The following is a 910,434-nucleotide window of genomic DNA, read 5'->3' as shown; positions in this document are numbered from 1 at the left end:
GCGCTCCGGCCCGAGATCCGGGCCGGGGAACCCCTCCGGCGGGCGCGGAGCACCGGGCGCGGGACCGGTGAGGCCCTTCGGCGGGGCGACCGGGACACGGCCGCCGACGGCCTCCACCGGGCCCGCCGCGACCTCGTCGGTCCGGCGGGGCCCGCCGGACACGGCGCTCCCCCGCCGCCCGGGGCCGGGGCGCAGCCCGAGACCGAGACCCAGCCCGGGACCCCGCCGCCCGGGGCCGAGGCGCGGTCCGACGGACCGGAGGCGACGGCGGGGAGAACGCGCGCCGGCGACGCGTCGCGCACGGCCGCGCCGCTCGGCGCGGGCCGGCCCGGCCGCACCCGCGAGCGGGGGCGCGACGGCGCGCCCCCGCGCGAGGGCGTCATCCGCGGTGAGCAGACCGACCGCGGCCGCCCCACGCCGGACCGGGCGCCCCCGGCTCCGGGCGGGGGCGGCAGGCGCGGGTCCGGGACGCCACGGGACCCCGGGCCTCCCCCGGACCGCTGACCCCGCCGGCTCCGTGACGGCCTGCGCGGACTACGGGACCTGGTAGGAGGAGTCCCTGACGTCGGTGATCGCCATGTGGCCGGGCGCGTGCCCGATCGCGAACTCGGGCGCGGACGCGGTCACCGCGGCCTGCGGGGTCACCCCGCAGGCCCAGAAGACGGGGATCTCGCCCGGGCGCACCTCGACCGCGTCGCCGTAGTCGGGCCTGTCCAGGTCCGCGATCCCCAGCGCCGCCGGGTCGCCGACGTGCACAGGCGCGCCGTGCACCGCCGGGTACCGCGAGGTGATGCGGACCGCGTCGGCGACCTGGTGGGCGGGGATCGGTCGCATGGAGACGACGAGCGGGCCCCGGAAGCGGCCGGCCGGGCGGCACTCCCGGTTGGTCGCGTACATGGCCACGTTGCTGCCCGCCTCGATGTGGCGGACCGGGACCCCGGCCTCCAGGAGCGGCGTCTCGAACGTGAAGCTGCACCCGATGAGGAAGGCGACGAGGTCGTCCCGCCACAGGTCGGTGACGTCGGTGCGCTCCTCCACCAGCGCGCCGTCGCGGTACACGCGGTAGGCGGGCAGGTCGGTGCGCAGGTCGCCGTCGAACACCGACGCGTCCACCCGGCCCGGCTCCGTGACGTCCAGGATCGGGCAGGACTTCGGGTTGCGCTGCGCGAACAGCAGGAAGTCGAACGCGTCCTCGCGCGGCAGCGCGATGAGGTTGGCCTGCGCGTACCCGGGGCTGTACCCGGAGGTGGGCGCCTTCAGCCCGCCCCTGAAGAGGGCGCGAGCCCTGCTCGGTGAGAGTTCCGCCGGTGGGGTCATGGTGTCCTGCCTCTCGTTCTGGCCTGTGGGAGTGCCGCGGTCCCGGACCCGCCTCACAGGGCGAACCGGATCCGGCTTCCGGGGCGGGCCTGCGCGGCCTTGGGCAGGTCCGCCGTGCGCACGACGGCCACCACCGGGTAGCCGCCCGTGACGGGGTGGTCGGCGAGGAACAGCACCGGCTCCCCGCCGGGCGGTACCTGGAGGGAGCCCACGACCATGCCCTCGCTCGGGAGCTCGCCGGAGCGCGAGGGCGCGCGTTCGAGGACGGGGCCGGACAGCCGGGCGCCCACCCGGTCGCTGCGGGAGGTCACCTCGTACTCGCCGGAGAGGAGCGTGGCGATCGCGTCGTCGGTGAACCAGTCCTCGCGGGGGCCCAGGTCGACCCGGAGGGTCGCCTCGGGCCCGCCGACGGGTGCGACGGCCGCGTGGTCGACGCGGGGGAAGCCGGAGGGGGCCGGTCCCACCGGCAGCACCGCGCCCGGCGCGGGCGCCTCCGGTCCGAGCCCGGCGAGCACGTCGGTGCTGCGCGAGCCGAGGACCGGCGGGACGTCCACGCCGCCGCGCACGGCCAGGTAGGTGCGCAGGCCCCGGGAGGGCATGCCCATGGTGAGCTCCGCGCCGTCGGGCAGGTGCAGGACCGTGTTCGCGGCGGCGCCGCGCCCGTCCACCGACAGCGGCGCCTCGGCGCCCGTGACGGCGACCGTGACCGCTCCCCGGGCCCGCACGCGCAGCCCGCCGAGGGTCGCCTCCAGCGCCGCGGCGCCCTCCGGGTTGGCGAGCAGCCTGTTGGCGAGGGCGTAGGAGGCCGCGTCGGCGGCGCCGGAGCGGCCCACGCCCAGGTCGGCGTGGCCGAACCGGCCCGTGTCCTGGACCGTGGTCAGGGGGCCGGTGGCGATGATCTCCAGAGCGCTCATGACGCCGTCGCCCCCGTCCGCGCGTCCGCGCCGGCGTCCGGGGACCCCGCGTCCGTGAAGCGCACGCGGACCCCGGGCCGGAGCAGGCCGGGCGGTTCGCGGTCCAGGTCCCAGACCCTGGCCTCGGTCCTGCCGAGCAGCTGCCAGCCGCCGGGGGAGCTCCGCGGGTACACCCCGGTGAACTCACCGGCGAGCGCGACCGAGCCGGCCGGGACCCGGGTGCGGGCCTCGCTCCTGCGGGGGACGTGGAGGCGCGGGTCGTCGCAGACCATGTAGCCGAAACCCGGCGCGAAACCGCAGAAGGCGACGGTCCAGGTGGCCGAGGTGTGCGCCCTGACCACGCCGTCCCGGGTGAGCCCGGTCAGCTCGGCGACGTCGTCGAGGTCCTCGCCGTCGTAGACCACGGGGATGGTGACCGCGTCACCGGCCGCCCGCTCCGCACCCGGAGCCGGGGACAGCGCGCGGACCGCCGAGGCGATCCCCTCCGGAGGTGTGCCGGGTTCGATCCGCAGCAGCACGGTGCGGGCGGCCGGGACGACGTCGGTGACGCCGGGGACGGGGTGCGCCTCGAGCGCGGAGCGCAGGGCCATCACCTCGGCCAGGTCCTCGACCTCCACGAGCACCCCGCTGTCGGCACACTTCAGGACACGCAACAAGACTCCTCAACCTGGTGGTGGCGGACCTGCCGGCGGCAGCAGGCCGTCGTCGCGCGAAGAGGTGCGCACGCCCCCGCGTGCGCACCTCCCCGGGCGGGAACGGTCACGCGTCCTCCGGGGCGGCCGGGGCCTCCCGGGTGAACGGCGCGACGTCGACCCCGGCGGAGCGGAGCCGGTCCGCGACGGCGCGGGCGATCTCCACCGCGCCGGGGCTGTCGCCGTGCACGCACAGGGAGTCGGCGGCGATCACGATCTCCGTCCCGTCGATCGCCTCGACCGGCAGGCCGCGGGCGATCCGCAGGCAGCGCTCGGCGATCGCGGCGGGGTCGTGGAGCACGGCTCCGGGTTCGCGGCGGGACACCAGGACGCCCTCGGGGGTGTACGCGCGGTCGGCGAAGGCCTCCCGGTAGGTGCGCAGACCGGCCTCCTCCGCCAGGGCGAGGAAGCGGGACCCGGGCAGGCCGAGCACGGGCAGGCCGGGGTCGAAGGCGTGGACGGCCTCGACGACGGCGGCGGCCTGCTGCTCGTGGTGCACGATCGTGTTGTAGAGGGCGCCGTGCGGTTTGACGTAGCGGATGCGGTCGCCGGCCAGCCGGGTGAACGCCGCCAGGGCGCCCAGCTGGTAGACGACGTCGTTGGTGAGGTCGGCGGGCGGGACGTCGACGAAGCGGCGGCCGAACCCGGCGAGGTCCCGGTAGCCGACGTGCGCGCCGACGGCCACGTTCCGCTCCTTGGCGTCGGCCGTGGTGCGGCGCAGCACGCTCGGATCCCCGGCGTGGAAGCCACAGGCGACGTTGGCGCTGGTCACGACGGACAGCAGGGCCCGGTCGTCACCGAGCTCCCAGCGGCCGAAGCTCTCGCCGAGGTCGGAGTTGAGGTCGATGCGCAACGTCGGTGCTCCTCGTTCTTCTTCGTGCCTGCCGGGGCGTCCGGACCGCGCGCGCCTCCGCGCCCGCGGCGCCCGCCGCCCCTCGGCACTGCCGTACTGTGCGGGCCCCTCACGGGGCTCCTACCCCGTCCGGTCCGCGAGTCCCGGACCGGGCGGCGCAGGGGGGTGGAACGGGGGGCGCGGCGGGCCCTCGCCGCGCCGCGCCCCCCGGGTCTCTACTGCCAGAGGGCGGCGATGCCGCCCAGGGCGTTGACGGCCATGTACACGGTGAGCAGCCAGGCGGCCGCGCCGATCACGATCAGCCAGCGCGGGTAGCGGTAACCGCCCAGGAGGTCGTGGGAGCGGCGGGCCGCGACCCACAGCATGATGCCGAGGCCGACCGGGAGGATGACGCCGTTGAGCGCGCCGGCGAGGATCAGCAGCGTGTTCGGGGCCTGGCCCGACAGCAGGAAGATCGCCAGCGAGATGCCGATGAACACCGTGACCAGCACGCCGCGGCGCTTCTCCAGCCAGGGGTGGAAGGTCGTGACGAAGGAGATCGAGGTGTAGGAGGCGCCGATGACGGAGCTGACCGCGGCGGCCCACATGATCATGCCGAACATGCGCATGCCGACCTCGCCGGCGGCCTGGTAGAAGGCCTCGGCCGAGGGGTTGGGGGCCTCCATGATGGCGGCGCCGCCGCTGACGACGCCCAGGATGGCGAGGAAGAGCAGGACCCGCATGACGCCGGTGACGATGATGCCGGTGACGGAGGTCTTGGTGATGGCGCCGGCGTTCGCCGCCCCGCCCTGGCCCGCCTCGACGAGGCGGTGCGCGCCCGCGTAGGTGATGTAGCCGCCGACGGTGCCGCCGATGATGGTGACGGCCGCGAGGAAGACGTCCGTGCCGAGCTGGTCCGGCATGACGGACTGGCGCAGGGCCTCGCCGACCGGGGGCCGGGAGACGATCGCGACGTACAGGGTCAGGGCGATCATCCCGACGCCGAGGACGATCAGGATGCGGTCGAGGGCGACGCCCAGCTTCTTCACGCCGAGGATGACGACGGCCAGGACCGCGGAGACGACGGCGCCGATCCTCGGGTCGAACCCGAGCATGGCGTCCAGGCCCAGGCCCGTGCCCGCGAGGTTGCCGACGTTGAAGATCAGGCCACCGAAGACGATCAGGGCGGCCAGCAGGTAGCCCGCGCCGGGCAGCACCTTGTTGGCCAGGTCCTGGGCGCGCATGTCGGCGACGCCGATGACCCTCCAGATGTTCAGCTGGACGGCGATGTCGACGAGGATCGACAGGAGGATCGCGAACGCGAAGGTCGCGCCGAGCTGCGCGGTGAAGGTCGTGGTCTGGGTGATGAAACCGGGGCCGATGGCGCTGGTGGCCATGAGGAACATCGCGCCGAGCAGGGTGCTGCTCACCGTGATCCGCCCGAGCCGGGGGCGCACCTTGGGGGGCGCGGGGGGCGTGTCGCCCATGGGACTCTCCAGGGAGTGCGAGAAGCGTGCCGTGGCGCGATGATCGACCACGCCGTCGTTGGATTGTTGAACAATACTTCAATCCTACGAGACGAGTAAAGGTGGCGTAAGCAAAAATCCCAGGTCACTGCTGTTACGGGGGACCACACCCAGCCCTCTACGCCCCAGGGGTATTCCACAGGCCCGCCGACAAGAGGCCCATTCATCCGACGAACCGAGGTCTTGGAAGCCCCGCCTCCCCAGAGGACCGGCGGGTCGGTCACAATGGAATAACCGAACGCACCCCCGAGGAGCACATGTGACGGCCACGGACGCCCACACCGACCGGACCCCCGGCCGCAGGCGCCCCCTGCCACCGCTGCCCACCCAGGCCGAGCGTGTCGCCGAACTGCTCCGCGAGTCCCTCATCGACGGCGCCTACCCCCCGCGGCAGCGCCTCTCCGAGGAGAGGCTGTGCGAGGAGCTGGGCGTCTCCCGCAACACCCTCCGCGAGGCCTTCCGGCTACTGGTCCGCGAGCGCCTGCTCGTGCACCAGATGCACCGGGGAGTGTTCGTCGCCCACCCCACCAGCGACGACGTCCGCGACCTGTTCAGGACCCGCCGGGTCCTCGAGCTCCCCGCGCTGCGGGGCGCGATACGCCCCGGGGAGGAGGCCGTGCGCGCGGTCGGCGCCGCCGTGGACGAGGGCGAGGCCGCCCGCGACCGGGAGCGGTGGAAGGAGATGGGCACCGCCAACATGCGCTTCCACCAGGCCCTGGCCGGGCTCGCCGGGAGCGCCCGGGTCGACGAGTTCATGAGCCAGGTGCTCGCCGAGACCCGCCTCGTCTTCCACGTCATGGACGCCCCCCGCGAGTTCCACGCCCCCTACCTGGACTGGAACCGGCGCATCCACACCCTGCTGGCCGCGGGGGACGTGACGGAGGCCGCCGACGAGCTGGCCGCCTACCTCGACACCTCCGAGCACCAGCTCGTCACGGCCTTCACCGCCCGGGAGCGCAACGCCTGAGCCGCGCCCCGGCCCCCCGCCCCCGGCGCCTTCGGGGGCGGGGGGCCGAGTCCTTCCGGGCCGCCTCGGACCGCCGCCGACTTGGGATGAATTGTCCACAGGTCTCGGGAAAACCGCGTGACGGAGGTCCCGAAGTGCCAGAATGAGGACCCGATGGAACTGAACGGACGCCCCGTCGGCACCGGGGAAATCGCGGGCCTCGCCCTGTACGGGTACGGCCACTTCACGACCATGCTCGTCACCGACCTGCGGGTGCGCGGCCTCGACCTGCACATGGAGCGGCTGACCCGGGACTGCCGGACCCTGTTCGACACCGAGCTGGACGTCCTCCGGGTCCGCGAACTGGCCCGGAGGTCGGCACGCGCGCACCCGTCGCCCTCCGTGGTGAGGGTGACGGTGTTCGACCCCGCCATGGACCTCGCCCGCCCGGCCTCGCGGCGGCCTCCGCAGATCCTGGTCACCACCCGGCCGGCCCCGGCCCCGGACGGGCCCCCGGCGCCGCTCCGCCTGGGCACCCGGCTGTTCGCCCGGGACACCCCCCGGGTCAAGGGCACCGGGATGTTCGGGGCGATCCGCCAGCGGCGCTCGGCCCAGCTGGACGGGTTCGACGACGCCCTCTTCACCGGGGTCGACGGACGCGTGTCGGAGGGCCCCACCTGGAACATCGCGTTCCTGGACGGCGGCGGCGTGGTGTGGCCCCAGGCCCCCTGCTTGCCCGGGGTGACGGCCCGCCTGGTGGACCGCGCCGCCGACTCCCTGCGGATCCCCGTGTCCACCCGGCCCGTCGCCGGGGCCGCGAGCACCCGCTTGTCGGGGGCCTTCGTCACCAACGCCGCCACGGGCGTGCGACCGGTCACCTCCATCGACGGGGTCCACCTGCCGCAGTCGGCCCTGATCCGCAGACTGGCCGACGCCTACCGCGCCATCCCCGGCGACGCCCTCTAGACGGCCGTCCGCCCCCACCGGTCCCCGGGGCCCGGGGAGCCCCGGGGCCCGGGGGCCGCGGACCCTATCCCCGCCGGTCCGCCGGGGCGGTCCCGGCGGCAGCGGCCGGCCTGCCGGCCCGCCCCGGCCACCACGCGCGCGGTCCCACGTCCAGGGACAGCGCGGGCACCAGCAGGGTGCGGACGATCAGGGCGTCCACGAGAACGCCGAACGCCACCAGGAACGCGAGCTGGAACAGGAACAGCAGCGGGATCACCGCCAGCGCCGCGAAGGTCACGGCCAGGACCACCCCGGCCGACGTGATCACGCCCCCCGTGACGGTGAGCGCCCGCAGCACGCCCTCCCGGTGCCCGTGGACCAGGGCCTCCTCCCTGGCCCGGGACATCAGGAAGATGCTGTAGTCGATGCCCAGCGCGACGAGGAACACGAACGCGAACAGCGGGACCACCGGGTCCGCTCCGGGCAGGCCGAGCAGGTGCTCGAAGACCAGCGTGCCCACGCCGAGCGCGGCGGCGAAGGACAGCACGTTGGCCGCCATCAGCAGCAGCGGGGCCACCAGGGAGCGCAGCAGCGGGATCAGGACGAGGAAGACCACGACCAGGACGAGGGGGACGACCACGGCGAAGTCGCGCTGGGCGGTCTCCAGGGTGTCCAGGTCGGTGGCGGTCACACCGCCGACCAGGGTGTCGGCGCCCTCGACACCGCGCAGGGCGTCGCGGAGGCCGCCGACGGCGGAGACCGCCTCGGACGACTCCGGGGGAACGGAGAGGGTCACCTCGACCAGGACGCGCCCGTCCTCCACCAGCGGCGGGGCGTCGGCCCCGGGCGGTCCGGGCTCGGTCACCGCGACCGCCTCCTCCACCTCGGGGAGGTCCTCCGCGGCGGCGACGACCTCGTCGAGCCGGTCGGCGTCGGCGACCACGAGGGCGGGGGCCGCCCCGCTGACGGGTCCGAAGCCCCGGGTGAGCTCCTCCTGGGCCTCGACCGCCTCCACCTGCGTGCGGAACACCTCGGCCTGGCCGGTCCCGCCGGCGTCGAACTGGGGGGCGAACACGGCCGCCGCAGCCAGCAGGACGGTGGTCCCGATCCAGTAGGCGCGGGGACGGCGCGAGACCGTTCCGGCGATCCGGCCCCAGAAGCGGTGCCTCGCGACGACCGCGTCGAGGCCCTCCTCCCCCGGGCCGCCACCGGCCGCCGCGCCGTCACCGGGCCGGCGCGGGGCGGACGGCCAGAAGACCGCCCTTCCGCAGAGGGCGAGCACGGCGGGCAGGAAGGTCATGGCGGAGAACAGGGCCGCGGCGACGCCGATGGCCACGACCGGGCCCAGGCTGCGGGTGGACGCCAGGTCGGCCGCGAGCAGGCAGAGCAGGCCGAGGATGACGGTCCCCCCGGAAGCCAGGACCGGGCCGGTCACTCCGCGCACCGCGGCCAGGACGGCCTCGGGGACGCGGTCGCGCGTGGTGAGCTCCTCCCGGTAGCGGGCCACGAGGAGGAGCGCGTAGTCGGTGCACGCACCGACGACCAGGATGAACAGGATGCCCTGGCTCTGCCCGTTGAGGCTGACCAGCCCGGTGTCCGCGGCCAGGTAGACGAGCGCCCCGGACAGGCCGAGGGCCAGCAGGGAGGCGAGGACGACCAGGACCGGCAGCAGGGGCGACCGGTAGACGGCCACGAGGATGACCAGGACGGCGGAGACCGCCACGACGAGCAGGGTCGAGTCGATGCCGCCGAAGGCCGCGGTGAGGTCGGCCGCGTACCCGGCCGGGCCGGTGACCTGTGCCTGGAGCCCGGGGACCGGGTCGTCGGCGAGGAGCGCGCGGAGCTCGGCGACCGCGTCGCCGGTGTCGTGCCCCGGGTCGATCGCCACGGTGAACTGGGCGACGGAGGGGTCCTCCGTTCCGGGGAAGGGGCCGATCACCGGGCCGACGGCCCAGGGTTCCCCGGCCACCCGCTCCCCGACCCCGGCGATGGCGGCCAGGTCGTCCTCGGCGATGTCACCGCCCCCCGAGTAGACGACCACCGCCGGGACGGCCTCCTCGCGGTCGAACTCCTCGGCGATCTCGGAGACCTCGGTGGACTCGGCGCCCACCGGCAGGAAGGCCCCGGGGTCGTTGGTCTGCACCTCGCCGAGCCTGCCCAGGAACATGCCGAGGGGGCCTGCGCCGAACAGCCACACGAGGGTGATCAGCAGCGCCGCCCCCGCCCACCAGCGGGGGCGGCGGCGCGGCCGGCCTTTGTCCTTGCGCACGGGACGGGTCCTTCCGTTGCTCCGATGTTTGACTCGAAATTAGAGTATCTTGGAATTCGAGTCAATTTCGCGCACAAGCGGGCCCCGCGGCCGCCGCGAGGCGCCTCCCCTCCCTCCGACCCGGTCAGCGGGTCAGCCGGTCCCGGCCCTCTCCGTCCGGGCCACAGCCTCCGCGCGGCCGGCGATGTTGGCGGCCATCGACCCGAACACGATGCCGTGGAACGGTGTCACGGCCTTCCAGTACAGGTGGCCGAGGAGCCCCCGCGGGTGGAAGAGCGCCCTCTGGTGGTAGACCGTGCGCCCCTCCACCCGCCCGACCCCCATCTCCAGCCAGGCGGGGCCGGGGAGGCGCATCTCCGCCCTCAGGCGCAGCAGGGACCCCGGCACGACCTCCTCGACCCTCCAGAAGTCCAGCGGGTCGCCCACCCGCAGCCGGAAGGGGTCGCGCCTCCCCCGCCGGGGGCCCACCCCGCCCACGGCCAGGTCGATCCACCCCCGCGCCGCCCAGGCCAGGGGCCAGGAGTACCAGCCGTTCTCGCCGCCGATCCCCTCGATCACCCGCCACACGTCCCCGGTCCCGGCGTCGACGTACCGTGCCCGGACGTCGGTGTAGAGGCTGCCCCCGGCCCAGTCCGGGTCCGTCGGCAGCGGGTCGGACGGGGCGCTCGGCCAGGCCGCCGACGACCACCGCGTGTCCACCCGGGACTCGTCCACCCTCCTCAGCGCGAGCCGCACGGCCTCGTCGAAGCCGATCCGGTGGTGGTCGTCCAGGTACTCCGACAGGTCGTCCTCCCCCGCGACGGCGTCGTGGCGCAGGGAGTCCACCAGCGGACGGGCGATCACGGGCGGCACGGGAGTGATCAGGCCGACCCACAGGCTGGACAGGCCCGGGGAGAGCACGGGCACGGGGATGATCACCCGTGCGGCGATGCCGGCGGCCCCCGCGAAGCGCTGGATCATCTCCGCGTAGGTCAGGACCTCCGGCCCCCCGATGTCGAAGGTGCGGTCGACGCCCTCCGGCAGCTCCGCCGACTCCACGAGCAGCCTCAGCACGTCCCTCACGGCGATCGGCTGCACCCGGCTGCGCACCCACCGGGGCGTCGTCATGACCGGAAGGCGCTCGGTGAGGTGGCGCAGCATCTCGAAGGAGGCCGAACCCGAGCCGATGATCACCGCCGCGCGGAGCACCGCGGCGGGCACCGGCGACTCCAGGAAGACGTCGCCCACCTCCGTGCGCGAGGCCATGTGCGCGGACAGGTCCCCCTCCTCGGGAACGAGCCCGCCGAGGTAGACCAGCCGCCGCACGCCGGCCCGCTCGGCCGCCCGGGCGAAGTTGCGGGCGCCCTCCGCGTCGGCGCTCCCGAAGTCGCGCCCTCCCCCCATCGAGTGGACCAGGTAGTAGGCCGTGTCGATGCCCTCCAGCGCCCCCTCCAGGCCGTCCCCGGAGACGACGTCCCCCCGCAGGACCTCGACCCCGCCCCGCCAGTCGACGTCGCGGAGCTTGTCCGGGGTGCGCACGAGGCAGCGGACGGCGTGCCCCGCCTCGAGCAGTTCGGGCACGAGCCGCCCGCCGATGTACCCGGTCGCGCCCGTGACCAGGGTCCGGTGGGAGCGGGTCATCCTGTCGCCCCGAGCGTCCCGTCGCCGCGGCGGCGGCGCTCGCGCCGTTCCTCGCGGAGCCTGCGGTACGGGTTGTCACCGGGCAGGTGGCTGCCGACGCGGCCGTACATGCCGAAGGTCATGACCATGAGGCCGACCACGAAGCTGAAGATGACGTTGGGCATCGAGAACGCCAGGATGTTGGGCCCCGCGCTCATGAGGTACAGGTTGACCAGTCCGCTGGCCACGAACCCGACCCCCACCACCGTGCAGACGGTCGAGGCGAAGGAGCCGCCCAGGACGGCGGCGCCCAGCAGCAGCGAGCCGATCGCGATCGAGAGGAAGCTGAGCGCGCCGTTCGTCGACAGGCCCGCGATCACCTCGCCCCGGGTGTCGAACAGCGGAAGCCTGACCATCAGGCCCGCGATCCCGAAGCCGACGAGCACGAGGCCCGTGAGCCCGGCCCCGACCCTGTAGACCGCGCTGAGACGGCGGTCCGCGGGACGTGTCGTGTCCAGATCCATGGTGCTGCCCCTTTCGGTGTCCTCCCAGCTAGAGTCATGTGTGAGTGGCGCACACCACAAGTCGCGTCGCTTTCGCAACGCTTGGGGCGCCATGTCCGACGCACTCACTCCCGGGGCGACCGCCCGCCTTCTCGGGGTCGCCCCCTCCACCCTGCGCAGCTGGGACCGCAGGTACGGGATCGGCCCCCGTGAGCGCAGTCCGGGCGGCCACCGGCGCTACGCCCCCGCCGACGTCGCCCGGCTGCGGGAGCTGTGCCGCCTGGTCGGCGAGGGACTCCCCCCGGCCTCGGCCGCACGCCTGGCGCTCGCCCCGGCCCCTCCCGTGCCCGCACCCCGGAGCGCCGGGTCCCCGCGCGCCGGCCGCGAGGGGGGCGGAGGAGCGGGCTCCGCCGTCCCGGGGGGCCGCCCGTCCTGGCGCCCGGGAGGGGACACCCTTCCGCTCGGCCGCGCCGGGCCCACCCTCCAGGGGATCGCCCGCGCCGCGATGCGTCTCGACGCCGACCTGGTCGAGGCCCTCCTGGAGGAGGCCCTGGAGCGGCACGGCGTGGTGGCGGCCTGGGAGGACCTCGCCATGCCCCTGCTGTACGGGATGGGCCGCAAGTGGGAGGACACCCTCCGCTACGTGGAGGTCGAGCACCTGCTCTCGTGGTGCGTGTCCTCCGCCCTGCGCCGCGTCCCGCCTCCCCCGGGGCGGGGCCGCGGGGACGGGGAGGCGGGGGCCGCTGCGCGCGCCCGGCCGACCGTGCTCGCCTGCGGCCCGCACGAGATGCACTGCCTCCCGGTGGAGGCGCTGGCCGCCGCGCTCCGGGAGCGGGGCGCGCCCCATCGGATGCTCGGCCCGTGCACCCCGGTGGAGGCGACCGTGCGGACGGTGCGCCGCACCGGGCCCCGGGCCGTCGTGCTGTGGTGCCGCGGGGGCGGGACGGCCGACGCCGTCGCGCTCCGGAGCACGCTGCGGGCGGCGTCGGGGACCACGCGGTCCACGGCCGTGTACACGGCGGGGCCGGGGTGGCGCTCCGTGGACGCGGGACCGGCACCGGCCGACGGCCACCTCGACTCCCTGGCCGACGCCGTGCGGGTGCTCGCCCCGGGCGGGCCCCCGCCCGGCCCCCGGGGACCGTGACGCCCCCGGGTCAGGGGCGGCGGGCCGGACCCGCGCGCAGGGAGTGCCAGACGTGTTCGGCCGTCGTCAGGGACATCGCCGCGACGGGCGTGCTCAGGCCCATGGCCAGCTCCCGGTGCAGGCGCGAGCCGCCGTCGAGGAAGGCCAGGACGTCCCCGAGGCGGTTGGCCGCGAACAGCCCGGAGAAGAACTCCGCGCCCCGGACCCGGCCGGTGTCCAGGGCCCTCAGCATGACCGCGTCCATCACCAGGTGGCGGCGCCGGTGCGGCACCGGAGGCACGGGCACCCTTCCTTCCGCGAGCGCGCGGGCCACCGCCTCCGCCTGCCGCCGCACCCCGCTGAACGTGTAGCCGGTCGAGGGCCGGGTGGCGCCCCCGGCCGTGCCCACCCGGAACACCCGGTTCCCGGCCCGGGTCCGGACCGGCGCGTCGGTCATCGGGATGACCCCCTGCTCCGCCGCCGTCACCTCCAGGCCGGAGAGCCCGAGCAGGTCGCAGTACCGGCCGAGCGCGCGCTCGTACTCCCCGGTCGTGAGCGCCTCCCGGCCGAACTCCGTGTACTCCACCAGGGCCTCGCGCGAGGACAGGGGCAGCACATAGCCGAAGGCGACCCCGTTCGCCGGCTGGGCCGGGCGCAGGTCCATCAGCACGGCCGCCCCGGGGTCGAAGGCGTCCCCGGGGGCGCGCACGAACCAGCCCCGGAAGTGCTGGAGCAGGTGGGTGCGCCCGCGCGGGGCATCCCGGGGCGGCCGGGAGTCGAACACCCACTCCGCCGTGAGGGCCGCCGTCCCGCCGTCCGGCCGGTCCCCCTCGACCACCGCCTCCCCCCTCCCGTCCCGGACCCCGGTCACCAGGAGCGGGAGCTGGTCCACGTGCTCGCCGGCCGTGGCTCGCACGTGCGTGTCCACGTCGGCCGACCTGAGCATCTTGTAGACGTAGGGCGCGGCCGGGGAGGAGTGGACCTCCCCGCCCGCCCCGACCACGGACAGCCGGTCCCAGCGGGCGGCCAGCAGACCGTCCCACGGCCCCCCGTCCGGCTCCCAGAAGCACCAGGTGCGCGGCGGCGGGGTGTGCGGCCCCGGCGGCGGCTCCACGAGCGCGACACGCAGCGGACGGCCGCGCCGGTCGTTGATACCGCGGAGCCGGTGGGTCAGGGTGAGCCCAGCGGCTCCCCCGCCGATGATCGCCACGTCGTAGTCGGCCATGCCCCCAGCATGCCCCTCGGGGCCGCCGCGATCACGCGGACACCCAGCCACTCCGGGAGGGACCCTCTGGACACCACCACGCGGGCGATGAAGGACGGCCCGGTCACCGACGAGTTCGACCACGCCGCCGGGGCCTACGACCGGCTGGTCGCCGCCAACCCCGGCTACCACGCCCACCTGCGCGTCTCGGCGCGGAGGCTGGGCCTGCCCGACCGGGGACACGGGTTGCGCCTCCTCGACCTGGGGTGCGGCACCGGGGCGTCGACCGCGGCCCTCCTGCGCGAGGCCCCCTCGGCCCGGATCGCGGGCGTGGACGCCTCCCGGGGGATGCTGGACGCCGCCCGGGGCAAGCCCTGGCCGGACTCGGTGTCCTTCCACCGGGGGCGGGCCGAGGAGCTGACGCCCGCGTGGGCCGAGGAGCACCTGGGCGGCCCCGCCGACGCGGTCTTCGGCGCGTACCTGGTCCGCAACTGCCCCGACCCCGACGCCCTGCTGGCCACGGCGCGCTCCCTGCTGAGGCCGGGCGGCAGGCTCGTCCTGCACGAGTACTCCGTGGCCGACTCGGCGTCCGCGCGGGCCGTGTGGACCGCGGTGTGCTGGGGGGCCGTCATCCCGGCGGGGCGGGTCCTGACCGGCCGCGCCGACCTCTTCCGCTACCTGTGGCGGAGCGTGCTGGAGTTCGACGGCCGCGGCGCCCTCCTGGAGCGCATGCGCCGCGCGGGCCTGGAGTCGGTGGCCAGCGCGCCGCTGCCGGGGTGGCAGTACGGGATCACGCACACGTTCGCGGGCAGGCGCCCCCTCGTGGAGGGGGCCGCCGATGGGCGCTGACCGCCCCGCGGACGTCCGGGACCCGCTGGCCGAGTCCGTGGCCCCCGCCCCGCCCTCCGGCCCCCGGCCGGAGGCCGCGCCCTCCGTGGCGGTGGTCGGGGGCGGCATCGCCGGACTGGCCGCGGCGTGCGCCCTGGCCGAGCGCGACACGGACGTGGTGGTGTACGAGCGGGAGGACTCCCTGGGCGGGCGGCTGAGGGGGTGGGGGACCACGCTCCGCGACGGGACCCCCGCCACCATGACCCGGGGCTTCCACGCGTTCTTCCGCCAGTACTACAACCTGCGCGGCCTGCTGCGGCGCGCCGACCCGGGCCTGGACGGGCTGGTCCCGCTCGCCGACTACCCGCTGGTGCACCGGGACGGGCAACGCGACCGCTTCTCGGGCCTGCCCTCCTCCCCTCCGTGGAACGCCGCGGTCCTCGCCGCGACCAGCCCGAGCTTTCCGCCGCGCGACCTGGCCCGGGTCAACGTGCCAGCCGCCCTGCAGCTGCTGGACGTGGACGTGCCGGGCGTGTACGAGCGCCTCGACCACCTGAGCGCGCGGGACCTGCTGACGGCGGTCCGCTTCCCGCCGAGGGCGCGGCACCTGGCGTTCGAGGTGTTCACCCGGAGCTTCTTCGCCGACCCCGGCCGGTTGTCGGCCGCCGAGCTGGCGGTGATGTTCCACCTGTACTTCCTCGGCTCGTCCGAGGGCCTGGTGTTCGACGTGCCGGGATCGCCGTTCCCGCAGGCCCTGTGGGATCCGCTGGAGCACCGCCTGGCGAAGCTGGGCGTGCGCTTCCGGACCGGCGCCCCCGTCGAGGGGGTGCGGCCCGGCCGGGGGCGCAGGTTCGCGGTGCGGTGCGGGCCGGACGGCGGACCGGACGCGGAGTTCGACGGGGTGGTTCTGGCGGCCGACCCTCCCGGGGTCCGCCGCCTGGTCGCTGGGTCCCCGGACCTGGGGGACGCGGGGTGGCGGGCCCGGCTGGCACGCCTGGAGTCCGCTCCCCCGTTCCTGGTGTCGCGCTACTGGCTCGACCGCCCCGTGCGACCGCACCGGCCCGCGTTCCTGGGGACCGCCGGGCACTCCGCGCTGGACAACGTGAGCGTGCTCGACCGGTACGAGGACGAGGCGCGCGGGTGGGCGCGGCGCACCGGCGGCTCCGTGGTGGAGCTGCACGCCTACGCCCTGCCCGGGGACGCCGACCCCGAGCGCGAGCGGGCGCGGCTGTGGGAGCAGGCGACGGCCGTCTACCCGGAGCTGGGGGCCGCCGGGGTCGTGGACTCGCGGCACGAACTGCGCGCGGACTGCCCGCTGTTCGCCCCCGGGACCTACCGCGACCGCTGCGGTGTGGCCACCCCCGATCCGTTCCTGGTCCTGGCGGGGGACCACGTGCGCACGGACCTGCCCGTGGCCCTGATGGAGCGCGCGGCGACCAGCGGCCTGCTGGCGGCCAACGCCCTGCTGGCCCGCTGGGGGCGGGAGGGGCACACCGTGTGGACGGTGCCCCGGCGGGGCCGTTCGGCTCCGCTGCGCTCGCTCGCGCGGTGGGCCCGGCACGCCCCGCGCTGACCCGGGCCGACCGGGGCTCCGGCGCCGGGCCGGGATCGGGCCGGGAACCGCAGGTCGGGGAGGGGCGTCCTGAGCGGGGTCCTCGCCGCCTCCGGGACCGGAGGCGGCGCCCGCACACCGAAGGCCACCGCCCCGCGGGGAACCGGATGGCCTCGGCGCCGGTCGGTCCGCAGCGGCCCGGACACCCCGCCCCGCGGGGAGCCGGGGCAGGGGGGGCTCAGCCGGGCCAGCGGCCGGAGGAGCGCAGGAGGTACCGGCGCTCCGCGTAGGCGAGGTCGTCGCGCCACAGGCGGCGCGCGGCCATGCGCATGGCGGGGCGCACGACCGCCCCCGCCACCCTGCGGGCCAGTGCGAACCCCACCCGGTCGGACGTCGCCACGGTGGCCTCGATGACCGCCGTGCGCGGCACGCCGCGGTCGTCGACGCCGAGCGGGGTGGCGTGGGTCTCCACCACGCTCCCCAGCCCCTCCCCCTCGATGACGCGCATGACCACGGTGCGCGGCTCGGGGCACGTGAACTCGGCGCGCACCGGCACCCCGAGGCGGCCCGCCACGCGGAACCCCACGTCGACCACCATGCGGTCCGGATCCGGGTCGGGCCCCTCCGGCACCTCGGTCACCGTCAGTCCCACGAACGAGTACGGGTGGAACCACGAGCCGTGCCAGGGGTCCAGCCGGTTGGCCACCACGTCCTCCGGCTCGCACCGCCCCGCCAGGCTCTCCACCGCCGCGATCGAGGCGGCCGCCCCCGGGCGCTCGGGGACGACCGGCGCGTCGAGGGGCTCCTCCCCGCCCTCCCGGTCCAGGCGCACCCACACGAGGACCCCGTCGTCGTGCACCGGGTAGGGGCTCCACCCCGGAAAGCCCTCGGCCCCCAGGGAGAGGCCGTGCCAGCGGCACACCAGGTTCCCCCCGGTCACAGCGCCCCGGCAGAGCGGGGCCCCCAGGTGCGGGCACGCCCCCGGTCCGGCGTGGGCGGCGCCGTCCGGGGTGCGCCAGGCCACGAGTTCGGCGCCGGCGACGACGCGGCCGAAGGGCCGGTCGGCCCGCACCTCGCTGCTGGCGGCCAGCACGAACCAGTTGCCGGACGGCCTGGCCAGGGCGCGCTTGAGAGCCGCCCCGATGACGGAGGGCGACCCCTCCCTCCAGGTGGGCCTCTGCCCGCTCCAGGCGACGGAGGGCATCCGGCGCAGCGGGACGCGCCTCGGTTCGGGGTCGGGAAGCGTCACGGGGTCCTCCTCCTGGTGGCGTCCGCCGCGCTCAGCCGGACCGGGGGCGCGGCACGGAGCGGGCGAGCAGGGAGCGTGCGAGGGCGGGTACGGCCGCGGCGACCTTGCGGGCGTCGGAGACCCGGTGGCGGGTGCTCCACACGTCGAAGTCGGCCGCGCTGATCTCGTCCAGGATCGCCCGGTAGAGCCGGAAGGCGGTGGCGACACACGGGCGGGACACCGGGGAGAGCATCGCGATGCCGGGTTCGGCCTCCCGGTAGATCCCCCGGTTGACCTCGACGAGGTCGGCCACGGCGGCACGGGCGCGCCGGTCGGGCGCCCGTACCCGCGCGCAGTGCTCCAGGAGTTCCCGGTCCACGCCGTGCGCCCCCAGGACGTCCGCGGGCAGGTAGACCCTGCCCCGCCCCAGGTCGTCCGCCACGTCGCGGAGGAAGTTGGTGAGCTGGAAGGCCTCGCCCAGCGCCGCCGCGTGCGGGGCGGCCTCCGCCCGGGGCGCCACCGTGCCCAGGACCGGCAGGACCTGGAGCCCGATGACCGCGGCCGAGCCGTACATGTACTCGCGCAGGTGCCCCAGGTCGCGGTAGCCGGTGACGTCCAGGTCCATGCGCATGGAGTCCATGAACGCGGTGAAGTAGCCGGCAGGCAGGCCGTAGCCCTCGACGGTGTGCGCCAGGGCGCGCAGCACGGGTTCCCGGGGCTCCCGGCCCGACAGCGCGCGCCCCAGGTCCGCGCCGACGGCGTCGAGCCGGCCCCGCAGGTCCGCGGCGGTGGCGCCCGGGGGCGGTTCGTCCACGATGTCGTCCACCCAGCGCGCGAACCCGTACAGCGCGTGCACCGCGGGCCGGCGCTCCGGCGGCAGGACCCTCGTCGCCGTGAAATAGGTGCGCCCGTGGCGCGCGTGCAGGTCGCGGCAGAGCAGGTAGTCCCCGCGCAGCCGGTCCGGGCCGATGCCGGCGGCGTCGAGTTCGGCGGTCGCGGTCCCCCTCATCGCCGCCCTCCCCCCGCCAGCACCCGCGCGGCGGCGAGCTTCCCGGAGATCAGCACGGTCGGCAGGCCCACGCCCGGTCTGGTCCCGCAGCCCGCCAGCACCGCGTTGGAGGTGCCGGGGACGGTGTTGCCCGGGCGGAAGGGCCCCGTCTGCGCGAAGGTGTGCGAGAGGGAGAACGGCGTGCCGTGGGCCAGCCCCTGGCGCTCCCAGTCCGCCGGGGTGACGAGGTGCTCGGTCCGGACCGAGGCGTCCAGGCCGTCGAGGCCCCGCTCCTCCAGCGTCCGCACCAGGCTGTCCCGGTAGCGCGGCCCCTCCCGGTCCCAGTCGATGCCCCCCGCGGCGAGGTTCGGGGCCGGGGCGAGCACGTAGAGCAGGTGCCGCCCCTCCGGCGCCAGCGCGGGGTCGGTGCGGGTGGGCTGGGTGACGAGCAGGGAGGGGTCGCTCATGGTGCGCCCCTCCCGGATGATCTCCGAGAAGGTGCTCCCCCAGGCCGCGCCGAAGGAGATGGTGTGGTGCCCCAGGGAGTCCCAGGTGCGATCGGTGCCCAGGTGCAGGACGACGGCGGAGGGCGAGTGGCGGACACGGACCGGGCGGCGGGGCTCGTGGCCGAGAAGGCGGTGGGCGGCCGCCAGGTCGGCGGTGAGCACGACGTGGTCGCAGGCCAGTCGATCGCCCCCCTCGGTGATCACGGCGGTGACCCGGTCGCCGCTCCGCTCCAGCCGGGTGACGGCCTCCCCGTAGCGGACGGCGCCCCCGGCCTTCGTGAACGCCCCGGCCAGGGCGTCCCCGAGCGCGCGCATCCCTCCCCGGGGGAAGTACACCCCGGCGACCGTGTCCATGTAGGCGATGACGGCGTAGGCCGCCAGGGCGCGCTCCGGCGCCACCCCCGCGTACAGGGACTGGAAGGAGAAGATCCGCCGCAGGCGCTCGTCCCGGACACGGCGCCCGACCGCCGGGGCCAGCCGGCCGAAGCCGCCCAGCGCCGCGAGCCGGAACAGGTCGGGCCGGACCAGGTCGAGCGGCGAGTCGCACCGCGCGTCGATGAACGAGCGCATCTCCACCCGGTACAGCCTCGTGAGCCAGTCCCGCAGCCGGAGGTAGCCCTCGGCCTCGCGCTCCCCGGCCACGCGCGCCACCTCGGCGGCCATGGCCTCGCGGTCGGTGTGCACGTCGATCACGGAGCCGTCGGCGAAGGCCGCCCGGTAGGCGGGGCTGAGCGGCACGAGGTCGAGCCTGTCCGCGGTGCTCTCGCCGACGGCCGCGAGCGCCTCGTCGAGGAGTTCGGGCATGGTGAGCACGGTGGGGCCGGTGTCGAGGCGGAAGCCGTCCAGGTCGAGCCGCCCGGCGCGTCCGCCCGGGTGCGGTTCGCGCTCCACGACGACGACCTCGCGCCCCGCCCCCCGCAGGTGCAGGGCGCAGGCCAGGCCGGAGAGCCCCGCGCCGACGACGACCACGCGTCCGGCCCCGGGGGCCGGCCCGCGTCCCGGCGCCCGGGTGCGGCCGCTCATACCGGGTCCGTCCCGGTCCGGGCGGCGAGTCCGCGCAGGCCCTCCAGGACGGCGGGGTCCAGGTCGAGCCCGTCCAGCCTGCGGACCCCCCGTGCCGCCAGCTCCCGGCACCGGCCCCGCACCAGGTCGCGGGCGCCGAGCCGCTCCAGGGCGTCGGCGACCTCGGCGGGGTCGGCGCCGGCTCCGACACGGGAGAGCAGGTCGCTCGCGGCCGTGTCCCCCCGCTCCCCGGCCAGCCGCACGCCGGCCGCGAGGAGGAGCGTGCACTTGCCCTCGGTGATGTCCTCGCCCACGGGCTTGCCCGTCCGGGCGGTGTCGCCGTAGACGCCCAGGAGGTCGTCCCTGAGCTGGAAGGCGGTTCCGACGTCCCGTCCGTAGCCGCGCAGGGCGTCCACCGTGGCCCCGTCCGCCCCGGCCATGGCCGCGCCGAGGTGGAGGGGGCGCTCGACGCTGTAGGACGCCGTCTTGAGCAGGTTCATGCGCAGCGCGGTCCCCTCGGAGCGGTCGCGTCCGGCCTGGGCGCGGACGTCGAGGAACTGGCCCGCCATGATCTCGGTGCGCAGAGCCCGCCAGACCGCCCGTGCCCCGCGCGGCCGGGACAGGCCGTCCAGTGCCTCCTCGAACATGTCGTCGGCCCAGACCAGCGCCAGGTCCCCCACCAGGACGGCGAGCGCCTCGCCGTACCGCCGCGGCTCTCCGCCGTGCCCGTTCTCCTCGTGCTCCGCCATGTGGCGGGCGTGGACCGAGGGCCGGCCCCTGCGGGTCGGCGACCCGTCCATCACGTCGTCGTGGACGAGGGCGCAGGTCTGGATGAGCTCCAGGGCCCCGCAGGCCTGGAGGGCGGAGCGGGACGCCTCCCCGCCGGGGTTCCCGCCGCCGGCCGTCCACCCCCACCAGGCCAGCAGGGACCGCATCCGCTTGCCCCCTCCGAGGGTGAAGCGGACGGTCTCGCCCGCCAGGTCGCGGCCGAACCCCGCGTCGATGCCCTCCGACTCGCGGAGCCGCCGGCGGAGGTAGCGGCGCAGGGCGTCCTCCAGCGCCGCGCGGTCTCCCCCGACCGCGGCGTCGTGGCCTTCTCTGTGGGTGTTCAGGAGCGGATTGACGGCTTCCTCCCGGGGTCGTGCCTCCGGACTTCCCGAAAATGACTCGGATTCTGTGAATCTTGTTAAACGAAACACTTCCCGGAGCGCGGCGTTCCAACCATGTCCGCCCCCGGGAACACGGCCGCCGACCGGAAGGGCCCCGGCACCGCGCCCCGTAGACTCACAGGGGAGATCGGACGAACCGATCACGCCAGCGCGAGAGAGAGACCATGGACGCCGTTCCGGCCGCACACTCCGACGGGCTCCTGGACGCCCGCGACGGGGATGCCGAGAGCCGGTCGCGAGGTGAACTCTACGAGTCCCTCCAGAGCGACGGGCAGCGACTCGCCGTGCGGCTGATCCGCCTGCTGCACCGCATGGCGGACAGCTCGGGCATGAACCCCACGGACTTCCAGTGCTACACGCTGCTGCGGGTCAGCGGTTCCATGACCCCCGGCGAGATCGCCGAGAGCCTCTGCCTGTCCACCGGCTCGGTGACCGGGGTCGTCGACCGGTTGGAGGCGCACGGGCTCGTGGAGCGCACCCGCCATCCGCAGGACCGGCGCAAGGTCGCCGTCCGGCTGACCGCGGGAGCCGAGCGCCTGGCCGCCTCCACCGCCCCCGGCATGCGCGCCGCGATGACCGCCCTGCACGCCGACTACACGCTGGAGGAGCTGACCGTGATCACGGGCTGGCTGGACCGCGTGGGCGCCACCCTGGACGACCTCACCGAGGGCCGCGGGTAGCCACCTCCCCGAGCACCGCACATGACACGCCGTGGTCCCCGGCGCCCCGGAGGCCTCTCCGAGCACCACAGGATGACATGAGGTGACATATCACCTCACCATGCGCGATGACGCTCAAAATACCAACACTCCGCGATCACACGGTTCCTTTGCGCCGGTGCGCTCCGCCCCTACCATCCCACGGAAACACGTCAGTGGCCGGAGGAGCTGCAGAAACCGGCCAGTCAACGGCGCACCCGTCCCACCGGGGCCGGGAAGGAGCCACCCATCTCATCCCTACGCCAGTACATCCGACAACACACCAACCCCACCGTCTTCGGTGTGTCGGGCCTCGTCATCATCGCCTTCGTCGTCGCGGGCATCGCGGCCACCGACCCCCTCCTGACAGCGGCGACGGCCACGCGCGACTGGATCGGCGAGAAGCTCGGCTGGATCTACGTCCTCGCGACGTCGCTCTTCCTCGGCATCGCGATCGTCCTCATGCTGAGCCGGTTCGGCTCCGTCCGGCTCGGCCCCGACGACTCCCGGCCCGAGTTCAACACCCTGGCATGGTTCGCCATGCTCTTCACCACCGGCATGGGCATCGGCCTGGTGTTCTGGGGGGTCTCCGAGCCCATCCACCACCTGCACTCGCCCCGTGACGCGGAGTTCGTCACCCCGGAGGGAAGCCCCCCGCCCCCGGAGGCCGCGGGCGAGGCACTCGCCCTCAGCTACTTCCACTGGAGCTTCCACCCGTGGGCGATCTACATCGCCCTCGGCCTCTCCCTCGGCTACTTCGCCTTCCGCAAGGGCCTGCCGCTGCGCCCCGCGTCCGCCCTGTACCCCCTGCTGGGGGACAGGGCCTTCGGCTGGCCCGGCAACCTCGTGGACATCCTGGCCGTGTTCGGCACGATCTTCGGACTGGCCACCTCCCTGGGCCTGGGCACCCTCCAGATCAACGGCGGCCTCAACCACGTCTTCGGCATCCCCTCGAACTCCCTGGTCCAGTCGGTGATCATCGTCGTGATCACGGGCATCGCCCTGCTGAGCGTGCTCTCCGGCATCGACAAAGGCATCCGCAGGCTCTCCGTCATCAACCTGTGGCTCGCGTTCGCGCTGCTGGTGATCGTCTTCCTGTTCGGGCCGAAGCTGTGGATCATCAGCATCACGACCACCGGGGCCGGGGAGTACCTCGGCAACCTCATCCCCTGGAGCCTGTCCTTCCCCAGCCCCCTCGTGGACGAGCAGGCGGCGTCCTGGACGACGACCTGGCCGATCTTCTACTGGGGGTGGTGGATCTCCTGGGCCCCCTTCGTCGGCATCTTCCTCGCGCGCATCTCCTACGGGCGCACCATCCGCGAGTTCGTCCTGGGCGCGCTGTTCGCCCCCGTCCTCGTGTCCATCCTGTGGTTCGGCGTGTTCGGCGGGTCCGGGCTCTACTACGAGCTGTTCGGCGACGGCGGGCTCAACGAACTCGCGGAGGAGGACCGGGCCTTCCGCCTGATGGACCTGCTGCCCATGGGGGAGATCGTGGGACTGGTCGTCTCCGTCCTCCTGATCGTCGTCGTGGCGGTCTTCTTCATCACCTCGTCCGACTCGGGATCGCTGGTCGTGGACACCCTCACCAGCGGCGGCGACCTGCACCCGGTCAAGGCCCAGCGCGCCTTCTGGGCCATCAGCGAGGGCGCGGTCACGCTGATCCTGCTGGTCCTGGGCGGCACCAACGCCCTGTCCGCCCTCCAGGCGGCCTCGGTCGTGACGGGGCTGCCCTTCGCGGTCATCCTGCTGTTCATGGTCTGGGGTCTGGTCAAGGGGCTGGCCTCCGAACCGAAACCGGGGGCTCCGAAACAGTCCCGGGCCGAGGACCGGGGCTCCCAGAGCCCCTCCCGCCCCGACTGACCCCCTCACCGCAAGCGAAGAGAGGAGGCCCCTGTGGCTCCCCGAAAGTTCAACAACCCGTTCCACGGCGTGGTGGACATGATCAGCGAGATGAACCGGATCTCCGACAGCATGTCCTCGCTCGAGAGCGGACAGGCGGGCGACAAGGAGCGCGGCTACTCGGACGCGTGGAGCCCCCCGACCGACATCCTGGCCCGGGGGAACGACCTCGTGCTCCGGTGCGAGATCGCCGGGGTGCACGAGGAGGGCGTGTCGGTCAGCTTCAACGACGGCATCCTCAGCATCAGCGGGGAGCGCCACCGGGACGAGGACGACGTCGTCTACTACACGTCCGAGCGCTTCATGGGCACGTTCCGCCGGAGGGTCAGCCTGCCGGAGGGCGTCGCCGAGGAGGACATCGAGGCCTCCTACGCCGAGGGCCTGCTGGAGATCACGGTGCGCGGCGGGGCGAACGCCCGGGGCCCCAAGCGCATCACGGTGCGCAAGAGGGCGCCGAAGCGTCCCTGAGGCGGCGTCCGCGGCTCTTGGGGGCCCGTGTCCGACGGGCTCCCGCGGCTCCGCCGGCCGGGCCCGCCCCGCCGTGGCGGGGCGGGGCGGGGCCGGCCTCCCCACGGGAGGCGGCACTGCGGGAGGCGCCACTGCGGGGAACCGCCGGCGGCGTCCGCCGCGGGTTCCCCGCGGCGGCCGGTCGGCCGCCCTGCCCGGCGGGCCCGGGCGGCGGACGGGCGGCGGGGAACCCGCAGACGCCGGGAACCGAACGGCGCGCGGAGCCGACACCAGGGGTGGACGGCCGCGGGAGCGCGGCCCGGAACCTGGAGCGAACACCCGTGAACCCGACCCGCACGTGGGCCGCCACCGCCCTCCTCGCCCTCGCCCTGACCGCCTGCGGAGGCCCCGCGGCCTCTCCCGACGCCACCGGCGCCGCCGACGCGGAGGCCCCCTCCACGGCGGCCGCCACCGCCGCCGACTCCTTCGGGGTCACCGACCCCTGGGTCAAGGCCGCCACCGCCGCCGACGGCATGACCGCCGTCTTCGGTGAGATCACCAACGGCTCGGACGCGGAGGTCACCATCGTCTCCGCCTCCCACGACGCCGCCGACACCGTCGAACTGCACGAGGTCGTCACCGAGGGCGCGGACTCCACCATGCGCGAGAAGGACGGCGGGTTCGCCGTCCCCGCCGGGGGCGGTCTCCCCCTGGAGCCCGGCGCCGACCACATCATGCTCATGGACCTCACCCGTGACCTGGAGCCGGGCGACGAGACCACCGTGACCGTGGAGTTCTCCGACGGCTCCACCGCCGAGTTCACCGCGCCCGTGAAGGAGTACGCCGGGGCGAACGAGGAGTACGAGGGCGGCGGCCACGGGGACGGGGGCCACTGATGCCGGAACGCGGTGCGGGCGCGGGGCCGCTGAGCCGCCGCCGCCTGATCCTGGGCGGGGCGGCGGGCCTCGGCGCGGCGGGGATCGCCGGAGCCGGGGCCGCCACGTGGGCCGGCCCGTCGGAGGGCGGCCCCGGCCCGGCCGCGGACCCCCCGCTCCACGGCTCCAGGACCGTGCCCTTCCACGGCCCCCACCAGGCGGGGGTGGAGACCCCGCCCCAGGCGCACGGCACGTTCGTGGCGCTGGACCTGGGTCCGGAGGTCGACGCGGAGGGGGTCCGGCGGCTCATGCGCCTGCTCAGCGACGACGCCGCCCGCCTGGCCCGGGGCGAACCCGCCCTGGCCGACACCGAGCCCGAGCTGGCGGAGGTCCCGGCCCGGCTCACCACCACGTTCGGGTTCGGACGGGGCCTGGTCGAACGCGTGGACCCCGGCGCCGTTCCGGACTGGCTGGGACCGCTGCCGGAGTTCGGCCACGACCGGCTCGACGCGGCGTGGGGCGAGGCGGACCTGCTGGTACAGGTGTGCGCGGACGATCCCCTCACGGTCTCGCACGCGGTGCGGATGCTCCTCAAGGACGCGCGGGCCTTCACCCGGCCCCGGTGGACCCAGAGCGGGTTCCGCCGGGCCCACGGGTCCCAGCCCGACGGCACGACCATGCGCAACCTGATGGGCCAGGTCGACGGCACCGTCAACCCCGAGCCGGGGACGGCGGACTTCGAGCACCTGGTGTGGGGCGGCGGCGGACCGGCGTGGCTGGAGGGCGGCACGGGGCTGGTGGTCCGGCGCATCGCCACCCACCTGGACACGTGGGACGAGCTGGACCGGCCGGCCCGCGAGGCCGTCATCGGCCGCCGGCTGGACAGCGGCGCGCCCCTGACGGGCGCGTCCGAGCACGACGAGGTGGACCTGGCGGCCGTCGACGCCACCGGGCTGACCGTCGTCCCGGCGTTCGCCCACGTGCGCAGGGCGGTCACCGGCGACCCCGAGGAGCGGATCTTCCGCCGCGCCTACAACTACGACATGCGCGGGACGGGCGGGGAGGAGGCCGGTCTGCTGTTCGCGGCGTTCCAGGCCGATCCCGTGCGCCAGTTCGTGCCCATCCAGCGGAGCCTGGACGAACTCGACCTGCTCAACGAGTGGGTGACCGCCGTGGGCTCGGCCGTGTTCGCCGTCCCGCCCGGCTGCGATGAGGGGGGATACGTGGGGCAGACCCTGCTGGAGGGCTGACCGGCGTCCCCGTCCCCCGTCCGCGGACGGGGGACGGGACGCTCCCTAGAAGACCCGGTCCGCCTCGTACGGGCCGATCACGGCGAGGGCCCGCGGCCGCGACAGCAGCTCGGCCGCCACCTCGGCCACGTCCGCGCCGGACACCGCGTCGAACAGCGCCAGGTCCTCGTCGATCGAGTAGTGGCGCGGCTTGTTGAGCTCGTGCGAGAGCAGCCGCCCCATCCGCGCGTTGGTGCCCTCGCTGCCGAGGACCAGGGAGCCCTGGATCTGGCCCTTGGCCCGGGTCAGCTCCTCGGCGGTGATCCCCGAGGCCGCCACCTTCTCCAGCTCGTCGCGGCACACGCCGATGACCTCGTCGGCCTTCTCCGGCAGGCAGCCCGCGTAGATCTGGAACATGCCGGTGTCGGCGTAGCCCGTCTGGTAGGCGTGCACCGAGTACGCCAGGCCGCGCTTCTCCCGCACCTCCTGGAACAGGCGGGACGACATGCCGCCGCCCAGGGCGGCGCTGAGCAGCCGCAGCGCGTGCCAGCGCGGGTCGGTCCGGGTGATGCCCTCCGAACCCAGGATGATGTGCGCCTGCTCGGTGTCGCGCGGCTGCACCACGGTGCCGCCGTTCGTGGCGACCGGACCGGCCCCCGCACGCGGGCGGGCGGGGCGGGCGTCGCCCGCGGCGGCCAGCTGGTCGGCGAACATCGCCCGGACCTGCTCCACCACCTGGTCGTGGTCCAGGCTCCCGGCCGCCGTCACGATCAGCTCCCCGGGCACGTACACGTCCCGGTACTGCTCGGCGATCCGGTCCCGGGGCAGGGCGCGGATGGTGTCGGTGGTGCCCAGGATCGGGCGGCCCAGCGGGGTGTCCCCGTAGAAGTGCGCCGCGAAGACGTCGTCCACCAGGTCGGCGGGCTCGTCCTCGTACATGGCGATCTCCTCCAGGATCACGCCCCGCTCCGTCTCCACCTCCCCCTCGTCCAGCACCGAGTTCGCGACCATGTCACCGACGACGTCGATGGCCAGCGGGAGGTCGCGGTCCAGCACCTTGGCGTAGTAGCAGGTGTGCTCCTTCGTGGTGTAGGCGTTGTGGTCGGCGCCCACACCGTCCAGCAGCGCGGAGATCTCCAGCGCCGACCGGGTCCGCGTCCCCTTGAACAGCAGGTGCTCCAGGAAGTGCGCAGACCCCGCGTGCGCGGAGTCCTCGTCGCGGGAGCCGGTGGTGGCCGAGATCCCGAACGCCGCGGACCGGCCACCCGGGATGTTCTCGGTGACCACGCGCAGGCCGCCGGGCAGGACCGTGCGGCGCACCAGGCCGGAACCGCCGTCGGGCTCCAGCAGCGTCACGGTCGTGCCCGGATCCTGCTCGGCGGCGATGGGGACAGAGCTCATGAATCCTTCTTCTTCGCGTCGGAACATCGGCGGCCGGGCCGCCGGGGCCCAGCCGAGGATACGCGCCGGGGGCGGCCGCACCCGTGGTGCGACCGCCCCCGACACGCGTCAGTCAGGATCAGGTGTTCTCGGAACGCCCGCCCGAGCTGCGGCGGCGACGGCGACGGGGGGCGTCCCCGTCCTTGTCACCACCGTTGTCCTCGCCCTCGGGGGCGGTGTCGGCCTCGACCTCGGCCTCGACCGCCGGGGCGGCGGAGGCGGCCTCGGCCTCGACGACCTCGACCGGGACGAGCGAGAGCTTGCCGCGGTCGTCGATCTCGCGGATCTCGACCTGGATCTTCTCGCCGATGCCCATGACGTCGTCGAGGTTCTCGATCCGCTTGCCGCCGTGCAGCTTGCGGATCTGCGAGATGTGCAGCAGGCCGTCCTTGCCGGGCAGCAGCGACACGAACGCGCCGAACGTCGTGGTCTTGACGACGGTACCCAGGTACCGGTCGCCCACCTCGGGCATCGTCGGGTTCGCGATCTGGTTGATCGTGTCCCGGGCGGCCTCGGCGGACGGGCCGTCGGTGGCACCGATGTAGATGGTGCCGTCGTCCTCGATCGTGATCTCGGCGCCGGTGTCGTCCTGGATCGAGTTGATCATCTTGCCCTTCGGGCCGATGACCTCTCCGATCTTGTCCACCGGGACCTTGACGGTGAGGATGCGCGGAGCGTTCGGGCTCATCTCGGCCGGACGCTCGATCGCCTCCTGCATCACGTCGAGGATGGCCAGGCGGGCGCCGCGGGCCTGCTGGAGCGCGAGCGCCAGCTGCTCGGCGGGGATGCCGTCGAGCTTGGTGTCCAGCTGCAGGGCCGTGATGAGGTCACGGGTGCCGGCGACCTTGAAGTCCATGTCGCCCATGGCGTCCTCGGCGCCCAGGATGTCGGTGAGGGTGACGTACTCGTCGCCCTCGCTGATCAGTCCCATGGCGATGCCCGACACCATCTCCTTGAGGGGCACGCCGGCCGCCATCAGGGACATGGTGGACGCGCAGACCGAGCCCATCGAGGTGGAGCCGTTGGACCCGAGGGCCTCGGACACCTGGCGGATGGCGTAGGGGAACTCCTCGCGCGCCGGCAGCACCGGGAGCAGGGCGCGCTCGGCGAGGGCGCCGTGCCCGATCTCGCGCCGCTTGGGCGAGCCCACCCGGCCGGTCTCACCGGTGGAGTAGGGCGGGAAGTTGTAGTTGTGCATGTAGCGCTTGGTCTTGTCCGGGTTGAGCGTGTCGACCATCTGCTCCATGCGCAGCATGTTGAGCGTGGTGACACCCAGGATCTGGGTCTCGCCGCGCTCGAAGAGGGCGGAGCCGTGCACCCGCGGGAGGACGCCGACCTCGGCGCTCAGCCCCCGGATGTCCTTGGGGCCGCGGCCGTCGATGCGGACCTTCTCGCGCAGGACGCGCTCGCGCATGACCTGCTTGCTGAGCGAGCGGAAAGCGGCGCCGACCTCCTTCTCGCGACCCTCGAAGTCCTCCGCCAGCTTCTCGCCGGCGATGGCCTTGACGCGGTCCAGCTCGGCCTCGCGGTCCTGCTTGTCCGCGATGGTGAGCGCCTTGGAGAGCTCGTCGCGGACGGCGGCCTCGACGGCCGCGTACGCGTCGTCCTCGTAGTCGAGGAAGATCGGGAACTCGGTGACCTCGCGGCTCGCCTGGTCGGCGACGGCCTGCTGGGCCTTGCACAGCACCTTGATGAAGGGCTTGGCGGCCTCGAGGCCCTCGGAGACGGACTGCTCGTTGGGGCCGACGGCGCCCTCGGCGACCAGCTTCAGCGTCCGGGTGGTGGACTCGGCCTCCACCATCATGATCGCCACGTCGCCGTCCTCCAGGACGCGACCGGCGACCACCATGTCGAAGGTGGCGCCCTCCAGCTCGGCGTGGGTCGGGAAGCCCACCCACTGGCCGTCGATCAGGGCGACGCGCACGCCGCCGATCGGGCCCGAGAAGGGGATGCCGGAGATCTGCGTGGACATCGAGGCCGCGTTGATGGCGACGACGTCGTACAGGTGCTCGGGGTGCAGGGCCAGGATCGTCTCGACGATCTGGATCTCGTTGCGCAGGCCCTTGCGGAACGACGGGCGCAGCGGCCGGTCGATCAGGCGGCAGGTGAGGATGGCGTCCTCGGAGGGACGTCCCTCGCGCCGGAAGAACGAGCCGGGGATGCGGCCCGCGGCGTACATGCGCTCCTCGACGTCCACCGTCAGGGGGAAGAAGTCGAGGTTCTCCTTGGGACGCTTCGAGGCGGTGGTGGCCGACAGGACGACGGTCTCGTCGTCCAGGTAGACCGTCGCCGATCCGGCGGCCTGGCGGGCCAGGCGACCGGTCTCGAAGCGGATGGTACGGGAGCCGAACTTGCCGTTGTCGATGACGGCTTCGGCCGAGTAAACGCCCTCCATGGGCGACCTCCTACTACACGTGTTCGCGTTCGTCGCGCCGGGCACGGGCGTGCCCTGGGCGCTTCGTTGTTCGTTTCCCGCGTCCGTGCCCCGGAGTTGATGACGGCCGGTCATCGATCGAAGCCCACGGCACGCCTGGGAGGCGCTGTCCGGGGACCACTACCGAGGACCGGCCTCGACTCTGGTGCCGAGGGAGGGGCGCGGGTGATCTCTGTGAAATTAGGCGGGCGGCGGTCTGTGACCGCCGTCGCGTCACACCTTACTAACAAAGCGGGAGCGGCCGAAGCCACTCCCGCCGTTCACACCTAGCGGCGCAGGCCCAGACGCTCGATCAGCGAGCGGTAGCGGGTGATGTCCTGCTTGGCGATGTACTTGAGGAGGCGGCGGCGACGACCGACCATCAGGAGCAGGCCACGACGGCTGTGGTGGTCGTGCTTGTGGTCCTTGAGGTGCTCGGTCAGCTCGGTGATGCGGTGCGTGAGCAGCGCGACCTGGACCTCGGGGGAACCGGTGTCGCCCTCGGTGGTGGCGTACTCGGCGATGATCTTCTCTTTGGTGGCGGTGTCGATCGACACGTCGCTCCTTCGCTGGAAAGTCGGCACGCAGGGCAAATCCCGATACGTGACGGGGATCAGACGCGGTGACCGCGCGTGCGAACAGTCACCGTCGCGTGTGGTGCGCGCGGCCCTCCGCCGACGGCGTGGGCGCACCGCGCTCCCCACGGTTCGGTTCACCGGATCGTGACCGTCCGCGAGGCACACGTGGACGAACCCACCCTACCGCAGAGCACGAGGTGACGGGGCTGACCCGCGGGTGCGCCCCGTCTCCCCCCGCCCCGGTCAGGCCGCGCCGAGGACCTCGCGGCACCGGTCCACGTCCTGGCGCATGGCCACGATGAGCTCCTCGATGCTGTCGAAGCGCTCCTGGCCGCGGATGCGCGCGGTGAAGTCCACGGTCATCCGGACCCCGTACAGCTCCAGGTCGTCGCGGTCCAGGGCGTAGGACTCCACGGTCCGCTCCGCGCCGTCGAACGTGGGGTTGGTGCCCACGGAGATCGCGGCCGGCCAGCGCGTCTCGTGGCCGGCGACCGGCGTGACACGGCTCAGCCAGCCCGCGTAGACACCGTCCCCGGGGACCGCCGTACCGGGCAGCAGGTCCATGTTGGCGGTGGGGAACCCCAGCAGCTCGCGTCCGCGCGCCGCCCCGTGGACGATCTCCCCCTCGACCCGGTGCGGGCGGCCGAGCAGCCCGGCCGCCTCGGCCACGGCCCCCTCGGCGAGCAGTGCGCGCACCCGCGTCGAGGTGATCGCCTCGCCGTCCGCGACGAGGGCGACCCCGTACGCGGTGAAGCCGAACCCGGCCCCGAGCCCGGCCAGCGCGGCGACGTCGCCCGCGGCGCGGTGCCCGAACCGGAAGTCCTCCCCCACGACCACGGCCGCGGCGTGCAGCCGGTCGACCAGCACCCGGCGCACGAACTCCTCGGGGGCGAGCGAGGACAGATCCTTGGTGAACCCCAGGACGCACACGGCGTCGGCGCCGTACTCCCCGAGCAGCTCCACCCTCCGCTCCAGCGGGGTCAGCACCGGCGGGGCGGTCCCCGTCAGCACGGCCCGGGGGTGCGGGTCGAAGGTGACCACGACGACCGGGAGCCCGAGCTCGCGGCCCCGACCGACGGCGGCCTCCAGGATGGCCCGGTGGCCCCGGTGCACCCCGTCGAACACGCCGACCGCCACCACGGAGCGCCCCTGCCCGGAGGGGATGCCCTCCAGCCCGTCCCATCGCCGCACGTCCGGCTCCCCTGCTCGTCGTTCCTCATGGCTCCGCGCCGGGCCCCGCCGCCGGGGGGCCGCGGGGCTTTCCGGAACCAAGGGTGCCACGCCGGGCGCACCGGCACCGACAGACCGGGTGTGTGGCCCGGCACACGCCCCTCCCCCGCGCGGCGAATCCCCGCCTACGTCCGCTCAGGGTCCCCGGAGCCGCGCCCGGGACACCGTTGCCCGCCAAACGCTTTCCGGAAGAGGGGCCTGCGGGACGGCAGAACCCGCATACGGGCGGGGTCGGGAACGGACCTCGACAGGATCTCCGCTTCGTATTACGATGTAGTACATTACTCAGCGTGAAAATATGGATTCACTGGACAGAGGCGAGCGAGGCTCACATAGCCCGCCACGGAGTCGTCCCGCAGGAGGTCGAGGAGGCGATCGAATCCCCCTACTGGACATTTCCCGGCAGAGAGGGGAGCACGGTTCTCCTCGGTTGCACCCGGACGGGGAGATACTAGGCGGTCATCATGGTGGAGTCGACGAGCGAGCATCGTTCGATGTACATCGCGACCGCGCGCGGGATGACACCGAAGGAACGTCGCGCCTTCGAACGGAAGTGTGGGTGACCATGGACGAGAAGAGACTCGAAGACCTGGCGGCGTACTACGACGTCCACGACATCGATGAGGACATCGACCGGGCCCGGCTCCAGCAGCAGAAGCCGGTCTCACGGGACGAGGTGATGATCGTGTCCTCGATCCGGCTCCCCAAGACCACCATGGACCGGGTACGCGAGGCCGCGGCCGAGGACGGCACCACTCCCACCGCGCTCATCCGCCGGTGGATCCGGGAGCAGTTGGAGCTTCGCGAACGGGCTGCGGCGTCGGCGCCCTCCCAGTTGGACCTGCTGTCCCAGCTGATGCACCGGGTGGTGCGCGAGGAACTGGAGGAAGCGGGACTGCGGCGGACGTGAGGGCCCCGTGCGCGGCGCGTCCGCGCGGCGCGCCGCCCCGCCGTCGGCAGAGCGGGGTTGGCACACGCCTCCACCACCGCTAACGTGCCCGGATGGCGATGATCGACACGGGAGACACCCGGCTCGCGTACGACGAGGCCGGCTCCGGGCCGGCGGTCGTGTTCGTGCACGCCGAGGTCGGTGACCGGCGCATGTGGGACCACCAGTTCGCCGCCCTCTCGCGAACCCACCGGGTGGTCCGGTACGACTGGCGGGGCCACGGCGGTTCGGCCGACCACGAGGGGCCCGTCACCCACCACGAGGACCTGCTCGCCCTCATGGACGGGCTCGGCATCGGGCGCGCGACCCTCGTGGGCGCCTCCGACGGCGGCGCCCACTGCGCGGACGCCGCGCTGGCCGCGCCCGACCGGGTCGAGTCCCTGGCCCTGGTGTGTCCGGGCATGTCGGGGCACGAGTGGCCCGAGGTGTTCGTCCGCGAGTCGCGGAAGATGGTCCTGGCCGCCGTCCCCCACGAGCGCCTGGAGGTGTACGCCGCCGGACGGGCCGAGCCCGACCCCGCGGACGTCGCCGCGATGGCGCAGGCCCAGGCCCGCTTCATGGTGCTGGGCCCCGGACGGGACCCCGAGGACATGCCGCCCGAGGCGTGGGACACGGCCCTCCTGATGCTGCGGGAGCTGTTCGCCCGCCGGTGGTCCGGGCCCGTCCTCACCGCCCGCCGGCCCGACAGGCCGTCCGAGGAGCGGCTCGGAGAGATCGCCGCGCCCGCGCTCGTGGTGAAGGGCCTGTCGGAGCCCGGGCCCGTCCGGGAGGTGGCCGACCTGTACGCCGGGGGGATCCCCGGGGCACGCCTGCTGGAGATGCCGGACACCGGACACCTTCCGTCCGTCGAGCGCCCGGCGGAGCTGACCGCCGCCCTCGCGGACTTCCTCGGCGTGTCCTGAGGCGCCCGGAGGGGTCAGGCCGGCTCGAACACCACCAGGGGCTTCATGTGGTCCCTGCGGTTCTCCCCCAGCGCGATCACCCGGCCGTCGGGGGCGAACATGCCGACCGGCCCGGGGCCGAGCGAGCTCGGCTCGATCCGGTTCCCGTTCCGGACCAGGCGGGTCTCGTCGTCGGTGAGCATGCGCACCGGGAAGGCCACCGCCACCGCGCGGGCCAGCGGCACCTGCGTGAACTCCTCGGCCAGCTGGTCGAGCGTGCGGGCCTGCGACAGGTCGTAGGGCCCCACCCGCGTGCGGCGCAGGGCGGTCAGGTGGCCGCCCACGCCCAGGTCCTCGCCCATGTCCCGGGCGAGTGCGCGGATGTAGGTGCCGCTGGAGCACGTGACGTCGGCGTCCACGTCCACGAAGACGCCGTCGGCGTCCTCCACCCTGCGGACGGCGGTGACCTCGAACCGCGCCACGGTGACCGTGCGGGGCCGGAGCACGACCTCCTTGCCCTCACGCGCCGACTTGTAGGCGCGTTTGCCGTCCACCTTGATCGCGCTGACCTGTGGCGGGACCTGCTGGATCTCACCGGTCAGCCGGGCGACCGCCGCGTGCACGGCCCCGTCACCGACCTCCGAGGCGTCGACCCGCGCGCCGGGCTCCCCCTCCGCGTCGTCGGTGTTGGTCACCAGGCCCAGCCGGATGGTCGCCGCGTACTCCTTCTCGGTCAGCGTCAGGTGGCCGAGGAGCTTGGTGCCCTTCTCGATCCCCAGTACGAGGACCCCCGTGGCCATCGGGTCGAGGGTGCCCGCGTGGCCGACCCGGCGCGTGCGTGCCAGCCCGCGCGTCTTGGCGACCACGTCGTGCGAGGTCCAGTCGGCGGGCTTGTCGACGACGACGACGCCGCTCTCGGCCATGGCTCTCCTCGGAGCTTCTGGAGGGAAGGGGACGGCGGCGGCGCGACCGCGCCGCCGCCGGTGGTGCTGGAACGGGGAGGGAGGCTACTCGTCCTCGTCCTCGTCCTCCTCGTCCTCGCGGGGCGCCTTGTACGGGTCGGCCTCCCCCGCGTGCTTGGCGCCGGTCGCCTTCTCGGCCACCTCGGCGTCGGACTGGCGCGCCTTGACCAGCAGTTCCTCGATGTGCTGGGCGTTCTCCTGGACCTCGTCGATGACGAAGGCCAGGCTCGGCGTGTGCCGGATACCGGTCTGGCGCCCCACCTCGCTGCGGATGACGCCCTTGGCGCTCTCCAGAGCGGCGGCGGAGGCGGCCTTCTCCTCCGGGCTGCCGAACACCGTGTAGTACACCGTGGCGTCCCGCAGGTCGGCGGTGATGCGCGCGTCGGTCACGGTGACGAATCCCAGGCGCGGGTCCTTGATCCTCCGGTCCAGCATCTCGGCGACGATGCGCTGGATGCGGTCGGCGATCTTCCGCGCGCGTGCGGCGTCAACCATCGTCAGTCTTCCTCTTCGTTGAAGAGCCGCTGCCTGGCGGAGAGCAGCTCCAGTTCGGGACGTCCCGCGACGAAACGCTCGCAGGTGTCCATCAGGTCACGGGCGTGCGCCGCCGTCGGCGCGACCACCGCCACGCCGACCTTGGCCCGTCGGTACAGGTCCTGGTCCCCGACCTCGGAGACCGAGACGGAGAACTTGCGGCGCAGTTCGGCGATCACCGGCCGGACCAGCGAGCGCTTCTGTTTGAGCGAGTGGACGTCACCGAGAAGGACGTCCAGGGTCAGCGACCCGACGTACAAATGATCACCTGTGGTGTTGTGGGGAAAGAGTGTGGGACCCCGGCCTCACGGCCGGGGCCCCTTCGGATCAGGCTCCGCGAGGATCAGTCGCGGGGCTTCTCCTGCATCTCGTAGGTCTCGATGACGTCCTCGACCCGGATGTCGTTGTAGCCGACACCGATACCGCACTCGAAGCCCTCGCGGACCTCGGTCGCGTCGTCCTTGAACCGCCGCAGGGACTCCACGGTGAGGTTCTCGGAGATGACGACACCCTCGCGGATGAGCCGCGCCTTGGTGTTGCGGCGGATGAGGCCGCTGCGGACGATCGAGCCCGCGATGTTGCCGATCTTCGGAACCTTGAAGACCTCGCGGACCTCGGCGCTGCCGAGCTGGACTTCCTCGTAGACCGGCTTGAGGAGGCCCTTGACCGCGGCCTCGACCTCGTCGATGGCCTGGTAGATCACCGAGTAGTACCGGATGTCGACGCCCATGCGGTCAGCGAGCTCGCTGTTCTTGCCCTCGGGCCGAACGTTGAAGCCGATGATGATCGCGTCGGCGGACGACGCCAGGTTGATGTCGTTCTGCGTGATCGCACCGACACCCCGGCCGATGACGCGGATGTTGACCTCGTCGCCACCCGAGTCGATCTTGAGGAGCGACTCCTCCAGCGCCTCGACCGAACCGGACATGTCGCCCTTGATGAGGAGGAGCAGCTCGGAGCGCTCACCCTCCTTGAGGGCGTCCTGCCAGGTCTCGAACGTGACGCGGCGGGCCGAACGCGCCTGCTGGGCGAAGCGCTCGCGCGCCTCGCGCTGCTGCGCGATCTGACGTGCCACCCGGTCGTCCTTGACGACCAGGAAGCTGTCGCCGGCGCTGGGAACGTTGGTCAGACCCAGCACCTGCACCGGACGGGACGGCTCGGCGCTCTGCACGTTGTCGCCGTGCTCGTCGAGCATGGCGCGCACACGGCCGTAGGCGTCGCCGCAGACGATCGAGTCGCCCACGTTGAGCGTGCCGCGCTGGACCAGCACCGTGGCCATGGAACCGCGACCGCGGTCCAGGTAGGCCTCGATGGCCAGACCCTGGGCGTCCATGTTCGGGTTGGCGGTCAGGTCGAGCGCCGCGTCGGAGGTCAGCACGATCGACTCGAGCAGGCCGTCGATGTTGTCGCCCCTGAGCGCGGAGATGTCCACGAACTGGACGTCGCCGCCGTACTCCTCGGCGACCAGGCCGTACTCGGTGAGCTGCGCACGGACCCGCTGCGGGTCGGCGCCCTCGACGTCGATCTTGTTGACCGCGACCACGATCGGCACCTCGGCCGCCTTGGCGTGGTCGATGGCCTCGGCCGTCTGCGGCTTGACGCCGTCGTCGGCCGCGACCACCAGCACCGCGATGTCGGTGACCTTCGCACCGCGGGCACGCATGGCGGTGAACGCCTCGTGGCCCGGGGTGTCGATGAAGGTGAGCCTGCGCTCCTCGCCGTCCACCTCGGTGGCGACCTGGTAGGCGCCGATGTGCTGGGTGATACCGCCGGCCTCGCCGCTGACGACGTTGGTCTTGCGGATGGTGTCCAGCAGTCGGGTCTTACCGTGGTCGACGTGGCCCATGACGGTGACCACGGGCGGGCGGGGACGCAGGTCCTCGGCCGTGCCGTCGTCCTCGCCGAACTCGATGGAGAAGGACTCCAGCAGCTCGCGGTCCTCGTCCTCGGGACTGACGACCTCGATGCGGTAGCTGAGCTCCTCGCCCAGCAGCTGGAGCGACTCGTCGGGCAGCGACTGGGTCGCGGTGACCATCTCACCCAGGTGCATCATGACCTGGACGAGCGACGCCGGGTTGACGTCGATCTTGTCACCGAAGTCCGACAGCGAGGCGCCGCGGGACAGGCGGATGACCTGGTTGTTGCCGCTCGGGATCTTGACGCCGCCGAAGGACGGTGCCTGGAGGTCGTTGAACTCCTGGCGCCGCTGCTTCTTGGACTTGCGGGCACGCCCGGGACGACCGCCCGGACGGCCGAACGCGCCGGCGGTTCCGCCGCCGCGACCGCGACCGCCGCCGCCGGGACGACCGCCGAAGCCGCCCGGACGACCGCCGCCGGCACCGCCGCCGCCACCGGGACGCGGACCCGCACCCGCGGGGGCTCCCCCGCGACCGCGGCCACCGCCGCCGCCGGGACGGCCGCCGCCGGCACCGCCGCGACCGCCGCCCGCGGGCGAGGCCGGACGGGACGAGGGCATGTTCATGGGACTGGGACGCGGACCGCCGGGACGGGGTCCGCCGGCGCCGCCGCCGGGACGCGGAGGTCCGCCTGCGGCACCGCCCGGACGCGGGGCGCCGGGAGCGCCGCCGGGACGCGGGGCGCGCTGGTCGCCGCCGCCCTGCGGGCCGGGACGCGGACCCGGACGGGGACCGCCCGGACGCGGAGCGCCGGCGCCGGGAGCGGCACCGGGACGCGGAGCGCGCTGGTCGCCGCCGCCCTGCGGGCCGGGACGCGGACCCGGACGGGGACCGCCCGGACGCGGAGCGCCGGCGCCGGGAGCGGCACCGGGACGCGGAGCGGGCTTGGAGCCCATGCCGGAGGCGTTGGACGCGAACGGGTTGTTGCCCGGACGCGGACCGGACGTGCGCGGGCCCGGACGGGCGCCGCCGCGCTCGGGACGCTCGCCCCGCTGGGGACGCTCGCCGCGCTCGGGACGGTCGCCCCGCGGGGGGCGCTCGCCGCGCTCGGGACGCCCGCCCTCGGGCCGTCCACCCTCGGGACGCCCACCCTCGGGACGCCCGCCCTCGGGGCGGGGCTCCTCGGAGCGCACACCCTCGGGCCGGCCTGCCGGACCACCGGGCTTGGGCGCGCCGCCGGGGCGGGCACCCGCCTCGCCGCGGGGGGCCTTGGGGCCGGGCTTGGGCGCGCCGGGACGCGGGGCGGACTCGCCCTGCGCAGCCGACGGCTTGGGCGCGGCCGGACCCGGCTTCGGGCCGGGCTTGGGAGCGGGCCCCGGCTTGGGGGCCGCACCCGGCTCGGACGCGGCGCGGGGGCCGGGCTTGGGAGCCGAGCCCTTCCTGCCGCCGTCGGAACCGTTGTTGAAGGCTTCTTGGAGGCGTCGCACGACGGGGGCCTCTATCGTCGAGGACGCCGAACGGACGAATTCGCCCATCTCGTTGAGCTTGGCCAGCACGGCCTTGCTCTCTACACCGAACTCCTTGGCGAGTTCGTACACCCGGACCTTCGCCACTACTCTCCTTCAGCTTCGGTCCGGGACATGGGCTTGTGCCGGACCGTCGTTAGCTCGAGTTACTCATCGCTGCGTACTCATCAGGCGCTCATCGCAATCTCGACCTGCTTCCTCATCGCTACACAACAATGGGTCGGTACTCGCGTGCCGACACAGCACTGGTACGCCGACCTCGGTTATGACAACCAGGAGGCCGGCCCAGACATTCCAACCCTATCGGGAGCGGTAGCCCTATCCGCCACGAGGGGCGGCATCGAGCAGGGCCTCTACGGGTGAGAGGTCCCACCCGGCGTCACCCGCTCCCCTCCGGTAGGCGCGGGACCATACCCTGCGACGCTCGGCGAGCTCGAGGCACCGCCGGTCGTCGTGCAGGTAGGCGCCACGCCCCGGACGTCGACCCCGGGTGTCGGGCATGATGGCCGTGCCCACAGCCACCAGCCGCACGAGGTCGGACTGGACTGCCCGAGACCGGCACCCCACGCATGTGCGCACAGGGCCGTCGGGACCGTCTCCGGCCACCATATCGCGTCGGGGCATCGCCGCGACCCGATTAACCGGCCGCGGCGGCGTCGTCGCCGTCGGTTCCGTCACCGTCGGCGGGACCGCCGGCGGGTTCGGCGTCGGAGCGGATGTCGATGCGCCAACCGGTCAGACGGGCGGCGAGGCGGGCGTTCTGGCCCTCCTTGCCGATCGCCAGGGACTGCTGGTAGTCGGGCACGACGACCCTCGCGACACGCGCGGCCATGTCGAGGATTTCCACGGAGTTGACCCGCGCCGGGGACAGGGCGTTGGCCACGAACACGGCCGGGTCGTCGGAGAAGTCGACGATGTCGATCTTCTCTCCGTGGAGTTCCGCCATCACGTTGCGGACACGGCTGCCGAGCGGACCGATGCAGGCGCCCTTGGCGTTGACCCCGCCCCGGTGCGACCGGACGGCCATCTTGGTGCGGTGGCCCGCCTCCCGGGCGATCGCCGAGATCTCGACGGTGCCGTCGGCGATCTCGGGCACCTCCAGCTCGAAGAGCTTGCGCACCAGGTTGGGATGGGTGCGCGAGAGGGTGACCGACGGACCCCGGTGCCCCTTGCGGACCTGGACCACGTAGGCGCGCAGCCGCTCCCCGTGGGTGTAGGTCTCGGTGGGGACCTGCTCCTGCGGGGGCAGGACCGCTTCGAGCTTGCCGAGGTCGACCAGCACGTTCCGGGGGTCCTTGCCCTGCTGGATGATGCCGGAGACGATGTCGTGCTCGCGCCCGGCGAACTCGCCCAGGGTGAGCTCGTCCTCGGCGTCCCGCAGGCGCTGGAGGATGACCTGCTTGGCGGTGGAGGTCGCGATGCGGCCGAAGCCGGACGGGGTGCCGTCGAACTCGCCGACGACCTCGCCCTCCTCGTCCGTCTCGGACACCCACACGGTCACGTGGCCGGTCGAGCGGTTGAGCTCGACCCTGGCCTTCTTGTCGGGTCCCTCTTCGCGGTGGTAGGCGATCAGAAGCGCGTCCTCGATGGCCTTGGCCACCAGCTCGACCGCGATGTCCTTCTCGCGCTCCAGGCTGCGCAGGACACTCATGTCAATATCCACGGGGCTCCCCCTCTAGTCCGCCGCGTCGGTGTCGGCTTCGCGACGGAATTCCACCTGGACCCTGCCCGGGCCGAGCTCGGCGTGGGCGAGGGTGCGGGGCCGGCCCCCGACGTCGAGGGTGACCCCCTCGTCGTCGGCGTCGGTGACCCGGCCGGTGACGTCGCCGCCCCCGGCGAGGGCGGCCTTCACCAGCCGTCCACGGGAGCGCCGCCAGTGGCGCGGCTGCGTCAGCGGACGGTCCACCCCGGGCGAGGTGACCTCCAGGACGTAGGGCAGCTCGCCCATGACGTCGGAGGCGTCCAGCGCGGCGTTGACCTCCTGGCTGACCTCGCCGACCCGGTCCAGGTCCACCCCGTCGTCGGAGTCGACGACGACGCGCAGGACCCGGCGCTTGCCCGCCGGTGTCAGCTCGACGGCCTCCAGGTCCAGTCCGGCCTCGGCCAGTACCGGCTCCAGCAGCTCGGCGATGCGCTCTTCGCGTGCCTGCGCTCCCATGTGGTGTCTGCCCCTCCAGCGGAGAAATCCCGCCCGCTCGGCCTCGGGCCGGTGTACGGGGCGGTCCAGCTCTGTACGTAGTCTGCGACTGAACGGTCCGCCCCCCGGGGGACGCGGACCGGCCGCGCGTCGCGTGCGACGGCGGTTGTGCTGCAAGGGTATCCACACCCGGGCGTCCTCCAGGTCGCCGTCGGTGCCGGGGAGGCGCCGCGGAGTGGCCCCGGGAGGCGGGAAGGCCCGCGTGGAGGGGTGTGTCGGCAGGGGCCGGGCCCCGCGCGGACCGTGGAAAGATGGGGCCGTGGCCGTCCCGGGCGGCCGCCGTGCCGGCGAGGGGCGGCGCGGGGCACGGAAGGAGAGCACGTGGGCCAGGTGAACGGCTGCGTCAGCCGCCGCACGGTGCTGGGCGCTGCGGCGGCCGGAGCGGCGGTCGCGGGTCTGGCCGGGTGCGGCGGGGCGGAGTGGTACCCCGCGGACGTGACCCCGGACGAGTACGTGCTCCGGTCGGTGATCCGGGAGAAGGAGCGGGCGGTGTCCCTCTACGAGGCCGCGATCGCCGGCGGGACGGGGCCGGCGGACCTGCTGGAGCGGCTGCTGGAGCACCACCTGACCCATGTGGACGCGCTCGTGGAGTCGCTCCCCGAGGACGCCTCACCCACCCCTCCCGCCGACCGGGCCGGGGGAACCCCTCCGGAGGACGGGCCCGCGCCCGGGGAGGCGCTGGACACCGCGGGACTGCGCCTGCTGGAGTCGGCCGCGACGAGTGCGCGCCTCGACCAGGCCGCGGCCGTGTCCGACCCCGGCCTGGCCCAGCTGATCAGCGGCATCGGCGCCTGCGAGGCAGGACACGCGTACCTTCTGGCCCGGGCCTAGGCCCGGCCTTCCCGCACGGCATCCACGAACCTGAAGGCGGTACTGGTGAGCGAGAGTCCCGCGTCCACCCCGGGCGGGGCGGACCCCGGCGCGGACCCCGGCCCCGACGCGCTGGCCGAGGCGCTGAGCGCCGAGCACGCGGCGGTGTACGGGTACGAGTTCGTCGGCGGTGCCGCCGGGGACCGGGACCGGCGCGAGCGCGCCCTGGAGGCCGCCCAGCAGCACAAGGCCCTGCGTGACGCGCTGCGCGCGGCGGCGGTGGAACGCGGCTTCGGGGCGCCCTCGGCGCTGGCGACGTATCCCCTGCCGGAGGGGCGCGACGGCGACGGCTTCGACGCCTTCGCGGTCGGGCTGGAGGAGACGGCGGCGCGTGCGTACCTGTGGCTGACGGCGTCGGGCGACGCCGGTCTGCGGTCGAGGGCCGCGCGCGCCCTCCAGGAGACGACGCTGCGGGGCCTGGAGTGGGGCGGGGAGCTGGACGCCCTCCCCGGCTTCGAGACCGCCTGACGGGAGCACGCGCGAGGGGCCGGGGACCTGCTCCCCGGCCCCTCGCCCCCGGTCGGCCTAGCCGCGGCAGGCGGCGACGGTGCGGTCCACGATCTCGGCCAGGGCGACCTCCTCGCGGTCGCCGGTGGCGCGGTCCCGCAGCTCCACCAGGCCGTCCTTGAGCCCGCGGCCGATGATGACGCCGGTCGGGATGCCGAGCAGTTCGGAGTCGGTGAACTTGACGCCCGGCGAGACGCCCTTGCGATCGTCCACGAGGACGCGCAGTCCGCGCGCCTCCAGCTCCGCACCGATCCGCAGGGCCTCCTCGATCTGCTCGCCCTTGCCGGTGCCGACCACGTGCACGTCGGCGGGCGCGATGGCGCGCGGCCAGACGATGCCCTTGTCGTCGTGGGACTGCTCGACGACGCAGGCGACGGCGCGCGAGACGCCGATCCCGTAGGAGCCCATGGTGATGCGCTTGGGCTTGCCGTCGGCTCCGAGGGCGTCCACCTGGAAGGAGTCGGTGTACTTGCGGCCGAGCTGGAAGATGTGGCCGATCTCGATGCCGCGCGAGGTGTACAGCGTGCCCCGCCCGTCGGGCGAGGGGTCGCCGTCGCGGACCTCGGCGACGTCGATGACGCCGTCCGGGGTGAAGTCGCGCCCGGCCACCAGGCCGATGACGTGGTGGTCGGCCCTGTCCGCGCCGGTCACCCAGGCGGTGCCGGTGACCACGCGCGGGTCGACCAGGTAGCGGACCTTGTTGTCCAACAGGGCGAGGGGGCCGATGTAGCCCTTGGCCAGGAAGGGGTTGGCCGCGAAGTCGGCCTCGTCCAGGAGCGCGACCTCGGTGGGCTCCAGTGCGGCCTCCAGGCGCTTGAGGTCGACCTCGCGGTCGCCGGGCAGGCCGATGGCCAGCAGCTTCCACTCCTCGGCGCCGGGCTCGCGGGTCTTGACGAGGAGGTTCTTGAGGGTGTCGGCCTCGCTGAAGTCGCGGCCCAGCCCGGCCCCGTTGAGGAAGTCCACCAGCGTCTGGATGGTCGCGGTGCCCGGGGTGTGGTGCACCACCGCCTCGGGCAGCCCCTCGACGGGCAGCGCCGGGGGCGCCGGGGTGGCGACGGCCTCGACGTTCGCGGCGTAGTCGGACTCCGTGCTGCGCACGAAGGTGTCCTCGCCGCTCGGGGCCACGGCCAGGAACTCCTCCGAGGCGGACCCGCCCATGGCCCCGGACGTGGCGGAGACGATCACGTACTCCAGCCCGAGCCGGTCGAAGATCCGGATGTAGGCGGCGCGGTGCGCCTCGTAGGAGGCACGGAGGCCCTCGTCGTCGATGTCGAAGGAGTAGGAGTCCTTCATGTGGAACTCGCGGCCGCGGAGCACGCCCGCCCGGGGGCGCGCCTCGTCGCGGAACTTCTCCTGGATCTGGTACAGGACGACGGGGAAGTCCTTGTAGGAGGAGTACTCGCCCTTGACCAGGAGCGTGAACAGCTCCTCGTGCGTGGGGCCGAGCAGGTAGTCGGCGCCCTTGCGGTCCTTGAGGCGGAACAGGGTGTCGCCGTACTCCTCCCAGCGGCCGGTCGCCTCGTAGTACTCCTTGGGCAGGAGGGCGGGCAGGAGGACCTCCTGGCCGCCGATGGCGTCCATCTCCTCGCGCACGACGCGGGCGACGTTGTCCAGGACCATCTTGCCCAGGGGCAGCCAGGAGTAGATGCCGGGGGCGGCCCGTCGCACGAACCCGCCGCGGACGAGGAGCTTGTGGCTCGGCACCTCGGCGTCCGCCGGGTCCTCACGCAGGGTGCGAAGGAACAGGTTCGACATCCGCAGCAGCACGGCCACTCCTCGGTGAACACGCCCGTGGGGCGTGGGGATCAGGACTAAGGGAGTCCCAGGCTAGCGGTAGTGCGGACGCGTTCGCGCGTGGGTTGCGCGAGCGCTCCCGCCCGTACCTAGGCTTGGTGGCCGGCGATCCCGGCGGCGGGCGCGGCCGGCACAGGGGCCGGCGGACGCCGCCGACGAACGGGGAAGAGCATGGGCAGACGCGGTACTCGGGACGCGGGACCCGACGGGGCCGGGGAGCAGGAGGGCGTTCCCGGGACGGAGCTGCTCGCGGACGCGGACCGGTCCGACTCGTGGTTCCTCGTGGTGGAGGGGACGCCGCAGTCCCACGTGGACCTGGCGGACCCGTCCTACCTGGACTTCTCGTACATGCGGCGGATCGCGCACGCCGCCGACCTCGTCGCGCCCGCGGGCGAGCCGATCGACGCCCTGCACCTGGGAGCGGGGGCGCTGACCCTGGCCCGGTACGTGGCGCACACCCGCCCGGGCTCGCGGCAGCGCGCGGTGGACGTCGACGCCCCTCTGGTGGAGATGGTGCGGCGGCGGCTGCCGTGGGACCGCAGAGCGCAGCTGCGGGTGGGGATCGGCGACGCCCGCGAGTGGATCGGCGCCCGGCACGCCGACAGCGCGGACCTGGTCGTCAGCGACGTGTTCGCGGGGGCGCGCACGCCCGCGCGGCTGACCTCGGTGGAGTTCTACGGGGAGATGGCGCGCGTGCTGAGGCCCGGAGGCCTGCTGGCGGTGAACATCGGCGACGGCCACTCCCTGGAGCACACCCGCGCCCAGGCGGCGACCGCCCGTGCGGTGCTGCCGCACGTGGCCCTGACCGCCGCGCCCGCCATCCTGCGCGGGCGCCGGTTCGGCAACCTCGTCCTGGTGGCCGGGCACCGGCCGCTCCCCACGGAGGACCTGGGCCGCCGCGCGCACCGCGACCCGGAGATGGCCCGGCTGCTGGAGGGCGGGGAGCTGGACCGCTTCGTCGCGGGCCGCGCGCCCGTCCACGACGCGGACGCGGTCGACTCCCCCGCCCCGCCGGACGACGTGTTCTGAGCCCGCCGCCGGGCCCCGGCGCGGACGGCCGGAACCGGCCGCCGCTCACGGCCGACGGGGTTCCCGGGGACGCGGGGCCCGGGGCGCGTACTCCGGGGGGAGTACGCCGACGCGCGAAGTGCACCCCTGAGGAGGACGCGCGGCCCCGGGGGGTGACCGTACCGTCGTGGGTGTGGCAGCACTACTCCCGCGCCCGACGCGCACCGACGCCTGGCTCGCCCTGGTCCTGCTGGTCCTGTCCGCGGGCAGCACGCTCCTGGTCGAGTGGCTCGACCCCGTCCCCACGGACCGCGAGCTCTGGCCGTGGGGGTGGGCCCTCGTCCTGGGGGCGTGCCTGCCGCTCCTGTGGCGGACCGCCTTCCCGCGCGTCGTGGGCCTGGTCTCGATCGTCTCCGCGACCGTCTACTACCCCCTGGGCTTCCCGGACGGCATGGTCATGCTGTGCACCGCCGTCATGCTCTACACCCTGGTCCGCTGGGGCCACCGCGTGTTCGGGTGGACGCTGGGCGTCGGCCAGTTCGCCGCGGTCAACGCCTACGAGCTGCTGGTGAGCGGCGGGTTCCGCTTCGAGGCGGTGGGCATGGTCGCCTGGGTCATGCTGCTGCTGTGCACGGGCGAGGTCGTGCGCTGGCGCCAGGAGTACCTGCGGGCCGACCGCGAGCGCGCGCTCGAGGCGGGCCGCACGAAGGAGGAGGAGGTGCTCCGCCGGGCGTCGGAGGAGCGGGTCCGGCTGGCCCGGGACGTGCACGACACCGTCGCGCACAACATCTCGCTGATCAACGTGCAGGCCGGCACCGCCCTCTACCTCATCGAGACGGAGCCCGGGCGCGCCGCGGAGGCCCTGGCCACCATCAAGCAGACCAGCAAGGACACCCTGACCGAGCTGCGCGGGATGCTGGGGGTGCTGCGCGCCGTGGACGAGGCCGCGCCGAGGTCGCCGGTCCCCGGGCTCGACCGGGTGGGCGAACTCGCCGAGGGCACGCGGACCGCGGGGCTCGACGTGGAGGTCGAGGTCGTCGGAGCCCCCTCCCACCTGCCCGTCAGCACCGACTCCGCCGCCTACCGCACCGTGCAGGAGGCGCTCACCAACACCGTGCGCCACTCCGGCGCGACGGCCGTCCGGGTGCGGATCGAGCACGGGGCGTCCGCCCTGGTGGTCGAGGTGACGGACGACGGCCGCGGCACGGTCGGCCCCCCGGTGCCGGGCAACGGCATCACCGGGATGCGCGAACGCGCCGCCCTGGTCGGCGGCACGGTGGACGCGGGCCCCCTGGAGGGGGGAGGATTCCGGGTGCGGGCGCGGCTGCCGTTGGGGCCGGCCGGGCCGGGACAGCCGGACTCCATCCCGCCGGACGTGCACGGCCCGTCCGGCGCCGACGAAACGAGGACGCCGTGATCAGGGTGCTGCTCGCCGACGACCAGGCCCTGGTGCGCGCGGGTTTCCGCGCACTCCTGGACAGCGCCCCCGACATCGGGGTGGTCGCCGAGGCTGGTGACGGCGAGGAGGCGGTCCGGCTGGCCCGCGCGGAGCGGCCCGACGTGGTCCTGATGGACATCCGCATGCCGGGTGTGGACGGCCTGGCCGCCGCCGGGCGCATCCTCGCGGACCCCGGCCTCTCGGAGACGCGGGTCGTCATCCTCACCACGTTCGACCTGGACGAGTACATCTTCGAGGCGCTGCGCGCCGGGGCCAGCGGGTTCCTGGTCAAGGACACCGAGCCCCGCGACCTCCTGCAGGCGGTGCGGGTCGTGCACGCGGGCGAGGCGCTGCTCTCGCCGGCGATCACACGGCGGCTGATCTCCGACTACGCCCGCCGCCCGCCCAGCGCCCCGGACCCCTCGGTCCGCCTCAACGGGCTCACCGACCGCGAGCGCGAGGTGGTCGCCCTGGTCGGGGGCGGGCTGTCCAACGAGGAGATCGCCGCCCGGCTGGTGGTCAGCCCTGCCACGGCCAAGACCCACGTCAGCCGCTCCATGGTGAAGCTGGGCGTGCGCGACCGCGCCCAGCTGGTCGTGATCGCCTACGAGACGGCCCTGGTCACGCCGCGGTGGAGCCGGAACACCTGACCGGCCCTCCCCCGGCCCTCCCCCGAGGGGCGCCGGGGGCGCCTCGGGGCCTCCCCCTACACCCGCGGGAGTACGGGCGGGGCGGCGCGTACCCCGGGGGGCGGCCGCACGGTGCCCCCTCCGGGACGATGCGTCCGCCGCTGCCGTCGTCGGATCCTTGGCGTGTCCCCACCGCCGAACGCGAGGCCCGACGATGTTCGAAGACCCACTCCTGCTGGCACGGCTCCAGTTCGCGCTGACCGCCGCCACGCACTACATGTTCGTGGCGCTGACGCTCGGGCTCGCCCCGTACATCCTCACCACCCAGTTCCTGGCCGCCCTGCGCGGCGACCGCTCGCGGATGACCGCCGTGCGCTTCTGGGGAGGCCTCTACCTCGTCAACTACGGCATGGGCGTCCTGTCGGGCCTGGTGATGGAGTTCCAGCTGGCCCTCAACTGGAGCGGGCTGCACGAGATGTTCGGCTACACCTTCGCGGCGCCGCTGGCGCTGGAGACGATGACGGCGTTCTTCGTCGAGTCCACCTTCCTGGGGCTGTGGATCTTCGGCTGGGACCGCATGGGCCGGTGGGCCCACCTGTCCTGCTTCGCGGTGGTCACCGTGACGGCCTACTCCTCGGCGTGGTGGGTCCTGGTCTCCAACGGGTTCCTGCGCAACCCCGTCGGGTTCGAGGTCGTGGACGGCGTCGCGCAGCTGACCGACCCGGTCGCCCTGATGACGAACCCCGCCGCCACGATGGCCTTCGGACACGTCGCCGGCGGCGCCATGACCGTCGGCGCCCTGGTGGTGGCCGCCACCAGCGCCTACCACCTGGTACGGCGCGACGACCCGGACGGGATCTTCCGGCGGGGCATCCGCTACGCCGCGGTCGTCATGGGCGTGGCGCCGGTGTTCGTGGTGGTCTTCGGCGGCGTCCAGTTCGAGCTCTTCGGCGAGGCCCCGCCCACGAGCGGCCTGACCCACACCGCGGAGGAGATCGCGGCGATCGAGGCCGCCTCCCCCGGCGGACCTCTCCTGAACGGCGTCAACGCGACCGCCGACGGCCTCATGATGAGCATGTGGGCGGTGATGTTCCTGCTCGGCCCGCTCATGCTGCTGGCCTGGCCCCTCGGCGGCCTGGACCGTTGGCGGTGGTTCCTCGCCCCGCTGGTCGTCACCCCCTTCGCCCCCTACCTGGCGAGCATCGGCGGCTGGGTGTTCCGGGAGACCAACCGGCAGCCGTGGACGGTGGTGCACCACCTGACCACCGCGGACGCGGTGACCCCCATGCCCCCGGGCGCGGCCGTCCTCTCCTTCACCTTCTTCACCGCCGCGTTCGCGGCCCTGGCGGCCGTCACCTACTGGCTCCTGGTGCGGTACGCCCGGCGCGGCCCCGGGGGCGGCCCCCTCGCGGAGCGCCGCGAGGAGGAGCCCGGCGAGTCCGCCGATCCCGTCCACACGTTCTGAACCGGGGAACACCACCATGGACGTCCTGTCTCTCGCATCCTCCGCCCTGCTCGCCCTGCTCGTCGTGGGCCACCTCGTCCTCGCCGGCTCCGACATCGGCCTGGGCATGCTGATGCCCCACGTGGCGCGCGGTCCCGCGCAGCGCCGTCGCGTGGTCGCGGCGATCGCCCCCTACTTCCTCGCCTCGGAGGTGTGGCTGGTCGCCGCCGCCGGGGTCATGGCGGGGCTGTTCCCCGTGCTGGAGCACCACGTCGTCGCCGAGCTGTGGCCGGTGCTCGCGGTCCTGCTCGCGGCGTGGCTGGTCCGGGACTCCGGTCTGTGGCTGCGCGCCCGCGTGGACCGGCCCGGCTGGAGCCTGGCCTGCGACGCCGCGGTCGTCACGGGCAGCTGGACCGTCGCGGTGATGTGGGGCCTCGCGGTCGCGGGGCTGCTCACCGGCGGCCTCACGGCGAGCGCGTTCACCGTGCTGTGCACGCTCGTGGTGACGGCCCTGTTCGCGCTGCGCGGGGCGGCCTTCGGCGCGGAGCGCCTGGTCGGTCCGACCGACGCGGAGAGCGCGGACGTGGCGGCGCGGGTCACCCGCCCGCTGTCCCGGCTCGCCCTGGGCGCGACGGCGGCGGCCGCCGCGGCCGCTCTTCTCCCGGGCGGTCCGGAGCCCGCCCCGGGCCTGCTCGCGGCGGCCCCGGTGGCGGTGCTCGCGGCGGCCCTGGCGGCGACCGGCGGCCTCGCGGGGCCGATGCTCTCCCGGCACACGTCGGCGCTCGCGATCGCCGTGCCGGGCCTCATGGTGGCCTGGGCCGCGCACCTCCCGTCGTCGCCGGTGCCGTCCGTGACCGGGACGTTCGTCTGGGCGACCCTCCTGCCCGCAATTCCGGTCATGCTCATCGGCCAGGTTTGGCTCTACCGAATGACGCGCCGACCAGCGGCCGGGACGACCTTCTTCGCCTGACCCCGGGCGCCGCCGCCTCCCAGCTCGCCGCGGTCGCGGACAGCCGGCGACGGACGTGGTACGCCGGGTCACGGACCGGGAGGGTCCCCGTGGCGGGTTGGGGAGGCCCGGGAGGGGGCACGCCAACTTGTGGGAGACACGCCCGCGACGCCCCTCCCGTCCCGGGGGGATACCCGGCGTGATCGCGCGCGGGCGCTGCTGAGCCCCGAGGAGTGACTGTGACCCACCCCCTGACCACCCCCCCGGACCTGGCCGGATGCAGCTGCGGTACGGGCTGCGGATGCGGATGCCAGAGCGGCGGTTCCTGCAGCTGCGGCGGCGGCTGCGGCTGAGGCCGCCACGAGACGGCGGGCCGCCCCCTCGGGGGCGGCCCGCCCGCGTTTCCACCGGGCCACACACCCCCGAAAGGTCGCGACAACGGGCGACGTCGGAGATACGCTGTGTCACTACGTGAAGCTGCGTATCCACCCACCGGGGGAGATCAGCGATGTCACCGTTCACCACGCCGGCGCCGCGGAGGGGCGGCCTCTCCGAGCACGCGAGGCTGCTCCGGTGCGTACAGGGCATCCGGGAGCGCTCCGTGCGGGCGGTCCCCTGGGAGCCGGACACCGTCGGCCTCCCGGACGCCGGCTCCGACAGCGCCCTCGCCAGGATCAACGACGTCGCCTTCTACGCGAACGCCCGCGACGAGGTGGCCGCGCTGGCAGGCGTCTGCGCCGACCTGCTGCGGCTGCACCGGCCGGAGGAGCGGGAGGGCGCCGGCGGGCACCGCTGCGGGGGATGCCGCCAGACCTGGCCCTGCCCCACCTTCGCCGAACTCACCCGTCTCCTGGGCTGAGCGGCGCCGCGACGGACGTCGCCCGCCGGCGTCGGGGCGCGATCCGACGTCGACGGGCGACGGTCCTCTCTCACCTGCCCGTGCGCTGACGACCGGCGACCGAACCGCCGGGCGCCCTCACCGGGCCAGGTATACGCAGAGGTTAATACTGGAACGCGTTCTACCGCAAGACCCGCATGAAGAAGTCGTGCAAGAAGGACATGGATCCCACTCGACGCCCTGTCGGGTGCAACAGGATCTACCGACGAGCGCGGGCGGGGCGGCGCCGGGGGCCGCACGGCGGCGCCCGCGACGGACGCCCCGGCCGAACCGCCGGACACGGGCACGGCGAGGCGGGGAACGGGGCGGGGAGGGCGCGGGGCGGAGGGTCCGCCACGGCGGGGGCCCGGACGGCGCGGGACGGAAGGCGCGGCACCGACAGGAGGGCGGGAAGGCCGGGGCCGGAGCGGCGGGAGGCGCCGGACCGGGGACGACCGGCCGCCGCGGGGCCGGCTCCCCCGGACGCGGGGCGGCCGGGCCCAGGGGCGGGGGACAGCCCCTGGGACCGGCTTCGGGGGGCGGCAGGGCGCAGCGGCCCGGAAACCGCCGAGAGTGGTGCCCTCCCCGTGCGCCGAGGCGCGCCCTGCTCCACAGACGTTAACGATTCAGCGGTAACACGAACACCCTCCTTCAGATAACCGGAACGTCTCGATTCCTTCCGGCCATATCAGGAGGCACGCGCTGAACTGCGGTGACACAGAGCCATGGCGCCGTTTCACTCCCGAAACCCCAGAAATCACAGAACTCACGGGAGCCCCGCCGAGGCCCGCTACGGCCCCTTGGGGCGGACTCCACCGGCAAAAGGCCGACATCCATAAAACCGGAAAGGGAAACAATCCGTGACTTCCCATGGAAAGGTTGCACGGGGTTGCGATTCCGGATCCGAGCAAGTCGTTTGCACCCCGGGCGGCCGCCCGGGCCGTGCTCAGCTTATTCGCGTGGCAAGCAGATAGGCGGAGGGGTTGTCCGCGTCAACGATATCGGTGACCCTCCACACCTGCCCTCCCACACTGAACACATCTCCTACGTGGACGTCGATCATGGGCGTGGGGCGCCACTCCTTCGGTCCGCCGATCTTGGCCACCGGTCGGCCTTCATCGTCGATCCAGAAGCTTCCCCCACCGACCGGGCCGCCCGCGAAGCGGTCGTTCCGGCCGTAACTGATCTTCTCCTGCGCGCCGACTTCGTGAACCACAGTGGATTCAGTCCCAACCGTCTCGGTTTCCGTTGAAAACGCAGCCATGTTAACGCGGTCCAGGCAATTGCGCATGGCGATTTCGCGTCTGGCCGACGTTTCAGAAGAATAGCTGACAAAGGTAATGCGCGGGCCGGGACCAAAGTCCCGACCCGCGCAGGAAACCGTCCTTGCCGAAAAACCTCAGTCCCGGTCGGCCGTGCCCCGTCCGCCCTTGAGCCGTCCCACCAGGGTCTCGAACGCCGAGCTGAAGGGGTGGTCGTGCACCATGTAGGTCCACGTCATCGACGGACGCTTGACGCCCACACCGCTGACGTCGAGCTCGCCGTCCTCGGCCTCCAGCTCCTCGAAGCTCTCCGCGGCACGGGCGCGCGCGTCGTCCAGGAAGCCCTTGAACACCGGCACGGCGTCGCGGTTGAACTCGTCCAGGGGGTCCCGGCGCCCGAGGAACCGGAGGTGGATGCCCTCCCGCAGCTCCGACAGGAACGCGTTGTGGTCGGTCCAGCCCCGGTCCAGGTGGTACAGGGTGATGAGCCGGGCCGCCTGGGCGACCTTCTCCTCCCCCACCTCCTCCACGAGCGCTCCGTGGTGCTTCTTGCGGTCCAGCCCGATGTGCCGGTCGCCCTGGTCCCCGGTCAGGACCGTCTCGCGGTGCTCCAGGACCACGTCGCGCTGGACGTCGATCAGCTGGTTGTACCGCCAGGTGTTGCGGTGGATCTCCAGCAGCTGCCCCTCGGCGACCCGCTGCGCGTGGTCGACCATGTGCAGCCAGCCGCCGTCGGTGATCTCGCCCTCGGCGGTGGTCTCGTACCCCGTGGTCTCGGGGGCGTTGTTCACCACCAGGTCGTCGTCCATGCTGACGAAGAAGATGGAGTCGCCCGGGTCGCCCTGGCGACCCGCGCGTCCGCGCAGCTGCCCGTCCAGGCGGCTGCTGGGGTAGCGGCCGAAGCCCATCACGTACAGTCCGCCGGTCTCGACGACCCGTTCGCGGTCGGCCATGTCGCTGCCGCCCAGACGGATGTCGGTGCCGCGGCCGGCCATCTGGGTGGAGACGGTGACGGCGCCGTAGGTGCCCGCCTCCGCGATGATCGACGCCTCGTCGGCGTCGTTCTTGGCGTTGAGGACCACGCAGTCCAGGCCGGCGCCGCGCAGGCGTTTGGCGAGCAGCTCGGACTCCGCGACGTCCTGGGTCCCGATGAGGATCGGTCTCCCGGACTTGTGCACCTCCTCCACCTGCGCGACGAGGGCGTCCTCCTTCTCCTCGCGCGTGGCGTACAGGCGCGTGCCGTGGTCCTCGCGCACGTTGGGCTTGTTGGAGGGGATGACCGCCACCTCCAGCTCGTAGAACTCGCGGAGCTGCTCGGCCACGGCCATCGCGGTGCCGGTCATGCCGCCGCGCGTGGGGTAGCGGAGCACCAGCGACTGGACCGTGATGGAGTCCAGGACCTCGCCGGTCTCGCTGACCGCGACCTTCTCCTTGGCCTCGACGGCGGCCTGGAGGCCGTCCGGCCACCGCTGGAGGAGGGCGATGCGGCCCCGGGACTCGTTGATGAGCCGGACCTCCCCGTCGCGCACCACGTAGTGGACGTCGCGCTGGAGCAGCACGTGCGCGTGCAGGGCCAGGTTGACCTGCGGGAGGACCGACGTGTCGTCCTCCGAGTACAGGTCGACCCCGCCCAGGGCCTTCTCGACGGCGTCGATGCCGGCGTCGGTGAGCTGGACGTTGCGCCCCTCGCCGTCGATCTCGAAGTGCAGGCGGGGCTTGAGCCCGCGGACGATGTCCGCCATCTCCACGTCGGCGGCGACGCTCTCCGCGGCCCCCGCGAGGACGAGCGGGACCCGGGCCTCGTCGACGAGGACCGAGTCGGCCTCGTCGATGATCGCGATGTTGGGCGGGGGCACGACGCGGTCGCCGATGTCGGTGACCATGCGGTCGCGCAGGACGTCGAAGCCGAGCTCGCTGACGGCGGCGTAGGTGACGTCGCAGGAGTAGGCGGCGCGGCGCTCCTCCTTGGTGGAGTCCTCGGTGATCCACCCGACGGTGACGCCGAGCATGTCGTAGACGGGGCGCATCCACTCGGCGTCGCGCCGGGCCAGGTAGTCGTTGACGCTCAGGAGGTGCACGCGCTGGCCTCGCAGCGCGAAACCGGCCGCGGCGAGGGCACCGGCGAGGGTCTTGCCCTCGCCCGTGGCCATCTCCGCGACGTGGCCGTCGAGCAGCGCCATGACACCGAGGAGCTGCACGTCGAAGGGACGCTCGTCCAGTGAGCGCCGGGCGGCCTCGCGGCCGACGGCGCACAGCGACACGAGGTCGTTGCGATCGTAGGGGAGTTCGGCGTTGCCGAGTTCGATGGCCTTCTCCGTCAGCTCGGTGTCGTCGAGCTCACGCAGACCATCCTCCTCGGCTTCGATCGCCGACAGGAGCTTGGTATAGGGCCGCAGGTCCACCGCACCGGGCTTGCCCAGTAGGCGGCGGACGCTTTCCGCCATTCGTCCGAACACCACCACAGGGTAACGCCGGACACAACCCCTTGGAGAACCCCGGGGCGCCCTCGTGCCGGGCGGGACCGGGTGCCCGGCCCCCGTGCACGGGGCGCCCGCGCGTCACACGAGCTGGCGGCGGGTGCGCTGGCGTGCCTCGACGGCCATGGCGTGCTTGACGAGGGTCATCAGGACCCGGACGACGGACTGCTTGTCGCGGGCGTCGCAGTAGACGACGGGCACCTCCGGGGTCAGGTCGAGGGCGTCGCGCAGCTCCTCCGCGCTGTACGGGGCCTCGGGGTCGAACTCGTTGACGGCGACGACGAAGGGCAGCCGGTACTGGCGCTCGAAGTAGTCGAGCGCCTGGAAGGTGTCCTCCAGGCGGCGCGTGTCGGCCAGGATCACCGCGCCCAGCGCGCCGCGGACCAGGTCGTCCCACATGAACCAGAACCGCTGCTGGCCCGGGGTGCCGAACAGGAACAGGGTCAGGTCGGTGTCCAGCGAGATCCGCCCGAAGTCCATCGCGACGGTGGTGCTCGTCTTGTCCGGGGTGTGGGAGAGGTCGTCGACACCGGCGCTGGCGGCGGTGACCGCGGCCTCGGTACGGACGGGCGGGATCTCCGAGACAGCGCCGACGAACGTGGTCTTCCCGACCCCGAAGCCCCCGGCGATGATGATCTTGGTGGACAACGCGGTGGTGGCCTGGAGGTTGTTCGTGCTGTTGGCTGGATCGATCACAGTTAGTCCTAGCGAGAGTGCCGGGCCAGTACGGACGATACGGCTCACACGGCCCGGTCCTGAGGGGTGCGGTGTGCTCCCGGGGTCCGAACCCTCTCGGGAGGCGCCGCCCCTGGAACCTAACACCGGAAAGAGGCCGCTAACGGCGTTTTGGGAACAGTGGTGCAAGAGACCACATTCCCGGCGGCGCAAGGCCCTGCGGCCTCCGGGACAGCGGGAACGGCCACGGGGGCCCGAGCCGTCCCGTGGCGGCGGGTCCGCACCCCAGGACCGGCCGTAACCAGGTAAGCACAGACTTCTACCCCGGAAGGTTGACTTTACGACATTGTGAGCGGTCATTTTCGGCCGCTTTCGGCCGCGCCGATCCCTGTCCGGAGCCGTCCACGGAGTCTACGGTGGAGGACAGGGCCCCCGCGCCACGACGCGGTCGCGGTGCGGTCGCGGTACGGACTCCTGGCACGAGGACGCGACCGCCGCGGGAGCCCCCGCGGCGCCCCGGGGCGGCCGCGCACCGACGTCTCGCTCTTCGGCGTCGGGCCGGTCGACGCCTCAGGTCGGCGTTCCGGCGCCCCACCGGCCCACAACCGTCCACGTGGGCCGGTGGCGGCTGGACCGACCCGCGCGCGCCCGCACGCCCACCGCGAGAGCCCCGTCGCACGGGCCCGGGGGACCCGGCGCGCCCACGCGCCCCGGCCGCTCCCGGGACCGCTTCCCCTGGTTGGCCGTAGGATGGGCTCGCCCTCCCCCCGCCGCCGGACCCGCACGCGCGAACCCGCGCCGCCGTCCGGCCGGGGGCGAGCCGAACCGACCCGACCCTCCCAAGGGAGCCGAGAAACCCACATGTCCGATCAGCGCGTCGTCCGCCCCACTCCCATCAGCGGTTTCCCCGAGTGGACCCCACAGGTCCGGGCCGTGGAGCAGCGCTGGCTGGACCATATCCGGGCCGGGTTCGAGTCCTTCGGCTTCGCGTCGGTGGAGACCCCCTCGGTGGAGAACCTCGACGTGCTGACCGCCAAGGGCGAGACCTCCCAGGAGGTCTACACCCTGCACCGGCTCCAGGCCGACGACGCCAAGGACGACTCCGACGCGCGGCTCGGACTGCACTTCGACCTCACCGTGCCCTTCGCCAGGTACGTCGCCCAGCACTTCAACGAGCTGACGTTCCCGTTCAAGCGCTACCAGATGCAGCGCGTCTGGCGGGGCGAGCGGCCCCAGGAGGGGCGCTTCCGCGAGTTCACCCAGTGCGACATCGACGTCATCAACGTCGACTCCGTCCCCCTGCACTTCGACGCCGAGCTCCCCCGCATCGTCCACCGCGTGCTCAGCGGGCTGGACATCCCCGCCTGGACGCTCAACGTCAACAACCGCAAGGTCCTCCAGGGCTTCTACGAGGGCCTCGGGGTCAAGGACCCGGTCGCCGTCATCCGCGCCGTCGACAAGCTCCACAAGATCGGCGACGGCGGCGTGCGGGAGATCCTCCTGTCCGAGGGCCTCGGCGGCGAGCAGGCCGACGCCTGCCTCGCCCTGGCCCGCGTCAAGGGGTCGGGCGAGGAGGTCGCCGCCCGGGTGCGGGAACTCGGGATCACCTCCGACCTGCTCGACGAGGGGCTCGACGAGCTCGCCTTCGTCATGGGAGACCTCGCCGACCTGCCCGAGGGCAGCGTGGTCGCCGACCTGTCCATCGCCCGCGGCCTGGACTACTACACGGGCACCGTCTACGAGGCCTCCTTCGACGACGACCCCGGGTACGGGAGCATCTGCGCGGGGGGCCGGTACGAGGACCTCGCCGGGCAGTTCATCCGCCGCAGGCTGCCGGGGGTCGGCATCTCCATCGGCCTCACCCGCATCTTCGCCAAGCTCGTCGCCGAGGGGCGGATCACCGAGGGGCGGACCTGCCCCACCGACGTCATGGTCGTGGTCCCCGGCGCCGAGTCACGACGGGACGCCCTGCTCACCGGCGAACTGCTGCGCTCCCGCGGGTTCAACACCGAGGTCTTCCACTCCACCGCCAAGGTGGGCAAGCAGATCCAGTACGCCGCCAAGAAGGGCATCCCCTTCGTGTGGTTCCCCCCGTTCGACGCCGACGGCGCCCACGAGGTGAAGGACATGGGGACGGGCGTCCAGGGTCCGGCGGACCCCGGCACCTGGTCCCCCGGCTCCGGCGCGGGCAGCGCAGGGTAGTCGACCCGTAGCACCCCATCGACCGGCATGGGCGGTTTCCGGCCGCTCATGCCGGAACCGGCCATCGGCGAGACAGCCCGGGGCCGGGGATGCCAGACTTGGAACGGCTTTCTCCGCGTCGACGCGTCCCCGGGCGTGCCCCGCGGGCCGATTCGGAGTCCTACTGATCGAGGCCATGTCTCATCCTCGCCACAACCTGCCCCTGTCCGCCGGCGAGTTCATCAGGTTCGTCGGGCGCGAGCGCGACATCGTCGACCTGAGCCGCCTCCTCAACACCGCCAGGATGGTCACCCTGACCGGCACCGGCGGCATCGGCAAGACGCGCCTCGCCCTCCACCTGGCCGAACGCGTGATGCGCCGGTTCCCCGACGGCGTGCGCTTCATCGACCTCAGCGAGTCCTCGACCCACGACCAGGCACTGCGCACGGTGGCCAAGAGCCTCCAGGCGGTGGAGGACGACGAGCGCACGATGACCGACGCGATCATCACGTCGCTGCGCACCCGCGACCTCCTGCTCCTCCTGGACACCTGCGAGCACGCCGTGGGGCCGATGGCCCGGCTGTGCCAGGCGGTCCTGCGCGACTGCCCCCGGGTACGGATCCTGGTCACCAGCCGCCAGCCCCTGCACGTTCCCCAGGAGAGCATCTGGCGGGTGCCGCCGCTCTCCCTGCCCGCACGGGCCACGCCCACCGACCCCTACGCGGCCGACCCGGCGCCCATCCCCCGTCGCGACACCCAGCGCTACGAGTCGGTGCGCCTGTTCGTCACCCGCGCGCACGCCGCCCGCTCGGGGTTCGAGATGACACGGGAGAACTCCGGCTACATCGCGGAGATCTGCCGGATGCTCGACGGGATGCCCCTGGCCATCGAACTGGCGGCCGCACGGGTGCGGGTGCTGTCGGTGCAGCAGATCCTGCGCCGCCTGGACGACCGGTTCCAGCTCCTGACCAGTGACGGCTCGGGCGACCTGCCCCCGCGCCAGCGCACCCTGCGCGCGGTCCTGGAGTGGAGCCACGACCTGCTCACCGAACCGGAGCGGCTCCTCCTGCACCGGCTGTCGGTCTTCTCCACCTGGTACCTGGAGGCCGCGGAGGACGTGTGCTCCGGCGAGGGCGTCGACGCCTCCGACATCCTGCCGCTGCACTTCTCCCTCCTGGACAAGTCCCTGGTGGTGGTGGACACCGAGATCGACGGCACCGCGCACTACCGGCTGACCGAGACGGTGCGCGCCTACGCCGTGGAGCGCCTGGCCGAGGACGGGGACCTGGACGCGCGCTGGGAACGCTACCTCCGCTTCTCCGTCACGCGCCTGGAGGAGGGGGCCAAGAGCTTCCGGGCGCCGCTGGCGTGGAGCGAGCGCCTGTCGTACCTGAGGCTGCTCGACCACCACCGGGAGAACCACTCGCGCATGGTGGAGTGGGCGCTCTCCCAGGGGCGCGTGGACGACGCCCTGAGGGTGTGCGTGGCGCTGCGGCCGTACTGGATGGTGCGCGACCTGGCCTCCGAGGGCAGCCGCGTCCTGGAGCGGGTCCTCGCAGCCGACCCGGACGACCAGTCCCCGTCCCTGCGGGCGCGGGCCCTGGCCCTCCAGGCCGAGCTGCGGCTGGAGCTGGACCCCGCTCCGCGCGTGTCCACGCTCGCCCGGTGCGCGCTGGAGGCCGCGCGCGCCTGCCGCGACGCGGGGGCCGCCGCCTCCGCCCTCACGACCACGGCCTTCCTGGCCCTGCGGTCCGGCCGGCCGGACGAGGCGCTGGAGCACGCCGAACGCGCCGGGCGCTGGGCCGAGCGGGTCGACGACCCGATCACCGAGGGGACGACCCTCGGGGTGCTGGCCCAGGCGGCCAGGCGGGGCGGGGAACCCGACCTGGCCGTGGCCCACCTGGAGCACGGCATCACGCTGGCGGAGGGCCTCGGCGACCGGTGGAGCGTGGCCCGCGGCCTGCACGGGCTGGGCTCGATCGCCGCGGAGCGCCGGGACTTCGCCCGGGCGCGGGACCTGTTCACCGAGGCGCTGGCGGTCTTCGGCGAGCTGGAGGCGGCCCCGGCGACCGCCCGCTGCGCGCGGGACCTGGGCCGCCTGTTCCTGGCGGGGGGCGAGCCCCTCAAGGCGCGGGAGCCGCTGTCCACGTGCCTGCGGGTGAGCTTCACGTCCGGCCGGCGGATCGCGGTCGCCCGCGCGCTGGAGGCCCTGGCCGAGCTCGCGCTCGCCGAGGACGAGGCCGAGAGGGCCGCCGCCCTGGCGGGCGTGGCCGCCGGCCTGCGCACCTCCCTGGACCGCCCCTCGGCCGAGACGCTGCGGCTGCGCTCCTCTGTGGAGCGCCTCGTGGGCGGCGCCCGGACGTCCGAGGCCTGGAACGCGTGGCGGTCGCTGCCCCTGGAGCAGGTGCGCGACCGGGCCCTCGCCTTCCCCCGGCCGCCCGCCCCGAGGGCCTCGGGCCCGGAGTCGCTGACGCCCCGGGAACGGGAGATCGCCGAACTCGCCGAGCGGGGCCTGTCCAACCGCGAGATCGCCGAGCGGTTGACCATCAGTCAGGCCACTGCGGCCAGACATATAGCGAACATCTTCAGAAAACTCTCGATTTCCTCCAGGACGCAGTTGACCGGTTGGGCTGCTTCCCGCGACGGTGGCTGAGAGGGGCCCGATCGCCCGGTAGCACTTGCACAGTGCGCGTGCACCCGCTAAGACAGAAACCCCGACCTCCACCGCACCCCTCGATGACGTCCCCCTTGCCCACCGACCCCTCAGCCCTGGTGAGGAACCCCCCGACCGCCCCTACCTGTGAAGGCCATGGCACCTTTGACCGCGCCAGCGCGGCACAACCTCCCCCGACCGGGCACCGGCTTCGTCGGCCGTGAGCGGGACCTGAGCGACCTGCTCCGCCTGCTCGGCTCCAGCCGGTCCGTCACCCTGTGCGGAACCGACGGCATGGGCAAGACACGGCTGGCCCTGCGCCTGGCCGAGCAGTCGACCGTGTCCTTCCCCGACGGGGTGTGGCTGGCCGACCTCACCGACGCCCACACGACGCTGGAGGTCTACGCGCGGGTGTGCGCCGCGGTCGGCGTGATCGAGGAACCCGGGCAGCCCCTGGCGGCCACGGTGGCCGAGGCGCTGCGCTCCCGGCGCCTCCTGCTGGTGCTGGACTCCTGCGAGCACGTCCCCGACCAGGTGACGGAGGTCGGCGAGGCCCTGTTGGCGGCCTGCCCGGCGCTCTCCATCCTCCTCACCAGCGAGGAGCCCGTCCGGCTGGCGGGCGGGACCGTGTGGCGGATGACCCCGATGGCGCTTCCGGTGGCCGCGCGCAACGCCCCGCCGCCGGACCCCGCCGCGTCCGACGCGGTCCGGCTGTTCCTCGACCGCGCCCGGGCGCGCGACCCCCGCTTCTCCGCCACTCCGCAGGAGACGGAGGCCGCGGCCGTGGTCTGCGACCTCACGGGCGGGGTGCCCCTGGGGATCGAGGTGCTCGGGGCGCTCGCGCCCGTCGTCGGGCCCGGCGCGCTCGCCGAGGGCCTGCGCGCCCACCTGGCGTCGCCCGAGTTCCAGCCGGGGCCGGGCCAGGCGATCTCGCGCAGCCAGGTGCTGCCCCTGGTGCTGGACTTCGTGTACGTCGGCCTCCCGGAGCCGGAACGGGTGCTCCTGCGGCGCCTGTCGGTGTTCCGGGGCTGGGACCTCGAACTCGCCGAGCAGGTGTGCGCGGACGAGTCCCTGCCCGAGTCGGCCGTCCTGGATCTCCTGACGTCGCTGCTGGACCGCTCGCTGATCACCGTGACCGGTGAGTTCGAGGGCAGGGTCCGCTACAAGCTGCCGGAGGCGGTGCGCCGCTTCGCCGCCGGACGCCTGGCCGCGGCGGGGGAGGCCGACCTCTACCACGAGCGGCTGCTGGACCGGATGCTCCGCCTGGTCGAGGACCTGGGCCTCAAGCTGGAGTCGAGCCGGCCGATGCCCTGGAGCGAGCGCGACGCCGGTCGCCAGCGGGTGATCGCCGAGTACGACACCCTGCGCTCCCTGCTGGGCTGGACCCTGTGCCGCGGCGCCGCGGAGTCCGGGCTCCGGCTGTGCGTGAGCCTGGTCGCGCACTGGGTGAGCCACCAGTGCCACGCCGAGGGCGCCCACTGGATGGACCGGCTGCTGGAGCTGGAGGAGTCGGACAAGGCGCCCTCGCGGGCGCGGGCCCTGGTCGCCCGGGCCCAGCTCGCGCGCGTGCGCCGCGACCACGGCCTGGCCGTGGCGCTGGGCGAGGAGGGGCTGCGACTGTGCCGCGAGGCCGGGGACGACGCGTTCGTGCGCACCGCGCTCAACGTCCTGGCCCTGGTGGAGGTGCGCGACCGCGTGTCGGACCAGGCCGCGGTGCGGGTGGAGGAGGCCCTGAGGCTGTGCAGGGAGGCCGGTGACCAGTGGGGCGAGGCGATCGCGCTGGGGACCCGCGCCGCCCTGGTCGCCCAGCAGGGCGACTACCCGACGGCGGACCACCACTACAACGCGGCCCTGACCCTGTTGCGGGGCATCGACCACCGGTGGGGCGTGGGCGTCACGCTCATCGGGCAGGCCCGGGCCGCGGAGGCCAACAACGACCTCATCACCGCCGACCGCTGCTACCGCGAGGCGCTGGACACCCAGCGGATGATCGGAGCCGCGGCGGAGGAGGCGCGCTGCCTGGCCGGGATCGGCCGTGTGGCGCACGCACAGGGCTCCACGAGCCAGGCCTACGACTACCTGAGCGAGGGGCTGCTCCTCAGCCACTCGACGGGGCAGCGGGCCGAGGCCGCGCGTGCGCTGGTCGCGATCGCGCGGGTGGTGTTCGGCGCCGGGCTGCGGGAACCGGCCTGCCGCCTGGCCGGCGCCGCGACGGGTGTGCGCGGACAGCTGGGCCTGTCGGTGCACGAGGCCCCGTGGCCGTTCACGGACGTGGAGCGGGTCCGCCGGCGCCGCCGCCAGCTGGTGTCGTGGTGGGAGCAGGGCCGAGGTCTGGACCTGTCCGACGTGGTCCGCGAGGCCGAGCGCCTGGCCGAGGAGGGGCGGCGTGCGCCGGCGCGCCGGCGCACGCCGCCCGCGCCCTCCGCAGCACCCCGGGCGCCGGGGCGCGGTCGCGCCCGCCGGCCCCCGGAGGGGCCCGTCCCCGCGCCCGAGTCGGTGACCCCGCAGCAGCGGTTGACCAAGCGGGAGCTGGAGATCGCGCGGCTGGTGAGTTCGGGGCGGAGCAACCCCGAGATCGCCCGGACGCTGTTCATCACCCCGTCGACGGCGGCCAGGCACGTCGCCAACATCAACCGCAAGATGGGCTTCCACTCACGTGCGCAGATCACGGCGTGGATGGAGCAGCACAGAGCAGCGGGCTGATCGCCCGGTCTGCCCGCTTACGCCCTCTCTCGTGCGGGCGCTCTCTCCCCTGCGGCCAGAATCTACATATGCATCTGCATAGCAATATGCATGTGCATCTGACTGTGAACGCGCTAGGGTTCAAGCCATGGGACATCACGTTCGTGGCACTCTCGTGGCACGGTTCCGTGAGTCCCAGAAGCGGCCGTCGGAGCCCGGGCCGAACACCGGGATCCCGGCGGACCGTCAGCCCCGGGAAGGTTCCCGGGGCCGGTGGGGAACCGCGCCGGAGCGGGGTGCGTCCTGGGGAGGGACGTCGCACCGACCGCCCGGGGCCGCGCTTCCGGGCTCGCCACGTGGAGGGGGCGTGACGAGCCCGGAATGCGGAACCACCGCAGGATGGGCCGACTGGGGGTACGTATGGGGGTAGGGCTGTCTTCAGGAACCGGGCGACCGGGACGCCATCTGCCGCGTAGGGACGACCCGATCGGATCCCTCACCGGCGGCCTGTGCGAGCGGCTGCGGCTGCGCTCGTCGCGGCCGGGGACGCTGCGGACCGCCGGGCACCGGGTGGACGCGCTCACGTTCGCCGCCACCGTCGAGCAGGCAGCGGCCGGGCTGAGCCGCCGGGGCATGTGCTTCGGCGACGTGGTGGGGGTTCTCGCTCCGGTCTCACCCGACCGGTTCCTGGCCACCTACACGGTGATGGCCGTGGGCGGCCGGGCGCTGCCGCTGTCGACCGCGTCCGACCTGGACACCCAGTGCGCCGTCCTGACCGAGACCGACGCCCGGCTGCTGCTGGTCAGCCCCGAGCTGGCGCAGACGGCCCTCGAACTCGCCGAGCGCTCGCGGGTGCGGCAGATCATCTCCTTCGGCCCGTCCCTGGGGGCGACGCCCTTCGAGGACCTGTTGCAGCCCAGCCCCGACGGCAACGGGTACAGCCCGGCGCGCGGGCTGTTCGACAACGGCATCCTGGGCTACGAGCAGACCAGCGGCGGACTGCTGACCACCCTCTACCCGCACAACGACCTGATGGCCCGCTTCTCCGAGCTGCGGAACCTGCTGCACCTGACCGCCGACGACGTCGTGGCGGTGGACGAGCGGGGCGACGAGGCCACGCGGGTGGCGCTGGTGGCGCTGGCGCTGTGGACGGGGGCCTGCGTGGTGACCGGTGCGGACTGCCCCCCGCCCGAGGGGCGCCAGGTGACCGTGCTCTGCGCGCCCGAGCCGGCGCGGGTCGCCTTCCCGTACCCCGACAGCGCCGACTGAGGACCCAGGAGGGGCGCCGGGGCCGGGATCCGGTCCCGGCGTGCGGCGTGCGCGCCGCAGGAGGGGCCGAGGGGCCGCCCGGGGTCAGTCCCCGGACTCGGTGAGCTCCGCGACCGAGGACTCGCCGTCGAAGGCGGGGACCGGCACGTGGCCGTCATCGATCTCGAACCAGGCCACGTGCGTGGCCTCGCTCCAGTACTCGCCGCTGCGGGTGGCGCAGCTGTCGACGATGAGCTTGCCCCGGCCGTAGTCGTCGCCGTCCTCCCGCGTGTGGACGCCCTCGCCGTCGCGCTCGCCCTGGTCGGCCACGGCGACGCGCAGGCGTCCGGCGTCGGAGCGGATGAACAGCGTCATGACGCCTCCGCTCTGCCCCGAGCGGGAGTGCAGCAGCGCGTTGGTCGCCAGCTCGCTGACCGACAGCTCGGCGTCGTCCAGCGCGCCCTCGGTGTGGCCCATGCGGGTGAGGAACTCGCGCACGCGCGCGCGGATCGACCGCACCGCGGTGAGGTTCCCGGCGCAGCTCCACACCGTGTGGTCGGTGGACCCTCCCGTGAGGTCGCCCGTCTCGAACCCCGGTGTGGTCGGAACCGTGCTCCCCGGTACCTCCGCGGGCACGTATTCCCGGAGTTGCCTCGCCTCAGCCATCCGGTCACTCCAATCACCCGCGACGGGCGCGCGGGTTGCGCCGCCTGCACTCACCTTAGACAAGGGTGTGCTGGGTCCAGAACAGCACACCTGGGTTCACCCCGCCTGGTATTGGCCACAAAACCCCGTCACGTGTCATCCCCGATGAGGACAAAGGAAACAGTCCGGACCCCAGAGTCGGCCATGTGAGGTGTAACACGTTGGCAATGCGCTCGCGGGCGGCCCGTCCCCCCGACACGGACACGACCAGTAACGATATGCGCTCCCTCGCACCGGCCGGGACGCCGACCGCCCCGGCGCCCGCGGCCGGGGGGGGGAAGCGCGACCGCCCCCTCCGCCCGCGGGCGTCCCGCCGCGCCCGGACGGGGAGGGCCGGAGGCTCCCGGAGGCGGCTCCGGCCGCCCGTCCGGACCAGGACCCCGCCCCGGACCGACCGCCTTCCCCTGAACAGACATATAGCTACATAAGGCAACAAAACGGAAATTGATCGCACTAAACACCACGGTTTCGCTTCCCCGCGACATCGATTGGGGCACAACCCGGACGACCCCCGGAGCGTCGTTCGCCGTGAACCGGCGGTGGGCGCCATGCGCACACCGCCGCTCGGAGCGCACACCGGAAGGCGCGGAAACCCGCAGGCCAGAGCTGGTTCCGGCGGGACGCTCCCCACTCCCCGCCGTTACGGCCCCGCAACACCGCGTTCACGGCCCGCACCGCCTCCGACCTCGTTTGACGCTCCGTGAAGGGCGAACAAGTATCGATCAGGTCCGATGCCGGGCCCCGCCCCCTCCCGGGCGCCGCCCCTCCCCGGCCTCGGACGCCCTGCGGTTCCCGTCCCCACACGAGGTGTCCCTTGTCGTCCCTGTCCGAAGGCCCCCGCCCCACCCGTCTCTCCACCCCCAGCCGTCGCTCCCTCCTCAAGGCCTCCGCCGCCGGCGCCGTCGTCGCCCCGGTCCTGGCCGCCTGCGGAGGGGACTCCGGCTCCGGGGGTTCCGGCGGAGGTGAGCCCCAGCAGGGCGGGCGCCTGCGCGTCGGCGTCGCAGGAGGCGGGGTCAACGACACACTGGACGCGCACGACCCCACCGACAACGTGGACATCGCCCGCAACTTCGCGCTCTACGCCGGGCTGCTGCGCTACGCCGACGACGGCTCCATCGAGAACAACCTGGCCGAGTCCGTCGAGTCCAACGAGGACGCCACGGAGTGGACCGTCGTGCTCAAGGAGGGCCTGACCTTCCACGACGACTCCCCCGTCACCGCGGACTCCGTCGTCTTCTCCCTCCGGCGCATCCTGGACCCCGACAACCCGCTGCGCGGCGCCGGCGACATGGACGGCGTCGACGTCGACGGGCTGGAGGCCCTGGACGGGCGCACGGTGCTCATCCGCTGCACCGAGCCGACGGTCACCCTGCCCGAGGCCCTCGCCGAGTACTACAACTGCGTCGTCCCCGAGGGGTACGACCCCGCCGACCCGGTCGGTTGCGGCCCGTTCCGCAGCGTCGAGTTCGTGGCGGGCGAGTACAGCCTCTTCGAGCGGCACGAGGGCTACCACGAGGAGGGCCTGCCCTACGCGGACGAGCTGGAGATCGTCGACTTCCCCGAGGACGACGCACGCGTCAACGCCCTCAACAGCGGCAGCGTGGACCTCATCACCCAGGTCCCGCACGCGCAGGTGGCGGTGCTCGAGGGCAACCCCGACCTCGCGATCATGGAGTCCGAGACCGGCATGTGGCTGCCGTTCACCATGCGTGTGGACCAGGCCCCCTTCGACGACGTCCGCGTCCGCCAGGCGTTCCGGCTCATCGTGGACCGCCAGGAGATGATCGACCAGGCCCTCGCCGGGTACGGCCAGGTCGGCAACGACATGTACGCGCGGATGGACCCGTCCTACCCGGACGACTTCGAGCAGCGGGAACAGGACATCGCGGAGGCCAGGCGGCTGCTGGCCGAGGCCGGGCACGAGGACGGCCTGGAGGTCGAGCTGGTCACCTCCGACATCAGCGCGGGCGTGGTCGCCGCCGCCGAGGTCTTCCAGGAGCAGGCCCGCGAGGCGGGGGTCACCGTCGAGCTCCGCCGCGTCAACCCCAGTGACTACTGGAACGAGGAGGAGGGCTTCCCCTACGCCTTCGGCCAGGACTTCTGGAGCGCGCGCAACTACATCACCCAGGCCGCGCAGGGCTCGGTGGTGGGAGCCCCCTACAACGAGACCATGTGGGGCGAGAACGAGGAGTGGCTCGGCCACCTGGAGGAGGCCCGCCGCACCGCGGACCCCGAGGAGCGCAACGAGCTGATCCGCCGGGCGCAGCGGGTCGAGTACGAGGAGGGCGGCTACATCGTGTGGGGCTTCGTGAACCTCCTCGACGGCCACAGCACCGCCGTGCACGGCCTGGAGCCCTCCGTCTCCGGCCACCCGCTGGGCTCGTACGCGTTCCACCGGGCCTGGCTGGAGCAGTAGCGGCTCCCCGGACCCGACCGACCGCTACCGAAAGCTCACCATGACCCGACTCATCGTCGTCCGCCTCCTCTTCGGCGCGCTGACGCTCTGGGCGGTGTCCCTCGTGGTCTTCGCGGCCACGCAGGCACTGCCCGGCGACGCCGCCCAGATGATCCTGGGCCGTGACGCCACGCCCGAGCGCGTGGAGGCCCTCCGCGACCAGCTCGACCTGCACGAGCCGGTGGCCGTGCAGTACCTCAACTGGCTCCAGGGGATCGTCCAGGGGGACCTCGGCACCTCCTACTCCAACCGGACGGAGGTCACCGAGGTCCTCTCCGGTCCGGTCCTGAGCTCGCTGACCCTGATGGGGCTGGCGGCCCTCGCCGCCACCCCCGTCGCCCTCCTCGTCGGCGCGGTCAGCGCGCTGCGGCGGGACCGCGCCTTCGACCACGCCTCGTCCATGGGGACGCTGGTCGTGGCGTCCATCCCCGAGTTCGTGGTCGGCATCCTGCTGATCCTCCTGCTGGGGCCCGGCGGACTCGGCTGGTTCCCGTCCGTGTACTCCCGCGAGGGCGGCCCCGACCAGTGGGTGCTGCCGGTGCTGACACTCGCCTTCGCGGTGGCGCCGCCCATCGTCCGCATGATGCGGGCCACGATGATCGAGGTCCTGGAGAGCGAGTACGTCCAGCAGGCCCGGCTCAAGGGCGTGGACGAGCGCGCGGTCCTGTGGCGGCACGCCGCGCCCAACGCCATCGGGCCGGTGGCCCAGGTGGTCGCCCTCCAGCTCGCCTGGCTGGCGGGCGGCGTGGTGGCCGTCGAGTTCCTGTTCAACTTCCCCGGTGTCGGCAAGATCCTCATGGACGCGATCGAGAACCGCGACGTGCCCCTGGTCCAGGCCGTGGTCCTGCTCATCGCCGGCATCTACATCCTCGTCAACCTGATCGCGGACGTGATCGGGCTGGCGGCCAACCCGAAGGTGAGGGTGGCGAACCGATGAGCGCTCCCGTGAACGCGGGCGTGGAGCCCGTGACCGTGGTGCCGCGGGGACGCGGCGCCGGCCTGTTCCGGACGGCCTGGGGGTTCGGCCGGACGAAGGTCGGCGCCGCCCTGACCGGCCTGATCGTCCTGGTCGCGGTGGTGGGGCCCTTCGTGGCCCCGTACACACCCACCGAGTTCGTGGCCAGACCGTTCGAGACCGGGGTGGACGGCACGCTGTTCGGCGGTGACAACCGCGGCCGCGACGTGCTGACCCGCTTCCTGTGGGGCGGCTGGACGCTGCTGCTCCTCGCGGGCGCCTCCGCGGCGATCGGCGTGGCGGCGGGGACGGTCGTCGGCGTGGTCGCCGGGTACCGGCGCGGCTGGCTCGACGACGTCCTCATGCGCGTCGGCGACGTGCTGCTCGCCTTCCCCCAGCTGATCGCCGCGCTGCTGGTGATGTCGATCGTGGGCCCGAAGGTGTGGCTGATCGTGGCCGTCATCGCGGTGTCGCACATGCCCCGCGTGGCCCGGGTGATCCGCGAGGCGACGCGCAAGGTCGTCGAGCAGGACTACGTGAAGGCGGCGGAGGCCGTCGGCCTCCCGCGCTGGCGGATCATGGCGGTGGAGATCCTGCCGAACGTGACGAGCCCGCTGCTGGTCGAGCTCGGCCTGCGGCTGACCTACTCCATCGGGGTGGTCGCCGTGCTCGGCTTCCTCGGCATGGGGCTCCAGCCGCCGACGGCGGACTGGGGACTGATGATCAACGAGAACCGGCAGGGCATGGCCGTGCAGCCGTGGGCGGTGGCGCTGCCCGTGGCGGCGATCGCCGTCCTGACGATCGGCGCCAACCTGATCACCGACGGTCTGTCCCGTGCGGCGATCGGCATCGACCGAGGGGTGGAGAAGTGACGCGGGACGCCGGGCGGGAAGCGGACTCCGGAGGCGGCCGGGACACCGGGGACGCCGTGCTGTCGGTGGAGGGCCTGACCGTGATCGGCCGTCCCTCGGACGTGGAGATCATCAGCGGGGTCTCGATCACGGTGGCGCGGGGCACGATCCTCGGCCTGGTCGGGGAGTCGGGCTCCGGGAAGACCACCCTGGGCCTGTCGCTGCTGGCGCACTGCAAGCGCGCGACGGAGATCTCCGCGGGACGCGTGGAGGTGTCCGGGAAGGACCTCGCCTCGCTCTCCGAGCGGGGCGTGCGCGAACTGCGCGGACGGGCGGTGGCCTACATCCCCCAGTCGCCCGCCTCGGCGCTCAACCCGGCCCTGCGCCTGCGCACCCAGCTGCGCGAGGCCCTGCACGACGCCTCCCTGTCGGCGGCCGACGCCGAGGCCAGGGTGCGCGAGGTCCTGGGCGAGGTCGCGCTCCCCGACGACGACGTGTTCCTGGCCCGCTACCCCCACCAGCTGTCCGGCGGACAGCAGCAGAGGGTGGCGATCGCGATGGCGTTCGTCGGCCGCCCGGACGTGATCGTGCTGGACGAGCCGACCACCGGCCTGGACGTGACCACGCAGGCGCACGTCCTGGAGACCATCCGCCGGATGACCCGCGACTACGGCACGGCGGGGGTCTACATCAGCCACGACATGGCGGTGGTCGCCGACCTGGCCGACGAGATCGCGGTGATGTACCGGGGCGAGGTCGTCGAGCGGGGGCGCACGGACCGGGTGCTCGCGGACCCGCGCCACTCCTACACCAGGCGCCTGCTGATGGCCGTTCCACTGCTGCGGACCACGGGCCACGAGGAGGGCGGCGAGCCGGAGGGCGAGCCGCTGCTGAGGGTCGCGGGGCTCGACGCGGGCTACGGGCGCACGAGGGTCCTCGACGGGATCGACGTGTCGGTCCACCGGGGCGAGTGCGTGGCCCTGCTGGGCGAGTCGGGGTCGGGCAAGACGACCCTGTCCCGCTCCGTCGCGGGCCTGCACCGCCAGTACACCGGCGAGGTGGTGTTCGACGGGAGCCCGCTGGCCGCCGGGAGCTACCGGCGCACGGCCGAGCAGAGGCGCCGGGTGCAGTACGTGTTCCAGAACCCCTACGAGGCGCTGAACCCGCGCAGGCGGGTACGCGACCAGATCCTGGGCCCCTACCGCCACCTGGTGGGCAGGCCCCGGGACCCCGGGGCGGTGGTGGCCGAGGCCCTGGAGCGCGCCGCCCTGTCCGCCTCCTACGCCGACCGCTACCCCGAGCAGCTCAGCGGCGGCGAGCGGCAGCGGGTGTGCATCGCCCGCGCGGTGGCCACCCGCCCCGACCTGCTGATCTGCGACGAGATCACGTCGGCGCTCGACGTGTCGGTGCAGGCGGAGATCGTGAAACTGCTGCGCGGACTCCAGGACGAGGGGATGGCACTGCTGTTCGTCACCCACAACATCGCCCTGGTGTCCAACATCGCGCAGAGGGTGGCCGTGCTCCACCGGGGCGTGATCGTGGAACAGGGACCGGTGGGCCGGGTGATGTCGGCCCCGGAGCACGAGTACACCCGGGCGCTGATCGCGGACACCCCGGATTTCGAGCTGTCCTTCGCGGGGACCCCCGAGCGGCTGGGCATGGCCGCGCAGGACCGGCCCGTCACCGGGGCGTAGCCCGGCTGCGGCCGGCGTGCGCTTGCGGGGGGACGGCCCGTCCCCCCGCGGGCGCACGGCCGGGGCGGGGGCGCGCCGTCAGGCTCCGACCGCCGGTTGGCGCCTGCGCTCGGCGGCCGTGCCCACCAGTACGAGCAGGCCCAGGGACGCGGTCCCGAACAGGACCGCGCCCATCGGCACGGCCGTGCTCTCGTCCAGTCCGACGAGGGGCGCGGCTCCGGCGCCGATGAGCATCGGCAGCGCGCCGAGCAGCGCGCCCGCGCTTCCGGCCCTTCCCTCCTGCCCCTCCATCGCCAGGGCGAAGGAGCTGGTCAGGATCATGCCCATGCACGTCATGTAGACGAAGATCGGCACCACCAGCGCGGACAGCGGGCCGCCGAGCAGTGTGGCGGCCAGCAGCACGCCGGTGGCCGCGACCGCGGTGACCACGGCGAACCGCAGCAGTGCCAGCTCGGTCACCCGTTCCCCGAGGCGCCCCACCACCGCGCTGCCCAGGACGATGGCGATCCCGTTGACGCCGAACAGGACGCCGAACACCTGCGGTGAGACCCCGTGGAGGTCCTGGTAGACGAACGGCGTCCCGGCGACGTAGGCGAAGCTGCCGCCGTGGAGCAGGCCCACGATCAGCGCGTACCCCATGAAGACCCGGTCCCGCAGGAGCGCGGCCATGGTGCGCAGGGAGCCGCCGGGCGAGCTGGGGACGCGGCGCTCCGGGGGCAGCGTCTCGGGGAGCCCGAGCATGACGACCAGGACGATCACGACGCCGAGCAGGGCGAGGAACAGGAAGACCGTCTCCCAGGTCGCGAAGGGCAGTGCGAGGACGGCTCCCCCGGCGACCGGCGCGACCATGGGGGCGACGGCGGTGACGGCCATCAGCAGCGCGAAGAACCTCGTCAGCGCGGGGCCGTCGAACACGTCGCGCACGACGGCCCGGGAGAGGACGGTGCCGGCCGAGGCGGTGAACCCCTGGAGGAAGCGGCCCGCCACCAGTGTCGTGATGTCGGGCGCCACGGCGCACAGCAGCGAGGCCAGGACGAAGAGCAGCAGCGACACGGCGAGGGGGCCGCGACGCCCCCGTGCGTCGCTGACCGGGCCGACGACCACCTGGCCGACCGCGAGCCCGATCAGGCAGCTGGTGAGGCTGAGCTGGACCTGGGAGGCCCCGGTGTCGAGGTCGGCGGCGATCTGCGGGAACCCCGGGAGGTACATGTCGATGTTGAGGGGACCGAGCACCGAGAGGAGGCCGAGGAGGAGGGCCAGGCCCAGGCGTGCGCGTCCGGTCGGGTTGTGCCGCATCGTGGCTCTCTCGGGGTCGTGGCGGGGGCGCGGGGGACTTCCTGCGCCGACGCGCCGGGACGGGACCGCGGGGGCGGTGCGGCGCGGAGTGCGTCGGGGGGCGGGGACGGTGCTTCCCGGGCCTGGAGGGGCGCCGCCTGGAGGGGCGCCGACTAGAAGAGCACCGACATGACCTCTCCCACCTGGCGGAACCCGACCCGCTGGTAGGTGGCGCGGGCGGGGGCGTTGAAGTCGTTGACGTAGAGGGTCACCCGGGGGGCGATCTCGGCGAGCGCGTGCTCGACCACCGCCGCCATCCCCGCCGAGGAGTGTCCCCGGCCCCTGAGCTCCGGGTGCACCCACACGCCCTGCACCTGGCAGGCGTGGCGGGTGACCGCGCCGACCTCCGCCTTGAACACGACCCGGCCGTCCTCGATCCTGGCGAACGCCCGGCCGGTGCGCACCAGCTCCTCCACCCGCGCGCGGTAGAGCGCGCCGCCGTCACCGGAGTCCGGCGGGACGCCGACCTCCTCGGTGAACATGGCCACGCAGGCGGGCACCAGGGTGTTGAGCTCGGAGAGGCGGACCCGGCGCACGAGCGGGTCGGCGGGCACGGCGGGGGGGCCGTCGATCTCCAGGACGGGCTGGCTGGCGCGGATGACCCGGGCGGGCCCCCACACGGGGGCGACCTGCTCCCAGAAGTCGCTGACCGCCGCGACGGGGCCGACGATGGACGAGCACCGGCGGCCGCGCCAGCGGGCGTGGTCGGCGAAGCTGCGGATCGCGGCCGGTCCGGCGTTGACCGGGACCAGGTTGGCCCCGGAGTAGCACATCGCGGTCAGGCGGCCCCGCTCGACGTGCCCCCACACCTCTGCGCCGTGGGCGCCGGCGGCGAGACCGGTGGCCATCAGGCGCGAGGCGACGAAGACGTTGCCCACGGGGTCGGCGTCCAGGAGCGCGCGGACGGCCTCCCGGTCCCGTTCTCCGAGGATCCGTACCGGCGAGGTCCGCAGCATCGCATCTCCCCCCTCTGCCCGGGCCCTCCGGGCTCCGGGACGACTGGCCGAGCCTGTTCGCGCCGGTTCCAGCCTATTGGACCGGTTACTCGGATGACCCGGGCTTCCCGGGACTTTCCATACCGACCGGACCGAGGCGCTCCACCATCGTCTCAGGTGCGGTCTGGGAGGTGCGCGGCCGGGGCTCGGGACGCCCCTCGCAGACGACGTCGGCGCCCTCGCCCCCGTCCCTGGCGGGGACCGCCCCGTCGCGCAGGTAGGCGGTGACGACCTCGTCCACGCACGTGTTCCCGGTGAGGGAGACGCCGTGGGTCAGCCCTCCCTCCTCGATCACGAGGCTGGCTCCGGGGAGCCGGTTCCGCAGGGCGTAGGCGCCCTCGACGGGGGTGGCCCCGTCCCGGGTGGCGTGCACGACGAGCGCGTCACCGCCGTAGGCGGGGTGCTCACCGCGGCCGTCGCCCACCTGGAACCAGTCGTCGGAGTCGCCGTCCCAGGTGGCGCACGGCGCGTTGTACCACATGTTGTGCCATCCCATGAAGGGCGCCTCCGCGTGGAGCCTCTCGGCGTCCGCGCGCCAGGTGGACCAGTCCTCGGGCCACCGGGTGTCCGTGCACTGGACCGCGAGGTAGCCGCCGTAGCCGCGGTCGGACCCGGCGTCGTCCCCGTAGTCCTCGTGCAGGGAGAGCAGCGGGGCGTCGTCCCCGTCGTTGATCCGGGCGGCGAGCGCCTCGGCGACCCGCGGCCAGGTGCCGCCGCTGTACGCGACGACGATGACGGCGCCCTCCAGCTCGGTGGGGCCCACGGTGCCGGCCGCCGGCGTCGCGGCCAGCTCCGCGCGCAGGGAGTAGTACGCCTCGGAGACCGTGTCGCCGTCGGCGCCGAGGCCGTAGGCGGCGTCGTTGCGGGCCACCCAGTCGAAGAAGCCGTCCGCCGACCTGTCCAGGGCCCGGCTCTGCTCGATGTTGCTCTCGTACCAGGGGTTGTCCGGGTTGACGACGCTGTCCAGGACCAGGGCGCGGACCCGGTCGGGGTAGAGCGAGGAGTAGACCGTGCCGAGGTAGCTGCCGTAGGAGTAGCCGAGGTAGTCGATGGTCTCCTCGCCGAGCGCCGCCCGGATGGCGTCCATGTCGTGCGCGGTGTCCTCGGTGCGGACGTGGTCGAGGAGTCGGCCGGTGTTGGCCCCGCACGCCTCGGCGTAGTCCTCCGCCCCGGCCCGCAGGGCGGCCTCGGCGTCCGCGTCCGCCGGGACGGTGTCGCGGCGGACGGGCGCGAAGAAGGCGGGGTCGCAGGTGATGGAGGGGGTGGACGCCCCGACGCCGCGCGGGTCGAAGGAGACGACGTCGTAGGTCTCGCGCAGCTCCGCGGGCATGCGGCGGTGGGTGTGGGCGGCCCACATGCGCCCGGCGCTTCCGGGGCCGCCGGGGTTGACCAGCATCGTGCGCTCGGCCCGGCCGGTGGCGGGGACCCGGGACAGGGCGAGTTCCACGGTGTCCCCGAGGCCGTGGATCCGCGCGCCGCCGTCGGTGCGGGCCAGGGGGACGGTGAGGGTCGCGCACTCCAGGGTCTCGTCCCCGACGGGTGCGATGTCCTCACAGGGGGCCCACACCAGTGCCCCGGTGTCGGCGGGAGCGGCCCCGGCCGCCGTCCCGGTCTGCTCCGCCCGCGCGGGGACCCCCGCGACGAGGGAGGCCAGGAGCGCTCCGGCGGAGACCGCGGCCAGGGTTCGTGCTCGCACTCGTCCACTCCCTCACACCGTCTGTTCGACCTCATGCATTGTCACTGTTGCGCGGCGTGACGAAGGGAAGCGACACGGGCCCCAGGGAGGTATACCCCGGTAACATGTGCCCTGCCTGGATCAGACGTGGACAAAGGGGCACAATGCGGCTGGATCGTGTCGATGAGCGGATCATCGCGATTCTCGGCGCGGACGCGCGGATGAGCTTCGCCGAGATCGGCGGCCACGTCGGGCTGAGCCCCTCGGCCGTCAAGAGGCGCGTGGACCGGCTGGTGGACTCCGGTGCCGTGCGGGGGTTCACCGTCGTCGTCGAGCCGCAGGCCGTCGGGTGGACCACCGAGGCGTTCATCGAGCTGTACTGCCGCGCCCGCACCTCTCCCGGCGAGATCCGCTCCGGGCTCGCGGGCTACGCCGAGATCACCTCGGCGTGCACGGTCACCGGCGAGGCCGACGCCATCGTGCAGGTGCGCGCACGCGACACGCACCACCTGGAGGAGGTCATCGAGCGCCTGGGCGCCGAACCCTTCGTGGTGCGGACCAAGAGCACACTGGTCCTGTCCCGGCTCGTGGACCAGCCGATCCTGGCCGGGACCGCCGACCTGCCCTGAGCTCCGGGCCCGGTGCCCGGCGGGCCGGACGCCCCGGGGACCCGGAGCCGCGCCCCCGCGGGAGCGGGTCCCGGGCGGCCGCCGCGCACGCGGCCGGGGGCCGGGGGCGCCCGCCCCGGCAAGCCGCGACTCTTCGCCCGCCGGCACGGAAACTCCCGGGTCCCACCGTTCGTTGGAGGGGGTGGCGCCCCCTGCTCCCGGGCGCCTGCGGGGCCGTCCGCCGCGAGGCGGGCGGCCCCTTCCCCGTCCGGCCCCGGGCACGGGTTCCGGTCCCGGCCGGGACCGTTGCCGGTGCGCCGCCGGGGGCACCGCCCTGAACGGTCTCGTCCTTGTGGCCGGTCTCGGCGCCCGGCCCCGCCACGGGTACGGGATCACCGCGGAGGGGGAGGACCGCGAACCCCTCCGGTCACCGCGTCAGCCCAGGACCCCGGCGATCACCGTCGCGGTCTCGGCGATCAGCGCGTTGTCGAACTCGTCGTCCTCCTCGTACCGCATGGACATGATCGCGATGACCACGGGGTCGCCGCCCGGGGGACGGACGACGGCGATGTCGTTGCGCGTCCCGTAGCTCCCGCTGCCCGTCTTGTCACCGACCTCCCAGTCCCCGGGGAGGCCCGCGCGGATCACCTCGTCGCCGGTCGTGTTGTCGCGCAGCATGCCGTTGAGCACGGCGCGCCGGTCCTCGGGAAGGGCGTCGCCGAGCGTGAACTCCTCCAGGCTCGCGGCCATGGCGCGCGGCGTGCTCGTGTCCCGGGTGTCCCCGGGGGCCGTCCGGCTGAGGTCGGGCTCGATCCGGTCGGCCTCGATCACGTCGTCGCCGATCTCCTCCATGGCCTCCTCGAACCCGTCCGGGCCCCCCAGCTCCTCGAGGAGGAGGTTGGCCGCGGTGTTGTCGCTGTGGCGGACCGCGGCGTCGGCCACCTCCAGCAGGGTCATCCCGGTGTCCACGTGCGCCTCGGTGATCGGCGTGTGGCCGACCAGGTCGTCGGCGGTGTAGGAGACGACCTCCTCCATCTCCTCCAGCGTGTTCCGCCGCAGCACCGCGCCCGCGGAGAGGGCCTTGTGGGTGGAGCAGTAGGCGAAGCGCTCGTCCGCCCGGTGGGCGATCTCCTCGCCTGTGCCCGTGTCCACCGCGTAGACGCCGAGCCGTGCGTCGAAACGCTCCTCCAGCCGCTCGAACTCCCGGAACAGTTCCGGCGCGGCTTCCGGGGCGGCCGACTGCTCCCGGGCGGGCTCCTGTCCGGGGTCGGGCCCGGAGGCCGCGCAGGCGGTGACGGAGACGAGGGCCAGCGCGGCCAGGGCCGCGCCTCCGGCGCGCAGGGTCGGTGAGGGGGTCATGGTCGTGTTCAGCTCCTGTTCGGGGGGTGCGCGGCCCGGCTGCCCGGTCCGCGTGGAGCCGCCCCTGCGGACGGCCCCACGCCAGAAGTCTGGCCGCCGATCCCGATGCCGTCCAAGACGGAAACCGCCGATCCCATGCGCGAACGGCATGATGCGTGCTCGGCCCCGCCGCCCGGGACCGGAGCGGTCGCGGGCGGCGGGGCACGGCCGGGCTCAGTCCTCCGGGAGCTCCACGGGGGCGAGTGCGTCGAACAGGTCGCCCGGCCCGGGGTTGGACGCGTCGGTGCCGCCGCCGAAGTGGTGCGCCACGCCCCACACCGCGTTGAGCGCGGTCTGCACCGCGCCCTCCGCCCAGCCCGCCGTCCAGGAGATGTCGTCCCCCGCGAGGAAGAGGCCCCGGTGGCGCTCCGCCAGGCCCTCCTGGTGGAAGTGCGTGAACAGGCGGCGCTGGTAGCGGTAGTGGCCCGGCAGGTTGGCCTTGAACGCGCCCATGAAGTAGGGCTCGTCCTCCCACGACACGGTGACCGGGTCGCCGGTGATGTGCGAGCGCACGTCCACCCCGGGGTAGATCTTGGACAGCGAGGAGAGCATGACCTCCAGGCGCTCGCCGGCCGACAGCGGCAGCCACTTGAGCGAGTCGTCGCACCAGGTGTACGACAGGCAGATCGCCGCGGGGCCGTCCGGGTCGGAGCCCTCCAGGAGGTAGGTCCCCCGGGTCATGCGGTCGGTGAGCGTCATGCTCATGGTGTCGCGGCCCGTCTCGGGGTCCTTGTCGCGCCAGAAGGCGCGGTCCACGGGGACGAACAGCTTCGAGGACTCCATGTAGTGGGTGCGCTCGATCGCCGTCCAGTGGTCGATCGGCAGCAGGTCGTCGTCGCAGTCGATCTTGGACAGCAGCATCCAGCTCTGCGCGGTGAACACGGCCGCCGGGTAGGTGCGGACGGAGCCCGACGCGTCGGTGACCGTGATGTTCCCCGACGGCGAGCCCTGCGCCGCGGTGCGGCGCAGGGCGGTGACGGCCGGGCGCGGACCACTCCCGTGCAGCGACTCCAGCGTGGTGCCCTGCGCCCAGTGGACGAGCTTGTCCGGGGCGTCCTCCCAGAGCCGCCGGGGAAGCTGCTGGACACCGCCGCGGATGCCCATGTGGTCGTCGTCCGCGCCCGTGTAGGTGACCCGGAGGATCTCCAGGATGGAGTTGGGGAAGTCCGTGTCCCAGCCGCCCGTGCCGAACCCCACCTGCCCGAAGATCTCGCGGTGGCGGAAGGACGCGAACGCCGGCGACTCACAGAGAAAACCGTAGAAGGTCTGGTTGTCCAGCCCCCGGACGAGATCGTTCCAGATCTCCTTCTGGGTCGCGGTGTCGCGTTCGCGGATCGCGCGCTGCATGCGGCTGTGCTGCGCGCCCTCCTCCAGCGTCCGCTCCCAGGCGCGGGCCACCTCGCGGTAGACCTCGGGCAGGTCGGCGAGGGTCGTGGCGTAGTGGGACTCGCCCTTGAGGTCGACCACGGTGCTCGGGGTGGCCGGGGAGAGCGGGTTGGGGAAGGGGGTCGTCTCCAGGCCGACCCGGTCCACGTAGTGGAGGAAGGCGGTGGAGGAGGGCGGGAAGCGCATCGCGCCCATCTCGGCGACCACGTCGTCGGGGCAGCCGGGGAGCTTCTCGGTGCGCAGGCGTCCGCCGATCCGGTCGGCCTCGTACACGACCGGGCGCAGCCCCATCTTCATCAGCTCGTAGGCCGCCACGATCCCGGAGAGTCCGCCGCCGATGACGGCGACCTCGGTCCCGTGGTGCCGCGGGGGGACCTGCCCGAGCCCGGCCGGGTGCTCCAGGTAGGAGTCGTAGGCGAACGGGAAGTCCGGCCCGCACATGTTCAGCGGCGGCGTGCCGGGCGTGGACGGGGTGCCTGCGGCGGTGGGCACTGCGGACGTCATGGAGCCCCTCCTTCGGGTGGTCGGTGATCGGGCTGCGGGGGGGGCGGGGCGGCGGTCCGGACGGCCGGGCGCCCCGGGCGGCGGCCCCTGCCGCGGTCGGCACGGCCGGCGCCGGGGCGCGTGCGCCCCGGGGAGCGGGTCAGGCGGTGAGCGCCCGGTAGAGGTCGGGCCGGCGGTCGTCCAGGTAGGAGTGCTCCCGGCGTGCGGCGGCGACGGCGTCCGGCGCGACGTCGCCGACCAGGAGCTCCTCGCCCGGGCCTGCGCGCAGCGTCTCGCTCCCGTCCGGCCCGACGAGCGCGCTCAGGCCCGCGTAGGACAGGTCGCCCTCGGTGTCGCAGCGGTTCACGTAGGCCACATGGAGCTGGTTCTCCAGGGCCCGCACGGGCACCACCCGGGTGGGGACCTCCGTGAAGGGGAGCATCAGGGCGGTCGGCACGACGAGGAGCTCGGTGCCCGCGAGGGAATGCGCGCGCACGGCCTCGGGGAACTCCACGTCGTAGCAGATCAGGAGGCCGACGCGGAACCCGTCGAGGTCGGCCTGGACGACCGGTTCGGCCCCCGGGGAGAACGCGTCCCGGTCCAGGTCGCCGAACAGGTGGGCCTTGCGGTAGGCGGCCAGGCGCGCACCGGTGCCGTCCACGAGCTGGACGGTGTTGTACACGGCGCCGTCCGCGCGCTCGGGGAACCCGTAGACGAGGGCGACGCCGGTGTCGGCGGCGATCGCCGCGACGGCGTCCGCGAGGGGCCCGTCCGCGGGTTCGGCCATCCGGGCCACCGTCCCGGCTCCGAGGGCGTAGCCGGTGAGCGACATCTCGGGGCCGACGAGCAGGCGGGCCCCGGCCTCGGCGGCCTGTGCGGCGCGGTCGGCGAGCCGGCCGAGCGCGTCGGCGACGTCGCCGCTGCGGCCGGCGCCCTGGTCCAGGGCCACACGCAGTGGTCCGCGCGTCATGGGCCGCCTCCCCCTCGGTCGTTCTCGGGCCGCGTCCACTCTAGGCGGGAGATCGTGTCGGAACGGTGCGCCGGAGCAGCGCAAACGTGCGTCTTTCCCCCGTGGCACCGCTCTTCCTTGCGCGTTCGGGCGCGTTCGTGCGCGCATCGCCGCGCGGGCCCGTCACGGCGCCGGACGCGTTCCGGCGACCGGGCGCGGCGGCGGACACGGCGCCGGGGCCGGGGAGGGGTCCCCGGCCCCGGCGCGGGCGTGCGGTGCGGCCTTCCGGCCCGGCCTAGACCCCGGACGCGGGCACGCGCTCCAGGGCGGAGCGGCGCATGCCGTAGCCGAAGTAGACGGCCAGTCCGACGACGAGCCAGGCCCCGAAGGCCGCCCACACGCTCGGCGACATGCTGAACATGAGGTAGGCGCAGGCGAGCACGCCCAGGACCGGCGTGACGGGGGCTCCGGGCACGCGGAAGGCGCGCGGGAGGTCGGGGCGGGTGCGCCGGAGCACCAGCACGGCCACGTTGACCAGGGCGAACGCGAAGAGGGTGCCGATGGAGGTGGCGTCCGCGAGCGGCCCCAGGGGGACCAGCGCGGCGAGGAGCGCGATGAACACGGAGGTGATGACCGTGTTCGCGCGCGGGGTGCCCTTGGCGTCCACGGTGGAGAACGCCTTGGGGATGAGCCCGTCGCGGGACATCGCGTAGAGGATGCGGGTCTGGCTGTAGAGCACCACCAGCACCACGCTGGCCAGGGCGAGGACCGCTCCGGCCGCGAAGACGACCGCCCACACCGGGGTGCCCGTGACCAGGGTGAGGATCCCCGCGAGGGAGGTCTCGCCGTCCACGAAGCCGGTCCAGTCGAGCGCGCCGACGGCGGCGAAGGCGACCAGGCAGTAGATGGCGGTCACCAGGATCATCGAGAACATGATCGCGCGGGGCAGGTCGCGCTGGGGGTTCTTCGCCTCCTCGCTCGCGGTGGAGACGGAGTCGAAGCCGATGTAGGAGAAGAACAGGGTGGCGCCCGCGGCGCTGACCCCGGCCATGCCCATCGGCATGAACGGGGCGAAGTTGCCGTCCTGGACGGCGGTGATCGCGATCGCGACGAACATGACCAGGATGGCGACCTTGACGGCGACCATGACCGCGTTGACGCGGCTGCTCTCGCGCACCCCCGCGAGCAGGGCGAACATGGACAGCAGGACCACGATCGCGGCGGGCAGGTTGACCACGCCGCCCTCCAGCGGTCCGGCGAGCACCGCCCCCGGCAGGGACAGGCCGGTGGTGAGGTGGAGGAGCTCGTTGATGTACTCCCCCCAGCCGACGCCGACGGCGGCGACGGACACGCCGTAGGTGAGCATGAGGCACCAGCCGCACACCCACGCCATGAACTCGCCGATGGTGGCGTAGCTGTAGGAGTAGGCGGAGCCGGAGGCGGGGATCATCCCGGCCATCTCGGCGTAGGCGAGCGCGGAGAACAGCGCGGTGACGCCGGCGAGCACGAAGGCGAGCACGACGGCGGGACCGGCCACGGGGACGGCCTCGCCCAGCACGACGAAGATGCCCGTGCCGAGGGTGGCGCCGATGCCGATCATGGAGAGCTGCCAGAAGCCCATGTGCCGCTGGAGGCCGGTGCCGTCGCTGGTCTCGGCGACGAGCTTCTCGACCGGCTTGCGCCGGGTCAGCCGCTCCCTCAGTGCGGGCACGCCGACGGGCGCCGCCGCGTCCGCCGGGGTCTTCTGGTCGACCACGTGACTACTCCTCGTTGCTGTGGGCGGGCACACCTGTCCCCCGGGAAGGGATGTGGGAGGTGGAGGGGCGTTTCGTGCCGGAATCAGCCCGAAAACGCCCTCAGTAACCGTAGCTGCGTTACCCAGGTAACATGACCCACATTCGTTGCGTCTGTCCCCGGGAAGCGGCGCATCCTTGCGCTTCCGCGCAAGAAAACGCGGGCCGGTGTGAGCGATGGCACACGCGCGCACCCCGCGCCTCGGGGCTCCCGCCGTGTGCCGCCGCCCGGGTCCGGACACGCGAACGGCCGCGCCGCACCCCCGGGGGGTGCGGCGCGGCCGTCGTCGGAGGACCCGGGGTCAGCCCGCCACGGCGACGGTCGGCGGGCCGGACTCGGCCCCGGCCTCGCCCATCTCCTCGGCGATGCGCATGGCCTCCTCGATGAGGGTCTCCACGATCTGGGACTCGGGCACGGTCTTGATGACCTCGCCCTTGACGAAGATCTGTCCCTTGCCGTTGCCGGAGGCCACGCCCAGGTCGGCCTCGCGGGCCTCGCCGGGCCCGTTGACGACGCAGCCCATGACGGCCACGCGCAGCGGCACCTCCATGCCCTCCAGCCCGGCGGTGACCTCCTCCGCGAGCGTGTAGACGTCCACCTGGGCCCGGCCGCAGCTCGGGCAGGAGACGATCTCCAGGCCGCGCTCGCGCAGCCCCAGCGACTCCAGGATCTGGGCGCCGACCTTGACCTCCTCGGCGGGAGGCGCGGAGAGGGACACGCGGATGGTGTCGCCGATGCCCTCGGACAGCAGCGCCCCGAAGGCGACCGCGGACTTGATGGTGCCCTGGAACGCGGGGCCGGCCTCGGTGACGCCCAGGTGCAGCGGGTAGTCGCAGGCGGAGGCCAGCTGGCGGTAGGCGTTGACCATGACGACGGGGTCGTTGTGCTTGACCGAGATCTTGATGTCGCGGAAGCCGTGCTCCTCGAAGAGGGAGCACTCCCACAGCGCCGACTCGACGAGGGCCTCCGGGGTGGCCTTGCCGTACTTCTGGAGCAGGCGCTTGTCCAGCGAACCGGCGTTGACGCCGATGCGGATCGGGGTGCCCGCCTCGTTGGCGGCCCGCGCGATCTCGGCGACCTTGTCGTCGAACTTCTTGATGTTGCCCGGGTTCACGCGCACGGCGGCGCAGCCGGCGTCGATCGCCTGGAACACGTACTTGGGCTGGAAGTGGATGTCGGCGATCACCGGGATCTGCGACTTCTTCGCGATGATCGGGAGCGCGTCGGCGTCGTCGTTGGTGGGCACGGCCACGCGGACGATCTGGCAGCCGGAGGCGGTGAGCTCCGCGATCTGCTGGAGCGTCGCGTTGATGTCGGAGGTACGGGTGGTCGTCATCGACTGGACGGACACCGGGGCGTCCCCGCCGACAGGGACGTTTCCGACCATGATCTGCCGCGTCTTGCGCCGGGTCGCCAGCGGGCGCGGCGGGGTGGCGGGAATACCGAGATCGACGGTCACGCTTGATTCACCTCGTCTGCCGCCGGAGGGGGGCGGCACTTGATTCGTCGGTTATCGGGAAAGGGCGTCCGGCGCAGCGCGCGGCGCCGCGTCCGGGGTCACCTCGCGCGGCGGCCTCCGCTGCACCGTCGTTCCCGGATCGCGATCTCCAGGTTACCCGCCCGTGGAAGGGCGCCCCCCGCGAAGCGCGGAACCGGTGCGCCAGCTGAAGATTACCGGCCTGCCGGGGTGGTCGGCGTCACGCCGGAACCGCCCCGCGACCGGGGTGGACGGCCGGTGTCGGCCGGCCGTCCGCCCGCCGTCGCGCAGGCGTGCGTCAGCCGAAGAGTCTGACCGGGTTGAACAGGTCGGCGACGAGCAGGACCACGCTGAACACGAGGAAGCACGCCACCACGACGTAGGCGACCGGTGTCAGCATCGCCACGTCCACCGGGGCGGGCTCGGGTCGGCGGAACAGCCTGGCCCAGCCGCGCTTGAGCCACTCCCAGAGGGCTCCGGCCATGTGGCCGCCGTCCAGCGGCAGGATCGGGAGCATGTTGAAGGCGAACAGGAACAGGTTCACACCGGCCAGGATCTGGAGCATGATCGCCGCGGTGTCCGCGACGGGCAGGCCCTGGGCCATGATCTCGCCGCCGATGCGGGAGATGCCGACGATGCCCACCGGGGAGTCCTGGTTGCGCTCCTCCCCGAGGAACGCGGCGGCGAACACCTCCGGGACCTTGCTGGGCAGGGAGATGAGCGCCTCGCCCACGCCGATCATCATGGAGCCCATCTCGGCGGCGGACTCGCCGACGGTGAGCGGGGCGCGCTCCTGGGCGAAGACGATGCCGAGGAAGCCCACGGTCTCGGTCTGGTAGACCCGGTAGCCGTCCGCGTCGTACACGGGCTCGCCGTCGGCGTCGGTCTCGTAGAGGATCTCGCCCTCGGCGTCGCGGGCCGGGAGCTCGTTCTCGACGACGTCGACGTCGAGCGGGACGCGCTCGCCGTCGCGCTCGACCACGACCTCGGTGCTGCCGAGGGACTCGCGGATCTGCCGGTTGGCGGTGTTCCAGTCCGGGGTGGACTCGCCACCGACGGAGACGATGACGTCGCCGGGCAGCATCCCGGCCTCGGCCGCCGGGGTGGGCGGCAGGTCGGTGCAGTCGGTGACGGAGCTGCCGACCGGGACCATGCACTCGTTGACGAGCCCGATCTCGGTGGTGCTCCGCGGGACGCCGATGCCCATGAACAGGACCGCGAGCAGGATCGCGGCGAGGACCACGTTCATGCCGGGGCCGGCGAACATCACGATGAGCCGCTTCCACGGCGCCCGCTGGTAGAACTGCCGGTCCTGGTCCTGCGGGGAGAGCTCGACGTAGGAGGCCTCACGGGCGTCCTCGGCCATGGCGCGCCAGCGGGACAGCTTGCGCGAGCCGCCGTCCGCGCTCCGGCGCGACGGCGGGAGCATGCCGACCATGCGCACGAAGCCGCCCAGCGGCACCGCCTTGATCCCGTACTCGGTGTCGCCCCGCCGGAAGGACCACAGGGTCCGGCCGAAGCCCACCATGTACTCGGTGCACTTGATCCCGAACATCTTGGCGGTGGAGAGGTGGCCCAGCTCGTGCCAGGCGATCGAGAACAACAGCCCGAAGACGAACAGGACGATCCCGACCACGGTCATCAGGGCGACCATGCAACTCTCCTCTAGGCGGTGTCAGGCCTGGCGCGCGAGGAGCTCGCGCGCACGTGTGCGGGCCCAGGCGTCGGCGGCGTACACGTCGTCCAGGCTCAGTCCCACGCTCTGGTGCGACGCTCCCCCGGGGCGGTCCGTTCGCCGGTGCTCCGAGACTACCCGGGAGACGGTGTCCATGATGGACGGGAACGCGAGGTTTCCGCGGAGGAAGGCGTCGACGGCCTCCTCGTTGGCGGCGTTGTACACCGCGGGGGCGGTGCCTCCCGCGGCGCCGACCTCGCAGGCGAGCCTGACGGCGGGGAATGCCTCGTGGTCCAGCGGCTCGAAGGTCCAGGTCTGGGCCCGGGTCCAGTCCATGCCGGGGGCGGCGCCCGGGACCCGGTCGGGCGCGCCGAGCCCGTAGGCGATGGGGATCATCATGCTGGGCGGGCTCGCCTTGGCGATGGTGGAGCCGTCGACGTACTCGACCATCGAGTGGACGATCGACTGCGGGTGGACGACGACGTCGATCCTGTCGAACGGCATGTCGAACAGCAGGCTGGCCTCGATGACCTCCAGCCCCTTGTTGACCAGGGTGGCGGAGTTGACGGTGATGACGGGCCCCATGCTCCAGGTGGGGTGGTCGAGCGCCTCGGCCGGTGTGACGCCGGCCAGCCCGTCGCGGTCGCGGCCCCGGAACGGGCCCCCGCTCGCGGTGACGACCAGGCGGCTGACCTCGTCGCGGCGGGCGTGCACGTGGCCCTGCGCCGGACTGGCGAGCTGCCCCTCGGGCAGGTACGGGAAGCACTGGGCGATGGCGAAGTGCTCGGAGTCGACCGGGACGATCTGGCCGGGCCTGGCGAGGTCGCGCACCAACGGCCCGCCGATGATGAGGGACTCCTTGTTGGCCAGGGCGAGGGTGGTGCCCGCGCGCAGCGCGGCCAGGGTCGACTCCAGGCCCAGGGCGCCCGTGATGCCGTTGAGCACGACGTCGCAGGGGCTCCCGGCGAGCTCGGCCACTCCCTCGGCGCCGACCAGGACGGCGGCCCGGCTGCCGTGCTCGGCGAGGGAGCGCGAGAGGTCGGCGGCCCGCTCGGGGTCGGCGACCGCGACCAGCGGCACGTCGAGCTCGGCCGCCTGCTTGGCGAGCAGGTCGGCCCTTCCGCCGCCCGCGGCCAGGCCCACCACGCGGAAGCGGTCGGGGTTGCGCTGGACGATGTCCACGGCCTGGGTCCCGATCGAGCCCGTGGAGCCGAGGATCACTACTGTTCGCTGCTGTTCTTCTCGCACGGCTCCATTGTCCCGCACCGGGCGGGCCTCCGGCGGTGCCTGTGGACAACTGGCAGAGCAGCGGCGCCATGGGGTCCGAGCCGGCCACGGGGTGGGACTACCGCTTCCGGACCGGGATCGGCACACCGGCGGAGAGCGGGACCGTCCTGCTCTCCGGCGCGCTCCAGCAGTTCTTCGACATCCCGACCGGGGTCCTGCTGCCGACGGTGGACCGCCACCGCGCGGCCGTGTGGACCAGCCCCGCCTACCCGGACGGGGTGCGCGTGGCGGGCACCCCCGAGGCGACGTTCACGTTCACCCCGACCGCGGAGGACCAGTCGGTCTTCCTCCACCTCTACGCCGTCGACCGCAACGGGGCCGGTTCGCTGCTCTCCCACACCCCCCACACCCTGCGCGGCGCCGTCCCGGGCGAGCCGGTGACGGTCACCGCCGAGCTGGAACCGGTCGTCTGGGACGTCCCGGCCGGGCACCGGCTGGCGGTCGTGGTCGACAGCCGGGACGCCCGCTACACGAGCGAGAGCGCCCTCGGGGACCGGGTGGACGTGACGTCCCCCCAGGACGCCCCCACACGGGTCACGGTGCCGCTCGCCTGACCGGCGCCCGCCCCCCGCGGCGCCGGCCGGGCGCCCCCGGCCGCCTCCGGCACGACCCCCGCGCCGGAGGCGGCCGACCACGCTTCCCCACCCCCCGAGACACAAACTCAAAGTAGCTGTTGAGTTACCCAAAGTGTGCAAAGATCGTGGGCATGACCTCGTCCACCTCACACAAGCTCCTCGCCCCCCTGGCCGCCGTCGCGGTCGCCCTGGGAGGACTGGCCCTCGTAGAGAGACTCCCCGCACCGGCCTCCGCCGTCACCCGGGCCGCCGGGACGCCGCAGCACGCCGCGCCCGCCCGCGCCAGTGGTGAGGCGATGACGCGCGTGGACGGGATCTCCCACCAGACGGCGGCCGTCACGGGCACCCAGCACCGGGCCGTGCTGGACTACTGGACCGCCGAGCGGATGGCCGCGGCCCAGCCCATCACCAGCATGCTGGAGGGAGCCCTCCTGCCGCCCGCGGCGCACCCCGCTCCGGACGGCGTCGACCACCAGGCGTCCCCGCGCGCCGACAGCCGGGGCGAGCGCTGGACCGCCGGCGGCCTGGTCACGAAGACCACCGGCAAGGTCTACCTGACCATGGACGGCCGCGACTTCACCTGTTCTGCCTCGGTCGTGGACTCCGCCAACAAGAGCACCGTGGTCACCGCGGGCCACTGCGCCAAGGACGGCAAGGGGTCGTGGGCGCGCAACTGGACCTTCGTGCCGGGCCACGACGCCGGGAAGGACCCGTACGGCAGGTTCACCGCCCGTGACATGCTCGTCGCCCCGCAGTGGTCGCGCGAGGCCGACGACAGCTACGACTTCGCCATGGTGGTGCTGAACAAGAGCGGCGGGACCGCCGTCCAGGACGAGGTCGGGTCCCAGCGGATCTCGTTCGGCTCCTGGACCGCGGACAAGGTCCGCGACGGCGTGCAGGTGTACACGTTCGGGTACCCCTCGGCCTCGCCCTTCGACGGCCAGGACCTGCACTACTGCTCGGGCCGCACCAGGCCGGACACGGGCGGCACCACCGCCAACGGCGTGCGGTGCAGCATGACGCAGGGGTCCAGCGGCGGACCCTGGTTCACGGGCTTCGACACCTCGACCGGACGGGGCACGATCTCCTCGGTGGTCAGCTTCAAGTACGCCGACGACCGCTCCACCCAGTACGGCCCCCGGCTGGGCGCGGAGGCGCGCAAGCTGTACGACCACGCCTCGGGGCTCTAGGGCGTGGTCCGCGGGTGCTCCCGGTCGGCGCGGTGGGAGGCCGCCCGGCGGACGCCGGCCCGGAACGACCCGCCTCCCCGGCCGGGGCCGGGGAGGCGGTGGCCGCCGCTCCGGCGGGCGTACGGCAGGGGTCCGCGGCCGGGCGGCGCCGACGGGGCGGCGCCCGGTCCCGCTACAGGTCGATGCCGGTGAGCACCAGGACCCGCTCGTAGGTCAGGTCCGTCATGGCGGCGCGCACGCCCTCCTTGCCCACCCCCGACTGCTTGACGCCGCCGTAGGGCATCTGGTCGGCGCGGAAGGTGGGGACGTCGCCGATCACCACGCCGCCGACCTCCAGTTCCCGGTGCGCACGGAACGCGGTGGGCAGGTCGCGGGTGAACACCCCGGCCTGGAGGCCGAAGTCGCTCTCGTTGACCGCCGCGAACGCGGCGTCGGTGTCGGCCGCCCGCTGGACGACCAGCACCGGTCCGAACACCTCCTGGCGCACGACCTTCGCGTCGGCGGGCGCGTTCGCGAGCACCGTCGGCGCGACCGTCACCCCGTCACGGGTGCCGCCGGTGAGCAGTTCGGCGCCGTCGGCGACGGCCTCGTCGATCCAGGCGGCCACGCGCTCGGCGGACGCCTCGTTCACGAGCGGGCCCACGTCGGTGGCGGGGTCGGAGGGGTCCCCGACGCCGAGGGCCTCCACGCGCTCCACCAGCCGCGCCACGAACTCGTCGTGGACGGAGTCCTCGACGATCACGCGCTGCACGCCGATGCACACCTGCCCGGCCTGGTTGTTGCCGAACAGCGCGACCCGCTGCGCCGCCCAGTCCAGGTCCGCGTCGGCGAGGACCACGGCAGCGGCGTTCCCGCCCAGCTCCAGGGTGACGTGCTTGCGCGGCGCGAGCCGGGGCAGCTCCCAGCCGAAGGCCCCGCCGGTGAAGGAGATGACGGGGAGGCGCTCGTCGGTGATCAGCGACGCCGCGCGGTCGTTGGGCATGGGGAGCACGGAGAGCATGCCGCCGGGCAGCTCGGTCTCCGCGACGATCTCGCCCAGGATCAGGGCCGTCATCGGGGTGGCCGGCGCGGGCTTGAGGACGACGGGCGCGCCGACGGCGAGGGCCGGGGCGACCTTGTGGGCGACCAGGTTGAGCGGGAAGTTGAACGGCGAGATGCCCAGGACCGGCCCCTTGGGGACGCGGCGGACCACGGCCATCCGGCCGACGCCGCCCGGGTCGGTGTCCAGCCGCTGGAGCTCGCCGCTGTCGCGCCGGGCCTCCTCCGCCGCCCAGCGGAACACGGAGACGGCGCGGCCCGCCTCGGCGCGGGACCACTTGAGGGGCTTGCCGCTCTCCGCGGTGATCGTCCGGGCGATCTCCTCGGACCGCTCGCCGATGCGCCGGGAGATGTGGACGAGGGCGTCGGCCCGTACGTGCGCGGGCAGGGCGGCGGCCTCGGCGGCGACGGCGTGGGCCGCGGCGACGGCCTGCTCGATCTGCTCGGCGGTCGGCACGGCGACCGCGCCGACGGACTCGCCGGTGTAGGGGTTGACGACAGGGATCTCGGTGTCGCCGGTCGCGGCGGTGCCGGCCAGCCAGAACGGGTGCGTGGACATGCCCGTGACGCTAGTGCCCGCGTCTCGCCGCCCGCTTTGTCCATTTTTTCCACTGGCGTGTCGTTCCTTGGCCACAGTGGCGCAACCGGCCCGGAGCGTTCCGGTGGGGCGGCCTGAGACTCCTGGGATCCTTGGGATGCGGTCGAGGGTTCTTTGGTCAACCGACTGGCGCCGGAGGTCTCCTTCGTCCAGAGTGGGGAGGAGGGCTCTGCCAGCGTGTTCGGGCGGACCCTCGGGTCCGCCGCCGCCGTCGGGAGCCCGGGAGTGCTCATTGCCACTTGTCTACCGCACGCTCGTCGCCGTCCCGGAGCACGACGGCGACCTCATCGACACCACCTCGACGGTGTTGTCCCGCTGGCTCAGCAAACGCGGCAACTCGGGCGCGCGGGTGGACTTCTCGGCCTCGGGGCGCCACGATCTGAGCAACCGCTCCCGGGCCCTGGTGGTCCGGCACGACAACGACGACGAGGGGCTGCGCTTCCTCCGGCTCACCACGGAGTCCGACAAGCCCGACGGGGTGTGGCGGACCGTCGCCACAGCGGTCGTGGACCCCGAACTCGCCCCGTGGCGGTACGTGTGGATCGACATGGCCGTCGACCCCGCCCCCGCCGAGCGCGCCGCGGCGGACCCTCCCCGCCTGGACGTCATGCCCCCCGAGGCCGCCCGCATGCTCCTCGACTCCGTGGACGCCCACGACGGCGAGCACCCGATGCCCCCCGCCCCCCTGATCGTGCGCGGACGCGACGACGCCCTCATGGACACGCTCGTGTCGGCCATCCGCGACCCCGTCAGACGCATGGCGGTGGTGGCGACCGGGGCTCCCCGGGACGTCACCGTCGCCGACTGGCGCGACGCCATGGCGGGCGCCATGGCGCGCTGCACCGGGATGTGCGCCGCCTACGTGCTCGACGCCGCCGCCCTGGAGCGCGTCGGCTCCCTCCTCCCCCGGGGGCTGGACGTCCCCCCGGGCGGGGTGCGCACGTTCTTACCGGGCGTCGACCTGCTCGACGAGGACGACGCCCCCCGCCACCCCCGGATGAGCCCGGCCACGCTCGACACCGCCCGCGACGGCGAGCGCATCCGCAACTGGGTGGGCGCGGCACTGTCGCGCCGGGTACGCGACAACGCCCTCGACGTGAGCCTCCCCGACCCCCTCCTCGCGGTCGACGCGCTCCTCTCCGAGGAGACCGACGACCTGCGCGCGGCCGTCCGGGCCCCCTCCCCCGGCCCCGCTCCCGCCACCCGCGCCGCCGCCGCGCACCGGGCGGTCCCCGGCTCCGCCGACCTGGCCTCCGAGCAGGAGCGCGAGGCCCAGGAGCAGCAGGTCCAGCGCCTGAGGGAGGAGGTCACGCGCCTCAGCACCCGGGTCGCCGAACTCTCGGAGGAGCGCCAGGGCCTCCTCGCCGAGACGGCCGACCTCGCCGAGGAGCTCGACAGCGCGCGGGACCACGCACGCGCCGCCGCCTACGAGGTCCGGTGGCTGCGCGACCGGGCCCGCGAGGCCGGGCAGTTCCGGCTGGCGGCGGCCCCCGCGCCGCGCGACCCGCGGCGGCGTCCTCCCCGGAGCGTGCGCGAACTCCTGGAGCGCGTCACCGACGGGTCCGCGCTGCCCCACCTGTTCTTCACCATCGAGGCGCAGACGGTGTACGAGCTGTCCGACAGCCGCAAGGAGGCCCTGTGGGTCACCCGCGCCTGGGAGGCCCTGCTGGCCCTGAACGACTACGCGCGCTACCAGTTCGACAACCCCGGCAGCGGGCTCGGGTTCCACTCGTACCTGAAGGAGACGCCCGACGGCTACGAGGTGATCCCGGTCAAGCGCCTGGCCTCGCAGGAGTCGGACCACGTGCGCAACCGGGGAAAGCTCAACGACAAGCGCCTCTTCCGGGTGCCGGAGGAGGTGGAGCCCGGCGGGCGCGTCCCGATGTACGCCCACATCAAGCTGGACATCGAGTACGGGATCTGCCCGCGGCTGTACTTCTACCCCCACCTGGGGCCGGGCACGACCAACCGCGTCTACATCGGCTACCTGGGCCGCCACCTGCCCGTCCAGCAGTCCAACTGAGCCCGTCACCGCGCCGGCGCGGAGGGCGCTCCCCGCGCCCGCGTACCCTGGGGGCCGTGACGGGAACGAGTACCGGGGCGCCGACAGCCCTCGCCGAGACGGAGTGGCGCGGGCGCGCCGAGAGGCACGAGCGGCGCGTGGACGCGCTGGTCGCCGACCACCTGCGGCGGCGCCGCGAGGGCGTGCCCCACCCGGTGGAGGACTTCCTGTTCACCTACTACAACCTCAAGCCCTCGCAGCTGCGGCGCTGGCACCCGGGGGCCGGGACGGCGCTGCTGGGCGAAGGGGCCCGCGCCCGCCTGTCCGAGCGGTTCTACACGGAGCTGCCCGACGGGGCCGTCGCCGTGGACGCCGGGGAGTTCCTGGCGGCGCGGCCCGTGCTGGGCTTCGTGGAGAAGCTCCTGTCGTCGGTCGCCTCCCGCCCCGCCCACCTGGGCTGCTTCGGCCTGCACGAGTGGGCGATGGTGTACCGCGCGGGACGGGTGCGCCACGGCCAGGTGCCGCTGCGGCTCGGCCACGAGGGCACCGACCGCGTCGTGGAGTCGCACCGGATCCAGTGCTCGCACTTCGACGCGTTCCGGTTCTTCACCGAGGCCGCGCGCCCCCTCAACACGCTCCGGCCGACCCGCGAGCGGCAGTCGGAGCTGGACCAGCCGGGCTGCCTGCACGCCAACATGGACCTGTACAAGTGGGCGTACAAGCTCTCCCCCGCGGTGCCCTCCGAACTCGTGGTGGACTGCTTCGAGCTCTCGCGGGAGATCCGGACCCTGGACATGCGCGCGTCCCCCTACGACCTGGCGGACTGGGGCTACGAACCGGTGCGCATCGAGACGGCCGGGGGCAAGGCCGCGTACATGGAGGCGCAGGAGGGCTTCGCCGAGCGCGGCGCCGTGCTGCGCGAGCGGCTGCTGGACGCCTGCCGGACCCTGCGGGCGGCCTGACCCCGGCCGGTCCGGGGCCTGACTCCGGCCGGTCCGGGGCCTGACTCCGGCCGGTCCGGGGCCTGACTCCGGCCGGTCCGGGGCCTGACTCCGGCCGGGACGGGAGGCCGGGGACGCGCCGGGCCGGGGCGGCCCGGCGCGTCCCGGCTCCTCGGGCGGGACGGGCCGTGCTCAGCCCACGCCGTGCACGATGCGCTCGGCCAGCTTCTCGTCCGGCCGGATCTCCCCCGCCAGGATCTGCTCCGCGTAGTGGCAGGCCACACGGTGGGTGCTGCCCTCGGCGGCGCCCCGCACCGGGCGCAGCTCCGGGCGCTCGGTGTCGCACAGCTCCTCCTGCCGCCACGGGCAGCGGGTGTGGAAACGGCAGCCCGAGGGCGGGTTCGCCGGCGAGGGCAGGTCACCGGAGAGCAGGATGCGCTCGCGGGCGTCCTCCACCTCCGGGTCCGGCACCGGCACCGCCGACATCAGGGACCGCGTGTACGGGTGCATCGGCGTCTCGTACAGCTCGTCGCTGGAGGCCTCCTCCACCAGCGCCCCCAGGTACATCACCCCCACCACGTCGCTGACGTGGCGGACCACCGCCAGGTCGTGGGCGATCACCAGGTAGGTGAGCCCGAGCTCCTTCTGGAGGCTCTCCAGCAGGTTCAGGACCTGTGCCTGGATCGACACGTCCAGGGCCGACACCGGCTCGTCGCAGATGATGAGGTCGGGTTCGAGCACCAGCGCCCGGGCGATCCCGATGCGCTGCCGCTGGCCCCCGGAGAACTCGTGCGGGTACCGGGTGAGCGCCTTCGAGGACAGCCCCACCCTCTCCAGGGCTTCCACGACCCTGCGGTGCTGGTCCTCCAGGACCAGCTTCCGCCGTTCGGACCTCCCCGCGGGCGCCCCGGGGCCGTCGCCGTCCCCGTCGGGGCCGCCGATCCCGTGGGTCTGCAGCCCCTCCAGGAGGATCGAGCCGATGTTCTGCCTGGGGTTGAGGCTGCCCAGGGGGTCCTGGAAGACCATCTGGAGGTTCCTGCGCTCCCGGCGCATCGACTCGGCGTCCAGGCCGGCCAGGTCGCGTCCGCCGAACAGCACCTCCCCCTCCGTGACGTCCACCAGCCGCAGCACGGCCCGGCCCAGGGTGGTCTTGCCGCAGCCGGACTCGCCCACCAGGCCGTAGGTCTGGCCCTCCTGGATCTCCAGGCTGACGCCGTCGACCGCGCGCACGTGGCCGATCGTGCGGTCGAACACCACCCCGCGCCTGATCGGGAAGTGGACCTTGAGGTCGTTGATCCGCAGCAGGCTCATCCCTGCGCCTCCTCGTCGTCGCCGACCACCGCCGGGCTCTCCAGTACCGTCCGGTCCACCACGTCCGCGTGCCGGACGGGGTTCACGCAGCGGTACGCGTGGCCGGCTCCGGCCGCCCGGTCCGCCGCGCCGCCGGCCGCCGCCGCGGCCCCGCCGCCCCCCGCCCCCGCGGTGACCAGCTGCGGCGGGCCCTGGAGGCACTCCATCGTGTAGTGGTCGCACCGGGGCGCGAACGCGCACCCGTCCGTCCAGGCGATGTTGTCGTTGACCGAGCCGCGGATGGGGGTGAGGGCCTCGCCCCGGGGGGCGTCCAGCCGGGGGATGGAGCCCAGCAGGCCGACGGTGTAGGGGTGCGTCGGGTCGGCGAACAGCGGAGCGCGCCGCGCCGTCTCCACCGCCCGGCCGGCGTACAGGACGTTGATGTCGTCGCACAGCCCGGCGACGACGCCCAGGTCGTGGGTGATCATGAGCAGGGAGGTCCCCTCCTCGGTGACCAGGTCCTTGAGCAGCTCCAGGATCTGCGCCTGGATGGTGACGTCCAGGGCCGTGGTCGGCTCGTCCGCGATCATCAGGCGGGGCCGGCAGGCCACCGCCATGGCGATCAGCGCCCGCTGGCGCATGCCCCCGGACAGCTGGTGCGGGTACTCGCGGAGCCTGCGCGTCGGGTCGGGTATGCCCACCCGGTAGAGCAGGTCGGCCGCCTCCTTCGAGGCCTTCGCTCCCCGCAGGCCCCGGTGGCGCCGGAGGATCTCGGTGACCTGGCGGCCGATGGGCACCACCGGGTTGAGGGAGCTGAGGGGGTCTTGGAAGATCATCGCCAGCTGGGACCCGCGCAGGTCGCGCATCCGCCTCTGCGGGAGCTTCAGGAGGTCGGCCTCCCCGCCGGGCAGCCGCATCACCGCGCTGCCGCCGACGCGCACCCCCCTGTCGGGCAGCAGGCCCATGAGGGCGAGCGAGGTGACGCTCTTGCCGCAGCCGGACTCGCCGACCAGGCCGGTGACCCGGCCTTCCTCCAGGGTGAAGGACACCCCGTCCACGGCCCGGACCTCTTCCGGGTCGGAACCGCGCCCGCGGAACACCACGGACAGCTCGTCCACCGCCAACAGCGGCGTGCTGGAACTCATGGTCACTTCCTCAGCTTCGGGTCGAGCGCTTCCCGCATCGCCTCACCCAGGAGGGTGAAGCCCAGGGCGGTGACGATGATGGCCAGCGCCGGGTACACGGCCAGCTGCGGGGCGCTGGACAGGAAGCGCTGGGCGTCGGCGAGCATCGTCCCCCACTCGGGGAAGGCCGGGTCCGGGTTGCCCAGACCCAGGTAGGACAGGGCCGCCGCGTCGATGATCGCGGTGGCCAGGGTGAGGGTGGACTGGACGATCACCGGGCCCAGGGAGTTCGGCAGGATGTGCGTGAGCGCGATCCTGCGCTTGCGCACCCCCAGCGCGCGTGCGGCCAGGACGTAGTCGCGGTTGCCCTGGGAGATCATCGCGCCGCGCAGGAGGCGGGCGAAGACCGGGACCTGGGCGACGCCGACGGCGATCATGACCGTGGTGAGGCTCGGCCCGACGAGGGCGGCGACGGTGACCGCGAGGAGCAGCGTCGGCAGCGCGAGCATCATGTCGATGACGCGCATCACCACGTTGTCGAGCTGGCGGCCCCAGCGCCCGCCGAGGACCGACGCGGCCCCGGCGGCGCCGCCCAGGAGCGCGCCGGCGCCGAAGCCGACCAGGGTGGCGACCACGCCGACCATGAGGGTCTGGCGGGCGCCGACGACCATGCGGGAGAACTGGTCGCGGCCGAGGTTGTCCAGCCCCAGCCAGTTCTCGCCGCGCGGGCCGACGAAGATGTTCTGGTTCGGGAACACCTCGTCGCCCCAGGCCTGCGAGGTGGGCGAGTAGGGCGCGATGAGCGGCGAGAGCAGGGCCACGGCGACGAACACGACGACGATCACGGCGCCGGTGATGGCCATGGGGCTGCGGCGCATCCGCGCGAGGGCGGTGCGCCAGATCCCCGAGCCGTGGCCGCTCTCGTCCCGCTCGCCCATGAGCTCGGCGAGGCGGTCGACGCGGGCCGCCTTCCGCCCGAGGAGCGGCCCCCCGGCGTCCGACGCGTCCTCGGCCCGGGACGGGTTCTGGGAGCTCGGTGTCGTTGGCATCACTGGGCCCGCACTCTCGGGTCGAGGAGGCTGTAGGAGATGTCCACCAGGAGGTTGATGAACACGTACATGGTGGCGATGAGCAGGATGAACCCGGTGAGGACCGGGTAGTCGCGGGTCTGCGTGGCCGCGTACACGAACGAACCGATCCCGGGGAACGCGAACACGCTCTCGGTGAGGACCGCGCCGGCGAACAGGCTTCCGGTGAGCAGGCCGATGGACGTGACGACGGGGAGCATGGCGTTGCGCATCACGTGGCGGGTGCGCACGGTGTTGCGGTGCAGGCCCTTGGCGTTGGCGGTGCGGACGTAGTCCTCCTCCAGCACCTCCAGGACACTGGCGCGGGTCATGCGCACGATCACCGCGAGCGGGATCGAGGCGAGCGCGAGCCCGGGGAGCACCAGGTGCGCGAGGGCGTCGGCGACCACGTCGAACTCGCCGGTCCGCAGCCCGTCCAGGACGGCGAACCCGGAGAGGTCCGTGCGGCTGATGCCCGGGGAGAGCCGGAACGCGGACGGGAACCAGCCCAGCCGCTCGGCGAAGACCACCTTCAGGATGAAGGCGAGGAAGAAGACCGGGGTGCAGATCCCGAGGAGGGACCCGCCCACCGCGGCGAAGTCCAGGACGGACCCGCGCCTGCGCGCGGCCAGGTAGCCGAGCGGGATGCCCACCGCGGTCGCGATGAGCATCGCGGTGACGGCGAGCTCGAAGGTGGCCGGGAAGCGGGTGAGGAACTCTTCGAGGACCGGTCTGCCGGTCTGGAGGGAGGCGCCCAGGTCTCCCTGGAGGATGCGGCGCAGGAAGGCCAGGTACTGGACCGTGATCGGTTCTTCCAGGCCCAGGGAGCGCCGCAGCTGGGCTCGTTGCTCGGAGGTCGCGTCGTCGGGGAGGAGGGCGTACTCGGGTCCGCCCGGCAGCCGTTGCAGCCAGACGAACAGCAGGATCGACAGGCCGCCCAGTGTCGGGATCAGCTGAAGGAGACGCCTGACGATGAATCGCAGCACCTTCGCCGCCTTTCGCCAGTGTGGGAACGATGGACGCGAAGCGTCCCCGCCGGGGTGTGGCGGGGGCTCGGGTTGTACGGGTGTCCCGGTCGGCGCGGAGCCGCACGGTCGGTGCGGTCGGGGGGCGCGGCGGCCGTTGGAGGTCGTGCACGTGTGCGGGGTTCCGGCCTCCGGAGGCGGCGGCCGGACGGCCCCACGGGCTCCCGTGGGGCGCTCTCCCGGTGGCAGCCGGCCCGCGCGGTGCGGGCGGAGGCCCCGGACGGGCCGCGGGCCCGACCGGCCGGTGAGGGCCGGTCGGGCCCCGGTCCCCTCCCCCTGTCGGGGGGCGGGGCGGGCTACTGCCAGGAGGCCTCGAAGAACTTCTCCTGGGTCAGCGGGCTGACCTGGGGAGGATTGACGTTCTCGGCGAAGGCGATGGACGGCGGGGAGCTGGAGAGGGGCAGGCCGGGCAGGGCCTCCATGATCTGCTCGTTCAGGTCCTGGTAGGCGGCGATGCGCTCCTCGTTGTCGGGGTTGCTGCTGGCCTCGGCCATGGCGTCGAACAGCTCGGGCTCGTCCATGCCCCAGGCGTCGTTCTGGGTCGAGAACCAGGTGCCGATGAAGTTGTAGGCGTCGTTGTAGTCGCCGGTCCAGCCGAGCAGGTACATCGAGCAGTTGCCGCTGTCGGTCTGCGGGACGTACTCGGTCCACTCGAAGGACTTGGCCTCGACCGTGACGCCGACCTCCTCCAGGTCCGAGACGATGACGTCGAAGATGTCGCGCGGCGCGGGCATGTACGGGCGGGTGACCTCCGTGGGGTAGCAGAAGTCGACCTCCAGGTCCTCCTGCCCCGCGTCGGCGAGCATCTCCCTGGCCAGGTCCGGGTCGTAGTCGTAGGTCTGGACGTCGGGGGACCAGCCGTCGAGGGTGTCGGGGTGGAACTGGGTCGCCACCTCGCCGCCCTCGGGGAGGATGGTGTCGACGATGCGCTGGCGGTTGACCGCGTGCGAGAGCGCCTGCCGGACCTCCAGGTCGGCGAGGGCCTCGTTGGTCTCCTGCTGGTAGGCCAGGTAGAGGACGTTGAACACGTCCCGGGTGGGCACCTGGAAGCCGGCCTCCTCCAGGGGCTCCACGTCGGCGGGGGCGACGAGGTCGTAGCCGTGGATGTCCCCGGCCTCCAGCGCCTGGCGGCGGGCGGTCTCGTCCGGGATGGCCCGCAGGATCATGGTCTCGAAGCCGGCCTCCGTGCCCCAGTAGTCGTCGAAGCGGGAGAGGGTGACCTCGGCCTGGTCGCGGTTCCACTCCTCCACGGTGAACGGGCCGGTGCCGGCGACGGTGCCCACGTTCTGGGTGTAGTCGGGCAGCGAGTAGTTGCCCTCCTCACCGGTGATCTCCTCGTCGGCGACGGCCTCCAGCGTGGTGGGGCTCATGATGCCGAACGCGGCGAGGCTGAACCCGCCGGGGAAGATCGAGGAGTACTCCGAGATCGTGATGACCGCGGTCAGGTCGTCCTCGGCCTCACAGGAGACGTAGCGGGACTCGGGGGTGTCCTCGCTCTCGTTCTCCGCGAAACCGCCGAAGATCGCCTGCCAGTAGTACGAGTTGTTGGAACTCTGCCAGGCGCCGGTCAGATTGTGCCACCGGTCGAAGTTGGCGCACACCGCCTCGGCGGTCAATTCGTCGCCGTCGTGGAACTGCACGTTGTCGCGGAGGTTGAAGGTCCAGACGGTTCCGTCTTCCGACTGTTCCCAGGTCTCGGCGAGTCCGCCGACGATCTCGCTCCCACCTGATTCGTGGTCGAGAAGGGTTTCGAAGACCTGGCGGCTGTAACGGAAGGTTTCCCCGTCACTGGTGAGGAAGGGGTCGAGGGTCCTGATGTCGCCTGCGGAGGCGAAGACGAAGGGGGCGGATTCGTCTGTGCCGCCGCCCTCGCGCGTGCTCTCCGCGCACGCTGTCGCCACCAGCGTGAGCGCCGCCGCGGTGGCCGCGAGGGCCAGCGGCTTTCTGGAAGACTTCGTGAACATGGTCCACCTCAATGTGGGGCGGGGGTATGAGGCCCGAGATCGATTGAGTGGACCCTAGACCGGGGGGAGACCGGCAGGGAAGGTAGACGGCTGGGTATTAATACAACCGTTTCAGATCTGTGCCGTGATCCATAGGCGCGTTTTGGCGTGCGCGCTGTCCAACGGACACCCATTACCACGGGAGTCCGCCGCGACGACACCCGTCCCGCTTTCCACGGGCGCCCGTGGAATTGCGGCACGCATTAACCCGATCATCGGATGAATTAACGTATGCGACACGAAGTCCGCCTCGGGACGTTGGTCCCCGATACTCGGACGCCCCTCGGCAGCCCTATGATCTCCGGATGACCACACCCCTTGACGACGCGGCCCTGACCGCGTTCCTCGAAGGCCAGGAGACCGCCTGGCTCGCCGAGCAGCTCATGCTGATCGCCGACGAGGACCCCATCACCAGGATCCGGCTGACCGGGGCCGCCGGCTCCGAGAGCGCCGTGGACGACGCCCGCGCGGCCGTCCTCTCCGCGGTCGCCGACCACCGCCCGGATGAGGCCGCCGAGGACTCCGACGACGACGCCCTGCACCGGGTGCTCGACCTGCTCGACGACCTCGCCGACTACGGTTTCGAGGACGAGACCTCCGACATCGCCGACGAGGCTCGCGAGATCTACCTGACCCGCCACGGGGAGGACGGCAGCGAGCACCTGGCGCGCCTGCACTCCCTCGCGGACGCCGAGGACGAGGAGTAGGACGCCCCGGAGCGGGGCGGGGGCCCGTGCGCCCCGGCCCCGCTCCCCCGGCCCCGCGGGCGGGCCCTCCCGCCCGTCAGGCGTCCGCCGCCCGCATGCACTCGCCGACGTACTCCAGCGCCTGCTCCGTGAGGGTGTCGACGTCGCTCCGCACGTCGAACTCGCGGCCGGGCTCGTCCGGGCCGAGCCTCTCCAGGGTGGCCAGCTGCGACTCCAGCAGGGCGGGCGGCATGAAGTGGTCGGCCCTGGCCGCCATCCGCTCCAGGATCACCTCCGCGGGCCCCTGCATGTGCAGGAAGCACACCCCGGGCGCCCCTTCGCGCAGGACGTCGCGGTACTCGCGCCTGAGCGCCGAACACGCCATCACCGTCGACTCCCCGAGGGCGTCGTGCGCCGAGATCCACGCCGCCAGGTCGCGCAGCCAGGGCCACCGGTCGTCGTCCGTCAGGGGGACGCCGGCCGCCATCTTCTCGATGTTGGCCCTGGGGTGGAAGGCGTCCGCCTCGGCGAACGGCAGGCCGAGGTGCTTCGCCACGTACTCGGCGACGGTGGTCTTGCCGCTTCCGGCGACGCCCATGAAGACAAAGTGCATGGTCTCTCCGTGTCCTGGTGCTCCTGCGGGGCCGCAAGCGCCACCACTAATAGTGATATCAATCAATCCGGCTAGGCTTCAGGCTGGAACCCGGCCGGTTGTGGCCGGACCGGACGAGCGCGGAGCACAGGGAGCACGATGGGCACCGACCACCGCACGCTGCACAACCGGGTGCTTGCGGTCCTCGGGCCCGCGATCGCCGCGGACGAGTACGCGACCGGCCACACGTTCACCCTCCAGGGGCTCGAGCAGGACTTCGGGGTCTCCCGGACCGTGGCGCGCGAGGCCGTGCGTGTCCTGGAGTCGATGCGTCTCGTGGTCAGCCGCCCGCGCACCGGGATCCGGGTGCGGCCCCGGCGCGACTGGAGCGTCTTCGACCCCCAGCTGATCCGCTGGCGCCTGGCCGGTCCGGGCCGTATGGAGCAGCTGCGCTCGCTCAACGAGCTGCGCGCCGCCGTCGAGCCCGGGGCCGCCGCGCTCGCCGCCGCGCGGGGCGGCGAGGAGGAGCGGGCCCAGCTGGTGGTGGTGGCCGACCAGATGGTCCTCACCGGCCGGGCCGGGGACCTCGCGACCTTCCTCGAACTCGACATCACCTTCCACCGCCGCATCCTGGAGCTCTCCGAGAACGAGATGCTCGTCGGGCTGGCGCAGGTGGTGGCCGAGGTCCTCGTCGGCCGGACCTCCTACGACCTGATGCCGCGCAACCCGCGCCCGGAGGCGCTGCGGCTGCACAAGACCGTCGCCCAGGCCATCCGGGACGGCCTCCCCGACGTGGCCGAGGCCGCGATGCGGTCCATCGTCACCGAGGTCTCGGACGCCCTGGAGCACGACCCGAAGGCGTACCCGGCCCCCTGAGGGGCGGGCGGGCCGGAGCCCGCCCGCCCGCGCGTCACAGCACCAGGCTGAGCCCGAAGGCGAGACCGAACCCGATGAAGCCGATGAGGGTCTCCATGACGGTCCAGGTCTTGAGCGTGGTCTTGACGTCCATGCCGAGGAAGCGCCCGACCAGCCAGAAGCCGGAGTCGTTGACGTGCGACAGGGCCGTGGCGCCCGAGGCGATCGCGATGACGATCAGCGCCAGGTCGATGGAGGTCAGCCCCGGGGCCGCCTGCACGGCCGGGGCGATGAGCCCCGCGGCGGTGGTGATGGCGACGGTGGCCGACCCCTGCGCGACGCGGAGGGCGAGGGCGATGACGAAGGCGGCGACGATCACCGGCAGGCCCGTGGCCTCCAGCGAGCCGGCCAGCGCGTCGCCGATGCCGCTGGTGCGCAGCACCATGCCGAACATGCCGCCGGCGCCGGTGATGAGGATGATGGCGCAGACGGGGCCGAGCGCCCCTCCGACGATCTCCTCGACCCTCTGACGGGTGAAGCGGCCCCGGCGGAGCACCGTCATGGCCACGAGCACGGTGATGAGCAGGGCGATCGGGGTCTGGCCGATCAGCTGGAAGGCCTGCACCCACAGGGCGTCCGCGGGAACGGCGCCGGTGGCGGCGAAGGCGGACACGCCGGTGTTGGCGAAGATCAGCAGCATCGGCAGCAGGAGGATGCTCAGGACCGTGGCCAGGTGCGGCGGGTCGTCGTGCTTGACGGTGCCGTCGGACATGACGTCGTCGGGGACCGGGATCTCGAAGCGCTTGCCCGCCCAGAGCCCGTACAGGTAGCTGGAGAGGTACCAGGTCGGAATCGCCAGCAGGAGGCCGACCAGCAGGGTCAGGCCCATGTCCGCGCCGACCTCCACGGCGGCGGTCACCGGGCCGGGGTGCGGGGGCACGAAGGCGTGCATGACCGCGAAGGCGCCCGCGGTGGGCAGGGTGTAGGTCAGGACCGACCCGCCGACGCGCCGGGCCACGCTGAAGACGATCGGCAGCATGACGATGAGGCCGACGTCGAAGAACAGCGGGAAGCCGAACAGCAGCGAGGACACACCGAGGGCGAGCGGGGCGCGCTTCTCCCCGAAGAGCCTGATGAGGGCCCCCGCCAGCACCGCGGCGCCGCCGGTGATCTCCAGCAGGCGGCCGATCATGACGCCGAGGCCGACCAGGAGGGCGACGTTGGCGAGCGTGCCGCCGAAGCCGTCCAGGAGGGTCGGCATGACCCCGGAGACCGGGATGCCTGCGGCGAGGGCGGTCAGGACGCTGACCAGGACGAGCGCGATGAACGCGTGCATCCTGAAGCGGATGATGAGGAACAGCAGGAGCGCGATGGCGCCCGCCGCGATCCCGAGGAGCGGACCCGTGCCGTAGACGGGCTCGAAGTTCTCCACGACGGAGCCTTCCAGTGGACTGATGGGGTGGCACACGACCGCAGCATGAAACGGCCTTGACCTGCGCTTGGAACAGGTCTCGGCAATGGTAATACCATTTGTGAGCTTCTGTGAACCACCCGTGCGGTTCTGTTACTCCCGCGAGACACACGTCACCACGCCCGCGGGCCCTCCCCGCCCGCGCAGGTGGGAGCACCTGCCCCCGAACGCCCGGCCGCACGGCGAGCCCTTGCCAAACTCCCCCCGCCCGGGTAGGAGTTCCTGGCCGGGACGCCCCCGATTCGCCCGGACAAACCGCCATCCCCCACTCTCGCCGGGACGAACCTCCCCGAAGGTCCGGTGACATGCCCGCATTGCGCGCCGCCCGAAAACGGTGGCCGCACAGACGGGGACGGCGGCATCCCCTCCCGGGGCCCCGTCCCGGCCGGGCGCCGGATTGCATTGACAGCATCCTGTCGAAATGACAGCATGTTGTCATGAGTGCAGAGAACAGGAAGACCGTTCACCTCGCCGTCTACGACGACCTCGCCGACTGGGAGATCGGCCACGCGGTGGCCACCATCCGCGGTGGCGAGTGGCAGCACGACCCGGGCCGCTACGACGTGGTCACCGTCGGCCTCAGCGGCGCGCCCGTCACGACCATGGGCGGGATCACGGTCCTTCCCGACCTCGCGCTGCCCCAGCTGGTGCCCTCCGCCAGCTCCATGCTGATCCTGCCCGGCGCCTCGGGCTGGGACGCCGACCCGGAGGCGTTCGCGCCCTTCGCGTCCGCCGCGGGGATCTTCCTCGACGCCGGGGTGCCGGTCGCCGCCATCTGCGGCGCCACCGCGGGGCTCGCCCGCGAGGGCCTGCTCGACTACCGCGACCACACCAGCGCCGCGCCCGAGTACCTTCTCGGCACCGGCTACGCGGGCACCGGCCGCTACCGCTCCGAGCTCACCGTCTCCGACGGCGGCCTCATCACGGCCGGGCCCACCGCGTCCCTCGAGTTCGCCCGCGCGATCTTCGCCGCCCTCCACCTCTTCACCCCCCGCGTCCTCGACGCCTGGTACAGGCTGCACGCCCAGCACGACCCCGACGCCTACCACGTCCTGCTGGAGGGATCCTGAGCATGGCGTCGACCGCCGACAGACACTCCGAGCTGTTCACCGGCACGGCGCTCACCGTCTTCCGCCTCAACGGGCAGCTCCTCTCGGTGGCGGAGGAACTGGCCCGCTCGGCCGGTCTGACCGCGGCCCGCTGGCAGGTGCTCGGCGCCGTGACCGACGAGCCCCTGCCGGTGTCGGCGGTGGCCCGCAGGTTCGGCACCACCCGGCAGAGCGTCCAGCGCATCGCCGACCTGCTGGTGGAGAGGAGGCTGGCCGAGTACCGCCCCAACCCGGCGCACAGCCGGGCCAAGCTGCTCGCGCCCACCGAGGAGGGCCTGGAGGCCCTGCGGCGGATCGACCCGGACCACGGCAGGGTCGCCGACGCCCTGGTCGCCGAACTGGGGGAGGACGGCGCCGAGCGCGCCCTGGAGTCCCTCCACCGGCTCTCCCGGGCCCTGGACCGGCTCGGGGAGGGGTGAGGGCGGGGCAGTATCGTCCCTTCCACGGCCCGTCCGGCGCGCTCCGCCGGGCCGCTCCGCCGTCCGTGCCCCGGGTGCCGCGCGCCCGGGGCACGCCTTCCGCCCCCGAGGGCCGGGGGCGCCGCACCCAGCCGAAGGAAGCCGCCATGATCGACCTGCGCTCCGACACCCTCACCCGCCCCACCCCCGCCATGCGCCGGGCCATCGCCGAGGCGGAGGTCGGCGACGACGTGTGGGGGGAGGACCCGACCGTCCGGGCCCTGGAGGAGGAGACCGCGGACCTGCTCGGCAAGGAGGCCGCGCTGTACGTGCCCTCGGGGCACATGGCCAACCAGCTGGGCCTGTACGTGTCCACCCGCAGCGGCGACGAGGTCTGGGCGCACGAGCACCACCACCTCATCGGCGACGAGCAGGGCGCCACGGCGGTGCTGGCCCGCGCCCTCCCCCGGCTGTACTCCGACGGGATCTTCCCCACCGACGAACTGCTGGAGTCGTGGATCGCCGGCCGCGGCGACGTCCACCGGGCCGAGCCCGCCGTGGTGTGGCTGGAGAACACGTTCACCGGGCGGGTGGTCCCGCTCGCCGAGCAGGCGCGGGTGACGGGGTTCGCGCACCGGCACGGGCTGCGCGCCCACCTGGACGGCGCCCGGCTGTGGAACGCGGCCGTCTCCCTCGGCACGGCCCCCTCCGCGGTCGCCGACGGGTTCGACACCGTCTCCGTGTGCTTCTCCAAGGGGCTGGGCGCCCCGGTGGGATCGGCCCTGGCCGGCGACGCCGACACGGTGGCGCGCGCCCGGCGCGGGCGCAAGCTGCTCGGCGCGGGGATGCGCCAGGCGGGCGTCATCGCCGCCGGGGCGCTGTACGCGCTGCGCCACCACAGGGAGAGGATGGCCGAGGACCACGAGCGGGCCGCCGTCCTGGCCGCGCGGATCACCGAGCTGTCCGGGCTGCCCGCCCTGGCGCAGACCAACATGGTGCTGGTGCGGACCCCGGCCGGGCAGGCCGGCCGGTACGCCGGGGCCTTCTCGCGCCACGGCGTCAAGGGGCTGGGCAGCGGCGCGTCGATCCGCCTCGTGGTGCACCTGGAGATCACCGACCGCGACGTCGAGGACGCGGCCCGGAGGGTCGCCGAGGCCGTCGAGGAGCTGTGACCTCACCCGCGGCCCAGGTCGGGGCGGGACGGGCGGCTACACTGGCCCGATCCCGCATGCCTCCGGACGACCGTTCCCCTGCCGGGCCTCACATCGCGTAGTAGCATTTCGCGTATGACATTGTCGTACTAGAGAGTGGTAGCACCTCAATGCCGGGAAGAATCCAGTCGATCGAACGCGCGGCGGCCATCCTCCGGATCCTGGCCACCGGCGCCCGGGGGCTGAGCCTGGCGGAGATCTCCCGGTCCCTGGAGCTGCCCAAGGGCACCGCCCTCGGGATCCTGCGCACCCTCCAGCACGTGGGGTTCGTCGAGCAGGACCCCGAGTCCGGCCGCTACCGCCTGGGCGGGGGCATGCTCAGCCTGGGCACCCGCTACCTGGACGGCAACGAGCTGCGCACCCGGGCCCTGAACTGGGCCGACAGCCTGGCCTCCCGCAGCGGTGAGAGCGTGCGCATCGGCACCCTCCACAAGCACCAGGTGCTGGTGGTGCACCACGTGTTCCGCCCGGACTCCTCCCGCCAGACGCTCGACGTGGGCACCCTGCTCCCCCTGCACGCCACCGCCATCGGCCGGGTGCTGATGGCCTTCGACCCCCTGGCCGTGCCCGAGGAGGACGCGGACGCCGTCGAGGCGGGCGGGGCGGTGACCCTGCCGTCGTTCACCCGGCACACCGTCACCTCCCCCGCCGTCCTGGAGCGGCGGCTGGACGAGGTCCGCGAGAACGGCTGGGCCTGGGAGGTCGAGGAACTCGTCGACGGAGAGGTGTCGATCGCCGCGCCCATCCGCGACCGGCGCGGCACCACGGTCGGCGCCATAGGCGTCCGCGGCGCCGTCGAGCGCCTGCGCGGCGAGGAGGGCCGGCCCGACATGGAGCAGGTCTCGTACGTGCGCGACGCCGCGAGGGCCATTTCGCGGGACCTGGGCGTCACCCCGTACTGAGCGCGTCCCGCCGCGCCCCGGCCCGGCCTCCCCGCGCCGGCTCCGCGCGGTGGCTTCCGTGAGCCGCCCCTTCCCTGGCACCGTTGCCCGGCAGGCTGCGTGACCCACGCGACACGATTGCGTCACACGGCCTTGACATGGGAAGGAAGAACGGATGAAACTAACGCCTACCCATGCGTCAATGTCGTACAACGTGCGGGGATAACCCGTGTGCGTGTGTGTCCGGCCCCCATCCCGAGCCCTCCACCTTGAAGGCGAGCACCCGATGAGTCAGCAGTACGTCGCCGCGATCGACCAGGGCACCACGTCGAGCCGCTGCATCCTCTTCGACCGGGACGGACGCATCGTCTCCGTCGACCAACGCGAGCACAGGCAGATCTTCCCCAAACCGGGGTGGGTCGAGCACGACGCCGAGGAGATCTGGACCAACGTCGAGGTGGTCGTCCAGGAGGCCCTGGAGAAGAGCGACATCACGCCCGACCAGGTCGCCGCCGTCGGAATCACCAACCAGCGCGAGACCACCGTGGTGTGGGACCGGGAGACCGGCAAGCCCCTCCACAACGCCATCGTCTGGCAGGACACCCGCACCGACGACCTGGTCCGCGAACTGGCCGCGGACGGCGGCCAGGACCGTTTCCGCGAGAAGTCCGGCCTGCCGCTGGCCACCTACTTCTCCGGCCCCAAGCTGCGCTGGTTGCTCGACAACGTGGACGGGCTCCGCGAACGGGCCGAGCGGGGCGAGGTCCTGTTCGGCACCATGGACACCTGGATCATCTGGAACCTGACCGGCCGCCACGTCACCGACGTGACCAACGCGAGCCGCACCATGCTCATGAACCTGGCCACCCTGGAGTGGGATCCCGAGATCCTCGACGCACTGGGCATCCCGGCGGCCGTGCTGCCGGAGATCCGCTCGTCCTCGGAGGTCTACGGCGAGGCCCGCGGCTACCTGGAGGGCACCCCCGTCGCGTCCGCCCTCGGCGACCAGCACGCCGCCCTGTTCGGCCAGACCTGCTTCGACCCGGGCGACGTCAAGGGCACCTACGGCACCGGCACGTTCCTGGTCATGAACACCGGCACCGAGCCGGTGACCTCACAGAACGGCCTGCTCACCACGCTCGGCTACAAGCTCGGCGACGAACCGGCCGTGTACGCCCTGGAGGGCTCCATCGCGGTCACGGGGTCGCTGGTGCAGTGGCTGCGCGACAACCTCGGCCTGATCTCGACCGCTCCGGAGATCGAGACGCTGGCCCGCACCGTGGACGACAACGGCGGCTGCTACATCGTGCCGGCGTTCTCCGGCCTGTTCGCCCCGCACTGGCGCAGCGACGCCCGGGGCGTGATGGCGGGCCTGACCGGGTACGTCACCAAGGGCCACATCGCGCGCGCCGTCCTGGAGGCCACCGCGTGGCAGACCCGCGAGGTCGTCGACGCGATGAACGCCGACTCGCGGATCGACCTGACGACGCTCAAGGTGGACGGCGGCATGACCGCCGACAACCTGCTCATGCAGATCCTGTCCGACGTCCTGGACGCCGAGGTCGTCCGGCCGATGGTCGCCGAGACCACCTGCCTCGGCGCCGCCTACGCCGCGGGGCTGGCGGTGGGCTACTGGCCCGACGTGGAGACGCTGCGCGCCAACTGGCACAAGGCGGCCGAGTGGAACCCCGAGATGGAGCCCGCCGTCCGCGAGCGCGAGTACCACAACTGGAACAAGGCCGTGCGACGCACCCTGGACTGGGTCGAGCACGAGGAAGCGTAGGCCGGGGCAGGGCCCCGTCCGAACGACCGCCGCCCAGGGGCGCCACGGCTGCCACCTGCTCCCCTGGGAGGCGGTACAGGGGGCGCGACCGCGCCCCCGTCCCATCTCCATCCTGTGACGGGTGTGTCTGATTATGCCCGCGTCCGGCGTGCGGTCGCGCCCCGCGAGCACACCTGACCTCCCGTGACCCGGCTGCCCCTCACCGGGGCGGAGGTCCTCAATGGTGTACCTGGCAGAGTTCGTCGGAACGGCGATCCTCATCCTGCTCGGCGGCGGTGTCGTCGCCGGAGTCTCCCTCGCCCGATCGAAGGCCCTCAACGGGGGCTGGATCGTGGTCACGTTCGGCTGGGGCATGGCGGTCGCGATGGCCGTCTACGTCGTCGGCTCCACGAGCGGCGCGCACATCAACCCCGCGGTGACCCTCGGCCTGGCCAGCATCGGCGAGTTCGCCTGGGCCCAGGTGCCCGGCTACATGCTGGCCCAGTTGGGCGGCGCGTTCACCGGCGCCGTCCTGGTCTACCTGGCCTACTTCGCGCACTGGAAGGCGACCGACGACCCGGAGGCCAAGCTGGGCGTGTTCAGCACCTCCCCCGGCGTGCGCAACCCGGTCGCCAACCTCGTCACCGAGATCATCGGCACCGCGATGCTGCTCCTCGGCGTGCTCGGGATCGGCGCGAACTCGGGCTTCGTCTCCGAGGGGGACGTGGACCTGGGCGGCCTGTTCACCAACGGCATCGCGCCGCTGATGATCGGCCTGCTCGTGCTCGCGATCGGCCTGTCCCTGGGCGGGCCGACGGGCTACGCCATCAACCCCGCCCGCGACCTGGGCCCGCGCCTGGCGCACGCGCTGCTGCCGATCCCGGGCAAGGGCGGATCGGACTGGGGCTACTCCTGGATCCCGGTCGTCGGCCCGCTCGTGGGCGGTGTGATCGGCGCGTGGATCTGGAAGCTGACCGGGTTCGGGGTCTGACCGCCCCGGCCCGCGGTGGAACGGGGGCGCCCGGCGTTCGCGCCGGACGCCCCCGTCCGCGTCCGCCCGGCCGTCCCGGAGGGCGGGAGCCGGTGCGCGGCGCGCGCGTGCCCGGCCGGCTGGGGAGTGTTCTTCGAAGGCTTTCGGGTCGGCGAGCGGCCGTCCGGGCCATCTCTCGCAAGCCGATGTGCGAAGTTCGGCCTGGTTGTGCCTCACGAGCGCAGAGGCGCGGCGAGAGGCAGCCCGGTGGACGCGAGCCCGGAAGAATCCACAGAACACGACCTAGGCCCCGAGGTGGACCTCACGGAGGTAGTCGAGGGTCTCCCCCGGGCGGAGGGCGACCAGACGGAGGTGGTTGAGGATGTTCTGGTAGCGCACCACCTCGTCGGGCTCCTCCAGGTAGATGCCGTCGGTGTCGGTCTCCAGGTAGACGACCATCGGGTCGATGGGCTCGGGGAACTCCATGATCACGAAGGGGCCGCCGGCGCCGGGGTTGAGCTTGGTCGCCAGAGTCATCTGGACGGTGACGTGGGGGCGCTCCGCCATCTCCACGATGTGCGCCACCTGGGCCCGCTTGGCGTCGGGGAAGTCCCGGAGCCTCAGCAGCGCCCCCTCGTCGAAGACCGCGTACAGCTCCGGCGGGTCCTCGTCGTCCAGGATGCGCTGGCGGGTCATCCGTGCGTCCGTCACCCTGCGGATGTCCTGGGGGTTGGCCATCCCGGCCAGGGCCGTCACACGCATGTACTCGGGCACCTGGAGAAGGCCCGGCACGACGATCGGCTGCCAGGTGGCGATGGAGCTCGCCTCGGTCTCGAAGCCGACGTAGCGCGCGGCGAGGACGTCCCGGTAGCGGCTCCACCAGCCCCGTTCGAGGGCCTGTCGGCACAGGTTGAGGATCTCGTCGTACTCCTGGCCGGGCCCGACCCCGAAGGCGTCCAGGACGGCTCGGACCTCGCTGAGTCTGGGGCGCTTCTTGACTCCGGACTCGATGTTGGAGTAGGTGGACTTGGACAGGCCCGAGGCGGCGGCGGCCTCTTCGCTGGTCTTCCTCGCGGCCAGCCGCAGCCGCCGGAGTTCGGCGGAGAGGCGGCGGCGCCGGATCGTGGGTGAGTACCTGGTCGCCATGATGCCCCAATCGTAGGACTCGGGATGTCCCTCCGGTGGGGCAATCCGGGGATCCCGGGGCCCGAAACCGCGCCCGGCCCCGGAATCCCGCACCGGGCCCCGCGGGCCCGGTCCCGGAGCCCCGCCCCCGGCATCACACCCGTCCGGGCCCGGGCGCGACCGCGGTCCGGCGGGGCGCGCACGCGAACGGTCGCAAAGTATTCGACAATGCCGCACATCGATCACGAAGCGGGTTCACGCCGCCCTCTCTGGTCACTCCGGCAGCACCACGGCCCCGCCAGGACCGGTGCGGGGCCGACGACACCCCGGACGGACGACCTCAGATCGTGCTGCCGTTCGGCATTGTCGTATTATGCAGGCGACACACGTCTGAAGGGTCTGAGCCCGTTCAGGCGCTTGCGGAGTCCCCGCCATCCCTCCGAACGGACGGAGCACCAGCCCATGACCACCAGCGCCCGCCAGAACGACACCTCCTCCGCCCGCTCCCGCACCCGGGACGAACTCTCCCGGGGCACCTTCGACCTCCTCGTCGTCGGCGGCGGCATCCTCGGCACGTCCGCCGCGTGGACCGCCACCCAGGCCGGGCTCCGGGTGGCGATGGTCGACTCCGGCGACTTCGCCGGGGCCACCTCCAGCGCCTCCTCCAAACTGGTGCACGGCGGACTGCGCTACCTCCAGACCGGCAACGTGCGCCTGGTCGCGGAGAACCACCGGGAGCGCCGCTCCCTCGCCTCCGACGTGGCCCCGCACCTGGTCAACCACATGCCGTTCCTGGTCCCCGTCTACTCGGGCGGACCCCACGGCGCCGCGAAGATGGGCGCCGGGGTCTTCCTGTACTCGGCCCTGTCCGCGTTCGGCGACGGGATGGGCCGCCTGCTCTCCCCCGCCCAGGCCAAGCGCCTCGCGCCCGGACTGCGGACCGAGGGCCTGCGCTCGGTGGCCGCCTACAGCGACCACCAGATGAACGACAGCCGCATGGCCGTCATGACCGTGCGCGCCGCCGCCGACGCCGGCGCGGTGGTGCTCAACCACGCCGAGGTGGTGGGCCTGCGCACCACCCGGGGCCGGGTCACCGGCGCCGACCTGCGCGACCGCGTCGGGGGCCACGAGTTCGGGATCGACGCCCGCCTGGTCCTCAACGCCACCGGACCGTGGGTGGACGGCCTGCGGCGGATGGAGGACCCGGCGGCCGGGCCCAGCGTGCGCCTGTCCAAGGGCGCCCACCTGGTCCTGCGCACGCCCGAGCCGTGGCGCGCCGCGCTGACCATCCCCGTGGACCGGTACCGGGTCTCGTTCGCCATCCCGTGGGAGGGGAGGCTGCTGCTCGGCACCACCGACGAGGAGTACACCGGCGACCCGGCCGAGGTGGGGGTGGTCCCCTCCGACGTCGAGCAGATCCTGGGCGAGGCCGCGGTGGGCATCGACGCCCCCTACCTGGACGCCTCCCAGGTGACGTACTCCTTCGCCGGCCTGCGGGTGCTGCCGGGAGGCCCCGGCGGCACCAGCGCGGCCAAGCGGGAGACCGTGGTGAGCCAGGGGCGCGGCGGGATGCTGTCGGTGGCGGGCGGCAAGTGGACGACGTACCGGCACATCGGCCGCACCGTCCTGGAGGAGCTGCGCAAGGTCTCGGCGGTGCCCCTGGGCGAGGACATGGTCGACCCGCTGCGCACCGTGCCGCTCCCCGGGCTGGCCAGCCCGGACGCGGTGACCCAGCGGCTCATCATCGACCGCGAGCCGGGCGCCCGCCTCGACCCGCTGGTCGCACGCCACCTGGCGTCGCACTACGGAAGCCTGGCGATGGACATCGCGGTCCTGGTCCGGGACCTCCCGGAGCTGGGCGAGCGCATCCACCCCGACGGGCCCGACATCTGGGCGCAGGTGGTCTTCGCGCGGGACCGCGAGTGGGCCGTGACCGTCGACGACGTGCTGCGCCGGCGCACCACGGTGACCGTGCGCGGCCTGGACACCCCGGAGGTGCGCGAGCGCACGGAGGCGCTGCTCGCGGGCTGACCCGCCTCGCGGCGCACCGCCGGCCGCCGTCCCCTCGCGGGGGCGGCGGCCGGTCCCGTGAGGGGCGCGGGCCCCGGGGCGGCCGTCCCGGCGCCCGGCCCCGGCCCCGGACACGCGAACGCCCCGGAAGGCGGTGCCTTCCGGGGCGTCCTACGACGTTCTACGTCTTAGAGCGCGACGACGTTCTCGGCCTGCGGGCCGCGGGTGCCGGCGACGATCTCGAACTCCACGCGCTGGTTCTCCTCCAGGTTGCGGAAGCCGCTACCCTGGATGGCGCTGTAGTGAACGAAGGCGTCGGGGCCACCGTCGTCGGGGGAGATGAAGCCGAAGCCCTTCTCGCCGTTGAACCACTTCACAGTTCCCTGAGCCATGTTCTCTCCTTCAGCTCGGTGTACACGAACGCATACTCACGTCCGAGAATTGCCGCGAGCCGACTCCAAGAGAAACCGCCCGCCGGTCACAAACTCCGCGGGCAAGACACCAACTGCGAAATTCAACGACTAACAATCTTCACCGAACTTACCACAGCCCGGCCAGCTCGCGAAGGTTTTCGGTGTGGCAACCCGCACGGCCGCATCAGGAATACCGGCGGGCGCGGAGGGAACCGCGCGCGGCGGACCCCGTGGTCACGGGCGTGTCACGGTCTGTTCGCGAACCCGTCACCGCGATGTCGTTCCCGCACTTCAGCGCGGAGGGGCGTCCGGGCGCTCCCCGCGCCGACCCACCACCGCCCCTCGGCGCGGAGCCCCGCCGTGCGGCCTTCCGGAGGGCGCCGCACGCGCCCGGGGACCCCCGAGGAACGCCCCCCCCGGGGCATGGCGCGGGGGCCTGCGCGCGCCGGCGACTTCGCGGTCGCGCGCGTATGGGCGCGTATGTGCGCGTACGGGAACGATCCCCACTGGTTTCGTAGGTGAATTCCGTTTTCGGCCGACGGACTCGGCGGCGGCCGAAGAACCCCGCGGCGCCGGTGGGAGCGGCGCGCGTGCCCGGCCGCCCCCACCACGCGCGCCGCCCCGGACCCTCCCGGTCCGGGGCGGCGTGGCGGCGCGCACGGGCTACCCCTGGTCGATCCCGACGAAGTGGCCCTCCTCCACCTCGATCAGCGGAGCGGACTCCTCGTCCGCCGCCACCGGGAGGACGACGTCCTCCGGCGGGTCCGCCGCCAGCTCCGCGTCGACCTCCGCCCAGGTGCGGTGCAGCTGCGGCACGCACGAGAGGAGGTGGCGGCTGTAGGGGTGGAGGGGGTTCTCGAACACCCTGAGCGTGGGGCCCATCTCCGCGACGGCGCCCTTGCGCAGGATCACCGACTTGTCGCTGACGTAGTTGCCGAGCGACAGGTCGTGGGTCACGAACAGGATGCCGAGCCCGCGCTCCTTGAGGTCGCTGAGCAGGTTGAGCACGTCGATGCGCGTGGACGCGTCCAGCATGCTGATGATCTCGTCGGCCACCAGCAGCTTGATGTCCAGGAGCAGCGCCCGCGCGATCAGCACCCGCTGCAACTGGCCGCCGCTGAGCTGGTGGGGGTACTTGCCCAGGACGTTGCCCGGGTCCAGCCGGACCGTGGCCAGCGCGGCCAGGACCCGGTCCCGCCAGTCCGCGTCCGAGACCTCCGGGAAGTAGGAGGTCCTGATCATCTCGAAGACGCGATCGGCCTTGAAGATCGGGTTGAAGCAGCTGAACGGGTCCTGGAAGACCCCCTGCACCCTGCGGTAGTACTCCTTGCGCGCGGAGTGGCCCCGGATGGTGGTGATGTCGGTGCCGTCGAACGTGATCGTGCCGCCGGTCGGCCTGCTCAGGCCGAGCACCATCTTGCCGAGGGTGCTCTTGCCGCTGCCGCTCTCACCGATGAGCGAGACGACCTCGCCGGGCTCCACCGTCAGGCTGACGTCGCGCACCGCGCGCAGGCGGCCGCCGCCGAACGCGCCGACCCGGTACACCTTGTGCACATGGCTGAGTTCCAGCACGGTCTACCTCACCCCGTCTTCCAGCAGGCGGCCCAGTGGCCGGGTTCGATCTCCAGCAGCGGCGGCTGTTCGGAGCACTTGGAGAAGGCCATCGGGCAGCGGTCCTTGAACCGGCAGCCGGTCGGCGGGTTCAGCAGGCCGGGCGGCGTCCCGGGGATGCCCTCCAGGCGCCCCTGCTCCATGGTCGAGCCGACCTCGGGGAGAGCCGAGATGAGCATCTGGGTGTAGGGGTGGCGCGGCGCGTTGATGATGGTCTTCGCGGGGGCCTTCTCCGCGATGCGGCCCGCGTACATCACCATGATCGTGTCGGCCATCTGGTACACGAGCGAGATGTCGTGGGTCACGAACACCATGCTCTTGACGTACTCGCGGTCGCGGAACTCCACGAGCGACTCGGCGACCGACCGCTGCGTGGACACGTCCAGCGCGGAGGTGACCTCGTCGGCGATGAGCAGCGACGGGTTGAGCAGCGTGGCCATCACCATGACGACGCGCTGCTTCATGCCGCCCGACAGCTCGATCGGGAACCGGTTCAGCACGTCCGCGTCGAGTCCGACGAGCTCCAGGCGCCGGGTGAGCTCCTGGGAGATGTCGGCCGGACGGACGCCGCGCGAGCGCAGCAGCTCGTTGACCATCCGCCCGATCTTGCGGGTGGGGTTGAGCGCGCTCATCGCATACTGCGGGATGAGCGAGATCTCGTGGTAGCGGAGGGGCACCATCGCGTCGTCGTCCGCGATCGGCACGTCCTTGCCGTCCAGGTCGATGGTGCCGCCGACGTGGCGCATCCGCGAGTCCAGCCGGATCAGGCTCTTGCCGAGGGTGGTCTTGCCGCAGCCGGACTCCCCCGCCAGGCCCATGATCTCGCCGTCGGCGAGGTCGAACGTGACTCCGTCGAGGGCGTGGACGTCCCCGCGCAGGGTCTGGTAGTAGACCTTCAGGTCGTTGACGCGCAGGGTCATTACAGCTCCCGCAGCTTGGGGTTGAAGACTTCGTCCAACCCGACGTTGAGGATGTACAGCGAGCTCACGATCACCGTGATGCCGAGGCCCGGCGGGACGAACCACCACCACATCCCGAATTGCAGGGCGCTCCACGCGACGGCGCTCTCCAGCATCAGGCCGAGGGACACCCCGTCCGAGGGGCCGAGCCCGATGAAGTCGAGGCCCGCGGCGATGAGGATGGCGCCGCCGAACAGCAGGATGAAGGACATCACCAGGTAGGAGCTCATGTTCGGGGCGATCTCGGTGGTGATGATCTTCCCCGTGCGCCGGCCGCTGAGGCGGGCCAGGTCCACGTAGTCGCGGGTGGCCAGCGTCAGCGCCTGCGAGCGGACCGCGCGCGCGGCCCACGGCCAGGAGGTGAGGCCGATGAACAGGCCCTGCACGAACACGCCGCGCGCGTCCAGGTAGGCGATCGCGACGATCAGCACGACCATCGCGGGCAGGACCAGGACCACGTTCGTGAGCATGTTGAGGATCTCGTCGACGATCCCGCCCTTGTAGCCGGCGATGAAGCCGACCGCCGTGCCGATGACGAACGCGATGCCGCCGCCGAACACGCCGATGAGGAACGTGGTGCGGATCCCGAACACGAACTGCGCCCAGATGTCCTGGCCGAAGGAGGTGGTGCCCAGCCAGAACTCGCCGCTGGGGGGCTGGCTCTGGGGGCCGACGTACTCGTTGGGCCCGTGGTCGACGAAGAGCGGGCCGATGAGGCCGAGCATGAGGAACGCGAGGACGATGCCCAGGCCGATGAGCAGCTTGGGGTTGCGGCGGGCGTAGTGCAGTGTCTCGGAGCCCTTGCGCGGAGCCGCGGGTTCGGCTGCGGACTGGGCTCCGGGCGCCCCGGCGACGTTGGTCATGACGAGCCTCCCGTCATCTGGACCCGGGTGCGCGGGTCAACCAGGACGTACACGATGTCGATGATGAAGTTGGCGATCAGCACCCCGACGACCACGAACAGGAAGATCCCCTGGAGCAGGAAGAAGTCCCGGCTGTTCAGCGACTGGATGATGAGGGTGCCGAGGCCGGGGTAGTTGAACACGATCTCGGTGAGCAGCGATCCGGCGATGATCGTGCCCAGCTGCACCGCGAGCCCGGTGATCTGGGGCAGCATCGCGTTGCGGAAGGCGTACTTGCGAACCAGCCTGCGCGGCGCGCCGAGTGCCTGGAGGTAGTTCGAGTAGTCCGCCTCCAGCTCGTAGATGATCATGTTCCGCATGCCGATCGCCCAGCCGCCCAGCGCCACGACGAACATGGACAGGAACGGCAGGAACCAGTGGCTGATCAGGTCGGAGATGAACAGCCAGCTGAACTCGGGGCGGAGGGAGATGCTGTACCCGCCCGAGACCGGGAAGACCCCGGCGACGACGCCCAGGCTCCAGGCGAGCAGCAGTGCCAGCCACATGTAGGGCGTGGCGGTGAGGACGTACCCGAGCGGCAGGATCGTGTTGTCGAGGATCTTGCTCCGGGCTGCGAAGGCCCCGAAGCGGTTGCCGACGATCCAGCTGAGCAGGATCGCGGGGAGCAGCACGGCCAGGGTGTAGGGCACCGAGCGCATGATGACGTCGGTGACGGGTTCGGGGTAGAGCATCACGCTGACGCCCAGGTCGCCCCGGAACAGCCCGCTCCAGAAGCTGAAGTACTGCTGGTACAGCGGCGTGTCGAGGCCGAAGACCTCGTTGTAGTAGGTGGTCATGCGCTCGAGGGCCTCGGGGTTGCCGACCGAGGCCCGCGCGAGCATGCTGCGGACGGGGTCGCCCGGCATGAAGCGCGGGATCATCCAGTTGATGGTGACCGCGATGACGAACGTAAGCAGGTAGACGAAGAGCTTACGGCCGATGTAGCGCCACACACGTTCCTCCAGGTGATGGCGGCGGACAGGCGGGGGTCCCCGGAGGGGCACGGCGGCGGACCCTGGAAGGGGAAGGGGTCCGCCCCGTGCCCCTCGGGGCTCCCCGGCCGGGCGCGTACGCCGTGCTCCGGCCGGGGTGGGAGGGGTCGACGGGTGCGCGGAGGAGAGTGTCCGCGTACCCCCTAGCCGACCGGTTCGATCTCCGCGAGGGTGTAGATGGCGCCCATCTCGAGCCAGCCGTTCCAGAACGTCGCGGCGCTCTGCGGAGCGCCCTCCTGCTCGCTGGGCCAGTTGGTCCAGGTCTCGTTCGTGGACTGCGACCAGAGGCCGTTGTACCAGAGCGGGATGGCCGGGAGCTCGGCCAGCTGGATCTCCTGGATCTGCGAGGTGATCTCGGCCGCGCCCTCCACGTCGTCGGCGGGGACGGCGGCCAGCTGCTCGACGAGCTGCCACACCTCCTCGTTCTCGTACCGGCCGAAGTTGACGGTGGTCTGCTGATCGTTGATCGGCAGCTGGAAGAGGTAGTCGTAGTAGGTCCACGGCGTGTTGCTCATCTGGCGCTCGTTGTTGATCACCAGGTCGAACTCGCCGGAGTTCCGGTTCTCGACCAGCAGGTCCTCTTCGGGGAACTGGGCCTCGATGTTGATGCCGACCGCCTGGGCCTGCTGGGCGATCAGGCGGGCCGCCTCCATCCAGTCGGTCCAGCCGGAGGGGACCTGCAGGGTGAGGGCGATGGGCTCGCCGTCGGGCGTCTCGACGTAGCCGTCGCCGTCCTCGTCCATGTAGCCGGCGTCCTCGAGGATCGCGACGGCCTCATCGGCGTCGAAGGTGAAGCCCTCCTGCTCGACCAGCTCCTGGTCGATGTACTCGTCCCACTCGGGCAGCAGGCCCGTCGGGCTGGCCGCCTGGACCAGGTCCGTGTAGGGGCCGGAGATGATCTGCTCCATGTCGATGGCGTGGGCGATCGCCTGGCGGAAGGCCGTGTCGTCGAGCGGCGCGCGCGTGACGTTGGGGACCAGCCACGCGGTGTTCGCGCTCTTCATGTACGGCGGACCGTCGTAGAAGCTGGTGACGTTGGGGTTGCTGTTGAGGACCTGGTCGATCCCCGGCAGGAAGTTGTTCGAGAGGTCGATGTCCCCCTGGTTGATCATGTTCATCGTCACCTCGTTGGAGGCGTTGACGATGTCCACGATGTAGCGGGGCTGCATCTCCAGGTCGAGCGCCTCGGTGCCCCACCACTCGTCGTTGCGCTCCCAGACCATCCGGTCGTCGGTGTGCGACTCGTAGACGTAGGGGCCGGTGGCGACGATGTCCTCGTTGGCGCTGTCCGTGAGCGCCGTCTCCTCCATGTCGGCCCAGATGTGGGCGGGGAGGATCGGGTTGAGGTAGACCCAGTTCATCCACTCCTGGGGGCGGTTCTCCGCGAAGGTGACGGTCACCGTGCGCTCGTCGGTGGCCTCGGCGCTCTCGATGAAGTTCCAGATGTTGCTGTAGGAGACGGAGCCGAACTGGCCCAGCTCCAGGGTGGCGACGACGTCCTCGGCGACCAGGGGCTCGCCGTCCGACCAGGTGATCCCCTCGCGGAGGGTGATCTCGTGGACGTTCTCCGCGGTCCACTCGTCGCTCTCCGCGAGCCAGGGGACGTACTCGCCCTCGTTGGGGTCGTACAGGAAGAGCGTCTCGTAGGCCAGACCGATCGTGCCGGGCGCGTACTGGCCCTTCATGAGCGGGTTCCAGCTGACCGGCGGACCCCATGCCGTACCCGTGGTGTACAGCGTCTCGCTCCGGGGGTACTCCCCGGAGCCCTCCTCGTTCCCGCCGCCACCCGTGCACGCAGTGGCCGTGATGGCCAGTGCCGCGAGTGCCGCCGGAATCCGCAGACTTCTCATCCGGACTCCTCCTTGTCACCCGGTCGGCCTGTGGGGGGCGCCCCTCCGGGAACCGGAGGGTTGGGAGCGCTCCCAGCAGAGGGAGCACAGGACCGTTGCTGAACCGGGTAAGTGAGGTTAACAACAACACGCCCACGGGAAGGCCGTCAATCCCCGACACTTCGCTGTTATTCGCTTGTAACAGCGAAGATGCGGGTACGTCAGTAAATTCACCCCTACTGAACCGGTTCCGCACAGGCGTTCACCGGCTCTCGGACGACGGTCGGCCGCGCCGCACCGTCACGCCCCCATGGGGCCCGTGCTCGCCCGCGGGTACAGCTCGCCCCGCGAGGTCTCCTGGTTGCGCACCGGCCTGCCCTCGATCGCGTCGCCGAGCATGGCCGCCGCGAGGCGGCCGTAGGAGACGATGTCGCGGGCGATGGCGGTCAGCGAGGGCCGCACCAGGCGGCACAGGACGGAGTCGTCCCACGCCACGATCGACAGCTGGGAGGGCACGCCGACCCCCATCTCCCGCGCCACGCCGAGGCCGGCCACGGCCATGAGGTCGTTGTCGTAGACCAGGGCGGTCGGGCGGTCCGTCCGCGCCAGCAGCCTGCGCGTGGTCCGCGTCCCGGCCTCGCCGGTGTAGTCGGCGTGCACCGAGTACGCCTCCGCCAGGCCCGCCTGCTCCGCCGCGTCCAGGAACGCCGCGGTCCGCGCCCTGGTGTGCAGGAACTCCTCCGGGCCCGCCACCCGCACGATGCGCCGGTGCCCCAGCGCCGCCAGGTAGTGCACGACCTCGCGCATGGCCACGGAGTCGTCGGTGTAGAGGCACGGGAGCGAGCCCGCCCCCTCGGGGCCGCCCAGGACGACCGCGGGCAGCGGCAGGCCCTCCACGAGGCCGATCCGGGGGTCGTCCACCCGCAGGTCGACCATGATCACGCCGTCGACCCGGCGCTCCGCCGACCAGCGCCGGTAGGCCGCGGTCTCGGCGCCCATGTCCTCGGTGACCTGGAGGAGCAGGTCGTTGTTGGAGGAGGCCAGTTCCGTCTCGATGCCGGAGACCAGCTGCATGAAGAAGGGCTCGAGCCCCAGCGAGTGCGCCGGGCGGTCGACCACCAGGCCGATCGCCCCTATCCGGCCGCCCGGCGAGAGCGCCCGCGCGGGGCTGCTCGGGGCCCAGCCCATGTCGCTGGCGATCGCCAGGATGCGCCGACGGGTCTCCTCGGAGACCCCGGGCCGCCCGTTGAGCGCGTACGAGACCGCCCCCTTGGACACCCCGGCGGCCTTGGCGATGTCCACGATCGTCGGACGCCGCATCAACCCCCCCATTCGCCCCCCTGATCACAGAAACTGAACCGGTTAAGCAGACGGCTAGGGAGTGTACTGCATGGCCTGTCGGCGTCCAGATCCCCTCGACGGCCGGGACGGGGGGCGGCTCAGCCCCGCTGACACCCCGGGCACCAGTAGAGGGTGCGTCCGGCCAGCTCGGACGCGGCGACGGGCGAGGAGCACACGCGGCACGGCTCGCCGGTCCGGTAGCAGACGTACAGCGTGTCCGGCCTGGGCACGGGACGCGCGTCGGGATCGGGCCGGTCCTCGGGGCGGGTGGTGATGATGTAGCCGTCGCGCACCCCGTCGCGGAGCAGGCCGGCGAGGTCCTCCCACAGCGCCGCCCACTGCCCGGCGGTCAGTTCGCGGCCCGGCGTCGCCGGGTCGATCCCCGCCCTGAAGAGCGACTCGGCCCGGTAGATGTTGCCGATCCCGGCGATGACGTCCTGGCGCATGAGCAGCGCCGCGATGCTGGTCCTGGAACGGCTGACCGTCCGCCAGGCCCGTTCGGGGTCGGCGTCGTCGCGCAGGGGGTCGGGGCCGAGCCGGTCCTGGACGGCCTGCTTCTCGTCCTCCGTGACGACCTCGCAGGCGGAGGGGCCGCGCAGGTCGGCCCACCCGGAGGCGTTGACGAGCCGGGCGCGCACCGCGCCGACGGGGGCCGGCGGCACGACCAGCCCGTCCCCGTCCCGGACGAGGGGGGCGAGGTCGGCGCCCCGCGCGCGGGGCGCGCCGAGGTGGCGCTCGCCGTCCGCGTCGCCGAAGGTCCACGCCCCGTACAGGCCCAGGTGCACCCGCAGCCACTCACCCGAGTCGAACCCGAGGAAGAGGTGCTTGCCGTGGGCCTCGCTCTCCGTGAGGACGCGGCCGTCCACCCGCGCGGCGCCCTCCGCGAAGCGGCCCTGGGGGCTGGTGGCGCGTACCGTCCCGCCGCCGAAGGCCTTCTCGAAGTGCGCCGCCAGTCGGTGCAGCGTGTGACCCTCGGGCACCGGTGTTCCCCTCTCCCCTCCGCCCGGCGGGCACGCGGATCCTCCGCGTTCCGGGCGTTCCGTCCCAGGGTAGTGCGGCGCGCAGGCCGCCCGGGGCCGGTCAGCAGGCGGCGAGGATCTCCCCGACGAGGGCGCCGGGGTCGGCCAGGCAGCGCCAGGCCGGAACCACCACCACGGGGTCCCCGGTCGCCCGGTTGAGTGCCTCTCCCCTGGCCAGCAGGTGGCGCAGGGCCCTGCCGTCGGGCTCGCGGTCGAGCAGGAGCAGCAGGCGGCGCGAGCCGAACCGGACCACCATGTCGACCGTCCACCCCTCCACGGTCTGATGGAGCGCGACCCCCGTGCCGACGGCCCGCAGCTCCTCCACCAGCACGGTGGCGGCCGGGTCCGCGCCGACCACGCAGGTGCCCGTGACCATGGCGTCCAGGTCGCCCAGCGGGCCGTCGTCCCCCGACCAGTACCCCCGGTCGCCCACCACGAGGAGCCGCTGCCGGGTCCGGGTGAGCACCGAGGACCACAGGTGGCCCATACCGCGGACCCGGCGCTCGGCCGCCGCGGGCGCGCCGGCGGCGAGCACCGGTGAGAGCACGGTGACGTCCGCGGCGGCACGGTCGCTGTCCAGGAGTTCCGGCCCGCCGACCCTCACCTCGTGCAGCAGGACGCGCCGGCTCAGCAGTCGGCGGATCAGGGCGACCTGGGGCTGGGTCGGCGCGACCACCGCGACCACCCGCCCCGGGGGCAGGCGGTCGTCGACCTCCCCCACCACCACCGCCACGCGGTACGCCTCGTCGCGGTTGACGAAGGACGCGCCCGGCACCGCCTCGCAGGATCCGGCGACGTCGCGCCACTCGAACGGCGGGCCGCAGCGCGGGTCGGGGTCGGTGCGCACCACGATCCTTCCGCCGTAGCAGTGCCGGGACGCGGCCCCGGCGAGCAGGGGCGGGGCGCCGTGGTGTTCGTCCAGCCACAGCATGGCCGGTGCGGCCCGGTGGAGGGCGCGCATCGCCGAACCCGACCCGTGGCGCAGCCCGCGGGCGTCCAGCCGGTCGGGCGCCAGGCCCGCGGCGGCCAGGGCCCGGCGCTCCTCGTCGGGCTCCAGGACCGTGGTCGGCCCGGGGTGCGCCGGGTCCCCGAACACCACGGCCCGGCCGGCCCTGTAGAGCGCCGGCAGCAGCTCGGCGACCCGGGTGCGCTCCGCGCCGAGGACGACGACCAGGTCGAACAGGCCCGCCTGCGGCGGCAGGGCCCTGACCTGGTCGGTGCGGCAGGTCCACGCGGGCAGGGCGTCCAACAGGCTGGCGACCCCGGGCCAGCCGTTCCCGTGGTGCCAGTCGAGGGTCTCCAGCCGGTTCTCGACGGCCGCCCGGCCGCGCCGCAGGCGGGGCCCGGAGACGGACCGCAGGCAGTCGGCGCTGGACCTGCGGTGCCGGGCGAGTGCGTCGGCCAGCTCGGAGGTGAGCTCCCCCAGGGGCGCGCACCGGGTGCGCCGGTCGACGGCGGAGCGCCACTCGCTCTCCATCCGGGCGACCGCGCCCAGGCGGTCGAGGTTGTCGGGGTCGGTGCTGACGCCCAGTTCGCGGCGGATGGCGCCGCGGTGCTGGAAGCCGACGAAACCGCCCGCACGGGCGCGCTCGGTCCGGTGCAGCCAGTACTCGGGCCCCCCGCGCTCGGGGGTGAAGAGGGCGTCGGGGTCCCAGCCCCGGGCGATGCCGCGTCCGCGCTCCTCCGCGAGCTGGGCGAGGGCGTGCCCGCCGGAGGCCATGGTGTCCATGTCCCGCCAGGCCCCGCGGACCCGGGCCCAGTCCTCGGCGAGGGCGGCCCAGTGGGCGGCGGGGTCCTCCCCGGCGGAGCCGGGACCGGAGGCTGGCGGGCCGCCGGCCTGCTCGGCGAGGAGCCTGGTGAGCATGCGGGCCTCTCCGGCGCGGTGCCCGCGTCCGCCGACGCGCACCACGGGGTGCGAGGGAGAGGCGTCGGCCCTGGCCGCGGTCTCGTCGATGTCGGTCTCCGTCCTCCCGCAGACCAGGACGCGCTGGCCGTTGCTGACGGCGGTGCGGACGATGGCGTCCACCAGGTCGTGGGCGCCGCTCCCGGGCGGGGCGGCGGCCACGGTGATCTGCTCGCTCATGGCGGCGCGCAGGATCGCGTACTGGGCCTGGTCGAGCGGGGTGGCGGAGACCGGGACGGCGGCGTCGTCCGCGCCGTCCGCCTCCGCGGTGTCGCGGGCGGCGCGGCGGGCGGCGGCCCGCCCTCCCCTGAAGAGCCGCCCCGGGGAATCGGCGGGGTCGGGCCCGGCCCCGCGCCCGGCGGACGGCTGCCCGAGCAGGGGCTCCAGCGCGGTCCCGGTGACGGCGTCGGGGTCGAGGCCGGCGCGGTCGGAGGGATCGAGGTCGGCGAGGACGCCCTCGACCGTCCCGGGTTCGGCGCCCTCGGCCTCGGCCTGCCCGCTGGGCCCGGCCAGGAAGACCACGGCGACGTTGTGCGCCCCTCCCTCGACGGTGCGCGGGGCGCCGCGGGTGGCGAGGGGGTCGATGTCGTCGACCCGCTCGATCTCCAGGCGGGCGAGGAGGCCCCGGACCTTGGCGGCGAGGTCGGCGACCGCGGCGGGGCGGCGCGCGGGGTCGGGGGCGCCGGACCTCAGCCGCGCGCGGAGCTCGAACAGGTCCTCGGGGTCGGTGATGCCCAGGCGTGTCAGGAGGCCGGTGTTGACGTCGGGCGGCCCCACGGCCCTGACCAGGGGAACATCCGGTTCGCGGCGGCTCTCGTCGGCGTCGTCCACGACCCGCACGTCGACGGTCAGCAGGGGCAGCGCGACCCGGTTCCCGCCCTCGCGGAGGACGACGAGCGGGTACCCGTAGCGCAGCGCCTGCCCCCGGCGCCGGCCCAGGCGCAGGACCCTGGCGGCCTCCGGGTGGGGCGGGAGGGTCTCCCCCGCCCCGCTGAACAGGACCTCGGGTCCCTCCGGAAGGCAGGCACAGGTGTCGGAGTCGAGGCTGTCGGCTCTGACGGCGTGGGTGTGCACGGCCTCGCGGCGCACGCAGGCGCGCAGGTAGGCGAGGAGGGAGCGCACCTCGGAGCGGTCGATGGGCGGCTTCCAGCGGAGCGAGGCGGCGCCGACCCCCGTCCGGCCGGCCGGTCCCTGGGCGGGGGCGGCGCCTGGGATCCCCGTCACCCTTCCCGGACCGACCCCCTCGCCGATCTCCTGCGCGTCGTCCCGTAGTGACCTCACGTCGCCCCCCGCACCCCGCCCGCGTGACCAAGCGGTTACACGCTGCTATCGGGGTCCATTGTGGAGGATGGAGCAACCCCGGATCCCGGGAACGCGGGAACCCGCCCGATTTTCACCGTGCGCGGCGCCGGCCCGGCCTACCGGCCGGGAACGCCGCGGAGGCGGAGGGCGATCCAGAGCTCGGCGCGGTGGTCGGGATCGTCCAGGTCGCCGGGGAGCAGCTCGCGGATGCGGTTCATCCGGTAGCGGAGCGTGTGGCGGTGGACGCCGAGGGCCTCCGCGGCCGCGTCCCAGCGGCCCGACGCGGCGAGGTAGGCGCGCAGCGAGGCGAGGAGCTCGGCGGCGGCCCGCTCCCGGAGGAGCGGCGCGAGCAGGTCGCCGGCCATGCGCGCCCCGGCGGGGCTGTCCGCCAGGCCGAGCAGCCCGCCGGGCAGGTCGCCGACACGGACGATCCGCTCCCCGGGGCCCTGCGCGGCGGCGGCCTCCAGCGCGCGCTCCGCCTGGGAGAGCGCCGGGGCGAGGTCGCCGTAGGCCGCCGGGTCGCTCACCCCCACCGGCCCCTCCAGGACCTCCCGGAGCACGTCCTCGCCGATCTCCGAGCCCGCCAGCAGCAGCGCGTTCCCGCCGACCTCGGTGACCAGGACCCCCTCGGGCGGGTGCGCCGGACCGACCCCTCCGGCGGCGGCCACCACGACCGGAGGGGCCGGAAGCGTCCCCCGGAGCCGCTCCGCCCCCGGGTGGAGCGGGTCCAGCGCTCCGGTGAGCAGGGCGGCGAGCACCCCCTCGTGCACCCGCGCGGTACGGCTGTGCGCGGTGCGCTCCAGCTCCAGGGAGAGCAGCGACACCGCGGCATTGACCAGGGTGCGCTCGTCGGGGCCCAGCACGCCGCCGGTGCCCACGACCAGGAAGCCGCGGACCTGGCGGCCCGTCGCCAGGGGTTGGGCGGACACCTGCTCCCCGAGGGAGGTCAGGGACACGCTTGCGCGCACGCCCGCGTCCCGCAGCCGGTCGAGCTCGGGCCCCAGGCCCGCCGCGCGTCCGGCCGCCGACGCGGGCGCCGCGTGGCGGACCGAGCCGTCCGCGGACAGCAGCAGCACCCAGGCCCCGAGGTCGCGGGCCAGGAGGTCCACGATCGCCGGAGCCCCCGTGAGGGCGGCGCGGGTGAGCCCCCGCTGCGCGGCGAAGGCCCGGCTGAGGCCTTCGTACTCCTCCTTGGCCAGGAGGCGGGAGACCTCCTTGCCGACCGCGATGAAGGGGGTCTCCCTGCCGACCTCGACCAGGGCGAGCCCGTACTCGTCCGCGGCCCCGCGGAGCTGTTCGGGGGTCTCCTCCAGGACCACGCCGACGGCGAAGCCCAGCGCGGTGATCCCGCGCTCGGCCAGGCGCCGCGTGTAGTCGCGCAGGTCGGGGACCCCGCCCGCCCAGCGCACACCGGTGGTGAGGAGGAGCTCGCCGCCCTCCAGGTAGGGGGTGGGGTCCTCCAGCTCGCTGACGGCGACCCACTCCACGCGCCGGTCCTGGTTCTCCTGTCCCGCGAGCAGGCTCAGCCGCAGGTGCGGCGTCCGCAGCAGGGCTCCCAGAGTCGGGGGCATCCCTGTCTCCCTCCAGACGTGTCCGTCGTCCGAACCCCGCCGCAGTGGCGCAAGGCCCTCCACCGATTATCCACTGTGTCCATGCACGCTCCGCCCCGGCCGTCCTAGTGTCAGGCGAGTCGGGGAGCCCACCCCCGGCCGGCCCGCATCCGTTCCACCCCGTGCCCACCGCAGAAGGAGGCAGCCGCATGGCAGCGACCCAGGTCGTCCAGTCCCGACGGATCGTCACCGAGATCCCCGGCCCCAAGTCCCGCGCCGTCCAGGAGCGCCGCAGCTCGGCCGTCGCCCAGGGCGTCGGCAGCGTCCTGCCCGTCTACGTCGAGCGCGCGGGCGGCGGCATCGTCGAGGACGTCGACGGCAACGCGCTCATCGACTTCGGGTCCGGCATCGCCGTGACCAACGTCGGCAACGCCGACCCCCGGGTGGTGGAGCGCGCCGCCGAGCAGCTCGCCCGGTTCACCCACACCTGTTTCATGGTGAACCCGTACGAGGCGTACGTGGACGTGTGCGAGGCCCTCAACCGGATCACCCCGGGGGACCACGAGAAGCGGTCCGTCCTCCTCAACTCCGGGGCCGAGGCCGTCGAGAACGCGGTGAAGATCGCCCGCAGCGCGACCGGCCGCCAGGCCGTCGTGGTGTTCGACCACGCCTACCACGGCCGCACCAACCTCACCATGGGGCTGACCGCGAAGAACATGCCCTACAAGCAGGGCTTCGGGCCGTTCGCGGGCGAGATCCACCGCATGCCCATGGCCTACCCGTACCGCTGGCCGACCGGTCCGGAGAACTGCGGCCCCGAGGCCGCCGCCATGGTCGTCGAGCAGATCACCAAGCAGATCGGCGCCCGCAACGTCGCGGCCGTGGTGATCGAGCCGATCCAGGGCGAGGGCGGTTTCATCGAGCCGGCGCCGGGCTTCCTGCCCGCGGTGGCCGAGTTCTGCCGCGCCAACGGGATCGTGTTCGTCGCGGACGAGGTGCAGACCGGCTTCGCGCGCACCGGCGACATGTTCGCCTGCGACCACGAGGGCGTCGTCCCGGACCTGATCACGACGGCCAAGGGCATCGCGGGCGGCCTCCCGCTGGCCGCGGTGACCGGCCGCGCCGAGCTCATGGACGCCGTGCACAGCGGGGGCCTCGGCGGCACCTACGGCGGCAACCCCGCCGCGTGCGCGGCGGCACTGGCGGCGCTCGACGCGATCGCATCCGACGACCTGGTCGGACGCGCCCGGGAGATCGGCGAGCTGATGCTGGGGCGCCTGCGCGAGCTGGCCTCCCGGCACGACGTGATCGGCGACGTGCGCGGCCGCGGCGCGATGATCGCGATCGAACTGGTCGAGGGCGAGGACAAGGCCCCCGCCCCCGAGGCGCTCGCCAAGGTCCTGGCGCACTGCCACTCCCAGGGGCTGATCCTGCTGAGCGCGGGCACCTACGGCAACGTGATCCGCATGCTGCCGCCGCTGGTCATCGGCGACGACCTCCTGCACGAGGGTCTGGACATCCTGGCCGAGGCGTTCGACCGCCTCTGACCGGTCCCCGGCGGCGCCGGGCCCCGCGGGGCCCGGCGCCGCCGCGTTCCCGGGGCCTCAGCGCTCGTCGCGCACCGAGTCCAGCGACAGGAGCGCCACGTGCAGGGACACGCAGGTCTCCACCGAGTCCAGGTTCGCTTCGAGGACGTGGGAGACGCGCCGCAGCCGGTCGTAGAACGCGGGGCGGGACAGGTGGGCGCGGTTCGCCGCCAGCGCCTTGTTGCGGCCGGCGCCGAGGTAGTGGCGGAGCATGTCGGTGAGGTCGCTCCCGTGCCGGGCGTCGTGGTCCAGGAGGGGGCCCAGCTCGCGCTCGACGTAGGTCTGCAACCGCTCGTCGTCCCGGAACAGGTGGAGCAGGCCGCGCAGGTGGAGGTCGGGCAGCCGGTAGAAGGGCCGGTCGTCGCTCTGGCGGACGGCCACGTCCCCGACCTGGCGCGCCTCCAGGAAGGAGCGCCGCACCTCCCGGATGCCGTCGACGGAGGAGCCCACGGCCAGCACGGCCGCGTCCCCGATCGCTCCCCGCACCCGCTCGGAGAGCATGTACAGGGTCGGGTCGAGCCGCTGCCTGCCGGGCAGGGCGAGCAGGATCCCCACGCGCAGGTCGTCCAGCGAGCCGACCAGGGCGGGCAGGCGCAGTTCGCGGCACGCGCGCGCGGCCCCCTCCGCCGTGTCGGACAGCCGGGCCTGGGCGGCGAGGCCGGTCCCGCTCTCGCGCAGGCGCAGCACCACCCCCACGAGCTCGCGTCCGTTGAGCGGGACGCCCACGGCCCGGGCCCGGACCAGCGCCTCCTCCGGGTCGGAGTAGGCGCGGTCGATGATGCCCGCGATGATCGTCCGGTGCGTCTGCCGCTCCAGGCTCTCCTCCTGGCGTTCGAGCAGCCGGCCCAGGGCCAGGGTGGTGGCGGCGCGTTCGATGAGCATGCTCTGGCGCGGGGTGGGGCCGGCCCCGGCGACGAGGATCAGCCTCCCCCAGTCCTGCCCGCGCGCCCCGACCGTGGTGACCAGCCACCCGGTGGCGGGCACGTGGACGGTGCGCGAACCCGAGCGGACGGCGCGCGAGCGGCTCTCCCAGGAGGTGAGCAGGGTGCCGGGGTCCTCGCCGTTGAGGTCGCAGGCCAGCACCTGGTGGGTGAGGTTCTCCAGGACCACGGGGCAGCCGGACAGCTGGGCCACCTCGTGCAGGATGCGGCCGGCGTCGGCGCCCTCCACCGACAGCTGGGTGAACACCGAGTGCAGCTTCTCGGACTCGCGCAACTCCTCCAGCTGCTCGTTCACGACGCGGATGTGCACGGCCTCGGTGATCTCGACGAACCTGGCCTCGCGGTCCAGCAGGACGACCGGCACCCCGGCGTCGCGGGCGGCGTCGAGGAAGGCGGGGGGCAGCTCGGCGTGGTACTTGCGCCCGAGCTCGACCGCGATGCCGCTGACGCCCACGGCGGCGAGGTCGTCGATGTAGCGGCGGAGGGCCTCGGGGTCGTCGGGCAGGGCGATGCCGGTGCTGAGCACCAGCTCACCGCCCCGGAGCAGGTGGGCGAGGTCGGTGACCTCGGCGATGTGGACCCAGCGCACGGCCACGTCGTCGAGCAGTTCGGCCCCGACCACGACCCGGGGGCGGGCACGTCGCAGGGCGGGGAGCCGGAGGACCTCGGCGAGGGTGGGGAGCACCGGCCCATTCTAGGAGACCGCCCCGGACGCAGTGTCGGCGCTGGGCCGCCCGTCCTTACACGGTGTCCGCGCCGCGGACACACGTCCCCGGGTCGGAGCGCCTCCGACCGTCCTTGACAGAGCGTAAACCCGGCCACCATGTTGTCAACACGGTGATCCTGGCCATCCGGGTGGGAGCGGGCGAGACTGGAGCCATGTCGGAACTTCTCTCGCGCCACCGCGCGGTCATGCCCTCCTGGCTGCCCCTCTACTACGACTCCCCGCTGGAGATCACCAGCGGCAAGGGCGCCCGTGTCACGGACGCCGACGGCAACACGTACCTGGACTTCTTCACCGGCATCGTGACCAACATGCTCGGCTACGACGTGGCCGAGGTCCGGGAGGCCGTCGAGCGCCAGATCGCCAAGGGGGTCGTGCACACCTCCACGCTGTACCTGATCCGCAACCAGGTCGAGCTGGCGGAGAGGATCGCGGGCCTGTCGGGCATCCCGGACGCGAAGGTCTTCTTCACCAACTCGGGCACCGAGGCCAACGAGACCGCCCTGCTGCTGGCCACGTTCGCGCGGGGGAGCGACGAGGTGCTGGCGATGCGCGGCAGCTACCACGGGCGCTCCTTCGGCACCGTGGCGGTGACCGGCAACCGTGCGTGGAAGAACTCCTCCCTGTCACCGCTGAACGTGCACTACCTGCACGGCACCGACCACGCCGCTCCCGCCTTCCGGGGGATGTCGGACCGCGAGTACGTCGAGGCGTGCGTCGCCGACCTGCGCGACGTCCTGGACACGGCCGCGCCCGGCGTGGCGTGCCTGATCGCCGAGCCGATCCAGGGCGTGGGCGGGTTCGCGATGCCGCCGGACGGCCTGTACGCCGCGTACAAGGAGGTGCTGGACGAGCACGGCATCCTGTTCGTGTCCGACGAGGTGCAGACGGGGTGGGGCCGGACGGGGACGAGCTTCTTCGGCATCGGCAACCACGGGGTGACCCCGGACGCCATGACCTTCGCCAAGGGGCTGGGCAACGGCTTCGCGGTGGGCGGTGTCGTGGCACGCGGCGACCTGATGGACCGGCTGGGCGCGCTGGGCGTGGCCACCTTCGGCGGCAACCCGGTGGCGATGGCGGCCGCGGGGGCGACCCTGGACTACGTGCTGGAGCACGACCTCCAGGGGAACGCGCGGCGGCAGGGCTCCCTGATCATGGAGGGGCTGAAGGCGCTGACCGCCCTGCCGAGCGTGAAGGACGTGCGCGGCAAGGGGCTGATGTTCGCCGTGGAGATGTCCGACCCCGCCACGGGCGCCCCGGCGCCGGCGCTGGCCGGACGGGTCCAGGAGGAGACCCGGGAGCGGGGGCTGCTGGTGGGCAAGGGGGGCGTGCACGGCAACGTGCTGCGGATGGCCCCGCCCCTGACGCTGTCGCAGGAGGAGGCCGTGGAGGGCCGCGACGTGCTGCTGGACGCGGTGCACGCCGTGAACGACGGGGCCTGAGGCCCCCGCGGGGCCCGGTGTGCCGGAGGGGCCGGTGTGACTGCGGGTCCCCCATTCAGGGGATTCCCCGGCCCCCTCCGCGCACGCCCGCGTCCCCGCACCTGTGGACAACGCCTGTGGACGAGGAGAGGGATCACATGAGCAAGCACGTCACCCACTGGATCGGCGGGCGCGCCCACGAGGGGGCCGCCGGGCGACGGGGCGACATCCACGACCCGGCGTCCGGCCGGGTGTCGGGCACGGTCGACCTGGCCGGGGCCGGGGAGGTCGACGCGGCGGTCGCCGCCGCGCGGGAGGCCTTCCCGGGATGGCGGGACACCCCGCTCTCCCGGCGCGTGCAGATCCTGTTCCGCTTCCGCGAACTCCTGGCCCGCGACCAGGACCGCCTCGCGGAGCTGATCAGCGCCGAGCACGGCAAGGTGTTCTCCGACGCCCGGGGAGAGGTGGCCCGCGGACTGGAGGTCGTGGACTTCGCCTGCGGCATCCCGCACCTGCTCAAGGGCGGCTACTCCGAGAACGTGTCCACCGGCGTGGACTCCTACTCGATCCTCCAGCCGCTCGGCGTGGTCGCCGGGATCACCCCGTTCAACTTCCCCGCCATGGTGCCGATGTGGATGTTCCCGATCGCCATCGCCTGCGGCAACACGTTCGTGCTCAAGCCCAGCGAGAAGGACCCGTCGGCGGCCGTGCTGCTGGCCGGGCTGTGGGCCGACGCGGGGCTGCCCGCCGGGGTGTTCAACGTCGTGCACGGCGACAAGGAGGCGGTGGACGCCGTCCTGGAGCACCCCGGCGTGGCCGCGGTCAGCTTCGTGGGCTCCACCCCGATCGCCCGGTACGTCTACCGGACCGCCGCCGGGCACGGCAAGCGCGTGCAGGCGCTGGGCGGGGCCAAGAACCACATGGTGGTGCTGCCCGACGCCGACCTGGACCTGGCGGCGGACTCGGCGGTGTCGGCCGGTTTCGGCTCGGCGGGCGAGCGCTGCATGGCCGTCTCGGCGGTGGCCGTGGTCGACTCCGTGGCGGACGGGCTGGTCGAGAGGATCCGCGAGCGGGTGTCCCGGCTGAGGGTCGGTCCCGGCGACGACGACCGCAGCGACATGGGCCCGCTGGTCACGCGGGAGCACCGCGACAAGGTCGCCTCGTACCTGGAGTCGGGGGTCCGGGAGGGCGCGACCCTGGCCATCGACGGCCGTTTGCACCCGGTCCCGGACGGGGACCCCGGCGGCTTCTGGCTGGGTCCCTCTCTGCTCGACCGCGTCGGCCCGGAGATGGCCTGCTACCGGGACGAGATCTTCGGCCCGGTGCTGAGCGTGCTGCGCGTGCGCGACTACGACGAGGCGGTGGGGCTGGTCAACGCCAACCCGTACGGCAACGGGACCGCGGTCTTCACCAACGACGGCGGCGCCGCGCGCCGGTTCCAGAACGAGGTCCAGGTCGGCATGGTCGGGATCAACGTCCCGATCCCCGTGCCGGTGGCCTACTACTCGTTCGGCGGATGGAAGCAGTCGCTCTTCGGCGACTCCCACGCGCACGGCACGGAGGGTGTCCACTTCTACACCCGCACGAAGGCGGTCACGGCGCGCTGGACCGACCCGGGGCGGCGGCCCTCCGGCGGCGTCGACCTGGGGTTCCCCACCAACGGCTAGTCCGAGTTCGGGGAAATACCGGACGGATGTCTCTCACTGACGGTCGACGGGGGACGACACGGAGTATCGTTGTCCCCGGACGCCCCTCACGGGGCGTGTTCGGCGGCGTCGGCCGTCACAGGAGACCATCCGGGATAGACGCGCTCATTTCCCCTCCTCCCCGATGGAAGCGGGCGCGTCAGCGGAAGCGCTCCGGGTCCGTCTCTCCCCCTGGACCCGGAGCGCGACCGTCCTGCCGCTCCTACCGCACCGCGAACAGCCGTTCACCGGCGGGTATCCCCGGATCGACGCCGATGATCCCCGCACACTCCTCACAACCGAAGACGCGGCTTCCGTCCGGCAGCTCCCCGAGGACCTTGCGGGGCCGCGGCCACTTGGCGTGGCAGACGACGCAGGCATCCCCCGTGCACTGCGCCCCGCTCAGCGATCCCGGGTCGTAGACGTAGGTGTCGTGTGAGTCGTCAGGCAGCGTGTCTGGATCGCACATCGTGCTCGTTCCGCGCAATGTCCTTGCTCCCCCCGTGGTTTAGGACAGTCTGGCGGGCCGATAGTTACCGGCTCTTTATTGAATCAGAAGCGCTGGGCGCCTGGAAGGGTCCGGACCGAACTAAATCACTCCGTGCAGGGAGATCATAACCCTAAGTGATCAAGTCTGGGAAGACCCCTGTCATCAACTGCATGTTCATACCCTTTGTCTGATATCTACAACGGACTCGCAGCGCGCCCTTCAGCCCGAAGGACGCTCGCAGACCGAGAAACGGCGCAGTGACAGCGCGGGATTGATCCCCCGCACTTCCTCGACCCTGTCGGCCGAAACCTGGGCCGTGGCGATCGCGAAGGACTGCTCCCCCAGGGCCGCGACGGGGGTCCCCATCGGGTCGACCACCATGCTGTTGCCCGATCCCGTCGGGGCCGCCTGGCCGGACGCGGCGACGTACACGGTGTTCTCGACGGCACGGGCGCGGGCCAGCGTCCGCCAGTGCTCCTCCTTCAGGGGGCCGGGGACCCACTGCGCCGCCAGCAGCACCACGTGAGCCCCCGCGTCGACGATCCGCCGCGTCACCTCGGGGAAGCGCAGGTCGTAGCAGGTCTGGAGTCCGAACACCACGCCGTCCACGGCGAAGGTCTCCGGCTCCTCGACGGGCCCGGGCCTCAGCACGTCCGACTCCCTCGCGCCGAACGCGTCGTACAGGTGGATCTTGCGGTAGCGCGCCACCCGGTCCCCGCCCGGGGAGAGGGCCACCAGGGTGTTCGTGAAACGCTCCGGGTCCTCCCCCGCCTCGTTGACGCCCAGGACGACGTGCACGCCCTCCCGGCGGGCGGTGTCCGCGGCCGACGAGACGAAGGGGCCGTCCAGGGGCTCGGCCGCCTCGACGTAGCGGTGGTCCATGCGCGACGCCGTGAACATCGCGTACTCGGGGAAGAGGACCACGCGCGCCCCCTCCGCGGCGGCGCGCGCGGTCAGCCGCGCCACCGAGCGCTGGTTCTCCGCCTTGTCCCGCCCGGGGGCGAACTGGGCGACCGCGACCTGCACCATGGACCTCTCCTCGTGGTTGTGGGGGCGCCCGGGGGCGCCGTGACCCGAGTGTACGACCGCTTCCCCGCCCGGCCCGGCCCGGCGGCGGACGCGGGTGCGCGACGCCCTTGCCGAGCGCCTGAACACGTGTTCAGCGTGATGGGCCTGTGTCCGGCCCCCGGAGGGGGGAGGGCTCCGGCGACGTCGCCCTGACCGCGCTCCTCGTGGGCGCGGCGCCGCGCCTGGCCCCCCTGGGGTGGGCATGGCTCGCGTACGGCGTGCTCGTCTCGGTGTTCGGCGGGCTGCTCGACCCGGACGGCCGGGTCATGGGCCTGAGGGCGTTCGAGACGATGCCGCGGCTGCCCGTCCCGGTGGGCGGACACGGTGGCCCGCCCCCCGGGTGTGAGCGGGACGGTGGTGCGGGGGCGGCCCGCAGTGCGACCGGCGGGCTGCGGGGGTGGGCCCCGGCGACCGCCTGACCCCGGCCCGGATCAGGGCAGGAAGGACATCGCCCAGGCGGGGGCGAACACCACGACGAGGAACCGCGCGGTGCGGGTGGCGAAGGTGACCGCGGAGAACAGCACGACGTTCATGCGCACCACCCCGGCCAGCACCGACACCACCACGAACGGCGGGACGCTGGCGAAGGAGCTCAGGGCCACCAGCCCCGCGCCCCAGGCGGGTCGCGCCTCCGCCTTGCGCCGCCATCCCTCGGCGCGCTCCGCCCACTTGCCCGGGGTCTGCGCCTTGCGGCGCATCCACGGCACGGCGATCGTGCCCCGCCCCACGTAGAAGTAGGGAAGTTTGCCGAGTGTCTGCCCCAGCCCCGCGGCGACGGCCATCGCGACGAGGGCGCCGTCGTCCATGGCGACGACGGCGCCCACCAGGTAGATCTCGATGTTGATCACCGGGACGGCCCCGGAGACGAGGGCGACCGCGAAGGCCAGCGCTGTCTCGATCACCTGCCGCCCCCGGGCCCGGCCCCGGTCAGTTCTCGGCCGCCGCGAGCTGCCCGCAGGCCCCGTCGATCTCCTGTCCGCGCGTGTCGCGGACCGTGACCGACACCCCGTGCGCCTGGAGCCGCCGGACGAACTCGCGCTCGTCCTCCGGCCGCGAGGCCGTCCACTTGGAACCGGGGGTGGGGTTGAGCGGGATGAGGTTGACGTGCACCAGGTGGCCCTTGAGGAGCTTGCCGAGCAGGTCGGCCCGCCACGCCTGGTCGTTGATGTCCTTGATGAGCGCGTACTCGATGGAGACCCGGCGGCCGGTGGTCCCGGCGTAGCGCCAGGCGGCGTCCAGGACCTCCCCGACCTTCCAGCGGGTGTTGATCGGCACCAGCTCGTCCCGCAGCTCGTCGTCGGGGGCGTGCAGGGAGATCGCGAGGCGGACCTGCATCCTCTCGTCGATGAGCTTGTTGATCGCGGGCACCAGGCCGACGGTCGACACGGTCACGCCGCGCTGGGAGATGCCCATGCCGTTGGGCACGGGGTCGGTGATGCGGCGCACCGTCTGGAGGACGCGCTTGTAGTTGGCCATGGGCTCCCCCATGCCCATGAACACGATGTTGCTGATCCGACCCGGCCCCCCGGCGACCTCGCCGCGCGCCAGGTCGCGGGCGCTGGCGACGACCTGCTCCACGATCTCGCCCGTGGACAGGTTGCGGGTCAGGCCCGCCTGGCCGGTGGCGCAGAACGGGCAGTTCATGCCGCAGCCGGCCTGTGAGGAGATGCACAGGGTCACGCGGTCCGGGTAGCGCATGAGCACGGACTCGAACAGGACCCCGTCGAACGCCTTCCACAGGGTCTTGCGCGTCATCCCCTTGTCGGCGGTGACGTGCCTGACGGGCGTCAGGAGGGTGGGCAGCAGGGCTTCGCCGAGGCGTGCCCTGGACTCCGCCGGCAGGTCGGTCATCGCTTCGGTGTCCGACTCCAGCCCGCCGAAGTAGTGCTTGGCGAGCTGCTTGGCACGGAAGGGCTTCTCCCCCAGTTCGGTGACGACCTCGGCCCGCTCCTCGGGGCTGAGGTCGGCCAGGTGCCGGGGAGGCTTGGCACGGCGCGGGGCGACAAAGGTGAGCTCGGCGGGCATAGAGAGTCCGTAAGGGGTGGAGTCGATGGTCTCGGCCCGGCGCGGGTGGCAGCGGCTCGGGTCGTTATACGACCTATACGCGGCTGCGGTGCAGCTCCGCCTGTCAGGGCACTACCGTCGATTCTACGCACTGTGTGGACGGCCCGGACGAGTTCGTCCACCAGCCACGACAATCAGGGGATCGGCGCGTTGGAGGGCCGGTGACAGGGATCGACGTCCTGCTCGACGAGATCAGCCCGTACCAGAGCCGCCGTGTCGTGGTGGAGTGCGACTCACACACCACGGCCGCCTACCTGCTGGACGCCCGGGGCCGCATCCGGGTGCCCGTGTGGCTGGCCAACCACGAGATGGCCCCCCGCACGAGCGAGTCGGGCGGGCTGTACGAGGGCCAGGCGCCCCTCATGCCGGAGGCGTACACCAAGCACCCGCAGGGCCGCCCCCGCTTCGACCCCTCGTGCCTGCGCGCGGTGTGGTTCGAGGAGGGCGACGGCGTGGCCCTGGTCGACGAGGAGGGCCTGCTCGCGGTCATCCCCGGCTGGGCCGAGGCGGACAGCGGGCTCCCCGGCTACGCGCGGGAGGCCATCGGCCGCAGCGCCTACGCCTGGGAGCTGGACTCGGTGCGCGGCCAGCTGTGGCCGCGCGTCGTGCACGCCGAGGCCTACTGGGACTGGCGCCGGGCCTCGGGGGCGTGGCGGAGCGTGCAGCGCACCGTCCTGAGCCACCTCAACCGCCGCGTCGGCGAGCCCGGCCACTACTGGGACGTGTCCGACGGGCACCCGCCCCTGCTCCGCGTGTCCGAGCGCCCGCCCACGGCGGAGCGCCCGTTCACGGTCCTGTCCACCGTCGGGATGTGCGGCCAGCGCATGCCCACCCTGGACCGCTACATGGCCAACACCTCCCAGCACGCGCGCGTCGAACTGGCCCTGGCCACGACCATGCCCGCCCACCGGGCCGCCAGGATCTTCCGGTGGATCGGCGCGTTCCCCTGGCGGGCGGTCACGTGGTTCGGCACCGGCCACACGGTGAAGTGGCTGGACAACCCCGAGGACCGGGCGATGCGCGGCGGCGCGGGCGCGGTCCTGCTGATGGAGGACCCCGCCCCCCTGGTCGCGCACCCCGACCACCGGCCGCTGGACACCTCCGGGCTCTCCTTCCAGGGGGATCCGGTGCGCTGGCTGTGGATCGTGCCGATCACCCGGCCCGAGCACCTGTTCGCCAAGGAGCACGACAGCGCCACCCTCGTCGAGAAGCTGGCGGCCGAGGGGCGCAGCTGGGTCCTGGAGTAGCCCCGGGCCGGGGAGGCGGCGCCTCCCCGGCCCGCCCGGAACGGCCGTGCCCGGCCCGGCCTGCCCTGAACGGGGTCAGCTGGCGATGCCGCGGCGGCCCCGCACCTGGCTGAGCATCTGGTGGAAGCGCACCATGTCCTCGTCGCTGAAGCGCTCCACGAAGCTGAGCAGCGTGGCGCGCGGGTCGGGGCCCGTGTTGAGGACCTCGTCCATCACCCGCGCGGTGTACTCGGCGTGCGTCTCCCGGGGCCAGTACACCCAGGCGCGCCCGCACTTCTCCCGGTCCAGCAGAGCCTTGTGGAAGAGGATGTTCGCGACCGTCATGACGGTCGTGTAGGCGATGTCGCGGTCGTAGACCATGTTCTCGCGGACCTGGCGCACCGAGAGCGGTGCGTCCGACCGCCACAGCGCGTCCATGATGGCCGCCTCCAGTTCCCCCAGCCCCCTCATGGGCCTCCCCTACCCCGCGACGTCGGTGTGCTCGTCACCGAGATCGTAGACAGCGCGGGGCCTGTTCCGTGGGAGAACTCCGGAGAGCGCGCAGATCCGCGCATCCTCGGCGCCCCGGACCGGCGTTTCACCCGTCGGCGGCCCGCGGGGACCAGGGAAAGAGGCGGGACGCCGACCACCGGGCCACCCGGACAGGGGGAGGGGAAGGGGGTCCGCGGCCGGGCCCGGGTCCCCCCGCCTCCGCTGGGAAACGCCGGCGGAGAGGACCCGGCCGTCCTGCCCGGCCGCTCACACCCACTCCGACGCGGTCCGTCCGCCGCCGGCTCCCGCTCTCCCGGGACCCCCGAGTGGCACGCGCCACACCCCGGTCGGCCGAACGAGGACAGTGTCTTCACATCTCAAAATCCCCTGAAAACCATACAAAACAGACGGCATAACAACGCTTCGCTTAGTTACCCGTGCGTAGGGAGAGCAACGATGTGAAACATTGTTACCTATCTCCTAGTTTCAACAACGCCCGGGTTCCCCGCGAGGAGGCCGGTACAAGTAGCCTGGTATCCGACGAGTGCTGGCCAGGTCAGATGCTTCCCGCATGTGCGGGGATGCTCCCACGTTCCTTCGAGCCCGCCTTGCCAGCAGCCACCCGTCTTCATACACATTCACAAGCGAGCTGCGGAAGTGGGCGATCTCCGCCGTGTCGTCTGAGGCGTCTCAACCCCTGACAGACTTCGGTCCCAACGAGTGGTTGGTCGAGGAGCTTTATCAGAAGTACTTGAACGACCCGAACTCCGTCGACAAGGCCTGGTGGAACTTCTTCGCGGACTACAAGCCCGCGGAGACTGCCGGCGCGAAGGGCGGGGGTGCTGCCAAGGCGCAGGACCAGAAGACTCCCGCAGCCCCGGCGCCGAAGAAGTCCGCTGCCCCCCCTGCGCCCGCGCAGGGGAGCAAGGACGAGGCACTCCAGGTCAAGCAGGAGCGTCTGCGCGGTGCACCCGCGCGGACCGCTACCAACATGGAGTCGAGTCTGACCATGCCCACCGCGACGAGTGTGCGCGCGGTGCCGGTCAAGCTCCTGTTCGACAACCGCATCGTCATCAACAACCACCTCCGGCGCGGACGCGGTGGGAAGGTCTCCTTCACCCACCTCATCGGCTACGCGATGGTCAAGGCCGCCAAGGCCATGCCGGAGATGAACTACTCCTACGTCGAGGTCGACGGAAAGCCGGGCGTGGCCAAGCCCGAGCACGTGAACTTCGGTCTCGCGATCGACCTCCAGAAGGCCGACGGTTCCCGTCAGCTCGTGGTGCCCAGCATCAAGGGCTCCGACGAGATGGACTTCAACGAGTTCTGGAGCGGCTACGAGGACATCGTCCGCAAGGCCCGCGCCAACAAGCTGGGCGTGACCGACTTCCAGGGCACCACGATCAGCCTGACCAACCCGGGCGGCATCGGCACCGTGCACTCGGTCCCGCGCCTCATGCCCGGCCAGGGCACCATCCTCGCCGTCGGCGCGATGGAGTACCCGGCGGAGTTCCAGGGGGCGTCCCAGGACACCCTGAGCGAGCTCGGCATCAGCAAGGTCATGACGATCACGTCGACCTACGACCACCGGATCATCCAGGGCGCGCAGTCCGGCGAGTTCCTCCGCCGGATCCACCAGCTCCTCCTGGGCGAGGACGGCTTCTACGACGAGATCTTCAACTCGCTGCGGATCCCGTACGAGCCGGTGCGCTGGGTGCAGGACATCCACGTCAACAAGGCGACGCAGCTCGACAAGACCACCCGGGTCCAGGAGCTCATCCACGCGTACCGCGTGCGCGGCCACCTCATGGCCGACACCAACCCGCTGGACCACGAGCAGCGCAAGCACCCCGACCTGGACGTGCTCGAGCACGGCCTCACCCTGTGGGACCTGGACCGCGAGTTCCCCACCGGGGGCTTCGGCGGCAAGCAGGTCATGAAGCTCCGCGACGTGCTGGGCGTGCTGCGCGACACCTACTGCCGCACGGTGGGTATCGAGTACATGCACATCCAGAGCCCGGAGGAGCGGGAGTGGATCCAGTCGCACGTCGAGCGCGAGCACGAGAAGCTCGACCGCGACGAGCAGCTGCACATCCTGCACAGGCTCAACAGCGCCGAGGCGTTCGAGACCTTCCTCCAGACCAAGTACGTGGGCCAGAAGCGCTTCTCGCTCGAGGGCGGGGAGTCGCTGATCCCGCTGCTGGACGGCGTGATCTCGCGGGCGGCCAAGGCCGAGCTGGACGAGGCCGTCATCGGCATGGCCCACCGCGGCCGGCTGAACGTGCTCGCCAACATCTGCGGCAAGTCGTACGGGCAGATCTTCGGCGAGTTCGAGGGCAACCTCGACCCGCGCAGCGCGCACGGCTCGGGTGACGTCAAGTACCACCTGGGCACCGAGGGGGTCTTCGAGACCCGCGAGGGCGACAGGATCCAGATCTCGCTGGCCGCCAACCCGTCCCACCTGGAGACGGTCGACCCGGTCGCCGAGGGCATCGTCCGTGCCAAGCAGGACGTCCTCAACAAGGGCCCGCACGGTTTCACGGTGCTGCCGATCCTGATCCACGGCGACGCCGCGTTCGCCGGCCAGGGCGTGGTGGCCGAGACGCTCAACCTGTCGCAGCTGCGCGGCTACCGGACCGGCGGCACGGTGCACGTCATCGTGAACAACCAGGTGGGCTTCACCACCTCCCCGGCCGACAGCCGCTCCAGCGTGTACGCCACGGACGTGGCGCGCATGGTGCAGGCGCCGATCTTCCACGTCAACGGGGACGACCCCGAGGCCGTGGTCCGGGTCGCGCACCTGGCCTTCGCGTACCGCCAGGCGTTCAACAAGGACGTCGTGATCGACCTCATCTGCTACCGCCGCCGCGGTCACAACGAGGGCGAGAACCCCGCGTTCACCCAGCCGCTGATGTACGACGTCATCGACGCCAAGCGCTCCACCCGGAAGCTGTTCACCGAGGCCCTCATCGGCCGCGGGGACATCACCGTGGAGGAGGCCGAGTCGGCCCTGCGCGACTACCAGTCCGAGCTCGAACGGGCCTTCACCGAGACCCGCGAGGGCGAGAAGAAGCCGATCGAGCCGGGCGCCGTGGTCAAGCCCGAGGTGTTCACCGAGGGCCGCCTGGACCACTCCGCGGTGGAGACGGCGATCAGCTCCGAGACGGTCAAGCGGATCATCGACACCCAGGTGTCGCTGCCCGAGGGCTTCACGCCGCACCCGCGGCTGGCGCCCCAGCTGACCCGCCGCGCGACGATGGTCGAGACCGACGCCATCGACTGGGCGACCGGTGAGCTGCTGGCCTTCGGCGGGGTGCTGCTCGACGGCCACCCCGTCCGCCTGATCGGTCAGGACAGCCGCCGCGGCACCTTCGGGCAGCGCCACGCCGCCATCATGGACCGCGACACCGGCGAGACCTACACGCCGCTCAAGCAGTTCGACGAGGGGACCACCCGCTTCCACGCGCACGACTCGCTCCTGAGCGAGTACGCGGCGCTGGGCTTCGAGTACGGCTACTCGCTGACCCGTCCGGACGCGCTGGTCATGTGGGAGGCGCAGTTCGGCGACTTCGTCAACGGCGCCCAGACCGTCATCGACGAGTACATCACCGCGGGCGAGCAGAAGTGGGGCCAGCGCTCCAGCGTGACCCTGCTGCTGCCGCACGGCTACGAGGGCCAGGGGCCGGACCACTCGTCCGCCCGCATCGAGCGGTTCCTGCAGCAGTGCGCGCAGGAGAACATGACCGTCGCGATGCCGTCGACCCCGGCGAGCTACTTCCACCTGCTGCGCTGGCAGGCCAAGTCGCCGTTCCAGCGCCCGCTGGTGGTGTTCACGCCCAAGTCGGTGCTGCGCCTCAAGGCCGCCACCTCGGCCACGTCCGAGTTCACGTCGGGGCACTTCCAGCCGCTGATCCCGGACGACTCGATCGCGCCCGACAAGGTGCGCCGCGTGGTGCTGTGCTCCGGGAAGATCTACTACGACCTGGACGCCGCGCGCCGCAAGAGCGGTGACAAGCACACGGCGATCATCCGGGCGGAGCGGCTCTACCCGCTGCCGATCGAGGAGATCCGCGAGCAGCTCAAGGCCTTCCCGAACGCGGGCGAGGTCCTGTGGGTGCAGGAGGAGCCGGCGAACATGGGCCCGTGGCCCTTCGTCGCGCTGGTCTTCTCCGAGCAGCTCGACCGTCCGTTCACCCGGATCTCGCGTCCGGCCTCCTCCGCGCCGGCGGCCGGTTCGGCCAAGCGCCACGAGGCCGAGCAGCGTGCCCTGGTGGACACGGTGTTCCCGCCCGCCGACTGAGGACGGGGCAGAGCGTGTACTACACCGATCGCGGGATCGAGGAGTTGGAGGGCCGCCGCGGCGAGGAGGAGGTCAGCTTCGCCTGGCTCGCCGAGCAGCTGCGGGTGTTCACCGACGTCCACCCCGAGTTCGAGACGCCGGTCGACCGGCTGGCCACCTGGCTGGCCCGGTTGGACGACGAGGACGACGAGGAGTAGTCACCGCCCCTCCGCGTGAGCGGCGGGGTGCGAGGGGCCCGGGTCATGGCGACCCGGGCCCCTTTCCCGTGTCCGGGGCCGGACGCCCGGCCGCCTCGGGGCGCGCCCGGCGGGAGGCCGTACGCGCGGCCCGGGCCGCCGGGCGCCCCGCCGAAGCGCTCGCCCGCGGAGCCGGACCGGGGCCCGGGCCCCGGTCCGGCCTCGGGGAGAACCCCTGCTCCTCCCTGAACCGCCCCCGAAACTACGCGACATATCTTGAGTTCCCCCCACTCGCGACATATCGTGAAGGCACAGAGCAAGCGAAGGGATCACACGATGGCGCGTTGGACCATCGACAGGCCGATGACCCAGACCCTGGACGGCATCGTCGCGTTGCGGGTCCGGATCATCGGCGGTCACGTCAACATCCTGCCCACCGACGACCCGGCCACCTTCGAAGTCACCGACATCGTGGGCGACCCCCTCCTGGTCACCCAGGAGGCCGGCATCCTCACCATCCAGTACGAGGACCTCACCGGGCCCGGTTTCCTGGACCGGCTCCGCCCGATGCAGCTCTCCGCCTACAAGCGCGTGCAGCACCGCAGGGCGACCGTCAACCTGCGCCTTCCCCACGACTGCCCGGTGGAGGTCACCACGGCCACCGCGCCCATCGTGGCGGCGGGGATCAGCGCGCGCAGCCAGCTGCGGACCGCCTCCGGCGAGATCACCCTCGACGAGGCCTCGGGCGAGACCGAGATCGCCACCGTCTCGGGCAACACCGCCGTGCGGGGCGCCAGCGGCAACCTCAAGTTCAACAGCGTCAGCGGCCAGCTGGCGGTGGCCGGCGGCCGCCTCTCCGCGCTGAGCGCCAAGACGGTGTCGGGCCAGCTGCTCGCCGACACCGACATCGCGCCCGCCGGCCGGGTGCGGCTCAACTCGGTGTCCGGGGAGATCGCCCTGCGGGTCCCCGCCGACACCTCGGCGACCGTCGAGCTGCGCACCTCGACCTCGCCCGTGAACTCCGACTTCGGCCTGGACCGGCGCAGCGCCCCGGCCAGGACGATCCTCAGCGGAAAGATCGGCAGCGGTGTCGACCCCGCCTCCATCACCGTCAACTCCGCGTCGGGGCGAACCGCGCTGCTGCGGCGCGCGCCCGAGGCACCGGCCGCGATCCCCGAGGGGGCCTGAATGAGCACCATCTTCGGCCACGGCAGACTGCGGCTCTACCTGCTCAAACTGCTGGACGAGAGCCCGCGGCACGGCTACGAGATCATCAGCCTGCTCCGCGACCGCTTCCTCGGGGTGTACTCGCCCTCCCCCGGCACCATCTACCCGCGCCTCGCGCGGCTGGAGGAGGAGGGCCTGGTCACCCACACCGAGGAGGGCGGCCGCAAGGTCTACCGGCTCACGGACAAGGGCCGCGCCGAACTGCGCGGCCGCAGCGGCGACCTCGACGACCTGGAGAAGGAGCTCACCGACTCCGTCCGGGACGTCGCGCGGGCGGTCAAGCAGGACGTGCGCGCCACCATCAGCTCGCTGCGCGAGGAGCTGAAGTTCGCCGCGGGCGGCGCGCGCCGCCCCGAGCCCCCGGCCGGGGGCGACCGGGCCGACCGCGGTCGCGACGAGGCCCCGGGGCCCGCCCCCTCCGCGGAGGAGGCCGACACCTCGGAACGGCGCGCCCCGGAGGCCGGGGAGGCGTCGGAGGAGTCCTCCGACCCGCAGGACGGGGCCCGGGGCAGGTCCGGGGACCAGGGCTGCGAGGACGGTTCGCGCTGGGCCCGCGAGTGGGAGCGCTTCGCCCAGGGCTTCGGCGCGTTCGGCGCGGTCTGGAGCCGCGGTGACTCCGAGCGCCGGACCGGGGGGCCCGAGTTCGACCAGGCTCTGCGCGACTTCGGCGACAGGGTGCGCGACGTCGTCCGCGAGGCGGGCCACGTCGGCGAGGCGGCGGCGCACGACCTCCGGCGCATCCTGGACGACACGGTCGAGGTGATCCGCAGGGACGCGCGGAACTGGGGCCCGACCGGGGACGGCGACACCGGGTCCGGGACGTCCGGAGACGCCGCCGGGGAGGCACGGGACGCAGGGGTCGCCCCCGACCCCGGGGACTCCGGCGACTCCGGCGGACCGGCCGGAACGCACGCGGCTCCCGGGGAGCGGGCCCAGGACGGGCCGGAGGCCCGGCCGATGCCCTCCGCCCCGGGAGCGGACCCCTGGAGCGAGGCCGTCGGCGATCCCGGTGACGGGAACACGGACGGCGCCGCGGAGGGCGGCGAAGCACCGGAACCCGGGAGCGGCCCCTCCGACGGGGGCGGCGGCAAGGACCGGTAGCCGGACGATCGGGGCCCGGCAGGCGTCGCGGGGGCGCGCCTGCCGGGCCCTCCCGTGTCCCCTCCCCCTCCGCGGCGGGGTCGGGGGAGGCCGGGGCCCCGGAGGGGCCGTGCCCGCCGCGGCGACGGGGCGTCAGCGACCGCCGCGACCACCGCGGGTCCCCCGCGCGGCGGGGAGCTCCCGCCACCGCTACGCGCCCACCGCCGGGGACGCGGCCGGGAGGCACACCCCCGCCGCCCGGGCCCACGGGACACCGGGTGCCGGAACCCGGCGAGGCGCGCGCGCACGCGCGAGGCGCACGCACGGGGGCGGGCCTCACCGTGATGTACCGGCCAGCGCCGCACACCGAGGGGCGCACGCACGGGGCGGGTCCGGCCCGCCCCGGACGCGCCCGTACAACGGGAACGGGAACGGGAACGGGAACGGGAACGGGAACGGGAACGGGAACGGGAACGGGAACGGGGCCCCGGCGCGTGCGCGCCGGGGCCCCGTCGTGTCACCGCGGACCCGCGCGGTGCGTCCCGCGGCCGCTTCCGACCGGTGCCTCCACCCCGCGACCGCGGAACGGTGCGCGCGGCCCTACGCGCGGACGACCCCGTCCTCGCGGGCCTGGGCGGCGACCGCGGCCGAGACCGCGGGGACCACCCGCGGATCGAAGGCGCTGGGGATGACGTAGTCGGCGGCCAGGTCGTCGCCGACGAGCCCGGCGAGCGCCTCGGCCGCGGCCAGCTTCATGTTCTCGGTGATGTCCGTGGCGCGGGCGTCGAACGCCCCCCGGAACACGCCGGGGAAGGCCAGCACGTTGTTGATCTGGTTCGGGAAGTCGCTGCGCCCGGTGGCGACGACGCTCGCGTACTTGCGGGCGACGTCGGGGTGCACCTCGGGCTTGGGGTTGGCCATCGCGAAGATGATCGCGTCGTCGGCCATGGTGGCCACGACCGACTCCGGCACCTCCCCGGCGGACAGGCCGATGAACACGTCGGCGCCGGCGAGCGCGCTCTCGATGGAGCCGCGCAGCCCGGCCCGGTTGCTGATCCCGGCCAGCTCCTGCTTGACCGGGTTCAGGCCCTCCCGTCCGTCGTGGATCATGCCCTTGGAGTCCGCGACGGCGATGTCGCCGATCCCGCCGTCGATGAGCATCTTGGTGACGGCGACCCCGGCGGAGCCCGCTCCGGAGACGACGACGCGCAGGTCGGCGAGGGTGCGGCCGGTCAGGCGCGCGGCGTTGTGCAGCGCGGCGACCGTGACGATCGCCGTGCCGTGCTGGTCGTCGTGGAAGACGGGGATGTCGAGGCGCTCGCGGAGCCGGCGCTCGATCTCGAAGCAGCGGGGGGCCGCGATGTCCTCCAGGTTGATCCCGCCGAAGGACGGGGCCATCCGGACCACGGTCTCGACGATCTCGTCGACGCCGGTGCAGCCCAGGGCGATCGGCACGGAGTCGACGTCGCCGAACTGCTTGAACAGCAGCGACTTGCCCTCCATGACGGGCAGGGAGGCCTCGGGGCCGATGTCGCCCAGGCCCAGCACCGCGGTGCCGTCGGTGACGACGGCGACCAGGTTGCTCTTCCAGGTGTAGGTCTCGACGAGCTCGGGGGTCTCGGCGATGGCGTCGCAGACGCGGGCGACGCCGGGGGTGTAGGCGAGGGACAGCCCCTCGTGGTCGTGGACGTCGACGGAGGAGGAGATGTGGAGCTTGCCACCGCGGTGCAGCGCGAAGGCCGGGTCCTCGTCGAGGTGGGCATGCTGGTCTTGGGTACGCGAAACGGTCGTCACTACTCAAACCCCTCGGTATGCGTGTCCACCCGGCCGTCGGCCATGACGGGGGCGGACCTTGGCAGTGGTGCGAACCGCGCGCGAAGAAGTGAAGGTGCCAGGGGAGCTCTCCTCCGGCGCCGGTCGGCCATGACCGGTGGTGTCGCCGGGGGTGAGTCGTTCTTCGCCGGACTCTTATGCGAGTACTGCGCGGTCGCCTCTCACGGGGATGACCCGTTACGCAATCCTCTCACAACGGTGACCACAGGAAAATCGCGGGTCGGCACGATAGGACGGCACCGACTTATCAGCTTTTGTCGCACAATGATCTCAATAGTCGTTTTGGCTCGGGCGGTGGGGCCACGAACCCGCCTCCGACCAGGCACTCCGTGCTCTGAAGGAGACCCCACGATGGCTCTGCTCAAGCCCCACTCCGCGCCTCTCGCCCTGGGCGCCCTGTCCGTCGCCGGCGTCCTGGCCCTGACCGCGTGCGGCGGGGACGGCGGCGCCTCCGAGGAGACCGCGACGCCCGAGGCCCCCGCCGTCGAGGTCGACGAGGAGCTCGCCGCGCTGGTGCCCGCGGACATCGCCGAGGCCGGTTCCGTCACGATCGGCGTCGAGGCCTCCTACCCGCCCGGGGAGTACCTGGACGAGGACGGCGAGACGGCCCTCGGGTTCAACGTGGACCTGGTCACCGCGGCCCTCGGCAAGCTCGGCCTGGAGGCCGAGTGGGTGCCGACCGCCTTCGACTCCATCGTCATCGGCGTCGACACCGGGACCTACGACCTGGGCTCGTCCTCGTTCACCGTCACCGAGGAGCGCATGGAGCAGGTCAACATGATCAGCTACTTCTCCTCCGGCACCCAGTGGTTCGCCCAGACCGGCAACCCGCAGGACGTCGACCCCGACAACGCCTGCGGCATGCGCATCGCGGTCCAGTCCGACACCACCCACGACGCCGACATCGAGGCGCGCAGCGAGGCCTGCGTCGAGGCCGGCGAAGAGGCCATCACCATCCAGAAGTTCGAGAACCAGCCGCTCGCGACCGAGACCGTCGTCTCCGGGGTCAACGACGCGTCCCTGGCCGACATGCCCACCGCCGTCTACGCGCTGGAGCAGACCGGCGAGGGCGTCCTGGAGCTCATCGGGGAGCAGTACGACGCCGCCCCGTACGGCGTCCTCACCCACAAGGAGGACACGGAGCTCGCCGAGGCCGTGGCCGCGGCCTTCAATGCCATCATCGAGGACGGCACCTACACCGAGATCCTGGGCGAGTGGGGCGTCGAGGCCGGTGTCCTGGAGACCGCCGAGGTGAACCCCGAGCTGTAGGGGCACACCCCCCGCAGACATCCACCGAGCGAAAGACTGACCTGTGCCCTCACCGACCGAACCGGTGAGCGGTCCGGGGTCGCCGAATCCGACCCCGGGCCGCTCCACCGAGCCCGTCACCGCCGTACCCGTCCGCTACCCGGAGCGGTGGGCCGCCGCGGCGGTGATCCTGGTCCTCGCCGCCATGTTCGTGCACATGCTGTTCACGAACGACGCGTTCAACTGGCCGTTCATGCTGGAGCACATGTTCTCGGACCCGGTGGTCCGCGGCGTGTGGGTCACCATCAGCGCCACCGTGCTCTCGATGCTCATCGGCATCGTCCTGGGCATCGTCCTCGCGGTGATGCGGCTCTCCGGGAACCCCGTCCTGACCGCGGTCTCGTGGCTGTACACCTGGTTCTTCCGGGGCGTGCCCCGCCTGGTGCTGGCGGTGCTCTTCGGCAACATCGCCATCCTGTACACCACGATCGCCATCGGCCTGCCGTTCGACAACTACTGGATGCCGTGGCTCGGGCTGGAGGGCGACGCCCGCTTCTTCGAGATCGACACCCGCACCCTCCTGAGCGGCTACGTGGCGGGCCTGCTCGCCCTGTCGCTCTCCGAGGGCGCCTACATGGCCGAGATCATCCGGGCCGGGCTCCAGTCCGTCGACAAGGGGCAGACCGAGGCCGCGCAGGCCCTCGGCATGGGCCGCGGCAGGATCATGCGGCGGATCACCCTGCCGCAGGCCATGCGGGTCGTCATCCCGCCCACGGGCAACGAGACCATCGCCATGCTCAAGGACACGGCGCTGCTGGCGTACGTGCCGGTCACCATCGAGCTGTTCTACCAGCTCCAGGCCATCGGGTCCCGGACCTACCAGATCTTCCCGATGCTGGTCGCCGCCTGCCTGTGGTACCTCACCATCACCAGCGTGCTGATGGTCGGCCAGTACTTCATCGAGCGCAGGTTCAACCCCGGCCAGTACGGCGGGATCCGTGGCCGCATCGTCGGAGGGGCTCACTGATGGGCGAGCAGAGCAGCGACCGGGTCATCGAGACGGCCGAGGGCGCCGAGCTGCCCGCCGACGCCCTCGTGGTGGCCGACAACGTGCACAAGAGCTTCGGGCGGCTGGAGGTCCTCAAGGGCATCGACCTCCAGGTCAGGCGCGGCGAGGTCATGTGCATCATCGGCCCCTCCGGGTCGGGGAAGTCGACGTTCCTCCGGTGCGTCAACCACCTGGAGAAGCTCTCCGCCGGACGGCTGTGGGTCAACGGGGAGCTCATGGGCTACCGGCAGAAGCGCGGCCGCCTGTACGAACTCCGCGACAACGAGATCGCCGCCCAGCGCAGCGACATCGGGATGGTCTTCCAGCGGTTCAACCTGTTCCCGCACCTGAGCGTCGTCGGCAACATCATCGAGGCCCCGGTGCAGGTCAAGAAGGTCCCGCGCGCGGAGGCCACCGCCAAGGCCCTGGAGCTCCTGGAGCGCGTGGGCCTGCCGGACAAGGCGAACGCCTACCCGGACCAGCTCTCCGGCGGCCAGCAGCAGCGCGTGGCGATCGCCCGCGCGCTGGCCATGGAACCGGCCCTCATGCTGTTCGACGAGCCCACCAGCGCGCTCGACCCGGAGCTGGTCGGCGAGGTCCTGGACGTCATGCGCGACCTGGCCCGGGGCGGCATGACCATGGTGGTCGTCACCCACGAGATGGGGTTCGCCCGCGAGGTGGGCGACTCCCTGGTGTTCATGGACGACGGCCTCGTGGTGGAGTCCGGGGTGCCCTCCGAGGTGCTCTCCTCCCCCAGGCACGAGCGAACCCGGGCCTTCCTGTCCAAGGTGCTCTAGAGTCGGTCTCCTTCCCCGGGCGCCCCGCACCGCCGGTGCGGGGCGCCCGCGTCCTCCGGCCCGGTCCCGGGGGGCCCGCCCGGGGCCGGAAGGCCGGAACCGGCCGGGAACGCGCCCCGTCTTCCCCTTGACCCGAAGACGGCGGGGACCCAGAGTCGTGGTGTAGGCGCCGCTGCCAGGGGGAGACATGGATTCGCGCACGGAGGACGGCCGCAGGCGCGGGGAGCGGCCGACCGCCCATCACGACCACGGCGGGCGCTTCCAGAGCCCGGCCATGCGCCGGACGCGGGAGATCCTGTGCGCCGGGGCCCGGGGGCACACGCTGGAGGTGGCGGTGGGCGAGGGCAGGAACCTGCGCCACTACCCTCCCCAGGTCCGGCTCACCGGCATCGACCCCGACACGGAGGCGCTGTCCCGGGCCCGCGAGAGGGCCGACGAGCTGGGCATGCCCGCCCGCCTCCTCGAGGGCGACCCCCAGGACCTGGACTTCCCCGACCAGACCTTCGGCACCGTCCTGTGCACGCTGGCGCTGTGCGCCGTGACGGACCAGCGGCGCGCGCTGGCGGAGATGTACCGGGTCCTGGTGCCGGGCGGCAGGCTCCTCATGGTCGACCACATCGAGTACGCCCGGCTGCCCGGACGGCTCGTCGAGCAGCGCCGCGAGAACCCGCGCCGCCTGCCCAGGGAGGTCGCCGCCGAGGTCGGCTTCGAGATCGGCCACCACGACCGCCTGGTCCTGGGTCTCGTCGAACGCGTGGTCGCCCACCGGCCCTGAGCGCGGGGGGCACCGGGCCGCGCCCGCCGCCCCCCTCTCCCGTGAGGACCCGCGACCCCCGGGCGCGGACGGCCGGGCGCCCCGTCCCCGGCCGCGCGGGCGGCCCACGGGTTCCTCCCTCCCCAGCGCATAGGCTGTGGGTGACCGTGTCCGCCGATCCGCGACCCGAGGTGACCCGATGATCCGTCCCGCCCGGCCCGACGACGTCCCCGTCATCCACCGGATGATCCGGGAGCTCGCCGAGTACGAGAAGGAGCCCGAGGCGGCGGTCGCCACCCAGGACGACCTGCGCACCGCGCTCTTCGGCCCGGACGCGTCGGTGTTCGCGCACGTCGCGGAGGACGTCGGCGGGGACGGCGACGCCGTTCCCGTCGGGTTCGCGCTCTGGTTCCTCAACTTCTCCACCTGGACCGGCAAGCACGGCGTCTACCTGGAGGACCTGTACGTCCGCCCGGAGGCGCGCGGCGGGGGCCACGGCCTGGCCCTGCTCCGGACCCTGGCGGAGATCTGTGTGGAGCGCGGCTACTCCCGCCTGGAGTGGTCCGTCCTCGACTGGAACGAGCCCTCGATCCGGTTCTACGAGGCGCTCGGCTCCCGGCCCATGGACGGATGGACGGTGCGCCGCCTGGACGGCGGGGCGCTGACCGCGCTGGGCTCCCCGCGGGACTGAGAGGGGGCGTTCGTCTCGCCTTCATTCCGGATCCACCGGACACGATCCGTTCTCCCTGCGTCAGTGGCAGGGTGAAACGAGATACATTGCTTTCAAGCGGCAACCTCGCCCCCCGAAGGAGGGACGTGACCGAAGAAACCGCTGTGCCCACGGCCGACGCCATTGGCGTCAGGGACGCTGTCACCGTCAACATGCCTGCGGACAGCGCTTATCTGTCCGTCTTGCGGACGGCGACGGCCGGCCTGGCCGCGCGACTCGATTTCACCCTCGACGAGATCGAGGACCTGAGGATCGGTGTCGACGAGGCCTGCGCGATGCTCCTCTCCCAGGCGTTGCCCGGCACAGAACTGACCACGGAATTTGAACTCACCCCCGAGGGAATGCGCATCTCCGTCTCGGTGCTCACCGCAGACGGCCGCCTTCCCGCCCGCGACACCTTCGCGTGGACCGTCCTCTCCGCCCTCGCGGGCGAGGTCGACTCGGGGGTCGGTCCGGACGACCGCGTCTACATCGTCCTGTACAAACGCCGCGGCACCCTGGAGTCGGCGTGAGCGAAAGGGGGCCCGCTCTGACAGCGAAGACCGAACACGCGGTGCCCGACCGGGCGCGAGCGAGACTGTTGTTCGAGCGCCTTAACGAACTCGACGCGGACTCCGAGGAGCGCCGTCGGATCCGCGACGAACTGGTGGAGCTCCACCTGCCCTTGGTGGAGTACCTGGCCCGCCGCTTCCGCAACCGCGGCGAGTGGCTGGACGACCTCACCCAGGTGGCCACGATCGGGCTGATCAAGTCCATCGACAGGTTCGACCTGGAGCGCGGGGTGGAGTTCTCCACCTACGCGACCCCGACCATCGTCGGTGAGATCAAGCGCCACTTCCGCGACAAGGGCTGGGCGGTGCGGGTTCCCCGCCGCCTCCAGGAGCTGAAGCTCTCGCTCACCAAGGCGGTCAGCGACCTGTCACAGCGGGAGGGGCGCTCCCCGACCGTCGCGGAGCTCGCCGCCCACCTCCAGATGACCGAGGAGGAGGTGCTGGAGGGCCTGGAGTCCGCCAACGCCTACTCGACGGTCTCGCTGGACGCTCCCGACAGCGGTGACGAGGACGCCCCCGCGGTGGCCGACTCACTGGGCATCGTGGACGAGTCCCTGGAGGGCGTGGAGTACCGGGAGTCGCTCAAGCCCCTCCTGGAACAGCTCCCGCCGCGGGAGAAGCGCATCCTGCTGCTGCGCTTCTTCGGCAACATGACCCAGTCGCAGATCGCCCAGGAACTGGGGATCTCGCAGATGCACGTGTCCCGTCTGCTGGCACGCACACTGGCGCAGCTGCGCCAGGCCCTGACCACGGACGACTGAGCGGACGGCGGTCCGCCGCGGGCGGCCGCGGAGCTACTTCCCCCGCTCCTCGGGGAAGAGCGCCGCGGTCGTCGGCGGCGAGAGCACCGCGGCGGAGGCGCACACCGCCACGCCCAGCAGCACCGCCCCGATCGCGTACTGCTCGCTGGTGAACATGTAGTAGGACACCACAGCGAGGAAGAGCTGCGTGACGAACACCGGCGTCCTGGCCCACTCCCTGAGCTGCCAGAGCCCCCGCGCGACGAACACCAGCAGCGCGCCCACGCCCAGGCCCAGGGCGGCCAGGGGGATCGCGTTGGTGAGGTCGCCGGCCCGGCCGGTGACGGCGATGACGAGGCTGTGGAGTCCGCCGACCGCCGCGGCCAGCCCGATCAGGGCCTCCAGTGCTGCTGCGGCGACGACGGTGACAGGACGAGAGGACACCCGACGAGCCTATACGCGCCCGCGCGGCCCCGCCGCCCGCCCCCGGGCTTGGCCCCCGGCCGCGCGGGCCCCGCGGCGGATACCCGCGGGGCCCGTCACGGGTACGGCGGGCCCCGTACCCCCCGAACGCCTACACTGAGCGGGTGCGCGCCCTATTCATCGTGAACCCCCAGGCGACCACGACCACGTCACGGACCCGTGAGGTGATCCTGGGCGCCCTGGCCTCGGAGCTGGACATCACCGTCGCCGAGACCGAGTACCGCGACCACGCCGTGGTCCTCGCCCGCGAGGCCGCGGCCCGCGGCTACGAGCTCGTGCTGAGCCTCGGCGGCGACGGCACCGTCAACGAGGTGGTCAACGGCCTCCTGACGACCCCCGAAGGGCTCAAGCGCCCGCGCTACGCGGTGATCCCGGGCGGCAGCGCCAACGTCTTCATCCGCGCCCTCGGCGTGCCCGGCGATCCGGTGGAGGCGACCGGCGCGGTGCTCGAGGCGGTCCGCGAGGGGCGCGAGCGCGAGATCAACCTCGGGCGGATCACCAGCGACCAGGACGACCGCTACTTCACTTTCTGTGCCGGCTTCGGATGGGACGCCGACGTGGTCCAGCAGGTGGAGCACGAGCGCGCGAACGGCCGCAAGGCCACCCCGGCGCTGTACGCCGAAGTCGCGGTAAAGCTGTTCTTCCAGGGGGATATCCGCGATCCGTCACTAAGCGTGTCCAGTCGCGGAAGGACCCTCGAAGAGGTGTATTTCGCGCTCGTCACCAACACCACACCGTGGACGTACGCGGGCGCCCTCCCCCTTCAGCCGACCCCCGCGTCCCGTTTCGAGCTGGGGCTGGACGCTTTCGCCCTGACCCACTCGTCACACGCGATCACCGGCTGGGTTCTTTCCCAAATGTTCTTCCCCAAAGGCTTGCCGGCCCAGGGGGACGGCTACGCCACGTGGCATGACCAGGACTCTCTCCGCATCACGTCGTCGCACCCCAGGGCGTTCCAAATCGACGGCGAATACCTGGGCGACCGAGAACAGGTCAACTTCCACTCTGTACCGAAGGCATTACGAATCATCTGTTAATTGCGGCGATAGATGCCATTCGCAAGCACTGTGACGCACCTGACACACCGATCAGGACCTTCGGCCTCGGGACCTCTTGCATGCCCCGGGGAACCCTGTCACGCTCAAGATATCGCCGCGAGTTACGGGCGAGTTAATTTGGGCGCTTCCCACATGGCCGTGGGGTGAAACCTGAACCATCTCGGCCTGGACATCCTCCGATGGGACCCATCCATCGGGCGCCCTTCGCACAATCCGCACACGCGCACGATCGTGAAAAGCTTCACAAGCATCCGATCGCCTCACCGTGAGGAGTGGACCGCATGGACTGGCGCCATGACGCAGCCTGCCGTGACGAAGACCCCGAACTCTTCTTTCCCATCGGGAACTTCGGCCCCGCACTGATCCAGATCGAGGAAGCGAAGGCGGTCTGTCAGCGCTGCCCCGTCAGCTCGGCCTGTCTGAAGTGGGCGCTGGAGAGCGGCCAGGACGGCGGTGTGTGGGGCGGCACCAGCGAGGACGAGCGCCGCCTGCTCAAGAAGCGCCGCGGCTCCCCCCACCGCTCCATGGTCCGCAGCTGACACCCCCTCGGCCGCACCCGCGGCCACAGCGGTACACCGCCGCACCGGCGCACCCCCTCCGGTGACACCGGCGGAACCCCCGCGGCGGAACCCGCCGCGGGAGGCGGCGCGTCCCGAGGGACGGCGCTCCCCGGGCGCACACGGGGGGCACGAGGGGTCCCCGCGGCGCGACGGGGACCGCGCCCCCTCCAGGGAGACACCCCTCAGGGCACCTCGCCCTCCTCGCGCTCCAGCGGCAGGCTGATGGCGACCTCGGTCCCGCCGCTCTCCATCGGCTTGATCGCCAGGGTTCCCCCCAGCTCGCCCACGATGAGGGTCCGCACGATCTGGAGTCCCAGGCTCGTGGCGCCCTCCAGGTCGAAGTCGAGGGGCAGCCCGCCGCCGTCGTCGGACACGGCCAGCTCCAGGCTCCCCGAGCCCGGATGCGCGGGCTCCGGGTCGAACCGGCGCACCCGCACCTCGATCCGCCCCGGCCCCTGCTCCAGCCCGTGCTCGACGGCGTTCTGCACGAGCTCGGCGAGCACCATCGACAGCGGCGTCGCCACCAGGGCGTTCAGCAGCCCGAAGCCGCCGACCCTGCGGGGCACGACCGTTCCGCCGGTCGAGGAGACCTCCGCCGCCATCTGGATCACCCGGTCGGCGATGTCGTCGAAGTCCACGACCTCGTCCGGGGTGTGCGAGAGCATCTCGTGCACGATCGCGATGGACCCGACCCGGCCCACCGCCTCGTCCAGCGCCGCCCGCGCCTCGGGCACGTCCAGGCGCCGGGACTGGAGCCGCAGCAGGGCGGCCACCGTCTGGAGGTTGTTCTTGACCCGGTGGTGGATCTCCCGGATGGTGGCGTCCTTGGTCATCAGCTCGCGCTCGCGGCGCCGCAGCTCGGTGACGTCGCGGACCATCACCAGCGCCCCTATGCGCACCCCGTCGATGACCAGCGGGATGGCGCGCAGCTGCACGGTGACGCCGCGCGTCTCCACCTCCGCCTCCTGCGGCGCCCGGCCGCTCGCGGTGTAGGTGAGCGCCTCGTCCCGCGCCTCCCCCGTGGCGGCCAGCTCCAGGGTGGTGCGGTCCAGGCGCGCGCCCACGAGGTCGGCCGCCAGCCCGAGCCGCCGGTAGGCCGAGAGGGCGTTGGGGCTGGCGTAGACCACCTCGCCGTTCTGGTCCAGCCGCAGGAGCCCGTCGCCCACGCGCGGGGACCGCACCATGAGCGGCCCCTGGTCGCTGAACGGGAACGCCCCCTCGGCGATCATCTGCGCCAGGTCGCCCGCGCTCTGGAGGTAGGTCAGCTCCAGGCGGCTGGGCGTGCGCGCCGAGCTCAGGTTGGTGCTGCGCTGGATGACGCCGATGAGGTTGCCCTCGCGGCGCACCGGGATGGTCTCCTCCCGCACGGGGACCCCCCCGGACCAGTCCGGGTCGCCGTCGCGGCAGATCCGCCCCTCGCTCCACGCGCGGTCGATGAGGGCCCTGCGGCCGACCGCCCGCGGCGCCGTCCGCGACGTGACATCCGTCATGTCGTCCAGGAGCACGGCCTCGACCAGGTCGTCCTGGAAGGCGGTCGGGCCGGTCGTGGGGCGCATCTGGGCGATCGACACCCAGCCGTCGTCCTCGCGCAGACGCACCCACAGCACGAGGTCCGCGAAGGACAGGTCCGCGAGGAGCTGCCAGTCCGAGACCAGGGAGTGGATCCACTCCAGGTCCGCTTGTTTGAGTGACGTGTGTCGCCGGATGAGATCACTGAGGTGAGGCACTCACAAATCATCCCATGAAGGCGTGCATACTCAAGGGGTACGCACTCGACCAGTGGTCCACACCAATCGGCGGCCGCCCGCCCGCCGTACCGGCCACGCCGGCGGGGTGTGTGCGGCAAGCGAGGGACGCGGCGGAGGAGACTGATGACTGGTCAGCGCACACTGGACGGCAACCCCCGGGTGCCGAAGTACTACCAGGTGAAGAAGCAGCTCCTTGAGCTGATCGAGGCGATGCCCGCGGGCAACCCGGTCCCCCCGGAGCGGGCGCTGGCGACCCAGTTCGGCACGTCCCGGACGACGGTGCGCCAGGCGCTGACCGAGATGGTGGTGGAGGGCCGCCTCCTCCGCATCCAGGGCAAGGGCACGTTCGTGGCCAAGCCGAAGGTCGCCCAGGTGCTCCAGCTCACCAGCTACACGCAGGAGATGCGCGCGCACGGCCTGCACCCGGCGACCCGCATCCTGGACGTGAGCTACATCAACGCCGACGACCAGCTCGCCGAGCTCCTCGCGATCCGCTCGGGCGGCCGCGTGCTGCGCATCGAGCGGCTGCGCCTGGCCAACGGCGAGCCGATGGCCGTGGAGACCGCCCACCTCGCCGCACGGCGCTTCCCGGGCCTCCGGCGCCAGTTGGACCGCTACGCATCGCTGTACGAAGCCCTGGCGAGCGCCTACGACGTCTCCCTGGCCGAGGCGGAGGCGTCGATCGAGACGGTCCTGGCCACCCCCAACGAGGCCCGGCTGCTGGGCGTGGACGTCGGCCTGCCCCTGGTGCTGCACTGCCAGCACAGCTTCGACGGCGACGGCCACCCGGTGGAGTGGGTGCGGTCGCTGTACCGCGGCGACCGCTACAAGTTCGTCACCCGCCTGCGCCCGCCCCTGGACTGACGGGCCCCGCCGCTCCCCCGTGTGCGCCCCGCCGGGGCGTCCGGGGAAGCGCGGGCGGGGCCGCCCCTCCGCCGGGAGGCGGCTCAGACCCGGGCGAGCACCGAGGCCAGGGCGTCGACCACGCGGGGGTCGTACTCGCTGTCGGTGTCCATCCGCAGGCGTTCCAGCACGGCGGCGCGGCGCTCCGCGTCCCCGTTCTCCCCCACCAGGTCGTCGAAGGCGTTGGCGACCTTGATGATCCTGCTGCCCAGGGGCGGCACCCCCTCGTCACCGTCGCCCGCGAGCGGCTCGCACTGGCGCCGGACCGTCTCCGCGACGTTGTCCAGCACGCCGGTCTCCCGGATGATCGCCGATCCGAGCTCGGCGATCCGCCTCTGCTCCCGCGGGGAGGCGAGCACGGTCGCCCCGCCCGCGATGGGCTCCCGCAGCGACAGCTGGCCGATGTCGTGCATCAGCGCCGCGTACTCCAGTTCCAGCAGCTCCGCCTCGGCCAGCCCCAGCTCGCAGGCGATCCCGTGGGACAGCTGGCTGACCCGGCGCGAGTGGCCGTTCTCGACGTACCCGCCCACCTCGGTCACCCGCGACAGCGCGCGCACCGTCTCCAGGTAGGTCCGCCGCACCTCCGCGTGGCGGCGGAAGGCCGCCTGGGACACCAGCAGCGGCGCCGTGAACACCAGGAGGCCGGCCAGGCCGGTCACCGTGCAGGCGAGCGCGATCAGCACACCGCTGGAGCCGATCGCGGCGCCCGTGGCGAACTGGGCGCGCAGCTCGTCCCGGACGGCGACCAGGAGCCTCGTGCGCAGGCGCTCCGCCCTGAGCACGGCCGCGACGAGGGAGTCCGCGAACCAGGTGAGCAGCACCAGTGCGGCCATCAGCAGCGTGGCCGTCACCGACGGCCCCACCAGCCCCAGCTGCTCGGCCACCGGACGGAAGGCCACCGCGAGCACCGTGGCGGCGAACACCCTGCGGGCCGCGTCCTCGACCCGGGGGCTGCGCCCCACCGCGACGTGCGGGAGCTCCCCCAGGGCCACGCCCAGCGCGACCACCGCCACCACCTGCCAGGCGGAGTGGTGGAGCGGCCCGGCGCCCAGGGTGAGCAGGAAGGCGTAGCTGATCGCACCGGCCGAGGCGATCGGCGCGACCTCGCGCGATCCCGGAAGCGTGATCCTGGCCAGCTCTCCGACGGCGATGACCAGGCAGAAGGCTAGCGCCACGTAGGGTTCGACGAAACCGGTGGCGGCCGTCCACACCAGGGCCGCCAGTGCCCCGGCCCCCACCGCGCCGACGAGCACGGCGCGGAACGGCCGGGCCGTGCGCCAGAGGGGGCCGCGCGGGCGCTGGTGGCTGAGCGCCCCGCCCTCGGGGCCGCTCAGCGCCGGGCGCGACGTCCCCGCGCCGTCGGACTGCTTCTGGGTCATCATCGCTCGCTCCCGCCCGTCACCGCGTCGGCGGGAGCGGCCGTGTCGGCCGCCTCCTCCTCCGCCTCCGGCCCGGGCGCCGGAGCCGGCGCCTCGTCGCCGGCCGCGGTGTCCACGGCCCCCGGGCGGGCCCGGTTCGTGGGGTCCGCCTCGGTGTAGCAGCCGCCCGGGGGCTCGGCGATGTCCGGCGTCTCCCAGCCCTCCCGTTCGACGGCGCGCACGAGTGCCTCCACCATCTTGGGGTCGAACTGGGTCCCGGCACAGGCGCGGAGCTCGGCGATGGCGTCCTCCGCCGACCACGCCTGCCGGTAGGAGCGCGTGGAGGTGAGGCAGTCGAAGACGTCGGCGACGCTGATGATGCGCGCGGACTCGGGGATCTCCATCCCGACCAGCCCCATGGGGTAGCCGCGCCCGTCGAGGCGCTCGTGGTGGTGGCGGATCCCGGCCAGCGCCTCGTCCAGGAAGCTGATCTCGCGGACGATCTCGTAGCCGCGGGTCGGGTGGAGCTTGATGGCCGCGTACTCGTCGTCGGTGAGTTTGCCCGTCTTCTGCAACACCTTGGTGGGTACTCCGAGCTTGCCGATGTCGTGCAGCATTCCGGCGTACCGGATCTTCTGCACCCGCTCGGCGGGCATACCCAGTTCCCGGGCGATCATGGCGGCGCCCTCGGCGACGCGCATGCAGTGGCCCCGGGTGTAGTAGTCCTTGGTCTCCACCGCCTGGCAGAGGGTGGCGAGGGTCGCCTCGTGGGCGCGCGCCTCGTCCAGCTGCTGGGCGAAGGTCCAGCGGGCGATGAACAGGGGCAGCAGCACCAGGAGCGGGGCGACGAGTCCGACCCCTCCCCAGACCGCCGCGATGGCGAGCCCCAGCATCTGGTAGCCCATGGAGGACAGCTCGACGGCGACCAGGGGACGCCAGTGGAGCCTGCTCCGGCTCCCCGGCCGCACGACCCCGAGCGCCCACATGAGGGTGCCGATGAGGAACGAGTTGACCAGGGAGTGGGTCAGGACGGCGGCGACGTAGGGGAGCACCACGGCCGGGAAGTCCTCCCGGCCCGGTTCCCCCACCGTTCCGCCGAGCAGAAGGTAGACGTGTCCGGCCGCGTAGGCCGCCAGTGCGAACTGCGCGCCGTTGAAGGCCCTCTTGACGAGGTCCATCCTGCGGATCGTGAGGCAGGAGGCGAAACCGACCACCGCCGCACCGACCGGTCCGACCAGGACCACCGCGGCCAGCGAGACGGCCGAGCTCGGTGATATCCCCGCTCTGACGCCCTTGAGGACGGCTGTGCTGATCGACTCCGCGACCACGAAGAGGATCGCGACGAGGACCAGCGTCTGCAGATCGATCCCCGAGTAGGGACCGATGAGCACGATGGCGACAGCACTGACAACGATGATTCCGACGTAGACACGCGCGCCCTGAGGAAGAGCCCGCACCTCCGTTCACCCCCCGCCAATGACGACCGGACTGTCATGGTTTCACCGGTTCTGTTCTACCACCAGGACCACCCGGTGAAGGCGGTTACGACCCAAAGAGCGCCGATCGCGCTGTGGAGCATGCTGATGAACATCGTTGTTCCCCTCTCCCCGACGCAGGCGCACCTCCATTCCCCCGGGCACGCCGCGTAAATTACCCCATTCGTTGGATATGGCGTCCAGTTTAACGGGCAACAGCAGGCTCCTGTTTACCTCCGACCCGAACCACCGTCGATCCGCAACCCCGCGACGGCAGCAAGTTCCGGAATGCGGAATTACGAATTCAATTAGTAATTTTATTCTATTACCCTGAGTAACCACGAGCCATCGGACAAGCAGGTCGGACTACCCACCGTCAAGACGATTGCCCCCGACCCGCCCGACCGAGACCACCTCGCACGACTACGGAAAGTAACCATTCGCAACAGTCTGGGGGACTCGGGGGAAAAAACATTCCGAGTCGGTTACGGCCTGGGACGGAGCCGGTGTTCCGGGCGTGTCGAAGAACCCTGCAAGAAGGTTGCCGCGTCCGCACGTGACCAAAACTCCGACAGCCACGGGGAAACCGGGAAGACTTTCACACAAAAGCCCTAAATTGCCACACAAGGAGCCAGAGTCAGTCAATTCAGAAATGGGGCACAAAATAGACAATGGCGGTACCTGGAATTCCAGGTACCGCCGTCTCGGGTGTCGGGGGGCGAAGGCGCGGCCCTCAGGCGGGCGCCCCCGGCGCCTCCGCGCCGGCCTCCTTGGCCAGCTGCTCCGTGCGCGCCAGGGCCAGACGCCCCAGCACCTTGTCGCGCAGGTCCATCGGGACGGGGTCGCAACCGCAGTGCTTGGCCACGAGCTTCTTCACCGCCTCGTCGAGCCCGTACTCCTCCAGGCAGGGGCTGCACCCGTCCAGGTGCTCCCTGATCTGCTCGCAGTTGCGCTCCTCGAGCTCACCGTCGATATAGGTGTAGAGCTTGTCGAGCACCTCGCTGCACGGGGTGTCGCTGTGTTCGCCGTGACCGCCGCTCATCGCAGATCTCCTCGATCCGACCCGTCCTGACCCGCACCAGCGGACGTTCCCGAGGCGACGCCGGCGGCCGCGGCCGCCCTCGCCGGCAGGAAGCCGCGCTCCGCCGCGTACTCCTCGAGGTGCGACCGGAGCTGGCGACGGCCTCTGTGCAGACGGGACATGACCGTCCCGATCGGCGTCCCCATGATCTCGGCGACCTCCTTGTACGCGAAGCCCTCGACGTCGGCGAGGTACACGGCGATCCGGAAGTCCTCGGGCAGCTCCTGGAGCGCCCGCTTGACGTCGCTGTCGGGGAGGTGTTCGAGCGCCTCGGCCTCGGCCGACTTCAGACCGGCCGCGGTGTGCGACGCGGCCTGGGCCAGCTGCCAGTCCTCGACGTCCTCGGTCCCCGCCTGCTTCGGCTCCCGCTGCTTCTTGCGGTAGGAGTTGATGAAGGTGTTGGTGAGGATGCGGTACAGCCACGCCTTGAGGTTCGTCCCCTGTTTGAACTGGTGGAACGAACCGAACGCCTTGGCGAAGGTCTCCTGGACGAGGTCCTCCGCGTCAGCGGGGTTGCGTGTCATCCGCAACGCCGCGGAGTAGAGCTGGTCGAGGAAGGGAAGCACGTCCCTCTCGAACCGCTCGTCCCTCTCCTCGGCTGTCTCCTGGCCCTGTTCCAAGCCCGTCGGCCTCCTCGCACTGGTCCCAGCTGGGGCATCCATACCCCAACGATACGGTCCCGTGGCCCTGACCCGCGCACCGCCACCGCGTGGCGGCGACGCCGTCTCCCCGCGCTCGAGACATGAACCGGCAGTCGGCATGCTCTGACGACCCTCCTCATAGGACTTTCGTCCGCCCCGGACGTCCGCTTCCGGCGGCGGTGTGGAGGACAACAACGTTCGCGCCGGGCTGATTCCGTGCCACCGGGGGGACGAAGGTCCCTTACCCGCCCGAAATTGTCGTTTGCCTCGGTCATCGGAGGTGAGGCATGGCAGAGTGCGGGTAGGACCACTTGAAGGATGGGAGAGGAGCGCACGTGCAACCGTCCTCAACCCCTGCCTCAGAACGCCCCCGCTCACCCGCGGCGCAGTTCGCCACCCCCGACCGCCTCTCGGACTACTGGCGGTTCTACTGGGCGGTCGCGGAGGCGCAGATCGCCCGCTGGCTCCCCGAGGCACCCTCCCGGCTCCTCGACGTGTCCAGCCCCGACTACCAGGGCACCCCGCGCGCGGTGGCCGCCGGCCACGACGTCGTGACCCTGCTCCCCTCCGCCGACATGGCGGTGCGCCGCCCGCTCACCCTCGTCAACGGGCGCGCGATGGTGCCGCGCCCGGCGCGGCGCGGACGCCTGCGCCACGTCGTCGGGGACTCCGCCTTCCTGCGCAACTTCGCCTCCGAGGCCTTCGACGGGGTGATCGCCGACAACCGGGTCCTGTCGCGCCACCTCGCCACCGAGTCCTCCGTCGCGGAGGTCGCCAGGGTGCTGCGCCCGGGGGGACGCGCCCTGCTGTGCGTGGACTCCGTGGTGCTGGGCATGGCGCTGCTCGCCGAGCAGGACTGCTGGCCGGAGCTGAGCCACGCGCCGAGCGCGGACGTGCTCCTGGTCCCCTGGCCCGACGGTTCCATCACCCGGTGCTTCACCGCCGAGCAGCTCACCGAGACGCTCTCGGACGCGGGTCTGGAACTGGAGTGGATCAAGCCCCGCACGGTGCTGTCCGCCTCCACGGTGGAGATGATGCTGGCCCGCGACCCGAGGTCGATGGGACGCCTGGTGGAGATGGAGCTGCGGGCGACCGAGTCCGACGACTACGTCGGCGTGCACCTGGTCGCCAGCGCCCGCAAGCCCGGCTGAGCGGCGTCCTCCGTCGGCGTCCGCACCCCCGGGGACGGACGCCGACGGAGGACGGCGGTGGGCAGGGCGCGGGAGCCGGCGGAGCTTCTCGCGGAACCGGCGGTGCCAATGGGATCCCCGGCGCCCGTCGCGGGCCGGCCGGGGCTCCGGGGCCGGGTCCGCGGGGACGGGGACCTCCGCTACAGGGCGGCGAGCAGGAGTACGGCGTTCGCGAGGGAGAAGACCAGCAGGACCGGGCCGGCGCCCGCACCCGTGGTGAAGCTGGGAGCAAGCTCCCGGCGGTTCGCCAGGCGCACCGCGAGGAACGGCCACACGGTCAGCAGCGCTGCGAGCAGGTACAGGCCGGGGTCGGCCAGGACCGGCGCGAGCGGGAAGAAGTGCACGCCCACGACCAGGCACACCCAGGGGGCGAAGTACGCGCGCCGCCCCAGGACCAGCAGCACGACCACACCGGCCAGGGCGACGCCGAACTCGACGCCGAGAACGGTCAGGTACAGGTCCATCCCGTCCCCGCCGGACAGGACCGAGGCGGTGTCCCAGTGGATCCAGGAGACGGCCCCTCCGAACGCCGCGAGGAGTAGTCCCAGGACCGAGCCCCCGCCCAGCCACCACGTGGCCGTCCCGGCCGGGGGCCGCTCCTGCGCCCACCCGAACCAGGCCGAGGCGAAGAAGCCGAAGACGGCGGTGGTCATGGCGGCGTCGCGGACGAGAACGTCCATGGGACCTCACAGGCGGTGCGGGGGTGGCCGGGGGACACGCCAGCCTTCCACATCCCGCGGCCCGCCCACGTGGCCTGGCTCTGCTCCGCCGGGCACGAGATCCTGGAACAATCTTCCGCATGGGTGTCAATGTTGGGCGCGCCGCTCTCCTCGCGAACCGCGACCGTCTGGCGAAGTGGGGTGAGCAGATCGCGGACGAGCAGAGGGACGTCGCCTGCCTTCTCCTGTTCTACGCCGCGGAGTGCGGACTCAAGGCGGAGCTGATCCGCCGGTCCGGGAGTCGAGACACCGTCAGTCTGGACAGGTCCCACGATCTGCGGAGCCTGGCGAGGGAACTCAACCTGCCCGGCTCCGTGATGAGCGGGCTCACCGACTGCCGTGCCAGACACGACGTGAACCAGCGTGTCCCGATCAGGGACCTCCACGAAGCCTGGCGCTACGGTGCGAGACTGGATTCGTCGGATGAGAAGAAGGCCCTGGTCGCACTCCGAGCGCTGATCCGTTGGTGTCAGCAGGCGTGAACCGAGTCCTGTGAACCGACGACAGGGAACGAGGAGGAACAGTGGAGGACTTGGTCTCATCAGCACCCGTCCGCCTGTACACATGGGTGGACGTCGAAGAGCGGCTGAGCGAGCTCGCTCTGGGAGACGGCTGGCCGACGTGGCTTCTCGAAGTCGACGCCTGGTGGGACGGGCTCCAGATGGAGGTCGTGGACGGAACCGAGCCGGGTACTGTCCTCGCCTGGCTGGAGGACGAGAAGTGCTTCGGCCCCGGGTCGGTCTCCCGCGTGGGCGGGGCGCCGGCTCTGCTCTTCGACGGGCCGTCCCAAGACCCGGCGCCGACTCTTCCCATCGAGATCGGAGCCGGACGCGGCGGTTCGGACCTTCGCCGTCTGCCCCGACTCCGTGAACGCCGCATCGTTCGCGAACTGGCCGACCCGCTTCCCCGCCCCGGATCCGACCAGTTCGTCTCCGGAGTCCAGGTTCTCGCGTTCCACTCCTTCAAAGGCGGAGTGGGGAGGACCCTCCACGCCGTCGCCCTCGCCGATCACCTCGCCCGACGCGGCAGCCGTGTCCTTCTCGTGGACGCCGACCTGGAAGCTCCCGGCATCACGTGGATGTACCAGGAGCAGGGCGGGCAGATGGACTTCGCCTACGAGGACTTCCTGGCAAGCCTGCACGGTTCGGTCGGCGAGGACAGAACGCGCGCCGTCGCCCTGGCCGCGTCGTATCTGCCCAACCAGCAGATCGGCAGGCATCCCGGCGGAGGAGCTGTGCTCGTGCTGCCCGCCAGCCGACGAGGTCTCCTCACCCCGCCGAGGATCGACCCCGGCGATCTGCTGACACCCGACCGCTCGCGCTACTTCGTCTCCGAGGCCCTGGCGGAACTCGCGGAGTCGGTCCGGGCGGACGTCGTCATCGTGGACCTTCGTGCCGGTTCCTCCGAACTGTCCGCGCCGCTCCTGCTCGACCCCAGGATCCAGCGCGTCTTCGTCACGACCCTGAGTGGCCAGTCCCTCTCCGGGACGGCACGACTCATCAGGCAACTCGGCCGCCGGGCGCCGTCGGTCCACGGCACCGACCCTGTCAGCTCCGTCGTGATCACCCAGTTCCGCCACGACGCGCACAGGGAACAGGTCGAGGCCGCGCAGCAGAACCTCTCGGACGCGCTGGCCGATTCGGTGGGCATCGTGCCGGAAGAGAGCGTCGAGGACAAGCCCGCGCTTCTCGACACCGACTTGTTCACGCCGCCGCTGCTGAGCCCCTTCAACGAGAACCTGTTGGCGCTCCCGCCCCAGTGGGACGGGGTGGTGACAGCCATCGAACGCTCAGAGTTGAGGGAGACGCTGTCCGCGCTGGTGCCGGAACCACCGGTACAGGACGCCCCGTCACCGGAAGAACAACGGATCGACGTCCGAGACCGGCGCCGGCACCTGGCGAGCTCGGCCGAGGACCTCGTCTACGCCGAGAACCAGGGCCTCACGTCGGCGACCGGGTTCCTCGCCACCGAGCCCCTGCGACGCCTGGTCGGCGACCACCGGACCGAACCCCCGATCGCCCTGGTGCTCGGAGCCAAGGGAGCGGGGAAGACCTTCACGTACGCGAAGGCGTGCGCGGCGCGGGAATGGCGCCGCTTCGCAGAGCAGTCGGACGTTGCCGATGTCACCTTGGACGCCTCGATCGTGCCCGTCCTGGAGCCGGACTCCCTCCAGCAGAACCAGGCGAGCCTGACGACGCAGACCCTGCGGGACACCTTCGCCGAGCAGCACGGCGGCACGGCGGCGACGACCATCGACATTCGCGACACTCTCAGCCGGGCCCTCTCCGCCCTCCCCGCTGAGGACACACTCCAGTGGCGGTCGATGTGGTTGCGCTGCCTCGCCATGGCTGCCGGGGCGGACGTGTCCGAGCGTTCTCCCGAGGACGCGCTGGTCGCGCTCGGAGGGCGGGTGCGCGCCGTCTTCGTGATCGACGGCTTGGAGGACCTTCTCCAGAAACTGGACTCCGAGGTCAAACGCACCGCACTGCGAACGCTGTTGATCGACACCCTCAACTGGCTTCGTGCTCTGCGCGGGCGGCCGCTCGGCATCATCGCCTTCGTCCGCAGGGACCTGGTGAACTGGGCGGTACAGCAGAACAGCAGCCAGCTCGCGGCCCGGTACAAGTCGTACGCGCTGCGCTGGGACAGCACGGACGCCCTGCGTCTGACCGTGTGGATCGCCTCCCAGGCCGGGGCGCTGGACAAGCCCGGGGTGGACATCTCCGATATCGCGGAGGACGACCTGCCCAAGATCCTGGTGCCCCTCTGGGGATGGAAGATGGGTTCCGAGAAGTCCCGGGAGGCACGTTCCCACCTCTGGGTTCCCGCCGCTCTGGCCGACTACAACAAGCAGGTCCAGGCGCGTGACGTCACGGCGTTCCTCGCCGAGTCGGCCAAACTGTCCCAGGGGTCGGGCAACAGCCGCTGGACGGACCGGGTGCTGGCTCCCTCGGCCATGCGCACCGCCCTGGCACGCTGCAGTCAGATCAAGATCGACGCGATCAAGACGGAGAACCAGGACATCGGCAAGCTCCTCGCCCGGCTCCAGAGCCGTGGAGCCACGGTCACAGTGCCCTTCACCCTCGACGACGTCGGTCTGACCACGGACGAGGCGGACGCCCTCCTCACCGCGGGAGTGTTCTACTTCGACGACAGCAGCGGGCGGTACAGGGTGCCGGAGATCTACCGTCACGGACTGGGATTCAACAGCAGCCCCAAGGCACGAGTGCTCAATCCCTGGGGACCCGGAGCACGGGGGAGCCTCGGAGCGGTTCCTCGCCCCGACCGCCGCGAGCGGCCCGCCCCCCGGTCTCCCGGGGAACGGGCCGGGCCCGCGGACGCCTGACCCTCCGGGGCGCCCGCGGCGCACGCCCTACTCGGCGAGGGGGAGGTACACGCGTCTGCCCTGTTCGGAGAACTCCGCCGACTTGTCGGCCATGCCCCGCTCGATGGCCTCGACGGTGTCCAGACCGTGCTCCTCCGCGTAGCGGCGCACGTCCTGGGTGATCTTCATGGAGCAGAACTTGGGCCCGCACATGGAGCAGAAGTGCGCCGTCTTGGCCGGTTCGGCCGGGAGGGTCTCGTCGTGGAAGGACCGGGCGGTCTCGGGGTCGAGGGACAGGTGGAACTGGTCCTGCCAGCGGAACTCGAACCGCGCCCTGGACAGCTCGTCGTCCCACTCCTGGGCCCCGGGGTGCCCCTTGGCCAGGTCGGCGGCGTGCGCGGCGAGCTTGTAGGTGATGACGCCCGTCTTGACGTCGTCGCGGTCGGGCAGCCCGAGGTGCTCCTTGGGCGTGACGTAGCAGAGCATCGCCGTGCCGAGCCAGCCGATCTGCGCGGCGCCGATCGCCGAGGTGATGTGGTCGTAGCCGGGGGCCACGTCGGTGGCCAGGGGGCCGAGCGTGTAGAACGGCGCCTCGCCGCACAGCTCCTCCTCCAGGCGCACGTTCTCCGCGATCTTGTGCATGGGGACGTGCCCGGGGCCCTCGATCATCACCTGGACGTCGTGCGCGCGGGCGACGTGGGTGAGCTCCCCCAGGGTGCGGAGCTCGGCGAACTGGGCCTCGTCGTTGGCGTCGGCGATCGACCCGGGGCGCAGCCCGTCGCCGAGGGAGAAGGTGACGTCGTACTCCCGGAGGATCTCGCACAGCTCCTCGAAGTGGGTGTACAGGAAGCTCTCCCTGTGGTGGGCCAGGCACCAGGCGGCCATGATGGAGCCGCCCCGGGAGACGATGCCGGTGACCCGGCGGGCGGTGAGCGGCACGTACCGCAGCAGCACCCCCGCGTGCACCGTCATGTAGTCCACGCCCTGCTCGCACTGCTCGACCACGGTGTCCCGGTAGACCTCCCAGCTGAGCCGGGCCGGGTCCCCGTCGACCTTCTCCAGTGCCTGGTAGATGGGCACGGTGCCGATCGGGACGGGCGAGTTGCGCAGGATGCGCTCGCGTGTCTCGTGGATGCGCCTGCCCGTGGACAGGTCCATGACGGTGTCGGCGCCCCAGCGGGTGGCCCACACCATCTTCTCGACCTCCTCGGGCACGGAGGAGGTGACGGCGGAGTTGCCGATGTTGGCGTTGATCTTGACCAGGAAGTTCTTGCCGATGATCATCGGCTCGGACTCGGGGTGGCACCGGTTGGCGGGGATGACCGCGCGGCCCAGTGCCACCTCGGAGCGGACGAACTCGGGGTCCACGCCCTCGCGTTCGGCCACGAAGCGCATCTCGGGGGTGAGGGTCCCGGCCTTCGCGCGGGCGAGCTGGGTGGACGCGCCGCCGGCCGTCCGCTGGTCCCCGGCCCAGGCCAGGCGGGTCGGGGGAAGGCCCCGGTGGACGTCGACGGACACGGCGTCGTCGGTGTAGGGGCCGGAGGTGTCGTACAGATCGAAGTGGCTGCCGTTGCTGAGTCCCACCCTGCGCCGGGGCACGCGGAGCGTGTGCCCCTCCGGGGTCACGACCTCGCGATAGACCTTGGATGATCCCATGATGGGACCGGTGGTCACCCGGTGAACAGCGGTGTCGGAACCTCTGGTGGAACTGACGTCACGACCGTCGGTAGCCGTCATGGCATGCCTCCCTACGTCGGAATTACCCGAACAGGTTCTGCGGTCGGCGACACCGTCGAGTCGCCCTCTCAGCCCGCCATGGCGCGAGCTCCCGCGTTGCGTATTCACATGTGTGGGCACGTCGAGCGCGCCGCGGCACCTCGATCCCGGTGCCGGGGCCCTGCGGCCCCGCACACCATACACAGGACCGCCCCCGCTGTGTCCACCGCCACAGGGGTCAGAAAAGTGTCCCCGGTTCGCCACCCCCGGTGTCGGTGAGGGGTTCGAGCAGGTCGGGACGGTTGTTCTTGATGGTGTTGACGTCGGTGGACACCTCGTCGACCGCGAACCGGTCGACAGGGGTCTCCCCCAGCAGGTGCGCGAGCTCGTCGGCGCCCGAGGCGGGGTCCAGCCAGGCGGCCCAGTCCTCCGGCGGCACGACGACCGGCATGCGCTCGTGGATGTGGTCGAGCCCGGGCGCCGCCTCGGTGGTGATGACCGCGCAGCTCCACACCCAGGCGGCGGGGTCGTCCTCGGGAGCCTCGGGGTCGCGCCAGCGCTCGAAGATGCCCGCCATCGCCAGGGGTCGGTCGTCCCGGTAGTGGATCGAGTAGGGCTTCTTGTCGGCCTTGGCCTTGCGCTTCTTGTGCTGGGGGTCGGTCGCGGGCGAGGTGCTGGCCTGCACGGTGCCGTCCTTGCCGACGAGCTGCCACTCGTAGTAGGCGTCGGCGGGCAGCAGGCACCGGCGGCGGCGGTAGGCGGTGCGGAAGGCCGGCTTGTCGGCGACCGTCTCGCTCCGAGCGTTGATCATCCGGTAGCCGACGTTGCGGTCCTTGGCCCAGGAGGGGACGAGTCCCCAGCGCAGCGTGTGCAGGGTCCTGGGCCCGGGCGGGCCCTGGTCGTCGGCCCGGGGCGGCGGACCGAGCACGGCGTACACCGGCCTTCCCGGCGAGATGTTGTAGTCCGGCTCCAGCTCCTCCAGCGGAGGCCACGACCGGGGGTCCGCCTCCTCGGGGAGGGCCTGCTCGGGCAGCCCGAAGGCGAGCTGCAGCTGGTGCACGTTCCGGGACTGGGCATAGCGACCGCACATGTGTCCGATACTACGGCGTGGCCTCCTCGCCCACCGCCGGAACACAGGCGCGCCCCGGCGGACGCGGCCCCGTCCGCCGGGGCCCGGTCACCACTGCGGGTCGAGGGGCTCCCGGGCACGCCGGCGCCCGCGCCTCGCGGGGGCCTCCCGGTCGGCGGGGCCGGCGTCCGCCTCCCCGCTCCGCACGCCGTCCGCGCGGTGCCCCCGCCATGCCCCGACCAGGCCGACGAGGACCGCCAGTCCGCCGAGCGGTCCCAGCGCCCAGGGCGCCCAGGAGTCCAGGGCACGCAGCAGCACCGACCGGACGCGGGCCTGCTCGGCGTAGCCGGAGACCTGGTTGTCCGCCATGACCAGTTCCGCGTACAGGAGCGGGACCTCGCCCCCGGCGTCCTGCGGGCGCAGGGTCTCCGAACGCGTCTCGTGGGCGTCGACCACGATCCCGCTGACCGGCTCCACCCAGAACGTGCGGCTCACCTCCAGCCAGCGCGTGGCGGTGACCGTCCCCCGGGCGCCGGACCGGAACAGGTCGGCGGGCACCGGGCGCGCCGACTCCGGCACCTGGGCGGCCTCGACCCACTGGCTGTACCGGCGCACGGGGACCCCGGCGACCTCGTCCCACTCCTGGAACTCCAGCATCGGCGCCGAGCGCACCTCGGCGTCGTAGAACGGGTGGTCGCCCTCCTCGGCCCCGGGCGGCCACGAGTACACGAGCCCCGCCTGGCGGACCGCGCGGTCGCCGTCGACGTGCTCGCCGCAGCAGTTGACCGCCCTGCCGGTCCCGCGGTCCACGATCACCCGCCGACTCCAGTGGTCGATCATCCGGTCGGGCACCGAGGTGTCCACGGACACCTCCCACGCCGACCAGTCCCCGCCGTGGGCCGAGCCGTCCACGCGGGTCACCCGGGTGAGCTCCGCGGCCTCCACCCACCGCCAGGTGGAGGTGTCGAGGTAGCCGGCGTCCTCGTCGACCATCCTGACGTCGAACCGGGTCTGCGCCGGCAGCAGGGCGATCCTCTCGTGCACGTACAGCGGCAGCAGGGCGGCCAGTGTCAGCAGGAACGCCCCCAGCGCCACCATGACGGCGCCCCGCGGCAGGGGGCGTCCGGGGGAGCCGGGCGGGCCGACCTGGCTGTCGGTCGGCGTCCCTATCGCGCTCATGCGCGGGCCTCCTCGGAGTCGGGCTCCCTCAGGTCGTCGTCACGGGGCTCCGCCGCCGGGGCGCTCCGTCCGTCCGCCCCGCCCGGGCCCGGTCCGCGGGCGGCCTCCGGGTCCGCCCCTGCGGCCTCGCGGACCGCCGGCGTGTGGGCGTCGGCCGGGTCGCCGTCGCCGCGCCGGCCCAGGGCCAGGACGAGCCTGGCGAGCGCGGGCAGGCACAGCAGCTGGGCCGCCCAGCCGCGCAGCGCTCCCCCGAACGCCTCCGTGACGTCGTGGAAGGGCATGTACAGGGCGAGGTGGGTGCCCAGGGCCACGGACAGCCCGGCCAGGCCCAGCGACGCCACCGGGGGCCACGGCCCGGCCAGGTGGGGCAGGAGGCGCCCGCCCATCGACGGCCGCCCGGGCCTGGCGTGCCTGAGCCGCCGGGGCGCGCGGCGGCCCAGCCACCACATGCACAGCAGGATCAGGCCGACCAGGGCCGCGCCGACCCAGCCCGCGACCCAGACCCCGTAGGCCAGGCCGAGCGGCAGGACCGCCCAGCGGCCCAGCCACCCGGAGCCGGCCGCGGGCAGGGCCCGGGAGCCGCGCGGGGGCGAGGTCCGGAGGGTGCTCCCGCCCGGCAGGAGCCGGCGGGGCCACAGCGCCGCCGCCACCAGCACCGCGGCCAGGGCGGCGCCGACGGCGAGGGCGCGGTGGTAGGCGGTGTCGGGCGTGTACGTCAGGGTGACCGTGCCCGCGCTGCCCTCCGGGAGCACCCAGGCCTGCTTCCACCCCTCCAGGCGGATCGGCTCCAGCGGCGCGTCCCCGCCCTCCAGGACCGCCCGCCAGCCCTCGTTGAAGTTCTCGTTGACGACCAGGAAGCTGTCCTCGTCGACGTCCACGTCGAACCGGCGCTCGCCCGGCCCCCACTCGTGCAGGGCCTCCACCTCGGCCGTGGTGACCTCGGCCCGCTCCGCGGCCGGCCCCGCGGAGCCGATGAGCGCCGAGCGCACCTCGTAGCGGTTGCCCGGGTCGACCACGACCCGGTTCTCGCCCTCGACCAGGTCCAGGTCCGTGCAGCTCTCGTAGGGCACCGGCCGACCGGTGAGCTGGTCGGCGAGGGCGCCCCCGCTGATCCGGGTCTCCACGCGCTGTCCGTTGACCCGCAGCGTGGGGCCCAGGCCGCAGGCGGTGGACGCGTCGCCCTCGGGCAGCGGGTCGACCGGTTCGACGCCCGGGAGCTCGACGGAGCCGATCTCCAGCGCCTGGCCCTCGGGGCGCTCGAACGTCACCCGCAGCGAGGACGCGGTGAACTCGGCGAAGTCCACCCGGCCGCTGCCGTCGAGCCAGCCCTCGCGGACGGTGCCGCCGCCCTCCACGGTCACGCGGATCGGCCGCATCACGCTGTCGGCGCGCGGGAACTCGACGGCCAGGTACCCGATCTCGGCGGGAGCCCCCAGGTCGATGTCGAGCCAGGGGTTCTTCTCCTCAGGGTCCGGGTACCAGACGGTGCTCCCGTCACCGTCCAGGACGCCCCGGCCCATGGCCGCCGGGTGCTCCACCGCGGTGGAGGAGGCGGTCACGTGCGGGTGGGGGCCGGCCCGGTTCGCGGCGTTCTCCGCCTCCCTGGGATCCGTGAGCACGACCTCGCCGGTCACGGAGTGCGGCGCGGAGGCCGCGTCCGCCGACAGGTCGAAGGTGCGGTCCAGCCCGCGCGCGTCCTCCCCCTGCACCTGGAGGCGCGGGTTGCAGACCCACACGTGGGAGCCCTCCATGCAGCCGGGCGCCGTCCCGGTGGAACCGGTGAACAGCAGCGTCCCGGTGTCCGCGGGGCCGGGCACGCGCAGGGTGCGGTCCAGTTCGAGGCCCGGGACCGAGACGGAGGAGATGCCCACGCGGGTGCCGAACCGGTACTCGGGCTCCCAGGCGAGCTCGTCCACGCGCACGCGCAGCGTGCCGGTGGGCCCCGGCGGGGCCGTGAGCTCCTGCGGCTCCGCCGTCTCGGCGACGGGGACCTCCGCCTCGCCGTTGTCGGTGACCAGCGTGACGCGGGAGGGCGGCGGCTCGTCGGCGAGCTGCTCGAAGGCGATGCTCAGCCCCGTGAGGTCCTGGGGCTCGGAGAACTCGATCTCGATCCACTGGCCCAGGGCCCCGGTGAAGGCGCTGGACCGCCACGAGGTGGTGAGGTCGTCGTCGAGCGCGGCGTGCGGGGCGCGCCCGGGGTCGCGGTCGCCGGCGCGTGCTCCCGCACCGCTCTCGGACGAGGAGGCCCTCACCGCCTCGATCCCGATGTCCTCGGCGTGGGCGACGTGGTCCTCCCAGGCCGGGTCGAGGACGTCGGGCGCGGGCACGTCGCGTTCGAGCTCCTCGTCCTCGGTCAGGGTCGCGGACACGTTGCGGCGCACGTCGGGGTAGACGACCTCGCGGCGGCGGGCGGTGTCGGTGACGATCGTGTCCTCCGCGGCGATCCCTGCGGCGCCGGGGTCGTCGCCCAGGAGGACGGGGCGGTCGTCGGTGAGCAGGCCCTGCTCGGCCAGGTGGAGCACGGACTCGGGCCCGCCGGTGACCCTCAGCGTCCCGTCGGAGGGGACGGTGCCCACGGTCGGGGCCGCCTCCCCGACCTCGTAGACGGTCAGGGCCGGGTACGGCTGGTCGAACCACTGTGAGGCGGACTGGTGGTCGAGGGAGCCGATCACCGGGCCGAACTCGGCGGCCTCGGTGATGCCGGGCGAGTTCCGGAGCGCCTGGTGGACGCGTGCGGGCCAGCCGCCGTTGTTGGCGGTGCGCTGGAGGTCGTTGCGGACCAGGAGGTGGGTGACGCCCATGCGGGCGAGGGTGGCGGAGAGCCCGGCGGAGCCGCGGCCCGAGGAGACCCTCTGGTCGATCTCGTGGGTGATGCGGGAGACGCCCGCCGACCCCCACGGGATGATCTGGTGGTTGGTCCAGGCCCCGTCCAGGAGGGGTTGCAGGGGTTCGTCGAGGGGGCGCCCCCACTCGTACTCGCCGCGCGCGGAGCCCGGCAGGGCCATGGTCATGCCGCGCTCGTCGGAGCGCTCCTCCAGCCAGTCGGCCGCCTCGTACCAGTACTCGGGGATCCGCTCGTAGCCTCCGGCGGGGGCGATGCCGACGGCGCCGATGGGCACGAGGGTGACGAGGAAGACGGAGGAGGCCCCGCCCGCGACCGCCCGGCGGACGCGCCCGGGGACGGGGCCCCCGCTGCGGTCCGCGCGGTCGCGCGCCACCACGACCGGCAGGTGGGCCAGGCCCAGGACCAGCGGCAGGCGGATCAGCGCGTCGAACTTGTGCACGTTCCGGAACGGGGAGAGGGCCCCGTCGAGGAGGGTGCGCACCGTCTCCGCGAAGGGCCCGGTGAGGTCGCCGGTGAAGCCCGCGACGATGACCGCGGTGCCGGTCAGCAGGCTCGTGATGAGGAACAGGCGCTCGGGGGTGCGCCGGTTGACCAGCCCGGCCAGGCCGAGTCCGGCGACCACCGCGGTCGCCGCGATCAGCCAGGGGGTGGTGGACAGCTCCGCGCCCGAGGGCAGGGCCGTGTTGCCCTGGTCCGGGAGGAACCCCATCCAGTTGGAGGTGCCGCGCAGCGCGTTGACCAGGGACGTGACGCCGGTGGTGACGGCGGCGTCCTCGGTGTAGGGCATGAACGAGTACACGTACCGCGACATGATGAGCAGCGGCGCGACGTACCAGGAGGAGGCCAGGACCAGGGCCGCCGTCCACCACGCCATGAGCCGCCGCTTGCGGGGGCCGCCGGCACGGGTCAGCAGGTAGAGGCCGGGGACGACCAGGACGGCCAGCTCGGAGGCGGCGTTGGTGCCGCCGCACAGGAGGAAGGCCAGGCCGGACAGCAGTGCGGCGCGAGCCGGGGAGTACCCGTGCCGGGCCCCCAGGACCAGGGGCAGCAGGATCCACGGCATCAGCAGCATGGGCTGGAGCTCGGCCGAGTTGTACGACAGCAGCGTCAGCACGCGGGGGGCCAGGGCGTAGGCGACCCCGGCCAGGATGCGCGTATTGGCGGTGCCGATGCCCAGGGCCCCGGCGACCTTGTACACGCCGGTGAAGGCCGCGACGAGCAGGACCGCCATCCACAGCCTCTGGACGAGCCAGTCGGGCATGCCCAGCGAGTCGAACAGCAGGTGGAAGGGGCCGTTGGGGAAGAAGTACCCGTAGGCCTGGTTCTGGATCTGCCCGAAGTAGGAGGCGTCCCACAGGTGCAGGGCCCGCTCCATGAACCCCAGGGGGTCGGCCGTCAGGTCGATCTTGGTGTCGCTGACGATCCTGCCGGGGTCGATGCTCGCTGCCAGAGCGCCCAGTAGCAGACACACCGTGAGGACCTTGAGCCGTGTGAGCAGCCTCTGGTCCAGTCCTCCGCGGAGGGCGGTCGGTGTGCTGGAATCCTCCGGTTCGCGCCTGGCGGTGGATTCCGCCGAAGTCACATTCGCTCTTTCCTGCCTGCTGCCCCGGCCGGGGCGCCCGGGGTGGTCGTGGTGGCCGGGGCCTCTCCGGCGCCGGGGTGGTCGGGGGTCCCGCCGGGGAGGCCGAGTTCGGCGGCGACCAGCCGGGCCATCCGCGCGCCGCTGGCCTCCCAGGTGAACCGGGCGGCCCACGCGAGGCAGGCGCGGCGCACGGCCTCGGCCCGTCGGGGGTCGGACAGCTCCTCCAGGGCCCTGGCGACCGCGTCGGCGAGGTCCTCGCCCTCGCGGACCAGCCACCCGGTCTCACCGTCACGCACCGAATCGCGAAGTCCGTCCACATCGTAGGCCACGGTGGGCACGCCGAGGCGTGCGGCCTCGATGACGGTCAGGCCCCAGCCCTCGAACTCGGAGGCGGTCACGTGGAGGTCGCACGCCGCCAGGACGCCGTTCTTGTCCTCCTCCGGGAGGAAGCCGTGCAGGCGGACCCGGTCGCCGGTGCCGTCGCGCACGACCTGTTCGGCGAGGTGGTCGCCCTCGGGACCGCGTCCGATGATGTGCACCTTCAGGCCGGGGTGCGCTCCGCGCAGGCTGCGCGCCAGGTCGACCACCTGCGAGACGCGCTTCTGGACGACGAGGCGGCCGAGGCTGACGACGGCGGGGCTCCCGAGGCCGGCGGCGGGGGGCCCGGGGAGGAGCCGGCCGGAGGGCGCGGTCCGGGGGTGGCGGAGGGCGGCGGGCCGGACGGGACGCGCGGGGGGCGTGCCCCCGTTGTGGACGATCTCGATGGGCGCCCTCCAGCCGAGCTTCTCGCGCATGGCCCGGCGGGAGGACTCCGACACGGTGACGGTCGTGCAGTCGCGGTACACGCGGGAGGCGACGGCCGACTCGATGAAGCGGCCCACCCGGGCGAGCGGGGCCGCGAAGTAGGCGTTGAACTGGAGGTCGTGCACGTGGTGGACGACGCTGACCACCCTGGTGCCGCGGCGCAGGACGAGCCGGGACAGGAAGGGGATGCCGTTCATGCAGTCGAAGGCGAGCATGTACTCGCGCCGCCACAGGGCGAGCCACGCCATGACGCGCGGGTAGACGGTGAACTTGCCGCCCATGCGCCTGATGACGATGCCGTCCCGGGTCTCGACGCGGGCCTGCTCGGGTTCGCGGCTGGTGAGGAAGGTGACGATGGCGCCGCGTTCGGCCAGGTGGCGGCTGATCCGCCAGGCGTACTCCTCGGCTCCCCCGGCGGCGGCCTGCCAGGGGTCGCGCCAGTTGATCATGACCAGGCGGACGCCGTCGAGGCGCGGTCCGGGGTCGGGGGGCGCCTCGGTGCCGGCTTCCGCCGGGGCGGGGGCGGTGGCGGCGGCCGGGGACGCGGCGACCCGGGTCAGGGCGGGTTCCGCCCCGTGGCGGACCTTCTGGAAGACCACACGCTCTCCTTCCGCGCGGAGTCCGGGAGGATCGGCCGCGAGCACCCTCTGCGTTCGCCCGGACGCGCACGGCGATCACGCGGGGGAAGGGTGGAGCGCATGCCGAACAGACCCGTCGACCGGACGTCTGTGGGGGGCGGCCTGGGACGGGGGCCGCGGGGTTTCGGGGTGGGGCGCCCCGCTGGGGACGGGGCGCCCGCTGTCCTCCGTCGAACTCGGGCTTCCTAGCGGTCGCCGTAGTTGTAGAGGGTTTCGTTCACCGGCTCCGCTGTCGCGGTCGAGTCCGTGGCGAGGCTGGTGGCCAGAACGGTGCCACCCCCCGCCAGGGCCGCGCCGATGACGCAGGCGGCGATTACCTTGATCACTTGGGGATCTCCTTCCGCGCGCCCGACCCCGAACTGGGACCGAGGCACTGGAAAACGAGACTAGAACCTGATCTAGCCATAGACCAGATGATTGCCCCAACTGTAACTAACCCGCCGGTAACTTCCAACCCCGAAATGGTGGCTTTGTCTGCCTTGATGTGCTGATCCTGGACCTCCAGAAGGACCATGTCAGCCCCCTCCACCACCACGGACAGTCCGTCCACCCCGGACCAGAACTGGTTATCGACCGGTGCCGACACCGCCACGTACCGCACCCCGGCCCCGGCCAGGGCCCCGGGGTCCAGCCGCTCGGGCAGCCCGGTCCCCGGGTCCGGCCGCAGCAGCCCGGCGACCTCCCGGGCCCGGACGTCCTCGCCGGTCACCACCACCGCGCCGCCGTCCGGCGTGCCGACCACCAGGTCGTCGTTCCACACCGTCCGCCGGTCGAAGAGCCTGGTCGCCGGGTCGAGCACGACGGTCGGCCGACCGGACCAGTCGATCCCCCGGTAGGCGCTCCACGGGAGCACCAGCACCGCCCCGGGGCGCCCGTCCCCGGCCACCGCCCGCTGGGCCTCCAGCCAGGAGGCGGGGTAGTCGGCGGGAGCGAGCGCGCCGCCCGCGCCCCACAGGAGGCCGGGGAGGGTCACCACGGGAAGCAGCCCCGCGAACACCGCCAGCGCCATCCGCCACAGCCCGGCGGGCTCCGGGCGGGAGCCGCCCTCCGGCGGGGGGCCGTCTCCCCCCGGGGAACGGACGGCGCCCGCCGCGGGGAGGCCCTCCGGCGGCACGCCCCCCTCCCCCGCCGCGGAGGAGCCCGACAGCCACAGCACCACCGCTCCCAGCCCGAGCGCCTGCACCAGGGCCAGGGGGGCGACGTAGAGCTGGCCGTCCCGCAGCACCCCGAACCCCGGCCACAGCCCGACCAGCCAGCCCAGGAGCTCGCGGCCGGGTGCGGTGGCGCCCAGCAGGGCGATCGCCAGTCCCGCGGCGGCGGCCGCGGAGAGCCCCGCCCCGAAGGGGGGCCGCCCCCTCCGCAGCAGCCACGCCCAGCCCGCGAGCGCCGCCAGGCACAGGAGCAGCCGCGCGGCGGCCGTCACCGGCTCGCCGTAACCCGCCGGGACGGCCCCCGAGTTCCACACCCCGCCCAGGAGCAGCAGGGACACCGCCGTGCCGAACGGGGTGTCGGACCTGGCCGCGAACGCCTCCACCCCTGCCGGGTCGGTCCCCGCGCCGCTCGTCAGCGACGGCAGCAGCCACGGCAGCGCGACCGTCACCAGCGCCGCGAGGAAGAGCCCGGTCCGCGCCCACCGGCGACCGCCGGGACCGCCCGCTCCGGGCGGGGCGCCGCCGGGCTCGCGGCGGGCCCCCAGCAGAGCCACCGGACCCGCCGTGAGCCCGGTCAGCACCACGGACGAGAACCCGCCCACGGCCGCCGGGACGAGCGCGCGCACGACCCCGGCGAACCCCGCTCCCGGCCGGAGCCCCGCCGACCGGACGACGGCCCCCACCACCCACGGCAGCCCCGCGTAGCCCAGGAGCACGGCCCACTGGCCCAACAGCAGGCGTTCGGCGACGAACGGGTTCCACACGTACGCCAGGCCCGCGGCGGCCGAAGCCGCGAGCGTCCCGGCCCGCACCGGCCCGCCTCCCGCCGACGCGCGGGCGAACAGGACGGACGCCCCCGCCCCTCCCACGGCGAACACCGCCAGCAGCGCCAGAGCCTGCACCGCGTCGCCCGGCAGCACGCCCGACAGCGCGGCCACCACCACGTCGCTGGGCACGGCCCGGGGGAAGCCGTCCGCCCCCTCCAGCACCGTGCCCGGGGACAGGTCCGGCACGAACACCATGTCGTAGCGGAGCACGTACCCGGGGCCGAGCGCCGGCCCGAGCGCCAGGACGCCGGCGAGCAGGCCCACCGCCCACGGCAGCAGGCGCGCCGCCCACCGGAACCTCCGGGCGCCGCCACCGCCACCGCTCCGCACGGCCGTCAACCGCCCGCCAGGAGGGCGCTGTCGGAGAAACCGCCCTCCACGTAGTCCCGGTAGGAGCGGACCACGACCTCGTAGGCGCCCGACACCGTCGCCGTCCAGCGCGGCTCCTCCCCCGCCGAGCCGAGCGTGCGCCAGCCCTCCCCGTCCTCGGGGCCGCGGCCGTCGCGCCGTTCACAGCCCTCCTCCGGCTCCGAGGGGGCGGGCAGCGGCGCCTCGGGCGCCGGGGTCGGGCCGGGGACCGGCAGGGGCGGGTCGGTGGGAACCGGGTCCGGCGCCGGCGGGGACGGGTCCGCGCCCCCGTCCGGCGGGGCCGCCCCCCCGCCGTCCGGGCTGCCCGGCATCCCGTCCACGTCCGCGGGGACCCCCGGGAACCGCCGCTCGTCGGCGGACACGCAGTCCAGCGGCCGCACCCACACCTCGTAGTGGGAGGCCTCCTCCACCGCGTCCCACACCACCGTCGCGCCGCCGTCCCGGACCCGGATCCCGTCGGGTCCGGGGGGCGGGTCGTCGTCCCACACCAGCTGCAGGGGCTCGGACCCCGCACCCTCGTCCCTGCCCTTGAACGGTCGCACGACGAACTCGTACCGCGCACCGCTGAACAGCGACTCCACCAGCACGGACCTCTCGCCGCCGTCGTCCTCCACCTCGACCGGCAGCACCGACGCCTCGTCGGGGTCGGGCTCCACCCGGCGCTGCACCACCCGGTAGCCGGTCGCCCCGGGCACGGCCTCCCAGCTCAGCACGAGTCCGTCCCCGGTCTCCTCCGCTACGGGCTCGGGAGCGGTCGGCGGCCCGACCGGCAGGCGCGGGAGCGGGCGCTCGAACGCCCGGCCGACGCCCAGCGGCTCGGCGAGCGCGTCGGCGAACGCCGCGGCGATCCTCAGCTCGCCGCGCGCGTTCGGGTGCGCCTCGTCCCAGTTGTCGCGCGCCGGCGCGTACCCGTCGGCGACCCGCGCGACGACCACGGGCGAGTCGCCGGAGGTGAGCTGCCGGGCCAGGTCGACCAGCCCCATGTTGAACCGGGCGATCTCCTCGTTGAACCGGCCGTCGTCGCCGGTGCCCTCCACCGCGGGCAGCTCACCGATGACGAAGCGCGTCTCGCCCTGCACGACACGGACCGTGGACACCGTCTCGCCGATGCCCTCCAACGCGTGGTCCGCCCCGTGCCCGGCGAGGATGTCCTCGGTCCCGGCGAGGAGCAGCAGGTACTGGGGGGCGTGCTCGGCCGCCACCTCCGCCACACCGGTGGCGAGTTCCCTCGTGGACGTGCCCCAGCGCGCCGCGTGGTCGGTGTCGAAGCCGGGGTCCGCGTAGTCACGGTTCCCGGGCTCCCCCTCGTCGAGCCCGTACAGGTCGTCGCGGGGTCCGACGAAGTCGGTCTCGACGCCGGCCTCCCGCAGGTGGGACCACAGGTGGAAGCGCCAGGTGTAGTCGCCGCTGCTCCCCTGGGTCAGGGAGTCGCCGACCAGCATGAGGCGCAGCTCGCCCGCGGGCGGCCCCGGAACCGTGACGGGCTCCTCCGCGAGCTCGTCCCCCTCGCCCCGCGCCCCGCCCGAACCGGTCTGGATGAGCAGGAGGGTGACGGCCATCGCCGCGAGCATCACCCCCAGGAGCCCGAGCGGGCCGGGCTCGAAGCGCGAGGAGCGGTACCGCCAGGGGGCCGGGCGCGGCCAGGGCAGGTCACGCCACGAGAAGTCCCGCGCGTGCCCGCGCCAGGAGGGCGGGAGCAGCCCCGCCGCCCGCGACCACGGCGAGGGGCCCGCCCCGCCCGCCGCGGAGGAGCGCTCCTCCGCCTCCGGTTCCGGGACGCCGTTCGCGCCGTCCTCCGCCCCCGCGCGCGGGGGGTCGACCGCCCCGCCGCGGGGCTCGGAGGTGTCCCCGCCGGGCTCGCCTGGGTCCTGCACCATGCCCCATTCCTCGCCGTCACGCCCTTCGGCAGCCCCGGAACAGGTTCTATGCCCACGCCCGGAGCCACACCGTCCCTGGCTGTTCAGACGAGGACATGGGGCTCGTCAGACCAGACTAGAACTGGTTATATGGAGGTCGTCAACCGTCCAAAGTCCTCCGGCGGCCGATGTGGGACCGCGCATCCCGACGTTAGCGCCACCCGTGTCCGCCGAGACCCCCGCCCCGGCGCTGCCGCACCGGGCTCCGGCACGCGGGCCCTCCCGACGCCGCCGCCTCCGAGCCGAAAGGCCCCTCCCGTGATCGGACTCCTGGTCGCGCTCCTGTCCGCCGTGGTCTACACCGTCGGCCTGAGCGTGCAGCAGCGTGCTCTGCACGGGTCGGAGTCGATCTCGGTCAACCGCCCCCTCCACCTGGCGCGCGTACTGCTCGGCAACCCCCGCTGGGTGTTCGGCTGCCTCTTCACCGCGCTCGGCAGCGTGGGGCTCATCGTCTCCCTCGGCCTGGCCCCGGTGTCCGTGGCCCAGCCCGCGTTCGCCGCCGGGGTGGCGTGCGGCATCCTCGTCGTCACCCTCGTCGTGGGCGAGCGGATCACCCGCGGCGAATACGTGGCCCTGGCCCTCATGCCGGTCGCCCTGGGCCTGCTCACCCTGTCCACCGCCGACGGCGCGGAGACCGGGACCACCGCCGACACGGGGCTGCTCGTCACCGTCAGCCTGGCCACCGTGGCGGTGTGCCTGGCCGTGGTCGCCCTCACCGGCGGCGGCGGACGGTCCATGTCGGCGGCGGCCCTGGGCGCCGCGGCCGGCTTCGCCCAGGGGAGCGCCGGACTCCAGGGCAAGGGCCTGGGCGGACTGCTGGCCGACCACGGCCTGTGGGCCGCCGTGGCCCCCGCGCTCCTGTCCCCCTACCCCTACCTGTACGCGGTCGGGTGGGCGGTGGGCATCGTCCTCTTCCAGACCTCGCTCCAGCGCTCCCGCGCGTCGATCACCGCGCCGGTGTCCAACGTGGCGGGCAACGTGTTCATGGTCGTGACGGGCACGATCCTGTTCGGGGAGCGGCTGCCCGACGACCCGCTGATGCTGGCGCTGCGGATCGGCGGCTTCGCGCTGACCCTGGTCGTGGTGGTCCTGGTGCGCGGCAACGTGGCCAGGGCCGAGGCCGACACCAGCCGCAGGCGGGCGCACCTCGCCGACGCCGCGCCGCCCGCCCCCTCCCGGAACGGCACGGACGCGCCCGGGGCCTGACCCCGGCCGTCCCGCGGAAGGCGGGGCCCGGCGCCGCCGCCCGCGCCGGAGACGTCGGCGGGCCCGTGTCCGCGGACACGGGCCCGCCGACGGCGGAGGGCACGCGCGGGTCAGGCGGCCACGGAGACGGCCCGGCGCAGACCCGGGGCGGCGACGTCCGCCCAGGCCCGCACGACGCTGTCGGGCCGGCCGGTCTCGTCGTCGGCCAGGATCAGGCCGGGCTCGGCCACCCAGGCGCCCAGGTCGGCGAGCAGGATCCGCAGGTCCTCCTCGATGCCGTGGCTGTTGCGCAGGTCGTCCACGACGGCCAGCGGGACAGCGACGGTGTGGCCCAGGCCCAGCTCGGGCAGGCGGTCGAGGAACACCTTCAGCAGGCCGGTGTAGGTGCCGTGGGCCTGCGGGGACGCGACGAGCAGGACGTCGCTCCGCCGCACCGTCTCCAGGGCGGCGTCCACGGCTTCGGAGGACTCGGCGAGCAGGTCGGGGCCCAGCTCCGCGAGGTCGATGACGTCGGGGGCGGAGGCGACCCCCGCGCGGGAGGCCACCTCGGAGGCGGCGCGCAGGGCGGTGTCGCGGACGGCGGAACGGGAGCGGGGGGCGGCGACGAGCACGGTGAAGCGGGTCATGCGGAACTCCTGGGTTCGGTCAGAGCGAGCCGGGATCGACCGGAGGAAACGTCGGGGGGCGGCGATCGGGGTGCTGACACCGGAGAGGACGTCGTTCCTCTTACCGACACGGGGAGTGGACCTCGTCGTCCGGGACTCGGTGCGTCGGGCCTGGCAGGGAGGCTCCGCGGGCCGGGGTACGGCCCGGGCCCAGAACTGGGAGTGATGAGCGTCCGGTGTCTGCGGTAGGGCACGGTCACGGGAGTACACCCGTGGCGCGGGGCTGCGGCCCCGCAAGGCACTAGCTACGACAGAGCGCGCTCGCCTGCTGTCTCAGATCGACATGCAGGCGCTGGACAAGCAGCTCACCGGCGGACATGCCTCCATCATGAGGCGCGGCGGCCGCTATCGTCAATGCGTGCCGACCCCCCACCCCGCGACGACAGGTCCCGACGACGTACCGTCCAGCCCTCGGACAGCCGTCCCAGGGTTCGGAACGCCCCAGCTCCGCAGGGGATACGGGGCGCAACGGCGGAAGGCACACCCCCTTCCACCCGGCGCCGACGCACCGATGTAATTTGCGCCACACAACCTTCGCCCTCCCGTTCACCGGGCGCCGCAGACGCAGAGAGAGCTCGAACATGGCCCACACCCCCGTCACGCTCACCAACGCGCGCGTCGTGACCCCCGACGGAGTCCACGACGGCTGGCTGCGGGTCGAGAACGGCCGCGTGGCCGCGCTCGGCCCGGACGCCCCCTCCTCCGGGGCCTCCACCGGCGAGGTCCGCGACCTCGCCGGCTCGTGGGTCCTCCCCGGACTGGTCGACACCCACATCCACGGCGGGGCCGGGCACGCCTTCCCCGAGGCCGATCCGGAGGGCGTCCGCGAGATCGTCGCCTTCAACCGCCGCCACGGGGTGACCTCCCTGGTGGGGGGCCTGGTGGCCGCCACCCCCGAGGACACGGTCCGCCAGGTGGCGGCGCTCGCCGAGCTCTGCGACGCCGGGGAGCTCGCGGGGATCTACCTGGAGGGGCCGTTCATCGCCCGCTCCAAGTGCGGGGCGCACGACCCGGAGCTGCTGCGCGACCCGGACACGGCCGAGTTCGACCGCTGGCTGAAGGCCGGCCGGGGGCACGTGCGCATGGTCACGGTGGCCCCCGAACTCCCGGGCGCCCTGGACCTGATCGGCGCGGCGGTGTCCTCGGGGGTGGTGGCCGCCGTGGGGCACACCGACGCCGGCTACGAGCAGACCCTGGCGGCCTTCGACGCCGGGGCGACGGTGGCCACCCACGTGTACAACGCGATGAGGCCGCTCAACCACAGGGACCCGGGACCGATCGCGGCCGCGCTGAACGACGGCCGGGTGACCCTCGAACTGATCATGGACAACGTGCACGTCCACCCCGGCGCGGCGGCCCTGGTGTTCGCGGCCGCGGGCGCGGACCGGGTGTCCCTGGTGACGGACGCGATGTCGGCGACCGGGCTGGGCGACGGCGAGTACACGCTGGGCGACCTGCGGGTGCGCGTGAGCGGCGGCGAGGCGCGGCTGGTGGAGAACGGGGCGATCGCCTCCAGCACCATCGTGCTGCCCCGAGCCGTGCGCAACGCGGTCGAGGGGCTGGGGGTCGGCGTGCCCGAGGCGGTGCGGTCCGCGTCGTCGGTCCCCGCGGCGGCGCTGGGCCTGGCCGGCGCGGGGCGGATCGAGGTCGGGGGCCACGCCGACCTCGTCGTCATGTCGGAGGGGCTCACCGTGTCCGACGTGATGTACCGGGGGGCCTGGACGGCATGACGGCGTGTCGCCATCCGGGTGCGTAACGGTATTATAACCTTGGGTCACAATGGCGGCAGGGCATCGAGGAGAGCACCCGCGCTCGACACGAAAGGATCTGCGCCATGGCCCAGTCGAGACAGACCGAGGACGAGCAGCCGACCCAGGAGGCCTCCGAGGAACACGGGCACCTCGGCAAACTCGCCGGCGAACTGTCCCGTTACTCCGTCCGGGCGGACGTGGTCGACGGCCGCTCGCCCTACCTTCGGGTGAGCAATCCGGCGTCCACCTGCGCGGTCGAGGACGTGATCTGTGAACGCAGGGAATTCGACTACGCGTTCCTCGCCTCGTTCGGAGTCCACCTCGGCAGCAGCGGGAGCCTCGGGGTCACGGCCCACAAGGTCGCCTGGCTGGTGGGGGCCACCGAGGCGTGACGCGCGTCCGCGCCGGCGGGGGCGGCGCCGCCCGGCGCCGCCCCCGCCCGGGACCGGGGCCGCCGGGAGGCGCCGCGGGGGCGCGGGAATGGGCTCCGGACCGATCACCGCCCCGGGGAGAGGCCCGACACCCTCTGGCTTTACCTTGTAGATTCACCCATCCCGCCACCGGCGCGACGCCCGCCCCTCACTCCCGCGCTCCCCGGAAGCCCTCGAGGAAGGCCGAGCCGACGACCGCGCCGGCCTCCTCCGCCCCGAGCCGGCCCGCGAGGACCAAGCCCAGAGCCCTCTCCACCAGCGCGGTGAACATCTCGAACTGCACGTCCTCGGGGACGTCCGAGCGCAGGGTCCCGTCTGCGACGCCGCGGGCGACCAGGGCCCGGAGCGGGCCGGAGACGCGCTCCTCCCCGCCGCCCGGGGACATCCGCGCCTTCTGCTCGCGCACCGGCTTCAGCTGGACCACGGCGGCGTACTTGCGCCCCTCGGCGAGGAACGCGCGGACGAGCCGCGCGATCCCCTCCGGGACGGGGACGGAGTCCACGCGGGCGTCGGCGATCCGGGCGCCCAGGTCGTCGAGCGCCCGCTCCACCATGCCCGCCACCAGGGCCTCCCGGTTGGGGAAGTAGCGGTAGAGGGTGGCCCTGCCGACCCCCGCGGCCTCGGCGATGGACGCCATGCTGACCGCGTCCCCCCTCTCGGCGAGCACGGGCGCCGCGGCGTCGAGGATCCCGGCGGCGACATGGTCGCGAAGGACTGGTCTCTGCATCCCCCGAGCATACGGCCACGCCTCATCCATTGACGCAAGGGTTCCATGGTGAGACAGTATTGTCTCAAAAAGAGACCCGTCAGGGGGCGTTCTGCCATGAAGAACCGACGACTGGGCCTGACCGACCACGAGATCAGCCCGATCGGCCTCGGCTGCATGCAGTTCTCCGGCAGGGGGATCACGGAGGGCTTCTACCCCGCCATCGACCCCGCGCTGCCCGGTGCGATCGTGGGAGCCGCGCTGGAGGGCGGGATCACCTGGTTCGACACCGCCGAGATGTACGGCCGGGGCGCCTCGGAGCGGGCGCTGGCCTCCGCGCTCAGGAACCGGGGGGTCGCGCCGGGGGAGGTGGTGGTGGCGACCAAGTGGTCGCCCTTCGGCAGGACCGCCGCGAGTATCGCGCGCACCCTCCCCCGGCGGCGGGCCGCCCTCGGCGAGTACCGCGTGGACCTGCACCAGATCCACATGCCCAGCGGGTCCCTGTCCCCGCACACGGCTCAGCTGGACGCCATGGCACGCCTGCGGCGCGAGGGCGCGGTCGGCGCGGTCGGGGTCAGCAACTTCTCCGCCTCCCAGATGGAGCGCGCCCACGCCCGCCTCGCGGCGAACGGCGTGGTCCTGGCCTCCAACCAGGTGCAGATCAGCATGCTCCACCGCGAGATCGAGGACAACGGGGTGCTCGAGACGGCCAGACGCCTGGGCATCACCCTCATCGCCTACAGCCCCCTGCGCATGGGCGTCCTCACCGGCAAGTTCCACGAGCGGCCGGAGCTGGTCGCCTCGCTCCCCCTCACACGTCGGCTCATGGTCGGGGAGTACCGGCCCGGCGGGATGGCGCGGACCGCGCCCCTGGTCCGCGAGCTGCGCGCGGTCGCCGGGGCCCACGGGGCCACCCCGGGCCAGGTCGCCCTGAACTGGCTGGTCACCCACTACGGCGACACCGTCGTCGCGATCCCCGGCGCCTCGAAGGAGCGCCATGCCCGGGAGAGCGCCGGCGCCATGGACCTGGCCCTGACCGCAGCGGAGTCGGCCCGCCTGGACGAGGCGTCCCGCGCGGCCGTGCGCGGTTAGCCCCCGGCGGGGCCGGAGGCGCGGGCAGGGCCCTCGCCTCAGCCCTCCCCGGGCCGGGGTCCGCGGGCGGTGACGCGGATCTTGGACTGGCCGTGCGGCCGTTCCTCCCAGTCCTCCATGAAGCGCGCGTCGAGCCCGTGCTTCTCCGCCAGGGCGATCAGCGTGTCGGTGCGGTAGTAGAAGTCCTCGCGCAGCACCTGGTGCTCCTCGCCCTCGGTCCGGTCGAACGTGAAGTCGAAGAACCCGCCCGGCGCCAGGATCCTCTCCACGTTCGCCAGGGCCTCGTCGATCACCTCGATCGGCGAGTGGGAGAACACGCTGTGCGCGTGCACCACGTCGAAGCGGCCCTCGGGCAGGAACGAGAACGTCAGGTCCCGCGTGATGGTCAGGTGCGGCAGCTTGGACTGGAGCCCCCGCTCCGCGAGGACCCCCTTGGCGGCGATGAGGATGTCCGGGGAGATGTCGATCCCGTAGTAGCCCCCCTCGTCCAGGTAGTCGATCAGCCGCCACCCCGCCCGCAGGTTGCCGCAGCCGATGTCCAGCATCCGGTGCCCGGGCTCGAGGCCGTGCTCGACCAGGTAGTCGAACTGCATCCGCCCCAGGGCCAGCCAGCGTTCCTCGTTCCGGCTGCCCACCGCGGCCCTGGGGTCCCTGGCAGCGTCGGAGGCCATCACCGCCCGGTAGTAGTCCACGTGGTCGCGGTGGGTCATCCGCAGTCTCCAGTCCCGGACGGTCCGGCGCACGTGGGGCACCACCCTCCCGGGGTTGCGCAACGCGTAGCGCACCTTGTGCGCCAGGGACGAACGGTTCGCGTTGAGGGACTCGGCTGTCTTGTTCGGCATCAGCAGAACTCTCGTGTCGAAGGCGCTCCGCGTGCCCGTCGGGTCGCGGGCAAGGGGACCACGAGGCTACTTCTTCCGACCCGGCGGCGAAAGGGAGGCCGAGGACCGCCGGACAGGGCCTGCGGGCACGCACCCGGGGGCGCCCTCAGCCCCCGGGGCGCTCCCGCCGGGCCGCCGCCAGGCGGACGGCGCCCCGGAGCGCGAGGAGGACGGCGATCGCCCCCACTGCGGCCCCGGCGGCGAACCCGGCCAGGTCCCCGGCACCCTCCGTGTCGGCGACGCCGGACACCAGGTTCAGCACCGACCACCCGCCCGCGACGAGGGCGACCGTGAGGGAGGCTCCGATGACGAGCGCCCCCTTGCGGCCGAAGAAGTGGCGGCGCCCGCCGGGCGCCGGCGGGGAGTCCAGCTCCGCGCCGGGCCCCGTGGTGACCGAACCGGGGCGCTTGAAATAGGAGAGGACGGACCAGCGCCCGCACGGCTCCCATCCCCCGGGCGCCAGCCGCTCCTCGAGGAGTTCGCGGTCCGCGCGACCGGAGCCGACCTCCTGGCGGTACTCCCACGTCTGGGGCCGTTCCGCGGGCCTCCGGCTGACGAAGCGGCCGAGCCTGTCCACCCGCTCCACCTCCCACCCCTGGGCGCCCATCTCGTTGAGCCGGGCGGGCGCCTCGAAGGCGTCGGCGGTCCACACGAGGGCCTCGTCCTCCGGGCCGACTCCGGTACCGTCGGCGTCCCCCTCGCCGGAGGCGCGTGTCAGCGCCGCGGCGAACTCCTCCACCGGACCGAACTCCTCCTCGGGGTCCGCACCGCTCTCCGCCGCATGGGCGGACAGGTCGTCCAGCAGCGCCCGGAACCGCTCACCGTCCACGCCGTGCTCCCGCAGCCGTGCGGCGAGGGCTCCGAAGTAGTCGCTCATCCAGTCTCTCCGTCCACGAGTACCGAGCGCACCGAGGCGTCGAACTCCATCCAGGCCGCGCCCTGCTCCCGCAGGAAGTCGCGTCCGCCGTCGGTCAGTGCGTAGTAGCGGCGGCCGGGCCCCTTCTGCGCGGCGCGGTACTCCGCGACGACCAGTCCGGCCTCTTCCAACCGGTTGAGCACCGGGTAGAGCGTGCCGCCGCGGATCCTGCCGAACCCGCTCCCGTCCAAGCGTTTGGAGATCTCGTAGCCGTAGCTCTCCCCCTCCGTCAGGGTGGCCAGGACCAGGAGGTCCAGCACCCCCTTGAGCCAGCTCGCACGGCGGTCCATGCGCGTGTCCCCCTCCGTCGGGAGCCGCACGCCCCGGTCGCCCGGAAGCTGCGGCTCCTCGCCTCCGCCACCGGCGGTGGATCGACTTCACTACCTAGAAAGTATAACCACCTAGTCAGTTTCACAACCTAGGTGACGTCGCTGAGTGGACACGGGTCCGGGCGCACGAAGGGCCCCGGCCCGCCGACTGCGGCGGACCGGGGCCCGGAACGACGGACGGCCCCGCGAGCGCGATCACGCGCAGGCAGGGCCGTCCCGTCATGGAACAGGGGTGACGCGAACCGGCCGGGAACCGCGGGGCGAGGCCTCGCGCCGGGTCCGGGAAGGCGTCCACGGACAGAACGACGGGACGGCCCCGCGCGGCGGCATGAGCCGTCGCACGGGACCGTCCCGTCATCACGTGGAGGTGGCGGGAATCGAACCCGCGTCCTTCAGCACCGAGCCAGGGCTTCTCCGGGTGCAGTCTGCGCTGTCGTTCTACTCGGCCTCAGCGCTTGCACAGACACATCGCTGACAGGCCCAGCCACGAAAATGTCCCGCTCAGGCCCCGTGGCCTGATCTGAGCGGTAAGTCACCTTGTTGATGCCGAGTCCTGGGCCGATGACATGCTCAGGTCGACAGAGACGCTATCGCTTAGGCAGCGAGAGCGAACTCAGTGCGCTTAGAATTGGCACTTGTGTTTATGCGAATGCAGGATTAACGAGGTCACAAACGCAACCCTCGACCCGCTTCCCCTGGAACGACTACCGAAGTCGAAACCGATCACCCCCTGTGAAATTGTCAAAGCCTCCCGTCAGACGGTCGGCCGACACGCGAGCGCCGAACGCCCGTGCGTCCGTCACTCTACCCTTACAACGGCACGGGGACCAAGCTGATTCCCGTCCGGGGCCCCGAATCCTCCCTGACACGGAGAACCCCCGTGAGCGCGGACGCGAGAAGTGGTCGACGCGGCTCACGGGGGGCGGTCGGCAGGGTCCGGCCGACCTCGTGGGAACCGGCAGGATCTCCCCCGAGATGAGGTCCTGCCCCACGTACTGGTCCGCTACCCCCGTGGCGGTCCCAGTCACAGGGGAAGACGCGGGCGGTCCCCCCGGGAGTTGCCCGGGGGGACCGTTCTTTGCCGCTCCTTGGACCGCGCGGACCCGCCGCCGGCCGGCCGCGACGGGGAGGGGCCTCCGCCCCGCCGGCCGCTACCAGCCGACCTGCTCCTCGCCGCCGGTGAGCTCGGCCCCGTCCAGCGGGACCGTCCCCTCGGCGGGAGCGCCGGAGGCCAGCGTGTTGAGGAAGACGTTGGTGGCGTCCACCGCGTACTGCGACCACGCGGTCATGCTCGGGTCCATCTCGGCCAGGACCGCGAAGGCGATCCCGTCCTTGTAGCCCACGAACCAGTGCAGCGCGGTGCCGTCCTGCTCGGTACGGGCGGCCTGCCCGTACACCTCTCCCCCGCCGGCGAGCAGTTCGGGCATCCGGTTGACGACGGCGTCGCGCATCCCCGTGCGCACCACCTCGAGGTGGGCCTCGTCCAGGGCCTCGGCCCCGGCCGGGGACGGGCCCTCCTGCCGGACCAGGGTGGGGGCGTGCCAGGTGCCGTCGGCGACGGCGCCCGCCGCGAGCGCCATGCTCAGCGGGCTCACCCGGACGCCGTGCTCGCCGATCATGGCGGAGGCGACGTCCTCGTCGGCGCCGCCGATGGAGACGGCGCCGGAGGACGCGGGGACGGGCAGCTGCCACTCGGCGCCGATGCCCAGCTTCTGCGACGTCTCGGCCAGGGCGTCGGCCCCCACCTCGGAGCCGAGTTCCACGAACCCGACGTTGCAGATGAAGGCGAGGTTGCGGGCCAGGTCCGGTTCCCCGGACAGGAACCCGCTGCTGGGGTTGACGTAGGTCCGTCCGCCGACCTCGGCCGAGAAACCGCACGGCACGACGCCGTCGGGCGTGGTGGCGCCGGACTCCAGCGCCGCCAGGGCCGACACCATCGTGAAGGCTCCCCCGGGCTCGTAGGAGCCGGTGAGGGCCGCGTCGTCGGTGGTGTTGCCGGAGGCGTTGGCGGCCGCCAGGACCTCGCCGCTGGCGGCGTCCACGGCCACCAGGTAGCCGTTGTCGGGCAGGGTCTCCAGGGCCGTCTCCGCGGCGCGCTGCACGCCCGAGTCCAGGGTGGTGTCGATGACCCCGCTGAGCTCCCCCGCCCACGAGTCGAGGACGTCGGTGACCTCTCCGCCGTCGTCCAGGGAGACGACCTGGGTGGTGCCGGAGCCCGCCAGCTCGTGCTGGAAGATGTTCTGGAGGCCGCTCAGCCCGATCGTGTCGCCCGCCTGGTAGGGGCCCGGCACACGGGCGGACACCCGGTGCTCGGACGTGCCGGCGACCTCGCCCAGCAGGAACGGCGCCATCGACGGCGTCAGGTTGATCTCGACCTCCTGCGTGTCGACGCCGGAGATCCTCCCGGCCTCGCTCAGCAGGTTCTCGTCCACGCTGGAGCCGCGCATGAGCACGAGCGGCTGGAACTGCTCGGGCGGGGCGGAGCGCACGCGGTTGAGGAGCGGGTCGGGGTCCTCCTCCAGGAGTTCGGCGAGCTGGGTGACCCCGGCCTCCTTGTCCTCCATCTCGGCGGGGAACACGCCGAACGCGGTCACGCTGTCCGCGGAGACCAGCGGCTCGCCCTCGCGGTCGAGGATCTGCCCGCGCTCCTGGCTCTCGTAGCTGACCGCCAGCCGCTCGTTCTCGCTGAGGTCGGGGTGCAGGACGCTCGACGACCAGCTGATCTTCCAGCCGTCCGCGCCCCACGCCAGGGGCATGCGGCCGGTGTAGTTCCATGTCGGGTCGCCGATGCCGAGGTCGGCGTGCACCTCGAACTCGGCGTCGGCCGCGTCGCCGTCACGGGTGATGGGGCCCAGGCCGAAGCGCAGGGACGCCAGGTCGAGCTGTTCGCGCATGTCCGTGAGCGCGCCCGCGACCTCCTCGGGGTCGCCGTCGGTGTACGCCGCGGCCCCCTCGTGGTCCCCGTCCTGCCAGGCGAGCAGGAAGGACCTGACCGCCACCTCCGGACTGGGGTTCGGTGTGCAGGCGGCCAGGGTGGCGGCGAGGATCAGTGCGCTGCCGACGGCCGTGAACCGGCCAAGGGGACGGGGGGACACCGTGTGTGTTCCTTTCGGGCGCCTCATCGGTTGCGGCGGCGGAGCGCGCGTTCCATGTCCCGCTTCGCCTCGCGCTCGGCGATGTCGTGGCGCTTGTCGTACTCACGCTTACCGCGGGCCAGAGCGATCTCGACCTTGGCCCGGCCGTCGCTGAAGTACAGGGAAAGCGGTACCAGCGTGTGACCGGGCTCCCGGGTCTTCCCGATGAGCCGGGAGATCTGCTCGCGGTGCAGGAGTAGCTTACGCGATCGCCGGGCCGCGTGGTTGGTCCAGGTTCCCTGCGAGTACTCCGGGATGTGCACGTTCTCCAGCCACACCTCGCCGTCGTTGATGTGGGCGAAGCCGTCGACGAGGGAGGCCCGGCCCTGCCGGAGCGACTTGACCTCGGTGCCGGTGAGGACCAGACCCGCCTCGTAGGTCTCGTCGATGTGGTAGTCGTGCCGGGCTCGCTTGTTCTGCGCGATGAGCTTGTGCCCGGTTTCCCGTGCCACAGGTCTGTCCCTTCATACGTCCGGGGGGCACGAGGCCCCCCGGTTGTGGTCTTTCCGCCCCCCGGCGGCCGCGTCAGACCTTCAGGTAGCGGCGCAGGGTGAGGAACGAGGTCACGGCGCACAGCAGCACACCGAGGATCATCGACACGCCGATGACGTACATCAGCGCGCCCGTGCCGAGGGCGACGTCGAACTGGAACCACTCCTCGATCCGGGTGAGCAGCGTGAACCGTGTGGCCACGATGAACCCGGAGGCGATCAGACCGCCGGCGAAACCGGCGATCGCGCCCTCGAGGAGGAACGGCAGCTGGATGTAGAAGTTGGACGCGCCGACCAGCCGCATGATGCCGGTCTCCCGGCGGCGGCTGTAGGCGGAGAGCCTGATCGTGTTGCCGATCAGCAGCGCGGCCGCGGCCAGCTGCACGAGGGCGACGACCAGGGCGGCCCACTTGAGGACGTCCAGCAGACCGAAGAACTGCTCCAGCAGGCCCCTGTCGTTGGAGACGCTGTCGACGCCGGGCGACCCCTGGACCGCCGCGCGCACCGTGTCGTAGTGCGACGGGTCGGTGAGCTGCACCCGGTAGTTGTCCGGGATGTCACCTTCCTGGGCGGCGCCGGCCAGGGCCTCGTTGGAGGCGCCGAGCCGGTCCTGGAAGTCCTGCCAGGCCTGGGCCGGGGTCAGGTACTCGTAGCCGTCGACCTCGTTCATGCCGTCCAGCTTGGCGGCCAGCTCGGCGCGGTCCTCCTCCGTCGCCGCGCCGTTCTCCTCGCAGATGCTGGTCGGCGAGATGTCGGTGCACATGTAGACGGTCAGCGTGATCCGCTCGTCCCAGTAGGTGCGCATCTCGGAGACCTGCTGGTTGACCAGCAGACCGGCACCGAACAGGCTGAGGGAGATGGCCACCGTCGTGATGACGGCGATGGTCATCGTCAGGTTTCGACGCAGGCCGATCCACGTCTCGGAGAGAACGAATTGTGCTCGCATGATCTGTTAAAGGTCCATCCTTCGGGGCTTTGCCGCGCCGGTCCTCGCAGCAAGGAGGTCAGTACGCCTGGCCGTAGACGCCGCGCGTCTGGTCGCGCACTACCAGGCCCTCTTCAAGCTCGATCACGCGCTTGCGCATCGAGTCGACGATGGCGGCGTCGTGTGTCGCCATGACGACGGTGGTGCCCGTGCGGTTGATTCGGTCCAGCACCTTCATGATGCCGATGGAGGTCGCGGGGTCGATGTTTCCGGTGGGCTCGTCGGCCAGCAGGATCTGCGGACGGTTGACGAAGGCGCGGGCGATGGCCACGCGCTGCTGCTCACCACCGGAGAGCTCGTTGGGCATGCGCCCGGCCTTGCCCTCCAGGCCGACGAGTTCGACGACCTCGGGCACGACCTTGCGGATGAAGCGCCGCGGCTTGCCGATGACCTCCAGGGCGAAGGCGACGTTCTCGAAGACGTTCTTGTTCGGCAGGAGTCGGAAGTCCTGGAAGACGCATCCGATGCGTCGGCGCAGGTGCGGGACCTTCCAGTTGGAAAGCCGCGCGAGGTCCTTGCCGGCGACGTGGACGCGTCCCTTGTCGGGCTTCTCCTCCTTGAGCACCAAGCGGAGAAAGGTCGACTTTCCGGAGCCGGACGGGCCCACCAGGAAGACGAACTCGCCCTTGTCCACGTCGATGGAAACACCGTCGAGCGCGGGACGCTTCTGGGTCGGGTACTGCTTGGTGACGTTCTCGAAGTGGATCACAGGCGCATCACAAGGCTCTCGAAGGTATGGGCGACCTGGCGGAGGATACTCCGCTCGGGTCGTACCGGCCACATGGCCAACCGACAGTGTAGAGGGGGGAGCGGCCCGGATTGTCCAGATCGCGTCTCGCCCGCAACGTCAGTGCACTCTCGGACAGCAGCCACGAGCATATCGGAGGTGTCAACCGATGATAACGTTCACATATAGCAACTTCGGTAAAACTGCGGAGTCGTACTCATCACCATTGGGCTACGGCACCCCCGCCGGCCCCGTCCGGACACCCGCGGTACCGGTTCCGGGACCGGGCGTGTCCCCGCTGCGGGGCGCGGCCCCGGGGCCTCCCCCGGCGCGGACCGCGGGTGACGCGGTCCGGCCCGGCGGACGCGGCCCCGGAACGGTCCGCGGACCCCGGCCTAGCCGTCCTGGCGCTCGCGGCTGCGCATCCAGCGGATCTCCGCGTCGATGAAATCGTCGATCTCACCGTCGAGGACCGCCGACGTGTTGCCGGTCTCCATGCCGGTGCGCACGTCCTTGACGCTCTGGTAGGGCTGGAGCACGTAGTTGCGCATCTGGGTCCCCCAGCTGCTCACCGAGTCGCCGCGGATCTCGTCCAGCGCCGCCTGCTCCTCCTCGCGCTTGCGTGCGAGGAGCTTGGACTGGAGCATCGACATGGCGGTCGCCTTGTTCTGCAGCTGCGAGCGCTCGTTCTGGCAGGACACCACGATCCCGGTCGGCAGGTGGGTGATGCGCACCGCCGAGTCGGTGGTGTTGACGCCCTGGCCGCCCGGACCGCTGGAGCGGTACACGTCGATGCGCAGCTCGGTCTTCTCGTCGATGTCGATGTGGTCGCTCTTCTCGACCATCGGCACGACGTCGACGCCCGCGAAAGAGGTCTGGCGCCGGTTCTGGTTGTCGAACGGCGAGATGCGCACCAGGCGGTGCGTGCCGTGCTCTCCGCGCAGGGTGCCGTAGGCGAAGGCCGACTTGACCGCGAAGGACGTGGACTTGATGCCCGCCTCCTCGGCGTAGGAGGTCTCGTAGACCTCCGTGGGGTAGCCGTGCCGCTCCGCCCAGCGCAGGTACATGCGCTGGAGCATCTGCGCCCAGTCGGCGGCGTCCACGCCGCCGGCCTGGGAGTTGATGGTGACGATGGCCTCGCTCTCGTCGTGCGGGCCGTTGAGCAGGGTCCGCACCTCCAGCTCGCCGATCTCCTTGCGCAGCTGCTCGAGCTCGCGGTCGGCCTCGTCCTTGGTGTCCGCGTCGTCCTCGACCTCGGCCAGCTCGAAGAGGACGCCGAGGTCGTCGAGCCGCTGGCTGATGCCGTTGACCTTGTTGACCGTGGACTCCAGGACGGAGAGGCGGCGCGTCACCTTCTGCGCGTTGTCCTGGTCGGCCCACAGCTCGGGGTCCGCGGACTGCTCGCGCAGCTCGGCGATCTGGGTGCCCATCGCCTCCAGGTCCAACACTGCGGAGACGCTCGCCAGGGTCGCCGCGAGTTCTTTGATCTTCTCTGCTGGGTCCATGTCTGCCACGGTCCCCAGTGTAGGACCCCGGGACGAGGCGGGGCCCCGCGCGGCGTCGCGCGGGGCCCTCGGGGCCCCGGGCCCGGGGCTCCCGCCCCGGACACGGGTCCGGCTAGTCGACCAGGGAGCGGAAGGACCGCAGGGCCACCGACAGCGTGGCCAGGTCGAACCGCTCGTGCTCCTGGATCTCCGACAGGGTGATGCCGGCGCGCTCCACCGTCTCGCTGTTCTGCGCCAGCCAGGCGGCGATCAGCTCGTCGGCGTCCTCCGACGGCCCGCTCTCCAGGACCCGGCCGGTGAGGTCGGCGTGCGCGGCGTACAGGTCGTCGCGCAGCGCCGAACGCGCCATCGTGGCCCACCTGTCGTCGCGCGGCAGGTCGATGATGCGCTCGCGCCACCAGCTGATGTTGAGCCGGTCGGCCAGGGCGAAGTACAGCTCCGCGACCTTGGCGACCGGACGGCCGGTGCGGCGCGCGATCTCCACCAGGTCCAGGGTGGAGTACGCGGGCACCATGGCGGCGACCCGCTCGGCGAGGCCGGAGGACACCCCCATCGACACGTAGCGGTCGCGGCGCTCGGTGAACGCCTCCCGGTCGCGTCCGCGGAGCATCTCGACCAGGCGCGGCAGCACCTCCCCGACACCGTCCGCGAAGAAGCCGATCTCGCTGCGGATGTCGAAGGGGAAGGTGCGGTTGCGCAGCAGCCACCGGGCGGAGCGCTCGGCCAGCTTGCGCGTCTCCAGCAGGAGGGACAGCTGGCTGTCCACCGAGATCTCGTGGTCCAGCTCCTCGACCGCGTCCCAGAACCTGCGGAGCTGGAGCACCTCCTGGACCACCAGGAACGCGCGGGCGATGTCCGCGGCGCCGGATCCCAGCTCCTCGTTGAGGCGGAACGCGAACGTCACCCCGGAGCGGTTGACGAGCTGGTTGACGACCTGGTTGACGATAATCTCCCGCCTCAGCGGGTGGGAGGCCACGCCCTCGGCGAAGCGCTCCGACCGCAGGGGCGTGGGGAAGTAGCCGGTCAGGGTGTCGGCCAGGTACGGGTCCTCGGCGAGGTCGGACGCGGCGATCTGGTCCTTGAGGCTGATCTTGGTGTACGACAGCAGGGTCGCGAACTCCGGCCCGGTCAGGCCCTTGCCCGCGGCGCGCCGCTCCGCGATGGTCTTGTCCGACGGCAGGTCCTCCTGCTTGCGCTTGAGGACCTTGGTGCGCTCCAGGTGCCGCATGTACCTGCCGTGCACGTGCAGCATCTGCCGGTCCTGCTTGCGCGCGGCGCCCAGGACCGTGTTCTGGGCGTAGTTGTTGTCCAGGACCAGGTCGGCGACCTCGTCCGTCATGTCGATGAACAGCTGGTCCCGGTCGCCCTTGCCGAGGCTGCCCGCCCGCACCTCGCGGTCGAGCATGATCTTGATGTTGACCTCGTGGTCGGAGGTGTCCACACCGGCGGAGTTGTCGATGAAGTCGGTGTTGACCCGGCCGCCCTCCCGGGCGAACTCGATGCGGGCGGGCTGGGTCAGGCCCAGGTTGCCGCCCTCGCCGACCACCTTGACGCGCAGTTCCGTGGCGTCGACGCGGACCTGGTCGTTGGCCTTGTCGCCGGCGTCGGCGTGCGTCTGGGTGCTTGCCTTGACGTAGGTGCCGATGCCGCCGTTCCAGAGCAGGTCGACCGGCGAGGTGAGGATGTGCCGGATCAGCTCGTCCGGGGTGAGCGAGTCGACGTCCTCGTCGATGCCCAGGACCTCGCGCACCTGCGGGGTGACCGGCACGGACTTGGCCGTGCGCGGGTGCACTCCGCCGCCCGCGGAGAGCAGGGCGGGGTCGTAGTCCTCCCAGGTGCTCCGCGGCAGGTCGAAGAGCCGCTTGCGCTCCGCCCAGGAGGTGTGCGGGTCGGGGTCGGGGTCGAGGAAGACGTGGCGGTGGTCGAACGCGGCCACCAGCTTGGTCTGCTTGCTGAGGAGCATGCCGTTGCCGAACACGTCGCCGGACATGTCGCCGACGCCGACGGCGGTGAACGGCTCCTCCTGCACGTTGACGCCCATCTCGCGGAAGTGGTACTTGACCGACTCCCAGGCGCCGCGCGCGGTGATGCCCATGGCCTTGTGGTCGTAGCCGACCGAGCCGCCCGAGGCGAAGGCGTCGCCGAGCCAGAACCCGCGCTCGGTGGAGATGGCGTTCGCCGTGTCGGAGAAGGTCGCGGTGCCCTTGTCGGCGGCCACGACCAGGTAGGAGTCGTCCCCGTCGTGCAGGACGGTGCGCTCGGGGTGCACCACCCGGCCGTCGACGAGGTTGTCGGTGACGTCGAGCAGGCCGCTGATGAAGTCCTTGTAGCAGGAGACGACCTCGGCCGTGACCTGTTCGCGGGTGCCGTTCTCGGGCAGGCGCTTGCAGACGAACCCGCCCTTGGCCCCGCTGGGGACGATCACGGAGTTCTTCACCATCTGGGCCTTGACCAGGCCGAGGACCTCGGTGCGGAAGTCCTCGAAGCGGTCGGACCAGCGCAGTCCGCCACGCGCGACCGAGCCGAAGCGCAGGTGCACGCCCTCCACCCGGGGGGAGTACACGAACATCTCGAACCGCGGCCGCGGGTGGGGCAGCTCCGGGATCGCCTGCGGGTTGAGCTTGAGCACCAGGTAGGGGCGCCCCTGGTAGTGGTTGGTGCGCAGGGTGGCGCGGATGACCGCCAGGAAGGAGCGCAGGATGCGGTCGTGGTCCAGGCTGGCCACGGCCTCCAGCTCGCCCTCGACCTTGCGGATGATCGCGTCGGCGCGCTCGTCGCGGCCCGCGTCGGACTGGTCGGGGTCGAAGCGGGCCTCGAACAGCTCGACCAGCAGGTTGGCGATCCCGACGTTGGCGACGAGGACGTCGGCCAGGTAGTCCGGGGTGAACGTGGACCCGGTCTGGCGCAGGTACTTGGCGTAGGCGCGCAGGACGGTGAGCTGGCGCCAGTCCAGCCCCGCCCGCACGACCAGGGCGTTGAACCGGTCGGACTCGCCGAGGTCGCGCCAGGAGGCGTCGAAGGCCTCCTCGAACAGCGCCTTGAGGCGGTCGGGCCGGAGGTCGGACTCGGGGATGGGGCCGAGGCCGAAGTCGTAGACCCACACCTTGCCGACGCCCTGCACGGAGATGTCGGAGGGCCACTCGTCCACGACCTCGACCCCGAGGTCCTCCAGGACGGGCAGGACGCGGGACAGCGAGATGGGCTCGCCGATCCGGTAGAGCCGGAACCGCCAGGCGCGGTGACCGTCCTCCTCCCTCCGGTAGAGGCTGGCGGAGAACGCGCCGTGCCGCTCGTCGGGGTCGGTGCGCCCGATCAGCTCCTCCAGCACGCCGATGTCCCCGGCGGCCGTGGAGGGGCTGTTGTCGACCTTGTAGGCCTCGGTGATGCCGCTGCCGTAGCGCTCCTTGTACGCGGTGGCCCGGACGGGGCCGAAGGCCTCCGTGAGAGCGTCGTCGAAGTCGGCGTCCCAGGAGCGGGCGGCGTTGCGGACCTTCTCCTCGAGGGAGACCTGGTCGATGTCGGCGAGGGTCCGGCCGTGCTCCGCGCGGGCCACCAGGTACAGGCGGGCGAGCGGCGCGGCGCCGATCAGCACGTTGTGGTCCATCGTGGCGCCCTGGAAGGCGTCGGCGAGGACCTTCTGGATGTCGAGGCGCACCCGGGTGCTGTACTGGTCGCGCGGCATGTACACGAAGCAGGACATGTAGCGGCCGCCGTACGGGTCGCGGCGCATGAACAGCTTGGTGCCGCGGCGGTCGCGCAGGCGCAGGACGCCGCGGACGATGTTGTACAGCTCGTTCACGGGGATCTGGAGGAGTTCCTCCCGGGGGAAGGTCTCCAGGAGCTCGATGAGGTCGGAGCCGTCGTAGCTGTCGGCCTCGAACCCGGCCAGGGCCAGCACCTCGGCCTGCTTGCGCCGCAGGATCGGGATCTGGGCGATGCTGGTGGTGTTGGCCTGGGAGGTGAACAGCCCCAGGAACCGGCGCTCGCCGACGATGTTGCCCTGGGCGTCGAACTTCTTGACCCCGATGTAGTCCAAGTACTTGGGGCGGTGGACGGTGGCCCGCGAGTTGGCCTTGGTGAGGACCAGGATGTAGGGCTCGCGGGCCTTGCCCCGGATCTCGGGGGGCAGGGCGGCGAAGCTGGTGGAGGCGGGCGAGTCCATGCGCAGGACGCCGAGGCCGGATCCGGGCTCGGGGCGCAGGGAGTCGTCGCCGTTCTCGTCGGTGACCAGGGAGTACTCGCGGTAGCCCATGAAGGTGAAGTGGCGGCTGGCCGTCCAGCGCAGGAAGTCGACGCTCTCGCCGATCTCGCGCGGATCGACCCCTCCGGCCACGAGGCGGTCGGGGTACGCGGCGAGCTCGTCGGCGATCCGGATGGCCCGGTTGCTCATCTTGGCGGCGTCCTCGTCCACGTAGCGGACGTCGTTGAGGACGCTCTCCACGCGGTCGGTGATCTCCTTGACCCGCTCGGGGTCGGACTGCCGGTCGATCTCGATGTGCATCCAGGACTCGTCGGTGGGGAGCAGGCCCTCCCCTCCGAGCTCCGGGTCCACCCTCACCAGGCGGCCGGCGAGGTCGCGGCCGACGGTCATCTGCGGGTGGATGATCAGCCGGGCGCCCGCGCCGAGCTCGTTGAGCGCCATGGTCACGGACGAGACGAGGAAGGGCGCGTTGTCGGTCACGACCTCGACGACGCTGGTCTGCTGCTCCCAGCCGTCGCGGTCCGCGGCGGGGGTGTACACGCGGACCTTGGCCCGCCCCGGGGTGCGCTCGGTGCCGAAGGCGCGGTGGGCCCCGGCGGGACCGCAGATCTGCTCCGGGGTGCGCCCGGAGATCTCCTCGGGGTCCGTGTGGCGGTAGTAGAGGGGCAGGAAGCGCCGCACCGCGTCGGCCTCCTCGGGACTGAGTCGCGTTCCCGGGGACCACTTGGCGGCCGCCTCGCTGAGCAGCTTCTGGAGGATGACGTCGGATTGCCCGGTCATGTGGCTATCTCACTCCTTTGTGAGCAACGTCGCACGCGCACTGGGAGAACACCCGGTCATATGACCTGTGAACTTCTGTGCATGGGTGTGATTCGACGTGAGGACCTTGGGCCGCAAGGAACCCCACGACCATGGTGTTGGGTTGAGCCTGTGCGCACAGGCGGCGGAGAAGCGAGGCGCGGGACCTCGTTGTTCCGGCCTCGTCCGCTGACCAGGCTACTGCTTTTCGGACGCGAGGGCAGGACCAACACCGTTACACGGTGGTTACGTACTGTTAGAACTGGATTGCGGTCGTCGTCGGCGATACGCACGGGGGCCGTCCTCCCCCTCACGGGAACGAACATGCCGTCACCCCGCGGTCGCCTGGTGGACCGCCGTCATCACGGCCCGCGGGTCGGTCAGGTCGGGCAGCACGATGCGGGCACCGGCTTCGCGCAGCTGCCCCTCGGTGGTCGACCCGTTGAGGACCGCCACCGGGGTGGCCCCGCCGATCACCGCGGCGCGGACGTCGGGGGCCGAGTCGGTGACGAACACCGTCTCCGCCTCCGTGTACGCCCGGCCCCCCTCGCCCGCGGCGTGCAGCCTGATGGACTGGATGAGGCTGGACTTGGGGTAGTTGACCGACCCGTACCCGCCGATGGCCAGGTTCAGGTGGGTGTCCAGGCCGAACGCGACCAGCTTGGCCGTGGCGTTCACCCGGGTGCTGCCGCTGACGACGGTCTGGACCGTGTCGGGCAGGGAGGCGACGGCGGCCAGGGAGGCCGCCGCGCCGGGCATGACCCGGCCCCGGGAGAGGAGTTCGTCGGCGCGGTTGCCGAAGGACTCCTCCAGCGAGGCGAGGAACTCGCCCAGGACCGCCGTGTCGGGTTCGACGTCGACGTAGTTGCGGGCGCAGAACTCGAAGAACATCTCCGAGTCGGTCCGGCCCGCCGACGAGGTCAGGTAGACCAGCGGCTCGCCGGTGACCTTCTCGAAGGCCTCGGCGTAGGCCGCCCTCATCACCTGGCCCGCGTCGAGGAGGGTGAGGTCGATGTTCCATAGCACCAGGCGGCTGATGGCTGACTCCTCGGCGTTCGGGGATGGAGGGACGGGCCCATTTTGCCGTATGGGCGTTTCCCGGCGAAAACCACGCCCGCTCCCGGCCAGGGTGCCAGAGCGGGACCTCCGTCCGAAACCCCGCCGGGCCGCCCGCACCGGGTGGTCCCGGGCCCCGGACGCCGTCCGCCGGGATCGGTCCCGCGGGGAGGACGCCTCGCACACGAACGTGCCCGCGGCGCTCCCGGGTCCGGTCCGGCTCAGGGAGGCGGCCGGGCCGGAGCGGGATCCGGAGAAGGGTCCCACGGGACCGCGATCGCCGCCCCCGGCTCCGCCTACCCGATCCACGCGGAGGGAATCCGGGTGACGGCGCACGTGGCGGTGACCGCGTCGCGGACGGCTCCGTCGGGGGCCCGGCGCCGCGCACCGCCTCCACACGGTCGGCCGCCGGGCGCCCGCACGCGGCTTCGGCGGCCCGGGCACCGCTCTCCGGGGAGGCGGCCTGTCCCGGTGGGGGGCCGACCGGGGCGGTGGGCGGCGCCGGGAGGATGACGCGCCCGGGAGGACCGGACGGACCCGCCCGGCCGGGCGCTCCCGTCACTCCCCGGACACGAGGTGGCGGAGCTCCTGGACCGCGTACCACATGAGCTCGTGGTCGTCGGCGGCTCCGGACCCGGGCTCCGCCGCGGCGGCGGCGACGTCGGCGGACGCGGCGGGGTCGTCGACGTGCGCCGAGGCCAGCTTCTTGTAGGGGACGGCGGCGGTGACCCGCACGCGGACCACCCCGTCGGCCGCGACGCCCTCCCGCTCGACCACGGCGTCGGGCATGTCGGCGGCCAGCACCACCCGGCGGCGGGGCGCGGCGGGGTCGGCGGCCAGCAGGGCCAGGGACTCCTCCGCGGCGGCGTACATGGCCTCGTACTCGGCCTCCTCGGTGTCGTCCTCCGGGCCGGGGTCGGCCGCGAACGCCGTCAGGGGGGCGCCCTCCAGACGGCCCTCCTCCAGGAGCGCGGCGAGGGCGGGGACGGTGCTGGGCAGGAAGACGTACATGGGCGCGGCTGCTCTCCTGGATGTGGGCGGGACCCCTCGAGTCTGCCAAGGAACCCGAGGCGGCCGCGCCAGGGGGCGCGTCGCCGCCGCCCGGTCAGGCCGCCGCGCGCCCCCGGCGGTCGGCCGCGGGCGGCGCGCCGTCGCCGTCCGGCTCCAGGAAGCGGTCGAGCGCCCGCTGCGTCTCCGCCACGTCGGTGTGCAGGATCCCGGTCATCCCGAGTTCCTCGGCGGTGCGGACGTTGTGCTCCAGGTCGTCGATGAAGACGCAGTCCTCGGGCCGGAGCCCCAGGAGGTGGCAGGTGTGCAGGTAGATGCGGTGCTCGGGTTTGCGCATGCCCACCTCGCCCGAGATCACCACGGCGTCGAAGGTCGACTCGAAGTGCTCGCGCGGGTAGCCGTTGCCCCACGAGTTGGAGAGGAGGGCGGTGCCGGCGCCGCCGAGCCGGGCCCCGCGCAGTGCCTCGTACATGGCGTGCACGGGGTCGAAGTTGGAGAACATGCGGTGGATCAGCCCCTCGGCCACGACCGGGCCGCCGTGGGTGGAGCGCAGCAGCGCCGCGATGGCGCGCTCGAACTCCCGCGTGTCGACCTCGCCCCGTTCCAGGGCGTGCACGGGGTTGGCGTCCGCGAGGCTGCCGTCGAAGTAGGGGCGCATGACCTCGTAGTAGTGCTCCACGTCGATCCGGTCGGCGTGCAGCCAGGCCCGGATCCCCTCCGCGAGGGGCGGGGTGAGCACGCCTCCCCAGTCGGAGATGACCCCTCGCCGGGTGCCGTTGGTCCGGTCGTCCATCCGATCGCCTCCTTGGCCGTCCGTGCGCCGGGACACCGCCCGGCCTCCCGGACGCACGGAGGGCCGGGCGGGGAACGGTTCTTCCCGTTCCCCGCCCGCTTCAACCACTGCGGCGCTCCCCGGGCCACCAGGTCCGGGGCGGGTTCAGAGGGTGAGGCCGGTTCCGGCGTCGACCCCGGCCCCGGGGATGTCCACGGGCAGCTTGCCGGTCGGCTTCACCTGTCCCCCGATCACGCGTGCGGCGGCGTTCGCCGACACGTCCACGGCGGAGTAGACGGCCAGGAAGCCCTCCACCTCGGGGAAGGCCTCCAGGTCGTAGGGGCCGCCCTGGGAGACCACGACGACGGGGAGGCCCCGGGCGCGGGCGGACTCGACCATCCCGCGCTGCTCCTGGGAGCCGCGCGCGCCGTTGGTTCCCACGACCGCCACGTCGGCGCCGTCGGCCACGACGTTCATCCCGGCCCCGGTGAGCCCTTCGGAGAGGACGTCCGAGCCGACGCCCTGCACGCTCACGGCGGTCCCCTCGGAGAGGGGCAGCAGGCCGCCCTCGTTGCGCACCAGGGTCGCCGAGGCGTCGGCCACCCGTTGGGCGGCCTCCACGTGGGAGGGGTCGTCCACGACCTCGCCCGCGGCCGCCGGGTCGACGGGGCCGGCCTCCAGCACGCCCCGCTCCTCCTTGAGCGCGAGCACCCGCAGCACGGACTCGTCGATGCGCTCCTCGGTCAGCCGGCCCTCCTCGACGGCGGCCCTGATCGCGGCGACGGCGGCGGCCGGGTCCGGCGGCATGAGCAGCTGGTCCACGCCCGCCTCCAGGACGCGGACGGCGATCTCGCCGTCGTCGTGCCTCTGGCGCACGCCCTCCATGTTGAGGGCGTCGGTGGTGACCACGCCGTCGTAGCCGAGCTCGTCGCGGAGGATGCCGTCGATGAGCGCCGGGGAGAGGGTGGCCGGCTCGGGGTCCTCCCCGCCGTCCAGCCGGGGCATGAGGACGTGCGCGGTCATGATCATGTCGACGCCGGCCTCGACGGCGGCCCTGAACGGGGGCAGGTGCTCGGCCTCCCACTGCTCGCGCGGCAGGTCGATGACGGGCAGGCCGCTGTGGCTGTCGACGTCGGTGTCCCCGTGGCCGGGGAAGTGCTTGACGGCCGAGGCCACGCCGTTCTCGGAGTAGGCGTTCGCCTCGGTGACGGCCATCTCCGCGACCAGGTCCGGGTCGGACCCGAACGAGCGGATGCCGATGACCGGGTTGTTCGGGTCGGTGTTGACGTCCGCGTCGGGCGCGTAGTTGAGGTTGACGCCCAGGGCCGACAGCTCGGCGGCGGTGGTGGACGCGCGCAGGGCCGCCAGTTCGGGGTCCCCGGTGGCGCCGACCGCCATGGCGTCGGGGAACCGGGTCCCGACGGGCAGCCTGACGACGAGGCCCTGCTCCTGGTCGATGCCGATGAACAGGGGGATGCCCTGCCCCTGTTCGGCGGCGAGCTCCTGCACCCCGGCGGACATGGTCGCGATCTGCTGGGTGTCGGTGAGGTTCGCGTCGAAGTAGATGACCCCGCCGGGGCGGTAGGTCTCGATCATGAGGGCGTTCTCGGCGGCCGAGGTGCCCTGCGCCGTCAGGACGAGGAGCTGGCCGATCTTGTCGTCCAGGTCCATGTCCGCGAGGAGCCGCGGCGCGAGCACCGGCTCGAAGGGCTCCGCGCTGGGCGACGGCTGGGGTTCGTTGTCCTCCGGCGAGGAACCCACCTCCTCTGTGGAACATGCGGTGGCGATCAGGGCTAGTCCCACGCAGGCCGGGGCCAGGGCGTGCGGAACGGGCAGTTTCATGGCGGGTTTCATCTCCGGCGGATCATGGGGTTCGCCGCCGGAGACTACCCCCTCCCGGCCGGGGCGGGGCCGAGGCTCCACCGCGGGAGGCCGGGGAAGTCCGGCGTGCGGGCCGTTCCGCCCGCGCGCCGGGTGTTCATCCCCACGTGAAGAGGTGGTCTCCCAGGCCGACCCCGCCGCTGGCGACGTCGCCGAGGTCGCCGGGCCGCGCGTCCAGGGCGATCACCGGCACCACCGACGGCTTGCCCTGGGCCGCGACGCTCCCCGGCGACCAGCGGACGACCGGCGTGCCCGCCTCGACCGCGTCCCCCTCGGCGGCGAGGAGCGTGAACCCCTCCCCCGCGAGCTGGACCGTGTCGATGCCCAGGTGGACGAGCACGCCCCTGCTTCCGTCACGGGAGAGCACGACGAAGGCGTGGGGGTGCAGTTTCACCAGGGTCCCGGCGATGGGGGCGACGGCCTCCTGTCGCCCCTCCTGTCCGCCCTCCTGCCCGGGTTCGGGGTGGATGGCGACCCCCGGACCGACCATGGCCTGGGAGAACACCGGGTCGGGCACGCTGGAGAGGGGCAGTGCGGTTCCGGGCACGGGGGAGAGCACGCGGAGCGCGCCGATCACGTCTGACATGGGGTTTCCCTTCCCTCACGGGGAGAGTTAATCCAGGATGTCGCGGATGTCGTCGGTGAGGGCGTCGGCTTCGGGGCCGACCACCACCTGGACGACGTTGCCCGAGACGAGGACCCCGTGGGCGCCGGACGCCCGCAGGGCGATCTCGTTCACGAGGGAGGGGTCGGCCACCTCGGTGCGCAGGCGGGTGATGCAGGCCTCGATGTCCTCGATGTTGCCCGCGCCGCCCAACCCGGCGACGATCGCCGCTGCCTTGTCCGCCATGTGTCCTCCGTGCTGTGCCGTGGGAACGGGGATGTCCCCGGGACCTGAGGCGAGCTTAGGGGTGGCGCAGGCCACACACCAGTGCCCGGGGGCGGGCCGGGGTGTTGGGACGGCGCCCGGACCGCGGCGCCGCCCCCGCACCGGGAGGGTCAGCCGGTCTGGGTGACCTTGTTGAGGCCCCGCGGGACGTCCGGGTTGTAGCCCAGGCGCCGGGCCAGGCGCTCGGTGAGCAGCTGGGCGGGCACGATGAGGTTCATCGGCGACACCCACTCGGGGACGTCCGGGACGGGCACGGACACGTCGCTGGCGGCGGCGAGGGCGGCCCCGCCGCCGAAGCCGAACACGGGCGCCCCGGCGGAGCGGGCCCGCTCGGCGAGGGCGACCGTGCCCTGCAGCGTGGGCCCGGTGGGGGCGGCGACCAGCAGCGCGGGGGTCCGCGGGTCCACGACCGCGATGGGGCCGTGCAGGAGGTCGGCGTAGGAGAGGCCCATCGCGTGGAGGTAGCAGGCCTCCTTGAGCTTCAGCGCGGACTCCAGCGCCGTGGAGAAGGCCATGCCCCGCCCGGAGATGACCGCTCCCTGCACGGCGACCATCCGCTCGACGATCTCCTCCAGGGCGTCGGCGGGGGCCGCCAGGGTCTCCTCGATGGCGTCGGGCACGCGCGACAGGTCCGCGGGGTCCAGGTCGGCGCCCAGGCCCAGGGCGAGGACCGCGAGAGCGGCCAGCTGGGTGTTGTAGGTCTTGGTGGCGGGCACCGCCACCTCGCTCCCCGCGCGGGTGACCAGGGCGACGTCCGCCTCGGCGGCCAGGGGGGAGTCGGCGCCGTTGGTGACGCCGACGGTGCGTGCGCCGCAGTCGGCGGCCCAGCGCATGGTCTCGACGATCTCCTCGGTCTTCCCGGACTGGGAGATCGCGACGGCCAGGACGTCGGACAGGTCGATCCTGGCGCCGTAGGCGGTGGCGATGGAGGGCGAGCCGAGGGTCGCGAGGCGGCCCGCGTGCGCCTGGAGGAGGTAGCTGCCGTAGACGGCGGCGTTGTCGGAGGAGCCGCGCGCGATGAACAGCACGTGCTTGGTGGTGCGGCCCAGCGCCTCGACCTCGGAGCGCAGCGGCAGCAGCTCCGCGAAGGTCCGGCGCAGCGCCTCGGGCTGCTCGGCGATCTCGGAGCGCATCACGCTCGTCGTGGTGGTGGTCATGCGGAACCTTCCCCTGATGTGACGGGCGGTCCGGGTCTTGCGCCGGGGGCCGCGCTGGACGCTCCGCACCGGGTGGGCCGCGGCCTGCCGCGATACCGGTTCACACCGCTTGCCGTTGGGTGGATTGACACGCGGATGGAGCTATGGTCTAGTCCGGACTATACCAGTCATGTCCGGCTTCGACCGATGTTCGGGCGGGCCTCCCGCGCTAAGGTTCTGACGCCGACCCCACCCGCCTACCGAGAAGGCCGCTCGCCATGTCGATCGACCCCAACAACCCGCTGCCCAAGTACAGCCAACTCCGCGACCTCCTCCTGGACTGGATCACCGCGGCGGGTCTGGGCGTGGACGACATGATCCCCTCCGAACGGGAACTCAGCGCGACGTACTCGCTGTCGCGGATGACCGTCCGGCAGACCATCGACCTGCTGGTGGCCGAGGGGCGGCTCTACCGGGTCCCCGGCAAGGGGACCTTCATCGCCCGGCCCAAGATCGAGATGTCCCTGGTCCTGGCCTCCTTCAGCGAGGACATGCGCGCACGCGGCTTCGAGCCGGGCGCGCGCGAGCTGATCCGCCAGGTCATCCCGGCCAGCGGGCACACAGCGCGCATGCTCGACATCGCACCGGGAACCCTGGTGCACCACATCGAGCGCATGCGCACCGCCGACGACGAACCCATGGCCGTGGAGCGCTCCAACATCCCCGCCGCCATGGTTCCGGGGCTGGAGGACTTCGACCTCGCCGAGCGCTCCCTCTACGAAGTGCTGGAAAACGAGTTCGACATCCTGTTGGATTCCGGGGAACAGACCATCGAGGCCGGGATCTGCGACTCGGCCGACTCCCGCCTCCTCGGCCTGCCCGCCGGAAGCCCGGTGCTGGTGATGCAGCGCCGCAGCTTCGCCAAGGGACAGTGCGTGGAACTGGCACTGTCCACCTACCGTGCCGACCGCTACCAGCTGCACTCCCGCCTGGACCCGCGCCGGCACGGCGACTGACGCCCCGCGACCGCGGGGCGCGCGTCCGAGGGAGGACCCCCCACCATGAGTTCGGACCAGACCCCGGCACCACCCGCCCCCGCGGGCGGTGCACGGACCCGCAAGACCGGTTCCTCGGCCCTCGCCGTCTTCCAACGGCTCGGCCGCAGCCTGATGATGCCCATCGCGGTGCTGCCCGCCGCCGCCATCCTGCTCCGGCTGGGCCAGCCGGACCTGCTCGGCGCGGACGGCCTGGCCGGGCTCCGGGGCATGGGATGGATGGTCCCCGTCGCCGGGGCCATCGGCACCGCGGGCGACGCGGTGTTCCAGGCCCTGCCCCTCCTCTTCGCCGTGGGCGTCGCGATCGGCTTCGCCAAGCGCGCGGACGGCTCCACCGCCCTGGCCGCGGTCGTCGGCTACCTGGTGTTCGACCGGGTGGCCACGTGGACGATGGTCACCTTCGACGGCCCCACCGGCGACCTGGGCTCGCGACTGGTCACGTACCCGCTCCCGGTCGACCCGGTGACGCGGCAACCGCTCACCGACCCCGACGCGGTGGCCGGTGTGGGCGAGATGATCAACCACGCGGTCAAGAACCCCACCGACGTGCTGGGCGGTATCGCCGTCGGCCTGATCGCCGCCGTGCTGTGGCAGCGCTACCACCGGATCCAGCTGCCGACCTGGCTCGGCTTCTTCGGCGGACGCCGCTTCGTCCCCATCGTGACGGCGCTGGCCGGCCTGTTCCTGGGCGTGGCGCTGGGGCTGCTCTGGCCGGTCGTGGGCGGATGGATCCAGAGCCTCGGCGAGAGCATCGTCGGAGCGGGCGCCCTGGGCGCGGGCATCTACGGCGTCGTCAACCGCATCCTGCTGCCGCTGGGCCTGCACCACGTGGTGAACTCGTTCATCTGGTTCGTGTCGGGCACGTACGAGGGCCCCGACGGGATCGTCCAGGGGGAGATCACCCGGTACTTCGCCGGCGACCCCGACGCCGGGGGCCTGCTGTCCGGCTTCTTCCCGGTCCTCATGTTCGGCCTGCCCGGGGCCGCGCTCGCCATGTGGCTGGCCGCGCACCGGGAGCGCCGCGCCCAGATCGGGTCGATCATGATCCCGGCCGCGCTGACCGCCTTCGCGACGGGGATCACCGAACCCGTCGAGTTCGCCTTCATCTTCGTCGCGCCCGCCCTGTTCGTGGTGCACATCGTCCTCACCGGGCTCTCGATGGCGATCCTGAACGCGCTGGACGCCCAACTGGGGTTCGGGTTCTCGGCGGGACTCATCGACATGCTGCTGAACGCGTCCAAGGACAACACGGAGGGCCTGGGGCTGATCCTGCTCCTGGGACTGCTGTACTTCGTGGCGTACTTCGCGATCTTCTACGTGCTGATCACGCGCTTGCGCCTGCCCACGCCGGGGCGTGAGGCGGACCCGGAGGAGAACGCGGCGGCGCCCGCCGTGCCGGGTGCGGCCGAGGAGGCCTCCGGCGCCGGGGCGGACGGGCCCTCCCCCGGGGGCGGCGGACGGGGCTGACCCGTCCCGCGGAGCACGAACGCGTGCGGGCGCGCCCCCGAGGGGCGCGCCCGCACGCGTGTCGTCGGCCTGGGCCTACCTGGCGGCCGCCGGGTCGCCGTGGCACTTCTTGTACTTCTTGCCCGAGCCGCACGGGCAGGGCGCGTTGCGCGCCGTGCCGGCGAACTCGTCGACCGTCTCGCTGTGGCGCTCGACGGTGCCGTCCTCGCTGGGAGCGGAGTACTGGAGCCTGTCCGGCTGACCCCCGCCGAACCCGGGGACGACCACGTCCTCGGCCGGCTCGGCCTCCTCGTCCGGGGACGCCGCGTCGGCGGCCTCCTCGTCCTCCTCGACCGCGGTCGCGAGGGCCGTGGCGCCCGTGGCCCCGCCCACGCCCGCCGCGGTCCTGGCCGCGGCCGTGGCGGTGAGGGCGGGCTCCTCCTTCTTGCGCACCTGGACCTCGACGTTGAACAGGTAGCCGACGGCCTCTTCCTTGATGGCCTCCAGCATCTGCTGGAACATGTCGAAGCCCTCGCGCTGGAACTCGATCAGCGGGTTGCGCTGAGCCATCGCGCGGAGGCCGATGCCCTCCTGGAGGTAGTCCATCTCGTAGAGGTGCTCACGCCACTTGCGGTCCATGACCTGCAGCAGGACCCTGCGCTCGACCTCGCGCATGGCCTCCTCGCCGAGGTCGGCCTCGCGGGTCTCGTAGGCGGCCCTGGCGTCCTCGACCACGCGGTCGGCGATCATCTCGCCGGTCAGCGTCTGGAGGTCGCCGTTCTCCTCCACGAACTCGTCGACGGTGAAGCTGATCGGGTAGACCTGCTTGAACGCGCGCCAGAGCTTGTCCAGGTCCCACTCGTCGGGGTCGCCCTGGGAGGTCTCCTCGACCACGTAGCCCCGCAGGACCTCCTCCAGCATGCCGATGATCTGCTCGCGCAGGTCCTGGCCCTCCAGGACCTTGCGGCGCTCGGCGTAGATGACCTTGCGCTGCCGGTTGAGGACCTCGTCGTACTTGAGGACGTTCTTGCGGATCTCGAAGTTCTGCGTCTCGACCTGGCCCTGCGCCGAGGCGATGGCCTTGCTGACCATGCCGGACTCGATGGGCTGGTCGTCGGGGATGTTCAGCTGGTTCATGAACACCTCCAGACGGCTGCTGTTGAACAGTCGCAGCAGGTCGTCCTGGAGGGAGAGGTAGAACCGGGAGATGCCCGGGTCGCCCTGGCGGCCGGAGCGGCCGCGCAGCTGGTTGTCGATGCGCCGCGACTCGTGCCGCTCGGTTCCGAGCACGTACAGGCCGCCGGCCTCGACGACCTTCTCGTGCTCCTCCTCGTAGTCGGCCTGGGCCTTCTCCAGGGCCGCCGGCCAGGCGGCCTCGTACTCCTCCGGGGTCTCCAGCGGGCTCAGGCCGCGCCCCTGGAGCTCCTCGTCCGCGAGGAAGTCGGGGTTGCCGCCCAGCATGATGTCGGTACCGCGACCGGCCATGTTGGTGGCGACGGTGACGCCGCCGAGCTTGCCCGCCCGGGCGATGATCGCCGCCTCACGGGCGTGGTTCTTGGCGTTGAGGACCTCGTGCGGGACGCCCTCGCGCTTGAGCATCCGCGACAGCAGCTCGGACTTCTCGACGCTGGTGGTGCCGACCAGCACGGGCTGCCCGGCCTCGTGGCGCTCGGCGATGTCCTCGGCGACCGCCTGGAACTTGGCGTCCTCGTGCTTGTAGACGACGTCCTTGACGTCCTGGCGCACCATCGGCTTGTTGGTGGGGATGGGCACCACGCCGACGTTGTAGGTCTGGGTGAACTCCGCCGCCTCGGTCTGGGCGGTACCGGTCATGCCGGCGAGCTTCTCGTAGAGGCGGAAGTAGTTCTGGAGGGTGACCTTGGCGAGAGTCTGGTTCTCGTCCTTGATCTTGACGCGCTCCTTGGCCTCGATGGCCTGGTGCATGCCCTCGTTGTAGCGGCGCCCGGCGAGGACGCGGCCGGTGAACTCGTCGACGATGAGGACCTCACCGTCCTTGACGATGTACTCCTTGTCCCTCTTGTACAGCTCCTTCGCCTTGAGGGAGTTGTTGAGGAAGCTGATGAGCGGGGTGTTGACCGCCTCGTAGAGGTTGTCGATGCCCAGGTAGTCCTCGACCTTGGCCACACCGGCCTCGGTGATGCCGACGGTGCGCTTCTTCTCGTCGACCTCGTAGTCGACCTCGCGCTTGAGGCGCGGGGCGATCTTGGCGAACTCCGCGTACCAGCGGGAGTTCTGCTCCGAGGGGCCGCTGATGATCAGCGGGGTGCGGGCCTCGTCGATGAGGATGGAGTCGACCTCGTCGACCAGGGCGAAGTAGTGCTCGCGCTGGACCGTGTCCTTGAGCGAGAGCGCCATGTTGTCGCGCAGGTAGTCGAAGCCGAACTCGTTGTTCGTCCCGTAGGTGATGTCGGCCTTGTAGGCCTCGCGCCGGGCGGCCGCGGTCATCTGGGGGCTGATGACGCCGACCTCGAGCCCGAGGAAGTGGAAGATGCGGCCGAGGTTCTGGGCGTCTCGGCGGGCCAGGTAGTCGTTGGTCGTGATGACGTGGACGCCCCTGCCCGCGAGGGCGTTGAGGTAGACCGCGAGGCTTCCGGTCAGGGTCTTGCCCTCACCGGTCTTCATCTCGGCGATGTTGCCCAGGTGGAGCGCGGCGCCGCCCATGATCTGGACGTCGAAGGGACGCTGCCCCAGGGTGCGCTTGGCGGCCTCGCGAACGGTCGCGAAAGCCTCTGGGAGCAGGTCGTCCAGAGACTCGCCGTCCTCGTAGCGGTCCTTGTACTCCTGGGTGAGGTCGCGCAGTTCCTCGTCGGTGAGCTCGACGTAGTCGTCCTCGAGGGAGTTGACCTGGTCCTTGAGCTTGTTCAGCCGGCGCAGGATCTTTCCCTCACCCGCGCGCAGGAGCTTGTTGAGTATCCCTGGCACTTCCTATGCGCTCCTCGCAGATCGCGGTTTGCTCCACACACGTGGAGATCAGATCTAGGCCCGCCTGACCGCTTTCCCGTGGCCGCGGAGGGCGGCGGGGGTTCCTGGGCCCTCGGGCCTACATCCTAGAGGACCCGAACTATACGCCCGCCCTCCGCGGGAGGGGGCGCTCGCACGCCTTTCCCCCAGGGGAACGGATGAAACGCCCCCGAATGTTCCCGCACGTCACCCCCGGTACGGCGGGAAGGCCCGGGACGGCGTCCGGCGCCGGGCTCCGGGGGCGTCCGCAAACGCGTTCCACGGGTTTTCCGCCAAGGCTCCCGCGAACCGGACCGCACCGCCGCCGGTCAAAGGCGGGACCGATCGGCGATCGGCTTTTCTTACCCTTTTCCTACGATTCATGAAGCCACGACCCGATCCCCGGGTACGCCATTCGTAGAAGGTCACGCCGTGGACCCGAACCACGGCCCGCCGAACGCGAACGCGATCGAGGGAGCGACCATGAGGGGAAGCAAGCGGGAGACCGCCGGGGAGGCGACCGGCGCGGGGGAGGCCCGCCCGGCGTCGCCGACGCGCAGTCCGGTGGAGGTGCTCGACGACCTGATCACCCGGAGGCGCCACCCGACACCGGACCCCGACGACGCCGACGACCCGGGCCTGGCCTGGGAACGGCACCGCCCCAGCGACGACGAGCAGCGGCGGAACGGCCGCATACGCGGGTTCCAGCGCCAGGGCGGCAGCCTGGCGCCCACCAGCAACCACCGGGGGCGCGCGGTCTCCTGGGTGGCGGTGGTACTCGCCTGCGCCGGGTTCGCCGTGGGCGGCGTCGGCGTCGCCCTGGGCATGTCCGCGGTGCTCCTGGCGGTCGGGGGGCTGCTGCTCGTCGTGGCGGCGGTCGTGGCCATGCGCTACGACCTCCTGAGCGACGTGGTGCTGGACTCGCCGCGCGTGGAGTCCGAGGAACCGCACGACACACCGCTGCACCGCATCCGGAAGGACGACCGGGCGGGGTCCTGAGCGGCGCGCGCACGACCGCGGCGGGTCCGGACGGACCCGCCGCGGCGGTGTTGTCGGTGGTACCGGTTCGCCCGGGCCGGCGCCCGGAGCCCGTCCTTCCGGACGGATCCGGGTCCGCGCCCCGCACGGAGGTCCGCGGGGGGATGCGCGCACCGTGCCGTGCCCGCCGGGGCGCCGCCGGCTCCCGGGCCGGCCCGGAGGGGGCGTGTGCCCGACCGCGGGCCGCCCCTAGTCGACCAGGCGGAGAACGCCGTAGTTGAAGCCCTTGCGGCGGTAGACGACGCTCGGCGCGTCCTTGACCTCGTCGTGGAAGAGGTAGAAGTCGTGGCCGACGAGTTCCATCTCCATCAGGGCCTGGTCGATGCTCATGGGCTTGGCCCGGTGGAACTTCTCGCGGACGACGATGGGAGCCTCGCCCTGGGTGTCGAGCTCGACGAACTCGTCGGTGAACTTGCCGTCCACCGCGGCGCCGTCGATCTCCTCCTCTCCGCTCCGCTGGGCCGGGGGCGCCTGCGTCGCGGTCGCTGTGGCTGAGGGCAGGTCCCCGGGGAGGCCGGCGGTGGCGGCCGCGACGGAGACGGGAGTGTGGTTTCCGCGGTGGACCTTGCGGCGGTCCGCGGACTTGCGAAGACGGGCCTCGATCTTGTCGATCGCGAGGTCGAGGGCTCCGTACCGGTCGGAGGTCGCTGCCTCGCTCCGGATGACCGGGCCGTTGGAGTGGATGGTCAGCTCAACCCTCTCGCAGACGTCGGCGAGCTTGGGGTTGCGCTCCTGGGACACCTCCACATCGACGGTCATCCCCTTGCGCTCCCACTTGGAGAGCCTGTCGAGCTTGTTCTCGACGTGCTGTCGGAACTTGTCACTCACACCGGTGCGTCGACCCTTGACGATGATGTCCATAGGACCCCCTTCATCGCGTGACCGCCGTGAAGGCGACGGCCAGGCTGGCTCTGCATCCCTTCCGCCGTCGGGGGGCGGAGGGGTGTCGCGCGCGTCAACCCCCTTCCGCTGGTGACCTGATCCTGAACTGATCACGTCTCGCTTGGAAGTGCGTATACCCATCAGGGGCACGGTCCTCACACGCCACAGGGACCCGATTGGCCGGGCCTCTCGGGGCGGGGAGGAGGACTTCTGCCGTGTTCGCGGCAAGACGCCCATGACTCGGCCGCTGACGCCCCGCTCGCCCGTGCCGCGGGGGGATGCGCCGGGCGCCGAGCGGTACGGGAACACCTCGGGGGGCGGCGCCCCCGGGGAGGCGGGGCGGTGCCCCCGGGAGCCCGCCGGTGAAGGCGAACTCCCGGAGTATGGCATGCCACCCGTCCGGCCGACCTGGTCTTCGTCCCCACATCCGCCTGCTGAGAGTGTCGCCGCTCTTAGACGCGACTACTGCTCTTCTCCCTGTCATGAGGGACATCTGGACCCTCCGCGGGGCAGGGCTTACCTCTAAGGCGCACCGTGATCGGTCGACGAAAAGTCGCCTTACGTGGGCCGTTTCGCCTGCGCCTGGCATCGGCTTGCCGAAGGGGCGCCCTGGGGTTCCCCAGGACTCCTGATCTCCGGCGCAACCACGGACCCGGACGGGTGCCATACGGTGACCGTAACCTGTCCTGGCGAGGATGTCAGGTAGCGGCCGGTCTCCCAACACGCTGACAACTACCGCAAAGCCTTGCATACGTGGACTTTTCACCTGTTCACGAGGGTTCGTAAAACCTTCTTGCCCCCTCGGCCCGAATCCCCTCGCCGTGCGCGGCGAGGCGTTCGGCGAGGACCACCGCCCCCGCCACCCGGATCCCCGCGGCCCTCAGTGCACGGGTCGCCTCGGCCGCCGTCGCGCCCGTGGTGAGGACGTCGTCCACGACGACCGCCGCTCCCCCGGGCCGCTCCCGGGAGGGGGGAACGGCGACCAGGGTCCCCTCGCGGTTGGCGAGCCTCTCGGCCCGCCCCAGGCCGGCCTGGCGCCTGGGCCTGCCCCGGTGGCGCAGGAGCGGCAGGACGGTCCCCGCGGCCGGACCGCCCGCGCGGGCCAGGCAGGCGAGCGCCAGCCGGGTGACGGGGGCGTGCGGGTCGCGCGGCGGCCCGCGGCCCGGCACGGGCACGAGGAGCGTGTCCGGGCCCGCCAGCCCCGACGCCTCGTAGGCGGACGCCAGGCGTCCGCCCAGGACCGGGGCCAGGGAGTCGGCCCGGCCCTCCTTGTAGGCGAGCAGCACCCGGCGGTGGTGTCCGGCGTAGGGGCCCGCCGCCCACACGGGCGGGCACCCCGGCCTCGGCGCGCAGCGGTGGGGCCGGCGCTGCAGCAGGGTGAGGCAGCCCGCGCACAGGGGCCCCGAGGGGCCCGCGCACCCGGCGCAGAGTTGGGGAAGGACCAGGTCGAGCAGTGCCGAGAACGCGTCGCGCACCGCGCCGACCAGGGGTGTCGTGTGGTTCACCCCTCCAGGATCCGGCCCGGCCGGGGTCGGCGCCAGCCCCTCCCCGGACCTGTGGACAGGCCCCGGCAAGAGGGCACGGGCCGCACCGCACGAGCCGGGCGCGGGCCGGGAGGGCTCCGGGACGCTCGGCGGGCGCCGGCCCGGGAGTGCCCCGGGACGCTCGGCCGACCCGGCCAGGCGGGGCTCCGTGCCGGACAGGAGGACCCCGAAACGTCCAGCAGGTCCCGGCCCCGGCAGGACTCCGCGCGGGGCCTGGGGAACCCGGGCCGCACCGCACGAGCCGGGCGCGGGCCGAGAGGGCTCCGGGACGCTCGGCGGGCGCCGGCCCGGCGGGGCTCCGCGCGGGCCCGGCCCCGGGTCACCCCGGGAAGGTGGGCGCCCCGCCCTCCACCACGTTCTGCCAGTTCAGGGGATCGTTGGAGATCCAGATGTTGCCGTCGTCGGAGCCGGCGACCAGGGGCTGCCCGGGAGCTCCGGAGATGGTCATCATGCTCGCGACCGGGGTCCCGGCGCTGGCGGGCGGGGTCCCGCCGTCCAGCGAGACCAGGAACGCCTGGGCGGTGCCGCCGTCCCGGCCGCCCAGGACCACCAGCTGGTCGGAGCTGCGCCACGCGACGTCGGTGAGGTCCTGCAGCTCCCTGGCGAGGGTGACGAACGACCCCAGCACGACCTGCCCGTCGGCGTCCTCCACGACCCGGCCCACCTGCAGCGACCGCTCGCCGTCCTCCTCCGTGACGAGCGCGGCCCGGGTGCCGTCGCGGGAGATCTGGAAGTGCACCACGGAGGTGTCGCGCAGCCCGGACACGTCCACGCGCACCACCTCCTCGCCGCCGCGCAGGAGCCACAGCGCGGTCGTCCCCGGGGCGGGGGGCGGCCCCTCCTCGACCGGGTCCTCGGTGTCGGCCTCCTCCTCGGCCGTCTCCTCCGCGTCCGGGTCGCGCTCCGCCGACCCGGCGTCCTCGGTCTCCTCGACCACCCACAGGTTGCCGTTGACATCCCAGGACAGCTCCGTGAAGACCCCGTCCGAGAGGACCTCCTCGATCTGCGCGCCCGGGCTGGCGAAGCTCGTCACGACCTCGCCCCCGCCCTGGGTGATCCCCGCGACGGTGCTCTCGTCGACGGACACCGCGAACCGCTCCAGGAGGCTGTCGCCGGCCCCCAGGGGGCCCGGCACCCGCTCGACCTCCTCGAAGACGCCCTCGTCCCAGTCCTCCGCGGACCAGAGCTGCCCCTCGTGCGTGTAGTAGGCGCGGACCCCGCCCGTGATGGCGCCGGGGTTCACGCGGGACCAGTGGTCGCTGCCGGGGCGCGGCCGGTCGGCGCTCTCGCCGTCGGAGCCCGGGAAGTCCACCTCCGAGCCGTTCACCTTCAGGGTGAACTCCTGGATCTCCGGCAGCTGGCGGAGCGTCCAGGCGATCTGCGCACCCATGGCGAACTCGTCGACCTCCCCGGAGACGCCCACGTCGATGACCGCGTGTTCGGCGTCGACCTCCAGGGAGGGCGTGGCCCCCCGGGGGAAGGCGGACTCCACCGCGGGGTCCAGCCACTCGCTGGGGCCGCCGATGAGCTTGCGGAGCAGGCGTTCCGGCAGCTGCTCGTTGCTCACCGGCAGGTAGACCGGGTCCGGGACCAGCGCGCTCCGCGCCGGGTTGAAGAAGTACAGGTTGAAGGGCCGGTGCGTGCGCTCCACGTCGAGCTGGCTGAGGATGAGCTCGTCCGGCAGGCTCTGGATGCGCCAGTCGCCGTCGGGGTCGCCGTTCTCGCGCGCGAGCAGGAACGGCTCGTCGAGGAGGCGCCCGCTGTCGCTGGAGACGTACTTGCCGCTCTCGTCGATCGTGGCGACGAGGGAGCTGCGCATCCGCACGGTCGCGGTGAGCCCGTCGGCGCTGATCTCGGCGTCGAGGTCGACGGTGTCGAGGTCGGCGAAGACCTTGACCGTGCCGTCGGGCGACCAGGTCTCCCCCGTCTCGGGCAGCATGTAGCTGCGCGCCGCCTTGTGCTCCTCCTCGAAGCTGCCCATGTCCTTGAGGAAACCGCTGACGAGGCCCTCCGGATCGACCCCGGGCTGCGGGCCGGCGGGCAGCAGCCGCACGTAGCCGCCGTAGGGGTCGCCGGCGGAGTCGCCCCCGGCGCCCGGGACGACGGGGCCCGTCGTCGGAACGGAGGCGCAGGCCGCCATGGCCGCGCACACCGCCGCGGCCGCCAGCGAGGCGCGCACGGCACGGCCGATCCGGCCCGGTCCCGTCATGACCCGTCCTCCCCACCCTCGCGCGGGTCGCGTTCGGAACGTACGGCCGTGTCGTCGGCGGCGCCGGACTGCGCGCCCTCCCGGTCGCCCCGGCCCGGGATCCGCTCGGGGCGGACGTGGCCGTTGGCCGCGGGCTTGGGCCCGACCGCGCCGTCCTTGTCCCCGAACGCCGTGAAGGTGCGGCCGAGGGCGATCTCGGGCGGTACCAGGGGCAGGGGGGAGCCGCGCAGCTCGCTGCCGGAGCGGCGGGGCAGGGACAGCCGGAACTGGGACCCCTGGCCGGGCAGGCCCCAGGCCTGGAGCCAGCCGCCGTGCAGGACGGCGTCCTCCTTGGCGATGGACAGGCCGAGGCCCGTGCCGCCGGTGGTGCGCACGCGGGCGGGGTCGGCGCGCCAGAAGCGGTCGAAGCACAGGTGCTCCTCCCCCTCCTTGAGCCCCACCCCGTAGTCGCGCACCGCCACGGCGACCGCGTCGCGGTCCCCGGCGGCGGTGACCACCACGTCCCGGCCCTCGCTGTGCTCGATGGCGTTGACGACGAGGTTGCGCAGGATGCGGTTGATCCGCCGCGTGTCGAACTCGGCCAGGCAGGGCTCGGCGGGAAGGCGCAGCACCACCTTGATGCCCCGGCGCTCGGCGATCTGCTCGGCGTCGCCCACCGCCCTCATGACGGCATCGCGGACGTCCGCCGACTCGATGCCGAGCGTGGCGGCGCCCGCGTCGTGGCGGCTGATCTCCAGCAGGTCGGCGAGGAGCTCCTCGAAGCGCTCGACCTGGCTCTGCAGCAGCTCGACGGAGCGGCGCATGGTGGGGTCGAGCTCGTCCCGGTCGTCGAAGAGCAGGTCGCCGGCCATCTTGATGGTGGTCAGCGGGGTGCGCAGCTCGTGGGAGACGTCGGAGACGAACTGGCGCTGGAGCTTGGACAGCTCCTCCAGCTCCTTGATCTTCTCCTCCAGGTTGCCCGCCATGTCGTTGAAGGACACGGCCAGCCTGGCCAGGTCGTCCTCGCCCTGCACGGTCATGCGCTCGGTGAGGTCACCGGCGGCCAGCCGCTCCGCGGACTGGGCGGCGGAGCGGACCGGGCTCACCACCTGCCGGGTGATGACGAACGCGATCAGCCCGAGGAGTATGACCAGCAGGACCGCGACCAGCGCGACCGTGTTCTGGACGAGGTCGAGGATTTCCTGCTCGTGCTGGAGCGGGAACAGGTAGTACAGCTCGTAGGCGTGCGTGAGCTGGGCGCCGACGACGAGCGCGGGCTCCTCCTCGCCCTGCTCGGTGGTGACCCGCGTGTACGTGTGGTACTGCTGGTCGTTCGCCTCGGACTGGCGGACCTGCTCGATCAGGCGCGGCGGGACGCTGCCCTCGCCGGTCGCCCACCCGAGCTCGTCGCTCACCGAGGGCAGGATGACCACGCTGTAGAGACCGGTGTCGCCGCTGCGGCTGGTGAGCTCGCTGGCGAGGTTGTACAGGAGCCGGTCGCGGTCGCCCCCGTCGTTCTCCTGGAGCTCGGCGAGGGCGTAGTTGAGCCCGGCCCGGTGGTCGGTGACCGCGGTGGCGATCTTGGCGTCGAGCAGCCCGCCGCGCACCTGGGAGATCATCGCGTACCCGAGCCCCACCATGACCAGCAGGGACAGCACCAGCGTGGTGGAGATGACCCGCAGGTGGAGCGAGCGGCGCCAGTTGGTGTGCACGCCGCGCACCAGGGCGCGGGCGGCCCTCTGGGCGAACAGGTAGGTGCGGGTCAGGCCGGTCTCGCCGTCGCGCCACCGCCCTCCGGGCGCGGGCAGCCCGGAGGGCGGGACGGACCGTTGCCCCTCGGAGTCGGCCCCCCGCTCCTCCTCGGGTGTACCTGCGGTCATGTGCGGCCCTGCGGTATCAGGCGGTTCCGGCCTTGTAGCCGACACCGCGGACGGTCACGACGACCTCGGGGTGCTCGGGGTCCTTCTCGATCTTGGCGCGCAGGCGCTGGACGTGGACGTTGACCAGGCGGGTGTCCGCCGCGTGGCGGTAGCCCCACACCTGCTCCAGCAGGACCTCGCGGGTGAAGACCTGGCGCGGCTTGCGGGCCAGGGCGACCAGGAGGTCGAACTCCAGGGGGGTGAGGCTGATCTGCTCGCCGTCGCGGCGCACGGCGTGCCCGGCGACGTCGATGGTGATGTCACCGATCTGGAGGACCTCGGGAGCGGGCTCCTCGGTGCGGCGCAGCCGCACGCGGACCCTGGCCACCAGCTCCTTGGGCTTGAACGGCTTGACGATGTAGTCGTCGGCCCCCGACTCCAGGCCCAGGACGACGTCGATGGTGTCGCTCTTGGCGGTGAGCATGACGATGGGCACGCCCGACTCCGCGCGGATCTGGCGGCACACGTCGATCCCGTCGGCCCCGGGCAGCATCAGGTCGAGGAGGACCAGGTCGGGCTTGGTTTCGCGGAAGGCCTCCAGGGCCTTGTCCCCGTCATGCACGAACGAGGGCTCGAATCCCTCACCCCGCAGCACGATGCCCAGCATCTCGGCGAGGGCGAGGTCATCGTCGACAACCAGTACACGTCCCTTCATGTGTGTGTCCGGCGCCGGGCGTCAGCACCGCCTCGCGGGCGGATTTCGCGGCGCCTACTCCTCTCTCTGGAACACTCAAGCGGCGTAAACGGTCGGTGCGCCCTTGCTCCCCGACGCAAGGAACTGCTTTGTCCCCCCAACCTTGCCACCTTCGGGCGGGGTTGGGAGAGTGGTCGATGCATTTCGCTCCGTGCGGACCGATTTCGACCACCGGCGGTGTCGGCCCTGGCTGCGCCGGTCCGAAAACCTTCGCGACTTGGCCTGTTGGTAACAGAAAGCATACAAAAGGAATGAAGTGCGTCGGTTGTTGCTGGACGTGCGCCAGGGCCGCCGGGCACTGGTGGAACCGGCCGGTAGGTTGGATTCCAACACGGTAGAAATCGCGCGGATCCGCTCGCGCAGCGTAACCGAACACCACGGAGGGCGGAGCACATGACCCAGGAGGACGACCACCGGGACACGTCGGGAAGCAGCCCCGGCGCCCCTGGCGAGGGCGGTTCCTCCGGGGGTGCACCTTCGGAGCCGGGCGGCTGGGCCGCCCCCGGGAGCGGGCCGTCCGCTCCCGGTCCCCCCGCGGGCGGACCGGCGGCCCCGTCCGGTCCGCAGGAGCGGCCGGGCCTCGCGGCGCCGGGTCCGGGCGGGCCCGCCCACGGGGACGTGCCGCGGCAGGACCCGTACGGGGCGCCCGGCTCCGGACCGCAGTCGTACGGGCAGCAGGGCTACGACGCCCCGCCCGGACACGGACAGCAGGGCTACGGCCCCCCGCCCGGCTACGGGCCCCGGGGTTACGCGCCCCGGCCCGGGTACGGACAGCAGGGCCACGGGCCCCACCCCGGGTACGGTCCCCAGGGCCACGGACAGCCGGGGTACGGCCAGCCGCCCGGATACGGTCCGCAGGGGCACGGTCCGCAGGGGTACGCGCCCCAGCCCGGATACGGCGCGCCCCTCCCCCCCGGGGTCCCCCGGGCGCCCAAGCCCGGTGTCGTCCCGCTCCGCCCCCTGACCCTCGGCGACGTCTTCAACGGCGCGTTCAGCCTCATCCGGAGCAACCCGAGGACCACGGTCGGCCTCTCCCTGGTCGTCATGGCCGTCGCCGCCGTGCTGACCTCGCTGGCCTCGGCCTGGTACCTGGACGACTACACGGCCTGGATGGACGAGGTCCTCGTCGATCCGGCGGCCGTCGACCCGAACGCCCCGCTGTTCCCCGGCTCCCCGCTGACCTTCGTCCTGATGTTCGCGGGCGAGCTCATCGTCTACCTCGGCGGATTCGTCCTCCTGGGCCTGCTCGCCGCCGCCATCGGCATGGCCGTGCTCGGGCACCGCCTCACGCCCCGCCAGGCGTGGGAGGCCGCCCGCGGCCGGATCGGCGCCATCATCGGCCTCGCGCTCGTCAAGCTGGCCATCCAGTTCGTCATGTGGACCGCCTTCGTGGTGGCGACGACCCTCTCGTTCGTGCTCGGCGTCGTCGTGGGCGTCGAGGGGGGGCCGGCCGCCGGCATCGTCGTCGGCCTCCTGGTGTTCCTGCTGGCCACCGCCGTCGTCGTGGCGCCGAGCACGTGGATCTGGGTCCGGCTCTACTACGCCATGCCGATGATCGTGCTCGAACGCCTCGGCCCGGGACAGGCCATGGCCCGCTCCTGGCGCCTGTCCCAGGGGCAGTGGTGGCGCACGTGCGGCTACTGGCTGCTGACGCTGGTGATCGTCCTCCTCGTCGGCTCGATCCTCAACATGCCGTTCGGCATCGCCGCCGGGATGTTCACCTTCATCGACGCGACCGCGACCTGGACCGTCGTCGCCTCCGCCGCCCTCACCTACGTGGGCACGGTGCTGGTCTACGCGGTCACCCAGCCCTTCTCGGCCGGCGTCACCACCCTGCTCTACGTCGACCTGCGCATGCGCCGCGAGGGCCTCGACCTGAAGCTGCACGAGGCGGCCCGGGCCGGCTACGAGGCCGGGCCGGAGATCTACCTGCCGGAGCCGCGGACGTGAGCCTCCACCTCTCGGCCGCCGGCGAGGTCAGCCGGGACGAGGGCCGCAGGCGCGCCGTCGAGGAGCTGAGCGACCCCCTGTACGGGGCGCAGGAGCCGAGCCTCCTCGACCGCTTCCTCGACTGGCTCTCCGGCCTCATCGACGGGCTCGCCGAGGCGGGCTCCGGGGTCATCGGGGGCTGGGCGGTACTCGCCCCGCTCCTGCTCGTCGTCGCCGCCCTGGCGGTCTGGCTGATCGTCTGGCTGCGGCCCTCGCGGAGCCGCGCCGCCGGACCGCCCGTGCACGAGGGCGCGGTCCTGTCCGCGACCGACCACCGGGCCGCCTCCGACCGCCACGAGGCCGCGGGCGAGTACGCCGCGGCCGTCGCCGAGCGCCTGCGCGCCATCAGCGTCGACCTCGAGGACCGGGTGATCGTCGCACCGCGCGCCGGGCGCACGGCCACGGAACTGGCCGCCGAGGCCTCCGTGCTGCTGCCCGGCGAGGCGGACGGACTGCGCGAGGGCGCCCGGATCTTCAACGACGTGGCCTACGGCGACCGCTCCGCGACCGCCGCATCGGCGCGGACCATGCGCGAACTGGACACGCGGCTCAGGGCCGCCCGCCCCGCCGAGGAGGCGCGAGGATGACGGCCACAGCCCCCGCCGCGCCGCCCCGGACCGGCGCCCCCGGGGACGGCGGCCCGGACGCCCCGCGCGCACTCCGCCTGTGGCGTTCCGCGCGCGCGCCCGTCGCCGTGGTCACCGCCCTGGTCGTCGTCTCGGTGCTGCTCTCCCTGGGTACCGAGCGGTTCCCCACCGGCTACCTGGAACCCGGCTCCGTGTCCCCCGACGGCACACGCGCCCTGGTCGAGGTCCTGGGCGAGGACCGCGACGTCGACGTCGTCCGCTCCTCGGCCGCCGCGGGCGAGGCCGTCGCGCGGGCCGGCGACGCCGTGCTCGTGGTGACCCTCGACCACCGGCTGCTGCCCTCCGAACTGGAGGAGCTGGCCGCCCTCGACACGGACGCCGTCCTGGTGCAGCCCTCCGTGGCCTCCCTCGCGGCGTTCGCGCCCGGGGTCGAGGTGACCGGGCGGGAGGTGCCCGACAACATCCTGGAGTACGGTTTCGCCCCCGAGTGCGATCTCCCCGCCGCGGAGGCCGCGGGGAACGCCACCGTCGGCGGCGAGCTCTACACGGCTCCGGCGGGGGCCGACGCCACCGGGTGCTACCCGGGCGGGAGCGGCGACGCCCTCCTCCGCGTGGAGGACGGCGGGACGGCCACCACCGTCCTCGGCACGGGGACCCCCCTGACCAACACCGCCCTCGACACCGGGGGCAACGCCGCGCTCGCGATGAACCTCATGGCCGCGGACGACGTGGTGTGGCTCCGCCCCGACCCGCCGCGGCAGGAGGGCAGCGCCACCCTGTGGGAGCTCGTGCCGCCGGGCCTGCGCTGGTCCCTGGTCCCCCTGGTCGCCACCCTGCTGCTCCTCGCCCTGTGGCGGGGCCGCCGGATGGGCGCCCTCGTGCCCGAGGCCCTCCCCGTCGTCGTGCGCGCCTCGGAGACCACGGAGGGGCGCGCCGGGCTGTACCAGGCGCGCAAGGCGCGGGACAGGGCCGCGTACGCCCTGCGTTCGGGCTTCCTGGAGCGCACGGTGCCCAAGCTCGGCCTCAGCGCGGAGACGGCGCCGGAGGCGGTCGTGGAGACCGTCGCCGCCAGGACCGGGGACGACCCCGGCCACCTGCGCGCCCTCCTCTACCCGGACGGCCGCGACCCCTACGCGGCCGACGACGACGCGCTCGTCCGGCTCGCCGACGAGCTCGACGAGCGCACCCGGAGGCTGAGGTGACCCCCGCGGCGCCCCGCCGGGCGCCCTCCCCCCGCCACGACACAGTGAACGACCAGGTATCGAGAGAGGTAGACGGCACGTGAGCGCCTTCACACCCGAGGCACCGCCATCCGCCGACGAGGCACGCGCGGCGCTGGTCGCCCTGCGCCGCGAGGTGGCCAAGGCGGTCGTGGGCCAGGACGAGACGGTGACCGGCCTGGTCGTGGCACTGCTGTGCCGCGGCCACGTCCTGATGGAGGGTGTGCCCGGCGTCGCCAAGACGCTGCTGGTGCGCACCCTCTCCGCGGCCCTGTCCCTGGACCACAAGCGGGTGCAGTTCACGCCCGACCTGATGCCGGGCGACGTGACGGGCTCGCTCGTCTACGACCAGCACACCGCGAAGTTCGAGTTCCTCAAGGGGCCGGTCTTCACCAACCTGCTGCTGGCCGACGAGATCAACCGGACCCCGCCCAAGACCCAGGCCTCGCTGCTGGAGGCCATGGAGGAGCGGCAGGTGACGGTGGAGGGCAGCCCGGTCGCGCTGCCGGACCCGTTCATGGTGGCGGCCACCCAGAACCCGGTGGAGTACGAGGGCACCTACCCGCTGCCCGAGGCACAGCTGGACCGGTTCCTGCTCAAGGTCACCGTCCCGCTGCCCGAACGGGCCGCCGAGGTGGAGATGCTGGGCCGGCACGCGGCCGGTTTCGACCCGGGCGACCTGGCCGCCGCCGGGGTGGTCCCGGTGGCGGGCGCCGCCGAACTGCGGGCGGCCCGCGAGGCCGTGCAGCGGGTGCGGATCGCGCCCGAGGTGCTCGGCTACATCGTCGACCTGTGCAGGGCCACGCGGCACTCGCCGTCCCTGCAGCTGGGCGCGTCCCCCCGCGGCGCCACGGCGCTGCTGCGCACCAGCCGCGCGTGGGCGTGGCTGTCGGGCCGCGACTACGTGATCCCCGACGACGTGAAGGCCCTCGCCAAGGGCACGCTGCGGCACCGGATCGCCCTGCGCCCGGAGGCCGAGCTGGAGGGCGCGACCACCGACGGAATCCTGGACGGTGTGCTCGCCTCCGTCCCGGTACCGCGCTGATGGTGGTCACCGGCAGGGCGGTCCTGCTGGCGTTCCTCGCGACGGTCGCGGTGGCGCTGTCCGGCCTGGTCGGCGCCTGGGCCGCCGTCGCGGCCCTGGCGCTGCTGGCGCTGCTGCTCGTCGCCGACGTGTGCCTCGCCGCGAGCCCGGCGGCGCTGCGGCTCTCCCGGGACGGGGACTCCTCGCTGCGCCTGGGCGACTCCGCTGAGGTGCACGTGACCCTCGCCAACCCGACCCGGCGCAGGCTGCGCGGTTCGGTGCGGGACGCGTGGCCGCCGAGCTCGCACGCGGCGCCGCGCAGGCAGCCGGTCCGGGTGGACGCGGGCGAGAGGCGCCGGGTGACGACGACCCTGACCCCGGGTCGGCGCGGTGACGCCCGGGCCGCCGGGGTGACCGTGCGCACGATCGGTCCGCTGGGACTGGCGGGCAGGCAGCGGACGCTGACCGCGCCGTGGACCGTGCGGACCCTGCCGCCGTTCCACAGCCGGCGCCACCTGCCCGGCAAGCTCTCGCGGCTGCGCGAGCTGGAGGGCCAGCACACGGCTATGGTGCGCGGGCAGGGCAGCGAGTTCGACTCGTTGCGCGACTACGTGCCCGGCGACGACGTGCGGTCGATCGACTGGCGGGCCACCGCCCGCAACGACGGCGTGGTGGTGCGGACGTGGCGCCCCGAGCGGGACCGGCGCATCCTCATCGTGCTGGACACGGGGCGCACCTCGGCGGGCCGGGTGGGCGACACCCCGCGGCTGGACCACGCCATGGACGCCGCCCTGCTGCTGGCCGCGCTGGCGGGCCGGGCGGGCGACCGGGTGGACTTCATGGCCTACGACCGGCGCACGCGCGCCCAGGTGCGGTCGTCCGGCAAGGGCAGCCAGGTGAACCGGATCGTGGAGGCCATGGCCCCGCTGGAGGCGGAGCTGGTGGAGTCCGATCCGGCCGGGCTCGTCGGAACCGTCCTGGGCACCCAGGGGCGGTCCAGGCGGCTCGTGGTACTGCTCACCGACCTGAACGCGGCGGCGCTGGAGGAGGGGCTCCTGCCGAGGCTGCCCCTGCTGACGTCGCGCCACCTGCTGCTGGTCGCGGCCGTCCGGGACCCCGCGGTCGACGGGATGGCGGGGGAACGCGGCGGCGCCGACGCCCTGTACCGCGCCGCGGCGGCCGAGCGGACGCTGAGCGAGCGGCGGCGGGTGACCGCCGAGCTGCGCCGGTTGGGCGTGGAGGTGGTCGACGCCGACCCCGAGCACATCGCTCCCGCGCTCGCGGACGCGTACATCAACCTCAAGGCGCAGGGGCGGCTGTAGGGCCCGGATTTGTGACCGTGGTGCCCGTCCGGGGCCGTCGTCCGCTTCACGGGACGGCCTCAGGACGGGCACCATGGCCGTATGCCCCTCTCCCCCGGAGCCGCCGACGGCTCGTGCGACGACAGGTCCGCCAACGCCTTCCGGGGCGACGTCCACGGCCAGCTGGTGCAGGCCCGCGACATCCACGGCGGAGTCACGATCCACGCGTCGCAGGCACCTTCCCCGCCCCCGCCCCTGACCGACGTGTCGCTGGACGCCCCGCGCCCGGCGACCGCCGTGCGCGGTCGCGACGGGCTGCTGGCGGTCCTGGGCCGGGAGATGCGGGCCGGCGCCCCGGTCCCCCACGTGCTCACCGGCCCCGGCGGGTTCGGCAAGACCACGGTCGCGGCGGCGCTGGCCGAACGGGCGCGGGCCGAGGGGTGGACGGTGTTCTGGCTGCGGCCGGGGGACGTGGCGGCGGGCATGGTCGAGGCCGCCGTGGAGGCGGGCGGCCCGAGGCGGGAGGCCGAACGGGTGGGGTCCGCCCGGTACCAGGCCCTCCGATGGGCGTGGCGGCACCTGGACGCGGCGCCCAGGCCCTGGCTGCTGGTGATCGACAACGCCGACCGGCCGGAGGAACTCGACCCGGAGAACCGCCCCGGTGACCAGCTGGGGTGGATGCGGTCGAGCCCGGGAGGGTTCGTCCTGGTGACCAGCCGGGTGGACGACCCCCTGCTGTGGTCCCCCGCGCGGGTGCACCGGGTGGGTGAGCTGGACGCCCCCGCGGCGGCCGCCGCGCTGGCCGACCACGCGGGCCTCGCGGAGCTCGCCGGGGCGGAGGAGCTGGCGGGGCGGCTGGGAGGGGTGCCGCTGGCCCTGTCCCTGGCCGGGCGCATCCTCGCCACGCACGGCGTGCTGTTCCCCGACGCGCACGCCCTGCTGGACGGGCTGCGCGAGGACGTCGGCGCGCTGGACGGGCTGGCCGCGCCCTTCGTCCCCGTCGCCGACGCGGACCGCGGGCTGCTGTCGGGCGTGTGGGAGCTGTCCCTGCGGCTGGTCGCGGAGAGGGAGCCGAAGGCCGCGCCGCTGCTGCGGATCCTGGCCGTCCTGGGCTCCGGCGCGGAGCCCGTCCCCCTGCGCAGACTGCCGCTCTCCGAGCTCGCCGGGGGCGTTCTCGGGCCGCTGGACGAGGCCTCGTTCGCCCGCTCGGTCAACGCCCTCGTCGTCCACGGCCTGGTCACCGTGGAGCGGCGGGAGGCGCAGGCCTTCCTGCGCCTGCACCCCCTGGTGGCGGAGACCGTCCGGGCCGGTCTCACCGGGAGCGACCTCCCCCTGGTCGAACTCGCCGAACGGCTGCTCGACCACCGACGGCACAGGGACCTCCGGTTCGAGCTCCAGGCCCTCATGGCGATCGTCTCCCTCCGCGTCCGCGTGCACCCCGCCGACGAGGACGCCGTCACGGCACGCGTCAGAGCCTTGACGGCCACGTCCACGGCCGTGCACGCGGAGGCGTTCCGGACCGTCGTGTCGCTCTGCGGCACCCTCCTGCGCCTCGGCCGTCCCGAGGACGCGGAGGCCGCCCTCGCCCCCGTCGTGGCCGCCGCGGAGGAACAGCTCGGCCGGGCCCACCCCACCGCGCTCCCGGCCCGCCACCTGCTCGCCGAGGCCCGGCTGGGCCAGGGCCGCGTGGACGAGGCCGGGCGGTCCTTCCGGGAGCTGCACGCGGACCGGGCCGAGGCCCTGGGGCCCGAGCACCCCGACACCCTGGACACCGCCTACCAGCTCGGCCTGATCGCGATCCGCCGCGAGCGCTGGGACGAGGCCGGGGAGATCCTGTCGGAGGTGGGGGAGGCGCGCCTCCGGACGGCAGGGGAGGAGGATCCGCTGTTCCTGTTCGCCGCCCAGAACCTCGCCTACGTGGCCATGCGGCTCGGGGACCCCGCCGAGGCGGAGAGCGGGTTCCGCCGTGTGCACCGCGTGCGCGAACGCGTGCTGGGGGCCGGACACCACCTCACCACGGACGCGGCCTTCTACGTGGGCCGTGCCGCGCAGGAACGCGGGCAGCCCGCCGAGGCGCTCAGGATCTTCACCGACGTCCTCCGGAACTGGGAGGAGCAGCTGGGGAAGGACCACCCGCAGGTGGAGACGGTCAGAGGGCGCATCGCGGAGGTCGCGGGGTCCGACGCGGGGACGCCCTCCTAGGACGTGTTCCGCGGGTCGTTCCGGACCCGCGTCCGCCGGGCCGCCTCGCGCCGCACCGACCGCGCCCGGGCATCCGGCCCCGGACCGGCCCCCGCCGCCCGTCCCGCGGAAGAGGGCCCTGCGACCGCTCTCGGCGACCGGCGCGAGCGCCGAGCCCGCCGGGAGCACGCGCGGACCGCGCCCCGGGCGACCTCAGCCGCCCGTCGCCGACCGCACCAGGACGACCCACGCGGGGGCCGCCAGGCCGAGCACGGCGCCCTCCCTGTGCGCGGAGTCCCGCACGCGGACGACGCGCGCCGAGACGGCGACCTCCACGCAACAGGTCTCGGCGGCGCTGTGGGAGCTGGTGAACCACGCGGGCACGGCGGGCGCCTCGCCCGGGTACCGGCTTGCCCGGACGCCGCCGTGCGGGCCGCGCCGGGGGGTGTCGGTGTCCATGCCCCGATCGTCGCACGGGCGTCCCGGCGGTGCCAGGGTCTCAGGCCACCGGGACGGCCTGCGGGGCGTTCCTGATGTCGCCGGTCTCGCCCTCCAGGTAAGCCCTGCGGCCCACCGTGAACACGTAGAGCACGAACAGCGCCTCGGCGACCACGCCGATGCCGATCCTCTGCCAGGTGACGTGCACCCAGCCGGTCACGAAGCCCTCGATCAGGCCCGAGACGAACAGCACGACCACCAGGCCCAGCACCACGGCGATGGCGGCGCGGGCCTCCTCGCCCAGGGCGCGCATGCGGGTGCGGTCCCCAGGGGAGATGATCGTCCAGCCGAGCTTGAGACCCACTCCCCCGGCCACGAACACGGCCGTCATCTCCAGCAGGCCGTGCGGGAGGATCAGCCCGAAGAACACGTCGCCGCGCCCGTGGGCGATCATCATGCCCGCCGCCATGCCGATGTTGACCCCGTTCATGGCCAGCACCGCGATGGTGGGCAGGCCGAACGCCACCCCGAAGATGATCGCCTGGGCGGCCACCCACGCGTTGTTCGTCCACACCTGGGCGGCGAACGAGCCCGCGGGGTTCTCGACGTAGTAGTTGGCGAAGTCGTGCTCGACGTACCGGGCCATCGACTCCGGGGTGCCGAGGGCGTGGAGCACGTCGGGGTCGTTGACGATCCACGCGGCCGTGACCGCGGCGACCGCGACCGTGCCCGCGGACGTCCCGATCCACCACCACCGGAGCCGGTACAGCACCGCCGGGAACACCCGGGTGAAGAAGCCCCCGACGTCCCGCCACGCGGACGCGTGGGCGCCGGTCACCGCCGACCGGGCGCGCGCCACCAGTGCCGACAGCCTGCCGACGAGGGCCGGGTCCTGGCCGGAGGAGCGCACGACCGACAGGTGGGTGGACACCCTCTGGTAGAGCTCGACGAGTTCGTCGATCTCCTCACCGTCCAGCGAACGGCGCCTGCGCGCCAGCTCGTCCAGCCGTTCCCAGTCCCGGGCGTGCACCGCGGCGAACACGTCGATATCCACGCATGGGACCCTATCGGTTCGGCCCGGGGCGGTGCCTGCGAGGCGAACCCGCCGTCCCATGTGGCGGGTAATGTCATGGGGACGGTTTCAGACAGCCCTGAGGGAGCGTGTGCTGGTGTCCTATCCCGGCAACGGTGACACCCGCGGCGACGTGTACGGCGTGACACCACTGGTCACCGGTGACGCGGTGGTGCTCGACCTGCGTCCGGCGGGCTTCGCCACGAGGGCCGCGGCCCTGGCCATCGACGTCATCGTCCAGATCATCGCGCTGATCGCGCTCGGCATCCTGACGTCGTGGATCGGCACCGGCATCGACGCGGCGGCGACGGCCGCGGTCTCGCTGGCGGGTCTCGTCCTGGTCCTGGTCGGCTACCCGACCGTCTTCGAGACGGTCTCGCGCGGGCGCTCGCTCGGGAAGATGGCGCTGGGCCTGCGGGTGGTCGGCACCGACGGCTCGCCCGAGCGGTTCCGTCAGGCGCTGGCGCGCGGACTGGCGTCGTTCGTGGAGATCTGGATGACGACGGGCACGGTCGCGCTCATCACGTCGATGGTCAACCGGGACGGCCGCCGGGTGGGAGACTTCGTCGCCGGGACCATGGTGGTGGAGGAGCGCGGCGGCAGCCGCCGTGACGAGGTCGTCCCCATGCCGCAGCACCTGGCCGGGTGGGCGGCGGGCGTCGAGCTGTCCCGCCTGTCCGCGGAGACGGCGGCCGCCGCCCGCCAGTACGTGCTCCGCTACGGCGAGCTGGCCGAGCACACCCGCCACGAGATGGGGATCAGGCTGGCCGACGCCGTCGCCGCGCAGGTCAGCCCGCCTCCTCCGCCCGGCACCACCCCTCCGTACTTCCTGGCCGCCGTGCTCGCCGAGCGCCGCCGGCGCCACGAGGCCGCCGCGCAGCCGCCCGACCACGCGCAGCAGCCCCCGCAGGGGTATCCGGGGCGGCCGGACGGCCACGCGCAGCAGTACGGCGGGTTCGGACAGGCCCCGGGCCATCCGCACCGGCCGGGGTACACGCAGCAGTACGGCGGCCACCCTCAGCAGTACGGCGGCCACCCGCAGGCGGGGCCCCCGCAGGGCGGCCCGTACCCCCACCGCTGACGGGCCCGGGCGCGCCGCGGCTCCGGGGCCGCGGCGCACCGGGGGCTCAGGGCCGCCAGGAGCGCAGGTAGTCCTCCTGGCCCGGGGTGAGCGAGTCGATCCGCACCCCGAGCGAGGCCAGTTCCAGCCGGGCCACCTCCGTGTCGATGCCCGCGGGCACCTCCAGCACGCCCGGCCCCATGTCGGCGTGGTTCGCCGCCAGCCACTCCGTGGTCAGGGCCTGCACCGCGAACGACATGTCCATGACGGCCGCGGGGTGGCCCTCGGCGGCGCCGAGGTTGACCAGGCGCCCCTCCGACAGGAGCAGGACGCGGCGCCCGTCCGCGAACACGTACTCCTCGGCCTGGTCGCGGACCCCGCGGTCGACCGCGACGGCCAGCCGCTCCAGGGCGGCCAGGTCGATCTCCAGGTCGAAGTGGCCCGAATTGGCGAGGATGGCGCCGTCCTTCATCCGCTCCAGGTGCTCGGCCCGGACCACGTCGCGGTTCCCCGTGACGGTGACGAACACGTCACCGACCGGGGCGGCCTCCTCCATCGTCGTGACGGTGTAGCCCTGCATGACCGCGTCCAGGGCCTTGACCGGGTCGACCTCGGTGACGACCACCCTGGCGCCCATGCCGCGGGCCCGCTCCGCGAGCCCCCGCCCGCAGTAGCCGAACCCGGCGACCACGACCGTGCGCCCGGCGAGCAGTGCGTTGGTCGCCCGCAGGATGCCGTCGATGGTGGACTGGCCGGTGCCGTACCGGTTGTCGAACATGCGCTTGGTGGCGGTGTCGTTGACCGCCACCATCGGCAGGCGCAGCTCGCCCTCGGCGCTCATCCTGCGCAGCCTGATGACGCCGGTGGTGGTCTGCTCGCAGCCGCCCAGCACGCCCTCCAGCAGGTCGGGCCGGTCCGCGTGCGCGGTGTTGACCAGGTCGCACCCGTCGTCCAGGATCAGGTGCGGACGCGTCTCCAGGACCGTCACCAGGTTTCGGTCGTAGGATGCCGGATCCATCCCGGCCCACGCGTAGACCGAAACACCGTACTCGGCGACCAGGGCCGCCGCGGTGTCGTCCTGGGTGGACAGCGGGTTGGACGCCGCCAGCGCCACCTCGGCGCCGCCCGCGCGCAGGGCGCGCAGCAGGTTCGCGGTCTCGGCCGTCACGTGCAGGCACGCGGCCACGCGCAGCCCCTCCAGGGGGCGCTCCGACGCGAAGCGCTCGCGCACGCTGCGCAGCACCGGCATCGAGTGCTCCGCCCAGTCCACGCGGCGGATCCCGGCACGGGCCAGGCCGAGGTCGGCCACCTCGTGCGCGGTGTCGGTCATGTGCTCACCAGAGTCCCTTCGCCGGTCCGGTCCCCGTTCCCGCCCGGGGCCGGAACGGGCCGCGGGCGCCGCCGGGGGTCCCGGCGGCGCCCGGTCGTCCGGCCTCCCGGCCGGCGCCCGGCACCAGGTCGTGTTTTTGTGGATTCTTCCGGGCTCGCGTCCACCGGGCTGCCTCTCGCCGCGCCTCTGCGCTCGTGAGGCACAACCAGGCCGAACTTCGCACATCGGCTTGCGAGAGATGGCCCGGACGGCCGCTCGCCGACCCGAAATCCTCCAAAAACACTCCCTAGTAGCGGTAGTGGTCGGCCTTGTACGGGCCGGCGACGTCCACCCCGATGTAGGCGGCCTGCTCCTTGGTGAGCGTGGTCAGCTTGACGCCGAGGGCGTCCAGGTGCAGGCGGGCGACCTTCTCGTCCAGGATCTTCGGCAGCGTGTACACGCCGATCGGGTACTCGTCGGGCTTGGTGAACAGCTCGATCTGCGCGATGACCTGGTTCGTGAAGCTGTTGGACATCACGAAGCTGGGGTGGCCGGTGGCGTTGCCCAGGTTGAGCAGGCGGCCCTCGGACAGCACCAGGACGGACTTGCCGTCGGGGAGGGTCCACTCGTGGACCTGCGGCTTGATCTCCTTCTTCACGATGCCGGGGACCCTCGCCAGGCCGGCCATGTCGATCTCGTTGTCGAAGTGGCCGACGTTGCCGATGATCGCCTGGTGCTTCATGCGGGTGATCTGGTCGGCCATGATGACGTTGAAGTTGCCGGTGGTGGTGATGAAGATGTCACCGGTCTCCAGCACGTCCTCCAGAGTGGTCACCTGGAATCCGTCCATGGCGGCCTGGAGGGCGTTGATCGGGTCGATCTCGGTGATGATGACGCGGGCGCCCTGGCCGCGCAGCGCCTCGGCCGCGCCCTTGCCGACGTCGCCGTAGCCGCAGACCACGGCGACCTTGCCGCCGATGAGCACGTCGGTGGCGCGCATGATGCCGTCCGGCAGCGAGTGGCGGATGCCGTACTTGTTGTCGAACTTGCTCTTGGTGACGGAGTCGTTGACGTTGATCGCCGGGAAGGCGAGGGTGCCGTCACGCTGCATCTCGTACAGGCGGAGCACACCGGTGGTGGTCTCCTCGGTGACACCCTTGATGCCCTCGGCGATCCCGGTCCACTTGGCGGGGTCCTCGGCCAGGCTCCTCTGGAGCAGGGACAGGACGACCGCGAACTCCTCGCTCTCCGCCGTGGAGGGGTCGGGGACGGACCCGAGCGACTCGAAACCGGCGCCCTTGAGGACGAGCATGGTGGCGTCGCCGCCGTCGTCCAGGATCATGTTGGGACCGTCGGCGCCGGGCCAGGTCAGCGCCTGCTCCGTGCACCACCAGTACTCCTCCAGAGTCTCGCCCTTCCAGGCGAAGACCGGGACTCCCCTGGGGTCCTCGGGGGTGCCGTCGGGGCCGACGACGACCGCCGCCGCGGCGTGGTCCTGGGTGGAGAAGATGTTGCAGCTGACCCAGCGGACCTCGGCGCCCAGGGCGACGAGGGTCTCGATGAGGACCGCGGTCTGCACCGTCATGTGCAGCGAGCCCATGATGCGGGCCCCGCTCAGCGGCTTGCTGTCCCCGTACTCGGCGCGGGTGGCCATGAGACCGGGCATCTCGTGCTCGGCGAGTCGGATCTCGTCGCGGCCGAAGGAAGCCAGGGAAAGATCGGCGACCTTGAAGTCGAAAGCCATGCGTTCCTCACTCGTGGTGGTCGTTGCGACCACGATTCTAGGCCCGCAGGCCCGGCACCAGCACAAAGCTGACAAAGTCCTGTCAGATTCGCGCCGACCGGTGGCGGCGTTCGGTTAGGGTCGCGTGCATGGCCGCCCTCGACGACGCCCCGCCCGCCCCCGACCGGACCACCTGGCCGACGGGCCCCGTGCCGATCTCCGCCGCCGCGGAGCGGGTGGGCACCACGGCCCGGATGCTCCGCTACCGCGAGGGGCTGGGGCTGCTGCCCCGCACCCAGGAGCAGCCGACCGGGCGGGGGCACCGGCACCGCCGCTTCACCGAGGAGGACCTGCGCACGATCGGCGTCGGCCTGGAGCTGGAGCGGGAGTTCGACATCCCTCCCGCCGCCCTGGCGTTCGCCCTGCGCGTGCTCGCCGAGCCCGACGTCCTCGCCCGTGTGCGCGCGCACGGGGAGCGGCTGGGCAGGCTCGCGGCCGCCCCCGCGCGCGCCCTCGACTTCGAGAAGCAGAAGGCCATGCGTCTGCTCGACGGCCGCCGGTCCTGATGTGACGGGTGTGGACGCGCGTGAACACGAAGGGTTCACACGCGCGTGCGTCCGGTCACGGCCACAGGTGAAGGCGTTCGGCATGTTTTGGCAAACTGCCCACGGGCTACGGAGAGGACGTGGATACCCTACGCAGCGGCGCGGCTCTGGACCGGCTCCCGAACCCCGTGCGCGAAGACCTGATGGACGTCGACCGGCTGCGGGTGATCTGGGCCCAGCACCGCCAGGACCGTCCCCGCGACGCGCGCGGGGAGGCGCGGCGGGAGCTCACCCGGCGCCGTGTCCGGGCGCTGGGCGGCGGTCCGGCCCTGGAGGGGCTCGTCGAGTCCGCCTCGGAGGACCGGAGGTGGGGTGAGCCGGTCACGGCCGCCCACGTCGCGGAACTCGCCGAGCGCGCACGCGCCCTGCCCGAGGACGGTCCCACCCGCTCCCCCGGCCTCACCCTGGACTCCGAGCACGCGCTCCGCCTGGCCGGGGCCGCCTCCGCCCCCGTCCACCCGGTGGTGCGCGCGGCCCACACGTTCGCGGAGTGCTCCGCGGTCCTGGACGAACTCGCCTCGGCCGCCTCCGGGGACGGTCCCCGGCAGCGGGCGGACCCCGACGACCGGCCCTGGGCCCTGCCCTGGGTGCTGGCCTCGCTGGTGCTGCGGAGGGCGGACTTCCCCCCGCTGGTGCCCGACCGCCTCACGGAGCCCCCGTCCACGGGGGCGGACCCCGGGGAGCGCCTCGCCGGGCTGGTGCGGCACTTCGCCAAGCTGGTCAACCGGTCCCTGCGCGAGGAGCTGAGCTGGTCCTCCGACAGCACCGCCCCGGCGCCGCGTTCGCCGGTCTCGCCGCTGGCCGCCGTGACCCGCCGCCGCGTCCAGGACTACGTGCGGTCGCGCAGGGAGCCCGTCGCCCTGATCCTGCGGGCCCTGGACCCCGGCGCCCGGGCCCTCGTGCACTCGGGAGGCTCCGACGCCCCGGCCCCGGAGAGCCCGGTCGCGGCGACCGCGGCCCGGGCCGTGCTCACCCCGGGCGCGGCGCACTGGTGGACGGCCCTCGAACTGGTGGTGGGCGAGGCCTCGCTGTCGCTGTGCGTGGTCGTGCAGGAGGTCGGGCGGCCCCGGACCGGTGTGCTGGCGGTGTCCGCCGACGGGCGCCTGACCACGCCGGACGGGGTGAGGGACGCGCTGGGCATGTCGGGGACCGACAGCGTGACCGTGATGCCGACCGACTGCGTGGACGACCGCTGGCCCCAGGTGCGCGACCTCGTGGACGAGGCCGTGTCCCGCGCCATGAACGAGCTCACGCGGGTGTGACGCGCGACCGCGTCCCTCGCGGCAGGGAGGCGGGAGAGGACCGCGCGTGCGCCGCCGCGGCCCCCGGGGAGCCGGTCGCGCCGCCGGCCCGTCCGGCGGCCCCGGTCCGCGCGGGGCGGCGGCGACCGCGCCGGACGCCCGGGACGGTGTGGCGCGGGGCCGGGGCGCGGCGGGGGCCCGGAGGACGGGCGTGGCCGCGGTGGGACGGTTCCGCCGGGGCGGTCGGCCCGCGGGCGCCGCGACGGGCGCCGCTACCGCGGGCGGGTCAGCCTCCGCCGAGGGCGATCAGGATCAGGAGCAGCAGGAGGATCACGATGGTGATGAGGACCGCCGGGATGACCCAGCTCTGCTGGAGCACGGAGTTCTGCTCGACCGGGCGCGGCATGGGCTGCCGACCGCCGGGGCGGGCGTAGGTCGGGTTGGGGGCCATGCCCGTGAGCATCGGGTTGCCCGCGTTGTGCACGCCGTGGTGCATGGCGTGCGACTGCTGGTGCTGCGGGTACCCCGGACGCGGGTTGGACGTGCCGGGGTGCCCGGGCACGCCGGGCCGCGGGCCGGAGGCGCCCGGGTGGCCGAACCCGTGCCGGGGGTCGGGGCCCCCGGGGTAGCCCGGCATGCCGGGGCGCGGGTTGACGGGCGTGTAGCCGACGGCGCCGGCCTGCGGGCCCGTCGGCGGCTGGGGCCGGTACGGCGTCTGGCCGCCGGTGGCCGGGGTCGCCTGGGCGATCTGCTCGCCCTGCCTGACGACGTCGTCGGTGGACGGACCGCTCGTCTCCGGTCCGTCGTGGCCGAGCAGGCGCATCAGCAGCGTCTGGGCGTTGGGCCGGTTGGCGGGGTTCTTGTCCAGGCACGACTCGACGACGGGGCGCAGGGCCTCGTCGACGCCGTCCAGGTCCGGGGGCGCGCTGACCACGCGGTGCACCACGGCGGGGACGGTGTCCGAGCCGAACGGGGCGCGTCCGGAGGACGCGAACGCGATCACGCACCCCCACGCGAAGATGTCGCACTTGTCGGTGATGCCTTGGCCCTCGATCTGCTCGGGGGCCATGTAGGAGGGCGTGCCGACGATCGAGTTGGTCATGGTGGCGGTGCCGTCGTCGACCCGGGCGATGCCGAAGTCGATCACGCGCGGCCCGTCCGGGCCGAGCAGCACGTTGCCGGGCTTGAAGTCGCGGTGGACGATGCCCGCCCTGTGGATCGCGACCAGGGCGGTCGCGGTGGAGACCGCGAGCCGCTGGAGGGTGGACCCGCGCAGGACCGCGCCCTTGGCCACGGTCTCCTGGAGGTCCTTGCCCGGGACGAACTCGCTGACCACGTACGGGGGGTCGCTGTCGAGCTGGGCGTCGATGATCGCGGCCGTGCAGAAGGAGGCGACCTTCTGGGCCGCCCGGACCTCCTTCTCGAACCGCTTGCGCAGGTCCGAGTCCTGCGACCACTGGTCGTTGAGGACCTTGACCGCGACCTCCCCGCCGTCCGCGTCCTCCGCGAGGTAGACGACGCCCTGCCCGCCCCTGCCCAGCCGTCCGGTCACGCTGTACTCGCCGAACGAGGAGGGGTCGCTCGGAAGCAGCGATTCGGAACCGGGCATCGGGGTCCTCCAGGGAGGTCGTCTTGAGCGGGGCGCGCAGGAACAGGGTACGGGTTGCGGGGAATGCGGGGGTGCGTCCCGTCATGCCCCCAGGAGGGACCTCATCCCCTGCCGCACACGATAGGACTGCCGGAACAGCCGTGCCGTTCCATCCGACCTCAACCGATTTTTCGCGCCTCGTCGACGAGCAGGACCGGGATGCCGTCCCGGATGGGGTAGGCGAGGCCGCTCTCGTCGCAGACCAGCTCGTCCGTCTCGGGGTCGTGGCGCAGCGGGGCCTGGCTCTGGGGGCAGGCCAGGATCTCCAGCAGCCAGTCGTCGATCTTCGTGCTCATGGTCCTCGTTCCTCGTGTGTGTGCGGGGCGGGGGCGGCCGCCGCGCCGGACGGCGGTGCGGCCGGCCCCTCCCCACCATGATGCCTGTTCAGGCGCGGATGACGGCCAGCACCTCGTCGCGGAGCCCGGCCATGGACGCCTCGTCGGGGGCCTCGACGTTGAGCCGCAGCAGCGGTTCGGTGTTGGAGGCGCGCACGTTGAACCACGATCCGCCGGGGAGGGAGACGGTCAGTCCGTCGAGCTCGTCGACGGTGGCGCCGTCCCTGCCGGCGAACTCGGCGCGCACGGCCGCCAGGCGCCCGGGCACGTCGGCGACCTTCGAGTTGACCTCGCCCGATCCGGCGTAGCGGGAGTACTCCTCGGTGATCCGGGAGAGCGGACGGTCGTCCGTCCCCAGGACCCGCAGGACGTGCATCGCCGCGAGCATACCGGTGTCGGCCCGCCAGAAGTCGCGGAAGTAGTAGTGGGCGGAGTGCTCCCCGCCGAAGATCGCGTCGGTCTCGGCCATGGTGGCCTTGATGAAGGAGTGCCCGACCCGGGTGCGGACGGGGACGCCGCCCCGCTCGCGCACGATCTCGGGGACGGCCTGCGAGGTGATCAGGTTGTGGATGATCGTGGACCCGGGCTCGCGCGCGAGCTCCTCGCCCGCGACCAGCGCGGTGACGGCGGAGGGCGGCACCGCGTCGCCCCGCTCGTCGACGACGAAGCAGCGGTCGGCGTCGCCGTCGAAGGCCAGGCCGATGTCGGCGCCCGTCTCGCGCACCTTGGCCTGGAGGTCGACCAGGTTGGCCGGGTCGAGGGGGTTGGCGGGGTGGTTGGGGAAGGTGCCGTCCAGCTCGAAGTAGAGGGGCACGATCTCCAGCGGGAGGCCCTGTTCGAGGACGGCGGGGACGGTGTGGCCGCCCATGCCGTTGCCCGCGTCCACGACGACCTTCAGCGGGCGGATGCCCGACAGGTCCACGAGGCCGCGGAGGTAGTCGGCGTAGCCGGGGAGGAGGTCCTGCTCGGTGACGTTCCCGGAGGGCCCGTCGTGGGCGGGGACGCCCTCCTCGGCCAGGCGCCTGACCTCGTCCAGGCCCGTGTCGGCGCTGATGGGCGCGGCCCCGGCCCGGCACATCTTGATGCCGTTGTACTCGGCGGGGTTGTGGCTGGCCGTGAACATGGCGCCGGGCAGGCCGAGGTGGCCCGAACCGTAGTAGAGCAGGTCGGTGGAGCCCAGCCCGGTGAAGACCACGTCGAGCCCCTGGCCGGTGACCCCTTCGGCGAAGGCCGCGGCCAGTTCCGGCGAGGAGGGGCGCATGTCGTGCGCGACGACGACGGCTTCACCGCCGACGACACGGGCGAAGGCCGCGCCGATCGCGCGCGCGATGTCCGCGTTCAGGGTGTCCGGGATCACACCGCGCACATCGTATGCCTTGAAGATGCTTCCGAGATCAGCCACGTCTTCTCCGGACGGTCGGTCCTGCTCCACGTTCGTTCCCGCGCGGGTCCTTCCGCGCTGTACCAAGCTAGCAAGCGGCGGCGCGGCGACCCCACCGGCACCGCGCTGTCTAGCGGGGTTCGGGCGGACCCGTGTACGGCCGGCCGGGGGGGCCGCCCGGCCGCTGCTGGTCGCCCCGGCCGGGGTCGGACCTGACCACGCGCAGATGACCTCTGCGCAGCGTCTCGGCGCCCTCGCCGACCTCGTCGGGGGATGTGTTCCGGGCAGGGGGGCGGGCCGCCTCACGCACGGCGTCGGCGAGGGCCTCCAGGTCGTCGCTGCCGGGGCCGCCTCCCGCCGTCTCGACGGGGAGTCGGACGACCTCCCAGCCGCGCGGCGCCGTCAGGCGGTCGGCGTGCATGGCGCAGAGGTCGTAGCAGTGCGGTTCCACGTAGGCGGCGAGAGGACCGAGGACGGCCGTCGAGTCGGCGTAGACGTACGTGAGCGTGAAGACGGCAGGCTGCCGACAGGCGGTACGGGAGCAGCGGCGAACAGGGCTCACAGCGTTCGACTGTATGCCTTTACTGAGGGACACGCCAGCATCGTTCCACGAGCTGGTCCGTCCGCGCTCCATCCACGGCCCCGCGCGCCGCCCCGGGCGGCCCCCGGGAGGGGCCGGGAGGCCCCGGATCCGGGAGTCGGCCACCTTCGCGGCGGAGGGGACTACGCGCGGGGCCCCTGATGGCTTAGTCTCGAAGTGTGCGACGAGTGCGCCTTTCCAGTGGCCAACCAGACCGAATGCGGCGCCGGGACCGCCGCGGCCGAGGCATCCGCGGTCCTCTCGTGCCCTCTGACCTGCCGGTGTTCCGCAGCCGGGCGCAGGCTTTCGACGATCTCGTCCTGGACGCCGTCGAACGCCTCGAACGTCTGTGGGCGCGCGAGCTGGCCAATGTCGACTTCCTCGTGGAGGACGTCCCGCCGATCCCGCGCCACGGACCCCTCTCCGAGGCGATCCCCTTCTCCCGCCTGGAGACCGACCCCTCGGGCCGGTCCCGCATCGTGGTGTACCGGCGCCCGGTGGAGATCCGGACCAAGGATCCCGAGGAGATGGCCCTCCTGGTCCACGAGACGGTGGTCGAGGAGGTCGCCAACCTGCTCGGCGTCGAACCGGAGTCGGTCGACCCCGAGAGCTGACGCCCCTCGGGGCGCCGCCGGAGTCCGTGCGGTCCGCGGGCCCCGGCCCGGGAGCCCCGTGCCCGCGGGACGCCGCCCCGGGACACCCCGACCGGAACCGCTGCCGGTGTGACGCGGGACGCCCCGCCCCCGGCCGGCCCGACGGCCGAACCCGCGACGGGGCCGCGGCGGGGGCGGCCGGGCCGCGCTAGGGGACGATCCCCACCATGCTGTCGCGCACCACCGGGAGCGGGATCTCGACCGGGGCGGGGCGCACCGGCAGCACGCTCACGCCGTCCCCGTCGCGCAGCACACGGGCGACGTGGAGGGAGGAGCCCTCCAGGAGTTCCAGGCGGACCGCGTACCCGTCCTCCGGGTCGGCGCCCGGCGGGGCCTCCCACGGGTCCTCCTCCGCGCCGAAGACGACGGTGGTCCCCGCGGCGACCGCGACGCGCACGGCGTCCCCCTGGGTGCCGTCGGCGGTGACCGGCGTGGCCATCAGCGAGGCGTCGCCCTCCACGGCGCTCAGGACGAGCTCCGTGTCCGTGCCCTCGGGGACGTCGGGCAGGACGGCCGTGGCGTCCAGCGGCGGGCCGAGCGGCGGCACGGCGGACGTGTAGGCGGTCTCGGCGACGTCGTCGCCGTCCATCGCCTCGGCGGCCACGCCCGCGACCACGGGCACGTCCGACTCCACGACGACCGCCCCCGCCTCGCCCCCCAGGACGCTCTCCAGGGTCACCCAGGCGGCCGCGGCCGGGGGCACGGCGACGACCAGCGGGTCCTCCGCCGTCCCGGAGCCGCCGACGCCGGAGGCGTCCTCCTCCCCGCCGTCCCCGGACGGGGCGACCGCGTGGACGCGCACCTCGGCGGGCTCGTCCCCCGGGGCGGCCAGGACCAGGTGGCGGCGCCCGTCCCCGCCGAGGATCCCCGGAACGACGTGGTGCACGGCGGGCGCCGCCGTGGGCGGCACCCAGTCGGCCCCGCCGGAGGCGTGCTCGGCGAGGAGGGACGCGGCGACCCGGCCGGTGCTGGTGCGGACGTGGACGCCGACGGCACCCGTGCTCCGGACCAGCTCGGTCAGGTCGAGCTCGGTCGACTCCCCGGCCGGCAGGGAGATGCCCCGGCTCTCGGAGGAGTAGGAGGGTCCGCCCTCGGTGTAGACGTCCACGCTGACCGTCGCCCGGGAGTCCTCGGGGTTGGCCAGGCGGGCGGTGATCGCGTCGACCTCCACGGCCTCGCCCCCGCCGGCGCCGGGCAGGGCGAACCACGTGCCGATGGAGGGCTCGACGCAGCGCACCTCGGTGACGGAGCCGCCGGAGAGGGTGGTCTGGGCGGCGTCGAGGCCCGAGGCCAGGGAGCCCTCGGCCCGGACCGCGGTGGGGTCGGAGGCGTCGGAGGCGTCGGCGCTCCACACCCGGCCGGGCTCGGTCAGCTCGTCGCCGAGGAGGTCGCGTCCCGCGGCGTCCTCCTCGTCCCCGGAGCCGCTCCCGGCCTCCTCGTCCCCGTCCTCCCCGGGGGCGGCCGGAACGGACTCCGCCCACAGCCCTCCCTCGTCGTCGCGGCCCACCCGGGGGGCGAACGCGGCGACGGTGCTGTCGCCCTCCTCGTGCGGGGCCGGACAGACCCGCACCGCGTGGTCGGGGCGCACGGTGCCCGGCTCGGTGACCCCCAGTTCGGCGGTCACGGGCCGGGCGGCGAAGGCCACGCCGAACAGCGCGGCCAGGGCCAGCGCGACCAGGCCGAACAGAGCGAAACGGTTCTCCACGATCAGTCGCACGGACTACTCCTCCCGCTCGGTCCGGGACGCTCCGGCGCCCCCGTCGTCGGCCCCGCGCCGGCCGCCCGCGCGGCGCCTGCCGGGGGCCTTCCTCCGGACCCCGCGGGCGCCGCGCGTCCCACGGCGGTGTCCCCCCTCGGGGGTGACGGGCACGGAGCCCGTGCCCGGTCCGGCGCCGGGATCCGGCGCGGGCGCGCCCTCCTCCGACCCGTCGGCGTCCTCCGTCCCCGCCGGGGGGCGGCCCGAACCCGGGACGGGGCCTGCGCGCCGGGCGCGCCCCCTCCGGCGCGAGTTCACGCGCAGCCGCTCCGGCCGGCGCGGGCGCGGGGCCGGGGTCGACTCGATCAGGCGCACCTCCTCCTCCGTGCGCACGCCCGGCGCGGCGAGCACCGCGGCCGCCAGGAGCAGGACCCCCTGGGTGGCCAGCCAGGCGGCGTGGACGGGGTCGGTGTGCCACACGCGCAGCTCGCCGCCGTCCACCGGGAGCTCCCACGCCTGGGTCCCGCCCTCGGTCGCGACCGGGGGCAGTTCGGCCCCGTCGAGGGTGGCGTGCCAGCCGGGACCCGCGGTCTCGGCGAGGGCGAGGCGCCGCCCGGTGCGGCCCTGGGGCACCTCCGCGGTCCGCTCGTCCCCCGAGCCGCTCACCCGGAGCGGCTCGGAGCCGGCGCCGTCCTCGGAGACGACGCGCAGGGCGCCGGTGGGGACTCCCACCTCCCAGAGCGCGTAGTGCTGGGACAGCGACTGCCTTCCGAGCCCCGGGGTGCCGTCCAGGGTGTCGACCATGGTCGCGTCGGCGGGGCCGCTCACCTGCGGACGCGGGTAGAGCACGTACTGGATGCCGTGGTCGGCCAGGGTGTGGACCTGGTCGCCGCCCTGGCCCGCGGCGAGCCCGGCGACGGCGCGGTCCATGGCCGCGCGCGCCCCGGCCGGGGGGACGACGCGCTCCTCCCCGAGGCGGGGCTCGCGCCCGCGCACCACGACGTAGTCCACCCCGCCCTCCCCGTCCGGGGTGACCACGAGGGTGCGCGGCTCGGTGCCGGCGCCGCCGTCGGCCAGCGTCCCGGGGACGACGGGGGTCGCCCGGGCGGTGAGCGGCCCCTCCACCCCGTTCCACATCCACAGGGCGGCCGCGGAGACGGGAGTGGCCAGGGCGAGCACCGCCACGGCCACGGCGAAGACCCGGCGCGCACCGCCCAGGCGCACCATGTCGCCGAAGGAGCGGGCGGCGGTCGCCGCCGACAGCAGGACCGCCGTCGCGGCGAAGGCGAGGGCGACGCCGGGCCAGACCGGGGCGGGCGGGCCCCCGTAGTAGGGCTCGATGACGACGCGGGCGGTCAGGATGGCCACGAGGACGCCGAAGAGCGCCAGCGACCACCCGGCGGCGACGAGGACGCGGTTGCGGAGCAGGAGCAGTGAGCACAGGGCGGCGACGACCAGCCCCGCCGTCACCCAGAACGGAGGGGTGCCGGGGCCGCCCGGGGAGAGCAGGAGGAGCTCCTGCGGGGCGGCGCCCGGGGCGGACAGCTCGGGGCGGTGCAGCCCGGCCTCCAGCAGCCACAGGGTGGGGTGCAGGAACAGCTCGAGCGACCACGGGAGCAGGATCACCACGGGGAGCCCGAGGCCGATCGCGATGCTGACGTAGACGCGGCGGCCCAGGTGCCCGAAGGCCAGGGCCACGAGGACCCCGGTCACCAGGGACAGCAGCCACACCATGGGCACGAACGCGGTCGCGGCCGCCAGGACCAGGCCGAGGGCCCACGCGGCCCGGCGCGAGGGCCGCGGGGGCATGGCGACGAGCCGCACCAGCAGCAGGCCGAGCACGGGCATCAGGACGTGGACCAGGGCGGTCCCGATCCGGCCCTGGGCGACGGCGCCGGTGGCGACCGGCAGCAGGGCGTACGCGGCCGCCATCCACAGGCGGGCGGGGCGGAAGCCCAGCACCTGCCGGGCGAGGGCGTACGCGGTCGCGCCCGCCAGGGGCACACAGCCCAGGAGGACGACGGTGACGGCCAGCCACGGCTTGCCGAGGGTGACGGTGGACAGCAGGGCGAGGAGCCCGACATAGGGCGGGACGGGACCGTCGGAGCCCAGTCCGCTGTCGGGGCTGCCGGACAGGTAGAGGGCCCACATGTCGCCGGCGGTGCCCGCGACCGGGGGCAGCGCGCCTCCGGCGAGGAGGTCGCCGAACAGCAGGGAGCGCTCGGCGACGAGCGTGACCGCGGTGAGCCCGAGGAACAGCAGCGCCCCCGGCCGGAGGAGGACCCTGCGCACGAAGCCGTTGCTGTCGGTCGGGGCCTCGTCCTCGTCCTCGGACCCGGGCGGCGCGGTGACGGCCTGGTGGCGGCCGGGGGTGTTGCGGACGGGCTCGCCGGACAGCAGGCCGGTGACGACGTCGTAGAACTGGCGCACCGCCACCCCGTGCGCGAGGAACGGGCGGATGGCGCTGTAGGTGCGGCGGCGGTCGCGGCGGCGCCGGAAGCGGGCCCGCGCGAGCTGGAGGGGCCGCACGTACACCAGTGTGATCGCCGCGGCCTCGTCCAGCGCGTTGGCGGGCTGCTTGATGAGCAGGTAGGTCACCACGCGCAGCAGCGACGCCACGGAGTTGCGGACCAGGGCGCCCACCATGCCGCCGAAGGGCAGGTTGGCCAGGAGGACGAAGACCGCGTGGCGGCGGTCCACCCTGCGCGGGTGGTTGCGCGCGGCGGTGATGGGTCTGCGCCTGCGCGCGGAGGCCTCGGCGTGGTAGGCCACCGCGTCCGTGACGAGCAGGGCGCGCAGTCCGGCCCCGCCCACCCTCCAGCAGAAGTCGATGTCGTCGCGGAACAGGGGGAGCGCCGGGTCGAAGCCCCCGAGCCGGTCCCACACGTCGCGGCGGATGAGCATGCCCGCGCTGGAGACGGCGAGGACCTGGCGGTTGCCGTCGTGCTGTCCGTGGTCGAACTCACGCTGTTCGAGGCCTGTCTCGCGGCGGCCGGCCCCGTCGATGGTGACGCCGGCCTCCACGAGGAGGCGGCGGTCGAACCAGTCGCGGAGCTTGGGCCCGAGGACGGCGGCGCGCGGGTCCCGGTCGGCGGCGGCCAGCAGGTGCGCGAGGGTGTCCTCCTCCGGGGTGAGGTCGTCGTGGACGAGCCAGATCCACTCCGTGGCGTCCTCGTCGGCCCCGTGCACGGCGGTGCTCGCGCGGGGCAGCTCCAGGGCGGCGCGGACGGCGTCGCCGTACCCGGTGCGCGCGGGCAGGTCGAGGACCGCGCCGGACGGCAGGTGCTCGCCGAGGATGTCGGCGCTGCCGTCCGCGCTGCCGGTGTCGGCGGCCACGACGCGCTGGACGGGGCGGGACTGGGCGCGCAGGGCCGACAGCGTCTCGGGCAGCCAGCGGGCGCCGTCGTGGGACACGATGACCGCGGTGACGACGTGTCGGTCGGAATCGGGGTCGAGCACGGCTGTGGTGGGATCTCTCCGGGAGAAGGGGGCAGGACCCCGTTCGGGTCCGCGTGGGTCCGGCCGTGGGGCCGGCGGGCGCGTGGGTGCGCCGGGGGCGGCTCGCGCGCGCGGGACATCACGATACGCCACCCGGCGCCATTACGGGTCTATTCGTCTCGCCCCGCCCCGGACCCCCATATCGGCTTATTCACTACCCGGGGGTGTGCGCGGCAATCGTCACCCGGTCCCCGGAACGGCCGGGAACATGAAAGACGCGCGCCCGGGCTCGTGGCCCGGACGCGCGTCGTGGACGCGTGCCCTAGAGCATGTCCGCCAGGAAATCGAAATCTCCCCCGGCGGCTTTCTTCAGCCTACGGCGCTCGCGTTCGGAGAGTCCCCCCCAGATGCCGAAGCGCTCATCGTGCTCCAGCGCGTATTCCAGGCACTCCGCACGGACCTCGCACGACTGGCAGACCTTCTTGGCCTCCCGTGTCGAGCCGCCCTTCTCGGGGAAGAACGCCTCCGGGTCCGTCTGCGCGCACAGGGCACGTTCCTGCCAGCCCAGATCTTCGTCCGAGCCGTGCGCCAGCGGGATGACCTCGCTCATGCGCACCTCCTGTTGCCCCCCATAGATGTCCCCGACCCATTTTCGTCCCCCGGGCCGGGTGGAATCCCACCTTGAAATTACACGCGCGCCGCTTGCTTCGAGTCAAGCGCCCTGCGTGGTAATCCACTGAATATCATGTAACGAACCGCCAACGGCGACTCGGAGATGTCCGTTCTGTGGATTACCACGCAATTCACGGCCTTCCAGGGCGGTGGAGTGCGTGGAGCCCCGATCGGGGATCAGCGCTTGTCCTCGCTGCCGTACCAGCCCTGCTGGCCACCGGTACCGCCCTGTCCTTGCTGGTCAGAGCCGTATCCGGCGCCCGAGCCGTACTGGCCTCCGTACGATCCGCCGCCCTGTCCGGACGCGTCCGTACCGTTGTTCTCGCCCGAGTTAAAGAATGGATCAACTTTACCCTCGGACTGGGCGTCCTGCGCGGGCCGGCCCTGGTCGGCGCCCTGGTACCAGCCGTACTGGATGGCGTCCTGGGCGGCCTGCTCGCCGACGACGGGCATCTGCTCGGTGCTCTGCGGGGCGTACTGGGCCGGGTCGTAGGCCTGGCCGTACTCGGCCTGCTGCTGGGCCGCGTCGGCCTGCTGGCCGTACTGCTGGGAGGCGTCGTACCCCTGCTGGGCGTAGCCCTGCTGGGCGCCCGTCCCGTACTGCTGCTGGGCCGCGTCGGCCGCGTACTGCTGACCGTACTGCTGCGAGGCGTCGTAGGCCTGCTGCTGCCCGGAGGCGTCGGCCTGCTGGCCGTACTGCTGGGAGGCGTCGTACCCCTGCTGGGCGTAGCCCTGCTGGGCGCCCGTCCCGTACTGCTGACCGTACTGCTGGGAAGCGTCGTAGGCCTGCTGTTGCCCGGAGGCGTCCGCCTGCTGGCCGTACTGGGCGTAGCCCTGCTGGGCGCCCGTCCCGTACTGCTGCTGGGCCGCGTCGGCCGCGTACTGCTGACCGTACTGCTGCGAGGCGTCGTACCCCTGCTGGATCCCGGACCCGGTCTGCGCGGGGTCGGCCGCGGCCGGGAAGCCCGCGTCCTGCCCCGGGTACGCGGGCTGCGCGAAGGACTGCTGCGCGCCGGTCGCGGGCGGGTACTGCTGCGGCGGGTACTGGTACTGCTGCTGCGGCGCGGGCCGGGGCACCAGCGTCGGGTCCCCGAAGACCTTGAGCAGGACGAAGCCGACGATGCCGAGCACCGCGGCGGAGCCGAGCGTGGACACGAAGCCCGCGAAGCCCAGGCCGATGTTCCCGGCGTCGGCCGCGCCGACGAACTCGGCGATGAGGTTGATCGCGGCGAACAGCAGGCCGACCGCGCTCATGATCATGCCGATGAGCACGATCGGCGACGCCGCCCGGCGCGTGCGCTCGCTCGTCAGCACGAGTGCGGCCGCGGCGGCCAGCAGCAGCGGGACGTGGAGGCCGAAGAACGACCCGCTCGCCCCGCCCATCGCACCGGAGAAGCTGCCCGGGTACGCGGAGCCCGCGATCAGTCGGATGAGGCCCGAGAGCATGGACGCTCCCACCGCGCCGACCAGGACCCAGGCCCCGGGAAGGCGCAGGCGTTCTAGTGTTTCGTTGTTCAAGAGAGGTTCCCCTCTGCTGCTTCTTCGCCGTCGCGTCGGTGGAAGCTTGGCATATCGTCGGACTGTCGGGTGAATCGGCCGCGTCCGGGTGAAGGTGCGGGGGGACACCGGATCGGGCCGAAGGGGTGAGACGGCGACCTTCGCCCCGGGGTTCACGGACTCCCGGTACCGGAACGGTCACACGAGGGGCGCGAGCCCACGGCGGGGCAGACGACCCATACACGCCCCCAGCCTGCCAGACTTGGGCGCATGCGGATAGTCGTACCGGCCGGCGGTATCGGCGGTGCGCGTTTCCTGCGCGGCCTCAAGGCCGCGCTCGGAATCGGCGCACCGGCCACCGACGAGCAGACCACGGTCAACACCATCACCGTCATCGGGAACACCGGTGACGACATCACCCTCTTCGGTCTGAGGATCTGTCCGGACCTGGACACCGTGATGTACACCCTCGGCGGGGGGATCGACGAGGAACAGGGCTGGGGCAGGAGCGACGAGACCTTCACCGTCAAGGAGGAGCTCGCCGCCTACGGGATGAAGCCCACCTGGTTCGGCCTGGGCGACCGGGACACCGCCACCCACATCGTGCGCGCCCAGATGATCGCGGCCGGGTACCCCCTCTCCGCGATCACCGAGGCGCTCTGCGACCGCTGGCGGCCGGGCGTGCGCCTGCTCCCCATGACCGACGACCAGGTCGAGACGCACGTGGTCGTCGACGACGGCGGAGGGCGCCGGGCGATCCACTTCCAGGAGTGGTGGATCAGGCACCGGGCCGCCCTGCCGGCCGAGCAGATCATCAGCGTCGGCGCCGACGCGGCCGCGCCCGCCCCCGGCGTGCTGGCCGCCGTCGCCGAGGCCGACGCCGTCATCCTCCCCCCGTCCAACCCCGTGGTCAGCGTCGGGTCGATCCTCAACGTGCCCGGCATCCGCGAGGCCATGGTCGGCAAGACCGTCGTGGGCGTCTCCCCCATCATCGGCGGGGCGCCGGTGCGCGGCATGGCCGACGCCTGCCTGACCGCGATCGGCGTGGAGACCGGCGCGGGCGCGGTCGCCGAGCACCTGGGCTCCGACCTCCTGGACGGCTGGCTGGTGGACGACGCCGACGCCGGCACCGAGGTCGAGGGCGTGGAGGTGCGCTCGCGCCCCCTGTACATGAGCGATCCCGCCGCCACCGAGGCGATCGCCCGGGCCGCGGTCGACCTGGCCGTGGAGCTGGCGGGGCGCGGCGCCGCGGACGGGAGGGCCGGGGGTTGAGCGCCGAACTGCGGGTACGCGGCCTGGGCGGCATCCCCGAGGTACGCGAGGGCGACGACCTGGCCGCCCTGGTCGCCGACGCGGCGGAGGCCTCCGGGATCCCCCTGGCCGACGGCGACATCGTCGTGGTCACCTCCAAGGTGGTCAGCAAGGCCGAGGGGCGCTCCCGGCGGATGGGCCGGGACGAGGCCGCGGACGCCGAGACCGTCCGGGTGGTCGCCCGCGCGGGCCACACCCGGATCGTGCAGACGCGGCAGGGCCTGGTCATGGCCGCGGCCGGGGTGGACGCCTCCAACGTCGAGCCCGGCACCGTCCTGCTGCTGCCCGAGGACTCCGACGCCTCCGCCCGGGCGATCCGCGCCGGGCTGCGCGCGCGCCCGGGCGTCAACGTGGGGGTGATCGTCTCCGACACCTTCGGGCGCCCGTGGCGGATAGGCCAGACCGACGTCGCCATCGGCGCGGCCGGGCTCCCGGCCGTCCAGGACCTGCGGGGCACCGAGGACACCCACGGCAACCTGATGGAGGCGACCGTCAGCGCGGTCGCCGACGAGATCGCCGCGGCGGGGGAACTGGTCAAGGGCAAGACGAGCGGTGTCCCGGTCGCGGTCGTCACCGGCCTGGGCGCGCTGGTCACCGAGGAGGACGGGCCCGGCGCGGCCGAGCTGGTCCGGCCCGCGGACGAGGACCTCTTCCGGTACGGGTCGCGGGACGTGGTCCCGGCCCGGCGGACGGTGCGCTCGTTCACCGACGATCCCGTGGACCCCGCCGCCGTGCGGCGCGCGGTGGCCGCGGCGGTGACGGCCCCCGCGCCCCACCACACGACCCCGTGGCGGTTCGTGCTGGTGGAGTCGGCGCAGACGAGGAAGAAGCTGCTCGACGCCATGCTGCAGGCGTGGGTGGCCGACCTGCGCGGCGACGGTTTCACCGAGGAGCAGATCGCCAGGCGGACGCGGCGCGGCGACGTGCTGCGCGGTGCGCCGTACCTGGTGGTGCCCTTCCTCGTGGCCGACGGCGCACACCCCTACCCCGACGCGCGCCGGGCGGACGCCGAGCGGTCGATGTTCCAGGTGGCGATGGGCGCCGGGGTGCAGAGCCTGCTGGTGGGGCTGGCCATGGAGGGGCTGGGCTCGGCCTGGATCTCCTCGACCATGTTCTGCGCGGACGTGGTGCGCGAGGTGCTGGACGTGCCCCGGGACTGGCAGCCGATGGGGTCGGTGGCCGTGGGGCACGCGGCCGAGCCCCCGCGGGACCGCCCGCCGCGCGACCCGGAGGACTTCGTCACGGTGCGGTAGCGGGCGCGGCGGCCCCGGGCGGGGGCCCGCGTCCACCGCCCCAGGACGCCGGCTCCCGCACCGCGGGGCCGGCGTCCGTCCTTTCCGGGGCCTGCCCGCGGCGAGGGCTCCTCGGCGGACGGCGCGGGCCCGGGTCCTCCCGCCGGTCCCCCGGCGCGTCCGGAGGCGCCGGGGGACCGGCGGCGCGATCCTGGTCCGGCCGGGAGTCGAGCGGGGGGCGCGGGATGGACGTCGAGGAGTACGTGGTCGCCACGCTGGTGATCGTGGTCGCGGTGGTCTGCGGCCGGCTGGTCGCGGGGCGGCTCCGGGTGCCGGGCGCGGTCGTGCTGGTGCTGCTCGGCATGGCCCTGGGGGTCGTGCCGTGGATGCACTCGCTGTCGGTCTCCCCCGAGGTCATCCTCCTCGTGTTCCTGCCGCCGCTGATCTACAACGCGGCGTTCTTCTCCTCGCCCCGCGACATGCGCGACCTGATGCGGCCCATCGCCGTGATGGCGGTGGGGGTGACGCTGGCCACCGCGTTCGGCCTGGCCGCTGTCCTCCACCTGCTGATGCCCTCGGTGGGGTGGCCCGCCGCGATCGCCCTGGGCGCGGCGATCGCGCCGACGGACGCCGTGGCCGCGTCGGCCGTCCTCAAGCGGGTGGGCACCCCGCGCAGGGTGCTGACGATCCTGGAGGGCGAGTCCCTGATCAACGACGGGGTGGCGCTGACCCTGTTCAGCCTGGCCGTCACAGCGATGGCGCGTCCGCTCACGCCGCAGGAGGGCGTGGTGGAGCTGGCGAAGGTCGTGGTGGGCGGCCTCCTCTACGGGGCCGTGGTGGCCGCGGCGGTCGCGTGGTCGCGTACGCGCATGCGGGACCCGTCCCTCCAGCTGATGGTGGTGCTGGTCACGCCGTTCGCCGCGTACATCCCGGCGGAGATGGCCGGGTTCTCCGGCGTTCTGGCGGCGGTGGTCGCCGGGTTCTACCTGGGCACGCGGGGCGAGGGCCTGCTGCCGCCGAGGGTGCGGGTGAACGGGCAGACGATCTGGTCGACGCTCGTGAGCCTGCTGGAGTCGATGCTGTTCGTGGTGCTGGGGCTCCAGCTGGACGCGGTGGCGGCGGCCGTGCGGGACCACTTCGCCCTCCTGGGTCTGCTCGGGGTCGCCCTGGCGACGACGGCCGCGGCGGTCGTCCTGCGCATGGCGCTGATGCTGGCCGTCATCCCGGTGCAGCGGGTGGTGCGGTTCCTCAACCTGGAGGTCTCGTCCTTCCGGGAGCGGATCGTCATCGGGTGGAGCGGGATGCGCGGGGCGGTGTCGCTGGCGATCGCCCTGTCCCTGCCCGCCACTCTGGGCGGGGAGCCCTTCACCGACCGGGGCGCGCTGGTGTTCGTGGCGGGCGCGGTGGTGCTGGGGACGCTGGTGGGCCAGGGGACGACGCTGCCACCGTTGCTGCGGCTGCTGGGCCTCGCGGAGGAGGGCGCGCGGCAGCGGGAGTTCCTGCGGGCGGACGAGCAGATGAGCTGTGCGGCTCTGGGCAAGGTGGACGAGCTCCTCCGCGAGGGGGAGCTGGACGAGAAGACCGCCGACTCCCTGCGCGGCGTGTACGTCCGCCGGGTGAGCCAGGTGCGGGGGCTGCTGGACGCGGGGGACGGCCGGGCCCGGCAGCGGGTGAACAGCGGCAAGGCGGTGCACGCCCAGATCACGCAGGCGCGGCGGGACACGCTGATGTCGATGTACCGGAAGGGCGACATCGACCACGAGGTCTTCCGGGAGATGAGCCGCGACCTGGACATCCGGGACACGGGGACCGGCCCGTACGGCGCGTGAGCGGGGCCGCGCCCGGGGTCCCGCGGAGCCGGCGGGGCCGCCGTTCGGATGTCCGGCCGGAGGCGCCGCACGGACGACCGAACGGCGGAGCCCCGGTCCGTTGCGCGGTACGCGCCTCCGAAGAAGGTGGTACTCGATCCCAAAGAAAACTGCAAACTTTCCTTACCATTTTCATTGACGGGACCGGAAGCCAACTTTAAAGTTTCCTAACAATTAAGCGGCTCCCCCGGGAGCCCCCTTCGTCTCCCCCGCTCGACGAAAGGAGCACCCCCATGCTCAGGACTCATCGCCACAGCCGGTCCAAGGGACGCAAAGCCGCTCTCGCCGGTACCTTCGCGGTTCTGGCGGCCGCACTCGTGGCCGGCTTCACCCAGATCGCCCCCTCTCCCACCGAGGCGGAGACCGTGGCCGACGGCGAGACCGTCCAGACCCAGCAGACCGGGCAGTGGCTCACCGGTTACTGGCACAACTTCGAGAACGGCTCCGGGGTGATGCCGCTGACGGAGATCCCCGCCGAGTACAACATGGTGGCCGTCGCCTTCGCCGACAACCACGCCACCCTCGACGGCGGCATCACCTTCAACCTCGCGAGCAGCGAACTGGGCGGCTACACCGACGCGCAGTTCCGGAGCGACATCGCGGCCGTCCAGGCCCAGGGGCGCAAGGTCATCATCTCCGTGGGCGGCGAGCTCGGCCACGTGAACGTCACCAACCCGACCCAGGCGCGGAACTTCGCCGACACCGCCCACCAGCTGATGCAGGACTACGGGTTCGACGGGGTCGACATCGACCTGGAGCACGGCATCAACGCCCAGCACATGTCCGCCGCCCTGCACGACCTCGGCTCCCGGGTCGGTCCGGGCCTGATCGTCACCATGGCGCCGCAGACCATCGACTTCCAGAGCCCCGACCGCGAGTACTACAAGCTCGCGACGAACATCGCCGACATCCTCACCATCGTGAACATGCAGTACTACAACTCCGGGTCGATGCTCGGCTGCGACGGCCAGGTGTACAGCCAGGGCACCCCGGACTTCGTCGCGGCGCTCGCCTGCATCCAGCTGGAGATGGGGCTGCGCCCCGACCAGGTCGGCCTGGGCCTGCCCGCGGTGCGTTCCGCCGCCGGCGGCGGCTACATGGCGCCGAGCCAGGTGGTGCGCGCACTCGACTGCCTGGAGACCGGCGCCAACTGCGGCTCGTTCTCACCCCAGACGCCGTACGGCCCCATCGGCGGCGTGATGACCTGGTCGATCAACTGGGACGCCACCAGCGGCTACGCCTTCGCGAACACCGTCTCCGCCCGCCTGGGCAACCCGGGCGGCGGGCAGCCGACGGAGCAGCCCACCGAGCAGCCCACCCAGCAGCCCGGCGAGTGCACCGCCTCCGCCTGGACGTCCGGCTCCACCTACACCCAGGGCGACCGCGTGGCCCACGGCGGCCGCGAGTACCAGGCCCGCTGGTGGACCCGGGGCGAGGAGCCGGGCACGACCGGCGAGTGGGGCGTCTGGACCGACGTCGGCGCCTGCTAGAGCCATGACCGCGCGGAGGCCCCTCCCCTCCCGCCGCGCGCGGTCCGCGCGGACCCCCTCCCACCACTCCCATCCCGGTGGGGGTCCGCCGCCCAGGAGAAGGGGCGGAACGCCGTCACCCGGCGTTCCGCCCCTTCGTGCTCCTCGGTCCCGGAGGCGCGCCCGCCCGCCGGCGGACCCCTCAGACCAGGGGGAGGGACGGGCGCAGGACGCTCGGCGCCACGCCGTCGCTGGCCTCCGCGACGCGCTGCCGCTCCTGCGGCACCTCCCCGTAGAGGGTGGTGCGCTGCCGGACCGGCCGACCGGTCGGCTCGACCATGGAGCGGATGTCGGTGATCGTCTTGTACGACCCCTGCCCCGAGCCGGCCATGCGGCTGATGGTCTCCTCCATCAGGGTGCCGCCCACGTCGTTCACGCCGCCCGTCAGCAGCTGGCGGCAGGTGTCCTCCTCCAGCTTCACCCACGAGCACTGGATGTTGTCGATGTGGCCGTGCAGCAGCAGGCGGGCCAGGGCGTGCACCGCGCGGTTCTCCCTGACGGTCGGGCCCGTGCGGGCCAGCCCGGCCAGGTAGATGGGCGAGTTGGTGTGCACGAACGGCAGCGGCACGAACTCGGTGAACCCGCGGCGCCCGTTGCGCTCGACCGACCGCTCCTGGAGGGAGCGCAGCAGCTTGATGTGCGCCACCCAGTGCCTCGGCGAGTCCACGTGGCCGTACATCATCGTCGACGTGGTCGGGATGCCCAGGTCGTGCGCGGCCGTGATCACGTCGATCCACTCGCTCGCGGGCAGCTTGCCCTTGGTGAGGATCCAGCGGACCTCGTCGTCGAGGATCTCCGCGGCCGTGCCGGGGAGGGACCCCAGCCCCGCCTCGCGGGCCCGGGTCAGCCACTCGCGCACCGGCAGGTCGGTGCGGGCGGCCCCGTTGACCACCTCCATCGGGCTGAACGCGTGGACGTGCATGTCCGGGACGCGTTCGCGCACGGCCGACGCGATGTCGAAGTAGGCGGTGCCGGGCAGGTCCGGGTGGATGCCGCCCTGCATGCACACCTCGGTCGCCCCGGCCTTCCAGGCCTCCTCGGCCCGGTCGGCCACCTGGTCGAGCGAGAGCGTGTACGCGTCGGCGTCGGTGCGGCGCTGCGCGAACGCGCAGAACCGGCAGCCGGTGTAGCAGACGTTGGTGAAGTTGATGTTCCTGGTCACGACGTACGTGACGTCGTCACCGACGACGTCGCGCCGTACGCGGTCGGCCAGGTCCGTGAGGGCTTCGAGCTCGGGGCCGTCGGCGTGCAGCAGGGCGAGCGCCTCGTCGTCGTCCAGCCCGGCGGGGTCGGCCTCCGCGCTGCGCAGCGCCGCGGCGATGTCCGGGTCGAACCTGCGGGGCACAGCGCCGTCCCGGTCCACTCCGGAGCGCAGTTCGTCCCAGTCGCCGTAGACGGAGTCGAAGTCGCTCCGGCGGTCGCCGGTGCGCCCCTCGGTGTCGATGCCCGTGTGCAGGTCGGTGCGGCCGGAGGAGACCAGGACGGCCTCGCGCTCCTGCCAGGGCCTCCCCTCGATGACCGCGTCCTCGCGGGCCAGGCCGGTCTCCGGGTCGGCGAGCGCCGCGACGTGCCCGGCCAGGCGGGGGTCGAGCCACGGCTCACCCGCGCGGATGTACTCGGGGTAGACGGTGAGCCGCTCGCGGAGCGTGAACCCCTGGTCGGCGGTGCGCGCGGCCAGGTCGTCGATCTGGGGCCAGGGGCGCTCGGGGTTGACGTGGTCGGCGGTGAGCGGCGAGACGCCGCCCCAGTCGTCGATGCCCGCGCGCAGCATCAGCGCGTACTCGTCCACGCCGCCCGACTCCGCCCCGATGAGGTTCGGGGGCGCCTGGATGTGCGCCTTGGGGCCCATGACCAGGCGGGTGACCGCGATCGTGGCGGCCATCTCCTCGCGTTCGGCGTCGGGCCGGTGCATCATCGCGGTGCCGGGCTTGGCGCGGAAGTTCTGCACGATGACCTCCTGGACGCCGCCGTGGCGGCGGGAGACCCCGCGCATCGCGAAGACGGACTCGGCGCGGTCGGCGACCGTCTCGCCGATCCCCAGGAGGATGCCGGTGGTGAAGGGGACGCTGGAGCGCCCCGCGTCCTCCAGCGCCCGCAGCCGCACCGCGGGGTCCTTGTCGGGACTGCCGTAGTGCGCCTGGCCCTTCTCGGTGAAGAGCCGGGTGGAGGTGGTCTCCAGCATCATCCCCATCGACGGGGAGACCGGCTTGAGCCGCTGGAAGTCCGCCCAGGTCATCACGCCCGGGTTGAGGTGCGGGAGGAGCCCCGTCTCCTCCAGGACCATGATCGCCACGGCCCTCACGTAGGACAGGGTGTCGTCGTAGCCGTGCGCGTCGAGCCACTCGGCGGCCTGCTTCCACCGGTCCTCGGGCCGGTCCCCGAGGGTGATGAGCACCTCCTTGCAGCCCGCCTCGGCGCCCTTGCGGGCGATCTCCAGGACCTCGTCGGGCGACATGAAGGGCGAGTCCAGACGGCCGGGGACCGTCGCGAACGTGCAGTAGTGGCAGCGGTCGCGGCACAGGCGGGTCAGGGGGACGAACACCTTGCGGCTGTAGGTGACGACGCCGGGGCGGCCCGCGGCCTCCAGCCCGGCGTCGCGCACCCGGCCGGCGTGTTCGAGCAGGGTCTCCAGGTCCTCCCCCCTCGCGTGCAGGAGGACCTCCGCCTCGGAGACGTCGAGCGTCTTGCCGTCCCGGGCCCTCGCCAGGGCCCGGCGCATCGCGGAGGGGGTCGGCGGCCGGGAGGCCGGGGCCTGGGAGGACACGGGGAAGGGGTCGTTCGCACCACTCATAGAGCGCACCCTACGCCCCGGCCGTTCCGCCCACGCGGACGCATCGCCGCTCGCGGAGGGGTCCGGGGCCGCCGCCCCGGCGCGCGAGCGGCGGAACCCCCTCCGGCGCCGGGCCGCGCCGGCGGTGGTCGGGCCCCGGCCCCTCCCCCGCCACCCCGTGCCGTCCCGGCGGGGACGCCCCGGGCCTGCCGGACCACAGACGCGCTCACCGAAGGCCGGTCCACTGGCGCGATCCCGAACCGGCCGGACCACGGGTGCGACCCCGGACGGGCCGGGCGACGGTCCGGCCCTGGGCGTACCGGAAGAGACATAGGGTCGGCAGGTGAGCGAAGGAGGAGTTGCGTGCTGAGTCGGCTGCGCGGCAACCCGTGGGTCCGGTTGGCCCTCTTCCTGGCGGTGTGCGCGTGCGCGGGCGCGGCCCTGCACGCGAACTGGGCGCAGGCCCGGGACGCCGCCGCCGAGCTCCCGCTGTGGGTGCTCCCGGCCGCGGTCCTCTCGGGCATGGCGGGGCTGACCGCGCAGATGCTCGCCTGGAGGGCCCTGCTGGCCGGGCTCGGCTCACCGCTGCCGCGCCGGGTGGCGTCCCGCGTGATGTTCGTGGGCCAGCTGGGCAAGTACCTCCCGGGCTCGGTGTGGGCGTTCGTCGCCCAGGTCGAGCTGGCCCGTGACCGGGCCGTTCCGCGGTCCCGCGGCGCCGCCGCGACCCTGCTCGCCGTCGGCGTGACGGTCGCGGTGAGCCTGGCCGTCGCCGCGGTCGCCCTGCCCCTGTCGTCGGCGGAGGCCGCCCGGCGCTGGTGGTGGGCGCTGGCGCTGGCGCCGCTCCTGCTCGCCGCCCTGCACCCCCGCGTGGTCGGCCTGGGCATCCGGCTGGCCGCCCGCCCGTTCGCGCGCTTCCGGGAGGTGGCGGAGGCCGGTCCGCTCGGTCTCGGCGGGAGGGCGATGGCCGCGGCCGCGGGGTGGACCCTGGTGGCGTGGGTCCCCCTGGGGGCCCACGTGTGGCTGCTGACCTGGGCCGTCGGCGGCGACGCGGTGCGCTCTCTGGGCCCGGCCGTCGGCGCGTACGCGCTGGCCTGGACGCTGGGCCTGCTGGTCGTGTTCGCCCCCGCCGGGCTGGGCGTGCGCGAGGCGGTCCTGGTGGTGGCGCTGGCCCCGGTGGTGGACGCCGGGGCGGCCCTGGTGGTGGCGGTGCTGTCGCGGCTGGTGATGACCGCCGCGGACCTGGCCTGGGCGGGGCTGTCGGTCGTGCTGTCGCCCGCGCCGGAGCCGGGCGCCGGCGCGTCGCGAGGCGGCCCCGCGCGGGCGCGCTGAGCCCGCCGGCCGCAGCCGCCGCCCGCACGGGCGAGAGCGGCGGCCCCGCACGGGCGCGCCGAGCCCGGATCCGCGTCCTCGCCGACCGGGCACGTGCGGGCGCGCCGAGCACCGGAGCCCGTCCTCCCCCCGGCGTCCCGCCCCTCAGGCCCCGAGCAGGCGCTCGGTGTAGGCACGCCAGTAGGGGTCGGCGTCCACCGGGCGGACCCCGGCGCGCAGCCGCGCCGGCTCCCCCGGGGCGTAGAACTCGCCGAGCGCGCGGGCCAGGTCGGCCGCGTCGCCCGGCTCGCACAGCAGGCCGTCGACCCCCTCGCGCACGTGGTCCGCGAGCGTCCCGGCACGGGTCGCCACGACCGGCAGCCCGTGCTCGTGGGCCAGCCACACGTTCTGGGTGGCGGTGGCGGTCCGGTAGGGCAGGACGACGGCGTCGGCGGAGCCGAACAGGCCGGGGAGGTCCTCCGCGGGCACGTACCCGTCGAGGAGCCGGACCCGGTCGGCGATCCCGAGGGCTGCGGCCTGGGCCTCCAGCTCGGCCGTCCCGCCCCAGAACTCCCCCGCCACGGTCAGCGTCACGTCCGGCGGCGCCCCCTCGGCCAGGGCGCGCAGCAGCAGGTCGACGCCCTTGTAGGGGCGGACGATGCCGAGGAACAGCAGGTGCCTGCGCTCGCCGCCCGGGGGCACGCCGTCCGCGGCCGCGGCTCCCCCCGTCTCGGGCAGGTGCGGCGGCATCTCGGCGACCACGGGCAGGGCTCGGTCCGGGCCGAGCAGGCCCTCGGCGAGGAGGGCCTGCCCGGGCGAGTGCGTGACCACGCCGTCGGTCCGGCGCAGCAGGGCGCGGACCAGGGACACGTCGACCGGCCGCCGCTCGTGCGGCAGCACGTTGTGGCACAGCGCCACCACCCTGGTGGCGCCGCGACGGGACCGCACCCCGGCGAGGATGCCGAGGTAGGCGGGCACCTGGACCGGCGAGAACACGGTGAGGACCACGAGGTCGGCCTCGCGCGCCAGCCGCCGCCCCGCCCGCCACCACCCGTCCGGCCGGTACCAGGCCAGGTCGCGGCGGGTGTCCGGGTACGGCTCCCCCTCGGGGTCGGCTATGGTCTGCCGCCCCGGGTAGAGGGCGGCGGGGTACTGGGCGCGCCAGGACTCGATCGCCGTGGGGTGGCCGAGCGCGCTCAGCCGGTGGGCGAGCTCGGTGGTGTGCCTGGCCCCGCCGCCCTTGTACGGGTGGGCGGGCCCCACGAGCGCCACCCGGGGCGGAGCGCCGGTCACGGGTTCTCCCGGGAGCGCACGATCAGGTCGGCCAGCAGCGCGATCGCCGCGATGATCAGGCCCGTCATCAGGATCATGACGGTGTTGTTGGGGATGTACAGCGGGTTGCGCACCTGGTCGAACACGAACTTGGCCGTGCCGAGGCCCAGCAGCACCAGCGCGGGCGGCATGAGGACCTTGAGCGGGTTGAAGTACATGACCATGCGCAGCACCTGCAGGATGTACCGGTAGGCGTCGCTGACGAAGTGGAACTTGGACGTGCCCGCCCGCTTCGCGTACTCGATGGGCACGTACCTCACCGGGTGCTGGTTGGACAGGAACGCCAGAGTGATGGTGGTGACGCAGGAGAACCCGGGCGGCAGCAGCCTCAGGTAGGGGCGGGCGACGTCGCGCCGGAAGACGCGCAGCCCGGAGTTGAGGTCGGGGATGCGGGTGTTGGTGAGCCGCTCGGCGATCTTGCGGATCATCCACTTGGCGGGGACCCGCAGCGCCTTGTGCGAGCCCATCTCCTGGGTGCGGGCGCCCACGACCTGGTCCAGCTCGGGGTCGGCGTCGAGCATGGCGACGAGTTCGGGGATGCGCTCGTTGGGGTAGCTCATGTCCGCGTCGGTCCACACCACGAACTCGCCCCGCGCCCGCTGGCTGCCGAGCCGGCGCACGGTGCCGGACCCGCCGTTGTGCCCGAACGCGATGACGCGCATGTGCGGGTAGAGGCCCTGCACGTCGCGCAGGCGCTCCAGGGTGCGGTCGGTGGAGGCGTCGTCCACCGCGAGCAGCTCGTAGCCGTAGCCGGAGCCGTCCATGGCGGCACAGATCCGTTTGACCTCGTCGACGACGTGGTCTTCCTCGTTGTAGCAGGGCAGCACGATGGTGACCCGCACGGGCGGGGTCTCGGCGGGCCGGCGGATGTCGTCGCTCGTCTGGCTCATGGGTTCTTCTCAGCGGGTGCGGGTGCGGACGGGGGCGTGGCGGGGCCGCGGGGGCGGGGTCATCCCCCGGCGGGGAGCACGGTCACCCACACGCTCTCGTTGAAGGTCCAGTGGCCTGTCGGGGGTTCCATGAGGGTACTCGGATCCATCTGCGCCAGGACGTGGAACGGCCGCTCGACGTTCTCCGTGCTCCCGGTCAGGCCCTCCAGCACCTGCCAGTCCGAGGCGGCCAGGACCGCGTCGCGCCCGCGGCCGTGGATCTCGGCGACCACCCGGTCGAGGTCCTCCGGCGTCGGCTCGTCCATCGCCGCGGTGGGGACGCCGCAGACGTTCCGCAGGAGCGGCATGTAGTTCCCGGCCATGCCGGGGTCGACCACGACCACCGACGCGTCCTCCGGCAGCGACGCGCACAGCTCCTCGGTGGCCGCGACCGAGCCCACGTCCTGCCTGTACCCCATGATCCCGGCGGCCGAGGTGGCCGCGGCGGGGAGGAACACCGCCAGGGAGGCGCTCGCGGCGACCACGGCGGGGAGGACCTGGAAGGCCGCCCCGCGACTCCCCGGGGCCGCGGCGACCGTGCAGCGGCGGGTGAGCCACGCCAGGAACCAGACCGCGAACAGGATGAACGCCGGGATGACCAGCACGATCAGCCGCCTGCTCGCCCAGGGGTGGTCGGGGGTGATGGCGGGGCGCAGGAGCGTGGTCGTGACGGTCCACACCAGCAGCATGGCGGGCAGCAGCCACTGGGGGTCCCGGCGCAGGACGAGGCGGCGCAGCACCAGCGCCACGCCGAGGGAGGCGAAGAGGACGGTGCCCAGGCCCACGTACCAGCCCACCCAGTACAGGCTCATGTCGTAGTAGGTGCGGCTGCCCTCGACGGGCCACAGCCCCTCCCGCTCCTGGACCGAGGCCACCCAGGCGTCGGTGAAGTCGCTTCCGTGGCCGTAGTCGGGCCAGAACAGGGGGCGGATCGCGAACCCGACCATGGTGAGGAGGGCGAGCGCGGTCACCGCGTGGGGGAGCCAGCGGACGCGCTCCGTGCGGGGGATCCCGAAGCGCCACAGGGCGGCCGTGGCCGCGGCCGTGACCGCGATGACCGCCGCGCTGATCAGCAGGAGGGGGTTGAGGGAGTCGGACAGGTACTCCAGATAGGGCAGGGACAGCCCGTACCCGGCGTACAGGCCCAGGCCGACGCCGAGCGCGAGCCCTCCGAGCAGGGGCGGCGCCTGCCCCCGCCGGGCCAGGAGCAGGAGGCCGATGAACCCGACCACCGGGAGCAGGTCGCGGATCGCGTCGATCCGCACCACCAGGGCGAGGCCGAACGCCAGCCCCGCCGCGGCCGCGAGGGTGTGGGAGGCCGACCAGCGGTCGGTGAGGGCGGTGCGGCGGACGAGCGCGTCGTAGGCCAGGACCATCCCGCCGATCAGGAGGATCTGGGTCAGGGGCTCGCTGTAGGTGAAGCGGCTCACCCACTGCTGGGGCAGGCACACGGCCAGCACGAGGGCGCCCAGGGGGGCCCAGCGCGCGCCGACCAGGCGCGCGGTGAGCCCGGCGAAGGCGAGCACGCCGAGCGCGCCGAGGAAGGGCGTGGTCACGAGCATCCCGTCGAGGCCGCCCAGCCAGTAGCCGATGGAGGTGACCAGCGGCGCGCCCGCCATGAACTGGGGCCAGATCGCCCCGTCCCGGTCGTAGTGGGCGAGGCTCTGGTAGCTGAGCGCCGGATCGTCGCCCGCGATGAGCTCGCGCTGCTGCGGGATGGGGAGGTGGCCGTTCTCCGCGATCCACACGGTGTACATGGCGTAGGAGGCGGGGTCGCGGCGGATGACCAGGGCCTCGGCGTGGTAGGCGACCTGCACGACGGCGAAGCCGACCGTGATCACCGCGACGAGCACGAGGGGCCACCAGGGGACGGCCTCGTCCTCGGGCGGGTCCGGGACGAACCGCGGCACGAGCACGCAGGCCGCGATCACGACGGGCGTCCCCAGGACGGCCGCCGCCACAGGGGTGAAGGAGCCGAGGGCCAGGAGGGGGAAGGCCACCAGGAGCCAGGCCGACGCGGCGATCGCGGGGAGCGCGGTGACACGGGCGAGGAGCCGACCGGGGAGCAAGCGCATGGGGCAACTCTGGCAGTTCCCGGAGGGCTACGCACACCGTGCGGCGGTTCTCGTCGGACGTTCCGGCCCCGGAGGCCCCGCCGTGTCCGGGCGGAGCGGGTCCCGGGCACGGCGGGCGGGGCAGGGCGCGGGACGGTGTGCCGGGCGGGGCCGCCCCTGGCGGCCCCGGACCGACGGCGGGGTCGGGCGGTTCGACCGGATCCCGGCCGGGGAACGGGCCCACGCCCGCCCCTGCCGGTGCGGGGCGGGGAAGCGGGAGGCGTCCACCGGACGGCCGCACCACTGCCATCGCCGTGAATCCCGGGGTGGCCGGTCCGGGACCGGCCGGTCGGAGTGGACGTCCACCGGTTCCACACCGCCGCCGGCGGCCCTCCCGGCTCCCTCGTACCTCACCTCCCGGATCGGTACACCTAGAGTGGCGGTCATGTCCGAAACTCCCGCGCAGCTGTGGCGCGCACTCGTCTCCGCCGACCCGTCCCGTCCGTTCGTGACCTCCTACGACTCCTCCGGCGGCCGTGTGGAGCTGTCCCGGGCCACGTTCGACAACTGGGTGTCCAAGACCTCGAACATGCTGGTGGACGGCCTGGGCGTGCAGCCGTGCGACCGGGTCGTGATCGCCCTCCCGGTGCACTGGCAGTCGCTGGCGTGGCTCCTCTCGTGCTGGTCGGTGGGCGCGGTGGCGGAGTTCGTCCCGGACGGCGGGGACGTCCCCGCGGGCGCGCAGGTCGCGGTCGCCGGCGCCGGGCTCCTGGAGAGCGTGCTGGACAGCGGCGCCGACGAGGTCGTCGGCACCTCGCTGCACCCGCTGGGCCTGCCGCTGTCCGAGGTCCCGCCGATGGTGCTCGACTACTCCGTCGAGGTCCGGGGGTACGGCGACCGCTTCCCGGCCTACCCGGTCGACCCGGACGGGCCGGCGCTCCGGAGCTCCGGCGCCCGCACGGGCGCGGACCTGGCGGCCGGGGCCCGGGAGCGGGCCGCGGCCTGGGGGCTGTCGGCCGACGACCGCCTGGGCCTGTTCCTGGAGCCGGACGCGCCGATGACGGCGCTGGGAGGGGGCGCGGAGCTCCTGCTCGCCCCGGTCGCGGCGGGCTCCCCGATCGTGGTGACCCCGGTGGACCCCGCGGCCCCGGCGAAGGTCGTCGAGCGGGCGGAGATGGAGAAGGTCACGGTGGTGGGGACCGCCGCCGGGACGGAGCCCCTCGACGGGATGCCCTTCCGGTCGGTCGGCCGGGTCTGAGACGGCCCGGGGGGCGCGCCCGGCGCGTCTCCCGGGGCTTCCGGCGGCCGGCCCGCCTCAGACGGCCGGGGCGTGCGCCCCGCCGCTCCCGTGGTCCGGCGGCTCCGGCCGCCGGGAGCGGGCGGCCCGGCGCCGCTCCGCCCGCTCCCGACGGAGCGCCCCGCGCACGAGGCGCTCCCGGGCCGCCTCGCGCTCCCTCTCGGCCCGGTAGGCCGCGGCGGCCTCGGCCGCGGCGTCGTGGTGGTTCATGGGGCCTCCCCGGGGTCCGTGCGCCGGGAGACCTCCTCCCGACAGGCTCCAGAGTCGGTCTGAGGCGGCCCCTCCCGCCATCGGCACATCACCCCGAATACGGCGCGGGCCCCTCCTCAGACGCCGGTGCCACCGCGCACCGCGGCCTGAGGGGGCCTCAGGGGCCTGAGGCCGCGGACCGTCCCCGGGCCGCGGCGACCGGCGCGAGCGCCGAGGCCGCCGGGGGCTCCCGCACACAGCGGCCCGAGAAGGCCTCGGGGGCCTGAGGCCGAGGACCGGCCGGGGCCGGTCCTCGCCGCACCCGGGACCGCGCCCCTACGCCCTAGTCCTCCCGGTAGAAGGCGTCCAGGGCCGAGCCCGAGCGCTTCTCCTCGTCGTAGGTGTAGACCTCGCGCCCCTCAACGAACACCCGCAGGGCCCGGCTCATCACGTCGAGCGGGTCGCCGGACCAGACGACCACGTCGCCGTCCAGCCCCGGCTTGAGCGAGCCGACGCGGTCGGAGATGCCCATGATCTCGGCCGGGTTGACCGTGAGGGCGCGGATCGCGGACTCGGGCGCCATGCCCTCCTTCACGCACAGGGTGGCCTGGTGGACGAGGAACTCGATCGGGACGACGGGGTGGTCGGTGGTCAGGGCGACCTTCACCCCCGCCCGGTCCAGGATGCCGGGGTTGGCCAGCGTCTTGTTCTTGACCTCGACCTTGGAGCGGCTGGTCATCAGGGGGCCGGTGATGACGGGGATGCCCCGTGCGGCGATCTCGTCGGCGAGGAGGTGCCCCTCCGTGCAGTGGTTGATGATCAGCCGGTAGCCGAACTCGTCCGCCAGGCGCATCGCCGTGTGGATGTCGTCGGCACGGTGCGTGTGCTGGCACCACGGGATCTCGCGGTCCAGGACCCTGGTCAGCACCTCCAGGGTGTTGTCCCGGTCGAACGGGGTGCCCTCGCTCGCGGCGTGGTCGCGCTTGGCCTTGTAGTCCTGGGCCTTGGTGAAGGCGTCCCGGATGACCGCGGCCACGCCCTGGCGGGTGGAGGGGATCTGGTCCTTCTTGCCGTACACCCGCTTCGGGTTCTCGCCCAGGGCGCTCTTGACGCTGGCCGGCTGCTTGATCAGGCGGTCCTCCATGCTGCGGCCCCAGCACTTGACGGCCACGGTCTGCCCGCCGATGGGGTTGCCCGAGCCCGGCTTGACGACCGAGGAGGTGACTCCGCCGGACAGGGCGTCGACGAAGCCCCGGTCCGCGGGGTTGATGGCGTCGAGCGCGCGCATGCGCGCGCCGTTGGGGTCGGTCATCTCGTTGGTGTCGTCGCCGGCCCAGCCGACGCCCTCCTCGTCGATGCCGATGTGGCCGTGGGCCTCGACGAAACCGGGGAGCACCCACTTGCCGGAGGCGTCGACGACGGTGGCGCCCTCCGGGACGGGGGTGTCCGCGTCCGCTCCGACCGCGGTGATCCTGCCGTCGGAGATGACGACGGTGCCGCCGTCGATGGGGTCGCCGTCCACGGGGACGACGTATCCGGATGTGATCGCGATATCCATGGCGGGCAACCTAGCCCATGACGGGACGTCGGCCCAAGGGCGGGAGCCCGCGCCCGTCAGCCGGCGGGCCAGCGCGCCGTCAGCAGCTCCGAGCGGGGCGTGAGTTCCACGGTGGCCTCCTCGATGGCCTCGCGGACCATCGCGCAGCGCCCCACCTGCTCGGACTCCGCGGTCAGGTCGCCGCCCTCGGCGGCGAACGCGTACACCATCGTGGGCCGGTCGGCGAACTCCATCATCCGGAACGCGCCGCCCAGGCCGGGGTGGTGGGCGGTCTGCTCGGGGATCACGCCCACGGTGACGATGCCGGCCCCGATCAGGTCGGCGAGGAAGTCCCGCTGGGCGTTGAGGACCTCCGCGCCGCCCTGGGGGCGCTGGAGGACGGACTCGTTGAGCACGACCCGCAGCACGGGGCCGTCCGGCCCCGTCATCGCGGCCCGGTTGGCCATCTCCTCCTCCACCATCAGCTCCACCTCGTCCGGGGACAGGGCGGGGTGGCCGGGGCCGAGGACGGCGCGGGAGTACTCGCGCGTGCGCAGGAACACCGGGACGGCCATGGGCTGGTGCTCCCACAGGTCGGTCGCGTGCTCGGCCAGCTCGCGCTCGTCGCCGAACTCGTTGGGGAAGGCCTCCGCCTGGAGGGTGATGGCCCATGCCTCGACCAGCTGGTGGTCGGTGCCGAGGACGTTGTCGACCCGCTCCACCAGCGAACGGGCCGGTCTGCAGTGGGCGTCCTCGACCTCCCGGAGCTTGTCGTCGGTCACACCGACCGTGGCGGCGAGCTCGGCTCGCGAGAGCCCCCGGTCGGAGCGGGCCCGCAGGATCCGCGCGCCGAAGGGGAGCCACATCGCAGACGGCAACGCACTGTTCACACCCATGTCCCCTCCCGTCGCCTGGCGGGGCCGGCCTCGCATACCCTCGGGTCGACGCCCCGACCTCGTTCCCCGACCCTCTCTCGCGTCGGGGGCGCTGGTCAAGCGACCGTGCGGGTGCGGCGATCCGTGATAAGTCATCACAAGGACTGACAATGCCGCCCGCCGTTCGCGCGATCCCCCGATTGGAAACCCCCGTTGTCCCACCTCGCCCTCCTGCTGTTCGTCGTCGCCCTCGGCGTCTGGATCTACGCCCTGTTCGACGTTGTCGGCTCCGAAGCCGACGCGGTGCGGCTGCTGCCCAAACCCGCCTGGACCGTCGTCGTTCTGCTGTTGCCCAAGATCGGGGCAATACTCTGGTTCGCCCTGGGCCGGCCCCGCCGCGCACCGTCGGCCGCGCCCGCCGGACCGCCCCCGCCCTTCCCGGAGTACGACCACCCCCACCGGGCGCGCGCCGCGACCCCGGAGGAGGACGAGGAGTTCCTCCGCCGCTGCCGTGAGCGGGCCGACGCCCAGCGGCGGCGCGCCCGTGAGGCGCGCGAGGCGGCCGGGGGCGAGGAGGCCGGACGGGGTGACGGCGACGGCGGGGAGGGCCGCGACGGCGACGGTGATCCCCGTCCCTCCTGACCCGTACGCCCCTGGAGCCGCATCGTGGTCGAAGCATGACGGACCGTGCGATACCCCAAGACAGGGGTGCTCCACGGCGCGGAGTACGCTATGTGCCGCCCGACCGCGACACTCACCCCGGAAGTGAACCGATGAAGCCTTTCACCCTGTCGGCGACAGCCGTACTCGCCTGCACCGCGCTGCTCGCCACCACAGCCTGCGGCGGCGACGGGGCCCCGGCCGACCAGGGGGAGCCGGCCGGCGGCGGGGACTCCGCGGCGCCGGAGCAGGAACAGACCGGCAGCCCCGCCGAGGTGGACGTCACCGACGTCGAGGGCGCCACCCTGCACACCAGTGAGGGCGACATCGAACTGGAGCTGTTCCCCGAGGACGCCCCGGTCACGGTGTCCAACTTCGTCGGCCTGGCCGAGGGCGAGGGCGTGCCCAACCCGGTGACGGGCGAGGCCGAGTTCTACGACGGCACCGTCTTCCACCGCGTCATCGCCGACTTCATGCTCCAGGGGGGCGACCCGCAGGGCACCGGCCAGGGCGGTCCCGGCTACACCTTCGAGGACGAGGTCGGGTCCGGCCGGGAGTTCTCCGAGCCCGGTGTCCTCGCCATGGCCAACCGGGGAGGGGGCACCAGCACGAACGGCTCCCAGTTCTTCATCACCGTCGCGCCGACCCCCCACCTGAACGGCGAGCACACCATCTTCGGCCGGGTCGCCGACGAGGAGTCCATGGAGATCGTGAACTCGATCTCCGTCACGGAGACCGACGCGAGCGACCGCCCCACCCAGGACGTGGTCATCGAATCCGTCACCGTCAACCGCGCCGGCTAGCCGTACCGGCCCGGGAGGCCGGGTGCACGGTTCCCGGCCGCCCCCGCTCCCCCTGCCCTCCCTCCCGGGCCGCCGGGGGCGCGGGGGCGGCGCGGAGCGGTCTCCGCGGCCCGGGACCGGCCCGTGCCTCAGCGGCGGCGCTTGGCGCGGGCGGCCCGTGCCCGCTCGACGGCCGGGCCGATCGCCTCCACCAGGGCCGCCACGTCCTCGCGCGTGGAGGTGCGCCCCAGGGACAGCCGCAGGCTGCTCAGGGCGGTGTCGGGGTCCGCCCCCATCGCCAGGAGCACGTGGCTCGGCTGGGCGACGCCCGCGGAGCAGGCGGAGCCGGTGGAGCAGGAGATGCCCCGGGCGTCGAGGAGCATCAGCAGGGCGTCGCCCTCGCAGCCGGGGAACGACAGGTGGGAGATGCCGGGCAGCCGGCGCTCGCGGTCGCCGTTGACGACCACGTCCGGGACCACGGCGCGGACGCCCTCCTCCAGTTCGTCGCGCAGGCACTCGAGGTGCTTGGCGTGCTCCTCGCGTTCGGCGACGGCGCGGTCGACGGCCGTGGCCAGGCCCCTCATCAGGGGCGTCGAGAGGGTCCCGGAACGGATGTCGCGCTCCTGGCCGCCGCCGTGGAGGACGGGGGTCGGGGCGGTGCCGCGGGCGATCAGCAGCGCCCCGGCGCCGACGGGGCCGCCGAGCTTGTGCCCGCTGACGGTGAGGGCGGTGACGCCGGCGGCGGCGAAGTCGACCGGCTCCGCCCCGACCGCCTGGACGGCGTCGGTGTGGAAGGGGATGCCGTACCGGGCGGCGACGGCGGCGAGCTCCTCGACGGGCTGGACCGTGCCGACCTCGTTGTTGGCCCACATGACGGAGACCAGCGCGACCGACCCGGGGTCCCGCTCGACGGCCTCGCGGAGGGTCTCCGGGTCGAGCCCGCCCAGGGCGTCCACGGGCAGCGCCTCGTGGACGGCGCCCTGGTGCTCGGCCATCCAGTGGGCCGGGTCGAGGGCGGCATGGTGTTCGACGGCGCTGGTGAGGATGCGCCGCCGGGCGGGGTCCTCGGCGTTGCGCGCCCAGTAGAGGCCCTTGACGGCGATGTTGTCGGACTCGGTCCCGCCTCCGGTGAAGACCACCTCGTGCGGGGTGGAGCCGAGCGCCCGGGCGATCCGCTCGCGGGACTCCTCGACGGTGCGGCGGGCGGCACGGCCGTGGCCGTGCAGGGACGAGGGGTTGCCGAGGGAGCCGAGCTCGGCCGCGATGTCGGCGACCACCTCGGGACGGACCTCGGTCGTGGCAGCGTGATCCAGATACACCATGGCGTCACCAAGGATACGTCCGTCCCGGGCCGCCCACGGCCCCGCGGGGCGGCTGCCCGGCCCCCGCCGTGCCGCGGAGGGGGCGTGCCGCCTTCCCCGGGCCGTCCACAGCCCCGCGGCCACAGCTCCCCGCCCTTTTCCGGTCCCGATAACCTTGGGTCATGCCCGACTCCATGTCCTCGCAGCCCGCCCAGACCGACACGACCTCCCGGACCGCCGCCGGCGACGGCGGCCCCCACTGGCCCGCGCCCGTGGCCGAGCGGCCGGTGCGCGCCCGGCTGGCCCTGCCCGGCTCCAAGTCGGTCACCAACCGCGCCCTGATCCTGGCGGCGCTGTCCGAGACGCCGTCGGTGGTGCGCCGTCCCCTGGCGAGCCGGGACAGCGAGCTGATGGTGGGCGCCCTGCGGGCGCTGGGCGTGGGGGTCTCGCAGGTGGGCGGCGACCTGGAGGTCACGCCCGCCGCGCTGCGCGGACCGGCCTCGGTCGACGTCGGCAACGCGGGCACGGTGATGCGGTTCGTGCCCCCGCTGGCGGCCCTGGCCGCGGGCGAGGTGCGCTTCGACGGGGACCCGCGCGCCCGCGAGCGGCCCGTGGGCGAGCTCCTCGGCGCCCTGCGGGCGCTGGGCGCCGACATCGACGACGGCGGCCGGGGGGCGCTGCCCATGACCATCCGCGGCACAGGCGGTGTGCGCGGTGGCGAGGTGATCCTGGACGCGTCGGGTTCGTCCCAGTTCGTGTCGGCCCTGCTGTTGAGCGGGGCACGCTTCGCCGAGGGCGTGCACGTACGCCACTCGGGACCTCCGGTGCCGTCCCGGCCGCACCTGGACATGACGGTGGAGATGCTGCGCGCCGCCGGGGTGTCCGTGTCGGTGGAGGAGAACTCCTGGAGGGTCGAGCCGGGCCCCGTCGAGGTGTCCGACATCACGGTGGAACCGGACCTGTCCAACGCCGCGCCGTTCCTGGCGGCCGCGCTGGTCAGCGGGGGCGAGGTGACGGTCGAGGGATGGCCCGGGCACACGACCCAGCCCGGTGACGAGCTCCGTTCGCTGTTCACGCGGATGGGCGGGGAGGTGACCTGGTCGGAGGCCGGCCTGACCCTGCGCGGCACCGGGGAGGTCCGCGGCATCGAGGCCGACCTGCGCGACGTCGGCGAGCTCACCCCCACCGTCGCGGCGGTGGCCGCGCTGGCCTCCACGCCCTCCCGGCTGACCGGCATCGCGCACCTGCGCCGACACGAGACCGACCGGATCGCCGCCCTGGCCGCCGAGGTCAACCGGCTGGGCGGCGACGTCGAGGAACTCCCCGACGGCCTGGTCATCCGGCCGCGCCCCCTGCACGGCGGGGTGTTCCACTCCTACGACGACCACCGGATGGCCACGTCCGGCGCGGTGATCGGGCTCGCGGTGCCCGGGGTGGAGGTGGAGAACATCGCCACCACGCGCAAGACGCTGCCCGACTTCCCGGGCCTGTGGGCGGAGGCCCTGGCATGAGCCGCACGCGGGGCGGGGGACGCCACCTGGACGAGGACGACATCCGCGTGCGCGCCCGGGGCGGCTCCAAGCCCCGTACCCGCAACCGGCCCAAGCACGAGGGCGCCGTGGAGGGCATGGTCACCGCCGTCGACCGGGGCCGGTACCGGTGCCTGGTCGACGGCGTACCGGTGGTCGCCATGAAGGCCCGCGAGCTGGGCCGGGGCTCCATCGTCGTCGGCGACCGCGTGGACGTGGTCGGCGACCTGTCCGGCCGGGCGGACACGCTGGCCCGGGTGGTGCGGGTCCGCGACCGCGGGTCGGTGCTGCGCCGCACCGCCGACGACACCGACCCGGTGGAGCGGGTGATCGTCGCCAACGCGGACCAGTTGGCCATCGTCTGCGCCCTCGCCGACCCGGCCCCGCAGCCGCGCTTCGTGGACCGCTGCCTGGTGGCCGCGTACGACGCCGGGCTCTCCCCCCTGCTCTGCCTGACCAAGGCCGACCTCGCCGCACCGGACGAGCTCGTGCGCGTGTACGAGCCCCTGGGGGTGCCCTTCGAGGTCCTCAGCCCCGAGGGCGGCCTGGAGGGACTGCGTGAGCGCCTCTCCGGCCGGACCACGGTCCTGGTGGGCTCCTCCGGTGTGGGCAAGTCCACCCTGGTCAACCGGCTGGTTCCGGGCACCGACCGGGCGGTGGGCCACGTCAACGCGGTGACGGGGCGGGGCCGCCACACGTCCACGTCGGCCGCGGCCCTGCCCTTCGAGGGCGGCTGGCTGATCGACACCCCCGGCGTGCGCAGCTTCGGCCTGGCGCACATCTCCCCGGAGGACATCGTGGCGGGCTTCGCGGACCTGGCCGAGGCGGCCGAGGGCTGCCCGCCCGGATGCGCGCACCAGCCCGACGCCGTCGACTGCGCGGTCGGCACGGCGCTGGAGCGCGGCGAGCTCGACCCCGCCCGTGTGGCGTCCCTGCGCCGCCTGCTCGCGAGCCGCGAGGGGGACACGGACGAGCCGGAGGCCTGAGCCGGCCCCTCGCGGCGGCCCCCGTGCCGTTCCGGGGCCCCTCCGGCGCCGCGTCAGCCGCCGACCGGCTGCCCGAGGTCCCGGACCGCCTCCCCGGGTTCGGGCGGGACCCCTCCGATGTTGGCGCGCCCCCGGTCGCCCAACGGGGCGAGCGCGTCGTTCAGGGAGCGGCCGAGCGGGGTCAGGGAGTACTCGACCCGGGGCGGCACCTCGCCGAAGTCCTTGCGGTGCACGATGCCGTCGCCCTCCAGCTCCCTCAGGTGGGAGGCGAGGACCTTCTCGGTGACGCCGTCGAGCGCGCGGCGCAGCTCACCGAAGCGGTGGGGCCGCTCGTCCAGGGCCCAGAGGACGAGCACCTTCCACTTGCCGCCGATCACGTCCATCGCCGCGTCGATACCGCAGTGGTAGGCGTCCGCCCCTCGTCTGACGACCATCCCCGCACCCCTTCCGCCTGCACGCTCACCCTCGGGTGAGCACGCACTTCACAGTGCGTACTTGTCGGCCCCCGCGCCGTGGACGGGCCTGGTCGACATGACGAAGACCTCACCGGGCGCAGACCCGGCCGCCAAGCCCCGTATCGCCCTGCTCGGCCTGGGTTCCATGGGCTCCGCCCTCGCCCGGACCTGGCTCGCCGCCGGGTACCCGCTGACCGTGTGGAACCGCACCCCCTCCCGCGCCGAGCCGCTCGCCGCCGAGGGCGCCGACGTCGCCGCGACCGCCGCCGAGGCTGTCGCCTCCGCCCGCCTCGTGGTGACCTGCCTGCTCGACGACGCCTCCGTGGGCGAGGCGCTGGAGGGCGCCGACCTCTCCGGCAGGGACCTGGTGGACGTCACGACGGGGACCCCCGCCGAGGCCCGCGCCCGCGCGGAGTGGGCCCGGGAACGCGGGGGGGCGGTGCCGTCCGCGGAGGGCTCGGGGAAGCGGACCCGGGGCGTCACAGCTCGACCGTGCCGCCGCACCGCCAGTAACGGGTGCGGTCGCACTCCATGAACCCCTCGTCGACCAGCCCCCTCCGGAGCGCGGACACGTCGGCGCTGAAGCCGCGCAGGACCGTGTTGACCTCGTCCCCGCTGTAGCGGACCCCCGGCTCGAAGGCGCGCGCGACCCGGTCGAGCAGGACCAGCCGGGCGGAGCGGCGGACGGGGATCGCGGTGATCCGCCCGTCCTTCATGCAGGAGCGCAGCACCTCCAGGCGCTCGTGCTCCGGCAGGGGTCCGTCCAGCACGCCACGGGCTCCTCTCAGCGGCCGACCTGCAGCATTCCGTGCACCACCGTCTCGACCCGGCGCGCCGCCTCGTCGGGGTCGATCGGCTGGAGGGCGTAGGAGACGGTGAGCCGCACGTTGACGTCGGCGACCGCGTCGGCCACGGACGGGTCCAGGTCCGGGCGCCGCCCGTTCAGCATGGCGGCGATCCGCTCCCCCAGGACGTCCAGCAGCGGGGCCGAGCGGGTGGTGAGCACCGGCAGGAGGTCGCGGTCCCCGGTCACGACGGCGTGCAGCAGGGGACTGTCCCGGGCCGCCCCCAGCACCAGCCGGGTGGCCCGGCTGACCACGTGGGCGGGGTCCCCGTCCTCGGCGTCCAGCAGGAGCACCACGCGGTCCAGCAGTGCGTTGACCTCGCGTACCACGATGGCCTGGAGCAGGCCCTCCTTGCTGCCGAACACGTTGTACAGGGTCTGCCGGGACACCCCGGCCGCCGTGGCGATGTCCGCCATGCGGCGCTCGGCCCAGCCGCCGGAGACGACTTCGGCGCAGGCGGCGTCCATCAGCCGCTCCCGCGCCGGGACGCCCTCGGCCCGCGCCCGTCCGCTCACCGTGTCCATCCCCCCATCCTCCCACCCGCGGCGGTGCGCGCCCGTCCCCCGGAGGGCACGGCGGCGGCCGGAGCGCCGGGTTTCGCCCCCGCGGGGCTCCGCTAACACTCTGATCACGCGCGTGTGCCGCTTTGGCCATGTTCGTGCCGGGGAGGGTAGCGTTACCGGCCATGGCGTCCTTTGACGATGATCTGCGGCTGGCCCACGTGCTCGCCGATGCTGCCGACGACCTCGCGCTCAAGCGCTTCCGAGCGCTCGACCTCGTCGTCGACACCAAACCCGACCTCACCCCGGTCACCGAGGCCGACCGGATGGTGGAGGAGACCCTCCGCGGCGTCCTCTCGCGCGCCCGGCCCCGGGACGCCGTGGTCGGTGAGGAGTACGGCCGCACGGGCAACAGCAACCGGGTGTGGGTCATCGACCCCATCGACGGCACCAAGAACTACGTGCGCGGGGTGCCCGTGTGGGCGACCATGATCGCCCTCCTGGAGGGCGACCGGCCGGTGGTGGGCGTGGTGTCCGCGCCCGCGCTGCACCGCCGCTGGTGGGCGTCCAAGGGAGCCGGGACGTGGCAGGGCCGCAGCCTGTCCAAGGCGACGCGCTGCCACGTGTCGAAGGTGCCGGACCTGGCGGACGCCTCCCTGAGCTTCTCGTCGCTGACCGGCTGGGAGGAGCAGGGCCGCCTCGAATCGTTCCTCGGGCTGACCCGCTCGGTGTGGCGCACCCGCGCCTACGGCGACTTCTGGTCGCACGTGATGGTCGCCGAGGGCGTCGTGGACATCTCCGCCGAGCCGGAGCTCTCCCTGTGGGACGCGGCCCCGCTGCCGATCATCCTGGAGGAGGCGGGCGGCCGGGCCACCGACCTGCGGGGCGAGGGCTTCGAGGACGGCGGGCCCCTGGTGTGCACCAACGGTGCGATCCACGACCAGGTGCTGACCTGGCTGAACGGCGGCCCCACACCGCTGCGCCGGAGCTGAGCCCCCTCCCCGCACCGCCCACCACAATCACATAATGCGCTCACTCGAACACGTTCCGTAGTAACGTGCGTCGTGTGCTGACCATGAAAACCCTCGGGACGGCCCTGTGCGGGGCCGCCGTCCTGCTGGTCACCGCCTGCGGCGGCGGCCACGGGTACAGCCCCGAGGAGCTCAACGAGATGATCGCCGACGCCGTGCGCACCTCGGCCCGGGACGGCGTGGCCGGCCTGGGCGTGCCCGACACGTCCTTCGACCCGACGACGTACATGTGCGCCCCCGCGGTGGACGCCCCGGACGCGGGCTCCTGGCGGACCGAGGCGCCCCGCTCCCCGGCCGACCGCGGAGAGGCGGTCGAGCTGGGCGTCCTGGTGCCCGCGGACGCGGGGGCCTCCTCCCTGACCGCCTCCGTGATCGGGCCGGGCGGCGAGGCCGCCACGGCCGGGGCGGACGCCGAACCCGGGGAGTGGAGCCGCCTCCGCTACCCCGACGACTTCGGCGCGAGGGCCGAGAGCGGCGTCCACACCGTGGTCTGGTCCGACACGGAGTCGGGGACACCGCTCACCTGCGACGGCTTCGAGGTGGACTGACCCCGGGGCCGTGTCCTGAGACCGCGGTTCCGGTCATACCGCACGAAAAACCGCGACAATCCGAAATTGCCGCCGTTCGGGGTGAACCGAACCCGCCCTTCCCTGCGATGGCTCTGATGAAACCCCGCTGAACGCGGGCATCCCGGCGCCGCCGTCGCGGCGCCGGCCCACAGACACCACGGAAGGGGCCGAATGCTGCGTTCCCTCATAGCCGGGATCGTGCTGGCCTTCGCCGGTTCGCGGGCCAACGTGGCCAGAACCATCCTCTCCTGCACGGGCATCGTCGTCGGCGTGGGCGCGCTGGTCCTCGTGGTCAGCGCCAGCGACTTCGGCCAGCGGTTCGCCACCGCCTACAGCGAGGCCAACGCCGGCCGGCCGGCGACCCTCGAGGTCAGCGTGTTCGAGGAGACCATCACCGACCGCGCGGCCTTCGAGGAGGACCTCGTCCGCGCGGGCGGCCGGGACGTCTCGCTCTACCAGTCGCCCATGGAACCTCCCTCGATCCGCTCGGGCGACACGGTGGTCACCGAGGCGAGCTTCACCGGGGTCGACCCGTCCCTGGGCGACATCCGGCGGATGAACATGCTGGAGGGCCGCTGGTTCTCCGACGCCGACACCGGCTCCCTCGCCCCCGTGATGATCGTCAACGAGGAGCTGGCCGCCGCGATCGGCGACCTCGCCCGGGTCCAGGTCGGCACCGACCACTGGATGGACGTGCGCGTCATCGGCGTCCTGGAGAGCTCCGCACTCGACTCCGGCTGGTACAGCGCGTACATCCTGCGCTCCCCCGCGTCCGAGGAGCTGATCTTCGGTTCCGGCTCCTCCGACGAGGAGGAGGAGTCCGAGGCCGAGGCGATGTACGCGATGGGCGTCCCCACCACGTACCAGGTGCGCATCGACCCGGAGGACCCCGCCGCGGACGACCCCTGGGGGGAGATCTTCACCGAGCGGCTCGGGTCGGCGTCGTGGCGCTGGGGCGTCGAGAACCGCGAGTCCCTCTCGTCCTACCGCTCGGACTACGCGGAGATGACGAACGAGGCCATCGCCTACCTGTCCCTGGCCCTCATGGGCATCGCCGCCGTCACCCTCACCACCGGCCTGCTCGGCGTGCTCAACGTCGGCCTGGTCACCGTGCGCGAGCGCCGCCGCGAGCTGGCCACCTACCGGGCCCTGGGCGCGAGCCGGTTCACCCTGTTCGTGGCCGTGGTCATGGAGTCGGTCGTCGTGTCGCTGGTCGCCGGGATCATCGCCATCGCCGGGTGCTGGGCGGTGCTGGCGGCCGGCGGGGCGGTCCTGGGCTCCTTCGTCCAGCTGCCGGACGACATTCCGCTGAACATCCCCCCGGCCGGGGTACTCGTCGGACTGGGCAGCGCCGCGCTGGTCGGGCTGCTGGCCGGGATCATCCCCGCGATGCGGGCGCTCGGCGCGTCCGTCGTCGCCGGACTCCGGGAATAGGAGACACACGTGAAGAAGTGGATCGTCATCGGTGCGGTGCTGGTCGTCCTCGGAGGGCTGGCCGGCACCGGCTATTTCCTGCTGGGCCGACTGGGAGACCCCTCCGACGAGATGCTCATGGACCCGAGCGCCATGGACGTCGGCGGGGCGCCGGTCGAGGTCGTGATGGGCGAGATCAGCTCCGTGATGGTGCTGGACGCCGTCGTCGAGGCCGAGCCGGGTGAGGCGGTGAAGGCGCGCGGCGGCGGGACCGTCACCCACCTGTGGGTGGCGGACGGCGCCGAGGTCGAGGAGGGAGCGCCGATCGTCAACGTGAGGGTGCAGGCCGAGGCGGCGCCCGAGGACGCCGAGGGGGCCGCCGACGCCCCGGCGACCACGGAGACCACCCTGTACGCCCCGACCGGCGGCACGGTGTCCGGGCTGGACGACGTCCTCGTCGGCGACGTGCTGGAGCCCGGGGCCGCGGTCGCCGAGGTCGCCCCCGACCGGTTCCGCGCGGTCGCGTCGATCCCGGCCAACGACCTCTACAGGTTCTACGAGGACCCCGAGGACATCATGCTCAAGATCGACAAGGGCCCGCCGGCCGACGTCTGCGAGTTCCTGTCCCTCGGCGCGGACGGCGGCGGTGGAGGCGGCGAGGACGCCGGCGGCGAGACCGGCGAGGAGGGGGCCGGCGGTGGCGGCGGCAGCCGGCTCACCTGCCGCGTCCCCTCCGACCTCCAGGTGTTCGACGGGGTGCAGGGCCAGCTGTCCGTCACCACCGGCGAGGCGGAGAACGTGCTGGTCGTGCCCGTGACCTCCGTGCGCGGCACCTCGGAGGAGGGCGAAGTCGTGGTGGTCGCCGGCGACGGCTCCGAGGAGGTCCGCGAGGTCCGGCTCGGCATGTCCGACGGCTCCCTGGTCGAGGTCACCGAGGGGCTGGCCGTCGGGGACATGATCATGGACCCCGTGCCCCTCGACCCCCGGTTCGACGTCCCCGGCGCCGGGGACGCCGAGGAGGACCTGATGGGCGAGGAGGGCTAGATGTCGGTCCACGTACCGGCCCCGGAGGCCGGATCGGCCCCGCCCGACCCCGCCCCCCTGCTGAGCGTGGAGGGGGTGACCCGGCACTTCACCGTGTCGGGGGACCGCATCGACGTCCTGCACGACTGCACGTTCCGGGTGCGGCGGGGGGAGGTCGTCGCGATCGTCGGGCAGTCCGGCTCGGGCAAGTCCACCCTGCTGAACATCCTGGGCCTCCTCGACAAGCCCAGCGGCGGCTCCTACACGTTCGACGGCGTGGACACCACCGCGCTCGGCGAGGGCCGCAGGTCCTGGCTCCGGGGCGAGGGCATCGGCTTCGTCTTCCAGCAGTTCCACCTGCTGGAGCGGCGCACCGCCCTGGCGAACGTGGCGGTCCCCCTGGTGATCGCCGGGGTCCCCCTGCTGCGCCGCCGCGCCCGTGCACGCGAGCTCCTGGAGTCCGTGGGCCTGGGGCACCGGCTGAACTCCGAGCCGCACCAGCTGTCCGGCGGTGAGCAGCAGCGTGTGGCCCTGGCGCGCGCGCTGAGCCGCGACCCCGGGCTGGTCCTCGCCGACGAGCCCACGGGCGCCCTGGACGCCGCCAGCAGCACCATGATCATGGACCAGCTGCTGGAGCAGGCGAGGATCCGGGACTCGGCCGTGGTCGTGGTGACCCACGACCCCAAGGTGGCCGCTCGGGCGGACCGCGTCGTCGAGCTGGTGGAGGGCCGCACCCGCTGACCGCGCGGGAGCCCGGGCGCAATCCCGCCCGGGCTCCACCGCACACGGTGACGGCCGACATACGAGAAAACACCGGGTGGAATTCCACCCGGTGTTTTCCTCGGTAGCGGGGACAGGATTTGAACCTGCGACCTCTGGGTTATGAGCCCAGCGAGCTACCGAACTGCTCCACCCCGCGTCGTGATCTCTATTTTAGGGCTTGTGACCCCGGGTGGCAAATCGGTTTTCCGTGAGGACTACCGGTGAGATCCCACCCTGTGGCCTTCCGGTTTCCCGTCCGGCCTGTGACCACTCTACCAGGCTTCTCTTCCCGGTCGAGCCACTCAAGCGCGCCCTTTCGAGCGTGTTCCCCGAAATCAACCGAAACGGTAATTCCGAGAAAAGCACCGGACCCGGGATTTCTCCCGGGTCCGGGTCTTGGTAGCGGGGACAGGATTTGAACCTGCGACCTCTGGGTTATGAGCCCAGCGAGCTACCGAACTGCTCCACCCCGCGTCGTTGTGTTCACAGACTAGCGTGCCCCGGCCGATAACCCAAATCAGCGTTCCGGGACGCGGGCGGCCGGCGTCCTCCGCGTCCCGCGGGCCCCCGCACGAGGGCGGGGCGGGACCCGAAGGCCCCGCCCCGCCGGTGCGCCCCCGGGAAGGGGGCGGACCCGGTCCTACTCGTTCATCTGCTCCTCGATGGCTTCCAGGGCCTCGCGCAGGCGGTCGTTCGCCTGCTCGTTCGACTCCTGGGCCTCCTCCCATGCCTCCACGGCCTCGTTGAGGGCGTCGGTGAGCTCCTGGTCGGAACCGCCACCGCCGCCGCCACCGCCACCGGCCTCGTTCTCCTCAGGGGTCTCCTCGGGCGCCTCCTCGGGAGTGCCCTCGGCGCCCTCGAAGAGGTTGCTGAGCGCGTCCGGCAGGTTGCTGCCGATCGCGACCTCCTCGCCGAAGCCGACCATGACCTGCTGGAGCAGCGGGAAGGAGGCGCTGCCGCCTCCGCCGGCCTGCACGTAGAGGGGCTCCACGTAGAGCAGGCCGCCCGCGAACGGCAGGGTGAGCAGGTTGCCGCGCGTCACCTCGGCGTTGGACTGCTCCAGGGGCAGCAGGACCTCCCGGACGTCGGCGTCCGCGTCGAAGGCGTTCTGCACCTGCCCCGGACCGAAGATCACCGTGCTCCGCGGCAGCTCCAGCAGCTTCAGCTGCCCGTAGTCGTCGGAGCGCGGATCGCTGTCCACCGCCATGAAGGCCGCCAGGTTCTCACGGCCGCGAGGAACGAACGTGCTGGTCAGCGAGAAGCTGGCCTCCTCGGCGCCCGGGTACTGGATCGTCTGCCGGTAGGGCGGCTCCGGGGCCTCGGTACCGCCGGTCGGGTCGTTGGGCACGGCCCAGAAGTCCTGACCGCCGTAGTAGGCCGCGGCGTCCGTGACGTGGTACTCGCGCATGATCTCGCGCTGCACCTTGAACAGGTCGTCCGGGTAGCGGACGTGGTCGATGAGCTCCTCGCTCATCTCGTCCCGGCTCGTCACCGTGCCCGGGAAGGAGTCCATCCAGGTCTGGAGGACCGGGTCCTCCTCGTCCCACGCGTACAGGGTGACGGTCCCGTCGTAGGCGTCGACGGTGGCCTTCACCGAGTTCCGGATGTAGTTGACCTCGTTGCCGGGCAGGGCGCCGACCTGCTGCGCCGACCCGTCCGTGAACGTGTCGGTCACCGCCTGGGTGAAGTCGATCCGGTTGGCGTACGGGTAGCCGTCGGAGGTGGTGTAGGCGTCGACGATCCAGACCACCTTGCCGTCGACGACCGCCGGGTAGGGGCGGCTGTCCACGGTGAGGTAGGGGGCGACCTTCTCCACGCGGTCCAGCGGGTCGCGCTCGTAGAGGATGCGCGAGTCGCCGGTGATGGCGCTGTTGAGCAGGATGTTCGGTTCCTGGTACTTGATCGCGTACAGGATCCGGTCGAAGAAGTTGCTCAGCTGGACGCCGCCGCTGCCGTCGTAGCGGTTGTAGGCCTGCGAACCGCTGGGGTCGGCCTCCTCCTCGGTGCCCTCGGTCCCGTCGCCGCCCTCGGCGGGCGGGTCCTCGTTCGTGGGCTCCGGGCTCTCCTGGGCGTCCGCGTCGCCCGGCGCCCGGGCCTCGTCGGGGGCGGGGCTGACCTCGGGGTCGACCGCGTCGTCCAGGGTCGGGACGTCCGCGGTGTCCTCCTCCGAGTCGAGGGGGTAGTCGTACTCCTCCTCGGCCTGGACGATGACGTACTCGGCGCCCTCGCGGCCGTAGTAGATCCGCGGCTGGTACTCGCCGGTGACCTCGCTCAGCTCGCCCCGCGGCGGGATGTTGTACTCGGTGAAGACCGGGCGCCCCTCGGCGTCGATGTCGCTGCCGGTGGCGGCGACCATGCCGTAGCCGTGGGTGTAGATGAGGTGCCGGTTCAGCCAGTTGTCCTGGTCGTCGGGCGGACCGTCCAGCTCGCGGACGGCCACGATCGTGTCGATCAGGTTGCCCTCGGCGTCCGGGTAGCGGTCGACCTCCAGGACGTCAGGGAACTGGTAGAAGCCGCGGACCTGCTGCATCTGCTGGAAGGTCTGGGACACCACGGAGGGGTCGGCCAGGCGCACCTTGGTGCCCTGGGACTCCTCGACCAGGTCCTGCGCGCTGAGCTCGGTGGTGGCGTCGTAGGCCTCGACCTCGGCGTCCGCGATGTCGTACGCGTCGCGCGTGTACTCGATGTTGCGCTCGATGTACGGGCTCTCCAGGCGCTGCTCGTTGGGGTTGACCTGGAAGCGCTGGACGATCTCGGGGTAGGCGACGCCGACCAGGACGGCGGACAGCACCAGGAGCCCGAGGCTGGCCATGGGGACCATGGTGTTCTTGAAGTAGATGTTCGCGAAGAACAGCACCGCGCAGATCACCGAGATGACGGTGAGGATCATCAGCGCGGTCTTGACGGCGTTGACGTCGGTGTAGGACGCCCCGAAGGTGTAGCCGCGCTCGGAGAAGACCAGCCCGTAGCGGTCCAGCCAGTAGGAGCCCGCGCGCAGCAGCACGAAGAGCCCCAGGAGCACCGAGAGGTGCACGCGGGCGGCCGGGGTGGCGCGCTGTCCGGTGTCGTTCTGGAGCCGGACCCCGCCGTACAGGTAGTGCACGATCACCGCGGCGATGAACGCCAGGATGACGGCCGCGTACAGGTAGCCGAGCAGGATGCGCAGGAACGGGTAGGTGAACGCGAAGAACGCGACGTCCATCCCGAACTCGGGGTCGTTCACACCGAAGTCGGTGCTGTTCGTGAACTGGAGGTACGCGCGCCAGTCACCGCTGGCGGCGACCCCGGCCAGGAGCGCCAGGGCCCCGACGGCGATCCAGAAGAAGAGCTTGCGGTGCGGGTCGATGGACTGCCGGTAGCGGTCCAGGCCCTGCTGCTCCAGGCTCATCGGCCGGATGCCCGGCCGGGAGCGGTACGCGAAGTAGACGCTGGCGCCGACGATGACGGCCATCACCAGGCCGGCGACGGCGAACAGGAGCACGCGGGTCCACAGCTCGGTCAGGAAGACCGAGGTGTAGCCGACGGAGCTGAACCACTTGTAGTCGGTCCAGAAGTTCGCGGCGAGCATCAGCCCCGCGATGATGACGACCACGGTCGCCGCGACTGGCGCGAGCAACCTTGATCGGCGAGGCATACGCGCAGGTGGTGCGCCGGGCGATCGGAAGCTCACGCCTCCCCCTCGTTCTGGCTTGGTAGGTGCGTTCGGTGCGCGTGTGGCGCCTTATTACTGAAAACTTAAATGGTGGGTGCCGGGTTCCCGAAATCACCCTCACGCGGGTGACAAGGCTGCATCGTTGCTGTATCGGAGTCGCATCCGGGAGGCCCCGTTGCGACCCTACTGTCCGGGAACGGGAGCCGCGGGGTTCCCACATCGGTCACTATGGAAACGTGTCGAACATTCGCGAAGCCGTCATGGACCTCGAACGCCACACCGCCGAGCAGGGCTGGGACCGGCCGCTGGGGCTGTACGCCCTGGTGCCGACCGCCGAACTGCTGCGGGCGGAGCCGGCGCTGGCCGATCTGCTGGGGATCGGCTCCCCTGCCGATCCCGACGAGTTGACCCCGGTCGAGCAGGAGCCGCTGCCCGACGACCTCCCCCTGGAGGAGGCGCTGGGGCGCATCCTCTGGCCCGAGGGCGTGGCGGGGTGCGCCCTGGTCATGGAGCGCCTGGTGGTGAAGGGTTCGGACGAGACCCTGGCCGCCGGCGAGGACCCGAGCGCGTCCGGCCGCGAGACCGAGGAGATCCGCATGGTCGCGGGTGTGATGCGGGACGGTTCGCGGCACTGCGCGATGCGCATGCGCAGCCACGACAGCGAGTCCGAAGTGCTCAACGGCGCCGACCTGATCCCGGCGCTGACCTCCGCCCTGGCGCTGACCCTGGACCTGGAGGAGCCGGACGGGGAATGACCCCGGCCGGTCCGCGAGGGAGTGCGGGAGGCCCCCGCCGTGACGGCGGGGGCCTCCCGTGCTCTGCCGTCCGCCGCCCGGCCGCGGAGGGCCGGGTTCCGGCCGGGGCGCGGGGCGGCTCCGGCCGTGCCCGGCCCGCGGCCCCTACCCGCAGCGGGGGAGGTCGTCGCCGCCGCCGCGGATGGTCTCCAGGGCGTCGACCGCGTCCGTGAGGGTCTCGACGCGCACGACGTCCAGCTCGCCGTAGGCGGCCGACTGCGCGACCTGGGAGCAGCTGTCCGCGGCCACGAAGAAGTACTCGGCGCCGGCGCGCTGGGCGCTGACCATCTTCTGCGGGATGCCGCTGATGCCGCCGACCCGGCCGTCGGAGGTGATGGTTCCGGACCCGGCGACGTCGACGCCTCCGGTGAGGCCCTCCTCGCTGAGCCGGTCCATGATCCCGAGGGCGAACATCATGCCCGCGCTGGGGCCGCCGATGTCGCCGATCGTGATGTCCACGTCCACGGGGAAGTCCATCTGGTCGGAGATGAGCACGCCGACCGCGGCGCCGCCCTCCTCGCCCTCCTCGGTGGGGATCTCCACGTCGACCGCCTCCCCGTCGCGCTCCAGGGTGAGCCCGACCGGTTCCCCGGGCTCCCGGTCCCCGACCCGGTCCACGACCGCCGAACTGCCGACGGCCTCCTCGGAGCCGGCGCCGCTCACGGTGGGGACGGCCGTGCCGTCCACTGCGAGGATGACGTCGCCCTCCTCGACCTCCCCGTGCGCGGGCATGCCCTCGACGGTCCCGTTGACCACGGGGACCGCCTCGTACTCCATGCCGAGCTCGTTGAGGGCGGCGGCCGTGGCGCTGGTCTGGGAGTCGTTCATCTGCACGGTCTGGCGCTCGCTGACCTCCTCGGGCGTGCGCCCCGCGGGGAACAGCAGCTCCTCGGGGAGGACCGCCTCGGTGGGCGAGAGCCACGCGGTCACGACGCCGAAGAAGTTGAGCCGGTGCTGGGGCCCGCCCGCGTACTGGACGGTCACCATCGACAGGGAGCCCTCGTGCTCGTAGCTCTCGGCCCCGCCGATCTCGATCACGGGCCCCTCCTCGGTCTCCCCGACCGTGTTCACGGTGAGGCCCGGGGCCGCCACCAGGTAGGGCAGCGGGAGGAGGAGGCTGCCTGCTCCGAGCCCGACGAGAAGGGCGAGAGCGACAACAAGGGTCATGACACGACGAACCATGCGCACAGCTTATTGCCGACGGAGGGCCCGGTGCGCTCGTCCCCGCCCCGGCCCGTCCGGGCCGGACCCGGGCGCCGCCGGGGCGTGTTCCGGGGACGCCCGCGGTGGGCCCGGCCCCCGCGCCGGTCGCCGCGGACCCGGAGCGGCCCGCGGAACGCCGCCTACGGCCGAGGCTCGCCCACCCACTCGCCGTCGCCGTCGCTGAAGGCCTGCTGCTTCCAGATGGGCACCTCGGCCTTGAGGTCGTCGATGAGCCTGCGGCAGGCGGCGAAGGCCTCCTGCCGGTGCTCGGCGGCGGCGGCCACGACCACGGCGAGGTCGCCGATCTCCAGGTCGCCCACGCGGTGCGTCGCGGCCATCCGCACGACCGGGCGGCCGGGCGCGGACGTGTCCGCCAGGACCTTCTCCATGACGGAGCGCAGCTTGGCCTCCACCGTGGGGTGCGCGGTGTAGGACAGCGCCGCGACGTCGCGGCCGTGGTCGTGGTCGCGGACGGTCCCGATGAACACGGCGGTGCCGCCCGCGCGCGGGTCGGACACCGCGGCGAGCACCTCGTCCACCGACAGGGGGGTGTCGCGTACAGACGCCAGAGTGATCTCTTCCACGGTCCGACCGTACCAATCGGACGTTCCCCCATGTCGCGGCGGGAGTGCGCGTTCCGGGCACGTGTGCGCCCGTACGTGCACCGCCGGCCTCACCCGCCCTTGCGTTTGCGCAGGTGGCGGATGGCGGCGGCGGTGCCTATGGCCGCCGCCGCGGCGCCGGCCGCCCCGGCCGCGGTGATGGTGACCTCCTTGCGGCCCAGGCTGCGCCCCACGAGGGCGTGCTTGCCGCTCCTGGACTCCAGGAGGGCCCTCAGGGCCGCCTCGTTGTCGTGGCCGGGCTTCCAGCCCGCGTCGCGCAGCGCGGCGCAGTCCACCACGCACGGGTAGACGAGGAACTTGAGCTCCCCCTCCGCGGCGGGGGTGATCCTGGCCTGGTGGAGGCGCCGTATCGCTCCGAAGGCCAGGTTGGCGGGCACCTCGAAGTGCTTCATCCCGGCGACGGCCTCCACGTCCTCCTGGGTGAGGGAGCCCTCGCTCGCCACGGCGACGACGCCGTCGGAGCCCTCCACCCCGTGCAGGGCGCAGAAGGCCAGGGCGTCGGCGAGGTCGTCCTCGTGGCAGAACTGCCAGTGCTGCCTGTGCCCCTTGACGGTGAGCAGGCGGGGGGCGGAGAAGTGGCGGCTGAGCAGGGTGTCGAGCTCGGGGCCGACGAGCGGGGCGGGCCTCACCACGGTGACCGCGAGGCTGGGGTGGGCCCGGCGCGCGCGCTCGGCCAGGGCCTCGATCTCCGCGAAGTCGCCCATCAGCCCGTCGCTGTTGTCGGAGACGCGGGTGGCGTTCTCCGGGAGCGGCACGGGGTTGTCGGCGGCGGCGCCGTAGACCATGGTGCTGGTGACGAGGATGACACGGGGCACCCCCGAGGCGGCCGCGGCGGTGAGCACCGTCTGGGCCGCGCGGATGTTGTGCGCCCGGCGCTGGGCCGGCCGGGTCTCCAGGGAACGGTCGTCGGCGGTGTGCACGAGCACGTCGACCCCGTCGAGGCGGGACACCAGTCCCGGGTCGCACACGTCGGCGATACGCCATGTCACACCGCGCAGGTCGGCGAACTGCTCGTCGATCGCGACGATCTCCCGGGGGGCCGTGGAACCTTCCGGCGTGGCCAGGCGTTGCACGAGGAGCCGGCCCACTCCGGACGCGGCACCGGTGACAGCGACCACCGTGCCCGCTCCTCCGGAACGGCTGTGCTCTGGGCGAACCTGGCTGCTTTCGGTATTCACTCCGGGCGACTCCCAGCTAACGTGACAGTGGAGACCAAACCTAATCCTGCCTGAGGTCTGATGTGAGCGACCTGCCTTTCGGTTTCAGCATGCCGAACGATCCCGATGACGAGTCCGGACGCCGATCTGGCGACTCCGGCTCGGGTGCCGGCAGCGGCCGCCCGGGCGGAGGGGACTCCGGAACGCCGGACGGATTTCCGTTCGGCGACCCGCAGCAGATGGCCAACATGCTGCGCCAGTTCGCCGACATGATGTCGGCACAGCCCGGTCCCGGCCCCGGGGGCGGCGGCAGCACGCCGTCGTCCGGGGTCAACTGGGAGATGGCCAAGGACGTGGCACGGCAGACGGTCGCCCAGGAGGGCGACCCGAGCGTGCCGGTGTCCGACTACGCCAAGGTCGAGGAGGCCCTGCGCCTCGCTGACCTGTGGCTCGACCAGGCTACCGACCTTCCTTCCGGTGTCCAGACCGCCCAGGCCTGGAGCAGGTCGGAGTGGGTCGAGAAGACGATGGAGTCGTGGGTCCAGCTCTGCGACCCGCTGACGAGCAGGACCGTGCGCTCCATGGGGCAGAACCTGCCCGAGGAGATGCAGTCCGTGGCCGGCCCGCTGCTGGGCATGATCCAGCAGATGGGCAGCATGATGGTCGGCCGCCAGGCCGGCCAGGCGGTCGGCGAGCTGTCCCGCGAGGTCGTCGGCACCGCCGACATCGGGCTTCCGCTGGCCGGGGAGGGCAACGCCGCGCTCCTGCCGGGCGGGGTCGAGCGCTTCAGCGAGGGCCTGCAGGTCCCCGCCGACGAGGTGCGCCTGTACCTGGCCGCGCGCGAGGCCGCGGTGCACCGCCTCTACGCCCACGTGCCGTGGCTGCGCTCGCACGTGTACCGGCTCGTCAGCGAGTACGCGGACGGGATGTCGTTCGACGTCAGCGGCCTGGAGGACCGGCTCGGGGAGATCGATCTCACCAACCCCGAGGCGCTCCAGGAGGTCCTGGGCGGCGCGGGCGGCGAGAGCCTGCTCCAGCCCGAGGACACCCCTCAGCAGAAGGCGGCCCTGGGCCGCCTGGAGACCACCCTGGCCCTCATCGAGGGCTGGGTGGCGACCGTGGTGTCGTCGGCGGTGTCCGGGCGCCTGCCCCAGTCGGACGCGCTCTCCGAGGCCACCCGCCGCCGACGGGCGACCGGCGGTCCCGCGGAGCACACCTTCGCGGCGCTGGTCGGCCTCGAACTGCGCCCGCGCCGCCTGCGCGAGGCGTCGGCCCTGTGGTCCGCCCTGGAGGAGGCGCGCGGGATCGAGGGGCGGGACGCCGTGTGGCAGCATCCCGACCTGATGCCGACCGGCGAGGACCTGGACGACCCGGACGCTTTCGTCAGCGGCGGCGGGGACTTCGGCGGCGCCGACTTCGACATCTCCTCGCTGACGGGCGACGCGCCGGGGGCGGGGCCCGACCGCGGGGGCGCCCCGGAGGCGGACGGCTCCGAGGACGACGGGGACGACACCCGCGGGAAGGACTCGTAGGTGTCACTGCACGACGACGCCAGGGCGGTGCTGGGCGCGTGGACCGCGCCCGACGCCCGGCAGGAGGAGCTGCGCCGCTCCTACGTGGAGCACCTGGACGGGCACCCGGACGGCATGTGGCGCACCTGTCTGCCGGGCCACGTGACGGCGAGCGCCGCCATCGTCTCCGCCGACGGCTCGCGGGTGGTCCTCACCCTGCACCGGATCCACCGGATGTGGTTGCAGACCGGGGGCCACTGCGAGCCGGACGACACGACACTGGGGGCGGCCGCCCTCCGGGAGGCCGTCGAGGAGTCGGGCCTGCGGGACGTGACGCTCCTCCCCTCCCCGGTCCGGCTGGACCGGCACCGGGTGCCCTGCGGCGGGGGCAGCTTCCACCTGGACGTGCAGTACGCGGCGGTCGCCCCGGCGGATTCCGTGCTGGTGTGCGACCCCGACGAGTCGGCCGACCTGGGCTGGTTCCCTGTCGGCGACCTGCCGGAGCCCACCGACGACTCCGTGCGCGACCTGGTGCGCGCCGCCGCCGGGGCGGTGGCCGCGTACCGCGGCGCCGCGAGGGCCGCGGACGCCTGAGTCCGCGGGCATCCGGGCGCTCCGGCGCCGCGCCCCGGCCGCCTCCGGCAGGACCGCGGGGGCTACTCCTCCAGGGCGACCTCGGCGATGCCCAGTTCCTCCACCTCGTCCTCCTCCCCGTCCTCGTCGTGGTCGCAGGCCTCGGCCCGCGAGGCGGCACTGAACCCCTCCAGGTACCCGCGCGCGCGTTCGGCCCGGGGATAGCGGCGGACCAGGGCCCAGAATTCCCGTCCGTGGTGGGGGATGGACAGGTGCGCCAGCTCGTGGACGAGGACGTAGTCGACCACCCAGGACGGCATCCCGGCGAGGCGGCGGGAGATGCGGATCGTACGGGTGTCGGGGGTGCACGAGCCCCAGCGCGCGTTCTGGTTGTCGACCCAGCGGACGCTGTCGGGGAGTTCGGCGCCGCCGAGGTAGCGGCGGGCCAGTTCCAGCGCCCGGTCGCGGAGTTCGGTGTCGCCGGGGTGCCGGCGCCCCTCCCGGGCCTCCAGCCGTTGCAGCATGCGGCCCACCCAGCGCTTTTCCTCTGCGCGGGAGAACGTCGCGGGCACGAGGACGACCGTGGTGTCCCCGTCCCTGTAGGCCGACACCGTGCGTCGGCGACGAGGACTGCGTCGTACCTCGACTTTGGTGTTCGAGGGCACGAACTTTACGGTAGCCGAGAGGAGAGCTTCCGCACAGATATGACTTGTCCTGTTATGTCATTGATTTCCCACGATCCCCGGAACGCGGGATCCCGCCGGAAATCACGGTCCCGTCGCGCGTTCTGCCCTGACCAGCACGGTCCGGGCTTCGTCCGGGAGCACACAGTCGGGACCCCCGAAGCCCCTCCTTCTCCAGATCGATACACAAAAGAGACCGGACGGTTGCCCCTCCCGGGGTCCCGCCCGGCCTCCGACCGGATCCGTGATCACCAGGGGACGCTCAGCGCCCCGTCATCCCGCCGTACCGCCGCGGGTCAACACAGGCGTGACCACGCGAGATCCATGAGTGCCTGTTCGGCACGGCGCTCCTCCCGCTGGCGGGCGCGCATCACGCGGGCCGTGAGCCTTCTGCTCTGCATCTCACGGGTCTCGACGTCGCTCTGTTCGGCAAGGCGCAGGAGTTCCATCAACATCATCTGTCTTCGTCCTTCGGGAGTTCTCGGGGTTGCGGGTGGAGTCCGGGCGAGGCGTCAGGCCGCGACCGGGGCGGGGTTCTTCCGGGGGCGGCCCCTCGGGCGCTTGCGCGCCACGACCTGACCGGAGACGAGCAGCTGCCCGCCCCACACACCCCACGGCTCACGCCGTTCCAGGGCATCCGTCAGGCACTGCTCCCTCACGGGACAGGCGCCGCAGACGGCCTTCGCGGCCTCGACGTCGGCGGGCGCCTCGGCGAAGAACAGGTCGGGCTCGAGGCGGCAGGGAACTTCGGTGTCGCCCATCCAGGGCGTCTCCAGGACCGACGCAAGCATCGGTGCCCTCCAAGATCTTTGATCGTTTCGTACAACGCGGTCGGTGATGGTCACCGGAACCGGTCCGGTGAGGGACCTGGACTTGCGATGCCGCCGTCCTCTTCCCTCGTCCCTGGGGGACGGGGATCGGACGGAGATACAAAGAAAGCCGCGGCCCCTGTGTCGGGGTCCGCGGCCACGGTCGAAACTCTCGGCCCGTGTAGCTCTAGGCCGGAATCCTCCGTGGACACTCCCCCGATGCGCCATAGAGGCGCCGGGTAGCTTCAGCGTGTTCCGTCATGCGCTTGCCTCGATCAAGGGCGAGCTCATGGTCGGCGGGCACACCACTGCCGTTGCCGACACCGGTCGGGACGACCGGGGACACCATCGACAGGCCGTGGGACGAGGAGGTCCCCCACCCGTCGCGGTGGTCCTTGGCGCCGTGACCGACACCGGTGGTGATGAACTCGCCGAATCCGGCGAGGACGCCCGCGTGACCGCTCTCGGCGGTGCCCAGGACAGCCGTCAGGGACTGCTGACGGGACGACACGGCGAAGCCAGCGATGAATCCGGTGGTCTGCGTGGAGTTCGTCATTTGATGGGGCACCTCCTTCTGAGTCGGGCGGCAGGGTCTTCCACCTGCGCCTGGCGCGGTCATTGCGACGGAGTACAGACTATGGGGTGCCCGGCGAAGACGGCAACCTATTTTTGACCAGGGAAAACGTCCGCATCCGGCCACGGGGGGCGGGGAATTGCGCGGGCCCCGGGAGCGTTACCGGACGGCCCCGCGGGGCCGTTGCCCGAGGGGTCCGGGGGACGGCGCGGGCCCCGCCCCCCGGTCGGGAGCGGGGCCCGCGCACGGCCGTTCCGCGGTGTCAGGAACCCGGAAGCGCGTCGGACCAGCCCTCGGCGTCCACGACGCGGATCAGCCCCTCCTGGACGACGGAGCAGACGAGCCGGCCGTCGCGCGTGTACACGAGCCCCCGGGCGAGGCCCCGGGCGCCCTGCGCGCTGGGGGCCTCCTGCGCGTAGAGCAGCCACTCGTCGGCGCGGAAGGGCCGGTGGAACCACATCGCGTGGTCGAGGCTGGCCATGGAGATGCCCGCGAACGAGCGGCCGTGCCTGAGCAGGACCGTGTCCAGCAGGGTCATGTCCGAGGCGTAGGTCATCAGGCACACCTGGGTGAGGCGGTCGTCGGGCAGCTTGCCGTCCACCTTGAGCCACACCGGGTTGGTGGCGGTCCGCAGCCGCGGGTCGCGTTCGGCCTCGAAGGACAGCGGACCCACCGGGCGCAGTTCGATGGGGTGCCAGCGCACGAACCCCGGCACCTTGCCGAAGGCGGCCTGCAGGCGCTCGCGCGCGCTCGGGAGGTCCTCAGGCGGCGGCACGTCGGGCATCGGGATCTGGTGGTCGAGCCCGGGCTCCTCCTTGTGGAAGGAGGCCGACAGGGTGAATATCGGCTTTCCGTGCTGGACGGCCACCACCCTGCGCGTGGTGAAGGAGCGGCCGTCGCGGACCCGGTCCACCTCGTAGACGATCGGCACCTCGGGGTCCCCGGGGCGTATGAAGTACGCGTGGAGGGAGTGCACGTGGCGCTCCGTGGGAACGGTGCGCCCCGCCGCGACCAGCGCCTGGCCCGCGACCAGTCCGCCGAAGACGCGCTGCGGACCCTCCGCGGGACTGCTCCCCCGGAAGATGTTCACCTCGATCTGCTCCAGGTCGAGGACGGCCAGCAGACCCTCCAGGGACTGGCCCCGCGTCTGCGCGTCGGCGCTCTCAGTCATCCGCTGCTTCCTCCCCGTTGTCGCCGGCCGGGCCGCCCATGACGTCCGCCGGCTCCGCGCCCGAGACCAGCGCGAGTACCGCCTCACCGTAGCGATCGAGCTTGACGGCGCCCACCCCGGACACGGCGGAGAGCTGGGAGACGCTCGAGGGCTCCTGCTCGGCGATGGCCTGGAGGGTGGCGTCGGTGAAGACGACGTAGGCGGGGACCTTCTGCTCCTGCGCGTTGGCGCGGCGCCAGTCGCGCAACCGCTCCAGCAGGGCCTCGTCGTAGCTGGACGGGCAGTCGAGGCAGCGCCCCAGCTTGCGCTCGGCGGTCTCCCCCAGGGCGTTCCCGCACACGCGGCAGCGGGCCACGCCGCCCTTGCGGCGTTCGGCGCGCCTGGAGGCCGTGGACGGCGAGGCGGGCCGGAGCCCGTCCAGGAACCGGGAGGGCTTGCGGCTCTTGCGCCCGCCGGGCGAACGCGCCAGCGACCAGGACATCGCCAGGTGCTCGCGGGCGCGGGTGACCCCCACGTAGAACAGGCGGCGCTCCTCCTCCACCTGCTCGTCGGTCTCCGCGTAGATGATCGGCATCATGCCCTCGGTGAGGCCGACCAGGAAGACGGCGTCCCACTCCAGGCCCTTGGCCGAGTGCAGGGAGGCGAGGGTGACGCCCTCGAAGCCGGGCGCGTGCTCGGTGGCCATGCGCACCTCCAGCTCGTCCACGAGGTCGGCCATGGTGACCGCGCGGCCGTCGGGGGCGGGCTTGGCGGCCATGTCCTCCGCGAGCTGGGCGAGCGCCGCGAGCGACTCCCAGCGCTCGCGGGCCTGGCGGCCCTCGGGCGCCTGCTCGGTCAGCCCGAGCCGGCCGAGCAGCTGCCGGACCGTGTGCACCAGGGGCTCGGGGGCCTCCCCCGCGGCCTCGTGCCGGGCGCCGCGCAGGGTGTGCACGGCCTGCTTGATCTCGGGCCGCTCGAAGAACCGTTTGGTGCCGCGCACCGTGAACGGCACGCCCTCGTCGGCCAGCGCCTGCTCGTAGGCGGCCGACTGCGAGTTGGTGCGCACCAGGATCGCGATCTCGCCGGCGGGCGTCCCGTTCTCCAGGAGGACGCCGATCTTGCGGGCGACCCCGGTGGCCTCGGCCGGCTCGTCCTCGTACTCCTGGTACATGGGGTCGGGCCCGTCGGGCCGCTGCGCCTGCAGGGTCAGGTGGCCGGCCGAGGTGGTGCCGCGGGCCTGGGCGATGACGTGGTTGGCGACCCGCACCACCTGCGGCGTGGAGCGGTAGTCGCGGACCAGCCGGACCACGGTGGCGTGGGGGTAGCGCGCGGCGAACCCGGTGAGGTAGCCCGGGGTGGCGCCCGCGAACGAGTAGATGGTCTGGCTCGGGTCGCCGACCACGCACAGGTCGTCGCGGTCGCCCAGCCAGGCGTCGAGGAGGAGCTTCTGGAGCGGGTTGACGTCCTGGAACTCGTCGACGACGAAGTAGCGGTACTGGTCCCGCACGCGCTGGGCGATGGCCGGGTACTCGTTGATCATCCCGGCGGTGAGCTCGAGCATGGACTCGAAGTCGAGCAGGTTGCGCTCGCGGCACAGCGCCTCGTAGGCCTCGAAGACCCGGGCGATCTCGCCGGGGGGCATGGGGGCCTGGCGGCTCGTCTTGGCGACCGTCTTCTCGTAGTCGGTGGGCCGCACCTGGGTGACCTTGGCCCACTCGATCTCGCTGGCCAGGTCGCGCAGCCCGGTGCGGTCGGGCTGCACGCCCACGGAGTTGGCGGCGCGGGCGACCGCCTGGAGCTTGCTCTCGATCAGGGTGGGCTTCTCGCCGCCGATGACCTGCGGCCAGAAGAACGACAGCTGCCGCAGGGCGGCGGCGTGGAAGGTGCGGGCCTGCACGCGGGGGGCTCCGAGCCCGCGCAGCCGCCCGCGCATCTCACCGGCGGCGCGCGCGGTGAAGGTGACCGCGAGCACCTGCTGCTCGGAGACCACCCCGCTGGAGACCGCGTGGGCGATCCGGTGGGTGATGGCCCGGGTCTTCCCTGTTCCGGCGCCGGCCAGGATGCACACGGGGCCGCGCAGCGCACGCGCCGCCTCGGTCTGCTCCGGGTCCAGTCCCTCCAGGACGCGGTCGGGGTCCATGGTGCTCCTGCTGTGGTCGGGGCGGCTGTTCGGGTGCGGGGACGGGGATGATGTCCGGGGGCACAGTCTCTCAAGTATCGGTTGTGGCGGCGAGCGGATCGGCACTCTGCCCCGATCGAGCGGAATGACACATTCCAGAACCAGTTGGGCCTGTGAGGCGTCCCACGTTGTGTCGCACGGTCGCGGGAAGCGGGCCGGACCACTCGGTGTTGAGATGTTGGACCGGACGAAATACCAGCGATCGTAGGCAGAAGGACGTGAGCGAGATGACGAGTACGGCGACCGAACAGTTCACGATGTACACCACCCCCTGGTGCGGGTACTGCAAGCGGCTCAAGAGCCAGCTCTCCCGCGAGGGGATCACCGGCGGTGAGGTGAACATCGAGGAGCACCCGGAGGCCGCCGACCTCGTCATGAAGGTCAACGGCGGCAACCAGACGGTGCCGACGCTGGTCTTCAGCGACGGGTCGGCGATGACGAACCCGTCGCTCGCTCAGGTGAAGAAGAAGCTGGCCGAGCTGTCGTAGGACGGTACGCGTGCCGCGGTCGCACCCCGGGGTGTGACCGCGTTCCGTGTCATGGGCCCCGATCGTGACCGACGACGGGACTCCTCCGACGGCGCTCGGGCGCTACCAGGGCTCGGACGAGGACGACGGGGAGTGTTGAGTTGGGGGACGACATGAGGTCTCATGACATAGCGGTCGCCGACACGGTGGACACCGGCGTGGTGCGCCGCACCCCGAACGGGTGGCGCGTGGGCAGCGGACAGGAGGTGCCCGACCTGGTCAGCGCGATGGTCCTCGCGGACCTGCTGACCGGTGAGTCGGGGACCGGCCGCCCGCGGTCGCAGGCGCCCGGCCGGGCCCCCGAGGGGGCCTCCGAGGTCGAACGGCTGCGGCACACCATCGCGCAGCTGGAGCACGCGCTGCACTCGCGCGTGGTCGTGGAGCAGGCGATCGGGGTCCTGGCGGAGCGGCACACGATGGCGCCGCGGGAGGCGTTCGAGCGGCTGCGCTCGTCCGCCCGCTCGCGGGGACGGAAGGTGGCCGACCTGGCACGGGACGTGGTGGAGAGCAGCACGAGCCCTCTCACCTCGCTCCCCGACGAGTTGAACACCTCCCCCGGCTCCGGCTGAGGGGTCGGGGTGTCCGGCGACCGGAGGCGGCGGCGGTGCGCGGCGCCCCGCGCGCGAAGGCGCGCGGGGGGGCGTGCGCGGCCGCCCCGCCCCGACGGCCGCGTCGCGTGACCGGCCGGCCCGGCCCCGGGGTCCCGGCCTCTCCCCTCCAGGGTAGGCGCCGCCCGCGGGAGGCACAGGCCCCTCCGCCCGCCTGTGGACGACCGCCTCGCCGACGCCGTGGAGCCGTGCTCCGAGGAGGCCCCTCCGCCCGACCGGGCACGGCGGGGCGCACCGGTCACCAGCCCCCGGGCAGCTCCGCCCCGTACCAGTGCTCGATGAGGGTGCGGGCGATCGACACCCTGCCGGGCAGCAGGACCTCACCGGTGCGCACCGCCTCGGCCAGCTCGGAGCGGGTGAACCAGCGGGTGACGGCGATCTCGTCGTCGGTGCGCTCGGTCTCCCCGACGGCCCGCGCGGTGTAGCCCATCATCAGGCTCCGGGGGAAGGGCCACGGCTGCGAGGAGAGGTAGCGCGGCCGTTCGACCACCACGCCCGCCTCCTCGGCCACCTCCCGGACGACGGCCTGCTCCAGCGACTCCCCCGCGTCCACGAACCCGGCCAGCACGGAGAAGCGCCGGGCGTCCCAGTGGGGGTTGTTGCCGAGCAGCACCTCCTCGTCGCCGCCCCGGTCCCGGTGCACGAGCATGATCACCGCGGGGTCCATCCGGGGGTACTGCTCGGTGCCCTCCTCCTCGCACACGCGCACGTGGCCGGACGCGGCCGGGGTGGTGCGCGCCCCGCAGCGGGGGCAGAAGCGGTGGGTGGCGTTCCAGTTGGCGAGGGCCACGGCGCGGGTCAGGAGGCCCGTGTCGCGGTCGTCGAGGACCGCGCCGACCTCGCGCAGGGACGCCGGCTCCGCGACGGGGGTGGCGAGCAGCTCCCGCGGGGAGCACACGGCGAAGTAGGCGCGGTCGCCCTCGGAGCCGAGCAGGTAGCGCTCGCCCTCGGGCGCGTCGCGGGTGCCGGTGAGCACGAGTTCGCGGGTGTCCCCGGTGGTGACCAGCGCGCGGGACTGCTTGGCCATGAGCGCCTGCCAGCCGTGGCTGCCCGGGTCTCCGCCCTCCAGCACCAGGACCTGGGAGTCCGGGTCCGCCCACGCCTTGGCCAGCCACTCCTCGTCCACGCGCCTGTGTCCGGCGGCGTCGACGGTGGAGCGGGACAGTGAGGGGATCGCGTCGGCGTCCATGGGTCCTTCCAGGGGTCGGGGAGGGCCGTTGGCACGACCCCCGTATACAGGGGTAACACCCCGGGGGGCTCCGTGCATGCCCGTTCCCGGAACACACGCGGCCACCGCGTGTGTTCCGGGGCGCGGAGGGGACCTCAGGCCCGGTTCGCGGAGCCCAGTTCCTCCCACAGGTAGGCGATGCTCTCCGCGCCCTTGAGGAGGAGGGGGATCTCCACCTTCTCGTTCGGGGCGTGGATGCGGTCCTCGTCCAGGCCGACGGCGACGAACACCAGGGGCGCGTCGAGGATGTCGGCGATGTCGGCCTCGGGGCCGCTGCCGCCCTCGCGGGTGAACAGCACCTGCGTGCCGAAGGCCCGCTCCATGGCCGAGCGCGCCGCCTTGAGCGCGGCGGAGGACAGGTCCGAGGCGCAGGCGCGGACGCCGGGACCGCCGAACTCCAGTTCGGCCCGCAGCCCGGCGGGGGTGTTGGCCTCCACGTACGCGCGCACGCGGTCCTGGACGTGCAGCGGCTCCTGGCCCGGCACGAGCCGGAAGCTGACCTTGGCGTGCGCCGAGCGCGGCACGATGGTCTTGCCGCCCGCGCCGGTGTGCCCTCCCCACATGCCGTTGATCTCGGCGGTCGGCCGCAGCCAGATCCGCTCCAGGGTGCTGTAGCCCTTCTCCCCCCAGGTGGCGGTGGACGCGGCGGTCTCCAGCCACTCCCCCTCGTCGAAGGGCAGCCTGGCGATGAGGGCCCGCTCCTCCGGGTCCGCCTCGACGACCCCGTCGTAGAACCCGGGGACCGCGACGCGGCCGTCGTCGTCGTGGAGGCCGGACAGCAGGTCGCTCATGGCCTTGAGGGGGTTGGGGACCGCCCCTCCGAAGGAGCCGCTGTGCAGGTCGCGGGCCGGGCCGTACAGGTTGATCCCGACGTCGGTGACGCCGCGCATGCCCACGCACATGGACGGGGTGTCGGCGGCCCACATGGTGGTGTCGGAGATGACGGCGACGTCGCAGGAGAGGCGGTCGCGGTTGGCTTTCATCAGGTCGGCGAAGTGGACCGAGCCGGACTCCTCCTCGCCCTCCACCAGCAGCTTGACGGTGACCGGCGGCGCGTCGGCCCCGCTGGCCGCCAGGGCGGCGCTCACGCCGAGGGCGTGGAAGAGCACCTGGCCCTTGTCGTCGGAGGCCCCGCGCGCGAACAGGGAGGCGCCGCGCCGGGTCGGGGTGAACGGGTCGGTGTCCCACTCCTCCACCGGATCGACGGGCTGGACGTCGTGGTGTCCGTAGACGAGCACGGTGGGGGCGCCGGGGTCGGCCGCGGGCCACTCCGCGAACACGGCGGGCAGGCCGGGGGTCTCCCACACCTCGACGGTGGGGAAGCCGGTCGCGGCGAGGTGGTCGGCGAGCCACCGCGCGGACCGCCGCACGTCGTCGTGGTGCGCCGGGTCCGCCGAGATCGAGGGGATCGCCAGCCACTCCCCGAGCGAGGCGAGGAACTCGTCCCTGTGGGCCTCGATGTGGGCGCGCGCGTCCATCTGCCCGTCCTTTCCTAGACGTCCTTGTCGTGAACGAGCCTAGAACCTGGACGAACCGGTCACGCCCGCCCCGGCGGCACGGTGCGCCCGCCGGGGGCCGCCCCGGTCACGCCCGCCCCGGCACGCGGCGGGCCGGCGGACCCGGCGCGCGGGGCCGGAGGGCCCGCCGGCCCCGGCGCCCCGGCTCAGCCGCCCGTGGCCTCGCGCCAGGCGTCGAGGTACTCGGGGAGGTGGGCGTCGATGTCGTCCCAGTCGGGCTCGAAGACCTCCACGCCCTCCATCAGCTCCTCCAGCGCCTGGGCGTCCTCGCCCTCGGAGGCGACGTCGGTGCGGGCCGGGAAGCCGCCCGCGACGGGGGCCACCCTCTGCTGGGCGTCCTCGGTCAGCAGGAAGTCGATGAGGGCGCGGCCGTTGTCGGCGTTGGGGGCGCCCTCCAGGAGCCCCGCGGTGTAGGGCAGGGCGAAGGTGGTGGGGTCGCCGCCCTCCCTCGACGGGAACCAGATCCCGAGGTTGGGCATGGTGCGGGACTGCGCGTAGTTCATCTGGACGTCGCCGTTGGCGACGAGGAGCTCCCCCTTGTCGACCTTCGGGCCGAGCGCCCCGGTCGAGGAGGAGGGGCCGACGTTGTTGGCCTGGAGCTCGCCGAGGTAGTCCATGGCGGGCTCCAGCCCCCCGAAGTCGTGCATCGCCTGGATCACGACCGCGGTGCCGTCCCCCGCGACGCCGGGCGTGGAGTACTGGAGGCGGCCCTCGAACCCGGGTGCGAGGAGGTCCTCCCAGGTGGTCGGCGGCTCGGACAGCTCCTTCGTGTTGTACACGAACGCGAAGTAGTTGTTGACGACGGCGGTCCACTTGCCGTCGGGGTCCTTCACGTCGACGTTCTCGGCGCCCTCGGGCTCGTACGGCTGGAGGAGGCCGAGGCCGTCGGCCTGCTGGATGAAGGGCGGCAGGGTGATCATGACGTCGGCCTGGGTGTTGGTGCTCTCGCGGTCGGCGCGCTGGACCATCTCCCCGGAGCCGCCCTCGACGTACTGGACGGTGAGGCCGGTCTCCTCCTCGAACTCGGCGAAGAGCTGGTCGAGCCACCCCGTGCCCTCCTCGTTGCGCAGGCCGTCGGCGGAGTAGACGGTGACGGTGTCGGCCGCGGCCTCGGTGGGGGCGCAGGCGGCCAGGGCGGCGGCGAGGGCGAGGGCGGACGCGGTGGCGGCGGCCGTCCGGATGCGTGTGGTCATGGCGGTGCCTCTCGGTTCGGTCGGAGCTGGAGGGACGGAAGGGGATGACGGGCCGGGGCGGCGGGGTCGGCGCCGCGCCGGGTCAGCGGAACGACGCCCGGGTGCGGACCCGGGACAGCAGGAGGAGGACGAGCAGGGTGGTGGCCATCAGGACGAGGGCGGAGGCCGCGCCGGAGAAGAGGGCCCCCCGGTCGGTGGCGGCGAAGATCCGGACCGGCAGCGGCATCCAGTCCGGCGGGTAGAGCATCATGGTCGCGCTCAGCTCGCCCATGGACAGGGCGAAGCACAGGCCCGCGGCGGCGCCGAGCGCGGGCAGCAGCAGCGGCAGTCGGACCTGGAGCAGGACCCGCGCCGGCTTGGCGCCGAGGGAGGCCGCGACCTGGGAGTACACCGGGTCGAGGCGGTCGAGCGCCGCGGAGACCGACTGGTAGGCGAAGGCGGTGACCAGCACCGTGTGCGCGATGACCACGATGGCCTGTGTGCCGTTGAGCAGGACCGGCGGACGGCTGAACGCCACCAGGAGCGCCAGGCCCACCACGACCGTCGGGACCGCCACGGGCAGCATGAAGAGCGCGTCCAGGACGGCGCGGCCCCGTCGGCGCAGGGAGGTCGCGACCAGGGCCGCCCAGGTCCCGGCGGTGAGGGCCAGCAGGCTGGCCGCGGCGGCGGTGACGGCGCTGACCCGCAGCGCCTCCAGGGTCCCGCCGCGTGTGACGCCCGCGAAGTTGTCGAGGGTGGGGCCGGAGGGCAGGACGCCGCTCCAGCTGGTGGAGAAGGCCGCGGCGGCGATCACGCCCAGCGGCAGCAGGAACAGCGGCAGCACCAGGGCGGCGAAGAGCCCCCACACCGTCCAGCGGGCGAAGCGGTCATGCACGAGCACGGCGGCCTCCGGCGGAGCTCAGGCGGGCGGTGGCCGCCCGGTAGACGAGGTAGAGGGAGACCGACAGGGCCGCGTTGACCGTGGCGACGACGCAGGCCGTCGTGTAGTCGGACTGGAGGATCGCCGCCTGGTACACGAGCATGGGCAGGGTGACGACGTCCTTCGCCCCCGTGAACAGGACGATCGCGAACTCGTTGAGGCACAGCACCAGGACGAGCGCCCCGCCGGCGACCAGGGCGGGCCGGGCCTCGGGCAGGATCACCTCGCGCACCACCCGCAGGGGCCTGGCGCCCAGGGACGAGGCGACCTCCAGCTGCGCGGTGTCCAGCTGGCCGAACGCGGCGAGCAGGGGCCGCATGACGAAGGGCGTGAAGTAGGTGATCTCGGCGAGGATCACGCCCCAGGGCGTGGCGAGGAACCGGAAGGGCCCGCTCTCGGCGCCGGTCAGGTCGGTCCACATCCCGTTGGCCATGCCCACGGTGCCGTAGACGAACAGGAGCGCCAGGGTGATGAGGAAGGACGGGAAGGAGAGGTAGGTGTCGATGAACCTGGCGGTGGCGCCGCTTCCGGGGAAGGGCACGAACGCCACGACGAGGGCGAGCAGGAACCCGAGCACCAGGCAGCCCGCCGTGGAGGCGACCGCGACGAACACGGTGGTGCCCAGCGCCGACCGGAACGACTCGGAGCCCAGGACGTCGGCGTGGTGGGCGAGGGTGAGTCCGCCGCCGGGAGCGGCGACGGACTCCGCCGCGACCAGGGCGAGCGGGTAGAGGAAGACCGCCGCGAGCAGCACCACCGGGGGCACCGCCCACACCCACACGGGGAGCCGTCGCGGGGCGCGCCCCGGCACGGGGTCCGCCGGGGGCTCCGGGGCGTGTGCCGCGGGCGGCGCGTCCGCCGTCGGGGCCGGGTACGCGGTCACGACGCCTCCTCCGGGGTGAGCAGGACGGCGTCCCGCCGGGTGAAGCCGAGGGTGACCGTGCTCCCGGGCTCGGGCGGGGAGGGGGTCTCCCTCAGCTCCGCCGTGACCGGGTGGCCGCCCACGAGCGCGGTGACCCTGTGGGTGGAGCCGCGCCACTGGACGTCGGAGACCACCCCCTCCAGGGTGTGCTCGGCCTCTCCCAGGGCGACCCGGTGCGGACGCAGGCACACCCGGAGGTCGTCGCCGTCCGAGGCGCCCGGGGGCAGGTCGGCGGGATCGGCGTCGAGGACGGCGCCGAGGCAGTGCACGCGGCCCCCGGTCAGGCGGGCGGGCAGCAGGTTGGCCCCGCCGACGAACCGGGCGGTGAAGGCGGCCCGGGGGCGCCCGTACAGTTCGCGGGGCGTTCCGTGCTCGCGCAGGCGCGCGCGGTCCAGCACGGCGACCCGGTCGGCGAGGGTCAGCGCCTCGCTCTGGTCGTGGGTGACGTAGAGGACCGTGACGTCGGGCAGTTCGCGGTGCAGCCGGGCGAGTTCGGCGAGCATGTCCGAGCGCAGCTGCGCGTCCAGGGCGGACAGGGGCTCGTCCAGGAGCAGCACGCGGGGGCGGATGGCCAGGGCCCGGGAGATGGCCACGCGCTGCTGCTGCCCGCCGGACAGCTCGCGGGGGTGGCGGCGCGCGTAGTCGGCCATCCCGGTCATGCCGAGGGCCTCCTCGACGCGCCCGGCGACCTCCCGGCGGGGCACGCCCTGGGCGCGCAGGCCGAAGGCGACGTTCTGGTCGACGCGCATGTGCGGGAAGAGCGCGTAGCTCTGCACCACCATGCCGACCCCGCGGGCGTACGGCGGGAGGTCGGTGACGTCGCGCCCCCCGATCAGGACGCGCCCGGAGGCGGGCCGGACGAACCCGGCCACCGCTCGCAGGGCCGTGGTCTTGCCCGAGCCGGAGGGGCCGAGCAGGGCGGTGAAACCGCCGGGGTCGACGGTCAGGTCCAGGTCGTCGAGGACCACGGTGTCCCCGTAGGCGACGCTGACGTGGTCGAAGCGGATGCCCACGGCTCAGCCCTCCCGGTCCGCGAGGAGCGCGGGCAGGTCGGCGACGCCGTCCAGGACGTGCGTGGCCCCGGCGTCGAGGAGCGTCTCCGCGTCGTGGGCTCCCGTGCGGACGCCGGCGACGACCGAGGCCCCGGCCCGCAGCCCGCTGCGGATGTCGGAGGCGGTGTCGCCGACGACGGCGACGGCGGCCACCGAGCCGACGCCCGCGCGCAGGGCGGCGGTGAGCACCATGTCGGGGTGGGGCCGTCCCCGCCCGCCCGCGTCGGCGGGGCAGAGGGTGAGGTCGGCGATGTCCTCCCATCCCAGGGCCCGGAGGATCCTGTCCTGGGTGTCACGGGCGAAGCCCGTGGTCAGTGCGGTGGTGCGGCCTTCGGCGCGGAGGCGGCGCAGGGTGTCCTCGGCTCCGGGCAGGGGCGCGCAGAGGCCCTGGTCGACGAGCCGGGCGTAGGCGCGCTCGAAGGCCCGGTTGGCCTCCTGGGCGCGCTCCTCGTCACCGCCCGTGAGGTGGCGGAAGACCGAGATCTTGGATTCGCCCATGGTGGCGCGCACGTGGTCGGCGGCCTCGGCGGTGTGCTCGGGCAGCGCGGCGGCGAAGGCCCGCTCCACGAGCCCGTCGTCGGCGACGGTGGTCCCCGCCATGTCGAGGACGACGAGTTCCACGGGCGTGCGGGTTGCGGCTGTACGGTTCACGGTCACCAGTCCAGTTCGTCGGCGGTCGTCTCGGCGATGGCGGGCGAGCAGGTCATGCCGCGCCCGCCGGGCCCGGTGACCAGCCAGGCGTCGGGCCCGACGGAGGCGCGGTGCACGACCCGGGAGGGGTCGGTGCACTGGGCGTAGACGCCCGCCCAGCGGCGGCGGAACGGAGGCAGCGGGCGGCCGAGGAGGCGGCCGGCGACCTCAGCGAGGTGTTCGTAGGGGTCCTCCTCCGTGTCGAAGGAGAACGGGGCGTCGTACTCGTGGGTGTCGCCCACGGTCAGGGAGCCGTCGGCACGCTGGACCATCAGGAGCTGCATGCGGTGGCGGTCGGCGACGGCCGCCTGGGGCTGGCCGTCGTTGAGCGCGTCCAGGGCGGGCCCCCGGTAGGCCGGGTAGTAGCGGAAGCTGTCGCCGTCGGCGACGGAGGTGGTGAGGGTCTCGCCGAGGGGCGCGGTCTGGGCCATCTGGAGGCGGACGCGGCGGACCGGCAGGTCGGGGGCGAGTTCGCGGACGAGTCCGCCGAGCCAGGCGCCGGTGCACAGGACCACGGCGTCGCCGCGGTGGATCCGGCCGCGGTCGTCGCGGACGGCGCCGGGGCCCGCGAGGTCGCGGACCTCGCACCCGGTGACGAGCGTGTAGCGGCCGCTGCGGGCCAGTTCCCCCTGGAGGGCGGCCTGGGCGGTGCGGGGCTCCACCTGGGCGTCGCTGCGGCACCAGAGGGCGCCGAGGACGTCGCCGCGCAGGGCGGGGTTGACCTCCCGGACCCGGGCGGCGTCGAGGAGCCGGTAGCCGCGCTCCTCCGCGTCGGGGGCCCCGGCCGCGGCCTCGGCGACGGCCAGCTCCTGCTCCGTGGTGGCGACCGTGAGGGAGCCGGAGGGGCGGAAGCCCAGGCCGGGAACCCGTGCGGCGATCTCCTCCCACAGGACGCGTGCGCGACGCGCGGACTCCAGTTCGGCGCCGGGAGCGCGCCCGCCGACCCAGACCAGGCCGAAGTTGCGGACGGAGGCCCCCCGGGCGGCCTCCTCGCGTTCGAGGTGGACGACCTCGTGTCCCCGGGAGACGGCCTGCCAGGCGTGCATGGTGCCGAGTACTCCGGCACCGACGATGATCACTCTCATGGTTCGAGGTTCGGGGGCGCGGATGGAGCGCACCGAGCGCGGTGGGGACCTCCCGGTGAACCGCGGTCGAACTATGGACTAGACCCGTTATCAAACAGTGACAAAAAAGGGACCTGTCGACCGCCGGACGACCGGGTCGGGGCGTGCGGGGAGGGCGGCCCCGCGGGCCAGGCCGCCCCGCAGAACAGGCCGCCCCGCGGAACACGGCCCGGCGCGTTGACCGGAAAGGGCCGCAGCCCCGCCCCCTCCGCCGTGATCTTGTACCTATAGCGAGGTTGGGCGCCGAGAACGTCTATAAGTACAAGATCATCCAGGTCAGAACCCCTCACGTCCCACCGGCTACGGTTCCGGTCGGTCCGCTAGGAGTCCCGCCCGTCCCCGGACAGGCGGGTGGTGAAGCTGAAGCGGTCGCCCCGGTACAGCGAGCGCACACGCTCGAAGGGCCGTCCCTCCCCGTCGCGCGACACCCGGTGGATGAGCAGCATCGGCAGCGCCGGGGGGGTCCCCACCAGGAGCGCCTCACGCGGTGCCGCCAGCACCGTCTCCAGCCGCTCGTCCGCGTCGGCGAACGCGATGCCCAGCCTCTCCCGCAGGTAGCCGTAGAACGTCGAGTCCGGGTCGAACTCGACGTCCAGGCGGGGGGCGCGGGACACCGCGATGTAGGTGGACTCCAGGCCCACCCGCTCGTCGTCGGCCAGCAGCACCCGCTCCATGTGCCAGACCGGTTCGCCGACCGCCAGGCGGAGCTCCTCCGCGAGCCGGGGCGGGCACGGCCAGCTGCGCAGGTCGATCAGGGACCGCCCCGGCCTCCGGCCCTGGCGGCGCACGCCCTCGGTGTAGCTGGCCAGGGACAGCGGCTGCTCCAGCTTGGGGCCCGCGGCCACGGTGCCGCGCCCGAGACGGCGCAGCCTGCCCTCCAGCAGCAGGTCGCGCAGGGCCTGCCGGACCGTCTCCCGGGCCGCGCCGAAGCGCTCGGCCAGCTCCCGCTCGGTGGGCAGCGCCTGCCCCTCGGCCAGCTCGGACACCAGCTCCGTCAGCAGTATCCGCACCGCGTAGTACTTGGGGACCCGCCCGTGCTCGGGCACGCCCGCGCGCACCGGTGCACTGCTGTCCTGGGGGATTCCTGGGCTCGACACGCGGGACATTGTCCCGCACGCCGGTGAACGCCCCGGCAACGCCGGGGGACGTTCGCGGACGTAGCCGCACCGGGTCCCGCGGTCCGCGGTCCGGTGGCGGACGCGCGGGACCCCTGCCGCGCCCCCGTCCGACCGGACGCGCGTCGCACCGGCGCCCCCGGCGGCGGAGGGGCGCGGACCGGCGGCGGAACCTTTCCGGGCGCGGGAGACTCAGAGGAGCACGGGGCGGGAAGGGCCCGCCCCACGACGAGAGGACGCACGTGAGCACCACCCCCGCCGAGGCGACCGCTGTGAGGTTCAGCCGCCTCTTCGACGCCCTCGACTCCGACCACGACAGCTCCGTGACCTGGGCGGACTACGAGCGCCTGGTCGAACGCTACATCGAGGGCTACGGCCTGGACCGGCAGGAGCGCAAGGCCCAGGCCGTCCACGCGTCCTACCAGATGCTCTGGCTGGAGCTGCTGCGCCACTCGGGCGCCGACGCCGCGCGCCTGGACCGGGAGCGGTTCGTCCGGGCCATGCACGCCGCCGCCGAGGACCGGAGCCGGTTCAACATGACGGAGGGCGTGGCCGAGGCCGTCTTCGACCTCCTCGACACCGACGGCGACGACCGCGTCAGCGCGGCCGAGTTCCTCCACTACGCGCAGGTCCTCGGGGCGGAGACGGCGGACGCCGCGGACCGGTTCGCCGTCCTCGACCCCAACGGTGACGGGTTCATCAACCGCGAGGAGTTCGTCCTGTCGTCCCGCGAGTACCTCTTCGGCGACGACACGCGCTCGCCGGGCGGGTTCGTCTTCGGCGTGGTCTGAGGACCGCCGCGGCCCCGGACCGGGCGCGGTGCGCCGCCGCCCGGTCCTCCCCCCGCACGCGGGGGTGGCGGCGCGACCTGGGTCCCCGCGGAGTCCTTGTCGGTCGTCCTCCCCCGCGCGCGGGGGCCGGCCACGGGCGACGTCGACGACCTCGAGTCCGAGTTCGCTCCTCCCCGCGCGAGGGTGCCGGCCCGCCGAACCGGAGCTGCGCACCCGGTTCCGCGGGGCCGGCCCGGTGTCAGCCCGGTTCGGGGACGGCGGAGATCAGCGCCGCCAGGCCGTCGGCGTCGAGCAGGTCGGCGGGGCGCACCGTCCTCCCCGCGAGCACGTAGTGGAACGCGGCCCGCACCTCCTCCGGGCCCACCCCCGCCAGGTCGGCCCAGGCCAGCCGGTAGGCGGCCAGCTGCACGCCCACGGCGCGGCGCTCCGCGTCGTTGCCGGGCGGGCGCCCCGTCTTCCAGTCCACCACGTCGTAGCGGCCCGATCCGGGATCGTGGAACACCGCGTCCATGCGCCCGCGGATGAGCCGGTCACCGATCACCGGCCAGGTCCTCGTCCTCCCCCGCGGTCTCGTCCGCCGCGCCCGGCAACTCGTCCAGCAGGGTCGCCCGCTGACCGAACCTCTGCTCCAGCCACGCGTGGAAGGCCGTCCCGCGCCTGGTGTGCGGTGCGGGCGGGCGCGGCAGCGGGCGGCGGATCTGCCGCGCCAGTGCCGAGGGGTCCCTGGCCAGCCACACCATGGACGACACCGACAGGTGGTCGGGCAGTTCCACCTGCACGGGACCGCCGCCCGGACCCGCGCCCTCGGCGCGGCGGTGCGCCAGCAGCAGCTCGGTGTCGCGCTCCCACCCGTGGAGGCGGCGGCGCAGGCCCGCGGGCGGCTCCTGGCCCCCGGGTCCGGCCTCCCCGGCGAGCAGGCGCGCGCGGGCGCGCTCGACCAGGGCAGCCCCCTCCCGGATCTCCGCGCGGCGGTCGGCGGCCCCGGCGGCGGGCCCGTCCCCGGCCGGGGGGTCGCCCTCCTCCGGCGGCCACACGGCGGAGCTCTCCTCGTCGTCGTGGGGGTTGGTCTCGTCCTCCCCCGGCGGCGGGGCCCACCCGACGACGGTCCCGGCGCCGTTCTCGCACGCCTCCCGGACCTCCTCCAGGAACACCGACGGCCCGCGCGGGGCGGACCCGGTGCGGCCCCACCAGTGGCCGGTGCACACCAGGGCGAACGAGGCGCGGGTGACGGCGACGTAGGCCAGTCGGCGCTCCTCCATGAGGTGGCGGTCGTGCTCGGCCCGGCGGAAGTCGCCGATGGCCTCCTTGTCGACCCCGGCGAGCCGGGGCAGGCTGTCGCGGTCGCCGCGCAGCGGGTAGGGCAGCAGGTGGTCGGCGCGCGCCCAGGCGAGGGGGTCGCGGGCCTTGGCCGGGAACAGCGGGGACCCCTTGCCCGCGCTGATCCCCGGCACGACCACGACCGGCCACTGCAGGCCCTTGGCGCCGTGCATGGTCATGAGCTTGACGCTGTCGGAGCCGCCGACCCGCTCCCCGGGCGCGAGCCCGCTCTCGTTCTCCTCGGCGGCGTTGAGGTAGCCGAGGAAGCTGCCCAGGGTGGGGTCCTCGGTGTTGCCGACGAAGCGGACGGCGTGGTCCACGAACGCGTCCAGGTCGGCGCGCGCCGACAGCGGGTCGCGGCCGGTGCGGGAGCCCACCTCGATGTCCAGGCCGAGCATCCGCTCGACCTCGGTGACCAGGTCGGGGACCGGCTGGCCGACGAGCTTGCGCAGGCCCCGCAGCTCCTCGGCCAGGCGTCCCAGGCGCTCGTAGGCCGTGTCGGAGTAGTTCTCGGCGGCGCCGGGGTCGTCCACGGCGTCCACGAGGCTGCCGCTCCCGGCGGTCAGGTCCAGGACGGTGCGGCGCAGGAGGTCGTCGTCCGCCTCCCGCCCGTCCCCGCCCGGGTCGGGCGAGGTCACGTCGCGCCGGGTGTGGCGGGCCAGCTCGGTGGCGCGGGCGCCCAGCGCCGCCAGGTCCCGGGGGCCCAGGCGCCAGCGCGGGCCGGTGAGCAGACGGGCGAGCTCGTTCCCGGCGGAGGCGTCGTGGACCACGCGCAGGGTGGCGATGATGTCGCGGACCTCGGGCACCATCATGAGCCCGCCCAGTCCGACGACCTCCACCGGGATGCCGCGCGCCTCCAGCGCCTCGCGCAGCGGCGGGAACTGGGACCGCTTGCGGCACAGCACCGCGACGTCGCCGGGGCCGACGCCGCCGTCCTCGGCCCCGCCCGACTCGCCCTCGGGCCAGGGCAGGGAGTCGGGGGCGGTCCGGGCTCCGCCGGGCTGGTCGGGGTCGGCGTGGACCAGGCGGTGCACCTGGTCGGCGATCCAGGCGGCCTCCTCGGTCTCGGTGGGGAACAGCGCCGTCAGGGCGGTGCCCCGGCCGCGCCGGGCGGGCCCGGGGTGCAGGACGGGGACGTCGCGGGCCTCGGCGCGCAGCTCCTCGGAGACGCGCTCGGCCACCCGCAGGACGCGCTCGCCGTTGCGGAAGCTGGTGGACAGGCGGCGCACGGACGCCGGTCGGCCGGGGGCCGCCGGGAAGTCGGTGGGGAACCGGGTGAGGTTGGCCGCGATGGCGCCGCGCCAGCCGTAGATGGACTGGCAGGGGTCGCCGACCGCCGTCACCGGGTGTCCGTCGCCGAAGAGGGAGCGCAGCAGGACCAGCTGGGCGTGGCTGGTGTCCTGGTACTCGTCGAGGAGGACCACCCGGTACCTTCCGCGCTCGATGAGCCCGACCTCGGGGTGGTGCTCCGCGATGCGGGCGGCCAGCGCCATCTGGTCGCCGAAGTCCATGGCCTCGCGCGCGTGCTTGGCGTGGTTGTAGCGGTCCACCAGCGGCAGGAGCTGTTCGCGCCGGCGCTGGGCGGCGACCAGGTCCCGGGTCTCCTTGGTGGCCTTGCGGGTCATGCCGTCCACGCCCGCCTGGATCCACCGGCCGATGCCGCGCACCCGGTCGGTGGTGGTGAGGTGGTCGGCGATCTCGCCGGACAGGTGCAGGACCCGCTGGGTGACGGTGTCCGCCCCCACGGTCACCAGGTCCATGGGCCCGTCGTACTCTCCGACGACCCTGGCGGCGATCTGCCAGGACTGGCCCTCGCTGAGCAGCCTGGACGTGGGTTCGACGGCCTCGCGCAGGGCGTGGTCGGAGACGATGCGCCCGGCGTACGCGTTGTAGGTGGACACGGTGGGCTCGCCGTCGAGCAGCTCCTCGGGGAACTGCTCGGTGGCGCGCAGCTGCTCCAGCCTCCTGCGCACCCGCTCCGCCAGCTCCGCGGTGGCCTTGCGGGTGAAGGTCAGTCCGAGGATCTGCTCGGGCCGCACGTGGCCGTTGGCGACCAGCCACACCACGCGCGAGGCCATGGTCTCGCTCTTGCCCGACCCGGCGCCGGCGATCACCACGCCCGGCTCCAGCGGCGCGGAGATGACCTGCGACTGCTCCGCGGTGGGTTCGGGCTGTCCGAGGAGGCGCGAGAGTTCGGCGGGGTTGAGACGGGGAGGGGGCGGGGGATCGGGCGGGGTCGCGGGGGAAAGGGGATGGGGTTCAGACATGTCGGCCCTCGTCCTGCACCGGACAGCAGGCGCGCACGGCGCACGCGTTGCAGCCCTTGTTGCGAATGGCGGTGAAGCGCGAGCCGCCCATGCCGCCGGCGACGTCGAACACCAGGTCCTGGGCCCAGCGGGGGTCGGGGTCCTCCCCGAGCGGCGGCTGCGGCTGTTCACGCGCCTTGTTGGTCAGCGCGGCCCCGCCCACCTGGACGAGCGAGGCCCCGCCGGGCTCGGCCAGGCCGAGCTCGGCGAACGCGCCCTTGAGCACGGCCATCTGGTAGACGCCGAGCTGGGGGTGGCGCGCCAGGTCCTCGGCCTTGGTCCGGCCGGTCTTGATGTCCACGACCACGGCGCGGCCCCGGCCGTCGCGTTCGAGGCGGTCCACGCGGCCGGTGATCTCGATGCCGCCGACCTCGACCTTGAACCCCTCCTCGGTGACCACCAGCTCGCGGTCGTTGGACGCGTCCCAGGAGATGAGCTTGCGGACCATCTCGTCGGCGCGCTCGCGCTGCTGGGCCGCCTGCCAGGGGCCGCCGAAGTCCAGGTCGGCCCAGATCTCGTCCATCCGCCCGCTGATCTCGTCGGCGCCGCTGCCCTGGGCGACCAGGACGGCGACGGCGTGCACGACGGTGCCCAGCGCGGACGCGGAGTCGCCGGAGGAGGCCCCGGCGGCGCGTTCGAGGAGCCAGCGCAGCTGGCAGTCGGTGAAGCTCTCCACCTGCGACGGCGAGACGCGGATCGTGTCGTCCTCCCCGGCCAGGGGCCGGTCGTCGCTGAAGGGGGTGAGCGCGTACCACTCCGACGGGTCGGCCCCGCGCACCCCCTCCTCGGCGAGGCGGGCCAGGTGGTCGGCGGCGGCCGTCCGGAGGGGGTCGGGCGCGGAGGGGTCGGTGACCACGGAGCGCAGGTCGGCGACGAGCGCGGGCAGGGACAGCCAGCGGCGGCCCGTGCCGACGGGCTCGGGTTCGCCCAGGCCCATCTCGTTGAGGAAGCGGGAGGGGCGCTCGTCGGCCCCCTCCCCGTCCACGGCGGTCACGACGAGGGTCCGGCGGGCGCGGGTGAGGGCCACGTAGAACAGGCGGCGCTCCTCGTCCATGAGCTTGGAGGCCATGGCGGCGCCCGAGGAGTCGGCGGCGTGCACCTCGGCGTCGACCAGCTCCTCCACGCCGAGCAGGGATCCGCGCAGGCGCAGGTCGGGCCAGGCGCCCTCCTGGACGCCGGCGACCACGACCAGGCCCCACTCCAGCCCCTTGGAGCGGTGTGCGGTGAGGATGCGCACGGCCTCGCCCTCGGGGGCGCGTTCGGCCAGGCTGTCCCCGGGGATCTCCTGCGCGGCGAGGTCCTCCAGGAAACCGGCGGGGCTGCCGGGGGGCAGCCGGTCGCAGTAGCGGGCGGCGCTCTCGAACAGGGCCACCACTGCGTCGAGGTCCCGGTCGGCCGCCGCGCCGCGGCGGCCTCCGGCCAGGCTGGCGCGGAGCAGCCGTTCGGCGAGCCCGCTGTCGCGCCACAGCTCCCAGAGGACCTGTTCGGCGTCGGACCCCTTGGCGGTCAGCTCCCGCACGGTCCTGAGGGCCCGTGCCACGCGCTCGGCCGGGGCGGCGATGTCGGGGTCGACCAGGGCGAGGTCGGCGGGGTCGCGCAGGACGTCCACGAGCAGGCGCGCGGCGGGCCGGTAGGACCCGTCGCCCTCGTGCGCGCGGTCCAGGTCCAGGCGGCGCAGCGCCCGGACGAGCCTGCGCAGCCGCACGGTGTCGGCCTCGCCGAAGGGGCCGGTGAGGAGCTCGCGGGCGGAGTCGTCGTCGAGCAGGTCCGGGGACAGGCCGTAGCGGATGAGGGCGAGGAGGGGCCGCACGAGCGGTTCCGCGGCCACGGGGAGGTCGTCGGCGCCGACCGCGACGGGGACCGACGCGGCGGTCAGCGCGCGCCGCAGGACGGGCAGCTGGCGGGTGGAGGAGCGCACGAGCACGGCCATGTCCGACCAGGGGACGCCGTCCACCAGGTGGGCGCGGCGGAGGGTGTCGGCGATGACGGCCGCCTCCTGGGTCGGGCTCTCGGCGGCCAGCACGCGGACCTCGCCGTCGGGCACGCCGGGCGCCGGGACCAGGTTCCGGTGCTCGTTGACGTGGCCGCGCGCGGACGCGACCGCCGGCAGGCGACGGGTCAGGGCGCGGGAGGCGGCCAGCAGGGCGGCCCCGCCGCGGCGGGAGGTGCGCAGGGCCACCACGGGCGCCTCGGCCCGCCCCGCGGTCCTGAAGCGGCGCGGGAAGTCGAGGATGTTGTGGACCTCGGCGCCCCGGAAGGCGTAGACGGACTGGTCCGGGTCGCCGACCGCGACGAGGTCGCGGCCGTCCCCCGCCAGGGCCCGCAGGAGTGCCTCCTGGGCGGGGTCGGTGTCCTGGTACTCGTCCACGAACACCACCTCGCGGGCGGAGCGCTCGCGTTCCTGGACCGCGGGGTCGGAGAGCATGTTCGCGGCGACCCTGACCAGTTCGGCGTAGTTGAGGGTGGGCACGGGCGCGATGTCGAACCGGCCCGTGTAGCGGTCGAGGAAGCCCGCGGCGGCCACCCAGTCGTCGCGTCCGCGCTCACGTCCGAGGCGTTCCAGCTCGGCGGGGCCCAGGCCCCGCTCCTGCGCGCGCATGAGGAAGTCGCGCAGCTCCTCGGCGAACCCACGCGTCTCCAGCGCGGGGCGCAGGCGCTCGGGCCACTCCGCCGCTCCGTCCCCCGCCTCCCCCGCCAGCAGCTCGCGGACCTCCATCAGCTGCTCGGGGCCGGACAGCAGGCGCGGCGGCAGGTCGCCCACGCGCTGGAACTCGCGCCGGATCAGCGCGTAGGCGTAGCTGTGGAAGGTCAGGGCCAGCGGTTCGCGGGTGGTGCGGCGCAGCCGCGCGGTGATGCGCTCCCTCAGCTCCTGGGCGGCCTTGCGGCTGAAGGTGAGCACGAGGATGCGCGAGGGGTCGACGCCGCGGTTGTCGATGCGGTCGACGACGGCCTCGACGATCGTGGTGGTCTTGCCCGTCCCCGGCCCGGCCAGGACCAGGAGGGGGCCGCCCGCGTGGTCGACCACGCGCTGCTGGTTCTCGTCCAGCACCGGCGGCGGCTGCACCTGGTTGGCGCGCCGCACGAGTCGGTACGGGGATGTGTTCACACCACCAGTTCACCAGAAGACGGCGACCTTCTCGGACGCCTCCCGGGCTTCCAACCAGCTCCTCAGGCCCCGGAGGCCCCGTCCCAGCGGGCTTTGCGCATGTCCACCCGGTCGCTTCCCGGGCGCATGGGCGTGCTCTCCGCCGCATAGTGGGAAAGCGCACGTACCTCGTGGCCGGACGCCGGGCGCCCGTCCGAGCGCACCACCCGCCACCAGGGCACCCCGCCGCCCCACGCGGACATGACCGAGCCGACCTGGCGGGGGCCTCCCCGCCCGACGTGCTCGGCGATGTCGCCGTAGGCCATCACCCGTCCCGGCGGGATCCGCTCGACCAGCGCGAGGACGTCCTCCGCGTAGTCGTCCGGCCCGCCCTCCTCGTCCGTGAACACCCGCGCAGCCTATCGAGCGCGCGGGGACCGCCCCCCGCGGGTACGGCCCCCGCGCCCCCGGCGCCCCGGCCGGCGGGTCAGGTCGGGATCTCGTTGACGTGCGCGCTCCAGGCGAGGTCGGGGTCGCGCTTGCGCGCCCGGTCGGCCTGCGCCAGGCCGTAGGCCCCGAGCAGGGCGATACCGCCGCCGATGACCCACGCCGACCAGGCGGCCGCGGGCAGGTGGGTGAAGCCCAGGAGCCAGGGCATCGCGAACACCAGCACGCCGATCGCGAGGACCCCCAGCTCGCTCGACAGGGCGCCCGGGCGGGTGAGGGAGAACGCGGCGGCCACGACGACGCCCAGTCCGAGGACGAACATCGCTCCCCCGCTGAACCCGTACATCCCGTGCCAGAGCCAGCTCACCCCCAGGGCCAGACCGGCGGCGACCGCCACCCAGTCGGCCCTGCGTCCCTTCTCTCGCATAGCGCCACCTCCCAGCAGCAGGGCCGCCCCGGAGATCGGCCGACGGCCTCTGGGTTCTTGTACCCACTCCCCGCCGGTGAACGCGAACGGCGCCGGGAGGGGCTCCCGGCGCCGTTCGGAGGGGTCTTCCCGGCCGCTAGTAGGCGGGCAGGCTGGGGTCGACCTGGTTGATCCAGGCCAGGACGCCGCCGCCGACGTGCACCGCGTCGGAGAACCCGGCGGCGTGCACCGCCGCGAGGGCCTCGGCCGAGCGCACGCCCGACTTGCAGTGCAGGACGATGCGCTTGTCCTGCGGCAGCCTCTCGAACGCCTTCCCGTTGAGGAACTCGCCCTTCGGGATGAGCGTCGCGCCCGGGATGCTGACGATCTCGTACTCGTTCTTCTCGCGGACATCCACGAGGAAGACGTCCCCGGGCTTGTTGTCCAGGAGCTCCTTGAGCTCGGGCGCGGTGATCGTCGAACCGGCGGCGGCCTCGGTGGCCTCCTCCGACACGGCGCCGCAGAACGCCTCGTAGTCGATCAGCTCGGTGACGGGCTCGGTGTCGGGGTCCTTGCGGACCTTGACCTCGCGCCAGGTCATCTCCAGGGCGTCGAAGATGAGCAGGCGGCCCACCAGCGGGTCGCCGATGCCGGTGATCAGCTTGATGGCCTCGTTGACCATGACGGAGCCGATGGAGGCGCAGAGCACGCCGAGGACGCCGCCCTCGGCGCAGGACGGCACCATGCCGGGCGGCGGGGGCTCGGGGTACAGGTCGCGGTACTGGGGACCGTACTCGTTCCAGAAGACGCTGACCTGGCCGTCGAACCGGTAGATGGAACCCCACACGTACGGCTTGTTCAGCAGTACGGCGGCGTCGTTGACCAGGTAGCGGGTCGCGAAGTTGTCGGTCCCGTCCAGGATCAGGTCGTAGGGGGCGAAGATCTCCAACGCGTTGTCCGACTCCAGGCGGTCCTGGTGCAGGACGACCTCGACGTTGGGGTTCACCTCCTTGATGCTGTCCCGGGCGGACTCGGCCTTGGGGCGGCCGACGTCGCTCTGCCCGTGGATGACCTGGCGCTGGAGGTTGGACTCGTCCACGACGTCGAAGTCGATGATGCCGAGCGTGCCCACGCCCGCGGCGGCCAGGTAGAGCAGCGCCGGGGAGCCCAGGCCGCCCGCGCCGACGACCAGCACCTTGGCGTTCTTCAGGCGCTTCTGCCCGTCCATGCCCACGTCGGGGATGATCAGGTGGCGCGAGTAGCGGCGCACCTCGTCCACGGTCAGCTCGTCAGCTGGTTCCACCAGCGGCGGCAGCGACACGGTGACTCCTCATGTCTGTTCAGGGTGCTTCGGACCGCCCGTACCGGACCGGGGAGGGTACGGGGGCGAAGCGTGCTTGCACTTATACCCAACCTAACGGGTGGGGTTTTCCATTCCCACCGTGGGGAGGCGTGGGACACGACACCCGCGCGCCCGTTCCTTCCAGCACCAACGAACGCGTCCCGGCAGTTCATTCCGAGCGGCCCCGTGTGCCGCGCGGACCGGCGGGTAGTGTCGCCTATACGTTCAGCGACGACGTGGGGAGCACCCCGTGACTTCAGAGAACAGTTCCGCCGACAGGCGTCCGGCGGCCGGCGGCTCCCCCGGGGAGCAGGGGGCCGAGGCGCCCGGGGCAGAGGCGCCCGGGGTCGAGGTGCCCGGGGTCGAGGTGCCCGGGGTCGAGGTGCCCGAGGCCGACGCGGCCGAGCAGCGCGCGCCCGCGGGCGACGACGACGGCCGCTGGGAGGCCCCCTCCGAGGAGAGCTTCGACCAGGCCGACGAGGGCGACGTGGTGGAGCAGTCCCTGGAGGTCGGCGACGAGGAGGAGCGGCGGTGAGGCCGTGCCGGCCCGCCCGGCCCGCGCCGCGGTCGCGGCGTCCGGCCGCCGGGCCGCCCCGCCGACGGGGAGGGGCTCCCGTGCCCCGATCGCCCCTTCCGTCCCCTTCTCCCCGCCCGCACGGAAGCTACGCGGGAGTAGGATGGGGCGAAAGCTGTGACGGCGCGCCGGTGACCGGCCGCGCCCGGCAGCACTAGCCACGCAGATGTTCGGACATGGCGCGCATCTGCCATGCCGAGTTCGGAGGGTGTGGGTGTGACAGCTCCTTCAGACGCCCGCGCCCGGGGCACCCGCTTGCCCCGGGTCAGGCGGCGCCGCCAACTCCTGTCCGCAGCACAGGAGATCTTCGTCGCCCGCGGCTACCACGCGGCGGCGATGGACGAGATCGCCGACCGCGCGGGTGTCAGCAAGCCAGTGCTCTACCAGCACTTTCCCGGGAAGCTGGAGCTCTACCTCGCCCTGCTCGAAGAGCACTCCGAGTCGCTGGTCGAGAAGCAGCGCGAAGCCCTGGAGAGCACGGACGACAACCGGCAGAGGGTCGCCGCCAGCTTCCAGGCCTACTTCGACTTCGTGGCGGGGGACGGCGAGGCCTTCCGGCTGGTGTTCGAGTCCGACCTGCGCAACCTTCCGGCGGTGCGGGAGAAGACCGAGCAGACCTTCCAGCGCTGCGCCGAGCTCATCGGCGCGGTGATCCGACAGGACACCAGCATCTCCGACGAGGAGGCGCACCTGCTGAGCATCGGCCTGGTCGGCATGGCCGAGACCAGCGCCCGGTACTGGCTCAACAACCACGGGGCCGTCCCCAAGGACGCCGCCGAGCAGCTCGTCGCCCGGCTGGCCTGGCGGGGCATAAGCGGCTGGGACCTCCAGCGCAGGGCCGACGAGCAGGACGCCTAGAACGCCCGGGGCGCTCCCCGGGCCCCGCGCCGCGGGGGGCGCCCGCGGACGCCGCGCCCGCCGGAGACGCGAGGACCCCCGGGCGCGCGGCGCGCCCGGGGGTCCCGCGTTGTGGCGGAACCGATCGTCCCGGCGGCATTGTCCCCCGTCACGGCGAATCCCCCTCCCCCTTTTTCGCAAGAAATTCATCAAGAAAAGGCAATCCCCTCGCCTGTTGTCTGACAAGCGGTTTGATTCCTGTTCGCCGGGTATCGCCGGAATGAGAAGTAAATGGCTTCTCTTCGCGGAGTCCGCCCGGGCCGAATTCGGCACGCCGGCGGAGTGAGCGATTCGGGGGTGAAGACGTTATGGACATGGGTCAGGGCCTGACGACGGCCTGGCAGGCGGTGGCGGGTTTCGTGCCGCTGCTGATCGGCTTCCTCGTGATCCTGGTTCTGGGCTGGTTCATCGCCTGGCTGGTGGGCAAGGGGGTCGCGAAGGGCCTGCACGGCGTCGGACTGGACCGCGCACTGCACCGCGGGGGTGTGGGCGAGTACTTCGAGCGGAGCCGCTGGACCGCCAGCGAGCTGTGCGGAAAGATCATCTACTACGTCGGACTGCTGTTCGTGTTCACTCTCGCGTTCAACGTCTTCGGTCCGAATCCGATCAGCACGCTGCTGAGCGACGTCATCTCCTGGATCCCGCGCGGCATCGTGGCCCTGGTGATCGTCGTGGTCGCCGCCATGATCGCGAAGGCGGTCCGCGACCTCATCTCGGGCGCGCTGGGCGGCCTGTCCTACGGCCGGTTCCTGGCCAACGTGGCGGGGGTGTTCATCCTGGCCCTCGGTGTCATCGCGGCGCTGAACCAGATGGGCGTCGCCGTGAGCGTGACCATGCCGGTCCTGATCGCCGTCCTGGCGACGGTCGGCGGCATCCTCGTCGTCGGCGTCGGCGGCGGCATGATCGAGCCGATGCGCTCGCGCTGGTCCCGCTGGCTCGACGTGGCCGAGCGCGAGACCGGCCGTCTCAACAAGGACGAGAGCTACCGGGCCGGCAGGGAGGCCGCGATGAGCGGTCCCACCGAGCGCAGGGAGGGCGCCACGGCCTCGGGCCAGGCGCCGTCCGCCTCGACCCGGCCCGGACCGGGCGGCGGGCCCGCCTCGTGACGGAACGGTCCGCGGATCCCTGAGACCGCGGACAGCAGAGGAGGGCGGGGCCTCAGGCCCCGCCCTCGCCGTGTGCGCCGCGCCCTTGCGGGGCGGCCCTCAGAGGAACTCGGAGTCGCGCAGCTCCAGGCGCGACAGGTGCTCGATCCTCCGGAAGGCGAGGACGACGGAGGCGATGATCGGCAGGAAAGCCAGCCAGAAGGCGAGGTTCCCCGGCCCGGTGAAGAACATCGACACCAGTGCGACGACGATGATCAGTGCGAACAGCGCGAAGTCGACGCGGTCCTGTTGGATCAGGACGCCGACCGGTGGGCGCGCAGCCCCATGTCGACCGCTCCTCATTCGCATTCCTTTCTCGCGGCTCTGCGGGCCGCTCCGCCAGTTACGGCGTCCGCCGGTCCGCTCCCGGACCGACATAACACCGCGAATCCCACGTTGCATTCCGCAGTGCCCCGGTCCGACCACGATGCGCCGGGCCGCTTATCGGCCGCCCGAGCGGCCTACGCCTTTCAGCGTACGCCCGGCGCGGGTTTTTCGCCGGAGAACCGGAACGGCAGGTGCCCACGGGGAACCTCGCGTCGTGGGTCACACCCGCCTGCGGACGTCACCAACCTAGCGGACGAAACCACGGTCCTTGGCCAGTCGGCAGATCGCGAGAATGCGGAGGGTCTCCCAGTCGTATTCGACCGCCTCCGAGTCCCAGCCCCTTTCGAGGCACCCGTCGAGGAAGCCGTGGAGGTAGGTGCCGAGGGTGCGGGCGTTGATCCCGCTCCCCGAGGAGGTGATGCCCTCGCACACCTGTGCGGCGTGCTGGTCCAGCTCAGAGCACATCCAGGGATCGATCGGGCCGTCCAGCGGGCCGATCTTGTGGAAGTCACGGGTGAGTCCGGCCAGCGGATGGCGCACGGAGGTCCCACGGGGCATGGAAGTACCTACTCGCGTGGTCAGGAGACGGGAGACTTCAACGAGTTTACGTGTCCCCACCAACGAATCGTCACGAAAGTGTTGGATATTACCCCCGCTTGACCAAGGGAGCCCCTGGTACGGGTCAAGTGTCCGTGGTGTCCCCGGTGCGGCGCGGCCCGTGTCAGGCGGACAGGCCCATGGCGTCGAGGCGCGCCTTGTGGCGGTCGGTGAGGGAGGCGAACATCCGGCTCACGGCGGCCAGGTCGCCGAGCGCGGTGGCTCCGGCGGAGCCCTGGGCGTCCTCGGCCAGGAGCGCGGCCAGCCGGGGGCGGGCCACAGCCACGTGCTGCGCCTGGCTGAGCGCCTCGCCGACCAGCCGGCGGGCCCACAGGGAGAGCCGCCCGGCCAGCCTGGGGTCCTCCGCCACGGCGGCGCGCACCGCCCCGGAGACGAACTCGGCGCGCCCGGTCTCGGCCAGGACGCCCTCGACCAGGGCCGCGGTCTCCTCGTCCGCCAGCGCCGCGACCTTGCGGTAGAAGTCACCCGCGATGCCGTCGCCGACGTAGGTCTTGACGAGGCTCTCCAGCCAGCTCTGCGCCTCGGTGCGCTCGTGCCAGGCGTCCAGCGGCGCCACGAACGGCTCCATGGCCTCCTCGGGGACGACCCCCAGCTCCTCCAGGCGGTCCCGGAGCGTCTGGTAGTGCGCCTGCTCGGCGGCGGCCAGGGCCGCCAGCTGGCCCTTGCCCCGCAGCGACGGGGCGAGTCCGGCGTCGTCCGCGAGACGGAAGAAGGAACCGAGCTCCGCGTAGGCGAGCAGCCCGAGCAGGTCGATCACGCCGGGGTCGGCAGAGGGGCCTTTGGTCATGCCCGCCAGGGTATCGCCCGGCCGCGGGGGCGCGGCACGGGGGACCGCGGGGACTAAACGGGCCGACGGCACGGTTGCACACGCTGGGAGCGGGTACGGTCCCAGCCGTCCACAGCCGGAGTGAACTGCTATGTCCACCCGGCGCGTCACCAGCTAGACTCTGCGTGATGACCGGCGTGTGCGGTCGACCCGAGACTCTCCTCACACACGCGGGGACGCTCCCACGCCTCGGCGCCGCGCAGGCGGCGCCCACCCGGGCGCGGACCCGCACCACCGACGCGGTCGCCGAGACCGCGAGGAAACCACGAACCACGGATGCTCCCCGTCCACGCGGGGACGGTCCGCGATCCGCGGAGGGGGTTCCCCCACACCGCACGGATCACGCAGGCAGCGCCACCGCGCCGTAACGGCCGCGGTGAGCCGCGCCCATCGCGGCGGCCACGAGCCGACCGCGACCGCACCCCGCCGCGGCCACGCCACGTTGCGGCCCGCCAAGATGGAGGCTTGAGCCCTGAGCACCACAGATGACACGACCAAACCCAAGACGACCTTCCGCGACCTGGGAGTGAGCACCGAGCTCGCCGACGCCCTGGAGGCGGAGGGGATCTCGGAGCCCTTCCCGATCCAGGAGCTCGCCCTGCCGATCGCGCTGCACGGCAGCGACATCATCGGCCAGGCCCGCACCGGTACCGGCAAGACCCTGGCCTTCGGCCTCCCGCTGCTCCAGCGGGCGCAGAAGGCCCCCGGCACCTCCAAGCGCCCCCGCGCGCTCGTGGTGGTCCCGACCCGCGAGCTGGCCATCCAGGTCGCGGCCGACCTGACCACCGCCGCCAAGCGCAGCGGCGGCCGTGTGCTGACCGTCTACGGCGGCCGTTCCTACGAGCCGCAGGTCAACGGGCTCAAGGAGGGCACCGACGTCGTCGTCGGCACCCCGGGCCGGCTGCTCGACCTGGAGAACCAGAAGCACCTGCGCCTGGACGAGGTGTCCGCGGTGGTCCTGGACGAGGCCGACAAGATGCTCGACCTCGGCTTCCTCCCCGACATCGAGCGCATCCTCACCAGGATCCCCGCCGAGCGCCAGGTGATGCTCTTCTCGGCCACCATGCCGAGCGAGATCGTCTCCCTGTCCCGCAAGTACCTGCGCCAGCCGACGCACGTCCGCGCGGGCGACGACAACGAGATCGACGGCTCCGCGATCACCGGACGGATCACGCAGCACGCGCTGCGGACCCACCAGATGGACAAGATCGAGATGCTCGCCCGCCTGGTCCAGGCGGAGGACCACGGCCAGAGCATGGTGTTCTGCCAGACCAAGCGCGCCTGCGACCGCGTCGCCACCGAGCTCAAGACGCGCGGGTTCGCCGTCGCGGCCGTGCACGGCGACCTGGGGCAGAGCCAGCGCGAGCGGGCGCTGCGGGCCTTCCGCAACGGCAAGATCAACATCCTGGTCGCCACCGACGTGGCCGCCCGCGGGCTCGACGTGGACGACGTCACGCACGTCGTCAACTACGAGACGCCCGAGGACGAGAAGACCTACACGCACCGCATCGGCCGCACCGGCCGCGCCGGGCGCAGCGGCACCGCCGTCACCTTCGTGGACTGGCAGGAGATGCCGCGCTGGAAGCTGATCAACGCGGCCCTGGACCTGCCCTTCGCCGAGCCGGAGGAGACCTACTCCACCTCGCCGCACTTCTTCGAGGCGCTGCGGATCCCCGCCGGCACCAAGGGCAAGCTGGCCGCCGACAAGCGTGCCGACCACGCCGGCCTGGAGGCCGAGGAGATCGAGGACATCGGCGACACCGGCATGCCCCGGGGCGACCGCGGCGGCCGGCGTGACGGCGGCCGCGACCGCGGCGCCGGCGGCAGGGGCGAGAGCGGCCGCGCGACCGGCGGCCGGGGCGAGGGCGGCGGCGAACGCGGCCGCAACCGCTCGCGCCGCCGTACCCGCGGCGGCCAGGGATCGGCTCCGGCCGAGGGGACCGCGGTCAAGGCGGAGACCACCGCACCGGCCCAGGCGGAGGCCCCCCGCGGCGGTGCCGCGTCCACCGACGAGGGCGCCCGCAGGATCCGGCGCCGCCGCCGCACCCGCGGCGGCACCGCCCACCGGGACCCCGAGAACACCTGACCCCTCCGCCGTGCCGCGCCCGTGAGGACGGGCGCCACGGCGAGCGCACGACGTGCGGGCACCGCGTCTCCCCCGCGGTGCCGGTGTCGGCGGCCGCTCCGCCGGCCACGGCCCGGGATATCCCGGGCCGGGCCACCGATCGTCTAGGGTGGCCCGACGTGAGTACACCTCAGTTCATCGACCTGCCGCCGGGCGTGCGGCGCGCGGACCTGCCCCTCTCCTACGGTCCCCTCGCCGCCCTGCGCGCTCTTCCCACCTCAGGGGGCACCGAGCTGGCTCCCGCTGTCCTGGTGCACGGTTTCACCGGCAGCAAGGAGGACTTCATCGCCCTCCTCCAGAGCCTCGCCCAGGCGGGCCGGGAAGTGGTCGCGATCGACCTTCCCGGCACCTACGAGTCGCCGGGACCGGAGACCCTCCGGGCTCCCCCTGGCGTCCAGCTCCCCGACTACCGCCTGTCCTCCCTCGGCGGCGTGGTCGCCGAGGTCCTCCACCTCGTCGGCGGAAGCGGACAGGCCCACCTGGTGGGGCACTCCTTCGGCGGCCTGGTGGCCCGCGAGACCGCTCTGTCCGGGCTCGCCGACCTCGCTTCGCTGACCCTGATGTGCAGCGGCCCGGCGGCCCTGGACGGCCCGGGCGCCATGAACGCCCGCGGCCTCATCGCCGCCCTCTCCGTCGACCCCACCCCCGAACGGCTCCGCGAGCTGTGGGAGGAGCGGTTCGACGCGGAGGCGCGCAGCCGTACCCCCGACCCGGTGATCCGGGAGTTCCTCCGGGAACGGCTGCTGGCCAGCAGCGCCCTGGGGCTGATGCGCACCGCCGAGGACCTGCTGGGCGCCGAGGACCGGGTCGGCGAACTCGCCGACCTGAAGATCCCCTCGCTCGTCGTCTACGGCGAGAACGACACCGCGTGGACCCCGGCCGCCCAGGACGACATGGCCGAGCGGATGGGCGCGCGAAGACTGGTGGTGCCCGGCGCGGGCCACTCCCCCAACGTCGAGGCGCCCGAGACCACGTCGGGTGTGCTGACCTCGTTCTGGAACGAGACGGAGTCGGTCGGCCGGCGCTGACGGGCAGAACGGAACCGTCACCGGTGTGACGCGGGGTCACGCCCCCGGCGCCCGAACGCGCCGTGCCGCCGCCCCGAGGGGCGGCGGCACGGCGTTGCTCCTGTCCGGGGTCAGACCCAGGAGTCGAAGTTCTTGCTCTCCGCGCCCGAGGTGGTGGACGGACCGCGGTCCGGCAGGATGCGGGTGTCCGGCGGGAGGGACAGCAGTGCCTCACCGATGGAGGCCAGCTGCGTCGTGTAGTCGATGTAGGTGTTGCCGACCATGCCCGGCTCGCCCTTGCGCAGCGCGTCGCCGCTGAAGACGACGCCCAGTTCGGCGATGTAGTAGCCGACGCTGCCGGAGGAGGTGCCGGGCAGCGCGAGGACGTCGATGTGCAGGTCCGCGATGTCGAGGGCGCCCTGGCCCTCCACCTCGATCTCGGGCCGGTGCTCGGCCCCGTGGTGGCGCCGCCAGGCGCGCATCTCGCGGGGGTGCAGCGCGATGTCGGCGTCCGCCTCCTCGGCGACCTTGATGGCCGACTCGATGTGCGGGCCGTAGGCGTTGGTGCAGGCCACGAGGTAGATCTCGCGGTCTCCGACGGCCTCCAGGACGGCCTCGGCGTCGTAACCGGGGTCGATGACGATGACGCCCTCGTCGTCCGCCTTCACGATCCACGTGTTGGCGACGACGTCGAACTTCTCGTCGTCGAACTCGAAGACGCCGACGCTGCGCACGCGCGTGATGCCGTCGGAGTCGGGGCCGGTCACGCCCGCCTCCTCCGTCTCGTCGGCGAACAGCCCGACGGGCTCGTCCGCCCCGGCCACCCCGTCCTCGGCGTCCTCGTCCGCTTCGGCGGCCTCCGCGTCCGCGTCGGGCTCCCCCTCGCCGACGACGGGCTTCTCGTCGTCGTCGGGCGCCTCGTCGGCGTCGGCGACGGGCTTCTCGTCGGTGGAGGCGGCGTCCGCCTCGGCCCCGCCGGAGTCCTTCTCGGAGCCGTCGGTCGGGCCGGAGTCCTTCTCCGCGGCCTCCGCGACCGCGTCCTTCTCCTCGGACGGGTTCTCCCCGGCCGCGCCGGAGTCGGTCGCCCCGGCCGCCTCCTTGTCGTCCACCGCGACCTCCGCAGCGGAATCGGTGGCCTCCGGGCCTTCCTGCTTCTTCGGCTTCCGCTTCCAGAACACGGCGTCAGACCTTTCGGTTTCGTCCAGGTACAGGTAGTTCTGCTGCGACCATTGTCGCGCTACCGCGCAGTGGTCGGTACCGTACCGGACGCCGGAGGGCGACACGCTGGTCACCCCTTGATCAGAGGGACCCCCGTCGCGGGCTCCACGAGCTCGTCGAACGCGTCGGGGGCGGTGGTGTGGCGTCCGAGCCGGTGGCCCGTGAGGCTCCCGTGGTCGTCGCTGGAACCGGTCACCACCACGCCCAGGTCGGCGGCCACGCCCCGCCAGTACGCGGTCTGCTTCCGGTTGTGGGAGGGGTGGTCCGCCTCGATGCCCCCCAGCCCCGCCTCGACCATGCGCTCCACGAGGTCCAGCGGGACGGCCCCGTTGAGGGAGCCCTCCGCGCGGGCCGGATGGGCCAGGGAGCACACCCCGCCCGCGGCCCTGACCAGGCCGACCGCGCGGACGGGGTCGATCGCGTACCGGGAGGCGTAGGCGGGGCCGCCCGAGCCGATCCAGCGGTCGAAGGCGTCCTGGACGTCGCGGGCGGCGCCGGCCTCCACGATCGCGCGGGCCAGGTGGGGGCGGCCGATCGTGTTGGCGTCGGCGTACTCCGCCCGGCCCGCCCCCGCGATCTCCAGGACCCGCTCCCAGGAGACGTCCACCCCCTGCTCCCTGAGCTTGCGGACCATCTCCTCCGCGCGGGAGGCCCTGTCGGAGCGCACCCTGCGCAGTTCGCCGTCCAGGCCGGGGTCGTCGGGGTCGAAGAGGTAGGACACCAGGTGGACGCTGGAGCCGGCGTAGGCGCAGGACAGCTCCATCCCCGGGACGAGCGTGAACCCCGGCGGGAGGTGCGCGGCCGCCTCCCCGATCCCGCCGACGGTGTCGTGGTCGGTGAGGGCCAGGACGTCCAGACCCGCGGCGACCGCGTGCCCGACGACGTCGGCGGGGGCGTCGGTCCCGTCGGAGACCGAGCTGTGCGAGTGCAGGTCGATACGTGTCACCGGGCGATTGTACGTAAGTCCCGGGCCGGGTGCCCCGCACGGGTGGGCCCGCGGGCCCCGGTCAGCCCTCCCGGGGGGCGAGGACGCGGGAGAGGAAGGGGCTCGCCGCCCCGAACGGCGGCTCCAGCGCGACGCCGCCGTCGTTGATGTCGCGCAGGTCCCTCAGGGAGTTGATCTCGCACATGAGGAGGCCGGTGTCGGCGGAGGCGAAGACGATCCACAGCCAGTGGGCGAGCGCCTCGCCCGTGTACACCGCCCGGTCGCGTCCCACCGCCACGTTCCACAGGGCGATCTCGTGGCCGTCGAACCGCAGTTTGGCGTCGGCCGCCGCCGCGTCGAAACCGTTGCCGGGATCCGGCCCGTCCAGGCCGGCGAGGCGTGCGCCGAGCCCGACGCCGGGGTCCTCGGCGACGATGGCGATCTCGCCGACCCCGCCGAGGGGGTCGGGTCCGGACAGGGCGACGACCGTGGCGAGCGAGCCGCTGCGTTCGTCACCGGCCTCGGCGAACCCGGTGACGACCCAGTTGGCGGGCAGCGGCCAGGGGATCCACACCGGGACGCGCGCCTGGGGCAGGAGTGCCTCGAGCGAGGACGTGCCCGGGGCGCGAACGCCCTGCAGCGGGGCCACGGCTCCGTGGACGTCGCACTGCCAGGCGCTGGTCCACAGCCCCGGAGGCTGGACCGCGCGCCCGCACCGGGGACACGAGGGCTCGGTCTTCATGCTGTTTGCGACCTACCCGGGCACCCCGGCGGGAAAACGCCCGGTGGGCGGGTCGCGTACGCGACCCGCCCACCGTGTGCGACCCCGTACGCCCTACGAGGACTGCTGCTGGCGCTTCTTGTTGGCCGCGGTGCGGCCGCGCTCCTTCTGGTCGAGGACGACCTTGCGGATGCGCACGTGCTCGGGGGTGACCTCGACGCACTCGTCCTCGCGGCAGAACTCCAGGGCCTGCTCCAGGGACAGCTTGCGCGGCGGCACCAGGCGCACCAGCTCGTCGCCGGTGGCCGAGCGCATGTTGGTGAGCTTCTTCTCCTTGGTGATGTTGACGTCCATGTCGTCGGAGCGCGAGTTCTCGCCGACGATCATGCCCTCGTACACCTCGGTGGTGGGCTCGACGAACAGCGTGCCGCGCTCCTGGAGGTTGAACATCGCGAACGGCACCGCCACGCCCGCCCGGTCGGCCACCAGGGACCCGTTGGGACGGGTGCGCAGCTCACCGAACCACGGCTCGACCTTCTCGAAGACGTGGTGGGCGATGCCGGTGCCCCGGGTCTCGGTGAGGAACTCGGTGCGGAAGCCGATGAGGCCGCGGGAGGGGACCAGCCAGTCCATGCGCACCCAGCCGGTGCCGTGGTTGACCATGTTCTCCATGCGGCCCTTGCGGACGCTGAGCAGCTGGGTGATGGCGCCCATGTACTCCTCGGGGGCGTCCACCGTGAGGCGCTCGACGGGCTCGTGGACCTTGCCGTCGATGACCTTGGTGACCACCTGCGGCTTGCCGACGGTCAGCTCGTAGCCCTCGCGGCGCATCTGCTCGACCAGGATGGCCAGCGCCAGCTCGCCGCGGCCCTGCACCTCCCAGGTGTCGGGCCGCTCGGTGGGCAGGATGCGCAGGGAGACGTTGCCGACGAGCTCCTTCTCCAGGCGGTCCTTGACCAGGCGGGCGGTGACCTTGGAGCCCTTGACCTTGCCGACGAGCGGCGAGGTGTTGGTGCCGATGGTCATGGAGATGGCCGGCTCGTCCACCGTGATCAGGGGGAGCGGGACCGGGTTCTCCAGGTCGGCGAGGGTCTCGCCGATCATGATGTTCTCGATGCCGGCGATGGCCGCGATGTCGCCGGGCCCCGCCTTCTCGGCGGGCTTGCGCTCCAGCCCGTCGGTCATCAGCAGCTCGGTGATCTTGACCTGCTGGGTGCTGCCGTCGGTGCGGATCCACGCGACCTGCTGGCCCTTGCGGAGCTCGCCCTGCTGCACCCGGACGAGCGCGAGGCGGCCCAGGAAGGGGGAGGCGTCCAGGTTGGTGACGTGGGCCTGGAGGGGGGCGTCCGGGATGTACTCCGGGGCCGGGATGGTCTCCAGGATGGTGCTGAAGAGCGGAACGAGGTTGTCGTTCTCCGGCACGGTGCCGTTCTCGGGACGCTCCAGGGAGGCCTTGCCGTCGCGGGCGCAGGTGTAGACGATCGGGAACTCGATCTGCGACTCGTCGGCGTCCAGGTCCATGAACAGCTCGTAGGTGTCGTCCACGACCTCGGCGATCCGGCTGTCGGGCCGGTCGACCTTGTTGATGACGAGGATGACGGGGAGCTTGGCCTGGAGGGCCTTGCGGAGCACGAAGCGGGTCTGCGGGAGCGGGCCCTCGCTCGCGTCCACGAGCAGGACGACGCCGTCGACCATGGACAGGCCGCGCTCGACCTCGCCGCCGAAGTCGGCGTGGCCGGGGGTGTCGATGATGTTGATGACCACGTCCTCGCCCTCGGGCGTGGTGTAGTGGACGGCCGTGTTCTTCGCGAGAATGGTGATGCCCTTCTCGCGCTCCAAGTCGTTGGAGTCCATCACCCGGTCGTCGACGTCCTGGTTCTCACGGAACACACCGGACTGCCAGAGCATGGCGTCAACGAGGGTCGTCTTGCCGTGGTCCACGTGGGCCACGATCGCGACGTTGCGGAGGTCGCTGCGGCGTGCGGAGCCCTCGACGGGCGTAGCGCTGGACATGGGAAAGTCTCGATCTCCTGGTACTGGGAAGAGACCGCAGATTGCCACGGCCCGTTGCCAGTTTATGCGGTCATAGTGGTCTGGTTGGGAAACGTGCGGGTCACCCCGGTCACCCCCGACCGCCCGGCGCCGGCGCCGGCCGCCCCGCGTTCACCGCACGGACGGCCGTACCGGTCCGGGAACGGCGGCGCGGGGTCGGTCCGCGGAGGTTCCGAGTGCGTCGCCGCGGGTCCGATTCCTCGACGCGGTGGGACGCCCGGCGCTTCCCCGAGCCCGTTTCCCTCCCGGCGCCGACCGCTCGACCGGGCGAGGGCGGTACCGGGGTGGTGCTCTCCGGCGTCCGCCGGGGCGTGTCCCGGGCGCCGGCGGAGGCCGGGCACGGGCCCCGGTCGCGGACGGACCGGTGGGTACAGCCTACGGGTGGGCGGCGGTCCCCGGTGCGAGCAGGGGTGCGATCAGGTCGAGGAAGGGGACGTCCGCGGGCAGCCACGGGACGGTGCGCAGGCCGGAGGCGGTGAGCCAGCGCAGGGAGAGGTGTTCCAGCGCCTCGGGCTCGCCGGCGACCAGTTCGACGCGCCAGAGCCGGAGCACGGCGGGCCTCGGCCGGGAGGGGCCGGGGGCGGGGAAGGGCGCGTCCCCGCCGATCCTGTGGAGGGGCCGGACGGTGACGCCGAGTTCCTCCCGGCACTCGCGGACCACCGCGTCGGCCGGGGTCTCCCCCGGGTCGACCTTGCCGCCGGGGAACTCCCACCTCCCCCGCAGGGCCGGGGGGTCGGCCCGCTGGGCGGCCAGTGCCAGGCCGTCCCGGATGACGACCGCGCCCACCACGACCAGGGTCTGCTGCTCCACGTGTTCCACGCCCGCCAGCCTAGGGCGTGTTCCGGTCCGCGGCTCCGCCCCCGGCCCGGGGCGGCGGGGAGCCCGTGTTCAGGCGCCCGCCGGGGCCGACCGGAGCCGGTGTGCCAGGGCGGTGTGCCGGTGGCCGGAGGAGGCGTTGCGGACCGCCTGGGCCAGGGCCCGGCGGGACCCCACCAGGACGACCAGCCTCTTGGCCCTGGTGACGGCCGTGTAGAGGAGGTTGCGCTGGAGCATCATCCAGGCGCTGGTGGTGACGGGGACGACCACGGCGGGGTACTCGCTGCCCTGGGAGCGGTGCACGGTGATGGCGTAGGCGTGGGCGAGTTCGTCCAGTTCCGCGAAGTCGTAGACGATCTCCTCCTCCTCGTCCGTGCGCACCGTGATCTCCTGGGCGACAGCGTCGATGCCCTCGACCACGCCGAGCGTCCCGTTGAACACCCCGTTCTCGCCCTTGTCGTAGTTGTTGCGGATCTGCGTGACCTTGTCGCCGACGCGGAAGACGCGGCCGCCGAAACGGCGCTCCGGGACGTGGTCGCCCGCGGGGGTCACCGCGGACTGGAGCACCGTGTTGAGGTTGGCCGCCCCGGCGGGCCCGCCCTTCATGGGGGTGAGCACCTGGACGTCCCGGCGCGGGTCGAGGCCGAACCGGCGGGGGATCCGGTTGGCGACCACGTCCACGGTCATCCGCGCGGCGTCCTCGGACTCCTCGCAGGGGAACAGGAAGAAGTCGGCCATGCCCTCGAACCGCGGCGGCTCCCCGCCGTTGATCCTGTGGGCGTTGGTGATGACGCCGGAGTCCTGGGCCTGCCGGAAGACGTGGGTCAGGCGCACGCTGGGGACGGGGGAGCCCTCGGCCAGGAGGTCCCTGAGGACCTGGCCCGCCCCGACCGACGGCAGCTGGTCGACGTCGCCGACGAACAGCAGGTGGGCCCCGGGCGGCACCGCCTTGACCAGCTTGTTGGCCAGGAGCACGTCCAGCATCGACGCCTCGTCCACGACCAGCAGGTCGCAGTCGAGGGGGTTGTCGCGGTCGAAGGCGGCGTCGCCCCCCGGCCGGAGTTCGAGGAGCCGGTGGACCGTGCGCGCCTCGATCCCGGTCATCTCGGTGAGGCGCTTGGCGGCCCGCCCCGTGGGCGCGGCCAGGATGATCTTCGCGTGCTTGGCCGCGGCCAGCGTGACGACGGACGCGACGGTGAAGGACTTGCCGCAGCCGGGGCCGCCGGTGAGCACGCACACCTTCTCCGTGAGGGCCAGCCGGACGGCCTCGCGCTGGGCCTCGGCGAGGTCGGCGCGGGTGCGCTTGCGCAGCCAGTCCATGACGACGTCCCAGTCGGCTCCGGCGAAGGCGGGGATGCGGTCGGCCGGGTGGGCGAGCAGCGAGCGCAGCCCCGAGGTGAGGCCGATCTCGGCGCGGTGCATCGGCAGCAGGTAGACGGCGCGGACGGGTTCGCCCGCGGGGCCGGGCACGGTCTCGCGGACCACGCCCTCGGCGGCGACGAGTTCGGCGAGGCACTCGATCACCAGGCCCGCCTCCACCTGGAGGATCTTCACCGCGGCGGAGATGAGCTTCTCCTCGGGGAGGTAGCAGTGGCCGTCGCCCGTGGACTCCGAGAGGGTGAACTGGATCCCGGCCATCACCCGCTGCGGGCTGTCGTGCGGGATGCCCACGGCCCGGGCGATGGTGTCGGCGGTCTTGAAGCCGATCCCCCAGACGTCGGTGGCCAGGCGGTACGGCTCCTTCTGCACGACGTCGACGGAGGCGTCGCCGTACTTCTTGTAGATGCGCACGGCGAGGGAGGTGGTGACCTCGACCCCCTGGAGGAAGACCATGACCTCCTTGATGGCCTTCTGCTCCTCCCAGGCGTCCGCGATGAGCCTGGTGCGCTTGGGTCCGAGGCCGGGCACCTCGATGAGCCTCTCGGGGTGCTCCTCGATGACCTCCAGCGCCTCGGTGCCGAAGTGCCCGACGATGCGCTCGGCCATCTTGGGGCCGATGCCCTTGATCAGGCCCGAGCCGAGGTAGCGGCGGATGCCCTGCACGGTGGCGGGCAGGACGGTGGTGTAGTCGTCCACGTGGAACTGCCTGCCGTACTGGGGGTGCGACCCCCAGCGGCCGTGCATGCGCAGCGCCTCTCCCGGCTGGACCCCCATGAGGGACCCGACGACGGTGAGGAGGTCGTGCGCGCCCCGCCCCGTGTCGACCTTGGCGACGGTGTACCCGTTGTCCTCGTTGGCATAGGTGATGCGTTCCAGGACACCCTGCACGACCGCGGGCCGGAAGGTTCCGTCGGACACGTGGTCGCCCTCCTCTCCCGTGGACCGGGCGCGTTCACGCCTGTTCCGGTGCCGCCGTGCCCGCCCCTCCGAGGTCCGGCGCGTCATCGCCGAGCACGGCGAGCACGCGGTCGCGGTCGGCTCTGCGCAGGCTACTCGCCACCAGGACGTAGGAGTGCCTCAGCATCTCGGCGACCTCGTCGTCGGGCACGGTGCCGTCGAGGAGCACGGAGTTCCAGTGCTTCTTGCTCATGTGGTAGCCGGGGGTGACGGCCGGGTACCGGTCCCGCAGCTCCAGGGCCAGGTCAGGATCGCACTTGAGGTTGGCCGTGGCCGGGGCGTCGTCCTCGCCGCCCTGGTCGGACCCCCCTGTGAGCAGGGCGAACATCTTCTGCCCCGCCACCTTGTAGACCAGGGCGCCGGGACCGAAGGGCTCGCTCTCGTCGGCCTCGGGGAACCACAGCGCCGCGTCGATGAACTGTCCGGGTGTCATGGCGTCGCCTTCCTCTCGCCCCCGACAGTGCCAGAGGGCGACGACGTTCGGGAGGGCCCGGCGCCGCGGCGGGCGGGTCCCCTGCGGGCGGGCCGCCGGGGGCCGGGGCCGTGCGGCGCGTGCCGGCCGGCCCCGGGAGGGCCGCGGATAGACTCCGGCGCAGCAGCCCCCACCGACAAGGGAGCGTCCATGAAGGCCAGAGGCGCACGCAGGCTCGACCCCCTGGAGCCCGGTGACCCCCGCGAGATCGGCGGGCACAGGGTGCGCGGCCGGATCGGCTCCGGCGGCATGGGCACCGTGTACGCGGCGGACTCCCCCGGCGTGCACGGCTACCTGGCGGTGAAGGTCGTCCACCCGGAGCAGGCCGCCGACCGCCGGTTCCGCGAGAGGTTCGCGCTCGAGGCCCGCCTGCTCTCCAGGGTGAACAGCCCCTCGGTGGCGCGGTTCGTGCGCGCCGACGTGGAGGCGGACCTGCCGTGGATGATCACCGAGTACGTCCCCGGGCCGACCCTGCGGTACCACGTGGAGCGGTTCGGGCGGCTGCGCAGGGGCATGCTGCTGGGACTGGCCGTCGGCACGGCCGAGGCGCTGCGCGCCGTCCACGCGGCCGGGGTGGTGCACCGCGACCTCAAGCCGAGCAACGTGGTGCTCTCCCCCACCGGACCCAAGATCCTCGACTTCGGCATCGCGCATCCCGTGGAGGACCCCGACCCGACCAAGTGGATCCGGCTGCGCCGGATGCGCCGCGCCTACCGCGACCTCGGGCTGCCCTCACCGGACACCCTGGCGGACGAGCGGGTCGCCTCGACGGTGGACCGGCTGGGAACGCCCGGGTGGATCAGCCCCGAGCAGTACCAGCGCCGGCCCACGACGCAGAAGGCCGACGTGTTCCTGTGGGGGGCGGTGACGGCGTTCGCCTCGGTGGCGCACGACCCGTTCGGGAGGGCGGACGTCAAGGAGATGGCCCGGCGTGTGATGTTCGAGGAGCCCGACCTCCAGCACCTGCCGCCCGGCCTGGAGCGGCTGGTGCTCGCCGCGATGTCCAAGGATCCGGACGAGAGGCCGGACTCCGAGGAGCTGCTCCGGGAGGCGCTGGCCCTGGAGTCCCCGGAGGGCGGGGTGCGCCCGCCGGAGGGCGGGGAGGCCTCGCCGGGGACGGGCGCCGCGGCCGTGCGCGGCCTGTTGGAGCGCAGGTGGACGGAGGTGGCGGTGCGCCCGCCGCAGCCCCCGCGCGAGGGCTCGCGCCTGTTCGGCCGCGCCGCCCCGGACACCGGGGCGGACGGGTCCGCCCCGTAGCACCCGCAGCGGCGCGCCCCGGAGCGGGCCCGGCGGACGCGGGCCCGGGGTGACCCGCGGACCACGGCCCAGGGCGTGTTCCGTGGATGCTGTCCGTCGCGAGCGGCGCATCCGGTGCGTTCATCGCAAGGCCGAAGAAGGAGTCAGGGTGGGGTCCTGTCGACAGAGGAGAACGCCGCGAGGGGCGTGCCGGGGCGACGCGCAGCAGGGCGGGGGTCCGCGGACCACGCCCTAGAGGAGCCCGTAGTGGGCGCGGCCCTCACGGGAGAACATGTGGACGATCATCGTGACCGCGAAGCCCAGCGGGACGGCGGCGATCAGGTCGCCGAGGACGAGGTTCCACAGCAGGAGGCCCCCGGCGACGGTCTGGAAGGCCACCACGCCCCAGAAGACGCCGACGGTGCGCTGCCGGATCCGGCCGGCCAGGAGCGTGGACAGCAGTCCGTACACACCGGTGACGGCGGCCATGGTGATCATCATGGAGCGCATCATCTCGACGCTGACCGCGAGCTCGACGCCCTCCTCGGCGGCGAGGTCCGCCTGCTGGCGCAGGGCGTCGGCCATCACCTCCTGGGGCACGCTCAGCCCCAGCAGGAACAGGGCCGTCAGCCCGAGGCCGCAGGCGCCGCCGATGTACATGAGCGTGCGCACGACCGCCACCTTCCTCGGCAGCGGCGCGTCGGGGCGGAGCGCGTCGAAGCGGGCGCCGAAGTCGGGGAGCCCCCGCTGCGGCGGGACGTCGCCTCCGCCCTGTGCCCCGTTGGGGTCGTACGGGTCCTGGCCAGAGGGAAACACTGACGTCCTCCGAGGGTGTCGAGCGAACTTGCCTCCCCCATGGTAGGGGCGGCCGGCCCGCCGGGCGCGGGATCGGGCGGCGAATTCCCCGACACTCCCCCGTGTGAGGGGCGGCGGCGGTCACCGGGGGTGATGATGGGGGCGTGAGAAGCTGTACGAGGCGGTACGGCTGGGACGAGATCCCCGGTCCGCACCGCGGATTCCGCACATCGTAACCCCTCGGCACGTGCCCGATCCTTCTCGCCCCTCCAGGGTGCTCCGCCCCGGCCCCCTCCCGCCGCAGGCGGATCCCCCCACCGATCCCCCGAAGGAGTCCCGCAGACATGTCCAGACTCGTGCGCGCCTCAGCGGCGCTGATGCTGGTGGGCGCCTTCGCGGTCCCGCTGCCGTCGGCCTCGGCCGCGGTCCGGCCCGCGGCCCCCGACGGCACCCCCGACTTCACGCTGACGATCCTCCACGCCAACGACCCCGAGTCGCAGCTGCTCTCCGCCTCCGGCCAGGACGACTTCGGCGGCGCGGCCCGCTTCACCACGCTGCTCGACCGGCTCCGGGAGACCGAGGGCGACGGCGCGGAGGCCGGGGCCGACGAGGCCCGCGAGCGCGGTGTCGTCACCGTCAACTCCGGTGACATGTACCTTCCCGGACCCGAGTTCGCCGCCTCCCAGGAGGACGGTGCGCCCTCCTACGACGCCATCGCCGCCAACCACGCCCGCTACGACGCGATCTCCATGGGCAACCACGAGTTCGACTTCGGTCCGGACGTGTACGCCGACTTCGTGGACCAGCTCACCGGGGACACGACGGTGGTCGCCGCGAACGTGGACGTCTCGGCCGAGCCGGCCCTGGCGGCCCAGGAGGCGGCGGGCCGGATCGCCCCCAGCACCGTGGTCGAGGTCTCGGGGGAGCGGGTCGGCATCGTCGGCGCCCTCTACCCCCCGCTGGCCACCATCACCAGCCCGCGCGGGGTGGTGGTCGAGGACCTCGTCGTCCCGGTCCAGGCCGAGGTCGACCGGCTGACCGGCGAGGGCGTCGACAAGATCATCATGATCTCCCACCTGCAGAACATCGCCTACGAGGAACGTGTGGCCCGGGAGCTGACCGGCGTCGACGCCATCGTGGCCGGGGGCGGCCACGAGGTGATGGCCGGCCCCGACGACGTCCTGGTGCCCGGGGACGAGGTCACCGTCCACCCGGAGACGGGCGAGCCGCTGGCCTACCCGCTGGTCGCCACCGCTCCGGACGGCGCGGCGGTCCCGATCGTGACCGCCGGGTCGAACTACAAGTACGTGGGCCGCCTGGTCGTCAACTTCGACGGGGGCGACCTGGTGTCGGTCTCCGAGCGCTCCGGGCCGGTGCGCGTGTCCGGTGCGGGCGGCGACGCCGTCTCCCCCCACCCCGGGGTCGAGGCCGAGGTGACCGGGCCGGTCTCCGACCACGTCGCACAGCTCGCCGAGACCGAGGTGGCCCTGAGCGAGGTCGACCTCGACGGGGTCCAGAACCCGGGTGTGCGCACCCGGGAGACGAACCTGGGCAACCTGGTCGCGGACGGGCTGCTGGACACCGGGAGGCGCAACGCCGGCGAGTACGGGGTGCCCGAGCCGCAGATCGGCATCCAGAACGGCGGCGGCATCCGCAACGCGTCGGTGCTCCCCGCTGGACCGCTGAGCGCGCTGGACACCTACTCCGTCGCGCCGTTCGCCAACCAGGTGGCCGTGGTCCCGGACCTCCCGCGTTCCCAGGTCAAGGAGCTGCTGGAGCAGGGCGTGGCCGCCGCTCCCGCGGCCAGCGGGGGGTTCATGCAGGTGGCCGGGGTCAACTTCGCGTACGACCCGGCGCGCACCGCGCAGGCGGTGGACGACGCGGGCACCGTGACGACCCCGGGCGAACGGGTGCGCAACGTGATCCTGCACGACGGCACCGTCCTCGTGCGGGACGGCGAGGTCGTCGACGGCGATCCGGTCACGGTGGTCACCAACGACTTCTCCGCCAGGGGCGGGGACATGTACCCGTTCCGGGACGCCCCCTTCACCGTCGTCGGGGCGACCTACCAGGTGGCCCTGGAACGCCTGCTCACCGACACCCTGGAGGGTCGGATCACGGCGCAGGCGTATCCCGAGGGCGGCTCCGGCCGCATCGTCGTGGGCGAGGAGGCCACGGTGCCGGACGGCGGCGGCACGCCCACCGAGCCGCCGGTCGGGCCGACGGACGGCCCCACGGACCCCGCGGAGCCGACCGGTCCGCCGAGCGCCGGGCCGACCCCGCCGGGAGGGGGCGGGCCGGGCGACGACAAGCCCGGGCGGCCGGACGGGGCGAACGGTGCGCTGCCGACGACCGGCAGCGCGCTGTTCGGCCTGGTCGCCGCGGCCGTGGTCGCGGTCTGCGCCGGCGGCGCCGCGCTGTACCTGAGCCGCGGGCGCGCGGGCGCCGGCACCGCGTCCGCCGGACCGGAGTCCTGACGGGTGGCGCGCCGGTCCCCCGGGGCCGGCGCGCGGCAGGGGCCCGTCCGGGGCGCTCCCCGGGCGGGCCCCTGCCGCGCGGAGGGCGTCAGCAGCCGGGAAGGCCGGCGACCGGCTTCCAGGGCTCGGCGAGCCGGAGGGCCGTCGCGCTGACGAAGACGTCCCGGTTGGCGCTGTCGTCGGTGAGCACCCACCACGTGGAGTAGCGGCCGTCCCCGTCGGAGTGGGGCTGCCCCTCGGTCTGGCAGAAGAAGTAGTGGCGCCCGGCCGGCAGCGCGGTCCCCGTGGGGTGCCCGGTGTCCCGTTGCCGGTAGGTGCGTGCCTCCCGCCAGGTGGAGTAGTAGTGGCGGACCGAGTAGGAGCCCGGGACCACGTGGACGTCGGACGCGGTGTGGTCCCCGGGCGCGCCGTGGTCCGCGGGGGCGGCGGCGGTCTCCTGCGGTGGCGGGTCCGCCGACGCGGCGGCGACCGGCGCCGCCAGTGCCGTGGGGAGGGCGAGCGCCAGTGCCGCCGTCGCCGTTCTCAGGATGCCTCTGTGTGCCATCGCCGTTCCTCGCGTCTTCCGGGACCGGCACCGCCGCGGCGTCACGGAACCGTCGTCCACAGGAGACGGTGGAACCTGGCACCGGGCCGGGTGGTCCTGGTGGAATGGATGCGGGGGGACCCGAATCCAGGCCAACCCCCTCCAACGCCACCATTGTCACGCAGAGTATTCGTCGCCTTGCTTAACGACACGAATTCCCCTCGCCCCCGGTCGGGCCGCCCCCACGCCGACCGCCCTCCCGCGCGTCCCGGCCGGTCGGCGCGGACCGGCGCCCCGGACCGGCGCCCTCGTCCCGACCCCCGACCGACGCCTCCGGGCGGCCCACAGGGCCGTCGGACGCCCCGATCCGCCGCCCCGCTCCCCGAGCGGCGGATCGGCGCTCACGTCAGGGGCAGCCCGCCGCCTCCCGGGTCGCCTCGGCCATGTCGTCGCGCTCACCCTGGTCCATGGCGTCGCCGTCGAACCAGATCAGCACGAAGTGGCAGGCCTCCTGGATGTCGGCGGCGGTGCTGTCCTCGCTCTCCTCCAGGGCCATGGCGGCGAACAGCGCGATCCCGGCGCCGTCGAAGGCGATCGCCCGCATCAGGTTGGTGTCCATGGCGGAGGTGCACCGGAAGAGGTTCTCCTCCTCGTCCTCCGCCGTGCAGATGTCGTCGGTGACGTCCACCCGCGCGTCGATGGGGAAGTCGCGGCGCAACTCGTCGACCAGGTCCTCGGCGGTGATGAGCTCCTCCGCCCCGACGGACGGCTCGTCCGTGGGGAGGGGCCGGCCGGTGGGCGGGGGCTCCTCCGAGGGGGAGGGCCCGGGCGTCGGCGACCCCTCCTCCGACGCCTCCCCGCCGGGCTCCCCGGAGGACTCGGCCGCGGCCGTGGCGGCCCCGGCCGCGCCCCCGGTCACCCTCCAGCCCAGGGCCATGCCGCCGCCGAGGAAGGACGCGCCCGCCAGGACCGCGATGACGGAGAGCACGGCCAGGAGACCGGGGCCGTAGCGACCGGGACGGGACGGCTGGGCGGGAGGCGGACCGAACGGCCCCTGCGGCCCCTGGAAGGAGGGCGGGGCCTGCGGAGACCCGTGGCCCCCCTGGAAGCCCTGCGCGCCCTGGCCGCTCGCAGGCCCCTGGCCCCCTCGGTCCCCCGCGGAACCCTGCACGCCCTGCTGCCCGTGGGCTCCTTCAGCCCCCTGGAAACCCTGCGGCCCCTGGAACCCCTGCGCTCCCGGGAAACCCTGTGCTCCCGGGAAACCCTGTGCCCCCTGGACCCCAGGCATCCCTTGAGGCCCCTGATGCCCCTGGGCCTCCCGGGCCACCGGCGGAACCTGTCCGTGCGGGGGCGCAGGATGCTCCCCGGGACCCTGCCCCCGCCCCGCCCCCGGTGGGGGCGGGCCGCCGGCCGGCTGCCCCTGGAGCGGCGGTGTCGGCGGCAGCGGCCGCGGCTGGAACCGCGGCTCCCGGCGGCCGGGCCCCGGGCCGGGGTCGGGCGGCGGGCCCCAGGCGGGGCCGCTGCCGCCGGGAGGTGCGGCGCGGCGGTCCGCCCCGGGGTCCCCGTGGACCCCGGAACCTTCCGGAGGGCCCTGGTCCCCCGGGGGACCGTGCGCCCCCGGGACTTCCCGGCGGCCCGGGGGTTCCTTGCGGCCCTGCTGGCCCGGTGCGCCCGGCGGCCCCTCCGGCCCCTCGGTTGCGCGCGGCGGAGTACCGGGCCCGCCGTCCGACCCGTGTTCGTCGTGGGGGTTCACGTACAGACTCCTCGCTGTCGGGGGGCGCCGGCTCGGGCGGGTTCTTCGGTGGGGCTGCCGGGGCGGGCGGGCGCCGACGGGCTTCCCGCCCGCTCCACGACGCCTTACTACCCCTTTTGTTATGAATCCTCCCACTTTCCCATTCGGAGTGACCTTCAGGGGGGAGGCATGGGCGTGCACACGGCCCCGGGAACCGATCCCGGGGCGCGCGTACGACCAAGACTCCCAGTTTCAACAAGTAAGTGCAAAGAAAAGTCTCATGAGAGCAAATCGAACCATTTGACCGGTATGGGATTAGAGTATTTTCAGCCAACCTTGGGACATCCGGCGCGCATAATAGGGAAATGCGCGTCCCCGGACCTACGATCGACAACATGACCTGCGTTTTGCTGGCCGAAGACGATGTCTCGATCTCCGAGCCTCTCGCGCGCGCACTCCGTCGCGAGGGCTACACGGTGGACGTGACCGTCAACGGCATTGAGACACTCGACCGTGCCCGTGCGGGAGACATAGACCTGATGGTCCTGGATCTCGGGCTGCCCGAAATGGACGGGCTAGAGGTGGCACGTCGGCTCCGCGCCGAGGGCCACGGAACGCCGATCCTCATCCTGACCGCCCGCGCCGACGAGGTGGACACCGTCGTCGGCCTCGACGCGGGCGCCGACGACTACGTCACCAAGCCCTTCCGGCTCGCCGAACTCCTCGCCCGCGTCCGCGCGCTGCTGCGCCGGGGCGGCGCGGAGGTGCCCGTCGTGCACGGCGTGCGGATCGACAACGACTCCCGCCGCGCCTGGCTGGGCGAACGCGAACTCCAGCTGACCACCAAGGAGTTCGACCTCCTGCGCGTACTCGTGCGCGACGCGGGCAAGGTGGTGACCCGCGAGCAGATCATGCGCGAGGTGTGGGACACCAACTGGTGGGGTTCCACCAAGACACTCGACATGCACATCTCCTGGCTGCGACGCAAGCTCGGCGACGACGCCAACCAGCCCTCGTACATCACCACCGTCCGGGGCGTGGGCTTCCGGTTCGAGCGGGACTGACACGACCTTGGTTTCCGACGCGCTCAGCGCCGGTCGGCCCGGTCGGGGTCGGACGGACATGAGGTGACATGCGCAGGCGGATGGTTTTCTCCACCCTGGTGGTGACCGTCATCGCCGTCATGCTGCTGGGGCTGCCCCTCGGGGCTCTCACGTACAAACTGGTGCACGACGAGAACAGCCGCCAGCTTCAGGGCGAGGCGGAGCTGATCGGCGCCGAGAGCGACACCATGCTCGAGGTGCACGGGCAGCTCTACCCCGACGAGTTCGACCGCGACCACCCGGCCCGGTTCATCCGGATCACGCCGGCGGGCGCCCCCTCGGGGGCGACGGCGGGGGACCCCGCCCTCGACCCGGAGAACCCCGGCGCGCCCGGTCTGCAGAAGGCCACGGCGACCACCGGCAGGGGGACGCTGGTCGAGGTGTGGACGAGCGCCGAGACGGTGCAGCAGAGCGTCGTGCGCGCCTGGCTGGGCATCGCCTCGCTGTCACTGCTGGCCATCGGCGTCGCCGTGGGGCTGTCCATGTTCCAGGCGCGGCGGCTCACGCTGCCGCTGGCGGACCTGGCCGCCACCGCCGAACGGCTCGGCTCGGGGGTCACCACGCCCTGGGGGCACCGCTACGGCATCCCCGAGGCCGACCGGGTGGCGGAGGTCCTGGACCGCAGCGCCGAGCGCATCGCGGGGCTGATCGCCACCGAGCGCCACTTCGCCACCGACGCCTCGCACCAGCTCCGCACCCCGCTCACGGCGCTGACGATGCGGCTGGAGGAGATCATCGCGGAGTCCGGCAACCCGGACGTGGTCCGCGAGGAGGGCGAGGCCGCCCTCGCCCAGACCGAACGCCTGGTGGAGACCGTGGAGAGCCTCCTCGGCAGGGCGCGCAAGAGCCAGAACCCCGAGGTGGAGGCGGTCGAGCTCGACCCCGTCCTCCACCACCTCCAGGCCGAGTGGCAGCCGGTCTTCCAGCAGGAGCGGCGCGAGCTGGTCATCACCGGCGTCTCCGGGCTGACCGCGGTGACGGTCCCCACCGACCTGACGCAGATCATCGCCACCCTGGTGGAGAACGCGTACAAGCACGGCGCCGGGACGGTGACCATCCGGCGCCTGGACACCGGGCAGTCGGTGCGCATCGAGGTCAGCGACGAGGGCGAGGGCGTGCCCGAGCACCTGTCCGGGCGGATCTTCGAGCGCGAGGTCAGCGGAGGCGGCGGCACCGGCCTGGGGCTGGCCCTGGCCCGCCACATCGCCGAGTCAGAGGGGGCCCGGATCGAGCTGGTGCAGACGAGGCCGACCACCTTCGCGCTGTTCCTGCCCGCGGGCGCGGGCGGGCTGTCGAAGATGACCGGCCCGGTCTAGCGCGGTGGCCGGGAGGGGGCGCGGCCCCGCCCCTCCCCCGTGATCTTGTACCTATAGCGAGGTTGGGCGCCGAGATCGGCTACAAGTACAAGATCATCGGGGTCAGGAGCCCCCGCGTCCCACCGGCCACGGTTCCGGTCGGCCCGCCGCCGGACCCGGGCGTGCCGGACCCCGTGCGCGCCCCGGGTTCAGGCGTCCGCGGGCGCGGCCTCCTGCGCCGTGCCCGGCACCTTGCCCCGCACCACCAGGTCGCTCCAGAGCGAGCGCACCCGGCCCAGCCCGTACGCCTCGGTCACCTCGGCGCGCGCCCGCTCGGCCTCGGCCGCGAACCCGCCCCCGCTGACCGTCTCGTGGATGGACTCGGCCATGGCGACGGCGTCGTCGTGGATCCAGTGCGGGTCGTAGATGGTGTCGGCGCCCGGCCACGGCAGCAGCGCGGGGATGCCGCCCGAGGCGGCGCACTCGGCGGGGGCCAGGTGGAACGACTCGTCGTCGCTGGTGGAGAGCATGAACCCCACCCGGCGCAGCCAGGTCGCCACGTCCGGGCCGAACGGGTCGAACACCACCCCGGCCGCGAGCCGCTCGTCGCGCTGGATCCGCCGGTAGACCCGCTCGAAGTAGGCGCGCTCCTCCGGCCGGTTCCAGATCCACCAGTAGTCCCACGGCTGCTTGGTCTTGACCGAGAGCGTGTACCGCGGGTCCATGCGGCGCAGCTCCGCGAGCACGTCCAGGCCCCGGTCCAGCCGCTTGCGCGACGGCGCGATCCCGACCATGCCCAGCGAGTACTCGGCGCCGGAGAGCTTGGGCCGGTCCAGCTGCTCGTCGTCCACCCAGTTGGGCACCACGACGACCTTGTCGGCGGGCCAGCCGGTCAGCTCCCGGGTGAGGTCGGCGTAGTGGGGGCTCACGCACACCACGGCGTCGACCTTGTCGATGTCGAGCTTGCGCGGCCACTCCGCGTACAGCTCGAACCGGTGCAGGCGCACCACCAGGCGCTGGTCGGGGCGCTTCCACTTGGAGTAGAACAGGGCGTTGGGCCCGCACCACTCGCAGATCACCACGTCCGCCCAGGCCGCCAGCTCGCGGGACCGGTACTGGTCGTGGCTGTTCAGCCCCTCCCACTCGTCGATGCGCACGTCCAGCCCGGGCAGGGAGTCCAGGTACTCGGCGAGACGGGTGAAGAACTTCATGTCGTGGCCGGCGACGACCACCTTGAGCGGCCGTTCGGTGTCGACCCCGGCCGGAGCGGGGGGCAGGGCCTCGGTGAGGTAGCCGCGCAGGCGTTCGGCCGCCCGTTCGAGCGTGTGGCCGGCGGCGGCGTCGCGGCAGCGCGCGGCGGCGTCGGCGTAGAGGGCCCGGTCGTGGTGGGCGCGGGCGACCACCTCGGCGACGGACTCGACGCCGGTCCCCGCGAACAGCGGGTAGTCGGCGCCGAGCATCGCCTCGTGCATGGGGGTGCGGTTGAGCACCACCGGCAGGCCGAGCGCGCCCAGCTCCAGCACCTTCGTGGACAGCTCCAGGCTGGCGTCCATGGAGGGGTCCCGCCAGGAGATCCCGAACCCGCACTCGGCGGCCTGGCGGAGCGCCTCCGCGCGCGGCATGCCGCCTCGCCAGTCCACCCCGGGGGTGCCCTCCAGCGCCTTGCGCATGCGCTTGGCCCAGTCCGCGGGCTCCGCGTGGATCTTGTCGCCGATCATCACCAGTTCGGCGTCCACGCCCCGCGCGGCCAGTTCGGCGGGGAGCGCGGTCATCTCCAGGGTGTTCCACGCGGGCGCGAACTTGCCGGTGTAGGCGAGGCGTGCGCGGGCGTGGACGGCGCCGTCGGCGCGCACGCCCTCGGGGACCACCACCACGGGCGGGAACAGCACCGAGCGGCCGCAGGCCGCCGACACCGACGACTCCAGGAAGGCCCGCAGCTCCTCCGTCTGGCAGAGCAGGAACCGGGACGCCACCGCGATCTGGGTGAGTTCGGCGGTGGCGGTCGCCGACAGCTCGCCCACGCTGTGGGGGAAGTCCGTCAGGTAGGTCCACAGCCTGCCCGCCAGCGCGTCCTCCTGCGCCGCGAGCCCGGCCAGGCGGCGGCCGCGCACCACCACCAGGTCGAACGGCTTGCGCTCGTGCTGCCGGGTGAGCAGGGTGACGGCCTGTTCCGGTGTGAGTCCGCGCGGGCCCAGGTCCGGCAGCAGCTTGTCCTCGTAGGGACGCAGCAGGCGGACCCCGGGGACCCTGGTGAGGGGCTCGGTCAGCCGGTCGGTGCGCACGGGTGCCTTCAGCAGCAGGGTGACCTCGCATCCGGCGGCGGCCAGGGCCTGCGCCATCGACTGCGCCCAGACAGCGGAGCCGTCGATGATGTTGAGGTCCACGTCCCCGTACAAGAGTGCGCGCGGAGGAGGTGTGCTCACGTTCTTCCCTTCGGATGCTTTCTGGTGGCCCGTGCGGGGCTGACGGCGCTGTCGGTGGGGTCGGGGTTCAACCGACGGCACCGGTGGAGGCGTCCGTGGAGTTGTACACGGCGTCCTCGTCGTCGGCGTCGGGGCCGGCGGGGCCGTTGTCCGGGCCCAGGGCCAGGAGCCTCGTGCCGCGCCGGTTCCACTCGTCCGGGTTCCAGCCGCGCCGCAGGAGGCGGGTGCGGGCGAGTTCCGGGACGACCTCGCTGACGAAGACGTACTGCGGCGCCCCCGTGTCCGGGCGGTCGAAGAAGCCGAGGTCCCCGGCCCCGTCGAGCGGGCTTCCCGGCCCGTGGCCGTCCCCCGCGCTGGCGCCGACGGCGTCGGCGTCGGAGCATTCCACGGCGCACACCAGGTCGGCGAGCCGGGTGGGGCTGAGAGGTCCGTTCCACAGGTGGGCCCAGGGAGCGGTGGCGCGTTCGGCGAGGGCCGCCCAGCGGTCCGGGCCGAGCCCTCCGACGCGCGGGACGGGGGCGCCGGGCGTGTTCCGGGTGAGCTCCTCGGGCGTGTCCGGGGCGCTGAAGCGGACGGTGCGCACGGTGATGCCCTCGGCGCGCAGGCGCTGGATCCCGGGGAGGCGCGACGCCGAGTGGGGCACGACGACCTCGGTGGGCCGCAGGACGGCCCCCGTCAGGTCGGAGGCGAGCAGGTCGGCCTCGGCCTCCCCCGCGGGGTCGGCGAGGACGGCGACGGAGCGGCCCCGGAGCGGGAGCTCCGAGCCGGGCGTGCCGGGCGGGAAGTCCAGGTCCCCCAGGATCTCGGCGAGGCGGACCGGGGTGGCCTCCTGGAGGAAGACCTTGCGGAGCCGGAGGCGCATCGCGGAGGGGGTGACCCGCTCCGCGCGCATGCGCGGCACGGAGACCGCGAGGGCCTCCGCGTGCGGGTTGGCCGCGTGCGGGACCGGGGAGTGGGTGATGACGCCGGCCCCGCACGCCCAGGCGCGGCGGCTGAGCCGGGTGTCGTCGGCCGGGAAGGCCGGGACGACGGCGACGTTGGCGGCGCGCAGGGCGTCGGCGAGGCCGGGCGAGTCGGCGTCCACGACCCCGGCTTCGAGCTCGGTGAGCACCTCGGGGACGGGGGCGTCGGGCGTCTCCCGGACGAACACGGCCTTCGGGCCGGGGGTCAGGTCGGCGGCGACCGGGTTGAACAGGTGCAGCGGGACCCCGGCGTCCCCGCGGTGGACCCGGTCGAAGCCGAGTTCGCGCAGGGCGGGCGGGGCCGGGGCGTCCTCGAGGAGCACCGTGGGGATGCCGCGCGCGGCGGCGGACTCCAGGACCCAGTGCAGGGCGCGGGTGCGGTCGGCGGCCGCCGGGTCCCCGACGTGCGCCCACGGCGATCCGGCGGCCGCGGCCGACGCCGAGACCAGGACCAGGTCGACGTCCACCCCGTCCATGACGATCTGGGCGTCGTGGGGGCGCAGCGGCACGGAGTGCAGGTAGGGGGACACGGCGTCCTGGATGGCGGACCCGACCACGGTGGCGACGACCAGCAGGTCCTCGCTGTTACCGGCCATCCCGCTCAGGAGCCTGGCCTCCTGGCGGTCGGCGTCGAAGGAGCGGACCGGCTCGGCGCCGGGGCGGCGGCGCTGGACGTGCTGGGTGGTGCCGCTGCGCCGCCAGAGCCGGTAGAGGTCTCGCGGAAGTCTGACGAGGGATCGGCCGGGCCGCTTGGCGGCGGCCGTGAGCGCACGCCCCACCTGGAGTGAGGTGGAGTCCTCCACTGCGGCGAGCCGGGTGCGCGCCTCCTGGAGCTGGGCGTCGCGCTCGGCGAGGGCCTGTTTGAGCTGTTCGGTCTGGCTCTGTTCACGCCGTTTCACGGTCTGCCACCTTGCGTTCTGGTCGGATCGGCGAAACCACCGCGTCCGTCGGGTGTGTCGTGTCCGACGGAGCCGGGTGCTGCTCCCGGCGTGTCCCCGGCCGGGTGCGGATGCCCATGGAGAGGCGCGTCGAGGGCCGGACGGGACGTCTGGACGGGACGGGGGAGGACGGGTGGGAGTGTGCCATGGGGGATCACCGGGACCGCTGCGCGGGTACCGGGACGACGCGGCGGCCGTCGCGGCGGGGACGCGGGGACGGGATCGGGGCGGAGCGCTGCCGGCCCTCCCTCGGCGGGGGGACGGGGCCGGGACGTCGTGCGCGCGGCATCGGCGTCACCTGGACCACTGGGTGAGGACGGACGCGATGCGCTCCCCCGCCCGGCCGTCCCACAGGGGCGGGGTGTCGTCGCCGATCCGCTCGGGGGTCTGCCCGTGCAGGACCTTGGTGACGGTGGGGAGGAGGTCGGCCTCCGTGACGAGCTGGTTGGTGCCGTGGGTGATGGTGACCGGCCGTTCGGTGTTGGGCCGCAGGGTGAGGCAGGGGACCCCGAGGATCGTGGTCTCCTCCTGCACGCCGCCGGAGTCGGTGACCACGGCGGCGGCTCCGCGGGTGAGGGCGACGAAGTCGAGGTAGCCGAGGGGTTCGAGGAGGCGCACCCGCGGGTGGTCGCCGAGCCCGGCGCGGTCGAAGGCGGCCTTGCCGCGCGGGTGCACGGGCATGACCACGTCGGCGAGGTCGGCGATCTCGTGGAGGCGGGCGGTGAGGCGGGCCACGTTGTCGGGGTCGTCGACGTTCGCGGGCCGGTGCAGGGTCGCGGCGACGTAGCGCTCCGGCAGGCCGAGGCGGGCGCGCAGGGCGCCGGCGTCGAAGCGGTCGAGGTTGCCCAGGAGGGTGTCGATCATCGGGTTGCCGACCAGGTGGACCCGGTCCGGCGAGATCCCCTCGGCGGCGAGGTGACCGATGGCCTCGGGGCTCGTGGCGAAGCACAGGTCGCTGAGCTGGTCGGTGACCCTGCGGTTGATCTCCTCGGGCATCGTGTTGTCGAAGGAGCGCAGGCCCGCCTCCACGTGCGCGACCGGGATGTGCAGCTTGGCGGCCACCAGGGCGGCGGCCACGGTGGAGTTGACGTCGCCGTACACGACCACCATGCCGGGCTCGCGCCTGCTGAACTCCTCCTCCAGGCCCACCATGAGCGCGGCGGTCTGCGCCGCGTGCGATCCGGAGCCGACGCCCAGGTCGACGTCGGGGGTGGGCAGGCCGAGGTCGCGGAAGAACACGGCCGACATGCGGTCGTCGTAGTGCTGTCCGGTGTGGACGACCGACTGGTGGGCTCCGCGCCCGCGAAGGGCGGAGACGACGGGCGCGGCCTTGACGAAGTTGGGGCGCGCGCCGACGACGTGCACGATCCCGGTGTCCTGGCTCCCAAGGGGGGCGCTCGTTGCCACGACTCTCACGTTTCCTTCTGTTGGGGTGTTCTTATCGTTGCCGAGGGGCGCGGTGCGCCGGGTCGGGCGGTGTTCCTTGCCCGAGCCGTCCCGTCCGTGTCGCCGTGGTGTCACCACGTGGTCACGTCCGCATGGTTATGTGACTGACCGTGCATGACACCCAGACTCCCGAAACCCAGGTTCCCCGTCCGCGCACCCGCTGGCCGCGGGCGGTGACGTTCACCGTGTCGTTGGCCTGGCGACACCTGCGCTCCGATCCGGCGCGCCTGCCGCTGCTCGCGCTGCGGCTGGCGCCCGGTGCGCCGCGCCGGGCGGCGCGCTCCCTGGCCGCCCGCCTGGGCGGCCGGGCCCGCGCCTACGCCCTGTGGGACCAGGGCCGGCGCGCGGAGGCCCGCGAGGCGGTGCTCGACGCCGCGGACGGGGCCTCGCCCCGCCGGGTGGGCCGCCTGGTGGCGGCCTGCCTGGCTGCGGGTGATGCCGATACCGCCCGTGAACTGGTCGAACGCCTCCCCCGGGGCGCGGCCCGCGAGGCCGCTGAGCACCGGACGGCGCTGGCGACGGGACGCGCTGTTCCCGCGTCTCCGTCCCCGTCGGCTGACCATCACGGAATCACGTTAACCCGCGGTGCCCGAACGCGGCCCGACGACACGGTGAACGCTCGGCGACCGGAGGTGCGAACAGGTGAACCGGGGGTCCCGGCCGGTGAACGCCGGCGTCCGGCGGACGGCGCGCAGGCCCCCGGCCACGGGCTCCGGGTGCTGCACCTGGTGACGAACGCCCTGCCGCACACCAACGCCGGGTACACCCAGCGCACCCACCGGATCGCGGTGGCCCAGCGCGAGGCCGGGATGGACGTGCACGTGGTCACCCGGGCGGGGTACCCGCTCACCAAGGGGGTCCGCGACCCGCGCACGCTGGTGCGGGTGGACGGTGTGGCCTACCACCGGCTGATCCCGTGGACGGCCCCCGCCGACGCGGCCGACGAGCTCGCGGTGGGGGTGCGGATGGCGTCGGAGCTGGTGGAGGCCGTGCGCCCGGACGTGCTGCACGCGGCGAGCAACCACCACAACGCCCGCCTGGCCCTGGAGCTGGGCCGCAGGTTCGACCTGCCGGTGGTGTACGAGGTGCGGGGGTTCCTGGAGGAGTCGTGGCTCTCACGCGACCCCTCCAGGAGCGTGGACGACGCCTTCTACCGGGCCGAGCGCGCCGCCGAGACGGAGTGCATGCTGGCCGCCGACCTGGTGGTGACCCTGGGCGAGGCGATGCGGGCGGACATCGAGGCGCGGGGGGTGGCCCGGGAGCGCCTCCTGGTGGTGCCCAACGCGGTGGACGCGTCGTTCCTGGAGCCCCTGCCCCCGGGCGACGGGGTGCGGGCCGGCCTGGGGATCGGCGGGGCGGACTTCGTGGTGGGGACCACCACGAGCTGCTTCGGCTACGAGGGCCTGGACGTGCTGCTGGACGCCGTGGCGCTGATGCGCGAGCGCGGGGAGCCGGCCCACGCGCTGATCGTCGGGGACGGGCCGGAGCTCCCCTCCCTGCGCGCCCGTGCGGCGTCGCTGGGGCTGGAGGGGGCCGCCCACTTCCCCGGCCGGGTGGCCGCCTCGGAGGTGCGGTCGCACCACGCCGCGCTGGACGTGTTCGCCGTGCCGCGCCGGGACGACCGGGTGTGCCGTGTGGTGACGCCCCTGAAACCCGTGGAGGCCATGGCGGGCGGGCTTCCCGTTGTGGCGAGCGATCTTCCGGCGTTGCGAGAGATTGTGGAACCGGGAGTGACTGGAGAGTTAATTCCCGCGGGCGAATCGGCACGTCTAGCTGATGTCCTGACAAATCTCGCCTACAGTCATGAAAAGCGAGCCGCCTACGGCCTCGCAGGTCGCAGCCTCGTCGGTGCCGACCGCACGTGGGCCGAGGCCGCATACCGCTACAACCAGGCGTATCGGGTTCTTATTCAGAAACTGTCCGAACCAGGCCAGAACCCGTGAGCAGAGGCAACACCTACCTACACTCGGACGCCCCGGGCACTGAGTAATGGCGGTCCTCGAAACTTGCGCCCGTTCACGAAATGAATGCGAGTGTGACCACGAAGTGGATGCCGCAGCCTCCAACCCAGCCCTTGTCCCCGAGCAGTCCGCCGCGGCGGTCAGCGACCTCGTCGTCCTCGGACTCGGTTACGTCGGCCTGCCCCTGGCGGCCGAGGCCGTGTCCGCGGGGCTGAAGGTCACCGGTCTCGACGTGAGCGACCGAGTCGTCGACGGCCTCAACAGCGCGGTCTCCCACGTCGACGACCTCTCGTCGGAAGACGTCGACCGCATGCTGGAGCACGGGTTCACCGCGACCACGGACCCGGCCTGCCTGGCGGCGGCGCGCACCATCGTCATCTGCGTTCCCACGCCCCTGTCGCCCGAGGGCGGCCCCGACCTGGGCGCGGTCACCTCCGCGGCCCGGTCGATCGCGGCGCACCTCCAGCCGGGGACCCTGGTCATCCTGGAGTCCACCACCTACCCGGGCACCACCGACGAGGTGGTGCGGCCGCTGCTGGAGGAGTCCGGCCTGGTCGCCGGGGCCGACTTCCACCTGGCGTTCTCGCCCGAGCGCATCGACCCGGGCAACGCGACCTTCGGCGTGGCCAACACGCCCAAGGTCGTCGGCGGGCTCACGGAGGAGTGCGGCGAGGCCGCCGCCGCCTTCTACGGCAACTTCGTGGACGCGGTGGTGCGCACCCGCGGGACCCGCGAGGCCGAGATGGCCAAGCTGCTGGAGAACACCTACCGGCACGTCAACATCGCCCTGGTGAACGAGATGGCCATCTTCTGCCAGGAGCTGGGCGTCGACCTGTGGGACTCCATCGCGGCGGCGGCCACCAAGCCGTTCGGCTTCCAGGCGTTCTACCCGGGTCCGGGCGTCGGCGGGCACTGCATCCCGATCGACCCGAACTACCTGTCGTACAAGGTCAAGACCCTCGGCTACCCGTTCCGCTTCGTCGAGCTGGCCCAGGAGATCAACAGCCGGATGCCGTCCTACGTCATCCAGCGGGCCCAGGAGCTCCTCAACGAGTCGGGGATGGCGCTGTCGCGGTCCAAGGTGCTGCTGCTCGGCGTCACCTACAAGGCCGACATCGCCGACCAGCGCGAGTCGCCGGCCCGGCCGGTGGCGCGCAAGCTGGCCGCCAAGGGCGCCACCCTCGCCTACCACGACCCGCACGTCGAGTCGTGGCAGGTGGACGGGGTGGACGTGCCCCGGTCCACCGACCTGGACCAGGCCATCGCCGAGGCCGACCTGACGATCCTGCTCACCGACCACGCCGAGTACCGGCCCAAGCGGCTGGAGGAGTACGCGCGACTGCTCCTGGACACCCGCGGCGTCCTGCGCCGCCCCGACCCCGAGGCCGGGACCGCGGCCGTGCCCGCCCAGGCGCGACGCCGTCCGACTCGCGAGGGGATCCAGGTCCTGTGAGCTGAGACCCGGGCCGGGGCGCCCCGAACCGCTCCCGGCCCGCGCGGGCCCCTGACCGGCACGCCGACGCGGACACCCACGGTGTCCATCGGCGTGCCTTGTCGTGTTCACCCGGCGCTCCTGGAAGGTTCACCCGATTCACCCCGCCTGGCCACCGCGCTTTCCTCGACCTGTTTCCGCTGGTGAATACCGTGTCGAACAGCACGTATCGCCATCACAAAGCGGATCATCTTCGTAGATGGCCCCATTCGGTGACACAGGTAGGTGAACTCGATGCACGCGCTTGTGGCCACGGTTGTGCACCACCCGGAGGACGCTCGGATCCTGCACAGGCAGATCCGCGCCCTGTTGGACGCGGGACACACGGTGACCTATGTGGCCCCGTTCCGGGAGTGCGGCGTGACCCCGTGGGCCGAGGTGCGCTCGGTGGACGTGCCGCGCGCCTCGGGCCGCGAACGGCTGACCTCGCTGCGCGCCGCCCGCGCGGTGCTCGCCGAGCACGCGCCCCACGCCGACCTGCTCCTCTTCCACGACCCCGAGCTGCTGCTGGCCCTGCCGGCGAAGCGGCCGGTGACGGTGTGGGACGTGCACGAGGACACGGCCGCCGCCCTGCTCACGAAGCCGTGGGTGCCCAAGCCGCTGCGGCGGCCCCTGGGCGGCGTGGTCCGGGCCTTCGAACGGCGCGCGGAGCGCCGCATGCGGCTGCTGCTGGCGGAGGAGGGGTACCGCTCCCGCTTCCGGTGCGACCACCCGGTGGTGCCCAACACCACCGAGGTGCCGGAGATCCCCCTCCGCGCCCCCGGGGACGACCGGGTGGTCTACCTCGGGCACGTCTCGATGGCACGGGGCGCCCGCGAGCTGGTCGAGCTCGGCCGGACGCTCCGCCCCCACGGGGTGCGGCTGGAGGTCATCGGCGGGGCCGACGTCGGCGTGCGGCCGATGCTCCGCGAGGCCCAGCAGGAGGACGCCCTGGACTGGTACGGGTTCGTGCCCAACGACCGGGCGCTGCGCATGTGCGCGGGCGCCCTGGCCGGGGTCAGCCTGCTGCACGACACCCCGAACTACCGGCACTCGATGCCGACCAAGGTCGTGGAGTACATGGCGCACGGCCTGCCCGTCGTGACGACGGCGAACCCGATGGCGGAGGGCCTGGTGACGGGGCGCCCGGAGGGCCCCGCCGGCCTGGTCGTCCCGTTCGGGGACGTGCCGGCCGCCGCGGAGGCGGTACTGCGGCTGAAGCGCGACGGGGAGCTGCGCGAGCGGTTGGCCCGGACGGGGCACGAGATCGCGCAGGCGTCCTACCACTGGCCGGTCCAGGCCAGGGTGTTCGTGAAGCGCCTGGAGGCATGGGTGGACGAGGCGGCCGGCCCGGTCCCCGTCGTCCCCCTGCCGAGAGGGGCGCAGGGCACAGGGGTCCGTGAAGGAAGCCACACCTACCAGCCCTGAGAAATATCTTCCTGGTCAACTAGGTTGTTGCTCGTGCCGGAGCGCTTTTTCGGCATTCTCCCTGATCACGAGCACGACCGAGGTATGACACATGAGTGAGACGCTGGTTCTCGACAAGGCCGCGCAGGACCTCCTGTTCCGCGACGCCCGCACCGCCAACTCCTTCACCGACGAGCCGGTGACCGACGAGCAGGTGCGCGCGATCCACGACCTCGTCAAGTACGGGCCGACCGCCATGAACAACCAGCCGCTGCGGGTCACCGTCGTGCGCTCGCCGGAGGCCCGCGAGCGCCTCGTCCCGCACATGGCGGGCAACAACGCGCCGAAGACCTCGACGGCCCCGCTCACGCTGATCCTGTCCGCGGACAGCGACTTCCACGAGCACTTCCCGAAGACGTTCCCCGTGGCCCCGGACGCCCGCGACAACTTCGCCGGGATGCCCGTCGAGGCCCGCGAGACCATGGCCGCCCAGAACACCCTCCTCCAGATCGCGTACCTGATCGTCGGGGTCCGCGCCGCGGGCCTGGCCGCCGGTCCCATGACCGGCTTCGACGCCGAGGGGGTGCGCCGGGAGTTCTTCGGCGAGGACTCCCCGCTCCGGCCGCTGGTCGTCATGAACATCGGCAACCCCGGCCCGGACGCCTGGTTCGACCGCCTCCCCCGCCTGGACTTCGAGGAGGCCTTCACCGAGGTCTGACCCGTACGACGGCCGAGGGGCCGGACACCCGCGAACGGTGTCCGGCCCCTCGGCCGTGTCCTGCCCGGCCCGTCGCGACCGCCCTCCCGCGGGGCGGTCGGGCGCCGTCCGGGGTCAGATGACCGGCGGGCGCCCGGCCCGGGTCATCCGCCACGCGGTCGACCAGCGGATCGGGGTGCGCGGGCCGGCGTCCTCGCGCCAGCCCTCGCGGAACCCGGCGAACCACGAGCGCAGCGCGGCGCGGTCGCGCTCGCGCAGCACCGTCAGCCCCACCCAGGTGCCGAGGTAGGCGAAGGCGAGGGGCCACGGGAGGTTGCGGCGGGCCAGCCACACCCGGTTGCGGGCGTTGAGCCGGTAGAAGTTCTCGTGCCGCGTCGGCGCCACCGCGGGGTGGTACATGACCGCGTCGGCGTCGTACTCGATCGTGTAACCGGCGTCCATGATGCGCCAGGCGAGGTCGGTCTCCTCGTGGGCGTAGAAGAAGTCGCCGGGCAGCCCCCCGCCGGCCTCGAAGGCCGTGCGGCGGATGGCGCAGGCCCCGCCGAGGAACGTGGTGACCACGCTCGACTCCCGGGAGTCCCCCACGCGCAGGCGCGGCACGTGGCGGCGCTGGTCGGGGCCGCCGTCGGGGTCGGCGATCCGGAAGGACAGCGCGCCCAGGGACGTGTCGGCGGCGAACCGCTCCCGCACGTGGCGGGCCAGGTCGGTCGAGCGGTACCAGCCGTCGTCGTCCAGGAAGAGGATGATGTCGCCGTCGGTGGCCTTGACCCCGTGGTTGCGCCCCTCGGGGATGCCGACGTTCTCCGGGAGGAGAACCGTGGTCACGCCCTCGGGCATCTCCGGCAGCTGCGCCCCGTTGCTGACCACCACGACCTCGACGTCCGCGTCCTCCTGCTCGAACACGCTGGTGATCGCGCGGCGCAGCTCGGCGGGGCGGGTGCCCATCGTCAGCAGGACGCAGGAAAGTGTGGGCTTGCTGCTACCGGACACCTGGGCGCGGCTCCGTTCGGCTCTTGGCGCTCGGGAGACCTCAGCCGCGGACGTCGCGGTGTCAGACGCGGGTGGGATCACGGGTGTGGCCATGTTTGCGACCGTTCAGTGGACGACATGCTGCTGGCAGGTTGACACCCGCCAACATTCGCAGAAACAGACTAACGAAAGAATAAAAGGGAGGTGTACGGGGCCGTGGACGGGGTACCCGACCGCGGCCCCGTGGGAGGGGCGGCTCACCGGCGCTGCGGCCGGCGGTTCACTCCAGGCGCCGGGAGGCGAGGACGCTCACGAAGTGGGCGAAGCTCATCACCACGGCCACGAACGCGCACGCCGCCACCAGGAAGCGGGTGGCGGCCAGGTCGCCGAGGAAGGCGTCCACCACGGCGGCAGCCACGATGATCAGGGACAGCTCCACCGCCTGGATGAGCCGGTGGACCTTGAGGGCGGAGGCCAGGCGGCGCGCCAGGCTCAGCCCGGAGGAGCGCGGCCGCATCGCCTCGTCCGAGACCTTCTCGGGCAGCCCGGCCTTGGCGCGGGCCACCACGACGTTGTCGGTCTCGGCCTTGATCAGGGCGACGCCGATCGCCGCGGCCATGCCCAGGATCACCCAGCCGCCCGCCTCCCACTCGCCCTGGGCGCGGATGCCCAGGCCGATGAGGAGCGCGATCTCGGACACGTAGTGCCCGATCCGGTCCAGGTAGATCCCCGCGACGCTGGTGCGCCCGGTGTACCGGGCCACCTCGCCGTCGGAGCAGTCCAGCAGGAGGTAGACCTGGATGAACACCGCAGCGAGGACGGCCGACCACAGTCCGCCGAACGCGACGACCACCCCGGACAGGACCCCGAACGCCATCATCAGGTAGGTGATGGGGTTGGGCGGGACGCGCAGCCGGACGAAGAACGTCGTCAGGTACGGCGAGATGTCCCGCATGTAGAGGCGGCCGGCCCAGTGCTCCTCGTTGGTCCGCTCCTTGATGCCGGCGGGCTGGCCCCCTGCTCTGACCTCAGCGACCGACGGCTTCGACATAGTCCTTGACGCTCCGTCCGATCTCGTCCTCGGAGAGGTTCAGGTGTTCCAGGATGGTGAACCGGCCCGGCCGGGTGTCCGGCGCGTGGGCCACCGCCCGCGCGAACGCCGCCTCGTCGAGGCCGACGTCGGACGGGACGACGGGCAGTTCGTGGCGGATCAGGCAGTCGCGGATCTCGTTCATCCGCGACTCCGACCAGCCCAGGTGCCGCACCCGCAGGAAGGACGCGTAGAGCGCGCCCAGTCCGGCGAGCTCGCCGTGGTTGCTGACGCCCGGGTGGAGCTGGGTGACCGCGTGCAGGATCTCGTGGCACGCGCCGCTGGCGGGTCTGCTGGACCCGGCGACCGACATGGCCATCCCGGAGAGCACGAGGCCCTCGGCGAGCACGGTGAGGAACGCGTCGGACTCCACCGAGTCGGGGCGGTGCAGGACCGCCTCGGCCGCGACCCGGGCGAAGGTGACGGCCATGCCGTCCACGGGTTCGCCGTTGACGCGGCCGGCCAGCTCCCAGTCCTCGATGGCCGAGATGTTGCTGACCACGTCGCCGATGCCCGAGCGCACCAGGTGCGAGGGGGCCGCGCGGACGTAGTCGACGTCGATGACGACGGCGATGGGCATGGTGACGCCGATGGACGGCTTGCCGCCCTCGTGCTCCAGGGAGCTGACGGGGGAGGCGATGCCGTCGTGGGCGAGGTTCGTGGCCACGGCCACCATGGGGATGCCCGCCATGGTCGCGGCGAACTTGGTGACGTCGATGGTCTTGCCGCCGCCGATGCCCGCGACCGCCTCGTACGCGCCGGAGCGGAGCTTCCTGCCCAGCTCGTTGGCGGCGTCCACGGTGCCCTCCCCGACGTGGAAGACCTCGCAGTTGGGCAGGTCCAGGTCGGCGGCGATCTGCGCGCCCTGCCCCGGGCCGACGGCCACGGCGATGCGGCCCTCGGTGGCGATCCGCCGGTCGGCGAGCAGCGTCCCGAGGGAGGAGACCGCCCCCCGCCGCACGTCGATCGCCAGCGGGGAGGGGAGCATTCGGGCTAGTAGCGGCACGCGATCTCCCTGGCCTTGGCGAGGTCGTCGTGGTTGTCGACCTCGACCCAGTCCACCTCGCCGATGGGCGCCACGGCGACCTTCTCGCCCCGGTTGACCAGCTCCTGGTAGCCGTCCTCGTAGTAGAGCTGCGGGTCGCGCTCCCAGGTGGCCTTGAGGGCGTCGGCGAGGCGGGGGGCCAGGGACCCCTCGATGAGGGTGGCGCCGATGTACTCGCCGGCGGCGGTGGCCGGGTCCATGAGCTTGGTGATGTTCCTGAGGTGGCCGCCCTCGTCGAGGGTCACCTTCATCTCCTCGTCGGCGAGGCTTTTCACGTTGTCCACCGCGAGGAGGAGTTCCGGCCCCCGGGCGGCGAGTAGCGTTTCCTCGACGCTCACCGGGTGGACGGTGTCGCCGTTGACCAGGAGGACGCCCTCGGAGAAGAACTCGCGCGCGGTCCACAGGGAGTAGGCGTTGTTCCACTCCTCGGCCTTGTCGTTGTAGCTGAGGGTGAGCTTGACGCCGTGGCGCTCCTCCAGGGCCTCCTTGCGCGCCTCGACGGCCTCCGCGCGGTAGCCGACCACGACGACGACGTCGGTGAGCCCGGCCGCCGCCAGGTTGCGCAGCGAGATGTCCATGATGGTCGTCTCGCCGTCGACTGGCACCAGGGCCTTGGGCAGGGTGTCGGTGTAAGGACGCAGCCGGCGCCCCGCGCCTGCGGCGAGAACCATTCCGAGCATGAGGGCGTGTTCCTCCTTGTGTCGGGGAGGCTGTCACGCCTCCCCGTTCGTTCCGGCGGCCGGTTGGCCCCCGTCTCCGTCTCCGCTGCCGGGTCGGGAGATCCGGGGATCTCCAGGGCCCGTGTCGCCACCGCCGGGGGGAGCGGTGGTCATGGTGAGCACGTCGGTCACCGGTGTCGCACTCCAGGTGCGCACGGACTCCCGCACGAGCAGCACCGCCAGGTATCCGGCGAGTATGCCGTAGGCGGGGGTGAGCGCGTGGAGCGCGCCCCCTGCGGCGACGGCGAGCATGCGGCCGTCCCACCCGAGTGCCGCGCCGCGCACCCACGCCGGTCTGGCCGTGCCGGCCGTGGGGCGTGCCACGTCGTCGCGATGGTGGCAGACGACTGCCACCAAGAGTACGAACACCAGGGGACCTGGTACGCCGGACGCCAGTCCCAGCACCGCCAGAAAGGTGTACTCGGTGGCACGGAGGACGGGTGGTACGAGCCAGTCGGACCGTCCGTCGTGGGGGTGGCCGGAGGCCAGTCCGGACAGTAGCAGGGCAGCGACCGGTGCGAACAGGGTAATGCCTGCCAAGTGTCCTCGGTCTGCCACGAGGAGTGTTCCGACGACCAGCGCCCCGGCGAGCGCGGGCAGCAGGGGAGGTACGGCACCCGGCGCGATCCGGCCCAGCAGGTACGACATGTGACCGTCATCACGGAGAAATCGCAGGTCCGGAGCGGTCGGGACCCGCCCTCCCCCGGTGTGCGCCCCGGTCGCGCCCGCCCCGGCCCGGCTCACCGGCGCACCCCGCGCGCGGTGGGGTCGACGAGTTCCCCGGTGACGGCGATCGCGCAGCCCACGATGAGGGTGACGAAGGCGACCCGCGCGTCCCAGAGCGTGGCGGTCACGGCGATCACCAGGAAGCGCGTCGGCTGGGAGAAGGCGGTGAGCCGCCGGGCCGGGGCGGTCGGCGCCGGGTCCGGCCGGAGGGCCCCGGGCCGGGTGTCCGGCGCGCCGCGGCCCGCGCCGGGGGCGCGGCGGGGGCCGTCCCCGGACGTGCGGCACCCGGCGGGTTCGGCCTCACGCGGCCGGGGCGGGATCCCGTCGGACCGGACCCCCGCGGCGGCCGCGCCGACGGCGGCCGCCCCCGGGGCCCTGCCGCGGGCCCCGGGCGAACGGGGCCCCGGGACCGCGGCGCCGAGCAGCCGGCTCGTCAGTCCGGGGTCGCCGTCGCGCGGGGGACGGGTGGGACAGCAGGGCGCCAATCCACCCAGGAGGCCGCCAGCGCACCCCTGGGAGGACAGCGGGGCGGGTTTCGCGTCCCGCCCCGGGAAGGCCGCGACCGGGGCCCCGTGGGCCGCCAGGAGCGAGTCCCGCAGGGCCAGAGCGACGAGCGCGCCCGCCGCCCAGCCCCACGCGCCCCCGAGGCCCGCCAGGACCGCGCCGGCGGCCAGGCCCAGGTAGACCACGCACTCCCTCAGCTGCGACAGCATCGCCGCCAGCCACAGGGTGAGGGCGTCCCCCCGGTCGGCCCGCATGCGCGCGCGGACGGCGTCGCAGAACAGGACCGCCGCCAGGAAGGCCGACCCGGCCAGGCCGCCGACCGTGTCGGCCCGGGAGAACCAGACCGCGGCGCCGACCGCCCCGACGACGCCGATCCTCGTCATCCCGGCCCGGGTGACGTGTCTGCGTTCCAACATCCGCGCGGCCGACCGCGCCAACGTGCCGTAGACCATGGGTGCCCTCCCACACTTGGTGAGTGACACCGTTGCCTACGGTGCGTAGTCAATCAAACACTGACACGCACCTTGTGTCCGCTAAGCCGGGGTCCGGCCCCGCGGGGGCCTTTCGGCCGGACCCCGGAAAGGAGCGTGCGCACCGCCGGAACACACCGGCGATGCGCACCACGGCCTTCCGGGACGGGCCTGGCGGCGGGTCGGCTCAGGCGGTGCTGCCGCCGTCGGCCCCGTCCTCGCCGGACTCCTGGTCGTCGATCTGCTTCTCGGCCTGCTCCGCGCGCTTCTTCTTCGCGGCGTCGCGCTTCTTGCGCTCGGCGATCTCGGCCTTGGTGTCCTCGTCGTACGCGGCCAGGGCTGCGTCGATGTCGGTGTCCAGGGCGAGCCCGCCGCCCTTGACGTACAGGCCGCGGTTGCAGAACCGGCGCAGGTCCCTCTCGCTGTGAGAGACGAGCACCATCGTCCGCTGGTTGGCCAGCATCCGGTCGATGGCCTCGTAGCACTTGCGCTTGAAGGCCTTGTCGCCGACCGCGAGGACCTCGTCGACCAGCATGATCGGGTGCTCCAGCTGCGAGATCAGCGCGAACCCGAGGCGCACCTTCATGCCGCTGGAGTAGTGCCGCACCGGGGTGTCGATGAACTTCGACTTGATCTCGGCGAAGTCGACGATCTCGTCGAAGCGCTCGTCGATCTGCTTCTCGGTCATCCCGTGCAGGGACCCGACCAGGTACACGTTCTCGCGGCCGGTCAGGTTGTCGTTGAACCCGGCCCGCAGCTCCAGGAGCGGCGCGACCTTGCCGTGGACGTGCACCTCGCCCTCGTCGGGCATCAGGACCCCGGCGATGAGCTTGAGCAGCGTGGACTTGCCCGTGCCGTTCTTGCCGACGATGCCGACGCACTCGCCCCGGTTGATCTCGAACGCCACGTCCCGCAGCGGCCAGAACTCGTCGCCCTCGGCGTTGGGGTCGCGCTTGGTGCCGTGGATGAACATCTCGCGCAGGCTGCGCTTGCGGCGGCGGTTCACGGCGAACTTGACGCCGAGTCCCTTGGCCTCGATGACCGGCCCACTGGTCAGCCCGGCGCCGTAGTCGGTCTGCGCCATCACAACTCCTTCAGGACGGACATCTCCAGGCGGCGGAACGTCCAGTATCCGATGATGAGCATCAGGATCGAACCGACCACCGAAGAGGTCAACGCGAGGGTGCTCGGGGTTAGTTCCGCGAACTCAGGGAACCACACCGCGCGGTGCATCTGGAAGATGCCCATCAGCGGGTTGAGCTGGTAGAGGGTCTTCAGCCACTCGGGGATGCCGGAGCTGAGGACCATGGAGGCCGGGAACAGGATCGCCGATCCGTAGAACAGCAGTCGGCTGAGGATCCGCACGAGGCGCTCCACGTCGCGCAGCAGCACGTTGACCGACGACAGGAACAGGGTCACACCGAGCCCGAACGCGAACGTCAGCACCACCGCGAGCGGCAGCCAGACCAGCAGGCCCATGACGGTGAAGTGGCCTCCCAGCGCGAAGACGAAGACCAGCAGCACCGGCCAGGTGAGGAGGTACTCGACGAACTTCGTGCCCACCGTGGCCATCGGGAAGATCTCCCGGGGCACCTTCATCGTGGTGATCAGCTTGGAATGCGTGAGCATCGCCCGCGGCGCCTCGCTGAGGATCGCGCCGAAGGTGGTCCACGGCAGGATCCCGGCCACGAGGAAGAGCACGAAGCCGCCGTAGGCCTCTGCCTCCGGCGGCATGCCGCGATCAGCGTTGAGGATGACCCCGAAGACGAAGAAGTAGACCATCGTCAGAGCCAGGGGCTCCAACATCGTCCACGCGTACCCCAGTACGGACTGCTGGTACTTGACCTTCAGGTCGCGCCGGACCAGGAGGCCGACGACCTTCCGGTGCTCCCAGACGGCCAGCGCCCTTGACGCCACCGCCACCTCCAAGGGTTGTTTTCTCGTCCGGTCAGCGAGGTGCCGGACAGGCGTGTTCGTGTCTCGCCTGTGCGCACCGGTCGACACGCGCGGTCCACCCCGCGCCGGATGTACCGGAAACGGGGGAGCGTGTCCGGGCGACCGGGGGATGTCACGGACCGCGCCCGGTTCCCACCGCATCGGAGGAGGTCTGGACCGGGCACGCCATACAGGCGTCCATAGGTTACCGCTGCGGACGACGGGCCGCGCCAACCAGCCCTCCCCCGGCGGGCGGTGCGCGCCGTCACCCCCCGTGTCGCCGGGGCGGTCCGCTAGCCTCGGCCCGAGGGCGGAGATCATGTCCTTTATGGGGAACAACCGGGCGCGCGTCCCGGCCGACCGGGGCCGCGGGGGCCGAAGGCCCTGCGCACGCGGACGCCGGCGGGGTCCGACGCGTCCTGCGGCGCGGTCCGCCGGCGGCGGCCGTGTCCCGGGACGCGCCCCCGGGCGGGCCCTGTGACGAGCGCCGCGGCGAGTGCGGCCAAGGGAACGGCGACACCAGCCGTGGACGGAAGAGGTGGGGCCATGCGCCCGCGTGTGATCGCGGCGGTTCTGGCCGGAGGGGTCGGCGCCCGCATGGGCGCCCCCTCCCCCAAGCAGCTGCTGCCCCTGGAGGGGCGGCCCATCATCGAGCACTCCATCGCCGCGTTCGAGGCGTGCCCGGAGGTGGACGAGATCCTGGTCCTCATGGTGCGGGAGTACGTGGGGAGGGTGGAGGACATCGTCGCCTCCGCGGGGTTCGCCAAGGTCACCGCCGTGCTTCCCGGCGGGGGGACCCGCACCGACACCTCGTACGCCGCCCTCTCCGCGATGGGGGGCGCGGCCGACACCGACCTGGCCCTGCTGCACGACGCGGCCCGTCCGCTCGTGCGCCCCGCCACGATCGCCGCGTGCGTCGCGGCGCTGGGAGAGGCGGGCGCCGTCGGGGTGGCGGTGCCCAGCGCCGACACGGTCGTCAGGGTGGCCCCCGGCCGGACCGGCGGCGAGGCCGTCGCCCAGGTGCCGCCGCGCTCGGAGCTGCGCCGTATGCAGACCCCGCAGGGGTTCCGGCTGGGCGTGGCGCGGCGCGCCTACGCCCTGGCGACGGCCGACCCGGGGCTGGTCGCCACGGACGACTGCGGGGTGGTGCTGCGGTACCTGCCCGGGGAGGAGGTGCGGATCGTGCCGGGTGAGGAGGACAACATCAAGGTGACGAACCCGGGGGACGTGGAGGTCGCCGAGACGCTCCTGCGCCGGGCCCGCGCCCGCGCCGTCCTGGCGGAGGCGGACTCGTGAGCCGGGTCTTCGGGGCCACCGAGGTCATCGGGCACCGCGGCGCGGGGCGCGGCGTGGTGGACGGCGCCCGCGAGAACTCGCCGGAGTCGTACGCGGCGGCGGCCGCGGCCGGGGCGGACTGGGTGGAGGTCGACGTGCGGCGCACGGCCGACGACGCGCTGGTGCTCCACCACGACGCCGCCCTGGCCGACGGCCGGGCGATCGTCGACCTGACCGCGCGGGAGTGCGCCGCGGCGGGGCTGACCGGACTGGACGAGGGGCTCGCGGCGATCCCGGCGGGGGTCGGGCTGGACGTGGACGTCAAGTCGGTCATGGAGGACGCGGTCGACGCTCCGTCACGGCGGACGGCCTCCCTTCTCCTCCCGTACCTGCGCCGTGAGGCCAAACGTCGCCGGGTGTTCGTCTGCTCGTTCGACCCCGGCGTCCTCGTGGCCGTCCACGGTGGCGCCCCGGAGGTGCCGACGGCGTGGATGCCGTTCGTGCGCAACCCGCTGGACCAGGCCGTGGCGGGAGCCGCCGGCCTGGGGTGCGCGATCGTCGCGGTGGACGCGCGGTCGTTCGGGCTGACCGGCGACGCCCCCCGGCCGGGCCGCCGTTCGGTGCCGTACACCGTGGACCTGGCGCACCGGGCGGGGCTGGAAGTGGTCTCCTGGTGCCCGGACCCGGTCGACGCGGCCCGTTTCGCGGAGGCGGGCATGGACGCGGTCGTGGTGGACGACGTGCCCGGGGCGGTCTCCGCCCTCAAGGCCCGGTAGGGCGGGAACCGCGCGGGGGCCGAGGCCTCTAGCCGGAAGTCCACCTCCTCCGCCGCCGCGAGCGGCACGCCCAGGCCGCCGAGGAGTTTCGGGAGGGGCTCTTGGACCAGCCCTCCGTCCCGTACGCGATCGCGATCGACTCGCCGTCGAACCGCCGCGCGGCCCGGTCGCCCCGCGACTCGTCCAGGGGTTCCCCTCCGTGTCCCGCTCCCCGGGCAGCAGGGGGCCGCCCCCGTGCGGGGGCGGCCCCGGGCCGGATACGGCCGCACGTCCGGGACCCGCGGCGGCGGGCGCGTCAGGCGCTGGCGCCCTGCGCGGTGCGCGAGTCGGAGCCGAGCCCCGGGGGGCTGGTGATGAAGCCGGCGCCCCACGACATGTGCATGGTGGCCAGGGCCAGCGGGATCAGCGGCAGGCTGGAGGCCGGCAGCCCCCGGCCGAGGGGCACGGACGCGGCGGTGACCAGCGCCAGGTAGGCGGCGGGAACCAGGAACAGGGGCCAGAACACGAACCCGCCGACCAGGCCCGCGACCACCCCGGCCAGGGCGACGGGGGGCGCCAGGTAGCGCAGGTTGATGGTGCCCTTGTGCTGACGGGCGACCACCCTCCGCCAGCGGCCGTAGTGGAAGTACTGCTTGGCGAGCAGCCGCACGTTGCGGCGCGGCCGGTAGGAGACCGTCATCCGCGGCTGGAACCACACGGTGCCGCCCGTGGTGCGGATGCGGTGGTTCATCTCCCAGTCCTGGGCGCGGAGGAAGGCCTCGTCGTAGCCGCCGACGCGCTCCAGCGCCGAGCGCCGGAAGACGCCCAGGTAGACGGTGTCGGCGGGGCCGCCCTCGCCCCCGGTGTGGAAGCGCGCGTTGCCGACGCCCACCTTGGAGGTCATGGCGGCGGCGACGGCCTTCTCCCACGGGGTGGTGCCCTCGGCGGCCATGATGCCGCCGACGTTGTCGGCGCCGGTCTCGCGCAGGGTCTCCACGGCCACGCGGAGGTAGTCGGAGGGCATCATGGCGTGCCCGTCGATGCGGGCGACGATGTCGTGCGAGGAGGCGCCGATGGCGGCGTTGAGGCCGGCCGGGGTCCTGCCGGTGGGGTTGTCCACCACCTTGACGCGGGGGTCGGCGGCGGCGAGCCCGTCGGCGACCTCGCGGGTGCGGTCCGAGGAGGGGCCCACCCCGAGCACGACCTCCAGTTCGCCCGGGTACTCCTGGGCGAGGACGTGCTCCACCGCCGAGGCGAGGTGGCGTTCTTCGTTGAGTACGGGCATGACGACGGAGACAGGCGGCCAGGACACGGGCACTTCCCAAGGTCAAGACGTGTCGGGGACTCGCGAGGGGCTTCCCTCGCGCGCGTCAACGGTACTGCACCCGTACGGCCCGGAGCGCCCGGCGGGATCGCCGCCGGGCCGCGCCGCCGACGGGTCAGCCCTGGTTCTTGACGGGCAGGCCCTGGGCGTCCTTGAAGTTGCCCATGATGACCATGACCAGGTCGATGAGGGCCCAGACGCCGGCGCCTCCGCAGGTGATCAGCATGAGGACGCCGGTGCCGGTCTTGCCGACGTAGAAGCGGTGGATCCCGAGGCCGCCGAGGAAGAGGCTGAGCAGGAGCGTGGTGAGCCAGTTCTTCGGGGACACGGCTTCGTACTGGGGCTGCTGGTACATGGTTGTACTCCGGGATGGGACGGGGAAAGGGGTGTGGACCGGTCCGCGGCGGGCGGGCCGTACGGCGCTCCCCGGAACCGGGGGCCGCCGTGCGCGTACCGGAAGCGATCATTTTTACGCGTAAGTCAGTCCGTGACCACGGATTTCGGTCACACACTGGTACCGGATACGCCTCAGGACGGCTCCCGGTGACAGCGGAACCCCGGCGGCTCCGGCGGCGTCCTACCCAAAGCGGAGGACAACACGCCGAGGGTTGACATCCCGCGCTCTTCGGCGGATCGGGTGACAACCTAGGGATAAGGACACCGTGGGTCGGTTGGGACGGGGACGCCGATGAGCGACGACAGCTCGGGAACGCAGGGGCCGGGGGACGGCTTCCGGCGAGAGCGTTCCCAGCCGCTGCCGCCGGAGGACCGCCGGTCCCCCAGGTCCGGCCGGGTGACCGTTCCCAGCAGGGCCGCGCGGCGCCGCCGCACGGGCCTGCTCCTGATGGGCGCCTTCTCCGTCCTGGTCCTGCTCGCCTCGGGCACCTCATGGGCCTTCACCGGATGGATGTCCGGCTCCCTGAACAGGTTCGACGTGTTCTCCGGCCTGTCCGACGGCGACCGCCCGGAGGCGACCGGCGGCCTGACCTTCCTGGTGATCGGCTCCGACAGCCGCGAGGAGGTCGGCCAGGAGGACCGGAACGACCTGAGCGTCGGCTCGACCCCGGGGCGGCGCTCCGACAGCATGATGCTGGTGCGGCTCAACCACGAGCGCGACCGCGTGACCGTCGTCGGCATCCCCCGCGACCTGTGGGTGGACATCCCCGGCGAGGGCGAGGACAAGATCAACGCCGCCTACGCCTACGGCGGTCCGCAGCTGGCCGTCCGGACCGTCGAGTCGGTGACCGACGTGCGGATCGACCACTACGTCGAGGTGGACTTCCACGGCTTCGTCGACGTGGTCGACGCCCTGGGCGGCATCCAGGTGTGCCTGCCCGAGCCCGTCCAAGACCCCAAGGCGCAGCTGGACATGGCCGCGGGCACGCACGAGGTGGACGGGACCGAGGCCCTGGCGTTCGCCCGCACCCGCGCGACGTCGCGCGGCGACCTGGACCGGATCGACCGCCAGCAGCAGGTGCTGTCCGCGATGCTCGACCGGGCGCTGAGCAGCGAGACCCTGTCCGACCCCGCCAAGCTGACCGCGTTCCTGGACAGCGCCCTCTCCTCGGTGACGGTGGACTCCGGCCTGGACACCGGCACGATCAACGAGCTCGCCTACCAGATGCGCGACCTGGACATGGGGGCCGTCACCTTCACCCAGGTCCCCATCGCCGACATGAACCACTGGACGCCGCGCGGCGACGTCGCCCTGCTGTGGGACGAGCCGGCCTCCCGGGAGCTGTTCGCCGCGGTCCGCGCCGACCGGCCGGTCGCCGAACCCGGGGAGGAGCCCCGTGACGGCGGGAGCGGCGACCCGGACCCCGGTGACATCCGGGTGAGGGTGTTCAACGGGATCGGGACCCCCGGCCTCGGCGCGCAGGTGGACGAGGGCCTGACAGGGGCGGGCTTCGCGCTGTCCGCGCCCGCCGAGAACTGGAGCAGCAGCGACGTGCCGGCGACCGAGGTGAGGCACGGGCCCGGCGACGGGGCCGACGCCGCCTACGTGGCCGGGATGATCCCCGGCGCGGAGGCCGTCGAGGACACCGCCCTGGACGGCGAGCTCCAGATCGTGATCGGATCCGACTACACCGGGTTCCACGCCCCGGACGGCGCGGAGTCCCCCGGGCCGGAGGCGGAGCCCTCCGCCGCCGAGGGCCTCTCCACCTCGACCGCCCGGGACAACGTCTGCGGGTGACCCCCGCGAAGGAAGGACTCCTGTGCTCCGACACCTGGTCGGCCTGCTCGCCGGTATCGCCCTCGCCCCCGTGCTGTGGGCCGCCGTCGCCTGGTCGGCCGAGGCCCTCCCGCGGCTCGCCGCCGGTGACGTGGGAGTCGCGACGGTGCTGTCGGCGGCCGTGTCGTGCCTCACCGGGGGCGTGTGCGCCTACCTGGTCGCGTCCCGGGTGTCCCCGCTGGCGGCAGGGGCGTCGGGGGCCCTGCTCACGGCGCTGTGCCTGTGGCCGGCCGTGCATCCCGCGTCGATGGGCCCCGCCCTGGCGTGGCTGAACGACGAGAGCTTCCTGTACCCGGCCGGCGCGGGCCTCGCGGCGGGGCTGCCGCTCGGAACGCTGCTGCTGGTCTCGGCGGCCATGCCGGTCCGCTGGCGGACGGCCGCCGGCGCCGGGTTCCCCGCCCCTCCGGTCGAGGGCGGTCCCGGCCGGGTCCGGTACCGCGGCGCCGTTCCCGGCGGGGCGGACGGCGGTCCCCGGGGCGACCGCGGTCCCGTGGGCGACACCGTTCCGGACGCCGTGCCCGCACCGCCCCCCGCCCTCGATCAGGACGATCCCTTCGCCGGTGATCCGGACCGGACCACGACCCCCTTCCGGCGGAGCGGGTCCGGCGCGACCTGGACGCCCCTGGACGACGAGAGCGGCGGGGCGGGCCCCCTCCGGGGCGGGCCCCGCTGAGCCGCGCCCCCGTGGCCGGGAGGCCGCACCCACCGGTAACCTGAGCGCCTGACTGTTCACGCGGTGTTCGGTCATGCGCCACACCTCGGCGCGTAAGGTGATGCATCGCGCCCCCGGGGCACCCCCGTCGGCCGAATCATGTCCGTTTCCTGCCCTCAACCGGGGTGTTGACCGCCTTCTGCGGGAACAACCACCGGCACAGGCAACGGACGAAAGCGAGGAAGGACTCAACCAGTGGTCGAAGCGGACCGTATGCGCGTCTCCGTCATCGGTACCGGTTACCTGGGCGCCACCACCGCGGCCTGTCTGGCCGAGATGGGGTTCGAGGTGCTGGGGCTCGACGTCGACGAGGCCAAGATCGAGATGCTCCGCTCCGGCAGGGTGCCCTTCTTCGAGCCGGGCCTGGCCGAACTGCTCGGCAAGAGCCTGGAGTCCGGGCGCCTCGGCTTCACCACCTCCTTCAGCGAGGTCGCCGAGTTCGCGGACCTGCACCTGATCTGCGTGGGCACCCCCCAGCGCGACGAGTCCGGCGCGGCCGACCTGCGCTACGTCAACGCCGCGGTCGACCAGCTCGCGCCGCACCTGCACCGCCCCACCGTGGTCGTCGGCCGCTCCACCGTCCCGGTGGGCACCGCCGCGACCCTGGCCGCGCGGCTGGCCGCGCTCGCCCCCGTGGGCGGGGAGGCCGAACTGGGGTGGAGCCCCGAGTTCCTGCGCGAGGGCTTCGGCGTGGAGGACACCCTGCGCCCCAACCGGATCGTGATCGGCACCGACTCCCCCCGGGTCGAGAAGGCCGTGCGCGCCCTGTGGCAGCAGCAGGTCGACGGGGGCGTCCCCTTCCTGGTGACCGACCTCCAGACCGCCGAGCTGGTCAAGGTGTCGGCCAACGCGTTCCTGGCCACGAAGATCTCCTTCATCAACGCGATGGCGGAGGTGTCCGAGGTCGCGGGCGCCGACGTGATCCAGCTGGCCGAGGCCCTGTCGTACGACGACCGGATCGGCGGCAAGTTCCTGGGCCCCGGTCTGGGCTTCGGCGGCGGCTGCCTGCCCAAGGACATCCGCGCGTTCATGGCGCGCGCCGACGAGCTGGGCGTGGAGCCCGCCCTGTCGTTCCTGCGCGAGGTGGACGCGATCAACCAGCGCCGCCGCGCCCGCACCATCGACCTCGCCCGCCAGCTGATCGGCGGCAGCTTCGCCGGGCGCACGGTCACCGTCCTGGGAGCGGCGTTCAAGCCGAACTCCGACGACATCCGCGACTCGCCCGCGCTGGACGTCGCCTCGACCATCGCGTCGCTCGGCGCCCAGGTGACGGTGTACGACCCGGTGGCGCTGGAGCGCGCCCGCGCGGAGCACCCGCAGCTGAACTACGCCGACTCCATGCTGGAGGCGGCGCGGGGGGCGGACGTGGTGCTCCTGCTCACCGAGTGGACCGAGTTCCGCGAGGCCAACCCGGAGGAGCTGGCCACCGTGGTGGCCCAGAAGAGGATCGTGGACGGGCGCAACGCCCTCGACCCCACGTTCTGGCGCGCCTCGGGGTGGACCTACCGGGCCCTCGGCCGCCAGTAGGCCCCGACCCGTTCCGGCGGCCGGTCCCCGAGGGGGCCGGCCGCCGGTGTTCCCGGCGCGGGCGCCGGCCCCCGGCGACCGCGTGGGGCGGGGCATCCCTCCCCTCCTCCGGGCGGCGGTTCCGGCGAACCCCGCGCGGTGACCTTCCGTCCGTGCTTGACTTCACTCCGTGGTCGAACGCGGGCGGCCGGCACCGGGTCGGCGCCCGAGGAAACGAACGGAGTCCGATTCGTGAAGCTCTCCGCGGTGGCAGGCGCCGCACTGGCCCTGCTCCTGGTGGCGCCGCCCGCCCACGCCGACGTGCTGTCCCCTCCGGGGGCGCCGTCCGCGCCGCAGGCCGACTGTCCGGTGCTCGATCCCCCTCCCACCGAGGAGGACCTTGCGGCGTACCTGTGCGGCGACCGCCGCCTCGGGCCCGCCGAGCTCCCCTCGGAGGGCCCCGTGGGGTCGCTCGTCCGCTCCTACGACAGGCTCGGCGACCTCACCCCGGCGGAGTTCCTGGACAGGTGGGCCACCCCCCAGGGCTGGGACTACCCCGACCACATGGGGTTCGTGGTGGTGGACGGCGAGCCGGTGAACGGGCTCCGACGCCTCCGCGAGGGGCGGATGCTGGACCGGTTCGGGTCGCCGCGGGGCACTTTCCTGGCCCCGGCGGGCGCGCCGTACGAGCGCCGGGCGCTGCCGCCGGACTCCCTCAACACCTGGCCCGGCGGGCCCGAGCACAACTACAACTGCTACGAGGTGGCGACGGGGTTCACCGCCCTGGTGGGCCCGATCGCGCCGCACTTCGAGCAGCCGGGCGGCGGTGAGCAGGTCCTCGCGCCGGCCGGGGAGCTCCCCGAGGCGCAGGGCGACGGGTACGTGCCGGTGAGCGACCTCCTGGAGTGGGGCTACCTGGAGCAGAGGCCCGCCGAGGAGTGCGCGGCCCCCTGGCGCTACGCCCTCGGGGCCTGATCCCGGTCCGCTGCCGCCCGGGCGCCCGCGGCCGGGGCGCCCGGGCCCGCGGCGACCTCCCCTCCTGCGGCCCCGCCGGGTCCCCCTCCGGCTCCCGGGGGCAGTCCCCGCAGGGCCGCGGCGACGAGGAGGGCCGCGACCGCGAGCACGGCCGCACCGGTGAGGGCGGCGGTGGAGACCCCGGCGGTGTAGGCCGTGAAGGCCGCGTCGAGCAGGGCCCCGGGGTCCTCGGCCCCCGGCGCGGCGGCGACGGCTCCGGCGACGGTCTCGCCGGCGGGCCCCTCCGCCCCGGACGGGCCGTCCTCCATGGCCGTGCGGTAGATCCTCGTGGCGGCGGTGCCGAGGACCGCGATGCCCAGGGCCGAGCCGAACTCGGTGCTGGTCTCGGAGACCCCGGCGGCGGCGCCGGCCCGCTCGGGCGGCGCCGTGGCCAGCACGAGGCCGTTCGCGAGGGTGCCGACGATGCCGACGCCGAAGGTCGTCACCGTGTACCCGACGATGAGGACGGCCAGCGGGGAGTCCGTCTCCACGGTCCCCACCACGGCGAACCCGGCGGAGCCCGCCAGCAGGCCCGCGGCCATCAGGGGGCCGGGGCGGACCCTCGGCGACGCGACGCCCGCCAGGACGGCTCCGAGGACGGTGCCGACGAACACGGGCATGGACCACAGCGCGGCCTGGAGCGGGCTGAGGCCGTGCACGGTCTGGAGGAACGTGAAGACCAGGAGTCCGAGTCCCGCGGCGGCGAAGGCCACGGCGGCGTTGCTGCCGACCGCGGCGGTGAACGCGGGGCGGGTGAAGAGCGCCACGTCGACGAGCGGGTGCTCGGCGCGGCGCTGGCGGACCGCGAACAGCACCAGGAACACCGTGCCGACGAGCAGGGCGGCGGCGCCCTGGAACTCGATGCCGTGCTCGGCGAAGCGCTTGGCCGCGTAGACGAGACCGAGGACGGCGACGAGCGAGGCGCCCGCGCCGGGGAGGTCGAAGCCCGCCGCGCCCGGGTCGCGCGACTCCGGGACGAGGAACGGCGCGAGGGCGACCAGCAGGACCATGAACGGCAGGTTGACCAGGAAGGCCGAGCCCCACCAGAAGAACTCCAGGAGCAGGCCGCCGAGGATCGGCCCGGCGACGGCGCCGCCGGTGAAGGCGATGGTCCAGGCGCCGACGGCAGCCCCGCGCTGCCGGGGGTCGGTGAACATGCTGCGGATGAGGGACAGCGTGGACGGGGCGAGGGTCGCCCCGGCGAGGCCGAGGAGGGCCCGGCCCGCGATGAAGAGCTCGGCGCTGGGGGCGAAGGCCAGGAGCGCCGAGGCCGCGCCGAAGAGGACGGCGCCGGTGAGGAGCAGCCTGCGGCGGCCGAGGCGGTCCCCGAGGCTGCCCATCGTGACGAGGAGTCCGGCGAGGACGAAGCCGTAGACGTCCATCATCCACAGCCACTGGGTGGCGCCCGGTTCGAGCGCCTCGGCGATGGCGGGTGCGGCGACGAAGAGGACCGAGATGTCCATGGACACCAGCAGTGCCGGGATCAGGAGGAGGACGAGACCGGCCCAGGTGCGGGGCGCGGCCCGGCGGTTCGTCGTGGTCTGTGGGGTGTGCATGGCTTTGATCGTACGTACGTCAAAATCAACAGTCAATATGTACGTACGTACAAAATGCTAGGATCCCCGTATGAGCCAACGAGACGACCTGCTGGCAGGCGCCAGGAAGTGCCTGGTCGAAAAGGGGTACGGCAAGACCACGGCCCGCGACATCGCCGCCGCGTCAGGGGCGCACCTGGCGTCCATCGGTTACCACTTCGGGTCCAAGGACAACCTCATGAACGCGGCGGTGCTGGAGGCGTCCGGCGAGTGGGGCGACTCCTTCCAGGCGGCCGTCGACGCCTCCCGATCGCAGGAGCCCGAGCAGCGGATGCGCGCCCTGCTGGGCTCCGTCTTCGCGTCCCTGCCGGAGGAGCGCGACCTGCTGGTGGCCAGCATCCAGGCCTTCACCCAGGCCGAGTTCGACGAGGGCGTCCGCGAGGCCCTCGCCAGGGGTCTCGCCAGGGGCCGCCGGGAGCTGGCCGCGATGATCCTGGGCGTGGAGCCCGACGAGGTCGACCCCGGCACCGTCGCGGGCCTGGGGTCGCTGGTCTACAACCTCATCGCCGGCTACGTCATCCAGTTCGTCGTGGACCCGGAGGCGCTGCCCACGGTCGACCAGGCGATGGACGGTCTGCGCGCGCTCGTGCCCGCCTCCGGCTGACACGCGCCCGCCCCGCCCTCAGTGGTCTCCCACCCCTGGCGGGGTTCGGCGCCGGGACCGGCCACGGGCACAGGACCGTCGGGGGCGGGACCCGCGCGTCACAGCGGCGGCGGTCCCGGCCGGACCGCCGGGGCGTGGTCCGCGGGTGCTCCCGGCGGGCCCGGCGGACGCGGGCCCGGGGTGACCCGCGGACCACGGCCCAGGGCGTGTTCCGTGGATGCTGTCCGTCGCGAGCGGCGCATCCGGTGCGTTCATCGCAAGGCCGAAGAAGGAGTCAGGGTGGGGTCCTGTCGACTGATGAGAACGCCGCGAGGGGCGTGCCGGGGCGACGCGCAGCAGGGCGGGTGTCCGCGGACCACGGCCTAGAGGCCGAAGCCGGTGGGCCTGCCGCCCTCGGCGACCTCGCGCCGCAGGCGCTCGCCCTTGGCGTGGGCCTGGGACCTGAGCTCCTCCTGGAACCTCTCCATCCGCCCGGACAGCTCCGGGTCGTGCGCCGCGAGCATCCGCACCGCCAGCAGGCCCGCGTTGCGCGCCGCGCCCACGGCCACCGTCGCCACGGGGACGCCCGCGGGCATCTGGACGATGGACAGCAGGGAGTCCATGCCGTCGAGGTACTTGAGCGGCACCGGGACGCCGATCACGGGCAGGGTGGTCACGGAGGCCAGCATGCCGGGCAGGTGGGCGGCGCCGCCCGCCCCGGCGATGACCGCCTTGAGACCGCGCCCGGCGGCCTCCTCCCCGTAGGAGATCATCTCGTGCGGCATGCGGTGCGCGGACACCACGTCGGCCTCGAACGGCACGTCGAACTCGCGCAGCGCCTCGGCGGCCTCGCGCATCACCGGCCAGTCCGAGTCCGAGCCCATCACGATGCCCACGACGGGGGCCTGGTTGCTCACTGGTCGTCTCCTCGCAGGTAGGCGGCAGCGTCGCGGGCGCGCTCCAGGAGGTCCTGGTGGTCGTCGCCCATCACTGTGACGTGCCCGATCTTGCGGCCCGGACGCACGTCCTTGCCGTAGAAGTGCACCTTCACGTCGGGGTCCTTGGCCATCACGTGCAGGTAGCGGCTGTAGACGTCGGGGTCCGTGCCGCCCAGCAGGTTGGCCATGACGGTGAAGGGGGCGTTGGTGCGCGGCGACCCCAGGGGCAGGTTGAGGACCGCGCGCAGGTGCTGCTCGAACTGGGAGGTGCGGGCGCCCTCGATGCTCCAGTGGCCGGAGTTGTGGGGCCGCATGGCGAGCTCGTTCACGACGACGCCCCCGGCGGTCTCGAACAGCTCCACGGCCAGGACGCCGGTGACGTCGAGCGCCTGGGCGATCTCGATGGCGAGTTCCTGTGCCCTCGTGGCCTTCTCGTCGGAGAGGCCGGGGGCGGGGGCGACGACCTCGTGGCAGATGCCCCCGCGCTGCACGGTCTCCACGACCGGGTAGACCGCGACCTGGCCGTGCGGGGAGCGGGCCACCTGCACCGCGAGCTCGCGGGAGAAGGCGACCTTCTCCTCCACCAGGAGGGGGACGTCCTCGGCGGCGGCCCGGTCCACGACCGCCCGGGCCTCCTCGGCGTCGGCGGCGATCCACACGCCCTTGCCGTCGTAGCCGCCGCGCGCGGCCTTGAGGACGACCGGCCAGCCGGCGCCCGCCTCGCCGTCGGCGAACCCGGTCACGTGCTCCAGCGCGGTGACGGCCCTCCACCGCGGGGACGGGGCGCCGAGCTCGGCCATGCGGGTGCGCATGCGCAGCTTGTCCTGGGCGAAGCGCAGGGCGTCCCGGCCGGGGCGCAGCAGCCCGCCCGCCTCCTCGACGGCGCGCAGGACGGGCTCGGGGACGTGTTCGTGGTCGAAGGTCACCACGTCGTTGGCCTTGGCGAAGGCCATGACGTCGTCCAGGCCGCGGTCGTCCCCCAGCGTGACGTCGCCGCAGACCAGGGCTGCGCTGTCGGTGGGTGCGGCGGCCAGGACGGAGAAGTGGACGCCCAGTCCGATGCCCGCCTGATGGGTCATCCGGGAGAGTTGGCCACCTCCGACCATTCCCACGCGGGGGACGGTGCGGTTACGCTCGCTCACAGTTCCTCAACTCACATGCTCGTCAACCGCGGTGACGGGACGGCTCCCCCGCGGGGGAGCCTGGCCGGTTCGGCTCGGAACCCGCGGCCGGGGCCCTGCTCAAGTCCCCGGGCTAGAGTCTAGAGCGTGCGCGCACGGCGGCCGGAAGCCCCTCTCGCCCCCGGGTCGGCGGCCCGTCCGAAGGCGCACCCCCCGACCACACGACTGGAGGCGACGGCCGTGCGCGACTTCTCCGCCCGCCATCCCGCGCTCGCGAAGCTCGCCGCGGAGGTGGGCAAGTTCGGTTCAGTCGGCGCGATCGCCTACGTGGTCCAGCTGGGCGCCACCAACCTGCTGTGGGGGGCGGCGGGCATGGGCCCGCTGTCCGGACAGGTGGTCGGGACCCTGTGCTCGATCGCGGTCGCGTTCGTCGGCAACCGGTTCTGGACGTTCGGCGACCGGGCCCGCACGGGCTACGGGCGCGAGACGCTGCTGTTCCTGGTGATGAACGGGATCGGCCTGGCCATCCAGCTGGCCTGCCAGGGGTTCTCCGTCCACGTGCTCGGCCTGGACGGGGTGCTCGCGCAGAACGTCGCGGGCAACGTGGTGGGTGTGGGGATCGGCACGCTGTTCCGTTTCTTCGCGTACCGGACGTGGGTGTTCCCCGAGCGCCCGGAGACGGCCCCGGAGGAGGCCGCCCGGGAGCCGATCGCCTGACCCGCGGGCCGGGCGGGCTCAGCGCGGCGTGTCGGCGCTGGTGCGGCGCACCCCGCGGCGGCGGGCCAGCCAGACCACGCCCAGCGCGTACAGGCCGACCTGGGCCGTCGTGAGGAGCAGGACGAGCGGCGAGCCGGCGCCCAGGGGGAGCCCCGCGCCGACGACGGCCCCCGTGCCGATCTCCGACAGGCGGTCCTCGAAGACGCACAGCGTGAACTGCACCAGGCTGTTGACCGTGTGCAGCGCGGTCGCGGCCTCCAGGCCGCCGGTCCGCCAGGTCAGCCAGGCCGCTCCCAGGCCCATGACGACGAGGGCCGCCGTGGTCCAGAGGTCGCCGGGGTGCGTGGCCAGGTAGAGCGCGGCGAACAGCGTCCCGCCCGCCAGGACCGAGGGTCCCGGGGAGCGCAGCACCCGGGCCACCGCGGAGTCGCCGCCCCGCTCGCCGGGGCGCGCCCCGAGCGCGCCGACCATCTGCATGACCAGGCCGCGCAGGGTGATCTCCTCGGCCGCGGACTGGAACGGGACCAGGACCAGGACGACGGCCATCGCCGCCGCGAACACCTCGGTCCCCCCGGCGCCCTGGTGGGGCACCAGGCCGGGCTGGACGACGCGGGCCAGCGGCAGGAAGGCCGCCACGCCCAGGGCCACCGGCAGGACCGCCGCGGCGGTGCAGACCGCCAGCCAGCCCCAGCGCACGCGGCCCGCGACCGACATCAGGGAGCCGACGCGGCGCCACTGGACCACCCGCACGACGAAGAGGACGATGGGGATCAGCAGCGCCGACGACAGCAGGCCGAAGGCCAGCTGGGCGATCTCGCTGATGCGCACCGAATCGGGGGCGAGTCCGCTGCCCTCGACGATCGCGACGATCGTGACCGCGAGCAGGATGGCCATCCACAGGAAGAACAGCAGGACGGCGAACCCCGCCAGGGCCAGGGGCGTCGTCCACCAGCGGAAGCGGGAGGTCCGGGCCAGCCTGTGATAGGACTCACCCCGGGGCAGTTCCGCGCAGGCGAACTCGCTCGTGCGCACCGGCCTGGGCGGTGGCCAGGCCCACACCCCCGGGTCGGCGTTGACCGCCGGGTGCCCGCCGGGCGGTGTCAGCCGCCCCCCGCCGGGGGGCCCGGCCCAGGTCTGCTCCTGCGCGTAGGCCCCAGAAGCCCGCCCCTCCGGCCCTTCGGGCGCGGCGGGCCAGGACGAACCAGGCGGTGGCGGCACATTTCCCATCGTGCGCCGAGACTACTATCCGGCCATGTATTGCCAGTGTTAAGGCCACGCCGTTATCGCCTGGTCACAGTATGAACAGGGGATGGCCGAACGCCGCCGCGGCGAGGAATGAGGGACGCCCCCTCCTGGTTGGAAACGGTGGTACGTGCGGGTGACACCGCAGACCAACCATCCCGCCCCGCTGACCTACGATTGAGCACATGTCCTCCACAGCAACCACCGAGCAGGTGCACAAAGCCCTCGCCACGGTGCAAGACCCGGAGATCCACCGTCCCATCACCGACCTCGGCATGGTCAAGAGCATCGACATCGCCGACGACGGTGCCGTGAGCGTCGGGATCTACCTCACGGTGGCCGGCTGCCCCATGAAGGGCCGCATCGAGAAGGACGTGACCGCGGCGGTGACCAAGGTCGCCGGCGTCACCTCCGTCCGCGTCGAGCTCGACGTGATGAGCGACGAGCAGCGCAAGGAACTCCAGACCAAGCTCCGCGGCGGCCAGGCGGAGAAGGAGATCCCCTTCGCCAAGCCCAACTCCCTGACCAAGGTCTTCGCCGTCGCCTCCGGCAAGGGCGGGGTCGGCAAGTCGTCCGTCACTGTCAACCTCGCCGCGGCGCTCGCCGCCCAGGGCCACAAGGTCGGCGTCGTGGACGCCGACATCTACGGCCACTCGGTGCCGCGCATGCTCGGCGCGTCGGACTTCCCGACCAAGGTCGAGGACATGATCCTGCCGCCCACCGCGCACGGCATCAAGGTCATCTCGGTGGGCATGTTCACCCAGGGCAACCAGCCCGTGGTGTGGCGCGGCCCGATGCTGCACCGCGCCCTCCAGCAGTTCCTGGCGGACGTGTTCTGGGGCGACCTGGACGTCCTGCTGATGGACCTGCCCCCGGGCACGGGCGACATCGCCATCTCGACCGCGCAGCTGCTGCCGAGCGCCGAACTGCTCATCGTGACCACGCCGCAGATGGCCGCCGCCGAGGTGGCGGAGCGCGCGGGCGCGATCACCGCGCAGACGCACCAGCGCATCGCGGGCGTCATCGAGAACATGTCGTACTTCGTGCCGCCGGGCGGCGGGGAGCCCCTGCACCTGTTCGGCGAGGGCGGCGGCCAGACGGTCGCCGACGCGCTGACCAAGACGCTGGGGACCACCATCCCGCTGCTGGGCCAGGTCCCGCTGGACACCCGCCTGCGCGAGGGCGGCGACGAGGGCACCCCCCTCGTCCTGAGCGACCCGGACACCGACGCGAGCAAGGTCATCTCCGGCATCGCCGAGTCCCTGGTCGGCAAGCCGCGCGGCCTGGCGGGGATGCAGCTGGGCATCTCCCCGGCCGGACGCTGACACGCCTCCCCCGGGCCGCACGCGGCCCCGGGAGGAGGGAACGGAGAAGGCCCCCGGGCGACCGGGGGCCTTCTCGTGTGCGGGGAGGGCGGGCGCGACGGGGGCGCTCCCGGGGACCTCAGTCGTCGGTCGAGCCGAGGACGATCGTGGTGCTCTCGCGCTCGCCGTCGCGCTCGTAGTCGACGGCGGCCTCGTCGCCGGGGGCACGGCTGCGCAGCATCGCGAGCAGGTCCTCGCCCGAGCCGACCTGACGGGAGTCCAGGGAGACGATCACGTCGCCGGGCTCCAGCCCCGCCTCGTCGGCCGGACCGCCCGGCTCGACCGCGCCCGCCCCCTCGGCGATGACCGCGCCCGCGAGGGGGCTGTCCTCGTCGATGTCGGCGCCGATGTCCGCGTACGCGGCCTCGCCGTCCTCCATGAGGCGGTTCACCACGCGCTCCGCCTCCACCGAGGGGATCGCGAACCCGAGGCCGATGTTGCCGCTGGTCTCCCCCATGGCGCCCATGGTCGCGATCATCGAGTTGACCCCGATGACGCGGCCGCGCGTGTCCACCAGCGGCCCCCCGGAGTTGCCCGGGTTGATGGCGGCGTCGGTCTGGAGCGCGTAGAAGCGCCCGCCGCTCTCGCCCTGGCCCGAGCTGACCGGCCGGTTGACGGCGCTGATGATGCCCTGGGTGACGGTGCCGTTCAGGCCGAGGGGGGCGCCGATCGCGATCACCTCGTCCCCGACGATGACCTCCTCGGAGTCCCCGAACTGGAGCGGCTCGACGTCGTGCGGGTCCGCGATCGACAGGACCGCGAGGTCCGAGCTGGGGTCGGCGCCGACCACGGCGGCCTCGGAGAGGGTGCCGTCGCTGTACTCGATGACGATGCCGTCCGCCTCCAGCCCGCTGGAGACGTGGTCGTTGGTGACGACGTAGTCGCCGTCGATGACGAAACCGGAGCCGCCGCCAGGGACGCGCGCGTCGGCGCTGATGAGCGAGACCACGCTCGGGCTGACCCGCTGCGCCACCCCGGCGATGGTGTCGGGGTCGCGCTGGGGCGCCTCGGGCGGGGGCTCGTTCATGACCGGGCCGTCCTCCTCCGGCGCGGCGTCGGAGGCCGCGGAGCCGTTGAGGAGCCCTCCCGCCACACCGCCCGCGCCGCCCGCGATGAGCGCGACCACGAGCATGCCGGACAGGGCCATCCACACCGGGACGCCGCGTCCGCGCGGCCGGGGCGCGACGGGCGGCGCGATCCCGTGGGCCGCCTGCGCGGGCTGCGGCGCGTGCGGCCCGGAAGGGCCCGGCACGTGCGGGCCGGACGCGTCCGCGGGGACGTACGGGCCGGGTCTGCCCGCCTGCCCGGGGGCGTCGGCGGGGTCCGACCGGTGGAAGGGGACCGTGTAGCCGGTGGGGTGGTCGGGGCCCGCCGGGCCGTGGGGCGCGGACGGCCCCTGGTGGGCCGCGCGGCCCGGGCCTCCGGGTGCGTCCGGCCACGGGCCGGGCGCGCCCGGAGGCCCGGCTCTCCCCGCGGGGTTCTGGGGGTCGGCGGGGCCCGCGGGCCCGCCCGGGACCGGGTGGTGGCCGGTCCGGTCCCCGGGGTTCGAGGAGGCGCCGGGCTGTCCGCCCTGCCCGGGAGGGGTGTGGTTCATGGGGTCTCCACTGCGGGGAGGGGCGGATGAGGACGGACCGGGGGCAGCGCCCCGGTCGGCTGCGGTGACGGGGGCCGGGCCTTCGTGGGCCGGGGGGCCGGGGACGGCCCACCGGGGGTGCCGCCGGTGTTCCGCGGGGGGCCGGCCGGGCGGGGGCGCCGCGCCTGGCGGCCCGTCCCCGGGGGGCGGCGCGCCGTCCGGCGGGGTCGACCGGGAGGGCCCTGCCCCGTGGTCCGAACGGCCGTTCTCCTCAGTCAAGACCTGCTCCGTGGGTCGCTCTGTCGCTTGGCTCGCGGTCGACACGCGACCCGGCGGGCCCCGCCGCGTGCGCCCCGACCGGTGCGGGCCTCCCGCCGCCCGGCGGGTCCGCCTCGGTCGGAGGGCGACCCTAGAGGAACCCCAACCGGGACATGCCCCGATGCACTCTGGCCCAGAAGCCGGAACTCTCGGGTCCCGGCAGCGCGGTCACAGCGGACGAGGCGATCCCGGCGGGGGCGTCGGCCAGCACCGTGTAGACGAAGCCGCCCGCCTGCCACATGCTCTGGTACTGGCCCACGTCTCCGCCGAAGACCGTGTCGTGTTGTGTTGTGACGCCGCTTCCCCCCATATCGGTTCCGGCGTATCCGTCACGGAGTGAAGCGGTGTGTTTCGTGTCCAGCTTCCCACGCTGGACGAAAACCGACACCTGCGACAACCCGTCCGAATAGATCGCGTGCACGACGCGGCGGCCCGCGTGCTCGGTGGAGCGCGCGTCGACCAGCCTGAGGTTCCAGTGGAGGTGCTCGGGGAGCGTCCACCCGTCCTCCCGCAGACCGTCGCGCTCCTCCCCGGTCAGGGCGTCGCCCCAGGGGGTTCCGCCGACGGCCCCCTCGGGCCAGTCGCCCTCCCCCGGCGCGAGGCCGGTCAGGCGGACGCTGAGCGCGGGCTCCCCCGACACCTCGTAGACCGTGCTCCCGACGAGCAGCCCGGTCCCGGTGTCGACCCAGAACCGCCCGGCGACGGTGCCGTCGGCGCGTCCGGCCTCCACCACCCGGACCTCCCGGCCGTCCAGGTCGGCGGTGCCCGCGTCGGTCACCTCGTAGGTGTCCTCCAGCATGTGCAGCAGGCGCTCGTCCAGCGACTCCAGGGCCGAGGACGCCCGCACCACGAACGCGGCCTCCTCGTCCCCCACGGGAGCGAGCGCGAGGCCGGCGCCCGGCCGGTGCACCACGTGCACCTGGGACGGCGCCTCCCCCTCCGCCCCGGTCACCTCGCGCACCGCCGAGTAGGCCGTCTCCTTCCCCGCCACCGCGGCCCGGCGCAGCACGGACATGCCGTCGTCGGCCCCCTCGGCGGGGACCTGGTGCGCATCGGGGCACGCGGCCCCGGTCAGCAGGACCACGCACAGCGCCAGGACGGCGACGAGCGTGGCCGGACCGGACGTGGCGGAGGAGGGTCCCCCCGCGCTCACCGCGTCGTTTCGGTGGAGCCGTACCCGGGCGGGGTCTCGGTCCCCACGGGACGGACCTCCGTCGGGCGGGAGTCCACGACGGGTATCTGACGGCTGGTCACCGCGTGCTCGACGGCGTAGTCGGACAGGCGGGGCTCCACCACGGGCGTGTCCTGCGCGTCTCCGCCCGCGACGAACGCGGTGCCCAGGAGCGCGGTGGCGACCGCGAAGCCCGCGACCGCGTAGCGCCCTCCCGGGAAGTCCGGGAGCAGGTGGGAGAAGCGGTCCCCGCCGCGGCGCCTGGCGGGGCGGGCCGGCCGCTCGGGGCGGGCGGGCCCCGTCCGGGCCGGCCCGGTCTCCGCCGCGGTCTCCACGGCCGGAGCGCCCCCTCCGGGGAAGCCGCCGAGGGGGCGCGAGGACCCCAGCGGCGGACGGAACCCGAAGCCCGCGCCCCCGGGCGGCGGCTCGGAGGGGCCCCGGCCCCCGGGGCCGGGGTCGCGGGACAGGCTCGTGAGCCGCCCCATGAAGTCCAGGTCGGGCTCCGGCTCGCGCAGGCCGGTGAGGCGGCGCTTCAGGCGGCGCGTCATGTCGGCCTCGAACCGGCACGACTCGCACTTGGCCAGGTGGATGAGGGCGCTCTCGTGTTCGACGGGGCCCAGTTCGCCGTCGACGAGCGCGGAGAGCCGCTCTCCGAGGTGGTCCTTGCTCACTCCGCCTCCCCGTTGCTGACGTTGCCGCCGCTGCTCACCCCGTGCTGCTCGGCGGCCAGGGACCTCCGGTGCTCCAGGGCCCGCCGCAGCTGGGCGCGGCCCCGGTGGATACGGCTGCGGACGGTGCCGAGCTTGACGTCGAGCGTCGCCGCGATCTCCTCGTAGGAGAGCCCCTCGATGTCGCACAGGACGACGGGGGCGCGGAACTCCGCGGGCAGCGCGTCCAGCGCGGACTGGATGTCGGCGTCGAAGTGCCGGTCGTCGTAGCGCTGGGCCGGGGAGGGCTCACGCCCCTCCAGCCGCTCGTCCGCGTTGTCGGCCAGGCCCTCGAAGCGGATACGGGCCTTGCGGCGGGCCATGTCCAGGAAGAGGTTGGTGGTGATGCGGTGCAGCCACCCCTCGAAGGTGCCGGGGGTGTAGTTGGCCAGGGAGCGGAACACCCTGATGAAGACCTCCTGCGTGAGGTCCTCCGCGTCGTGCTTGTTGCCGGTCAGCCGGTAGGCGAGCCGGTAGACGCGCGGCGAGTGGGTCCGGACGACCTCGTCCCAGCTCGGGGGTTCCCATGCCTCGAATTCCACGGCAGGGCCGGTCTCTGGCACCGCTGCTCCCTTCATCCCGTCGATTCGCCGACTGGCTGGTCGGGGGGAGTTTGCTTCGTGGCGATCAACGTACGTTCATCCCGATTCAACGCCGGGAGGCGTGGATTAAGTTCCCGCCGCCACGCTCGGAGTTCGGTCCGGATCAGGCTAGTCTTCTGCCAGGCGCCGGACCTGGTCGGACCATCATTCCACGGTGGGTGACGGCTTCCCGGTCGGGCCCACGACACGTATGTGACCACCGCAGCGGGAGGCCGTCATCACCGGTCCGGAGGAGACAGCGGCCCGGCTCACCTGGGTCCGCACCGAGCAGGCCCGCTTCGAGCGGGACGCCATGGAGGACGAGCCGCTCGCCGACGCGTACGACGCGGGCCTGCGGTCGACGGCCCCGCCCGTGGACGCCGCCACGGGGGGCGCGCTGCGCTTCCTGGCCGCCTCCATCAGCGCCCGGTCCGTGGTCGAGATCGGGACGGGGTGCGGCTCCTCGGGGATCTGGCTGCTGCGCGGCATGACGCCGGACGGCATCCTCACCACGGTCGACACGAACGCCGAGTACCAGGAGTACGCGCGGTCCGCGTTCGCGAGGGCGGGGTTCGGCGCGGGACGGGCGAGGCTGATCCGCGGGGCCGCCCTGGACGTGCTGCCGAGGCTGACGGACGGCGGGTACGACCTGGTCCTCGTGGACGCCGACACCGTGTCCTACCCCCTGTACCTGGAGGAGGCTCGGCGCCTGCTGCGTCCGGGCGGGATGGTGGTGTTCAACGGCGCCATGGCGGGTTCCTCCGAGCCGGACGGACCGCTGCGCGTGCCGGACCCCCGGGAGACCGCCGTCCGGGAGGTGATCGGCCGGCTGCGCGCGGAGGAGGCGTCCATCCCGCTGTTCATGCCCGTGGGCGAGGGACTCCTGGCCGCCATCCTGTAGCCGCGGAGCGACCGGAGGGGGAGGGGGCTCCCCCTCCCCCGCGGCGGCCCGGCCGCCGTCCGGCGCCGCTCAGCGGTCGGCGAGCCAGCGCAGCAGGGTGCGGGTCGTGAACGCCGTGCCGCCCTTGCTGAGCAGTCCGCTCTCCTTCATGGACCTGCCGGGCCCCGCGATGTCCAGGTGCGCCCACGGGACGTCCCCGGCGAACTCGCGCAGGAACAGGGCCGCGTCGGTGGCGCCCGCGGGACCGAAGTCGCGTCCGCGGGTGCCGATGTTGGCCAGGTCCGCCACCCGCGACTTCGTGGTCGGCACGTACTCCTCCGTGAGCGGCATCCGCCACAGGGGTTCGCCGGAGTCGCGGCCCGCCTCCTCCAGCTGGGCGGCGAGCTCCTCGTCGTTGCTGTACAGCGCGCCCGTGCCGGTGCCGAGCGCCACCTTGGCCGCGCCGGTCAGCGTCGCGACGTCCACCAGGACGTCCGGGGCGAGCTCGCCGACGGCGTAGCCCATGGCGTCGGCGAGGACCAGGCGGCCCTCGGCGTCGGAGTTGAGCACCTCGACGGTCGTCCCGGTGTAGGTGGTGAGCACGTCGCCGATCCGGGTGGAGTCGCCGGAGAAGGCGTTCTCCGCCAGGGCCAGCAGGCCCGTCACGCGGACGGCGGCGCCCACGGCCGCCAGGGCCGACAGCACGGCGAGGACGATCGCGGAGCCGCTCATGTCGGTCTTCATCAGCGACATGTTGTCGTTGGGCTTGAGGGAGAGCCCGCCGGTGTCGAACGTGATGCCCTTGCCCACCAGGACGACGTGCGCGGCGGGGTTATCGGGCGTGTAGGAGAGCTGGACCAGGCGCGGCGGGCGCGAGGAGCCCTGTCCCACGCCGAGGATCGCCCCGAACCCGTCGTTCTCCAGGTCCTTCTCGTCCCACACCCGCACCTGGAGGCCCTTGTCCGCGGCCACGTCGCGCGCGCGGGCCGCCATCCACTCGGGGTCCTTGGTCAGGGAGGGGGTGTTGATGAGGTCGCGGGCCAGGGCGGTGGCCGCGGCCAGGGCCGTGCCCCGCTCCAGTGCGCCGGCCAGGGATCCGTCGTCGCCGTCGCCGGCGGCGACCTCGACCGAGGCCGCCGGGCGCCGGTCGTCCGGGACCTCCGAGGTCTTGAGGCTGAAGGTGTAGGAGGCCAGGAGCACGCCCTCGGCGAAGGCGGTGGCGGCCTCCGCGCCGGAGCCGGGCCAGGCGAGGGCCACGCGCTCGTTCCCGCGGGCGGCCCGGGCCAGGGCCGCGCCGGCCTTCCGGAGGTCGTCGGGCGAACCCGAGCCGACCCCCAGAAGCGCCAGGCGGACCAGGCCCTGGTCCCGGGGCACCGGGAAGTGGGCCAGCTCTCCGGGTTTCCCGGTGAGCGAGTAGTGCGCGAACAGATCGGTGAGCGATGCCGGTAGGACCTGTGTCAGGCCGCTCTCGGCGACCCCCTCGACCGCCTCGGGTCCGCTGTCTCCCGGAATCAGGGGGAGGACCAGCAGGTCCGCGGTGGAATCGACGAGCTTCCCCGGTACGGGGTGGATCTCCGTGGCGAAAGGCACAGGCCGCTCACAATCGTTCACTTGGGAGGTGTACAACCTCGGGGGTCGTCAGGGCTTTCCGGCCCGGGGTGGGGGACGGTTCACTGCCGAACTAGCCGACGACACCCTTGAGCGCGTCCCGGAGCTCGGACGCCTCGTCTGGAGTCAGCTCGACAACCAGGCGTCCGCCGCCCTCCAGCGGGACCCGCATGATGATGCCGCGACCCTCCTTGGTGACCTCCATCGGCCCGTCGCTGGTCCTCGGCTTCATCGCCGCCATGCCATTCCCCTTTCTAGTGTTCCTCGCGGGTGACCGGGGCCGACCCACAGCACCGGCGCCGATCCGCGTGACCGGTCTCGGCTCCGGAGCCGCATGCCGGTTCCGGGTGACTCATGCCCGTGTGGCTTAAGGGGCGTGAATCACTCTTCGACCATTATCTCGGAGGTTCACCCCTCCGTGTGCGCCAGGCGACAGCGGGGCCGCCGCCCCGAGCACACGCCCACGAGGAATCTTCGGTCAGTAAGGTTATATCGGTCCTGACCGAAACTCGGGGAGTATCCGGGGCGCGGAGAGCCCCGCCGTCCCGGCCCACCGTGCGGACGCGCCCCTGCGGGACGCCCCCGACCTGGGGCCGGTCCCGCGCGGGGTCAGCCGAGGTCGCCCGTCGAGATCATCCGGGTCCCCTCGCGGGTGATGGAGGACCACTCCGCCCTCAGCCCGCCGCCGTCGGCCGCCGACCACACGGTCAGCTCGGCCTCGTCGACGCACCGGTCCTCGGGGTCGGCGGTCTCGGTGTAGGCGTAGACGCGGCGGTCGTTGTCGCCGGCCGACAGGACCAGGGTCCCCGAGCAGGAGAAGGTCGTCCAGGCGGTGCTGCCGCGCTCGGCGCCCTCCTCGATCCGGACCTCCGCGTGCCAGTCGGCCACGTGCTCGCCGTCGGTGTCGACCTGGCTCATCTCACCGGACCACGCACCGACGAACGCCTCGGCGGGAACGGTCGGACCGCTCTCCTCCTCGCCCGGCTCCGCGAGCACGGCCCACGCCGCGGCTCCGCCGCCGACGAGCAGGACGGCCGCGGCGGCCGCGGCCAGAAGGGTGATCTGGCGGCGGCGCTTCCCGCTGTGCCGGGTCGACCTGGGCGGCGGCCACAGGGACAGCTGTTGCACGGGGTGGGCCGGGGTCACCGAGGAGGCGGGCGCGTCGCGCCTGTCCCCGGCTCCCGACTCGAGTTCGGCTGCTGTGTCCATCCTCGCCATCCTCAACAACGCTGCACCCGCTCCGGCGGAACGGGGGTATCGAGTACAGCGACCGAGAATAGAGCACGCCAACCCGCCGGATCCGCCACAGAACGGCGCCGAGGCTGTGATGCACGGCATAGCGGGCGACGGATCGGCAGGTCGGACCGGGTGGACGCGCGCCGCGATTCCGCGGGCGGCCGCACACGCCGGAGCGGGCGGACCGGACTCCCCGGCCCCCGCCGCCGGGTCCGCTCAGCGCTGGTTCCCGCCGACCGCGGCGTCGTCCGAGGCGTCCTCCGACGCGTCGTCCGCGGCCTCGCCCCGGGCGGCGTCCCCGGGCCCCGCGGGGCCCCGCTCGGCGTCCCCGTCCCCGTCGGGCCCGTCGTGCTCGTCCGGCCCCTCGGAGCCGGCCCCCCGCACCGCGCCGGGCGCGTAGGCGTCCCCGGGCACCGCGCCGGGCGCGTAGGCGTCCCCGGGCACCGCGCCGGGCGCGTAGGCGTCCCCGGGCAGGTGCGCCCCGGGGAGCGGCCCGGTCCCCTCCGGGACGTAGGAGGGGTCGAGCCGCGACAGGCGCCACTCCAGGTCCTCGATCCGCTCCTCCCTCTCGCGCAGGGTGGTGGTGAGCCGCAGCAGCAGCTCGTCCACGGCGCGGACGTGGTAGCCCCACAGGGCGAGGGGGAGCATCACGCGGCCGAGGTCGCGCGCCCTGACGGCGCGGTCGTCCGGCAGGGGGAGCGGGGGGTAGTCGGCCTCGAACCGGGCGAGCTGACCGCCCTTGCCGAGCACGACGTAGACCACGCCGACGAGCACGGCCAGCGCGGCCGCGGCAACCAGGATCATGATGAGAACAGGCACGGACCCGATCGTGCCACACACCGGACCCCCTGGGGAGGCCGGCGGACGGGCGGCCGGAGGCGGCTCCGCGTGGGGACGGCCCGCACCCCGGGGCCCGCCCGCCCCCGCCCCGGCGGGCGGCGCCGGGCGCGCGTGCCCGGCCCCTACTGCTCGGGCCCCGCCTCGGACCGCGCCAGCTCCTCCTGCTCCCGCGCGATGTGCAGGTGGGACTTGCGGATGATGTCGACGACCTCCAGGGGGTCGTCGACGATCTGGACCAGCTCCATGTCCTGCGGCTTGATCAGCTCGTTCTCCAGGAGGCTGGTGCGGACCCACTCCTCCAGCCCGCCCCAGAAGTCGCGGCCGACCAGGATCACCGGGAACCGGGTGACCTTCTTGGTCTGCACGAGGGTGGCCGCCTCGAACAGCTCGTCGAGGGTGCCGAAGCCCCCGGGCAGCACGACGAAGGCCTGCGAGTACTTCACGAACATCGTCTTGCGGACGAAGAAGTACCGGAAGGTCATCCCCATGTCGATGTGGGAGTTGAGGGACTGCTCGAAGGGCAGCTCGATGCCGAGCCCCACCGAGAGCCCGCCGGCCTCCTGGGCGCCCTTGTTCGCGGCCTCCATCATGCCGGGGCCGCCGCCGGTGATCGTGGCGTAGCCCGCCTCCGCGAGCCTGGCGCCCACCTCGACGCCCAGGTCGTAGTAGCGGGTCCCGGGCTTGATCCTGGCCGAGCCGAACACGCTCACCGCCGAGGGCAGCTCGGACAGGAGCCCGAAGCCCTCCACGAACTCCGACTGGATGCGCAGGACCCGCCACGGGTCGGTGTGCACCCAGTCCGAGGGGCCGCGCCGGTCGAGGAGCCGCTGGTCGGTGGTGGTGCTGGGAATCGAGCTGCCCCGGTAGGTGAGGGGGCCGGCCCGCCTTACGTTCTCGTCTTCGGTCATGTCGTAAAGCTATCCGCGTGGGAACGGCTCACACCTGAACCACACGTGACCCGGCGGTGGCCACGAGCGGCAGGTTCGTCCCGGGAGGTCCGGGCCGGGCCCGCGGTGGTCATCGGGCCCCGGTCAGCCAGGCGACCATGCGCTCCTCGGCCTCGCGGATCCGCGCGATCTCCGCGTACTCGTCCCTCGTGTGCGCGAGCACGGGGTCGCCGGGGCCGTAGTTGACGGCGGGCACCCCCAGTTCCGAGAAGCGCGAGACGTCGGTCCACCCGAGCTTGGCGCGGGCCTCCCCCTCCCCCACCGAGGCGACGAACGCCGCCGCCGAGGGGTCGTCCAGCCCCGGGCGCGCGGGCGCCGCCGCGTCCACCACGCGCACCTCGAAGCCGTCGAACACCTCGCGCAGGTGGGCCTCCGCGTCCGCGACGGACAGGTCCGGGGCGAACCGGTAGTTGACCTTCACCACGCACTCGTCGGGGATGACGTTGCCGGCGACCCCGCCCTCGATGAACACGGCGTTGAGGCCCTCGTGGAAGCGCAGCCCCTCCACCTCCGGCTCGCGGGGGGTGTAGGCGCGCAGCACGTCGAGGACGGCCCCGGCTCCGTGAATCGCGTTCTCGCCCATCCACGAGCGGGCGCTGTGCGCGCGCCTGCCCCGGGCCACGACCTCCACCCGCATGGTCCCCTGGCAGCCGCCCTCGATCACCCCGTCCGTGGGCTCCATCAGGATCGCGAAGTCCCCGGCCAGCCACTCCGGGTGGTTGCGGGTGAGCCGGAGGAGGCCGTTGCGGGACGCGTCGACCTCCTCGTTGTCGTAGAAGACGTAGGTGACGTCGTGCACGGGTTCGGCGACCAGGGCGGCCAGCTTGAGCTGGACGGCGACCCCGGCCTTCATGTCGGTGGTGCCGCACCCGTAGAGGCGTCCGCCCTCGACGCGGGAGGGGACGTTGTCCACGATCGGGACGGTGTCGATGTGCCCGGCGACGACCACGCGGCGCGGGCGGCCCAGCCCGGTGCGGGCGACCACGGCGTCGCCGTCGCGGGTGACGGCGAGGTGCGGGAGGGCCTTCAGCGCCTCTTCGACCGCGTCGGCGAGGCTCCCCTCGTCGCCGCTCTCGGAACGGATGTCCACGAGTGCGGCGGTCAGGTCCGCCACGTCAGAGGTCAGGTCCAGCATGGTGTCGCCCCGTTTCCGAGCTGTGCTCCGCCGTCGTGCCGCGCGATCCGCCCGGCGGGTGCGCGGGCGGGTCGCGCGTACGGCCACCCTAGTGGGCCGGACGGAACCGTTGCCGGTGGGATATGCGGGGTTCTGACCTGGATGATCTCGTACTGGCAGCCGGTCCCGACGCCCCGGGGCCACGTGGCGGCGGCGAGGCGCTCGTCGGGGGCCTCGGCCGGGGCGGTCCGCCCATGGGCCCGACGGGGCCGGCCGTGGAGCTCGGCGGCCGCCCCGTCCGGCCCCGCACGGGTACGAGACCGCGGGGCGGTCCCGGAACGCGCGAGGGGCGCCCCCCGCCTTCGGAGGGCGCCCCTGCCGGACGCGGACGGCGTGCCGCCTGTCCGGCGGACGCGCGTCAGGCGTTGACGCCGTGCTCCCGCAGGAGGTCGTTCAGGGCGAGCTTGTCGTGCTCCTCGCCCTCCTGAAGGCGCTTGAGCACCAGCAGGACCGGCATGCCGAAGTCGCCGCCCGGGAAGCTCTTGGTCCGGTTCGCGGTCACGCACACCGACCAGGCCGGGGCCTCGCCGCGCTCGAGCTCCTCGCCGGTCTCGGCGTCGAACACGCGCGTGGAGGAGGTCAGGATGGTGCCCGCGCCGAGCTTGGCGCCGGTGCGCACGCGGGCGCCCTCGACGACCATGCTGCGGGAGCCGAGGAACGCGTCGTCCTCGATGACGACCGGGGAGGCCTGCGGCGGCTCCAGGACGCCGCCGACGCCGACGCCGCCGGACAGGTGGACGTTCCGGCCCACCTGGGCGCAGGAGCCGACCGTGGCCCAGGTGTCGACCATGGTGCCGGAACCGACGTAGGCGCCGATGTTGGTGAAGGACGGCATGAGGACGACGCCGGGGGCGAGGTAGGAGCCCCAGCGGGCGATCGCCCCCGCGACGACGCGGACGCCGTCGAAGCGGGTCTTCAGGGGCATGCGGTCGTGGTGGCGGAAGTCGCCGACCTGCGACTCCTTCATGTCCAGGACCTTGAAGCCGAGGAGGATGGAACGCTTGGCGCGCTCGTCGACCACGACGTCGTCGGTCGCCGGGTCGACGAAGGCCACACGGGCCTTGCCCTCGTCGATCAGGTCGATGGCGCCGGTGATGGTCTCGCGCGCCTCGGCGTGGGACGGCGTGAGTTCGGAGCGCTTCTCCCAGAGTTCGTCGATCTGGTCGGGCAGCGGGCTGGAGTACGAGCTGGTCATGTGCACACACGTTAGTGGTTCGCGAAAGGTGCGGGGGTACCCCCCGCCCGTGTGTGCCGGCCGCCTCCGGGGATCCGCCCGACGCGCCGTCCGGCGCGGACTACAATGCGGCCTGGGCTCGCTGCGGGCCCCGCGCGGCACGGGTGACGTTCCTCTCCGTGTGGTGCACCCCACCTGCTCCCGACCCTTGGTTCGCCTGTGCCCAGTAAGCGCCGGAGGCTCTCCGCCTTCGTCAAGATCCTGTTGTCCCTCTTCCTCGTGTGCGGCCTCCTCGTCGCGGGCGCGTACTACGTGCTGACCACGTTCGAGCCGGTCGAGACCGTGGTCGAGGCCCCCGATCCGGGCTGCCGTCTGCAGCTGTCCGACGGCAAGTACGAGATGGAGATCGCCCAGGCGGTGAGCGCGACCACGGTGGGCGGGGTGGCGTTCAGCCGCGACCTGCCGCCCGAGGCCGTGACCGTGGCGTTCGCGACGGTGTGGCAGGAGTCGGCGTTCTACAACCTGGAGTACGGCGACAGGGACTCCCTCGGCCTGTTCCAGCAGCGGCCGTCCCAGGAGTGGGGCGAGCCGGAGGAGATCCTCGACCCGGTCTTCTCCACCCGCGCGTTCTACGACGAGCTGGTGGAGGTGAACAACTGGTCGGAGATCCCGGTGTTCGAGGCCGCCCAGGCGGTCCAGCGCAGCGCGGACGGCTACGCCTACGACCAGCACGAGGGCCTGTCGGCGCGGATGGCCGAGGTGACCACCGGAGAGCTCGGATCGAGCCTGACCTGCTGGTACGACGCCGAGGGCCTGGACGCCCTCCGGGCGGGCGACGCGGACACGGCGGGCGCCCAGGAGGAGATGGCGAGGGTCTTCGGCGTGGACCCGGCGGAGCTCCCCCTGAACGCGGACGAGCAGATGAGGACCGGCGACCTCGGCTGGGCCATGGCCCTGTGGTCGGTCGCGCACGCCGAGGAGTACGGGCTGACCTCCGTCGCCTACGGTGACCGGCTGTGGCGTGCGTCGGACGGCCTGGACGGCGCCGAGGCGTGGACGGCGGCCGGGGAGGACACCCGGGGGCGCGTGGTCCTGGGTTGACCGCCGCGCGGTGACGCACAGGGCCCCGGCGCGCGTCGCGCCGGGGCCCTGTGCGTCCGCGGCGGTCCCGGGGACCGGCCCGGCGGGCCGTTTCCCGGGACCGCCCCGCTACTCCGCCAGCCGCTCGACGGCGGCCCCGACGCGCTCGTCGGTGGCGGTGAACGCCACCCGCACGTGTCCCGCCCCCGCGGCGCCGTAGAAGTCGCCGGGGGCGACCAGGACGCCGCGCTCGGCCAGGTGCGCGACCGCGCCCCAGGCGTCGTGGCGGGGGTGGCTCGCCCAGAGGTACAGTCCGGCGTCGGAGTGCTCGATCCGCCAGCCCGCCCCCTCCAGGGCCGCGCGGAGCCGGGCCCGGCGGGCCCGGTACCGCTCCTTCTGCTCGGCGGCGTGGGCGTCGTCGTCCAGGGCCGCCCGCATCGCCGCCTGGACGGGCGCGGGGACGATCATCCCGGCGTGCTTGCGCACCGCCAGCAGCTCTCCGACCAGGGCGGGGTCCCCGGCGACGAAGGCCGCCCGGTAGCCGGCCAGGTTGGAGCGCTTGGAGAGCGAGTGCACCGCGAGCAGGTTGTCGTGCGACCCGCCCGACACGTCCGGGTGCAGGATCGACACCGGTTCGGCGCCGTCCCAGCCGAGGTCCAGGTAGCACTCGTCGGAGGCCACCACGGCCCCGCGCTCGCGGGCCCACTCCACGACCTTGCGCAGGTGCGGGACGCCCAGGACGCGCCCGGTCGGGTTGCTGGGCGAGTTCACCCACACCAGCCCCGCCGGGGCCGGGCCCAGCGCCGTCAGGCCGTCGGAGGCGACCGGGGTCGCACCGGCGATCCGGGCGCCGACGTCGTAGGTCGGGTAGGCCAGTGCGGGGTGCACGACCGTGTCGCCCGCCCCGAGGCCGAGGAGGGTCGGCAGCCACGCGACGAGCTCCTTCGAGCCGACGGTGGGCAGCACCGCGCCCTCGGCGACGTCCACGCCGTGGCGGCGCGACAGCCAGCCTTGAACGGAGGCCCGCAGCTCGGGCGTTCCCCAGGTCAGCGGGTATCCGGGCGAGTCCGAGGCGTCGGACAGGGCCTTGCGGAGGGAGGCCGGGACCGGGTCGACCGGCGTGCCGACGGACAGGTCCACGATGCCGCCGGGGTGCGCCGCGGCCGTGCGCTTGTACGGCGCCAGCCGGTCCCACGGGAAGGTCGGGAGCCGGTCCGCCACGGGTCGCCGCTCGGCCATCGGTGCACACTCCATCCATCGGTTTCGGTTCGCACAGCAATCGCGCCGACCCGCCGGAGGGGGTCGGCGCGACACGTCACCGCGCGGGTGACCCACGCCCGCGCACCCTCTGCGCCAGGGGGGTGCGGTGGCGGCTCGGCCCCTGTCGGGCCGGAACGCGGACTGCGCGGCTACTCGGCCTGCGGGGGCAGCTTCGCGACGAGCGGGTGGTCCCGGTCGATCTTGCCGACCTTCGAGGCGCCGCCCGGGGAGCCCAGGTCGTCGAAGAAGTCGACGTTGGCCTTGTAGAAGTCGGACCACTGCTCGGGCAGGTCGTCCTCGTAGTAGATGGCCTCGACCGGGCAGACCGGCTCGCACGCACCGCAGTCGACGCACTCGTCCGGGTGGATGTAGAGCATGCGGTCGCCCTCGTAGATGCAGTCCACGGGGCACTCGTCAATGCACGCCTTGTCCAGCACATCAACACAGGGCTGCGCGATGACGTAGGTCACGTCGTACTCCTTGTCTCACCCCCGCTTTCCACGGGGGAGGCGGGGACCTTGAGAACCCCGGACCGGGTTCGGCGTGCGGGCGCCTATGCCCTGCTCCCGGGCTCTGCAAGCAAATGGCACAGATGTCGTCCTCCTAGTATGGCGGCGAAGAACAACCGGCGCACAATCGGGGGGCTCGTTCGATGCACATGGGAGGACGTCTCGTCCACCGGATAACCCCGGAGGACGTGGGCCGCCGGGTATCCGTGCGCACGGCCCTCCCCGGGGGCGGGTTCACCGATATCGTCGGGGTCGTGGAGTCCTGGGACGGCGGCGTCATCACCGTGCGCCGGCGCGACGGCTCCGCGGTGGAGGTCGAGGAGTCGGCCGTCGCCGCCAGCCGCGTCGTTCCGCCGGTGCCGCCGCGCCGCCGCGGCGGTCCTTCCCCGGGGACGGCCTGAGCCCCGTCGCGGGCCGGACGGTCCCGGCGCCGGGCGCGGCGTCCACACGTGCCTGGACACAGGCATTCTTCGCCCCGTGCGGGGTAGGAGACGCACAGTCCCGGAGCGGGTCCCGGCCCGGCCCTCCCGGGGACAGACGAACGAAGCGACGCGCCCCCCGCGGAACACCGCGCGGACGGGCGCGGGTACGCGGGGAGGTGGTGAGCGCCCGTCATGCGCGAAGCAGTAGCGTCCGCCCTCGCCGAGCTGGCCCGACGGGACGAGCGGGCCGCCGAGACGGCACGGGCGGCGTTGGACGCCCTGGCGCCGGACCAGGAGCTCGAGAGGCTCAACCAGCACGCCGTCCAGCGGTTCTGCTGGTTCGAGCTCCCGGTCCGCTTCCAGGACTCCGCCGACGAGCAGCTGTTCGCCGTGCGCTCCCTCGGCAGCCTCTTCTCCCTCCTCCAGCTCTACCGGTACGCGCAGATCTGCTCGGCGCAGGAGACCTCCTCCCTGCTCGCCGTCTACTCCGAGGACCACGCGGCGGGGCTGGCCATGTACGAGCGGCTCATGTGGGAGTCCGGGGTCGAGCCCCCGGACCTCCCCGAGCTCACGTGGGGCACCGCGGTCGGCGACGCGGAGATCCGCGCCCGCGACGAGACCTCGGCCGCCCTGGAGCTGGCCATCTCCCTCGGCGACGTCAGGCCGGGGAAGCGCGGCTGGCGTCCGGCCCAGGAGCAGTTCACGCGCTCCTTCCTGACCCGCCCGGGACGGCGGGGACTGAGCCACCTGGACCTGGTGCGGGAGGAGCGGGTCCGCGCGTGGCTCGGCTCGTCGGCGCACCCGCACCGGCAGCGGCTGTGGCCGCTCGTCGGGCAGATCATCGCCGGCGCGAACGTGCCGCGCGCGGCGGACCGGTCGATGGCGCCGCTGCAACGGCTGCTGGACCTCGCCGCCGACGGCATCTCCCTCACCCAGATCGGCTACATCTCGCCGGGCGTGGTCCGCCAGATGTGCGCGGACTTCGGTTGGCGGACCACCCCCGAACCCCCGCGCAGCGAGACGGACGCGACCCAGCTGATCGCCCTGCACCAGGCGCTGCGGGGCATGCGCGCCGTGCGCCGCTCGGGGCGCCGGCTCGTCCTGACCCGGCGCGGGAGGCAGCTGCGCGAGGACCCCGAGGCGCTGTGGCGGGCCTCCACCGAGACCCTGTGCCGAACCGGCGGGCTGGAGCAGGCGGCGGCGGAGACGCTCCTGGGCATGCTGCTGTCCCGCTCCCCGCAGGGCGGCGGTTCGCACGAGCGCCGGCGCGAGTCGGACGTGGAGGCGGCCGAGAGGACGCTGACCGAGTCGGGCTGGGTGCCGCCGGAGCCGCCGCTCGCGTCGGGCCGGCACGCCGCCTCGCACCGGCGGACCGCCGAGGCCGCCTCGGACCGGGTGCGGGCGCTGGTGATGGCGGTGTGCTGGCTGCTGGAGACCCTCGGCCTGCTCGGCGAGGACGACGGCGCCGGGCACCGGGAGCTGACGGCGCCCGGCCGCGCCTTCGCGGTCGCGTGCCTGCACCAGTCGGCGGTGGCCCCCCGGGCGGTCGTGTAGGCCCCCGCGCCGCCCGGCCCTCCCTGGGCCGCACCCGCTGCGCACGGGTCCCGCCCAGGGCCTAATCTGGAGCGCGACCCACCCGCGACCAGCAGGAGCACCATGCCCACGCCCGAACCGCCCCAGAAGGCGGAGACGACCGACGCGCCCGGACCCGACCGGGGCGCGGACGAGGCGCCCGGCGTCGACCCGTGGGACAGGATGCCCGAGGGCGCCCTCAACCGCCCCGACCTGGACGGGGACGACGACGAACCGGCGTCCTCCGGGGAGGGGGGCGCAGGGGCTCCCGGACCCGGCGGGGACACCGCGGACGCGGAGGACTCCCCCGGGGACGACGGAGCGCCCGCGGAGGGCGCCCCGGCCCCGAGCCGGCTCGACTTCCTGCCCAGCCCGGTGTTCGTCCTGCTGCTGGGGCTCACGGGGTTCGCCGGCTGGCTCTCCTGGCGCGCGGTCGAACTCGACTGGGCCGCCGAGGGCGCGAGCGTCACCCCGCTGATCCCGCCCCTGCTCATCCTGCTGGGGTGGATCGTCTCCTCGGCCGTCCACGAGTTCGCGCACGCGCTCGCGGCCTACCTGGCCGGGGACCGCTCGCTGCGCGGGAGCGCCTACCTGAGGCTCAACCCGTTCGCCTACGAGCAGGCCTTCGCCGGGCTCGTGCTGCCCTCGCTCTACCTGGGCCTGGGGGCCTTCGGCATGACCGGGCCGCCCTCCTACGTCGACTGGGACCGCATCCCGTCGCGCGGCCGGCGCGCCGCGGTGGCGCTCGCCGGCCCGCTGGCCAGCCTCCTGCTGTCCGCGGTCCTCGCCGCCGTCGTGACCGTCCTGGTCCCCCCCGGCAACGACACCACCAACTGGGCGATCGCCGCGATGGCGCTGCTGTCCTTCGCGAACCTGACCGCCGCCCTCGTCAACCTGCTGCCCGTCCCGGGCCTGGACGGCTTCGAGGTGCTGGCCGCGGCGGCGCACCGCGCGCCGTGGGTCCCCGCCGCCCGCCGCAACGCCCTGTTCGGCTCCGTGGCGGTGTTCGCCGTCCTGTGGTTCCCCGGGGTCAGGGAGGTCGTGGTGAACCTGGTGTACGGCCTGTTCGACCTGGTCCTGCCCAACCCGGTGTTCCCCGGGATCGCCTTCTACGGGGAGCTCCTGCTGCAGTTCTGGGCCTGAGCCCGTACACGCGGAGAGGACCCCGGGGATGGCCCCGGGGTCCTCTCCCCGTGTACGGCCCGACGCCGGGGTCAGCCCCCGTTCGGCGGGTGCGCGGCCGCGGGGGAGCGCGTCTGCGGGGGCGGGGGGGCGAAGATCCCGCTGCGGACCACGGAGAGCGCCAGGACCAGCATCGTCCCGAACAGGTACGCGTTGTGCATGAGGTGGTTCCTGAGGACGGCGTCACCACCGGGGAGGTAGCTGACCAGGGCGATCAGCACCGCCAGGAATCCCGCCGCGAAGGCCACCGCCCCGGACGGGCCCCGGGTCCCCCACGCGCACAGGCGGCCCGCCCCGTACAGGAGCGCCAGGAAGGCCACCAGCCCCGCCACCGACAGCAGGGTCGCGGGCCGGCCCGCGTCCCAGTAGCGGGTGAGCCAGCCGGCGCCGGTCGTGGACAGCAGGCCCAGGAGGGCGCCGAGCAGCAGCAGGACCGCGAAGGTGGCCGCGGTCAGCAGCGACGACAGGGACGTCCGGGGCGGTCTCCGCTCTCCGGCCCCGGTGGACTCAGGTGTGCTCACAGCAGACGAGGGTAGACGGTCGCCCGGACCGCCCGGGATCACAGCCCCGAGAACAGGTCCGTCTCGTACTCGCCCGGCCGGACGCGCGGCGCCGGCCCCAGCAGCAGTGTGAAGTACTCGACGGCGTCGATCTCCTGCGCGATGCCGTTCGACAGGGCGAACCGCTCGCCGTCCACGGTGATCTGCGTGGCGTGCGCCCGCATGGCCATCGCCTTCGCCGCCCAGTGCGCCCCCGCGTCGACGCGCGTGGTCACCAGCTCGTCCGGGGTGCCGCGCGCGATGTCGGACACCCGGGCGGGCGGGGTGAACGGGCCCGCCTCCTCGTTGAGCCGCGCGATCGACGCCTCGATCACGGACACCGGCTGGGCGATCGCGTAGAGCTTGCCGACCTGCCAGGGCGTGCCCGCCATGGAGCGCTCACCGGCCCGGGCGCACGCGCGCCGGGTGATCCTGTGCGCCTGGACGTGGTCCGGGTGCCCGTAGCCGCCGTACTCGTCGTAGCTGACCAGTACGTGCGGCCTGACCTCGCGGATGACCTCCGCGAGCATCGTCGCGGCGGCCTCCGGGTCGGCCCCCGCGAACGCCTTCGGGTGGTCGTTGGCGGGGCCGCCCGCCATGCCCGAGTCCCTGTAGCGGCCGGCGCCGCCGAGGAACCGGTGGTCGCGCACGCCCAGGGCGACGCAGGCCTTCTCCAGCTCGCCGATCCGGTGGCTGCCCAGGGTGTCGTCGCGGTCGGCGGCCAGGTGCGCGAGGTCGTCGGGGATGACCTCGCCCTCCTCACCGAGGGTACAGGTCACCAGGGTGACGCCGGCCCCCTCGGCCGCGTACTTCGCCAGCGTCGCACCCGTGACGATGCTCTCGTCGTCGGGGTGCGCGTGCACCATCATCAGTCGCCTGTCAGTCACATAGCGAACGATACCGGTCGCATCACGACATGGCGTGACCTTCACACACCCGTGTCCGACCGGGGTCCGGAACCCCGCCCGGTGCGACGGGGCGCGGGTGCGGAAGCCGGAGCGCGCCTCCCGCGGCGCGAGGGGCGGGTGCGGCCCCCGGGAAGCCGCCCGGCGCGGACCCCCGCGCGTCGTGGCCGGTGGGGAGGGGACGCGCCCCCGCCCGGGCGCGGCATGGGACACAATCCCCCTATGAGTTTTCCTCGCCAACAGGCCCGTACCCAACGCTTCACGATCGGTGTTCCGCGCGCGTTCCAGATCTCGCCGGACGGACAACGCGTCGCCTTCCTCCGGGGGCGCGACGGAGTAGACACGGGCACGTGCCTGTGGGTGCACGAGACGGAGGCCGGGACCGAGTCGGTGGTCGCCGACCCCAAGGCCCTGGGCGCCGACGACGAGAACCTCCCCCCGGAGGAGCGGGCCCGCCGTGAGCGCCTCCGCGAGAGCGGCGGCGGCATCGTGTCCTACTCGGTGGACGACGCCTTCACGAGGGCGGTCTTCACCCTGTCCGGGCGGCTGTTCTACGTCGACCTGGTCGGCGACGGCGGCGCGCCCCGCGAGCTGCCCGCGGCCACCCCTGTCGTGGACCCGCGGATCAGCCCGGCGGGCGACCGCGTCGCCTACGTCAGCGGCGGGGCCGTGCGCGTCATCGACGTCGCCGCGGCCGAGTCCGACCACGGCGACAGGGTGGTCGCCGAGCCCGACGGCGACCACGTCACCTGGGGTCTGGCCGAGCTGGTCGCCGCCGAGGAGATGGGCCGCTACCGGGGCTTCTGGTGGGCTCCGGACGGTTCCTCGCTGGCCGTCGCCCGCGTGGACGAGTCCGCGGTGAACACCTGGTACGTCTCCGACCCCGGCCGCCCCGAGCAGGAGCCGACGGCGCTGCGCTACCCGCCGGCGGGGGGCGTCAACGCGGACGTGCGCCTGGCCGTGTTCCCGGTCGGTTCGGCGGGGGCGTACCGGCGGGACGGCCGCCCCTCCCCCACCTGGGTGGAGTGGGACCGGGAGGCCTTCCCCTACCTGTCGACGGTCGGTTGGACCACCGGTCCCGACGGCACCCCCACCGTCGTCCTCACCGCGCAGGACCGCGGCCAGCGCTCGCTCACCCTCCTCAGCGCCGACCCGGCCACCGGCCTGGTCGCCGAGGTGCGCACCGACACCGACGGCGTGTGGGTCGAGCTGATGCCGGGCGTGCCCGCCCACACCGCCTCCGGGGACCTGGTGTGGATCGCCCGCGGGCCCGAGGGGCCCGAGGGGCCCGGTGAGCGGCGCGTGTACGTCGGCGGCGCGCCCGTCAGCCCCGCCGACGTGTACGTGCGCGGGGTCGTCGACGTGGACGGCGACCGCGTCCTCTACACGGGCTCGCCCGCGGGGAGCCCCGGCGACGTCTCCCTGTGGCTGGTGGACCTGGCCACCGGCCTGTCGGCGCCGGTGGAGGTCCCCGGGCACGGCTGCTCCCGGTCCGCCGACTCGGGGGCGCACAGCGGCCTGCGCTCCGGGCGGCTGCGCGGCGGCACCCTCGTCGTCCAGCACCGGTCGATGGACTTCGCCGGGGTGCGCACCGTGGTCGTGCGCAACGCCGACACCGAGACGCGGCGGGCGTACTCCGAGATCCCCAGCCTCGCCGAGGCGCCGGAGCTCCCCGAGCCGAGGGTGGAGTTCTGGCGCGCCGGCGAGCGGCGGATCCCGACCGCGCTCGTCCTGCCGTCCTGGTACCGCGAGGACCTCCGTCCGCTCCCCGTGCTGATGGCCCCCTACGGGGGACCGCACGCCCAGCGGGTCCTCAACGCGCGCGGGGCCTACCTGACCGCCCAGTGGTACGCGGAGCAGGGCTTCGCGGTGCTCATCGCGGACGGCCGCGGCACCCCGGGGATCGGGGTGGAGTGGGAGCAGAGCGTCCACCTCGACCTGGCGGCGCCGGTCCTGGACGACCAGGTGGCGGCCCTGCGGGACGCGGCGGCCCGCTTCCCCTTCCTGGACACCGCGCGCGTGGGCATCCACGGCTGGTCGTTCGGCGGGTTCCTCGCCGCGCTCGCGGTGCTGCGCCGCCCGGACGTGTTCCACGCGGCGGTGGCGGGCGCGCCGGTCATCGACTGGGCGCTGTACGACACCCACTACACCGAGCGCTACCTGGGCACCCCGCAGGAGCGCCCGGAGGCGTACGGGCGCAGCTCGCTCCTGGAGGAGGCGGCCAAGCTGGAGCGCCCCCTGATGATGATCCACGGCCTTGCGGACGACAACGTGGCGTTCGCGCACACCCAGAGGATGTCGTCGGCCCTGATGGCGGCGGGCCGCCCGCACACGGTGCTGCCGCTGTCGGGGGTGACGCACTCCCCGTCCGACCCGACCGTCGCGGAGAACCTGATGCTGCTCCAGGTGGAGTTCCTCAAGGAGAACCTCCGGGGCGAGTAGCGGGCGCCCCGGGCCCCGGCGGGACGCGTGCCGGGGCCCGGGCGCGCACGGTGCGGGCCGCACCCGGCGCCGGCCGCGAAGGGTCGGTGAACGCGCCCGACCGCGGCGGGACGGCCGTCGTCCGGCGCTGCGCGCACAGAGCCCGTGCCCCTCCCCTCCCGGTGCTCCTGCCCCTGTGGCGAGGTTCGCTCCGGGACCGGCTCCGGGTACGGGACCGTCCAGGTCAGAGCCCCTCGCACCCCACCGGCAACGGTTCCGGCCGTCCCGTTAGCCTGGTGGCATGCGTTCGTATGCGGCGCCGCTCGCCTTCGCGGCCGACCTGGTCTGTGTGCTCGCCTTCGTCGTGATCGGCAGGGTCGACCACGAGTCCGGGACCGCCCTCGCGGGGATCTGGGGCACGGCCTGGCCGTTCCTGGCCGGGACGGTCCTGGGGTGGGCGGTCACCCTGGGCTGGAGGGCCCCCGACCGGATCTGGCCGGTCGGCCTGTTCGTGTGGGCCGTGACGGTGGCGGGCGGGATGGTGCTGCGCCTGCTGACCGGCGAGGGGGCGCCGTTCAGCTTCGTCGTCGTCACGTCCCTGTTCCTGGCCGCGGCCATGCTCGGCTGGCGCGCGGCGGCCCTCCTCGTCGCACGGAGCCGGCGGAGCGGCCCGCGGAGCGGCGGCTGAGGGCCTGATCCGGCCACGGACCGGGTGATCGCCCCCGGAGCGGCGGCCGAGGGGCCGGCGGCGCCCCCGCCGAGGAGGCGCCGGGGGTTCGTAAGCTGGAACGGATGAACGAGCATCCCGCACCCCAGGCCACCCTCCCCTCCTCGGTCGCGCCCGACGCGCCCGACGGCAACGGCGAGGACGAGGCACGCGAGGTCGGTGTGGGCCCCTGGTCCGGACCGTGGCCCGAGGGCGACCACTACGACCCCGACCTCCTGGCCGGGGGCGACCGCCGCAACGTCGTGGACCACTACCGGTACTGGCGGCGCGAGGCGATCGTCGCGGACCTCGACACCGTCCGCCACCCCTTCCACGTCGCCGTGGAGAACTGGTCGCACGACTTCAACATCGGCTCGGTCGTGCGCACCGCCAACGCGTTCGGGTGCGCGGCGGTCCACATCGTCGGCCGCCGCCGGTGGAACAAGCGGGGGGCGATGGTCACCGACCGCTACCAGCACGTCCACCACCACCCCGACACGGACGCCCTGGTGGCGTGGGCCGAGGAGCGCGGGCTCCCCCTGATCGGGATCGACAACCTGCCGGGAGCCGTGCCGCTGGAGACCTACCCGCTGCCGAGGGACGCCGTCCTGGTGTTCGGGCAGGAGGGTCCGGGGCTGTCCGAGGAGGTGCGGAAGGTGTGCCGGGCGGTGCTGTCGATCGCCCAGTTCGGTTCGACGCGGTCGATCAACGCCGGCGCGGCGGCCGCGGTCGCGATGCACGCCTGGGTGCGGGCCCACGTCTTCGACCAGCCGGTGTCCGGACAGGCCTGCGCCACACCCGCCGAGGCGCTGCCGTGATGGTTCCGTGATCTACCATGTGCGTGAGGCCGCCCCCTACCAGAGAGCAGTGCGCATGAGCCCGACCGTCACCTCCGCAGCCCGTCCCGCCACCATGGACGACGTCGCCGGCATCGCCCGGGTCCTGAGCAGATCCGCCCACGAGGACCCGTTCTTCCGCTGGCTGTTCCCCGACGACGAACTCCGCATCGCCAAGACGCGGCGCTTCTTCGCCCTGACCGCCGGGTTCGGCTACGTCCCCGCCGGCGGCACCCGGGTCGCCGAGACCAGGGACGACCCGGAGTCCGCGCCGGTGGTGCGGGGAGCGGCCCTGTGGGCGCCGCCCGAGGCCAACCCCGAGGGGCAGCTGGTCTCGCTGCGCACCTGGCCCCACTGGGGCCCGCTGATCGGCCGGGCGCGCCTCACCGCGTTCGTGCGGGTGTTCGCGGAGTGGAAGCTGGCCGCTCCCCAGGAACCCCACCTGTACCTGGCCACCCTGGGCGTGGATCCCGTGGTCTCCGGCACCGGTGTGGCGGGCGGCCTCCTCTCCGACGGCCTGGACCGGGCGGACTCCGAGGGGATCCCCGTGTTCACCCAGACCCTCGACGACAAGACCGTCGGCTTCTACGAGCGGTTCGGCTTCCGCGTGTCCCGCGAGGTGGAGAGCCAGGACGCGGGCACCCACTACTACCTGATCCGCGACCCCTCCTGAGCCTCCGCGGGGCCGGAGGGGACCGCGGGGCGGTCGGGGTCTTCCTCGGAAAACGCAGCACCCGGAATGTTCGCGGGATCTACCATGAGCGTTGACCGGAGTCCCGTGAGAGGGAAGAGGCACCCCCGTGAGCCCCACGGCAGCCGCGGCGCGGACCCTTCGCACCGCGAACATGAACGACGTCCCCGCCGTCGCCCGGCTCCTGGGGCGCGCCTTCCACGAGGACCCGTTCTTCCGCTGGTTCTTCCCGACCGAGGACAGGCGCATGGTGCGGACCGCGCGGGCCTGCGCGCTCCTGGCCGGGTTCGGCTACGTCCCGAGCGGCTACACCACGGTGGCCGAGTGCCGCGAGGACTCCGTGCGCGGCCCGGTGATGCGGGGCGCGGCCCTGTGGGCGCCGCCCGGCGCGGCCCCCGAGGGGTTCGCGATGACGCTGCGGTCGCTGCCGCACTGGTCCCGCCTGGTCGGCCTCTCCCGGATCCCCGAGATCGCGCGGTACACGGGTGAACTGCGCGCGGCCGTCCCCGAGGAGCCGCACTGGTACCTGGCCCTGCTGGGCACCGACCCCGGGGTCCGCGGGACGGGCGTGGGCTCCCAGCTGCTGCGCGCCGGCCTGGCGAGGGCCGACGCGGACGGCGTCCCCGTCCACCTGGACACGACGAACCCCGCGAACCTCGGCCACTACGAGCGGTACGGATTCCAGGTGGTGCGGGTGGTCAGCGACCCGCGGGCCCCCTCGGCGTACTGCATGGTCCGCCCGCCCGCGGCCTGAGGGGGGCGCCGGCGCCCCCTCTCCCCCCTCCGGGGCTGAGAGGATGGCCGGGTGAACATCAGAGGCGTCTCGTACCACACCGACCACCTCCCGGCCGGTCTGGTCGAGCGCGACATGCGCACCGTCCGGGAGGACCTGCGCTGCACGGCCGTGATGCTGATCGGCGACGACGTCGGACAGCTGGAGTCGGCGGCCGGGGCCGCCCTGGCCGCAGGCCTCGACGTGTGGGTGCGCCCCCGGCACGACGGCCGGACGCCCGCCGAGCTGGTCGCCCACCTCGCCGCCGTGGCGGACATGGCCGAGGGGCTGCGCGCCGCCCGGCCGGGCCGGGTCACCCTGATGGTCGGCACCGAGTTCTCGCTGACCGTCCGCGGGCTGCTCCCCGGGCCCGGCGAGTTCTCCCGGCTCCAGATCATCAGGCGCCCCCGGCTGCTCAGGCTGTTCTCCCGTCGCGTGAACCGCAGGCTCCACACCCTGCTCGCGACCACCGCCGCGGTGGCGCGCGAGCGCTTCCACGGCCCCCTCACCTACGGCGCCGCGGGGTGGGAGCGGGTGGACTGGTCGGTGTTCGACGTCGCCGGGACGAACCTGTACCGGGCGGGCGCCGACGACGCCGCCTACGCGGAGATCCTCGACGCCCGCATGCACGAGGCCGGGCGCCCGTTCGTCGTCACCGAGTTCGGGTGCGGCGCGTACGAGGGCGCCGGCCTCCGGGGCGCGGGCTCGTTCTTCGCCGTGAACTGGTTCGCCGACCCGCCGCGCCTGCGCCGGGGCACGGTGCGCGACGAGGGCGTCCAGGCGCGCTACCTCACCGAACTGCTCGACCTGTACGAGGACCGGGGCGTGGAGGGGGCCTTCGTGTTCACGTTCGCCATGCCCGGGTTCCCGCACAGCGAGGACCCGGAGCACGACCTGGACATGGCGGGGTTCGGCCTCGTGCGGGCCCCCGCCGACGACCCTGCGGCATGGACGCCGAAGGAGGCCTTCCACGCGGTGGCACGCCACCACCGCGCCCAGGAGTCCGGGGGCCGGTAGTACCGCTCATCGGTACCACCTCTGAGTACCATGTCCCCATGAACATGAATCTGCGCCTCCCGGAGGACGTGCACGCCCGTATCAAGGAGGCGGCCGAGGAGGACGGCACCAGTGTGAACTCCGAGGTCGTGACCGCCGTCAGGGAGTATCTGGCACGCCGCCGGACCGAGAGGGTGCGTCGGCACGCCTTGGACATCGCGCAGGAGGACGCCGAACTCCTGGCGAGGCTGGCCGAGTGACGCACTACCTCACGAGGGCCGACGTCACCGTGATCGTCCAGGCGGTCCTGCCCGCCACCGCGGTCATGAGGGACGTCGGCCTGCTCCAGGCCGCCCTGCTGCGTCCGCAGACGACCGTGTTCGGGGAAGACGCGTACCCGGACCTGTGGCAGAAGGCCGCCGCCCTCATGCAGTCGGTGCTCATCGGGCACCCGCTGTCCGACGGCAACAAGAGGCTGGCCTGGACCAGTGCCAGGGCGTTCCTCCGGCTCAACGGAGAGGGCTTCGGCCCGGTCGACCAGGATGCGGCCTACGACCTGGTGATCGCCGTCACCACGGGAGAGCTGGTGGACATCCCGGAGATCGCGGAGCGGCTGAGGAAGCTCCCCGCCCCCCTGCGGTGACCCGTGCACGGGAACGGGGCCGCACCCCCGGAGGGGTGCGGCCCCGTGGGACCGGACCGGGGTGCGCCCCCGGCAGAGGTCGTGCCTAGCCGATGCCCTTGCTGAGCGAGCCCAGCAGGTCGCGGTTGAGCTGCGAGATGGTGTCCAGCGGGATGCCCTTCGGGCAGACCGCGGCGCACTCACCGATATTGGTGCAGCCGCCGAAGTCCTCCTCGTCCTGCTGGTTGATCATCTTCACCACGCGCGAGGCCCGCTCCGGCTGCCCCTGCGGGAGCATGCCGAGGTGGGTGACCTTCGCCGCGGTGAACAGCATGCTGGACGCGTTCGGGCACGCCGCCACGCAGGCGCCGCAGCCGATGCAGGTCGCGGCGTCGAAGGCGCGGTCCGCGTCCGGCTTCGGGATCGGGTTGGCGTGGGCGTCCGGCGCGGTGCCCGTCGGGGCGCTGATGAAGCCGCCCGCCTGGATGATGCGGTCGAACGCGCCCCGGTCGACGACCAGGTCCTTCACGACCGGGAACGCCGTGGCCCGCCACGGCTCGACCGTGATGGTGTCGCCGTCCTTGAAGCTGCGCATGTGCAGCTGGCAGGTGGTGGTGCGCTCGGGACCGTGCGCCTCGCCGTCGATCACGACGCCGCAGGCGCCGCAGATGCCCTCGCGGCAGTCGTGGTCGAACGCGACCGGGTCCTCGTTCTCGAGCGTGAGCTTCTCGTTGAGGACGTCGAGCATCTCCAGGAAGGACATGTCCGGCGAGACGTCGGTGAGCTTGTAGGTGACCATGCGACCCTCGTCGTCACGGCCCTTCTGTCGCCACACGCGCAGGGTGATGTTCACTTGTAGCTCCGCTGCTTCATCTCGACGTACTCGTACTCCAGGTCTTCCTTGTGGAGCACGGGCTTGCTGTCCACGCCACCGAACTCCCAGGCCGCGACGTAGGCGAACTCGTCGTCGTGACGCAGCGCCTCCCCGTCGTCGGTCTGGCTCTCGGAGCGGAAGTGACCGCCGCAGGACTCGCGCCGGTGCAGGGCGTCGATGCACATGAGCTCGCCCAGCTCCAGGAAGTCGGCCACGCGGTTGGCCTTCTCCAGAGCCTGGTTGAACTCCTCGTTGGTGCCGAGCACCTTGACGTCGCGCCAGAACTCGGCGCGCAGCTCGCGGATGAGCTCGATGGCCTTGCGCAGGCCCTCCTCGTTGCGCTCCATGCCGCAGTAGTCCCACATGATGTGGCCGAGCTCCTTGTGGAAGGAGTCGACGGTGCGGGAGCCGTTGATGGAGAGCAGCTTGTCGATCCGCGCGGTGACGTCCGCCTTGGCCGCCACGGCCTCGGGGTGGGTCTCGTCGACCGGCTCGAAGGGGCCGGCCGCGAGGTAGTCGTTGATGGTGTTCGGCAGGACGAAGTAGCCGTCCGCCAGCCCCTGCATCAGCGCGCTCGCGCCCAGGCGGTTCGCGCCGTGGTCGGAGAAGTTGGCCTCACCCGTCACGAACAGGCCCGGGATGGTGCTCTGGAGGTCGTAGTCGACCCACAGCCCGCCCATGGTGTAGTGGACGGCCGGGTAGATGCGCATCGGGACCTCGTACGGGTTCTCCCCGGTGATGCGCTGGTACATGTCGAAGAGGTTGCCGTACTTGGCCTCGACCGCGTCGCGGCCCAGGCGCTCGATGGCGTCCGCGAAGTCCAGGTACACGCCCAGTCCGCCGGGGCCGACGCCGCGGCCCTCGTCGCAGACGTTCTTGGCGGCGCGCGACGCGATGTCACGGGGCACCAGGTTGCCGAAGGCCGGGTAGATGCGCTCCAGGTAGTAGTCGCGCTCGCCCTCGGGGATCTGGCGCGGGTCCCGGTCGTCACCGCCCACCTTGGGCACCCAGATGCGGCCGTCGTTGCGCAGCGACTCGCTCATCAGGGTCAGCTTGGACTGGTAGTCGCCGCTGACCGGGATGCAGGTCGGGTGGATCTGCGTGTAGCAGGGGTTCGCGAAGTGCGCGCCCTTGCGGTGGGCCCGCCACGCGGCGGTGACGTTGGAGCCCATGGCGTTGGTCGAGAGGAAGAAGACGTTGCCGTAGCCGCCGGTGGCCAGGACCACCGCGTCGGCGAAGTGCGTCTCGATCTCGCCGGTGACCATGTCGCGGGCGATGATGCCGCGCGCCTTGCCGTCCACGACGATGACTTCCAGCATCTCGTGGCGGGTGTTCATCTTGACGGTGCCGGCCGCGATCTGGCGCTCCTGGGCCTGGTAGGCGCCGATGAGGAGCTGCTGGCCCGTCTGGCCGCGCGCGTAGAAGGTACGGGACACCTGCACGCCGCCGAAGGAGCGGTTGTCCAGGAGGCCGCCGTACTCGCGGGCGAAGGGAACGCCCTGGGCCACGCACTGGTCGATGATCTCGACGCTGGTCTGGGCCAGGCGGTAGACGTTCGACTCGCGGGAGCGGAAGTCACCGCCCTTGACGGTGTCGTAGAACAGCCGGTAGATGCTGTCGCCGTCGTTGCGGTAGTTCTTCGCGGCGTTGATGCCGCCCTGCGCGGCGATGGAGTGCGCGCGCCGGGGGCTGTCCTGGTAGCAGAACGAGGTGACCTTGTAGCCCGCCTCGCCCAGGGTCGCCGCCGCGGAGGCGCCGGCGAGGCCGGTGCCGACGATGATCACGGAGAGCTTGCGCCGGTTCGCGGGATTGACCAGCTTGGCGCCGAAGCGGCGCTTGTCCCAGCGCTCGTTGATCGGGCCTTCGGGGGCCTTCTCGTCCCGGATCGGGGCGCCCTCGATGTACAGGTCGTTCTCAGACAATTAACTCACCAGTCCAAAGGTGACCGCCAGGGGCGGGAGCAGGAAGCCGACGGTCACGATCACCGCGATCGCCACGGCGACCGCGTTGATCTTGCTCTGACGGCTGGCCTTGTTGAAGCCGAGCGTGGCCATCCCGCTCCACACACCGTGACGCAGGTGGAAACCGACCGCGATCACGGAGGCGACGTAGAACAGCGTCACGTACCAGAACTCGGGCTGGAAACCGCCCACGAGCCGCTCGTACGGGCTGTCGGACTTGCCCCCGGGCGCGATGACGTTCACCGTCAGGTGCAGGATGTGGAAGATCACGAAGAGCGCGATGAGGATGCCGCCGTAGCGCATGGTGTACGAGGCGTAGGTGCGCTGCACCCGCTTCTTCACCTGGTAGCGGTCGGTGCGGGCCTTCCGCGCGCGCATCGTGAGGACCACCGCGGAGTAGATGTGGATGAGGACGCTCGCCAGCAGGACGACGCGCGCGATCCACAGGAAGCCGCTCTCGGGCAGGAGCGGGTAGCCGAGCTCACGGAGGCCGTGCGCGTAGCCGTCGAAGGCCTCCTGGCCCGAGAAGACTTTCAGGTTGCCGTACATGTGCGCGATCAGGTACAGCACAAGGATCACGCCGGTGACCGCCATCGCGGACTTGAGCGCCACCGTGGACCTGTAGGCCGTAGATCGCTTCTTGGTCAAGGTACTGTTCGCCACAGCCTGCCACTTTAATTTCGGGTTAACTCGGACGTCCAAGTCATCGGGACCCTGGTGTCCATAGCCTTAGGCTATGGAGCATGCAGTTCCAGCAGCTGGCTTACTTCGTCGCCGTGGCCCGCACCCGCCATTTCACCCGCGCAGCCGAGCTTTCACGCGTCGCCCAGCCGAGCTTGAGCAAACAGATCCGCAGCCTTGAGCGGGAGTTGGGCGCGCCGTTATTCAGTCGTGCCCGGGGAAACATCACACTCACCCCGGCGGGCGAGGCGCTGCTCCCGCTGGCCCAGCGCATGCTCACCGACCTGGAGACGGCCCGTCGGGAGGTGGCCGAACTGGCCGGGGTGCGTCGCGGGCGGGTGCGCCTCGGGGCGACCCCCTCGCTGTGCGCGGGACTGCTGGCCGATGTTCTCGCCCACTTCCATACCCGCTTCCCCGGGATCGAACTCCAGGTGGAGGAGAGCGGCTCGCGCGACCTCATCCGGGACCTGGGGCGGGGGGAGCTGGACCTGGCGCTGATCATCCTCCCCCTCCAGAGCAGCGACCCCGACTTCTCGACCACGCCGATCCTGAGGGAGAACCTGGTCGTGGTGAGCCCGATGTCGCAGCCCTCCCCCAACGGAAGGGCGTCGATCCGGATCACCGAGCTCCGGGAGCGGGCGCTGGTGATGTTCCGGCGCGGGTACGACGTGCGCGAGGCCACGCTGCGCGCCTGCCGGGCCGCCGGCTTCGAGCCCGACCTGGCGGTGGAGGGCGGGGAGATGGACGCCGTGCTGCGCTTCGTGGAGGCGGGGCTGGGTCTCGCCGTCGTGCCGAGCATGGTGCTCAAGAACCGGCCGGGCCTGCGCGGGACGCCCCTGGCCCGGCCCCGCCTGCTCCGGACCGTGGCCCTGGCGCGGCGCAAGGACGTGGAGCCCTCGCACTCGGCGGACGCCTTCCGCCGACACCTCAACGAGTACCTGCTGGGGATGTCGAAGGAGGACCTGGGCCCGGATCTGGAGGTGCTGATCGCGGACGCGAGTGCGGGCGGCCCCGAGGAAGACAGGTTCTCCGGTAGGAATACCGGGGAAATTTCCTGAGCAACCCGAAAACCCCAGAGGACAAACCCACCCCCTATCGCCACTCCTTTGTCAAAAACAACGAACATGACACTCGGGATGTTCGTTGGCTTTTAATGACAAAAGGCCACAAATGAATAACTAAAAGTGGCCTATTTCACACTCGCCTCCCAGGGGTTTCTTCACGGCCGGGACGTGACCGTGATCACAACGTCCTAACGTTGCGTTGCAGACCGGTCCTACAGCTTCTCCCGCAGCCGTGCAGCACTCACGGAGAGCGGTCACCGCCCGGGCCCGGGGTCCCGCACCCCGGTCGGCGCCCGGTCGGCGCCCTCTCCACAGGAGGTGGAGACCTCGGTGACCCCCGACGACAGCGCGCGCACCGGAGCCGTCCGGGCGCGCATCCCCCGACGAACCCTGCGGACCGACCGGTGGTGGCTCGGCCCGGTCCTCACGACCGCCGGCCTGGCCGCCTTCGTGGTCTACGCCACCCTCCGGGTGTTCCAGCAGGACCACTACTGGGTGGCGGAGCACCACTACCTGACCCCGTTCTACTCGCCGTGCCTGGCACAGCAGTGCGCGCCCGAGGCCGCGCTGTTCGGACGGCTCCCCCTCGAGTTCCCCCCGCTCGTCCCCTACGCCCTGCTCAGCCTGCCCTTCCTGCTGCTGTTCCGGGTGACCTGCTACTACTACCGCAAGGCCTACTACCGCTCGATCTGGCAGGCGCCCACCGCGTGCGCCGTACGCGAGCCGCACAGCCGGTACACCGGTGAGACCCGGCCGCTGATGCTCCCCCAGAACGGCCACCGCTACTTCTTCTACGTCGCCCTCGCCATCACCCTGGTCAACACGTGGGACACGGCGGTCGCCTTCTTCCACGGGACCGACGGCGGCTTCGGCATCGGCCTCGGCAACCTCGTCATGGTCGTCAACGTGCTGATGCTCTGGGGCTACACGCTCAGCTGCCACTCCTGCCGCCACATCATGGGCGGGCGCCTGCGCAGCTTCGACCGGCACCCCGTCCGCTACTGGATGTGGAGCCGCGTCTCGACCCTCAACAACCGGCACATGTACTTCGGCTGGTTCAGCATCGCGTCCCTGATGGCCACCGACGCCTACATCGCCCTCGTCGCCGGCGGCGCCTTCACCGACCTGCGGATCCTCAACTGAGCCCCGGGGAGGGCCGTCCCCTGGAAAGGCACACCCACATGCCCCCCACAGCAGACACCGGCATCACCCGGTACACCTACGACGTCGTGGTGATCGGTGCGGGCGGAGCCGGGCTCCGCGCGGCGATCGCCGCCCGCGAGCAGGGCAAGCGCACCGCGGTCGTCTCCAAGTCGCTGTTCGGCAAGGCCCACACGGTGATGGCCGAGGGCGGGGCCGCCGCCGCGCTGGGCAACGCCAACCCCTCCGACGCGTGGCGCGTGCACTTCCGCGACACCATCCGCGGCGGCAAGTTCCTCAACGACCCGAGGATGGCCGAACTCCACGCCCGCGAGGCGCCCGAGCGCATCCTCGAACTGGAGCACTGGGGCGCGCTGTTCGACCGCACCGCGGACGGGAGGATCAGCCAGCGCAACTTCGGCGGCCACGAGTACCCGCGGCTGGCGCACGTGGGCGACCGCACCGGGCTGGAGATGATCCGGACCCTCCAGCAGCGGATCGTCGCCCTCCAGCAGGCCGACGCCGCCGAGCTGGGCGACCCCGAGGCCCGGCTGCGGGTGTTCGCCGAGACCGCGGTCACCGAGCTCGTCACCGACGGCGGGAGGATCGCGGGCGCGTTCGGCTACCGGCGCGCGGACGGCGGGTTCGTGGTCTTCGAGGCCCCCGCGGTCGTCCTCGCCACCGGCGGCATCGGCAAGGTGTTCCGGACCACGTCGAACTCCTGGGAGTACACCGGGGACGGGCACGCCCTGGCCCTGCGGGCGGGGGCCTCGCTCATCAACATGGAGTTCGTCCAGTTCCACCCCACCGGCATGGTCTGGCCGCCCTCGGTCAAGGGCATCCTCGTCACGGAGTCGGTGCGCGGCGACGGCGGCGTGCTGCGCAACTCCGAGGGCAGGCGCTTCATGTTCGACTACGTGCCGGACGTGTTCCGCTCCCAGTACGCCGAGACGGAGCCGGAGGCGGACGGCTGGTACGACGACCCGGCGAACCACCGCAGGCCCCCCGAGCTGCTGCCCCGCGACGAGGTGGCGCGGGCCATCGACAACGAGGTCAAGGAGGGGCGCGGCTCCCCGCACGGCGGCGTGTTCCTGGACGTGTCCACGCGGCTCCCGGCCGAGGAGATCCGCAGGCGCCTGCCGTCCATGCACCACCAGTTCAAGGAGCTGGCGGACGTGGACATCACCGCCGAGCCCATGGAGGTGGGCCCCACCTGCCACTACGTGATGGGCGGGGTGCGGGTGGACGCCGACACCGCCGCGTCCGACGTGCCGGGGCTGTACGCCGCCGGCGAGGTCGCGGGGGGCATGCACGGCTCCAACCGGCTCGGCGGCAACTCGCTGTCGGACCTGGTGGTGTTCGGCCGCCGCGCCGGCCTGGCCGCCGCCGCGTACGCGGACGGGCCGGGCGGCGGGGCGGCCACGGGGAAGGCCGTGGACCGGGTCGCCGCAGCGTCGGCCCGGTACGCACTGGAGTTCCTCAAGCAGGGCGGCGGCGAGAACCCCTACACGCTCCACGCCGAACTCCAGGACACCATGAACGACCTGGTGGGGATCATCCGGCGCGGACCGGAGATGGCGGAGGCCGTCGCCCGGCTGGACTCCCTGGGGGAGCGGTCGTCCATGCTCAGCGCCCCCGGCGACCGCGTCTACAACCCGGGCTGGCACCTGGCGCTCGCCCTTCCCAACATGATCCTGGTGTCGCGGGCGATCGCCGCGGCCGCCCTGGAGCGCGAGGAGTCGCGCGGCGGGCACACACGGGACGACTTCCCGGCCATGTCCGCGGAGTGGCGGCGGGTGAACCTGGAGGTGCGGGCGGACCGGGCCGACCGGGTGACCCTGACCCGGCGCCCGGTCGCGGACATCCCGGCCGCGCTCCTCGCCCTCTTCGAGCGCGAGGAGCTGTCCAAGTACCTGACGGAGGAGGAGCTGCCCGGGCAGGACGGGGCGGACGCGGCGGGTGGAGCGCACCCGGCGGACGAGACGGCGGGCGGCGCCGCCGAGGAGGACGGGTCATGAGCGAGCGCGTGTTCAGGGTGTGGCGGGGCTCCGGCGAGGGCGGGCTCGCCGAGTACCGGGTCGAGGTCAACGAGGGCGAGGTGGTGCTGGACGTGCTGCACCGGCTCCAGGCCACGCAGACCCCGGACCTCGCGGTCCGGTGGAACTGCAAGGCGGGCAAGTGCGGTTCGTGCTCGGTGGAGGTCAACGGGCGGCCGAGGCTCTCGTGCATGACCCGGATGAGCGTCTTCGACGAGGACGAGGTGGTGACGGTGACGCCGATGCGCACCTTCCCCGTGATCCGGGACCTGGTGTGCGACGTGTCGTACAACTACCGGAAGGCGATGGAGATCCCGTCGTTCGCACCGGACCCGGAGGCGGAGCCGGGCGACTTCCGCATGGCGCAGGTCGACGTGGAGCGCTCACAGGAGTTCCGCAAGTGCATCGAGTGCTTCCTGTGCAACAACGTGTGCCACGTGATCCGGGACCACGAGGAGAACAAGGAGCACTTCTCGGGTCCGCGCTTCCTGATGCGCGTGGCCGAGCTGGAGATGCACCCCGAGGACACGGCCGACCGGCGCGCGATCGCGCAGGACGAGTTCGGCCTGGGCTACTGCAACATCACCAAGTGCTGCACGGAGGTCTGCCCGGAGGGCATCCACATCACCGACAACGCGCTGATCCCGATGAAGGAGCGGGTCGCGGACCGCAAGTACGACCCCCTGGTGTGGCTGGGCTCGAAGATCGGGGTCCGCCCGAAGGACACCCCGATCGTCCCCAACGTCCGCCGCCGGGACGGCTGACCCGGGGCCCGGCCGCACGCCGTGCCCGTGGACGGCGGCGCCCCGCTGGGGAGGTCCCCCGCGGGGCGCCGCGCGCCCCGGGACCGCGGGCCGGGGCACGGGGCCGGCGGGGAAGGGCCCGGCCGGACGGCGCGGCGGCAGCCGGTCCGGCGAGCGGGTCAGAACCCCCGGGCGGCCCAGGCGTCCAGGTGCTCGGCGGCCTCGGCGACGGTCGTGGTCTCCCCGTGGCCGGGGTGGACGACGGTCTCCCCCGGCAGGGGCGCCAGGCGGTCGCGGATGGAGGCGATGATCGTCGGGAAGTCCGAGAAGGGCTGCCCGGTGGCCCCCGGACCGCCCGGGAAGAGCGTGTCCCCGGTGAAGACCGCGCCCAGCTCGGGCGCGTACAGGCACACCCCTCCGGGGGTGTGGCCCGGCGTGTGCAGGATCTGGAGCTCCACGCCCCCGGCCAGCAGCGCCTCTCCGTCCAGCAGCGGCGCGTCCGGCTCGCGGTGGGGGTGGACGTGGTGCCAGAGCTCCGCGTCGTCGGGGTGCAGCAGGATCGGGCAGTTCGCGAGGTCGGCGAGCGCGACGGCGGCGTTGACGTGGTCGCTGTGCCCGTGGGTGGACACGATGGCCATCAGTTCGCGGTCGCCGAGGCCGCGCGCGATCGCCTGGTGGTCGTGCGCGGCGTCGATGACGATCGCGCTGTCCTCGTCGCCGACGATCCACACGTTGTTCTCGACATCGAACTCGCCGCCCTCCAGGCTGAAAATGCCCGAGGTGCGCAGGCGTTGGATGGGAGGAGGCACGCTCACAGGGCTCATCACCTGACGTCTTGTGGGCCGGTACGGCGGTTCCGAGCCTATCCCTCCCGCACCTTCCGCACACGCCTGTTCGGTAAGAGGGGAGTGAGAGTCGGAGCGCCCCCGGGGCCGGGAGCGGCGCGCACCGGCCGGGCGGTTCAGAGCCCGGTGGGCTCGAAGTTGCGGCGCAGCGCGTACGGCTGGATGAGGCCGAGCCCGTGCGCGTGACGCGCCCTCACCCTGACCACCTGGAGCCCGTCCTCGTCGGTGAGGCTCTCGGCGAGGCTCTCGTCGATGAGGACGGTGCCGGGGCGGGCGAAGGAGGTCAGTCTGCTGGAGCGGTTGACGGTCGTGCCGAACACGTCGCCGTGCAGGGTCAGGACGGGCCCCGCGGCCAGGCCGACCCGCACGTCGGGCACCTCCACGTGGGTCTTGACGCCGGAGGCGAGGCGCAGGGCGATGTCGGCGGCCTCGGCCGGGGAGTCGGCCACGTAGAGCACCTCGTCGCCGAGGGTCTTGACGACGCGGCCCCCGCCGGAGGCGACGATGTCGGCCGCGGTGGCCTCGAAGCCCTCCACCACCCCGGCCAGCTCCACCTCGTCCAGCTCGCGGCTGAGCGTGGTGAAGGAGACCAGGTCCGCGAAGCCGACGACCAGCGGGTAGTAGTTGGGCACCCCGTCGGTGCCGTTGGACATCACCGCGAGGGTGCGTGCCGTGGAGGCGGAGAGCTGGCGGCGCCAGATGTGCAGCAGGAGGCGCTCGACGTCCGGCAGCAGCTCCTTGACCTGGTTCATCAGGGGGGTCGCGGAGTCCACGCCCTCCTTGTAGATGAGCGTGCTCAGGATGCTGGTCTGCCAGTCCGCGAGGCGGGCCATGGTCTGGCCCATGGCGCGGGCGAAGCGGACCACGCCCTCCTCGTCCAGGATGCCCTCCCGGAGCAGGCTGTTGGCGATCCGCAGCGACTCCACGTCGCTCTCCGCGAAGGTGACCGTCTCCTCGCCCTGGTTGGGGAACCCGAGGGCGCGCCATATGCGGCCGGCGAGCTCGGGGTCGGCACCGGCGAGCTCGATCGCCTGTTCCCGGGTGTAGACGGGTTCGCCGCCCAGGAGGGCGGCCTCGATCGCTTTCGGGTCCGGACGCGACGGCATACGTTCTCTTTCACGGATCATCCCCGGATGCCGGGGAGCAATCGCCTCGTCACCGTGCCGGGACGCGGCGCGGATCACCTCCAGCTTACGCCCGTGCCCCCTCCTCGGAAGGGGCGGGCGCGTACCGGAGGCGCATGGTCACCTCTGCGGCCCCGCCGACGGCTCCGGTCTCCGGGCGGCGTCGGCCTGTCTTCGGGCCCCGGACCGGGGCCGCCCGGGTCTCGGCGCCCGGCGCAGGACCCTCCCCTCCTGCTCGGAGGCCGCCTGTACGGACAACGTCCCGTACCGCGGGATGCGTTCCCGGAGGGAGGTGTCGGGCTCCTCGTCGTCGGAGGGGCAGCGGTCCGCGATAGCCATAACGGTGATGATGGCACAAGGCGGTCGGCCGCGGGAGTGAGCGGAAGCCCTCTTGTGGACAACCCCCGACCGACGCTCCGCCGCCCCTGCGGCCGGTCCGGCGGAGCGGGCCGGTCAGCCGCCCGGGCGCACGTGGACGACGTCGCCCGCGCTCAGCGCGCGCTCGCCGTCCGGCCCCCGGACCAGCAGCCGCGCCTCGGAGTCCACACCCGTCGCGGTCCCCTCCAGCACCCGGCCGCCGGGCAGGTGGACCCGGACCGGGCGCCCCAGGGTGGCGCACGTGTCCCGGTAGGCGGAGGCCAGGCCGCTGGCCTCGGCGTCGCCCCCGGCCGCCGTCCACACCGTGTACAGCTCCTCGAACTCCCCCAGGACGGCGGCGAGGAGCGCGCCGCGGTCCAGGGCCGCGGAGCCCTCGCCGCGCAGGGAGACGGCGTTGTCGACGGGCAGCTCGGAGCGCGACTGGGACACGTTGAGGCCGATGCCGACGACCACGGCGGGACTCCCGGAGGAGAAGTCGACCTCGGCGAGGATGCCCGCGAGCTTGCCGTCCGACCGCGCCGCACCGGACCGCAGCCCGGCGGGGACGATCACGTCGTTGGGCCACTTCAGGGACGCCTTCACCCCGGTCAGGCGGCGCACCGCGCCGACCCCGGCCACACCCATGAGCGGGGAGAGCCAGCTGAGGGAGGAGACGGGCGCGTCGGGGCGCACCAGGAGCGACACGGTGAGGGCCGCCCTCGGGGGGACGCTGAACCCGCGGCCGAGCCGGCCCTTGCCCGCGGTCTGGTGCTCGGTGACCAGCACGCTCCCGTGCGGGGCGCCGGCCGCGGCGCGCGCGGCCAGGTCGGTGTTGGTGGACCCGGTCTCGGGCAGCACCTCGATCCGCCGCCACAGGCCGCCCGGCCGGACGAGGACGGCGTCGAGCGCCGCCGTGTCGAGCGGTGGACGCGGGAAGGGGTCGGGTTCGCTGGTCATACGCCCATTACAGCAGCGCCGAAACCCGTTCCGGAAACCGGTGTGGGAAAGAAGCCCGCCGGTTAGTCTGAAAACCAGCACATCGGTGATCGTGCCTCGCTACGTTCAGCTACCGGAGGTGACGCGGCAGATGAGTATCGCGGCGGTGGAACCCGAAGCACTGCTCTCCTGGCAGTTCATGCTGCGCACCTGGGAAGAACTGGACGTGCCCGAGGGATGTCGGGCCGAGATCATCGAAGGCGCGCTTGTCCTCGCGACACCCCCGAAGCCCGAACACAGCCAGATCGTATGGCAGGTCGGCAAAGCCCTCACCCGCGAGATCCTGCGCGACGGCAGTTCGATCGCGGAGGCAGAGGTCCACCAGACCGTCGATGTACGTGTGCCCTTCCGGAGCGGCCTGTACATCCCCGACCTTCTGGTCATCCCGCATTCCGTGATGGAGTACGACCCCGAGAACCTGGTCTCCGACGCCCTGCTGGTGGTCGAGGTGACCTCCAGGAGCACCGCCGACCGGGACCGCAAACCCAAGCTCTGGGGTTACGCCCACGCCGGCATACCCCTGTACCTGCTCGTGGACCGCTGGGACCCGGAGACGGACAGGGGCGAGGTCACCCTCTTCTCCGGACCGGAGAACGGTGTGTACACCGGCGCGACCAAGGTGCCGTTCGGCAAGGAGATCCACCTCCCCGCGCCGTTCGACCTGACGCTGGACACCGGCGGCTTCCCCGCCTGACGCACCGCGCCCGGCCCCGTGACGACCGGCGGCGCCCCGCACCCCTCACGGGTGCGGGGCGCCGCGGTCGCGGGGGCCGTGGCGGTCAGCCGGTGTTCTGGAGTCCGGCGGCGACGCCGTTCACGGAGAGCAGGAGCAGCCGCTCCAGGTGCTGCTGGTCCTGCTCGGAGAGCGAGTCCGCCTCCTCGCCCCGCAGCGCCTCCAGGGCGCGCAGCTGGAGGTGGGACAGCGCGTCCACGTACGGGTTGCGCAGGTCGACGGCCCGCGAGAGCACCGCCCGGTTCTCCAGCAGGCGGCTGTGGCCGGTCACCCGCAGGACCAGCTCGCGGGTGAGGTCGTACTCGTCCAGCACCCTCGCGGTCAGCTCCGGCCGGCCGCCCAGCGCCAGATAGCGCTCGGCGATGGTGCGGTCGGTCTTGGCCAGGCTCATCTCCGCGTTGTCGAGCAGGGACGCGAACATCGGCCACTCGCGGTACGCGGCCCGGAGGGCGGACACGTCCTCGACGGCGGCCAGCCCCGACCCGAGCCCGTACCAGCCGGGCAGGTTGACCCGGGTCTGGGTCCAGGCGAACACCCACGGGATCGCGCGCAGGTCGCCGAGGCCGCGCGCCGCCCCGCGGCGCGCGGGGCGCGAGCCCAGCCGCAGCTCCCCGAGCTCCTCCAGGGGGCTGACCCGGGAGAACCACAGCGCGAAGTCCTCGGTGTTGATCAGCTCCAGGTAGGTCTCCTGGGCCGCTCCGGCGATGGCGTCGGCGACCCCGCGGAACCTGGCCTCGGCGGAGCGCTCCCGCTCCTGCACCGCGTCGGTGGAGGCCATGAGCACCGCGTGGCCGACCTGCTCGATGTGGCGGCGGGCGATGGCGGGCTGCCCGTAGCGGGCGAAGATGACCTCGCCCTGCTCGGTGACCTTGAACCGGCCGCCGACCGACCCGGGCGCCTGGGCGAGCAGGGCGCGGCTGGCGGGCCCGCCGCCGCGTCCGAGCGACCCGCCGCGGCCGTGGAAGAGGGTGAGCCGCACGTCGTGCCGCTCCGCCCACGCGGCCAGCCGGGCCTGGGCGTCGTACAGCCGCAGGGTGGCGCTGACCGGACCGACGTCCTTGGCGGAGTCGCTGTAGCCGAGCATGACCTCGACGCGGCGGCCGGTCTGTTCGAGCCTCCGCCGGATCTGGGGCACCTCCAGCATGCCGTCGAGAACGTCGGGCGAGGCGTCCAGGTCGGCGCCGGTCTCGAACAGGGGGATGACGTCGAGGACGGGCATCCGCTCGGGCGGCAGGGCGTGGGAGGCCAGCTCGTGGACGGCGGCGACGTCCTCCGCGGTGCGGGTGAAGCTGACGATGTAGCGGCGGCACGCCTCCACGCCGAAGCGCTCCTGGATCCAGGCGATGACCCGGATGGTCGCCAGGACCTCCTCGGTGCGCTCCGAGGGGGCCTTCCCCGCCCGGAGCTCCTCCAGTGCGGCGGCGTGCACCTCGCTGTGCTGGCGGATCTCCAGCTCCGCGAGGTGGAAGCCGAAGGTCTCCGCCTGCCAGACGAGGTGCTGGAGCTCGCCGTAGGCCTGGCGGACGGCGCCCGCGTCGACCAGCGAGTCCTGCACGGTGCGCAGGTCGTCGAGGAAGGCGTCGGCGTCGGGGTAGGCGAGGTCGGCGTCGCGTTCGCGGGTGGCGCGCAGCCGGGCGGCGGCCAGCAGCAGGAGCTGGCGGTGCGGCTCGTTGGGCGAGCGCTCGCCGATCCCGGCCATCAGGACGGGGTGGCCGGCGCGGGCCGCGGACAGGGCGTCGAGCAGCGCCGGGCTGGCCGGGGTGAGGTTGGAGTAGGCGGTGAGGGTGCGGGCGACCCTGTCCGCGGCGCCCTCCAGCCCGCGCAGCACGTGCTCGGACTGGATGAGCACGGCCTCGCGGGTCACGTCGTGGGTGACGTAGGGGTTGCCGTCCCGGTCGCCGCCGATCCAGCTGCCGTAGCGGACGAAGGGCGTGGCGCGCGGGGGCCGGACCCCGGTGCCGTCGGGGTCGATGGCGGCGTCCAGGCTCCGGTAGACCTGCGGGACGACGGAGAAGATGGTCTCGTCGAACGCCGCGAGGGCGGTGCGCACCTCGTCGAGCGGGTCGAGCCTGGTGTAGCGCAGCTGGGAGGTGCGCCAGAGGAGGTCGATCTCCTCCAGCAGGCGCCGGTGCGCCTCGGCGGCGGCGCTGCTCCCCTCGTGGGAGGCGTGCCAGGCGTCGAGGTCCTCGCTGATCCGCTGGATGGAGGTGGAGACGGCGCGGCGCCGGGCCTCCGTGGGGTGGGCCGTGAGCACGGGGTGGAACTCCATGCCGGCCACGAGCTCGTTGAGGCGCTCCTCCCCGCCGTCGGCCTCCCGGATGGCGCGCACGGCGGCGGCCAGGGACTCGCGGGGAGGGTTGGCGGCGTCGTCGCGCTCGCGCAGGGCCCGCATCCGCTGGTGCTCCTCGGCGAGGTTGGCCAGGTGGAAGTACACCGTGAAGGCCCTGGCCACCTGCTTGGCGCGTTCGAGGGGCCAGGCGGCGACGATCGCGGTGATCTCCTCGCCTGTGACGGAACCGTCACGGGCGCCGATCACGGCGTGTCGGAGCTTCTCGACATCGGCGAGCAGTTCCTCGCCGCCGCTTTCGGCGAGGACCGTTCCGAGCATCTCTCCGAGGAGTTTGACGTCATTCCTGAGCTGCTCGGGAACTTCCTGCCGGGCACTGTCGCGTTCTGCGCTTACCGCTGTCATGGGCCCGACACTACAGAGATCGGGCCGGACGACAGGTGCGCGGGGGCGCATTTCCGACGCACTTTGCCCGGGCGTTAAGCATTGTTGCGCAAGGGAAAGGGGCGCACATTTCATCACGTCGTTTCCGTGCCGCCGAAGGCCGGTCCGACCCCTTCCGGAGGGGTGCGGACAGGGCTGTGCCGAGCCGTACCTACTGGCGAGTAACCAGGGCCGCGTGCCCCGGTCCCGCGAGGTCGCGGTTAACCTGCGTAGTTATGGCCACCGAAGCCCCTGAACCGCTGCCCGCGGACGAGATCGACATCCACACCACCGCGGGCAAGCTCGCCGACCTGCAACGACGCCGGTACGAAGCCGTCCACGCGGGCTCCGCGCGAGCCGTTGAGAAACAGCACGCCAAAGGCAAGATGACGGCCCGCGAGCGCATCGACGCGCTCCTCGACCCGGGGTCGTTCGTGGAGTTCGACGCCCTGGCCCGACACCGGTCCACGAGCTTCGGGCTGGAGGGCAACCGCCCCTACGGCGACGGTGTCGTCACCGGCCACGGAACCGTCGACGGGCGCCCCGTCGCCGTCTTCAGCCAGGACGTCACCGTCTTCGGCGGCTCCCTCGGCGAGGTCTACGGCGAGAAGATCGTCAAGGTCCTCGACCACGCCCTCACCAACGGCTGCCCCGTCGTGGGCATCAACGAGGGCGGCGGCGCGCGCATCCAGGAGGGCGTCGTCGCGCTGGGCCTGTACGCGGAGATCTTCAAGCGCAACACCCACGCCTCGGGCGTCATCCCGCAGATCTCCCTCATCATGGGGGCCGCCGCGGGCGGACACGTCTACTCCCCCGCCCTCACCGACTTCGTGGTGATGGTGGACGAGACCTCGCAGATGTTCATCACCGGCCCCGACGTCATCAAGACCGTCACCGGCGAGGACGTCTCCATGGAGGACCTGGGCGGGGCGCGCGCCCACAGCACCAAGTCGGGTGTGGCCCACTACATGGGCGCCGACGAGCAGGACGCCATCGACTACGTCCGCACCCTGCTCTCGCACCTGCCCGACAACAACCTGGAGGAGGCGCCGGTCCTGGCGCCCGAGGACGACCCCGGCGACGAGGTCACCGACACCGACCTGGCCCTGGACACCTTCATCCCGGACTCGGCCAACCAGCCGTACGACATGCGGACCGTCGTCGAGGCCGTCCTGGACGACGGCGAGTTCCTGGAGGTCCACGCCCGGTTCGCCACCAACATGGTGGTGGGCTTCGGCCGCGTGGACGGCCGTTCCGTCGGCATCGTCGCCAACCAGCCCATGAGCTTCGCGGGCTGCCTGGACATCGACGCCTCCGAGAAGGCCGCGCGCTTCGTGCGCACCTGCGACGCCTTCAACGTCCCCGTCCTCACCTTCGTGGACGTGCCCGGCTTCCTGCCCGGCACCGACCAGGAGTGGGACGGCATCATCCGGCGCGGCGCCAAGCTGCTGTACGCCTACGCCGAGGCCACCGTGCCGCTGATCACCGTGATCACCCGCAAGGCCTTCGGCGGCGCCTACGACGTCATGGGGTCCAAGCACCTGGGCGCGGACGTCAACCTGGCCTGGCCCACCGCGCAGATCGCGGTCATGGGCGCCCAGGGCGCGGTGAACATCCTGCACAGGCGCACCCTCGCCGCCGCCGACGACGTCGAGGCCGAGCGCGCCCGGCTCGTCCGCGAGTACGAGGACACCCTGCTCAACCCCTTCTCCGCCGCAGAGCGGGGATACGTGGACGGCGTCATCATGCCGTCCGAGACCCGGGGCCAGATCTCCAAGGCCCTCAGGGCGCTGCGGAACAAGCGCAAGCAGCTGCCCCCCAAGAAGCACGGGAACATCCCGCTGTGAGCGCGCCGAAGAACCCGCCGCACCTGGTCGTCGTCCGGGGCGAGCCGACCGCGGAGGAGGTCGCGGTCCTCACCGCCGTCCTCGCCGCGCGCGCGAACGCCGCCCGCGCCGCCTCCGACGCGCCCGGGGAGGACCGGCGCCCCTCGGGGTGGGGGGACCGCTCCCGGAACATGCGCGCCCCGCTGCGCCCCGGGCCCGGGGCCTGGCGCCTGAGCACGAGGTGACGGCCCCCGTGCTCCACCACCACCCAGACGTCGCAGGGAGCGGCCGGTGCGCCTCCGCCCCACGCCACAGCAGAAGGACTTCCCACCGTGCGTAAAGTACTGATCGCCAACCGCGGCGAGATCGCCGTGCGCATCGCCCGCGCCTGCGCGGACGCCGGACTGGCCAGCGTCGCCGTCTACGCCGAGCCCGACCTGGACGCCCTCCACGTCAAGCTCGCCGACGAGGCCCACTCCCTGGGCGGGTCGACCCCGGCCGACTCCTACCTGGACATCGCCAAGCTCCTGGCCGTGGCCGCCGCCTCGGGCGCCGACGCCGTCCACCCCGGCTACGGGTTCCTGGCCGAGAACGCCGACTTCGCGCAGGCGGTCATCGACGCCGGCCTGACCTGGATCGGCCCGCCGCCCTCGGCGATCACCGCCCTGGGCGACAAGGTGCAGGCCCGCCACATCGCGCAGAAGGTCGGCGCGCCCCTGGTCGCGGGCACCCCCGACCCGGTGGAGTCGGCCGAGGAGGTCGTGGCCTTCGCCGCCGAGCACGGGCTGCCCATCGCGATCAAGGCCGCCTTCGGCGGCGGCGGGCGCGGGCTCAAGGTCGCCCACACCCTGGAGGAGGTGGCCGACGCCTACGAGTCCGCGGTGCGCGAGGCCGTGACCGCGTTCGGGCGCGGGGAGTGCTTCGTGGAGCGCTACCTGGACCGGCCCCGGCACGTGGAGACCCAGTGCCTGGCCGATGCCCACGGCAACGTCGTGGTGGTCTCCACCCGCGACTGCTCGCTGCAGCGCCGCCACCAGAAGCTGGTGGAGGAGGCCCCCGCCCCGTTCCTGAGCGCGGAGCAGACCCGGCAGCTCTACGCCGCCTCCAAGGCCATCCTGGCCGAGGCCGGGTACGTGGGCGCGGGCACCTGCGAGTTCCTGGTCGGGGTGGACGGCACCATCTCCTTCCTGGAGGTCAACACCCGCCTGCAGGTGGAGCACCCGGTGACCGAGGAGGTCACCGGCATCGACCTGGTGAGGGAGATGTTCCGGATCGCCGACGGCGAGGAGCTCGGCTTCGGCGACCCCGAGATCCGCGGGCACTCCTTCGAGTTCCGCATCAACGCCGAGGACCCCGGGCGGGGCTTCATGCCCGCCCCGGGCACCATCACCGAGCTGAAGCTGCCCGGCGGCCCGGGGGTGCGGGTGGACACCGGCTGCGAGGCCGGGTTCACCGTCCCCCAGGCCTTCGACTCCATGGTCGCCAAGCTGATCGTGTCCGGGCGCACGCGCGCCGAGGCGCTGCGGCGCTCGCGCCGGGCGCTGGCCGAGTTCGAGGTGGGCGGGATGCCCACGGTGATCCCGTTCCACCAGGCGGTCGTGGAGGACGGGGCGTTCGCGCCCGCCGACCCCGAGCAGCCGTTCGGCGTGTACACGCGGTGGATCGAGACCGAGTTCGACAACACGATCGCGCCGTGGTCGGGCGCCCCCGGCGAGGCGGGGGAGGCCGGGCGCGAGAGCGTCACCGTGGAGGTGGGCGGCAGGCGGATCGAGGTGGTGCTCCCCGCGGGGCTGGGCGCCTCGGCCGAGGCCCCCGCCGCCGGCGCCGGCAGGCGCAGGCGCTCCTCGCGCGGGGGCGGCGCGGGAGCGGCGGCCGCGAGCGGCGACTCCCTGGTCTCGCCGATGCAGGGCACCGTGGTCAAGGTCGTGGCCCGGGAGGGGCAGAGCGTGGCCGAGGGCGAGACCGTGGTCGTCATCGAGGCGATGAAGATGGAGCAGCCCCTGACCGCACACAGGGCCGGGACGGTCAGCGGCCTCAAGGTCTCCGCCGGGGAGACCTTGGGCAACGGCGCGGTGGTCTGCGAGATCAAGGACGCCTAGGACGCCTGGCCCACGGCCGACGGGAGCAGGCGGGGGAGGCGCCGGCCGGCGCCTCCCTCATGCGTCACGCCCCGCCGAGCTCCCCCTCCCGGCACGGGAGACGCGGGTCAGGTCGATGTCCAGGTCGCACGGCGCGCTGGTCTTGAGCCGCTCCCGGTACACGGTCAGATTCCCGTACTTCTTGTTGACCGGATCGAGTTCGTAGGCGTACACCACCGCTGCCATGTGCGCTTCCTCCTCGACGAGCCAGAAGTGGGGGATCCCCGCCTCCGCGTAGAGCTGTGGCTTGCGCTCGTGGTCACGCACTTCGGACTCCGGAGAGATCACCTCGACCGCCAACGCGACGAGCTGCGGTTCGATCCAGGTGTCGTGCACCCCCTGCCCGTCGCCTTCGCGGACGAGCATGAGATCGGGTTCGGGCCTCTGCCGCTCGGCGAGCCTGACCGTCATCTCCCGGTACGTCACCATGTCCTCGGGGACCTGGGCGTCCAACTGCTGTTCGAGCAGTTTGAGCACGAACATGCGAAAGCGCTTCTGGGGGCTCACCAGTACCAGGCTTCCGTCGATGAGTTCGGTGTGCGGCGGAAGATCCGGGATGCGGTCGAGGTCGTCGGCGGTGAAGCCCCGCCGGGGCGGCATCGGAATCGTCACCTCACCGAACTCGGAGACCAGGATTTCGGCCGCGGTGGGAACAGACATGTCGCCGCCTCCGTTCGTCGGATCGTTCTCGTCGCCCACGGCAGCCATCACTGTCACTCCGTCACGGTGGTTTCCACGGATCCTTCCCCGGATCCGGCGGTCCACGTGATCCTCGCCCCATCCGGGCGGAGCGGAAGATCGAAAAAGCCCACGGTGTCGACAGTGTGGCCCCTGGGACAGCAAGACGTCGACACACATGTATGGAATAAGTAAGGGATCGAGGCTATTGTCCTTGATCGTGACGAACATCTGGGGACTGACACGAAGGTGGCACATCGACCTGTGCCGCCGCGGCTGTCAGGCGTGTAGCTAGGTCCACGCGCGCCCGTCCGGGCAGCGCGCCGCACACCCGTACCCACCCTCCGTCACCTTCCCACCGGTGATCCCGCCATTCCCCGAGCCGGGGCCGCGTCCCACCGCGCCGACCGCGTCGTCGTGCGCTCCTCCGGCTGCCTTCACCACCTGGAGTCACATCCCGTGTCCGCTCAGAGCACCGACGCGCCCACGAAGCGCAGAGGCTTCCGTTTCCCGTTCGCGGCCCAGGTCCTGCTCGGCCTGGTCCTCGGCGTCGTCCTCGGCGTCGTCGCCTTCCAGATCGGCCCCGTCGGCGAGGCGGGCGACCCGAACTGGCTCGCCGTCACCCTCGAGACCATCGGCTCGACGTTCGTGACGCTGCTCCGGACGATCGTGCCGCCGCTGATCGTCCTCGCCGTCATCTCCTCCATCGCCAACCTGCGCAACGTCACCAACGCCGCGCGCCTGGCCTGGAAGACCCTGCTGTGGTTCGGCGCCACCGCCCTGATCGCCGTGGCCATCGCCATCGGCCTCGGGCTGGCCATCCGGCCCGGCCTCAACAGCGCGGTCGACGCCTCCAGCGCGGGCGACCCGTCCGGCACCGGCTCCTGGCTGGCGTTCATCGAGAGCATCGTCCCGGCCAACTTCCTCGGCCTGGCGGCGGACACCTCGGTCGCGGACGACGGGACCGTCAGCACCTCGCTGGGCTTCAACGTCCTCCAGCTGATCGTCATCGCCATCGTCCTGGGCATCGCCGCCGTCAAGGTCGGCAAGGCGGCCGAGCCCTTCATCGCCTTCACCGCCTCCGCGCTGGAGGTCGTGCTCAAGGCCCTGTGGTGGGTCATCCGCCTGGCCCCGATCGGCACCGTGGGCCTGCTGGGCAACGCCGTGTACAGCTACGGCTGGACCACCATCGGCGCCCTCGGCAAGTTCACGCTGACCATCTACATCGGCCTCGCCCTGGTGCTGTTCGTCGTCTACCCGGTGATCGCCCGGCTCAACGGCCTGTCCCCGGCGAAGTACTTCAGCGGCGCCTGGCCCGCCATCCAGCTCGGCTTCGTGTCCCGCTCCTCCATGGGCACCATGCCCGTGACCCAGCGGGTCACCGAGCAGAACCTGGGCGTGCCGCGCTACTACTCGGCGTTCGCCGTCCCGTTCGGCGCCACCACGAAGATGGACGGCTGCGCCGCGATCTACCCGGCGATCTCGGCGATCTTCATCGCCCAGTTCTTCGGCGTGGACCTCGGCGTCACCGACTACCTGCTGATCGTGTTCGTCTCGGTCATCGGCTCCGCCGCGACCGCCGGCACCACCGGCGCGACCGTCATGCTGACCCTGACCCTGTCCACGCTGGGCCTGCCCCTGGAGGGCGTCGGCCTGCTGCTGGCCGTCGACCCGATCCTGGACATGGGCCGCACCGCGGTCAACGTCGCCGGCCAGGCGCTGGTCCCGACCGTCGTCGCCAAGCGCGAGGGCATCCTGGACCTGGACCGCTACAACACCAGCCCCGACGCCTCCGGCTTCGTGCCGCTGGACGAGCCCGCGGCCGGAACCGGCACCGCCGGCGCGGACGACGCGGGTACGGAGGCCGACCGGGAGGCCGCCGCGAGCGGCGCCTCCGCCAAGGGCTGACACCCGCACCCCCTGTCGACGGGGCCCGCCGGATACCGGCGGGCCCCGTCGCGTTCCGGGGCGGGCCCCGTCGCGTTCCGGGGCGGGCGTAGTCTGGTGTGAACGGCTCAGGTGAGAACGGGCACAGCGGGAACTGTCGGGGACCGTCGTTCGTCCGAGTCAGTGAGGAAGGCGAGAGGAACGACATGTTGCGCCGCTTGGTAACACCCGCAGTGCTGACCGCCGGTTTCACGGCGGCGGTGGTGAGCACCTCGGTGGTGCCCGCCTCGGCCGACGCGCGGCCGGAGCTACCAGAGACCCAGGCCGTCGTCGAGGAGCTCGAGGGCGACGGCGTCTTCATCGACCCGAGCATCGACGCGATCCCCTCCGCCGAGGAGGGCGCCCTGGAGACGGCCTCCGCCGACTCGGAGATCCCCGTCTACTACGTGATCCTCCCCTCGGACGCGGTCGCCTCCCAGACCGGCCTCGACGCCCTCATGAACCCGGTCATGGAGGACGTCGGCGACGGCGTCTACGCCGTGTTCGCCGGCAGCCAGGACTTCGTGGTCCTCTCCCCGAACATCGAGGACACCGCGGGCATCCGGGAGATCGCCGTCCAGGAGGGCCAGGGCAACCAGGTCGACACCCTGGCCGCCGTCCCCGACGCGGCCCAGCAGCTGGAGGACGCCGAGGCCGCCGGCGCCACCTCCGGACTGGTCCTGCTCGGCGTCCTCGTCCTCGTCGTGGCGGCGGGCGCCCTCTTCGTCCGCAACAGCCGCAGGAAGCGCGCCGCCGAGAAGGCCAAGCAGCTCCAGGAGATCAAGCAGATGGCGACCGAGGACGTCGTCCGGCTGGGCGAGGACGTCTCCCGGCTGGAGATCGACGTGTCCAAGGTCGACGACGCCACCCGCGAGGACTACTCGCAGGCCATGGACGCCTACGACCAGGCCAAGACGCTGCTCGACACCATCCGGGAGCCCGAGCAGGTCCGGATGGTCACCAGCGCCCTGGAGGACGGCCGCTACTACATGGCCTCCACCCGGGCGCGCATGAACGGCGAGCCGGTTCCCTCGCGGCGCGGCCCCTGCTTCTTCAACCCGCAGCACGGCCCCTCCGTGGAGGACGTCGCCTGGGCCCCGCCCGGCGGCGCGCCCCGCGAGGTCACCGCGTGCGCGGCCTGCGCGGAGGCGGTGCGCGTGGGCGGCCAGCCCGACGTGCGCCTGGTCGAGGTCAACGGCGAGCGCCGGCCGTACTACGACGCCGGTCCGGCCTACTCCCCCTACGCCAGCGGCTACTTCGGCACCGACATGATGATGGGCATGTTCACCGGCATGATGATGGGCTCCATGATGGGGTCGATGATGGGCATGGGAATGGGCATGGGCATGGGCGGCGGAGACGTCGCGGCCGAGGGCGACATGGGCGGGGGCGACATGGGCGACTTCGGCGGTGGCGGCGACATGGGCGACTTCGGGGGCTTCGACTTCTGACCCCGCCCGCGCAGCACCGCGCGTAGGACACCGAGGGCCCCGGGCGCACGCCCGGGGCCCTCCTTCGTCTGCGGGGCTCAGCCCGCGGCGGCCTCCGCCGCGGCCAGCCCCTCGATCCACCGGCACACCGCGTCCGCGGTGTCGGCGGGGGCGGTGTGCGTGGTGTCGACCAGGGTCATCGGCGGGTCCAGGCGTGCGGCCTCGGCCGCCACCCAGGCCGCGAAGTCGGCGTTGTCGTCGATCCGCTCCTCGTCCCACTCCCGCCAGGCGGGGCGGGCGCGCAGGCGCTCGGCCAGGGCGCCGGGTTCGCAGGACAGCGCCAGGTAGTGGATGTCCGTGAACAGGGCGCGCTCCGGCAGGGGCTCGAACTCCGGGGGCACGACGGTCCCGCACAGCACGACGGGGCGCCCGCTCTGCTGCACCATGGCCGCGGTGCGCAGCCAGGTGGAGCGGAAGTGCCGGTGGTGTCCCTCGGGGTCGCGGAGCCCGCTGACCCAGAGCAGGTCCTGTTCGAGCACGACGAAGCGGTCCCTGAGGCGTTCGAGGAGCAGTCCGGCGATGGTGGACTTGCCGGTGCCGCTCGGGCCGGAGACGCAGTAGAGGGGCATGCGGAGGAAGGGGCGGGTGCGCCCGCAGGAGGCGCAGCGCAGCACGGAGACCCCCGCGCCGGTGTCGGGGGTCTCGTCCCATTCCCCGCAGTGTGTACAGATCAGCGGGTGCATGGATGGTTCGGCTGTACTAGTCGAAGAGCTGTTCCAGGAATCCCTTGCGGCGGCCGCGGTAGGGACGGGGCGAGTCCCGGTAGCCGCGCGGGGAGTCCTGGTACCCCCCTCGGTAGCCTCCGGGGGAGTCGGGGTAGCCCGCTCCGCGGTGCGGCCGGGCGAGTGGCGGGGCGGTGCGCGGGGAGTGGGGGTCGGGCGGCGGCGCGACGCCGTAGTGGCGCTGCTCGCCGTCGGCGATGCGCTCCAGCTCCCCCCGGTCCAGGAAGATGCCCTGGCAGCCGTCACACCTGTCGATGTGGACGCCTTGACGATCGAACGTTCGCATGGTGCTTTGGCACTTGGGACAGATCACGTCAAGACATTACTCGATTCGTGTCAAAAAGGGTTAAGAAACCGGGGTCCGCCGCAAACTTTTCGCGCGGCGGCCCCGGCGGCGCGGACCGGCTCGCCTACTCCGGCGAGGCCAGCATCAGCGAGCGGGCCGCCTCGGTCACGCTGCCCGACAGCGACGGGTACACCGAGAAGGTGTGCGCGATGTCGTCCACCGTCAGGCGCTGCTGCACCGCGATGGACACGCCCAGGATGAGTTCGCTGGCGCGCGGCCCGACGATGACGCCGCCCAGCACGATGCCGGTGTGCTGGCGGCAGATCAGCTTCACGAAGCCGTCGGTGACCTCGTTCATCTTGGCGCGCGGGTTGGTGTTGAGCGGCAGGGTGACCGACCGGCCGTCGATCCGCCCGCTGCGCACGTCGTCCTCGCTCGCGCCCACCGCGGCGAGTTCGGGGTGGGTGAACACCGTGGAGGCCACGGTGGACAGCTTCAGGGGGGACACCGCCTCGCCGAGGGCGTGCCACATGGCGATGCGTCCCTGCATGGCGGCGACGGAGGCCAGCATGTTCACGCCGGTGCAGTCGCCGGCGGCGTACACGCCGGGGACCGTGGTGCGGGAGACCCGGTCGACCTCGACGAACCCGCCCTGGCCCAGGCGGACCCCGGCTTCCTCCAGCCCGAGGTTCTCGGTGTTGGGGATCATGCCGACGGTCATCAGGCAGTGGCTGCCCTCGACGGTGCGGCCGTCCGAGAGGGTGACGAGGACGCCCTTCTCGGTGCGCACGACCGACTCGGCCCGGGTCTGGCTGAGGACGGTCATGCCGCGGCGCATGAAGACCTCCTCCAGCACCTCGGCGGCGTCGGCGTCCTGGGTCGGCATGACGCGCTCGCGCGAGGAGACGAGGGTGACGTCCGAGCCGAGCGACTGGTAGGCGCTCGCGAACTCCGCGCCGGTCACACCGGAGCCGACCACGATCAGCCTCTCCGGGAGCTCCTCCAGGTCGTAGAGGTGGCGCCAGGTGAGGATGCGCTCCCCGTCGGGCTCGGCGGTGGGGAGTTCACGGGGGTGGGCCCCGGTCGCGATGAGGACGACGTCGGCGCGCAGGCGCTGGTCCCCGACGGCGACGATGTGGGGGTCGACCAGCCGGGCCTCCCCGGTGACGACCTCGATGCCCTCCTTGTGGAGGCGGGCCCGGGTGTCCTCGGACTGCGCCTGGGCCAGGCGTTTGATCCGGTTGTTCACCTCGTCGATGTCCACGCGGACCGGCGCGGTGGCGGTGCCCGGGATGTGGATGCCCAGGCTCTGGGACTCACGCACGTACGTGGTCCGGGTGGAGGTGGCGATGAGGCTCTTGGAGGGCACGCAGTCGGTGAGGACGCAGGAGCCGCCGATGCCGTCGCGCTCCACCACCGTCACGTCCGCACCGAGCTGCGCTGCGACCAGTGCCGCCTCGTAGCCCCCGGGCCCGCCACCGATGATCACGACCTTCGTCACTCTGCCTCACTCCCTCTGCGTCGGACCCCCCACGCGCGTTCCCGGTCCGGGCGATATTCGGGCATGGTGGGGCACCGCCAGTTTTCATCGCTTCCTCCTATTGTCGGCCATGTCAACTGGCGAAATCCTCAGGCACCCCCGGTCAGCGGGTCTACGATGTTGCCCGTGTCCATCTACGCCGCGTACGGAACCAATCTCGACCCCGCGCAGATGGCCCGCCGGGCACCGCGCTCACCGCTGTTGACCACGGGCTGGTTGGAGGGTTGGCGGCTGACCTTCGGCGAGGGCCTGCCCGCCGACTCCGGCGCCCTGGCCACGCTGGCGGAGGATCCCGGGCAGCGGGTCTTCGTCGCGCTGTACGACCTCATGGAATGGGACGAACCCCACTTGGACTCGTGGGAGGGCGCCGACCGGAGGGACGGGTTCGGCCCGCGCGCGGGCGCCGCCTGCGCGTACCGCAAGGTCACCGTCCGCGCCCGGACGGCCGACATGGGGACGGTGACGGCCTGGGCCTACGTGCTCGACGCCTACGAGGGCGGCCTGCCCTCGGCGATCCAGCTGGGCCAGCTGGCCGCCGCGGCCGAGAAGGCCGGGGCGCCCGGGTCGTACGTCTCCGACCTGCTGGCCCGCGAGTGCCTGCCCACCGAGCTGTGAGACCCGTGTCCGCCTGCCGGGCGGGCGTTGCGTTCCGTCACCGTCGCGCTACCCGGGGGTAGCATCCGTCGTGTGAGCGAATCAGAGCAGCGGGCGACGACCACAGGGGAAGCGAAGGAGCTGGCCGCGACCGCGGCCCAGGACCTGCTCGCCCGGACCGGGGCCGACAGCTTCGACGCGATGGTGGTGCTCGGATCCGGCTGGGCGGGGGCCGCGGAGACGCTGGGCTCCCCCGACATCGAGTTCGACGCGGCCGAGCTGCCCGGTTTCCACGTGCCCGGGGCCGAGGGGCACTCCTCCAGGGTCCGCAGCATGTGGGTGGGCGACAAGCGGGTCGTCGTGTTCATGGGGCGCGTCCACCTCTACGAGGGCTACGGCCCGATGGAGACCGTCCACGCCGTGCGCACCGGGATCGCCGCGGGCGCCGGGACGGCCGTGCTCGCCGGGTCGGCGGGTTCGCTGCGCACGGACTTCGCCCCGGGGCAGCCGGTCGTGGTCCGGGACCACATCAACCTGACGTCGCTCTCCCCGCTGACCGGGCCCTCCTTCGTCGACCTCTCGGAGGCGTACAGCCCGCGGCTGCGCCGGATCGCCCACGAGGTGGACGCCTCCCTCGCCGAGGGCGTGTACGCGGCCACGCTCGGCCCCCAGCTGCAGACGCCGTCCGAGCTGCACGCGCTGCGCCGTTCCGGCGCGGACGTGGTGGGGCGGTCGATCGCCCTGGAGGCCATCGCCGCCGTGGAGTCCGGCGCGGAGGTGCTGGGGCTGGCGGTCGTCAGCAACGACGCGGTGGGCGCCGTGCTCGACCCCTTCGAGTCCGACCGCGCGCTGGAGGTCGTCACCCAGCGGGCGCGGAGGCTGGGCGGGCTCCTCAACCGGGTCCTCGCCCGCTCCTGAGGGGCCCCTGGACGGCGCAAGGGCCCGGCACATGTGTGCCGGGCCCTGTCGCGCGTGGGACGCCGTGCCCGGATCCCGTGTCGCGGGGTCCCCGCGGACCCCGACCGCGCGGGTCGTCCGAAGCATCGTGAAGTGGTGGGGCGCCTCCGACCGGGCCCGCCCGGTACCGGCGTGGCGAGCGTACACCCCGAGGCCTTGGGATGGACGGTACCGGCCGTGGTCCGGCCGGAGGCAGTGCTTGCCCCGGTGTCCTCTGTCGCGCGGAATCCCCGCAGATCCCGTTGGACTCGCGACTCCGACACCCTTCTGTACTTCCCGATATTCAGTTGAACCGCGCGTCGCCCTCGGACCGGGGTTCCGGGCTGGTGGCCATCCGCGCGAAGCCCGCCCGCCCGGAACCCTCTCCCTTAGGCATGCCTTACCTAACCAGAACGGACGGGTGGGCGTCAACCCCCCTGGGGGGACGCGCCGGACCCGGCCTCCCCCGCGGGCGGGGAGGCCGGGTCCGATGCGGTCTGGCGCGCCTCAGGCGAGCAGGAACACCGCCGCGAGCAGCACCGCGGTCGCCACGAGGACCACGATCACCTCGACGGGCACCATCGTCTGCGGCTCGTCCTCCGCCCCGAGCGCGGCCGGCCCCGCCTCGCCCACGTCCCTGACGGGACCGCTGAGCGGACGGGCCTTGTACCGCTCGGCGTCCTGGCGCAGCTGACGCGCGGCCAGGTCGACCGGCCGCATCGACGCGGGGTCCTCGTCGTCCTGTCCCGGGTCGAGGAAGCCCGCGTCCCGGCGCATGTTGTCCCGGACCCGCTGCCGCTTGGTCTCGCGGAGCGGCCAGGAGCGGACGATCCGCCCCGGCGTGTGCACCCTCAGGACGTCGGTGACGTCCACCCACACCACGGCGGGCCACGGCACGAAGGTCTCCCGCAGCGGGTTGACGACCCTCATCCCGCGTTCCGTGGAGACCACCCGCGGGCGCAGCCACACCAGGTGGACCGCGGCGATGCTCGCGACCAGCAGGGCTCCGGCGATCCAGGACGAGCGCCCCTCCCCGCGCCAGAGCACGTCCAGCAGGAGCAGGACCGCGATGACGATCCACACGATCGCCGCCGCCCGGGAGAAGGTGGAGTAGTGGCTGGTCGGGTTGGGCCGGTCCATCAGGCCGCCGCCCACTTGAGCTGCGCGAACCCCGGCTTGATGATGCCGTTGATCAGCGCCAGGCGTTCGTCGAACGGCAGGAACGCCGACTTCATGGCGTTGACCGTGAACCACTGGATGTCGTCCCAGCCGTACCCGAAGGCCTCCGAGAGCTTCGCGAACTCCTCGGAGAGGGACGTGCCGCTCTGGAGGCGGTTGTCGGTGTTGACGGTGACCCGGAAGCGCAGGTCGTGCAGGAGACCGATCGGGTGCGAGGCGATGGACTCGGCGGCCCCCGTCTGCACGTTGGAGCTGGGGCACATCTCCAGCGGCACGCGCTTGTCGCGCACGTACTGGGCGAGGCGGCCCAGCCGCGGGGCGCCGTTCCCCCCGGAGTCGATGTCGTCGATGATGCGGACGCCGTGTCCGAGGCGGTCGCACCCGCACCACTGGAGCGCCTCCCAGATGGAGGGGAGCCCGAACGCCTCGCCCGCGTGGATGGTGAAGTGGAAGTTCTCGCGGCGCAGGTACTCGAAGGCGTCCAGGTGCCGGGTGGGCGGGTTGCCCGCCTCGGCGCCGGCGATGTCGAAGCCGGAGACGCCCGCGTCGCGGTAGCGGACCGCGAGCTCGGCGATCTCCGAGGAGCGGGCCGCGTGCCGCATGGCGGTCACCAGCTGGCCGGTGCGGATGCTGCGGCCGGCCTCGGCCGCGCGCTTCTCCCCCAGTTCCAGGCCCTCCTGGACGGCCTCCACGACCTCCTCCAGGGTGAGGCCGCCCTCCAGGTGCTGTTCGGGGGCGTAGCGCTGCTCGGCGTAGACGACGCCGTCCGCGGCCAGGTCCTCCGCGGCCTCGGCGGCGACGCGCACGAGGGCCTCCCGGGACTGCATGACCGCGGTGGTGTGCGCGAACGTCTCCAGGTAGCGCTCCAGCGAACCGGAGTCGGAGGCGTCGCGGAACCACCGGCCCAGCTCCGCCGGGTCGTAGGTGGGCAGGTCGGTGTAGCCGGCCTCCCTGGCCAGCTCGACGACGGTGGCCGGGCGCAACCCTCCGTCGAGGTGGTCGTGGAGGAGCACCTTCGGCGCCCGCCGGATCTGCTCAACTGTGAGTGGCTGGTTCATGGATTCAGGATGCCACCAGCCCGGGACGGCCCTCGCCACCCCGGGGGCCCACGGCGGATCCGTCGGACACCGGGTGGGGGGCCGGAGCGCGACGGGCGCCCGGCCCGGGGCCGGGGGTCTCCTCGCCCACAGGAGCCCGGGGCCTACCGTCCGGGGCCCCGCACGGGGGCTCCGGGGTCCCCGCGCCCACGGGGGCCCGCCGCCGCCGGCCGGGGCGCAGGCCCCGGGGCGGGCGCGGCGCGGGCGCCCGGGTGCCTCAGGCGAGTGCCTCCTGGCTGTCCGCCCGGGCCCGGGGCTCGGCGGCGTGCCCGAGGGCGGTCAGCGCGGTGGTGACCATGAAGCGGGTGCCCACCCCGATCGCGCGCTCGTCCACGTCGAAGGTGCCCCGGTGCAGGTCCAGCATCGGACCGTCCCAGTCCGGGGAGTGGGTGCCCAGGCGGGCGAGGGCTCCGGGGACGTTCTCCAGGTACCAGGCGAAGTCCTCGCCCCCCAGGCTCTGCGGCGTGGACGCCGCGGCGTCCGGGCCCAGGGCGAGGCCGACCGCCTCGCGCATGATGTCGACGCTGGTCGCCTCGTTGATGGTGGGGGGCACCCCCCGCCCGTAGGTCACCTCGGCCTCGGCCCCGTACGCGGAGGCCACGGACTCCACCAGGCCCTTGATGATGTCGGGGGCCGAGTGCCACGCCTCGTCGTCCAGGCAGCGCACGGTGCCCTCCGCGACGGCGTCGTCGGGGATGACGTTGGGCGCCGACCCGGCGCTGATGCGGCCCCACACGAGGCTGAACCCGGCCCGCGGGTCGATGCGCCGGGACAGCGCGGCGGGCAGCTCGGTGACGACCTTGCCCATGGCGTAGACCAGGTCGGACGTGAGGTGGGGGCGCGCCGTGTGCCCGCCCGGGCCCGAGAGCCGCACCATGAGCTGGTCGCAGGCGGCGGTGATGCCGCCGGTGCGCAGGCCGACCCGGCCGACCGTCAGGCGCGGATCGCAGTGCAGGGCGAAGATCCGGTCGACGCCCTCCATCGCCCCGGCGTTGACCACCTCGACCGCGCCGCCTGGGAGCTCCTCGGCGGGCTGGAAGACCAGCCTGACCCGTCCGGGCAGCGCGCCCGCGCGGTCCTGCTGGGCGAGGAAGACCCCCGTCGCCAGCAGGACCGTCGTGTGCACGTCGTGCCCGCAGGCGTGGGCCGCGCCGGGGACGGTGGAGCGGTAGGGGACGTCCTTCTCGTCGGCGATGGGCAGGGCGTCGATGTCGGCCCGCAGGGCCACGAGCGGCCCGGGGCCCGAGCCGATGTCGCAGACGAGCCCCGTGCCCTGGGGCAGCTCCCGGGGGGTGAGACCGACATCACGCAGCCGTTCGGCGATCCGACCCGTGGTGCGGTGCTCGGCGAAGGCGAGTTCGGGGTGCATGTGCAGGTCCCGGCGGAAGCCCGTGAAGTCCCGCTCACGGCGCGCCAGAAAAGCGGTCAACTGTTCCGGCAGGTCACGTCCCTGCATCCGAGGGTCCCCTCTTCATTCACGTCTTGCGTGCACCGGCTCAGCCCCCGACACCGACCTCCGCGTAAGTGGGACCGCCGTGCAGCTCGGCGGCGAGCATGTCCACGACGTCGTCGAGGGAACCGCCCCCGGCGATGACCGCGCGCTGCCGTTCGTAGGAGGCGCCCTTGTCCAGGGTCTCGGAGACCAGGTCCAGGTCCTCGGCGCAACCCAGGCGGGTCGCGACCGGCTTCAGCTCGCGGACCAGCTCATACAGGTCGTCACGGATCGGAACGGTGGTTCCGTGGGCGTCCGTGATGACACGAGCGTCGAGTCCGTAGCGGGTGGCACGCCACTTGTTGTCCTTCACGAGCCAGGACGGCGGGCTGGGCAGGCCGTACCCGCGGTCGAGCTGGCGATCGAACAACTCCACCAGGCTCTGAGAGAGCGCGGCGGCCATTCCCACCTCGCGCAGGGTGGGAATCCCGTCGAACATCCGGATCTCGATGGTGCCGAAATCCGGGTGAGGACGGATGTCCCACCACACTTCCTTGATAGAGGCGATGGTACCCGCCCTGAGAAGCGTTTCGAGGTATTCCTCGAAAGCCGTCCAGTGCGGCAGGTTCGGAGGCGGCCCGGAAGTGGGGAGCGCCCCGAAGACCACGGACCGCGCGGAGGCCAGGCCGGTATCGTGACCACCCCAAAATGGGCTAGAAGCACTCAAAGCAAGAAAATGAGGTAGATACTTCGCAAGTGCATTCACCATGGGTATGGCCTTCTCCTGGCTGCGCACACCCACGTGGACGTGGACGCCGCAGGTGAGAATGCGCCGGGCCAGCCACTGCATCTGCTCGACGAGTTCGCCGTACCTTTTCCCGGGACTGAGCTCCTGGTCCCGCCAGTCGTCGATGGGATGGGTCCCCGAGCAGGTCAGCGTGGTCCCCCAGGGGGTGAGGACCTCCCGCATCCGGTCGATGTTGCGGCCGAGGTCGCTCTTGGCCTCCTCGACCGTCTCGCAGATGCCGGTCACGACCTCCACCTGCGACTGCATGAGTTCGTGCCGCAGCGGGGGCGAGGCGGCGTCGGAACTGAGCTCGGGGAGTTCGGAGAGGAGTTTCGGCGCCTCCTGCCGCAGGTGCCGACTGCGCCGGTCCACGAGCTGGAGTTCCCACTCCACCCCGAGCGTCGCGCGTTCGGATGACGTGAATGCGATGCCCATCTGCCCTCCGAGGGGGGTTCGCCGGCCTTCCTGGCCGACGCACGTTCGCGCCCCGGCGAACCGGTCAACCGGGACAGGGGAGGACTACCCTCCGCACACCACCCGTATACGGGACAAGAGTCTCGCAATAACGCGGATTCCCGGGAGGTCCGCTCGCCTCAGGCGCCGCCCCCGCGACGGTTGCGCAGGGCCCACGCGGCGGTGCCGGCGACGCCCGCCGCGCCGATCAGGGACAACGCCCCGGCGACGGCCCGCTGCGCCCACCGGCGGGCGGCCAGTTCCCTCTCCGGGACCCGCAGGACCGGCGCGGTCCGCGTCCAGTCCATCCCGTTCTCCTCGGGCATGGGCAGGGTCCCCGTGTAGGGGGGAGGCATCGGCAGCCACGTCGCGGTCCACGCGGCGCTGAACATGACCAGGCGCATCACCAGGTTGATCCACACCAGGAGCCCCACCAGGACGGCGAAGGAGGCGTAGACGGGGTTGCTGAGCGTCCCCGAGAGCAGCAGCGCGGCGGCGGCCTTGAGGACCTCGAACCCGACCGCGCCCAGCAGCGCCCCCCGCCACATCATCCGCGTGGGCCGTCCGCTGCCGGACAGGAGCGAGAAGGCCAGCACGAAGATCCCCATGTTGACCGCGACGGCGATGGCGAGCGCCAGGACGCGCAGCGTCAGGGAGGCCAGGAGGGAGCCGTCCAGGCCCACCAGCGCCAGCAGCCAGTGGGTGGCGGCCTGCGCGACGCTCGTGAACGCCACCGCGAACAGCAGCGCCGCGCCCAGGCCCAGCATGACCAGGATGTCGCCCGCCTTGCGCAGCAGGACGTTCGGGCCCTCCTTGATGTTCTTCAACCAGATCGAGTGCAGCGCCTCGCGGAGCGCCGACACCGAGTTCAGGCCCGCGTACAGCAGGCCCAGCGTGCCGATGACGCTCGCGCCCACGCGCGCGTTCGCGATCTGCTCGACGGGCAGCTGGTCGGAGAGGCCGGGCAGCACCTCGTCCAGGACCGCCTCGAGGTAGTCGCCCACCTCGACCTGCATCGACGCCAGGAAGCCGACCGCGGCGAAGGCCAGCGCCAGCAGGGGGAAGAACGACAGGAAGGCGAAATAGGTGACCGCCCCGGCCAGCTGGCTGCCGTTGCGGTCGGCGTAGCGCTCGTAGGCGCGCACGAGGTGGTCCGCCGCCGGCCTCCGGCGCCGCAGTTCCCAGTAGGCGTCCATCGCGAGGTTCCGGTAGTGCCGCGCCGCGTCCGCGGCCCGGTCCCGCCCTGAGGCCAAGGTCCCTCCCCCACACCCGTCCGCCGGTGGACCGCAACCCTAGCGGCGCGGCGCAGGGTCCGTGAAGCCTCCGCGCCGCCCCGGGCACTCCACCGCCTTGGGCAGACTGGGGGCAGCAGGCCGACGGGGAGAGGGGACAGCGGTGGGGGGCGCGGGGGCGCGGTTGCGCGCGGTGCTGGGTGTGCGGTCGGCGGGGCCCCGGGGGGCGTGGCCCGCGGAGGCGCCGGACGCCGACGCCCTGGCGGAGGGTTTCCGCGCGCGGTTCGGCGAGGCGCCCGCGGGCGTCTGGCACGCGCCCGGGCGGCTGGCCGTCATGGGCGAGCACACGGCCGCCGCCGGCGGCGTCGGCCTCTACACCGCGCTGCCCTGGGGGGTGACGGCGGCGGTCGGACCGGCGCCGGGCCCGGAGGTGCGCGTGGCGACTCTCAGCGGCCCCCTGAGGGCGAGGGAGACCGCCGCCCGGGCCGTGGCCGACGCGGTGGCCTCCGCGCGCCGGGCGGGCGGGCTGGACGCCTCCACGGGCCTGCGGGTGCTCCTCGGCGCGGACCTGCCCGAGCACGCCTCCCTGGGGTACGCGGGCGCCGTGGGCGCGGCGGCGTCGCTCGCCCTCGCCGACCTCGGGGGCGGCCCTCCCCCGGAGGGCGCCACCGTCGACCAGCGGGTGGCCCTGGCCGCGCGGCCGGGGTGCGCGGTACGCGTCAACCTCAGGAGCATGCGCACGACCGTCCTGCCCTTCGACCTCGCCGTCGAGGGGATGCGCCTGGTCGTCGTGGACACCGGGGCCCTGCCCAGGCGCGACCTCCGGGCCGTCCGCTCCGCGGAGCTGGAGCGGGCCCAGCGCACGCTCGGCCCGCTCCGCTCGGTCCAGGACCTGCCCGGGGCGCTGCGCAGCCTGCCCGAGCCCGCTCTGCGCAACCGGGTGGAGTACGCCGTCACGGAGGTGCACCGGCTCAACGCGGCCGTCGGACTGCTGCGCGCGGGGAGGTTCGGGGAGACGGGGCCGATCCTGTCGGCCTCGCACCTGTCACTGCGCCGTTTCGGGCTCCCGACGCCCCAGGTGGACCTGGCCGCCGAGACCGCGTCCCGGGCCGGGGCCCGCGGCGTGCGGATGTCGGGGTGGGCCGGGACCGCCCTCGCCCTGGTGGCCGAGGAGCGGGTGGAAGGCGTCGCCGCCGCTCTGGCCGGGGAGTTCGCCGCGAGCGGCTGGGTGCCTCCGCGCGTGCGCGCCTCCCTCCCCTCGGCCGGGGCGCACCGGCTGCGGTGAGGGCCGGTTTCCTCCCCTAGGGGTGCCCTGGTCCCGGTTCAGGGACATCCGTGTGAACCCGGCTACTCTTTCTGCGATCAGACAGGGTGGAAGCGGCGACGGAGCGCTCCACAGCGCGGAGCAGATAGGCGATTCGATGGCTGACCGACGTAACCGGGGTGACGCCGGCTCGACCGGCGAGCACGACCGGCAGGGCGTGTTCAGGCGCGGCGGCACCCCGGGCGGCGCGGACGAGTTCGAGAAGCTCTACCGGTCGCGCGAGTCCGAACAGAGGGCGGTCGGCGGGACCAGGCGGCTCCCCTCCGCCGACGATGTCCCCCCGATCCGCCCCGAGCGGTCCAGGCGGCCCGAGCGGCCCAGGCGCCGCACCCACCACGCCGGCCGCGAGTACGACGGCACCGGGACCAAGCGGCGGGCGCGCGAGACGCGGCAGCGGCGGCTCCGGAACACCGTCGTGACCGTCCTCGTGGTCCTGCTCGTGATCCTCGTGGTGCCCCCCGCCGCACTCTACTTCTGGGCGGACTCCCGGCTGGCCCGGGTGGAGGCCCTGACCGACTACGAGGGCCGCCCGGACCGCCAGCCCGGCACCACGTTCATGATCGTGGGCTCGGACAGCCGCGAGGGGATGGACGAGGAGCAGATGCGGGAGCTGGCCACCGGCAGCGCCGAGGGCCGCCGCACCGACACGATCATGGTCCTGTACATCCCCGACGAGGGCGAGCCGACCATCGTCAGCGTCCCCCGCGACTCCTACGTGCCGATGGCCATCCCCGGCTACGCCGACAACAAGATCAACACCGCCTTCGCCGACGCCGTGTGCGGCACGGACGAGGCCGGCGAGGAGGTCTGCGGCGGCCCGGCCCCCCTCGTGGAGACCTTCGAGCGCGCCTCCGGCGTGCGGATCGACCACTACGCCGAGATCGGCATGGGCGGCTTCGTCGACATCGTGGACGCCGTCGGCGGCGTGGAGCTGTGCCCCGAGGAGGCCATGGCCGACCCCAAGGCCGGGCTGGACATCGAGGCGGGCTGCCAGACGATGGACGGCGGCACCGCGCTGGGCTACGTGCGCACCCGCGCCACCCCCCGCGCCGACCTCGACCGGATCGCCCGCCAGCGGGAGTTCTTCTCCGCGCTGGTCGCGGAGGCGAGCGCCCCGGCGACGCTGTTCAACCCGTTCCAGTCGCTCCCGCTGGTGACGGCGGGCACGGACACGTTCATGGTGGACGAGGGCGACCGCCTGCGGCACCTGGGCACCATGCTGCTGGCGATGCGGGGCGGCACCCAGACCACGGCGATCCCGGTGGGCAGCACCCCCAGCATCGACCAGGTGGGGTCGGTGGTGGTCTGGGACGAGGTCCGCTCGGAGGAGATGTTCTCCGCCATGCGCGAGGGCGAGCCGATCCCCGAGAGCGCGTTCGAGGACTGACCGCCCCGGAGGGGCGGACCGCGGGGCCGGCGGCGCACCGCTCCCGACGGGCCGTCCGGGGAAAGGCGAAGGGCCCGCTGCCGAAGCAGCGGGCCCTTCTTCGTGACGTTCCGTACTGTGCGCGCCTACCCCCCAGCGGGCGCACGGCCGGCACGTCGGTCCGTGGTGCCGAGCGGGCTCTCACCCGCTCTGGCCTGCCGGTTCTCACCGGCGTGTCTCCACAATAGGTCAAAGTTCGCGTAAGGGGCGAATCCAGTTCACGTGTCCTACGTCGCACCGACACGCCACCCCGCTGATCCGGCACTGCCATCCTCCCACCAGGAGGACCCGCGTGTACGCCGAACACGGGAAACACACCGGGAAACTTCCGCCGGTTTCCTTCCGCAAACCCCCGCGAACACCGCTTTCCCGACGCCTCGGACCCGACTGCGGACCCGGGACACGGCAACGCCCGGGCGCCCCCGCGGTGGGGACGCCCGGGCGTGGCCAAGGTCTCACCCGGACCCGGCCGCGGACCGCCGGCTCATGGCGGCCCGCGGCGCGTCCGGACCGCGCCCTCCCGGACACGGGTTCCGGGAGCGCGCGGACTAGGCGAGGCGCTTGGCCAGGTTCTCGTCCAGGGCGGCGAGGAACTGCTCGGTGGTCAGCCACTCCTGGTCGGAGCCGACCAGCAGCGCGAGGTCCTTGGTCATCTGGCCGCCCTCGACCGTCTTGATGACGACGTCCTCGAGGGTGTTGGCGAACTCCAGGACCTTCGGGGAGTTGTCCAGCTTGCCCCGGTGCTCCAGACCGCGGGTCCACGCGAAGATGGAGGCGATCGGGTTGGTCGAGGTGGGCTTGCCCTGCTGGTGCTGCCGGTAGTGGCGGGTCACCGTGCCGTGGGCGGCCTCGGCCTCGACGGTGCGGCCGTCGGCGGTGCGCAGGACCGAGGTCATCAGGCCGAGCGAGCCGAAGCCCTGCGCGACGGTGTCCGACTGGACGTCGCCGTCGTAGTTCTTGGTGGCCCAGACGTAGCCGCCCTCCCACTTGAGCGCGGAGGCGACCATGTCGTCGATGAGGCGGTGCTCGTAGGTGAGGCCCGCCGCGTCGAAGCGCTCCTTGAACTCGGAGTCGAAGATCTCCTGGAACACGTCCTTGAACATGCCGTCGTACGACTTGAGGATCGTGTTCTTGGTGGACATGTAGACCGGGTAGTCGCGGTCCAGGCCGTAGTTCAGGCTGGCGCGCGCGAAGTCCTCGATCGACTTGCGGAAGTTGTACATCCCCATGGCGACGCCGCCGCCCTCGGGGAAGTTGGCGATGTCGAACTCGACCGGCTGGCTGCCGTCGGCCGGGGTGTAGGTCATGGTGACCGTGCCGGGGCCGGGCACCTTGAAGTCGGTGGCCTTGTACTGGTCGCCGTGGGCGTGGCGGCCGATGATGATCGGCTTGGTCCACCCGGGCACCAGGCGCGGCACGTTCTCGCAGATGATGGGCTCGCGGAAGACGACGCCGCCGAGGATGTTGCGGATGGTGCCGTTGGGCGACCGCCACATCTTCTTCAGGCCGAACTCCTCGACCCGGGCCTCGTCCGGGGTGATGGTGGCGCACTTGACGCCGACGCCGTACTCCTTGATGGCGTTGGCCGCGTCGACGGTGATCTGGTCGTCGGTGCGGTCGCGCTCCTCGATGCCCAGGTCGTAGTACTTCAGGTCGACGTCGAGGTAGGGCAGGATCAGCCGGTCCTTGATGAAGGACCAGATGATCCGCGTCATCTCGTCGCCGTCGAGCTCGACTACGGGGTTTTCGACCTTGATCTTGGCCATGGCTGTGTGGCTGTCCCTTCAGTCTTCGCCACCGCCTCGTACCGCGGAGACGGCTTCCGGCCCGTGGCCGGAGCCGGTCCGCGCGCGCGGCGATCCCCTGATCCCGCCCGGCGTCCGTGCCTGCCGGGGAGGCGGTGGCTTATCGGTGTCGCAGTATCTCGACGTCAAGCTTATTAGACGCCTAGGAGGAGAGTTGCGGCGCCACCCACGCCAGCACGATCAGCAGGACCGCGAGGCCGACGAGGGTGAGCAGATCGATCCAGCGGCGGCGGACCGCGAGCATGCCGATCCAGTCCTTGGGCAGGAACAGCCGGAAGGCCGCCGCCAGCAGCAGGGCGCCCGCGATGATCGCCGGACCGCGCTTGAAGTAGGCCGCGGCCACGACCACGATCCCGGCCGCCAGGGCCGACATGACGAGCATGTACGGGACCTGGGAGAGCCAGTACGGCACCGCCGGCCCGGCCTGCCCGCCGTCCCCGGCGGGGCCGGGGAGGGCTTCGGCGTCCGCCGCGGGGACGGGGGCGCCGCCGGGCTCCCGGGGCCCCCCGTCCGGGGGCGTGTCCACCGCGTCGGCGGCGCCCCCCTCGGGGCCCTCCGCGGAGTCCCCTGCCCCGTCGGGGCCGGCTCCCCGGGGATCGTCGTCCCGGGTCCCGTCCGTGTCCGCCACGTCCGTCCGCTCCACGTGTCCTGCCCGGCCCTTCGGCCCCACCCTGTCCACCGCGTCCCGACCCGTTCGCTTCCGAGGTTGCCTGGCCGCCGCGCGGCTCCGTTCACGGTCCTCCCCGGAACTGGCACAGACCGGCCACCCGCCGAGGCGGCGGTGTCCGAAACCGAACTGCCCCGGGAACCGCTCACGTTCCTGGTGGATCCGGCGGCACTGTGCCCGAAACACTCCGGTCCGTCCGGAGAAGACTCCGCCCATTGTAGTGATCCGCGTCGCGGTCTCCTCAGGGCTCACGGAAACGGCCCGGCCCTGCGCGCTCGCTTCTCCTGTCCGTTTCCCGCGTCCGGTTCGGCCACAGCACCGTAATTCCGCGTCTTATCCGTCTAACTCCGGAGTAAGCGCGTAGAACGCGTGGCTGCCGGGTAACCCAGCTGGAGATGAGTGCACCGGTGAGCGAGGACCACCCCCATGAAGCCCACTCCACACGTCGACCGAACCCCCGTCCCTCGGCAGCCACCCCTCCCCCACCGTCGCCCGCACCCCCACCGGCAGCGTCACCCCAGCCCGGGAGGAGTCACCGTGGACGGTCCCTACCTCCGGGTCGAAGAGACCGGGGACATCCGTCAGCTCACCGGCGAGGTCACCACGGTCGGCCGCGGTGAGGGCGCCGACATCCGGTTGAACGATCCGAGCGTCTCGCAGCTGCACGCCGAACTGGTCCGCCGCGGACCCTACGTCTACGTGGTCGACCTGGGGCTGTCGCGCAACGGCACCCGCGTCAACGGCCGGCCCATCGCCCGCCGCGTCCTCGACGAGGGGGACGTGGTGAGCTTCGGCACCGCGCGCTGCCGGATCGGCGGACTGCCCCGCGAGCAGATCAGCCCCGACCTCGAGCTCCGCAGGGGCGCGGCCCCGGAGCTCACCCGCCGGGAGCTGGACGTGCTCACCGCGCTGTGCCGGCCCGCCCTCTCCGAGGAGGCCTTCGTCGCCCCGGCGACCGCGCGCGACATCGCCGAGGCCCTGGTCGTGACCGAGGCGGCCGTCAAACAGCACCTGCTGCGCCTCTACCAGAAGTTCCGCATCCCCGAGGGGCAGAACCGCAGGACCCGGCTGGCCAACGAGGTCGTGGCCCTGGGCCTGGTCAGACCGATGCCCGTGAGCGGTTCGGCCCGCCGGGCGAGCTGACCCGGGCCGCCCGGCGCCCGGGGGCACGGGACGGGGGCGGCCCCGGGTCCCCCCGCGGCCGCCCCCGTGCGCGCTCCCCCGGTCAGGCCCCGGCCGCGGCCCGGCGCTCGGCGGCCTCCACCACGTTCACCAGCAGCATCGCCCGGGTCATCGGGCCGACGCCGCCGGGGTTCGGGGACAGGTACCCGGCGACGTCCGCGACGTCCGGCGCGACGTCGCCGACCAGCCCGGCCTCGGTGCGGGAGACGCCGACGTCCAGGACGGCCGCGCCCGGCTTGACCATGTCACCGGTGATCAGACCGGGCACGCCCGCGCCCGCCACGACGATGTCCGCGTTCCTCGTGTGGGCGGCCAGGTCGCGGGTGCCGGTGTGGCACAGGGTGACGGTGGCGTTCTCGGAGCGGCGGGTGAGCAGGAGCCCGAGGGGGCGGCCCACCGTGACCCCGCGCCCGACCACGACCACCTCGGCGCCCCGGAGCGGGACCTCGTAGCGGCGGAGGAGCTCCACGATGCCGCGCGGGGTGCACGGCAGCGGGGCCTCCTCCATCAGGACCAGCTTGCCCAGGTTGACGGGCTGGAGTCCGTCGGCGTCCTTGACCGGGTCGATCAGGCCGAGGACCCGGTTCTCGTCCAGCCCCCCGGGCAGGGGGAGCTGCACGATGTAGCCGGTGCAGGCCGGGTCCGCGTTGAGCTCGTGGACGGCCTGCTCCACCTCCTCCTGCGTGGCGGTCCCCGGCAGGTCGCGCCGGATGCTCGCGATGCCCACCTGCGCGCAGTCGCGGTGCTTGCCGCGCACGTACGAGTGGCTGCCCGGGTCGTCGCCGACGAGCACCGTCCCCAGTCCGGGGGTGATGCCCTTGGCGTGCAGCTTCGCCACCCTCTCGGCGAGCTCCTCGCGAATGGACTTCGCGACGGCCTTGCCGTCCAGAACGATCGCGCTCATGCGTTACCCCTCGCTGCTGTGAAGCGGAATCAGTGGAAGAAGTGGCGGGTGCCGGTGAGGTACATGGTCACCCCGGCCGCCTTCGCCGCGGCGACGACCTCCTCGTCGCGGACGGAGCCGCCGGGCTGGACCACCGCCCTGACACCGGCGTCGAGGAGGATCTGGAGGCCGTCCGCGAACGGGAAGAACGCGTCGCTCGCGCCCACCGACCCGCTCGCCCGGTCGCCCGCGCGGGTGACGGCCAGCCCGGCGGAGTCCACCCGGTTGACCTGGCCCATGCCGACGCCGACGGTCGCGCCGCCGGAGGCGAGCAGGATGGCGTTGGACTTGACCGAGCGCACCGCCCTCCAGGCGAACAGCAGGTCCGCGAGGGTCGCCTCGTCGGCGGCCTCCCCGCTGGCCAGCGTCCACGAGGAGGGGTCGTCGCCGGGGGCGTCGATCATGTCCCGGTACTGCACCAGCAGGCCGCCGCTGATCTGGCGGTTCTCGACCCCGGACCGGAACCCGCTCCCGTCGGCGACGAGCAGCCGGATGTTCTTCTTGCGGGTGAGGACCTGGAGGGCCTCGGGCTCGAAGGCCGGGGCGACGACGACCTCGGTGAAGATCTCGGCGATCTGGCCGGCGAGCTCCGCGCCGACGGGGCGGTTGGTGGCGATGACGCCGCCGTACGCCGACACGGGGTCGCTGGCGTGGGCCTTGAGGTGGGCCTCGGCGTTGTCGGAGCCGACCGCGATGCCGCAGGGGTTGGCGTGCTTGATGATCGCCACGCACGGCTCGTCGAAGTCGTGGGCGGCGCGCAGCGCGGCGTCGGCGTCCACGTAGTTGTTGTACGACATGGCCTTGCCGTGCAGCTGCTCGGCCCCGGCCAGCCCGGTGGCCGGCTCCCCCTCGACCGTGTAGAGGGCCGCCTGCTGGTGCGGGTTCTCGCCGTACCTGAGCACGTCCCGGCGCCGGTAGCCGACGCCGGTGAAGTCCGGCCAGCCGGACCCGGCGGCCTCCTCGTCGGGGGCGTAGGCGCCGGAGAACCACCCCGCGACCGCCGCGTCGTAGGTGGCGGTGTGCCGGAAGGCGAGTCCGGCCAGGCGCTTGCGCTGCTCCGGGGTGAACCCGCCGTCGCGCACCGCCTCCAGGACGGAGTCGTAGGCCGCGGGGTCGACCACGACCGCGACGCTCGCGTGGTTCTTGGCGGAGGCGCGCACCATGGCGGGGCCGCCGATGTCGATCTTCTCGATGCACTCGGCGTCGGAGGCGCCCGAGGCGACGGTGTCCCGGAAGGGGTAGAGGTTGACCACGACCAGGTCGAAGGGGGCGATTCCCAGTTCCTTGATCCTGGCGACGTGCTCGGGGTTGTTCTGGTCCGCGAGGAGGCCCGCGTGCACGGAGGGGTGGAGGGTCTTGACCCGGCCCTCCATGATCTCGGGGAAGCCGGTGACGTCCTCCACGGAGGTGACGGGGATGTCGGCGTCGCGCAGCCGTGCGGCCGTGGAGCCGGTGGAGACGATCTCCACCCCGGCCTCGGCCAGGCCGAAGCCCAGCTCCTCCAGCCCGGTCTTGTCGTACACGCTGATCAACGCACGCCTGATGGCCTGCTGGCTCACCGGTTCTCCTTCGTGTCGGTCGCGTCGGCGACGCTCTGCTCGGTGCGGCCGAACCGCACGTGCCTGCCGTCGACGGTCCAGCCCTCGCGGGCGAGCCGGCCGACCGTGTCGACCAGCATCCGCCGCTCCACGGCCTTGATGCGCTCGTGGAGGCTGGACTCGTCGTCGTCGTCCTGGACGGGGACCGCGACCTGGTCGATGATCGGCCCGGAGTCGACGCCCTCGTCGAGGAAGTGGATGGTGGTGCCGGTGACGCGGACACCGTGGGCGAGCGCGTCACGCACCGCGTGCGCGCCGGGGAAGGAGGGGAGGAGCGCCGGGTGGATGTTGACCGCGGGGTGGCTGCCGACGACGGCGGGCCCGAGGATCCTCATGAACCCGGCGGAGACGACCAGGTCGGGCTCGTACCCGCTGATGTGCTCGGCCATGGCGGCGTTCCACAGGGCGCGGTCGCCGTAGTCGCGGAAGTGGGCGACGAAGGTCGCCACCCCGGCCCTCTCGGCGAGCTCGATGCCGCGGGTACCTCTGCGGTCGGCGCCGACGGCGACGACGGTCGCCCCGTAGCCGGGGTCCTCGGCCGCCTCCAGCAGGGCTGCCATGTTGCTGCCCGTGCCCGATATGAGGACCACAACTCGCGCGGACAAATGCTTCTCCCAGTGTGTAGAGAACGGTGCGGGAGCGGTCTCCCGGCTCCGGGGGCGCCGGGGGACGGCGCAGCATCCGGATGTCGCGTACGCCCCGCACGGAACCCGGGGCCGGGCCCCGCGCCGTGTGGGGGCGCCCCACCCGCACCCCGAGGAGCGGTCTCCAGGGGCGGTCGCGGGTGACGGCCGGGCCCGCTCGGCCCGTCCGCGTTCCCACCCTATCGGGCCGGGTAGCGTCTACCCACGGGGAGTCGGCGTTGGCGCCACTGTGACGGGGGCCGCCACGGCTCCCGGACCAGCCCCGGGACCACCGAGACCCGGCATGCTCCGCCCAGGCGTGAGCGGCCCACCACGCCCCGGCGGGGCGTCCGTAAGGAGAGAACCTTGACCGACAACAGCCCGGAACCGCGAACCGAGGGGCAGCCTCCCAGAGTCGAACGAGGCGGCCTGTGGGGTCTGTTCTTCGGAGCGGCCGGCCTGCTGCTCCCTCCCTACGGGGCCGTGCTGTCCGTGTTCGGCGTCGTGCAGGGTTTCCGGGCGCGGAGGGCGGCGAGACGGAACCGCACCCAGGCCCCGGGAGCCCTGCTGAGCGTGGTCGTGGGAGTGCTCGGCGTCGTGGTGTCGCTGGCCCTGACCTCGGTCTTCGTGGTGTACCGCGACCAGGTGACGGAGTTCCGCGACTGCTCGGCCCGCGCGCACACGGTGACGAGCCAGAAGGTGTGCGACGAGGCGTGGGAGTCGTCCACGGGCCTGCCGCCCACGGTGGTCGCGGCCTGACGGCCCCTTCGGGCCGCCCCTCCCGCCGCGGCCGATCCGCCGGCCGCGCCCCCGGCGCGGGACCCGCGCGTCCCCCGTCCGCCGGGCCGCCGGGCGGCCCGCGGCCGCCGCACGCCCCCTCCCCGTCGTGGTACGGGATCCCCCTCCGATGACCCTGTGTGAGGGGGCGGCCGAAGCCGCCCGGCCGCCCCCTCGGACACCCGCAGGCCCCTCCCGCACGCGGGCCGGGCTTCCCCGGCCGACGCCACGGTGAATCGACTGTTTTCCCCAGTGTCCGCCACCCCCAAAGGGACTACACTTAGTATGCAATCGTTCACTAAAAGTGTTGACCACGCCTGCGCGAGAGGACTCGATGGACAGCGACGTCCCCGGATCGTCCGGACCGGAACTCAGGGAGTACACGGCGCTGCTGCGCCGCCGCTGGCGGCCGGTCTGCGCCGGGGTGGTCGGCGGGCTACTCCTCGCCACCGCCGGTGTCCTCGCCCTGCCCTCCGTCTACACCTCCGCCACGTCGGTGCAGGTCCGGCCCACCGGGCTGGAGCGGTTCACCGGGGAGCAGTCCGGGCGCCTCGCCGGGGACGTCAACCTCGACACCGAGGCCCAGGTCCTGGTGTCGGACCAGGTGTCGGCCGTCGTCGCCCGGACCCTGGCCGGGAACGGATCCGGGCCGGCGCCGACCACGGCCGAACTGCGCGAGCGCGTCGAGGTCAGCGTGCCCCCCAACAGCAACGTCCTGGAGATCCACTACTCGGCGGGGAGCCCCGGGGCCGCCCGGGCGGGCGCGGAGGCCTACGCCGACGCCTACCTCGCCCTGCGCCGGGCCCGGGTCGACGACCTGATCGACAGCCGGTTGGAAGCACTGCGGGCGGAGCAGGAGAACCGCTACGAGGCCCTCGCCGAGGCGACCGGGGACGGTACGGCCTCCCCGCAGGCCACGGCCCGGGCCGACGCGCTGCGCCAGGAGATCACCGACCTCGGCAACGGGATCAGCCCGCTCAGCGCCCTCCGGGAGACGGTCAGCCCCGGCTCCGTGATCACCCCGGCCGGGCTCCCGGAGAGTGCGAGCAGCCCCGTCCCCATGCTGTGGCTGGTCGGCGGCGCGGCCCTCGGGCTCGTCGCGGGGCTGCTCGCGGCCGTGGCCCGGGACCGCCTCGACCCGCTTCTGCGCGACCCCGAGGAGACCGCCCGCGTCGGGCGGCTGCCGGTCCTGCTCGACCTGTCCGCCCGTTCGTCCCGGTCCCCCTCCGACCGCTCCCCCGGCCTGCTGGGCGAGGAGGGCGGCGGCCAGCGGGTCAACGAGTTCGCGCACCTGGTGCGCGCCCGCCTCGCCGTCCCCGCGGCCGGGCCGGGCGGGGAGCCCGGCGGCGCCGGGCTCCCCGAGCGGGCCGGGACCGCCGACGACGGTCCCGGACGCGTCATCCTCGTCGCCGCGGGCACACCGGGCCGGGCGGGCGCGGCGACGGCCGTCAACCTGGCCGCGGCCCTGGCCCGCACCGGTTCGGAGACGCTGCTGGTCTGCTCGGACCCGAGGACGGACACCGTCGGCGAACTGCTCGGGCTGCCGGAGGGGCCCGGCCTGGCCGAGGCCCTGCTGGAGGGCGAGGACCCCGGGGACCTGGAGGTGCGCCCCGACGCGGTGCCCCGCCTGCGCGTCCTGCGCCACGGGAGCCCGGGACTGACCGCGCCGGTGCAGGGGACGGCCATGACGGAACTGGTGCGGCTGCTGCGCACGAACGCCGACTACGTGGTCGTGTCCGTCGCGGCGGTGGGCGAGCGCGCCGACGCGCACGCCCTGGCCGGGGCGGCCCACCTGCTCCTGCCCGTGGTCGAACTGGACCGGACCCGGCGCGCGGACCTGGTCGCCCTGCTCACCCTCGCGGACCGGTTCGGGGTGCCCGTCCCGGGCACCGCCGTGCTGCCGGCCCAGCCGCAGGCCGGGCCCGCACCGGTCGCCGCGGGGGGACCGGCCGGGGGGACCCCGGTGACCGGGCCGGACCCCACCGACCCCGAACCGGAGGAGGCGGACCCCGGGCCCGGGAACCCGGACACCGAGGAGACCGGACCGGGGACCGGGGCCCCCGGGGACACCGGACCGGACGTCGTGGTCCCCGCGGACACCGCCGGGGCCTCGGCGGCTGTGAGGTTCGCGTACACCGCCGAGGCGTGGGACGCCCCGTACACCACAGAGGCGTGGGACGCCCCCTACACCGCAGAGGAGGAGGAGGCCGCCCCGGTCACCCCGGTGGCCGAGGTCCCCGGCGGGTCCGCCGAGACCCCGGGGAGCGCGGAGGGCACGGGTCCTGCCGACAGCGCTGAGGACGCTGAGGACGCAGGGGACGCGGAGGGCCCCGGGAAGGCGGGGGACACGGTGGACGGCGGTCCCGCGTCCGTCGACGCGTCCGCCTCCGGAGCCCGGCGCTGATGGCCGGAGGCTCGTCCGCCCGCGGCCGCCGGGCGTCCGCGACCGGCCCCATGGGCCCCTGGACGTCACCGGGTCCCGCCCTGGCGTCCGTGTCCGGCCCCCTGCCCGGCGCGGGCGCCCCCGGCGCCGCGGGGCGCCCCGTGGTCTGGCTGCTGGCCGGGTACCCGCTCTGGTGGGCGCTGGGGATGGGGCAGTTCGCGTACTGGCTCTTCGCGGTGCCGATGGCCGCCGAGCTCGTCCGCCGCCACCGGACGGCGGGTCTGCGGGTCCCGCCGGGGTTCTGGCTCTGGGCCCTGTTCCTGGTGTGGTCGCTGCTCGGTCTGCTCCTCGTCCCGCTGGACATGCCCGGCACGGTCCCGGGCAGCGGGGGCTACGGCGGCGCCCTCCTGAGGGTGGTCAACTACCTCGTGCTGACCGTGCTGCTGCTCTACGTCGGCAACCTGACCGAACGGGAGCTGCCCGCGCGGGCCGTCGTGTCGGCGCTGTCGGTGCTCTGCCTGGCCACGATCGCCGGCGGCTACCTGGGAATGGCGGCGCCCCGGTTCGAGTTCACCGCGCCGCTGGAGTACCTGCTGCCGCCGGGGCTGGCCTCCGACGCGTACATGCAGGCCCTCGTCCATCCCGCGTCCGCTCAGGTCATGGACATCTTCGGATACGACTCGGCCCGCCCCAAGGCCCCGTGGGAGTACACCAACATCTGGGGGTACATGCTCTCCCTGCTGCTGGTGTGGCTGGTGGTGGGCTGGGTGGTCCAGGGGGCCGGCTGGATCCGCTGGGGCGCGTCGGCGGCCGCCGCCCTGGCGGTGGTCCCCGCCGTGTACTCGCTCAACCGGGCGCTGTGGGCGGGCCTGGCGCTCTCCCTCGCCTACGGAGCCGTGATCGCGCTGCGCCGGGGCCGGGTGGTGCTCGTGGGGGCCTGCGCGGCAGCCGCCGTCGCCGCGCTGCTGGTCCTGGCGGCGTCGCCGCTCGCGGACGTGGTGAGGGCGCGCGCCGACGCCCCGCACAGCGACGACGGCCGGGCCGCCACCAACGCCGCGGCCGTGGAGGCGGCCGACCTGTCGCCCGTCATGGGGTGGGGCACCACCAGGGAGTCCCAGGGCAGCCCTGACTCGATCGCGGTCGGCCCCACGTCGGAGTGCCCCGGCTGCGGCCAGCACGTCATCGGCAACGCCGGGCAGCTCTGGATGACCCTCGTCACGACCGGCTGGGTGGGCGCCGCCCTCTCCACCGGGTTCTTCGCGTGGGTCGCGTGGCACTACAGGTCGACGGCCTCACCGGTGGGACAGGGCGCGCTGCTGACCGTGCTGCTGCTGTTCTGGTACATGTTCTTCTACGTCGCGCTGATGTCCCCGCTGGCGGTCACCATGGTCGCCGTCGCCCTGCTGTGGCGGGACGGCGAGCCCGGACTCCGGCGGCGCGGGGCCGCGCGCACACGCGGAGGTCTGCGTTGAACAGCGAGACGACCTATCTGACCGACCTCGCCGCGGTGCTGTGGCCGTGCGGGGGACTGCTCGGGCCCGGGGACAGGGGCATGCGGCGCCGGGTCCGCCGCGACCGCGGCAACCAGTACCTGCCGGTGCCCAGCGCCCACAACCCCCGGGTCATCCTGCCCGCGTACAACCGCTCGGCCGCCACCCGCGGCATCACGTCCTTCGCGCAGGGGCACTCGCTGCGGGAGAGGGCGCGCACGCTGCTGCTGACGGGGGCGTTCGCCACCGGGATGGCCCCGCTCCTCCTCCGCGACCGCCTGTACGTGGGCGCGGGCCCCGGGATCGAGCACGCGCTCACCGCCGCCCTCGACCGCGACCTGTCCATCGCGATCCACGTCGGTCCGCCCAGGGCCAACCGCAAACCCGTCCTGCTCCTGCTCACACCGGGCGGACGGACCATCGGCTACGCGAAGGTCGCCGTCAACGACCTGACCTCGCGCCTGGTGCGCGCCGAGACGCGGGCCCTGCGGCACCTCGCCGGGTCCCCCCTGAGGGACGTGACCGTGCCGCGCCTGCTGTACGAGGGGGAGTGGAACGGCCACCCGTTGCTGGTGCAGGAGGCTCTGCCGGTCGGGGAGCAGACGGACCGGCCCACCCGCCGCCAGCTGCTGCGCTGTGTCACGCAGATCACCGCGGTGGCGGGCGTGCGGGAGCTGAGGCTCTCCACCAGCCCCTACCGGCACTCGCTGGAGGAGCGGATCGTGGCGCTGGGCGCCCGGCCCGAGGCCGCGCCGCTGCGCGCCGCCCTGCGGCGGCTGCCGGACGTGCGCGTGCCGTTCGGGGCCTGGCACGGCGACCTCACCCGGTGGAACATCGCCAGCACGGCGCGGCGCGCGTTCGTGTGGGACTGGGAGCGGCTCTGCCTGGACGCCCCGGCCGGCTTCGACGCCCTGCACTACGACCTCAACGAGTGCGTGCAGGCCGGGGTCCACCCCGGCGTGCACCGGTGGCTGGACAGCGGCTCGCGGCTGCTGCGCGACCCGCTCATGTCCGGGACCGGGCTGCGCCCGCACACCGTGTCCACCGTCATGGCGCTGTACCTGATCGACCTTGCCACGCGCTACCTGCACGACCGGCAGGCCGAGAGCGGCGGCCGCCTCGCGGCCGTGGACGACTGGCTGCTCCCCGCGCTGGAAGGGCTCCAGGAGAGAGCGGCCCACGAGGCCGCCGGTCCCGCCTGACCCGGGACCCGGCGTCCCCGCGGCGGCGCGGTGAGGTGACCGCGCCGCCGACACGCCACCGACACCGGGCCGCGACGGCCGCCGGCGCCCGCACCGGCGCACGTCCGCGCCTGCCGCCGGAACCGCCCGCCGGGCGCCGGCGGGCACCACGTCCGCAGACCAGAGAGGGATCACCCGATGCCGCGGAACACCTCCCCCGCACTGCTCCACCGCCTGGCAGCTCCTGCCCGGCGGGCCCTCCTGCCCCTGGCCGACGGCCTGGGCGGGATGACCAGCTCCGCCCGCGCCGTTCCCGACTTCCTGATCTGCGGCGCCCAGCGCGCGGGCACCACGTCGCTGTTCAAGGCCCTGGGCCGGCACCCGGCCGTGACAGGGCCGACCCTGCGCAAGGGCGTCCACTACTTCGACACCGGGTACGGCCGCGGCCTGGACTGGTACCGGTCCCACTTCCCCCTGCGCGCGACCCTGCGGGCACGCCGGGGGCGGCCCGGGGTGAGGGTGTTCGAGTCCAGCCCGTACTACCTGTTCCACCCCCTGGCCGCCGAGCGCATCGCCCGCACCCTGCCCGACGTGCGGGTGGTCGTGATCCTGCGCGACCCGGTGGAGCGGGCGTACTCGGCGCACGCGCACGAGTCGGCGCGCGGGTTCGAGACCGAGCCCTTCGCCCTCGCCGTGGAGCTGGAGGCCAAGCGGCTCTCCGGCGAGGAGGAGCGCCTCGTCGGGGATCCGGGGTACCGCTCGCACGCCCACCAGCACCACGGGTACGTGGCGCGCGGGCACTACGCGGACCAGCTGCTCAGGATGGAGCGGCACCTGGGGCGCGACCGGATCCACGTGGTGGACCACGCCGACCTCTTCGACGGGACGGCGCGTGCGCTGACCGGGATCGAGCGGTTCCTGGGGCTGCCCCCCGGCCCGGGGGAGGCCCCGGGCCGGCACAACGCCCGCGAGCGCGCGGGGATGCCCGAGGGGCTGCGGGCGGAGCTGACGGAGCGGTTCGCCGAGAGCGACGCCCGCCTGGCGGCCTGGTGGGGGCGCACACCCTCGTGGCGCGCGTGACCGACACCGCGGACCGGCGGGACCCGGGCGGGACGGCCGGGCCGGGGGCGGGCCTGCGCCCCGTCCTGCGCGGCGGCGTCGTCAACATGGCGGGGGCCGTGGTCGGGGCCGGGCTGAACCTCCTCCTGATCGTGGCCATCACCAGGGCGTTCTCGCAGGAGACGGCGGGCCTGCTGTTCTCGGCGACGTCGGTGTTCCTGATCGCGGCGGTCGTGGCGAACCTGGGCGCACCGGACGGGCTCGTGTACTTCATCGCCAGGATGCGCGTGTTCGGCCGGCCAGGGGGCGTGCCCCGTCTGCTGCGGCTGGCCATGGGGCCCGCCGTCGGCGCCGCGTGCGTCCTGGCGGGAGCGCTGCTGGTGTTCGCCGAGCCGATGGCCGGCGCCCTGGGAAGCGGGGAGGCCGCGGCCTACCTCCGCCTGCTGGCGGTGTTCCTGCCGTTCGCTGTGCTCACCGACTCCGCGCTGGCGGCGGCGCGCGCGCACCACGACATGGCCGGCACCGTGCTGGTGGACCGGGTGGGGCGCCCGCTGGCACAGCTGGGGCTCGTGGCGGGGATCGCGGTCACGGGATCGGCCGGGCTGCTGGCGCTGGCCTGGGCGGGGCCGTACCTGCCCGCCGCGGCGCTGGCGTGGTTCTGGCTCGGGCGGATCCTGCGGGGCGCCCGGCCCGGGACGGGCCCGGGGCACGGGCCGGGAGCGGGCGCGGGCCCGGGGCGCCCGGACTGCGAGGACCCCGCCCCGGCAGGGGGGACCGGGGCCCCCGACGCCGCCGGGGCCGCGCCGGTCGCCGCCCGGGAGTTCTGGACGTTCGCGCTCCCCCGCGCGCTGGGCGGGCTCGCCCAGATGGGGGTGCAGCGCGGCGGCGTGGTGCTGGTCGCCCTCTTGAGCGGCCTGACCGGCGCGGCGGTGTTCACGGCCGCCACCCGGGTCATGGTGGTCGGCCAGTTCGGCACGCAGGCGGTGCTGTTCGCCGCCCAGCCGAGGTTCGCCGAGCAGGTGGCGACGGGGGACCACGAGGGGATCAGGTCCCTGTACCGGGCGGGGACCGCGTGGCTGCTGTGCGTGACAGGGCCGCTGTACCTGTCGGTGCTGGTGTTCGCCCCGGAGGTGATGCGGCTCTTCGGACCGGGCTACGCGGAAGGGGCGACGGCGCTGGTCGTGGTGTGCGCGGGGCAGCTGCTGGGGTCCGTGCTGGGCATGGGCGACCTGATCCTGACGATGACGGGACGCACCGGGCTGAACCTCCTGAACAACATGCTGTCGCTGGCCGCGAACGTGGCCGTGTGCGTGGCGCTCGTGCCGTGGGCGGGGGCCACGGGGGCGGCCGTGGCCCTGGTCGCGGCGGTCCTGGTCCGCAAGGCGCTTCCGCTCTGGCAGCTGCGGTCACAGGTGGTGCTGCACCCGTTCTGCAGACCGGTGGCGGCCGCCGCGCTCAGCTCCGTGCTGTGGTTCGGCGCCCTGCCCCTGCTGGCGGACGCGGTGGCCGGCGGAGGGTTCGCGGCGGCGGCAGCGGCCCTGATCGCGGGCGTCCTGGGCCACGCGGCGACGGTGTGGTCGCTGAGGGGGCTTCTCGGCCTGCGCCCGCGCGGATGAACCGCGCCGCCGGCCCCGGCCGCGGGAGGTTCGGGCGTCCCCCGTGCCCGCGCCGGACCCCGGGACGCGGGCGGCGCGGGTCCGGGTCCGGGTCCGGGAGTCCGCGCGCCCTGCCCCGGAGCGGCCCCTCCCGGACCGCGGGCCGTGTGGGCGCGCCCCGGCGCCCGGTCGTCCCCGGGCGCCGCGGCGACCCGCGCGGCACGGGGCGCCGACCATCCATATGACTACTCTCAGTTATGGAATGATGACAACATGTCTGTATCCCCGGTTCTCCTGGTGGCCTCCAGCGGTGGTCACCTCACCCAGCTGTGCTCGCTCCGCCCCTGGTGGCAGGGGCGCGAGCGCGCGTGGGTGACCTTCCGGACCCCCGATGCCGAAGCCGCCCTCGACGGCGAGCGGGTGCACTGGGCCTTCCACCCCACCACGCGCGACGTCGGCAACCTGCTGCGCAACACGCGGCTGGCCCTCAGGGTCCTGCGCGAGCGGCGCCCCTCCGCCGTCGTCACGACCGGCGCCGGGGTGGCCCTGCCGTTCTTCGCCCTGGCCTGGCTGCTGCGGATCCCGACTGTCTACATCGAGGTCTACGACCGCATCGACACGCCGACCCTCACCGCGCGCCTGTGCCGGCCCTTCACACGCCTGTTCCTCACCCAGTGGGAGGAGCAGCGGACCTTCATGCCGACCGCCATCACGGTAGGACCGCTCCTGTGACAGAACAGACCGCCCGCCCCGCCCGGAGGCCCGAGGCCGGCGACCACCCCGACGTGGTCGTCAGCATCGGCACCGACCACCACGCCTTCGACCGCCTGGTTCGGTGGACCGACGACTACGCCCGCCGCCACCGGGACCTGAGCATCCTGGTCCAGCACGGTCACAGCACCGCGCCGGAGGTCGCCGCGGGCACGCCCTTCCTTCCCGGCGACGAACTCGGCGCCCTCATGCGGGAGGCGCAGGTGGTCGTCACCCACGGCGGTCCGGGGACCATCGTCCAGGCGCGCCGGGCCGGGCACCTGCCCGTTGTCGTCGCCCGCGACCCCGAGCTGGGCGAGCACGTGGACGACCACCAGCTCCTCTTCGTCCGCCGCCTGGAGCAGGCGGGCCGGGTCCGCGCCTGCTCCAGCCCCCAGCAGCTGTCCGCGCTCATCGACGAGGCCCTCGCCTCACCGGAGGCGTTCCGCGTCCGCCCCTCCGCCGACGGGGGCCCGGAGCGGGCGGCGCTGCGCGCGGGGGAGCTGATCGACCTGCTGACGGACACCTGCGCCGGCCCCGGCGCACCGGAACCCGCCGTGCGGCCCGCCGGCGCCTGGCCCGGGGTGACCGTGGTGGTGCCCACCCGGGACCGCCCCGAGCTGCTGCGCCGCACCCTGCGCGCGGTCGAGGAGCAGGAGTACCCGGGCCGCATCACCACGATCGTGGTGTTCGACAACGACCAGCCCGACCCCGCCCTGGCCCGCGCCGACGGCGAGCGCCCCGTGCGCGTGGTCACCAACACCCTCACCCCGGGCCTGGCCGGGGCCCGCAACACCGGCGTGCTCGCGGCCGACACCGAGCTGGTGGCCTTCTGCGACGACGACGACACCTGGATGCCGGGCAAGCTCCGGGCCCAGGTGGAGGTGATGCGCGCCGAGCCCTGGACCGAGATGGTGTGCTGCGGCATCAGGGTGGTCTACGACCGGGTCGAGGCGGAGCGGAGCCTGGACCGCACCAGCGTCACCTTCGGCGACCTGCTCGCGTCGCGGCTGACGGAGCTGCACCCGTCCACGTTCCTGATCCGCCGAGGTGCCATGCTCGACGGGTGCGGGACGGTCAGCGAGGAGATCCCGGGCAGCTACGGCGAGGACTACGAGCTGCTGCTGCGGCTGGCCAGGCGCGCGCCCATCCGCAACATCCCCGAGCCCGGCGTCCGGGTCCTGTGGCACCGCCGCTCCCACTTCGCCGGCCGCTGGCAGACCATCTCCAAGGCGCTGCGCTGGCTGCTGGAGCGCTACCCCGAGTTCCGGCTGGTGCCGCGCGGCTACGCCCGCGTCGCCGGGCAGATCGCGTTCGCGGAGGCGTCGGCGGGCCGGCGCGGGGCCGCGCTCGGGTGGATCGGCGCCACCCTCCGGCACCGGGCCGCCGAGGGGCGCGCCTACCTGGCGCTGCTGGTGGTGTGCGGTGTGCCGCCCGGGTGGATCACGCGCGCGCTCCACCTGCGCGGGAGGGGTGTGTAGCCTCGTATGCCGTGTCCCGGGCCCGTCCGGGACACGGACGTGACGGGGGGCTCATGGTCAGGGAAGCTGCGGTCGGGGACGTGGAGCGGGCGGCGGACACGCTCGCCGCGGCCTTCGCGGACTACCCCTTCACACGCCACACCATCTCCGCCGACGGCCACGCGGCCCGGCTGAGGGAGTTCCAGCGGCTCTTCCTCGCCGAGGTCGGCCTCCCGCACGGCCGGGTCCTGGTGTCCGGGGGCCTGGAGGCCGTCGCGGTCTGGACGACCCCGGACTCCGGCGGCGCGGAGGCCGTCATGGAGCGCCTGCTGCCCGCGTTCGTGGAGCTCGCGGGCGATCGGGCCGCGGCCTACGCCGCGGCCGAGGAGGAGATGGACCGCTACCGCCCGGCGGAACCCGTGTGGTTCCTGGGCACGGTCGGCGTCCACCCGGGCTCGCAGGGGCGGGGACTGGGGCGCTCGGTCGTCGCCGCCGGGCTGCGCGAGGCCGACGCGGCCGGGGTCCCCGCCTTCCTGGAGACCTCCGCGTACGGCAACGTCGGCCTCTACGAGTCCCTGGGGTTCGCCGTGACCGCGGAGTACGACCTGCCGGGCGGCGGCCCGAGGACCTGGTCCATGGCCCGGCCCGTCGGGGGCTGAGGCGCCTCCCCGCGGCGGACCGCCCGCGTCCGCCCTGCTTCCCGTGCCGCGCGCCCCGGGCGCCCCGCGGGGCGCCCGGGGCCTCCGGCCTCAGTCGCGCCGGGCGGCGTCCTCCGCGAGGCGCCGCACCCGCTCGGGCAGGCGCACGTACGGGTCCTGTCCGGCCAGCTGGAACCCCCGCTGGGCGTACTCGTTGGCCCCGATGCGGAAGTCGCACCCCGGGGTCAGCTCGTTGTCCCACATCTTGACCGCGCGCACCCGCTCGTAGCGGCGCAGGACGTCGGGGATCTCGGAGTACCACTCCAGGGTCTCGCGGGGCCCGATGTCGGTGGTGCCCATCTCGCCGATCATCACCGGCTTGTCCGGGTCGATGCCGTGCGCGGGCCCCTCGGTCTGGATCCAGTCGTAGGCGGGGCGCAGGGCCTCCTCGAACGAGTGGGTCTCGGTCCAGTTCGGCTGGGCGTCGCAGGTGGACATGTTGTACGCCTCCCAGCTGATCCAGTCGACGTAGTCGTTGCCCGGCCAGAGCCCGGGGAGGCGGTCGAGGTTGGCCTCCCACCCGGTCACGTTCCACACCCAGATGGCGTTGTCCGCGCCCTCGGACCGGTAGAGGTCCACGATGTGCTGCCAGGAGGCCACGAACTCCTCGGGCGTGCCGCGCTCGTTGTAGCGCCTGTTGGCGTCGGCCTCGTGGTCGAAGGTGACGAAGTAGGGCACGTCCAGGGCGGCGATGCCGCGCGCCTGGGACCGCAGCTGCTCGTCGAACTCGCCGTCGGCGATCGACGCGTAGGAGACGGCCGGGTGTCCCGGGCGGGTGAAGCGGCGGGCCTCGATGTTGGTGTGCACGAACTTGCCCTCGGCGGCCATGCTCCGCTCGCGCCGTCCGGGGACGTCCGCCTGGTCGATGCCGCGCCAGGTGTACACGATGTCCATGTCGCGGTCGGCGGCCTGCTCCAGCTGCTCCACCCGGTTCTCGTAGGGACTGGCCCCCCACCAGACCCCGCAGGAGGGCTCCAGGATCTCCGAGACCGTGCAGCGGTACTCCGTCGCCGCGGGCAGTCCGAGGAACGTCGCCGTGCCCTCCGGCGGCGTGTCGGGCGGGACGGACCGGCGGTCGGGGCCCGCGGCCTCCCCCGGTGGCGCGCTCGCGGCGCCGACAAGTGTCATGGCGAGGGCGAGTGCCCCCGCGGCCGCCATGGCCCGTACCGGTCCCCTGTCCACTTCGAGCCCCCTAGCCGGAAAAAGTACAACTCAGAGTGTTCATTTAACTACTGTACGTTACAATTTCGGCACGCAACACCCTCACCGGTCCTAACGCGACACGTCCTCGGAAATCGGACCCCGCCACGGGACGGGACACAGGACCCGGGACGCGGGCGGGAAAAAGCCGCGGACGCGCCGGGAACGGGAGCCCGTACCGCCACGGGGACCTCAGTAGCCGTAGCGCCTGCGGGACGGGGCCGTCACCGCGGTCACCAGGTGGCGCCGCCAGGGCGCCAGGGACTCCCGCCACCCGTGGTCGGCACGCACGCCGATCCGGCCCGTGGTGAACCGCATGGGATTCCCCGACACCGCGTGGCCCCCGGAGAGCCGGCCCCCGCTCCCCCCGGCCTCCAGCGGGCCGTCCGCGCCCCCGGTCTCGCCCGTATAGCCCGAGAACGCGGCGATGCGGGCGAACTCCGCGCCCGGTTCGGCGACGAAGTCCTCGTAGCGGACCCTCAGGGTGGGGGTGCCGAGCCCGGCGAGGGCGTCGAACGCGGCGTTCTGGGCCATCCACTGGACCGCCGCGCGCCCGGCGGAGTACCTCGCCATCTCCGGTTCGCTGCTGGCCTCGGTCGCGTCCGGGCGGATCGTCCTCTTGCCCCAGGAGTGGGCGACGGCGCGGGGGTCGCGCACCACGTGCAGCAGCCGCATCCGGGCGCCGTAGCGCAGGCGCAGGCACGCGGCCAGGGAGGCGTGCTTGCTGGCGTCCACGATCACGCGCGCGCCGCTGACCCGGGACACGGCCGCGTAGAGGCGGTGGTAGAGCTCCGTGTAGCGGTCGCAGCGGGCGGAGAGCCTGCCCCCGCGCGCACCGTCCAGCAGGGCCGGCAGGAACCGGGTCCGGTCCACCCCGTCCTTGAGCCGCAGTACCTGTCCGGCGTCCAGGCGGCTCCAGCCGCCGAACGCCTCCTCGCCGACGTCGGTCCAGAACCCGCACTCGGAGAACGGCCGGCCGCAGCCGCACCTCTCGTTCTCCACCAGCCCCCGGCGCCACAGGTGCACGATCTCACCCACCGAGCAGAACCCGGGCAGCTCTCCGAGCAGCAGCTCGATGAGGGTCGACCCGGACCGGCCCATGCCGCCGACGAACACCAACCGATAACCGTCATCCACACCCTCAGACTATTACCAGCGGTCACGATCCGACATCGGAACGCGACGACCCGCCGGGGGGCGGGCCCCGGCGGGAAGTCGGCTCCCGACGACGGCGAACGGCCCCGGTCGGGGAGGTCACGCCCCGACCGGGGCCGTTCGCGCTCTCACTCAGGCGTCATGGGGTGAGCTGTGGACGCGCGGGGTCTCCACAGCCGCTCCGGCTACAGGCCGGTGACGTTGAGCAGCAGGTTGACGGTGCCGGAGCGCACACCGCTCAGCTTGTCGGCACTGGCGTTGGTGACGAGCCAGTCCTGGATGGTCGCCTGGCCGTCGTCGCCGAGGCTGCTCTTGTAGAGCGCCGCGGCACCGGCCACGTGCGGGCTGGCCATCGAGGTGCCGTTGTAGGAGTCGGTCCCGCCGCCGGGGACGGTCGACTCGACGTCCACGCCGGGGGCGTAGATGTCCACGGCCTCACCGAAGTTGGTGAAGTAGGCGGAGGTGTCGGTCGCGTCGGACGCCGCCACCGTGGTCACGCCCTCGGCGCCGCCCGGGGAGACGTTGCCCGCGTCCTGGCCCTCGTTGCCCGCCGCGACGGCGACGAACACACCGGCCGCGGCGAGGTTGTTGACGGCCTCGTCCAGGGTCGGGGAGGCCGGGCCGCCCAGGGACAGGTTCGCGACCGAGTTCGGACCGGCGTTCTCGGCGACCCAGTCGACGCCCGCGACGACGTCGTCGTAGGAGCCCGAGCCGTTGTCGTCGAGGACCTTGACGCCGAACAGGTCGGCGCCGGGGGCGACGCCGTAGGTGTCGGAGCCGATGGTGCCGGCGACGTGGGTGCCGTGGCCGTTGCCGTCGCCGCCGTCGCCGCCGTACGCGTCGAACGCGGACGAGGCGCGGCCGCTGAAGTCCGGGTGCGAGGCGTCGATGCCGGTGTCGATGATGTAGGCGGAGACGCCGGAGCCGTCACCGGTGGTGCTGTACGACCCGTCCAGGGGGAGGTCCTCCTGGTCGATGCGGTCCTGGCCCCAGGTGACGGTGGTGTGCGCGACGCCGACCTCCTCGACGTAGGCGACACCGTCCTGCGCCCGCAGTTCCCGGACCTCGGAGGCGCTCAGGCTGGCCGAGTACCCGTTGAGGACCTCCTCGTAGGTGTGGTTCACCTGGTCGGAGGAGATGCCGAGGGACGACGCGCTGACGGAGGAGGCGCTGAGCGAGTCCTCCAGGACGACGAAGTAGTCGCCGCCGGCGGCGGCGTCGCTGGTGTAGAGGGGCGCGAGCTCGTCGGCGCTCGCGGAGGCGGCGCCGGAGAGAGCGAGGGGGAGGGAGAGGGCACCGGCAGCGGCGACGCTGATCGCCACACGCCGAGTGGTGTGCTTCTGCACTCTTATTCTCCTTGTTGGGGGTTTGGGAGTGGGAGGTACACAGTGAGGCATAACCGAGCGTGTTCACCCGATTGCGCCCTTCCTGCAATTCGCTACCTTAGTAACCTTCTCTCCTTTATGCCAGGGTTAGAGCGAAGTTTTTTTACGTCCAACGAACACGTCGGCCCCGCCGCACGGGGCGATCGACACCGCACCGACCTGCCCACATGCCTCAGCGCATCCGCGCGGACACAGCCCTGTAGTGGGGAAACGCCATTCACTCCCCCGCTCGCGACACCCGGTACCACCCGCACTGAAACAGGGTTTTACGATCGGAAACCATTTCGTAAGAATCCGAATGACTCCGCCTTCGTCTCGGAAAACTCCGGCGCCCCGCACGTGGACCGGCCCCGGCCGGGGGCGCCCCCGCGTTCCCCTCCCAGCCGGTCCGGACCGGTCCTGACCACACCTGTCGGAGGGGCCCCGGGAACACGGCAGGGGGCCGCCCGAAGGCGGCCCCCTGCCGAGGAGTCCCCGGTCCGTCCCTCCTCCGTCCCCCGGCGACGGCGGGCGGAGGAGGGGCGGTCCCTAGTCGGTCTTGACGACCATCCCCGCTCCGACGGTGGTGTTCGTGGCCTCGTCGATGAGGATGAACCCGCCCGTCTGCCGGTTCCGGGAGTACTCGTCGACGAACAGCGGCTGGGTGGAGCGCAGCCGCACCCTGCCGATCTCGTTCAGGGCCAGGTGGTCCGCCTGCTCGTCGCGGTGCAGCGTGTTGACGTCCAGCCGGTAGCGCAGGTCCTTGACGACGACCTTCGCCGTCCGGGTGGTGTGCTTGACGAGGAGCCTGGAGCCCTGGGTGAGCTTGCGCGCGTCCGTCATCCAGCAGACCATCGCCTCCAGGTCCTGCGTGACCGCCGGGGCGTTGTTGGGGCGGCAGATCATGTCGCCCCGGGAGATGTCGATCTCGTCCTCCAGCAGGAGGGTGACCGACATCGGCGAGTAGGCCTCCGCGACGTCCCCGTCCGCGGTGGCGATCCTGGCGATGCGCGTGTTCAGGCCGGAGGGCAGGTGGGTGACCTCGTCGCCCGGCTTCAGGACGCCGCCCGCGAGCTGGCCGGCGTAGCCCCGGTAGTCGTGCAGCTCGGGGTCGTCGGACTTGTGCGGGCGGATCACGTACTGCACCGGGAAGCGCGCGTCGATGAGGTTGCGGTCGGAGGCGATGTGCACGTTCTCCAGGTGGTGCAGCAGGGAGGGCCCGGTGTACCAGGGCATGTTCTCCGAGCGGGTCACCACGTTGTCGCCGTGCAGCGCGGAGATCGGCACGAAGGTGAGGTCGCGGGCGTCGAGCTTGGTGGCGAAGTCGCTGAACTCCGCCTTGATCTCCTCGAACCGCTCCTCGGAGTGGTCCACCAGGTCCATCTTGTTGACCGCCAGCACCAGGTGCGGGACCTGGAGCAGGGTGGTGAGGAACGCGTGGCGGCGGCTCTGCTCCTGGAGCCCCTTGCGGGCGTCCACCAGGATGATCGCCAGGTCGGCGGTGGAGGCGCCGGTGACCATGTTGCGCGTGTACTGGATGTGCCCGGGGGTGTCCGCGATGATGAAGGTGCGCCGGGGCGTGGCGAAGTAGCGGTACGCCACGTCGATCGTGATGCCCTGCTCGCGCTCGGCCCGCAGGCCGTCGGTGAGCAGCGCCAGGTTGGTGTGCTCCTCGCCGCGCGCGGCGCTGGTGCGCTCCACGGCGTCGAGCTGGTCCTCGAAGATCGACTTGGAGTCGAAGAGCAGGCGGCCGATCAGGGTGCTCTTACCGTCGTCGACGGAGCCCGCCGTCGCGAACCGCAGGATGTCGTTGTTCATGCTTGCCTGGTCCAATGTGGGAAGTGTGGGCGGCTCAACAACCGGACGGCGGAGGCGGTGGCCCCGCGCCGGAACGCCCGTCGGCTGGAGGGCGGCCGGCGGGCGGCCGGTTCCGCGGCGCCGGTGTCCGTAGGGATGGTGGAGCCCGGTGGGGCCGGGGCTGCGCCGGAGGCGTCCGGCGGGTCGGGCGGGCTAGAAGTAGCCCTCCTTCTTGCGGTCCTCCATCGCGGCCTCGCTGGCGCGGTCGTCGGCCCGGGTCTGCCCCCGCTCGGTGATCCGGGTCGCGGCGATCTCCGCGATGATGTCGTCGATCTCCACCGCCGTGGACCGGACCGCCCCCGTGCACGTCAGGTCGCCGACCGTGCGGTAGCGGACGGTCTCCTGGAACGGGACCTCGGTCTCGTCGCGCCGGATGATCGGCGAGTCGGCGAGCAGGATGCCGTCCCGCTCGAAGACGCTGCGCTCGTGCGCGAAGTAGATGGAGGGCAGCTCCAGCCGCTCACGCCGGATGTAGGCCCACACGTCCAGCTCGGTCCAGTTGGAGATCGGGAAGACCCGGATGTGCTCGCCGCGGTCGATGCGGGTGTTGAACACGCTCCACAGCTCGGGGCGCTGGTTCTTGGGGTCCCACTGGCCGAACTCGTCGCGGAAGGAGAAGACCCGCTCCTTGGCCCGGGCCTTCTCCTCGTCGCGCCGGGCGCCGCCGAAGGCCGCGTCGAAGCCGTTGTCCTCGATGGCCTCCAGCAGCGCGGAGGTCTGGAGCCTGTTGCGGCTCGCCCAGCGCCCGGTGGGCTCGGACACCTTGCCCGCGTCGATCTGCTCCTGCACCGAGGCCACCACCAGGCGCACCCCGGCCTCGGCGACCCTGCGGTCGCGGAACTCGATGACCTCGTCGAAGTTGTGGCCGGTGTCGACGTGCATGACGGGGAACGGGACGGCTCCGGGCCAGAACGCCTTCTCCGCGAGGCGGAGCATCACGATGGAGTCCTTGCCCCCGGAGAAGAGCAGCACCGGCCGCTCGAACTCCGCGGCCACCTCGCGCATGATGAAGATCGCCTCGGCCTCGAGGACGTCCAGCTGGGAGAGCTGGTAGCGCCCGGGCGCCTGCTGACTCGCCTGACCCATGAATCCGCCTTAGAGATACCGCACGGCCGACGGCGCGGGGGTCCTTCGGTCAGCCCCCCGCGTGCGGACCCGCGCTGTCCAGGTCCGCGCCGTCGCGGATGCTTGCCAACAACATACCCGACAATTCCGATCGGCATACGAGGACATCGGGGAGTAGCGGGTCGGCTACGTTGTAGCGCAGTTCGGAGCCGTCGATCCGGGAGGTGTGCAGGCCGGAGGCCCGCGCGACCGCCACCGGGGCCGCGCTGTCCCACTCGTACTGGCCGCCCGCGTGCACGTAGATGTCGGCGATGCCGAGGAGCACCGCGCAGATCTTCGCGCCCGCCGACCCCATCGGCACCACCTCGGCGCCGAGCTGGGTCGCCATCCGCTGCACGAAGGCGGGCGGCCGGGTCCGGCTGGCCGTGATGCGCAGCCGCTGGCCCGCCGGGCGCTCCTCGGGCAGCCAGGGCGGGTCGACCGTGGACAGGGTGCTGCCCTGCGCGGGGAGCGCCACGGCCCCCGCGACCAGGTCGCCGTCCTCCCACAGGGCGACGTGCACCGCCCAGTCGGTGCGGCCCGCCTCCGCGAACTCCCGGGTGCCGTCGAGCGGATCGATGATCCACACGCGCCTGGCCCGGAGCCGGGAGTGGTCGTCGGCGCCCTCCTCGGAGAGCACCGCGTCGCTGGGCCTCAGCCGTCCCAGTGCCGAGAACAGGAACTCGTGGGAGGTCCGGTCCCCCAGCGTGCGCAGCACGTCGGGTTCGTCGAAACCGTGCCGGGCGCGCAGGCGCAGCAGCAGCTGCCCCGCCTCGCCGGCCAGGTCGCGGGCCACCTCATGATCGTTTCGGATGCTCTTCACCGGCTAGTATGCTCCCGCCCCACGGATCACCGCTGACCACGTCTTCCACAGGATCTGGATGTCCAGCGTCAGCGACCAGTTTTCCACGTACCGCAGATCGAGGCGGACCGATTCCTCCCACGAGAGGTCGGACCTGCCGCTGACCTGCCACAGACCCGTCAGCCCCGGTTTGACCACCAGCCTCCGGCGGACGTCGTGCCCGTACTGGGCGACCTCCTCCGGCAGCGGCGGCCTGGGGCCGACGAGCGACATCTCCCCCCGGACCACGTTGACGAGCTGGGGAAGCTCGTCGAGCGAGTACCGGCGCAGCCATGCCCCCACGGACGTCACCCTGGGGTCGCGACGCATCTTGAACAGCACACCGTCGTGCTCGTTGCGGGGCTGGAGCATCGCCTTCAACGCCTCGGCCCCGACCACCATGGTACGGAACTTGTACACGGTGAACTCGGCGCCACCCCGGCCCACGCGGGTCTGCGTGAACAGCACGGGGCCCCGGCCCTCCCCCCGGATGAGGACGAACAGCGCCAGGAACAGCGGGGACAGCAGGATCAGGGCGAGCGCGGCGGCGGAGCGGTCGAAGACCGACTTGAGCACGCGGCGGACGCCCACCAGCTCGGGGTGCTCCACGTGCAGGAGCGGCAGCCCCGCGACCGGCCGGATGGAGGTCCGCGGCCCCGCGACCTCCATCAGCGCCGACGCGACGATGATGTCGGTGCCGTTCTTCTCCAGCCGCCAGGCCAGGCGGCGCAGTTCGGCCCCGTCCATCTCGGGGCAGGCGAGGACCGCCACGGTGTCGGCCCCGACGAGGGCCGACGCGTCGGCCGCGTCCTCGAAGGCGCCCAGGACCGGGCAGTCCTCCACCGAGTCCGGCCCCAGGCCGGGGACGGTGTCGTCCGGCGGCAGGCACACGCCGACGACGCGCATGCCGTGGTAGATCTCGTCGCGGAACCGGCGGATCAGGTCCCCTGCGGCGGCCCGGTGCCCGACGACCACGACGCCGCTCATGCACAGTCCGGAGCGCCGCCTCCGGTGCAGGGCCTTGCGGCGCGCGTACCGCAGGGCGAGGCTGACCAGGGGGACGAGCGGGAGCGCGACGAGCGCGTAGCCGCGCGCCAGGTCGAACGTGACCGCGTACGCGCCGATCGCGACGGACGCGGCGAGCGCGAGCCCGGCCGTGGCGACGCGCCGGTACTCCTCGGTGCCCACGCCGAGGAAGCGCCGGGCGTAGCCGCCGCCCAGGTAGACGAACAGGACCCACGCGAAGGGCAGGAGGAGGGAGAGCAGGAGGTGGGTGGAGGCGGCGGACGCCCCCGGTGAGCCGTGGAAGCGGAGGACCGTTCCGCCCAGGGTCGCCGCGAAGGCAGCGGCGAGGTCCAGCACGACGAGGCTCACGACGTACGGCCGCGTCCAGGATCCGGAGCGCGTCCGCGGCCCGGCGCCTCCCCCGGTGAGCAGCGGACCGATCCCGGCGTCCCGTCCGCCGGCGCCGTCTCCGGCGCCGACGACGGTGCGCGCCGACTGTTCGCGGACGGCCTTCACCCCGCTGGTGACCATGCTTCCCCCAAGACCACGGCTGTGGAGCCCTACTTCGAGTCATCACCCCGGGCGCCACTGGCATCGGCGCAGAGAGCATGAGCGGGGCATCTGGTCGGGCGCGCAGAACCGACGACCCGAACAGTAACCAAAAGTAGTGGAAAAGTCGCGCTGAGTTGCTCGTTGTCGGGCAAGAAGACCTGGTCAAGCCAAGAATGTGTCTGTTCCGAGACCCGGAACGCCCCGGCGGACACGCCGGGGACGGACAGAAGTGGGACCGCGTAGGGGACGACCGAAACCGTGCGCGGCATGTGATGGCCCGCCCGGGGAACGCGGCCCCGGGGTCGGCGCCGTCAGGCGTAGGACGGGACCATCACCCCCGCCAGGCGCAGGTGGGGCGCGGCCGCCCCCTCCTCTCCCTGGCGCTGGAGGGTCCGCCCCAGCAGCAGGCGGGCGTAGGCGTCGTCCGGGGCCTCCTCGACCAGGGCCTCCAGTCCTCGCCTGGCGCGGTTGAGCTGCGCGGAGCGGTAGTGGGCGCGGGCGGCGAGCAGGCGCACGCCCCGGTCGGCGGCGTGCCCGTCGAGCAGCGGCCGCAGGAGCACGAGCGCCCCGAGCGGGTCGCCCGAGTCCAGCAGGGCCTCCGCCAGCCGGAAGCGCTCGACCTCCTCGGGGAGGACCCGGGGCGCGTGCCCGGCTGCGGCGACCAGGAACTCACGGATCGCGTCGGGGTGCTGCGCACCCTCCAGCGCGCGGCCGTTGGCGACGAGCGTCGGGGAGGTGCGGACCCCGGCCGCCCGGCCGCGCAGGACCAGCTCCCGGACCTCCTGCCCTCCCTCCCCCGCCCGGAGGAGGCGGCCGCCGTCCGCAAGACCGGCGCCCCGGGCGATCCGGTCGAGGACCGGGGCGGAGCCGATGTCCTCGCCCTCCACGAAGTGGGCGCGCAGGACGCCCTCCACGACGGCGCCCTGGAGCCTGGGCCCTCCGGCCCGGCCGGCGAGCAGGACGAGCCTGTGTGCGTCGTGGCTGCTGACCCTCCAGGCCGCGCCCCAGCGGGGTCCCAGGCCCTCGGACGCCGCGGTCTCCGCGACCCGGGCCCGGTTCTCCCCCGGGGTGAGGGCGGGTGCGCACGCCCGGAGGGCGTCGTCCACGGAGGGGTCCTCCAGCAGCGCGCCCAGCGGCTCGCCGACCGCGGGTGCGGAGGGGTCGATCCGGTACGGGTGCCAGACCACCTCCACGGACCCCGCATCGGGCAGGCCGGCGAGGGCCCGCTCCAGGCGCCGCTTGCCGATGTACGTCCAGGGGCAGACCACGTCCGCCCAGACCTCGATCCTCATACCCCGGACCATAACCAACACTTGTTGTTTAAGCAACAGGTGTCTTTTAAGCGTCGCGTGTCCTAGCCTGGAACGGTGAACCCCGACGACCCGCGCGCCCGGCGCACCCGTGACCGGCTGCGCGCCGCCCTCCTCTCCCTGGCCGCCGAACGGGAGCTCGCCGACGTGACGATGTCCGCCGTGGCGCGGTGCGCCGAGGTGAACCGGGCGACGGTGTACCAGCACTACGCCGACCTGGACGCCCTGGTCGCCGACGCCATGGACGACGCCGTCGCGCACGTGGCGCGGTGCGCGGCGCTGTGTCCGCTGGACGCCCCGCGGGACCGGCCGCCGGAGCCTCTGGTGGACCTGTTCTCCCACGTGGCCGGGAACGCCGTGCTGTACCGGCGGATGCTGTCCGACCAGGGGAGCCCCCGTTTCGCGAACCGCCTGCGGGAGCGCCTGGCCGGGGAGCTGGCCGCGCGCTTCGCGGCCGGGGAGGGGCCCGCGGGGTTCGACGACGTGCCCGTGCGCACACACGCCGCGTACCTCGCGGGGGCGCTGGTCGGGGTGATCGCCGACGGCGTCCGCGCCGGAACCGGTGGGCCGGGGCCGGCGGAGGGGAGGCCGGCCGCGGGGGCGGAGGGCGGCGAGCAGGCGCACGCCCTCGCCCTGGCGACCTGGCGGCTGCTGAGCCGCTGAGAACCGGGGGTCCGGGAAGGCGGAGGTGGAGGCCGACCGGGTGGAGGCACCCGGCGGCAGGAGGCGGCCCGGGGAGGAGCGGGCGGCCCGGTCGACCCGGCCGCGGCGGGTGACGCGGCGGGCGACGCGGACGGGGCGCTACGGGCGGCCCTCCGGCGGGAGGGCGCGGCCGGGGGCCGTCCGCGACCGCTCCCCGGCCGCGCGCCCTCAGGCCGCGGTGTGGAAGATGTTCTGCGCGCGGCCCAGGCCGTCCCGGAGGACCGTGCGCACGGCGTCCGCGGCCCGTTCGACGTCCAGGTCCAGCTCGGCGCGCTCGGCCGCGGAGAAGTCCTTGAGCACGTACGCGGCCGGGTCCATGCGTCCCGGCGGGCGGCCCACCCCGAAGCGCACGCGGATGTACTCCGGGCTGGACAGGGACGCCGTCATCGACTTGAGCCCGTTGTGCCCGCCGGGGCCCCCGCCCTTCTTGAGCTTCAGCGCGCCGAAGTCGATGTCCATCTCGTCGTGCACCACGATGATCCGCTCGACCGGCACCTTGTAGAACCTCGCCAGGCCGGCCACCGGGCCGCCCGACAGGTTCATGAAGGTCCGGGGCTTGGCCAGGACCACCGGCACGCCCTCCAGGCGCGTCTCCACCACCTCGGCGTGCGCCTTGTGCGCCTTCCAGCGCTCGCCGCCGGCGAGGGCCCCGACCACCAGGAAGCCGGCGTTGTGCCGGTTGCCCGCGTACTTGGGGCCCGGGTTGCCCAGCCCCACGACGAGCCAGCGCTCGGCCTCGCCCATGTCCCCGCTCCCCCCTTCGGCGCTCCTGCCGCCGCTCCCGCCCGCGGTGTCGCCACCGCCGGCTTCCTTCCTGCCCGACAACGCCCTCAACCAGGTCCACATGGGGCACGACCCTACCGATACGGCGAACGCGCGGCCCCCGTGGGAACCGCGCGTTCGTCCAGATCCGTGGACAGCACCACCGCCCTACTCGGCGGCGGCCTCCTCGGTGGTCTCGGCTCCGGTCGTCGGCTCCTCCTCCACGCGGGGCGCGGAGACGGTGAGCACGATGGTGTCGGGGTCGGTGACCAGGGTGGCGCCCGTGGGCAGCTTCAGGTCGCCGGCGGTCGGGTTGGCCCCGACCTCCAGGCCCTCGATGTCGAAGTCGACACCGGTGGGGATGTTGGTGGCCTCAGCCTCGACGGTCACGGTGACGAGCTCCTGGTTGAGCACACCCGGGGCCTTGACCTCACCGGTCAGGTTCACCGAGATCTCAACCTCGACCTTCTCGCCCTTGGACACGACCAGGAGGTCGATGTGCTCAAGGAAGCCCTTGATGGCGTCGCGCTGCACACTCTTGGGCAGGGCGAGGTTGTCCTTGTCCAGGCCTTCGAGGCGGATCAGGACGTTCGGGGTCTTCAGGGCGAGCATGAGCTCGTGGCCCGGCAGGTTCAGGTGGCGGGGCTCGGTGCCGTGGCCGTAGAGGACGGCCGGCACCTTACCCGCGCGGCGGGCGCGACGGGAGGCGCCCTTGCCGAATTCCGTGCGGGGCTCGGCAGCGATACGTACCTCGGACACGACAAAACTCCTCGGGTTCAACCCCGCAGCACGGGGAACACGACTCCAGTAGTACGAACGATTCCCGCCCTCGGCGGAGAATGCGGCGGGGTCTCCCCTCAGGCAGGGGACGCGACCGCCCTGGTTCCAGGCGTGCCCGGCGAGCCGTCACCGGACCCGTCCGGCCCGGGAACGCTCGTCGCGCACCCCTGCCCGTGCTCCTGAGCGAAGCCGAACACGACTCCACCTGGGCACGGGGACACTCGGTCAAGTCTACTGGCTTCACCGACGACTCAGAACACGCCCCGTCGGCGGGCGCCTCCCGGACCGGGAGGCCGTCAACGGGGCGTGCGGGACTTGGCGGGAACTTGGCGCGGGACTACTCGAACAGGCTCGTGACCGAGCCGTCCGTGAAGACCTCGCTGATCGCGCGGGCCACCAGCGGGGCGATCGAGAGCTGGGTCAGCTTCTCGAAGGCCCGCTCCTCGGGGACGGGGAGCGTGTTGGTGATGATCACCTCGGAGATCCGCGAGTTCTGGAGGCGCTCGGCCGCCGGGCCGGACAGCACGCCGTGCGTGGCGGCCACGATGACCTTCCTGGCCCCCTGCTCGAACAGGGCCTCGGAGGCCTTCACGATGGTGCCGCCGGTGTCGATCATGTCGTCCACCAGGACGCAGACGCGGTCCTTGACCGTGCCGACGACCTCGTGGACCTTCACCTGGTTGGCGACGTCCGGGTCGCGCCGCTTGTGGATGATCGCCAGGGGGGCGCCGAGGCGGTCCGCCCAGCGGTCGGCGGTCCGGACGCGGCCCGCGTCGGGGGAGACCACGGTGATCTCGGAGCGCTCGACCTGGCTGGCGACGTGGTCGGCCAGGATCGGCAGCGCGAAGAGGTGGTCGACAGGGCCGTCGAAGAAGCCCTGGATCTGGTCCGTGTGCAGGTCGACGGCCATCATCCGGTCCGCGCCCGCGGTCCGGAACAGGTCGGTGACCAGGCGCGCCGAGATGGGCTCGCGGCCGCGGTGCTTCTTGTCCTGGCGGGCGTAGCCCAGGATCGGCGTGACCACGGTGATCCGCTTGGCGGACGCGCGCTTGAGCGCGTCCACCATGATCAGCTGCTCCATGATCGACTCGTTGACCGGGTCGGCGTGGCTCTGGATGACGAACGCGTCGCAGCCGCGGACCGACTCCAGGTACCGCATGAAGATCTCACCGTTGGCGAAGGTGTCGAACCGGGTGGGGACCACCTCGATCCCCAGCTCCTTGGCTACCTCCTCGGCCAGCCCCGGGTGTGTGCGTCCCGAGAACAGCATCAGGTTCTTCTGGCCGGTGGCCTTCATGCCGGTCACGTGTTTCTCCCCCACAGTCACTGCTTGTCGTCGGCTCTGTGCCGATCGGCCTTGTCCGCCGCCTCGGCGGAGGGCGTGCCCGGGCGCTTGCGCCGGGTCCAGCCCTCGACGTTGCGCTGGCGGTGCCCCTCGGAGATCGCCAGCGCGCCGGGCGGAACGTCGTCCCTGATCACGGTGCCCGCACCGGAGTAGGCGCCGTCGCCCACGTGCACGGGCGCGACGAAGGTGTTGTCGCTGCCGAGCCGCACGTGGTCGCCGATGACGCTCCGGTGCTTGTCCACCCCGTCGTAGTTGACGAACACGGAGGAGCAGCCGATGTTGCTGCCCACGCCGATGTCCGCGTCCCCGACGTAGGTCAGGTGCGGGATCTTGGATCCGGCGCCCACGTTCGAGTTCTTGATCTCGACGAAGGCGCCGGCCTTGGCCCGCCCGGCCAGGCGGGTGCCCGGTCGGAGGAAGGTGTAGGGGCCCACCGTGGCCCCCGGGCCGATCTCGGCCCGGTCGGCGGTCGTCTCGCGCACCTGGGCGCCCTCGCCGACGACCGTGTCCCTCAGGTCGGCGCGGGGGCCGACGACGGCGTCCTCGCCGACGACGGTGGCGCCGCGCAGGCGGGTGCCGGGCTCGAGCACGGCGTCGCGTCCGATGCGGACCTGCGCGTCCACCCACGTGGAGGCGGGGTCCACCACCGTGACGCCCGCGAGCATGTGCTCGGCGAGGAGGCGGTCGTTGAGGACGCGGCGGGCCTCGGAGAGCTGGACGCGGTTGTTGACGCCCTGCACCTCGTGCCAGTCCTCGGCGATCCAGGCGCCGACCCGGTTCCCGTCCCCGCGCAGGAGCGCGACCGCGTCGGTGATGTACTCCTCGCCCTTGGCGTTGTCCGTGGACAGGCGCTTGACGACGGCGGACAGGAGCGCTCCGTCGAACGCGTACATGCCCGAGTTGATCTCGTCGATCGCGTGCTGCTCCGGGGAGGCGTCGGCGTGTTCGACGATGCCGGTGAAGTCGCCGTCGCCGTCGCGCACGATGCGCCCGTAGCCGTGGGGGTCGGGGACGCGGGCGGACAGCACCGTGACGGCGTTGCCCTCCTTCTCGTGGGCGGCCACCAGCTCCGAGAGCGTGGAACCGCGCAGGAGCGGGGTGTCCCCGCACGTCAGGACGACGGTGCCGGCGAGCTCGGTGCCCTTGGCGGCGAGGTCCTCGACCGCCATGCGCACCGCGTGGCCGGTGCCGTTCTGCTCCTCCTGGACCGCGGTGGCGGCCTCGGGGGCGACCTCCGACAGGTGGGACCGGACCTGGTCCCGGGCGTGGCCGACGACCACGACCGAGTGGTGGGGGTCCAGTTCGCCCGCGGCCGCGAGAACGTGGCCGAGCATGCTGCGGCCGTTGAGCTCGTGGAGGACCTTGGGAAGCTTCGACTTCATTCGGGTGCCCTCGCCCGCCGCGAGGACGATGACGGCAGCCGGACGGTTCACGCTCACTGAAGGAGACCCCTCGTGATAGCTGGCATTGAACTGTCGGCTCACCCTTCGGCGGCTCGACCCGCGTGCCGCGCGGGCGGCCGTCGGATGACCAGCGGCCGACATGGGAAGGATACATGCGTGTCACAGGCGTCCAGCGGGCACGTGACGCCGGGGCGGGGAGCGGGGCCCGGGCCGGGCCTGTGGCGTCGGGTTCCGGGGCGTTCTGTGAGATGCGCCGCGCCACCGGTCCGGGCCCGGCGCCGGGCGCCCGGGGCGTCCGGGCGGAATGACCGGGGGCTTCCCTCGCGCGCACGGGGATGAGGGGTCGGGCCCCACCACGCGGCGCTCCCGCACGGGCGGGTTTCCCTCGCGCGCACGGGGATAGGGGAGGGAACGGGCAGACGGCTCCCGGACCAGGGCTCGAACCTGGACGATGGGGACCAAAACCCCACATGCTGCCGATTACATCATCCGGGAAGGCAGGGGGCGCGCACACGTCGCGCCCGTACGCCAGGCACCAACATAGCGCCTCCGGCGGAGGGCTTGCCAAACCTACGGGGTCGTAGGTTACGGTTACGTAGGAATAGGTTGGGCCGTCGCGACGGGTGCTCCGCGCCTCTCGGACACCGTCCGACCGCGAGGACCCTGCCGTGACGACGAGGTGTGTACGACCATGACCACTGCTGCCGAGCTACCGACCGAGAACGCCGAGGGGAAGCGCGAGGCGATCCCCGAGTACGAGCCGGAACTGCGGGGCAGGGCCGAGCGCTTCACCGTCTTCGCGTTCGTCTTCATCCCGCTCATCGCCCTGCTCGCCTCCGTCCCCTTCTTCTGGGGATGGGGCCTGAGCCTCACCGACATCGCGATCGCGTCGGTCTTCTACCTCATCAGCGGCCTGGGCATCACGGTCGGCTTCCACCGCCACTTCACCCACGGCTCCTTCAAGGCCAACCGCCCGCTGCGGATCGCGCTCGCGGTCGCCGGCTCGCTGGCCATCGAGGGCAGCGTCATCAAGTGGGTGGCCGACCACCGCCGCCACCACAAGTACTCCGACGCCGAGGGCGACCCGCACTCGCCGTGGCGCTTCGGGGACGACTGGAAGTCCGTCGCCAAGGGCCTGTACTACGCGCACATGGCCTGGATGTACCTGGACGACAAGAAGACCTCGCCGCGCCGCTTCGCCCCGGACCTGCTCAAGGACAAGGACATCGTCCTCGTCGACAAGCTGTTCCTGCCGATCGTGATCTTCTCCCTCGGCGCCCCCGCCCTCATCGGCGGCCTCGTGACCATGTCCTGGTGGGGCGCGTTCACCGCGTTCTTCTGGGCGAGCCTGGTCCGCGTGGCGCTGCTGCACCACGTCACCTGGTCCATCAACTCCATCTGCCACACCATCGGCGAGGAGAACTTCGAGGTGCGCGACCGCTCCCGCAACGTGTGGTGGCTCGCCATCCCGTCGTTCGGCGAGTCCTGGCACAACCTGCACCACGCGGACCCGACCTGCGCGCGCCACGGCGTGCTCAAGGGCCAGATCGACATCTCCGCCCGCGTGATCTGGGCGTTCGAGAAGCTCGGCTGGGCCACGAAGGTCCGCTGGCCCAACAACGACCGACTCGCAGCCAAGCGGGTCAAGGTCTAGGATCGATAGCCATCATGGGAGCAGCCGACAGCGAGCAGAAGGTCCGCGTGCGCCGCAAGCGCATGACGGGCAAGGAGCGTCGGCAACAGCTGTTGGAGATCGGCCGGGAGCTGTTCGCCGAGCGCGGGTTCGACGCGACCTCCGTCGAGGAGATCGCCGCACGGGCCGGGGTGTCCAAGCCCGTCGTGTACGAGCACTTCGGCGGCAAGGAGGGTATCTACGCGGTCGTGGTCGACCGTGAGATGCGCACCCTCCTGGAGATGATGGGCGAGGCCCTCACCGCCGACAGCGCGCGGGGCAAGATCGAGAAGGCCGCGCTGGCCCTGCTGCGCTACGTGGAGGAGAACACGGTCGGGTTCCGGGTGCTGACCCGCGACTCCCACGTGGCCTCCGGCACGGGCAGCTTCGCCAGTCTGATCAACGACATCGCCAGCCAGGTCGAGCACATCATGGTCGACGAGTTCGCCGAGCGCGGCTACGACCCGGCGCTCGCCCCGATGTACGCGCAGGCCCTGGTGGGCATGTGGGCGCTGACGGGCCAGTGGTGGCTCGAGGTGCGCAGGCCCAAGCGCGAGGTGGTCGCCGCGCACCTGGTCAACCTGGCCTGGAACGGGCTCGCGAGCCTGGAGCCCAAGCCGAGGCTGCAGACGAGGCGGCGGGGCACGGGCTGATTCCCGTCCCCCGGCGCACCGGGGGACGGGTCCGCCGCGGCCCGTCCCCCGCGCCCGGCCGCGAGCGGGACGCGGGGAGTGCGGTATACCCGCCCCACTATCTTGATGTCAAGAGATAGGCTGTCCCCATGCGCGATGAGGTGGATGGGCTGATCGAGGCGTGGCGCTCCGAACGCCCGGACGTGGACGTGACACCCCTGGAGGTGTTCAGCCGTGTGTCCCGGCTCGCACGCCACCTGGACCGCGCCCGGCGCACGGTCTTCACCGAGCACGCGCTGGAGCCCTGGGAGTTCGACGTGCTCGCGGAGCTGCGCCGCTCCGGCCCCCCGTACGAGCTGAGCCCCGGGCGGCTGCTGCGCGCCACCCTGGTGACCTCCGGGACCATGACCAACCGGGTGGACAGGCTGGCCGCCGCCGGCCTGGTCAAGCGCCGTCCCGACCCCGACGACAAGCGCGGGGTCCTGGTCCGGCTCACCGAACGCGGCGCCGAGCGCATCGACGCCGCCCTGGAGTCGCTCCTCAGCTACGAGGAGACGCTTCTGGCCCCCATGCCCGACGGCGACCGGCAGCAGCTGGCATCGTTGCTCAGATGCCTTCTGGCCCCCCTCGACAGGGATCCCTCCCGACCGCAGGGCTAGCGCTCGTTCCGCGGAACGTCCCGGGCCGCGCGGCCGGCCCGCTGAGAGACATCTCCCACCCGGGCGCTCGACGCGGACCCGCGGCGGCTGGCATCGTGGCCCGGACGCCTTCCGGTTCCCCCACGTGAAGGGCCCGGCGGCACCCGGGAAGGGCGGCGCGCCCACCGGGCGGCCCCGGGCACGTACCTGCAACCGACCCTGGTGGGAGACAGAGAGTGCGAATCCGCTGGATCGCGGTGACGGCCGTCGCAGTGCTGGCGGCGGGGTGCGCGGGCGCCGACGGAGAGGGGACGGCGGCGCCGGGGTCCCCCGGCGCCGAAGGGGGCTACTACCTGTCCCTGGGCGACTCGCTGGCCGTGGGCGTGCAGCCCGACGAGGACGGGACGCCCGTCGAGACCGAGGAAGGGTACACGGACGTCCTGTACCGCACCCTGCTCGACGACGACCCCGGCCTCCGTCACGAGCGCATGGGCTGCGCGGGCGAGGACACGACCACGTTCATGGAGGGCGGCCTGCCCGACTGCGAGGAGCGCTACGACGACGGTGAGCAGCTCCGGGCCGCCGAGGACTTCCTCGCGGAGCACGAGGGCGAGGTGGACCTGGTGACCCTCACCATCGGGGCGAACAACTTCACCCGCTGCGTGCGGGGCGTGAACGCGCCGGACGGCCGCGCGGACAGCTCCGAGGACATCGACATCGACGCGGAGTGCGTGGCCGACGGCCTCGACCGCCTGGAGGACGAGGTGCCCGAGATCGCCGAGCGGCTGCGCGCCGCGGCCGGCCCGGACACCCGGATCATCGCGATGACCTACTACAACCCGTTCCTCGCCTTCCTCCTGCTCGACGACGACCCCGCCGGGCAGGCCGCCGCGTCCGCGGAGGAGGCCGAGGAGGTCTTCCCCGAGCACGAGGCGCGGGGCGGGCTCGCCGAGGAGGCCGTGGACATCCTCACCGAGGTCAACGGGACGCTCACCGAGGCCTACGAGGCCGAGGGCATCGAGGTCGCGGACGTGGACTCCGTCTTCCAGGCCACCAACAGGGAGGTGCCCGAGGACAGCGGGACCGGCATGCCCGCGAACCTCCAGAACGTGTGCGACCTGACCTGGATGTGCGACGCGGAACGGGGTCCGGACATCCACCCGAACGAGGAGGGCGCGCGGGAGATCGCCTCCGTCTTCGCGGAGGAGGTGCGCTGAGGGGCGCTCCGCCCGCGTGCGACCCGGCGCCCGGCCCCTCGCGCAGGGGCGGCCCCAGCGGGGCGCTCCGCGTGCGGACCCGGCCGGGCGCCCCCTCTCACGGGGGTGGGCGGCCCGGTCTCCGTGCCGGACCGGGCCCGTGCCCGCCGCGGGGGCCGGGCCGGGGCACGTCGTTCCGGCCCGGGCCGCCCCGGAGGGGGCGGGCCGCCGCGCCCTCACGCCTCCCCGGGGAGCGACTTCTCGATGAGCGCGACGATGGCGGGGTCGTCCGGCGCCGTGGCCGGGCGGAAGCGGTGCACGGCGCCGTCCGGGAGGACGAGGAACTTCTCGAAGTTCCACTTCACCTTCCCCGCCTGGCCGTCCGCGTCGGGGGTCGCCGTGAGCTCGCCGTAGAGCGGGTGGCGGTCCTTCCCGTTGACCTTGACCTTGCTCGCCATCGGGAAGGTGACCCCCCACGTCGCGGAGCAGTACTCGGCGATCCTGCCGTCGCTGCCGAACTCCTGGAGGAACTGGTTGCTGGGGAACCCCAGCACGGTGAACCCCCGGTCGGCGTAGCGCTTCTGCAACTCCTCCAGCTGCCCGTACTGCGGCGTGAGCCCGCACCGGGAGGCGACGTTCACCACCAGCCTGACCTTTCCGGCCCACTCGCCGAAGGTCGTCTCGCGCCCGTCGATCAGCGTCACCGGGATCTCGTCCAAAGCGGTCATGCGGGTTCACTCCTGTCCACTGGGAGGGCGGCGCCCGGCGTACGGTCGGCCGCGGCGGCCCCACGTTCCCGGAGGCTACTCGACGGCGCCCCGGGCCGCCCGGCGGAGGCGGGAGCGCCTGGCGGGACCAGGTGCGGGTGCGGGAGCGCCTCGCGGGGCCGGCCGGCCCCGGGTGCGGGAGCGCCCGCGGCCCCGATGCGGGGCCCTCGGCAGGGCCGTTCGCGCGGGGGCGGCCCGGGGAGGGGCGCAGGGCCCGTGCGGACACGGCCGGGGGTCCCTCGCGGGACCCCCGGCCGGAGGAGGAGCGCGCCCGGCGGTCAGTCGCCGACGATCTCCGCCTGCTCCAGCCAGACCTCCTCCAGCTCGCCGCGCTCGGTCGCCAGGGCCTTGGCCTCGGAGTCCAGCTCGGCGAGCCGGGCGTAGTCGTCGGCGGCGGCGGCCATCAGCTCGTGCAGCTCCGTCTCGCGCCTGGTGATGCGGTCCATGCGCCTCTCGACGCGCTGGAGCTCCTTCTGGGCCGCGCGGCGCTCCGCCGCGGACACCGCGGGCTGCTCGGCGGCGGCCCCGGCCGCAGCGGTCTCGGACGCGCCGAGCGGCACCGTGGCCTCCCCCGCCGTGACCGCGCGGCGCTCCAGGTACTCGTCGACGCCGCCGGGCAGGAAGGCGAGGCTGCCGTCCCCCATGAGCGCGAGCACCCGGTCGGTGATGCGCTCCAGGAAGTACCGGTCGTGGCTGACCAGCACGAGGGAGCCCGGCCAGCCGTCGAGGAGGTCCTCCAGCTCGGTGAGGGTCTCGATGTCCAGGTCGTTGGTGGGCTCGTCCAGCAGCAGCACGTTGGGCTCGTCCATGAGCAGACGCAGGAGCTGGAGGCGGCGGCGCTCGCCGCCGGACAGGTCGCCGATCGGCGTCCACTGCCGGTCGCCCCGGAAGCCGAAGCGCTCCAGCATCTGGCTCGCCGTGTAGTCGCGCTTGCCGATGGTGATGTGCTCGCGGATCTCCATGACGGCCTGGAGCGGGCGCGCCTTGGGGTCGAGTTCGACGACGTTCTGCGACAGGTGGGCGAGCCTGACGGTGCGGCCGGTGCGCACGCTGCCGGAGTCGGGCTCGCGCTCCTCGGCGAGGATCTTGAGGAGGGTGGACTTGCCCGCGCCGTTCACCCCCACCAGGCCGACCCGGTCGCCCGGGCCCAGCTGCCAGGTGAGGTGGTCCAGGAGGGTCCGGTCGGGGACGGCCACCGACACGTTCTTGAGGTCGATGACGGTCTTGCCGAGCCGGGAGCTCGCGAACCGCACCAGCTCGACGGTGTCGCGGAGCGGCGGCTCGTCGGCGATGAGCTGGTTGGCCGCCTCGATGCGGAACTTGGGCTTGGAGGTCCGGGCCGGGGCGCCGCGGCGCAGCCAGGCCAGCTCTTTGCGCATGAGGTTCTGGCGCCGCTCCTCGGAGGCCGCGGCCTGGCGGTCCCGCTCGGCCTTGGCCAGGACGTAGGCGGCGTAGCCCCCCTCGTAGCGCTCGACGGCGCCGCGCCCGACCTCCCAGGTGCGGGTGGTGACGGCGTCCAGGAACCAGCGGTCGTGCGTGACGACCACGAGCGCCTCCTGGCGGCCGCGCAGGTGCTCGGCGAGCCAGGCGATGCCCTCGATGTCGAGGTGGTTGGTGGGCTCGTCCAGGACGATGAGGTCGTGGTCGCCGATGAGCAGCCGCGCCAGTCCCGAGCGGCGGCGCTCGCCGCCGGAGAGCCCGGACATGGGCGTGTCCAGGTCCCAGCCGCCGAGGAGGCCCCGCAGGACGTCGCGGATGCGGGAGTCGCCCGCCCACTCGTGCTCGGCGCGGTCGCCCAGCACGAACCCGCCGACGGTGGTGTCGGGGAAGGTGTCGCGCTGGTGCAGGAAGCCGATGCGCAGCCCGCGGTTGTGCACGACCCGCCCGGAGTCGGGCTCGGTGATGCCGGAGAGCACGGAGATCAGCGTGGACTTGCCGCCGCCGTTGCGGCCGACCACACCGATGCGTTCGCCCTCGTCGACGCCGAGCGACACCTTGTCGAGGAGTACGAGCGGCCCGTAGGCCAGGGACACGTCCTGAAGGTTGACCAGATTCGTCATCACCTTCCATTGTCCCGGGTCCGACCCAGTGCCCTGGCCGCCCCTCCCCGGGGCGCGGGTCCCCCGGTCCCGGCGGCGGGGGCCGCGGCTCACACGGCGGCCGCGCCGGCTGGGCCGCGAACCCCCCGTCCGGGCCGCGGCCCGGACGGCGCCCCTGCCCGGGGCGCGGCGGGACCGGGCACGGACGGCGCGGGCGCCTCCCGCGGGGGCCACGGCTCACACGGCGCGTGTCCCGCACGGGACGCGCCCGGGGCCGCACCACGCAAGGCCCCGGGCGCGTTCCGCGCCGCCGGGTTCCCGGCCCCGGCCTACACCAGGAAGAACCCCCTGGCGGCCTCGGCGATGCCCGCCGCGTCCAGGCCGTGCGCCCGCGCGTGCTGCGCGGGGGTGCCGTAGGCGCGCAGTTCCCGGTCGCGGGCCACCCCCAGCCCGAGCTGCCGGTGGCGCCGGTCCACGAGGGCCGCGGCGACCTCGTGCGCGGAGGTCCCGGCGAGGTAGGGCTCCACCACGAGCACGTCGGCGTTGCCCGCCGCCCCGACCAGGGCGCTGAGCCCCGCGCGGTCGAACGGGCGCACGGTGGAGGTGTGGGCGACCGTCACGTCGAGGTCGGCGGTGGCCTCCAGCACGCGGTCCAGCATCGGTCCGACGGCGACCACCACGCCCGCGGAGCGGGGCGAACCCGTGCGCACCGCGGACAACCGCCCGTCCACGGGCCGGGGCGCGCGGTTCGAGGTCTCCGACAGCCTCACGTACACGCGGTCGTCGCCGGGGATGGCGGACTCCAGGGCGGCGCGCGCCTCGTCCGCGTGGCCCGGCACGTGCACCGTCCACCCCGGGAGGGTGTCGAGCAGGGCGACGTCGCCGGGCGCCTGGTGGGTGCGCCCCTCCTCGGAGGCGTCGTAGGAGCCGCCGATGCTGACCAGGACGGCGCCCACGTCCTGGTGGGCGAAGTCCAGTTTGACCTGCTCGAACGGCCGCTCGACCAGGAACGGGGCGTAGCTGTGCACGATCGGGCGCATCCCGGTCAGGGCGAGCCCGCCGGCCACCCCGATCATGGCCTGCTCCCGGATGCCGACGTCGACCACCCGCCCGGGGTGGCGGGCCGCGGCGGAGCGGAACATGCCCGCCGAGATGGCGGCGAGGACCACCGCGACGCGCGGGTCGCGGTCCATGGCCTCGCTGACGGTGGCGGCGAAGGTTTCTCGCATGGCCTTCCCCTACCTTGTCCGGACGCGGGCTACGACGGCCAGCGGCCGTCCTGTGTGGGGCCGGGTGAGGGCCTCGTGGAGGGCGTCGTGGTCGCGCCCGAGGGCCTCGCGCGCCGCCCACCCCTCCCCCGCGAACCGTGCGGCGACGCCGCCGGGCCAGCCGTGGGTGCTGGAGGCGTTGTCCACGACGACCGCGGTGAGGTTGTCGACGCCGAGCCGCCCGGCGACGGCGATCGCCTCGTGGTTGCTGCCCTCGTCGAGTTCGCCGTCCCCGAGGAGCACCACCACGCGGGGGGCGGCGCCGTCGGGGCGGCGGACGTTCTGGGCGCGCAGGCCGAGGGCGCTGCCCAGTGCGAGGGGCAGGCCGTGGCCGAGGGAGCCGCTGCCGATCTCCACCCCGGGCACGAGGACCCGGTCCGGGTGGTGGCCCAGCGGGGAGTCGAAGGCCGTCCAGCCGCGCAGGGCGGCCACGTCCACGAACCCCTTGGCGGCCAGCACCGCGTAGAACGCCGCGGGCCCGTGGCCCTTGGACAGCAGGAAGCGGTCCCTGGCGGGGTCCTCGGCCGTCGCGGGGGTGACGGCCAGGACGCGGTCGTAGAGGACCCACACCACGTCCAGGGTGGAGTGGGCGGCGCCCATGTGCTTCTCGTCACCCTCCATGAGGCCGATGAGGGCTGGCAGGTCGGCGTAGCGCGACAAGGCGGTTGCGGTCGTCATGCACACCAGTGTTCGACCTCAACCGTGGTTCAGGTCAACTGGGCGAAACCCCCACAGAACGGAAGAAACGTCAGTGATTTAGGTCACAGGACGACGGCGCCCGGCACGTCCCCGTGGGCCGTCACCACCTGCTCGCACAGCCCGCTCCCCTCCAGGGCCGCGACCACCGAGGCCTCGCGCTCGGCCACGACGGCGGCGTCCTCCGGCCCCCCGCCCACCAGGAACGCGCAGGTGGGCCCCGAGCCCGACACCAGGGCCCCCAGGGCCCCGGCGTCCCGCCCGGCCCCGAGGGTGCGCTCCAGCTCCGGCAGGAGGGAGAGAGCGGCCTCCTGGAGGTCGTTGGTGAGCGCCGCGCCGACGGCCGCGGGGTCCCCCAGCGCGAGCGCGCCGGCCAGGGCCGGGTCGAGGCGCGGCGGGGGGGCGTCCGGACGGATCCGGTCGTACTCGCGGAAGACCCGCGCCGTGGACAGGCCGTGCGGCGACAGGGCGAAGACCCAGCGGAAACGGCCGGGGCTGGCCATCGGCGAGAGGACCTCGCCCCGTCCCGTCCCGACGGCCGTCGCGCCCACCACGGCGAAGGGGACGTCGCTGCCGAGCTCGGCGGCGCAGTCGAGGAGGGCCTCCCGCGACAGGCCGGCGCCCCAGAGCCGGTCGCAGGCGACCAGGGCGGCGGCCGCGTCCGCGCTCCCCCCGGCCATGCCGCCCGCCACCGGGATGTTCTTGTCCAGGTGGACGGTGACGGGGAAGCCCTTCCCCGTGCGCTCGGCCACCAGGACCGCCGCGCGGGCGGCCAGGTTGCTCGCGTCGAGGGGAACGCGGGACAGGTGGGACCCCAGGCCGCCGCCGGCGGTCAGTTCCGCGACGACGGAGCCGTCCGCGTCCGGGGGGCTCGGCCGACGCGACCGGGCCTCCTTGACGGTAACCTCATCGAACAGTGAGACGGCGTGGAACACGTTGACGAGGTCGTGGAACCCGTCCTCGCGTCCGGGCCCCACCGCCAACTGGAGGTTCACCTTCGCGGGGACCCGCACGGTTACGGTGGTATTAACGGTCACGAGTCCCCAATCGTAAAGGAACCCCCACCTTGCGTGAACACGTACCCCGCCAGGGGCGCCGGTGTGTTCACCCCCTCCGACCGGCGCGAACGCCATCGGCGGAAGGAATCGGGAACCAAGATCACGATCCGGGGATCGTCACCACTGTCATGTCAGTCACCGCCTGCCCCCAGAACGGCCCGATCAGGCCGCTGAGTGGGAATCAGGGCACAAACACCGCTACCTTGGGGCAAGGCGGGGTTTGGACACCGTCGGGGAGGGTCGCTTGCCGTCGGATGGGCTCCCGAAGAACCTGGAACCGCTGGCCGCCGGGGATCCGGCCACCATCGGTCCCTACGTGCTGTCCGGCAAGCTGGGCAGCGGTGGCATGGGCACCGTCTACCTGGGCAGTATGTCGGACCGGAACAACCAGGTAGCCATCAAGGTCATCCGTCCGGAACTCGCCTTCGACGAGGCGACCCGGGCGCGTTTTCGCGATGAGATGGAGAACGCCCGCAAGGTCGCCTCCTTCTGCACCGCCAAGGTGCTCGACCACGGGACGTTCGAGAACCGTCCCTACATGGTCACCGAGTACATCGCCGGCACCGCCCTGGCCGAGCACATAGCCGAGAACGGTCCGCTGGACTCCTCCACCCTGCACGGCTTCGCCCTGGGCGTGGCCGCCGCGCTCGCGGCCATCCACCGCACCGGGCTGGTCCACCGCGACCTCAAGCCCGCCAACGTGCTGCTGTCGCTGTCGGGCCCCCGGGTGATCGACTTCGGCATCGCGCGCGCGATGAACACCGCCACGAACCACACCCAGACCGGCATCGTCATGGGCAGCCCCGGGTGGATGGCGCCCGAGCAGCTGTTGGAGGAGCAGGTCACCACCTCGGCGGACATCTTCGCCTGGGGGTGCCTGGTGGCGTTCGCCGGCAACGGCACGCACCCCTTCGGCAACGGCGACGCCATGACGCTGGGCAAGCGGGTGCTGTTCGCCGAACCCCAGATCGGCAACCTGGACAGCCCTCTCGACCGCCTCGTGACGCGTGCCCTGGCCAAGGAGCCGAACCGCCGGCCCACCGCCCAGGACCTCCTGCTGGAGCTGGCGGGCGGGGAGGACAGCACCAACCCCAACGACATGGTGTCGCACGCGCTGCACCAGTCGTGGCGGCCCAACCTGCCGCCGATGCCGCCCGGCCCTCCCCCGGGGATGCGCCCCCAGCAGGGCGGGCCCGGACACCAGACCGCGACGGGCATGCGGCACCCGGCGCCCGGCCAGTACCAGGCGGGCCCGCCCATGCCCGCGCACCAGACGGGCAACTTCCAGCACCCGCAGCCTCCCTCGGGGCCGCCCCCGGGCTATCCCGCGACCGGCCACCAGCCCGGCCCCCCGCAGGGCGGCCAGGCGCAGCAGCCCCGGCAGGCGGGTCCGCCCCCGGCCCAGCACCCGGCCTCGACCGGGCCCATCCCGATGGTGCCCCCCGCCGACCCGCAGGCGAACCGCCCGGGGCCGCAGCCGTACGTGCCCCCGGTCCCCCCTCCCCCGCACCGGCCGGCCGCGCCGAACCGGCGCCGCGGACTGGTCGTGGCGGTGGCGGTGGGCGCCGCGGCGCTCCTGGTGCTCCTGGTCGTTCTGACGATCCTGGTGATGAACCGGGACGACCCGCCGTTCTCCGGCGGGGACGACGCCCCTCCCGCGGGGACCGGCTCGGAGCAGGAGGAGGCCCCGGAGCCCGCACCGGACGACGGCGCCGACGACTCCGCCCCCTCGTCCGGATCCGACGCGGTCTCCGCCGACGGCACGGTCGAGTACCGGGTCAACTCCGTCAACTGCGGGATGGCGACGCTGGAGGGCCGCTCCGCGCTGCGCAGGGGCGAGTACTGCGTCGTGGACCTGCAGGTCACCAACCTCCTCGACGGCGAGCGCTTCGTGTTCGACAGCAAGTCGCAGTACCTGGTCACCGAGTCGGGGTCCGAGCTCGTCGCGGCGACCCCGTCCAGGGACGAACAGGTGAGTTCGCTGTGGGACACCGGCGGCCTCGCCCCGGGCACCCCGGCCGCGGGCGAGCTGGTGTTCATCCTCACCGAGGAGGAGAGCCCGGACAGGCTCCTGCTCAACAACGCCCCCGGCGGCGTACCGACCTCCATCGAGATCCGGCACATGGTGACCGACTAGGGAGTGGTCCGCGGATGCTCCCGGTGGGCTCGGCGCCCGCGCCGGTCGCCGCGAGCGGTCGCCGGCCCGCGGAACACGGCCGGGTCCCGGGCCGGAGCACGGCGGAGAACCGAAAGGACAGGGCCCGGCACACACGCGGTGTGCCGGGCCCGTCCGTGTTCCGGAGAGGGGCGCTCCCCTACTCCCACTCGATGGTGCCCGGGGGCTTGCTGGTCACGTCCAGCGTCACCCGGTTGATCTCCCGGACCTCGTTGGTGATCCGGTTGGAGATCCTCGCCAGCACGTCGTAGGGCACGCGCGACCAGTCCGCGGTCATGGCGTCCTCGCTGCTGACCGGGCGCAGCACGACCGGGTGGCCGTAGGTGCGGCCGTCGCCCTGCACGCCCACCGACCGGACGTCGGCGAGCAGCACCACCGGGCACTGCCAGATCTCGCGGTCCAGGCCGGCGCGGGACAGCTCCTCGCGGGCGATGGCGTCGGCCTCGCGCAGGATCTCCAGGCGGTCGCGGGTCACCTCGCCGATGATGCGGATGCCCAGGCCCGGCCCGGGGAACGGCTGGCGCCACACCATCTCGGCGGGCAGGCCCAGCTCCTCGCCGACCTTGCGCACCTCGTCCTTGAACAGCTCCCGGAGGGGCTCGACCAGGGTGAACTGCAGGTCGTCGGGGAGGCCGCCCACGTTGTGGTGCGACTTGATGTTGGCGGTCCCGGTGCCGCCGCCGGACTCGACCACGTCCGGGTACAGGGTGCCCTGCACGAGGAACTCGACCTCGGCGCCGCCCTCCCCGCCCTCGGCGACGACCTCGCGGGCCGCCTGCTCGAAGACGCGGATGAACTCGCGGCCGATGATCTTGCGCTTCTCCTCGGGGTCGGTGACCCCGGCCAGCGCCGACAGGAACCGCTCCTCGGCGTCCACGACCTTGAGCTTGGCCCCTGTGATCGCGACGAAGTCCTTCTCGACCTGCTCGGCCTCGCCCTTGCGGAGCAGGCCGTGGTCGACGAACACGCAGGTCAGCTGGTCGCCGACGGCGCGCTGCACGAGGGCTCCGGCCACGGCGGAGTCGACGCCGCCGCTCAGCGCGCAGATGACGCTCTTGTCGCCGATCTGCTCGCGGATGCGCTCCAGCTGCTCCTCGACGATGTTCACCATCGTCCAGGTGGGACGGCACCCGGCGCCCTCGTAGAGGAACCGGCGCATCACCTCCTGGCCGTGCTCGGTGTGCATGACCTCGGGGTGGAACTGCACGCCGAACAGGCGGCGGTCGGTGTCCTCGAACGCGGCGACCGGGGCTCCGGCGGTGCTGGCGGTCGTGGCGAAGCCCTCGGGGGCCCGCACCACGGAGTCGCCGTGCGACATCCACACCGACAGGTCGGCGGGGGCGTCCGCGAAAATCAAGGAGTCGGTGACGGCCGTCAGCTCGGTGCGGCCGAACTCCCTCTGGTCGGTCCGGTCGACGGTTCCGCCCAGGGCCCGGGCCATCGCCTGGAACCCGTAGCAGATGCCGAAGGTCGGGACCCCGGTCTCGAACAGCTCGGCGCCGACGACGGGGGCGCCCTCGGCGTAGACCGAGGACGGGCCGCCGGAGAGGATGATGGCCTTGGGTTTCTTGGCGAGCATGTCCTCGACGGGCATGGTCGAGGGCACGATCTCGCTGTGCACATGGCATTCGCGGACGCGTCGTGCGATCAGCTGCGCGTACTGCGCGCCGAAGTCCACGACGAGAACGGTGTCGAACGTGCTCTCAGCACCAACGGACACGACGGAGGACCTTCCGCAGGAAGTACAGGGTAGGCGTCCAGTCTAGGGCGTTCCCCGTGCTCAACCGGTACTCCGGGGTGTGCGGTGGGGCTCAGCTCCCGGCGCCCCCGAAGCCGTCGGGGTTGGCCGACTGCCAGTTCCACGCGTCCCGGCAGGCGTCGTCCACGGTGCGGACGGCCTTCCAGCCCAGGTCGCGGGCGGCGGCGGAGGGGTCGGAGAAGCACACGGCGACGTCGCCGGGGCGCCGGTCGGCCACCGCGTACGGGACGGGTGCGCCGGTGGCCCGCTCGAACGCGCGCAGGCCCTCCATGACCGAGGTGCCGTGGCCGGTGCCCAGGTTGTAGACGCGGCAGCCCGCGGTGTCGCCGAGGTGGTCGACGGCGGCCAGGTGGCCCTGGGCGAGGTCGACCACGTGCAGGTAGTCCCGGACGCCCGTGCCGTCGGGGGTGTCGTAGTCGTCGCCGAAGACGGTGAGCCGCTCCCGGCGTCCGGCCGCGACCTGCGCGATGTACGGGAACAGGTTGTTGGGGACGCCCAGGGGGTCCTCGCCGATGAGCCCGCTGGGGTGGGCGCCGATCGGGTTGAAGTAGCGCAGGGAGATGATGTGCCAGCGGGGGTCGGCGGCGGCCAGGTCTTCCAGGACGCGCTCGATGAACAGCTTGGTGGCGCCGTAGGGGTTGGTCACGGAGAGGGTGCTGTCCTCGGTGAGGGGCAGGTGCTCGGGGTCGCCGTAGACCGTCGCCGACGAGCTGAACACCAGGTTCCGGACGTCGTGCTCGTCCATCGCCTCGGCGAGGTTCAGGAGCGCGTCGAGGTTGTTGCGGTAGTAGCGCAGCGGCTGGGCGACGGACTCGCCCACCGCCTTGAGCCCGGCCAGGTGGATGACGGCGTCGACGTCGTGGACGTCGAAGATCCGGCGCAGCGCGGCGGGGTCGGTGCAGTCCGCCCGGTGGAAGGCGACGGTCCGCCCGGTGATGCGCTCGACACGGCGGACGGCCTCCTCGCTGCTGTTGACGAGGGAGTCGACCACGACGACGTCGTGTCCGGCCTGGAGCAGTTCGACCGCGGTGTGCGAGCCGATGTACCCGGCCCCCCCGGTGAGCAGTACGTTCATCTCTCGCTTCCCTGGCTGAGGAGCGCCCGCCCTCTCGCGGACGCTCCCCAGGATAGGGGGCGGCCGGGTCGGCCGCCGGTGACACGCGCCACCCCGGCCCCTGCCGTGACCGGCCGCTCCCGGGCCCGGGCCGGCGGGCCGCGGGTGCCCGGAGGGGGCGGGCTCGGCCGGGCGCCGGCACCCCTCCGGTCCGCGCGGGTCAGCCGCGTCCCGGCGGGGTGCTCCGGCGGGTGTCCAGCCACAGCACCTGCGGGTCGTGGTCGCTGACCTGGTCGTGGAACTCGGAGTTGAGCCGCGCGACCGCGTAGTCGACGCGTCCCGCGAGGGCCCGGTTGACCAGGATGTGGTCCAGGGCCTGGGAGTTGCCGTCGAACACGTAGTTGTAGCGCTCCCCCTCGGGCAGGTCCGCCATGGGGTTGTGCAGGCGCCCCTCCCCGGTGAGGATCTCCAGGGTCCGCGAGAACTGGAAGTCGTTCAGGTCGCCCATGACGACCAGGTTGGCCTGCGGGTCCGCCGCGAGCAGGTCGTCGGCGAACGCCCCGACCAGCTCGGCCTGGGCGTGGCGCTGGGCCTCGCTGGTGCGGTTCGGCGGCTGGTTGACGCCGTGGAGCGGTTCGTCCCCGCCCTTGGAGTTGAAGTGGTTGGTGACCACGTAGACGTCCCGGTTGAGGGCGCGGAAGTGGCCGACCAGCGGCTTGCGGCTGGAGTCCCACGCCTCGTCCAGCGGGCTGATGCGGCCCGGGGACACCGACAGCTCGGGGCCCCGCCCGCCCTCCACGACCTCGACGGCGGTGGTGGCGTCGCCGCCCTCGCGGTCCACGAACTCGACCCGCTCGGGGTCGAACAGGAAGGCGTTGCGGATGTTGCCGCCCGGCTGTCCGCCGTCCTGCTTGTCCTCGGGGCTGATCTGCCGCCACTCGTAGGCGGGGCCGCCGTGCGCGGCGACGGCCTCCACGAGCCGGTCGAGGGTGACGCCCGCGTCGACGGTGCCGTCGTCCACGGGGCCGCTGTCGTCCTGGATCTCCTCCAGTCCGATGATGTCGGGCGTGTCCAGGTGGTGGACGATCCCGGCCGCGAGCGCGTCGAACCTGGCCTGGTCGTCACGGCCGCCGAGGTTCTCGACGTTGTAGGTGGCGACGCTGACCTCGTACCGCTCGGCGTCGCGGACCGGGGTGCGCTCCAGGCCGCCCGGGACGTGCTCTCCCAGGGTGGTGGCGCGGATCAGGTAGCCGCCGAACTGACTGTGGTGGAGGGGGCCCTCGGTGACCCCGGCGAGGGTGTCGCCGACGTTCGCCTCGGGGAAGGGGTGCTCGGCGCGGTCGAGCAGGGACTCGACCTTGACCCGCCCGGAGTTGGGTTCGTCGTAGGAGCCGTAGGCGGTCCCGCCGTTGACGGTGGGGTTCTGGCCGGGATCGGTGGTCACCCACAGGGCGTGGTAGCCGTCCGTGGCGCCCACCACGGGGGCGTCCTCGACGCGGACCGTCATGTGCTCGTGCGCGGCCCAGAAGTCCAGTGCGTACACGTCGGGCTCCAGCTCCGGGCCGGAGACGTCGCCGCCGCGGTCGGGCGCGTACGCCTCGGGGAGGGCGTCGGCGTCCAGCAGGACGGAGTCGGGGAGCGCGTTGCCGGTGGACAGGACGGTCCAGCGGGCCCCGTCGAGCTGGGTGGTGGTCTGGTGGCCGGCCGCGGGCCGGTACTCGCCGACCCGCCCGGCGACCAGGACCTCGTCGCCGGGGGCGACGTCGGGCGTGGTGGAGCCGGTGAAGACGAAGAGGGCCTCGCTCGTGCGGGGGTCGCCGTCGCCCTCTGTGTCCTGGAACCAGAATCCGCGGGCGCCGCCGAAGGCGTTGACCGCCGTCACCACCCCGGGCAGGCCGGTGACCCGGCGGCCGGTGTACGGGGAGGTGCGGGTGGTGCCCTGCACGTCGTGGACGCGCAGGTCGCCGGGCTCGACGGGCTCCCCGGGCCCGTCGCCGTCGCCCGCCGTCTCTCCCGCCGCGTTGGTGGGCGTGGGGTCCCCGGCGGTGAGGTCGGCGGCGTTGTCGCCCGTGTCGGTGAACGCGGCGTCGCGCGAGGCGGACGCGGTGTTGGAGAGCCCCGTGACGGGCGATCCGGCGTGGACGACGGCGTTGCCGTAGCCGACCACGTCCACCACGGAGCCGTCCTGCGCGCACGCCGCCGCGGTCCGGCAGGAGACCGGCTCGGTGCCGGAGACGAGCAGGACCGTGCCCGCCGTCGCGGACATGTTGGTGCCGCCGACGGTGTCGGGGGCGGGGAGCTCGACGCTGCCCCCGGCGCCCGCCGCCTGGCGGACGAGGTGGTGGCCTCCCGCCGGGATCTCCCCGGTCAGAGCCGTGACCTGCACCCGTGTGGACGGCCCCGGGGCGGCGGGGAGGTACTGGACGCTCCAGCCGTCGAGGCCGGCGGGTCCGCCCGCCGGGTTCCCGAGCTCGACGAAGTCGTGGCGCAGCAGGGCTCCGCTGTTGCCGCCTCCGCCGTACACCTCGCTGATCACGGGCGCGGCGTCGTCGGCGAGGGCGGGCGGCGCCGCCGCAAGGCCGACGCCGAGGAGGACCGCGGCCGCGGCGGACGTGGACGCGCTCAGGCGTCCGGGTCGGGTGGGGGACACATCTGCTCCGGGGGTCGCTGGGCAACGGGGGCCCGCACATCATCACCCGCGCGGATGTCCGACCGGAAGAGAAGGCGTGAAATGAAGGCGAAGCGGACGGCCGCCGGTGCGGTCCGACCGGCGTCGCCCGTCCCGCGCCCGTGCGGACGGCCGGGGACGGCCGGGCCGCCCCGGGTCCCCTGCCGGGTCCGCGGGCTCCCGGGCCCAGGAGGTCCCCGGGCCGCCCCGGGCCGCTCCGCTCCGGCCGCGTGTCCGGCCCGGCGCCCCGGGCGGGGCCGCCGGGCCGGGCGCGCGCCTACAGGCGCGGGTCGACCGGCTCGGAGGCCAGCGCCAGGACCGCGAACACGGGCTCGTGCACCCGCCACAGGGGTTCGCGGCGGGCGTGCCGGGCCAGGGCCTCCAGCCCCAGCTTGTGCTCGCGCATGGCCAGGCTGTTCTTGCGGCCGAGGTTGCGGTCCTTGAGCACGGCCAGCCTTTCGGGGTCGGTGTAGTCGGCTCCGTAGACGATCCGCAGGTACTCGGGCCCGCGCACCTTCAGCCCCGGCTGGACCAGCCCCTTGCGGCCCGTGGCCCGTGCGCCCAGGACCGGCTTGACCACCATGCCCTCGCCGCCGGCGGAGACCAGGTCGGTCCACCAGTCGGCGGCCGAGCCGCAGGCCGCCGGGTCGGTGGTGTCGACCACCCGGTAGCGGGTGGGCTGCACCAGCCCTCCGGCCTCCGCGAGCCGTTCGGCGATCGCCATGTGCCACAGGTGGTCGGCGTCGGAGTACTCCCGGCCCTCGGAGGCGAGCACCGCGAAGGGCGCGTAACGGAGCCCCGCGGCGCCGTCGGTGTCCCACGAGTAGCGCCGGTAGACCCGGCTGAACGCCTCCGTCTGCTCCGTCCGCAGGGCGACCTTGTCGGCCAGGCCGTCCACGGGCACACCGCGCGCGGCCGCGGCGCGGAGGGCGGCCGCGGCGGCGGGCAGGGAAGCGCGGGCGGCGGCGCCCACCGACGCGTACTGCTCGCGGATCAGCGTCCGGGCCTTGGCCGACCAGGGCAGGAGCTCGCCGTCCAGGGCCACCCAGTCGGTGCCGAGCCGGTCCCACAGGTCCGCCTCGGTCACGGCGCGGCGCAGCCGGTCGACGACCTCCGCCCGGAGCGCGGGGTCCTGGAAGAACGGGCGCCCGGTCCGGGTGTAGACCGTCCCCAGCTCGCCGGGGACGAACCGCCGCTCGGCGGCCTCCCCGTCCCTGCACAGCACGGCGACGGCGCGCGAGCCCATGTGCTTCTCCTGGCACACGACCTCGCCGGTCCCCGTGCCCCGGAAGTACGCGAACGCCTCGTCCGGGTGCTCCAGGAGCCCCGGTGCGGCGGCGGTCGGCGCCGGGGCCATGGTCGGCGGCAGGTACAGGAGCCAGCGCGGGTCGACCGCGAACCGGCTCATGACCTCCAGCGCGGACAGCGTGCTGCCGCTGTCGGTGCGCACGGCCCCGTCGGCGGTCTCCACGTACAGGCCGGGAGCCGAGACGCCGTCGCCGACCCCGACGTCGGTGATGTCGACGGTGCCGTCGGCGCGCCGCTCCCCGTCCTCCGGGGGCGTGCCCGACAGCGGCCGGACCGGCTCGTACCAGGTGCGGTGGGCGTCGACGCCGACCAGTTCGCGCTCCGGGTGGCGCAGCGCGGTGAGCTTACCGCCGAACACGCAGCCCGTGTCCAGGCAGATGGTGTTGTTGAGCCACTCCGCCTTGACGGTGGGCACGTGGCCGTAGACCACGGCCGCCTTCCCCCGGTACTCGCGGGCCCAGGGCAGCCGCACGGGAAGGCCGTACTCGTCGGTCTCCCCGGTGGTCTCGCCGTACAGGGCGAAGGAGCGCACACGGCCCGAGGCCCGGCCGTGGTACTCCTCCTTGAGCCCGGCGTGGGCGACGACGAGCCTTCCCCCGTCGAGGAGGAGGTGGCTGACCAGGCCGTCGCAGAAGGCGAGCACCCGCGCGCGGAACTCCTCGCTCTCCCGGCCCAGCTGCTCCAGGGTCTCGGCCAGGCCGTGGGTGGCCTGGACCTTGGCGCCCTTGAGCGCCCTGATCAGCTTGTTCTCGTGGTTCCCGGGCACGCACAGGGCGTCGCCGTCGGCGACCATGCCCATGACCAGGCGCAGCACGCCGGGGCTGTCCGGCCCGCGGTCCACGAGGTCGCCGACGAACACCGCCGTGCGCCCGTCGGGGTGGCGCGCCCCCACGGGGCGCCCCTCCCCGTCGCGGGACAGCTCGTAGCCGAGGACGCCGAGGAGTTCCTCCAGTTCCTCCCGGCAGCCGTGCACGTCGCCGACGATGTCGAAGGGGCCGGTGAGCTCCGTCCGGTCCGGCCAGGCGCGCTCGAGTTCGACGGTGGCGCCGTCGATCTCCTCCGGGCCGCGCAGGACGTGGATCCTGCGGAAGCCCTCGCGGGACAGCCTCTTCAGCCCCTGGCGGAGTTCGCGCCGCTGCCGCCGGACGACGTGGTCGCCGAAGTCGCGGTCGGGCCGCCCGCGGTTGCGCTCCCGGGCCAGGGCCTCGGGGACGTCCAGCACGATCGCGGTGGACAGCACGTCGTTGTCCTTGGCGATGCGCACCAGTTCCCCGCGCACCCTGCTCTGCACGTTGGTGGCGTCCACGACGGTGAGGAGTCCCCGCCGCAGCCGGATGTCCACGACGGTGTGGAGCAGGGCGAACGCGTCCGCGCTCGCGGACTGGTCGTTCTCGTCGTCGCTGACCATGCCCCGGCAGTGGTCGGAGCTGATCACCTGCGTGGGTGCGAAGTGCTCGGCGGCGAACGTGGACTTGCCGGATCCGGACACCCCGATCAGCACGACGAGCCCCATCCTGGGCACGCCGAGCACACGCGGCTCGGGGGACCGGTCCTCCTCGGTCGTACTCATCGGACGAAGACTCCCATCTGGGTCGGGGAACCGGTCTCCGGGTCCTCGGACCCGACCGGCAGGAGGCGGAGGCGGTAGCCGTACTGTTCGGCGACGCGGTCGGCCCACCGGGCGAACTCGGCGCGCGTCCACTCGAACCGGTGGTCGCTGTGCCGGAGGGAGCCGTCCGCCAGGCCCTCGTAGTGCGTGTTGTACTCGACGTTGGGGGTGGTGACCACCACGACGCGGGGCCGGGCGGCGCCGAACACGCTCTCCTCCATCGCGGGCAGCCGCGACGGGTCGAGGTGCTCGATCACCTCCATCAGGACGGCGGCGTCGTACCCGGAGAACCGCCGGTCGCGGTAGACCACGGAGCCGACCAGCAGCTCGGGGCGCGGCGGCGCGCCGTTCGCGCCCACCGCCCCGCCGGTGAGGGCGGGCAGCGGCCGGTGGCGCCTGCCCCCGCCGGGGTCGCAGCCCCGGCAGGTCCTGCGGTGGGCGTGTTCGAGGGCGGTGACGCTGACGTCCACCCCGGTCACGCGTGTGAGGGAGCGGTCGTCCGCCAGCCGCGCGAGCAGCCGGCCGGAGCCGCAGCCCAGGTCGATGACGCTGGTGGCGTCCTCCGCCTCCAGCACCGCCATGACCGCCCCGGCGCGCTGCTCGGCCAGGGCGGGGGCGCGCTCGTCGTGCCCCTCGGCCGGGGGCCCCGTTTCGGCCTCCTCCGCCGCGGGGTCGTCCGCGCCGTCGCCCTCCGCGAGGTCCTCGGCCTCGGCGATGCGGGCCAGCGCGGTCCGCACGTAGGCGTCGCGGCGGTTGAGGTAGCGGCGGGTGATCCAGTCCCGCTCGGGGTGCCCGGCCAGCCAGCCGACGTCCGCGGCGGGCCCGTCCGTCCCGTCGCCGTCCTCCCCGGGCTCCTCCGGCGCGGTCGCGGAGGGCGCCGCCTCCCCGTCCGCGGACGGCCCGTCCGCGGCCGTCCGCGGCGCGGCGCCGGGCAGGCCGCCGGCGCGGAGGAGCTTGTCGACCTCGCTCCGGTCGACCCAGTAGTGCTTGCTGCCGTCCATGGCGGGGAGCAGCACGTACAGGTGGCTGAGGGCCTCGGACAGGCGCACGGTCCCGGTGAGGGTGAGCGAGAGGTAGTGGGAGTCGCCCCAGCCGGGCAGGCCGGGGTCGAGCGGGACCGGTTCGGCCTCGACCGTCCACCCCAGCGGCTCGAAGAGCGCCCGGGCGCGCTCCGCGCCGGAGCGGCAGGGGACGGCCGGCATCCGCAGCTCCAGCGGGAGGGGCGTGCGCGCCAGTTCGGGCCGGGCCCTGCACGAGCCCCGCAGCGCGGACCGGAACACCCTGCCCAGCGCCACCGTGAACAGGGAGGACGACGCGTAGGGGCGGTCGTTGACGTACTGGGCGAGGGAGAAGTCGGGCGAGCTCACCGACGTGCGCGCCCGCAGGAGCGCTTGGGCGTCGACGTCCAGGAGGAGGGCCGCCGTGCAGCGCTCACCGGTGGCCTCGGGGTAGAAGACGTGGGCGGTTCCGAAGGACTGCTCGAAGCTCTGCGCCCTGTCGGGGTGCTTGTGCAGCAGGAAACCGAGGTCCGTCGCCGGGGCCGCCGTGGTCGTGATCGTCAGTAGCACCCGTGCATTGTGGCCGCTCGGCCGGGCGCGGTGCCAGGGCTTTTCCGGCGGGGGCGGCGGAACGGTGCGTCCGCGGCCGGGTCCCGGGGCCGGGGGACCTCGCGTCGGGCCGCCGTGCGGATGCGCCGGGGGTCAGCCGCCGGCGCTCTGCCGGGCGTGCCTGGCGGCGTGCAGGCGGGAGGTGACCAGGGCGGCGCCCGACAGGCTGAGCACGGAGACCACCGCGTCGACCGCGCCCATGGTCAGCATGGGATCGATCTCGGTGTAGGCGGACCCGACCGGGATGGCGGTGTCGATCCACACCCACACCGTCAGGCCCGCGAACGACAGCACCAGGTAGGGGACGACGAAGACCAGCGCGGTGAGCCCCGGGTAGGGCAGCCGGACGATGCGGAGGAGGGGCCAGGCCAGGAGGGGGGTGATGAGGACGGGCACGAACGTCAGGAGCATGCCCGCGCCGATGTTGGCGTCGGGGCTGTCGTCGTAGGCCCCGATGGCGGCGCGCGCCCCCCAGGCGGCCAGGAGCAGCAGGACTGACACGGCGAGCGCCACGGCCGCGGCGAGGAGCATCGCGCGGGGGGCGGACACGGGGGTGTGGGGTCGGTGGGTCATGGTCCCAGCTTCCCCCGCCTCCCCTCGCCCCGCATGAGTACGCCTACTCACGGGGCCGGGGCCCTCGTGCGCGGCCCTCCCGGGCAGGGGCGCGGGGACACGTGCGGGCCGTGCGGGGAGCCGGGGCGCGGGGGCCGCGCGGGAACCCGGAACACGTCGGCCTCCGCGGGAGGCCGGGGCGCGGGGCAGCCCGGGGCTCACGGGGGCCGGGGCCCTCAGGACGGCTCCGGCCCGCCCGTCGTGCGGGCCGGGTCCACGCCGAGCTCCTCCATCGCCCGGGCGACCTGGGTCCGGGCGCCTCCGAAGAACGACCACGGCTGTTCGCAGTAGACGTTGCCGACGGCGGACAGGTGCCATCGGGCGGCCTCGGTCATGCCCGCGCGGTGGAACGCCCAGCCGAACAGGTGGTGGGCCTGGACGTCGCCGGGGTGCGGCTCGGACGCGGCCGCCCACCCCTGCGCGAGGTCGAACAGCTCCTGCGCCGACTCACCGTGCAGGCGTCCCAGCGCCTTGTCGACGACGAAGGGGGTGTTGCCCTCGGCGGCCAGCCGCTTCTGCTCGGCCCGCACGTGCTCGGCGTGGGCGAGCGCCAGGACGGACGGCAGCGGGTGCCCCTCGGGCGCGGTGTCGGCGGCGGCGCCCGCGAAGGCGAACATCTCCTCGGTGCTGCCGCCCCTGGTCGCGGACAGGGAGCGCGTGCGGACCAGGTGCGCGGGGAACAGATGCGGCGACCGTCCGGCGATCTCGCGCCAGAGCCGGTCCTTGTCCTCGCGGTCGGCGCCCAGGCCCATCGCCACGGTCTGGAGGCCGGCCCAGGGGGCGGCGTCGTCGGTGCGCAGCCGCGCCGACGCCTCCAGGGGGATGCGGGCCTCGTCCAGGGCCGCGGTGAACGCCTTGCGATCGGCCTGGCGGGTGTCCGCGCCGCCCGCGGGCCGGCGCAGCGCGCGGGCGAGGAGCGTGTGCCCCAGCCAGAGCAGGACGTCGGCCCGGTCGGCGCCGTCCCCGACGAGTTCGACGACGCTCTCGGGGCGGTCCGCGGCCGCGCGGCCGAGCGCCTCCGCCTGGACCACGCGGGTCTCGGGGTCCTCGCGGGACTCGGCCAGCAGCGGCAGCGCGGCCGCGGCCTCCCCCTCGCGCACGGCCTCGCACCCGGCCCGGAGGAGGGGGTCGGCGCCCAGGGACGCGGACACCAGGCGCGCCTCGATGTCGGTGCCCCGGGGCACCCTTGCCGGATTGCGTCCGAATCGCCACATGGGTGCGAGCGTAGCGGGCCCGTCGTGCCCGGACGACGGGCCGGCCGGGGGCGCGGCGGGGCCGGGCCGCCGCTGTCCGGACGCGGGGCCGGGCGCCTGGCCAAGCTCTTGGCCACAAGCAACTGACAGCCGTGTTGCAACAATCCCTAGAATCCGCCCGGGCCCGGGCGGCCCCGGGCGTGCCGGGGGCCGCGGAGGGCGCCGCTACCCGGACGCCGGGGCGCCGGCCCTGTCCGCGCTCCCCTCCGCCCCGCCGTCTCCGGGGCCCGGCTCGGCCTCCGGGGCGCCGCCACCGCCGGGCGCGTCCGGCGCGGGGACCGCGCCGCGGGCCTTGTCCCTGCGGTGGTTGACGACCTGGAGGGCGATGAGCACGACGCCCAGGGCGGAGCCCGCGAGCACGAACCAGTCGGGGTCGACGGACGCCGACAGGACCGCGCCGGCCAGGGCGCTCCACTCGGGGGCGATCATGACGAGGGCGGCCGCCAGCGCGAGGGCGAGGCGTTCGCCGAGCAGGGTGCGCCGCAGGAAGTGCCCCTCCAGCGCCATCGCCGCGACCGCCAGCGCGATGCCTCCGCTGAGCACGGCGACCACCAGGTCCGACACCGGCCCCTCGACGGCCATGAGGGCCGAGTAGGCCATCAGGACGGGGATCAGGTACAGGCCCTTGGCGAACTTCCACGCGGACAGGCCCGAGCGCATCGGGCTGGCGTTGGCGATGCCCGCCGCCGCGAACGCGGCGAAGGCCACCGGCGGCGTGACGTTGGAGTCCTGGCTGTACCAGTACACGATCATGTGGGCCACGATCACGGCCAGGCCCAGCTCCTCCAGCGCCGGGACCGCCAGCACCGCCAGGACCACGTAGGACGCGGTGACCGGCAGGCCGATGCCCATGACCAGGGAGGCCAGCGCCACCATCAGCAGGGTGAGCAGCAGGCTGCCCGCGAAGGCGGTCACCAGGACGTCGGAGAAGACCAGGCCGAGACCGGTCAGGCCGACCATGCCGACGATGATGCCCGCCACCGCGCAGGCGACGGAGACGGACAGGGTGCTGTTCGCGGCGAGGACGAACACCTCCAGGAAGTCCTTGGGGGACAGTCGGCTCCCGGCGCGGAGCATCGCCACGACCAGGAGGGCTCCGCAGGCGTACAGGCCCGCCCGGGTCGGCGGCACGTACTGGAGCAGCAGGACGACGAGCAGGACCAGCGGGGCGAGGAAGTGCCAGCCCGCCTTCATCACCGTGCCCAGGGAGGGCAGGTCGGAGTCCTTCGCGAGGCCGATGCCGTACTTGCGCGCCAGGATGTCCACGAAGAGGAACATGACGCCGAAGTACATCAGGGCGGGGATGATCGCCACCTTGACGATGTCCGCGTAGGGGATGCCGGTGCGCTCGGCCATGATGAACGCGCCCGCGCCCATGATGGGGGGCAGGATCTGCCCGCCCGTGGAGGCCGCGGCCTCGACCCCGGCCGCGTCGTGCTTCCTGTACCCGACCTTCTTCATCAGCGGGATCGTGAACGGCCCGGTGCTGACGACGTTGGCGATGGCGCTGCCGGAGACGGAGCCCATGAGGGCGCTGCCCAGAACCGCCCCCTTGGCGGGGCCGCCGACCATGCGCCCCGTGAGCACGTACGCCAGCCCGACGAAGAAGCTGCCGCCGCCCGTCTTGGACAGCAGCGCCCCGAACAGGATGAACACGAAGACGAAGGTGACGACCACGCCGAGGGTCATGCCGTAGATGCCGTCGCCGAGGTAGCTGTGCGTGGCGATGCGCTGGACGGTCGCGCCGGAGTGGCCGAACTGTCCGGGGACCAGCGGCCCGATCCAGGCGTAGAACACGAACACGGCGACCATCACGACCATGACCATGCCGACCGTCCGCCGGGTCGCCTCCAGCAGGAGGAGCATCGCGGCCAGGCCCATGATCCAATCGGTGTCGGTGTAGGCGCCGGCGCGGGAGGCCAGCTCGGCCTGGAACACCATGGGGTAGAAGCTGACCGCCACGGTGCCCGCGATCAGCGCGAGGTCGAGCACCAGGGCCGGGACGGAGCGCCCGGCACTCCCCTTCAGGGGCGGCTTGACCAGGAACACCAGCACCATGATGAACATCAGGTGGATGAGGCGCTGCTGGCGCGCGTCGAAGCCGGCGCGCAGGGCGATGTAGAGCTGGAAGAGGGTGAGCGCGGCGGCCAGGACCAGGACGGCGACGCCGACGGCCGCGGCGAGGGGGGTCTCGCCCCAGCGGGCCGCGGCGATCCGCCGCCAGGCGGGCCCGGCCTCCCCGTCCTCGCCCCCGACGTCGGGCAGCGCGTCGGCGGAGGTGCCGGTCCCGCGCCCGCCCCTCACGGGTCGCGGCCCTGTCCCGTCCCCGGCCCGGAGGTCGGCGGGGGCCTCGGCCCGGCCCTCCGGGGACGGGCCGGCCTGCGCGTCGGCGGGGTCGGCGGACGGGGTGTCGTCCCGTTCCGGCGGGGGTGTCTCGGCCATGCTTCTTCCTCGGTGCTCTGTGGGCTGGGCATGCGGGTCGCGGGCGGCGGAGGGCGGTGTCAGCACTCCGGCTCGGGGACGGTGGCGAGGGGCAGGAGAAGCGTGGGCAGCCGCACAGGTTCGACGCGCACGGGGTGCGCGGCGAGGCACGGCGACAGCCGCACCTCGGCCCCCGGGGCGCGGATCCGGTGGTCGACGGCGGGGGCGCCGACCCGGATGGTCAGCTCCGTGCCGATGTCGCGCCCCATGCCCTCGACGACCCACCACTCGCCGTCGGCGTGTCCGGTCCCCTCTCCGGGGATGTGGCCCATGCCCGCGCCGAACTGGCGGAGGCGGGTGGAGTCCACGACCAGGCGTCCGTCCCGGACGAGGAGGTCCTCCTCGATCGGGAGGCCGTCGATGGAGTGGACGTAGGAGACCGTGAAGGGCTCGCCCGCGGCGAGGCGGAGGTGGCCCATGGTGTCCCCGCCGTCGCTGAGCCTGAGCGCGGGCCACACGGGCAGCAGAAGGGCGGCCAGGGCCGCGCCCGCGCCCAGCAGGGCGGCGGTCCGCGGCCACCGGGGCCTCCCGGCGTCCGCGGGCCGCCTCACGTGCGGCGGGGACGTGGTCTCCATCGCGGCGCGCCCCTACGGGAGCAGGTCCCCGGGGATCTCGACGCCCTGCTCCTCGTAGAAGCGGACCGCGCCGGGGTGCACCGGGACCGGGCTGTTGACGATGGTCTCGGGGACCAGGTACTCCTCGCCGGGGGCGTACACGTTGAGGACCTGGTCGATGTTCTCGAACATGGCCGAGGTGATGTCGTAGGCCTGCTGCTCGTTGAACTCGCCGGACACGACCAGGGCGTTCCAGACCGCGATGGTCTCGACGTCCTCGTCCACGCCCGGGTAGGTGCCGCCCGCGATGACGTGCTCGGTGTAGCCGCCGTAGCCGTTGACGACGGCGGAGCGCTCGTCGTCGCAGAGCGGGATGATGGAGATGTCGTCGGTGGTGCCGAGCTCGGTGATCCCGGCGTGGCCCTCGCCGACCACCCACGAGCCCGCGTCGAGCTGGTTGTTCTGGAGCGCGCTGGCGGTCTCGGCGTAGCCGAGCTGGTCGATCTCGATCTCGGTGAGGGCGATCTCCAGCGACTCGAAGACCTGGTTGGTGGTGGCCTCGTTGCCGCTGCCGACGTCGCCGACGGAGTAGCGGTTGCCGGCCACGTCCCCGAAGCACTCGAAGCCCTTGGCCTGTGCGATGGAGTCCAGGGTCACCGCGTGGAAGACGTTGGGGTAGAGGACCGCCAGCGAGTAGGTCTGGACGGGGTCTCCCTCGAAGTCCGCGCTGCCCTGGGCGGCCTGGTCGGCCGCGTCGCCCTGGACGATGCCGATGTGGCCCTCGCCGGAGCCGAGCAGGCGGATGTTCTCCACCGACGCGCCCGTGGCCTCGACCGAGCCGGTCTGCCCCTCGACGTTGTCGCCGATGATGGTGCTCAGGGCGCCGCCGATCGGGTAGTAGACGCCCGCGGTGCCGCCGGTGACGATGCTGAGTCGCTCCTGGACGGGGCCGGCCCCGAGCCCGACCTCCTCGCCCTCGGACTCGGCGGGCTGGGCGCAACCGGCCAGCAGCAGGGCACCGGCGGGGATGGCGGCCAGGGACAGCATCGTGCGTCGCATGGTCGGGGGTGTCCTCTCGGGGGAAGGCAGGGGCGGTGGCGGAGCGGCTCCGACCGGAGGCGGATCCGCTCCGAACAGGGCCGATGTGGCGCAGGCCACTCCGCTGCCCTGAAACGTAGCCGTCACGCGCACGCAACCCGTAGCGGGACGGGAGGGATTTGAGCCTCTCCTGAGGTTTCGCGGTCCTTGCTAGTGTTCGGCCCATGGCGCGATCCCCCTTCCAGCGGCTGTCGACGGCCGCGGGGCTCCTCCTCACGGTCGTGGTCGCGGCGCCCCTCCTCACCTGGTCGCAGACGTGGGTGTCCGACCCGCTGCGCCTGTCCGTCGGCACGGGCGGCGAGGGGGGCGTCTACCACGCCTACGGTTCCGGGCTCGCCCAGATCGCGACCGCCCGCCCGGACACCGAGATCACCGCGCTCACCACCGCCGCGAGCGTGGAGAACAACCGGCGGGTGGCCTCCGGCTCCCTGGACGCCGCCTTCACGCTGGCCGACGTCGCCGCGCTGGCGGTCGCGGGGGATCCGCCCTTCGGGGAACCCCTGCCCATCACGGCGATCGCCCGCCTCTACGACAACCACACGCACCTGGTGGTGCGCGCGGACTCCCCCTACGAAGAGGTCTCCGACCTGGCCGGGGCCACCGTGTCCGTGGGCGCCCGGGGCTCGGGCACCGAGATGATGGCCGACCGGCTCCTGGACCTCGCCGGGCTCCGCCCGGAGCCGGCCGGCTCCGGAGGCCCCCTCCGGGAGGGCGCGACGGTCCGGCTCCAACTGGGCATCGGGGCCTCGGCGCGGGCCCTGGAGAACGGGGACGTCGACGCGTTCTTCTGGTCCGGCGGCCTGCCCACCCAGGCGGTCGCCGACCTGGCGGAGCGCACCCCGGTCCGGCTGATCGACCTGTCCGGGCACGTTCCCGCCCTGGTCGCCGGGTACGGCGAGTACTTCTCCGAGCGGCCGGTGCCCGCGGGCACCTACCCGGGCGTGCCCTCGGTGCGCACCGTCGGGGTCCCGAGCCTGCTGGTCGCCGACGCGTCCATGCCCGACGACTCGGCGGAGGACCTGACCCGCCTGCTGTTCGAGTGGCGGGACCAGCTGGCCCGGATCCACCCGGTCGCGCTGCACCTGGACACCAGGTCGGCGATCGCGACCCTGCCGATCCCCCTGCACCCCGGCGCGGCCGCGTACTACCGCGAGGCCAAGTACGCCTACGACGGACCGGCGGGCGGAGGGACGGCGGACGCGCTCAGGCCGGCAGGCGGATCCTCGCGTCGATCCCGTGCGGCGAGGCCGGCCGCAGGGACAGGTGCGCCCCCTGGAGTTCCAGCAGCGTGACGACGATGGACAGGCCGAGCCCGGAGCCGCCCACCCCGTCGTGGCCGTCGCGCCAGAACGGCCGGGACGCCTGCTCCAGCCGCGCCCCGGGCAGGCCCGGGCCGTCGTCCACCACGTGCACGTCCACGTGGCCGGGCCCGTCGGGGCCCGCCTCCGCCCGCTCCACCCGCACCGTGACCCGCACACCGCTCCCGCCGAACTTCAGGGCGTTGTCGATGAGCGCGTCCAGTGCCTGGTCCAGGGTCCCCTCCGCGCTGCGGACCCGCACCCCCTCGACACCCTCGCGGACCAGCACGGCGCCCGCGCGCTCCGCGATCGGCTCCCAGGACGCCAGCCGGTCGTCGACGACCTCCAGGACGTCCTCCCACACCAGGGACTGCTCCGTGTCCTCCGTCCGGGCGAGGGTGAGCAGGCTGTCGCAGATCCGGGAGAGGCGGTCCACCTCGTCCAGCGCCATCCGGTGGTCGCGCGCCCCCTCCGGGGTGAGGTGCCGCGACAGGGAGTCCACCCTCAGCCGCAGGGCCGCCAGGGGGTTGCGCACCTGGTGTCCCGCGTAGGACACGAAGGTGCGCTGGCTCTCCAGCATGGAGGTGATGGTGTCCGCCATCCGGTTGAACGACTCCCCCAGGCGGCGCAGCTCCTCGGGCCCCTCCTCCGCCCGCACCCTGGTGTCCAGGCTCCCCCCGCTCACGGCGCGGGTCGCCTCGTCCAGGTCGTCGATGGGGCGCAGCACCCAGCGCGTGAGGGGGCCCGCCGCGGCGAACCCGGCGGCCATGAGGACGGCGACCGCCGCCCAGGCCACGCACCACTGCACGAGGGTCGAGCGGCGCAGGGAGCCGGTGGGCGAGGCGGTGACCGCCGCGCCGACGACCTCGCCCGAGCGGCCGATGGGCTCGGCCACGACCAGCGGTCCCCGCTGCCAGGGGTAGACCACCCTGTCGGCGCCCATGCGGTTGCCGGCCAGCGCGGTCCGCACCTCCTCGGGCAGCTCGTCGCCGTGCTGCCCCCACCGCCCGGGTTCCAGGTCCGACAGGTCGGCGCCCTCGCGGGAGGAGGCGACGACGGCGCCGTCCCGGTCGACGACGACGGCGGTGATGCCGTACAGCCTGTCGTAGGCCGCCAGTTCGCCCGTCAGGCCCGTCGCCGCCCCCGTGAGCACACCCGGTTCGGCGAGGCCGGCGAAGCGGGCGGTGTCGTTGATCCGGTCCAGGAGCATGTCGGAGGTGCCCCGGGCGGCGATGCTCCCGCACAGGGGCAGGGCCAGCCCGAGGCAGGCGGCGACCAGGAGGGTCGCGTACACGGTCAGCACACGTCGGCGCATGGCGGCGCCCCGGTCAGGCCCGCCGGGCCGGGGCGGCGGCCGCGGCGGCCCGCTCGGCGGGGTCGGGCCCGCGGGCGGGCTCGTGACGGGAGGCGGGGAAGCCGTGCCCGCCCTCCGCCAGCCGGTAGCCGACGCCGCGCACGGTCTCGATGAGCCCGGGTACGCCCAGCTTGGCGCGCAGGGTGCCGATGTGCACCTCCAGCGTGCGCAGCGTCCCCGGCCAGGTGGTCCGCCACACCCTCAGGATCAGGCGTTCGCGGGACACGACCGCGCCCGCCTCCGCCGCCAGGGCGAGGAGGAGGTCGAACTCCTTCCGGGTGAGGTCCACCCGCTCGCCGTCGCGGACGACGGCGCGCGTCGCGCGGTCGACCCTCAGGGGGCCGATCGCCAGGGGTCCCCCGTCCCGCCTGCGGGTGCGGCGCAGCACCGCCTCCATCCGCGCGCAGAGCTCGTCGACGGCGAGCGGCTTGACCACGTAGTCGTCGGCCCCCGAGCGCAGGCCGCGGACGCGTTCGCGCTGCCTTCCGCGCGCGGTGACCATGATGACCGCGGTGTCGCCGACGTCGTGGCGCTCGCGCAGGAGGCCGCACAGCTCGATGCCGTCCATGTCCGGCAGGCCGAGGTCGAGCAGGACCAGGTCGGCGGGGGCCGCCGCCAGTGCGCCCTCGGCCGTCCGGACCTGGTCGACCGTGTAGCCGTTGGCCTCCAGTGCGCCGGCGAGGGCGTCGGCGAGCCGGACGTCGTCCTCGACGAGGAGCACCTTGATCATGGGTTCGCGTCCTTCGGGGGGAGGGCAGGGGTCGCTACCGCACCCTAGCGGGGCGGTGTGCCGCAGGCCACACGCGCGGGCCCGCCGTCCGGGGACGGCGGGCCCGCGGGGTCCGGCGGGCGGAGGCGCGCCCCCGCCCGGCCACCGGTCAGTTCCGGGTGACGCGCGCCTCGGGGACGATCTCGGGCGCCCCGTGCTGGATGGCGTCGGCCTCCTGGTCGGTGTCCTGCTCCTGCGCGGCGCGCTCCGCCTCGATCCCCTTGCGGTAGTACTCCACCTCGCGCTGGATCTGCTCCTTGCTCCAGTCCAGCGGCCCGGCGAGGAGTTCGGCGGCCTCCTCGGCGGCGGCGATCCCCCGGTCCCAGGTCTCGAAGGAGATCCGGGTCCGCCGGGAGAGGACGTCCTCCAGGTGGCGCGCCCCCTCTGCCTCCGCGGCGTACACGATCTCCGCGCGCAGGTAGTCGTCGGCCGCCGCGAGCGGGCGTCCCAGGTCGGGACGCTCCCGGACGAGGTCGAGCAGGTCGTGCACGCCGGAGCCGTGGCGGCGGAGCAGGTGGGTGATCCGGGAGACGTGCAGGCCCGAGTCGCGGGCGAGCCGGTACCGCTGGTTGTAGAGCGCCGCGTAGCCGTCCGCGCCCACCAGCGGCAGCCGGTCGGTGACCGACTGCGGGACGCTGCTGCCCAGACCGTGGGCGACCGCGTCCACCGCGTCCTTGGCCATCACCCGGTAGGTGGTGTACTTGCCCCCGGCGATGAGGACCAGGCCCGGCACCGGGTGGGCGACCGTGTGCTCCCGGGAGAGCTTGGACGTCTCCTCGGACTCGCCCGTCAGCAGGGGCCGCAGCCCCGCGTACACGCCCTCGACGTCGTCCCTGCCCAGGGGCGTGCGCAGGACCTGGTTGACGTGGTCCAGCACGTAGTCGATGTCGGCGCGGCTCGCCGCCGGGTTCTCCTTGTCCAGGTCCCAGGCGGTGTCGGTGGTGCCGATGATCCAGTGGCGGCCCCACGGGATGACGAACAGGACGCTCTTCTCCGTGCGCAGGATCATGCCGGAGGAGGCCTGGATGCGGTCGCGCGGGACGACCAGGTGGATGCCCTTGGAGGCGCTGACGTGGATCTGTCCGCGACCGCCGACCATCTCCTGGATGTCGTCGGTCCACACCCCCGCGGCGTTGACCACCTGGCGGGCGCGGATGCGCAGCTCGTCGCCGGTCTCCAGGTCGGCGACGCTTGCGCCGACGACGTGTTCGCCCTCGCGCAGGAACCCGACCGCCTGGACCCGGGACGCGATCCTGGCCCCCAGTCCGGCGGCGGTGCGCAGCACGCTGGTGACGAGCCGGGCGTCGTCCACCTGGCAGTCCCAGTACTGGATCGCCCCCGCCAGGGCGCTGCGTTTGAGGGCCGGGAAGACCTTCAGCGCGCCGTTCCTGCTCAGGTGCCGGTGCGAGGGGAGCCCCCGGTTGTTGCGGGAGGACATCGCCAGGGCGTCGTACAGCGTGACGCCCGCGCCGATGTAGGCGCGCTCCCACTGCCGGGCGAACGGGAACAGGAAGGGCACCGGGCGGACCAGGTGCGGCGCGATGGTGGTGAGGAGCAGACCCCGTTCGTGCAGCGCCTCGCGCACGAGCTCGAAGTCGAACTGCTCCAGGTAGCGCAGTCCGCCGTGGATGAGTTTGCTGGATCTGCTGGAGGTGCCCGAGGCGAAGTCGCGTGCCTCGACGAGCCCTGTGGACAGCCCGCGCGAGACCGCGTCCAGGGCGATGCCGGCCCCGACGATGCCTCCCCCGACCACGAGGACGTCGAGTTCCTCGTCCTTCATCGACGCGAGCGCCTCGGCGCGCCCCTTCGGTCCCAGCCAGGTGGTAGCCATCCGTGGTCCTCCGTCTCGATGGTGTTCCTCCCAGGCGCATACCCACCCGGGGCCCGTGTCCATCGGGGCGATCAGAGGGAACCAGGCTAGCCGCCCGGGGGCGGGCGCGCCGTGCGCCCGCCCCCGGACCGGCGTGTCCTCCGCGCGGCGGCCCCGGAACGCGCCTCCGGGAGCGGTGCGGGATCCGGCCCGGCGGCTCATCCCGCCGGACGGCTCCGCAGCGCCAGGGCGAGGAGGGCCGCGGCCGCCGTGGCCAGACCGCCCGCGAGGGAGGCGGCGCCGAGCCCGGAGGAGGCGGGCCCCGAGGCGGCGTCGGCGACGGCGACCAGCGACGCCAGGCCGACGGCGGCGCCGATCTGCTGGGCGGTGGACACCATCGCCGAACCGACCCCCTGTTCGTCGTCGGCGACGCCCGACGCGGCGGCGGCGAACAGCACCGGGTGGGTGGTCCCCGCCGTCACCCCGAGCAGGACGACCGCCGGGAGCATCGCCCAGTAGGAGTCGGCTGCGAGGGCCGCGGCGAAGAGGGCGGCGGTGGCGCCCGGGGGCGTCGGGTCCGGACCGCGGTGAGCGCCCGGGAGCGGCGGGGTCGGCGCCCGCGGCTGGGGCGGCGGGCCTCGCGGGGTCGGCGGTGGGCGGGGGCTCCGCCGGGACCGTGGGACGGGCGGGCGTCACGGCGCCGGTGGTGGCTGCGGATTCGGTGGGGTTCATGGGACCCGGCTCTCTGGGAGGGGTTTGATCCAGTGCTGAACTATTCAGCACGAGAGTAAGACAGAATGCTTCAGTGCGCAACATTCCAAAGTGGTAGCATTTGCCCATGAGCGAGCACTGCGGGATCAGCACGTCCGAGGAGCGGACCTGGGACGCCGCCACACTGGCCTTCCGCCTGCTGGACCAGCGCGTGGAGCGCGACGTCCAGCAGGAGGTGGACCTCCCCCTGACCTACTACGAGCTGCTCGTCCTGCTCTCGAAGAGCGAGCACGGGTCACTGCGGATGAGCGACCTGGCCGAGCTGACCCACACCAGGGCCAGCCGGATCTCGCACGCGGTGCGGAAGCTGGCCGAGGCGGGCCTCGTGGACCGCGTGCACTGCGAGGAGGACCGCCGCAGCTGGTTCGCCGTCCTCACCGACAAGGCCCGCGGGGTCCTGCGGGACGCCGGCGCGAGGCATGTGGTCAGCATGCGGGAGAACCTGTTCGACGTGCTCAGCGCCGAGCAGCGCGACCAGCTGCTCGACATCAGCCGGACGCTGCTCGCGCGGCTCGCACCCGAGAGCGCGCTCGCCCGGGAGGGCGTCCCCACCCGGGAGGAGAGCGACGCGCTCGCGCGGGACGCCGCGGGCGGGACCGGGACCGAGACCGGCACGGCAGGCGGGGCGGGGAACGGCGGGACGTCCGGGACCGGCACGGCAGGCGGGGCCGCGGGGCCCGGCACACCGGAGGGGGCCGGGGCGCGCGGGTGAGTGCGGGCACGGCTGCGCGGAGCGGGCCCGGGGACCCCCCGATTCCAGGGAACCACGCGGAACCGCTCCGCGGGAGGCCCCGCCGGGGCCTGTGGACGGAAGCCGCTCAGGCGGACGCGTCGGCGTAGGCGTGCGCGTAGGCGAGGACGTCGTTGACGTACTCCCTGGACTGGTTGTACTCCAGGATCGCGGCCTCCCAGTCGGCCGCGTCGGTCAGGTCGCGGCCCTCCGCGCACAGGTACCGGGCGGCGGCCAGCGCCGCGTCGTCGATGTTGTGCGGGTCGGGGTCGCCGCCCTCCAGCGAGGCGCCCCAGCGCCCCCACGTCGTCGGGATGAACTGCATCGGGCCGATCGCCCGGTCCCACTCGGTGTCGCCGTCGTACCGGCCGCCGTCGGTGTCGGGGATCGCGCGGGTGTTGTTGGTGCCGTCGAGCGGGATGCCGATGATGTCCACGGTCGTGGTGCCGTCCGGTCCGAGCTCGCCCCCGGCGTAGGTGCCGTGGATCGACTCCACCATGCCGATCCCGGCCAGGGTGGGCCAGGACAGCTGGCAGGACGGCTGGTCCTCGGCCATCACCAGCTGCGCGCTCGCGTACCCCTCCAGGGCCCGGCCCGGGATGGTGGTCGCCTCGGCCACCCGCTCCACCCAGGCGCCCTCGGCGCGCGGGGCGGTCGGCTCCGGCGTGTGCCGCTCGTCGGCGCCCGGCTCCCCGGACGCGTCCGGGTCCGCCGCGGCCGCCGTCAGCTCGGAGCGGTCCGGCGGCCCCGTGAGCTGGTCGTGCGGCGGCGTCTCGATGGTGCCGGCCTGGGGTTCGGCGGTCGGCCCGGCGGGCGGGGACCACTCGTTGAGGGCGTCGGAAACCCGCCCCACCAGGTAGAACACTCCCCCTGTCACCAACAGGCACAGTGAGAGCGTCACACAGACGACGATCACCGGACCACGACTTCGACGCCTCCCGGTACCGGTGGCCCGTCGGCTGCCCATCTGGCTCCCCGCTCGTCAGGAAAAGGTCAACTGCACATCACGCGTCACCAAAGTACGCGACCGGGGACAGCCGGTGCTCATCGATCCCACCCCCGCCCTCGTTCGCCCAGCTCAGGGAAGCGGACCCCGTCCTCGGGGCGGCGCCGACCCGGCCACCGGGCGGCCCGCGGGGCCGTGCGGCGGGCCTGTCCGGCCCCGGGCCTGTCCGGACGCGCGGCCGCGGGGGCGACGACGCGAGGGGGCCGTGCCGGACGGCACGGCCCCCTCGGCCCGCTCGGGACGCGTACGCCTAGCGGTGCGGGTTGACGACGACCTCGACCCGCTGGAACTCCTTGAGGTCCGTGTAGCCGGAGGTGGCCATCGTGCGGCGCAGGGCGCCCATGAGGTTCATGGAACCGTCGCTGGTGTCGGCCGGGCCGTGCAGGATCGACTTGAGGTCGCCGATGGTGCCCACCCTGACCCGCTCGCCGCGCGGCAGCTCCTCGTGGTGGGCCTCGCTGCCCCAGTGGTAGCCGCCGCCGGGGGCCTCCGTGGCCCGCGCCAGCGGAGAACCCACCATGACGGCGTCGGCGCCGCAGGCCAGGGCCTTGGCGATGTCACCGCTGCCGGTCATGCCGCCGTCCGCGATGACGTGCACGTAGCGGCCCCCGGACTCGTCCAGGTAGTCGCGGCGCGCGGCGGCCACGTCGCCGATGGCGCTCGCCATCGGCACGGCCACGCCGAGCACGGACCGCGTGGTGTGCCCGGAACCGCCGCCGAAGCCCACCAGCACGCCGGCCGCGCCGGTCCGCATCAGGTGCAGGGCCGCGGTGTAGGTGGCGCACCCGCCCACCACGACCGGGACGTCCAGGTCGTAGATGAACTGCTTGAGGTTGAGCGGCTCGGCGCGTCCGGACACGTGCTCGGCGGACACCGTGGTGCCGCGGATCACGAAGATGTCCACGCCGGCGTCGACGACGGCCTTGTGGTACTGGGCGGTGCGCTGCGGCGACAGCCGTGCCGCGGTGACCAGTCCGGCGTCGCGGATCTCCTCGATCCGGCGGCCGATCAGCTCCTCCTGGATGGGGGCGGCGTAGATCTCCTGGAGCCGCTTGGTGGCCGCGACGTCGTCCAGCTCGCGGATCTCCTGGAGCAGCGGTTCCGGGTCCTCGTAGCGGGTCCAGAGGCCCTCCAGGTCGAGCACTCCCAGACCGCCCTGCTCCCCGACGGCCACGACCGTCTTGGGGGAGGCGACGCTGTCCATGGGGCTGACCACCAGCGGCGTCTCGAACCGGTAGGCGTCGATCTGCCAGGCGATCGACACCTCCTCCGGGTCCCTCGTGCGTCGGGCAGGCACGATCCCGATCTCGTCGAGCTCATAGGCCCGGCGCCCGTTCTTGCCCAGCCCGATCTCCACCTGCGCCAACGTTTCGATCCCCTCTGACGTGCGGCACCGGCTCGTCTACCGGCGTCTTTCCTGCCGCCGAGAGTCTATCCGCCCAAAAGTTGGACCGGGTTTGACCCGCTCCGCCTGGACTCGCGTATCGGGGCCGACCGGGTCGCCGTCCCACCGGCCGGGCAGGCCCCGGCGGTCCCACCCGTCCCCGTGGGCGACGGGGTCCCCGACGGTCACGGGGTCCTCGGACGTCCGGGCGTCGGAGCCGCCCGCAGCGCCGCCGGGGCGGGGAGCGGAAGGGGGAGACGAGGAAGGGCCGCCCGGGAGGGGTCTCCCGGACGGCCCGCACCGCCGACGCGCCGGCGGACCGGCGCGCGGGACGGGTCAGCGCGCGTTGTAGTTGGGCGCCTCGACGGTCATCTTGATGTCGTGCGGGTGGCTCTCGCGCAGTCCGGCGCTGGTGATCCGCATCAGCTGGCCGCGCTCGCGGAGTTCGGGCACGGTACGGGTTCCCGCGTACCACATGGACTGGTGGAGGCCCCCGACCAGCTGGTGGGCGACCGCCTGGAGCGGGCCGCGGAAGGGCACCTGGCCCTCGATGCCCTCGGGGACCAGCTTGTCCTCGGAGGCGACGTCGGCCTGGGCGTAGCGGTCCTTGGAGAAGGACCGGCCCCGCATGGCGCCGAGCGAGCCCATGCCCCGGTAGGCCTTGAACTGCTTGCCGTTGATGAAGATCAGCTCTCCCGGGCTCTCCTCGACACCCGCGAGCAGGCTGCCGAGCATGACCGTGCTGGCGCCCGCGGCGATGGCCTTGGCGATCTCGCCGGAGTACTGGAGCCCGCCGTCCGCGATGAGGGGGACGCCCGCCGGACCACAGGCCCTGGATGCCTCCAGGATGGCGGTGAGCTGCGGCGCTCCGACGCCGGCGACGACGCGGGTGGTGCAGATGGAGCCCGGGCCCACGCCGACCTTGACGGCGTCGGCGCCGGCGTCGACGAGCAGCTGGGCTCCGGCCCGCGTGGCCACGTTGCCCGCGACGATGTCGGCGCGGGAGTTGGCCTTGAGCTTGGTGATCATGTCGGCGAGCCCGGCGGAGTGGCCGTGCGCGGTGTCCACGACGACGAAGTCGACCCCGGCCTCGACGAGCAGCTTGGCCCGCTCCTCGGCCTCGGGTCCGACGCCGACGGCGCCGCCGACGACCAGGCGCCCGTCGGCGTCCTTGGTGGCGTCGGGGAACTGCTCGCTCTTGATGAAGTCCTTGACGGTGATCAGGCCGCGCAGGCGGTTCTGCGCGTCGACCAGGGGCAGCTTCTCGACCTTGTGCCTGCGGAGCAGCTCGAAGGCCTGCTCGCGGCTCACGCCGACGGGGGCGGTGACCAGGTTCTCGGTGGTCATGACGTCGCGGACCAGCCGGGCGCGGTCGCTCTCGAAGCGCATGTCCCTGTTGGTGACGATGCCGACGAGGGAGCCGCCGGCGTCGGTGACGGGGACGCCGGAGATCCGGTAGTGGGCGCACAGGCGCTCGACCTCGGCGAGGTCGTCCTCCGGCTTGCAGGTGACGGGGTCGGTGACCATCCCGGCCTCGGAGCGCTTGACCAGGTCGATCTGGCTGGCCTGGTCCTCGGCGGAGAGGTTGCGGTGCAGGACGCCGGCGCCGCCCTGGCGCGCCATGGCCACGGCCATCCGGGCCTCGGTGACGGTGTCCATCGCCGCGGACAGCAGGGGGATGCTCAGGGTGATGTTGCGGGACAGGCGGGTGGTGGTGTCCACCTCGCCCGGCTGGAGGTCGGAGTAGGCCGGTACGAGGAGCACGTCGTCGTAGGTCAACCCCGGCGGCAGCAGTTTGTCCCCGTAGTCGCTGTACTCCTGGCCCATGACACAACCTCCGCTTTCCCGGCACACCTGCGCGGTTTCGCCCCCGCGTGTCGTCTCATCCTAGGTCGTCGCCCTGTGCGGCCCCGGTGGAATGAGGTGTTTGACCCGTCACCCCGGCCCGAAAGTGAGCGGTATCACGGTTTGGGGGCGTGCTCGGACGGACCTGTCCGCCCCTTGCCTCCGCACAACACCGGCCGGCGCCCCGGGCTTCCCGCGGGAGGGGCGGAGGGGCCGCCCGCCGGAGGCCGGGACGGCCACGGGCGGCCACCCGGCGAAGGACCGGGCGTCCACGGGCGGCCGTTCACCGGAGCGGCCGGGCAGCACGAAGGGGCCGGTCGCCGGAGGGGCCGGGGATCAAGGGCGGCCACCCGCCGGAGGGCGGGGCGACGGGGCGGGGCCGGCGCGCGGTGCGGCGCGCTCAGTGCCAGCCGGAGCTGCGGCGTCCGGCCCGGCCGGGGTAGCGGCAGCGGCCGTGGACCCGCGGGCGGTCGGGGCACACGCGGCGCCCGGGACGGGGGCGTCCGCCGTGTTCAGGGGAGGAGGCGGTTCGCCACGGCCACCTGCCGAAGCCGAGCGATAGCTCGGTGCTGGGCGACCCGTACCGCGCCCGCCGACATTCCCAGTACATGTCCCGTCTCATCCGCTGTCAGTCCTGCGATCACCCTCATGACCAGGAGCTTGCGCTGCTGTTCCGGCAGCTCGTCCAGGAGCTCCCTCGCTCGCTGGGCCTCGATCACCCGCACCGCCGACTCCTCCGGGCCCGGGTCGTCGTCCGGCTGCTCGGGCACCGCGTCGGTGGGCACCGTCTCCACCCTGCCCGCGACGCGCAGGGTGTCGGCGACCTTGTGGGCGGCGATGCCGAACACGAAGGCCGCGAAGGGGCGGCCCCGGTCCTGGTAGCGCGGTACGGCCGAGAGCAGCGCGATGCAGACTTCCTGCGCCACGTCGTCGGAGTAGTGGGCCAGGCCCGAGACCCGTGCGAGGCGTGCGTGGCAGTACCTGACCACCATGGGCCGGACCGCGCGCAACAGCGAGTCCATGGCCCCGTCGTCCCCCCGGACGGCGAGCGAGCCCAGATGGTTCAACCCTGTGTCGCGGGCGGCGGAGTCCGCCTGCCCGTGTGTTCCTGGCCGCTGCGCGGTAGCGCCCCCCCGGGCGCCTGCATCCGTCACGTTAGGAATGATGCCCCCACTGCGGGACCCAACCGCTCCAATCGCCAACTACGGAATGGTCACGTTTTGGGAAAAACGTCCGAAAACGCCACACACTCCAGAGGGAAAAGAGGGGCTCACGTGGTAGTGCGCGGGGGCGGGACACCGACGTGTCCCGCCCCCGGGCCGGATTCGCACCCGACCCGTCACCGGGTCCGGGGCGTGGGGTCAGTGACCGTGGCCGTGGCCGTGGTCGTCCGCCTCCTCCTCGGGCTTGTCCGCCACCAGGACCTCGGTGGTCAGGAGCATGCCCGCGATGGACGCGGCGTTCTGGACGGCGGAGCGGGAGACCTTGACCGGGTCCAGGATGCCCTGGGCGGTCAGGTCGCCGTAGGTGCCCTTGGCGGCGTTGTAACCGTGGCCGACCTCCAGCTCGGAGATCCGGTGGGTCACGACGTAGCCCTCGGCGCCCGCGTTCTCCGCGATCCACCGGGCGGGCTCGACCAGGGCGCGGCGCACGATCGCCACACCGGTGGCCTCGTCGCCGGTCAGCCCGAGGTCGTCCAGGGCGGACGCCGCGTGCACCAGGGAGGCCCCGCCGCCGGCGACGATGCCCTCCTCGATGGCCGCGCGGGTCGCCGAGATGGCGTCCTCCAGGCGGTGCTTCTTCTCCTTGAGCTCCACCTCGGTGGCGGCGCCGACGCGCAGGACGGACACGCCGCCCGCGAGCTTGGCCAGGCGCTCCTGGAGCTTCTCGCGGTCCCAGTCGGAGTCGCTCGCCTCGATCTCCTTGCGGATCTGGCGCACGCGGTCGTCGATCTCGGACTGCTCGCCCGCACCGTCCACGATGGTGGTCGCGTCCTTCGTGATGACGGTGCGGCGGGCGCTGCCCAGCGCGTCGAGTTCGGCGTTCTCCAGGGTCAGGCCGACCTCCTCGGCGATGACCTGGCCGCCGGTGAGGACGGCGATGTCCTGGAGCATGGCCTTGCGGCGCTCGCCGAAGCCGGGCGCCTTGACGGCGGCGACGTTGAGCGTGCCCCGGATCTTGTTGAGCACCAGGGCGCCCAGCGCGTCGCCGTCGATGTCCTCGGCGATGATCAGGAGCGGCTTCTTGCTCTGGACGACCTTCTCCAGCAGGGGCAGCAGCTCGTTGAGGCTGCTGATCTTCCCCTGGTTGATGAGGATGAGGGCGTCCTCCAGCACCGCCTCCTGGCGGTCGCCGTCGGTGACGAAGTAGGGCGAGACGTAGCCCTTGTCGAACTGGAGCCCCTCGGTGAAGTCGAGGTCCATCCCGAAGGTGGGGGCCTCCTCCACCGTGATGACGCCGTCCTTGCCGACCTTGTCGAACGCCTCGGCGATCAGGTCGCCGATCTGGGCGTCCTGGGCGGAGTTGGTCGCCACGTAGGCGATGTCCTCGCGCTCCTCGACGGGGCGGGCGCGCTCCAGGAGGATCTCGGAGACGCGGGCGGCCGCGGCGTCGATGCCCCTCTTGAGGGCGAGCGGGGAGGCGCCGGAGGTGACGCTGCGCAGACCCTCGCGGACCAGGGCCTGGGCCAGGACGGTCGCGGTGGTGGTGCCGTCACCGGCGGCGTCGTTGGTCTTGGTGGCGACCTCCTTGACCAGCTGGGCGCCCAGGTTCTCGTACGGGTCGTCCAGCTCGATCTCACGGGCGACGGTCACGCCGTCGTTCGTGATGGTGGGGGCGCCGAACTTCTTGTCGATGACGACGTTGCGGCCGCGCGGACCGAGCGTCACCTTGACGGCGTTGGCGAGGCGGTCGACGCCCCGCTCGAGGGCGCGGCGGGCGTCGTCCTCGAACTCCAGGATCTTCGGCATGTGGGTGCTTCCTCTTGAGGCTCGTATAAAACGAGCATCCCGCCCCGCCCGGCGTTATGCCGACCGGTGCGGGATGCCTGGCTCCGAGCCCGGTGGACCGGGCCCCGTCGAGACCTACTTCTCGACGACCGCGAGCAGGTCGCGGGCGGAGAGGACCAGGTACTCCTGGCCGTCGTACTTGACCTCGGTGCCGCCGTACTTGCTGTAGAGGACGACGTCGCCGACCTTCACGTCCAGCGGGATGCGCTTGTCGCCCTCGTCGTCCCAACGGCCGGGGCCCACGGCGAGGATCTCGCCCTCCTGGGGCTTCTCCTTGGCGGTGTCCGGGATGACCAGACCGGAAGCGGTGGTCTGCTCGGCCTCCAGCGTCCTGACCACGACGCGGTCCTCGAGCGGCTTCAGCACGGTCTTGGTGGCGGTCGACACGGTGTGACCTCCCCCTTCAAGGTTTCGGTGTACTGGCTCCGGTCCGCGCTGGCACGCGGACCGACTGCGAAAAAGGGGCGACAGAGGCGGCCTGTCGTCGCGGGTGCCAGACCGGCGTCGTCGCGATTAGCACTCTACCCCTGAGAGTGCCAGAATGGAAATGCGACCGTGACCCCCGGTCGGGGACTTCCGTGAGGAGCCGGACATCCGGCCCCGCGCCGCGGCGGCCCCACGACGCGCGGGGCGTCCGGGTCCGCCGACGCAGACCGCCCTTCGATGTCCGAGGTGAACCCCATGCGCGTGCCCGCCTTCGAGGCGCTGCTCTCCGACGCGGGCCGGGAGGTGCTGGCGGGCGTCGATCCGGGGAGCGCGGTCCGGGACCAGCTCGGCACGGCGTCCCTGCTGCGGTCCGACCCGCGCGTGGCGGCCCTGGACCCTGATCTGCCCGTCTCGGATCTGGTCAACGCGCTCCTGACCCAGGTCTCCCTCCGCGAGCGCGGCCGGGCCAAGTTCGGCGACGCGGCGGGGCGGATGTTCTTCACGCCCAACGGCCTGGAGCAGTCCACCCGGCGCGTCGTGGCCGAGTACCGGGCGGGACGGACCGCCGCGGTCGCGGGGGCGGCGGGCGGCTTCGCGGGCGACCTGTGCTGCGGGATCGGCGCGGACCTGCTGGCGCTGGCCGGGCGCGGCGTCGCCGTGGAGGGCGTGGACTCCGACCCGCTGACGGTGGCGGTCGCCCGCGCCAACATCGGGGCCCTCGGACTGTCGGACCTGGCGCGGGTCCGCGAGGGCGAGGTCGGCGCGTCGGCGGCCGGCCGCTACCCGCTGCTGTTCTGCGACCCGGCCAGGCGCGGCGGGCGCGGCCGGGTGTTCGACCCGGCCGCCTACTCCCCCCCGTGGGACGTGGCGACGGGGCTGGCCGGGGCCGCGGAGGCCGCCTGCCTGAAGGCGGCTCCGGGCATCCCGCACGAGGCGCTGCCCGAGGACGCCTCCGCCGAGTGGATCTCGGTGGACGGGGAGCTCAAGGAGACGGCCCTGTGGTTCGGCGCCCTGGCGGAGGACGCGGGGGCCCGGCGGCGCGCCACGGTCCTGCACGAGCGCGAGGGCCTGCTGGCCCGGGAGGGGGCGGCCGCGCACCTGGACGCCGACCCCGGGGCGGGGCCGGCGCCCGTGGCCCCGGCCCGGCGCTACCTGTACGACCCGGACCCGGCCGTGGTGCGGTCGCACCTGGTGGCGGAGGCGGCGGCGCGGGTGGACGGCGCGCTGCTGGACGAGCGGATCGCCTACTTCACCGCGGACACGGCGGCCGTGTCGCCGCTGTGGCGGGTGCTGGAGGTGGTGGAGATGCTGCCGTTCTCCTTGAAGCGCCTGAGGTTTGCGGTGCGGGCGCTGGACGCCGGGACGGTAACGATCAAGAAACGCGGATCGGCCGTGGACACGGAGAAGCTGCGCCGTGATCTGCGGGCGTCGGGCCCGGAGTCGGTGACCGTGGTCCTCACCAGGATCGGCGACCGGCCCTTCTGCCTGCTGTGCCGCGAGGTCGGGGCCCCCTCCCCGGTGTGACCCCCCGTCGGCGGCCCGTGGGCGCCCGGGCCCCCGGTGCGCCCGGCGGCGGGGGCGGGGACCCCAGATCGTTACCTCTCTCACCCAGATCTTCCGCCGTCCCCTGGGGGCGCAGGGACCCAGGTCGTTAAACTGACGACCGCTGCAGTCCTTCCCTTCTCATGGATTCACCCGGAAGACTCGTGTGAGCGGCCCGCCCCGCGATGCGGTCGGATCTCGGGCCTTGCGCCGTACATATACGGACAGTCACACTCCAGTCACGATGGGGCGGTAACCGCCGCGGGAGCGCCGCCCGCCCGGGGACCATCGAGAACCCGACCCGTCCGGAACCGTCCACTCCCCCGCATGGGTACGGGAGCGCCAGAACCAAAGGAGCACCTCGGTGGAACAGACCAATCACAACTTCCTCAACGGGGGAGGTCAGTCCGGTGTCTCCGACCGGATGCGTGACCTGCTCTCCCAGGCCGCCCAGGAGCACGTCTCCGAGCAGAAGTCGCAGGGCGCCGTCAGCGAGGAGATGCGCCAGCGCCTCGAGGGGATGGAGTGGCTGCTCCGCGAACTGCGCGAGCGCGAGCTCACCTCCCTCGCCGAGTCCGTCACCACGGTCAACGGGCGCATCGACGACTTCCTCGCCCGCCCGCCGGAATGGGCCGAGACCCTCGCCGAGCACATCGAGGTCGTCGGCCAGCAGGTCAAGCCGCTGTCGGACATGCCCTCCCTGCGGGCCGACACCCAGCGCATCGCCGGACACCTGGACACCGTGCTCACCCGCCTCCAGCGGATGGCCGAGACCGGCGACCGGACGGCCGACCAGGTCACCGAGCTCGGTGAGCGCCTGAACGGGCTGAGCGAGACCGTGGGCGCCCGTCTGGACTCCCTCGACACCGCCCTCGCCGCGCTCACCGCCAAGGCCGACGCCGTCGAGGCGTCGCTGTCCGCCCTCTCCGAGGTCTCCGGCGAGCGGCACGGGGCCGTCGTCACCGCTCTGGCCGAGAGCCGCACCGAGCTCTCCGACTCCCTCGCCGAGGGGCGCACCGAGCTGGCCGAGGCGCTGGCCGCCGGGCGGACCGAGATCACCGGCGCCGTCGAGGCCGGGCGCGAGAGCCTGGCGGGCGTCGTCGCCGAGAGCCGCGAGGCCCTCACCGCCGCGGGCGCCGGCCTGGGCGAGACCGTCACCGCCAAGGTCGAAGAGGTCTCCGGCGAGCTGCGGGCCCTCGTGGAGGAGCGCGCCGGCGACCTCCGGGCCTCCGTCGAGGAGCGCGCCGCCGAGCTGCGCACCGAGGGCGGGGAGCGGACGGCCGAACTGCGCACCGCCCTGGAGGAGCGCACCGCCGAGCTCCGCACCGCTCTGGAGGAGCGCACCGCGCAGCAGCACGAGGCCCTGCTGGCCCGCCTCCAGGAGAACACCGGCGAGCTGGGCGAGCGCACCACCGCCCTGGCCGGGGAGCTCACCGCCCTGGCGACCGCGTCCGGCGAGCGCCACGAGGCCCTCACCGGCAAGCACGAGGCCCTGGCCGCCAAGGTCGCGGAGAGCGTCGGCTACCTCAGCACGCAGGCCGAGGAGAACCACGCCGAGGCGACCGCCGCCGTCGCCGACGTCACGGGATCGCTCGCCAAGCTGCGGGAGAACCACGAGTCGTCGCTCACCGAGCTGCGCACCCACCTGCGCCAGCGCCTGGCCGAGCTCGGCGAGGAGATGGAGCTGGGCCGTACCGAGACCCGGGAGCACGCCGAGTCCGCGTCGGAGCGGCTGCGCGAGGCCCTGGCCGAGCGCGCCGACGCCCTGGGCGCCCGGATCTCCGAGGACTCCGAGCGGGTCACCGCGGGCTTCGCGGAGCTGCGCGAGTCCGTCCGGGAGTCCGGCGACAGGCTCTCCACGGAGTCCGAGGAGCGGCACCGGACGCTGGCCGAGGCGCTCACCGAGCAGGTCGAGGCCCACCGCGGCGCGCTGGACGAGCGCCTGGAGCGGCAGCGCGAGGCGCTGACCGGCAAGGTCGACAACCACCTCTCGCAGATCACCGGCAAGGTGGACCACGAGCTGGGCCGCCTCACCGACCGCTTCGACACCTTCGAGGGGCACTTCGAGGGAAGCTTCGAGTCCGTCGAGGGCAAGATCGACCGCATCGACGGCCGGATGGACGGTGTCAACGGCCGCCTGGACGGCGTGGACGGCCGGATCAACGGCGTCGAGGGCCAGTTCGAGGGCGTCAGCGGGCACTTCGAGGGCGTGGACGGCCGCATGGAGGCCATCGACGACCGGCTGGAGGCGCTCAACCAGCGGCTCAACCAGCTTCCGCAGACCATGGAGGTCAGCGAGCTGCACCGCCGCCTGACCGACCTGGTGGACCGTCCGCAGCTGGACCACTCCGGCAAGCTGGACGAGATCGACGAGCACGTCACCTCGGCGGTGGCCCCGGTGCTGCGCGAGCTCAAGCAGCGCCCGGACCGCCACGAGCTGGAGGAGACCGTCACCGAGGCGGTCGAGAACTCGCACGACGACATCACCAAGCGGTTCTCCTCCCTGGAGGAGACGGTGCTCGCCCTGGCCGAGGCGCTGCTGCGCCCGGGCCGGGACGGCAAGAAGAAGCGCCGCCGCGACGAGGACGAGGACGACGAGTAGCGGGCGGGTCGGGGGCGGCGGACGCGCCGTCCGCCCCCGACCGCTCTCGTGAGGGCCGGGACGCCGCGGGCGTCCCGGCCCTCCGGCGTTCCGGGCGCGCGGGGCGCACGCGGCGTCAGGGGTCCCGTCGGCCGTGCCGGTCGTTCTGGGCGCGGGCGCGCGAGGCGCACCGTGCCCCCGCCGTCACGGGCCCGGGGTTCGGCGCGCGTCGAGCATCTCCAGGTAGTGGGAGTTGTACATGACCCCCAGCACGTTGCCGAACGGGTCGACCACCGACGCGGTGACGAAACCCGGGCCCCGTTCCGTGATCGGCTCGTACTCGGTCGCGCCCAGGCCGAGCAGGCGCCCGACGGCCCCCTCCACGTCGTCCACGTGCCAGAACACCACCGCGCCGCCCGGGCCCGGCCTCGCCGGGGCCGGGGCGTACCTGCGGTCGATGATGCCCAGTTCGTGCTGGTGGTCGCCGATCCGGAACTCGACGTAGGCGGGCGGCAGCCCCTGCCCCGGGCGCTCGAAGTACGGTTCGGCGCCCAGGACCTCCGTGTACCAGTCGACGGCCTCGGCGACGTCGTCCGCCCACAGGCTGATGGTGCTCATTCCGCGCAGCATGGTGTGCCCCCGTCCTCGGCCGGGCCGCGCCCGGCGTCTTCGGGACGAAGCTACGGGGAGAGGCGGTCATCCTCTGTCCTCGACTCGGAAACCCCTCGCCGGGCCCCGGGACCGGTCGGGCGGGCCGTCCGGCGGAGGGTCCCGCCGGACGGGACTCCGGGGCGCGGCCCCCGGGACGGCCGCGGCACGCGCCGTCCCGGGCGGAGCCGGCGGACGCGGGTCAGACCGTGAAGACGATCTTGCCGAAGTGGTCCCCGTCGAGCATCGCCCGGAACCCCTCCCGGGCCCGCTCCAGGGGCAGCACCCGGTCGATCTCGGGGCGCACGCCGGTGCGGGCGCACATCCTCGCCAGGGCGTCCAGTTCCTCCCGGGTCCCCATGGTGGAGCCGATGACCCGCAGCTGGAGGAAGAACACGCGGTTGAGTTCGGCGGAGGGGGCGTCACCGCTGGTGGCGCCGCAGGTGATGACCGCGCCGCCCGGCTTGAGGGAGCGCAGGGAATGGCCCCAGGTGGCCTTGCCGACCGAGTCGAAGACGGCGTCGACCCTCTCCGGCAGCCGCTCGCCCGTGGGCAGCGCCGCGTGGGCGCCCAGGGCGAGCGCCCGCTCCCGCTTAGCCTCGCTCCTGCTGGTGGCGTAGACGCGGTGCCCCACGTGGGACGCCAGCCGGATGAGGGCCGCCGACACCCCGCCGCCCGCGCCCTGCACGAGCACCGCCGAACCGGGCCGGAGGTCGGCCTTGCCGAAGAGCATGCTGTAGGCGGTGAGCCACGCGGTGGGCAGGCAGGCGGCCTCCTCGAAGCTCAGCTCCGGCGGCTTGGGCACCAGGTTGCGCCTCGGGACGGCGATCTTCTCCGCGAGGCAGCCGTCGTAGACCTCCGAGAACAGCGACCGGCGCGGGTCGAGGGTCTCGTCGCCGCCGCCCGCCGCGGGGTCGCCGACGACGCCGTGCACGATGACCTCGTTGCCGTCCTCGTCGGTGCCGGCCGCGTCGGTGCCCAGGACCATCGGCAGGTGCTTCTCGCTGAGCGCCGTGCCCCGCAGGCTCCACAGGTCGTGGTGGTTGAGGGCGGCGGCCCTGACGTCGACCACGGTCCACCCCTCGCGGGGCTCGGGGTCGGGGCGTTCACCCGCCTCCAGGCCGGAGAGCGGGTCCTCGGGTGAGATGCGTGCTGCGGTGATAGCGAACATGTCCGTAGCCAACCACGGTGTCCGTTTCCCGTTCCACCCCGGGCCCGGGCGGGCCCCGGCGCGTCGGGGCCCGGACCCCCGTCCCGCCCGCTCCGGGGGCGCCGGGGGCCGCTCCCCCTGCCGCGGGTGTCGCGCGGCGCGCCGTGCGCCTCATCCGCGGCCGGATCCGCCCCCGGCGCCCCGGCCCGCGATGTCGCCGGAGCGCAGGAGCGGCGGGGACATCACGGCGGCCCCTCCGAACCGGTACAGGGCGGCCGGGCGGCCGGTCTCCGAGGTCCGGCGCTCCCCGGTGGGTTCGAGGAAGCCCGCCGTCCTGGTGACCTTGCGGCGGAAGTTGCTGGGGTCCAGCGCGATCCCCCAGATCACCTCGTAGACGTGCCGCAGGTCGCTGACCGTGAAGGGCTCCCGGCAGAAGCTCGTGGCCACCGTGGTGTACTCCAGCTTGGAGCGGGCCCGCTCGACCGCGTCGGCCAGGATCGCCCCGTGGTCGAAGGAGAGGCCGGAGTCCGCGCGCAGGGCCTCCCCCACCGGGGCCCAGAAGGCGCGGGCGGCGTCGGTCCCCGCCACGGGAGCGGGGAGGTCCGGCCCCAGGGCCAGGTAGGCGACGGTGATGACGCGCCCCCTCGGATCGCGGCCGGGGGCGCCGTAGGACCGCAGCTGCTCCAGGTGGAGCCGTCCGCCGTCCAGGCCGGTCTCCTCCCGCAGTTCGCGGAGCGCGGCCTCGTCCAGCCCCTCGTCGGGCCGGACGTAGCCGCCGGGCAGGGCGCTGCCGCCGAGGAAGGGCTCCTTGCCCCGCTCGACGAGGAGCACGTGGAGGGCGTCGTCCCGGACCGTGAAGATGACGAGGTCGACCGTCACCGAGACGGGGAACCGGGGAACCGCTGGTGGAGCGCTGTGCGTCATCCGGCCAATCTACTAAAGGTCCCCTTGACCTGAAACAGATCTCCCGTTATGGTCAATGTGACTAGAAAGTCTCCTGCCGAGTCGGGCCGGTCCGGCAGCCCCCACGAGGAGCCCACGTTGACGGAATTCATGCTCGGGGTCACCAGTTCGCTGGCCGCCACGGCCGTCACCGTCGGGCTCGGGGGCCTGCTGTCCCGGCGTCTGCGCTGGTGGCTCCTGGCAGCGGTCGCCCGCCTGAGCGGGCTCGGGGTGCTGCGGGTCCACCGGCACCAGGACGACGCGAGGGCCGAGCTGTCCGGCGAGATCGGCCGGGCGCGCTGGCTCCGCGTCATGGTCGGGCGGGGGAACGAACTCACCCGGGACGGCTTCGCGCCGCTGTGGAACGGCGGAGGACGGCCGCCGGACTTCGTCCGGGTGCTCCTGCCCGACCCGGGCTCCGACCGGCCCTCCCCCACCGCCTCCCCGGAGGCGGAGGGGGAGGGTCCGGCGGGGCTCCCGGACGGGAGCCGGGCCGGAAGCGCCCCGGGCCGTGCCCCCGGGGGCGGGGGCTCCTGGCTGGAGCGGAGGGAGGAGGAGCTCATCTCCCTCGACCCCGGTTTCGGCCGCGGCCTGCTCACCGAGCAGGTGCTGGCCAACTTCCACTACCTGTCCGAGGCCACCCGGGACCGGAAGAACACGGAAATCCGCTTCTACGACCTCCCGAACCTCTACCGTGTCATCGCCACCGACAACCTCGTCTTCCTCACGCTGTACCAGGGCGACGCGCACGGGCGGCACTCCCCCTGCGTGGTCGCCCACCGGTCAGGGGCCCTGTACGACTTCGCGCTGCGGATCTTCGACACCGCGTGGGAGTCCGCCGGGGTCCCCGGCGCTCCCGCTCACGACGTCTGAGCACCGGCTGGGCGGCCCCGACCCCCGCGCTCCCCCCTGCCCCGGCAGCACCACATCCCCCATCCGTCCGAGACCGGACACCGATGACCGGCGCCCGGGGTCAGAAGGAGACCACCGTGACCGAGCACGTCCCCGAGCAGAGCAGGCGGCCCGCCGACCGCCTCCCCCCTCCTCCGACAGCGGCCCCGGCCGCCCCCTTCGCCGCGGCCCCCGCCGTGTGGAGCGTCGAGCACGCGGCGGGCGCCCCCGAGTACGACTCCACCGCGCGGCTGAGCTGCGCGGCCTGGCAGGATCCGGCCTTCCGTGCCGACGTCCTGCGCGAGCGGGTGGAGAACCCCTACCGCGCCGTGCCCCGGGAACCCGGGCTGGACGCGGTGCGCGTCACCGAGGAGTGCCGCAGGGCGCGTGACGTCCGGGCACTGGCAGGAGCCTTGTTCCTGGGGGCCGTCGCGGTTCTCCTCCTCTTCAACGTGCTCGCCTCCCTCACGGCGCTCGTCCTGGTCGGGGTGCTGGTCGCCCTGGCGCGGCGCCGTCGCCGTCGCCGTAAGGGCGAGGATGCCTCGAGGGGACGCGGGGGGTGCCTGGGCGTGCTGATCAGCGTGACGGCCGTCCTGCTTGTCGTGGGCGTCGTCGCACCGGCCCTCCTCATGGGCGAGATCGCGTACCCGCTGGGCCTGAACGCTTCCGGCATGGGCGCTTCGGGGGCCTCCGCCCCGGGCGGTCTCGGAGCCGTCATCCCCACCTGGGCGGCTCTTCTGATCCTGCTGGGCACCACGGCCTGCATCGGCTTCTGGGTACGGAAACGGACCAACGCCGCGCTCCACGCGATCCGGCTGAGGGCAGCGCATCCTCGGCGGGACAGCGGCGTGGGCACCGTGCCGGTGGCCTTCTACAGCGACCTCACGCCGTTCGTCGGCGTCGGCGAGCCCTATGCCTCCTGGCCCGTGATCCTCAAGCTCTTCCCCGAGCGGAGGGAGCGGGACGGGTCGTGGGGGCGGGACACGGAGGACGAGTCCGAAGCGGCCCCGGAAACGGACGGGGCCGTCCCGGCGGTGGCCGGTTCGGCGCTGATCGAACGGCTCTACGACCGCCTGCGCACCGAGATCCCCCAGCTCACCGGCACCGAGGGCATGGGGACGAGCACCCGCCGCGAGGTGGAGGTGGCCGACTGCGTGTTCCTGTCGGGGAAGCGCCAGGACGACATCACCCTGTTGGCGCCGGTGCTGATCGACCAGCGGAGGTGGCGGCTGCGCGAGGAATGGGTCGGCGAATTCGTCGACGCCTTCCACGAGCGCGCCCGCCACTTCGTGGAGATCGGGGTCAGCATGTGGGAGAGCCAGGTGGTGGTGACCTTCTTCGTCCGGCTGACCGTCCAGGGCGGACTGCTCAACATCGAGGGCGAGACCCTGGTAATGCCACCGGTCTCCTCCGCCCACCGGGTTCCGACGGGCCCCCTGCCGTTCGGCTCCGGCCCCGCGGAGGCGGCGCGGCTGTTCTGGGCTGCGTTCACCGGGGTCCTGGACGACCTCAGGACCAACCCCGCGGAGGCGTTGGCCTGGGTCGGGTCCCGCCGTGCCGCAGCGGAGAACACGAGGCTGTACACCTGGGCCCGGGCACACGGGGAGTTCTTCGACTACTCCCCCCGGATGGGTGTCAGGCACCGCTCGGCCTCTCCCGACCTGGACCAGGAGTTCCAGGCCCACGACGTCGAACGCGTCACCCGGACCGTCCCGGAGAAGGTGCTCATCTGCGTCCGGGACGTGCTGCGGGAGGCGGGCTACGACACCGAACAGGTGCGCCGCATCATCAACAACGTCAACAACAACTACGGCAACCAGGTGTTCGGGACGCAGAACGCCGACGGCATGAACTTCGGCCCCGGCAGCACCACCGTCGACAAGGGAGCCGGACCGGGGAGCGGGGGCGGGGGCGGGGGCGGCCGGAGCGCGGCGCCCGCCGGCGGCACAGGGCCCGGGTCCGGGTCCGGCAGGGGCGGGGGCGGCCGGAGCGCGGCGCCCGCCACCGGCACAGGGTCCGGGTCCGGCAGGGACGGCTCCGGCCGGAAATAGACGCTCGGGGCCGCGCCCGGTCGCCCCCGGGCAGGGCCCGGTCGCGGTCCCGTCGGCGCGGGCGCGCGACCCGTCCGGCGGCCCGGACGCATGCACAGGGCATGGCAACGGACGAAGGTGTGGAGGCAGAACATGGACGGCACGAACCACGGCAACCAGGTGTTCGGGACGCAGAACGCCGACGGCATGAACTTCGGCCCCGGCAGCACCACCGTCAACAAGGGACCCGCCGCCCCTGAACCGTCGGTGGCGCCGTCCGCCGGTCGGCACGCCCGGCGCGGCACGCTCGCGGACGCGGTGGTGATCACCGCCATCGCGAGCGAGTACGCGGCGGTGGCGGCGCACCTGACCGGCCCGTTCGAGGAGCACGGCGAGAGCGGCACCCTCTACCGGATCGGCACGCTCGCCGGGGGGCGGCGGACGCGCCGGGTCGCCCTGGCCCAGGTCGGGCCGGGCAACGTCGACGCGGGCGTGTCGCTGGAGAGGGCGCGCACGGCCTTCGCGCCGGAGGTCGTCCTGTTCGTCGGCGTGGCCGGCGGCGTCAAGGACGTGCGGCTCGGCGACGTGGTGGTGGCCGACGCGATCTACGACTACGAGACGGGCAAGGAGGACGCGGCGGACTTCCGTTCGAGGGCGAAGACGGCGGCCCCGTCCCACGCCGCCGTGCAGCGGGCCATGGACGTGGTGTTCCGGCAGGAGTGGCCGGAGCGGGTGCTGACGGAACGCCTCCCGCAGCCGCCCCGGGCCTTCGTCAAGCCGGTGGCCTCGGGGAACAAGGTCGTCGCGGACCGGGACTCGCTCACCGCCGAACGGCTGCGCGAGCACTGCGGGGACGCGGTCGCGGTGGAGATGGAGGGCTACGGCTTCCTGCGCAGCGCCTACCTGTCCCCGGGCACCGACTCCCTGGTGATCCGGGGTGTCTCCGACCTGCTCAGCGGCAAGGACGAGGACTCCGACACCCGGTGGCAGCCCGTCGCCGCCGCCCACGCGGCGGCCTTCGCCGCCGCGTTCCTCGACCTCTTCCGCTCCGAGGGGTAGACCCCTCCGGCAGCCGGGCGCGGGGTGTACGCCCCCCGCCCTGCGGTTCCGGGCCGGGCGGGCCTACTGCAGGCCCATGACCCCGCTGCTCCCGGAGTGGTCGATGTAGGAGACCGCGACGGCTCCCGGCACGACGACGGTCTGGTCCACCTCCATCGAAGCTTCCGCGTCCCACGAGAACGGGACCGGAACGGTCTCCTCGAAGCCCTCGAAGGCGGCCAGTTCCGTCTCCCCCGCCCCGCCCTCGAACAAGTCGCCCATGTGGAGTACACCGCCCTCCAGCCCGACCGTCTCGATGTCACCCCGGAGCGCGTTGACGATCACCGCGCCCGCGCCGACCTGCTCGTCCCCCAGGCTCTCCCTCACGTCTGCGCCGATCTCCTGGATCCGGTAGCCGCGCGTACGCCCGTCCCACACCCCCACGAGGGAACCGTCCTCACTGGACCAGAGGACTTCTCCTTCCAGTGCCTCGACGTCACCCGTGGCGGCGTCGACGACCTGTCCGACCTGCTCATAGGGGTAGTAGGCGGTGACGATCCCGCTCTCGTGCACGGTGAGGTCGCGCTCGTGGGCGTCTCCGGGGAACATCCCCGCCGGTGCCTCCGTGCGCCACAGCTCGTCCCCCGTCGCCGGATCGAAACCCGCGAAACCCGACACGAACTCCTGCCCCTCGGTCATCTCGACCGGGTCCTCGCCCTCGGGCTGCTCGTAGCACGTGAAGGCAGCCACCAGGACGTCGTCCGTCGCGGCGGTCCGGTCGACGCTGCCGACGTCGTCGCACTCGGCGACGCCCGGGACAGACCATGCGGGATCGTCGCTGCCCAGTTCATGGGCGACCAGGTCCTCGCCGCCCTCCACGGTGATCCAGTGCTCACCGGTGACGCCGGCCAGTCCTCCCCGGACCGGACCGGACGAGCTGTCCCCGTCCCGCAGTTCGTAGTCGTGGACGGACTCACCCGTGGAGAGGTCGACGACGACCATCCTCGGCGGCGCCTCCGTGTCGTCGGGGTCCAGGACCTGGAGCACGAAGTACCGCCCCTGGCCCGCCACCGCACCGAACACCTCGCTTCCGGGCGCCCTGTGCTCCCACATGACGCCGCCGTTCTCCCCCGAGAGGCCGATCACCCCGTCGTCCACGACCGCGGCGACTCCACCGGGAACCGCGTGGACGCCGGCGAGGTCGGCGACGCCCTCGGGCGCCTCCCACGTCCACGCCACACCGCTGACGGAGCCCGGACGGTCGAGGTCCCGTATCTCCTCCGCTCCGCCCGACCCTGCTGAGCCGCCCGAACCGCAGGACGTGAGTAGAAAAGTGGCCGCTACGGCGACGGCTGCCCCGTATCTCACGGAGAGGTGTCCTTTCAGAGTTCTCGTGTCACAGGTGAAGGGCCGGCCCCCCGGGTGCCGGTCCACAGCACGGTCGATGGGGTGCGCTCACTGGTAGGCGACCAGCTGGGTGGGGTCCGGGGACCTGCCATCCACCAGCACCACCGCGCCGGGAACCTCGACCACCTGCCCCGTGAACCTGTCGAAGTAGTCGCCGGCCTCGATCGGGAAACCGGGGTCGAGCACCTCGGTCTCAGCACCGCCCCACGGCGTGAAACCCAGACCCAGCCCGGACGAGACGCCGCCCTCCTCCAGAACCTCCACGCTCACCAGGCCGTCACCGAGGGGGAGGACGTCCTCCTCGCTCAGCAGCGACCCTCCCGAACTCCCTGGAAGCTCGACGGACTCCACCGTCTCCAGATCCATCCCGAGCAGGTCGTAACGACGACCCCCGGCACTTCCCTCCCACGCCAGGACTTCACCGCCGAACACCCCCGCCACGTTCTGCGGCTTACTGGCGACGACCTCCCCGTCGGAGGCGTTGAGGACGTGCGCCTCGGGAAGCTCGACACCCTGGAGGACGATCATGTCTCCGTCGAGGGAGACGGAGGCTGCGGGAAAGGGGCTCGCGGCCTCGTGGGTGAACTCCTCCCGCCAGAGCTCTTCGCCGTCCGAGAGGTCCAGGCCGACGACCGCGGTCGTCACCTCCATGGACTCCTCGAACCGCTCAGGGCTGCACGTGACCAGGACCGCGAGCACCGACTCGTGGAGAAGCGCGTCGACCTGCTGGGCAGGAAGCCCTGGCGCGGCCTCGCACTCCAGCGGCTCCTCCTGCTCCCAGCGGAGCTCACCGCTTCCCATCTCGGCGACCGAGATCGGGCGGAACGATTCCGACTCGCCGGCGGGGCGGGACACCCGCTCATCGCGGCTGACGCGCCACAGGCCCCAGGGGTCCGTCTCCTCCAGGACCTGGAACTCTCCTTCCTCCGCCCCGGTGGCGGCGTCGAGCACCAGGCTCTCCTCCGGCACCTCGGCGTCCTCGGCACCGTGCGCGACCAGGAAGGCCGAGCCGTCCACGGTGCGGGTGGTCGTGAACCTCTCCCCCTCCGCGGCGAGATGGCTCCAGACCTCCTCGCCGGTCTGTCCGTGCAGGACCACGATCCCGGTGTCCAGCACGACAGCAGCACCGGTCGGGACCGGCTCCACCCTCTCGAGCGTGCGGCCCTCGGGGGCCTCCCACTCCCAGCCGATTCCGCTCACCGACGCGACGGCCGAGGGTTCTGGGACCTCCTCCGCGCCGCCCGACCTGGTCGACTCACCGGGAAGCGAGCAAGAGGTGACGAGCAGGCAGGAGAAAACCACCACAGGCACAACGGCCGATTCGAAGAAGAGCCTTCTGCCTGCGGCCACCGCATCCCCTCTACCGAACACCGATCGTCCTTCTTCCTCGAAAGGGAACCTCTTCACTCTGCCTGCCCGAACAAGGTCCATTAGGAGAAGGCCCCCTCGACTTCAACCAGCAGAGCCGAGACATAACGGGTGCCCCCACCGCCCTCTGGGGACGGTTCCGCCCATCAGCTGTCAGTTCATCCCCACGATTTGATCGATCTGCCCTGCACTCGGATAACCCATGAGAATTACCGCCCCGGGAGCCACTTCGAAGCTTCCCGGCCCCATCGCAGCATCACTCTCCTGCAGGCTGGCGAGACCGAGCACCTCCGTCTCGATGGGAAGGGCAATATTTTCCCTACTCCCCTCACCACCCCAATCAAACACTGAAATCTGAGTATCCGGACCTCCGTCAACGAAGGTGAGCTTCAGGAATGAATCCTGCATCGGCAGAAAACTAGTTATACTTCCCGCAGCGTCCTCCGGATCAACAAAAAGGGATTCTTGTACCTCATTTGAGAAATCACGAAGCTCGTAGTGCAAACCCCCGCCCTGGTCTTCGCGGACCGCCAAATAACCCTCCGGAAGAACTCTCAGAAGATCATTGTCCAACCCGTCGGGAAGTTCCCCAGAAATCAACTCGCCATTTTCGGTGTCGATGACGACCGTACCGCGATCGGTACTGATGTTCTCCAGGAGAGCGATATCACCTACGGCACTAAATTCATGCCGTCCCGTGTAGTCGAAACCCTCCAGCGGGAGAACCCACTGCTGTTCGCCGTTTGTCACATCGATCCCGGACATGACTTCCTCGTCTGCACCACACGCGTAGACCAGGATGACACGCGCCTCGGTGAGGAAAGCCTGATCAAGCTCGGAGGCATTTTCCCCGGATGGACACTGCAGTGCCGCAGTGCGCCATCCCTCCTCCGACTCCGACCAAGGCGTGAGATCAATAACGACTCCCCCCTCCTCCTGGGAAGTCAACATACCGGCATCGGCAACCAGACCGGCAGTTGAAAGTGTCAAGCTGTCCGGGTCGCTGTACCCATGCTCCAAACTGTGCTTCTGCTCGCCGGTACGGGAATCCAGGACAACGAGGCGCCCCTCGACGCTCACCACAACACTAGCCCCGTCTGGGGACACGGCCACATCCACATCAGTATCAGGGATGCGATAGGTCCACGCAGTCTGGCCGGTTTCAGTGTTAAGCCCCACCACACCATCGTTCAACTGAAGCACCGCCCCCGTGGGAACGGGATGGATACGCCCGATCCGCGCACCCTCAGGGGCGTCCCAAGTCCAATCCACCTGCGAGACCGTCGCCGGAACAGGAGGCTCAGAGAAATCACCTTCTGCAGTATCGTGCTGGATTCCATCACCCGCCCCCGAGCCTTCGTTCGCTGCATCGTCGGGAAGTAGGAAAATAACTCCCAAGAGGAGAATAAATACGCACGCACCAGCACCCGAGATCCACAAAAATGTCTTTTTCATGCTTCCACCAGAAAACGGCAATAAAAAATTACCCGGGGTCCGCCACCGTCTCACCCTGGGCAGCGCACCCCGCTCCCAGCACCACCACAGCGACCCCGGCAGCCGCGTACCCCCACCGGGACCGCACACTGCACCTCGTCACGCCTTCACCTCAGGTCCCATTTGCAGCGTCCGCGAGCACGGCAGCTGCGGCAAGCCGCGTCCAGGGGCACAGTCGCCCCGGCCGTCTCTAGCGCAGTCCGATGACACCGCTCCGGCCTTCGGTCTCCGTGTGGGAGACCACGACAGCGCCAGGCACGGACACAGCTGCGTGGACCTCCCATCTCGCGCCACCATGGCCGGAGACATCGATCTCCGAATTACCCTCGAACCCCGAGAAATAGCCGATCACTGGTTCTTCGGCATCAGCAAGTATCTCCTCGGTGATGTGGAGAACCCCCTCTTCCAAGCCCAGGAAACCGCCGCCATCGACCGTTGGATCAGGACTCGCGCCGGTCTCCTCCTCAAGGCTCGCGAGGACGCCACCCGAACGATCCTCTATTCGATAGTCCCGCGATTCAGCGTGCCAGACACCTAGACGGGAACCGTCACCGCTGGACCACAGGACGTTGTTCCGCCCGAGGCCCCGTACTTCGCCTTCTGCGGGATCAACGAACTGGCGAAGCTCTGTGTACGGGTACTCGGCAACGAGCAGACCGCTTTCCTGGACTGCCAATGTCCGCCCCTGAGAATCTGCGGGAAACAGACCGAGTTGTTCCTCGTGCCGCCACAGCTCCTCACCGGAAGCAGGGTCGAGTCCGACCAGCCCGGAGACGAACTCTCTGCCCTCCACCATGTCCACCGGTTCCCTGTCCTCCGGCTGTTCGTAGCATGTGACCGCCACGACCAGAGCCTCATTGAGGACAGCGAGATCGTCAACAGATCCCACTCCGGCACACTGGGATAAATCGGATGTAGGCGTGGACCAAACATCTCTGTCGTCACCCAGGTGATAGGCGACGACATTCTCCTCTTCGTGGACAAACCAGATGTCGCCCATGACAGCACTCAGGGACTCAGCGATCTGAGGCATCCAGCCAACACGTTCGACAGCCTCGACGCCGCTGGAGTCGAACTCGTGCACGATCTCGCCGGTGCCCGAGTCGAGAACGGTCAATTCCGTTCCCCCCGTGTCCGCCCCGGCGTCACCCTCCGACCGGAGCACGACGTGGCGGCCGTCGTCGGAGACATTTCCGGAAACCTCCCCTTCGGAGACCCGGTACCGCCAGAGCTCCTCACCGGTCTCCCCGGACAGGACGACGATCCCGGCGGCCTGCAGGACCGCCACACCACCGGGTACCGGGAACACCGCCAACCGTGAGCCGTCCGACGCGGACCAGTCCCACGCGACCTCGCTCACGGCCGACCGGTGTTCCAGCTCGACCACCGACTCAGCCACCTCGTGTCCGCCACCGAGCGCCGAGCAACCTGTCGACACCAACACGGACAGCGTCAGAGCAGACGCCCCCACCCGGCTCGTCCGTGGCATCCGCGTCACGCATTCCTCACAGACCATCGATCACGCAAAAAGATTTCAACTAAAGAATCAGAGACCCCAAACAAGGAATGCAAATAATTCCTATACCGCACCCGCAAGGATATCACTCAAGGCGGAAATTTTCACGCTCACTCCACCATCCCATTCACTTGGCACCATGGGAAGTCTCGCATTTTCACCATCCCCCCCAACCAAAAGGAAATCTTCTTCTAGATCATTCATAGAAATCCTTCCCTTTTCGTAGAACTCATGTGCGGCCTGAAGCGTGAGGCGATCATTCATCTCTTGCTCATTGGCAACGGCGACTATAACCTCTGGAACTTCTCCACCCGAGCCACTCGGCGGTTCGACATAGTCAACCAAAGCCTCGTCCGCTTCCCAGAAATTCGGATTCACATCCCTTCCAGTGCCATCAGAAAGCAATATATAATCACCGTTAAATTGATTCCTGACGATACCCGCTACAGGATCATCGTCCGCTCCTGCCACGGTAGCCAGGGAGAGAGGGATAATACTGGGAAACCCTTCACCTTCCCATGCCCGCCTCCACAGGACATCTCCATTTGAGGCATCCAGCCCAGTTGCACTCACTTCATTCCGATCAGAACATCTGACAACCAAGACCGCGGCACCGGAAATCGCTTCGGCTTGAATTTCTTCCACAGACCCATCACCACATTCCTGAGCGAGATCGAAAGACCACAAGTCATCGTTATCTTCTAGTCTGCGCGCTTCCACCAAACCTGCCTCGGAGAAGAGTAGGCGCACTCCGTCCAAGACACTGAATCTGACACCTTCTCCATCCCGTGAACGGTAGGATCCTTCAATGCTCCCACTCAAGGCATCGATTACCAGGAACTGATGGCGCCCAAGGTGCTCTTCTTCCTCCCTGAAACCAAGGACGACCAAATTGCCATCCGGCGTGACCGAGACACCGGAAATCTGTTTTTCCCCATCGTAAAACCATCGCCTTCTAAGGGGCTCGCCACCGACAGATACCACACCGTTCTCCAGAACTACGACAGCACCTCCCTCCGCAGGCTCTACCGATAGAACATCCTCCTCCCCTTCCTCTTCCATGAAATCCCTTACTTGCTGAATGTCGATCATCGAACGAACTATGTCACCATCCCCCCCAGAAGCATCAATAATTTCATGCTCAAAATCATTTCGACCAGATACAAAAAAGGAGATCCCCACCCCGAGGACCAGAACAGCAATGATCGAAATTGGTACATAAATTTTTTTCGCGCGGAAAAAAGCCACTTTATACACTACTCCTCGAGGTTGCTTTTGTAGAGATTAGGCTCATAGGACGTCTCGTATGCGTCAATGTAATCCCCGACATCCTCTCCCACTGGGGCACCATTAAGGGAGACTCCTCCGATGAGTTCTGCAAGATCTCCCACCTTTGCAGGGACTCCGTCCCACTCGGTGGTAGTTACTGGCAGGCGCTCATTTCCCTGAGGGTCTGTGATAAGAAGTCTCCTATCCTGCAGATCTTCCATGTCAATGAGACCCATTTCGAGAAAAACGCTTGCTACCTGAAGTGTGGCATGGTCCACCTCGGACTGCGGGTCATAGAAAATGAAGTCCCCGGCCGGCGTTGATTCTCCATCCTCATTCTCCAGCATGTATGAACTGGGAATATTTTCCTGGATCTTCGCCTCGGCAAACTCTGTGTACTTCGTATTCATAACATCTAGAAGCGTGTCCGTGGCGATTGAGGCAACCACCCCCCCTCCAACTTTTTCACCCACCAGGCTCGAAAATATCCCATAGGCAGCCTCCCACTTTTGCAGGGCCGACTCTCGTGCCTCAGTAATTTCCTCCTCTCGCCCAAGGTGCTCCTGGATGATTGCGTTGGTCATCATCTCCCTCAGGTCACCAGCTGTTGTACCACCCACCTGGGCTTCCATTTTAGGGTTCTTGAAAGTCTCTTCGATGATTCTCCGCTCTTGCGCTTCTGTCGCCACCAGAACCCGGGGGGAAACCTCGTCGTTCGAAATAAGTAGCTGCATGAACCTTTCTCTGACATCCAGAGGCAGAAGAAGCACATCATCCCCAGGGAGATGAAAAGGCAGCGACCCTTCCCTGTGGTCAAATATCTCCCGATATCCATCCTGATTGTGATCAAGGGTGAAGTCATCAATGAAGGATATATAGATATCAGCAAGACCGTCAGCGATCTCGGAATTCAGCTCCGCCACCGAGATATTCTCATTTCCTTCAACGCTTTCCCCGATCCCAAAGAAAGGATTCTCCCCTTCAACGCCTCCAGCCAACATCGAAATATAAACATGTGCAGCATTTCCAGCCATATCAATCTCTTCTGGAGTGCCGTCTTGTCGGACAGATGAAATCCAATCCGTGAACCTTCTTGCAGACTCCCCTTCGTCACCCCATTCATGCGAGTAGATCTTCTCGAAGAAAACTTCCGGGACGATACTAGCGTTGGCCTCATTCAGATCATAGGACGAACCGTCAGGATATTCTCCAGTCAGGAGAACATAGTTTGCCTCGTTATTCCTGGAAGCTATGTCGATCATCGTCTCAAAATGGCTCTCCTCAAGATCCCCATTCATATGTCCAAGCATTCGTGCAGTTGAACTGGCCAGTTCGACTGAAAATTCAACCCCACCGCCCACGCTCGGTCCTGAAGTCGCCAAAAAGTCGCTCAGAAGGATATAGTTGTCCTGCCAGTCGTTCATTTCGGAGTAAAAACTAGCCCCTGGCATCGGGCCGACAGCCGTGTCTATTACATCCTGGGGGAGTCGATCCATTCCGCCGCCGATGTTCTCGTCGGAGAGCACGAGCATCGAGTTGGACAGGTTACGGTTGAGGTCTTCCCGAAGCGAGTCGCTGATGTGCTCGCTGGAGTTCACCTGGTCGAGGAAGCTGAGGAACCCGGGGTCATCGCTACCGACGGCGCTGAGGTCCCCGAAGAGCGTCTCCAGGAACTCGATCTCCCCGTCCATGAGCTGATCGCCGTTCTGCTGGGCCGTCAGTGCGCGCGCGACCACGTTCCCGATGAGGGCAAGGAACTCGGGGTTGCCTTCGAGCGCCTCGATGCTTCCGTCGTGACCGTGCAGGACAGCGTTTTCGATGTGGATCGCGATCGTCTCGGCCTGGTTCTCGTCTACGTGGAAGTAATCCAGGTTCTCGGTCGCGTAGAAGGCGATGAGACCGTACTCCCCCAGGTGCCCGCCCTCGGCCAGCGCACGGATGTTCTCGGGGGTCGGACCACCACGAAGATTTTCCTGGGACTCGTCACAGCGGGTCTCCAGGTCCCGCCACGCACGCTCGGCGTCCAGGTTGTGGGAATCGACGATCTGCTGGACGATGTTCAGGTTGTCCGGCTCAGCATTGTTGGCCAGGGCAGTGGAGAGGTTTCCCTTGATCTCCTCGATCTTGTCCTCGTACCATTTGACGTCCTCGTTGATCTTACTGAGAACCCCGGAAGCGTGATAACACGCCATCATTGCACTGCTCCAGGAGAAATGGTTCTCCTCGGCGGCGCTTCTCAGCCCTTCCCCGATGAGGCCGCTGAAATCGAACCCCACCGGCTGGGTGATGGTGTTGTACTCACCTGACCTACCACTGATCTTGGCGTGCAACTCGTCAAAGGTGGTTATGGCAGTTGTGACAGCTCCTCGGTCGATCTCGCATTCGGTGTAGCTGAGCGCGGACAAGGGGGACTCCAAAACGCTGGGGGTGTGAGGGGGACGACTGAGGTTCAGTGATCTGGGAGTGGCTCTTAGAAGGGCTGTGGGCCGTTGATCGGGATGTGGTACTCCTCGGCCGCTTCGAGGTCCGTCACGGCGGCTTCGTAGGCACCGTCCTGGATGTTCTCCGCGAGGGTCCTCGCGTGCTCCTTGACGTCGACCATGTGCTGCGCGTGGTCCTCCCCGAAGGAACCCCACCCCGTGATGCCGGGGGCGGGACTCACCGCGTTCTTGGCCGCCTGGACCGCCTCGTCGAAATCGGTCGGCAGGTCCCTGAGCCGGGCCGCCGCGTCCGCCGAGGCCGAACCGCCCGCATAGGCGTCATCCGCGTTCACACCAGTGCCACCGGACACAGGCTCACCCACTTTCCTGTTCTGAACTGCGAATACGTTCTGACTCAACCGGAAGTATCAGTCGTATTCAGCCGATTACCGGAACCCAAGATATCCAGGTCACAGGGCAGGTCGGGCGGCCGGATCCCCTGACCTGGGACGGAGTTCCCGGGATGACCGGAAGCGGCCAGAGGGCCGGCGTGGGCGGGAACCCGCGGGTCGACGAGCGCCCACACGGTGAGCGGGTGCCCGGGTTCGCCGGTCCACCCCCAGTCGGCGGCCAGCCGTTCCACCAGGAGCAGGCCGAAGCCGCCGCCCACCGCGGGGACGCTGTGCGGCGCCCCCGCGAGGGCGCCGTCGTCGGTCACGGCGACCCGGAACACGCCCCGGCTCTCCGACATCTCCATGCGCACCCGCCCGCACGGCCGCCCCGAGGCGGTGTGTCGCAGGGCGTTCGTGTGGAGTTCGGAGAGGACGGCCATCAGCGGGTAGGCGCGGTCGTGGCCGAGCCTGGTCCCGTTCCGGCACCAGGCGCGCGCGGAGGCCACCTGTTCCGGCAGCGGCCCCCAGCTGACCGTGCGGACGCCCGGAACACGGGGCGCGATCCTCCGCGGGAGTTCCGCCCGCCACCGGTCCCCGCCATGCCCGCGCCCGTGTCCGCTGTTCATCGCCGTCACTCCCTTGACCTGGGCTTCGCCGTTCTCGGTCAGCTTGGCGAGGGGCCGCGTCCTCCGCCTCCTCCCGTGGCGTTTCCGCGAAAGTCCATTCGCGCGGATGGAGTTCTTGCGAAACTCCATCGGGTGAACGGAAATCACGGTAGTACCGTTTTGTCCCTTTCTTGTGTGCAAATATCAGGCATGACGAAGGCGATCACGGATGTCCGCGAGCGGTGGGGCGCGATCCTCAAGGAGCGTCGCGACGCCGCCAGACTGACCCAGGAGACGCTGGGCCGGGCCCTGGGTGTGAAGGGTTCGGCGGTGTCCAACCTGGAGTGCGGCCGGACCTCTCCGACCGAGGACGTCCTCGCGACGCTGGACGAGGCCCTGGGCACGGGTGACGAGCTGGCGAGGCTGTGGGACGACCTGTCCAGGGCGGGCAAGATCCCGTGGCTGGGCCAGATGGAGGACCTGGAGAAGAAGGCCGCCTCCATCCTGGAGTTCCACCCGTTCCTGGTGCCCTCGCTGCTCCAGACGACGCGCTACGCGACGGCGGTCATGCGCGCGGGCACCCCGTGGGAGCCCCGTGCCAGGACCGAGGCGAGCGTGCGGGACCGCATCGCCCGGGGCGAGCGCTTCCAGAGTGCGGAGACCCCCGTGATGATGGTGGTGATCGGCCGGGCGGTTCTGATGGACCCCATCGATTCCGGGCCGATCATGCGCGAGCAGCTCCAGCACATCCATGCTCTCGCCGGAAGCGAGCGGATAACCTTGCAGATCACGGACGAACCCCTGCATCCCGGGCTGGTAGGCCCCTTCAAGGTGCTCGACCCCTCCCCCGACCGGGAGATCGTGTACGCGGAGTCGGCCTACAAGGGCCAGTTCGTGCACGACGCCGACGCCGTGGGAGAGTTCAAACTGAGGTTCCACCGCCTGCAGGCAGCGGCGATGTCCCCGGGGCAGTCGCTGCGGCTGGTCGAAGAGACGATTGAGGGATTCCCGCCATGAGTGACGTCCAGTGGCACAAGAGCAGCTACAGCGGAGCTTCGCACCAGGACTGCGTCGAGGTCGCCGAGGGCCCGGCCGCCACCCTGGTCCGCGACACCCAGAACCGCGACCTCGGGCACCTCAGCTTCGGCAGCCCCGTCTGGTCCGGGTTCCTCGCGACCGTCAAGGGCGACCGCTAGCCGCCCCCGTACGACGACGGCCTCCGCTCCCTCCGGGGATCGGGGGCCGTTGTGCGTTGATTGCCCCAAGGGACCCATTCGCCACTTTCGCGAGAAATGCCCTGTCACCCGCTCCCACCTGGGAGAACACACCCCCCGCCAAATTCCCCCACCTTTCTTCCCCGAAAAACCCCCGCCCCCACCCCACCCCCTCTACTCTGGCCTCGAACACACAACTCAACCCACAAATGGCCCCGCGACGGATAGAACCGCCCGGGGCCGTGGCCAGCAAAATCCACCCTTTTAGAAACAAGGTTTGCCAGCATGCGCCAGTTTAGCGCCGCCCTTCTGAGCCGTGCCCTCGGCCCGCTCACGGCCCTCCTCACACCCCCGCGCGGACGCCACTCCGCCGCCGCCGCGCGCCGTCGCCGCCGCTCCACCCGCGTCCGCCGCTACGCGCCCGTCCCCGCGACGGTCGGGGCCGCCGCGCCGCCGCGGACCGTCCCGGTCGCCGGCCCCTCGGTTCCGCTCCTCCCCGCGCCCCGCCTGACGCCTCCGCCCGAGCGGCTCCCCGCCGACGAGCTCGCCCCCGTCCGGCCCTACTTCGATGCCCACGAGCGCGAACTCGACCGTGTCCGGGAGGAGGCCGCCGCACGCCTGCACCGCTGGACCGCCAGGGCCGTGCCTCCGCCCGGGGACCTGCTCGCCACGGCCCCCTTCACCCCGGCACCGGCCGCGGCCCCGGTCGCGGTCCCCGCGCCGCGCGCGCCCCTGGCCTCCTGCGAGGACCCCGACGACTGGCGCGCCTTCGCCCACCTGACCCGCGTCTGGCTCGACCAGCAGGCCCGCAGGGACGTGGCGGCATGAGGCCCCTCGTCCACTGGGAGCACCGCATGTACTCCGGCGACTTCCGCGAACTCCCCCTGGTCCGGGCGCACCTCGCCCACGACCTCGCCGGGTTCGACCCGGACCTGGTCGCGACCCTCCAGCTGTGCCTGTCGGAGCTGTTCGCGAACACCCTCAAGTACACCGACTCCGGCACCGCGCACGGGGAGGTCCTGCGCGCCCTGTCCATGCCCGACCGCGCCACGCTGCGCCTCTCCGTCAGCGACTCGGGCGGCGGTGGCGGCGTCCCGCGCATCCCGGCCGGGCGCAGCGACGACGAGTGGGGCCTGGCCGAGGGGCAGCGGGGCCTGCTGCTCGTGGAGAACCTGTCGCGGAGGTGGGGACACCACCCGCTCGGGCCGTGGGGCGATCTGGGCACCGGTGTGTGGGCCGAGTTCGACGCGGACCCGGACGCCGTCCCGTCCGGCCTGCGCCCGTACGTCTTCACCGACGACTGACGCGCCCCGGGCCGGGCGGGAGCACGCCCCCGCCCGGCCCCCGCCCCTCCACCGTGATCTTGTACCTCTAGCGAAGTTCGGCGTCGAGAACGTCTATAAGTACAAGATCATCCAGTTCAGGGGCCCACACGCCCCACCCGCAACGGTTCCGGTCAGCCCCTCAGAAGGGGCTCTCGGCCCCGGTCAGCTCCAGGCTCGCCTTCCACAGGTCCTGGACGGCCTGCTCGTCGTAGGCCTGGCCGTTGGCGCGCATCTCCTCGGTGCCGTTGAAGAAGAGCCCGGTGGTCCCGGACAGCTCCGGGCCGGTGACGAGCCGGCGGGTGGCGGCCACCCCCTGCTCCAGGGTGTCGACGCTGTGGTCGGTCATGTCCCGGACGATCTTGGTCGGCATGAAGGTCGCGGGGTGCAGGCTGTTGACCGTGACCTCGTCGGCGGGCAGCCGGGCGGCCAGCGCGAAGCCGGACATGATCTGGGCGAGCTTGCTCTGGCGGTACGCCCGGGTCCCGGTGTAGTCGCGCTCCAGCATCAGGTCGTCGAAGTCGAGCGGGGTCTGGCCGAGGGAGGCGACGTTGACGACACGGGCCGGGGCCGAGTCGCGCAGCAGCGGCAGGAGTTCGAGCGTGAGCAGGAAACCGGAGAGGTAGTTGACGGCGAAGCGCAGTTCGTGGCCGTCGGCGCTGGTGCGGCGGTCGCGCCCGTCCGGCTCCCCGGACCCGATACCGGCGTTGCTCACCAGGACGTCGAGGCGGCTCTCCGACGCGCGGATCTCGGCGGCCATGCGGCGGACCTGGCCGAGGTCGGCCATGTCCGCGACCACCGTGCGCGGCCTGGCCGCGCCGCCCGCCCCGATCCGGTCCGCGATCCGGTCGAGTTTCTCCCGGCTGCGCCCGTGGAGGACGAGGTCGACGCCGTCGGCCGCCAGGTCTTCGGCCAGGCCGAGGCCGAGGCCGTCGGTGGCGCCGGTGATGAGGACGGTGCTGGAACGGGTCACTGCGGATCTCCTGGTTCGCTGGCGGTACCGGCGGGGGCGGGGCGTCTGCGCGGGGACGGCGGTGCGTTCGTCGGCGGGGCCGTCTCCCGGACCGCCGTGTGCCCACAACGCGACACCATAAGGCATCGAACCCGATATCGAGAGCTGTCGACCCCGCGCCGGGCGTCCGCACCTCTCCGCCCGGTCCGTGCCTCCCTGTGCCTCCCCCTGCCGACCGGCGTCACTCGGCCAAGGGCCTCTCGACACCCTTGTCGGCTTCCAGCTCCCTGATCGCCTCGGCCAGGCGCTGCGCGTTCTCGGGACTGCGCATCAGGAGAACGGCATCCCCACGGAGCTCCTGCTCCGACAGGGTGGTCACAGCCATGGGCTCATCCCCCGCTTCGGGGACCTCGCCCTTCTCAGGGTCGTCCACAACCGAGTCGCGTGGGGCCTCACCGTCGCCACGCGGTTCCTGGTATCCCATGGTTGCCATCTTCGACCTTCACGCCCTGTGGCGTACACGGAATCCCGCGACGCGGGACCGCGTACGTGACACCGGAGGAACGAGAGTCTCACAGGAGCTCGGCACATGCGTGGGGGGGGCGGGACGCGTGTGCGTCCCGCCCCCCGTGCGATCGGATATGCGTCCGGCCGCCTACATCGCCAGCGGGGACTCCACCGGCAGGGACGTGTCCGTGGCCAGGTCGAGCGCCGACGGCGGCAGCCCGGCGGCCACCACCTCCGCGCCCAGGGCGGCGATCATCGCGCCGTTGTCCGTGCACAGGCGGGGCCGCGGGACGCGCAGCTCGATCCCGGCGTCCCGGCAGCGCTGCTCCGCGAGCGCGCGCAGGGCGGAGTTGGCCGCCACGCCGCCGCTGATGACCAGGGTGCTCACGCCGTGCTCGACGCAGGCGTCCACGGCCTTGCGGGTCAGCACGTCCACCACCGACTCCTGGAAGGCCGCGGCGATGTCCGCGACCACCAGGGGCAGGCCCTGGCGGTCGGCGTCCTCGACGTGGCGGGCCACGGCGGTCTTGAGGCCGGAGAACGAGAAGTCGTAGGTGCCGTCGCCCCACTTGCCGCGCGGGAACCGCATCGCCTTCGCGTTGCCCTTCTGGGCGGCCTGGTCGATGGGCGGGCCGCCGGGGTAGGGCAGTTCGAGGAGCCGGGCGACCTTGTCGTAGGCCTCGCCCGCGGCGTCGTCCACGGTGTCGCCGAGGGACACCACGTCGGTGGCCAGGTCGTTGACCAGCAGCAGCGAGGTGTGGCCGCCGGAGACGAGCAGGGCGATGGCGGGCTTGGGCAGCGGCCCGTGCTCCAGCTGGTCCACGGCCACGTGGCCGACCAGGTGGTTGACGCCGTAGAGCGGCTTGCCGAGCGCCATCGAGTAGGCCTTGGCGGCGGACACGCCCACGAGCAGGGCTCCGGCCAGGCCGGGGCCCGCGGTGACCGCGATCGCGTCCACGTCGGAGAGCTTGGCCCCGGCGCTGTCCAGCGCCCGCCGGACGGTCGGGGTCATCGCCTCCAGGTGCGCGCGGCTGGCCACCTCGGGCACGACCCCGCCGAAGCGGACGTGCTGGTCCACGCTGGAGGCGACCGAGTCGCCGAGCAGTTCGCAGCCGCGGACGAGGGCCACGCCCGTCTCGTCGCAGGACGACTCGATCCCCAGGATCAGCGGCAGGTCACTCATGGGTCCCCTTCTCCGCGACGCGTCGCATGACGAACGCGTCGGCCCCGTTGTAGTAGCCCCGGCGGACACCGATCTGCACGAAGCCGAACCTCTTGTACAGGTCCTGGGCGCGCGGGTTGTCCGAGCGGACCTCCAGGAACATGTGGGTGACGCCGCGGGCGGCGGCCTGGTCGAGGAGTTCGGTGAGCAGCGCGCTCCCGATCCCCCGGCCCCAGACCTGCTCGGACACGGCCATGGTCTGCACGTCGCCCTCGGGCGGGACGAACCTCAGACCGGCGTAGCCCACCACGGTGTCGCCGCTCTCGGCGACCACGTAGTGGCGGGTGGACTCGGCCAGCTCGTCGCGGAGCATGCCCTCGCTCCAGGCGTCGAGCGGGAACAGGGCGCGCTCCAGCGTGATGACCGCCGGGACGTCGTCGGCGGTCATGGCGCGCAGGCGCACGGCGGGCGGGCCCGCGGTATCCGGGGCCCGGCCGGCGCCGTCGTTCACTTCACCCACTGGCGCACCTTCTTCGGGGCTCCGGGCACGACCGCGTCCGGACGGCGCAGGTAGAGGGGGTTGGGCGCGGGGAGCTCGACGCCCCGGGACAGGCGTAGCAGGGCCAGTTCGGCCATGGCGGCGGCGTCAGGGTGGAGCGGCGCGGGGTCGGACGTGCCCGCGCCGAGGACCTCCGCGTACATCCGGGCCCCGTCGCCGACCAGCGGGAGGCCGCCGGTGTCCAGGTCGGCCGGCCTGGCGACCGCGACCTCTCCCACGCGGGTGAGGCGGTCGTCGTAGCGCGCCCAGAACACCTCCTTGCGGCGGGCGTCGGTCATCGCGAGGAACGGCTCGGTGCGCCCGGTCGCGAACGCGAGCGCGTCCAGCGTGGCGACGCCGTGGCAGGGGACGCCGAGGGCGTCGGCCAGGGCGTGCGCGGTGGCCAGCCCGACCCGCAGCCCCGTGTAGGGGCCGGGGCCGATGCCGACCGCGATGGCGTCGAGGTCGGCCAGGGCGACCCCGGCCTCCTCGGTCAGCCGCTGGACGGTGGGGCTGAGGAGTTCGCCGTGGCGGCGGGCGTCCACGGAGGAGGCGCCGGCGCGCAGGGTGAACGCCCCGTCGGGGGCGCTCTCCCCGATCGCGGCGGTGACCGCCGGGGTGGCGGTGTCGAAGGCCAGGAGCAGCACGGGTTTTTCCGCCTATCCGAGCCCGGCGTCGGAGCCGGGCAGTTCGATGGGAGCGTCGGCCGGGGTGTCCTCCTCGGAGCCGGCGCCGTCGGCGGCCGCGGCTCCGGGGGACCCGTCGTGGGCGGGGGCCGGACCGGGGCCCTCCCCGCGGGGCAGTTCGACCCCGGCCCACCGGTCGCCGACGGCGCGCAGGTGCACGGTGCGGGAGTCGTCGCGGTGCCGCTCGATCCGGATCTCCAACCGGTCCTCGGACAGCTCCTCGGCGACGCCCTCGCCCCACTCGACCACGGTGACGGAGTCGGGCAGGGTCATGTCGAGGTCGATGTCGTCGATCTCGTCCGGCCCGCCGAGCCGGTAGGCGTCCACGTGCACGAGGGCGGGGCCGCCCACCAGGGACGGGTGGACGCGGGAGATGACGAAGGTCGGGGAGGTGACCGCCCCGCGCACGCCGAGGCCAGCGCCGAGTCCCTGGGTGAGGGTGGTCTTCCCCGCTCCGAGCGGCCCGGACAGGATCAGCAGGTCGCCGGGGCGTGTGAGGGCCGCGAGGTCGCGGCCCAGGGCGCGCATGGCGTCGTCCGTGGCGGCGGTGACCTCGCGGACGGTGGACACGGTGGTTGCTGTCACGTCTGTCATCGGGCTCGCTGCTCGTCGTGGGATGTGGTCGGTGGCCGGACGCGCCGGGCCGGGGCGTCACGTCGGGGACGTGTCGGCCCGCGGGCGCCGCCCGCACGGGTTCGGGACCGCCGGGGCGCCCCTGCGTCGGGGCGTGCCGGAAGTGACCTCTTCACCCAGGTTAGGCGGGGTGGGGGACGTCTGTGACCGGTTCTCGGCGACCGGTCAGGATCCCGCGCCGACGTACTCGCGCGGAACCCGGGCGCCCACCCTGGTGACGATCTCGTACGGGATCGTGTCCAGGACCGCGGCCCAGTCCTGGGCCGTCGGGACCCCCGGGATCTCCCCCGGGTCGCCGAACAGTACCGCGTACTCGCCGGCCTCCACCCTGTCGTCCCCCACATCGAGAACGAACTGGTCCATGCAGACTGTTCCCGCGATGGTGCGGACGCGGTCCCCGAGGAGCACGGGGCCCTTGTTGGTGGCGGCCCGGGGGACCCCGTCGGCGTAGCCGAGCGGCACCAGGGCCAGGGTGGTCTCGCGGTCGGTGACGTAGCGGTGGCCGTAGGAGACCCCGCTCCCCTCCCCCACGCGCTTGGTGAGGGCGACGCGGGAGCGCAGGGTCATGGCGGGCCGCAATCCGGGCAAGGAGAAATCGGGGATTGGGGACAGGCCATAACTCGCGATCCCGCCGCGCACCAGATCGAAGCGCGTCTCGGGCAGCGTGAGCAGCGCGGCCGAGTTCGCGATGTGCCGGACCTCGGGGGTCAGGCCCGCCTTGTCGGCGATCTCCAGCGCCTCGTGGAAGTTGGAGAGCTGGAGGCCGATCGAGGGGTGGCCGGGCTCGTCCGCGCAGGCGAAGTGCGACCAGATCCCGGAGACGCGCAGGTGTCCGTCGTCCTCGGCGCGGGCCGCGGCCTCGGTCAGCTCCGCCCAGTCCGCCGCGCTCACGCCGCCCCGGTTGAGGCCGGTGTCGATCTTGAGCTGGACGCGGGCGGCGCGGCCGAGGCGGCGGGCCTCGGAGACGACCTCGTCCAGGACCGCGCGGTCGCTCACCCCGAGGTCGATGTCGGCCCCGACGGCCTCGCCGACGGGCTCGCCCGGGGGGATGATCCAGGCCAGGACCGGGACGGTGATCCCGGCCCGGCGGAGCTGGAGGGCCTCGCCGATGAGGGCCGTGCCCAGCCAGGAGGCGCCGCCCGCGATCAGGGCCCGCGCGGCGGGGAGCATCCCGTGCCCGTAGCCGTCGGCCTTGACCACACCCATCAACGGGGTGCCGCCCGCGTGCGCGCGGAGCAGGCGGGCGTTGGAGGTGAGCGCGTCCAGGTCGACGCGAGCGTGCGCGAAGTGAGCCATGTCCCCAGTGTTCCACGTGTGGGAGACCCGTGTGGAGCTGCGGGTATGTGGTCTGCGCCCGGGTTCGGGCGCCTCGGCCGCAGGCTGATTCGTGCCGGTTGACCAGGTAACTTGCCGTTTTTCATGGTCACTCGTAGTAAACGGAGGAATGCGGGGTATGACCGGCCTCGAAGCCGTATCAGGGGGTACCGGCATGACCGAGTTCGGAAGAGAACGACCCGTCAACACCACGCGTCTCTGGTCGGGTGGCCTCGCCACCGCGGTCGTCGCGGCTCTGGTGATCTTCGCGGGCGCCCTGGTTTTCCGCGGGGTGTTCGACGTACCGGTGCTCGCACCGGAGGAGGCGGGGAACCTGGGCGACGCGAGCACCGTCGCATACGCGCTCATGGCCGCTGTCGCGGCCCTGCTCGCCACAGCCCTGATGCACCTGCTGCTGCTCTCGGCCCCGAAGGCGGGGACCTTCTTCGGCTGGATCGTCGGTCTGGCGACCGCGATCGCGGCCGTGGCCCCGTTCAGCCAGGGCTCCGAGACCGCCAGCCAGGGTGCGACGGCGGTGATCAACCTGGTCACCGGCGTCGTGATCATCACCCTGCTGCGGAGCGTGGGGCGCACCTCCACGCTCAACAGGCGGCGGCCCGGCGTGCCCACGACGGCCCAGAGCACGCAGGCCGCGCAGACGCCCGGGGCGACCGTCAGCCCCATCGGGGAGACCCCGCCGCGACCCCGCGAGGACCAGGAACACGTGGTTCCCGCCCACCCCGAGGAGCCTGCCCTGAAGCACGAGGGCATCCTGCCCTCCGTGAGCCAGGAGGAGTACCACCGCACCCAGGTGCGTGCTCAGGACCAGGACGCGGAGGAGGAGCAGGCCAGGGTGGAGCAGATCAGGGAGGAACGGGCCCGCCAGGACCCGAGGTCCCTGTAGGCGCCTCCCCCCGGGAGGGGCGTGTGGCACACCGGTGACGAGCAGTGCGCGAGGGGCGGAGCCGACCGGCTCCGCCCCTTCCGCGTGGCCGCTCCCGGCCACGCGGGCGTGGCCCGGGACACAGTCCCAGGAGGGTCCCGGGGCCGGTTCCCGCCGGTCGGCCCCCGCCTGACCAGAGCCGATGCCGGTTTCCCCTCAAAAGGCCCCTCCCATGGGGGCAAATCAACCCTGATGCGACTGTCGGTACAAAGAGGTAGAACTCAGAGCAACGGACCGACGTCGGCCGTCACGTCTCGCGCCGCCGAAGCGCGATCCCCCGGCGGGAGAAGGGAAGAACGCCGTGTCCACCTGGAACATCAACCCCAACGAGGTCGGCGGGGTCCTGTCCGCCACCGCCGTCCACATCGGCGAGGAGGGTGGTTCCGAGGGGCTGGTCGGCCACATGGCCGAGATCGAGGAATCCGTCACCGGAATCAGCACCGCGGCAGACAGCACCCCGGTCAGCATCGCGCTGGGCGAGTTCGCCGAGCACTACTTCGGCGTCATGGGCGAGATGGTCGGCCTGACCATCAGCGGCATCACCGGGGCGAGCGACGCCACCACCGCCTACGTGAACGGCAACCACGAGATGGCGCTGGAGGCCCAGACGAACGCGGGAGTGATCCCCGAACCCGAGCAGCCCTCCCACCCCGGCGACCCCAACGTGCTCCTCTGACCTCTCCCCTTCCCTGTCCCGCCAGAGCCCCCCGCCCCCACCCCCATCGGGAGCCAGCAGCGTGTTCGACACCGTCATCCTGACCGACTGCGACGGCAAGATCAGCCCGGGGGACTTCCCCGTACCCGAAGCCGTGCCCACCGACCTGGAGGAACTGGCCCGCACACTGCGCGCAGCCGGGGGCAGGATGGCCGAGACGGGCGCGGCCATCACGTCCTCCTGGTCGGGCCTGTCCACCTGGTACTCCGCCCCCGAGGCCGAAACGCTCTACAGCGTGCTGGGACCGGTCAACAGCAGCGGCATCGTCATCGAGATGGCCACGGACCGGGTGGCCGGGGCCGTCGAGGAGTTCGCGGAGAGCGTCCGCGACATCAAACGGCGGTGGGGAGGGCTCACAGCCCGGTCCAACGCCTTCCTGAGGGAGATCGAGGGAGACGAGGACTGGACCAAGGCCGACACCCTCTTCGGCGGTGAGAGCGACAACGTCCAGAAGAACGCCGACCTGGTCACCGAGGCCCAGGGCCTGATCGCCGAGTACCACGAGGCCGAGCGCACCTGCGCGAACAAGATCAATATCGGAATCGACGGGCGGACCAGGTTCGTCGAGGGGTCGGAAGTCGGCGCGGACGGACCGGCGGCGGACGAGTACGTGCACGGCATCAGCACCGACCTCTCCGACGTTCCCATGGAGTGGGGCACCCCGGCCGAGGTCGACCAGCACTGGTGGACCGACGTCGGCGACGCCGTGTGGGACTTCGGGGTCGGAGCGGTCGAGGGCACCGGGGCGATGCTGGGCATGCACAGCTCCGAGGGGTGGTTCCAGGCGTCCTGGGGCGACGCCCTGTGGGAGTACCACGAGGGCAACGTCCAGTCCGTGGCCTCCCTGGTGGGCATGTACGACGGCGAGTCCGACAGCTGGGGCTGGGCCGGCGGGGACGCGCTCGGCTCGGCGTGGAAGGACCTGGCCCACTCGGTGGTGCCCTGGGAGGAGTGGGGCGAGCGCCCCGGGTACGTCATCGGCACCGCCGCGCTCAACATCGTCGCGATGGTCGGCGGCGCCGCCCTGACCGCGACGGGCGTGGGCGCGGTCGTGGGCGTGCCGCTGATGGCCTGGCGCGGTATGGCCATCGTCGACGGGATGGGCGGACGCGGCGGCGGCTCGGACTCTGGTTCGGGCACGGACGTGGACCTGGACCTGCCCGCCGGGGTCCCGAACTACGGGGGCGTGCACTCACCGATCGCGAGCCTGGACATGAGCTCCTTCGACCGGGGCGACTACAGCCCGGGGCAGTGGACGGAGCTCCAGACCCATCTGGACCGGTGGGCGTCCGCCTCCGACAGCGGCGGGGAGCCCTCTGAGTCCGGCGGCCGTCCCGGGGGATCGGGAGGGGCCGGACGCCCCGCGCAGCCGCGGAACGACCGCGACGGGCAGGACCCGGCCCGGCCGGTCGATCCCACCGCCCAGCAGCTGGCCGACAGCGAGGCGTTCTTCGACATCGTGGAGCAGCCGGAGCTGGCCGAGGTCGACCGCGCGGCCGATCGGGACAACCGGCAGCGGATCCAGGAGGTCGCACGGGAGTCCCGGACCGACCCGAACGGCCCCAGGGGCTCCGAGGAGGGTCACTGGACCGCGGCCGAGCTCTTCGACGGCCCCGAGGGCGCCGGCGACCGGGTCCCCGCCGGTGTGGGCGGACGGGGCGACGACACCCTGACCGCCGAGCGCGACGCCCCCGTGTCGCCCCCTGACCGGACGGTGAATCTGACCGACAGCACCGGGCGCGGATCCGACGGCGACCGGGTCGGAGAACGGGACCCGCGTGCCGACCAGGATGCGCGGAACCGGCACGGGGACGGCCCCGAGAACCGGCGCGACGTGCCGAACGACCGGCACGGGGCCGACATGCGGGACCGGAACCCGGACGTCCGCAACAGCGCCGACGGCGGCGACCCGCCCAGAGGCACCCCTTCCGGCGAGGACCGGGACAGCACCCGTATCGATGCCCGGACGTACCCCCTGGACCCGAGCGGCAGGAGCGACACGGACGGGGCGTCCTCGGGTTCCAGGACGCACAACGACGGGCACGACGGTGTGTCCGCCCGCCCGGCCTCCGGCCCCGACTCCCCCGATCTCCAACGCGACGGCAGCGACGGCAGCGACGGCAGCAGTGATGCCGATTCACGCTCGTCCTCCGCTGATAATGGGCCGGATGGTCGGCAGGAAGAGCCACTTCCCGTACCCAAGACACGGGAGGAGGCACAGGCGAGGGCCCGCGAGATCCTCGGCACCATGGACCTCGGCACCGGTACCGACTTCAGGGACAACTTCGTCGACCTCGTCAACGACAAGAAGTACGGAGCGCTCCTGGAAAGGGCCTTCTACAACACCCTCGGCCACAGGTACAGGGAGGGTCTCAGCATCAATGGGCAGCCCATCCCCAGTCTCACAAGGGCCGACACAGGTGATCCATGGATCGCCAGGGACGCCCTTCCTCCGCCCGAGCCTCCCTTCTATCTCCCTGGAGAGATTAAGGGCACCCGAGCAGGCATAACGATCCAAGTCCTTCGGAACCTGGACAGGTTTGCCAATCTCCGTCAAATTTCCCTGGATGCTTACAACCCTCTGAACAGGATCGTCCAGGGACTCAAGGCGAAGTATGCGAACACCCCTTCAAGTTCCGTCAACCAGGACCTCGCAAGGGCTCGTGAAATCCGGAAGCCCATGGGGAGGATGAGGACCCGCCTCACTGAGAGGTTCGGCGACAAGTCCGCCGAACAGGCGGTGAGAGACACCTTCAACGGATCCGAGGTAACTTTTGAAGAACCCTTGAGGAATCCAGACGGGAAACCTGTCAAGGACTCCGAGGGCAAGGCGGTCACCACCACGTGGCGGGGCACTCTTCCGGAACTGGCAGAAAGCAAGCCCGGAAGGCCGAACCCCATTCCAGTCAGCGATAACGCCCCCAAGAACGGCAACCACCAGTTCGACCAGATCTGGCGAACCGCCGACGGCGGGCTCGTTATCGTGGAGGCCAAGAGCAGCCTCGACACCGGTCTCAACGAACGAACCATCAAAACTGCCGACGGACCCAAGCGGGTCCAACAGGGGACACGGGAGTACTTCAACGATATCCTGAAGAGAATGATCAAACGAGGAGGCGAGGAGCTAGAGCTCGCCCTGGAGATCCAGGACATGATGATCGAGAGCCCGGAAAAACTCCACTATGTAGAAGCGAAGGGCGATCCAGATAAATCCGGGAAATACAGGGGGAATTCTATGAGATTCTTTGACATCCGAGAGGAAGAAGAATGACCGTGCACATCCCCAGCCACGATCTATCCCATCGAACAGATCCAGGCCATCGGGAAAGAAGCAAAGCAACACGTGAGAAGTATTCTTTGTTCCTCGAGTCGAAACCATCAGGTGTCGACGTCATGGTGGGAACCTTGCACATCGACGTGATGTTCAGTACCGCGGTCGACCCCGAGGTCTCACTCCTGGAGACCTGGGAAACCTGGACCGCCGACATGCAGATGCACCACGCCCTGTTCGCAGTGCAAACCAACCCTAGAGACACCGAACTCGAGCTGATGGTCAACCATAGGCTTCGGCAGACCAGGGCGACCGGCCCCAAGACCTCTACAAATGCGAGCAATTGGACGACTGCCTTCTTCCTCGCCGTGGTGTGCCGCGACCAGAAGCGCTACCGGGAACTGTGCGAGATACCGGTCGACCTGCTTCGCGAAGCAGGCGAGAGAAAGGGCACCCGGTACAACCCCTTCACCTACCACTGGATCTCCGCTCTCCAGAATTTCGTCCTTAACCGTCCTGGCCTGGGAGAAGAACTCATGGCCGCCATGGAACTGTCCACCCCCGAACGGGTCGACTTCGGCGACACGGAGAGCCTCGACAAACTTGTCTTCCCCCCCATGAACGCCTTCCTCCGCCTGGTGGAGCGTGACAGCGCCAAGTTCAACGAAGCCCTGGCCCAAGGTCTGGCACTGCACGGTGATTACTACACGGCCGACGCAGAACGGGCCGAGGACATCGAGGGCGTGGTCCCCCTCGGCCTCCTGGCCATGGCGTGCCTGGCCTACGACACAGCAGAACAGGACCCCGACTTCCGGCTCGAGGTCGAGTCCGGGTACCTGCCCAAGCACCTCGTCCAGCGCAGCTGGTACGGCGAGTTCCCCACCTGAAAGACAATTGTTCAAGCGAGCCCTAAATTATGTACGGCATCAAAAAAGGCCACATGGGGCCACTCGAAGAGCAGCATGCGATAAATGAAATCGCATCCGCCCTCCCCGCTTTTTTTCCCGAGGAGTGGAGGGCCGCTATCTACCATGTGAGTATCATGGGCCGCTACGCCAACGAGCTCATCGAAGTCGAAAAGGAGAACGGAGAGATAGTCCGCACAGAACTTCCACTCGAATCGGGAATGAAATGCATGAAACTACGAGCAGGAATGTACAAGGAGAACGAGGGGACATGGTTCTCCTTGAAGTTGAAACTGTGGAACACGGGAAGGTACAGGTCAGTATTAGACTACGACAACCCTCCTGATTTCCTTTTCGATGCAGATCTCCGCGAATACCTCCGAGAGGTGAAACTCTTCCCGCGCAGTGAGGAATTCATGCCGGACTGGCTACGCGAAAAGGTTGACGAAGCAAATTCTTCCCGCGGGGGCTGAGGACTTCGGCAAGTCTCTTTCCGCGAACACCGTTCTCAGCTCGGCTCACCTAGCAAGATCGCGCTGCACAGCCGCCCCACCGCTGACCTCCGACCAGGCTCTTGGCCGGACCTGGCCAGATTTCCTCCCGACCGTCCGAACGATCCCCCGTACCGGCTGCGGGCGTCTCCGGACCGACCCCGGGTGCGACCCGCCCCGCGTCGGCCGGGCCTCCCGTCAGCCGTTGACGAGGGCGCCGGCGACCGGGTCCCCGCCGGTGTGGGCGGACGGGGCGACGACACCCTGACCGCCGAACGCGACGTCCCCGTGTCACCCCCGCCCGGACGGTGAATCTGGCTGAAATCGGTGATCATAGTCCTCCGCACCGCCCGCAGGAAGGTGCCGAGAGCAGCCGTGGCGCGTCTGCGCAGGACCGGAACCCCGTCGCCACCAACATGGACGGCGACAAACCCACCGGCTCGAGAAACGGCTCCGACGACGACACCACTCCCGACGTCGGGAACGGTAGGAAGCCCTTCATCGAGCCAGCGGAGGGGCAGCGAAGAAGCCGGTTTCCCCGGATGCTCCCGCTCCCCATGCCTCCCAGGTCAATTCCCCGGATATGCCAGCACCCATCCCTGAGAGAGACGTGGATCAGGATCGCGCCACCCATCAGGAGGAGGGCGAGGCCGCGGAATCTGACACAAGAAATTCCGATTCCGACAGGACTCCCAAGACGGACCGTACCGAAACAGATGAACAGGCCCCTCTTGGCGAAACGAGCAAATTTGACACACCCTTCTCCGGGCGAATGAACCACCACTCGAACAACCCCAACCTCATCCCTCCGGAATGCGAAACAGAGAAGTAGAGTGATTGTTGTCGATTTCGAGGCCCTCGAGTTCCCTGACGAGTGGTCCGCAGAGTACGACGGGGCTCCGTTCACGGGATACTCCCTGGAGAAGGAGGACGGATACTCTTCATTTCAGCTATTCATTTCAGGAAAGGCGAACGGGCCGGACTACATCCTGACAAAGGTAGGATTTCTTGTCAGCTGCGGCAATAGGACGCGCATCGGACGCCTCCTGGGAGCCTCCTACGACTGGGATGTGGACGGAAATCTGATTTCTGAAACCATAAAAGACGAGGAGGGCGTCGTTCACATTGACAGGCGCTGGGAGTCCTCGGGAGCCCTGGTGGAGGGAAGTGACTGCATTTCAAGGAACATCACAGGAAGGGGATCCGAGGCATCCGCCCCCTGGCTTCGCACTCCACCCGTCGTTGCACCTCAGGATGCACAGTCCGGAAGGTTCTCCGAGGCTGTCTCGGTTGAAGGGCTGGAAATTTCCCCCGAAAACCAGGCGCTCCTTCTGCACGGCGAGAATTTCACCGGACGGGCTTTTCACCAAGAGACTGACGGCAGGAGTGAGACCTACACGGTGGTCGATGGCTTCGAGCACGGGCCTGTGCTGAAGTGGTCAGCATCGGGTCGGCTGGTGACGCAGGGGCTGCGCCGCCATCCTCACGGGGCCGTAGGACCTTGGCATGAGTGGGACGAAGAAGGCCGTCTGTTGTCGGAGACGATCTATGACACCCTGGGCAACAGGATCATCCACCGTGAACTGGACGATCAGTGCAACATCGTCAGGCAGGAGAGGTTCGAGCCGAGAACGCTCCTGCGGTCCCCGGAAACGGGAGAGGAACACCCCGCTCCCTGGCTTTGAACAGGGAAACAATAATATCTCCATCAGACCAAGAGCCACGAGAACCGGACGCCAGAGAAGAAGGTCGAAACAAGCACCATGCAGACTCAGCAAGCCCGAATATTTCGAGTGCACATTTTCGAAAGCCTTCGATCGGAATGAGAGGTCTCGAGAAGCGCGCCGAGCAGATCAAGCTCATCCAATGGGAAAATGCGGGTACAGAAAGAAGATCACAGGCTCGCCTTGTCCAGGAGTACCTTAGGCGATCGGCACTCTGGGCCCTGGAACTCCGGACGGGCCCCTGGCCCTTCTACGACATCGCAGACCGCATCCACCCTGACATTCGCGCCCCCGAGCCCCTTGTTGACGAAGTCGTCGAAAGCATGTCAGGGGCAGGAACCTACTTTGTGCTGCACACGGTCAAGTGGTCGCTTCACTTCGCCGCACTGAAGGACCACGGGCTCGACACAACCAAGATCCCCGACCCCTTCATTCCGCTCCTCCTCATGTACACGAGGGGAGGGATGGTCAACCGAGACTCTACTGGTTTCATTGAAGTCGATGGCGTTTCCTTTCGCCTTGGAAACGTCGAAAAAGCCGCAACAAAGAAACCCCTGGCCTCCCTTGACGAAAAAACACTCCAGGAGATAGACGAAAAAAGGTTGGCCGGATCGCGCGGCACAGCCGCCCCACCGCTGACCTCCGACCGGGCTCTTGACGGAAGCGGAACGGGTTCGAGCCCGACGCCCCGCGCCGTCCCGAAGCCGGGCCTCCGGTCAGCCGTTGACGAGGGTGTCGGCGTGGCGGGGGCTCAGGCAGTGCTCGATGACCATGACGGCCGCGCCGACCACGCCCGCGCCCTCCCCGGCGCGGGAGGAGACGATGCTCAGGTGCTCGGTGGCCAGGGGCAGTGAGCGCTGGTAGATGATCTCGCGGACCCCGGCGAGGAGGTGGTCGCCCGCGAGGGCGAGCGCGCCGCCGATCACGATGACCGACGGGTTGAACATGTTGACGGAGGCGGCGAGGACCTCCCCGATGTCGCGCCCGGCCTGGCGCAGGGCACGCAGGGCGGGGACCGACCCGTTGCGGGAGAGCTCCACGACGTCGCGGGCCCCCGATGCCGGGACGCCCGCCCCGGTGAGCGCGGCGGCCAGGGCCGCGCCGCTGGCGACGGCCTCCAGGCAGCCGGTGTTGCCGCAGCGGCAGGGCTTGTCGCCGCCGCTGGGCACGTGGATGTGCCCCATGTCCCCGGCGGCCCCCTGGGCGCCCCGGTAGACGCTGCCCTCGCTGACGATGCCGCAGCCGATGCCGGTGGCGACCTTGACGAACATGAGGTGGCTGGCGTCCGGCCAGGCGGTGTGGTGCTCGCCGATCGCCATGATGTTGACGTCGTTGTCCACCAGGACCGGCACGTCGAGCCGGCCGCGCACGTGGCCGGGCACGTCGAAGTTGTCCCAGCCGGGCATGATCGGCGGGTTGACGGCGCGCCCGGTGGAGTGCTGGACGGGGCCGGGCAGGCCGATCCCCAGGCCGAGGAGTTCGCCGACCCCGCGGCCCGCCCCCTCGAGCAGGTCCCTGCCGTTGCCGACGACCCAGTCCAGGACGGTCTCGGGCCCCAGCGCTATGTCCAGGTCGGCGCGCTCCTCGGCCAGCACGGTCCCCGACATGTCCGTGAGCGCGAGGCGGGCGTGGGTGGCGCCGAGGTCGGCGGCGAGGACGACGCGGGCCCCGGGTCGGAACGAGAAGGTCGTCGGGGGCCGGCCGCCGGTCGAGACGGCCTCGCCCGCGGGGCCGATGAGCCCGCTGGCGAGCAGGGCGTCCACGCGCTGGGTGACGGTCGAGCGGGCCAGGCCGGTCACCGACGCCAGCTCCGAGCGGGTGCGCGGCCGGCCGTCCCGCAGGAGCCGGAGCAGGGTTCCCGCACCGGGTGCGGCGGTCGGGGCGGCAGTGGCACGCAGGTCCGTCACGCCGTGGTCCCCCGGGTCAGTGAGCGCGTCTTCCGTCATGCGAACAGTGAAGCACAGGGCCCAGGTCCCCCCGGACCGACTCTAATGTTCCCACGTCAGTCAACTTCTGCTTGACGATCGACATAAGTCGGGCGTACTGTTCGCCGCATGTCAGTGAGAAAGGTCACAAGCCTGGGTGAAGCAGTCGACTCCGGTCCGACCGCGCCCAACGCCTACCGCGCCGCGGTGATCGGCACCGGCTTCATGGGCCGGGTCCACTCCCACGCCGTCCGTGCCGCCGGCGGCGAGGTCGTCGGGGTCGCGGGCTCCTCGCCGGCCAAGGCGGAGGGGTTCCGGCTCGCCAACGGCATCGCCCGCGCGCACGCCGACGCCCTCGAACTCATCCACCGCGAGGACGTGGACGTCGTCCACGTCTGCACCCCCAACCACCTCCACGCCCCGCTGAGCCTGGCGGCCCTCGCCGCCGGGAAGCACGTCGTCTGCGAGAAGCCCCTCGCCACCGACGCCGACACCGCGAGGGGCCTCGTGGCCGCCGCGCGGGAGGCCGACCGGGTCGCCGTGGTGCCCTTCACCTACCGCTTCCACCCCATGGCCCGCGAGGCCCGCGCCCTGGTCGCCTCCGGGTCGATCGGCCGCGTCAGCCTCGCCCACGGCGGCTACCTCCAGGACTGGCTCCTCTACCCCGAGGAGGACAACTGGCGGGTCGACCCGGAGATCGGCGGGCCCACCAGGGCCTTCGGCGACATCGGTTCGCACTGGTGCGACATGCTGGAGTTCGTCACCGGCGACCGCATCGCGACCGTGTGCGCCCAGACCTCCCGCGTCAACGACACCCGGGACGGCCGCCCCGTCGCCACCGAGGACCTGGTGTCCTTCCAGTTCTCCACGGTCGGCGGCACCATCGGCAGCGCGGTGATCAGCCAGGTCTCCCCCGGCCGCAAGAACCAGCTGGTGCTGGAGGTCTCCGGCACCGAGGGCTCCCTGGCCTTCGACCAGGAGCGGCCGGAGACCCTCTGGGCGGGCAGCCGCGGCCGCACGGGGACCATCACCCGCGACGACCCGGCGCTGAGCGCCGACGCCGCCCGCCTGGTCACCGTCCCGGTCGGCCACCCCCAGGGCTACCAGGACTGCTTCAACGCGCTCGTCCGCGACACGGGCGCGGCCATCGCGGGGCAGGCCCCGGAGGGCCTTCCCGTGTTCGCCGACGGCCTGCGCGCCGCCGTCATCGCCGAGGCCGTCATGGCCTCCGCGCGGGAGCGCCGCTGGGTCGACGTCCCGGAGGTGGACGCGGTATGACCGCCTCCCCGCCGCCCGGCTCCGCCTCCCCCGCTCCCCCTCCCCCCGCGGAACCCCTCCTGCGGATGCGGGGGATCACCAAGTCGTTCCTGGGCGTGCGCGTGCTGCACGGCATCGACCTGGACCTGTACCCGGGGGAGGTGCACGCCCTCGTCGGGGAGAACGGCGCCGGCAAGTCCACCCTGATGAAGGTGCTGGCCGGGGTGCACCGGGCGGACTCGGGCACCGTCGAGCTGGCCGGCTCCCGCGTCTCCTTCGAGCACCCCGTGCAGGCCCAGCGCGCCGGGGTGGCCACGGTCTTCCAGGAGTTCAACCTCCTCCCCGAGCGCACCGTCGCCGAGAACGTGTTCCTCGGCCGCGAGCCGCGCCGCCGGGGCCTCGTGGACGGCCGCGCCATGGAGCGGGCCACCGCCGCGCTGCTCGCCGACCTCGACCTGGAGGGCATCGCCCCCTGGACCAGGGTGCGGTCCCTGTCGGTGGCCGAGCAGCAGATCGTGGAGATCGTCAAGGCGCTGTCGCACGACGCGCGCATCATCTCGATGGACGAGCCGACGGCGGCGCTGGCCGACCACGAGGTGGAGGTCCTGTACCGGATCATCGGCCGCCTGCGCGAGCGCGGCGTGGCGGTCCTCTACGTGTCGCACCGCATGAAGGAGATCTTCGACCTGGCCGCCACCATCACCGTCCTCAAGGACGGCGACCTGGTGGAGACGGTCCCGGCGGAGGGGATCGGGCCCGCGGAGCTGGTGCGCCGGATGGTCGGCCGACCGGTGTCGTCGGTCTTCCCCGAGCGCCTGGAGCCCCGCGGCGACCGCGTCGGCGAGGTCAGGCTCTCGGTCAGGGGCGGGGGCAACAGCCAGCTGGACGGGATCGGGTTCGAGGTGCGCGGCGGGGAGATCCTGGGGCTCGGGGGCCTCCAGGGCAGCGGCCGCACCGAGGTCGCGCACGCCCTGTTCGGCATCGCCCGCTTCACCCGCGGCGAGGTCGCCGTGGACGGCAGGCGGATCGATCCCCGCTCCCCGCGCCGGGCGGTGCGCGCCGGGCTGGTCCTGGTGACCGAGGACCGCAAGGCGCAGGGACTGGCGCTGAACCAGTCCGTCACCGCCAACGGCCGCCTCGTCCTGGACGCGGTCCTGCCGTTCGGGTCGGCCCGCCGGGTCCGGCGGCTGCCCGGCATCCTCTCCTCCCTGGAGCTGGTGACGCGCGGCGGCAACGACCAGGAGGTCCGGTACCTGTCGGGGGGCAACCAGCAGAAGGTGGTCCTGGCCAAGTGGCTGGCCACCGAACCCGGCGTGGTCGTCCTCGACGAGCCCACCCGCGGCATCGACGTGGGCGCCAAGCAGGCCGTCTACCGGCTGATGCGCGAGCTCGCGGCGTCCGGGGCGGCGATCGTGCTGATCTCCTCCGAACTCCCCGAGCTGATCGGGATGTCCGACCGGCTGGTCGTCCTGGCGGACGGCCGGATCGCGGGCGAGCTCCCCGGGGGCTCGGACGAGGAGGCCGTGATGGCCATGGCCACCGGTTCCCACGGCGACCCGCGGGCGGACGCCCCGGCCCCCGGGGACCCCCGCGCCGCGGCCCCGCGCTCCGGCGGCGCCGCGGCCGGTCCCCCCTCCGGCGGCGGTTCCGACCGTGCCGCCGGCCCCGGCCCCCGCCCCGACCCCGACCGCGGCTCCGGCCCTCCCCCCGGCGCCGCGCGCCACACCGACAGCGGGCCCGGCCCCGACAACGGCGGCGGCTCCCCCGCACGGCACGAGGAGGCCGCACCGTGACACGCGCCACCACCTCCGTCCGGGGCCTGTGGTCCCGGCTCGGCACCACGGGCCCGGTCTACCTGGCCCTGGTGCTGCTGCTCGCGGCGAGCGCCGTCTACGTCGCCACGCGCGGCGGCAACCTGTTCACCACCGCCAACACGGTCGACCTGTTCACCCGCAGCAGCCTGCTCGGGTTCCTGGCCATCGGCCAGACCCTCGTCATCCTGTGCCGGTCCCTCGACCTGTCGGTCGGCTACGTCGCCGCGCTCTCCACGGTGGTCGCGGCGACCACCATGGCCGGCGACCCCTCCCGGATCCTGCTCGGCGTCGGGGCGGCCCTGGGCCTGGCCGCGCTGATCGGCCTGGCCAACGGCCTCGTCGTCACCCGGCTGCGGGTCAACCCGTTCATCACCACGCTGGGGATGGGGCTGATCATCAAGGGCTACCTGGACACCAACTTCCAGGGCCCCGCCGGGGCGATCCCCGCCGCCTTCCAGACCTTCGGCTACACGCGGATCGGCGTCCTGCCGGTCTCCACCCTCGTCATGCTGGGCCTCGCCGCGGCCGCCGTGCTGTTCCTGCACCGCACCCGCACGGGCTACCACATGTACGCGGTCGGCGGCGACGCCGAGGTCGCGCGGCTCTCCGGCGTCCGCGCCGGGATCCCCACCGTCACCGCGCACGTGCTGTGCTCCGTCACCGCCGGGGTGGCGGGCCTGCTGCTGGCCGCCAGGTTCGGCACCGGCAGCGCCACCGTCTACGGCAACGGCTACGAGCTGGAGGCCATCGCCGCGGTCGTCCTGGGCGGCACCTACCTGCTCGGCGGGCGGGGAGGCGTGGCCGGGACGATCGCCGGGGTGTTCATCCTCGCCACGCTCGACACGGTGTTCAACGTCCTGGGCGTCGACCCGTTCGTCAAGGACGTGATGCGCGGCGTGATCGTCATCGCCGCCGTCGCCGTCTACGCCCGGGGCAGGCACTCGCGCGCCGCCGTCCGGGTCCGCTTCCCCTCCGGCGGCGCCCCGCCGCCGCCCGCCCCCGATCCCGGGCCCCGACCCGAACCGGAACCCCTGGGAGGCCGCAGATGACCGCGCCCACGACCGCACCCCCCGCACCCCGCGGACGCGTCCCGGGCGCGCTCGCGGCGCTGGGCCGGGGAGGCGCCCCGACCGTCGCCCTGCTGCTGGCGCTGATCTTCGCGGTCATCGCCACCCAGAACCCGTCGTTCTTCGAGGGCCCGCCGCTGATGGCGTTCGCCAAGAAGGCCGCGCCGCTGGTGATCCTCGCGATCGGCCAGTACCTCGTGATCGTCTCCGGCGAGTTCGACCTCTCGGTCGGCTCGCTGGTCGGGGCCCAGGTGGTGATCGCGGCCCGCCTCATCGACGGGGAGGAGGCCCTGACCCTGCCGGTGATCGGCGTGATGCTGGCCTTCGGCCTGCTGGTCGGCCTGGTCAACGGCCTCGTCACGACCCTGCTGAGGGTGCCCTCGATCATCGCCACCCTGGGCACGATGCTCATCCTGTTCGGGGCCGTCCGGTACTGGACCGGGGGTGCGCCCACCGGCGCCCTGTCGGAGGCCTTCCGCGTCCCCGGCCGGGGCGGCGTCGAGGGCCTGCCCTTCCTCGGCCAGCTCCCGTGGGCACTGGTGATCGCGGCCGTCACCGCCGTCGCCGGGGTGCTCCTGATGCGCTCGCCCTACGGCCGCTCCCTCATCGCGACCGGCGACAACGACGTCGCCGCGGCGTTCTCCGGGGTGCGGGTGTGGCGGGTGCGCACGCTGGCCTTCGTCGGCTCCTCCCTCCTGGCCACCGTCGCCGCGATCCTCATCGGCGGGTACGCCGGGGTCACGGCGCAGGTCGGGCAGGGCCTGGAGTTCACCGCCATCACCGCCGTCGTCCTGGGCGGCGTGGTCCTGGGCGGAGGCCGCGGCACGGTGGTCGCCGCCGTCCTGGGCGCCGTCACCGTGGAGGCGCTGTTCACCCTGTTCAACCAGCTCTACCTGCCCTCGACCATCCAGCCGACGGTGCAGGGAGTCATCATCATCGCCGCGGTGGCCTATGCGGCCCGCCGGGGCGACCTTCGACTGCCGGAGCGCCTGCGACGGCGACCGGACCATCCGACCGAGCGGCCGCTCGGCACTTCCAGGAGGTAACCATGCGCGTCCCCCGCGTGCTGCTCGCCGGCGCCGCCGGCCTGACACTGATGCTCACGGCGTGTACGACCGACGCCCCGGAGGACGGCGCCGCCGGCGAGGAGGGCGGCAGCGAGCTCGCCCCCAGCGAGGAGTGGTTCGACCGGGCCGAGTACGACGCCCAGCTCGCCCAGCGCGAGATCACCCCGGAGGGTCCCGAGGACGAGCCGTGGATGCAGGCGATCGAGCCGGAGTGGATCGACACCTCCGAGTTCGCCCACGACTCCCCCGAGGACGCCACCCTGTGCTTCTCCAACGCCTCGGTGTCCAACCCGTGGCGGGTCACCGGCTTCATCACCATGGAACAGCAGGTGGAGGCCCTCCAGGAGGAGGGCGCCATCGGTGACTTCCGGGTGTCCGACGCCGCGGACGACGACAACCAGCAGATCTCCGACATCCAGGCGTTCGTGGACTCCGGGGACTGCGACGCCATCATCATCTCGCCGTCCACCACCGCCACCCTGACCCCGGCGGTGGAGACCGCGTGCGAGAGCGGTGTCCCGGTCGTGGTCTTCGACCGCGGGGTGAACTCCGACTGCATGGTCACGTTCATCCACCCCATCGGCGGCTACGCCTACGGGGCGGACGCCGCGGAGTTCCTGGTCGACAACCTGGAGCCCGGCTCGAACGTGCTCGCGCTGCGCATCCTGCCCGGCGTCGACGTCCTCGAGCACCGCTGGGCCGCCGCCCAGGAGATCTTCGGCGCCAGCGAGCTCAACGTGGTCGCCGACGAGTTCACCGAGGGCGACGGGGCCAGGATCAAGGACCTGGTCTCCCAGCACCTCCAGCGCGGCGAGATCGACGGCATCTGGATGGACGCGGGCGACGGGGCCGTCGCCGGCCTGGAGGCCTTCGAGGACGCGGGCCAGCCCTACCCGGTGATCGCGGGCGAGGACGAGCTGAGCTTCATGCGCAAGTGGGACGAGGAGGGCCTCACCGCCATCGCGCCGGTCTACTCCAACTTCCAGTGGCGTACGCCGGTCCTCGCCGCGAGCATGATCCTCGCCGGCGAGGAGGTCCCCTCGGAGTGGATCCTCCCGCAGGCGCCCATCACCCAGGACGAGCTGCCCGAGTACCTGGAGCGCAACGCCGACATGCCGTCGCTGCACTACGCGAAGTTCGGCGGCGAGGACCTGCCGGGCTTCCCCGAGGCCTGGACGGACCGGTAGATGCGCGCGCTGGGGGTCAACACCTGGGTGTGGACGTCGCCCCTGACCGACGCCGGGCTGGAGCGGATCGCCCCCCGCGTGGCGGAGTGGGGGTTCGACGTGATCGAGCTCCCGGTCGAACAGGTCGGCGACTGGGACCCCCGGCGCGCACGGGCGCTGCTGGACGGGCTGGGGCTCGGCGCCACCGTCGTGCTGGTCATGGGACCGGGGCGGGAGCTCGTCGCGACCGACCCGGCCACCCGCTCGGCCACGCAGGACTACCTCAAGCGGGTCGTGGACGCGGCGGCGACGGTCGGCTCCCCCGTCGTCGCCGGCCCGGCCTACGCCTCGGTCGGCCGCACATGGAGGCTGTCCCCGGACGAGCGCCGGCGGACCGGTGCGGAACTGGTCGAGGGGCTCGCCCCCGTGGTCGGACACGCCTCGGCCACGGGGGTCTGTGTGGCGGTCGAGCCGCTCAACCGGTACGAGACGAGCCTGATCAACACGGTCGACCAGGGGATGGCGGTGCTCGCGGACCTGCCGGCCGAGCACTGCGGCCTGGCCCTGGACGTCTACCACATGAACATCGAGGAGCAGGACGTGGCGGCGGCGATCGGCCGTGCCGCCGGGCGGATCAAGCACGTGCAGGTGTGCGCGAACGACCGGGGCGCGCCTGGGGCCGACCACCTGGACTGGCGCGGCATCCTGGCCTCGCTGGACGCGGCGGGTTACGACGGCCCCCTGGTCATCGAATCGTTCACGGCGGACAATGCCAGCATCGCCACGGCGGCCTCCGTCTGGCGACCCCTGGCGGCGTCGCAGGACGCGATCGCCGTCGACGGCCTGGCCCACCTGCGTTCACTGACCTCATGAAGGGAGACGCCGTGCGTCGGAGCGAACCGCTCGCGGCCGTGACCGCACCACGGACCGCGGCGCCCGGGCCGGGCCGGAATCCCTCACCCCCGCTCGGTGCCGCGCTCACCGGAAAGCGCCATCTGAAGTCGGGCGGCTCCACTCTTCCCGAGGAGACGTCACGATGTCCACACGCAAACCCCCCTCCGACACGGTGCCCGAGACGCAGGACGGGGCAGCCCCCGCCACGGCCGCCACATGGTGGCTGACGGCCTGCTCGCTCGTCCTGGTCGGCGTGCTCGTCGCCGCCTCCGTGGTCTTCCTCGGCCGTGACGGCGCCGGCTCCGCCGCCGCCCCCGCCGGGGAGGCCTCCGCCGCACCGGTCGACGACCTCGTCGAGCACACCCGCATGGCCGTGGAGGGCCTGACACCGATCGTGGAGGACATGGAGGAGTTCCTGCCCACCGACGGATCGCACCCGCCGCTGGACACGACCGACGCCGCGACCGTCAACTCCTGGCGGACCGGCGTCCAGGAGGCCGCCGGGCACTTCGGCGACCCGCCCTCCGACGCGTCCTCCCACAGCGTCGCCCACACCGGGCTGACCTCGTCCGTCCGCCTCCTGTCCATGGCGGTGGAGACCTACGCCCAGGCGGCGCAGGCCGAGGACGAGGAGCTGCGCATGGACGTGCTGCACATCGCCATGGACCTGCGCAACGAGGCGGTCGTCTCCTGGTCGGCCGCCGCCACCCAGCTCGACCTGCTGAGCCTGGAGGCCGGCGGGGAGCACGTCCACCTGTACCTGCCCGACGTCCCCGGAGCGCTCCGACCCGACGGAGCCGAGGAGGGCGGCGGGGACCCCGCGCCCGCGGACGGGCACGGCGACGACCACTGACCCGCAACCCACCGACGACCCCCCGACCACGGAGACAGCGAACATGCCGCGACCAGTCACCCTTTTCACCGGCCAGTGGGCCGACCTGCCCTTCGAGGAGGTGTGCTCCCTGGCCTCCTCGTGGGGCTACGACGGCCTGGAGGTCGCCTGCTGGGGCGACCACCTCGACGTCACGCGGGCCGCCGTGGACGACGACTACGTGCGCGACAGGCTCGACGTGCTCAAGCGCCACGGCCTGGGCCTGTGGGCGATCTCCAACCACCTGCTAGGACAGGCGGTCTGCGACGACCCCATCGACCACCGGCACCGGGACATCCTGCCCTCCCGCGTGTGGGGCGACGGGGACCCGGAGGGCGTGCGGCGAAGGGCCGCCGAGGAGATGAAGACGACCGCCCGCGCCGCCGCGAGGCTCGGCGTGTCCACGGTCGTGGGCTTCACCGGTTCGGCGATCTGGAAGTACGTGGCGATGTTCCCGCCGGTGGGCGAGGACGTCATCGAGGCCGGCTACCGGGACTTCGCCGACCGGTGGAACCCCGTCCTGGACGTGTTCGACGAGGTGGGGGTGCGGTTCGCGCACGAGGTGCACCCCTCCGAGATCGCCTACGACTACTGGTCCACCCACAAGGCCCTGGAGGCCGTCGGCCACCGGCCCGCGTTCGGCCTGAACTGGGACCCCAGCCACATGGTGTGGCAGGACATCGACCCGGCCGGGTTCCTCTGGGACTTCCGCGACCGGATCTACCACGTGGACTGCAAGGACACCCGCAGGCGCACGGGCAACGGCCGCAACGGCCGGCTCGGCTCCCACCTGCCGTGGGGCGACCCCCGCCGGGGCTGGGACTTCGTGTCGACCGGGCACGGGGACGTCCCCTGGGAGGACTGCTTCCGCACGCTGAACGCGATCGGCTACGAGGGTCCGATCTCGGTGGAGTGGGAGGACGCGGGCATGGACCGCCTGGTCGGGGCGGCGGAGGCGGTCGACTTCGTCCGCTCCAACGCCTACGACCCGCCGGAGTCGTCCTTCGACTCGGCCTTCGGCTCGGACTGACGGGACCGCCCGGCCGCACCCGCGCCGGGCCCGGGGCCGTCCCTCCCCGCATCCTCCCGGGGAGGGGCGGCCCCGCCGCCGGGGGCCGCGGCGGGCCCGGTCACATCATGGGGGCGATGACCACGCGGAAGCGGTCGCCGTCACCGGTGCGGACGTCGCGCCGGAAGTCGTTGACCCGGTTGACGGAGGTCTGCACGGCGTCGCTGCGCAGGGCGCCGGTGTCGGCGGTGGGCAGGTGCTGCCGTACGGCCAGGACCGCCTCGTCGACGGACATGGCCGTCCTGTGCTGCTCTGGGGTGACGTGCAGTCCGTCGTGGGTGAGGCGGCTGATCACGATCCGGAACATACCGGGCTCCCTGCGGCGTCGGGGGGTTGACACCGGCATTCTCCCCCATCGCCTCGGCCCCTGGGAATGCTCAGACCTCCAGATCCCCCTCGATGCCCTTGAGCCGGTGTCTGGCCAGGGCGAGGTTGCCACGGGCGCGGTCCAGCGCCAGGTACAGGAAGAGGCCCTGCCCCTTGCGGCTGGTGAGCGGCCGGATGACGTGGTACTGGCCGGACAGGGTGATGAGGATGTCCTCGATCGCGTCGTTGAGGCCCAGCTGGTCCATGGTCCGCATCTTCGCGCGGACCACCTCGGTGTTGCCCGCCGCGGCGACGGTGAGGTCGAGGGTGTTCGTGGACGAGAGGGTGCCCAGCGCCATTCCGCTGCTGTAGTCGACGACGGCGGCGCCGATGGCCCCCTCGATCTGCATCATTTCCTTGAGACCGGATTCGATGTTCGGCATGTCCTTCTCTCTCCTGGGTGTAGGTCGGCGCCGGGCCTTCAGGTCGGCCATCCACCGGCGGGGCCCCTGTACGCCCCGCCGGGGCGGGGATCCTGGGGTCATGCGACCCCCACGTCCGGCCGGGGACGGTCGGCGGACAGGGTGCGGAGCGCGGTGAGGACCCGTTCCAGGACCCGGCGGTCCACGGACACGGCGGCCCGGGCGGGGGGACGGGCGGGGTCGCCGCCGCGGCGGGGAGGCAGGTCGCCGCCCTGCCGGGGGCGGGGCGGCGAAGGCACCGCGACCGTGCGGGCGAGCCGCCTCAGGCGCCGCAGGGCGTAGCCGAGGTTGCCCTCGTCCCGCGCCATCCACACCTGGAGGCACAGGTCGGGGTCGTCGAGCACGGCGAGCAGCAGGCAGCGGTCGGTCCCGGTGACGACCATGTCCTCCAGGTCCCCGACGGCCCACAGCGGACCGCCGTGGACGGCCCTCAGGATCGCCTCTGCGTCGTCCGAGCGGTCGTCCGCGCCGACGCGCGCCAGGGTGCGGCCGCCCCGCCAGTCGACGAGGCCGACACTGCGTACTCCCGGGGTCTGGAGCATCTCCCGCATCTGCTGGTCGAAGGCGCGCACGGCGGTCCTTTGCGAGAAAGGGGCCGTTCGGCGACCGGCCCGCTGTGAATCAGGCAGTCCTTTGCGGACACCACGAGAATAAGGCTATTCTCGCGAATCTGCAGGTTTTTGCGTCATGTGTTTTGTTTTGCCTGATAGGAGGCCCTGGGAGTCATTTACCGCCGTAAATCCCTTGAGGAGGAACGTGTCTCCCAGAGTCAAGAACGACAGTGATCGACCGGAAGAATCCGGTCGATCACCTTTTTTGTCATGTGCGGCTTTCAGGCCCTACGCCCCGGAACGGACGCACGCGGCCTCAGAGCCAGGACACCTTCGAGGTCTCCAGGTCGTACCGGGCGGGGACGATGTCCAGGCGGCCCGTGTCGACCAGGTCGCGCAGGTCGGCGTCCTGGCGGAGCAGGCCGGTGATGTGCACCGCGTTGGCCCGCACGCAGGCGTCCACGAAGTCGCCCCCGTCGTCCGGCGTGGACTCCACGACCGGCAGGATCTGCTCCACGAGGTAGCCGACGTGGCCGTGCGGGATCTGCCCGGTGCGGTGCGCCTCCACGGCCGCGCCGACCGCTCCGCAGGAGGCGTGGCCGAGGACGACGATGAGCGGGACCGCCAGGTGCTCGGCCGCGTAGCTGATGCTGCCGAGGACGGAGGAGTCCAGGACCTGGCCGGCGGACCGGATGGTGAAGAGGTCGCCGAGCCCCCGGTCGAAGACCAGTTCCGGGGCGACCCTGGAGTCGGCGCATCCGAGGACGACGGCGAACGGGTCCTGCCCGAGCGCCATCTCCGCCCTGCGGGCCGCCCCCTCGTTGGGGTGGCGGGAGGCGATGCGCTTCCAGCGGTGGTTGCCCTCCTTGAGGAGCTGGAGGGCCGAGGCCGCGTCCTGGGGGCCGGGGGAGGGCGAGGGCATGGGGACCGCCCAGGCGGAGGTGGAGGCTGCGGTGGCGACCGCTGCCCCGACTCCGCCGATGAGGGATGCGCGTAAGGCGCCGCGACGGGTGATGGCCATGGGGGTTTCCCTTCTCGACTAGCGACATTAGAGACCAATGCCGCCAAACGAGGACCAAATTACCCTTAAGCCGCCAACCTCTCCAACCTCTTTAACGAACCCCTTGCGCCACAGAACGCCACTCAGACAACGACAATCACAACCGCCCCAATTCGAACGGGCGAACGGCCGCCCGGAATTCTCCGTGCGGCCGTTCGCCCGTCCTGGTCCGCCTGCGCCTTCACCCGGTCCGGGCTCTCGGCGCCGGGATCCCCCCTTCTCCCCCTCCGCTCCCGGACGCGTCGTCCAGCCACTCCACGCGGGAGCGCCTGAGGTCGTAGCGCGCGGGTTCGACCTTCATGCGCCCGGCCGCGACCGCCTCCCGGAGGCCGGGCTCGTGCCGCAGCTGCTCGGCGACGGCGCGGGCGTTGGCCCGCACGCAGGCGTCGAGGAAGGCCTTCTCCGTCTCCTGCTCCGGCACCGTCTCCACGACCTCCAGGACCTGCCCCACGAGGTAGCCGAGGTTCCCCGGCGGCAGTTCGCCCGTCCGGTGGGCCTCGACGGCCGCCTTCACGGCCCCGCACGAGTCGTGGCCCAGCACGACCAGGAGCTCCGTGTCGAACGCGTCCACCCCGTAGACGAGCGTGCCGAGCACCGACGAGTCCAGCACCTGGCCCGCCGACCGGGTCGTGAACATGTCGCCGAGCCCCTGGTCGAAGACCATCTCGGGGGGCACGCGGGAGTCGGCGCAGGACAGGACGGACACCCGGGGCGCCTGGTGTTCGAGCAGTTCGCGCCTGCGGCCGGAGCCCTGGCGCGGATGGACGGAGCCGAAGGTGCGCCACCGGGTGTTGCCCCGGTCGAGCCTCTGCCGCCTGCGGTCCGCGTCGTGGCCCTCGGTGATCGTCGCCCTCCGTGGGGCGGCTTTCTGGACGATCGCCATGCTGCCTCGCTCAGGGTCGGGTGGGCGCGGGCGCGGTACCGCCCGTACCTGTGACGATGAGGCCGAAGCTACGCCTGGTCGGAGCGGCGGACAATCCCGCCGGGGCAATCCTTGGGCCAAGCGTGTCTCCCCCGGGCGGCGGGCGGAACCCGTCGGCGGAGGCCCCGGGCCGCACGGGCCGCCGCAGTCGTGGGAGGCCTCGGGCCGCACGGGCCGCCGCAGTCGTGGGCGGCGTCCGCCCGCCGTGACCGACCGGCCGTTCGGCGGGTCGCCGCGTCCTCGCGCGGACCGCCGGACACGGGGGCGCTCCCGGCCGGACCCGCGCACCCGCGCCCTCCACCAGGTAGATTCGACAACCGTGTCCCGAACTTCCCCTCCCGAACCAGCGCCCTCCCGCCGCGGGGCGGGCCGGCGGCGCTCCGGCCGCCCCGGCCACGATGCCGACTCCGTCCTGCGCGTCGCCGCGCGCGTGTTCAACGAGCGCGGGTACGACGGCACGAGCATGGAGGACCTGGCGCGCGCCCTGGGCGTGACCAAGTCGGCGATCTACCACCACGTCACCGGCAAGACCGAACTGCTGCGCCGCTCCCTGGACCTGGCGATGGACGCCCTGTTCGCGGTCACCCGCGAGGAGGGCTCGACGACCGGCCCGGCCATCGACCGGCTCGACCACGTGCTGCGCGGCAGCGTCCGCGTCCTGGTGGAGGAGCTGCCCCACGTGACCCTCCTGTTGCGCGTGCGCGGAAACACGGAGGTGGAGAAGCGCGCGCTGGAGCGGCGCCGCGAGTTCGACCACCTGATCGCCGACCTGGTGCGCGAGGGGATCGTCGACGGCGACATCCGCAGCGACGTCGACCCGGCGGTCGCCGCCCGCCTGCTGTTCGGCATGGTCAACTCGCTGGTGGAGTGGTACAAGCCGGACCGGGGCCTGGCCTCGGAGGAGGTCGCCGACACCCTCGCCCGGATCGCCTTCGGCGGCCTGCGCGCCTAGCCGGCGCGGGGCCCCGTCCCCGGCTGCCACGCTCCCGTGGACGGTCCCGGCGCCCGCACCCGCCGCGGGCACGGGACGACGGCCGGACGGCGGGCACGGGACGGCGGGCACGGGACGGCGGGGCAGCGGGCCTGTGAGTCGGCCAGGAGGCGAGCCGGGACAGCGGTCCTGGGAGGCGGACCGGGAAGGCGCTCGGGAGGCGGCCGGACGGCGGGCCTGGTAGGCGGCGGGCGCGCCCGGAACGGCCTCCCCGGCGTGTTTGGCGTCACAGAGACCGCGGCTACCGTCCGCCACATGCCCTCAGGACCAAGGACCCTTGCGCCGCGACCGCCCATTGTGATCGCACGGTGCGGCCCGAACCCGCCCCCGACCGGCCCCGGCCTCCCTAGGATTGGCCTGAACAGGACTCCCTCCCCACACCCCCGGAGCCGCAGGCCATGGTCGAGCACTTCACCCACGGGGCCCTGACCCCCGCGGTCGCCTACGCGGTGTCGGTCATCGGCTCCTTCGTCGGCCTCATGTTCGCCGCCCGCGCCCGGAACGCCCGCGGGGCCGGCCGCGGCACCTGGCTGGTGTTCAGCGCCCTCTGCCTCGGCGGCACCGCCGTGTGGTCGATGCACTTCATCGCCATGCTCGGGTTCCACGTCCCGGGCCTGGCGATCCGCTACGACGCGACCCTCACCGTCGCCAGCGGCCTCCTCGCGGTGCTGGCCATGGGGCTGGCCCAGTACCTGACGGTCATCCGCCGCGGGACGGGGTGGCTCCTGGCGGGCGGCGCCATCGCCGGGAGCGGGATCGTCGCCATGCACTACCTGGGCATGGCGTCCATCAACATGCACGGCCACCTCGGGCACGACCCGCTGTTCGTGGGTCTGGCCGGCGCCGTCGCCCTGCTCGCCGCGACCGCGGCCCTGTGGTTCACCCAGCGGCTCAGGGGCGTCGCCTCGATCCTGCTCGCCTCCCTGGTGATGGGCGTCGCGGTGACCTCCATGCACTACACCGGCATGTTCGGCGTGCACGTCACCGTGGACGACGTCCAGAACCCGGGCGCGGTACCGGGCTCGACCGCCCCGGAACTGCTCCTGCCCCTGGTCGTGGGCCTGTTCGTCTTCCTCCTGGTGTGCAGCCTCCTGCTGATGCTCGGCGTCGACGACTCCGAGCCGCGCCGCGGTGCGCGGACCGCCCGGCACGACGGCGAACCCGCGCCCGTCCCGGCGCTCCCCGGCGGGGAGAGGGGCCGCTACACCGCGCGCCACAGCACCGGCAGCGCCTGGGACCGCCCCGCCTGAGGCCCCCGGCCGCCGCCGGGTGATGAATGGCCACATCAGGCCACCCGGGTTTCCCCAAACCCCTGGTGTCCCATCCTGAGCATCCCTACTATCCATAACCTGGGTTGATTTGTGACTCAGGTCATAGAAAGTAGCGAGTTGTGGTCGATCTCCCCACCCAGGACTGGCTCACCCCCATCATCGCCTTCACGGTCTCGGCCATCGGTTCGTTCCTCGGTCTGGCTTTCGCCGCCCGTGCCCGCCGGTCGAAGACCTTCACGCGGTGGCAGTGGCTGGCCCTGGCATCCCTCTCCCTCGGCGGCATGGCCCTCTGGTCCATGCACTTCGTCGCCATGATGGGGTTCTCCCCCGTCGGCACCTCGATCCGCTACGACGCCCTGCTCACCGTCGTCAGCGGCGTCATCGCCGTCCTGGTCATGGGCGTCGCCCTCACCATCACGATCTCCCGGCGGAGGACGTCCACCCTGCTGCTCGGCGGGCTCGTGGCCGGGGCCGGCATCGTCGCCATGCACTACACCGGCATGGCGTCGATGAGCGTCCACGGCGAACTCCACCACGACCCCGTCTACGTCGCGCTGGCGAGTGTGATCGCCCTGGTCGCGGCCACCAGCGCCCTGTGGTGCGCGTCCCGGCTGCGCGGCATGACCGCCATCCTCCTGGCCTCGCCGGTGATGGCCGTCGCGGTGACCTCCATGCACTACACCGGCATGCTGGGGGTCCACATCGAGCCCTCGCGCCTGAACCGCTACGGCCCCCCGCCCGGGGCGAGCACCACGGACCTGCTGCTGCCCATGATGACGGGCCTGTTCGTCTTCCTGCTGGTCTGCAGCCTCTTCCTCCTCCTCGGGGTGGACGAGGAGCGCCCCGACTACGCACGGCGCCCGGTCCACGCGACCCCCGCCCCGCCCGACAGCGAGCGCGTGCCCGACGCCGGGTACCGGCCGCGCCACGGCGCGGCCCCCGCGCCCCCGGCCCCGCCGGCGCGGGCCCCGGAGGACGACGTGTGGACCAGGCGGCGCTGAGCCGCCGCACACCACGGAAAACCACTGGAGCCCGCGGGCCCGCCGGTCCTAGACTCGGCGGGCCCGCGGGCGTCGTGCACCGAACGGCGACCGACGACGGAAGGAAGAGCGATGACCGACTCTGCGAGTACCACCCTCCCCGCCTTCCCGTTCGTCCGCGAGCCCTGAGGGAACCGCCCTCCGGACGGCTCGCCTCCCAGAGAGACCGCCGTGAGCACATCCCGTACCGACACGTCCACCGCCCACCCGCTGACCGGGCTGGGCTGGAACCCGCGTGTCGAACACGCCTTCGACACCCTTTCCCACGCGAGCGGGCACGCCCTGTACCCGGCACGCGTGTCCTCCTCCCGCCGGGGCGGCGCGCTGGTCCGCCTGCCGGGCGAGGCCCACGCCGACTACGCCCCCGCACTGACCAGGGCCGCGCGGGAGGACCCCTCCGCGGCCCCGTGCGCCGGCGACTGGGTCACCGTACGCCGGTCCGGTGACACCTGGCTCGTGGAGGCCGTCCTCGAACGCTCCACCAGCCTCGTCCGCCAGGGCGTGGCCAAGGACTCCCACGACCAGGTGCTGGCCGCCAACGTCGACGCGGTCCTGGTCTGCGAGGCCGCCGACCAGGGGCCCAACGTGGGCCGCCTGGAGCGCTTCCTCAGCCTCGCCTGGGCCTGCGGCGCGACCCCGGTCGTCGCCGTCACCAAGTCGGAGCTGGCCGGGGACCGGCTCCCCGAAGTCCTCGAACTCGTCCGGGCGGTGGCCGCCGGCGCCGACGTGTACGGCGTCAGCGCCCACACCGGCGACGGGCTGGCGGAGCTGGCCCCCCGGTTCCTGCCCGGCACCTCGTGGGTGCTGCTGGGGACCTCCGGGGCGGGCAAGTCCAGCCTGGTCAACTCCCTCGCCGGACAGTCCCTGATGGACACCGGGGAGATCCGCCAGGACAAGCGGGGGCGCCACACCACCACCCACCGCCAGCTCCTGGAGCTGCCCGGCGGAGCACTGGTCCTGGACATCCCCGGCGTGCGGCGCATCGACGTGCCGGGCGACCCCGAAGGCGTCGACCGGACCTTCGCCGACGTCGGCGAACTCGCCGGGCGGTGCCGTTTCCGGGACTGCTCCCACGGGTCCGAGCCCGGTTGCGCGATCACCGCCGCCGTCGACGAGGGCGAACTGGACGCCGAACGGCTGGCCCGCTGGAACCGGCTCCGCCGCGAGGCCGAGTGGAACAGCGCCCGGGGCGACCAGCGCGTGCGCGCCGAGCGCAAGCAGCGGTGGAAGGCCGCCGAGCGGGAGGCCCGCGCGAACGCCCGGCTCAAGCGCGGCCGCTGACCCGCCCCGCGGGCGCGCCGGGCCCTCCCCCCGGCGGACGCGACGGGCCCCTCCCCGGGCGGGGAGGGGCCCGTCGCCGGGCGGCGGGGTCCGCCCTCCGGGGGCCGCACGCGGCGCGCGCCGGCCCCCGGCGTCCCCCTCAGAACCCGAAGGCGCGGCGGGCGTTGCCCGCGACGATCCCGGCGAGCTCGTCCTCGTCCATCCCCTTGACCCCGGCCAACAGGCGCAGGGTGTGCGGGATCAGGTACGGGGCGTTGGGGCGTCCCCGGTAGGGCTTGGGCGTGAGGAACGGGGCGTCGGTCTCGACCAGCACCAGTTCCGGCGGCGCGGCCGCGGCGGCCTCGCGCAGCGACTCGGCGCTGGCGAAGGTGACGTTGCCGGCGAAGCTCATGAAGTACCCGTGCTCGGCGCACACCCGGGCCATGCCGGCGTCGCCGGAGAAGCAGTGGAAGACCACGCGCTCCGGAGCGCCCTCGTCGGCCAGGATCCGGAACACGTCGTCGTGCGCGTCGCGGTCGTGGATCATCACGGCCTTGCCGTGGGCCTTGGCGATGGCGATGTGGCGGCGGAACGACTCCTCCTGCGCCACCGCCCCCTCGGGCCCCGTGCGGAAGGTGTCCATGCCGGTCTCGCCGACCGCCACCACCTGCGGCAGGGCGGCCAGCTCGTCGATCCCGGCGAGCGCCTCCTCCAGCCCCTTCCGGCCCGCCGGCTCCCGGGCGGTTTCGACCCAGTCGGTGTCGTCGGGCTCCACGCCGGGCGCGCCGTCGCCGTGCACGATGCGCGGCGCCTCGTTGGGGTGCAGGGCCACCGCGGCCCACACCTTCCCCGGGTGCGCCGCGGCGACCTCGGCCGCCCACCGCGACGACGGCAGGTCGACGCCCACCTGGACGAGCGGGGTCACCCCGACGCCCTCGGCGGCCGCGATGATCTCCTCCACGGCCGGGACCTGCATGTCCATGTGGGTGTGGCTGTCGGCCACCGGGACGCGCAGGGGCTCCGGTACCGGCGGAGGGGTCTGGTCGTTGCGCTCCCTGACCGCTCTGCCGCTGCGCTTGCCCATGGTGTTCACGTTCCTTCGCGAAGGCGCGCCGACGGGCGTGGCCCGCCGGCGCGGTCGTCCTGCTTCCCGGCCGTCGTCCGGGACTACTCTGCGGGGTTCTCCAGGCGTGCCAGCTCCTCGTCCACGACGGACGGGTCGAGCTTGGCGAACAGCGGCTCGGGGCGGCCCAGCGGCGTGCCCGGCACGATCGGCGTGGACTCCCAGCGCGCGGCGTCCCCGGCGTAGTCGCCGGTGATGACCAGGTAGTCCACCGCCTCCTCCGAGCCGCCGACGGTGTCGTGCCCGGTGTCGAGCCGGGGCATGCCCGTCCAGGTCCCGGTGCCGCCGAGCATCGCGTGCACCTTGTTGGCCGACTCCGGCAGGTACGGCGTCAGCAGGGTGTTGGCGTCGTGGACCAGCTGGAGGGCCACGTGCAGGACGGTGGCCATCCGCTCGGGGTCGGTCTTCTTGAGCGCCCACGGGGCCTGGTCGGAGATGTACTTGTTGGCCTCGGCGACGGTCCGCATGGCCTCCTGGAGGCCCGCCTTGAACTGGGAGCGCTCCAGGCGCTCGCCGACCCGCGCGAACGCGCCCCTCGACGCCTCCAGCACGGCCCGGTCCTCGTCGGTGAGCTCACCGGCCGCGGGGATCTCGCCGAGGTTCTTGGCGGCCATGGAGATGGAGCGGTTGACCAGGTTGCCCCAGGCCGCGACCAGCTCGTCGTTGTTGCGGCGCACGAACTCGGCCCAGGTGAAGTCGGTGTCCTGGGTCTCGGGCCCGGCGGCCATGATGTAGTAGCGCAGCGCGTCGGCCGAGTAGCGCTCCAGGAAGTCGCGCACGTAGATGACGACGCGGCGCGAGGAGGAGAACTTGCGCCCCTCCATGGTGAGGAACTCGCTGGAGACCACCTCGGTGGGGACGTCCAGCCCGCCGAGCGGTCCGGGCTCGCCGCCCCGGTCGCCCCGGCCCGAGACCCCCAGCAGGATCGCCGGCCAGATCACCGAGTGGAAGACGATGTTGTCCTTGCCCATGAAGTAGTAGGACCGGGCCTCGTCGCTCTGCCACCAGCGCTTCCACGCGTCGGGCTCGCCGATCCGCTTCGCCCACTCGATGGACGCCGACAGGTAGCCGATCACCGCGTCGAACCACACGTACAGGCGCTTGTTGGCGTTGTCGCTCCAGCCGTCCAGCGGGATCGGCACGCCCCAGTCGAGGTCGCGGGTGACCGCGCGCGGCTGGAGGTCGTCCACCAGGTTCAGGGAGAACTTGAGGACGTTGGGCCGCCACTCGCCCTCCTTGCCCGTGAGCCAGGCGGTGAGCACCTCCGCGAACGCGGGCAGGTCGAGCATGAAGTGCTCGCTGTCCACGAACTCGGGGGTCTCGCCGTTGATCCGCGAGCGGGGGGAGATGAGGTCGATCGGGTCGAGCTGGTTGCCGCAGTTGTCGCACTGGTCGCCGCGCGCGCCGTCGAAGCCGCAGATCGGGCAGACGCCCTCGATGTAGCGGTCGGGCAGCGTACGGCCGGTGGACGGGGACACCGCGCCCTTGGTGGTGCGGGTGAACACGTACCCGTTGTCGTACAGCGTGGTGAACAGCTGCTGGGCGACCGCGTAGTGGTTGCCCGTGGTGGTGCGGGTGAAGAGGTCGTAGGACAGGCCGAGGGCGACGAGGTCCTCGGAGATGATCCGGTTGTAGCGGTCGGCCAGCTCGCGCGGGGTGACGCCCTCCTGGTCGGCCTGCACCTGGACCGGGGTGCCGTGCTCGTCCGTGCCGCTGACCATCAGCACGTGGTTGCCCGACATTCGCTGGAAGCGGGAGAAGACGTCGGAGGGGACCCCGAAGCCGGACACGTGGCCGATGTGGCGCGGTCCGTTGGCGTAGGGCCAGGCGACCGCGGTCAGGATGTGGCGATTCGACGACATGCCCCAAGCCTAAAGCCGCCGGGGGCCTGCCCCGCACCTCATTTCTCCCGCTCGCGCGCCTCCGGCCCCCGTGTCGCCGCCGATCCGCGCGACGGCCCGCGCCTCTCCCCGCCGGGGACGATTCCCCGGGGACGACCCGTACCCGTATGCTCTGCTGGACGATCCGCGTGCCGCCGGGGCGCGCGGTGACGGAGACGCCCTCTCCCCGGTCCTTCACCTGAGGCGGTGGTCACCACGGATACCCGTGCCCTACCCCGCCCTGCCCGGCACACCACCGCGCTCCTCACGAGCATGGTGCTGCTGGTCATCCTGTCGTTCCCCGTCGCCTCCGGCACGGGCGGCGAGACGGTCTCCGCCCACCTGCCGCCGCACGGCCTGGCCAGCGCCCCCGACGGCGCACCGGGCCGCGCCGCCGCCCAGGAGTCGGTGACCCCGCGCGAGCGCGCGAACCTCGCCGAGAACCCCGTGCTCACGGTCGGCCCTCCCGCCACCACCTGCGACCAGCGCTCCGTCCTGCGCGACCTGCCCGACACGGTGCCCGGCCGCGCCCTGCGCCTGGCCGTCTGGGACCAGCCCTGGTGGCCGCTGCCGCCCCCGGCCTCCGACCCCGTTCCCGAACAGGTCCCCTCCGGGGAGCTGCCGCCGACGCGGGCCCCGCCTCTCGCAGCGAACACCGCCATCTGACCGTCCCCGGCCACACCCCCCGCCCGGTTCCTTCCGGGCGTGCGTTCGGCTACCCGTCTTCGCAGTGAGAGGTACCTACCCCTTGTCCAGTCAAACGGGAGCGGGAGCGCGCTGGACACGCGCGCTCATCTCCCTCCTCGTCATCCTCGTCGCGTTCGGCGCGGCGTGGTTCATCCCACCCCGCCTGGGGCTCGACCTCAGCGGCGGCACGCAGATCGTGCTGGAGACCCAGGACGGAGCCGACGGCACCCCCGCCGACTCCGACAACACCGACCAGGTCGTCGAGGTGCTGCGCCAGCGCATCGACCGCCTCGGCGTGGCCGAGGCGACCATGTCCCGGTCCGGTGAGAACCGGATCATCGTCGAGCTCCCCGGCGTGCAGGACCCGGCGGAGGCGGCCCAGATCGTGGGCCGCACCGCGCAGCTGTCCTTCCACCCGGTGCTGGGCGTCGGCGAGCAGGGCGGCCAGGGCGTGCAGGCCCCCCCTGCCGGCGACTTCGCGAACGCGCCGGACACCGCGGCCGACGAGGCCCGCGCACCCTCCGACGCCGAGGGCGCCGAGGGTGGCGAGGGCGCCGGCGGCGGCGGGGAGGAGATGACCCCCGAGCAGCTGGAAGAGCTCATGGGCAGCATGGGCGGCGACCCCACCGGGGGCCAGCAGCCCCCGGCGGGTCCCAGCGCGGAGAACCCGGAGGACGTCGCCATGACGCTCCCGGACGCCGACGGCACCTACCTCCAGCTCGGTGAGACCGCCATCCGCGGCGACCGGGTGTCCAGCGCCGACGCGGCGCTCGACAGCGTCAACCGCACCCAGTGGACGGTCAACGTCAACTTCCGCGGCGAGGGCCGCGACCAGTGGGCGGAGCTGACCGGAGCCGCGGCCTGCTACGAGCAGGGCGACCCGCGGCGCCGTGTGGCGATCGTGCTGGACGACCAGATCATCTCCGCCCCGGAGGTGAACCCGGAGATCGGCTGCGAGGTCGGTATGCCGGGCGGTTCCACCAGCATCACCAGCCCCACTTTCACCAGTGAGACCGCGGACGAGCTGGCCGTGCTGATCGAGGGCGGCTCCCTGCCGCTGCCGGTCACCGAGGTCCAGCGCCAGACGGTCGGCCCGACCCTGGGCGCCGCCGCCATCGAGGCCAGCGCGATCGCCGCCCTCCTGGGCATCGCGTTCACCGCGCTGTACATCACGCTGGTGTACCGCCTGGTCGGCTTCCTCGCCTCGGTCGCCCTGGCGTTCTACACGCTCATCGCGTACGGAGCGCTGGTCGCGCTGGGGGCGACGCTCACCCTGCCGGGCCTGGCCGGCTTCGTGCTGGCCATCGGCATGGCCATCGACGCCAACGTGCTCATCTTCGAGCGGGCGCGCGAGGAGTACCAGCGCCAGCAGAAGGTGTACGAGTCCAACAAGTCCGCGGGCATGCGGGACGCCACCGAGGACGAGGCCGCCAAGGCGGAGACGGGCGCGCTCGCCCGCCGCCGCCGCAGGGCGATCCCGCCGAGCCTGGAGAAGGCGTTCGTCGAGGGCTCCCGGAAGGCGTGGAGCGCCGTCCTGGACACCAACGTCACGACGCTCATCGCGGCGGCCCTGCTGTTCTTCTTCGCCTCCGGCACCGTCCAGGGCTTCGGCGTGACCCTGAGCATCGGCACCGTCGTCTCGATGTTCTCGGCGCTGGTCATCGCGCGCGTGTTCGTCGAGTGGGCGGTCCGCAGGGCGGTCATCCGCAAGCACCCGGCCGTCACCGGACTGAACCAGATCGGCCCGATCCGCACCTGGCTGGTCGAGAAGAACCCCGACCTCATGAAGCACCGGGGCAAGGCCCTCGTCGTCGCCGCGCTGATCGTGGTCGCGGCCGTCGCCGCCCCGCTGGTCCGCGACACCAACCTCGGTGTCGAGTTCACCGGCGGCCGCGTGATGGAGTACGAGGTCACCGGCGACCCGATCTCGGTGGACGAGGCGCGCGGCATCATCTCGGGCCTGAACTTCCCCGGCTCGGACACCGCCGTCGTGCAGGAGTCCGGCGACAGCGACATCGCCGTGCGCACCGGCGACATCTCCGACCCGGAGGCGGAGAGCATCACCGAGGCCCTGTCGGAGGCGACCGGCGGCGTGGAGAGGGTCAGCGACGAGCTGATCGGCCCGAGCATGGGCGACGAGCTGCGCAACCGGGCCCTGATCGCCCTGGGCGCCGCGCTGGCGCTCCAGATGATCTACCTGGCCTGGCGCTTCCGCTGGTCGTTCGGCGTCTCCACGATGCTGTCCCTGGCGTTCAACATGCTGCTGGTGGTCGGCCTGTTCATCTGGCTCGGCAAGCCGATCGACGGCGTCTTCCTGGCGTCGATCCTGAGCGTCATCGGCTTCACCGTCAACGACACGGTGGTGGTGTTCGACCGGGTGCGCGACGAGTGGGCGAGGGACGAGAAGTCCTCGTTCAAGGAGATCGCCAACCGGGCGGTCCTCAACACCCTGCCGCGTACGGTCAACACCACCGTCGGCGCGTGGATCATCCTGGGCTTCCTCGTCTTCCTCGGCGGGTCCTCGCTCCAGGACTTCTCGATCGCGATGCTGGTCGGTCTGACCACGGGCGTGGTGTCCACGGTGTTCGTCGCCGTGCCGCTCGCCATCTGGCTGCAGAAGTGGGACCGCACGGCCCCGCCCCACGTGATCAAGGACCGCAAGGCCAAGCAGAAGGTGGCGGCCAAGGCCGCCCGCGAGGCCGACGACGGCGCCGTGGTCTAGGGCGCGACCGGCGCCGGGTCCTCCTCGCGGAGGTCCCGGCGGAACGACAAGAGGGCCCCGGGGACGTGTGGTGACACGTCCCCGGGGCCCTCGCCGTCCCCTCCCGGGCGGGCGGCGGGTCAGCCGGCGGCGACGGGCGCCGGCGGCCCCTCGGAGGCCTGCACGAGGACGAAGCCCTGCCCCTCGAAGGACAGCTGGACCGCCTCGCCGCTACCGCGGCCGATCAGCGCCCCGGCCTTCATCGTGCGGCGCACGCCGGTGTGCAGCGAGCTGGACCAGGCCACGGCGGAGTCGGTGTCGACGAAGGTGGGCTGGTCGACGTTGATCAGCACGGGAGCGCCGTGGCAGGCGACGGCCACGCGGCCGCGCCCGCCGAAGACCGTGTTGAACAGGCCGCCGGCCGTCATCCCGGCCCCCTCGACCCGGCGGATGTCCCAGCTCAGGCCCCCCTCGAAGGCCAGCACGTTCTGACCGTTCACGGTGAGCTGCTCGTCCTCCAGGTCGATCAGGTGGACGTCCCAGGCGTCGCGGGCGAGGAACACGTCCCCGCGGCCGGAGACCTTCATCAGGGGCAGGCCCTCGCCGGTGAAGGCCTTCTTGAAGAACTTGCCGACGCTCCCCGCCCCCTCGTAGGAGAAGTCGACCTGCCCCTGGTAGGCGACCATGGCGCCCTGGCGGGCGTAGAACTCGCCGTTGAGGCCCACACGGAGCATCTTGTGGTTCTGGAGGTGCATGCCAGGCTGGTTGTTCTCCTGGGCCTGCTGGAAGAGCTGACTTCTCATGAACGGTCCTCGATCGACGGTCGCGTGTGCTCCTGGTGAGACGCTCCGGACGCGGAAAGGTTCCGCGTGCCGCCCCTGTTCTCCCGAGCGCCGTCCGCCCGTCCCCCCGTGTTCCCCGGGGCGCGGGGTCAGTCGGCCGCGACGATCCCGTGCACGAGGTCGTAGACCCGGCGCTTGGGCACGCCCGTCTCCTTGGCCACGCGGGTGATCGCCTCCTTGCGGCGCACGCCCTCCTCCTCCAGCGCGGCGACGGCGCCGGCCAGCTCCTCGTCCGTCGCCTCCCCCGCGCGCCCGCGGGCCCCCTCCACGACGACGGAGACCTCGCCCCGCACCCCGTCGGCCGCCCAGGCCGCCAGCTCCCCGAGCCCGCCCCGGCGCACCTCCTCGTAGGTCTTGGTCAGCTCCCGGCAGACGGCGGCCCTGCGGTCGGCGCCGAACGCGTCCGCCATCGCCCCCAGGGTCGCGGCGACGCGGTGCGGGCTCTCGAAGAACACCATGGTGCGGCGCTCCGCCGCCAGGTCGGCCAGGTACCCGCGGAGCCCCTTGCGGGGCGGGAAGCCCTCGAAGCAGAAGCGGTCGGTCGGCAGCCCGGACACGACGAGCGCGGTGGTGACGGCGGAGGGCCCGGGGATGGCCGTGACGGGGATGTCCTCCTCGGCGCAGGCGGCGGCGAGCCGGTAGCCGGGATCGGAGACCCCCGGCATCCCCGCGTCGGTCACGACGATGACGTCGCGGCCCTCCCTCAGGTCGGTCATCAGCTCCTCGGTGCGCCTCGCCTCGTTGGCGTCGTAGTACGACACCACGCGGGCCCCCTCGGCCCCGCCCAGGCGCACGTCCGCACGCGAGGCGAACTGGCGTAGCCTGCGGGTGTCCTCGGCCGCGATGACACGTGCCTCCCCCAGGGCCCGGAGCAGCCGGGGCGGCGCGTCCTCCACGTTCCCGATGGGCAACCCGGCGAGAGTCAGGGTCCCGACCCCCCGCGTCGCAGCTCCGCCCTCAACCACTGTGATCCCCGTCCTGTCACGCTACGGTTGGCTCTATCACGCCACCCGAAACCTGGTTTCGTGGTACGTCCGCAATGGACAACCATCTCCGACCCCAACCTACGAGCCGAGATGACCTCCACCGCACTTTCCTCCGAGGCAGAGCCCTCGACGCCGCCCTCTCCGCCCCGCAGGGTCCCGCTGCGCGCACGGTTCCTGCCCGCCGATCCCTCCCCCTGGTGGCTGGCCTGGCTGGGGGCCTCCCTCGTCGCGCTGTTCGCCGGGGCGCTCAGGCTCTTCAACCTGGGACAGCCCGAGCGGATCTACTTCGACGAGACCTACTACGCCAAGGACGCCTACGGGCTCTGGCGGTACGGCTACGAGCACGAGACCCGCGAGGAGCCGATCGAGGCCGACGACCTCCTCAACAGCGGCAGCCAGGACATCTTCGCGGGAGGCGGCGACTTCATCGTCCACCCCCCGGTCGGCAAGTGGATGATCGCCCTGGGCGACTGGGTCTGGTCGCTGTTCCCGTTCGGCGCCACGATGACCCCGGAGGGGTGGCGGTTCGCCGCGGCCCTGGCCGGCACGGTCTCGGTCCTCATCCTGGTGCGCCTGGCCACCCGCATGACCCGGTCGCTGCTGCTGGGCTGCACGGCGGGCCTGATCATGGCGCTGGACGGCCTGCACTTCACGCTGAGCCGCATCGCCATGGTGGACATCTTCCTCACCCTGTGGATCCTCGCCGGGTTCACCTGCCTGGTCGTCGACCGGGACAGGACGCGGGAGCGGCTCGTCCGGCTGTCGGAGGCGGGGGCGGACCTGGCGGCGGTGGGCTGGCTGGGGATGCGCTGGTGGCGGCTCGCGGCGGGGCTGTGCTTCGGGCTGGCGATCGGCACCAAGTGGTCGGCGCTGTTCTTCGTGGCGGCGTTCGGGCTGCTCACGGTGGCGTGGGACTACGGGGCGCGGACCAGCGCCGGCCAGGTGCGCCCGTTCTGGCGCTGGCTCGGGACCGACGCCGTGCCGGCGTTCCTCCAGACCGTGGTGGTGGCGGGGGTCGTCTACCTGGTCTCGTGGTCGGGCTGGCTGTTCACGCGGGGCGGCTACAACCGCGACTACGCGGACGGGATGCTGCCGGACGCGGTCCCCGGGTTCCTGCACGCCCCGGTGGAGGCGCTGTGGAGCCTGTGGGACTACCACCGGCGGATGATGGGGTTCCACACCGAGCTCACCAGCGACCACTCCTACATCTCCGCTCCGTGGGAGTGGCTCGTCATGCGCACACCGGTGATGTTCCACTACAACGGCGAGGCCGTCGGCTGCGGGACCGGCGACTGCGTGACCTCGGTCGTGTCGATCGGCACGCCGGTCATCTGGTGGGTCAGCCTGCTCGCCCTGGTCGTCATGTTCGCCTGGTGGGTGACCTTCCGCGACTGGCGCGCGGGCGCGGTGCTGCTGGCCGTCGCCGCGGGGTGGCTGCCGTGGTTCGCCTACCCGGACCGCCCCATGTTCCTCTTCTACGCGCTCCCGCTCCTGCCCTTCCTCGTCCTGGCGATCGTGCTGGCGCTCGGCCTGGTGATGGGGGCGGGGGACGACAGCCCGCGTTTCGCCCCCTATCTGAGGGCGGGCGGAGGCATCGTCTACGGCGTCGTCCTGTTGTTGATCGTCGCCTACTTCGCGTACTTCTATCCGGTGTTGGCCGCCTATCCGATCGAGGAGTCGGTCTGGCGGGAACGCCTCTGGTTCGACGTGTGGATCTACGGCAACGACGCTTCCTGAACCACCGGTCGAGAACACGCATTCGGCGATCTCCATTAGTGGCAGGGAGGGCGGAAAGCAACAGTTTCCAGTAGCCGAAACAGGACACCCGGGAAGGGCGGATTCCTGCCGCGAAAGGCTCGGCACGGCACCACCCTCCCTGGTACTGTCTGCAACTGGTTGCTGTTGTAGTTTCCATGGATGCCCGAGGCGCCTCGCGGAACTTCACGTGGGCGCTCGTCGATACGGGGATTACTCGTCGGTTCGGCGCCCGGCGACCCGGGGCCAGCAGGGTGCGGCCCCGCCGTAGTCCCCAAGGGAGAGCACATGGCTCAGGGCACCGTGAAGTGGTTCAACTCTGAGAAGGGTTTCGGGTTCATCGCCGTCGAGGGTGGTCAGCCCGACGTGTTCGTGCACTATTCGGCGATCACGGGCACCGGCTTCCGGAACCTGGAAGAGGACCAGAAGGTCGAGTTCGACATCATCCAGGGCCCGAAGGGCCCGCAGGCGGCGGACGTTCGAGCGATCTAGACCGCCGCACGTGCGTTTCCCCAGCCCTCCGCTCCCCGAGTGGGGGGCTGGTCCGCGTTCCGTCTCCCAGGTGTGACCAGGGCAGGGTTACCGCACCCGGCCGAGACCGGTTAACCTGCTTGGGGCCGGTAGGTACACCGAGGGACGAGGGTCGCGCATGTTCAACATCAGCGGGGTGGAGTTCGTCATCCTCCTCCTTCTCGCGCTGCTGATCTTCGGGCCCGACCAGCTGCCGAAGGCCGCCCAGCAGGTCGGGCGGGTCCTGAGACAACTGCGGACCATGGCCAACTCGGCGTCCAACGACATCAAGGAGGGGCTGGGCCCGGAGTTCAAGGACTTCGACGTCCAGGACCTCAACCCCAAGCGCTTCGTGCAGAAGCACTTCTGGGAGGAAGAGGAGCAGGAGAGGAAGCCCGCGGCGCGCCTCAACGGCAAGCGCCCGCCCTTCGACGACGAGGCCACCTGACCCCGTCCGCTCCACAGTCGGCCCTCCCCGCGCCCTCACCCCACGAGCATGAGCACGAACAGGCCCAGGCCGAGCAGGATCACCGAGCCGGTGATGATCGCCGGTGAGCCGAACGCCAGGATGAGCACCTCCACCGCGAGCGCGCCCCCGACGGCGCCCGCCGCCCACGGCCAGCGCTGCGCGGGTTCCCACCCGTGGCGGCGCTCACGCACGACGGTGACCGCGAACGCGACCGCGATGAGCAGCCAGAACACCAGGTGGGCGAAGGCGCGGGTCTCCGGCTCGACGTAGTCGGCCATCCCCCCGACCACCATCACGTAGGTGAGCGTCCCGGCGAGCAGCCGCCAGTGGCCCCCGCTCCTGTGCGCCGGGATCGTCCTGAGGCGGGCCGGCGTGGTGCGCCGGAAGCGCTCCGCCGCGGCCAACGGCCCGTCCTCCTCGTCCCCGGCCGGTCGGACCGTGGTCTCCGGAGGCGGCTGCGGGGGTTCGGGCCGGGGGGCGGGCGGCTCGTACCCGCCGGCCGCAGCCGGCTCCTCCGGGTACTCGTAGCCGCCGGGGGGCTGGGGGGAATCGGGCACGGTCCGCCCCTTCGCGGTCGGCGGGACCCGGCCCTGGCCGGACCGGGGGGGTCGTGTCCGTGTCCCTACCCGGTGCGGTCCGCCGTCAAATCAGCGCGCCGCGGACCGTCGGCCGACGGAGCGGGGCGACCGGGCGCCGGAAGGACGAAGGGCCCACCCGATCATGGATCGGACAGGCCCGGGCTTCGGGGTTCAGTGAAACCCGTTCGGCGGACTGGTTACAGCCAGGACCACCCGTTGTTACGGACGGTCATCGCGTGCGTGGTCATGGCATCTACCTTTCGTTTGGCTTCCAGCCCATCCCACGACCACGATGTCGTGGGGTGCTCTGTTCACGCAAGACCCGGAGTGAAACATTCATCGTTTTACGACACGGGGACCGGAAAAATCACCGTGCTCACCTTCCACATAAACGACCTCGACGCGTCTTCGCAGTTCAGAGGGGCTGCTATTCATGTGCATGACACTCACCCTGCCCCACGACCTGCCAAAACAAGCCCACCCAGCCGCAAAATACATTCCACACGGATAACGGAGAGCGACAGTGGCGAACGTGAACTCCGAGTGAAGACCGGAGCTATTCTTCGACCGACTCCCCCCGAAATCCGCAGGGTGACGGGCGGACACCATCCAGGATCTCACGGACAGAGTGCCAGAAAACGGAGGTTTCCACATCTTTTCGGCGCGAAGTCGTCACCCCTGACGGTGACGGTGCGTCATGGACTCGCTGGCACGCCGAGCGACGGCCGTCCGACGATCGGATCTCGGCGCCGAGTTTCGGTCATCCGCTAAGGCTCATAACCATCAGCCCCTTCTGGTCCGTCCGAGGGCGACCTCCCTCGGGGGCGCCCCGGGGGCGGGAGCGGAGGCGTCGGCAGGCCCGCGGGCGTCCCGCACGCGGGCCCGGTGCCCGCGGCCCGCGCGGTCCCGCCGGGCGCCCCGGAGGAGCCGCCTCCGGAGCCCGCGGTCCGGCACCCCTCGCGCAGGGGCCCCAGCGCCCCCCGATGCCCCTCAGGGCCCCTCCGGCCCCCCGCAGGGGCCACCCCGGTCCGTCCGTCCCGTCAGCGGTCGCGGAGCCCGCCTGCGGCCGCCGGGGCGCCGTTCCGCCGACGCAGGGACCGGTCCCTGCGCGGTCGCCGCGGCAGGGGCCGGGGGCGGCCGCGGGACCGCCTCCGCCGGGATCAGTCGGACCCGGTTCCCGGCCCCTCGGAGGGGCCGGGAACCGGGCCGAACAGGAGCCCCGCGCTCCGACGCGTGATGGTGAGCAGGTCGGCGTCCTCGAACAGCCGCCGGACGCCGGAACGGTCGAGGTTGCCGGTGAGGGCGAGGGTCGCGATGCCGTGCACGATCGCCCAGCCGGCGACCACGGCCGCGGCGCCGTCCCCGACGGGGCGCCCCTCATCGGCCAGTGACCTCACACCGACCTGGAGCTCGGCGAACGCCGCCTCGCGCGCGGCCTCCAGCTCCTCGTCGTCCTCGCCCAGCAGGGTGGGCGCGAACATCACCTGGAAGTGGGCCGGGCGGTCCGTGGCGAACCGCACGTACTCGACCCCCGCCTCCATGAGCCCCCCACCGGCCTCCCGGTCGGCCCTCAGCCGCGCGGCGAGGTCCCGGAACCCCTCGACGGCCAGGGCGTTGAGCACGCCCTCGCGGCTCCCGAAGTGGTGCCGCGGGGCCGTGTGGCTCACCCCGAGGTCGGCCGCGAGCGAGCGCAGGCTGAAGGAGTAGGGCCCCTCCCTCTCGATGACCTCCGCGGCCCGTTCCAGGACGGCGGCCCGCAGGTTTCCGTGGTGGTATCCGTCTGCCATGACTCAAACTGTACGCCGGTAAGTTTCCGGCGTGAAGATGACGGGCGGCCCCTGGCGCGGAACCCCCCGGGAGCCCGGGGGTAGTCTGTGGGGCACCGGCCCGCCCCGTCCCAGGGGATGGACACTTCGCCGGTGACACTCGGGGCTCCGGTCCGGAAACGACCGCCCGCCGCAGGGAACAGCAGTGACCCTCGGCCCGGGGCCGCACGGTGAGGGGTCCGCGTCCGACCGGGCGCGGGCCCCTTCCGCCTCTCCGGCCGCGGGCGCCCCGGACACACCGGAGGGGCCGCCGCGGCGGCCCCTCGACGCGCCCTCGGGCGGGCCGTGAAAAAAATCCAGGCGGGCCCGTCCCGAAGGACGTGACCCGCCTGGTCTTCTGGTGGAGCTATGGGGATTTGAACCCCAGACCCCCTCGATGCGAACGAGGTGCGCTACCGGACTGCGCCATAGCCCCGAAGACGAGTTAAACGATAGCAGGAATCCCGGGGTGGTCCGAACCGACCGTTCCACCCCGGGCCGGGGTCAGTCCCCGGCGGCTCGCAGACGCGCGTCCGCGTACTGGTCGTACACCTGGCTGCGCCGCTCCTGGAGGGCGATGACCTTGGCCTCGCGCTCGGCGTCGACGCGCTGCTCCTCCTCGGCCCTGCGGGCGCGGAGCACGGCCCTGCGGCGGGCCCGAGCGGCCGCCTCCCGCTGCTCGGCGTCGGCCTTGGCCGCCTCCCGGAGGAGCACCAGGTGCCCGGAGAGCAGGAGCACCGGCGGGGCGAGCACCCACCACGGCCCCAGCCCCAGGGAGACGGCGGCGACCGTGGCGACGGTCACCAGCGTGAGCACGCTGGTGCGGCGCCGGCGGCGGGCGATCACCCGCGCACGGGGCTCGCGGCCGGCCCGGTACTGCTCCCGGGCCCGGTCGATCTCCTGGGCGCCGCGCACCCCGGGGTCGGACTCCAGGTCGTCCCGGTGGATGACCTGGGTCTCGGTGAGGTCGGGGTCCCCGTCGTCGGCACGGCCGTCGAGGCCCTCACCGGCCCCCTCGGCGCCGGGCTCGCCGGGACCCTCGTCGTCCCCGCGCTGCTCGTCGTAGACGACCTCGGCGGAGTCCTTGCGCAACAACATCGGCACAAGGACTATGAGCCACACCACCACGATGGCCAGGTACAGAGGAGAGCTGCTCATCACCCCTCCTCACGATGACGGCCACTGGACGTTGATCGACACGTCGTCGACACTGCGTCGCGTGGTACCCCCGGTCCTCCCGGGTGTAGAGACGTCTCCCGCTGGGACATCGTTCCGGACCCGCCTCGGGTCCGGGGTGATTCCCGGGAGCCATATCCACGCGTTGGCCGCATCGTCAATGCGTCTATGTTCCGCACGGTACGACCCCGTGTCCATAAATGCGCCACATTCCGACCGGAGTGTCGCAAGATTGTGGACCCCCAGTTTCGGCCGCCCGACGCGCGGGGGTAAAAACGCAGGTCAGTAGTTGACTGCGGAGCGCAGTCCCAATTCAACGCAAAGTAATGAGTCAATGTCGCTAAAGCGAGGTTTAGGCGCCGGGCGCAACCGTGATCGTGCCACGTTCAGTTCGCCCCGGACTGCGGACTCGCCGGGTCCCGCGGATCTCCGCCGCCGTTCGGGCCCTGTGGCCCCAAAGCGGAACCGGGGCCGGAACCGGACCCCGAGGACGACCCGTCGCGCCAGCGGCGCAGCATTCCCCCGGGGACCTCCTCCGACGTGATCGCGTAGCAGATGTGGTCGCGCCATGCCCCGTCGATGTGCAGCTGGCGCCTGCGCACCCCCTCGTCCCGGAACCCCAGCTTGGCGACCACCCGCCTGCTCGCCCGGTTCTCCGGGCGGATGTTGGCCTCGATCCGGTGGAGGCCGACCCCGAAGAACGCGTGGTCGACCGCGAGCGCGACCGCCGTCGGGGTGACGCCCCGGCCCGCGTAGGCGCTGTCGATCCAGTAGCCGACCTGGGCCGAACGGGCCGAGCCCCACACGATGGCGCCCACCGTGAGCTGGCCGACGAACCGGCCGTCGTAGGTCACCGACCAGGGCATGGACAGGCCCTGTCTGGCCTCTCTCCGGATGGACTGGAGCATCGCGACGTAGGGCGCGAGCCCCGTGGTGCGCAGCGGCATCTCGGGATACGTGGGCTCCCACGGACGCAGCCACTCCTCGTTGCGCGAGCGGGTGTCACGCAGTGCGACGGCGTCGCGGAGCCGCAGGGGTCTGAGCGCGACCGGCCCCTCCTCCAGAGTGACGGGCCACCCTTGTCTGCGATTCACGACCGTCCCTTCGATCCCCCCGGCGCCACCGCCCGGGGGCGCGCCACCGGGGACGGAGGCGCCGGACCCCCCGCGTCGGTGACGGGTTCCAGTATTCCACTCCGCACGGGTGACGTGGCGGGCGTCACTCTCACAACGCGGGAATCGGCTGATTCCTAACTCCAATACTCACGCACCGAAAAGAGATCCAAGGTCAAAGAATGATCGAGGGACGGAATGCCCGGCATGTGATTCCGGTCATTGTTCGGCGTCATTCGGGGCGGCCGTGATCTCCGCCACTCAGCTGGTCCAAGGCGTGGCCGAGCACCGGCTCCAGCACGTCCATCCCGTCCTCCGCGCCTCCCCGGGAACCGGGCAGGTTGACCACGAGCATCCGGTGCCCTCCCCTCTCCGCCACCCCGGCCAGCCCCCGCGACAGGATCGCGGTGGGCACGCCCTTGTCACGGCCCGCCGCGCGCAGCGCCTCGGCGATCCCCGGGATCTCGTACGACAGCAGGGGCCGGGTCGCCTGGGGCGTGAGGTCCTGCGGCGTGAGCCCCGTGCCGCCGGTCGTGACGACCGCGTCGGCCCCCTCGTCCAGGGCCCGGGAGATCGCCTCCGCCACCGGCGCCCCGTCCGGAACCACCCACGGACCGACGACCGCGAAGCCCGCGGCGCGCAGCCGGTCGGCGACCACGGGCCCCGACCGGTCCGGGTAGACCCCGGCCGCCGCCCGGTTGGACGCCGTCACCACCGCGACGCGGCGCGCGCGGCCCCCCGGCTCACTCACCGCCGCCACCGCGCCTCCAGTGGCCCTTGCGCCCGCCGGTCTTCTCCTCGACCCGCACCCGGGTGACCTCGGCCCCGGGGTCGATGGCCTTGACCATGTCGACCAGGCCGAGGGCCGCGGTCATGACGCAAGTGAGCGCCTCCATCTCCACGCCGGTGCGGTCGGCCGTGCGCACCGTGGCGCTGATGTCGACCCCCTCGTCCACGACGGCGAGGTCCACCTCCACGCCGTGCACGGCGATGGGGTGGCACAGCGGCACCAGGTCGGGGGTGCGCTTGGCCCCCTGGATGCCCGCGATCCGCGCGACGGCCAGCGCGTCGCCCTTGGGCACCGTCCCCCCGCGCAGGGCGGCGACCGCCTCCGCGCCGAGCAGGACGCGGCCGGTGGCCGTGGCCGTGCGCGTGCTCACCCGCTTCTCCGAGACGTCGACCATGCGCGCCGCGCCGGAGGCGTCCAGGTGGGTGAAGCCGGAGGGGTGGTCTGCCCCCTCCGTCCGTGGGGTGTCGCTCATCGGTCCGCCAGCTTCTGCGCTCGTACGCGGAACACGGCCGGGACGGCGGTGTCCGGGCGCGCCGCGGCGCGCCATCCACGACCGTACGGCACCCCGGCGACGGTCCGCCCACCGATCCGCGAACTCCCGGACCGCCGCACCCGGGGGAGGCCGGACGCGCGGGCCGCCCCTCAGGCGGGATCGGGGAGGCGCACCACGTCGACGGCGCCGCCCGCGGCCAGCTCCGTGGTCTCCTCCGGCACGACGATCAGCGCGTTGGCCCCCGCGAGCGCGGAGAGCTGGTGGGAGTCCTGGCGCAGGGCCGGGGACACCGTGGGGGCGGCCTCGCGCCCGTGCGGCGACTCCTCCAGGACGCCGCGCAGGTAGGAGCGGCGGCCCTTCGGCGAGGTCACGGGGGCGGTGAGGACCGCGCGCGCGGTCGGCAGCCCCCGGGGGTCGAGCCCGCGCAGGCGGCGCAGCGCGGGGAGGACGAAGATCTGGAACGACACGAAGGCGCTCACGGGGTTGCCCGGGAGGGTGACGATCGGGGTCCGGTCCGGGCCGATCGCGCCGAAGCCCTGGGGCTTGCCCGGCTGCATCGCCACCTGGGTGAACTCCACGGTGCCCTCACGCGTGAGCACCTCCTTGACGACGTCGTACGCGCCCATGCTCACACCGCCGGTCGTGATCACGATGTCGGCCCGCACCAGCAGGCCCTCCAGCGTGTCGAGCACCGTGCTGGGGTCGTCCCCGACGAATCCGTGGCGGTGGACCTCGCACCCGGCGTCGCGGGCGGCCGCCGCGATCATGAAGCTGTTGGACTCCCAGATCTGGCCGGGCCCGAGCGGGCGCCCCGGCTCGACCAGCTCCTCACCGGTGGAGAGCACGACGACGCGCGGCCGGGGGTACACGGACACCGAGCGGCGGCCGACGGCCGCCAGCACGCCCATCTCCCCCGCGCCGATCCGCCCGCCCGGCCGGAGCACGACCGCGCCCTCGACCACGTCGCCCCCGGCCGGGCGCACCGCGTTGCCGACGCGGACCGGGCGGTCGACGGCCACCGTGGCCACGCCGCCGTCGGTCCACTCGACCGGCACGACCGCGTCCGCCCCGGAGGGCATCGGGGCGCCGGTCATGATGCGCGCGCACAGGCCCGGGCGGACGGCCGCGGGGGAGGGGTCGCCGGCGGGGATGTCGCCGACCACCGGCAGGCGGACCGGGGCGTCGGCCGTGGCCGGCTCCAGGTCGGCGGCGCACACGGCGTACCCGTCCATGGCCGAGTTGTCGAAGCCCGGCAGCGACACCGGCGAGGTGACGGTCTCGGCGAGCACCGAGCCGTGCGCCCGGAGCAGGTCCAGCTCGGTGGGCTGCGGGTCGGCGATCAGTGCCAGGACGTCGGCGACGTGCTGTTCGACGCTCTTCACGGGGGTTCCTCCGTTGTCGCGGTTCCTGGGGCGGAGCGTCTCCCCTCCCTCAGGAGTTGATGCGCATCCCATTGTCACCACGTCCGGCTCCGTGTGCGCGGCCTCCCGGCGCGGCCGGGCCGTGCCGGGCCCGTGGGCGGGCGCCCCCGGCGCGGGTCAGGGGCGTCCGGCGTCCTGGCGCTCGACGAAGTCGCGCAGCCACGGCAGGAGCTCGTCCGCGAGGTCGGGCCGGCGGCAGGCGAAGTCCACCACCGTGCGGATGTAGTCGGCCTTGTTCCCCGTGTCGTAGCGGCGGCCGCGGAACAGGACGCCGTGCACGGTCCCGCCGTCCTCGGGCTTGCGCCGGGCGAGCTCGCGCAGGGCGTCGGTGAGCTGGATCTCCCCCCCGCGGCCGGGCGGGGTCTCGTGCAGGACGGGGAAGACCGCCGGATCGCAGACGTAGCGGCCGATGATCGCCCAGCGGCTCGGGGCGTGCTCCGGCGCGGGCTTCTCGACCAGGTCGGTGACGGCGACGACGTCCTCCTCGTCGGTGGGCTCGATGCCCGCGCACCCGTACAGGGAGACCTGCTCGGGCTCCACCTCCATGAGGGCGACGACGCTGCCCCCGCGCCTCTCCCGCACCTCGATCATGCGGCGCAGCAGGTCGGCCGACTCGATGAGGTCGTCACCGAGCAGCACGGCGAACGGGTTGTCGCCCACGTGCGCCTCCGCGCACAGGACCGCGTGGCCGAGCCCCCTGGGCTCCCCCTGGCGGACGTAGTGGACCTGGGCGAGGTCGCTGGACTCGCGCACCGAGCGCAGCCGGGCGTCGTCGCCCTTGGCCTCCAGTGCCTCCTCCAGCTCGTAGGCCCTGTCGAAGTGGTCCTCGATGGAGCGCTTGCTGCGTCCCGTGATCATCAGGACGTCCTTGAGGTCGGCGGCGACCGCCTCCTCCACGACGTACTGGATCGCGGGCTTGTCCACGATCGGCAGCATCTCCTTGGGCGTGGCCTTGGTCGCGGGGAGGAACCGCGTGCCCAGGCCGGCCGCGGGCACGACCGCCTTGGTGACGGGCGCGGACGCGGAGGGTCGCTTCTGCTCGGTGGCGTCGTTCATGTCGGCACTTTAGGACAGTCCCCGGCCGTCCCGGCGCCCCGACGCCCGGCCGGGCGCCAAGAAGTCCCCGCTCTTTCGGGCGGCGGAGCGCAAACCGCCACCGGGCGTTCACCGCGCCGGGCAGGCTCCGCCGGACGCGCCCGGACCGTCCCGGCGGGGGCGGCCCCTCGCCGCCCGGTCCGCCCCGCTGCCACACTGGCCCCATGAGCGGGAGCAGCGGTGACGGCGGTCCGTCGGAGAAGGCCCGGCTGCGCGGGGACGTCCTCGCCCGGCGGCGGGCCCGGGGCGCGGAGGAGCGCGCGCGGGTCGGATCGGCGGTCCGGGACACCCTGATGGGCGTCCCGTGGCTCGCCATGGGCGGGACGGTCGCGTGCTACTACTCCGTCGGAGGGGAGCCCGGCACCCGCAAGCTGGTGACGGCCCTGTGGAAGCGCGGCACGTACGTGCTGCTGCCCGTGTTCCTGCCCGGCGGCGACCTGGACTGGGCGGCCTTCGACGGGCCCGAGGGCCTGGCCCCGGCCGGGCACGGCCTGGTGGAGCCCACCGGGCACCGCTACGGCCCCGGGGCGCTCGCCCGGGCGGACGCCGTGGTCTGCCCCGCCCTCGCCGTGGACCGGAGCGGGAACCGGCTCGGCCGGGGCGCCGGCTGCTACGACCGCGCACTCGCGCACAAGGGCCCGCACACCCCGGCGATCGCCCTGGTGCACGACGACGAGCTCGTGGACTCCCTGCCCGCCGAGCCGCACGACCGGCCGGTGGACGCCGTCCTCACACCCGGCGGCGGCCTGCGCGTGTTCGCGGGCGGGGTGTGGCCCGGAGGACGCGACACCGTGTGACGCGGGTCCTCCCCGCGGGGGCGCCCCCGCGGGGAGGACCGGTCCGGGAGCGGGGCCCGCGCGGTCGGCCGGGGCGTCCTTCCCGGCCCGTGACGGCGGGGATTATCCCGCCCGGGCCGGGCGTTGTCCCTGGCGGTCGCGCCCCGGCGACGCCACCGTTCCGGCACCTGGGCCGCTGCCGCGCGCGCTCGGCGCGAGGTGCTGTCGCGGCTCCGGTCGGCGAGCGCGTACTATTTAGCAGTCAAAGGGCGAGAGTGCCAGCAAGGAGGACCCGGAACAGTGCCTACGTACCAGTACGCGTGCACCGAGTGCGGCGCCCAGATGGAGGTCGTGCAGAGCTTCAGCGACGACGCGCTGACCGTCTGCCCCGAGTGCGAGGGACGCCTGCGCAAGGTGTACTCCGCCGTGGGGATCGTCTTCAAGGGCTCCGGCTTCTACCGCACCGACAGCGGCAAGACCTCCAACAGCTCCGTCCTGACCGGGTCCAACGCCGGTTCCGGCGACGGCAAGGACTCCGGTTCCTCCGAGTCCGGCGGCACCGCCTCCTCCGGCACGGACGCCAAGAGCTCCTCCGGCGACTCGGGCTCCAAGGCGGGCACCGGCGCCGGCACGAGCACCAGCACCAGCACCAGCACGACCAGCAGCACCGCCGCCGCGGCGGGTTAGCCGCAGGGCCGTTGACCGACGCAGCGCCGCCGAACACTCGGCGGCGCTCGGCACGTCCGGCCTGTGGACAACGGCCGCACGGCCCCGCCGCGGCCTAGCGTTGGAACATGACCAGCGCACCACCCCCCTACCGGCACCGCCGGGCGCTCACCCGCCTGCTGGACCGGCACCGGCGCGTCGTCGCCGCCCTCCTCGCGGCCGCCGCGCTCCTCGGCGCCGTGCTGGCGGTACGCCCGCCTCCGGAGCCGACCGGCCTCGTCCTCGTCGCCGCGAGGGACCTCGACGCCACGTCACCGCTCGCCGCGGACGACCTCGCCCCGCGCCCCCTGCCCTCCGACGCGGTGCCGGACGGCGCGCTCCCGGCCGACACGGAGGCGGCGGGCCTCTCCCTCACGTCCCCGGTGCGCCGGGGCGAGGTGATCACCGACGCCCGCCTCTCCGACCCTCCCGCGGGCCCGTACGGGCCCGGCCTGGTGGCCGTCCCCGTACGGGTCTCCGACCCCGGTGCGGTCGGGCTCCTCTCCCCCGGCAGCCGGGTGGACGTCCTCGCCGCGGGGAGCCCCGACGAGTTCGCCCCGGTGCGCGCGGGGCCCGCCGTGGAGGTGGTCAGCGACCGCCCCGTCCTCGCCCTTCCGGCCGAGTCCGACCGGGGAGGCGGGGGAGGCGCGCTGATCCTCATCGCCGCGACGCCCGCGGAGGCCCGGAGCCTGGCGGGCCACGCCACGGCGTCACGCCTGTCCATCACCATTCGCGGTTGACCGATGACGTGTGGTGGTGAAAGCTGGCGGGCGCCGGTGAGCGCCCCTCGGACGCCCCGGCTCTCCCACACACATCGAGTACGTAGGGCTGTTCCATGGAAGGCTTCAAGAAGTTCCTGCTCCAGGGAAACCTGGTGCAGCTGGCGGTCGCGGTCGTGATCGGCACGGTCTTCGCCAACCTCATCACCGCGTTCACCGAGGGGTTCATCACCCCGCTGATCGGGATCTTCGGCGGCATCCCCACGTTCGGGGACCTCTACTTCGAGATCAACGGCAGCCGGTTCATGTACGGCTCGTTCATCGACGCCCTGATCTCGTTCCTGATCACCGCCGCGGTCCTGTACTTCCTGATCGTCCTGCCGCTCGGCAAGCTCATGGAGAGGTTCGTCAAGGCCGAGGAGGCCACCACCCGCGCCTGCCCCTACTGCTGCGTCGACATCGACAAGAAGGCGTCCCGGTGCTCCCACTGCACGAGCGAGGTCGCGCCGGAGACCGTCTGACCGCTCCGGGGCCGCGGACCGTCCGGTCCCCGCGGGCCCCGGGGCCGCCCGGCCGTTCCCGGACCGGGGCACGGCCCCTCCTCCCGGCCGCGCGGGAGGCCGTGAACGGCCCGGACACGGGTCGGGGGCGGCCCGTACGGGCCGCCCCCGGGGGTCATCCGCTGTACTCCCAGTGCCAGGGCTCGAAGGGGCTGGACTTCGCCCAGGCGGGATGGTGCCAGCCGAAGTCGGCCCCGTTGGTCTCCATCCAGTTCCAGCGCTCGGACCTGAAGTTCTGGATCCCGCAGCCCAGGTCGATCGCCTGCCCCAGGCCGTGGTTGCTCGTGCCGGGGACGGCGGCGAAGCCGGGCGGCTCCTGCGCGTAGACGCGGTGCTGGTTGGGCAGGTCGCGGTAGGCGCTGGTGATGCAGATGTTCTCGCCGAACTCCGCCACGTACCTCATGTTGAGTTCGAGGAAGTCGACCGCGGCGTCGGCGCGCAGCTGCTTGTCGTCGTACAGGTCGCACAGGGCGTCGGACGGCAGCAGGCCGTTGGGCGAGCCGTTCGCCCTCGACGCCGCGGAGGGGTCGCAGTCCGCGGCGGCCATGTAGGCGTCCGGGTCGATGCCCCGGTCCTCCAGCTCCTGGACGAGCTCGTTCATGCTCGTCTCGGACTGCTCGCGCAGCTCCTCGACCTCCGCCGCGAGCTCCACCTGTTCCAGCTGGGTGGTGGTCTGGAGCTCCTGCGCCTGGCTCGCCAGCCCGACCTGCTCCTCGCGGAGGTCGGTGGCGTCCTGGATGAGCGCCTGGTTGTTCTCCGAGATCTTCGCCGCGTAGGACTGCGTCTGGAGGTCGTCGTCGAGCGTGCCCGACGTCAGCATGGTGAGCAGGCCGCCGTCGGGCTGCTGGTACAGGGTGCTGGCGAGGGTCGCCAGGGGCTCGCGCATCTCGCCGAGTTCGAGCTCGGTCTGCTGGAGCTCGTGGAGCGTGGAGACCAGCTCCTCCTGGGCGGCCTCCAACTCCTCCTGGCGCTCGACGTGGCGGTCGGTGGCCTCCTCCAGCTCCTGCGAGGACGCCTCCGCCCGCTCGCGGAACTCGTCCAGGTCGGCCGCGGCCGGCGACAGCGCGGCGGGGTGGACGGGGACGACGAGCAGGGCGGTGACCAGCACGAGCGTCAGCGCCTGGACGCAACGGACACGCTGGAACGCCGCGAACGCGGTGAGCGCCCCGCCGCCATCCGGTACGCGGGACCTGCGCCGCGCCGGATCAGAAGTGAACGGCACGAATGATCCTCCGGCTGCTTTTCCTCGAACACCTACCCGTGACCGCAAGGAACGTACTACATGTCCACATGCGGACACACGGAACCGTTGCGCCGGAGGAAGCGGACGCGGTGCGGGCTCGCGCCCGTCTCGCCGCCGTCTTCCCCGGCCGTCGGTGAAGTACCTGGTCATCACTGTGCGGGCCTCACTCCGACCCGCCCTTCAGGGCGATCGGCGCACATATCCGGCCATGACGCACCACGCGTCATGAACAACGTCACAACGCGCCAGGACAACCAATCGTAGGTCAGCGTACTCCGCCATGCACGCAGAGTCCCCCAGTCACACCCCGGGAACACGGTCCGACACCCCATTCACCTCTATCCTGGGTTAGGCTTGGCCCTGTGACGGGGCAACGCATACCTCCGTCAGACCCATGGCTCCATAGCTCAGGGGATAGAGCACCGCTCTCCTAAAGCGGGTGTCGCAGGTTCGAATCCTGCTGGGGCCGCACGGTGTGAACCGGGGCTTCTCCTTCGGGAGGGGCCCCGTTCCGCTTCCGGGGCCCGCTCCGGGTCGCGATCCGCCCGGCCCGCGGACCCCTGTCGGCCGTCGCGCAGCGGCGGCTTCCGCCCGTCCGGCGGACACGGCGGCGACGCGGGGGTGCGAGAATCGTCGCCACCCCCCAGACCCCCGAAGGACGACCGACATGGACCCCTCACCGCCGAGGACCGCGGCCAGGTGGCGCGCGTTCCTGAACGAACACAGTCGCGAGTTCCTCGACTCCGCCCGCCTGCGCACCGCGGCGGCCGAGGACGGGGACGAGCGGGCGGTGAGCGCCTCCCGGCGCGAGAACCGCCGGCTCGGGTACGAGCCGGCCGCCGAGGAGGCCGTCCTCGCCGCGGAGGAGCGCCTGGGCGTGTCGCTGCCGCCGTCCTACCGGAACTTCCTCCTGGTCAGCAACGGCTGGAGCTCCCTGGCCCACACCTTCGACCTGCTCCCGGTGGAGAGAATCGGCTGGTTCCCCGAGGAGGACCCCCAGCTCTACTCCTGGTGGTCGGAACCGCACATGGACCACTTCGCCGACCGGCTCCGCGTACTGGAGCGCTGCCTGCTGATCTCCGACGACGACGGGGGCAGCGGCGGCATGTGGCTGCTGCACGCGGACGGCGTCGGCGTGGGCGGCGAGTGGAGGGCCTACACGTGGTGGCCCGGCGACGGGGCGGACCCCGAGCCGAGCGAGGACTTCGCGACGCTCGTGGTCGAGGCGCACCGGATCGCCGTCGGCTCCTGACCGGGGGCCGGCCTCGGGCCGCGATGCCCGCCCGCGTGTACGCCGGCGGCCGGAGGGTCGATGGAAAGCGCTCTCCCCACTGTCTGGGGCGTCTTCCCCGCGTGGACGCCGCCGCGCGGCGGCGGTGCGGCGGCTGTGCGGCGCAAGGCCCGTCCGGCGCCCCGGAGGACGCCGGACGGTGGTGGGGGCCGGACCGGCGTGCGTGCACGGGTCCGCGGCCTCAGGGGCCGGTGCGCGCGTCCGTCGGAGAGCCGGGATCCGGCGGTGCGGCGCGCCCGGGGCCCCCTCCTATCGCGTCACCGGGGTGCCGCCGAAGGTGACGACGAGGGTGCCGTCGTCGTCGAAGGACCAGTCCAGGGCCCCGTCGTAGGACGAGCACCGGGGGCCGTCGGAGCCGGACCAGAACTGGTTCGAGCCGTCGGAGTCGCCGATGATCCGGTCGTTGGAGCCGCTGTCGCACGAGGTGTTGCCGCGGAACACCGAGGAGCCGCCGTCGAAGTTGAAGTTGCGCTCCTCGCTGCCGATGGAGATGTTGTCCGACACCGTCATCGAGCCGACGTTGCGGTTGTACGTGAACCCGTGCTTGCCGTTGTCGTAGGCGATGTTGCCCCGGATGACGTGGTCCACCCCGATGTTCTCGCCCCCGAGCTTGAAGCCGTTGCGGTCGCCGTCGCCCGCCTGGGAGCCGTCGCTGAGGGTGCCGTTCCCGTAGGCGAGGGAGTCCTCGACGGTCACGGCGCCGATGGGGCCGGTGTCGGACTTGGTGTAGAGGTCCCAGCCGTCGTCGATGTTGTTGTGGGCCACGGTGTCCCGGAAGACGTTCCCGGGGCCCGAGGTGAGCTTGGCCGCGAAGCCGTCGGCGTCCTCGCCGTCGGAGTCCACGTTGTCGTGGGACACCGTGCTCAGGACCAGGTTGTTCGCGGGCCACTCGCTCTCGGGGGTGTCGGAGGTCCGGCGGGAGATCTGGAGCCCCGTGTCGCGGTTGGAGCGCGTCACCGTGCGCTCGACGACGTTGTCGCTCCCGCTGATGAAGATGCCGTTGTCGCCGGCGTTCTGGACGACGATCCCGCGGATGTGCCAGTGGGAGCCCTCCAGGGCGAGCCCGCGGTTGGCCGGGTCCTCGCTCTGGGCGGAGAAGTCCAGGACGGGGCTCTCGCCGGGGGCGGCGAAGAGCTCGGTGGGGGCGCCGGAGGAGCCGCCGGAGCCCTCCGGGAGGGTGACCGTGTCGGGGAGGTCGTAGACGCCGCCCTGCAGGTAGATCGTCCCGCCCGCGCTGATGCGGTCGATCGCGGAGGTCAGGGTGGTCGGGTCCGACTCCGTGCCGCCCGCGCCGTCGCCGCCGTCCGGCGACGCGTACAGCACGGTGTCCGCCAGGGGGGCCGGCTCCGCCTGCGCCGCGCCGGCGGAGGTGACGCCGAGCGCCGCCGCCAGCAGGCCGGCGCACGCGATGAGGGGTCTGGTTCGCATTCTTCTTCTCCGACTTCGTCCGAGGGTCCGAGGGGGGTTGGAACCGTCCCGCCGCGGCGTCCGGGCCGCCCCCGGGGGAGCCGGGGCCCGTGTCCACCGCGCGGGTCGCGCCTGCCCCGGCCGCCGCCGTGGCGCCGGTCGAGGCCTTCCCTTCTTCTGGAAAGCGCTTTCAGCACAGAAGGTAGAACGCCGCCCACGGGGTGTCAACGGTCTGGCCGTCATGCGGATTTCATGCTATGGAAACATGCCCGCCACGCAGCGGCCCCCGGCTCGTCCCCTCCGGGGGCGCCCGTCCCGGCGGAGGGCGGCCCCCGGGAGAAGGTCGCGCTCCTGCCCCCGTGTCGGCATGACAATTCGCCCCCGCCGATCGATGATGGACCGGTCGGAGCAGACGTCACAGCAGGTCGGGGGGTATTCGGATGACAGACGGGGACCACGCCCCCGACGAGGGGCCGGACGGGGACGAGGAGACCGGCCCGCGCTCCCGGCAGCGGGGCGGATCCGCCTCGGCCATCGCCAACGCGCTCCACCGCACGCCGCACCCCGGCCCGCAGCACTGGGGCGGCCCCAGGCCCCGGAAGGCGGATCCGGACCCCTTCTTCACGACCAGGCTGGGACCGCCGCCCAAGCGCCGCCGCGGCTGACCCGCCCGCCCGGCGCCGCGCGCGGACGCGGAACGGGAACGGCGCCGCCGCGGCCCATCCGCCGGACCTCCGCCCGGGCGTGCCGCCGGGGCGGCGCCCTCAGAGGAACGGGCGCCAGGGGGCGAGCACGGCCTCGCTGAACTTGGCCGCGAACGGCCGGCTCCGCCACTCCTCGGCGGTCAGCTCCCGGCAGTTGGTGAGGTCCTTGGCGAAGACGTCCTCCAGGTGCGCCGCCACGTGCTCGTCGAAGATCTCCACGTTGATCTCGTAGTTCCCGGTCAGGCTCAGCCGGTCGACGTTGGCCGTGCCGACCGTCGACCAGCGGCCGTCCACCGTCGCCGTCTTGGCGTGCACCATGGCGTCCTGGTACAGCCACAGCCGCACCCCGCCGCCCAGGAGCGCCGAGTACTGCCCGCGGGCCAGCCAGTCGGCGATGATGTGGTTGGAGTTCTCCGGGACGAGGATGTTGACGTCGACCCCGCGCTCGGCGGCGTCGATCAGCGCCCGCTGGAGCTCGCGGTCGGGGATGAAGTAGGCCTGGGTGAACAGCACCCGGTCCTTGGCCCGGTCGATGGCCTCCAGGAACATGGCCCGGATGGGGTAGATGAGCTGTTCGGGAACGTTGCGGTGCACACGGAACCGCGGGTTCCACTCCGCCTCCCCCAGCCCCTCCAGCTCCGGGTGCCCGCCCCGGCGGTTCATGTTCCAGAAGTCCGCGAACGCGTTCTCCAGCTCCCACACCGCCGGGCCGGACACCCGGAGGTGGGTGTCGCGCCACTCGGTGGCGTACAGCGACCCGACGTTGTAGCCGCCGACGAACCCCACCTCCCCGTCCACGGTGAGGATCTTGCGGTGGTCGCGGCCGGACTTGCGGACGTTCATGAGGAGCACGCCCGGCCGGAACGCCGGGTAGCGCAGGACCTTCACGCTGTCGGGGAAGCGGTAGAACGACCGGGGGACCACGAGGTTGGCGAAGCCGTCGTAGACGACGTACACCTCGACGCCCCGTTGGGCCGCCTCGATGAGCGCCTGCTTGAACTGGTGGCCGACCCGGTCGTCCTTGATGATGTAGGACTCGAACAGGACCCGGCGGCGGGCGCCCCGGATCGCCGCGAGCATGTCCTCGAACACGTCCTCGCCGTAGGTGTACACGGTGGCGGCGGTGTCGCCGACCGGCAGCTCCGCGGGGGCGGTCCGGGGGAAGTTCGCGCGGTGCGGCCGCACCTTCCTGCGCCAGTGGTTGATCCCCATGAGGGTCGCGGCGACCGCGACCTGGGTGGTCACCAGCCCCACGAGTCCCCACTTGACCACGGATCTGAGCGTGGAACGTCTGGAGCCTGGCAAAGTCGCCTCCCGAACAGGCCGGCCGCCGCGCCGGGGGCCCGACCCCGGAGGCCGTCGCATCCGGCACAAGGTGGACCCCAACCGTAACCCGGCGCGCAGCCCGCCTCCCCACACGGTCGGCACGTGTCCCCCGTCACATCGGCGTCACGCCCGCTCGCGGAGGCGGAGCGCGACGAGTTCGGTGGTGGGGCTCTCCTTCCGGCCCCGGACCAGTCGCCGCTCCAGCGGGTAGAGGGCGGCGCCCGCGAGCCAGCCGGTCGGCGCGGTCACCGTGGCGGCGCGCAGGACCCCGCCCCAGGCCTTGCGCCACGGCAGGGCGGCGTCGACCTGGGCGTTCATCAGGACGAGCATCGGGACGCGGCGCACGATGTCGAACCCCGCCTTGTCCGCGGTCCCGGCGATCCACGCGAGGGTGCGGTTGACCTGGTGCTCACCGCGCTGCTCCGGCCGCCGGAGGCAGTTCTCGGAGATGACGAGCAGGCCGCCGGGGCGCAGGACCCGCGCGAACTCGCGGACCGCGGCCGTGTAGCGCTCGTCGTCGGTGATGTGGAAGAGCATGTCCATGCAGGAGACCGCGTCGAAGGAGCCGTCCTCGAAGGCGTCCAGCTCCGAGGCGTCCTGGCGGACGAACCGGTGCTCGGGGAACCTCTCGCGCAGGCGTTCCACGGCCGCTTCGGTCATGTCGGAGCCGGTGACCGCGGACGCGCCCAGCCGGTCCCACAGCCGCACGTAGAAGCCGGTGCCGCTGCCGACGTCGAGGACGTCGGCCCCGCGCGGCCGCAGGCCCGCGACCTCGCGCAGGAACACCTCCTCGCGCACCCGGTACATCCACGTGTTGAAGGGCCGTCCGAGGGCCCGGTACCCGACGCCGCTCTCGGTCCAGTCGCCTTCGAGCCGGCGTTCCCAGAAGTCGCGGAGTTCGCTGTGCGTAGCCATGCCACCACTGTCACACCGGGCACCCGGGCTTGTCCCGCCGCAGCGCCGGTGAGGCCCCGGAACCGCCGCGACGCCGTCCGTGCGGGGCGGGCCCGCACCCCCCGGGAGAGGCTCCCGGACGCCCTCCGCCCCCCGGAGGGCGCACCGTGCCCCGGGGCCGGGACGCGGTCCGGGCGGCATGTCGTCCCGGACTGCTAGAACAGGTGCCGAAACCCCGGACCGGTCCCTGGAGCAGACGATGCCGAACAGCACCCACCTCACCGAGTACGCCGACCTCCCCGTGGTCGAGTTCCCCGCGACGGAGGCGAAGCAGCCGGACCCCGGCGAACTGGCCGCGGCGCTCGCCGACCCGGGTTCGGTGGCGTGGCGGCTGCGGGCCGACCCGTACGAGGCGGCGGAGAACTTCACCGCGTACTTCGCCCGCTTCCTGGAGAGCGTGGACACGGCCCGGGTGGGGGCGCTCGTGATCGGGACCTGGGGGGACGGCCCCGAATCGCCGTCGACGGTCCCGCGCGACCTGCTCATCGCCCACGCGGAGGCCTTCCCGTCGCTCCGGGCGCTGTTCTTCGGGGACATCGTCTACGAGGAGAACGAGATCTCCTGGATCGAGCAGAGCGACCTCTCCCCCCTGGCCGGGGCCTTCCCCGCGCTGGAGGAGCTGGCCGTGCGCGGGACCGGCGAGACCTCCGTGGGCGGCGGCAGGCTCGACCTCCACCTCCCCGAGCACACCGGCCTGCGGACCCTCACGGTCCAGAGCGGCGGCCTGCCCGGGCGGCTGTGCCGGGGGATCGCCTCCTCCGGCCTGCCCGCCCTGGAGAACCTGGAGCTGTGGCTGGGGGTGGACACGTACGGGTGCGACACCACGCCGCAGGACCTGGCGCCCGTCCTCTCCGGCGGGGCCTTCCCCTCCCTGCGCTACCTGGGCCTGCGCAACGCCGAGGGGATCGACGACTGGATCGCCGTCCTGGCGGAGGCGCCCGTGACCGCCTCCCTGGACGTCCTCGACCTCTCCCTGGGCACCCTCACCGACACCGGCGCCGAGGCCCTGATCGGCGCCGCCGAAGCCTTCCGGCGCCTGCGGAGGCTCGACCTGCACCACCACTACGTGTCCGAGGGGGCGGCCGAACGCCTCCGCGCCGCGCTCCCCGGCGTGGAGGTCGACCTGTCCGACGCCCGGAGCCCGCATGCCCACGACGGGGAGTTCCACTACTACACGGCGGTCTCCGAGTGAGCGGAGGCGCCGTCGGCGGTGTCGCACCAGGCTGTTAGACATAGGGGCGTCCGCAACCCCAGGCAGGAGAAACCATTGCCGAACCGCAGCCACCTGACGGAGTTCGCCGGCCTCCCCGTGGTCGAGTTCACGGGGTGGGACGCCCTCAGGGACGACTTCGGGCTCGCCCTGTACTGGGCCCGCAACCGCCGCGAGCCGCACACCGAGCACCCGAAGAACTACGACCGGCTCTTCGAGGCCGTCGCCGACCCGGGTTCGGCGGCCTGGCGGCTGCGGATGGAGACCCCCTCCTACGGCACGGGCTCCAACGGCCCGATCGAGACCCTGGGCCAGTACCTCGGCCGGTTCGCGGAGATCGTCGCGCCCGCGGAGGTGACCGCCCTGATCGTCGGGTACATGGGGGGCGATTTCGAGGCGATGCCCTCGGACGAGGTCCGCGACCGGCTGCTCGACATCGCGCCGAAGCTGACCGCGCTGCGGTCCCTGTTCTTCGGTGAGGTCCGCCAGCAGGAGAACGAGATCTCCTGGATCGAGCACGGCGACCTCGCCCCGCTCCTCGCCGCGTTCCCGGACCTGGCCGAGTTCACCGTCCGCGGCGGCAGCGCCGGACTGGGGCTGGCGCTCGGGGAGCACCGCGCGCTGCGCAGCCTCACCGTGCAGAGCGGGGCGCTCCGGCCCGAGGTCGTGCGGGACGTGTGCGCGTCCCCGCTGCCCGGCCTGGAGCGCCTGGAGCTGTGGCCGGGCTCCAAGGAGTACGGCGGTGAGAGCACCCCGGAGGACCTGGCCCCCGTCCTCTCCGGCGCGGCCTTCCCGCGACTGCGCCACCTGGGACTGCGCAACGCCGAGGAACTGGACGACTGGATCCCCGCGCTGGCCGGCGCGCCCGTGCTCTCCTCGCTGGACACGCTCGACCTCTCCCTGGGCACCCTCACCGACGAGGGCGCCCGGGCGCTCCTCGGGGCGCCGGCCTTCCGCGGCCTGAAGCGGTTGGACCTGCACCACCACTACATGTCCGAGGAGACGGCCGCACGCGTCCGCGCGGAGTTCGCCGGGGCCGGGGTGGAGGTCGACGTGTCCGACCGCCGGGAGCCCGACGTCGACGAGTACGGCGGAGAGACGCGCGTCCACCGCTACTCGGCGGTCTCCGAATGACCCGGGAGCGCCCCCTGGTCGTGGTGGGGGTCCCCGGCAACCGCCGCCTGGACCTGTTCCTCGCGGCGGCCCGGTCCTCGGGCCTGGCCCCGCCCGCGGTCGTGCCGTGGCGGGAGCTGGCCGCCGGGCCGGTCCGCCTGCCCGACGACGGACTGGTCCGGGTGGACTCCCCCGGCGGCGACGTGGAGACCGAGCGCCTGCTGCGCGGCTGGGACCGCGCCCCGGACCCGTACCGCGCCGAGGGCACCGCCGACCACCACGCCGGGTTCCGGGCCGCCCTGGACCGGCTCTCGGAGGCGGTGGCCGCCGCCCCGGGCGCACGCCTGCTCCAGGACCCGCAGGACCTGGTGGACATGTGCGACAAGCGGCGCTGCCACACCCGCCTGGCCCGCGCGGGGGTCCCGGTCGCCCCCGCGCTGCCCGGCCCGGTCACGGGCTACGCGTCGCTGCGCGCCGCGATGGCCGACCACGGCTGGACACGGGTGTTCGTCAAGCCCGCGCACGGCTCCTCCGCCTCCGGGGTGGTCGCGCTGGCCGTCGCGTCCGACAGCCGGATCCGGGCGGTGACCACCGCCGACCTCGTACGCGGCGGGGACGGGTCCGTGCGCCTCTTCAACAGCCTGCGCCCGCGCACCTACACGTCGGAGGCCAACATCGCGGCGGTCGTGGACGCCCTGGCCCCCGAGGGGCTGCACGTCGAGCGGTGGGTGCCCAAGGCCGGTTTCGACGGCCGCGTCCTCGACCTCCGGGTGGTGGTGGTCGCGGGCCGGGCCACCCACGTCGTGGCGCGCACGTCGTCCTCCCCCATGACCAACCTGCACCTGGGCAACGCCCGGGGCGACGTCGACGCCCTGCGGGAGTCGGTCGGCCCCCGCGCCTGGGCCGAGGCGACGGCCACCGCCGAGGCCGCCGCCGCGTGCTTCCCCCGCACCCTGCACGCGGGGGTGGACCTGATGCCCTCGCCCGGCTGGCGGCGGTTCACGGTCTGCGAGGTCAACGCCTTCGGCGACCTCCTCCCCGGGGTGCTGCACGAGGGCCGCGACACCTACGCGGAGCAGCTGCACGCCCTGGCCGCCGGCCGCTTCCCGACCGGCGCGCCCGCCCCTCCCGTCCCCGCCCCCTGAGGGACCGCCCCCGAAGAGCCGGACCCGGGCGCCGGGCCTCCGCGCACACCTCCTCCCGAAGAAGAACGATGAGCACCGAACCCGACATGAACGCCGTGGTGGGCACGCACGACATCCTGCTGCTCACCCTGGACACGCTGCGCTTCGACGTGGCCGACGAACTCGCGCGGGCGGGCCGCACCCCCCACCTCGCCCGTCTGCTGCCGGACGGGGGGTGGGAGCGCAGGCACGCCCCGGGGAGCTTCACGTACGCCTCCCACCTGGCGATGCTCGCCGGGTTCCTGCCCACCCCGGCCGCGCCCGGCCCCCATCCGCGCCTGTTCGCCGCCGCCTTCCCGGGAAGCGTGTCCACCGCGCCGCACACCTGGACCTTCGACACCCCCGACCTGGCCTCCGGCCTCGCCGGAGCGGGGTACCACACGGCCTGCGTCGGAGGGACGGGGTTCTTCAACCGGCGGTCGGCGGTGGGGTCGGTGATCCCGGACATGTTCGCCGAGAGCCACTGGGAGGAGTCGTTCGGCGTGGCCGACCCCCGCTCCTTCGAGAACCAGGTGGCGCGGGCCGTGCGGATCGCCGACGGGCGCCCGGCCGACCAGCCCCTCTTCCTGCTGCTCAACGCGTCCGCGCTGCACCAGCCCAACTGGTTCCACCTGCCGGGGGCCTCCCCCGGGGACGGCGACACCCCGGAGAGCCACGCGGCCGCCCTGGAGTATGTCGACCGGCACCTGCCGCCCCTCCTCGCCGCGATGTCCGCCCGCCGCCCGTGCTTCGCGATCGTGTGCTCCGACCACGGCACCGCCTACGGCGAGGACGGGTACACCGGCCACCGGATCGGCCACGAGACCGTGTGGACGGTCCCCTACACCCACGCGTTCCTGCCCCGGGGGCGCACCGCACCCGTCCACGCCGAGGAGGCGACCCCGTGACCGTCACCCCCGTACCGCGCCCGGAACCCGTGCGCGAGGACTCCCCGTACCGGTCGTACGTGTACGCCTATCCGCACAAGAGCGCCTACCGGCCCTTCGCGGACCGCCCGCCGCTGGCCGACCTGTGGCGTGACGAGGACGTGAGCGCGCTGTCCCTGTACGCGCACATCCCGTTCTGCGAGATGCGCTGCGGGTTCTGCAACCTGTTCACGCGGTCCACGCCCCCGGCCGAGCAGGTCACCGCGTACCTGGACGCGATGGAGCGCCAGGCCGGGGAGGTGGCCGCGGCACTGCCCCCGGGCTTCCGGTTCGCGCGCGCCGCCCTGGGCGGGGGGACGCCCACCTACCTGACCGCGGACGAACTCGTCCGGGTCTACGACCTCACCGAACGCGCGTTCGGGGTGGACCTCTCCCGGACACCGGTCTCGGTGGAGACCTCCCCCGCCACGGCCACGCCCGACCGGCTGGACGTGCTCCAGGCGCGCGGCCTGACCCGGATCAGCATGGGCGTGCAGAGCTTCCTCGACTCCGAGGCCCACGCCGCGGGGCGTCCGCAAAAACGCGCCGAGGTGGACCGGGCCCTGGCGGCCGTTCGCGGGCACACCTCCGCCGACCTCAACCTCGACCTCATCTACGGGATCGACCGGCAGGACGCCCGCACGTGGGCGTACTCCCTGGACACGGCGCTGGAATGGGCCCCGGAGGAGGTCTACCTCTACCCCCTGTACGTGCGGCCGCTCACCGGTCTGGGCCGCCGCGCCCGGGACTGGGACGACCACCGGCTGGGCCTGTACCGGCAGGGCCGCGACCACCTGCTGGAGCGCGGCTACGAGCAGGTGTCCATGCGCATGTTCCGGCGCGCGGACGCGCCCGCCGCCGGCGCGGACGTGCCGGACCACTGCTGCCAGACCGACGGCATGGTCGGGCTCGGGTGCGGGGCGCGGTCGTACACGGCGTCCGCCCACTACTCGTTCGACTACGCGGTGGGGGTGGGCCACGTGCGGTCGATCATCGCGGACTACGTGGGACGCGGCGCGGGGGACTTCGCGCACGCGGAGGTGGGGTTCCTGCTGGACGACGGGGAGCGCCGGCGCCGCCACCTCGTCCAGTCGCTGCTGCGGGCCGAGGGCATGGACGCCGCCGCCTACGCGGAGCGGTTCGGGGGCCGCCCCGAGGAGGACTTCCCGGAGCTGTTCGCCGCGCTCGGCGCGCGCGGCTGGCTGGAGCCGGACGGCGGCCCGGACACGGTGCGGCTGAGCCCGGAGGGCCTCGCGCACTCCGACGCCGTAGGGCCGATGGCCTTCTCCGCCCGGGTGTCGGCGCTGATGGCCGAGTACGAGGCCCGGTGAGCGCCGTGGAACCCGCCGCGGACCACGGGGCTCCCCCCGCCCGCGTCTCCGCCCCGGCCGGGTACCCCGCCGGGGCCGGGGCGGAGGGTCCCCCCGCTTCGGCCGCGCCCTCGCGGGTGACCCCGCTCCCCTGGCCGGGGATCCACGGGGCCCTCTCCCCCGCGCCCCGCTCCCCGGGCGCCCCCGACCGGGCGCGCCCCGCGCCGGCGCTCCCCCCGCACCTCACCCTCCTCTACCGGGGGCCGCTGGCCAGCTGCGACTACGACTGCCCGTACTGCCCCTTCGCCAAGCGGCGCGACGACCCCGGGACCCTGCGCGCGGACCGGGCCGCCCTGGAGCGGTTCGCCGACTGGGTGGCCGACCGCCCCGCCGAGAACCCGGGGACCCGGGTCTCGGTGCTGTTCACCCCCTGGGGCGAGGGGCTGGTGCGCTCCTGGTACCGGACCGCGATCGTCCGGCTCAGCCGCCTGCCCCACGTGGAGCGGGTGGCGATCCAGACCAACCTGAGCGGCCGCCTGGGCTGGCTGGCCGACTGCGACCTGTCGTCCACCGCGCTGTGGACCACCTACCACCCCGGCCAGGTGTCCCACGAGCGCTTCCTCGCCAAGGCCCGGGAGCTGGCCGCCGCGGGGGTGCGGTTCAGCGTCGGCGTGGTCGGCGAGCCGGACCACCTGGAGGCGGCCCGGAGGATGCGGGCCGACCTGCCCGGTGACGTGTACCTGTGGGTCAACGCCGCCGAGGGCCGGACCTACACCGACGGGGAGGCCGCGGAGTGGCAGGCCCTGGACCCGCACTTCCACTACAGCCGGCATCCCCACCCGAGCCTCGGACGGCCCTGCCGCACGGGTGACAGTGTGCTGTCCGTGGACGCCGACGGCGGGGTGCGCCGCTGCCACTTCGTGGACACCCCGATGGGCAACCTCTACGACGGGTCGTTCGCCCGGGACCCCGGACCGTCCCCCTGCCCGCTGACCAGCTGCGACTGCCACATCGGCTACGTGCACCTGGAGACCCTCGACCTCTACGACGTCTTCCGGGGCGGCGTCGTGGAACGCGTCCCGGCGGTCCTCCCGGCCGCGTCCCCGGGGGCCGCTGCGGCGGCGCCGCCCACGCCGGGGCCGGGCCGCGCCACTTCAAACCGCCACCGGAGACAGACATAATGCGACACATGGTCTTTCCCCGGGTCATCGCGACCGACCTCGACGGCACTCTCCTGGGCTCCGGAGGACTCGTCTCCGCCCGCAACCGACAAGCGCTGGCGGCGGCCGCCGACGCGGGGGCGAGGGTGGTCGTCTCCACGGCCCGCCCGCCCCGGGAGACGTGGCACATCTCCTCCCAGTTCACCTGTGCCGCCGTCCTCTGCGGCAACGGCGCGCTCGCCCACCTCCCCGGCGAGGAGCCCCTCGTACGCGCCCTGTCCCCGGAGACGGCGGGCACCGTGGTCGAGAAGCTGCGCGGCGCGCTGCCCGACCTCGGCTTCGGCGTGGAGACGGGTACCGGCTTCTTCCACGAGCCCGACTACCTGCTCGAACCGTGGGCGCACCGCGACTGGGTGAGCGGGGTCCTGGACTCCGCCGAGGAGCTCCTGGAGCGCACCTCCCCGATCGCCAAGCTGCTGGTGCGCTCCGGCGGGACCCCGGTCCACCTCCTGCACGAGGCGGCCGTGGAGACGGTCGGCTCGCTGGTGGAGGTCACCTACTCGGGCGGGCACGGCCTGCTGGAGCTGAGTGCTTCCGGGGTGAACAAGGGCACCACCCTGGCGCTGGTCTGCGAGCGGTGGGGGGTGGCCGCGGAGGAGGTCGCGGCCTTCGGCGACATGCCCAACGACCTGGCCGCGCTGTCCTGGGCCGGCATGGGCTACGCGATGGCCGACGGGCACCCGGACCTGCTCGATCCCGCCCTGGGCCTGGGCGTCGCCCCGGCGAGTACCGAGGACGGGGTGGCCAGGGTGGTGGAGCGGCTGCTCTCCGGGCGCTGAAAACCACTGGCGGGGCGCCCGTCCCCTCCGGTGTCATGGGTGCGCACAACCGACGCCAGGAGGAGCACCGTGCCGCACCCCGCCCAGATCGTCTCGTCCCTCGCCGACCCCGACCGGCTCGCGCTCTACGCCCGCGTGGTCGCGGCGGGCGCCGGCGGCGCCGCCGCGGAGGACCTCCGCGCGGGCGGTTCCGGGGCCGTACGGCACCTGCGCCGGCTGGCGGACGCCGGCCTCGTGAGGGAGGAGGGCGGGCGCGTGGTGTGCGTGCCCGGGGTGTTCGCGGCCGCCCTGGAGGAGAACGCCCCCGCCGGGCGCGACCCCGTGGACGCGCTGTTCCACCGGGGGCGGCTGACCGCCCTGCCCGTCCGGCGCGAGCTGCGGCGAGGGGTCTTCGCGCGGATCGCGGGGCGGCTCTTCGCGCCCGGGATGGTCTACACCGAGAAACAGGTGAACACGGCGATCCGCACCTGCTTCGACGACCCGTCCTCGATGCGCAGGTACCTGGTGGAGGAGGGGTACCTGACGCGCGAGGCCGACGGGAGCGCGTACCGGGTCGCGGCGGCCTGAGCCGCCGCGACCCCGCCGCGGGGCCTCAGGAGCCGTCGCCGTCCACGCGCTCGTGGTAGGTGCGCCGGGTGCGCTCGGTGTGCTCGCTCATCAGCCTGAGGGCCTGGTCGGCGTCGCCCGCCTCGATGACGTCGACGAGGCCGGCGTGCTCGTCCCAGGAGGCGGCGCCGCGGATGCGGGCGACCGGGGCGTAGTACCAGCGGACCCGCCGGTCCACCTGGGCGGCCAGTTCGGCGAGCACCCGGTTGCCCGAGGCCTCGGTGACGGTGCGGTGGAAGTCGGCGTTGGCCTGGACCACCGCGTCGGTGTCGGCGAGCTCGGTCGCCGCGCGCCCGGCGGCGACCAGGTCGCGCAGGTGGCCGACCTGTTCGGGCGAGGCGTTGGCGGCGGCCAGGCGGGCCGACTCGGTCTCCAGCAGCGCGCGGACCGCCAGGAGCTGGTCGGCCTCGCTCTCGGTGGGCGTGTGCACGAACGCCCCGTAGCCGGGGCGCAGGTCCACCCACCCCTCGTTGCTGAGCCGCTGCATCGCCTCGCGGACGGGCTGGCGCGAGACGCCCAGGGTCTGGGCCAGCTCCGTCTCGACCAGGTGGTGGCCGGGTGAGAGCGCCCGGGTGGTGATCAGGTCCAGGATGGCCTCGTACACGGCTTCGCGCAGCGGTACGGGACGCTGGATCCGTCCTGCGACGGTGTTCAACCCCTGCGAGGCCATAGGGAATCTCCGGAATCCTGGTGCGCGGTCTTTGTAGACAGTGTACAAAACGCGGGACGTGCGTGGGTCACGTCGGAACCTCCACGAGCTCGACCCTTCCGGGGACCCGCCCCGGGACGCGCGAGGGCGGGACCACGGCGAAGGCGTCCGCCGTGGCGGCGCCCCTCAGGTCGGCGGAACCCGAGACGGGCAGCTCCACCGCCAGGTCCTGGCTCACGCGCACCGGTACCAGGCGGGTGTCGGACGGGTGCGGGCCGGTCGGGCCGATGAGCCCGATCCGCCGGCCGGCGTGCGCGGGGTCCCGCCGGTCCGCGCGGCCGCTGAGCACCGGCACCAGCAGGGTGAGGGCGGCGGCCAGGGCCGCGCCGGGGTTCCCGGGCAGCCCCACGACCACGGCCCCGGAGGGCAGGACGGCCAGCAGCTGCGGATGGCCGGGGCGGCAGGCGACGCCGTCGACGACGACCCTGGCGCCCAGCCGGGCCAGGACCGGGCGCAGGTGGTCGGCCGGACCGGCCGAGGAGGAGCCGCAGACCGCGACGACCTCGGCCGGCCCGGCTCCGTCGAGCGCCCGTGCCAGGTCCCGGCCCCGGTCGGGGACCCGCACCGCGGGGGCGCAGGCACCCCCGGCCCAGGCGACGAGCCCGGGCAGCACGGGACCGATCGCGTCCCGCACCGCCCCAGGGCGCGGCGCCCCCTCGGTCACGACCTCGTCCCCCGTGACCAGGACCCGCACGAGGGGCCGGACCACGGGCAGGGTGTCGCGTCCCAGGCTCGCGGCGAGCCCCAGGAGGGCGGGGGTGACGGGGCTCCCCCGGCGGGCGACCGGGGTCCCCGCCGCCGTGGTCTCGCCCCGGCGGCGGATGTGCCGCCCCTCGCCGATCCCGCCGCGCACGGCGCCGGAGGACTCCGTCGCCAGCTCGTACGGCAGGACCGCCGTGGCGCCGTCCGGCAGGACGGCGCCGGTGGCGACCTCCACGGCCTCACCGCCGCCCAGCCGGACGACCGGGCACCGCCGCCCCGCGAGCGAGCGCCCGAGGACCGACCAGGGGCCCTCCCCGGACACCGCGTACCCGTCCATGGCGGCGCTGTCGAGAGCGGGGACGTCGACCGCCGCGACGAGGTCGGCGCCGAGGGTGGCGCCGAGGGCGCCCGCGAGCGGCTCCTCGGCCATGGGCGTGCCGCCCTCGGCGCCGGTCACCCGCGCCAGCTCCCGCGCCGCGGTCCAGGGCAGCGGGGGTCGCGGGTGGTCTCCGACGTGAAGAAGCGGAGAAGTTTCCGGGGAACCCTGGTCGGGCATTCCTTCTCTCCCTACCGACATGTGGAGAACGATATCTCGGAGCATACTGTATACAGTATGTGAAAGGAAGGGAGTCCTCATGCGAATCGCCGTACTCGGCGCCGGAGCGATCGGCGCCTACGCGGGCGCCGCACTCCACAGGGGCGGGGCCGACGTCCACCTCATCGCCCGCGGCGCCCACCTGGAGGCCCTGCGGGAGCGGGGCGTCCGCGTGCTCAGCGCGCGCGGCGACTTCACCGCGCACCCGCACGCCACCGACGACCCGTCCGAGATCGGCCCCGTCGACGCCGTCCTCCTCGGCCTGAAGGCCCAGCACTACGCGGGCTGCGGCCCGATGCTGCGCCCCCTGATGGGCCCCTCCACCATGGTCGTCGCCGCCCAGAACGGCATCCCGTGGTGGTACTTCCACGGGGTCGGGGGCCCTTTCGCGGGACACCGCATCGAGAGCGTGGACCCGGGAGGGGCGGTCAGCCGGACGATCCCGGTCGAGCGCGCGGTCGGGTGCGTGGTCTACGCGGCCACCGAGATCGCGGGCCCGGGGGTGATCCGGCACATGGAGGGGACCCGGTTCTCCATCGGCGAGCCGGACCGGTCCTCCTCCGCGCGCTGCCGCGCCTTCCAGGCCGCGATGGAGGCGGGCGGCCTCAAGTGCCCGATCGAGCAGGACCTGCGCGAGGACATCTGGGTGAAGCTGATGGGCAACATCGTCTTCAACCCGCTGAGCGCGCTGACCCGCTCCACCATGGCGCAGATCTGCCGGAACCGCTCGACCCGGGAGATGGCGCGCACCATGATGGCCGAGACCCTGGAGGTCGCGGCGCGGCTCGGCGTGCACCCCGCCGTCTCCATCGACCGCCGCCTGGCGGGGGCGGAGCGCGCCGGGGACCACCGCACCTCGACCCTGCACGACCTGGAGCGCGGGCGGCCCATGGAACTGGACGTCATCCTGTCCGCCGTGGTGGAGCTGGCCGACCTGACCGGCACCCCCGCCCCGGCCCTCCGGGCGGTGGACGCCGTGGCCGGGCTGCTCAACGACCGGATGCTCGACGCCCCCGGACCCCCGGCTCCCCCCCGCACCCGCACCGGCCGCCCGGTCTTGACCCATGACTCATGATCGCTAAATACTGTATGCAGTATCCCCGTCAGGCGCCACGGGCGCCGTCGGACCAGGCGAATCCGGCCACGACCACCAAGCGAGGCCACATGCGATCCGACGATTTCTCCGCTCCCTACGACCGACTCACCCGCCCCCTCGTCCGCGACGGCGGCGAACTGCGCCCGGCCTCCTGGGAGGAGGCCCTCGACCGCGCGGCCGCCGGGTTCCGGCGCGGCGTGGACGAGCACGGGCCCGACTCCTTCGGCATGCTCTCCTGCGCGCGGGCGACCAACGAGATGAACTTCATGGCGCAGAAGTTCACCCGCGTCGTCGTCGGCACCAACAACGTCGACTCCTGCAACCGCACCTGCCACGCGCCCAGCGTCGCCGGCCTGGCCGCGGCCTTCGGCTCGGGCGGGGGGACCTCCTCCTACGCCGAGGTCGAGGACACCGACCTCATCGTGATCTGGGGGGGCAACCCGCGCTTCGCCCACCCCATCTTCTTCCAGCACGTGCTCAAGGGCGTGCGCAACGGCGCGCGGCTGTTCGTCGTCGACCCCCGGCGCACCTCGACCGCCGAGTGGGCGGACCGCTGGCTCGGGCTGAACGTGGGCACGGACATCCCGCTCGCGCACGCGATCGGACGCGAGATCCTGCACGCGGGCCTGGCCAACGACACCTTCGTCCGGCGCGCCACGAGCGGGTTCGACGAGTACCGCGCGCTGGTCGAGCCCTGGACGCTCGCCGCCGCCGAGGCCGAGACCGGCGTGCCCGCCGAGGCCGTCCGCGAGCTGGCGCACGCCTACGCCCGGGCCGAGCGCGCCCAGATGTGCTGGACGCTCGGCATCACCGAGCACCACAACGCCACCGACAACGTCCGCTCGCTCATCAACCTGGCCCTGCTGACCGGGCACGTGGGACGGCACGGCTCGGGGCTCAACCCGCTGCGCGGCCAGAACAACGTGCAGGGCGGCGGCGACATGGGCGCCATCCCCGACCGGCTGGCCGGGTTCCAGGACATCCTGGACCCGGAGGCGCGCGCGCCCTTCGAGGCCGCGTGGGGCCGCGAGATCCAGGGCGCCAAGGGCAAGACCCTGACCCAGATGTTCGAGGCGATGGACGAGCGGGAGCTCAGGACGCTCTACGTGATCGGCGAGAACCCGGTCCAGTCCGAGCCCGAGACCGAGAAGACCACCCGCCGCCTGCGCAGCCTGGACCACCTGGTGGTGCAGGACATCTTCCTGACCCGCACCGCCGAGCTCGCCGACGTGGTGCTCCCCGCGAGCGCCTCCTGGTGCGAGTCCGACGGCACCTTCACCAACAGCGAGCGCCGCGTGCAGCTGGTCCGCAAGGCCCTGGACCCGCCGGAGGGCGCCCGCGACGACATCGAGATCATGTGCGACCTCGCGACCCGCCTCGGCGTCGACTGGTCCCGGCCCTCGGCCGAGGAGATCTGGAACGAGGTCCGCTCCCTCTCCCCCATGCACCGGGGCATGAGCTACGCGCGCCTGGCCGAGCTGCACGGCATCCAGTGGCCCTCCTACTCCGAGGACGCCCTGGAGCCGAGCTACCTGCACTCGCGCCTGTGGTCGGAGGACCCCGCCGAGCGCGGCGAACCCGCCCCGTTCGGCATCGTGGGCCACTCCCCGCCGGTGGACCTGCTCGACGAGGACTTCCCGTTCCGGCTGACGACGGGGCGGCGCCTGGACGACTACAACACCGGGGTGCAGACCGGCGGCTTCCGCTCCCCGCTGCGCCGGGGCGAGCTGCTGGACCTCTCGCCCGAGGACGCGGCCAAGCTCGGCGTCGCCGACGGCGAGACGGTGCGGGTGACCTCGCGCCGGGGCTCCGTCCTCGTCCCCGTCTCCGTCACGGAGGCGATGCGGCAGGGGCTGGTGTTCATGACGTTCCACTTCCCCCACCAGGTGGACACCCAGCTGCTGACCATCGACGCCACCGACCCGATCGCGGGGACGGCCGAGTACAAGGCCGCGGCGGTGCGGATCGAGAGGGTGGAGGAGCACGCCGGCAGTGCGGCGCCGGCGCCCTGACGTGCGCGGACGGCGGACCGCGCCGTCGCCCCAGCCCCCTGCGGCGACGGCGCGGTCCCCTCCCTGGGCGACGCGTTCGGGCGCGTGCCCCGGGGGCCGGGTCTCCTTACGTGATCTTGGCGCGTACGGGGGTTGTCAACCCGATAACCAGCATCATACTGTCCTCTGTATACAAAATCCTGTGATCTGGATTACACGAGATTGAGGTGACACAGACGTGGACCTGCGATTCCTGGACGAGGCGCCCACCGCCGTCGAGCGCGAAGCCGTCGACAGCGTGCTCGGTCCCCCCGAATCCGGTTGGGACGGCGGCGCCCGCCAGGACGTCGACCTGCGCTACGCGCGGGGAGGCCACACCGCCCGGGACAGACGCGACCTGCTCATGCCCGCCCTCCACGCGGTCAACGACCGGGTGGGCTGGATCAGCAGGCCCGCCCTGGACCACATCTGCCGGCGGCTCACCGTCCCGCCGGCGGAAGCCTACGCCGTCGCCTCCTTCTACGCGATGTTCTCCCTGCGCAAGCGCCCCCGCCGGGTCGTGCACCTGTGCACCGACATCGCCTGCGCGGCGGCCGGGTCGTCCGGCCTGCGCGACCGGCTCGCCGAGCGCCTCGGCCCGCCCGGCGGGCACGACGGCGACACCTCCTGGCACGAGAGCCCCTGCCTGGGCATGTGCGAACGCGCGCCCGCCGCCCTGGCCCTCGAGGCCGGCGCCCCGGCACGGTACGCCGTCGCCGCGCCCGCCGCCCCCGGGGACCTGGACGCGCTGGCGGGGGACGCCTCCCCCGGATCCGCCGCACCGCCCTCCGCGAACGGACACCGCGACCCCTCCCCCACCACCTTCGGCGCCGACCCCCTGCCCGGCGCCGCCCCGGAGCCCGCCCCCTCGGCGGCGGTCCCCGACGCCGGGTCGCCCGACCACGTGCTCCTCCGGCGCGTCGGCACCGTCGACCCCCTCAGCCTGGACGACTACCGCGCCGCCGGCGGCTACGCGGCGCTGCGCCGGGCGCTGCGGCTCGGCCCGGCCGGCGTGATCCGGGAGGTCACCGACTCCGGCCTGGTCGGCCGGGGCGGAGCCGCCTTCCCCACCGGCCGCAAGTGGCAGGCCACCGCCCAGCAGCCGGACGGCCCGCACTACCTGGTGTGCAACGCCGACGAGAGCGAGCCGGGCACCTTCAAGGACCGCGTCCTGATGGAGGGCGACCCCTTCTCCGTCATCGAGGCCATGACGATCGCCGGCTACGCCGTCGGGGCCCGGCTCGGGTTCCTGTACATCCGGGGGGAGTACCCCCGCGCGCTGCGGCACCTGGAGAACGCCGTCGCGCTCGCACGGGAGCGCGGACTCCTCGGGCCGGACGTCCTGGGCTCGGGGTTCGCCTTCGACATCGAGATCCGGCGGGGCGCCGGGGCCTACATCTGCGGCGAGGAGACCGCGATCTTCGGCTCCATCGAGGGCTACCGGGGCGAGCCCCGCACCAAGCCGCCCTTCCCCGTGGAGAAGGGCCTGTTCGGCAAGCCCACCGCCGTGAACAACGTCGAGACGCTGGTCAACGTCCTGCCGATCATGCTGATGGGCGGCCCCGCCTACGCGGCCGTCGGCACGGGCGGGTCCACGGGGCCCAAGCTGTTCTGCCTGTCCGGCGGCGTGCGCCGCCCCGGGCTGTACGAGCTGCCGTTCGGGGCCACCCTGCGCGACCTCGTCGAGGCGGCCGGGGGCATGCCGGAGGGCCGCACCGTCCAGGCGGTCCTGCTCGGCGGGGCGGCGGGGGCGTTCGTCCGCGGCGACGAACTCGACATCCCCCTGACCTTCGAGGGCGCCCGCGCGGCCGGGACGACCCTGGGCTCGGGCGTGGTCCTGGTCCTGGACGACACCGCCGACCTGGTCGCGACCCTGGTCCGGGTGGCGGCCTTCTTCCGCGACGAGTCCTGCGGCCAGTGCGTCCCCTGCCGTGTCGGCACGGTGCGCCAGGAGGAGTCGCTGCTGCGGATCAGCGCGGGGGCGGACGCGGCCGCCGAGGTCCCCCTGCTCCGCGAGGTCGGCCGGGCGATGAAGGACGCCTCGATCTGCGGACTGGGGCAGACGGCCTGGAACGCCGTGGAGTCGGCGATCGACCGGCTCGACCTGTTCGGCGGCCCCGACCGGGCCGCCTCCGACGACATCCAGCAGAGCACCGCCGCGGGCGACCGGGCGGCAACCGAGGAGGCCCGATGACCGTCCCCGTACTCCTGTCCCCGCCCAGGCGGCTGATCGACGCGACCATCGACGGAGAAGAGGTCCGCGTGCCCGAGGGCACCACCGTCCTGGAGGCGTGCGCCGAGCGCGGCACCGAGATCCCCACCCTCTGCCACGGCGACACCCTCACGCCCAGGAACGCCTGCCGCGTGTGCGTGGTGGAGGTGGAGGGCGCGCGCACGCTCGCCCCCGCCTGCTCGCGCAAGCTGGAGCCCGGCATGTCCGTGGCGACCGACTCCGAGCGGGTGCGCCACAGCCGCAAGCTGGTCCTGGAGCTGCTCGGCTCCTCCGTGGACCTGTCCACCACCCCGAAGGTCGCCGAGTGGATGGAGCGCTACGAGGCGGAGCCCGACAGGTTCGGCCCGCGCGCCGAGGCCGCCGCGCTCGGCGTGCGCGACGCCCGGCGCTCCGGCGAGCACGAGCCCGGCGACGGCTCGGTCGCGGCGACGGTCGAGCAGCCCGCGAAGATCGACAACGACCTGTACGTGCGCGACTACTCCAAGTGCATCATGTGCTACAAGTGCGTCGACGCCTGCGGGGACCAGTGGCAGAACACCTTCGCGATCGGGGTGGCCGGGCGCGGGTTCGACGCCCGCATCTCCACCGAGCACGACGTCACCCTGCCCGACTCGGCCTGCGTGTACTGCGGGAACTGCATCGAGGTCTGCCCCACCGGGGCCCTCTCCTTCGGCACCGAGTTCGACATGCGTCAGGCGGGGACCTGGGACGAGGACAAACAGACCGAGACCACCACTATCTGCACGTACTGCGGGGTCGGCTGCAACGTTACGCTGCACGTGCAGGACAACGAGATCGTGAAGGTCACGTCCCCGCACGACAACCCCGTGACCCACGGGAACCTGTGCATCAAGGGACGGTTCGGCTTCCAGCACGTGCAGCGCCGCGGAGGCGACGGCAAGGGCGGCGGCGCCTGAACCGTTCCGCCCCGCGCGGAACCACGAGGATGAGAATCCCGGATAAATCGTGTAGAACCGGGGACGGCAGGACACCGGAAGGCGGTGGGGCGGAGATGGGACGGGTCACTGTCCGGGGGAAGGTGCTCCGGATCAAGGACGGGTCCGCGACCGAGCGCGTGGACACGTTCGTCGTGGAGGAGCCGCTGGAGATCAGGCTGGACGGTGAGCCGCTGAGCGTCACCATGCGCACGCCCGGCGACGACTTCGACCTGGCCGCCGGGTTCCTCGTGAGCGAGGGCGTGGTGTCGCGGGCCGAGGAGATCACCGCGATCCGCTACTGCGCGGGCGCGACCGAGGACGGCTCCAACACCTACAACGTGCTCGACGTGTCCCTGGCCCCGGGCGTCCCCCGCCCGGACACGTCGCTGGAGCGCAACTTCTACACCACGTCCTCCTGCGGCCTGTGCGGCAAGGCGAGCCTGGACGCCGTCCGCACCCAGGCCAGGTGGCAGGTCGCGGAGGACGGGGCCCGGATCGGCGCGGACACCCTGACGGCCCTGCCCGACCGCCTGCGCGAGGCGCAGCGGGTGTTCGACCGCACGGGCGGGCTGCACGCCGCCGGGCTGTTCACCGCGGACGGCGAACTCCTCGCCCTGCGCGAGGACGTGGGCCGCCACAACGCGGTCGACAAACTGGTCGGCTGGGCGCTGCGCTCCGGCCGGCTGCCGCTGGAGGGCACGGTGCTGATGCTCTCGGGCCGCGCCTCCTTCGAGCTGGTGCAGAAGGCCTGGATGGCCGGCGTCCCGATGATGGCGGCCGTCTCCGCGCCCTCGTCCCTGGCCGTCGACCTGGCCGAGGAGGCGGGCATCACGCTCGCCGGGTTCCTCAGGGGCACCTCCATGAACGTCTACGCCGGAAGGCATCGGATCCTCCTGAAGAAGGCGCTCAGCGCGCCCTCGGCGGCCACGGGAGGCGTCCGCAGTTCGGGTCAGTAGACGCGGGGGCGGTCGGCGCGCTCCAGCCCCCTGCACCGACCGCCCCCGACACCCGGCCCCGTGTCCGCGCCGCCGCCCGGAGCGGCGCCCGGACACCCCGGCCGTGCCCCCGCGACCGGTCCGGGTCCTCCGGCCGGCCGCGGGAGCGGCCGTGCCGGGCCCGGTGCGCCGGGGAGCCGTGCCCCGGCCCCGCGCACCGGACCCGCCCCGGGTCCCCCGCCGGTCAGACGCGCCCCTCGGGGCGCAGCGTGTAGTGCGGGAAGTTGCCGGGCAGGCGCTCGGCGGCGGGCCCCCGGGTGACCGCGTGGACGAGGAGCTCCCCTCCGACGAAGGCGCCCCGCCAGGAGTCGCCCCAGCCGCCGAACAGCTCGTCGCGGTCGCCGCGCGAGCGCGGCCGGTTGACGCCGACCTTGAAGGCTCGCACGCCCCCGGCCAGGCGCGAGGCGGTGTCGGGGTCGTCGCAGGAGACCGTGGCGACCAGGGCCCCGTTGCTGGCGTTCATCCCGGCCAGGAGTTCGGCCTCGGTGTCCACCAGCACGATCGAGTCGACCGGGCCGAAGGGCTCGGCGTGGAACAGCGGTGAGGAGCGCGGCGGCTCCAGGAGGGCCACCGGCGCCACGTAGGCGTCCGTGTTCTGGCCCGGGAGCAGGAGGGCGTCGTCCAACCCGCCCCGGTAGAGGGGCACGGCCCCGCCCGCGACGGCCTCGGCGACGCGGTCGGTGAGCTCCTTGGCCTTGGCCGCGTTGACGAGGGGGCCGAAGTCCAGCTCCGGCAGGTCGTCGTCGGGGGACTCCACGGCGAGCGGGTGGCCGAAGCGGACGCCGCGGACCGCGGTGAGGTAGGCGTCGAGGAACGCGTCGAAGCGGGACCGCTGCACGACGAACCGCGGGTAGGCGGTGCAGCGCTGCTTGGCGTAGTCGAAGGTCTTGCGGATCTGGCCGGAGAGGGACTCCCAGTCGCTGAACTCCCACACCCCCCAGCAGTTCAGCCCCTCCTGTTCCAGGACGTGCGGCCGTCCCAGGTCGGCGACGTCGGCCGCCACCCGGCCGCCGGCGTCCCGGCCGCCGACGAAGGACACGCAGCCGATCTCGGGCCCTTTCACCAGCGCCGGGGACAGCTCGCGCCCGCCGCCGCTGACGAGGGTGAACGGCAGCCCCTCCCGGACCGCGAGGGCCACGGCGAGGGTCAGGCAGACCAGTCCGCCGTCGGTGGGCGTCTTGGCGATCACCCCGTTGCCCGCGAGCGCCTGGACGCACATCGCGTGCGCGAGCACGCTCATCGGGTAGTTCCAGCTCGCGATGTTGCTGACGGGGCCGTCCAGGGGGAGGCGGCCGTCGAGCATGGGCCCGATGCCGTCCAGGTACCACTCCACCCCGGAGATCGCCCGGTCCACGTCCTGGCGGGCCAGCCGCCAGGGCTTGCCGATCTCCCACACGAGGGCGAGGGCGAGGGTGTCGCGGTGCCGTTCCCAGGCGCGGACCGCGGCGCGCACCCGCGCCCGCCTCTCCTCCAGGGGGAGGGCGGTCCACGCGCGGTGCCCGGCGGCGGCCCCGGCCACGGCGAGGGCCGCGGTGGCGCCGTCCAGCATGGGCAGGTCCGCGGTCCGCGAACCGTCCACGGGCGAGTAGGAGGCCCGGGGCTCGCCGTCGGGACGCCACCGCCCGCCCCAGTGGTTGTGGACGCGGTCCGGGCCGAAGGCCTCCGGGGCGGTCTCCCGGCAGCGGGCGTACAGGGCGTCCCAGGAGGTGCCGGGCTTGGGCATCGTCGTCATGGGGCCGTGGGCGCCGCCGTGGAGAGGGCGCCCGCCTCCTCTCCGCCGGGGGTTCCGCCGAGGACGGCGCGCACGAGGCGGGCCGCTTCGCTGGGGGTTTTGCCGACCTTGACGCCAGCGGCCTCCAGAGCCTCCTGCTTGGCCGCGGCCGTGCCCGCCGAACCCGACACGATCGCGCCCGCGTGCCCCATCGTCTTGCCCTCCGGAGCCGTGAACCCCGCCACGTACCCCACCACGGGCTTGGACACGTTCGCCTTGACGAACTCCGCCGCGCGCTCCTCCGCGTCGCCGCCGATCTCACCGATCATCACGATCACGTCGGTGTCGGGGTCGGCCTCGAACGCCGCCAGCGCGTCGATGTGCGTGGTCCCGATGACCGGGTCCCCGCCGATGCCCACCGCCGAGGAGAAACCGATGTCGCGCAGCTCGTACATCATCTGGTACGTCAGCGTGCCCGACTTGGACACCAGACCGATCCGGCCCGGCTTGGCGATGTCGGCCGGGATGATGCCCGCGTTGGACTGGCCCGGCGTGATCAGACCCGGGCAGTTCGGACCGATGATGCGGGTCTTGTTGCCCTTGGAGCCGGCGTAGGACCAGAACGCCGCGGTGTCGTGCACCGGGATGCCCTCGGTGATCACCACCGCCAGGCCGATCTCGGCGTCGATCGCCTCCACGACCGCGTCCTTGGAGAACTTGGGCGGCACGAAGATGACCGTGACGTCGGCGCCGGTGGCGGCCATGCCCTCGGCCACCGATCCGAAGACCGGGACCTCGGTGCCGTCGAAGTCGACCTTCTGGCCGGCCTTGCGCGGGTTGACCCCGCCCACGATGTTGGTGCCCGAGGCGAGCATGCGCCGGGTGTGCTTGGTGCCCTCAGAGCCCGTCATGCCCTGGACCAGCACCTTGCTGTCCTTGGTCAGGAAAATAGCCATGGTGTGTCGCGTCCCCTGTCGAAGTTCGTCTCGCCGGTCAGCCCAGTGCCGCGAGCTCGGCGGCCCGGGCGGCGGCGCCGTCCATCGTGTCGACCCGCCGAACGGCCGGGTGGGCGCGCTCGTCGAGGATCCGGCGGCCCAGCTCGGCGTTGTTGCCGTCCAGTCGCACCACCAGCGGCTTGCCGGACCCGCTGGCACCCGGGTCGTCACCACGGCCCTCCAGCAGCTCCAGCGCCTGCACGATGCCGTTGGCGACCGCGTCGCAGGCGGTGATACCGCCGAAGACGTTGACGAACACGCTCTTGACCGCCGGGTCGCCCAGGATGATCTCCAGGCCGTCGGCCATCACCTCGGCGGAGGCGCCGCCACCGATGTCCAGGAAGTTGGCGGGCTTGACCCCGCCGTGCTCCTCCCCGGCGTAGGCGACCACGTCCAGCGTGGACATGACCAGGCCCGCGCCGTTGCCGATGATCCCGACCTCGCCGTCGAGCTTGACGTAGTTCAGGCCCTTCTCCTTCGCCCTGCGCTCCCGGTCGTCGACGTCGGAGCCGTTCGTGAAGGGGACTCGCTCGGGGTGGCGGAAGCCCGCGCTCTCGTCCAGGGTGACCTTGCCGTCGAGAGCGACGATCCGGCCGTCGGCCGTGCGGACCAGGGGGTTGACCTCGACGAGGGTGGCGTCCTCCCCCTCGGCGACCGCCCAGAGGCGGGTGATCACCTGGGCGGCGCAGTCCCGCACCTCCTCGGGGAGCCCGGCGGCACGGCAGATCTCCAGCGCGGCGGCCTGGTCGACCCCCTCGGGCCCGACCGGCGTGCGCACGACCGCGCCGGGGTCGGTGACGGCGACCTCCTCGATCTCCATGCCGCCCTCTTTGGAGCAGATCGACAGGAAGCCGCGGTTCGCGCGGTCCAGCAGGAAGGAGAAGTAGTACTCCTCCGCGATGTCGGAGGCCTCCTCGACCAGGACGCGGCGGACCGTGTGGCCCTTGATGTCCATGCCGAGGATCTGCTCGGCCCTGGCCCGGGCGTCCTCGGGGCCCTCGGCGACCTTCACGCCGCCGGCCTTCCCGCGACCACCGGTCTTGACCTGCGCCTTCACCACCACCCGGTGACCGATGCGCCCGGCCGCCAGCCGCGCCTGCTCGGGGGTGTCCGCGATCTCGCCCTCGACGAGGGGGACGCCGTACTCCCCGAAGAGCTGTTTGGCCTCGTACTCGTGGAGATCCACCTGGCCTCCTCATGACGTGGTTGTCGTGTCCCCTTCAGTGATACTCCATACTGTATGCAGTATTCAATACTCCTTCGGCCGAAAATGTGTCCTGCGCCACCCCTTCCCAGGACGCCGGGAACTTTGCATACTGCATACAAGGAGGTGTCGCCATGCGCAGCCCCCACTCCCCCGGACACCCTCCGCCCTCCGTCCCCGACCGGGAGGAGGTGCGCGACTGGCGCGGCAGGCGCTACTCCGTCGGCCCGTCCGCACGCACGCTGACCGGCGTGCCCCGCTCCGTCGTCCTCGCCCGCGCGCTGGTCGCGGCCGCGGCGGTCGGGGTGCTCCAGTTCGGCTACGGCGCGGCGGTCCCGACCCTGGTCGCCGCGCACGGCTGGTCCCCCGCCGCCGCCCTGCTCCCGTTCCTCGTGTGGACCCTGGTCCAGGGCGCCTGCGCCCCGGCGCTGTACCGGCTGGGCAGGCGGCGGGAGCTGCGGGCCGGGGCGCTGATCCAGGCCGGCGCGCTGCTGTGCGCGGCGGCGCTGGTCGTGCTCGGCGCCTCCTCCGGGCTCACCGCGGCCGTCCTGGGCTACGGGGTCCTCGGCGGCGCGGGCGCGGGACTCGTCTACCACTCCTGCACGGACCTGGTCGGCGGCTGGTTCCCCGACCGGCGCACCGTGCGCTCGGGGGCCGTGGGCGGCGCCTTCGCCCTGGGGTCGGTCCCCCTCCTCCCCGCGATCGCGGCCGGGACGGCGCCCGCCTCGCTGCCCTGGGCGTGCGCGTCGCTGGCGGCGCTGGTCCTGGTCCTGGGGGTCGCGGGCGGCGCGGGCCAGCGCTCCGCCCCGCCGCGGTGGTGGCCGCCGGGGGCGTCCGACCCGCGCGCCGTCGCCCTGCTCCGGAGCGCCGACCCGCCCCCGGCCGCCGACTTCACCCACGCCCAGGCGTGGTCGGCCGGCGGGTCGCTGCCGCTCCTGCACGCGGTCGTCGCCCTCTCCGGGGCCGGCGGGCTGTTCGTCCTCGCCGCGCTGCCGGTGCTCCTCGTGGAGGGCGGCCATCCCCCGGCCGCCGTCGCCCCGGCGATCGCGGCCTTCGCCGCGGGCAGCGGGCTGGGGCGCCTGGCCGCGGGCGCGGCGGCCGAGCGGGCCGGCCGGCGCCGGATCCTCGCCCTGCTGCTGGGGGCCGCGGCGCTCGCGCTGACCGGCCTCTCCGCGTCCGCCGGATCCCCCGCCGCCGCGGTGCTCCTGGCGCTGGCGGCCGGCGCGGGCACCGGCTCCTGCTACCCCCTGACCCGCGCGATCACCGAGGGGCACTTCGGCTCGCGGTGGACCGCCGGCATCCACGGCCTGGTCTACAGCTCGAAGGCGGTCGGCGGACTGGTCGGCGTCGGCGGGGCGGCACTGCTCCTGGCGACGGCGCCGCCCGCCGCCTGGCCGACGGGCCTGGTCGGCGCGGGCGCCCTGTGCGGGGTCGCGGCGCTGCTCGCGGCCCTGCTCCGGCGCCCGCTCCCGGTACGGACCACACCGGCGGCACACGGGGTCTGGACACCGCCGCGACGCCGTGCTCCAATGTGACGTACACGGTATACAGTATCCCGGCAACAGCGTCCCTCGGGGACGCAGCCCGCCCGCACCGCACGAAAGGGGTCGTCGTACCGATGGCCGACGGCAAGGGAACCACCGAATCCACCACCAGCGAGAAGACCGCGATCTCCGGAGGCCACCTGGTGGCCAAGGCCCTCAAGGCCGAGGGCGTCGACGTCATCTTCACGCTCTGCGGCGGACACATCATCGACATCTACGACGGATGCGCCGACGAGGGCATCGACGTGGTCGACGTCCGCCACGAGCAGGTCGCGGCGCACGCCGCCGACGGCTACGCGCGGATCACCGGCAAGCCGGGATGCGCGGTCGTGACCGCCGGCCCCGGGACCACGGACGCGGTCACCGGCATCGCCAACGCCTACCGCGCCGAGAGCCCGATGCTGGTCATCGGCGGCCAGGGCGCCCTCAGCCAGCACAAGATGGGCTCGCTCCAGGACCTGCCGCACGTGGACATGATCAACCCGATCTCCAAGTTCGCCGCCACCGTGCCGCACACCGAGCGGGTCGCCGACATGGTCTCGATGGCGTTCCGCGAGGCGAACAGCGGCGCCCCCGGACCGTCCTTCCTGGAGATCCCCCGCGACGTCCTCGACGCCTCGGTCCCCCTGGACAAGGCGCGGATCCCCGCCAAGGGCCGGTACCGCGCCTCCACGCGGCAGGCGGGCGACCCCGACGCGATCGAGCGCCTGGCCGACCTGCTCGTGCGCTCCGAGCGCCCGAGCATCCTGCTCGGCAACCAGGTGTGGACCACCCGGGCCACGCAGTCGGCCACCGACCTGGTCCGCGCGCTCAACGTCCCCGCCTACATGAACGGCGCCGGCCGGGGCACGCTGGCGCCGGGCGACCCCCACCACTTCCAGCTCTCCCGGCGCTACGCCTTCACCAACTCCGACCTGATCATCATCGTCGGCACCCCCTTCGACTTCCGCATGGGCTACGGCAAGCGTCTCTCCCCCGACGCCACGGTCGTCCAGATCGACCTCAACTACGCCACCGTCGGCAAGAACCGGGACATCGACCTGGGGATCGTCGGCGACGCCGACGTCATCCTGTCCTCGGTGCTCCAGGCCACCTCCGCCTACGGGGACAACGGCTCCCAGAGCCGCAAGACCTGGCTGGAGGAGCTGCGGACCCAGGAGCAGACCGCCCTGGACAAGCGGGCGCACCTGCTCACCTCCGACTCCACGCCCATCCACCCCTACCGGCTGGTCAGCGAGATCAACCAGTTCCTGACCGAGGACTCCATCTACGTCGGCGACGGCGGCGACATCGTCACCTTCTCCGGGCAGGTGGTCCAGCCCAAGTCGCCGGGCCACTGGATGGACCCGGGGCCGCTCGGCACGCTGGGCGTCGGCGTCCCGTTCGTGATGGCCGCCAAGTACGCCCGCCCGGACAAGGAGGTGGTCGCGCTCTTCGGCGACGGCGCGTTCAGCCTCACCGGCTGGGACTTCGAGACCCTCGTCCGGTTCGACCTGCCCTTCGTCGGCATCGTCGGCAACAACTCGTCGATGAACCAGATCCGCTACGGCCAGATCGCCAAGTACGGCGCGGACCGCGGCGAGATCGGCAACACGCTGGGGGACGTGAACTACGCGGAGTTCGCCAGGATGCTCGGCGGCCACGGCGAGGAGGTCCGCGACCCGGCCGACATCGCCCCGGCGCTGCGCCGCGCCCGCGAGTCCGGCAAGCCCTCGCTCGTCAACGTCTGGATCGACCCCGAGGTCTACGCCCCGGGGACGATGAACCAGACCATGTACAAGTAGCCGAGCCAGAGAGGAAGAGCCATGGGCAAGGCACTCGACGGGGTACGCGTCCTGGACATGACCCACGTCCAGTCGGGACCGTCGGCGACGCAGATCCTCGCCTGGATGGGCGCGGACGTGGTCAAGGTGGAGGCGACCTCGGGCGACATCACCCGGCGCCAGCTCCGGGACCGGCCCGACGTGGACAGCCTGTACTTCACGATGCTCAACTCCAACAAGCGGAGCATCACGCTGAACACCAAGAAGCCCCGGGGCAAGGAGATCTTCCTGGACCTCGTGCGCCGCAGCGACGTCCTGGTGGAGAACTTCGCCCCCGGCGCGCTGGACCGGATGGGGTTCACCTGGGAGGCGCTCTCCGAGGCCAACCCCCGGCTGGTCTACGCCTCGATCAAGGGGTTCGGGCCGGGCGCGTACGCCGACTTCAAGGCCTACGAGGTGATCGCCCAGGCGATGGGCGGCTCGATGAGCACCACCGGGTTCGAGGAGGGCCCGCCGCTGGCGACGGGCGCGCAGATCGGTGACTCGGGCACGGGGATGCATACAGTAGCCGGTATCCTCGCGGCCCTGTACCAGCGCACCCACACCGGGCGCGGCCAGCGCGTGCAGGTGGCCATGCAGGACGCGGTGCTCAACCTGTGCCGCGTCAAGCTCCGCGACCAGCAGAGGCTCGCGCACGGACCGCTGGCGGAATACCCCAACGACGACTTCGGCGACGAGGTCCCCCGCTCCGGCAACGCCTCCGGCGGAGGCCAGCCCGGATGGGCCGTCCGCACCGCCCCGGGCGGGCCCAACGACTACGTGTACGTCATCGTCCAGCCCGCCGGGTGGGAGCCGATCACCCGGCTCATCGACCGGCCCGAACTGGCCGACGACCCCGAGTGGTCCACCCCCGAGGCCCGGCTGGACAAGCTCGACAAGATGTTCTCCCTGATCGAGGAGTGGACCGCCCAGATCCCCAAGTGGGACGTGCTGGCGGCGCTGAACGCGCACAACATCCCCTGCGGCCCGATCATGTCCACCCGGGAGATCATCGACGACCCGACCCTGCGGGCCAACGGTGTCATCACCACCGTCGACCACCCCGAGCGCGGGCCCTACAGCACCGTGTCCTCGCCGATCCGCCTCTCGGACTCGCCGGTGGACGTCGTCCGCTCCCCGCTGCTCGGCGAGCACAACGCCGACATCTACCGCGGCGAGCTGGGGCTGTCCGACGAGGACCTGGCCGAACTCGAATCGAACGGAGTGATCTGAAGACATGGCCGCCTACACCCCCGAGCGTTCCGACCGGGACCGCTCAGCGGTCCGCGAGGTGCTCGACCGGGCCCGTGCCGAGGGCCGCACCGCCCTCACCGCCCCCGAGGGCCGCGTCCTCGCCGACGCCTACGGCATCCCGATCCCCGGCGAGGCCCTGGCCGGCTCCGCGGAGGAGGCCGCCTCCCTCGCCCAGGACCTCGGACTCCCCGTCGTGGCCAAGATCGTCTCCCCCGACATCCTGCACAAGACCGACGCGGGCGGCGTCGAGGTCGGCCTGGACAGCGCCGAGAAGGTCTCCGAGGCCTACCACCGCATCGTCGCCAACGCCCTCGCCCACACCCCGGGCGCGCGGATCGACGGCGTCCAGATCCAGCAGCAGATCGGCGGCGGACCCGAGGTCGAGGTCCTCGTCGGCGCGACGACCGACCCCACCTTCGGCAAGATCGTGGTGTTCGGCCTGGGCGGCGTCCTGGTCGAGGTCCTGAAGGACGTCACCTTCCGCATGGCGCCGGTCTCCAAGGAGGAGGCGCTGTCCCAGATCGGCGACATCCGCGCCGCCGAGGTGCTGCGCGGCGTGCGCGGGCGGCCGGGCGTGGACCAGGAGCGGCTCGCCGAGGTGGTCAGCGCGCTGTCGGACCTGGTGACCGACTTCCCCGAGATCGCCGAGGCCGACCTCAACCCCGTGTTCGCCGGGCCCTCGTCCGCCGTGGCCGCCGACCTGCGCTTCGTCCTGGACTTCTCCCCGGCCGAGCGGCCGGCCTCATTCGGCCGGGACGAGATCCTCGGCGCGATGAACCGGGTCTTCAAGCCCCGGTCGATCGCGATCATCGGCGCGTCCAACGAGGCCGGGAAGATCGGCCACTCCGTCATCAAGAACATCGTCGACGGCGGGTACGCCGGCGAGGTGTACCCGGTCAACCCCAAGGCCCCCGAAGTGTACGGCCGCAAGGCGTACGCGAGCGTCCTCGACGTCCCCGGCGACGTCGACGTGGCCGTCTTCGCGATCCCCGCGAAGTTCGTCGCCGGCGCGCTGGAGGAGGTCGGGGCGAAGGGGGCCGCCGCGGCGATCCTCATCCCGTCCGGCTTCGCCGAGACCGGTGAGCAGGAGTTGCAGGACGAGGTGCTGGCCATCGCCCGCAGGCACGGCGTCCGGCTCCTCGGCCCCAACATCTACGGCTACTACTACACGCCCGAGAAGCTGTCGGCCACGTTCTGCACCCCCTACGACGTCGCCGGCGGCACCGCCCTCACCTCGCAGTCCGGCGGCATCGGCATGGCCATCCTCGGCTACAGCCGCAGCACCAACACCGGGGTCTCCGCCATCGTCGGCGTCGGCAACAAGGCCGACATCGACGAGGACGACCTGCTCACGTTCTTCGGGCAGGACGAGAACACCAACGCCATCGCCATGCACCTGGAGGACCTCAAGGACGGCCGCGCCTTCGTCGAGGCCGCACGCGAGGTCGTGCCGCACAAGCCCGTCATCGTGCTCAAGGCCGGGCGCACCGACGCCGGCGCCCGCGCGGCCGGGTCGCACACCGGGGCGCTCGCCGGGGACGACAAGGTGTACGACGACATCCTGCGCCAGGCCGGGGTGGTCAGGGCGCCGGGGCTCAACGAACTGCTGGAGTTCGGCCGCGCCCTGCCCGTCCTGCCCACGCCCAGGGGCGAGAACGTCGTCATCATCACCGGGGCGGGCGGATCGGGCGTCCTGCTCTCCGACGCCGTGGTCGACAACGGGATGTCGCTGTACGAGATCCCGCCGGACCTGGACGCGTCGTTCCGGGCGTTCATCCCGCCCTTCGGGGCGGCCGGGAACCCGGTCGACATCACCGGGGGCGAGCCCCCCTCGACCTACGAGGCCACGGTCAGGCTGGGCCTGGAGGACGAGCGGGTGCACTCGCTGATCCTGGGCTACTGGCACACCATCATCACCCCGCCGATGGTCTTCGCCAAGGTGATCAGCGAGGTCGTGGCCGAGGCCAGGGCCAAGGGCATCGACAAGCCCGTGGTGGCCTCCCTCTCCGGGGACACCGAGGTGGAGGAGGCCTCGCAGTACCTGTTCGACCACGGGATCGTGGCCTTCCCCTACACGACCGAGAAACCCGTGCAGATTCTCGGCGCGAAGTATCGCTGGGCGCGCGCCGCAGGACTACTCTGACCCAGTGCCCGGCCGGCGCCCACCGCGCCGGCCGGGCCCAGGCACCACCGCACCGCCGCACCACCCCCTGATCCCGACGGCCTCGGAGCCGCCGCCACAAGGCCGTCGGGACCCTCCGCCGCGGACACAGCCACTCACCGGCCGCGACGGTCCGCACGCACACCGACAGAGAGGTGGCCGCACCACCCCGGGGGCGCCATGCAAGCAAGCAGCTCGCATCCGCACATCCCACACAGGGAGTTCCACCCATGGATTCCTCACGCCCCGAGACCGGCGGTACGCCGGGTTCCGCCGACAAGTCCCCCACCGACTCGCAGATCCCCTTCGTCCCCGCCCAGCGGCAGCCGAGCGCCGTCGAGTCCGACACGTCCTCCACGGCCACCGCCGCCGGTGGCGCTCCCCCGCAGGAGGAGCGCGTGTGGAAGGCGGGCCGGCTGGAGCCGATGCCCATCCGCCCCCTCCCGAAGGCTCCCCCCTCGATCCACATCCTCGGACCCACCGTGTTCCTCGTCGCCCTCGGCGTCGGCATGGGCGAGTCCTACATGTGGCCGAGGCTGGTCCTCGTGTTCGGCCCCGAGATCCGCTGGCTGTTCCTGGTCGGCGTCTCCCTGCAGGCCGTGGTCATGCTGGAGATGTCGCGCTACGCGATGGCGACCGGCGAGAGCATCTTCTACGGCGCGGCACGCGTGTTCAAACCGCTGATGTGGTTCTTCTTCCTCACAGCGATCCTGGTCTACATCTGGCCGGGCCACCTCTCCGCGGGCGCCTCCGCGTTCGAGCGGGTGACCGGGATCCCGTGGCAGATGACCGCGGTCGCGGGGATGCTCCTCGTCGGCGTGGTGTTCACGCTGGCGAAGGTCATCTACAACCTCCTGGAGAGCGTGCTCTCCATCTGCATCGGCCTCCTGGTCGTCGGGACGTCCGTGGTCGCGGCGATGGTCGGCAACCTCTCCGACCTCACCTCCACCATCAGCGGCATGTTCGCGTTCGGCTACTTCCCGCCCGAGGCGATGACCGCCGCCTGGTTCCCGATCATCGTCGGCTCCGTCGCCTTCGCCGGACCCTCCGGTATGCAGCAGATGTGGTACACCCTGCACCTGCGCGACAAGGGCGCCGGCATGGGCGCGCACATCCCCCAGATCCGGGGGCTCCGTCACTCCGGCGACCAGGAGAGCATGCCCTCGCGCGGCTTCATGTTCGACACCTCCGACCCCGCGGAGATGGCGAAGTGGAAGGGCTGGCGGCGCTGGGTCACCTTCGACGCCATGGTGCTGTTCTGGGGCATCACCATGCTGGTGACGATCTCCTTCACCGTCCTGGCCCAGGCCTCCGCGCGCTTCGACCCGAACGTGGCCGACCTCATCCGGGCCGGTGACCGCGACGCCTCCCTGGACGCCATGGCCAACTCCTTCTCCGCCGCGGGGAGCCCGGTCCTGGGGACGGTCTTCTTCTGCTTCATCGCCCTCATCGGGCTCAACGCCACGCTGGGCCTGTTCGACTCCTTCTCGCGCGGCCAGGCCGACATGACCTACAACTTCGTGCCGGGCGCCAAGAAGATCGGCGTCTCGAAGCTGTACGCCATGTTCCTGTGGGGCCTGATCGTCTTCGGCATCCTCGTCCTGCTCTTCGGCCCCGCCGACGGGCCCGCGGCGATCCTGGACGTGCTCGCGTTCCTGTCGGCGTTCGCGATGGGCGCCTACTGCGTGGTGCTGCTGCTGGTCAACAACCTCACCCTGCCCAAGCCGATCCGGCCGGGCATCGTCTCCAACGCCGTGATCGCCTTCGCCGCGCTGTTCTACCTCGGCGCGCTCTTCTACTCGCTGTTCGCCTTCGGGGTCGTGGTGGACTGATGGGCGTCCAGGTCTCCCCCAGAACCTCCGGCGCCCTCCTCCACCACGCCGAGGTCGCGGTGCCAGGAGCGGCGATCGGCCTCGTCGCCGGGCTGTTCGCCGCGGGCGTCGGCGCGATGGCCGGACTGCCCGCGCTCCTCAACGCCACGGTGGGGGCGGCGCTCGGCCTGCCCCTCACACTGCTCGGGGCCGGGTACTGCGTGCTGCTCGCCCGAGGCGTGTTCCCGGTCGGCGCGGTGGCCCCCCTCGCGCTGTACTGGCTGGCGGGCTTCCCCCTCGCCCGCCTGTTCGACTCCTACGCCGTGGCGGCGGTGCTCGGGAACGACACCGTGCTCCGGGAGCCGCTGCTGTCGTTCCTCGCCCTCCAGGCGATGCTCAGCTTCGGCTTCACCATCGGTTTCCTGTGGCTGCACGAGAGGATCGCGCCGCACTGGCTGCTGCGCGTCCGCGGGCACAACCCGGTGGCGGCCGAGCTGGTCGAGCGGTACATGGAGCACGCGGACCACCTCAACAGGCGCCGGGCCTCCCGGCGCCGTCCCCCGACCGCCCCGTCCTGACGGACACGGCCTGACGGACACGGCCTGCCCGGTGCGGCGTCCCGCGCCGCACCGGACAGGCCGTCCCCACGGGCGCCGGGGCCGTCGCGCCCCGGCCCCGGGTCCGGGCGGGCGTGCTGCGCGGGGCGGGCGCCGTTCCTCCGGGCCCCCGCCGGGCCCCTCCGGGCGGACCGCCCGCCGCACGGGGCCGGACCACGCGGGGTGGGGGACCGGACCGGCGCGCCGACCCGTGCGGACCGGCGCCCGGCCGCCCGGCGACCGTTCGTCCCGTGCCGCGACCGTTCGTCGCACGGTGGGCGACCGTTCGACGCTCCGCCCCCGCGTTCGGCGCGCGTGCGGGCGCGCCCCCTCCTTGGCCGGAGTGCCACTCCTTACAGTGCGGAGTAATACAGATCACACGAAGGAAGCGCGCTCCCGGCAGCGCGGCCGTTCCCGCCATCCCCCGGAGGTACGACCCAGCATGGCCACACAACGCCCACCAGAACCGCCCACCCCTCCCCCGGGGCCCGGGGAGGGATCCCCGGAAGAGCAGCTGTCGGAGGCGGCCGTCATCGCCATGCACAGCGACCCCCGGTTCCAGACTCTGAAGAAGAGCCTGTACAGCTTCATCTTCCCGATGAGCCTGGCGTTCATGGCCTGGTACCTGCTGTACGTGTTCATGACGGCCTTCGCACGCGACCTCATGAGCACGCAGCTCTTCGGGAACGTCAACCTCGCACTGGTCTTCGGCGTGCTCCAGTTCGTGACGACCTTCGGCATCGCCATCCTCTACTCGTCCTACTCGCGCAAGCGGCTCGACACGGCCGCGGCCGTCGTGCGCGAGGCCCTGGAGAACCGTGACGGGGGGACCGGCAAGTGAACCTCGACAGCGTCCAGTACCTCGCCGACACCGCCGCGGTCAGCGACAGCAGCCGCGCGATCACCATCGGCCTGTTCAGCGTCATCATCGCGGCGACGCTCTACATCACCGTGTGGGCCAGCCGCCGCACCCACAACGCCACCGACTTCCACTCCGGGGGCCGCGGCTTCAGCGCCGTCCAGAACGGCTTCGCGATCGCGGGCGACTACATGTCCGCCGCGTCCTTCCTGGGCATCGCGGGCATGATCGCCCTGTTCGGGTACGACGGCTTCCTGTACTCCATCGGCTTCCTCGTCGCCTGGCTGGTGGCGCTGCTCCTGGTCGCCGAACTGCTGCGCAACTCCGGCCGCTACACCATGGGCGACGTGCTGTCCTACCGGATGCAGCAGCGCCCGGTGCGGACCGCCGCGGCCGTCTCCACGGTCACCGTGTCGATCTTCTACCTCCTCGCGCAGATGGTCGGCGCGGGCGCGCTGATCTCCCTGCTCATGGGCATCCAGCCCGGCGAGACCTACCTCGGCATGTCGGGTGAGACCGCCAAGATCGTCGGCATCGTCGTGGTCGGCATGCTGATGACGATCTACGTGTCCTTCGGCGGCATGAAGGGCACCACCTGGGTCCAGATCATCAAGGCCATCATGCTGATGACCGGCGCCGCCCTGCTGGTCCTGCTGACCCTGTCGATCTACGGGTTCAACTTCGGCTCCCTGATGAACGACGCGGCCGAGGCCAGCGGCCGGGGCGCGGCGTTCCTGGAGCCCGGCCTGCGCTACGGCGTGGAGGTCCCGGGCGACGCGCTCCAGACCATGTGGAACAAGCTCGACCTGGTCAGCCTGGGCATGGCCCTGGTCCTGGGCACGGCCGGCCTGCCGCACATCCTCATCCGCTTCTACACGGTGCCCGACTCCATGACGGCCCGTAAGTCCGTGAACTGGGCGATCGGCCTCATCGGCACCTTCTACCTGTTCACCCTGGTCCTGGGCTTCGGTGCGGCGGCGATCGTCGGCCACGAGGCCATCACCACGCAGGACGCGGCGGGCAACGCGGCGGCGCCCCAGCTCGCCCAGGCCGTCGGTGAGCGGTTCGGCGGCGAGATGGTGGGGGCGATCCTGCTCGCGCTCATCGCCTCGGTCGCGTTCGCGACGATCCTGTCCACGGTCGCCGGACTGGTCATCGCCTCGTCCTCCTCCCTCGCGCACGACTTCTACAACTCGGTCCTGCGCAAGGGGAAGGCGACCGACAACGAGGAGGTCCGGGTCGCGCGGCTGTCCGCCGCGGGCATCGGCCTCGTCGCCGTCGTCCTGGCGGTGTTCGCCCAGGGGCTCAACGTGGCCTTCCTGGTGGCCCTGGCCTTCGCCATCGCCGCCTCGGCCAACCTGCCGACGATCCTGCTCAGCCTGTTCTGGAAGCGGTTCAACACCCGCGGTGCGATCGCCGGCATCTACGGCGGCCTGATCAGCGCGGTGGGCCTGGTGTTCTTCTCCCCGGTCGTGTCCGGCTCCGAGACCGCCCTGATCCCCACCATGGACTTCGCCTGGTTCCCGATGCCCAACCCGGCGCTGTTCTCGGTGCCGCTGGGCCTGCTGTGCGCGGTCGTCGGCACGCTGACCTCCAAGGAGCAGGACTTCGCCAAGTTCGCCCAGCTCCAGGTCCGCGCCCTGTCCGGCGCGGGCGCGGAGAAGGCCTCCGACCACTAGGGCGGCACCCCGCCGGCCACCGGACCCGGGCGGCCTTCGGCCTGCTCCCGCCGGGGCGCCTCCCGTCCCCGGTCCGGCCGCCGCCCCGAGTCCTCCCGCCCCGGGCCCGTCACCCCTCACCGGGTGGCGGGCCCGAGGCGCGCACGCGGGGCGAGCACCCGGTCGGCCCTGGCAGAATCAGGAAAGGTGACCCCCGACACGTGAGCGTTGACACATTTTGCTGGGATATGGTCAGTCCGTGTCGTACCGGTGGCTGTCGCGGATATCCCCCTCCCGACGGCGCCCCGCGCCGTCGGAGCAGAGGGCGGGCGTCGATCTGATGCGCCAGGTCCACGCCCTCGGCGTCGACCTCCAGGACGGGCTGCACGGGAGGGGCGTCTTCTCCGCCGCCCGGAGGCTCTCCCGCCTCCTCGCCGCCGACGGCGTCGTCCTCGCCGACCTCGACGGGCCGGTCGCCTCCCACGGCGCCCGGTTCGACCCCGGTGACGTGGCGGGACTGCTCGCCCAGGTCTTCGAGTACGGCGGCAACGCCCGCAGGCGACTCCCCGAGGGGGCCTCCGTGTGCGCGGTCCCCCTGACCGTGGCCGACGAGCTGGCGGGGGCCCTGGTCGTGTCCGGCCGCCCCGCGGAGGCCGACGTCGAGGCCGCCGCGGCGCTGGTGTCCGACGCCCTCGACCACGCGGCGCTGCGCCGCACCCGCGACCGGATCGCCGCCGCCGACCTGCGCACGCTCCGCGCCCAGATCTCCCCCCACTTCGTGCACAACGCCCTCGCGGTGATCGCCGCGCTGGTGCGCACCGACCCCGACCGGGCGCGCCACCTGCTGTCGGACTTCGCCGACTACCTGCGCTACGGCTTCTCCGAGAAGGGCGACTACGCGACCGTCTCCGACGAGCTGGAGGCCACCCAGACCTACCTCGAACTCCAGCGGGCCCGCTTCCACGACCGCCTGGACATCACCGTGCGCATGGCGCCCGAGGTGCTGCCCGTGGCGATCCCCTTCCTGGTGGTGCAGCCGATCGTGGAGAACGCCATCCGGCACGGGCTGGAGCGCAAGGAGGGCACGGGGCACATCAGCGTCTCCGGGTTCGGCGAGGGACCGCTGTGCGTGATCGAGATCGAGGACGACGGGGTGGGCATGCACCCGGACCTGGCCCGCTCCCTGCTGGCGGGGACCGGGCCCCAGTCGCGCAGCGTCGGGCTGGCCAACGTCGACCAGCGGCTGCGGGCCGTCTACGGACCCGAGTACGGTCTGGTGATCGAGACCGCGCTTGGGGAGGGGACGAAGGTGACCGTGCGCGTACCGAGGTTCACCCGGGGGGTGGTCGCCCAGTGAAGCCCGAACTGCGGGTGCTGGTCGTCGAGGACGAGGCGTCCACCCGCCAGGAGATGGCGTCGCTGCTGGCCGACATGCCCGAGGTCGCCGAGGTCCACGCCGCCGACAACGGCGCCGCCGCCGTGCGGCTGCTGGGGACGACCACGATCGACGCCGCGTTCCTGGACATCCTCATGCCCGGACTGAACGGCATGGACGTGGCGCGCGTGCTGAGCGTGCTGTCCGAACCGCCCTCCATCGTGTTCGTCACCGCCTCCGAGACCCACGCCGTGGAGGCGTTCGGCATCGGGGCCGTGGACTACCTGCTCAAACCGATCCGCCCCGAGCGCCTGGCCGAGGCCGTGGGCCGCATAGCCCAGCTGCGCCGGCCCGCCGGCGCCGCGCCCCCCGCGGAGGACCTGCACGTGGTGCAGATCGACACGGGGCGGCGCACGGTGTTCGTCAAACGCGACGACGTGCAGTTCGTGGAGGCCCAGGGCGACTACGTCCGGCTCCACACCTCCGACGGCACCCACCTCATCCGCCTCTCCCTGTCCTACCTGGAGGAGGTGTGGGAGTCGGCGGGGTTCGTCCGCGTCCACCGGGGGTTCCTCGTCGCCATCCCGTGGGTGCGGGACCTGCGGGTGACCTCCTCGTCCGGCCTGGTCGCCGGGACCCCCGCGGGCGACGTCCCCGTGAGCCGCCGCCACGGCCGCCACCTCCGGGCCCAGCTGCTGGAGGCGGCCCGGCGCGACCAGCTCGGCCGGTCGGCGAACGCGCAGGGCGCGGCGGTGTCGCGGTCCAGGGACGGTGAGCACGACCAGCCCCACCGGCAGGAGCCATGAGCCCGCGCCGTGAGAAGCTGACCAGCCCGCAGACCCGGATCGCGCTCGCCCGGGGCAACCGGCCCGCCCAGCACCTCCTGCCGATCCCCGGCCCGGTGGACACCGAGGCGGCCCGGAAGCTGTTCCACGCCCAGCGGCGGACCGCCGTGCGCACCGTGGCCCTGCTGACGGTGCTGCTGTTCGGGGTGAGCGGCGCCTTCGCCGCCTTCCCCGTGCTCGGCCACGTCCGGCTGGGGGGCGTGCCGCTGTCGTGGCTGCTCCTGGCCGCGGGGATCTATCCGCTGCTGTTCGGCCTGGCGCTGTGGCACGTCCGCTCCGCCGAGCGCATCGAGCGGCGTGCGGCACGGGAGGCGCCGAGGCGGGACGAGGACCCGGGGCGGGAGCGGTGACCTCCGTCCTGGCGATAGGACTCGTCCTGGTGACGAGCCTGGTCATCGGCGTCTACGGGGTGCGCGCCGCCCGCTCGACCTCCGACTTCCTGGTGGCCTCCCGCCGCGTCTCCCCCAACTGGAACGCGCTCGCGATCGCCGGGGAATACCTGTCCGCCGCGTCCGTGCTGGGGCTCTCCGGCCTGCTGCTCAAGAACGGCCTGGGCACCATGTGGTACGCGGTCGGGTTCGCGGCGGGGTACGTGGCGGTCGTGGCGCTCGTGGCCGGGCCGATGCGCAGGTCGGGGGCGTTCACCGTGCCGGACTTCGCCGAGTACAGGCTGGGCGCGCCGCGGCTGCGCAAGCTGTGCGGGCTGGTCGTCCTGGTGATCATGCTGTTGTACCTGGTCCCCCAGTTCAAGGGGGCGGGGGTGGTGCTGAGCCTGGTCAGCGGAACGCCCTACTGGGTGGGCGTGCTGCTCGCGGGGGTGGTGGTGAGCGGATCGATCGCCGCGGGCGGCATGCGCTCGGCCACCTACGTGCAGGCCTTCCACTACGTCGTCAAACTCGCGTTCATCGCCGTCCCCGCGATCTACCTGGTGGTGCACGCCGGCCCGGGGACCCGGGCGGAGGCGCTCAACCCCGAGTGGGGCACCCGCTTCCCGGAGACGACCCCGGTGGAGTTCACCGTGGACACCCGGTTCAGCCTGGACGAGCCCGTGACGGTGACGACCCCCTCGGGCGACGGGGTGGAGCTCTCCGCGGGGGAGCACACGGTCGGCCGGGGCGCCGAGTACGTCTTCCCCGAGGGCGCGACGATCCCGCACCCCGAGGGGCTTCCCGAGCTGGGCAGCGAGCGGTGGAGCACCCCGCTCCTGGACGTGGGGGGCTACCCCCTCTTCGAGACGTGGTCGACGCTGCTGGCGATCACGTTCGGCTGCATGGGCCTGCCGCACGTCATCATGCGCTTCCACACCAGCCCCACGGCGCGCACGGCGCGCCGCGTGGCGGTGGGCGTGATCGCCCTGCTCGGACTGTTCTACCTGTTCCCGACGGTGTACGGCCTGCTCGGGCGGGTGCTCACCCCGCAGCTGGTCCTGCTCCAGGGGACCGACACGGTCGCGGTGGTGCTGCCCGCCCAGGCGGTGCCGGGGTCGGTGGGGACGGTGCTGACGGCCCTGGTCGCGGCGGGGGCCTTCGGCGCGTTCCTGTCCACCTCCTCGGGACTCCTGCTGGCCCTCGCGGGCGGGCTGTCGCACGACCTGTTCCAGGGGAGCGTGCCCAGGCTGCGGCTGGCCGTGGTGGTCGGCGCCTGTGTGGCGGTGCTGCTCGCGCTGCCCGCGCAGATGATCGACATCAACGTGCTCGTGGTGTGGGCGTTCACGGTGGCCGCGTCGACGTTCTGCCCGCTGCTGGTGCTGGGGATCTGGTGGCGGCGGCTCACGCTGGCCGGGGCGGCGTCCGGGCTGGCCGTGGGGGCGGTGACCGCGACGGGCGCGGTCGGCTGGTCGATCCTGTTCACGACCCCCGCCGGGTGGGTGACGGTGCTGCTGGCCCAGCCCGCGGCGTGGACCATACCGCTGGCCTTCGGGACGATGATGGCCGTGTCCGGGCTGACGCGTCCCCCCGACTGGGCCGAGCACGCGGTGCTGCGGCTGCACTCCCCCTGAACCCGCTGTTTCGTGGGCGGGGCCGACGCCGACCCCGTACGATCACTCCATGACCTGATCGCGCCACGAGGAGTAACGTGTTTGCCTCCCGTCACGCCCTTCCCTCCCTGCTCGCGGCGAGCGCGCTGCTGTTCGCCTGCGGCGCGGCCCCCTCCCTCGCGGGCGAACAGAACCCCTCCGTGGACGTGGGCCCCTCGGGGGTGGGCGTGCGCGGAGGGAGCTCCTCCGTCGACGTCGGCCCGTCGGGGGTGAGCGTCAACGCCCCCGGCTCCCTGGTGGAGGTCCGGACGGGTTCGTACGTCCTGGTGTGCGCCAACGGCGTGCGGGTGGTGGTCCACCACGGCGAGGCCCCCGCGTGCCCGCCCTCCGAACCGCCCCCGCCCCCGCCTCCTCCGGAACCCGAGGTCCCCCCGGTCCCGGAGGAGCCCGAGCGGCCGGAGGAGCCGCCCGCGGAGGAGCCCGAGGAGGAGCCGCCCGGCGGGGCCGCGCCCCCCGGGGAGCCCGCCCCGGGGCCGCAAGGGCAGGAGCCCGCGGCGGCGGAGCCCTCCGGGGCGCCCGCGGCGGACCCCGCGGATCCGGAGGACCCGCAGGACGGGCCCGAGGCGGTCGAGGCCGCCCGCGAGGAGGTCCTCGCGGACACCTCCGCGGTCGCGGCCCAGGACTCCGGCGGCGCCTTCACACCCCTGCGGACCATGGTGATCGTGGCCGTCGTGGCGGTCGCCGCCGCCGCGGGCGGGGGCCGCGCCGCCGCGCGCGCGTCCGCCTGAGCGGCCCGCCCCGGCGGGCGGGGCCCGGTGGCGTGTGGACGACAGTGGCCGCCCTGGGGCGGACCCGGTGGCGCACGGGAGACAGTGGCCGCCCCGGCGGACGGGCCCCGCCCCGGGGCCGGGCCGACCGGAACCGCTGCCGGTGTGACGTGAGGGGCCCCGCCCCCGATGATCTTGTACTTATGGACGTTCTCGGCGTCCGACCTCGCCATAAGTACAAGATCACGGTGAGGGGAGCGGGGCCACGGGCCTCTCGGGCCGGGACGGCTAGCGCGCGCCGATCGCGTCGTCGGCCAGGTCGAAGGCGGCCAGTGCCGCCTCGATCCCCTCGGGATCGTTGGCCAGGACCTCGGTGAACGGGGTGCCCAGGTAGAAGAGCAGCAGGGTCGTGGCGAACACGAACACGAGGTTCACCGACGCCCAGAAGTAGGCCACCTTCGCCCCGCGCTCGATCATGACGAACGGCAGGATCGCGAGGGCCACGGCGGAGACCGCCGCGATGACGAGCAGGATGGACGGGACCCCGTCCCCCGCCGCGTTGCCTCGCTCGATGCGCGCGTCGCTGAGGTTGGTGATCTCCTGCCGGGCGGTCAGCCGGTCCAGGCCGTCCCCCGTGTCGGAGACCGACAGCACCCGGACCGAGGCGGCCAGGACGGCGAGGGCGTCGTCGCCCTCGGCGCTCAGCTCCCCGTCCCGCTCCATCCGGGGCCAGTCCTCCTCCACGACGGTGGTCAGGTAGTGGCGCAGCTGGTCGCGCACCACCTCCGCCTCCTCCTCCGGGAAGGCGGTGGTGCTCCAGTACAGCGCCTGGGCCGCACCGGCCTCCGCGGCCACGCCGTCCTCCGCCGCCGTGTAGTCCTCCCAGGCGATCACCACGCCCATGGCGGCCGCCACGAGGTACAGCGCGAGCGCGCAGGGGGCGATGACGACGCCGACGGCGCCGCCCGAGGACTCGTCGCTGACGCGGAACCTCCGGGCGGCGAGCACGGCGCCGCCCACCATGGCGAAGAGGAGGAGAAGGACGAGGGCCAGGGTCATCATGGGTTTCCCAAGGGGGAGAGGGCGGGTCGGTACCCCATCGTTAGCACCGGTCCCCTCCCTGTTTCAGGGAAAAGAGAGAACGTCCCGTTATGTCCCCCGACGCCGTGACCAGCGCGGATCACGGCCCTCCGGGGCCGCGCGAGGTCCGCCCGGCCCCCGCGCCGGGGCGCCTCCGGGCGGTCGCGCAGCGCGGCGCCGTGCCGGAGCGCCGCCCGGGAGCGGCCCGGAAGGCGGCCGGGGGGGCCAGGGCGGCCGGGACAAGCCGAGGGGGCGCGGGCGCCGCGGCGCCCGCGCCCCCTCGACCGCCGGCCCCCGTGCGCGGAAGGGGGGCGGCTCGGACGCCTACCGGTCCAGTCGGGCCAGCAGGGCGTGGTACTCGTCCCAGAGCTCGTCGGGCAGGTGGTCGCCGAAGGTCTTGAAGAACTCGGGCACCAGGGCGGCCTCCTGCTTCCACACGTCGCGGTCGACGGAGAGCAGGAACTCCAGGTCCCGGTCGGACAGGTCCAGGCCCTCGGTGTCGATGCCGTCGGCGGTCGGCAGGTAGCCGATCGGGGTCTCGACGGCCTCGGCCGTGCCCTCCAGCCGCTCGAAGATCCACTTGACGACGCGGCTGTTCTCGCCGAAGCCGGGCCACACGAAGCGGCCGTCGGCGTCCTTGCGGAACCAGTTCACGTAGAAGATCCTCGGCAGCCCGGCCGGGTCGGCGGTGGCTCCGACCTTCAGCCAGTGGGCGAAGTAGTCGCCCATGTTGTAGCCGCAGAAGGGCAGCATGGCGAACGGGTCGCGGCGCAGCTCGCCGACCTTGCCCTCGGCCGCCGCGGTCTTCTCGGAGGAGACGTTGGCGCCCAGGTACACGCCGTGCTGCCAGTCGAAGGACTCGCTGACCAGAGGCACGGCGGTGGCGCGGCGGCCTCCGAAGAGGATGGCCGAGATCGGCACGCCGGCCGGGTCCTCCCACTCGTCGGCGATGGTCGGGGCCTGGCCCGCCGGGGTCGTGAAGCGGGAGTTCGGGTGGGCCGCGGGCTCGGCGGAGTCCGGGGTCCAGGGGCGGCCCTTCCAGTCGGTCAGGTTGGCGGGCGCCTCCTCGGTGAGGCCCTCCCACCACACGTCGCCGTCGTCGGTCAGGGCGACGTTCGTGAAGATGCTGTTGCCCCACAGCGTGTCGATGGCGTTGGCGTTGGTCTTCGCGCCGGTGCCGGGCGCGACGCCGAAGAAGCCGGCCTCGGGGTTGATGGCGCGCAGCCGGCCCTGGGCGTCGAAGCGCATCCAGGCGATGTCGTCGCCGACGGTCTCGACCTTCCAGCCGGGGATGGTCGGCTGGAGCATGGCGAGGTTGGTCTTGCCGCAGGCGCTCGGGAAGGCCGCGGCGACGTAGTGCGAGGCCCCCTCGGGCGAGGTGACCTTGAGGATCAGCATGTGCTCGGCGAGCCAGCCCTCGTCGCGGGCCATCACCGAGGCGATGCGCAGCGCGTAGCACTTCTTGCCGAGCAGGGCGTTGCCGCCGTAGCCGGAGCCGTAGGACCAGATCTCGCGGGTCTCGGGGAAGTGCGAGATGTACTTGGTGGAGTTGCAGGGCCAGGCGACGTCCTCCTGGCCGGGCTCCAGCGGGGCGCCGACGGAGTGGACGGCCTTGACGAACTCGCCGCGCTCCTCGATGAGGCGCAGGGCGGCCGAGCCCATGCGGGCCATGATGCGCATGGAGACGACGACGTACGGGGAGTCGGTGATCTCGACGCCGAGCTGGGAGATGTCGCCGCCCAGAGGGCCCATGCAGAAGGGCACGACGTACATGGTGCGGCCGCGCATGGCGCCCGCGAAGACCTCGCCGAAGGTGGCGCGCATCTCGTCGGGGGCGATCCAGTTGTTGGTCGGGCCCGCGTCCTGCTCGCGCTCGGAGCAGATGTAGGTACGGTCCTCGACCCGGGCGACGTCGCTGGGGTCGGAGGTGCAGTAGAAGCTGTTGGGTCGTTTCTCGGGGTTCAGGCGCGTGAAGGTGCCCTGCTCGACCAGCCGGTCGGTCAGGCGGGTCCACTCCTCGTCGGAGCCGTCGCACCACACGACCTCGTCCGGCCGGGTGAGTTCCGCGATCTCACGGACCCAGGTGACGAGTTCCTCGTGCTTGGTCGGGGCGGCGCCCACGTCGATACCCACGGCAGTCACAGCGGCTCCTCTACGAAAGTCGAGATCCCTCGCATCATGAACGACGACCCCCCGCAGTGACCAATTGGTATAGGCCAATGGTCTATAGCGGTCATGCCGGAGAGCCGGTTTCCACTGCACAGCAAGGGATTCGGGTGGTCCACAGAGGCGCACGGAACTTCGCGTTCGCTCTCCGTTCCGACACAGCTGGGAGCCGGTTTCCCCTGTCAGGACGGCAGCCGCCCCCTCGACCCCGACACACCGTGCTCTTCGTCACATACCGCCCTCCGGGCGCCGGGGCCGCCACTAGACCTGTGGCGCGGGCGCCTCGGGACCCACCGCGGATCCGCCCATGTGGGCGGGCACGGAGCACCGCGCGGGGCCGGTCCGCCCCGGACGCGGACGGGAGGGGCGAGCGGCGGCGAAGGCCGTCCGGACCGGCCCGGGCCCGGCCGCGCAGGCGTCGGGGGCGAGGGGAGGCGGGGTCGGCCGGGGAGCTCCGCGAGGCGCGCGGGCGTCGGGGGCGGGGTCGGTCAGCCCTGGGGAGCCGCGGCGGGGATGGTGATGGTCCCGCCGTACACGTCCAGCGCGAACCAGGCCCCGTCGGCGCCCTGGCCGTTGGCCTCACCCGGCGCCGCGTCGCCCGTGTAGGTGTAGAGCGGCCACTCGGCGTAGGTGACCTGGGGCGCCCCGTCCAGCCGGGGAACCGCCGCGACCAGCTCGGGGCGCACGCCCTCGGCGGTCATCGGGACGGCCTCGGTCCCGGCCGCGGTGCGCAGGGGCTCCCAGAGCGTGGCGCACTCCTCGACGCAGGTGGGTCCGGCACCCTCGTCCTCGGTGAACAGGTAGAGCGTGTTGCCCTCGCCGTCGGTGAGCAGGAGGCCGAGCACGGGGTGGTCGGCGGCGGACAGGGTGGCCTGGCCGTCGACCAGCGCCGCCCTCTGCTCCTCCGACTCGGTCGCCTCGGGCGCGCCGGTCGCCGCGACGGGCCCGGCGGGCTCCTCATCACCGGTCGCGGCGCCGGTGCCGCAACCGGTGAGCAGCCATGACACGGCTATTCCGGCGGCGAGGACGCCCTTCGCGGAACCGTTCACGACTTCCCCCGTCGATTCTCGACTGCTCTGCTGTTCGGCGCGGCCACTGCAAGTGAAAAGAGTATGGACGACGCGGACCTTGTCCCGCGAGTAAAATAGGACGCCTTTTCCCGGGCTCTCCGCTGAACTGCGGCTTCGCGCGAAAAAACCTGCGCCCCGGATGCCGCTCCCGGCGGGGCGGGCGCCTCCCGCACCACGGGCCCTGCCGCGGATCCGGCCCCTCCGGACCCCGTGCCCGCGTCCCGCGCCGGCCGCCCGGCCTCCCCATTCGACCCGGCCGCCGGAAATCCGCAGAATAGGGGCGGCGCGTATTCGGCCGCAGGAAATCGTTTCACCGGCGCGGACCGCCGGGGACGCCTTTACGCGGCCCGTCCGGCGCCCTTTCCGAAGGGCCGCTCCCGGGCGCGCGTCCGCGCCCCGGGAATCACCGCAGGATCGCGACCGGGCCGCGCGCGCCGTGCAGGACGGAGTGGCTCACCGACCCGAGCAGCAGCCCCCGGAACCCCCCGCGTCCGCGCGACCCCACCACGATGAGGTCGGCGGGCGTGGCCTCCTCCAGCAGGGCCACCACCGGGTGCGCGCGCACGACCCGGGTGCTCACCGCCACGCCCGGGTGGTGCAGGCGGGCGTCCGCCAACTCGTCCTCCAGTGCCTGGCGGGCCGCCTCCGCCGCGGTCGCGTCGTCGAACAGCTCCGGCGGGATCGGCCCGGTCGCGGCGGCGAACGCCACCAGGGGCTGCCAGGCGCTCACCGCGACCAGTTCGGCCCCGGCGAACTCCGCCTGCCCGAAGGCGAAGCGCGCCGCCCTCCTGCTGGGTTCGGACCCGTCGACGCCGACGATCACCCGGCCGCGCACCCCGTGCGCCGCGGCGTGGTCGCGGGGCAGCACCACCACGGGGACGGGCGAGCGGGCGGCCAGTTCGATGCCCACGGAGCCGACGAACGCGGCGACGATCCCGCTCAGGCCGCGCGACCCCACGACCACGGCGACGGCCCCCTCCGCGGCCGCCTCCGCCAGCAGCGCCTCCACCGGGCGCGCGTACGACAGGCGGGTCTCCACGCGGAGTTCGGGGAAGAGCCGCCCGACCCAGTCGCCGGCGTACCCCAGCAGCTTCTCGGTGTTCTGCGTGTCGGTCTCGTCGGGGGGCTCCGTCCGGTCGGTCCGCCCGTGCCCGCCGAAGACGCCCGCCGAGGCCAACGGCCCGGCCGCGGCGACGATCCGCAGACCGAGGCCCCGCAGCGCCGCCTGGTGCGCCGACCATTCCAGCGCGTGGCGGCTGGAATCCGTGCCGTCGACCCCCACGATCACCCATCGCGTCGTGGATGCGCCGTCCATGCGTGCGCCCTTCTCGTCGGTCGTCCCGTGTCCCGCGTGTCCGCCGGTGTCCCCCGATGATGCCGGGTGAACACTCAACCGCGGATAACGGTGCCGCCGCGAGTTGGGTGACGTCGGGTCCCGAAAAGCGTAGGGTCCCAGGACAGCGGTGTTTCGACGGCGACCTCGCCGGTGTGTCCCGCCCGGGGGTACGGGTGGGTCAACCGTGAGAGCAGGGGGCACGATGCCTAACTCCGGGCAGCTGCACTGGGACTCCAGGGACGGCAGGGTCGCCGCGGTCGCGGCCGCCGTCGCCTACAGCCTGTGGACGCTGGAAGTCGTCCTCCCCGGCGGCGGAACAGCCGCCCAGGGCGCGCTGGCGGACCCGGACGCGGCCTTCGGCCGCTTCCTGGACAGCGCGCACCGCGTGGCCGCCATCCTGGTGGTGGTCGCCGCCGCGCTGGGGCTGGCCCTGGGAGCCAGGGAAACCGTCCCGTGGCTCACGGTCTCGTGGTGGTCCATGGCGGTGTTCGGCGCCGCCTCGCTGGTGGCGGCGGTGCTGCCCGGGCGGTGCGTGGTGGCCACCGACGCGGCGTGCGCGGCGGAGTCGCTGGCGGAGGGGGCGGGCGGCGCGACCGCGGCCCAGGGCGCGTTCGCCCTGGTCGCCATCCTCGCCGCCCTGGTCGGGGTCGCGGCGCTGGCGGTGGACCGGTACCGGGCCGGGGACCGGGCGTGGCCGCTCGTCGCGGTCGTGGCGGTGCTCCAGGCGGTGGCCGCCGTCGCCGTCCTGGTCCTGGCCGTCCGGGTGTACGGGGCGGCGGCCGGGGACGGCCCCGGCGCCGCCCCCGGCCTGCTGGAGCGCGCCCACCTGGTGACGGTCGCGCTGTGGCTGCTCGCCGCCGGGCTCCTGCGCGGCCCGTGGAGGCGCACCGGACCCGCCCGGCCCGCGGACCTCAGCCCGTGACGGCGTCGCGCAGCGCCTCCGGGAGGGGTCGCTCGTGCACCACGTGCAGTGTGCTGACCGCCCGGGTGAGCACCACGTAGAGCCGGTTCACGCCCCGTTCCTCCGCGTCGACCACCGCGGCGGGCTCGGCGACCACGACGGCGTCGAACTCCAGGCCCTTGGCGAGGGACGCGGGCACGGCCACCAGGCGGCTCGCGTCCGGCCCGGCGCCGTCCTCCCCGAGCAGCGGTACGGTCAGGCCCTCGGCGGCGAGGTCCGCCCTCAACGCGGCGAGGCCGGCGTCGGCGGCGATGAGCCCGACGGAGCCCTCCCCCTCCAGTGCGGCGCGGCACGCGTCCGCCACGGCCGCCGCCAGCCCTCCGGCCGCCGGGGTGACGCGGAGCGACCCGGGTGAGCGGCGCACCGCCACCGGGGCGCCGAGCCCGGGGGCGATGGCGGGCAGGAGCCGGGCCGCGAAGTCGATGATCTGGGCCGGGACGCGGTACCCGCGGTCCAGGACCCTGAGGTGGCCGGTGGGCTTGCCGAGGTGTTCCAGGAGCGTGGACCAGTTCGCGGCGGCCGAGGGGCTGGTGCCCTGGGCGATGTCGCCGAGGACCGTGAGCGAGCCCGAGGCGCAGCGGCGGCCCACGGCGCGGCACTGCATCGGGCTCAGGTCCTGCGCCTCGTCCACCACGATGTGGCCGAGGCCGGCGGGACGCCCGATCAGGGCGCAGGCCTCGTCGATGAGCGCCAGGTCCTCCTCCGACCAGCGGGCGCTCCGGGGGCCGCGGGGCCGCCCCGGGAGGAGGACGGCGGCCTGCTCCTCCGGGCTCAGGAGGCCGTCGGCGGCACGGGCGAGCCGTTCGGGGTCGGTGAGCAGGCCGAGCACGAGCTTGACCGGGTCGGCCTTGGGCCACATGGCGGTGACCGCGGACCGCACGGCCGGATCGCGGCGCACCTGCGCGTGGGTGCGGTCGTCGCACGCCTCCCCCTCGCCCTCCATGAGGGTCAGGACGGCGTGGGCGATGCGGTGGGAGAGGAGTTCCCGCCCGGAGCCGTAGGCGACGCCCCGCTCGGCGAGCTCGTCCAGGAGCGGGCGCAGGTCCTCCGGGTACAGGCGCCAGCGGCGCGAACCGCGGCGGACCATGACGGCCTCCTCCGGGGTGCGCAGGTGGGACCACAGGTCGCGGCGCAGGACCTCGGCCATGCGCGCCCGGCCCTTGACCCGGGCGGCGGCGGGCTCCTCGACCCGTCCGACCCACCCGGCCGCGGGGCGGGAGCGCTCGGGCAGGTCGCGGGTGAGCAGCTCGGTGACGGTGGTCTGGTGGACGTCGACCTCGCCGAGCGCGGGCAGGACGTCGTGGATGTAGGAGAGGAAGGAGCGGTTGGGCCCGATGATGGCCACACCGCTGCGGGACAGCCGTTCGCGCTCCGTGTAGAGGAGGAAGGCGATGCGGTGCAGGCCCACCGCGGTCTTGCCGGTGCCGGGCGCCCCCTGGACGCACAGGGTGGTGCCGAGCGGTGCGCGGACGAGGTCGTCCTGCTCGGGCTGGATGGTGGCGACGATGTCGCGCATGGGGCCGGTGCGGGGGCGCTCGATCTCCGCGTTCAGGAGCTCGCCCCCACCCCGGCCGGTCCCGGGCGGGACGTCGGTCAGCGCCTCGTCCTCGAAGGCGGTGAGCAGCGCCTCGGGTTCGGCCTCCGGTCCCGGGGTGACGGTGGTGAAGCCGTAGCGGCGCCGGACCCGGACGGACATTCGGTCCTGGGGCGAGGCCCGGTAGTAGGCGACGCAGATCGGGGCGCGCCAGTCCAGGACCATGGGGCGTCCGGACCTGTCGTGGATGTGGCGGCGGCCGATCTGGACGCGGTCGGCGTCGGCGGAGCCGTCCGGGGCGGGGGCGCCGCCGGGGTCGTCGTCGAAGAAGACGGTGCCGGGGTCGAAGTCGAGGCGGCCGAAGAAGAGGGGCGCGCCCGGCACCTCGGCCAGGGCGGCGAGGCGCCGCTCGCGGCCGCGCCGGAGGGCCGCGTTGGTGACCTTGTCGTTGACGACGTCGCCCAGCACGAGTTCGCTGCCGGCGACCTCCTCGCGCATCCGCCGCAGGGCCTCGCGGGCGGCGGTGAGCCGGTCGCGTTCGGCCTGGAGCGCGTCGTTCGAGGGCACGGAGGGATCGGTGGTGGTCATACGAAGACCTCGGGAGGTTCGGCGGGACGGTGGCGCGGCGACGCGCGTGCGCTGGTCCCGCCCCGGGGCCGGTGAGGGGCCCGGTTCGTTCCGATCCTTGAGAGCGCACGACACCCGGTGAAGGGGCGCGGCCGAAAAGAGAGACCACACTAACCCGCCGTCCGGCCCCGGCCAAACCGGCCTCCCCGCCCCAGGCCCGCCGGAAACACCGAGGGGCGTGCCAGGGTCCTGCAGGAGGAGACAAGCCGCGAGCGAGGAACGAGCGACAGGCGCAGACGACGACGAAGGCCCCTGGCTTCCGACGCCCCAAGGCCGCGCAGCGAGCCCGCGAGCCCGCCGGAAGCACCGAGGGACGCGCCGGACCCCTGCAGGAGGAGACAAGCCGCGAGCGAGGAACGAGCGACAGGCGCAGACGACGACGAAGGGGGCCGGCCTACAGCGTCCCGAGGCCGCGCAGCGAGCCCGCGAGCCCGCCGGAAACACCGAGGGACGCGCCGGACCCCTGCAGGAGGAGACAAGCCGCGAGCGAGGAACGAGCGACAGGCGCAGACGACGACGAAGGGGGCCGGCCTACAGCGTCCCGAGGCCGCGCAGCGAGCCCGCGAGCCCGCCGGAAACACCGAGGGACGCGCCGGACCCCTGCAGGAGGAGACAAGCCGCGAGCGAGGAACGAGCGACAGGCGCAGACGACGACGAAGGGGGCCGGCCTACAGCGTCCCGAGGCCGCGCAGCGAGCCCGCGAGCTCGCCGGAAGCACCGTCAGGTCTTGCGCAGCCGCACCCGCCGGACGCGGTGGTCGTCCCCCTTGTAAAGGATGAGGGTGGCCCGCCCCCGCGTCGGGCGGATGTTCTCGACGAGGTTGACCTCGTTGATGGTGCGCCAGGTGTTGGCGGCGAACTCCAGGGCCTCCTCCTCGCGGATGGTGGTGGCCATGTGGTGGAAGTAGGAGCGGGGGTCGGAGAACGCGGTCCGCCGCAGTTCGCGGAAGCGGTCGAGGTACCAGTTGCGGATGTTCTCGACCTTGGCGTCGACGTAGATGGAGTAGTCGAAGAAGTCGGCCACGGCCAGGCGTCCCGCGGTGGCGGGCTGGAGGACGTTGATGCCCTCGACGATGAGGATGTCGGGGCGGTGCACGGACTGCCGTTCGCCCGGGACGATGTCGTAGTTCAGGTGGGAGTAGACGGGGATATCGATGCGGTCGGCCCCGGCCTTCATCTCCGACACGAAGCGCACGAGCGCGCGGCGGTCGTAGCTCTCCGGGAAGCCCTTGCGCCGCATGAGCCCCCGCGACTCCAGGACGGAGTTGGGGTACAGGAAGTTGTCGGTGCTGACCAGTTCCACGTTCGGGTGGTTGGGCCACTGCGCGAGGAGGGAGCGCAGGAGCCGCGCCGTGGTGGACTTGCCCACGGCGACGCTGCCCGCGACGCCGATGATGAACGGCGCCGGGCGGTCCGCCTCGCCGAGGAAGGCGCGGACGGCGGCGTGCCGCTGCTGGGTCGCGCCCACGTAGAGGTTCAGCAGGCGCGACATCGGCAGGTAGACGTCCCGCACGTCCTCCAGGGAGGTGGGGTCGGTGGTACCGCGGAGCTCTGCCAGGTCGGCCTCTGTCAGGGAGAGGGGTGTGGAGGCCCGCAGGGCCGCCCAGGCCGCCCGGTCCAGCTCCACGTACGGTGAGGAGAGGCCGTTCTTCGTCGTGTGAGACACGAATGACCACCCTAGACGAGGAGGTCGTCCGGATTCGGCAGCCGGTCCCCACTAGTCCCGAACCGGGGCGGAACGTGCCCGAAACCACACGTTCACGGTGGTGTCCCCCAAGGTTTTTCCGTGGGTCGCGAGCCGGGGGAAATCGGTTCCACTCGGCGCCCCCGCATGCCCCCCACCTGCGTGGTATGGCCCCCATGCACCAAATGGTCTATACCGCCACCTGCGAAAACAACCAGTGGTATGGGCAGGTGGTTGGTCGATCCCGCGTCCTTTTTCGCCTACGCTGGCGGCCATGTGCGGAATCGTTGGCTACGTCGGGCCGCAACCGGCGCTTCAGGTCGTCGTGGACGGCCTCGCAAGGTTGGAGTACCGCGGATATGACTCCGCGGGTGTGGCGGTGCTGGGCGACGGCGCCCTGCGCACGGAGAAGCGCGCGGGCAAGCTCGCCAACCTGCGCCGGGCCCTGGAGGAGCGGCCGATCTCCGGCGAGGGGGCCGGCATCGGGCACACGCGTTGGGCCACCCACGGTGCCCCGAACGACGTCAACGCCCACCCCCACGTGGACAACGGCGGCCGTGTCGCGATCGTCCACAACGGCATCATCGAGAACTTCGCTGCGCTCCGCCTGGAGCTGGAGGAGCAGGGCTGCAAGTTCCTCTCCGAGACCGACACCGAGGTGACCGCGCACCTGCTCAGCACCGAGCTGGCCGAGCGCGGCGACGGGGACCTGCCCGCGGCGATGCGCGCGGTGTGCAAGCGGCTGGAGGGCGCTTTCACCCTGGTCGCGACGTCCGTGGACGACCCCGACCTGGTGGTGGCCGCCCGTCGCAACTCGCCGCTGGTCGTCGGCCGCGGCGTGGGCGAGAACTTCCTGGCGAGCGACGTGGCCGCGTTCATCGCGCACACCCGCGAGGCGGTCGAGCTGGGCCAGGACCAGGTGGTCGAGCTGCGGCCGGACTCCGTGGTCGTCACCGACTACGAGGGCAACCCCGTCGAGGTCCGCGAGTACCACGTCGACTGGGACGCGTCCGCCGCCGAGAAGGGCGGCTACGACTACTTCATGCTCAAGGAGATCGTCGAGCAGCCGCGCGCGGTGGCCGACACGCTCCTGGGCCGCCTGTCGGTCGACGGTCTGCTGACCCTGGACGAGATGCGGCTGACCCCGGAGGACCTGCGCTCCGTCGAGAAGATCGTCATCATCGCCTGCGGGACCTCGTACCACGCGGGCCTGATCGCCAAGTACGCCATCGAGCACTGGTGCCGCATCCCGTGCGAGGTCGAGGTGGCCAGCGAGTTCCGCTACCGCGACCCGATCCTGGACCAGCAGACCCTGGTCATCGCGATCTCCCAGTCCGGCGAGAGCATGGACACCCTGATGGCGGTCCGCTACGCCCGGGAGCAGCGCGCCCGCGTGCTGGCGATCTGCAACGTGAACGGGTCGACCATCCCCCGCGAGTCCGACGGCGTCCTGTACACGCACGCCGGTCCCGAGGTCGGGGTGGCCGCCACCAAGACCTTCATGACCCAGCTGATCGCCTGCTACCTCGTCGGCCTGTACCTGGCCCAGGTGCGCGGGCTGAAGTTCGGCGACGAGATCACGGCGGTCATCGCCCAGCTCGCCACCATGCCGGAGCAGGTCGACAAGGTCCTGCGGACGGTGGAGCCGGTCCGCGAGCTGGCCCGCTCGCTCTCCGACGCCGACACGGTGCTGTTCCTGGGACGCCACGTGGGCTACCCGGTGGCGATGGAGGGCGCGCTCAAGCTCAAGGAGCTGGCGTACATGCACGCCGAGGCGTTCGCGGCCGGCGAGCTCAAGCACGGCCCGATCGCGCTGATCGAGGACGGCCTGCCGGTCGTCGTCGTGGTGCCCTCCCCGAAGGGCCGCAGCGTGCTGCACGACAAGATCGTGTCGAACATCCAGGAGGTGCGCGCCCGCGGCGCCCGCACCATCGTGATCGCCGAGGAGGGCGACGAGGCGGTGCGCCCGTACTCGGACGTGCTCATCGAGATCCCGGCGGTGCCGACCCTGCTCCAGCCGGTCGTCGCGACGATCCCGATGCAGGTGTTCGCGTGCGAGCTGGCCCTGGCCAAGGGCAACGACGTGGACCAGCCGCGCAACCTGGCCAAGAGCGTCACGGTCGAGTAGGGGGACATCCCTCCTGGGGGGCGCTTCCGGCACGGCCGCCGGGGGCGCCCCCTTCGCGTGCGGCGGCCGGCCGCCGGGGCGCCCGCCGAAGGGGCCGGTTCAGCGCAGGGCGCCGGGCGGGTGTCCGTGGCGGGGCGCCGCGTGGGCGGCGACCGCCGCGGCGACGCCGTCGTGGGTCGCCAGGACGTCGCGCAGGCCCAGGACGTCGAGGATCCGCGAGAGCTGGCGGGTGGGCCCTGCCAGGAGGAGGTGGTGCTGGGCCCTCGTGGCTCCGCGCAGTGCGCGGACGAGCATGTTGACGCCGGAGGCGTCGATGAACTCCACCGCGGACAGGTCGACGACGACGCAGCCGTCCGCCGTGGCCGCGGTGATCCGGGCGAGCGCCCTCTCCGCGGTGGCGATGTCGATCTCACCGGTCAGTCCGACGACGGTGGTGGTCCCGTCGCAGAGGAACTGGTCCTGTTCCGTGTCCAGCACGGCCACGCCTCGCTCCCGGGATGGGGTGTGGGAAAGTCCTGTCACGACGCGGTCGGTCAAATACCGACATGCGTTGACAGCCTACTCTTCCCGGGCGGCTCCGCCGCGTCGTCCACAGCTCCCGAGGCACCGCGACCGCGCGGTTCCGGGGTGTGTCAGTCCTCGCCGCCGCACACGGCCCAGACGACCTTGCCGCCGCGGCCGAGCGGGTTCCAGCCCCATTCGCGGCTGAACGCCGCGACCAGTCCGAGGCCGCGGCCGGACTCGGCGAAGTGGTGCGCGTCCATCTTGACCGGCGCCTTGGCGCTCTCGTCGGCGACCATGCACAGGATCCCGCCGCGCTCGGCCAGGCGGCGCAGTTCGACCACCACCGGAACGCCCGCGGGGTCCCCCTCCCCTGCCACGGCGTGGCGGCAGGAGTTGCCGACGAGCTCGGAGACGATCAGCCGGACGTCCTCCCGCACGTCCTCGGCGCCCCACTCCTCCAGGACGGACGCGGCGAAGGCGCGTGCCCGGCGGACCGAGCCGGGGACGGAGCCGAACGCCCTGGCGGCGCCCTCCTGGGACCGGGAGGCCTGGCCGACGGCGAGGCGGCACGGCGGGTGGTTCCACCAGGACGGGAGGTCGTCCGACGCCTCCGCGAGGGAGGGACGACTCCAGGACGGCCCGGAGTCCAGCTCCGAGGACACCAGCTCTGCGTTCATCACGGTCCTCACGAGTGTGATGGCGGGTTCGCGCGGACTTGCCTGACGCGACCCCCTGTGGCTTACATCTGTAAGACACGGATGCACGTGCAGTTCAACGTCCGGGCAAGACTATAGGACGAACGACCCTTATTGGTAGATCCTCGTCAAAGAATTCCCACACGGGGACGCGCGTTTACTCCAAGCCCAGAAGAGGCGCTTAGGCCACGAACCAATCCCTCCTCGCCCCTGTCCGCAACCTCGGACGCGTGGGTATACTGAGCGGTCGCTACGGGCCAAAGCCGCTACACAGGAGGCGATGTGGTCGCCGATCACGCAACGAATCTCCAGGTCACTCAAGATTTTCTGGCCAATTCCAGTGGTGGCCCCACCGTCCTCCGCATTCTCCTCGGAACCCAGCTCCGGCGGCTCCGCCAGGAGAAGGGCATTTCGCGGCACGACGCCGGATACGCCATCCGGGCCTCCCACGCCAAGATCAGCCGCATGGAGCTCGGCCAGGTCAGCTTCAAGCGCCGGGACGTGGACGACCTCCTCCAGCTCTACGGGGTGGACGACCCCCAGCAGCGCGAGGCCCTCCTCGGCCTGATCTCCAGCGCCAACGCCCAGGGCTGGTGGCACAAGTACGGCGACGTGCTGCCCCAGTGGTTCGGCGTCTACGTCGGCCTGGAGGAGTCCGCCTCGATCATCCGCACCTACGAGGTCCAGTTCGTCCCGGGGCTGCTCCAGAGCGAGGACTACGCCCGCTCGGTCATCCGGCTGTCCCGGACGGCCACCTCCGAGGAGGACGTCGACAGCCGGGTGATGATGCGCATGCACCGCCAGCGCAGATTCGTGGAACCCCAGGCCCCACGCCTGTGGGCCGTGATCGACGAGGCCGTCCTGCACCGCCCCTACGGCGACGCCGAGGTGATGCGCGGCCAGGTCGAGCACCTGATCGAGATGGCCCGGCGCCCCAACATCACCATCCAGATCGCGACCTTCGCGATGGGCGGGCACCCCGCCGCGGGCGGCCCGTTCAGCATCCTGCGGTTCCCCACCCCGCAGCTGCCCGACGTGGTCTACCTGGAGCAGCTGAGCAGCGCCCTGTACTTCGACAAGTACGAGGACACCAACCGCTACTCCCAGACGATGGACCACCTCGCCACCCAGGCGCCGCCGCCCACCGCCACCGAGGAGATCCTCCGCGGCTTCCTGGAGCGCTACCCCTGACCCCCCTCCCCGCACACTCCGCCGCACGCCCGGTCGCTCTCAGCGCCCGGGCGTTCGCTTTGCGCACCCGGACCGGGTTCCCGGCCGACCGGCTTCGGCCACGAGTGGAGAACGATCCGGCCCCGGCGAACCGCGCGCCCCTCCCCCGCGTTAGGCGTGACGTGCGGTTTCGGACCCGAATCACCCGCCGTCCTTGCATAGGTACTTACGGACGTAATCACCAATGCACGTGCATGAGCTACGCTCTGACTCGCACCGGGACGAAACAACCCACCACGGGACGGTTCGCCCCGACAGGGCGTCCCACCGCAAGGCGGGCCCGGTGGCGAGACACGACGGGCGCGGTGAAGGATCTACCGCGTGTGGACAGATCCCCGCTCACGAGTCCCCCCGAAGTTCCAGGAGGTTGAGATGCATCCGATCTACAACGGCGTTCCCGCGAGCCGGCTGCCCAAGGTCGTCTGGACCAAGAGCAGCTGGAGCAATCCGGACGGGAACTGCGTCGAGGTCGCCGCGCTCCCGGACGGGGACATCGCCGTGCGCAACTCCCGCGACCCCCAGGGGCCGGCGCTCGTGTACACCCCCGCCGAGATCGAGGCCTTCGTCCGGGGCGCCAAGACCGGTGACTTCGACTCCCTCCTGAGGTGACACCGCACCGGAGGGCCGCGAACCCCTCGCCGCGCCCCTGACCTCCTCCGTCCCCCGCCCCCGGTCCCCCGCGACCGCCCCACCGAGACCAGCCCCGGAAGACGTCCGCGCCGATGGCCCCCGTGACCACCCCGGTTCACGGGGGGCCTCTCCGTCCACGGCGCGGACGCACGCGGAGCCCGGCACCACGATGTGGTGCCGGGCTCCGTCGCGTCCGGCCGGGGCCGCCGGCGCGGCCCGCCCCAGGGACGCTCCAATTCCCCTGGGACGGGACGCCGCCGGCCGCACCGGGCCTCCGCGGTCCTTCCGATGCCCTGTGCTCGGGCCACGCTCCGCGGACGGGCGGTTCCTACAGGCGGGTGGGGTCCACCAGACCACCGCTCCCGCCGACGGGCGGCGCCTCCCACGGGAAGTGGGTGGCGCCCAGGGCGGGCTTGAGGTCGAACAGCCACGCCGCCTTCTCGTCGTACTTGGCGAAGAAGGGGCGGCCGACCAGCTCCGGGTCCCGGGCCTGGATGAAGCGCAGGACGAAGACCTTCTCGCCCGCCACCTCCGCCACGCCGTCCACGCAGACCTTGCCCGGCGTCGCCGACATCGAGGGCCCCCGCACCGTGCGGGCCAGTCCGGACACCTTGGTGTAGGCGCCGCGGAAGATCTCGTAGGCCTCGGCGAGCGGGACCGCGAAGTAGTCCTGGGGACCGGTGTCGCGCTCCACGAACATGTAGTACGGGACCATCCCGTGCCGCAGGTGGGTGCGCCACATGCTCTCCCACACGGCGGGGTCGTCGTTGATCGTGCGGATCAGCGGCGCCTGCGTGCGGATGACCGCCCCGGTCGAGCGGACGCGGCGGACCGCCTCCTGGACCAGCTCGGGACGCATCTCGTTCGGGTGCGAGAAGTGGGCCATGAACGCGAGGTTCTTGCCCGACGCGACGACCTTCTCGAAGAGGCGCAGGGTGTCGTCGGCGTCCGGGTCGGTGACGAAGCGCTGCGGCCAGTAGGCCAGCGCCTTCGTGCCGATGCGGATGGCCTCCAGGTGCTCGATCTCCAGCAGCGGCTCGATGTAGCGGGAGATCACCCCCTCGCCCATGATCATCGGGTCGCCGCCGGTGAACAGCACGCTGGTGACCTCGGGGTGCGTGCGGACGTAGTCGACCAGCTGGTCGATCTCGCTCGACGCGAACTTCAGGTCGGCGTCGCCGACGAACTGGGCCCAGCGGAAGCAGTACGTGCAGTACGCGTGACAGGTCTGCCCCTGCTTGGGGAAGAAGAGCACGGTCTCCTTGTACTTGTGCTGGACGCCGGGGATGGGCTCCTCGTCGTCCGTCTTCGGCACGTTGAGGTCCATCTGTCCCGCCGGGTGCGGGTTCAGACTCGCCCTGATCCGGTTGGCCGCCTCGTTGAGCTCCTTGCGCGGGGCGCCGGAACGCAGCAGGTCGGACATCCTGGACACGTCGGCCGGGGGCAGCATGTCGGCTTGCGGGAAGACCAGCCGGTAGATCGGATCGTCCGGAGCGGCATCCCAGTCGATCAACTCGTCGACGACGTAGCTGTTGACGCGGAACGGCAGCACCGTGGCCACCGCCTGCACCGCGAGCCGCTCATCGGCGGCGAGACCGGCTCGCGCGGTGAGCTCGTCGAGGTGTTTCGTCGTGTAGGCACGAAACCGACGTCCGGCGGACGGGGACTGTGCCACGTCTGGCGTAACGCTCACGCTTCTCCTCTCCTGTGTGTGTGCAGGGCCGCCCCCGGGCAATCGGGCAGCCCTGATCCGGCGGCTCCGGCGCGGGTGCACCGGTCGACCTCCGAAACGGGATCCAGTGTGGTTGTCCTACGCTCTCGGAGCGTGATGAGGCCCTGAGCCAGCGAGCGGATATACCCGGATTAGGGCTTTTGTACCCATCTCACTCCAAGTCCAGCCCTGACCAGGACATACGGGAAGTATCCTCGCATGAGTGGACGAACGGGCCTTACGGCGTCGCCCCGGGAGCGAACCGGTAGCGTGGCACCACACCCTCGCGCGACCCCGGCCCCCACGTGCCCTCCGGCGCCGCCGGAACAACGGGACCTGCGCGCACAGTGCGGAACGCCCACCACGACCCGTGAGGGAAGCACCGAGTTGACTGGTACATCCGACGCGGAAGCGCCCGCCCCTTCCCGCACCTCTCCGCCGATCATCGCCGTGGACGCCATGGGCGGTGACAACGCGCCCTCGGAGATCGTGAAGGGCGCCGTCATGGCCGTCCGCGAACTCGGGCTCCGCGTGCTCCTCGTGGGCAGGCGCACCGAGATCGCCTCCCTCCTCGCCGAGGAGGGCGCCCTGCGGGACATCCCCGTCGTCCACGCCGAGGACAACCTGGCCATGCACGAGGGCGCCCTCGCCAGCTGGCGCCGCCCCCGCTCCAGCGCGGCCGTCTCCTGCCGCCTCATCCGGCGCGGCGACGCCGACGCCCTCGTCTCCGCGGGCTCCACCGGCGGCATCGTCGCGACGTCCACCGTCCGCCTGCGCACCCAGCCCGGCGTCCTGCGCCCCGCCCTCGCCGTGACGCTCCCCACCGGCGAGACGCCGACGATCATGGTGGACGCCGGGGCCAACGCCGACGCCAAGCCCGAGATGCTCGTCCAGTTCGCCCACCTGGGCTGCGCCTACGCCCAGACCGCCTTCGGCGTGCGCCGTCCGCGCGTGGGCCTGCTGACCATCGGGTCCGAGCCGGGCAAGGGCAACAAGCTCGTCCGCAGGGCCACCGAGCTGCTGTCCGCGACGTCGGAGGGCTCCCCCTCCATGGACTTCCGCGGCAACATCGAGGGCCACGACCTCCTCGCCCGCAAGGTCGACGTGGTGGTCACCGACGGCCACACCGGCAACGTCGCCCTCAAGTCCGTGGAGGGCACCGCCGCCTTCGCCATGGACCTCGTCCGCGACGCGCTGACCTCCACCGCCGCGGCCAAGGCCGGGGCCCTGCTCCAGCGCAAGGCGCTCCGCCGCCTGCGCGAACGGCTCGACAGCGAGACCTACGGCGGCGCCGCCCTCCTCGGCCTCAACGGAACCGTGGTCATCGCCCACGGCGACAGCCGGGCCAAGGGCGTCGCCCGGGCCTGCCAGCTGGCGCACGACCTGGCCGGCGGCCGCATCGGCGAGCAGATCCGCCGCCGGGTGCACCAGCGCTCCTCCAACTGGCTCCACCGCCTGGCCCAGTCCGAGGCCCCGCCCGCGTCCCCTCCCGGCGCCCTGCCGCCGGCCCCGGAGGGCCGCTGAGCGGGATCCGGACCGGCCCGCGCGCCCCGCTCCCGGGCGCGGGAGCGGACCGCGTGCCGTGTCACCTCGCGAGGGGCGGGGACAGGGGGCTCAGGTCGGTACGCTTAGGGGCATGGCCGACCCGCAGGAAGTACTCTCGCGACGGGTCCAGTCCGCCCTCGGCGCCGCCTTCGGCCCCGAGTTCGCCGACACCGACCCCGTCATCCGCCCGTCCCAGTTCGCCGACTACCAGGCGAACGCCGCACTCGCGCTCGCCAAGCGCCTGGGCCGAAAGCCGCGCGAGGTCTCCGCGGCGATCATGGAGCACCTCGACGTGGCCGACGTCTGCCGCGCCGTCGAGGTCAGCGGGCCGGGCTTCATCAACCTGACGCTGCGCGAGGACTGGATCGCGGACCAGACCCGCCTGCTCCTGGAGGACCCGCGCGTGGGCGTCCCCGTCCAGGAGCGCCTCGACATCCCCCTCGACTACTCCGCGCCCAACGTGGCCAAGGAGATGCACGTCGGGCACCTGCGCACCACCGTGGTCGGCGACTCCCTCGCCCGCACCCTGGAGTTCCTGGGCCACAACGTCATCCGGCAGAACCACATCGGCGACTGGGGCACCCCCTTCGGCATGCTCATCGAGCACCTGCTGGAGGTCGGTGAGGAGTCCGCCGAGGCGGACCTGCTCACCACCGACCCCAACGCCTTCTACCAGTCGGCGCGCACCAAGTTCGACTCCTCCGGGCCCGGCGCGGACGACTTCGCCGCGCGTGCGCGCCGCCGGGTGGTGGCCCTCCAGGGCGGGGACGAGGAGACCCTGCGCCTGTGGCGCGAGCTCGTCGGGCTGTCCAGGGTCTACTTCAACAAGGTGTACGCCAAGCTCGGGGTGACCCTCACCGACGACGACCTCGCCGGGGAGAGCACCTACAACGCCATGCTCGCCGACGTCTGCGACGAGCTGGAGGCCAAGGGCATCGCGGAGGTCAGCGAGGGCGCGCTCTGCGTGTTCCTGGAGGGCTTCATCGGCCGCGAGGACAAGCCGGTCCCCCTGATCATCCGCAAGAGCGACGGCGGCTACGGCTACGCCACCACCGACCTGGCGACCGTCCGCCACCGTGTGGAGGACCTCAAGGCCGACCGCATCCTGTACGTGGTCGGCGCCCCGCAGGCCATGCACTTCAAGATGGTGTGGGCGACCGCCCGCAAGGCCGGGTGGCTGCCGGACGGCGTCGAGGTCACCCACGTGCAGATCGGCAACGTGCTCGGCGGCGACGGCAAGATCCTGCGGACCCGCAGCGGCGCGCCCGTCCGCCTGATGGCGCTGCTGGACGAGGCCGTCGAGCGGGCCGCCGCCGTCGTGGCGGAGAACCGCCCCGACCTCGGCGCCGAGGAGCAGGCCGAGATCGCCCGCCAGGTGGGCATCGGCGCGGTCAAGTACGCGGACCTGTCGGTCTCCCACGACACCGAGTACACGTTCGACTTCGACCGCATGCTGGCCCTGACCGGCAACACCGGCCCCTACCTCCAGTACGCGCAGGCGCGGATCCGGTCCATCTTCCGCAAGGGCGGGCTGGACCTGTCCTCGCCCCGGGGCGAAATCACCGTCTCCGAGGGCGCGGAGCGCGACCTCGCGCTCAAGCTGCTGGAGTTCGGCGCCGTGGTGGAGCAGGTCGGCGCCCTGCTCCAGCCGCACCGCCTCTCCGGGTACCTGTTCGAGCTGGCGCAGACGCTCACGGCGTTCTACGAGCACTGCCCGGTGCTGACCGCCCCGACCGGGGCCGAGCGCGAGTCGCGCCTGGCGCTGGTGTCGGTGGCCTTCCGGGTCCTGGTGCAGGGCCTGGACCTGCTGGGCGTGGAGGCTCCCGAGCACATGTAGCGGGGGCGGACCGCACCGGTCCGGCACGCAGCACGAACACCGGTCCCGAGGGGGCCGGGGCGGACGACCGCCCCGGCCCCCTCCGCCGTCCGCGGGCACGCCTGGCCGGTTCCGGCCCCGATCCCGGCCCGGGGCCGCGGAGGGGTGACGTGCCTCGTCAGCGGGGGTGCCGCCGCCGTCGGGGACGACAGAGTCCAATGTCTCGTGCCCGGTCGCGCCAGAACTTCACGTTCCGGGTGGACGTCAGACCTAAGGTATGTGGACAAAAGCCACAGACCGGACAAATAGGGAGCAAATGGCTATGACATCCACCCCTGAGATCGGACCGGGGCCGGGCACCTGGTACCTGGACCCGCTCCACTCCAGCTTGATCTTCGTCGCCCACTACCTGCGCTTCGGCCGGGTCCAGGGCACGTTCGGACGGGCGCGCGGGCAGGTGCTCGTCACCGGCGACCCCGCGCGGTCCGAGGTGGAGGTCGTCCTCGACGCGGCCAGCGTCAACACCGGCGTGGGCGCGCGCGACGCCCACCTGCGCTCGGCCGACTTCCTGGACGTGGACCACCACCCCGAGATCCGCTTCGCCTCCACCGGGCTGGAGCCGAGCCGGCGCGGACAGCACTCCTTCCGGCTGTTCGGCGACCTGACCATCCACGGGACGACCCTCCCGGTCACCCTCGACTCCCGGTGGGTCGGCGAGTCCCCGGACTACGTGTCGCCCGACGACACCTACGGGCACTTCTTCTCCGCGAACACCCGGATCCGCCTCTCCGACTTCGGCGTGGGCGACGGCGGCGAGGTCCCGTGGGGCGGCCGGCTCGTCGGCGACACCGTCGACATCGTGCTGGAGGTCCGCCTCCAGAACCAGGACCCGCGCCCGTTCCTCCAGCAGATCGGGCACACGGCCTGAGGGGCGCCCGCCCCGGGAACCGCGCGGGGCGAGCGCCGACACGTCCCGGGACCGTCCCCCGGAACCCGTCCGCCCCCGCCCCGGACCGGCCTCAGGCGACGCCGCCGAGCAGCGCCTCGACCTCCTCGCGGGTGGGCATGGACGAACTGGCGCCGGGCCGCTGGACCGAGAGCGACGCCGCCGCCGCGGCGAACGCCATCGCCTCCTCCGGCGACCGGCCCTCCGCCCTCGCCACCGCGAACGAACCGCAGAAGGTGTCCCCCGCGGCCGTGGTGTCCACCGCCCTCACCCGCCGTGCGGGCGAGGCCACCGCCGCCCCGCCCCTGCGGCCGTGGAGCGAGCCGTCCTCGCCCAGGGTCAGCAGCACCTCCGGGACCAGCTCCAGCAGGGCGGCCAGCGCCTCGCGCGGGTCCGTGCGGCCGGTGATCGCGGCCGCCTCGTGCTGGTTGGGGACCAGGACGTCCACCGACTCCAGCAGCTCCGCGGGCAGGTCGCGCGCGGGGGCCGGGGTCAGGTAGACCGGCACGCCGAGCGCGCGGCCGGTCCGCGCCGCGGAGACCACGGCCTCCATCGGCAGTTCGAGCTGGAGCAGCAGGGCCGCGCTCCCCTCGATGAGCGCCGCGTCGCCGTCGGCCACGCCGGCGACCCCGCCGTTGGCGCCGGGGACGACGATGATCGAGTTGCCCCCCTTGCCGTCCACGACGATGTGGGCGACGCCCGACACCCCGGGGACCGTGCGCAGACCGGACACGCCGACCCCGGCGGCCGCCAGGTTGGCGCGCAGCTCCTCGCCGAAGGCGTCGTCGCCCACCGCTCCGAGGAAGGCCACGTCGGCCCCGGCCCGTGCCGCGGCCACCGCCTGGTTGGCGCCCTTGCCGCCGGGCACCTGGCGGAAGCCGGTGCCCGTCACGGTCTCGCCGCTCGCGGGCACCTCGTCCACGTAGGCGACCAGGTCCATGTTGACGCTGCCGAAGACGGCCACGCGCGGCGCGCCGCCCCCGCCGTCCGTGGTCCCGGCCGCTCTGCTCCCGGCGCTCATGCCCCGGCCTCCTTCACCTTGGCGACGGACGCTCCGTCGTTCCCGTCGAGCCCCACGATGACCGGTGCGTGGTCGGAGGCCCCCTTGCCCTTGCGCTCCTCGCGGTCGATGCTCGCGCCGCTCACGCGGGAGGCGAGCGCCGGGGAGGCGAGGACGAAGTCGATGCGCATGCCCCTGCGCTTGGGGAAGGCCAGCCCCTTGTAGTCCCAGTAGGTGTACACGCCGGGTCCCGGGGTGTGCTCCCGGACGACCTCGCGGAACCCCGCGCCGACGAGCTCCTCGAAGGCCGCGCGCTCGGGCTCGGTGACGTGGGTGCTGCCCTCGAACGCGGACATGTCCCACACGTCCTCGTCCTGCGGGGCGATGTTGAAGTCGCCGACGTAGGCGATCTGCGCGTCGGGGTCCTGCGCGAGGCTCGCGGCGCCCGCCTCGCGCAGCGCCTTCAGCCAGCGCAGCTTGTAGGCGTAGTGGGGGTGGTCGACCTCGCGGCCGTTGGGCACGTACAGGCTCCACACCTGGACGCCGCCGCACGTCGCCCCGACGGCGCGCGCCTCGGACTCCTCGGGGTCGCCGTACCCGGGCTGGCCGGGGAAGCCGACCCGCACGTCCTCCAGCCCGACACGGGAGGCGATCGCGACCCCGTTCCACTGGGAGAGGCCGTGGTGGGCGACCTCGTAGCCGCGGTCGGTGAAGACGGAGGCCGGGAACTGGTCGTCCCTGGCCTTGGTCTCCTGGATGGCGAGGACGTCGACGTCGCTCCGGTCCAGCCAGGCCCCGATCCGGTCGACCCTGGCCCTGGCACTGTTCACATTCCAAGTCGCGATACGCACAGCAGAAGGCTAGGCCATGGAGGGGGCGGGGGTGTTCGACGCGGGCCGTGCACGAGGGGGGAACGCCCAGCTCGGCGGGCAGGAACAGGAGGTGCCCCGGCGCGGCCGTCCTCCGCACCGGGGCGTGTGCGACTCCCGGCACGTGTCCGGTCGTTCGTGTCGCCTCTGTTGTGACGGCCGGGACCCCCTCGGGGTTCGCATTGGGCCAAAGGTTTTTTCCCCGGAACCGCCGTGCGCGGCCACGGCGAGTCGCCGCGCCGCGCGTCACCGGGCACGACGACAGCGGGCGCGTGACACAGGACACACCGGCCGGAGCCGGGCGCCGGCGCCCGTCGGCCCCCGGCTCCGGCCCCGACCGGCCCGCGGGAGGCCCGGCCCCGCCCCGGCGCCGACCGCGGCGGGCCGACTGTCGTCACCGGGGGCTACCGTGGCGGCATGGCTGAACCGCACCCCCGCCGAGACGCGGACCTCTCCCTCTCCCAGGCCCGCAGGATCGCCCTCGCCGCCCAGGGCTTCGCCGACCCGCGGCCCAAGGGGAAGGCGACCCTGTCCCACCTGGCCAGGGTGGTGCGCCGGGTGGGGATCCTCCAGATCGACAGCGTGAACGTGCTCGCCCGCAGCCAGTACCTGCCCGTGTTCGCCCGCCTGGGCGGCTACGACACCGCGCTGCTGGACCGGGCCGCCACCACGGCCGCGGGGGCGGGCGGCGCGCGCCTGGTGGAGTGCTGGGCCCACGAGGCCAGCCTGGTGCCGCCGGCCACGCGGCAGCTCATGCGCCACCGGATGGACCGCAACCGCGCCCAGACCCGGGTCGGCTGGATGAACGGCATCCGGGAGGAGCGGCCCGAACTCCTGAAGGCGGTCCTGGAGGAGGTCGTCCGGATCGGCCCGGCCACCGCCCGCGGCGTGGAGGCCGCCCTCGCGCACGACGCGCCGCGCGCCAAGGACCACTGGGGCTGGAACTGGTCCGACGTCAAGAAGTGCCTGGAGTACCTGTTCTGGATCGGCGACCTGACCTCCAACGGGCGCAACTCCCAGTTCGAGCGGCTCTACGACCTGCCCGAGCGCGCCCTCCCGCCGGAGGTGCGCGACGCCCCGCCCACCACGCCCGAGGAGGCGCACCGGGAGCTGGTGTCCATCGCCGCGCGCGCACACGGCGTCGCCACCGAGCCCTGCCTCCGCGACTACTTCCGGCTCAAGTCCGCCGAGTCCAGGCCCGCCGTGGCCGACCTCGTGGACTCCGGTGAGCTGGTCCCGGTGCGGGTGGAGGGCTGGAACCGCCCCGCCTACCTGCACCGGGACGCCCGGGTGCCCCGCTCGATGGCGGCCCGGGCGCTGCTCAGCCCGTTCGACTCCCTGGTGTGGACGCGCGACCGCGCCGAGGAGCTGTTCGGGTTCCGCTACCGGCTGGAGATCTACGTGCCCGCCGCCAAGCGGGTGCACGGCTACTACGTGCTGCCGTTCCTGCTGGGCGAGGACCTGGTCGCGCGGGTGGACCTCAAGGCGGACCGCGCGTCGGGGACGCTCCTGGCCCGGAGGATCACCCTGGAGGACGGCGCCCCCGCCGACACCGTGCCGGAGCTGGTGGAGCAGCTGGCCGGGATGGCCGCCTGGCTGGGGCTGGAGAACGGCGTCGGGGGTCCCGCCCTGGCCCGCCGGTGAGCGGCGGGCGCGGGCGGCGGGTCCGGGGCGGGGGCCGCGCGCCCGAGGGCGGTCGCGCGGCCCCGGCGCTCCGGGTCAGACGCGTTCGATGACGGTGACGTTGGCCTGGCCGCCGCCCTCGCACATGGTCTGGAGGCCGTAGCGGCCGCCGGTCCTGTGCAGCTCGGCGATCAGCTTGGTCATCAGGATCGAGCCGGTGGCGCCCAGCGGGTGGCCCAGGGCGATCGCGCCACCGTTCGGGTTGACCTTGGCCGGGTCGGCGCCCAGCTCCTCGATCCACGACAGCGGCACGGGGGCGAACGCCTCGTTGATCTCGGTGACGTCGATGTCGTCGATGCCCAGCCCGGCCTTGGCCAGGGCGACCCTGGTCGCGGGGATGGGCGCGGTGAGCATGTACACGGGGTCGTCGCCGACCAGGGCCAGCTGGACGACGCGGGCCAGCGGGGTCAGCCCGTGCTGCTCGATCGCGCGCTCGGACGCGATGAGCAGCGCGCCCGCGCCCACGGAGATCTGGCTCGCGACGGCCGCGGTGAGCTCCCACCCCTCGCGCAGCGGCTTGAGGCCGGCCATCTTCTCCAGGGTGGTGTCGGCGCGGACGCCCTCGTCCCGGCTCACCCCGGCGAGGGGGGCGATCTGGTCGTCGAAGCGCCCCTCCTCCTGCGCGGCGGCGGCGCGCCGGTGGCTCTCCAGGGCGAACTCCTCCAGCCGCTCGCGCTTGTAGCCCCACTTCTCGCACATGAGCTGGGCGCCGCGGAACTGGGAGATCTCCTGGAGGCCGTAGCGCCCGGTCCAGCCCTCGCCGTAGAGGGGGAGGTCGTTGTCGAGGGCGAACTGGACGTTGGCGCCCATGGGGACCATGCCCATGTTCTCGACGCCGGCGGCCACGACCAGGTCCTGGGTGCCGGACATGACGCCCTGGGCGGCGAAGTGGACGGCCTGCTGCGAGGAGCCGCACTGGCGGTCGACCGTGACGCCGGGGACGCTCTCGGGGAGGCCGGCGGAGAGCCACGCGGTGCGGGCCAGGTCGAGGGCCTGGGGGCCCGCCTGGCTGACCACGCCCATGACCACGTCCTCGACGGCGGCCGGGTCGACCCCGGTGCGCCGGACGAGCTCCTTGAGCACGTGCGCGCCCAGGTCCGCCGGGTGCACGGCGGCGAGGGCGCCCTTCCTGGTGCCGACGGGGGTGCGTACTGCGCCGACGATGTATGCCTCGGCCACGGGGTCCTCCAAGAGCGTGGGTGACGATAACCGAACTGTATTCGGTTCCCTGGATCCGGCAAGCCCCCGCCCCCGCGCGGCTACAGCCGGCGGGCCCCCTCGCCGAGGCGCGAGGCGTCCCCCTCGTCGCCGAGGGTGTCCGCGGTCATCCGCTCCAGGGCGGCGACCACCTCCGGGTGCTCGCCGGGCCCGTAGTCGGCCAGCAGCGAGCGCAGCGCGGTGCGCTGGGCGTCGAACACCTGCCTGGCCGCGTCCGCCCCGCGCCGGTTCAGCTCCCAGGCCCCGCCCCCGCCCGCCAGGTATCCGGCCTCCTCCAGCTCCCGGCGCACACCCTCCCAGGCGTCCTCGCCCAGCCCCGACATCCGCGCGAGCTCCGCCCCGGTGAGCGGCCCGGTGACGCCGAGGTGGCTGAGCGCCCAGCACGCGCGCGGCGAGATCTCCAGCCCCGCCGCCTCGCGCAGGCGCCCGTACATCTCGTCCGCGCCCTCCCTGCCGCAGGCGCGGTAGACCTCGCGCTCGACGTGCTCCATCGCGCTGCGGCCCCCCGCGGCGACGGGCGGGATCGACTCGTCCAGCCCGGCGGAGCCGACGGTGGTGCGCAGGGGCACCTGCCGCAGGAACAGCGCGAGCACGAACCCGGCCGCCGCCACCGGAACCGCCCACAGGAACACGGTGTCCACGGAGTCGGCGTAGGCCTGGAGGAACGACGCCTGAGCCTCCGGGGGCAGCCGGTCCAGACTGCGGGGGTCGCTCTCCAGGGACGCCGGGTCCACCCCCGGCGGCAGCCGGATCTCCCCGGCGCGGGCCGCCAGGTTCGCCGCCAGCTGCCCGGAGAAGACCGCCCCGAACACGGCGGTGCCGAACGAGCCGCCGATCGACCGGAAGAACGTCGCCGAGGAGGTGGCCACCCCGAGGTCCGCGTAGTCGGCCGCGTTCTGCACGACCACGACCACGACCTGCATCACCAGGCCCAGGCCGAACCCCAGGACGAAGAAGTAGAACCCCATCTCCCAGAGCGAGCTCTCCGGGCCCAGGCGGGAGAGGAGCAGCAGCCCGAACGAGGTGACGGCCATGCCCACCACGGGATAGACCTTGTAGTGGCCGGTGCGGGTGACCAGGCGACCGCTGGTGATCGAGGTGAGGAACATGCCCAGCACCATCGGGATCAGGTGGAGGCCGGAGGCCGTCGGGGACAGGCCGTGCACGATCTGGAGGAACAGCGGCAGGAACGCCATCGACCCCATCATCGCGAAGCCCACGCAGAACCCGATGGCCATGGCGACCACGATGGTCGGGTTGCGGAACAGGCTGAGCGGCATGACCGGGTCGGCCGCCCTCCTCGCGGTCAGCCACCATCCGATCCCGAGGACGGCGCCCGCGACGGCGAGCCCCACGACCTGGGGCGAGGCCCACGGGTAGACGCTGCCGCCCCAGGCCGCCACCAGGGTGAGGCACACGGCGGTGGCGGCCAGCAGGAGGATCCCGGCGTAGTCGACCCGGCGGCGACCGGTCGGCGTGCTGGCGGGCAGCACCGCCAGCACCGTGGCGAACGCGACGACCCCGAGGGGGAGGTTCACGTAGAACACCCACCGCCAGGTCAGGTGGTCGACGAACAGGCCGCCGAGCAGGGGCCCCGCCACACTGGAGATGCCGAAGACGGCGCCGAACAGCCCCTGGTACTTCCCCCGCTCCCGGGGCGAGACGACGTCGCCGATGATCGCGGAGGCGAGCACCATCAGCCCTCCCCCTCCGAGCCCCTGCACCGCCCGGAAGACGATGAGCTGGAACATGTCCTGCGCGATGCCGCACAGGGCGGAGCCGACCAGGAAGATCCCGATGCACAGGAGGAAGAGCTGCTTGCGGCCGAACTGGTCGCCGAGCTTGCCCCACAGCGGGGTGACGGCGGTGACGGCGAGCAGGTAGGCGGTGATCACCCACGACAGGTGGTTGAGCCCGCCGAGCTCGGACACGATCGTCGGCAGCGCGGTGGAGACGATCGTCTGGTCCAGGGCGGCCAGGAGCACGGTGAGCATCAGCGCGGTCATGATCACCGCGATCCTGCCGCCCCGGTGCTCCCTGCGTGCCCGGTGGTCGGCCTCGTGCTGCGCCATCGGCTCTCCCCCGTGTCGGGCCGCGCACGGCTCACGGCCCCGCTGCGGCCACAGTAGGAACCCGGGGGCTCCCGTGAGCGGGGAACCGCCCACCGGAACAGGAACTTTGCCGCGGCTTGGAGCCGCCCCTTCAAAACCGAATATGGTTCGGTTACTGTGGCGTCAGCCAGTGATCCCCGACACGTCCGGAGCAGAGCATGAAGCGGGAACTCTTCGACGCCGACCACGACCTCTTCCGCGCATCGGTGGCCGAGTTCCTCGAGCGCGAGGTCGCTCCCTTCCACGCGCGGTGGGAGGAGGACGGGATCGTCCCGCGCGAGGTGTGGACCCGGGCGGGCGAGGTGGGGCTCCTCGGCCACGGCGTGCCGGAGGAGTACGGGGGCACCGGCCTGGACGACTACCGGTACAACGCCGTCGTCAACGAGGAGATCTGCCGGGCCCGCGCCAGCGGCCTCGGCGTGACCCTCCAGAACGACGTCATGGCGCCGTACATGGTGAACCTGACCGACGACGAGCAGAAGCGCCGCTGGCTGCCCGGTTTCGCCTCCGGCGAGCTGATCACCGCCATCGCCATGACCGAGCCCGGCACCGGCAGCGACCTCCAGGGCATCAGGACCTCGGCGGTGCGCGACGGCGGCGACCTCGTCCTCAACGGCTCCAAGACCTTCATCACCAACGGCGTCAACGCCGACCTGGTGATCGTGGTCTGCCGGACCGACCCCGAGGCGGGGGCCCAGGGCTTCTCGCTCGTCGTGGTGGAGCGCGGCATGCCCGGCTTCGAGCGCGGCCGCAACCTGGACAAGATCGGCATGAAGGCGCAGGACACCGCCGAGCTGTTCTTCGACGACGTGCGCGTCCCCGCGGCCAACCTGATCGGCACGGAGGGCCAGGGCTTCATCCACCTCATGGAGAACCTGCCCCAGGAGCGCCTGTCCATCGCCACCTGCGCGGTCGCCTCCGCCGGCGCCGTGCTGGAGCACACCGTCGAGTACTGCCGGGAGCGCACGGCCTTCGGGCGTCCGATTGGGCGGTTCCAGAACAGTCGTTTTGTTCTGGCCGAGATTGCCACCGAGGTCGACATGGCCCGCACCTACGTGGATCGGGGCATCCAGCTGCTCAACCGGGGTGAGCTGACCGTCGAGGACGCCGCCATGGCCAAGTGGTGGACCACCGAGATGTGCAACAGGGCCGTGGACCGGTGCCTCCAGCTTCACGGCGGGTACGGGTACATGATGGAATACCCCGTGGCACGGGCCTGGCAGGACACCCGCGTCCAGACGATCTACGGTGGCACCACCGAGATCATGAAGGAGATCGTGGGACGCGGCCTCGGCCTGTGACCTGACAACCCCCTGGAAGGGTCGGAGCAGTCATGAGCGGTGCGTGGGACGGCCTCATCGTCATGGGCCTGCTGGTCGTGCTGCTCGTGATCGGCGTGCGCAGACTCCGGCCCAGGATCCACATCCCCTGGGCGACCAGCGGGATCGTGGTCTTCTTCGTCTTCGTGTGCCTGCTGCTCTGGGCGTGGTCCTGGCGGTAGGGACGGCGCGCCGAACGCCACGACCCGGCACAACCGGCCGGTGGACGCCCCGGTCAAGCGGTCGTCGGTGGCTCACGACCGCTGACCGGGGCACACATCTCCCGTCGCCGATCTAGTAGTACTTCGTTAACTCGTGTCGGGTGGGTGCTGCTGCGCAAGGGGCCTACGGCAGGTGTGACACACGCCGGTCCAGCACAGCAGCACCCGTTGGAGCTCCTCCAACACCTGGTACAGACTCAGACCGACGTCGACCCTTTTGGGTCGAGTCTTCGCAGGGTCAGGAACGCCTGCGCCGCGCTGACCAGCGTGACATGGTGATGCCAGCCCCGCCAGGTCCGCCCCTCGTAGTGGTCCAACCCCAGGCCGTGCTTGAGCTCGCGGTAGTCGTGCTCGATCCGCCACCGGATCTTCGCCAACCGCACCAGCTGCCGCAACACGGTCCCGGCAGACAGGCTGGACAGCCAGTAGTCCGTGGGCGCCTCCCCATGGGGCGGCCACTCGGCGATCAGCGTCTCGACCGGCAGCACCCCGTCCCACGTCGAGCGCCCGCCCGCACGGTCCAGAGCCGCTTGGCGGGCGGACTTACCCGCCAAGCGCACGTCCATGACCAGGAAACGGCCCCGCATCGCCCCACGGGACCCCTGCCGCCACGTACACCGACGCAACGCGGCGCGCCCCTGTTCCAGGGCCAGGTCCTTCAACGAGCGGGCCGGGGTCCGGTAGCGCGGCAGACGCGGCCCCGGCCCGGACCGATCGGGCGCCCGGGGCACCGCCCCACCGGGATGGGCGTTCAGATCACCGCGCACCGCGACCACGTAGTCCAGGCCCCGCTCGGCCAACCCGTGGCGCAAGCCGTGGATCTGCCCGTAGCCGGCATCGGCCACCACCACCCGGTCGGCCAGCCCCCAGGAGCGGGCCTCATCGACCATGTCCAGGGCCAGCCGCCATTTCTCCCGGTGGCCGACCCGGTCGGGCACCCCGGTCTTGACCCGGCGCTCATCGGCGGCATCGGCCCAGTCCTGGGGCAGGTAGAGCCGCCAGTTCAGCGGCACCGAGGCGGCATCGGTGACCGCGTGCAGGCTCACCGCGCTCTGGCACACCGCCTGCTTGCCCAGGGCCCCGCACCACTGGTGGGCCGCCCCCACCGACTCGGTGCCCGCTTTGGGCAGGCCCGAGTCGTCGATCACCCACGCATCCGGGGTGATCGCCTCACTCACCTTGGTGGCCAGGCGTCGTTGGACGGGGGTGTGCTCCCACGGGGACTGGCCCACGAACTGCTGCAGGGCCTGCATGTTGCCGTCCGGGAGGCGCTCGGCCATGGGCTGGATGGACTTGCGCCGCCCGTCCAGCATCAGACCGCGCAGGTAGCAGCTGCCCCAGGCCCGGGAGTCCTTGCGGGGGATGGACGCGAAGACCTCGGCGCAGAACGCGTCGAGGTCCTCGCGCAGCTCTTCTACAGCGGCCAGATCCACGCGTCCATGATGGCGGAACCGAGCCGAGAAAACAGATACTTAACGAAGTACTACTAGGCGTAGGGGTCGAACTCGATGCCGTCGGGCCGCGCCCTGGCCAGCGCCCCCGGGAACGAGCCGTCCCTGAGGTCGAGCTGCGCGCTCCCGTAGTCCGCCGACGTGAACGCCTCCCGGATGCCCGGAGGGTAGTGGTCCCAGCTCACCAGGGGCGGGTACTGCCACACGCCGTAGTGGTTCTCCGGCGGGTCGTCGTGCCCGGCCGCGAAACGGAAGGCGTGGGTGGAGGCGCCGTCCTTGTGGTAGACGATCTTGGGGTGGGTGCCCTCCCACAGCACCTCGGACGCCGGCCTCGTGTCGTAGTCGCCGTGCGCCGACGCCGAGACGTACCGTGCCTCGTCGTCGAGCACCCACACCACGACGTGTTCGAGGTCGTGCCGGTGCCCGCAGCAGCCGTGGACGGTCTGGTCCTTCTCGAAGTAGAGCGCGTACATGTACGCGCACCATCCGCTCGCGTCGCACTTGGAGCGCGAATACGAGTTCGTGTTGTCGAGGTCGGAGCGGTCACGGCAGTTGCCGTTCAGGGCGCCGGAGGTCTTCAGCCCCTCGGCGATGGTCCCGTCCGATCCGATGGCGGGGGACGAATAGCAGCCGTCGGTGTCGTAGTCGAAGGCGGGCTGCCATTTCCCGTCCGCCTCCGCGTGGCTCGCCGGAAGCGCGGGGGGCGGCGCCGCGAAGGCGTGGGCCGGGAGCGCGACGACCAGCGCCAGGGCCCCGACGAGGGCGCGGAGGGCCAGGCGCGGGACACGGCGGCCCGCCCTCCTCGCGGCTCCGGCCCCCGGGGCGGGGGAGGGAGCCCCGCGGTCCGCCGGGACGCGTGGGGAACGGGGACCCACGCCCCTCCGGGCGGACTCGGCGATTCTGGGACCTGCAGAATTGGCAAGGGGAACCACTTCTGCTTCTTCCATCGATGTCCTCCACTCCCTGCCCGGGAATCGGTGCATCTTCTTCTGTTGTCGTCGGACAAATTAACCGCGATGGTCGTCCACGACAAGAAGGGCAGGGCGGAGAACGCCTTGTTCGCCGGGAATTCGACGCCCGGCCGACCGCACGGCGGGGACGACCGGAAGGAGCCGTGCCCGCCGCGGCCGGGAGGCGGCGGAAGGGGCGGGGGCCGCAGGGGTCCGCGGAGCCGCTGGGACGCACGGGGCCCGCGCGTCACGGGGCCGGGCGGCCGACGGGACCGGCCGCCGCGGCCCGCGGGAGGGCTCAGCCCTGCGAGCCCTCCTCGTCCTCACCGTGCATCGGCATCTCGAACCAGACCGCCTTGCCGTCCGGCGTGGGACGGGACCCCCACCGGCTCGCCAGCTGCTCCACCAGGTAGAGGCCGCGACCGCCCTCGTCGTCGGCGGCCGCGCTGCGGATGCGGGGCAGGCGCAGGTCGTGGTCGAAGACCTCCACCCACACGGCGGAGGCGCCGCGCCGCAGCCGGAGCAGGAACTCCTTGTCGGCGGCGTCCTCGGCGGGCTCGTCGTCCTCCTCGGCCGCCGCCTCCAGCAGGTCCGTCCAGTCCTCGTCGAACTCGTCCGCCGCCGGGCCCGCGCCGAGGGGCGTCTCCGAGTCCAGGACCCCGTTGCCGGTGAACTCGCGGTGCACGGGGTGGGGGGTCGCGTGGATGACGACGTTGGTGACGATCTCCGAGACCAGCAGGCAGGCCAGCTCGGACTGGTCGCGGTCCATCCCCCACTCCTCGAAGGTCTTGGCCGCCAGGTGGCGCGCCTCGCCCACGGTGGAGGCCTCCGAGGGGAACCAGCCCTCGCGCAGGGCCAGTGCGTCGGAGTGGGTGCGCACGACCAGCAGCGCGGTGTCGTCGTCCAGCTCGCCGGGGACGCTGTGCAGGGCCGCCTCGGCGATCTCGTCGACGTCCTTGTCCGCGACCTCGGAGACCCGCTCGGCCAGCCTGGCCAGGGCGCGCTCGGGGTCGGGCGAGCCGCCGACCGGGTGCCGGTCCACGAGCCCGTCGGTGTACATGACCAGGGTCGCGCCGAGCGGGAGCCGCAGTTCGGCCTGGTGGTAGACGACGTCCTCGGCCGCCCCGCCCTTGGCCCGCACGCCCAGCATGCGGTCGGCCGCCGCCAGGTCGAGCTTGTCGACCGAGTCGGAGGTGACCAGCAGCGGTGTGGCGTGCCCGGCGTTGGCGTAGGACAGCTCGCGCGACCACGCGTCGTAGACCATGTACAGGCAGCTGACGCTGGGGATCCAGGTGCCGCCGCCGTCCTCGTCCGGCTGGCCGAGCTGGCGGACCCACTCGTCGAGTTCGCGGAGGATGTCCGCGGGCTCGCGGTCGGCCTGGGCGAAGGCCCTCAGGGCGGCGCGCAGCTGCCCCATGACCGCGGCGGCGTGCGGACCGCGGCCCTCCACGTCGCCGATGACCAGCCCGACGCGTCCCGCGGAGAGCGGGATGGCGTCGTAGAAGTCGCCGCCGACCTGGGTCTGCACACCGTAACCGTGCGCCTGGAGGGGCCCGGCGGGCTGGTAGCGGTGGGCGATGGTCAGCCCGTCCAGGTGCGGGAAGTGGTGCGGGAGCAGGCTCCGCTGGAAGGCGAGGGCGGTGCTGCGCTCCTCCTCGAACAGGCGCGCGTTGTCGATGGTCAGGGCCACCCGGGAGGCGATGGCGCCGACGAGGTCGCGGTCGAACCCGCCGTAGGTGCTCTTCTGGCGGGGGGAGAGCCCCGAGAGCGCCAGGGTGAGCACGCCGAGGACCTCGCCGCGTGCCCGCAGGGGGGCGGCGATGGCGGAGGTGACGCCGACCTGCCGGGAGACGGTGTCGGAGCGGGTGCTGGGAGAGTTCTCGAACAGGTAGTCGCTGCTGACGACGGTCTCCATCCGACGCAGCGCCTGGGTGACGAAGTGGCGTTCGGGGTAGCGGACCTCGTCGCCGACCTCGAACCACGTGCGGGGCGGCGGCGTCCACCCCTCGGCGTGCACCGACACCTGTCTGACCAGGCGGTCGTGGTCGTAGAGGTCGATGAAGCAGTGGTCGGCGAACTGCGGCACCAGGATGCCCGCGACGCCCTTGACCGTGGAGTCGAACTCCAGGGAGCTGGCCAGGCGGCTGCCGATGCGTTCGAGCAGTCCGTACTGCTCCTCCACTCGGCCGCTGCGCAGGGCCTCGCGGGCGATGAGGGTGATGCCGTCGATCTCGCCGGACTCGTCGCGCATCGGCACGGCCTGGGCGCGCACGTGGATCCACGTGGAGTCGCCCTTGAGGACGGCGAACGTGCCCTCCCAGTGCTCGCCGCGCAGGACGCGGCGGGCCAGCTGGGAGGCGTGCTCGCGGTCCGACTCGTGGATGCCGATGTCGAGGAGGGAGAGGCCGACGTAGTCCCGGCCGCCGACGAACCCGAAGAGCTCGCGGGCGAAGGGGTTCCAGTAGCGCAGCAGGCTGGCCCTGTCGATGACGACGATGGCGATCTGCGCCTGGTCCACCACAGCGGCCGTGGCCAGCGCGCCGCTCTCCCGGAAGGGCTCACCCCACCGTGTCATCTAGCCGCCACCTCGCCGTCATGAGCTGCATACATGCCCGCTCCGGGTACCCCGAACGACCGCACCTTGGGGCGAGCGTAGCAACACCGTCAACGTTCCCGCAGCGCAATGTGACAATCCCGATGAGCAACCAATCAACGTGTTCGCGTGGTTCACGGCTTGGCGACGAAGATGTGTCCGGCGACGACCTCGGAGAGGTCGGTCCCCTCGGACTCGCCACCGATCACGTGGACGCCCCCGTCGGAGGCCCTGAGCACCACTTCCTGCCCGGGTTGTACCCCGGATTCGCGCAAGGTGAGCATGATGTCGGCGTCCGACTGGATCTGCTCGCTGATGCGCCGTACCGTCACGGTCGTCTCGCTGTTGCCCGCGACGTCGATCATCGGAACGATCGAGTCGTCGGTGAAGGGCTCGGGCGAGTAGTTCTCCAGGCCGAGCTCGTCCAGGCCCGGGATCGGGTTGCCGTGGGGGCACACCGAGGGGGCGTTGAGCAGCGTCACGAGGCGCTCCTCCACCGCCTCGGAGATCACGTGCTCCCAGCGGCAGGCCTCGATGTGCACGTCCTCCCAGGGCAGCCCGATGACGTCGACGAGCAGGCGCTCGGCGAGCCGGTGCTTGCGCATGACGTGCGTGGCCAGTCGACGGCCCTCGGCCGTCATGACGAGGTGCCTGTCGTTCTCGACCCGCAGCAGACCGTCGCGCTCCATGCGGGCCACCGTCTGGCTGACCGTGGGGCCGCTCTGGTGCAGGCGCTCGGCGATACGCGCCCGAAGCGGGACGATGCCCTCCTCCTCGAGCTCGAAAACCGTCCGGAGGTACATCTCCGTGGTGTCGATCAGCCCGTGTGCGGTCAAGTCTCCCCTCCCAAGGCTCTGCGCCCGACGCGCGGTCGCGGCGGGCACGGCAGGTCTCTCACAACACAGGCCGGGACCACGTGATTCCCAGGGGCCGAGTGGGGACCGGGGCGTCCGCAGGACCGCGGGAGCGACCACCGATACGGCAAGCATATCGCGCATCGGCGAGCCCGAATTTCTCCACCGTCCCACAATGTGGACAGCGGAGGGGCGGCGTCCGCCCCTCGGCGCAGGAGTCGCTGGTCCCGGCCCCTCCGGGCCGTTCGCCCCTGGAGGAATGCCCGACGGACCCTTGCGGAGCGCGCTCCGGCGCCACACGGGCCCGGGGCGCGTGCCGGAGGCGACGGGGATCACCCCGGGGGCGCCCGCACCGGCCCCTCCCCGGCGGGGTTCAGGGGGACAGGCGGTCGACCTCCCACGCGTCCCCGTCGCCGCGCAGGTAGCGGAACCGGTCGTGCATGCGGTCCGGGCCGCCCTGCCAGAACTCGACCTCCTCCGGGACGAGGCGGTAGCCGCCCCAGTAGGAGGGCCTGGGGACCTCCTCGTCCTCGGCCCACACCGTCTCGAAGCCCCGGTACAGGCGGTCGAGCTCGGCGCGGTCCTCCACGGTCCGGGACTGGCGCTCGCTGGCCCAGGCCCCGAGCTGCGAGCCGCGCGGCCGTGTGGCGAAGTAGCGGTCGTTCTCCGCGTCGGAGAGCCGTTCGACCCGCCCGGCCACCAGGACCTGCCGGCGGATGGCGTGCCAGGGGAAGAGGAGGCCGGCGCGGGGGTCCGCGTCCAGCGCCTCCCCCTTCCTGGAGGTGTAGTTGGTGAAGAAGCGCAGCCCGGTCCTGTCGTAGCCCTTCAGCAGCACCGTCCTGGCCCTGGGCATCCCCGAGGGCTCGACGGAGGCCAGGACCATGGCGTTGGGCTCGGCCAGCCCCGACTCGTAGGCCTCCTCGAACCACAGGTGGAACTGCGTCATCGGATGGGCGGCGAGGGAGGAGCGCACCAGGGGTTCACCCGTGTACGGTTTCCGCAGTTCGGCGGGGTTTCGGTGGTCCACAACGGGCATCTTCTCGCGTCGGGCGGTCCCGCGCCACCCCGCCCCGCCCCCCGCGCCCCCTCATACGCAGCCGGGGTCGGCCGGGGGGAGGTCCGCGCTGCTCATGCCGCACCTGTGGATGACGTGCTGGCGGTCCCCGCCCGAGTCGGGTCCCACCAGGACCGGGGAGGCCGTCGTGCTTGTCCGCGGGGAGCCGGCGGGCCACGCGGCGCTCCATGCGGGCCAGGAGGGTGTGCCTGCGGCGCGGGGGACGGGCCCGCAGCGCGTCGAAGACGGCCAGGAAGCGGGGCGGCGCCCCGGGGGCGGCGGTCCGGGGGCGGCGGTCCGGTCGCCGGACTCGTCGTCAACCACTCGCGAAAACCCCTTCACGGCTCGTGCCGGTCCCGTCACTCCCCCCGAAGCTGGTGCTCATTAGACAACAAAGGCGCCGGAAGATTCATCCGTTTTGGCGGAATTGCCACTGGCCCATACCGGCCAGAACTTCTGAGAATGTGACAATTCGATCCTCCGGTCACGCGCATGCACGCCGGGAACGGCGGCCCTGACCGGCTGCGTCACCGCTCCCACCACTACCCTGGGGACCGTGACCGACGAGATTCAGATCCCCGCGAACCTGCTGCCCGCCGACGGCCGTTTCGGCAGCGGCCCGTCCAAAGTGCGCCCCGCGCAGCTGGAGGCCCTGGCCTCCTCCGGCTCCCGCTACATGGGGACCTCCCACCGGCAGAAGCCGGTCAAGTCCCTGGTCTCCCGGGTGCGCGCCGGCGTGAGCGACCTCTTCTCCCTGCCCGACGGGTACGAGGTCGTCCTCGGCAACGGCGGGACCACCGCCTTCTGGGACATCGCCGCGCACGGCCTGCTGCGCTCCAGGTCCCAGCACCTGTCCTTCGGCGAGTTCTCCGGCAAGTTCGCGAAGGTCGCCGGGGGCGCCCCGTGGCTGGAGGAGCCCACCGTCATCAGCACCGACCCCGGCAGCCACGGCGAGCCCGTCGCCGAGGCCGGTGTGGACGTGTACGCCCTCACCCACAACGAGACGTCCACCGGCGTGGCCGCCCCCATCGCGCGGGTCGCGGGCGCCGACGACGACGCGCTCGTCCTGGTGGACGCCACCAGCGGGGCGGGCGGCCTGCCCGTCGACATCACCGAGACGGACGTCTACTACTTCGCCCCGCAGAAGAGCTTCGCCGCCGACGGCGGGCTGTGGCTGGCGGTCATGTCGCCCCGCGCCCTGGCCCGGGTGGACGAGATCGCCGCGAGCGGCCGGTACATCCCCGAGTTCTTCTCGCTGACCACCGCGGTGGACAACTCCCGCAAGGACCAGACGTACAACACCCCGGCCGTGGCCACGCTGCTGCTTCTCGCCGAGCAGCTGGAGTGGATGAACACGCGCGGCGGGCTGGAGTGGACGGTGGCGCGCACCGCCGAGTCCTCCTCCATCCTCTACGACTGGGCCGAGAAGTCCCCGGTCGCGACCCCGTTCGTGACCGACCCGGCCAAGCGCTCCCAGGTGGTCGGCACCATCGACTTCAGCGACGACGTCGACGCCGCCGCCGTCGCGAGGGTCCTGCGCGCCAACGGCGTCGTCGACACCGAGCCGTACCGCAAGCTCGGCCGCAACCAGCTGCGCGTGGCCATGTTCCCGGCCGTCGAGCCGAGCGACGTCCAGGCGCTCACCGCGTGCGTGGACCACGTGCTCACCGAGCTGTCCTGACCCGTTCGCCCCACGTTGCACAATGGTGGCCGACCCGTGTTCCCGCGGGTCGGCCTCCCTCTTTCCCGGCATCTCGGCTTCTCAGGACGGTTCGGCTGTGCGCAGGAACAAGAACAAGCAGGAAATCCCCATCAAGATCATCTCCCACCGGGGTGCGTCGGGGCACCGTCCCGAGCACACGCTGGCCTCCTACGAGCTGGGCGCCCGGTACGGCGGCGACTTCATCGAGATCGACCTGGTCGCCACCCGGGACGGGAAGCTGATCTGCCGCCACGAGCAGGAGATCGGCGGCACCACGGACGTGGGCGAGCGCCCGGAGTTCGCCGACCGGCGCACCACCCGGACCGTGGACGGGCGCGAGACCACCGGGTTCTTCGCCCAGGACTTCACCCTGGAGGAGATCCGGACCCTGCGCGCCGTGGAGCGCATGCGGGACGTGCGCGCCATGAACGCCCTGATGGACGGCGACTACGGGATCCCGACCCTGGACGAGGTGATCGGGCTGGCCTTCTCGCTCACCGAGGAGCTGGGGCGGCCGATCGGGATCTACCCCGAGACCAAGCACCCCGCGTACCACGCCGCCCAGGGCCTGGAGCTGGAGCCGGCCCTGATCGGGGCCCTGCGCGAGGCGGGGCTGACCGGCCCCGAGCCGGCCCTGCCGGTGTTCCTCCAGTCCTTCGAGGCCGAGAGCCTGCGCAAGCTCGCCGGGACGGAGCTCCCGCTGGTGTTCCTGCTCGGCACCGAGGACCGCTGGCTGCACTACACGACCCCGGAGGGCCTGGCCGAGGTCGCGGCCTTCGCCCGGGCCATCGGCCCCGCGAAGGGCCTGGTCATCCCCACCGACGAGGACGGCAACCTCGGGGAGCCCACCGACCTCGTCGAGAACGCGCACGCGGCCGGGCTGCTCGTGCACCCGTACACGTTCCGCAGCGAGAACCACTTCCTGCCCCCCGACCTGCGCTCGGACCGCGGGCCGAGCGACTACGGGGGCTTCGCCGCCGAGTACGAGGCGTTCTTCGAGCTCGGCGTGGACGGCGTGTTCACCGACTTCTCCCGGCACGCGTTCCTGGCGCGCGAGCACTTCCTCGACCCCCAGCCCGTCGAGGACTGAGGGCCGCGGCCGCCGGGCCGCTCCGGCGCCGGCCCCCGTGTCGCGGGAGGCGCGCCGCCGCCCGGCCCCGGGCGGGCCTCACTGCACGTCGAACTCGTTCCCCTCGGGGTCCCGCATGGTGACGTGCGAGGCCCCGGGCTCGTCCACGGCCCGCACGTAGGTCGCCCCCAGGCCCTCCAGCCGCCTGACCGTGTCGGCCCGGCGCGCGGCCCCCACCTTCAGGTCGACGTGCAGGCGGTTCTTCACGGTCTTGGACTCCGGCACGACCTGGAAGAGCACGCGCCGCCCCAGCCCGATGCCGGTGCTGCCGTCCACCGGGTCGCCGGGGTGGCGGATGGCGACGACCGTGGCGAAGACCTTGCGCCCGTCCACCTCCCGGAGGTCCTCCTCCTTCACGAGCCCCTCCGCCAGCAGGCGGTCGATGAGCACGGTGTTGTCCTCGGGCTCGTACTCCATCGCCTGCGCCCAGAACAGCGAGAGGGCGACGGGGTCAGCGCAGTCCACCACGAGCTGCCATTCGACTGCCATCGGGGTTCTCCTCGGCTCTGTGGCGGGACCTTCCGGACATGGCCCCGACCCTTGATTCCAGTTATAGTGGTTACATGACCCGGGACACAACAGGCTTGCCGATGCGCCCCCTGCACGGCTCCCCCTTCGTCTTCGACCCCGGCGCCCTGTGCCTGGAACTGCTCGTCACCGGCGCCCCCGGCGCGTACGCGCACTACGAGATCCTCCACCGGCCCCGGGACCTCGCCGACTGGCTCGCCCTGTCCCGGCTGCGCCTGGACCCGGAGCTGATCGGGGTCACCGAGGCGGAACTCGGCGCCGCACGGCGCCTGCGCGACTCGCTCTGGCGCCTGGCCGACGCGCGCACGGGCGGCCGCCCCCTCCCGCCGGAGGACGTCGCCGAGGTCAACCTGGCCGCGTCCCGCCCTCCCCTGGTCCCGGCCATGGACGCCGGCGCGGGCCGGTCCTGGGTCCAGCCGGCCGGTGCGACCGCCGTCCTGTCCACCATCGCCCGCGACGCGGTCGACCTGTTCACCGGCGACCACGCCGACCGGATCCGCGAGTGCGGCTCCCACGACTGCCGTCTGGTCTTCGTGGACACCTCGCGCCCGGGCCGGCGGCGCTGGTGCTCGATGGAGCGCTGCGGCAACCGCCAGAAGGTCCGGGCGCTGCGCGCCCGCAGGGAGGAGGCGGAGGGCCCGCCGTGACCGCGCGGCCGCCGCGGTTCCGCGTCCGCGGGGGGACCGGCGGCGGGGACCGCCGCGGGCGGGGCCCCGGTTCCGGTGGCCGTGCGGGTGCGACGTCCCCGCCGCGTCCCGGGGCCGGGCGTCAGCCCCGCCGGGCGAGCAGGACGATCCCGGCGATGAGCACGGCCGCGACGCCGGCCCCGCCCAGGATGAACGGCAGCGCGCTCCCGCCCCCGCCGCCGCCCTCCGCCGCGGTACCGCCGTCCTCCCCGTCGGAGGGCGCGGCCTCCGCCTCGACCTCCACCGGTTCGTCGGTCAGGTACCGGTCCTCCAGGGGGATCCGCCACACGGGGGCGTGCGGCCCCTCGGTGCCCGCCATGAGCGCGGTCCCGTCGGGGGTGAACGCCACCGACTCGCCCTGGTCGGACTCGGGCAGGTCGAAGGAGCCGATCGGCCGCCCGGGCACCCCGTCGGTGGAGTCGTAGACCGTGGCGCCCCAGTAGGTGCGGATCACGTAACGGGTGCCGTCCGGGCCGAACGCGGCGTCGGTGGCGAACAGCGGCGCGGAGTCGATCCGCTCCAGGACGTTCGCGCCCTCGGGGTCCAGGGCCCCGGGGGCCGCGTAGAGGCCGCCGGAGAACTCCTTGGACACCACGTACACGCGCCCGTCGCGGGGGTCGATCATCATCGACTCCGCGTCCCGGCCGCCGTCCGCGTACGTGAAGGCGAGCGTCACCGGCTCGACCGCCCCGTCGGCGAGGACCGCCGGTTCCGGGAACCGGTACACCCTGTACTCGGCCCAGCTGCCGCCGAAGTTGTCGCCGATGTCGGCCACGAAGACCGCGGGCTCCCCGTCGGGCCCCTCCGCGACGGCGACCGCCTCCCAGTCGCGCCGCTCCAGGCCCAGGGAGAACGTGGCGAGCGTCTGCCCGTCCCCGTCGACCGCGTACACCTCGCTCGGGTGCTCGCCGCTGTCGTTGTGCGTCCACCACACGCCCTCGTGCAGCGCGGAGGGCGCGATGCCGCTGGACTCGGAGATCCTCGCGTCCTGGAACTCGAACGCCACCTCCGAGCCCTCCGGTCCCTCCCCGCCCCTCGGGTAGTCGACCCCGCCGCTCGGCGCGCCCGGGTCCTCGGGGGAGGCCGACGCCGGGGCGGCGGGGAGGGCCGCGAGCAGTGCGGTCGCGACCAGCGCGAGCGGTCTTCTCATGGACGACATCCTGCCAGGGGGGCGGCGGGGGTGGCTTGCACCCGGGTGTGAACGGGCACATTCGGCTTACGGAGCGCCGTGAGGAGAGCCCATGAGGATCGTCGCCTGCCTGAACGGGGACCGCCGCCCCGGTGCGCACCCCGCCCTGCCCGTGTCCGTCGACCAGCTGGTGGCGGACGCCCACGCCGTGGTGGCCGCCGGCGCGGACGCCGTCCACGTCCACCCGCGCGACCCCGGGGGAGCCGAGTCGCTGGAACCGCAGGTCGTCGCGTCGCTGATGGAGGCGCTGCGGTCCGAGGGGCCGGACGTCCCGGTGTCCCTGACCACGTCGCTGTCGGCGGAGTCGGACCCGTGGCGCCGCTACGACCTGGTCCAGAGATGGGCGTCCCCGCTGTTACCCGACTCGGTCACGCTGAACCTGCACGAAGCCGGTTCGGTGGACCTGGCCCACCTCCTGGAGGACCGCAGGGTGGACGTGGAGGCGGGCGTGTGGACCGTGGAGGCGGCCCGGATCCTGGTCGCCACGAAGATGCGGGTGTCCGCCGTCCTGGTCGAGCCCACGCAGGTCGCGGTGGAGGACGCCGAGCGCAACGCGAACGCGATCCTCTCCCTCCTGGACCGGGCGCGGGTGGGCGCCCCCCGGATGCTGCACGGGACGGACGCGACCGCGTGGCCGATGCTGGAGGCCGCCGTGGCCTCGGGCCACGACCTCCGGATCGGTCTGGAGGACACCATGCGCCTCCCGGACGGCACGGAGGCGTACGACAACGCGGCGCTGGTGGCGCACGCCGCGAGCCTGGCCGCCGCGGCCGCCTGACCCCGGCCGGGCCCGCCCGAGCCCGTCCGCCACCCCGATGATCTTGTACTTATAGCGAGGTTGGGCGCCGAAACCGTCTATAAGTACAAGATCATCAGGAGTGGGGTGGGGTGGACAGGGCGGCACGGGACGCCCCGTCGCGCACGGGGGACGCCGCCGGTCGGGCGGGGCTCAGCCGAGGAGGGCGCCCAGGACCACGATCAGCATGATGGAGCCGAGGACCACGGGCAGCAGCCACCGCTGCTTGCGGTTGTTGGTGAGCATGCTCATGACGTGCTGCGCTCCGGTGGTCGGGTGGGATCCGGCTCCCAGCCTAACGCCCAGGTCCGGACGGTCCGGTAGCGGTCCGCCGACTCGGGCCGGCTCTCCACCAGGTGCATCTCCTGCGCCTCCCACCTGCGGCTGCGCAGGGTTCCGAGGGAGTGGACGGTGCCGGAGAGGTCCCGCGCGGGGCGGCTGCGGGCGACCGTGATGTGCGGCACGTACGGGCGGTGGTCCACCTCGATCCCGATCCGGTCGGCGGCGGCCCTCAGCCGGCCGACGAGGATGCCGAGCGCCTGGGTGTCGCCGTTGACGCCGGCCCACAGCACGGAGGTCCGGGCGTTGCTGCGCGGGAAGGTGCCCCAGCCGCGCGCCGCGAGCTCCAGGGGCCGCCGGTTGCGGGCCACCCGCCCGAGCGCCCCGGTGAGGCCGGGCAGCAGGTCGTCGTCGACCCGGCCGAGGAAGAGCAGGGTCAGGTGCCATTCACCGGGAGGCGTCCACCGCAGGTCGGGGGTGTGCCTGCGCCCCCGGTCGACGGCCTCGCGCACCGTCTCCACCACGTCCGGGGGAGGCGCCAGGGCAACGAACAGTCTCATCCCCCCATCCTTCCCTCCCGTGTTCACGTCCGCATCCCGGGGAGTAGGGTCTGCGGGTCCCCGCCGCAGCGTCCCCGGAGCCGCCCGCCCATGCTCGTCATCTCCTGTGTCTTCGTGGTCATCGCCCTGGGGTCCCTGGTGCGCGCCACGACCGGGTTCGGCTTCTCCCTGGTGGCGGTGCCGCCGCTGGCCCTGCTCGCGGACCCGGTGACGGCGGTGGTGGTGGCCGGGCTGATGTCGGCGCCGGTGAGCGTGTGGATCACCGCCCGGGACCGCCGCCACGTGGACCGTCGCCTGGCGGCCCTGTTCCTGGGGTTCGGGCTGGCCGGGGTGCCGTTCGGCGTGTGGCTGCTCGCCGTGCTGCCCGAGCGGGCCCTGATGGTGGCGATCGCCGTGATGGTCCTGGTGGGGACGTTCCTGGTGTGGCGGAGGACCCCCGTCCCCGGCGGGACCCCGACGCTGGCGGGGGTGAGCGCCCTGTCGGGTGCGTCGTTCGCCTCGACGGGCATCGACGGCCCGCTGATGGTGGCTGCGCTCCAGGGGAGCGGGCTGGAGCCCCGCGTGCAGCGGGCGACCCTGTCGGTGATGTTCTCGGCGACGAGCGCCGCCTCGCTGGCGGGGTTCTGGATCAGCGGCAGGCTGACGCCGGAGGTCGGCTCGCTGCTGCTGGTCGGGGTCCCCGCGATGCTGGTCGGCATGGCGGTGGGCGAGCGGGTCTTCCGCCGGCTGGACGCCGAGCTGTTCCGCCGCGCGGTCCTGTGGCTGCTGCTGATCAGCTCGGTGTCGGTGGTGACGCGGGCGGTCGCCTCCTGACCGGCCCGGCGCGGCCGTGGGGACGCGGTCTGCGGCCGTGCCCCGAGGACGGCGGGGCACGGCCAGGGGCTCAGGTGCGGGTGACCGCGTCCTCCGGGGGCCGTCCGGGGCCGTCGGCCCCCCGGTCGGGCCCGGCCGCGGTCGCGCCGTCCGCGCCGTGCCCGGCCCGGGTCCGCCCGGCTCCGGCCTCCTCCGCCGTGGCCTGCGCGGCCTCGGCGGCCCGCCGGCGCCCCGGCAGGAGGTCGCGCACCCTGACGCCGTGGACCCTGAACAGCGGTCCCGTCAGGGCCGCGACCACCAGCACGGTGACCGTGCCCCCGATGACGAGGCTGGCCTGCGGGCCGAACGCGTCGGCCAGCAGCCCCACCACGGGGGCGCCGACGGGCGCCACGCCCATGAACACCAGCAGGAACATGCTCATGACGCGACCGCGCATCTGGGGGTCGACGCTGAGCTGGAAGGTGGCGTTGAGCGTCGTCACGTAGGTCAGGAAGGCCATGCCCATGGGCACCAGCACCACGACGAACGACACGTAGCCGGGCATCAGCCCCGCCGCCACCTGGAGCAGCCCGAAGGCCATCGACCCGATCAGCACCAGGCGCACCCGGGGCCGGTCGCGCCGGGCCGCGAGGAGGGCCCCGATGAGGGCGCCCACGGCCAGGAAGGCCGCGGCCACCCCGAACGCGGCGGCGCCGGCCTCGAAGACGTTGTTGACCACCAGCGCGATCTGGTTCTGCCCGTTCGCCCCGAAGAACTGGGTGGCGGCGGCGAGGATCAGCAGCAGCACGAGGTCGCGCCGGCCCCCGATGTAGCGCAGGCCCTCGCGGATCTGGCCCTTGCCCCGGGGCACCGGCTCGGTGGTGGTGAGCTCGGCGGTGCGGATCATCGCCAGGGCGATGATCGTGAACCCGAACGACGCGCCGTTGATCAGGAACACGGGACCGCTGCCGATCACGGCGATGAGCAGTCCGGCGACGGCGGGGCCGGTGACCCTGCCGAGCTGGAAGCTGGCGCTGTTGAGGGCGATCGCGTTGGACAGGTGCTCGCGGTCGACCATCTCGGGGACGAAGGCCTGGCGGCCGGGGTTGTCGAGCACGGTGACCAGGCCGAGGGCGAAGGCGAACACGTACACGTGCCAGACCTCGGCCGCGCCGGCGGTCGCGAGGACGCCCAGGGCGACGGCGAGCACCCCCATGACGCTCTGGGTGCAGATCAGGAGCCTGCGCTTGTCCAGGCGGTCCACCAGCGCGCCGCCCCACAGCCCGAAGAGGAGCAGGGGCAGGAACTGGAGCGCGGTGGTCATCCCGAGCGCGATGCCGCTGCCGCCGCTGAGCTGGAGGACCAGCCAGTCCTGGGCGATGCGCTGCATCCAGGTGCCGGGGTTGGAGAGTAGCTGGCCGAGGGCGTAGAGCCGGTAGTTGCGGACGGCCAGTGAGCGGAACATGGCGATACGCCGCATCAGTTCCTCCCCTCCCGGACGGGTTGCCGGGGAGGGGCTGATGCGGCCGGAGACCCATGGTGCGGACACATAAGTAAACGGCGTTGACTCATCACTCGGGTCAACGCCGTCCACTGTCGCAGGAATTCCCGCCCCCGCGCGAGGGCGGCGCGCGGGATCAGCCGATGAGCGCGTAGATCGGGGCCTCGGCGAAGTGGAGGAGGAAGACCGCGGAGACCACCCACATGAGGGGGTGGACGTGGCGCGGCTTGCCCTCGACCAGGCGCACGAACGTGTAGACGATGAACGCCATCCCGATGCCGTTGGCGATCGAGTACGTGAACGGCATGATCACGATCGCGAAGAACGACGCCAGGCCGACGGCCGGGTCCGTGAAGTCGATCTTGCCGACCGGCAGCAGCATCATGAAGCCGACGATGACGAGCACCGGCGTGGCGGCCTCGAACGGCACGATGGTGACCAGCGGCGCGAAGAAGGTCGCGACGACCATCATCAGACCGGTGACGATGGGCGCGATGCCGGTGCGCGCGCCCTCCGCGACGCCCGCCGCGGACTCGGCGTACACCGTCGCGATGGACGCGGAGGCCGCGCCGCCGAAGATCGTGCCGAAGGCGTCCATGGCCAGGACCTCGCGGGTCCGGGGCAGGTTGCCGTTCTCGTCGGTCAGCTCCGCCTGGTGGGCGACGCCCACCATGGTGCCCATGGTGTCGAAGAAGTCGGCCAGCATCAGGGTGAACAGCAGCATCACGACGGTGGCGACGCCCACGTCGGACCAGCGGGCCGCGATGTTGAAGCCGCCCTCGGCGAACAGGCCGATGAGGGAGAAGTCGGGGAGGGCGACGACGTCGCCGACCGAGGTCGGCAGGCTCGGGGTGGAGCCCGGCAGCTGCCAGGCCAGGCCCTCGCCCCGGCCGCCGAACAGCGCCTGGACGACGATCGCGGCGACCGTGGAGACGATGATGCCCAGCAGCATCGCGCCCGGGACCTTGCGGACGTAGAGCGCGATGGTGACCAGGAGGCCGATGACGAAGACCAGCAGGGGCAGCGTGTTCAGGCCGCCGCTGCCGAGGCTGACGATCGTGCCGCCGCCGCCCTGGATGAAGCCGGAGTTGACGAAGCCGATGATCGTCAGGAACAGGCCCACGCCGACGCCGATGGCGATCTTCAGCCCGCCGGGGATCGCGGCGAAGACGGCGGTGCGGAAGCCGGTCATGACCAGGACCGTGAGGATGAGGCCCTCGATGATCAGCAGGAGGAAGACGTCCGACCAGGCCATCAGCGGGGCGACCCCGTACGCGACGACGGCGTTCAGGCCCATGCCCGCGGCGAGCGCGAACGGGTAGCGGCTGACGATGCCCATCAGGATGCTGCTGATCGCGGCGACCAGGGCGGTGACGGCGACGAGCTGGGGGACCTCCAGGACATCGCCGTTGACGTCCGCGGTGCCGTTCAGGATCAGCGGGTTCAGCACGATGATGTAGGCCATGGCGAAGAAGGTCGCCAGACCGCCGCGGATCTCGGTGCCGAACGTGGAGCCGCGCTCGGAGATGTGGAAGAAGCGGTCCACGCGGCCCCGGGGGGCGGAGGCCGCTCTGTCGTCGGTGGGGGATGGAGTTGGTGCGTTCACGTCGTCAGCCTGACCTGGTCGTGTTACCGGACAACAAGGATTCTGCGCCAGATTAGTTGCATCTTCATACAACAGCTGACACTCGTTTCACGGGAGTTTCATAGAAATCGCCATATGATCGGATGATCGGAGCAGGGAGTGTGACGAACGCTTCCCTGGTCGGAGCGGTCGGCGCCGACACGCCGACGCCGGCCGTGTGCGAGCGGATAGCCTGGGACCGTGCGCACACCTCGCCGGCCCGATCCCGAAGTCCACGAGAGCGACTACCGCGTGCCCGCCGCCATCGGCACCCTCGCGTGGGCCGTCGCCCTCGTCGTCCTCGTCGCCATGGGCGACTCCCTCCCCCAGGCCGAGCGCTGGTGGATCGGTGTCTGCGCGACCGGCGCCGCCCTCGGGGTGTTCGGCTACCTCTACATCCCGCGCCTCCTCCGCAAGAGGGACGAGTCGGCCGAGCGCGGGGCCTCCCGCTTCTCCGAGCCCTCCTGACCAGGCCGGACCGCCTGTCAGCGGGGCACCGCCGTTCTGCCTGATAATGGGCGGGTGTCTGAGACTGAATTCCCGCGCGGCCTCGCCGACCGACTCCGCGGCATCCTCATCGACGCCGACTACACGGTGTCAGGCGTCCGCGACCGGCTCGGCGACGCCGCCGCCCGAGCCCTGGCCCGTGAAGAGCTGGTGCCCGCCCTGCGCGCCACCGGCGGGGAGGAACGGCTCGGACTGCTGCTGCGCCTGTGGTGGCTCCGCTCGCCCATCCCCGCGCGGGCCGCGCGGGCCGTCCTCCCCGTGGACGAACTGGCCGAGGCCGGGCTCGTCACCGTCGAGGAGGGGCCCCACGGGACCGTCGTCCGCGCCCTGGTCCACCTCGGGCCGTGGGACCTGGAGGACGGCCGGCCCGGCTTCGTGGTCTCCGATCCCAAGGTGCGCCCGGGCACCGGGGCCGTCCCCCGCCGCGACCACGTGGTCGGCGCGGGCAACGCGTCCGCCACCCTGTCCCAGCTGATCGTCGACGGCCCGGTCGACCGCGCCCTGGACGTCGGCACCGGCTGCGGGGTGCAGGCGCTGCACCTGGCCTCGCGGGCCCGCGAGGTGGTCGCCACCGACCTCAACCCGCGCGCGGTGCGCCTGGCCGGGATCAGCCTGGCCCTGTCCGGGGTCACGGGCGCCCGCCTGGCCCAGGGCTCCCTCTACGAACCGGTCGGGGGCGAGCGGTTCGACCTCATCGTGTCCAACCCCCCGTTCGTGATCACCCCCGACTCCTCCCGGTACACCTACCGGGAGTCCGACCTGCCCGGCGACACGGTCTGCGCCGAGCTGGTGCGGCAGGCCCCCGCGCACCTCACCGAGGGCGGCTGGTGCCAGATCCTCGCGAACTGGGTGCACTCCGACGGCGACGACTGGGAGGACCGCGTCGGCGGCTGGGTGACCGGGACCGGCTGCTCGGGCTGGGTGGTCCAGCGCGACGTGCAGGACCCCGCCCAGTACGTCGAGCTGTGGCTGCGCGACTCGTGCGAGCACGGCACGCCCGAGTACACGCGCCGCTACGACGCCTGGCTGGACTACTTCGAGCGCGAGGGCATCAAGGGCATCGGGTTCGGGTGGATCAGCCTGCGCAACGACGTCGCCCAGGACGCGACGGTGCGCGTGGAGGAGCTGCGGCACGACATCGAGCAGCCGGTCGGCCCGTACCTGCCCGACGTCGTGGACGGGGCGATGACGGCGCTGCGGCTCACCGACGCCGCCCTGCTGTCGGCGCACGTCGCGCTCGCCCCCGGGGTGGTGGAGGAGCGGGTGGGCAGGCCCGGGGCCCCGGACCCGGAGAAGATCGTGCTGCGCCAGCAGAACGGGCTGCGCAGGGTCGCCCGCGTGGGGACCGTCGAGGCCGCCCTGGCCGGGGTGTGCGACGGCACCATGCCCGTGGGGCCGCTCCTGGACGCCATCGCCCAGCTCATCGGCGAGGACCAGGCGGTCGTGCGGGAGCGGACGCCGGACGCGCTGCGCACCCTCATCTCCGAGGGGTTCTTCCGGGTCGCCCGCTGAGCCGCCGTCCGCCCGCGCGCGGGGCCGCCGGTTCCTCGGCCTCCGTGCGCGGTTCCGGCCGGCCGCCGTCCGCTCGCACGGGGCCGCCCGCTGCCCCGGGAGGACCAGGACCGCACCGACCCGCCGTCCGCCCGCGCGGGGGGCGCCCGCCGGCCCCGGGTGGCGGGGCCGGGGACGACCGCCGCCGTCCGCTCGCCCGGGCCCCCCGCACCCGGGCGGCCCCGGCCCGGCCGCCTCAGGCAGAGCCCTCCGGCGGCGCCGTGTAGAAGTCGATGGTCCGGTCCGCCGCGGCCTCGGCCCGGTCCGGGTCCTCCCCGGACTCGGCGTGCGCCGTCGCCCAGCGGCGTCCGCTCAGCTCCGTGAACCGCCGCGCGTCCTCCGAGCCCGCCCACTCCCCGGCCTCCGGAGGTACGCCCGCCCCGTGGAGCAGGTGCTGGGTCAGGCCGAACAGCCCCAGGTCCCACCCGATCCCCCCGGCCCCGGGGCCGTACCGCTCCCAGAACTCGTCGAGCGGCGCGGTGTGGGACAGCTCGAACCGCGAGCGGGCGGCGGTCTCCGCGGTCAGTCGGACCTCCACCTCGCTGCTCTCGCCGCCGTACTCCCAGGTGACCCGGTAGGAGTGCGGCGGGTCGCAGGCCAGGACGCGCCCTCCGGCGTTGCCCTCCAGCTCGTAGGCGCCGCCCTCCCGGAGGTCGCCGGCGACCGGCAGGAACCAGCGCGGGATGCGCTCCGGGTTGGTGCAGGCGTCCCACAGGTCCTCGACCGGGACGTCGTAGGCGCGGCTGACCGTGACGGTGCTCTCGGCGCCCGAGCCGGTCCGCCGGACGCCGACCGACCGGCCGACCACGTCGATCTCGTGCTCGATGTCCATCGTGCTCCTCCTGGGTGTGGAAGTCATGGCTCCCGTCCGGGGCCCGCGCGGTCGCCGGAGCGGCGTTCGCGCCTCCCCCCGGCGAGCTCGGTGTCGAGCGCCGCCAGGTGCGGCTCCCAGCGGGCGGCGAAGCGCCTCAGCCGGGCGTCGGCGTCGCGCGGCGGCCCCGTGTCCACGGCGTACAGCCTGCGGCTGCCGTCCTCGCGCACGGTGGCGAACCCGTTCTCCCCGCGTACGCGCAGGTGCTGGGAGACGGCGGGCCGGGAGGTCCCGGGCTCGTCCCGCACGATCCCGGTCGGCTCCCCCGAGGAACGCCCGCCGTCGTCGAGCGGCTCCGGCAGGCGGCGCCGGACGGGGTCCCCGAGGACGTCGAAGGCGTGCATGCCCCCCACCGCATGAGCCAGTGCCCAGACGAGGCGAGGACGGTGCCCCGCGGACGCCCCGTCACTCCTCCCCCGTGGGGACCACCTCTCCCCTACCCCGCTCGACGCCGTCCTCCACCAGGGCGAACCCGAGATCGTCCACCGGGACCGCGACCTCGGAGCCGCACTCCAGCACGATCGTGTGGGTCTCCCCCGGCGGGAACTCCCGCAGCTCGACCGGCAGGTGGGCGCCGCACTCGACGGCCGGTCCCCCGCCCGCGAACTCGACCGAGGGCCGGTACCCGGAGAAGAACGGCGTCCGGCGGCCGTCCTCGCCGTCGTACATGGTGAGCTCCACGGTGATCCGCTCCCCAGGGGCGAAGACGTACTCCGTCGGCTCGGCCTCCGCGGTGGCGGCGGGCGGGTCCTGCTCCTCCCCGCCGCCGCAGCCGGCGGCGAGCAGGAGGGCGCCCAGGGCGAGGAGCGAGGGGGTGGCGCGCATGGGGGTCCCGTCGGTGTCGGGGGCGGTGCGGGGAAGAGGAGGCTACCCGGTCCGGGCCTCCCCCGGGAGTCGCGGGCGGGCCGGACGGTAGCGTCTGCCCATGGCCCAGATCTGCGAACTCGTCCACTACCCCGTCAAGGGGTGCGCCGGGACCTCCCTGCGCTCCGCCCTCGTGACCCCCGCCGGGATCGCCCACGACCGCACGTTCATGGTGGTCGACGGCGGCGGCGGTTTCCGCAGCCAGCGCAACGACCCGCGGCTGGCGCGCGTGCGCGCCGGGATCACCGGCGACGGGGCCCGCCTGCGGCTGGACACGGACGGGTTCGGCCACGTCGACGTCGAAGTCGATCCCGGGGGTCCCCGGCTGGACGTCGTCCTGCACAGGAAGCCGTTCGTGGGCGTGGACCAGGGGGACGAGGTCTCCGGGTGGCTGTCCGAGGTGCTGGGCGCGCCGAGCCGCCTGGTGCGGGTGCCCGACGACCACGCACGCCTGAGCGGGGGGAGGACCCCCGGCACCAGCGGGTTCGCGGACAGCACGGCGGTCCTGATGGCGTCCGCGTCCTCCCTGGACCTGCTCGGCGCGCGCATCCTGGAGCGCGGCGCCGAGCCCGTGCCGATCGACCGGTTCCGGCCCAACGTCGTCGTGTCGGGGTGGGAGGAGCCGCACACCGAGGACCGGGTGCGCTCCGTCCGCCTGGGGGACGCCGAACTGGGCTACGCCAAGGTGTGCATCCGCTGCGTGGGGACGACGGTGGACCAGGCGCGGGGCGAGAGGAGCGGCCCGGAGCCGCTGCGGACCCTGGCGGGCTACCGGCGCGCGGACGGCGGCGGGGTGTCCTTCGGCTCCCTGTTCGCCGTCACCCGGCCGGGGACCGCTGCGGTGGGCGACGCGGTCGAGGTCCTGGAGTGGGGCGAGCCCGAAGAGGGTCTGGGAGAGCGCCTCGCCGAGGTCATGGCCTGACGCGGCCCCCGGGGTCGCCGGGGGCCGCGTCCCGCCCCGAGCCGCGCTACTCCAGGTCGGCCTCGGCGAGGAGCCGGGCGGCGGCGGACGGGTCGCGCAGGGCGGCCGCGACCAGGTGCCGGCGGGACCACTGCCCGGCGCGCCAGCACAGGGCCCGCGCCAGGCCGTCCGTGGTGGACGCGTGCGCCGTGCCGTCGCCGACGTACCACTCCAGCTCGACGCCGTCCACGGTGAGCGTCCGGTGGTGCACGTAGGTGCGGTCCGGCTCCCCGGCGGGGTCCAGGAACAGGTCGGCCTCGCCGGGGACCGGGCGGACCTCGCCGGCCGACCCGACCTCGCCGGTGACCGTCTCGCTCGCCAGGTCCAGGTCGAGGACGTCGGCCAGGGCCTCGGCGGAGTCGTCCGGGGCCAGGACCAGCGGGCGGTCCTCCAACAGCGGCAGCAGGTCCGGGGAGTCCACCACCACGGCCTCCTCCGCGTCGGCCACCACGATCGCTCCGCCGCGCACCGCCCGCACGCGGGAGGGCGGGGTCACCAGCTCCGCGTCCACGAGGGCGAGCGCGGTCCACACCAGGCGGAGCGAGGCGCGGTCCACGTGGCGGTCGGGGTCCGCCAGGCGGGCGAGCAGGTCGTCCGGCCCCTCCGGGTCGTTGATCAGGTCGGCGAGGGTGGCGCGCACCCCCAGCGCGCGGGCGAACTCGGGGTCGACGTCGGCCGGGACCTCGTCGTACAGGCCGGCCAGGGACGGGTCGGCGTCGGCGGTGCGCAGCTCGACCGGCGCGCTGCCGCCCAGCAGCGCCCGGGTCCGCAGCCACCACGCGGTGTACGAGGGCACGTCCACCACGCGGCCGTCGGGCATCAGCAGCCGCGCGGGCTCGGTCACGGCCTCGCGCAGCGGTCCCCGGGACAGCATCGCCAGGGCCTGCGGCCAGCTGTCGTCCGCGACGCAGTCGAGGTCGGCGACGACCACCAGCTCGGGCACCACCGGGGGCAGCTCGGGGTCGCCGACGCGTTCGAGGACCTCGTCGGCCCAGTCCTCCAGGCCGTCCGGGCCGTCCTCGCCGGCGGCGCCGTCGAACTCCGCGACCAGGTCCTCCCCCAGCGCGGCCTCCTCGACCCGGACCACGCCGAGTTCCCAGAGGGCGCCGACCGCGCGCAGGGCGTCGGTCCCGTGGCGTTCGACGAGGTCCTCGTGGACGGTGCCGAAGGGGGCGTCGTCGACGAGCAGGTCCGCGAGCGGGGCGCCGGGGACGAGGAGTTCGGCGGCGACCGAGTAGCCGTCCTCGTCGTCGCGCAGGGCGAGCTCGGCCAGCCAGGGCGCGTCGGCGACGGTCGTGCCGGAGGCCGCGACGAGGTCGAGGACGGCCTCGGCGATCGGCTCGGGGTCGTCGGCGTCGAGGGAGTCGCGGACTGCCGCCTCGGTCCGGGGGTCGGACAGGACGGTGGCCGCACCGGCCTCCACCGCGCCGAGTCGGCGCAGGAGCGGGTCGACGGCCTCGGGGTGGACCACGCGCACGCCGAGCGCGGCGACGGTCTCCGCGGAGATCCCGCGGCCCCCGGCGCCGTCGGCCCCGGCCCAGTCCTCCCCGGGGAGGAGCAGGGAGCGGGGGCCGCGCACGAGTCGGCCGTCCGCCAGGGGCACCGGGAGGGAGCCGAGCTCGTCGAGGTCGGCCCCGCCGCTCCCGGCGGTGTCCAGGGCGGCGTAGAGCGAGGCCCACCAGCGCGGCGGCCGGTCGGTGTCCGCGAGCAGGTCGGCCACGTCGGCCAGGCCCAGGCGGTGGACGCGCAGGGCGGCGAGCGCCGGGTGGCGCGGACTCCACGAGCCGGGGAGCAGCTGGGGGACGAGTTCGGCGAGGACGGCCGCCAGGTCCGCGGCGCCTCCCGACCCGCCGGTGTCGAGCAGGGCCGCGTCGCGCGGGGCGACGGGCGCCCCGGAGGCGGTGGTCAGGAACGCGGTGTCCCGGAGGGGTTCGGCGACGCGCGCGCGGAAGAGGGCGTCGACGACGCCGCCCCCCACGCGGGTGCCGGGTACGAGGTCGAGGGCGGCCCGGCCGTCGAACCGGCGCAGGAGCGCGCAGTAGGCGTGGGCCGCCTCCATGAGCAGCAGGTCGGTGGCCGCTCCGGGTTGGACGCCGCGCCGGTCGCTGCCGAGCGGGAAGCTCCCGATGAGGACGGCGGGGAGGGCGAGCTCCGTGTCGGTGGGGGTGGGCGCGTGGACGACGTTCTCGACGTCGGCGGGCAGTGCGGCGACGGTGCCGTCGGGGGCCACGGGGACGGCCCAGGTCAGCGACCAGGAGGTGCGGTCGCGCTCCTCCGTGGGACGGTCGGCCAGCAGGGAGGCGTCGAACTCGCCGGAACGGCCGAGGACCCGCCACAGGGTGGTGCGCGTGCCCTCGGCGTCCCGGCGGCCGGTGACGAGGTCGGCGACGCCGGTCCCCGCCACCGCTGTGGCCGATGTGGTTTCGGAGACGGGAGCGGCTTGTGATGCGAACGAGGTCGCGTCGGCGGCGGCCGCGGCGGAGCCCCCGGGGAGGGGCGGCGCGGTCGTGCCGGGGGCGTCCGGGGCCGACGGGTCCGCCGGGACCTCCTGCCGGGTGAGGACGTGCTCCTCGCCGTCCACGTCCACGCGGACCTCCGCGAGACCGGGCAGGGCGAGCAGCAGGGCCTCGCCGGTGCGGCCGAGGAGTTCGCGCACGCGCACGCGGACCTGGTCGTCGCGGAGCAGGAGGGTGACGACGGTGTCGTAGTCCCCCGGGGCCGCCGGCCGCGCGGGGAAGGGCAGCCGCAGCATGGGCACGTGCCCGGAGCGGCGTCCCACCTCGTCCGCCAGGTCGGCGTGGGCCCCGCCCCCGGCCAGCAGCTCCGCGACGGCCCCGCGCGCGGCCTCGGCGCTGAAGCGGACCGCCGCGCCGCCGGAGTCGACGGTGACGTCGTCGCTGAGCGCCGCCACCGCGGAGAAGCCGACGCCGAAGCGCCCGGTCGCGCCCTGTTCGCCGCGCTTGGTGGAGGCGCGCAGGGTCGCCAGCGACTCGACCCCCTCGGGGGTCAGCGGCGAGCCCGTGTTCTCGGCGGTCAGCCGGAGGCCGTCCAGCGCCAGGCGCAGCCTTCCCGGGACCCCCGCCCTGCGCGCCGCGTCGGCGGCGTTCTGGGCGAGTTCGACCACGACGCGGTCACGGTAGCCGCCGAGGGCGAAGTCCTCCTCCGCGTTGGCGTCCTCCCTGAACCTGGCCGGGGCGTCGGCCCACGCCGCGAGGACGCGTCGGCGCAGTTCGGCGGTGTTGTAGGGGTCGACCGCCGAAGCGGTCACCGGCTCGGCCATGGTGGGTTCCTCCTGCGCTGCGGGCACGACCCGGCACGGTGCACCCGGGGCGAGGGTGGGTGCGGTAGCAAGACCCTAGCCCACCGGGACGGGGGGCCAGGGTCCGACAGCGCGGCGGGGCGTGCTTTCTCCGGTGGAGGGCACGGCCCGTCAGGACTCGGAGGAGACGAGCTCCAGCTCGGCGGTGTCGTCGAAGACGATGTGGTCGTAGCCCATCTCGTCGACGACCGGGCCGCTGGGGCCGGCCTGCGGCTCGGGACGGCGCACCTCGGAGTGGGCCCCGCAGCCGTGGTCCATGGAGACCACCCGGCCGTCGTCGGGCGCGTACTCGTTGGTGCACACGCCGAACATCTGGCGCAGCTCACCGGCGAGCGGGGTCATGAAGCCGCAGGTGATGCAGCGGTCGGGAGCGGCCGCGGCGATCGGGCTGCGGGGCCCGGCCTCGCCGTTGTACCAGCGCTCGGCGGCCTGCTCGCGTCCGACCTCGGAGAGGACCTGGCGACGGCCCAGTCCCAGCTCCCAGACCATCTGCTGGTCCACGCCCTCGGCGTCCAGCTCGCTCTCGGGCACCTGGGCGTAGCCGGGGATGAGGCGCTCGTCGTCCTCCTCCGTGGGCAGGAGGTCGCCGACGCCGAGGTCGCCGGGGAGGAGCCGCTCCTTCCAGGGCAGCCATTCGGGCGCCACGAGGGCGCCCTCGCCGGGGAGCAGAACGACCTCGTTGACCGTGACGTCCTTGGCGCGCGAGGCGCGGACGACGGTGACCGCGTAGTTCCACCCCGGGTAAGCGGGGTCGAGGCAGGTGAAGTAGTGGGTGACCAGGCGCGTGTCCTCGACCTGGGGGGTGAGCGCGTCACCCACCCATTCGGGTCGCCCGGCCTCGGCGGCCACCGAGCGGGCCAACTCCACCGCGTCGACACAGGCCTTGTCCGGTACAGGAGAACGTCGAGAAGGGCTCACGTTCCCCATTCTCACTGATCGCGAGCACCGATTTGACCATAACGCGGGTCAAGGTTCGCCCGATACATCCTCTTGATCAAGTCTTGTGGTGTCGGAGGGGCCCTCCCGGGTGCCGGCGGGAGGGCCCGCGGCGGTCAGGCCTCCAGGTCGTCGGCCACCGCGCGCAGCACGGAGGAGATCCGCGCGGCCTCCCTGCGCTCCGGGTGGCGGCCCCTGCGGTAGCCGGTGGACAGGCCCTCCATGAGCTTGATGAGGTCCTCGGTGAGGGCCACCATCTCGTCGGGCGACTTGCGGCGGGCCCTGGCGACGGAGGGCTGGGCGTCCAGGAGCACGACCTGGAGCGCCTGGGCGCCCTTGCGGCCGTCCGCGACGCCGAACTCGACCCGCTGTCCGGGCCGCAGCGACACGGTGTCCGGGGGCAGGGACGAGGAGTGCACGAAGACCTCGCCGCCGTCGTCGCGCGTGAGGAATCCGAAACCCTTGTCGCCGTCGTACCACTTGACCTTGCCGGTGGGCACGTAGAGACCTCGTGCTTTCGCTGGCGGGTCCCGGGGCAGGGGGCGGCAAAGGCACACAGGCGCCCCCCGGCCCGCCCGTCCGTCCCGGGCTCCCGTGGTTTCCATGGGCTCACCAGGTTAGTGCGGAAGGGCATCCGGACGCGAGGGCATAATTCCCCGCCCACGGGGGCGGCAGGAACTCCCCGCCGAACGCGGAATGGCTCCCCGGGAACGGGAACGAGGCCCGGATACGGCTCACCCGGGCCTCGTGCGGTGCTGGCGGCCCCCACCGCTGGGTGCGGAGTGTGGGACGGGACTCGGCGGTGAAGCGGGCCGCCTCGACCGAAGTGGCGCCCGAACTGGCCGTCGGGCCACCGTTACCGATACGACCGCCGCGAAGCGAAAACGGCGGTGTAGTGACATGACTACCCGAATCCGTGGTCCAGGACTCGTAGTAACGGGCGGACCGTAAAAGGTTATTCCCCAGCGTTTGCCAAGCAATGACCAGCCGGAACGGCGCGACCGCGTTCCCGCACCGCTCCGGAGAACACGGGAAGGGGCGGCGGGGACGAAAGCCCGCGGCGGACGGGACGTCATTCCCGCGCCCGAACAGGAGAGGGAGGCGGACGGCGGACGGACCGTGCGTCGTTCCCGCGCCCGGCGCTCCCCCCGCCCGAACAGGAGGGGAGGCGACCGGGGCGTCATTCCCGCGCCCGGCGCTCCTCCGCGCCGGCGGAGCGGCGCGCCCTCGGGTACAGGTACACGACGCCCACCAGGGAGCCCACGGCGAGGCCGACGACGCCCGTGGCGGCCAGGGACTCCTGGACGTACTGGTCGACGAACTCGGCCTCCCCCGACCACAGGGCCATCCCGACCAGGCAGGACACCAGGGGCAGGCCGACGCCGACCCACTTGTCCACCGCGCTCCACACCCGGCTGAGCACGACCAGCACGGCGCCGAGCACCCACAGGTAGGCGAGGTTCAGGGACCACGGCACCGTGAGCAGCATCAGGCCCAGTGCGGCCGCCTCCGCGGGGTGCCGGCGCACCAGCGCCACGGCCCCGGGCGGACCGCTCCGGCTCCCGGCATTGCGGGCGGCGCGTTCCGCGCGGTCCGCGCGGCGGCCGGTGACGTGGATGTCCGTCTGGCGCGGTCCCTCCACGAGGGACATCAGCCCGCGGCTGGGGCCGCCCCGCCACGGCGGCGGCGGCCGGTCGGCGTGACGCGGCCTGGGCGGGATCAGCTCCGTGTCCTCGATGTCGAGGTCGCGTCCGGCGATCTCGCGTTCCACCAGGTCCTCCGGACTGCCGAGGCCCCTGAGGATCCCCCGCACCGCCTCGGGGCCGTCGACCTCCGCCGCCGCGCGGCGCGCGTCGATCCGCGAGCGGAGCTCCGCGAGGAAGGCGGTGCGCTCCCTCGCCGACATGCGACCGTGCAGGACCAGGCCGACCTCGGACAGATAGTCCAGTACCAGTTGTTCCGAGCGCTGGGTCATGACTCCAATATTGGCCGACAACGACCTGGCATTTAACCCCCCTTCCCAATTTCGGTCACCGAATCGTCTTCGGATACGGCCTCACCCTCGGTGACGGGTGGTGACAAGGGGGAACCGCCGGGACTCACGCGAGCACGGGACCCGGCATCGCTTAGCGTGGACCCGATGACCGAGAACGCAGCACCCGACGAGCACGTGCCCGGCGGGGGGAGCCCCGCGGCCCCCGCCCCGGGACGTCCCCCCACCTTCACCTCCTGGTTGCGCAGCCGGTCGGACGGGGAGCTCGCCGCCCTGCTGTCCGCCCGGCCCGACCTGGCGCAGCCGGTCCCCGCCGACATCGGCGCGCTCGCGGCCCGCGCGACCAGCCGCAACGCGGTCCTGAGAGTCCTCGAACGCCTGGACCGGTTCACCCTCCAGGTGCTGGAGGCCGTCATCGCGCTCGGCGACGACCGGCTGTCCGAACCGGTGGGCGTCCAGACCGTGGAACTGGCCGGTGCGCTGGGCACGCTCCCCGTCCCCGGCGCGGCGGACGGCGGGGGGTCCTCCGCGGGCCGGGGGGGTGCGGCGGAGGACGGCCCCGCCGGGGACCCCCTCGCCGACGCCCTGGACACCCTGCTCGAACTGGCCCTGGTCTGGCCCGACAGGGGCAGGCTCCGCCCCGTCCAGGTGCTGCGCGACCTGATCCCCCACCCGGCGCAGCTCGGGCCTCCGGCGCGCGTGCTCCTCGCCGGCCTTCCGCACGGCGCCGCCGCGCGGCTCGCCCGCGACCTGGCCCCCGACAGCACCGCGCACACGCCCGTCGAGACGGTCGCGACGCTCCTGGCCGACCCCGGTCGCGTCCTGGGGCTCATCGGGCAGCTCGGCCCGCAGGCGCGCAGGCTGCTCGACGGCATGGCGTGGGGTCCCCCCAACGGGACCGTCTCCGACGCCCGCCGCGAGGTCACCCTCGCGGGCGCCTCCTCCCCGGTCGAGACGCTGATCGCCCGGGCGCTGCTCCTCCCCAGCGGGGACGACACCCTCACACTGCCGCGCGAGGCCGCCCTCGCCCTCCGCTCGGGGCTGCTGTTCCGCGAGGTCACCACCGGGCCGCCGCCGTTCGAGGGCACCCCGAACCCCGGCGAGGCCGTCACCCGGGCAGCCGCCGGGCAGGCGTTCACGGTGCTGCGGGCGATCGAGGAACTGCTCGAACGCTGGTCGCAGGAGCCGGCCGCGGTGCTCCGCAACGGCGGCCTGGGGGTACGCGACCTCCGCCGCGCGGCCCAGGCGATGGACACCGACGAGACCACCGCCGCCCTGTTCGTGGAGGTCGCCCACGCCGCCGGGCTGCTCGGCGCCGACGACCGCGTCGAGGGCGAGTGGCTGCCCACCCGCGCCTACGACCTGTGGCGGGAGACCCCGCCCGAGCGCCGCTGGCTGCGGCTCGCCTCCGCGTGGCTGGACTCCGACCGGGTCGCCTCCCTCAACGGGTCGCGCGACTCCGGCGGCCGGGTGCGCAACGTGCTCGGGTCCGGGCTGGTCCGGCCCGCGGCCCCCCAGGCCCGCCGCGACCTGCTGGGCGAGATGGCCACCGCCCCGCCCGGGTTCGCCCCGCTGCCCGGGTCGCTGGCCTCGCGGCTGTCGTGGCGCCGTCCGCGCCGCCAGTCGCCGGTCTACGGCGAACTGGTGGAGATCGCCGCCGCGGAGGCCGCGGCGCTCGGGCTGACCGGGCGCGGCGCGCTGGCCGGGCACACCCGCCCCCTGTTGGAGGGGGAGGACGACGACGCCGCGAGGGTCCTCGCGGCGGAGATGCCGAAGCCGCTGGACTACGTGCTGGTGCAGGGCGACCTGACGGCGGTGGCCCCCGGCCCCCTCGTCACCGGCCTCGCCCGCGACCTCGCGCTGGTCGCGGACGTGGAGTCCACCGGCGGCGCCACCGTGTACCGCTTCACGGAGGAGTCCGTGCGCCGCGCCCTGGACGCGGGGCAGGGCGTCGCCGACATCACCGCCCTGCTCGAACGCCACTCGCGCACCCCCCTTCCGCAGGCGCTGCGCTACCTGGTGTCGGACGTGGGGCGCCGGCACGGGCGGCTGCGGGCCGGTTCGGCCTCCGGCTACCTGCGCTGCGACGAGCCCGCCCTGCTGGAGGAGCTGCTCGGGGACCGCCGGGCCCAGGACCTGGGACTGTTCCGGCTGGCCCCCACCGTGGTGGCGAGCCGTTCCAACCGGGCCGCGCTCATGGAGCGGCTGCGCCAGCTCGGCTACCACCCGGTGCCCGAGAGCGGCGACGGGTCCATGCGGCTGAGCCGTCCCGAGGCGCGGCGGTCGGACCCGGCGGACGCCCCGCCGCCGCCCTCGGGTTCGTTCCGGGAGATGGCGCGCGCCGCCGTGCGGGCCGTGCGGGCCGGGGACGAGGCGTCCAACGCGGCGCGCACGCCGATCCCCCTCCCGGAGGACGGGCCGCCCGGGTCGAGGAACGCGGCGGTGCTGGAGGCGCTCACCCGGGCGGCGAAGGACGGCCGCCGGGTGTGGATCGGCTACACGGACACGGACGGACGGCAGGTGAGCCGGATCGTGGAGCCCTCGGGCGTGGACGGGGGCTTCCTCACCGCCTACGACGCCACGCGCGCGTCCGTGCACCGGTTCGCCGTGCACCGGGTGAACGCCGTCGCCGAGCTGGACGGGCCGGAGCCCGGCGGCGGGAACGGCGTCCCCGGCGGCGAACGGCGAGGGGCGGCGGGGCCGCACTAGTGTGGGGCCGGTGGGCGCCGCCCGTCGCGCAGCGGGGTGGGTGCCCGCCGGGCACGCCCTCTAGTGTGGGTGCGAGCCGGTCCGCCCACCGACAGCGAGAGACACCCCCATGAGCGACACATCGCTGCCCCCCGGGGCATCGTCCCCCCGCGACCACGGACGCGACGACGACCGCGACGGCGGCCGCGGGCGGAGCCGCGGGGCGGGGCGCCGGGACCCCCGTCCCGGCGGCGGTCCGGACGACCGCGCCGCCCGGGACCGCCCCCGCCCCCGCGCCGGCGAACCGGACGAGCGGGAGGAACGGGACGGGCGCGACGACGACCGCGAGGAGTCCCGGACACCGCTCCCCGGCGGGGCCAGCAGTTCGACGATGGCCCTGATCCTGCACGCGCTCACGTTCCTGTGCTGCGCGAACTGGCTGTTCGGGGTCGCCGGGATCGTGTTCGCGGTGCGCGCCGCCCACGCGCGCGACCGGGGCCGCCCCGTCCAGGCGGAGACGCTCACCCGCTACTCCTGGTACTGCCTGGGCGCCGCCGGGGTGATGTTCTTCGTGATGCTGGTGCTGACGTTCGTGATGTTCACCCAGGCGGGCTCGTGGATCCAGGGGATCGTCCCGGTGACCAACTACTGACCGGTGTTTGGCGAACCGTGCCGCCGGGCGCCGGGTCCGCGCGCGGCGGGCTGGGTATGCGGCAGTATGGGACGGCCGCGAGGGCGGCTCGGCGACGACGGCCCCCGCGGCCGACGGGAGGCGGACGAGCGGTGATGAGCGGCCAGGGCGGACCCAAGGCCTTCTGGGAGCGCGAGCAGGGCTCCACGCTCGGCTCGGTGCGGCCCCCGGGGCCTGCGGGCCCCCGGACCGCGCCCCCTTCGCGTCCGTCGTCCGGCGGGGCGCCCGACCCACGCTTCGGCCCCCGTCCCGGAACCGGTCCCACGGGCCCCCCGGCCCGGCTGGGGGGAGCGGTCGCGGTCCTGGTGACGGCGCTGCTCAGCCTGGTGGTGCCCCTCCTGGGCCTGTACCTGGGCATGTGGTTCTTCCTCCTCGTGGCGAACCTGCCCGGCATCGGCTTCGGGGTCATGGCGGTCAGGCGCTACCCGGACGCGGCCGAGGTCGAGCGCTACCTCCGGTACGCGTGGGCGTGCAATTTCGCCTACGCCGCGCTGTCGGTGGTGTTCTTCGTCCCGCTCATGCTCCTGGCGGTGGTGATCCTCAGCGTCTGACCGGGCCCGCGGGTCCCGGCGGACCGGCCGCGCGGACCGGTTCCCGGCCCCCGGCGGCGGGCCGGGCCCCGGGCGCCGTCCCTCCCCCGCTCCCGCCGTCCCCGACGGCTCCCCCGTACACCGACACCTCCCGGAGGTCACGACCTTGAGCGAGAACTGGCAGTCCGGTCCCGGCGACCCCTACGCCGGGCAGCCCCCGCAGGGCGACCCCTACGCCGGGCAGCCCCACGACCCCTACGGCAACCCCTATCCGCAGCAGCCCGGCGGCTACGGCGGCCCCGCGGGGTACCCGCCGCCCCCGGGCGGCTACGGCGGCCCCGCCGCCGAGCCCGTCCACCGCCTGGAGCCGTACGCCGCCCCGTACCAGGAGGCCCCGCCCAGCCAGACGAGCGCCATCTCCGCCCTGGTGGTGTCGATCCTCCTCGTGGTGACCTGCTGCGGGTTCCTGGGCGTCATCGGCGTCGTGTTCTCGGCGCTCTCCCTCACGGAGAAGGCCGACCGGGAGAAGGCGCGGCGGCACCTCCGCTACGCCTGGATCTCCAACGGGGTGATCCTGGCGATCATGGCCGTCCTCGCGGGCCTGATCGTCTTCGCCGTCGCCGCCTCCGAGACCTGACCGACCGCGCCGCGCGGGCCGCGCCGGGGCGGCGGACGCGGGTGCGGGCGCGCGGACCCCGGAGGACGCCGTTCCGGCGGCCGGGAACGGGGACGGGCGGGCATTTCGGCGGCAGGGCATGATCAGGGGCCCGGACGCGTTGCACCTGAGGCCGCCCCCCGCCCCGCGAGATTGAAGGTCCGTGTGTCCTGCCTGATCGTCCAGTCCGACAAGACGCTCCTGCTCGAGGTCGACCACGAGCTCGCCGGCGAGTGCCGCCGAGCCATCGCGCCCTTCGCCGAACTGGAGCGCGCACCCGAGCACGTGCACACCTACCGGATCACGCCGCTGGCGCTGTGGAACTCGCGCGCCGCCGGACACGACGCCGAGCAGGTCGTGGACGCGCTGATCCGCTTCTCCAGGTTCCCGGTGCCGCACTCCCTGCTGGTGGACATCGCCGAGACCATGCAGCGCTACGGGCGCCTGCGCATCGTCGGCGACCCCGTGCGCGGGCTGGTCCTGGAGTCCTCGGACAGGGCCGTCCTGGAGGAGGTCGTCCGGGCCAAGAAGCTCAAGGGCATGCTCGGCGAGCGGCTGGACGAGGACTCGGTGGCCGTGCACCCCAGCGAGCGCGGCAACCTCAAGCAGGCGCTGCTGAAGATCGGCTGGCCCGCGGAGGACCTGGCCGGGTACGTGGACGGCGAGGCGCACGCCATCGACCTGGACCAGGACGGCTGGGAGCTGCGCGGCTACCAGAAGGAGGCCGCGGAGAGCTTCCACGCGGGCGGCTCCGGCGTCGTCGTGCTGCCGTGCGGCGCGGGCAAGACCGTGGTGGGCGCGGCGGCGATGGCGCTCACCGGGGCGACCACCCTCATCCTCGTGACGAACACCGTGTCGGTCCACCAGTGGAAGACGGAGCTGCTGCGGCGCACGTCCCTCACCGAGGACGAGATCGGCGAGTACTCGGGGACGCGCAAGGAGATCCGGCCGGTCACGATCGCGACCTACCAGGTGATGGCCGCCAGGCGCAAGGGCGTGTACACGCACCTGGAGCTGTTCGACGCCCGCGACTGGGGGCTCGTGGTCTACGACGAGGTCCACCTGCTGCCGGCGCCGATCTTCCGGATGACGGCGGGCCTCCAGGCCCGGCGCCGCCTGGGGCTCACCGCGACGCTGGTGCGGGAGGACGGCCGGGAGGGCGACGTGTTCTCGCTCATCGGCCCCAAGCGCTACGACGCCCCGTGGAAGGACATGGAGAACCAGGGGTGGATCGCCCCCGCGGACTGCGTGGAGGTCCGGGTGGACCTGTCGGAGTCCGAGCGCCTGGCCTACGCGACCGCCGAGCCCGAGGACCGGTACCGGTTCTGCGCCTCCTCCGAGACCAAGACCTCGGTGGTGCGGCAGATCGTGGAGCGCCACCCCGAGGAGCAGGTGCTGGTCATCGGCTCCTACATCGACCAGCTGGACGAGCTGGGCGCCTCCCTGGACGCCCCCGTGATCAAGGGCGAGACCAGGAACAAGGAGCGCGAGAGGCTGTTCGACGCCTTCCGCTCCGGCGAGCTGCGCACGCTGGTGGTCTCCAAGGTCGCGAACTTCTCCATCGACCTGCCCGAGGCGGGCGTGGCGGTGCAGGTGTCCGGCTCCTTCGGGTCCCGGCAGGAGGAGGCCCAGCGCCTGGGCCGGGTCCTGCGGCCCAAGACCGACGGCCGCGCCGCGCGCTTCTACGCGGTGGTCGCCAGGGACACCCTCGACCAGGACTACGCCGCGCACCGGCAGCGCTTCCTCGCCGAGCAGGGGTACGCGTACCGGATCACCGACGCGTCGGACCTGCTGTCCGGCGAGGAGATCTAGGGCCGGGACGCCGGACGGCCCCCCCGGTGGCACGTGCCCTCCACTTCCGATGATGTGGGCCCCTCACCCCCGGTGATCTTGTACTTACAGCCGATCTCGACGCCGAACCTCGCCATAAGTACAAGATCACGGCAGAGGGGGCGGGCGGGGGCGGGTGGGGCGGGGTGCGGGCGCCCTCTCCGGGGGCGGGCCCGGGCGGCGGGTCCCCGGCACCGTCACCGGGGACCCGCGCTGCCCGACCGGGCCCCGCTCACTCCGAGCGCAGGCCCTCCGGGCGCATGGTCCGCAGCAGCGCGGGCACGGCGAGCAGGGTGGTCAGGGCCGCCACGCCCACGCCCGCACACGCGATGACGAGGGTCTCCACCGGGATGAAGCGCACGGGGAGCCCGGCCACCCTCTGGACCATGACACCGAGGGCGGTCCCGGCCGCCGTGGCCAGCACGATGCCCAGGAGCACGGGCAGCGTGGTCTGCCACACCACCGAGGCCACCAGTGTGCTCCGCCGGGTGCCGAACGCGGTGAGCACCGCGTGTACCCGCCGGCGCTCGCGGACCTGCTCGACCGTGCCCACCACCAGCCCGGCGGCGATCACCGTCAGGCAGGCCAGGGCTCCGGCCACGAGCGCGTCACGGATGTCGGCCATGGCCGGGTTGACCACGGTGGTGATCGGGACGTCCAGGCGCGAGGTCGGGTCCAGGGACCCGACCGTGTGCCTGAGCCCCACCTCCATTCCGGGGGCGGCCGGGTCGGCCCTGATCCAGATCGTGCTCCGGGCGGCGATCTCCTCGGGCACCGCGGCGGCCTCCGGGGTCGCGAGGACGACGTCCCGCGCCGTGTGCCCCACGGCGCTCCAGGGGTGTTCGACCACCTCCCCCTCGAAACCGGAGACCGGGGGCAGCACCCAGGGGCTCGCCGTCGCGTCCTCCCTCGGGCGGACCATGAGGGTGTCGCCGGCTTCCAGACCGGGCAGCGCGCTGAAGACGTCCCCCGGGGAACAGGCGGGCAGGTCGGCCATCTGCCGCAGGACGTCGCAGTCGGCGATCCGGACCGGGACGCCGGTGTCGTCGCCGATCGCGCCCCACACCGTACGGAAGGCCGCGGCCTCCTCGACGCCGGGCACCCGCGCCACGGCCCCGGCGGGGTCGTCGGCGGGGGGCATCCACAGGTCCGCCTGGATCTGGAACCGGGACGGACCGAACTCGTTCTCCGCGTACGCCTCGACGGCGGTGTCCGCGAGCGTCACCGACGCATCGGCCCAGGCGTTCGCGAACAGGCTCTGCAGCGCGATGGCCCCCGCTACGGTCACCACGATGCCGCTGACCGCCCGGGTGGGCCCGCCGCCCGCCGCCGCCAGCCGGCGCTGGGCGAGCTGCAGCGAGAGGGGGCCGCCCGAGGCGCGTCGGAACAGCCGGTCCACCAGCCAGGGCAGCACGGCGGTCGTGCCGAACAGCGCGGCCAGGAGCCCGATCGCCGTCATGGCCAGCCCTCCGCCCCCGGCCAGGCCCAGGAGCCGGCCCGCCTGGAGGTCCATGCTCAGCCAGACCAGGACCACGCCGAGCACCAGGAGCAGCAGACGCCACCACACCCTGGGGCGCGGCCGTTCGGCGCGGCGCACGGTGCCGAGCGGCTCGACCACGACCCCGCGCAGGGAGGCGAGCACCACCCACAGGGCGAGCAGCGGAACCCCGGCGAACACCAGTGCGCCGAGCACGGGGTGCGGTGCCACGTCCCCGGCGTACAGACCGGGCCCCACCCCCACCGTCTCCACGATCGGACGCCCGGCGAGGAAGAGCACCGCCCCGAGCACCAGGCCGAGCCCGACACCGGGAAGGGTCTCACCGGCCGCGACGCGCCGGACGGCCCGGCTGTCGGCCCCCATGAGCCGTAGCGCCGCCAGGCGGCGCTCACGCTGTTCACCGCCGAAGCGCACCGCCGCGCCGAGGAAGACCACGACGGGGGTGAGCATGACGACCACGCCCACCATGCCGAGGAGCACGAAGACCGGCCCCCGCACGACGGGGCCGGGCTCCCCGCCGAACGCGGTGATCCGTATACCGGCGTTCTCCACGGCCAGGTCCCCGCTGCCGAGGTAGTAGGCCAGTTCGTGCGGTCCCCGAAGCCCCTCGGGGCCGATCTCCCCGACGACGGGGTGGTCGAACCGGCTCCGGAGGGCCTCTGCGCCAGGGGCGTCGAGCAGGTCGGCCAGCGCGGGGGAGAGGAGGAGCTCGCCCGGTCCGGGGATCTCGGTCACTCCGGGCGGGAGCGGGGGGTCGGACCCCTCGGCCCGGAGGAGCCGCCCGTGGACCTCCTGCCCCTCGTGGACGGTGGTGGCGATGCCGATCAGCAGGGTGTCGTCGCCCGCCGGGGGCGCCGGGTGGGGGGCCACCTGGTGGTCCATGCGGGCCGCGTTCCGCTCGGACAGGTGGTCCAGGGCGGTCGGCAGGCCGGCGGCCAGGAGCAGCCCGGCGGTGGCCACGCCGACCCCGATCGCCGTGAGGACGCTCCGGAGGACGACCTCCCGGCCGCCGCGCAGGGCGAGCTGCGCGCCCAGCAGGAGTTCGCCGAGGGGGGACGGGCGGTCGCGTTCCGGACCGGTTCCGGCGGGGGCTCGGTCTCGCGGGCTCATCCCGGCCCTCCGACATCGAGGGTGCGGCCGTCCCGGCAGACGACCTCGCGGTCGGCGTAGGCGGCCACCCGGGCCTCGTGGGTCACCACGACCACGGCGGCCCCGGACTCCCGGGCCGCCTCGGTGAGCATGCGGATCACCCGTTCCCCGTTGAGGGAGTCGAGGGCGCCCGTGGGTTCGTCGGCGAACACCACCCGGGGGCGGGTGATGAGGGCGCGGGCCACCGCGACCCTCTGGCCCTGGCCGCCCGAGCACTCGCCGGGGGTCTTGTGCGCGAGCTCGCCCACGTCCAGCCGGTCCAGCCACTCGGCTGCGTCGTGCTCCGCCCGGCGGCGGGGCCGCCCTCCGAGCCGCAGGGGGAGCGCGACGTTCTCCAGGCAGGACAGTTCGGGGACGAGCTGGCCGAACTGGAACAGGAAGCCGAACTCCGAGCGGCGCAGCGCGCTGAGCCGGGTGTCCGAGGCGGCCACCAGGTCCTGCCCGTCGTACTCGATGGACCCGGCGTCCGGCCGTACCACGCCGGCGAGGCAGTGCAGGAGGGTGGACTTCCCCGAGCCGGAGGGGCCCATGACGGCGACGACCTCGCCGGGGTACAGGTCGAGGGAGGCGTCCTCCAGGGCCCGGGTGAGGCCGAAGGACTTGCGCAGGCCCGAGCCGGTGAGCAGGGGAGGCCCCGGGACCTCGGGGAGGCGGCCGGGGAGGGCGCGGGAGGCGGGTCGGCTCATCTGCCGCGCACCTCGTCGGCGAGGTCGTTCAGCCGGGCGGCGGTCAGTTCCAGCCACCGCAGGTCGGCTTCCAGGTGGAACAGTGCGTGGTCGCAGATGAGCTGGTCGGACAGGTCCCCGGCGGTCTTGCGGCGGGTGAGCTCGCGCATCAGGCGCAGGTGCTCGGCGCGCTGGACGTCGAGGATCCCGTCGGCCGAACGGCCGGTGAGCAGGGCGAGCACGACCTTGGTGTACAGGGTGCTCTGGAGGTAGGGCTCGGGGTTCTCCGGCGTGGCGAGCCACTGTTCGACGTCGGTGACCCCGGAATCGGTCACGGTGTAGCGCTTGCGCTCGGGGCCCGCGCCGGCTTCGACCGCCTCCACCTCCACCAGCCCGTGCTTGAGCAGGCGGGAGAGGGTGGCGTACACCTGCCCGTAGGCGAGCGGCCGTTGGCCGCCGAAGCGCTCGTCGTAGGCCCGTTTGAGGTCGTACCCGTGCTGGGAGCGGGTTTCGAGCAGTCCCAGGAATGTCTGGCCGAGAGTCATGCCGGCGACTATACACGCCGCGTATACTCGCTTTGTATAGTTAGACCGCCGGACAGGCCAGCGGGAGCGGAGCGCACCTGCCTACCCCCGATGATCTTGTACTTATAGACGTTCTCGACGCCGAAACCTCGCCATAAGTACAAGATCCCGGCAGAGGGGAGCGGGGGCGGGAGCGGGAGCAGGGGCGGAACCCGGGGCGGGGCGGACGCGGCCTCTCCGGGAGCAGGGGTGGGTCCCGGGGCCGTCAGACGGAGGGCAGCCCGCCCATGACGTAGGTGCCCGCCGCGATGCCCCACGCCACGAGGGAGTAGCTGAGGGTACGGGTGCGCAGCATCCGGTCCCCGCGGACCGACGGGGCGGTGAAGGCCGCCATGAGGAGCGCCATCCCGAGGAGTGCGGGGATGGCGGAGGCCAACGCGAAGAGCTGGGTCTGGGCGGCGCAGGCGGCGTAACCGGCGGTGCCGGGATCACCACAGAACACGTCGTCCCCCGATCGGATCGTTCAGTGCGGGCGGTACTCCCCGACCGTACCGTTTCGGCGGGGGGCGGCTCGCCGTGATGCCGACCGGGTCGCCGTGCGGAGAGGCCCGTCGCCGCACGGGAGGTCCTTCGCCGCACCGGGAGGCGGCCCCCCGCCGCACAGGAGGCCCGTCGCCGCACAGGAGGCCCCTCGCCGCACCGGGGGGCGGCTCACCCTTCCGACCGAACCGAATTCGGTTTTCGCGGGGCGAATGCCGCCCGAGCCCTTTACACGCGAGGCTTCCGTGTCCAATCATGAGGGCAGTCCACCCCCTGGAGGTCCTCCCGTGCCCGACGAGCCCGCCCCCGCCACCGGAACGCCGACCCCCGCCCCCTCCGGACACCGGACGGGGTTCCACACCCTCCGGAACGGCGGCCTGAACTGGGACTCCCTCCCCCTCAGGCTGTTCGCCAAGGGCAACGCCCGCTTCTGGAACCCGGCGGACGTCGACCTCTCCCGGGACGCGGAGGACTGGGAGGGCCTCGGCGGGGAGGCGCGCGAGCGCATCCTGCGGCTGTGCGCGTTCTTCGTGGCGGGCGAGGAGGCCGTGACCGAGGACCTCCAGCCGTTCCTCCGCGCGATGGCGGCGGAGGGCCGGCTCGGCGACGAGATGTACCTGACCCAGTTCGCCTTCGAGGAGGCCAAGCACGTGCAGGCGTTCCGGCTGTGGCTGGACGCCCTCGGGGTGCAGGAGGACCTGCACCAGTACGTCGACGACAACCCGGGCTACCGGGCGCTGTTCCACGAGGAGCTGCCGGGGTCGCTGGAGGCCCTCCTGGACGACCCGGGCCCGCGCAACCAGGTGCGGGCTTCGGTGACCTACAACCACGTCGTCGAGGGCTCACTGGCCCTGACCGGCTACTACGCCTGGAACCACGTGTGCACCGTCCGGAACCTGTTCCCGGGGATGCGGCAGATCGTGCGGCGGATCGGTGACGACGAGCGCCGGCACATGGCGTGGGGCACCTTCACGTGCCGCAGGCACGTCGCGGCCGACGACGCCAACTGGGACGCGGTGCGGGAGCGGCTGGACGAGCTGCTGCCGCTCGTGATGTCGACGGTGGAGCGGGGCGAGGAGTTCCCGGGGACTCCGGGGGCCCGGCGCTACGAGCTGCCGCCGGGCGAGCTGCTGAGGTACGCCGGAGACCGGGCGCTGCGGCGGCTGGGGGCGATCGAGTCCGCGCGCGGGGTGCCGCTGTCGCGGATCGACGTGGACGCCGAACCGGAGGAGCTGGAGGAGAGGTTCGGCGAGGAGGACCGGCAGGCCATGGCCGGGCTGACCGGGGGGTAGGGGCGGGCCCGCGCCTGCCGTCCGCCTCCCGGAGCAACTGCCCCCGCCCCGCTCCGCGAGGGGCCGCGGGGCACGGGGGGCGGGGGACGGCGCGGCGGCGGTCCCGCGCGCCCGGCCCCGGTCGGGGCCGGGCGCGGGGGTCTACCTGCGGTCGAGCAGCCGCCGGACCTCGCTCGCGTAGTACCGGCGCTGCCCGCCGAGGGTCTTGAAGGACGGGATGCGGCCCTGCTTCGCCCACCGCGTGACGGTCTTGGGGTCCACCCGGAACAGCCGGGCCACCTCCGCCGGGGTGAGGACCTCTCCGCCGAGGCCGCTCACCGGGCCTCCTCGGCGGCGCGGCGGCAGCTCCACAGGACGGCCTCCGGCTCGCGCAGCCACACGGACCGGCTCCCCCTCGCGTCGTCCACCGTCAGCCCGAACTCCGCGACGCCCGGCTCCCCCTGCCCGCGCCACCGGGTGAGCGCCTCCTCGAACTCGTCCACCAGGAGCCGGGACCCTCCGCCCTGTTCCACGCGCCCGTCCGGGTGCAGCCGCGCCCACGCCCCGCAGCGGGTGGACACCACCCACATGAACAGGTCGGACGCGCCCGGCTCCCGGCCCATGCCGTGCGCCCAGTCGGGCACGAGCAGCGCCAGGAGGAGGCCGCCCTCGCCGCCGAGGAGGTAGCGGGGGTCCCCCTCCACCCGGGTGGTGCGGTCGGGAACCGCGTCCGCGTCCGGGATCCGCCCGCCGGACCTGCTCTGGCCGCGCGCCCACATGAACGCGAGGCTCCCCTCGAAGCGGCCTTCGGCCGGAAGCCCCCCGCCGCGCTTCTCCAGGACCGCGAGCGCGCCGGACGGCGCGCCCTGGGTGGGCGCCCACGGGGTGACGAGCAGCCCGCGCGGGTGGAGCTGGGCGAGCCACCCCGCCGGGACGTCCGCCACCTGGCACGTGGCGACGACCCGGTGGAACGCCGGAGCGTCGGACAGGCGGGCGTGCTCCGCGTCGGCGTGCACGGTCTCCGGCGCGTACCCGGCGGCGTGCAGCGCCGAGCGGGCCGAGGCGGAGACGGCCGGGTCGATCTCCATCGTGGCCACGCGCTCGTCCCCGACCAGTTCGCACAGCAGCGCGGCGTTGAACCCGGTCCCCGTGCCGATCTCCAGCACCGAGTGGGCGGGCTCGATCCGGGCGGCGGCGAGCATGCGCGCCATGATCGTAGGAGCGGAACTGGAGGAGGTGGGCAGGCCCATGCCGCCCTCCCGACCCTCGTCGCGCTGGGTGGTGAGCGCCTGGTCGGTGTAGGCCGCGCGGAGCCAGGCGTCGGGGTCCTCGGCACGGTCGTAGCGGACGCGGTCCTCGCCCCACACCACGTCGGGCAGGAACTCGTGCCGGGGCACCCGGAGGAACAGCGACGCGATGTGCTCCGGTGCGCCGTCCGCGCGGAGCCGGTCGGCCAGGGCCCGGGCGAGGGGAAGGTGGTCCCTATCAGGAGTGTTCCTCATCAGCGCACCTTCCCCGTGCCGCTGCAACCCGTGCAGGGAACCCAGTCGCCGAGTGCCTTGCCCGGGGTCTGTCCGTCGGTCGTGACGAACTTTCCGCCGACCCCGCTGCACATCGAGCAGTCCTGCTCGGCGCTCGGGCCCCGCCGGTCGGATACGGGAGGTGCGGTGGCTGCGGCCGGGGGTGGGGTTGGGGGTGAGAGTGGGGGTGGAATCGTCGCTGTGGTCGTACCTGTGATCGTCATTGTGGCTGTGGCTGTGGTCATGCTGACCTGCTCTCTGGTCGGTCACCCTCGGGTGACGGTGACGCTGTCGCCGCAGTGGCGGCACCGCATGGTCCGGATGTCGGGGTACCGCGGATCGGCCGGGTCCGCGATGTAGTCGTGCTGGCCGCTGGTGGTCTTCTCGCACCTGGTCCTGCCGTCCACGCCGTGCTCCTCGGGGGAGGTGTGGAAGGGCGCGCCCCGGCCCCCGGTCGGGGCGCGCCCGGTCTCAGAGGGCGGGGACGGCGCGGACGGCCGCCATCCACACGGCGCGCAGGCCCCCGGCCGGGACGCCAGGGCTGCCGGACAGGTCAGGACTGCCGGACCGGGCGGTGGGGACTCGGACAGCTGCCACGGCTGCCCCGGCTGCCGTCTGCGGGACGTCGGCGGGAAGGGTCTCCAGTGGAGACTGCCAGGTCAGCGGGTGCGGATGGGGGTCCGGTCCGGGGACTGTCACCACCCGGGTCACGGGCCCCCGGCGGGCCGCGTAGACCGCGTGCCCCTGCAGGTCGGGCCCCAGGTAGGTGACGGCCGCCCCGTGGGCGGTGGCCCACGCGGTGAGCGCCGCCATGGTCGGAAGCTCGCGGAGATCGCACACCCGGGTCATGCGGCCGCCCCCCGCTCCTCGTCCTGCCGAGCGATCGCGATCAGCACGACCAGGCCACGCTGTGAGGCGTCGACGCGGCGACGACGCGCGGCCAAGGGGATCACAGGCGCGAGGCCGTCCACACGCGGGCGCTTCGGCAGGGGCGTCGTCGCCTGAAGGTCGGTTCGGCTGCTCGGCCAGACGATCGGGATGGGCCCGGTGACCACGTGCGGGCGGGGCGGCTGAGAGATGTGCCGGTCGATGTAGCGGCGGCCACGGGCTCCGCGCCGACGCACAGCGTGCGCGGGGACGCGGGCACGAAGGCCCAGCACAGACATGAGAGGCACCAGAAGGCGCACAAATATGGACATAGGGATGCTCTCGCTTCTCTTCGTGTTAACGAGATCACTGCAGGTGATTCGATAGTGCACGAGAAGTAGGCTCCTCACAAGCGAATCTACGAGATTCTCTCAAAAATACGGCGCTAGCATTGCCCCATGCGATCCCCTACCTACTCGCCAACCGTGCGCCGACGACGACTCGGAATGCAGCTCAGACGTATGCGCGAGGCTGCTGGCCTGACCGGTTCCGAGGCTGGGGAGCGTGCCGGGATCTCCCGTGCCGCTCTCGGGAAGATCGAGACAGCTGAGACTCGACGAGTGCCCGCTCGTCAGGTCGCCGCGCTTGCAGAGGTCTACGGAGCCACTCCGGCCGAGACGGACGCGCTCCGCCAGCTGGCTGCGGACGCTGGCGAGCGCGGCTGGTGGTGGAAGTACCGCGACGTGTTCGGCCACGACTCACTACCGGACTTCGAGGCCGAGGCATCCCAGATTCATACCTACGAGACCGCCACCATTCCGGGTCTCCTCCAGATTCCCGAGTACGCCGACGCAATCTTTCGAGGCGGGCCACTCACTGACCTTGAGCACATCCAGCGTCAGGTTGAAGCACGCATGGCGCGTCGCGAGATCTTGCACAGGCACGAGCGCCCAACGCACCTGTGGGCAATCATCGATGAGGCGGCGCTCCGGCGTCCGATCGGTGGTCCTCAGGTGATGCGGGCACAGCTGGAGTATCTGGAACGCATCGGGCAGTATCCGAACATCGACATCCAGGTACTCCCGTTCAGCGTTGGCGCACACCCTGCGCTCGGCATCCCGTACACAGTTTTGGAATTCCCGGAACCCTTGGATCCCACGATCGTGTACACAGACGCGATCGGCAGTGGACTGTTCGAGGAGGACCCCGCCGAAGTTGCCCGCTACTCGACAACCTTCCGCCACCTACAGGCAAGTGCATCGAATACCGTCGAGTCTGCCCAGATCATCGCGGGCATACGAGAAGAGAGCACGGCAGCATGACCACCACACCTGAGTTCCGCAAGTCGAGCTACAGCAACCACAACCAGAACTGCGTTGAGGTCGCAGACCTCCCCGGCGAGCACCTGGTTCGCGACACCCAGAATCGCGACCTCGGACACCTCGGATTCGCCGGGCCGGAGTGGGCGGCGGCCCTCGGTGTCATCCGCACCGACAAGGTCTGACACATCCCACAACGCAAGCAGGCCCCCCGCCCGGGTCCGGGCGAGGGGCCTGTTGCACCTGAGTGCTCTCGCAATAGAGCATCCGAACTGAGTCTATCCGGGACAGACCCGCCCGTTAGGGTTCGGAGGAGATCACTCGCCAGGCCCTGACCGCATCCGGCCACCGATGCCACCACGTCAGCGGGTACACCCAGGAGATGAGCGAACTCGCGCCCCTCCGATCCGGTCACAACGAAGCCATCCCGCAGAAGCTCGTGGACGTTGCCTTCCACAAGTCCAGCTACAGCGACCGCAGCAACTGCGTCGAGGTCGCCTTCCGCAAGAGCAGCTACAGCAATCAGGCACAGAACTGCGTCGAGGTGGCCGACGTCCCGGGCGCGAGTCTGATCCGCGACACCCAGAACAGGGAACTCGGCCATGTCGAATACCCGGCCGACGCATGGGCCGCGTTCCTCGCGGTCGCCGCCTTCCGCAAGTCGTCCTACAGCGCCAACGCGAGCGACTGCGTCGAGGTGGCCGACGTCCCGGGCGCGAGCCTGGTCCGGGACACCCAGAACAGGGAACTCGGCCATCTCGCCTTCCCCTCCTCCGAGTGGCGGGCGCTGCTCGGCACCGCCCGGCGCGAGAAGTAGCCGCACGCGCGTAAGCCCTCGCCCGGCCGGGCGAGGGCTTACGTATGTTCACCCCTCAGCGTCGCGCCAGAGGTCGCGCCGGCCGCGCTCGGCCTCCAGGGCGACACGGCCGAAGGGCTCGGTGCGCCAGTCGCCGTCCCTCAGGTGGTTGGCGTAGAGCACGTCGCCGTCGCGGGAGAGCACGTAGAGGGAGTCCACGAGCCGGTGGGTCTCCAGGAACTCCACCGTGTTGGGCACGCCCAGGTAGAAGCGGTCGTGGTGCGCCTCCGACATGACCCGGCCGAAGCCCTGGTGGGCGCGGGCCCGCGCGTGGCGCTCCGCGATCGCGAAGCGGCTGTTGGAGGAGTGGGTGGCCACGAACGCCACCTCGACCCGGTACCCGGCCTCGCGGAACCCCTCCACCCAGGAGGCCGCCCAGTCGGCACGGCCGAGGGGGTGGCTGCACACGACGTCCGTCCGCCCCGACCGCACGTGCTCCAGGGCGAGCCCGTGCAGACCGGCGACCTGGCGCGCGAGGGAATCCGAGGCGGCCGCGTCGTCGGCGGCCATCGCCCACTCGTAGTCGGGCGCGAGCCTCAGGAGGTCGTCCCCGTCGTAGCTCACGGTGCCCTCCGGCAGGGCGGGCAGGACCAGGCGCTGCAGGGTGGACTTGCCCGCCCCCGGCTGGCCGCCGAGGAGCAGCAGCCGGGGGTGCTCCCGCGCGCCACCCGTGAGGCGGTCGCGCAGGGCCAGGTCGAACAGCGCGCCCAGGTCCGCGTCGTCCAGGACGCGTCCCGGGTCCCGGGGCGTGGCCCCGTCGGGGACCGGCACGGGCTCGGCGCGCAGCGCGGCGACGACGGCGGGCAGTTCCGCGTTGACGGCGTCGACCCCGTCCGGGGAGAGGAACGGCAGGCGCGCCTCCTCCGCCAGGAGCGCCGCGGCCCTCCCCCTCAGTTCGGGCCGGGCGTCCGCGCGGCTCAGGCAGGCCCCGACGGCCGCGCTGTACAGGTTGTACGCCTGTTCGCGGGCCTCCCTGTGGGCGTCGGACTGCGGGGGGATCCCACCGCCTGCGGCGATCTCCGCGAGGAGGGGTCCGGCGGTCGCTCCTGCGGTCCCCGCCGGGGCCGTTCCTCGGGTCCGCGTCTCCATGCCGTCCGTCCCTCCCGGGCCCCGGGGCCCGCACCGTCCGCCGCTGACTGGATGCTAGTGCGTCAGGTCACCCCCGGGGCACGGGTTCGGCGGTTCCCTCCCCGTCCTACAGTGGGCCCATGACCTCGACTCCGCCGGCGCAGCCCGGCTCCCCCGCCGTGATCGACGCCCTGGCCTGGGTGCACGTGAAGGACGGACGGCTGCTGTGCGTCCGTACCGAGGGCGTCGACCGGTTCTACCTCCCGGGCGGCAAGCGCGAGCCCGGCGAGAGCGACGAGGCGGCCGTGGCGCGCGAGGCCAACGAGGAGGTCGGCGTGGTGCTCCGCCCCGGGACCCTGCGCCCCGTGACCGTCATCGACGAACTGGCCTACGACAAGGCGCCGGGAACGCGGGTGCGGCTGGCCTGCTACTCCGCCGAGCACGACGGCGAGCCGGCCGCGGCCAACGAGATCGCCGAGCTGGCGTGGATCGGCTTCGCCGAGCGCGAGCGGTGCGCCCCGGCGGTGCGCCGCCTGGTCGAGCTGCTGCACGCGGAGGGCTCCGTCAGGTGACACCGGCGGGCGCGTGCGTCCGACGATGACACCCCTTACGACCAGGCACGATGCCCCTGGCCCGTCCCGGAAAAATGAGTGGACCCGGCCCGGTTCTCTGGTTACAGTCCGAGAACTGTGCGCGTACTTCCTCAGCCTCCGGGCATTCCCGACCACCGTTCGGCCAACCGCTTCCTGCTGTGGCTCGCCCGATCGGAGTGGCGCCCGCTCGCGTGGGCGGGGGGCGTGGACAGCGTCTACAGGCTCTGCGGCGTCCTCATGTCCGCGGCGGTCGGCGCCACCCTGGACTCCGGCGTGGTCGAGGGCGACCCGCGGTCGCTCCTGGTCTGGTTCGGCGTCCTCACCGGGCTGACCCTGCTGAGCACGGCCCTGGTGCCGGTCGGCGTCCGGGCGATGGCGTTCAACTGGTACGCGTCCGCGTACCGCACCGTGCAGGTCGTCATCGAGCGGTCGGTCGCCCTGGGCCCCACCCTCACCCGGCGGCTCCCGTCCGGCGAGGTGGTCGCGGTCGGCACGGACGACATCGACCGGGTCGGCGACTTCTACGAGAACTCCGCGCTCGTCCCCGCCTCGGTGGTGACGATCGGCGCGGTGAGCGTCCTCATGCTGTCGTCGCACCTCACGTTCGGCCTGATCGTGCTCGTCGCGGTGCCGGTCATGGTGGTCGGCATGGTGCCGCTGCTGCGCCCGTTCTCCCGGCGCCAGGAGCACCACCGCACCAGGCAGGCCGAGCTGACCACCCGGGCCACCGACCTGGTCGCCGGACTGCGGGTCCTGCGGGGCGTGGGCGGGGAGCGCACCGTCGGCGACCGCTACCGCGAGGAGTCCCAGCGCGTGCGCGCCGCCGGAGTGCGGGTGGGGTGGATGGACGCCGCCCTCCAGGCCGTCCGCGAGCTGTATCCGGGCCTGCTGCTGGTGGGCATCGTCTGGTACGGCGCCCGGCTGGCCCTCGCCGGGGACATCACCGTGGGCCAGCTCGTCGCGTTCTACGGGTACACGGGCAACCTGGCGGTGGCGGTGCGGCACCTGATGCACGCCTCCTCCCTGTTCATCTCCGCCCGGGTGGCGGCGGACCACGTGGTCCGCGTGCTCTCCTTGGAGCACGACCACCCCGACCCCGAGCACCCCGCCGATCCCCCGGCCGCCCCGTGCGACCTGCGCGACCCCGCCAGCGGGGTCGTGGTGGCCGCCGGGCGCACCACCGGCGTGGTGTGCTCCGACGCGGCCGGGGCGACCGCCCTGGCCGAGCGCCTGGGCCGGTACCGCGAGGCCGAGGGGGACGGCGCGGACGCCCTGCTCGTCGAAGCGGCGACCGGCCGCGAGGTGCGCCTGCGCGACCTGCCGCTGCGCGACGTGCGCCGCCGCGTGCTGGTCGCGTCCAACAGCGCCCACCTGTTCTCCGGGCGGCTGCGCGAGGAGCTGTCCCCGGACGAGGGGCTGTCCGACGACCGCCTGGCGGCGGTGGTCCGGGCCGCGTACGCCGACGACGTCGTACGGCAGTCCCCGGCGGGGTTCGACGCGCTCCTCACCGAGCGCGGCCGCGAGTACTCCGGCGGCCAGCAGCAGCGCCTCCGGCTGGCGAGGGCGTTCGGCCTGGACCCCGAGATCCTGGTCCTGGTCGAACCCGCCTCCGCCGTGGACGCCCACTCCGAGGCGGCCATCGGCGCGCGGCTGGCCGCCGAGCGGAAGGGGCGCACCACCGCCCTGCTCACCACCAGCCCCCTCCTGCTCGACCACACCGACCACGTGCTGTTCGTGGACGGCGGGCGCGTCGTCGCCGAGGGGTCCCACCGGGACCTGCTCGCGAGCGCCCCCGGCTACGCCGACACCGTCCTGCGCACCGTCTCCACGAGTGGGAAGCCATGACCCGGACCGCCGAACACGCCCTCCCCCACGCCGACGACCCCGGGATCCCGATGCAGCCGGAGGCCGCCGCCCTGCCCGTGGCGCCCGTGTCCATGGTCTGGACACGGCTCCGCCGGGCCGGTCGCGACCACGGCGGGCGGCTGCTCGCCGTCGTGGTCCTGTACGGGATGGCGGCGCTGGCCGCGCTCGTCGCCCCGTGGGTGCTCGGCACGGTCATCGACGCGGTCCGCGGCGGGGCCGACCCCGGCCGGATCGACCTGCTGGCCGTGGTGATCGTCGTCGGCCTGCTGCTCCACGCCGGGTTCACGCTCGTGTCGGTGGCGCAGTCGATCCGCTTCGGTGAGGGGGTGCTGGCCGAGCTGCGCGAGGAGTTCGTGCGCGCGGTCCTGCGCCTGCCGCTCGGAACGGTGGAGAGCGCCGGGACCGGCGACCTGGTGGCCAGGTCGGGCCGCGACATCGGGCACCTGAGCCACACGGTGCGCCACTCGGTGCCGGTGATGGCCGTGAGCACCGTGACGGTGGCCGTCATCGTCACCGCGATCAGCCTGCTGCACCCCGCGCTGCTCCTGGCCTGGGCGCCGTCCCTGCTGATCATCTGGGTGTCCACCCGCTGGTACGCCCGCCGCGCCCCGGACGGCTACATCCAGGAGCTGGCGACCTACTCCGACCTGACGCAGAGCGTCACGGACACCGTGGAGGGGGCGCACACCCTGGAGGCGCTGGGACGCCAGCTCCGCCAGACCGCGCGGGCCGAGGCCAGGATCCGCCGCGCCTACCGGGCCGAGCGGTACACGCTGTGGCTGCAGTGCGTGTGGTACCCGCCGCTGGAGTTCGCGTACCTGTTCGCGACCGCGTGCACGTTCCTGGTGGCGGGGTTCCTGCACGCCAACGGCATGCTGACCGTCGGCCAGATCGCCACGGCCGTGTTCCTGTCCGTGCAGATGACCCGGCCCGTGGAACAGCTGGTGGACCAGGTGGACAGCCTGATGATGGGGTTCACGAGCCTGCGCCGCCTGCTGGGGGTGCGGCTCGCCGAGGAGCGTCCCGGGGCGGCCGAGGCGGACGCCGACCACGTGCACGGGACGGTGGAGGTGCGCGGCGCGCGGTTCGGCTACACCGACACGGAGGTCCTGCACGGGGTGGACCTGGTCCTGCGCCCCGGTGAGCGGCTGGCGGTGGTCGGGCCGAGCGGCGCGGGCAAGTCGACCCTCGGCAAGCTGATCGCGGGCGTGCACGGGCCGACCTCCGGGAGCGTGCGCGTCGGCGGGGTGGACATGGCGGGGCTGTCACCGGAGCTGCGGCGCGAGCGGGCGATCCTGCTGAGCCAGGAGAGCCACGTGTTCCGGGGCACCGTGGCCGAGAACCTGGCGCTGGCCCTGGACGCCGCCGAGGTGGACCGGGACCGGCTGTGGTCGGCCCTGGCCGCCGTGGACGCCGACGCCTGGGTCCGGTCGCTGCCGGACGGGCTGGACACGCGGGTGGGGTCGGGCGACCTCGCGCTGGACCCGGCCCACGTGCAGCAGCTCGCGCTGGCCCGGGTGGTGCTGGCCGACCCGGAGGTGCTGGTGCTGGACGAGGCGACGTCGCTGATGGACCCGGGTTCGGCCCGCCACCTGGAGAGGTCCCTGGCCGGTGTGCTGTCGGGGCGGACCGTGGTGGCGATCGCGCACCGGCTCCACACGGCGCACGACGCCGACCGGATCGCCGTGGTGGAGGACGGCCGCGTCAGCGAGCTGGGCAGCCACGACGAGCTGCTGGCGCGCGGGGGCTCGTACGCCGACCTGTGGCGCGCCTGGCACGGGGCTGTCTGAGCGCGCACACGCGGCTACAGCCGTCCGGGGCCCGTCCGAGCCCCGGTCGGAGCCCCGTTCCGGGCCCGTGCCGACGCCCGGCGGCCCCCGCGCCGGCAGTCACCGGAGGCGCCGGCCCCGGGAACAGCGAAACCGGGCGGCCCCGAAGGGCCGCCCGGTCGTCGCGGGCGAGGTCGCGTACCGGACCCCTGAACTCCAGGAGGTCCTAGAAGTCCATGCCGCCCATGCCACCGGTCGGGTCGCCGGCGGGAGCCGACGCCTTCTCCGGCTTCTCGGCGATGACGGCCTCGGTGGTCAGGAACAGACCGGCGATGGAGGCCGCGTTCTGGAGGGCGGAGCGGGTGACCTTGGTCGGGTCGATGACGCCGTCCTTGAACAGGTCGGTGTACTCACCGGTGGCGGCGTTGAGGCCGAAACCGGGCTCCAGGTTGCGGACCTTCTCCGCCACGACGCCGCCCTCGAGGCCGGCGTTGATGGCGATCTGCTTCAGCGGCTCCGCGATGGCGCGACGCACGATGTCGGCGCCGATCGCCTCGTCGCCCTCGAGGTCGAGCTTGGCGAACGCCGGGACGCTGGCCTGCAGCAGCGCGACGCCACCGCCGGGCAGGATGCCCTCCTCGACCGCGGCCTTGGCGTTGCGGACGGCGTCCTCGATGCGGTGCTTGCGCTCCTTGAGCTCCACCTCGGTCGCGGCGCCGGCCTTGATGACGGCCACGCCGCCGGCCAGGCGGGCGAGACGCTCCTGGAGCTTCTCGCGGTCGTAGTCGGAGTCGGTGCGCTCGATCTCGTTGCGGATCTCGTTCACGCGACCGGCGATCGCGGTGGCGTCACCGGCGCCGTCCACGATGGTGGTCTCGTCCTTGGTGACGACGACCTTGCGGGCACGGCCGAGCATGTCGAGCTCGGTGTTCTCCAGCTTGAGGCCGACCTCCTCGGTGATGACCTGGCCGCCGGTCAGCACGGCGATGTCGCCGAGCTGGGCCTTGCGGCGGTCACCGAAGCCCGGGGCCTTGACGGCGACGGACTTGAAGGTGCCGCGGATCTTGTTGACGATCAGCGTCTGGAGGGCGCCGCCCTCCAGGTCCTCGGCGATGACGACGAGCGGACGACCGGCCTGGAGGACCTTCTCGACGACCGGCAGGAACTCGTTGTTGTTCGAGATCTTGGAGTTGACGATGAGGATGTAGGGGTCCTCGAGGACCGTCTCCATGCGCTCGAGGTCGGTGGCGAAGTAGGGCGAGATGTAGCCCTTGTCGAAGCGCATGCCCTCGGCGAGCTCCAGCTCGAGCCCGAAGGTCTGCCCCTCCTCGACGGTGATGACGCCTTCCTTGCCGACCTTGTCCATCGCCTCGGCGATGGTCTCGCCGATCTGCGTGTCGCCGGCGGAGATCGAGGCGGTGGAGGCGATCTGCTCCTTGGTCTCGATGTCCTTGGAGAGGTTGCCGAGCTCCTCGTTGATGCGGGAGACGGCGGCCTCGATGCCGCGCTTGAGGCTGATCGGGTTGGCGCCGGCGGCGACGTTGCGCAGCCCCTCGCGGACGAGGGCCTGGGCGAGCACGGTGGCGGTGGTGGTGCCGTCACCCGCGACGTCGTCGGTCTTCTTGGCGACCTCCTTGACCAGCTCGGCCCCGATCTTCTCCCAGGGGTCCTCGAGCTCGATCTCCTTGGCGATGGAGACACCGTCGTTGGTGATCGTGGGGGCGCCCCACTTCTTCTCCAGAACGACGTTGCGGCCCTTCGGGCCGAGCGTGACCTTGACGGCGTCCGCGAGCTGGTTCATGCCGCGCTCGAGGCCGCGACGGGCCTCCTCGTCGAACGCGATCAGTTTGGCTGCCATTGGATTCTTGTCCTCCCGTGACCGGGCTGATACGCGATGGGACGAGGCATGCGCCCGCGACGGACGACCGGAGCGCTCCGACAACCCTGCTGTCGGGAACCGCGGTCTCGCAGCCTCGATCCGGTTAGCACTCAAGGAAGGCGAGTGCTAACCAGGTCCCTTTTTAGCACTCGGCCATGGAGAGTGCAAACGATGTGGTCACGATTTCCCCTCCCCTCCTACCAGCATCTACCTGCACATACACCCCGTGATGAGCGGATTTCCGCGCTCAGCGGACAGGCTCCGACACCCTCCGTGCCTGCGCGAACGGCCTCCGCCGGACCGGGGCCCGGCGGAGGCCGACGGGTTCAGGAGCCGAGCCTGCGCATCGCCCGCGAGCCGAACCCCAGCGCCGCGACCGCCAGCGCGACCGCGACCGCCCAGCCGATCCCGACCGACAGGCCCCAGTCGCCCGCGAACAGGGCGCGCTCGGCGTCCACGACGTAGGCCACCGGGTTGATCCGGGACAGGCCGTACAGCCAGGACGGCGCCAGCTCCATCGGCAGCAGCACGCCGGACAGCAGCATGAGCGGCATGATCACCGTCTGGAGCACCGGCGCGAACACGTACGTCTGCTTCACCGCCAGGGCCGTCAGGTACGACAGGGTGGACAGCCCGATCCCCAGGACGGCGAGCAGGAGCAGTCCGACCACCGCGCCCGCCACGGAGATCCGGAACCCGAACGGGATCACCAGCACGATGATGAGCACCATCTGCGCCATCATCGTCGCCACGTCCCGCAGCACCCGCCCGAGCAGCAGCGACACCCGGCTCGCCGGGGTGGCCAGCATCCGCTCGTGCGCGCCGGAGGCCATCTCGGGCAGCAGCCCGAACCCGGCGAACCCGGCGGTGAACAGGGCGAGCATGACCAGCAGTCCGGGCACGAACCACTGCCAGGGGTTCTCGCCCTCGGCCCCCGCCAGCCCGGTGAGCAGGGGCGCGAACAGCACCAGGTAGAGCACCGGCTGGAGCATCCCGAAGCCCAGGAGCAGCGGCCGGTGCAGCAGCGGGCGCATCTGGCGGACGAACACGGTCCAGGTGTCGCGCGCCACGCCCGGTCCGCGCGCCGGGGCCGGCCCGGCGGTCCGCGTGGTTCCACTCACGCTCATGCCTCCTCCTCGCGCAGGCTGCGCCCGGTCAGGGTCAGGAACACGTCGTCGAGGGTCGGCCGCTGCACCCGCACGGAGAGCAGCGGGACCCCGGCCGCGTCCAGGGTGCGCAGCAGTTCGGGCAGGACTCCGTCGCCGCGCTCCACCCGGAAGCGCACCTCCGGGTCCCGGCCCGGGACCGCGGCCACCTCGGCGGCCCCGGCGGAGGGCACGCGTTCGGCGATCCGCGCCCCCGTGCGGGCCTCCTCCTCGGACCGGACGGAGAAGGTGACCAGGTCGCCGGAGACCTTGCCCTTGAGCTCGTCGGCGGTGCCGTCGGCGATGACGCGGCCGTGGTCGATGACCAGGACCCTCCCGGCCGCGTCGTCGGCCTCGTCGAGGTAGTGGGTGGTGAGCACGACGGTGGTGCCGAGCCGGTCGCGCAGCCGGGCGACGTGCTCCCACAGGTTGGCGCGGCTGTGCGGGTCGAGCCCGGTGGAGGGCTCGTCCAGGAAGAGCAGGCCGGGCTCGTGGACGAGCCCCATGGCGATGTCGAGCCTGCGGCGCTGGCCGCCCGAGAGCTTGCCCGCCTCCCGGTCGGAGGCGCCCCCCAGGTCGAGCATGTCGAGCAGGTCGTCGGCGCGGCGGCGCGCGGTGCGGCGGTCGAGCCCGTACAGGAGCCCCTGCGTGCGCAGCTCCTCCCCGACCCGCTGGTCGCCGCCGGACCCGTTCCCCTGTCCGACGAACCCGATCCTGCGGCGCACCTCGGCGGGCTCGGTGCGGATGTCGCGTCCGGCGACCGTCGCGGTCCCCGCGGTGGGCTCCAGCAGCGTGGTGAGCATGCGCAGCGTGGTCGACTTCCCGGCCCCGTTGGGCCCGAGGAGCGCGACGATCTCGCCCTCCCCGACGTCGATGTCGACGCCGCGCACGGCCTCGACGACGTCCTTGCCGACCCGGAACGTCCGGGTCAGCTGGTGCGTGTGGATCATTCCGCCTCCTTATTCAAACTTGAATATGACGCCCGGGCCGCCCCGCCGCAAGCGAATATTCAAACTTGAACAAGGGGATCGGGGATCGGCCCTGGTCGGGGCCCGCAGAAACGTCGACGGCGTGCGCGGGGAGCGCGAGGGGGAGGCGGGCGTGTGCCGCCGGACGGGACGACGCGCTGCCCCGCGGGCGCACGCGGCCGGGACGCGACACGGGACGGGGATGCGGCACGGGGGCGGGTGCGGGGGAAGCTCGCCGGGGAGGAGTGCGGCTCGGGAGCCGGCGCCGTCCCGCGGGCGCACGCCGTGCCGGGACCCGGGGACCGTGCGGACGGGAGGGGACACGGCACGGGCCGGGCGCGCGGGCCGGGCGGGCGCACGCGGCCGTGGGCCGGGCGGGCGCCGGGCGCACGCGGCCGGGAACCGGGCGGGCTCCGTGAACCGGGCGCCGGAGGTCAGGCGTCGTCGCGTACCGGCGGCAGCCCGAAGGCGCGGGGGCTGTCGTCGGCCATCGTGTACTTCCCGGCCTCCAGCGAGGCGATCAGCTGACGGGTCCACTCGGCGCCGGCGTCCGTGGTGAGCCGCCACAGCGTGAACAGCTCGCGCACGTGCGGCGGCTTGCCCCACTCGGCGTCCGTGGCCCGGGCCGCGTCGCCCAGCCCCGGGGACGCCGCTTCCAGGGCGGCGAGCCGCTCCTCGAGCAGCCCGACCGCCTCCGCGCGCGGCAGCGAGGTCATCAGGGTGATCCCGGCGCACAGCAGGCCGTGGTCGTCTCCGGCGTGGCGCAGGGCCTCGCCCATCAGCCGGCGGAGCTCGGCCTCCCCCTCGTCGGTGAGCGCGTAGGAGGTGCGGCCCACCTCCTCGTCGCCGGGGGCGACGAACTCCCGCAGCCTGCCCTCGGAGGTGAGCTTGTTCAGCGCGTGGTAGATGGAGCCCCACTTGACGTTGGCCCAGTCCTTGGCGCCCCAGGACATGAGCTCGCGGCCCACCCGGTACCCGTGGGTCCCCCCGTGGATCCGCACCGCTCCCAGCACCAGCAGCCTCGTCGCCGACATCGCCGTCCCCACTCGTCTCCACCGGCCCCCAGAATACGAGGCCGGACGGGCGCGGCCCCCGTGCCCACCGCGCCTCCCGCCCCGGCGGGCGGACCGGGCGCCGGGGCGGAGGGACGCCGCGAGGGGGCGGCCCGGCCCGCCGCGACGCGCGGGGGCGGGGCCGCCCCCTCGCGGGCGGCGGCGGGCGGCGCCGTGACGGCGCGCGGCGAGCGGTCAGCAGCCCCCGGCGACGGCCGGGATGATGGAGACCTTGGCGCCGTCGGCGATCTCGGTCTGGAGGCCCTTCTCGAAGCGCACGTCCTCGTCTCCGACGTACACGTTGACGAAGCGGCGCACCTTGCCGCTGTCGTCGAGGATGCGGGCGCGGATGCCCGGGTAGTTGGCCTCCAGGTCGTCCAAGAGCTCGGCGAGGGTGCTGCCCTTCGCCTCGACCTCGGAGGCGTCGTCGGTGTAGGTGCGCAGGATGGTGGGGACGCGGACGCTGGCGCTCATGGCGGTGTTCTTCCTTCTGCTGTGGGTCGGCGGGCCGTCGCACGGCCCCGCCGGGACGGACTGTGCTTGCGGAGCGGCGGTCAGACGAGGCCCGCGTCGGCGAACGCGCTCAGGGACGGCTTGATCGTGGCCGTCACGCCGGCGTCCACCGCGTTGAGGGTCTTGAGCCCGTCCCCGGTGTTGAGCACCACGGTCCGCGCCTTCGGGTCGAGCCGGCCCTCGCGCACCAGCTTGCGGAGCACGCCCGTGGTGACGCCGCCCGCCGTCTCGGCGAAGACGCCCTCGGTGCGGGCGAGGAGCTTGATGGCGTCGACGATCTCGTCGTCGCCCACGTGCTCCACGGAGCCGCCCGTGCGCTGGGCGATGTCGAGCACGTACGGCCCGTCCGCCGGGTTGCCGATCGCCAGCGACTTGGCGATGGTGTCGGGCTTGACCGGCTGGATGACGTCGATGCCCTTCTCCCAGGCCTGCGCGACCGGGGAGCAGCCCGTGGCCTGGGCGCCGAAGATCCGGTACGGGCGGTCCTCGACCAGGCCGAGCTTGATCAGCTCCTGGAAGCCCTTGTCGATCTTGGTGAGCTGGGAGCCGGAGGCGATCGGGACGACGATCTGCTCCGGCAGCTGCCAGCCGAGCTGCTCGGCGATCTCGTAGGCCAGCGTCTTGGAGCCCTCGCCGTAGTAGGGGCGCAGGTTGACGTTGACGAACCCCCAGCCCTCGCCGGCCGGGTCGCCGATCAGCTCGGAGCAGAAGCGGTTGACGTCGTCGTAGTTGCCGTCGATGGCGACGACCTTGCCCCCGTAGACGGCGGCCATGACGACCTTGGCCTCCTCCAGCCCCGCGGGGATGAACACGCAGGAGTCGAACCCGGCGCGCGCGGCGGCGGCGCCGACCGCGCCGGCCAGGTTGCCCGTGGAGGAGCAGGACAGGGTGGTGAAGCCGAAGGTGCGCGCCGCCTCGACCGCGATGGCGACCACGCGGTCCTTGAAGGAGTGCGTGGGGTTGCCGGAGTCGTCCTTGACGTACAGGGAGTCGATGCCCAGCTCGGCGGCGAGGCGGTCGGCCTTCACCAGCGGGGTCAGGCCGGGGGCCATGTTGGGCAGCTCGGCCACGTTGTCCGGGACCGGGAGGAGGGAGCGGTAGCGCCAGATGCTGTTGGGGCCGCTCTCGATGTCGGCGCGGGTGACGTCCCCGAACTCGTAGGCCACCTCGAGGGGGCCGAAGCAGAACTCGCAGGCGAACTTGGGAGTGAGCTCGTAGCGCCGACCGCATTCGCGACAGGAGAGCGCGGTTCCGGGGCCGAAGGCGCGGACGGAGGTGGGTTCGGCGGCAGTGATCGCCATGGCGAGGCGTCTCCCCTCATCTTCCCTGGCGGACACCTTGTCCCCAGGCCGGAGTTGGCACCTGCCCCAGCCGCCTCACGGGTTCGTGAGTAGTGCGCGCTGGGATGGTTGCCGGGGCTTCGCAGGGCCGGTCCCTCCACCCCTCTGGATGAGCAATATGAAGTTGTGGGCGGTCCTGTCGGATCCGCACGGTCACTGTAACGGACTCGTCGGCCGGTTTTCCACGGCTGGTGATCCGGGTAACACGAACCCGCTCACATGCTGAGACGTCGCCGGTCGGCGCGCCGGGGGCGCACGCGCCCTGTTTCGGGAGCGTGACGCGCGGCACCGTCGGCCCCCGAGGGGTTTGGGGCGGCTGTCGACCGGCGAGACATAGGGTGCGATCCGCTTCCGCGACGGCCGCGCCCGACCGCCCAGGCGGCGGCGACGGCCCATCCGCACCTTCGAGAGGACGACCACGTGGACAAGGCCCAGATCCTCATCGCCTCCAACCGGGGACCGGTGTCCTTCTCCACCGCCGACGACGGTTCTCTGGAACAGCGTCGGGGCGGGGGCGGGCTCGTGTCCGGCATGATCTCCGTCGCCACGGAGATCGACAGCCTCTGGGTGTGCGCCGCCCTGTCCGACGCCGACAGGCGTGCGGCGGAGGAGGCGCCCGGGGCCCGGCTGGACCGCGCGCACGACCTCGGCGGCATGCGGGTCCACATGCTGGACATCCCCGAGCGGACCTTCCAGGGCGCCTACACCGGGGTCGCCAACTCGACCCTGTGGTTCGTGCAGCACATGCTGTACGACATCCCGAACAAGCCGTCGTTCGGCTCGGACTTCCGGCGGCGGTGGGACGACTACACCGCCTACAACAACGCGTTCGCCGAGGCCCTGGTCACCGGCGCCGCGGACGGCGCCCGCGTGGCCGTGCAGGACTACCACCTGGCGCTGGTGCCGCGCATCCTGCGCACCCGCCGCCCCGACCTGCGCATCGCGCACTTCTCGCACACGCCGTGGGCGCCGCCGGAGTACTTCCGGATGCTGCCCGGGCACGTCGCCCGCGAGCTGCTGGAGGGCATGCTCGGCGCGGACCGGCTCGGATTCCTGAGCCCCCGCTGGGCGGACGCGTTCCTGCGCTGCTGCGCGGAGATCCTGCGCGCGGAGGTGGACTTCGCCCGGCGCACCGTGGAGTACGGCGGCCGGCTGGTCGGGGTGGGCGTGCACGCGCTCGGCGCGGACGAGGAGGGGCTGCGCGCGAGCGCCGCCGAGCCGGCCGTGGCCGAGCGCCGCGCGACCCTGCGGGAGGCCGTCGGCGACACCCGGCTCATCGTGCGGGTGGACCGCACCGAGCTGTCCAAGAACATCGTGCGCGGGCTGGAGGCGTACCGGGAGCTGCTGACCTCCCACCCGGAGTGGCGGGGCCGGGTGACGCACCTGGCGTTCGCCTACCCGAGCCGCGGGGACGTGCCCGAGTACCGCGAGTACACGGACGCGGTGCTGCGGACCGCCAAGGAGATCAACGAGGAGTTCGCGACCCCCGAGTGGACGCCGCTGGTGCTGGAGGTCAACGACGACTACCCGCGTTCGCTGGCGTCGTTCCAGATGGCCGACGTCCTGCTGGTCAACCCGACCCGGGACGGCATGAACCTGGTGGCCAAGGAGGGGCCGGTGCTGTCGGAGCACGACGCGGTGCTGGTGCTCTCGCGCGAGGCCGGCGCCGCCGACGAGCTGGGGCGGCACGCCCTGCTGGTCAACCCCTACGACACGCTGGAGACCGCGGAGGCGCTGCACCGCGCCCTGTCGATGCCCGAGGACGAGCGCCGCAAGCGCCGGGAGGGGCTGGCGGAGGCCGCCGTGGCCCTGCCGCCGCGCCGGTGGTTCCAGGACCAGCTGCGGTCCCTGGACTGACACGGTCGGTCCGTGCCACGGGCCACCGCCCGGAGTCCCGTCGGCAGCGGCCCCGCTCGAGCCGCTCGGCATCCGCGGGAGCGCCCGGGGGCGGTGGACGCGTCCCGGCGGCCCCGGGCCGGACCGCGCGGGCCCCCGGGGGCCCGGACGCCCGACGGGGCCCGCTGAGCGCCTCCGCCCCGGCCGGGGCCCGTCGTCGGGGCCCGGGGCCCTGCCTGGGCCCGGCCTGGGCCCTGCGGTCTGCCGGGGCCCCGCGGTCTGCCGGAGGGGGTCGGCGGGGCGCCCCGCACGGGTTCGCGCCCCGCGCCGCGCGGATCAGTCGCCCGGGGACGCCGTCCGCCGCGCCCGCGCCTCGTCGAGGAGCTGCTCCACGACGGCGGTCTTGGCGTCGGAGTAGTCCTGGATGCGCTCCCAGGTGCGCTCGGCCAGCTCGCGTTTGACCGCGGTGTAGCGTTCGCGCGCCCCGGCGTCGGCGATGAGGTGGTCCCGGAAGAGGCGCATCCGCTCCACCTCCTCGCAGCCCTCCCCGAACACGTGCAGGTTGAGGTTGATGTCCGGCCCCTTGAGGACCCGGTGCTCGTACCAGTCGGGCTCCCTGATCACCACGGAGTAGCCGGCGGCCAGCAGGTCGGGAAGGTAGGACGGCTCGTCGGCGGGGTCGGCGACGACCAGCAGCAGGTCGACGCACGGCTTCGCGGCCATGCCCGGGACCGCGGTCGATCCGACGTGCTCGAAGAGGAGCACGCGGTCGCCGAGGGCTGCGCGGACCTTCTCCGACTCGCGTTTGAACAGGTAGGGCCACTTGGCGTCGTACTGGGAGATGTGGACGCGGCCGTTGACGAGGTTGCGGGAGTCGGGGGAGGCGACCGGCGGAGCACCTCGTGAGGGCAACGGCGATGCTTCGAGGGGAGACATTCTCCAAAGCCTTGTCCCCCCGGGAGCCCGCGTCAAGAGCGTCCGAGCGTGCTTACATATGCACGCGCAGACGTCACATCACGGGCTGTGGGCCGGGTGTGACGAGCCGCGACGCTTCCCGCCCCGGAGGGCCGGAAAGGCCTTCCGGAAGGGCTCCGCGGGGCCCGCGCGCGGCCCCGGGGCCCGGCTCCGGCGCGGCCCTTCCACGCGCCGCCCGGCGGGGGCGGCGGACGGGGGAGGCGTCCACCGGGCGGTCCCCTCCGGCGCGGGGCGCGTCGCACGGCACAGGGGCGCGTCACGCGCGAACGGCGCCCGCGCACACCGGCGCCCGCCCCCGGACGGGGGCGGGCGCGGCGGGCGTCGGCCCGGATCAGTCGCCGCGCGTCTTGCGGCGGCGGCCGCCCCTCGGCTTGCGGCGGCTCGCGGGACCGGCCTCGGCGGCCCGCTCGGCGGCGATCTGCTCGTCCTCCTCGCGGCGCTCGGCCTCCACCCCGTAGGGGTCGGCCGTGCTGCGGCGGATCCAGACGACCAGCAGGACGATCCCGAGGACCACGACGGCGCCGACGGTGACGAACCACGCCCAGACGGGCACGCCCCCGGACTCCTCCCCCTCGTTCACGAGCTCCTCGTCGATGAGGGGGATGTCCTGCGCGATCCCGGCCGCCTGCGTCTGCGCGCTGGGCAGGTGCAGGGCGGGCAGTCCTCCGGGCCCCTGCTGGGCGCCCTCGACCAGGGCCTCGCGGACCTGTTCGGGGCGCAGCTGCGGGAAGTCCGCGCGCAGGAGCGCGGCGGCGCCGGCCGCCATGGCGGCGGCGTACGGGGTACCGGTCACCTGGACCTGCCCCATGTCGGGTCCGGCGGTCTCCAGGTCGGCCCCGGGGGCCGTCAGTCCGATGCCCGCGGCCTCCGGCGAGCCCGGGATGAGCTCGCCGCTCTCGGCGGTGCCGGCGACCGTGAGGACGTTCGCGTCGTCACGGCCCCCCGCCGGGCCCACGACCAGGGCGCCGTTGCGGACCGCGTCCTGGGTGGCGCCGGTCAGGTCCACCGACCCGTCGGTCTCCGGGAGCAGGATGACCTGGGCGCCCTCCTCCGAGGCGAAGCGGATGGCGGCGGGCAGCTCGTTCCCGGTGGGCAGCACCAGGAGCTCGGAGGCGGGCGACACCCCCAGCACGCCGCCGTCGGCGTCCATGCCGTGGCCGTGCCCCGCGACCAGGGCGGCGGCGCCGCTGCCCTCGTCCCGGTCGCCGTCCTCCCCGAACTGCGTGTCGACCGTGACGTTGTCCACCAGGTCGGGGTGGTCCTCGTAGACGGCGATCCCGGGCAGCGCCACGGTGATGCCCTGGCCCTGGGTCTCCTCCCAGAGCTCCCGGGCCCCGATCGCCTGGAGGCCCCACTGCTCCGGGCTCAGGTCCGGTTGGCCGTCGGCCGCGGCGGGGACCGCCGTCAGGCCGAGGACGGTGACGGCCGCGCAGGCCGCGGCGGTCCCACCAAGAACATGGCGTGTGTGTGTCCTGTCACGACTGTTGCCCCCGAGCACGTCTGGCTCCCTCGAACGATGCGGTCGACGTTCCACGCGGCCCTCCCCGGACCTCCCCAATCCTGTCATGGGCACAGGATTCAGGCGTGTACAAGTGACCCCGGGGGTAGAGAACGTAACTGTATCCCTGCTGCCAGTCCTGTGTTTTCGGGTCCGCATACGGCATGTCGAGTCGCTAGCATGAGTCGCGCCGATCCGGACAAACCAATTTCCCGTCCAGGGGGTGTCCCATGCCGAATATCGGTCCGACCGGAGACGGTCAGTCGGCCCTCGCCGAACGCGAACAGCGCATCCTCGCCTTCGAACGCCAGTGGTGGAAGTTCGAGGGCTCCAAGGAGCAGGCGATCCGTGACGAGTTCGGGTTCTCCGCGACCCGTTACTACCAACTGCTGAACGGGCTGGTGGAACGCCCCGAGGCCCTGGCGTTCGACCCGATGACGGTCAAGCGCCTGCGCCGGCTGCGCGCCGACCGCCGCCGGCAGCGCAACGCACGCCAGCTGGGCATCCAGCTCTGAGCCCCTTCCGCCTTCTCTTTTCGGTCACGTGAACGCACCACCCGCTCGGGGCGACGACCTCACCCCGCGGACGGCGTTCTCCACCGGACCCCTCGGGCGTGTCGCACCGGCCGATCCCGGCGCGCCGCCCCTCCCCGGTCGGGGATGCCGACCGCCGCAGGGGACCACCCCGCCAAGGCCGGGACCCCCGTCCCCGCGGCCCCGGTCCGGACGGAGCGCACGGGCGCTCCGGCGCTCCACCCGCCCTGATCCGCCCGCCCCGCCCCCGTGCGCGGCCCCACCGGAAAGGCCCTCCATGACCCTGCCCCGACCGAGCACGGACGCCGGACGCGCCGCGCTCGACGCCCTCGTCACCGTCCCCGGACGCGCCCTGGCCGCCTTCGACTTCGACGGCACGCTCTCACCGATCGTGGACGACCCGCGCGAGTCCGCGCCCTACCCGGGGATCGTGGACACGCTCGCCGACCTGGCCGGGCTGATCGGCTCGGTCGCGATCATCACCGGGCGGCCCGCCGCCGCGGCGGTCGCCATGGGCGGGCTGGAGCGGGTCCCCGGCATCACCGTGCTCGGCCACTACGGCGCCGAGCGCTGGGAGGGCGGAGAGGTCCTGGCCGCCGACCCGCCGCCCGGCGTGGCCCTCGTCCGGGAGGAGCTTCCCGGCCTGCTCGCGCGGACGGGCGCGCCGGAGGGCACCTGGATCGAGGACAAGGGCCGGTCGTTGAGCGTGCACACGCGGCGCACCGCCGACCCCGACGGCGCGCTCGCCCTGGTCGCCCCCGCCCTGGCGGAGCTGGCCGAGCGGGCGGACCTCCGGCTGGAGCCGGGCCGGATGGTGGTCGAGCTCCGTCCACAGGGTGTGGACAAGGGCGCGACGCTCACCGCGCTGGTCGAGGAGACCGGCGCGGGCACGGTGCTCTACGCCGGGGACGACCTCGGCGACCTGCCCGCCTTCGGGGCCGTGGCCGCCCTGCGCGGGACGGGCCTGCCCGGTCTGACCGTGTGCTCCTCCTCGGACGAGGTGGCCGCGGTGGCCGAGGCCGCCGACCTGGTCGTGCCCGGCCCCGCCGGACTGGCGGAACTGCTCGGGGAGCTCACGGCGGCGATCCGTGGGCCTGGGGCGTGAGCGCCGAGCGCGCCGCCGAGCGCAGGTCCCCCAGCCCGACCCGGTCGCGCCCGTAGTGCACGGCGTTGGTGAGCACGCCCACGTACCGGCCGCTCTCCGGGTGCAGGAACAGGCTCGTCCCCGTGAACCCGTTGTGGTGGACCACCCCCTCGGGGGTGATCAGCCAGCCGAGCCCGCGCCACAGGCGCTGGCCGGCGTCGACGTGCGGCTGCCAGCTCTCCCGCACGAACGGCGAGGGCACGGGGCCGGACCCGCCCCCGTGGAGCCGCAGCACCTCCCGGGCGTACGCGCCCAGGTCGATGGCGGTCGAGAACACGCCCGCGTGCCCCGCCACGCCGCCCATCAGCGCCGCCGCCTCGTCGTGCACCACGCCCCAGGCGGGCGCGGCGCCCGGCAGGCGGCGCTCGGTCGGCGCCACTGCCGGTGACCGCGCCAGCGGCCCGTAGCCGGTCGAGCGCATCCCCAGCTCGTCCCACAGGTCGCCGGCGAGCCGGTCCAGGCCGGTGTCGTAGAGGCGTTCCAGGAGCAGGCCGAGCAGGATGAACCCCCGGTCGACGTAGCGGTACCCGGGCTCCTCCAGCGGATCGGCGAGGATGGCCTCGGCCAGGTCCTGGTCGGCTCCCACGTAGCGCTCCAGCCACGTCACCGGGTTGAGCCTGGCCGTGTGGGTCAGGATCTGGCGCGTGGTCACCGGGGCGCCCGGCAGCCCCTCCGCGTCCAGGTATTCGGACATGGGGGCGTCCAGGTCCAGCACCCCCTCGGCGACCGCCCGGCCGACCAGGGGCCAGGTCGCCATCACCTTCGTCAGGCTCGCCACGTCGTAGGCGACGTCCGGAGCGGTGTCGCTCTCGCCGTCGGTCCGCCCCACCGCGACGAACTCCCACATGCCGCCGGTGCCGATGACGGCGGCGCCGCCGGGCAGCCACCCGGCGTCCACCATCACCTTCAGGACGCCGCGGATCCGCGCCCCCGTCTCCGTGAGCCAGTCACCATCACGCACAACACGTCTCCCCCCGGTCTTCTCCCCCTCGGCGGATACCCCGTTATCCGGTCGTTGTCACACGGTCGCCCAAGGGGCACAGGACGAAACCCGTGCAGGTCAAGACCGTAATGCGGCCCCGTGTCCGCGAGGGCGCGGTCCGGGGCACGGGGCGCGTCCGGCCGCGGGACCGCGGAGTAGTGTGGCGCCGGAGAAGCCCCGAGGAGGACCATGAGCAGCCAGACCCCCGTACCCGCCGGATTCCGCGGCGTGGCCGGAAACATCGGGATCAAGGACCCGAAGGACGACTTCTTCGCGGTCGTGTCGGAGGTCCCCGCGAACGTGTCGGCCGTGTTCACCAGGTCCCGGTTCGCCGGGCCGAGCGTGCTGCTCAGCCGCAGGACGGCCGCGGACGGCCGGGCGCGCGGCGTCACCGTGATCGCCCGCAACGCGAACGTGGCCACCGGCCGGGTCGGCGACGACCACGCCCGCGAGCTGCAGGAGGGCGTGGCCCGCGCCGCCGGGGTGGCCCCGGAGGACATCCTGGTCGCGTCGACCGGCGTGATCGGGCGCCCCTACCCGATGGAGAAGGTGCGCGCCCACCTGGAGGGGCTGCCCGCGGAGTTCCCCCCGGCGGACCTGGACCGCGCGGCGGGCGCGATGATGACCACCGACACCCACCCCAAGGCCGCCTCCGCCCGGGTGGGCGGCGCCACCGTCACGGGCATCGCCAAGGGCGTCGGCATGATCGAGCCGAACATGGCGACCATGCTGGCCTGGTTCTTCACGGACGCCGAGCTGGAGCAGCCGGTGCTCGACGCGGTGTTCCGCCGGGTGGTGGACCGGACGTTCAACGCGCTGAGCATCGACACCGACACCTCGACCAGCGACTCGGCGGCGGTGTTCGCGAACGGGCTGGCGGGCCCGGTGGACACCGCCGCCTTCGAGGCCGCCCTGTACGAGGTGGCCCTGAAGCTGGTGCGCATGATCGCCTCGGACGGCGAGGGCGCGGGCAAGCTCCTGGAGGTGCGCGTCACCGGTGCGCGCGACGACGCGCAGGCCAAGGTCGTCGCCAAGGCCGTCGTGAACTCGCCCCTGGTCAAGACCGCCGTGCACGGCGCCGACCCGAACTGGGGCCGGGTGGCGATGGCCGTCGGCAAGTGCGAGGAGGAGACCGACATCCTGCCGGAGAACGTGCGGATCGTCTTCGGCGACGTGGAGACCTACCCCGCCGAGCCCTCGGACGAGGTCCTGGAGCGCGCCTCGCAGCACATGAAGGGCGACGAGGTCCTGATCGGCGTCGACCTGGGGATCGGCGGCGGGGAGTTCACCGCCTACGGCTGCGACCTGACCGAGGGCTACATCCGGATCAACGCCGACTACACCACCTGAGCCGGCGGGGCCGGGCGGGGACCGCCGTCCCGGCCCGGCCCGCGCGGGACGGGCGCGGCGGGGCCGAGGCCCCGCCGGGCGGGCTCAGATGTGCACGGCCGGACCGTCGGTCATCCGCCCCGAGCGCATGAGGAGCGACAGCGCCGCCGCCGCCAGCATGACCGCCGCGGCGATGGTGAAGGCCAGGTGCAGGCCGTCCATGAAGGCGAGGTTGCTGGCCTGGGTGACGGCGGCGGCGACCTCGGGGGAGGCCCCCTCCGGCAGGACCGCGCCGCCCTGGGCCACGACGCTCTGCATGTCGACGAGGTCGTCCGCGGAGGGCTCGGCGAGCCCCGCGCCCGCGAAGTGGCCGGGCAGGGTGGAGACGATGGTCGCCGACATGACCGCGCCGAGCACCGCGGTGCCGAGGGAGCCGCCGAGCTGCATGGCGGCCTGCTGCACCGCCGAGGCGACCCCCGCCAGGCGCACGGGCGCGTTGCCGATGATCGCGGCGGTGGCGCCGGTCATGATCAGGCTCAGTCCCGTGCCGAGCAGGACGAAGGCGGCCGACATGAAGACCACGCCGGTGTCGGTCTCCAGCCGGGACAGCATGAACATGCCCGCCGAGGCCAGCAGCAGGCCGACCGTCGTGGGCGGACGGGCTCCGACCCGGTCCAGGACCCGTCCGGCGATGGGCGAGGTGACCGCCATGAGCGCGGTCATGGAGATGAGCTGGAGCCCGGTCCGGGCGGGGCTCATGCCCTGGATGCCCTGGAGGTAGAAGGTGATGAAGAACAGCGACCCCATCAGGCTCAGCGCCATGGCCACCGTGAGGAGCGTTCCGATGGAGACCGAGGGGTTGGCGAACAGCGCGAGGGGCAGGAGCGGCTGTTCCGGTCTGCGCTCCCAGAGCAGGAAGGCGCCGCCGAAGAGGACCGCGGCGGCGAGCGAGGCCAGCGTGACCGGGTGGCCCCAGCCCGCGGCGGGCGCCTCGACGAGGGCCCAGACCAGGGCGAAGATGGCGACGCTGATCAGCACGATGCCCGGGACGTCCATGCGGCTGCCGGGGTCGGTCGCGCGGTTGGCGGCGAGCAGCCACAGGCCGAGGCCCAGGGCGGCGGCGCCGACCGGGACGTTGATGTAGAAGACGGCCTCCCAGCCGAGGGCGTCCACGAGGACGCCGCCGAGGATCGGGCCGCCGGCCGTGGCCGCCCCGATGAGGCTGCCGAAGACGCCGAAGGCCCGGCCCAGCTTGCTGGGCGGGAACCCGGAGCGCAGCAGCCCCATCGCCGAGGGCAGGAGCAGGGCTCCGAAAACCCCTTGCAGGACGCGGAAGGCGATGAGCATGGCGACACCCGCGGACAGCGCGATCGCCACCGAGCTGAGCACGAAGCCGACCACGCCCACCAGGTAGGTGTTGCGGTGGCCGAACCGGTCCCCGATCTTGCCCGCGGTGATCAGGAAGACCGCCAGTCCGAGCAGGTAGCCGTGGGTCACCCACTGGAGCTCGGCGAGCGAGGCCCCCAGGCTCGCGCCGATGGCGGGGTTGGCGACGGCCACGATGGTGCCGTCCAGCGCCACCATCATCACCCCGAAGGCGATGGCGACCAGGGTCGCCCAGGGGCTCTCCCGGAGCCGTCCCCGCGGAGCGGGCGGACCCGCGCCCTCCGCTCCCGTGGTCACCGGTTCCGTCGCCGCCGTCATGTGGCCCCCCGCTCGTCGTCCGCTTGCGAGCGTGATTATGACAGTGGCTGACAGATTACAGCAACTGCTTTTTGTCAGTGACTGACGTAATCTGGTTCACTGTTGTATCCTCGTGGCGAAGCAACCGACACGTGGGAGGCCGCTCCATGGCCGCGACGAGCGCCGAGCCGTGCCAGACCCCGGCGGAGGCCGGGCTGCGCGAGCGCAAGAAGGCCCGGATGCGGGAGACCCTGCTCGACGCGGGGCTGCGGCTGTTCCACGAGCACGGCTACCAGGGGACCACCACCGAGGAGATCGCGGCCTGCGCCGGGGTCTCCCAGCGCACGTTCTTCCGCTACTTCGCCTCCAAGGAGGACGTCGTCCTGGAGGCTGTCGAGGGCGTGGACGAGTACCTGTACGCCGCCCTGCGCTCCCGGCCCGCCGACGAGCCCCCGTTCACGGCCCTGCGCAACGCGATGCACGAGCACTGGGGCTACCTGGACCGCGAGTCCCTGCACATCCAGGGCAGCGCGATGGGCGTCATCACCGGCAACCCCGAGCTGATCGACCTCAACGCGCGCTACTGCCTGAGCAGGCAGCTGCGGCTGGCCGGGGTGATCGGCGAGCGCACCGGCACGGACCCGGACACCGACCCGCGCCCGGGCGTGCTCGCCGCCGTGTTCCTCTCCGTCATCACCAGCGCCCACCAGGCGTGGTGCGGCTCGGGGTCCAGGGACACCGACGACCTGGCCGAGGCGATCCGCGACCGGCTCGCCCTGGTGCCCGAGGTGGTCTGCGGGGCCTGGGAGCCCCCCGCCGCCGCGTCCTGACCTCGGGGGCGGAGGCAGCGCGGGTGCGGGGGCAGCCCGGGCGGCGGCTTCCGTCCGGGGCCCCGGATGCGGGGCCGGGCCCGGGGCCGGCCGGTCCGGCGGCACACGAGAGCGCCCACGTCCCGGCGGGACGTGGGCGCGTGGGGCTCCGGACCGGTGTTCGCGGGTCAGTCCACGGTCTCCGGGTGGGCGGCCGAACGCACCGCCTCGCGCGCCCGGCCGGCGCTGGAGGCGGCCGTCGCCAGCTCGGCCAGGCGGCGGCACTCCCCCTGGCTGTGGCGGGCCAGGGCGTGGCGCACCGCGGGGAGCGCGGGGGCCGACATCGACAGGCTGGTCGCCCCCAGGCCCACCAGCACCAGGGCGAGGAGCGGGTCGGCGGCGGCCTCGCCGCACACGCCCACCGGGCGCCCCGACCGCTCGCCCGCCGCGCCCACGGCGCCGACCAGCGCCAGGAGGGCGGGCTGCCACGGGTCGAGCAGGTCGGGAAGGGTGCCCAGGGTGCGGTCGGCGGCCATCGTGTACTGGGCGAGGTCGTTGGTGCCGATCGACACGAAGTCCACGCGGCTCATCAGCCGGTCGGCGAGCAGCGCCGCCCCCGGGACCTCGATCATCACCCCGGCCTCGCGGATCCCTGCCTCGCGCGCCAGCGCCACGAAGTCGGACGCCTCGTCGGGCGTCGACACCATCGGCGCCATCACCCGCACCCGCGCGCCCGTCTCCTCGGACGCGGCGGCGATCGCGGCGAGCTGGTCGGTCAGGAGGCCGGGGTGCACACGGGAGGTCCGGAACCCCCGCACGCCCAGGGCCGGGTTGTCCTCGTGGCCCGTCTCCACGAACGCCAGCGGCTTGTCCGAGCCCGCGTCCAGGGTCCGCACCGTGACGGTCCGCCCCGAGAACTCCTCGAACAGCCGCGTGTAGGTGTCGGTCTGGGCGGCCACCGTCGGCGGGTCGGCGCGGTCCAGGAACAGGAACTCGGTGCGCAGCAGGCCCACGCCCTCGCTGTCGTGCGCGCCCGCCTCCTTGGGGTCGCCCTCCCCCGCGTTGAGCAGCAGGGCGACGGGGACCCCGTCCTCGGTCCGGCCGGGGCCCGTGGACTCCGCGAGCAGGGCGCGCCGGCGCTCGGTGCGCCGCAGCATCCGGTCGGCCAGCTCGGCGTCGGGCTCGGGTTCGACGGTCCCCGCGTCGCCGTCCAGCGCCACCGGGACGCCGTCGCGCAGGGTCTCGGCCCCCGGACAGCCGACCACGGCGGGGATGCCGAGCGCGCGGGCCAGGATCACGGTGTGGCTGGTGGGTCCGCCGAGGCGCGTGACGATCCCGAGCACCTGCTCGGGGTCGAGCCGGACGGTGTCGGCGGGGGCGAGGTCGTCGGCGACCAGCACGTGCGCGACGCCGGGGTCGGGCAGGCCGGGCATCGGAAGGCCGAGGAGCAGGGCGGTGGCGCGGTCGCGGATGTCGGCGAGGTCGGCGGCGCGCTCCGCCAGGTAGCCGCCGGCGGCGAGCATCAGCTCCTGGTAGGCGCCGCACGCGGAGTGCACCGCCCATGCGGCGGGCTCGCCGGCCTCGGCGCGCTCCTCGACCCGCCGCCCCAGCTCGGGGTCGCGGGCCATGAGCGCCAGCGCGCCCAGCACCGCGGCGGCCTCGCCGGTGAGCTGCGCGGCCTGGGCGTCGAGCAGGTCGGCGACCTTCTCCAGGGCCCCGCGGGCGGTGGACGCCTCGGTCCGGGGGTCGCCGGGCTCGGGCCGCTCCGCCGGGAGGGCGGGCGGGTCGGCCATCCGGGCGACCGGACCGACGGCGACGCCGGGGCTGGCCGGGATGCCCGACAGCCGGGTGGCACCGGCGGTGGGCGAGGGGTGTTCGGTCTGCGCCATGGTCGCTCCGTACGTCGGTGGGCGGTGGGCGGCCCGGGAGGGACGGGCCGAGGGATCTGTGCCCCGGATCGCGCCGCGGGACTCCTGGACGGGTCCTGGCGGGTGCGGTCGGAGGGCGGGGGACTGGGTCGGGCTGTGGTGCGGGGGGTTGGGCTGTGGTGCGGGGGGTGGGCTGTGGTGCGGGGGCTGGGCTGGGTCGGTCCGGGGGCTGGGAGGCGGGCTGTCGGGGGCCGGACCGGTGCGGGCCGGGTCGCCGGGGCTGGTACGGGTCGGGGTCGGACTGCCGGGGGCCGGACCGGTGCGGGCTGGGCTCCCGGGCCGGGCCGGTGCGGGGTCAGGGCACCGGAGGGGCCGGGGAGGAGGTCGCGGGTGGGGGCCGGGGCGCTCCGCCGGGTCGGCGGCGGCTGCCGGGCAGCACGGTGCCGGACGGGCCTTCGGCCCCCCTGTATCAAGCAAACCCCGGAACGGCCGCGCCCGGTAGGGGCTGTGGACAACCCCGCCGGGGCCGGGCCTCCGGGGGCCGCACCCGGCGGGGCGGCCCCTGCGGTCCGGCCCCGGGCGGAGGCCCGTCACCGCCTCCGTCCCGGGTCCGCGCCCGTGCGGGGCCTACGGCTGGATGGTGACCTTGATGGCGGTGCCGGAGGCGACCGTCTCGATGGCCTTGTGCACGTCCGACAGGGCCATGCGCTCGGTGATCAGGTCGGCCACGGGGACGGCGCCGGACGAGATCAGCTCCAGGGCGCGGCGGTTGTGCTCCGGGCTGGAGCCGTTGGCCCCGAAGATGGAGATCTCCCGGTAGTGCACCAGGTTGGAGTCCAGCTGGATGATCGGCGCGTCCTTGGGCAGGCCGCCGAAGAAGCTGATCCGGCCGCTGCGCGACACCATGCGCAGGGCGTCCTCCTGGGCGCGCCCGGAGGCGGCGGCGGTGATGACCACGTCGGCGCCCCGGCCCCCGGTCAGCTCGAGGACCGTCTCGACCGCGTCGACCTCCTCGCCGCAGATGGTGGCGTCCGGCTGGACGATGTTCGCGGACATGTCGAGGCGGCCGCGGTTGATGTCCACCAGGTACACCTTCGCGGCGCCCTTGGCGCGCGCCAGCCGGACGTGCAGGCAGCCGATCGGGCCGGCGCCCATGACGACGACCGTGTCGCCCTCGCCGACCCCGGCGATCTCCTGGCCGTTGAGCACGCAGGCGAGCGGCTCGGCGACGGAGGCCTCCGCGAGGTCGATGTTCTCGGGCACCCGGTTGACCCCGTCCACGGCCAGGACCGACTCGGGGATGATCATGTACTCGGCGAAACCGCCGTCGTAGTGGTAGCCCATCGACTCCTGGTTGGAGCACACCGTGAAGCGGCCGTCGGCGCACTCGACGCAGGTGCCGCAGGGGATGGCCGCGATGACCTGGACGCGGTCGCCCTCGGCCCAGCCGCTGACGCCCTCGCCCACCTCCACGATGCGCCCGGCGATCTCGTGGCCGATCACGCGGGGCGGACGGATGTGGTGGTGGCCGTGCCGGGAGATCTTCACGTCCGTGCCGCAGGTGGAGCAGTTGACGACGGCGATCTTGAGCTGTCCGGGTCCGGCGGTCGGCTCGGGGGCCTGCTCCAGTCGGATGTCACCGGGTGCGTAGAAGCGGGCGACGAGCATGTTCGGGCCTTTCTGGTGGTGCCCCGCCGGGCCGGGTCCCGGCCCGGCGGGTGAAGTGGTGGACTGACCGGCCGGTGGGCCGGCGCGGGGGGCCTCGTGGGTGGGGCCGCTCAACCGCTCCGGCCGGGGCCGAGCAGGTCGATGACCTCGTCCGGGGTGGCGGCGGAGCGCAGGCGCGCCGCCTTCTCCGGGTCGGTGAGCACCCCCGCCAGGGACGAGAGCACACCCAGGTGCTCCTCCCCGGAGGCGGCGATGCCGATGGCCACGTACACGGTGGGCCCGTCCCAGTCGACCCCGTCGGGGAACTGGAGGACGGCCAGCGCGGTCTCCTTGACCAGGGCCCGCCCGGCGTCGGTGCCGTGCGGGATGGCCACGCCCTCGCCCACGAAGGTGGGGACGGACGCCTCACGCTCGTGCATGGCGGCCACGTAGCCCGGCTCGACCGAGCCCAGCTCGACCAGGAGCGCGCCGCACTGGTCGATGGCGTCGGCCTTGTCGGCGGCGACGCGGCCCAGGCGCACCGCGTCGGCGGTCAGGGCGAGGTCAGTCGGCAAGGGTCTCCCCGTTCCGGATGGCCTGCTCCAGACGCGCGAAGGCGGGGTCGCCCAGGAACATCTGGAAGCCGACCACGACGGTGTCGGGCACCCGGGTCTTCGCACGCGCGACCAGGCCCGCCTGGCACAGGACGACGTCGGCGGTGTCCGGGATGCGGTCCACCGCGGAGTGCTCGACGGTCACGCCGTGGGGCGAGAGGGTCTTCTTCAGCTGGGACGTCAGCAGGACGCTGCTTCCCATGCCGGCGTCGCAGGCGACGACGACCTTCTTGATGTCCGACCCCTGGATGCTGCTCATGCTGTGGTCTCCTGGTTCTCTGCAGCGGCCTGCTTGGCCTTCTCCTCCTTCTCCGCCTTGCGCTCGGAGCGGCCGAAGCCGAGCAGGAGCGAGGCGAGGACGAACGAGACGATGGTGGCGGCGATGACACCGGCCAGGACGCCGAGGTGGCCTCCGGGCGGGGTGACGGCCATGAGGGCGATGATGCTGCCGGGCGACGCGGCCGAGACGAGCCCGGCGTCCATGACCATGAAGGTCGCGACACCGGACATGCCGCCGCCGATCACGGCGAGGATCAGCTTCGGCTGGGCGAGGATGTACGGGAAGTAGATCTCGTGGATGCCGCCGAAGAGGTGGATGACGATCGCGCCGGGCGCGGTGGCGCGGCTGACCTTCGGGCCGAAGAGCATGCAGGCCAGGAGGATGCCCAGACCGGGGCCGGGGTTGGCCTCGATGAGGAACTCGATGGCGCTGCCCTCGGCGAGCGCGCGGGCCGAGCCCAGCGGGGTGAAGACGCCGTGGTTGATGGCGTTGTTGAGGAAGAGGACCTTGGCGGGCTCGACGATGATCGACACGAGCGGCAGCAGGCTCATGTCGATGAGGAACTGCACGCCCGCGCCCAGGGCGTCGGCGATGGTCCGGACGACCGGGCCGATGACGTAGGCGCCGAGGATCGCCAGGAGCGCGGCGAGGATGCCCGCGCTGAAGTTGTTGACCAGCATCTCGAAGCCGGCCTTGATGCGCGGCTGGACGAGCCGGTCGAACTGCTTCATGAGGAAGGCGGCGAGCGGGCCCATGGCCATCGCGCCCAGGAACATGGGGATGTCGGCAGAGACGATGACGCCCATGGTGGCGGCCGCGCCGACGACGCCGCCCCGCTGCTCGTACACCAGGGTTCCACCGGTGTAGGCGATCAGCAGCGGGAGCAGGAACTTGATCATCGGGTCGACGAGCTGGCCCAGGTACTCGTTGGGCAGCCAGCCGTCGGGGATGAACAGGGCGGTGATGATGCCCCAGGCGATGAACGCGCCGATGTTGGGCATCACCATGCTGGCAAGGAACCCGCCGAAGCGCTGGACGCCGGAGCGCACCGCGGTGAGTCTGCCGCTGCTCTGCTGTGTGGACATGGGGGACCTCCTGGGAGGTTCGACGGGCGGTCTGCCGCGCCGGTGTGGGGAGAAGGTGACGGGGTGGGGCGCCCGGTAGGGGCGGGGCGGCCGGTTCAGGACGGTGAACCGTCGTCCCCGGCGCCGTGCCGGGCGCCCGGTCTGGTCAGACCACCTGGACGCGGGGTCCGGAGGCCTCCAGTTCTTCGGCGAGCCCTGTGGCGAGCCCGGTGTCGGTGATGACCAGGTCGAGGTCCTCGACCGCGGCGAAGCGGGCGAAGTGGTCGTTGCCGACCTTGGTGTGGTCGGCGAGGAGCACCGAGCGCCGCGCGGACTTGATCATGGCGCGCTTGACCTCGGCCTCGGCGGGATCGGGAGTGGTGAGCCCGCGTTCGACGGAGACGCCGTTGCTGGCGATGAAGGCCACGTCCACGTAGGACTCGGCGAGGGACCTCAGTGCCCAGGCGTCGACGGTCGCCTGCGTGCGTGTGCGCAGTCGGCCGCCGAGAAGCATGAGGTTGATGTTGGTGCGCGGAGTGAGCGTCAGCGCTATGGACAGGGAGTTGGTGACGACGGTGAGCTCCCGGTCGGCGGGAAGCTGTTCGGCGAGGCGTCCCGTGGTGGAGCCGGCGTCGAGCAGGATCGCGCCCTCGTCGGGGAGTTCGGCCAGGGCGGCCTTGGCGATGCGCTCCTTCTCCTCTGTCATCACGGAGTCGCGCACATTGAGGGTGGGCTCGAAGCCCAGCCGCTCGACGGGGATCGCGCCACCGTGGACCCTGCGCAGCACACCGTGGCGCTCCAGCGCCGTGAGGTCGCGACGGATGGTCTCGTAGGTCACGTCGAACTCCGCGGCGAGCCCCGTCACGTCGACCCGGCCGTCACGGCGGGCGCGCTCGAGGATCACCTTCTGGCGCTCTTCCGCGTACATGTTGGATCACCTGTGTTTCGGTGTGGTTTTCGGTGAGTTTAATCGTGTTGCCTGGGACACACAAGGGGTACCCCTACCCAATATCGCAGCAATCTCGTCGAAGCCTCACGCCCGGAGCGCGCCGATCGGGCAGTCTGACCAGGAGGAGCAGACCGTGAACATCTGAGCACCCCTGGAGACGTCCGGGCCGCGAACCACACATCGCACCCCACGCCCCCGCCTCCGAACCGGAAACCCGGACACAATACTGTTGACATACACAGACAAACACACATAATCAAAAGCAGTCCCACATCCGGGCCGGGCTGGGCGCGGACACCTCGAAGAGAGAACCGATGATCCTGACCCTCACCCCCAATCCGAGCGTGGACCACACCCTGGAGGTCGAGCGCCTCGTACGGGGCGAAGTCCTGCGGGTGTCGGCCACCCGTGCGCAGGCGGGCGGCAAGGGCGTCAACGTCGCCAGGGCCCTGCGCGTGGCGGGCGTCCCCACGAGGGCCGTCCTCCCCGTGGGCGGAGGCGGCGGCGCCGAACTCGTCACCCTGCTCGGCGACCTTCCCTGCGTCACCGTCCCCATCGCCGGGGAGACCCGGGCCAACGTCGCCGTGACCGAGACCGACGGCACCACCACCAAGCTCAACGCCCCCGGCCCCACCCTGACCCCCGGGGAGACCGACGCGCTCCTGACCGCCTTGGAGGACGAGCTGTCCGCGGGTCCGGAGTGGGTGGTGGCGAGCGGCAGCCTCCCGGCCGGCGCGCCCGACGACCTGTACGTGCGCGTGGCCGAACTCGCCGCCTCCTACGGGGTGGCGCTGGCCCTGGACACCTCGGGCAAGCCCCTGGAGGCGGCGGCCCGCGCCGGTTCGGTGTCGCTGCTCAAACCCAACCACGAGGAGCTGGCCGGGCTCATCGGCCGGGAGCTGCCGACGGTCGGCGACGTCGTCGGCGCCGCACGCGAGGTCCTGGGGTGGGGCAACAGCTCCGCCCTGGTGACACTCGGAGGCCACGGTGCGATACTCGTGGACCCCGAGAACACCTGGTGGGCACGCGGTCCCGAGGTCCGCACGCGCAGCACGGTCGGCGCGGGCGACTGCTCCCTCGCCGGGTTCCTGGGCGCCGGCGACTCCCCCGTCGAGCGGCTGCGGCACGCCGTGGCCTGGGGCACCGCCGCGGTGTCCCTGCCGGGAACGACCGTCCCCTCCCCCGGCGACGTGGCCTCCGACTCGATCACCGTGGTGGCCGACCCCGACCCCCTGTCGCCGGTCGACCAGCTCTGACGTTCCGAAACCGTGAACAGGCCGGGACCTCCCCCCGGCCGACGACTACTCCCCGAGGACTGACATGCCCCAGCGCACCGTGGCCATCGGCTCGCCCCAAGGCCTGCACGCACGCCCGGCCTCCCTGTTCGTCCAGGCCGTCAACTCGTCCGGCCTGCCCGTCACCGTCGCCCGCGAGGGCGGTGACCCGGTGGACGCGCGCAGCGTGCTCGCGGTGATGGCGATGGGCGCGAAGCACGGCGAGACCGTGACCCTCGCCGCCGAGGACTCCGAGACCTCCGACAAGGTCCTGGACGAACTGGTGGAGATGCTGGCCACCGACCTGGACGCCTGACCCGGGTCGGGACCCCGGAGCCCGGTGCCGTCGCGCGGCGGTACCGGGCTCCGGCCTGTCCGGGGTGTCGGGGATGCCCGGGATGCCCCGGGCGCCCGGCGGCGCCATGCCGGGGAGGAACGGTTCGCCCTGGCCCCGCCCGCCCGCCGGGGCTACGGTTGCGCCATGGACTCCTCGCGTGACGACACCGCCCTCCGCCCCTCCGGGATCTGTCGGCGTGGGCACCACGACTGGAAGCACGACGCCCCCGGGGCGAAGCGGAAGATCTGCACCCGGTGCCGTTCCATGTCGATGACCAACTACTGCGACTGCGCCGAGTGCCAGGCCGCCGACCCGGACGGCACGGCCGGCCCCGTCTTCTGACCGGGTCCCCGCCCGCGCCCGCTCCGAGCCCCGCCCGTGCGAGGGGCACGGCCCTCGCCTTCCGGAAGGCGGCGGGCCGGCACCCGCCCGGTGGACGTGCCCGTGCGGCTCAGGCCAGGCGCAGCTCCTCGACGAGACGGGCCACCCGCTCCCGCTGGGCGGCGGCGAGGCCCAGGAGCGGGCGCGGCAGGCAGTGCGGGGGGACCAGCTCCAGGTGTTCGGCGATCGCGGCCGTCACGCGCAGGCTGCCGTGGGCGGCGAACATCTCCCACAACGGCCGCAGGCGCTCGGACTCGGCGACGGCGGCCGCGGAGTCGCCGTTGAGGGCGGCTTTCACCAGGGGCGACACCGTGTCGGGCACAGTGCCGCCCAGCACGGAGAACCAGGTCCGGCAGCCGGCGTTCAGACCGGCGGCGGCCGCACCGTCGCCGGAGACGCCGATGGTCACGTGGTCGGGGACCGCTTCCCGGACCGCGGCGACGTGCTCGCGGGCGGCGGCCGGGTCCCGAGGCACCGGGGGGATCTTGATCGCGGCCACCTTCGGCAGCGCGGCGATGCGCGCGTACAGCTCGTTCGAGAAGGCGAAGTGCGTCGTGCCCGGGTTGTCGTAGACGACCAGCGGCACCGACAGCTCCGCGGTGACCTCCTCGTAGAGCCCGAACACGTCGTCGTCGGTGAGCGCCTGGTAGCTCATCGGGGCCAGCAGCACACCGGCCGCACCGACCTCCTGGGCGTCCTGGGCCAGCGCCCGCACATGGGAGGTGCGCAGCGCTCCGATGCCGACGATCACCGGGGTGCCGCCCGCCGAGCGCACGGCGGTGCGGGCCACCCGGCGGCGCTCCTCACGGTCGAGGTAGGCATAGGAACCGGTCGAACCCAGCGCGCCGATCGAATCGACGCCCGCCCGGACCAGGCGGGCGATGAGCCCGGCGTAGGCGCGCTCGTCGAAGCGGTCGTCGTCCAGCGGGGTCAGGGGGAAGGCGCTCAGTCCTGTGAACACGGTCTCTCCTGGTCGATCGGGGCGAAGGCGGTCGCCGGGCGGGCGGTGGAGGCGTCGACGTTCTCACGCCAGGACTCCGATCCGCGCTGTTCCATCCAGTCGCAGCGCGCGGTGATCATCGACGCGACGCCGGGGGTGTCGTCCCCGGTGGCGGAACGCATGGTGAACACGGCTGATCCTCTCAGCGCAGGAACGCGGTGGCGGACAGGTGCAGGCCCAGGACTTCCAGGATCTTCGCATCGCGCTTTTCGAGGTGGCGTCAGGGCGTGACGGGGTGGTCCCAGTGTCGGCCGACCGCCGCGCACGAGACCCGGCAGAAGTCCTTTTCGGGGTCGACCTCCAGGGTGAAGGCGTCCAGGGCGGGAAGGCCCGCCTCCCGGAGGCGCCGGTAGGCGTCCGCCAGCTCTGCGCCCAGGTCGCGGTCGCCGCCGCCGGTCACGGTGCCGTCCGGCCACACGTACGCCCACGCCGTCCCGGCGCCCGTCCACACGATGCGGCCGTGGCCGCTCCGGAAGGGGCGGACCCCGGTGCCCAGCCGCACGCCGGGCAGCATGAGCATGAGCCGGGTCAGCGTTCCCGAACCGATGAGTTCACCCGAACCGACCGGGAAGCCGGGGGCCTGTGCCGGCGGTTGCCCGAGGCCGGGGAAGGGGAGGTCCCCCGGACGCTGCGTGCGGTCGCGCATGAACGCCGCCTCGCGCACGAACGGCCCCGACGCGCGCCCCCCGCGCACCGTCAGGGCGGCGATCGGCGTGCTGTGCGCGGCCGGGTGCGGGCTCCAGGGGAGCACGAGCGCCGCCCCGTCGTCTGCGGCGGTGAGCCAGGCTCGCGGTATCCGGGTCGCCGCGCAGGTGGCGACGACCGCGTCGTAGACCTCGCCCGGGGGCGGTTCGGCGGCGGTGCGGACGGTGACGCCGGTCCCGGTGAGCCGCTCCCGGGCCAGGGCGGCGACCCCGGGGTCGATCTCGACGCTGGTCACCGCGCCCTTCTCCCCCACGAGGGAGGACAGGATCGCGGCGTTCCAGCCGGTGCCGGTGCCGATCTCCAACACCCGCATACCCTCGTGGACTCCGGCGGCGGCGATCATGTCCGCCATGACCTGGGGGGCGGAGGAGGACGAGGTGGGTTCGTTGCGCGGTCCGCCCCCGCCGTCGTTGGCCTGGGTGGTGACCGCGTCGGTGCCGTAGACCAGGCGCGTCCACCTGTCGGGGTCCGCGGTCCGGTACAGCGGCAGGCCGGTCGCGTCGGGCCAGACCATGTCGGGGATGAAGCGGTGCCGGGGGTGGGCGGCGAACGCGGCGCGGATCGCCTGGGGGGTGTCGAGGCGTTCCACCAGGGCGGAGTGGAGGGCGTCGAGGCCAGCTGTCACTTCTCTCCCGTTCCCTTGCAGCCGGAGCATGTGACGACGTCCTGGTGCGACCAGCCGCCACCACTGCCGTCACCGTCGGTGTTGATGACGACGGTTCCTTCACCATTGCACATGGAGCACGTGGCCACGGGGATTCTCCTGCTCAGTCGGGACGCTGCGGTCCTACCCCGGGAACGGGTCTGAATGGGAAGCTGGCCGGACCCGGCCAACGGGGTCCATCCCCGCGTGCGCGGGGAACGCGCCCACGGAAGCCGATCATGCCCCATCGCCCGGCCGGGTGCCCGGGAAGGCCCCGGCCGGACCCGGAGGTCAGACCGCACCCCCGGTGTTGCCGATCATCCGCCGGAGCACCTTGAGCGCGGTGACGTAGTCGGCGTCGTCGATGCCCTCGTGGATCGCGTCGCGGATCGCCGGGGCGTTCCGCTTGAGGCCGACGCGGGCCTCCTCCCCCTCCTCCGTGATCCACAGCCGCCCCTCGCCGTCGCGGGTCAGCCAGCCGCGCCCGAGCAGCGCCTCCGACTCCGCCGCGAGATCGTCCTCGGGCCTGAGGTAGGAGGCCATGGCCTCGCGCAGCTCGGGAACGGTCCTCCCCCGCCCGTCGGGCGAGAGGTCGTTCTCCGACAAGTTGCGCAGCAGCCAGAACTGGGGCTGGGTGTAGCCGAGTTCGGCCTGGCGCGCGCGGGTGAACGCGATGAGGGACTCGTAGGCGACCCCGGTCCAGTACGCGGCCGGCTGGGCGGCGAGTCCGGCGTCGGAGGGGTTCTGCGTCGTCATGGCGGGGGCCTTCCAAGGAGGATCTGGCGAGACCCCCACCGTAGAACCTCAACATTGGTTGACATCAAGGCCCCGGTCCGGCCCCGCTGCGGCCCGGCCCCGGCCGGGACCGGACCCCGCACGGTCGCCTGGTCAGCCCTTCACGCGGTGGACCTTGTGCTGGGCGGCCTGGGCACGCGGGCGCACCACCATGAGGTCGATGTTCACGTGCGGGGGCCGGGTGATCGCCCACACGATGGTGTCCGCGACGTCCTCCGCGCTGAGCGGGTCGGGCACGCCCTCGTAGACCGCCGCGGCCCTGTCCGCGTCCCCCCGCAGCCGGTTGAGGGAGAACTCCTCGGTCATGACCATCCCGGGGGCGACCTCCAGCACCCGGACCGGCTCCCCGCACAGCTCCAGGCGCAGCGTGGCGGCGACGGAGTGGGCGCCGTGCTTGGCCGCCACGTAACCGCCGCCGCCCTCGTAGGCCACGTGCCCGGCCACCGAGGACACCACCAGAACGGTTCCGTCACCACCGGCGATGAGCTTGGGCAGCAGCGCCTGCGTCATGTTCAGGACGCCGATGACGTTGACCTCGTACATGGTCCGCCAGTCGGCGGGGTCGGCGGTCGCGACGGTCTCGGTGCCGATGGCGCCGCCCGCGTTGTTCACCAGCACGTCGCAGGCGCCCAGGGACTCCGCGAAGGCGTCCACCGCCGGGCGGTCGGTGACATCGAGGACGTGGGCGCGGGCGCTGTGGCCCTCCTTGGCCAGTTCCTCGGCCAACGCCTCGATGCGGTCCGCGCGGCGGGCCACGAGGACCACCTCGTAACCCTCCGCCGCCAGCCCGCGCGCGGTGGCGGCCCCGATCCCGCTGCTGGCTCCGGTGACGACCGCGGTCGCTGTCATGGTGCTTTCCTCCCCGCGAAACTGCTTGTCGCGCCGAGCGTATCCGTTGGCCCGGCGGGTCGGACCCGCCGGGCCGGGACCCCGCGGCCGAGGCGTCCGCGGTCCCGGGCGGGACCGCGGACCACCCCGCCCGCCCCGCACCTCAGCGGGGGTTCGACGGGGCCCGGCCCGCCAGGGCGGCCACCAGGGCCCCCAGGGCCAGGGCCCCGGCCAGCCAGGTCACCGGCGCGGTCCCGGCCGCGTCGAGGACGCGCCCGCCCGCGAACGCGCCCAGCGCGATGCTCGCGTTGAAGACCCCGACGAAGACCCCGGAGGCCGTCTCGCGGTCCCCCTGCGCCGAGGCCATCAGCCAGGACTGGACGCTCACCGACACTCCCCCGTAGGCCAGCCCCCACACGGCCACCAGCGCCCCGGCCGCGATGACGCCCCCGCCGAGGAGCGGCACGAGCAGCACCGACCCGGCCAGCAGGGCCGCGATCACCGCGACGGTGGCGCGCGGCGCCCGTGCGGCCCGCGGGCCCGCCGCGAAGTTGCCGAGCACGCCGGCGACGCCGTAGACCAGCAGCACCGTGCCGATGAGCCCGGCTCCGAGGCCCGCCGCGTCGGCCAGGACCGGCCGGACGTAGGTGTAGGCGGCGAAGTGGCCGGTCACCAGCAGCCCGGTGACCAGCAGTCCGGTGACCACACGGGGGTCGCGGAACAGGCCCGCCGCTCCCCCGGGCCGCGCCGCCCCCTCCGGGGGGAGCGCGGGGAGGAGGAGCGCCAGGGCGCCCGCCACCAGCAGGGCCAGCCCCGCGAACGCCGCGAAGGCCGCCCGCCACCCCGCCAGTGCTCCGAGGAACGCGCCGACGGGCACCCCCAGGACGGACGCGACCGCGATACCGGCGAAGATCACGGTCGTGGCCGCGCCGACGGACCCGCCGGGCACCAGCCGCGGGGCGAGCGGCGCGGCCAGCGCCCAGACCCCGCCCATGCCGACGCCCACCAGGACCCTGGCGACGACCATCACCGCGAAGCCCGGCGCGAGGGCGGACGCCAGGTTCGCGGCGCAGAGCAGCAGCAGGAACCCGACGAGGGCCGTGCGGCGGTCCGCGCGGGCGACCGCCGCCGGGACGAGGGGGGCGGAGGCCGCCGCCACCAGGCCGGTGATCGTCAGGGTGAGCCCAGCGGTGCCGCCGGTGACGCCCAGGGAGTCCCCCATCGGCGTCAGCAGTCCCACCGGCAGCATCTCGGAGGTGACCACGGTGAAGGTCGCGGCGGCCACGGCGGCGACGGCCGCCCACCCCCGGACCGGGGAGGCCGGAGGCGGGGCCGCCGGGAGGCCCCGGTCGGACGGAACAGGTGGTGGGGGCTCGTGACGCTGCCCCTCGGGGGTCTCCCCCGTACGCGCGGTGGTCATGGGCACCAGCCAAGACCCGGGAGGCGGCCGGAACAACGGCGAACCCCTCATGCTTCCATGAGGGAGGTTCATCGATCCCGGTGCGCGGCCCGGGACGTGACCGGCGCCACGGCGGCGCGCACACGAGCGGGGGCGGGGCCGGGTGAAGGGCATCGAGATCCGGGAGCTGGAGTGCTTCCTGGTCCTGGCGGAGGAACTGCACTTCGGCCACGCGGGCGAGCGGCTGTTCGTGTCGCAGAGCAGGGTCAGCCAGCTGCTGCGCTCGCTGGAGAACCGGGTCGGCGCGCCCCTCGTGGACCGGACGAGCCGCCGCGTGTCGCTCACGCCGTTCGGCGAGGAGTTCCTCGCCGCGCTGGGGCCCGCCTACCGCACCCTCGCGGCGGTGGTGGACGGGGCCCGCGAGCGCGCCCGGGACGGGCGGCGCCGGTTGCGCCTCGGCTTCCAGGGGTCGGTGAACGGTCCCGTGGCCACGGCCGTCCGGGTGTTCGAGGAGCGGGACCCCGAGTCCCGGGTGGACATCGTGGAGATCACGCTCTCCGACCCGTTCGGGCCGCTGCGCGAGGGCGAGGTCGACGCCGCCGTCGTGCTCCTCCCCGTGCGCGAGCGGGACCTGGTGGTGGGGCCGGAGTTCTCCCGGCAGCCGCAGCGGCTCGTGCTCCCCGCGGACCACCCGCTGGCCTCGCGGTCCCGGGTCGGCGTGGAGGACATGGCGCGGGTGCCGCTCGTCCCGGTCCGGAAAGCGCCCGACTACTGGCTGCGCGTGCACTCCCCGACCGTCACCCCGCTCGGCCGGACGATCCGGCACGAGTCCGGGGTGGACACGCTCCAGGAGGGGTTGTCGCTGGTCGCCGCGGGCCGGGGCGCGATGCTGCTGTGCGGGTCCACCGCACGGCACCACGGCCGGGAGGACATCGTGTTCGTGCCGGTCAGCGGGCTCCCCGAGTCGTCGATGGGGCTGGTGTGGCCGCGCGGGAGCACGCATCCGGGGGTCCCGGTCCTGGCGGGGGCCCTCTCGGACGCCCTGGCCGGTTTCCCGCGGGAAACGGCTGCGGACAAAACAGCTGGATGACAGGGTGAACGCGTGTTAGTTTGACCGGAATTCACGCACGGGAACGACACCCCCCTGACAGGAAAGCACCTGCCATGACCGTCGCACCGTTACGGGAGAACTCCCTCCTCCGCCGTTTCTCCGTTTTCGTCCTGGCCGCGGCCGTGGCCGATTTCCTTTTCGGCGCGGTGTTCGTCACGGTCCTCCTGGAGCGCGGGGTGGACCCGTGGCTCCTGGGCTCGGTGCTCGCCGCGGCGCACCTGGTCGGCCTGGTCGTCGAGGCGCCGAGCGGAGCGCTCGGCGACCGCTACGGGCACCGCCGTCTCATGGTGGTGGGGCTGGCCCTGTGGGGCGCGGGGTTCGCGGCGTTCGGACTCGCCGACGCGCTCGCCACGACGGCGCCGGCCCTGGGCCTGTGGGCGGTCGGCTACCACCTGTACTCGGGGACGCCCACCGCGCTCGTGGTCAACCGGATCGGCAGCCGGGACCGGGCGGCCCGGATCGCGCGGACGGTCCGGTACGGACAGGTGGCGAGGAGGAGCGGCGCGGTCCTGGGGGCGGCCTCGGTCATGGTGGCGGGCGCCTGGCTGCCCGCCGACCTGCTGGTCGCCGCGGGCGGCGGCCTCCTCGTGCTGCTGGCCGCGCTCGGCCCGGTGTGCTTCCCCCCGTCGCCGGGCCAGCCGGGGCGCCGGGTCCTCGCCATCGTCGCCGAGTCGGCCGCACTGGTGGCGGGCGTCCGGTTCCTGCCCCTGGTGGCGCTGACGGCGTCGATGGCCGTGGGCACCGCCCTCCTGGTGGTGTCCTGGCAGCCGATGCTGGTGGCCGCGCACGGCGACGACGTGCGGCTCAACGGGCTGATGCTGCTGGTGATGACGGCGGCCCTGACGGTGGGGGCCCTGTGCGCGAAGTTCCTGGACCTGCGGGACCCCCGGCTGTGGGGCCCGGCGTGCGCGACCCTGGTGGGCGCCCCCGTGGCCCTGGCCGCGCACGGGGCCGTGCCCCTGTGGGCCGGCCTCGTCGCGGGCGAGTTCCTGATCGGGCTGGCGGGCGTGCTGACGGGCGTGTGGCAGCAGACGATGTTCACCGACGCCAACCGCAACACCATGTTCTCGATGCTGGCGATGGTCGCCGGGGTCCTCGTCATGGCGACCACGCTGTCGTTCGGGTGGCTGTGGGAGCTGTTCGGCCTGCCCCGGGCGACGACGGCGCTGGCCGCGGTCGGCGTGCTCCTGGCGGTGGCGTCGGCGGTGCTGGCCCGGACCGTTCCGGACCCGGCACGGCACTCCGAGGAGGCCCGGCCCGCGGAGGTCGCGCACCACACGGAGGGCGCGCGGCACGCCGAGGGGGCGGAGCCCGCGCCGGAGGCGGACGGTCCGCGCGGGTGATCCCGGCGGCGTCCCGGCCGCCCGGAGAGGGACGGGGCCGCCCGGGGAAGCACGCCGCGGGCGGCCCCGAAAGGGCGCCCCGCCACCGTTCCCCGGCCCCGACGGCAGCGCGGGAATCCCCTCGAAAGCCATTGTTGTGACCCGGGACACCTTTCTCGGAAATGCGCCGCTCCGAACACCGGACGTCCGCGCGTTCCCGAAATCACCGGTCGGTAGCATTTCTCCGGAATCCGGGAGGTCCGAGAACCGGGAGAAGTGAGGGACACATGAGTCTGGCGGAACTACTGCGGGAGCGCCCGGTCGTCCAGGCGCCCATGGCGGGCGGCAGCTCCACGCCCGCCCTGGCGGCGGCCGTGGACCGCGCGGGCGGGATCGGACACCTCGCCGCCGGGTACCTGGCGCCCGACGCGGTCCGCGACCAGATCCGGCAGGTGCGCGAGGCCGGCGCCCAGGCCTTCGGGGTGAACGTGTTCGTGCCCGGCCCTCCCTCCGACCCGGACGCGGTCCGGGCCCACCGGCTGCGGCTGGAGTCCGAGTCCGGCCGCCAGGGGGCGGCCGTCGGCGAACCGGTGCACGACGACGACGCGTGGGAGGCCAAGATCGACCTTCTGGTCGAGGCCGCGGTCCCGGTGGCCGGGTTCACGTTCGGCTGCCCCGACGCCGCCACCCTCGCCCGGCTGCGCGCCGTGGGGACCGCCACCGTGGTCACGGTGACCACGGCCGAGGAGGCGCGGACCGCGGTCGGTCGCGGCGCCGACGGGGTGTGCGCGCAGGGCCTGGAGGCGGGCGGGCACCGGGCCTCGTTCGACCCGGTCCTCGGCGGGGACCGGCCGCTGCTCGACCTCGTGGCCGACGTGGTCGCGGCGGTGGACGTGCCGGTGATCGCCGCCGGCGGCCTCATGACCGGGGAGGGGATCGCCCGCGTCCTCGGCGCGGGCGCGGCGGCGGCGCAGCTGGGGACCGCGTTCCTGCGCTGCCCGGAGAGCGGCGCCAACCCCGCGCACAAGGCGGCGCTCGCCGACCCCGCCTTCGACCGGACCGCGGTGACCTGGGCGTTCACGGGGCGCCCGGCGCGGGGACTGGTCAACCGGTTCATCACCGAGCACCCGGAGAGGCCCTACGCCTACCCTGACGTGCACCACATGACCAAGCCGCTGCGCGCCGCCGCGGCGAGGGCCGGGGACACCGGCGGGATGGCCCTCTGGGCGGGCCAGGGGTTCCGGCTGGCCTCGGAGGACCCGGCGGGCGAGGTCGTGGCGCGGCTGCGCCGCGAGGCCGCCGGGGCGGGCGTCAGGATCTGACTCGGCCCGGCGGGGCGCCGGAGCGGGCGGCCTTCCAGCACCGCGCCGTCCGGGCCCGGCACGCGGGGCGCGAGGCACGGGGCCCGGGACCTGGCACGCGGGGCCCGGGGCCCGGCACGGGCTCTCCGCACGGCCGGGCCCGGCACGCGGCCGTCCCCGGTCACCGCGCCCGGCGCTCCCAGTCGGAGGTGAGGAAGACCAGCCCGTCCGGCAGCCCGGCCCGCCAGCAGGCGCGGTCGTGGCCGCCGTTGTACTCGGTGAGCACCACCGATCCGGGCTCCCGGCCCAGTTCGGCCCCGCGTGCCGCCAGGGCGTCGCGCAGGCGCCGGTTGGCGTCGAGCAGGGCCCACTCGTTGAGGCCCGCGCTGAGGTGGACCCGGCCGGGGACGGTGTCCGCCCCGGCGACCAGGCGCGCCATGCGCTCGCTCTCCCCGCCGGCCACGGCGACGTTCGGCCACCAGAACGAGCCCGACTGGGACAGGACCCGGCCGAACCGGTGCGGTGCGCGGTGGGCCGCGTAGAGGGCGGTGAGTCCGCCCAGGCTCTGCCCGGCGACGAGGGTGCGCCCGGGGTCGGCGGTGACGTCGTGGCGGTCGCCGAGCCACGGGAGGAGCTCGTGCCCGAGGAAGTCCACGAAGGCGTCGTCGCAGGCCAGCTCACGCGTCCGGGTGGCGGGGTCCAGGGAGTCGACCATCACGGTCAGGGCCGGGGGCAGGGTTCCGTCGGCGATCAGCCCGTCGAGGAGCGGGGCCAGGGGCAGCGTGTGCCAGTCCTGGCCGTCCAGGAGGACGACGACCGGCCAGGGGAGCCCGTCCGGCGGGGCCTGGGCGGGCCGGTGGACCCACACGGTACGGGTGTTGCCCAGCGCGGCGCCGGCGAGTCGCGCCGCGGTCACCGTGCCGGCCTCCGCCGGGGCCTCCCCCTCGGCGCGGGCGGCGGTGACCCGTCCGCCGGACGGACGCCACAGCTCGGGCGGGGCGCCGGGCAGGGAGACCACCGACGCGGTGGCGTCCAGCCGCTCCCGCGCGAGGGGGTCGGGGACGGCGTGGGCCAGGGCGTCGAACCAGCGGGCGACGGCGGGGCGGTCCTCCGGGTCGGCGACGGCGAGGGCGCGCTCGCGCCGCAGCCGGGTCGTCGCGGACAGGGCCCCCTCGGGTGCGGGCGCGCCGTCGGCGGGCACGGGGGCGACCGTGTAGGAGGCCCGCCAGTCGTCGCGCATCCGGTAGGTCAGGTGCCACACATCGGTGCCGGGGACCCGCTCCATGCGGTTGTGCTCGTAGGAGTCGGCGTCGGCGATCTTGTTCGCGACGAGGACGACGTCGGCGAGTTCGTCCCCGCCCCGCCACAGGAAGGTCACCGTCCGGTGGCCCGTGCCGTCGTCCCCGCCCACCACGGGGGTGCCCCCCGCCTCCACACCGCGCCAGAACGCCTCGGGGTCGCGGGCGGCCCCGTCCACACCGGGTGTGGCGACCCGTTCGGGGCGGACGGTGCGCTTGAGGCGCGGAGGGATCGTGTAGGCGGCGGGCTGCGGCATGGGCGGTTCGGCCTCTCCGGCTTCTCGTGTCGTGGGCGGGGGCGGGCTGGTGGGAGCGGCATCCGGGCGCAGGAGCGGACCGGGCCCGTTCCCGGGGCAGGCAGGGCCGGGAACGGGCCCGGGGGCGGACCGGACGGCGGCCGGCGTCAGTCCTCGGGGGCGGCCTCGACCTCGGCGAGGAGCCCGTACAGGGCGACCACCTCGTCCTCGGTGAGGGCCGTCGAGAGCGGCGACCGGGCGTTCAGCCCCGCTCCGATCGCGTCGACCACGCGGCTGCCCTCCTCCGTGGGGCGGGCCACGCGCATGCGCCGGTCGCTGACCGCGGCGACCCTGCGCACGAGCCCGCGCGCCTCCAGTTCGCCCGTGACGATCGACACGCGCGAGGCCGTGCAGCCCAGTTGCCCGGCCAGCGCGCTCTGCGACGCGGTGTCGTGCAGGGCACGGAGCGCACGCGCCTGGAACGCGGTGAGGCCGTGCTCCGCCGCGAGCCCGCCGAGGAGCCGCTCCAGGCGCTGGGCCACGCGCAGCAGGGCCTCCCCCGCCGCGCGGGCGGACGGGACCCCGGTGTCCTTGCGGGCCGGAGGGGTGGTTCGGGTGGACGGCCGTGACGTGGTCATCGTTCCTCACACTCTACCGGATTGACATTTAGGATAGCCATACCTAACTATTCTTGTCATGAAGCAAGCACCCGTCTCCGCCACCCTAACCACCGGCGCGGCCACCGCGACCCTCGTCCTCCTCCTCGCGGGCTGCGGCGCCGGGGAAACCGCCGCGCCCCCCGCCGGCGAGGGGGAGACCCGCACCGTCACCCACCTCTACGGAGACACCGAGATCCCCGCGGAACCCGAGAGGGTCGTCTCGGTCAGCGTCACCAGCACGCCCCTCCTCCTGAGCCTGGACGTCCCCGTGGTCGCGTCGGGCGTCGCGGGCACCTCCGCCCTCACCGACGACAAGGGTTTCTTCGCCCAGTGGGCGGAGACCGCCGACGAGCGGGGCGTCGAGCCCCTGCCCGGCCCGGAGGTCGGCCTGGAGGCGGTCGCCGCCGCGGAGCCCGACCTCATCGTCGGCAACGGGTTCGGCGCGGACACCGTCCCCGAGGAGCTGTACGAACAGCTCTCCGGGATCGCCCCCACCGTCGTGCACGGCGAGTCCGACACGGCCTGGCTGGACACCACCGACCAGTACGCCGAGACCTTCGCGCGCCAGGACCGGGCCGAGGAGATCACCGCCGAGTACGAGGCGCTGGTCGAGGAGGTCTCCGCCGACCTGGACACCGCGCACGACGTGGTCATCCTGACCGGCACCCCGAACGGGTTCAACGTGTTCACCGAGGAGTCCGCGCAGGGGCGCCTGGCCACCGACCTCGGACTCACCGTCCACGAACTGCCCGACGACGTCGCCGCACCGGGCGGCCAGGGCGGGGAGCGCGGCGACATCGTCGAGCTGTCGGCCGAGCGCGCCTCGGACTTCGGCGACGCCACGCTGCTGTTCGTCAACACCCAGGGCCAGGAGATCGAGGACTACCTGGAGGTCTCCCCCACCCTGGAGAACATCCCCGCCTGGGAGGAGGACCGGGTGTTCACCCTCGGCGCCGCGTCCTTCCGCATGGACTACTACAGCGTCCCGATGGTCGCCGAGCGCCTGGCGGAGGTGCTCGGCTCCTGACCCCCGCGGCCGGGGCGCGCCCCGCCCCGGCCCGCGCCGGGCCGCCCGGACGTACCGGTTGGTAACGACTTGGGCCCACACACGCCGACCACTAGAGACTGTGACCTCGGGCACTCTAGGGTTCCGCCATGGGTGTAATGCGTAAGCGTGTGCTTGTTCGTGTACTTCTGGGCTTTCTGGCGACCGTGACGGCCCTGGTGCTCGTCGCCGCGCTCCTCGGGGTCTGGACCGTCCGGAGATCCTTCCCCGAGACCTCGGGCGAACTCGCCCTCCCGGGGCTGGAGTCGCAGGTCACCGTGCTGCGCGACGGCAACGGCGTCGCGCACGTCTACGCCGACAACACCCGCGACCTCTTCATGGCGCAGGGGTTCACCCACGCCCAGGACCGGTTCTGGGAGATGGACTTCCGCCGCCACGTCACGGCGGGCCGCACCGCCGAACTGTTCGGCCCCGACCAGGTGGACACCGACGTCTACCTGCGCACCATGGGCTGGCGGCACGTCGCCGAGCAGGAGTACGAGCTCCTGACCCCCGAGACGCGGGGCTACCTCGACTCCTACGCGGACGGCGTCAACGCGTGGCTGGACGGGCACGACGGCGCGGCGGCGAGCCTGGAGTACGGCCTCCTGGCCGTGCTCAACGGGGGGCACGAGATCGAGGAGTGGAGTCCCGTCGACAGCCTCGCCTGGCTCAAGGCCATGGCCTGGGACCTGGGCGGCAACATGCAGGAGGAGACCGAGCGCGCCCAGCTCCTCGACGCCGGGCTGACCGAGGAGCAGGTCGAGGACCTCTACCCGGCCTATCCGTTCGAGGAGCACGAGCCCATCACGGACACCGGCGAGCACATCGCCCCGGGCGAGGAGGGCGGGTCCGGGGACGGTCCGCCGGAGGGCGACGAGCGCCGCGCCCCCGAACTCCCCGAGGGCGTCGTCCCGGCCCTGGCCGGGGTGGCGGACGCCGCCGCGTCGCTGCCGCGCATGCTCGGCCCCAGCACCAGCCCCGACCTGGGCTCCAACTCGTGGGTCGTCGGCGGCGAGCACACCGAGAGCGGCCTCCCGCTCCTGGCCAACGACCCCCACCTGGGCGCGTCGATGCCGTCCACCTGGTACCAGATCGGGCTGCACTGCACCGAGATCACCGACGCCTGCCCGTTCGACGTCAGCGGGTTCAGCTTCTCCGGGCTGCCCGGCGTGGTGATCGGGCAGAACGAGTCGATCGCGTGGGGGTTCACCAACCTCAACCCCGACGTCATGGACCTGTTCGTCGAGGAGATCGACGGCGACGGCTACGTGGTCGACGGCGAGACCCTGCCGCTGGAGACCCGGGAGGAGACCATCCGGGTCGCCGGGGGCGACGACGTCGACATCCTCGTCCGCTCCACCCACCACGGCCCGCTGATGTCCGACACCGCCGTGGGCGAGGGGCTGGCCGCCGTCGCGGAGGACGCCGGGCCGGAGGGCGCGGACGGCGGCGAGTACGCGGTCTCCCTCCAGTGGACCGCGCTGAGCCCGGGCACCACGGCTGACGCGATCTTCACCCTGAACCGGGCCCGCGACTGGGACGGCTTCCGTGAGGCCGCGAGCCAGTTCGACGTCCCCGCGCAGAACCTCGTCTACGCCGACAACGAGGGCAACATCGGCTACCAGGCGCCCGGAGCGGTGCCGATCCGCGGCAGGGGCGACGGCCGCTACCCCGCCCCCGGGTGGGACTCGGACTACGACTGGGGGGACCGCATCCCCTTCGACGAGCTGCCGAGCGTGTACAACCCCGCGTCGGGCGTCATCGTCACCGCGAACCAGTCGGGTGTGGACGCCGACTACGAGCACATGCTCACCGACGACTGGGACTACGGCTACCGCTCCCAGCGGATCAACGACCTGCTGGACGAGGCCCTCGCGGACGGACCGGTCGACGGCCAGGACATGTCGGACATCCACATGGACTCGTTCCACGGCGGAGCCGTCGACGTCGTCCCGCACCTGCTGGAGGCAGAGGTGGACGGCGCCGCCGCCCGGGCCCAGGAGCAGCTGCGCGACTGGGACCTGTTCACCGACACGGACTCGGCCGGGGCCGCGTTCTACCAGGCCACCTGGCGGCACCTGCTCCCCCTGCTGTTCGACGAGCTGGAGCCGTACGCGATGAGCGGGAACTCGCGCGGGATGTACGTGGTGGGCGGTCTGCTCGACGACCCCGACTCGGCCTGGTGGCGGGGCGCGGAGGCGAGCGGGCGCGACGAGGTGCTGGCCGCCGCGATGGACGCCGCCGCGGCGGAGCTGACGGAGCTGCTGGGCGACGACCCCGCCGACTGGCGCTGGGGCGACCTGCACACCCTCACGGCGACCCACGAGTCGTTCGGCACGTCCGGGATCGGACCGGTCGAGTGGCTGTTCAACCGGGGCCCGGTGGAGAGCTCCGGCGGCTCCGGCATCGTGAACGCCACCGGCTGGAACGACGCCGAGGGCTACGGGATCACCGCGGTGCCGTCGATGCGGATGGTGGTGGACCTGTCCGACCGGGACGCGTCCACGTGGATCCACCTCACCGGGAACTCCGGCCACGCCTTCCACCCCCACTACGACGACCAGCTGGAGCCGTGGAGCGAGGGCGGGACCCTGCCGTTCGTCGTCAGCGAGGAGGCGGTGCGGGAGGCCGCCGTCGACGAGCTGGTCCTCACCCCGTAGCGGGGCGGCGGACGACGGAGGGGCCCGCCGGGTTCGGCGGGCCCCTCCGTCGTCCGAGGCCGGTCCCCGCGCGGTCCGCTCAGCCGCGGTCCTTCGGCCGGAGCGGGAACGTGACCCCGGTCAGCTCCTCCGACAGCGCCCAGAGCCGCTTGGCGGCGCGCCCGTCCCAGGCGGCCTCGCTCCGGCTGGAGAGCGCGGGGGCGCCGCGCAACCCGCCCATGGCCTTGGGGCCGGCGAAGGCCGCGCCGGGCACGTCCTGGGTGGCGGCGAAGATCGTGGGCAGCGCGCCGTGGGCGGGGCTCTGGGCGAGGACCCGGTTGCCCAGGAGCAGGAGGGTGCGGGAGACCGGGTTGGCGCCGTGGCTCTGGAGGCCGGTCGCCGCGTACCCGGGGTGGGCGGCCGTGGACAGCACCGGGGAGCCGGCGTCCTCCAGGCGGCGCTGGAGCTCCAGCGTGAACAGCAGGTTCGCGAGCTTGGACTGGTTGTAGGCCCGGTAGGGGGTGTAGCCGCGCTCCAGGTTGACGTCGTCGAAGTCGATTCCCCGCGCACTGCGGTGCAGCCCCGACGAGAGGGTGACGACCCGGCCGGTGATGTGCTCCAGGAGGAGGTTCGTGAGCGCGAAGTGGCCGAGGTGGTTGGTGCCGAACTGGAGCTCGAAGCCGTCCCTGGTCGTCCCCTGCGCGACCGCCATGATGCCCGCGTTGTTGATCAGGAGGTGGAGGTCGCCCTCCCAGCGGTCGGCGAACTCCCGCACGGACGCCAGGTCGGCGAGGTCGAGCCGGCGCACCTCGGTGTCGCCGCCGACGCTGTCCGCCGCGGCCCTGCCCTTGACCTCGTCCCGCACCGCCATGACGACGCGGGCCCCCGCCGCGACCAGCATGCGCGTGGTCTCGACCCCCAGACCGCTGTTGGCTCCGGTGACGATCGCGGTGCGGCCGCCGAGGTCGGGGATGGTGACCTGTGAGGTGTCCATCCCGCCACGGTAGGCGAGCCCCCGACAAGTTGTCAATGACAACAATGGGGGGCGCCGACACCTCCGTTTATGCTGGATGGCATGGCCGACCGCCCCTACCACCACGGAGATCTGCGCGCCGCACTGATCGCCAACGCCGAGCGCGCGCTCGCCGAACGCGGTCCGTCCGCGCTGTCCCTGCGCGAACTCGCCCGTGAGGCGGGGGTGAGCCACGCCGCGCCCGGCCGCCACTTCAAGGACAAGCAGGCCCTCCTCGACGCGCTGGCGCTCACCGGGTTCGACCGCCTCACCGGACGCCTCGAACACGCCCTGGCCGCCGTCGGGGAGGACGGCGCCCGGACCCGCGTGCTGGCCCTGGCCCGGACCTACGTGGGGTTCGCGATCGACAACGCGGCGCTGCTCGACCTGATGTACGCGCGCAAGCACGACCCCCGGTCCTCCGCGCAGCTGTCCGCCGCCGTGGAACGGCTGCTCGACACGGTGGTGCGGCCCATCGTCGACGGCCAGTCCGACGGCGAGATCGCCGGGGGCGACCCCTGGCCCGTCGCCATGACCGTCTCCGCCGCCCTGCACGGTTTCGCCACGCTCAAGGCCGCGGCCCCGCCCGAGAAGGTCGAGGAGAGCCTGGCCGAGGTGGTCCGGGTCCTCTTCGACGGCCTCGCCCCGCGCTGAGCCCCGGACCGGGACGGCCCGCGCCCGGAACCGCCGCAGGGCGGGGAGCCGGGCCGGGCGAGGCGGCCGACGGCCTGGACGAACGGCGCCTGCGCGAGGGCGCGGGCTTCACCGGGGACTCCATGGCGCACGAGTGGGAGCACTTCGTCCGCGACTGCCCGTGGGTGGAGGGCGGCCCCGCCGACTGGGTGGCCCGGTTCGAGGCGGCCCTCGCGCCCGCCTTCGACCGCGGCTGAGGGGGCGTCGCCCGGGGCGGCGCGGCAGGCCGCCCGAACCGGTTCCTTCCCCCGCGAAAGCCCCACCGCAACACGGATAAAAGTGACTTAAGCCACAAGTCAGACATTGTGTCCTGACCTGCGATTCTTCCGACTTCTGCCATTGACCGGAACCGGCCCTCGAGAACCATTTCCGCCCACTCCGCCATCACATACGCTACTGAAACACAAACCCGAACCAGGCGGGCGCGGACCCCAACCGGCTCCAACAGGACATTCGCGCCCAGACCCCTCCCAGAAAGGACCTTCGCGGGAGAAATCGGGTGGGACTCCGTACCAGCGCCCGGGGAAGCGCTGCCCACGGCGGAGTCCGACGGGAATCGCCTGACCGGGGGGTGGCGCGAACACACAGGAACGTGAGGACCTCCGCCGGGCCGCGCCCGGAGCGCTTCCCACCGGTCGTCCTCGGGACCCGAATCCGTGGCCCCGAACCGCATTCACGTCCCCTTACACGACAGGTCCTCTCGTGACGCGCTCAATGAATGGACACGACCATCCCATGCATGGTAAGGATTCGGCCTTCCCCGAGTGGGAGAACGGCGTTCTGCCGCCCTTCCCGGAGAACTCCCACGCCGATTCCTTTCTGAGAAGGACCCCCGAACTGGTGGGTCGCCTCTCCGCCCGCCTCTTCGCGGAGCACAACCCGCTGAGGACCGATCCGGAGTCCTGGCCGTACGCCTCCGCGTGGGCCGCCTCCGTCATCCGCGACAGCGCCTGGAGCCTCCACCACGGCCGCCCCTCCCAGCGCGTCAACCGCATGTCGGAGACCTACTGGGCCGAGCTGGAGGAGGAGTCCTGGGCCATCCACCCGCGCCACACCGGCCAGGCGGCCCGCTTCCTCTTCGAGGAGATCACCGCCGCGCTGCCGCCCGACGCACCGTCGGCCGGGGTGCGGGCCGCGCTCGTCACCGCACAGAACGAGACCACCCTGCGCATGGAGGCCGCCCAGATCCGTGCCAACGCCCGCTTCCTGAGCCAGGAGCAGGCCGCCAACCAGGAGTTCCGGCGCTTCCTCGCCCGCGAGCTGCACGACCGCCTCGGCAGTTCCGTCAGCCTCGCCAACCGGCAGCTGGAGCTGTACGAGCTGCTCTCCGTCCACAAGCCCGACGCGAAGGCCCACGGCCGCCTGCGCGCCCTCAAGGGCGCGCTCCTCGAACTCAACCAGCAGCTCCGCGTGCTCATCTCCGACCAGCGCCGCAGCGAGCGCGCGGGGTCGCTCGAGACCGCCCTGCGCTCCTACGCCGACTCCCTCGACCTGACGGTGCCCGAGGTCCGGATGGACTTCTCCGGCGAGGAGTCGTGGGTGCCCCCGCACTTCCTCGACGAGCTGTTCCTCGTGCTGCGGGAGTGCCTGCGCAACTCCGTGCGGCACGCGGGGGCCGCCCAGGTGCACATCGCCGTGCGCCTGGACCGCGCCGAGGTCCGGGCGATCGCCTCGGACGACGGCTCCGGGTTCGACGTGGAGGCGCAGCTGGCCCGCGGCTCCGAGGACGGCGCCTCGACCGGTCTGACCTCCCTCTCCGAGCGCATCACCGCCCTGGGCGGGCGCGTCCGGTTCCTCAGCTCGCCCGAGGACGGGACCCGCACGATGATCCTCGTCCCCATCACCACCCCCTCGATCGGAGCGGAGTCCGCACGATGATCCGGATCGCCGTGGTCGACGACCACCACCTGCTGCGCGAGGCCCTCTGCGACCTGTTACGGGCCCAGCCCGGACTGGAGGTGGTCGCCAGCGTGGGCTCGGCCCGCTCCCTGGTCCCGACCGTGGTCGCCGCCCGCGCCGACGTCGTCCTCCTCGACCTGGAGATGCCGGAGCACGACCCCCGGCACACCGTGCGGGAGCTGCTGAACCACGCGCCCGACACGCACGTGGTCATCCTGAGCATGCACGACGACTCGGCGCTCGTGAGCGACCTGCTCTCCCTCGGCGTGCGCGGGTACCTGCACAAGACGGTGGACATGGTGACCCTGGTCGCGGCCATCCGGGGGCTGCGCGACCCCGACCGCACGACGGTCGTCGTCTCCTCCCCGAACTGGCACCGGCCGCCGACGACCGACTCGACGCTCACCCCGCGCGAGGTGGAGGTCCTGAGGCTGGTGTCCGAGGCCATGAGCAACCGGGAGATCGCCCGGAGCCTGGACATCACCGAGGGCACCGTCAAGCGGCACATGCGCAACATCTTCGAGAAGCTCGACGCGGTCTCGCGGATCGACGCCGTGAACAAGGCCGTGGAGACCGGGGCGCTGCCCTCGCACCGCAAGAAGGCCGAGCCGCGCTTCTGACCCCGGGCGGCGCCCCTCCGCCGCCCCTCCCCCTCGACGCCCGGCCCCTCGCCCCCGCGTCCTCCTTCGCGCGCCGGCCCGGCGCCCCCGCCCCGTACCTCCTTCGAGGTAGAGGCCTGGCACCTTGCGGACAATCCGCTTGTGGACACCCGGCGGCGGTCCTAGATTTCCCCTGTGACCGCAGGTCAGAACACGGTTTCCCGGTACCGGACCGGGGCGGGGGCGAGCGGGGGCCGCCCCGGCGGCCGGCGGCCGGCGGTCCCGAGGCCCCCCGGGAGCCCGACCGGAGCGCGGCCGGGGCCCAGAACGAGAAGGAGAGACGCGATGACCCGCTTCAAGATCCTCGGTCCCCTGGAGCTGGAGTCCCGCGGGGGCGAGGCGCTCCGCCGGGGCCCCAAGGTCGCCCGGCTCCTCGGACTCCTCCTCGTCCGCGCCAACCAGACGGTGGGCGTGGACACCCTGATGGACGAGCTGTGGGACGGCGAACCGCCGACCACGGCCCTCAAGACGATCCGCACGCACGTCTACCACCTGCGCGGCGCCCTGGAACGCTCCTGCGGGGCCGACACGGCCCGCCGGGTCCTGCTGACCCGGGGACCGGGGTACCGGATGGACCTGGCCCCGGAGGAGCTGGACCTGTTCGCCTTCCAGCAGCTGGTCGGCCAGGCGCAGGTCCTGTGGACCGAGCACCGCCACGACGAGGTGGTGGACCGGGCCGATCAGGCGCTCTCCCTGTGGCGGGGCCCGGTCCTGTCCGACGTCCGCCCCGGCCGCGTCCTGGCCGGGCACGTGGCGCGCCTGACCGAGACCTACACGCGGGCCAGGGAGCTGCGCGTGGACTCCGCCCTCCGGCTGGGGCTCCACCGCGAGGTCCTTCCCGAGCTCCGGGACCTCGTGAGCGTCTACCCCCTGCACGAGGGGTTCCACGCCCGGCTCATCGACGCGCTGAGCCGGTCCGGGCGCCGCGGCGAGGCGCTGAGCGCCTTCCGGGCGGCACGGGACACCCTGCACGACCAGCTGGGGCTGGAGCCCTCCGAGGAGCTGTGCCGCCTCCAGCACGCCATCCTCACGGGCGCGTCCGGGGCCCCGAGCGCCTCCCGCGGCTCCGTCAACTGAGGACGCGATGCCTCTTTCGTGGTATGTCCGGACGTTCCCCGGGCTGGTTGAGTGGACCGAGGGACGGCCGCGGCGACACCGCCCTCCCCCGCGTCATCACTGACCGCGTTCGATCAATCACACAAGGGCCCGGCGTGCGGTCCGGTCCCCCAGGGTCCCGGGCCGACGCCCCTCGGAGCGGAAAGCGAGCCACCTGTGCGCATCTCGGAGCTGAGCGACCGGGCCTCGGTGCCCGTGGCGACGGTCGAGTACTACCAGCGGGAGCGCCTGCTCCCCCATCCCTCCGAGAGACACGGGTACAGCCCCGAGGATCTGCGCCGCCTGCGCCTGGTCCGCGTGCTGGTGGAGGTGGGCGGGCTGGACCCGGACCAGGTACGCGGCCTGCTGGGCGCCATGGCGGGCGGGACCAGGACGCCGCACGAGACCTTCGGCATGGTCCTCCGGACCCTGGAGGGCGCCTCCTCCGCCCCGCACGCCGACGTCGACCCGGCGGACGACGAGGCGCTGGCCCTGGCCCGGAGGGTCGCCGACCGGCACGGGTGGACGGTCGACCAGGACACGGCGTCCTGGCGCACGCTGGTCAAGCTGCTCAGGACCCTCCACTGGCTGGACGACGCCGACACCGCGGTGGTGGTCGAGGCCTACGCGGCCGCCGCCGACCGGATGACCGGAGCCGAGATAGGGGTCCTGGGCCTGTACGCGGACGAGGACGCCCTGGTCGAGCGGCTGGTGCTGTGGACCGTGTTCGGCGACCCCCTGCTCGCGGCGCTGCGGCGGATCGCCCGCCAGCACACGTCCGGGAGGGTGTTCGACCGGGAGTTCTCCCCGGCCGACCGCGGGTCAGCGATCTGACAGCACGACGCACGAGGGACTGGCCACCGGGACCGGCGCGCCCACGGGGGTGAGCCGCCCGGCGGCCGAGACGCGGTGCACGGTGACGGACTGCCCGGCCTGGTTGGCCGCGTACACGTAGCGGCCGGAGGGGTCCAGGGCGATGCCCCGGGGCCAGCGCGTCCCCGGGCCCTTGGTGGTGACCGGCTGGGACTCCACCAGGTCCAGGGAGGCGCCGCCGTCGCGGACCGCGTAGGAGACCACGGTGTCCAGGCCCCGGTCGGCGGTGAGGACGAACCGGCCGCCGGCGTCCACGACCACGCCGGAGGGCGCGTTGCGCGGGTCGGCGCCCGGGGCGGCCACCGACACCGACTCCCCCGGGGTCAGCACGGCGCCGACGGGGTCGTAGGCGAAGGCGGTCACGGTGGACCCGAGCTCGTTGGAGACGTACAGGTGGCGGCCGGAGGGGTGGAGCGCGGCGTGCCGGGGGCCGGCCCCCTCCGCGACGAGGGTGCGGCTCCGCTCGGTGAGCCTCCCCGTGCCGGGGTCGAGGGAGTAGACGTACACGTGGTCGTTGCCCTTGTCGGGGACGATCACGTCGTGGGTCCCGGGCACGAAGAGGCACATGTGCGGGTGCGGGGCGGCCTGCTCCTCCGGGTCGGGGCCGGAGCCCTCGTGATCGACCAGGTCCAGCAGCGCCCCGATCGAGCCGTCCTCCGCGAGGGCGTGGACGGCGACGCCCGCCGAGTCGTAGTTGGCGGTCATGAGGAACCGGCCGTCGGGGTGGGCGGCCAGGTGGACGGGGGCGGCGCCCCCGGTGGGCGCGGCGTTGAGGGGCTCCAGCGCGCCGTCGCCCCCGATCCGGAAGGCGTGCGCGTGGCCGTCGCCGGTCTGGCTGACCGCGTAGAGGATGTCGCCCCGGGGCCCCGTCGCCAGGTAGGAGGGGTTGTCGATGCCCTCGTGGTAGCCGTCGATCCGCAGGGAGCCGTCCGCGCCGACGCTGCCGATCCCGATGCCGGGGAGCCCCGGCAGCCCGTACTCGCCGGCGGTGAACCCGCCGATGTAGGCGCGGCGGGCCGCGGGAGGGGGCGGGGCGGCCGTCGCCGGGCGGGCGGCGAACCAGGCCAGTCCGCCGATCCCGGCCGCCGCGGCGGTTCCGAGGAAGGCGCGTCTGCTGGGTGCGGGGCTTCTTCCGGTCATCGTCTGTCCTCGGGGGTGAGAAGGTGCGGGAGGCCGGTGCGGGGCGGGCCGGGGTCAGACGTCGGAGCCGACGACCAGGCCGGAGAGCAGGACGACGGCGAGCCCGGTCCCGCCGACCGCGAGCAGGAGGTGGGACCACAGGGGCCACCCGCGGGTGGGCGGGAGCGCGCGCAGGGCCGCCGCGACGGCGACGGCCGCCGCCCACCCGGGGACCGCGAGGCGCAGCCCGACCTCGCCGTTGAGCAGGAGTTCGTCGACGGGTGAGGCGCAGGCGAGCGGGGAGCAGTCGCCGGGGGCGTCCGTGCCGAGCAGGTACGCGCCCGCCCCCATGGCCGCCGTCGGGAGGAGGAGCAGGGCCGCGGTGAGCGCGGCGTACGGGGAGCGCCGCCGGGTCCGCGCCCCGCCGGGGTCCCCGGCGGCCGGCGCCGACCCGGGGCGCGGTCCCCCCGCCCCCGCGAGGTCGGGCCGGGCCCCGGGGGCCAGGCGTTCGGCCGCCAGGACGGCGACCGCCGCGGGCGCCCCGAACAGCAGGCCGAACAGGCCGCCCTGCCCGGTCTGGGCGAGCAGGTGCCACGCCGTCGCGGCGGCCCCTCCCGCGGACCCGCCGGCCAGCAGGCCCGCGACGGCGCCCGCCAGCCCCGCGGCGGCGAACGCGGTCACCGGGACCGACCAGGCGCCGGGGAGGGTGTCCGTCCGGGCTCCGCGGCGCAGCAGGGGGTGCAGCGCGGCGACGAGCACGGCGGTCAGGACCGCCAGGTCCGGCCACGGGGCGGTGACGGCTCCGGGCAGGGGGAAGCCCCGGCCGGTCACCGCCCCGGCGAGGGGGCCGACCAGGGTGTCCCAGTCGGCGAACAGCGCCGCGGTGAGGGCGACGGCCGCGGCGCCCGCCGCGGCGCTCCACGGGAGGCCGTCCCCGCCGGGGGCGACGGCCGTCGGACCGGCTCCCCGGATCGGGCGGCGCCGGCGCCGCCCCGCGGCCGCGGTCCCGCCCCCCGCGCCGCCGGCCGGGGCGTTCGGCGCGCCGCTGCCCCGCACGCCGCCCCCGGCGGGGACGGCCGCGAGGGCCGCCCACCACCTGTGGCGGGCCGTGGTCCTGCCGACTCCTGCGAACACTGGTACTCCTTCGTGGTGCCTCCGGGGCCTCCGCGGCGCGGGGCCCGGAGCGGGTCAGGCCGCCCCGTGGGCGGCGGGGACCGGGGCCCCGTCCTCCCGCGCCGCGCCGACGGCCGCCGCCAGGGCGGGCACGTGGTCGGGCGCGGAGACGGACAGGCGGTCGGTGCGGGGGCTGATGCGCCGGGTGAAGCCGGTGAGGACCCGCCCCGGGCCGATCTCGACCAGGAGGTCGGCGCCGAGCTCCCCGGTGAGGGTCCGCACCCCGTCGAGCCAGCGCACCGGGCGGGTGAGCTGGTCGAGCATGAGTCCGGGCCACAGGTCCGGGCGGGTGTGGGGGCGGGCGTCCACGTTGGCGACCACGGGCACGTCCGCCGTGCGCAGCTCGGCGCGGGCGAGGGCCGCGCGCAGGCGGGCGCGGGCGGGTTCCATCAGCGGGCTGTGGAAGGCGCCGCCCACGGGGATGTCCACGACCCGGGCGGCCCCCTCGGCGAGGGCGGCCTCCGCGCAGAGCGCCACGCCCTCCGGGGCGCCCGACAGGACGCTCTGGCGGGGCGAGTTGAGGTTGGCGACCCACACGCGGGCGCCGTCGCGGCGGAGGCCGTCGGCGATCCGCTGTACGGCGCGGACGTCCAGGCCGAGGACCACGCCCATGGTGCCGGGGGTGAGCTCGGTGGCCCCGCGCATGGCCTCGCCCCGCGTGGCGACCAGGCGCACCCCGTCGTCGTAGGCGAGCGCGCCCGAGGCGACCAGCGCCGTGTACTCGCCGAGGCTGTGCCCGGCGACGGCGACCGGCGCGGTCCCCGGCAGGGCGTCGCGCACCTCGCCGTGCGCGACACAGGCCAGGACGAACGTGGCGAGCTGGGCGTTGTCGGTGCGGCGGAGCGTGTCGGCGTCCGCCCGGAGCAGCAGGCCGGCGACGTCCCGGCCGCTGACCCGCGACGCGCGCTCCACGAGACCCCAGGAGGGGGTGTGCGCCCAGGGGGCGCCCATGCCGGGCTCCTGTGATCCCTGGCCGGGGAAGACGTAGGCGATCCTGGGCACGGCGTGCCCTCCTTCGTGGTCGGCGCGGCCCCGGTGCGGGGCGCGGGCGCGGGGCCCGGACCGGCCCGGGCCCCGCTGGCGGTCAGGAGGAGACGGGCTCCTCGTCGGGGGTGAAGGGGCGCAGGTCGAGCTGGACGGCGCCGATCTGGAGCATGAGGAACAGGTCCTGGCGGCAGCCCCAGTGCTCGACGACCTTGCCGTCCCGGACCCGGTAGATGTGCATGTGCTCGAAGGCGACGTCGGCGCCGGTGGCCTCGATGCCCAGGAACTCGCGGACGTGGCGGCCGGTGAAGCGCAGGTGGATGACGGCCTTGTCACCGTCGGCGAAGCTGTCGATCCGGTCCCACCTGGCGTCGGCGAAGACGCTGTTCATCCACTTCGCGGTGCCGAGGTAGCCGTCGGGGCCGCCGGGGGTGCCGGGCGGGGCCTCGTGGTCGACGAACTCCGGGGCCACGTACTTGTGGGCGACCTCGGCGTCGAGCCCGTTGAAGATGTCGCCCATCTTGTGGGCGATGTCGAGGGTGGTCTCGGTCTGGGACATGGGTGTCTTCCTTCGCTGTGTCGGTCCGGCGGCGCTGCGGCCGCCGGGCTGTCGTTCTCTTTCCGTGGTCGGGGTCCGCGGCCGTCCCGGGCACGGGGGCGGTCCGCGGCGGGCGCGCCCGGTCAGCCGACCTCGGCGCCGCCGTTGACGGGGATGTTCGCCGCGGTGACGTAGCCCGCCCCGTCGGAGGCGAGGAAGCGCACGGCGGCGGCGACCTCCTCGGGGGTCCCGGCGCGGCCCACCGCCGTGCGCCCGATCAGGGCCTCGCGGCGCGGGCCCGCGAGACCGGAGGTCATGTCGGTGTCGACCAGCCCCGGGGAGACGACGTTCGCGGTGATCCCGCGCTTGCCGACCTCGCGGGCGACGGAGTGGGCGAGGCCGATGAGCCCGGCCTTGGACGCGGCGTAGTTGGCCTGGCCGGGGGCTCCGACGAGGCCGGTGAGGGAGGAGACGTAGACGAGGCGGCCCCACCGGGCGCGCACCATGTCGGTGAGGACCGCGCGGGTGACGCGCAGCGCGCCCACCAGGTTGGTGTCGACGACCTCCGTGAACTCGGCGTCGCTCATGCCGAGGAGGAGGCCGTCCCTGGTGATCCCGGCGTTGGAGACGAGGACCTCCACGGGCCCGTGGTCCCGGCGGACCCGTTCGACCGCCTCCTCGACGGAGCCGGGGTCGCGGACGTCGCAGCGCACGCCGTCGAGCCCGTCGGGCGGCGACCCGTCCCGGTGGGTGACGACGACCTCGTCCCCCTGGGCGGCGAACATGCGCGCGACCGCCAGCCCGATGCCGCGGTTGCCCCCGGTGACGAGGACGCGGCGGCTCATCGGACGGCGTCCTCGGGCGTGCCGACCAGGCGCGCCAGCTCGGCGGCGGCCTCGGCGGTGTCCCCGAAGCGGATGGCCCGCCAGCCCGCCGCGAGGGCGCCCTCGCAGTTGCGCTCGTTGTCGTCCACGAGCAGGCACTGCTCCGGGGGGACGCCCGCGCGCCGCGCGGCCAGATCGAACACCGCCGCCTGGGGCTTGCGCGCGCCGACCTCGAAGGACATCACCACGTCGTCGAAGAGGGCGTCGGCGTCCACCATGCGGCGCCAGTGGGCGTCCCAGGTGGGGACCATGTTGGAGAGCATCCCGACGAACACGCCCCGGGAGCGCAGGGCCTCCAGTTCGGCGACCCAGGCGTGGTTGGTCTCGCGGTCCTCGAACCAGTCGTCGGCCAGGGTCGTGATGCGGCGGTCGATGCCGTACCGCTCGCGCAGGAGGACGCCGATGCGGTCCAGCCACTCGGCCTCGGTGACGATCGGGGTGTCGATCGGCTCCATGTAGTCGTCGGTGCCGAAGCCCTCGGTGACCTCGCCGATGACCGTGAGCAGGGCGTGCGCGTCGATGCCCGTGCGCGCGCAGAACTTCTGCATGGTCTCGGCGATGGGCGGGGTGAGGACGCCGCCGAAGTCGGTCCACACCGCGGTGACGCGGGAAGTGCTCATCGTGGGGTCTCCTCCGTCCCGAGGCGGGACGTGTCGGTGACGGTCAGGGTGGTGTCGGCGATCCGGGCGCCGTCCTGCTCGAAGCGGACGCGGCGCTCCCCGGTCGCGGCCCCGTCCGCCGGGGTGGAGGCGAGCACGGGGGAGGTCAGCTCCGCGAAGCCGGTGAAGCCGGCGCGGACGCCCGTGACGCGCCGGGACCCCGGGGACCCGGCTCCGCCGGGGACGGGCACGGCCAGGGCCAGCTGGCGGGCGGCCTCGGTGAGGACGGCCGCCGGCAGGTGGTCGTAGGGGTGGTCGAAGAGGGACGGGTTGTCCCAGCGGGGCCGGACCTCGGCGGTGAGTGCGCCGTCGCGGACCACGGGGGCGCCCAGGACCACGTTCAGGGGGTTGGTGCGGCCGACGGTCCGCGGATCGACGCCGGTCGGCGCGGCGGCCTGCGCGCTCGTCAGCGGCGCGGGGCCGCCCAGCTGGGCGTGGCGGACGGCCTCGTACTCGCCGGGCGTCAGGAACAGCACGTCCATGGTGTGGGAGCCGGCCCGGACCCCGTCCACGCGGAACACCTGCTCCACGCGCCCGGCCCGGACCCGCTCCCTCCTGCGGCGGACGACGGTGAACCGGTTGTCGATCACCAGCTCGCCGGGGCGGTCGCCGCACAGCAGCGCGGCGGGGTCCGTGTCGATGGCGAACCGGTCCACGATCATCTGCGTGCCGGCCCCGGCGCCCATGTGGGCGTGGGTCCCGGCGATGGCCGCCTGCCGGCCCGCCTCCAGCAGGAGGAGCACGTCGAAGACGGCCGGGCTCCGCCCGTGGTCGCTGAAGTAGCCGTGGTTCAGGGGGAGCTGGGCCGCGGCCACGACGTCGGTCTCCGACACCGGGCGCAGGTCGGTGACGAACACCTCCGAGACCGCGCTCCGGTGCACCAGCGTGCGGTCGAGGGTCGCCCTGAAGCCGAGGTCGGCCGGAATGTCGATGTCCATTTCCACAACGGAAGCCATTGCACCACCTCTCGCAAATTCATTGACCTTTGACGACAGCCTCGCACCGCCGAATAAAACACCGATCAATTTTCGATCAAAGTTGGCGGCATGTCACTTTCGATGAATACGGGAGGTACAAAGGCGCAGTCTTATTGCGCGGCCCGCCGGGCGGTGGCCAAGCTGGTGGAAGACCGGCCCGAACAGCGGGCCCTCCGATCCGAAGGGAACCACGATGACCGAGAGGACGACCGTCGAAGAATCCGGCGCGATGATCGGGAAACTCCGCGAGATCGTCAGCCAGGAACTGGAACTGGAGGACGGAGAACTCACCCCCACCGGGCACTTCGTGGAGGACTACGAGGGCGACTCCCTCTCCCTGATCACCGTCGTGGCGCGCATCGAGAAGGAGGTGGGCGTGGTCATTCCCAAGACCGACCTGCCGCAGCTCCTCAACTTCGAGCTGCTCGCCGCCGCCGTCCGGGAGTACGGCGAGGTGGCCCGTGCCTGAGACCAGACGCGTCGTCATCACCGGCCTCGGGGCGGTGAGCAGCGTCGGCATCGGCGCCGACGCGTTCGCGGCGGCCATCCGCGAGGGCCGCAACGGCACGGCCGAGATCACCTCGTTCGACGCCTCCGGGTTCCCCTACCGGATGGCGGGCGAGGTCCGCGGCTTCGCGCCCCGCGAGATCCTCCGCCGGATCGACCCCGACCGGTGGGGCCGCAGCGGCCAGCTGGCCGCGGCCGCGTCCCGGCTCGCCCTGGAGGACTCGGGCCTGGACCCGGAGGCGGTGTCGCACGGCCGTTCCGGCGTGATCATGGGGACGACCAGCGGCGAGGCCACCGTGTCCTCCGTGCTCGGGGAGCAGTGGGTGTCGGGGCGGATGAAGGAGTTCTCGTCCCGCGTGGTCGCGCAGGCCCCGGCCAGCCAGATCTCCGCGGCGGTCAGCACCGAGCTGGCCCTGGGCGGTGACACCCAGACCGTCCCGACCGCGTGCTCGGCCAGCAACTACGCCCTGGGCCACGCGTTCGACCTGGTGCGCACCGGCGAGGCCGACCTGATGTTCGCGGGCGGCGCCGACGCGGTGAACCGCTTCACGCACGCCGGGTTCCACGCCCTGGGCGCTCTCGCCCCCGACGTGTGTCGGCCCTTCGACAAGGACCGCGCGGGCATCATCACCGGCGAGGGCGGGGTCTCCCTGCTCCTGGAACCGCTGGACTCCGCGGTGGCGCGGGGAGCCCGCGTCTACGCGGAGATCCTGGGCTACGGGGTCAACTGCGACGCCAAGCACATGGTGCACCCGGACCCGGGGAGCATCGCCGCGTGCATCCGGGACGCGCACGCCTCCGCCGGGATCACCCCCGACCAGGTCGACTACGTGTGCGCGCACGGCACCGGCACCCCCACCAACGACGCCACCGAGGTACAGGCGGTGCGCGAGGTGTTCGGCGGACGCGTGCCGCCCATCAGCTCCATCAAGTCGATGATCGGCCACACCATGGGCGCGGCAAGCGGGTTCGGCGCGGTCGTGTGCTGCAAGGCCCTGCACGACGGGTTCCTGCCGCCCACCGCGAACGTCGGCACGGTCGACCCGGCCCTGGGGCCTGACCTGGACGTGGTCCCCGGGCGCGGGCGCGACGCCGCCCCACGGATCGTCCAGAACCACGGCTTCGCCTTCGGCGGCAACAACGTCATCACCATCCTCGGGAGGCCCGCATGACCGTCCTGGCGACCGGACCGGGCACCGCGGACCGGCCCGCGCTCCCCGCCGCCGTCCCGCTCGCGATCACGTCCGCCGGCGTGGTGTCGGCGGCCGGGCTGGGCCTGGAGTCCCTGGGCGGCGTGCTCGACTCCGGCGGCGTCGGCCACTCCGCCCCGGTGGGCGACGACGCCGACGACTACCCGCCGCTCGGGGTGCGCTCGGTGGAGGGGTTCCGCCTGCGCGACCACGTGGGCCGCAAGGGGACCCGCAACCTGGACCGGCTGACCGGGTTCGGGCTGGTCGCGGCCAAGCTCGCCCTGGCCGGGGCCCCCGCCGGGGCGGAGGCCGACCGCACCGGGGTCGTCGTCACCACCAGCACCGGCAGCACCCAGAGCCTCATGGACCTGGCGGGCGACACGCTCCTCCAGGAGCGCCCCTACCTGGTCAACCCGTCGCGCTTCCCGAACACGGTGCTCAACTGCTGCGCCGGCCAGATCGCCATCTGGAACGGGCTGCGCGGCGCCAACGTCACCCTCGCCGCGGGCCAGGCGTCCGGCATGAACGCGTTCCGGCACGCGCGGATGGTGCTGTCCCTCGGCCGCGCCGACCGGCTCGTGGTCGGCGGGGTGGAGGAGCTGAGCGCACCGCTCGCCTGGGGCTGGCACGCCTCGGGGACCCTGGCCGACGGCACCCCGATCGGCGAGGGGGCCGCCGCGTTCGTGGTCACCACCTCCGAGGCGGCGCGCGCCGGCGGCGCGGGGATCGCCGCCGAGGTGCTGGGCGTGGAGGTGGGCTTCCACCCCGCCTCGCGCGGGGACCGCGCGAAGGCCGTCGCCGAGCACGTGCGCCGCGCCCTGGCCCGCAGCGGCGTCGTCCCCGGGGACGTCACGGAGGTCTCCCCCGGGTCCACCGGGCTGGTGGGCGTGGAGCGCGCCGAGCGCCGGGGGATCGCCCTGGCCCTGGGCGGCGTCCCGCCCGTCCGCGACGTGACGCGGGCCGTGGGCCAGTGCTACAGCGCGGCCGGCGCCATGCAGGTCGCGGGGCTGCTCGCGGCATGGCGCGGCGATCCGTCCGACCGGCCGCGCCTGGCCCTGGTCACCGCCGTGGGCCACGACGGCAACATCGGCGCTCTGGTCCTGCGCGAGGGGGGTGGCGCCTGATGCGCCCCGAGGGGACCCGGCCCCGGCGGGCGGCCCGGGCCGGCACGGCGGTCCCTCCCCGGGCCGCCGGAACCGGACACCGCCACCGGGCAGGAGGGACGGCATGGGACTGAACGGCGCGCTGGTCGGCCGGGTCTACCGGTCCCCGGACACCTACGAGGTGGGCCGGGAGAAGATCCGCGAGTTCCGCGCGGCCGTCGGGATGCCCGGGGGCGACGAGGCCCCGCCGACCTTCCCCATCGTCCTCGCCATGAAGGCGCAGGAGGCGGCGGTGCTCGACCCGGAGCTGGGCTTCGACTTCTCCCGGGTCATCCACCGCGACCAGTCCTTCCGGCACACCCGCCCCGTCCGCCCCGGAGACGTGCTCACCGTCGAGGTCCGCGTCACCCGGGCGGAGACCCTGGGCGCCAACGACCTGGTGGCGCTGCGCAGCGACATCCGCACGGCCGGGGGCGAGGACGTGTGCACCGCCACCACCACCCTGATCACCTGGGCGGACATCCCATGACCACTCCCACCGCACCCCTCCCCGACACGTCGCACGCACCCGGCGCGCGGCTCCCCGAGCGGCGCTTCGCCCTCACCCGCGCCGACCTGGTCCGCTACGCGGGCGCCTCGGGCGACTTCAACCCCATCCACTACGACGAACGCGCGGCCGGGGCACTGGGCCTTCCCGGGGTCATCGCCCACGGGATGCTCACCATGGGCCTCGCCGCGACCGCCGTCACCGAGTGGTTCGGGCCCTCGGCGCAGGTCGCCGAGTACGAGACCCGGTTCGCGCGCCCGGTGGTCGTACCGCCCGGGGAGGGCGTGGAACTGGCGGTCTCCGGCCGCGTCGACGCCGTCCTGGACGGCTCCCGCGTCCGGGTCGTGCTCACCGCCCTGTGCGGCGGCGAGCGCGTCCTGGCGCGGGCCCGGGCCGTGGTGGTCACGGGCCGATGAGCGCACAGGTCACCACGCACGCCTCCCCGCTGGTCCGCACCCGCCGGGCCGGGTCACCGGAGTTCCGGCTGTTCCTGCTGCACCACGCCGGCGGTGCGCACACCGCCTTCCGGGGGTGGGGCCGCCGCTTCCCCGAGAGCTGGGACGTGTGCGCGGTCGAGACCCCCGGCCGGGGCAGGCTGCTCCATGAACCGTTCGCCGCCGGGATGGGACCGCTGGTCGACCGGCTGGCCGGGGCCGTGGCGCCGCTGACGGACGTCCCCTTCGGGGTGTTCGGGCACAGCATGGGCGCGGCCGTCGGGTACGAGCTGGTCCGGGAGCTGGCCGGCTCGGGCACGGCCGAGGCCGCCTGGCTGGGGATGTCCGGCTACCCGGCGCCCGGCCCGGGGACCGACGACGACCCCCGCCCGCTGTCCTCCGACGAGCTGCGCGCCCGGGTCGGCGGTCTGAGCGGGGTGCCCGCCGAGGTGCTGGCCGACGACGCCCTGTGGGCCCTGTTCGAGCCGCGCATGCGCGCGGACCTGGCCCTCGTGCGGGACTGGCGGGCGGACGGCCCTCCCGGCCCGCAACCGGTCCCGTTGACCGTGTTCGCCGGGGAGTCGGACCCGGTGGCGGGGCCGGAGCTGGTGAGGGGCTGGGCCGGCGCGGCCCCGCGCTTCCAGGGGCTCCGGTGCTTCCCCGGCGCCCACTTCTACCTGAACCGCGCCCGCGACGCGGTGATCGGGGCGATCACCGAGGAGGTCGCCCTGGCGACCGCCGCCCGGGGCGCGGAGCCGGTCCCGTCCCGGACCGGCGCCGGCCCCCCGGCCGCCGGGGAGGCCGCGGTCCGGGCGGCCCCCGCACCGGAGCGCGCCCGGCCCTCCTGAGACCACCCGGGTCCCGCCCGCCCCCGGCCGCACGGGACCACCGCCCCCTGGCACACCCCCCGCACCACCAGAGAACCGGAAGGACCCGACATGACGGACAGACCAGTGGCGATCGTGACCGGAGGATCCCGGGGCATCGGCCGCGCCGTCGCCCTGCGCCTCGCCGACGACGGCTACGACATCGCGTTCTGCTACCACAGCGCCGGCGAGGCCGCCGCGGGCACGGCCGAGAAGATCCGCGCGGCCGGCGCCGCCTGCTACAGCGCCGCGTGCGACGTCGCCGACCTGGAGGCGGTCCAGGGCTTCGTCGCCGACGCCAAGGCCGCCCTCGGCGATCCGGAGCTCCTCGTCAACTCGGCGGGCATCCTCCGCGACGCCCCCGTGGCGGTGATGGACGCCGCCGACTGGAGCGCGGTCATCGACACCAACCTCACCGGCACGTTCAACCTCTGCCGCAGCACCGTCTTCGACTTCATCAAGAACCGGCGCGGCTGCGTCGTCAACATCTCCTCCGTCATGGGGATCCACGGCAACGCCGGCCAGGGCAACTACTCCGCGGCCAAGGCCGGGATCAACGGCCTCAGCAAGGCCATGGCCAAGGAGGTCGCCCGCTACGGCATCCGCGTCAACGCCGTCGCGCCCGGCTTCGTCGAGACCGACATGACCCGGGGCCTGAGCGAGAAGGTGCGCGCCAGCGCCCTCGCCAAGGTCCCCCTGCGCCGCCTGGGCAGCGCCGAGGACGTCGCCGACCTGGTGGCGTTCCTGGCCTCCGACCGGGCCTCCTACATCACCGGCCAGATCGTCCAGGTGGACGGCGGCGTCGTCATCTGACCCGCCCGGGCAGGCCCCCGGGCCGCGCCGCCCGCACCGTCCCCCGGACCCGGACCACCGCACCGGTTCGCGGCCACCGCGAACAGCACCCACACCGAGGAGAAACGCCATGACCGCCACCGACACCGCCCTCATCGACGAACTGCGCGAGATCGTCGCCGACGTCCTGGAGGTCGAGCCCGAGGAGATCTCCGAGACCGGCCTGTTCTCCGAGGAGCACGAGGCCGACTCCCTCCAGGCCATCGAGGTCCTGGCCCGCATCGAGAAGACCCTGCGGATCGCCGTCCCCCAGACCGAGCTGCCCGACATGGGCAGCCTCGACGGCGTGTACCGCGTCGTCTCCCGCTACACGGAGGGGAACGCCTGATGCGCCGGGTCGTCGTGACGGGCCTGGGGCCCGTGTCCAACGTGGGGACGGGGGCCGCCGCGTTCGGCGCCGCCGTGCGCGCCGGACGGTCCGGCGTCTCCCCCATCACCTCCTTCGACGCGTCCGGGTTCCCGCACCGCAACGCGGGCGAGGTGCGCGACTTCGCGCCGCAGGAGATGGTGGAGCGGCTCGACACCGCCGAGTGGGGCCGCTCCAGCCTGTTCGCGGCGGCCGCCGCACGGCTCGCGGTCGCCGACGCCGGGCTCGACCCGGACGAGCTGTCGCGTGCCGAGGCCGGCTCGGTCATGGGCACCACCAGCGGGGAGTCGCAGATCATCGAGCGGCTCACCGAGGAGGAGGTCGCCGGGGGCTGGGAGAGCCTCAGCCCCCACCTGCCCCGGCAGGTCCCCGCGTCCCGGCTGGCCTACGCGGTCAACCGGGAGCTGGGCCTGACCGGTGAGGCCATGACCCTGGCCACGGCGTGCTCGGCGGGCAACTACGCCATCGGGTACGCCTACGACCTGGTCCGCACCGGCGCGGCCGACTACATGCTGGCGGGCGGCGCCGACTCGGTGCTCCGCTGGGCCCACGCCGGGTTCTTCCGGCTGGGCGCGGTCGCCGAGGAGGTCAGCTCCCCCTTCGACCGCGACCGCTCCGGCATCATCACCGCCGAGGGCGGGGCGGCCCTCGTCCTGGAGAGCCTGGAGGGGGCGCTGGCGCGCGGCGCGCGCGTCTACGGCGAGGTACTGGGCTACGGGCTCAACTGCGACGCCGACCACATGGTGTCCCCCGACCCGGTCGGCATCGCCGAGTGCATGCGCCGGGCCCACGCCAACGCCGGGATCAAGCCCGAGGACGTGGACTACATCTGCGCGCACGGCACGGGCACCCCCGCCAACGACCTCGCGGAGGCCACGGCGGTCCTGGACGTGTTCGGCGACGCCCCGCCGCCGATCAGCTCCGTCAAGTCGATGCTGGGGCACACCATGGGCGCGTCGAGCGCGTTCGGCGCCATCGCGTCGCTGATCGGCATGCGGGACGGGTTCCTGCCGCCGACCACCAACTTCTCCCACCACGACCCGGCCCTCGGCGGGATCGACCCGGTGCCCAACGAGGCGCGCCCGGCCGACGTGCGGATCGTGCAGAACAACGGGTTCGCGTTCGGCGGCAACAATGCCATCACCGTCTTCGGGAGGGTCTCATGAACAGCGCACGGGGCGGGGCCCCGGTCCTGGCCGTCACCGGCTGGTCGGCGGTGTCGCCGATCGGCACCGGGGCGGCCGGGTTCACCGAGGCGGTGCGCACGGGCCGGACCGGCGGCGCCGACGTCACCGGGATGTTCGACGCCCCGCTGCCCACCGACCGGGCGCACGCCATCCCGGACTTCCGGGCCGCGGACCACCTGGGCCGCAAGGGCACCCGCCACCTGGACCGCAGCACCGCACTGGCGCTGGTGGCGACCAAGCTGGCGCTGGAGTCCACCGACGCCGCCGTGGACGCCGCCGGGCGCGTGGGGCTCGTGCTGGGCACGACGGCGGGCAGCATCCGCACCACCAGCGAGTTCAGCCGGGACACCCTCGTCGAGGAGCGGCCCTACCTGGTCAACCCGGTGATGTTCCCCGGCGCGACGATCAACTGCCCCGCGGGGAGCAGCGCCATCCGGCACAAGCTGCGCGGGGTGAACGCGACCGTCGCCGGCGGCCAGATGGCCGGGCTCAACGTGCTGCGCTACGGCGCGCACCTCATCGGCGGCGGGCACGCGGACGTGCTCCTCGCCGGCGCCGTCGAGGAGTTCAGCCCGCACATGGCGTGGGGGCACCGGGCCCTGACCGAGGGGTACGGCGTGCCGCTGGGTGAGGGCTCCGCCGTGTTCGTCGTCGAGGACGCCGAGCGGGTCCGCTCCCGGGGGCGGACCCCGGAGGCGGAGGTCCTGGCGTCGGCGTTCGGCACCGGCGGACCCGGTGACACCGCCCGCACCCTGGAGGCGAGCGTCGTCCGGGCGCTGCGCCTGGCGGGCGTGGGCGCCGACGAGGTGTGGGGGGTGGCCACGGGAGAGCACGGCGTCGAGGGCCTGGACGGGGCCGAGGACGCGGGCGTGCGGGCGGCCCTGGGCGACGGGCCGGTCCGGATCCGCGTCAAGCGGCTGGTCGGCGAGTGCAACAGCGCCTCCGGCCCGTTCCAGCTGGCGGCGCTGCTGGCCCACCACCGGTCCGATCCCGGCCTGGACGGGCGGGTGTCCGTGCTGACCTCGGTCTCGGCCGACGGCGCCGCGGGGGCGGCTGTCGTCCGCGGACACCGCCTGCCCGGCGGCGCCGTTCCCGCGCGGACGCACGACGAGGAGGGGGGCGGACTGTGAGGAAGCCGCCGAGACTGTACTTCGCGTTCCGCAGCCCGTTCTCGTGGATGGCGCTGCGCCGCCTGGAGGAGCTGTACCCCGAGGCGGTGGACACCGTCGAGTACCGGCCGTTCTGGGAGCCCGACGCCGACCTGCTGGCCCGGCTGCGCGCCGGTGGCGGCGAGTTCCTGTACACGCCCATGAGCAAGGCCAAGCACCTGTACATCCTCTACGACACCAAGCGGCTGGCGGCCTCGTTCGGCTACACGATGTCGTGGCCGGTCGACGTGGACCCGTGGTGGGAGGTCCCGCACCTGGCGTGGCTGTACGCGCGCCGCGAGGGGAAGGAGCGCGAGTTCTACCGCGCGGTCACCGAGGCCAGGTGGGAGCGCGGCGAGAACGTGTGCGACCCGGCCCTGGTCAAGGACCTGGCCGCGTCGGTCGGGCTGGACGGCGAGACGGCCGCCTCGGCCGCCCACGACCCGGACCTGCGCGAGGAGGGCCTGAAGGCGCTCCACGACCTGTACCAGGACGACGTGTTCGGGGTCCCCTACTTCCGGGTGGGGCGGCACCGCTTCTGGGGGCTGGACCGGCTGGACGCGGTCACCGACGCGCTCGGGCTGGAGCGGGAGGCGCGGGCCGCCGACCGTCCGTCCCTGGCCCGGGTGCCCGTCCCCGACCTGTCCCCGCCGCCGACCGACCTCGACACGGACACGGCCGGGGGCTGCGGCTAGGACGGCGGCCGGAACCGTCGCCCGGGCGGGGCCCGCGCCCCGCCCGGCCCGGCCCGTCGTCGGGCCGGCCGGTGACGACGGGGCCGGTGCGGCCTGCGGGGCTCCGACCCGGACGGCCCCGTACCCGTACCCATGGCCGATCCCGACGCCCGGGGGCCGGGTGGCGGCGGCGACGGGGGGACTCGTCGGAGGCCGCCCCGGGGCGGCCCGCGGCGGCCCCGACCCCCGCCGTCCGGCTAGCCTGTGCGCATGCGGGAAGGCACACGCGAGACCGTGCTCCGGTGGGGCCGCCCGGCCGCCGGGGCGGCCCTGTGGACCCTGCTCGGGCTGCTCACCGTCGTCGAGCTGTTCGACGCCCGTGACCGGCCCCCGGTGTCCGAGGCGCTCGCCCTGGTCCTCGCCCTGGCCGTCTCCGCCGTCCTGTCCCGTTCGCACCCGCTGACCGCCCTGGGCGTCATGCTCTCCGCCGGGGTCCTCCAGATGACGGCGTCCGGGGTGCTCCTGGTGGAGACCTTCGTCATCACGCCGTGGCTGGCGCTGCTACCGCTCGCGTTCCTGGCCGGGCTGCGCTCGGAACGGGTCCGCCCGGTGACCGCCATGGTGGTGGCGGCGTGCGTGTTCACCCTGGCCGCGTTCACGGCCACGGCGTACCTGTCCGGCTACGACACGCGGACCTTCCTGTCCCGCTCCGTGGACTGGCTGGGCGCGGCGCTGACCGTCGCCCTGACCACGCTCACCCCGTGGCTGCTCGGCCGCTACCTGCTGCTGCGCGCACGCCTGACGCGGGAGGGCTGGGCGATCGCGGAGCGGATGGAGCGCGCCCGCGCCGCGGACGCCGACCGCGCCCGCCTGCGGGAGCGCGCCCGGATCGCGACGCGGATGCACGACTCCCTGGGCCACGACCTGGCGCTGATCGCGGTGCGCGCCGCGGCCCTGGAGATGACCGCGCCCGAGGGCTCGGACCGGCGGGACGCCGCCGCGGAACTGCGCACCGCCGCCCACGAGGCCAACCTGCGCCTGCGCGAGGTCATCGGGGTGCTGCGCGAGGGCGACGGCGACGCCACGGCCGAACCGGTGACCGCCCTGGTGCGGCGCGCCGCCGACGCGGGCATGTCGGTCCGGCTCCTGCGCGAGGGGACCGACCCGGACCCGGAGACGCCGGGCGGCGCCGCCGTGCACCGTGTCGTCCAGGAGGCGCTCACCAACGCCGCCAAGTACGCGCCGGGGTCCGAGATCACCGTGCGGCTCGTCCGGGAGGGCGACCTGACCCGGGTGTCCGTCCTCGACACGGGGACGAGCGGCGGTCGGCCGTCCGTTCCCGTCCGCCGGGACTCGGAGGGTTCCGGCCTGGCCGGGCTGCGCTCCCTCGTGGAGGGGCTCGGCGGGGACCTCGCCGCCGGGCCCGCCGACGGCGCCCCCGGCCGGGGGTTCTCCGTGCGGGCGACCGTCCCCGACGCCCCTTCCGGCGGGGACGGCGCCGGACCGGCGCCGGGGGTCCCGGCCGGGGCGGACGCGCCGTCGCAGACACGGCGCGCCCACGCCGAGGCCAGGGTCCGCGCCCGCCGGAGGCTGGTGGCCGCCCTGGCCGTCCCCGCCGCCCTCGGCGCCGGGGCCGCCCTGGCGGGGTTCGCGCTGCTGTGGTGGGTCGGGACGAACAGCGTCCTGCCGCCGGAGGGCTACGGACGGATCTCCGTCGGCGACGACCGTTCCCTGGTCGAACGGGAGCTGCCGCGCTTCGCGTACCCCAGCGGGTCGGTCGACCACCGGCCGCCCGACCCGCCCGGCGCCGCGTGCTCCTACTACCTCGTCCGCCACGAGAACGGGCTGCCGCCGGTCTACCGGCTGTGCTTCGCGGACGGCGTCCTCGTCGCCAAGGACGAGATCCGGCGCTTCGAGTGAGGGGGCGCGCCGCCGGTAGGGTGTCCGGGTGAACGCGACAGACGGTGGACGCGACGCCGGCGCAGCGGGCACGACGCTGCGCGTCGTCCTCGCCGACGACGAGGCGATGATGCGCGCGGGCATCCGCGCCATCCTGTCCTCCGTGCCCGGCATCGAGGTCGTGGGAGAGGCCGCCGACGGCGCCGCCGCCGTGGCCCTGGTCGCGGAGCTCCGGCCCGACATCGCCCTGCTCGACGTCCAGATGCCCGGCACGGACGGCCTGTCGGCGACGGAGGCGATCGTCGCGGAGCACCCGGGGACGGCGGTCGTCGTCCTCACCACCTTCTCCGAGGACGCCTACATCGGCCGGGCCCTGGCGGGGGGAGCCGACGGGTTCGTCCTCAAGAGCGGCGACCCCCAGCAGCTGGTGGCGGGGCTGCGCGCCGTCGCGGACGGCGGCGCCTACCTGTCGCCGGAGGTGGCGCGCCGGGTGATCGACGCACTCGACGCCTCCGGCCCCCGCCTGTCCCGGGAGTCGGCCGCCCGCGAGCGGGTGGGCCGGCTCACCGCGCGCGAGCGCGAGGTGCTGGCTCTGGTCGGCGAGGGCTGCTCGAACGACGAGGTCGCCCGCCGCCTCGCCATCGCCCCGGGCACCGTGAAGGTGCACGTGGGGGCCATCCTCACCGGGCTCGGCGTCCGCAACCGGGTCCAGGCCGCCGTCCTCGCCCACGAGGCCGGGCTGCTCCGGGGGCGCTGACGCGGCCCCGGGCCCCGACCGGGCCCCGCGGTTCTGCGGTTCCGCGGCTCCGCGGTTCTGCGGCTCCGCGCACCCGGTCCCCTCCCGCGACCACCGGCGGTCCGCCCCCTCCGGGGCCGCCGACCCGGCCGCCGGGGAGGCGCGGTCCTCCGCCCGCCTACCCCTTTGTGCCTATCCGCCCGCTGACGTCCAGGCGATGCGCGGGGGCGCCCCGGGGGGCGACGATGCTGCACATGCCCAGTACCGGTTCCGCCGGGAGGAAGCGCGCGCTCGCCTACGGGTCCGCCGCGCTCGTCCTCGCCGCGACGTTCTCCGCCCCCGCCGTCATCACCGCCGCCACCGACCCGGGAAGCGTGGTCCTCCACCCTCCCGAGCCCACCGGTCCGCACCCGGTCGGCCGCACGGAACTCCACCTCGTCGATCCCGGCCGCGGCCACCCGTGGGCGGAGGGCTCCGACGACAGGGACCTCACGGTGAGCGTCTGGTACCCGGCCGTGGACGGCGGGGAGGAGCGGGCCCCGTACATGACCGGGTCGCTCAGCGGGACGCTGCGGAGCGAGCTGGAGCAGGTCGGGCTCCACCGCGACACCGTGGACTTCGAGTCGTCCCGCGCCAACGCCCTCCTGGACGCGGACGCCGCGGCCGACGCGGGCCCCTTCCCCGTCGTGCTCTTCTCGCACGGATTCAGGATGAACCGGTTCCTCAGCACCTCGAACGCCGAGGAGCTCGCCTCCCACGGCTACGCGGTCGTGTCCATGGACCACACCTACGAGACGCCCGCCGTCGACCTTCCGGACGGGCGCGTCATCCGGACCCGGGTCCCGGACACGGAGACGGAGACGTACCGGGAGGCCGTCGCGGTCCGGACGGCGGACACCCGCTTCGTCCTGGACCAGGTGGCGGAACTGGCCGCCGGGCGCAACCCCGACGCGGCCGGCCGGGAACTGCCCGCCGGCCTGGGCGCTTCCCTCGACACCGGCGCCCTGGGCATGTTCGGCCACTCCGCCGGGGGCCTGACCACGGCCGAGGCCATGCTGGTGGACGACCGGATCGACGCGGGCGTCGACCTGGACGGCTCCCTCTCCTACCACACGGGGGACGGGGTGTGGGCGGACTCCACCCTGGAGGGGGCCGACCGGCCGTTCGCGATCCTCGGCGCCGGGCTGTCCGGTGTCCGGCGCCTGCCGCACAACAGCGGGTACAACGAGGCCTTCCAGAGGTTCGTGCGGGCCTCGTCCGCGCCCGTCCTGGAGCTGTACACGGCCGACGCCGAGCACATGGGCTACACGGACCACCAGTGGATCCTTCCCGCCGTCGCCGAGGTCCACCGCCCGGACTCGAACGCGTGGCGCGAGTCGACCGAGGCGGGCATCGGCACGATCGACCCCGAGGAGTCGGTACGGACCCAGCGCGCCTACATCACGGCGTTCTTCGACGCCCACCTGCGCGGCGAGGACGTGCCGCTGCTCGACGGGCCCTCCGCCGACTTCCCCGCCGTGGAGTTCGTGGAACAGCCCTGACCGGCCCCCGCCCCGGGCGGGGGGCCGGGCGGCATGCCCCCGCCGCCCGGTCCGCCGTGCCGGGCCCCGGCCGCCCCCTCGCCGGGGGCGGGGGAAGACCCGCCGGACACGGCCGGTCGGTCCCGGCCGTTCGCCCCGGGGCGCGGCGCGCGGGTCCGGGGAACGGACGGCGCGGAAGCGGGGCGGGTCCCCGGGCCCCGCCGCCCGGTCCGCTAGACGTCGCGGACGCGCAGCTCGGTGCGGGCCACGACCTGCGCGGCCACGGCCCAGCCCACCACGGCCAGGATGTTCACCGGCCCGTCGTAGGGCGCCGTGTAGAACCCCACGTCGCCCCCCGCGTAGAACTCGATGCCGGCCAGCCCCGGCATCAGCGCCGCGGCGTCGCTGATCGCCTGCACCTGGGACAGCTGCATGACCATCGGCAGGCCCAGCAGCATCAGGAAACCCAGGGTGATCGTGCCCGGCATGCTCCGCAGGGCCGTGCCGACACCGGTGAACAGCACCGCGAACAGCGCCATGCACAGGCCCGCGCTCAGCGCCGTCGCCGCCGCCTCCGGCACGTCGACGCCCGCGTACGGGGCCACGAACCCCGCCAGCACCGCCACCCCCACCAGGGTCGAGAGCACTCCCACCGCGAAGGCCAGCCCCGCGGACACCAGCGTGCGCGCCGCCAGCACCACCCCCCGCCTCGGCCGCCACAGCAGCGTGCTCGTGACGCTGTGGTTGGCGAACTCGCCGGTGGAGGCGAGCGCCGCGAGGACCAGCACCGCGAACTGCACCAGGTAGTAGTGTCCCTGGGAGGTGAGCCGCATGAACGCGGCGCTGTCCGCCTCGTCCGGGTTCTCCAGGATGCGCGTCAGCTCGGTGTACCCCATCAGGGCCGCGAACACGGCCATGCCCGCCAGCGCCACCGCGGCCACCGCCCAGGTGGACCGCAGCGACGACTGCCGGACCCACTCGGCCCCGGTCTCCCGGAGCAGTTCGGCGCCGGCCCGGGGCGGCCCCTCCCCGCCGGCGCTCCGGGACGCCCCGGCACCCGGACCGCTTCCGCGGGCGACCGCTCCGCCGGCCCCCTCCCCCGGAGCCCCGTTCCCCCGCCCGGCCCGTCCGCCCCTGCGCGTACCGCTCATCCCGTCCCGCCCTCGCATTCCGCCGCCTCCCGCTCCCTCTCCGTCCCGCCGCCGTCCCGTCCGCATCAGACCGCCGTCCCCCCGGTCCCGACCGGGGAGGCCGGGGAGGCCGCCCCGGCGCCGGTTCCCGTGCCGGAGGCCCCGGCGGACCGCCGCGAGGCCCTTCCCGCGCGGGAGCCGTACTCGACGGCGTCCCCCGTGAGCTCCAGGTAGGCCTGTTCCAGCGAGGCCTCCACGACCCGCAGGCCGTGGACCCGCGCGCCCGCCGCGTGCGCGTGGTCGCCGACCTCCTCCGCGCCGAGTCCGAACACGCGCAGCCCGGCGGCGGGCCCGCCGCGCTCCCCCGCCGCCCGTCCCCGGCCCGGCCCGCCGGGGACCGCCTCCCCGCCGGGGCCCTCCCCCGCACCGGGGCGGTCCGTGCCGACCGCGTCCCCCGCCCCGTCCCCGGACGCGTCCTCGACGCGCGCCCCCGGGGCGGCCTTCTCCAACCGCTCCCGCAGCCGACCGGCGTCCGGAGTGCGCACCAGGACGTGCTTGCGCGACCACGCCGCGATCACGTCGTCGAGGGGGGCGTCCGCGATGAGCCTCCCCCGGCCCACGACGACCAGGTGGTCGGCGACCGTCTCCATCTCGCTCATCAGGTGGCTGGAGACGAACACCGTGCGGCCCTCGGCGGCCAGCCCCCGCGTCAGGTCGCGCATCCACCGCACGCCGTCCAGGTCGAGCCCGTTCACCGGTTCGTCGAACAGGAGCACGCCCGGGTCGCCCAGCAGGGCGTCGGCGACGCCCAGCCGCTGCCTCATGCCGAGCGAGTAGCCGCCGACCCTTCTGCGGTCGACCTCCGCCAGCCCGACCTCCGCCAGGACCTCGTCCACGCGGCGCCGGGGGATCCCCGCTCCCACCGCCTTCGCGGTGAGGTGCGCGCGAGCGCTGCGGCCCGGGTGCGCGGCGTCCGGGGACAGCAGTGCGCCGACCTCGCGCGAGGGGCGCGCCAGCCGTTCGTACGACCGCCCGTTGACCAGGGCCTCCCCCGACGTGGGCCGGACCAGGCCCAGCAGCACCCGCATCGTGGTGGACTTCCCGGCGCCGTTGGGCCCCAGGAACCCGGTCACCCGCCCCGGCTCGGCCGTGAACGTCAGCCCGTCCACGGCCTTCCCCCTCCCGTAGCGCTTGGTCAGGTCTCGTACGGTGATCACCGCGTCCCCCGCTTCTCTCCGGAACCTCGGTGCACCACGCTAGGAACCGGCGCCCCCTCCCCACATCTGTGGTTCGTCGGGGCCCGACTACTCACTTGTGCCTAGAGTCCGGAGGCGCCCATGCGCGAGACCGACCGCCGCCACGCGGAGCTGCTGTGGAGGCACCACCTCATGGGCCACGGGACGCGCCCCGCCGACATCGCCGTCGCGCTGGGCGGCACCAACCTGGGGGTGGCCGCCCACGCGGCCGGGCTGTACCACCGGGGCCTGTTCCCGGTCCTCGTCCTGAGCGGGGGCAACAGCCCGTCGACCCTCGCCCGGTTCCCGCGCGGGGAGGCCGTCCACTACCGCGAGCACGTGCTCTCGCTGGGCGTCCCGGAGGAGGCGGTGCTGGTGGAGCCGGACTCCGCCAACACCGGGGAGAACATCGCCTTCACCCGCGACCTCGTCGCCCGGAGCGGGCTGGACCCGCGGACCGTGCTGGTGGTCTGCAAGCCGTACATGGAGCGGCGGGCGTACGCGACCGTCCGCAAGCTGTGGCCGTCCGTGGAGCCCGTGTGCTCCTCCGCCCCCCTCTCGCTCGACGAGTACATCGCGGACATCGGCGACGAGAAGCTGGTGGTGGACATGGTCGTGGGCGACATGCAGCGGGTGATCGAGTACCCGGCGCGCGGTTTCTCGATCCCCCAGCCGGTGCCGGACGACGTGCTCGCGGCCTTCGACGCGCTCGTCCGCGCCGGGTACGACGGCCGCCTCATCGCCCCCTGAACGGCCTGGCCGGTCGGCCTCCCCGGACGGCGGGGGCGGTCCCGGACCGGCGGGCCGCCCGGGGAGGGCCCCGGTGTCGGGGGGCGCGCCGGGCCCGCCCGTTTCACGGGGCCGGGACCGCGGGTAGGCCCCGTTCGAGGCCGGACCGACCCGGCCGGAACGGGGGAGGACATGCGGGCGTCCGTCGGCGACCACGTGCACATGCACGGCGTCACCAGCACAGAGGGGCAGCACACCGGGGAGATCGTGGAGGTGCGCGGGGCCGAGGACGGCCCCCCGTACGTGGTGCGGTTCCCGAACGGCCAGGAGCGGCTGATCTACCCCGGGCCGGACACGGTGGTGGAGCCCCGCGATCCGGTGGACTGACGGCGGCGCGGGGCGGCGGGGCGGCCGCCGCCCCGCGCCGGGACGGCCGCCCGTCCGGGGACGGGGCCCCGACCGCCCCGTACGCGGTGGCCCCGCCGTCCGGTCATTCGGTCACGCGGTCACGCGGTCCAGGAAGCCCGACAGGTTGGTCGTGGCCCGCTCGATCTGCTCGTCCACGGTGAGGGACTCCTCGAACCGGCCGCCGGTCTCCGGCGCCTTCTTGCCGCGCACGTACAGCGAGCAGGCGAAGTCCGTGCACATGTGCAGCCCCACCGTGTTCCCCTCCCGCCCGGCCCTCCCCGCCCGGGGCGCGGCCATCAGGGTCACCCCCTGGCCCGGGTGCGTGGTCAGGCACACCGAGCACATGCTGCGGCGCAGCCCCGTCCGCACGCTCGGCAGCCGGAACGCCACCCCCACGAGCCCCTCGTCCCGTTCGATGACCAGGTAGGCGCGCTCGTGCGCGGTGTGGTCGCGCCAGCCGAGGAAGTCCAGGTCCTCCCACGGACGCGTCGCGAGGTCGCGCGGCAGGGCCAGCCTCGTCGCCTCCCCCTTGGAACAGTTGACGAACGATCCGCGGATCTCCTTCTCGGTCACAGCTCTCATGGTGGAAACGCTAGACCTGCGCGGACGCCCCCGGCAACGGGATATCCGCCGCGGGGTCGCCGCCCGCCCTGACGTGCGCCGGGGCTCGGCGAAGGCCCCGGACGGGCGGGGCCCGCGGGTCCGCCGGGAACGGGACGGCCCGCCGCGGGGGCCGGGGGCGCCCGCGCCGTCAGGCGCCCGGGGGGACGCCCTCCCGGCCCCACGCGGCCAGCACCCGGTCGATGCGGTCCGCGATGCGGGAGCGCGCCTCCTCGCGGGGAACGCCGGCCATCAGCAGTTCGTCGTAGTCGGTGTCCTCGTGCCGGATCGACGCCACGACCGCGCGGCGCACCGCCCCGGGGTCCAGGGCGCGGCCCGCCGCCGACCGGCCCACCCTTCCGCTGCCGCGGGTGCCCGCGTGCTCCGCGATCCGCAGCGCGCGGCCGTCCGGGCACCCCGGGAACCGGAGGGCGATCTCCTCGGCGAAGCGCCCCTGGAACTCCACGTCCTGCGCCGCGCGGCGGACCGCGTCCCGCTCGCGTCGGCGCTCCCGGACGTCCTCGTCCGCCAGGCACAGGGCCTCGGCCCTCTCCAGCGCGGGCTCCTCCACGAGCAGGCCCGTCCTCCGGTGCTTGCGGCGGGAGGGGACCCAGCGCATGACGACCGCCGAGAGCCCGCTCTCCTTCTTCGCACGGCGGGTGAGCGCGGCGTCGCCCGCCGGCAGGAAGACGAGGTGGTCCATGTCGGTGCAGGCCAGGCAGTGCGGGGCGGCGTCCTCCACGCACTGCAGGTCCGTCCCGGGCTCCCCGCAGGAGGCGCACTCCCACGGGCCCGCGGACTCCAGCACGACGAGGTCGGGGGCCTTGGTACGGCGCTTCTCCTCCCGCTTGCGCTGCGCCCCGGTCGCGTCGGGCGAGATCCAGTGGGCCCGGAAGGCCTCTTCCCAGCGCGGATCCCCGTCGGCCGTGAACCGCAGGTCGCGCCGCTCACGGGACGCGGCGAGGTACTCGCCCTCCTCCCGTGTCATGCGCTGCCGCTCGGCCCACGCGCGCAGGAGCTCGACGGCCTCGCGCTGCCGGGCGGCGGGCGCCTGGACGAGCGCGCCGAGGGAGTCGGCGCGCCCCTGGCGCCAGGTGTCGAGGGCCTTGTCCGTGACCCATCCCAGGGAGGTGAACGCGTCCAGCACGGACACCGCCCCGCGCCGTGCGACGGCGCCGGTCGCGGCGGCCGCCACCCTGCGTCCCAGCTTCGTCTCCAGATCCGGCTGCATGCCCGTGTTCCCCGACCGTTCCGCTCATCCGACGTCTCGGCGCACCAGCCTAGGGCGTGTTCCGCCCGGGGCGGTGCGGCCTCCGCCCCCGGCGGGCGGGGCGCCGGGCCGCCCGCCGACGTGCCCGGGAGCGCGGCGGAGCCGGGCTCAGTCCCGCCCGAGGAGGCGGGCGACGTGGAGAACGGCGCCGGAGGCGAGGGCGGCGAGTGCCAGCGAAGCGGCGAAGGAGGCACCCCACAGGACGACGCCCTCCAGCGCGACCCACGACTCGAGGGCGCGGCGGGTGGCCTCCCGGGACACCATGAACACGAGCACGAAGACCGCGAAGGAGACGACGGAGGAGATCCTCACCCGTTCTCCTCCCCACTGTCCGGTGCCGGGGCCGACACGGCCCACACCCTATCCGGGACGCGCCGCAGGCCGTGAACCGGGACGCCGCCGACGCGGGCGGTCCGACGCGGGCGGTCCCGCCCGCCGGTCCGGGCGGCACGCGTCCCGGCCGTGTCACACCCCGGCCCGGCCGGGGCCGCGGGCGCACACTGGGCACGGGACCGGACACCGCCGGGCCCGCGTCGAGGAGGACACATGGAACTCGGTCTGCACATAGCCGACTTCACCTGGGCCGGCGGGGCCCCCGCACTGGGCCGCACGCTCGCCGAGACGGCCCGCCACGCCGAAGCGGCGGGGATCGCCCGCATCACCGTGATGGACCACCTGTGGCAGATGGGCGACGCCACCGGCCCCCGCGAGAACGACATGCTGGAGGCCTACACCACCCTCGGGTTCCTGGCCGCGAACACCGAGCGGGTGCTGCTGCACACCCTGGTCACGGCGGCCGTGTACCGGCATCCCGGGGTCCTGGCCAAGCAGGTCAGCACCCTGGACGTGCTCTCCGGCGGCCGGGCCGGGCTGGGCATCGGCGCCGCCTGGTACGAGGACGAGGCGCGCGGGCTCGGCATCCCGTTCCCGCCGACGGCCGAGCGGTTCACACGCCTGGAGGAGACCCTCCAGATCTGCCTCCAGATGTGGGGCGACGGCGACGGCGCCTACCAGAGCGAGCACTACCAGCTGGCCCGCACCCTGAACTCGCCGCAGAACCTCTCCGTCCCGCACCCGTACCTGATGGTCGGCGGCACGGGCGAGCGCAAGACCCTGCGGCTGGTCGCGCAGTACGCGGACGCCTGCAACCTCTTCGGCGGCCCCGGGGCACGGCACAAGCTCGACGTCCTCAGGGGCCACTGCGACGCGGTGGGCCGCGACTACGACACCGTCGAGAAGACCGCCACGTTCCCCTTCACGCCCGACACGTCCCGGGGCGCCCTGGTCGGGCAGATGCTGGACCTGCGGGAGGCCGGGTTCACGGTGGCGTACGCGTTCGGCCAGGGGTTCCCGGACCCCCGCCGCGCGATCGACCTGCTGACCTCGGCGCTCCCCGAGGTCGCCGAGGCGTAGGACGCGCCTCCGCGGCCCGGCCCGGACGCTACCCGGCCTCCAGGTCGGCGACGATCCCGGCGACGGCCTCCTTGGCGGTGCGGCCCGCGCCGATGAGGGTGGCCGAGGCCGCCCCGGTCCAGTCGCCGTACCCCAGGAGGGTCAGGCGCGGCTCGTCCGCGGAGCGGGTCCCGTCCAGGGCGATCCGCCCCCCGCCGGCCGACGGCACGAGCGGGGCGAGGTGGTCGAGGACCGGACGGAAGCCGGTGCACCACAGGATCGCGTCGCAGTCCAGGACCGTGCCGTCGGCCCAGGCCACGCCCGTCGCGGTGACCCGGTCGAACATCGGCTCCGCCTCGAGTGCGCCGCGGGCGCGGGCCTCGCGCACGCCCGGCACGGCGACGATGTCGCCGAGGTCCCCGGGGCCGGGGGCCCCGGCCCCCGAGCCGTCGCGAACGGCCCTCTGGCGCCGGGTGGCGATGGCGAACAGCGCCCGGCCGTCCACGTCGTCGGGCAGGAACCGCGGCGGCCGGGAGGTCGTCCACGTGGTCGTGGCGACCTCGGAGAGTTCGGCGAGGATCTGCGCGGCCGAGTTGCCGCCGCCGACGACCACCACCCGCCGCCCCGCGAACGCGCCGGGGCCCCGGTAGTCCGCGGTGTGCGCCTGGACGCCCCCGAAGTCCTCGCGGCCCGGGACGGAGGGGATGTACGGGGCCCTCCACGTCCCGGTCGCGCTGACGACGTGCCGGGCGTGCCAGGTCCGCGTACCGGCGCGGACCGCGAGTCCGCCGGGTTCGCGCTCCACGCCCGTGACGGTCACCGGGCGGCGCACCGGAAGCCCGTAGCGCCGCTCGTACGCGGACAGGTACCGGGCGACGTGCCCTGCCGAGGGGTACTCCCGCCCCTCCTCCCGCGGCATCCACCAGCCGGGCAGCATGCTGTGCTCCGCCGGGGAGAACAGCCGCAGCGATCCCCAGTACTCGTTCCAGGACCCGCCCGGCCGCGTCCCGGCGTCCAGGACGGCGAAGTCGGCTCCCGCCCTCCTCAGGTAGTACCCCGCGGCGAGCCCGGCCTGGCCTCCGCCGATCACCACCGCGTCGAACCTGTGGTCACGCGCGTCCATCCCGTCCCCTCCGTACTCCGTCCCACGATGCCCGTCCCCGCCGCCCGGTCCTCCCGCGGCGGCCCTCCTACCTCCGACCTGGGGCGAACCTCCGCCGCCGGGCCAGGGAGACGTGGACCAGGGCGATGAGCACGGGCACCTCGATGAGGGGGCCCACGACACCGGCCAGGGCCTGTCCGGAGGTGACGCCGAAGGTCGCGATCGCCACCGCGATGGCCAGCTCGAAGTTGTTGCCCGCCGCGGTGAAGGCCAGCGTGGCGGTGCGGTCGTAGCCCAGGCCGATCGCCTTGCCGAGGGCGAAGCTGCCGAACCACATGAGGGCGAAGTAGGCCAGCAGCGGAACCGCGATGCGCACCACGTCCAGGGGCCGGCCGGTGATCCTCTCACCCTGGAGGGCGAAGAGCAGGACGACGGTGAACAGCAGTCCGTACAGGGCCCAGGGTCCGATCCGGGGCAGGAACGCCGACTCGTAGCGCTCCCGACCCATCCTCCTCTCCCCGAGCAGGCGGGTCAGGAACCCCGCGACCAGGGGGATGCCGAGGAAGACGGCCACGTTGAGGGCGATCAGCCACGGGCTGACGTCCAGTCCGTCGGTGTCCAGGCCCAGCCACCCGGGGAGCAGGTCGAGGTAGAACCAGCCGAGCACGCCGAACACGAGCACCTGGAAGACGGAGTTGAGCGCCACCAGGACGGCGGCGGCCTCGCGGTCGCCGCACGCGAGGTCGTTCCAGATGACGACCATGGCGATGCAGCGGGCCAGGCCGACGATGATCAGGCCGGTGCGGTACTCGGGCAGGTCGGCCAGGAAGATCCACGCCAGGGCGAACATCACGGCCGGGCCGACGACCCAGTTGACCACCAGGGAGGAGACCAGCAGGCGCCGGTCGCGGGCGACGGTGTCCAGCCGGTCGTAGCGGACCTTGGCCAGCACCGGGTACATCATGATGAGCAGGCCCAGGGCGATGGGCAGGGAGATCCCGCCGACCTCCACCGAGGCCAGGGCCTCGTTCAGCCCCGGCACCAGGCGGCCCAGCCCCAGGCCCACGGCCATGGCGAGCAGGATCCACACCGCGAGGAACCGGTCCAGGAGCGAGAGTTTCGCGACGAGGGACCCGTCCGTGCCGGTGGTGGTCCTGTCGGTCGGGGCCATCAGCACGGCCTCCGGTTCTGCGCCGCGCCGGAGGCACGGGCCGCGGCGGCCAGTCCGGCCAGCCCCTCCGAGAGGGCCTCCAGCGCCTCGGGGCGGAGCCGGTAGTAGGTGAACCGGCCGCAGGGCTCGGTCTCCACCACTCCCGCCTCGCGCAGGATCCGCAGGTGGTTGGACAGGTTGGTCTGCCGGGCCCCGGTCTCCTCCACGAGGTGGGTCGTGCACAGGGTCTCGCGGGCCAGCAGGGTCACGATCCTCAGGCGCAGGGGGTCGGAGAGCACTCTCATCAAGTCAGCATCCACTGATATCAGCACGTGCTGATACTATCGCGCCGACAGCCGCCGGGACCACGTCCCACCGCACCCGAACCGAACAGGGGAAACCGCCATGGGCGACCACCGCAAGCCGTCCGTCCTGTTCGTCTGCGTGCACAACGCCGGGCGCTCCCAGATGGCCGCGGCCTGGCTCCGCCACCTCTCCGGGGGCCGGATCGAGGTCCGCTCCGCGGGCTCGGCCCCCGCCGACTCCCTCAACCCCGCCGTCGTCGAGGCCATGGCCGAGGTCGGCGTCGACATCACCGGCCAACGCCCCCGGGTCCTCACCGACCGGGCCGTCGAGGCCTCCGACGTGTGCGTCACGATGGGATGCGGCGACGCCTGCCCGTTCTTCCCCGGCAAGCGCTACCTGGACTGGGACCTGCCCGACCCCGCAGGCCTGGGCGTGGAGGCCGTCCGCCCCGTCCGCGACGAGATCAGGAGGCGCGTCGAGGCCCTCATCGGCGAGCTCGTGCCCGGCGGGGCCTGACCGCCGCGCCCCTCCGCCCGGCGCCCGCCCCGGCCGCCCGGGTATCGGCCCCGCCCCGCTCACACCGCAGGCATGGCCGATACACCGCGCCCGCCGGGGGCCTTGCCCCGGCTTCCCCCGGTCTGCACCCGGCCCCTGGTCCCCGTGGCGGGCGTCCGCGTTTCCGTGGCCACCGTACGGCGCAGACCCTTCACACACTGCAACCGACGTGAAGGATTCCCTTGCGCCCGTCAGCTCTCACCGCAACCGCCGGCGCCCTCGGCCTCGCCGTCCTCGCCCTCTCCCCCGCCACCGCCCACGCTGCCGCGCCCGTCCCCCTCGCCGACGCCGTCGCGGCGCTGCCCGTCGCCGGCGAGAGCCGGGAGGGCTACGACCGCTCCCTGTTCCCGCACTGGACCGACCAGGACGGCGACGGCTGCAACACCCGTATGGAGGTCCTGATCGCCGAGGCCACCACCGCCCCCGAGGCCGACGAGCGGTGCCGCCTGACCGGGGGCGAGTGGCAGAGCTACTACGACGACCGCGTCCACACCGAGGCGCGGGGGCTCGACATCGACCACATGGTGCCCCTCGCCGAGGCATGGGACTCCGGGGCCTCGGAGTGGACCACCGAGCGGCGCCGCGCCTACGCCAACGACCTCGACGAGGAGGTCGCCCTGGTCGCGGTCACCGCGAGGGAGAACCGCGCCAAGGCCGACAAGGACCCGGCCCAGTGGCTGCCCCCGTCGGAGGCCGCCCTGTGCCGGTACGTCACCGAGTGGACCACCGTGAAGACGCGCTGGTCGCTCAGCGTCGACCAGGCCGAGGCGGACGTCCTCGCGACGGCCGCCGCGGAGTGCCCCGACGCCGTGGTCGACACCGTGCCCGCGGCCTGACCCCCGCCCGTCCGGGCGGGCGGGTCAGGCGTCCGCCTTCTCCCGCTCCGCCCGGGCGGTCCCGCGCCGCGCCCTGAACAGCTTCTGCGCGAGCGGGAGGAGGACCACGACGGCCAGCAGCAGGAGCAGCGTGCCGGAGATCGGCCGGGTGAGGAACCCGGTCGGGTCCCCGTCGAAGACGAGGAGCGAGCGGCGCAGCGAGGTCTCCAGCAGGGACCCGAGGACGAACGCGAGCACCAGCGGGCCGGGCTCGAAGCCGAACTTCTTCATCAGGTAGCCGACCAGGCCGAACACCACCACGAGGGCGATGTCGAAGACGCTGTTGCGGACCGTGTAGACGCCCACCAGCGTGATCAGCACGGTGATCGGGGCGAGGATGCTCCCCCGGACCCGCAGGATCTTCACGAACAGCCCCACCAGCGGGATGCTCATGATCAGCAGCAGGATGTTCCCGATGTACATCGAGTTCACCACGCCCCAGAACAGGTCGGGGTCCTCGGAGACCAGCTGGGGCCCGGGGGTCACGCCCTGGATCATGAGCGCGCCGAAGATCATCGCCATCGTGGCGTTGGCGGGGATCCCGAGCGTGAGCAGCGGGATGAAGGAGGAGGTCGCGGCCGCGTTGTTCGCCGACTCCGGCGCCGCCACGCCCTCGACCGCTCCGTGGCCGAAGCGCTCGGGCGTCCTGGACCGGCGCTTCTCCAGCGCGTACGCCGCGAGGGACGACAGCGTGGCGCCGCCGCCGGGGAGGATGCCGAGGAAGAAGCCGAGCACGGAGCCGCGGCCGATCGCCCCGGACGACCGGCGCAGGTCGGCGCGGGAGGGCCACGCGTTGGCCACCCTGGCCGGGGCGACCGCGCCCTTCCTCCGCTCCTCCAGGTTGTAGAGGATCTCGCCGAGGCCGAAGACGCCCATCGCGATCGGGACGAAGTCGAGCCCGTCCGCCAGGGAGAGGGACTCGAAGGTGAACCGCTCCGCGCCCGTGAACATGTCGCGTCCGACCGTGGCCAGGAGGAGGCCGAGGCACGCGGCGACGATCGCCTTCACGCGCCCGCCGTTGCTGACCGTGGCGACCAGCAGGATGCCCAGCAGGGCCAGCGCCGTGTACTCCGGGGGGCCGAAGTCCAGGGCGAAGCCCGCGACCACGGGCGCGAGCAGCGACAGGGCCACGATCGACACCGTGCCGCCCACGAAGGACCCGATCGCCGCGATGCCGAGCGCGGTCCCCGCCTTGCCCTTGCGCGCCAGGGCGTGGCCGTCGAAGACGGTCACCACGGAGGAGGCCTCGCCGGGGAGCCGGAGCAGGACGGAGGTGATGGTGCCGCCGTACTGGGCTCCGTAGAAGATGCCCGCGAGCATGATGATCGCGGTCACCGGCTCCACCCCGAAGGTGAGGGGCAGCAGGATGGCGATGGTCGCCGCCGGGCCGAGTCCGGGGAGCACGCCGACCAGCATCCCGACCACGACGCCGAGCAGGCAGTAGAGCAGGTTGGCCGGTTCGAGGACGACGCCGAACCCGTCGACCACGGGGGTCAGGAAATCCATCGTCGCTCCTAGAAGAGGTGGGGGATCGGCACTGCCAGGACAGCGACGAAGAGCAGGTAGAAGGCGACCACGATGCCGAGGCTGGTCAGGACGGACAGGCGCCAGGACTCGCCGCCGATGAACCGCAGCCACACGAAGGCCAGCACCGCGGCCGGGATCTCGAAGCCGATCACCCCGACGAGGGAGGCGAAGGCCGCCATGGTGGCCAGGCCGGCCAGGACCGCCCAGCTGGACGAGGAGAACCTCTCGGCGTCCCGGGTCCGCCGCGCCCGGAACACCAGGGCGGCGCCGAGGCAGGTGATCGCCGCGCTGACCAGGAACGGCCACATGCCGGCGGAGGGGGCCGACGCCTCGCCCAGGCCGAGCGACCACGAGCCGGCCAGCCCGGCGGCGCCGAGGGCGACGACCACGAGGGCGACCACGGTGTTGGTCACGGGGCCCGCGGGGGGCGGTGCGGGCTCCTCGGCCGTCTCCGGTTCGCCGGGACCGGGACCGGCGGGTTCGCCGGCCTCCGCCCCGTCCGGGCCCCGCCGTCCCTCGGGAACCCCTGCCGCACCGGAGGCCCCGGCACCGCGGCCGGACCCCTCCGGCGGCCCCGGCACGGCGGCGGCCTCCTCAGCGCCCCCTTCGGCCTCCTGGCTCCCGCTCCGCGAGGTGATCACTGCGAACCGCCGAGGTCGATGCCGTACTCCTCCGTCATGGACCGGTACGACTCCAGGGAGGCCGTCCACTCCTCGACCACCTGGTCGCCGGGGATCTCGTGCGCGGTGAGCAGGTTGTCCTCGTTGAAGGCCCGGTACTGCTCGGTGGCGAACGCGGCCTCGCTCGCCTCGCGCAGGCGCTCCAGGACGTCGTCGGGGGTGCCGGAGGGGGCGACGAGCGCGCGGTACTGGGCCACCTCGACCTCGTACCCCTCCTCGACGGCGGTGGGGGTGTCCTCCAGGAACTCGTTGCGCTCCGCGGAGAAGGTGAGGAGGGCGTTCAGCTCACCGGCCTCGATCTGCCCGATCGCCTCGCCGAGCTGGATCGCGGCGACGTCCACCTGGTCGCCGAGGACGGCGGTGAGCGTGGGCGCGCCGCTGTTGAAGGGGACGGCGGTGCCGGAGATCCCGGCCTGGTTGAAGAGGAGCTCCTGGGCGAGCTGGCTGCCCGTGCCCACCCCGGTGGTGCCGAACTTGAGGTCGTCCCCGGCGTCCTCCAGGTCCGCGAGCGTCTCCAGGCCGGAGGCGGGGGACGAGACCAGCACGTAGTCGTCGCGGGAGATCCCGGCGACCACCTCGAAGTCGTCGATGGCGACGGCCTCGTCCTCGGAGACCGCGAGGGGGGTGATCGCGGTCAGGGAGGCGTTGATGACCAGCAGGTTCTGGCCGTCCGGCTCCTGGCCCGCGACCTCGTTGGCCGCCAGGGCGCCGTTGGCGCCGGGGGTGTTGACCACGGGGGCGGCGACGCCGAGGTCGTCCGTGAGGCCCTCGGCCAGAGCGCGGGCGATCAGGTCGGTGCTCCCGCCCGGGTCCTGCCCGACGGCGATCGTGATCGGCCCGCTCGGGAACTCGCCCCCCGCAGCGCCGCCGGACAGGTTCCCGCCGCACGCGGCGACGGAGAGGGACAGAGCCGCGGTGAGCCCGAGAACCGCCCCTGGACGTGCGGTTCTCTTCCCTGGCGCCTGGGTCATGCGAACTCCTTCGATCCGGCGGGTGCCCGCCACTTCGTGCACTGTGAGTGCCGTCACGTTCGTGAGTGTCTGGCAGCCTAAGAGGAGTTATCCATGCATGTCCAAGGCAAATACGGCATAAGATGATACCTTTCTGGCATCATGTTCTCCTTCGACCAGCTGCGCGGCTTCGTCGCCGTCGCCGAGGAACTGCACTTCGGGCGGGCGGCCGAACGGCTCTCCATGACGCAACCCCCTCTGAGCCGCCAGATCCAGAAGCTCGAACGCACGGTCGGCGTGCAGCTGCTGGAGCGCGACCGCCGGCGCGTGTCCCTGACCGCGGCGGGCGAGGCGTTCCTCATCGAGGCCCGCCGGCTGCTCACCCTGGCCGAGAGCGCGCCGGACCACGCCCGGCGGATCTCGGCGGGGTCGAGCGGGACGCTCAGGATCGGGTTCACCGCGGCGTCGTCCTACGGCCCCCTCGGCGGCCTCCTGAACCGGCTGGAGGAGGTCCTGCCGGAGATCAACATCGAGCTGTTCGAGATGGTCACCCGCGAACAGGTGGCGGCGCTCCTCAACGAGGAGGTCGACCTCGGGCTGGCCCGGCCCCCCTTCGACACCGAGCTGTTCGGCTCCCGGGTCCAGCACCGCGAGCGGATGCTGGTCGCCGTGCCGGAGGGCCACCCCCTGGCGCGGCACACGGGCCCCGTGGCCGCGGAGGAGCTGGTCGACGTGCCGCTGATCATGCACTCGCCGACCAGGGCCCGCTACTTCTACGACCTCGTGGTGCGCCTGGTCCCCATCTCCCACCAGAACGTCGTGCACACGGTCAGCCAGGTCCTGACCATGGTGTGGCTGGTGGCCGCGGGGAGGGGGGTCGCGTTCGTGCCCCGGTCGGCGACCGGGCTGGGCATCGACGGCGTCGCCTACCTGGAGATCGCGGACCTGCCGGAGGACCCGGTCGAACTCCACCTGCTGTGGCTGCGGGAGTCGCGCAACCCCGCCGTGCGGCGGGCCCTGGAGGCATGGCCCCCGGAGGGGGCCGCCGTGCCGTGATACCCGTCCGGTATCAGTTAATGCCCAACAACTCTTGGACAGCATCGAACGCTTCTCCGTACGGTAACGGCAACACCGCCCCGGCCCCCGCCAGGGAGACCCCCGACCTGCCGACCTAAGGATGACGTGTGACTCTGATGCACCCCGGTGAGCTGGCGACCCGGCTCAAGTCCGGCCTCCTCTCGTTCCCCGTCACCCACTTCGACCAGGACCTCGCGTTCGACGAGACCCGCTACCGCGAGCACCTCGCGTGGCAGTCGGGCTTCGGCGTGGCCGGGCTGTTCGCGGCCGGGGGCACGGGCGAGGGCTTCTCTCTGACCTCGCCCGAGATCGACCGGGTCGTGCGCGCCGCGGTCGACGAGGTCGCCGGTGCGGTGCCCGTGCTCGCCCCCGCGACCGGCGGGACGGCGACGGCGACGGCGCAGGCCAGGGCCGCCCAGGAGGCGGGGGCGGACGGGATCCTGCTGCTGCCCCCCTACCTGACCGAGGCCGGGCAGGCCGGGCTGGTCGAGCACGTCACGGCCGTCTGCTCGGCCACCGACCTGGGGGTCATCGTCTACAGCCGCGCCAACGCGGTGTTCACCGACGAGAGCGTCGCGGCCCTCGCCGACCGCAACCCCAACCTGATCGGCCTCAAGGACGGCGTCGGGGACGTCGAGCTGATGACGCGGATCTACGCCAAGGTCGGCGACCGGCTGATGTACGTGGGCGGGCTGCCCACCGCGGAGACCTTCGCCCTGCCCCTGCTCCAGCTCGGGGTCAGCACGTACTCCTCCGCGCTGTACAACTTCCTCCCCGAGTTCGCCCTCGGGTTCTTCGAGTCGGTGCGCGCCCAGGACCGCGAGGCGGTCTACCGCAAGCTCAACGACTTCGTGATCCCCTACCTCGACATCCGCGACCGGACGCGCGGCTACGCCGTGTCCATCGTCAAGGCCGGCCTGAACGCCGTCGGCCGCGACGGCGGCCGGGTCAGGCCGCCCCTGAGCGACCTCAGCCCCGCCGAGACCGACGAACTGGCCGCTCTCATCGCCAAGGTCTCCTGAGCCGGACCCCCGGACAGAACCCGCCGCACCCCTACCAGGAGGTACCGCAGTGCCCGTCGAAGGAAGATCGCTCGTGGCCGGGGAACCGGTCGAGGGGAACGCCGGTTCCCTCCTCGCCACCGACCCCGCCACCGGTGAGGAGGTCGGACCGGCCTTCGGCCTGGTCGGCTCCGCGCAGATCGAGGCCGCGACGCGGGCGGCGGAGGCCGCCTTCGACGCCTTCCGGGCCCAGACCCCGGCGGAGCGGGCCGCCTTCCTCCGCCGGATCGCCGACAACATCGACGGGATCGGCGAGGAGCTGACCGCGCGGGCCGTGCGGGAGACCGGCCTCCCGGCGGCGCGGCTGGAGGGCGAGCGGGGCCGTACCGTCGGCCAGCTGCGGATGTTCGCCGACGTGGTGGAGCAGGGGGACGCCCTCCAGGCGCGCATCGACCCCGCCCTCCCCGACCGGCGCCCCGCCCCCCGCCCCGACATCCGCCAGGCCCACGTGCCGCTGGGCCCCGTGGTGGTCTTCGGGGCGAGCAACTTCCCCCTCGCCTTCTCCACCGCGGGCGGCGACACCGCCTCGGCGCTCGCGGCGGGCTGCCCGGTCGTGGTGAAGGCCCACAACGCCCACCCCGGCACCGCGGAGCTGGTCGGCCGGGCGGTCGCCCGGGCGGTCGCGGACAGCGGGCTCCCCGGAGGCGTGTTCTCCCTGCTGTTCGGCGAGGGCAACGGGATCGGGCAGGCCCTCGCGGCCGACCCGCGCGTCAAGGCCGTGGCGTTCACGGGCTCGCGCGCCGGCGGCCTCGCGCTCATGCGGACCGCCGCCGACCGCCCCGAACCCGTCCCCGTGTTCGCCGAGATGTCCTCCTCCAACCCGGTCGTCGTCCTGCCCGGCGCGCTGGCAGGCGGCGCGGCCGAGGAGCTGGCGGAGGCGTACGTGGGCTCGCTGACCCTCGGAGCGGGCCAGTTCTGCACCAACCCGGGGCTCGTCCTCGTCCCCGCCACGCCCGACGGCGACCGCTTCTTCGCCGCCGCCGAGCGGCTGGTCACGGAGGCCACCGGGCAGACCATGCTCACCGGCCCCATCGCCGCCGCACGCGCCGCGGGCACGGACGCCCTCGCCGCCGAGCCCGACGTCGAGACGGTCGCCGCCGGGACCGACGGCCCCGGACCGAACGCGCTCGCACCGATGCTCCTCGCCACCGGCCTCAAGTCGTTCGCCACCCGGCCCCGCCTCCAGGAGGAGGTCTTCGGCGCGGTCGGCCTGCTGGTCCGCTACCCCGCGGACGGGCTGTCGGCCGAGGCCCTGGCGGACTCGCTCGCCGAGGCGCTGGAGTCCCTGGAGGGGCAGCTCACCGCCACCCTGCACGCCGACCCCGCGTCCGCGGACGACGCCGTCGCCGTGCGGCGGCTGATCCCCGTCCTGGAGCGCAAGGTCGGCCGCATCCTCTTCGGCGGCTGGCCCACCGGGGTCGAGGTCAACCACGCGATGGTGCACGGCGGCCCCTTCCCCGCCACGTCGGACCCGCGCAGCACCTCCGTCGGCAGCCTCGCCGTCCACCGGTTCTTGCGGCCGGTCGCCTACCAGTCCGTGCCCGACGCGTTCCTCCCGCCAGCCCTGCGCGAGGCCAACCCGTGGGGGCTGAGCCGCCGCGTGGACGGCGCCGTCGTACCGGCGGAGGAGCGAGCATGAGCCCCCGGACCCCGACCGTCGTGGACGTCGAGGTGGTGCCCGTCGCCGGGCACGACAGCATGCTGCTCAACCTCAGCGGCGCCCACGGCCCCTTCTTCACCCGCAACATCGCGATCCTGACCGACAGCGAGGGCAGGACCGGGGTCGGCGAGGTCCCCGGCGGGGAGGCCATCCGGCGCACCGTCGCCGACGCCGCCGGGATGATCGTCGGCCGCCCGGTCGCGCACGTCCACCGGGTGCTCCGCGAGATCGGGGAGGCCTTCGCCGGACGGGACGCGGGCGGGCGCGGCGAGCAGACCTTCGACCTGCGGACCACCGTCCACGCCGTCACGGCCGTCGAGTCCGCGCTCCTGGACCTCCTCGGCCAGCACCTGGAGGTCCCCGTCTGCGATCTGCTGGGGGAGGGCCGGCAGAGGGACCGCGTCCCCATGCTCGGCTACCTCTTCTACATCGGCGACCGGGACCGGACCCCGCTCCCCTACCTCGCGGAGGCCGACCCGGAGGACGACTGGGAGCGGCTGCGGCGCGAACCGGCACTCACCCCCGACGCGGTGGTCGCGCTCGCCGAGGCGGCGCGCGAGAGGTACGGCTTCCGCGACTTCAAGCTCAAGGGCGGGGTCCTCGCCGGGGAGGAGGAGGTGGAGACGGTGCGGGCCCTGGCCGCCCGCTTCCCCGACGCCCGGATCACCCTGGACCCCAACGGGGGCTGGCTCCTGGAGGACGCCGTCCGGCTCTGCTCGGGGCTGGACGGGGTGCTCGCCTACGCCGAGGACCCGTGCGGGGCCGAGGGGGTGTACTCCGGCCGCGAGGTGATGGCGGAGTTCCGCCGGGCCACGGGCCTGCCCACGGCGACCAACATGGTCGCCACGGACTGGCGGCAGCTCGCCCACAGCGTGCGCTCGCACGCGGTGGACATCCCGCTCGCGGACCCGCACTTCTGGACCATGCGCGGATCGGTGCGCGTCGCCCAGCTGTGCCACGAGTTCGGGCTCACCTGGGGCTCGCACTCCAACAACCACTTCGACATCTCCCTGGCGATGTTCACGCAGGTGGGCGCGGCGGCGCCGGGGAAGATCACCGCCCTGGACACCCACTGGATCTGGCAGGACGGCCAGGCGCTCACCCGCGAGCCGCTCCGGATCGCGGACGGCGCGATCGAGGTGCCCACCGCCCCCGGGCTCGGCGTGGAACTCGACCGGGACGCCCTCGCGGCCGCCCACGAGCTCTACCTCGAACACGGGCTCGGGGCGCGCGACGACGCCGCGGCGATGCGGTACCTCGTCCCCGGCTGGACCTTCGACCCCAAGCGGCCCGCGACGGTCCGGTGAGCCCCGCGTCCCCCCGGGGCCTCCCCGGGCCCCGCACACACCCGGGCCGCTACGGTCGGGGCGTGTACGCGCGGCGGGACCCCGCCGCCGCAGCCCTCCCGCACACCCACACCCTGGAGACACGATGACCGCCCAGCCCGGAACCGACAGCGGGACGAGCCCCCGCGCCCACGCGGCCGCGGACAGGATCAGCGAGGTCACGCTCTCGCGCGTCGACCTGCCCCTCGCCTCCCCCATCAGCGACGCCAAGGTGCTGACCGGGAGGCAGAAGCCGCTCACGTCGGTGTCGATGCTGTTCGCCGAGATCCGCACCGAGGAGGGCCTGGAGGGGGTCGGCTACACCTACTCCAAGCGCGCGGGCGGCTTCGGCCAGTACGCGCACGCTCAGGAGATCGCCCCCGAGCTGATCGGCGAGGACCCCAGCGACATCCAGCGGATCTGGACGAAGCTGGTGTGGGCGGGCGCCTCGGTCGGCCGCAGCGGGCTGGCCACCCAGGCGATCGCCGCGATCGACATCGCCCTGTGGGACCTCAAGGCCAAGCGCGCGGGGCTGCCGCTCGCCAAGCTGCTGGGCGCCCACCGCGACGCGGTGGACTGCTACAACACCTCCGGCGGGTTCCTGTCCACGCCGCTGGACCAGGTGCTCGACAACACCCGCGCCGCGCGCGCCAGCGGGATCGGCGGCATCAAGATCAAGGTCGGCCAGCCGGACTGGCGCGCCGACCTGGCCCGCGTCTCCGCCGTCCGCGAGGAGCTGGGCGACTTCCCGCTGATGGTGGACGCCAACCAGCAGTGGAACCGCAGCACCGCCGTGCGGATGGGCCGGGTGCTGGAGGAGTTCGACCTCATCTGGATCGAGGAGCCCCTCGACGCCTACGACTCCGAGGGCCACGCGGCGCTCGCCCGGGAGCTGGCGACGCCGATCGCGACCGGCGAGATGCTGACCAGCGCGGCCGAGCACGAGGAGCTGATCCGGGCGGGCGCGGTCGACTTCATGCAGCCGGACGCCGCGCGCGTCGGCGGGATCACGCCGTTCCTGAAGATCATGGCCCGCGGCCAGCAGGCGGGGATCCGGATGGCGCCGCACTTCGCCATGGAGATCCACCTGCACCTGGCCGCCGCCTACGAGATCGACCCCTGGGTGGAGCACTTCGACTGGCTCCAGCCGCTGTTCGACGAGCGGCTGGAGATCGAGGACGGGCGCATGCTCGTCCCCGGCCGCCCCGGCCTGGGCTTCACGATCAGCGACCAGGCCCGCGCCTGGACCGACCAGAGCGTCCGCGTCGACGCCGACGGGCGCACCACCCTCTCGGGCTGACCCCGCCCGGCAGGACCGGCCGGGGCCCGCCCCCGGCCCGCGGGGCCCGCGCGACACCGCGCGGGCCCCGCGGCGTTCCCGCCCGGAGCCGTCCCGGACCGGTCAGTTCTCGCCGTCGTACCGCTCGCGTGCGCGCTCGACGCCGTCCATGTTGTCGGTGGTCCAGCGCAGGAGCGCGTCGATCAGGTCCTGGAGGGTCCTGCCGAGCGCCGTGATGCGGTACTCGACGGCGATCGGGCGCGTGCTCGTGACGACGCGCTCGACCATCCCGTTGCGCTCGAGGCGCCGCAGCGCCGCCGTCAGCGACTTCTGCGTCACGACGGGGATCGCGCGGCGCAGCTCGTTGAAGCGCTGGGGCTGCTCGCACAGCTCCTCCATCACCTGGAGCGACCACTTGTCGAGCACCTGGTCGAGGAGCTCGCGGTGCGACGCGGTGATCCCGGAGGCGTAGGAGGCGAAGGGGGCGGTTTCCTGCATGACACCTGGTCTCGTTGAAGTTCCCTTTATGTACCTAGTAGACATGGGATACCACCAAGGCGCAACCGGAGGGATCTCCCATGACCGTGCAGCTGTTCTCCCCCGAGGGCATGATGCAGCCCGTTCCCTACAACCACGTCTCGGTCGCCACCGGCACCCGCCACGTGCACGTCGCCGGGCAGATCGCGCGCGACGCCGACGCCAACCCCGTCGCGACGGGCGACCTGGCCGGCCAGGTCGCGCAGGCCCTGCGCAACACGGCGCGCGGCCTGGCCGGAGCCGGGGCGACCTTCGGCGACGTCGTGCGCCTCAGGTTCTTCGTCACGAAGTGGCAGCCCGAGATGATGGACGACTTCATGGCGGGCGTCGAGGGCGTCGCCGGGGAGCTGGGCCTCCCGCAGCCCCTCCCGCCCGTGTCGCTCATCGGCGTCGACTACCTCTTCGAGCCCGACGTGCTCGTCGAGGTCGAGGCGTACGCCGTCCTCGACTGAGCGGGGCGCCCCTGCCCCGCGTCCCTCCGGACGCGGGGCCGCCGGCGTTCGCGGGGCGGGGCGCCGCGGGCGCGCTCCCCGTCCCCGACGGTCACCCCCGTGGGCGATGCTGGAGTCATGACCGACCCTGACCAGCCGCGCATCCCCGAGCCCGACGTCGAACACCTGGCCGCCACGCTCCGCCGGCGCCGCGAGGAGCTCGCCCACGCCTCCGGTGTCCGGATCGGACGCGGGGACGTGGTGCACAAGCTCGCCACGCACATGTGGGCCGGTGTGGCCGTGCCCGCCATCGCCTGCCACGCGGCCGTCGACCCCCTCCGGCTGACCGCCGCGTCCGGCCCCGTCACGTGCCGCCGCTGCCTGGGGCGCGGCCGCGGCGAACGCGACCGCCAGACCCCGGGCCAGACCGTCCTGGACCTCTGACCCGCGCAGACGGGAGGGCGCGGCCGAAGGGCCGCGCCGGGGCGTGCAGCAGGGGGAGCCGGGCTCGCCGGAGCCCTCGCGGGGGAGGTGAGCGGAGGTTCCCCGCCCCGGCGTTCCGGGCGAGATGGCCCACCCCCGTACGCACGGAGGGCGGCAGGACGCGGCCGAGCCGCGAAGGGGGATCGGGGACCCGCCCGGGCCCTGAGGGTCCGGTGGTCGCCCCGGGCATGCCCCGGTTCGTGGCCGTCCGGGACGGCGACCGCCTCCGGAGGGGGCGGAACACCTGACGCGGGGCAGCGGCTCACAACAGCATGTACTAAATGTGTACCGGCGTCCGACGCCGAGTCCGGCAGCCGCACTCACCGGCCGCCCGACCTGCCGCTTTGTCGCTCAAGAGAGCCGACGAGGGGACTTGAACCCCTAACCTATCGCTTACAAGGCGATTGCTCTGCCAATTGAGCTACGTCGGCCGACCGCCCGGAACCCCTGGCCCCGGGTGCGTCCACCCGAATGGTACCGGTTCGGACGACGCCTGGCCCACTCGGATACGGAACCAGCCCGAAGTCTGCCGATACGTCCCCACCTGGTCACCCGTGGCGACGGGGCGGACACGAACGGGGGCGCCCCGGCTGCGGACGCACCCGATCCGGCAAAAAGACGCCTGGAGGGTTTCGACGTCCGGTTAGCCGCCTCCTCCCCCGGAAACGGGAGGGGGACATGCCCCTGCCGAGGGGCGGAGAGGTGGGAAGGACATGACCGGCAACAGAGGCGTGGTGTACCAGGGGCCCGGCCGGGTCGAGGTCGCCGACATCGCCCACCCGGAGTTCGTCCTCAGGGACGGGCCCGGCGTCAACCCCGCCAACGTGGGGCGTCAGCTCCCCCACGCGGCGATCCTCAAGGTGGTCGCGACCAACATCTGCGGGAGCGACCAGCACATGGTCCGGGGCCGCACGACCGCACCGCAGGGCCTGGTCCTCGGGCACGAGATCACCGGCGAAGTGGTCGAGACGGGGCCGGGCGTGGAGTTCGTCGAGGTCGGCGACCTCGTCTCGGTGCCGTTCAACATCTCGTGCGGCCGGTGCGTGAACTGCAAGTCGCGCCGGACGGAGATCTGCCTCAACGTCAACCCCGACCGCCCCGGCTCGGCGTACGGCTACGTCGACATGGGCGGCTGGGTGGGCGGACAGGCGAAATACGCGCTGGTGCCCTACGCCGACTGGAACCTGCTGAAGTTCCCCGACAGGGACCGGGCGCTGGAGAAGATCCTCGACCTGACGATGCTCTCGGACATCTTCCCGACCGGCTACCACGGCTGCGTGACCGCCGGCGTGGGCGTGGGGTCCTCGGTGTACGTCGCGGGCGCAGGGCCCGTCGGGCTGGCGGCGGCGGCCTCTGCCCTGCTCCTGGGGGCCGCGGTCGTGATCGTCGGCGACATGAACGAGGCGCGGCTCGCCCAGGCCCGCGGCTTCGGGTGCGAGACGATCAACGTCGCCGAGGGCGAACCGGGCGACCAGATCGAGCAGATCCTGGGCGCGCCCGTGGTGGACTGCGCGGTGGACGCCGTCGGCTTCGAGGCCCACGGGTCCGGGAAGGACGCCGGGAAGGAGGCGCCCGCCAGTGTCCTCAACACCGCGATGGAGGTGACGAGGGCCGGCGGTTCGATCGGCATCCCCGGCCTGTACGTGACCGGCGACCCCGGCGCCGCCGACGAGGCCGCGAAGGCGGGCTCGCTGTCGATCCGGTTCGGGCTGGGCTGGTCCAGGTCGCACGCCTTCTTCACCGGCCAGTGCCCGGTCATGAAGTACCACCGGGAGCTGATGGCGGCGATCCTCGCCGACCGCGTGCGCATCGCCGACGCCGTCAACGCCGTGGCGATCCCGCTGGAGGAGGCCCCGCAGGGCTACCGCTCCTTCGACGAGGGCGCCGCGAGCAAGTACGTGCTCGACCCCAACGGCTATCTGGGCACCGCCGCGTCCTGACCCTCCCTGTCCCGGGGGCGGCGCCCGGCCGCTCCCGGCTCAGGCGTCGGGGTGCTCGCGCAGCAGGCGCAGCACCTCCGCCTCGACGGGGCCGCGGGTGGCGAGTTCCCCGACGGGCGTCCTCCTCCCCAGCTCGGTGAAGGAGACGTCGAGGGTGATCCCGCGCTCGCGGAGGCGGAAGACCCGGGGGTCGATGTAGGAGGCCCGTGCCACCGCCTCCGTGTTCCCCAGGTGCTCGGCCACCTCACGGGACACGTGCGCCGCCAGCCTCCGGTGCGCCGCCTCGCCGTCCGGGTCGGCCGCCACCGCGAGGCCGACCGCCGCGAGCACCGTCGCGTGCCACGTGCGGAACTCCTTGACCGTGCAGTCGCCGCCGGAGACCTCCCGGAGATAGGCGTTGAGGTCCTCGCTGCGCACGTCGTGCCAGCCCTCCGGCACGCGGTGGGCGAACAGCCCCTGCCCCGGCGAACGGGCCCGCCGGAGGGAGGCGACGACCCGGCACACCCCCGGTTCGGCGCACTCGAAGCGCTGCTCCCGGCCGGACTTGCCGGGGAACTCGAACACCACGGCGCCGCCCTCGCGGCGGACGTGCTCGCGCAGCAGGGTCGCCACGCCGTAGGACTCGTTGCGGGCGGCGTACTCCTCGCCCCCGGCGCGGAGGAACCCCAGGTCGATCAGCCGGACGGCCGCGGCCAGGACGCGTTCGCGCCCGAGTCCGCGCCCGGCCAGGTGCTCGGCGACCCTGTCCCTGATCCCGGGCAGGAGTTCGGCGAAGTCCAGCATCCTGTCGTACTTGGCCTGCTCGCTGCGGTGCCGCCACTCCGGGTGGTAGAGGTACTGGCGGCGGCCCGCGTCGTCGGTTCCGCACGCCTGGATGTGCCCGTCCGGCGAGGGGCAGATCCACACGTCCCGCCAGGCCGGCGGCACCGCGAGCCCCTTGACGCGCCGTACCTCGTCCGGGTCGGTGACCGGCTCCCCGGAGGCGTGGTGGTAGCGGAAGCCGCGCCCGCGCCGTACCCGGGTGATGCCCGGGGCGTCCGTGTCGCTGCGCCGAAGCCGGGACCTCCCCGGCCGGGACGGCTGGTCGGCCCGGCCGCTCACGCGGCCGCCCGGGGACGGCGCCCGGTTCCGCCACGGGCGGCCGCGTGGGCCGCCCCGTCCTCCGGCATCGCGCTCACCCGCCTCCTCGTCGTCCGGGAAGGATGTGGGTGCACAGCTACCCGGGCCGCGGAGCGTGAAAACGGGACGGCCCCCACGGCCGGACCGGGCCCCGCGGCAGCGGGCTGCGGCGGCGCCCCGGGACCGGCGGGCCTGAGGCCCGGGACGCCGACGGCCCCCGGTCGGGGTGACCGGGGGCCGTGCTCACGCGTGCGCGGGTCAGACCGCCTCGGCGCGGCGGCGGGACACCGCGTAGAGGGAGACCCCGGCGGCGACGGAGGCATTGAGCGACTCGGCGTTGCCGATCGGGATGCTCGCGACGACGTCGCAGGCCTCGCGCACCAGGCGCGACAGGCCCTTGCCCTCGGAGCCGACCACGATGACCAGCGGCCCGGTGGCCAGTTCCAGCTCGGGGATCTGTGCGTCGCCGCCGGCGTCGAGGCCGACCACGAACAGTCCGGCCTTCTTGAAGCCCTCCAGCGCCCGGGTCAGGTTGGTGGCCTGGGCGACGGGCAGCCGGGCGAGGGTGCCGGCGGAGGTCTTCCACGCGGTCATGTTGACACCGGCCGAGCGGCGCTCGGGGATGACCAGGCCGTGCGCGCCGAACGCGGCGGCCGACCGGGCGATGGCCCCCAGGTTGTGCGGGTCGGTGACCCCGTCCAGGGCGACGATCAGCGGAGGGGTGTCGGAGTCCTTCGCGGCGTCCAGCAGGCCCTCCGGGGCCCAGTACTGGTACGGGCGCACCTGGAGGACGAGCCCCTGGTGGACGGCGCCGGGCTGGCCGTTGCTCTCACAGCGGCGGTCGAGCTCGGTCTTGGTGACCTCGACGACGTCGATGCCCCGGGCGCCGGCCATCTTCGCGGCCTCGTTGACGCGGTCGTCGGGGTCGAGGCTGTTGGCCAGGAACAGCCGGGTGGCGGGCATTCCGGCGCGCAGCGCCTCCACCACCGGGTTGCGGCCGACCAGCAGGTCGGAGCTCTCGGACCGGCGCTCGGAGCGGGCCCCGTCCTGGTTCCCGCCACCGCCGCCGGGACCGCGCTTGGCGGCGCGCTGCCGCTGCTTGCCGTCGTACCAGTGCCGTTCCGACGCGGGCAGGGTGCCGCTCTTGCCCTCCAGGGACCTGCGGCCCTTGCCGCCGCTGCCCTTGGTCGGACCCTTCTTGCTCTTCTTCGCCGTCATTGGTCGCCGCTTCCCCGTACGTGTTGCGAGCATGCCGGAGGCGCGCTGCATCCGGCTGGTGGAATGTCGCCGACCAGCGCGAGGCGCGGCGGCAAACTCCCAGAGTAGTGCCGCCGCGCAACCGCACGCGTCCGGTCAGCCCCGGCGCAGGTCCCATCGGGAGCCCTGCGGGGTGTCCTCGACCACGATTCCCGCCTCGGCGAGCTGGTCCCTGATGGCGTCGGCCGCCGCGTAGTCCTTGCGGGCGCGGGCCGCCTTGCGCTGTTCGAGGGCGACCGCCACCAGGGCGTCCACGACCTCGCCGAGCCCCTGGTCCGCGCTCGACCACTGCTCGCTGAGCGGGTCGAGGCCCAGGACGGCCAGCATGGCGCGCAGTTCCCCGGCGATCTCGGCGGCCTGCTCCTTGCCTCCGGAGGCCAGCGCCGTGTTGCCCTCGCGGACGTGGCCGTGCACGACGGCGAGAGCCTGGGAGACCCCGAGGTCGTCGTCGAGGGCGGAGGCGAACCCGTCCGGCACGCGGTCGGCGGGGGCGACCTCGCCCAGCACCTCGACGGCGCGGGTGAGGAAGCCCTCGATCCGCTGGTAGGCGGAGGCCGCCTCCCGGAGCGCGGCGTCGGAGTAGTCGATGGTGGAGCGGTAGTGGGCCTGGCCGAGGTAGTAGCGCAGTTCGACCGGGCGGACCTTCTGGACCATCTGCGGGATGAGCAGGGAGTTGCCGAGCGACTTGCTCATCTTCTCGCCGCCCACGGAGAGCATGCCGTTGTGCAGCCAGTACTGGGCGAAGCCGTCGCCGGCCGCACGGGACTGGGCGAGCTCGTTCTCGTGGTGCGGGAAGATCAGGTCCAGCCCGCCGCCGTGGATGTCGAAGCTGGGGCCGAGGTACTTGGTGGCCATGGCCGAGCACTCCAGGTGCCAGCCGGGCCGGCCGCGCCCCCACGGGGTGGCCCAGCTGGGCTCGCCCGGTTTGGCGCCCTTCCAGAGGGCGAAGTCGCGGGGATCGCGCTTGTCCCGGTCCGGATCGGAGTCGGAGGACTCCATGACCTGGTCCAGCCGCTGGTTGGAGAGTTCGCCGTAGGACGGGTAGGAGCGCACGTCGAAGTAGACGTCGCCGCAGCCGTCGTCGGAGGCGTAGGCGTGGCCGTCGTCGATGAGGCGGCGCATGAGGTCGATCATCTCGGGCACGTGACCGGTGGCACGCGGCTCGACGGTGGGCGGCAGGCACCCGAGGGTCTCGTAGGCCCGGGTGAACGCGCGCTGGTTGCGCTCGGTGACCTGCCACCAGGGCACGCCCTCGGACGCCGCGACCCTGATGATCTTGTCGTCGATGTCGGTGACGTTGCGGCAGAAGGTGACGTCGTACCCGCTGTGGCTCAGCCACCGCCGCAGGATGTCGAAGTTGACCCCGGAGCGGATGTGGCCGATGTGCGGGGGTGCCTGCACCGTGGCACCACACAGGTACAGGGAGGCGGATCCCTCGCGCAGGGGGACGAACTCGCGGACCTGTCGGGCACTGGTGTCATAGAAGCGCAGACTCACGTTGTCAAGCCTATCCGCTTTCCCCTCGGGGCCGCGTCACAAACCACGAACTCCCACGCCGGTCGTTCCCCCTTCGGTCACCCCGAAGTGCGTATATGTGTTAAGCCGTATTCGGGAAGAGGGGGCGCGGGAAAACACCTCCCCACCGCCCGCCCCCGGGGATCAGCAGGCCGCCAGACCCTGCATATTCCGACAGAACACCCCAGAACACCCCCGAGTGTGCCGGTCGGGAAGCAACCGTAATCGGTCGGAATCTCGTGTTAGCGGCACCGACTCGACTACGCTGCGGTGGCGATGGCCCCTTACAACAACACCCCCGGATCAAGGACACGGAACGGTCGGCCCGCAGGTCGCGTCACGGGAGCCGGAGCTCTCGCGGGTGGTGCCCTGTTCGTCGGGCTCATCGCGCTGTGCGCCCTCGTCATCTCCTACAACGGCATCTTCCAGTTCGCCGAGTACGGCGGCCACGCGGGCAGCGCCCTGGCCCACGTGTTCCCGGTGACCTACACCCTCCTGCTGATCATGGCGTGCTGGGTGAGCTACCTCCTGCGCGGGGCGCACCCCCGCGAGCGGCTCTGGGTGGACCTGGTCCTGATCCCGGCACTGATCATGTTCGCCACCGCGGCCATGCTGCTGAGCAACCTCGAACTCGTCGAACGGGTGCCCGAGGGGATCGCCCGGGTCATCGTCGCGGTGGCCCCGCTCGCCGCCCTGCTCGTGGCGTTCCTGCTGTGGATGACCGTCCGGGCGCACATGCGCAGACGCCGCCGCACGCCGACCGCCCGGCCCCGCCCCTCCGACGACCCCGCCACCGTGCTGCACGCGCGCGCGGTGGTCTCCCCCGCCCGCGTGCCGGACGAGCCGGACGACGCCGCTCTCAGGACCCGGCTGCTGCGCCTGGGCCCCGACGACCGGGACACGGAAGCCGAGGACGGGGCACGGTCGCACGAGGCCGGGGAGTTCGTCCGGATCCGTCCCCGGCCCGAGGCGGCCACCGTCCCGGAGCGGCACGACGACGGCTCCGAGGCGACCGGGGGCCTCCGGCGCGACGAGCCGGACGAACCGGACGAGCTGCCGGAGGACGACAGGGAGGACGGCCCGGAGGAGCACGGGGACGCGGCGGGACCGATCGCCGCACCGGTGCCGGCGCAGGCGTCCCCCCAGGGGCACGGCCGTCGCGGCGACGGGGACGACGAGGCGTCGGCGCCGACGTTCCCGCTCCCCCGGCGCTCCCGTAGCGGGCACAACCCGATCAAGCTGGCCGCCGAGCAGCCCCCCGTGGTGCCCGGCGCCGCGGCCCCCGGGCCCGGGTCGGCGGAGGACCGGTACGGTGGCGCGGACGCACACGTCCACGCCGACGCCGGCGGGCCGGTCGAGGCGGTCCCGGACCACCTCGCCGACGAGGGCTTCGACCACGAGCCGCCGCCCGGCGACCCGGCCTCCGACGAGGCGGAGGCCCCCGCCGCCCTCCCCGTTCCCGGAGGGGGGCCGGAGGCGGTCGGCGGCGAGGGGTCCGTGCCTGTGGCGGAGCCCGCGTCCGCCCCCGCCGCCCGGACATCGGCGGAGACCGCTGCCCGGTCGGAGGGCCCGGTCCGCGGGCGCCGCGGGGAGGACCGCTACGCGGAGCACGGGGGCTACGGCGGCGACGGGCCCGCCCAGCTCGGGCCCGTGCGGGAAACCGTGACCGCCCCCGTCGCGGGAACCGTCGCCGGAACGACCCACGGGACCGGTGCCGACGCCCGGGACGAGACGTCGGACCGGCCGGCGGACCGGCTGGTGGCCGGGCTCCCCGACGGGCCCGTCGGCAAGGTGGCGGAAGGGTCGTCGGACCTGTCAACGGACGGGGCCGCGGACGACGGCGCCGGCCCCGGGGACGGCCGTGCGCCGACGACCGCCCTCTGGGAGCCCCCTGCGAGCGCCGACACGGGGGCGGGGGTCCTGTCGGACTACGTTCCTCCGGTGTGGACGCCTCCGGAGGACGACGGGCCCTCACCCGCGGACGAGGGCCGCGTGGAACCGGAGCCCGAACCGGCGCCCGTGCTCGACCACGACACGGGGCCGACGGTGCGCGCGGCGTTCCGGATCCCCCAGGCGCCGCCGGAGGCCGTCGGCCCGTCCCCGGTCCCGACAGCACCGGAACCCGCGGAACCGCAACCGGCGGAGGCCGCTCCGGCACCCGGGACGGGGGGCGTGCCGGAGGGGGAGCGCGTGCACGGCCCGGGGCCCGGGACCCTGGAAGGGGAGCCGGACGGGGAGCCCGGGGAGGAACCCCTGCCCGAGGTGGAGGAGCTTCCGTCCGCCTTCGGCCCCGGCGCCGAACCGGAGACCGGGGACCCCTCGGACCGGGAGGCCCCCGCGGACGGGGCCGGGACCCGCGCGGAGCGGCCCGGACCGGAGCGCCTGCCCCTGACGAAGCGGAGCGTGCGGACGCCGGTGGAGAAGCGCCCCATGGTGCTCAAGCCGCCCCGTCCGCCGCTGCCCGACTTCGCGGCGGGACCGCCGTCGCGGCGCGTGCGCAGCGAACCGCTCCGCCCCGACGAGTGAGCCGTGCGCCCCGCCCGGTCGTCCACAGCCCCGCGGAAGGGGTGGCGGGCGGCGGCCGGGCGGGCCATGCTGTTGTCGGGGGCGCGTGAGCGCCCCGCAGGGAGGGATGGCCCCCCATGCCAGAACATCCCCCCGCCCGTCCGGCGCCAACCGCCCCCGCACGCCCTGTGGACGACCTGGGCCCCCGGGCCCCCGGTTCCCGACCGGGAAGGGCCGGGGCGTGCCCCGGCGTCTCCTGCGTCCCGTTCAGGGCCTCGGGCGGGCTGCCGGTCGAGGGCTGCCGCGCGGGCCGGCATCACCGAGACCGGCTCCCTGCTCTCCCGGGCTGCCGATCGAGGGCTGCCGGTCGAGGGCCGACGCCCTCCGCCGCGAGGGGTACTGCCCCGCTTCGCCCCCGGGTCGGCCGGCGGTCGCGCCGCGCCGCCGGGAAGCCGCCGGGAACACGACCGGCCGAGCGCGACGCCCCGCCGCCGACCGCGCCGTCCGCGGCACCGGACGGGGGCCGGACCGCGGGGCCGCCCGCTCACGGCCTCCGCGCACCGGCCGGTCCCGGACTCGCCCCCGGACACCGGCACACCCCGGACACGACGAAGGTCCCGCACCTCAGGTGCGGGACCCCTCTGTTCGCCGTTCGCCTCGCCGCCCCTCCGGGGCCGGGCCGCACCGGAGCCGCACGGGCCCGGCGCCGCCGTCGGCGGGCGGGTCAGTCCACCGCCGCGCACAGGGCCGTGGCGACGGCCGCGATGCCCTCGCCGCGGCCGGTGAGGCCCAGGCCGTCGGTCGTGGTCGCGGAGATGCTCACCGGCGCCCCCACGACCTCGGAGAGCGTCTTCTCGGCCTCGGCGCGCCGGGGCGAGAACTTGGGACGGTTGCTGATGATCTGGATGGCGACGTTGCCGATCTCGAAACCGGCCGCGCGAACGCGCGCCGCGGTCTCGGTGAGCAGTGCGGCGCCCGAGGCGCCCTTCCACCGCGGTTCCGCCGTGCCGTAGTTGGACCCGAGGTCCCCCAGTCCGCAGGCGGACAACAACGCGTCGCACGCCGCATGGGCGGCGACATCGCCATCCGAATGGCCGCTGACACCGTCTTCACCCGGCCATTCCAAACCGGCGAGAAAAAGTGTCCGTCCAGGAGAAAACGGGTGGACGTCCGTTCCGACGCCCACCCGAGGCATATTCGTCATGAATGACGCGATTCCGTGACTGGAGTTCAGGTCGTGAGAACCTCGTCGAGGAGGGCCTCGGCCTTGTCCTCGTTGGTCTTTTCCGCGAGGGCGAGTTCGCTGACGAGAATCTGGCGCGCCTTGGCGAGCATCCGCTTCTCGCCGGCGGACAGACCGCGCTCCTTGTCCCGGCGCCACAGGTCGCGAACCACCTCGGCGACCTTGTTGACGTCGCCCGACGCCAACTTCTCCAGGTTCGCCTTGTAGCGCCTGGACCAGTTGGTGGGCTCCTCGGTGTGCGGTGCGCGCAGCACCTCGAAGACCTTGTCCAGGCCTTCCTGCCCCACCACGTCACGAACGCCGACGTCCTCGGCGTTCGCGGCCGGCACACGGACCGTCAGATCGCCCTTGTCGACCCTCAGAACGAGGTAGATTCTGTCCTCGCCCTTAATGGTGCGAGTCTCGATCGCTTCAATACGAGCAGCCCCATGATGGGGGTAGACAACAGTGTCGCCGACCTTGAAAGCCATGTGACAGGTACCCCTTCCGCTACCACAAGGATACCACGAATCTGTGACTTAACGTACCTATTAGGTTTGCGAACACGCAGGTCAGGACCCCCTTTTCGGGGGTTGACAAAGTGTACCCGAGGCCTGTCGCGGGCCTGGTCAGGGCGTGTCCGAAAGGCTTCGGAGCCCCCTGGCCAGCGGAACCGCGCGCCCTTGGCGAAGGGTCGGGAGAGGTCGGGCGCGGCCCGGCTCCGTCCCTCTTCCGAGGGGTCGAAGCGACGGATGTCACGATTTTGCGCCGACCGGAACCCCCTTTGTTCCGGCAGTGCCCCGCAGCCCCGCCGACGGCCCCGCGCCACCGGCGCGGACCCCCTCCGCCACACGGGCGCCACGGGTCTCCCCACGGGGGGTCAGCCCTCCGGGTCGTAGTCCTCGCGTTTCTCGCCCGTCACCATGTAGACGAGGTTGTCGGCGACGTGCACCGCGTGGTCACCGAAGCGTTCGTAGAAGCGTCCGACGAGGGTCACGTCCATGGTCGCCTCCACCCCGTACTCCCACCCGGGGGCGAGGATGCGCTGGAGCAGCTTGCGGCGCAGGCGGTCCATCCGGTCGTCGTCCTTGTCCAGCTCCAGGGCGGTGTCGGGGTCCCTGTCGACGATGACCTCCCCGGCCTTCGTGACCAGCAGCTCCGCCTGGTGGCCCATCTCCAGGACGATCGACCGGACCGGCTTGGGGATCGCCGAGTCGGGGTGCCTGCGGCGCGCGATCTTGGCCAGGTGGACGGCGTGGTCGCCCATCCGCTCCAGGTCGCCCCGCATGTAGAGCGCGGTGATGATGGTCCTCAGGTCGGAGGCGACCGGCTGCTGCCGGGCCATCAGGCTGAAGGCCGTGTCCTCGATGTCCTGGTCGAGGCGGTTGATCGCCTCGTCGCCGGAGATGACCTCCTGGGCGGCGTCGATGTCGCTGTCCAGCAACGCCGTGGTCGCGCGTGCGACGGCGTGCCTGGCCAGTCTCGTCATCTCGACGAGGCGTTCGGTCAGACTGTCAAGGTCCTCGTGGTACGTATCGCGCATGGCGTCAATGCTCCCAGTGGTTGTTTGAAGAGTCGGCCAAGGTTTGGTGAACGATGGAAGAACCTCGGTTGTGTCGTCTGCCCTGACCGGGTAAAGCTCCAGTCCGCACGTTTACGATCGAATCGTGCAAGGGGAACTTCTCGCCGCTGTGACCGGCATCTTCGGACTCGTGACGGGCGTCGTCATCGGCGTCCTCGCCGGTCATTTCTTCCGTACGGGTACCAACGAACGCCGTCAGGCCCCGGTGCCCCAGCGCCACGACGGCACCACCCTGCCACCGGGGATCGCCGAGGTCCTCTCCGCACTTCCCTCCTCCGCAGTGGTCCTGGACTCCGCCGACAGGGTCCTGCGCGCCTCCTCGGCCGCCCGCGCCTTCGGCCTCGTCCGGGGCGAGGAGCTGGTCATAGGCGAGCTCCTCGTCCTGGCCCGCAAGGTGCGGCGCGACGGGGTCATCCGGGAGACCGACATCGAGGTGGCCGTGCGCAAGTTCGGCCCCGACGCGACGTCCTTCGCGGTGCGCGTCGCCCCCCTGGGGGGAACCGGCCTGGTGCTGGTCCTCGCCGAGGACCAGACCGAGCACCGGCGCGTGGAGGCGGTGCGCCGCGACTTCGTGGCGAACATCTCCCACGAGCTCAAGACCCCGGTCGGCGCGCTGTCCCTTTTGGCCGAAACCGTACAGGACGCCAGCGACGACCCGGAGGCGGTGCGCCGCTTCACCGACCGCATGCAGACGGAGGCCGCCCGGCTGACGGCGGTCATCCAGGACCTCATCACGCTCTCGCGGATCCAGGGCGCGGAGCCGATGGCCGAGCCCACCAGGGTCGAGCTCGGCGGCGTGGTGGAGGAGGCCCTGGACGCGGTGCGCATGCCCGCGGACGCCAAGGGGATCGAGCTGGTCGGCAGCGGCGCCGAGGGCGTCACGATCCTGGGCGACGAGGGCCTGCTGGGCACCGCACTGCGCAACCTGATCGCGAACGCCGTCGCCTACAGTCCCAAGAACACCCGGGTCGCCGTGTCGGTCGGGGTGTCCCGCTCCAGCGTGGACATCAGCGTCGCGGACCAGGGGATCGGCATCCCCCAGCAGGACCGGGAAAGGATCTTCGAGCGGTTCTACCGTGTGGACGCCGCTCGGAGCCGGGCCACCGGTGGTACCGGCCTCGGCCTGGCGATCGTCAAGCACATCATGACCCACCACCGTGGAGAAGTGACCGTGTGGAGCAAGGAGGGGTCGGGGTCGACGTTCACACTGCGTCTGCCCAGACCCGACGACCGGGGGCCCGACGCCACCCGGAACACCGATCAGCAGGAGGCGGCACAGTGACTCGTGTACTTGTTGTCGAGGACGAGGAATCGTACAGCGACGCCCTGTCGTACATGCTTCGCAAGGAGGGCTTCGAGGTCGCCGTGGCGCCCACCGGAACGGTGGCGCTGGAGACCTTCGACCGCACCGGGGCCGACCTGGTGCTGCTGGACCTGATGCTGCCGGGCCTCTCGGGAACCGAGGTGTGCCGGACGCTGCGGCAGAAGTCCAACGTCCCCGTGATCATGCTCACCGCCAAGGACTCCGAGATCGACAAGGTCGTCGGTCTGGAGCTCGGCGCCGACGACTACGTGACCAAGCCGTTCTCCTCCCGCGAGCTCGTGGCCCGTATCCGCGCGGTCCTGCGGCGCCGGGGCGAGGACGAGGTCGTCCTCCCCGCCGCCCTCGAGGCCGGTCCCGTCCGCATGGACGTGGAGCGCCACGTGGTCACGGTCCGCGGCGACAGCGTGCAGCTGCCGCTGAAGGAGTTCGAGCTCCTGGAGGTGCTGCTGCGCAACGCCGGGCGGGTCCTGACCCGGATGCAGCTCATCGACCGGGTGTGGGGCGCCGACTACGTCGGTGACACCAAGACCCTCGACGTGCACGTCAAGCGGCTGCGCGCCAAGATCGAGGAGGACCCGGGCAGCCCGCGGTACATCGTGACCGTGCGCGGTCTGGGCTACAAGTTCGAGCCGGTCACGGTCGACGTCTGAGGGCACGGGACACCCGCGGGGCCTCCCCGTCCCCCGTCGCCTCCCCCTTCGTTCCCGTGCCCCGGGCCGTGGACCGGCCACGGCCCGGGCAGCACGCCGTTCCCGCCCCCTGCGGAGCCGGGGGCCGCCCGGGCGTACGCGCGGGCCCTCGCGGGCCGTGCGGCGGTCGCCGCCGCGTCGGCGACCCTCACGTCCGGCGGGGCGCGCCGCGGGACGGACCGCCCTCCGGGGCCGTGTGGCCGCCCCGGGGCCGCCGCGAGTCGGATCCGCCCGGAAATGTACCCGTGGGCGGCCACGGGCGGGCACAGGGCCCCTCAGGCCTCCAGGACGACCGTGAAGGGCCCCTCGTTGGTGAGGGCGACCGACATCTTCGCGCCGAACACCCCGGTGGCGACCGTGGCGCCCAGCCCGCGGAGCTCCTCGACGACCGCGTCCACCAGGGGTTCCGCCACGGGCCCGGGAGCCGCGGCCTGCCAGGTGGGGCGCCGCCCCTTGCGGGCGTCCCCGTAGAGCGTGAACTGGCTGACCACGAGGATCGGCGCGCCGGAGTCGGAGCAGGACAGCTCGTCCTCCAGGATCCTCAGCGTCCAGAGCTTCTTCGCGATCCTGGCGGCCTCGGCGGCCGTGTCGGTGTGCGTCACCCCCACGAGCGCCATCAGTCCGGGCCCGGCGATCTCCCCGACGACCTGCCCGTCGACCGTCACCGACGCGTGCGAGACACGCTGCACGACCGCGCGCATGGTTCCCCCTCGTTCTTCTCTTCCCCCGCGCCCGCCGTCCGGTGGGCCGCCGTTCGCCGCCCGGTCCGGGCTACTGCGACCGCTGGAACTGGTTGAGCGCCCGCAGGCGCCGGGTGTTGGTGATGATGCCGGTCAGCGACACCACGAACGTGGTGATGGAGTCGGCGAAGTCCTCGATCCTCCACTCGCGGGGGCCGGTGTACCAGGCGAGGCCGTCGCCGGTCAGCTCCTCCGGGGTGAGGTCGGCGAGCGCGGCCGAGGCCAGGATGTTCGCCCACCGGTCGACGTCGTCGAAGATCACCGCGTACGGCAGGTAGCGCGAGTAGAGCTCCACCCTCCGGCCGGGGAGGGCCTGTTCCGCCCGGGGGCTCAGCAGGAAGTCGCGGAAGCCCATCGTGTGCGCGTACACGCTGCTGCCCAGCTTGGTCTTGGCGGGCATGTACTGGGCCCCCGCCGTGACGGCGGCGCCCGCGATGACGACCGCGAGGCCGGAGAAGGCCGCGCCCGTGAAGACCGCGAGGACCCCGGTCAGGGCCACGCCGCCTGCGGTCAGCGCCATCCCGACCGTGCTCCAGCGGGTGCGCACCTGGCTCGGCGACCGGGCGAACCACTTGAGCCGCACCATGTCCCGGTACAGCTCCTCGCGCACGCGGTCGATCCTGGCGGGGAAGTCGGCGGAGGCCCGCGGCGACCCCAGCTGCGACAGCCGCACCGTGCGCCGCTCGCCGAAGAGGGCGTCCAGCAGCAGCCACTCGGAGGCCAGCAGGGTCTCCCCCGGGGGGCCGTCGAGCCGCACCAGGCGCCAGTCGACGGACGTGAAGTGCTCGTGCGGCAGCTCCTCCAGTCGGATGTAGCCCCGCACCGCGAGGTCGAGCACCGCCCCGGTGAGGTCGGCGATGTCGACGCGTTCGTCGATGAGGGTGCCGATCTGGCCGGGGTGCACGTCGTCCGGGGGCGCGAACCTCAGCTGCCCCCGCTCGCCCTCCTCGACCGGCGCGTGGTCGCCCTCGGAGGCCTCCCGGCGCAGCGCGCGCTCGTCCCGTCCCCTCACCCGGATCAGCACGGCCAGGCCGCCGACCAGGACGACGAGGAGGAGGCCGAACACGCCGGCGGTCGCCGGGGTCACCGCGAAGGCGGACGCGAGCGACCACCTCCGGGTGAGGATGGGTTCGCCCTCGGCGGTGCCCGAGGGGTAGTTGACGACGATGTCCAGCCGGTCGTCGGGCTCCATGTCCGCCTGGAGGAAGTGGGCGACGCCCGCCTCCGGCCCCATGTCGGACGCGGTGCAGTACATGGCGCTGCGCGGCTCGCCCGCCAGGCACGAGAGCGCCTCGGGCGGCATGGGCGCGGTCACGGTGACGTCGGTGGACTCCACGGTGTGGCTGTAGGCGCCGATGGCCCTCCACTCCATCTGGACGCCCTGGGTGACCCCGCTCACGGTCCCGCCCACCCTGTAGGTGAGCACCACGCCGGCGGTGGCCGCGGTGGGGATCCGCGCGTACAGCGTCCCGTCCGCCTTCTCGACCTCGACGGCCAGGGGGCTGCCGTCCAGGTCGGTCGCCTCGACACCGGTGACCTCGAACTTCCTGTCGTGGTCAGTGTCGTAGAGCATCGTCTCGGTCAGGGCCCTGGTGAACTCCGCGGGGGCCCCGCCGCTGAAGGTGATGGTCTCCTCGCCGTGGAGGACCCCCGCGCGGTCGAGCTCCAGTCTGACGTCGTTGGTGATCAGCGGATCGGCCGCGCTCCCGAGGCCGACCGCGCCGGTCCGGTCCGGCGCGCCCCCCGGTACTGTGGTGGCCGGCGCGGCTGCCGTCGCGGCGTGGGCCTCCCCTTCCGGCCACACGACGCCAGGCGCCGTGACCAGCACGGAGCACACCGAGAGGACCGTCGTCGCCACGACGGCCGGGCGCCAGGAGCCGACCCACCACATGACGCGAGAGCCTATCCGGTCCCCCCGCGCGCTGTTGTCACAGGGCACCGCGGGCGGCGCCGTGCTCCCGGCCCCCGGGAGGCGGCCGTGGTGAGGCGCGGGCCGGCCCCGGTTCCGGAGTTCTGGTCGGAGCGGCCCGGGTTCTTCCAGCGGATGGGGCTCGGCGTGTCCCTCACGCTCGGAACGGGGCTGGCCGCGGTCGCCTTCACCGGTTTCCTGGCGTTCTCGGCGATGCTGTCCTCCTCCGACGCCGCGTGGTCCCACCCGGTGGCGTCGGCCGGCCCGGCCGACGGGGGCGGCGAACACCAGCGGGCCGTGTCCACGGGAGGGGACATGCTCGGCGACAACCCGCTGTACCGGATCGGGGAGCTCGGCGAGGTCACCTGCGAGGCCCCCGAGCTGGACCCGGAGGACCCGGAGTCCGTGGAGGGGTTCGTCCACGAGATCGCCGACTGCCTCGACCGGGCGTGGAGCGCCTACTTCGCGTCGGCGGGGATGGAGTTCTCCTCCCCCAACCGCGTGTACTGGTACTCGGCGGGGAACAGTCCGTGCGGCGCGTTCCCCACGCAGGGCACCGCCGCGTTCTACTGCCAGGCCAACCAGGGCCTCTACCTGGGGGTCGAGGACATCGTGGAGGCCTCGGCCGGGAGCGACAGGCCCGAGGCGTACACGTTCCTGCTCAGCCACGAGTACGGGCACCACGTGCAGGGGCAGTCGCGCATCCTCGCCGAGTTCCACGAGGCCCGCGCCGGGGTGGACCGCGAGACCGCCGACGAGCTGACCAGGCGCAACGAGCTCCAGGCGAACTGCCTGGGCGGGGTGTTCCTGGGCGCCTCCGGCCCGGCACTCGGCCACGGCGGGTCCGAGCGGGAGAATATCCTCGACGACGTCGGCCTCCGGTCCGACCACGGCGGGGACCACACCCACGGCTCGGAGCGCAACGGCCGCCTGTGGACGGCGCACGGCATGGACCGCGTGGACCCGGGGGCGTGCAACACCTGGGACGCCCCCGAGGACCTGGTCGAGTGAGGCGCTCGCGGGGGCGCGGACAGGGGCCTGGCCGTCCGGCCCGGCCGACGGCGACGACAGGGCGGGCGGACAGGGGTGTACGCAGGGTTCGGTGAGTCTCCCCGTTCGGCGCGGCCCGGTCAGGCGCGGCGCGCCGACCGGCGGGCGCTCGGTATGGTGACCGCCCTCGTGGTGGTGCTCCTGGCGCTGGCGATGCTGTCCTGGACGACCGTCAGCGAGGAGGCCTCCGGTTCCGGTGCGGCGCCCGAGGGGGGCGGTGACGGCGCGGCGCCCGACACCGACTTCGACGACAAGCCGGGGCAGAGCCCCTCGGGGGACGCCGCGGCCACCGGCCTGGCCGACCCGTTCGGGCAGCGGGAGAGCCCGTCGGGGTACGAGGCCCTGGTCGCGAACCCGCTGTACGGGACCGGCCGCCTGAGTCCGCGCCCGTGCCCGGCGCCCGGGCTGGACGTGGACGACACGGAGTCGATGAAGGAGTTCCTGGACTCGGTGGCGGACTGCCTCGACGACGCCTGGGCGACCCAGTTCGCCCGCGCGGGCATCCCCTTCACCCCGCCGGAGCGGGTGTTCTGGGACGAGCCCGGGGTGAGCCCGTGCCGCCCCTACCCGTCGCAGGCGGGCGCGTTCTACTGCCGTGCGAGCACGAGCATCTACATCGGGACCGCCGACGTGGTGGAGAAGTGGAACGGCGCGACGCGACCGGTGGTGTACGCGTCCCTGCTGGCCCACGAGTACGGCCACCACGTCCAGGGCGAGTCGGGGCTGCTGGAGTACTACCACGAGCAGCGCCAGCTGGAGGAGGACCCCCTGGAGCGGAACGCGTGGACGCGCCGCAGCGAGCTCCAGGCGAACTGCCTGTCCGGCGCGTTCCTGGCCTCCGTCCGCGTGAGCTTCCCGCTGGACGGGGACGACTTCGAGGCGGTCCTCGGCGACGCCAGGGCGACCGCCGACCGCGAGGACGGCGACGAGGAGGAGCGCACGCACGGGTCGGCGGACAACAGCGTGCACTGGACCAGCCGGGGCTGGGAGGAGCAGACGCCGTCCGCCTGCAACACCTGGGACCTGGACGACGAGACGCTCGTGCACTGAGCGCCGCCGCCGGACGCGCGGGCGGTGCGCCGGACCGGGCCGCCCGGTGCCCCGGACCGGCCGCGGGCCCCTCGTCCCGGGCGGCGCGGGTGCGCGGGGCGGCGCGGAAGCGCTGCGGGACAGGGGATCCGCGCGGCCGGCCCGGCCCGCCGGGGCCGTCCCCAGGTCTTCTCCGGTGCTGTCGCTCGGACACGCAGCGTGGCAGGATGCTTGACATGTCGGACCTCACCGCCCCCCTCAGCGCCCATGAGCCTGCCCCGACCGCCCCCGTCCCCCCCGTCGTCGTCTCCTCCCCGTCCGCCCCCGAGCCCGCCTCCGCCCCGACCGCTCCGGGCCCCGCCGCGCACAACTGCGTCGAGCTGCGCGTGCACGGCGTCAGCGGCGGCCAGGCCGAGGAGCTGCTGGACGTCGAGCCCGCCATGCGGGTGGGCGGCGACCGCCTGGCAGGTTTCTTCCGGTGGCGGCGCAAGGCCGACACCGAGACCGTTCCCGGGGTGCGCCGGGAGATCTTCGCCTGGGGCAACCTCACCTCCGGCAGGTCCTCCCGGGCGCTGTGGCTGCTCCTGATGCCGTTCATGCTGATCAACGTCGCGTACTGGATGCGGCCCGGGCGGATGGACCGCTCCCCCACGGGCGTGCGCCGGCTGGCCAACAACGCGTACGGGGCGGGCGTGCGCCTGCTGGCGCTGACGCTGACGATGCTCATCACCCTGGCCGCCGGGGGGATCGGCATGGACCTCGTCGCCTGGCAGTGCGCCGCCGGGCAGGGCGAGGAGTGCGTCCGGGTGCTGCCGTGGCTGGCGTTCCTGGCCTCGCCCGCGTCGCTGCTGTCCGCGCCGGGGACGGCCCTGCTGGTCGGCGCCGTGCTGCCGGTGGCCGTGGTGCTGGTGCTGTGGCGGCTGTCGCGGCGCACCGCCGCCGACTACGAGGTGGTCTCCCCGGCGGTGCCGCCCCGGGAGAGCGCGGCGGCGCCGCTGAGCCACGCCGACTTCTGGCGCAACAGCGAGACCATGGCCAGGCTGCGCTCGGCCCACATCTCGGTGGCGCTGGGGACCGTCGCCGCGCTCCTGCTCGTCCCGGCCCTCCGGCACGACCTGATCTCCCCGTCGGGCGGACCCGGCGGCGACTCCGTCCTGTGGGGGGCCGGGACCGTGCTGGCGGTCCTGCTCTCGGCGGTGGTCGGGGGGAGCGCCCTGAGCGTCCTGGTCCCCGGCGTGGACCCGCGCTGGAACGCCAGGGCCGACCGGGTCTGCCGCCTCCTGCGCGACGCCACCCTGGTCCTGGGCGTCGCGGTGGCCGTGTACACGGCGTGGCCGCGCCCGGAGTGGGCGGCCGCCGGACGGCTGCCCGGCAACGGGGCGATCCTCAACACACTGTTCGCCGTGCAGGTGTCCCTGGTCCTGCTGATGCTGGTCGCCGCGCTGGTGCTGTTCGCCGCCGACCGGGCCCACGACGGGGCGGCGATGCGCGGCCTGGCCGGACCGGCCACGGCCGCCCTGGGCGCCCTCCTGGGCGGCGGCTTCTCCGCGGCCCTGGTCTACCAGGGCTCGCTGTGGCTGAGCGGCTGCGGCTCCCTGTCCGCGCCCGGCGTCCACTGCCTGCCCCTGTCCGCGCCCTCGGCCTACTCGTGGCTCCAGCTGACCTTCGCGCTGGAGGCGGCCATCGCGGTGGGGGTGGTGGCGATGCTCGCGCTGGAACTGCGCCGGAGCACGCGGGCGCACCTCCCGCAGGTCGCCGAGGACTACGCGCGCAGCGTGCACGACCGCCGTACCCGGGAGATCGCGCGGGCGCGGGCGGCGGGGCGGATGACCGAGGTGCTGCCCTCCGTGATGGTGGCCCTCCTCCTCCCCGCGGGGGCGCTGGGGGCCCTGGCGCTCTACTCGACCCTGACCGGCAGTCTGGGGGCCGGACCGGTCCCCGCGGCGACGGCCGTGGCGGGCGGGGCCCAGGAGGTCGCCCAGGGCACGGTGTCGGGGCTGATCGGCGTCGGTTCGCTGCTCGGCGGGGCGTCCCTGGTGGCGCTGGCGCTGATCGGGCGCAGCGCGTACCGCGACCGGCCGACGCGGCAGGCGGTCGGCGCGCTGTGGGACGTCGGCACGTTCTGGCCGCGTGCGGCCCACCCGCTGGCGCCGCCCTCCTACGCGGAGCGCGCCGTGCCCCAGCTGTCCGCGAGGGTGGCGAGGATGACCCGGGAGGACACCGACGTGGTGCTGTCCGGGCACTCGCAGGGCTCGGTGCTGGCGGCGGCGACGGTGTGGCAGCTGCCGTCCGACTGCCTGGGCCGGATCGCGCTGATCACGCACGGCTCACCGCTGGACCGCCTGTACGCCAGGTACTTCCCGGCCTACTTCGGGCCGGGGCCGTTCGCCGACCTGCGGGAGCGGGTGTCGGTGTGGCACAACCTGTGGCGCGTCACGGACGCGATCGCCGGACCGGTGCGGTTGCGGGACGCGTCCGGCGGGGAGGGGGACCTGCTCACCGTGGAACAGGCGGAGCCGATCCCGGATCCGCGCGGCTACGACGCCCCGCCGGGCGAGGCCAGGAGGCCCGAGATCCTGGGCCACTCGGACTACACGGGCGACCCGGCCTACGCCGGAGCGCTCTGGCAGGTGATGGGCGCCATGGACTGCGCGGACGCCTCCCGGACGGACGCGGCCCCGGAGGGGCGCCCGTGACCGCCGGGCGGAGGCGGCCTACCAGGGACCGTAGGGGCCGTTGTTGCGGTTGCCGCCCACACCCTTGACCGCCGGGCGCACGTCGAGCAGGAAGACCAGGGTGGCCACCAGGCCGAGGATCACGAACATCCCGCGGCCGGAGAACACCGCCAGCAGGGAGAGGCCCGAGGCGAGGCCGGTGAGGACGATCCACAGCTTCTTGGTCTGCTTGTCCATCAGCTCGAACGCCGCGGCGGGCGTGCGGATCGCCTCGATCAGCGCGTACAGACTGGCCACGAAGGTGACCAGGTAGATGGCCTGCCAGATCAGTCCGAACAAGACGCACACTCCCGAAGACGTTCCGAGCGGGGGGACCGCCCGCTCTCCACCGTAAACGGACCGCGGGCGCCGATCGTGCCCGCGGAGGTTCGGATCACACGTGTCGCGCCTCCCGCGCGGCCGGGTGGCCGGTGGCGCCCGCGGAGGCGGATCCCCGGCCTGCGGGGCCGGAGGTCACACCGGGATGTGCCAGAGGCAGGTGACCGCCGCCAGGAGGAACGCCGAGCCGCCCATGATGACCGCGCCCGCGTGGTACGGGAGTTCTTCGTCGGGGCGCAGGAGCCGGTTGACCCGCCGCATGACGCCGGGTTCGGCCTCGCTGACCGCGGCCATGGCCCCGGCGGGGACCGGCGCGGGGCCGGCGGCGCCGAAGCGCAGCAGGGCCATGGCGAGCTCGCGCGAGGAGCTGCGGCGGCTGGCCTGGTCGTCGGCGCACATCTCGATGAGCAGGGCGACGGTCTCGTAGTAGGTGCGGACCAGGCGGACCCGCGGGAACGCGCGCTTGAGCGACGAGAACGGCAGGAGCACGAGGTCGTGGCGCTGGCGCAGGTGGGCGTGCTCGTGGGCCAGGACCGCGGCCAGCTCGCGGTTGTCGAGGACCGCGAGCGCTCCGGCGCTGATGACCACCTGGGAGCGCAGGACGCCCGGCAGGCAGTAGGCGGCTGCGGCCGGGTGGTCGACCACCCGGGCGCCGGGCACGTCGGGGTGCTCGCTCGCGACGAGTTCGAGGAGGTCGTGGTGGCGCCGGCGGACGCGGACGACCTGCACGAAGGAGGAGACGAGGCCGTAGAACAGCACGAGGGTCAGCACGAGGGCGAGCACGACGGCCACGATGTGGCTGACGCCCTCGACGCCCTGGGAGAGCTCCGTGAGGATCAGCCGGCCCGTGACGACGTCGGTGGCGAGGGCCAGGGAACCGCCGGCCGCGCCGAGCTGGTAGGAGGACAGCCCGAAGGCCAGGAGGGCGCCGATGGTGGACACGCCCCAGGCCAGGCCCAGGGTCTGCCAGGTGATCACCGCCGTGTAGGGACCACGCGAGGGCCACTTGGCCCGGTGGAGCGCCGCCATGGCGATGAGGCAGCCGACCGCGACGAGGGAGAGTAGGGCGGCACTGACCATACGGACTAGTTCCTTGGCTGCTCGATTTCCGAGAGTGCGCGCCGGAGCGCGGCAGCCTCCTTGCCGTCCATGGACTGGACGAAGGCGGCCAGGGCGGCGTCGCGGTCACCGGTCTGTCCGAGCGCGTCGAACATCAACTCGGAGACGTAGGCCTCACGGCTGGCTGCCGGACGGTATCGCCACGCACGACCCTCGCGTGCCCGGGTGACGACCTTCTTCTTGGCGAGCCTGTCGAGCACGGTCATGACGGTCGTGTGCGCCAGGTCGCGCTCCGCGAGCGCTTTGCCGACCTCACGAACCGTCATCGGTTCATTCCGTGCCCACAGTACATCCATCACCGCGCGTTCGAGTTCGCCGAGCCGATTCATGACCACGAGTCTACTGGGGGTCGTACTACAGGCCGTCGTACCCCCACGTTAAATCCTCGTCTCCTGCGGGACAAGGGATTGCGCCCGCCGATTCCGGGCCCGGGGCCCTGCGCCGGAGGGGCGCGGGACCGCCCCGGGGCTCCGCCGTCCCGGCCGGAGTGAGGCGGATCGCGTTCACGGAGACCCTGGTCAGGGGCCCGGGTCCGGTATCGGGCGCCGATGTGGCGGGTGGGACGGACCGCCGCGGGGGCGCGTCCGCGCCGGACGCCGGTCGCGCGGGGCGGTCCGGCGGGAGGCGGGTCGCGCGGGGCTTCCGGGGTTCGAGGGGCGATCGGTGCGATACTGCCCCTCCGCACCGGAAGGAAGCACCATGGGCTCCCCAGAGCGCTACCGCGTCGACCTCGTCCGCGGCGACATCACCGAGCAGGCCGTCGACGCGGTCGTCAACGCCGCCAACAGCTCCCTCCTGGGCGGCGGAGGGGTGGACGGTGCCATTCACCGCAGGGGAGGGGCGGCGATCCTGGAGGAGTGCCGCGCGCTGCGCGCCGGACACTACGGGGGCGGCCTGCCCGTCGGGCGGGCGGTGGCGACCACCGCGGGCAGGCTGCCCGCGCGGTGGGTGATCCACACCGTGGGACCGGTGTACAGCTCCACCGAGGACCGGAGCGCGCTGCTGGCCTCCTGCTACGGCGAATCCCTGCGGGTCGCCCACGAGCTGGGGGCGGAGTCGGTCGCGTTCCCCGCGATCTCCACCGGCGTCTACCGCTGGCCGATGGACGACGCGGCGCGCGTGGCGGCGCACGCGATCCGCACCGCGCGGCCGCGTGTGCCGGAGATCCGGATGGTGCTGTTCGACGACGCGGCGCTGGCGGCCTTCCGGTCGGCCTTCGACGCGTCCTGACCGTCGCGGTCCGCAGTCGGATCCGCCCGGGGTCAGTGGCCGGGGTCGGCGATCGGCGGCGGATAGCCCTCCGGGGGCGTCTCCTCCCTCCACGGGGTGTGGGCCCGCTTCCCCGGCAGATCGGCGAGCTCGGGCAGGTAGCGGCGGACGTACACACCGTCGGGGTCGAAGCGCCTCGCCTGGCGGAGCGGGTTGAACGACCGGTTCGGCCGGGTGTCGTTGCCCGTTCCGGCCACCCACTGCCAGTTCCCGTAGTTGTCCGCCACGTCCCCGTCGAGGAGGTTCTCGAAGAAGTGGTCGGCCCCCTCCCTCCAGTGCACGCGCAGCGTCCGGGTGAGGAAGGCGGCCGTGATCATGCGGGCCCTGTTGTGGACGAACCCCTCGCGGAGCAGCTGGCGCATGCCCGCGTCGACGATCGGCACCCCGGTGCGGCCCTCCTTCCACGCCGCGAGGGCGTCGGGGTCGCGCCGCCACTCCTTGCCCCGCGGCCGGTAGTCGCGGACGTTCACGGCGGGGAAGGCCGCAGTGACCTGGTGGTGGAAGTCGCGCCATGCGAGCTGGCGGACGAACTCCGGCCCCCCGGGGCGCCCGTCCGCGGCCAGCGCGGTCTCCAGCGGTGACAGGCAGCCGAGGCGCAGGTCCGCGGACAGGCGGGAGGTGGCGTCGCCGGCGAGGTCGTCGTGGCGGTCGGGGTAGTCGGCCAGGCCGTGCCGCGTCCAGGCGGCCAGCCGCTTGCGGGCCGCGCGCTCACCGCCCTCGGGCAGGTCCTCCGCCAGGGCGCCCCTGCCCCGGCCGTCGTCCCCGGGCAGGCGGCCGGTCCGCACGCCCCTCGGCAGGGCCACCCGGTCCGGCGCGGGGAGCGGTTCGCGCCACGTGTGCGCCTCCCAGGCCCGCCAGTAGGGGGTGAACACCTTGTAGTGGTCCCCGCCCGCCGGGGCGACCTCCCCGGGCGGGACCACGGTCAGGCCGGGGAAGCACTCCACGGCCAGGCCCGCCGCGCGCAGGCGGCCGACCCTGCGCGCGGCGAGGGCGGTGACCCCGGCGGTCGTGTGGACGGTGTCCGCGCCGACGGCCCCCGCCAGGGCGCGGACCTCCTCGGCGGTGTCCCCCCGCAGGACCACCAGGTCGCCGCCGCGCTCGCGGAGGCCGGCGCGCAGGGACGCGAGCGCGTCGGCCAGGTGCGCGACCCGGTTGCGGGCGGAGCGGTCCGCGACGGCGGGGTCGAGCACGAACACCGGGACGACGGTCCGGGTGCGTTCGAGCGCGGCCGTGAGCGCGGGGTGGTCGCGGACGCGGAGGTCCTGGGTGAACAGGACGAGTGTCGGGGCGGACAAGCGGCGCTCCTTGCCTTGTTCGTGCGGAACACTACTCAGCGTGTTCACACGGATACCCTAGAGCCGCGGAACGCCCCGGGAGAATACCGGTGGCGGTTCTCCGGAACGGGTAGGGATGACCCATGACGACACGCCTTCCACCTGCACAGACCACCGCGGAGACCCCGACGCGTCCGCTGGTCGGGGTGTCCAGCTGCCTGTTGGGGGCGCCGGTCCGCTACAACGGGGGGCACTCGCGCTCGCGCTTCCTCACCGACGAGCTCGACCGGCACGTCGGCTGGCTCCCCGTCTGCCCGGAGGCCGAGATCGGCCTGGGCGTCCCGCGCCCGACACTGCGCCTCCAGCGGCGGGACGGGGAGGACCGGGTGGTCTCCAGCAAGACCGGGGCCGACGTCTCGGAGGAGCTCGCGCGGACCGCCGACCGGCACCTCGCCCAGCTGCGCCGCCTGGACGGGTACGTCCTCAAGAACAAGTCGCCCAGCTGCGGGCTGTACGCGCTCCCGGTGTTCGACGACGACGGCGGCCGCGTGGACGGCAAGGGGCGGGGCGCCTTCGCCCGCAGGCTGACCGAGCTGCTGCCGTCCCTCCCCGTGGAGGAGCAGGGGCGCCTGTCCGACCCGGTCCTGCGCGAGCTGTTCGCCCAGCGCGTGTTCGCGCACGCGAGGCTGCGGACGCTCTGGGAGTCTCCGTGGCGGCCCCGCGACCTGGTGGAACTGCACACACGGCACAAGTTGCAGCTGATGTCCCACTCCCCCGAGGGCTACCGCGAGACGGGGCGGATCGTCGCCCGCGCCGGCACCGCCGACCGGGAGGAGACGGTCGCCGCGTACACCGAGGCCTTCCACCGGACGATGGCGGTCGTGCCGAGCCGGGGCAGGCACGTCAACGCCCTCCAGCACGCCTTCGGGATGCTGAGCCCCCTCCTGGACGACTCCCGCAGGCACGACCTGCTCGAGGCGATCCAGGACTACCGGAGGGAACAGGCGCCGCTGAGCGTCCCGGTGGCGCTGCTGCGCCACCACTGCGCGGGGGAGGACGTCGCGTGGGTCAGGGACCAGACGTACCTGCGCCCCTACCCCGACGACCTCCGGCTCCGGCACGCCATCGCGGTCTGAGCGGCCGGTCCGGCCTACGGGCCGAAGCTCTGCGGCGGGCCCGGGACCGGTGCGCAGGCGGCCTCCCCGGGCGGCCCCTTCCGTGCGGATGACCCCGCACCGCCCCCTCCGGGACGGCGCCGGGGCCCGTTCCTCTCGCCGACCGCCGGGCCCGGAGGGGCGGGCGGCGCCGGGTCCGCTCCGGCGGCCGGCCGCGACGGCCGTCCCCCGCCCGGGGAGGGCTGTGTCCGCGGCCGGACCGGCCGCCGCTCACGCCTCCCCGCCGCACGCGGTATGACGGTGGCCACAGTCCGCCCCGGCCGGGAGCGCGGCTCCGGCGCGCGCGGGCGCGGCTTTCCCACCACGGCGGACCTCCCGGCTGCGGGCCGGTCCGCTACACCGTGGATGCCGAACGGTCAATAGCAGGCCCCTCGGACAATCCGGGCGGGAACAGTGTGTACCTTCGTCGCTGTTGACGACAGCGGCTGTATACGCGATCTGAAGGGACCCACCGGTGTCTGGAATCGTTCCCGTGGGAGAACAGGCGGCGGTCCCTTCCCGAGTCGCGACCGTCAGTCTGCACACCTCTCCGCTCGACCAGCCGGGCACCGGCGACGCCGGAGGGATGAACGTCTACGTGGTCGAGGTGGCCCGCCGGATGGCCGAACGCGGCGTGGCCGTCGACGTCTTCACCCGCGCGACCGAACGCGACATGCCCCCGGTCGTGGAGCTCGCCCCGGGCGTGAACGTGCGGCACATACCCGCCGGGCCCTACGGCCGCCTGGACAAGAACACCCTCGCCGAGCACCTGTGCCCGTTCATCTTCGGCCTGCTGCGCGCCGAGGCCCAGGGCGACCCCGGCCACTACGACCTCGTGCACGGCCACTACTGGCTCTCCGGCCGCGCCGGTGTGGTGGCCGCCCGCCGCTGGGGCGTGCCGATGGTCCAGTCGATGCACACCATGGCACGGGTGAAGAACGCCGCCCTGGCGGAGGGGGACGTGCCCGAGCCCGAGATGCGCGTGCGCGGCGAGGACCAGCTGGTCCACCAGGCCGACCGGCTGATCGCCAACACCGAGGACGAGGCCCGCCAGCTCCGCGAGCACTACGGCGCGCGCGACGGCCAGATCAGCGTGATCCCGCCCGGGGTGGACCTGGAGGTGTTCAGCCCCGGTTCGCGCCGGGACGCGCTGACCCGCATCGGCCTCCCGCAGGACACCGAGCTGCTGCTCTTCGTGGGCCGCGTGCAGCGGCTGAAGGCCCCGGACGTGCTGATCCGCGCGGCGGCGGACCTCCTGCGGCGCGACCCCTCCCTGCGGTCGCGGCTGGTGGTGGGCGTGGTCGGCGGCCTGTCGGGCGGCGGGATGCGCGAGCCCCGGATGCTCACCGACCTGGCCCGGTCCCTGGGCGTGGCGGACGTGGTGCGGATCGAGCCGCCGCAGTCCCGGGAGCGGCTGGCCGACCACTACCGTGCGGCCGCGGTGACCGTGGTGCCGTCCTACTCCGAGTCGTTCGGCCTGGTGGCGGTGGAGTCCCAGGCGTGCGGCACCCCGGTCCTCGCGGCGCGCGTGGGAGGGCTGACCACGGCCGTGGCGGACGGGGTGTCCGGGGTCCTGGTGGACGGGCACGACCCGGCGGACTACGCGGCCCAGCTGCACAGGATGATCAGCGAACCGGCCTGGCGTGCCAAGCTGGCGTTGGCGGCGCCCGAGCACGCCGCCACCCTGGGCTGGTCGCGAACGGTGGACGAACTGCTGGACGTGTACAGCGCGAGCATCAGCCCGCCCGCGCTGCCACTGGCCGCGAACAGGTGACCGAGTGAGGGAGGCGTACCAGGTGGGTACCGATGGGGCGCGCGAGGCCGCGGTCGCGGCGATCACCGCCGCGGTGACCGAGTCGGGGCTGGAGGCGGAGTGCCCGCGCGAGGGGTCGTTCCTCGTCACGCTCCCGGGCAGGGCCAAGCTCAAGACCCTCGTGTGGCTGGAGACCGGTCCGCACAGCCTCACCCTCACCTCGTTCTTCTGCCGGCAGCCGGACGAGAACCACGCCGACTTCTACCTGTGGCTGATGCGCAAGAACTCCGACATGTACGGGATGGCGTTCGCCGCGGACGAGGCCGGCGACGTCTACCTCCGCGGCCGCCTCCCGCTGGAGGGCGTCACCCCCGACGAGGTCGACCGCCTGCTCGGGTGCGTGCTCACCTACTCGGACGAGAACTTCAACGGGGCCCTGGAGCGCGGGTTCGCGTCGGCGATCCGCAGGGAGTGGAAGTGGCGCGCCGAACGGGGCCACGACATGCGCAACCTGCGGGCGTTCGCGCACCTGGCCGAACCCGTGGACGGCCTGTAGGGCGGCCCGGCCCCGCGCCGCCGGGTCCCGCGTCCCGCACGGGGCGCCTCCGGCCGCGCCGTCCGGGCCGGGCGCCGCCTTACCCGCAGGCAGCGCCGCCGCGGCCCCCAGGTGGCGGGTGGGCGACCGGGCCCGGTCGCCGGGTGGCTAGGCTTGCCCCCATGGGAACTCTGGTACTTCTGCGACACGGTGAGAGCGTCTGGAACGCGAAGGGCCTGTTCACCGGCTGGGTGGACGTCGACCTTTCCGCGACGGGCGAGGACGAGGCCCGCCGGGGCGGGGAGCTGCTCAAGGACGCCGGGGTGAGGCCGGACGTCCTGCACACCTCCCTCCTCAAGCGCGCCATCCGCACGGCGAACCTCGCCCTGGAGACCGCCGACCTGCACTGGCTGCCCGTCGAGCGCAGCTGGCGCCTCAACGAGCGCCACTACGGCGCCCTCCAGGGCAAGGACAAGGCGCAGACGCGCGAGGAGTACGGCGACGAGCAGTTCATGATCTGGCGCCGCTCCTACGACACCCCTCCGCCGCCCATCGCGGACGACGACCCCTACTCGCAGGCCGGTGACGCCCGCTACGCCCAGCTCCCGCCGGAGCTGCTGCCGCGCACGGAATGCCTCAAGGACGTCCTGGACCGCGCCCTGCCGTACTGGTACGACTCCATCGTCCCGGACCTCTCCGCGGGGAAGACCGTGCTGGTCGCGGCGCACGGCAACTCGCTGCGCGCGCTGGTCAAGCACCTGGACGGCGTCAGCGACGCCGACATCGCCGGGCTGAACATCCCGACGGGCATCCCGCTGGTCTACGACCTGGACGACTCCTTCGAGCCGACCAACCCGGGCGGCACCTACCTCGACCCCGAGGCCGCCAAGGCCGCCATCGAGGCCGTCGCCAACCAGGGCAAGAAGTAGCGCCCGCCCCGCCTTCCCGTGCCCGTGCCGCCACCGGCGGCGCGGGCACGGCCGCGTCCGGACCCGGTCAGTACACGAGGGCCTGCGCGCCGTCCTGGACCGCCTCCTCCACGAAGGAGGGGGCCCCCGCGATGCGCACGCCGTCCAGGAGGTCGCCGGGGGCGAGCTCCCGCCGGGCCGCGCACTGCGTGCACACGGTGACCCGGCCCGCGGCGAGCACCGCGTCGAGGAGGTCCTTCAGGGGAGCGGCGTGCGGGAGGGAGAACTCCTCCGCCCGGCCGGGGACGGCGAACCACGCGGACTCACCGGTCAGCCAGAGGGAGACGCCGACCCCGCTGGCCAGGGCCGCGGCGGCGACCGTGAACGCCTGGTTGCACCGCTCGGGGTCGTCCTCACCGGCGGTGACCTTGATCACCAAGGAACGAGACATGGTCGTCAGCCTACTCACAGGGCCGTGAGGGTCAGGACCGCCCCCGCCACAGCGCAGAAACCGAAGGCCGCGGTGAGGACCATCGCCTCCGTCCTGCGCGGCGACACACGCACCGGCTGCTCGTCCACACCGTGCTCGATGGTGATCGATCCGTCCTCGGGCGCGGTCAGGAGCACGCGTCCGTCCCGCACCCGGAGCTGCCCGGTGACGCGCACGCGGGCCCCGGGCCGGATCACCCACTCCCGGTACTCGAACTCGATGGTCTCCCCCCGGAAGACGCCCGAGATCCGCCCCCGCACGCGGGGCAGCAGGTCGTCGGCGGGCGAGGCCACGCCGGGCTGGGGGCGGCCGACCAGGCGCTTCAGGCAGAGTTCGGCGCCCTTGGGCGAGGTGTCGCCCGGGACGACGAAGACGCGGTCGGCGTCGCCCCCGCGTCCCTCGGCGACCAGACCGAACAGGTCGTCGGAGCCGTAGTCGGCGATGGAGTCGCAGGCCCGTTCGCGGACCGCGCCCTCGGCCCGGTCGCGGTTGAGCGGCCAGTAGTGGCGGAGCACCTCGTGGCCGTGCCACACGCACTCCACGCCCGCGAGACCGGAGGTGATGGGACCGTCCGGCCCCGGCGCGGCCACTCCGGTCAGCGTGACCCTCCGGCCCTCCTGGGCGGTGAGGGCGCCCGGCCTGAGCTGGGCGAGTCCGCGCTGCCGGAGCCAGCGCCGGAGGGCGAGAACGGTCAGCGGGAGGAGGACCACCGCGGCCACGAGCAGCGCCGAACCGATCACCAGTAACACAGGCCGCCCCTTATGGAAGTGCGTCGGAGGTCTTCGTCGGCGGTTGGCGTAACACCCCGTGGCCACACCGCGTTGCTGACAATCTTTACCAGTTCTCCGGGAAAGCGGGGCCAATTGGGCATGTCCGGACCACGGCACGGGAGTGGCCGGAGCCGCCGCCCGCACGGCAGTGGTCACCGCCACTCGTCCGCCGCCGCTACGCTCTGGTGTCATGGACGCTGAGGCACATCCCGATCTGGCGAAACTGTCCTTCCTGATCGGTCACTGGGAGGGCGTCGGCGTCGCCGGTTACGCCGACGTGGAAGAGTTCCAGTTCGGACAGGAGATCGAGTTCACACACACGGCCGGTCTTCCGTACCTCGTCTTCACCAGCAGGGCCTGGCGGATGGGCGCGGACGGCAAGCCGGGCGAGCTCGTCGCCGAGGAGTCGGGGTACTGGCGCGCGCGCCCGGACTCCGAGGCCGGGAAGGGCGGGGACGGCGAGCAGGTCGTGCACCTGGAGGCGCTGATCTCGCACCCCGAGGGCTTCACCGAGGTCTATCTGGGCAACGTGTTCGCGAACCGGGTGGAGATGCACACCGACGCGGTGGTGCACACCGAGACCGGCATCGACGCGACGGCCTCGCACAGGCTCTACGGCCTGTTCGGCGACGAGCGGGACACGCTGGGGTACGCCTGGGACCTGGCGGCGCGCGGCCACAGCCTGCGCTCGTACATGTCGGCGCAGCTCAAGCGGACCGGCTCCGGCAAGTAGGGGCGGGGTCCGGGCAAGGACAGACCCCGGGCTGGTTCCCGCCGCGGGGGCGGGGCCGGTCGGACGAGTCCGGCAGCCCGGGGTCCGGGTGTCCGTCTGGGATTCGCTGCGGGCGACGCCGCGCGAACGCGAGCGTCGCCCTAGCGGACGGCCACCTCGCCAGTCCTGAGATCAATCACTCTCAGACCACCTCCTTTCTTGCGTGACACCGACGATACGTCCCGCGGCGGACCCGGGGCAAATGTTTTTCCTGTGCGCGAAATCGCAGGTCAGAGCGGTGTTTTCGGACTCTTTACGGGGCGGCTAGTCTCGGCTGTATGACTTCGCCGCTGATGAGCACACCGGGCGCCGTGGGCGCCGAGTCCCCCGACTCCGGGGTCGCCGCGCACTACGGCGACCCGGCCCACGAGGGGCGTGCCATGGAACGTTCGAGCGCGTGGGTCGACCGGAGCAACCGGGGCGTGGTCCGGGTCGGCGGCCCGGACCGCCTGGGGTGGCTGAACGACCTCACGAGCCAGTCGACCAAGGGCCTGGCCCCGGGAACCGCCACCGAGGCCCTGATCCTGGACACCCGGGGCCACCTCCGCCACCACCTGTCCCTCGTGGACGACGGCGAGGCCGTCTGGATCCACACGGAGCCCGGCGGCGGGGCCCCGCTGGCCGCGTTCCTGGACTCCATGAGGTTCATGCTGCGCGTCGAGGTGGAGGACCTCGGCGACTCCCGCGCGGTCCTGACCGTGCTCGGCCCGGACCGCGCGAAGGCCGTCGAGGCCGCCTCGCTCGGCGACGTGCCCGTGCGCGCGGCGGAGGACGGCACCGACCTGTTCCTTCCTGTCGAGCGCCTCTCCGCGGCCGCCGAGGCCCTGACGGCCGCCGGGGCGCGTCCCGCGGGGATGTGGGCGTACGAGGCGCAGCGGATCGCCGGGCACCGGGTGCGCCCCGGACTGGACACCGACGACCGCACCATCCCGCACGAGGTGGACTGGGTGGGCAGGGCCGTCCATCTGGAGAAGGGCTGCTACCCGGGTCAGGAGACGGTCGCCCGGGTGCACAACCTGGGCCGGCCCCCGCGCCGGCTGGTGATGCTGCACCTGGACGGCACCGCGGAGCGCCTGCCCGAGGTGGGCAGCCCGATCGAGCTGGAGGGCCGCCCCGTCGGCCGGGTGGGCACCTCGGCCCGGCACCACGAACTGGGACCGATCGCCCTCGGCGTGCTCAAGCGCTCCGCACCCGTGGACGCCGACCTGGTGGTGGAGGGCATCGCCGCCGGGCAGGAGGTCGTGGTGGACCCGGACACCGGGGCCAACGCCCAGATCACCCTCCGCAGGCGCCCCCGCTAGGGCGTGTTCCGTGGATGCTGTCCGTCGCGAGCGGCGCATCCGGTGCGTTCATCGCAAGGCCGAAGAAGGAGTCAGGGCGGGGTCCTGTCGACAGATGAGAACGCCGCGAGGGACGTGCCGGGGCGACGCGCAGCAGGGCGGGGGTCCGCGGAACACGCCCTAGCCGTCGGCTCCGGCGGTGCCCGGCCGCGCCGACGGCGCTCGCGTGCGGCGCGGCCGGTCGACCGTCAGTTCGGGCTGAGCCTGACCTCCCCGTTGATCAGGACCGAAGAGAGCTCGGTCCCGGCGGGGACCAGGAACAGGATGTGGGTGGTGACCGTCTCCCCCGGGGCGAGGTCGTCCCAGAAGTAGTCGTGGGCGACCGTGTACTCGGCCCCGGAGTCGTTCGTGTACTCGCTCCCGTCGGTGGCCGTCCCGAGCGACCCGACCGGGTCGAAGGCCGCCGGCGCGGATCCCGCGTTGGTCACGTCGAGGCGGAGGATGAAGTACTCCCAGCCCTCGGGCGCGGTGTCGTGCATGCCCATGCCGTCCGTGATGGTCGCGTCGGTGTAGGCCGTCTCCACCGTGACCGCGAACTCCCCGACCGCGACGGAGACGCCGTCGTACGACCCGGGCGGCACGGACCCGGTCCCGCCGCCGGTCTCCGGCTCTGCGGTCTCCGGCTCGGCCGTCTCGGGCTCGGCGGTCTCCGGCTCCTCGGGTGCGGCCGTACCGGGCCCGGGCGGCTCCGCGGTCCCGGGGTCGCCCTCCTCGGGCGCGCGGCCGGGGGACGGGCCGGCCCCCGGTCCGGGTTCCTCCTCGCCGACGGTGACCCGGACGTCGGGGGACGGGACGCTGTTCAGGGAGACGACGGTCCCCACGCACCCTGCCGCCGCCAGGAAGACCGCCACCGGGACGGCAAGCGCCCGCACGACGGAACCCCGCCCGGACGGTGACGGCCGTCGATCATTGGTACCCATACACATGTGACGCAGATCACTTGCCCGACATTCCGGAGTTGTGACCTCTTTGCCCGGTGGGCCCTGCCGCCCGTCCCGGGCCGCCCCGTCCCGGGCCGGCGGCCTGTACGGGCCGCGTCCGCACAGGCCCCCGGCGGCCTCCCGCCCGGGGCTCCCGTGCCGGTCAGACCGTGAGGACGATCTTCCCCCGGGTCCGGCCGGCCTGGCTCAGGCGCCAGGCGTCGGCCGCCTCCGCCAGCGGGAACGCGCGCTCGACGTGCACGGAGACCTTGCCGTCGTCGATGAGACGGGACAGCTCGACGAGATCGGCGGAGTCGGGGCGCACCCACACGTAGTGGCCGCCCCTCTCCAGGACGCCGGCGTCCGCGACGGAGGCGACCCGCCCCGGGCTCCCGACCAGCGGAAGGGACTGCTCGGCCGCCCCGCCGCCGACGAAGTCCAGCACGGCGTCGACGCCCCCGGGCGCCAGGGCCCGGACCCGGTCGGCCAGGCCGTCGCCGTAGACGACGGGCTCGGCCCCCAGGGAGCGCAGGTAGTCGTGGTTGCGCTCGCTGGCGGTGCCGATGACGCGGGCGCCCCGCGCCACCGCGATCTGGACGCCGAACGACCCCACGCCGCCGGCGGCGGCGTGGACGAGCACCGTGTCACCGGCTCCCACGCCGACGCGCCTCGATGCCTGGTAGGCGGTCAGGCCCGCGAGCGGGACCCCCGCGGACTCCTCCCAGCCCAGCGACACCGGCTTGGGGGCGAGCATGCGCACGCTCGCCGAGACCAGCTCGGCGTAGGTGCCGTTCTTCGCCCAGTCCTTGCGGAGGTACCCGTAGACCTCGTCCCCGATCCCGTACTCGGTCGAGTCGAACCCGACCGCCTCGACGACGCCCGCGACGTCCCACCCCGGGATCAGCGGGAAACCCGCCTCCATGACAGGGTCGAGTCCTCCGGCCGCGAGCTTCCAGTCGACCGGGTTCACCCCCGCCGCCTTCACGCGGATCAGGACCTCCCCCGGCGCCACCTTGGGCTCGGGGAGCTCCACGAGGGCCAGGTCGTCAGCGGAACCGTACTGGTGCAGTGCCATTGCCTTCATGCCCAGGGCAGCGCTGTGGGGCGCCTGTTCATTCCACGGGCCCCGCGGCCGCACGGGCGGCCCGGGCCCCGCACGCGCCCGGCCGGTGCGGGCGGCACACCGGCGCGGACGCGGGCGGGGCCCGGCGGACAGGGAGTGGTTCCGTGTCCGCAGGGCCCCGCGGCCGTGCTCCGTGCGCGGCGCTACTGGCGCAGCGCCGCGGCCAGGCGCTCGTCGTGCAGCCGCTCGCCCCAGGACGGCGCGAGCGGGGCCAGCCGGCCCACGCGCCAGCGCAGCAGCAGGTCGGCCAGCTGCGGGTTGCGGGGCAGTGCGGGTCCGTGCAGGTACGTGCCCAGCACCTGGCCCTGGTAGGCGCCCTCGGTGCGGTCGTCGTTGCCGATGCCCCGGACCGTGGTGGACAGCGGGCGGGCCGAGGGGCCGATGGCCGTGCGGCCCTGGTGGTTCTCGAAGCCGGTGATCCGTCCGACGCCCAGGGAGGGCTCGACGTCGGCGACGATCTCGCCGACCGCGCGCGTCTGGCCGCGGCCGCTGCGGATGTCGAGGATGCCCACGCCCGGCAGCGGGTTGGCCTCGTCGTCGCCGTAGGTCTCGCCGATGATCTGGTACCCGGCGCACACCGCGAAGACGCACGCGCCGCGGGCGGCGGCGCGGGCCAGCCCGCCGTCGGCGCGCAGGCGCTCGGCCGCGAGGATCTGCGGCCGGTCCTCGCCGCCGCCGAGCAGGTAGATGTCCCCCTGCTCGGGCACCGAGTCGCTGGAGTGGACGTGCACGATCTCGGTCGGGATGCCCCGCAGTTCGGCCCGGCGCTTGAGGATGAGGACGTTGCCCTGGTCGCCGTAGGTGCTCAGGAGGTCGGGGTAGATCCACACGATCCGCAACGCACTGGTGTTCGTCATGACTCTCCCCTACTGGACGCGGCCGTACGCCGTGCGGATCTGCTGGAAGGCGGTGTAGTTGGCGATGAGGTCGACCTTGGTGATGTCGGGCTGCTCGGCCTTGAGGCGGCCCAGCACCTCGTCCACGCGGTCGGCGATCTCGAACCGGACCCCGTCGGTCTCCAGGCGCAGGGCCAGGTCGGTGCGGCGCTCGCCCATGACGAACACGCGGCGGTCGCGCAGGACCGTGTAGTCGACGTCCCACAGCCAGGACGTGTCCTTGCCGTCGGGGATCTGGGCGTTGACCGCGAGGATCACCGGCGTCCGGGGCGGGTCCAGCACGGCGAACGACTCCAGCCACCCGGCGGGGTTCTTGGAGAGCAGCAGCCGGACCTCGACGCCCATGGTCACCACGGACGTGTAGCGGCCCGCGACGGAGGTGACCTCGCGCAGGCGCTCCACGGTGCGCTCCGGGTGGATGCCGTACCCGGCGGCGGTCGCGGCGGCGATAGCCGCGTTGGCCCGGTTGGCGTCCCCGGGCAGGTTCATGCGCAGCTTGATCCGCTGACCCTCGGGCGTGACCAGGGTGTCGGTCTCGTTCTCGACCGCCCAGCTCGTCCGGGGCCGCGCCAGACCGCACTCGGGGCACTCCCAGTGCGGGTCGACCTCGCGCCGGAGGTGGCCGCCGCACTCGGGGCAGCACCAGGAGTCCTCCTTCCAGCGCTGGCCGGCGGAGACCCAGGTGGCGTTGGGAGCGCCCAGGCCCGCCCAGGCGACGAGGGGGTCGTCGGCGTTGGCGATGACGTGCGCGTTGCTCTTGCCCAGGGCGGTGCGCCACTTCTTGGCGAGCAGGTTGATCTCCGAGGCGCGGTCCATCTGGTCGCGGCTCAGGTTCATGAGGACCACGAACGCCGGCTGGGTGGCGAGCAGCACCTGCGGGAGGTACTTCTCGTCGACCTCCAGCACGCCGTTGACGGCCGAGCGGTTGTCGGACAGCGCCGTGATGTGCCCGGTGGGCATGTTGGCGCCGTACTCGTTGGTGGCCACGTCGCCGAACTCGCGCAGGGCCTGCGCGATGAGCCTGGTGGTGGTGGTCTTGCCGTTCGTGGCGCTGACCAGGGCGAGCCTGCGGCCCCGGGCGAGCTTGGCGAGCAGGTCGGGTTCGACCTTGAGCGCCACCCTGCCACCGATGACGGAGCCGTCTCCCCGCCCGGTGGCACGGGACAGGCTGGCTGCGCTCCTTCCCAGAACCGATGCCAGTTGGGCGCGCAAGGGAAGCTCGCTCATCTACTCTCCAGAATTGCTGGATCACCCGCGCCGTTCGCTCCTGGGAGGCGGCGGGCGATGTGTCGGGCCAAGCTTATTGTCCACCTGGGATCAGACCCGCCAGTCCAGCCTCTCCGGCGGCGGCCCCAGGTTGGGCGGTACCTGCCCCCGGGACTCGCCCGCTCCCGCGGGAGCCGTCGATCCGTCGGGGACCGCGGTGCCGTCGGGTGTGTCGGAGGCGGCGCCGGAGGCGTCGGCGCGGGGGCGGCCGCCCTCGGCGTACCGTCCCCTCCTGCCCCGGCGGCTGTCGGCCGCCCCGGTGCCGCGTACGGCCGGCGGCGTGGTGCTGGAGTTCTGGGAGTCGTCCACGGTGGCCAGTGTGGCTGTGGACAGGGTGAGGATACCCGGGTTGGTGTCCGCGAGGACAGGGCCGTCGGCGGTCAGGACCACCGCGGCGGTGGGGGGCAGCCCGCGGAGCGCCCCGGCGTCGAACAGGCTGACGCGGACGGAGGCGTCCTCTTCCTCCCCGTCGGCGCCGGGTGCGTCGATTCCCGCCGCCTGGGCGGTGGCACGACCCCATGACGTGGCGGATCTCACATGACGAACCAGGTCCAAGGGGGCGATAGCGGCGGCGGCGTTGCGGATGACCGCTCCGGACTCGGTGTGGGGGGAGGCGAAGAACCGGTCGTCGGCCTCGATCTCGTCCTCGGGCCCCTCCTCCGCGCCGGGGGGCGGGCCGCCCGCCGCCTCGCCGACCGCCTCGGTCAGGCGGTGCAGTCTCATCCGCGCGGGATCGTGCGGGCCCGGGGCCGCGGCCACCGCCCGCTCGACGGTCTCCGCCGACTCCCCGTGCTGGCGCATCACCACCGGAAGGCAGGCGGGGTCCGCGAACCTGGCGAGGGCCGCGGGCGAGGGCGTGCGGAACATCAGGACGACCTCCACCCCGCTGTCGGCCCCGGCGGAGAGGACCTGGTCGACCTCCTCCGGGGGGAGCGTCTCGGCGCCGCAGACCACGACGGTCCGCGTGCGGTCCGGCCGGCGGCCCCGCCCGCCGCCGGGGGGCGGGGCCGCCCCCTCCAGGAGCTCGCTGAGCGCGGAGACGGCGTAGGTCCCGTACACGCGGGCCGCGGCACGGCCGGAGGCCCGGTCGGTGGAGATGATCTTGACCTGCGCGTACTCGCCGTCGTCCGCCCGGGTGCCGACGGCCTCGAAGGGGCTGAGTCGGCGTTCGAGCTCCCAGGCCCGCTCACGGACGTCGGGACGGTCCGCGCAGCGCTCGCGCACCCGGACGCGCTGGTCGGGGGTGAGCAGGGCGAGTGCGGGATCGTCCTCGGCCGCGTCCTCCACAGGGGTGATGAGGGCGCGCAGGCCGCCGATGAGCTCGGCGATGCCGACGCGCGGACCCAGGACCTCCAGCAGGCGCAGGATCAGGGTCTCGTCGGCGTCGGCGTCGTCCGCCTCGCCGGACGCTGCGGCGACGGCGGACAGGATGCGCGCCCGCTGGCCCGCGTCCAGGTTGGTGCCCAGCGTCATCCGGGGCAGGTCGGCGGGCAGCACCCAGCGGCGCGGGTCGACGGCGCAGCGTCGGGCGAGCCGGACGAGCTCCCGGGCCACGGAGCGCCCGGTGAGGTCGACGACGGTGAGGTCGCCCCCCTCCCGGAGCCGGGAGACGCCGACGGTGGCGAGCAGAGCCGACCACCCCGCCTCCGTGCCGCCGACCACGACGACGGCTCCGGTGTCGGCGGGGACGGTCACCCCGTACCAGCGGGGCTGGGCCTCGTAGGCCCGGGAGGCCGCCTGCCACTCGGTGTACCGGCGGGCGTGGTCGCGCTGCTGCCGGTGCAGCACCCGCTCGCGCTCGTCGCGCTCGGCCGCCAGCCGCTCACGGGCCCTCTCCAGCCGCTCCGCGACGACCTGCCGGCTCTGGACCAGGGCGAAGACGACGGGGGCCGCGACGGCGGCGCACGCGAACACGCCGCCGAGGGCGAAGCTGCCGGGGAGGATGCGCAGGCTCCACAGCAGCGGGCACAGCAGGGCGAACAGGCCGAGCCCGCCCAGGGCGTAGTAGAGGGGGCGGTTGGTCTGGGCCTCGCTGTCGCGCTGGGCGGCGATCCACTCCTCGCTGACGCTCTCGGAGTCGGCGGGCACGGGCCTGCGGGGTGCCGGTCCCGGAGGCGGGAGGAGCACCGCGTGGCGCCAGCCGACGTAGGTCCGCCCGGCCTCTCCTCTGGCCGTGCCGCCGGTTCGGGGGTCGGGCACCGTCCTCACACCTCCTGACCGGCCGCTGGGGAGGGAGCGGCCGGGGTCGTTCACGCGGGACCCCGGCGGTGGCCGGAGCGTGGGCCCGATGCTGCCAGCTGCCCGGCGTGCTTGTCACGGTCCCACCGCGGTCGACACGCTGTCGGACGCCGGTACCGGCCGGGCGGCCGGCCGGGCTCCGCGCTCCCTCCAGTGAAGCAGGGCCCTGAACGGCCTGCCAGACCAGGACGCGCCCTGTGGACGAACGCGCGACCGCGCCCCGCCGCGGGACGGCCCCGCAGCCCCCGGACCGGTCGGCCCGGCCGTCCCCGGCGCCCGCCTCCCGACAGCGCGGAGCGCCGGTCCCGGACGGTCTCCCGTCGGTACCGGCGCTCCGCGCCCGAACTGTCGTGTCGGCCGTGGGTCAGGCCTGGACCTGGAGGTCGATGACCTTGCCCACCTCGGCCCGCACCGGGTACTCGCCGGTGAAGCCCTTGGACGCCAGGACGCGGACCTTCCAGTCGCCGTCGGCGGCGAAGAAGCGGAAGGTCCCCTCGTCCCCGGTGGCCACCTCGCCGACGAAGTCGTCGGAGGCGTTGAGCAGACGGGCGTAGGCGCCGCGCAGCGGCTCGCCGTCACGCGTCACCGTGCCCTGGATGACCGCCTGGTTTCCCGCGTCGACGTCGGCGAGGGCGACCCCGCCGACCGGCGCTCCGCAGCTGTCGCTCACTTGGCCTCCGCCTCTCCCAGCTCGACGGGCACGCCCACCAGGGACCCGTACTCGGTCCAGGAGCCGTCGTAGTTCTTGACGTTCTCCAGGCCCACGATCTCGTGCAGGGCGAACCAGGTGTGCGAGGAGCGCTCGCCGATGCGGCAGTAGGCGATGATGTCCTTGTCCAGGTCCACGCCGGCCCCGGTGTACAGCTCCCGCAGCTCCTCGGCGCTCTTGAACGTGCCGTCCTCGTTGGCGGTCTTGGCCCACGGGATGTTGCGCGCGGTCGGGATGTGGCCGGGGCGCTGCGAGGTCTCCTGCGGCAGGTGCGCGGGGGCGAGCAGCTTCCCGGTGAACTCGTCGGGCGAGCGGACGTCGACCAGGTCCTTGGTGCCGATGGCCTCGACGACCTCGTCGCGGAAGGCGCGGATCGAGGTGTCCTGCTCCTTGGCGGTGTACTCGGTGGCGGCGCGCTCGGGCACCTCCTCCACCAGCTCGCGGGAGTCCAGCTCCCACTTCTTGCGCCCGCCGTCGAGCAGGCGGACGGCGTCGTGGCCGTACAGCTTGAAGTACCAGTAGGCGTAGGCCGCGAACCAGTTGTTGTTGCCGCCGTACAGGATCACCTGGTCGTCGTTGCCGATGCCCTTGGCGGACAGCAGCTTCTCGAACCCGGTCCGGTCCACGAAGTCGCGGCGGACAGGGTCCTGGAGGTCCGTCTTCCAGTCGATCTTGACGGCGCCGCGGATGTGTCCCTTGTCGTAGGCGGACGTGTCCTCGTCGACCTCGACGAGGACCACGTTGTCATCGTCCAGGTGAGCCTCCACCCAGTCGGCGTCCACGAGGACGTCGGAGCGGCTCATAGGGAACCTCCTGTGTTTCTTGTGCGGTGTCGCGTGTGCGGTCGGTGCTCCCGGGGTGCTGCCGTCCCGGGACGCGTGGGGTCGAGCCGTCCTGCCCGACGCCGTGCGGCGGAGGGCGAGAGGGTGCGTCCCGCAGCCGTGGCGGAGGCCGGAGGGCCTACGGGCAGGGCTGCGAGTGGTGCGGGGGCGGACGCGGCGATACCGGGCCGCTCCGTGCCCGCCGGGCGACCGGCGGGTCCGGGAACGGCGGAGGCGTGTCCTGCTCCCTGTGCGGACCATGGCGACCGGCCGCCCTCCGGTCCGGCCGGTGGGCCGGAGCGGGGGCGTACGGAGGCGGGGAACGGCAGGCCGGGGGGCGGGTGAGCCGCCCCGGCGACCACCGCGAACGCGAGGACCGGCGCCCGGAGGCCGTGGACCCCGGGGTACGCGGCGGCGGCCGTCACGGGTGCGGTCGGGACAGCGGGTGAGCACTGCCCGCGAGGGTCGGCCTGCATGGTGTGTCGTCCCCTGCTGCGTACACGGTGGAAGGCCAGTCGCACGGAGGGAGCGGGGGTCGGGAAGCCCGTCCGCCCTAGGGACACAGACAGAGCGCGGCGGCGACGCGGCAGAAGTCCACTGCCCGTCGCTTCGTCAGATACGCGCTCGTCAAGGAAGTCACGTTCTAGACGCTACAGTCCCCGTGACGCGTTTGTCACGCGTGGGGTAGATCACAGGAGGGCGGTCCGCGCCGGGGCGCACGGGGGCCGCCCGCTCAGCGGACGGCCCGGCCGAGCGCGGCGATGACGTCCGCCTTGCGCGGCTGGCCGCCGGCCCGGCGCACGATCCGGCCCCCGGCGTCGAGGACGAGGACCGTGGGGGTGCCCGCGACGTCGAGCCTGCGGACGAGGTCGAGCCGGGACTCGGCGTCGATCTCCACGTGGGCGACGCCGTCGACCATCCCGGCGACCTCGCCGAGGACCCGCCGGGTGGCGCGGCAGGGCTGGCAGAAGGCGCTGGAGAACTGGACGAGCGTGGCCCGCTCGCCCAGCTCGGCGCCGATCTCGTCGGAGGTCAGCGCTTCGGCCGTCCCGGGCCGCACCGCGGCGGGCCGGTCCCCCGGCGTGCCCTCGCCCCGTGTCGTCACCGCTCCGTCCTCCTCCTGGTGTGCCGTCGGCGCACCCCGCGCCGTGCGTTCCCGGCGGCTCCCGGATCCCCGCCGCCGGGTGCGGTCCGTCAGGCCGCGTCGGCCCCCATCAGGGGGACGTCGGAACCGGTGCCGGTGATCCGCAGCCCGGTGGAGGTGGGCTCCATGTCGGTGACGGCCAGGCCGAAGGGGAGGGCGGGCGCCTGCGCGCTGAAGGTGAGGGAACCGGAGACCAGGCCGCTGACGTCGCCCGGGACGCCGTCGACCTGGATGTCGTCGGGGGTGAAGGACAGCGTGTCGCCGTCCACGCCGAACTCCCCGCCCGCGTTGACCGAGGTGCTCAGACCGAGCTCCGGGAGGGCGAGCTCACCGGTGATCCGGGGCTGCCCGTTCTCCGTCGCGATGGTGATGCCCTCGGGCAGGTAGGCGTTGAAGTAGGAGTAGGGGACGACGGCCGAGCCGTCCAGCTGTCCCGCGACCACGCTGGGCTGGTCGAGCATGTCCGCCAGGGGCGCCCGCACGTCGGCGGCGGTCGCGTCGATCTGCTCGAGGGTGACGCCGTTGAGGGTGGCGGTGTCGGCGGTGATGCGGATCTCGGAGTACTCGCCCCCGAACACCTGCGGCAGGAACGCCCAGCCCTCGATCTCGACGGTCGGCTCCTCCGCCATCTGGAGCTGCTGTGCGAGCTGGCGCGCCACGGCGCTCTGCGCGAAGCTGCGTCCCCCGACGTCGGCCGCCACCACGAGGGCGACCAGGAGGATCAGGAGGACGACAAGAAATTTACGCATCGGGAATCCCAGCACACTTTCTTTCGCTCCGGCGCGCCTCTCGGCTGGGCTGTCCGGCCGGTCTCGGTCACACGCCATCGGTGCCCGACGGGCACCGGTCAGGAGAAACCTGTAGGGAAGGGTACTTCACCCGGGGTTGGACGCCGGGGCCCCTCGACCGGTTCGGCGTTCCGGGGAGAAGACACCGGTTCGAGACCTCCCCTGGTGGGGTCCAGGGGCCGCACCGCGGTCCGCCCTTGCCATGCGGGCCTTGAAGGCGCAGGTCAGCGGGGCATCAGCAGGCCGGCGAGGCCGTCGCTGGCCGAGGCGCCCGCCAGGGAGAGTTCGATCACGTTGGTGGCGACGACGTGGTTCGCGCCGATCCGGGCGAACTCCACGACGTGCGGCTGCTGCTCGTGCTCCTCCTGCGCCAGCTCGTCCCGGTAGATCGCGTAGACGATGCGCTGCGAGGGCGCGCTGGGAACCGTGTGGCAGGCGAACAGCAGGGTGTCCGGCTCGCGCTCGGCGACCTGGGCGACGACGGCGTCGGCGAGGCGGTCGAAGCCCGGGCCCTGGTCGTCGGCGAGCGTGTAGATCGTGATGACGCCGCGCAGCTTGGCGGGCGGGGCCTGCCGGACCGGCGGACCGTCGTAGTAGTCGTCGTAGGGGTCGGCGTTGCGACGCTTGCGGCGCACGGGCTCCTCCGGGAGTTCGTCTTCGGTGTCCTCGGCCACGTCGTCGTAGTCGTCGTAGTAGTCGTCATCGTCGTAGGGGTCGCGGCGGGGGCGCGCGACCATCGCGGCGGCGCACCACAGGGCCGCGACCGCGCCGAGCATCAGCAGGGGCCCGACGAGGCCGAGCCCGAACCGGCCGACCAGCACCGAGAGCACCGTGGCGAGGGAGACCAGGCCGAGCACCGCCAGGTCGGCGTTGCGGTGGGCGGAGGCGCGCCTGGCCACCGCGACGACCGCGGTGACCAGCAGGACGGCGGCGACGACCTGCGTGACGTTGACGAGCGAGCGCGGGATGAGGTCGTAGTGGTCGCCCAGGGCGGGGAAGGTGTCGCCGAACCGGGTGCTCACCCGGTCGACGGACAGCACCACCAGGGGAACGATGGTGAACGCGCTCAGCAGCAGCCGCGAGGTGAACACGCCGCGGGGCGACCGGACGCCGTACTCGAAGGCGCCCCAGGCCATGTAGAGCGGCCCGAGGAGGCTGATACCGATCTGGAGCAGCCGGAAGGTGAGTTCGCCGAAGTCGAACATCGCCCCGATCACGGCCGCGCTGAGGCCCACCGTCATCCCCAGTGCCGCGACGAGCCACCCGATCGCGGCCACACCGGGACGGCGTTGGGCGTACGCGGCGAGCGCGGCGGTGGCGCTCCAGCCCACCAACGCGCTTATGAATGCCAGTCCTACCGTCACCATCCCGACAATGATGCTGCACTCCAACGGGTGGATGTGCACTTTGACCAGAATGACGGGGGCAGTTTCGGGGAAGATCCCGCAGAGTGGGGCCCACAACAGGGATTTACACTGTGAGCTTCATCACCTGGTTTGTCACCGCATCCCAGCGGCCCCGCACGACCCGCGGGGGGTCGTAGGCTCGCACTACGCGGGGCTCGCCACTCCGACAGCGGAGGGCCGCCTCCCCCACCCAAGCCAGGAGAGAACCGTGTCATACGACGCCGTGTCCCCGACTCCGGTCGGTCCGGGGGCCGCCTTCTTCGACGTGGACAACACCCTGATGCGGGGCGCCTCGATCTACCACTTCGCCCGGGGCCTGGCGGCCCGCGACCTGTTCACCACGCGCGACCTGATGCGTTTCGCGTGGGGGCAGACGGTCTTCAGGGTCACCGGGAGCGAACAGCCCGAGCACATCAACGCCGCGCGCGAGGCCGCCCTGGCGTTCGTCGCCGGCCACGACCTGGCCGACCTGGTCACCCTGTGCGAGGAGATCTACGACGACACCATGGCCGACCGGATCTGGGAGGGCACGCGCGCGCTGGTGCAGCGGCACCTCGACGCCGGCGAACCGGTGTGGCTGGTCACCGCCACCCCGGTCGAACTCGCGCAGATCATCGGGCGGCGGCTCGGCCTGACCGGTGCCCTCGGCACCGAGGCGGAGAGCGTCGACGGCGTGTACACGGGACGGCTCAACGGGGACCTCCTGCACGGGCCCGCCAAGGCCGTGGCGGTGCGCGCGCTCGCCCGCAAGGAGGGCTGGGACCTGGCCGCGTGCTCGGCCTACAGCGACTCCTCCAACGACCTGCCGCTGCTGTCCCTCGTGGGACGGCCCCACGCGGTCAACCCCGACGGGGACCTGCGCCGGTACGCGCGCACGCACGGTTGGCCGGTCCACGACTTCCGGCGGCACCGGGCCGCGCTGAAGGTGGCGGTCCCCGCGGCGGTGGCGGGCGCGGTGGCGGGCGCGGTCGCCATGCGCGCGGTCAGACAGCGCAGAGCGGTCTGAGGCGGAGCGGGAGGCTCGCGGCCGGGCAGGGCCGCGCGCCACGGCCCCCGGAGGCGTCCACGGCGGCCTGCGGACGGCGGGCACGGGCCGGGGCGAAGAGCGCGGGGACCGCGGTCGGGGCACGCGGACGACGACCGGGACGGGCCGGGGCGACGGCGCGGGGACCGCGGCGGCACGCACCGCGCGGCGGGGCCGCGGGCGGGGAACCGCTCGGGGCCGGACGGCGGGGGTCGGCGGCTCCCGTGCGGGAGGGGCGCGCGGACGCCGCGGGAGAGGGGCTCAGCGCCCCAGCGTGGCCCTGGCGAGCGCGAGCACGTGGACCGGGCGCAGCCCGTGCCGCGGCGGGGACGACGCGCGGCTGTGCGCGTAGGACTCGAAGGCCTCGGCGGAGGAGTACGCGGGGGACCAGTCCAGCACCCGCTCCAGGGAGTCGGAGTCCATCCCCGCGGTGTGCAGTCCCGCGTGGACGGCACGCGTCGTGCTGGAGCTCGCGTAGCCGATGCGGCCGTGCTTGGCCAGGCCGCTCAGCACCTTGAGGCCGCGGGCGGGGACCGGCAGCCGCTGGCCTCCGACGCGGCGCAGGCACTGCGAGAGCGGCACGGGATCGGCGCCCGCCACGTCGAAGAAGCCGGTCCCGTCGCTGAGCGCCATGCGCACCAGCGCCTCGGCGCCGTCGTCCTCGTGCAGGAAGCGCACCCGCGGGTCGTTGCCGAGCACCGTGGGCACGAGGCGCGAGTCGAGGTAGCGGGTGAGGGGGGTGTCGGCCGAGGGGCCGATGAGGTTGGCGAACCTCAGGAGGGCCACCGAGAGGTCGGGGCGGCGGCGCTGGAGGCCGCGCGTGTGGCGCTCGACCTCGGCCGCGTCGTCGGCGTCGAGGGTGGCGCTGGAGCGCACCACCAGGCGCCGGACGGAGGTGGAGCGCTGGGCCGCGCCCAGCACCCGCATCGTCCCCAGGAGGTTGTCCTCCCGGTTCGGGGCGCCCTCGGTGTCCAGCCCGAGGTGCAGCACCAGCTCGGCACCGGAGTCGGTGACGATCCGGTCGAGGCTCCCGTCGTGCAGGTCGACATGGGCGTACTCGATACCCCGCGTGTCCTGGGGCGGCGGCGACGAGTCGGCGCCGATCACCCGGCGGACACCGGGCTCCTCGCTCAGGGTCTGCGCGACCCTGGCGGCAAGGGGGCTGGACACCCCGGTGACGAGTACGACACGAGCCATGGCGACACGTTCCTTGGAAGGAGACGGGAGCTGTTCCGGGAGGTCCGCGGACCGTTCACCACGAGGGTGAGCCGGCGACCGCGACCCGTGAGACACAACAGCGCCTCACCCAGAAAATTCCATTGCGGCGGCAAAGCGCGCGCAAAGGGGGAAGGTGTCTCCGCGTCCGGGGCGAACCGGTGGCACGCCCACGCCCGCGGAGAGACGACTTCGCCGCGACCGGTCCTACTTCTTGTTGCGACGCGCGATACGCGTGCGCTTGAGCAGCTTGCGGTGCTTCTTCTTCGCCATCCGCTTGCGACGCTTCTTGATGACGGAACCCATGGGATCACCTTCTCGCTCACGATGAGTACGGACATGCCGAACCGCTGGGCGGTGAAAACCGGCAAGGGGTTCGGATGCGGCTGCTGGGCCCGCTGGCACCGACGCGCTCAGGGCGCGGGGTGGCCGATGCGACCGGGGCGTGCCCCGGGAAGGCCGAACGCCGGAAAAGCGCACGCCTACCGCACCCGAAGCACCAGCTTACCGCTACGGGTACGCGCTCCGTGTCACGCCCCGGGCACCGACGGCTCGTCGCGGTACAACTCGGCGGCCGGCTCGGCGTAACTGACGCTGGCCAGCCGCTGGTCGGCGAAGGTCAGGGACGTGACGCTCGCCAGATTGCACTCGCGCAGGTCCGGCCGGTGCCAGAGCCTCTTCGCCTCGGCGGCGCGGCGGACCATCCAGATCGGCAGCTGGTGGCTGACGAGCACCGTCTCGCGCCCCCACGCCGCACGGCGGGCGACCTTGACGGCGGAGACCATCCGGGTGACGATCTCGGAGTACGGCTCCCCCCAGGACGGCAGGAACGGGTTGTAGACGCGGCTGAACACGCGGGGGTCGCGCATCGACCTCCGGGACAGCGCCATCCCCTCGAACTTGTTGGCCGACTCGATGAGCCGGTCGTCGAGGGTGACCGGCAGGCCGAGCATCTTCTGGAGCGGGACGGCTGTCTCCTGGGTCCGGTCCAGCGGTGAGGAGAACAGCGCGGCGATGTCGTGGCCCTCGAACCACTCCGCGGCCATCTCGGCCATCTGCCGGCCCCGCTCGCTCAGGTGGAAGTCGGGAAGCCTTCCGTAGAGCACCTTGTCCGGGTTGTACACCTCTCCGTGCCGCAGCAGGTGCACGACGGTCGTCGTCGTCATCGTGTGAGTCTTTCTTTCGGGGTCATGGGGCGGACCGCGGGGGGTCAGCCCTGGGCCTCTGCCGCTGCCTGGGCCGCTCGGGGCAGTGCCGAGACCACCCTGTCCACGGCCGCCTCGTCGTGCGCGGCGGAGAAGAACCAGGCCTCGAAGGCCGCGGGCGGCAGGTACACGCCCTGGTCGAGCATCGCGTGGAAGAACGCGGCGAACACGCCCGTGTCCGTGGTGCGGGCGCTGTCGAAGTCGACGGCCTCCCGGTCGGTGAAGAACACCGTGAAGAGGTTGCCGCCGCCCTGGACCCGGTGGACGACCCCGGCGGCGTCGAGCGCCCCGGAGACCTCCGCCCGCACCTGCGCGGACACGCGGTCGATGTGCTCGTACACCTCGGGGGTCGCACCGCGCAGGGTGGCGAGCCCGGCCGCGGTGGCGAGGGGGTTCCCGGAGAGGGTGCCCGCCTGGTACACGGGGCCCCCGGGCGCCAGCCGGTCCATGATCTCGGCCCGTCCGCCGAACGCCGCGGCGGGCAGGCCGCCCCCCATGACCTTGCCGAAGGTCATCAGGTCGGGGGCGACGCCCTCCAGGCCGTACCACCCGGACGCGCTGACGCGGAAGCCGGTCAGGACCTCGTCGAGGATCAGCAGGGCGCCGTTGGCGTGCGCGATCTCCTTGAGGCGGGCGTTGAACCCGGCCCGGGGCGGGACCACGCCCATGTTGGCGGGGCAGGCCTCCGCGATGACGCAGGCGATGTCGTCGCCGTGCTCGGCGAACGCCCGCTCGACGGCCTCGGCGTCGTTGTAGGGCAGCACCAGGGTGTCGGCCGCGCTGGCGCCGGTCACGCCCGGGGAGTCGGGGAGCGCGAACGTCGCGAGACCGGATCCGGCGGCGGCCAGGAGCGCGTCGACGTGGCCGTGGTAGTTGCCCGCGAACTTGACGATCTTGCTGCGGCCGGTGAATCCGCGCGCGAGGCGGATGGCGGACATGGTCGCCTCGGTTCCGGAGTTGACCAGGCGGACCTTCTCCACGGGGGTGCGGCCGACGATCAGCTCGGCGAGCTCGACCTCGCCGGGCGTCGGCGCCCCGTAGGACGTCCCCGCGTCGACCGCCGTGTGGAGGGCGTCCACGACGGCGGGGGCGGCGTGCCCGAGGATCAGCGGCCCCCACGAGCACACCAGGTCGACGTACCGGCGGCCGTCGGAGTCGGTGAGGTAGGGGCCCTCGCCCCGGACGAAGAAGGGCGGGGTGCCGCCGACCGCGCCGAAGGCGCGCACGGGCGAGTTCACGCCACCGGGAACGACGGCGGCTGCCCGCTCGAAGAGCTCTGCTGAAGTCTGTTGAGTACCCACCTCACCAGTGTGTCAGCTGTGCCCGGTCACGGAACCGTGACCCGCCTCCGAGGTCAGGGGGCGTAGGACGGCCCCGACGAGGAGATGGACCCGCGTCCCCGGGTCTCCCCCGGGCGGGAGGCGTTCCGCCCGCGCACAGGCGTCGCGGAGTCCGTCCGAGAAGTCCTCGAAGCGCGTCCCGCCCTTGGTCCACCGGGGCAGGAGCGCCTTCAGCGCTCCCCCGGCCCGGACCCCCTCGACGAGCGCGGACCGGTGGTCCTTGAAATGGAGGATGAGCCGGGTCTCGAACGTGGGGGTGGAGTGGGCGGCCTCGACCCCGGAGCGCCGGGCCTCGGCGACGAGGGCGGCGACGTCCTCCCCGTCGGTGTCGAACACGGCCCAGATCTGCGTGTACTCGTCCTGTTCGGCCTCGGCCGCGCTCCGCACCACGACCTCGCGCTGGGGATGCTTGGACCTGCGCACGTGCACCGTGTGCATGTGCACGTCGGGGTGCCTCTTCATGCCGTCGAAGTAGGCCTTCTCGGTCTCGCCCTCGCAGACGACGAGGTAGACAGGCCGTTCCTCCCTGCGGGGGCGGCGGCGTTCGAGCCTGGTCTCGCGCTCCCTCTTGGCCCTCTTGCTCACCGGCGGGCCGCCCCTTCCCCGTCCTCGGCCGGGTGCCGTTCCCGCCTGGCGAGGGCGTCGCGGAACAGCTCGTCGTCCACGTCGGGGACGGCCCCGTAGCGTCCGGTGAGGTAGCGCCTGGCCCGGTTGTCGTCGCCCCTGGGCTTGAAGTCGCTGAGCGGGTAGAGGAACGTACGGCCCTCGCCGTCCTTGTCCACGAACCAGATGTGGTCGCGCTTGAGGACCTCTGCTCCACGGACCCGTCCGAGGAGGGCGGCGTCGTGGCTGGTGAAGACGAGCTGTGCGCCCGCGGGGTTCTGCTCCTCGTCCTGGAAGAGGGAGATCACCCGGGCGGAGAGGTAGGGGTGGAGGCTGGCGTCGATCTCGTCCACGACGAGCACTCCCCCGGACTCCAGGACGCGCTGGGCCTCGAAGCCGAGCGCGGCGAGGGCCCTGGTCCCCCTGGACTCCTCCTCCCATCGCAGGGGGCGGTCGGGGGCCGTGCCGCCGTGGTTGAACACAAGCGTCGGCGGAAGGTCCCTGCGGGGGCGTCTGCCCTGCGGTTCGACATCCCCGTCCTGGGCGAGCCGGGCCTTCAGCAGCTCACGGAAAATTCGCTCCGTAGAGGTGTCCCGTGTTCCCTGCTGACGGCTCAGGGCCCGGTCGAGGAGGTCGATCGGTTCCTCCTCCCTGAGCTCGACGCTCCGGATACCGGTGTCGGCGGACCTCAGGAGGTCGGACAGAGCGTTCAGTGCGTCTTCGGGAACCCCACCGCGCCGCAGCCACAGGGGGCGTCCGGGAAGACGTTCCGCCGCGAAGACGAGGCGGTCGGAGAACCACCGGTAGACGGGGTCCACGACCTCGTTCGAGGCCCGAGCGGCGACGGTGAGGAAAAGGACGTTCTCCCCGGTGATCTCCGCGACCTGCCGCAGCTTCCCCGGAGCGTGCTCCCCGAACTCGAAGTCACTGCCCTCGCGCTCGAAGACGACCCGCTTGCGCTGTTTCGGATAGCTGTAGAGCCACTCCTCGGTCACCCTCCGGTCGTCGATCGCGAAACCGTAGGTGTACCGGACTCCGTCCACATCGAGATCGACCACGAACGTCGTGGGCTCTCCCCGGGCCCCGCCCAGGGCGAAGGGGTGGCGCCGCATCCCCGCTCCCGGCTCGTTGTCCCGCATCGACCAGCGGACCGTGTCGCGCATCAGCGAGAGGGAGTCCAGGATGTTGGACTTGCCGGAGGCGTTGGCGCCGAAGATCCCCGCGACGGTGGAGGCCTCCCAACCGGCCTTCTCGGGACGGGCGTCGTCGTAGACGGGGGTGAGGAGGAGTTGCTGCTCGTCCCGGATGGACTTGTGGTTCTCGACGCGGAAACTCAGCAGCATCGTGGCCTTCTCCCCCGTTTTTCAGTGGCTCGACCGCGTTCTGCGTGGAATACCCACACACACCAAGCATGCCACGACCCCGTGGCCGTAAACATGGACCCCGTCGACGGGGGCGGCTCCCCCGCTTCGGGGACCGGGCCCCGAGGGTGCTCCGCCCCCTGCCCGGACCCCGGGCACGCGTGTGCCCCGTCCCGGGGCGGGACGGGGCACGGGGGGGGAGGGTCAGGAGCGCGCGTAGGTGTTGCCGGACGCCGGCTCAGCGGGCGGTTCGGCGCCGCCGACAGCGCCCTCGGCCCGGACGAGGGGGCGGAGGCGCTCGGTGGCGGCGATGCGGTCGACGACCGCGGTCATCGGGCGGGCCATGGCGAGGGAGGCGAGGGTGGCGACGGCGGCGCCGACGAGCAGGCCGACGGTGACGTCGTGGGGGTAGTGGGCGCCGACGAAGACCCGGGAGAAGGCCTCGAGGACGGCGAACACCACGGCGACGACGGCGAAGCGGCGCCAGGCGACGACGACGGCCGCGGCGGCGGCGCCGGCGATGGCGGCGTGGTTGCTGGGGAACGACCAGTCGCCGATGGGGTCGCAGGTGGCGATGGTGGTCAGGTCGGTCATGGCCTGGCAGGGCCGCAGCTGCTCGAAGAACGACTTGACGGTGCGGCTGACGCCGTAGGCGACGACGGTGGCGACGGGGGCGAACAGCGCCAGGCCGACCGCGCGGGAGCTGTGGGACCTGGCGCGCCACCAGGCGGCGAGGAAGAGCACCGCGAACACGCCGAGGAAGAGGTCGGTGCCCAGGTAGGCGGCCTGCTGGACCCAGGGGTCGAGGCCGGCGGTGAACTCGATCACGGCCCGGGACCAGGCGGCACTGACGGCGAAGATCTCGGAGACCATCTCTCTCCAGAAGAAGTCGTACGGGGAGGGTCGCGCGCGAGCAGGGGGAAGGGCCGGGCGACGTCCGGTCGGCGGGTGACGGGACTCCCACGAGGTGATGACGGGAAGGTCCTTATCCTGTCATCAACTTCGACCGTCCAGGGCCGGAGAGGCGGCCGCACAGACGAAAGAGACGTTCCGGACCGACGAAAGAGCTCCGGGCGCCGGCGGGTAGCTTCGACGGTGCCCGCCCACGACCCGAACCGGAGCCGACATGACCCCCGACTTCTCCACCGCGGACCTCGTCGACGACCACGGCGACACCCTGCGCAGCTGTTCCACGCAGTTCCGCCGGTACGGCGGGCGGGCGGTCTTCTCGGGCCGCATCCGCACCGTGAAGTGCCACGAGGACAACGGCCTGGTCAAGCAGGTCCTCAACACCCCTGGTGAGGGGGCGGTGCTGGTCGTGGACGGCGGCGGCTCGCTCCGGTCCGCCCTGATGGGCGACATGATCGCCGCGGCGGCCGTGGAGAACGCGTGGGCAGGCGTCGTGATCCTCGGCGCGGTGCGCGACACCAGGGCCCTCGGCGGTCTCGACCTGGGGGTCAAGGCCCTGGGTTCCAACCCCCGCAAGTCCGCGAAGGACGGCGCGGGGCGCCTCGACGTGCCGGTGGCCTTCGGCGACGTCGTGTTCGTCCCGGGCGAGTGGCTCTACAGCGACGAGGACGGGATCGTGGTGAACGCCACGGAGATCTAGGACCCTCCCGGGGCCAACGGGGCGCCAACGGAGGGGGGCGGTCCGATGACCCCCTCCGCCGGGCCCCGGCGCCCCTCCCCTCAGACCTCCCGGGCGCCGAACCCGCGCACGGCCAGCGCGAGGAGGGCGGCGGTCCCCACGAGGGCGCCGGCCGCGGCGGGCAGGAAGTCGGCGACCGGCGCACCGCCGGGCAGGGCGGCCTGCGCGGCGAAGAGGGCGGTGGGCGACCACTCCCCCACCACCGGCAGCTGACCCAGCAGGACGAGCACGACCAGGGCGGCCACGGAGAACCCGACCGTGGGCAGGAGGCCGCGGGCCCGAGCGGCGACCACCGCCGTCACGGCGACGGCGAACACCAGGAACAGCCCCGTGAACAGCGCGCCCGCGAGGGTGGCCCCGAGGGGGAGCTCCCCGATCAGCAGCAGCGTGGTCGCCCAGGCGACCACGGCGCCGGCCGTGTGCGCGGCGACGGCGGCCACCGCGGGGACCGCGAAGCGCGGGAGCACCAGCGCGGCGGGACCGGCAACGCGGACCCGGTAGAACGTCGAGCGGCCGGTGCTGCCGTCCAGCGACAGGGCGCCCGCGGCCACCAAGAGCACGAACAGGACGCCGAGGGTCTGCCCGTTCTCCACGTAGGAGCCGATCGCCGCGACCGGCGTGGCCTCCGGCATGAGGTCCGCCATGCCGGGCTGGACGCCCTCCATGCCCTCCATGGCCGCCAGCAGGTCGGGCAGGAGGAACACCAGGACCGGCGAGGCCGCCCCGAACAAGACGAAGAACGCCATGAGCCCGGCGAGGGTGTGGGTGCGCGTCATGCGCCGGATCTCGTTGCGGTAGAGCGCGGTGTTCATCGGGTGCTCCCGTCGGTGGCGTCCGTCGAGGTGAGGGAGAGGAAGGCCGACTCCAGGTCGGCCTCGTGGCCGGTCATGGAGACCAGCGGGACGCCGTGCTCCACGAGCGTGCGCGGGATGCCGGCCTCCCCGTGCTCGGCGGCGGCGGCCTCGACGAAGACGAGGTCGGGTTCCGCGTCGACGGGGAGCGCCCGCGTCACCCACGGTTCGGCGGAGAGGAGCTCCACGACCTCCCGGGCCGTGCCGCGGACCCTCACGTGCCAGGCGCTGGGGCGTCCGCGGTCGGCGATGTCGGCGACGGGCCCCTGGTAGACCACCCGCCCCCGGACCAGGACGGCGACGTCGTCGCACACCCTCTGCACGTCGCCGAGCAGGTGGCTGGCCAGGATGACCGTGCAGTGCTCGCGGAGGGAGCGGATGAGGGCGAGCACGTCCACCCGCCCCCGCGGGTCCAGCCCGGAGGCGGGCTCGTCCAGGATGAGCACCTCGGGCCGGCAGACCAGTGCGGCGGCGAGGCCCAGCCGCTGCCGCATGCCCCGGGAGAAGCGGGCGTTGCGGCGGTGCGCGGCCTCCGTGAGCCCGACCCGCTCCAGGGCGAGGGCCGCGTCCTCCGGGGTGGCCTGGACCCCGGCGGCCTCGGCGCCGAGGAGGACGACCTCGGCGGCGGTGAGCCAGGGCTCGAAGTCCGGCACGTCGGGGCAGAGCAGGACCCGTCCGCCCTCGGTGTCCACGCGCACGCTCCCGCTCCCCGCCCGCCTGAGCCCGGCGAGGACGGAGAGGAGCGTGGTCTTTCCGGCCCCGTTGGGGCCGACGAGCCCGAAAACGGTTCCGCGCGGAACGGAGAGGTCGACGTCGAAGACCCCCGCGCCGTTTCCGTAGTCCCTGGTGAGTTTCTCGGTGGTGATCACAGGCGTGCCGTTCATCGGCGTCCGTGTGTCCTTTCGGGGTCGGGTCGGAATCGGGTGCGGAGCACGGCGGCGCCCGCGACCCCGTCCGCACTGTGGGGACGGTCGGGGCGTCGTGTGAGGTCAGCGGCGGATCCGGCACGGTCGGCGCGCCGGAGTGCCGCGAGGTCCCGTCCGCCGGAAAGGCGGTTCCCACCGAGAGGGGTGGGGTTGTCCCCGTGTTCCCCGAGGCCGTTCCCCTGCGTTTCCCCCTGCGCTTTCCCCTCCGCCGCCTGCCTTTCACGGAGAACATTAGGGAAAGGCGCGGAACGGCCGCATCGACCGTGCGGCACGGTGCGGTCATGGCGTTCTCCGCGTCCGGGGCATGCCGGAGGTCATGGCCGGAACGTGCTCCGGACATGACCCCGGGCCACTCCGCCCACCGTCGGGGCGTGGCTACGCTCGTGGGATGAACACGTCCGGTTCGCTCCCCGACCTGTCGGCCTGGGTCACCCTGTACAGGGACCGCCCGCCGCGCATGCTGCAGCTGCTGTTCTGGGGTGCGACGGGGATCGCGCTCGTACTCCAGACCATGGGCCTCGTGTTCGACATGGGCCTGGCGAACGAGCCGCCCGCGCTGAGGGCCATGGTGTTCGCCAGCTTCGGCGCGGCGGTCGCCTCGTGCGCGCTGTGGCCTTTCCTCGCCTGGTCCGCGGACTCCCCTCCGCTGCGGCGGGCGGCCAGCGTGGTCTTCCTGGTGCTGACCGTGCTGTGCCTGATCACGAACAACTACACGATGTTCCTGCTGGTCTGCGTGGGGACGATGAACGCGGTGGCCGTGTTCGGCCTCCTCGGCGGGGCCGGCTACGGGGCCTCCGTCTTCGCGCTCAGCGTGGTGCTCGCCCTCTTCCTGCCCGGGGTGGTGCCGCTCTGGGCGGGGCTGGTGATGGGGACGAGCCTCCTCTTCATCGTGGCCGTGTCGGGCATGGCCTTCGTGGGGCTCGTCGTCGCCGGGGAGCGCGCCGAGCGCACCACGGCCCTCCTCGCCGAGCTGGAGGAGGCCCACGAGGACCTGCGCCTGCGCGCCGCCCGGGTACGGGAGCTGACCGTGGCCGAGGAGCGCGCGCGCATGTCCCGGGAAATGCACGACAGCACCGGCCACTACCTGACCGCGCTCGCCATGTCCCTGTCCAACGCGCTGCGCTTCCGCACCGCCCGCCCCGACCGGGCCTGGGGCGAGGTGGAACAGGCCAGGGAACTGGCGGGCGAGGCCCTCACCGACACGCGCAGGTGGGTGCGCGCGCTGCGACCGCTGCGGCTGGAGGGGCGCGCGGGGGTGGCCGCCATGCGCGCGATGGCGGACTCGTTCGACGGCGGGGGCATCCGCATCGCCTTCACCGACGCCGGCGACTGGCCGGAGCTGTCGGAGGAGGCCGAGCTGGTCTGCTACCGCGCCCTCCAGGAGGGCCTGACCAACGCGATGCGCCACTCGGGCGCGGACCTGGTGGAGGTGGAGGTCGCGGCGGACCCCGCCGGGGTGGCGGTCACGGTGGCCGACAACGGCGCCGGGGCTCCGCAGGAGGCGGCGCTCGGCGGGTTCGGCCTGCGCGGGCTGGCGGAGCGGGTGGCCTCGGTCGGGGGCGCGTTGGAGGCCGGCGACGCCGACGGGGGCGGGTCGGGCGCCCCCGGCACGGAGCAGGCCGACGGGGGCGGCCGGGCCGGGGACGCGCCCCGGGACGGCGCGGACCGCGCGCCGGAGGGCGCGGGGACGCGGCGTCAGGGCTTCCGGCTCCGGGTGTCCGTCCCCGCGCTGCGCACCGAACGGGAGACCGTCCCGACCACCGCTGGAGGCACCGCGTGACCACCGTCTCGGTTCTGATCGTCGACGACCAGATCCTGCTGAGGCAGGGCCTGCGCAAGCTGCTGGAGATCGAGGAGGGCATCGACGTGGTCGGCGAGGCGGCGAACGGGGTCGAGGCCCTGGAGTTCCTGTCCTCGGCCGACCCCCTCCCCGACGTGGCCCTCGTGGACGCCCGCATGCCCCTCATGGACGGGGTGACCCTCATCGGCCGCATGCGCGAGGAGTACCCGGGCGTTCCGGCCGTCGTGCTGACCACGTTCGACGACGACGAGCTGATCTTCGGCGGCCTGCGCGCCGGGGCCCGCGGCTACCTGCTCAAGGACGTTCCGCCGGAGGAGCTGGTCTCGGCGCTGCGCCGCGCCTCACGGGGGGAGACCGTCCTGGGCGGGCCCGCCGCCCAGCGGCTCGTCGCCGCCCTGGACCCGGCCCGGGCCCCGGGGGCAGGGCCCGCCACCGGGTCCACCGCGCCCGCCGCGTCGCCGCTCTCGGAGCGCGAGGAGGAGGTGGCGAGGCTGGTGGGGACCGGGGCCACCAACCGGGAGATCGCGCGGACCCTGTTCATCACGGAGGGGACCGCGAAGAACCACGTCACCAGCATCCTGCGCAAGCTCGGTCTGCGCGACCGGACCCGGCTGGCGCTGTGGGTGCGCGAGCGCGGAGGGGCCTGATCCCGCCGCCCCGGGACGGCGGGGCGCCATGGCCCGGGGTCCCGTGCCCCGGGCCGCGCGCGTCAGCCCGAGAACTCGGCGCTGGCGTCGGCGAGGATGCCGAGCACCGCGATCGGGTCGGGGAGCGGGACCGGTTCGCCCGCGTCGAGCGGTGTGCGGATCCAGGTGACCCGGCTGCCCGAGGGCAGCAGGGACGGCGCGCCGAGGACGAAGCTGTCACGGCAGTGCCAGCGCAGGCCCGGCATCTCCTCGACGTCCTCGGGCACGCAGTCCAGGTGGCAGGACCACCACTCGTCCTCGTCGACCGGGGAGCGCGTGGCCACGAAGAACAGGTAGCGGGACGAGTCGACCGCCGCGACCGGCCCGGCCGGGACGCCCGAGCGCCCCATCCGCGCCAGGGCCATCACGCCCGCCTCGCGCGGGACGTCGAACACGTCGAAGACCCGGCCGGTCGGCAGGATGACGTTGGCGTCCGGGGTGGCCGTCCACCAGCGCCGGAGGGTGTCGGCGTCGGTGCTGGCCTCCACCCCCCAGGCCATCGTGACCGGGTGCGCCGCCGGGTCCGGACAGCCCATCCGGTCGCAGCTGCACGCGCGGTCCTCGCCCGGCGCGGCGCCCCGCGCGACCGGCCAGCCCAGCCGCGCGTAGCGCAGGGCCGCGTCGAGCATGCTGTCCGTCGCATGTCGGCGCTTACGTCGGTACAGTACGTCGGCCATGGGGCCTCCCCGGTGGTCGTGCTCGGCTCAGGCGCGGCCTCGGTCCGGGGCCCCGCGCCCGGCGACCGCGACCGGGGCGAAAGGCCTGGTCGCGCTACCGCAGCAGGAGTGCCGCCTCGGTGGCCCAGTACGTGAGGACCTGCTCGGCCCCCGCCCGCCGGTACGAGGTCAGGGTCTCCACGATGGCCCGCTCGCGGTCGATCCAGCCGCGCTCCGCCGCCGCCTCGATCATCGCGTACTCACCGCTGACCTGGTAGGCCGACACGGGTACCGGGGACGCCTCCGCCACCTTGGCGACGATGTCGAGGTAGGCCAGGCCGGGTTTGACCATGACCATGTCGGCGCCCTCCGCGACGTCGAGGGCGACCTCGCGCAGGGCCTCGCGGACGTTGGCCGGGTCCTGCTGGTAGCCGGAGCGGTCGCCGAACTGCGGGGCGCCCTCGGCGGCCTCACGGAAGGGGCCGTAGAAGGACGACGCGTACTTGGCGGCGTAGGCCAGGATCGGCACCTGCTCGAACCCCGCACGGTCCAGCCCGGCGCGGATGGCCGCGACCTGGCCGTCCATCATGCCGCTGGGCGCCACGACGGCCGCCCCCGCCTCCGCCTGTGCGGCGGCGACGGACGCGTAGCGCTCCAGGGTGAGGTCGTTGTCCACGTGCCCGCCGGTCTCCAGCGGCCCGCAGTGGCCGTGCGAGGTGTACTCGCACAGGCACAGGTCGGCCATGACCACGAGGTCGTCGCCGACCTCGGCAGCGAGGTCGCGCAGGGCCGCCTGGACGATCCCGTCGGGGTCGTCGGCGCCCGAGCCGCGCTCGTCCTTGTGCGCGGGGATGCCGAACAGCATGAGTCCGCCGACCCCGGCGGCGGCGGCCTCGTGGGCGGCCTTGCGCAGGCTGTCGCGCGTGTGCTGCACCTGGCCGGGCATCGAGGAGATCGCCACGGGTTCGGTGATCCCCTCCTTGACGAACATCGGCAGGACCAGGTTGCGCGGGAGCACCCGGGTCTCGGCGACCAGGCGACGCAGCGCCGGTCCACGGCGCAGGCGGCGGGGACGGGCGGCGGGGAAGGCGGCGTCGTTTCCGGATGCGGTCATTGCGGGCTCCCGTACGTGGGTTCGCGGGGTGGACGTGTGGTCTGGGTCCGGTCTCCCGGGGCCCCGCGTGTGCGGGGCGGACCGTGGACACCGTCGGGTCGGCGCCCCCTGCGACCGGGGGCACCGGCCTGCACGGCGTCCGACCGCGTGGGCGGTCTACAGTTTGCGTCGGCGTCCGCGGCGCTTCTGGCTGGGCTTGAGGACGGGCTTGCCGGACTCGACGGCTTCGCGGCTCCTGGCGGCACCGTACTCCGAGAGGGCCCGCGCGAGGGCCGAAACCGAGGCTTTGGGAGCCACCACGTCGACGCGCAGGCCGAACTCGACGGCGGTCCGCTCCGTCTCCGGGCCGATCACCGCGATGACGGTGGTGTTGTGCGGCTTGCCCGCGATCCCCACCAGGTTGCGCACCGTGGAGGAGGACGTGAACATGACCGCGTCGAAACCACCGCCCTTGATCGCCTCTCGGACGGGCGCGGGCGGGGGGGCGGCGCGCACCGTGCGGTAGGCGGTGACGTCGTCGGTCTCCCAGCCGAGGTCGGTCAGGCCCGCGACGAGGGTGTCGGTGGCGATGTCGGCGCGGGGCAGCAGGACCCGCTCGATGGGGTCGATCTCGTCGTCGTAGGGCGGCCACACCGACACCAGGCCGGCGCTGGACTGGGCGTCCTCCGGCGGTGTCAGGTCGGGCTGGATGCCGAACTCGCGCACCGCGTCGGCGGTGGCCTCCCCGACGACGGCGACCTTGACCCCGGCGAACGCGCGCGCGTCGAGGCCGTAGGACTCCAGGCGCTCGCGGATCGCCCTGACCGCGTTGACGGAGGTGAACGCCACCCACTGGTAGCGGCCGGTGACCAGGCCGCGGACGGCGCGCTCCATCTGCTGCGGGGTGCGCGGCGGCTCCACCGAGATGGTCGGCACCTCCTCCGGCACCGCGCCGTAACCGCGCAGCTGTTCGGACAGGGCCGCGGCCTGCTCCTTGGTGCGGGGCACCAGGACGCGCCAGCCGAAGAGCGGGCGCCCCTCGTACCAGGACAGCTCGGGCCTGCGCGCGGCGCCGGGGCCGACGATCATGAGCGCGGGCGCGGTGGCGTGGTGGTTCTTGGCGTCCTTGGCCTTCAGGTCGGCGACCAGGCGGGCCAGGGTGGAGGTGACGGTGGTCTGCCGGGTGGTCCCGCCCGCGCGCACGACGGAGACCGGGGTGCTCGCGGGCCGGCCGCCCGCGACGAGGGTCTTGCAGAGCACGTCGAGGCCGGGGCCGCGGTGTTCGGGCGGCTCCTCGGCGGGGGCGTCGCCGCCCATGATGACCAGGGTGGCGTCGCTCGCGGCGGCCTCGTTCCAGTCGACCTCGGCCTTGCCGTGCGGGCGGGCGTTGAGGATCCGCACCTCGGGAACGCCGTCGCCCATCAGCGGGAGGCCCGCGAACGTGGGGACGGAGGTGACGGCGGAGACGCCCGGGGCGACCTCGACCTCGACCCCGGCCTCCTCGCAGGCGGCGACGAGGTCGGCGCCGCGGCAGCCGAAGAACGGGTCGCCGGAGTACAGGCGCACGACCCGCTGCCCCTCGCGGGCGCGGGCGACGGCGAGTGCGTTGAGGTCTCCGCCGCACTCGTCGGCCTGGAGGACGGAGACGCCTTCGGAGCAGTGGGAGAGGAGTTCCTCGCGGAAGCCCGCCAGCTCCTCGGCGGCGGGCTCCCGCAGGGTGACGACCACGTCGGCGCGCCTCAGCAGCTCGGCGCCGCGCAGGGTCAGCAGATCGGCGCCGCCCGGACCGGTCCCGACCAGGGCGACGTGCCCGGACCGGGCGGCGGCGCGGGGCTCCTCCGGCTGGGGGTTGGCGTTGGCGTTCACGTACTGGCTCCTCTGTGTGGTCGCCGGCGTCCCTGTGCGCGGAGTTCTCCGGGGCGCCGGCGGGTGCGGCGGGGTGCGGCCGAGGCGCCCCGCCGTCGACTCCTGGTCAGGGTGTGTCCCTCTCGGCGAAGGCCTCGGCGACGATCCGGTCGGCGCCCTCACCGATCATGCTGCGTGCCAGGTCGCGGCCGAGCGCGGTGGCGGCGGCCAGGTCACCGGTCGAGGCGAGGTCGGCGGTGCGCTCGCCGCGCACGGAGGCGGTGCCGTCGGTGGAGACGACGGCCGCGCGCAGGCGCAGGGTCCCCGCTCCGGCGTCGTACTCGGCGTAGGCGCCGACCGGGGCGGCGCACCCGGCCTCCAGCTCGGAGAGGACGGTGCGCTCGGCGACGACGGCGACGCGGGTGGCGGGGTGGTCGACGGTGGCGAGGTAGGCGAGGTCGCCGTCGCGGCGCTCGGCCGAGCACTCCACGGCGAGGGCGCCCTGCCCGGGGGCGGGCAGCATCCGCTCCGGCTCGAAGACGTCGGTGACGCCGTCCATCCGGCCGACGCGGCCGAGGCCGGCGTAGGCGAGGACGACCGCGTCGAGCTCGCCGGAGGCGACCTTGCCCAGGCGCGTCTCGGCGTTTCCGCGGATGGGCAGGTAGGTGAGGTCCGGGCGGAGGGCCGCGAGCTGGGCGACCCGGCGCGGGGAGCCGGTGCCGACCCTGGCCCCGGCGGGCAGGTCGGCGAACGCGAGCCCGTCGCGGGCGCACAGGGCGTCGCGGGGGTCGTCGCGCTCGGGCACGGCGGCGAGGACGAGCCCGTCGGCGGGGGCCGTGGGCAGGTCCTTGAGGGAGTGGACGGCGAAGTCGATGGTGCCCGCGAGGAGTTCGTCGCGCAGGGCGTTGACGAACACCCCGGTGCCGCCGAGCTGGGTCAGGTGGGCCTTGGTGACGTCGCCGAAGCTGGTGATCAGCTCCAGTTCGATGGCCTGGCCGGTGCGCTCGGTGATCGCGTCCGCGACCATCCGGGACTGGCTGGTCGCCATGGTGCTGCGACGCGTGCCGAGTTTGGCGGGGGTGCCGGTCATGCCTTCTCCTGTGCGGACCGCGCCGCTGTGCTGGGACCGCCGGAGGCGGTCAGCGCCTCCGGGGTCTTGGGGTCGAGGTCGAAGAGTTGCCGCAGGGCCGCCTCGTAGGACTCGCCGTCCGGCGCGGCGGCCAGTTCCTTGACGCGCACGGTGGGCCGGTGGAGGAGCTTGTCGGCGACCCGGCGCATCGCGCGGGTGATCTCCTCCCGCGTGCGGTCGTCGATGTCGTCGGGCAGGCGGCCGTGGAGTCTGGACAGCTCCGCCTCGACGACGTCCCTGGCCTGGGAGCGCAGGGCGACGACGGTGGGGGTGACCTGGTTCGCGCGGCGGACCGTGCGGAACTCGGTGACCTCCTCGTCGACGATCCCGCGCACGAGGGTGAGGGCGCTGGAGCGTTCACCGCCCCCGCCGGCGGAGCCGGTGGCCGCGGCCAGGCGCAGGTCCTCGATGTCGACGAGGCGCACACCGGGCAGGTCGCGCACGGCGGGGTCGATGTCGCGGGGCAGCGCGAGGTCGAGGAAGACCAGGGGCCTGGTGCGGCCGGCCGTGGCCGCGGCGACGGCGTCGGCGGTCAGGACCAGGCCCTGGGCCCCGGTGCAGGAGATGACGAGGTCGACGTCGGCGAGGACCCCCGCGGCGTCCGCGAAGGGGACGGGCCGGGAGCGGACGGTGTCGTAGGCCTCGGTGAGGCACTCGGCGAGCCGGGCGGCGCGCTCGGGCGTGCGGTTGGCGACGACGACGGTCGCGGCGCCCTGGCGGGAGACGGTGTTGGCCGACAGCGCGCTCATGGACCCCGCGCCGAGGACCAGGACGCGCAGGCCGGAGAGGGGCCCGCTGGAGGGCCGGGCGAGCCCGGGCCCGTCGCCGGTGTCGCCGGCCGACGAGGACATGGGGCAGCCCACGGGCGGGACCGCCCCCACGGCGGGGACCGTCCGGTCGGCGGTGGTCTCGTCCGCTCCGGTCGGGCCGAGGCCCAGGTCGCGGGCGGCGACGGTGAGGCCGAAGCTGACCATGTCGGCGCCCGCGTGGTCGAGGTGGGTCTCGGTGTGGGCGCGCTTGCCCACCCGCAGGGCCCTCTGGCCGAGGTCGTTGAGGACGCGGCCGACGGAGCCGGTGTCCTGTCCCTCCTTGAGGGCGTCGCGCACCTGTCCGAGGATCTGGCCCTCGCCGACGACCATGGAGTCCAGGCCGCACGTGACCGAGAACAGGTGCTGGACGGCGCGGTCCTCGTAGTGCACGTAGAGGTGTTCGGAGAGTTCCCCGAGCGGCACCCCGCTGTGCCAGGAGAGGAGTTCGGTGATGGCCGCCACTCCGCCGTGGAAGGCCTCGACGTCGGCGTAGACCTCCGTCCGGTTGCAGGTGGAGACCACCATGACCTCGTTGACGGAGTCGGAGCCGACCATCTCCCCGACCGCCTTGGTGCGCGCCTCCCCGTTCAGCGCGACGCGTTCGAGCAGCGCCACCGGCGAACTCCGGTGGCTCAACCCCACGGCCAGGACACTCATCCGCATTCTCCTATGCAGGCACGACACAGCGTCTCTCTATGCTCCGGCATGCCGGCCGACCCCCGTGGCCAGCCCCCCGGAACGCGGCGCACGCTCGCTCTTCGCCCACCGCTCCGACCGGCTTCTCCGGCCGGTACCCGTCTCATGTCAGTTCCAGTCCCGCCCGTTCCGCGGCACGGCCGTCGCCGTCCGCCCTGCGCTGCGCGTGGAAGGCGAGGATCTGGAGTTCGATGGACAAGTCGACCTTACGCACATCGACCCCGTCCGGCACATTGAGCACGACCGGCGCGAAGTTGAGGATGCTGCTCACCCCCGCCTCCACGAAGCGGGTGGCGACGCCCTGGGCCGAGGCCGCGGGCGTGGTGATGACTCCTATGGAAACGCCCTTGGAACGGACGACGTCCTCCAGGTTGTCAATATGCCTCACGTCCAGGGACGCCACGCTCTGCCCGACCATCTCGGGGTCGGCGTCGAGGAGGGCCGCTATACGGAAGCCGCGGGTGCCGAAACCCCCGTAGTTGGCCAGTGCGCGGCCGAGGTTGCCGATGCCGACGATGGCCACGGCCCAGTCCTGGGTGAGACCAAGCTCACGTGAGATCTGATAGACGAGGTACTGGACCTCGTAGCCCACCCCGCGGGTCCCGTAGGAGCCGAGGTGGGACAGGTCCTTGCGGAGCTTCGCGGAGTTGACGCCGGCGGCGGAGGCGAGGTCCTCGGAGGAGACGGTGAGGGTGCCGCGGTCCTGGAGGGACTGGAGCGCGCGCAGGTAGACGGGGAGCCGGGCGACGGTGGCCTCCGGGATACCCCTCTCCCGGGGCCGTGGTGGACGACTGATCACAGGCGGGTGCTCCTGAGCGGCGGTCGGTGCGGACGGGGCACGGGGGCGGGGGCTGGCGCGCGGCCGGATCCCGGGATACGCGCGAGTGTGCTCCCGACGGGGGCTGTGGACCTAGATTACGTGCTTGTGAAAGCACGCACAAAGTGGGGCCCGCTGTGACTCCGTGATCAGAAGTTCCCATGGGCGGGGTTCTCCGGGGACCCGCGGAAAAAGGAGGGAGCACGCTCACCGATTCAGGACAGCCGGAATAGCACGGACGCGGGTATTCGCGGACGGAACCGCTCGGACCCCGTGGAGAATCCGCCCTTCAGCCGCCGAGCGCCGAGCGCAGCCGGTCCTCCCGGACACGCCAGAAGTCGTGGCGCCTCCCGTCCACGAACGTGACCGGGATCTTGTCCCAGTACTCCTCGCGGTCGGCCTCGTCCACCCCGTCGAGGTCCACCTCCGCGCGGCTCGCCCCGAGCTCGTCCGCGACGGCGCCGATGGTCCGCCACGCGTCCTCGCACAGGTGGCACCCCGCCCTGCCGAGCATCACCACGCGCGCACGCCCGGCCCATTCGGGGATTTCCGCCATGTTTCCTCCTGATTGCGTCTGATTCCGGAACATCTCAGCCGCCGGCGAAGGGCGGTAGGACCTCGATCACAGTCCCGTCGGCGACCGCGACCGCGCCATGCGGCCGCGCTCCCACGGGCCGCTCGTCCACCAGGAGCGACGAAGCCCCGAGTACGCGCAGGAAGCGGTCGTCGGGGTGCAGGCGACACGCCGCTTCGAGCGCTTCGGCGAGAGTGTCCGCCTCCACGTCCTCCTGCGCCGTTCCGGCCGCTTCCTTGGCCGCTGCCCAGTACCTGATAGTGCACTTCGCCATCTGTTGATTATCCTTGGTGTTGCTCGGAGGCGACGTATTAGACAAATCTTCACCGGGGGCAATGGCGCCTTCGATCGTCCGCATAGCGCGGGTTGACGAGAAGAGACGCATGAGCCATCTGCTGCTGTTGACGAACTCCAACGAACCGTCCGACCACGTGCTGCCGGCCCTCGGGCTCCTCCTGCACTCCGTGCGGGTGGCTCCCGCGGAGGCCGGAGCCCTGCTGGCGTCAGGAGTGAGCGGCAACTCGAACTCGCCCGTCGACGCCATTCTGGTCGACGCCCGTACCGACCTCGCAGCGGCCAGGAACTTCTGCCGCCTGCTCGACACCACGGGGCTGGACTGCCCGCTGCTCGTCGTCCTCACCGAGGGCGGCGTCGCGGCGCTCACGCCCGACTGGCAGGTCCACGACTTCATCCTGGCCTCCGCGGGCCCGGCGGAGGTCGAGGCACGGCTCCGGCTGGCCGTCGGCTCCGCCGAGGCCGGGACCGACGACCCCGACGAGATCCGCCGGGGCGACCTCGTGATCGACGAGGCCACCTACATCGCACGGCTGAGGGGACGCATCCTCGACCTCACCTTCAAGGAGTTCGAGCTCCTCAAGTTCCTGGCGCAGCACCCCGGCCGGGTGTTCACCCGGGCCCAGCTGCTCCAGGAGGTGTGGGGCTACGACTACTTCGGCGGCACCCGGACCATCGACGTCCACGTCCGGCGCCTGCGCGCCAAGCTCGGCACGGAGTACGAGTCGCTGATCGGCACCGTGCGCAACGTCGGGTACAGGTTCGTCCCCGACCCCGTCGCCAAGGCGCCCGTGCCGCCGCCCGAGGCGGCGGAGCCGCTGCCCGAGGCCCGGACCGCCGAGCCCAGCGCCAAGTAGCCCCGCGCAGGAGGGCCGGGACACCACGACCGTGAGCACTCCGGGGCGCCGCGCACAGGCGCACGGCGCCCCGGGGTCGTCCGCGCACCGCGCGCGGAGAACCCGGCCGGACCGATGACATAACGGCATCACCCGGACACTCGTCTTCCGTGGCCGCAGGTCCTAAGATCGTGGGGCACCCGAACCCCGGGGTCGGTCAGGCGCGGCGAGCTCCTCGCGGCCGGGTGCGGCCGAAGCAGCCTTGGCGCGCCACCCTGAGGAGTGAATCGCCCCGATGCCCCTGAACGCCGCGAGTTCCCCGCCTTCCCACCGCCGCCGCCGTACGGGTGTCGTCCTCGGCGCCGTCTTCGTCGGTTCCGGCCTCGTCGCCGTGATGTCGCCGGCGTACGCGGACCAGACCGGTTCCGAGAGCCCCTCCCCCGCCCCCGTTCCCTCCGCCGTCGTCGCCTTCGAGAACAGCGCCAGCGAGGTCGAGCCGGGCAGGCCCGCCCCTCCCAACGCGGTCACCGCGGTCAACACCGGCGGCCTCGCCGTCTGCCTGCTCGACCTGGAGGTGCGGGGCGAGGGTTTCACCCCCTCCGGGTTCCACCGGCAGGAGGTGGCGCCCGGGGCCGAGGCATCCGCGGGCGTCGTCACCGGCTCGCCCCGCCGGTCGACCGACGTCGTCGCGACCCTGACCTACGCGCTCGCCGAGGAGGGCGCGGACTGCTCCGTCCTGGAGCCCTCGGCCACCCACACCGTCTCCACCGGGACGTGGTCGGTGTCCGTGGCCAAGCCGGACCCCTCTCCCTCCCCCTCCGAGACACCCACCGAGACGCCCACCGAGACGCCCACCGGGACGCCCACCGAGGAACCGACCCGCACCCCGTCGGACCCGCCCTCGAGCTCCGATCCGGCCCCCACCCGGTCTCCCGGTGGCGGTGGCGGCGACCGCGACCGCGACCGCGGCTCCGGCAGCCCGACGGCGAGCCCCGGGACCCCCCGCGGCGGTGTGGGCGACGTGCCCACCACCGGCGCCGAGATCCCGACCCTGCCGCGCAACGACGCCGACCTGCCCGAGGTCGCCCCCGGCTCCGAGGACCTCGCCGAACTGCCGCTGGTGTCCCCCCCGTCCGACGACGACCTCGACGGGACGGAGGTGGCCGCGGACCACGGCGACATGGGGCCGAACATGGCTCCGGCGGTGCTGCTCGCGGCACTCCTCCTCGCGCTCCTGCTCGCCGCGCCGCTCGCTCCCGTGCGCCGCGTCCGCATCGGCGGCGGATACCAGGGCAGGCGCCGCAAGGGGTGACCCCGCGGTCCGCACGGGTCCCCTCCGCGCCGGGAGGCCCCGGAAGCGTCCCGGGCCCCCGGCGCGCCGTTCCGGGCCCGCGCCGCCGGAAGCGGGAGCGCGCCACGCGGCCCACCTCCCGGGTTCCGGGCTGCTGAACAGGACAAAAGCCTCCCTATACGAGGTTGACGGAACCTTTATGGGCGTCCCGTCGTAGGCTTTCCGTCCATGAGCACCCCGCTAGTCACCGATGACCTGGCCTCCGGCCTCGCCGACCAGGTCCTGGCACTCTCCGAGTCCGCCCGCCGCGCGGACGGCGTCGCTCCGCTGTCCGAGCACACCCTGCTGCGCGTCCGCCACGGCGCGCCCTCCGGGAGCAGCCGCTTCCACGTCGTCGCCGAGGACGGCCGCGTGGTCGGTTTCGCGTTCGTCGAGCGGGTCCCCGGCGAACCCGACTCCGGCGAGGTCGTCGTCGGCCCCGAGTACCGGGGCCGCGGGCACGGCACGGCCCTGCTCCGCTCCGTCGACCGGGACGCGGGCCCCCGGGGGGTCCGGGTGTGGGCCCACGGACGCACCCCGCAGGCCGTCTCGGTCGCGGAGGGCGACGGCTGGACCGCCGTCCGCTCCCTGTACAAGATGCGGATGCCGCTGCGCGACATCGCGGCCGACGAGGCCGGGGGCCCCTGGGCGGCGCCCGAACTCCCCGAGCCCGCGCTCCGGCCCGACGTGGCCGCCGCCGTGCGGGTGCGGGAGTTCGTCGTGGGCCAGGACGAGGAGGCGTGGCTGGCCGCCAACGCGCTCGCGTTCGCCGACCACCCCGAGCAGGGCCAGCTCACCCTGGACGACCTGCTCCAGCGCGAGGTCGAGGACTGGTTCGACCCGCGCGGCTTCTTCCTCGCCACCACCAAGGAGGGGAAGGTCGCCGCGTTCCACTGGACCAAGACCCACGCCGACGGCGCCGGGCTCACCGACGGCGAGCCCGTCGGCGAGGTCTACGCGGTGGGAGTGGCCCCGTCATGGCAGGGCAGCGGCCTGGGAAGAGCCCTGACCCTGGCCGGTCTGCGGCACCTGCGCGACGCCGGCCTGCCGTGGGTCCACCTCTACGTGGACGGTGACAACGAGGCCGCGGTGCGCCTGTACGAGTCGCTCGGGTTCGGCATGTGGGACACCGACGTCATGTACGCACCGCCCTCCACCGGTGACCGGCGGCCTCCCGCCTGAGTGCGGCTGGTCACATTCACCGGGCAATCGCCCTTCCGCCACGGTAGTGCGACGCCTCGTTCACCCCACGTTCACCTTCTCTGGGACAACTGGTCACCTCCTACGCCTACCTTCACAATCGGCGCGGAACGACCATTTCGCGCACGGTGGACGTGAGACCGCGGCCGCCGGACGGCCAGGAGCGGGCACGACGCCCCCGGCGGGGACGACCCCCGCGCAGGGAGCGGCGGAACCGCCAGGAACAACGAGAACAGGCGCACACGGGGGTGTCCGGTGCACACCGCGCCACCCCGGCGACCCGCACTGCAACCCTTCCGAACCGGAGCCAATCCATGACGACCACGGACGCGCCCAAGGCGGCACCCCCGCCCACGGGCAAGCGCCGGATGGGCGACGTCGTTTTCGCCGGCACCGCCCGAGGCTCGGGCATCCTGATCCTGCTGATCCTCGCCGGCGTCGCCGCCTTCCTGATCGTTCAGGCCTGGCCGTCCCTGGCCGCCAACACCGCGAACTTCCTGACCTCCCAGGAGTGGGAGGCCAACGTCCGCGAGTCGCCCGCGTTCGGCGTGGGCGCGCTGGCGTTCGGCACCGTGCTCGCCGCCGCGATCGCGCTCCTCCTGGCCACCCCGGTCGCGATCGGCATCGCGCTCTTCATCGTCTACTACGCGCCCCGCAGGCTGGCGTCCCTGCTCGGCTACCTGGTCGACCTGCTCGCCGCCATCCCCAGCGTCGTCTACGGCCTCTGGGGCATCGGCTTCCTGGCCCCCCAGCTCGTGCCCGTGTACGAGGGCATGACCCGCTACCTCGGCTGGATCCCCCTGTTCGCGGGCCCCGCCTCCACGTCGGCGCGCACCATCCTGACCGCCGGCGTCGTCCTGGCCGTGATGATCCTGCCGATCATCACCGCGATGTCCCGCGACGTCTTCCACCAGGTTCCCCAGGGGCACCGCGAGGCCGCGCTCGCCATGGGCGCCACCCGCTGGGAGATGATCCGCCTCGCCGTCCTGCCGTTCGGCAAGTCCGGCATCGTCGGCGGCGCCATGCTCGGCATGGGGCGCGCCCTCGGCGAGACCATGGCCGTCGCCATGATCCTCTCCCCCTCCCTCGCCGTCTCCTGGAACCTCCTGCAGAGCGGTAACCAGACCATCGCCGGGCACATCGCGCTCCAGTACCCCGAGGCCACCGGCTACGGCGTGTCCGCGCTGATCGCCGCCGGACTGGTGCTGTTCGCGATCACCCTGGTTGTCAACATGGGCGCACGCTACGTCGTGGCGCGTGGGAACAAGGAGTCCTGATGAGCCTGACGACCACGCCGCCGCCCGGGCCCGGGATGAGCGCCACCGCGAACGACCTGCGCCGCGGTTCCCTGCCCCACCACTTCCCGGCCCTGCTGCTGGCCGCGACCGCCGCCGTCGTGGCGGGGGTCCTGCTGGCCTTCTCCTCCTTCGGGTTCGTCCTGTGGGGGCTGCTCACCGCCGTCGCGTACACGGTGATCGTCGTGACCGCGTCCGCCCGGGTCGAGGGCGGCCGCAAGGCCAGGGACCGCCTGGTCACCTCGCTCGTCTACGGCTGCTTCCTGCTCGCGATGCTGCCGCTGGTGTCCGTGCTGTGGACCGTGCTCGGCAACGGCCTCGCCCGGTTCGACCCCTACTTCCTGTCGGTCTCCATGAACGGCGTCCTGCCGAGCATGGACGCGGGCGGCGCCTACCACGCGATCGTGGGCACCCTCGCGATCACCGGCATGGCCACGCTCATCTCGGTGCCGATCGGCGTCATGACCGCCGTGTACCTGGTCGAGTACGCCGAGGGCCGCATGAAGCGGACCATCATGTTCTTCGTCGACGTCATGACCGGCATCCCGTCGATCGTCGCCGGTCTGTTCGTCGTGGCGCTGTGGATCATCCTCTTCGGACCGGGCGCGACCAACGGCGCCGCGGGCGCGATCTCGCTCGCCGTGCTGATGATCCCGGTCGTGGTCCGCTCCAGCGAGGAGATGCTGCGGCTGGTGCCCCAGGACCTGCGCGAGGCCTCGTACGCCCTCGGCGTCCCCAAGTGGCGGACCATCACCAAGGTGGTGCTCCCCACCTCGGCCGCCGGGCTGACCACCGGAATCATGCTCGCCATCGCGCGTGTTATCGGAGAGACGGCACCCCTGATCCTCACCGCGGGATCGTCGGCGGTGTCCATCAACTGGAACCTGTTCGACGGGCAGATGATGAGCCTTCCGGTGTTCATCTACTCCCAGGTCCGCATGGGCGGTGCCGTCAACTACGAGAGGGCCTGGGCCGCGGCGCTGACGCTGATCCTTGTGGTCATGCTGCTGTTCTTCCTGGCCCGCATGATCGGCCGCCTGTTCGCGCCGAAGGCCCGTTGATCCCTACACCCACCGCCCACGTCCCGCGCGTGGAGCAGACTCACGAGGAATTTCCAGTGGCGAAACGAATCGACGTCTCCGGCCTCAACGTCTACTACGGCGACTTCAAGGCCGTCGAGGACGTGTCGATGACCATCGAGCCGCGGTCGGTGACGGCGTTCATCGGGTCGTCCGGCTGCGGCAAGTCCACCTTCCTGCGGACCCTCAACCGGATGCACGAGGTCACCCCGGGCGCCCGGGCCGAGGGCAAGGTCCTCCTGGACGACCTGGACGTCTACGGCCCCGACGTGGACCCGGTCATGGTGCGCAGCGAGGTCGGCATGGTCTTCCAGAAGGCCAACCCGTTCCCGACCATGTCGATCTACGACAACGTCATCGCCGGCGCCCGCCTCAACAACCGCCGGATGAGCCGCTCCGACGCCGACGAGCTGGTGGAGCGGTCGCTGCGCGGCGCCAACCTCTGGGAGGAGGTCAAGGACCGGCTGAACAAGCCCGGGTCCGGCCTCTCCGGAGGCCAGCAGCAGCGCCTGTGCATCGCCCGCGCGACGGCCGTGAAGCCGTCCGTGCTGCTGATGGACGAGCCGTGCTCCGCCCTCGACCCGATCTCGACCCTGGCGATCGAGGACCTCATTCACCAGCTGAAGGAGGACTACACGATCGTCATCGTCACCCACAACATGCAGCAGGCGGCGCGCGTGTCCGACCGGACCGCGTTCTTCAACCTGTCGGCTCCGGGCAAGCCGGGCAGGCTCGTCGAGATGGGCGAGACCAACCAGATGTTCACCCGGCCGGAGAAGAAGGAGACCGAGAACTATATCACTGGCCGCTTCGGCTAAGGAATGTCCAGCCTGGTCCAGAGGAGCGCCCAGCGATAGTGGGGCGCTTCGGCTAAAGAGACTGCTCTGATCCGGACAGGCGCCCAGCGATAGTGGGGCGCTTCGGCTAAAGAGAACCCGCACCACCCAGAACAGGCACCCAGCGATAGTGGGGCGCTTCGGCTAAAGAGACTGACCCGATCCGGACAGGCGCCCAGCGATGGTGGGGCGCTTCGACCGAAGGACCTGATCGGTGCCTGCGGCCGACCGGCCCCTGTACATCCCCGCGAGGGACCCGAAGGAGAAGAAGGCGTGGCCACACCCCTGGTGATCGACACCGACACCGCGCAGGACGACTGCGTCGCGCTCCTCGTCGGGCTGCTGGACCCCGGCGCGGACCTGCGCGCCGTCACCATGGTCGCGGGGAACGTCGGTTTCGACCAGCAGGTGCGCAACGCCTTCCTCACCCTCAACGTGGCCGGGCGCCTGGGCGAGGTGCCCGTGTACCTGGGCTGCCGCCGCCCGCTGACCCGCCCGTGGGTGAGCGCGGAGAACGTCCACGGCGACGGTTCGGGCGGGCTGTCGATGGACCAGGCGGGACTGGAGCCGGAGTCCGAGCACGCGGTGGACGCCCTCGTCCGGCTGGCCGCCGAGAACCCCGGCGAGCTGTCCGTGGTGGCGATCGGCCCGCTGACCAACATCGCGATGGCCGTCGTCAAGGATCCCGGCTTCGTCCGCAACGTGCGCGCCCTGTACGTCATGGGCGGGTCCAACAACGGGCGCGGCAACATCACGGCCGCCGCCGAGTTCAACTTCTACGTGGACCCCGAGGCCGCCAAGACCGTCTTCGAGGCGGGCTTCGACGTCACCGTGGTCCCGTGGGACCCGCTGACCCTCCGCCAGGCCGTGTTCGGCCAGGAGCGGCTGGACGCCCTCGCGGCGATCGGCACGCCGCTGTCCGACTTCTTCGGCCGGGTCTGCTCCGCCACGCTGGAGTTCGACCGCAGGGTGGGGATCGACGGCACCACCCACCCCGACTCGCTGACCGCCGCCGTCCTGCTCCGCCCGGAACTGGTGCGCCGCGCCGGGCGCTACCACGTGGACGTGGAGACCTCCGGGGAGCTGACCCGCGGCTACTCGGCCATGTCCTGGGGCGTGCACGGGCTGGAGCCCAACGCGACGGTGATCGAGGAGATCGACGCCGAAGGGTTCTTCGACCACCTCGTCGAGGTGCTGTCCCGGCGCACCTCCCCCGCCCGGGCGATCACCGGGCTGTAGGACGCGGCGGAGGCGTCCCGCGCCCCCTCACACCTCGGCCCGCCGCGTCGCGTCGCTCGTGCCCAGCAGCGCCAGCGCCTGCGCGCTCCTGCTCCCGGGCTCGGCGTGGTAGATCACGAGCTGCTGGCCCCGGGCCCCGCGCACGTCGAAGGACTGGTAGACCAGCGAGAGCGCCCCGACGTCCGGGTGGACGAACTCCTTGGCCTCGCCGGTCTTGCCGCGCACGGTGTGGGACCGCCAGAGGTCGGCGAAGTCCGCGCTCCCGCCGGTCAGCTCCGCGACCAGCGAGACGAGCCCGGGGTGGTGCGGGTCCAGCCCCGCCGCGTGGCGCAGGCTCGCCGCGGTCATGCGCGCCGCCCGCTCCCACCTCGCGTAGAAGGAGCGCGCGGCCGGATCGAGAAAGACCATCCGGGCCAGGTTGTCCGCCCTCGCGAACGGCGAGAACAGCGCCCCGGCCAGCGCGTTGGCGGCCAGGACGTCCAGGGCCGGGTTGAGCACGAACGCCGGGGTGTTGGGGTACCCGTCGAGGAGCTGGCGCAGCTCCGGTGCGACCGTCTCCACCGCGTCGCGGCGGCGCGCGTCCCCGGGCACCGCGCCCGCCAGGCGGTACAGGTGCTCCCGGGTGTCGTCGTCGAGCCTCAGGACCGCGCTGACGGCCTCGAGCACCTGCGCCGACGGGTTGCGCTCCCTCCCCTGCTCCAGCCGGGCGTAGTAGTCGCTGCTCATGCCTGCCAGGACCGCCACCTCCTCTCGGCGCAGGCCCTCGACCCTGCGGGGTCCGTAGGTGGGCACTCCGGCGTCCTCCGGACGGATCCGGGCCCTGTGCGCGCGTAGGAGGTCTCCGAGGTCGTTGCCGCTCATGCGCCCAGGCTACGCCGGAGCCCGGCGGGCTGCCTGGGTGTGCCACTCCCTGGCACGGGGCGTCCTGGCCGGTCCGGTCCCGGCGCCCCAGACTCCGGGGGAACCGATCACCGAGGAGGCACGGGACAGTGGCGACGAACACGGAGAGCACAGCGGGAGCGAGCGGGGAGCGGCGGCCGGACGTGGTGGGCATGTGGACGACCGCGGACGGCCTCATCCGGCAGGAGCTCCGCCCCGACGGGCGGTACGACGAGGCGCGCGGCACGAGGCGCAGTGCGTACACCGGCCGCTACACGGTGACCGGGAACCACATCGACTACGTGGACGACACGGGCTTCACCGCCACCGGCGACATCCGGGACGGCGTGCTCCACCACGAGCACCTGGTCCTCTACAGGGAGGCGTGAGCGGCTTCCCCGGCATGCGGGGGCACGACGGCCGCGGGGCCCGCCACCGCGTATCGCCGGGCGGCTTCCCGGGCGTGCGGGGGCACGCCAGGCAGACGTCGAGGCACGCGGTGGCCGGATCCCGCCTTCCCCGGCGTGCGGGGCACGACCCTCCCGTCGGCCCCGCGACGGGCGGGGAGGGCGTGCCCGTCGCCCGCTCCCACCCGGGTGGCGTGCCTCACAGCCGCCGGCCCTTGAGTGTGCCGTGAGGGCACGGGGTCTCGTGGTGTCCGGACCCATGTCACCGGACACGAACGAGAAGGACGTCTCATGGCACTGCCCGCCCTGGCCGCGACGGAGGGCCTCCCCCTACCGCCGGAGCGCACCGGGACCGCGCCCGGCCGGTCGCCGGGCCCCGGTGTCCGGCGACCGCCGAGGCACGCGGCGACCGCCGGCGGGGGGTGAGTCGGCCGTGCGCCGCAGCTCCGCGGTCTACTTCGCCTCGTACGCGCTGTCCTTGCTGGGCAAGGGCATCTCCGTTGTCGTGATGCCGCTGCTCGTCCTGGACCGCACCGGCGACGTCCTGGCCGCGGGCGTGCTCGCGACCGCGGCGACGGCGGCCTCCGCCGTGACGGGGCTCGCCGCCGGACTGCTCGTCGACCGGGTCGACCGCCGCGGGGTGTCGGTCGCCTCCGACCTGCTCTCCGCGCTGACGGTGGCGGCGCTGCCGGTCGTCGACGCGCTCCAGGGCCTGGACATGGCCTGGTTCCTGGCGCTGGGCGTCGTCGGAGCGGTGGTCCGGTCACCGGGGATGACCGCCCAGGAGACGCTGCTGCCCGCCCTCGCCGCGCTCGGCCCCGCCGGGCCGCGCCGGCTCGACCGGCTGATCGCCACCCGCGAGACGGTGGGCAACGTCCTGCTGCTGGCCGGGCCCGGTCTGGGCGGGCTCCTGGTCGGGCTGCTCGGGCTGACCCCCGCGCTCCTTTTCGCGACCGCCGCGACGAGCCTGCTCGCCGCCGCGACGACGCTCGTGCTCGACCCCCGGGCCGGAGCCGTCCCGGAGCGGCGCCGCGACCCGTCCGCCGCCGGCGGCGCGGTGCGCCGGGCCGGGGCCGACCTGCTGGACGGATGGAGGTTCCTCGGCCGCAGCCGCCTCGTCCTCGGCGCCACCCTGGTCACCGCGATGCTCGTCGCCGTGCTGAGCTCCCTCCAGACCACCCTCATGCCCGCCTACTTCACCGGCGAGGGCCTTCCCGGGCTGACCGGGCTGACGCTGAGCGCGATCGCCGCCGGGAGCATCGCCGGATCCGCCCTCTACGCGGCCACCGCCGGGAGGGTCCGCCGCCGCACCTGGTTCGTCGTCGGGATGCTCGGCACGCTGGCCGGGTTCGGCGCGGTGGGCAGCATGGCCTCCCCGTGGCTGGTGCTGGGCGCCGCCGCCCTGGTCGGGCTCACCTACGCCCCGGCCTCGGCCGTGCTCGGCGTCCTGACCGTCGAGGCCACCCCGGACGCGATGCGCGGCCGGGTGCTCGGGGCCCAGAACACCGTCGTGCTCTCCGCCCCCGCCCTCACCAGCGCCCCGCTCGCGGCCGTCGCCACCGCCGCCGGCCTGCCCGTCGCGGGGGCGGTGGTCGCCGCGCTCGCGGGCGCCACCGCGGTCGCCGCCCTCCTCGCGCCGGCGTTCCGCTCGCTCGACGCCCCGGGCCCACGGGAGGCGGACGGCCGTCCGGAGCGGTCGCCGGAGCCCGGTGGCCGCGACGCGGACGGCGGCCGTCCCGAGGGGGCCGGAGGCCCGGCGGAGCGGCTCCCGCGCCGGCAGGCCCCGCGGTAGGCGTGCGGGCCCCGCACCGGGGGTCGGGGCCGCGCGGAGCGGGAGGGCGGCCCGTGCGCCGTCCCCGCCCCTCCCCGGACCGCCCGGGGGAGCCGGACGGCGCGTGGGCCCGGCGTCAGCCCACGAGGGCGATGACGCCCTGGGCGGCGGCGACGATCCGCTCCTCGTCCGCGTCGTCCAGCACCGCGACGTCGCACCGGCACACCGCCCGGCGCCGCGTGCTCTCCAGGACGTGCGCGCGGGCCCGGAGCAGCCGTCCGCGCGCCGGGCGCAGGTACTCGATGGAGAAGCCCCCGGTGAGCACCGACGGGCCCAGGACGCTGCCTCCGGCGAACGTGAGCGCGTTGTCCGCGGCGTAGGACAGCACCCCGCCGTGGACGAAGCCGTTCTGCTGGAGGAGGTCGTCGCGCACGTCCACCTCCAGCACCGCGGCCCCGTGCCCGACGGACGCGATCCGGGCGCCCACGAGGGCGCTGAAGGGCTGCGCGGCGAGCACGTGCGCCGCCAGCTCCGGAGTGATCTCTTCGGGCACGGGGTCTCCGGGGAGGTCGGCGGGCCGGACGGGGGTCCGGAAGGTGTGCGGCGGGAGGGGGCGCGTACGCGGGAGCCCCGGTGGCGGCGTGAAGGGGGACGGGGGACGGGGGACGGGGAGAGGATCTCGGGCGCGGGGGCCGGGTCAGCTGTTCTTGACGACGATGGTCTCCACCGTGTTCGCGACGTGCTCGAAGGCGTCGGCGGCGGTCTCCAGCTCCTCGATGACGTCCTTGAGCTTGAGCACCGTCAGGGCGTCGTACTCCCCGCTGAACAGGTGGGCGAGGAGCTTGCGGTAGATGCGGTCGGCCTGGTTCTCCAGCTGGTTGATCTCGATCCAGTACCGGGTCAGGTCCTCCAGGGAGCGGAGCCGCGGCATCGCCTCGGCCGTCAGCTCGGCGGCGCGTTCGAGCACCTCGATCTGGTCGATGATCCCCTTCGGAAGCCGTTCCAGGCCGTAGAGGCCGATGAGGTCGACGGCGGCGTCCATGGAGTCCATGACGTCGTCCAGGTTCGAGGCCAGCCGGTAGATGTCCTCCCGGTGGATGGGCGTCGCCGTGCTCTTGTTCAGGCGGCGCATGATCGCGTGGGTGGCGTCGTCGCCCGCGTGTTCGCAGGCGCGCATCTTCTCGGTGATGGCCTCCCGGTCGGCGCCGTCACTCATCAGCTCCACCAACAGGCGCGCACCGATGACCAGGTTGTTGGCCGAATCGGTGAACATCTCGTAGTAGCTGTCGTCACGCGGGCGCAAGCTCAGGCGCACGTCGTTCTCCCGATGGTGCGGTGGTGTTCCTTCGTGGATGTTAAGCGCGCCGGGCAGCTGGTCCAGCGCGGGTGCGCGGCGCGGCAGGGGCCCGGGAGCGGGGAGGGCGGGCGGATGCGGGCCCGGTCACCCCTCGTTCATCTCCTGAGGCCGACGCGTGGAACTGCTTGGGGCGCGGGTTCCATCGCAATCCTCCCAATCTCGGCGACACCGGGACGGTTCGGGACGCTACCGTGTCCCGCTCCCGCTGGCCAGCGGAGCGCTGAGACAGGAATCACCCAATCGAGCGGAGACCGGTGGACAGCTCCACCGGCGTTCTGTGATGTCCACCTTCGGGCCATTCCGCCGCTATGACAAGTACCCCGTCGGTTCACACTTCCGATGGCCCCGGATCCGCGCCGCGCGGGCCCCTCTAGGCTTCTGTCCATGCCATCCGCTCTGAGCGCGAGCGCCGCCAGGCGCCTCCGCGAGTCCCTGGACGAACAGCTCTCGGCCCTGGGGGAGGCCCCCTTCGAGGGCGACGACGAGGCCGCCGCCGCCGCGTGCGCGCGGGCCGTGCTGCGCGCGGAGGAGCCCCTGAGGGGCGCCGTCAAGGCCGCCGTGAGGGGCACGCTCGCGGTGCTGGCCGACCGGGCGCCGGGACACAGCCTGGAGGTGCGCGTGCCCCCGTACGGCGCCGTACAGGTGATCGAGGGGCCCCGTCACACCCGCGGCACCCCGCCCGGGGTCGTGGAGACCGACCCGCTCACCTGGCTGCGCATGGCGACCGGCCGCACCTCCTGGGAGCAGGAGGTTTCCGGGCACCGGGTGCAGGCGAGCGGCGCCCGCTCCGACCTGTCAGGACACCTGCCCCTCTGGCCGGCCCCTCCCCGGGTGGTGCCGGGCTGACAGGCAGGCACTAAGCTGTGGGTGTGTCGTACTCCGACGGCCGGCTCTCCATGGACCTCGATCCGCTCGAACGCGGCCCGCAGGACGCCTGCGGCGTATTTGGGGTCTGGGCACCCGGCGAAGAAGTCAGCAAGCTCACCTATTTCGGTCTCTACGCTCTGCAACACCGCGGCCAGGAATCCGCGGGCATCGCACTGAGCGACGGGGAACGGATCGTCGTCTACAAGGACATGGGGCTCGTCTCCCAGGTCTTCAACGAGGCGACCCTGGACTCCCTGCGAGGCCACCTCGCGATCGGCCACTGCCGCTACTCCACGACCGGGTCGCCGGTGTGGGAGAACGCACAGCCGACCTTCTACACCGCGCGTGAGGGGGGTCTCGCGCTCGGCCACAACGGCAACCTCATCAACACCCCGGAACTGGCCGCGATGCTGCCGGACACCCGCCGCGGCGCGACCACCGACACCGAGGTCCTGACGAACCTGCTGGCCGACCAGGCCAAGCGCGGGAGTTCCGTGGAGGACGCCGCCCTCGAGCTGCTTCCGAAGGTCAAGGGCGCTTTCTCCCTGGTGTTCATGGACGAGAACACCCTGTACGCGGCACGCGATCCGCAGGGCATCCGCCCGTTCGTGCTGGGCCGCCTCGGCGAGACCTCGGGCGCGGGCGGCTGGGTCGTCGCCAGTGAGACGGCCGCGCTGGACATCGTGGGCGCCACCGTCGTCCGCGAGATCGAGCCCGGCGAGCTCCTCACCATCGACGAGCGCGGGGTGCGCTCGCGCCGCTTCGCCCCCGCCCGCCGCAAGGGCTGCCTGTTCGAGTACGTCTACCTGGCCCGCCCGGACACCACCATCGCCGGGCGCAACGTCAACTCCACGCGCGTCGAGGTGGGCCGCCGCCTCGCCAGGCAGCACCCCGTGGACGCCGACCTGGTCATCCCGGTGCCGGAGTCGGGCACGCCCGCCGCGGTGGGCTACGCGGAGGCCAGCGGCATCCCCTTCGCCCAGGGCCTGGTCAAGAACTCCTACGTGGGCCGCACCTTCATCCAGCCCAGCCAGACCCTGCGCCAGCTGGGCATCCGGCTCAAGCTGAACCCGCTGCGCGAGGTCATCCAGGGCCGCCGGCTGGTGGTCGTGGACGACTCCATCGTGCGCGGCAACACCCAGCGCGCCCTGGTCAGGATGCTGCGCGACGCGGGCGCCGCGGAGGTGCACGTGCGCATCTCCAGCCCGCCCGTGCTGTGGCCCTGCTACTACGGCATCGACTTCGCCACCCGCGCCGAGCTCATCGCCGCGAACCTGGGCGTGGACGAGATCGCCGCGTCGGTGAACGCCGACTCCCTGGCCTATGTGAGCCTCGACGAGCTCATCGCGGCCTCCGAGGTGCCGAAGAACGAGCTGTGCCGGGCCTGCTTCGACGGCGTGTACCCCATCGAGGTCGACGCCGACTCCAGGGGCAAGTTCCTGCTGGAGAAGTCCTGCGGGACCCCGGAGGGCTCGACGCTGGCGACCAGCGACAAGTAACCACCGCGCGGCGGGCCGGTCGGGCCCGCCGCGCGTTCGCTCCGCCGTGCCCGCAGACGGGCCGCGGGGCGGCCCAACCACCGCAACACAGCACGAGGAGATCTCGCGTGGCAGCCGACAGCACAGGGGCGACGGGCGCGTACGCGGCCGCGGGCGTCGACATCGCCGCCGGTGAGCGCGCCGTCGACCTGATGAAGCGCCACGTGGCGCGCACCCGCCGGCCGGAGCAGGTCACCGACGCCAGCGGCTTCGCGGGCCTGTTCCGCCTGGACGTCGGCAAGTACAAGGACCCGGTCCTGGCGACCTCCACCGACGGCGTGGGCACCAAGGTCATGCTGGCCCAGCAGATGGACAAGCACGACACGATCGGCATCGACCTGGTCGGCATGGTCGTCGACGACCTCGTGGTGAGCGGTGCGGAGCCGCTGTTCATGACCGACTACGTGGCCTGCGGCTCCGTGGTCCCCGAGCGCATCGCCGAGATCGTCGGCGGCATCGCCGAGGGCTGCCACCAGGCGGGCTGCTCGCTGATCGGCGGGGAGACCGCCGAGCACCCGGGCGCGATGGAGCCCGGCGAGTACGACCTGGCCGGAGCCGGCACGGGCGTGGTCGAGGGCGACGCGATCCTGGGCCAGGAGCGGGTCCGCGAGGGCGACGCGGTGATCGCGATGGCCTCCTCCGGCCCCCACTCCAACGGCTACTCCCTCATCAGGCACATCGTCGACCGGGCGGACCTGGACCTGTTCGCGCACGTGCCGGAGCTGGACGGGGTCCTGGGCGAGGTCCTGCTCACCCCGACCCGGGTGTACGCCAAGGACTGCGTCGCGCTGACGGGCGAGGTCGAGGTGCACGCCTACTCGCACATCACCGGCGGCGGCCTGGCGGCGAACCTGTCCCGGTCCCTGCCCGGCCACCTGGACGCCGAGCTGGACCGCTCCACCTGGGCGCCCGCCCCCGTGTTCGGCTACCTCGCCGACAAGGGCGGCGTGGGCCGCGAGGACATGGAGGCCACGTTCAACATGGGCGTGGGCATGGTGGCGATCGTCGCGGCGGAGGACGCCGCACGCGCGCTGGAGGTCCTCGCGGACCGGGGCGTCCCTGCCTGGAGGCTGGGCACGGTGACGGCCGGTTCCGGGCGTTGCGCCCTGACCGGCGAGTACCGGGACGCGTGAGAAACGGACGCGAACATAGCCGGTGCGAACCACTCTGGTGGTTCGCACCGGCTATATCCACCTGTCCGCGACGGCTTCCCCGCGGGCAAGCCGTAACCGCTACAGGTCAGCGGTTGTCGTCCCGAGCGACCAGAAGTCTCGGCCCACTCCGTGCTACTTGTCGGAGTCCGAGTACTTGTCGGCAAGATCCGCGTAACGGTCGACCAGATCGTCCTGAGAATCCGTGTGGGACTCGTCCGGACCCAACGGCCCGGAGGGAGACCCCTCGTCCTCAGCGACACCCAGCTCCGACCGCAGCCGATCAAGGTCGGTCCCACCGGAGCTGTACTTGAGCTTCCGGGCGACCTTCTGCTGCTTGGCCTTGGCTCGGCCGCGCCCCATTGGCTCGACCCCCTCAACGATTGGGTTCCGACGAACCCGAGATCACTTACTAACCCGCACTATCGGGCTGACGGCCGTCAAACGCGACTGACGACAGGCGTCAGCTTACGTACACACACAACCGTACCTGGTCGGCCCCCGTCGTGCCTACGCCACCCGGGTGTGACGGATGTGGTGCGCGCACGGATCGCGGGCCGGAAGGGCGTTCCGGAGGTGAGTGCCACACGCAACGATATGTGCCACGATTCGATCGTGCTGCCCTACACCGCCTACCTCCGCGTCTACCAGCCGATCGAGTCCTTCCCTCCGCGCGACCGCAGGTACTGGGAGGCCTACGCGACCTCGCCCGGCAGGCCCCGGCGGGTCAACGCGCTCGCGGCGGAGCACACCGAGAGCCTGAACCGCCTCATCACCACGCCTCCGGTGGTGGCGCCCGAGGAGGAGAGCCGTGACGCCTACCTCCGCCGGGTGGACGAGCGCCTGTACGTCTGCCCGTGGCAGACCCGGCTGCGGTCGTGGCGGGCCTTCGCCGAGTTCAGCGCCGCGACGCCGGTGGCCCTGAGCGAGGCGTTCGTGCCCGAGCCGGAGGCCGAGCGGGCGGAGGACGGGTACAGGGAGTGGCGCGACTCCGGCGGGACGGTGCGGCCGGGCATCCTGTCGAGCAACTGGACCATCCCGGTCCCGTGGTTCGTCCCGTTCGAGGAGCGGGAGCGGTGCCTGGTCCTGTCGGCGAACTCCACCCGGACGCTCCTGTACCTGACGCGGACGGCGCTGGCGAAACGGCGGCTGGAGCACACCGCGGCGGTGCTGCGGGAGTACATCGGCGAGCACGCCGTGTCGGCCTCCACCGAGCAGCTGGTGGACTGGCTGTCCCTGACCGCCCACCCCGACTCGCTGCTGGAGCTGGACTACGGCGGTCTGCCCCACCTGCTCAGCGACGACCACCTGGGCGAGGACCGGTCGGTCGCGGAGGTCGCGGGGGCGGTGGAGGCCCTGGCCAAGGGGGACGCCGAGCGCGTGCTGGAGCTGAGGGAGCGGATCACGCGGCGCTGGAAGTCGGTGCGCGCCCTCCAGCACGCCAACTGAGGGTCATGGGTTGTGCACACTTTCGTGGACACCCGGGGGCGCACTGTCGTCATCCGAGGCGCCGAACACAGGTACGCCACGCCGGACGCCAACCTGGTACACCAGGTTTCTCGCTCCCCCCACAAGCTTTTTCGCACGTGAAAACGGTGCGAGATCCGGCGTCGCCCGCGCACGACATCAAGCATGGTGAAACTGGGCATAACGCCCGATAGGGATCGGCATAGACTGTAGCCAGTCGATCACTGAGTGCACTCTCAGTAATCAGAAAACCCTTGCCACGCCGGGAATCCACGCGGCCCGACCCGTCGGCCGGCCCCCGCGGGACCCGCCTCCACCGACGCACACCACTTCCCTTCACACGGCGACCGACCGGGGACCGCGCCAGCCGGGCACGAGCTCGGAGAGCGGGTTTCGGTCAGGCTTCCGTAGCACTTCGGGAACTCCGGATAGAGAAAAACGAGGCCGGAGAACGAAGTTTTGACCGAATACGCCACATGCCACTAAACGTGTCGCTAGAATCACTTAGCGTGACGCGGCCACGGGCGGCTTTCTTTGGCCTCCCACGTGCAAAGTTGCTTGGAGTGGTCGCACAATCACCTCGGGTGATGCCAATATAGACGTAGTGCAAATATTGGACATCCGGGCCAAGTGCCAGGATTAAGGCTCAAGGATCGGCACACAGATCCAGGAGGAGAGGCCGTACACATGTCAACTCGCACGCCCGAGGCGGAGCCCCTGTTGACCCCCGCCGAGGTTGCCACCATGTTCCGCGTGGACCCCAAGACCGTGACACGCTGGGCCAAGGCGGGCAAGCTGACCTCGATCCGCACCTTGGGCGGACACCGCCGCTACCGCGAGACTGAGGTCCGCGCTCTGCTGGCCGGAATCCCCAGCCAGCGTACGGAGTGATCTCCCCGGTCTGTGCCGATTCCGGGGGGAACGGCCGGACTCACTCCGGCTGCTGACAAAGGCTGACACGAATCGAGGGCGGGTCTCCCGAGAAGGGGGCCCGCCCCGCCGCGTTCCCCGGCCCGCCGTGCCCTCCTCCCGCCCTCCTCCGGGGGGCAAAAGGGAGGGCCGACCGCGGGCCGTCACTCTCCGCGCACGCCCGCCCCGCTCCTCCGGCGTGGGAACAGGAGTCGTCCACAGGCTGTGGACAGGCCCGGCGACGCAGGAGCAGGCGCTGGCGGCCCCGCGCGTCGGGTACCGGGCCGCCCCCGGGGCGGGGGCGCGGACGACGCCCCCGGCGCGTTCGGCGGGTCCCCGGAGCCGCGGCTCGCCGGGCGCGGCCCCTGTGGGGCGGGCGTGCGGCCGCCCGGCCCCGAGCGCTCCACGGCCTGTTCGACGGGCAGGCGTGGGGCGGGCTCCGCCCCAGGCGGGGCCGGGTACGCGGGAGTTATGGATTCGTTGCGCGGGGGCTGTGGCCGGGAGGGCCGCCCGACACGCGTCCGGCCCCGCTCCACGGGGAGCGGGGCCGGACGCGGACGGCGGCGGTCAGTCCCCGATCCGGTCGTCCATGGCGGTCGTGCGCTTGCGTGCGAGGAAGGTCGCGGCGGCGCCGCCGCCCACCGCCACCACGGCGGCCGTGATCAGCCCGGCCAGGGACCCGCCCGTGGTCGCCAGGCGGTTGTCCGGCCTCGCGGCCTCCTCCCCGGCGGCCTCGCCCTTGTCCCCGGGCACGGGCGGCGCGCTCGCGGCGTAGGTGGAGCCGAGCGCCCACGAGTCCGCGAAGTCCACGGCGAACTCCTTCTCCTCCTCGGGATCCCCCACCTGGACCCACACGGTCATCCAGCTGCGGACGCCCTTGCCGTCCCACTCGGCGTCCTCGTCCTCGAAGGTCGCCTCGTTGACCACGAAGCGCACGCTGACAGGGACCTCCAGGGCCACGTCGCCGCTCTCGTCGAAGAGCTCGATGACGTCCTCCACGACGACCCCGTCCGCGCCCACGGGGCCCACCGGGACGCCGAACGCGGTCAGGTGGCCGTGCTCGAAGGTCGCCTCGGTCACTCCCCCGTATCCGGCGCTCGCCGAGCTGGCCGCGTCGGCGAGGGTGAACTCCACGGCGTTGCCGTCGGCGGCGACGGTGCCGGAGTTGGTCTCGTCCAGCACGAGCAGCTCGTCCTCCTCGCTCGGGGACTGCTCCGGTGTCTCTCTGTGCCCCTCACCGGGCGTCTGCGGGCTCTTCTCGGGCTCCGGGAGGCGTCCGCCCTCCTCCTCGGCCGCACCCGGCTCCCCCTCCCCGCCCGTGGCCCCGGGGCTGGGCTCGTCCTGGAAGGGCGTGCCCTCCCCCGTCGGCTCCTCCCGCGGCTCGCCGGAGGGCTCGGACAGCTCCACGTCCGGCGGCACGTCGACCATCCCGTGGGCGGCGAGGTCGGCGACGTCCATCCGGAAGGCGGCGGTGTCGACGGTGGCCGCCGCGAGGGCGCCCTCGTCGTCGACGAGCGTGTGGCTCTCCCCGTCGATCTCCACGTAGTCCGCCATCGGGCCGAAGAGGTCGTCGGTGTCGGCGCTGGCCTCGGTCTCGCCGCCGAAGCTGACGGCGGTCGAGTACCCGGTGACGACGTCGCCGTCGGCGACCCACGCCTGGGCGTTGCCCCAGACCATGGGGGTCGTCGAGGCGGAGGCGGGCGGGGTGAGGACGGATGCGGGGCCGATGGCGCCGAGCGCGGCGAACAGGACGCCTGCGCCGACGAGTCGGCGTGCGATCGGCTTGGCGGGAGTCACCACAACACTCCTGTTGTATCTGGGGGATGTCCGGCCGCGCGGGTCGGCCTGCGCCGAGAGCGGTCCGCAGGGATCGCCGGGGCTGCCAGGGCCGGTCCGGCCTCGGTGCGGGGCGGCGATAGGGGGGCCTTCCCGCCCCGGGAAGGAACTCCGACGCGTGGCGCGCCCGTAGGGCGAGCCTAACCGCTGGATCACAAAACGGAAACCGTCCTACGTTCGGCTATCGACCGACAAATATGTATTAACTCTCAGATAACGGAACAGATGTCGGGGAAGTTCCGGGGCGGTGGACCCCGGACCGCAGCCTTTCCGGGCGCCGGGCGCAGGCGGGCCGGGCACACGGAAGGGCCCCGGGGGACGCGTCCCCCGGGGCCCGGTCGGTCCTGTGCCGACCTCCGCTGCGACTAGGCCGTGTTCCGCGGATCATTCCGGGCTCGCGGCCGCCGGGCTGCCTCTCGCCGCGCCGACTGCGCTCGGACAGCCAAACCCGGGCTGACCTTCGCTACTCGTCTTGCGAGAGATGGCCCGGCGACCGCTCGCGGTGATCGGCGCAAGCGCCGAGCCCACCGAAAGCATCCACGGACCACGCCCTAGCCCTCGCTGCTCTCGGCGGCGGAGTCGGCGGCGCTCTTCCTGCGGCGCGCGAAGTACGCGGCCGCGCCACCGCCGGCGGCGATCGCGGCGCCGGCCGCGATCAGCCCGGCGAGGGGGCTGCCGGTCGTGGCCAGGGCCTCGGTCGGCTTCGGCTCCGGCTTCGGCAGCTCCTCGGCGTCGCGGGACGGCGGGGTCTTGTCGTCGCCCCCGTCACCGTCGCCGCTGCCGCCGTCACCGTCGCCGCCGCCGTTGCCCGCGTCGTCGGCCGTCACGCCGACGCTGGCGTAGGTGACGCCCAGGGCGTAGCCGCCCTCGAACTCGCCGGGGACGGTGATGTCCACGAGCAGCGCCGTGTAGGCGTCGTCCCAGTCGAAGCCCGCGTCGTCCGAGGTGTAGGTGCCCTGGTCCTGGTACGGGGCGCCGACCACGGCGTCGAGCTCGTTCACCTCGTAGGCGACGGTGCCCGGGTCGACCGAGTGGGAGACGGAGCCGTCCCACGACTGGGTCGTCGTGACGCTCGCTCCGGAGATCGTGGCCGACAGGACGATCTCGTCGCCCGTGGAGGAGAGCTCGATGTCGTCGGCGTCCAGCTCGACGAGCGGGGCCGCCGCCCCGTCTCCGGAGACCTCGCCGCCGTCGGCGGCGGGGGTTTCAGGAGTCTCGGGGGACTCAGGGGTCTCGGGGGTTTCCGCAGGCGGGTCCGTGGGCTCGACCGGAGGCGTCCCCGCGTCCCCGTCGCTCTCGCCGTCGCCCTCGCCCGGAGCGGTGGACTCGTCCTCCCCGGGCTCCCCCTGGGGCTCCTCCGAGGGGGTGGCGGAGGGGTCCTCGTCCGCGTCCGACTCCTCGTCGTCGGCCTCCTCGTCCTCCGCGTCCGCGATGATCTCCTCGACGTCGGAGGCGGTGAGCCGGATGGTGGCGCTCGACACCGTGGTGGTGGCGGTGGCGCCGTTGCCGTCGACCGAGGCCGAGGTGGAGGCCTCGATGCTGAAGTACTCGTCGAGGGCGCCGGAGTAACCGCTGGAGTCGCTGTTCGACTCGCCCCGGGGGGTGATGTAGGTCTCCGCGATGCCGTAGCCGTCGGCGACGTTGGCGTGGGCCCAGCCCACGGTCTGGGTGTCCGCGGCGGCGGGAAGGGCCGTCGCGACGCCGAGCGCGCCGAGCGCCGCGAAAGCGGCGCCGCCCTGGAGAATGCGGCGCGCGGTCACGCGAGTGTTCTTCAAGTCAATCCTCATTCGGATCACCACGGTCCGAGACCTCTCGGACCGGCCTGGATGCACGCACAACCGCCGACAGCGGGATTTCGGGGGCGCGGAACACGAACCAGGATCGGATGGGGGATGGCGGTGGGCACACAGAAGCCCTCCACCTGCGGAAACGGGGAAAACGCGGTCGCGACCACAGAACGGTGGGTCGGCGGAACCGAGCTGGAATGACTTCCCGTTTCCTCACTCGAACCTTACATCGGACGAAACAGGAGAATCATCCGAGATCCCATCACGAACAGATCTCGATGAAGAAGTGCGTCACTCTGAGCAAGGGATGCATTCTTCTCGGAGTTTTTTTCCGAACGGTGTAAACCTCGCCCGGGAACGGACGTCCTACAAGAAAAGGCGTACCCGGGGAAGGGTGCTCCGCGGACACCGGCTCCACGGACGCCTCCGCGGTGACGGGCGACACATCCCCTTTGTCGGGCCCCTCTCCCCTGCCGAACACCTTTCGTCGGGATATGAGTCGGTATGCCCCGGGTACCGCGAGCGACTAGGTTGTGGGCATGCCCGTCTCCGCACCGCCAGGGCCCCGGAGCCGCGCCACCCGCGCCCTGTCTCTGGCGTCCCTCGCCCTCCTCCTCACCGCCGCCTGCTCGGCCTCGCCCGGAGGGGCCTCCGGCGGCGACCCCACGGCGGCGCCTCCCCTTCCCGGGCCGCAGGACGGCGGCGACGCCCCCGGCGGCGACCGCGACGCCGCGCCCGAGGACGGCCCCGTCGGCGAGGGCCCCCTCGGCACGCGCGTCGTCGTCATCGACCCGGGCCACAACGGCGGCAACGCCTCCGCGCCGGGAGAGATCAACGCGCTCGTCCCCGCCGGCCCCGCCGAGAAGGCCTGCGACACCGTCGGCGCCGAGACCGGGGACGGCTACCCGGAGCACGAGTTCAACTGGGAGCTCTCCCTCCTGGTCAAGGAGCGGCTGGAGGCCGACGGCGCCACCGTCCTCCTCACCCGGGAGGACGACGAGGGCGTCGGCCCGTGCATCGACGAGCGCGCCGGGATCGGCAACGAGGCGGAGGCCGACGCGGCCCTGTCCATCCACGCCGACGGCGGGCCCGAGTCCGGTCGCGGGTTCCACGTGATCATGCCCGGCGAGGTGGACGGCTTCACCGAGGAGATCGTGGAGCCCTCCCGGCTGCTCGCCGAGGACGTCCGCCGCGCGTACCTGGAGGGGAGCGACATCCCCTACGCCGACTACCTCGCCGACGAGGGCCTGGACGAGCGCACCGACCTGGGCGGGCTGAACATGTCCACGGTGCCCAAGGTGTTCCTGGAGGCGGGCAACATGCGCAACCCCGAGGACGCCGAACTCCTGTCCGACCCCGCGTGGCGCGAGCGCGCCGCGGACTCCATCGCCCAGGGGATGGCCGCCTACCTCATGCGGAACTGAGGACCGGCCGGAACGTCCGCACCCGGCCAAGACCGCCCGTTCGTATGGCGGGGGCGGTCCCGCCTCGGCATAATGCGTGCATGACCTCCCCCCGCCCCGCGCAGGGCCTGCCGGAGGCCCCGGCCCCCGGCGCGGTCCGGCGCGGCCTCCACCGCGCCCGGGCCGAGGACGTCCTCGGCCGGGCGTCCTTCGCGGTGGCCGTGCCCCAGGGCTCCCCGCCCCGCGCGGGCGCCCCCTTCCCCGGCCCGCCCGGGGACCGGCGGCCGGCGCCGACCGGCGCCGAGGAACGGCCCCGGTCCTGCGCGGGTACGGCCGCGGACGGGCACGGGAGGTCCTCGCCAGTCTCGTCGGATCCGCCCTCGGACGCGGAATCACGCGCGGGCCGGGGATGACCGCCACGAGAACCTCCTGAACTGCACAATGGGGACCATGCCTCTGACACCGGCGGACATCCGCGAAAAGAAGTTCCACACGGTGCGTCTGCGCCCGGGTTACAACGAGGAGGACGTCGACGCGCTCCTCGACCGGATCGAGGCGACGCTCGTCGCCCTGGAGGGCGGGCCGCGCACGGGCCCGCTCATCACGGCCGACGAGGTGCGCAACTCACGGTTCCGCACCACGAGGCTGAGCCCGGGGTACCGCGAGGACGAGGTCGACGACTTCCTCGACGTCGTGGTCGCCGACCTCGCCGGACGCGGCCTCGGCCGGTTCGGCGACCGGACCACCCCGCCGCTGCCGCCCCGGCCGGGGGCCTCCCGGACCGGTCCGGCCGACCGGCAGGACCCGTCGGAGGGCAGGCGCCGCACGCCTCCCGGCCGGACCGGCCCGGCGGGGCCGCCGCACAGGTTCGGGATGACGCCGGAGGACATCCGTGAGCAGCAGTTCGCCACCACCCGGTTGACCACCGGCTACAACGAGCAGGAGGTCGACGACTTCCTGGACCGCGCCGAGTTCACGCTCGACGCTCTCCAGCAGGGGCTCCCGGACCGCGCGACCCTCACGGCGGCGGAGGTGGAGCGGGTCCAGTTCGCCACCACCCGGGCGCGCCCGGGGTACGACCCGGCGCAGGTGGACCGGTTCCTGGACGCGCTGGCGGAGGAGCTGCGCCGCTACGAGCAGCAGTAGCCGGCGCGGGTCCTGCCGCGCACCGGACGCGAGGCGTGGGGGCGGAGCCCGGCCGGCGGGACCCGGTCGCGCGTGCCCTCCGGCCCCGGCGGCGCGGACGGGGGCGGGCCCGTGGAGGGGGCGGTCCCGTCCGGCGGGCGGGTCCGCGCGGGGACGGGGCCCGCGGCAGGCGCGTGTCCCGGGCGGGGCCCGGACGCGACGCCGGGGCAACCAGTACCGACCCGCCTCTTCCGGACACGCCGTAGCGCACGAACCCCATCCCCGGGGAAGCGGAAAGTAATATTTGAACACAGCGAGTAGTCGACCCTGCTGTCTCACTGACCGTGACCCGAGGGGAGGCAGGATGTTCCACCCGACGTGCCCGGAGGGCCGCGCCACCGCCTGGCCGGTCCGCGGCGCACCCGGCCCCACCGCGCCCTCCGGGGCGGGGGCGCGGCTCCCGCCGGTGGCCGACCGCTCCGCCGACCTGGTCCCGTGCGACGCGGACGAGGAACTCGTGCCGACACCCGCGCACCCGTGGGAGGGGCCGCTGCTGGCGGCGTGCGCGGCCGTGACCCTCGTGATGGCCGGGGTGCTCGCCCGCACCGTGTGGGCGGCGACGGGGTCGTGGGAGTGCGTGGTCTGCGCACTGGCGGCGGTACCCGCGGTGTGCTGGGCGGCGCGGGGGCTGCTGTACGCCCGGCGCCGCGCGGAGTCGGTGAAGATCTCGCCGACGCAGTTCCCCGAGGCGTACCGGACGGTGGTGTCGCTGGCCGCCGACATGGGACTGCCGAGACCCCCCGAGGCGTATGTCCGGATCGGCGGCGGGCCCTGCGGGACGGACGCCTCCGGCCACGGGCGGCGCCGCTACCTCGTGCTGTCGGACGCGCTGTTCGACGGCGGTGGAGGGCTGCGCGACCCGGAGGCCCTGGCGTTCCTGGTCGCCCACCAGCTCGGCCACGTGGCCGCCGGCCACACCGGTTTCTGGCGGCGGATGGCGACGATCGGCGGGGACCTCGTCCCGGGGCTCGGTTCGGCGCTGTCCCGCGCGATGGAGTACACCGCCGACGACCACGCCTACTCCCGCTTCCCCGAGGGGGCGCACGCCGTCAGGCTCCTCGCCGGGGGAGCCCGCCTCTACACCCGGGTGAACATGGGGGAGATGGCGGACCGCGCCCGCACCGACCGGGGCTGCTCCCTGCTGCTGTACCACCTGCTGATCCGCCGCCCCAGCAACACGCGGCGGATGGCGGCGCTGCGCGACCGCACCCGGCGCGGACGCGTCTTCCTCTGACAGCCGGGACGGCCGCCCGCCCGGGCCGCGCACCGGGCCGGCGCCGGGCGTCCGGCGGATGTGGGGGCGCCGGGGGCCTTCCGGCGCGCCGGTGCGGATGTCGCGGTCCGCACCGGTACCGGAGGCCCTCTTGCCTGTCATGTGTCAGGCGGGGTGGGAGTTACCAACCTCCGTGGTCAGTACACCTAGCTCCACTGGCGGCGCATGGTCCAGCGGTCGGACGCGACGTCGCGGGTGATGTCGATGATGCTGGGCTCCCCCGCCTCGGACTCGGCCGAGACGCGGAGCAGGTGGACCTGGGTGGCGGGCGTCCCGGGCACTTCGGGGCGGGCGGGCCAGTCCCCGATGATCCTGCGCACCCGGAAGGTGCGACCTCGCCAGGTGAACCGGGCGGGGGTGCCGTCCCGGGTGGAACGTACGTCGATGTGTTCGTTCAGGAGACTCACGCGGGCAGCCTATCGAACTCTTGTTCGAGAAAGTCAAGCCTCTCGAAACGGTGGCCCTGCCGGGCGGTGTCGGACCCGGAACACCCTAGGGGCGCGGGCCGCCCGGGGCGGTGGACCCGCCTCCGGCGTGTCGCGGCGCCCGGGCGCCGTCGCCGTCGCCGTCGCCCCTACACGACGAAGTACGGGGCGGGGTCGTCGGCGCGGGCGTTCGCGATGCGGTCGAGGATGCGCGGCGGCATGTCCGGCAGCGCGTCCGGCGGGAACCACCGGACCTCCAGGGTCTCGTCGCCGCCGGCGTCGGGGGCGCCGCCGACGACGCGGCAGCGGAAGGCGAGGTCGAGGAACTGGACCCGGTCCCCGTTGGGGTAGGTGCGGGGCTCCTGGCCGACCACGCTGGCCAGCCTCTCGACCTCGACCTCCAGGCCGGTCTCCTCCCTCACCTCGCGCACGACGGCGGGGGCGGGCTGCTCCCCGGGTTCGAGGATGCCGCCGGGCGGGGCCCAGCGGCCGTCGTCGGCGCGCCTGTGCAGGAGGATGTCGCCGTTCTCGCCGATCACCACCCCCGTGACCCCCACGAGCGGGAGGAGACCGTGGCCGACGTGGTCGCGCAGCGCGAGGAGGAAGTCAGGTACGGGCATGCGCACGAGCCTACGAGACCGGCCGGGACGGCCGCCGCACGCCCCGCGCCCCTCAGCGCCCCCGGGAGGCGCGCAGCTCCTCGTGCTCCTCGGCGAGGATCGACATGAGGACGGCGTCGTGCCACTCCCCGTTCCAGCGCAGGTGCTTGCGCCACACGCCCTCCCTGACGAAACCGGAGCGGGCGTAGGACTTCTGGGCGTTGGCGTTGAACGCGAACACCTCCAGACTCACCCGGTGCAGGCCGGCCACCGTGAACGCGTACTCCAGCACCAGGTCGGTGGCCTCGGTCCCGTAGCCCCTCCCGGTGGAGGCCATGTCGTAGAGCGCGATCCGGTACCCCGCGCAGGCGTTGTCCGGGTCCAGTCCGAGGAGCGCGCAGTCGCCCACGGCCCTCCCGTCCTCCCGCGACACGATCACCCAGTCGGCGCGGTCGTGGTGGTCGGGGCGGGTGGCGTACCACCTCCGCAGCTCGTCCCCGGTGAACCGGCGGTGGGTCCCCGTGAGCCTGCGGACCTCGGGGTCCATGTCCACCATCGGACCGAGCAGGGCCTCGCCGCTCTCGGCGTCGAGGGGCACGAGCCGGACCCTCGTCCCGTGGAGCGCGGGCTGGTCGCGGAAGACGTCGGGAGGAACCATGGCCGGGATTCCAGCAGAGGGCCCGGAACGGCGCAACCGGGTTTCCACGACCCCTCCGCGGCCCCTGTACGATCCGGGCACGGCGCGCGGCGCCGGCGACGCGAGGGGGACCCGGTGACGGTCGGTTCGGGAACGGTCAGCTTCCAGACGGTCCGCGAGACCAACCTGGGCGTCGTGCTGCGCACGGTCCGCGAGCTGGCCCCGTGTTCGCGCTCGGCGGTCGCGTCCGCGACGGGCCTGAACAAGACCACCGTGTCCAGCCTGGTCGCCGACCTGATGGCGCGGGGGCTGGTCCTGGAGACCGGGGAGACCTCGCGGCAGAGGGTGGGCCGTCCGGGCGTGCTGCTGGCGCTGGACGACTCGTCGGTGGCCGCGGTCGGCCTGGAGGTCAACGTCGACTACCTGTCGGTGGTCGCCGTGGACCTGCTGCGGAACGAACTCGTAAGCCGCCACGTCCCCTTCGACGCGCGTTCGGCGGGGCCGGAGGCGTGCGCGCGGCGCATCGCGCGGACGCTGCGGGAGGCCATGGAGTCCCCGGAGCTCAGCGGGCGCGCCGTGGTGGCGGCGGGCGTGGCCGTGCCGGGGCTGATCGACGCGCCCGCGGGGACCGTCACCCGCGCGCCCAACCTGGGCTGGCAGGGCGTGCGGTTGCGGGACCTGGTGGGGGACCTGCTGCGTACGGCGGGGGCGGGTGACGTGCCGGTCCATGTGGACAACGACGCGAACCTGGCGGCGATGGCGGAGTACCGGGTGGGGTCCTTCGCGGGCACGCCGGACCTGGCGTACGTGACCGGCGAGGTGGGGATCGGCGCGGGCATCCTGGCCGGCGGCGAGCTGCTGCGGGGCGCGGGCGGGTTCGCGGGCGAGGTGGGCCACCTGGCGCTCGCCCCGGACGGCCCGGAGTGCGCCTGCGGACGCCGCGGCTGCCTGGAGTCGCTGGCGGGCATCGGCGCGATCGTGCGCGGGGCCGTGCCGGACCTCGTGCCGGACCGCCCCCTGTCGGGGAGCGACGTCGCGGAACTGGTGTCGGCGGCGGTGGAGCGGGCCGAAAGCGGTGACGGCGTCGCCGTGGGCGCGCTGGAGCGGGCGGGCATGTGGCTGGGCCGGGGGCTGTCGACGCTCGTCAACGTCACCAACCCGAGCGTGGTGCTGCTGGGCGGGTACTTCGTGCCCATGGGACCGTGGCTGCTGCCCGGCTGCCGCGAGGAGGTCGTGGCGAACGTGTTCGCTCCGGGGGCGGGCGGCTGCCGGATCGAACTGTCGGCCCTGGGCCTGAGCGCGGCGGCCCGCGGCGCGGCCGCCTCGATGATCCACGCGCTCGACGTCGGCCTGCTGCCGCTCCCCGCGCCGGGGGCCGCCCGGGCGGCGGTCCCGGGCGGCTCGTAGGCGGTCCCGCGGCTGCGGGGCCCGTCCCCCGCGGGCCGGGTCCGCGGGGGACGCGTCCGGCGTCCGCCCCGGCCCGGGGCTCCGGCCCGCGCACCGGGGCTCCGGGCGGCGGGTCCCGCCCGGTGTCAGTCCCGGGAGAACCCCAGGGTGGCGACCGCCGTGCCGGAGCGCTCGAACACCAGGTAGACGTCGCGGACCCCGCGGGCGGGCACGCCGTCGGGGACCAGGGGCGCGCGGACGGCCGTGAAGCCGTAGCGGTCCCGGTCCGCCGGAACGTCCACGACGGCGAGGGTCGGCCCGTCGCCGGGGTCGTCCAGGCGCAGGCGCACGGTGGCGGCGTGTCCGGCGTTGACCGACAGGTGGCAGGCGGCGGCCCCCGCGCCGAGGTCCACGTCGTGGAACGCCGCCCAGGCGCCGTCCGCCCGCGCCCGCACCGCGTCGCCGCGTTCGGGGGTGAGCGGGCACAGCGCGGTGCCCCGGGCCTCGTCGTACCCGGCGGCCGACCACGGTTCGTACGCGTCCCGGGGCGGGATGGCCTCCCCGGGGACGTTCAGGGCGGCCGTGGCCCGGATGTCCGTGGCGGAGCGCCCGACGAGCACCTCGCGCGGCGCCTCCTCGACGACGAACCTGTCGCGGGTGGTGTCCCACAGGGCGAGGTCCTCCACGTCGAACGACACCGTGGCCACGGCGCCGCCGCCGGGTTCGACGCGGACACGGGTGAAGCCGCGCAGCGCGCGCAGCGGGGTCCGCACCCGGGAGGCCAGCTGCCGCGTGTACACCTGCACGACCTCGTCCGCGGGGCGGGGCCCGGTGTTGACGACCACGACGGTGACGGTGACCCGGCCGCCGTCGACCGTGACGGCGGGGGCCGCGTACTCGACGCGGGTGTAGCCGAGGCCGTGACCGAACGGGTAGAGGGGGTCCCCCTCGAAGTACAGGTACGTGCCGCGCGCGCCGATGATGTCGTAGTCGAGCGGGCCGGGGAGGTCGTCGGCGGACCGGTACCAGGTCTGGGTGAGCCTGCCGGAGGGCTCGGCGTCGCCGAAGAGCACGTCGGCGAGGGCGTTGCCGTACTCCTGGCCCCCGTGGGCCGACCAGAGGATCGCGGGGAGGTGGTCGTCGGCCCAGGTGACGCCGAACGGGCAGCCGCTGCTGAGCACCAGCGCGGTGGCCGGGTTGGCGGCGTGCACGGCGCGCAGGACCCGCTCCTGCGCGGCGGCCAGGTCGAGGTCGGTCCGGTCCTCGGTCTCGCGCCCGTTCACCATCGGGTGGTCGCCCGCGACGACGACGACGGCGTCGGCGGACGCGGCGGCCCGGGCGGCCTCCGCCGCCCCCGTGCCCAGCCCCGTGACCCGGAACCCGGCGGCCCCGGCGGGGTCGTCGGTGAGCCGGAGGACCCCTTCGGCGCCGACTGCGACACGGCGTCCGCTGTGGACCTGGACGAGGCAGGCCAGGCCGTCGGCGCGCTCCTCGAACCGGAAGGTCTGGCGGACCTCCCAGGTCCCGGGTCCGGGCGCGGTGCAGGCGAGGGCGCCGTCCGGCTGCTCGTCCACGTACAGGCCGGTCCCGGCGGAGCGCAGCGCGCAGGCTCCGCCGCCCCAGTCCAGGAGGTCGAAGCCGGTTCCGTCCCCGTGTCCGGGGGCGACGACCTCCAGGGGCCCGCCGCCGGCCGGGGCGAGCACCCGTCCGCCGTCGGTGTCGAGCGTGATCCGGTCGGCGCCCTCGCAGAACACGGTCTCGACCCGTTCGGCGATGCCGGCCCGCGCGGTGACGGCGTAGGGCAGGGTGCCGCTGTACCAGTCCTCCAGCACGGTGTCGCCGAGCTGGCCGATGACGGCGACACGGCGCACGCCGCGCAGCGGCAGCAGCCCGTCGTTGCGGAGCAGGACGAGGGAGCGGGTGGCGGCCTCGCGGGCGAGCGCCCGGTGCGCGGGGGTGTCGTCCGTGTACGCGCCGGCGGGTTCGGCCCCGCCCGGCCGCTCCGCGGCGCCTCCGCCCCCCTCCGCGCGGTCCCCGGAGCCCGGGTCTCCCCCGCCGTCCGGGCCCGCCGGGCGGCCGGGGTCGAACTCGCCGAGCCGGAGCCGGATCGACAGCACGCGGCGGGCGGCCCGGTCGATGTCGGCCTCGGTGAGCAGTCCCCGCCTCAGCGCCTCCCGGACGTGCCCGAGGGGGCCGTCGGGGCGGTCGTCGTCCTGGGTGAGGCTGTCGACCCCGGCGCGGAGGGCGTGCGCGTAGGCGGTCGGCGGGTCGGGGTGGAAGGCCTGGAGCCCGGCCAGGTTGGCGGGGGCGTAGGCGTCGCTGACCACCAGGATGTGGTCCGGGGCGGCCGGGCGCAGGATCTCGCCGATGAGCGGGCTCAGGTGGGCGGGACGCCCGTTGACCAGGTTGTAGGAGGGCATGACGGCGACGGCCGCCCCGTCCTCCAGCGCGGGCAGGAACGCGGGCAGCTCGTACTCGCGCAGGACCCTGGGCGGCAGGTCGCTGGAGGTGACGCAGCGATCCTCCTCGTTGTTGTAGCCGAGGAAGTGCTTGAGGGTCGGCGCGGTGCGGAGCCGGGCGCCGTTCCCGGCGAGGCCGCGCGCGTGGGCGGTCGCCAGGAGGCCGGTCAGCCACGGGTCCTCGGAGTACCCCTCCTCGTTGCGCCCCCAGCGGGGGTCGCGCAGGGGGTTGACCACGGGCGCCCACACGTTGCGTCCGGCCCCCCGGTCCAGGCCGGCGAGCACCGCGTCGGCGGTGGCCTCCCCGACCCGGCGCAGCAGCTCGGGGTCCCAGGCGCTGGCGAGGCCGAGGGCCTGCGGGTAGACGGTGGCCGGGCCGAGCCAGGCCAGGCCGTGCAGCGCCTCGGTTCCGGTGCGGAAGGGGCCGAGGCCGATGCGCTCGACGGGGGCCTGGTGCTGGTGCAGGAGCCCGATCTTCTCGTCGGTGGTGAGGCGGCTGAGCAGGTCGTCCAGGCGGAGTTCGTCGGGGAGGCCGGGGTCCCGGTGGGGCGGGACGGTCGCATGCGTGCTCATGGGGGGTTCCGTCTCTCGTGCGCGGCGGCAATGCCCCTCGAAATCGAACCGCTTCGACTTCGTCCTCGAAGGGATCTTGTGTGCCACATCACAGTGCAGTAATTTGTTTGTCTAAACGGCCAACTAATTCATAGCAAAATGGCCCTTCGTTTCCTACCCCCCTGGGCTCCGGCCTGCTCGACCGAAGGAACGACGCTATGCCCCCCACCCCCCTGCTTCCCCTGCCCGGCCGCCGGCGCTTCCTCGGCATCATGGGAGCCTCCACCGCGGCCGCCCTCTCGGCGGGCGTGCTCTCCGGTTGCTCGTCGGGATCGGGCGGCGGAGGCGGCGGCTCCGCCGCGGCCGCCACCTCCCTGGACGACCTGATCCCCACCTACATCCCCTTCGAGGGCGTCTCCCCCGACATCGAGGGGCTGCACGGCGCGCCCTCCGGGTTCACGGCCTACCCCGACACGTTCCTCCGGGCGGTGTCCGAGCCGCGGGGACGCGGCGGCGAGTACACGGCGATGACCCCCATGTGGGGGCCGATCCCCCCGGGACTGGGCAACAACTCGTTCTTCGACCACGTCAACGGGCGGCTCGGCTCGACGGTCAGGTTCAACTTCCAGGACGGCAACACGATCATCGACAAGATGAACGCGGTGATCGCCGGACGCGACGTCGCCGACATCACGATGTTCCCCGACTGGGTCATCAACCTGATCCCCCAGTTCAACCGGGCCGTGGGCGAACTCTTCGAGGACCTGACCCCGTACCTGGCCGGCGACGCGGCCGCCGCCTACCCCCTGCTGGCCAACCTGGAGAGCGACGCCTGGCGCTGGAACGTCTTCAACGGGCAGCTCCAGGGCGTGCCCTGGCCGTCCGAGCCGTTCAGCAACTGGGTCCTGTACCGGCGCGACCTGCTGGAGGAGTACGGCCTGGAGCCGCCCGCCAGCCCGGACGACCTGTTCGCGATCGGCGAGGAGATCAACGACCCCGACGGCAACCGGTGGGCGTTCGGCGACTTCAACCTCAGCATCCGCCAGGTGTTCGGCGCCCCCAAGCAGTGGCGGTACGAGAACGGCGAGCTCATCCACATGTTCGAGACGGACGAGTGGCGGGCGAGCGTCGAGTACATGCGCAGGATCTTCGACGCCGGACTCGTCCACCCCGACATCGTCGCCCAGGCCGACAACTCCAAGGAGCTGCTCAACTCCGGTCAGATCGTCTTCAACCAGGACGGCATCGGCGCCTGGCACGAGGCGTACGCGGCGATGCTCGGCGACCACCCCGGCTTCCGCCTGGACCTGATGCCGGTGTTCGGCGACTCCGGCCGGGACCCCGTCATGCACACCGCGGACCCCTCCGCCCAGTCCGTGTTCGTGCGCAGGGGGATGGAGCCGGAGCAGATCGAGGAGGTCCTCGGCATCCTCGACTTCTGCGCGGCGCCGTTCGGCACCCAGGAGTACATGGACTACCGCTACGGCGAGGAGGGCGTCCACCACGAGCGCTCCGACCAGGGGGCGCCCCAGCTGACCGACCTGGGCAACGGCGAGGTCAACGACGGCTACTACTTCCTGAGCGGGCGCCCCCAGGCGATCACCGAGAGCCAGTACCCGGACTTCGTCGAGTGGAAGACCACCTGGTACAACCACGCCGCCCAGTTCACCGAGGAGGACCCGTTCGCGGGCATCCGCATCCAGCGCCCCGAGCGCTTCTCCGGCGCGGAGACCCCCATGACCGACAAGGTCGAGGACATCATCCGCGGGCGCGAGGACCTCGGGCAGCTGGACCGGGCCGTCGCGGACTGGCGGCGCGACGGCGGGGACGAGGGCCGGGAGTTCTACATGGGCGTCCTCCAGGAGCACGGCCGTGACTGAGCGGACCGGCGCCCCCGTGGACGGCCTCCGGCACGGCGACGCGGCCGGCCCCGCGGCCGGGCCCGGGGCCGGCCGGGGTCCGCGCACGCCGCGGACAGCGGCCCCGGCGCCCCGGGGACGCGGGGGCCGGGCCCGGCCCCGGACCGTCCCCGACGTGAGGCGCCCGACCCGCGCGCCGCTGCGCGCCCGGCTGCGCCGCGACTGGCAGCTGCTGCTGATGACGGTCCCGGCGCTCGGACTGCTCGCCGTCTTCCACTACGCGCCGACGCTCGGCAACGTCATCGCGTTCCAGGAGTACAACCCCTGGGACGGCCTCCTCGGCAGCCCGTGGGTCGGGTTCGCCCAGTTCGAGCGGCTGTTCACCGACCCGCGCTTCTGGAGCGCCGCGGGCAACACCCTGGTCATCGCCGCGGTCCAGCTGGTGTTCTTCTTCCCGATCCCCATCGCGCTGGCGATCCTGCTGGACAGCGTCATGACGCCGAGGCTGCGGCTGGTCCTCCAGAGCATCGTCTACATGCCGCACTTCTTCTCGTGGGTCCTGGTCGTCACCCTGTTCCAGCAGATCCTGGGCGGGGCCGGACTGTTCTCCCAGCTCCTGCGGCAGAACGGGTACGCGCCGCTGGAGATCATGAGCGACCCCGACGCGTTCCTGTTCGTGGTCACCTCCCAGATGGTCTGGAAGGACGCGGGGTGGGGAACGATCATCTTCCTCGCCGCGCTGGCCGCCATCAACCAGAACCTCTACGAGTCGGCGGCCGTGGACGGCGCCAACCGCTGGCAGCGCATGTGGCACATCACCCTGCCGGGCCTGAGGCCCGTCATCGTCCTGCTGCTGATCCTCAAGATCGGCGACATCCTCAACGTCGGGTTCGAGCAGTTCTACCTGCAGAGGGACGCCTTCGGCGCGCAGGTCTCCGAGGTGCTGGACACCTTCATCTACCACCAGACACTGGTCACGGGGAACTTCAGTGCGGGAGCGGTCGCGGGCCTCGTGAAGGGCGTCGTCGGCCTGGTCCTGATCCTGCTGGCCAACAAGCTGGCCCACAAGATGGGCGAAAACGGAATCTACCGACGCGCATGAGCACACTGTTCAAGGACCGCCCCGTGTGGGCGGAACGCCCGAGCCTCCCCGCCCGCGCAGCGAAGAACACCACGCTGGCGGCGATCGCGGCCGTCATCGTCTTCCCCCTCTACGTCGTGGTCCTGACCAGCCTGTCCCCCGCCTCCGCGGTGAACGCCGCGGGCGGGCTCGTCATGGTGCCCCAGGGCTTCTCCCTCCAGGCCTACGCCGACCTGTTCGGCGGCGGCGTCGTGTCCCGGGCGGTGCTGGTGAGCCTGGGGGTGACGGCGGTCGGCACCGCCGTCAGCCTGGCCGCCACGGTCCTGGCCGCGTACGGGCTGTCCCAGCCGGGTTCGCTGTGGCACCGGCCGCTGCTGTTCGCGGTCCTGCTGACGTTCCTGTTCGCACCCGGCATGATCCCGCTGTACCTGCTGGTCGGCGACCTCGGACTGATCGACAGCTACTGGTCGCTGATCCTGCCCACGGCGGTCAACGCGTTCAACCTGGTGGTGATGCGCGCGTTCTTCATGAACCTGCCGGGGGAGATCGCCGACAGCGCCCGGGTGGACGGGGCCGGCGAGTGGACGATCCTGACCCGCCTGGTCCTGCCCATGTCCAAGGGGGTCACCGCCGTCGTCGGGCTGTTCTACGCGGTGGGCTACTGGAACGCCTTCTTCAACGCGATCCTCTACATCAACGACAACGCCAGGTGGCCGCTGCAGCTGGTGCTGCGGCAGTACGTCCAGCAGGGACAGCAGATCAGTTCGAGCTCGGTGATCGGCGACGCGGTCCAGGGGACGGCGTCGGCGCCCAACCTGGCCATCCAGATGGCCATCGTGGTGGTGGCCCTGGTGCCGGTCACGTTCATCTACCCCCTGGTGCAGAAGCACTTCACGAAGGGCGTCATCATCGGCGCCGTCAAGGGCTAGCGGGGCCCCGGCGCGCCCGTCCCGGTCGGACGGGCGCGCCGGGCGCGGATCGCCCGAGAGCGTTCCCCGGCCCCCGCGCCCCCTGCGCTAGGCCGGGTCGCCGTAGACGATGCCCCGGCCGTTGGTGCCGATGTAGACCCGGCCGTAGACGTTCGGGTCACCGGTCACCACGGCCCCCGTCCAGCCCCACTGGTGCCGGTCGTCGTTGATCCGGACCCAGGTGGCGCCCGCGTCGTCGGAGCGGAAGATCCCCCGCACGCCGTCGATCCGCGAGCTGGTGTAGACCGCCGGGTAGTCGGACCCCGGCGCGGGGGCGCCGAAGCCGACCGCGTCGCCCTCGTCCACCGCCCCGACGCGCTCGAAGGCCGTGCCCGCGTCGGTGGTGCGCCACATCCCGTAGTCGTCGCCGGCTCCTCCGGCGACCCACACGTCCCCGGTGTGGCCGGGCACCGCGCCGAAGCGGATGCCGCCCTCGGCGGGCAGGCCGTCGAAGCGCGCCGTGAAGGAGGCCCCGCCGTCCGTGCTGGTGTAGAAGGTCCCCCCGGCCACCGCGTAGAACACGTCCGGGTCCACCCTGTCCGCCTCGACCCGGGCCCCGGCCGGGACCCCGGTGGAGGCCGTCCACGACGAACCGCTCGTGGTGGACACGTGCACCCCCGTCCCGTCCGGGCTCCAGACGACCGACGAGCCGTCGGCCCCGACCGCGACCGTGCCGCCGCCGGTCACCCCGGCGGGCTCCTGTCCCGCCCACCAGCTGTCGCCGCCGTCGGTGGACAGGCCGATGGCGGCGTCGTCCGCTCCGCCGCCGACCCTCGCGATGGTCGCGGGGGCGAGTTCGGCGAAGTCGAGAGCGGTCCCGGCGCCCCAGTGGGGCTCGTGGAACATCCGGTCCGGGACGGTGTCCAGGTCCTCGTGGGTGAAGCCGCCGAGGTCGAGCACCGCCGAGTGGAGGGGCGCCCCCTCGGGCGGGCTGATCAGGTCGTTGACGGCGGTCTCCTCGATGCCGTGGGCCTTCACCTCGATGTCGAAGACGGTGTCGTCGTCCCAGTTGGTGAGGTTGTCGCTGCCGTAGACGGTGGCGCCGGTGCCGTACATGAACCGGTCGGAGTCGAACGGGTCGATGGCCATGGCCTGGGTCATCCAGCCGAGCTTGGGCTGGGTCTCCGGGGGCGTCCCGGCGCCTCCCCAGTCGAGCCAGGGCGCGGTGGAGATGTCCATGTCGTAGCGGGTCTCGCGCTCGGGGTAGGAGCTGTACTCCCATGCCTGGGTCCAGGTCTGACCCCGGTCGGTGCTGCGGTAGATCTGGATGTCCGGCCACCAGGAGATCTGGGTGGCGACCATCAGCGTGTCCGGGTCCTGCCGGTCGACGGTGAGTCCGCCGTAGCCGAAGTAGTTGTCCGCGGAGTCGGAGGGCACGGGGCTGATGCGCGTCCACCCGCCGCCGGCGGTGTCGAGCCGCCACACGTCGCCGGAGTCGCCGTCGTAGGGGCCGGGCGTGCTGGTGGTGGCGAGGTAGAGCTGTCCGCCCTCGTGGTCCACGACCGCGTGCGCGGGCAGGAACCCGGTGGGCGCCCCGGGGACGGGTTCCCAGCTCTGTCCGCCGTCCCGGCTCCGGTAGAGGGGGTCGTCGAGGTCCCCGACGCCCGCGTAGACGTCCTGGGTGGGCTCGCCGGGCGTGCCGCTGGACGGGTCGAAGACGACCCAGGTGACCCCGGTGACGTCGCTCGCCATCCCGGTGCCGTCGGAGGGGTCCTGGACGTAGTCGCCGGGGTTGGGGAACTCCTCCACCTCGGCCCAGGTCGCACCGAAGTCGGTGCTGCGCCACAGTCCGTGGCCGCCCCGCGCCCCGAAGTACACGATGCTGTTGTCGTTGGGGTCCACGGCGAGGCGTTCGCCCAGGCCGCGACCGGGCATGTTGCCGCCGAGCTTGAACGGCAGCTCGGTGGCCTCCCAGGTCTCGCCCCGGTCGTCGGAGCGCAGGATGGCCCCGTTGTTCGGGTCCCAGTCGTTGGTGTAGGTGCCCGCGGCCGCGTAGACGCGGTCGGGGTCGACGGGGTCGGTGGCGATGCTCACCACGCCCGTCCAGCCCCAGTCGTCCCAGCCCACCCAGTCGAGCAGGGGGTCCCAGCGCTCGGTGGCGGTGTCCCAGCGGTAGGCGCCGCCGATGTCGGTGCGGGCGTAGGCCAGGCCGGGTTCGGTCTCGCTGAAGACGATGCCGGGGACGAACCCCCCGCCGGCGATCTGCGCGTTGTCCCACGTGTACGCGTCCTGCGCGGGGGACGGCCCGGAGGGGGCCGCGTCGGCGGTGGTCACGGCGGCCGCGACGGCCGTCGCGGCGAACACCGTCGCGGCGGCGCCGGCCAGGAACCGCCGCGAGCGGGCGGAGAGATCGGGGGGTTCGGACGGTCCGGCGGGTCCGGACGGGTGCGGAGGCATGTGCGGGCTCCTCGGTGGGGGGAAGCGTCCGCCGCCGGGAAATCCGGGGCCCGGGGGCAGGCGCGAATTCACCATTAGTCTGATTAGGCGACTAAGTAGCGGCAAGGGGTGTTGGGGCACTAATTTCGAAGCGCTTCGACTACGGCGCGGAACCGCCTCCCCGCCCTCCGGGGCCCGGCCCCGCCGGTCCTGGGGACACGTGGACGGAGTGCCCGGGCCCCGCCGGCCGCCGGGCCGCCGGCGCGCCCGGTCCGGCCGCGCCGGGACGGCGGGCGCCTCCGGCCCCGCCCCCTCACCGGGGCGGCCCGGCTCGGCCCGGGGAGGCGTCCGCGGGGCCGTGGCCGCCCCCCGTCCGGAAGACGACCCCGGCGGCCCGTTCCGGCCCGACCCGGACCGTGCGCCGGGCCCCGTCGGGGAGGCCGACCACGACGGTGCGCGGCTCCACCGAGCGCAGCTCGGCGCGGGCGGCGCCGCCCTCCCAGTCGAGGCTGTCGACGATGATCCCGCCGCGCGCCCGCAGGCCCTCGACCCGCCCTCCGCGCCAGTCCGGGGGCAGGGCGGGCAGGAGGTCCAGGCGGCCCTCGGAGGAGCGGACGAGCATCGCGGCGACGACCGCCGGGAACCCGCCGCCGATGTCCACGTTGAACAGCGCTCCCCTGTTGTGGGTGGGGACCAGGGTGGGCCGCCAGTAGCGGGTGGCGAGCAGGCCGAGGGTTTCGTGCGCCTCCCCGGCCAGCCCCAGGTTGGCCGCCGCCAGCCCCAGCTGGACGAGGCCGAACGCCATCTCGTCGGCCTCCTGGCCGCGCCACCAACCGAGTCGGGCTCGGACCGCGCGGACCGCCGCCGCCCGCAGGCGGGGCGAGGCGAAAGCCGGGTCGGTCTCGTACCAGAGCGGGTAGAGGTGGGAGGCGTGGCGGTGGGCGTGGTTCTCGGTCTGCTCGACCGCCCCGGGGGCCGCGGGTCCGGCCCACTCGGCGAGTTCACCGCCGCGGGCGACCCGGTAGCCGGGCAGGCGGGCCCCGAGCTCCAGCCAGCGGCGGGCGCCGCGGGTCCTGCGGCCGCCGGGCGCGGACCCGTCGAGGACGCGGTGTGCGCGTACGAGGTTGCGGACCAGGTCCCGGGCGGCGGCGACGTCCATGGTGGCGTTGACGGCGGCCTGGCCGTCACCGTCGCCGGGGGTGTTCTCCGGGGAGTAGGAGGGGACGAGGCCGTCTGCGGTGACGAAGTCCTCGTAGAACTCCCCGGCCGCGGTGAGGAAGGGCAGGGCCCGGTCGCGCAGGAAGGCGCGGTCGCGGGTGTGGGAGTAGTGGTCCCAGTAGAGGCGGGACATCCACGCGGCCCCCGCCGTCCAGCAGGTGAGGCACCACTCGGGGCCGAAGTGGTTGTGCCGCCCGGAGGTGGAGGCGTGCGCGGGGAGCACCGCCCCCCGGCAGCCGTGGAGGCGGCGGGCGTTCTCGGCGAGGTCGTCGGCCATGCCGTCGAGGAGGTCGAACACGCTGGTCATCAGCTCGGGCGTGCCGGTGGCGTGGAGGGCGGCGACGGCGGAGGGGAGGTTGCCGTCGAAGGTGTACCCCGAGCGCCAGGGCGGGTCGTAGGTGCCGCTCCACACCCCCTGGAGGGTGGGCGGGAGGTCGCCGCAGCTGGAGATGACGGCGTACCGTCCGGCGTCGACCAGGCGGGCGACGAGGTCGGGGGCGGGGCCCGCCTCCAGAAGGTCCTCGCCGAGGGGCGTTCCGACGGCGGCGCCGTCGCGGTTCGCGGCGCGCCCGGGGACGGGGCGTCCTCCGGAGCCGCCGAGGCGGAGCCGGAACCGGTCCATCAGCTCACCGTGCGCGTCCCGGTTGCGGGCGAGGATCCCCTCGAAGTCCACGGCGGGGGGAGCGCCGGGGGCCGGCGTGTCGCGGGGGCCGCCGGGCCCGGCGGTTCCCGGGGCGGGCGGGACGGGCGGGAAGCCGACGGTCCCGCGGGCGGACGGGGGCCCCGGGCGGGACGGGGGCCCCGGGCGGGACGGGGGTCCCGGGGGCGGCGGCGGGCCGGGGGCGGGCACGTGCACGCGGGCGAGCAGCCTGACGCGGGTGGCGCCCCGGAGCTCCAGGCCCTCCTCCACGACGCGGACGCTCCCGCCCTCGGCGACGACCTCGCAGGTCACCGTGTACCCCGGCAGGGTTCCGGGCGGGCGTTCGGGGAAGCCGACGCGCAGCGCCAT

782 protein-coding genes, 5 tRNA genes, 1 other RNA gene, 4 pseudogenes and 1 riboswitch (2 of these 793 cut by a window edge) are annotated in these 910,434 nt (G+C 73.3%); of the genes and pseudogenes, 349 read left to right on the top strand and 443 right to left on the bottom strand.

What is annotated here, in order from left to right; all coding sequences use genetic code 11:
* Positions 1-504: the 3' portion of a hypothetical protein gene (locus ACQPYD_RS06010; RefSeq protein ID WP_433700122.1), read on the top strand. The gene continues 420 nt to the left of window position 1, outside the view; only the last 504 of its 924 coding nucleotides appear in the window; its start codon lies off the left edge, out of view; it ends in the stop codon at positions 502-504.
* Positions 505-534: 30 nt separating this feature from the next.
* On the opposite strand, the gene ACQPYD_RS06005 is transcribed toward ACQPYD_RS06010, so the two are convergent.
* The 5 genes from ACQPYD_RS06005 to ACQPYD_RS05985 form a co-directional block, all read right to left on the bottom strand.
* Positions 535-1,317 carry a putative hydro-lyase gene (locus ACQPYD_RS06005; protein WP_433700121.1) on the bottom strand — a complete coding sequence of 261 codons (783 nt, stop codon included), beginning with the start codon at positions 1,315-1,317 and terminating at the stop codon, positions 535-537.
* 53 nt (positions 1,318-1,370) lie between these two features.
* On the bottom strand, positions 1,371-2,231 hold the full coding sequence (locus tag ACQPYD_RS06000) for a biotin-dependent carboxyltransferase family protein (protein WP_355014356.1): 861 nt from the start codon (positions 2,229-2,231) through the stop codon (positions 1,371-1,373).
* Positions 2,228-2,884: a 5-oxoprolinase subunit B family protein gene (locus ACQPYD_RS05995; RefSeq protein WP_433700120.1), complete on the bottom strand. Its 657-nt coding sequence runs from the start codon at positions 2,882-2,884 to the stop codon at positions 2,228-2,230. Before ACQPYD_RS05995 ends, ACQPYD_RS06000 begins: the two co-directional genes overlap by 4 nt.
* A gap of 106 nt (positions 2,885-2,990) precedes the next feature.
* Positions 2,991-3,776, bottom strand: coding sequence for a LamB/YcsF family protein (locus ACQPYD_RS05990; RefSeq protein WP_433700119.1), 786 nt, complete (start codon positions 3,774-3,776; stop codon positions 2,991-2,993).
* Positions 3,777-3,991: 215 nt separating this feature from the next.
* Positions 3,992-5,242, bottom strand: coding sequence for an NRAMP family divalent metal transporter (locus tag ACQPYD_RS05985; RefSeq protein WP_433700118.1), 1,251 nt, complete (start codon positions 5,240-5,242; stop codon positions 3,992-3,994).
* A 298-nt stretch (positions 5,243-5,540) separates the two neighbouring features.
* Between ACQPYD_RS05985 and ACQPYD_RS05980 the strand changes: the two genes are divergently transcribed.
* A complete protein-coding gene (locus ACQPYD_RS05980; protein WP_433700117.1) occupies positions 5,541-6,248 on the top strand; it encodes a GntR family transcriptional regulator in 708 nt (235 codons plus the stop codon).
* 153 nt (positions 6,249-6,401) lie between these two features.
* Positions 6,402-7,193 (top strand): aminotransferase class IV family protein, encoded by a 792-nt coding sequence (locus ACQPYD_RS05975; RefSeq protein WP_433700116.1) that lies wholly within the window; start codon positions 6,402-6,404, stop codon positions 7,191-7,193.
* A 64-nt stretch (positions 7,194-7,257) separates the two neighbouring features.
* Here the strand turns inward: ACQPYD_RS05975 and ACQPYD_RS05970 are convergent, their stop codons facing one another.
* The 3 genes from ACQPYD_RS05970 to ACQPYD_RS05960 form a co-directional block, all read right to left on the bottom strand.
* The gene (locus tag ACQPYD_RS05970; RefSeq protein ID WP_433700115.1) at positions 7,258-9,441 is read right to left on the bottom strand and encodes an MMPL family transporter; all 2,184 of its coding nucleotides are present in this window, start codon (positions 9,439-9,441) and stop codon (positions 7,258-7,260) included.
* Positions 9,442-9,573: 132 nt separating this feature from the next.
* A complete protein-coding gene (locus tag ACQPYD_RS05965; RefSeq protein ID WP_433700114.1) occupies positions 9,574-11,061 on the bottom strand; it encodes an SDR family oxidoreductase in 1,488 nt (495 codons plus the stop codon).
* Positions 11,058-11,564 carry a DUF4383 domain-containing protein gene (locus ACQPYD_RS05960; RefSeq protein ID WP_433700113.1) on the bottom strand — a complete coding sequence of 169 codons (507 nt, stop codon included), beginning with the start codon at positions 11,562-11,564 and terminating at the stop codon, positions 11,058-11,060. The genes ACQPYD_RS05965 and ACQPYD_RS05960 overlap by 4 nt, the downstream gene beginning before the upstream one ends.
* Positions 11,565-11,655: 91 nt before the next feature.
* Here ACQPYD_RS05960 and ACQPYD_RS05955 point away from each other — a divergent pair, with 91 nt between their 5' ends.
* Positions 11,656-12,687, top strand: coding sequence for a MerR family transcriptional regulator (locus tag ACQPYD_RS05955; RefSeq protein ID WP_433700112.1), 1,032 nt, complete (start codon positions 11,656-11,658; stop codon positions 12,685-12,687).
* A 10-nt stretch (positions 12,688-12,697) separates the two neighbouring features.
* Here ACQPYD_RS05955 and ACQPYD_RS05950 read toward each other — a convergent pair whose 3' ends face one another.
* Positions 12,698-13,891 (bottom strand): lycopene cyclase family protein, encoded by a 1,194-nt coding sequence (locus ACQPYD_RS05950; RefSeq protein ID WP_433700111.1) that lies wholly within the window; start codon positions 13,889-13,891, stop codon positions 12,698-12,700.
* A gap of 87 nt (positions 13,892-13,978) precedes the next feature.
* On the opposite strand from ACQPYD_RS05950, the gene ACQPYD_RS05945 reads away from it, so the two are divergent.
* Positions 13,979-14,719, top strand: coding sequence for a class I SAM-dependent methyltransferase (locus ACQPYD_RS05945; protein ID WP_433701969.1), 741 nt, complete (start codon positions 13,979-13,981; stop codon positions 14,717-14,719).
* Positions 14,709-16,271: an FAD-dependent oxidoreductase gene (locus tag ACQPYD_RS05940; protein ID WP_433700110.1), complete on the top strand. Its 1,563-nt coding sequence runs from the start codon at positions 14,709-14,711 to the stop codon at positions 16,269-16,271. Before ACQPYD_RS05945 ends, ACQPYD_RS05940 begins: the two co-directional genes overlap by 11 nt.
* 217 nt (positions 16,272-16,488) lie before the next feature.
* On the opposite strand, the gene ACQPYD_RS05935 is transcribed toward ACQPYD_RS05940, so the two are convergent.
* The 4 genes from ACQPYD_RS05935 to ACQPYD_RS05920 are packed head-to-tail and all read right to left on the bottom strand — an operon-like array spanning position 16,489 to position 21,086.
* Positions 16,489-17,499 (bottom strand): DUF5914 domain-containing protein, encoded by a 1,011-nt coding sequence (locus tag ACQPYD_RS05935; RefSeq protein ID WP_433700109.1) that lies wholly within the window; start codon positions 17,497-17,499, stop codon positions 16,489-16,491.
* 31 nt (positions 17,500-17,530) lie between these two features.
* On the bottom strand, positions 17,531-18,487 hold the full coding sequence (locus ACQPYD_RS05930) for a phytoene/squalene synthase family protein (RefSeq protein WP_433700108.1): 957 nt from the start codon (positions 18,485-18,487) through the stop codon (positions 17,531-17,533).
* Positions 18,484-19,995: a phytoene desaturase family protein gene (gene crtI / locus ACQPYD_RS05925; protein WP_433700107.1), complete on the bottom strand. Its 1,512-nt coding sequence runs from the start codon at positions 19,993-19,995 to the stop codon at positions 18,484-18,486. Before crtI ends, ACQPYD_RS05930 begins: the two co-directional genes overlap by 4 nt.
* Entirely contained in the window at positions 19,992-21,086 is a 1,095-nt protein-coding gene (locus tag ACQPYD_RS05920) for a polyprenyl synthetase family protein (protein WP_433701968.1), read from the bottom strand. Before ACQPYD_RS05920 ends, crtI begins: the two co-directional genes overlap by 4 nt.
* Before the next feature lie 221 nt (positions 21,087-21,307).
* Here ACQPYD_RS05920 and ACQPYD_RS05915 point away from each other — a divergent pair, with 221 nt between their 5' ends.
* The 5 genes from ACQPYD_RS05915 (at position 21,308) to ACQPYD_RS05895 (ending at position 26,312) form a co-directional block, all read left to right on the top strand.
* Entirely contained in the window at positions 21,308-21,823 is a 516-nt protein-coding gene (locus ACQPYD_RS05915) for a MarR family winged helix-turn-helix transcriptional regulator (RefSeq protein WP_433700106.1), read from the top strand.
* Between the two features lie 321 nt (positions 21,824-22,144).
* On the top strand, positions 22,145-23,701 hold the full coding sequence (locus tag ACQPYD_RS05910; protein WP_433700105.1) for a BCCT family transporter: 1,557 nt from the start codon (positions 22,145-22,147) through the stop codon (positions 23,699-23,701).
* A gap of 33 nt (positions 23,702-23,734) precedes the next feature.
* Positions 23,735-24,208 (top strand): Hsp20/alpha crystallin family protein, encoded by a 474-nt coding sequence (locus ACQPYD_RS05905; RefSeq protein ID WP_433700104.1) that lies wholly within the window; start codon positions 23,735-23,737, stop codon positions 24,206-24,208.
* Positions 24,209-24,528: 320 nt separating this feature from the next.
* Positions 24,529-25,083 carry a copper chaperone PCu(A)C gene (locus ACQPYD_RS05900; RefSeq protein ID WP_433700103.1) on the top strand — a complete coding sequence of 185 codons (555 nt, stop codon included), beginning with the start codon at positions 24,529-24,531 and terminating at the stop codon, positions 25,081-25,083.
* Positions 25,083-26,312, top strand: coding sequence for a Dyp-type peroxidase (locus ACQPYD_RS05895; RefSeq protein ID WP_433700102.1), 1,230 nt, complete (start codon positions 25,083-25,085; stop codon positions 26,310-26,312). The genes ACQPYD_RS05900 and ACQPYD_RS05895 overlap by 1 nt, the downstream gene beginning before the upstream one ends.
* A 45-nt stretch (positions 26,313-26,357) precedes the next feature.
* On the opposite strand, the gene ACQPYD_RS05890 is transcribed toward ACQPYD_RS05895, so the two are convergent.
* From ACQPYD_RS05890 to ACQPYD_RS05875, 4 genes are all read right to left on the bottom strand, one after another.
* Positions 26,358-27,692 (bottom strand): M16 family metallopeptidase, encoded by a 1,335-nt coding sequence (locus ACQPYD_RS05890; RefSeq protein ID WP_433700101.1) that lies wholly within the window; start codon positions 27,690-27,692, stop codon positions 26,358-26,360.
* Between the two features lie 118 nt (positions 27,693-27,810).
* Entirely contained in the window at positions 27,811-30,126 is a 2,316-nt protein-coding gene (locus tag ACQPYD_RS05885; protein WP_267948453.1) for a polyribonucleotide nucleotidyltransferase, read from the bottom strand.
* A gap of 305 nt (positions 30,127-30,431) precedes the next feature.
* Positions 30,432-30,701 (bottom strand): 30S ribosomal protein S15, encoded by a 270-nt coding sequence (gene rpsO / locus ACQPYD_RS05880; RefSeq protein WP_267948452.1) that lies wholly within the window; start codon positions 30,699-30,701, stop codon positions 30,432-30,434.
* A gap of 264 nt (positions 30,702-30,965) precedes the next feature.
* On the bottom strand, positions 30,966-31,913 hold the full coding sequence (locus ACQPYD_RS05875; RefSeq protein ID WP_433700100.1) for a bifunctional riboflavin kinase/FAD synthetase: 948 nt from the start codon (positions 31,911-31,913) through the stop codon (positions 30,966-30,968).
* A gap of 604 nt (positions 31,914-32,517) precedes the next feature.
* Between ACQPYD_RS05875 and ACQPYD_RS05870 the strand changes: the two genes are divergently transcribed.
* The gene (locus ACQPYD_RS05870) at positions 32,518-32,862 is read left to right on the top strand and encodes a hypothetical protein (protein WP_433700099.1); all 345 of its coding nucleotides are present in this window, start codon (positions 32,518-32,520) and stop codon (positions 32,860-32,862) included.
* A gap of 92 nt (positions 32,863-32,954) precedes the next feature.
* Complete coding sequence (locus ACQPYD_RS05865; RefSeq protein WP_433700098.1) at positions 32,955-33,803, top strand: alpha/beta fold hydrolase; 849 nt, start codon at positions 32,955-32,957, stop codon at positions 33,801-33,803.
* A gap of 14 nt (positions 33,804-33,817) precedes the next feature.
* Here the strand turns inward: ACQPYD_RS05865 and truB are convergent, their stop codons facing one another.
* The 7 genes from truB to rimP all read right to left on the bottom strand — a co-directional run bounded on the left by truB (position 33,818) and on the right by rimP (position 40,818).
* Entirely contained in the window at positions 33,818-34,705 is an 888-nt protein-coding gene (gene truB / locus ACQPYD_RS05860) for a tRNA pseudouridine(55) synthase TruB (protein ID WP_433700097.1), read from the bottom strand.
* Positions 34,706-34,789: 84 nt separating this feature from the next.
* Positions 34,790-35,239 carry a 30S ribosome-binding factor RbfA gene (rbfA, locus tag ACQPYD_RS05855; RefSeq protein ID WP_433700096.1) on the bottom strand — a complete coding sequence of 150 codons (450 nt, stop codon included), beginning with the start codon at positions 35,237-35,239 and terminating at the stop codon, positions 34,790-34,792.
* A gap of 2 nt (positions 35,240-35,241) precedes the next feature.
* Positions 35,242-35,538, bottom strand: a complete 297-nt coding sequence (locus ACQPYD_RS05850; RefSeq protein WP_402914393.1) for a DUF503 domain-containing protein — start codon at positions 35,536-35,538, stop codon at positions 35,242-35,244.
* A gap of 83 nt (positions 35,539-35,621) precedes the next feature.
* On the bottom strand, positions 35,622-38,747 hold the full coding sequence (infB, locus tag ACQPYD_RS05845; RefSeq protein ID WP_433700095.1) for a translation initiation factor IF-2: 3,126 nt from the start codon (positions 38,745-38,747) through the stop codon (positions 35,622-35,624).
* A 231-nt stretch (positions 38,748-38,978) separates the two neighbouring features.
* Positions 38,979-39,269, bottom strand: a complete 291-nt coding sequence (locus tag ACQPYD_RS05840; RefSeq protein ID WP_267950269.1) for a YlxR family protein — start codon at positions 39,267-39,269, stop codon at positions 38,979-38,981.
* A 28-nt stretch (positions 39,270-39,297) separates the two neighbouring features.
* Positions 39,298-40,311 carry a transcription termination factor NusA gene (nusA, locus tag ACQPYD_RS05835; protein ID WP_330158967.1) on the bottom strand — a complete coding sequence of 338 codons (1,014 nt, stop codon included), beginning with the start codon at positions 40,309-40,311 and terminating at the stop codon, positions 39,298-39,300.
* Between the two features lie 24 nt (positions 40,312-40,335).
* Complete coding sequence (rimP, locus tag ACQPYD_RS05830) at positions 40,336-40,818, bottom strand: ribosome maturation factor RimP (protein ID WP_402914386.1); 483 nt, start codon at positions 40,816-40,818, stop codon at positions 40,336-40,338.
* A 360-nt stretch (positions 40,819-41,178) separates the two neighbouring features.
* Here rimP and ACQPYD_RS05825 point away from each other — a divergent pair, with 360 nt between their 5' ends.
* Both ACQPYD_RS05825 and ACQPYD_RS05820 read left to right on the top strand, forming a co-directional pair.
* A complete protein-coding gene (locus ACQPYD_RS05825; protein ID WP_433700094.1) occupies positions 41,179-41,688 on the top strand; it encodes a ferritin-like domain-containing protein in 510 nt (169 codons plus the stop codon).
* Positions 41,689-41,733: 45 nt separating this feature from the next.
* On the top strand, positions 41,734-42,195 hold the full coding sequence (locus ACQPYD_RS05820) for a ferritin-like domain-containing protein (RefSeq protein WP_433700093.1): 462 nt from the start codon (positions 41,734-41,736) through the stop codon (positions 42,193-42,195).
* Between the two features lie 57 nt (positions 42,196-42,252).
* Here the strand turns inward: ACQPYD_RS05820 and ACQPYD_RS05815 are convergent, their stop codons facing one another.
* Entirely contained in the window at positions 42,253-43,989 is a 1,737-nt protein-coding gene (locus ACQPYD_RS05815; protein ID WP_433701967.1) for a proline--tRNA ligase, read from the bottom strand.
* Positions 43,990-44,199: 210 nt separating this feature from the next.
* Here ACQPYD_RS05815 and ACQPYD_RS05810 point away from each other — a divergent pair, with 210 nt between their 5' ends.
* The 6 genes from ACQPYD_RS05810 (at position 44,200) to ACQPYD_RS05785 (ending at position 50,355) form a co-directional block, all read left to right on the top strand.
* Complete coding sequence (locus ACQPYD_RS05810; protein ID WP_433700092.1) at positions 44,200-45,057, top strand: spermidine synthase; 858 nt, start codon at positions 44,200-44,202, stop codon at positions 45,055-45,057.
* A gap of 172 nt (positions 45,058-45,229) precedes the next feature.
* Positions 45,230-46,453 (top strand): sensor histidine kinase, encoded by a 1,224-nt coding sequence (locus ACQPYD_RS05805; RefSeq protein ID WP_433700091.1) that lies wholly within the window; start codon positions 45,230-45,232, stop codon positions 46,451-46,453.
* The gene (locus ACQPYD_RS05800) at positions 46,450-47,124 is read left to right on the top strand and encodes a response regulator (RefSeq protein WP_433700090.1); all 675 of its coding nucleotides are present in this window, start codon (positions 46,450-46,452) and stop codon (positions 47,122-47,124) included. The genes ACQPYD_RS05805 and ACQPYD_RS05800 overlap by 4 nt, the downstream gene beginning before the upstream one ends.
* Before the next feature lie 193 nt (positions 47,125-47,317).
* Complete coding sequence (locus ACQPYD_RS05795) at positions 47,318-48,568, top strand: cytochrome ubiquinol oxidase subunit I (RefSeq protein WP_433700089.1); 1,251 nt, start codon at positions 47,318-47,320, stop codon at positions 48,566-48,568.
* A 16-nt stretch (positions 48,569-48,584) separates the two neighbouring features.
* Complete coding sequence (locus ACQPYD_RS05790; RefSeq protein WP_433700088.1) at positions 48,585-49,517, top strand: cytochrome d ubiquinol oxidase subunit II; 933 nt, start codon at positions 48,585-48,587, stop codon at positions 49,515-49,517.
* Positions 49,518-50,004: 487 nt separating this feature from the next.
* Entirely contained in the window at positions 50,005-50,355 is a 351-nt protein-coding gene (locus ACQPYD_RS05785; protein WP_433700087.1) for a hypothetical protein, read from the top strand.
* Positions 50,356-51,319: 964 nt separating this feature from the next.
* Here ACQPYD_RS05785 and ACQPYD_RS05780 read toward each other — a convergent pair.
* The 3 genes from ACQPYD_RS05780 to ACQPYD_RS05770 form a co-directional block, all read right to left on the bottom strand.
* On the bottom strand, positions 51,320-51,589 hold the full coding sequence (locus ACQPYD_RS05780; RefSeq protein WP_267948433.1) for a DUF6406 domain-containing protein: 270 nt from the start codon (positions 51,587-51,589) through the stop codon (positions 51,320-51,322).
* Between the two features lie 183 nt (positions 51,590-51,772).
* Positions 51,773-54,079, bottom strand: a complete 2,307-nt coding sequence (gene secA2 / locus ACQPYD_RS05775; RefSeq protein ID WP_433700086.1) for an accessory Sec system translocase SecA2 — start codon at positions 54,077-54,079, stop codon at positions 51,773-51,775.
* Between the two features lie 114 nt (positions 54,080-54,193).
* A complete protein-coding gene (locus tag ACQPYD_RS05770) occupies positions 54,194-54,808 on the bottom strand; it encodes a GTP-binding protein (protein ID WP_433700085.1) in 615 nt (204 codons plus the stop codon).
* Positions 54,809-55,648: 840 nt separating this feature from the next.
* On the opposite strand from ACQPYD_RS05770, the gene hisS reads away from it, so the two are divergent.
* From hisS to ACQPYD_RS05750, 4 genes are all read left to right on the top strand, one after another.
* Positions 55,649-56,989 (top strand): histidine--tRNA ligase, encoded by a 1,341-nt coding sequence (gene hisS / locus ACQPYD_RS05765; protein WP_433700084.1) that lies wholly within the window; start codon positions 55,649-55,651, stop codon positions 56,987-56,989.
* A 175-nt stretch (positions 56,990-57,164) separates the two neighbouring features.
* Positions 57,165-59,621, top strand: a complete 2,457-nt coding sequence (locus tag ACQPYD_RS05760; protein ID WP_433700083.1) for an ATP-binding protein — start codon at positions 57,165-57,167, stop codon at positions 59,619-59,621.
* A 165-nt stretch (positions 59,622-59,786) separates the two neighbouring features.
* On the top strand, positions 59,787-62,324 hold the full coding sequence (locus tag ACQPYD_RS05755) for a LuxR C-terminal-related transcriptional regulator (protein WP_433701966.1): 2,538 nt from the start codon (positions 59,787-59,789) through the stop codon (positions 62,322-62,324).
* A gap of 399 nt (positions 62,325-62,723) precedes the next feature.
* Positions 62,724-63,572, top strand: a complete 849-nt coding sequence (locus ACQPYD_RS05750) for an AMP-binding protein (RefSeq protein ID WP_267948427.1) — start codon at positions 62,724-62,726, stop codon at positions 63,570-63,572.
* A gap of 84 nt (positions 63,573-63,656) precedes the next feature.
* On the opposite strand, the gene ACQPYD_RS05745 is transcribed toward ACQPYD_RS05750, so the two are convergent.
* Entirely contained in the window at positions 63,657-64,217 is a 561-nt protein-coding gene (locus tag ACQPYD_RS05745; RefSeq protein WP_433700082.1) for an ATP-binding protein, read from the bottom strand.
* Positions 64,218-65,070: 853 nt separating this feature from the next.
* On the opposite strand from ACQPYD_RS05745, the gene ACQPYD_RS05740 reads away from it, so the two are divergent.
* The 4 genes from ACQPYD_RS05740 to ACQPYD_RS05725 are packed head-to-tail and all read left to right on the top strand — an operon-like array spanning position 65,071 to position 70,211.
* Positions 65,071-66,672: an ABC transporter substrate-binding protein gene (locus tag ACQPYD_RS05740; protein WP_433700081.1), complete on the top strand. Its 1,602-nt coding sequence runs from the start codon at positions 65,071-65,073 to the stop codon at positions 66,670-66,672.
* 40 nt (positions 66,673-66,712) lie between these two features.
* Entirely contained in the window at positions 66,713-67,648 is a 936-nt protein-coding gene (locus ACQPYD_RS05735; protein ID WP_267948424.1) for an ABC transporter permease, read from the top strand.
* Positions 67,645-68,538 carry an ABC transporter permease gene (locus ACQPYD_RS05730; RefSeq protein WP_433700080.1) on the top strand — a complete coding sequence of 298 codons (894 nt, stop codon included), beginning with the start codon at positions 67,645-67,647 and terminating at the stop codon, positions 68,536-68,538. Before ACQPYD_RS05735 ends, ACQPYD_RS05730 begins: the two co-directional genes overlap by 4 nt.
* Positions 68,535-70,211, top strand: a complete 1,677-nt coding sequence (locus ACQPYD_RS05725; RefSeq protein ID WP_433700079.1) for an ABC transporter ATP-binding protein — start codon at positions 68,535-68,537, stop codon at positions 70,209-70,211. The genes ACQPYD_RS05730 and ACQPYD_RS05725 overlap by 4 nt, the downstream gene beginning before the upstream one ends.
* Positions 70,212-70,289: 78 nt before the next feature.
* Here ACQPYD_RS05725 and ACQPYD_RS05720 read toward each other — a convergent pair whose 3' ends face one another.
* The 3 genes from ACQPYD_RS05720 to ACQPYD_RS05710 form a co-directional block, all read right to left on the bottom strand.
* Positions 70,290-71,507 carry a Bcr/CflA family efflux MFS transporter gene (locus ACQPYD_RS05720; RefSeq protein WP_433700078.1) on the bottom strand — a complete coding sequence of 406 codons (1,218 nt, stop codon included), beginning with the start codon at positions 71,505-71,507 and terminating at the stop codon, positions 70,290-70,292.
* 152 nt (positions 71,508-71,659) lie between these two features.
* Positions 71,660-72,502 carry a GNAT family N-acetyltransferase gene (locus ACQPYD_RS05715; RefSeq protein ID WP_433700077.1) on the bottom strand — a complete coding sequence of 281 codons (843 nt, stop codon included), beginning with the start codon at positions 72,500-72,502 and terminating at the stop codon, positions 71,660-71,662.
* Positions 72,503-72,587: 85 nt separating this feature from the next.
* Positions 72,588-74,237, bottom strand: coding sequence for an alpha/beta hydrolase (locus ACQPYD_RS05710; RefSeq protein WP_433700076.1), 1,650 nt, complete (start codon positions 74,235-74,237; stop codon positions 72,588-72,590).
* A 143-nt stretch (positions 74,238-74,380) separates the two neighbouring features.
* Here ACQPYD_RS05710 and ACQPYD_RS05705 point away from each other — a divergent pair, with 143 nt between their 5' ends.
* Positions 74,381-74,845: an Lrp/AsnC family transcriptional regulator gene (locus ACQPYD_RS05705; RefSeq protein ID WP_267948418.1), complete on the top strand. Its 465-nt coding sequence runs from the start codon at positions 74,381-74,383 to the stop codon at positions 74,843-74,845.
* A 414-nt stretch (positions 74,846-75,259) separates the two neighbouring features.
* Here the strand turns inward: ACQPYD_RS05705 and bla are convergent, their stop codons facing one another.
* From bla to dxr, 7 genes are all read right to left on the bottom strand, one after another.
* A complete protein-coding gene (gene bla, locus ACQPYD_RS05700; protein WP_433700075.1) occupies positions 75,260-76,183 on the bottom strand; it encodes a class A beta-lactamase in 924 nt (307 codons plus the stop codon).
* Between the two features lie 213 nt (positions 76,184-76,396).
* Complete coding sequence (locus tag ACQPYD_RS05695; RefSeq protein WP_433700074.1) at positions 76,397-78,112, bottom strand: flavin monoamine oxidase family protein; 1,716 nt, start codon at positions 78,110-78,112, stop codon at positions 76,397-76,399.
* A gap of 139 nt (positions 78,113-78,251) precedes the next feature.
* Complete coding sequence (locus ACQPYD_RS05690; RefSeq protein WP_433700073.1) at positions 78,252-79,061, bottom strand: carbon-nitrogen hydrolase family protein; 810 nt, start codon at positions 79,059-79,061, stop codon at positions 78,252-78,254.
* A 274-nt stretch (positions 79,062-79,335) separates the two neighbouring features.
* Positions 79,336-80,796, bottom strand: a complete 1,461-nt coding sequence (locus tag ACQPYD_RS05685) for an amino acid permease (protein WP_344096039.1) — start codon at positions 80,794-80,796, stop codon at positions 79,336-79,338.
* Between the two features lie 339 nt (positions 80,797-81,135).
* On the bottom strand, positions 81,136-82,293 hold the full coding sequence (ispG, locus tag ACQPYD_RS05680; protein ID WP_433700072.1) for a flavodoxin-dependent (E)-4-hydroxy-3-methylbut-2-enyl-diphosphate synthase: 1,158 nt from the start codon (positions 82,291-82,293) through the stop codon (positions 81,136-81,138).
* Positions 82,294-82,609: 316 nt separating this feature from the next.
* Positions 82,610-83,965, bottom strand: a complete 1,356-nt coding sequence (locus tag ACQPYD_RS05675; RefSeq protein WP_433700071.1) for a M50 family metallopeptidase — start codon at positions 83,963-83,965, stop codon at positions 82,610-82,612.
* A 21-nt stretch (positions 83,966-83,986) separates the two neighbouring features.
* Positions 83,987-85,207: a 1-deoxy-D-xylulose-5-phosphate reductoisomerase gene (dxr, locus tag ACQPYD_RS05670; RefSeq protein WP_352986129.1), complete on the bottom strand. Its 1,221-nt coding sequence runs from the start codon at positions 85,205-85,207 to the stop codon at positions 83,987-83,989.
* Between the two features lie 74 nt (positions 85,208-85,281).
* Between dxr and ACQPYD_RS05665 the strand changes: the two are divergent.
* Positions 85,282-85,827, top strand: a pseudogene (locus tag ACQPYD_RS05665) (CocE/NonD family hydrolase C-terminal non-catalytic domain-containing protein); the annotation flags it as partial.
* 152 nt (positions 85,828-85,979) lie between these two features.
* On the top strand, positions 85,980-87,038 hold the full coding sequence (locus ACQPYD_RS05660; RefSeq protein ID WP_433700070.1) for a trypsin-like serine peptidase: 1,059 nt from the start codon (positions 85,980-85,982) through the stop codon (positions 87,036-87,038).
* A gap of 172 nt (positions 87,039-87,210) precedes the next feature.
* Here ACQPYD_RS05660 and ACQPYD_RS05655 read toward each other — a convergent pair whose 3' ends face one another.
* Complete coding sequence (locus tag ACQPYD_RS05655) at positions 87,211-88,635, bottom strand: aldehyde dehydrogenase family protein (protein ID WP_433700069.1); 1,425 nt, start codon at positions 88,633-88,635, stop codon at positions 87,211-87,213.
* Between the two features lie 271 nt (positions 88,636-88,906).
* On the opposite strand from ACQPYD_RS05655, the gene ACQPYD_RS05650 reads away from it, so the two are divergent.
* Both ACQPYD_RS05650 and ACQPYD_RS05645 read left to right on the top strand, forming a co-directional pair.
* Positions 88,907-90,697, top strand: a complete 1,791-nt coding sequence (locus tag ACQPYD_RS05650; RefSeq protein ID WP_433700068.1) for a hypothetical protein — start codon at positions 88,907-88,909, stop codon at positions 90,695-90,697.
* A gap of 56 nt (positions 90,698-90,753) precedes the next feature.
* Positions 90,754-91,638, top strand: a complete 885-nt coding sequence (locus ACQPYD_RS05645) for a 3-methyladenine DNA glycosylase (protein WP_433700067.1) — start codon at positions 90,754-90,756, stop codon at positions 91,636-91,638.
* A 171-nt stretch (positions 91,639-91,809) separates the two neighbouring features.
* On the opposite strand, the gene ACQPYD_RS05640 is transcribed toward ACQPYD_RS05645, so the two are convergent.
* From ACQPYD_RS05640 to ACQPYD_RS05620, 5 genes are all read right to left on the bottom strand, one after another.
* On the bottom strand, positions 91,810-92,928 hold the full coding sequence (locus ACQPYD_RS05640) for an ABC transporter ATP-binding protein (protein WP_433700066.1): 1,119 nt from the start codon (positions 92,926-92,928) through the stop codon (positions 91,810-91,812).
* Positions 92,925-94,052 (bottom strand): ABC transporter ATP-binding protein, encoded by a 1,128-nt coding sequence (locus ACQPYD_RS05635; RefSeq protein ID WP_433700065.1) that lies wholly within the window; start codon positions 94,050-94,052, stop codon positions 92,925-92,927. Before ACQPYD_RS05635 ends, ACQPYD_RS05640 begins: the two co-directional genes overlap by 4 nt.
* A 2-nt stretch (positions 94,053-94,054) precedes the next feature.
* A complete protein-coding gene (locus tag ACQPYD_RS05630) occupies positions 94,055-95,080 on the bottom strand; it encodes an ABC transporter permease (RefSeq protein WP_433700064.1) in 1,026 nt (341 codons plus the stop codon).
* Positions 95,080-96,084, bottom strand: a complete 1,005-nt coding sequence (locus ACQPYD_RS05625; protein ID WP_433700063.1) for an ABC transporter permease — start codon at positions 96,082-96,084, stop codon at positions 95,080-95,082. Before ACQPYD_RS05625 ends, ACQPYD_RS05630 begins: the two co-directional genes overlap by 1 nt.
* A 335-nt stretch (positions 96,085-96,419) precedes the next feature.
* Positions 96,420-98,087 (bottom strand): ABC transporter substrate-binding protein, encoded by a 1,668-nt coding sequence (locus ACQPYD_RS05620; RefSeq protein WP_433700062.1) that lies wholly within the window; start codon positions 98,085-98,087, stop codon positions 96,420-96,422.
* Positions 98,088-98,431: 344 nt separating this feature from the next.
* Here ACQPYD_RS05620 and ACQPYD_RS05615 point away from each other — a divergent pair, with 344 nt between their 5' ends.
* Entirely contained in the window at positions 98,432-98,833 is a 402-nt protein-coding gene (locus tag ACQPYD_RS05615; RefSeq protein WP_433700061.1) for a hypothetical protein, read from the top strand.
* 76 nt (positions 98,834-98,909) lie between these two features.
* On the opposite strand, the gene ACQPYD_RS05610 is transcribed toward ACQPYD_RS05615, so the two are convergent.
* A complete protein-coding gene (locus tag ACQPYD_RS05610) occupies positions 98,910-99,425 on the bottom strand; it encodes a gluconokinase (protein WP_402914285.1) in 516 nt (171 codons plus the stop codon).
* A gap of 138 nt (positions 99,426-99,563) precedes the next feature.
* On the opposite strand from ACQPYD_RS05610, the gene ACQPYD_RS05605 reads away from it, so the two are divergent.
* Entirely contained in the window at positions 99,564-100,280 is a 717-nt protein-coding gene (locus ACQPYD_RS05605) for a FadR/GntR family transcriptional regulator (protein ID WP_267948398.1), read from the top strand.
* A gap of 34 nt (positions 100,281-100,314) precedes the next feature.
* Here ACQPYD_RS05605 and ACQPYD_RS05600 read toward each other — a convergent pair whose 3' ends face one another.
* A complete protein-coding gene (locus ACQPYD_RS05600; protein WP_433701964.1) occupies positions 100,315-101,691 on the bottom strand; it encodes a GntP family permease in 1,377 nt (458 codons plus the stop codon).
* A gap of 476 nt (positions 101,692-102,167) precedes the next feature.
* Here ACQPYD_RS05600 and ACQPYD_RS05595 point away from each other — a divergent pair, with 476 nt between their 5' ends.
* From ACQPYD_RS05595 to ACQPYD_RS05570, 6 genes are all read left to right on the top strand, one after another.
* Positions 102,168-102,800 (top strand): DJ-1/PfpI family protein, encoded by a 633-nt coding sequence (locus ACQPYD_RS05595; protein WP_433700060.1) that lies wholly within the window; start codon positions 102,168-102,170, stop codon positions 102,798-102,800.
* A 2-nt stretch (positions 102,801-102,802) separates the two neighbouring features.
* Positions 102,803-103,258, top strand: a complete 456-nt coding sequence (locus tag ACQPYD_RS05590; protein ID WP_267948395.1) for a MarR family winged helix-turn-helix transcriptional regulator — start codon at positions 102,803-102,805, stop codon at positions 103,256-103,258.
* A 146-nt stretch (positions 103,259-103,404) separates the two neighbouring features.
* Positions 103,405-104,409, top strand: a complete 1,005-nt coding sequence (locus tag ACQPYD_RS05585; RefSeq protein ID WP_433700059.1) for a threonine aldolase family protein — start codon at positions 103,405-103,407, stop codon at positions 104,407-104,409.
* 149 nt (positions 104,410-104,558) lie between these two features.
* Complete coding sequence (locus tag ACQPYD_RS05580) at positions 104,559-105,350, top strand: IclR family transcriptional regulator (RefSeq protein ID WP_330157426.1); 792 nt, start codon at positions 104,559-104,561, stop codon at positions 105,348-105,350.
* 265 nt (positions 105,351-105,615) lie between these two features.
* Positions 105,616-107,112, top strand: coding sequence for a glycerol kinase GlpK (gene glpK / locus ACQPYD_RS05575; protein WP_433700058.1), 1,497 nt, complete (start codon positions 105,616-105,618; stop codon positions 107,110-107,112).
* Positions 107,113-107,332: 220 nt separating this feature from the next.
* Positions 107,333-108,082 (top strand): MIP/aquaporin family protein, encoded by a 750-nt coding sequence (locus ACQPYD_RS05570; RefSeq protein ID WP_433700057.1) that lies wholly within the window; start codon positions 107,333-107,335, stop codon positions 108,080-108,082.
* Positions 108,083-108,364: 282 nt separating this feature from the next.
* Here ACQPYD_RS05570 and ACQPYD_RS05565 read toward each other — a convergent pair whose 3' ends face one another.
* Positions 108,365-109,207 (bottom strand): helix-turn-helix domain-containing protein, encoded by an 843-nt coding sequence (locus tag ACQPYD_RS05565; RefSeq protein WP_433700056.1) that lies wholly within the window; start codon positions 109,205-109,207, stop codon positions 108,365-108,367.
* Positions 109,208-109,648: 441 nt separating this feature from the next.
* Here ACQPYD_RS05565 and ACQPYD_RS05560 point away from each other — a divergent pair, with 441 nt between their 5' ends.
* A complete protein-coding gene (locus tag ACQPYD_RS05560) occupies positions 109,649-111,217 on the top strand; it encodes an FAD-dependent oxidoreductase (RefSeq protein WP_433700055.1) in 1,569 nt (522 codons plus the stop codon).
* 167 nt (positions 111,218-111,384) lie between these two features.
* On the opposite strand, the gene ACQPYD_RS05555 is transcribed toward ACQPYD_RS05560, so the two are convergent.
* The 10 genes from ACQPYD_RS05555 to ACQPYD_RS05510 form a co-directional block, all read right to left on the bottom strand.
* A complete protein-coding gene (locus ACQPYD_RS05555) occupies positions 111,385-111,588 on the bottom strand; it encodes a cold-shock protein (RefSeq protein WP_267948388.1) in 204 nt (67 codons plus the stop codon).
* Positions 111,589-112,272: 684 nt separating this feature from the next.
* The gene (locus ACQPYD_RS05550; RefSeq protein WP_433700054.1) at positions 112,273-113,181 is read right to left on the bottom strand and encodes an ABC transporter ATP-binding protein; all 909 of its coding nucleotides are present in this window, start codon (positions 113,179-113,181) and stop codon (positions 112,273-112,275) included.
* 8 nt (positions 113,182-113,189) lie between these two features.
* Positions 113,190-114,140, bottom strand: a complete 951-nt coding sequence (locus ACQPYD_RS05545) for an ABC transporter ATP-binding protein (protein WP_433700053.1) — start codon at positions 114,138-114,140, stop codon at positions 113,190-113,192.
* Complete coding sequence (locus ACQPYD_RS05540; protein WP_433700052.1) at positions 114,140-115,042, bottom strand: ABC transporter permease; 903 nt, start codon at positions 115,040-115,042, stop codon at positions 114,140-114,142. Before ACQPYD_RS05540 ends, ACQPYD_RS05545 begins: the two co-directional genes overlap by 1 nt.
* Positions 115,039-116,034, bottom strand: a complete 996-nt coding sequence (locus tag ACQPYD_RS05535) for an ABC transporter permease (RefSeq protein ID WP_433700050.1) — start codon at positions 116,032-116,034, stop codon at positions 115,039-115,041. The genes ACQPYD_RS05540 and ACQPYD_RS05535 overlap by 4 nt, the downstream gene beginning before the upstream one ends.
* 182 nt (positions 116,035-116,216) lie before the next feature.
* On the bottom strand, positions 116,217-117,923 hold the full coding sequence (locus ACQPYD_RS05530; RefSeq protein WP_433700048.1) for an ABC transporter substrate-binding protein: 1,707 nt from the start codon (positions 117,921-117,923) through the stop codon (positions 116,217-116,219).
* A 279-nt stretch (positions 117,924-118,202) separates the two neighbouring features.
* Positions 118,203-119,222 carry a LacI family DNA-binding transcriptional regulator gene (locus tag ACQPYD_RS05525; RefSeq protein ID WP_433700047.1) on the bottom strand — a complete coding sequence of 340 codons (1,020 nt, stop codon included), beginning with the start codon at positions 119,220-119,222 and terminating at the stop codon, positions 118,203-118,205.
* A 119-nt stretch (positions 119,223-119,341) separates the two neighbouring features.
* The gene (locus tag ACQPYD_RS05520) at positions 119,342-120,223 is read right to left on the bottom strand and encodes an Fpg/Nei family DNA glycosylase (protein WP_267948381.1); all 882 of its coding nucleotides are present in this window, start codon (positions 120,221-120,223) and stop codon (positions 119,342-119,344) included.
* Between the two features lie 100 nt (positions 120,224-120,323).
* Positions 120,324-123,446 (bottom strand): DNA helicase, encoded by a 3,123-nt coding sequence (locus ACQPYD_RS05515; protein ID WP_433700045.1) that lies wholly within the window; start codon positions 123,444-123,446, stop codon positions 120,324-120,326.
* Between the two features lie 137 nt (positions 123,447-123,583).
* Positions 123,584-125,038 carry a PucR family transcriptional regulator gene (locus ACQPYD_RS05510; protein ID WP_433700043.1) on the bottom strand — a complete coding sequence of 485 codons (1,455 nt, stop codon included), beginning with the start codon at positions 125,036-125,038 and terminating at the stop codon, positions 123,584-123,586.
* A gap of 188 nt (positions 125,039-125,226) precedes the next feature.
* Here ACQPYD_RS05510 and gabT point away from each other — a divergent pair, with 188 nt between their 5' ends.
* The gene (gene gabT, locus ACQPYD_RS05505) at positions 125,227-126,564 is read left to right on the top strand and encodes a 4-aminobutyrate--2-oxoglutarate transaminase (RefSeq protein ID WP_433700042.1); all 1,338 of its coding nucleotides are present in this window, start codon (positions 125,227-125,229) and stop codon (positions 126,562-126,564) included.
* Between the two features lie 57 nt (positions 126,565-126,621).
* On the opposite strand, the gene ACQPYD_RS05500 is transcribed toward gabT, so the two are convergent.
* Positions 126,622-128,229: a PucR family transcriptional regulator gene (locus ACQPYD_RS05500; RefSeq protein ID WP_433700041.1), complete on the bottom strand. Its 1,608-nt coding sequence runs from the start codon at positions 128,227-128,229 to the stop codon at positions 126,622-126,624.
* A gap of 194 nt (positions 128,230-128,423) precedes the next feature.
* Here ACQPYD_RS05500 and ACQPYD_RS05495 point away from each other — a divergent pair, with 194 nt between their 5' ends.
* Both ACQPYD_RS05495 and ACQPYD_RS05490 read left to right on the top strand, forming a co-directional pair.
* On the top strand, positions 128,424-129,710 hold the full coding sequence (locus tag ACQPYD_RS05495) for an aspartate aminotransferase family protein (protein ID WP_433700040.1): 1,287 nt from the start codon (positions 128,424-128,426) through the stop codon (positions 129,708-129,710).
* A 137-nt stretch (positions 129,711-129,847) separates the two neighbouring features.
* Entirely contained in the window at positions 129,848-131,356 is a 1,509-nt protein-coding gene (locus tag ACQPYD_RS05490) for a CoA-acylating methylmalonate-semialdehyde dehydrogenase (RefSeq protein WP_433700039.1), read from the top strand.
* A 241-nt stretch (positions 131,357-131,597) separates the two neighbouring features.
* On the opposite strand, the gene ACQPYD_RS05485 is transcribed toward ACQPYD_RS05490, so the two are convergent.
* Both ACQPYD_RS05485 and ACQPYD_RS05480 read right to left on the bottom strand, forming a co-directional pair.
* Positions 131,598-131,843, bottom strand: coding sequence for a hypothetical protein (locus tag ACQPYD_RS05485; RefSeq protein WP_433700038.1), 246 nt, complete (start codon positions 131,841-131,843; stop codon positions 131,598-131,600).
* Between the two features lie 240 nt (positions 131,844-132,083).
* On the bottom strand, positions 132,084-132,893 hold the full coding sequence (locus ACQPYD_RS05480) for a carbon-nitrogen hydrolase family protein (RefSeq protein ID WP_433700037.1): 810 nt from the start codon (positions 132,891-132,893) through the stop codon (positions 132,084-132,086).
* Positions 132,894-133,039: 146 nt separating this feature from the next.
* Between ACQPYD_RS05480 and ACQPYD_RS05475 the strand changes: the two genes are divergently transcribed.
* Entirely contained in the window at positions 133,040-133,351 is a 312-nt protein-coding gene (locus tag ACQPYD_RS05475) for a hypothetical protein (protein WP_433700036.1), read from the top strand.
* A 12-nt stretch (positions 133,352-133,363) separates the two neighbouring features.
* Here the strand turns inward: ACQPYD_RS05475 and ACQPYD_RS05470 are convergent, their stop codons facing one another.
* Entirely contained in the window at positions 133,364-133,834 is a 471-nt protein-coding gene (locus ACQPYD_RS05470; protein ID WP_433700035.1) for a hypothetical protein, read from the bottom strand.
* A gap of 25 nt (positions 133,835-133,859) precedes the next feature.
* On the bottom strand, positions 133,860-134,957 hold the full coding sequence (gene rlmN, locus ACQPYD_RS05465; RefSeq protein WP_267948370.1) for a 23S rRNA (adenine(2503)-C(2))-methyltransferase RlmN: 1,098 nt from the start codon (positions 134,955-134,957) through the stop codon (positions 133,860-133,862).
* A gap of 200 nt (positions 134,958-135,157) precedes the next feature.
* On the opposite strand from rlmN, the gene ACQPYD_RS05460 reads away from it, so the two are divergent.
* The gene (locus tag ACQPYD_RS05460; RefSeq protein WP_267948369.1) at positions 135,158-136,243 is read left to right on the top strand and encodes a suppressor of fused domain protein; all 1,086 of its coding nucleotides are present in this window, start codon (positions 135,158-135,160) and stop codon (positions 136,241-136,243) included.
* A 75-nt stretch (positions 136,244-136,318) separates the two neighbouring features.
* Here the strand turns inward: ACQPYD_RS05460 and ACQPYD_RS05455 are convergent, their stop codons facing one another.
* Positions 136,319-136,693, bottom strand: coding sequence for a BlaI/MecI/CopY family transcriptional regulator (locus ACQPYD_RS05455; protein WP_330157451.1), 375 nt, complete (start codon positions 136,691-136,693; stop codon positions 136,319-136,321).
* A gap of 694 nt (positions 136,694-137,387) precedes the next feature.
* Between ACQPYD_RS05455 and ACQPYD_RS05450 the strand changes: the two genes are divergently transcribed.
* From ACQPYD_RS05450 to ACQPYD_RS05435, 4 genes are all read left to right on the top strand, one after another.
* Positions 137,388-141,014, top strand: coding sequence for a multifunctional oxoglutarate decarboxylase/oxoglutarate dehydrogenase thiamine pyrophosphate-binding subunit/dihydrolipoyllysine-residue succinyltransferase subunit (locus tag ACQPYD_RS05450; protein WP_433700034.1), 3,627 nt, complete (start codon positions 137,388-137,390; stop codon positions 141,012-141,014).
* A gap of 14 nt (positions 141,015-141,028) precedes the next feature.
* Complete coding sequence (locus ACQPYD_RS05445; RefSeq protein WP_267948366.1) at positions 141,029-141,211, top strand: DUF6104 family protein; 183 nt, start codon at positions 141,029-141,031, stop codon at positions 141,209-141,211.
* Positions 141,212-141,526: 315 nt separating this feature from the next.
* Positions 141,527-142,378 (top strand): DUF4097 family beta strand repeat-containing protein, encoded by an 852-nt coding sequence (locus ACQPYD_RS05440; protein ID WP_267948365.1) that lies wholly within the window; start codon positions 141,527-141,529, stop codon positions 142,376-142,378.
* Entirely contained in the window at positions 142,379-143,518 is a 1,140-nt protein-coding gene (locus ACQPYD_RS05435; RefSeq protein WP_433700033.1) for a PadR family transcriptional regulator, read from the top strand.
* 579 nt (positions 143,519-144,097) lie between these two features.
* On the opposite strand, the gene ACQPYD_RS05430 is transcribed toward ACQPYD_RS05435, so the two are convergent.
* Complete coding sequence (locus tag ACQPYD_RS05430; protein ID WP_433700032.1) at positions 144,098-145,291, bottom strand: NAD(P)-dependent malic enzyme; 1,194 nt, start codon at positions 145,289-145,291, stop codon at positions 144,098-144,100.
* 390 nt (positions 145,292-145,681) lie between these two features.
* On the opposite strand from ACQPYD_RS05430, the gene ACQPYD_RS05425 reads away from it, so the two are divergent.
* The 7 genes from ACQPYD_RS05425 (at position 145,682) to ACQPYD_RS05395 (ending at position 151,219) form a co-directional block, all read left to right on the top strand.
* Positions 145,682-146,599 carry an ABC transporter substrate-binding protein gene (locus tag ACQPYD_RS05425; RefSeq protein ID WP_433700031.1) on the top strand — a complete coding sequence of 306 codons (918 nt, stop codon included), beginning with the start codon at positions 145,682-145,684 and terminating at the stop codon, positions 146,597-146,599.
* A 43-nt stretch (positions 146,600-146,642) separates the two neighbouring features.
* Positions 146,643-147,605 carry an amino acid ABC transporter permease gene (locus ACQPYD_RS05420; RefSeq protein WP_433700030.1) on the top strand — a complete coding sequence of 321 codons (963 nt, stop codon included), beginning with the start codon at positions 146,643-146,645 and terminating at the stop codon, positions 147,603-147,605.
* Positions 147,605-148,423, top strand: coding sequence for an amino acid ABC transporter ATP-binding protein (locus ACQPYD_RS05415; RefSeq protein ID WP_433700029.1), 819 nt, complete (start codon positions 147,605-147,607; stop codon positions 148,421-148,423). Before ACQPYD_RS05420 ends, ACQPYD_RS05415 begins: the two co-directional genes overlap by 1 nt.
* Positions 148,424-148,610: 187 nt before the next feature.
* Positions 148,611-149,198 (top strand): class I SAM-dependent methyltransferase, encoded by a 588-nt coding sequence (locus tag ACQPYD_RS05410; RefSeq protein ID WP_433700028.1) that lies wholly within the window; start codon positions 148,611-148,613, stop codon positions 149,196-149,198.
* Between the two features lie 178 nt (positions 149,199-149,376).
* Positions 149,377-149,868 (top strand): N-acetyltransferase family protein, encoded by a 492-nt coding sequence (locus tag ACQPYD_RS05405; RefSeq protein ID WP_433700027.1) that lies wholly within the window; start codon positions 149,377-149,379, stop codon positions 149,866-149,868.
* A 125-nt stretch (positions 149,869-149,993) separates the two neighbouring features.
* Positions 149,994-150,419 (top strand): anti-sigma factor, encoded by a 426-nt coding sequence (locus ACQPYD_RS05400; RefSeq protein ID WP_267948356.1) that lies wholly within the window; start codon positions 149,994-149,996, stop codon positions 150,417-150,419.
* Positions 150,420-150,460: 41 nt separating this feature from the next.
* Complete coding sequence (locus ACQPYD_RS05395) at positions 150,461-151,219, top strand: RNA polymerase sigma factor SigF (RefSeq protein WP_267950266.1); 759 nt, start codon at positions 150,461-150,463, stop codon at positions 151,217-151,219.
* A 33-nt stretch (positions 151,220-151,252) separates the two neighbouring features.
* On the opposite strand, the gene ACQPYD_RS05390 is transcribed toward ACQPYD_RS05395, so the two are convergent.
* The gene (locus ACQPYD_RS05390; RefSeq protein ID WP_433700026.1) at positions 151,253-151,642 is read right to left on the bottom strand and encodes a hypothetical protein; all 390 of its coding nucleotides are present in this window, start codon (positions 151,640-151,642) and stop codon (positions 151,253-151,255) included.
* A 143-nt stretch (positions 151,643-151,785) separates the two neighbouring features.
* Between ACQPYD_RS05390 and ACQPYD_RS05385 the strand changes: the two genes are divergently transcribed.
* Both ACQPYD_RS05385 and ACQPYD_RS05380 read left to right on the top strand, forming a co-directional pair.
* A complete protein-coding gene (locus ACQPYD_RS05385; protein WP_433700025.1) occupies positions 151,786-152,718 on the top strand; it encodes a diacylglycerol/lipid kinase family protein in 933 nt (310 codons plus the stop codon).
* 302 nt (positions 152,719-153,020) lie between these two features.
* Positions 153,021-153,278 carry a WhiB family transcriptional regulator gene (locus tag ACQPYD_RS05380; RefSeq protein ID WP_433700024.1) on the top strand — a complete coding sequence of 86 codons (258 nt, stop codon included), beginning with the start codon at positions 153,021-153,023 and terminating at the stop codon, positions 153,276-153,278.
* A gap of 203 nt (positions 153,279-153,481) precedes the next feature.
* Here the strand turns inward: ACQPYD_RS05380 and ACQPYD_RS05375 are convergent, their stop codons facing one another.
* Entirely contained in the window at positions 153,482-155,026 is a 1,545-nt protein-coding gene (locus ACQPYD_RS05375) for a sensor histidine kinase (RefSeq protein WP_330157463.1), read from the bottom strand.
* Positions 155,027-155,170: 144 nt separating this feature from the next.
* Here ACQPYD_RS05375 and ACQPYD_RS05370 point away from each other — a divergent pair, with 144 nt between their 5' ends.
* Positions 155,171-155,911, top strand: coding sequence for a GntR family transcriptional regulator (locus tag ACQPYD_RS05370; protein WP_267948351.1), 741 nt, complete (start codon positions 155,171-155,173; stop codon positions 155,909-155,911).
* Positions 155,912-155,994: 83 nt separating this feature from the next.
* Here the strand turns inward: ACQPYD_RS05370 and ACQPYD_RS05365 are convergent, their stop codons facing one another.
* The 4 genes from ACQPYD_RS05365 to ACQPYD_RS05350 form a co-directional block, all read right to left on the bottom strand.
* Positions 155,995-157,329 carry an HD-GYP domain-containing protein gene (locus ACQPYD_RS05365; RefSeq protein ID WP_433700023.1) on the bottom strand — a complete coding sequence of 445 codons (1,335 nt, stop codon included), beginning with the start codon at positions 157,327-157,329 and terminating at the stop codon, positions 155,995-155,997.
* Complete coding sequence (locus tag ACQPYD_RS05360) at positions 157,329-158,699, bottom strand: HD-GYP domain-containing protein (RefSeq protein WP_433701963.1); 1,371 nt, start codon at positions 158,697-158,699, stop codon at positions 157,329-157,331. Before ACQPYD_RS05360 ends, ACQPYD_RS05365 begins: the two co-directional genes overlap by 1 nt.
* 817 nt (positions 158,700-159,516) lie before the next feature.
* Positions 159,517-159,825: a mycothiol system anti-sigma-R factor gene (gene rsrA, locus ACQPYD_RS05355; RefSeq protein WP_267948349.1), complete on the bottom strand. Its 309-nt coding sequence runs from the start codon at positions 159,823-159,825 to the stop codon at positions 159,517-159,519.
* Positions 159,822-160,484 (bottom strand): sigma-70 family RNA polymerase sigma factor, encoded by a 663-nt coding sequence (locus ACQPYD_RS05350; protein ID WP_330157464.1) that lies wholly within the window; start codon positions 160,482-160,484, stop codon positions 159,822-159,824. Before ACQPYD_RS05350 ends, rsrA begins: the two co-directional genes overlap by 4 nt.
* A gap of 356 nt (positions 160,485-160,840) precedes the next feature.
* On the opposite strand from ACQPYD_RS05350, the gene ACQPYD_RS05345 reads away from it, so the two are divergent.
* Positions 160,841-161,656 carry a class I SAM-dependent methyltransferase gene (locus ACQPYD_RS05345; RefSeq protein ID WP_433700022.1) on the top strand — a complete coding sequence of 272 codons (816 nt, stop codon included), beginning with the start codon at positions 160,841-160,843 and terminating at the stop codon, positions 161,654-161,656.
* Positions 161,657-161,835: 179 nt separating this feature from the next.
* On the opposite strand, the gene ACQPYD_RS05340 is transcribed toward ACQPYD_RS05345, so the two are convergent.
* Positions 161,836-162,375: a hypothetical protein gene (locus ACQPYD_RS05340; protein ID WP_433700021.1), complete on the bottom strand. Its 540-nt coding sequence runs from the start codon at positions 162,373-162,375 to the stop codon at positions 161,836-161,838.
* Positions 162,376-162,494: 119 nt separating this feature from the next.
* Here ACQPYD_RS05340 and ACQPYD_RS05335 point away from each other — a divergent pair, with 119 nt between their 5' ends.
* Positions 162,495-162,896, top strand: a complete 402-nt coding sequence (locus ACQPYD_RS05335) for a hypothetical protein (RefSeq protein ID WP_433700020.1) — start codon at positions 162,495-162,497, stop codon at positions 162,894-162,896.
* A 50-nt stretch (positions 162,897-162,946) separates the two neighbouring features.
* Complete coding sequence (locus ACQPYD_RS05330) at positions 162,947-165,760, top strand: KGGVGR-motif variant AAA ATPase (RefSeq protein ID WP_433700019.1); 2,814 nt, start codon at positions 162,947-162,949, stop codon at positions 165,758-165,760.
* Positions 165,761-165,787: 27 nt separating this feature from the next.
* Here the strand turns inward: ACQPYD_RS05330 and thiC are convergent, their stop codons facing one another.
* The 8 genes from thiC to ACQPYD_RS05290 form a co-directional block, all read right to left on the bottom strand.
* The gene (thiC, locus tag ACQPYD_RS05325; RefSeq protein WP_433700018.1) at positions 165,788-167,476 is read right to left on the bottom strand and encodes a phosphomethylpyrimidine synthase ThiC; all 1,689 of its coding nucleotides are present in this window, start codon (positions 167,474-167,476) and stop codon (positions 165,788-165,790) included.
* Between the two features lie 217 nt (positions 167,477-167,693).
* Positions 167,694-168,545: an SOS response-associated peptidase gene (locus ACQPYD_RS05320; RefSeq protein ID WP_433700017.1), complete on the bottom strand. Its 852-nt coding sequence runs from the start codon at positions 168,543-168,545 to the stop codon at positions 167,694-167,696.
* Between the two features lie 87 nt (positions 168,546-168,632).
* Positions 168,633-169,703, bottom strand: a complete 1,071-nt coding sequence (locus ACQPYD_RS05315) for a DUF3068 domain-containing protein (RefSeq protein ID WP_433700016.1) — start codon at positions 169,701-169,703, stop codon at positions 168,633-168,635.
* Complete coding sequence (locus tag ACQPYD_RS05310) at positions 169,700-174,130, bottom strand: alpha-(1->3)-arabinofuranosyltransferase (protein ID WP_433700015.1); 4,431 nt, start codon at positions 174,128-174,130, stop codon at positions 169,700-169,702. The genes ACQPYD_RS05315 and ACQPYD_RS05310 overlap by 4 nt, the downstream gene beginning before the upstream one ends.
* Positions 174,127-175,533, bottom strand: coding sequence for a glycosyltransferase family 4 protein (locus ACQPYD_RS05305; protein ID WP_433700014.1), 1,407 nt, complete (start codon positions 175,531-175,533; stop codon positions 174,127-174,129). Before ACQPYD_RS05305 ends, ACQPYD_RS05310 begins: the two co-directional genes overlap by 4 nt.
* 224 nt (positions 175,534-175,757) lie before the next feature.
* Positions 175,758-175,898 (bottom strand): hypothetical protein, encoded by a 141-nt coding sequence (locus ACQPYD_RS05300; protein ID WP_267948341.1) that lies wholly within the window; start codon positions 175,896-175,898, stop codon positions 175,758-175,760.
* Positions 175,895-177,880 carry a hypothetical protein gene (locus ACQPYD_RS05295; protein ID WP_433701962.1) on the bottom strand — a complete coding sequence of 662 codons (1,986 nt, stop codon included), beginning with the start codon at positions 177,878-177,880 and terminating at the stop codon, positions 175,895-175,897. Before ACQPYD_RS05295 ends, ACQPYD_RS05300 begins: the two co-directional genes overlap by 4 nt.
* Before the next feature lie 5 nt (positions 177,881-177,885).
* Positions 177,886-179,796: a GDSL-type esterase/lipase family protein gene (locus ACQPYD_RS05290; protein WP_433700012.1), complete on the bottom strand. Its 1,911-nt coding sequence runs from the start codon at positions 179,794-179,796 to the stop codon at positions 177,886-177,888.
* Between the two features lie 297 nt (positions 179,797-180,093).
* On the opposite strand from ACQPYD_RS05290, the gene ACQPYD_RS05285 reads away from it, so the two are divergent.
* Complete coding sequence (locus ACQPYD_RS05285) at positions 180,094-181,041, top strand: hypothetical protein (RefSeq protein WP_433700011.1); 948 nt, start codon at positions 180,094-180,096, stop codon at positions 181,039-181,041.
* 110 nt (positions 181,042-181,151) lie between these two features.
* Here ACQPYD_RS05285 and ACQPYD_RS05280 read toward each other — a convergent pair whose 3' ends face one another.
* The gene (locus ACQPYD_RS05280) at positions 181,152-181,667 is read right to left on the bottom strand and encodes an NADPH-dependent FMN reductase (protein WP_433700010.1); all 516 of its coding nucleotides are present in this window, start codon (positions 181,665-181,667) and stop codon (positions 181,152-181,154) included.
* Positions 181,668-182,287: 620 nt separating this feature from the next.
* Here ACQPYD_RS05280 and nagA point away from each other — a divergent pair.
* Together nagA and ACQPYD_RS05270 are read left to right on the top strand one after the other, a co-directional pair.
* Positions 182,288-183,436: an N-acetylglucosamine-6-phosphate deacetylase gene (gene nagA / locus ACQPYD_RS05275; RefSeq protein ID WP_433700009.1), complete on the top strand. Its 1,149-nt coding sequence runs from the start codon at positions 182,288-182,290 to the stop codon at positions 183,434-183,436.
* Between the two features lie 104 nt (positions 183,437-183,540).
* The gene (locus ACQPYD_RS05270) at positions 183,541-183,849 is read left to right on the top strand and encodes a hypothetical protein (protein WP_330158937.1); all 309 of its coding nucleotides are present in this window, start codon (positions 183,541-183,543) and stop codon (positions 183,847-183,849) included.
* 187 nt (positions 183,850-184,036) lie between these two features.
* On the opposite strand, the gene ACQPYD_RS05265 is transcribed toward ACQPYD_RS05270, so the two are convergent.
* Positions 184,037-184,615 carry a TetR/AcrR family transcriptional regulator gene (locus tag ACQPYD_RS05265; protein ID WP_433700008.1) on the bottom strand — a complete coding sequence of 193 codons (579 nt, stop codon included), beginning with the start codon at positions 184,613-184,615 and terminating at the stop codon, positions 184,037-184,039.
* Between the two features lie 96 nt (positions 184,616-184,711).
* Between ACQPYD_RS05265 and ACQPYD_RS05260 the strand changes: the two genes are divergently transcribed.
* The gene (locus ACQPYD_RS05260; RefSeq protein WP_433700007.1) at positions 184,712-185,686 is read left to right on the top strand and encodes an aldo/keto reductase; all 975 of its coding nucleotides are present in this window, start codon (positions 184,712-184,714) and stop codon (positions 185,684-185,686) included.
* Positions 185,687-185,724: 38 nt separating this feature from the next.
* On the opposite strand, the gene ACQPYD_RS05255 is transcribed toward ACQPYD_RS05260, so the two are convergent.
* The 17 genes from ACQPYD_RS05255 to ACQPYD_RS05175 all read right to left on the bottom strand — a co-directional run bounded on the left by ACQPYD_RS05255 (position 185,725) and on the right by ACQPYD_RS05175 (position 206,392).
* A complete protein-coding gene (locus ACQPYD_RS05255; RefSeq protein ID WP_433700006.1) occupies positions 185,725-186,528 on the bottom strand; it encodes a class I SAM-dependent methyltransferase in 804 nt (267 codons plus the stop codon).
* A 145-nt stretch (positions 186,529-186,673) separates the two neighbouring features.
* Complete coding sequence (locus tag ACQPYD_RS05250; protein WP_433700005.1) at positions 186,674-187,444, bottom strand: DUF2812 domain-containing protein; 771 nt, start codon at positions 187,442-187,444, stop codon at positions 186,674-186,676.
* Positions 187,441-187,773 carry a PadR family transcriptional regulator gene (locus ACQPYD_RS05245; protein WP_433700004.1) on the bottom strand — a complete coding sequence of 111 codons (333 nt, stop codon included), beginning with the start codon at positions 187,771-187,773 and terminating at the stop codon, positions 187,441-187,443. Before ACQPYD_RS05245 ends, ACQPYD_RS05250 begins: the two co-directional genes overlap by 4 nt.
* Positions 187,774-188,171: 398 nt before the next feature.
* Positions 188,172-188,543: a transfer-messenger RNA gene (ssrA, locus tag ACQPYD_RS05240) on the bottom strand.
* 420 nt (positions 188,544-188,963) lie between these two features.
* Complete coding sequence (locus ACQPYD_RS05235; RefSeq protein ID WP_433700003.1) at positions 188,964-190,907, bottom strand: penicillin-binding transpeptidase domain-containing protein; 1,944 nt, start codon at positions 190,905-190,907, stop codon at positions 188,964-188,966.
* Between the two features lie 23 nt (positions 190,908-190,930).
* Positions 190,931-191,398 (bottom strand): SsrA-binding protein SmpB, encoded by a 468-nt coding sequence (gene smpB, locus ACQPYD_RS05230; RefSeq protein WP_267948331.1) that lies wholly within the window; start codon positions 191,396-191,398, stop codon positions 190,931-190,933.
* A 73-nt stretch (positions 191,399-191,471) separates the two neighbouring features.
* Complete coding sequence (ftsX, locus tag ACQPYD_RS05225; RefSeq protein WP_344182442.1) at positions 191,472-192,383, bottom strand: permease-like cell division protein FtsX; 912 nt, start codon at positions 192,381-192,383, stop codon at positions 191,472-191,474.
* A 58-nt stretch (positions 192,384-192,441) separates the two neighbouring features.
* On the bottom strand, positions 192,442-193,131 hold the full coding sequence (gene ftsE / locus ACQPYD_RS05220) for a cell division ATP-binding protein FtsE (protein WP_267948329.1): 690 nt from the start codon (positions 193,129-193,131) through the stop codon (positions 192,442-192,444).
* 413 nt (positions 193,132-193,544) lie between these two features.
* Complete coding sequence (gene prfB / locus ACQPYD_RS05215; RefSeq protein ID WP_433700002.1) at positions 193,545-194,663, bottom strand: peptide chain release factor 2; 1,119 nt, start codon at positions 194,661-194,663, stop codon at positions 193,545-193,547.
* Between the two features lie 103 nt (positions 194,664-194,766).
* Positions 194,767-199,635 (bottom strand): NAD-glutamate dehydrogenase, encoded by a 4,869-nt coding sequence (locus ACQPYD_RS05210; protein ID WP_433700001.1) that lies wholly within the window; start codon positions 199,633-199,635, stop codon positions 194,767-194,769.
* 348 nt (positions 199,636-199,983) lie between these two features.
* The gene (locus ACQPYD_RS05205) at positions 199,984-200,679 is read right to left on the bottom strand and encodes an HAD family hydrolase (RefSeq protein ID WP_433700000.1); all 696 of its coding nucleotides are present in this window, start codon (positions 200,677-200,679) and stop codon (positions 199,984-199,986) included.
* A 588-nt stretch (positions 200,680-201,267) separates the two neighbouring features.
* Complete coding sequence (locus ACQPYD_RS05200; RefSeq protein WP_433699999.1) at positions 201,268-201,720, bottom strand: DUF6912 family protein; 453 nt, start codon at positions 201,718-201,720, stop codon at positions 201,268-201,270.
* 94 nt (positions 201,721-201,814) lie between these two features.
* The gene (locus ACQPYD_RS05195; RefSeq protein ID WP_433699998.1) at positions 201,815-202,510 is read right to left on the bottom strand and encodes an HAD family hydrolase; all 696 of its coding nucleotides are present in this window, start codon (positions 202,508-202,510) and stop codon (positions 201,815-201,817) included.
* 144 nt (positions 202,511-202,654) lie between these two features.
* The gene (locus ACQPYD_RS05190; protein ID WP_433699997.1) at positions 202,655-204,331 is read right to left on the bottom strand and encodes a glycoside hydrolase family 3 protein; all 1,677 of its coding nucleotides are present in this window, start codon (positions 204,329-204,331) and stop codon (positions 202,655-202,657) included.
* 136 nt (positions 204,332-204,467) lie between these two features.
* The gene (locus ACQPYD_RS05185; RefSeq protein ID WP_433699996.1) at positions 204,468-204,956 is read right to left on the bottom strand and encodes a PTS sugar transporter subunit IIA; all 489 of its coding nucleotides are present in this window, start codon (positions 204,954-204,956) and stop codon (positions 204,468-204,470) included.
* A 27-nt stretch (positions 204,957-204,983) separates the two neighbouring features.
* Positions 204,984-205,220, bottom strand: coding sequence for a glucose PTS transporter subunit EIIB (locus ACQPYD_RS05180; RefSeq protein ID WP_433699995.1), 237 nt, complete (start codon positions 205,218-205,220; stop codon positions 204,984-204,986).
* 149 nt (positions 205,221-205,369) lie between these two features.
* Positions 205,370-206,392: an SIS domain-containing protein gene (locus tag ACQPYD_RS05175; protein ID WP_433701961.1), complete on the bottom strand. Its 1,023-nt coding sequence runs from the start codon at positions 206,390-206,392 to the stop codon at positions 205,370-205,372.
* A gap of 281 nt (positions 206,393-206,673) precedes the next feature.
* Here ACQPYD_RS05175 and ACQPYD_RS05170 point away from each other — a divergent pair, with 281 nt between their 5' ends.
* Together ACQPYD_RS05170 and ACQPYD_RS05165 are read left to right on the top strand one after the other, a co-directional pair.
* Positions 206,674-207,411 carry a GntR family transcriptional regulator gene (locus tag ACQPYD_RS05170; RefSeq protein WP_267948321.1) on the top strand — a complete coding sequence of 246 codons (738 nt, stop codon included), beginning with the start codon at positions 206,674-206,676 and terminating at the stop codon, positions 207,409-207,411.
* A gap of 45 nt (positions 207,412-207,456) precedes the next feature.
* Positions 207,457-208,917: a PTS transporter subunit EIIC gene (locus tag ACQPYD_RS05165; protein WP_433699994.1), complete on the top strand. Its 1,461-nt coding sequence runs from the start codon at positions 207,457-207,459 to the stop codon at positions 208,915-208,917.
* A 75-nt stretch (positions 208,918-208,992) separates the two neighbouring features.
* On the opposite strand, the gene secA is transcribed toward ACQPYD_RS05165, so the two are convergent.
* The gene (gene secA, locus ACQPYD_RS05160; protein ID WP_433699993.1) at positions 208,993-211,839 is read right to left on the bottom strand and encodes a preprotein translocase subunit SecA; all 2,847 of its coding nucleotides are present in this window, start codon (positions 211,837-211,839) and stop codon (positions 208,993-208,995) included.
* Positions 211,840-212,340: 501 nt separating this feature from the next.
* Here secA and ACQPYD_RS05155 point away from each other — a divergent pair.
* Positions 212,341-212,856, top strand: coding sequence for a hypothetical protein (locus tag ACQPYD_RS05155; protein ID WP_433699992.1), 516 nt, complete (start codon positions 212,341-212,343; stop codon positions 212,854-212,856).
* A 228-nt stretch (positions 212,857-213,084) separates the two neighbouring features.
* Here ACQPYD_RS05155 and hpf read toward each other — a convergent pair whose 3' ends face one another.
* The 5 genes from hpf to mtrA form a co-directional block, all read right to left on the bottom strand.
* On the bottom strand, positions 213,085-213,756 hold the full coding sequence (gene hpf / locus ACQPYD_RS05150) for a ribosome hibernation-promoting factor, HPF/YfiA family (RefSeq protein WP_330158916.1): 672 nt from the start codon (positions 213,754-213,756) through the stop codon (positions 213,085-213,087).
* Between the two features lie 791 nt (positions 213,757-214,547).
* Entirely contained in the window at positions 214,548-215,282 is a 735-nt protein-coding gene (locus ACQPYD_RS05145) for a ComF family protein (protein WP_433699991.1), read from the bottom strand.
* A 358-nt stretch (positions 215,283-215,640) separates the two neighbouring features.
* Positions 215,641-217,530 (bottom strand): LpqB family beta-propeller domain-containing protein, encoded by a 1,890-nt coding sequence (locus tag ACQPYD_RS05140; protein WP_433699990.1) that lies wholly within the window; start codon positions 217,528-217,530, stop codon positions 215,641-215,643.
* Positions 217,527-219,389, bottom strand: a complete 1,863-nt coding sequence (gene mtrB / locus ACQPYD_RS05135; protein WP_433699989.1) for an MtrAB system histidine kinase MtrB — start codon at positions 219,387-219,389, stop codon at positions 217,527-217,529. Before mtrB ends, ACQPYD_RS05140 begins: the two co-directional genes overlap by 4 nt.
* Positions 219,390-219,405: 16 nt before the next feature.
* Complete coding sequence (gene mtrA / locus ACQPYD_RS05130) at positions 219,406-220,083, bottom strand: MtrAB system response regulator MtrA (protein WP_017570965.1); 678 nt, start codon at positions 220,081-220,083, stop codon at positions 219,406-219,408.
* A gap of 657 nt (positions 220,084-220,740) precedes the next feature.
* Between mtrA and ACQPYD_RS05125 the strand changes: the two genes are divergently transcribed.
* The 6 genes from ACQPYD_RS05125 (at position 220,741) to ACQPYD_RS05100 (ending at position 228,445) form a co-directional block, all read left to right on the top strand.
* Entirely contained in the window at positions 220,741-222,072 is a 1,332-nt protein-coding gene (locus ACQPYD_RS05125; RefSeq protein ID WP_433699988.1) for a glycerophosphoryl diester phosphodiesterase membrane domain-containing protein, read from the top strand.
* Positions 222,069-222,698, top strand: a complete 630-nt coding sequence (locus tag ACQPYD_RS05120; protein WP_433699987.1) for a DUF4129 domain-containing protein — start codon at positions 222,069-222,071, stop codon at positions 222,696-222,698. Before ACQPYD_RS05125 ends, ACQPYD_RS05120 begins: the two co-directional genes overlap by 4 nt.
* The gene (locus ACQPYD_RS05115) at positions 222,695-223,900 is read left to right on the top strand and encodes a DUF4350 domain-containing protein (RefSeq protein ID WP_433699986.1); all 1,206 of its coding nucleotides are present in this window, start codon (positions 222,695-222,697) and stop codon (positions 223,898-223,900) included. Before ACQPYD_RS05120 ends, ACQPYD_RS05115 begins: the two co-directional genes overlap by 4 nt.
* A gap of 79 nt (positions 223,901-223,979) precedes the next feature.
* Positions 223,980-224,963, top strand: coding sequence for an AAA family ATPase (locus tag ACQPYD_RS05110; RefSeq protein WP_267948310.1), 984 nt, complete (start codon positions 223,980-223,982; stop codon positions 224,961-224,963).
* Positions 224,963-226,264, top strand: coding sequence for a DUF58 domain-containing protein (locus tag ACQPYD_RS05105; RefSeq protein ID WP_433699985.1), 1,302 nt, complete (start codon positions 224,963-224,965; stop codon positions 226,262-226,264). Before ACQPYD_RS05110 ends, ACQPYD_RS05105 begins: the two co-directional genes overlap by 1 nt.
* 81 nt (positions 226,265-226,345) lie before the next feature.
* Complete coding sequence (locus ACQPYD_RS05100) at positions 226,346-228,445, top strand: tetratricopeptide repeat protein (RefSeq protein ID WP_433699984.1); 2,100 nt, start codon at positions 226,346-226,348, stop codon at positions 228,443-228,445.
* Between the two features lie 192 nt (positions 228,446-228,637).
* Here ACQPYD_RS05100 and ACQPYD_RS05095 read toward each other — a convergent pair whose 3' ends face one another.
* Entirely contained in the window at positions 228,638-228,883 is a 246-nt protein-coding gene (locus tag ACQPYD_RS05095) for a DUF397 domain-containing protein (RefSeq protein ID WP_433699983.1), read from the bottom strand.
* Between the two features lie 40 nt (positions 228,884-228,923).
* Positions 228,924-229,916 carry a stage II sporulation protein M gene (locus tag ACQPYD_RS05090; protein ID WP_433699982.1) on the bottom strand — a complete coding sequence of 331 codons (993 nt, stop codon included), beginning with the start codon at positions 229,914-229,916 and terminating at the stop codon, positions 228,924-228,926.
* 109 nt (positions 229,917-230,025) lie between these two features.
* Between ACQPYD_RS05090 and ACQPYD_RS05085 the strand changes: the two genes are divergently transcribed.
* On the top strand, positions 230,026-231,015 hold the full coding sequence (locus ACQPYD_RS05085; RefSeq protein WP_433699981.1) for an RDD family protein: 990 nt from the start codon (positions 230,026-230,028) through the stop codon (positions 231,013-231,015).
* A gap of 46 nt (positions 231,016-231,061) precedes the next feature.
* Here ACQPYD_RS05085 and ahcY (ACQPYD_RS05080) read toward each other — a convergent pair whose 3' ends face one another.
* Both ahcY (ACQPYD_RS05080) and ahcY (ACQPYD_RS05075) read right to left on the bottom strand, forming a co-directional pair.
* Complete coding sequence (ahcY, locus tag ACQPYD_RS05080) at positions 231,062-232,324, bottom strand: adenosylhomocysteinase (RefSeq protein ID WP_267948304.1); 1,263 nt, start codon at positions 232,322-232,324, stop codon at positions 231,062-231,064.
* A gap of 286 nt (positions 232,325-232,610) precedes the next feature.
* Positions 232,611-234,047, bottom strand: a complete 1,437-nt coding sequence (ahcY, locus tag ACQPYD_RS05075; RefSeq protein ID WP_267948303.1) for an adenosylhomocysteinase — start codon at positions 234,045-234,047, stop codon at positions 232,611-232,613.
* 128 nt (positions 234,048-234,175) lie between these two features.
* Between ahcY (ACQPYD_RS05075) and ACQPYD_RS05070 the strand changes: the two genes are divergently transcribed.
* Together ACQPYD_RS05070 and ACQPYD_RS05065 are read left to right on the top strand one after the other, a co-directional pair.
* Positions 234,176-234,592: a MerR family transcriptional regulator gene (locus ACQPYD_RS05070; protein ID WP_330158902.1), complete on the top strand. Its 417-nt coding sequence runs from the start codon at positions 234,176-234,178 to the stop codon at positions 234,590-234,592.
* A 119-nt stretch (positions 234,593-234,711) separates the two neighbouring features.
* Positions 234,712-235,893 carry a hypothetical protein gene (locus tag ACQPYD_RS05065; protein ID WP_433699980.1) on the top strand — a complete coding sequence of 394 codons (1,182 nt, stop codon included), beginning with the start codon at positions 234,712-234,714 and terminating at the stop codon, positions 235,891-235,893.
* Between the two features lie 265 nt (positions 235,894-236,158).
* On the opposite strand, the gene ACQPYD_RS05060 is transcribed toward ACQPYD_RS05065, so the two are convergent.
* The 4 genes from ACQPYD_RS05060 to ACQPYD_RS05045 all read right to left on the bottom strand — a co-directional run bounded on the left by ACQPYD_RS05060 (position 236,159) and on the right by ACQPYD_RS05045 (position 239,798).
* Entirely contained in the window at positions 236,159-237,481 is a 1,323-nt protein-coding gene (locus ACQPYD_RS05060) for a protein kinase domain-containing protein (RefSeq protein ID WP_433699979.1), read from the bottom strand.
* Between the two features lie 158 nt (positions 237,482-237,639).
* Positions 237,640-237,816 carry a Trm112 family protein gene (locus ACQPYD_RS05055; RefSeq protein ID WP_082376097.1) on the bottom strand — a complete coding sequence of 59 codons (177 nt, stop codon included), beginning with the start codon at positions 237,814-237,816 and terminating at the stop codon, positions 237,640-237,642.
* Positions 237,817-237,904: 88 nt separating this feature from the next.
* Entirely contained in the window at positions 237,905-239,257 is a 1,353-nt protein-coding gene (locus ACQPYD_RS05050) for a phosphomannomutase/phosphoglucomutase (RefSeq protein WP_433699978.1), read from the bottom strand.
* Positions 239,258-239,366: 109 nt separating this feature from the next.
* Positions 239,367-239,798, bottom strand: a complete 432-nt coding sequence (locus tag ACQPYD_RS05045) for a DUF3499 domain-containing protein (RefSeq protein ID WP_433699977.1) — start codon at positions 239,796-239,798, stop codon at positions 239,367-239,369.
* A 236-nt stretch (positions 239,799-240,034) separates the two neighbouring features.
* On the opposite strand from ACQPYD_RS05045, the gene ACQPYD_RS05040 reads away from it, so the two are divergent.
* Positions 240,035-240,430 (top strand): metallopeptidase family protein, encoded by a 396-nt coding sequence (locus ACQPYD_RS05040; RefSeq protein WP_267948297.1) that lies wholly within the window; start codon positions 240,035-240,037, stop codon positions 240,428-240,430.
* A 187-nt stretch (positions 240,431-240,617) separates the two neighbouring features.
* Here the strand turns inward: ACQPYD_RS05040 and ACQPYD_RS05035 are convergent, their stop codons facing one another.
* From ACQPYD_RS05035 to ACQPYD_RS05020, 4 genes are all read right to left on the bottom strand, one after another.
* On the bottom strand, positions 240,618-242,186 hold the full coding sequence (locus ACQPYD_RS05035) for a DUF5719 family protein (RefSeq protein ID WP_433699976.1): 1,569 nt from the start codon (positions 242,184-242,186) through the stop codon (positions 240,618-240,620).
* A gap of 3 nt (positions 242,187-242,189) precedes the next feature.
* Entirely contained in the window at positions 242,190-245,624 is a 3,435-nt protein-coding gene (locus tag ACQPYD_RS05030) for a glycosyltransferase (protein ID WP_433699975.1), read from the bottom strand.
* 301 nt (positions 245,625-245,925) lie between these two features.
* On the bottom strand, positions 245,926-246,213 hold the full coding sequence (locus ACQPYD_RS05025; protein ID WP_014908913.1) for a WhiB family transcriptional regulator: 288 nt from the start codon (positions 246,211-246,213) through the stop codon (positions 245,926-245,928).
* Between the two features lie 239 nt (positions 246,214-246,452).
* Complete coding sequence (locus ACQPYD_RS05020) at positions 246,453-247,793, bottom strand: hypothetical protein (protein WP_433699974.1); 1,341 nt, start codon at positions 247,791-247,793, stop codon at positions 246,453-246,455.
* A 249-nt stretch (positions 247,794-248,042) separates the two neighbouring features.
* Between ACQPYD_RS05020 and cofD the strand changes: the two genes are divergently transcribed.
* From cofD to ACQPYD_RS05000, 4 genes are all read left to right on the top strand, one after another.
* The gene (gene cofD / locus ACQPYD_RS05015) at positions 248,043-249,044 is read left to right on the top strand and encodes a 2-phospho-L-lactate transferase (RefSeq protein WP_433699973.1); all 1,002 of its coding nucleotides are present in this window, start codon (positions 248,043-248,045) and stop codon (positions 249,042-249,044) included.
* Entirely contained in the window at positions 249,041-250,336 is a 1,296-nt protein-coding gene (locus ACQPYD_RS05010; RefSeq protein ID WP_433699972.1) for a coenzyme F420-0:L-glutamate ligase, read from the top strand. The genes cofD and ACQPYD_RS05010 overlap by 4 nt, the downstream gene beginning before the upstream one ends.
* A 224-nt stretch (positions 250,337-250,560) precedes the next feature.
* Entirely contained in the window at positions 250,561-252,144 is a 1,584-nt protein-coding gene (locus tag ACQPYD_RS05005) for a Na+/H+ antiporter (RefSeq protein WP_433699971.1), read from the top strand.
* A gap of 272 nt (positions 252,145-252,416) precedes the next feature.
* A complete protein-coding gene (locus ACQPYD_RS05000; RefSeq protein ID WP_433699970.1) occupies positions 252,417-253,673 on the top strand; it encodes a glycosyl hydrolase family 18 protein in 1,257 nt (418 codons plus the stop codon).
* A gap of 181 nt (positions 253,674-253,854) precedes the next feature.
* Here ACQPYD_RS05000 and ACQPYD_RS04995 read toward each other — a convergent pair whose 3' ends face one another.
* Positions 253,855-256,503 carry a bifunctional FO biosynthesis protein CofGH gene (locus ACQPYD_RS04995; protein WP_433699969.1) on the bottom strand — a complete coding sequence of 883 codons (2,649 nt, stop codon included), beginning with the start codon at positions 256,501-256,503 and terminating at the stop codon, positions 253,855-253,857.
* A gap of 342 nt (positions 256,504-256,845) precedes the next feature.
* Here ACQPYD_RS04995 and ACQPYD_RS04990 point away from each other — a divergent pair, with 342 nt between their 5' ends.
* The gene (locus ACQPYD_RS04990) at positions 256,846-257,811 is read left to right on the top strand and encodes a lysylphosphatidylglycerol synthase domain-containing protein (RefSeq protein WP_433699968.1); all 966 of its coding nucleotides are present in this window, start codon (positions 256,846-256,848) and stop codon (positions 257,809-257,811) included.
* Positions 257,812-257,955: 144 nt separating this feature from the next.
* On the opposite strand, the gene ACQPYD_RS04985 is transcribed toward ACQPYD_RS04990, so the two are convergent.
* The 3 genes from ACQPYD_RS04985 to ACQPYD_RS04975 are packed head-to-tail and all read right to left on the bottom strand — an operon-like array spanning position 257,956 to position 262,126.
* A complete protein-coding gene (locus tag ACQPYD_RS04985; protein WP_433699967.1) occupies positions 257,956-259,083 on the bottom strand; it encodes a glycosyltransferase family 4 protein in 1,128 nt (375 codons plus the stop codon).
* Positions 259,080-260,012, bottom strand: coding sequence for a glycosyltransferase family 2 protein (locus ACQPYD_RS04980; RefSeq protein WP_433699966.1), 933 nt, complete (start codon positions 260,010-260,012; stop codon positions 259,080-259,082). The genes ACQPYD_RS04985 and ACQPYD_RS04980 overlap by 4 nt, the downstream gene beginning before the upstream one ends.
* Positions 260,013-260,071: 59 nt before the next feature.
* Entirely contained in the window at positions 260,072-262,126 is a 2,055-nt protein-coding gene (locus ACQPYD_RS04975) for a hypothetical protein (protein WP_433699965.1), read from the bottom strand.
* A 424-nt stretch (positions 262,127-262,550) separates the two neighbouring features.
* Here ACQPYD_RS04975 and ACQPYD_RS04970 point away from each other — a divergent pair, with 424 nt between their 5' ends.
* Complete coding sequence (locus ACQPYD_RS04970; protein ID WP_433699964.1) at positions 262,551-263,363, top strand: TIGR03089 family protein; 813 nt, start codon at positions 262,551-262,553, stop codon at positions 263,361-263,363.
* Positions 263,364-263,420: 57 nt separating this feature from the next.
* Here the strand turns inward: ACQPYD_RS04970 and ACQPYD_RS04965 are convergent, their stop codons facing one another.
* The 3 genes from ACQPYD_RS04965 to ACQPYD_RS04955 form a co-directional block, all read right to left on the bottom strand.
* Positions 263,421-263,612 carry a hypothetical protein gene (locus tag ACQPYD_RS04965; protein WP_433699963.1) on the bottom strand — a complete coding sequence of 64 codons (192 nt, stop codon included), beginning with the start codon at positions 263,610-263,612 and terminating at the stop codon, positions 263,421-263,423.
* Positions 263,613-263,934: 322 nt separating this feature from the next.
* Positions 263,935-265,149 carry an amidohydrolase gene (locus ACQPYD_RS04960; protein WP_433699962.1) on the bottom strand — a complete coding sequence of 405 codons (1,215 nt, stop codon included), beginning with the start codon at positions 265,147-265,149 and terminating at the stop codon, positions 263,935-263,937.
* A gap of 56 nt (positions 265,150-265,205) precedes the next feature.
* Positions 265,206-266,024: a helix-turn-helix domain-containing protein gene (locus tag ACQPYD_RS04955; RefSeq protein ID WP_433699961.1), complete on the bottom strand. Its 819-nt coding sequence runs from the start codon at positions 266,022-266,024 to the stop codon at positions 265,206-265,208.
* A gap of 192 nt (positions 266,025-266,216) precedes the next feature.
* Between ACQPYD_RS04955 and ACQPYD_RS04950 the strand changes: the two genes are divergently transcribed.
* On the top strand, positions 266,217-266,645 hold the full coding sequence (locus ACQPYD_RS04950) for a PLD nuclease N-terminal domain-containing protein (protein ID WP_433699960.1): 429 nt from the start codon (positions 266,217-266,219) through the stop codon (positions 266,643-266,645).
* A gap of 131 nt (positions 266,646-266,776) precedes the next feature.
* Positions 266,777-267,466, top strand: a complete 690-nt coding sequence (locus ACQPYD_RS04945) for a peptidylprolyl isomerase (RefSeq protein WP_433699959.1) — start codon at positions 266,777-266,779, stop codon at positions 267,464-267,466.
* A 128-nt stretch (positions 267,467-267,594) separates the two neighbouring features.
* On the opposite strand, the gene ACQPYD_RS04940 is transcribed toward ACQPYD_RS04945, so the two are convergent.
* A complete protein-coding gene (locus ACQPYD_RS04940) occupies positions 267,595-268,767 on the bottom strand; it encodes a cysteine desulfurase family protein (RefSeq protein ID WP_433699958.1) in 1,173 nt (390 codons plus the stop codon).
* Positions 268,768-268,928: 161 nt separating this feature from the next.
* On the opposite strand from ACQPYD_RS04940, the gene aroA reads away from it, so the two are divergent.
* The gene (gene aroA / locus ACQPYD_RS04935; protein WP_433699957.1) at positions 268,929-270,257 is read left to right on the top strand and encodes a 3-phosphoshikimate 1-carboxyvinyltransferase; all 1,329 of its coding nucleotides are present in this window, start codon (positions 268,929-268,931) and stop codon (positions 270,255-270,257) included.
* Positions 270,254-271,261, top strand: coding sequence for a ribosome small subunit-dependent GTPase A (gene rsgA / locus ACQPYD_RS04930; protein ID WP_433699956.1), 1,008 nt, complete (start codon positions 270,254-270,256; stop codon positions 271,259-271,261). The genes aroA and rsgA (ACQPYD_RS04930) overlap by 4 nt, the downstream gene beginning before the upstream one ends.
* Before the next feature lie 53 nt (positions 271,262-271,314).
* On the opposite strand, the gene ACQPYD_RS04925 is transcribed toward rsgA (ACQPYD_RS04930), so the two are convergent.
* On the bottom strand, positions 271,315-271,695 hold the full coding sequence (locus ACQPYD_RS04925; protein ID WP_433699955.1) for a winged helix-turn-helix transcriptional regulator: 381 nt from the start codon (positions 271,693-271,695) through the stop codon (positions 271,315-271,317).
* Positions 271,696-271,861: 166 nt separating this feature from the next.
* Between ACQPYD_RS04925 and ACQPYD_RS04920 the strand changes: the two are divergent.
* Positions 271,862-272,149, top strand: a pseudogene (locus tag ACQPYD_RS04920) (NAD(P)-binding domain-containing protein); the annotation flags it as partial.
* 46 nt (positions 272,150-272,195) lie between these two features.
* Here the strand turns inward: ACQPYD_RS04920 and ACQPYD_RS04915 are convergent.
* Together ACQPYD_RS04915 and ACQPYD_RS04910 are read right to left on the bottom strand one after the other, a co-directional pair.
* Positions 272,196-272,486, bottom strand: a complete 291-nt coding sequence (locus ACQPYD_RS04915) for a DUF2087 domain-containing protein (RefSeq protein ID WP_330160701.1) — start codon at positions 272,484-272,486, stop codon at positions 272,196-272,198.
* Positions 272,487-272,500: 14 nt separating this feature from the next.
* Entirely contained in the window at positions 272,501-273,085 is a 585-nt protein-coding gene (locus ACQPYD_RS04910) for a TetR family transcriptional regulator (protein ID WP_433699954.1), read from the bottom strand.
* A gap of 161 nt (positions 273,086-273,246) precedes the next feature.
* On the opposite strand from ACQPYD_RS04910, the gene hisN reads away from it, so the two are divergent.
* The 5 genes from hisN (at position 273,247) to ACQPYD_RS04885 (ending at position 277,838) form a co-directional block, all read left to right on the top strand.
* The gene (gene hisN, locus ACQPYD_RS04905) at positions 273,247-274,053 is read left to right on the top strand and encodes a histidinol-phosphatase (protein ID WP_433699953.1); all 807 of its coding nucleotides are present in this window, start codon (positions 273,247-273,249) and stop codon (positions 274,051-274,053) included.
* A gap of 83 nt (positions 274,054-274,136) precedes the next feature.
* Complete coding sequence (locus tag ACQPYD_RS04900) at positions 274,137-274,640, top strand: hypothetical protein (RefSeq protein WP_433701960.1); 504 nt, start codon at positions 274,137-274,139, stop codon at positions 274,638-274,640.
* A 192-nt stretch (positions 274,641-274,832) separates the two neighbouring features.
* Entirely contained in the window at positions 274,833-276,095 is a 1,263-nt protein-coding gene (locus tag ACQPYD_RS04895; protein ID WP_433699952.1) for an ABC transporter permease, read from the top strand.
* A 9-nt stretch (positions 276,096-276,104) separates the two neighbouring features.
* Complete coding sequence (locus ACQPYD_RS04890) at positions 276,105-277,118, top strand: HlyD family efflux transporter periplasmic adaptor subunit (RefSeq protein ID WP_433699951.1); 1,014 nt, start codon at positions 276,105-276,107, stop codon at positions 277,116-277,118.
* On the top strand, positions 277,119-277,838 hold the full coding sequence (locus tag ACQPYD_RS04885; RefSeq protein WP_433699950.1) for an ABC transporter ATP-binding protein: 720 nt from the start codon (positions 277,119-277,121) through the stop codon (positions 277,836-277,838). It abuts the gene before it with no gap.
* A 104-nt stretch (positions 277,839-277,942) separates the two neighbouring features.
* Here ACQPYD_RS04885 and ACQPYD_RS04880 read toward each other — a convergent pair.
* The 3 genes from ACQPYD_RS04880 to ACQPYD_RS04870 all read right to left on the bottom strand — a co-directional run bounded on the left by ACQPYD_RS04880 (position 277,943) and on the right by ACQPYD_RS04870 (position 281,451).
* Positions 277,943-278,016 (bottom strand) — tRNA-Met (locus tag ACQPYD_RS04880).
* A 240-nt stretch (positions 278,017-278,256) separates the two neighbouring features.
* Positions 278,257-278,333: transfer RNA gene (locus tag ACQPYD_RS04875), tRNA-Met, on the bottom strand.
* Positions 278,334-278,499: 166 nt separating this feature from the next.
* Positions 278,500-281,451: a UPF0182 family protein gene (locus ACQPYD_RS04870; protein WP_433701959.1), complete on the bottom strand. Its 2,952-nt coding sequence runs from the start codon at positions 281,449-281,451 to the stop codon at positions 278,500-278,502.
* Positions 281,452-281,747: 296 nt separating this feature from the next.
* Between ACQPYD_RS04870 and ACQPYD_RS04865 the strand changes: the two genes are divergently transcribed.
* Positions 281,748-282,266 (top strand): PPA1309 family protein, encoded by a 519-nt coding sequence (locus ACQPYD_RS04865; RefSeq protein WP_433699949.1) that lies wholly within the window; start codon positions 281,748-281,750, stop codon positions 282,264-282,266.
* 144 nt (positions 282,267-282,410) lie between these two features.
* Here ACQPYD_RS04865 and ACQPYD_RS04860 read toward each other — a convergent pair whose 3' ends face one another.
* The 3 genes from ACQPYD_RS04860 to ACQPYD_RS04850 all read right to left on the bottom strand — a co-directional run bounded on the left by ACQPYD_RS04860 (position 282,411) and on the right by ACQPYD_RS04850 (position 285,249).
* Positions 282,411-283,472, bottom strand: a complete 1,062-nt coding sequence (locus ACQPYD_RS04860) for a YlbL family protein (RefSeq protein WP_433699948.1) — start codon at positions 283,470-283,472, stop codon at positions 282,411-282,413.
* A gap of 176 nt (positions 283,473-283,648) precedes the next feature.
* Complete coding sequence (locus tag ACQPYD_RS04855; RefSeq protein ID WP_433699947.1) at positions 283,649-284,092, bottom strand: molybdenum cofactor biosynthesis protein MoaE; 444 nt, start codon at positions 284,090-284,092, stop codon at positions 283,649-283,651.
* 89 nt (positions 284,093-284,181) lie between these two features.
* The gene (locus ACQPYD_RS04850; protein WP_433699946.1) at positions 284,182-285,249 is read right to left on the bottom strand and encodes an NAD-dependent epimerase/dehydratase family protein; all 1,068 of its coding nucleotides are present in this window, start codon (positions 285,247-285,249) and stop codon (positions 284,182-284,184) included.
* Between the two features lie 122 nt (positions 285,250-285,371).
* On the opposite strand from ACQPYD_RS04850, the gene ACQPYD_RS04845 reads away from it, so the two are divergent.
* Positions 285,372-286,820, top strand: coding sequence for a zinc-dependent metalloprotease (locus ACQPYD_RS04845; RefSeq protein ID WP_433699945.1), 1,449 nt, complete (start codon positions 285,372-285,374; stop codon positions 286,818-286,820).
* A complete protein-coding gene (locus ACQPYD_RS04840) occupies positions 286,821-287,393 on the top strand; it encodes an NUDIX hydrolase (RefSeq protein ID WP_433699944.1) in 573 nt (190 codons plus the stop codon). It begins immediately after the preceding gene.
* Positions 287,394-287,455: 62 nt separating this feature from the next.
* Here ACQPYD_RS04840 and ACQPYD_RS04835 read toward each other — a convergent pair whose 3' ends face one another.
* The 6 genes from ACQPYD_RS04835 to ACQPYD_RS04810 form a co-directional block, all read right to left on the bottom strand.
* On the bottom strand, positions 287,456-288,037 hold the full coding sequence (locus tag ACQPYD_RS04835; protein WP_433699943.1) for a M48 metallopeptidase family protein: 582 nt from the start codon (positions 288,035-288,037) through the stop codon (positions 287,456-287,458).
* A 314-nt stretch (positions 288,038-288,351) separates the two neighbouring features.
* Positions 288,352-288,513 carry a hypothetical protein gene (locus tag ACQPYD_RS04830; protein ID WP_330160711.1) on the bottom strand — a complete coding sequence of 54 codons (162 nt, stop codon included), beginning with the start codon at positions 288,511-288,513 and terminating at the stop codon, positions 288,352-288,354.
* 54 nt (positions 288,514-288,567) lie between these two features.
* On the bottom strand, positions 288,568-288,846 hold the full coding sequence (locus ACQPYD_RS04825) for a WhiB family transcriptional regulator (protein ID WP_267948260.1): 279 nt from the start codon (positions 288,844-288,846) through the stop codon (positions 288,568-288,570).
* A 205-nt stretch (positions 288,847-289,051) separates the two neighbouring features.
* Complete coding sequence (locus ACQPYD_RS04820; protein ID WP_433699942.1) at positions 289,052-289,420, bottom strand: hypothetical protein; 369 nt, start codon at positions 289,418-289,420, stop codon at positions 289,052-289,054.
* Between the two features lie 280 nt (positions 289,421-289,700).
* Entirely contained in the window at positions 289,701-290,609 is a 909-nt protein-coding gene (gene tesB / locus ACQPYD_RS04815; RefSeq protein ID WP_433699941.1) for an acyl-CoA thioesterase II, read from the bottom strand.
* Complete coding sequence (locus ACQPYD_RS04810; protein ID WP_433699940.1) at positions 290,602-292,728, bottom strand: ATP-dependent DNA helicase UvrD2; 2,127 nt, start codon at positions 292,726-292,728, stop codon at positions 290,602-290,604. Before ACQPYD_RS04810 ends, tesB begins: the two co-directional genes overlap by 8 nt.
* Positions 292,729-292,994: 266 nt before the next feature.
* Between ACQPYD_RS04810 and ACQPYD_RS04805 the strand changes: the two genes are divergently transcribed.
* Complete coding sequence (locus ACQPYD_RS04805) at positions 292,995-293,255, top strand: mycoredoxin (RefSeq protein WP_267950259.1); 261 nt, start codon at positions 292,995-292,997, stop codon at positions 293,253-293,255.
* A 152-nt stretch (positions 293,256-293,407) separates the two neighbouring features.
* Positions 293,408-293,863 (top strand): ANTAR domain-containing response regulator, encoded by a 456-nt coding sequence (locus tag ACQPYD_RS04800; protein WP_330161767.1) that lies wholly within the window; start codon positions 293,408-293,410, stop codon positions 293,861-293,863.
* 277 nt (positions 293,864-294,140) lie between these two features.
* On the opposite strand, the gene nudC is transcribed toward ACQPYD_RS04800, so the two are convergent.
* The 9 genes from nudC to ACQPYD_RS04755 all read right to left on the bottom strand — a co-directional run bounded on the left by nudC (position 294,141) and on the right by ACQPYD_RS04755 (position 303,653).
* Entirely contained in the window at positions 294,141-295,091 is a 951-nt protein-coding gene (nudC, locus tag ACQPYD_RS04795) for an NAD(+) diphosphatase (RefSeq protein ID WP_433699939.1), read from the bottom strand.
* A gap of 134 nt (positions 295,092-295,225) precedes the next feature.
* A complete protein-coding gene (locus ACQPYD_RS04790) occupies positions 295,226-296,608 on the bottom strand; it encodes a dipeptidase (RefSeq protein WP_433699938.1) in 1,383 nt (460 codons plus the stop codon).
* A gap of 185 nt (positions 296,609-296,793) precedes the next feature.
* A complete protein-coding gene (locus ACQPYD_RS04785; protein WP_433699937.1) occupies positions 296,794-297,840 on the bottom strand; it encodes a 2-aminoethylphosphonate ABC transporter substrate-binding protein in 1,047 nt (348 codons plus the stop codon).
* Between the two features lie 82 nt (positions 297,841-297,922).
* Positions 297,923-298,720: an ABC transporter permease gene (locus ACQPYD_RS04780; protein ID WP_433699936.1), complete on the bottom strand. Its 798-nt coding sequence runs from the start codon at positions 298,718-298,720 to the stop codon at positions 297,923-297,925.
* Positions 298,707-299,642, bottom strand: coding sequence for a 2-aminoethylphosphonate ABC transporter permease subunit (locus tag ACQPYD_RS04775; protein WP_433699935.1), 936 nt, complete (start codon positions 299,640-299,642; stop codon positions 298,707-298,709). The genes ACQPYD_RS04780 and ACQPYD_RS04775 overlap by 14 nt, the downstream gene beginning before the upstream one ends.
* Positions 299,639-300,694, bottom strand: a complete 1,056-nt coding sequence (locus tag ACQPYD_RS04770) for an ABC transporter ATP-binding protein (RefSeq protein ID WP_433699934.1) — start codon at positions 300,692-300,694, stop codon at positions 299,639-299,641. Before ACQPYD_RS04770 ends, ACQPYD_RS04775 begins: the two co-directional genes overlap by 4 nt.
* 3 nt (positions 300,695-300,697) lie before the next feature.
* Entirely contained in the window at positions 300,698-301,333 is a 636-nt protein-coding gene (locus tag ACQPYD_RS04765; RefSeq protein WP_433701958.1) for a phosphonatase-like hydrolase, read from the bottom strand.
* Between the two features lie 53 nt (positions 301,334-301,386).
* Positions 301,387-302,502 (bottom strand): TIGR03364 family FAD-dependent oxidoreductase, encoded by a 1,116-nt coding sequence (locus tag ACQPYD_RS04760; RefSeq protein ID WP_433701957.1) that lies wholly within the window; start codon positions 302,500-302,502, stop codon positions 301,387-301,389.
* A 365-nt stretch (positions 302,503-302,867) separates the two neighbouring features.
* Positions 302,868-303,653, bottom strand: a complete 786-nt coding sequence (locus tag ACQPYD_RS04755; RefSeq protein ID WP_267948248.1) for a GntR family transcriptional regulator — start codon at positions 303,651-303,653, stop codon at positions 302,868-302,870.
* Positions 303,654-303,904: 251 nt separating this feature from the next.
* Between ACQPYD_RS04755 and ACQPYD_RS04750 the strand changes: the two genes are divergently transcribed.
* Positions 303,905-304,453, top strand: coding sequence for an EF-hand domain-containing protein (locus ACQPYD_RS04750; protein ID WP_433699933.1), 549 nt, complete (start codon positions 303,905-303,907; stop codon positions 304,451-304,453).
* A 238-nt stretch (positions 304,454-304,691) separates the two neighbouring features.
* On the opposite strand, the pseudogene ACQPYD_RS04745 reads toward ACQPYD_RS04750, so the two are convergent.
* The 5 genes and pseudogenes from ACQPYD_RS04745 to moeZ all read right to left on the bottom strand — a co-directional run bounded on the left by ACQPYD_RS04745 (position 304,692) and on the right by moeZ (position 313,335).
* Positions 304,692-308,037, bottom strand: a pseudogene (locus ACQPYD_RS04745) (UvrD-helicase domain-containing protein).
* Positions 308,030-311,158, bottom strand: a complete 3,129-nt coding sequence (locus tag ACQPYD_RS04740) for an ATP-dependent helicase (protein ID WP_433701956.1) — start codon at positions 311,156-311,158, stop codon at positions 308,030-308,032. The pseudogene ACQPYD_RS04745 and the gene ACQPYD_RS04740 overlap by 8 nt, the downstream one beginning before the upstream one ends.
* Positions 311,159-311,244: 86 nt before the next feature.
* Positions 311,245-311,571, bottom strand: a complete 327-nt coding sequence (locus ACQPYD_RS04735; protein ID WP_267948245.1) for an MGMT family protein — start codon at positions 311,569-311,571, stop codon at positions 311,245-311,247.
* Positions 311,572-311,648: 77 nt separating this feature from the next.
* The gene (locus ACQPYD_RS04730; RefSeq protein WP_433699932.1) at positions 311,649-312,035 is read right to left on the bottom strand and encodes an SPW repeat protein; all 387 of its coding nucleotides are present in this window, start codon (positions 312,033-312,035) and stop codon (positions 311,649-311,651) included.
* Positions 312,036-312,171: 136 nt separating this feature from the next.
* Positions 312,172-313,335, bottom strand: a complete 1,164-nt coding sequence (gene moeZ, locus ACQPYD_RS04725; RefSeq protein ID WP_267948243.1) for an adenylyltransferase/sulfurtransferase MoeZ — start codon at positions 313,333-313,335, stop codon at positions 312,172-312,174.
* 271 nt (positions 313,336-313,606) lie between these two features.
* On the opposite strand from moeZ, the gene ACQPYD_RS04720 reads away from it, so the two are divergent.
* From ACQPYD_RS04720 to ACQPYD_RS04710, 3 genes are all read left to right on the top strand, one after another.
* Entirely contained in the window at positions 313,607-313,891 is a 285-nt protein-coding gene (locus ACQPYD_RS04720) for a hypothetical protein (protein ID WP_433699931.1), read from the top strand.
* 255 nt (positions 313,892-314,146) lie between these two features.
* Positions 314,147-314,788, top strand: coding sequence for a TetR/AcrR family transcriptional regulator (locus ACQPYD_RS04715; protein ID WP_433699930.1), 642 nt, complete (start codon positions 314,147-314,149; stop codon positions 314,786-314,788).
* A gap of 347 nt (positions 314,789-315,135) precedes the next feature.
* Positions 315,136-315,933, top strand: a complete 798-nt coding sequence (locus ACQPYD_RS04710) for a mechanosensitive ion channel family protein (RefSeq protein ID WP_433699929.1) — start codon at positions 315,136-315,138, stop codon at positions 315,931-315,933.
* A 99-nt stretch (positions 315,934-316,032) separates the two neighbouring features.
* On the opposite strand, the gene ACQPYD_RS04705 is transcribed toward ACQPYD_RS04710, so the two are convergent.
* The 3 genes from ACQPYD_RS04705 to ACQPYD_RS04695 all read right to left on the bottom strand — a co-directional run bounded on the left by ACQPYD_RS04705 (position 316,033) and on the right by ACQPYD_RS04695 (position 317,704).
* Positions 316,033-316,275 carry a hypothetical protein gene (locus ACQPYD_RS04705; RefSeq protein ID WP_267948239.1) on the bottom strand — a complete coding sequence of 81 codons (243 nt, stop codon included), beginning with the start codon at positions 316,273-316,275 and terminating at the stop codon, positions 316,033-316,035.
* A 270-nt stretch (positions 316,276-316,545) separates the two neighbouring features.
* On the bottom strand, positions 316,546-316,857 hold the full coding sequence (locus ACQPYD_RS04700; protein ID WP_344180146.1) for a DUF6401 family natural product biosynthesis protein: 312 nt from the start codon (positions 316,855-316,857) through the stop codon (positions 316,546-316,548).
* A 163-nt stretch (positions 316,858-317,020) separates the two neighbouring features.
* Positions 317,021-317,704 (bottom strand): ferritin-like fold-containing protein, encoded by a 684-nt coding sequence (locus ACQPYD_RS04695; RefSeq protein ID WP_433699928.1) that lies wholly within the window; start codon positions 317,702-317,704, stop codon positions 317,021-317,023.
* Between the two features lie 565 nt (positions 317,705-318,269).
* Here ACQPYD_RS04695 and ACQPYD_RS04690 point away from each other — a divergent pair.
* Positions 318,270-319,829, top strand: coding sequence for a DEAD/DEAH box helicase (locus tag ACQPYD_RS04690; protein WP_433699927.1), 1,560 nt, complete (start codon positions 318,270-318,272; stop codon positions 319,827-319,829).
* Between the two features lie 158 nt (positions 319,830-319,987).
* Complete coding sequence (locus ACQPYD_RS04685) at positions 319,988-320,896, top strand: alpha/beta fold hydrolase (protein ID WP_433699926.1); 909 nt, start codon at positions 319,988-319,990, stop codon at positions 320,894-320,896.
* Positions 320,897-321,006: 110 nt separating this feature from the next.
* Here the strand turns inward: ACQPYD_RS04685 and ACQPYD_RS04680 are convergent, their stop codons facing one another.
* The 7 genes from ACQPYD_RS04680 to ACQPYD_RS04650 all read right to left on the bottom strand — a co-directional run bounded on the left by ACQPYD_RS04680 (position 321,007) and on the right by ACQPYD_RS04650 (position 329,377).
* Positions 321,007-322,053, bottom strand: a complete 1,047-nt coding sequence (locus tag ACQPYD_RS04680; protein WP_433701955.1) for an MBL fold metallo-hydrolase — start codon at positions 322,051-322,053, stop codon at positions 321,007-321,009.
* Between the two features lie 110 nt (positions 322,054-322,163).
* Positions 322,164-323,039 carry a PHP domain-containing protein gene (locus tag ACQPYD_RS04675; RefSeq protein ID WP_433699925.1) on the bottom strand — a complete coding sequence of 292 codons (876 nt, stop codon included), beginning with the start codon at positions 323,037-323,039 and terminating at the stop codon, positions 322,164-322,166.
* 61 nt (positions 323,040-323,100) lie between these two features.
* Entirely contained in the window at positions 323,101-323,760 is a 660-nt protein-coding gene (locus ACQPYD_RS04670; RefSeq protein WP_433699924.1) for a DUF6758 family protein, read from the bottom strand.
* Between the two features lie 93 nt (positions 323,761-323,853).
* On the bottom strand, positions 323,854-325,752 hold the full coding sequence (gene typA, locus ACQPYD_RS04665) for a translational GTPase TypA (protein ID WP_267948232.1): 1,899 nt from the start codon (positions 325,750-325,752) through the stop codon (positions 323,854-323,856).
* 414 nt (positions 325,753-326,166) lie between these two features.
* A complete protein-coding gene (locus ACQPYD_RS04660; RefSeq protein WP_433701954.1) occupies positions 326,167-326,601 on the bottom strand; it encodes a (deoxy)nucleoside triphosphate pyrophosphohydrolase in 435 nt (144 codons plus the stop codon).
* Positions 326,602-326,679: 78 nt separating this feature from the next.
* Positions 326,680-328,905 (bottom strand): SF1B family DNA helicase RecD2, encoded by a 2,226-nt coding sequence (gene recD2, locus ACQPYD_RS04655; protein ID WP_433699923.1) that lies wholly within the window; start codon positions 328,903-328,905, stop codon positions 326,680-326,682.
* A 34-nt stretch (positions 328,906-328,939) separates the two neighbouring features.
* A complete protein-coding gene (locus ACQPYD_RS04650; protein WP_433699922.1) occupies positions 328,940-329,377 on the bottom strand; it encodes an MmcQ/YjbR family DNA-binding protein in 438 nt (145 codons plus the stop codon).
* A 189-nt stretch (positions 329,378-329,566) separates the two neighbouring features.
* Here ACQPYD_RS04650 and ACQPYD_RS04645 point away from each other — a divergent pair, with 189 nt between their 5' ends.
* Complete coding sequence (locus ACQPYD_RS04645) at positions 329,567-330,673, top strand: serine/threonine-protein kinase (protein WP_433699921.1); 1,107 nt, start codon at positions 329,567-329,569, stop codon at positions 330,671-330,673.
* Positions 330,674-330,904: 231 nt separating this feature from the next.
* On the opposite strand, the gene ACQPYD_RS04640 is transcribed toward ACQPYD_RS04645, so the two are convergent.
* Positions 330,905-331,468, bottom strand: a complete 564-nt coding sequence (locus ACQPYD_RS04640) for a hypothetical protein (protein ID WP_433699920.1) — start codon at positions 331,466-331,468, stop codon at positions 330,905-330,907.
* 323 nt (positions 331,469-331,791) lie between these two features.
* Between ACQPYD_RS04640 and ACQPYD_RS04635 the strand changes: the two genes are divergently transcribed.
* Complete coding sequence (locus ACQPYD_RS04635) at positions 331,792-333,924, top strand: bifunctional metallophosphatase/5'-nucleotidase (protein ID WP_433699919.1); 2,133 nt, start codon at positions 331,792-331,794, stop codon at positions 333,922-333,924.
* 88 nt (positions 333,925-334,012) lie between these two features.
* Here ACQPYD_RS04635 and ACQPYD_RS04630 read toward each other — a convergent pair whose 3' ends face one another.
* Positions 334,013-334,468, bottom strand: coding sequence for a hypothetical protein (locus tag ACQPYD_RS04630; RefSeq protein ID WP_433699918.1), 456 nt, complete (start codon positions 334,466-334,468; stop codon positions 334,013-334,015).
* Between the two features lie 385 nt (positions 334,469-334,853).
* Positions 334,854-335,435: a hypothetical protein gene (locus ACQPYD_RS04625; RefSeq protein WP_433699917.1), complete on the bottom strand. Its 582-nt coding sequence runs from the start codon at positions 335,433-335,435 to the stop codon at positions 334,854-334,856.
* Between the two features lie 1,139 nt (positions 335,436-336,574).
* Here ACQPYD_RS04625 and ACQPYD_RS04620 point away from each other — a divergent pair.
* Together ACQPYD_RS04620 and ACQPYD_RS04615 are read left to right on the top strand one after the other, a co-directional pair.
* Entirely contained in the window at positions 336,575-337,243 is a 669-nt protein-coding gene (locus tag ACQPYD_RS04620; protein ID WP_017570862.1) for a response regulator transcription factor, read from the top strand.
* Between the two features lie 68 nt (positions 337,244-337,311).
* On the top strand, positions 337,312-338,598 hold the full coding sequence (locus ACQPYD_RS04615) for a sensor histidine kinase (protein WP_433699916.1): 1,287 nt from the start codon (positions 337,312-337,314) through the stop codon (positions 338,596-338,598).
* 188 nt (positions 338,599-338,786) lie between these two features.
* Here the strand turns inward: ACQPYD_RS04615 and ACQPYD_RS04610 are convergent, their stop codons facing one another.
* The 3 genes from ACQPYD_RS04610 to wecB all read right to left on the bottom strand — a co-directional run bounded on the left by ACQPYD_RS04610 (position 338,787) and on the right by wecB (position 344,307).
* Positions 338,787-340,973: a glycosyltransferase gene (locus ACQPYD_RS04610; RefSeq protein ID WP_433701953.1), complete on the bottom strand. Its 2,187-nt coding sequence runs from the start codon at positions 340,971-340,973 to the stop codon at positions 338,787-338,789.
* Between the two features lie 94 nt (positions 340,974-341,067).
* Complete coding sequence (locus ACQPYD_RS04605; protein ID WP_433699915.1) at positions 341,068-342,861, bottom strand: hypothetical protein; 1,794 nt, start codon at positions 342,859-342,861, stop codon at positions 341,068-341,070.
* Between the two features lie 333 nt (positions 342,862-343,194).
* On the bottom strand, positions 343,195-344,307 hold the full coding sequence (gene wecB, locus ACQPYD_RS04600) for a non-hydrolyzing UDP-N-acetylglucosamine 2-epimerase (protein ID WP_433699914.1): 1,113 nt from the start codon (positions 344,305-344,307) through the stop codon (positions 343,195-343,197).
* A gap of 230 nt (positions 344,308-344,537) precedes the next feature.
* On the opposite strand from wecB, the gene ACQPYD_RS04595 reads away from it, so the two are divergent.
* The 4 genes from ACQPYD_RS04595 to ACQPYD_RS04580 all read left to right on the top strand — a co-directional run bounded on the left by ACQPYD_RS04595 (position 344,538) and on the right by ACQPYD_RS04580 (position 349,903).
* Positions 344,538-346,289: a glycosyltransferase family 4 protein gene (locus ACQPYD_RS04595; protein ID WP_433699913.1), complete on the top strand. Its 1,752-nt coding sequence runs from the start codon at positions 344,538-344,540 to the stop codon at positions 346,287-346,289.
* A 103-nt stretch (positions 346,290-346,392) separates the two neighbouring features.
* Positions 346,393-347,760 (top strand): nucleotide sugar dehydrogenase, encoded by a 1,368-nt coding sequence (locus ACQPYD_RS04590; protein WP_433699912.1) that lies wholly within the window; start codon positions 346,393-346,395, stop codon positions 347,758-347,760.
* A gap of 273 nt (positions 347,761-348,033) precedes the next feature.
* Complete coding sequence (locus ACQPYD_RS04585) at positions 348,034-349,206, top strand: glycosyltransferase family 4 protein (RefSeq protein ID WP_267948218.1); 1,173 nt, start codon at positions 348,034-348,036, stop codon at positions 349,204-349,206.
* 91 nt (positions 349,207-349,297) lie between these two features.
* Positions 349,298-349,903 (top strand): malonic semialdehyde reductase, encoded by a 606-nt coding sequence (locus tag ACQPYD_RS04580; protein ID WP_267948217.1) that lies wholly within the window; start codon positions 349,298-349,300, stop codon positions 349,901-349,903.
* A gap of 114 nt (positions 349,904-350,017) precedes the next feature.
* Here the strand turns inward: ACQPYD_RS04580 and ACQPYD_RS04575 are convergent, their stop codons facing one another.
* From ACQPYD_RS04575 to ACQPYD_RS04540, 8 genes are all read right to left on the bottom strand, one after another.
* The gene (locus ACQPYD_RS04575) at positions 350,018-350,848 is read right to left on the bottom strand and encodes a glycosyltransferase family 2 protein (RefSeq protein ID WP_267950254.1); all 831 of its coding nucleotides are present in this window, start codon (positions 350,846-350,848) and stop codon (positions 350,018-350,020) included.
* A gap of 304 nt (positions 350,849-351,152) precedes the next feature.
* A complete protein-coding gene (locus ACQPYD_RS04570) occupies positions 351,153-351,923 on the bottom strand; it encodes a CDP-alcohol phosphatidyltransferase family protein (protein ID WP_433699911.1) in 771 nt (256 codons plus the stop codon).
* Positions 351,901-352,950: an iron-containing alcohol dehydrogenase family protein gene (locus tag ACQPYD_RS04565; RefSeq protein WP_433699910.1), complete on the bottom strand. Its 1,050-nt coding sequence runs from the start codon at positions 352,948-352,950 to the stop codon at positions 351,901-351,903. The genes ACQPYD_RS04570 and ACQPYD_RS04565 overlap by 23 nt, the downstream gene beginning before the upstream one ends.
* 5 nt (positions 352,951-352,955) lie before the next feature.
* Positions 352,956-353,687, bottom strand: a complete 732-nt coding sequence (locus tag ACQPYD_RS04560) for a sugar phosphate nucleotidyltransferase (RefSeq protein WP_402913874.1) — start codon at positions 353,685-353,687, stop codon at positions 352,956-352,958.
* A 33-nt stretch (positions 353,688-353,720) separates the two neighbouring features.
* Positions 353,721-354,374, bottom strand: coding sequence for a DUF5941 domain-containing protein (locus ACQPYD_RS04555; RefSeq protein WP_433699909.1), 654 nt, complete (start codon positions 354,372-354,374; stop codon positions 353,721-353,723).
* 92 nt (positions 354,375-354,466) lie between these two features.
* A complete protein-coding gene (locus ACQPYD_RS04550) occupies positions 354,467-355,408 on the bottom strand; it encodes a hypothetical protein (RefSeq protein WP_433699908.1) in 942 nt (313 codons plus the stop codon).
* 205 nt (positions 355,409-355,613) lie between these two features.
* Positions 355,614-356,510, bottom strand: a complete 897-nt coding sequence (locus tag ACQPYD_RS04545; protein ID WP_433699906.1) for an ABC transporter ATP-binding protein — start codon at positions 356,508-356,510, stop codon at positions 355,614-355,616.
* A complete protein-coding gene (locus ACQPYD_RS04540) occupies positions 356,510-357,355 on the bottom strand; it encodes an ABC transporter permease (protein ID WP_433699905.1) in 846 nt (281 codons plus the stop codon). The genes ACQPYD_RS04545 and ACQPYD_RS04540 overlap by 1 nt, the downstream gene beginning before the upstream one ends.
* Positions 357,356-357,907: 552 nt before the next feature.
* Here ACQPYD_RS04540 and ACQPYD_RS04535 point away from each other — a divergent pair.
* A complete protein-coding gene (locus tag ACQPYD_RS04535) occupies positions 357,908-358,657 on the top strand; it encodes an IspD/TarI family cytidylyltransferase (RefSeq protein WP_433699904.1) in 750 nt (249 codons plus the stop codon).
* A complete protein-coding gene (locus tag ACQPYD_RS04530; RefSeq protein ID WP_433699903.1) occupies positions 358,654-359,412 on the top strand; it encodes a glycerophosphodiester phosphodiesterase in 759 nt (252 codons plus the stop codon). The genes ACQPYD_RS04535 and ACQPYD_RS04530 overlap by 4 nt, the downstream gene beginning before the upstream one ends.
* 295 nt (positions 359,413-359,707) lie before the next feature.
* Here the strand turns inward: ACQPYD_RS04530 and ACQPYD_RS04525 are convergent, their stop codons facing one another.
* Together ACQPYD_RS04525 and ACQPYD_RS04520 are read right to left on the bottom strand one after the other, a co-directional pair.
* Positions 359,708-360,676 carry a glycosyltransferase family 2 protein gene (locus tag ACQPYD_RS04525; protein WP_433701952.1) on the bottom strand — a complete coding sequence of 323 codons (969 nt, stop codon included), beginning with the start codon at positions 360,674-360,676 and terminating at the stop codon, positions 359,708-359,710.
* A 154-nt stretch (positions 360,677-360,830) separates the two neighbouring features.
* Positions 360,831-361,070 carry a TM2 domain-containing protein gene (locus ACQPYD_RS04520; protein ID WP_433699902.1) on the bottom strand — a complete coding sequence of 80 codons (240 nt, stop codon included), beginning with the start codon at positions 361,068-361,070 and terminating at the stop codon, positions 360,831-360,833.
* A gap of 333 nt (positions 361,071-361,403) precedes the next feature.
* Here ACQPYD_RS04520 and ACQPYD_RS04515 point away from each other — a divergent pair, with 333 nt between their 5' ends.
* The 4 genes from ACQPYD_RS04515 (at position 361,404) to ACQPYD_RS04500 (ending at position 366,141) form a co-directional block, all read left to right on the top strand.
* Positions 361,404-362,909 carry an LCP family protein gene (locus ACQPYD_RS04515; protein WP_433699901.1) on the top strand — a complete coding sequence of 502 codons (1,506 nt, stop codon included), beginning with the start codon at positions 361,404-361,406 and terminating at the stop codon, positions 362,907-362,909.
* Positions 362,910-362,931: 22 nt separating this feature from the next.
* Positions 362,932-363,621 (top strand): YIP1 family protein, encoded by a 690-nt coding sequence (locus ACQPYD_RS04510; protein ID WP_433699900.1) that lies wholly within the window; start codon positions 362,932-362,934, stop codon positions 363,619-363,621.
* 234 nt (positions 363,622-363,855) lie between these two features.
* A complete protein-coding gene (locus ACQPYD_RS04505; protein ID WP_433699899.1) occupies positions 363,856-365,187 on the top strand; it encodes a UDP-glucose dehydrogenase family protein in 1,332 nt (443 codons plus the stop codon).
* A gap of 231 nt (positions 365,188-365,418) precedes the next feature.
* Positions 365,419-366,141, top strand: a complete 723-nt coding sequence (locus ACQPYD_RS04500) for a TNT domain-containing protein (RefSeq protein ID WP_433699898.1) — start codon at positions 365,419-365,421, stop codon at positions 366,139-366,141.
* Here the strand turns inward: ACQPYD_RS04500 and ACQPYD_RS04495 are convergent.
* Entirely contained in the window at positions 366,123-367,736 is a 1,614-nt protein-coding gene (locus ACQPYD_RS04495) for an MFS transporter (protein ID WP_433699897.1), read from the bottom strand. The two genes, ACQPYD_RS04500 and ACQPYD_RS04495, sit on opposite strands and share 19 nt — an antisense overlap.
* A gap of 70 nt (positions 367,737-367,806) precedes the next feature.
* Between ACQPYD_RS04495 and ACQPYD_RS04490 the strand changes: the two genes are divergently transcribed.
* Positions 367,807-368,379, top strand: coding sequence for a TetR/AcrR family transcriptional regulator (locus ACQPYD_RS04490; protein WP_433699896.1), 573 nt, complete (start codon positions 367,807-367,809; stop codon positions 368,377-368,379).
* A gap of 362 nt (positions 368,380-368,741) precedes the next feature.
* Here the strand turns inward: ACQPYD_RS04490 and purE are convergent, their stop codons facing one another.
* Positions 368,742-369,242 (bottom strand): 5-(carboxyamino)imidazole ribonucleotide mutase, encoded by a 501-nt coding sequence (gene purE / locus ACQPYD_RS04485; RefSeq protein WP_433701950.1) that lies wholly within the window; start codon positions 369,240-369,242, stop codon positions 368,742-368,744.
* A gap of 29 nt (positions 369,243-369,271) precedes the next feature.
* On the bottom strand, positions 369,272-370,375 hold the full coding sequence (locus tag ACQPYD_RS04480) for a 5-(carboxyamino)imidazole ribonucleotide synthase (protein ID WP_433699895.1): 1,104 nt from the start codon (positions 370,373-370,375) through the stop codon (positions 369,272-369,274).
* 282 nt (positions 370,376-370,657) lie between these two features.
* Between ACQPYD_RS04480 and ACQPYD_RS04475 the strand changes: the two genes are divergently transcribed.
* Positions 370,658-371,134 carry a GtrA family protein gene (locus tag ACQPYD_RS04475; RefSeq protein ID WP_433701949.1) on the top strand — a complete coding sequence of 159 codons (477 nt, stop codon included), beginning with the start codon at positions 370,658-370,660 and terminating at the stop codon, positions 371,132-371,134.
* Between the two features lie 18 nt (positions 371,135-371,152).
* Here ACQPYD_RS04475 and ACQPYD_RS04470 read toward each other — a convergent pair whose 3' ends face one another.
* Positions 371,153-372,166, bottom strand: coding sequence for a CPBP family glutamic-type intramembrane protease (locus tag ACQPYD_RS04470; protein ID WP_433701948.1), 1,014 nt, complete (start codon positions 372,164-372,166; stop codon positions 371,153-371,155).
* A gap of 395 nt (positions 372,167-372,561) precedes the next feature.
* On the opposite strand from ACQPYD_RS04470, the gene ACQPYD_RS04465 reads away from it, so the two are divergent.
* Positions 372,562-373,701, top strand: coding sequence for an Mrp/NBP35 family ATP-binding protein (locus ACQPYD_RS04465; protein WP_355013758.1), 1,140 nt, complete (start codon positions 372,562-372,564; stop codon positions 373,699-373,701).
* Between the two features lie 118 nt (positions 373,702-373,819).
* Here ACQPYD_RS04465 and ACQPYD_RS04460 read toward each other — a convergent pair whose 3' ends face one another.
* From ACQPYD_RS04460 to sigE, 4 genes are all read right to left on the bottom strand, one after another.
* On the bottom strand, positions 373,820-375,334 hold the full coding sequence (locus ACQPYD_RS04460; RefSeq protein ID WP_433699894.1) for a trypsin-like peptidase domain-containing protein: 1,515 nt from the start codon (positions 375,332-375,334) through the stop codon (positions 373,820-373,822).
* A gap of 388 nt (positions 375,335-375,722) precedes the next feature.
* Positions 375,723-376,784 carry a transcriptional regulator gene (locus tag ACQPYD_RS04455; RefSeq protein WP_433699893.1) on the bottom strand — a complete coding sequence of 354 codons (1,062 nt, stop codon included), beginning with the start codon at positions 376,782-376,784 and terminating at the stop codon, positions 375,723-375,725.
* Positions 376,781-377,473 (bottom strand): anti-sigma factor family protein, encoded by a 693-nt coding sequence (locus ACQPYD_RS04450; RefSeq protein WP_433699892.1) that lies wholly within the window; start codon positions 377,471-377,473, stop codon positions 376,781-376,783. Before ACQPYD_RS04450 ends, ACQPYD_RS04455 begins: the two co-directional genes overlap by 4 nt.
* Entirely contained in the window at positions 377,470-378,087 is a 618-nt protein-coding gene (gene sigE / locus ACQPYD_RS04445; RefSeq protein ID WP_330159666.1) for an RNA polymerase sigma factor SigE, read from the bottom strand. The genes ACQPYD_RS04450 and sigE overlap by 4 nt, the downstream gene beginning before the upstream one ends.
* A 316-nt stretch (positions 378,088-378,403) precedes the next feature.
* Between sigE and ACQPYD_RS04440 the strand changes: the two genes are divergently transcribed.
* On the top strand, positions 378,404-378,991 hold the full coding sequence (locus tag ACQPYD_RS04440) for an O-methyltransferase (RefSeq protein ID WP_267950251.1): 588 nt from the start codon (positions 378,404-378,406) through the stop codon (positions 378,989-378,991).
* A gap of 69 nt (positions 378,992-379,060) precedes the next feature.
* Here the strand turns inward: ACQPYD_RS04440 and ACQPYD_RS04435 are convergent, their stop codons facing one another.
* The 7 genes from ACQPYD_RS04435 to ACQPYD_RS04405 form a co-directional block, all read right to left on the bottom strand.
* Positions 379,061-380,560, bottom strand: a complete 1,500-nt coding sequence (locus tag ACQPYD_RS04435; protein ID WP_433699891.1) for a leucyl aminopeptidase — start codon at positions 380,558-380,560, stop codon at positions 379,061-379,063.
* A 91-nt stretch (positions 380,561-380,651) separates the two neighbouring features.
* The gene (locus ACQPYD_RS04430) at positions 380,652-380,819 is read right to left on the bottom strand and encodes a DUF3117 domain-containing protein (protein WP_267948190.1); all 168 of its coding nucleotides are present in this window, start codon (positions 380,817-380,819) and stop codon (positions 380,652-380,654) included.
* A gap of 368 nt (positions 380,820-381,187) precedes the next feature.
* On the bottom strand, positions 381,188-381,787 hold the full coding sequence (locus ACQPYD_RS04425) for a hypothetical protein (RefSeq protein WP_344182218.1): 600 nt from the start codon (positions 381,785-381,787) through the stop codon (positions 381,188-381,190).
* 243 nt (positions 381,788-382,030) lie between these two features.
* Positions 382,031-382,633 carry a hypothetical protein gene (locus tag ACQPYD_RS04420; protein ID WP_433699890.1) on the bottom strand — a complete coding sequence of 201 codons (603 nt, stop codon included), beginning with the start codon at positions 382,631-382,633 and terminating at the stop codon, positions 382,031-382,033.
* A 143-nt stretch (positions 382,634-382,776) separates the two neighbouring features.
* Positions 382,777-383,562: a TIGR00730 family Rossman fold protein gene (locus ACQPYD_RS04415; protein WP_267948187.1), complete on the bottom strand. Its 786-nt coding sequence runs from the start codon at positions 383,560-383,562 to the stop codon at positions 382,777-382,779.
* A gap of 109 nt (positions 383,563-383,671) precedes the next feature.
* Entirely contained in the window at positions 383,672-384,736 is a 1,065-nt protein-coding gene (gene dapE, locus ACQPYD_RS04410; RefSeq protein WP_330159672.1) for a succinyl-diaminopimelate desuccinylase, read from the bottom strand.
* Positions 384,737-385,133: 397 nt separating this feature from the next.
* On the bottom strand, positions 385,134-385,970 hold the full coding sequence (locus tag ACQPYD_RS04405; protein ID WP_433699889.1) for a 2,3,4,5-tetrahydropyridine-2,6-dicarboxylate N-succinyltransferase: 837 nt from the start codon (positions 385,968-385,970) through the stop codon (positions 385,134-385,136).
* A gap of 198 nt (positions 385,971-386,168) precedes the next feature.
* Between ACQPYD_RS04405 and ACQPYD_RS04400 the strand changes: the two genes are divergently transcribed.
* A complete protein-coding gene (locus ACQPYD_RS04400) occupies positions 386,169-387,050 on the top strand; it encodes a hypothetical protein (protein WP_433699888.1) in 882 nt (293 codons plus the stop codon).
* A gap of 108 nt (positions 387,051-387,158) precedes the next feature.
* On the opposite strand, the gene dapC is transcribed toward ACQPYD_RS04400, so the two are convergent.
* Together dapC and fdxA are read right to left on the bottom strand one after the other, a co-directional pair.
* Positions 387,159-388,268 carry a succinyldiaminopimelate transaminase gene (dapC, locus tag ACQPYD_RS04395; RefSeq protein ID WP_433699887.1) on the bottom strand — a complete coding sequence of 370 codons (1,110 nt, stop codon included), beginning with the start codon at positions 388,266-388,268 and terminating at the stop codon, positions 387,159-387,161.
* Positions 388,269-388,438: 170 nt separating this feature from the next.
* A complete protein-coding gene (fdxA, locus tag ACQPYD_RS04390) occupies positions 388,439-388,759 on the bottom strand; it encodes a ferredoxin (RefSeq protein ID WP_013154907.1) in 321 nt (106 codons plus the stop codon).
* Between the two features lie 182 nt (positions 388,760-388,941).
* On the opposite strand from fdxA, the gene ACQPYD_RS04385 reads away from it, so the two are divergent.
* The 3 genes from ACQPYD_RS04385 to ACQPYD_RS04375 all read left to right on the top strand — a co-directional run bounded on the left by ACQPYD_RS04385 (position 388,942) and on the right by ACQPYD_RS04375 (position 391,935).
* Positions 388,942-389,199 carry a hypothetical protein gene (locus ACQPYD_RS04385; protein ID WP_433699886.1) on the top strand — a complete coding sequence of 86 codons (258 nt, stop codon included), beginning with the start codon at positions 388,942-388,944 and terminating at the stop codon, positions 389,197-389,199.
* Between the two features lie 213 nt (positions 389,200-389,412).
* The gene (locus ACQPYD_RS04380) at positions 389,413-390,774 is read left to right on the top strand and encodes a hypothetical protein (RefSeq protein WP_433699885.1); all 1,362 of its coding nucleotides are present in this window, start codon (positions 389,413-389,415) and stop codon (positions 390,772-390,774) included.
* A gap of 102 nt (positions 390,775-390,876) precedes the next feature.
* Positions 390,877-391,935, top strand: a complete 1,059-nt coding sequence (locus ACQPYD_RS04375) for a site-2 protease family protein (protein WP_433699884.1) — start codon at positions 390,877-390,879, stop codon at positions 391,933-391,935.
* A 71-nt stretch (positions 391,936-392,006) separates the two neighbouring features.
* On the opposite strand, the gene ACQPYD_RS04370 is transcribed toward ACQPYD_RS04375, so the two are convergent.
* Entirely contained in the window at positions 392,007-392,495 is a 489-nt protein-coding gene (locus tag ACQPYD_RS04370) for a hypothetical protein (protein ID WP_433699883.1), read from the bottom strand.
* A 38-nt stretch (positions 392,496-392,533) separates the two neighbouring features.
* Positions 392,534-393,400, bottom strand: a complete 867-nt coding sequence (mshB, locus tag ACQPYD_RS04365; protein ID WP_433699882.1) for an N-acetyl-1-D-myo-inositol-2-amino-2-deoxy-alpha-D-glucopyranoside deacetylase — start codon at positions 393,398-393,400, stop codon at positions 392,534-392,536.
* Between the two features lie 240 nt (positions 393,401-393,640).
* Between mshB and ACQPYD_RS04360 the strand changes: the two genes are divergently transcribed.
* From ACQPYD_RS04360 to ACQPYD_RS04325, 8 genes are all read left to right on the top strand, one after another.
* Positions 393,641-395,860: a prolyl oligopeptidase family serine peptidase gene (locus ACQPYD_RS04360; RefSeq protein WP_433699881.1), complete on the top strand. Its 2,220-nt coding sequence runs from the start codon at positions 393,641-393,643 to the stop codon at positions 395,858-395,860.
* A gap of 280 nt (positions 395,861-396,140) precedes the next feature.
* Positions 396,141-396,527 carry a DUF3054 domain-containing protein gene (locus ACQPYD_RS04355; protein WP_433699879.1) on the top strand — a complete coding sequence of 129 codons (387 nt, stop codon included), beginning with the start codon at positions 396,141-396,143 and terminating at the stop codon, positions 396,525-396,527.
* Positions 396,528-396,631: 104 nt separating this feature from the next.
* Complete coding sequence (locus tag ACQPYD_RS04350; protein WP_433699878.1) at positions 396,632-397,363, top strand: TrmH family RNA methyltransferase; 732 nt, start codon at positions 396,632-396,634, stop codon at positions 397,361-397,363.
* Positions 397,364-397,418: 55 nt separating this feature from the next.
* The gene (locus ACQPYD_RS04345) at positions 397,419-398,054 is read left to right on the top strand and encodes a GNAT family N-acetyltransferase (protein WP_267948172.1); all 636 of its coding nucleotides are present in this window, start codon (positions 397,419-397,421) and stop codon (positions 398,052-398,054) included.
* 127 nt (positions 398,055-398,181) lie between these two features.
* Complete coding sequence (locus ACQPYD_RS04340) at positions 398,182-398,826, top strand: GNAT family N-acetyltransferase (protein ID WP_433699877.1); 645 nt, start codon at positions 398,182-398,184, stop codon at positions 398,824-398,826.
* 51 nt (positions 398,827-398,877) lie between these two features.
* Positions 398,878-399,861, top strand: coding sequence for a hypothetical protein (locus tag ACQPYD_RS04335; protein ID WP_433699876.1), 984 nt, complete (start codon positions 398,878-398,880; stop codon positions 399,859-399,861).
* Between the two features lie 38 nt (positions 399,862-399,899).
* Positions 399,900-400,100, top strand: coding sequence for a YlcI/YnfO family protein (locus tag ACQPYD_RS04330; protein WP_433699875.1), 201 nt, complete (start codon positions 399,900-399,902; stop codon positions 400,098-400,100).
* The gene (locus ACQPYD_RS04325; RefSeq protein WP_433699874.1) at positions 400,097-400,483 is read left to right on the top strand and encodes a type II toxin-antitoxin system death-on-curing family toxin; all 387 of its coding nucleotides are present in this window, start codon (positions 400,097-400,099) and stop codon (positions 400,481-400,483) included. Before ACQPYD_RS04330 ends, ACQPYD_RS04325 begins: the two co-directional genes overlap by 4 nt.
* Before the next feature lie 85 nt (positions 400,484-400,568).
* Here the strand turns inward: ACQPYD_RS04325 and ACQPYD_RS04320 are convergent, their stop codons facing one another.
* Genes ACQPYD_RS04320 through ACQPYD_RS04310 form a run of 3 tightly spaced genes read right to left on the bottom strand, consistent with a single transcriptional unit; the run spans position 400,569 to position 403,891 of the window.
* Entirely contained in the window at positions 400,569-401,315 is a 747-nt protein-coding gene (locus tag ACQPYD_RS04320) for a succinate dehydrogenase/fumarate reductase iron-sulfur subunit (RefSeq protein ID WP_267948167.1), read from the bottom strand.
* Positions 401,312-403,258: a fumarate reductase/succinate dehydrogenase flavoprotein subunit gene (locus tag ACQPYD_RS04315; RefSeq protein WP_433699873.1), complete on the bottom strand. Its 1,947-nt coding sequence runs from the start codon at positions 403,256-403,258 to the stop codon at positions 401,312-401,314. Before ACQPYD_RS04315 ends, ACQPYD_RS04320 begins: the two co-directional genes overlap by 4 nt.
* Positions 403,259-403,891 (bottom strand): succinate dehydrogenase cytochrome b subunit, encoded by a 633-nt coding sequence (locus ACQPYD_RS04310; protein ID WP_433701947.1) that lies wholly within the window; start codon positions 403,889-403,891, stop codon positions 403,259-403,261.
* A gap of 149 nt (positions 403,892-404,040) precedes the next feature.
* Between ACQPYD_RS04310 and ACQPYD_RS04305 the strand changes: the two genes are divergently transcribed.
* From ACQPYD_RS04305 to ACQPYD_RS04290, 4 genes are all read left to right on the top strand, one after another.
* Positions 404,041-405,036 (top strand): LysR family transcriptional regulator, encoded by a 996-nt coding sequence (locus tag ACQPYD_RS04305; RefSeq protein ID WP_433699872.1) that lies wholly within the window; start codon positions 404,041-404,043, stop codon positions 405,034-405,036.
* A gap of 336 nt (positions 405,037-405,372) precedes the next feature.
* Positions 405,373-406,185 carry a hypothetical protein gene (locus ACQPYD_RS04300; RefSeq protein ID WP_433699871.1) on the top strand — a complete coding sequence of 271 codons (813 nt, stop codon included), beginning with the start codon at positions 405,373-405,375 and terminating at the stop codon, positions 406,183-406,185.
* A gap of 38 nt (positions 406,186-406,223) precedes the next feature.
* The gene (locus tag ACQPYD_RS04295; protein ID WP_433699870.1) at positions 406,224-408,200 is read left to right on the top strand and encodes a fumarate reductase/succinate dehydrogenase flavoprotein subunit; all 1,977 of its coding nucleotides are present in this window, start codon (positions 406,224-406,226) and stop codon (positions 408,198-408,200) included.
* Positions 408,197-408,982, top strand: coding sequence for a succinate dehydrogenase/fumarate reductase iron-sulfur subunit (locus ACQPYD_RS04290; RefSeq protein WP_433699869.1), 786 nt, complete (start codon positions 408,197-408,199; stop codon positions 408,980-408,982). The genes ACQPYD_RS04295 and ACQPYD_RS04290 overlap by 4 nt, the downstream gene beginning before the upstream one ends.
* A 158-nt stretch (positions 408,983-409,140) precedes the next feature.
* Here the strand turns inward: ACQPYD_RS04290 and ACQPYD_RS04285 are convergent, their stop codons facing one another.
* From ACQPYD_RS04285 to ACQPYD_RS04270, 4 genes are all read right to left on the bottom strand, one after another.
* Positions 409,141-409,785 carry an MBL fold metallo-hydrolase gene (locus ACQPYD_RS04285; RefSeq protein WP_330159692.1) on the bottom strand — a complete coding sequence of 215 codons (645 nt, stop codon included), beginning with the start codon at positions 409,783-409,785 and terminating at the stop codon, positions 409,141-409,143.
* 137 nt (positions 409,786-409,922) lie between these two features.
* Positions 409,923-410,912: an adenylate/guanylate cyclase domain-containing protein gene (locus tag ACQPYD_RS04280; RefSeq protein WP_433699868.1), complete on the bottom strand. Its 990-nt coding sequence runs from the start codon at positions 410,910-410,912 to the stop codon at positions 409,923-409,925.
* A gap of 138 nt (positions 410,913-411,050) precedes the next feature.
* Positions 411,051-411,269, bottom strand: a complete 219-nt coding sequence (locus ACQPYD_RS04275; RefSeq protein ID WP_433699867.1) for a hypothetical protein — start codon at positions 411,267-411,269, stop codon at positions 411,051-411,053.
* Positions 411,270-411,383: 114 nt separating this feature from the next.
* Positions 411,384-412,244, bottom strand: a complete 861-nt coding sequence (locus ACQPYD_RS04270) for a biotin--[acetyl-CoA-carboxylase] ligase (RefSeq protein ID WP_433699866.1) — start codon at positions 412,242-412,244, stop codon at positions 411,384-411,386.
* A gap of 130 nt (positions 412,245-412,374) precedes the next feature.
* Here ACQPYD_RS04270 and ACQPYD_RS04265 point away from each other — a divergent pair, with 130 nt between their 5' ends.
* Positions 412,375-412,977 carry a Uma2 family endonuclease gene (locus ACQPYD_RS04265; protein WP_433699865.1) on the top strand — a complete coding sequence of 201 codons (603 nt, stop codon included), beginning with the start codon at positions 412,375-412,377 and terminating at the stop codon, positions 412,975-412,977.
* Positions 412,978-413,062: 85 nt separating this feature from the next.
* Here the strand turns inward: ACQPYD_RS04265 and ACQPYD_RS04260 are convergent, their stop codons facing one another.
* Positions 413,063-415,624 (bottom strand): phosphoenolpyruvate carboxylase, encoded by a 2,562-nt coding sequence (locus ACQPYD_RS04260; protein ID WP_433701946.1) that lies wholly within the window; start codon positions 415,622-415,624, stop codon positions 413,063-413,065.
* A 338-nt stretch (positions 415,625-415,962) separates the two neighbouring features.
* Between ACQPYD_RS04260 and ACQPYD_RS04255 the strand changes: the two genes are divergently transcribed.
* From ACQPYD_RS04255 to ACQPYD_RS04245, 3 genes are all read left to right on the top strand, one after another.
* Positions 415,963-417,573, top strand: a complete 1,611-nt coding sequence (locus tag ACQPYD_RS04255; protein WP_433699864.1) for an acyl-CoA carboxylase subunit beta — start codon at positions 415,963-415,965, stop codon at positions 417,571-417,573.
* A complete protein-coding gene (locus tag ACQPYD_RS04250) occupies positions 417,570-417,797 on the top strand; it encodes an acyl-CoA carboxylase subunit epsilon (RefSeq protein ID WP_267948156.1) in 228 nt (75 codons plus the stop codon). Before ACQPYD_RS04255 ends, ACQPYD_RS04250 begins: the two co-directional genes overlap by 4 nt.
* 87 nt (positions 417,798-417,884) lie before the next feature.
* Positions 417,885-419,651: an acetyl/propionyl/methylcrotonyl-CoA carboxylase subunit alpha gene (locus tag ACQPYD_RS04245; RefSeq protein WP_433699863.1), complete on the top strand. Its 1,767-nt coding sequence runs from the start codon at positions 417,885-417,887 to the stop codon at positions 419,649-419,651.
* Between the two features lie 57 nt (positions 419,652-419,708).
* On the opposite strand, the gene ACQPYD_RS04240 is transcribed toward ACQPYD_RS04245, so the two are convergent.
* Positions 419,709-420,350: a Uma2 family endonuclease gene (locus tag ACQPYD_RS04240; protein WP_433699862.1), complete on the bottom strand. Its 642-nt coding sequence runs from the start codon at positions 420,348-420,350 to the stop codon at positions 419,709-419,711.
* Between the two features lie 477 nt (positions 420,351-420,827).
* Here ACQPYD_RS04240 and ACQPYD_RS04235 point away from each other — a divergent pair, with 477 nt between their 5' ends.
* Both ACQPYD_RS04235 and ACQPYD_RS04230 read left to right on the top strand, forming a co-directional pair.
* On the top strand, positions 420,828-422,276 hold the full coding sequence (locus ACQPYD_RS04235) for a dicarboxylate/amino acid:cation symporter (RefSeq protein ID WP_433699861.1): 1,449 nt from the start codon (positions 420,828-420,830) through the stop codon (positions 422,274-422,276).
* A 212-nt stretch (positions 422,277-422,488) separates the two neighbouring features.
* Positions 422,489-423,745, top strand: coding sequence for a chemotaxis protein CheA (locus ACQPYD_RS04230; RefSeq protein ID WP_433701945.1), 1,257 nt, complete (start codon positions 422,489-422,491; stop codon positions 423,743-423,745).
* A 77-nt stretch (positions 423,746-423,822) separates the two neighbouring features.
* On the opposite strand, the gene ACQPYD_RS04225 is transcribed toward ACQPYD_RS04230, so the two are convergent.
* The 3 genes from ACQPYD_RS04225 to ACQPYD_RS04215 all read right to left on the bottom strand — a co-directional run bounded on the left by ACQPYD_RS04225 (position 423,823) and on the right by ACQPYD_RS04215 (position 426,293).
* Entirely contained in the window at positions 423,823-424,467 is a 645-nt protein-coding gene (locus tag ACQPYD_RS04225) for an AAA family ATPase (protein ID WP_433699860.1), read from the bottom strand.
* A gap of 16 nt (positions 424,468-424,483) precedes the next feature.
* Positions 424,484-424,792: a zf-TFIIB domain-containing protein gene (locus ACQPYD_RS04220; RefSeq protein WP_433699859.1), complete on the bottom strand. Its 309-nt coding sequence runs from the start codon at positions 424,790-424,792 to the stop codon at positions 424,484-424,486.
* A gap of 124 nt (positions 424,793-424,916) precedes the next feature.
* A complete protein-coding gene (locus ACQPYD_RS04215) occupies positions 424,917-426,293 on the bottom strand; it encodes an NAD(P)H-quinone dehydrogenase (protein ID WP_433699858.1) in 1,377 nt (458 codons plus the stop codon).
* A 156-nt stretch (positions 426,294-426,449) separates the two neighbouring features.
* Here ACQPYD_RS04215 and ACQPYD_RS04210 point away from each other — a divergent pair, with 156 nt between their 5' ends.
* Positions 426,450-426,947 (top strand): gamma-glutamylcyclotransferase family protein, encoded by a 498-nt coding sequence (locus tag ACQPYD_RS04210; protein ID WP_433699857.1) that lies wholly within the window; start codon positions 426,450-426,452, stop codon positions 426,945-426,947.
* A 72-nt stretch (positions 426,948-427,019) separates the two neighbouring features.
* Positions 427,020-427,844, top strand: coding sequence for a purine-nucleoside phosphorylase (locus tag ACQPYD_RS04205; RefSeq protein ID WP_433699856.1), 825 nt, complete (start codon positions 427,020-427,022; stop codon positions 427,842-427,844).
* A 525-nt stretch (positions 427,845-428,369) separates the two neighbouring features.
* On the opposite strand, the gene ACQPYD_RS04200 is transcribed toward ACQPYD_RS04205, so the two are convergent.
* The 5 genes from ACQPYD_RS04200 to ACQPYD_RS04180 form a co-directional block, all read right to left on the bottom strand.
* Positions 428,370-429,002 (bottom strand): PH domain-containing protein, encoded by a 633-nt coding sequence (locus ACQPYD_RS04200; protein ID WP_433699855.1) that lies wholly within the window; start codon positions 429,000-429,002, stop codon positions 428,370-428,372.
* Positions 429,002-430,099, bottom strand: a complete 1,098-nt coding sequence (locus ACQPYD_RS04195; RefSeq protein ID WP_330157586.1) for an adenosine deaminase — start codon at positions 430,097-430,099, stop codon at positions 429,002-429,004. The genes ACQPYD_RS04200 and ACQPYD_RS04195 overlap by 1 nt, the downstream gene beginning before the upstream one ends.
* Before the next feature lie 256 nt (positions 430,100-430,355).
* Positions 430,356-431,594 (bottom strand): M20 family metallopeptidase, encoded by a 1,239-nt coding sequence (locus ACQPYD_RS04190; RefSeq protein WP_267948145.1) that lies wholly within the window; start codon positions 431,592-431,594, stop codon positions 430,356-430,358.
* A 40-nt stretch (positions 431,595-431,634) separates the two neighbouring features.
* Complete coding sequence (locus ACQPYD_RS04185) at positions 431,635-432,792, bottom strand: glutamate--cysteine ligase (protein ID WP_267948144.1); 1,158 nt, start codon at positions 432,790-432,792, stop codon at positions 431,635-431,637.
* A gap of 158 nt (positions 432,793-432,950) precedes the next feature.
* Positions 432,951-434,063: a YihY/virulence factor BrkB family protein gene (locus tag ACQPYD_RS04180; protein WP_433699854.1), complete on the bottom strand. Its 1,113-nt coding sequence runs from the start codon at positions 434,061-434,063 to the stop codon at positions 432,951-432,953.
* Between the two features lie 142 nt (positions 434,064-434,205).
* Here ACQPYD_RS04180 and ACQPYD_RS04175 point away from each other — a divergent pair, with 142 nt between their 5' ends.
* Complete coding sequence (locus ACQPYD_RS04175; RefSeq protein ID WP_433699853.1) at positions 434,206-435,327, top strand: galactokinase family protein; 1,122 nt, start codon at positions 434,206-434,208, stop codon at positions 435,325-435,327.
* 136 nt (positions 435,328-435,463) lie between these two features.
* Positions 435,464-436,753: an LCP family protein gene (locus ACQPYD_RS04170; protein ID WP_433699852.1), complete on the top strand. Its 1,290-nt coding sequence runs from the start codon at positions 435,464-435,466 to the stop codon at positions 436,751-436,753.
* Positions 436,754-437,340: 587 nt separating this feature from the next.
* On the opposite strand, the gene ACQPYD_RS04165 is transcribed toward ACQPYD_RS04170, so the two are convergent.
* A complete protein-coding gene (locus ACQPYD_RS04165; RefSeq protein ID WP_267948140.1) occupies positions 437,341-438,558 on the bottom strand; it encodes an NADP-dependent isocitrate dehydrogenase in 1,218 nt (405 codons plus the stop codon).
* A gap of 181 nt (positions 438,559-438,739) precedes the next feature.
* On the bottom strand, positions 438,740-439,225 hold the full coding sequence (locus tag ACQPYD_RS04160; RefSeq protein WP_433699851.1) for a DUF3017 domain-containing protein: 486 nt from the start codon (positions 439,223-439,225) through the stop codon (positions 438,740-438,742).
* A 576-nt stretch (positions 439,226-439,801) separates the two neighbouring features.
* Between ACQPYD_RS04160 and ACQPYD_RS04155 the strand changes: the two genes are divergently transcribed.
* The gene (locus ACQPYD_RS04155) at positions 439,802-440,407 is read left to right on the top strand and encodes an FHA domain-containing protein (protein WP_267948138.1); all 606 of its coding nucleotides are present in this window, start codon (positions 439,802-439,804) and stop codon (positions 440,405-440,407) included.
* 82 nt (positions 440,408-440,489) lie between these two features.
* On the opposite strand, the gene ACQPYD_RS04150 is transcribed toward ACQPYD_RS04155, so the two are convergent.
* The 3 genes from ACQPYD_RS04150 to purN are packed head-to-tail and all read right to left on the bottom strand — an operon-like array spanning position 440,490 to position 443,592.
* On the bottom strand, positions 440,490-441,350 hold the full coding sequence (locus tag ACQPYD_RS04150) for a bifunctional methylenetetrahydrofolate dehydrogenase/methenyltetrahydrofolate cyclohydrolase (protein WP_433699850.1): 861 nt from the start codon (positions 441,348-441,350) through the stop codon (positions 440,490-440,492).
* A gap of 29 nt (positions 441,351-441,379) precedes the next feature.
* Positions 441,380-442,948, bottom strand: coding sequence for a bifunctional phosphoribosylaminoimidazolecarboxamide formyltransferase/IMP cyclohydrolase (gene purH, locus ACQPYD_RS04145; protein WP_433699849.1), 1,569 nt, complete (start codon positions 442,946-442,948; stop codon positions 441,380-441,382).
* Positions 442,945-443,592: a phosphoribosylglycinamide formyltransferase gene (purN, locus tag ACQPYD_RS04140; RefSeq protein ID WP_433699848.1), complete on the bottom strand. Its 648-nt coding sequence runs from the start codon at positions 443,590-443,592 to the stop codon at positions 442,945-442,947. The genes purH and purN overlap by 4 nt, the downstream gene beginning before the upstream one ends.
* 384 nt (positions 443,593-443,976) lie before the next feature.
* On the opposite strand from purN, the gene ACQPYD_RS04135 reads away from it, so the two are divergent.
* The 9 genes from ACQPYD_RS04135 (at position 443,977) to ACQPYD_RS04095 (ending at position 454,964) form a co-directional block, all read left to right on the top strand.
* Positions 443,977-444,369 carry a DUF4190 domain-containing protein gene (locus ACQPYD_RS04135; RefSeq protein ID WP_267948134.1) on the top strand — a complete coding sequence of 131 codons (393 nt, stop codon included), beginning with the start codon at positions 443,977-443,979 and terminating at the stop codon, positions 444,367-444,369.
* Between the two features lie 352 nt (positions 444,370-444,721).
* On the top strand, positions 444,722-446,791 hold the full coding sequence (locus ACQPYD_RS04130; RefSeq protein ID WP_433699847.1) for a lipopolysaccharide biosynthesis protein: 2,070 nt from the start codon (positions 444,722-444,724) through the stop codon (positions 446,789-446,791).
* A gap of 50 nt (positions 446,792-446,841) precedes the next feature.
* On the top strand, positions 446,842-448,242 hold the full coding sequence (locus tag ACQPYD_RS04125; protein ID WP_433699846.1) for a ligase: 1,401 nt from the start codon (positions 446,842-446,844) through the stop codon (positions 448,240-448,242).
* On the top strand, positions 448,239-449,462 hold the full coding sequence (locus ACQPYD_RS04120; RefSeq protein WP_330157598.1) for a phosphotransferase: 1,224 nt from the start codon (positions 448,239-448,241) through the stop codon (positions 449,460-449,462). Before ACQPYD_RS04125 ends, ACQPYD_RS04120 begins: the two co-directional genes overlap by 4 nt.
* Before the next feature lie 177 nt (positions 449,463-449,639).
* On the top strand, positions 449,640-450,521 hold the full coding sequence (locus ACQPYD_RS04115) for a sulfotransferase (RefSeq protein WP_433699845.1): 882 nt from the start codon (positions 449,640-449,642) through the stop codon (positions 450,519-450,521).
* Entirely contained in the window at positions 450,491-452,116 is a 1,626-nt protein-coding gene (locus ACQPYD_RS04110) for a lipopolysaccharide biosynthesis protein (RefSeq protein ID WP_433699844.1), read from the top strand. Before ACQPYD_RS04115 ends, ACQPYD_RS04110 begins: the two co-directional genes overlap by 31 nt.
* Positions 452,117-452,368: 252 nt before the next feature.
* Entirely contained in the window at positions 452,369-452,827 is a 459-nt protein-coding gene (locus ACQPYD_RS04105; RefSeq protein WP_433699843.1) for a UDP-N-acetylglucosamine--LPS N-acetylglucosamine transferase, read from the top strand.
* Positions 452,824-454,326, top strand: coding sequence for a glycosyltransferase (locus ACQPYD_RS04100; RefSeq protein WP_433699842.1), 1,503 nt, complete (start codon positions 452,824-452,826; stop codon positions 454,324-454,326). The genes ACQPYD_RS04105 and ACQPYD_RS04100 overlap by 4 nt, the downstream gene beginning before the upstream one ends.
* Positions 454,327-454,379: 53 nt before the next feature.
* Positions 454,380-454,964, top strand: coding sequence for a GNAT family N-acetyltransferase (locus ACQPYD_RS04095; RefSeq protein WP_433699841.1), 585 nt, complete (start codon positions 454,380-454,382; stop codon positions 454,962-454,964).
* A 90-nt stretch (positions 454,965-455,054) separates the two neighbouring features.
* On the opposite strand, the gene ACQPYD_RS04090 is transcribed toward ACQPYD_RS04095, so the two are convergent.
* From ACQPYD_RS04090 to ACQPYD_RS04055, 8 genes are all read right to left on the bottom strand, one after another.
* Positions 455,055-456,185, bottom strand: coding sequence for a glycoside hydrolase family 26 protein (locus tag ACQPYD_RS04090; RefSeq protein WP_433699840.1), 1,131 nt, complete (start codon positions 456,183-456,185; stop codon positions 455,055-455,057).
* 210 nt (positions 456,186-456,395) lie between these two features.
* Positions 456,396-457,304, bottom strand: a complete 909-nt coding sequence (locus ACQPYD_RS04085) for a sulfotransferase (RefSeq protein WP_433701944.1) — start codon at positions 457,302-457,304, stop codon at positions 456,396-456,398.
* Between the two features lie 239 nt (positions 457,305-457,543).
* Positions 457,544-458,704: a S8 family peptidase gene (locus ACQPYD_RS04080; RefSeq protein WP_433699839.1), complete on the bottom strand. Its 1,161-nt coding sequence runs from the start codon at positions 458,702-458,704 to the stop codon at positions 457,544-457,546.
* A 567-nt stretch (positions 458,705-459,271) separates the two neighbouring features.
* Positions 459,272-460,540, bottom strand: a complete 1,269-nt coding sequence (gene cysN / locus ACQPYD_RS04075; protein ID WP_267950246.1) for a sulfate adenylyltransferase subunit CysN — start codon at positions 460,538-460,540, stop codon at positions 459,272-459,274.
* A 192-nt stretch (positions 460,541-460,732) separates the two neighbouring features.
* Positions 460,733-461,665, bottom strand: a complete 933-nt coding sequence (cysD, locus tag ACQPYD_RS04070; RefSeq protein ID WP_433699838.1) for a sulfate adenylyltransferase subunit CysD — start codon at positions 461,663-461,665, stop codon at positions 460,733-460,735.
* 49 nt (positions 461,666-461,714) lie between these two features.
* Positions 461,715-462,506, bottom strand: coding sequence for a 3'(2'),5'-bisphosphate nucleotidase CysQ (locus tag ACQPYD_RS04065; protein ID WP_344178913.1), 792 nt, complete (start codon positions 462,504-462,506; stop codon positions 461,715-461,717).
* A gap of 3 nt (positions 462,507-462,509) precedes the next feature.
* On the bottom strand, positions 462,510-464,060 hold the full coding sequence (locus tag ACQPYD_RS04060) for a sugar transferase (protein WP_433699837.1): 1,551 nt from the start codon (positions 464,058-464,060) through the stop codon (positions 462,510-462,512).
* A 332-nt stretch (positions 464,061-464,392) separates the two neighbouring features.
* The gene (locus ACQPYD_RS04055) at positions 464,393-465,373 is read right to left on the bottom strand and encodes a DsbA family protein (RefSeq protein WP_433699836.1); all 981 of its coding nucleotides are present in this window, start codon (positions 465,371-465,373) and stop codon (positions 464,393-464,395) included.
* Between the two features lie 75 nt (positions 465,374-465,448).
* Here ACQPYD_RS04055 and ACQPYD_RS04050 point away from each other — a divergent pair, with 75 nt between their 5' ends.
* Positions 465,449-466,054 carry a TetR/AcrR family transcriptional regulator gene (locus ACQPYD_RS04050; protein ID WP_433699835.1) on the top strand — a complete coding sequence of 202 codons (606 nt, stop codon included), beginning with the start codon at positions 465,449-465,451 and terminating at the stop codon, positions 466,052-466,054.
* Between the two features lie 207 nt (positions 466,055-466,261).
* On the opposite strand, the gene pth is transcribed toward ACQPYD_RS04050, so the two are convergent.
* The 4 genes from pth to glmU form a co-directional block, all read right to left on the bottom strand.
* Positions 466,262-466,837, bottom strand: a complete 576-nt coding sequence (gene pth, locus ACQPYD_RS04045; protein WP_267948118.1) for an aminoacyl-tRNA hydrolase — start codon at positions 466,835-466,837, stop codon at positions 466,262-466,264.
* Positions 466,838-467,023: 186 nt separating this feature from the next.
* Positions 467,024-467,614, bottom strand: coding sequence for a 50S ribosomal protein L25/general stress protein Ctc (locus tag ACQPYD_RS04040; RefSeq protein WP_330157610.1), 591 nt, complete (start codon positions 467,612-467,614; stop codon positions 467,024-467,026).
* Between the two features lie 358 nt (positions 467,615-467,972).
* On the bottom strand, positions 467,973-468,941 hold the full coding sequence (locus tag ACQPYD_RS04035) for a ribose-phosphate diphosphokinase (protein ID WP_402913620.1): 969 nt from the start codon (positions 468,939-468,941) through the stop codon (positions 467,973-467,975).
* 17 nt (positions 468,942-468,958) lie between these two features.
* Positions 468,959-470,419: a bifunctional UDP-N-acetylglucosamine diphosphorylase/glucosamine-1-phosphate N-acetyltransferase GlmU gene (glmU, locus tag ACQPYD_RS04030; protein ID WP_433699834.1), complete on the bottom strand. Its 1,461-nt coding sequence runs from the start codon at positions 470,417-470,419 to the stop codon at positions 468,959-468,961.
* A gap of 655 nt (positions 470,420-471,074) precedes the next feature.
* Here glmU and ACQPYD_RS04025 point away from each other — a divergent pair.
* The 4 genes from ACQPYD_RS04025 to ACQPYD_RS04010 all read left to right on the top strand — a co-directional run bounded on the left by ACQPYD_RS04025 (position 471,075) and on the right by ACQPYD_RS04010 (position 474,542).
* The gene (locus ACQPYD_RS04025; protein WP_433699833.1) at positions 471,075-472,037 is read left to right on the top strand and encodes an acyl-CoA desaturase; all 963 of its coding nucleotides are present in this window, start codon (positions 471,075-471,077) and stop codon (positions 472,035-472,037) included.
* A gap of 14 nt (positions 472,038-472,051) precedes the next feature.
* A complete protein-coding gene (locus tag ACQPYD_RS04020; RefSeq protein WP_433699832.1) occupies positions 472,052-472,708 on the top strand; it encodes a TetR family transcriptional regulator in 657 nt (218 codons plus the stop codon).
* 128 nt (positions 472,709-472,836) lie between these two features.
* Positions 472,837-473,346, top strand: coding sequence for a MarR family winged helix-turn-helix transcriptional regulator (locus ACQPYD_RS04015; RefSeq protein WP_433699831.1), 510 nt, complete (start codon positions 472,837-472,839; stop codon positions 473,344-473,346).
* A gap of 230 nt (positions 473,347-473,576) precedes the next feature.
* On the top strand, positions 473,577-474,542 hold the full coding sequence (locus ACQPYD_RS04010; RefSeq protein ID WP_433701943.1) for an SGNH/GDSL hydrolase family protein: 966 nt from the start codon (positions 473,577-473,579) through the stop codon (positions 474,540-474,542).
* A 215-nt stretch (positions 474,543-474,757) separates the two neighbouring features.
* On the opposite strand, the gene ACQPYD_RS04005 is transcribed toward ACQPYD_RS04010, so the two are convergent.
* The 5 genes from ACQPYD_RS04005 to ACQPYD_RS03985 form a co-directional block, all read right to left on the bottom strand.
* Positions 474,758-475,249, bottom strand: a complete 492-nt coding sequence (locus ACQPYD_RS04005; protein ID WP_433699830.1) for a glutathione peroxidase — start codon at positions 475,247-475,249, stop codon at positions 474,758-474,760.
* A 317-nt stretch (positions 475,250-475,566) separates the two neighbouring features.
* Positions 475,567-477,348: an ABC-F family ATP-binding cassette domain-containing protein gene (locus ACQPYD_RS04000; protein WP_433699829.1), complete on the bottom strand. Its 1,782-nt coding sequence runs from the start codon at positions 477,346-477,348 to the stop codon at positions 475,567-475,569.
* A gap of 308 nt (positions 477,349-477,656) precedes the next feature.
* Complete coding sequence (locus tag ACQPYD_RS03995) at positions 477,657-478,556, bottom strand: transketolase family protein (protein ID WP_433699828.1); 900 nt, start codon at positions 478,554-478,556, stop codon at positions 477,657-477,659.
* Positions 478,557-478,565: 9 nt separating this feature from the next.
* Positions 478,566-479,273: a thiamine pyrophosphate-dependent enzyme gene (locus tag ACQPYD_RS03990; RefSeq protein WP_433699827.1), complete on the bottom strand. Its 708-nt coding sequence runs from the start codon at positions 479,271-479,273 to the stop codon at positions 478,566-478,568.
* Between the two features lie 83 nt (positions 479,274-479,356).
* On the bottom strand, positions 479,357-480,304 hold the full coding sequence (locus ACQPYD_RS03985; RefSeq protein WP_433699826.1) for a 4-(cytidine 5'-diphospho)-2-C-methyl-D-erythritol kinase: 948 nt from the start codon (positions 480,302-480,304) through the stop codon (positions 479,357-479,359).
* Positions 480,305-480,593: 289 nt separating this feature from the next.
* Between ACQPYD_RS03985 and ACQPYD_RS03980 the strand changes: the two genes are divergently transcribed.
* Positions 480,594-482,486: a protein kinase domain-containing protein gene (locus ACQPYD_RS03980; RefSeq protein ID WP_433699825.1), complete on the top strand. Its 1,893-nt coding sequence runs from the start codon at positions 480,594-480,596 to the stop codon at positions 482,484-482,486.
* A 178-nt stretch (positions 482,487-482,664) separates the two neighbouring features.
* On the opposite strand, the gene guaA is transcribed toward ACQPYD_RS03980, so the two are convergent.
* The 10 genes from guaA to ACQPYD_RS03930 form a co-directional block, all read right to left on the bottom strand.
* Complete coding sequence (gene guaA / locus ACQPYD_RS03975) at positions 482,665-484,245, bottom strand: glutamine-hydrolyzing GMP synthase (protein WP_433699824.1); 1,581 nt, start codon at positions 484,243-484,245, stop codon at positions 482,665-482,667.
* Positions 484,246-484,336: 91 nt separating this feature from the next.
* Positions 484,337-485,359 (bottom strand): UDP-glucose 4-epimerase GalE, encoded by a 1,023-nt coding sequence (gene galE, locus ACQPYD_RS03970; RefSeq protein WP_433699823.1) that lies wholly within the window; start codon positions 485,357-485,359, stop codon positions 484,337-484,339.
* Positions 485,360-485,558: 199 nt separating this feature from the next.
* Entirely contained in the window at positions 485,559-487,988 is a 2,430-nt protein-coding gene (locus ACQPYD_RS03965; RefSeq protein WP_433699822.1) for an endonuclease/exonuclease/phosphatase family protein, read from the bottom strand.
* A gap of 295 nt (positions 487,989-488,283) precedes the next feature.
* Complete coding sequence (locus ACQPYD_RS03960; RefSeq protein WP_433699821.1) at positions 488,284-490,884, bottom strand: polynucleotide kinase-phosphatase; 2,601 nt, start codon at positions 490,882-490,884, stop codon at positions 488,284-488,286.
* Positions 490,881-492,491 (bottom strand): 3' terminal RNA ribose 2'-O-methyltransferase Hen1, encoded by a 1,611-nt coding sequence (locus ACQPYD_RS03955; RefSeq protein WP_433699820.1) that lies wholly within the window; start codon positions 492,489-492,491, stop codon positions 490,881-490,883. The genes ACQPYD_RS03960 and ACQPYD_RS03955 overlap by 4 nt, the downstream gene beginning before the upstream one ends.
* Positions 492,492-492,623: 132 nt before the next feature.
* Positions 492,624-493,103 (bottom strand): transporter, encoded by a 480-nt coding sequence (locus ACQPYD_RS03950; RefSeq protein WP_433699819.1) that lies wholly within the window; start codon positions 493,101-493,103, stop codon positions 492,624-492,626.
* A gap of 215 nt (positions 493,104-493,318) precedes the next feature.
* Positions 493,319-494,356 (bottom strand): hypothetical protein, encoded by a 1,038-nt coding sequence (locus ACQPYD_RS03945; protein WP_433699818.1) that lies wholly within the window; start codon positions 494,354-494,356, stop codon positions 493,319-493,321.
* A 204-nt stretch (positions 494,357-494,560) separates the two neighbouring features.
* Positions 494,561-496,837: a TRAP transporter permease gene (locus ACQPYD_RS03940; RefSeq protein WP_433699817.1), complete on the bottom strand. Its 2,277-nt coding sequence runs from the start codon at positions 496,835-496,837 to the stop codon at positions 494,561-494,563.
* A gap of 59 nt (positions 496,838-496,896) precedes the next feature.
* Complete coding sequence (locus ACQPYD_RS03935; protein WP_433699816.1) at positions 496,897-497,451, bottom strand: DUF1850 domain-containing protein; 555 nt, start codon at positions 497,449-497,451, stop codon at positions 496,897-496,899.
* Between the two features lie 12 nt (positions 497,452-497,463).
* Positions 497,464-498,489 carry a TAXI family TRAP transporter solute-binding subunit gene (locus ACQPYD_RS03930; protein WP_330157629.1) on the bottom strand — a complete coding sequence of 342 codons (1,026 nt, stop codon included), beginning with the start codon at positions 498,487-498,489 and terminating at the stop codon, positions 497,464-497,466.
* 203 nt (positions 498,490-498,692) lie between these two features.
* Between ACQPYD_RS03930 and ACQPYD_RS03925 the strand changes: the two genes are divergently transcribed.
* The gene (locus ACQPYD_RS03925) at positions 498,693-499,820 is read left to right on the top strand and encodes a TAXI family TRAP transporter solute-binding subunit (RefSeq protein ID WP_433699815.1); all 1,128 of its coding nucleotides are present in this window, start codon (positions 498,693-498,695) and stop codon (positions 499,818-499,820) included.
* Here the strand turns inward: ACQPYD_RS03925 and ACQPYD_RS03920 are convergent.
* The 4 genes from ACQPYD_RS03920 to ACQPYD_RS03905 form a co-directional block, all read right to left on the bottom strand.
* Positions 499,732-501,141: an ATP-binding protein gene (locus ACQPYD_RS03920; RefSeq protein WP_433699814.1), complete on the bottom strand. Its 1,410-nt coding sequence runs from the start codon at positions 501,139-501,141 to the stop codon at positions 499,732-499,734. The genes ACQPYD_RS03925 and ACQPYD_RS03920 overlap by 89 nt on opposite strands.
* Before the next feature lie 13 nt (positions 501,142-501,154).
* Positions 501,155-501,910, bottom strand: coding sequence for a response regulator transcription factor (locus ACQPYD_RS03915; RefSeq protein WP_433699813.1), 756 nt, complete (start codon positions 501,908-501,910; stop codon positions 501,155-501,157).
* Between the two features lie 148 nt (positions 501,911-502,058).
* The gene (locus tag ACQPYD_RS03910; RefSeq protein ID WP_433699812.1) at positions 502,059-503,780 is read right to left on the bottom strand and encodes a glycerol-3-phosphate dehydrogenase/oxidase; all 1,722 of its coding nucleotides are present in this window, start codon (positions 503,778-503,780) and stop codon (positions 502,059-502,061) included.
* Positions 503,781-503,977: 197 nt separating this feature from the next.
* Positions 503,978-504,268, bottom strand: a complete 291-nt coding sequence (locus ACQPYD_RS03905; RefSeq protein WP_433699811.1) for a hypothetical protein — start codon at positions 504,266-504,268, stop codon at positions 503,978-503,980.
* A 329-nt stretch (positions 504,269-504,597) separates the two neighbouring features.
* On the opposite strand from ACQPYD_RS03905, the gene ACQPYD_RS03900 reads away from it, so the two are divergent.
* On the top strand, positions 504,598-505,242 hold the full coding sequence (locus tag ACQPYD_RS03900) for a MarR family winged helix-turn-helix transcriptional regulator (RefSeq protein ID WP_433699810.1): 645 nt from the start codon (positions 504,598-504,600) through the stop codon (positions 505,240-505,242).
* A gap of 106 nt (positions 505,243-505,348) precedes the next feature.
* On the opposite strand, the gene ACQPYD_RS03895 is transcribed toward ACQPYD_RS03900, so the two are convergent.
* From ACQPYD_RS03895 to groES, 6 genes are all read right to left on the bottom strand, one after another.
* Positions 505,349-506,227, bottom strand: a complete 879-nt coding sequence (locus ACQPYD_RS03895) for a lytic transglycosylase domain-containing protein (protein ID WP_433699809.1) — start codon at positions 506,225-506,227, stop codon at positions 505,349-505,351.
* A 289-nt stretch (positions 506,228-506,516) separates the two neighbouring features.
* Positions 506,517-507,623: a GuaB3 family IMP dehydrogenase-related protein gene (locus ACQPYD_RS03890; RefSeq protein ID WP_433701941.1), complete on the bottom strand. Its 1,107-nt coding sequence runs from the start codon at positions 507,621-507,623 to the stop codon at positions 506,517-506,519.
* Between the two features lie 363 nt (positions 507,624-507,986).
* Entirely contained in the window at positions 507,987-509,477 is a 1,491-nt protein-coding gene (guaB, locus tag ACQPYD_RS03885) for an IMP dehydrogenase (protein WP_433699808.1), read from the bottom strand.
* A gap of 530 nt (positions 509,478-510,007) precedes the next feature.
* Positions 510,008-510,562: a sigma-70 family RNA polymerase sigma factor gene (locus ACQPYD_RS03880; protein WP_433699807.1), complete on the bottom strand. Its 555-nt coding sequence runs from the start codon at positions 510,560-510,562 to the stop codon at positions 510,008-510,010.
* A 294-nt stretch (positions 510,563-510,856) separates the two neighbouring features.
* Positions 510,857-512,464, bottom strand: a complete 1,608-nt coding sequence (groL, locus tag ACQPYD_RS03875; protein ID WP_267948088.1) for a chaperonin GroEL — start codon at positions 512,462-512,464, stop codon at positions 510,857-510,859.
* 114 nt (positions 512,465-512,578) lie between these two features.
* Positions 512,579-512,890 carry a co-chaperone GroES gene (gene groES / locus ACQPYD_RS03870; protein ID WP_267948087.1) on the bottom strand — a complete coding sequence of 104 codons (312 nt, stop codon included), beginning with the start codon at positions 512,888-512,890 and terminating at the stop codon, positions 512,579-512,581.
* A gap of 294 nt (positions 512,891-513,184) precedes the next feature.
* Here groES and ACQPYD_RS03865 point away from each other — a divergent pair, with 294 nt between their 5' ends.
* Together ACQPYD_RS03865 and ACQPYD_RS03860 are read left to right on the top strand one after the other, a co-directional pair.
* Positions 513,185-514,453 carry a THUMP-like domain-containing protein gene (locus ACQPYD_RS03865; protein ID WP_433699806.1) on the top strand — a complete coding sequence of 423 codons (1,269 nt, stop codon included), beginning with the start codon at positions 513,185-513,187 and terminating at the stop codon, positions 514,451-514,453.
* Positions 514,454-514,835: 382 nt separating this feature from the next.
* Positions 514,836-517,073, top strand: a complete 2,238-nt coding sequence (locus tag ACQPYD_RS03860) for a hypothetical protein (protein ID WP_433699805.1) — start codon at positions 514,836-514,838, stop codon at positions 517,071-517,073.
* 183 nt (positions 517,074-517,256) lie between these two features.
* Here the strand turns inward: ACQPYD_RS03860 and ACQPYD_RS03855 are convergent, their stop codons facing one another.
* The 3 genes from ACQPYD_RS03855 to ACQPYD_RS03845 all read right to left on the bottom strand — a co-directional run bounded on the left by ACQPYD_RS03855 (position 517,257) and on the right by ACQPYD_RS03845 (position 519,774).
* A complete protein-coding gene (locus ACQPYD_RS03855; RefSeq protein ID WP_433699804.1) occupies positions 517,257-517,670 on the bottom strand; it encodes a VOC family protein in 414 nt (137 codons plus the stop codon).
* Positions 517,671-517,902: 232 nt separating this feature from the next.
* Complete coding sequence (locus tag ACQPYD_RS03850) at positions 517,903-518,871, bottom strand: zinc-binding dehydrogenase (protein ID WP_433699803.1); 969 nt, start codon at positions 518,869-518,871, stop codon at positions 517,903-517,905.
* 150 nt (positions 518,872-519,021) lie between these two features.
* Positions 519,022-519,774: an NUDIX hydrolase gene (locus tag ACQPYD_RS03845; RefSeq protein ID WP_433699802.1), complete on the bottom strand. Its 753-nt coding sequence runs from the start codon at positions 519,772-519,774 to the stop codon at positions 519,022-519,024.
* Between the two features lie 117 nt (positions 519,775-519,891).
* On the opposite strand from ACQPYD_RS03845, the gene ACQPYD_RS03840 reads away from it, so the two are divergent.
* The 3 genes from ACQPYD_RS03840 (at position 519,892) to ACQPYD_RS03830 (ending at position 523,772) form a co-directional block, all read left to right on the top strand.
* A complete protein-coding gene (locus tag ACQPYD_RS03840) occupies positions 519,892-520,665 on the top strand; it encodes a hypothetical protein (protein ID WP_433699801.1) in 774 nt (257 codons plus the stop codon).
* Between the two features lie 116 nt (positions 520,666-520,781).
* Positions 520,782-522,734, top strand: a complete 1,953-nt coding sequence (locus tag ACQPYD_RS03835) for a hypothetical protein (protein WP_433699800.1) — start codon at positions 520,782-520,784, stop codon at positions 522,732-522,734.
* Between the two features lie 132 nt (positions 522,735-522,866).
* The gene (locus tag ACQPYD_RS03830; protein ID WP_433699799.1) at positions 522,867-523,772 is read left to right on the top strand and encodes a phosphorylase; all 906 of its coding nucleotides are present in this window, start codon (positions 522,867-522,869) and stop codon (positions 523,770-523,772) included.
* Positions 523,773-523,835: 63 nt separating this feature from the next.
* Here ACQPYD_RS03830 and ACQPYD_RS03825 read toward each other — a convergent pair whose 3' ends face one another.
* From ACQPYD_RS03825 to ACQPYD_RS03790, 8 genes are all read right to left on the bottom strand, one after another.
* Positions 523,836-525,119, bottom strand: coding sequence for a PQQ-binding-like beta-propeller repeat protein (locus tag ACQPYD_RS03825; protein ID WP_433699798.1), 1,284 nt, complete (start codon positions 525,117-525,119; stop codon positions 523,836-523,838).
* An 87-nt stretch (positions 525,120-525,206) separates the two neighbouring features.
* A complete protein-coding gene (locus ACQPYD_RS03820; protein ID WP_433699797.1) occupies positions 525,207-526,469 on the bottom strand; it encodes a hypothetical protein in 1,263 nt (420 codons plus the stop codon).
* Positions 526,470-526,679: 210 nt separating this feature from the next.
* A complete protein-coding gene (locus ACQPYD_RS03815) occupies positions 526,680-527,981 on the bottom strand; it encodes a PQQ-binding-like beta-propeller repeat protein (protein ID WP_433699796.1) in 1,302 nt (433 codons plus the stop codon).
* Positions 527,982-528,210: 229 nt separating this feature from the next.
* Positions 528,211-529,407 carry a PQQ-binding-like beta-propeller repeat protein gene (locus ACQPYD_RS03810; RefSeq protein WP_433699795.1) on the bottom strand — a complete coding sequence of 399 codons (1,197 nt, stop codon included), beginning with the start codon at positions 529,405-529,407 and terminating at the stop codon, positions 528,211-528,213.
* A gap of 192 nt (positions 529,408-529,599) precedes the next feature.
* The gene (locus ACQPYD_RS03805) at positions 529,600-530,784 is read right to left on the bottom strand and encodes a hypothetical protein (RefSeq protein ID WP_433699794.1); all 1,185 of its coding nucleotides are present in this window, start codon (positions 530,782-530,784) and stop codon (positions 529,600-529,602) included.
* A gap of 8 nt (positions 530,785-530,792) precedes the next feature.
* Positions 530,793-533,210: a hypothetical protein gene (locus ACQPYD_RS03800; RefSeq protein ID WP_433699793.1), complete on the bottom strand. Its 2,418-nt coding sequence runs from the start codon at positions 533,208-533,210 to the stop codon at positions 530,793-530,795.
* A gap of 65 nt (positions 533,211-533,275) precedes the next feature.
* Positions 533,276-533,578, bottom strand: a complete 303-nt coding sequence (locus ACQPYD_RS03795; RefSeq protein WP_355014153.1) for a hypothetical protein — start codon at positions 533,576-533,578, stop codon at positions 533,276-533,278.
* Positions 533,579-533,640: 62 nt separating this feature from the next.
* On the bottom strand, positions 533,641-534,243 hold the full coding sequence (locus tag ACQPYD_RS03790) for an ATP-binding protein (RefSeq protein WP_433699792.1): 603 nt from the start codon (positions 534,241-534,243) through the stop codon (positions 533,641-533,643).
* 189 nt (positions 534,244-534,432) lie between these two features.
* Here ACQPYD_RS03790 and ACQPYD_RS03785 point away from each other — a divergent pair, with 189 nt between their 5' ends.
* The 4 genes from ACQPYD_RS03785 to ACQPYD_RS03770 all read left to right on the top strand — a co-directional run bounded on the left by ACQPYD_RS03785 (position 534,433) and on the right by ACQPYD_RS03770 (position 536,740).
* Positions 534,433-535,239 (top strand): helix-turn-helix domain-containing protein, encoded by an 807-nt coding sequence (locus ACQPYD_RS03785; RefSeq protein WP_433699791.1) that lies wholly within the window; start codon positions 534,433-534,435, stop codon positions 535,237-535,239.
* On the top strand, positions 535,236-535,418 hold the full coding sequence (locus ACQPYD_RS03780) for a DUF397 domain-containing protein (protein ID WP_433699790.1): 183 nt from the start codon (positions 535,236-535,238) through the stop codon (positions 535,416-535,418). The genes ACQPYD_RS03785 and ACQPYD_RS03780 overlap by 4 nt, the downstream gene beginning before the upstream one ends.
* A 303-nt stretch (positions 535,419-535,721) precedes the next feature.
* Positions 535,722-536,264, top strand: coding sequence for a hypothetical protein (locus ACQPYD_RS03775; protein WP_433699789.1), 543 nt, complete (start codon positions 535,722-535,724; stop codon positions 536,262-536,264).
* On the top strand, positions 536,261-536,740 hold the full coding sequence (locus ACQPYD_RS03770; protein ID WP_433699788.1) for an ATP-binding protein: 480 nt from the start codon (positions 536,261-536,263) through the stop codon (positions 536,738-536,740). The genes ACQPYD_RS03775 and ACQPYD_RS03770 overlap by 4 nt, the downstream gene beginning before the upstream one ends.
* Positions 536,741-536,900: 160 nt before the next feature.
* On the opposite strand, the gene ACQPYD_RS03765 is transcribed toward ACQPYD_RS03770, so the two are convergent.
* The 7 genes and pseudogenes from ACQPYD_RS03765 to alr all read right to left on the bottom strand — a co-directional run bounded on the left by ACQPYD_RS03765 (position 536,901) and on the right by alr (position 542,532).
* Positions 536,901-537,731, bottom strand: a complete 831-nt coding sequence (locus ACQPYD_RS03765; RefSeq protein WP_433699787.1) for an SDR family NAD(P)-dependent oxidoreductase — start codon at positions 537,729-537,731, stop codon at positions 536,901-536,903.
* A 220-nt stretch (positions 537,732-537,951) separates the two neighbouring features.
* Entirely contained in the window at positions 537,952-538,194 is a 243-nt protein-coding gene (locus ACQPYD_RS03760) for a type II toxin-antitoxin system prevent-host-death family antitoxin (RefSeq protein WP_433699786.1), read from the bottom strand.
* A 171-nt stretch (positions 538,195-538,365) separates the two neighbouring features.
* Positions 538,366-539,400, bottom strand: coding sequence for a tRNA (adenosine(37)-N6)-threonylcarbamoyltransferase complex transferase subunit TsaD (gene tsaD / locus ACQPYD_RS03755; RefSeq protein WP_433699785.1), 1,035 nt, complete (start codon positions 539,398-539,400; stop codon positions 538,366-538,368).
* The gene (rimI, locus tag ACQPYD_RS03750) at positions 539,393-539,827 is read right to left on the bottom strand and encodes a ribosomal protein S18-alanine N-acetyltransferase (protein WP_433701940.1); all 435 of its coding nucleotides are present in this window, start codon (positions 539,825-539,827) and stop codon (positions 539,393-539,395) included. Before rimI ends, tsaD begins: the two co-directional genes overlap by 8 nt.
* Positions 539,828-539,886: 59 nt before the next feature.
* Positions 539,887-540,564, bottom strand: coding sequence for a tRNA (adenosine(37)-N6)-threonylcarbamoyltransferase complex dimerization subunit type 1 TsaB (gene tsaB / locus ACQPYD_RS03745; protein WP_433699784.1), 678 nt, complete (start codon positions 540,562-540,564; stop codon positions 539,887-539,889).
* Positions 540,565-540,702: 138 nt separating this feature from the next.
* A pseudogene (tsaE, locus tag ACQPYD_RS03740) lies at positions 540,703-541,197 on the bottom strand (tRNA (adenosine(37)-N6)-threonylcarbamoyltransferase complex ATPase subunit type 1 TsaE); the annotation flags it as partial.
* Between the two features lie 204 nt (positions 541,198-541,401).
* Positions 541,402-542,532, bottom strand: coding sequence for an alanine racemase (gene alr / locus ACQPYD_RS03735; RefSeq protein WP_433699783.1), 1,131 nt, complete (start codon positions 542,530-542,532; stop codon positions 541,402-541,404).
* A gap of 193 nt (positions 542,533-542,725) precedes the next feature.
* Between alr and ACQPYD_RS03730 the strand changes: the two genes are divergently transcribed.
* The 6 genes from ACQPYD_RS03730 to ACQPYD_RS03705 all read left to right on the top strand — a co-directional run bounded on the left by ACQPYD_RS03730 (position 542,726) and on the right by ACQPYD_RS03705 (position 550,560).
* The gene (locus ACQPYD_RS03730) at positions 542,726-543,454 is read left to right on the top strand and encodes a DUF6069 family protein (RefSeq protein ID WP_433701939.1); all 729 of its coding nucleotides are present in this window, start codon (positions 542,726-542,728) and stop codon (positions 543,452-543,454) included.
* A 340-nt stretch (positions 543,455-543,794) separates the two neighbouring features.
* The gene (locus ACQPYD_RS03725; protein WP_433699782.1) at positions 543,795-544,169 is read left to right on the top strand and encodes a DUF6507 family protein; all 375 of its coding nucleotides are present in this window, start codon (positions 543,795-543,797) and stop codon (positions 544,167-544,169) included.
* Positions 544,170-544,230: 61 nt separating this feature from the next.
* On the top strand, positions 544,231-547,479 hold the full coding sequence (locus ACQPYD_RS03720; RefSeq protein ID WP_433699781.1) for a hypothetical protein: 3,249 nt from the start codon (positions 544,231-544,233) through the stop codon (positions 547,477-547,479).
* Positions 547,480-547,601: 122 nt separating this feature from the next.
* Entirely contained in the window at positions 547,602-548,366 is a 765-nt protein-coding gene (locus ACQPYD_RS03715) for an immunity 49 family protein (RefSeq protein ID WP_433699780.1), read from the top strand.
* A 53-nt stretch (positions 548,367-548,419) separates the two neighbouring features.
* On the top strand, positions 548,420-548,857 hold the full coding sequence (locus tag ACQPYD_RS03710) for a hypothetical protein (protein WP_433699779.1): 438 nt from the start codon (positions 548,420-548,422) through the stop codon (positions 548,855-548,857).
* An 851-nt stretch (positions 548,858-549,708) separates the two neighbouring features.
* Positions 549,709-550,560, top strand: coding sequence for a hypothetical protein (locus ACQPYD_RS03705; RefSeq protein WP_433699778.1), 852 nt, complete (start codon positions 549,709-549,711; stop codon positions 550,558-550,560).
* A gap of 755 nt (positions 550,561-551,315) precedes the next feature.
* Here ACQPYD_RS03705 and ACQPYD_RS03700 read toward each other — a convergent pair.
* Complete coding sequence (locus ACQPYD_RS03700) at positions 551,316-552,545, bottom strand: ROK family protein (protein WP_433699777.1); 1,230 nt, start codon at positions 552,543-552,545, stop codon at positions 551,316-551,318.
* A gap of 114 nt (positions 552,546-552,659) precedes the next feature.
* On the opposite strand from ACQPYD_RS03700, the gene ACQPYD_RS03695 reads away from it, so the two are divergent.
* From ACQPYD_RS03695 to ACQPYD_RS03660, 8 genes are all read left to right on the top strand, one after another.
* A complete protein-coding gene (locus tag ACQPYD_RS03695; protein ID WP_433701938.1) occupies positions 552,660-553,802 on the top strand; it encodes a Gfo/Idh/MocA family protein in 1,143 nt (380 codons plus the stop codon).
* Positions 553,799-555,574, top strand: coding sequence for an ATP-binding cassette domain-containing protein (locus tag ACQPYD_RS03690; RefSeq protein ID WP_433699776.1), 1,776 nt, complete (start codon positions 553,799-553,801; stop codon positions 555,572-555,574). Before ACQPYD_RS03695 ends, ACQPYD_RS03690 begins: the two co-directional genes overlap by 4 nt.
* Entirely contained in the window at positions 555,571-556,644 is a 1,074-nt protein-coding gene (locus ACQPYD_RS03685; protein ID WP_267948057.1) for an ABC transporter permease, read from the top strand. The genes ACQPYD_RS03690 and ACQPYD_RS03685 overlap by 4 nt, the downstream gene beginning before the upstream one ends.
* Positions 556,641-557,708, top strand: a complete 1,068-nt coding sequence (locus tag ACQPYD_RS03680; protein WP_433699775.1) for an ABC transporter permease — start codon at positions 556,641-556,643, stop codon at positions 557,706-557,708. Before ACQPYD_RS03685 ends, ACQPYD_RS03680 begins: the two co-directional genes overlap by 4 nt.
* Before the next feature lie 2 nt (positions 557,709-557,710).
* Positions 557,711-558,916, top strand: coding sequence for a substrate-binding domain-containing protein (locus tag ACQPYD_RS03675; protein WP_433699774.1), 1,206 nt, complete (start codon positions 557,711-557,713; stop codon positions 558,914-558,916).
* Positions 558,917-559,768 carry a sugar phosphate isomerase/epimerase family protein gene (locus ACQPYD_RS03670; protein WP_433699773.1) on the top strand — a complete coding sequence of 284 codons (852 nt, stop codon included), beginning with the start codon at positions 558,917-558,919 and terminating at the stop codon, positions 559,766-559,768.
* Between the two features lie 163 nt (positions 559,769-559,931).
* The gene (locus tag ACQPYD_RS03665) at positions 559,932-560,642 is read left to right on the top strand and encodes a hypothetical protein (protein ID WP_433699772.1); all 711 of its coding nucleotides are present in this window, start codon (positions 559,932-559,934) and stop codon (positions 560,640-560,642) included.
* Between the two features lie 43 nt (positions 560,643-560,685).
* Positions 560,686-561,690, top strand: coding sequence for a sugar phosphate isomerase/epimerase family protein (locus ACQPYD_RS03660; RefSeq protein WP_330156693.1), 1,005 nt, complete (start codon positions 560,686-560,688; stop codon positions 561,688-561,690).
* A 100-nt stretch (positions 561,691-561,790) separates the two neighbouring features.
* Here ACQPYD_RS03660 and ACQPYD_RS03655 read toward each other — a convergent pair whose 3' ends face one another.
* The 5 genes from ACQPYD_RS03655 to ACQPYD_RS03635 form a co-directional block, all read right to left on the bottom strand.
* Entirely contained in the window at positions 561,791-562,036 is a 246-nt protein-coding gene (locus tag ACQPYD_RS03655; RefSeq protein ID WP_330156694.1) for a hypothetical protein, read from the bottom strand.
* Positions 562,037-562,106: 70 nt separating this feature from the next.
* Positions 562,107-562,478: a hypothetical protein gene (locus ACQPYD_RS03650; protein ID WP_433699771.1), complete on the bottom strand. Its 372-nt coding sequence runs from the start codon at positions 562,476-562,478 to the stop codon at positions 562,107-562,109.
* Positions 562,479-562,576: 98 nt separating this feature from the next.
* Positions 562,577-563,089, bottom strand: coding sequence for a hypothetical protein (locus ACQPYD_RS03645; protein WP_433699770.1), 513 nt, complete (start codon positions 563,087-563,089; stop codon positions 562,577-562,579).
* A gap of 295 nt (positions 563,090-563,384) precedes the next feature.
* Entirely contained in the window at positions 563,385-564,089 is a 705-nt protein-coding gene (locus ACQPYD_RS03640) for a carbonic anhydrase (protein ID WP_433699769.1), read from the bottom strand.
* Positions 564,090-564,309: 220 nt separating this feature from the next.
* A complete protein-coding gene (locus tag ACQPYD_RS03635; protein WP_330156697.1) occupies positions 564,310-565,011 on the bottom strand; it encodes a carbonic anhydrase in 702 nt (233 codons plus the stop codon).
* Between the two features lie 358 nt (positions 565,012-565,369).
* Here ACQPYD_RS03635 and ACQPYD_RS03630 point away from each other — a divergent pair, with 358 nt between their 5' ends.
* The 4 genes from ACQPYD_RS03630 (at position 565,370) to rsgA (ACQPYD_RS03615) (ending at position 569,633) form a co-directional block, all read left to right on the top strand.
* Positions 565,370-566,002 (top strand): TetR/AcrR family transcriptional regulator, encoded by a 633-nt coding sequence (locus ACQPYD_RS03630; RefSeq protein ID WP_433699768.1) that lies wholly within the window; start codon positions 565,370-565,372, stop codon positions 566,000-566,002.
* Between the two features lie 437 nt (positions 566,003-566,439).
* Positions 566,440-567,291, top strand: a complete 852-nt coding sequence (locus ACQPYD_RS03625; protein WP_433699767.1) for an MHYT domain-containing protein — start codon at positions 566,440-566,442, stop codon at positions 567,289-567,291.
* 140 nt (positions 567,292-567,431) lie between these two features.
* Positions 567,432-568,313 carry an MHYT domain-containing protein gene (locus tag ACQPYD_RS03620; RefSeq protein ID WP_433699766.1) on the top strand — a complete coding sequence of 294 codons (882 nt, stop codon included), beginning with the start codon at positions 567,432-567,434 and terminating at the stop codon, positions 568,311-568,313.
* A 210-nt stretch (positions 568,314-568,523) separates the two neighbouring features.
* Positions 568,524-569,633 (top strand): ribosome small subunit-dependent GTPase A, encoded by a 1,110-nt coding sequence (rsgA, locus tag ACQPYD_RS03615; RefSeq protein ID WP_433699765.1) that lies wholly within the window; start codon positions 568,524-568,526, stop codon positions 569,631-569,633.
* Positions 569,634-569,772: 139 nt separating this feature from the next.
* Here the strand turns inward: rsgA (ACQPYD_RS03615) and ACQPYD_RS03610 are convergent, their stop codons facing one another.
* Positions 569,773-570,696, bottom strand: coding sequence for a TatD family hydrolase (locus tag ACQPYD_RS03610; protein WP_433699764.1), 924 nt, complete (start codon positions 570,694-570,696; stop codon positions 569,773-569,775).
* A gap of 83 nt (positions 570,697-570,779) precedes the next feature.
* A complete protein-coding gene (metG, locus tag ACQPYD_RS03605) occupies positions 570,780-572,597 on the bottom strand; it encodes a methionine--tRNA ligase (protein ID WP_433699763.1) in 1,818 nt (605 codons plus the stop codon).
* Positions 572,598-572,822: 225 nt separating this feature from the next.
* Between metG and ACQPYD_RS03600 the strand changes: the two genes are divergently transcribed.
* Both ACQPYD_RS03600 and secD read left to right on the top strand, forming a co-directional pair.
* Positions 572,823-573,281 (top strand): hypothetical protein, encoded by a 459-nt coding sequence (locus ACQPYD_RS03600; protein WP_433699762.1) that lies wholly within the window; start codon positions 572,823-572,825, stop codon positions 573,279-573,281.
* 82 nt (positions 573,282-573,363) lie between these two features.
* On the top strand, positions 573,364-576,024 hold the full coding sequence (secD, locus tag ACQPYD_RS03595) for a protein translocase subunit SecD (protein ID WP_433699761.1): 2,661 nt from the start codon (positions 573,364-573,366) through the stop codon (positions 576,022-576,024).
* Between the two features lie 119 nt (positions 576,025-576,143).
* Here secD and ACQPYD_RS03590 read toward each other — a convergent pair whose 3' ends face one another.
* Positions 576,144-576,806, bottom strand: coding sequence for an AIM24 family protein (locus tag ACQPYD_RS03590; RefSeq protein ID WP_433699760.1), 663 nt, complete (start codon positions 576,804-576,806; stop codon positions 576,144-576,146).
* Between the two features lie 128 nt (positions 576,807-576,934).
* Entirely contained in the window at positions 576,935-577,756 is an 822-nt protein-coding gene (gene rsmI / locus ACQPYD_RS03585; protein ID WP_433699759.1) for a 16S rRNA (cytidine(1402)-2'-O)-methyltransferase, read from the bottom strand.
* Positions 577,757-577,921: 165 nt separating this feature from the next.
* On the opposite strand from rsmI, the gene ACQPYD_RS03580 reads away from it, so the two are divergent.
* The 3 genes from ACQPYD_RS03580 to ACQPYD_RS03570 all read left to right on the top strand — a co-directional run bounded on the left by ACQPYD_RS03580 (position 577,922) and on the right by ACQPYD_RS03570 (position 580,544).
* Positions 577,922-579,568 carry a dolichyl-phosphate-mannose--protein mannosyltransferase gene (locus tag ACQPYD_RS03580; RefSeq protein ID WP_433699758.1) on the top strand — a complete coding sequence of 549 codons (1,647 nt, stop codon included), beginning with the start codon at positions 577,922-577,924 and terminating at the stop codon, positions 579,566-579,568.
* Between the two features lie 306 nt (positions 579,569-579,874).
* Positions 579,875-580,078: a cold-shock protein gene (locus ACQPYD_RS03575; protein ID WP_267948036.1), complete on the top strand. Its 204-nt coding sequence runs from the start codon at positions 579,875-579,877 to the stop codon at positions 580,076-580,078.
* Positions 580,079-580,235: 157 nt separating this feature from the next.
* Entirely contained in the window at positions 580,236-580,544 is a 309-nt protein-coding gene (locus ACQPYD_RS03570) for a sec-independent translocase (RefSeq protein ID WP_267948035.1), read from the top strand.
* Between the two features lie 35 nt (positions 580,545-580,579).
* Here ACQPYD_RS03570 and ACQPYD_RS03565 read toward each other — a convergent pair whose 3' ends face one another.
* The 9 genes from ACQPYD_RS03565 to galU form a co-directional block, all read right to left on the bottom strand.
* Positions 580,580-581,122, bottom strand: coding sequence for a hypothetical protein (locus ACQPYD_RS03565; protein WP_433699757.1), 543 nt, complete (start codon positions 581,120-581,122; stop codon positions 580,580-580,582).
* A 1,181-nt stretch (positions 581,123-582,303) separates the two neighbouring features.
* The gene (locus ACQPYD_RS03560; protein WP_433699756.1) at positions 582,304-582,930 is read right to left on the bottom strand and encodes a TetR/AcrR family transcriptional regulator; all 627 of its coding nucleotides are present in this window, start codon (positions 582,928-582,930) and stop codon (positions 582,304-582,306) included.
* A gap of 377 nt (positions 582,931-583,307) precedes the next feature.
* Positions 583,308-583,384, bottom strand: a tRNA-Ala gene (locus ACQPYD_RS03555).
* Positions 583,385-583,452: 68 nt separating this feature from the next.
* On the bottom strand, positions 583,453-584,106 hold the full coding sequence (gene sepX, locus ACQPYD_RS03550; protein ID WP_433699755.1) for a divisome protein SepX/GlpR: 654 nt from the start codon (positions 584,104-584,106) through the stop codon (positions 583,453-583,455).
* 404 nt (positions 584,107-584,510) lie between these two features.
* A complete protein-coding gene (locus ACQPYD_RS03545; RefSeq protein ID WP_433699754.1) occupies positions 584,511-585,218 on the bottom strand; it encodes a GNAT family N-acetyltransferase in 708 nt (235 codons plus the stop codon).
* Positions 585,219-585,468: 250 nt separating this feature from the next.
* Complete coding sequence (locus ACQPYD_RS03540) at positions 585,469-585,987, bottom strand: MogA/MoaB family molybdenum cofactor biosynthesis protein (RefSeq protein ID WP_433699753.1); 519 nt, start codon at positions 585,985-585,987, stop codon at positions 585,469-585,471.
* Positions 585,980-586,498 (bottom strand): cyclic pyranopterin monophosphate synthase MoaC, encoded by a 519-nt coding sequence (gene moaC / locus ACQPYD_RS03535; RefSeq protein ID WP_267948029.1) that lies wholly within the window; start codon positions 586,496-586,498, stop codon positions 585,980-585,982. The genes ACQPYD_RS03540 and moaC overlap by 8 nt, the downstream gene beginning before the upstream one ends.
* 170 nt (positions 586,499-586,668) lie before the next feature.
* Positions 586,669-587,901: a molybdotransferase-like divisome protein Glp gene (gene glp / locus ACQPYD_RS03530; RefSeq protein WP_433699752.1), complete on the bottom strand. Its 1,233-nt coding sequence runs from the start codon at positions 587,899-587,901 to the stop codon at positions 586,669-586,671.
* 156 nt (positions 587,902-588,057) lie between these two features.
* Positions 588,058-588,996, bottom strand: coding sequence for a UTP--glucose-1-phosphate uridylyltransferase GalU (gene galU, locus ACQPYD_RS03525; protein WP_267948027.1), 939 nt, complete (start codon positions 588,994-588,996; stop codon positions 588,058-588,060).
* Between the two features lie 203 nt (positions 588,997-589,199).
* Here galU and ACQPYD_RS03520 point away from each other — a divergent pair, with 203 nt between their 5' ends.
* From ACQPYD_RS03520 to ACQPYD_RS03505, 4 genes are all read left to right on the top strand, one after another.
* Positions 589,200-589,832: a 5-formyltetrahydrofolate cyclo-ligase gene (locus ACQPYD_RS03520; protein WP_433699751.1), complete on the top strand. Its 633-nt coding sequence runs from the start codon at positions 589,200-589,202 to the stop codon at positions 589,830-589,832.
* Positions 589,833-590,111: 279 nt separating this feature from the next.
* Positions 590,112-590,498, top strand: a complete 387-nt coding sequence (locus ACQPYD_RS03515; RefSeq protein WP_433699750.1) for an FmdB family zinc ribbon protein — start codon at positions 590,112-590,114, stop codon at positions 590,496-590,498.
* Between the two features lie 107 nt (positions 590,499-590,605).
* A complete protein-coding gene (locus ACQPYD_RS03510; protein WP_433699749.1) occupies positions 590,606-591,256 on the top strand; it encodes an SAF domain-containing protein in 651 nt (216 codons plus the stop codon).
* A 95-nt stretch (positions 591,257-591,351) separates the two neighbouring features.
* Positions 591,352-591,756, top strand: a complete 405-nt coding sequence (locus ACQPYD_RS03505; RefSeq protein WP_402913403.1) for an MscL family protein — start codon at positions 591,352-591,354, stop codon at positions 591,754-591,756.
* A gap of 154 nt (positions 591,757-591,910) precedes the next feature.
* On the opposite strand, the gene ACQPYD_RS03500 is transcribed toward ACQPYD_RS03505, so the two are convergent.
* Positions 591,911-593,017, bottom strand: a complete 1,107-nt coding sequence (locus ACQPYD_RS03500; RefSeq protein WP_433699748.1) for a D-alanyl-D-alanine carboxypeptidase family protein — start codon at positions 593,015-593,017, stop codon at positions 591,911-591,913.
* A gap of 417 nt (positions 593,018-593,434) precedes the next feature.
* On the opposite strand from ACQPYD_RS03500, the gene ACQPYD_RS03495 reads away from it, so the two are divergent.
* Both ACQPYD_RS03495 and ACQPYD_RS03490 read left to right on the top strand, forming a co-directional pair.
* Positions 593,435-593,507 (top strand) — tRNA-Arg (locus tag ACQPYD_RS03495).
* A 198-nt stretch (positions 593,508-593,705) separates the two neighbouring features.
* The gene (locus ACQPYD_RS03490; protein WP_433699747.1) at positions 593,706-594,290 is read left to right on the top strand and encodes an SMI1/KNR4 family protein; all 585 of its coding nucleotides are present in this window, start codon (positions 593,706-593,708) and stop codon (positions 594,288-594,290) included.
* Positions 594,291-594,578: 288 nt separating this feature from the next.
* Here the strand turns inward: ACQPYD_RS03490 and ACQPYD_RS03485 are convergent, their stop codons facing one another.
* Positions 594,579-595,757 (bottom strand): right-handed parallel beta-helix repeat-containing protein, encoded by a 1,179-nt coding sequence (locus ACQPYD_RS03485; RefSeq protein ID WP_433699746.1) that lies wholly within the window; start codon positions 595,755-595,757, stop codon positions 594,579-594,581.
* Between the two features lie 419 nt (positions 595,758-596,176).
* Here ACQPYD_RS03485 and ACQPYD_RS03480 point away from each other — a divergent pair, with 419 nt between their 5' ends.
* Positions 596,177-596,401, top strand: coding sequence for a calcium-binding protein (locus tag ACQPYD_RS03480; RefSeq protein WP_433699745.1), 225 nt, complete (start codon positions 596,177-596,179; stop codon positions 596,399-596,401).
* 99 nt (positions 596,402-596,500) lie between these two features.
* Here the strand turns inward: ACQPYD_RS03480 and ACQPYD_RS03475 are convergent, their stop codons facing one another.
* Positions 596,501-597,652 carry a phospholipase D-like domain-containing protein gene (locus tag ACQPYD_RS03475; RefSeq protein ID WP_433701937.1) on the bottom strand — a complete coding sequence of 384 codons (1,152 nt, stop codon included), beginning with the start codon at positions 597,650-597,652 and terminating at the stop codon, positions 596,501-596,503.
* Positions 597,653-597,889: 237 nt separating this feature from the next.
* A complete protein-coding gene (locus ACQPYD_RS03470) occupies positions 597,890-598,681 on the bottom strand; it encodes a class I SAM-dependent methyltransferase (protein WP_267948018.1) in 792 nt (263 codons plus the stop codon).
* A gap of 238 nt (positions 598,682-598,919) precedes the next feature.
* On the opposite strand from ACQPYD_RS03470, the gene ACQPYD_RS03465 reads away from it, so the two are divergent.
* The 8 genes from ACQPYD_RS03465 (at position 598,920) to ACQPYD_RS03430 (ending at position 607,008) form a co-directional block, all read left to right on the top strand.
* Positions 598,920-599,912, top strand: a complete 993-nt coding sequence (locus tag ACQPYD_RS03465; protein ID WP_433699744.1) for an STM4015 family protein — start codon at positions 598,920-598,922, stop codon at positions 599,910-599,912.
* Between the two features lie 75 nt (positions 599,913-599,987).
* Entirely contained in the window at positions 599,988-601,064 is a 1,077-nt protein-coding gene (locus tag ACQPYD_RS03460) for an STM4015 family protein (protein ID WP_433699743.1), read from the top strand.
* The gene (locus tag ACQPYD_RS03455) at positions 601,061-602,188 is read left to right on the top strand and encodes an STM4014 family protein (RefSeq protein ID WP_433699742.1); all 1,128 of its coding nucleotides are present in this window, start codon (positions 601,061-601,063) and stop codon (positions 602,186-602,188) included. Before ACQPYD_RS03460 ends, ACQPYD_RS03455 begins: the two co-directional genes overlap by 4 nt.
* Positions 602,189-602,256: 68 nt before the next feature.
* Positions 602,257-603,114, top strand: coding sequence for an STM4013/SEN3800 family hydrolase (locus tag ACQPYD_RS03450; protein WP_433699741.1), 858 nt, complete (start codon positions 602,257-602,259; stop codon positions 603,112-603,114).
* Positions 603,111-604,463, top strand: a complete 1,353-nt coding sequence (locus tag ACQPYD_RS03445; RefSeq protein WP_433699740.1) for an STM4012 family radical SAM protein — start codon at positions 603,111-603,113, stop codon at positions 604,461-604,463. Before ACQPYD_RS03450 ends, ACQPYD_RS03445 begins: the two co-directional genes overlap by 4 nt.
* Before the next feature lie 140 nt (positions 604,464-604,603).
* Positions 604,604-605,623, top strand: coding sequence for an STM4011 family radical SAM protein (locus tag ACQPYD_RS03440; protein ID WP_433701936.1), 1,020 nt, complete (start codon positions 604,604-604,606; stop codon positions 605,621-605,623).
* Positions 605,623-606,441: an HAD family hydrolase gene (locus tag ACQPYD_RS03435; protein WP_433699739.1), complete on the top strand. Its 819-nt coding sequence runs from the start codon at positions 605,623-605,625 to the stop codon at positions 606,439-606,441. The genes ACQPYD_RS03440 and ACQPYD_RS03435 overlap by 1 nt, the downstream gene beginning before the upstream one ends.
* Before the next feature lie 69 nt (positions 606,442-606,510).
* Positions 606,511-607,008, top strand: a complete 498-nt coding sequence (locus tag ACQPYD_RS03430; protein WP_433701935.1) for a DUF2087 domain-containing protein — start codon at positions 606,511-606,513, stop codon at positions 607,006-607,008.
* A gap of 25 nt (positions 607,009-607,033) precedes the next feature.
* Here the strand turns inward: ACQPYD_RS03430 and ACQPYD_RS03425 are convergent, their stop codons facing one another.
* Both ACQPYD_RS03425 and ACQPYD_RS03420 read right to left on the bottom strand, forming a co-directional pair.
* On the bottom strand, positions 607,034-607,717 hold the full coding sequence (locus ACQPYD_RS03425; RefSeq protein ID WP_433699738.1) for a GntR family transcriptional regulator: 684 nt from the start codon (positions 607,715-607,717) through the stop codon (positions 607,034-607,036).
* 67 nt (positions 607,718-607,784) lie between these two features.
* A complete protein-coding gene (locus ACQPYD_RS03420) occupies positions 607,785-608,888 on the bottom strand; it encodes a molybdopterin molybdotransferase MoeA (protein ID WP_433701934.1) in 1,104 nt (367 codons plus the stop codon).
* A gap of 205 nt (positions 608,889-609,093) precedes the next feature.
* Here ACQPYD_RS03420 and ACQPYD_RS03415 point away from each other — a divergent pair, with 205 nt between their 5' ends.
* The 5 genes from ACQPYD_RS03415 to fdhD all read left to right on the top strand — a co-directional run bounded on the left by ACQPYD_RS03415 (position 609,094) and on the right by fdhD (position 616,306).
* Positions 609,094-610,128 carry a 2-dehydropantoate 2-reductase gene (locus tag ACQPYD_RS03415; RefSeq protein ID WP_433699737.1) on the top strand — a complete coding sequence of 345 codons (1,035 nt, stop codon included), beginning with the start codon at positions 609,094-609,096 and terminating at the stop codon, positions 610,126-610,128.
* Positions 610,129-610,217: 89 nt separating this feature from the next.
* The gene (locus ACQPYD_RS03410) at positions 610,218-612,161 is read left to right on the top strand and encodes a molybdopterin oxidoreductase family protein (RefSeq protein WP_433699736.1); all 1,944 of its coding nucleotides are present in this window, start codon (positions 610,218-610,220) and stop codon (positions 612,159-612,161) included.
* A 217-nt stretch (positions 612,162-612,378) separates the two neighbouring features.
* Positions 612,379-614,373 (top strand): NAD(P)H-dependent oxidoreductase subunit E, encoded by a 1,995-nt coding sequence (locus ACQPYD_RS03405; RefSeq protein ID WP_433699735.1) that lies wholly within the window; start codon positions 612,379-612,381, stop codon positions 614,371-614,373.
* On the top strand, positions 614,370-615,329 hold the full coding sequence (locus ACQPYD_RS03400) for a 2Fe-2S iron-sulfur cluster-binding protein (protein WP_433699734.1): 960 nt from the start codon (positions 614,370-614,372) through the stop codon (positions 615,327-615,329). The genes ACQPYD_RS03405 and ACQPYD_RS03400 overlap by 4 nt, the downstream gene beginning before the upstream one ends.
* Before the next feature lie 95 nt (positions 615,330-615,424).
* Entirely contained in the window at positions 615,425-616,306 is an 882-nt protein-coding gene (fdhD, locus tag ACQPYD_RS03395) for a formate dehydrogenase accessory sulfurtransferase FdhD (RefSeq protein ID WP_330156740.1), read from the top strand.
* Positions 616,307-616,529: 223 nt separating this feature from the next.
* Here fdhD and ACQPYD_RS03390 read toward each other — a convergent pair whose 3' ends face one another.
* The 3 genes from ACQPYD_RS03390 to sucC are packed head-to-tail and all read right to left on the bottom strand — an operon-like array spanning position 616,530 to position 620,237.
* Positions 616,530-618,077 (bottom strand): aldehyde dehydrogenase family protein, encoded by a 1,548-nt coding sequence (locus tag ACQPYD_RS03390; protein WP_433699733.1) that lies wholly within the window; start codon positions 618,075-618,077, stop codon positions 616,530-616,532.
* Positions 618,074-619,012, bottom strand: coding sequence for a succinate--CoA ligase subunit alpha (gene sucD, locus ACQPYD_RS03385; RefSeq protein WP_433699732.1), 939 nt, complete (start codon positions 619,010-619,012; stop codon positions 618,074-618,076). The genes ACQPYD_RS03390 and sucD overlap by 4 nt, the downstream gene beginning before the upstream one ends.
* 37 nt (positions 619,013-619,049) lie before the next feature.
* The gene (gene sucC / locus ACQPYD_RS03380) at positions 619,050-620,237 is read right to left on the bottom strand and encodes an ADP-forming succinate--CoA ligase subunit beta (protein WP_433699731.1); all 1,188 of its coding nucleotides are present in this window, start codon (positions 620,235-620,237) and stop codon (positions 619,050-619,052) included.
* Between the two features lie 152 nt (positions 620,238-620,389).
* Between sucC and ACQPYD_RS03375 the strand changes: the two genes are divergently transcribed.
* From ACQPYD_RS03375 to ACQPYD_RS03315, 13 genes are all read left to right on the top strand, one after another.
* Positions 620,390-621,790, top strand: coding sequence for an MFS transporter (locus ACQPYD_RS03375; protein WP_433699730.1), 1,401 nt, complete (start codon positions 620,390-620,392; stop codon positions 621,788-621,790).
* A gap of 83 nt (positions 621,791-621,873) precedes the next feature.
* The gene (locus ACQPYD_RS03370; protein ID WP_267947997.1) at positions 621,874-623,583 is read left to right on the top strand and encodes a thiamine pyrophosphate-binding protein; all 1,710 of its coding nucleotides are present in this window, start codon (positions 621,874-621,876) and stop codon (positions 623,581-623,583) included.
* A gap of 21 nt (positions 623,584-623,604) precedes the next feature.
* Positions 623,605-624,834: a formyl-CoA transferase gene (frc, locus tag ACQPYD_RS03365; RefSeq protein ID WP_433699729.1), complete on the top strand. Its 1,230-nt coding sequence runs from the start codon at positions 623,605-623,607 to the stop codon at positions 624,832-624,834.
* A 4-nt stretch (positions 624,835-624,838) separates the two neighbouring features.
* On the top strand, positions 624,839-626,998 hold the full coding sequence (locus ACQPYD_RS03360) for an acetate--CoA ligase family protein (RefSeq protein ID WP_433699728.1): 2,160 nt from the start codon (positions 624,839-624,841) through the stop codon (positions 626,996-626,998).
* 248 nt (positions 626,999-627,246) lie between these two features.
* Positions 627,247-628,848 (top strand): Nramp family divalent metal transporter, encoded by a 1,602-nt coding sequence (locus ACQPYD_RS03355; protein WP_433699727.1) that lies wholly within the window; start codon positions 627,247-627,249, stop codon positions 628,846-628,848.
* Positions 628,848-629,405 carry a hypothetical protein gene (locus ACQPYD_RS03350; protein ID WP_433699726.1) on the top strand — a complete coding sequence of 186 codons (558 nt, stop codon included), beginning with the start codon at positions 628,848-628,850 and terminating at the stop codon, positions 629,403-629,405. The genes ACQPYD_RS03355 and ACQPYD_RS03350 overlap by 1 nt, the downstream gene beginning before the upstream one ends.
* A 460-nt stretch (positions 629,406-629,865) precedes the next feature.
* On the top strand, positions 629,866-630,264 hold the full coding sequence (locus ACQPYD_RS03345; RefSeq protein WP_433699725.1) for a DUF485 domain-containing protein: 399 nt from the start codon (positions 629,866-629,868) through the stop codon (positions 630,262-630,264).
* Complete coding sequence (locus ACQPYD_RS03340; RefSeq protein ID WP_355011202.1) at positions 630,261-631,961, top strand: solute symporter family protein; 1,701 nt, start codon at positions 630,261-630,263, stop codon at positions 631,959-631,961. The genes ACQPYD_RS03345 and ACQPYD_RS03340 overlap by 4 nt, the downstream gene beginning before the upstream one ends.
* Before the next feature lie 319 nt (positions 631,962-632,280).
* Positions 632,281-633,297: a sensor histidine kinase gene (locus ACQPYD_RS03335; RefSeq protein WP_433701933.1), complete on the top strand. Its 1,017-nt coding sequence runs from the start codon at positions 632,281-632,283 to the stop codon at positions 633,295-633,297.
* A complete protein-coding gene (locus ACQPYD_RS03330; RefSeq protein ID WP_267947989.1) occupies positions 633,294-634,121 on the top strand; it encodes a LytR/AlgR family response regulator transcription factor in 828 nt (275 codons plus the stop codon). Before ACQPYD_RS03335 ends, ACQPYD_RS03330 begins: the two co-directional genes overlap by 4 nt.
* Positions 634,118-634,510, top strand: a complete 393-nt coding sequence (locus tag ACQPYD_RS03325; protein WP_433699724.1) for a hypothetical protein — start codon at positions 634,118-634,120, stop codon at positions 634,508-634,510. Before ACQPYD_RS03330 ends, ACQPYD_RS03325 begins: the two co-directional genes overlap by 4 nt.
* Positions 634,507-636,159 carry a cation acetate symporter gene (locus tag ACQPYD_RS03320; protein WP_433699723.1) on the top strand — a complete coding sequence of 551 codons (1,653 nt, stop codon included), beginning with the start codon at positions 634,507-634,509 and terminating at the stop codon, positions 636,157-636,159. Before ACQPYD_RS03325 ends, ACQPYD_RS03320 begins: the two co-directional genes overlap by 4 nt.
* A 77-nt stretch (positions 636,160-636,236) precedes the next feature.
* Positions 636,237-636,926 carry a hypothetical protein gene (locus ACQPYD_RS03315; protein ID WP_433699722.1) on the top strand — a complete coding sequence of 230 codons (690 nt, stop codon included), beginning with the start codon at positions 636,237-636,239 and terminating at the stop codon, positions 636,924-636,926.
* 267 nt (positions 636,927-637,193) lie between these two features.
* Here the strand turns inward: ACQPYD_RS03315 and ACQPYD_RS03310 are convergent, their stop codons facing one another.
* The 4 genes from ACQPYD_RS03310 to ACQPYD_RS03295 all read right to left on the bottom strand — a co-directional run bounded on the left by ACQPYD_RS03310 (position 637,194) and on the right by ACQPYD_RS03295 (position 642,536).
* The gene (locus ACQPYD_RS03310; protein WP_433699721.1) at positions 637,194-637,967 is read right to left on the bottom strand and encodes a hypothetical protein; all 774 of its coding nucleotides are present in this window, start codon (positions 637,965-637,967) and stop codon (positions 637,194-637,196) included.
* 342 nt (positions 637,968-638,309) lie between these two features.
* Complete coding sequence (locus ACQPYD_RS03305; RefSeq protein WP_433701932.1) at positions 638,310-640,118, bottom strand: phosphoenolpyruvate carboxykinase (GTP); 1,809 nt, start codon at positions 640,116-640,118, stop codon at positions 638,310-638,312.
* A gap of 521 nt (positions 640,119-640,639) precedes the next feature.
* A complete protein-coding gene (locus ACQPYD_RS03300; RefSeq protein WP_433699720.1) occupies positions 640,640-641,200 on the bottom strand; it encodes a COG4315 family predicted lipoprotein in 561 nt (186 codons plus the stop codon).
* A 424-nt stretch (positions 641,201-641,624) separates the two neighbouring features.
* On the bottom strand, positions 641,625-642,536 hold the full coding sequence (locus tag ACQPYD_RS03295; RefSeq protein ID WP_433699719.1) for a universal stress protein: 912 nt from the start codon (positions 642,534-642,536) through the stop codon (positions 641,625-641,627).
* A 223-nt stretch (positions 642,537-642,759) separates the two neighbouring features.
* Here ACQPYD_RS03295 and ACQPYD_RS03290 point away from each other — a divergent pair, with 223 nt between their 5' ends.
* The gene (locus ACQPYD_RS03290) at positions 642,760-643,479 is read left to right on the top strand and encodes a DUF998 domain-containing protein (RefSeq protein WP_433699718.1); all 720 of its coding nucleotides are present in this window, start codon (positions 642,760-642,762) and stop codon (positions 643,477-643,479) included.
* On the opposite strand, the gene ACQPYD_RS03285 is transcribed toward ACQPYD_RS03290, so the two are convergent.
* Both ACQPYD_RS03285 and coaA read right to left on the bottom strand, forming a co-directional pair.
* Complete coding sequence (locus ACQPYD_RS03285) at positions 643,469-645,640, bottom strand: HelD family protein (RefSeq protein ID WP_433699717.1); 2,172 nt, start codon at positions 645,638-645,640, stop codon at positions 643,469-643,471. The two genes, ACQPYD_RS03290 and ACQPYD_RS03285, sit on opposite strands and share 11 nt — an antisense overlap.
* 759 nt (positions 645,641-646,399) lie before the next feature.
* Positions 646,400-647,305: a type I pantothenate kinase gene (gene coaA, locus ACQPYD_RS03280; RefSeq protein ID WP_267950234.1), complete on the bottom strand. Its 906-nt coding sequence runs from the start codon at positions 647,303-647,305 to the stop codon at positions 646,400-646,402.
* Between the two features lie 331 nt (positions 647,306-647,636).
* On the opposite strand from coaA, the gene glmS reads away from it, so the two are divergent.
* A complete protein-coding gene (gene glmS / locus ACQPYD_RS03275) occupies positions 647,637-649,490 on the top strand; it encodes a glutamine--fructose-6-phosphate transaminase (isomerizing) (protein ID WP_433699716.1) in 1,854 nt (617 codons plus the stop codon).
* A gap of 99 nt (positions 649,491-649,589) precedes the next feature.
* On the opposite strand, the gene ACQPYD_RS03270 is transcribed toward glmS, so the two are convergent.
* Both ACQPYD_RS03270 and ACQPYD_RS03265 read right to left on the bottom strand, forming a co-directional pair.
* The gene (locus tag ACQPYD_RS03270) at positions 649,590-649,973 is read right to left on the bottom strand and encodes an STAS domain-containing protein (RefSeq protein ID WP_330159852.1); all 384 of its coding nucleotides are present in this window, start codon (positions 649,971-649,973) and stop codon (positions 649,590-649,592) included.
* Positions 649,974-650,122: 149 nt separating this feature from the next.
* A complete protein-coding gene (locus ACQPYD_RS03265; protein WP_433699715.1) occupies positions 650,123-650,671 on the bottom strand; it encodes an ATP-binding protein in 549 nt (182 codons plus the stop codon).
* Between the two features lie 300 nt (positions 650,672-650,971).
* Here ACQPYD_RS03265 and ACQPYD_RS03260 point away from each other — a divergent pair, with 300 nt between their 5' ends.
* Positions 650,972-651,880 carry a helix-turn-helix domain-containing protein gene (locus ACQPYD_RS03260; RefSeq protein WP_267947977.1) on the top strand — a complete coding sequence of 303 codons (909 nt, stop codon included), beginning with the start codon at positions 650,972-650,974 and terminating at the stop codon, positions 651,878-651,880.
* A 411-nt stretch (positions 651,881-652,291) separates the two neighbouring features.
* Positions 652,292-652,528, top strand: a complete 237-nt coding sequence (locus tag ACQPYD_RS03255; RefSeq protein WP_433699714.1) for a DUF397 domain-containing protein — start codon at positions 652,292-652,294, stop codon at positions 652,526-652,528.
* A 349-nt stretch (positions 652,529-652,877) separates the two neighbouring features.
* Here the strand turns inward: ACQPYD_RS03255 and ACQPYD_RS03250 are convergent, their stop codons facing one another.
* Positions 652,878-654,224 carry a KamA family radical SAM protein gene (locus ACQPYD_RS03250; RefSeq protein ID WP_433701931.1) on the bottom strand — a complete coding sequence of 449 codons (1,347 nt, stop codon included), beginning with the start codon at positions 654,222-654,224 and terminating at the stop codon, positions 652,878-652,880.
* 423 nt (positions 654,225-654,647) lie between these two features.
* On the opposite strand from ACQPYD_RS03250, the gene plsX reads away from it, so the two are divergent.
* The 3 genes from plsX (at position 654,648) to ACQPYD_RS03235 (ending at position 658,549) form a co-directional block, all read left to right on the top strand.
* Entirely contained in the window at positions 654,648-655,784 is a 1,137-nt protein-coding gene (plsX, locus tag ACQPYD_RS03245; RefSeq protein WP_433699713.1) for a phosphate acyltransferase PlsX, read from the top strand.
* Positions 655,785-655,896: 112 nt separating this feature from the next.
* Positions 655,897-657,642 (top strand): arginine--tRNA ligase, encoded by a 1,746-nt coding sequence (gene argS / locus ACQPYD_RS03240; protein ID WP_433699712.1) that lies wholly within the window; start codon positions 655,897-655,899, stop codon positions 657,640-657,642.
* Positions 657,643-657,943: 301 nt separating this feature from the next.
* Entirely contained in the window at positions 657,944-658,549 is a 606-nt protein-coding gene (locus ACQPYD_RS03235; RefSeq protein ID WP_433699711.1) for a YceI family protein, read from the top strand.
* Between the two features lie 91 nt (positions 658,550-658,640).
* Here ACQPYD_RS03235 and ACQPYD_RS03230 read toward each other — a convergent pair whose 3' ends face one another.
* Together ACQPYD_RS03230 and ACQPYD_RS03225 are read right to left on the bottom strand one after the other, a co-directional pair.
* The gene (locus tag ACQPYD_RS03230) at positions 658,641-659,588 is read right to left on the bottom strand and encodes a ribokinase (RefSeq protein ID WP_433699710.1); all 948 of its coding nucleotides are present in this window, start codon (positions 659,586-659,588) and stop codon (positions 658,641-658,643) included.
* On the bottom strand, positions 659,585-660,418 hold the full coding sequence (locus ACQPYD_RS03225) for an exodeoxyribonuclease III (RefSeq protein WP_433699709.1): 834 nt from the start codon (positions 660,416-660,418) through the stop codon (positions 659,585-659,587). Before ACQPYD_RS03225 ends, ACQPYD_RS03230 begins: the two co-directional genes overlap by 4 nt.
* Before the next feature lie 435 nt (positions 660,419-660,853).
* On the opposite strand from ACQPYD_RS03225, the gene ACQPYD_RS03220 reads away from it, so the two are divergent.
* Positions 660,854-662,080, top strand: coding sequence for a winged helix-turn-helix domain-containing protein (locus tag ACQPYD_RS03220; protein ID WP_433699708.1), 1,227 nt, complete (start codon positions 660,854-660,856; stop codon positions 662,078-662,080).
* Between the two features lie 75 nt (positions 662,081-662,155).
* On the opposite strand, the gene ACQPYD_RS03215 is transcribed toward ACQPYD_RS03220, so the two are convergent.
* Complete coding sequence (locus ACQPYD_RS03215; protein ID WP_433699707.1) at positions 662,156-663,298, bottom strand: acetyl-CoA C-acetyltransferase; 1,143 nt, start codon at positions 663,296-663,298, stop codon at positions 662,156-662,158.
* 80 nt (positions 663,299-663,378) lie between these two features.
* A complete protein-coding gene (locus ACQPYD_RS03210; protein WP_433699706.1) occupies positions 663,379-665,409 on the bottom strand; it encodes an MDR family MFS transporter in 2,031 nt (676 codons plus the stop codon).
* A gap of 197 nt (positions 665,410-665,606) precedes the next feature.
* Between ACQPYD_RS03210 and ACQPYD_RS03205 the strand changes: the two genes are divergently transcribed.
* Positions 665,607-666,749 carry an acyl-CoA dehydrogenase family protein gene (locus tag ACQPYD_RS03205; protein WP_433699705.1) on the top strand — a complete coding sequence of 381 codons (1,143 nt, stop codon included), beginning with the start codon at positions 665,607-665,609 and terminating at the stop codon, positions 666,747-666,749.
* Between the two features lie 32 nt (positions 666,750-666,781).
* Positions 666,782-666,949: a hypothetical protein gene (locus ACQPYD_RS03200; protein WP_267947966.1), complete on the top strand. Its 168-nt coding sequence runs from the start codon at positions 666,782-666,784 to the stop codon at positions 666,947-666,949.
* A 236-nt stretch (positions 666,950-667,185) separates the two neighbouring features.
* Here ACQPYD_RS03200 and ACQPYD_RS03195 read toward each other — a convergent pair whose 3' ends face one another.
* The 5 genes from ACQPYD_RS03195 to pdxH form a co-directional block, all read right to left on the bottom strand.
* The gene (locus tag ACQPYD_RS03195; protein ID WP_433698589.1) at positions 667,186-668,421 is read right to left on the bottom strand and encodes an IS701 family transposase; all 1,236 of its coding nucleotides are present in this window, start codon (positions 668,419-668,421) and stop codon (positions 667,186-667,188) included.
* Between the two features lie 53 nt (positions 668,422-668,474).
* Positions 668,475-669,314, bottom strand: a complete 840-nt coding sequence (locus ACQPYD_RS03190; protein WP_433699704.1) for an NPP1 family protein — start codon at positions 669,312-669,314, stop codon at positions 668,475-668,477.
* 373 nt (positions 669,315-669,687) lie between these two features.
* Complete coding sequence (locus ACQPYD_RS03185; RefSeq protein WP_433699703.1) at positions 669,688-671,964, bottom strand: SpoIIE family protein phosphatase; 2,277 nt, start codon at positions 671,962-671,964, stop codon at positions 669,688-669,690.
* A 152-nt stretch (positions 671,965-672,116) separates the two neighbouring features.
* Positions 672,117-672,818 carry a metal-dependent transcriptional regulator gene (locus ACQPYD_RS03180; RefSeq protein ID WP_344179910.1) on the bottom strand — a complete coding sequence of 234 codons (702 nt, stop codon included), beginning with the start codon at positions 672,816-672,818 and terminating at the stop codon, positions 672,117-672,119.
* Positions 672,819-673,209: 391 nt separating this feature from the next.
* Positions 673,210-673,863: a pyridoxamine 5'-phosphate oxidase gene (gene pdxH / locus ACQPYD_RS03175; protein ID WP_433699702.1), complete on the bottom strand. Its 654-nt coding sequence runs from the start codon at positions 673,861-673,863 to the stop codon at positions 673,210-673,212.
* Positions 673,864-674,446: 583 nt separating this feature from the next.
* On the opposite strand from pdxH, the gene serC reads away from it, so the two are divergent.
* Both serC and ACQPYD_RS03165 read left to right on the top strand, forming a co-directional pair.
* Positions 674,447-675,571, top strand: a complete 1,125-nt coding sequence (gene serC, locus ACQPYD_RS03170) for a phosphoserine transaminase (RefSeq protein WP_433699701.1) — start codon at positions 674,447-674,449, stop codon at positions 675,569-675,571.
* Positions 675,572-675,668: 97 nt separating this feature from the next.
* Entirely contained in the window at positions 675,669-676,682 is a 1,014-nt protein-coding gene (locus ACQPYD_RS03165) for a glycerophosphodiester phosphodiesterase family protein (RefSeq protein ID WP_267947959.1), read from the top strand.
* Between the two features lie 78 nt (positions 676,683-676,760).
* On the opposite strand, the gene ACQPYD_RS03160 is transcribed toward ACQPYD_RS03165, so the two are convergent.
* Positions 676,761-677,210 carry a VOC family protein gene (locus tag ACQPYD_RS03160; protein ID WP_433699700.1) on the bottom strand — a complete coding sequence of 150 codons (450 nt, stop codon included), beginning with the start codon at positions 677,208-677,210 and terminating at the stop codon, positions 676,761-676,763.
* A gap of 74 nt (positions 677,211-677,284) precedes the next feature.
* On the opposite strand from ACQPYD_RS03160, the gene ACQPYD_RS03155 reads away from it, so the two are divergent.
* Positions 677,285-677,896 (top strand): CGNR zinc finger domain-containing protein, encoded by a 612-nt coding sequence (locus ACQPYD_RS03155; RefSeq protein WP_433699699.1) that lies wholly within the window; start codon positions 677,285-677,287, stop codon positions 677,894-677,896.
* 121 nt (positions 677,897-678,017) lie between these two features.
* Here the strand turns inward: ACQPYD_RS03155 and ACQPYD_RS03150 are convergent, their stop codons facing one another.
* Positions 678,018-679,085 (bottom strand): hypothetical protein, encoded by a 1,068-nt coding sequence (locus ACQPYD_RS03150; protein ID WP_433699698.1) that lies wholly within the window; start codon positions 679,083-679,085, stop codon positions 678,018-678,020.
* A gap of 91 nt (positions 679,086-679,176) precedes the next feature.
* Between ACQPYD_RS03150 and ACQPYD_RS03145 the strand changes: the two genes are divergently transcribed.
* Positions 679,177-679,902 (top strand): 3-keto-5-aminohexanoate cleavage protein, encoded by a 726-nt coding sequence (locus ACQPYD_RS03145; RefSeq protein ID WP_267947955.1) that lies wholly within the window; start codon positions 679,177-679,179, stop codon positions 679,900-679,902.
* Between the two features lie 266 nt (positions 679,903-680,168).
* On the opposite strand, the gene thpR is transcribed toward ACQPYD_RS03145, so the two are convergent.
* The gene (gene thpR / locus ACQPYD_RS03140; protein ID WP_267947954.1) at positions 680,169-680,759 is read right to left on the bottom strand and encodes an RNA 2',3'-cyclic phosphodiesterase; all 591 of its coding nucleotides are present in this window, start codon (positions 680,757-680,759) and stop codon (positions 680,169-680,171) included.
* A 90-nt stretch (positions 680,760-680,849) separates the two neighbouring features.
* On the opposite strand from thpR, the gene ACQPYD_RS03135 reads away from it, so the two are divergent.
* Positions 680,850-681,572 carry a sulfite exporter TauE/SafE family protein gene (locus ACQPYD_RS03135; protein WP_433699697.1) on the top strand — a complete coding sequence of 241 codons (723 nt, stop codon included), beginning with the start codon at positions 680,850-680,852 and terminating at the stop codon, positions 681,570-681,572.
* A 70-nt stretch (positions 681,573-681,642) separates the two neighbouring features.
* Here ACQPYD_RS03135 and ACQPYD_RS03130 read toward each other — a convergent pair whose 3' ends face one another.
* Positions 681,643-683,031: an MFS transporter gene (locus tag ACQPYD_RS03130; protein ID WP_433699696.1), complete on the bottom strand. Its 1,389-nt coding sequence runs from the start codon at positions 683,029-683,031 to the stop codon at positions 681,643-681,645.
* Positions 683,032-683,188: 157 nt separating this feature from the next.
* On the bottom strand, positions 683,189-684,658 hold the full coding sequence (locus ACQPYD_RS03125; RefSeq protein ID WP_433699695.1) for an NCS2 family permease: 1,470 nt from the start codon (positions 684,656-684,658) through the stop codon (positions 683,189-683,191).
* A gap of 219 nt (positions 684,659-684,877) precedes the next feature.
* Here ACQPYD_RS03125 and ACQPYD_RS03120 point away from each other — a divergent pair, with 219 nt between their 5' ends.
* On the top strand, positions 684,878-685,144 hold the full coding sequence (locus ACQPYD_RS03120; protein ID WP_433699694.1) for a DUF2530 domain-containing protein: 267 nt from the start codon (positions 684,878-684,880) through the stop codon (positions 685,142-685,144).
* Between the two features lie 54 nt (positions 685,145-685,198).
* Entirely contained in the window at positions 685,199-686,695 is a 1,497-nt protein-coding gene (locus ACQPYD_RS03115) for a DUF7059 domain-containing protein (RefSeq protein WP_433699693.1), read from the top strand.
* A 235-nt stretch (positions 686,696-686,930) separates the two neighbouring features.
* On the opposite strand, the gene ACQPYD_RS03110 is transcribed toward ACQPYD_RS03115, so the two are convergent.
* The 3 genes from ACQPYD_RS03110 to ACQPYD_RS03100 all read right to left on the bottom strand — a co-directional run bounded on the left by ACQPYD_RS03110 (position 686,931) and on the right by ACQPYD_RS03100 (position 688,430).
* Positions 686,931-687,566, bottom strand: coding sequence for an SRPBCC family protein (locus tag ACQPYD_RS03110; protein WP_433699692.1), 636 nt, complete (start codon positions 687,564-687,566; stop codon positions 686,931-686,933).
* Between the two features lie 23 nt (positions 687,567-687,589).
* Positions 687,590-687,949, bottom strand: a complete 360-nt coding sequence (locus tag ACQPYD_RS03105) for an ArsR/SmtB family transcription factor (protein ID WP_433699691.1) — start codon at positions 687,947-687,949, stop codon at positions 687,590-687,592.
* A gap of 61 nt (positions 687,950-688,010) precedes the next feature.
* Positions 688,011-688,430 carry a hypothetical protein gene (locus tag ACQPYD_RS03100; protein ID WP_433699690.1) on the bottom strand — a complete coding sequence of 140 codons (420 nt, stop codon included), beginning with the start codon at positions 688,428-688,430 and terminating at the stop codon, positions 688,011-688,013.
* Between the two features lie 100 nt (positions 688,431-688,530).
* Between ACQPYD_RS03100 and ACQPYD_RS03095 the strand changes: the two genes are divergently transcribed.
* A complete protein-coding gene (locus tag ACQPYD_RS03095; protein ID WP_433699689.1) occupies positions 688,531-689,391 on the top strand; it encodes an MOSC domain-containing protein in 861 nt (286 codons plus the stop codon).
* Between the two features lie 46 nt (positions 689,392-689,437).
* Here the strand turns inward: ACQPYD_RS03095 and ACQPYD_RS03090 are convergent, their stop codons facing one another.
* The 4 genes from ACQPYD_RS03090 to ACQPYD_RS03075 all read right to left on the bottom strand — a co-directional run bounded on the left by ACQPYD_RS03090 (position 689,438) and on the right by ACQPYD_RS03075 (position 695,660).
* Entirely contained in the window at positions 689,438-692,710 is a 3,273-nt protein-coding gene (locus ACQPYD_RS03090; RefSeq protein WP_433701930.1) for a sacsin N-terminal ATP-binding-like domain-containing protein, read from the bottom strand.
* A gap of 150 nt (positions 692,711-692,860) precedes the next feature.
* Positions 692,861-693,616, bottom strand: coding sequence for a DUF3027 domain-containing protein (locus tag ACQPYD_RS03085; RefSeq protein ID WP_433701929.1), 756 nt, complete (start codon positions 693,614-693,616; stop codon positions 692,861-692,863).
* Positions 693,617-693,801: 185 nt separating this feature from the next.
* The gene (locus ACQPYD_RS03080) at positions 693,802-694,185 is read right to left on the bottom strand and encodes a cold-shock protein (protein WP_433699688.1); all 384 of its coding nucleotides are present in this window, start codon (positions 694,183-694,185) and stop codon (positions 693,802-693,804) included.
* A 680-nt stretch (positions 694,186-694,865) separates the two neighbouring features.
* On the bottom strand, positions 694,866-695,660 hold the full coding sequence (locus ACQPYD_RS03075; RefSeq protein ID WP_433699687.1) for a hypothetical protein: 795 nt from the start codon (positions 695,658-695,660) through the stop codon (positions 694,866-694,868).
* Between the two features lie 165 nt (positions 695,661-695,825).
* Here ACQPYD_RS03075 and ACQPYD_RS03070 point away from each other — a divergent pair, with 165 nt between their 5' ends.
* The 5 genes from ACQPYD_RS03070 to ACQPYD_RS03050 all read left to right on the top strand — a co-directional run bounded on the left by ACQPYD_RS03070 (position 695,826) and on the right by ACQPYD_RS03050 (position 702,054).
* Positions 695,826-698,387, top strand: a complete 2,562-nt coding sequence (locus tag ACQPYD_RS03070; protein ID WP_433699686.1) for a helicase-associated domain-containing protein — start codon at positions 695,826-695,828, stop codon at positions 698,385-698,387.
* A 109-nt stretch (positions 698,388-698,496) separates the two neighbouring features.
* Positions 698,497-699,018, top strand: a complete 522-nt coding sequence (locus ACQPYD_RS03065; protein ID WP_433699685.1) for a hypothetical protein — start codon at positions 698,497-698,499, stop codon at positions 699,016-699,018.
* A gap of 134 nt (positions 699,019-699,152) precedes the next feature.
* The gene (locus tag ACQPYD_RS03060; protein ID WP_433699684.1) at positions 699,153-699,608 is read left to right on the top strand and encodes a hypothetical protein; all 456 of its coding nucleotides are present in this window, start codon (positions 699,153-699,155) and stop codon (positions 699,606-699,608) included.
* 145 nt (positions 699,609-699,753) lie between these two features.
* A complete protein-coding gene (locus ACQPYD_RS03055; RefSeq protein WP_433699683.1) occupies positions 699,754-700,224 on the top strand; it encodes a DUF4190 domain-containing protein in 471 nt (156 codons plus the stop codon).
* Positions 700,225-700,407: 183 nt separating this feature from the next.
* Complete coding sequence (locus ACQPYD_RS03050) at positions 700,408-702,054, top strand: DNA repair helicase XPB (RefSeq protein ID WP_433699682.1); 1,647 nt, start codon at positions 700,408-700,410, stop codon at positions 702,052-702,054.
* Positions 702,055-702,304: 250 nt separating this feature from the next.
* Here ACQPYD_RS03050 and ACQPYD_RS03045 read toward each other — a convergent pair whose 3' ends face one another.
* The 4 genes from ACQPYD_RS03045 to ACQPYD_RS03030 all read right to left on the bottom strand — a co-directional run bounded on the left by ACQPYD_RS03045 (position 702,305) and on the right by ACQPYD_RS03030 (position 706,410).
* The gene (locus ACQPYD_RS03045; RefSeq protein WP_433699681.1) at positions 702,305-704,680 is read right to left on the bottom strand and encodes an FtsX-like permease family protein; all 2,376 of its coding nucleotides are present in this window, start codon (positions 704,678-704,680) and stop codon (positions 702,305-702,307) included.
* The gene (locus tag ACQPYD_RS03040; protein WP_433699680.1) at positions 704,677-705,405 is read right to left on the bottom strand and encodes an ABC transporter ATP-binding protein; all 729 of its coding nucleotides are present in this window, start codon (positions 705,403-705,405) and stop codon (positions 704,677-704,679) included. Before ACQPYD_RS03040 ends, ACQPYD_RS03045 begins: the two co-directional genes overlap by 4 nt.
* Positions 705,402-705,929: a PadR family transcriptional regulator gene (locus tag ACQPYD_RS03035; protein WP_433699679.1), complete on the bottom strand. Its 528-nt coding sequence runs from the start codon at positions 705,927-705,929 to the stop codon at positions 705,402-705,404. Before ACQPYD_RS03035 ends, ACQPYD_RS03040 begins: the two co-directional genes overlap by 4 nt.
* Positions 705,930-706,173: 244 nt before the next feature.
* Positions 706,174-706,410, bottom strand: a complete 237-nt coding sequence (locus tag ACQPYD_RS03030; RefSeq protein WP_433699678.1) for a hypothetical protein — start codon at positions 706,408-706,410, stop codon at positions 706,174-706,176.
* 325 nt (positions 706,411-706,735) lie between these two features.
* Between ACQPYD_RS03030 and ACQPYD_RS03025 the strand changes: the two genes are divergently transcribed.
* Positions 706,736-707,740 (top strand): R2-like ligand-binding oxidase, encoded by a 1,005-nt coding sequence (locus ACQPYD_RS03025; protein ID WP_433699677.1) that lies wholly within the window; start codon positions 706,736-706,738, stop codon positions 707,738-707,740.
* A gap of 141 nt (positions 707,741-707,881) precedes the next feature.
* On the opposite strand, the gene ACQPYD_RS03020 is transcribed toward ACQPYD_RS03025, so the two are convergent.
* From ACQPYD_RS03020 to ACQPYD_RS03005, 4 genes are all read right to left on the bottom strand, one after another.
* Entirely contained in the window at positions 707,882-708,058 is a 177-nt protein-coding gene (locus tag ACQPYD_RS03020; RefSeq protein WP_433699676.1) for a BldC family transcriptional regulator, read from the bottom strand.
* Positions 708,055-709,221 carry a methyltransferase domain-containing protein gene (locus ACQPYD_RS03015; RefSeq protein WP_433699675.1) on the bottom strand — a complete coding sequence of 389 codons (1,167 nt, stop codon included), beginning with the start codon at positions 709,219-709,221 and terminating at the stop codon, positions 708,055-708,057. The genes ACQPYD_RS03020 and ACQPYD_RS03015 overlap by 4 nt, the downstream gene beginning before the upstream one ends.
* Positions 709,222-709,505: 284 nt before the next feature.
* Positions 709,506-709,646, bottom strand: coding sequence for a hypothetical protein (locus tag ACQPYD_RS03010; RefSeq protein ID WP_267947932.1), 141 nt, complete (start codon positions 709,644-709,646; stop codon positions 709,506-709,508).
* Between the two features lie 64 nt (positions 709,647-709,710).
* On the bottom strand, positions 709,711-710,088 hold the full coding sequence (locus ACQPYD_RS03005) for a hypothetical protein (protein ID WP_433699674.1): 378 nt from the start codon (positions 710,086-710,088) through the stop codon (positions 709,711-709,713).
* A gap of 476 nt (positions 710,089-710,564) precedes the next feature.
* On the opposite strand from ACQPYD_RS03005, the gene ACQPYD_RS03000 reads away from it, so the two are divergent.
* The 3 genes from ACQPYD_RS03000 (at position 710,565) to ACQPYD_RS02990 (ending at position 712,242) form a co-directional block, all read left to right on the top strand.
* Positions 710,565-711,428 carry a helix-turn-helix domain-containing protein gene (locus ACQPYD_RS03000; protein WP_433699673.1) on the top strand — a complete coding sequence of 288 codons (864 nt, stop codon included), beginning with the start codon at positions 710,565-710,567 and terminating at the stop codon, positions 711,426-711,428.
* Positions 711,425-711,610 (top strand): DUF397 domain-containing protein, encoded by a 186-nt coding sequence (locus tag ACQPYD_RS02995; protein ID WP_433699672.1) that lies wholly within the window; start codon positions 711,425-711,427, stop codon positions 711,608-711,610. The genes ACQPYD_RS03000 and ACQPYD_RS02995 overlap by 4 nt, the downstream gene beginning before the upstream one ends.
* A gap of 197 nt (positions 711,611-711,807) precedes the next feature.
* On the top strand, positions 711,808-712,242 hold the full coding sequence (locus tag ACQPYD_RS02990; RefSeq protein ID WP_433699671.1) for a DUF397 domain-containing protein: 435 nt from the start codon (positions 711,808-711,810) through the stop codon (positions 712,240-712,242).
* Between the two features lie 48 nt (positions 712,243-712,290).
* On the opposite strand, the gene ACQPYD_RS02985 is transcribed toward ACQPYD_RS02990, so the two are convergent.
* Positions 712,291-713,370, bottom strand: a complete 1,080-nt coding sequence (locus tag ACQPYD_RS02985) for a zeta toxin family protein (RefSeq protein WP_433699670.1) — start codon at positions 713,368-713,370, stop codon at positions 712,291-712,293.
* A gap of 119 nt (positions 713,371-713,489) precedes the next feature.
* Here ACQPYD_RS02985 and ACQPYD_RS02980 point away from each other — a divergent pair, with 119 nt between their 5' ends.
* The 3 genes from ACQPYD_RS02980 (at position 713,490) to ACQPYD_RS02970 (ending at position 717,598) form a co-directional block, all read left to right on the top strand.
* Positions 713,490-713,921 (top strand): NUDIX hydrolase, encoded by a 432-nt coding sequence (locus tag ACQPYD_RS02980; RefSeq protein ID WP_433699669.1) that lies wholly within the window; start codon positions 713,490-713,492, stop codon positions 713,919-713,921.
* A gap of 117 nt (positions 713,922-714,038) precedes the next feature.
* Positions 714,039-715,787, top strand: coding sequence for an ABC transporter ATP-binding protein (locus ACQPYD_RS02975; protein WP_433699668.1), 1,749 nt, complete (start codon positions 714,039-714,041; stop codon positions 715,785-715,787).
* Positions 715,784-717,598, top strand: a complete 1,815-nt coding sequence (locus ACQPYD_RS02970) for an ABC transporter ATP-binding protein (RefSeq protein ID WP_433699667.1) — start codon at positions 715,784-715,786, stop codon at positions 717,596-717,598. The genes ACQPYD_RS02975 and ACQPYD_RS02970 overlap by 4 nt, the downstream gene beginning before the upstream one ends.
* Before the next feature lie 205 nt (positions 717,599-717,803).
* Here the strand turns inward: ACQPYD_RS02970 and groL (ACQPYD_RS02965) are convergent, their stop codons facing one another.
* The 6 genes from groL (ACQPYD_RS02965) to thrC form a co-directional block, all read right to left on the bottom strand.
* Entirely contained in the window at positions 717,804-719,435 is a 1,632-nt protein-coding gene (groL, locus tag ACQPYD_RS02965) for a chaperonin GroEL (protein ID WP_267947923.1), read from the bottom strand.
* A 347-nt stretch (positions 719,436-719,782) separates the two neighbouring features.
* Positions 719,783-720,583, bottom strand: coding sequence for an ABC transporter permease (locus tag ACQPYD_RS02960; protein WP_433699666.1), 801 nt, complete (start codon positions 720,581-720,583; stop codon positions 719,783-719,785).
* A complete protein-coding gene (locus ACQPYD_RS02955) occupies positions 720,580-721,551 on the bottom strand; it encodes an ATP-binding cassette domain-containing protein (protein ID WP_433699665.1) in 972 nt (323 codons plus the stop codon). The genes ACQPYD_RS02960 and ACQPYD_RS02955 overlap by 4 nt, the downstream gene beginning before the upstream one ends.
* 452 nt (positions 721,552-722,003) lie before the next feature.
* Positions 722,004-722,603 carry a PadR family transcriptional regulator gene (locus ACQPYD_RS02950; protein ID WP_433699664.1) on the bottom strand — a complete coding sequence of 200 codons (600 nt, stop codon included), beginning with the start codon at positions 722,601-722,603 and terminating at the stop codon, positions 722,004-722,006.
* A gap of 213 nt (positions 722,604-722,816) precedes the next feature.
* Entirely contained in the window at positions 722,817-723,095 is a 279-nt protein-coding gene (locus ACQPYD_RS02945; RefSeq protein ID WP_433699663.1) for a ubiquitin-like small modifier protein 1, read from the bottom strand.
* 80 nt (positions 723,096-723,175) lie between these two features.
* Positions 723,176-724,435, bottom strand: a complete 1,260-nt coding sequence (gene thrC / locus ACQPYD_RS02940) for a threonine synthase (RefSeq protein ID WP_433699662.1) — start codon at positions 724,433-724,435, stop codon at positions 723,176-723,178.
* 13 nt (positions 724,436-724,448) lie between these two features.
* Positions 724,449-724,590: riboswitch (SAM riboswitch) on the bottom strand.
* A gap of 304 nt (positions 724,591-724,894) precedes the next feature.
* Between thrC and ACQPYD_RS02935 the strand changes: the two genes are divergently transcribed.
* Entirely contained in the window at positions 724,895-726,331 is a 1,437-nt protein-coding gene (locus tag ACQPYD_RS02935) for an alpha,alpha-trehalose-phosphate synthase (UDP-forming) (protein ID WP_433699661.1), read from the top strand.
* A gap of 315 nt (positions 726,332-726,646) precedes the next feature.
* Here ACQPYD_RS02935 and ACQPYD_RS02930 read toward each other — a convergent pair whose 3' ends face one another.
* Together ACQPYD_RS02930 and ACQPYD_RS02925 are read right to left on the bottom strand one after the other, a co-directional pair.
* Positions 726,647-727,246, bottom strand: coding sequence for a GrpB family protein (locus ACQPYD_RS02930; RefSeq protein ID WP_330160780.1), 600 nt, complete (start codon positions 727,244-727,246; stop codon positions 726,647-726,649).
* Between the two features lie 370 nt (positions 727,247-727,616).
* On the bottom strand, positions 727,617-728,783 hold the full coding sequence (locus ACQPYD_RS02925) for a S8 family serine peptidase (RefSeq protein WP_433699660.1): 1,167 nt from the start codon (positions 728,781-728,783) through the stop codon (positions 727,617-727,619).
* A gap of 230 nt (positions 728,784-729,013) precedes the next feature.
* Between ACQPYD_RS02925 and ACQPYD_RS02920 the strand changes: the two genes are divergently transcribed.
* Complete coding sequence (locus tag ACQPYD_RS02920) at positions 729,014-729,298, top strand: DUF3263 domain-containing protein (protein WP_267947912.1); 285 nt, start codon at positions 729,014-729,016, stop codon at positions 729,296-729,298.
* A 295-nt stretch (positions 729,299-729,593) separates the two neighbouring features.
* Positions 729,594-730,421, top strand: a complete 828-nt coding sequence (gene otsB / locus ACQPYD_RS02915) for a trehalose-phosphatase (protein WP_433699659.1) — start codon at positions 729,594-729,596, stop codon at positions 730,419-730,421.
* Here otsB and ACQPYD_RS02910 read toward each other — a convergent pair.
* Positions 730,390-731,421, bottom strand: coding sequence for a serine hydrolase domain-containing protein (locus ACQPYD_RS02910; RefSeq protein ID WP_433699658.1), 1,032 nt, complete (start codon positions 731,419-731,421; stop codon positions 730,390-730,392). The genes otsB and ACQPYD_RS02910 overlap by 32 nt on opposite strands.
* A 210-nt stretch (positions 731,422-731,631) precedes the next feature.
* On the opposite strand from ACQPYD_RS02910, the gene argJ reads away from it, so the two are divergent.
* Positions 731,632-732,792: a bifunctional glutamate N-acetyltransferase/amino-acid acetyltransferase ArgJ gene (argJ, locus tag ACQPYD_RS02905; RefSeq protein ID WP_433699657.1), complete on the top strand. Its 1,161-nt coding sequence runs from the start codon at positions 731,632-731,634 to the stop codon at positions 732,790-732,792.
* Between the two features lie 84 nt (positions 732,793-732,876).
* On the opposite strand, the gene ACQPYD_RS02900 is transcribed toward argJ, so the two are convergent.
* Positions 732,877-734,475, bottom strand: a complete 1,599-nt coding sequence (locus tag ACQPYD_RS02900; protein WP_433699656.1) for an MFS transporter — start codon at positions 734,473-734,475, stop codon at positions 732,877-732,879.
* 146 nt (positions 734,476-734,621) lie between these two features.
* Between ACQPYD_RS02900 and ACQPYD_RS02895 the strand changes: the two genes are divergently transcribed.
* Positions 734,622-735,284 carry a TetR/AcrR family transcriptional regulator gene (locus ACQPYD_RS02895; RefSeq protein WP_433699655.1) on the top strand — a complete coding sequence of 221 codons (663 nt, stop codon included), beginning with the start codon at positions 734,622-734,624 and terminating at the stop codon, positions 735,282-735,284.
* 167 nt (positions 735,285-735,451) lie between these two features.
* On the opposite strand, the gene ptsP is transcribed toward ACQPYD_RS02895, so the two are convergent.
* The 6 genes from ptsP to ACQPYD_RS02865 form a co-directional block, all read right to left on the bottom strand.
* Positions 735,452-737,152: a phosphoenolpyruvate--protein phosphotransferase gene (gene ptsP / locus ACQPYD_RS02890; protein ID WP_344185196.1), complete on the bottom strand. Its 1,701-nt coding sequence runs from the start codon at positions 737,150-737,152 to the stop codon at positions 735,452-735,454.
* A gap of 606 nt (positions 737,153-737,758) precedes the next feature.
* A complete protein-coding gene (locus ACQPYD_RS02885; RefSeq protein ID WP_433699654.1) occupies positions 737,759-738,799 on the bottom strand; it encodes a zinc-dependent dehydrogenase in 1,041 nt (346 codons plus the stop codon).
* Positions 738,800-738,909: 110 nt separating this feature from the next.
* Complete coding sequence (locus tag ACQPYD_RS02880; RefSeq protein WP_267947904.1) at positions 738,910-739,353, bottom strand: PTS sugar transporter subunit IIA; 444 nt, start codon at positions 739,351-739,353, stop codon at positions 738,910-738,912.
* Positions 739,343-739,651: a PTS lactose transporter subunit IIB gene (locus ACQPYD_RS02875; protein ID WP_267947903.1), complete on the bottom strand. Its 309-nt coding sequence runs from the start codon at positions 739,649-739,651 to the stop codon at positions 739,343-739,345. Before ACQPYD_RS02875 ends, ACQPYD_RS02880 begins: the two co-directional genes overlap by 11 nt.
* Complete coding sequence (gene mtlA, locus ACQPYD_RS02870; RefSeq protein ID WP_433699653.1) at positions 739,648-740,757, bottom strand: mannitol-specific PTS transporter subunit IIC; 1,110 nt, start codon at positions 740,755-740,757, stop codon at positions 739,648-739,650. The genes ACQPYD_RS02875 and mtlA overlap by 4 nt, the downstream gene beginning before the upstream one ends.
* Positions 740,758-740,902: 145 nt before the next feature.
* A complete protein-coding gene (locus ACQPYD_RS02865) occupies positions 740,903-741,664 on the bottom strand; it encodes a DeoR/GlpR family DNA-binding transcription regulator (RefSeq protein WP_267947901.1) in 762 nt (253 codons plus the stop codon).
* A gap of 335 nt (positions 741,665-741,999) precedes the next feature.
* Here ACQPYD_RS02865 and pfkB point away from each other — a divergent pair, with 335 nt between their 5' ends.
* The 3 genes from pfkB (at position 742,000) to ACQPYD_RS02850 (ending at position 743,638) form a co-directional block, all read left to right on the top strand.
* A complete protein-coding gene (gene pfkB / locus ACQPYD_RS02860) occupies positions 742,000-742,941 on the top strand; it encodes a 1-phosphofructokinase (RefSeq protein WP_433699652.1) in 942 nt (313 codons plus the stop codon).
* Positions 742,942-743,005: 64 nt separating this feature from the next.
* Positions 743,006-743,275, top strand: coding sequence for an HPr family phosphocarrier protein (locus ACQPYD_RS02855; RefSeq protein WP_433699651.1), 270 nt, complete (start codon positions 743,006-743,008; stop codon positions 743,273-743,275).
* 165 nt (positions 743,276-743,440) lie between these two features.
* Entirely contained in the window at positions 743,441-743,638 is a 198-nt protein-coding gene (locus ACQPYD_RS02850) for a hypothetical protein (protein WP_267947898.1), read from the top strand.
* 109 nt (positions 743,639-743,747) lie between these two features.
* Here ACQPYD_RS02850 and ACQPYD_RS02845 read toward each other — a convergent pair whose 3' ends face one another.
* From ACQPYD_RS02845 to ACQPYD_RS02815, 7 genes are all read right to left on the bottom strand, one after another.
* On the bottom strand, positions 743,748-744,638 hold the full coding sequence (locus ACQPYD_RS02845; RefSeq protein ID WP_433699650.1) for a dihydrodipicolinate synthase family protein: 891 nt from the start codon (positions 744,636-744,638) through the stop codon (positions 743,748-743,750).
* Positions 744,623-744,808, bottom strand: coding sequence for a hypothetical protein (locus ACQPYD_RS02840; protein ID WP_433699649.1), 186 nt, complete (start codon positions 744,806-744,808; stop codon positions 744,623-744,625). Before ACQPYD_RS02840 ends, ACQPYD_RS02845 begins: the two co-directional genes overlap by 16 nt.
* A gap of 89 nt (positions 744,809-744,897) precedes the next feature.
* Entirely contained in the window at positions 744,898-746,037 is a 1,140-nt protein-coding gene (locus ACQPYD_RS02835; RefSeq protein ID WP_433699648.1) for a methyltransferase domain-containing protein, read from the bottom strand.
* Positions 746,004-746,135: a hypothetical protein gene (locus ACQPYD_RS02830; RefSeq protein WP_433702207.1), complete on the bottom strand. Its 132-nt coding sequence runs from the start codon at positions 746,133-746,135 to the stop codon at positions 746,004-746,006. The genes ACQPYD_RS02835 and ACQPYD_RS02830 overlap by 34 nt, the downstream gene beginning before the upstream one ends.
* A gap of 181 nt (positions 746,136-746,316) precedes the next feature.
* Positions 746,317-746,781: a MarR family transcriptional regulator gene (locus ACQPYD_RS02825; protein WP_433699647.1), complete on the bottom strand. Its 465-nt coding sequence runs from the start codon at positions 746,779-746,781 to the stop codon at positions 746,317-746,319.
* 132 nt (positions 746,782-746,913) lie between these two features.
* On the bottom strand, positions 746,914-747,669 hold the full coding sequence (locus ACQPYD_RS02820; RefSeq protein ID WP_433699646.1) for an SDR family NAD(P)-dependent oxidoreductase: 756 nt from the start codon (positions 747,667-747,669) through the stop codon (positions 746,914-746,916).
* A 142-nt stretch (positions 747,670-747,811) separates the two neighbouring features.
* Positions 747,812-749,068 carry an MFS transporter gene (locus ACQPYD_RS02815; protein WP_433699645.1) on the bottom strand — a complete coding sequence of 419 codons (1,257 nt, stop codon included), beginning with the start codon at positions 749,066-749,068 and terminating at the stop codon, positions 747,812-747,814.
* A 142-nt stretch (positions 749,069-749,210) separates the two neighbouring features.
* Between ACQPYD_RS02815 and ACQPYD_RS02810 the strand changes: the two genes are divergently transcribed.
* The 3 genes from ACQPYD_RS02810 to ACQPYD_RS02800 all read left to right on the top strand — a co-directional run bounded on the left by ACQPYD_RS02810 (position 749,211) and on the right by ACQPYD_RS02800 (position 752,802).
* Positions 749,211-750,137 carry a LysR family transcriptional regulator gene (locus tag ACQPYD_RS02810; protein WP_433699644.1) on the top strand — a complete coding sequence of 309 codons (927 nt, stop codon included), beginning with the start codon at positions 749,211-749,213 and terminating at the stop codon, positions 750,135-750,137.
* Between the two features lie 74 nt (positions 750,138-750,211).
* Positions 750,212-751,501, top strand: a complete 1,290-nt coding sequence (locus ACQPYD_RS02805) for an MFS transporter (RefSeq protein WP_433699643.1) — start codon at positions 750,212-750,214, stop codon at positions 751,499-751,501.
* A gap of 266 nt (positions 751,502-751,767) precedes the next feature.
* Positions 751,768-752,802 (top strand): nitronate monooxygenase, encoded by a 1,035-nt coding sequence (locus ACQPYD_RS02800; protein WP_433699642.1) that lies wholly within the window; start codon positions 751,768-751,770, stop codon positions 752,800-752,802.
* A gap of 160 nt (positions 752,803-752,962) precedes the next feature.
* On the opposite strand, the gene fes is transcribed toward ACQPYD_RS02800, so the two are convergent.
* On the bottom strand, positions 752,963-754,336 hold the full coding sequence (gene fes / locus ACQPYD_RS02795; RefSeq protein WP_433699641.1) for an enterochelin esterase: 1,374 nt from the start codon (positions 754,334-754,336) through the stop codon (positions 752,963-752,965).
* A gap of 146 nt (positions 754,337-754,482) precedes the next feature.
* Complete coding sequence (locus ACQPYD_RS02790; protein ID WP_433699640.1) at positions 754,483-754,953, bottom strand: MarR family winged helix-turn-helix transcriptional regulator; 471 nt, start codon at positions 754,951-754,953, stop codon at positions 754,483-754,485.
* A 58-nt stretch (positions 754,954-755,011) separates the two neighbouring features.
* Between ACQPYD_RS02790 and fepB the strand changes: the two genes are divergently transcribed.
* Positions 755,012-756,001, top strand: coding sequence for a Fe2+-enterobactin ABC transporter substrate-binding protein (gene fepB / locus ACQPYD_RS02785; RefSeq protein ID WP_433699639.1), 990 nt, complete (start codon positions 755,012-755,014; stop codon positions 755,999-756,001).
* 137 nt (positions 756,002-756,138) lie between these two features.
* Positions 756,139-758,682: a penicillin acylase family protein gene (locus ACQPYD_RS02780; protein ID WP_433701928.1), complete on the top strand. Its 2,544-nt coding sequence runs from the start codon at positions 756,139-756,141 to the stop codon at positions 758,680-758,682.
* A gap of 79 nt (positions 758,683-758,761) precedes the next feature.
* On the opposite strand, the gene ACQPYD_RS02775 is transcribed toward ACQPYD_RS02780, so the two are convergent.
* A complete protein-coding gene (locus ACQPYD_RS02775; protein WP_433699638.1) occupies positions 758,762-759,655 on the bottom strand; it encodes an oxidoreductase in 894 nt (297 codons plus the stop codon).
* Positions 759,656-759,736: 81 nt separating this feature from the next.
* On the opposite strand from ACQPYD_RS02775, the gene ACQPYD_RS02770 reads away from it, so the two are divergent.
* From ACQPYD_RS02770 to ACQPYD_RS02750, 5 genes are all read left to right on the top strand, one after another.
* Positions 759,737-760,327 carry a TetR/AcrR family transcriptional regulator gene (locus ACQPYD_RS02770; RefSeq protein ID WP_433699637.1) on the top strand — a complete coding sequence of 197 codons (591 nt, stop codon included), beginning with the start codon at positions 759,737-759,739 and terminating at the stop codon, positions 760,325-760,327.
* Between the two features lie 774 nt (positions 760,328-761,101).
* On the top strand, positions 761,102-762,244 hold the full coding sequence (locus tag ACQPYD_RS02765) for a sensor histidine kinase (protein WP_433699636.1): 1,143 nt from the start codon (positions 761,102-761,104) through the stop codon (positions 762,242-762,244).
* Entirely contained in the window at positions 762,241-762,885 is a 645-nt protein-coding gene (locus ACQPYD_RS02760) for a response regulator (protein WP_433699635.1), read from the top strand. The genes ACQPYD_RS02765 and ACQPYD_RS02760 overlap by 4 nt, the downstream gene beginning before the upstream one ends.
* A 324-nt stretch (positions 762,886-763,209) precedes the next feature.
* Entirely contained in the window at positions 763,210-764,001 is a 792-nt protein-coding gene (locus tag ACQPYD_RS02755) for an AfsR/SARP family transcriptional regulator (RefSeq protein WP_433699634.1), read from the top strand.
* A gap of 195 nt (positions 764,002-764,196) precedes the next feature.
* A complete protein-coding gene (locus ACQPYD_RS02750) occupies positions 764,197-764,853 on the top strand; it encodes a MerR family transcriptional regulator (protein WP_433699633.1) in 657 nt (218 codons plus the stop codon).
* Here ACQPYD_RS02750 and ACQPYD_RS02745 read toward each other — a convergent pair.
* The 7 genes from ACQPYD_RS02745 to ACQPYD_RS02715 all read right to left on the bottom strand — a co-directional run bounded on the left by ACQPYD_RS02745 (position 764,842) and on the right by ACQPYD_RS02715 (position 771,205).
* Positions 764,842-766,032, bottom strand: a complete 1,191-nt coding sequence (locus ACQPYD_RS02745; RefSeq protein ID WP_433699632.1) for a lactonase family protein — start codon at positions 766,030-766,032, stop codon at positions 764,842-764,844. The genes ACQPYD_RS02750 and ACQPYD_RS02745 overlap by 12 nt on opposite strands.
* 54 nt (positions 766,033-766,086) lie before the next feature.
* Entirely contained in the window at positions 766,087-767,145 is a 1,059-nt protein-coding gene (locus ACQPYD_RS02740) for a hypothetical protein (protein WP_433699631.1), read from the bottom strand.
* A 54-nt stretch (positions 767,146-767,199) separates the two neighbouring features.
* The gene (locus tag ACQPYD_RS02735) at positions 767,200-768,186 is read right to left on the bottom strand and encodes an ACP S-malonyltransferase (protein ID WP_433699630.1); all 987 of its coding nucleotides are present in this window, start codon (positions 768,184-768,186) and stop codon (positions 767,200-767,202) included.
* Positions 768,187-768,268: 82 nt separating this feature from the next.
* The gene (locus tag ACQPYD_RS02730) at positions 768,269-768,727 is read right to left on the bottom strand and encodes an ester cyclase (RefSeq protein WP_344184886.1); all 459 of its coding nucleotides are present in this window, start codon (positions 768,725-768,727) and stop codon (positions 768,269-768,271) included.
* A 122-nt stretch (positions 768,728-768,849) separates the two neighbouring features.
* On the bottom strand, positions 768,850-769,551 hold the full coding sequence (gene fabG / locus ACQPYD_RS02725) for a 3-oxoacyl-ACP reductase FabG (protein ID WP_433699629.1): 702 nt from the start codon (positions 769,549-769,551) through the stop codon (positions 768,850-768,852).
* Positions 769,548-770,210 (bottom strand): HAD family hydrolase, encoded by a 663-nt coding sequence (locus tag ACQPYD_RS02720; RefSeq protein ID WP_433699628.1) that lies wholly within the window; start codon positions 770,208-770,210, stop codon positions 769,548-769,550. Before ACQPYD_RS02720 ends, fabG (ACQPYD_RS02725) begins: the two co-directional genes overlap by 4 nt.
* The gene (locus tag ACQPYD_RS02715; RefSeq protein ID WP_433699627.1) at positions 770,207-771,205 is read right to left on the bottom strand and encodes an AfsA-related hotdog domain-containing protein; all 999 of its coding nucleotides are present in this window, start codon (positions 771,203-771,205) and stop codon (positions 770,207-770,209) included. Before ACQPYD_RS02715 ends, ACQPYD_RS02720 begins: the two co-directional genes overlap by 4 nt.
* A gap of 214 nt (positions 771,206-771,419) precedes the next feature.
* On the opposite strand from ACQPYD_RS02715, the gene ACQPYD_RS02710 reads away from it, so the two are divergent.
* From ACQPYD_RS02710 to ACQPYD_RS02645, 14 genes are all read left to right on the top strand, one after another.
* Positions 771,420-771,695, top strand: a complete 276-nt coding sequence (locus ACQPYD_RS02710; protein WP_267947871.1) for an acyl carrier protein — start codon at positions 771,420-771,422, stop codon at positions 771,693-771,695.
* Positions 771,688-772,905, top strand: coding sequence for a beta-ketoacyl-[acyl-carrier-protein] synthase family protein (locus ACQPYD_RS02705; RefSeq protein WP_433699626.1), 1,218 nt, complete (start codon positions 771,688-771,690; stop codon positions 772,903-772,905). The genes ACQPYD_RS02710 and ACQPYD_RS02705 overlap by 8 nt, the downstream gene beginning before the upstream one ends.
* Entirely contained in the window at positions 772,902-774,047 is a 1,146-nt protein-coding gene (locus ACQPYD_RS02700; RefSeq protein ID WP_433699625.1) for a beta-ketoacyl synthase N-terminal-like domain-containing protein, read from the top strand. Before ACQPYD_RS02705 ends, ACQPYD_RS02700 begins: the two co-directional genes overlap by 4 nt.
* A gap of 103 nt (positions 774,048-774,150) precedes the next feature.
* The gene (locus tag ACQPYD_RS02695) at positions 774,151-774,555 is read left to right on the top strand and encodes an FAS1-like dehydratase domain-containing protein (RefSeq protein WP_433699624.1); all 405 of its coding nucleotides are present in this window, start codon (positions 774,151-774,153) and stop codon (positions 774,553-774,555) included.
* Positions 774,552-774,989, top strand: coding sequence for a MaoC/PaaZ C-terminal domain-containing protein (locus ACQPYD_RS02690; RefSeq protein ID WP_433699623.1), 438 nt, complete (start codon positions 774,552-774,554; stop codon positions 774,987-774,989). Before ACQPYD_RS02695 ends, ACQPYD_RS02690 begins: the two co-directional genes overlap by 4 nt.
* A complete protein-coding gene (locus tag ACQPYD_RS02685) occupies positions 774,986-775,855 on the top strand; it encodes a thioesterase II family protein (RefSeq protein ID WP_433699622.1) in 870 nt (289 codons plus the stop codon). The genes ACQPYD_RS02690 and ACQPYD_RS02685 overlap by 4 nt, the downstream gene beginning before the upstream one ends.
* A 90-nt stretch (positions 775,856-775,945) precedes the next feature.
* Complete coding sequence (fabG, locus tag ACQPYD_RS02680; RefSeq protein WP_433699621.1) at positions 775,946-776,686, top strand: 3-oxoacyl-[acyl-carrier-protein] reductase; 741 nt, start codon at positions 775,946-775,948, stop codon at positions 776,684-776,686.
* 109 nt (positions 776,687-776,795) lie between these two features.
* Entirely contained in the window at positions 776,796-777,053 is a 258-nt protein-coding gene (locus ACQPYD_RS02675; RefSeq protein WP_267947864.1) for an acyl carrier protein, read from the top strand.
* Positions 777,053-778,258 (top strand): beta-ketoacyl-[acyl-carrier-protein] synthase family protein, encoded by a 1,206-nt coding sequence (locus ACQPYD_RS02670; RefSeq protein WP_433699620.1) that lies wholly within the window; start codon positions 777,053-777,055, stop codon positions 778,256-778,258. The genes ACQPYD_RS02675 and ACQPYD_RS02670 overlap by 1 nt, the downstream gene beginning before the upstream one ends.
* Positions 778,255-779,409, top strand: a complete 1,155-nt coding sequence (locus tag ACQPYD_RS02665) for a beta-ketoacyl synthase N-terminal-like domain-containing protein (RefSeq protein WP_433699619.1) — start codon at positions 778,255-778,257, stop codon at positions 779,407-779,409. The genes ACQPYD_RS02670 and ACQPYD_RS02665 overlap by 4 nt, the downstream gene beginning before the upstream one ends.
* Positions 779,406-780,122 (top strand): 2-hydroxychromene-2-carboxylate isomerase, encoded by a 717-nt coding sequence (locus tag ACQPYD_RS02660; RefSeq protein ID WP_330157253.1) that lies wholly within the window; start codon positions 779,406-779,408, stop codon positions 780,120-780,122. Before ACQPYD_RS02665 ends, ACQPYD_RS02660 begins: the two co-directional genes overlap by 4 nt.
* A gap of 249 nt (positions 780,123-780,371) precedes the next feature.
* Entirely contained in the window at positions 780,372-782,021 is a 1,650-nt protein-coding gene (locus ACQPYD_RS02655) for a sensor histidine kinase (RefSeq protein WP_433699618.1), read from the top strand.
* Positions 782,022-782,127: 106 nt separating this feature from the next.
* Entirely contained in the window at positions 782,128-782,757 is a 630-nt protein-coding gene (locus tag ACQPYD_RS02650) for a response regulator (protein WP_433701927.1), read from the top strand.
* A 233-nt stretch (positions 782,758-782,990) separates the two neighbouring features.
* Positions 782,991-784,277, top strand: a complete 1,287-nt coding sequence (locus ACQPYD_RS02645; RefSeq protein ID WP_433699617.1) for an alpha/beta hydrolase family protein — start codon at positions 782,991-782,993, stop codon at positions 784,275-784,277.
* A 212-nt stretch (positions 784,278-784,489) separates the two neighbouring features.
* Here the strand turns inward: ACQPYD_RS02645 and ACQPYD_RS02640 are convergent, their stop codons facing one another.
* Positions 784,490-785,407, bottom strand: coding sequence for an ABC transporter permease (locus ACQPYD_RS02640; RefSeq protein WP_433699616.1), 918 nt, complete (start codon positions 785,405-785,407; stop codon positions 784,490-784,492).
* Between the two features lie 65 nt (positions 785,408-785,472).
* Complete coding sequence (locus ACQPYD_RS02635; protein ID WP_433699615.1) at positions 785,473-786,603, bottom strand: ATP-binding cassette domain-containing protein; 1,131 nt, start codon at positions 786,601-786,603, stop codon at positions 785,473-785,475.
* Between the two features lie 120 nt (positions 786,604-786,723).
* Between ACQPYD_RS02635 and ACQPYD_RS02630 the strand changes: the two genes are divergently transcribed.
* Both ACQPYD_RS02630 and ACQPYD_RS02625 read left to right on the top strand, forming a co-directional pair.
* Positions 786,724-787,371, top strand: coding sequence for a YdcF family protein (locus tag ACQPYD_RS02630; protein ID WP_433699614.1), 648 nt, complete (start codon positions 786,724-786,726; stop codon positions 787,369-787,371).
* 171 nt (positions 787,372-787,542) lie between these two features.
* On the top strand, positions 787,543-787,737 hold the full coding sequence (locus ACQPYD_RS02625; RefSeq protein ID WP_433699613.1) for a DUF1918 domain-containing protein: 195 nt from the start codon (positions 787,543-787,545) through the stop codon (positions 787,735-787,737).
* A 111-nt stretch (positions 787,738-787,848) separates the two neighbouring features.
* On the opposite strand, the gene ACQPYD_RS02620 is transcribed toward ACQPYD_RS02625, so the two are convergent.
* The 3 genes from ACQPYD_RS02620 to ACQPYD_RS02610 form a co-directional block, all read right to left on the bottom strand.
* The gene (locus ACQPYD_RS02620) at positions 787,849-788,340 is read right to left on the bottom strand and encodes an FBP domain-containing protein (protein WP_433699612.1); all 492 of its coding nucleotides are present in this window, start codon (positions 788,338-788,340) and stop codon (positions 787,849-787,851) included.
* A gap of 169 nt (positions 788,341-788,509) precedes the next feature.
* The gene (locus tag ACQPYD_RS02615; protein WP_433699611.1) at positions 788,510-789,589 is read right to left on the bottom strand and encodes a DUF2293 domain-containing protein; all 1,080 of its coding nucleotides are present in this window, start codon (positions 789,587-789,589) and stop codon (positions 788,510-788,512) included.
* Between the two features lie 147 nt (positions 789,590-789,736).
* On the bottom strand, positions 789,737-789,940 hold the full coding sequence (locus ACQPYD_RS02610) for a hypothetical protein (protein WP_433699610.1): 204 nt from the start codon (positions 789,938-789,940) through the stop codon (positions 789,737-789,739).
* 234 nt (positions 789,941-790,174) lie between these two features.
* Between ACQPYD_RS02610 and ACQPYD_RS02605 the strand changes: the two genes are divergently transcribed.
* Entirely contained in the window at positions 790,175-791,041 is an 867-nt protein-coding gene (locus ACQPYD_RS02605) for an LLM class F420-dependent oxidoreductase (protein ID WP_433699609.1), read from the top strand.
* Between the two features lie 28 nt (positions 791,042-791,069).
* On the opposite strand, the gene ACQPYD_RS02600 is transcribed toward ACQPYD_RS02605, so the two are convergent.
* The 3 genes from ACQPYD_RS02600 to ACQPYD_RS02590 form a co-directional block, all read right to left on the bottom strand.
* Positions 791,070-792,143 (bottom strand): ArsO family NAD(P)H-dependent flavin-containing monooxygenase, encoded by a 1,074-nt coding sequence (locus tag ACQPYD_RS02600; protein ID WP_433699608.1) that lies wholly within the window; start codon positions 792,141-792,143, stop codon positions 791,070-791,072.
* A 67-nt stretch (positions 792,144-792,210) separates the two neighbouring features.
* Positions 792,211-793,293 carry an ACR3 family arsenite efflux transporter gene (gene arsB / locus ACQPYD_RS02595; protein WP_433699607.1) on the bottom strand — a complete coding sequence of 361 codons (1,083 nt, stop codon included), beginning with the start codon at positions 793,291-793,293 and terminating at the stop codon, positions 792,211-792,213.
* Complete coding sequence (locus tag ACQPYD_RS02590) at positions 793,293-793,577, bottom strand: ArsR/SmtB family transcription factor (protein ID WP_433699606.1); 285 nt, start codon at positions 793,575-793,577, stop codon at positions 793,293-793,295. The genes arsB and ACQPYD_RS02590 overlap by 1 nt, the downstream gene beginning before the upstream one ends.
* A 100-nt stretch (positions 793,578-793,677) precedes the next feature.
* Here ACQPYD_RS02590 and ACQPYD_RS02585 point away from each other — a divergent pair, with 100 nt between their 5' ends.
* Together ACQPYD_RS02585 and ACQPYD_RS02580 are read left to right on the top strand one after the other, a co-directional pair.
* Complete coding sequence (locus ACQPYD_RS02585; protein ID WP_433699605.1) at positions 793,678-794,094, top strand: arsenate reductase ArsC; 417 nt, start codon at positions 793,678-793,680, stop codon at positions 794,092-794,094.
* Between the two features lie 221 nt (positions 794,095-794,315).
* Positions 794,316-794,969, top strand: coding sequence for an HNH endonuclease family protein (locus ACQPYD_RS02580; protein WP_433699604.1), 654 nt, complete (start codon positions 794,316-794,318; stop codon positions 794,967-794,969).
* A gap of 24 nt (positions 794,970-794,993) precedes the next feature.
* Here ACQPYD_RS02580 and ACQPYD_RS02575 read toward each other — a convergent pair whose 3' ends face one another.
* The 3 genes from ACQPYD_RS02575 to ACQPYD_RS02565 all read right to left on the bottom strand — a co-directional run bounded on the left by ACQPYD_RS02575 (position 794,994) and on the right by ACQPYD_RS02565 (position 798,186).
* Positions 794,994-796,514 (bottom strand): tripartite tricarboxylate transporter permease, encoded by a 1,521-nt coding sequence (locus ACQPYD_RS02575; RefSeq protein WP_433699603.1) that lies wholly within the window; start codon positions 796,512-796,514, stop codon positions 794,994-794,996.
* A gap of 8 nt (positions 796,515-796,522) precedes the next feature.
* Positions 796,523-796,948 carry a tripartite tricarboxylate transporter TctB family protein gene (locus ACQPYD_RS02570; protein WP_433699602.1) on the bottom strand — a complete coding sequence of 142 codons (426 nt, stop codon included), beginning with the start codon at positions 796,946-796,948 and terminating at the stop codon, positions 796,523-796,525.
* A gap of 224 nt (positions 796,949-797,172) precedes the next feature.
* On the bottom strand, positions 797,173-798,186 hold the full coding sequence (locus ACQPYD_RS02565; protein ID WP_433699601.1) for a Bug family tripartite tricarboxylate transporter substrate binding protein: 1,014 nt from the start codon (positions 798,184-798,186) through the stop codon (positions 797,173-797,175).
* Between the two features lie 141 nt (positions 798,187-798,327).
* On the opposite strand from ACQPYD_RS02565, the gene ACQPYD_RS02560 reads away from it, so the two are divergent.
* The 5 genes from ACQPYD_RS02560 to ACQPYD_RS02540 all read left to right on the top strand — a co-directional run bounded on the left by ACQPYD_RS02560 (position 798,328) and on the right by ACQPYD_RS02540 (position 804,588).
* Positions 798,328-799,221 carry a LysR family transcriptional regulator gene (locus tag ACQPYD_RS02560; RefSeq protein ID WP_433699600.1) on the top strand — a complete coding sequence of 298 codons (894 nt, stop codon included), beginning with the start codon at positions 798,328-798,330 and terminating at the stop codon, positions 799,219-799,221.
* 137 nt (positions 799,222-799,358) lie between these two features.
* Positions 799,359-800,264: a 5-dehydro-4-deoxyglucarate dehydratase gene (gene kdgD / locus ACQPYD_RS02555; RefSeq protein WP_433701926.1), complete on the top strand. Its 906-nt coding sequence runs from the start codon at positions 799,359-799,361 to the stop codon at positions 800,262-800,264.
* A 73-nt stretch (positions 800,265-800,337) separates the two neighbouring features.
* Positions 800,338-801,942, top strand: a complete 1,605-nt coding sequence (locus ACQPYD_RS02550; RefSeq protein ID WP_433699599.1) for an aldehyde dehydrogenase (NADP(+)) — start codon at positions 800,338-800,340, stop codon at positions 801,940-801,942.
* The gene (locus ACQPYD_RS02545; RefSeq protein ID WP_433699598.1) at positions 801,939-803,270 is read left to right on the top strand and encodes an enolase C-terminal domain-like protein; all 1,332 of its coding nucleotides are present in this window, start codon (positions 801,939-801,941) and stop codon (positions 803,268-803,270) included. The genes ACQPYD_RS02550 and ACQPYD_RS02545 overlap by 4 nt, the downstream gene beginning before the upstream one ends.
* Before the next feature lie 124 nt (positions 803,271-803,394).
* The gene (locus ACQPYD_RS02540; RefSeq protein WP_267947837.1) at positions 803,395-804,588 is read left to right on the top strand and encodes an L-talarate/galactarate dehydratase; all 1,194 of its coding nucleotides are present in this window, start codon (positions 803,395-803,397) and stop codon (positions 804,586-804,588) included.
* Between the two features lie 102 nt (positions 804,589-804,690).
* Here ACQPYD_RS02540 and ACQPYD_RS02535 read toward each other — a convergent pair whose 3' ends face one another.
* Complete coding sequence (locus ACQPYD_RS02535; RefSeq protein WP_433699597.1) at positions 804,691-805,065, bottom strand: winged helix-turn-helix transcriptional regulator; 375 nt, start codon at positions 805,063-805,065, stop codon at positions 804,691-804,693.
* Between the two features lie 80 nt (positions 805,066-805,145).
* On the opposite strand from ACQPYD_RS02535, the gene ACQPYD_RS02530 reads away from it, so the two are divergent.
* Together ACQPYD_RS02530 and ACQPYD_RS02525 are read left to right on the top strand one after the other, a co-directional pair.
* Complete coding sequence (locus ACQPYD_RS02530) at positions 805,146-805,556, top strand: RidA family protein (RefSeq protein WP_433699596.1); 411 nt, start codon at positions 805,146-805,148, stop codon at positions 805,554-805,556.
* Between the two features lie 117 nt (positions 805,557-805,673).
* Entirely contained in the window at positions 805,674-805,979 is a 306-nt protein-coding gene (locus ACQPYD_RS02525) for a hypothetical protein (protein WP_433699595.1), read from the top strand.
* A gap of 397 nt (positions 805,980-806,376) precedes the next feature.
* On the opposite strand, the gene ACQPYD_RS02520 is transcribed toward ACQPYD_RS02525, so the two are convergent.
* Positions 806,377-806,449, bottom strand: a tRNA-Thr gene (locus tag ACQPYD_RS02520).
* Positions 806,450-806,731: 282 nt separating this feature from the next.
* Here ACQPYD_RS02520 and fdhA point away from each other — a divergent pair.
* Positions 806,732-807,958: a formaldehyde dehydrogenase, glutathione-independent gene (gene fdhA / locus ACQPYD_RS02515; protein ID WP_433699594.1), complete on the top strand. Its 1,227-nt coding sequence runs from the start codon at positions 806,732-806,734 to the stop codon at positions 807,956-807,958.
* A gap of 39 nt (positions 807,959-807,997) precedes the next feature.
* On the opposite strand, the gene ACQPYD_RS02510 is transcribed toward fdhA, so the two are convergent.
* The 3 genes from ACQPYD_RS02510 to cysS form a co-directional block, all read right to left on the bottom strand.
* The gene (locus ACQPYD_RS02510) at positions 807,998-809,059 is read right to left on the bottom strand and encodes a DNA topoisomerase IB (RefSeq protein ID WP_433699593.1); all 1,062 of its coding nucleotides are present in this window, start codon (positions 809,057-809,059) and stop codon (positions 807,998-808,000) included.
* A gap of 276 nt (positions 809,060-809,335) precedes the next feature.
* Positions 809,336-810,295 (bottom strand): 23S rRNA (guanosine(2251)-2'-O)-methyltransferase RlmB, encoded by a 960-nt coding sequence (rlmB, locus tag ACQPYD_RS02505; RefSeq protein ID WP_433699592.1) that lies wholly within the window; start codon positions 810,293-810,295, stop codon positions 809,336-809,338.
* Between the two features lie 135 nt (positions 810,296-810,430).
* Positions 810,431-811,831, bottom strand: coding sequence for a cysteine--tRNA ligase (gene cysS / locus ACQPYD_RS02500; protein WP_433699591.1), 1,401 nt, complete (start codon positions 811,829-811,831; stop codon positions 810,431-810,433).
* Positions 811,832-812,125: 294 nt separating this feature from the next.
* Between cysS and ACQPYD_RS02495 the strand changes: the two genes are divergently transcribed.
* Positions 812,126-814,375: a DUF2637 domain-containing protein gene (locus tag ACQPYD_RS02495; RefSeq protein WP_433701925.1), complete on the top strand. Its 2,250-nt coding sequence runs from the start codon at positions 812,126-812,128 to the stop codon at positions 814,373-814,375.
* Between the two features lie 703 nt (positions 814,376-815,078).
* Here the strand turns inward: ACQPYD_RS02495 and ispF are convergent.
* From ispF to phoU, 3 genes are all read right to left on the bottom strand, one after another.
* Positions 815,079-815,549 carry a 2-C-methyl-D-erythritol 2,4-cyclodiphosphate synthase gene (ispF, locus tag ACQPYD_RS02490; RefSeq protein ID WP_267947807.1) on the bottom strand — a complete coding sequence of 157 codons (471 nt, stop codon included), beginning with the start codon at positions 815,547-815,549 and terminating at the stop codon, positions 815,079-815,081.
* 35 nt (positions 815,550-815,584) lie between these two features.
* Entirely contained in the window at positions 815,585-816,067 is a 483-nt protein-coding gene (locus tag ACQPYD_RS02485; RefSeq protein WP_267947806.1) for a CarD family transcriptional regulator, read from the bottom strand.
* Positions 816,068-816,456: 389 nt separating this feature from the next.
* On the bottom strand, positions 816,457-817,119 hold the full coding sequence (gene phoU / locus ACQPYD_RS02480) for a phosphate signaling complex protein PhoU (protein ID WP_267947805.1): 663 nt from the start codon (positions 817,117-817,119) through the stop codon (positions 816,457-816,459).
* Between the two features lie 124 nt (positions 817,120-817,243).
* Here phoU and ACQPYD_RS02475 point away from each other — a divergent pair, with 124 nt between their 5' ends.
* Both ACQPYD_RS02475 and ACQPYD_RS02470 read left to right on the top strand, forming a co-directional pair.
* Positions 817,244-818,440, top strand: a complete 1,197-nt coding sequence (locus ACQPYD_RS02475) for a sensor histidine kinase (protein ID WP_402915603.1) — start codon at positions 817,244-817,246, stop codon at positions 818,438-818,440.
* Positions 818,437-819,132 carry a response regulator transcription factor gene (locus tag ACQPYD_RS02470; RefSeq protein WP_267947804.1) on the top strand — a complete coding sequence of 232 codons (696 nt, stop codon included), beginning with the start codon at positions 818,437-818,439 and terminating at the stop codon, positions 819,130-819,132. Before ACQPYD_RS02475 ends, ACQPYD_RS02470 begins: the two co-directional genes overlap by 4 nt.
* 314 nt (positions 819,133-819,446) lie before the next feature.
* On the opposite strand, the gene dtd is transcribed toward ACQPYD_RS02470, so the two are convergent.
* Positions 819,447-819,872: a D-aminoacyl-tRNA deacylase gene (gene dtd / locus ACQPYD_RS02465; protein WP_433699590.1), complete on the bottom strand. Its 426-nt coding sequence runs from the start codon at positions 819,870-819,872 to the stop codon at positions 819,447-819,449.
* A 70-nt stretch (positions 819,873-819,942) separates the two neighbouring features.
* Complete coding sequence (locus tag ACQPYD_RS02460) at positions 819,943-821,802, bottom strand: DUF2207 family protein (protein ID WP_433699589.1); 1,860 nt, start codon at positions 821,800-821,802, stop codon at positions 819,943-819,945.
* 153 nt (positions 821,803-821,955) lie between these two features.
* On the opposite strand from ACQPYD_RS02460, the gene ACQPYD_RS02455 reads away from it, so the two are divergent.
* The 3 genes from ACQPYD_RS02455 to ACQPYD_RS02445 all read left to right on the top strand — a co-directional run bounded on the left by ACQPYD_RS02455 (position 821,956) and on the right by ACQPYD_RS02445 (position 826,595).
* On the top strand, positions 821,956-822,831 hold the full coding sequence (locus ACQPYD_RS02455; protein ID WP_433701924.1) for a neutral zinc metallopeptidase: 876 nt from the start codon (positions 821,956-821,958) through the stop codon (positions 822,829-822,831).
* Between the two features lie 75 nt (positions 822,832-822,906).
* Entirely contained in the window at positions 822,907-823,920 is a 1,014-nt protein-coding gene (locus tag ACQPYD_RS02450; RefSeq protein ID WP_433699588.1) for a neutral zinc metallopeptidase, read from the top strand.
* Positions 823,921-824,135: 215 nt separating this feature from the next.
* Complete coding sequence (locus ACQPYD_RS02445; RefSeq protein ID WP_433699587.1) at positions 824,136-826,595, top strand: hypothetical protein; 2,460 nt, start codon at positions 824,136-824,138, stop codon at positions 826,593-826,595.
* A gap of 18 nt (positions 826,596-826,613) precedes the next feature.
* Here the strand turns inward: ACQPYD_RS02445 and ACQPYD_RS02440 are convergent, their stop codons facing one another.
* From ACQPYD_RS02440 to ACQPYD_RS02430, 3 genes are all read right to left on the bottom strand, one after another.
* Entirely contained in the window at positions 826,614-826,913 is a 300-nt protein-coding gene (locus ACQPYD_RS02440; RefSeq protein ID WP_267947799.1) for a DUF2516 family protein, read from the bottom strand.
* A gap of 174 nt (positions 826,914-827,087) precedes the next feature.
* The gene (locus ACQPYD_RS02435; protein ID WP_433699586.1) at positions 827,088-828,032 is read right to left on the bottom strand and encodes a M56 family metallopeptidase; all 945 of its coding nucleotides are present in this window, start codon (positions 828,030-828,032) and stop codon (positions 827,088-827,090) included.
* 5 nt (positions 828,033-828,037) lie between these two features.
* A complete protein-coding gene (locus tag ACQPYD_RS02430; RefSeq protein ID WP_267947797.1) occupies positions 828,038-828,400 on the bottom strand; it encodes a BlaI/MecI/CopY family transcriptional regulator in 363 nt (120 codons plus the stop codon).
* Between the two features lie 370 nt (positions 828,401-828,770).
* On the opposite strand from ACQPYD_RS02430, the gene ACQPYD_RS02425 reads away from it, so the two are divergent.
* Positions 828,771-829,301 carry an O-acetyl-ADP-ribose deacetylase gene (locus ACQPYD_RS02425; RefSeq protein WP_433699585.1) on the top strand — a complete coding sequence of 177 codons (531 nt, stop codon included), beginning with the start codon at positions 828,771-828,773 and terminating at the stop codon, positions 829,299-829,301.
* A gap of 32 nt (positions 829,302-829,333) precedes the next feature.
* On the opposite strand, the gene ACQPYD_RS02420 is transcribed toward ACQPYD_RS02425, so the two are convergent.
* Entirely contained in the window at positions 829,334-830,635 is a 1,302-nt protein-coding gene (locus ACQPYD_RS02420) for a cryptochrome/photolyase family protein (RefSeq protein WP_433699584.1), read from the bottom strand.
* Positions 830,636-830,757: 122 nt separating this feature from the next.
* On the opposite strand from ACQPYD_RS02420, the gene ACQPYD_RS02415 reads away from it, so the two are divergent.
* From ACQPYD_RS02415 to ACQPYD_RS02400, 4 genes are all read left to right on the top strand, one after another.
* Positions 830,758-831,750 (top strand): YbgA family protein, encoded by a 993-nt coding sequence (locus ACQPYD_RS02415; protein WP_433699583.1) that lies wholly within the window; start codon positions 830,758-830,760, stop codon positions 831,748-831,750.
* Positions 831,751-832,243: 493 nt separating this feature from the next.
* Positions 832,244-833,542: a D-inositol-3-phosphate glycosyltransferase gene (gene mshA / locus ACQPYD_RS02410; protein ID WP_267947793.1), complete on the top strand. Its 1,299-nt coding sequence runs from the start codon at positions 832,244-832,246 to the stop codon at positions 833,540-833,542.
* A 22-nt stretch (positions 833,543-833,564) separates the two neighbouring features.
* A complete protein-coding gene (locus tag ACQPYD_RS02405) occupies positions 833,565-834,077 on the top strand; it encodes a YbjN domain-containing protein (protein WP_433699582.1) in 513 nt (170 codons plus the stop codon).
* Between the two features lie 161 nt (positions 834,078-834,238).
* Entirely contained in the window at positions 834,239-834,985 is a 747-nt protein-coding gene (locus ACQPYD_RS02400) for a phosphoglyceromutase (protein WP_433699581.1), read from the top strand.
* 67 nt (positions 834,986-835,052) lie between these two features.
* Here ACQPYD_RS02400 and ACQPYD_RS02395 read toward each other — a convergent pair whose 3' ends face one another.
* Both ACQPYD_RS02395 and ACQPYD_RS02390 read right to left on the bottom strand, forming a co-directional pair.
* Positions 835,053-835,415 (bottom strand): DsrE family protein, encoded by a 363-nt coding sequence (locus tag ACQPYD_RS02395; RefSeq protein ID WP_267947790.1) that lies wholly within the window; start codon positions 835,413-835,415, stop codon positions 835,053-835,055.
* Between the two features lie 14 nt (positions 835,416-835,429).
* On the bottom strand, positions 835,430-836,203 hold the full coding sequence (locus tag ACQPYD_RS02390) for a GIDE domain-containing protein (RefSeq protein ID WP_433699580.1): 774 nt from the start codon (positions 836,201-836,203) through the stop codon (positions 835,430-835,432).
* A 211-nt stretch (positions 836,204-836,414) separates the two neighbouring features.
* On the opposite strand from ACQPYD_RS02390, the gene ACQPYD_RS02385 reads away from it, so the two are divergent.
* Entirely contained in the window at positions 836,415-836,957 is a 543-nt protein-coding gene (locus tag ACQPYD_RS02385) for an FABP family protein (RefSeq protein WP_433699579.1), read from the top strand.
* Between the two features lie 317 nt (positions 836,958-837,274).
* Positions 837,275-838,297: a YgfZ/GcvT domain-containing protein gene (locus ACQPYD_RS02380; protein ID WP_267947787.1), complete on the top strand. Its 1,023-nt coding sequence runs from the start codon at positions 837,275-837,277 to the stop codon at positions 838,295-838,297.
* 227 nt (positions 838,298-838,524) lie between these two features.
* On the opposite strand, the gene ACQPYD_RS02375 is transcribed toward ACQPYD_RS02380, so the two are convergent.
* The 11 genes from ACQPYD_RS02375 to ACQPYD_RS02325 form a co-directional block, all read right to left on the bottom strand.
* On the bottom strand, positions 838,525-839,208 hold the full coding sequence (locus ACQPYD_RS02375) for a DUF4352 domain-containing protein (RefSeq protein ID WP_433699578.1): 684 nt from the start codon (positions 839,206-839,208) through the stop codon (positions 838,525-838,527).
* A gap of 211 nt (positions 839,209-839,419) precedes the next feature.
* A complete protein-coding gene (locus ACQPYD_RS02370) occupies positions 839,420-840,340 on the bottom strand; it encodes an NADP-dependent oxidoreductase (protein WP_433699577.1) in 921 nt (306 codons plus the stop codon).
* A gap of 182 nt (positions 840,341-840,522) precedes the next feature.
* The gene (locus ACQPYD_RS02365) at positions 840,523-841,236 is read right to left on the bottom strand and encodes a type 1 glutamine amidotransferase (RefSeq protein ID WP_433699576.1); all 714 of its coding nucleotides are present in this window, start codon (positions 841,234-841,236) and stop codon (positions 840,523-840,525) included.
* Positions 841,237-841,245: 9 nt separating this feature from the next.
* Positions 841,246-842,502: a MurT ligase domain-containing protein gene (locus ACQPYD_RS02360; RefSeq protein WP_433699575.1), complete on the bottom strand. Its 1,257-nt coding sequence runs from the start codon at positions 842,500-842,502 to the stop codon at positions 841,246-841,248.
* A 90-nt stretch (positions 842,503-842,592) separates the two neighbouring features.
* Positions 842,593-844,740 (bottom strand): hypothetical protein, encoded by a 2,148-nt coding sequence (locus ACQPYD_RS02355; protein ID WP_433699574.1) that lies wholly within the window; start codon positions 844,738-844,740, stop codon positions 842,593-842,595.
* 403 nt (positions 844,741-845,143) lie between these two features.
* Positions 845,144-845,449: a DUF1416 domain-containing protein gene (locus ACQPYD_RS02350; protein WP_330093153.1), complete on the bottom strand. Its 306-nt coding sequence runs from the start codon at positions 845,447-845,449 to the stop codon at positions 845,144-845,146.
* Entirely contained in the window at positions 845,446-846,291 is an 846-nt protein-coding gene (locus ACQPYD_RS02345; protein ID WP_267947781.1) for a sulfurtransferase, read from the bottom strand. The genes ACQPYD_RS02350 and ACQPYD_RS02345 overlap by 4 nt, the downstream gene beginning before the upstream one ends.
* 571 nt (positions 846,292-846,862) lie before the next feature.
* On the bottom strand, positions 846,863-846,907 hold the full coding sequence (locus ACQPYD_RS02340; RefSeq protein ID WP_433701923.1) for a hypothetical protein: 45 nt from the start codon (positions 846,905-846,907) through the stop codon (positions 846,863-846,865).
* 135 nt (positions 846,908-847,042) lie between these two features.
* The gene (locus tag ACQPYD_RS02335; protein WP_433701922.1) at positions 847,043-847,369 is read right to left on the bottom strand and encodes a TlpA family protein disulfide reductase; all 327 of its coding nucleotides are present in this window, start codon (positions 847,367-847,369) and stop codon (positions 847,043-847,045) included.
* A 134-nt stretch (positions 847,370-847,503) separates the two neighbouring features.
* Positions 847,504-848,202, bottom strand: coding sequence for an LmeA family phospholipid-binding protein (locus ACQPYD_RS02330; RefSeq protein ID WP_433699573.1), 699 nt, complete (start codon positions 848,200-848,202; stop codon positions 847,504-847,506).
* 263 nt (positions 848,203-848,465) lie between these two features.
* Positions 848,466-849,608: a putative quinol monooxygenase gene (locus ACQPYD_RS02325; protein ID WP_433699572.1), complete on the bottom strand. Its 1,143-nt coding sequence runs from the start codon at positions 849,606-849,608 to the stop codon at positions 848,466-848,468.
* 247 nt (positions 849,609-849,855) lie between these two features.
* Here ACQPYD_RS02325 and ACQPYD_RS02320 point away from each other — a divergent pair, with 247 nt between their 5' ends.
* Positions 849,856-850,653, top strand: a complete 798-nt coding sequence (locus ACQPYD_RS02320; protein WP_267947778.1) for an HAD family hydrolase — start codon at positions 849,856-849,858, stop codon at positions 850,651-850,653.
* Between the two features lie 279 nt (positions 850,654-850,932).
* Here the strand turns inward: ACQPYD_RS02320 and ACQPYD_RS02315 are convergent, their stop codons facing one another.
* The 7 genes from ACQPYD_RS02315 to ACQPYD_RS02285 form a co-directional block, all read right to left on the bottom strand.
* Positions 850,933-851,868, bottom strand: a complete 936-nt coding sequence (locus tag ACQPYD_RS02315) for an NAD-dependent epimerase/dehydratase family protein (protein WP_433699571.1) — start codon at positions 851,866-851,868, stop codon at positions 850,933-850,935.
* A gap of 225 nt (positions 851,869-852,093) precedes the next feature.
* Positions 852,094-852,192, bottom strand: coding sequence for a 30S ribosomal protein bS22 (locus ACQPYD_RS02310; RefSeq protein ID WP_017621272.1), 99 nt, complete (start codon positions 852,190-852,192; stop codon positions 852,094-852,096).
* Positions 852,193-852,416: 224 nt separating this feature from the next.
* Positions 852,417-853,052 carry a histidine phosphatase family protein gene (locus tag ACQPYD_RS02305; RefSeq protein WP_267947776.1) on the bottom strand — a complete coding sequence of 212 codons (636 nt, stop codon included), beginning with the start codon at positions 853,050-853,052 and terminating at the stop codon, positions 852,417-852,419.
* A gap of 44 nt (positions 853,053-853,096) precedes the next feature.
* Positions 853,097-854,392 carry a glutamate-1-semialdehyde 2,1-aminomutase gene (gene hemL, locus ACQPYD_RS02300; RefSeq protein WP_344176609.1) on the bottom strand — a complete coding sequence of 432 codons (1,296 nt, stop codon included), beginning with the start codon at positions 854,390-854,392 and terminating at the stop codon, positions 853,097-853,099.
* Positions 854,393-854,404: 12 nt separating this feature from the next.
* The gene (locus ACQPYD_RS02295) at positions 854,405-855,016 is read right to left on the bottom strand and encodes an RloB family protein (protein ID WP_433699570.1); all 612 of its coding nucleotides are present in this window, start codon (positions 855,014-855,016) and stop codon (positions 854,405-854,407) included.
* Positions 855,013-856,377: an AAA family ATPase gene (locus ACQPYD_RS02290; RefSeq protein WP_433699569.1), complete on the bottom strand. Its 1,365-nt coding sequence runs from the start codon at positions 856,375-856,377 to the stop codon at positions 855,013-855,015. The genes ACQPYD_RS02295 and ACQPYD_RS02290 overlap by 4 nt, the downstream gene beginning before the upstream one ends.
* A gap of 222 nt (positions 856,378-856,599) precedes the next feature.
* Complete coding sequence (locus ACQPYD_RS02285) at positions 856,600-857,268, bottom strand: phosphatase PAP2 family protein (protein WP_433699568.1); 669 nt, start codon at positions 857,266-857,268, stop codon at positions 856,600-856,602.
* Between the two features lie 253 nt (positions 857,269-857,521).
* Here ACQPYD_RS02285 and rraA point away from each other — a divergent pair, with 253 nt between their 5' ends.
* Positions 857,522-858,004, top strand: a complete 483-nt coding sequence (gene rraA / locus ACQPYD_RS02280) for a ribonuclease E activity regulator RraA (RefSeq protein WP_344176618.1) — start codon at positions 857,522-857,524, stop codon at positions 858,002-858,004.
* 80 nt (positions 858,005-858,084) lie between these two features.
* On the opposite strand, the gene ACQPYD_RS02275 is transcribed toward rraA, so the two are convergent.
* Both ACQPYD_RS02275 and ACQPYD_RS02270 read right to left on the bottom strand, forming a co-directional pair.
* Positions 858,085-858,855, bottom strand: coding sequence for an ABC transporter (locus ACQPYD_RS02275; RefSeq protein WP_433699567.1), 771 nt, complete (start codon positions 858,853-858,855; stop codon positions 858,085-858,087).
* Positions 858,852-859,778, bottom strand: coding sequence for an ABC transporter ATP-binding protein (locus ACQPYD_RS02270; RefSeq protein WP_433699566.1), 927 nt, complete (start codon positions 859,776-859,778; stop codon positions 858,852-858,854). The genes ACQPYD_RS02275 and ACQPYD_RS02270 overlap by 4 nt, the downstream gene beginning before the upstream one ends.
* Before the next feature lie 430 nt (positions 859,779-860,208).
* Here ACQPYD_RS02270 and ACQPYD_RS02265 point away from each other — a divergent pair, with 430 nt between their 5' ends.
* Both ACQPYD_RS02265 and ACQPYD_RS02260 read left to right on the top strand, forming a co-directional pair.
* Positions 860,209-861,600, top strand: coding sequence for a sensor histidine kinase (locus tag ACQPYD_RS02265; RefSeq protein WP_433699565.1), 1,392 nt, complete (start codon positions 860,209-860,211; stop codon positions 861,598-861,600).
* On the top strand, positions 861,597-862,268 hold the full coding sequence (locus ACQPYD_RS02260) for a response regulator (protein ID WP_433699564.1): 672 nt from the start codon (positions 861,597-861,599) through the stop codon (positions 862,266-862,268). The genes ACQPYD_RS02265 and ACQPYD_RS02260 overlap by 4 nt, the downstream gene beginning before the upstream one ends.
* Before the next feature lie 62 nt (positions 862,269-862,330).
* On the opposite strand, the gene ACQPYD_RS02255 is transcribed toward ACQPYD_RS02260, so the two are convergent.
* The 8 genes from ACQPYD_RS02255 to ACQPYD_RS02220 all read right to left on the bottom strand — a co-directional run bounded on the left by ACQPYD_RS02255 (position 862,331) and on the right by ACQPYD_RS02220 (position 870,200).
* Positions 862,331-862,984, bottom strand: a complete 654-nt coding sequence (locus ACQPYD_RS02255) for a bifunctional DNA primase/polymerase (RefSeq protein ID WP_433699563.1) — start codon at positions 862,982-862,984, stop codon at positions 862,331-862,333.
* Positions 862,985-863,078: 94 nt separating this feature from the next.
* Positions 863,079-864,077 carry a porphobilinogen synthase gene (hemB, locus tag ACQPYD_RS02250; protein ID WP_433699562.1) on the bottom strand — a complete coding sequence of 333 codons (999 nt, stop codon included), beginning with the start codon at positions 864,075-864,077 and terminating at the stop codon, positions 863,079-863,081.
* Positions 864,078-864,233: 156 nt separating this feature from the next.
* Positions 864,234-865,922 carry a uroporphyrinogen-III synthase gene (locus ACQPYD_RS02245; RefSeq protein WP_433699561.1) on the bottom strand — a complete coding sequence of 563 codons (1,689 nt, stop codon included), beginning with the start codon at positions 865,920-865,922 and terminating at the stop codon, positions 864,234-864,236.
* Positions 865,923-866,028: 106 nt separating this feature from the next.
* Positions 866,029-866,991, bottom strand: coding sequence for a hydroxymethylbilane synthase (gene hemC, locus ACQPYD_RS02240; RefSeq protein WP_433699560.1), 963 nt, complete (start codon positions 866,989-866,991; stop codon positions 866,029-866,031).
* Entirely contained in the window at positions 866,988-868,496 is a 1,509-nt protein-coding gene (locus tag ACQPYD_RS02235) for a glutamyl-tRNA reductase (protein WP_433699559.1), read from the bottom strand. The genes hemC and ACQPYD_RS02235 overlap by 4 nt, the downstream gene beginning before the upstream one ends.
* 142 nt (positions 868,497-868,638) lie before the next feature.
* Positions 868,639-869,334 carry a redox-sensing transcriptional repressor Rex gene (locus ACQPYD_RS02230; RefSeq protein ID WP_267947761.1) on the bottom strand — a complete coding sequence of 232 codons (696 nt, stop codon included), beginning with the start codon at positions 869,332-869,334 and terminating at the stop codon, positions 868,639-868,641.
* 307 nt (positions 869,335-869,641) lie between these two features.
* A complete protein-coding gene (locus ACQPYD_RS02225; protein ID WP_433699558.1) occupies positions 869,642-869,908 on the bottom strand; it encodes a glutaredoxin family protein in 267 nt (88 codons plus the stop codon).
* A 34-nt stretch (positions 869,909-869,942) separates the two neighbouring features.
* A complete protein-coding gene (locus tag ACQPYD_RS02220) occupies positions 869,943-870,200 on the bottom strand; it encodes a MoaD/ThiS family protein (RefSeq protein ID WP_267947759.1) in 258 nt (85 codons plus the stop codon).
* Positions 870,201-870,309: 109 nt separating this feature from the next.
* Between ACQPYD_RS02220 and ACQPYD_RS02215 the strand changes: the two genes are divergently transcribed.
* The 7 genes from ACQPYD_RS02215 (at position 870,310) to ACQPYD_RS02185 (ending at position 878,035) form a co-directional block, all read left to right on the top strand.
* Complete coding sequence (locus ACQPYD_RS02215; RefSeq protein ID WP_433699557.1) at positions 870,310-871,077, top strand: winged helix-turn-helix transcriptional regulator; 768 nt, start codon at positions 870,310-870,312, stop codon at positions 871,075-871,077.
* A gap of 274 nt (positions 871,078-871,351) precedes the next feature.
* Complete coding sequence (locus tag ACQPYD_RS02210; RefSeq protein WP_433699556.1) at positions 871,352-872,368, top strand: hypothetical protein; 1,017 nt, start codon at positions 871,352-871,354, stop codon at positions 872,366-872,368.
* A gap of 207 nt (positions 872,369-872,575) precedes the next feature.
* Positions 872,576-873,568 carry a mycothiol synthase gene (gene mshD, locus ACQPYD_RS02205; RefSeq protein ID WP_433699555.1) on the top strand — a complete coding sequence of 331 codons (993 nt, stop codon included), beginning with the start codon at positions 872,576-872,578 and terminating at the stop codon, positions 873,566-873,568.
* 332 nt (positions 873,569-873,900) lie between these two features.
* On the top strand, positions 873,901-874,863 hold the full coding sequence (pstC, locus tag ACQPYD_RS02200) for a phosphate ABC transporter permease subunit PstC (protein ID WP_267947755.1): 963 nt from the start codon (positions 873,901-873,903) through the stop codon (positions 874,861-874,863).
* Complete coding sequence (gene pstA, locus ACQPYD_RS02195) at positions 874,863-875,942, top strand: phosphate ABC transporter permease PstA (protein WP_267947754.1); 1,080 nt, start codon at positions 874,863-874,865, stop codon at positions 875,940-875,942. The genes pstC and pstA overlap by 1 nt, the downstream gene beginning before the upstream one ends.
* A gap of 56 nt (positions 875,943-875,998) precedes the next feature.
* Positions 875,999-876,778, top strand: a complete 780-nt coding sequence (pstB, locus tag ACQPYD_RS02190; protein WP_433699554.1) for a phosphate ABC transporter ATP-binding protein PstB — start codon at positions 875,999-876,001, stop codon at positions 876,776-876,778.
* 291 nt (positions 876,779-877,069) lie between these two features.
* Positions 877,070-878,035 carry a nucleoside hydrolase gene (locus tag ACQPYD_RS02185; RefSeq protein ID WP_433699553.1) on the top strand — a complete coding sequence of 322 codons (966 nt, stop codon included), beginning with the start codon at positions 877,070-877,072 and terminating at the stop codon, positions 878,033-878,035.
* Between the two features lie 27 nt (positions 878,036-878,062).
* Here the strand turns inward: ACQPYD_RS02185 and ACQPYD_RS02180 are convergent, their stop codons facing one another.
* Complete coding sequence (locus ACQPYD_RS02180; protein WP_433699552.1) at positions 878,063-878,896, bottom strand: helix-turn-helix transcriptional regulator; 834 nt, start codon at positions 878,894-878,896, stop codon at positions 878,063-878,065.
* A 128-nt stretch (positions 878,897-879,024) separates the two neighbouring features.
* Between ACQPYD_RS02180 and ACQPYD_RS02175 the strand changes: the two genes are divergently transcribed.
* Both ACQPYD_RS02175 and ACQPYD_RS02170 read left to right on the top strand, forming a co-directional pair.
* Complete coding sequence (locus ACQPYD_RS02175; protein WP_433699551.1) at positions 879,025-879,303, top strand: Atu4866 domain-containing protein; 279 nt, start codon at positions 879,025-879,027, stop codon at positions 879,301-879,303.
* Between the two features lie 451 nt (positions 879,304-879,754).
* On the top strand, positions 879,755-881,113 hold the full coding sequence (locus tag ACQPYD_RS02170) for an MFS transporter (RefSeq protein ID WP_433699550.1): 1,359 nt from the start codon (positions 879,755-879,757) through the stop codon (positions 881,111-881,113).
* Between the two features lie 115 nt (positions 881,114-881,228).
* Here the strand turns inward: ACQPYD_RS02170 and ACQPYD_RS02165 are convergent, their stop codons facing one another.
* Positions 881,229-881,645 carry a PaaI family thioesterase gene (locus ACQPYD_RS02165; protein ID WP_433699549.1) on the bottom strand — a complete coding sequence of 139 codons (417 nt, stop codon included), beginning with the start codon at positions 881,643-881,645 and terminating at the stop codon, positions 881,229-881,231.
* A 144-nt stretch (positions 881,646-881,789) separates the two neighbouring features.
* Positions 881,790-882,407, bottom strand: a complete 618-nt coding sequence (locus ACQPYD_RS02160; RefSeq protein WP_267947748.1) for a DUF47 domain-containing protein — start codon at positions 882,405-882,407, stop codon at positions 881,790-881,792.
* Positions 882,408-882,833: 426 nt separating this feature from the next.
* On the opposite strand from ACQPYD_RS02160, the gene ACQPYD_RS02155 reads away from it, so the two are divergent.
* The 3 genes from ACQPYD_RS02155 to purM all read left to right on the top strand — a co-directional run bounded on the left by ACQPYD_RS02155 (position 882,834) and on the right by purM (position 885,987).
* Entirely contained in the window at positions 882,834-883,295 is a 462-nt protein-coding gene (locus ACQPYD_RS02155; RefSeq protein ID WP_433699548.1) for a sterol carrier family protein, read from the top strand.
* Positions 883,296-883,318: 23 nt separating this feature from the next.
* Positions 883,319-884,815, top strand: a complete 1,497-nt coding sequence (purF, locus tag ACQPYD_RS02150) for an amidophosphoribosyltransferase (protein ID WP_267947746.1) — start codon at positions 883,319-883,321, stop codon at positions 884,813-884,815.
* A gap of 107 nt (positions 884,816-884,922) precedes the next feature.
* A complete protein-coding gene (purM, locus tag ACQPYD_RS02145) occupies positions 884,923-885,987 on the top strand; it encodes a phosphoribosylformylglycinamidine cyclo-ligase (RefSeq protein WP_433699547.1) in 1,065 nt (354 codons plus the stop codon).
* 153 nt (positions 885,988-886,140) lie between these two features.
* Here purM and ACQPYD_RS02140 read toward each other — a convergent pair whose 3' ends face one another.
* On the bottom strand, positions 886,141-886,368 hold the full coding sequence (locus ACQPYD_RS02140) for a DUF3073 domain-containing protein (RefSeq protein WP_267947744.1): 228 nt from the start codon (positions 886,366-886,368) through the stop codon (positions 886,141-886,143).
* A gap of 252 nt (positions 886,369-886,620) precedes the next feature.
* On the opposite strand from ACQPYD_RS02140, the gene ACQPYD_RS02135 reads away from it, so the two are divergent.
* Entirely contained in the window at positions 886,621-887,454 is an 834-nt protein-coding gene (locus tag ACQPYD_RS02135) for a hypothetical protein (protein ID WP_433699546.1), read from the top strand.
* 705 nt (positions 887,455-888,159) lie between these two features.
* Positions 888,160-888,363: a developmental transcriptional regulator BldC gene (bldC, locus tag ACQPYD_RS02130; RefSeq protein ID WP_013155387.1), complete on the top strand. Its 204-nt coding sequence runs from the start codon at positions 888,160-888,162 to the stop codon at positions 888,361-888,363.
* Between the two features lie 585 nt (positions 888,364-888,948).
* Here the strand turns inward: bldC and ACQPYD_RS02125 are convergent.
* Together ACQPYD_RS02125 and ACQPYD_RS02120 are read right to left on the bottom strand one after the other, a co-directional pair.
* Positions 888,949-890,178, bottom strand: coding sequence for a hypothetical protein (locus tag ACQPYD_RS02125; protein ID WP_433699545.1), 1,230 nt, complete (start codon positions 890,176-890,178; stop codon positions 888,949-888,951).
* 590 nt (positions 890,179-890,768) lie between these two features.
* Positions 890,769-891,992: an LPXTG cell wall anchor domain-containing protein gene (locus tag ACQPYD_RS02120; protein ID WP_433699544.1), complete on the bottom strand. Its 1,224-nt coding sequence runs from the start codon at positions 891,990-891,992 to the stop codon at positions 890,769-890,771.
* A 551-nt stretch (positions 891,993-892,543) separates the two neighbouring features.
* On the opposite strand from ACQPYD_RS02120, the gene ACQPYD_RS02115 reads away from it, so the two are divergent.
* From ACQPYD_RS02115 to ACQPYD_RS02105, 3 genes are all read left to right on the top strand, one after another.
* Positions 892,544-893,428, top strand: coding sequence for an N-acetylmuramoyl-L-alanine amidase (locus ACQPYD_RS02115; protein WP_433699543.1), 885 nt, complete (start codon positions 892,544-892,546; stop codon positions 893,426-893,428).
* Between the two features lie 420 nt (positions 893,429-893,848).
* A complete protein-coding gene (locus ACQPYD_RS02110) occupies positions 893,849-894,553 on the top strand; it encodes a DivIVA domain-containing protein (RefSeq protein WP_433699542.1) in 705 nt (234 codons plus the stop codon).
* A gap of 343 nt (positions 894,554-894,896) precedes the next feature.
* Positions 894,897-895,826 (top strand): M48 family metallopeptidase, encoded by a 930-nt coding sequence (locus ACQPYD_RS02105; RefSeq protein WP_433699541.1) that lies wholly within the window; start codon positions 894,897-894,899, stop codon positions 895,824-895,826.
* Between the two features lie 185 nt (positions 895,827-896,011).
* Here the strand turns inward: ACQPYD_RS02105 and ACQPYD_RS02100 are convergent, their stop codons facing one another.
* The 3 genes from ACQPYD_RS02100 to ACQPYD_RS02090 all read right to left on the bottom strand — a co-directional run bounded on the left by ACQPYD_RS02100 (position 896,012) and on the right by ACQPYD_RS02090 (position 897,547).
* Complete coding sequence (locus ACQPYD_RS02100) at positions 896,012-896,272, bottom strand: DUF6504 family protein (protein ID WP_433699540.1); 261 nt, start codon at positions 896,270-896,272, stop codon at positions 896,012-896,014.
* Between the two features lie 167 nt (positions 896,273-896,439).
* On the bottom strand, positions 896,440-896,910 hold the full coding sequence (locus ACQPYD_RS02095; RefSeq protein ID WP_433699539.1) for an NUDIX hydrolase: 471 nt from the start codon (positions 896,908-896,910) through the stop codon (positions 896,440-896,442).
* A gap of 52 nt (positions 896,911-896,962) precedes the next feature.
* Positions 896,963-897,547, bottom strand: coding sequence for a GNAT family N-acetyltransferase (locus tag ACQPYD_RS02090; RefSeq protein ID WP_433699538.1), 585 nt, complete (start codon positions 897,545-897,547; stop codon positions 896,963-896,965).
* A gap of 114 nt (positions 897,548-897,661) precedes the next feature.
* Here ACQPYD_RS02090 and ACQPYD_RS02085 point away from each other — a divergent pair, with 114 nt between their 5' ends.
* Entirely contained in the window at positions 897,662-898,933 is a 1,272-nt protein-coding gene (locus ACQPYD_RS02085; RefSeq protein ID WP_433699537.1) for an ROK family protein, read from the top strand.
* Between the two features lie 125 nt (positions 898,934-899,058).
* Here ACQPYD_RS02085 and ACQPYD_RS02080 read toward each other — a convergent pair whose 3' ends face one another.
* Positions 899,059-901,944 carry a glycoside hydrolase family 3 C-terminal domain-containing protein gene (locus ACQPYD_RS02080; RefSeq protein WP_433699536.1) on the bottom strand — a complete coding sequence of 962 codons (2,886 nt, stop codon included), beginning with the start codon at positions 901,942-901,944 and terminating at the stop codon, positions 899,059-899,061.
* Between the two features lie 197 nt (positions 901,945-902,141).
* Here ACQPYD_RS02080 and ACQPYD_RS02075 point away from each other — a divergent pair, with 197 nt between their 5' ends.
* The 3 genes from ACQPYD_RS02075 to ACQPYD_RS02065 all read left to right on the top strand — a co-directional run bounded on the left by ACQPYD_RS02075 (position 902,142) and on the right by ACQPYD_RS02065 (position 905,792).
* The gene (locus ACQPYD_RS02075; RefSeq protein ID WP_433699535.1) at positions 902,142-903,803 is read left to right on the top strand and encodes an extracellular solute-binding protein; all 1,662 of its coding nucleotides are present in this window, start codon (positions 902,142-902,144) and stop codon (positions 903,801-903,803) included.
* A gap of 154 nt (positions 903,804-903,957) precedes the next feature.
* A complete protein-coding gene (locus tag ACQPYD_RS02070; RefSeq protein WP_402915430.1) occupies positions 903,958-904,884 on the top strand; it encodes an ABC transporter permease in 927 nt (308 codons plus the stop codon).
* On the top strand, positions 904,881-905,792 hold the full coding sequence (locus tag ACQPYD_RS02065; RefSeq protein WP_267947728.1) for a carbohydrate ABC transporter permease: 912 nt from the start codon (positions 904,881-904,883) through the stop codon (positions 905,790-905,792). The genes ACQPYD_RS02070 and ACQPYD_RS02065 overlap by 4 nt, the downstream gene beginning before the upstream one ends.
* An 87-nt stretch (positions 905,793-905,879) precedes the next feature.
* Here the strand turns inward: ACQPYD_RS02065 and ACQPYD_RS02060 are convergent, their stop codons facing one another.
* Both ACQPYD_RS02060 and ACQPYD_RS02055 read right to left on the bottom strand, forming a co-directional pair.
* On the bottom strand, positions 905,880-908,228 hold the full coding sequence (locus tag ACQPYD_RS02060) for a xyloglucanase (RefSeq protein WP_433699534.1): 2,349 nt from the start codon (positions 908,226-908,228) through the stop codon (positions 905,880-905,882).
* 292 nt (positions 908,229-908,520) lie between these two features.
* On the bottom strand, positions 908,521-910,434 hold the 3' portion of the coding sequence (locus ACQPYD_RS02055; RefSeq protein ID WP_433699533.1) for a glycosyl hydrolase family 95 catalytic domain-containing protein. The gene runs 693 nt beyond the window's last position; only the last 1,914 of its 2,607 coding nucleotides appear in the window; its start codon lies off the right edge, out of view; its stop codon occupies positions 908,521-908,523.

Origin of the sequence: Nocardiopsis sp. CA-288880 (genome assembly GCF_050955985.1) — a bacterium.
GTDB classification, from domain to species: Bacteria; Actinomycetota; Actinomycetes; order Streptosporangiales; family Streptosporangiaceae; genus Nocardiopsis; species Nocardiopsis tropica.
Note: the sequence above shows the minus strand (reverse complement) of the source record. Positions and strands in the feature narration are given on the sequence as shown.

What these genes read in the sequence shown, in the direction of transcription:
- ACQPYD_RS06005 (WP_433700121.1), bottom strand. Translation starts at nt 1,317, where the DNA reads ATGACCCCACCGGCGGAACTCTCACCGAGCAGGGCTCGCGCCCTCTTC.
- ACQPYD_RS06000 (WP_355014356.1), bottom strand. Translation starts at nt 2,231, where the DNA reads ATGAGCGCTCTGGAGATCATCGCCACCGGCCCCCTGACCACGGTCCAG.
- ACQPYD_RS05985 (WP_433700118.1), bottom strand. Translation starts at nt 5,242, where the DNA reads ATGGGCGACACGCCCCCCGCGCCCCCCAAGGTGCGCCCCCGGCTCGGG.
- ACQPYD_RS05975 (WP_433700116.1), top strand. Translation starts at nt 6,402, where the DNA reads ATGGAACTGAACGGACGCCCCGTCGGCACCGGGGAAATCGCGGGCCTC.
- ACQPYD_RS05965 (WP_433700114.1), bottom strand. Translation starts at nt 11,061, where the DNA reads ATGACCCGCTCCCACCGGACCCTGGTCACGGGCGCGACCGGGTACATC.
- ACQPYD_RS05960 (WP_433700113.1), bottom strand. Translation starts at nt 11,564, where the DNA reads ATGGATCTGGACACGACACGTCCCGCGGACCGCCGTCTCAGCGCGGTC.
- ACQPYD_RS05955 (WP_433700112.1), top strand. Translation starts at nt 11,656, where the DNA reads ATGTCCGACGCACTCACTCCCGGGGCGACCGCCCGCCTTCTCGGGGTC.
- ACQPYD_RS05950 (WP_433700111.1), bottom strand. Translation starts at nt 13,891, where the DNA reads ATGGCCGACTACGACGTGGCGATCATCGGCGGGGGAGCCGCTGGGCTC.
- ACQPYD_RS05945 (WP_433701969.1), top strand. Translation starts at nt 13,979, where the DNA reads ATGAAGGACGGCCCGGTCACCGACGAGTTCGACCACGCCGCCGGGGCC.
- ACQPYD_RS05940 (WP_433700110.1), top strand. Translation starts at nt 14,709, where the DNA reads ATGGGCGCTGACCGCCCCGCGGACGTCCGGGACCCGCTGGCCGAGTCC.
- ACQPYD_RS05930 (WP_433700108.1), bottom strand. Translation starts at nt 18,487, where the DNA reads ATGAGGGGGACCGCGACCGCCGAACTCGACGCCGCCGGCATCGGCCCG.
- crtI (WP_433700107.1), bottom strand. Translation starts at nt 19,995, where the DNA reads ATGAGCGGCCGCACCCGGGCGCCGGGACGCGGGCCGGCCCCCGGGGCC.
- ACQPYD_RS05915 (WP_433700106.1), top strand. Translation starts at nt 21,308, where the DNA reads ATGGACGCCGTTCCGGCCGCACACTCCGACGGGCTCCTGGACGCCCGC.
- ACQPYD_RS05895 (WP_433700102.1), top strand. Translation starts at nt 25,083, where the DNA reads ATGCCGGAACGCGGTGCGGGCGCGGGGCCGCTGAGCCGCCGCCGCCTG.
- ACQPYD_RS05890 (WP_433700101.1), bottom strand. Translation starts at nt 27,692, where the DNA reads ATGAGCTCTGTCCCCATCGCCGCCGAGCAGGATCCGGGCACGACCGTG.
- ACQPYD_RS05885 (WP_267948453.1), bottom strand. Translation starts at nt 30,126, where the DNA reads ATGGAGGGCGTTTACTCGGCCGAAGCCGTCATCGACAACGGCAAGTTC.
- ACQPYD_RS05870 (WP_433700099.1), top strand. Translation starts at nt 32,518, where the DNA reads ATGGACGAGAAGAGACTCGAAGACCTGGCGGCGTACTACGACGTCCAC.
- ACQPYD_RS05865 (WP_433700098.1), top strand. Translation starts at nt 32,955, where the DNA reads ATGGCGATGATCGACACGGGAGACACCCGGCTCGCGTACGACGAGGCC.
- truB (WP_433700097.1), bottom strand. Translation starts at nt 34,705, where the DNA reads ATGGCCGAGAGCGGCGTCGTCGTCGTCGACAAGCCCGCCGACTGGACC.
- rbfA (WP_433700096.1), bottom strand. Translation starts at nt 35,239, where the DNA reads ATGGTTGACGCCGCACGCGCGCGGAAGATCGCCGACCGCATCCAGCGC.
- ACQPYD_RS05840 (WP_267950269.1), bottom strand. Translation starts at nt 39,269, where the DNA reads ATGGTGGCCGGAGACGGTCCCGACGGCCCTGTGCGCACATGCGTGGGG.
- nusA (WP_330158967.1), bottom strand. Translation starts at nt 40,311, where the DNA reads ATGAGTGTCCTGCGCAGCCTGGAGCGCGAGAAGGACATCGCGGTCGAG.
- rimP (WP_402914386.1), bottom strand. Translation starts at nt 40,818, where the DNA reads ATGGGAGCGCAGGCACGCGAAGAGCGCATCGCCGAGCTGCTGGAGCCG.
- ACQPYD_RS05815 (WP_433701967.1), bottom strand. Translation starts at nt 43,989, where the DNA reads ATGTCGAACCTGTTCCTTCGCACCCTGCGTGAGGACCCGGCGGACGCC.
- ACQPYD_RS05810 (WP_433700092.1), top strand. Translation starts at nt 44,200, where the DNA reads ATGGGCAGACGCGGTACTCGGGACGCGGGACCCGACGGGGCCGGGGAG.
- ACQPYD_RS05795 (WP_433700089.1), top strand. Translation starts at nt 47,318, where the DNA reads ATGTTCGAAGACCCACTCCTGCTGGCACGGCTCCAGTTCGCGCTGACC.
- ACQPYD_RS05790 (WP_433700088.1), top strand. Translation starts at nt 48,585, where the DNA reads ATGGACGTCCTGTCTCTCGCATCCTCCGCCCTGCTCGCCCTGCTCGTC.
- ACQPYD_RS05785 (WP_433700087.1), top strand. Translation starts at nt 50,005, where the DNA reads ATGTCACCGTTCACCACGCCGGCGCCGCGGAGGGGCGGCCTCTCCGAG.
- secA2 (WP_433700086.1), bottom strand. Translation starts at nt 54,079, where the DNA reads ATGGCGGAAAGCGTCCGCCGCCTACTGGGCAAGCCCGGTGCGGTGGAC.
- hisS (WP_433700084.1), top strand. Translation starts at nt 55,649, where the DNA reads ATGTCCGATCAGCGCGTCGTCCGCCCCACTCCCATCAGCGGTTTCCCC.
- ACQPYD_RS05760 (WP_433700083.1), top strand. Translation starts at nt 57,165, where the DNA reads ATGTCTCATCCTCGCCACAACCTGCCCCTGTCCGCCGGCGAGTTCATC.
- ACQPYD_RS05750 (WP_267948427.1), top strand. Translation starts at nt 62,724, where the DNA reads ATGGGGGTAGGGCTGTCTTCAGGAACCGGGCGACCGGGACGCCATCTG.
- ACQPYD_RS05745 (WP_433700082.1), bottom strand. Translation starts at nt 64,217, where the DNA reads ATGGCTGAGGCGAGGCAACTCCGGGAATACGTGCCCGCGGAGGTACCG.
- ACQPYD_RS05735 (WP_267948424.1), top strand. Translation starts at nt 66,713, where the DNA reads ATGACCCGACTCATCGTCGTCCGCCTCCTCTTCGGCGCGCTGACGCTC.
- ACQPYD_RS05730 (WP_433700080.1), top strand. Translation starts at nt 67,645, where the DNA reads ATGAGCGCTCCCGTGAACGCGGGCGTGGAGCCCGTGACCGTGGTGCCG.
- ACQPYD_RS05720 (WP_433700078.1), bottom strand. Translation starts at nt 71,507, where the DNA reads ATGCGGCACAACCCGACCGGACGCGCACGCCTGGGCCTGGCCCTCCTC.
- ACQPYD_RS05715 (WP_433700077.1), bottom strand. Translation starts at nt 72,502, where the DNA reads ATGCTGCGGACCTCGCCGGTACGGATCCTCGGAGAACGGGACCGGGAG.
- ACQPYD_RS05705 (WP_267948418.1), top strand. Translation starts at nt 74,381, where the DNA reads ATGCGGCTGGATCGTGTCGATGAGCGGATCATCGCGATTCTCGGCGCG.
- bla (WP_433700075.1), bottom strand. Translation starts at nt 76,183, where the DNA reads ATGACCCCCTCACCGACCCTGCGCGCCGGAGGCGCGGCCCTGGCCGCG.
- ACQPYD_RS05695 (WP_433700074.1), bottom strand. Translation starts at nt 78,112, where the DNA reads ATGACGTCCGCAGTGCCCACCGCCGCAGGCACCCCGTCCACGCCCGGC.
- ACQPYD_RS05690 (WP_433700073.1), bottom strand. Translation starts at nt 79,061, where the DNA reads ATGACGCGCGGACCACTGCGTGTGGCCCTGGACCAGGGCGCCGGCCGC.
- ACQPYD_RS05675 (WP_433700071.1), bottom strand. Translation starts at nt 83,965, where the DNA reads ATGGTCGCCCTGATGACCGTGGTCGGGATCGTCCTGTTCGTCTTCGGG.
- ACQPYD_RS05660 (WP_433700070.1), top strand. Translation starts at nt 85,980, where the DNA reads ATGACCTCGTCCACCTCACACAAGCTCCTCGCCCCCCTGGCCGCCGTC.
- ACQPYD_RS05655 (WP_433700069.1), bottom strand. Translation starts at nt 88,635, where the DNA reads ATGTCCACGCACCCGTTCTGGCTGGCCGGCACCGCCGCGACCGGCGAC.
- ACQPYD_RS05640 (WP_433700066.1), bottom strand. Translation starts at nt 92,928, where the DNA reads ATGAGCCTGCTGCGGATCAACGACCTCAAGGTCCACTTCCCGATCAGG.
- ACQPYD_RS05635 (WP_433700065.1), bottom strand. Translation starts at nt 94,052, where the DNA reads ATGAGTTCCAGCACGCCGCTGTTGGCGGTGGACGAGCTGTCCGTGGTG.
- ACQPYD_RS05630 (WP_433700064.1), bottom strand. Translation starts at nt 95,080, where the DNA reads ATGCCAACGACACCGAGCTCCCAGAACCCGTCCCGGGCCGAGGACGCG.
- ACQPYD_RS05620 (WP_433700062.1), bottom strand. Translation starts at nt 98,087, where the DNA reads ATGTTCACGAAGTCTTCCAGAAAGCCGCTGGCCCTCGCGGCCACCGCG.
- ACQPYD_RS05615 (WP_433700061.1), top strand. Translation starts at nt 98,432, where the DNA reads ATGACCACACCCCTTGACGACGCGGCCCTGACCGCGTTCCTCGAAGGC.
- ACQPYD_RS05610 (WP_402914285.1), bottom strand. Translation starts at nt 99,425, where the DNA reads ATGCACTTTGTCTTCATGGGCGTCGCCGGAAGCGGCAAGACCACCGTC.
- ACQPYD_RS05605 (WP_267948398.1), top strand. Translation starts at nt 99,564, where the DNA reads ATGGGCACCGACCACCGCACGCTGCACAACCGGGTGCTTGCGGTCCTC.
- ACQPYD_RS05595 (WP_433700060.1), top strand. Translation starts at nt 102,168, where the DNA reads ATGAGTGCAGAGAACAGGAAGACCGTTCACCTCGCCGTCTACGACGAC.
- ACQPYD_RS05590 (WP_267948395.1), top strand. Translation starts at nt 102,803, where the DNA reads ATGGCGTCGACCGCCGACAGACACTCCGAGCTGTTCACCGGCACGGCG.
- ACQPYD_RS05585 (WP_433700059.1), top strand. Translation starts at nt 103,405, where the DNA reads ATGATCGACCTGCGCTCCGACACCCTCACCCGCCCCACCCCCGCCATG.
- ACQPYD_RS05580 (WP_330157426.1), top strand. Translation starts at nt 104,559, where the DNA reads ATGCCGGGAAGAATCCAGTCGATCGAACGCGCGGCGGCCATCCTCCGG.
- glpK (WP_433700058.1), top strand. Translation starts at nt 105,616, where the DNA reads ATGAGTCAGCAGTACGTCGCCGCGATCGACCAGGGCACCACGTCGAGC.
- ACQPYD_RS05570 (WP_433700057.1), top strand. Translation starts at nt 107,333, where the DNA reads ATGGTGTACCTGGCAGAGTTCGTCGGAACGGCGATCCTCATCCTGCTC.
- ACQPYD_RS05565 (WP_433700056.1), bottom strand. Translation starts at nt 109,207, where the DNA reads ATGGCGACCAGGTACTCACCCACGATCCGGCGCCGCCGCCTCTCCGCC.
- ACQPYD_RS05560 (WP_433700055.1), top strand. Translation starts at nt 109,649, where the DNA reads ATGACCACCAGCGCCCGCCAGAACGACACCTCCTCCGCCCGCTCCCGC.
- ACQPYD_RS05555 (WP_267948388.1), bottom strand. Translation starts at nt 111,588, where the DNA reads ATGGCTCAGGGAACTGTGAAGTGGTTCAACGGCGAGAAGGGCTTCGGC.
- ACQPYD_RS05545 (WP_433700053.1), bottom strand. Translation starts at nt 114,140, where the DNA reads ATGACCCTGCGCGTCAACGACCTGAAGGTCTACTACCAGACCCTGCGC.
- ACQPYD_RS05540 (WP_433700052.1), bottom strand. Translation starts at nt 115,042, where the DNA reads ATGACCAACGTCGCCGGGGCGCCCGGAGCCCAGTCCGCAGCCGAACCC.
- ACQPYD_RS05530 (WP_433700048.1), bottom strand. Translation starts at nt 117,923, where the DNA reads ATGAGAAGTCTGCGGATTCCGGCGGCACTCGCGGCACTGGCCATCACG.
- ACQPYD_RS05525 (WP_433700047.1), bottom strand. Translation starts at nt 119,222, where the DNA reads ATGCGGCGTCCGACGATCGTGGACATCGCCAAGGCCGCCGGGGTGTCC.
- ACQPYD_RS05510 (WP_433700043.1), bottom strand. Translation starts at nt 125,038, where the DNA reads ATGCCCCCGACTCTGGGAGCCCTGCTGCGGACGCCGCACCTGCGGCTG.
- gabT (WP_433700042.1), top strand. Translation starts at nt 125,227, where the DNA reads ATGGCAGCGACCCAGGTCGTCCAGTCCCGACGGATCGTCACCGAGATC.
- ACQPYD_RS05495 (WP_433700040.1), top strand. Translation starts at nt 128,424, where the DNA reads ATGTCGGAACTTCTCTCGCGCCACCGCGCGGTCATGCCCTCCTGGCTG.
- ACQPYD_RS05490 (WP_433700039.1), top strand. Translation starts at nt 129,848, where the DNA reads ATGAGCAAGCACGTCACCCACTGGATCGGCGGGCGCGCCCACGAGGGG.
- ACQPYD_RS05485 (WP_433700038.1), bottom strand. Translation starts at nt 131,843, where the DNA reads ATGTGCGATCCAGACACGCTGCCTGACGACTCACACGACACCTACGTC.
- ACQPYD_RS05480 (WP_433700037.1), bottom strand. Translation starts at nt 132,893, where the DNA reads ATGGTGCAGGTCGCGGTCGCCCAGTTCGCCCCCGGGCGGGACAAGGCG.
- rlmN (WP_267948370.1), bottom strand. Translation starts at nt 134,957, where the DNA reads ATGCCCGCCGAGCTCACCTTTGTCGCCCCGCGCCGTGCCAAGCCTCCC.
- ACQPYD_RS05455 (WP_330157451.1), bottom strand. Translation starts at nt 136,693, where the DNA reads ATGAGGGGGCTGGGGGAACTGGAGGCGGCCATCATGGACGCGCTGTGG.
- ACQPYD_RS05440 (WP_267948365.1), top strand. Translation starts at nt 141,527, where the DNA reads ATGGCGCGTTGGACCATCGACAGGCCGATGACCCAGACCCTGGACGGC.
- ACQPYD_RS05435 (WP_433700033.1), top strand. Translation starts at nt 142,379, where the DNA reads ATGAGCACCATCTTCGGCCACGGCAGACTGCGGCTCTACCTGCTCAAA.
- ACQPYD_RS05425 (WP_433700031.1), top strand. Translation starts at nt 145,682, where the DNA reads ATGGCTCTGCTCAAGCCCCACTCCGCGCCTCTCGCCCTGGGCGCCCTG.
- ACQPYD_RS05415 (WP_433700029.1), top strand. Translation starts at nt 147,605, where the DNA reads ATGGGCGAGCAGAGCAGCGACCGGGTCATCGAGACGGCCGAGGGCGCC.
- ACQPYD_RS05410 (WP_433700028.1), top strand. Translation starts at nt 148,611, where the DNA reads ATGGATTCGCGCACGGAGGACGGCCGCAGGCGCGGGGAGCGGCCGACC.
- ACQPYD_RS05405 (WP_433700027.1), top strand. Translation starts at nt 149,377, where the DNA reads ATGATCCGTCCCGCCCGGCCCGACGACGTCCCCGTCATCCACCGGATG.
- ACQPYD_RS05380 (WP_433700024.1), top strand. Translation starts at nt 153,021, where the DNA reads ATGGACTGGCGCCATGACGCAGCCTGCCGTGACGAAGACCCCGAACTC.
- ACQPYD_RS05370 (WP_267948351.1), top strand. Translation starts at nt 155,171, where the DNA reads ATGACTGGTCAGCGCACACTGGACGGCAACCCCCGGGTGCCGAAGTAC.
- ACQPYD_RS05365 (WP_433700023.1), bottom strand. Translation starts at nt 157,329, where the DNA reads ATGACCCAGAAGCAGTCCGACGGCGCGGGGACGTCGCGCCCGGCGCTG.
- rsrA (WP_267948349.1), bottom strand. Translation starts at nt 159,825, where the DNA reads ATGAGCGGCGGTCACGGCGAACACAGCGACACCCCGTGCAGCGAGGTG.
- ACQPYD_RS05340 (WP_433700021.1), bottom strand. Translation starts at nt 162,375, where the DNA reads ATGGACGTTCTCGTCCGCGACGCCGCCATGACCACCGCCGTCTTCGGC.
- ACQPYD_RS05335 (WP_433700020.1), top strand. Translation starts at nt 162,495, where the DNA reads ATGGGTGTCAATGTTGGGCGCGCCGCTCTCCTCGCGAACCGCGACCGT.
- thiC (WP_433700018.1), bottom strand. Translation starts at nt 167,476, where the DNA reads ATGACGGCTACCGACGGTCGTGACGTCAGTTCCACCAGAGGTTCCGAC.
- ACQPYD_RS05320 (WP_433700017.1), bottom strand. Translation starts at nt 168,545, where the DNA reads ATGTGCGGTCGCTATGCCCAGTCCCGGAACGTGCACCAGCTGCAGCTC.
- ACQPYD_RS05315 (WP_433700016.1), bottom strand. Translation starts at nt 169,703, where the DNA reads ATGAGCGCGATAGGGACGCCGACCGACAGCCAGGTCGGCCCGCCCGGC.
- ACQPYD_RS05290 (WP_433700012.1), bottom strand. Translation starts at nt 179,796, where the DNA reads ATGGTGCAGGACCCAGGCGAGCCCGGCGGGGACACCTCCGAGCCCCGC.
- ACQPYD_RS05280 (WP_433700010.1), bottom strand. Translation starts at nt 181,667, where the DNA reads ATGACCCGCTTCACCGTGCTCGTCGCCGCCCCCCGCTCCCGTTCCGCC.
- nagA (WP_433700009.1), top strand. Translation starts at nt 182,288, where the DNA reads ATGGCCCACACCCCCGTCACGCTCACCAACGCGCGCGTCGTGACCCCC.
- ACQPYD_RS05270 (WP_330158937.1), top strand. Translation starts at nt 183,541, where the DNA reads ATGGCCCAGTCGAGACAGACCGAGGACGAGCAGCCGACCCAGGAGGCC.
- ACQPYD_RS05265 (WP_433700008.1), bottom strand. Translation starts at nt 184,615, where the DNA reads ATGCAGAGACCAGTCCTTCGCGACCATGTCGCCGCCGGGATCCTCGAC.
- ACQPYD_RS05260 (WP_433700007.1), top strand. Translation starts at nt 184,712, where the DNA reads ATGAAGAACCGACGACTGGGCCTGACCGACCACGAGATCAGCCCGATC.
- ACQPYD_RS05255 (WP_433700006.1), bottom strand. Translation starts at nt 186,528, where the DNA reads ATGCCGAACAAGACAGCCGAGTCCCTCAACGCGAACCGTTCGTCCCTG.
- ACQPYD_RS05250 (WP_433700005.1), bottom strand. Translation starts at nt 187,444, where the DNA reads ATGAGCGACTACTTCGGAGCCCTCGCCGCACGGCTGCGGGAGCACGGC.
- ACQPYD_RS05245 (WP_433700004.1), bottom strand. Translation starts at nt 187,773, where the DNA reads ATGGACCGCCGTGCGAGCTGGCTCAAGGGGGTGCTGGACCTCCTGGTC.
- ftsX (WP_344182442.1), bottom strand. Translation starts at nt 192,383, where the DNA reads ATGCGAGCACAATTCGTTCTCTCCGAGACGTGGATCGGCCTGCGTCGA.
- ACQPYD_RS05210 (WP_433700001.1), bottom strand. Translation starts at nt 199,635, where the DNA reads ATGACCGGGCAATCCGACGTCATCCTCCAGAAGCTGCTCAGCGAGGCG.
- ACQPYD_RS05200 (WP_433699999.1), bottom strand. Translation starts at nt 201,720, where the DNA reads ATGTACGTCTTCCTGCCCAGCACCGTCCCCGCCCTCGCCGCGCTCCTG.
- ACQPYD_RS05195 (WP_433699998.1), bottom strand. Translation starts at nt 202,510, where the DNA reads ATGGACGACCGGACCAACGGCACCCGGCGAGGGGTCATCTCCGACTGG.
- ACQPYD_RS05190 (WP_433699997.1), bottom strand. Translation starts at nt 204,331, where the DNA reads ATGAAACTGCCCGTTCCGCACGCCCTGGCCCCGGCCTGCGTGGGACTA.
- ACQPYD_RS05185 (WP_433699996.1), bottom strand. Translation starts at nt 204,956, where the DNA reads ATGTCAGACGTGATCGGCGCGCTCCGCGTGCTCTCCCCCGTGCCCGGA.
- ACQPYD_RS05180 (WP_433699995.1), bottom strand. Translation starts at nt 205,220, where the DNA reads ATGGCGGACAAGGCAGCGGCGATCGTCGCCGGGTTGGGCGGCGCGGGC.
- ACQPYD_RS05175 (WP_433701961.1), bottom strand. Translation starts at nt 206,392, where the DNA reads ATGCGCTCCGAGATCGCCGAGCAGCCCGAGGCGCTGCGCCGGACCTTC.
- ACQPYD_RS05170 (WP_267948321.1), top strand. Translation starts at nt 206,674, where the DNA reads ATGTCGATCGACCCCAACAACCCGCTGCCCAAGTACAGCCAACTCCGC.
- ACQPYD_RS05165 (WP_433699994.1), top strand. Translation starts at nt 207,457, where the DNA reads ATGAGTTCGGACCAGACCCCGGCACCACCCGCCCCCGCGGGCGGTGCA.
- ACQPYD_RS05155 (WP_433699992.1), top strand. Translation starts at nt 212,341, where the DNA reads ATGAGGGGAAGCAAGCGGGAGACCGCCGGGGAGGCGACCGGCGCGGGG.
- hpf (WP_330158916.1), bottom strand. Translation starts at nt 213,756, where the DNA reads ATGGACATCATCGTCAAGGGTCGACGCACCGGTGTGAGTGACAAGTTC.
- ACQPYD_RS05140 (WP_433699990.1), bottom strand. Translation starts at nt 217,530, where the DNA reads ATGACGGGACCGGGCCGGATCGGCCGTGCCGTGCGCGCCTCGCTGGCG.
- mtrB (WP_433699989.1), bottom strand. Translation starts at nt 219,389, where the DNA reads ATGACCGCAGGTACACCCGAGGAGGAGCGGGGGGCCGACTCCGAGGGG.
- mtrA (WP_017570965.1), bottom strand. Translation starts at nt 220,083, where the DNA reads ATGAAGGGACGTGTACTGGTTGTCGACGATGACCTCGCCCTCGCCGAG.
- ACQPYD_RS05115 (WP_433699986.1), top strand. Translation starts at nt 222,695, where the DNA reads ATGACGGCCACAGCCCCCGCCGCGCCGCCCCGGACCGGCGCCCCCGGG.
- ACQPYD_RS05105 (WP_433699985.1), top strand. Translation starts at nt 224,963, where the DNA reads ATGGTGGTCACCGGCAGGGCGGTCCTGCTGGCGTTCCTCGCGACGGTC.
- ACQPYD_RS05100 (WP_433699984.1), top strand. Translation starts at nt 226,346, where the DNA reads ATGCCCCTCTCCCCCGGAGCCGCCGACGGCTCGTGCGACGACAGGTCC.
- ACQPYD_RS05095 (WP_433699983.1), bottom strand. Translation starts at nt 228,883, where the DNA reads ATGGACACCGACACCCCCCGGCGCGGCCCGCACGGCGGCGTCCGGGCA.
- ahcY (WP_267948304.1), bottom strand. Translation starts at nt 232,324, where the DNA reads ATGACCGACACCGCGCACGAGGTGGCCGACCTCGGCCTGGCCCGTGCC.
- ahcY (WP_267948303.1), bottom strand. Translation starts at nt 234,047, where the DNA reads ATGGCTTTCGACTTCAAGGTCGCCGATCTTTCCCTGGCTTCCTTCGGC.
- ACQPYD_RS05070 (WP_330158902.1), top strand. Translation starts at nt 234,176, where the DNA reads ATGGCCGCCCTCGACGACGCCCCGCCCGCCCCCGACCGGACCACCTGG.
- ACQPYD_RS05060 (WP_433699979.1), bottom strand. Translation starts at nt 237,481, where the DNA reads ATGCCCGGTTCCGAATCGCTGCTTCCGAGCGACCCCTCCTCGTTCGGC.
- ACQPYD_RS05055 (WP_082376097.1), bottom strand. Translation starts at nt 237,816, where the DNA reads ATGAGCACGAAGATCGACGACTGGCTGCTGGAGATCCTGGCCTGCCCC.
- ACQPYD_RS05040 (WP_267948297.1), top strand. Translation starts at nt 240,035, where the DNA reads ATGCGGCGCCGGGACCGCCGCGGCCGAGGCATCCGCGGTCCTCTCGTG.
- ACQPYD_RS05025 (WP_014908913.1), bottom strand. Translation starts at nt 246,213, where the DNA reads ATGAGCGAGGTCATCCCGCTGGCGCACGGCTCGGACGAAGATCTGGGC.
- cofD (WP_433699973.1), top strand. Translation starts at nt 248,043, where the DNA reads ATGCGGATAGTCGTACCGGCCGGCGGTATCGGCGGTGCGCGTTTCCTG.
- ACQPYD_RS05005 (WP_433699971.1), top strand. Translation starts at nt 250,561, where the DNA reads ATGGACGTCGAGGAGTACGTGGTCGCCACGCTGGTGATCGTGGTCGCG.
- ACQPYD_RS05000 (WP_433699970.1), top strand. Translation starts at nt 252,417, where the DNA reads ATGCTCAGGACTCATCGCCACAGCCGGTCCAAGGGACGCAAAGCCGCT.
- ACQPYD_RS04995 (WP_433699969.1), bottom strand. Translation starts at nt 256,503, where the DNA reads ATGAGTGGTGCGAACGACCCCTTCCCCGTGTCCTCCCAGGCCCCGGCC.
- ACQPYD_RS04980 (WP_433699966.1), bottom strand. Translation starts at nt 260,012, where the DNA reads ATGAGCCAGACGAGCGACGACATCCGCCGGCCCGCCGAGACCCCGCCC.
- ACQPYD_RS04975 (WP_433699965.1), bottom strand. Translation starts at nt 262,126, where the DNA reads ATGCGCTTGCTCCCCGGTCGGCTCCTCGCCCGTGTCACCGCGCTCCCC.
- ACQPYD_RS04970 (WP_433699964.1), top strand. Translation starts at nt 262,551, where the DNA reads ATGTCCGAAACTCCCGCGCAGCTGTGGCGCGCACTCGTCTCCGCCGAC.
- ACQPYD_RS04965 (WP_433699963.1), bottom strand. Translation starts at nt 263,612, where the DNA reads ATGAACCACCACGACGCCGCGGCCGAGGCCGCCGCGGCCTACCGGGCC.
- ACQPYD_RS04960 (WP_433699962.1), bottom strand. Translation starts at nt 265,149, where the DNA reads ATGGATATCGCGATCACATCCGGATACGTCGTCCCCGTGGACGGCGAC.
- ACQPYD_RS04955 (WP_433699961.1), bottom strand. Translation starts at nt 266,024, where the DNA reads ATGGGTGTGAACAGTGCGTTGCCGTCTGCGATGTGGCTCCCCTTCGGC.
- ACQPYD_RS04945 (WP_433699959.1), top strand. Translation starts at nt 266,777, where the DNA reads ATGAAGCCTTTCACCCTGTCGGCGACAGCCGTACTCGCCTGCACCGCG.
- ACQPYD_RS04940 (WP_433699958.1), bottom strand. Translation starts at nt 268,767, where the DNA reads ATGGTGTATCTGGATCACGCTGCCACGACCGAGGTCCGTCCCGAGGTG.
- aroA (WP_433699957.1), top strand. Translation starts at nt 268,929, where the DNA reads ATGCCCGACTCCATGTCCTCGCAGCCCGCCCAGACCGACACGACCTCC.
- rsgA (WP_433699956.1), top strand. Translation starts at nt 270,254, where the DNA reads ATGAGCCGCACGCGGGGCGGGGGACGCCACCTGGACGAGGACGACATC.
- ACQPYD_RS04925 (WP_433699955.1), bottom strand. Translation starts at nt 271,695, where the DNA reads ATGGTCGTCAGACGAGGGGCGGACGCCTACCACTGCGGTATCGACGCG.
- ACQPYD_RS04910 (WP_433699954.1), bottom strand. Translation starts at nt 273,085, where the DNA reads ATGGACACGGTGAGCGGACGGGCGCGGGCCGAGGGCGTCCCGGCGCGG.
- hisN (WP_433699953.1), top strand. Translation starts at nt 273,247, where the DNA reads ATGGCGTCCTTTGACGATGATCTGCGGCTGGCCCACGTGCTCGCCGAT.
- ACQPYD_RS04900 (WP_433701960.1), top strand. Translation starts at nt 274,137, where the DNA reads ATGAAAACCCTCGGGACGGCCCTGTGCGGGGCCGCCGTCCTGCTGGTC.
- ACQPYD_RS04895 (WP_433699952.1), top strand. Translation starts at nt 274,833, where the DNA reads ATGCTGCGTTCCCTCATAGCCGGGATCGTGCTGGCCTTCGCCGGTTCG.
- ACQPYD_RS04885 (WP_433699950.1), top strand. Translation starts at nt 277,119, where the DNA reads ATGTCGGTCCACGTACCGGCCCCGGAGGCCGGATCGGCCCCGCCCGAC.
- ACQPYD_RS04860 (WP_433699948.1), bottom strand. Translation starts at nt 283,472, where the DNA reads ATGACCCTTGTTGTCGCTCTCGCCCTTCTCGTCGGGCTCGGAGCAGGC.
- ACQPYD_RS04830 (WP_330160711.1), bottom strand. Translation starts at nt 288,513, where the DNA reads ATGATGTTGATGGAACTCCTGCGCCTTGCCGAACAGAGCGACGTCGAG.
- ACQPYD_RS04825 (WP_267948260.1), bottom strand. Translation starts at nt 288,846, where the DNA reads ATGCTTGCGTCGGTCCTGGAGACGCCCTGGATGGGCGACACCGAAGTT.
- ACQPYD_RS04820 (WP_433699942.1), bottom strand. Translation starts at nt 289,420, where the DNA reads ATGACGAACTCCACGCAGACCACCGGATTCATCGCTGGCTTCGCCGTG.
- tesB (WP_433699941.1), bottom strand. Translation starts at nt 290,609, where the DNA reads ATGACTGAGAGCGCCGACGCGCAGACGCGGGGCCAGTCCCTGGAGGGT.
- ACQPYD_RS04810 (WP_433699940.1), bottom strand. Translation starts at nt 292,728, where the DNA reads ATGGACCCCGACCGCGTCCTGGAGGGACTGGACCCGGAGCAGACCGAG.
- ACQPYD_RS04805 (WP_267950259.1), top strand. Translation starts at nt 292,995, where the DNA reads ATGACGAGTACGGCGACCGAACAGTTCACGATGTACACCACCCCCTGG.
- ACQPYD_RS04800 (WP_330161767.1), top strand. Translation starts at nt 293,408, where the DNA reads ATGAGGTCTCATGACATAGCGGTCGCCGACACGGTGGACACCGGCGTG.
- nudC (WP_433699939.1), bottom strand. Translation starts at nt 295,091, where the DNA reads ATGGACGCCGACGCGATCCCCTCACTGTCCCGCTCCACCGTCGACGCC.
- ACQPYD_RS04790 (WP_433699938.1), bottom strand. Translation starts at nt 296,608, where the DNA reads ATGGACGCGCGCGCCCACATCGAGGCCCACAGGGACGAGTTCCTCGCC.
- ACQPYD_RS04785 (WP_433699937.1), bottom strand. Translation starts at nt 297,840, where the DNA reads ATGACCACACGCATCCGGACGGCCGCCGCCACCGCGTCCGCCCTCGCC.
- ACQPYD_RS04765 (WP_433701958.1), bottom strand. Translation starts at nt 301,333, where the DNA reads ATGGCGGGGACCACCGTCGCCGACGACGGGCTCGTGGAGCGGGCCTTC.
- ACQPYD_RS04755 (WP_267948248.1), bottom strand. Translation starts at nt 303,653, where the DNA reads ATGTCCCGCGTGTCGAGCCCAGGAATCCCCCAGGACAGCAGTGCACCG.
- ACQPYD_RS04730 (WP_433699932.1), bottom strand. Translation starts at nt 312,035, where the DNA reads ATGCGAGAGAAGGGACGCAGGGCCGACTGGGTGGCGGTCGCCGCCGGT.
- ACQPYD_RS04710 (WP_433699929.1), top strand. Translation starts at nt 315,136, where the DNA reads ATGGACATGGGTCAGGGCCTGACGACGGCCTGGCAGGCGGTGGCGGGT.
- ACQPYD_RS04705 (WP_267948239.1), bottom strand. Translation starts at nt 316,275, where the DNA reads ATGAGGAGCGGTCGACATGGGGCTGCGCGCCCACCGGTCGGCGTCCTG.
- ACQPYD_RS04700 (WP_344180146.1), bottom strand. Translation starts at nt 316,857, where the DNA reads ATGCCCCGTGGGACCTCCGTGCGCCATCCGCTGGCCGGACTCACCCGT.
- ACQPYD_RS04695 (WP_433699928.1), bottom strand. Translation starts at nt 317,704, where the DNA reads ATGACCAAAGGCCCCTCTGCCGACCCCGGCGTGATCGACCTGCTCGGG.
- ACQPYD_RS04670 (WP_433699924.1), bottom strand. Translation starts at nt 323,760, where the DNA reads ATGAAGACCGAGCCCTCGTGTCCCCGGTGCGGGCGCGCGGTCCAGCCT.
- typA (WP_267948232.1), bottom strand. Translation starts at nt 325,752, where the DNA reads ATGTCCAGCGCTACGCCCGTCGAGGGCTCCGCACGCCGCAGCGACCTC.
- ACQPYD_RS04650 (WP_433699922.1), bottom strand. Translation starts at nt 329,377, where the DNA reads ATGACACCCGGACAGTTCATCGACGCGGCGCTGTGGTTCCCCGAGGCC.
- ACQPYD_RS04645 (WP_433699921.1), top strand. Translation starts at nt 329,567, where the DNA reads ATGAAGGCCAGAGGCGCACGCAGGCTCGACCCCCTGGAGCCCGGTGAC.
- ACQPYD_RS04635 (WP_433699919.1), top strand. Translation starts at nt 331,792, where the DNA reads ATGTCCAGACTCGTGCGCGCCTCAGCGGCGCTGATGCTGGTGGGCGCC.
- ACQPYD_RS04630 (WP_433699918.1), bottom strand. Translation starts at nt 334,468, where the DNA reads ATGGCACACAGAGGCATCCTGAGAACGGCGACGGCGGCACTGGCGCTC.
- ACQPYD_RS04620 (WP_017570862.1), top strand. Translation starts at nt 336,575, where the DNA reads ATGACCTGCGTTTTGCTGGCCGAAGACGATGTCTCGATCTCCGAGCCT.
- ACQPYD_RS04615 (WP_433699916.1), top strand. Translation starts at nt 337,312, where the DNA reads ATGCGCAGGCGGATGGTTTTCTCCACCCTGGTGGTGACCGTCATCGCC.
- ACQPYD_RS04585 (WP_267948218.1), top strand. Translation starts at nt 348,034, where the DNA reads ATGCACGCGCTTGTGGCCACGGTTGTGCACCACCCGGAGGACGCTCGG.
- ACQPYD_RS04580 (WP_267948217.1), top strand. Translation starts at nt 349,298, where the DNA reads ATGAGTGAGACGCTGGTTCTCGACAAGGCCGCGCAGGACCTCCTGTTC.
- ACQPYD_RS04575 (WP_267950254.1), bottom strand. Translation starts at nt 350,848, where the DNA reads ATGGGCACCCGCCCCGCCGAGCTGCGCCGCGCGATCACCAGCGTGTTC.
- ACQPYD_RS04570 (WP_433699911.1), bottom strand. Translation starts at nt 351,923, where the DNA reads ATGTCGAAGCCGTCGGTCGCTGAGGTCAGAGCAGGGGGCCAGCCCGCC.
- ACQPYD_RS04565 (WP_433699910.1), bottom strand. Translation starts at nt 352,950, where the DNA reads ATGCTCCCCTCCCCGCTGGCGATCGACGTGCGGCGGGGGGCGGTCTCC.
- ACQPYD_RS04560 (WP_402913874.1), bottom strand. Translation starts at nt 353,687, where the DNA reads ATGCTCGGAATGGTTCTCGCCGCAGGCGCGGGGCGCCGGCTGCGTCCT.
- ACQPYD_RS04555 (WP_433699909.1), bottom strand. Translation starts at nt 354,374, where the DNA reads ATGTCGTACCTGCTGGGCCGGATCGCGCCGGGTGCCGTACCTCCCCTG.
- ACQPYD_RS04550 (WP_433699908.1), bottom strand. Translation starts at nt 355,408, where the DNA reads ATGGTCTACGGCACGTTGGCGCGGTCGGCCGCGCGGATGTTGGAACGC.
- ACQPYD_RS04545 (WP_433699906.1), bottom strand. Translation starts at nt 356,510, where the DNA reads ATGGCGCAGACCGACTACGGCGCCGGGCTGACCAGTGGGCCGGTCATC.
- ACQPYD_RS04535 (WP_433699904.1), top strand. Translation starts at nt 357,908, where the DNA reads ATGCGCCCGCGTGTGATCGCGGCGGTTCTGGCCGGAGGGGTCGGCGCC.
- ACQPYD_RS04525 (WP_433701952.1), bottom strand. Translation starts at nt 360,676, where the DNA reads ATGCCCGTACTCAACGAAGAACGCCACCTCGCCTCGGCGGTGGAGCAC.
- ACQPYD_RS04520 (WP_433699902.1), bottom strand. Translation starts at nt 361,070, where the DNA reads ATGTACCAGCAGCCCCAGTACGAAGCCGTGTCCCCGAAGAACTGGCTC.
- ACQPYD_RS04515 (WP_433699901.1), top strand. Translation starts at nt 361,404, where the DNA reads ATGAGCGACGACAGCTCGGGAACGCAGGGGCCGGGGGACGGCTTCCGG.
- ACQPYD_RS04495 (WP_433699897.1), bottom strand. Translation starts at nt 367,736, where the DNA reads ATGCACACCCCACAGACCACGACGAACCGCCGGGCCGCGCCCCGCACC.
- ACQPYD_RS04490 (WP_433699896.1), top strand. Translation starts at nt 367,807, where the DNA reads ATGAGCCAACGAGACGACCTGCTGGCAGGCGCCAGGAAGTGCCTGGTC.
- purE (WP_433701950.1), bottom strand. Translation starts at nt 369,242, where the DNA reads ATGGGCTCGGACTCGGACTGGCCGGTGATGCGCGAGGCCGCCGAGGCG.
- ACQPYD_RS04480 (WP_433699895.1), bottom strand. Translation starts at nt 370,375, where the DNA reads ATGACCCATCAGGCGGGCATCGGACTGGGCGTCCACTTCTCCGTCCTG.
- ACQPYD_RS04465 (WP_355013758.1), top strand. Translation starts at nt 372,562, where the DNA reads ATGTCCTCCACAGCAACCACCGAGCAGGTGCACAAAGCCCTCGCCACG.
- ACQPYD_RS04460 (WP_433699894.1), bottom strand. Translation starts at nt 375,334, where the DNA reads ATGAACCACACCCCTCCCGGGCAGGGCGGACAGCCCGGCGCCTCCTCG.
- sigE (WP_330159666.1), bottom strand. Translation starts at nt 378,087, where the DNA reads ATGAAGGGAGCAGCGGTGCCAGAGACCGGCCCTGCCGTGGAATTCGAG.
- ACQPYD_RS04440 (WP_267950251.1), top strand. Translation starts at nt 378,404, where the DNA reads ATGGAGGACGAGCCGCTCGCCGACGCGTACGACGCGGGCCTGCGGTCG.
- ACQPYD_RS04430 (WP_267948190.1), bottom strand. Translation starts at nt 380,819, where the DNA reads ATGGCGGCGATGAAGCCGAGGACCAGCGACGGGCCGATGGAGGTCACC.
- ACQPYD_RS04425 (WP_344182218.1), bottom strand. Translation starts at nt 381,787, where the DNA reads ATGGACACAGCAGCCGAACTCGAGTCGGGAGCCGGGGACAGGCGCGAC.
- ACQPYD_RS04415 (WP_267948187.1), bottom strand. Translation starts at nt 383,562, where the DNA reads ATGACCGAAGACGAGAACGTAAGGCGGGCCGGCCCCCTCACCTACCGG.
- dapE (WP_330159672.1), bottom strand. Translation starts at nt 384,736, where the DNA reads ATGCTGGACCTGACCTCTGACGTGGCGGACCTGACCGCCGCACTCGTG.
- ACQPYD_RS04405 (WP_433699889.1), bottom strand. Translation starts at nt 385,970, where the DNA reads ATGACCAGCTCGTACTCCAGCCCGCTGCCCGACCAGATCGACGAACTC.
- dapC (WP_433699887.1), bottom strand. Translation starts at nt 388,268, where the DNA reads ATGGCCGAGCGGCGACCCGTGGCGGACCGGCTCCCGACCTTCCCGTGG.
- ACQPYD_RS04385 (WP_433699886.1), top strand. Translation starts at nt 388,942, where the DNA reads ATGCACATGGGAGGACGTCTCGTCCACCGGATAACCCCGGAGGACGTG.
- ACQPYD_RS04380 (WP_433699885.1), top strand. Translation starts at nt 389,413, where the DNA reads ATGCGCGAAGCAGTAGCGTCCGCCCTCGCCGAGCTGGCCCGACGGGAC.
- ACQPYD_RS04375 (WP_433699884.1), top strand. Translation starts at nt 390,877, where the DNA reads ATGCCCACGCCCGAACCGCCCCAGAAGGCGGAGACGACCGACGCGCCC.
- ACQPYD_RS04360 (WP_433699881.1), top strand. Translation starts at nt 393,641, where the DNA reads ATGAGTTTTCCTCGCCAACAGGCCCGTACCCAACGCTTCACGATCGGT.
- ACQPYD_RS04355 (WP_433699879.1), top strand. Translation starts at nt 396,141, where the DNA reads ATGCGTTCGTATGCGGCGCCGCTCGCCTTCGCGGCCGACCTGGTCTGT.
- ACQPYD_RS04350 (WP_433699878.1), top strand. Translation starts at nt 396,632, where the DNA reads ATGAACGAGCATCCCGCACCCCAGGCCACCCTCCCCTCCTCGGTCGCG.
- ACQPYD_RS04345 (WP_267948172.1), top strand. Translation starts at nt 397,419, where the DNA reads ATGAGCCCGACCGTCACCTCCGCAGCCCGTCCCGCCACCATGGACGAC.
- ACQPYD_RS04330 (WP_433699875.1), top strand. Translation starts at nt 399,900, where the DNA reads ATGAACATGAATCTGCGCCTCCCGGAGGACGTGCACGCCCGTATCAAG.
- ACQPYD_RS04310 (WP_433701947.1), bottom strand. Translation starts at nt 403,891, where the DNA reads ATGGCGGTCACCGGCGTGATCCTTGTGCTGTACCTGATCGCGCACATG.
- ACQPYD_RS04305 (WP_433699872.1), top strand. Translation starts at nt 404,041, where the DNA reads ATGCAGTTCCAGCAGCTGGCTTACTTCGTCGCCGTGGCCCGCACCCGC.
- ACQPYD_RS04295 (WP_433699870.1), top strand. Translation starts at nt 406,224, where the DNA reads ATGCCCCCCACAGCAGACACCGGCATCACCCGGTACACCTACGACGTC.
- ACQPYD_RS04290 (WP_433699869.1), top strand. Translation starts at nt 408,197, where the DNA reads ATGAGCGAGCGCGTGTTCAGGGTGTGGCGGGGCTCCGGCGAGGGCGGG.
- ACQPYD_RS04285 (WP_330159692.1), bottom strand. Translation starts at nt 409,785, where the DNA reads ATGAGCCCTGTGAGCGTGCCTCCTCCCATCCAACGCCTGCGCACCTCG.
- ACQPYD_RS04280 (WP_433699868.1), bottom strand. Translation starts at nt 410,912, where the DNA reads ATGCCGTCGCGTCCGGACCCGAAAGCGATCGAGGCCGCCCTCCTGGGC.
- ACQPYD_RS04275 (WP_433699867.1), bottom strand. Translation starts at nt 411,269, where the DNA reads ATGGCTATCGCGGACCGCTGCCCCTCCGACGACGAGGAGCCCGACACC.
- ACQPYD_RS04270 (WP_433699866.1), bottom strand. Translation starts at nt 412,244, where the DNA reads ATGACCAGCGAACCCGACCCCTTCCCGCGTCCACCGCTCGACACGGCG.
- ACQPYD_RS04265 (WP_433699865.1), top strand. Translation starts at nt 412,375, where the DNA reads ATGAGTATCGCGGCGGTGGAACCCGAAGCACTGCTCTCCTGGCAGTTC.
- ACQPYD_RS04260 (WP_433701946.1), bottom strand. Translation starts at nt 415,624, where the DNA reads ATGCTCGGAACGGTCCTCGCCGAAAGCGGCGGCGAGGAACTGCTCGCC.
- ACQPYD_RS04255 (WP_433699864.1), top strand. Translation starts at nt 415,963, where the DNA reads ATGGCCACCGAAGCCCCTGAACCGCTGCCCGCGGACGAGATCGACATC.
- ACQPYD_RS04240 (WP_433699862.1), bottom strand. Translation starts at nt 420,350, where the DNA reads ATGTCTGTTCCCACCGCGGCCGAAATCCTGGTCTCCGAGTTCGGTGAG.
- ACQPYD_RS04225 (WP_433699860.1), bottom strand. Translation starts at nt 424,467, where the DNA reads ATGCACCCGCTGATCTGTACACACTGCGGGGAATGGGACGAGACCCCC.
- ACQPYD_RS04220 (WP_433699859.1), bottom strand. Translation starts at nt 424,792, where the DNA reads ATGCGAACGTTCGATCGTCAAGGCGTCCACATCGACAGGTGTGACGGC.
- ACQPYD_RS04210 (WP_433699857.1), top strand. Translation starts at nt 426,450, where the DNA reads ATGTTGCCCGTGTCCATCTACGCCGCGTACGGAACCAATCTCGACCCC.
- ACQPYD_RS04200 (WP_433699855.1), bottom strand. Translation starts at nt 429,002, where the DNA reads ATGGACCGGCCCAACCCGACCAGCCACTACTCCACCTTCTCCCGGGCG.
- ACQPYD_RS04195 (WP_330157586.1), bottom strand. Translation starts at nt 430,099, where the DNA reads ATGAACCAGCCACTCACAGTTGAGCAGATCCGGCGGGCGCCGAAGGTG.
- ACQPYD_RS04190 (WP_267948145.1), bottom strand. Translation starts at nt 431,594, where the DNA reads ATGCAGGGACGTGACCTGCCGGAACAGTTGACCGCTTTTCTGGCGCGC.
- ACQPYD_RS04185 (WP_267948144.1), bottom strand. Translation starts at nt 432,792, where the DNA reads ATGGGCATCGCATTCACGTCATCCGAACGCGCGACGCTCGGGGTGGAG.
- ACQPYD_RS04170 (WP_433699852.1), top strand. Translation starts at nt 435,464, where the DNA reads ATGGCTGACCGACGTAACCGGGGTGACGCCGGCTCGACCGGCGAGCAC.
- ACQPYD_RS04165 (WP_267948140.1), bottom strand. Translation starts at nt 438,558, where the DNA reads ATGGCCAAGATCAAGGTCGAAAACCCCGTAGTCGAGCTCGACGGCGAC.
- ACQPYD_RS04150 (WP_433699850.1), bottom strand. Translation starts at nt 441,350, where the DNA reads ATGAGCGCGATCGTTCTGGACGGCAAGGCCGTCGCGAAGTCCATTCGC.
- ACQPYD_RS04130 (WP_433699847.1), top strand. Translation starts at nt 444,722, where the DNA reads ATGGACAGCGACGTCCCCGGATCGTCCGGACCGGAACTCAGGGAGTAC.
- ACQPYD_RS04125 (WP_433699846.1), top strand. Translation starts at nt 446,842, where the DNA reads ATGGGCCCCTGGACGTCACCGGGTCCCGCCCTGGCGTCCGTGTCCGGC.
- ACQPYD_RS04115 (WP_433699845.1), top strand. Translation starts at nt 449,640, where the DNA reads ATGCCGCGGAACACCTCCCCCGCACTGCTCCACCGCCTGGCAGCTCCT.
- ACQPYD_RS04105 (WP_433699843.1), top strand. Translation starts at nt 452,369, where the DNA reads ATGTCTGTATCCCCGGTTCTCCTGGTGGCCTCCAGCGGTGGTCACCTC.
- ACQPYD_RS04095 (WP_433699841.1), top strand. Translation starts at nt 454,380, where the DNA reads ATGGTCAGGGAAGCTGCGGTCGGGGACGTGGAGCGGGCGGCGGACACG.
- ACQPYD_RS04085 (WP_433701944.1), bottom strand. Translation starts at nt 457,304, where the DNA reads ATGGGCCGGTCCGGGTCGACCCTCATCGAGCTGCTGCTCGGAGAGCTG.
- cysN (WP_267950246.1), bottom strand. Translation starts at nt 460,540, where the DNA reads ATGAACAACGACATCCTGCGGTTCGCGACGGCGGGCTCCGTCGACGAC.
- cysD (WP_433699838.1), bottom strand. Translation starts at nt 461,665, where the DNA reads ATGGGTCAGGCGAGTCAGCAGGCGCCCGGGCGCTACCAGCTCTCCCAG.
- ACQPYD_RS04060 (WP_433699837.1), bottom strand. Translation starts at nt 464,060, where the DNA reads ATGGTCACCAGCGGGGTGAAGGCCGTCCGCGAACAGTCGGCGCGCACC.
- ACQPYD_RS04055 (WP_433699836.1), bottom strand. Translation starts at nt 465,373, where the DNA reads ATGAGGATCGAGGTCTGGGCGGACGTGGTCTGCCCCTGGACGTACATC.
- pth (WP_267948118.1), bottom strand. Translation starts at nt 466,837, where the DNA reads ATGGGCGAGGCCGAGCGCTGGCTCGTCGTGGGGCTGGGCAACCCGGGC.
- ACQPYD_RS04025 (WP_433699833.1), top strand. Translation starts at nt 471,075, where the DNA reads ATGACCACTGCTGCCGAGCTACCGACCGAGAACGCCGAGGGGAAGCGC.
- ACQPYD_RS04020 (WP_433699832.1), top strand. Translation starts at nt 472,052, where the DNA reads ATGGGAGCAGCCGACAGCGAGCAGAAGGTCCGCGTGCGCCGCAAGCGC.
- ACQPYD_RS04015 (WP_433699831.1), top strand. Translation starts at nt 472,837, where the DNA reads ATGCGCGATGAGGTGGATGGGCTGATCGAGGCGTGGCGCTCCGAACGC.
- ACQPYD_RS04005 (WP_433699830.1), bottom strand. Translation starts at nt 475,249, where the DNA reads ATGACCGCTTTGGACGAGATCCCGGTGACGCTGATCGACGGGCGCGAG.
- ACQPYD_RS04000 (WP_433699829.1), bottom strand. Translation starts at nt 477,348, where the DNA reads ATGACGAATCTGGTCAACCTTCAGGACGTGTCCCTGGCCTACGGGCCG.
- ACQPYD_RS03995 (WP_433699828.1), bottom strand. Translation starts at nt 478,556, where the DNA reads ATGCGAGAAACCTTCGCCGCCACCGTCAGCGAGGCCATGGACCGCGAC.
- ACQPYD_RS03990 (WP_433699827.1), bottom strand. Translation starts at nt 479,273, where the DNA reads ATGACGACCGCAACCGCCTTGTCGCGCTACGCCGACCTGCCAGCCCTC.
- galE (WP_433699823.1), bottom strand. Translation starts at nt 485,359, where the DNA reads ATGAACGTACTGCTCACCGGGGGGGCCGGGTACATCGGCTCGCACACC.
- ACQPYD_RS03960 (WP_433699821.1), bottom strand. Translation starts at nt 490,884, where the DNA reads ATGAGTACGACCGAGGAGGACCGGTCCCCCGAGCCGCGTGTGCTCGGC.
- ACQPYD_RS03950 (WP_433699819.1), bottom strand. Translation starts at nt 493,103, where the DNA reads ATGACCCACCGACCCCACACCCCCGTGTCCGCCCCCCGCGCGATGCTC.
- ACQPYD_RS03945 (WP_433699818.1), bottom strand. Translation starts at nt 494,356, where the DNA reads ATGTGGCGATTCGGACGCAATCCGGCAAGGGTGCCCCGGGGCACCGAC.
- ACQPYD_RS03940 (WP_433699817.1), bottom strand. Translation starts at nt 496,837, where the DNA reads ATGGCCGAGACACCCCCGCCGGAACGGGACGACACCCCGTCCGCCGAC.
- ACQPYD_RS03935 (WP_433699816.1), bottom strand. Translation starts at nt 497,451, where the DNA reads ATGGAGACCACGTCCCCGCCGCACGTGAGGCGGCCCGCGGACGCCGGG.
- ACQPYD_RS03930 (WP_330157629.1), bottom strand. Translation starts at nt 498,489, where the DNA reads ATGCGACGCACGATGCTGTCCCTGGCCGCCATCCCCGCCGGTGCCCTG.
- ACQPYD_RS03925 (WP_433699815.1), top strand. Translation starts at nt 498,693, where the DNA reads ATGGCGCGATCCCCCTTCCAGCGGCTGTCGACGGCCGCGGGGCTCCTC.
- ACQPYD_RS03920 (WP_433699814.1), bottom strand. Translation starts at nt 501,141, where the DNA reads ATGCGCCGACGTGTGCTGACCGTGTACGCGACCCTCCTGGTCGCCGCC.
- ACQPYD_RS03915 (WP_433699813.1), bottom strand. Translation starts at nt 501,910, where the DNA reads ATGATCAAGGTGCTCCTCGTCGAGGACGACGTCCGGCTCGCCGACGCC.
- ACQPYD_RS03910 (WP_433699812.1), bottom strand. Translation starts at nt 503,780, where the DNA reads ATGGCTACCACCTGGCTGGGACCGAAGGGGCGCGCCGAGGCGCTCGCG.
- ACQPYD_RS03905 (WP_433699811.1), bottom strand. Translation starts at nt 504,268, where the DNA reads ATGCTCCCGGCGGTCGTCCTGCTCGGGGTGACGGCGGGGACCACCCAC.
- ACQPYD_RS03900 (WP_433699810.1), top strand. Translation starts at nt 504,598, where the DNA reads ATGAGCGAGCACTGCGGGATCAGCACGTCCGAGGAGCGGACCTGGGAC.
- ACQPYD_RS03895 (WP_433699809.1), bottom strand. Translation starts at nt 506,227, where the DNA reads ATGGGCAGCCGACGGGCCACCGGTACCGGGAGGCGTCGAAGTCGTGGT.
- guaB (WP_433699808.1), bottom strand. Translation starts at nt 509,477, where the DNA reads ATGGGCCAGGAGTACAGCGACTACGGGGACAAACTGCTGCCGCCGGGG.
- groL (WP_267948088.1), bottom strand. Translation starts at nt 512,464, where the DNA reads ATGCCGAAGATCCTGGAGTTCGAGGACGACGCCCGCCGCGCCCTCGAG.
- ACQPYD_RS03865 (WP_433699806.1), top strand. Translation starts at nt 513,185, where the DNA reads ATGCGCGTGCCCGCCTTCGAGGCGCTGCTCTCCGACGCGGGCCGGGAG.
- ACQPYD_RS03855 (WP_433699804.1), bottom strand. Translation starts at nt 517,670, where the DNA reads ATGAGCACCATCAGCCTGTGGGCGGACGACGTCGCCGAGGCCGTCGAC.
- ACQPYD_RS03850 (WP_433699803.1), bottom strand. Translation starts at nt 518,871, where the DNA reads ATGTTCGCTATCACCGCAGCACGCATCTCACCCGAGGACCCGCTCTCC.
- ACQPYD_RS03845 (WP_433699802.1), bottom strand. Translation starts at nt 519,774, where the DNA reads ATGACGCACAGCGCTCCACCAGCGGTTCCCCGGTTCCCCGTCTCGGTG.
- ACQPYD_RS03830 (WP_433699799.1), top strand. Translation starts at nt 522,867, where the DNA reads ATGGACGGCACGAACCACGGCAACCAGGTGTTCGGGACGCAGAACGCC.
- ACQPYD_RS03815 (WP_433699796.1), bottom strand. Translation starts at nt 527,981, where the DNA reads ATGAAAAAGACATTTTTGTGGATCTCGGGTGCTGGTGCGTGCGTATTT.
- ACQPYD_RS03790 (WP_433699792.1), bottom strand. Translation starts at nt 534,243, where the DNA reads ATGAACAGCGGACACGGGCGCGGGCATGGCGGGGACCGGTGGCGGGCG.
- ACQPYD_RS03785 (WP_433699791.1), top strand. Translation starts at nt 534,433, where the DNA reads ATGACGAAGGCGATCACGGATGTCCGCGAGCGGTGGGGCGCGATCCTC.
- ACQPYD_RS03780 (WP_433699790.1), top strand. Translation starts at nt 535,236, where the DNA reads ATGAGTGACGTCCAGTGGCACAAGAGCAGCTACAGCGGAGCTTCGCAC.
- ACQPYD_RS03775 (WP_433699789.1), top strand. Translation starts at nt 535,722, where the DNA reads ATGCGCCAGTTTAGCGCCGCCCTTCTGAGCCGTGCCCTCGGCCCGCTC.
- ACQPYD_RS03770 (WP_433699788.1), top strand. Translation starts at nt 536,261, where the DNA reads ATGAGGCCCCTCGTCCACTGGGAGCACCGCATGTACTCCGGCGACTTC.
- ACQPYD_RS03760 (WP_433699786.1), bottom strand. Translation starts at nt 538,194, where the DNA reads ATGGGATACCAGGAACCGCGTGGCGACGGTGAGGCCCCACGCGACTCG.
- tsaD (WP_433699785.1), bottom strand. Translation starts at nt 539,400, where the DNA reads ATGAGTGACCTGCCGCTGATCCTGGGGATCGAGTCGTCCTGCGACGAG.
- rimI (WP_433701940.1), bottom strand. Translation starts at nt 539,827, where the DNA reads ATGACCGCCGACGACGTCCCGGCGGTCATCACGCTGGAGCGCGCCCTG.
- alr (WP_433699783.1), bottom strand. Translation starts at nt 542,532, where the DNA reads ATGGCTCACTTCGCGCACGCTCGCGTCGACCTGGACGCGCTCACCTCC.
- ACQPYD_RS03730 (WP_433701939.1), top strand. Translation starts at nt 542,726, where the DNA reads ATGACCGAGTTCGGAAGAGAACGACCCGTCAACACCACGCGTCTCTGG.
- ACQPYD_RS03715 (WP_433699780.1), top strand. Translation starts at nt 547,602, where the DNA reads ATGGTGGGAACCTTGCACATCGACGTGATGTTCAGTACCGCGGTCGAC.
- ACQPYD_RS03710 (WP_433699779.1), top strand. Translation starts at nt 548,420, where the DNA reads ATGGGGCCACTCGAAGAGCAGCATGCGATAAATGAAATCGCATCCGCC.
- ACQPYD_RS03700 (WP_433699777.1), bottom strand. Translation starts at nt 552,545, where the DNA reads ATGACGGAAGACGCGCTCACTGACCCGGGGGACCACGGCGTGACGGAC.
- ACQPYD_RS03690 (WP_433699776.1), top strand. Translation starts at nt 553,799, where the DNA reads ATGACCGCCTCCCCGCCGCCCGGCTCCGCCTCCCCCGCTCCCCCTCCC.
- ACQPYD_RS03680 (WP_433699775.1), top strand. Translation starts at nt 556,641, where the DNA reads ATGACCGCGCCCACGACCGCACCCCCCGCACCCCGCGGACGCGTCCCG.
- ACQPYD_RS03675 (WP_433699774.1), top strand. Translation starts at nt 557,711, where the DNA reads ATGCGCGTCCCCCGCGTGCTGCTCGCCGGCGCCGCCGGCCTGACACTG.
- ACQPYD_RS03670 (WP_433699773.1), top strand. Translation starts at nt 558,917, where the DNA reads ATGCGCGCGCTGGGGGTCAACACCTGGGTGTGGACGTCGCCCCTGACC.
- ACQPYD_RS03665 (WP_433699772.1), top strand. Translation starts at nt 559,932, where the DNA reads ATGTCCACACGCAAACCCCCCTCCGACACGGTGCCCGAGACGCAGGAC.
- ACQPYD_RS03660 (WP_330156693.1), top strand. Translation starts at nt 560,686, where the DNA reads ATGCCGCGACCAGTCACCCTTTTCACCGGCCAGTGGGCCGACCTGCCC.
- ACQPYD_RS03655 (WP_330156694.1), bottom strand. Translation starts at nt 562,036, where the DNA reads ATGTTCCGGATCGTGATCAGCCGCCTCACCCACGACGGACTGCACGTC.
- ACQPYD_RS03650 (WP_433699771.1), bottom strand. Translation starts at nt 562,478, where the DNA reads ATGCCGAACATCGAATCCGGTCTCAAGGAAATGATGCAGATCGAGGGG.
- ACQPYD_RS03640 (WP_433699769.1), bottom strand. Translation starts at nt 564,089, where the DNA reads ATGGCCATCACCCGTCGCGGCGCCTTACGCGCATCCCTCATCGGCGGA.
- ACQPYD_RS03635 (WP_330156697.1), bottom strand. Translation starts at nt 565,011, where the DNA reads ATGGCGATCGTCCAGAAAGCCGCCCCACGGAGGGCGACGATCACCGAG.
- ACQPYD_RS03625 (WP_433699767.1), top strand. Translation starts at nt 566,440, where the DNA reads ATGGTCGAGCACTTCACCCACGGGGCCCTGACCCCCGCGGTCGCCTAC.
- ACQPYD_RS03610 (WP_433699764.1), bottom strand. Translation starts at nt 570,696, where the DNA reads ATGGGCAAGCGCAGCGGCAGAGCGGTCAGGGAGCGCAACGACCAGACC.
- metG (WP_433699763.1), bottom strand. Translation starts at nt 572,597, where the DNA reads ATGTCGTCGAATCGCCACATCCTGACCGCGGTCGCCTGGCCCTACGCC.
- ACQPYD_RS03590 (WP_433699760.1), bottom strand. Translation starts at nt 576,806, where the DNA reads ATGAGAAGTCAGCTCTTCCAGCAGGCCCAGGAGAACAACCAGCCTGGC.
- ACQPYD_RS03580 (WP_433699758.1), top strand. Translation starts at nt 577,922, where the DNA reads ATGACCTCCACCGCACTTTCCTCCGAGGCAGAGCCCTCGACGCCGCCC.
- ACQPYD_RS03575 (WP_267948036.1), top strand. Translation starts at nt 579,875, where the DNA reads ATGGCTCAGGGCACCGTGAAGTGGTTCAACTCTGAGAAGGGTTTCGGG.
- ACQPYD_RS03570 (WP_267948035.1), top strand. Translation starts at nt 580,236, where the DNA reads ATGTTCAACATCAGCGGGGTGGAGTTCGTCATCCTCCTCCTTCTCGCG.
- ACQPYD_RS03560 (WP_433699756.1), bottom strand. Translation starts at nt 582,930, where the DNA reads ATGGCAGACGGATACCACCACGGAAACCTGCGGGCCGCCGTCCTGGAA.
- sepX (WP_433699755.1), bottom strand. Translation starts at nt 584,106, where the DNA reads ATGAGCAGCTCTCCTCTGTACCTGGCCATCGTGGTGGTGTGGCTCATA.
- moaC (WP_267948029.1), bottom strand. Translation starts at nt 586,498, where the DNA reads ATGAGCGACACCCCACGGACGGAGGGGGCAGACCACCCCTCCGGCTTC.
- galU (WP_267948027.1), bottom strand. Translation starts at nt 588,996, where the DNA reads ATGAACGACGCCACCGAGCAGAAGCGACCCTCCGCGTCCGCGCCCGTC.
- ACQPYD_RS03520 (WP_433699751.1), top strand. Translation starts at nt 589,200, where the DNA reads ATGAGCGGGAGCAGCGGTGACGGCGGTCCGTCGGAGAAGGCCCGGCTG.
- ACQPYD_RS03510 (WP_433699749.1), top strand. Translation starts at nt 590,606, where the DNA reads ATGACCAGCGCACCACCCCCCTACCGGCACCGCCGGGCGCTCACCCGC.
- ACQPYD_RS03505 (WP_402913403.1), top strand. Translation starts at nt 591,352, where the DNA reads ATGGAAGGCTTCAAGAAGTTCCTGCTCCAGGGAAACCTGGTGCAGCTG.
- ACQPYD_RS03490 (WP_433699747.1), top strand. Translation starts at nt 593,706, where the DNA reads ATGGACCCCTCACCGCCGAGGACCGCGGCCAGGTGGCGCGCGTTCCTG.
- ACQPYD_RS03485 (WP_433699746.1), bottom strand. Translation starts at nt 595,757, where the DNA reads ATGCGAACCAGACCCCTCATCGCGTGCGCCGGCCTGCTGGCGGCGGCG.
- ACQPYD_RS03480 (WP_433699745.1), top strand. Translation starts at nt 596,177, where the DNA reads ATGACAGACGGGGACCACGCCCCCGACGAGGGGCCGGACGGGGACGAG.
- ACQPYD_RS03475 (WP_433701937.1), bottom strand. Translation starts at nt 597,652, where the DNA reads ATGGGGATCAACCACTGGCGCAGGAAGGTGCGGCCGCACCGCGCGAAC.
- ACQPYD_RS03470 (WP_267948018.1), bottom strand. Translation starts at nt 598,681, where the DNA reads ATGGCTACGCACAGCGAACTCCGCGACTTCTGGGAACGCCGGCTCGAA.
- ACQPYD_RS03465 (WP_433699744.1), top strand. Translation starts at nt 598,920, where the DNA reads ATGCCGAACAGCACCCACCTCACCGAGTACGCCGACCTCCCCGTGGTC.
- ACQPYD_RS03455 (WP_433699742.1), top strand. Translation starts at nt 601,061, where the DNA reads ATGACCCGGGAGCGCCCCCTGGTCGTGGTGGGGGTCCCCGGCAACCGC.
- ACQPYD_RS03450 (WP_433699741.1), top strand. Translation starts at nt 602,257, where the DNA reads ATGAGCACCGAACCCGACATGAACGCCGTGGTGGGCACGCACGACATC.
- ACQPYD_RS03435 (WP_433699739.1), top strand. Translation starts at nt 605,623, where the DNA reads ATGCGACACATGGTCTTTCCCCGGGTCATCGCGACCGACCTCGACGGC.
- ACQPYD_RS03425 (WP_433699738.1), bottom strand. Translation starts at nt 607,717, where the DNA reads ATGGCCTCGCAGGGGTTGAACACCGTCGCAGGACGGATCCAGCGTCCC.
- ACQPYD_RS03420 (WP_433701934.1), bottom strand. Translation starts at nt 608,888, where the DNA reads ATGGCCGAGGAGCCGCTCGCGGGCGCCCTCGGCGCCACCCTCGGCGCC.
- ACQPYD_RS03415 (WP_433699737.1), top strand. Translation starts at nt 609,094, where the DNA reads ATGCGAATCGCCGTACTCGGCGCCGGAGCGATCGGCGCCTACGCGGGC.
- ACQPYD_RS03410 (WP_433699736.1), top strand. Translation starts at nt 610,218, where the DNA reads ATGCGATCCGACGATTTCTCCGCTCCCTACGACCGACTCACCCGCCCC.
- ACQPYD_RS03400 (WP_433699734.1), top strand. Translation starts at nt 614,370, where the DNA reads ATGACCGTCCCCGTACTCCTGTCCCCGCCCAGGCGGCTGATCGACGCG.
- fdhD (WP_330156740.1), top strand. Translation starts at nt 615,425, where the DNA reads ATGGGACGGGTCACTGTCCGGGGGAAGGTGCTCCGGATCAAGGACGGG.
- ACQPYD_RS03390 (WP_433699733.1), bottom strand. Translation starts at nt 618,077, where the DNA reads ATGACGACGATGCCCAAGCCCGGCACCTCCTGGGACGCCCTGTACGCC.
- sucD (WP_433699732.1), bottom strand. Translation starts at nt 619,012, where the DNA reads ATGGCTATTTTCCTGACCAAGGACAGCAAGGTGCTGGTCCAGGGCATG.
- ACQPYD_RS03375 (WP_433699730.1), top strand. Translation starts at nt 620,390, where the DNA reads ATGCGCAGCCCCCACTCCCCCGGACACCCTCCGCCCTCCGTCCCCGAC.
- ACQPYD_RS03370 (WP_267947997.1), top strand. Translation starts at nt 621,874, where the DNA reads ATGGCCGACGGCAAGGGAACCACCGAATCCACCACCAGCGAGAAGACC.
- frc (WP_433699729.1), top strand. Translation starts at nt 623,605, where the DNA reads ATGGGCAAGGCACTCGACGGGGTACGCGTCCTGGACATGACCCACGTC.
- ACQPYD_RS03360 (WP_433699728.1), top strand. Translation starts at nt 624,839, where the DNA reads ATGGCCGCCTACACCCCCGAGCGTTCCGACCGGGACCGCTCAGCGGTC.
- ACQPYD_RS03355 (WP_433699727.1), top strand. Translation starts at nt 627,247, where the DNA reads ATGGATTCCTCACGCCCCGAGACCGGCGGTACGCCGGGTTCCGCCGAC.
- ACQPYD_RS03350 (WP_433699726.1), top strand. Translation starts at nt 628,848, where the DNA reads ATGGGCGTCCAGGTCTCCCCCAGAACCTCCGGCGCCCTCCTCCACCAC.
- ACQPYD_RS03345 (WP_433699725.1), top strand. Translation starts at nt 629,866, where the DNA reads ATGGCCACACAACGCCCACCAGAACCGCCCACCCCTCCCCCGGGGCCC.
- ACQPYD_RS03335 (WP_433701933.1), top strand. Translation starts at nt 632,281, where the DNA reads ATGCGCCAGGTCCACGCCCTCGGCGTCGACCTCCAGGACGGGCTGCAC.
- ACQPYD_RS03325 (WP_433699724.1), top strand. Translation starts at nt 634,118, where the DNA reads ATGAGCCCGCGCCGTGAGAAGCTGACCAGCCCGCAGACCCGGATCGCG.
- ACQPYD_RS03310 (WP_433699721.1), bottom strand. Translation starts at nt 637,967, where the DNA reads ATGATGACCCTGGCCCTCGTCCTTCTCCTCCTCTTCGCCATGGTGGGC.
- ACQPYD_RS03295 (WP_433699719.1), bottom strand. Translation starts at nt 642,536, where the DNA reads ATGGACGGCGCATCCACGACGCGATGGGTGATCGTGGGGGTCGACGGC.
- ACQPYD_RS03290 (WP_433699718.1), top strand. Translation starts at nt 642,760, where the DNA reads ATGCCTAACTCCGGGCAGCTGCACTGGGACTCCAGGGACGGCAGGGTC.
- ACQPYD_RS03285 (WP_433699717.1), bottom strand. Translation starts at nt 645,640, where the DNA reads ATGACCACCACCGATCCCTCCGTGCCCTCGAACGACGCGCTCCAGGCC.
- glmS (WP_433699716.1), top strand. Translation starts at nt 647,637, where the DNA reads ATGTGCGGAATCGTTGGCTACGTCGGGCCGCAACCGGCGCTTCAGGTC.
- ACQPYD_RS03265 (WP_433699715.1), bottom strand. Translation starts at nt 650,671, where the DNA reads ATGAACGCAGAGCTGGTGTCCTCGGAGCTGGACTCCGGGCCGTCCTGG.
- ACQPYD_RS03255 (WP_433699714.1), top strand. Translation starts at nt 652,292, where the DNA reads ATGCATCCGATCTACAACGGCGTTCCCGCGAGCCGGCTGCCCAAGGTC.
- argS (WP_433699712.1), top strand. Translation starts at nt 655,897, where the DNA reads ATGGCCGACCCGCAGGAAGTACTCTCGCGACGGGTCCAGTCCGCCCTC.
- ACQPYD_RS03235 (WP_433699711.1), top strand. Translation starts at nt 657,944, where the DNA reads ATGACATCCACCCCTGAGATCGGACCGGGGCCGGGCACCTGGTACCTG.
- ACQPYD_RS03230 (WP_433699710.1), bottom strand. Translation starts at nt 659,588, where the DNA reads ATGAGCGCCGGGAGCAGAGCGGCCGGGACCACGGACGGCGGGGGCGGC.
- ACQPYD_RS03220 (WP_433699708.1), top strand. Translation starts at nt 660,854, where the DNA reads ATGGCTGAACCGCACCCCCGCCGAGACGCGGACCTCTCCCTCTCCCAG.
- ACQPYD_RS03210 (WP_433699706.1), bottom strand. Translation starts at nt 665,409, where the DNA reads ATGGCGCAGCACGAGGCCGACCACCGGGCACGCAGGGAGCACCGGGGC.
- ACQPYD_RS03205 (WP_433699705.1), top strand. Translation starts at nt 665,607, where the DNA reads ATGAAGCGGGAACTCTTCGACGCCGACCACGACCTCTTCCGCGCATCG.
- ACQPYD_RS03200 (WP_267947966.1), top strand. Translation starts at nt 666,782, where the DNA reads ATGAGCGGTGCGTGGGACGGCCTCATCGTCATGGGCCTGCTGGTCGTG.
- ACQPYD_RS03185 (WP_433699703.1), bottom strand. Translation starts at nt 671,964, where the DNA reads ATGACACGGTGGGGTGAGCCCTTCCGGGAGAGCGGCGCGCTGGCCACG.
- ACQPYD_RS03160 (WP_433699700.1), bottom strand. Translation starts at nt 677,210, where the DNA reads ATGGCAGTCGAATGGCAGCTCGTGGTGGACTGCGCTGACCCCGTCGCC.
- ACQPYD_RS03155 (WP_433699699.1), top strand. Translation starts at nt 677,285, where the DNA reads ATGACCCGGGACACAACAGGCTTGCCGATGCGCCCCCTGCACGGCTCC.
- ACQPYD_RS03150 (WP_433699698.1), bottom strand. Translation starts at nt 679,085, where the DNA reads ATGAGAAGACCGCTCGCGCTGGTCGCGACCGCACTGCTCGCGGCCCTC.
- ACQPYD_RS03145 (WP_267947955.1), top strand. Translation starts at nt 679,177, where the DNA reads ATGAGGATCGTCGCCTGCCTGAACGGGGACCGCCGCCCCGGTGCGCAC.
- thpR (WP_267947954.1), bottom strand. Translation starts at nt 680,759, where the DNA reads ATGAGACTGTTCGTTGCCCTGGCGCCTCCCCCGGACGTGGTGGAGACG.
- ACQPYD_RS03135 (WP_433699697.1), top strand. Translation starts at nt 680,850, where the DNA reads ATGCTCGTCATCTCCTGTGTCTTCGTGGTCATCGCCCTGGGGTCCCTG.
- ACQPYD_RS03130 (WP_433699696.1), bottom strand. Translation starts at nt 683,031, where the DNA reads ATGCGGCGTATCGCCATGTTCCGCTCACTGGCCGTCCGCAACTACCGG.
- ACQPYD_RS03110 (WP_433699692.1), bottom strand. Translation starts at nt 687,566, where the DNA reads ATGGACATCGAGCACGAGATCGACGTGGTCGGCCGGTCGGTCGGCGTC.
- ACQPYD_RS03105 (WP_433699691.1), bottom strand. Translation starts at nt 687,949, where the DNA reads ATGCACGCCTTCGACGTCCTCGGGGACCCCGTCCGGCGCCGCCTGCCG.
- ACQPYD_RS03100 (WP_433699690.1), bottom strand. Translation starts at nt 688,430, where the DNA reads ATGCGCGCCACCCCCTCGCTCCTCGCCCTGGGCGCCCTCCTGCTCGCC.
- ACQPYD_RS03095 (WP_433699689.1), top strand. Translation starts at nt 688,531, where the DNA reads ATGGCCCAGATCTGCGAACTCGTCCACTACCCCGTCAAGGGGTGCGCC.
- ACQPYD_RS03090 (WP_433701930.1), bottom strand. Translation starts at nt 692,710, where the DNA reads ATGGCCGAGCCGGTGACCGCTTCGGCGGTCGACCCCTACAACACCGCC.
- ACQPYD_RS03075 (WP_433699687.1), bottom strand. Translation starts at nt 695,660, where the DNA reads ATGACCCAGCGCTCGGAACAACTGGTACTGGACTATCTGTCCGAGGTC.
- ACQPYD_RS03070 (WP_433699686.1), top strand. Translation starts at nt 695,826, where the DNA reads ATGACCGAGAACGCAGCACCCGACGAGCACGTGCCCGGCGGGGGGAGC.
- ACQPYD_RS03065 (WP_433699685.1), top strand. Translation starts at nt 698,497, where the DNA reads ATGAGCGACACATCGCTGCCCCCCGGGGCATCGTCCCCCCGCGACCAC.
- ACQPYD_RS03060 (WP_433699684.1), top strand. Translation starts at nt 699,153, where the DNA reads ATGAGCGGCCAGGGCGGACCCAAGGCCTTCTGGGAGCGCGAGCAGGGC.
- ACQPYD_RS03045 (WP_433699681.1), bottom strand. Translation starts at nt 704,680, where the DNA reads ATGAGCCCGCGAGACCGAGCCCCCGCCGGAACCGGTCCGGAACGCGAC.
- ACQPYD_RS03040 (WP_433699680.1), bottom strand. Translation starts at nt 705,405, where the DNA reads ATGAGCCGACCCGCCTCCCGCGCCCTCCCCGGCCGCCTCCCCGAGGTC.
- ACQPYD_RS03035 (WP_433699679.1), bottom strand. Translation starts at nt 705,929, where the DNA reads ATGACTCTCGGCCAGACATTCCTGGGACTGCTCGAAACCCGCTCCCAG.
- ACQPYD_RS03015 (WP_433699675.1), bottom strand. Translation starts at nt 709,221, where the DNA reads ATGAGGAACACTCCTGATAGGGACCACCTTCCCCTCGCCCGGGCCCTG.
- ACQPYD_RS03005 (WP_433699674.1), bottom strand. Translation starts at nt 710,088, where the DNA reads ATGACCCGGGTGTGCGATCTCCGCGAGCTTCCGACCATGGCGGCGCTC.
- ACQPYD_RS03000 (WP_433699673.1), top strand. Translation starts at nt 710,565, where the DNA reads ATGCGATCCCCTACCTACTCGCCAACCGTGCGCCGACGACGACTCGGA.
- ACQPYD_RS02995 (WP_433699672.1), top strand. Translation starts at nt 711,425, where the DNA reads ATGACCACCACACCTGAGTTCCGCAAGTCGAGCTACAGCAACCACAAC.
- ACQPYD_RS02990 (WP_433699671.1), top strand. Translation starts at nt 711,808, where the DNA reads ATGAGCGAACTCGCGCCCCTCCGATCCGGTCACAACGAAGCCATCCCG.
- ACQPYD_RS02985 (WP_433699670.1), bottom strand. Translation starts at nt 713,370, where the DNA reads ATGGAGACGCGGACCCGAGGAACGGCCCCGGCGGGGACCGCAGGAGCG.
- ACQPYD_RS02980 (WP_433699669.1), top strand. Translation starts at nt 713,490, where the DNA reads ATGACCTCGACTCCGCCGGCGCAGCCCGGCTCCCCCGCCGTGATCGAC.
- ACQPYD_RS02970 (WP_433699667.1), top strand. Translation starts at nt 715,784, where the DNA reads ATGACCCGGACCGCCGAACACGCCCTCCCCCACGCCGACGACCCCGGG.
- groL (WP_267947923.1), bottom strand. Translation starts at nt 719,435, where the DNA reads ATGGCAGCCAAACTGATCGCGTTCGACGAGGAGGCCCGTCGCGGCCTC.
- ACQPYD_RS02960 (WP_433699666.1), bottom strand. Translation starts at nt 720,583, where the DNA reads ATGAGCGTGAGTGGAACCACGCGGACCGCCGGGCCGGCCCCGGCGCGC.
- ACQPYD_RS02955 (WP_433699665.1), bottom strand. Translation starts at nt 721,551, where the DNA reads ATGATCCACACGCACCAGCTGACCCGGACGTTCCGGGTCGGCAAGGAC.
- ACQPYD_RS02950 (WP_433699664.1), bottom strand. Translation starts at nt 722,603, where the DNA reads ATGTCGGCGACGAGGCTGCTGGTGCTGGGAGCGGTGCGGATCCACGGG.
- ACQPYD_RS02945 (WP_433699663.1), bottom strand. Translation starts at nt 723,095, where the DNA reads ATGAGCGCCAGCGTCCGCGTCCCCACCATCCTGCGCACCTACACCGAC.
- thrC (WP_433699662.1), bottom strand. Translation starts at nt 724,435, where the DNA reads ATGGCGATCACTGCCGCCGAACCCACCTCCGTCCGCGCCTTCGGCCCC.
- ACQPYD_RS02930 (WP_330160780.1), bottom strand. Translation starts at nt 727,246, where the DNA reads ATGTCTCCCCTCGAAGCATCGCCGTTGCCCTCACGAGGTGCTCCGCCG.
- ACQPYD_RS02920 (WP_267947912.1), top strand. Translation starts at nt 729,014, where the DNA reads ATGCCGAATATCGGTCCGACCGGAGACGGTCAGTCGGCCCTCGCCGAA.
- otsB (WP_433699659.1), top strand. Translation starts at nt 729,594, where the DNA reads ATGACCCTGCCCCGACCGAGCACGGACGCCGGACGCGCCGCGCTCGAC.
- argJ (WP_433699657.1), top strand. Translation starts at nt 731,632, where the DNA reads ATGAGCAGCCAGACCCCCGTACCCGCCGGATTCCGCGGCGTGGCCGGA.
- ACQPYD_RS02900 (WP_433699656.1), bottom strand. Translation starts at nt 734,475, where the DNA reads ATGACGGCGGCGACGGAACCGGTGACCACGGGAGCGGAGGGCGCGGGT.
- ACQPYD_RS02895 (WP_433699655.1), top strand. Translation starts at nt 734,622, where the DNA reads ATGGCCGCGACGAGCGCCGAGCCGTGCCAGACCCCGGCGGAGGCCGGG.
- ptsP (WP_344185196.1), bottom strand. Translation starts at nt 737,152, where the DNA reads ATGGCGCAGACCGAACACCCCTCGCCCACCGCCGGTGCCACCCGGCTG.
- ACQPYD_RS02885 (WP_433699654.1), bottom strand. Translation starts at nt 738,799, where the DNA reads ATGCTCGTCGCCCGCTTCTACGCACCCGGTGACATCCGACTGGAGCAG.
- ACQPYD_RS02875 (WP_267947903.1), bottom strand. Translation starts at nt 739,651, where the DNA reads ATGAGCAGCATCCAGGGGTCGGACATCAAGAAGGTCGTCGTCGCCTGC.
- mtlA (WP_433699653.1), bottom strand. Translation starts at nt 740,757, where the DNA reads ATGTCCACACAGCAGAGCAGCGGCAGACTCACCGCGGTGCGCTCCGGC.
- ACQPYD_RS02865 (WP_267947901.1), bottom strand. Translation starts at nt 741,664, where the DNA reads ATGTACGCGGAAGAGCGCCAGAAGGTGATCCTCGAGCGCGCCCGCCGT.
- pfkB (WP_433699652.1), top strand. Translation starts at nt 742,000, where the DNA reads ATGATCCTGACCCTCACCCCCAATCCGAGCGTGGACCACACCCTGGAG.
- ACQPYD_RS02855 (WP_433699651.1), top strand. Translation starts at nt 743,006, where the DNA reads ATGCCCCAGCGCACCGTGGCCATCGGCTCGCCCCAAGGCCTGCACGCA.
- ACQPYD_RS02850 (WP_267947898.1), top strand. Translation starts at nt 743,441, where the DNA reads ATGGACTCCTCGCGTGACGACACCGCCCTCCGCCCCTCCGGGATCTGT.
- ACQPYD_RS02835 (WP_433699648.1), bottom strand. Translation starts at nt 746,037, where the DNA reads ATGCTCCGGCTGCAAGGGAACGGGAGAGAAGTGACAGCTGGCCTCGAC.
- ACQPYD_RS02825 (WP_433699647.1), bottom strand. Translation starts at nt 746,781, where the DNA reads ATGACGACGCAGAACCCCTCCGACGCCGGACTCGCCGCCCAGCCGGCC.
- ACQPYD_RS02820 (WP_433699646.1), bottom strand. Translation starts at nt 747,669, where the DNA reads ATGACAGCGACCGCGGTCGTCACCGGAGCCAGCAGCGGGATCGGGGCC.
- ACQPYD_RS02815 (WP_433699645.1), bottom strand. Translation starts at nt 749,068, where the DNA reads ATGACCACCGCGCGTACGGGGGAGACCCCCGAGGGGCAGCGTCACGAG.
- ACQPYD_RS02805 (WP_433699643.1), top strand. Translation starts at nt 750,212, where the DNA reads ATGACCGTCGCACCGTTACGGGAGAACTCCCTCCTCCGCCGTTTCTCC.
- ACQPYD_RS02800 (WP_433699642.1), top strand. Translation starts at nt 751,768, where the DNA reads ATGAGTCTGGCGGAACTACTGCGGGAGCGCCCGGTCGTCCAGGCGCCC.
- fes (WP_433699641.1), bottom strand. Translation starts at nt 754,336, where the DNA reads ATGCCGCAGCCCGCCGCCTACACGATCCCTCCGCGCCTCAAGCGCACC.
- ACQPYD_RS02790 (WP_433699640.1), bottom strand. Translation starts at nt 754,953, where the DNA reads ATGACCACGTCACGGCCGTCCACCCGAACCACCCCTCCGGCCCGCAAG.
- fepB (WP_433699639.1), top strand. Translation starts at nt 755,012, where the DNA reads ATGAAGCAAGCACCCGTCTCCGCCACCCTAACCACCGGCGCGGCCACC.
- ACQPYD_RS02780 (WP_433701928.1), top strand. Translation starts at nt 756,139, where the DNA reads ATGCGTAAGCGTGTGCTTGTTCGTGTACTTCTGGGCTTTCTGGCGACC.
- ACQPYD_RS02775 (WP_433699638.1), bottom strand. Translation starts at nt 759,655, where the DNA reads ATGGACACCTCACAGGTCACCATCCCCGACCTCGGCGGCCGCACCGCG.
- ACQPYD_RS02770 (WP_433699637.1), top strand. Translation starts at nt 759,737, where the DNA reads ATGGCCGACCGCCCCTACCACCACGGAGATCTGCGCGCCGCACTGATC.
- ACQPYD_RS02765 (WP_433699636.1), top strand. Translation starts at nt 761,102, where the DNA reads ATGCATGGTAAGGATTCGGCCTTCCCCGAGTGGGAGAACGGCGTTCTG.
- ACQPYD_RS02760 (WP_433699635.1), top strand. Translation starts at nt 762,241, where the DNA reads ATGATCCGGATCGCCGTGGTCGACGACCACCACCTGCTGCGCGAGGCC.
- ACQPYD_RS02755 (WP_433699634.1), top strand. Translation starts at nt 763,210, where the DNA reads ATGACCCGCTTCAAGATCCTCGGTCCCCTGGAGCTGGAGTCCCGCGGG.
- ACQPYD_RS02745 (WP_433699632.1), bottom strand. Translation starts at nt 766,032, where the DNA reads ATGACCGGAAGAAGCCCCGCACCCAGCAGACGCGCCTTCCTCGGAACC.
- ACQPYD_RS02730 (WP_344184886.1), bottom strand. Translation starts at nt 768,727, where the DNA reads ATGTCCCAGACCGAGACCACCCTCGACATCGCCCACAAGATGGGCGAC.
- fabG (WP_433699629.1), bottom strand. Translation starts at nt 769,551, where the DNA reads ATGAGCCGCCGCGTCCTCGTCACCGGGGGCAACCGCGGCATCGGGCTG.
- ACQPYD_RS02720 (WP_433699628.1), bottom strand. Translation starts at nt 770,210, where the DNA reads ATGAGCACTTCCCGCGTCACCGCGGTGTGGACCGACTTCGGCGGCGTC.
- ACQPYD_RS02715 (WP_433699627.1), bottom strand. Translation starts at nt 771,205, where the DNA reads ATGGCTTCCGTTGTGGAAATGGACATCGACATTCCGGCCGACCTCGGC.
- ACQPYD_RS02710 (WP_267947871.1), top strand. Translation starts at nt 771,420, where the DNA reads ATGACCGAGAGGACGACCGTCGAAGAATCCGGCGCGATGATCGGGAAA.
- ACQPYD_RS02700 (WP_433699625.1), top strand. Translation starts at nt 772,902, where the DNA reads ATGACCGTCCTGGCGACCGGACCGGGCACCGCGGACCGGCCCGCGCTC.
- ACQPYD_RS02695 (WP_433699624.1), top strand. Translation starts at nt 774,151, where the DNA reads ATGGGACTGAACGGCGCGCTGGTCGGCCGGGTCTACCGGTCCCCGGAC.
- ACQPYD_RS02690 (WP_433699623.1), top strand. Translation starts at nt 774,552, where the DNA reads ATGACCACTCCCACCGCACCCCTCCCCGACACGTCGCACGCACCCGGC.
- ACQPYD_RS02685 (WP_433699622.1), top strand. Translation starts at nt 774,986, where the DNA reads ATGAGCGCACAGGTCACCACGCACGCCTCCCCGCTGGTCCGCACCCGC.
- fabG (WP_433699621.1), top strand. Translation starts at nt 775,946, where the DNA reads ATGACGGACAGACCAGTGGCGATCGTGACCGGAGGATCCCGGGGCATC.
- ACQPYD_RS02675 (WP_267947864.1), top strand. Translation starts at nt 776,796, where the DNA reads ATGACCGCCACCGACACCGCCCTCATCGACGAACTGCGCGAGATCGTC.
- ACQPYD_RS02670 (WP_433699620.1), top strand. Translation starts at nt 777,053, where the DNA reads ATGCGCCGGGTCGTCGTGACGGGCCTGGGGCCCGTGTCCAACGTGGGG.
- ACQPYD_RS02665 (WP_433699619.1), top strand. Translation starts at nt 778,255, where the DNA reads ATGAACAGCGCACGGGGCGGGGCCCCGGTCCTGGCCGTCACCGGCTGG.
- ACQPYD_RS02655 (WP_433699618.1), top strand. Translation starts at nt 780,372, where the DNA reads ATGCGGGAAGGCACACGCGAGACCGTGCTCCGGTGGGGCCGCCCGGCC.
- ACQPYD_RS02650 (WP_433701927.1), top strand. Translation starts at nt 782,128, where the DNA reads ATGATGCGCGCGGGCATCCGCGCCATCCTGTCCTCCGTGCCCGGCATC.
- ACQPYD_RS02645 (WP_433699617.1), top strand. Translation starts at nt 782,991, where the DNA reads ATGCCCAGTACCGGTTCCGCCGGGAGGAAGCGCGCGCTCGCCTACGGG.
- ACQPYD_RS02640 (WP_433699616.1), bottom strand. Translation starts at nt 785,407, where the DNA reads ATGAGCGGTACGCGCAGGGGCGGACGGGCCGGGCGGGGGAACGGGGCT.
- ACQPYD_RS02630 (WP_433699614.1), top strand. Translation starts at nt 786,724, where the DNA reads ATGCGCGAGACCGACCGCCGCCACGCGGAGCTGCTGTGGAGGCACCAC.
- ACQPYD_RS02625 (WP_433699613.1), top strand. Translation starts at nt 787,543, where the DNA reads ATGCGGGCGTCCGTCGGCGACCACGTGCACATGCACGGCGTCACCAGC.
- ACQPYD_RS02620 (WP_433699612.1), bottom strand. Translation starts at nt 788,340, where the DNA reads ATGAGAGCTGTGACCGAGAAGGAGATCCGCGGATCGTTCGTCAACTGT.
- ACQPYD_RS02615 (WP_433699611.1), bottom strand. Translation starts at nt 789,589, where the DNA reads ATGCAGCCGGATCTGGAGACGAAGCTGGGACGCAGGGTGGCGGCCGCC.
- ACQPYD_RS02605 (WP_433699609.1), top strand. Translation starts at nt 790,175, where the DNA reads ATGGAACTCGGTCTGCACATAGCCGACTTCACCTGGGCCGGCGGGGCC.
- ACQPYD_RS02600 (WP_433699608.1), bottom strand. Translation starts at nt 792,143, where the DNA reads ATGGACGCGCGTGACCACAGGTTCGACGCGGTGGTGATCGGCGGAGGC.
- arsB (WP_433699607.1), bottom strand. Translation starts at nt 793,293, where the DNA reads ATGGCCCCGACCGACAGGACCACCACCGGCACGGACGGGTCCCTCGTC.
- ACQPYD_RS02590 (WP_433699606.1), bottom strand. Translation starts at nt 793,577, where the DNA reads ATGAGAGTGCTCTCCGACCCCCTGCGCCTGAGGATCGTGACCCTGCTG.
- ACQPYD_RS02585 (WP_433699605.1), top strand. Translation starts at nt 793,678, where the DNA reads ATGGGCGACCACCGCAAGCCGTCCGTCCTGTTCGTCTGCGTGCACAAC.
- ACQPYD_RS02575 (WP_433699603.1), bottom strand. Translation starts at nt 796,514, where the DNA reads ATGGATTTCCTGACCCCCGTGGTCGACGGGTTCGGCGTCGTCCTCGAA.
- ACQPYD_RS02565 (WP_433699601.1), bottom strand. Translation starts at nt 798,186, where the DNA reads ATGACCCAGGCGCCAGGGAAGAGAACCGCACGTCCAGGGGCGGTTCTC.
- ACQPYD_RS02560 (WP_433699600.1), top strand. Translation starts at nt 798,328, where the DNA reads ATGTTCTCCTTCGACCAGCTGCGCGGCTTCGTCGCCGTCGCCGAGGAA.
- kdgD (WP_433701926.1), top strand. Translation starts at nt 799,359, where the DNA reads ATGCACCCCGGTGAGCTGGCGACCCGGCTCAAGTCCGGCCTCCTCTCG.
- ACQPYD_RS02545 (WP_433699598.1), top strand. Translation starts at nt 801,939, where the DNA reads ATGAGCCCCCGGACCCCGACCGTCGTGGACGTCGAGGTGGTGCCCGTC.
- ACQPYD_RS02540 (WP_267947837.1), top strand. Translation starts at nt 803,395, where the DNA reads ATGACCGCCCAGCCCGGAACCGACAGCGGGACGAGCCCCCGCGCCCAC.
- ACQPYD_RS02535 (WP_433699597.1), bottom strand. Translation starts at nt 805,065, where the DNA reads ATGCAGGAAACCGCCCCCTTCGCCTCCTACGCCTCCGGGATCACCGCG.
- ACQPYD_RS02530 (WP_433699596.1), top strand. Translation starts at nt 805,146, where the DNA reads ATGACCGTGCAGCTGTTCTCCCCCGAGGGCATGATGCAGCCCGTTCCC.
- ACQPYD_RS02525 (WP_433699595.1), top strand. Translation starts at nt 805,674, where the DNA reads ATGACCGACCCTGACCAGCCGCGCATCCCCGAGCCCGACGTCGAACAC.
- fdhA (WP_433699594.1), top strand. Translation starts at nt 806,732, where the DNA reads ATGACCGGCAACAGAGGCGTGGTGTACCAGGGGCCCGGCCGGGTCGAG.
- rlmB (WP_433699592.1), bottom strand. Translation starts at nt 810,295, where the DNA reads ATGACGGCGAAGAAGAGCAAGAAGGGTCCGACCAAGGGCAGCGGCGGC.
- ACQPYD_RS02495 (WP_433701925.1), top strand. Translation starts at nt 812,126, where the DNA reads ATGGCCCCTTACAACAACACCCCCGGATCAAGGACACGGAACGGTCGG.
- ispF (WP_267947807.1), bottom strand. Translation starts at nt 815,549, where the DNA reads ATGCCTCGGGTGGGCGTCGGAACGGACGTCCACCCGTTTTCTCCTGGA.
- ACQPYD_RS02485 (WP_267947806.1), bottom strand. Translation starts at nt 816,067, where the DNA reads ATGGCTTTCAAGGTCGGCGACACTGTTGTCTACCCCCATCATGGGGCT.
- phoU (WP_267947805.1), bottom strand. Translation starts at nt 817,119, where the DNA reads ATGCGCGATACGTACCACGAGGACCTTGACAGTCTGACCGAACGCCTC.
- dtd (WP_433699590.1), bottom strand. Translation starts at nt 819,872, where the DNA reads ATGCGCGCGGTCGTGCAGCGTGTCTCGCACGCGTCGGTGACGGTCGAC.
- ACQPYD_RS02460 (WP_433699589.1), bottom strand. Translation starts at nt 821,802, where the DNA reads ATGTGGTGGGTCGGCTCCTGGCGCCCGGCCGTCGTGGCGACGACGGTC.
- ACQPYD_RS02455 (WP_433701924.1), top strand. Translation starts at nt 821,956, where the DNA reads ATGGGGCTCGGCGTGTCCCTCACGCTCGGAACGGGGCTGGCCGCGGTC.
- ACQPYD_RS02445 (WP_433699587.1), top strand. Translation starts at nt 824,136, where the DNA reads ATGTCGGACCTCACCGCCCCCCTCAGCGCCCATGAGCCTGCCCCGACC.
- ACQPYD_RS02435 (WP_433699586.1), bottom strand. Translation starts at nt 828,032, where the DNA reads ATGGTCAGTGCCGCCCTACTCTCCCTCGTCGCGGTCGGCTGCCTCATC.
- ACQPYD_RS02430 (WP_267947797.1), bottom strand. Translation starts at nt 828,400, where the DNA reads ATGAATCGGCTCGGCGAACTCGAACGCGCGGTGATGGATGTACTGTGG.
- ACQPYD_RS02425 (WP_433699585.1), top strand. Translation starts at nt 828,771, where the DNA reads ATGGGCTCCCCAGAGCGCTACCGCGTCGACCTCGTCCGCGGCGACATC.
- ACQPYD_RS02415 (WP_433699583.1), top strand. Translation starts at nt 830,758, where the DNA reads ATGACGACACGCCTTCCACCTGCACAGACCACCGCGGAGACCCCGACG.
- ACQPYD_RS02400 (WP_433699581.1), top strand. Translation starts at nt 834,239, where the DNA reads ATGGGAACTCTGGTACTTCTGCGACACGGTGAGAGCGTCTGGAACGCG.
- ACQPYD_RS02395 (WP_267947790.1), bottom strand. Translation starts at nt 835,415, where the DNA reads ATGTCTCGTTCCTTGGTGATCAAGGTCACCGCCGGTGAGGACGACCCC.
- ACQPYD_RS02385 (WP_433699579.1), top strand. Translation starts at nt 836,415, where the DNA reads ATGGACGCTGAGGCACATCCCGATCTGGCGAAACTGTCCTTCCTGATC.
- ACQPYD_RS02380 (WP_267947787.1), top strand. Translation starts at nt 837,275, where the DNA reads ATGACTTCGCCGCTGATGAGCACACCGGGCGCCGTGGGCGCCGAGTCC.
- ACQPYD_RS02370 (WP_433699577.1), bottom strand. Translation starts at nt 840,340, where the DNA reads ATGAAGGCAATGGCACTGCACCAGTACGGTTCCGCTGACGACCTGGCC.
- ACQPYD_RS02365 (WP_433699576.1), bottom strand. Translation starts at nt 841,236, where the DNA reads ATGACGAACACCAGTGCGTTGCGGATCGTGTGGATCTACCCCGACCTC.
- ACQPYD_RS02360 (WP_433699575.1), bottom strand. Translation starts at nt 842,502, where the DNA reads ATGAGCGAGCTTCCCTTGCGCGCCCAACTGGCATCGGTTCTGGGAAGG.
- ACQPYD_RS02345 (WP_267947781.1), bottom strand. Translation starts at nt 846,291, where the DNA reads ATGAGCCGCTCCGACGTCCTCGTGGACGCCGACTGGGTGGAGGCTCAC.
- ACQPYD_RS02330 (WP_433699573.1), bottom strand. Translation starts at nt 848,202, where the DNA reads ATGCGTAAATTTCTTGTCGTCCTCCTGATCCTCCTGGTCGCCCTCGTG.
- ACQPYD_RS02325 (WP_433699572.1), bottom strand. Translation starts at nt 849,608, where the DNA reads ATGGTGACGGTAGGACTGGCATTCATAAGCGCGTTGGTGGGCTGGAGC.
- ACQPYD_RS02315 (WP_433699571.1), bottom strand. Translation starts at nt 851,868, where the DNA reads ATGGCTCGTGTCGTACTCGTCACCGGGGTGTCCAGCCCCCTTGCCGCC.
- ACQPYD_RS02310 (WP_017621272.1), bottom strand. Translation starts at nt 852,192, where the DNA reads ATGGGTTCCGTCATCAAGAAGCGTCGCAAGCGGATGGCGAAGAAGAAG.
- ACQPYD_RS02305 (WP_267947776.1), bottom strand. Translation starts at nt 853,052, where the DNA reads ATGACGACGACGACCGTCGTGCACCTGCTGCGGCACGGAGAGGTGTAC.
- ACQPYD_RS02290 (WP_433699569.1), bottom strand. Translation starts at nt 856,377, where the DNA reads ATGCTGCTGAGTTTCCGCGTCGAGAACCACAAGTCCATCCGGGACGAG.
- ACQPYD_RS02285 (WP_433699568.1), bottom strand. Translation starts at nt 857,268, where the DNA reads ATGGTCTCCGAGATCTTCGCCGTCAGTGCCGCCTGGTCCCGGGCCGTG.
- rraA (WP_344176618.1), top strand. Translation starts at nt 857,522, where the DNA reads ATGACCCCCGACTTCTCCACCGCGGACCTCGTCGACGACCACGGCGAC.
- ACQPYD_RS02275 (WP_433699567.1), bottom strand. Translation starts at nt 858,855, where the DNA reads ATGAACACCGCGCTCTACCGCAACGAGATCCGGCGCATGACGCGCACC.
- ACQPYD_RS02270 (WP_433699566.1), bottom strand. Translation starts at nt 859,778, where the DNA reads ATGAACGGCACGCCTGTGATCACCACCGAGAAACTCACCAGGGACTAC.
- ACQPYD_RS02265 (WP_433699565.1), top strand. Translation starts at nt 860,209, where the DNA reads ATGAACACGTCCGGTTCGCTCCCCGACCTGTCGGCCTGGGTCACCCTG.
- ACQPYD_RS02255 (WP_433699563.1), bottom strand. Translation starts at nt 862,984, where the DNA reads ATGGCCGACGTACTGTACCGACGTAAGCGCCGACATGCGACGGACAGC.
- hemB (WP_433699562.1), bottom strand. Translation starts at nt 864,077, where the DNA reads ATGACCGCATCCGGAAACGACGCCGCCTTCCCCGCCGCCCGTCCCCGC.
- hemC (WP_433699560.1), bottom strand. Translation starts at nt 866,991, where the DNA reads ATGACCGGCACCCCCGCCAAACTCGGCACGCGTCGCAGCACCATGGCG.
- ACQPYD_RS02235 (WP_433699559.1), bottom strand. Translation starts at nt 868,496, where the DNA reads ATGAGTGTCCTGGCCGTGGGGTTGAGCCACCGGAGTTCGCCGGTGGCG.
- ACQPYD_RS02225 (WP_433699558.1), bottom strand. Translation starts at nt 869,908, where the DNA reads ATGGCGGAAATCCCCGAATGGGCCGGGCGTGCGCGCGTGGTGATGCTC.
- ACQPYD_RS02220 (WP_267947759.1), bottom strand. Translation starts at nt 870,200, where the DNA reads ATGGCGAAGTGCACTATCAGGTACTGGGCAGCGGCCAAGGAAGCGGCC.
- ACQPYD_RS02215 (WP_433699557.1), top strand. Translation starts at nt 870,310, where the DNA reads ATGAGCCATCTGCTGCTGTTGACGAACTCCAACGAACCGTCCGACCAC.
- ACQPYD_RS02210 (WP_433699556.1), top strand. Translation starts at nt 871,352, where the DNA reads ATGCCCCTGAACGCCGCGAGTTCCCCGCCTTCCCACCGCCGCCGCCGT.
- mshD (WP_433699555.1), top strand. Translation starts at nt 872,576, where the DNA reads ATGAGCACCCCGCTAGTCACCGATGACCTGGCCTCCGGCCTCGCCGAC.
- pstC (WP_267947755.1), top strand. Translation starts at nt 873,901, where the DNA reads ATGACGACCACGGACGCGCCCAAGGCGGCACCCCCGCCCACGGGCAAG.
- pstA (WP_267947754.1), top strand. Translation starts at nt 874,863, where the DNA reads ATGAGCCTGACGACCACGCCGCCGCCCGGGCCCGGGATGAGCGCCACC.
- ACQPYD_RS02180 (WP_433699552.1), bottom strand. Translation starts at nt 878,896, where the DNA reads ATGAGCGGCAACGACCTCGGAGACCTCCTACGCGCGCACAGGGCCCGG.
- ACQPYD_RS02155 (WP_433699548.1), top strand. Translation starts at nt 882,834, where the DNA reads ATGCCATCCGCTCTGAGCGCGAGCGCCGCCAGGCGCCTCCGCGAGTCC.
- ACQPYD_RS02140 (WP_267947744.1), bottom strand. Translation starts at nt 886,368, where the DNA reads ATGGGGCGCGGCCGAGCCAAGGCCAAGCAGCAGAAGGTCGCCCGGAAG.
- bldC (WP_013155387.1), top strand. Translation starts at nt 888,160, where the DNA reads ATGTCAACTCGCACGCCCGAGGCGGAGCCCCTGTTGACCCCCGCCGAG.
- ACQPYD_RS02115 (WP_433699543.1), top strand. Translation starts at nt 892,544, where the DNA reads ATGCCCGTCTCCGCACCGCCAGGGCCCCGGAGCCGCGCCACCCGCGCC.
- ACQPYD_RS02110 (WP_433699542.1), top strand. Translation starts at nt 893,849, where the DNA reads ATGGGGACCATGCCTCTGACACCGGCGGACATCCGCGAAAAGAAGTTC.
- ACQPYD_RS02105 (WP_433699541.1), top strand. Translation starts at nt 894,897, where the DNA reads ATGTTCCACCCGACGTGCCCGGAGGGCCGCGCCACCGCCTGGCCGGTC.
- ACQPYD_RS02095 (WP_433699539.1), bottom strand. Translation starts at nt 896,910, where the DNA reads ATGCCCGTACCTGACTTCCTCCTCGCGCTGCGCGACCACGTCGGCCAC.
- ACQPYD_RS02090 (WP_433699538.1), bottom strand. Translation starts at nt 897,547, where the DNA reads ATGGTTCCTCCCGACGTCTTCCGCGACCAGCCCGCGCTCCACGGGACG.
- ACQPYD_RS02080 (WP_433699536.1), bottom strand. Translation starts at nt 901,944, where the DNA reads ATGAGCACGCATGCGACCGTCCCGCCCCACCGGGACCCCGGCCTCCCC.
- ACQPYD_RS02075 (WP_433699535.1), top strand. Translation starts at nt 902,142, where the DNA reads ATGCCCCCCACCCCCCTGCTTCCCCTGCCCGGCCGCCGGCGCTTCCTC.
- ACQPYD_RS02065 (WP_267947728.1), top strand. Translation starts at nt 904,881, where the DNA reads ATGAGCACACTGTTCAAGGACCGCCCCGTGTGGGCGGAACGCCCGAGC.
- ACQPYD_RS02060 (WP_433699534.1), bottom strand. Translation starts at nt 908,228, where the DNA reads ATGCCTCCGCACCCGTCCGGACCCGCCGGACCGTCCGAACCCCCCGAT.